Source organism: Psychrobacillus sp. OK028 (assembly GCF_900103605.1).
Classification (GTDB): domain Bacteria; phylum Bacillota; class Bacilli; order Bacillales_A; family Planococcaceae; genus Psychrobacillus.
The window spans coordinates 1-718,540 of sequence record NZ_FNHY01000001.1 but is presented as its reverse complement, the minus strand read 5'-3'; the positions used below and the strand labels follow the sequence as shown (position 1 = coordinate 718,540).

General features: G+C 36.7%; 631 protein-coding genes, 7 pseudogenes, 3 riboswitches and 3 other annotated features. Of the genes and pseudogenes, 104 read left to right on the top strand and 534 right to left on the bottom strand.

The genetic code is table 11. From position 1 onward, the window contains the following. Positions 1-91: 91 nt before the first annotated feature. Positions 92-229, bottom strand: coding sequence for a hypothetical protein (locus BLR36_RS18695; RefSeq protein WP_175453951.1), 138 nt, complete (start codon positions 227-229; stop codon positions 92-94). A 389-nt stretch (positions 230-618) separates the two neighbouring features. Between BLR36_RS18695 and BLR36_RS03135 the strand changes: the two genes are divergently transcribed. After that, the gene (locus BLR36_RS03135; protein ID WP_093060251.1) at positions 619-1,470 is read left to right on the top strand and encodes a hypothetical protein; all 852 of its coding nucleotides are present in this window, start codon (positions 619-621) and stop codon (positions 1,468-1,470) included. A 198-nt stretch (positions 1,471-1,668) separates the two neighbouring features. Here the strand turns inward: BLR36_RS03135 and BLR36_RS03130 are convergent, their stop codons facing one another. The 6 genes from BLR36_RS03130 to BLR36_RS03105 form a co-directional block, all read right to left on the bottom strand. After that, positions 1,669-1,950: a hypothetical protein gene (locus tag BLR36_RS03130; RefSeq protein WP_093060250.1), complete on the bottom strand. Its 282-nt coding sequence runs from the start codon at positions 1,948-1,950 to the stop codon at positions 1,669-1,671. A gap of 86 nt (positions 1,951-2,036) precedes the next feature. Continuing rightward, positions 2,037-2,252: a hypothetical protein gene (locus BLR36_RS03125; protein ID WP_093060249.1), complete on the bottom strand. Its 216-nt coding sequence runs from the start codon at positions 2,250-2,252 to the stop codon at positions 2,037-2,039. Between the two features lie 145 nt (positions 2,253-2,397). Further along, positions 2,398-3,423: a hypothetical protein gene (locus BLR36_RS03120; RefSeq protein ID WP_093060248.1), complete on the bottom strand. Its 1,026-nt coding sequence runs from the start codon at positions 3,421-3,423 to the stop codon at positions 2,398-2,400. A gap of 269 nt (positions 3,424-3,692) precedes the next feature. Then, on the bottom strand, positions 3,693-4,991 hold the full coding sequence (locus BLR36_RS03115) for an MFS transporter (protein WP_093060247.1): 1,299 nt from the start codon (positions 4,989-4,991) through the stop codon (positions 3,693-3,695). A gap of 503 nt (positions 4,992-5,494) precedes the next feature. Next, the gene (locus BLR36_RS03110) at positions 5,495-6,229 is read right to left on the bottom strand and encodes a polysaccharide deacetylase family protein (protein WP_093060246.1); all 735 of its coding nucleotides are present in this window, start codon (positions 6,227-6,229) and stop codon (positions 5,495-5,497) included. A gap of 268 nt (positions 6,230-6,497) precedes the next feature. Beyond that, a complete protein-coding gene (locus tag BLR36_RS03105; protein ID WP_093060245.1) occupies positions 6,498-6,887 on the bottom strand; it encodes a cupredoxin domain-containing protein in 390 nt (129 codons plus the stop codon). Positions 6,888-7,148: 261 nt separating this feature from the next. Here BLR36_RS03105 and BLR36_RS03100 point away from each other — a divergent pair, with 261 nt between their 5' ends. Both BLR36_RS03100 and BLR36_RS18690 read left to right on the top strand, forming a co-directional pair. After that, on the top strand, positions 7,149-7,406 hold the full coding sequence (locus BLR36_RS03100) for a hypothetical protein (RefSeq protein WP_093060244.1): 258 nt from the start codon (positions 7,149-7,151) through the stop codon (positions 7,404-7,406). A 730-nt stretch (positions 7,407-8,136) separates the two neighbouring features. Beyond that, the gene (locus BLR36_RS18690; protein ID WP_175453921.1) at positions 8,137-8,289 is read left to right on the top strand and encodes a hypothetical protein; all 153 of its coding nucleotides are present in this window, start codon (positions 8,137-8,139) and stop codon (positions 8,287-8,289) included. Positions 8,290-8,684: 395 nt separating this feature from the next. Here BLR36_RS18690 and BLR36_RS03090 read toward each other — a convergent pair whose 3' ends face one another. Further along, entirely contained in the window at positions 8,685-8,798 is a 114-nt protein-coding gene (locus BLR36_RS03090) for a YjcZ family sporulation protein (protein WP_139185058.1), read from the bottom strand. 588 nt (positions 8,799-9,386) lie between these two features. On the opposite strand from BLR36_RS03090, the gene BLR36_RS03085 reads away from it, so the two are divergent. After that, a complete protein-coding gene (locus BLR36_RS03085) occupies positions 9,387-11,000 on the top strand; it encodes a glycosyl hydrolase family 18 protein (RefSeq protein WP_093060241.1) in 1,614 nt (537 codons plus the stop codon). 458 nt (positions 11,001-11,458) lie between these two features. Beyond that, positions 11,459-12,424 (top strand): aromatic acid exporter family protein, encoded by a 966-nt coding sequence (locus BLR36_RS03080; protein WP_093060240.1) that lies wholly within the window; start codon positions 11,459-11,461, stop codon positions 12,422-12,424. 212 nt (positions 12,425-12,636) lie between these two features. Here BLR36_RS03080 and BLR36_RS03075 read toward each other — a convergent pair whose 3' ends face one another. The 12 genes from BLR36_RS03075 to BLR36_RS03020 form a co-directional block, all read right to left on the bottom strand. Beyond that, positions 12,637-12,849 (bottom strand): DUF3006 domain-containing protein, encoded by a 213-nt coding sequence (locus tag BLR36_RS03075; RefSeq protein ID WP_093060239.1) that lies wholly within the window; start codon positions 12,847-12,849, stop codon positions 12,637-12,639. 14 nt (positions 12,850-12,863) lie between these two features. Then, positions 12,864-14,369: an MBL fold metallo-hydrolase gene (locus BLR36_RS03070; RefSeq protein WP_093060238.1), complete on the bottom strand. Its 1,506-nt coding sequence runs from the start codon at positions 14,367-14,369 to the stop codon at positions 12,864-12,866. A gap of 240 nt (positions 14,370-14,609) precedes the next feature. Continuing rightward, positions 14,610-14,819, bottom strand: coding sequence for a hypothetical protein (locus BLR36_RS03065; RefSeq protein WP_093060237.1), 210 nt, complete (start codon positions 14,817-14,819; stop codon positions 14,610-14,612). Positions 14,820-15,104: 285 nt separating this feature from the next. Next, positions 15,105-15,794, bottom strand: coding sequence for an N-acetylmuramoyl-L-alanine amidase family protein (locus BLR36_RS03060; RefSeq protein ID WP_093060236.1), 690 nt, complete (start codon positions 15,792-15,794; stop codon positions 15,105-15,107). A gap of 382 nt (positions 15,795-16,176) precedes the next feature. Further along, positions 16,177-16,362, bottom strand: a complete 186-nt coding sequence (locus BLR36_RS03055) for a hypothetical protein (protein WP_093060235.1) — start codon at positions 16,360-16,362, stop codon at positions 16,177-16,179. 7 nt (positions 16,363-16,369) lie between these two features. Then, positions 16,370-16,531 (bottom strand): YvrJ family protein, encoded by a 162-nt coding sequence (locus BLR36_RS03050; RefSeq protein ID WP_093060234.1) that lies wholly within the window; start codon positions 16,529-16,531, stop codon positions 16,370-16,372. Then, complete coding sequence (locus BLR36_RS03045) at positions 16,501-17,049, bottom strand: sigma-70 family RNA polymerase sigma factor (RefSeq protein WP_093060233.1); 549 nt, start codon at positions 17,047-17,049, stop codon at positions 16,501-16,503. Before BLR36_RS03045 ends, BLR36_RS03050 begins: the two co-directional genes overlap by 31 nt. 634 nt (positions 17,050-17,683) lie before the next feature. Beyond that, entirely contained in the window at positions 17,684-18,268 is a 585-nt protein-coding gene (locus BLR36_RS03040) for a YdhK family protein (protein ID WP_371326690.1), read from the bottom strand. Between the two features lie 661 nt (positions 18,269-18,929). Further along, positions 18,930-19,769: a nucleotidyltransferase domain-containing protein gene (locus BLR36_RS03035; protein WP_093060232.1), complete on the bottom strand. Its 840-nt coding sequence runs from the start codon at positions 19,767-19,769 to the stop codon at positions 18,930-18,932. Positions 19,770-20,056: 287 nt separating this feature from the next. Beyond that, on the bottom strand, positions 20,057-20,815 hold the full coding sequence (locus BLR36_RS03030; protein ID WP_371326691.1) for an SDR family oxidoreductase: 759 nt from the start codon (positions 20,813-20,815) through the stop codon (positions 20,057-20,059). Positions 20,816-20,943: 128 nt separating this feature from the next. After that, a complete protein-coding gene (locus BLR36_RS03025; RefSeq protein ID WP_093060230.1) occupies positions 20,944-21,513 on the bottom strand; it encodes a GNAT family N-acetyltransferase in 570 nt (189 codons plus the stop codon). A 162-nt stretch (positions 21,514-21,675) separates the two neighbouring features. Next, positions 21,676-22,296 (bottom strand): hypothetical protein, encoded by a 621-nt coding sequence (locus tag BLR36_RS03020; RefSeq protein WP_093060229.1) that lies wholly within the window; start codon positions 22,294-22,296, stop codon positions 21,676-21,678. Positions 22,297-22,731: 435 nt separating this feature from the next. Here BLR36_RS03020 and BLR36_RS18685 point away from each other — a divergent pair, with 435 nt between their 5' ends. Then, positions 22,732-22,872, top strand: a complete 141-nt coding sequence (locus BLR36_RS18685; protein ID WP_175453950.1) for a hypothetical protein — start codon at positions 22,732-22,734, stop codon at positions 22,870-22,872. 130 nt (positions 22,873-23,002) lie between these two features. Here BLR36_RS18685 and glgA read toward each other — a convergent pair whose 3' ends face one another. The 13 genes and pseudogenes from glgA to ribE (BLR36_RS02955) all read right to left on the bottom strand — a co-directional run bounded on the left by glgA (position 23,003) and on the right by ribE (BLR36_RS02955) (position 38,986). Next, the gene (glgA, locus tag BLR36_RS03015; RefSeq protein WP_093060228.1) at positions 23,003-24,439 is read right to left on the bottom strand and encodes a glycogen synthase GlgA; all 1,437 of its coding nucleotides are present in this window, start codon (positions 24,437-24,439) and stop codon (positions 23,003-23,005) included. 17 nt (positions 24,440-24,456) lie between these two features. Further along, the gene (glgD, locus tag BLR36_RS03010) at positions 24,457-25,563 is read right to left on the bottom strand and encodes a glucose-1-phosphate adenylyltransferase subunit GlgD (protein WP_093060227.1); all 1,107 of its coding nucleotides are present in this window, start codon (positions 25,561-25,563) and stop codon (positions 24,457-24,459) included. A gap of 15 nt (positions 25,564-25,578) precedes the next feature. Next, the gene (locus BLR36_RS03005) at positions 25,579-26,736 is read right to left on the bottom strand and encodes a glucose-1-phosphate adenylyltransferase (protein ID WP_093060226.1); all 1,158 of its coding nucleotides are present in this window, start codon (positions 26,734-26,736) and stop codon (positions 25,579-25,581) included. Beyond that, a complete protein-coding gene (gene glgB / locus BLR36_RS03000; RefSeq protein ID WP_093060225.1) occupies positions 26,726-28,675 on the bottom strand; it encodes a 1,4-alpha-glucan branching protein GlgB in 1,950 nt (649 codons plus the stop codon). Before glgB ends, BLR36_RS03005 begins: the two co-directional genes overlap by 11 nt. A gap of 420 nt (positions 28,676-29,095) precedes the next feature. Beyond that, positions 29,096-30,118 carry a glycoside hydrolase family 15 protein gene (locus tag BLR36_RS02995; protein ID WP_093060224.1) on the bottom strand — a complete coding sequence of 341 codons (1,023 nt, stop codon included), beginning with the start codon at positions 30,116-30,118 and terminating at the stop codon, positions 29,096-29,098. A gap of 398 nt (positions 30,119-30,516) precedes the next feature. Continuing rightward, the gene (locus tag BLR36_RS02990) at positions 30,517-31,524 is read right to left on the bottom strand and encodes an LLM class flavin-dependent oxidoreductase (protein WP_093060223.1); all 1,008 of its coding nucleotides are present in this window, start codon (positions 31,522-31,524) and stop codon (positions 30,517-30,519) included. Between the two features lie 250 nt (positions 31,525-31,774). Next, positions 31,775-33,232, bottom strand: a complete 1,458-nt coding sequence (gene dacB, locus BLR36_RS02985; RefSeq protein WP_175453949.1) for a D-alanyl-D-alanine carboxypeptidase/D-alanyl-D-alanine endopeptidase — start codon at positions 33,230-33,232, stop codon at positions 31,775-31,777. A 172-nt stretch (positions 33,233-33,404) separates the two neighbouring features. Continuing rightward, positions 33,405-34,124, bottom strand: coding sequence for a TrkA C-terminal domain-containing protein (locus tag BLR36_RS02980; protein ID WP_093060221.1), 720 nt, complete (start codon positions 34,122-34,124; stop codon positions 33,405-33,407). A gap of 479 nt (positions 34,125-34,603) precedes the next feature. Then, positions 34,604-36,025, bottom strand: coding sequence for a 4-hydroxyphenylacetate 3-monooxygenase, oxygenase component (gene hpaB / locus BLR36_RS02975; protein WP_093060220.1), 1,422 nt, complete (start codon positions 36,023-36,025; stop codon positions 34,604-34,606). Between the two features lie 181 nt (positions 36,026-36,206). After that, complete coding sequence (locus BLR36_RS02970; RefSeq protein WP_093060219.1) at positions 36,207-36,992, bottom strand: SDR family NAD(P)-dependent oxidoreductase; 786 nt, start codon at positions 36,990-36,992, stop codon at positions 36,207-36,209. Positions 36,993-37,248: 256 nt separating this feature from the next. After that, complete coding sequence (gene ribE, locus BLR36_RS02965; protein ID WP_093060218.1) at positions 37,249-37,713, bottom strand: 6,7-dimethyl-8-ribityllumazine synthase; 465 nt, start codon at positions 37,711-37,713, stop codon at positions 37,249-37,251. Between the two features lie 36 nt (positions 37,714-37,749). Then, positions 37,750-38,337: pseudogene (gene ribB / locus BLR36_RS02960) on the bottom strand (3,4-dihydroxy-2-butanone-4-phosphate synthase); the annotation flags it as partial. Between the two features lie 13 nt (positions 38,338-38,350). Then, complete coding sequence (ribE, locus tag BLR36_RS02955; RefSeq protein WP_093060216.1) at positions 38,351-38,986, bottom strand: riboflavin synthase; 636 nt, start codon at positions 38,984-38,986, stop codon at positions 38,351-38,353. A 143-nt stretch (positions 38,987-39,129) separates the two neighbouring features. After that, positions 39,130-39,261: riboswitch (FMN riboswitch) on the bottom strand. Between the two features lie 188 nt (positions 39,262-39,449). Then, positions 39,450-39,581, bottom strand: a riboswitch (FMN riboswitch). 145 nt (positions 39,582-39,726) lie between these two features. Between ribE (BLR36_RS02955) and BLR36_RS02950 the strand changes: the two genes are divergently transcribed. Further along, positions 39,727-39,951: a hypothetical protein gene (locus BLR36_RS02950; RefSeq protein WP_093060215.1), complete on the top strand. Its 225-nt coding sequence runs from the start codon at positions 39,727-39,729 to the stop codon at positions 39,949-39,951. Positions 39,952-40,008: 57 nt separating this feature from the next. Here the strand turns inward: BLR36_RS02950 and BLR36_RS02945 are convergent, their stop codons facing one another. The 122 genes from BLR36_RS02945 to BLR36_RS02340 form a co-directional block, all read right to left on the bottom strand. Next, on the bottom strand, positions 40,009-40,869 hold the full coding sequence (locus BLR36_RS02945; protein WP_093060214.1) for a YitT family protein: 861 nt from the start codon (positions 40,867-40,869) through the stop codon (positions 40,009-40,011). A 153-nt stretch (positions 40,870-41,022) separates the two neighbouring features. After that, entirely contained in the window at positions 41,023-42,489 is a 1,467-nt protein-coding gene (locus tag BLR36_RS02940) for a protein adenylyltransferase SelO (protein ID WP_256371001.1), read from the bottom strand. A gap of 272 nt (positions 42,490-42,761) precedes the next feature. Continuing rightward, positions 42,762-44,789 carry a TRAP transporter permease gene (locus tag BLR36_RS02935; protein ID WP_093060213.1) on the bottom strand — a complete coding sequence of 676 codons (2,028 nt, stop codon included), beginning with the start codon at positions 44,787-44,789 and terminating at the stop codon, positions 42,762-42,764. Continuing rightward, the gene (locus BLR36_RS02930; protein WP_093060212.1) at positions 44,786-45,298 is read right to left on the bottom strand and encodes a DUF1850 domain-containing protein; all 513 of its coding nucleotides are present in this window, start codon (positions 45,296-45,298) and stop codon (positions 44,786-44,788) included. The genes BLR36_RS02935 and BLR36_RS02930 overlap by 4 nt, the downstream gene beginning before the upstream one ends. Before the next feature lie 71 nt (positions 45,299-45,369). Continuing rightward, positions 45,370-46,359 carry a TAXI family TRAP transporter solute-binding subunit gene (locus BLR36_RS02925; protein WP_093060211.1) on the bottom strand — a complete coding sequence of 330 codons (990 nt, stop codon included), beginning with the start codon at positions 46,357-46,359 and terminating at the stop codon, positions 45,370-45,372. A gap of 208 nt (positions 46,360-46,567) precedes the next feature. Beyond that, positions 46,568-47,005 (bottom strand): YlbF/YmcA family competence regulator, encoded by a 438-nt coding sequence (locus tag BLR36_RS02920; RefSeq protein WP_093060210.1) that lies wholly within the window; start codon positions 47,003-47,005, stop codon positions 46,568-46,570. Further along, a complete protein-coding gene (miaB, locus tag BLR36_RS02915; protein WP_093060209.1) occupies positions 47,005-48,552 on the bottom strand; it encodes a tRNA (N6-isopentenyl adenosine(37)-C2)-methylthiotransferase MiaB in 1,548 nt (515 codons plus the stop codon). The genes BLR36_RS02920 and miaB overlap by 1 nt, the downstream gene beginning before the upstream one ends. A gap of 383 nt (positions 48,553-48,935) precedes the next feature. Then, positions 48,936-49,802, bottom strand: a complete 867-nt coding sequence (locus BLR36_RS02910) for a 2-oxoacid:ferredoxin oxidoreductase subunit beta (protein ID WP_093060208.1) — start codon at positions 49,800-49,802, stop codon at positions 48,936-48,938. Further along, the gene (locus BLR36_RS02905; protein WP_093060207.1) at positions 49,789-51,543 is read right to left on the bottom strand and encodes a 2-oxoacid:acceptor oxidoreductase subunit alpha; all 1,755 of its coding nucleotides are present in this window, start codon (positions 51,541-51,543) and stop codon (positions 49,789-49,791) included. Before BLR36_RS02905 ends, BLR36_RS02910 begins: the two co-directional genes overlap by 14 nt. Positions 51,544-52,053: 510 nt before the next feature. Beyond that, positions 52,054-52,320, bottom strand: a complete 267-nt coding sequence (locus BLR36_RS02900) for a stage V sporulation protein S (RefSeq protein ID WP_093060206.1) — start codon at positions 52,318-52,320, stop codon at positions 52,054-52,056. An 85-nt stretch (positions 52,321-52,405) separates the two neighbouring features. Continuing rightward, complete coding sequence (locus tag BLR36_RS02895; protein WP_093060286.1) at positions 52,406-53,203, bottom strand: TIGR00282 family metallophosphoesterase; 798 nt, start codon at positions 53,201-53,203, stop codon at positions 52,406-52,408. A 92-nt stretch (positions 53,204-53,295) separates the two neighbouring features. Further along, positions 53,296-54,852, bottom strand: coding sequence for a ribonuclease Y (rny, locus tag BLR36_RS02890; RefSeq protein WP_093060205.1), 1,557 nt, complete (start codon positions 54,850-54,852; stop codon positions 53,296-53,298). Positions 54,853-55,260: 408 nt separating this feature from the next. Next, a complete protein-coding gene (recA, locus tag BLR36_RS02885) occupies positions 55,261-56,331 on the bottom strand; it encodes a recombinase RecA (protein ID WP_256371000.1) in 1,071 nt (356 codons plus the stop codon). A gap of 178 nt (positions 56,332-56,509) precedes the next feature. Next, positions 56,510-57,766 (bottom strand): competence/damage-inducible protein A, encoded by a 1,257-nt coding sequence (locus BLR36_RS02880; protein WP_093060204.1) that lies wholly within the window; start codon positions 57,764-57,766, stop codon positions 56,510-56,512. A 14-nt stretch (positions 57,767-57,780) separates the two neighbouring features. Beyond that, positions 57,781-58,359 (bottom strand): CDP-diacylglycerol--glycerol-3-phosphate 3-phosphatidyltransferase, encoded by a 579-nt coding sequence (gene pgsA / locus BLR36_RS02875; protein WP_093060284.1) that lies wholly within the window; start codon positions 58,357-58,359, stop codon positions 57,781-57,783. Between the two features lie 54 nt (positions 58,360-58,413). Beyond that, positions 58,414-59,271 carry a helix-turn-helix domain-containing protein gene (locus BLR36_RS02870; protein ID WP_093060203.1) on the bottom strand — a complete coding sequence of 286 codons (858 nt, stop codon included), beginning with the start codon at positions 59,269-59,271 and terminating at the stop codon, positions 58,414-58,416. A gap of 16 nt (positions 59,272-59,287) precedes the next feature. Then, positions 59,288-60,094: a DUF3388 domain-containing protein gene (locus tag BLR36_RS02865; protein WP_093060202.1), complete on the bottom strand. Its 807-nt coding sequence runs from the start codon at positions 60,092-60,094 to the stop codon at positions 59,288-59,290. 147 nt (positions 60,095-60,241) lie between these two features. Further along, positions 60,242-60,973 (bottom strand): elongation factor P 5-aminopentanone reductase, encoded by a 732-nt coding sequence (gene ymfI, locus BLR36_RS02860; RefSeq protein ID WP_093060283.1) that lies wholly within the window; start codon positions 60,971-60,973, stop codon positions 60,242-60,244. Continuing rightward, positions 60,966-62,267, bottom strand: a complete 1,302-nt coding sequence (gene yfmH, locus BLR36_RS02855; RefSeq protein WP_093060201.1) for an EF-P 5-aminopentanol modification-associated protein YfmH — start codon at positions 62,265-62,267, stop codon at positions 60,966-60,968. The genes ymfI and yfmH overlap by 8 nt, the downstream gene beginning before the upstream one ends. Next, positions 62,260-63,537 (bottom strand): EF-P 5-aminopentanol modification-associated protein YfmF, encoded by a 1,278-nt coding sequence (gene yfmF, locus BLR36_RS02850; protein WP_093060200.1) that lies wholly within the window; start codon positions 63,535-63,537, stop codon positions 62,260-62,262. Before yfmF ends, yfmH begins: the two co-directional genes overlap by 8 nt. A gap of 106 nt (positions 63,538-63,643) precedes the next feature. Continuing rightward, entirely contained in the window at positions 63,644-64,603 is a 960-nt protein-coding gene (locus tag BLR36_RS02845; protein WP_093060199.1) for an ABC transporter permease, read from the bottom strand. 1 nt (position 64,604) lies between these two features. Beyond that, positions 64,605-65,651 (bottom strand): ABC transporter permease, encoded by a 1,047-nt coding sequence (locus tag BLR36_RS02840; RefSeq protein WP_093060198.1) that lies wholly within the window; start codon positions 65,649-65,651, stop codon positions 64,605-64,607. Continuing rightward, positions 65,641-67,191: an ABC transporter ATP-binding protein gene (locus BLR36_RS02835; RefSeq protein WP_093060197.1), complete on the bottom strand. Its 1,551-nt coding sequence runs from the start codon at positions 67,189-67,191 to the stop codon at positions 65,641-65,643. The genes BLR36_RS02840 and BLR36_RS02835 overlap by 11 nt, the downstream gene beginning before the upstream one ends. A 181-nt stretch (positions 67,192-67,372) precedes the next feature. Continuing rightward, positions 67,373-68,458, bottom strand: coding sequence for a BMP family lipoprotein (locus BLR36_RS02830; protein WP_093060196.1), 1,086 nt, complete (start codon positions 68,456-68,458; stop codon positions 67,373-67,375). Positions 68,459-68,506: 48 nt separating this feature from the next. Continuing rightward, positions 68,507-69,235: a GntR family transcriptional regulator gene (locus tag BLR36_RS02825; RefSeq protein ID WP_093060195.1), complete on the bottom strand. Its 729-nt coding sequence runs from the start codon at positions 69,233-69,235 to the stop codon at positions 68,507-68,509. Positions 69,236-69,433: 198 nt separating this feature from the next. Beyond that, positions 69,434-71,674: an FtsK/SpoIIIE family DNA translocase gene (locus BLR36_RS02820; RefSeq protein ID WP_093060282.1), complete on the bottom strand. Its 2,241-nt coding sequence runs from the start codon at positions 71,672-71,674 to the stop codon at positions 69,434-69,436. Positions 71,675-71,922: 248 nt separating this feature from the next. Continuing rightward, positions 71,923-73,590, bottom strand: coding sequence for a ribonuclease J (locus BLR36_RS02815; protein ID WP_093060194.1), 1,668 nt, complete (start codon positions 73,588-73,590; stop codon positions 71,923-71,925). 398 nt (positions 73,591-73,988) lie between these two features. Next, entirely contained in the window at positions 73,989-74,870 is an 882-nt protein-coding gene (dapA, locus tag BLR36_RS02810; RefSeq protein ID WP_093060193.1) for a 4-hydroxy-tetrahydrodipicolinate synthase, read from the bottom strand. A 2-nt stretch (positions 74,871-74,872) separates the two neighbouring features. Continuing rightward, on the bottom strand, positions 74,873-75,919 hold the full coding sequence (locus BLR36_RS02805; RefSeq protein WP_093060192.1) for an aspartate-semialdehyde dehydrogenase: 1,047 nt from the start codon (positions 75,917-75,919) through the stop codon (positions 74,873-74,875). A gap of 77 nt (positions 75,920-75,996) precedes the next feature. Further along, positions 75,997-76,584: a dipicolinate synthase subunit B gene (locus BLR36_RS02800; RefSeq protein ID WP_093060191.1), complete on the bottom strand. Its 588-nt coding sequence runs from the start codon at positions 76,582-76,584 to the stop codon at positions 75,997-75,999. Continuing rightward, positions 76,584-77,384: a hypothetical protein gene (locus BLR36_RS02795; RefSeq protein WP_093060190.1), complete on the bottom strand. Its 801-nt coding sequence runs from the start codon at positions 77,382-77,384 to the stop codon at positions 76,584-76,586. Before BLR36_RS02795 ends, BLR36_RS02800 begins: the two co-directional genes overlap by 1 nt. Next, positions 77,381-77,653, bottom strand: a complete 273-nt coding sequence (locus tag BLR36_RS02790) for a YlmC/YmxH family sporulation protein (protein ID WP_093060189.1) — start codon at positions 77,651-77,653, stop codon at positions 77,381-77,383. The genes BLR36_RS02795 and BLR36_RS02790 overlap by 4 nt, the downstream gene beginning before the upstream one ends. 608 nt (positions 77,654-78,261) lie before the next feature. Continuing rightward, positions 78,262-79,491 (bottom strand): M16 family metallopeptidase, encoded by a 1,230-nt coding sequence (locus BLR36_RS02785; protein ID WP_093060188.1) that lies wholly within the window; start codon positions 79,489-79,491, stop codon positions 78,262-78,264. Between the two features lie 94 nt (positions 79,492-79,585). Continuing rightward, positions 79,586-81,706 (bottom strand): polyribonucleotide nucleotidyltransferase, encoded by a 2,121-nt coding sequence (gene pnp, locus BLR36_RS02780; RefSeq protein ID WP_093060187.1) that lies wholly within the window; start codon positions 81,704-81,706, stop codon positions 79,586-79,588. Between the two features lie 153 nt (positions 81,707-81,859). Further along, a complete protein-coding gene (gene rpsO, locus BLR36_RS02775; protein WP_090562453.1) occupies positions 81,860-82,129 on the bottom strand; it encodes a 30S ribosomal protein S15 in 270 nt (89 codons plus the stop codon). Positions 82,130-82,490: 361 nt separating this feature from the next. After that, positions 82,491-83,444 carry a riboflavin biosynthesis protein RibF gene (gene ribF / locus BLR36_RS02770; protein WP_093060186.1) on the bottom strand — a complete coding sequence of 318 codons (954 nt, stop codon included), beginning with the start codon at positions 83,442-83,444 and terminating at the stop codon, positions 82,491-82,493. Between the two features lies 1 nt (position 83,445). Beyond that, positions 83,446-84,366 (bottom strand): tRNA pseudouridine(55) synthase TruB, encoded by a 921-nt coding sequence (gene truB, locus BLR36_RS02765; protein ID WP_093060185.1) that lies wholly within the window; start codon positions 84,364-84,366, stop codon positions 83,446-83,448. A 69-nt stretch (positions 84,367-84,435) separates the two neighbouring features. Further along, positions 84,436-84,777 carry a 30S ribosome-binding factor RbfA gene (gene rbfA, locus BLR36_RS02760; RefSeq protein WP_093060184.1) on the bottom strand — a complete coding sequence of 114 codons (342 nt, stop codon included), beginning with the start codon at positions 84,775-84,777 and terminating at the stop codon, positions 84,436-84,438. 21 nt (positions 84,778-84,798) lie between these two features. Next, positions 84,799-85,077: a DUF503 domain-containing protein gene (locus BLR36_RS02755; protein WP_093060182.1), complete on the bottom strand. Its 279-nt coding sequence runs from the start codon at positions 85,075-85,077 to the stop codon at positions 84,799-84,801. Next, complete coding sequence (gene infB / locus BLR36_RS02750; RefSeq protein ID WP_093060180.1) at positions 85,077-87,446, bottom strand: translation initiation factor IF-2; 2,370 nt, start codon at positions 87,444-87,446, stop codon at positions 85,077-85,079. The genes BLR36_RS02755 and infB overlap by 1 nt, the downstream gene beginning before the upstream one ends. Positions 87,447-87,450: 4 nt before the next feature. Beyond that, positions 87,451-87,771 (bottom strand): YlxQ family RNA-binding protein, encoded by a 321-nt coding sequence (locus tag BLR36_RS02745; RefSeq protein ID WP_093060178.1) that lies wholly within the window; start codon positions 87,769-87,771, stop codon positions 87,451-87,453. Further along, a complete protein-coding gene (gene rnpM / locus BLR36_RS02740; RefSeq protein ID WP_093060176.1) occupies positions 87,768-88,046 on the bottom strand; it encodes an RNase P modulator RnpM in 279 nt (92 codons plus the stop codon). Before rnpM ends, BLR36_RS02745 begins: the two co-directional genes overlap by 4 nt. 19 nt (positions 88,047-88,065) lie before the next feature. Further along, on the bottom strand, positions 88,066-89,199 hold the full coding sequence (gene nusA / locus BLR36_RS02735; RefSeq protein WP_093060174.1) for a transcription termination factor NusA: 1,134 nt from the start codon (positions 89,197-89,199) through the stop codon (positions 88,066-88,068). A gap of 22 nt (positions 89,200-89,221) precedes the next feature. Continuing rightward, on the bottom strand, positions 89,222-89,701 hold the full coding sequence (rimP, locus tag BLR36_RS02730) for a ribosome maturation factor RimP (RefSeq protein ID WP_093060172.1): 480 nt from the start codon (positions 89,699-89,701) through the stop codon (positions 89,222-89,224). A gap of 134 nt (positions 89,702-89,835) precedes the next feature. Then, positions 89,836-94,149 (bottom strand): PolC-type DNA polymerase III, encoded by a 4,314-nt coding sequence (locus tag BLR36_RS02725; protein WP_093060170.1) that lies wholly within the window; start codon positions 94,147-94,149, stop codon positions 89,836-89,838. A 712-nt stretch (positions 94,150-94,861) separates the two neighbouring features. After that, the gene (gene rseP, locus BLR36_RS02720) at positions 94,862-96,127 is read right to left on the bottom strand and encodes an RIP metalloprotease RseP (RefSeq protein ID WP_093060168.1); all 1,266 of its coding nucleotides are present in this window, start codon (positions 96,125-96,127) and stop codon (positions 94,862-94,864) included. 45 nt (positions 96,128-96,172) lie between these two features. Further along, a complete protein-coding gene (gene dxr / locus BLR36_RS02715; protein WP_093060166.1) occupies positions 96,173-97,321 on the bottom strand; it encodes a 1-deoxy-D-xylulose-5-phosphate reductoisomerase in 1,149 nt (382 codons plus the stop codon). Between the two features lie 17 nt (positions 97,322-97,338). Beyond that, entirely contained in the window at positions 97,339-98,130 is a 792-nt protein-coding gene (locus tag BLR36_RS02710; protein WP_093060164.1) for a phosphatidate cytidylyltransferase, read from the bottom strand. Further along, positions 98,127-98,921: an isoprenyl transferase gene (locus tag BLR36_RS02705; protein WP_093060162.1), complete on the bottom strand. Its 795-nt coding sequence runs from the start codon at positions 98,919-98,921 to the stop codon at positions 98,127-98,129. The genes BLR36_RS02710 and BLR36_RS02705 overlap by 4 nt, the downstream gene beginning before the upstream one ends. A gap of 190 nt (positions 98,922-99,111) precedes the next feature. Continuing rightward, the gene (gene frr, locus BLR36_RS02700) at positions 99,112-99,669 is read right to left on the bottom strand and encodes a ribosome recycling factor (protein ID WP_093060160.1); all 558 of its coding nucleotides are present in this window, start codon (positions 99,667-99,669) and stop codon (positions 99,112-99,114) included. Beyond that, on the bottom strand, positions 99,669-100,394 hold the full coding sequence (gene pyrH, locus BLR36_RS02695) for a UMP kinase (RefSeq protein ID WP_093060158.1): 726 nt from the start codon (positions 100,392-100,394) through the stop codon (positions 99,669-99,671). Before pyrH ends, frr begins: the two co-directional genes overlap by 1 nt. 69 nt (positions 100,395-100,463) lie before the next feature. Next, on the bottom strand, positions 100,464-101,348 hold the full coding sequence (gene tsf, locus BLR36_RS02690; protein ID WP_093060156.1) for a translation elongation factor Ts: 885 nt from the start codon (positions 101,346-101,348) through the stop codon (positions 100,464-100,466). A gap of 102 nt (positions 101,349-101,450) precedes the next feature. Continuing rightward, on the bottom strand, positions 101,451-102,173 hold the full coding sequence (gene rpsB, locus BLR36_RS02685) for a 30S ribosomal protein S2 (RefSeq protein WP_093060154.1): 723 nt from the start codon (positions 102,171-102,173) through the stop codon (positions 101,451-101,453). Between the two features lie 151 nt (positions 102,174-102,324). Then, a complete protein-coding gene (locus BLR36_RS02680) occupies positions 102,325-102,801 on the bottom strand; it encodes a DUF6115 domain-containing protein (protein WP_093060152.1) in 477 nt (158 codons plus the stop codon). A gap of 8 nt (positions 102,802-102,809) precedes the next feature. Next, entirely contained in the window at positions 102,810-103,109 is a 300-nt protein-coding gene (locus tag BLR36_RS02675; protein WP_093060150.1) for a hypothetical protein, read from the bottom strand. 129 nt (positions 103,110-103,238) lie between these two features. Beyond that, a complete protein-coding gene (locus tag BLR36_RS02670) occupies positions 103,239-104,012 on the bottom strand; it encodes a FliA/WhiG family RNA polymerase sigma factor (RefSeq protein WP_093060148.1) in 774 nt (257 codons plus the stop codon). A gap of 132 nt (positions 104,013-104,144) precedes the next feature. Next, the gene (locus BLR36_RS02665) at positions 104,145-104,435 is read right to left on the bottom strand and encodes a hypothetical protein (RefSeq protein WP_093060146.1); all 291 of its coding nucleotides are present in this window, start codon (positions 104,433-104,435) and stop codon (positions 104,145-104,147) included. After that, positions 104,432-104,929, bottom strand: coding sequence for a chemotaxis protein CheD (locus BLR36_RS02660; protein ID WP_093060144.1), 498 nt, complete (start codon positions 104,927-104,929; stop codon positions 104,432-104,434). The genes BLR36_RS02665 and BLR36_RS02660 overlap by 4 nt, the downstream gene beginning before the upstream one ends. Before the next feature lies 1 nt (position 104,930). Beyond that, complete coding sequence (locus BLR36_RS02655; RefSeq protein WP_093060142.1) at positions 104,931-105,563, bottom strand: chemotaxis protein CheC; 633 nt, start codon at positions 105,561-105,563, stop codon at positions 104,931-104,933. Beyond that, positions 105,564-106,019 (bottom strand): chemotaxis protein CheW, encoded by a 456-nt coding sequence (locus tag BLR36_RS02650; RefSeq protein ID WP_093060140.1) that lies wholly within the window; start codon positions 106,017-106,019, stop codon positions 105,564-105,566. A 32-nt stretch (positions 106,020-106,051) separates the two neighbouring features. Continuing rightward, on the bottom strand, positions 106,052-108,112 hold the full coding sequence (locus BLR36_RS02645) for a chemotaxis protein CheA (RefSeq protein WP_093060138.1): 2,061 nt from the start codon (positions 108,110-108,112) through the stop codon (positions 106,052-106,054). Between the two features lie 14 nt (positions 108,113-108,126). After that, positions 108,127-109,224 carry a protein-glutamate methylesterase/protein-glutamine glutaminase gene (locus BLR36_RS02640; RefSeq protein ID WP_093060281.1) on the bottom strand — a complete coding sequence of 366 codons (1,098 nt, stop codon included), beginning with the start codon at positions 109,222-109,224 and terminating at the stop codon, positions 108,127-108,129. Next, positions 109,224-110,096, bottom strand: a complete 873-nt coding sequence (locus BLR36_RS02635) for a MinD/ParA family protein (protein ID WP_093060136.1) — start codon at positions 110,094-110,096, stop codon at positions 109,224-109,226. Before BLR36_RS02635 ends, BLR36_RS02640 begins: the two co-directional genes overlap by 1 nt. Continuing rightward, a complete protein-coding gene (flhF, locus tag BLR36_RS02630) occupies positions 110,080-111,195 on the bottom strand; it encodes a flagellar biosynthesis protein FlhF (RefSeq protein WP_093060134.1) in 1,116 nt (371 codons plus the stop codon). Before flhF ends, BLR36_RS02635 begins: the two co-directional genes overlap by 17 nt. Then, complete coding sequence (gene flhA, locus BLR36_RS02625; protein WP_093060132.1) at positions 111,192-113,225, bottom strand: flagellar biosynthesis protein FlhA; 2,034 nt, start codon at positions 113,223-113,225, stop codon at positions 111,192-111,194. Before flhA ends, flhF begins: the two co-directional genes overlap by 4 nt. A gap of 25 nt (positions 113,226-113,250) precedes the next feature. Further along, the gene (gene flhB, locus BLR36_RS02620; RefSeq protein ID WP_093060280.1) at positions 113,251-114,345 is read right to left on the bottom strand and encodes a flagellar biosynthesis protein FlhB; all 1,095 of its coding nucleotides are present in this window, start codon (positions 114,343-114,345) and stop codon (positions 113,251-113,253) included. Continuing rightward, positions 114,338-115,114: a flagellar biosynthetic protein FliR gene (gene fliR / locus BLR36_RS02615; RefSeq protein ID WP_093060130.1), complete on the bottom strand. Its 777-nt coding sequence runs from the start codon at positions 115,112-115,114 to the stop codon at positions 114,338-114,340. Before fliR ends, flhB begins: the two co-directional genes overlap by 8 nt. 4 nt (positions 115,115-115,118) lie before the next feature. After that, positions 115,119-115,388: a flagellar biosynthesis protein FliQ gene (gene fliQ, locus BLR36_RS02610; RefSeq protein ID WP_093060128.1), complete on the bottom strand. Its 270-nt coding sequence runs from the start codon at positions 115,386-115,388 to the stop codon at positions 115,119-115,121. 12 nt (positions 115,389-115,400) lie between these two features. Next, the gene (gene fliP, locus BLR36_RS02605) at positions 115,401-116,066 is read right to left on the bottom strand and encodes a flagellar type III secretion system pore protein FliP (protein ID WP_093060126.1); all 666 of its coding nucleotides are present in this window, start codon (positions 116,064-116,066) and stop codon (positions 115,401-115,403) included. After that, the gene (locus BLR36_RS02600) at positions 116,059-116,745 is read right to left on the bottom strand and encodes a flagellar biosynthetic protein FliO (RefSeq protein ID WP_175453947.1); all 687 of its coding nucleotides are present in this window, start codon (positions 116,743-116,745) and stop codon (positions 116,059-116,061) included. The genes fliP and BLR36_RS02600 overlap by 8 nt, the downstream gene beginning before the upstream one ends. A gap of 7 nt (positions 116,746-116,752) precedes the next feature. Next, positions 116,753-117,115 carry a response regulator gene (locus tag BLR36_RS02595; RefSeq protein ID WP_093060122.1) on the bottom strand — a complete coding sequence of 121 codons (363 nt, stop codon included), beginning with the start codon at positions 117,113-117,115 and terminating at the stop codon, positions 116,753-116,755. 19 nt (positions 117,116-117,134) lie between these two features. Beyond that, complete coding sequence (fliY, locus tag BLR36_RS02590) at positions 117,135-118,301, bottom strand: flagellar motor switch phosphatase FliY (RefSeq protein WP_093060279.1); 1,167 nt, start codon at positions 118,299-118,301, stop codon at positions 117,135-117,137. Next, positions 118,294-119,292, bottom strand: coding sequence for a flagellar motor switch protein FliM (gene fliM, locus BLR36_RS02585; protein WP_093060120.1), 999 nt, complete (start codon positions 119,290-119,292; stop codon positions 118,294-118,296). Before fliM ends, fliY begins: the two co-directional genes overlap by 8 nt. A gap of 30 nt (positions 119,293-119,322) precedes the next feature. After that, positions 119,323-119,754, bottom strand: a complete 432-nt coding sequence (gene fliL / locus BLR36_RS02580) for a flagellar basal body-associated protein FliL (protein WP_093060117.1) — start codon at positions 119,752-119,754, stop codon at positions 119,323-119,325. Continuing rightward, positions 119,744-119,965 carry a flagellar FlbD family protein gene (locus BLR36_RS02575; RefSeq protein ID WP_093060115.1) on the bottom strand — a complete coding sequence of 74 codons (222 nt, stop codon included), beginning with the start codon at positions 119,963-119,965 and terminating at the stop codon, positions 119,744-119,746. The genes fliL and BLR36_RS02575 overlap by 11 nt, the downstream gene beginning before the upstream one ends. A 280-nt stretch (positions 119,966-120,245) precedes the next feature. After that, positions 120,246-121,205, bottom strand: a complete 960-nt coding sequence (flgG, locus tag BLR36_RS02570) for a flagellar basal body rod protein FlgG (RefSeq protein ID WP_093060113.1) — start codon at positions 121,203-121,205, stop codon at positions 120,246-120,248. Between the two features lie 85 nt (positions 121,206-121,290). Beyond that, on the bottom strand, positions 121,291-121,671 hold the full coding sequence (locus BLR36_RS02565) for a TIGR02530 family flagellar biosynthesis protein (protein ID WP_093060111.1): 381 nt from the start codon (positions 121,669-121,671) through the stop codon (positions 121,291-121,293). A 15-nt stretch (positions 121,672-121,686) separates the two neighbouring features. Then, positions 121,687-122,346, bottom strand: coding sequence for a flagellar hook assembly protein FlgD (flgD, locus tag BLR36_RS02560; RefSeq protein ID WP_093060278.1), 660 nt, complete (start codon positions 122,344-122,346; stop codon positions 121,687-121,689). Positions 122,347-122,358: 12 nt separating this feature from the next. Then, positions 122,359-123,552, bottom strand: coding sequence for a flagellar hook-length control protein FliK (locus tag BLR36_RS02555; protein ID WP_254771316.1), 1,194 nt, complete (start codon positions 123,550-123,552; stop codon positions 122,359-122,361). 36 nt (positions 123,553-123,588) lie between these two features. Further along, positions 123,589-124,188, bottom strand: coding sequence for a MotE family protein (locus BLR36_RS02550; protein ID WP_093060107.1), 600 nt, complete (start codon positions 124,186-124,188; stop codon positions 123,589-123,591). Positions 124,189-124,196: 8 nt separating this feature from the next. Continuing rightward, entirely contained in the window at positions 124,197-124,646 is a 450-nt protein-coding gene (gene fliJ / locus BLR36_RS02545) for a flagellar export protein FliJ (RefSeq protein ID WP_093060105.1), read from the bottom strand. After that, a complete protein-coding gene (gene fliI / locus BLR36_RS02540; protein WP_093060103.1) occupies positions 124,647-125,969 on the bottom strand; it encodes a flagellar protein export ATPase FliI in 1,323 nt (440 codons plus the stop codon). 5 nt (positions 125,970-125,974) lie between these two features. Beyond that, a complete protein-coding gene (fliH, locus tag BLR36_RS02535) occupies positions 125,975-126,754 on the bottom strand; it encodes a flagellar assembly protein FliH (protein ID WP_175453946.1) in 780 nt (259 codons plus the stop codon). Next, positions 126,738-127,751 (bottom strand): flagellar motor switch protein FliG, encoded by a 1,014-nt coding sequence (fliG, locus tag BLR36_RS02530; protein WP_093060099.1) that lies wholly within the window; start codon positions 127,749-127,751, stop codon positions 126,738-126,740. The genes fliH and fliG overlap by 17 nt, the downstream gene beginning before the upstream one ends. A 118-nt stretch (positions 127,752-127,869) precedes the next feature. Next, entirely contained in the window at positions 127,870-129,459 is a 1,590-nt protein-coding gene (fliF, locus tag BLR36_RS02525) for a flagellar basal-body MS-ring/collar protein FliF (protein WP_093060097.1), read from the bottom strand. A 59-nt stretch (positions 129,460-129,518) separates the two neighbouring features. Beyond that, positions 129,519-129,824 carry a flagellar hook-basal body complex protein FliE gene (gene fliE / locus BLR36_RS02520; RefSeq protein WP_093060095.1) on the bottom strand — a complete coding sequence of 102 codons (306 nt, stop codon included), beginning with the start codon at positions 129,822-129,824 and terminating at the stop codon, positions 129,519-129,521. 20 nt (positions 129,825-129,844) lie between these two features. Then, positions 129,845-130,306 carry a flagellar basal body rod protein FlgC gene (gene flgC / locus BLR36_RS02515; RefSeq protein WP_093060093.1) on the bottom strand — a complete coding sequence of 154 codons (462 nt, stop codon included), beginning with the start codon at positions 130,304-130,306 and terminating at the stop codon, positions 129,845-129,847. Between the two features lie 2 nt (positions 130,307-130,308). Beyond that, positions 130,309-130,701 (bottom strand): flagellar basal body rod protein FlgB, encoded by a 393-nt coding sequence (flgB, locus tag BLR36_RS02510; protein ID WP_093060091.1) that lies wholly within the window; start codon positions 130,699-130,701, stop codon positions 130,309-130,311. A gap of 293 nt (positions 130,702-130,994) precedes the next feature. Further along, the gene (gene codY, locus BLR36_RS02505; protein ID WP_093060089.1) at positions 130,995-131,774 is read right to left on the bottom strand and encodes a GTP-sensing pleiotropic transcriptional regulator CodY; all 780 of its coding nucleotides are present in this window, start codon (positions 131,772-131,774) and stop codon (positions 130,995-130,997) included. Between the two features lie 84 nt (positions 131,775-131,858). Further along, on the bottom strand, positions 131,859-133,250 hold the full coding sequence (hslU, locus tag BLR36_RS02500; protein ID WP_093060087.1) for an HslU--HslV peptidase ATPase subunit: 1,392 nt from the start codon (positions 133,248-133,250) through the stop codon (positions 131,859-131,861). Next, positions 133,247-133,795 (bottom strand): ATP-dependent protease subunit HslV, encoded by a 549-nt coding sequence (gene hslV / locus BLR36_RS02495; protein WP_093060085.1) that lies wholly within the window; start codon positions 133,793-133,795, stop codon positions 133,247-133,249. Before hslV ends, hslU begins: the two co-directional genes overlap by 4 nt. Positions 133,796-133,813: 18 nt before the next feature. After that, the gene (gene xerC, locus BLR36_RS02490) at positions 133,814-134,713 is read right to left on the bottom strand and encodes a tyrosine recombinase XerC (RefSeq protein ID WP_093060277.1); all 900 of its coding nucleotides are present in this window, start codon (positions 134,711-134,713) and stop codon (positions 133,814-133,816) included. Positions 134,714-134,784: 71 nt separating this feature from the next. Beyond that, a complete protein-coding gene (trmFO, locus tag BLR36_RS02485; RefSeq protein ID WP_093060083.1) occupies positions 134,785-136,095 on the bottom strand; it encodes an FADH(2)-oxidizing methylenetetrahydrofolate--tRNA-(uracil(54)-C(5))-methyltransferase TrmFO in 1,311 nt (436 codons plus the stop codon). A gap of 15 nt (positions 136,096-136,110) precedes the next feature. After that, on the bottom strand, positions 136,111-138,186 hold the full coding sequence (gene topA / locus BLR36_RS02480; protein WP_093060081.1) for a type I DNA topoisomerase: 2,076 nt from the start codon (positions 138,184-138,186) through the stop codon (positions 136,111-136,113). 110 nt (positions 138,187-138,296) lie between these two features. Then, positions 138,297-139,178, bottom strand: coding sequence for a DNA-processing protein DprA (gene dprA, locus BLR36_RS02475; protein ID WP_093060079.1), 882 nt, complete (start codon positions 139,176-139,178; stop codon positions 138,297-138,299). 206 nt (positions 139,179-139,384) lie between these two features. Further along, positions 139,385-140,287, bottom strand: coding sequence for a succinate--CoA ligase subunit alpha (gene sucD, locus BLR36_RS02470; RefSeq protein WP_093060077.1), 903 nt, complete (start codon positions 140,285-140,287; stop codon positions 139,385-139,387). Positions 140,288-140,305: 18 nt separating this feature from the next. Beyond that, a complete protein-coding gene (gene sucC, locus BLR36_RS02465) occupies positions 140,306-141,466 on the bottom strand; it encodes an ADP-forming succinate--CoA ligase subunit beta (RefSeq protein WP_093060075.1) in 1,161 nt (386 codons plus the stop codon). 130 nt (positions 141,467-141,596) lie between these two features. Beyond that, positions 141,597-141,881, bottom strand: a complete 285-nt coding sequence (locus BLR36_RS02460; RefSeq protein WP_093060073.1) for an EscU/YscU/HrcU family type III secretion system export apparatus switch protein — start codon at positions 141,879-141,881, stop codon at positions 141,597-141,599. Beyond that, a complete protein-coding gene (locus BLR36_RS02455; RefSeq protein ID WP_093060071.1) occupies positions 141,878-143,725 on the bottom strand; it encodes a hypothetical protein in 1,848 nt (615 codons plus the stop codon). Before BLR36_RS02455 ends, BLR36_RS02460 begins: the two co-directional genes overlap by 4 nt. A gap of 4 nt (positions 143,726-143,729) precedes the next feature. After that, positions 143,730-144,500 carry a ribonuclease HII gene (locus BLR36_RS02450; protein WP_093060069.1) on the bottom strand — a complete coding sequence of 257 codons (771 nt, stop codon included), beginning with the start codon at positions 144,498-144,500 and terminating at the stop codon, positions 143,730-143,732. A gap of 128 nt (positions 144,501-144,628) precedes the next feature. Continuing rightward, a complete protein-coding gene (ylqF, locus tag BLR36_RS02445) occupies positions 144,629-145,480 on the bottom strand; it encodes a ribosome biogenesis GTPase YlqF (RefSeq protein WP_093060067.1) in 852 nt (283 codons plus the stop codon). Positions 145,481-145,494: 14 nt separating this feature from the next. Then, positions 145,495-146,055, bottom strand: a complete 561-nt coding sequence (gene lepB, locus BLR36_RS02440; RefSeq protein ID WP_093060065.1) for a signal peptidase I — start codon at positions 146,053-146,055, stop codon at positions 145,495-145,497. A 441-nt stretch (positions 146,056-146,496) separates the two neighbouring features. Then, positions 146,497-146,841 carry a 50S ribosomal protein L19 gene (rplS, locus tag BLR36_RS02435; RefSeq protein ID WP_090562635.1) on the bottom strand — a complete coding sequence of 115 codons (345 nt, stop codon included), beginning with the start codon at positions 146,839-146,841 and terminating at the stop codon, positions 146,497-146,499. A 277-nt stretch (positions 146,842-147,118) separates the two neighbouring features. Beyond that, positions 147,119-147,847 (bottom strand): tRNA (guanosine(37)-N1)-methyltransferase TrmD, encoded by a 729-nt coding sequence (gene trmD, locus BLR36_RS02430; RefSeq protein WP_093060276.1) that lies wholly within the window; start codon positions 147,845-147,847, stop codon positions 147,119-147,121. After that, positions 147,847-148,365: a ribosome maturation factor RimM gene (rimM, locus tag BLR36_RS02425; RefSeq protein ID WP_093060063.1), complete on the bottom strand. Its 519-nt coding sequence runs from the start codon at positions 148,363-148,365 to the stop codon at positions 147,847-147,849. Before rimM ends, trmD begins: the two co-directional genes overlap by 1 nt. 573 nt (positions 148,366-148,938) lie before the next feature. After that, positions 148,939-149,172 (bottom strand): KH domain-containing protein, encoded by a 234-nt coding sequence (locus BLR36_RS02420; protein WP_093060061.1) that lies wholly within the window; start codon positions 149,170-149,172, stop codon positions 148,939-148,941. 14 nt (positions 149,173-149,186) lie between these two features. Then, positions 149,187-149,459 (bottom strand): 30S ribosomal protein S16, encoded by a 273-nt coding sequence (rpsP, locus tag BLR36_RS02415; RefSeq protein WP_093060059.1) that lies wholly within the window; start codon positions 149,457-149,459, stop codon positions 149,187-149,189. Between the two features lie 104 nt (positions 149,460-149,563). Beyond that, the gene (gene ffh, locus BLR36_RS02410) at positions 149,564-150,919 is read right to left on the bottom strand and encodes a signal recognition particle protein (RefSeq protein ID WP_093060057.1); all 1,356 of its coding nucleotides are present in this window, start codon (positions 150,917-150,919) and stop codon (positions 149,564-149,566) included. Positions 150,920-150,932: 13 nt separating this feature from the next. Next, the gene (locus BLR36_RS02405) at positions 150,933-151,262 is read right to left on the bottom strand and encodes a putative DNA-binding protein (protein ID WP_093060055.1); all 330 of its coding nucleotides are present in this window, start codon (positions 151,260-151,262) and stop codon (positions 150,933-150,935) included. Positions 151,263-151,345: 83 nt separating this feature from the next. Then, positions 151,346-152,356, bottom strand: coding sequence for a signal recognition particle-docking protein FtsY (gene ftsY, locus BLR36_RS02400; RefSeq protein ID WP_093060052.1), 1,011 nt, complete (start codon positions 152,354-152,356; stop codon positions 151,346-151,348). A 14-nt stretch (positions 152,357-152,370) separates the two neighbouring features. Next, entirely contained in the window at positions 152,371-155,925 is a 3,555-nt protein-coding gene (gene smc, locus BLR36_RS02395; protein WP_093060050.1) for a chromosome segregation protein SMC, read from the bottom strand. Between the two features lie 3 nt (positions 155,926-155,928). After that, on the bottom strand, positions 155,929-156,687 hold the full coding sequence (rnc, locus tag BLR36_RS02390; protein ID WP_093060048.1) for a ribonuclease III: 759 nt from the start codon (positions 156,685-156,687) through the stop codon (positions 155,929-155,931). Between the two features lie 127 nt (positions 156,688-156,814). Beyond that, entirely contained in the window at positions 156,815-157,051 is a 237-nt protein-coding gene (gene acpP, locus BLR36_RS02385; RefSeq protein ID WP_090562659.1) for an acyl carrier protein, read from the bottom strand. A 623-nt stretch (positions 157,052-157,674) separates the two neighbouring features. Further along, positions 157,675-158,421 (bottom strand): 3-oxoacyl-[acyl-carrier-protein] reductase, encoded by a 747-nt coding sequence (gene fabG / locus BLR36_RS02380; RefSeq protein WP_093060046.1) that lies wholly within the window; start codon positions 158,419-158,421, stop codon positions 157,675-157,677. Further along, a complete protein-coding gene (fabD, locus tag BLR36_RS02375; RefSeq protein WP_093060044.1) occupies positions 158,414-159,364 on the bottom strand; it encodes an ACP S-malonyltransferase in 951 nt (316 codons plus the stop codon). Before fabD ends, fabG begins: the two co-directional genes overlap by 8 nt. Then, positions 159,357-160,352: a phosphate acyltransferase PlsX gene (gene plsX / locus BLR36_RS02370; protein ID WP_093060041.1), complete on the bottom strand. Its 996-nt coding sequence runs from the start codon at positions 160,350-160,352 to the stop codon at positions 159,357-159,359. The genes fabD and plsX overlap by 8 nt, the downstream gene beginning before the upstream one ends. 15 nt (positions 160,353-160,367) lie before the next feature. Further along, positions 160,368-160,934, bottom strand: coding sequence for a transcription factor FapR (fapR, locus tag BLR36_RS02365; RefSeq protein WP_093060039.1), 567 nt, complete (start codon positions 160,932-160,934; stop codon positions 160,368-160,370). A 96-nt stretch (positions 160,935-161,030) separates the two neighbouring features. Then, a complete protein-coding gene (recG, locus tag BLR36_RS02360) occupies positions 161,031-163,073 on the bottom strand; it encodes an ATP-dependent DNA helicase RecG (RefSeq protein ID WP_093060275.1) in 2,043 nt (680 codons plus the stop codon). After that, positions 163,069-163,968: an L-serine ammonia-lyase, iron-sulfur-dependent, subunit alpha gene (gene sdaAA, locus BLR36_RS02355; RefSeq protein ID WP_093060037.1), complete on the bottom strand. Its 900-nt coding sequence runs from the start codon at positions 163,966-163,968 to the stop codon at positions 163,069-163,071. The genes recG and sdaAA overlap by 5 nt, the downstream gene beginning before the upstream one ends. A gap of 12 nt (positions 163,969-163,980) precedes the next feature. Then, positions 163,981-164,643 carry an L-serine ammonia-lyase, iron-sulfur-dependent subunit beta gene (gene sdaAB / locus BLR36_RS02350; protein WP_093060035.1) on the bottom strand — a complete coding sequence of 221 codons (663 nt, stop codon included), beginning with the start codon at positions 164,641-164,643 and terminating at the stop codon, positions 163,981-163,983. Between the two features lie 122 nt (positions 164,644-164,765). Further along, the gene (locus BLR36_RS02345) at positions 164,766-166,388 is read right to left on the bottom strand and encodes a DAK2 domain-containing protein (protein WP_093060033.1); all 1,623 of its coding nucleotides are present in this window, start codon (positions 166,386-166,388) and stop codon (positions 164,766-164,768) included. Between the two features lie 50 nt (positions 166,389-166,438). Next, positions 166,439-166,801: an Asp23/Gls24 family envelope stress response protein gene (locus BLR36_RS02340; RefSeq protein ID WP_093060031.1), complete on the bottom strand. Its 363-nt coding sequence runs from the start codon at positions 166,799-166,801 to the stop codon at positions 166,439-166,441. Between the two features lie 1,089 nt (positions 166,802-167,890). On the opposite strand from BLR36_RS02340, the gene rpmB reads away from it, so the two are divergent. Beyond that, positions 167,891-168,079 (top strand): 50S ribosomal protein L28, encoded by a 189-nt coding sequence (rpmB, locus tag BLR36_RS02335; RefSeq protein WP_093060029.1) that lies wholly within the window; start codon positions 167,891-167,893, stop codon positions 168,077-168,079. 49 nt (positions 168,080-168,128) lie between these two features. Here rpmB and spoVM read toward each other — a convergent pair whose 3' ends face one another. The 13 genes from spoVM to gmk all read right to left on the bottom strand — a co-directional run bounded on the left by spoVM (position 168,129) and on the right by gmk (position 180,600). Then, complete coding sequence (spoVM, locus tag BLR36_RS18530) at positions 168,129-168,263, bottom strand: stage V sporulation protein SpoVM (RefSeq protein WP_235753847.1); 135 nt, start codon at positions 168,261-168,263, stop codon at positions 168,129-168,131. Continuing rightward, on the bottom strand, positions 168,236-168,892 hold the full coding sequence (locus BLR36_RS02330) for a thiamine diphosphokinase (protein ID WP_093060027.1): 657 nt from the start codon (positions 168,890-168,892) through the stop codon (positions 168,236-168,238). The genes spoVM and BLR36_RS02330 overlap by 28 nt, the downstream gene beginning before the upstream one ends. Then, positions 168,889-169,557, bottom strand: coding sequence for a ribulose-phosphate 3-epimerase (rpe, locus tag BLR36_RS02325; RefSeq protein ID WP_093060025.1), 669 nt, complete (start codon positions 169,555-169,557; stop codon positions 168,889-168,891). The genes BLR36_RS02330 and rpe overlap by 4 nt, the downstream gene beginning before the upstream one ends. A 3-nt stretch (positions 169,558-169,560) precedes the next feature. Beyond that, positions 169,561-170,442 (bottom strand): ribosome small subunit-dependent GTPase A, encoded by an 882-nt coding sequence (gene rsgA, locus BLR36_RS02320; protein WP_093060023.1) that lies wholly within the window; start codon positions 170,440-170,442, stop codon positions 169,561-169,563. Positions 170,443-170,465: 23 nt separating this feature from the next. After that, a complete protein-coding gene (gene pknB, locus BLR36_RS02315) occupies positions 170,466-172,451 on the bottom strand; it encodes a Stk1 family PASTA domain-containing Ser/Thr kinase (protein WP_093060021.1) in 1,986 nt (661 codons plus the stop codon). A 2-nt stretch (positions 172,452-172,453) separates the two neighbouring features. Further along, on the bottom strand, positions 172,454-173,191 hold the full coding sequence (locus tag BLR36_RS02310; protein ID WP_093060019.1) for a Stp1/IreP family PP2C-type Ser/Thr phosphatase: 738 nt from the start codon (positions 173,189-173,191) through the stop codon (positions 172,454-172,456). Positions 173,192-173,231: 40 nt separating this feature from the next. Further along, complete coding sequence (rsmB, locus tag BLR36_RS02305) at positions 173,232-174,584, bottom strand: 16S rRNA (cytosine(967)-C(5))-methyltransferase RsmB (protein ID WP_093060016.1); 1,353 nt, start codon at positions 174,582-174,584, stop codon at positions 173,232-173,234. After that, positions 174,581-175,522, bottom strand: coding sequence for a methionyl-tRNA formyltransferase (fmt, locus tag BLR36_RS02300; protein WP_093060014.1), 942 nt, complete (start codon positions 175,520-175,522; stop codon positions 174,581-174,583). Before fmt ends, rsmB begins: the two co-directional genes overlap by 4 nt. Then, positions 175,519-176,007: a peptide deformylase gene (gene def, locus BLR36_RS02295; RefSeq protein ID WP_093060012.1), complete on the bottom strand. Its 489-nt coding sequence runs from the start codon at positions 176,005-176,007 to the stop codon at positions 175,519-175,521. The genes fmt and def (BLR36_RS02295) overlap by 4 nt, the downstream gene beginning before the upstream one ends. A gap of 24 nt (positions 176,008-176,031) precedes the next feature. Beyond that, entirely contained in the window at positions 176,032-178,443 is a 2,412-nt protein-coding gene (priA, locus tag BLR36_RS02290) for a primosomal protein N' (RefSeq protein WP_093060010.1), read from the bottom strand. Continuing rightward, entirely contained in the window at positions 178,440-179,645 is a 1,206-nt protein-coding gene (gene coaBC / locus BLR36_RS02285) for a bifunctional phosphopantothenoylcysteine decarboxylase/phosphopantothenate--cysteine ligase CoaBC (protein WP_093060274.1), read from the bottom strand. Before coaBC ends, priA begins: the two co-directional genes overlap by 4 nt. A 109-nt stretch (positions 179,646-179,754) precedes the next feature. After that, the gene (rpoZ, locus tag BLR36_RS02280; protein WP_093060008.1) at positions 179,755-179,979 is read right to left on the bottom strand and encodes a DNA-directed RNA polymerase subunit omega; all 225 of its coding nucleotides are present in this window, start codon (positions 179,977-179,979) and stop codon (positions 179,755-179,757) included. Then, a complete protein-coding gene (gene gmk, locus BLR36_RS02275; RefSeq protein WP_093060006.1) occupies positions 179,980-180,600 on the bottom strand; it encodes a guanylate kinase in 621 nt (206 codons plus the stop codon). A gap of 166 nt (positions 180,601-180,766) precedes the next feature. On the opposite strand from gmk, the gene BLR36_RS02270 reads away from it, so the two are divergent. Then, entirely contained in the window at positions 180,767-182,452 is a 1,686-nt protein-coding gene (locus tag BLR36_RS02270) for an Rqc2 family fibronectin-binding protein (RefSeq protein WP_093060004.1), read from the top strand. 73 nt (positions 182,453-182,525) lie between these two features. Here the strand turns inward: BLR36_RS02270 and BLR36_RS02265 are convergent, their stop codons facing one another. After that, positions 182,526-182,876 (bottom strand): hypothetical protein, encoded by a 351-nt coding sequence (locus BLR36_RS02265; protein WP_093060002.1) that lies wholly within the window; start codon positions 182,874-182,876, stop codon positions 182,526-182,528. Between the two features lie 290 nt (positions 182,877-183,166). Here BLR36_RS02265 and BLR36_RS02260 point away from each other — a divergent pair, with 290 nt between their 5' ends. Both BLR36_RS02260 and BLR36_RS02255 read left to right on the top strand, forming a co-directional pair. Then, the gene (locus BLR36_RS02260) at positions 183,167-183,439 is read left to right on the top strand and encodes an alpha/beta-type small acid-soluble spore protein (protein ID WP_254771308.1); all 273 of its coding nucleotides are present in this window, start codon (positions 183,167-183,169) and stop codon (positions 183,437-183,439) included. A gap of 228 nt (positions 183,440-183,667) precedes the next feature. Next, positions 183,668-184,507 (top strand): DUF2892 domain-containing protein, encoded by an 840-nt coding sequence (locus tag BLR36_RS02255; protein WP_093059998.1) that lies wholly within the window; start codon positions 183,668-183,670, stop codon positions 184,505-184,507. Positions 184,508-184,621: 114 nt separating this feature from the next. On the opposite strand, the gene psiE is transcribed toward BLR36_RS02255, so the two are convergent. The 14 genes from psiE to lspA all read right to left on the bottom strand — a co-directional run bounded on the left by psiE (position 184,622) and on the right by lspA (position 199,571). Then, entirely contained in the window at positions 184,622-185,086 is a 465-nt protein-coding gene (gene psiE / locus BLR36_RS02250; protein WP_093059996.1) for a phosphate-starvation-inducible protein PsiE, read from the bottom strand. A gap of 235 nt (positions 185,087-185,321) precedes the next feature. Then, a complete protein-coding gene (gene hprK, locus BLR36_RS02245) occupies positions 185,322-186,248 on the bottom strand; it encodes an HPr(Ser) kinase/phosphatase (RefSeq protein WP_093059994.1) in 927 nt (308 codons plus the stop codon). A 208-nt stretch (positions 186,249-186,456) separates the two neighbouring features. After that, positions 186,457-187,089 carry an orotate phosphoribosyltransferase gene (gene pyrE, locus BLR36_RS02240; RefSeq protein ID WP_093059992.1) on the bottom strand — a complete coding sequence of 211 codons (633 nt, stop codon included), beginning with the start codon at positions 187,087-187,089 and terminating at the stop codon, positions 186,457-186,459. After that, entirely contained in the window at positions 187,086-187,796 is a 711-nt protein-coding gene (gene pyrF / locus BLR36_RS02235) for an orotidine-5'-phosphate decarboxylase (protein ID WP_093059990.1), read from the bottom strand. Before pyrF ends, pyrE begins: the two co-directional genes overlap by 4 nt. Then, on the bottom strand, positions 187,793-188,707 hold the full coding sequence (locus tag BLR36_RS02230) for a dihydroorotate dehydrogenase (RefSeq protein WP_093059988.1): 915 nt from the start codon (positions 188,705-188,707) through the stop codon (positions 187,793-187,795). Before BLR36_RS02230 ends, pyrF begins: the two co-directional genes overlap by 4 nt. Further along, a complete protein-coding gene (locus BLR36_RS02225) occupies positions 188,704-189,480 on the bottom strand; it encodes a dihydroorotate dehydrogenase electron transfer subunit (protein ID WP_093059986.1) in 777 nt (258 codons plus the stop codon). Before BLR36_RS02225 ends, BLR36_RS02230 begins: the two co-directional genes overlap by 4 nt. Then, positions 189,477-192,674: a carbamoyl-phosphate synthase large subunit gene (carB, locus tag BLR36_RS02220; RefSeq protein ID WP_093059984.1), complete on the bottom strand. Its 3,198-nt coding sequence runs from the start codon at positions 192,672-192,674 to the stop codon at positions 189,477-189,479. Before carB ends, BLR36_RS02225 begins: the two co-directional genes overlap by 4 nt. Continuing rightward, positions 192,667-193,767: a carbamoyl phosphate synthase small subunit gene (locus BLR36_RS02215; RefSeq protein WP_093059982.1), complete on the bottom strand. Its 1,101-nt coding sequence runs from the start codon at positions 193,765-193,767 to the stop codon at positions 192,667-192,669. The genes carB and BLR36_RS02215 overlap by 8 nt, the downstream gene beginning before the upstream one ends. Then, on the bottom strand, positions 193,764-195,044 hold the full coding sequence (locus tag BLR36_RS02210; protein ID WP_093059980.1) for a dihydroorotase: 1,281 nt from the start codon (positions 195,042-195,044) through the stop codon (positions 193,764-193,766). The genes BLR36_RS02215 and BLR36_RS02210 overlap by 4 nt, the downstream gene beginning before the upstream one ends. 1 nt (position 195,045) lies before the next feature. Beyond that, positions 195,046-195,924 carry an aspartate carbamoyltransferase catalytic subunit gene (locus tag BLR36_RS02205; RefSeq protein ID WP_093059978.1) on the bottom strand — a complete coding sequence of 293 codons (879 nt, stop codon included), beginning with the start codon at positions 195,922-195,924 and terminating at the stop codon, positions 195,046-195,048. A 161-nt stretch (positions 195,925-196,085) separates the two neighbouring features. Then, positions 196,086-197,393, bottom strand: a complete 1,308-nt coding sequence (locus BLR36_RS02200) for a uracil-xanthine permease family protein (RefSeq protein ID WP_093059976.1) — start codon at positions 197,391-197,393, stop codon at positions 196,086-196,088. A gap of 29 nt (positions 197,394-197,422) precedes the next feature. Next, positions 197,423-197,962: a bifunctional pyr operon transcriptional regulator/uracil phosphoribosyltransferase PyrR gene (gene pyrR / locus BLR36_RS02195; RefSeq protein ID WP_093059974.1), complete on the bottom strand. Its 540-nt coding sequence runs from the start codon at positions 197,960-197,962 to the stop codon at positions 197,423-197,425. 206 nt (positions 197,963-198,168) lie between these two features. Next, entirely contained in the window at positions 198,169-199,095 is a 927-nt protein-coding gene (locus BLR36_RS02190) for an RluA family pseudouridine synthase (RefSeq protein WP_093059972.1), read from the bottom strand. After that, a complete protein-coding gene (gene lspA / locus BLR36_RS02185) occupies positions 199,095-199,571 on the bottom strand; it encodes a signal peptidase II (RefSeq protein WP_093059970.1) in 477 nt (158 codons plus the stop codon). Before lspA ends, BLR36_RS02190 begins: the two co-directional genes overlap by 1 nt. 128 nt (positions 199,572-199,699) lie before the next feature. Here lspA and BLR36_RS18680 point away from each other — a divergent pair, with 128 nt between their 5' ends. Then, positions 199,700-199,858 (top strand): hypothetical protein, encoded by a 159-nt coding sequence (locus BLR36_RS18680; protein ID WP_175453945.1) that lies wholly within the window; start codon positions 199,700-199,702, stop codon positions 199,856-199,858. A 37-nt stretch (positions 199,859-199,895) separates the two neighbouring features. Here BLR36_RS18680 and ileS read toward each other — a convergent pair whose 3' ends face one another. The 34 genes from ileS to BLR36_RS02015 all read right to left on the bottom strand — a co-directional run bounded on the left by ileS (position 199,896) and on the right by BLR36_RS02015 (position 233,763). After that, complete coding sequence (ileS, locus tag BLR36_RS02180; RefSeq protein ID WP_093059968.1) at positions 199,896-202,646, bottom strand: isoleucine--tRNA ligase; 2,751 nt, start codon at positions 202,644-202,646, stop codon at positions 199,896-199,898. A 62-nt stretch (positions 202,647-202,708) separates the two neighbouring features. Continuing rightward, positions 202,709-202,931, bottom strand: a binding site (T-box leader). A 49-nt stretch (positions 202,932-202,980) separates the two neighbouring features. After that, the gene (locus BLR36_RS02175; protein WP_093059966.1) at positions 202,981-203,490 is read right to left on the bottom strand and encodes a DivIVA domain-containing protein; all 510 of its coding nucleotides are present in this window, start codon (positions 203,488-203,490) and stop codon (positions 202,981-202,983) included. 98 nt (positions 203,491-203,588) lie between these two features. Next, positions 203,589-204,377 carry a YlmH family RNA-binding protein gene (locus BLR36_RS02170; RefSeq protein ID WP_093059964.1) on the bottom strand — a complete coding sequence of 263 codons (789 nt, stop codon included), beginning with the start codon at positions 204,375-204,377 and terminating at the stop codon, positions 203,589-203,591. Between the two features lie 47 nt (positions 204,378-204,424). Then, positions 204,425-204,688, bottom strand: coding sequence for a YggT family protein (locus tag BLR36_RS02165; protein ID WP_093059962.1), 264 nt, complete (start codon positions 204,686-204,688; stop codon positions 204,425-204,427). 17 nt (positions 204,689-204,705) lie between these two features. Then, positions 204,706-205,176: a cell division protein SepF gene (locus tag BLR36_RS02160; protein ID WP_093059960.1), complete on the bottom strand. Its 471-nt coding sequence runs from the start codon at positions 205,174-205,176 to the stop codon at positions 204,706-204,708. Next, entirely contained in the window at positions 205,173-205,871 is a 699-nt protein-coding gene (locus BLR36_RS02155) for a YggS family pyridoxal phosphate-dependent enzyme (RefSeq protein ID WP_093059958.1), read from the bottom strand. Before BLR36_RS02155 ends, BLR36_RS02160 begins: the two co-directional genes overlap by 4 nt. Positions 205,872-205,950: 79 nt before the next feature. Further along, positions 205,951-206,184 (bottom strand): YlmC/YmxH family sporulation protein, encoded by a 234-nt coding sequence (locus BLR36_RS02150; protein WP_175453944.1) that lies wholly within the window; start codon positions 206,182-206,184, stop codon positions 205,951-205,953. A gap of 80 nt (positions 206,185-206,264) precedes the next feature. Beyond that, positions 206,265-207,044, bottom strand: a complete 780-nt coding sequence (gene sigG / locus BLR36_RS02145) for an RNA polymerase sporulation sigma factor SigG (RefSeq protein ID WP_093059954.1) — start codon at positions 207,042-207,044, stop codon at positions 206,265-206,267. An 89-nt stretch (positions 207,045-207,133) separates the two neighbouring features. Continuing rightward, positions 207,134-207,841, bottom strand: coding sequence for an RNA polymerase sporulation sigma factor SigE (sigE, locus tag BLR36_RS02140; RefSeq protein WP_093059952.1), 708 nt, complete (start codon positions 207,839-207,841; stop codon positions 207,134-207,136). Continuing rightward, positions 207,841-208,683 (bottom strand): sigma-E processing peptidase SpoIIGA, encoded by an 843-nt coding sequence (locus BLR36_RS02135; protein ID WP_093059950.1) that lies wholly within the window; start codon positions 208,681-208,683, stop codon positions 207,841-207,843. The genes sigE and BLR36_RS02135 overlap by 1 nt, the downstream gene beginning before the upstream one ends. Positions 208,684-209,551: 868 nt before the next feature. Beyond that, a complete protein-coding gene (ftsZ, locus tag BLR36_RS02130) occupies positions 209,552-210,709 on the bottom strand; it encodes a cell division protein FtsZ (RefSeq protein ID WP_093059948.1) in 1,158 nt (385 codons plus the stop codon). Between the two features lie 42 nt (positions 210,710-210,751). Further along, positions 210,752-212,041 (bottom strand): cell division protein FtsA, encoded by a 1,290-nt coding sequence (ftsA, locus tag BLR36_RS02125; RefSeq protein ID WP_093059946.1) that lies wholly within the window; start codon positions 212,039-212,041, stop codon positions 210,752-210,754. Positions 212,042-212,140: 99 nt separating this feature from the next. Then, entirely contained in the window at positions 212,141-212,491 is a 351-nt protein-coding gene (locus BLR36_RS02120; protein ID WP_093059944.1) for a small basic family protein, read from the bottom strand. Between the two features lies 1 nt (position 212,492). Further along, positions 212,493-213,215 carry a DUF881 domain-containing protein gene (locus BLR36_RS02115; protein WP_093059942.1) on the bottom strand — a complete coding sequence of 241 codons (723 nt, stop codon included), beginning with the start codon at positions 213,213-213,215 and terminating at the stop codon, positions 212,493-212,495. A gap of 31 nt (positions 213,216-213,246) precedes the next feature. Beyond that, a complete protein-coding gene (locus tag BLR36_RS02110; RefSeq protein WP_093059940.1) occupies positions 213,247-213,969 on the bottom strand; it encodes a DUF881 domain-containing protein in 723 nt (240 codons plus the stop codon). Next, positions 213,947-214,744 carry a cell division protein FtsQ/DivIB gene (locus BLR36_RS02105; protein ID WP_093059938.1) on the bottom strand — a complete coding sequence of 266 codons (798 nt, stop codon included), beginning with the start codon at positions 214,742-214,744 and terminating at the stop codon, positions 213,947-213,949. Before BLR36_RS02105 ends, BLR36_RS02110 begins: the two co-directional genes overlap by 23 nt. Position 214,745: 1 nt before the next feature. Beyond that, entirely contained in the window at positions 214,746-215,819 is a 1,074-nt protein-coding gene (locus BLR36_RS02100; RefSeq protein WP_093059936.1) for an FtsW/RodA/SpoVE family cell cycle protein, read from the bottom strand. A 37-nt stretch (positions 215,820-215,856) separates the two neighbouring features. Then, positions 215,857-217,212 carry a UDP-N-acetylmuramoyl-L-alanine--D-glutamate ligase gene (murD, locus tag BLR36_RS02095; RefSeq protein ID WP_093059934.1) on the bottom strand — a complete coding sequence of 452 codons (1,356 nt, stop codon included), beginning with the start codon at positions 217,210-217,212 and terminating at the stop codon, positions 215,857-215,859. 1 nt (position 217,213) lies between these two features. Continuing rightward, positions 217,214-218,185 (bottom strand): phospho-N-acetylmuramoyl-pentapeptide-transferase, encoded by a 972-nt coding sequence (gene mraY / locus BLR36_RS02090; RefSeq protein ID WP_093059933.1) that lies wholly within the window; start codon positions 218,183-218,185, stop codon positions 217,214-217,216. Positions 218,186-218,231: 46 nt separating this feature from the next. Continuing rightward, complete coding sequence (locus BLR36_RS02085) at positions 218,232-220,100, bottom strand: penicillin-binding transpeptidase domain-containing protein (protein ID WP_093060273.1); 1,869 nt, start codon at positions 220,098-220,100, stop codon at positions 218,232-218,234. Between the two features lie 100 nt (positions 220,101-220,200). Continuing rightward, complete coding sequence (locus tag BLR36_RS02080; RefSeq protein ID WP_093060272.1) at positions 220,201-222,366, bottom strand: penicillin-binding transpeptidase domain-containing protein; 2,166 nt, start codon at positions 222,364-222,366, stop codon at positions 220,201-220,203. 35 nt (positions 222,367-222,401) lie between these two features. Next, positions 222,402-222,770 (bottom strand): cell division protein FtsL, encoded by a 369-nt coding sequence (gene ftsL, locus BLR36_RS02075; RefSeq protein ID WP_093059931.1) that lies wholly within the window; start codon positions 222,768-222,770, stop codon positions 222,402-222,404. Beyond that, complete coding sequence (gene rsmH, locus BLR36_RS02070; RefSeq protein WP_093059929.1) at positions 222,771-223,721, bottom strand: 16S rRNA (cytosine(1402)-N(4))-methyltransferase RsmH; 951 nt, start codon at positions 223,719-223,721, stop codon at positions 222,771-222,773. It abuts the gene before it with no gap. Positions 223,722-223,866: 145 nt separating this feature from the next. Further along, positions 223,867-224,298, bottom strand: coding sequence for a division/cell wall cluster transcriptional repressor MraZ (gene mraZ, locus BLR36_RS02065; protein ID WP_093059927.1), 432 nt, complete (start codon positions 224,296-224,298; stop codon positions 223,867-223,869). A gap of 802 nt (positions 224,299-225,100) precedes the next feature. Then, positions 225,101-226,717: a bacillithiol biosynthesis cysteine-adding enzyme BshC gene (bshC, locus tag BLR36_RS02060; protein ID WP_093059925.1), complete on the bottom strand. Its 1,617-nt coding sequence runs from the start codon at positions 226,715-226,717 to the stop codon at positions 225,101-225,103. A 108-nt stretch (positions 226,718-226,825) separates the two neighbouring features. Further along, a complete protein-coding gene (locus tag BLR36_RS19210) occupies positions 226,826-227,212 on the bottom strand; it encodes a DUF3397 domain-containing protein (protein ID WP_175453943.1) in 387 nt (128 codons plus the stop codon). Next, positions 227,196-228,086: a ketopantoate reductase family protein gene (locus BLR36_RS02050; protein ID WP_093059921.1), complete on the bottom strand. Its 891-nt coding sequence runs from the start codon at positions 228,084-228,086 to the stop codon at positions 227,196-227,198. Before BLR36_RS02050 ends, BLR36_RS19210 begins: the two co-directional genes overlap by 17 nt. 246 nt (positions 228,087-228,332) lie before the next feature. Then, positions 228,333-229,874: an acyl-CoA carboxylase subunit beta gene (locus BLR36_RS02045; protein WP_093059919.1), complete on the bottom strand. Its 1,542-nt coding sequence runs from the start codon at positions 229,872-229,874 to the stop codon at positions 228,333-228,335. 15 nt (positions 229,875-229,889) lie between these two features. After that, positions 229,890-230,102 (bottom strand): acetyl-CoA carboxylase biotin carboxyl carrier protein subunit, encoded by a 213-nt coding sequence (locus tag BLR36_RS02040; RefSeq protein WP_093059917.1) that lies wholly within the window; start codon positions 230,100-230,102, stop codon positions 229,890-229,892. Next, positions 230,099-231,460: an acetyl-CoA carboxylase biotin carboxylase subunit gene (locus BLR36_RS02035; protein WP_093059915.1), complete on the bottom strand. Its 1,362-nt coding sequence runs from the start codon at positions 231,458-231,460 to the stop codon at positions 230,099-230,101. Before BLR36_RS02035 ends, BLR36_RS02040 begins: the two co-directional genes overlap by 4 nt. Positions 231,461-231,716: 256 nt before the next feature. After that, positions 231,717-232,115, bottom strand: a complete 399-nt coding sequence (locus BLR36_RS02030) for a hypothetical protein (RefSeq protein ID WP_093059913.1) — start codon at positions 232,113-232,115, stop codon at positions 231,717-231,719. A gap of 60 nt (positions 232,116-232,175) precedes the next feature. Next, the gene (locus tag BLR36_RS02025) at positions 232,176-232,937 is read right to left on the bottom strand and encodes an enoyl-CoA hydratase/isomerase family protein (protein WP_093059911.1); all 762 of its coding nucleotides are present in this window, start codon (positions 232,935-232,937) and stop codon (positions 232,176-232,178) included. 88 nt (positions 232,938-233,025) lie between these two features. Next, positions 233,026-233,199, bottom strand: coding sequence for a 50S ribosomal protein L32 (rpmF, locus tag BLR36_RS02020; RefSeq protein ID WP_090562877.1), 174 nt, complete (start codon positions 233,197-233,199; stop codon positions 233,026-233,028). A 24-nt stretch (positions 233,200-233,223) separates the two neighbouring features. After that, positions 233,224-233,763: a YceD family protein gene (locus BLR36_RS02015; protein ID WP_093059909.1), complete on the bottom strand. Its 540-nt coding sequence runs from the start codon at positions 233,761-233,763 to the stop codon at positions 233,224-233,226. A 124-nt stretch (positions 233,764-233,887) separates the two neighbouring features. Here BLR36_RS02015 and BLR36_RS02010 point away from each other — a divergent pair, with 124 nt between their 5' ends. Further along, entirely contained in the window at positions 233,888-235,105 is a 1,218-nt protein-coding gene (locus BLR36_RS02010; protein WP_093059907.1) for a nucleotidyltransferase, read from the top strand. 1 nt (position 235,106) lies between these two features. Here the strand turns inward: BLR36_RS02010 and BLR36_RS02005 are convergent, their stop codons facing one another. Then, complete coding sequence (locus BLR36_RS02005) at positions 235,107-236,153, bottom strand: SepM family pheromone-processing serine protease (RefSeq protein WP_093059905.1); 1,047 nt, start codon at positions 236,151-236,153, stop codon at positions 235,107-235,109. A 97-nt stretch (positions 236,154-236,250) separates the two neighbouring features. Between BLR36_RS02005 and BLR36_RS02000 the strand changes: the two genes are divergently transcribed. Continuing rightward, on the top strand, positions 236,251-237,126 hold the full coding sequence (locus tag BLR36_RS02000) for a hypothetical protein (protein WP_093059903.1): 876 nt from the start codon (positions 236,251-236,253) through the stop codon (positions 237,124-237,126). A 205-nt stretch (positions 237,127-237,331) separates the two neighbouring features. Here BLR36_RS02000 and coaD read toward each other — a convergent pair whose 3' ends face one another. The 3 genes from coaD to BLR36_RS01985 are packed head-to-tail and all read right to left on the bottom strand — an operon-like array spanning position 237,332 to position 239,819. Then, the gene (gene coaD, locus BLR36_RS01995; protein ID WP_093059901.1) at positions 237,332-237,817 is read right to left on the bottom strand and encodes a pantetheine-phosphate adenylyltransferase; all 486 of its coding nucleotides are present in this window, start codon (positions 237,815-237,817) and stop codon (positions 237,332-237,334) included. Position 237,818: 1 nt separating this feature from the next. Next, positions 237,819-238,385, bottom strand: coding sequence for a 16S rRNA (guanine(966)-N(2))-methyltransferase RsmD (rsmD, locus tag BLR36_RS01990; protein WP_093059899.1), 567 nt, complete (start codon positions 238,383-238,385; stop codon positions 237,819-237,821). A gap of 15 nt (positions 238,386-238,400) precedes the next feature. After that, on the bottom strand, positions 238,401-239,819 hold the full coding sequence (locus BLR36_RS01985) for a hypothetical protein (RefSeq protein ID WP_093059897.1): 1,419 nt from the start codon (positions 239,817-239,819) through the stop codon (positions 238,401-238,403). 53 nt (positions 239,820-239,872) lie between these two features. Between BLR36_RS01985 and BLR36_RS01980 the strand changes: the two genes are divergently transcribed. Continuing rightward, complete coding sequence (locus BLR36_RS01980) at positions 239,873-240,259, top strand: DUF7147 family protein (RefSeq protein WP_093059895.1); 387 nt, start codon at positions 239,873-239,875, stop codon at positions 240,257-240,259. Positions 240,260-240,265: 6 nt separating this feature from the next. On the opposite strand, the gene BLR36_RS01975 is transcribed toward BLR36_RS01980, so the two are convergent. Then, positions 240,266-240,538: a YlbG family protein gene (locus BLR36_RS01975; RefSeq protein WP_093059893.1), complete on the bottom strand. Its 273-nt coding sequence runs from the start codon at positions 240,536-240,538 to the stop codon at positions 240,266-240,268. 121 nt (positions 240,539-240,659) lie between these two features. Between BLR36_RS01975 and BLR36_RS01970 the strand changes: the two genes are divergently transcribed. Next, positions 240,660-241,562, top strand: coding sequence for a glycerophosphodiester phosphodiesterase (locus BLR36_RS01970; protein ID WP_093059891.1), 903 nt, complete (start codon positions 240,660-240,662; stop codon positions 241,560-241,562). A gap of 562 nt (positions 241,563-242,124) precedes the next feature. Here BLR36_RS01970 and BLR36_RS01960 read toward each other — a convergent pair. Next, positions 242,125-242,574: a YlbF/YmcA family competence regulator gene (locus tag BLR36_RS01960; protein WP_093059887.1), complete on the bottom strand. Its 450-nt coding sequence runs from the start codon at positions 242,572-242,574 to the stop codon at positions 242,125-242,127. A gap of 83 nt (positions 242,575-242,657) precedes the next feature. On the opposite strand from BLR36_RS01960, the gene BLR36_RS01955 reads away from it, so the two are divergent. Next, positions 242,658-243,155, top strand: coding sequence for a PaaI family thioesterase (locus tag BLR36_RS01955; protein WP_093059885.1), 498 nt, complete (start codon positions 242,658-242,660; stop codon positions 243,153-243,155). Here the strand turns inward: BLR36_RS01955 and BLR36_RS01950 are convergent. Beyond that, positions 243,104-244,495: a UDP-N-acetylmuramoyl-L-alanyl-D-glutamate--2,6-diaminopimelate ligase gene (locus BLR36_RS01950; RefSeq protein ID WP_254771307.1), complete on the bottom strand. Its 1,392-nt coding sequence runs from the start codon at positions 244,493-244,495 to the stop codon at positions 243,104-243,106. The genes BLR36_RS01955 and BLR36_RS01950 overlap by 52 nt on opposite strands. A gap of 177 nt (positions 244,496-244,672) precedes the next feature. On the opposite strand from BLR36_RS01950, the gene BLR36_RS01945 reads away from it, so the two are divergent. Further along, positions 244,673-245,404 (top strand): amino acid kinase family protein, encoded by a 732-nt coding sequence (locus tag BLR36_RS01945; protein WP_093060271.1) that lies wholly within the window; start codon positions 244,673-244,675, stop codon positions 245,402-245,404. Here BLR36_RS01945 and BLR36_RS01940 read toward each other — a convergent pair whose 3' ends face one another. Continuing rightward, positions 245,405-246,493: a CAP domain-containing protein gene (locus BLR36_RS01940; protein ID WP_093059881.1), complete on the bottom strand. Its 1,089-nt coding sequence runs from the start codon at positions 246,491-246,493 to the stop codon at positions 245,405-245,407. It lies immediately after the preceding gene. A gap of 151 nt (positions 246,494-246,644) precedes the next feature. On the opposite strand from BLR36_RS01940, the gene BLR36_RS01935 reads away from it, so the two are divergent. Together BLR36_RS01935 and ytvI are read left to right on the top strand one after the other, a co-directional pair. Next, on the top strand, positions 246,645-247,010 hold the full coding sequence (locus tag BLR36_RS01935; protein WP_093059879.1) for a YugN family protein: 366 nt from the start codon (positions 246,645-246,647) through the stop codon (positions 247,008-247,010). Between the two features lie 104 nt (positions 247,011-247,114). Further along, positions 247,115-248,179, top strand: coding sequence for a sporulation integral membrane protein YtvI (gene ytvI / locus BLR36_RS01930; RefSeq protein ID WP_093059877.1), 1,065 nt, complete (start codon positions 247,115-247,117; stop codon positions 248,177-248,179). A 57-nt stretch (positions 248,180-248,236) separates the two neighbouring features. Here the strand turns inward: ytvI and BLR36_RS01925 are convergent, their stop codons facing one another. The 7 genes from BLR36_RS01925 to cyoE all read right to left on the bottom strand — a co-directional run bounded on the left by BLR36_RS01925 (position 248,237) and on the right by cyoE (position 254,951). Further along, positions 248,237-248,698: a DUF420 domain-containing protein gene (locus tag BLR36_RS01925; protein WP_093059875.1), complete on the bottom strand. Its 462-nt coding sequence runs from the start codon at positions 248,696-248,698 to the stop codon at positions 248,237-248,239. A gap of 31 nt (positions 248,699-248,729) precedes the next feature. Beyond that, complete coding sequence (gene ctaG / locus BLR36_RS01920; RefSeq protein ID WP_093059873.1) at positions 248,730-249,641, bottom strand: cytochrome c oxidase assembly factor CtaG; 912 nt, start codon at positions 249,639-249,641, stop codon at positions 248,730-248,732. A 341-nt stretch (positions 249,642-249,982) separates the two neighbouring features. Next, the gene (gene ctaF, locus BLR36_RS01915) at positions 249,983-250,318 is read right to left on the bottom strand and encodes a cytochrome c oxidase subunit IVB (protein WP_093059871.1); all 336 of its coding nucleotides are present in this window, start codon (positions 250,316-250,318) and stop codon (positions 249,983-249,985) included. A gap of 1 nt (position 250,319) precedes the next feature. Next, positions 250,320-250,946 carry a cytochrome (ubi)quinol oxidase subunit III gene (locus BLR36_RS01910; protein WP_093059869.1) on the bottom strand — a complete coding sequence of 209 codons (627 nt, stop codon included), beginning with the start codon at positions 250,944-250,946 and terminating at the stop codon, positions 250,320-250,322. A gap of 2 nt (positions 250,947-250,948) precedes the next feature. After that, a complete protein-coding gene (locus tag BLR36_RS01905; protein WP_093059867.1) occupies positions 250,949-252,811 on the bottom strand; it encodes a cytochrome c oxidase subunit I in 1,863 nt (620 codons plus the stop codon). A 34-nt stretch (positions 252,812-252,845) separates the two neighbouring features. Next, positions 252,846-253,928 (bottom strand): cytochrome c oxidase subunit II, encoded by a 1,083-nt coding sequence (coxB, locus tag BLR36_RS01900; RefSeq protein WP_093059865.1) that lies wholly within the window; start codon positions 253,926-253,928, stop codon positions 252,846-252,848. Between the two features lie 99 nt (positions 253,929-254,027). After that, the gene (gene cyoE / locus BLR36_RS01895; protein ID WP_093059863.1) at positions 254,028-254,951 is read right to left on the bottom strand and encodes a heme o synthase; all 924 of its coding nucleotides are present in this window, start codon (positions 254,949-254,951) and stop codon (positions 254,028-254,030) included. Positions 254,952-255,274: 323 nt separating this feature from the next. Here cyoE and BLR36_RS01890 point away from each other — a divergent pair, with 323 nt between their 5' ends. Then, entirely contained in the window at positions 255,275-256,186 is a 912-nt protein-coding gene (locus tag BLR36_RS01890) for a COX15/CtaA family protein (RefSeq protein WP_093059861.1), read from the top strand. A gap of 518 nt (positions 256,187-256,704) precedes the next feature. Here BLR36_RS01890 and pyc read toward each other — a convergent pair. The 3 genes from pyc to BLR36_RS01875 form a co-directional block, all read right to left on the bottom strand. After that, entirely contained in the window at positions 256,705-260,145 is a 3,441-nt protein-coding gene (gene pyc / locus BLR36_RS01885) for a pyruvate carboxylase (RefSeq protein ID WP_093059859.1), read from the bottom strand. Between the two features lie 12 nt (positions 260,146-260,157). After that, positions 260,158-261,321 carry an FtsW/RodA/SpoVE family cell cycle protein gene (locus tag BLR36_RS01880; protein WP_093059857.1) on the bottom strand — a complete coding sequence of 388 codons (1,164 nt, stop codon included), beginning with the start codon at positions 261,319-261,321 and terminating at the stop codon, positions 260,158-260,160. Positions 261,322-261,387: 66 nt separating this feature from the next. After that, positions 261,388-261,669 carry an Fpa/YlaN family protein gene (locus tag BLR36_RS01875; RefSeq protein WP_093059855.1) on the bottom strand — a complete coding sequence of 94 codons (282 nt, stop codon included), beginning with the start codon at positions 261,667-261,669 and terminating at the stop codon, positions 261,388-261,390. A gap of 176 nt (positions 261,670-261,845) precedes the next feature. On the opposite strand from BLR36_RS01875, the gene BLR36_RS01870 reads away from it, so the two are divergent. Beyond that, positions 261,846-262,343 (top strand): hypothetical protein, encoded by a 498-nt coding sequence (locus tag BLR36_RS01870; RefSeq protein WP_093059853.1) that lies wholly within the window; start codon positions 261,846-261,848, stop codon positions 262,341-262,343. Positions 262,344-262,354: 11 nt separating this feature from the next. Continuing rightward, positions 262,355-262,558: a YlaI family protein gene (locus BLR36_RS01865; protein ID WP_093059851.1), complete on the top strand. Its 204-nt coding sequence runs from the start codon at positions 262,355-262,357 to the stop codon at positions 262,556-262,558. Between the two features lie 692 nt (positions 262,559-263,250). On the opposite strand, the gene BLR36_RS01860 is transcribed toward BLR36_RS01865, so the two are convergent. Beyond that, positions 263,251-263,577 carry a YlaH-like family protein gene (locus BLR36_RS01860; protein ID WP_241596089.1) on the bottom strand — a complete coding sequence of 109 codons (327 nt, stop codon included), beginning with the start codon at positions 263,575-263,577 and terminating at the stop codon, positions 263,251-263,253. 21 nt (positions 263,578-263,598) lie between these two features. Beyond that, positions 263,599-265,446 carry a translational GTPase TypA gene (typA, locus tag BLR36_RS01855; RefSeq protein WP_093059849.1) on the bottom strand — a complete coding sequence of 616 codons (1,848 nt, stop codon included), beginning with the start codon at positions 265,444-265,446 and terminating at the stop codon, positions 263,599-263,601. Positions 265,447-265,550: 104 nt separating this feature from the next. Here typA and BLR36_RS01850 point away from each other — a divergent pair, with 104 nt between their 5' ends. Further along, on the top strand, positions 265,551-265,736 hold the full coding sequence (locus tag BLR36_RS01850) for a YlaF family protein (protein WP_093059847.1): 186 nt from the start codon (positions 265,551-265,553) through the stop codon (positions 265,734-265,736). 17 nt (positions 265,737-265,753) lie between these two features. Here the strand turns inward: BLR36_RS01850 and BLR36_RS01845 are convergent, their stop codons facing one another. Next, positions 265,754-266,560, bottom strand: a complete 807-nt coding sequence (locus tag BLR36_RS01845; protein WP_093059845.1) for an inositol monophosphatase family protein — start codon at positions 266,558-266,560, stop codon at positions 265,754-265,756. 104 nt (positions 266,561-266,664) lie between these two features. Continuing rightward, the gene (locus tag BLR36_RS01840) at positions 266,665-266,862 is read right to left on the bottom strand and encodes a hypothetical protein (protein ID WP_093059843.1); all 198 of its coding nucleotides are present in this window, start codon (positions 266,860-266,862) and stop codon (positions 266,665-266,667) included. A gap of 157 nt (positions 266,863-267,019) precedes the next feature. Here BLR36_RS01840 and BLR36_RS01835 point away from each other — a divergent pair, with 157 nt between their 5' ends. Further along, on the top strand, positions 267,020-267,649 hold the full coding sequence (locus BLR36_RS01835; protein WP_093059841.1) for a YktB family protein: 630 nt from the start codon (positions 267,020-267,022) through the stop codon (positions 267,647-267,649). A gap of 41 nt (positions 267,650-267,690) precedes the next feature. On the opposite strand, the gene BLR36_RS01830 is transcribed toward BLR36_RS01835, so the two are convergent. Continuing rightward, positions 267,691-267,960, bottom strand: coding sequence for a UPF0223 family protein (locus BLR36_RS01830; protein WP_093059839.1), 270 nt, complete (start codon positions 267,958-267,960; stop codon positions 267,691-267,693). Between the two features lie 16 nt (positions 267,961-267,976). Further along, the gene (locus tag BLR36_RS01825) at positions 267,977-268,933 is read right to left on the bottom strand and encodes an NAD(P)H-dependent flavin oxidoreductase (protein WP_093059837.1); all 957 of its coding nucleotides are present in this window, start codon (positions 268,931-268,933) and stop codon (positions 267,977-267,979) included. Between the two features lie 141 nt (positions 268,934-269,074). On the opposite strand from BLR36_RS01825, the gene BLR36_RS01820 reads away from it, so the two are divergent. Next, complete coding sequence (locus BLR36_RS01820; RefSeq protein WP_093059835.1) at positions 269,075-270,544, top strand: aminotransferase class I/II-fold pyridoxal phosphate-dependent enzyme; 1,470 nt, start codon at positions 269,075-269,077, stop codon at positions 270,542-270,544. A gap of 59 nt (positions 270,545-270,603) precedes the next feature. On the opposite strand, the gene BLR36_RS01815 is transcribed toward BLR36_RS01820, so the two are convergent. From BLR36_RS01815 to BLR36_RS01775, 8 genes are all read right to left on the bottom strand, one after another. Beyond that, on the bottom strand, positions 270,604-271,278 hold the full coding sequence (locus BLR36_RS01815) for an LrgB family protein (protein ID WP_093059833.1): 675 nt from the start codon (positions 271,276-271,278) through the stop codon (positions 270,604-270,606). Then, on the bottom strand, positions 271,275-271,652 hold the full coding sequence (locus tag BLR36_RS01810; RefSeq protein ID WP_093059831.1) for a CidA/LrgA family protein: 378 nt from the start codon (positions 271,650-271,652) through the stop codon (positions 271,275-271,277). The genes BLR36_RS01815 and BLR36_RS01810 overlap by 4 nt, the downstream gene beginning before the upstream one ends. A gap of 109 nt (positions 271,653-271,761) precedes the next feature. Further along, positions 271,762-272,553, bottom strand: coding sequence for a polysaccharide deacetylase family protein (locus BLR36_RS01805; protein WP_093060270.1), 792 nt, complete (start codon positions 272,551-272,553; stop codon positions 271,762-271,764). A 277-nt stretch (positions 272,554-272,830) separates the two neighbouring features. Continuing rightward, a complete protein-coding gene (lpdA, locus tag BLR36_RS01795; protein WP_093059827.1) occupies positions 272,831-274,243 on the bottom strand; it encodes a dihydrolipoyl dehydrogenase in 1,413 nt (470 codons plus the stop codon). 3 nt (positions 274,244-274,246) lie between these two features. After that, a complete protein-coding gene (locus BLR36_RS01790; protein WP_093059825.1) occupies positions 274,247-275,596 on the bottom strand; it encodes a dihydrolipoamide acetyltransferase family protein in 1,350 nt (449 codons plus the stop codon). A 31-nt stretch (positions 275,597-275,627) separates the two neighbouring features. Next, positions 275,628-276,605, bottom strand: coding sequence for an alpha-ketoacid dehydrogenase subunit beta (locus BLR36_RS01785; RefSeq protein WP_093059823.1), 978 nt, complete (start codon positions 276,603-276,605; stop codon positions 275,628-275,630). A 3-nt stretch (positions 276,606-276,608) separates the two neighbouring features. Then, complete coding sequence (pdhA, locus tag BLR36_RS01780) at positions 276,609-277,721, bottom strand: pyruvate dehydrogenase (acetyl-transferring) E1 component subunit alpha (protein ID WP_093059821.1); 1,113 nt, start codon at positions 277,719-277,721, stop codon at positions 276,609-276,611. Positions 277,722-277,954: 233 nt separating this feature from the next. Beyond that, positions 277,955-278,602 (bottom strand): YkyA family protein, encoded by a 648-nt coding sequence (locus BLR36_RS01775; protein WP_175453941.1) that lies wholly within the window; start codon positions 278,600-278,602, stop codon positions 277,955-277,957. Positions 278,603-278,736: 134 nt separating this feature from the next. Between BLR36_RS01775 and def (BLR36_RS01770) the strand changes: the two genes are divergently transcribed. Then, entirely contained in the window at positions 278,737-279,294 is a 558-nt protein-coding gene (def, locus tag BLR36_RS01770; RefSeq protein WP_093059817.1) for a peptide deformylase, read from the top strand. A gap of 152 nt (positions 279,295-279,446) precedes the next feature. On the opposite strand, the gene BLR36_RS01765 is transcribed toward def (BLR36_RS01770), so the two are convergent. Both BLR36_RS01765 and BLR36_RS01760 read right to left on the bottom strand, forming a co-directional pair. Next, positions 279,447-280,376 carry a carbohydrate kinase family protein gene (locus tag BLR36_RS01765; protein WP_093059815.1) on the bottom strand — a complete coding sequence of 310 codons (930 nt, stop codon included), beginning with the start codon at positions 280,374-280,376 and terminating at the stop codon, positions 279,447-279,449. 13 nt (positions 280,377-280,389) lie between these two features. Then, positions 280,390-281,163 carry a Cof-type HAD-IIB family hydrolase gene (locus BLR36_RS01760; protein WP_093059813.1) on the bottom strand — a complete coding sequence of 258 codons (774 nt, stop codon included), beginning with the start codon at positions 281,161-281,163 and terminating at the stop codon, positions 280,390-280,392. A gap of 406 nt (positions 281,164-281,569) precedes the next feature. Here BLR36_RS01760 and BLR36_RS01755 point away from each other — a divergent pair, with 406 nt between their 5' ends. Continuing rightward, entirely contained in the window at positions 281,570-281,779 is a 210-nt protein-coding gene (locus tag BLR36_RS01755; RefSeq protein ID WP_093059811.1) for a DNA-dependent RNA polymerase subunit epsilon, read from the top strand. Positions 281,780-281,782: 3 nt separating this feature from the next. Next, on the top strand, positions 281,783-283,450 hold the full coding sequence (gene rnjA / locus BLR36_RS01750; RefSeq protein WP_093059809.1) for a ribonuclease J1: 1,668 nt from the start codon (positions 281,783-281,785) through the stop codon (positions 283,448-283,450). Between the two features lie 73 nt (positions 283,451-283,523). Here rnjA and BLR36_RS01745 read toward each other — a convergent pair whose 3' ends face one another. Both BLR36_RS01745 and BLR36_RS01740 read right to left on the bottom strand, forming a co-directional pair. Then, positions 283,524-284,183 (bottom strand): potassium channel family protein, encoded by a 660-nt coding sequence (locus BLR36_RS01745; protein ID WP_093059807.1) that lies wholly within the window; start codon positions 284,181-284,183, stop codon positions 283,524-283,526. Between the two features lie 76 nt (positions 284,184-284,259). Then, positions 284,260-284,706 carry a TlpA family protein disulfide reductase gene (locus BLR36_RS01740; protein ID WP_093059805.1) on the bottom strand — a complete coding sequence of 149 codons (447 nt, stop codon included), beginning with the start codon at positions 284,704-284,706 and terminating at the stop codon, positions 284,260-284,262. A 184-nt stretch (positions 284,707-284,890) separates the two neighbouring features. Between BLR36_RS01740 and BLR36_RS01735 the strand changes: the two genes are divergently transcribed. From BLR36_RS01735 to BLR36_RS01710, 6 genes are all read left to right on the top strand, one after another. Beyond that, entirely contained in the window at positions 284,891-285,433 is a 543-nt protein-coding gene (locus BLR36_RS01735) for a helix-turn-helix domain-containing protein (RefSeq protein WP_093059803.1), read from the top strand. 30 nt (positions 285,434-285,463) lie between these two features. After that, positions 285,464-286,570 carry an ABC transporter ATP-binding protein gene (locus tag BLR36_RS01730; RefSeq protein WP_093059801.1) on the top strand — a complete coding sequence of 369 codons (1,107 nt, stop codon included), beginning with the start codon at positions 285,464-285,466 and terminating at the stop codon, positions 286,568-286,570. Next, complete coding sequence (locus BLR36_RS01725; RefSeq protein ID WP_093059799.1) at positions 286,560-287,384, top strand: ABC transporter permease; 825 nt, start codon at positions 286,560-286,562, stop codon at positions 287,382-287,384. Before BLR36_RS01730 ends, BLR36_RS01725 begins: the two co-directional genes overlap by 11 nt. Beyond that, positions 287,368-288,171, top strand: a complete 804-nt coding sequence (locus BLR36_RS01720; RefSeq protein ID WP_093059797.1) for an ABC transporter permease — start codon at positions 287,368-287,370, stop codon at positions 288,169-288,171. The genes BLR36_RS01725 and BLR36_RS01720 overlap by 17 nt, the downstream gene beginning before the upstream one ends. Further along, entirely contained in the window at positions 288,168-289,241 is a 1,074-nt protein-coding gene (locus BLR36_RS01715) for an ABC transporter substrate-binding protein (protein WP_093059795.1), read from the top strand. The genes BLR36_RS01720 and BLR36_RS01715 overlap by 4 nt, the downstream gene beginning before the upstream one ends. A 642-nt stretch (positions 289,242-289,883) precedes the next feature. Then, a complete protein-coding gene (locus tag BLR36_RS01710; protein ID WP_093059793.1) occupies positions 289,884-291,068 on the top strand; it encodes an MFS transporter in 1,185 nt (394 codons plus the stop codon). A gap of 75 nt (positions 291,069-291,143) precedes the next feature. Here the strand turns inward: BLR36_RS01710 and BLR36_RS01705 are convergent, their stop codons facing one another. The 12 genes from BLR36_RS01705 to BLR36_RS01650 all read right to left on the bottom strand — a co-directional run bounded on the left by BLR36_RS01705 (position 291,144) and on the right by BLR36_RS01650 (position 308,181). Next, on the bottom strand, positions 291,144-293,741 hold the full coding sequence (locus BLR36_RS01705) for a VWA domain-containing protein (RefSeq protein WP_093059790.1): 2,598 nt from the start codon (positions 293,739-293,741) through the stop codon (positions 291,144-291,146). After that, complete coding sequence (locus BLR36_RS01700) at positions 293,725-295,482, bottom strand: vWA domain-containing protein (protein ID WP_093059788.1); 1,758 nt, start codon at positions 295,480-295,482, stop codon at positions 293,725-293,727. The genes BLR36_RS01705 and BLR36_RS01700 overlap by 17 nt, the downstream gene beginning before the upstream one ends. A gap of 11 nt (positions 295,483-295,493) precedes the next feature. After that, positions 295,494-296,369 (bottom strand): DUF58 domain-containing protein, encoded by an 876-nt coding sequence (locus tag BLR36_RS01695; RefSeq protein WP_093059786.1) that lies wholly within the window; start codon positions 296,367-296,369, stop codon positions 295,494-295,496. After that, on the bottom strand, positions 296,366-297,358 hold the full coding sequence (locus BLR36_RS01690) for an AAA family ATPase (protein WP_093059784.1): 993 nt from the start codon (positions 297,356-297,358) through the stop codon (positions 296,366-296,368). The genes BLR36_RS01695 and BLR36_RS01690 overlap by 4 nt, the downstream gene beginning before the upstream one ends. A gap of 11 nt (positions 297,359-297,369) precedes the next feature. Then, complete coding sequence (locus tag BLR36_RS01685; RefSeq protein ID WP_093059782.1) at positions 297,370-298,755, bottom strand: hypothetical protein; 1,386 nt, start codon at positions 298,753-298,755, stop codon at positions 297,370-297,372. 12 nt (positions 298,756-298,767) lie between these two features. Continuing rightward, complete coding sequence (locus BLR36_RS01680) at positions 298,768-299,610, bottom strand: ABC transporter permease (protein WP_093059780.1); 843 nt, start codon at positions 299,608-299,610, stop codon at positions 298,768-298,770. Between the two features lies 1 nt (position 299,611). Then, positions 299,612-300,541, bottom strand: a complete 930-nt coding sequence (locus BLR36_RS01675; RefSeq protein ID WP_093059778.1) for an ABC transporter ATP-binding protein — start codon at positions 300,539-300,541, stop codon at positions 299,612-299,614. Continuing rightward, positions 300,541-302,943: a hypothetical protein gene (locus BLR36_RS01670; protein WP_093059776.1), complete on the bottom strand. Its 2,403-nt coding sequence runs from the start codon at positions 302,941-302,943 to the stop codon at positions 300,541-300,543. Before BLR36_RS01670 ends, BLR36_RS01675 begins: the two co-directional genes overlap by 1 nt. 58 nt (positions 302,944-303,001) lie before the next feature. Next, positions 303,002-304,063, bottom strand: a complete 1,062-nt coding sequence (locus BLR36_RS01665) for a LysR family transcriptional regulator (protein WP_371326689.1) — start codon at positions 304,061-304,063, stop codon at positions 303,002-303,004. A 677-nt stretch (positions 304,064-304,740) separates the two neighbouring features. Beyond that, on the bottom strand, positions 304,741-305,181 hold the full coding sequence (gene cbpB, locus BLR36_RS01660) for a cyclic-di-AMP-binding protein CbpB (protein ID WP_093059774.1): 441 nt from the start codon (positions 305,179-305,181) through the stop codon (positions 304,741-304,743). A 103-nt stretch (positions 305,182-305,284) separates the two neighbouring features. Further along, complete coding sequence (gene fadH, locus BLR36_RS01655; RefSeq protein ID WP_093059772.1) at positions 305,285-306,052, bottom strand: 2,4-dienoyl-CoA reductase; 768 nt, start codon at positions 306,050-306,052, stop codon at positions 305,285-305,287. Between the two features lie 95 nt (positions 306,053-306,147). Then, a complete protein-coding gene (locus BLR36_RS01650; protein ID WP_093059770.1) occupies positions 306,148-308,181 on the bottom strand; it encodes an EAL domain-containing protein in 2,034 nt (677 codons plus the stop codon). Between the two features lie 194 nt (positions 308,182-308,375). Between BLR36_RS01650 and BLR36_RS01645 the strand changes: the two genes are divergently transcribed. Beyond that, positions 308,376-308,840 (top strand): YkyB family protein, encoded by a 465-nt coding sequence (locus BLR36_RS01645; RefSeq protein WP_093059768.1) that lies wholly within the window; start codon positions 308,376-308,378, stop codon positions 308,838-308,840. Positions 308,841-309,122: 282 nt separating this feature from the next. Here BLR36_RS01645 and BLR36_RS01640 read toward each other — a convergent pair whose 3' ends face one another. The 7 genes from BLR36_RS01640 to BLR36_RS01610 all read right to left on the bottom strand — a co-directional run bounded on the left by BLR36_RS01640 (position 309,123) and on the right by BLR36_RS01610 (position 314,921). Beyond that, positions 309,123-310,028, bottom strand: coding sequence for a chemotaxis protein (locus tag BLR36_RS01640; protein ID WP_093059766.1), 906 nt, complete (start codon positions 310,026-310,028; stop codon positions 309,123-309,125). Between the two features lie 68 nt (positions 310,029-310,096). Continuing rightward, on the bottom strand, positions 310,097-310,966 hold the full coding sequence (locus tag BLR36_RS01635) for an NAD(P)-dependent oxidoreductase (RefSeq protein WP_254771306.1): 870 nt from the start codon (positions 310,964-310,966) through the stop codon (positions 310,097-310,099). Positions 310,967-311,108: 142 nt separating this feature from the next. Next, positions 311,109-312,353: a hypothetical protein gene (locus BLR36_RS01630; RefSeq protein ID WP_093059764.1), complete on the bottom strand. Its 1,245-nt coding sequence runs from the start codon at positions 312,351-312,353 to the stop codon at positions 311,109-311,111. Further along, positions 312,346-313,506, bottom strand: a complete 1,161-nt coding sequence (locus BLR36_RS01625; RefSeq protein ID WP_093059762.1) for a DUF58 domain-containing protein — start codon at positions 313,504-313,506, stop codon at positions 312,346-312,348. The genes BLR36_RS01630 and BLR36_RS01625 overlap by 8 nt, the downstream gene beginning before the upstream one ends. Then, positions 313,503-314,441: an AAA family ATPase gene (locus BLR36_RS01620; protein WP_093059760.1), complete on the bottom strand. Its 939-nt coding sequence runs from the start codon at positions 314,439-314,441 to the stop codon at positions 313,503-313,505. The genes BLR36_RS01625 and BLR36_RS01620 overlap by 4 nt, the downstream gene beginning before the upstream one ends. Before the next feature lie 20 nt (positions 314,442-314,461). Continuing rightward, positions 314,462-314,635, bottom strand: coding sequence for an aspartyl-phosphate phosphatase Spo0E family protein (locus tag BLR36_RS01615; protein ID WP_093059758.1), 174 nt, complete (start codon positions 314,633-314,635; stop codon positions 314,462-314,464). Positions 314,636-314,729: 94 nt separating this feature from the next. Then, positions 314,730-314,921 (bottom strand): abortive phage infection protein, encoded by a 192-nt coding sequence (locus BLR36_RS01610; protein ID WP_093059756.1) that lies wholly within the window; start codon positions 314,919-314,921, stop codon positions 314,730-314,732. Positions 314,922-315,046: 125 nt separating this feature from the next. On the opposite strand from BLR36_RS01610, the gene BLR36_RS01605 reads away from it, so the two are divergent. The 3 genes from BLR36_RS01605 (at position 315,047) to BLR36_RS01595 (ending at position 316,620) form a co-directional block, all read left to right on the top strand. Further along, complete coding sequence (locus BLR36_RS01605) at positions 315,047-315,235, top strand: YkvS family protein (RefSeq protein ID WP_090563100.1); 189 nt, start codon at positions 315,047-315,049, stop codon at positions 315,233-315,235. Positions 315,236-315,297: 62 nt separating this feature from the next. Then, a complete protein-coding gene (locus BLR36_RS01600) occupies positions 315,298-315,909 on the top strand; it encodes a CPBP family intramembrane glutamic endopeptidase (protein WP_093059754.1) in 612 nt (203 codons plus the stop codon). A gap of 45 nt (positions 315,910-315,954) precedes the next feature. After that, complete coding sequence (locus tag BLR36_RS01595; protein ID WP_093059752.1) at positions 315,955-316,620, top strand: hypothetical protein; 666 nt, start codon at positions 315,955-315,957, stop codon at positions 316,618-316,620. Positions 316,621-316,815: 195 nt separating this feature from the next. Here BLR36_RS01595 and BLR36_RS01590 read toward each other — a convergent pair whose 3' ends face one another. Beyond that, positions 316,816-317,262: a MarR family winged helix-turn-helix transcriptional regulator gene (locus tag BLR36_RS01590; protein ID WP_093059750.1), complete on the bottom strand. Its 447-nt coding sequence runs from the start codon at positions 317,260-317,262 to the stop codon at positions 316,816-316,818. Between the two features lie 40 nt (positions 317,263-317,302). Beyond that, the gene (locus tag BLR36_RS01585; RefSeq protein WP_093059748.1) at positions 317,303-318,391 is read right to left on the bottom strand and encodes an ATP-binding protein; all 1,089 of its coding nucleotides are present in this window, start codon (positions 318,389-318,391) and stop codon (positions 317,303-317,305) included. 179 nt (positions 318,392-318,570) lie between these two features. Between BLR36_RS01585 and BLR36_RS01580 the strand changes: the two genes are divergently transcribed. Continuing rightward, positions 318,571-320,325 carry a B12-binding domain-containing radical SAM protein gene (locus tag BLR36_RS01580; protein WP_093059746.1) on the top strand — a complete coding sequence of 585 codons (1,755 nt, stop codon included), beginning with the start codon at positions 318,571-318,573 and terminating at the stop codon, positions 320,323-320,325. A 361-nt stretch (positions 320,326-320,686) separates the two neighbouring features. On the opposite strand, the gene BLR36_RS01575 is transcribed toward BLR36_RS01580, so the two are convergent. The 8 genes from BLR36_RS01575 to BLR36_RS01540 form a co-directional block, all read right to left on the bottom strand. Then, positions 320,687-322,045: a TrkH family potassium uptake protein gene (locus tag BLR36_RS01575; RefSeq protein WP_093059744.1), complete on the bottom strand. Its 1,359-nt coding sequence runs from the start codon at positions 322,043-322,045 to the stop codon at positions 320,687-320,689. A 104-nt stretch (positions 322,046-322,149) separates the two neighbouring features. Next, the gene (locus tag BLR36_RS01570) at positions 322,150-322,917 is read right to left on the bottom strand and encodes a TerC family protein (protein WP_093059742.1); all 768 of its coding nucleotides are present in this window, start codon (positions 322,915-322,917) and stop codon (positions 322,150-322,152) included. A gap of 245 nt (positions 322,918-323,162) precedes the next feature. Then, positions 323,163-324,251 carry an SDR family oxidoreductase gene (locus tag BLR36_RS01565; RefSeq protein WP_093059740.1) on the bottom strand — a complete coding sequence of 363 codons (1,089 nt, stop codon included), beginning with the start codon at positions 324,249-324,251 and terminating at the stop codon, positions 323,163-323,165. Positions 324,252-324,311: 60 nt separating this feature from the next. Beyond that, the gene (locus tag BLR36_RS01560; protein WP_093059738.1) at positions 324,312-327,383 is read right to left on the bottom strand and encodes an efflux RND transporter permease subunit; all 3,072 of its coding nucleotides are present in this window, start codon (positions 327,381-327,383) and stop codon (positions 324,312-324,314) included. Between the two features lie 301 nt (positions 327,384-327,684). Beyond that, positions 327,685-329,259, bottom strand: a complete 1,575-nt coding sequence (locus tag BLR36_RS01555) for a peptide chain release factor 3 (RefSeq protein ID WP_093059736.1) — start codon at positions 329,257-329,259, stop codon at positions 327,685-327,687. Between the two features lie 209 nt (positions 329,260-329,468). After that, positions 329,469-330,518, bottom strand: a complete 1,050-nt coding sequence (locus BLR36_RS01550; protein ID WP_093059734.1) for a M42 family metallopeptidase — start codon at positions 330,516-330,518, stop codon at positions 329,469-329,471. A gap of 41 nt (positions 330,519-330,559) precedes the next feature. Further along, positions 330,560-332,734 (bottom strand): sensor domain-containing protein, encoded by a 2,175-nt coding sequence (locus BLR36_RS01545; RefSeq protein ID WP_093059732.1) that lies wholly within the window; start codon positions 332,732-332,734, stop codon positions 330,560-330,562. A 251-nt stretch (positions 332,735-332,985) separates the two neighbouring features. Continuing rightward, complete coding sequence (locus tag BLR36_RS01540; protein WP_093059730.1) at positions 332,986-334,374, bottom strand: aldehyde dehydrogenase; 1,389 nt, start codon at positions 334,372-334,374, stop codon at positions 332,986-332,988. A 407-nt stretch (positions 334,375-334,781) separates the two neighbouring features. Here BLR36_RS01540 and BLR36_RS18675 point away from each other — a divergent pair, with 407 nt between their 5' ends. Continuing rightward, the gene (locus BLR36_RS18675) at positions 334,782-334,925 is read left to right on the top strand and encodes a hypothetical protein (protein WP_175453940.1); all 144 of its coding nucleotides are present in this window, start codon (positions 334,782-334,784) and stop codon (positions 334,923-334,925) included. 58 nt (positions 334,926-334,983) lie between these two features. Here BLR36_RS18675 and BLR36_RS01535 read toward each other — a convergent pair whose 3' ends face one another. Continuing rightward, the gene (locus tag BLR36_RS01535; RefSeq protein WP_093059728.1) at positions 334,984-335,826 is read right to left on the bottom strand and encodes a DNA-3-methyladenine glycosylase family protein; all 843 of its coding nucleotides are present in this window, start codon (positions 335,824-335,826) and stop codon (positions 334,984-334,986) included. A 48-nt stretch (positions 335,827-335,874) separates the two neighbouring features. Here BLR36_RS01535 and BLR36_RS01530 point away from each other — a divergent pair, with 48 nt between their 5' ends. Next, a complete protein-coding gene (locus tag BLR36_RS01530) occupies positions 335,875-336,606 on the top strand; it encodes a thermonuclease family protein (RefSeq protein WP_093059726.1) in 732 nt (243 codons plus the stop codon). Positions 336,607-337,124: 518 nt separating this feature from the next. Here BLR36_RS01530 and BLR36_RS01525 read toward each other — a convergent pair. Next, the gene (locus tag BLR36_RS01525; protein WP_093059724.1) at positions 337,125-337,709 is read right to left on the bottom strand and encodes a phosphatidylglycerophosphatase A family protein; all 585 of its coding nucleotides are present in this window, start codon (positions 337,707-337,709) and stop codon (positions 337,125-337,127) included. Between the two features lie 100 nt (positions 337,710-337,809). Here BLR36_RS01525 and BLR36_RS01520 point away from each other — a divergent pair, with 100 nt between their 5' ends. Genes BLR36_RS01520 through BLR36_RS01510 form a run of 3 tightly spaced genes read left to right on the top strand, consistent with a single transcriptional unit; the run spans position 337,810 to position 339,537 of the window. Further along, positions 337,810-338,532: an alpha/beta hydrolase gene (locus tag BLR36_RS01520; RefSeq protein ID WP_093059722.1), complete on the top strand. Its 723-nt coding sequence runs from the start codon at positions 337,810-337,812 to the stop codon at positions 338,530-338,532. A gap of 57 nt (positions 338,533-338,589) precedes the next feature. Further along, a complete protein-coding gene (locus BLR36_RS01515; RefSeq protein WP_093059720.1) occupies positions 338,590-339,105 on the top strand; it encodes a YjcG family protein in 516 nt (171 codons plus the stop codon). Between the two features lie 3 nt (positions 339,106-339,108). After that, on the top strand, positions 339,109-339,537 hold the full coding sequence (locus BLR36_RS01510; protein WP_093059718.1) for a GNAT family N-acetyltransferase: 429 nt from the start codon (positions 339,109-339,111) through the stop codon (positions 339,535-339,537). Between the two features lie 521 nt (positions 339,538-340,058). On the opposite strand, the gene BLR36_RS01505 is transcribed toward BLR36_RS01510, so the two are convergent. From BLR36_RS01505 to BLR36_RS01485, 5 genes are all read right to left on the bottom strand, one after another. Further along, positions 340,059-341,414 carry an arsenic transporter gene (locus tag BLR36_RS01505; protein ID WP_093059716.1) on the bottom strand — a complete coding sequence of 452 codons (1,356 nt, stop codon included), beginning with the start codon at positions 341,412-341,414 and terminating at the stop codon, positions 340,059-340,061. A 249-nt stretch (positions 341,415-341,663) separates the two neighbouring features. Next, positions 341,664-342,338 carry a hypothetical protein gene (locus BLR36_RS01500; protein ID WP_093059714.1) on the bottom strand — a complete coding sequence of 225 codons (675 nt, stop codon included), beginning with the start codon at positions 342,336-342,338 and terminating at the stop codon, positions 341,664-341,666. Between the two features lie 36 nt (positions 342,339-342,374). Next, a complete protein-coding gene (locus BLR36_RS01495) occupies positions 342,375-342,641 on the bottom strand; it encodes a hypothetical protein (protein WP_093059711.1) in 267 nt (88 codons plus the stop codon). A gap of 35 nt (positions 342,642-342,676) precedes the next feature. Beyond that, entirely contained in the window at positions 342,677-343,711 is a 1,035-nt protein-coding gene (locus tag BLR36_RS01490; protein WP_175453939.1) for a DUF2642 domain-containing protein, read from the bottom strand. Positions 343,712-343,787: 76 nt separating this feature from the next. After that, entirely contained in the window at positions 343,788-344,303 is a 516-nt protein-coding gene (locus tag BLR36_RS01485; protein WP_093059705.1) for a hypothetical protein, read from the bottom strand. A gap of 184 nt (positions 344,304-344,487) precedes the next feature. Here BLR36_RS01485 and BLR36_RS18670 point away from each other — a divergent pair, with 184 nt between their 5' ends. After that, positions 344,488-344,886 (top strand): hypothetical protein, encoded by a 399-nt coding sequence (locus tag BLR36_RS18670; protein ID WP_175453938.1) that lies wholly within the window; start codon positions 344,488-344,490, stop codon positions 344,884-344,886. A gap of 213 nt (positions 344,887-345,099) precedes the next feature. Here the strand turns inward: BLR36_RS18670 and BLR36_RS01475 are convergent, their stop codons facing one another. The 7 genes from BLR36_RS01475 to BLR36_RS01445 all read right to left on the bottom strand — a co-directional run bounded on the left by BLR36_RS01475 (position 345,100) and on the right by BLR36_RS01445 (position 348,178). Continuing rightward, entirely contained in the window at positions 345,100-345,402 is a 303-nt protein-coding gene (locus BLR36_RS01475; RefSeq protein ID WP_093059701.1) for a hypothetical protein, read from the bottom strand. Between the two features lie 76 nt (positions 345,403-345,478). Further along, positions 345,479-345,724 carry a stage VI sporulation protein F gene (locus BLR36_RS01470; RefSeq protein ID WP_093059699.1) on the bottom strand — a complete coding sequence of 82 codons (246 nt, stop codon included), beginning with the start codon at positions 345,722-345,724 and terminating at the stop codon, positions 345,479-345,481. A gap of 30 nt (positions 345,725-345,754) precedes the next feature. Then, positions 345,755-345,895 (bottom strand): YjcZ family sporulation protein, encoded by a 141-nt coding sequence (locus tag BLR36_RS01465; RefSeq protein WP_093059697.1) that lies wholly within the window; start codon positions 345,893-345,895, stop codon positions 345,755-345,757. Between the two features lie 67 nt (positions 345,896-345,962). Beyond that, complete coding sequence (gene spoVAE, locus BLR36_RS01460) at positions 345,963-346,328, bottom strand: stage V sporulation protein AE (protein WP_093059695.1); 366 nt, start codon at positions 346,326-346,328, stop codon at positions 345,963-345,965. 1 nt (position 346,329) lies between these two features. Continuing rightward, a complete protein-coding gene (locus BLR36_RS01455; protein ID WP_093059693.1) occupies positions 346,330-347,337 on the bottom strand; it encodes a beta-ketoacyl-[acyl-carrier-protein] synthase family protein in 1,008 nt (335 codons plus the stop codon). Beyond that, positions 347,331-347,786 (bottom strand): stage V sporulation protein AC, encoded by a 456-nt coding sequence (spoVAC, locus tag BLR36_RS01450; protein WP_093059690.1) that lies wholly within the window; start codon positions 347,784-347,786, stop codon positions 347,331-347,333. Before spoVAC ends, BLR36_RS01455 begins: the two co-directional genes overlap by 7 nt. Further along, the gene (locus BLR36_RS01445; RefSeq protein WP_093059688.1) at positions 347,786-348,178 is read right to left on the bottom strand and encodes a putative periplasmic lipoprotein; all 393 of its coding nucleotides are present in this window, start codon (positions 348,176-348,178) and stop codon (positions 347,786-347,788) included. Before BLR36_RS01445 ends, spoVAC begins: the two co-directional genes overlap by 1 nt. Positions 348,179-348,313: 135 nt before the next feature. Here BLR36_RS01445 and BLR36_RS01440 point away from each other — a divergent pair, with 135 nt between their 5' ends. Further along, entirely contained in the window at positions 348,314-348,832 is a 519-nt protein-coding gene (locus BLR36_RS01440; protein WP_093059686.1) for a CotY/CotZ family spore coat protein, read from the top strand. 639 nt (positions 348,833-349,471) lie between these two features. On the opposite strand, the gene BLR36_RS01435 is transcribed toward BLR36_RS01440, so the two are convergent. The 6 genes from BLR36_RS01435 to BLR36_RS01410 all read right to left on the bottom strand — a co-directional run bounded on the left by BLR36_RS01435 (position 349,472) and on the right by BLR36_RS01410 (position 354,196). Further along, positions 349,472-349,837, bottom strand: coding sequence for a hypothetical protein (locus BLR36_RS01435; RefSeq protein ID WP_093059684.1), 366 nt, complete (start codon positions 349,835-349,837; stop codon positions 349,472-349,474). A gap of 53 nt (positions 349,838-349,890) precedes the next feature. After that, positions 349,891-351,243 (bottom strand): magnesium transporter, encoded by a 1,353-nt coding sequence (mgtE, locus tag BLR36_RS01430; protein WP_093060267.1) that lies wholly within the window; start codon positions 351,241-351,243, stop codon positions 349,891-349,893. A 144-nt stretch (positions 351,244-351,387) separates the two neighbouring features. Continuing rightward, complete coding sequence (locus BLR36_RS01425; protein ID WP_093059682.1) at positions 351,388-352,299, bottom strand: RluA family pseudouridine synthase; 912 nt, start codon at positions 352,297-352,299, stop codon at positions 351,388-351,390. After that, on the bottom strand, positions 352,296-353,102 hold the full coding sequence (locus BLR36_RS01420) for an NAD kinase (RefSeq protein ID WP_093059680.1): 807 nt from the start codon (positions 353,100-353,102) through the stop codon (positions 352,296-352,298). The genes BLR36_RS01425 and BLR36_RS01420 overlap by 4 nt, the downstream gene beginning before the upstream one ends. A 3-nt stretch (positions 353,103-353,105) precedes the next feature. Then, complete coding sequence (locus tag BLR36_RS01415; RefSeq protein WP_093059678.1) at positions 353,106-353,780, bottom strand: GTP diphosphokinase; 675 nt, start codon at positions 353,778-353,780, stop codon at positions 353,106-353,108. Between the two features lie 32 nt (positions 353,781-353,812). Beyond that, on the bottom strand, positions 353,813-354,196 hold the full coding sequence (locus BLR36_RS01410) for a UPF0738 family protein (protein ID WP_093059676.1): 384 nt from the start codon (positions 354,194-354,196) through the stop codon (positions 353,813-353,815). Positions 354,197-354,292: 96 nt separating this feature from the next. Between BLR36_RS01410 and BLR36_RS01405 the strand changes: the two genes are divergently transcribed. From BLR36_RS01405 to BLR36_RS01390, 4 genes are all read left to right on the top strand, one after another. Beyond that, entirely contained in the window at positions 354,293-354,868 is a 576-nt protein-coding gene (locus BLR36_RS01405) for a CYTH domain-containing protein (protein ID WP_093059674.1), read from the top strand. 5 nt (positions 354,869-354,873) lie between these two features. Then, positions 354,874-355,527: a lytic transglycosylase domain-containing protein gene (locus tag BLR36_RS01400; RefSeq protein WP_093059672.1), complete on the top strand. Its 654-nt coding sequence runs from the start codon at positions 354,874-354,876 to the stop codon at positions 355,525-355,527. Between the two features lie 230 nt (positions 355,528-355,757). Beyond that, positions 355,758-356,153: a globin domain-containing protein gene (locus tag BLR36_RS01395; protein WP_093059670.1), complete on the top strand. Its 396-nt coding sequence runs from the start codon at positions 355,758-355,760 to the stop codon at positions 356,151-356,153. Then, a complete protein-coding gene (locus BLR36_RS01390; RefSeq protein WP_254771305.1) occupies positions 356,153-356,968 on the top strand; it encodes a DsbA family protein in 816 nt (271 codons plus the stop codon). Before BLR36_RS01395 ends, BLR36_RS01390 begins: the two co-directional genes overlap by 1 nt. A 508-nt stretch (positions 356,969-357,476) precedes the next feature. Here the strand turns inward: BLR36_RS01390 and pepF are convergent. From pepF to BLR36_RS01340, 10 genes are all read right to left on the bottom strand, one after another. Further along, entirely contained in the window at positions 357,477-359,297 is a 1,821-nt protein-coding gene (pepF, locus tag BLR36_RS01385) for an oligoendopeptidase F (protein ID WP_093059668.1), read from the bottom strand. Between the two features lie 62 nt (positions 359,298-359,359). Further along, positions 359,360-360,511: a competence protein CoiA gene (locus BLR36_RS01380; RefSeq protein ID WP_093059666.1), complete on the bottom strand. Its 1,152-nt coding sequence runs from the start codon at positions 360,509-360,511 to the stop codon at positions 359,360-359,362. Positions 360,512-360,726: 215 nt separating this feature from the next. Further along, complete coding sequence (gene mecA / locus BLR36_RS01375; RefSeq protein ID WP_093059664.1) at positions 360,727-361,395, bottom strand: adaptor protein MecA; 669 nt, start codon at positions 361,393-361,395, stop codon at positions 360,727-360,729. A 223-nt stretch (positions 361,396-361,618) separates the two neighbouring features. Further along, positions 361,619-362,014 carry a transcriptional regulator SpxA gene (spxA, locus tag BLR36_RS01370; protein WP_175453953.1) on the bottom strand — a complete coding sequence of 132 codons (396 nt, stop codon included), beginning with the start codon at positions 362,012-362,014 and terminating at the stop codon, positions 361,619-361,621. Between the two features lie 414 nt (positions 362,015-362,428). Then, a complete protein-coding gene (locus tag BLR36_RS01365) occupies positions 362,429-363,637 on the bottom strand; it encodes a putative glycoside hydrolase (protein WP_093059660.1) in 1,209 nt (402 codons plus the stop codon). A gap of 765 nt (positions 363,638-364,402) precedes the next feature. After that, positions 364,403-365,344 carry an ABC transporter ATP-binding protein gene (locus BLR36_RS01360; RefSeq protein WP_093059658.1) on the bottom strand — a complete coding sequence of 314 codons (942 nt, stop codon included), beginning with the start codon at positions 365,342-365,344 and terminating at the stop codon, positions 364,403-364,405. After that, a complete protein-coding gene (locus tag BLR36_RS01355; RefSeq protein ID WP_093059656.1) occupies positions 365,344-366,408 on the bottom strand; it encodes an ABC transporter ATP-binding protein in 1,065 nt (354 codons plus the stop codon). The genes BLR36_RS01360 and BLR36_RS01355 overlap by 1 nt, the downstream gene beginning before the upstream one ends. Positions 366,409-366,423: 15 nt before the next feature. Continuing rightward, positions 366,424-367,443 (bottom strand): oligopeptide ABC transporter permease, encoded by a 1,020-nt coding sequence (gene opp3C / locus BLR36_RS01350; RefSeq protein WP_093059654.1) that lies wholly within the window; start codon positions 367,441-367,443, stop codon positions 366,424-366,426. Continuing rightward, a complete protein-coding gene (gene opp3b / locus BLR36_RS01345; RefSeq protein WP_093059652.1) occupies positions 367,443-368,375 on the bottom strand; it encodes an oligopeptide ABC transporter permease in 933 nt (310 codons plus the stop codon). Before opp3b ends, opp3C begins: the two co-directional genes overlap by 1 nt. 188 nt (positions 368,376-368,563) lie before the next feature. Then, positions 368,564-370,282: a peptide ABC transporter substrate-binding protein gene (locus BLR36_RS01340; RefSeq protein WP_093059650.1), complete on the bottom strand. Its 1,719-nt coding sequence runs from the start codon at positions 370,280-370,282 to the stop codon at positions 368,564-368,566. Between the two features lie 237 nt (positions 370,283-370,519). Between BLR36_RS01340 and BLR36_RS01335 the strand changes: the two genes are divergently transcribed. Continuing rightward, the gene (locus tag BLR36_RS01335) at positions 370,520-370,867 is read left to right on the top strand and encodes a DUF3899 domain-containing protein (protein WP_093059648.1); all 348 of its coding nucleotides are present in this window, start codon (positions 370,520-370,522) and stop codon (positions 370,865-370,867) included. 49 nt (positions 370,868-370,916) lie between these two features. Further along, positions 370,917-371,131, top strand: a binding site (T-box leader). A gap of 54 nt (positions 371,132-371,185) precedes the next feature. Next, the gene (gene trpS, locus BLR36_RS01330) at positions 371,186-372,178 is read left to right on the top strand and encodes a tryptophan--tRNA ligase (RefSeq protein WP_093059646.1); all 993 of its coding nucleotides are present in this window, start codon (positions 371,186-371,188) and stop codon (positions 372,176-372,178) included. A gap of 240 nt (positions 372,179-372,418) precedes the next feature. Here the strand turns inward: trpS and BLR36_RS01325 are convergent, their stop codons facing one another. From BLR36_RS01325 to BLR36_RS01295, 7 genes are all read right to left on the bottom strand, one after another. Further along, a complete protein-coding gene (locus BLR36_RS01325; protein ID WP_093059644.1) occupies positions 372,419-374,269 on the bottom strand; it encodes an oligopeptide ABC transporter substrate-binding protein in 1,851 nt (616 codons plus the stop codon). A gap of 63 nt (positions 374,270-374,332) precedes the next feature. Then, positions 374,333-375,238 carry an ABC transporter permease gene (locus BLR36_RS01320; protein WP_093059643.1) on the bottom strand — a complete coding sequence of 302 codons (906 nt, stop codon included), beginning with the start codon at positions 375,236-375,238 and terminating at the stop codon, positions 374,333-374,335. Between the two features lie 30 nt (positions 375,239-375,268). Then, the gene (gene opp4B / locus BLR36_RS01315; RefSeq protein ID WP_093059641.1) at positions 375,269-376,231 is read right to left on the bottom strand and encodes an oligopeptide ABC transporter permease; all 963 of its coding nucleotides are present in this window, start codon (positions 376,229-376,231) and stop codon (positions 375,269-375,271) included. Between the two features lies 1 nt (position 376,232). Then, positions 376,233-377,180 (bottom strand): ABC transporter ATP-binding protein, encoded by a 948-nt coding sequence (locus tag BLR36_RS01310; RefSeq protein ID WP_093059639.1) that lies wholly within the window; start codon positions 377,178-377,180, stop codon positions 376,233-376,235. Beyond that, entirely contained in the window at positions 377,177-378,187 is a 1,011-nt protein-coding gene (locus tag BLR36_RS01305; RefSeq protein ID WP_093060265.1) for an ABC transporter ATP-binding protein, read from the bottom strand. The genes BLR36_RS01310 and BLR36_RS01305 overlap by 4 nt, the downstream gene beginning before the upstream one ends. A gap of 647 nt (positions 378,188-378,834) precedes the next feature. Beyond that, entirely contained in the window at positions 378,835-380,070 is a 1,236-nt protein-coding gene (gene fabF / locus BLR36_RS01300) for a beta-ketoacyl-ACP synthase II (RefSeq protein WP_093059637.1), read from the bottom strand. 28 nt (positions 380,071-380,098) lie between these two features. Beyond that, positions 380,099-381,034: a beta-ketoacyl-ACP synthase III gene (locus BLR36_RS01295; RefSeq protein WP_093059635.1), complete on the bottom strand. Its 936-nt coding sequence runs from the start codon at positions 381,032-381,034 to the stop codon at positions 380,099-380,101. Between the two features lie 163 nt (positions 381,035-381,197). Between BLR36_RS01295 and BLR36_RS01290 the strand changes: the two genes are divergently transcribed. Beyond that, the gene (locus BLR36_RS01290; RefSeq protein ID WP_093059633.1) at positions 381,198-381,386 is read left to right on the top strand and encodes a YjzD family protein; all 189 of its coding nucleotides are present in this window, start codon (positions 381,198-381,200) and stop codon (positions 381,384-381,386) included. Positions 381,387-381,667: 281 nt separating this feature from the next. Here BLR36_RS01290 and BLR36_RS01285 read toward each other — a convergent pair whose 3' ends face one another. Then, positions 381,668-383,818 carry an ATP-dependent Clp protease ATP-binding subunit gene (locus BLR36_RS01285; protein ID WP_093059631.1) on the bottom strand — a complete coding sequence of 717 codons (2,151 nt, stop codon included), beginning with the start codon at positions 383,816-383,818 and terminating at the stop codon, positions 381,668-381,670. 185 nt (positions 383,819-384,003) lie between these two features. On the opposite strand from BLR36_RS01285, the gene BLR36_RS01280 reads away from it, so the two are divergent. Further along, positions 384,004-384,699: a Crp/Fnr family transcriptional regulator gene (locus BLR36_RS01280; RefSeq protein ID WP_093059629.1), complete on the top strand. Its 696-nt coding sequence runs from the start codon at positions 384,004-384,006 to the stop codon at positions 384,697-384,699. 607 nt (positions 384,700-385,306) lie between these two features. On the opposite strand, the gene BLR36_RS01275 is transcribed toward BLR36_RS01280, so the two are convergent. Together BLR36_RS01275 and BLR36_RS01270 are read right to left on the bottom strand one after the other, a co-directional pair. Further along, positions 385,307-385,627, bottom strand: coding sequence for a metal-sulfur cluster assembly factor (locus BLR36_RS01275; protein ID WP_093059627.1), 321 nt, complete (start codon positions 385,625-385,627; stop codon positions 385,307-385,309). 50 nt (positions 385,628-385,677) lie between these two features. Beyond that, positions 385,678-386,436, bottom strand: a complete 759-nt coding sequence (locus tag BLR36_RS01270) for a serine aminopeptidase domain-containing protein (protein WP_093059625.1) — start codon at positions 386,434-386,436, stop codon at positions 385,678-385,680. Positions 386,437-386,569: 133 nt separating this feature from the next. On the opposite strand from BLR36_RS01270, the gene BLR36_RS01265 reads away from it, so the two are divergent. The 3 genes from BLR36_RS01265 (at position 386,570) to BLR36_RS01255 (ending at position 388,885) form a co-directional block, all read left to right on the top strand. After that, positions 386,570-387,382 carry a Cof-type HAD-IIB family hydrolase gene (locus tag BLR36_RS01265; RefSeq protein WP_093059623.1) on the top strand — a complete coding sequence of 271 codons (813 nt, stop codon included), beginning with the start codon at positions 386,570-386,572 and terminating at the stop codon, positions 387,380-387,382. A gap of 22 nt (positions 387,383-387,404) precedes the next feature. After that, entirely contained in the window at positions 387,405-388,256 is an 852-nt protein-coding gene (locus BLR36_RS01260) for a DegV family protein (protein ID WP_093059621.1), read from the top strand. A 122-nt stretch (positions 388,257-388,378) separates the two neighbouring features. Beyond that, positions 388,379-388,885 carry a DUF3231 family protein gene (locus tag BLR36_RS01255; protein WP_093059619.1) on the top strand — a complete coding sequence of 169 codons (507 nt, stop codon included), beginning with the start codon at positions 388,379-388,381 and terminating at the stop codon, positions 388,883-388,885. A 166-nt stretch (positions 388,886-389,051) separates the two neighbouring features. Here the strand turns inward: BLR36_RS01255 and BLR36_RS01250 are convergent, their stop codons facing one another. The 9 genes from BLR36_RS01250 to BLR36_RS01215 all read right to left on the bottom strand — a co-directional run bounded on the left by BLR36_RS01250 (position 389,052) and on the right by BLR36_RS01215 (position 402,820). Then, positions 389,052-390,506: an alpha-amylase family glycosyl hydrolase gene (locus BLR36_RS01250; protein WP_093059617.1), complete on the bottom strand. Its 1,455-nt coding sequence runs from the start codon at positions 390,504-390,506 to the stop codon at positions 389,052-389,054. A gap of 455 nt (positions 390,507-390,961) precedes the next feature. After that, a complete protein-coding gene (locus BLR36_RS18665; RefSeq protein ID WP_175453937.1) occupies positions 390,962-391,123 on the bottom strand; it encodes a hypothetical protein in 162 nt (53 codons plus the stop codon). A gap of 81 nt (positions 391,124-391,204) precedes the next feature. Further along, positions 391,205-391,567, bottom strand: a complete 363-nt coding sequence (locus tag BLR36_RS01245) for a YisL family protein (protein ID WP_093059615.1) — start codon at positions 391,565-391,567, stop codon at positions 391,205-391,207. 54 nt (positions 391,568-391,621) lie between these two features. Further along, positions 391,622-392,518: a fumarylacetoacetate hydrolase family protein gene (locus tag BLR36_RS01240; RefSeq protein ID WP_093059613.1), complete on the bottom strand. Its 897-nt coding sequence runs from the start codon at positions 392,516-392,518 to the stop codon at positions 391,622-391,624. 45 nt (positions 392,519-392,563) lie between these two features. Beyond that, the gene (locus tag BLR36_RS01235) at positions 392,564-393,760 is read right to left on the bottom strand and encodes a DUF418 domain-containing protein (RefSeq protein ID WP_093059611.1); all 1,197 of its coding nucleotides are present in this window, start codon (positions 393,758-393,760) and stop codon (positions 392,564-392,566) included. 11 nt (positions 393,761-393,771) lie between these two features. Further along, entirely contained in the window at positions 393,772-397,482 is a 3,711-nt protein-coding gene (addA, locus tag BLR36_RS01230) for a helicase-exonuclease AddAB subunit AddA (protein WP_093059609.1), read from the bottom strand. Then, positions 397,469-400,963 (bottom strand): helicase-exonuclease AddAB subunit AddB, encoded by a 3,495-nt coding sequence (gene addB / locus BLR36_RS01225; RefSeq protein ID WP_093059607.1) that lies wholly within the window; start codon positions 400,961-400,963, stop codon positions 397,469-397,471. The genes addA and addB overlap by 14 nt, the downstream gene beginning before the upstream one ends. A gap of 671 nt (positions 400,964-401,634) precedes the next feature. Continuing rightward, the gene (gene lepB, locus BLR36_RS01220; RefSeq protein WP_254771304.1) at positions 401,635-402,186 is read right to left on the bottom strand and encodes a signal peptidase I; all 552 of its coding nucleotides are present in this window, start codon (positions 402,184-402,186) and stop codon (positions 401,635-401,637) included. Then, positions 402,179-402,820, bottom strand: coding sequence for a TVP38/TMEM64 family protein (locus BLR36_RS01215; RefSeq protein ID WP_093059605.1), 642 nt, complete (start codon positions 402,818-402,820; stop codon positions 402,179-402,181). The genes lepB (BLR36_RS01220) and BLR36_RS01215 overlap by 8 nt, the downstream gene beginning before the upstream one ends. A 138-nt stretch (positions 402,821-402,958) precedes the next feature. On the opposite strand from BLR36_RS01215, the gene BLR36_RS01210 reads away from it, so the two are divergent. Together BLR36_RS01210 and BLR36_RS01205 are read left to right on the top strand one after the other, a co-directional pair. Continuing rightward, the gene (locus BLR36_RS01210; RefSeq protein ID WP_254771314.1) at positions 402,959-403,639 is read left to right on the top strand and encodes an AzlC family ABC transporter permease; all 681 of its coding nucleotides are present in this window, start codon (positions 402,959-402,961) and stop codon (positions 403,637-403,639) included. A gap of 4 nt (positions 403,640-403,643) precedes the next feature. Then, positions 403,644-403,952 (top strand): AzlD domain-containing protein, encoded by a 309-nt coding sequence (locus BLR36_RS01205; RefSeq protein WP_093059603.1) that lies wholly within the window; start codon positions 403,644-403,646, stop codon positions 403,950-403,952. A 261-nt stretch (positions 403,953-404,213) separates the two neighbouring features. Here the strand turns inward: BLR36_RS01205 and BLR36_RS01200 are convergent, their stop codons facing one another. The 17 genes from BLR36_RS01200 to BLR36_RS01115 all read right to left on the bottom strand — a co-directional run bounded on the left by BLR36_RS01200 (position 404,214) and on the right by BLR36_RS01115 (position 424,109). Further along, entirely contained in the window at positions 404,214-404,471 is a 258-nt protein-coding gene (locus BLR36_RS01200) for a CsbA family protein (protein WP_093059601.1), read from the bottom strand. Positions 404,472-404,479: 8 nt separating this feature from the next. Continuing rightward, positions 404,480-405,649 carry a PDZ domain-containing protein gene (locus BLR36_RS01195; protein WP_093059599.1) on the bottom strand — a complete coding sequence of 390 codons (1,170 nt, stop codon included), beginning with the start codon at positions 405,647-405,649 and terminating at the stop codon, positions 404,480-404,482. 84 nt (positions 405,650-405,733) lie between these two features. Continuing rightward, entirely contained in the window at positions 405,734-407,149 is a 1,416-nt protein-coding gene (locus BLR36_RS01190; protein ID WP_093059597.1) for a S41 family peptidase, read from the bottom strand. Positions 407,150-407,220: 71 nt separating this feature from the next. Beyond that, positions 407,221-407,799 carry a redoxin domain-containing protein gene (locus BLR36_RS01185; RefSeq protein WP_093059595.1) on the bottom strand — a complete coding sequence of 193 codons (579 nt, stop codon included), beginning with the start codon at positions 407,797-407,799 and terminating at the stop codon, positions 407,221-407,223. Positions 407,800-408,576: 777 nt separating this feature from the next. Then, on the bottom strand, positions 408,577-409,887 hold the full coding sequence (locus BLR36_RS01180) for a murein hydrolase activator EnvC family protein (RefSeq protein WP_093059593.1): 1,311 nt from the start codon (positions 409,885-409,887) through the stop codon (positions 408,577-408,579). A gap of 27 nt (positions 409,888-409,914) precedes the next feature. Further along, a complete protein-coding gene (gene ftsX, locus BLR36_RS01175) occupies positions 409,915-410,802 on the bottom strand; it encodes a permease-like cell division protein FtsX (protein WP_093059591.1) in 888 nt (295 codons plus the stop codon). Next, positions 410,792-411,478, bottom strand: a complete 687-nt coding sequence (ftsE, locus tag BLR36_RS01170; RefSeq protein ID WP_093059589.1) for a cell division ATP-binding protein FtsE — start codon at positions 411,476-411,478, stop codon at positions 410,792-410,794. Before ftsE ends, ftsX begins: the two co-directional genes overlap by 11 nt. 283 nt (positions 411,479-411,761) lie before the next feature. Beyond that, positions 411,762-412,118, bottom strand: coding sequence for a cytochrome c551 (gene cccB, locus BLR36_RS01165; RefSeq protein ID WP_093059587.1), 357 nt, complete (start codon positions 412,116-412,118; stop codon positions 411,762-411,764). Between the two features lie 49 nt (positions 412,119-412,167). Beyond that, positions 412,168-413,043: a YitT family protein gene (locus tag BLR36_RS01160; protein WP_093059585.1), complete on the bottom strand. Its 876-nt coding sequence runs from the start codon at positions 413,041-413,043 to the stop codon at positions 412,168-412,170. A 446-nt stretch (positions 413,044-413,489) separates the two neighbouring features. Continuing rightward, positions 413,490-414,956: a methyl-accepting chemotaxis protein gene (locus BLR36_RS01155; RefSeq protein WP_093059583.1), complete on the bottom strand. Its 1,467-nt coding sequence runs from the start codon at positions 414,954-414,956 to the stop codon at positions 413,490-413,492. An 81-nt stretch (positions 414,957-415,037) separates the two neighbouring features. Continuing rightward, a protein-coding gene (prfB, locus tag BLR36_RS01150; protein ID WP_371326688.1) for a peptide chain release factor 2 occupies positions 415,038-416,142 on the bottom strand; the annotation gives its coding sequence in 2 pieces (ribosomal slippage) (positions 415,038-416,066 and positions 416,068-416,142; 1,104 coding nt in all). Between the two features lie 145 nt (positions 416,143-416,287). After that, complete coding sequence (secA, locus tag BLR36_RS01145; RefSeq protein WP_093059579.1) at positions 416,288-418,798, bottom strand: preprotein translocase subunit SecA; 2,511 nt, start codon at positions 418,796-418,798, stop codon at positions 416,288-416,290. Positions 418,799-419,341: 543 nt separating this feature from the next. Beyond that, positions 419,342-419,899, bottom strand: a complete 558-nt coding sequence (hpf, locus tag BLR36_RS01135) for a ribosome hibernation-promoting factor, HPF/YfiA family (protein ID WP_093059574.1) — start codon at positions 419,897-419,899, stop codon at positions 419,342-419,344. A 110-nt stretch (positions 419,900-420,009) separates the two neighbouring features. Continuing rightward, positions 420,010-420,390, bottom strand: coding sequence for a PilZ domain-containing protein (locus tag BLR36_RS01130; protein WP_093059572.1), 381 nt, complete (start codon positions 420,388-420,390; stop codon positions 420,010-420,012). Between the two features lie 153 nt (positions 420,391-420,543). Beyond that, on the bottom strand, positions 420,544-421,038 hold the full coding sequence (locus tag BLR36_RS01125; protein ID WP_093059569.1) for a C40 family peptidase: 495 nt from the start codon (positions 421,036-421,038) through the stop codon (positions 420,544-420,546). 179 nt (positions 421,039-421,217) lie between these two features. After that, complete coding sequence (locus tag BLR36_RS01120; protein ID WP_093059567.1) at positions 421,218-422,906, bottom strand: methyl-accepting chemotaxis protein; 1,689 nt, start codon at positions 422,904-422,906, stop codon at positions 421,218-421,220. A 354-nt stretch (positions 422,907-423,260) separates the two neighbouring features. After that, positions 423,261-424,109 (bottom strand): VOC family protein, encoded by an 849-nt coding sequence (locus tag BLR36_RS01115; RefSeq protein WP_093059565.1) that lies wholly within the window; start codon positions 424,107-424,109, stop codon positions 423,261-423,263. Positions 424,110-424,589: 480 nt separating this feature from the next. Here BLR36_RS01115 and BLR36_RS19205 point away from each other — a divergent pair. After that, positions 424,590-424,697: pseudogene (locus BLR36_RS19205) on the top strand (hypothetical protein); the annotation flags it as partial. On the opposite strand, the pseudogene BLR36_RS01110 reads toward BLR36_RS19205, so the two are convergent. The 12 genes and pseudogenes from BLR36_RS01110 to BLR36_RS01055 all read right to left on the bottom strand — a co-directional run. After that, positions 424,661-425,509 (bottom strand): annotated as a pseudogene (locus tag BLR36_RS01110) (threonine/serine dehydratase); the annotation flags it as partial. The pseudogenes BLR36_RS19205 and BLR36_RS01110 sit on opposite strands and share 37 nt — an antisense overlap. Positions 425,510-425,620: 111 nt before the next feature. After that, positions 425,621-426,202, bottom strand: coding sequence for a 3-isopropylmalate dehydratase small subunit (leuD, locus tag BLR36_RS01105; protein WP_093059561.1), 582 nt, complete (start codon positions 426,200-426,202; stop codon positions 425,621-425,623). A gap of 15 nt (positions 426,203-426,217) precedes the next feature. Beyond that, positions 426,218-427,627: a 3-isopropylmalate dehydratase large subunit gene (gene leuC, locus BLR36_RS01100; RefSeq protein WP_093059559.1), complete on the bottom strand. Its 1,410-nt coding sequence runs from the start codon at positions 427,625-427,627 to the stop codon at positions 426,218-426,220. 19 nt (positions 427,628-427,646) lie between these two features. Then, positions 427,647-428,747, bottom strand: coding sequence for a 3-isopropylmalate dehydrogenase (gene leuB, locus BLR36_RS01095; RefSeq protein ID WP_093059557.1), 1,101 nt, complete (start codon positions 428,745-428,747; stop codon positions 427,647-427,649). A 276-nt stretch (positions 428,748-429,023) separates the two neighbouring features. After that, positions 429,024-430,565 (bottom strand): 2-isopropylmalate synthase, encoded by a 1,542-nt coding sequence (locus BLR36_RS01090; RefSeq protein WP_093059555.1) that lies wholly within the window; start codon positions 430,563-430,565, stop codon positions 429,024-429,026. Then, complete coding sequence (gene ilvC / locus BLR36_RS01085) at positions 430,552-431,583, bottom strand: ketol-acid reductoisomerase (RefSeq protein ID WP_093059553.1); 1,032 nt, start codon at positions 431,581-431,583, stop codon at positions 430,552-430,554. The genes BLR36_RS01090 and ilvC overlap by 14 nt, the downstream gene beginning before the upstream one ends. 33 nt (positions 431,584-431,616) lie before the next feature. Then, entirely contained in the window at positions 431,617-432,132 is a 516-nt protein-coding gene (ilvN, locus tag BLR36_RS01080) for an acetolactate synthase small subunit (RefSeq protein WP_093059551.1), read from the bottom strand. Then, the gene (gene ilvB, locus BLR36_RS01075; RefSeq protein ID WP_093059549.1) at positions 432,129-433,880 is read right to left on the bottom strand and encodes an acetolactate synthase large subunit; all 1,752 of its coding nucleotides are present in this window, start codon (positions 433,878-433,880) and stop codon (positions 432,129-432,131) included. Before ilvB ends, ilvN begins: the two co-directional genes overlap by 4 nt. Positions 433,881-434,016: 136 nt before the next feature. Next, positions 434,017-434,269: a binding site (T-box leader), on the bottom strand. 33 nt (positions 434,270-434,302) lie between these two features. Then, entirely contained in the window at positions 434,303-435,970 is a 1,668-nt protein-coding gene (gene ilvD / locus BLR36_RS01070; protein ID WP_093059547.1) for a dihydroxy-acid dehydratase, read from the bottom strand. Between the two features lie 432 nt (positions 435,971-436,402). Next, a complete protein-coding gene (locus BLR36_RS01065; protein ID WP_093059545.1) occupies positions 436,403-436,834 on the bottom strand; it encodes a hypothetical protein in 432 nt (143 codons plus the stop codon). Positions 436,835-437,297: 463 nt separating this feature from the next. Next, complete coding sequence (locus BLR36_RS01060; protein WP_093059543.1) at positions 437,298-438,986, bottom strand: methyl-accepting chemotaxis protein; 1,689 nt, start codon at positions 438,984-438,986, stop codon at positions 437,298-437,300. Between the two features lie 29 nt (positions 438,987-439,015). Then, the gene (locus BLR36_RS01055) at positions 439,016-439,774 is read right to left on the bottom strand and encodes a C40 family peptidase (RefSeq protein WP_093059541.1); all 759 of its coding nucleotides are present in this window, start codon (positions 439,772-439,774) and stop codon (positions 439,016-439,018) included. 293 nt (positions 439,775-440,067) lie between these two features. Between BLR36_RS01055 and BLR36_RS01050 the strand changes: the two genes are divergently transcribed. Then, positions 440,068-440,292 carry an SCP2 sterol-binding domain-containing protein gene (locus tag BLR36_RS01050; protein ID WP_093059539.1) on the top strand — a complete coding sequence of 75 codons (225 nt, stop codon included), beginning with the start codon at positions 440,068-440,070 and terminating at the stop codon, positions 440,290-440,292. Between the two features lie 112 nt (positions 440,293-440,404). On the opposite strand, the gene BLR36_RS01045 is transcribed toward BLR36_RS01050, so the two are convergent. From BLR36_RS01045 to BLR36_RS00960, 18 genes are all read right to left on the bottom strand, one after another. Then, positions 440,405-440,758 carry a flagellar protein FliT gene (locus BLR36_RS01045; protein ID WP_093059537.1) on the bottom strand — a complete coding sequence of 118 codons (354 nt, stop codon included), beginning with the start codon at positions 440,756-440,758 and terminating at the stop codon, positions 440,405-440,407. Further along, positions 440,755-441,156, bottom strand: coding sequence for a flagellar export chaperone FliS (fliS, locus tag BLR36_RS01040; RefSeq protein ID WP_093059535.1), 402 nt, complete (start codon positions 441,154-441,156; stop codon positions 440,755-440,757). Before fliS ends, BLR36_RS01045 begins: the two co-directional genes overlap by 4 nt. A 42-nt stretch (positions 441,157-441,198) precedes the next feature. Further along, positions 441,199-442,731: a flagellar hook-associated protein 2 gene (locus BLR36_RS01035; protein WP_093059533.1), complete on the bottom strand. Its 1,533-nt coding sequence runs from the start codon at positions 442,729-442,731 to the stop codon at positions 441,199-441,201. 15 nt (positions 442,732-442,746) lie between these two features. Further along, on the bottom strand, positions 442,747-443,112 hold the full coding sequence (gene flaG, locus BLR36_RS01030; RefSeq protein ID WP_093059531.1) for a flagellar protein FlaG: 366 nt from the start codon (positions 443,110-443,112) through the stop codon (positions 442,747-442,749). Positions 443,113-443,542: 430 nt separating this feature from the next. Beyond that, positions 443,543-443,785, bottom strand: a complete 243-nt coding sequence (locus tag BLR36_RS01025) for a hypothetical protein (protein ID WP_139185056.1) — start codon at positions 443,783-443,785, stop codon at positions 443,543-443,545. A 129-nt stretch (positions 443,786-443,914) separates the two neighbouring features. Continuing rightward, a complete protein-coding gene (locus BLR36_RS01020; RefSeq protein WP_093059527.1) occupies positions 443,915-445,090 on the bottom strand; it encodes a flagellin N-terminal helical domain-containing protein in 1,176 nt (391 codons plus the stop codon). A gap of 188 nt (positions 445,091-445,278) precedes the next feature. After that, positions 445,279-445,491, bottom strand: a complete 213-nt coding sequence (gene csrA, locus BLR36_RS01015) for a carbon storage regulator CsrA (RefSeq protein WP_093059525.1) — start codon at positions 445,489-445,491, stop codon at positions 445,279-445,281. A 4-nt stretch (positions 445,492-445,495) separates the two neighbouring features. Then, entirely contained in the window at positions 445,496-445,933 is a 438-nt protein-coding gene (gene fliW, locus BLR36_RS01010) for a flagellar assembly protein FliW (RefSeq protein WP_093059523.1), read from the bottom strand. Positions 445,934-445,952: 19 nt separating this feature from the next. Continuing rightward, the gene (locus tag BLR36_RS01005) at positions 445,953-446,507 is read right to left on the bottom strand and encodes a DUF6470 family protein (protein ID WP_093059521.1); all 555 of its coding nucleotides are present in this window, start codon (positions 446,505-446,507) and stop codon (positions 445,953-445,955) included. Positions 446,508-446,562: 55 nt separating this feature from the next. Next, entirely contained in the window at positions 446,563-447,456 is an 894-nt protein-coding gene (gene flgL, locus BLR36_RS01000; RefSeq protein WP_093059519.1) for a flagellar hook-associated protein FlgL, read from the bottom strand. A 141-nt stretch (positions 447,457-447,597) separates the two neighbouring features. Next, positions 447,598-449,190, bottom strand: a complete 1,593-nt coding sequence (flgK, locus tag BLR36_RS00995; protein ID WP_093059517.1) for a flagellar hook-associated protein FlgK — start codon at positions 449,188-449,190, stop codon at positions 447,598-447,600. A gap of 12 nt (positions 449,191-449,202) precedes the next feature. Beyond that, positions 449,203-449,697, bottom strand: a complete 495-nt coding sequence (locus BLR36_RS00990) for a flagellar protein FlgN (RefSeq protein ID WP_093059515.1) — start codon at positions 449,695-449,697, stop codon at positions 449,203-449,205. Positions 449,698-449,712: 15 nt separating this feature from the next. Then, a complete protein-coding gene (gene flgM / locus BLR36_RS00985; RefSeq protein ID WP_093059513.1) occupies positions 449,713-449,976 on the bottom strand; it encodes a flagellar biosynthesis anti-sigma factor FlgM in 264 nt (87 codons plus the stop codon). Positions 449,977-450,269: 293 nt separating this feature from the next. Beyond that, complete coding sequence (locus BLR36_RS00980; RefSeq protein WP_093059511.1) at positions 450,270-450,686, bottom strand: TIGR03826 family flagellar region protein; 417 nt, start codon at positions 450,684-450,686, stop codon at positions 450,270-450,272. A gap of 43 nt (positions 450,687-450,729) precedes the next feature. Continuing rightward, a complete protein-coding gene (locus tag BLR36_RS00975; RefSeq protein ID WP_093059509.1) occupies positions 450,730-451,353 on the bottom strand; it encodes a ComF family protein in 624 nt (207 codons plus the stop codon). Continuing rightward, positions 451,350-452,402 (bottom strand): ATP-dependent helicase ComFA, encoded by a 1,053-nt coding sequence (locus BLR36_RS00970; RefSeq protein WP_371326687.1) that lies wholly within the window; start codon positions 452,400-452,402, stop codon positions 451,350-451,352. The genes BLR36_RS00975 and BLR36_RS00970 overlap by 4 nt, the downstream gene beginning before the upstream one ends. Before the next feature lie 290 nt (positions 452,403-452,692). Further along, positions 452,693-453,532, bottom strand: a complete 840-nt coding sequence (locus tag BLR36_RS00965; RefSeq protein WP_093059507.1) for a DegV family protein — start codon at positions 453,530-453,532, stop codon at positions 452,693-452,695. A gap of 109 nt (positions 453,533-453,641) precedes the next feature. Beyond that, positions 453,642-454,223, bottom strand: a complete 582-nt coding sequence (locus tag BLR36_RS00960) for a nuclear transport factor 2 family protein (protein ID WP_093059505.1) — start codon at positions 454,221-454,223, stop codon at positions 453,642-453,644. A 130-nt stretch (positions 454,224-454,353) separates the two neighbouring features. Here BLR36_RS00960 and BLR36_RS00955 point away from each other — a divergent pair, with 130 nt between their 5' ends. Then, the gene (locus BLR36_RS00955; RefSeq protein WP_093059503.1) at positions 454,354-455,274 is read left to right on the top strand and encodes a nuclease-related domain-containing protein; all 921 of its coding nucleotides are present in this window, start codon (positions 454,354-454,356) and stop codon (positions 455,272-455,274) included. A 245-nt stretch (positions 455,275-455,519) separates the two neighbouring features. Next, the gene (locus BLR36_RS19130; protein ID WP_256370992.1) at positions 455,520-455,648 is read left to right on the top strand and encodes a hypothetical protein; all 129 of its coding nucleotides are present in this window, start codon (positions 455,520-455,522) and stop codon (positions 455,646-455,648) included. Position 455,649: 1 nt separating this feature from the next. Here BLR36_RS19130 and BLR36_RS00950 read toward each other — a convergent pair whose 3' ends face one another. After that, entirely contained in the window at positions 455,650-456,324 is a 675-nt protein-coding gene (locus tag BLR36_RS00950; protein WP_093059501.1) for a response regulator, read from the bottom strand. Between the two features lie 36 nt (positions 456,325-456,360). Beyond that, complete coding sequence (locus BLR36_RS00945; RefSeq protein ID WP_093059499.1) at positions 456,361-457,506, bottom strand: sensor histidine kinase; 1,146 nt, start codon at positions 457,504-457,506, stop codon at positions 456,361-456,363. Between the two features lie 140 nt (positions 457,507-457,646). On the opposite strand from BLR36_RS00945, the gene BLR36_RS00940 reads away from it, so the two are divergent. Beyond that, complete coding sequence (locus BLR36_RS00940) at positions 457,647-458,282, top strand: YigZ family protein (protein ID WP_093059497.1); 636 nt, start codon at positions 457,647-457,649, stop codon at positions 458,280-458,282. A 112-nt stretch (positions 458,283-458,394) separates the two neighbouring features. Further along, on the top strand, positions 458,395-459,438 hold the full coding sequence (locus BLR36_RS00935) for an LCP family protein (protein ID WP_093059495.1): 1,044 nt from the start codon (positions 458,395-458,397) through the stop codon (positions 459,436-459,438). A gap of 101 nt (positions 459,439-459,539) precedes the next feature. On the opposite strand, the gene BLR36_RS00930 is transcribed toward BLR36_RS00935, so the two are convergent. Then, positions 459,540-460,589, bottom strand: a complete 1,050-nt coding sequence (locus BLR36_RS00930) for a glycosyltransferase family 4 protein (protein WP_093059493.1) — start codon at positions 460,587-460,589, stop codon at positions 459,540-459,542. A gap of 185 nt (positions 460,590-460,774) precedes the next feature. Between BLR36_RS00930 and secA2 the strand changes: the two genes are divergently transcribed. Both secA2 and BLR36_RS00920 read left to right on the top strand, forming a co-directional pair. Then, positions 460,775-463,141, top strand: a complete 2,367-nt coding sequence (secA2, locus tag BLR36_RS00925) for an accessory Sec system translocase SecA2 (RefSeq protein ID WP_093059491.1) — start codon at positions 460,775-460,777, stop codon at positions 463,139-463,141. After that, positions 463,138-464,019: an accessory Sec system S-layer assembly protein gene (locus tag BLR36_RS00920; protein WP_093059489.1), complete on the top strand. Its 882-nt coding sequence runs from the start codon at positions 463,138-463,140 to the stop codon at positions 464,017-464,019. The genes secA2 and BLR36_RS00920 overlap by 4 nt, the downstream gene beginning before the upstream one ends. Positions 464,020-464,286: 267 nt before the next feature. Here BLR36_RS00920 and BLR36_RS00915 read toward each other — a convergent pair whose 3' ends face one another. Continuing rightward, entirely contained in the window at positions 464,287-465,378 is a 1,092-nt protein-coding gene (locus tag BLR36_RS00915; protein WP_093059487.1) for a glycosyltransferase family 4 protein, read from the bottom strand. Further along, positions 465,375-466,835: an O-antigen ligase family protein gene (locus tag BLR36_RS00910; protein WP_093059485.1), complete on the bottom strand. Its 1,461-nt coding sequence runs from the start codon at positions 466,833-466,835 to the stop codon at positions 465,375-465,377. Before BLR36_RS00910 ends, BLR36_RS00915 begins: the two co-directional genes overlap by 4 nt. Before the next feature lie 197 nt (positions 466,836-467,032). On the opposite strand from BLR36_RS00910, the gene BLR36_RS00905 reads away from it, so the two are divergent. Continuing rightward, positions 467,033-467,938 carry an LCP family glycopolymer transferase gene (locus tag BLR36_RS00905; protein ID WP_093059483.1) on the top strand — a complete coding sequence of 302 codons (906 nt, stop codon included), beginning with the start codon at positions 467,033-467,035 and terminating at the stop codon, positions 467,936-467,938. 214 nt (positions 467,939-468,152) lie between these two features. Here the strand turns inward: BLR36_RS00905 and BLR36_RS00900 are convergent, their stop codons facing one another. The 4 genes from BLR36_RS00900 to BLR36_RS00885 all read right to left on the bottom strand — a co-directional run bounded on the left by BLR36_RS00900 (position 468,153) and on the right by BLR36_RS00885 (position 471,256). Beyond that, a complete protein-coding gene (locus tag BLR36_RS00900; protein ID WP_093059480.1) occupies positions 468,153-469,307 on the bottom strand; it encodes an aminotransferase class I/II-fold pyridoxal phosphate-dependent enzyme in 1,155 nt (384 codons plus the stop codon). A gap of 149 nt (positions 469,308-469,456) precedes the next feature. Further along, on the bottom strand, positions 469,457-469,885 hold the full coding sequence (locus tag BLR36_RS00895; protein ID WP_093059478.1) for a VOC family protein: 429 nt from the start codon (positions 469,883-469,885) through the stop codon (positions 469,457-469,459). 78 nt (positions 469,886-469,963) lie between these two features. Next, positions 469,964-470,947, bottom strand: coding sequence for a GMP reductase (guaC, locus tag BLR36_RS00890; protein WP_093059476.1), 984 nt, complete (start codon positions 470,945-470,947; stop codon positions 469,964-469,966). An 87-nt stretch (positions 470,948-471,034) separates the two neighbouring features. Next, positions 471,035-471,256: a hypothetical protein gene (locus tag BLR36_RS00885; RefSeq protein WP_093059474.1), complete on the bottom strand. Its 222-nt coding sequence runs from the start codon at positions 471,254-471,256 to the stop codon at positions 471,035-471,037. Between the two features lie 412 nt (positions 471,257-471,668). Between BLR36_RS00885 and menC the strand changes: the two genes are divergently transcribed. The 3 genes from menC (at position 471,669) to BLR36_RS00870 (ending at position 474,693) form a co-directional block, all read left to right on the top strand. Next, positions 471,669-472,775 carry an o-succinylbenzoate synthase gene (gene menC, locus BLR36_RS00880; RefSeq protein WP_093059472.1) on the top strand — a complete coding sequence of 369 codons (1,107 nt, stop codon included), beginning with the start codon at positions 471,669-471,671 and terminating at the stop codon, positions 472,773-472,775. Positions 472,776-472,880: 105 nt separating this feature from the next. Further along, positions 472,881-473,858: a proline dehydrogenase family protein gene (locus tag BLR36_RS00875; RefSeq protein ID WP_093059470.1), complete on the top strand. Its 978-nt coding sequence runs from the start codon at positions 472,881-472,883 to the stop codon at positions 473,856-473,858. A gap of 235 nt (positions 473,859-474,093) precedes the next feature. Further along, positions 474,094-474,693, top strand: a complete 600-nt coding sequence (locus BLR36_RS00870) for a transposase (RefSeq protein ID WP_175453936.1) — start codon at positions 474,094-474,096, stop codon at positions 474,691-474,693. A gap of 22 nt (positions 474,694-474,715) precedes the next feature. Here BLR36_RS00870 and BLR36_RS00865 read toward each other — a convergent pair whose 3' ends face one another. The 3 genes from BLR36_RS00865 to BLR36_RS00855 form a co-directional block, all read right to left on the bottom strand. Next, the gene (locus BLR36_RS00865) at positions 474,716-475,516 is read right to left on the bottom strand and encodes a gamma-glutamyl-gamma-aminobutyrate hydrolase family protein (protein ID WP_175453935.1); all 801 of its coding nucleotides are present in this window, start codon (positions 475,514-475,516) and stop codon (positions 474,716-474,718) included. A gap of 66 nt (positions 475,517-475,582) precedes the next feature. Then, positions 475,583-476,659, bottom strand: coding sequence for a branched-chain amino acid aminotransferase (locus tag BLR36_RS00860; protein WP_093059463.1), 1,077 nt, complete (start codon positions 476,657-476,659; stop codon positions 475,583-475,585). Between the two features lie 207 nt (positions 476,660-476,866). Beyond that, positions 476,867-477,352 (bottom strand): C40 family peptidase, encoded by a 486-nt coding sequence (locus BLR36_RS00855; protein ID WP_093059461.1) that lies wholly within the window; start codon positions 477,350-477,352, stop codon positions 476,867-476,869. 275 nt (positions 477,353-477,627) lie between these two features. Here BLR36_RS00855 and BLR36_RS00850 point away from each other — a divergent pair, with 275 nt between their 5' ends. Further along, positions 477,628-479,328: a methyl-accepting chemotaxis protein gene (locus BLR36_RS00850; protein ID WP_093059459.1), complete on the top strand. Its 1,701-nt coding sequence runs from the start codon at positions 477,628-477,630 to the stop codon at positions 479,326-479,328. Positions 479,329-479,366: 38 nt separating this feature from the next. On the opposite strand, the gene gdhA is transcribed toward BLR36_RS00850, so the two are convergent. From gdhA to BLR36_RS00835, 3 genes are all read right to left on the bottom strand, one after another. After that, positions 479,367-480,749: an NADP-specific glutamate dehydrogenase gene (gene gdhA, locus BLR36_RS00845; protein WP_093059457.1), complete on the bottom strand. Its 1,383-nt coding sequence runs from the start codon at positions 480,747-480,749 to the stop codon at positions 479,367-479,369. Positions 480,750-481,076: 327 nt separating this feature from the next. After that, positions 481,077-482,675, bottom strand: a complete 1,599-nt coding sequence (locus BLR36_RS00840; RefSeq protein ID WP_093059455.1) for a M20/M25/M40 family metallo-hydrolase — start codon at positions 482,673-482,675, stop codon at positions 481,077-481,079. Positions 482,676-483,474: 799 nt separating this feature from the next. Further along, positions 483,475-483,912: a HEAT repeat domain-containing protein gene (locus tag BLR36_RS00835; RefSeq protein ID WP_093059453.1), complete on the bottom strand. Its 438-nt coding sequence runs from the start codon at positions 483,910-483,912 to the stop codon at positions 483,475-483,477. A 200-nt stretch (positions 483,913-484,112) separates the two neighbouring features. On the opposite strand from BLR36_RS00835, the gene BLR36_RS00830 reads away from it, so the two are divergent. After that, a complete protein-coding gene (locus BLR36_RS00830) occupies positions 484,113-484,313 on the top strand; it encodes a hypothetical protein (protein WP_093059451.1) in 201 nt (66 codons plus the stop codon). Positions 484,314-484,392: 79 nt separating this feature from the next. Here the strand turns inward: BLR36_RS00830 and BLR36_RS00825 are convergent, their stop codons facing one another. From BLR36_RS00825 to BLR36_RS00775, 11 genes are all read right to left on the bottom strand, one after another. Next, complete coding sequence (locus BLR36_RS00825) at positions 484,393-485,187, bottom strand: hypothetical protein (protein ID WP_093059449.1); 795 nt, start codon at positions 485,185-485,187, stop codon at positions 484,393-484,395. Between the two features lie 43 nt (positions 485,188-485,230). Beyond that, positions 485,231-485,938: a hypothetical protein gene (locus tag BLR36_RS00820; protein ID WP_093059447.1), complete on the bottom strand. Its 708-nt coding sequence runs from the start codon at positions 485,936-485,938 to the stop codon at positions 485,231-485,233. Between the two features lie 19 nt (positions 485,939-485,957). After that, positions 485,958-487,409: a ribonuclease YeeF family protein gene (locus BLR36_RS00815; RefSeq protein ID WP_093059445.1), complete on the bottom strand. Its 1,452-nt coding sequence runs from the start codon at positions 487,407-487,409 to the stop codon at positions 485,958-485,960. Next, positions 487,406-487,708 carry a YwqI/YxiC family protein gene (locus BLR36_RS00810; RefSeq protein ID WP_093059443.1) on the bottom strand — a complete coding sequence of 101 codons (303 nt, stop codon included), beginning with the start codon at positions 487,706-487,708 and terminating at the stop codon, positions 487,406-487,408. The genes BLR36_RS00815 and BLR36_RS00810 overlap by 4 nt, the downstream gene beginning before the upstream one ends. Positions 487,709-487,728: 20 nt before the next feature. Beyond that, positions 487,729-488,088, bottom strand: a complete 360-nt coding sequence (locus BLR36_RS00805) for a YwqH-like family protein (protein WP_175453934.1) — start codon at positions 488,086-488,088, stop codon at positions 487,729-487,731. A 19-nt stretch (positions 488,089-488,107) separates the two neighbouring features. Further along, positions 488,108-488,614, bottom strand: coding sequence for a type VII secretion protein EssA (essA, locus tag BLR36_RS00800; RefSeq protein WP_093059439.1), 507 nt, complete (start codon positions 488,612-488,614; stop codon positions 488,108-488,110). After that, positions 488,604-491,453 carry a type VII secretion protein EsaA gene (gene esaA, locus BLR36_RS00795; RefSeq protein ID WP_093059437.1) on the bottom strand — a complete coding sequence of 950 codons (2,850 nt, stop codon included), beginning with the start codon at positions 491,451-491,453 and terminating at the stop codon, positions 488,604-488,606. Before esaA ends, essA begins: the two co-directional genes overlap by 11 nt. Further along, positions 491,450-495,928 carry a type VII secretion protein EssC gene (gene essC / locus BLR36_RS00790; RefSeq protein WP_093059435.1) on the bottom strand — a complete coding sequence of 1,493 codons (4,479 nt, stop codon included), beginning with the start codon at positions 495,926-495,928 and terminating at the stop codon, positions 491,450-491,452. The genes esaA and essC overlap by 4 nt, the downstream gene beginning before the upstream one ends. Before the next feature lie 51 nt (positions 495,929-495,979). After that, positions 495,980-497,332, bottom strand: a complete 1,353-nt coding sequence (gene essB, locus BLR36_RS00785; RefSeq protein WP_093059433.1) for a type VII secretion protein EssB — start codon at positions 497,330-497,332, stop codon at positions 495,980-495,982. Between the two features lie 14 nt (positions 497,333-497,346). Continuing rightward, positions 497,347-497,586: an ESX secretion system protein YukD gene (locus BLR36_RS00780; protein ID WP_093059431.1), complete on the bottom strand. Its 240-nt coding sequence runs from the start codon at positions 497,584-497,586 to the stop codon at positions 497,347-497,349. A 78-nt stretch (positions 497,587-497,664) separates the two neighbouring features. Next, positions 497,665-497,958 carry a WXG100 family type VII secretion target gene (locus tag BLR36_RS00775; protein ID WP_093059429.1) on the bottom strand — a complete coding sequence of 98 codons (294 nt, stop codon included), beginning with the start codon at positions 497,956-497,958 and terminating at the stop codon, positions 497,665-497,667. 619 nt (positions 497,959-498,577) lie between these two features. Between BLR36_RS00775 and BLR36_RS00770 the strand changes: the two genes are divergently transcribed. From BLR36_RS00770 to BLR36_RS00760, 3 genes are read left to right on the top strand one after another with little or no spacing between them, the layout of a single operon-like run. Then, positions 498,578-499,330, top strand: a complete 753-nt coding sequence (locus BLR36_RS00770; protein ID WP_093059427.1) for a DeoR/GlpR family DNA-binding transcription regulator — start codon at positions 498,578-498,580, stop codon at positions 499,328-499,330. Then, a complete protein-coding gene (pfkB, locus tag BLR36_RS00765) occupies positions 499,327-500,238 on the top strand; it encodes a 1-phosphofructokinase (protein WP_093059425.1) in 912 nt (303 codons plus the stop codon). The genes BLR36_RS00770 and pfkB overlap by 4 nt, the downstream gene beginning before the upstream one ends. A gap of 16 nt (positions 500,239-500,254) precedes the next feature. Beyond that, positions 500,255-502,171 (top strand): PTS fructose transporter subunit IIABC, encoded by a 1,917-nt coding sequence (locus tag BLR36_RS00760; RefSeq protein WP_093059423.1) that lies wholly within the window; start codon positions 500,255-500,257, stop codon positions 502,169-502,171. A gap of 66 nt (positions 502,172-502,237) precedes the next feature. Here BLR36_RS00760 and BLR36_RS00755 read toward each other — a convergent pair whose 3' ends face one another. The 6 genes from BLR36_RS00755 to BLR36_RS00730 form a co-directional block, all read right to left on the bottom strand. Next, positions 502,238-503,731 carry a class I adenylate-forming enzyme family protein gene (locus tag BLR36_RS00755; protein WP_093059421.1) on the bottom strand — a complete coding sequence of 498 codons (1,494 nt, stop codon included), beginning with the start codon at positions 503,729-503,731 and terminating at the stop codon, positions 502,238-502,240. A gap of 300 nt (positions 503,732-504,031) precedes the next feature. Further along, the gene (locus BLR36_RS00750; RefSeq protein ID WP_093059419.1) at positions 504,032-505,783 is read right to left on the bottom strand and encodes a mechanosensitive ion channel; all 1,752 of its coding nucleotides are present in this window, start codon (positions 505,781-505,783) and stop codon (positions 504,032-504,034) included. A 126-nt stretch (positions 505,784-505,909) separates the two neighbouring features. Then, on the bottom strand, positions 505,910-506,728 hold the full coding sequence (locus tag BLR36_RS00745) for an STAS domain-containing protein (protein ID WP_093059417.1): 819 nt from the start codon (positions 506,726-506,728) through the stop codon (positions 505,910-505,912). A gap of 16 nt (positions 506,729-506,744) precedes the next feature. Further along, the gene (gene ytxJ, locus BLR36_RS00740; RefSeq protein ID WP_093059415.1) at positions 506,745-507,077 is read right to left on the bottom strand and encodes a bacillithiol system redox-active protein YtxJ; all 333 of its coding nucleotides are present in this window, start codon (positions 507,075-507,077) and stop codon (positions 506,745-506,747) included. Positions 507,078-507,285: 208 nt separating this feature from the next. Further along, positions 507,286-507,750 (bottom strand): divergent PAP2 family protein, encoded by a 465-nt coding sequence (locus BLR36_RS00735; RefSeq protein ID WP_093059413.1) that lies wholly within the window; start codon positions 507,748-507,750, stop codon positions 507,286-507,288. 87 nt (positions 507,751-507,837) lie between these two features. Continuing rightward, positions 507,838-508,503: a Dph6-related ATP pyrophosphatase gene (locus BLR36_RS00730; protein WP_254771303.1), complete on the bottom strand. Its 666-nt coding sequence runs from the start codon at positions 508,501-508,503 to the stop codon at positions 507,838-507,840. A 256-nt stretch (positions 508,504-508,759) separates the two neighbouring features. Here BLR36_RS00730 and BLR36_RS00725 point away from each other — a divergent pair, with 256 nt between their 5' ends. Beyond that, positions 508,760-509,095 (top strand): DUF5658 family protein, encoded by a 336-nt coding sequence (locus tag BLR36_RS00725; RefSeq protein WP_093059411.1) that lies wholly within the window; start codon positions 508,760-508,762, stop codon positions 509,093-509,095. Positions 509,096-509,104: 9 nt separating this feature from the next. Here BLR36_RS00725 and BLR36_RS00720 read toward each other — a convergent pair whose 3' ends face one another. From BLR36_RS00720 to BLR36_RS00705, 5 genes are all read right to left on the bottom strand, one after another. Next, positions 509,105-510,136, bottom strand: a complete 1,032-nt coding sequence (locus BLR36_RS00720) for a M23 family metallopeptidase (protein WP_093059409.1) — start codon at positions 510,134-510,136, stop codon at positions 509,105-509,107. A 121-nt stretch (positions 510,137-510,257) separates the two neighbouring features. Continuing rightward, positions 510,258-510,959: a gamma-glutamyl-gamma-aminobutyrate hydrolase family protein gene (locus BLR36_RS00715; RefSeq protein ID WP_093059407.1), complete on the bottom strand. Its 702-nt coding sequence runs from the start codon at positions 510,957-510,959 to the stop codon at positions 510,258-510,260. Positions 510,960-510,985: 26 nt separating this feature from the next. Then, a complete protein-coding gene (locus tag BLR36_RS00710; protein WP_093059405.1) occupies positions 510,986-511,879 on the bottom strand; it encodes an NAD-dependent epimerase/dehydratase family protein in 894 nt (297 codons plus the stop codon). A gap of 146 nt (positions 511,880-512,025) precedes the next feature. Further along, positions 512,026-512,163: a hypothetical protein gene (locus BLR36_RS18660; protein WP_175453933.1), complete on the bottom strand. Its 138-nt coding sequence runs from the start codon at positions 512,161-512,163 to the stop codon at positions 512,026-512,028. Positions 512,164-512,175: 12 nt separating this feature from the next. Next, positions 512,176-513,393, bottom strand: a complete 1,218-nt coding sequence (locus BLR36_RS00705) for a helix-turn-helix domain-containing protein (RefSeq protein WP_093059403.1) — start codon at positions 513,391-513,393, stop codon at positions 512,176-512,178. Positions 513,394-513,524: 131 nt separating this feature from the next. Here BLR36_RS00705 and BLR36_RS00700 point away from each other — a divergent pair, with 131 nt between their 5' ends. Continuing rightward, positions 513,525-514,811, top strand: coding sequence for a S8 family serine peptidase (locus BLR36_RS00700; protein WP_093059401.1), 1,287 nt, complete (start codon positions 513,525-513,527; stop codon positions 514,809-514,811). A gap of 87 nt (positions 514,812-514,898) precedes the next feature. Here BLR36_RS00700 and BLR36_RS00695 read toward each other — a convergent pair whose 3' ends face one another. From BLR36_RS00695 to BLR36_RS00615, 17 genes are all read right to left on the bottom strand, one after another. Further along, positions 514,899-515,378: a metal-dependent hydrolase gene (locus BLR36_RS00695; protein WP_093059400.1), complete on the bottom strand. Its 480-nt coding sequence runs from the start codon at positions 515,376-515,378 to the stop codon at positions 514,899-514,901. Between the two features lie 157 nt (positions 515,379-515,535). Beyond that, a complete protein-coding gene (locus BLR36_RS00690) occupies positions 515,536-516,375 on the bottom strand; it encodes a 3-hydroxyacyl-CoA dehydrogenase NAD-binding domain-containing protein (RefSeq protein ID WP_175453932.1) in 840 nt (279 codons plus the stop codon). A 4-nt stretch (positions 516,376-516,379) separates the two neighbouring features. Beyond that, positions 516,380-517,147 carry an enoyl-CoA hydratase/isomerase family protein gene (locus BLR36_RS00685; protein ID WP_175453931.1) on the bottom strand — a complete coding sequence of 256 codons (768 nt, stop codon included), beginning with the start codon at positions 517,145-517,147 and terminating at the stop codon, positions 516,380-516,382. Beyond that, complete coding sequence (locus BLR36_RS00680; RefSeq protein WP_093059396.1) at positions 517,125-517,970, bottom strand: enoyl-CoA hydratase-related protein; 846 nt, start codon at positions 517,968-517,970, stop codon at positions 517,125-517,127. Before BLR36_RS00680 ends, BLR36_RS00685 begins: the two co-directional genes overlap by 23 nt. Then, positions 517,963-518,871, bottom strand: a complete 909-nt coding sequence (locus BLR36_RS00675; RefSeq protein WP_093059394.1) for an NAD(P)H-dependent flavin oxidoreductase — start codon at positions 518,869-518,871, stop codon at positions 517,963-517,965. Before BLR36_RS00675 ends, BLR36_RS00680 begins: the two co-directional genes overlap by 8 nt. Positions 518,872-518,884: 13 nt before the next feature. Continuing rightward, positions 518,885-519,250: a MaoC family dehydratase gene (locus BLR36_RS00670; protein ID WP_175453930.1), complete on the bottom strand. Its 366-nt coding sequence runs from the start codon at positions 519,248-519,250 to the stop codon at positions 518,885-518,887. Further along, positions 519,247-519,657 (bottom strand): FAS1-like dehydratase domain-containing protein, encoded by a 411-nt coding sequence (locus BLR36_RS00665; RefSeq protein ID WP_175453929.1) that lies wholly within the window; start codon positions 519,655-519,657, stop codon positions 519,247-519,249. Before BLR36_RS00665 ends, BLR36_RS00670 begins: the two co-directional genes overlap by 4 nt. Before the next feature lie 11 nt (positions 519,658-519,668). Then, positions 519,669-520,715, bottom strand: a complete 1,047-nt coding sequence (locus BLR36_RS00660; protein WP_093059388.1) for a phosphotransferase family protein — start codon at positions 520,713-520,715, stop codon at positions 519,669-519,671. An 18-nt stretch (positions 520,716-520,733) separates the two neighbouring features. Next, the gene (locus tag BLR36_RS00655; protein WP_093059386.1) at positions 520,734-521,498 is read right to left on the bottom strand and encodes a 2-phosphosulfolactate phosphatase; all 765 of its coding nucleotides are present in this window, start codon (positions 521,496-521,498) and stop codon (positions 520,734-520,736) included. A 21-nt stretch (positions 521,499-521,519) separates the two neighbouring features. Next, on the bottom strand, positions 521,520-522,068 hold the full coding sequence (locus BLR36_RS00650; protein WP_093059384.1) for a TRAP transporter small permease: 549 nt from the start codon (positions 522,066-522,068) through the stop codon (positions 521,520-521,522). A gap of 17 nt (positions 522,069-522,085) precedes the next feature. Continuing rightward, positions 522,086-523,432, bottom strand: a complete 1,347-nt coding sequence (locus BLR36_RS00645; protein WP_093059383.1) for a TRAP transporter large permease — start codon at positions 523,430-523,432, stop codon at positions 522,086-522,088. 72 nt (positions 523,433-523,504) lie between these two features. Next, on the bottom strand, positions 523,505-524,611 hold the full coding sequence (gene dctP, locus BLR36_RS00640) for a TRAP transporter substrate-binding protein DctP (RefSeq protein ID WP_093059381.1): 1,107 nt from the start codon (positions 524,609-524,611) through the stop codon (positions 523,505-523,507). A gap of 63 nt (positions 524,612-524,674) precedes the next feature. Further along, entirely contained in the window at positions 524,675-525,451 is a 777-nt protein-coding gene (locus BLR36_RS00635; RefSeq protein ID WP_254771301.1) for an enoyl-CoA hydratase/isomerase family protein, read from the bottom strand. 24 nt (positions 525,452-525,475) lie between these two features. Beyond that, positions 525,476-526,453, bottom strand: a complete 978-nt coding sequence (locus BLR36_RS00630; protein ID WP_093059379.1) for an NADPH:quinone oxidoreductase family protein — start codon at positions 526,451-526,453, stop codon at positions 525,476-525,478. Positions 526,454-526,471: 18 nt separating this feature from the next. After that, complete coding sequence (locus tag BLR36_RS00625; protein ID WP_093059377.1) at positions 526,472-527,680, bottom strand: acyl-CoA dehydrogenase family protein; 1,209 nt, start codon at positions 527,678-527,680, stop codon at positions 526,472-526,474. Continuing rightward, positions 527,673-529,262: a class I adenylate-forming enzyme family protein gene (locus tag BLR36_RS00620; protein WP_093059375.1), complete on the bottom strand. Its 1,590-nt coding sequence runs from the start codon at positions 529,260-529,262 to the stop codon at positions 527,673-527,675. The genes BLR36_RS00625 and BLR36_RS00620 overlap by 8 nt, the downstream gene beginning before the upstream one ends. A gap of 276 nt (positions 529,263-529,538) precedes the next feature. Next, on the bottom strand, positions 529,539-530,123 hold the full coding sequence (locus BLR36_RS00615; protein ID WP_093059373.1) for a TetR/AcrR family transcriptional regulator: 585 nt from the start codon (positions 530,121-530,123) through the stop codon (positions 529,539-529,541). 335 nt (positions 530,124-530,458) lie between these two features. Between BLR36_RS00615 and BLR36_RS00610 the strand changes: the two genes are divergently transcribed. Continuing rightward, positions 530,459-530,860, top strand: coding sequence for a hypothetical protein (locus tag BLR36_RS00610; protein ID WP_093059371.1), 402 nt, complete (start codon positions 530,459-530,461; stop codon positions 530,858-530,860). 78 nt (positions 530,861-530,938) lie between these two features. Here BLR36_RS00610 and BLR36_RS00605 read toward each other — a convergent pair whose 3' ends face one another. Then, positions 530,939-531,601 carry a ribonuclease H family protein gene (locus BLR36_RS00605; RefSeq protein WP_093059369.1) on the bottom strand — a complete coding sequence of 221 codons (663 nt, stop codon included), beginning with the start codon at positions 531,599-531,601 and terminating at the stop codon, positions 530,939-530,941. Between the two features lie 350 nt (positions 531,602-531,951). Beyond that, a complete protein-coding gene (locus tag BLR36_RS00600; RefSeq protein WP_254771313.1) occupies positions 531,952-532,836 on the bottom strand; it encodes a helix-turn-helix domain-containing protein in 885 nt (294 codons plus the stop codon). Between the two features lie 45 nt (positions 532,837-532,881). Here BLR36_RS00600 and BLR36_RS19125 point away from each other — a divergent pair, with 45 nt between their 5' ends. The 3 genes from BLR36_RS19125 (at position 532,882) to BLR36_RS00590 (ending at position 534,392) form a co-directional block, all read left to right on the top strand. Continuing rightward, positions 532,882-533,007: a hypothetical protein gene (locus BLR36_RS19125; RefSeq protein WP_256370989.1), complete on the top strand. Its 126-nt coding sequence runs from the start codon at positions 532,882-532,884 to the stop codon at positions 533,005-533,007. Positions 533,008-533,083: 76 nt separating this feature from the next. Continuing rightward, positions 533,084-534,001: a putative bifunctional diguanylate cyclase/phosphodiesterase gene (locus tag BLR36_RS00595; protein WP_093059365.1), complete on the top strand. Its 918-nt coding sequence runs from the start codon at positions 533,084-533,086 to the stop codon at positions 533,999-534,001. 205 nt (positions 534,002-534,206) lie between these two features. Next, positions 534,207-534,392: an acyltransferase gene (locus BLR36_RS00590; protein WP_093059363.1), complete on the top strand. Its 186-nt coding sequence runs from the start codon at positions 534,207-534,209 to the stop codon at positions 534,390-534,392. Between the two features lie 35 nt (positions 534,393-534,427). Here the strand turns inward: BLR36_RS00590 and BLR36_RS00585 are convergent, their stop codons facing one another. From BLR36_RS00585 to BLR36_RS00575, 3 genes are all read right to left on the bottom strand, one after another. Further along, positions 534,428-535,750 (bottom strand): ABC transporter permease, encoded by a 1,323-nt coding sequence (locus BLR36_RS00585; RefSeq protein WP_093059361.1) that lies wholly within the window; start codon positions 535,748-535,750, stop codon positions 534,428-534,430. Continuing rightward, positions 535,747-536,406: an ABC transporter ATP-binding protein gene (locus BLR36_RS00580; RefSeq protein WP_093059359.1), complete on the bottom strand. Its 660-nt coding sequence runs from the start codon at positions 536,404-536,406 to the stop codon at positions 535,747-535,749. Before BLR36_RS00580 ends, BLR36_RS00585 begins: the two co-directional genes overlap by 4 nt. A gap of 347 nt (positions 536,407-536,753) precedes the next feature. Next, the gene (locus BLR36_RS00575; protein WP_093059357.1) at positions 536,754-537,221 is read right to left on the bottom strand and encodes a VanZ family protein; all 468 of its coding nucleotides are present in this window, start codon (positions 537,219-537,221) and stop codon (positions 536,754-536,756) included. Positions 537,222-537,586: 365 nt separating this feature from the next. Between BLR36_RS00575 and BLR36_RS00570 the strand changes: the two genes are divergently transcribed. Next, positions 537,587-540,031 carry an S-layer homology domain-containing protein gene (locus BLR36_RS00570; protein WP_093059355.1) on the top strand — a complete coding sequence of 815 codons (2,445 nt, stop codon included), beginning with the start codon at positions 537,587-537,589 and terminating at the stop codon, positions 540,029-540,031. 545 nt (positions 540,032-540,576) lie between these two features. Here the strand turns inward: BLR36_RS00570 and BLR36_RS00565 are convergent. From BLR36_RS00565 to BLR36_RS18655, 17 genes are all read right to left on the bottom strand, one after another. Further along, complete coding sequence (locus BLR36_RS00565; RefSeq protein WP_093059353.1) at positions 540,577-541,605, bottom strand: S-layer homology domain-containing protein; 1,029 nt, start codon at positions 541,603-541,605, stop codon at positions 540,577-540,579. 74 nt (positions 541,606-541,679) lie between these two features. Next, on the bottom strand, positions 541,680-542,507 hold the full coding sequence (locus tag BLR36_RS00560; RefSeq protein WP_093059351.1) for an isoprenyl transferase: 828 nt from the start codon (positions 542,505-542,507) through the stop codon (positions 541,680-541,682). Positions 542,508-542,873: 366 nt separating this feature from the next. Then, positions 542,874-546,215 carry a S8 family serine peptidase gene (locus BLR36_RS00555; protein ID WP_093059349.1) on the bottom strand — a complete coding sequence of 1,114 codons (3,342 nt, stop codon included), beginning with the start codon at positions 546,213-546,215 and terminating at the stop codon, positions 542,874-542,876. A 526-nt stretch (positions 546,216-546,741) separates the two neighbouring features. Next, positions 546,742-547,758, bottom strand: a complete 1,017-nt coding sequence (locus BLR36_RS00550) for an NAD-dependent epimerase/dehydratase family protein (protein ID WP_093059347.1) — start codon at positions 547,756-547,758, stop codon at positions 546,742-546,744. A gap of 75 nt (positions 547,759-547,833) precedes the next feature. Further along, positions 547,834-549,456: an extracellular solute-binding protein gene (locus tag BLR36_RS00545; protein ID WP_254771300.1), complete on the bottom strand. Its 1,623-nt coding sequence runs from the start codon at positions 549,454-549,456 to the stop codon at positions 547,834-547,836. Positions 549,457-549,521: 65 nt separating this feature from the next. After that, positions 549,522-550,397: a carbohydrate ABC transporter permease gene (locus tag BLR36_RS00540; RefSeq protein WP_093059342.1), complete on the bottom strand. Its 876-nt coding sequence runs from the start codon at positions 550,395-550,397 to the stop codon at positions 549,522-549,524. Positions 550,398-550,434: 37 nt separating this feature from the next. Beyond that, positions 550,435-551,358, bottom strand: coding sequence for an ABC transporter permease (locus tag BLR36_RS00535; RefSeq protein ID WP_254771311.1), 924 nt, complete (start codon positions 551,356-551,358; stop codon positions 550,435-550,437). Between the two features lie 173 nt (positions 551,359-551,531). After that, on the bottom strand, positions 551,532-552,179 hold the full coding sequence (locus BLR36_RS00530; protein WP_093059340.1) for a YesL family protein: 648 nt from the start codon (positions 552,177-552,179) through the stop codon (positions 551,532-551,534). A gap of 52 nt (positions 552,180-552,231) precedes the next feature. Beyond that, positions 552,232-554,502 carry a heparinase II/III domain-containing protein gene (locus BLR36_RS00525; RefSeq protein WP_093059338.1) on the bottom strand — a complete coding sequence of 757 codons (2,271 nt, stop codon included), beginning with the start codon at positions 554,500-554,502 and terminating at the stop codon, positions 552,232-552,234. A 26-nt stretch (positions 554,503-554,528) separates the two neighbouring features. After that, positions 554,529-555,959: an extracellular solute-binding protein gene (locus tag BLR36_RS00520; RefSeq protein ID WP_093059336.1), complete on the bottom strand. Its 1,431-nt coding sequence runs from the start codon at positions 555,957-555,959 to the stop codon at positions 554,529-554,531. 79 nt (positions 555,960-556,038) lie between these two features. Then, a complete protein-coding gene (locus BLR36_RS00515; RefSeq protein ID WP_093059334.1) occupies positions 556,039-557,100 on the bottom strand; it encodes an alpha/beta hydrolase family protein in 1,062 nt (353 codons plus the stop codon). A 17-nt stretch (positions 557,101-557,117) separates the two neighbouring features. Then, positions 557,118-558,935, bottom strand: coding sequence for a ligand-binding sensor domain-containing protein (locus BLR36_RS00510; RefSeq protein WP_093059332.1), 1,818 nt, complete (start codon positions 558,933-558,935; stop codon positions 557,118-557,120). Between the two features lie 315 nt (positions 558,936-559,250). Further along, positions 559,251-560,492 (bottom strand): DegT/DnrJ/EryC1/StrS family aminotransferase, encoded by a 1,242-nt coding sequence (locus BLR36_RS00505; protein WP_093059330.1) that lies wholly within the window; start codon positions 560,490-560,492, stop codon positions 559,251-559,253. Between the two features lie 15 nt (positions 560,493-560,507). Then, on the bottom strand, positions 560,508-562,184 hold the full coding sequence (locus BLR36_RS00500; protein WP_093059328.1) for a polysaccharide deacetylase family protein: 1,677 nt from the start codon (positions 562,182-562,184) through the stop codon (positions 560,508-560,510). A gap of 129 nt (positions 562,185-562,313) precedes the next feature. Continuing rightward, positions 562,314-565,133: a carbohydrate binding domain-containing protein gene (locus BLR36_RS00495; RefSeq protein ID WP_093059326.1), complete on the bottom strand. Its 2,820-nt coding sequence runs from the start codon at positions 565,131-565,133 to the stop codon at positions 562,314-562,316. A gap of 892 nt (positions 565,134-566,025) precedes the next feature. Continuing rightward, positions 566,026-567,273: an S-layer homology domain-containing protein gene (locus BLR36_RS00490; protein WP_093059324.1), complete on the bottom strand. Its 1,248-nt coding sequence runs from the start codon at positions 567,271-567,273 to the stop codon at positions 566,026-566,028. Between the two features lie 137 nt (positions 567,274-567,410). After that, positions 567,411-567,566, bottom strand: a complete 156-nt coding sequence (locus BLR36_RS18655) for a hypothetical protein (protein WP_175453928.1) — start codon at positions 567,564-567,566, stop codon at positions 567,411-567,413. Between the two features lie 537 nt (positions 567,567-568,103). Between BLR36_RS18655 and BLR36_RS00485 the strand changes: the two genes are divergently transcribed. Continuing rightward, a complete protein-coding gene (locus tag BLR36_RS00485) occupies positions 568,104-569,330 on the top strand; it encodes a hypothetical protein (RefSeq protein WP_093059322.1) in 1,227 nt (408 codons plus the stop codon). 544 nt (positions 569,331-569,874) lie between these two features. Here BLR36_RS00485 and BLR36_RS00480 read toward each other — a convergent pair. The 8 genes from BLR36_RS00480 to BLR36_RS00440 all read right to left on the bottom strand — a co-directional run bounded on the left by BLR36_RS00480 (position 569,875) and on the right by BLR36_RS00440 (position 580,897). After that, positions 569,875-572,595: a carbohydrate binding domain-containing protein gene (locus BLR36_RS00480; protein ID WP_093059320.1), complete on the bottom strand. Its 2,721-nt coding sequence runs from the start codon at positions 572,593-572,595 to the stop codon at positions 569,875-569,877. A 351-nt stretch (positions 572,596-572,946) separates the two neighbouring features. After that, positions 572,947-574,581: an S-layer homology domain-containing protein gene (locus BLR36_RS00475; protein ID WP_175453927.1), complete on the bottom strand. Its 1,635-nt coding sequence runs from the start codon at positions 574,579-574,581 to the stop codon at positions 572,947-572,949. A gap of 628 nt (positions 574,582-575,209) precedes the next feature. After that, the gene (locus BLR36_RS00465) at positions 575,210-576,532 is read right to left on the bottom strand and encodes an MFS transporter (RefSeq protein ID WP_093059314.1); all 1,323 of its coding nucleotides are present in this window, start codon (positions 576,530-576,532) and stop codon (positions 575,210-575,212) included. 60 nt (positions 576,533-576,592) lie between these two features. Beyond that, a complete protein-coding gene (locus tag BLR36_RS00460) occupies positions 576,593-577,771 on the bottom strand; it encodes an acetyl-CoA C-acetyltransferase (protein ID WP_093059312.1) in 1,179 nt (392 codons plus the stop codon). Positions 577,772-577,793: 22 nt separating this feature from the next. Then, on the bottom strand, positions 577,794-578,549 hold the full coding sequence (locus BLR36_RS00455) for a 3-hydroxybutyrate dehydrogenase (protein ID WP_093059310.1): 756 nt from the start codon (positions 578,547-578,549) through the stop codon (positions 577,794-577,796). Continuing rightward, positions 578,546-579,508, bottom strand: coding sequence for a 3-hydroxyacyl-CoA dehydrogenase family protein (locus BLR36_RS00450; RefSeq protein WP_175453926.1), 963 nt, complete (start codon positions 579,506-579,508; stop codon positions 578,546-578,548). Before BLR36_RS00450 ends, BLR36_RS00455 begins: the two co-directional genes overlap by 4 nt. 62 nt (positions 579,509-579,570) lie before the next feature. After that, on the bottom strand, positions 579,571-580,227 hold the full coding sequence (locus tag BLR36_RS00445) for a 3-oxoacid CoA-transferase subunit B (RefSeq protein ID WP_093059306.1): 657 nt from the start codon (positions 580,225-580,227) through the stop codon (positions 579,571-579,573). Beyond that, a complete protein-coding gene (locus BLR36_RS00440; protein WP_093059304.1) occupies positions 580,211-580,897 on the bottom strand; it encodes a CoA transferase subunit A in 687 nt (228 codons plus the stop codon). Before BLR36_RS00440 ends, BLR36_RS00445 begins: the two co-directional genes overlap by 17 nt. 177 nt (positions 580,898-581,074) lie before the next feature. On the opposite strand from BLR36_RS00440, the gene BLR36_RS00435 reads away from it, so the two are divergent. Next, positions 581,075-581,674, top strand: coding sequence for a TetR/AcrR family transcriptional regulator (locus BLR36_RS00435; protein ID WP_175453925.1), 600 nt, complete (start codon positions 581,075-581,077; stop codon positions 581,672-581,674). Positions 581,675-581,955: 281 nt separating this feature from the next. Here BLR36_RS00435 and BLR36_RS00430 read toward each other — a convergent pair whose 3' ends face one another. The 10 genes from BLR36_RS00430 to BLR36_RS00385 form a co-directional block, all read right to left on the bottom strand. After that, a complete protein-coding gene (locus tag BLR36_RS00430) occupies positions 581,956-582,885 on the bottom strand; it encodes a transketolase family protein (RefSeq protein WP_093059300.1) in 930 nt (309 codons plus the stop codon). A gap of 5 nt (positions 582,886-582,890) precedes the next feature. After that, complete coding sequence (locus BLR36_RS00425) at positions 582,891-583,727, bottom strand: transketolase (RefSeq protein WP_093059298.1); 837 nt, start codon at positions 583,725-583,727, stop codon at positions 582,891-582,893. Positions 583,728-583,793: 66 nt separating this feature from the next. Beyond that, positions 583,794-585,059 carry a PTS ascorbate transporter subunit IIC gene (locus BLR36_RS00420; RefSeq protein ID WP_093059296.1) on the bottom strand — a complete coding sequence of 422 codons (1,266 nt, stop codon included), beginning with the start codon at positions 585,057-585,059 and terminating at the stop codon, positions 583,794-583,796. A gap of 13 nt (positions 585,060-585,072) precedes the next feature. Next, the gene (locus BLR36_RS00415; protein WP_093059293.1) at positions 585,073-585,342 is read right to left on the bottom strand and encodes a PTS sugar transporter subunit IIB; all 270 of its coding nucleotides are present in this window, start codon (positions 585,340-585,342) and stop codon (positions 585,073-585,075) included. Between the two features lie 5 nt (positions 585,343-585,347). Then, entirely contained in the window at positions 585,348-585,791 is a 444-nt protein-coding gene (locus BLR36_RS00410; RefSeq protein WP_175453924.1) for a PTS mannitol transporter subunit IIA, read from the bottom strand. Between the two features lie 188 nt (positions 585,792-585,979). Further along, complete coding sequence (locus BLR36_RS00405; RefSeq protein WP_093059289.1) at positions 585,980-586,624, bottom strand: response regulator; 645 nt, start codon at positions 586,622-586,624, stop codon at positions 585,980-585,982. 236 nt (positions 586,625-586,860) lie between these two features. Next, positions 586,861-586,944, bottom strand: a riboswitch (cyclic di-GMP riboswitch). 165 nt (positions 586,945-587,109) lie between these two features. Further along, positions 587,110-587,769, bottom strand: coding sequence for a hypothetical protein (locus tag BLR36_RS00400; protein WP_093059287.1), 660 nt, complete (start codon positions 587,767-587,769; stop codon positions 587,110-587,112). Positions 587,770-587,802: 33 nt separating this feature from the next. Next, positions 587,803-588,411 (bottom strand): signal peptidase I SipW, encoded by a 609-nt coding sequence (sipW, locus tag BLR36_RS00395; protein WP_093059285.1) that lies wholly within the window; start codon positions 588,409-588,411, stop codon positions 587,803-587,805. After that, on the bottom strand, positions 588,398-589,114 hold the full coding sequence (locus tag BLR36_RS00390; protein WP_139185054.1) for a SipW-dependent-type signal peptide-containing protein: 717 nt from the start codon (positions 589,112-589,114) through the stop codon (positions 588,398-588,400). The genes sipW and BLR36_RS00390 overlap by 14 nt, the downstream gene beginning before the upstream one ends. 160 nt (positions 589,115-589,274) lie before the next feature. After that, the gene (locus BLR36_RS00385) at positions 589,275-589,880 is read right to left on the bottom strand and encodes a TasA family protein (RefSeq protein ID WP_093059281.1); all 606 of its coding nucleotides are present in this window, start codon (positions 589,878-589,880) and stop codon (positions 589,275-589,277) included. Positions 589,881-590,736: 856 nt separating this feature from the next. Between BLR36_RS00385 and BLR36_RS00380 the strand changes: the two genes are divergently transcribed. Genes BLR36_RS00380 through BLR36_RS00370 form a run of 3 tightly spaced genes read left to right on the top strand, consistent with a single transcriptional unit; the run spans position 590,737 to position 595,002 of the window. Next, a complete protein-coding gene (locus BLR36_RS00380; protein WP_093059279.1) occupies positions 590,737-592,962 on the top strand; it encodes an EAL domain-containing protein in 2,226 nt (741 codons plus the stop codon). A gap of 20 nt (positions 592,963-592,982) precedes the next feature. After that, positions 592,983-594,617, top strand: coding sequence for a thiamine pyrophosphate-binding protein (locus tag BLR36_RS00375; RefSeq protein WP_093059277.1), 1,635 nt, complete (start codon positions 592,983-592,985; stop codon positions 594,615-594,617). A gap of 1 nt (position 594,618) precedes the next feature. Beyond that, positions 594,619-595,002, top strand: a complete 384-nt coding sequence (locus BLR36_RS00370; protein ID WP_093059275.1) for a carboxymuconolactone decarboxylase family protein — start codon at positions 594,619-594,621, stop codon at positions 595,000-595,002. A gap of 318 nt (positions 595,003-595,320) precedes the next feature. Here the strand turns inward: BLR36_RS00370 and BLR36_RS00365 are convergent, their stop codons facing one another. From BLR36_RS00365 to BLR36_RS00340, 6 genes are all read right to left on the bottom strand, one after another. Then, the gene (locus BLR36_RS00365) at positions 595,321-596,313 is read right to left on the bottom strand and encodes an ABC transporter permease (RefSeq protein WP_175453923.1); all 993 of its coding nucleotides are present in this window, start codon (positions 596,311-596,313) and stop codon (positions 595,321-595,323) included. A 13-nt stretch (positions 596,314-596,326) separates the two neighbouring features. Next, a complete protein-coding gene (locus tag BLR36_RS00360; RefSeq protein WP_093059270.1) occupies positions 596,327-597,811 on the bottom strand; it encodes a sugar ABC transporter ATP-binding protein in 1,485 nt (494 codons plus the stop codon). A gap of 23 nt (positions 597,812-597,834) precedes the next feature. After that, entirely contained in the window at positions 597,835-598,851 is a 1,017-nt protein-coding gene (locus BLR36_RS00355; RefSeq protein ID WP_093059267.1) for a sugar ABC transporter substrate-binding protein, read from the bottom strand. Positions 598,852-598,958: 107 nt separating this feature from the next. Then, positions 598,959-600,692, bottom strand: a complete 1,734-nt coding sequence (locus BLR36_RS00350) for a hydantoinase B/oxoprolinase family protein (RefSeq protein WP_093059264.1) — start codon at positions 600,690-600,692, stop codon at positions 598,959-598,961. Then, positions 600,677-602,800, bottom strand: a complete 2,124-nt coding sequence (locus BLR36_RS00345; RefSeq protein WP_093059262.1) for a hydantoinase/oxoprolinase family protein — start codon at positions 602,798-602,800, stop codon at positions 600,677-600,679. The genes BLR36_RS00350 and BLR36_RS00345 overlap by 16 nt, the downstream gene beginning before the upstream one ends. An 11-nt stretch (positions 602,801-602,811) precedes the next feature. Next, on the bottom strand, positions 602,812-603,960 hold the full coding sequence (locus tag BLR36_RS00340) for a M24 family metallopeptidase (RefSeq protein WP_254771299.1): 1,149 nt from the start codon (positions 603,958-603,960) through the stop codon (positions 602,812-602,814). A gap of 199 nt (positions 603,961-604,159) precedes the next feature. Here BLR36_RS00340 and BLR36_RS00335 point away from each other — a divergent pair, with 199 nt between their 5' ends. Then, on the top strand, positions 604,160-604,873 hold the full coding sequence (locus BLR36_RS00335) for a FadR/GntR family transcriptional regulator (protein WP_093059260.1): 714 nt from the start codon (positions 604,160-604,162) through the stop codon (positions 604,871-604,873). 520 nt (positions 604,874-605,393) lie between these two features. Here the strand turns inward: BLR36_RS00335 and BLR36_RS00330 are convergent. Continuing rightward, positions 605,394-607,046, bottom strand: a complete 1,653-nt coding sequence (locus BLR36_RS00330; RefSeq protein ID WP_093059258.1) for a DUF4855 domain-containing protein — start codon at positions 607,044-607,046, stop codon at positions 605,394-605,396. A 209-nt stretch (positions 607,047-607,255) separates the two neighbouring features. Between BLR36_RS00330 and BLR36_RS19200 the strand changes: the two are divergent. Continuing rightward, positions 607,256-607,354: pseudogene (locus BLR36_RS19200) on the top strand (hypothetical protein); the annotation flags it as partial. Between the two features lie 241 nt (positions 607,355-607,595). On the opposite strand, the gene BLR36_RS00325 reads toward BLR36_RS19200, so the two are convergent. The 5 genes from BLR36_RS00325 to BLR36_RS00305 are packed head-to-tail and all read right to left on the bottom strand — an operon-like array spanning position 607,596 to position 613,641. Continuing rightward, on the bottom strand, positions 607,596-608,906 hold the full coding sequence (locus BLR36_RS00325) for a purine-cytosine permease family protein (RefSeq protein ID WP_093059256.1): 1,311 nt from the start codon (positions 608,904-608,906) through the stop codon (positions 607,596-607,598). A 57-nt stretch (positions 608,907-608,963) separates the two neighbouring features. After that, entirely contained in the window at positions 608,964-609,278 is a 315-nt protein-coding gene (locus tag BLR36_RS00320) for a cupin domain-containing protein (RefSeq protein ID WP_093059253.1), read from the bottom strand. Between the two features lie 18 nt (positions 609,279-609,296). Then, complete coding sequence (locus tag BLR36_RS00315) at positions 609,297-611,030, bottom strand: hydantoinase B/oxoprolinase family protein (protein WP_093059251.1); 1,734 nt, start codon at positions 611,028-611,030, stop codon at positions 609,297-609,299. After that, positions 611,014-613,074, bottom strand: a complete 2,061-nt coding sequence (locus tag BLR36_RS00310) for a hydantoinase/oxoprolinase family protein (RefSeq protein WP_093059248.1) — start codon at positions 613,072-613,074, stop codon at positions 611,014-611,016. Before BLR36_RS00310 ends, BLR36_RS00315 begins: the two co-directional genes overlap by 17 nt. A gap of 21 nt (positions 613,075-613,095) precedes the next feature. After that, on the bottom strand, positions 613,096-613,641 hold the full coding sequence (locus tag BLR36_RS00305) for a helix-turn-helix domain-containing protein (protein WP_093059246.1): 546 nt from the start codon (positions 613,639-613,641) through the stop codon (positions 613,096-613,098). A 525-nt stretch (positions 613,642-614,166) separates the two neighbouring features. Here BLR36_RS00305 and BLR36_RS00300 point away from each other — a divergent pair. Further along, on the top strand, positions 614,167-615,087 hold the full coding sequence (locus BLR36_RS00300) for a LysR family transcriptional regulator (protein ID WP_093059244.1): 921 nt from the start codon (positions 614,167-614,169) through the stop codon (positions 615,085-615,087). A 42-nt stretch (positions 615,088-615,129) separates the two neighbouring features. On the opposite strand, the gene BLR36_RS00295 is transcribed toward BLR36_RS00300, so the two are convergent. The 11 genes from BLR36_RS00295 to BLR36_RS00250 all read right to left on the bottom strand — a co-directional run bounded on the left by BLR36_RS00295 (position 615,130) and on the right by BLR36_RS00250 (position 636,335). Further along, entirely contained in the window at positions 615,130-616,578 is a 1,449-nt protein-coding gene (locus tag BLR36_RS00295) for an APC family permease (protein WP_093059242.1), read from the bottom strand. A gap of 24 nt (positions 616,579-616,602) precedes the next feature. Further along, positions 616,603-617,556, bottom strand: coding sequence for an amidohydrolase family protein (locus BLR36_RS00290; protein ID WP_093059240.1), 954 nt, complete (start codon positions 617,554-617,556; stop codon positions 616,603-616,605). 30 nt (positions 617,557-617,586) lie between these two features. Beyond that, a complete protein-coding gene (locus BLR36_RS00285; RefSeq protein ID WP_093059238.1) occupies positions 617,587-618,756 on the bottom strand; it encodes a CaiB/BaiF CoA transferase family protein in 1,170 nt (389 codons plus the stop codon). Positions 618,757-618,783: 27 nt separating this feature from the next. Beyond that, entirely contained in the window at positions 618,784-620,154 is a 1,371-nt protein-coding gene (locus tag BLR36_RS00280; RefSeq protein WP_093059236.1) for a phenylacetate--CoA ligase family protein, read from the bottom strand. Between the two features lie 528 nt (positions 620,155-620,682). Beyond that, positions 620,683-625,221: an endonuclease gene (locus tag BLR36_RS00275; RefSeq protein WP_093059234.1), complete on the bottom strand. Its 4,539-nt coding sequence runs from the start codon at positions 625,219-625,221 to the stop codon at positions 620,683-620,685. Positions 625,222-625,243: 22 nt separating this feature from the next. Further along, positions 625,244-626,056 (bottom strand): 5'-nucleotidase, encoded by an 813-nt coding sequence (locus BLR36_RS18960; protein ID WP_254771298.1) that lies wholly within the window; start codon positions 626,054-626,056, stop codon positions 625,244-625,246. Between the two features lie 11 nt (positions 626,057-626,067). Then, positions 626,068-627,243: a metallophosphoesterase gene (locus tag BLR36_RS18955; RefSeq protein ID WP_254771297.1), complete on the bottom strand. Its 1,176-nt coding sequence runs from the start codon at positions 627,241-627,243 to the stop codon at positions 626,068-626,070. A 292-nt stretch (positions 627,244-627,535) separates the two neighbouring features. Next, the gene (locus BLR36_RS00265) at positions 627,536-633,190 is read right to left on the bottom strand and encodes a S8 family serine peptidase (RefSeq protein ID WP_093059232.1); all 5,655 of its coding nucleotides are present in this window, start codon (positions 633,188-633,190) and stop codon (positions 627,536-627,538) included. Between the two features lie 394 nt (positions 633,191-633,584). After that, complete coding sequence (locus tag BLR36_RS00260) at positions 633,585-634,052, bottom strand: competence protein ComK (protein ID WP_093059230.1); 468 nt, start codon at positions 634,050-634,052, stop codon at positions 633,585-633,587. Between the two features lie 165 nt (positions 634,053-634,217). Next, positions 634,218-634,700, bottom strand: a complete 483-nt coding sequence (locus BLR36_RS00255; RefSeq protein WP_093059228.1) for a sigma-70 family RNA polymerase sigma factor — start codon at positions 634,698-634,700, stop codon at positions 634,218-634,220. Between the two features lie 366 nt (positions 634,701-635,066). Beyond that, positions 635,067-636,335 carry an ATP-binding protein gene (locus BLR36_RS00250; RefSeq protein ID WP_093059225.1) on the bottom strand — a complete coding sequence of 423 codons (1,269 nt, stop codon included), beginning with the start codon at positions 636,333-636,335 and terminating at the stop codon, positions 635,067-635,069. Between the two features lie 480 nt (positions 636,336-636,815). Between BLR36_RS00250 and BLR36_RS00245 the strand changes: the two genes are divergently transcribed. Further along, a complete protein-coding gene (locus tag BLR36_RS00245) occupies positions 636,816-638,177 on the top strand; it encodes an FAD-binding oxidoreductase (protein ID WP_093059223.1) in 1,362 nt (453 codons plus the stop codon). A gap of 132 nt (positions 638,178-638,309) precedes the next feature. Here BLR36_RS00245 and BLR36_RS00240 read toward each other — a convergent pair whose 3' ends face one another. The 5 genes from BLR36_RS00240 to BLR36_RS00220 form a co-directional block, all read right to left on the bottom strand. Continuing rightward, positions 638,310-639,635, bottom strand: coding sequence for an aspartate aminotransferase family protein (locus tag BLR36_RS00240; protein ID WP_093059221.1), 1,326 nt, complete (start codon positions 639,633-639,635; stop codon positions 638,310-638,312). Positions 639,636-639,694: 59 nt separating this feature from the next. After that, positions 639,695-640,546: an ABC transporter ATP-binding protein gene (locus tag BLR36_RS00235; RefSeq protein ID WP_254771296.1), complete on the bottom strand. Its 852-nt coding sequence runs from the start codon at positions 640,544-640,546 to the stop codon at positions 639,695-639,697. A gap of 1 nt (position 640,547) precedes the next feature. Continuing rightward, positions 640,548-641,345 (bottom strand): ABC transporter permease, encoded by a 798-nt coding sequence (locus BLR36_RS00230; RefSeq protein ID WP_093059219.1) that lies wholly within the window; start codon positions 641,343-641,345, stop codon positions 640,548-640,550. Positions 641,346-641,425: 80 nt separating this feature from the next. Further along, positions 641,426-642,415 carry an ABC transporter substrate-binding protein gene (locus BLR36_RS00225; protein WP_093059217.1) on the bottom strand — a complete coding sequence of 330 codons (990 nt, stop codon included), beginning with the start codon at positions 642,413-642,415 and terminating at the stop codon, positions 641,426-641,428. Between the two features lie 101 nt (positions 642,416-642,516). Beyond that, the gene (locus BLR36_RS00220) at positions 642,517-643,854 is read right to left on the bottom strand and encodes a sigma 54-interacting transcriptional regulator (protein WP_093059215.1); all 1,338 of its coding nucleotides are present in this window, start codon (positions 643,852-643,854) and stop codon (positions 642,517-642,519) included. A 699-nt stretch (positions 643,855-644,553) separates the two neighbouring features. On the opposite strand from BLR36_RS00220, the gene BLR36_RS00215 reads away from it, so the two are divergent. Beyond that, positions 644,554-645,402, top strand: coding sequence for a hypothetical protein (locus tag BLR36_RS00215; protein ID WP_139185053.1), 849 nt, complete (start codon positions 644,554-644,556; stop codon positions 645,400-645,402). A 267-nt stretch (positions 645,403-645,669) separates the two neighbouring features. Here BLR36_RS00215 and BLR36_RS00210 read toward each other — a convergent pair whose 3' ends face one another. From BLR36_RS00210 to BLR36_RS00180, 6 genes are all read right to left on the bottom strand, one after another. Continuing rightward, positions 645,670-647,025: an APC family permease gene (locus BLR36_RS00210; protein WP_093059211.1), complete on the bottom strand. Its 1,356-nt coding sequence runs from the start codon at positions 647,023-647,025 to the stop codon at positions 645,670-645,672. Between the two features lie 59 nt (positions 647,026-647,084). Continuing rightward, positions 647,085-647,999 (bottom strand): acetamidase/formamidase family protein, encoded by a 915-nt coding sequence (locus BLR36_RS00205; protein ID WP_093059209.1) that lies wholly within the window; start codon positions 647,997-647,999, stop codon positions 647,085-647,087. Between the two features lie 1,060 nt (positions 648,000-649,059). Continuing rightward, positions 649,060-650,490 (bottom strand): amidohydrolase family protein, encoded by a 1,431-nt coding sequence (locus BLR36_RS00195; protein ID WP_254771295.1) that lies wholly within the window; start codon positions 650,488-650,490, stop codon positions 649,060-649,062. A 23-nt stretch (positions 650,491-650,513) separates the two neighbouring features. Then, positions 650,514-652,070: a Na+/H+ antiporter NhaC family protein gene (locus BLR36_RS00190; RefSeq protein WP_093059205.1), complete on the bottom strand. Its 1,557-nt coding sequence runs from the start codon at positions 652,068-652,070 to the stop codon at positions 650,514-650,516. A 21-nt stretch (positions 652,071-652,091) separates the two neighbouring features. Continuing rightward, entirely contained in the window at positions 652,092-652,826 is a 735-nt protein-coding gene (locus BLR36_RS00185) for an FCD domain-containing protein (protein WP_093059203.1), read from the bottom strand. Between the two features lie 1,130 nt (positions 652,827-653,956). After that, positions 653,957-654,691 (bottom strand): stalk domain-containing protein, encoded by a 735-nt coding sequence (locus BLR36_RS00180; RefSeq protein ID WP_093059200.1) that lies wholly within the window; start codon positions 654,689-654,691, stop codon positions 653,957-653,959. A 407-nt stretch (positions 654,692-655,098) separates the two neighbouring features. Between BLR36_RS00180 and BLR36_RS00175 the strand changes: the two genes are divergently transcribed. Both BLR36_RS00175 and BLR36_RS00170 read left to right on the top strand, forming a co-directional pair. Next, positions 655,099-655,563: a hypothetical protein gene (locus BLR36_RS00175; protein WP_254771294.1), complete on the top strand. Its 465-nt coding sequence runs from the start codon at positions 655,099-655,101 to the stop codon at positions 655,561-655,563. A 244-nt stretch (positions 655,564-655,807) separates the two neighbouring features. After that, complete coding sequence (locus tag BLR36_RS00170; protein ID WP_093059198.1) at positions 655,808-656,608, top strand: helix-turn-helix domain-containing protein; 801 nt, start codon at positions 655,808-655,810, stop codon at positions 656,606-656,608. Positions 656,609-656,870: 262 nt separating this feature from the next. On the opposite strand, the gene cax is transcribed toward BLR36_RS00170, so the two are convergent. The 3 genes from cax to BLR36_RS00160 all read right to left on the bottom strand — a co-directional run bounded on the left by cax (position 656,871) and on the right by BLR36_RS00160 (position 659,440). Then, complete coding sequence (cax, locus tag BLR36_RS00165; protein ID WP_093059196.1) at positions 656,871-657,929, bottom strand: calcium/proton exchanger; 1,059 nt, start codon at positions 657,927-657,929, stop codon at positions 656,871-656,873. Positions 657,930-658,557: 628 nt separating this feature from the next. Beyond that, positions 658,558-658,791: a hypothetical protein gene (locus tag BLR36_RS18515; RefSeq protein ID WP_139185052.1), complete on the bottom strand. Its 234-nt coding sequence runs from the start codon at positions 658,789-658,791 to the stop codon at positions 658,558-658,560. A 28-nt stretch (positions 658,792-658,819) separates the two neighbouring features. Next, positions 658,820-659,440 (bottom strand): hypothetical protein, encoded by a 621-nt coding sequence (locus BLR36_RS00160; RefSeq protein ID WP_093059194.1) that lies wholly within the window; start codon positions 659,438-659,440, stop codon positions 658,820-658,822. Positions 659,441-659,543: 103 nt separating this feature from the next. Here BLR36_RS00160 and BLR36_RS19195 point away from each other — a divergent pair. Beyond that, positions 659,544-659,624 (top strand): annotated as a pseudogene (locus tag BLR36_RS19195) (S-layer homology domain-containing protein); the annotation flags it as partial. 50 nt (positions 659,625-659,674) lie between these two features. Here BLR36_RS19195 and BLR36_RS19120 read toward each other — a convergent pair. The 4 genes from BLR36_RS19120 to BLR36_RS19190 all read right to left on the bottom strand — a co-directional run bounded on the left by BLR36_RS19120 (position 659,675) and on the right by BLR36_RS19190 (position 674,160). Further along, positions 659,675-659,806, bottom strand: coding sequence for a hypothetical protein (locus tag BLR36_RS19120; RefSeq protein WP_256370982.1), 132 nt, complete (start codon positions 659,804-659,806; stop codon positions 659,675-659,677). A 368-nt stretch (positions 659,807-660,174) separates the two neighbouring features. Further along, positions 660,175-665,292 carry a S8 family serine peptidase gene (locus tag BLR36_RS00150; protein WP_093059192.1) on the bottom strand — a complete coding sequence of 1,706 codons (5,118 nt, stop codon included), beginning with the start codon at positions 665,290-665,292 and terminating at the stop codon, positions 660,175-660,177. A 147-nt stretch (positions 665,293-665,439) separates the two neighbouring features. Next, positions 665,440-670,188 carry an endonuclease gene (locus tag BLR36_RS18905; protein ID WP_093059190.1) on the bottom strand — a complete coding sequence of 1,583 codons (4,749 nt, stop codon included), beginning with the start codon at positions 670,186-670,188 and terminating at the stop codon, positions 665,440-665,442. 93 nt (positions 670,189-670,281) lie between these two features. Further along, positions 670,282-674,160 carry an S-layer homology domain-containing protein gene (locus BLR36_RS19190; protein WP_093059188.1) on the bottom strand — a complete coding sequence of 1,293 codons (3,879 nt, stop codon included), beginning with the start codon at positions 674,158-674,160 and terminating at the stop codon, positions 670,282-670,284. A 799-nt stretch (positions 674,161-674,959) separates the two neighbouring features. Here BLR36_RS19190 and BLR36_RS00135 point away from each other — a divergent pair. Next, on the top strand, positions 674,960-675,142 hold the full coding sequence (locus BLR36_RS00135; RefSeq protein WP_093059186.1) for a hypothetical protein: 183 nt from the start codon (positions 674,960-674,962) through the stop codon (positions 675,140-675,142). Positions 675,143-675,535: 393 nt separating this feature from the next. Here the strand turns inward: BLR36_RS00135 and BLR36_RS19185 are convergent. From BLR36_RS19185 to BLR36_RS00110, 6 genes and pseudogenes are all read right to left on the bottom strand, one after another. After that, a pseudogene (locus BLR36_RS19185) lies at positions 675,536-675,820 on the bottom strand (JAB domain-containing protein). Then, on the bottom strand, positions 675,821-676,045 hold the full coding sequence (locus BLR36_RS19180) for a hypothetical protein (RefSeq protein WP_371326686.1): 225 nt from the start codon (positions 676,043-676,045) through the stop codon (positions 675,821-675,823). 212 nt (positions 676,046-676,257) lie between these two features. Continuing rightward, the gene (locus tag BLR36_RS00125; RefSeq protein ID WP_093059184.1) at positions 676,258-679,125 is read right to left on the bottom strand and encodes an S-layer homology domain-containing protein; all 2,868 of its coding nucleotides are present in this window, start codon (positions 679,123-679,125) and stop codon (positions 676,258-676,260) included. 535 nt (positions 679,126-679,660) lie between these two features. Beyond that, positions 679,661-682,390 carry a phosphodiester glycosidase family protein gene (locus tag BLR36_RS00120; protein ID WP_093059182.1) on the bottom strand — a complete coding sequence of 910 codons (2,730 nt, stop codon included), beginning with the start codon at positions 682,388-682,390 and terminating at the stop codon, positions 679,661-679,663. A gap of 327 nt (positions 682,391-682,717) precedes the next feature. Next, on the bottom strand, positions 682,718-684,412 hold the full coding sequence (locus tag BLR36_RS00115) for a DUF4855 domain-containing protein (protein ID WP_093059180.1): 1,695 nt from the start codon (positions 684,410-684,412) through the stop codon (positions 682,718-682,720). Between the two features lie 477 nt (positions 684,413-684,889). Beyond that, positions 684,890-687,247, bottom strand: a complete 2,358-nt coding sequence (locus BLR36_RS00110; RefSeq protein ID WP_093059178.1) for a bifunctional 2',3'-cyclic-nucleotide 2'-phosphodiesterase/3'-nucleotidase — start codon at positions 687,245-687,247, stop codon at positions 684,890-684,892. A gap of 215 nt (positions 687,248-687,462) precedes the next feature. Here BLR36_RS00110 and BLR36_RS00105 point away from each other — a divergent pair, with 215 nt between their 5' ends. After that, complete coding sequence (locus BLR36_RS00105; RefSeq protein WP_093059176.1) at positions 687,463-688,350, top strand: C40 family peptidase; 888 nt, start codon at positions 687,463-687,465, stop codon at positions 688,348-688,350. Positions 688,351-688,890: 540 nt separating this feature from the next. On the opposite strand, the gene BLR36_RS00100 is transcribed toward BLR36_RS00105, so the two are convergent. Both BLR36_RS00100 and BLR36_RS00095 read right to left on the bottom strand, forming a co-directional pair. Further along, positions 688,891-689,748, bottom strand: coding sequence for an immunoglobulin-like domain-containing protein (locus BLR36_RS00100; RefSeq protein ID WP_093059174.1), 858 nt, complete (start codon positions 689,746-689,748; stop codon positions 688,891-688,893). A gap of 18 nt (positions 689,749-689,766) precedes the next feature. Then, positions 689,767-690,267, bottom strand: a complete 501-nt coding sequence (locus tag BLR36_RS00095; protein ID WP_093059172.1) for a hypothetical protein — start codon at positions 690,265-690,267, stop codon at positions 689,767-689,769. Positions 690,268-690,828: 561 nt separating this feature from the next. Here BLR36_RS00095 and BLR36_RS00090 point away from each other — a divergent pair. Beyond that, on the top strand, positions 690,829-693,297 hold the full coding sequence (locus BLR36_RS00090) for an S-layer homology domain-containing protein (RefSeq protein WP_093059170.1): 2,469 nt from the start codon (positions 690,829-690,831) through the stop codon (positions 693,295-693,297). A gap of 144 nt (positions 693,298-693,441) precedes the next feature. On the opposite strand, the gene BLR36_RS00085 is transcribed toward BLR36_RS00090, so the two are convergent. The 8 genes from BLR36_RS00085 to BLR36_RS00050 all read right to left on the bottom strand — a co-directional run bounded on the left by BLR36_RS00085 (position 693,442) and on the right by BLR36_RS00050 (position 706,217). Beyond that, positions 693,442-695,781, bottom strand: coding sequence for an S-layer homology domain-containing protein (locus BLR36_RS00085; protein ID WP_093059168.1), 2,340 nt, complete (start codon positions 695,779-695,781; stop codon positions 693,442-693,444). A gap of 151 nt (positions 695,782-695,932) precedes the next feature. After that, a complete protein-coding gene (locus BLR36_RS00080; RefSeq protein WP_175453922.1) occupies positions 695,933-697,405 on the bottom strand; it encodes an S-layer homology domain-containing protein in 1,473 nt (490 codons plus the stop codon). 223 nt (positions 697,406-697,628) lie between these two features. Then, a complete protein-coding gene (locus tag BLR36_RS00075; protein WP_093059164.1) occupies positions 697,629-699,014 on the bottom strand; it encodes a S8 family peptidase in 1,386 nt (461 codons plus the stop codon). Between the two features lie 191 nt (positions 699,015-699,205). After that, positions 699,206-700,780, bottom strand: a complete 1,575-nt coding sequence (locus BLR36_RS00070; protein WP_093059162.1) for an NlpC/P60 family protein — start codon at positions 700,778-700,780, stop codon at positions 699,206-699,208. A gap of 611 nt (positions 700,781-701,391) precedes the next feature. Next, a complete protein-coding gene (locus BLR36_RS00065) occupies positions 701,392-701,883 on the bottom strand; it encodes a hypothetical protein (RefSeq protein ID WP_093059160.1) in 492 nt (163 codons plus the stop codon). A gap of 625 nt (positions 701,884-702,508) precedes the next feature. Beyond that, positions 702,509-703,648 carry a DNA/RNA non-specific endonuclease gene (locus tag BLR36_RS00060; protein ID WP_254771293.1) on the bottom strand — a complete coding sequence of 380 codons (1,140 nt, stop codon included), beginning with the start codon at positions 703,646-703,648 and terminating at the stop codon, positions 702,509-702,511. Positions 703,649-704,155: 507 nt separating this feature from the next. Further along, positions 704,156-704,572 (bottom strand): hypothetical protein, encoded by a 417-nt coding sequence (locus tag BLR36_RS00055; protein ID WP_093059158.1) that lies wholly within the window; start codon positions 704,570-704,572, stop codon positions 704,156-704,158. A gap of 217 nt (positions 704,573-704,789) precedes the next feature. Further along, the gene (locus BLR36_RS00050) at positions 704,790-706,217 is read right to left on the bottom strand and encodes an S-layer homology domain-containing protein (protein ID WP_093059156.1); all 1,428 of its coding nucleotides are present in this window, start codon (positions 706,215-706,217) and stop codon (positions 704,790-704,792) included. A gap of 1,155 nt (positions 706,218-707,372) precedes the next feature. On the opposite strand from BLR36_RS00050, the gene BLR36_RS00045 reads away from it, so the two are divergent. Further along, positions 707,373-707,861, top strand: coding sequence for a hypothetical protein (locus BLR36_RS00045; RefSeq protein ID WP_093059154.1), 489 nt, complete (start codon positions 707,373-707,375; stop codon positions 707,859-707,861). Between the two features lie 117 nt (positions 707,862-707,978). Here BLR36_RS00045 and BLR36_RS00040 read toward each other — a convergent pair. The 5 genes and pseudogenes from BLR36_RS00040 to BLR36_RS00020 all read right to left on the bottom strand — a co-directional run bounded on the left by BLR36_RS00040 (position 707,979) and on the right by BLR36_RS00020 (position 714,226). Beyond that, positions 707,979-708,464, bottom strand: a pseudogene (locus BLR36_RS00040) (JAB domain-containing protein). 4 nt (positions 708,465-708,468) lie between these two features. Continuing rightward, positions 708,469-708,723 (bottom strand): hypothetical protein, encoded by a 255-nt coding sequence (locus BLR36_RS00035; RefSeq protein WP_093059152.1) that lies wholly within the window; start codon positions 708,721-708,723, stop codon positions 708,469-708,471. A 338-nt stretch (positions 708,724-709,061) separates the two neighbouring features. After that, entirely contained in the window at positions 709,062-711,944 is a 2,883-nt protein-coding gene (locus BLR36_RS00030; RefSeq protein ID WP_093059149.1) for an S-layer homology domain-containing protein, read from the bottom strand. Between the two features lie 251 nt (positions 711,945-712,195). Then, a complete protein-coding gene (locus BLR36_RS00025) occupies positions 712,196-713,470 on the bottom strand; it encodes a nucleotide sugar dehydrogenase (RefSeq protein WP_093059147.1) in 1,275 nt (424 codons plus the stop codon). Between the two features lie 33 nt (positions 713,471-713,503). After that, entirely contained in the window at positions 713,504-714,226 is a 723-nt protein-coding gene (locus BLR36_RS00020; protein WP_093059145.1) for a WecB/TagA/CpsF family glycosyltransferase, read from the bottom strand. Positions 714,227-714,378: 152 nt separating this feature from the next. On the opposite strand from BLR36_RS00020, the gene csaB reads away from it, so the two are divergent. Genes csaB through murJ form a run of 3 tightly spaced genes read left to right on the top strand, consistent with a single transcriptional unit; the run spans position 714,379 to position 718,241 of the window. Further along, positions 714,379-715,497, top strand: coding sequence for a polysaccharide pyruvyl transferase CsaB (gene csaB, locus BLR36_RS00015; protein WP_093059143.1), 1,119 nt, complete (start codon positions 714,379-714,381; stop codon positions 715,495-715,497). Beyond that, complete coding sequence (locus tag BLR36_RS00010; protein ID WP_093059141.1) at positions 715,497-716,669, top strand: glycosyltransferase family 4 protein; 1,173 nt, start codon at positions 715,497-715,499, stop codon at positions 716,667-716,669. Before csaB ends, BLR36_RS00010 begins: the two co-directional genes overlap by 1 nt. Positions 716,670-716,726: 57 nt before the next feature. Continuing rightward, the gene (gene murJ, locus BLR36_RS00005) at positions 716,727-718,241 is read left to right on the top strand and encodes a murein biosynthesis integral membrane protein MurJ (RefSeq protein WP_093059139.1); all 1,515 of its coding nucleotides are present in this window, start codon (positions 716,727-716,729) and stop codon (positions 718,239-718,241) included. The last annotated feature ends 299 nt before the right edge of the window (positions 718,242-718,540 follow it).

Below are 718,540 nucleotides of genomic sequence, written 5' to 3'. Positions count from 1 at the left end.
CTCTTGATAATACAGCCATCCTACACACGCTCCCTTAACTTTCTTTTAGTATGAGGTTCGTGTTTTAACATGTCCACTTTTTATGCTAACTCTAAAAGCGGTGGAAATTGTAAACAGGTCCATTCATATTAATGACATCGCCGTTTTTTACCGCTGTTTCGCTATCATATGAACAAGCGGATAGCATACACGTTCCGAGAAACAGTAGTAGACACAAAAGTTTTCGCATAGTAATTCCTCCCATGGTGTCGATGACATTTCACTGTATGCGCTAAACCATCAATCTATCCCACAGCAATGCATAAAAACATTTCAGAAGGTGGTTTTTTATGTTACCTTCCGCAAGATGCCATAAACTGTTCAAAGAAAATTCGACTTAATTCTATGCTTCTTTTAGTACGATTGAGACATCGTATTTTAATAAGAAAAAAGCTTTACCTTCTTGAAGTAAAGCACTCGTTAGTTTAAGTAAATTCCTTCATAAACTTTTTTATTCACACTTGCAAATAAGGGATCTTTATAAGTGTTTTTATTTTCTATAAAACAAAGGATTATCAAATTATATTATAGAATAATGTAAAAGAGGTGTGTGTCTATTCCCATGAAAGGATAGTGTGAGTGCTAATGATAAATGAAGAATGGAAAGAAGCCTATGGTCAGTATGACATTCCAAACGAAATTCACCTTTTGCATCAATTAGAAAATGAATTAATGAACGAGGGACTATCACTTAGTCAAATTGCTTTTCAACCAATTAACCTATTCGACCCATATTCGATTACCCCTCCTGATTTGATTCCTTTTGCTAGTACTGGTGGCAATGGTATTCATTTCGGTTTTTTAACAGATTTTCATTCAGTTTCGAATTTACGCGAAGCACCAATCGTATGTGTTTCTCCCACCAATGATCCTCCACTGCGATATATGGCACGAAACATTCGAGAGTTTTTAAACTTAGTCTATTCTGTTCCTTATGCTGAAATGCTCGAAACCATGTGGAACTACAATGATGAAAAACAAGTAATTGGACTTGTGAAGGAATTCAAAAAATACACCTCTTGTGATTTGGAGGAAAATCGCAAGTATATACTAACGCGTTTCCAGCAAGTTTTTGGCACGAAGAAATTGGAAGTAGTGAGCTATTTCCATGAAGTGAAAAAAGACAGGGCTGAATCCATCCATATGACGACATTGGATGGACTTGGGGTCGTTTGTTCAAAACCATCTATACAATCAAACCAGCACTTTAATTTCCCTCCAAATCGCAATTACGATGAAGCAGAATTGGTGAAGATGCAATCTTTTTTGGGTCAATCCAATGAATTGGAAAAACTTGCATTTGTTCGTGACGCGAATTATTGGTACATCGTGACGTCAGGTTACCATGAAGCAGTCTGGGAATTGATCCTGGAATTGCTGAAATCATTGAAGCTAAAAGATGAAGTGGAACGTGTTTCTGAAAGGTGCTAAGCACATTAAGAATCGTAAATAATGAGACATTATTACCTATGATAAAAAGCCTGAGAATACTTCAGGCTTTTTACTTTAAATAAACCAAAATGGTATTTAGTTATTCAACTAAACTGCTTCTTTAGTTGAATAAAAACAATAAGGCTGCCAGAAGACAGCCTTATTTTTCTAAAATACACGTTAAAAAAAGTCTATTAACTAATTACTATTTTTGACCTTAAATTCAACCTGTGCTTTTATTTTATATTTTTTCTCTTGTTCAGTTTGCACGTTAGATATAACATAAAAATCTGCGACGCCATTTACTACATAATTTCCTTCTGGAAATTCCTGTTTCATAATTTGCCTTATAAAATCTATATAATCTTTCTTATCCTCTGAAACGTAGCTCCCACTCCCCCCCCTATATTCTTTACGAAGTGGCTCCCCTTTAATTAGTTTCGTACTTAATAATGGTTCATTCATACCGTATTCAATCACATAATTTCTCGTGGTTTCAATCATTGGAAAGTAGAATGGAGAAGCAGAATGAAAAATTTCAATTTCTTCTTTATCACCTGTGTATTCTAATTCTGCATAAATCTTTTAGGTTCATTCTTAGCGTACTCTGCTTGTTCTGTCAGAAGTCGATATACAAAATCTTCTTCTATGAACTCGGCTTTTGTTTCTAAGGGTTGGATAGCAGGCAGTTCGTTAGCAGCCTTTTCGTTATTATTTTGTTGACAGCCACATAATCCAATTGATAAAAGTATAAATGACACAATTAAACTATGTTTTTTCAATATCATCCCTCTTTCTAAATTAGACGAAGATGAAGAAGCATTCGTTTCAACGAGTTGCCTGGTAACTTGTTCAACTAAACTGCAGTTTTAGTTAAACAAGAAAAAAGCTTTACCCTTTCTTACTGGCTCCTAGTCTAAATTTAATTTAATGCTTTATCCGAGTGGTTGTATAAGTATCCGTTTCGATATCATATTTTAATTCAAATGTATCCCAAGTATCGTCTTTTAAATCTGCAATGATAATTGAGTAATATTTCGGCTCAATATGCGAGTAATTTTGCATTATAGCAGGTTCCTCGTATAAATCTCCTTCGATTATCGATTCAATCCAACTTCTAACTTGAGGATTCTCTTCTTTTGTAAGTAATGTCATAACGGATAAAACCCCTGTATTCACAGTAGTAGACGAATCTATTTTGTCGTAATCCACTGTAACAAAACTACCGATTTTGAACTGTTCCTTGTCTAGCATAGTTCCTAAATCATTCTTTAGTTGCGCATCTTCTGAAAAAGTAAAGTCTACCATGTTTACTCTAAATCCATCTTCATAGATTTCCGTAATATGACCTGAAGTAGTCCCTTCTGGGTGTGCAGCTTTCATCGCTTGATTAAGCCGTTCTTGTGCGAGTGCCTCTTCATTTGGTATTTCTTTCACCGTAAATTCATTTGTCTTACGATCAATTTCAGCTTCGTACTTCTTCCCTTGAGTTTCCCATTCATTAAAATTTAAAGTAATTGCTTGTTCCGTCAATTTTAAAATACTAATAGATAAAATATTACCTGTTTGTTGATTATTAATAAAATGTTTTAAAGAATTACTCACTTTTTTGCTCTCATCGTCATTGTGAAGTATAACCTTTGTGGCAAAACCCTGACCTGGAAAAGATGTCATAATCTTTCCATCGTCTTCAAAAGTAATTAAATCTCCAGGTCTTATTTCGTCGAATTTCAGCTCCCGATTATCTGCTGTTTTAAGCTTGGTCTCATCGCCTATTGTATAAAACGTATTTCCAATAAGAACACTGTTTTCATGTATCATTTCCACAATCGAAAATTCAGTAATATCATTAATCGTTACTTCAGAATGTCCGAGGCTAGTATTTCCACTACTACAGCCAACTAAAAAAAGCATTAATAGTAAAACTAGAATTCTTTTAGGGTAAACAGTCATATTAATCCCTCCCTTACTCCTATAGTAGACGTCTCCCGATAAACTTGGTTACAATGACTCCTTCAAAAAACTCATACATATTTCCTAAAAATTTTCCTTCGGTTGTATTATAAAAAAGAGCTCACCCGTTGTTTAAGTACATTTGTTCACAAAGTATCCTTTTACATTGGACGTAGAAGAAAAGTGAAGCTCATTTAGGATGAATACAGCCTATTGATCGCGATGTTAAATAACCCTTTTTACAAATATCGCCTCAAAAGATTGTATTATTAAACAATCTTACCTCCACGAGACCATATCACGACTGGAATTAATAATAAGGATATAATAGCTCCAACCAATGATAATGTTGGATAACTAGAAACTGATACAATGATTCCAGACATTGCCCCACCAGTAGCCCCTGCCAACGCAATCAAAACATCCACAGTACCTTGCGATTTAGCCCGTGTGGAAGTTTCAGTGGAATCAACTATCAGTGCAGTACCACTTATCAAACCAAAATTCCATCCTATTCCAAGTAAAGATAGAGCCATTACTAGTAGAATCATATTATCTCCTGGTGCCAAAGCTGCTATTAATCCTGCCAGAAGCAACGTAGTTCCAGCAGCAATAGCCATCACAGTACGCCCCAACTTATCAACAAGTATACCTGTAACCAGTGAAGGCAGATACATGGCACCTATATGAAAACCAATAACCAGTCCTACTTCTCCCAAACCATGTCCATGATGAATCATATGAACAGGTGTCATTGTCATAACAGCCACCATTACAATTTGAGTTAGGACCATAATTGTTGCACCAACGATTATTCCTCTTTTGTTTTTTGTTTGTTCAATTGTTTCCATTTGTCCATTATTACTAGGTTTTTGGTTTGTCACTTCTATCATTTTAGCTATAACGAATGGATCTGGACGAAGCATTATGAAAAGGAAAACACCTGCTAAGATATATGCTGCCGCAGCTAAAATAAATGGACCAGCAAGTGATGGAATACCAACAGAAAGAGCAAATTTCCCCATCACATTCACTAAGTTTGGTCCAGCAACTGCGCCAAAAGTTGTAAAAACCATCGTCATACTAATAGCTGTAGCTCGCTGTTTACTATTTGCTAAGTCCGTACCAGCATAACGGGCTTGTAAATTGGTTGCTGTCCCTGCACCATATATCAGCAGGGAAGCAAATAATAGGAAAATACTATTTATAATTGCTGCAATTATAACTCCTGTTGCTCCAAGTCCACCTATCATAAAACCAGTTGCCAGACCTGTCCGACGTCCAAACGCTTGTGAGAGTCTTCCAACAAATAAAGCTGCACCTGCTGACCCTAAAGTAAGTAAAGCTGAAGGAAGGCCAGCATACGCATCCGTACCCAGCATTTGTTGTGCAAGAAGTGCCCCCACTGTGACACCTGCCGCTAAACCTGCACCTCCAAAAATTTGTGAAATACTTACTACGAACAACGTACGCTTGTATAACGTTTTTTGTTTTTGTGGTGAATGAATGTAGCTTTGTAAAGAATCTATTTTGCCTTCTAAAGCTTCTTCCTTATCTTTGGGTAACATATTTAAACCTACCTTTCTATAAACCTAATTCATATCTAATAACCCTTCAACAAGATTTCATTCATCATATCACGCACAAAAAAACCACACAATTTTATAATTGTATGGCAAACAATATTAGGTAAGAACGTTAAGTAACTGTTATGGATAATCAATCCTTGCTCAAGCACTTCACACGTTAGTGGTGGCACAAATCCAACCCTTAAAGGTATCCTATTTTCCTCGTATCTAACAGATAAATCGGACTAAGGATGATTTAGACATTGGGTACTAAAGTTCGAATTTATTCTACTATCCCATTACAGCAATAATAGACTAGCATGATCTCAATAGGAGCCCTATTATTAAACAAATGAATTTGATTAATGAAAAGCAGCAAATGAAAATCTTTCTGTACTTTTATCGTTTAATGCCTGTTTCTTTACCCATTTCCTTATAAACACTATTAATCACTTTCTTTTGGTTTAAAAAGAAAAAACGATTACCTGGTTTAGTAATCGCCTTTATTCTCCGTCAACGATTTTTGCAAACTCATCTAAAGTAGTTGAATACTTGACATAAATCCGTGGTAAAAGATAGAATTCGTCTTTTATGCCCTTCTCAGAAAATAGTTCAGGAGTTGTCGCAAGTCCAAACAAATAGTATTTCTTCGTTTCTTCTACGACCTTGTTATTGAAATTTCCGTATGGATACGCAAGAGCAATGACTGGTTTGCCGGTTATTTTTTGAATTATATCTTTGGACCCTTTCAGTTCATATTCATAATTTTTTATTTTCGTCAAATATGGATGTGTAGCAGTATGGGACTGAATTGAGATGATTCCCGAATCAGACATCATTTTTAAATCCGATTTCGATAATCGGTTGGAGCGACCGATAAAGTCAGAAATAACAAACATGGTACCAGTTGGTTCAAAATGTTCGTTTTTCAGTTTTTGAAAGATTTCAAATGCATTCAGATTGTTTTTATACCCATCATCAAAGGTAATGAAAATGGGTTTGTTTACTTTATTAATGTCTTGCCATCGATCAAAAGTTAATAAAGTGTAGCCATGATCTCTTAGATAAATCATTTGTTTTTCGAAATTCTCCGGTGTTACATATAAATCCTTAGAACCATGCCCTTTAAATTCGTCAATCGAATGATATATTAAAATGGGTACTTTACGTTGAGCAAATACCTGTGATGGAAGAAATAATATAAGAATACATAGGAAAAACATTGCAACCTTTTTCATAAAACTCCTCGCTTTATATATTCTTTTTATTACTTTTCATTTTTGTTCCTCAAAAACATAAAACTATTATGATTTCATCGATATTGATTCCATATACCTGTTTGCAATTTTTTTGTTCTATTAAATCTAGTGAATATGGAAAAATCTTATTCTCCCCTACCTCTTCGCGTAAAGAAACTTCGTAAGTTATTTGTTATTATCATGTCTGAGTAATAATAAATAACTTACCGTTTCCTATAAAAAAGCAAGGACCAATTGGCCCTGCTTATTAATTGACTGTTATTTTTCCAACCATACCTTCCTGGAAATGGTACCGACAAATAAAATCATATGTACCACTTTTTATTGGTTTCACGGAAATGGTTTTTTCTGTTCCCGGTTGGACTTCGGCGTCAATTCCAAGCTTTTCCACTGTAAAGGTGTGCTTTTTCATTCCTTTGTTTTTCAATATCAACGTTGTAGTTCTTCCATTAGGAATAGTGATAACTTTCGGATTAAAGTAATTATCGTTCAACTCGACCTCAATCACTTTCTCAGACTCAATTGGCTGTGTTACGACACCTGACTCAGCAACTACACTGAGTTGGCCTGTAGTTGTCACAACCACAATCATCCCTAGCAAAACGATCAATCCTGTTAACCACTTTTTTAAAGACATTCGCATTTCCTCCTTTCCTAAGATTATCTTTTCCCATTCATCAAATATTATCACATGCATTCTTTCACAAACTTTTTATGTTTTAACATAATTATCCAGTTTGGTTTAAACTTATTTTATTCGATGTAAGTAATCATCATAATCAAAATTTTTGAATCAACTTTTACCTTTAACATAGGCAATTTATAAAAAAATTCTCGGCTATAGAATAAATAACCAAATAGTAGACAATAAATATTGTATATTGGAGGTAATATGATCATGATAATTATAAAAAAAAGTGATGATAAAATAATTTATTGTTACTGCTGCCGCAAAAGAACTTTATTTATACGTAGAGATTTGCACAATAATAGTGGTGTAGAGAGTCATTGTAGTGAATGTTCATACGTTTGGTTTGAATGGCAAAATCGAGCAGTGGAACGAGAAAAGGAAAAATGGCTAGAGTATAATGGCGGAGAAGTTAATAAACTGAAAGGTGACGAACAAGCTTATTCTAGTCGTTCTATTTGGAGCTGATCTTTGTGTATCACTAATCAATAATTTTTTGAATACTTATATTATTCCGGAAAATAATGTTATAATATAAGTAACACAAAACTTGATTAGTGACTAGAGACTTTCCGTGGTAGTCACTCCTTAGAATGGAGTACCAGGATATGTCATCTAAACATTTGAAGAATATGTTACTTTCATTGCAACAATTTCAGGATTCTAAAATCTTGATTACCATTAACGACCTTAATCATAAACCGTTATTTTCAGTGAGTTTATCCAATAGTTTATTTGAAGTTACTAATCTCAATACACACTACACAGATTCTCATGAAAGTGTAGATTCGGTAGTAGAATATATAGAAAATAATATTTATATAAATTGACCCTCGCATCTGGGTCTTTTTTTTCTTAACTTAAATGGTAATTGCGTCATCTTTCGAAATACGCATTATTTTTTAATCCACAATTCAACTTCATCGACACCAAAATTTGTATGAAAAAAAATGTAATCTGTAATCATGCTCTTTCCATCCGAAAAACTGATTTCACGAGTTCCTTTTTCATAAAACATTCTCCCTCCCGTATGGTCGAATTGTTCAGTATTCTGTTGAAGCAATTTTATAAATATTAATTCTGTGCTAAAGCTTTAGATTATTCCTTCATATAAATTAGGAGAATATAGTTTTATCAGTTAAGGTTAGGTAGAAGGAATTTTCTCTGGCTGGCTCCTTGCTCCAAGGAGATGTCATGATTGTTAAAAAAAAGCGAAATCCCTATTTTTGAAAAAGAATTTAAACGTTTGTCCATGGATTACGAACGTTGTACCGATCCATCAATCAAAAATATTATCAAACAAGATATTCTCCTTATTACTAAGGTTTTAGAAATAAAAAGATTTCTGTAAGTAGGCCAGTTAGAATTAATTCCTTCGCCTTTTGTTCCAATTATCATCATTTTCACCCAAAGTTATATAATAATGAAAACCATTTATGTTGCGTGACCAATGTGAAACATATTTTTACTAAAAGTGGTTTTTGATAACAAGAGAATTATCCATTATATTATCTAGCTAAAACATGTTATTTTTCTTCCTCTTAATAACGGCATTCTATATGAAATATTTAAATCATCTATTAAATTTGGACAAATAAAAAAGCGACCTGCTCAAATAAATGAGAAGGTCGCTTTTATAGAAGAGAAAATTTCAAATGGGAAAGTCTTAAACCCTTTAGGTACAGCGGACAGATTATACCATATGACTAAAAAGTGATGTTGGTAAAGCTTATGCTCTCCCTTAAACTAGTAGTTCATAAAACTTGCTCCCACAATAATAAGTAGGATAAACAATACTACAATCAACACGAAGTTTGATCCGTTATTACTGTATCCGCCGTTTCCACCATATTCAGACATCATATACCCCTCCTTTCATATTACTATTAATATATTATGAAATAATAATGTTATGGATAAGGTAATTTATCTTGTATTTATGAATTTAATTAGTGGATTTAAATGATTAATGAACCTTTCAACTAAGAACAACACTTACTGAGGCTTTTTCTAATCGCATGGACAGCAAAACAAAAAGCCACACTCGAATGAGCAGGTCTTGAAACACTATTTTTGTGATGCCCCTCCTGCTATTACTATCGTAATTTCCCTTATTATAGGTCTTATTGATCTGTAATACCGGCTTTTACCACTCCTTTAAATCCCTATGCAAAACCCCATCATCACACCAACGATTACTAAAATGGAGCTTCCTTAATTTCATTTTGTATCTAGTAATATGACATATATCCATCAATGAAATTTTCCTCTTGTATCTAGTTCCATCAGTTAAACACTATTCTGCTTGAAACTTACTTTTTACTACGCGACTGCTTATAAAACTTAAATTTACTAAATAACTCTTAGATACCATATTTTTATAATTGTTATTTTAAATTAATAATAGATAATTAGAATAGATAAAATCTATTTTAAAGGAAGAAAGCAATGAAACAAAATTTAATAAAATATTTTCTAATCTCGGCTTTGTTTACTACAATTTTCGCCTCTCCATTTAGTGCTAATGCTTCAGTAAATGACATACACATGTCTTATTTATATGGTGGTACTACTAGCTCCACTTTAGAAAATATAGATAGAACATTAGGTGCCATAGATACAGCTACACCAGAATTTTATAATTTAAACCCTGACGGCAGTTTAAAATCTTCTGTTGATAAAAGTTTAATAGAAGAGTTACACAAAAGAGGATTAAAAGTAGTTCCATTTATTACTAACCACTTCGATAGAAATTTAGGTCAAATTGCAATGAAGAATAGAGAAAGCTTATCTACCCAACTAGTAGATTCTGTAGTAAAAAATAATTTAGACGGAATAGATATAGATATTGAGAATTTAAACTATACAGATAAAGAAGTTTTCACAGATTTTATTCGATTATTAGATAAAAAGATGCCGAATGATAAAACAATATCCATAGCGGTTGCTGCAAATCCAAATGGATGGACGGCAGGATGGCATGGGTCATATGATTATTTGAAAATTAGTGAATATAGTGATTACTTAATGGTTATGACATATGATGAAAGTTGGAAAGGCGGTACAGTAGGTCCTGTCGCTAGTTTATCATTTGTTGAAAATTCTATAAAATCTTTATTAAATCAAGGTGTTGATCCAAAAAAAATAGTTTTAGGCCTACCTTTTTACGGTCGAATCTGGAAAGATGACGAAAAATTTGGAGGAGATGGTGTACCTAATAAATCTGTCAATAGCATAGTTAAAAGACATAAAGGAAAACTATTTTTTGATAATGTCTCCAAATCAGCTTATGCTAAATTCACTGTTAAACGCACAGACTCACCAACTTATATTGGGGGTAAAAAACTTCCAGAGGGTAATTACACCATATGGTATGAGAATGATTTATCATTAAAATATAAATTAAGATTAGTAGAGAAATACAATTTAAGAGGAACTGGGAGTTGGGATTTAAATCAGGCAGATAACGGAATATGGGATTATTATGCTTCTTGGGCGAATGGAGAGCATAATTTTATAGACTCAGAAAACCATTGGGCTGAAAAGGATATTATGTCTCTTTATAAAAAAGGTTGGATCGATGGAAAAACCGAATACAGTTTCGATCCAAATGGTGATTTAACAAGAGCACAAGCTGTCGTCATCCTTATAAACGCTATCAATTTAGACGAAACAAACGAAGCAATACCTAATTATTTTACCGATGTTCCTACTAACCATTGGGCCAAACGAGATATTGAAATTGCACATAAGTATAATATTGTTAATGGAACGAATCCACACACATTTAAACCAAATGCCAAAATTTCAAGAGCTCAATTAGCAGCAATAATATCGAGAATATTAGATTACCCTTTTAATAACATGAATGCATCTCCTTTTTATGATGTACAAAAAGAACATTGGGCATATCAAGATATTTTAAAACTAAGTAGTAAAGGTATTATTAAAGGAAAAGAAGACGGAAAATTTTATCCGAGTGAATATATTAAAAGGGCGCAAATGGCAGCAATCGTGAATCGTGCGAGTAAAGATCTAGAAAAATATCAAATTACAAAATAATCAACATAACTCTTCTCCATTGCATGCCAAGCAGCACGACACTTAATTTTTTTATCATTTTGTTTCATTTCATAGGGTCGCTGGTTCGAAACCAGTCGAGATCCGCATATAAGAAACCCTGTTGGAATCAACGTTTAAATACGCTGTTCTCGACAGGGTTTTCCCTTGTTTTTTTGTTCCTGAATTGACTTTTTGACCTTTGTAAGAAACAATCATGAATGTTTCTTACACAGATATTTTTTATGAACGTTTTCCCCTCTTACTTTATCAATAAATTCTTTGACTTTACTTAGTGAAATGGAACTTATTCGAATACTCTACAAATGTATTGATATTTATAGAAGCTGATGCCATCCAATTATGGTGTTATTATTGTACATATATGTGAATTAACTCGAATGATTGTAAAACAGGTATCGTGCAAAGATTTTCATTGAAAATGATAGGATGGTGTTTCCATGATTGGTATTGGCTATAGGACGATTAAGACTGCTTTAGGAGCAGGGCTGGCAATTTGGATTGCGAGTTTATTGGATTTGGAATTTGCAACATTTGCAGCAATTATAGTTATTATGTGTATCGAGAAAACGAAGAAAAAGACTTTAATTACAATTAAGAATAAATTCTTTGCCTCTCTTTTATCTTTGGTTCTTGGTGCTTTATTGTTTGAAGTATTAGGTTATTCTCCTATTATCTTCTCCTTATTTATTTTATTATTTGTTCCAATCCTCGTAAGATTTCACATCCAGGGTGGTTTTGTCACAAGTATGGTAGTCGTATTACATGTTTATACGGTAAAGGATGCTAACTGGGATATGTTTCTGAATGAGCTCTATATCATTTTCATCGGTATGGGAATTGCTCTTCTCGTCAATAGTTTCATGCCAAATCTCAAGAGAGATATTGAAAACTTTAAGAAGGAGATTGAACAAAAGTTTGAAATTATTCTCTTTGAATTTTCTGCTCACTTAAGGGATAGAATGCGAAACTGGGATGGGAAAGAAATACTAGAGGCAGAAGATTTGATTAATCAATCCAAAAGCATCGCTATTCAAGATGTAGAAAATCATCTGTTGCGAAAACAAAATAAAGATTATTATTATTTGGAAATGCGAGAGGATCAATTGGAGCTAATAAAACATATGATGAAAATCATTGCTATCTTCTCTTCATCCACCCAAGACGTCAAGCAGAAAGAAATGTTTGCAGAGTTCTTGGAAAATTTAAGTCGAAACGTCCATTCGGGAGATACAACGGAAATTACATTAAATCAGTTAGAAGAATTAAATGCCTCGATCCGCAAGATGGAGTTGCCGAAGACAAGAGAAGAATTTGAAGTACGAGCGAATCTATTTTATTTGATTTTTGAAATGAAAAACTACTTAAACATTAAGAAAAAAATGTTTGCAAAAAGAAGTCGATAGTGGAATTTTCCTGTGAGATAGGATATTTAGGTGTTTCAAATTTTCCCATTGATAAACTAAGAAACGGTTTCCTAATTGATTTCTAAGGAATTCAATCAGGAGAACGTTTATATTATTGATTCAAAATAGGAAAGAAAGAATATTAATGAACGGATAGAAAGACAAAAAAAGGAACCTACTTTCAAGTAAGTTCCTTAAAAAGGCTATTTATCTTAGTCTTCCCAAACACTATCCATAAGGGATTTTATCTCTTTTTTTCGTTTATCTGTTTCTTCTTTCCTCGATACCCATTTTCCATTCACCAATTCCACCACATCACTGACTTTCACATCCGAATTCACAATGTCTTTCGAGATATCTTGTGTTTCTCCATTAATCTCAATCACAACAATATTCCCTTCAAAGCGGTCAACAATTCCCTTCATGTCTACACATCCTTTTATCTTGGTGTAAAGCCTGTTTGAGCACTTGTAGTCGTACCATTATGAGAAATAGTAATGTCACCATTTACCGTGAATCCTTCAGCTGCTCGTCCAATTTTAAAGGACATTGATGCTTGACCATTTGCATTTGTAACAATTTCATAAGTAGTATCTTTTGACTTGAATGCAAGGTTCAAATGAACATTTGCTCCATTTACAGGTGCACCATTTTGGTCTTTTACCGTAACTGTCACCGTAACTTCTTCATTTTGATTTGGACTAGCGTTATCTATAGTTGCAGTAGCTTTTAAGCTACCCGGTGAACTTGATTCCGCAGGTGGTTGCGTAACTGGTACAACAACAGGAGTAGCTGTTTGAGTTTTTGCTTCAGGTGTATGAGCAAAAGCATTTTTATCTACATCCATCTCTTTACCATCTGTCTTAAAAACAATCGTTCCATCGGTATCATTCCGATAGATACTTACATGGTGATTAGCTAGTCGATCTAATACTTCGCTTGTTGGATGTCCATAGCCATTTTTCCCTACTTGAATAACTGCATATTTTGGTTGAACCGCTTGTATGAAGGCTTCACCTGAGGAATGATCACTACCATGATGACCTGTTAAAAGAACAGTGGATTGTAGTTTTTCATCTGATTGAACTAACTTATCTTCCGTCTCTATACCTATATCTCCTGTTAATAGGAAAGATTGTTCACCGAATTGCAGTCGTACAACTGCGCTAAGTTCATTTGCATCACTGTTGGTTTCTTCGATAGGAGAAATCATTTTCACTTCTACCACAGGATCCAAATCAAGTTCTAGCCCTGCTTTAGCAGTTGTCACTTTCAACCCTTTGTTTTGTATAGATTGTAATACAGATTCAAATGTTTTTGTATCCCTTTGAACCTTCGGCATATAGATTTTTCCAATATCAAAAGAACTAATCACTGCATCAATTCCGCCGATATGATCCGCATCCGGATGTGTTCCAATTAAGATATCCACTTTAGAAACACCTAATTGTTTTAAATAAGCAACCATTTCATCTTCATCGTCGTTATTCCCACCGTCAATAACCATAACCTTTTTATTCGGCGTAACTATGACTTGCGCTGCTCCTTGACCTACATCTATGAAATGTACCTCTAACTCACCCTTGAATGTCTCCTTTTTAGAAGTGTCACTCTTTGAAGGAGGAGCAACTACAACATTCGGTGTTTTTTTCTCTTCTGTCTCTTTTGACGTTTCTTCTTTCTTCGTTTCTTCTTTCTTCGTTTCTTTCTTTTCTTCTACATTTGAAGCTACTTGTTTATCGTCAGTCGGTTCAGTGATAGAAGTATCGCTCCCGAGCATTATTGCACCTACAATAAATACTACAAATGATACACCGAGAAATGCTCCACTTGCCTTCCTAGAACCTAATTTTAGGAATTTTACACTTCCCTTTACAACACCAATAAGACCTATAAAAAAGCTAATAAAAGCTAGTAACATTAAAACTAATCCAAAATTACCCATTATTTTCCACCTTTTATTCTCTATCTATCTTGCATTCTTAGTGTATCAAATAACTAGATTTGTTGCTGAACCAAAACTTCATTACTTAGGAAACTCTTTTACAAAACTTTAATTTTATTAAAAAAAAGCAAAACGGCGTTATGTCATCACTAAAATATTTTTAATAGGCTTCCTTATTTATAAAAGGACTCCCATCTAGGAAGTCCTCTGCATGCCTTTTTAGGATGATTTTACTTAATTTTAATCTCTTGTTTTAGAGTCATGGTTGTAGTCATCAACGGTATTTTCGCTCGCTTTGTTGTCCGACGTACCACCAGCAATAGCACCTGCAGCAGTACCAAATGGATCAAGAGCGGTAGCCATTGTATCCCCAGCAAAAGCACCTACACTAGTTCCTACTTCCTCATCAGTATGGATATTGGCACGTTTGCGTTTGTTAATATCAGCCATCTATTTCACTCCCTCATTTTTTATAGGAAGGTGCAATTGTTTTTGCAGCACTGTCCCGTCATATATTTTGTCCAATAGGGAAGAATTTATGAGGAGGAATCAGGGAAATATCTGTAAATTTTTACCGGTGTAATTTAACAAGCTCAATAAAAATATGTTACTTCCATTCGGAACTAAGATTACAAGTTTATGAATCTATATTTTACCTCACTGAAGCAGCCGTTTCTAGATCAAAAGTAAAAAAGCCCTACTCAATTGAGCAGGACCATGATTGGTTCACTATTTTCATTTCACTCTCAACACTTGTCCAATATAAATGGTGAAATTGGCATCAAGTCCATTCCAGTCTTTAATCTGTTGTGTTGTACTACCATATATTTGACTTAAGGAATAGACAGTATCGCCACTCACTACCGTATGATATACGGCTGTACTTTTCTGAGGAAGATTGAAACACTTAACAATTCCATTCACATGGCCTCGAGCTATAGATTCAATGAATGAAGCTGATTTCAATTTTGTAGCATCAGTTGCATTATCGATAAATCCATTTTCCGTCAATATAGCCGGCATATTGGATTCACGTAACATGTGGAAGTTCTCCTGTTTCTTCCCACGATCTGCATAATCAACAAGCTTTAAGATTTCTGCGTGAATAGTATTTTGATAAGTAGTAGTAGGGGTACTTACACCTGGATAAATGTAATCCTCATAGCCTGTCCCACCTCCTGCATTGATGTGAACTGAAAGGAGAAAGTCAGCACCCCAAGAGTTAGCTGCATTTGTACGTTGCGTTAAAGTTAGTGTTTGATCTCCAGTTCTACTCATTAATACACTTACATTGTTGTACTCAGCAATCAAAATATCTTTGATTCTAGTGCTAATTTGCAATGTTAGATTTTTCTCTTGTAACCCATTTCCAATTGCACCTGGATCTGTCCCACCATGACCTGCATCAATAAATACTTTTACCATAAAAAATCACCTCTTCTTAGTTTTTATATTGCTATAAACTTTCCGCTAAGTGATCAAGGCCATTTTCAATATTAATTTCGAGTACTTCTCACTGAATCATACCTACCAACCGCTACTTGTTTATGAATCTCCGTAATCCCACGCCTCTAATTTAAACATTGATATTTTTTCAAAACTCATGTTTTTTTCCTCCTTTATAATGTATTCATTTATAAAAGGGACAGAAAGGATGATAAATACAACCTCTGAAAAAAAATAGATTAATTCAAATTTTTAAAGTGACAGATTAGTAAGCTGCCAGAATAGGTAGAAGGCTATTATTCGTTTCACTATCCTCGCACAGTCCTTAAGTGCTCTGTGGTATATTACCTTCTAATTTTTGTTATTGATTTATAAAATCGAAGAAACCAGGTACATCTTTTATATCATTACTACGAATCTTCTTAATTATTAGTTCCAGTAAGTCTTGCTTTAGGTCATCTCGATTATGAATATTTGTTTGCAATAGGACTTTTTTTATTTTTGGCTCCAGTAGTTCGATTATTTTTATCATTTCATTATCAGACATAGGTACCTCACTTATACGATTTATTTTTATCGAATACATCTGCTAAGGAACAAATTGCATTTTCTAATGCCTCAATCTTCCTTTCAAATCTGTGTAATAAGTAAATGGTTACAGCAATTGGAAAACCAAAATTTCCAATTAATTGTACAAGAGCTTCTCCTTCAAACATTCTGAATTCACCCCATCTCTTAACTTCTTAATAGCACTTTTTCTTGTTTTATATACTGATTGCTGAGATATACCTAGTGACTTAGAGATTTCTGTATCTGTCATCTGATGAAGGTATGAGAGCGTTATAATATACTTTTGCTTTTCAGTTAGCTGGTTAAAGCTTCTAAAAAGTTCTTCACTTGTAAGATGATCCTGAAAACTTAACGAAGATGAATGGTATTCATAAAATTGATTAAAATGCTGCTCACAAATCAACTCCGCACCTCCTGATTTCGCTGTAGCTAATTGATACCTTTTATTGTGTAAGTGGAGTTTCTTATCAAAATGCATACTTTCAAAGTGTAATACTTTAATAAAATATGAAATGAGTCTATATCTTTGGTAAAAAACTCTAAAGCGTTGGTCTAATTCCATTTTAATGTCATCTGAGTTCTTCATTTGATAGTTTTCGAACAACTCTCGATTATCTGTATCATCTAAAAATGATACGATTAATTCATTTTCAATTATTTCCATAAAATAATCCTCCTTAATTTAAGGAACGTATGTTCTTTTTGTAGTAAAAAAAAGAGAACACAGTGCTCTTAATTTGTTAATGTGCCTTATATTGAGTTAAAGGGAAATTTCTTAGATAAATAACAACCTCAAAAGAATTTTATTAAATATTTATTTTTATACTAACATTATACCAATAATAAATCACGAGTCTTCTACTAGATTTCCCTATCAGATTCTTTCATTATATCGTGTTACAATTTGTTCAGCACTATTTTTCATTAAAAATTTACCTTTATAACTATTACGCCATAGCACAACGGTACTTTTCACCTCATAAGTCTGTTTCCAAGATTAGGGTGCATTTTAAAAGCTAACGTTAATATTACCGAATTTTGGTGATAGTTCACTTTCGACTAACCACTTATGATTTCTAAATTTTTCTCCTGCAATAGAAATATAATCTATCATATTTACAGTTGTATAATTAGCACCTACTTTTGTAGTTTAGCCTAACACTCCTGTGTAGAATGATTATCACCTCAAATTTATAAAAAAAAAGACTGTATGCAAACTCGTTTTTTCTAGTTTGACTACAGTCTCACCTATCCACAAAAAGGATAGAATTTTTGGATGAATCTAAAAAAACAACCATTTATTTTGTTGGTGCCAATTCACTTTCCGTTACCCATTTGTGATTAGTCACTTTTTCTCCGGTAGTAGAAGTAAAATCTACCATATACACAGTTGTTCCTTCAGCCGAATCAATTTCAGCTGTTGCTCCTTCCATTCCCTTCATATGTTCAGCTGTAAGGATTACTTCTGTACCAGGTTCTAATGGTGCAGATTGTGGTTCTCCTAATTCTTCATGAATGACCCATTTATGATTTTCTACTCGTTTTCCACCAGTTGTAGGAGTATATGAAACGGTATAAACAGTTGTATCATAGGCACCGACAATCTTGGCTTCAGCACCTTTCATACCTTCCATGTGATCTGCTTCAATAATAGCATGACTTCCTACTTTAAAAGTTGGGTTTTCCGCTACTTTTAAGCCTTCAGGAACTTCACCCGATCCAGACATGTCCATATTAGAGTGGTCCATACTATTACTTTCTTCCGTATTCATATCCATGTTCTCTTGTGTGGTAGTGTTCGATTCCTTTTCATCACCCGCACAAGCAGACATAGAAATTGCAATAGCCATCGAACCAAGACCCATCATTAATTTTTTTCTCATTGTTATCCTCCTCAATCTTCTTCTGAATTCACAACAGATATACACCTCGTTGCTTTTAAATAATCTTACAGAGAAAATATGAATTATGTAGACCAGTTACAGAATATTGAAGTGCCCTAAAAATTTCACACTCTGTAACTTGTCTTTAAATTTATTATTCCCCATCATATTGAAAAAAAACTTTTATGCATTATATAAGAGGTAGACTTCTTACTTTTTATGCAGAATTAACACAACAATTATTCCGTACAAATAAATTTTCACCAACAAAAAGAGCATTGATTCTAGTCAAATCAACGCTCTTGTAATAATCAATAATATCTTACAGTTCGAATTCGCTCGAGGGTATTAAAGTCTAGAAACACTAAAAACGACATAACTTCAGGTATATGAGTTGAAGGTGCTATGGGTATCTGCATGTTTCTCCCCCCTTAACCCTTTTAAGACAAAAGAGATTTGTACATTTCTCCAATAATACCTTAGAGTTAATGAACACCCATTTCTACATTCTTCGTGTTAAAAAACGTATAATCTTAGTTCACTCTATCTATTTTGACAAATAAAAAATCGCCTTTAAAAGACGATTGTCGTTGTATACTCTTTTAACTAAGCGCAAGTTCGTTATACAATTACCACATTGTAGTACGGCTACCTTTTTATATTAATATGCTAATTCTATGATTTTTCTGATGTGTTCTTCATTTTCTTCGATATTAACTTCCTTACTCAGGTATTTGTTCAGTCTAAGAATTTCTGGAACCATATCTACCAACTTTTTCATAATTTGATTAGTATCTCGACCACAATCCCATTTTTTCAAAAGAGATAACTGCCAAGGATTTAATTTACTTCTTTTTCCTTCAATTTTTGACCAAACACCATATGGGCTATCTAGATGTTGTTCCATCTCCATATACCAACCAGAAACAACTAACCATCGGACTCTATCTAAATTTGATATAGCATAGTATATTTCTTCTCTCATAACTGCTCGGTATGTCTCGTGTATAAAAGCAATGAGTTTTCCTCTCCAAAATATTACTTCTTCCGATGAAGGTTTATAAACTTCGTATAATGATTCATTTATGACCTTGCTAATAATGTTTTTTGGGTCGTAAAGAACTTTATATCCTTTTAACCAAATAGAAGTTACAACTTCTTCAGGCGAATGATACCAGCTATCAATTTTTATAAAGGAATCATAATGGGTAACTACAACGGGTGAAGAAGGATTAAAATCTTCGTAAAACAATACTTCTCCCCATCTTCTTGCTCTATTACGTTTGTTTTTAATATAATCTGCTTTCTTTTCAGGTGTAACAATAATATGTAAATCAATATCTGAATAATTGTCAAAGTTCCCTCTAGCCAAAGAACCCGCTAGATAAATAGCCAAAACATTAGAATCTGATGTAAAATCTTTTAACGCATTTTCCAAGAGATTGTCACGATGTTTAGGCAATGATAAATCTCTTGCTAAATGTCTACTTACAAATCCCACACATAATAATCAGCTCCTTATCTTTTTATAAAACTTACCAATTAAAGTATTCTATAAAATGATTAAAAAATCCTGCTTAAACTAAACTGCGGCTTTAGTTAATCAATGAGTCGACTTTACAAATATCTGGAAATCTACAAACTATCGCTTTTAATAGTTTAACAGACATGGGGAAAAAGGAAATTTGTGTTTTCACAAGCTGATTGAATACATAAGGCAAGCAAACAGATAATAAATTGTTTTTTAATAAAAGTTTTCCCCTTGCTAGCACATGTTGTAGTTAAAAACTAAGCTCTTAAAAAACCGCCTTCTGAGTTAATTATTTGTCCAGTAATCCATTGAGCTTCTTCACTCGCAAGGAACGATACTAATCGAGCTGCATCTTCAGGCAATCCAATTCGCCCTGATAGAAACTTAGGCGTTAAATGTTTTTTTATTTCAGCTGTCATCCAGCCTGTATCCGTAGGGCCTGGGTTTATTGCATTTACTGTAATACCTAATGGCGCTAATTCAGCCGACAAAGAAAGTGTGAAAGCTGATATAGCACCCTTAGTTGCAACATAGGCTAACTCATTAGTCATCGGTCCAAGTGCTTGTCCAGATGTCAAATTGATAATTCTGCCTCCCAATTTTTTTTGTTGCTTAAAACGACGAGCAAATTCAACACTTAGAAGAAAAGTTGCTCTCATGTTTACTGCGTAATGATCATCAAGTGTTTTAGCATCTAATTTCATATATCCATCGCTAGTCGAATGTGCTGCATTATTAACTAATATCGTCGGAATGCCCATTTGGTGAGTAACCATATCAAGAATTTTAAATGGAGCGATTGGTTGAGACAAGTCAATTTCAGTGTTACCACATCTAACACGGTATTCTTTTATTATTTCATCTTGGAAATTTACTGCCCAATTATTCTTTGATTCCCAATGGGTAAAGAAGATATCAGCCCCTTGGCTTGCTAACTTACGGCATATGGCGGTTCCAATTCCATGATCATGGCTTACCCCAGTAACTATTGCTATAGACCCCTCTAATCTCATAATTTCTCTCCTAACATACCTAACATTAAATAATTATTATTTAAACAATCCTGCCCCTTTAGTCTACTTACAGCCCTATTTTGCTAAAACAACCGTTAGTTGAAAAAGAAATATTATCTTCAAGTTCGAATTCATTGAGTTAAATAAAATTCTTCCTTTAAGATAGAGTACATTTTTAAATCGCGATGTTTCCCTTTAACAAATATACCTTTTCTAATGATCCCTTCAAAATACATTCCTGCTTTTTCCATTACTCGTGCTGAACTGATATTTTCTACATCACATCTTGCTTGAATACGAACTAAATCCATTTCTTCAAAACCGAATTTTATTATTTCCTTTGCTATTTCAGTAGTTAAACCTTTTCCCCAATAGTCTTTAGAAATAACATATCCGATTTCAGCAATTTTTTGATTTGGTTGCCACCAAACAAAATCGATAGTCCCTATAAATTTTCCATTTTCCTTGTATTCAATTCCCCATGGAGAAACCTGCTTGTTTTCATATTTATTCATTACAGATTCAACATAATCTTTTGTATCAGACATTGTTTCATGGGTATCCCAAGTTACATACTTAGATACTTCTTCATCTGAACCATATAGATGCATATCTTCAATATCTTCTATAGTGACTTTTCTAAAAATAAGACGTTCTGTTTCTAAGGTAGGTAAATCACCATATATTTTCTCAACCTTCATTTAATCACCTCCACTAATTACTGCCTAAGAAATACTACTTCTATAAAGAGGCTGTCTATTCCTCCTTATTCCTCTTGAACTAAACTGCTTTATCAGTTCAATAAAAAAAGCCTTACTCCTTCTTGAAGTAAAGCATCTGTTAGTTGAATAATGAACACTTACTTAAAAATCAGGTTTAATGACTTCTCCTGTTGAAGCATTAAAGCCAGTTGCTTGCATTTCTGTCCCATCACTATTCCAACCTACCACTAACATCATGGTAATGTTGGTCTCTGGATTTTTTATAAGCATAAAATTATAACCTTTAGCCCAGTCTTTATCAGGGTAAACATTACCCATTTTCAGTGCTTTTTTAAGTAACTCTGGTGAATCATATTTAATATCTTCTAAGGCAATAAAATCCTTTTTAGGATAAGGAGAGGTACCATCTACTGTTAAATCTATTTTCCGTTCGATTTCCCCTTTATAAATGATTACCAAAAAATTCTTATGAGTATCTGGTACTCCAAACATAATATTCCAATATTTTCTTTTCCCATTGCTTCCAATTGACTTCTCAGCCTTATCCTCTAAATCTATATTTACCGCATCTAGTAATTGTGCATTTTTATCCCATTCCAAAGCAGCAGGATATGCTAATTTAATCGCTTGTTTTATTGATAATTCTTGTTGTTCACCGACATTATATGTAGCTTCAGCTGATTCTATTAAACCAACAGATACTTTCTCAACAGCCGCAATTTTTATTATCAATAATAAGATAACAAAAACAATTTTTTTCATTTTCTTAGCCCTCTTTTTAGGGGTATTCTTTCCAAACCTTGTTCAACTATACTGCACCGTTAAAAGCTTTCTACTGCCAGCTGTTCTGCTAAAGCATTAGTTGAATTAGAACATCGACGCTTATTTAAGAATCGTGCCAGATAGATGAAGATCGTTCTGCACATCTATGCTTTCTGGAACCGAAGAAACAATCCTATTTTGCTTAGTTCTCTTTCGCTATATTTTAAAAAGTAGCTAGCTAATTAAGCCAAAGCCATTCACCACAACTAGAGCGTCTCCTCCAATCTGAATAATTGAATGATGAAAGATAAAGTTTCATTTTCCTATGTAACAAATCCAAACACAAAATCCTCTTATTCAAGTATGGTAATTAACAAATCATTTTGAATAACTCCATCTATACTGAGCACATTAAACTCTAGGAGGTGACTATACATGTCAAATAAAAGTAAACCAAACTTTAAGAAGAAAGAACCAAATTCAAGAAACGACAATCGCGAAGAATTTGCAGAAGAAATAGATTCAAATCAGACTAAAAGTAAAACCGAAAAACAAAATAATCGAAAGAATCGATAAAAAGGTAATTAACAAAATTGAAAATATAGCACGTCTTAAAAATAAGACGCATCCCTTAATGGAATGCGTCTTTATATAAACCTTAATTATGATAGGAGCATAAAGAAATTACCTATGAAAAACATTTTTCTTATTTATCAGATTTCAAGAGATCCTGGTACAATTTGAGATATTTTTGCGAAGATGATGACCAGCTATAATCCAGATTCATTGCACGATTAACCAAGTTGTTCCATTTACTAGGTTGGAAGCGATATAGTGCAACTGCTCGTTCAATCGTGTTAAGCAATTCATGGGCATTATAATTAGCAAAACTGAATCCATTACCTTCTTCGGTTATTTCGTTGTAAGGGTTAACCGTATCCTTCAGCCCTCCTGTTTCACGGACAAGCGGTAAAGTTCCGTAGCGAAGTGCTAGCAATTGTCCAATGCCACAAGGCTCAAATTGGGATGGCATAAGAAAGAGATCAGAACCGGCATAAATTTGTCGCGCCAAAGCTTCGTCAAAATAAAGGTTAGCTGACACTTCACCGGGATAAGTTTCTTCAAAATGTCTGAAAGACTCTTCATACTGCTGATCGCCTGTACCAAGTAAAACAAATTGGACATCCAAACCCATGATTTCATGAAAGACATGTAAAATTAAATCTATCCCCTTTTGGTCAACTAATCTTGTAACCATTGAAATAATAGGAATATCAGCATTAATAGGAAGCCCGAGTGTTTCTTGAAGATGCTTTTTATTGAAAGACTTCCCCTTATAATCGTCGTATGGTAGGAATAGATTTTCATCACTTTTAGGATTATAGGATTCATTATCAATACCATTCACGATTCCATGAAGAACAGCACCTCTTTTTCGTAAAAATCCATCTAGCCTTTCTCCATAATAGGGAGTCTGTATTTCGTCTGCATAGGTTGAACTTACAGTAGTTACGCAGTCAGCAAAGGCCAGTCCACCTTTTAAGTAGCTGACACCCCCATAAAACTCTAAGGCATCCATGTGAAAATAAAGCTCGCTTAAATCGAGTAAATCAGAAAGCACGGCTTTAGGATAAACACCTTGGTAGCGTAAATTATGAATGGTAAAGACAGTTTTGATGCCCTGATAATTTGGATTATTTTCATAATGTGCCTTCAAATGAACTGGTATCAATCCTGTTTGCCAATCATGACAATGGATAATGTCAGGCCGTTCCTCTAAATATGGTAAAGCCTCTAGAACGGCTCGAGAAAAGAAAGCGAAACGTTCACCATCATCTCCAAAGCCATAACTGCCATGCCTTTTAAAATAATACTCATTATCGAGAAAGTAAAATGTTATTCCCTGATACTGTAATTTTTCTATACCGCAAAATTGACGTCTCCATCCTACAGGTACTTCAATGCTTTTGAACCATTGCATCTGTTCTTTAAAATGTAATGGAAGGTCGCCATAATTGGGTAATATTACGCTGACATTTGCTCCCTTTTTATGTAAAGCTTGAGGCAAGGCACCAATAACATCACCTAGTCCCCCTGTCTTTATAAATGGGGCGCACTCTGAGGCTGCAAATAAAACATTCATGCTGATGTACCTCCAGTTTAAACTACTTCTTCTTTTCTGATTACCATCGGCTTATTTCTCGCTGTAATGATTTGATCCCTAGTAATAATTACTTGTTTATCAGTAATCACATTTTCTACATGTGCTCCCTCTTCAATATCACCCTTTTGCATAATGATACTGTTTTTAACTACCGCACCTTTTTTAACTTTTACTCCTCGGAAAATAATACTATTTTCGACGGTTCCTTCAATAATACATCCATTGGCAATTAAAGAATTAGACACCTTTGAAGAATTTGTGAATTCGGCAGGTGCTTCATGTTTAATTTTTGTGAAAACTTCCCATGAATCATAAAAAAAGGTTTGAAGAATTTCTGGGTTAAGAAATTCCATATTACTAGCATGATATGTTTCTAGTGAATGAATAAATGGCATATAACCTGTGAACTGATATCCTCGCACTTTTAGATTTGTCAAATTTGCTTTAACAATATCTTTCAAAAAATCATATTCATCATACTCTATACAATTCTTAATTAATTCTATTAATAGTTGTTTTTTAATAACATATGTTTCCAAACATACATGGTCACCTATCTTAGGTGACATATAAAGGTTTATATCACGGACTTCACCGTTTGTATCAAGTGAACATTGATGATAAATTGGTCTTTTCACTTGTACACCATCATAATCCTTATACAAAACTGTAATATCGGCTTCACTACTTTCGTGTTCTTTGATCACATCGTTAAAGTCAATTTTACAAATATGATGACCTGGAGCAATAATTACAGTATCTGCAGTTGCACGTTGAAAAAATTCTAAATGATCATAGAACTGTTGTAAATCTCCTTTTATTTTTTCATCAGGATGAATCGAAGGAAGTATGAAAAGACCTTGAGAACGATGATCCAAATCCCATTCCTTTCCAGATCCTAGATGATCCATTAAGGAACGATATTTATCTTTTGTGAAAATAGCTACTTTACTTATTGAAACGTTCATAAAGTTTGACATGGTGAAATCAATCATCCGATAGCGACCGCCGAATGGGATAGATGCTAAGCAACGATGATGAGTTAATTCTTTTAATATAGGTCTTTCATTTACTAGATTAATAACCCCAAGTACATTCTTCATATAAGCTACCTCCTATTATAAAGCTTGCAGCAAAGCATTTTCAGAAGAAACTCGCTGATTTTCCCCAATTAATGTAAGACCCTGTTTTGAGTCGAAGATTACAGCGTCATCATCGATTATTGTGCCAGTTCCAATTATAGCCTTTTCGATTATTACATTATTCCCGATTTTCACATTTGGCATTATCACGGAATTCTTTACGATAGAGCCCCTTCCAACTTGAACATTATAGGAAAGAACAGAATGGTCGACTTTCCCAAATACTAAACACCCTTCATTGATTAATGATTGGGTCACTTCAGCATCTTCAGATATATATTGTGGGGGGTGATTGGCATTCCCTGCGTATATTTGCCAGTCTGGGTCTCCAAGCTTGAAATCAGATGATTCTTCCAATAAATCCATATGTGCTTCCCATAAGCTTTCAATCGTACCTACGTCTTTCCAGTAACCTTTAAATCTATATGCTTGTAATTTTGCTTCATCATTCAGCATCTTTGGAATAATGTCTTTTCCAAAATCATTAGTGGAACTGCTATCCAGTTCGTCTTCAGTTAAATATTTTTTTAGATGTTTCCAATTAAAGATATAAACACCCATCGAAGCCAAATTACTTTTTGGATTTTTAGGTTTTTCTTCAAATTCAATTATTTGATCTGTTTCGTTAGTATTCATTATGCCAAAGCGATTTGCTTCTTCCCATGGTACCTCTATAACAGCAATGGTCGCATGTGCACCCTTATCAATGTGATCTTCAAGCATTTTATTATAATCCATCTTGTAAATATGGTCCCCTGAGATAACAAGTACATATTCCGGGTCGTTATGATCGATAAAATGAAAATTTTGGTACACGGCATTTGCGGTACCTTTGTACCATTCACCACCATCTTTTCCTTGATAAGGGGGAAGCATAGAAACCCCACCTTTATTGCGATCCAGATCCCACGGACGACCGTTGCCAATATATGAATTCAAAAGATGCGGGCGATATTGAGTAAGTATGCCGACAGTATCAATACCAGAATGTGTACAGTTGCTTAAGGTAAAATCGATAATCCGATATTTCCCTCCAAATGGTACAGCGGGTTTAGCTAGGTCACTCGTCAATTCACCCAGCCTTGAACCTTGACCACCTGCTAAAAGCATTGCAACCCATTTCTTAGATGTCATTTGTACTGACTCCCCTTTTTCTTGTTTTTGTTTCTTTCATGAATATAGAAATCCCTAGCGGTGGCACGGTTATTTCTAGAGTACAAGGTTGGTTATTGTGCGGTACCTTACTGGCCAGTATTGGAGCTGAATTTAACTGTCCCGATCCGCCAAATGCTGTAGCATCGCTATTAAATGCTTCGTAATATTTTCCGTTGGACGGAACTCCTATTTGATAGTTATGGTAAACATCAGATGAAAAATTACAAATAACAATACAATAATCGCCCTTCCGTTTTCCTTTTCTCATAAAGGTAATCACGCTTTGTTTTGCATTGTCCGGATCGATCCATTGAAAGCCGGTTTGCTCATGATCTAGGCGCCAAAGTGAACTGGTTTCCTGATAGAATTTATTTAATTCTTTATAGTATTTAAAAAAAGTGGAGTGAGCCTCAAAATCTAATAGCATCCAATCCATTTCTTGCGAGTATTTCCATTCGTCAAACTGACCGAACTCACTGCCCATAAATAGCAGTTTTTTTCCTGGATGTACGAACAAATAACCAAATAGGAGGCGTAAATTCGCAAACTTTTGCCAGTAATCTCCAGGCATTTTGTTTAACAATGACCTTTTTCCATGCACTATTTCATCATGTGAAAATGGAAGGACAAAATTTTCCGAAAAAGCATATAAAAATGAAAAAGTTAGTAAGTAATGATGCTCTGGTCGCTCATTTACATCAAGCTTCATATACTTAAATACGTCATTTGTCCATCCCATATTCCATTTATAATTGAATCCGAGACCACCAGCACTAGTCGGACTTGTTACTAGCGGCCATTCAGTTGCTTCCTCCGCCATCATGAGGGCACCGGGATATTTTCGGAAAATGGTTTCATTTAACTTTTTTAAAAAATCGATTGCTTCAAAATTTTCTTCACCACCATACTGATTCTTCAATTTAACTGGAAGTGGATTATCATGGTTTAGATAAATCATGGATGAAACTGCATCAATTCGAAATCCATCCACATGATAGACATCCATCCAAAACATCGCGTTTGAAATAAGAAAGCTAATTACCTCAGGTTTGCTATAGTCAAAGCTATATGTTCCCCAGATTGGCCGCTCGGCTCGCATAGGATCTGTAGATTCGAATAGAGGCGTTCCGTCGAACCGTCCAAGACCATGGACATCCTTACAAAAATGTGCGGGCACCCAATCAAGAATTACACCAATGCCCCTTTGATGGCATTTATCTATAAAATACTTTAGTTGCTCTGGTGTACCGTATCTGCTTGTCGCTGAATAATATCCAGTAATTTGGTAGCCCCATGAACCATCGTATGGATGCTCCATAACAGGCAGCAACTCGATATGTGAAAAGCCATTTTCAATTACATAATCGACTAATTCTTCTGCATGTTCTTGATAACTATAAAGCTCACCATCTTCTTTTTGTTTCCAAGAAGCCAGATGAACCTCGTAAATCATCATCGGTTTGTGGTAAATATCTTTCTTTGAGCGCTGTGCCATCCATTTTTGATCTTGCCATTGAAATGTATTTAGATCGTAAACAATAGAAGCTGTTGCTGGCCGCAACTCTGAATAAAATGCATACGGATCTGATTTTAATAACTTCCGTCCATCTGCTCCTGTAACCTCATATTTATAGATGTCTCCATGTACTAGCTCAGGAACAAATAATACCCAGATGCCAGAATGATTCAAGCGTTCCATTTGATGTTGGGTACCATTCCAATTATTAAAATTACCTACGACGGATACCTGTTTTGCATTTGGAGCCCAAACAGCAAAACGCACACCTTGAGTATCTCCCTCATTAAGTATATGAGCTCCAAGCATTTTATAACTTTCAAACAGTGTTCCCTCATGAAAAAGGTATACATCAAAATCACTAGGATATTGCAGGCTATTCTTCTTCATAATCTCTACCATTTCAACACCTCTTTCAATCTATGATTCTGGCAATCTAAATAACATTTCTCCACTAAATTATTCGCCACTTATCTTTAAACACCTTTAAATATTTCACTATTTTTAATAATCGATATATTTCGACAAAATAACAAGTAAACAGATGACTACGTTAGTCCCGGAAAGGATTGGAGTCTGCACGGAGAATCACTAATAAGTAGTTTTAAGCAGGTACAGAATTTTATAATTTCCTCAATAAATAAAAATCCTCCATAGTAATGGAGGATTTTAGTAATATTCATCTTGTTCGTGAAACTGAAATAACGAAAAGTATTAAAGCGCTTTAACCGAAGACTAATTATCAGCTGTCCTCCCACATACAATTTTTTATATCAAAATGTGATCAATAAGAATTTATGAAGTTACACTTGTATTTTAAGATCAGTCATTTCCTGTCAAATGTCTAGAAGGTGTAGTAATCATACGATTTAAAAATAAATAGGAAAGGGAGACGGACCAAGCTAGTGGCGTGTTGCCATTTGGCACATTTTTACCGCCAATATATAATTCAGGGACTTCCCAATTATCAGGTACGATTCGTTCCGTTTTATTTACATATTCATAAGCCTTATCATACATGCCCAGCTCAAAATAGCACATTCCTAACCAAGGTAGTCCGAAGCACCATTCAGCTTCGCTCCCTTCGTTGTAATATTGATCGTTTTCATAACGAATACATCCATTTTTTCGCTCTAGGCGTTCAGAAACCATCTGGACAATTTTAAGTGCTGTTGTCCTTTCAACTATACGATACGGATAGATAAGCGAAAGCAGCGATAAGTCTGTTTCTTTCGTTTCACTTTCCCGTGGTAAAAGAAAACGCAACGTCTCTTCACCTTTTTGAATCAGTTCCTCCTTAACATTTACAAGCATTTTCACCGCACGTAAGCCTGCCACGCATGCACCTACACTTGAAGCATGCAGTTCCATATTCTCTTCCCACATTCCATTATCCTTTGCCTGCCAGTACCCGAGACATTCTAGATAGTCGACTAGCTTCTGAACAATGGCGAGATCTTTTTCATCACGTAAAACCTTATGTCCATGGCTAACTCCCACCCCTACTCCCCATAAGAAGGCTCCTATTGCATCATTCTGAGCATGACCCCATTCCTGGCTCATTTCCTTTAAATCTGTAGAATATCGTGAGTGAATATATTCAAAAAGATAAATCGGTTTTTTTTCCCGATGAATGTCGATCTTCCATTCATAGGTTTTAAATAGATCAAACAAGGCATGATAAGCTTTTTCATACCGATCAGATTGGCTTTGTAAAAAAGGCAAAACCGTGTATACAACATCACGTATCCAAACAAAATGATAGTCCTTTGAAACACTGGCAGTGTAAGCGCCATTCGGTAGACGCATCCGATCTAAAACTTCAATTGCATTGTTGACTTTCATATACGAGTCCTCCCTTTATACCTTTTAGTAATTGTTAACCATTTGCGTTTATTCTAGACAAACCAATTCAAGAAAACGCTTACTTAATAAAATGAAGATATTTAAATACTTATATTTTATGTAGGGATTTCTAATTTGGAAAAGCAATAGACCTAGTTCCCAAAAATGTTCGGTTTGCTTAGGGATTGCTAAAAATTAATCTCATTAACAGTGTTAGTATCCAATGTTACTAATACCCCTAAAATAAAAATTCAAATCAACATTTAACAAATATCACTCGAGTCATGTCGACATTCTGATACTTAATTATCTTCCCTTCTATATGTCATACCAACTTATAAAAAAACATAACGATGCCCTTTTAAGGGTTACGTCATGTTTCGTTTTACGTCCAATTCTTAAAGTTGTTCTATGGCTTCCCTCAATATTTCATACGAACGTCTTCTAGCTTCTTGATCGTATACATAGGTAACAGCCATCAATTCATCTACGTGAAATGCTCCCAAGAATGATTTTAATTGCTCGATGATTTTATTTCGGTCGCCTTTAAAAGTATAAGCCGACATTCTACGGACCGCATTTTCTTCTAGGGGGTTCCAGAGACCTTCCATACTATCAACAGGGGGCTGCAGAAGTTCCTTTTTACCAGTAACTACATTTAAATAAAAACGATCACTAGTTGTAGAAAGCTTTTTCGCTTCCTCGTTTGTATCTGCTGCTATTACATTTACACAAACTATCACGTATGGTTCCGTTAAATACTCAGAAGGAACAAACTTATTTCGGTAAATTTCGATTGCCATTTCCATTTGCTGAGGGGCAAAATGTGCAGCAAATGCATAAGGTAGCCCTAATCGCGCGGCCAATTCTGCGCTTGATGTACTTGAGCCAAGGATATAAATTGGTACATTTGCACCTACACCTGGAAATGCATGCACTGTACTTTGGGAATCTATTGATTTAAAGTAATTTTGCAATTCCACCACATCCTGTGGGAAAGAGAAAGAAGTTTCCTGAGTCGTTCTGCGTAGAGCATGCGCCGTTTGCATATCCGTTCCTGGAGCACGGCCAAGTCCTAAATCCAGTCTATTCGGATAAAGGCTTTCTAGTGTACCAAACTGCTCTGCAACAACAAGTGGTGCATGATTTGGCAACATAATACCACCTGAACCTACTTTTATAGTTTCTGTTTTTTCCAACACATGACCGATTAAAATGGAAGTAGCGGAGCTAATAACATTCGGTGCATTGTGATGTTCCGTTAGCCAATACCGATTGTAACCTAGCTTTTCTGTAAATTGTGCAAGACTAACCATATCCTTAAAAGCTTCTTTATTTGTCTGATCTTCTTTTACGGCTACTAAATCCAAAACCGATACAGGAATGGACTGAAGTTTTCTATTCATATATTTTCTCTCCTTCGATAACATACATCTCCATCTGATAATAGAGCCAAGTAAAAATTACTTCAAGGTATCTGCTTTATTAGTGACAGAAACTAAAACAGTTATTGGATTGGAATATTTGCCGAACTCTTTAGTTAGAATTTGAATCTCTAGGTAAATTTCTCATATTAAAAAGCCCATCCTCAAAGGATGAGCTTCCATCGCTTCCTATGTTTTTAGTGTTTTGCTTTTCAACAAAAATGTTATTTCCCTATAATTCTTTTGCTATTTCCTTAACTATTTCATCAATCGCAGTGGAAGCCCCCGATTTGTTTTGGACTAACACACTAAAAATATAAGACTGTCCGCTACTTGCTTCTAAATAACCACTCAGTGTACTAACTCCAGTTAATGATCCTGTTTTTGCATAGACTTTTCCAGCTGTTAATGGGTCTTTTAAGCGATTTCTTAACGTACCACCTACCATTCGATCTGTATTTGCAGCTATTGGTAAGCTATTAAAATAGGTAGTAAACCAATCTTCACCTTGCACTTTAAATAACAACTCACTCATAGTTAAACTCGAAACCCTATTTTCATGAGACATTCCAGAACCATCTTCAAATTGCCAATCTGCCATATTAAGGTTAATAGAATTTCCGTATTCTCTTAAAACTTGTAAACCTGCCTCTGTGCTACCATGATGATTTTTAACTTTACCCATTGTTTTCACTAATATATCTGCAATACCGTTATTACTAAGTTTCATATACGGAATTAGCAGTTCCTCTAGTGTCATCGATTGCTTCTTTGCGACGAGTTGAGCACTTTTTGGTGTTGCAGCTTGAAATACTTTGTCTTTTGAATACTCGATTCCTGCTTCTGCTAAAACCTCTTGGAACATGGATAATGTATGTGTAGTTGGATGTTTGACAGTCACCCATTCTCTTTTGGTCTTATCGATAGGAAGGTTCCCACTAACGACAATCTTGTTTGTTTCGTACAATCTTTCAATTGTTACTGTATTGGGTTTTCCTGCTTCCACTGTCCCTGCTTCGTTTACTATTTGTAAATCGCCAATATGTGGCGTTACTTTAATAGATGGCAAGTCGCCAACAGCAGTACCGATTGCTTCAACAATAATAGTACCAGTGTCATAATCTGTGTTTGGAGATGTAGTTAAAGCTGAAATAGGAGCAGCGTAATAATAAGACTCGTCCCCAACCCAAATTCCTGGTGTCAATAAATCATTATCAAACCATTTGTCATCCCCGACAATCCGCCCATCAACTTTATGAATACCCTTTGCTTTTAACTCTTTTGCGAACCGTTGTAAGTCTTCTATAGATAAGGTTGGATCACCTTCTCCTTTTAAATATAGATTTCCTTTTAAAACTCCATTAGAAATCTTTCCAGATGTATACAGGCTCGTAGTAAAACGATAATCCTTACCTAGTACATCTAAAGCTGCGGCAGTAGTCAACAGTTTCATATTAGATGCTGGTTTTACAGCTGTAAGCGCATTATAGTCATATAGAATTTCTCCTGAAAAACCGTCTCTTATAGTAATACTCACTTCTGCTCCAGCTAGTTTTTCGTCTACCATGTTAGTAATAGAATCACTCAAGGTTTTATCTATTACTTCCTTAGCTTGTGCGCTATTTTGAAAAGTAATCATTCCCAATACCAGTATCCAAGCCATCATCATTGTCATCCATTTTCTCTTCATGTTTTCCCTCCTAATCTGAATTTTAAAAATATTGCTTAGGAGTATATTCATCAAAAAGAAAATTTATCCTTTAAAACTATAAAAAATAGGCTTTTCGATGCGGGTAAATCTTATTAATCCACATCGATAAACCTAATCTTAAGAAGTACAAAATATATATTTTAATTCTTATTCACGAATGGATATTATTCATTCGATTCATTTCCCGTTTCATCTCCATTTCATGTTTTTTCAGTTCTTCTGAAAACATACTTTCAATTCCTTGTTTATCACCGAACATGAGGATGAAATCACCTTCTTGAAGTTTCGTACTAAGTCTCTTTTTTCGAATTATAATTTCTCCACGCTTAATTAATAAAACATTTATGTCCTCCACGGAATTTAGTTTTTCGCCCAATACCTCGCCAATCATCTTGGAGGTACTATGTAGAGGAATTTCCACTAAGTAATCATCTTCTTCTGTTAGAAAGACTTCTTTTATTGTCAAATCCTGAAGATCAAAATTCCTTTCTAATTCACGTTTGAACAAATTGGATAGTCTGTTCTTTACTTTATCACTTTTCAATACAAAAAGGCACAAAACTAGTATTCCAGCTGCGTAACCTATTTTCATCGTGAAAAATTCATCTGAGAGAATGCTACTAATGGCTGAAATAATTACTGCTAATGAAAATGCTCCAAAAAGAATTAAAAAAGCTCCAAGATTCCTTCGAATGGGATGATCAATAATTAGTTCTGACTCTCCTGTGGTAAATCCAGTTCCTGTAAGCATAGAAATAACCTGAAATCTTGCAATATGTTTTTTCAGTCCAGTAAAAGTAAAAAGTATGGTTATAATTTCTATGACAACCAAAATAATCGTTAGATAGATAAAAATAAATAAATATCCCATTTGGTTCTACCTCCGATTGTTATGTGAAATATCACTTAACCTCAACTTCCCATAATGGATCAATTTTAAACATATTAGATTCTGTTTTTCATAAACACAGTAAGAAAAATAATTTTAATGACGATGTTCCTCCAATAAAAAAAGCATTCAACAACATTACATTGGCGAACACTTTAATAGTTAAAAGATAATACGGGTTAACGCCTGGATTTACAGCTAAATATTCTCTGGAGTTGTATGAAAACGCTGTGCGATTCCTTAATAATGATCACACGATTGAACAATATATATATAAATCCACCTTTAGATAAATATTTTGTATGCTTCTAATTACCTCTCCTATTTATGAGTTCACAAAAAAATATGCGTATATAAAAAATCTCAAGAGGTTATAGTACTTTCTTATGAAGGTGCGCTTCTTCTTAAAAGCATTCAACTCTTTCTACTCAAAAAAAGCCCACATACAAAGGTCTGTGGACTCATTTCAATATATTTTTTACTCGTTGCACAAACTCCTCCGTATCATAGGAAAAGTATAACTGGCTTGCAAGTCTAACAGGATCACCAAAGAAAAAACGTTCATATAATGTTTGTCTTGTGCCAAACGGGCTCATCGTTAAGTCCCAAGCTAATCGGAACAGTTTGACACGGTCCTCTCCATTGCCTTCACTGGACTGTAAGTAGTGATTTAACTCTTTTCCAATAGATGATTGAAAAGCATTTTCTGTTGGGATGGACATAAGTCCACTGGCACCTAGGACCTGAATTATTTCTGTAAACTTCGGATAGATGCGCGGAAATACATTCATAGCAATTTGTAATGTAGCGCGATCTGGTTGCAGCCATCCACCTTTATCAATTTTGGCTTCGACTTCTGATTTTATTAATAATGCTTTCATGGTCTCCAAAGCCACGATTATTTCAGATGCCTTTTCTTGAACATGCTGATATTCTTCTATATTAATGGTTTCGATAATGGATTGGACAATCCCCAATATAAACTCAGTTTTTACAATCTGCCTAGATACTACTTGATGCAGGGTAAATGGGAGGAACGAACTCGACTTCATAAAATTATTTGAAATAGCAATGTTATCATAATAAAATACGCGCTCCCAAGGAACTAAAACATTATCAAACACTACAACACTATCCATTTCTTCATATTTCGAACTTAGTGGATAGTTAAAAGTAGAATCGCCTCCTACAAATGATTCCCTACAAAGAAACCTTAAACCTTTAGTATTACTAGGTATGGAAAATGCGAAACTATTATCTTCTTCTACTTTCCCACCCGAAGAGATAACTACTAATTCATCCGTTATTCCACCCTGTGTTGCAAGGAGACGGGCACCTTTTACAATAATTCCTTCATCGTTTCTATCTATTATTTTTGCAGCAATCGGTTCGTTCGAACGTTCAACATACAATGATTTACGATTTACTTGTGGTTCTATAAACGTATGGGTCATGGAGATATCATTTTCTCTTGCATATTCATAAAATGTTTGTAGATTATCTGGAAAACAGTTCTTTTGATCCTGCAAAAAATGAAGGGAGGAAGCTAGAGCCATTAAGACGGTATTCATATAATCTGGACTTCTTCCCATTAGCCCATTATTCAATTTAGCCCAGTGCTGTATCATTTCACGTCTCAAAACTAAATCCTCTTTTGTCTTTGGCTGTAAGTACGACAATCCTACCTGCTCTTTTGTAGTTGGTGATTGAAACGTTAGGGCTTTATGATGTTGAAGATCGTACAGTGCAGCCTGACTAATTATTATTCCTTTAAATGCAGGATGCTCCGAGATATTTCCCGTAACAGGCTTACCATCTATCCAAACGTCCGTTTTGAGTTGGTCAATTCGTTTTATATATTGTCTCCCCGTTATAGCTGGCATATTCTGATCACTCCTATTGCATCAGGCTGTTCTTAGCATTATATTATTACTATTTAAGTGGAGTTGTGACAAATTCAAAAAGATTGTATAACGAAAAAACCAGTCTCCAAATTTAATCTAGGAGGCTGGTTGTAGATAGCATATGCGAGAACTAATGTTCAGTTCAAGTTAATTATTTTAATTAAAGTGTTCCACCAGACCCACCATCGATATTAACGGAAGTTCCAGTTACATATGACGCTGCATCTGATACTAAAAAAGTAATGACATTTGCTGCTTCTGCTGTTTCACCAATTCTATTTAGTGGAATCGAAGGACCTACTACATCTCTAGAATATTCTTCCCAAGTAAGTTCTGGGGCATTCTTTTTCCACATTGACTCGATTTGATTACTTCTGATAAGTCCAATACAAACTGTATTAACACGTATATTATCTTTACCTAAATCTTTACTCATCGCTTTCGTCAATGCCATTCCAGCTGCTCGACTAACCGTAGTTGGTAAAGAATTAGCAGGAGGTGTTTTTCCCAAAACTGCCGTTACGTTAACGATGGCTCCACCACCCACTTTTCTCATATAAGGAATTGCAGCTTTTGAGGTATGTATCGCTCCAAATAATTTCAAGTCTAAATCTGTTTGCCATAAATCTGTATCAACTGATTCAAAATGATTCGCAGACGAAGTGCCAGCGTTATTAACTAAAATGTCAACACGCCCATAATGATCTACTGTTTTCTGAACGATTCGTTTACACGCTTCTTCTTTAGTAATATCACCGGGCACAACTAATACTTCTTCACCTGTTTCAGCTTTAATAAATGCCGCAGCCTTCTGTAAGTCTTCTTCACCACGAGCGCAAAGAACGACATTCGCTCCCTCTTTAACTAATTGTAATGCTGTTTGTAAACCTATCCCTTTACTTGAACCAGTAACTATTGCTACTTTTCCTGATAATCCTAATTCCATTAGGTTGCCCCCTCTATTTCTGTAATCTTATTCATCTTTTATTATATTACAAGTTTATTATTTGTCAGAATTATTGCTCATACAAATACCGCGGATAAAATTTAGGGTTTGGTTAAAAGATGATACGAAAGAATTTGGTGTCTCTGTTAAAATCGAATTACTACTGAAACGCATTAGGTGATTAATATTCAAATTGAAGAAAGCCAATGACTAATCTTGCTAGTCATTGGCTTTCTATCATTTAATCGCTCAATTGTTACATTATTTTCAATAGATTTGCCATTTCGATTGCTGATATGGCTGCATCGTATCCTTTGTTTCCAGCTTTTGTACCTGCTCGTTCAATTGCTTGTTCAATAGATTCTGTTGTAACAATACCAAAAATAACCGGTACTCCAGTTTGTAAACCTACTTGCGCAATTCCTTTTGCCGCTTCATTACATACATAATCATAGTGAGTAGTAGATCCCCGGATTACTGTCCCAAGCCCGATAACAGCGTCGTACTTTTGTGATTCAGCCATTTTTTTTGCAATAAATGGCACTTCAAAAACCCCTGGAACCCAAGCTACTTCAATGTGATCATCCGCTATACCATGACGTTTTAATCCATCAATTGCACCATCTACTAATTTTGCATTGATGAAATCATTAAAACGACCTACGACAATTCCTATTTTCAATTCTGTACCGATTAAGTTTGCTTCTATTGTTTTCACCATTTTGTTCTCTCCTTAGCTAGCTTTAATATTTTGTAAATAAATTGATAATTCTTCTATCGTTACAATTTTCAATTGGAATTGCTTTGCAAACTCCATTAAATCAGGTAGTCGTGCCATTGATCCATCGTCTTTCATAATTTCACAAATTACACCAGCTTTTGCAGACCCACAAAGCATTCCAAAGTCAACAGCTGCTTCTGTATGACCACGTCTTTCTAATACACCACCAGGCTTTGCAATAAGCGGAAAGACATGTCCAGGTCGCTTAAATTGAAGAGCATTTGCTTGAGGGTTAATAACTTGCAGCATTGTTTCTGAACGATCAAATGCACTAATACCTGTAGATGTACTCTCGTGATCTATGGACACAGTGAATGCTGTTTGATGAAAATCAGTATTGTCATAAACCATCGGATGTAATAACAATTCCTCTGCTATTTCTTCATGAATTGGCATACAAATTAACCCACGACCGTACATAGCCATGAAATTGATATTTTCAGGTGTTGCAAATTCTGCTAAGCAAAGGAAATCTCCTTCGTTTTCGCGGTTTTCATCGTCTACTAATATAATAAGCTTCCCTTGTTTTAAATCCGTAATTGCTTCTTCTATTGTATTTAGCAATATTCTCTTCTCCTTAAAAACCATTCTGAGTTAAAAAGTCTCTTGTAATAGTCGTTTCTTTTTTATCCGTAACATACTGATGCACATATTTCCCTAGCATGTCACATTCTAAATTGACTAATTCACGCTCATTTTTTTGACCTAATACTGTTTCTTGATTTGTATGAGGAATTAGTGAAACAGTAACTATAGTCTTTGATATTTCAAAAATCGTTAAACTTGTGCCGTCTATCGTAATAGATCCTTTCGGAATGCAATAATTACTGACTTCTTCGGGTATTGTAATATCAACATAAACTGCATTAGCAGTAGGTCGCTTCTTTAATATTGTACCGACACCGTCCACATGTCCTGAAACAAAATGTCCACCGAATCGTCCATTTGCGGCCATTGCCCTTTCTAAATTTACTACTGAACCACTGTTTAACAATTTAGTTGTAGTCGCGTGAAACGTTTCTGGCATAACATCTACAGTAAACTCTGATGGTGAAAACGCAATTACTGTTAAACAAACACCATTCACAGAAATGCTATCGCCCAATTTTATGTCCTCTAAAATCCGTTTGGCACGGATAACAAGTTGCATACTGCTAGCACTTTGTTGAACGTTCTTAACTATGCCAAGCTCTTCTACAATTCCTGTAAACATTTTATCCTCCCTTTATGATGAAAATAGTTTAAGTGAGCAATTTATAACTCTCTTATAAACAAAAACTCCGCACACAAATGTGTCGGAGGAAAATTAGGTAGATTCAAATAAGCCTTTTAGCAATAATTCTCAAAAGCATTGATCTACTCCTTCTCCCATCCAGACTATAACTGTCGGCTTTGGATTTACACCAAATCATGCGTTTTACGGCTCACAGGCTTTGAGACTGCTCTCTTACTGTCGATTGGGACTTTCACCCGACCCCGAAGGAATGTTATTCAATTAAGAAAAGCAAAAAACGCTTTTTGTTAACCCTGACAAAGTTCGTCTGTGACGAGCTTTGCGCTGGAGCTAAACATTAAAAAACGCATCCAAAATTTATCGGATGCGAGAGAAGTCATACTTTAATAAGCCCCTTCATAGCAGTTTTTAGAAAAACTAAAAAACCTCTACAATAGGCGACCTACTCCTTCTCCCATCCAGACTGTAACTGTCGGCTTTGGATTTACACCAAATCATGCGTTTTACGGCTCACAGGCTTTGAGATTGCTCTCTTACTGTCGATTGGGACTTTCACCCGACCCCGAAGGATAATTATTTAATTGGTATAACCATAGCAAGTCTTTATGTAATTTGCAAGGAAATAATATTTTTCCGTGTTTGTTATCAAGGAAGTTCTATATCTATCAATAAATCATAAAATACATAGATTCCACATTATAAAGTAAGGGGAAATGAAAATGTTCGCAGTTCATTTTATGGAGAAAAATATAATCGTTTTAACTCAAGTATTGAGAGAAATCCCATTAGTAGATACCGATTTAAAAATTAAAGGTAGAAAAGGCAAAGTAGTTAGTGTTCATGAAACAGAAAAAGATGGAATTCATGTACAGGTTGAATTTGAGAAAGTGATAGATAAAAATAAATCTTCCATAAAAGATCTTGGAAAGAAAAAAAGAAAATAATATTAAGCATTATAAAACCCGTTGAATGACTGTGAATCATTGAACGGGTTTTTTGTATTAGTGAATATCTCGTTTTTTGAAGCTCCCGCCTCTCACTTCTGCTACTTCCGTGATCACGACAAAAGCACTAGGATCCAATTCTTTTATTATCGTAATTAGTTTGTTCTCTTCCATCCGAGTGATTACACATGTGACAATATCAATTGTTTCGTTTGAAAAGCCACCTCTACCACTAGAATATGTAACTCCTCGACCTAAGCGATCCTGAATTGCAGAACCAATTTCCGACGATTGTTTACTAACAATACGAACAGATTTTGAATTCTCTAGCCCCACTTGAATAACGTCAATCACAATTTTAGCTATGTAGTAAGTTGTAGCTGAGTAAAGTGCACTTTCTAATCCATAAATGAAGCCTGCACCAATGAATATAAATGCATTGATAAATAAAATCACATCACCAACTGAAAATGGGACTTTTCTAGAAACTAGAACAGCTAATACTTCTGCACCATCTAAAGCTCCACCGTTTCGAAGTACAACTCCTATACCAATACCAAGCATAACACCCCCAGAAATTACTACTAATAAGGGATCCTTTTCACTTAAAATGGGCTCAATTTGATGCATTAAAACTGTAGAAATAGATAACGACGCAATCCCAATAATACTCATTATTGCAAAGGTCTTACCGACTTGTTTATAACCTAAGTATATAAATGGAATATTTAATACAAATAACAATACTCCAAGAGGTACACCAAACAAGTAAGTACCCATGATACTAATACCTGTAACTCCACCATCAATTACGGAGTTCGGTATTAAGACTGCTTCTAGTGCGTAACCTGCAATTGCCGCACCAATTACAATCAAAATTATTCGACGGATTTTATCCGCTAGTTTATTCGTTTGCATGCAATAGAAACTCCTTTAAGTAATAGATTAACAAAAGTTGTACCTATTTAATCTTAAAGAAAAACTAGCTTGCATACAAGTCAGAGCATTATTTTTACAGAAGAAAAGCCTGTCAATTCGAGATATTTACAGGCTTTCTAAGTATACTGTTTATTAGGTTCCACAAAATGTTTTGTATGGTCCTGAAGTATCTGGTGGCAGTGTAGTGTAATCAATATAATCGGAACTATAATCGTAAGGATTAGAAATTACTTTAAGTAAATTTTCAAATACACTATAGTCTTCTTTTTCTACCGCTGCTTCAAGTGCTTCTTCTACTCGGTGGTTTCGCGGAATGACTATGGGATTACTTTTTTGCATTAATTGTTGGATGAAATCTTTTGATACATCTTGTTCTTCAAGTCTCTTTTGCCACTTTTCATGCCACTGGTCAAAATTATCTTTTCCATATAAGTCTATTTCTTCTATTTTACCAAGCGTCAATAAGCGAAATGTATTTGTATAATCTGCACCGTACTGCTCCATAAGTTGAAGCAAGTTATCAATTAACGAAATATCCCCTTCTTCTATATTAAAGATCCCTAGCTTATTCCCCATCCCTGTCAGCCAATGAGTCTCGTATATTTTGGGATAAGCTGTCATTGCTTCTTGCGCCTGTTTCACAGCTTCATCTTGGTCCTCATGAATAAGAGGCAATAAACTTTCTGCTAATCTTGCTAAATTCCAACCCGCAATATTCGGTTGATTTTCATAAGCATAGCGACCCTGGATATCGATAGAGCTAAATACTGTATTAGGGTTGTAGGTGTCCATAAACGCACAAGGTCCATAATCGATGGTCTCGCCACTGATTGTCATGTTATCTGTGTTCATTACACCATGGATAAACCCAACAAGTTGCCATTTAGCTATGAGAGCCGCCTGACGCGTAATCACTTCTTGGAGGAATAAAAGATATCGATTTTCTTTATTCATTAATATTGGATAATGTCTTTCAATTGCATAATCTGCTAAAGCCTGAAGCTCTTCATGAGTTCCCCATTTTGCAGCAAATTGGAATGTTCCTACACGCAAGTGACTAGCAGCAATACGTGTCATCACTGCACCTCGTTGGACAGTTTCTCGCATAATATCCTCACCAGTAGTGATTACAGTAAGACTACGGGTTGTTGGTATTCCAAGCGCATGCATCGCTTCACTAATAATATACTCACGTAGCATTGGTCCAAGTCCTGCTCGGCCATCTCCTCCTCGAGAATAAGGTGTTCTCCCAGAGCCCTTCAGCTGTACATCAAATAATTCTCCTGAAGGGCTTATATGTTCACCGAGCAACAGAGCTCTTCCATCTCCTAACATAGTGAAATGCCCAAATTGATGCCCAGCATAAGCCTGAGCTATAGGTATCCCACCTTCTATTATTGTATTGCCAGCAAGCTGTTCCACACCTTGCTTACTCTCTAAGGCATTAGAATTTAGCCCGAGTGAAGTTGCTAATTCTTTGTTTAGTTTGACTAATTGAGGATTACCTACAGGATTTACGTTAATTGCCGAGAACATAATATTTGGAAGACTCATATAAGTATTTTCCAAGTTCCAGCCTACATTGAATTTATTTGACACAATATCTACCTTCCTTCTTATGAAGTGAAAATAACTAGCTACTTCTTTCCAATTATTATACCCTTACATGGAGTCACATACGCCTTCGATGAACTCTACTTTGGTTTATAATATTATTCTTAATATTAATTACCGGTATATTTAACCAGTCCTACTGAGTTAAATGGATTATATTAATTTAATATTTGAAAAAACACGAGCCGTATCTGGCTCGTGTTTTTTCTTTCAACTTATAAAAATTCAGGATAAGAAGTAAAATTAACACTGGATTCTTATAGTGCTAATGCTTCTGGTTTTTTCTTTTCTCGTGTAAACAATTGAATCACTAACAGGATTGCAAAAATTATTAATCCAGCAATATCCGAGAAGCTTTCCGGATAGATTAAAAGCAACCCAGCGCCAATTGCAATTATTCTTTCAATCCATGTTACTTTGCGATACCAATAACCAATCATTCCTGCTCCAATTGACATCATCCCAATGATAGCGGTAAAAACAACCCATACCACTTCCCAAAACGAAGTATCAATCATTAAGAGGGCTGGAGAGAATATTACCATATATGGAATGATAAATGCAGCAATTGCTAATTTAGCAGCTACAACTCCAGTTCTTATAGGATCTCCACCAGATACTCCTGCTGCTGCAAACGCCGCAAGTGCAACCGGTGGTGTAATATCTGCTATTATACCGAAGTAAAATACGAATAAATGTGCAGATAAAGCGACAACTAAAGGAACTGTTGCTCCTGCAGGCATATCAAGCATCAATAGAGTGATAATAGCTGGTGCAGCAATTGTTGATGTAATTACATAATTGGCAGTTGTTGGAGAACCCATACCTAAAACAATAGATGCTAGCATTGTAAAGAAAAGGGTTAAGAAAATATTTCCACCTGATGCAGAAATAAGACCATTTGCTAGACTTAAACCTAATCCGGTTTTTACAACTACTCCAACAATTATACCGGCTGCAGCTGTTGCAGCTGCAACACCCAATGCAGTTCTTGCTCCATCAACTAAAGCATCTATAATATCTTTAAAGTTCATTCTTGTTTCTTTATCGATTGCACTAAATACTACAGCGGCAACGATACCCCACAATGCTGCTTGCATCGTTGGTACACCTATAAACATTAAAACAATGATCGTTACAATTGGTATTAATAAATATAACTTTTTCAAAACTTCTTTTCGATCAGGCATCTCTTCTTTAGACATACCTTTTAATCCAACACGTTTTGCCTCAAAATGTGTCATGATCCATATACCAGCAAAATATAAAACTGCTGGTATTGCTGCTGCTTTTGCAATTTCCCAATAAGTTATACCACCGATAAACTCTACCATCAGGAATGCTGCTGCTCCCATAATTGGAGGCATTAATTGTCCACCTGTAGAAGCAGCTGCTTCTACTCCACCTGCAAATTCCTTACGATACCCAAGCTTTTTCATCATTGGAATCGTGTATGAACCAGAAGTTACTACGTTAGCTACAGAACTTCCCGAAATAGTACCCTGTAATGCACTGGAGAAAATCGCAACCTTTGCAGGTCCCCCTGTTAATCTACCTGCAAGTGTTACAGCAAGGTCATTAAAGTATTGTCCAACTCCGGTCTTTACTAGGAATGAACCGAATAACAGGAAAACAAATATAAATGTAGCAGATACACTAATCGGTGTACCTAATATACCATCTGTTGTAAAGAACATTAGATGCACTAAGCTGCTTAAATCCTGCCCTCTGTGAGCTAGGAAACCTGGAAAATACGGTCCGAAAAACGCATACACTAAGAAAACAGTAGCGATTATCGTAATAGGTAACCCGACAGTTCTCCGAGCAGCTTCTAAAGTTAATAGTATTGCTAAAGCACCTACTATGAAATCTAAGCTTGTCATTGTTCCAACTCGGAAGACTAACTCTTGATATTGAATTGGCCAATAAAGACCCACTCCGATGGATAGTAAAGAAAAAAGATAATCATAAATTGGTATTTTTCTATTACTTATTGATTTTTTTCGCGCAGGGAACATTAAGAAGATAAGGGATAAGGCAAACCCTAAATGAATCGATCGTTGAATATAAGCTGTAAATTGGCCTTGGATCGCAGTATATAGCTGGAATAAAGAAAATGCTAACAATCCAAAGAAAATTACTTTTTTCATTATGCCATCTACAGACCTTGTATTAGATTCAGGATCATATTTCTGTAAAATAGCTTGCTGCTCTTCTTCTGATAACTGCTGAAATGATTCTGTTTCTGTGGATTCGCTATTTGGCTTTACTTTTTTTTCAGTCATTTAAACTTAACTCCTTTCCATTGATCATATAGCGAAATATTTTTTACTTTGAATTCATAAGCTTTACTTCGTTCTAATAATTTTTTTAAATCATAATCCCTTTGCTTATATTGAAATATTAAATCCATTTCAATATTGGCAACTAGAATTGTAAAGGAATCGATCACTTTATCATCATACGAAAGTTTATACATACCGTCTTTCACTTCAAAAGTTTGCCCTTCTTCAGCATATCCTGGCATCCCAATCGCTAAATCCTCATAAGCCATTGAAACTAGTTGAATTTTGACATCCTTTGTAATTCTGTAGGATTCTATTACATCGCTTTTATGTATAGAATGTGTGTACCTAACTTGGAATTCCCGTTCATCCTCAACCTTTAAATAATAAAATTTTGGATCATCACTTCTTGTTTCTGTAAAAACAAATGCTTGCTTAAATGGCAAGAAAAATGCAAGTCCAATTACACAAATGAGGCTTATTATTCCATACATTTTAAGAAATCGCATGTCTTCGCCACCATTCTTTCAATTAAAAAGGGGCATGTAAGCAAACGCAACATGCCCCCAAGCATTTAGTTTTATTTATTTACTTCATCAAAGTACTTTTGAGCACCTGGGTGAATTTTGATTCCAATACCTTCAAGACCTGTTTCTGGTTTGATAAACTGTCCTTTCGGATGTGTAATGCTAGCAGCATTATCGTAAATTGCTTTTGTCATTTCGTAAACTAAGTCCTCTGGTAGCTCGTTAGTTACAGCTAGCATCGCTAATACAGACACGGTTGGAACATCTTGTGTTAAGCCGTAAGTACCTGAAGGCACTACGTCTTTAGCATAATATGGATACTTTTTAATAAGCTCATCTGCTTTTGCATCTTCAACTGGAACAATTACTACATTTGCTACTGCATTTAAGGCTTCTACAGCACCAGTTGGAGTTCCTGCAGTAATAAATGCAGCATCAATTTGACCAGCCTGTAAGCTGTCTTGGGATTCTCCAAAATCTAGGTTTTGTGGATCAATATCATCCATCGTCAAACCATGAATTTCAAGTAGTTGTTCCGCGTTCGCATATGTTCCTGATCCAGGAGCACCTACAGAAATTTTCTTTCCTTTTAAATCAGCAAATGACTTAATACCAGTTTTGTCCGTTGTTACTAATTGAACTGTTTCTGGATAAAGTGCACCAAGTGCAGAAATCGTATCAACTTTATTGTCCTTAAACATTAACTCACCTTCTGTTGCATAGAAAGCGATGTCAGTTTGAGTGAAAGCTATTTCTGCTGTTCCTTCTTTTAAAGCAGTCATGTTTGCTGCTGAGGCTTGTGAAACCTCTGCTGTTGTTTTAATCCCAGTATCCTTCGAAATCAATTCAGCAAATGTACCTCCAAGTGGATAATATGTCCCTTGGACCCCACCTGTTAACAAACTTAAAAACTTGTAATCTTCTTTTTTCTTACCAGAATCTCCATCTGATGAAGATCCCTCATCTGTTGAGCCACAAGCTGCAAGTATTAACAAAACAAAAACGCTTAGAATACTTAACAACTTAAATTGCTTTTTCTTCATGCAATTTCCCCCTTTTATATATAATCCCAATGTACATAATAATATTAACATATTAGTTTATCTAATTGCCACTCAATTATGCGTTTTCAGTTATTTAGGAACCTACATCCCAGCTCATAACTACCCGGAGAGCAAGAAATTTTACTCATTTTATAATAAAAAGCATTCATCTAATCACATGATTAAATGAATGCTTTTTTATAAGAAATTATGAACAACTATCGTAAGTAGTGTTTTTTACTTTGGAACCTGTTTCGCCTCTAAGCAAGTCACCCTCAGTGGCTTCAATAATTTGGTTTGTTACGTTGTTTGAGATGGAATTTGCTACTAATTGTAACAGGCTATTTACATCACCTTGGGATTGCTTAAATTCTTGAACAATTGGAAGACCGTCAATTTCTTCTTCGATTGCGGCAATTTTACCTTCAATCATTTTAAGTGCCTTTTCTTTCCCTAAATGCTGAAAGTTGACAGCTTGTTTCTGTAAGCTTTTTAGACTTGCAATTTTTTCACGGACCATTGTATTTTCATTAATTTGCTCTTCTGCGCGTTTGAAGAATTCAACTTCCTCGGTATTGGCGATCATTGTTGCAATTTCTTTTGCTTTTTCAATAATATCGTCTCTAGTATATTTTGTAGTAGACATTAAACTCCCACCTTATGCTCGATTGTTTCACTCACTAGCTCCCCAGTAAGTGACCATGTTTTCGCTTCTGTTATTTTAACTTTCACTAGTTGCCCAATGCTATCTTTTGGTCCAACGAAATTAACTAATTTGCTCTTACTAGTATAGCCAGCAAGGACATCTGGGTTATTTTTACTTTCACCTTCAACTAACACTTCTACAATTTGCCCATCATATTTTTTCATCGCTTCAGCGGACATATCATTTACTAGCTTATTTAATCGTTGAAGTCTTTCTTTTTTTACTTCCATCGGCACATTATCCACCATCTTGGCAGCTGGTGTACCTTCTCGCGGAGAGTAAATATACGTATAGGCAATTTCAAAGCCTACTTCTTTATATAAAGACATTGTTTCTTCAAACTGTTCCTCAGTTTCGTTTGGGAATCCAACAATAATGTCAGTTGTTAGGGAAACATTTGGGATAGCTGTTTTTATTTTACGAACTAGCTCTAAGTAATGCTCTCTAGTATATTTACGAGCCATTATTTTAAGTATATCAGATGATCCCGATTGAACTGGGAGATGAATATGATCGACTAAATTTCCGCCTTTTGCAAGCACTTCGATTAAATGATCATCAAAATCTCTAGGATGACTAGTCATAAAACGTATGCGGGCTACGTCAATCTTCTGAAGGTCAGCCATTAAATCACCAAAGCGATAATTCAAATCTTCAAAGTCTTTTCCATATGCATTAACGTTTTGACCAAGCAATGTTACTTCTTTGTACCCTTGAGCAGCAAGATGTCTAATCTCTTGAATTATATCTTCCGGACGGCGACTACGCTCTTTTCCACGTGTATATGGAACGATACAATATGTACAGAATTTATCGCAGCCGTACATAATGTTGACCCATGCTTTAATCGAACCTTTACGTACTCGCGGCAGGTTTTCTATAACGTCTCCTTCTTTAGACCAAACTTCCACAACCATTTCTTTTGAAAGGTATGCTTCGTTTAATATGTTAGGAAGACGGTGAATATTATGTGTTCCAAAAATCATATCTACTTGATTGTAAGTTTTTAATATTTTATTTACGACTGATTCTTCCTGGGACATACACCCGCAAACACCGATTAATACATCCGGGTTTTTTTGTTTTAAATGCTTAAAGTGACCAAGCTCCCCAAAAACCTTGTTTTCAGCATTTTCACGAATCGCACAAGTATTAAGTAATACAACGTTTGCATCTTCTACAGTATCAGTAGGCTCATATCCAAGTTGCATGAAAATACCTGCCATCACTTCGGTATCATGCTCGTTCATCTGACAGCCATATGTGCGTATATAAAATTTTCTATTTTGGCCCATGCCTTTAAATTGCTCTGCAATAGCAAAGTCGTTATGGTATTCTACCTCTTCTTTTCCACGTTTTTTCGCATCTTTTAATGATGGTGGAGTATAGACTGCTTGAAAATATTTACTATAATCCTTCTCAGATTTTTTATCTAAAGTGCTAGGTGCCTTCACTTGAGTACTCTGTAAACGGGATTCTTCGTTCATAAAAAACTCTCCTTTCCTTCGTTCATGAAAAGTACATATATCCACCCTATTATACTGAACAGTACTCTATTCCTACAAGGCATTCAGCTTAAAATTTCTTAATTGGACATATATGGTCGTTTTTTCAAAACAAATACCTAGATTTGCGGTTGATTGTAGCGAAGGCCGGACGCTTTTCTTGGGCATGCCTCGAGTCTGTAGTCTGTCCCTCGTGCTTTCCCGCTAGAGTCGCCAACCTGCGCTACAACCAACGCGTCACCTGTAACTGAAATCAGTAGTATTTTAAAAAGTATCTGGATCCCAATGCTCACAGAGTATTTTTATATAATTTCTTATTCTTTAAAAAAAGCTCATGAATGTAAAAATTCATGAGCTTCGCTATATCACATAAAATCTTGCAGTAATGCATTAAATTCCTGTTCACTCATCTTCAAGTTTTGATCAACAAGTGGTGTAGGTGCATAACCCGGAACTTGCTCTTGGTAGGATGGTGCGTTTTCATCTTGATAAATAATACCTGTTACAAGACCTTCAGTTTCCATTACTACTTTCATCGCTTCTTCTCTGTTTGTAGAATCATACCCTTCTACAGTAGATAGCTTTGTTAGATGTTCTTTAAACCAATCATACGTATTTACTTTATTGTATGTTACACAAGGGCTAAATACATTAATGAACGAGAAACCTTTATGATTAATACCTGCTTCAATAATTGCAGTTAGTTCTTTAATATCCGACGAAAATCCTTGGGCTACAAAGGTTGCTCCAGATGTAAGCGCTAGTTCTAATGGTTGAACGGATGGTTCAATTGCTCCACCAGGAGTTGACTTCGTTTTAAAACCCTCTGCTGAACGCGGGGACGTTTGACCCTTTGTCAATCCGTAAATTTGGTTGTCCATAACAACATATGTGATATCGATATTACGACGAATAGAATGAATAGTGTGACCCATTCCAATTGCAAACCCATCCCCATCACCGCCGGAAGCGATAACGTGTAGATCTTTGTTTGCCATTTTCAACCCTTGCGCAATTGGAAGTGCACGACCGTGAATGCCATGAAAACCATATGAATGGATGTAACCAGAAATACGTCCTGAGCAGCCGATACCAGAAATAACAGCTAGATCATGTGGCTGAATTCCAACATTTGCAGCAGCACGTTGAATTGCTGTCTGCACGGAGAAGTCACCACAACCTGGACACCAGTTAGGTTTTACGTTATTACGAAAATCTTTAAATGTTACCATCTGTTAGCAACTCCTTTACTTGTTTTGCAAGCTGTAATGGTAAGAATGGTGTGCCGTCATATTTCGTCACACTAACCAATTTATCATGACCGCCAACATTCATTTTAATGATATTTGCTAATTGCCCTGTTGCATTATTTTCGACTACTACCACTTTTTTCGCTTTCGCAACTAGTGATTGCATTTCTTCCACAGGAAATGGATGTATTAAACGAATATGTGCATGATTTACTTTAACATCACTATCTATAAGTGTTTGCTGCAATTCTTCCAGCACACCTCTTGTTGAGTTGAAGCCTACAAATAGTATATCTGCTTCTTCGTATGGTGCGTTTACATACACAGGTTCTCTGAAGTTAATATGCTTTAGCTTCCCTAAACGTTTATCCATTTGAGCTTTACGATTTGTAGATGCTTCCGATGGTTTACCAGTTTCATCATGCTCTACTCCAGTTACATGGTGAATAGCATGCTCCGTTCCAGGTAGGACACGTGGTGAAATGCCGTCTTCAGTTAGTTCATATCGCTTAAAGTACGTTTTATCTTCAGCAACAGGAACTTCTTCATTTTCCACTAATTTACCACGTCGGATTTCCACCTTCGAATAATCAAATGGCTCTACCGTTTGTTTACCAAGTGACAGTTGTAAATCAGATAAAATAATAACTGGAAGCTGTAATTCTTCTGCAATATTGAAAGCTTGAATCGTATCATAGAAAGCTTCTTCACCTGTACTTGGTGCAATCACTACTTTTGGAATTTCTCCATGTGTTCCATAAATCATTTGCATTAGATCGGATTGTTCTTGTTTAGTTGGTAAGCCTGTTGAAGGTCCCCCACGCTGTGTATCTACAATTACGAGCGGTTGCTCCGTCATACCAGAAAGACCGATTGCTTCCATCATAAGAGAAAGTCCCGGACCAGCAGATGCAGTAAAGGCACGGACACCACCGTAGTTTGAGCCAATTGCCATTGTAGCTGCAGCAATTTCATCCTCTGTTTGAATAACTGCTCCACCAAATAGTGGTAGTTTTTTAATCATATATTCCATAATTTCAGATGCAGGAGTGATAGGATATGCTGCCATAAAACGAACACCTGCTGCTAGTGCGCCTAGAGCAATTGCATCATTTCCTATCATAAACATACGGTGTTTTCCGTCTGCAGGTGCAATTTCCCATTCTCCTACACGGTCTCCTAGCTGCTCAGCCATTGTATCAAAGCCCTGTTGAATAGCTTCCATGTTTTTTTCTACTACTTCTTGTCCTTTTTTGCCGAAAATTTCATCTACTACACCTTGGAAGACACCTTTGTCTAAGTTAAGTAGTGCAGCACTTGAGCCAATTGCTACCATGTTTTTCATTAGAGATGTTCCAAGCTCCGCAGCTATCTCTGTGAAAGGGACAATATACATTGGAGCCTTACAATCTTCAGGTGCTACTGGCGAGAATTTTGTGTCGGCAAGAATAACACTTTTTTCTGTTAACTCTTTGTAATTGACGTCAATTGTTTCTTGGTCAAATGCAACTAAAATATCTAAATCATCTGGAATTGTACGAACTTGTGTTGGACGTACACAGATTTTATTGTTTGTATGGCCACCTTTAATTCGTGATGAGAAATGACGGTACCCGTACAGATAGTATCCTAAGCGATTCATCGCCATTGAGAAAATTTCCCCTGTACTTTCAATACCCTCTCCTTGCTGCCCTCCTACTTTCCAAGAAAGCTGTTGCAACATATAAACATCTCCTTACTATTCGATTAAATGCTAATTTCTTTCATTAGTTTATCATGAAGTGCCGTTTATCACTATGTATTCCCCACTTTTTTATCGAAAATCAGACCTTTGACGGAAACGCTTCGTCACAAATTATTCTTATAAACAATCTTTTTAAGAAAAACCTGGATATGGCGTTGATTGTAGCTAAGGTCGGAAGCTTTCCGTGGGCAGTGCTATGAGCTTGTAGTCTCTCCCTTTTGCTTTCCAGGAGTCGCCGACCTGCCCTCCAATCAACAAAAGCCCTTTATATTTAGAAAGTTAAAATATAATATCACGTATAAAAGCAGTCTATTTCTTTGATTACATTTCTATTTCAAAAATTATTCCAAGAACATGAAGTACGTTGTAACGTAAAACTTACGATTACTCATTCTTACTAATCCTTTAACTCAGTATTCATGGTACATTTTTATATACTTTCTTATCTTTAAAAAAGAGGTCGCTACTCCATGAGCAGCGACCTCCCGTTTACTTTACTTTTTTTTCAACAAGTAACTTTAAAGCAGTTCGATCTTCACCCGATATAATAATATCCGTGAAGGCAGGAGAACATGTTAAGTCTGTTCCACTTGGAGCTACGAATCCTCTGGCAATTGCTATCGCTTTGATAGCCTGATTTAATGCTCCTGCTCCTACTGCTTGCATCTCTGCATACCCTTGTTCTCTAATTACTGCAACTAATGCCCCAGCAACCGAATTTGGGTTTGAACGGGAAGATACTTTTAAAGAATCCACTATCATTTCTCCTTTTGTCGCTATATTATGAACTTGCTTCTGGTCCATAACTTAACGTATGCGCAGGAGTAATGTTTTAGACTTTTTAGCCTTTAAATGGGTAATCTTCGTTTATATAAATTCGCTCTTGGTGTAATGCTTTTCCAGTGACATTGTCTACTTCTACAAAGAAGCCGCTTAGTACAGTACGCCCAGACTTTGGAACTTCAAACCGAGTAGGCATATTCGTTTGGAATCGATAAAGCACATCTTCTTTTTTCATGCCTAAAACACCATCATATGGCCCAGTCATCCCTACGTCCGTGATATAAGCTGTACCACCTGGTAATATGCGAGAATCAGCTGTTTGAACGTGTGTATGTGTTCCAACTACAACAGATGCTTTTCCATCTAAATGCCAGCCAAAGGCAATTTTTTCACTTGTAGCTTCTGCATGAAAGTCAAAAAAGATGATAGGGGATAATTTTTTTGCTTCTTCCACCATCTCCGTTGCCATTTTAAATGGATCATCATGTGGTGGTAAAAATGTACGTCCATGCATATTAATCACTGAAATCGTATGACCATTTTTAGAAATTGAAGTCATGCCCTTACCAGGAGCATCCTCTGAAAAGTTAGCAGGTCGTATTAAGTAGTCTGTGTCATCAATAAAATCCATAATCTCTTTTTGATCCCAAGTGTGGTTTCCCATAGTGACTACGTCTACTCCCATATGAAGCAATGACTGAAAAATACTTTTAGTTATGCCTCGTCCAGCAGCTGCATTCTCTCCGTTAGCAATAACTACATCTACATCATATTTTCTTTTTAGTCTCGGCAAATAGTCTTCTAACGTATCTCTACCGATTGATCCAACGATATCTCCTATAAATAATATTCTCATTACTACTTCCATTCCTTTCACGAAAAAAAGGCTTCATTTCGAAGCCTTTTTTAATACTAACTTATGATACAGTGAAATACCATTAATGAATGTTATTTAGCGTACTCTACTGCTCTAGTTTCTCTAATTACAGTCACTTTAATATGACCAGGATAATCTAATTCTTCTTCGATTCGTTTACGGATATCTCTTGCCAAACGATGAGCAGTTAAATCATCAATTTGATCTGGACGAACCATAATACGAATTTCCCGACCGGCTTGAATAGCAAATGATTTTTCTACACCTTCATAGGATTCAGAAATTTCCTCTAGTTTTTCCAATCGTCGAATGTAGTTTTCAAGTGTCTCACTTCTTGCACCTGGGCGTGCTGCAGATAATGCATCGGCAGCTGCTACTAATACAGCAATAACTGAAGTAGCTTCTGTATCGCCGTGATGGGAAGCAATACTATTTATAACTACTGGATGTTCTTTGTATTTTCTTGCAAGCTCAACACCAATTTCTACGTGGCTACCTTCCACTTCATGGTCAATTGCTTTCCCGATATCATGCAGTAACCCGGCGCGTCTAGCAAGTGTTACATCTTCACCAAGTTCCGCAGCTAACAATCCGGATAAGTAGGCAACTTCTGTTGAGTGTTTTAACACATTTTGACCATAGCTCGTACGATACCGAAGTCTACCAAGAATTTTCATAAGATCCGGATGTAAATTGTGAACACCTATATCGAATGTAGTTTGTTCACCAATTTCACGAATTTGTTCATCTACTTCTCTTCTAGACTTTTCAACCATTTCTTCAATTCGTGCCGGATGAATTCGTCCATCCTGTACTAGCTTTTCAAGTGCTAAACGGGCAGTTTCTCTTCTAATCGGATCAAACCCAGAAAGAATTACTGCTTCTGGCGTATCATCAATTATTAAATCGATACCAGTTAACGTCTCTAGTGTACGAATATTTCGTCCTTCACGACCAATAATGCGACCTTTCATCTCATCATTTGGCAAGTTAACTACAGAAACAGTTGTTTCAGCAACATGATCTGCTGCAAAACGTTGTAACGCTAGGGAAAGAATCTCACGAGACTTTTTATCGGATTCTTCTTTGGCTCTAGTTTCCGATTCCTTCGTCATTACAGCAATATCCGTAGCAAGTTCATTTTCTACTTCTTCGAGAATTATTGTTTTCGCTTCATCTCTAGTTAGAGTAGAAATTCTTTCTAGTTCAGTTTGTTGTTTCTTAACTAGTTCATCCACTTTGCTTTCTTTCTGTTCGATATGCTGTTGTCTTTCAGTTAGAGCATCATCTTTACGCTCAAGACCTACTTCTCTCTTGTTTAGAGCATCATCTTTACGATCAAGGTTCTCTTCTCTTTGTAATAACCGATTTTCCTGTTTTTGCAGTTCCATACGGCGTTCACGGATGTCAGATTCTGCTTCATTTCGTAATTTGTGAGTTTCATCTTTGGCTTCTAAAAGTGCTTCTTTCTTCAACGCTTCCGCTTCTCGCTTTGCTTCATCTATGATGATTGCTGAAGATTGTTTTGCACCAGTCACTTTTGAATCGTTCACGTTTTTCAGATAAATATAACCAACAACGGCACCGACAATCAGACCAAGCAAAGCGGAGATGATAATTTCTGTCATTCGAACACCCCCTATTGCTATACTTTTTAGTTTCAGTCGGCACGTATATCCAAAATCATATACGCAATGCCTATAATCATTTAATAATAAAGAAATTATACAATTTTAATTGTATAGATGTAGAAATACTCTGTCAAGGAAGGGAAGAATAATATATTCAAACTAGGACAAAATATAAATTTTTGTAAGAATCAATTTCATAAAAGCATTTTCTAAAGTGAAATCTGAATAACGATGGTTTACGCTTTATCCGTACGCTTTCCGCGGGCACGGCTCGAGGATGAAGTCTCTCGTTTGTACTGTTCTCTCTGGAGTCGGAGCAGTACACAACATTTGCAAAAAGATTTGATGTCCTTTCAAAAAAAATAAAAAAATAGTCTCCCAAATAATTGAGAGACTATCTGGATTTTATTCTTCTTCTAATAACAATTCAAATTCCGCATCATCTTCTTCTTCGGTCTCATGTGCGCCTATTGTTAACGCGCTTGCAGCCATTCCAAGTGATTCACGAATTTTTGCTGTAACCTCAGCTTTAATAGCAGGATTTTCTTTTAAATATTGTTTTGCATTTTCTCTACCTTGACCTATACGTTCTCCATTATACGCATACCAAGAACCGCTCTTTTGAATAATATCAAACTCTGATCCTATGTCAACTGCTTCTCCTTCTTGAGAAATTCCTATGCCATACATAATATCTACTTCTGCAGTTTTAAATGGTGGAGCTACCTTATTTTTAACTACTTTTATCTTTGTTTTGTTACCTATAATATCGGTACCTTGCTTAATCGCTTCTGAACGTCTTACCTCTAAACGAACAGAACTATAGAATTTAAGAGCACGACCACCTGTTGTAGTTTCCGGATTTCCGAACATTACTCCAATTTTTTCACGAACTTGGTTGATGAAAATAGCAATTGTGTTCGATTTGTTAATAACACCTGAAAGTTTACGTAATGCTTGAGACATTAGTCGAGCTTGAAGACCCATATGAGAATCTCCCATCTCTCCTTCAATTTCAGCTTTAGGGACTAAAGCAGCTACCGAGTCAATAACTAAAATCTCAATTGCTCCACTACGTACAAGTGCTTCTGCTATTTCAAGTGCTTGCTCTCCAGTATCTGGCTGAGATAAAAGTAATTCATCAATATTTACACCAAGCTTTTGTGCATAAATTGGATCTAATGCATGCTCAGCGTCGATAAATGCAGCTTGTCCTCCTGTTTTTTGTATTTCTGCAATGGCATGTAAAGCAACAGTTGTTTTACCTGAACTCTCTGGACCATATATCTCAATAATACGTCCTCTTGGATATCCACCTATCCCTAGTGCTGCATCTAATGCTAACGAACCACTAGAAGAAGTCTCAATTTCTAGATTTGTTTTTTCTCCTAATTTCATAACAGAACCTTTACCAAATTGTTTCTCTATTTGTTTTAACGCCATATCCAAAGCTGCTTTACGATCATTATTAGCCAATTAATTTCCTCCTCAAAAGAAATGTTGATATTTTTTATTTCTATTCTTACTATACTCGGTCTTTGAGAAATTTACAAGAAAAAAGCGAACGTTCATTCGTTTATTTTTTGCAACTATTTAATTTTGGGAGTAAAAAACGACTCAAAATTGAATTTTGGGCCGTTTTTATCAATCAAAATTAAATTTTTGCTAATTTTTGTTCGCGCAATAAACGTATCAAATAATAGATTGTCAGCTTTACTGTTCTAATCCTATTCGTGTTTCGTAACCCGGATAGATTTAGTTTATACGTAAATGGCTTCGTATCACCTAAGGCAATTCCAATCCAAATAGTACCTGCTGGTTGACCGCCATGACCATCTGGACCTGCTGCTCCAGTAATACCAACGCCTATATCCGTCTGGAATTTTTCTTTTACGCGAACTGCCATTTGCTCTGCACACTGACTAGAAACTACGCTATATTTCTCGATCACTTCAGCATCGACGCCTAAATGCTTAATCTTTACGTTTTCTGTATATGTTATCATTCCACCCACCAAAGCTTCTCCAATTCCTGGTATTGCAGCAAGCTCCGATTGAAATAATCCTGCTGTCATGCTTTCTGCTGCTGATATAGTCAGGTCATTTTCAATCAGGATATCTCTCAGTTTTGAAGGCAAAGAATCATTATTGTAGCCATAAACAAATTTACCAACACGGTTTAGTATTTCACCCTGTAAGGCTTCAATCTTTTTCCAAGCTTCTTCTTTTGAATTACTTTTTGCTGTTAATCGAAGTGTAACTTCACCATCAGAGGCCAATGGTGCAAGTGTGGGATTGGTTTGGTTATCAAGTAAATCCTGCACTTCTGTTTCTAATTCCGCTTCACCAATTCCATAGAAACGGATGACATGAGACATAATAACATTTTCATCTAAAAGGAGCTTCGGTAGCAATGGCTTAGCTTCGAATTGGAACATAGGCTCCATTTCTTTCGGAGGACCAGGGAGTAACATATATGAATGACTTTTTGTAGAAAGCAACATCCCTGGTGCCATCCCATGTTTGTTTTCCAGTACGGTAGAGCCTTCTAAAACAAGGGCCTGTTTTTTGTTGTTTTCTGTCATGTTACGACCCATACGTTTAAAGAAATCTTCAATATATATAATTGCATGATCATTTAACACTAAGTTCATACCTAGGTGCTTTGCTATAGTTTCTTTTGTTAAATCATCTTTGGTAGGACCTAATCCACCAGTAAAAATAATGAGGTCTGCTCGTTTTTCTGCAATTTGTATCGCATCCAATAATCTATCTGCGTTATCTCCAACAACTGTATGATAATATACATCAAGACCAATCTCTGCTAATTGGTTGGATATAAAACGGGCGTTAGTATTAGAAATTTGCCCAAGTAATAATTCAGAACCTACTGCAATAATTTCTGCTTTCATGAAGCACGTCCTTCCTACTTAGAATCTAGTAATACCTTGCGATTCAAATAAAAATAATCCCACCCTGACCATACGGTAAAGAATAGACATACATATAACATAATCATATCAAACGGAATATGGAACATTTCAAAGAATATATTCCCCAATAAAAGGGAAGAAATCGCAACAATTTGTGTCCACATTTTTATTTTACCTAATTGATTGGCAGCCACTACCTCTCCTTCGTTAGCTAATATTAAACGAAGACCTGTTACTGCAAATTCACGGCTAATGATTAATATTACTACCCAAGATGGTGCCATTCCAAACTCAACTAAAATGATCAAAGCAGCAGAAACCAATAACTTATCTGCTAGCGGATCAAGAAATTTCCCCATATTCGTAACTAAGTTATACTTTCTTGCATAGTATCCATCGATAAAGTCTGTAATGGAAGCAATAATAAAAATAATCGCTCCAATAAGATGACCAACTGGAATAGTTGCCCCTAGTAAGGTAATATCTCCCCAATTAAAATCAACGAGCATAAAGAACATAAAAATTGGAATTAAAAATATACGAAACAATGAAATTTGGTTTGGTATATTCATCTTCATAAAAAAAACTCCTTTCAATATCAAATAAAATAGCCATCAATAAGATGACTATTTGTTGAACTGTATTACTGCATTTTGTGTAACTTCTGAACTTTTAAACTCTACTATTTCATCATTTATTGTAACAGTATTTCCAGGGGCATGTCCAAGACGTATACGAATTTTAGACAATGCACTTGCATCAAATTCAAATGTTTCTCCAGCTTTAACCGATTGATCCACAAGAATTTTGTCATTTTCATCTCTAATATTCAACCAAGTAGTATTTACAGCGACCACTTTTACTAGATAACTTTCCGCATTCGTTAAATTGTATGTGGAAGTTACACCTTGCGATTCAACAAAAGTTAACTGCTGTTTAGGCGCTTCTGGCTCTTCTATAACCTCTTCTGCAGGTTCTTCTTCTGAAGCAACCTCTTCCTCAGGCTTTACATTCTCATTATCCTCAAACGTCGGTTTTTGCTCTTGTACTAACTCATCGTTAGCGACTTCTGGTTCTGGATTGTCTGGTCTATTTTGAAACAAAGTCCAAACGATTATGATGATAGCAATGATAAATACGGCAACCATTACCATTGGGAAAATCTCCATAAACTTACTTGAAGATCTACCACCCAATGCTCTTCTAGAGGGTGTTGCTGGAATATTTTTTGTAACTTCTTCATTCGACGGTGAAGGAATCTCTGTTTTATATGCTTCTAATAATTCGTCTCCATTTAATCCAACTGCTTCTGCATACTGTTTGATAAAAGCACGAACATAAAAAGCACCTGGCATTGTTGCATAATTACCTTCTTCAATACCTGCCAAGTATCGTTTTTGAATTTTTGTTATTTCTTGCAAATCGTCAATACTATAACCTTTTGCTGTTCTCGCTTCTTTTAAACGAGCCCCAAGTTCAGTCAACTAAAACACCTACCCGTTAAAAATTGAATCCACCAAATCCGCCAAAGCCTGTCATCCCTTTGTCAGACATTCCGTGGTTTTTTTCCATCATTTCATATGTGATTTGTTCGTCAGGACTATGACGAAGCTCGATAATATAGTCAAAATCATCAATATCATACTCCGAATATTGGATGAACATATCAGGATGCTCCACAACCTTTATCGTTGGCATCCGCATCATTTCCCTTACTAACTGAAGATGCTTTTCATCATTTGATTTTCTCGTTACAATACCGTCTAATATAAAAATATTACGATCGCTAAACTCGTCCCCTGCCAATTGGCTTCTAATCGTTTGCTTAATCATTGTAGAAGACAGGAATATCCATTTTTTATTAGCACATACACTTGCTGCAACTACCGATTCCGTTTTGCCTACTCGTGGCATTCCTCTTATTCCAATAAGTTTATGTCCTTCTTGTTTAAAGATTTCGGCCATAAAATCTACTAAGAGACCAAGCTCGTTACGAACAAATCTAAAGGTTTTTTTATCGTCTGCATCCCGCTGGATATATCGACCATGACGGACTGCAAGCCGATCTCTAAGCTTAGGCTCTCTAAATTTAGTCAATTGAATCGTTTCCATTGTAGAAGCGATATGTTCAAAACGCTCAATATTTTCCTTTTTCTCTGCTTTTATAAGCATACCCCGTCTGCCTTCATCTACACCATTGATCGTTACAATATTAACTCGAAGCATACCAAGTAAAGAAGAAATGTCACCTAAAAGTCCTGGACGATTAACTTGAATTTCGTATTCAAAAAACCATTCACTAGCCATGTTATATCTTTCCCTTCTTTATAGATGACGTTTCACTTAATGATTAGTTCTATCATATATGATTTTGGTGTCGAATAAAAGAAAAAAAGAAAAGAGCGTGTATTTCTCTCTTTTCTTTACCTATAAGCTTTTGCAATTATAAACTAATCAAATATACCATCCACCATTAACCCGAATAATTTGACCAGTAATATAGCTTGCCTTTTCACTTGTTAAAAAACCAACCGTATCAGCTATATTTTGTGTTGAGCCGAAAATGCCTGCAGGAATCTCATCCATAATTAACTGACGTGCTTCTTCTTCAATATGAGCATTCATTTTTGTCTCGATAAATCCTGGAGCAACCGCATTTACTCTAGTTCGCTGCAAGGCAACCTCTTTAGCATAGGCCTTTACAAAGGCATGCTGAGCTCCTTTAGCAGCTGAGTAAGCCACTTCGTAAGAGGCGCCTGCATCTCCCCAAATACTTCCTACAAAGACGACTGAACTACTAGGTTGTTTACGAAGCTTGCTATTCAGTTTTGCTAACAGAGCCATCGGATACTCTACATGCACCTGAAAAAGCATACGAATATCAGCTAAGCTAGTGTCTTCTAAAGATTTGTAAAGACTATGTCCCTGGGCAAATACAACCGCATGAAGGCTAAATACAGAACCTGCAATCTTTTCTATACAGTTTTCCTTACTCATATCTGCTTGAATGACGCTAAATTCCTGTTTTGGATAGGAACCATTCAGTTCTTTTAATAAGGTTAAGATGCTGGCTTCATTATTAGCATAGTGAAGATAAATGGACCAGCCGTCCTCTGCTAGATTCCGACATATCGCATACCCAATTTCACCCGATGCACCAAGCACTAATGCAAACTTTTTAGTCATTATTTTTTTCAAAAGGTAAGATTGTAAACACAGTATGCGCATCCTCGTTTGTTAAAGATTGGAATGCTTCTTTTACTTGATCCATTGTTAGTTTCTCTAATGCAGGAACAACATCAAATAAATTCATATCATTGAAAGAGTAACGAGTAAATTGATTTGCAATATATTCAATAGAATTTAGTGCTCGTAGGAAAAAGCCGATTTTTTTACGGACAATACGTTGTAAGTCCTCTTCCTCCAAATTCCAGTTAGAAGCGTAGCGCTTAATCGTTTCTTTTATTTTTTCGGTCAGTTCCGTTGGATTGACCGTATCTGAGCCAATCATCGTAAAACCATAGCCTTGCTCCATAGAAAAGTCTGCTGAATAAGATTCATCGATCCAGCCATTTTCGTATATTTCTTGATAAAATGCAGAACTTCTGCCGAATAACATCTCAATTGCAACTTGCATCGCTAACTCGTAATTTAACATTTCATCACCGGAAATATCAGTATTACTTGCTTTAATCCCAAACAATACTTTAGGTTTTTGAACATCCATCTTAAGCGTACGTTCTTTGATATCTACTGCCTCTTGTTCTTCAGGGTAGAATCGTTTAATTTCTTGAGGCTCCTCAAATGTTTTAGCTGCTTGATCTGCTTTGATGAAGCCCATCATCTCTTCTTGATTGACTGCTCCAACAACGAATAACACCATATTCGATGGATGATAGAACGTGTTGTAGCATTCATATAAATGGTCAGCAGTAATATGGCTGATCGTTTCAATTGTTCCAGCGATATCAATTTTAACTGGGTATTCTTTATACATATTTTCAATTGTTCCAAAGTATAGACGCCAATCTGGCTGGTCGTCATACATTGTAATTTCCTGACCTATTATCCCTTTTTCTTTTTCCACAGTTTGTTCCGTAAAATAGGGCTGCTGAACGAAATCCAACAACGTTTTCGTATTATCTAATACATGGTCAGTTGAGGAAAATAAGTAAGCGGTTCTAGTAAAAGAAGTAAATGCATTTGCAGATGCACCTTTTTCACTGAACTTTTGAAAAACATCCCCTTCTTCTTTTTCAAACATTTTGTGTTCTAGAAAATGAGCAATTCCGTCGGGAACAATGACAGGTTCATCTTTACCTAAAGGAATAAATTCACGGTCAATCGAGCCATATTTTGTGGTAAAAGTGACAAACGTCTTAGAAAAGCCTTTTTTCGGAAGGATATAGACATCTAAGCCATTTGGAAGAGTTTCGTTGTATAATGTTTCTTCTAATTGTTCAAAATAATTTTTATTCATTTGCTGCACCCTCCTTACCTGAAAGGAAATAAACAAATTCCTTTTCAATCGTTAATGCCGTTTGTTGAATTTGTTCTTTAGTAACATCCTTCCACTTTTCTATCCAATTGTCTACAGTAAAGGATGTATTCAGTTCTTTATATTGATCGTATATTTCAATTTGAGCACGCGCAGAATCTAAAGCTTCTTTTAGTTGATTGGTAAGCATTGACTTCGTTTGGTTTAACTCTAAGTCGGAAATTTCGCCGGCTTGCAAAGCTTTTAGTTGTTCATCAATTAATGCCACTGCTTTTTCCTGTAAATTAGACTCTATTCCTGCTAGTACAAAGATTAAACCATAGAGAGATGAATAACTACTTGATGCGTAATAGGCCATACTTTCTTTTTCACGAACATTCATAAAAATTTTGGAATGAGAAAATCCACCTAAAATACCATTAGTCAGCTGCATCACCGGAAATTCTTCTGAGAAAAAAGTGATCGGTGTTTGATAGGCAATGTGAAGCTTTCCTTGTTTCATTTCTTGAATTTCATGAAGAAAATTTTTGTCATTCTTTTCGTTTGGTACCTCTTCTGCTTTTTCAAGTACTTCTGTGCGATCAACAAATGAAAAATGATTCGTCATTTTTTCTTTTATCTCATCGACGTTTACATCACCAACAATATAGATAGACAGATTATCTTTTGTGAGTAATTCCTGATGCATTTCAACTAGCTGATCGTTTGTAATCGCTTTAACAGCGTCCACTGTTCCATTAGATGAAATAGAAGCTGCCTTATTTGGACGGATATTCTCTAACAAACGCTGCTGAGCATATCTTGTTTTATCATCATACATGGATTGAATACGCTCAATAACCTGTTCTTTTTCTCGTTTTACTATCGCTTCATCAAATTTTCCATTCACTAAATTCGGTTTAAAAATAACGGTATGTAATAAAGAGAATACCTCATCGACAATTTTTTCATTGGACAAGTAAGCATCATTTACAGTTTCCGCGTTCAATGAAAAAATATGATGACTTCCTTTTTTGGTCGTATCAAAATACAAAACAGTTCCGTACAAATCATCTAAACGCTTTCTAAAAGCTACATTTGTAGGATATACCTCATTGCTGAATTGTAATATATTTGCTAATACTGCACGAATAGATGCCTTTTCTACTGTTAAAGGCTGTTTCCATTTGAATGAGATGTTAATTGTTTTAAATTGTTCTGTAGGTCTCACAAAAAGCTTAACGCCACTTGCAAGTTCAAATTGTTGAAACATACGTGATCCCCCTTTTATTCTAGTGTATCTCATAAGACGATTCACTATACATATGCTAATTATATCAGTACATATAAAAAGGGACCAATTAATTGGTCCCTGTCTGTTATCGTTTTCCTTTAATATAAGGGATTCCACTTGCTTTTGGTGCATACGCTTTACCTATAAATCCAGCTACTGCCAAGATAGTTAAAGCATAAGGTAATATGTGTAAGAAATACGTTGGAACTTCTTTTACGTATGGAATCTGTCCTCCAATTATACTTAGTGCTTGGGCAAATCCAAAGAACAACGCTGCTCCAAGTGCACCAAGCGGGTGCCATTTTCCAAAGATCATTGCTGCAAGGGCCATGAAGCCTTGCCCATTAATCGTAGTATGACTAAATTCACCAGAAATTGATTGAGAATATGCAGCTCCACCTATTCCAGCAAGCATACCAGATAAAATTACGGCAATATAGCGCATTTTTGTAACATTAACTCCCATTGTATCAGCTGCCATCGGGTGTTCTCCAACAGCTCTTAAACGTAATCCAAATGGTGTTTTATAAATGACAAACCAAGCCATAATAGCGACACCAACTGCTAAAATAGAAGTTCCGTATACGTCTTTAAAAAACATCGGACCAATTACTGGGATTTCACTTAATAATGGTATATCAAAACGGATAAATCGTTCTTGAATATAATCTGTTTGTCCTTTACCATAAATCATTTTCACTGAGAATAGTGCAATTGCAACCCCTAGCATATTTATCGCAACCCCAGAGATTGTTTGGTCTGCACGGAACGAGATTGATGCAACAGCATGCATAACAGAGAATATACCAGAAACAACCATTGCCGCGATTAATGCAACCCATGGAGTCATTGCTCCAAAAGTATCGACAAACATTAAGTTAAATAGTATACCGATAAAAGCACCCATAACCATTAATCCTTCTAATCCGATGTTTATAACACCAGATCGTTCAGAGAATACTCCACCAATTGCCGTGAAGATTAAAGGAGCTGCATAGAAAATAGCAGAAGGGACAATAAAATATAATACATCTAAGAAGCTCATATTATTTCGCCTCCTTTTTCTTGGTCGCTTTTTCAAGGAAATAGCGAATAACGTAACCACATGCTACGAAGAATATGATAATAGCTATTACAATAGAAACGATTTCTACTGGAATACCTGCTTCGTTTGGCATATTAAGAGCTCCATATTTTAACGATCCAAACAGTACAGCACCGAATATAACCCCTAATGGTGTATTAGCACCTAATAATGCAACTGCGATCCCATCAAAACCTATACCGGTGAATCCACCTTTAACATTGGCATATTGGAACGTACCCAATGCTTCCATTGCACCTGCAAGTCCTGCAAATGCTCCAGAAATGACCATAGATAGGATAATGTTTTTGTTTACATTCATCCCTGCATACTCGGACGCATGTTTATTAAAACCAACTGCTTTTAGCTCATAGCCCGTTGTTGTTTTATCTAAAATAAACCACATTAGTAAAACCATTGCTAATGCTATGAAAATACCATAATGCAAACGAGAGTAATCTGTAATACTTTCAAAAAATGCAGATTTTAAAGAAGCCGATGCATTAATTGTTCCTGTATTATCCCCACCATCAGATACAATTTTTATCAATGCGTTAGTTGTATGTAAAGCAATATAATTCATCATAATTGTTACAATAACTTCATGCACTTGTAATTTTGCCTTTAATAGCCCTGGAATGAAAGCCCAAGCCGCTCCAGCCAATGCAGCAGCGATAATAGCAAAAGGTAAATGGATATACATAGGTAAATCAAATGCAATTCCTACATAAGCTGCTGCAAACCACCCTACTAATAATTGACCTTCGACCCCGATATTAAATAATCCCGTACGGAAAGCAAATGCTACGGATAAACCTGCAAGTAAATATGGAGTAATTTGACGAATAGTCTCACCTATTGCATAGGTATCTCCAAAAATACCATTCCATAATGCAGAATAGCCAGCTATTGGATCATATCCACTTACTAACATAACAATGGCTCCTACGAGCAATCCTAAAATAACAGAAATAACAGGGACAAGTATATTGACTACTCTATTCGACATGAGTTGTTTCCCCCTGTTTAACTTTGTTTGAATTCTTTTTTTGACCTGCCATTAATAACCCTAGCTCTTGTTCAGAGGTTTCTTTAGGTAATAATGTATCGACAATTTGTCCGTCATAAATAACTGCAATTCGGTCAGAAACATTCATAACCTCATCTAATTCAAATGAAAGGAGAAGTACTGCTTTTCCATTATCACGTTGTTCGATAAGACGCTGGTGAATAAATTCAATAGCTCCTACATCAAGTCCACGTGTCGGTAAAGCTGCAATCAACAATTCTGGATCACGTATGACTTCACGTCCGATAATTGCTTTTTGTTGGTTCCCCCCAGAAAGTGCACGAGCAGGAGTATGCTCACCTTGGGTACGTACATCAAAGTCTTTAATAACTTTTTGAGCTAACTCTGACACTTTTGAATAATTCATAAACCCATTTTTAGAGATAGGTTCTTGATAATACGTTTGAAGTGCAATATTGTGACCGATAGAAAAGTCCAGAACTAGACCGTGCTTATGTCTATCCTGTGGAATATGCCCTACTCCAGACTCCGTAATTTTGCGTGGTTTTTTGTTGGTAATATCTTGTCCATTAATGGAGACAGTACCAGCTTTTGTTTTACGAAGACCTGTGATTGCCTCGATCAGCTCACTTTGACCATTTCCATCGATTCCAGCAATACCTAAAATTTCACCCTTACGGACAGTTAAGTTTAATCCTCTAACTTTATCAATTCCTCGGTAGTCTGCCACGACTAAATCTTTTATAACTAGTGTTTCATCTGTAGGATTTGCCTCACTCTTTACTGTTTTAAATTCTACTTGTCTTCCTACCATAAGTGATGCTAATTCATTGGGATTTGTTTCTGCAGTAACAACCGTACCAATACCTTCACCTTTACGGATAACTGTTACTCTATCAGAAACATCCATAATTTCTTTTAACTTATGAGTGATTAGTATAATTGACTTACCTTCTTGTATTAAACGCTTCATAATTTGTATAAGTTCATTAATCTCTTGAGGTGTCAAAGAAGCAGTAGGCTCATCAAAGATAAGTATATCGGCACCGCGATAAAGCGTTTTCAATATTTCCACCCGTTGTTGCATCCCAACAGAAATATCTTCAATCTTTGCATTAGGGTCTACATCTAATCCGTACATTTCAGAAAGTTTTCGAATTTTTTTAGCTGCATCTTTAATATCGACAACTCCAGCTTTCGTTAACTCATTTCCTAATATTATATTTTCAGTTACTGTAAAATTCTCCACGAGCATGAAATGCTGATGGACCATCCCGATACCAAGATCATTTGCCACATTTGGGTCAGTAATTTTAACTGTCTTTCCTTTTACTTTTATCTCGCCCGCCTCAGGTTGATATAATCCGAACAAAACGTTCATTAGTGTAGACTTCCCAGCACCATTTTCTCCTAAAAGAGCATGAATTTCTCCCTTTTTTAACTGAAGGGTAATGTTATCATTTGCAACAAACGATCCAAACTCTTTCCGTATGCCAAGCATCTCTATTACATAATCCAATGAATTCACTCCCCACTATAATACTAGTACTAAATTAATACAGGAAAGAATTTAAATTTTATAAGTTAAAGTTCATCTTATATAAATTTAGTAAAGACTTTAAATTTTTAAAATCTTTCTTCTATTAATTAAAATATCATAAAGACCGATACTTATCGGTCTTTATGATGTTAAAAACATATTATTCTACTGTTTCAGGAACAGTAATTTCGCCTGAAGCAATTTTTTTAGAGTACTCATCAATTTGGTCAAGAATTTCTTGTGGGATAGCTCCACGAGAATCTGCAAGGCCAACACCTTCTTCAGCTAAACCATAAGTTACTGTTGTTCCACCAGGGAATTTTCCATCCATTGTTTCTTTCGCAATGTTTTGAACAGCAGTTCCAACTTTTTTCAACATTGAAGTAAGTGTTACATTCGTGTCGCCAACAGCACCTTCTGCGTATTGGTCAGAGTCAACTCCGATTACCCACACGTTTGCATTAGCATCTTTTGTTTTACGTTCTTTTGCTTCAGCAAAGACACCGTTACCAGTACCACCAGCAGCGTGGAAAATAATATCTACGCCTGAAGAATACATACGGTTAGCAGTTGTTTTACCAAGAGCAGCATCATCAAACTTACCAGTATATTGTACATCTACTTTTATAGAAGGATCTACAGCTTTAACACCTTCTAAGAAACCAGCTTCGAAACGTTCGATTACTGGAATTTCCATCCCACCAACGAATCCGATTTTTTTAGATTCAGACATTAGAGCAGCAGCGACACCTGCAAGGAATGATCCTTCTTGCTCTTTGAACATTACAGAAGCAACGTTTGGAGCATCAACAATTGAATCGATAATTGCAAGTTGAGCATCTGGTTGTTGTTCAGCAATTGTTTTGATTGGTTCTTCCATTAAGAAACCAATACCATAAACTATATCAAAGTCACGACGTACTAAATTGTTAAGGTTTGTAATATAGTCGGCATCTGAAGTCGATTGAAGGTAGTCATATCCACCATCGCCTTTTGTAAGACCATTTTCTTTACCGAATGCTTCAATACCTTCCCAAGCTGATTGATTGAATGATTTGTCATCAACACCACCAACGTCAGTTACCATTGCTAGAGAAAAATCTACTGCTTCAGTTGTACCTTCAGAACCTGAACCTTTTGAATCTGTTGATGTAGATGCATCATCATCTTTAGTTCCACATGCTCCTAGAATAGTTCCAGCAGCTAGTACTAGTGATAGACCTAATCCAAATTTACGCTTTGTCAATTTGAAAACCCCCATTATTTTTTTCTTGTTAGCAGGAATTGTTGCATTTTACACCCTTTTCCGAACAACGTGAAAGCTAAATTTATCCGCTCGAAAATAATTTTTCGAGTACAAAACCACACGATCGTTTTCATCGTAATGGAGTTGCTTTAAAACAAGCAAAGAAGTTTCTGGCTCACAATTCAAAGTTGGTGAAGCGATCTCATGGTAACCCACTGGGTCAATGTACGTCACCGCATAGGAAATATGTATTTCTCCAGACTCTTCTAAAGCAGTAAAAATAGAGCCTTCTTCCCTAATGAGAAAATCATTAGGTAAATAACTTTTCGGAACTTTATCGACACAATACACAACTGGTTCGTCATTTGCAGTACGGACACGTTCCATTGTAACAATTGATTGCTCTTCCTCGCATTGAAATCTTAAAATATCGTCCTCAGATGGAATCGACTGCATAGAACTTAAGTAAATAGTACCAGGTTCCATACCAGCTTTGCGTATCATAGATGATACGCTTGAAAGCTGCTCAATACCAGACGTGAAAATAGGCTTTGAATTTACAAAAGTTCCTACTCCATGTCTTCTGACTATCACATTTTCTTCTTCCAATAAGCGTAGAGCTTCTCTTAGAGTTGCACGGCTTACTCCTAGTGACTTGGCTAATTCAAATTCAGATGGAAGTTTCTCCTTCTCTTTGAATATGCCTTTTTCGATGTCTTGTTTAAGACGATCAATCACTTGCAAATATAAATGACGATGGTCTACTTTTATTGTCATCTAAAACACCACCATTTTGAAGAGATCAGACCTCTGATGTAAAACTTTCCTACTAATCAGTCATACTATACCATTTTTAAAAGGTGAAATAAATACTTTTCTTCACATTAGGTTAAAAGTTGTTACAAAAACTTGATTACTTTGTAATGATTTTGTCATACTTTTTTTGAAAAGTGTTATACTATATAACCTTTTGACTCATATTAAATCATCATCAACTGCATTTTTGGATATTAAAACCTGTCTGGGCTTACTTCCTTCATAAGGTCCGACAACTCCACTAAATTCTAGCTGATCAATAATTCTTGCTGCTCTGGAATAACCAATTCTAAATCTACGTTGAAGTAAAGACACGGATGCTGTTTGCATTTCTGTTACGAGTTGTACAACATCATCATATAATTCATCTCTATCAATCTGTTCCGCAGATTCTTCCACTTCATCAGGGATCATTTCATCTTGATAGTTTGCTTTTTGTTGTTCAATAACAAAATCTACAATTCTTTCAACTTCTGCATCTGATAAAAATGCCCCCTGTACCCGAACTGGTTTAGAGCTGCCAGCTGGTAGGAATAACATATCTCCTCGACCAAGTAACTTTTCCGCTCCACCCATATCTAAAATAGTTCTAGAGTCTATAGCGGATGATACCGCAAATGCAATTCTAGATGGAATATTAGCTTTAATAATACCTGTAATTACGTCTACGCTTGGTCTTTGTGTTGCAATTATCAAATGAATTCCAGCAGCACGAGCCATTTGAGCTAATCGAGTGATTGAATCTTCCACATCAGCAGAAGCTACCATCATTAGATCCGCTAACTCATCTACAATTACGACAATAAATGGTAACTTCGGATGTTTTTCCTCATTTTCTTCATTCCATCTATCGATATGCTCGTTATACCCTTCCATATTTCGGGTGCCTGTATGAGAAAATAATTCGTACCTTCTCTCCATTTCCGATACGATTTTCTTTAATGCCTGAGAAGCTTTTCTTGGATCCGTTACCACTGGTGCAAGTAAGTGTGGAATGCCATTATACATATTAAGTTCAACCATTTTTGGGTCGATCATCATCATTTTCACTTCATGAGGTTTTGCGCGCATCATAATACTTGTAATTATTCCATTGATGCAGACACTTTTCCCACTACCTGTTGAGCCTGCAACGAGTAAATGTGGCATTTTATTCAATTGTGCGAGCACTGCTTGTCCTGTTACGTCTCGACCAAAACCTATCAGTAGTTTCAGATTAGGTTTATCATTTTCTTCCGATTCTAGAACTTCGCGTAAGCTTACAATCGCTACTTCCTTATTTGGCACTTCAATACCTATCGCTGATTTACCGGGAATAGGTGCCTCTATTCGAATATCTCTCGCAGCTAACGCTAGAGCGAGGTCATCATGAAGACTAACTATTCTGCTCACCTTTACACCAACATCTGGTAGAACTTCATATTTTGTTACTGCTGGTCCTAAGTGAACTTGCGTAACCTTTGCTTTTACTCCAAAGCTTAAAAATGTTTGTTCTAACTTTTTGGCATTTGCTTGTATTGCATTAAGTTCTCCACTCTGATCGCTATGAGCAGGTGCATCTAATAAGTTAATAGAAGGTAATTGATAGTCCTCATTTTCCACTGTTTCATTTTCCATATTTATGTCTAATGGTTCTATTGGTTCAGTTGGCTCCTCCACTACTTCTTTTCTAGCTATTCGTTCCGTGAAAGCAGAAATAATAGGAGACGAGACTTGCTCGACTTCTTCTTCTACAGGTATCGCCTCAACTACAGTTACCGCTTCTTCCTGGGCTGCCTGTTTTTTATTGCGTCGGGAAGGACCCCTTGGTGGAGTTGGCGCAGGTTTTGCTTTCTTTTTTTTCGGTCTGTTAAGGAAACTTTCTTTTAGCTTCGGAAATGTCTCTACTAAGTACGGAACTAACGCTCTGCCAGTTAGTAATACAATCCCTATAAATAACATAAGCCAGCCAGCTACTTTGGCTCCAGCCGAATCAAAGAGAACGTGGAAAGATGCAAAGAGTATGGCTCCTACTATTCCTCCACCTAAAGAACTATTTCTATCAGTGATTCCGCCACTCTCAACCATGACACGATAGCTTTCTCTTAAAACAGAATTCGTCACTAATGCTTTTCCTTCAAATAATTGTTGGAATAGAGCAATATGACTAAATAATAATAAACTGCTTAATATAAACGCGCATCCCAATAACAGACGGTGATTCCATGCTGGCACTGATTGTTTAATCATTATAATAAGTGCGTAAACAATCAGCATAAATGGAACGGCAATATGCCAATTTCCGAATAAGAAATAACTTATGTAAGCTAAAAACTCACCTACAAGTCCATATTCAAAAAATGAAATAATGGATAAACCAATAATTAATAGACCAATTATTTCATAAAGAAGAGGATGCATTGTTTTTTTTGCTGGCTTTTTTGTTGGTCTTTTTTTCTTCCTTGCCAAAGTGTCACCTACTTTCTAAATTGTTACTTTAAAAAACATCGGGCAAAAAGAAGCCCTTTCCTTTACATTCATATCCTGTTTCAATAGTATAAAATATCCCTAACCCAGTGTTCACATTATAGTACAATTTTAATACTTTCTGATTTTTTAAGATAAAAAGGATTTCCCTCCGTATTCGGAAAGGAAATCCTTTATTCACATTAATATTCCATAATAATCGGGATAATCATCGGACGTCTTTTTGTTTGTTGGAATAAATATGAATTTAGCGTATCACGGATTTCTTGTTTAATGTTTGTCCATTCAAACGTTTCTTTATTCACATATTTTTCAACAACTGTTCTAACTAGGTTAGCAGACTCTTCCATTAGCTCCTCTGACTCACGCACATAGACAAATCCTCTAGAAAGAATTTCAGGTCCTGATGCAATTTTCTTCTGTGCTCGATTTAGAGTGACAACCACTATAAATATACCATCTTGTGAAAGCAGCTTACGATCGCGTAATACAATATTGCCAACATCTCCAACACCGATTCCATCGATTAGAACGTTTCCTGCTTGAACTCGACCACTCATTCTCATTTTACCGCTCTTATACTCTACAATATCCCCTTTATCGGCAATGAAAATTTCCGATTTGGACATGCCGGTAGCTTGAGCCAATTTTGAATGGGCCATCAACATACGATATTCCCCTTGAATTGGTATAAAGTACTTCGGTTTAGTTAGGTTCAACATCATTTTCAAATCTTCTTGACTTCCATGACCAGATACATGTACATTTTTTTCGGAAGTTAATACTTTCGCTCCAACTTTCGCGATTTGGTTCATCGTATTATACATGCCTACTTCCATACCAGGTGAAGGAGTAAAAGTGATTAACACAGTATCTGTATCTTTAATCTTAATATCTTTATGGTGTTTACGAATCATTTTTTCTAGTGCTTCCAATGGTTCACCTTGTGTACCAGATACAATGACCACAATATTCTCATCATTATGTTTTGAGATTTCCTTAATTGAAATAATTGTATCCTCTTCTACTGTAAAATAACCAAGATCTAAACCAATTTCGAAAATATTTTCTAAGCTTTTTCCTGCAATCGCCACTTTTTTCCCTGTTTCAATTGCTTTGTCAATTACTTGTTGAATACGTATAAAATTCGAAGCATATAGGGCAACGAGTATACGTCCTTTAGCAGCGTGGAATGTTTCTGATAATTGGTTTTCAATAACTGCTTCTGATGTTGTATAACCCGGTCTTTCTGCTTCAGTTGAATCGGATAAAAGTATAAATACACCATCTTCTCCCAAACCAGCAATTTTCGCTATATCTGGACGATACTTCCCTTTAGCTGACTGATCAAACTTAAATTCTCCTGTATGAACAATTGCACCCTCGGACGTATGGAACACGATACCTAGCGAATCCGGTATACTATGTGTTGTATGGAAAAAGGTTACATATGTGCCTTGAAAGTTCATACGACTTTTATTTGTTACTTCAAAATATTTGACTGGTTGCTTCGTCGGCAACGCTTTTAAATGCGTTTTTGCCAAAGCTATTGTCAACTTCGAACCATACACTGGTGCTTGTACTTTTTGTAGTAAATAAGAGATAGATCCGATCGCATCTTCATGACCATGCGTTAAAAAGATTCCTTTTACTCGATCTTTATTTTCCACTAGATACGTAATGTCTGGAATAACGATATCTATTCCTAGCATTTCATTTTCTGGGAACATTAATCCACTATCTACGACAAATATTTCTTCATCTATTTCTACTACATACATTGCTTTTCCGATTTCTCCAACTCCACCGAGCGGTATAATTCGAATAAGTTCATTTTTTACTTTTACCAAATCTCTTCCTCCTATAAATCAATTACGCCTCGGTGTAATTGCTTCCAGTTTTTGAATTTTGCTTGGGCCTGCGTGATGCAGGTCAGTTATCCGCCGTCACATGATTGCGACGTTTTTAGACTAACATCATCCTAAGAGTCCATTCAAAATCTGTGACATCCACCGCTGGCTTAACTTTTCAGCAAGGGCTTCGCTCACTGAATTGTTATTACATAATGGTATTCATCTACCCGCTTTCTCAAAAAGTGGGAGATACCTAAACACGTTAGATTGTTAAATTTTTTTGCTGAAGAAGTTAACCCGTCCAACATCCACTAATTTTCATTATATCGGACGTCACCGATTCACACAAATAAAAAAAAGGCTGAAATAGGAAATCTTCAGCCTTTCCGCTAAAATTATTGAAAATTTTTGTATTGTTCCCAGATTAAATCAAATTCCTGCTTTTCTCTTTCAGTCATTTCAACAAGAGGGAGACGTAAACTTCCCACTTCAATACCTACTTTAGAAAGTGCATATTTTATGACTGTCGGATTCGGCTGCTTAAATAAAGCCTGTATTAGCGGCACTAATGATTGATGAATTCGTGCAGCTTCTGAGTGATTTCCAGTCTGAAATTCTACAATCATTTTCTTCATATCATTTCCTACAATATGAGAAGCAACTGAAACTATTCCTTTACCCCCAATTGCAAGTAATGGAAGTGTGAGTGAATCATCACCACTATATACTTCTAAATCACCTTTTGTAGCCTTCATAATTTTAGTCATTTGATCTAAATTGCCACTGGCTTCTTTTAGAAACTGAATAGATGGAATCTGGCTTAAGGCTACAACAGTCTCTAGCTCCATATTAATAACTGACCGACTCGGAATATTATAAACAATGATTGGCAAAGGTGTTGCATCTGCAATTGCATTAAAATGGGCAATCAACCCTCGCTGGTTTGGTTTATTATAATATGGTGTGACAATCATTAGTCCATCTACCCCAACGGCCTCAGCCTTTTGAGAAAGTTCAATTGATGCAGCTGTATTATTACTTCCCGTACCCGCGATAACGGGAACTCTATTATTCACTTTTTCTACAACGAATTTAAGCAAGTTTAGTTTTTCTTCAGTTGATAGAGTAGGAGATTCTCCTGTTGTTCCGCTAATGACGAGAGAGTCGGTCCCTGTAGCTAGTAAATGTTCGATTAAAATTTCCGTTGCAGCATAATTGATAGATCCATCTGTTTGAAACGGGGTGACCATTGCCGTAGCAATTGGGCCTATATTCATTTTTACACCTCTTTTAAAATACCTTCAGCAATAAGTGCTTCTGCAATTTGTATAGAGTTCAGTGCTGCACCCTTCAATAAATTATCTGATACAATCCACATATGAAACCCTTTATCATTCGAAGGGTCTTTTCTTAAACGTCCTACAAATACATGGTCCTTATCCTCTGCAAAATAAGGCATCGGGTAAAGCTGTTGAGCAGGATCATCCTGCAAGATTATGCCATCAGAATCTGCAAGAAGTTGTTTTACTTGATCAAGCGTTACGTTGTCTTGTTCCACTTCTACATATACCGATTCAGAATGTCCCGTCACAACTGGTACCCTCACACATGTAGCTGCAATCGCAAGATTTGGTAAAGACATAATCTTCTTCGTTTCATTCATCATTTTATGCTCCTCAAATGTAAAACCGTCTTCAGTAAAAACATCAATTTGAGGAATGACATTTCCTGCTATAGGAAAATGCTTTTCAGCACTTTTTACTGGTAATATTTCCGGTTTTGCTTGTTTCATTTTTATTTCTTCGCTTTGCGTTGTCAATTCTTCAATAGCAGCTGCACCGGCACCAGACACTGCTTGATAGGTAGAAACAATCACTTTGTTTAAACCAAACTTTTGTCTAATCGGCTCAAGTGCGCAAACCATCTGAATAGTAGAACAATTCGGGTTAGCAATAATCCCTGTATGTTCGTGTAAAGCTTGTTTATTTACTTCTGGAACAACCAATGGTGTATCTTTATCCATCCGGAAGGCACTCGTATTATCAATAACTATTGCCCCTCTATTACTTGCCTCTTTTGCTAGAGCTTTAGATATAGAGCCACCTGCAGAGAAAAATGCTATGTCTACACCTTCAAAAGACGCTGGTGTCGCTTCTTCAATTATATAAGTGCTCCCATTAACTTCTACTTCTTTACCTGCGGATTTTTTGGAAGCTAATAATTTTAATGTGGCAAAAGGAAAACTTCTATCTACCAATTTTTCGATTATTTTTTGACCTACTGCACCTGTCGCTCCCACTACTGCTACTGTATAACCTTGTGACATGAAAAGCTCTCCTCCTAGACCAATGCTATTTTCGATATTGTATTATATTATACATGAAAATACATCTTCATCAATATTTATAATTGATGACTAATGAGTAGTGGTTGATATTGCTTGAATTGAATTGCATGCTCAACTGTAGGAATAATTTTTGTAAAGTCAGCAATAAGCGAGTTTGGTTTGTTATGAGGGTTATCTTGGCCGAAGGGGATAAAGTATATATTTTTGGTAGAAAGTAATTTCATAATGTTCATTCCATTCAATCCTAATGCATCATTTGTGGATATTCCTAGTACTACTGGCTTTCCATTACGCAAAGTTGCTTTTGCCGCCATTAACACAGGCGAATCCGTTTGTGCATTTGCCAGCTTACTAATTGAGTTTCCAGTCATTGGAGCAATTACCATACAATCTAATGGATTTGTTGGTCCGAACGGTTCTGCCTCAACAATCTTTGATACTACCTTGCTGCCACTAGCCTCTTCTATTTTTTCTATCCATTCCTCACCTGTTCCAAACCGTGTTGCTGCAGTTAACACAGAATAAGTAATTATTGGAACAACAGTTGCTCCTAACTCTGTAAACTGTTTTATCATCGGAATAACTTCTTCATAAGTACAATGAGATGCGGTTATCCCTAATCCTATTCGAAGATCTTTTAACACTATTCTTCCCCCTCTAGCAAAGCCAATTGAGTTTGCACAGTCTTTGCTATTAAATATCCTGCATCCTTCGGAAAATACAAGCCTGGTAAGCTAGTAGAATGTATATAGTTTGTAGGAGTCGAATTGGCTGACTCGAGCAGACACCCAGGATTTGATGCTAAATCATACACTTTTATAAACCTGTTCGTATCGGACGGACTAAGCCATCTATATGGAATGGTATTAATGAGATAGTTCGATTGTGCATCTTGGATTTTATCCACACGCTCCAATTGCTCTATTTGATATCCATAACTTTTTGCTTCATATAGTTGATGGTCAGATCGAACGGAGATGATAACCTCTGCTCCTAAATGATGCAGAGCAAAAGCCAGTCTTTTCCCAACTCTTCCGTATCCTGTTATGATAAATTTTTTGTTATAAATGGATTCGTTTTCGCTTCTATAAAAGTCGTTTATAAAGCCTTCAGCTGTAAGATTTGCATTTTCCCAAATCCACTGCTCATCCTCTAAATAATTAAAAGCATGAACCTGGCTATTTTGTATTTCCTGTTCAATTTCTAAATTCTTTTTTCCAACAAAAAGGAGAAGACATGACTCGGGCAAAACGAAAGAACAATCTATTTTTAATGGTGGTATTGGTAAAAAAATAATGGTAGGCTGAAAATCGTTTAAAGCTGCTTTAAGTTCTTCCGTCCAAATCATAGTTGGAAAAATTTTCACTTCTAATAGATTATCTAAAGTTTCCTTTACAAAAGGTAGACGGGCATCTGTACCAATGATTGCACACTTTTTTTTCACGAATATTCACTATTTCCAATTTCAGTGTTTGCTTCATTAAACAAAATTCTGTCTTTCCCAATAAGAATAATTTCTTCCCATGCAATAAATTCCTTTTTCTTGCCTGATTTATTTGCTTGAAAAAAAGCTCCAGTTTTTTGAAAAACCTCAAACCCTTCAATTTTCCCGCTTTCTGGATTGAAGAGCAATTCAGTGTCTGCAAGTTTGCCATATCTTGCGCCGTCCTTAACTTGGATAAGTTCTTTTTCTGCAAGTTCCGAAAGTAACAATCATTCTCCTCCTTATTGATTTCTATTTATATATATGCCATTTTGCCGTACAAAGTGAATAAAACAAAATCATGGTGAAAAATGAGGCTTTTGTTTATGTAGTTAATTTCCATTAGAGTTATTTCCCGTTACGTCTGACGCTTTGCGAGTGCACCTCACTGTTCCCCCAGGAGTCTCCGACTTCACTTCAAACAACCAGAATATAAAGATTCTATATATGGTCTATTTTCTATAAAATAATGAAAAAAACGTGAAATCAAATGAATGATTCCAGATTTTTTAATTTAATAAATTTAATGATCTGTTATGTTCCATCCTCTCCCTTTATTAGTAATCACATAGCTTTTGACTCTCCGTTTTAGCACTTTGTTTACTATGACTACTATTTAAATTAAGCGAAACGCTGTGCCCAACCTAATAGGGGTGTACCACTCATTTTATTGATTGTAGTGCAAGGTGGCGACTTCTGCGGGATGAGTGAGATGGATGAGACATCAAAGCGACGGTGATGGCTCATCGCTCACCCCGCGAAAAGCGTCCACCTGAAACGGAAATCAGTAGTATTACTTATTTAATAATTAGCTAATTTACTTTATTAAAAAAGCCGATCAGATTTGATCGACTTTTGGTTTGATGATGGATATAGCTGGTTTATGTGAAAATGTCTCTCTGGCAAGTTCCATTACTGATTGTAATGTGACTTCATCAATTGATTCACTTACTTCATCTAATGAACGATGTTCTCCGTAGAGTAATTCATTTTTGCCATTACGGCTCATTCGAGCATTGGAGCTCTCTAATCCAAGGAGTAAGTTACCTTTTAATTGCTCTTTTGCATTAGAGACTTCTGTTTCAGTAAACCCCTTTTCCAGTACGTTTTGGATGGTTTCCTGAATAGAATTTGTTAACTCCTCTAATTGATTGCTGGAAGTTCCCCCATAAATAGCGAGTGCCCCAGTATCTTCATAGGAAGAATGATAAGAATAGATGGAGTAAGCTAACCCTTTTTCTTCTCTGATTTCCTGGAAAAGTCTAGAGGACATACTACCACCCAAAATATTATTCATCACTACTAAACTATATATGTTATCTGCTTTTACACTCAAGCTTGGATAAGCTAAACATAGATGTGCCTGCTCTGTCTCTCTGAAGTTTTCCACATGTACTTCCTTCAAAATCGGCGTTGTCACTTCTATTTTTTCTTTGATTTCATTATCCAAACGACTAAATAATTCTTCAATATGCTGAAGTAATCCTTCGGGAATATTACCTGCTACTGAAATAACTACATTTTCTGGCGTATAATGTTTTTTCATATAAGCCAAAATCGTTTCTTTTGTAAAACTATTTAACGTTTCCTCTGTTCCAAGTATAGGAGCACCTAGAGGATTTTCTTCATACATCGCTTGCCATAAATATTCGTGGACTATATCATCTGGTGTGTCCTCTACCATATTAATCTCTTCTAATACAACCTGTCTTTCCTTCTCTATCTCGTTTGCATCAAATTGAGAATGGAAAAACATATCTGCCAATATGTCTACTGCATGTTCTGCATGATGATCTAATACTTTAGCATAATAGCACGTATTCTCTTTAGATGTGAAGGCATTAATATTCCCACCAATACGATCGAATTCCTCCGCAATTTGTTTCGCTGTTCTAGTTTCAGTCCCTTTAAATAACATATGCTCAATGAAATGAGTTAGGCCATTTTCTTCAGGCAGTTCATATCTTGACCCTGCTTGCACCCAAATTCCCACAGCAACAGATCGTACATAAGGGATTTGTTCTGATACAATTCGAAGCCCATTCTTGCATGTAATTTTGTTTATCAAATTAACACCTCTGTTTATTCTATTCAGCTATTTAAAAAGGTTGCCGTAGCATTTACACTACGGTCAACCTTTTATGTCGTGCTGATGTAATTAATTATTTGTTTTCTTGTTGTTCAGCGCGTTCTTTTTCTTCTTTGATAACTACTTTACGAGATAAGTTTACACGACCTTGATTGTCGATTTCGATTACCTTAACTAGTAGCTCGTCTCCTAATTTAAGGACATCCTCGACAGCTTTTGTTCGTTCTTCTTGAATTTCGGAAATATGCAGTAAACCATCTTTACCATTGAATATTTCTACGAAGGCACCGAATTTTTCAATACGTTTAACTTTTCCTAAGTAGTATTCTCCAACTTGTGCAACTCGCACGATGTTTTCGATAATTTCTTTTGCACGAGCAATCATCTCTTCGTCAGCTGAAGCGATATAAATTGTACCATCTTGCTCGGTATCAATTTTAACACCAGTTTCATCGATGATTTTATTAATTTGTTTACCACCTGGTCCAATTACATCACGGATCTTATCCGGATTAATTTTGATAACGACTATTTTTGGTGCATACTTAGACAATTTCTCACGTGGCTCAGAAATTGTTGCAAGCATACTTTCTAAAATTTGCATACGACCAATTTTAGCTTGTTCAAGTGCTTCTTCAAGAATTGTTCTTGATAGACCATCAATTTTAATATCCATTTGAAGTGCTGTAATTCCTTTAGACGTACCTGCTACTTTAAAGTCCATATCTCCAAGATGATCTTCCATCCCTTGAATATCCGTTAAAATAGTGTAGTTTTCGCCCTTTTTCACAAGTCCCATTGCGATACCTGCAACTGGTGCTTTTAAAGGAACCCCTGCATCCATCATCGCTAGAGTAGACGCACAAATACTAGCTTGTGAAGTAGAACCATTCGATTCTAATACTTCCGCTACTAAGCGAAGAGTATACGGGAAATCTGCTTCATCCGGAATAACTGCTTCTAGAGCACGCTCTCCTAATGCACCATGTCCAATTTCACGACGACCTGGAGCACGAATTGGTCCTGTTTCTCCAACACTAAATTGTGGGAAGTTATAATGATGCATGAAGCGTTTTGTTTCCTCTAGACCAATCCCGTCAATAATTTGAACATCACCAAGCGGTCCTAAAGTACATACACTTAATGCTTGAGTTTGACCACGTGTAAACAATCCAGAACCATGTGTTCGAGGTAAAACGCCAACTTCTGATGATAGAGGACGAATTTCCGCTACTCCACGACCATCAGGACGGATTTTGTCCTCTGTAATCAAACGACGAACTTCATCTTTTACCATCGCATCTAAAATTTCACGCACTTGCTTTAACGTTTCGTCAGTTGCTTCTTTTTCTGTATATTGTTCCATAACTTCTGTTTTTACTTCAGTAATAGCATCTTCGCGAGCATGTTTTTCTTGAACTTGAATTGCTTGTACAAGTTTTGCTTCACAAATGCCTTTCACTTCTTCGAAAAGCTCTTTATCTAACTCAAAAAGAGGGATATCTTTTTTCGCTTTTCCAACTTCAGCTACAACTTTTTCTTGGAATTCAATTAATTTAATAATTTCATTATGTCCGAACATAATTGCTTCTAGCACAGTTTCTTCTGAAACTTCTTTTGCTCCAGCTTCAACCATGTTGATCGCATCTTTCGTTCCAGCAACGGTAAGATCTACAATACTCTTTTCCATTTGTTCAACTGTTGGGTTAATAATTAGTTCTTCACCGATCAATCCTACTTGTGCTCCAGCAATCGGTCCATCAAAAGGAATATCAGAAACGCTTAGCGCCAAAGATGAACCTAGCATTGCAGCCATTTCAGATGAACAGTTTTGATCAACAGACATAACGATTGAAATAACTTGAACCTCGTTACGGAAACCATCTGGAAATAGCGGACGAATTGGACGGTCGATTAAACGACTAGTTAAGATTGCTCGTTCCGAAGGACGGCCTTCACGTTTAATAAATCCACCTGGAATTTTACCTACAGCATATAATTTTTCCTCATAGTTTACTGTTAACGGGAAGAAATCTAAATTCTTAGGGCTTTTAGATGCAGTTGCTACAGATAATACTGATGTATCACCGTATCTTACAAGTACTGCTCCATTCGCTTGTTTTGCAAGTTGTCCTATTTCTACTTGCAGCGGGCGTCCTGCCCATTCATACGTAAATACTTTCTTTTCACTCATGTAATCTGGACTCCTCTCGACTTCAAAAACTCCTTTTAAAAAGGGTATATAAAGTGTATATGTATCATAAGTAGTGTATCAAAAATCTCTAAACTATGCGAAGTTTTTTATGCAAAAGAAAAAGCGGGATAAATCCCGCTTTCCTGAAAAATCTTATCGACGTAAACCAAGTTTTGCGATTAGATCACGGTAACGCGATACTTCGTTTTCACGTAAGTATTTTAATAAGTTACGGCGACGTCCAACCATTTTGAATAGACCACGACGTGAGTGGTGATCTTTCTTATGAGTACGTAAATGTTCGTTTAAAGAGTTAATCTCTTCTGTAAGAATTGCGATTTGAATATCAGCAGATCCAGTATCACTTTCGTGAGTTCTGTACTCAGCGATTAATTCATTTTTGCGTTCTTGTGTAATTGCCATGTTGTTTTCCTCCTAAAATTCTAGTTATCCCCTAGTCCTGAGCAATCGTTGGAGAATCGAAAAAGCCAAGGAAAGGTTAAGTACGGTATTGTACTTTTAAAGATTATCATAAAATGATGACTGAAGCAACTAATTAGTAATGGAGAACATTCATTCATATTAGAAAAAACGTGTAAGAAGACACGCGGGCCTTTTATGTCAAAACCTGTTTCTATCGTTTTCGAAAGGCATTGGACAGACGTATTGCTATATGATTAGCGAGTGAATTTTCAATGCCCAGGAACACAGTCTCCACTGGCCACTTTATTATATTTCCTTTTAAAAAAGCTACCGAAATAAAATTCCGATAGCCATACTTTTGTTATTCGTCTTCTTTTTCAAAGAACTCAATTGCAACTTGCTTGTCTTTTCCGATTTGTTCTTTTAACTCTTCAATTCCATTGAATTTTTGCTCTGATCGAATACGCTTATACCAATGGACGGTTACTTCCTCACCATATATCGATTGTTCAAAATTAAATATATGTACTTCAATAGAAAGCTTTTTCTCTTCAGGGTTATTAAATGTTGGTTTGTAGCCTACATTACAAACACCTTCATGCCAAGTCTCTTGAACGGAAATTTTAACTGCATATACACCGGTTGCAGGAGTAAATTGTCCTTCTTTTGGATCGACATTTGCTGTCGGGAAGTTTATCGTTCTCCCTCTTTTGTCTCCATGAATAACAACTCCTGTTAACTGAAAGGGCCTACCTAATAATTCTCTTACTTGCTCCATATTACCTGTTGTTAGCTCTTCTCTTATACGTGTAGAGCTAATCTTACCACCATGTAGCTCTTTTTTGCCTACGACTGATACTGTATATTTACCTTCGGAAAGAAGGTCCATATCTTTCATCGTCCCTTTTCCAAAAGCACCAAAAGAAAAGTCAAATCCGGCAGTAACATGTTTTACATTCGTCTGATTTATAAAAAACTCGATGAATTTTTCCGGAGTAAGCTTTGCAAAATCAGAAGTAAACCGAACAACAAAAACCGTATCTACTCCTAAGCTTTTCAAAATATCCATTTTTTCTTGAAGTGGAGTAATATAAAAGACTTTCTCTTTTCTGCCACCAAGTACTAATGACGGATGGGGATCGAATGTCATTACTGCAGTTTTGATATTCATCTCTTTCCCTTTTTCGAGGGCATTTTTTATAACTGCTTGATGCCCTTTATGTACTCCGTCGAAGAAACCGATTGCTAAAGAGTATGCCTCATTTTTATCGTTTGTATATAAATGATTAGGATAAGATAAGTGATAGATGTCCATATTAATCTCCTTTTATAGATGAAAACATTTTTTCTGGTTTCATCATACCACTTTTTGTTGGATGTTTAATATAAACTGCTATTGGATCTCCTAACATTTCATAAACTATTTTATCGTTTTCCATTAACAATGGATGGATTTCCACTACTTGTCCATTGGTAATACTTTTTTCGATTTCTTCATTTACTTCAAGTGTTGGCCAAGCAGACAATGCATTTTTTAATGGTAATAAAGTGTCTATTAATGTTTGTTCTTCTATAGCACTTTGCACATCTGCTAAAGTTAAACATTGCGCTCGAGTAAAACTTCCTGAAGCTGTTCTGACTAGCGATGACATATGAGCGGGATATCCAAGAAGTTCTCCGATTTGAACTGCAAGTGTACGTATATAGGTTCCTTTTCCACATTCAATTTCTATGTTGAACGTAACTTCCTGCCCTGAAAAAGTAGCAGCTTCATCCAATAAATTAATATTATGAATCATCACTTTCCTACTTGGACGTTCAACCTCTTTCCCCTCACGCGCATATTCATAAAGTTTCTTTCCATTCACTTTCACCGCTGAATACATAGGAGGAATTTGAGTAACTTCTCCAGTCAACTCTGCTAGCACTTCTAAAATCTGTTCACGAGAAAAAGATTTTGAAGTGGAGTCATTTTCTACGATATCACCATCTGCATCTTCAGTAGTAGTAGATGTACCTATAGAAATAGTGGCTACATATGTTTTTCCTTGATCCATAATATATTCCGATACCTTTGTAGCCTGTCCTAAACAAATAGGTAAAACTCCTTCCACACTAGGATCCAGTGTTCCAGTGTGACCAATTCGTTTCATCTTCAAAATTTTTCTAAGTTTAAATACACAATCATGTGAGGTCATTCCTTTTTCTTTCCAGAAAGGTAATATCCCTTCGTACATGCCGTTCACCCCCGGTATATATAACAAAGAAGTCTGCTTCAGTAAATAAGCAGACTTCTTTTTGTTTTATTACTCAGATGGTTTATTAATTTGTCTTAATAAATCATCTATACGATTTCCATATGCTGCAGACTCATCATATTCAAAAATAAGTTCAGGCGTGATACGCAAGCGAATGCGTTGCCCTATTTCAGAACGAATAAATCCTTTAGCTTTTTCTAAAGCTTTTAAAGTATCTGCTCGGTTTCCATCAAGGACGGTGATGTAAATAGTCGCTTGTTGTAAATCACCAGTAACAGCTACATCTGTAACTGTGACAAAACCGATACGTGGATCTTTTAACTTACGTCCGATAATCTCGCCCAACTCTTTTTTCATCTGCTCAGCAACTCGGTTAGCACGCATTGACATGATCGCTACACCTCATTTTCTTTATAAATATTCTTTACTAATATTAATACATTCCCATTCAGGATTGGATTCCAAGAAACGAATCGCGTTCATTAGCTCTCGCTCAGCTGCATCTTTCTGAGATGCAATTGCAACGATTCCAATAGTAGTACGCTGCCACGTATTTTGATGATCCAATTCTGAAATAGAAACATTATACTTTTGTTTTGTTCTTGTGAGCATTCGTTGAAGGACTGCTCGTTTTTCTTTTAAAGAATGTGCAGTGGGAATGAGAAATTCGCAGTCTGCATATACAATCATTATCGTTTAATTTCTTCCATGATGAAGGCTTCTACGATATCGCCCTCTTTAACATCATTAAAGTTTTTAATCGTGATTCCACATTCGTATCCTTTAGCAACTTCTTTTGCGTCATCCTTGAAGCGTTTTAGTGTATCTAATTCGCCTTCAAAAATAACGATTCCATCGCGAATTACACGAACTCCACTATCTCTTGAAATTTTACCTTCCGTAACATATGAACCAGCAATCGTACCAATTTTTGATACTTTGAATGTTTCACGTACTTCAGCTTGACCGATAATTTTCTCTTGGAATTCAGGGTCAAGTAATCCCTTCATAGCGAATTCGATTTCTTCAATTACTTTATAAATAATACGGTGTAGACGGATATCTACGCCTTCTTGATCGGCCATACGTTTTGCATTTGTATCTGGACGTACGTTAAATCCAATAACGATTGCATTCGATGCAGCAGCCAAACTAATATCTGATTCCGTGATAGCTCCAGCTCCAGTATGAATGATGCGAACATTTACACCTTCAACATCAATTTTCATAAGGGATGCAGCCATCGCTTCAACAGTACCTTGAACGTCTGCTTTTACGATTAAGTTTAACTCTTTCATTTCCCCTTGTTTCATTTGATCAAATAAATTGTCTAATGTCACACGAGTTTTTTCTGAACGTTGAGTAACTTGTGCTTCTGACGCACGAGATTCGCCAACCTGACGAGCAGTTTTTTCATCTTCAAATACAACAAAGCGATCTCCAGCTTGTGGCACTTCGTTTAAGCCAGTAATTTCTACTGGTGTAGATGGACCTGCCTCTTTCACACGACGACCAAGGTCATTTACCATTGCTCTTACGCGGCCGAAAGCATGACCAACAACGATAGGATCTCCGACTTTCAACGTACCGTCTTGAACTAGTAATGTAGCGACTGAACCTCGACCTTTATCAAGTTGAGCTTCAATAACAGTTCCTAAAGCAAGACGTTTTGGATTTGCTTTTAATTCTCCAACTTCAGAAACAAGTAGAACCATTTCTAAAAGGTTATCGATTCCTTCCCCTTTTAGTGCTGAAATTGGTACGAAGATCGTATCTCCACCCCAAGCTTCAGGAACTAAACCATGCTCTGTTAACTCTTGCATAACACGGTCAGGGTTTGCAGACGGTTTATCCATTTTGTTTACTGCAACAATAATAGGTACCTCAGCAGCTTTAGCATGGTTTATCGCTTCTACAGTTTGAGGCATTACACCATCATCTGCTGCAACTACAAGAATTGTGATATCCGTAATTTTCGCACCACGTGCACGCATTGTAGTAAATGCAGCATGTCCTGGTGTATCTAAGAACGTGATCTTTTTATCATTATCCACTATTTGGTAAGCACCGATATGTTGGGTAATACCGCCTGCTTCCCCTGCAGTTACTTTTGTATGACGGATAGAGTCAAGAAGTGTTGTTTTACCATGGTCTACGTGCCCCATAATTGTAACAACTGGTGGACGCTCTGTTTGATTGGTACTATCTTCTGGAGTGGGATCGAAATGAACTTCTAAATCAGTAATATCGATTCGAATTTCTTCTTCCACTTCTACACCATAGTCTGCACAAATAAGTTCGATTGCATCCTTATCTAAAACTTGGTTTATTGTTGCCATAACGCCAAGTAAGAATAATTTTTTGATAATCTCTGCCGGTTCGCGACCAATTTTTTTCGAAAGTTCTAAAACAGTTAAAGAATCGGTAAATGTAATCTTTGCAGGAAGTTCACGTTCTTTTCTTGGTACTGGTGGTTGAACAGGTGTAGTAGGACCTTTTCTACGTTTTTGGAATTTTTGACCTGGTCTATTGCCACCTGGACGGTTTTGACCACCTGGACGATAAGCACCACCTGGAGCTTTGTTATTAGTAAATGTTTTTTTAGGTTGATTATTTGTTCCTTGCGTACTGCTTCCTTGCGTATTACTACCTGATGAAGCAGGTTTTGTATTCGATTGGTTAGACGGTCTTGACTGTCCACCAGATGTTGGTCTTTGTTGACCTTGATTAGATGGTCTTGACTGACCCCCGGATGTTGATCTTTGTTGACCTTGGTTAGACGGTCTTGATTGTCCTTGTGATGCCGATCTTTGTTGTCCACCTTGATTGACAGGTCTTGATGATTGATTTTGTTGTGCTGGTTTTGCTGTTGATTGAGCAGGTTTTGCTGATTGTTGTGATGATTTTTTATAAATACCATCCAGCTTTTGGATAGCTTCTCCTTCAAGTGTAGACATATGATTCGTTACTTGAATATTCAACTTTCCTAGTTGCTCAATAACTTCTTTACTCGATTTATCTATTTGTTTCGCATATTCATGAACTCTGATTTTAGTCATTAGCTCACCCCCGGTTATATTCGTTGAGAAGGCCGGACAGTTTTTTAGCGAAACCGTCATCCATAATGGCAATCGCCACTCTGGCCTCTTTTCCCGTCGCATGTCCGAGATCGTGCCGGTCTCCAAAGACATGCAGCTCAACGTTAAAAGATGCACATTTATCATTGATTTTTTTTGCTGTATTTTTAGAAGCGTCATTTGATAAAACCACTAGTTTTGCCTTTTGACTTCTAATTTCTTTTACTACAAGTTCTTCACCAGTTATCGTTTTTCTTGCTCTAGTCGCTAAACCTAATAGATTAGATATTTGTTCATCTATTGTCATTTGAGTTTTTCTCTCTCAATTACGACGATTAACTGATCATAAATTTCATTTGGAATTGGTGCTTCTAAATGAGTGCCTAATGAATTTTTCTTTTTCGCTTGGTTTACCGCTTCGATAGATTTAGATACATAAGCTCCACGACCTGATTTTTTTCCAGTCAAATCAATCGAAACTTCTCCTTCTTTCGAACGGACTATACGAATCATTTCTTTTTTCGGAAACATTTCACCAGTTGCAACACATTTACGTAACGGTATTTTCTTTTGAACCGCCATTAAAAATCACCATCCTTGCTTATTCTTCGTCTTTATAAAAATCGAAATCATCCAATTCTTCTTCGTCCAAGTTTTCAATTATAAGCTGTGGCGAATTTTCATTTGGATAAATTCCAAGTTCTCTTGCATCTGTTTCACTTTTAATATCAATCTTCCAACCAGTAAGCTTAGCTGCAAGACGAGCATTTTGCCCTCTTTTACCAATTGCAAGAGATAGTTGATAGTCAGGTACTACAACTGTTGTAGATTTTTCTTCCTCATTTACTTGAACATCGATTACTTTAGAAGGACTAAGCGCATTTGCAACAAACACCACTGGATCTTCAGACCATTCAACTATGTCAATTTTCTCTCCACTTAACTCATTAACAATCGTTTGAACTCGAGCTCCCTTTGCACCAACACATGAGCCGACTGGATCAATTTCATCATTATGTGCAAAAACTGAAATCTTCGAGCGATCTCCTGCTTCACGAGCAATTGACTTAATTTCTACTATACCTTCAAAGATTTCTGGTACTTCCATTTCAAACAAGCGACGAAGTAAACCTGGGTGTGTTCTAGAAACGAATACTTGTGGTCCACGTGTAGTGCGCTCTACTTTCGTAATATACACTTTAATACGTTCATGTGGGCGATATGTCTCTGTTTGGATTTGCTCATTGGCAGGTAATACTGCCTCTACTTTTCCTAATCCCACATATATGTTTCGTGCATCTAATCGTTCTACAATTCCGTTTACGATATCGTCTTCACGATCCACATATTCTTCGTAGATAAGACCACGTTCCGCTTCACGTACACGCTGAGTTACAACTTGTTTTGCTGTTTGAGCAGCGATACGGCCGAAATTACGTGGAGTTACTTCCTCTTCTACTACATCACCAATTGCATAGTGTGGGTTTATCACTTGCGCATCCTCTAACGAAATTTGCAAACGGTCGTCTGAAACATCTTCTACTACATCTTTTCTTGAATAAACAAGCATAGTACCAGTAGCTAAGTTAATGTCGACACGAACATTTTGGGCTTGGTTAAAATTTCTTTTGTAGGCAGTCACTAAAGCAGCTTCTATTGCTTCTATTAAAACATCTCTTGAAATTCCCTTTTGTTGTTCGAGCGCAGTTAACGCATCTAATAATTCACTACTCACTACTTTCACTCCTCCATATAAGTTATGCTGAGAAATCGATTGCTAAACGAGCCAGCGCAATTTTCTCTTTTTCAATTTGAATTTTTACTCTTCTAGTTTTTACTCGCACTTCGATTAATGCGCCTTCCTCTAATGAATAAGAAAGTAATGTCCCTTCAAATTCCTTCGCCCCATTTACCGGCTCATAAGTTTTGATATAAACATACTTACCAATTGCGTTCGTGAAGTCCGCATCCTTTTTCAAAGGTCGTTCTGCTCCAGGAGAAGAAACCTCTAAAAAGTAATTTTCTGATATTGGGTCTTCTACATCTAACTTTTCACTTAGTTTTTCACTAACTTGAGCGCATTGTTCAATATCTATACCGCCAGTCGGAGTATCGATATAAATACGTAAAAACCAATCTCGACCTTCTTTAACATATTCAATATCTACAAGATCTAAATTTAACTCTTGCAAAATAGGCGATAGAAGTTCTTCAATTTTACTTGTAATGTTACTCATATTAGCCTCCTACATAACAATGATTTTCTATATAACAACAGAAAAGAGCGGGAAATCCCACTCTTTCGTCACAGAACTATGAAACATTGGTAGTTTTATATTACCATACATCATGTAGCCTTGCAAATTTCCTACTAAAACAGCGAAAGCTGATTGGCATCTGGTAAACCCTCTAAACAGCCCATCGTATCCATATATTCGATGATAGTCTTCGATACTTTACCTCTTTGTTGAAGGTCTTCCTTCGATAAAAATTCACCATCTTCTCTTGCTTTAGCTATTTGGAAAGCAACATTTGTACCTAATCCTGGTATCGAGTTAAAAGGCGGAATTAACGTATTGCCTTCAATTTTAAATTCATTAGCATGGGATTTGTATAAATCTACTTTTTGCATTTTGATGCCCCGTTCTGTCATTTCTAATGCAATTTCTAAAACTGTTAACAAGTTTTTTTCCTTTGGAGATGCTTCCAGTCCCTTAGCATTGATTTCGTCTAATTTTGCTCGGATTGTTTGAGATCCGTTTACCATAGAGATTAGATCAAAATCAGAAGCTCTTACTGTAAGATACGCTGCGTAATATAGTATGGGATAATGCACTTTAAAATATGCAATACGAACCGCCATTAATACATAAGCGGCCGCATGGGCTTTAGGAAACATATACTTAATTTTTTTACAGGATTCAATATACCAATTGGCTACTCCTTGTTTCTTCATTTCAGCTTCAAATTCTGGAGTTAGCCCTTTCCCTTTCCGAACAGACTCCATAATTTTAAATGCCAAAGAAGGATCTAACCCTTGATAGATTAAATAAACCATAATATCATCACGACAACCAATTACATCAGAAAGCTGACAAGTTCCAGCCTGGATTAGTTCCTGAGCATTTCCAAGCCATACATCTGTTCCATGGGATAAACCAGAAATCTGAACTAACTCAGAGAAAGTCGAAGGTTTTGTCTCCTCAAGCATTTGACGAACAAAGCGAGTACCAAACTCCGGAATACCCAAAGTTCCTGTTTTACAGTCAATCTGCTCCTCCGTTACACCTAAAGATGCTGTTCCACTAAATATCTTCATCACTTCTGGATCATCTGTTGGAATTGTTTTTGGATCAATACCCGATAAATCTTGTAGCATACGAATAACTGTAGGATCATCGTGTCCCAGAATATCGAGCTTAAGTAAATTATCATGAATAGAATGAAAATCAAAATGTGTCGTTTTCCATTCGGAGTCCTGTGCATCTGCCGGAAACTGTATTGGTGTAAAGTCATATATATCCATGTAATCTGGAACAACGATTATACCACCTGGATGCTGACCAGTTGATCGTTTAACACCAGTACAGCCTTGTACAAGACGATCGATTTCTGCACCGCGTAGGGTCAAATTGTTATCGTTCATATAACCTCTTACATAACCATAGGCTGTTTTCTCAGCTACTGTTCCAATTGTACCAGCACGAAATACATAATCTTCTCCGAATAATTCCTTCGTATAATTATGCGCAACTGACTGATACTCACCGCTAAAGTTTAAATCTATATCAGGAACCTTATCCCCCTTAAATCCTAAGAAAGTTTCAAACGGAATGTCTTGTCCATCTTTTACGTAAGGTGTATCACATTTTATACAATTTTTGTTGGGTAAGTCGAAGCCAGATCCAACTGATCCATCTTGGAAAAACTCTGAATGCTGACAACTAGGACATACATAATGAGGTGGTAACGGGTTTACTTCTGTAATTTCTGTCATTGTTGCTACAAGCGAAGAACCTACAGAACCCCTAGACCCAACCAAATAACCATCATCTAATGATTTTTTTACTAATTTATGAGAAATCAAATAAATAACTGCAAAACCATGTCCAATAATGGATGTTAGTTCTTTTTCAATTCGCGCTTCTACTATTTCAGGTAATTCTTCTCCATAGATTTCTTTAGCTTTTGCATAGGTAAGAGCTCTTACTTCCTCATCTGCCCCTTCAATCTTAGGTGTATATAGATCATCTTTGATTGGTTTAATGTCTTCAAGTGAATCTGCTATGTTCTGAGGATTAGTCACAACAATCTCTTTTGCGAGGTCTTCACCAAGAAACGCAAATGCATCTAGCATTTCATTCGTCGTACGGAAATGTACTTTAGGAAGACCATGACGGTTTAGTGGATTAGCCCCACCTTGCGAGTTAACTAGTATTTTTCTGAACATAGCGTCATTTTCATGTAAGTAATGAACATTTCCAGTCGCTACAACTGGTAGATTTAATTTTTTACCGAGTTTAATCATTTTACGAATGATATCTTCTAAATTCCATTCGTCTCTAACTAACTCTGCCTCAATTAAGTGAGCGTATACCTCTTTAGGATGTATTTCTAAATAATCATAGAACTGAGCGATTTCTTCAACTTGCTCTAGTGGTTTTTGCATAAGTCCTTCAAAAACCTCCCCTTTATCGCATCCAGATCCAATGATTAGTCCTTCTCTATGCTTTTGAAGTACAGATCTTTTTATTCTTGGTACACGATAGAAGGTAGTAGTATGTGCAAGTGACACTAGTTTGAATAGGTTTTTTAAACCTGTTTCATTTTTAGCTAAAATTGTACAGTGGGTTGGTCTAGCTCGTTTATAAGAGTCTCCCTGTCCAATATGCTTGTTAAAATCATCATGATACGCTATTTTATGTTCTTCAGCTTCTTTTAATAAATGAAGCAATAAATAGCCTGTAGCCTCACAGTCAAAGATTGCTCTATGGGCTTGAGTAAGCTCAATATTGAATTTTTTAGCAAGAGTCCCAAGGCGATGAGACTTCATCTCTGGATGTAAAAAACGGGCAAGCTCTAATGTATCAATTACAGGATGATTGAAATGATCTATTCCAGTTCTTCGATATCCTTCATATAAGAAGCCCATATCAAATGATGCATTATGCGCAACGATTATTCCATCCCCAATAAATTCGTGAAAATCTTTAATAACCTGCTCGATTTCAGGAGCATTTCGAACCATGTCATCTGTGATTCCAGTTAACTCGATCGTAGTTGCTGAAAGAGCATGATGCGGGTTTACAAATCGTTCAAATTTATCAATTATATTGCCGTTTTGCATTTTTACAGCTGCTAATTCAATTATTTTATCGTAAGTTGCAGACAAACCTGTAGTTTCTACGTCAAACACTATATATACTGCGTCTTCTAATGCGGTATGCTGCTCATCATAAGCAATAGGAACCCCATCATGAACTAGATTCGCTTCTAAACCATAAAGAATTTTAATACCATTCTTTTTACCCGCGGCATAGGCCTCTGGGAATGACTGTAAATTGGCATGATCTGTAATAGCAATTGCCTTATGGCCCCACTTAGCAGCTTGCGAAACTAGTGAGGAAACAGAGGAAACTGCATCCATCTGACTCATCGGTGTATGAAGATGTAACTCTACTCGTTTTTCTTTTGCAGTATCTAAACGGACTACCGGATTTATTTCATTCATATCTTGTGCCATGATGATTAAATCACGTACAAATGTATCATTTTGAACGGAACCTCTAACCTTTATCCACATTCCCTTTTGAAGTCTTTCCATCATTTGAGCATCTTCTTTATCTCTAGAGAACATCTTCACTAATATGGAATCTGTATAATCAGTTACCTTCGCAGTTAATAGTGAGCGACCGCTTCGTAATTCTTTCACCTCAACATCGAATACGAAGCCTTCAATCGTTACTCTACGTTCTTCATCCTGGATAGTTTTAATATCAATAATAGGCTCATCTTTTTTAAGCGGGACACCCAGTTGGAATGGTCCATCGGTATTTTGATTGCCATTTTCCTGTCTATTTTGGTCGCGTTTTTGCATATCTTCTAACGCTTTTTGTCCAAGCATTTCTTCTTCTAATCGACGCTGTTCTAAAAACTCTAATTGAGCTTGCGCTGTTGCTTCAGTATCCTCTACTAACCTGAAGTCGAATGCAATCTTCGGAAATCCAAAACCTACATAAACCTCTGATAATTGTTCGATATATTTCTTTTTAAACGTTCGTAATTCAATTTCCTGTCCACATGTTAAATGAATCATCTGGCCGTTCCATTCTGGCTGCTGTTTTAACAAGCGGTCTTTTAAAGGTGGAGCCATATCACTTAATTCTTTAAGAACTAACGGCCAATATTGATTGATCAACTCTTGTGAAACATCTTTTCCTTCACATTGAATAGTTAACAATATATTAGCTATGCCTGAAAACTTTTCTATTAGCCGTGTTTGGAAAATCGTAAAGACATCTATTGGAAGTATCGCCTGTAGTTGAATTTTAAAATCCCATTGTCTATTTTTCTTATGTACAGTGAATCGATCGATGGATGCATGTTCAAAGTGCTTTACAAATGAATCCTCTGTTAACTCAAGTTGTTGCAGCAACAAATGCATTCTCATTTTCCCGTCGTCCATAGCTCGTATCCCTCCTTATCACTTAAAGTACTTATGTTTTTCTCAATTCAACAGTAAGAAAAACTGGGCAAAAAGACGCCCGGTCCTTTAAGAACAAAACCCATATATACCAATGTTTGTAGCTCCGACCGGACGCTTTCCGTGGGCACGGCTCGAGCCTGTAGTCTCTCCCTCGAGTTGTCCCACAGAAGTCACCGACCTGCGCTACAATCCATCATAACCTCTGTTATATAAGTAAAGTTTCAAATATTATCAGTTAAAATGAAAGTCTGTCCTTTACATTTATCATTGGACTACATTCTTAATTCAAAAAGATTTCCGGTAATAAGATGATTATTTCATAAAAATTTATCCGATTTTTATATGGTAAGGATTAATTATGCCAAATCTATTTGTGTAGTAGCACACATTCATTGATTGTAGTGAAAGGTGGTGACTCCTGTGGGATGAGTGAGACAGATAAGGTATCACAGCGACGCGTGTGCTGTGGTGATAGCTCATCGCTCACCCCACGGAGGCCAACAGGATGTTGGTCACGAAGGCGTTGCCACATGAGGTGGCGCTCTTAGCCTTTGTACCCCACCAGAAACGGAAATCATAGCATTACTTATTCTTACTAATCTCCTTACCCCAGTATCAACGAGACATTTTTATATACTCTCTTTTCTTTTAAAAGAAAGGAAGTTCATATGATTGAACTTCCCCCCAACTTCTATCCATTAAAGAAAAATCGTTGTATGTCATTCCATGTAACGACAACCATTAATACCATTAGTAGCATAATACCGACAAAGTGAACCATTCCTTCTTTTTGCTTATCTACAGGTTTCCCACGTAAAGCTTCAAACAAGAAGAACAACAATCTACCTCCGTCTAATGCTGGTAATGGCAATAAATTCATAATACCCAGATTAATACTAAGTATTGCAGCCCAGTGCATTAAATTGTATACACCATATTGCGCAACTTCCTCTGTTGCTTTATAGATTCCAACAGGTCCGGATAAATCATCTATTGAAAAATTGCCAGTAATTAAAGTACCTAATATCGTAAAAATACGTTTAGTCCATTCATAAGTCTGTTCTGCCCCGAAGACAACAGCCTTTGCAGGATTCTTTTCTAGTGGACTTGAGTACTGAACACCAATTTGACCAACTCTTTCTTTTCCTACTACCACTTCATTTGGAGTCATGGAAAGATTTACTTCTCGCCCATCACGTACTACCGTAAATTCCATTAATTCATTTGAACTAACCTTTACTTTTTCAGATAGTTCGTCCCATGTAGTAATAGAAGCTCCATCAATCTTCGTTACCAAATCACCGTCTTGCATACCTGCTTGTTGTGCAGGACTGTCTTTAACCACAGTTGTAATAACCGGTTCATATGTTGGTACTCCTTGAAACAAACCAAGTGCTAAAAAGATGAAAAAAGAAAGGATAAAGTTAAATAGTGGTCCTGCAAATATAGTCATGGATCGTTGTCCAACTGACTTCGAACCGAATTGTCGATCAGCAGGTGCAATTATTGTTTCGTTACCCTTTTCGTTTATGATAGCATTTCGGGCTACTTTGTAACGCACTAATTTTTCTTCATCATTGTATCCTTCTATAAACATTTGATCGTTTAAATCAGATCTTTCTACTTCTAAAAACATCATATCTGGAAATTGTTTGTTTTGGTTTAATAGAATCTGATCGATTTCGTCTTGAGCATTCAAATGGACTCCTAAACGATAGCCAGGCTGCAATTCTACTGAGTCCAAATCTTCACCGGCCATACGGACATATCCACCGATTGGCAGTAATCGTAGTGTATATAGAGTCTCGCCTTTTGTATATCCAAAGATTTTAGGACCCATCCCAATCGCAAACTCACGCACCATAATTCCTGCTCGTTTCGCAAAGATAAAATGCCCTAGCTCATGGAAAAATACGATACTTCCAAAAATAATTATAAACGCAATGGCTGTCTCCATTATATCCCACCTTTAGTTTCTAGCTGAATATGCTTTCACATCTAATCATTTTACCATGTTCTCCACGGATTTTCTTGTTTTGGCATCTACATGAAGAATTGTTTCTAAATCTGGATCGGAAATATTTACATGCTCATCCATTGCTCGCTCTATTAATTCGTCAATTGTTAAGAAGCCAATCTTCTCTTTTAAAAATAAAGCGACAGCCGCTTCGTTTGCTGCGTTTAGCACCGTTGTCATTGTTCCGCCTGCTCGTCCTGCATCAATAGCCAATTTCAATGCATGATATCGTTTGTAATCCATTTCTTCAAAATGAAGTTTACCTATTTGAGCAAGATTAAGACGTGTCGCTGATTGTCTTGTCAATCTATCTGGATAAGACATTGCATATTGAATTGGGACACGCATATCTGGCGTCCCTAGTTGCGCAATGACACTCGTATCATGAAATTCAACCATCGAATGGATAATACTCTCCCGGTGGAGTAACACTTCGATATCATCATAGCTAATATCAAATAGAACGCGTGCTTCAATTACTTCAAGACCTTTGTTCATCATAGTGGCAGAATCAATTGTAATTTTCGATCCCATTGACCAATTGGGGTGATTAAGTGCATCCTGTACAGTTACATGTTTTAGCTCTTCTCGTGTACGATCTCTAAAGCTTCCACCTGATGCAGTAATTATTAACTTAGCAATTTCTGACCGTTTTTCTCCATTCATCGCTTGGAATAAAGCTGAATGCTCGCTATCCACAGGAAGAATGGGGACATTATACTCTTTAGCAGCCTTCATGACTAAATGTCCTGCTGTTACTAAAGTTTCTTTATTAGCAATGGCAATAGTTATTCCTTTTTTGATTGCTTCTAATGTTGGTCTTAAACCTACGCTACCTAGTACTGCATTTACTAAAACATCTGCACCTGCATGAGCAGCTACCTGAACTAGTCCTTGGTCACCGAAAACTACTTCGACTTGAGGAAACTCATTACCTAATTGAATGGCATCCTCCTCGGATAAAACGGAAACTAAAGGAACAGTAAAATCTCGAATAATTTGTTTCGTCGCTTCCATATTTTTACCCGCAGAAAAAGCTACTAGTTGGAACTTGTCCGGGTGCTCTTTTATTATATCCAATGTTTGTATCCCAATAGAACCAGTGGCTCCTAATAAACTAATTTTTTTTGCCATGAAATAAAGTCGTCTCCTTATATAAAATGTAAAAAGTGAAGAAGCGGTAAGACAAATAATATACTGTCAAAACGATCTAATATTCCACCATGACCTGGTAACAGAGTTCCAGAATCTTTCACATTATAATGTCTTTTTATCGCCGATTCCACTAAATCACCAAGTTGACCAAAAATCGAAGCAACAATGGTAATTCCTATTAAAACGAGTATCGATGAAGTGAGTGGACTGATCAGTTGAATGATAAATGCAGTGATTAACGCCCAAATAATCCCTCCAACAAAACCTTCTACCGTTTTATTCGGGGAAATGTCCGGCCATAATTTTCTTTTTCCAATTTTGCGTCCGGTGAAATAAGCACCAGAATCTGTTGTCCAAACGATTAGCAACGCAAAAATAACATATGCCAACCCTTCATTTCTTGTTTCTATAAAATAATAAAAACCGATACCAACATAAAGAGTACTAAAGATGACGAATGCTGCATCTTCAAAAGTAAAACGATTTTTTACTAACACTGTGTAGATTAATAATAAGAAAACTCCAATAAACAGCCATTCTAATTTTGTATGCCTCGTGTATATCCAAATACTCTCCGTTAAGTTTGACGGCAGTAATAATAGAAACAGGAGCAGGAAGGAAACTAAACTGGCAAATGAAAATAAAGCTATGCCCTTCATACGAAGCATCTCATGTAAGCCCACCGCTGCTATTATGTATACTAATATAGTGAAAACTGGCCCACCTAATAAAACAATTGGGAGAAATAATGCCAATGCAATAGCACCAGTAATAATCCGTTGTTTCAATTCACTTCTTCCCCCTTAAGTCCACCGTATCTTCGATTTCTTTTTTGATAACTTTCAATTGCTTCTAACAAACAAGTTTCATCAAAGTCCGGCCATAGTGTATCCGTAAACCAAAACTCTGTGTAAGCAAGCTGCCAAAGCATGAAATTACTCAGACGTACCTCACCACTTGTTCGAATAAGTAAATCTGGTTCAGACAAATCTTTTGTCATTAAATGATCTGTCAGTAATTGTTCAGAAATTTCTTCCTCAGAAATTTCATTTTGCTGTACTTGCTGGGCAATTCGCTTAACTGCCTGCACAATCTCGTCTCTGCTTCCATAATTTAAAGCAAAATTAAGTATAAGTCCATCATTTTTAGCCGTTTCATCCATTGCTTTGTTAATAGCTCTTCTTGTATGCTCTGGAAGCATATCTAAATTACCCATCATCCGTACTTGAACATTTTGCTCGATTAACTCTGGTAAATACGTACCTAAAAATTCTTCAGGCAGTCGCATCAAAAATTCTACTTCCATTTTGGGACGTTTCCAATTTTCTGTAGAAAAAGCATACAAAGTTAATGTATCTATTCCAACTTCATTTGCAAATCGAGTTATTTTCTTTACAGTCTTCATACCTTCATGATGACCAGCAATACGGGGAAGTGACCTCTTTTTAGCCCATCTTCCATTACCATCCATTATAATTGCAATATGGTTGGGCAATTGTTCCTTTTGGGCATTTTCTTTTCGTTCATCTAAATGAATATCGATCATTTTTTCATTTTTACGAATTAGTTTTTTAAACATTTAGAAACCCCCAATCTACCAAGTCGAACGTCTATACCTATCATATCAAATAACCGAACATATAAAAAGACGTCCCTTTCAAAGGACGCCTTTTTTAAATAAAGGTTCAGAAATACTTAACCTAGACAACTCATTGAAGAAGATGTTGGTATTCATGGAATTTTTAACCCTAACCACCTCTTCTTAAAGGTTAAACATCTAAAATTTCTTTTTCTTTTTCTTTTGTAATTGCATCGATTTTTTCAATGCTAGAGTCTGTAAGTTTTTGAATTTCATCTGTATAATTTCTTAACTCGTCTTCCGTAATTTCACCAGATTTTTCAAGTTTTTTCAGATCATCATTGCCATCGCGGCGAACATTACGAACATTTACTTTCGCTTCTTCCGCTTCTTTTTTTACTTGTTTAACTAATTCTTTACGACGTTCTTCTGTCAATGCTGGAATTGCAATTCGAATTAACGTTCCGTCATTAGTCGGAGTAATTCCTAAGTCAGATTTTAAAATGGCTTTCTCAATATCTCCAAGAATTGTTTTGTCATATGGAAGGATCGTTATTAAGCGAGCCTCAGGCACTGATATACCAGCCATTTGATTGATGGGAGTAGGTGCGCCGTAATAATCTACTGAAATTTTATCAAGCAAAGCAGCACTAGCACGCCCAGCACGAATAGTAGATAATTCTCTACTAAAAACTGATATCGTTTTTGCCATTTTATCGTTTGTTTGCTCTATCACTTTTTTCGGCATTAAGAATTCCTCCTAACGACTGTACCAATGGTCTCCCCTAACACAGCCTTTTTAATATTACCTTTTTCCATTATTGAGAATACAATAAGTGCTATATCATTGTCCATACATAAAGTAGATGCAGTAGAATCCATTACTTGAAGTCCTTGTTGAATAACTTCGATAAATGAAAGATTATCATATTTTACTGCTGAAGTATCCGTTTTAGGATCTGCGGAGTAAACACCATCTACATTATTTTTGGCCATTAATATAACATCCGCTTCTATTTCAGCTGCTCTTAAAGCTGCTGTTGTATCTGTTGAGAAGTATGGATTTCCTGTTCCTGCTGCAAAAATAACAACTCGTTTTTTTTCTAAATGTCGAATAGCTCTTCTACGTATGTAAGGCTCTGCAACTTGTCGCATTTCGATAGATGTTTGGACGCGTGTTTCGACACCTGCTTTTTCAAGAGAATCTTGTAGTGCAAGTGAATTCATAACTGTAGCAAGCATACCCATATAGTCAGCAGTAGCACGATCCATGCCCATTTCGCTACCTACTTTTCCTCGCCATATATTTCCTCCACCAACAACTACTGCAACCTCTACTCCAAGATCTACAACTTCTTTCACTTGATCGGCTACAGATTTAATAATGTCAGGAGATAAACCGAAACCTTGTTCTCCAGCTAATGCCTCGCCACTCAATTTTAAAACGATTCTTTCGTATTGTGGTTTGCTCATAGGTATCCTCCATCTCTTTCTTGAAAAATAGGGAACACAAATTGCGTGCTCCCCAGTTGTTATTGTATATTAGTTCCCTTTTACTTGGCTCATAACTTCTTCTGCGAAGTTATCTTCACGTTTTTCGATACCTTCACCAACAGCATAGCGAGTGAATGAAACTAGTTTACCACCAGTTGACTCAACAAATACTTTAACTTTTTGGTCTGGGTTTTTAACAAATGATTGTTCTAAAACACAAACTTCTTCAAAGTATTTACTTAGGCGACCTTCTACCATTTTAGCAACGATATTTTCAGGTTTACCTTCGTTTAGAGCTTGTTCTGTTAAGATTTTGCGCTCGCGTTCTACTTCATCAGCAGAAACCTCATCGCGTGAAATATAAGTAGGGTTTAAAGCTGCGATATGCATTGCAACATCTTTAGCTGCTTGCACATCTGTTGAACCTTCTAATACTGTAAGAACTCCGATACGTCCTCCCATGTGCAGGTATGGACCAAATGCATCTGCATCTGTTTTCGTTTCAATAACAAAACGACGAAGTGTAATTTTTTCTCCAATTTTAGCAACTGCGTTAGAGATTAGGTTCTCTACCGTTACTCCTTCTTCAACTGTTGAAGCTAAAGCTTCTTCTACTGAAGCTGGTTGTGTAGCTAATAAATGAGAAGCTACTGTTTGTACTAATTGTTGGAAAGATTCGTTTTTAGAAACGAAGTCAGTTTCCGCATTCATTTCTAACAATACAGCTTTGTTTCCATCCACTTGAATGAAAGTAGTACCTTCCGCTGCGATACGATCAGCTTTTTTAGCTGCAGAAGATAAACCTTTTTCACGTAAAAAGTCGATAGCTGCTTCTAAGTCACCATTTGTTTCTACTAAAGCTTTTTTACAGTCCATCATACCTGCACCAGTTTTTTCACGCAATTCTTTTACCATTTGTGCTGTAACTGCCATTATAAATTCCTCCTAGTACAATTAGTGTCATTTTCTCAAAAAAAGGTGATAAGAGGGTTGGCCGCTTATCACCTGTTAATTACAATTCGTATTACTCAGGTCTTACTCAGCTGCAACTTCAACAGAAGCTACTTCTTCGTCTTCACCTTGTCTTGCTTCAAGTAATGCATCCGCCATTTTAGCTGTTAATAATTTAACTGCACGAATTGCATCATCATTTGCAGGAATTACATAGTCGATTTCATCTGGATCACAGTTTGTATCAACGATTCCTACTAAAGGAATGTTCAATTTGCGAGCTTCTGCTACAGCAATACGCTCTTTACGTGGATCTACAACGAACATTACATCTGGAATAGCTTTCATATCACGGATACCGCCTAAGAATTTAACAAGACGTTCGTGTTGTTTTTTTAGTTGAACAACTTCTTTTTTAGGAAGTACTTCAAAAGTACCGTCTTCTTCCATTTTTTCAATGGCTTTTAAACGAGCTACACGTTTTTGAATAGTACCGAAGTTTGTTAATGTACCACCTAACCAACGTTGGTTGATGTAGTAGTTACCTGAACGTTCAGCTTCTTCTTTAATAGCTTCTTGTGCTTGTTTTTTAGTTCCTACGAAAAGAACTTTTCCACCGTCTTGACCTACTTGACGCATGAAATCATAAGCTTCTTCTAATTTTTTCACCGTTTTTTGAAGATCGATGATGTAAATTCCGTTACGTTCAACAAAAATGTATTTTTTCATTTTTGGATTCCAACGGCGAGTTTGGTGACCGAAGTGTACACCAGCCTCTAATAATTGCTTCATTGAGATTACTGACATGATTTATTTCCTCCTGGTTTGGTTTAGTCTTCCGCATCCTTCATTTTTCATTAGCTACTCTATAAATAGAGCACCTGCTAAGTCCATCAGAAATGCGTGTGTATTCATACCGTTTTCTAATATAACATATGAATTTTATACTTTCAACTATTTAGTCGTTAAATTTTAGGAAAAGTTCCACTTCTGTCTTTCCTATTTGTAACATTTTAGCTATTTCGTCAGAAGTTTTTCCTTCTTCAAAATGGAATATCACTTTTTCTCTAACCGTTTCAGGCACTTTTTTTGTAGTCGATTGAGCCGTTTTCAAATAGCTGCTTGCTGCAATTTGTTTAGATACAAAAGAAAAAGGAGGTTCAAAGGCTTCTGCTTCTTTTTCTGACGGCTTTACTTGATTTTTCAAAAGTACTGTTTTAGGTACCTCTGTATTTTTTAACTCCTGTATAAGCCGATTATTTTCATCTGTAATTTCAGCGATATAAGCACTAAATGAATTTTCTATGTCGATTAATACTTGCTGTTGCTTTTGTTCCATATTATCAAATCTTGAAATCTTGGCATTCAATAGAGCAATAAAGTAAAAACTTAAAACTTGCATTAAGAATAATATTATTAAAAAAGTCGTTATCATAACTGCTCCTAACCACTAAAATCTACAAAGTTCCCTTTAAATGGATGCTTTGTTTCTTTTGCTTCCCGTTCTTTCTTTTCTCTATTCTTTCGTTCGTGCTCTCGTCGTTCTCTCTCTTCTTGAGAAGTAGTCTCTGACGTTTCATTAGATTTAATAACAGACTCTCTGGTTTTTTCTAGTTGCCTTTCGGTTGCTGCTTGAGCGTTAGCTTGACTAATCGCACTTTGTTGTTGGATTTGATCAGCTACTTTACCAGCATCAAACGTTTTAGGAATAGCAATTTGAAGTTCTGCCAATTTTAAGCTCATCGTAGTATCCCCTTTTCCAAAACGTGCCAATTCATAAAGAAGTAATTAACAGTCATATAGGCGAATAGTTGAAGCTAATATCATATATTTTGTTTCTTACATTGAATATCAAGTAGTTATAAATTTGACTTAGACATTCATCATTTCATTCATTAATAATTTTCTGAGTTTAAAAAGTGCTTTCGAATGAATTTGAGATATTCTAGAAGTAGACAGACCTAGCATCTCTCCAATAACTGTGAGTGTTAATTCTTCTGTATAAAACAAACTTAACACTAATTGTTCATTTTCATTTAATTGTTGAATTTGGTCGGCTAGATCCCCTATGAGTTCACTTTTGACCATTTGTTGTTCAGGGGTTTTCTGAGAATCATCTCGAATGACATATGATTTGTTCTCTGTTTCTTCGCTTTCTTGCAGTTGCTCATCTATTGATAGGACATTAGAAAAAAAGTGCTCCTGTACTGTATGATATACGTCCTCTACCGGCATTTCGACATAATCTGCAATTTCTTCAGCAGATGCATGCCTCATTAACTTTTGCTCTAATTCTTCAATTTTAGTTTCTAGTTTCTTCGCTTTTTCTCGCGATGAGCGTGGAAGCCAATCTTCTTTTCGCAACCCATCAATGATAGCCCCTCTTACGCGAAAAGATGCATAAGTATCAAATTTCAGCTCTCTACTATAGTCAAATTTATTTAAAGCATCAAATAGACCCATCATTCCTAAACTCTTAAGCTCTTCTCTAGATATATTTTTAGGGATACCTGCACCGATTCTTTGCACATGATAGTTTACTAACGGTAAATATTTTCTCAAGAGTAAATCTCCGGCCTGAGGATCTTTGCTTTCAGTCCAATTCTTCCAAAGAAGCTGCTCATCAGTCGAATCTTGATATGCCAAATTTATCCCCCTTTCCAATATATCTCTTCATTATGGTTATTATAACAAAAATCTCACTAAAAAGGGGAGCCGAAACTATCGACTCCCCCGTTTTTCCATTTATTATGTCTATTAGTTAGACTATGAGCTAGACTATTCATCTTCCTTTAACATAGTCTTTACGAGCTCCGCATAATCCTCTGGAGAAATTTCAGATTTCAAAATTTCCGTACCTTCACCTGAATGAGGTTCTTCGATTCTATTACTTATTATATAACTAATAATGGCTCTAGCAAAAAATGTTACAAGAAAAAATGTTATCGCAACTATTAGTGCATCAAGAATAATTCCCTTACCTTCTATAAACGGGAAAGAAAACAAAAAATAAACACTAAAAGCAATAAGCGCTACCCAAAAATTTGAAAGAATAGTTCCTACCATCATATATCTCTCACTCCTTGGTTCACTGTACGAATATTTAATAGTTTGGTAGTCGGATCAAACTCAATCGTTCTACCACTATTTCCCCCTGTATCCTCTGCAACAATAGGAATAGAATATTTATCCAAATATTCTTTTACTGCCTCAATATTGCGTGGTCCAATTCGCATTGTATCTTTACTAGAAGTAAACTGAAACATTTGAGCTCCTCCAGCTATTTTAGCTTTTAACTTATACGGCTGGATTCCCTCTAATTTTAACTGCTCCACCATGGCTGTAATTCCTGTATCTGCAAATTTGGCAAGATTTATATTATTTGATCTTCCAAGAGTAGAATCTGGGAGCATAACATGTACCATGCCTACTGTCGTAGATCTCTCCTCATATAAAACAACTCCCACACATGAACCGAGTCCAGACGTACGAATTTTGTCTGGGGCCTTTGCAATATTCATATCTGCAATACCTACTTTTATTATTTGTCCTTGTGCGTTCATATTAGTTAACCCCTAGAGCTCTAAAAATAGCATCAAATGATTCTGGATCTGGTAACAAAAGGAAGTGTCCTTTCACACTTTCCTCATTTGGAACATCCTCTTCATTGATAGCTGTATCAATCACAATTACATAATCACTTATATGAGATAGCTCTACCAAACCGAAACTAATAATTGCTCCAACCATGTCTACACTAAGTGCTGGTACAGTAGGGTATATTTTTAATTTTGTAAAATCTGATAGTGCAGACAGGTATGAACCAGAAAGAATATTCCCAAGCTCCTGCATTGCAGAGACACCAATTTCAGATACTTCACCCGTTTGAAAGTTGAAAGTCTCATCCTGTACCAGTCTGCGTATGAATCGATTAGCTTGCTCTACTGGTAAGACAAAAAACATACTGCCAGTTACATCACCTTCAATACGAAGATAAATGCCAGCAACTACACTTTCTGGTCCCCCTGCTAAATCCATCATATCGTCAAATGATATCATTTCCACTTTCGGTACTTTCATATCAATTTTCTTGTTAAGCAATGTCGATAGGGCTGTCGCAGCATGCGCAGCACCAATGTTTCCGATTTCCTTTAAGACGTCTAAATGGAGGGAGGTAATTTTACTGTCATACATCATTTAAACTCCTGACTTAATAGGATTTAAAACGTGGTTTAAGTGAAGCAGGATTAACAGACGGCTATCGATTTTCACTACACCAGCTATAAAGTCTTGCTCCATACCTCCAACAACCTCGGGCTGTGGTTCAATTGAATCGACCGGAATATCTAATACATCATTAGCCGAGTCCACAATTACTCCGACATCCATATCATCGAGCGTGATGATAATAATACGAGTTGAATCACTTAACTCACTTTCGCCAAGTCCAAAGCGATTTTTCAAATCGATAATAGGAGTAACTACCCCACGTAAGTTGATAACACCCTTTACAAATGAAGGAGTTTTAGGGACACGCGTAATATATATAAGCTTTTCAATACCTTGAACCTGACTTACAGGTATAACATATTCCTTGTCTGCCAGTTGAAAAACTACTACTTTTAAATTTTGTAAATCCACTGCTTCTATCATTATGCTCTCTCATCCTTTCTAATAGATGCTATTTAGCTGATTAATGCATTACAATCGACAATTAGTGCTACTTTACCATTTCCTAAAATAGTGGCACCTGAGATTGCAAATACACTTGATAAATAGGCTCCAAGTGATTTTAAAACGATCTCTTGTTGACCAATAAATGAATCTACTACAAGACCAGCCATTTTATCCCCTTTTCGAACAAGAACAACAGAATGAAATTCATCATCAGAACTTTCTCTAGGAACATCAAAAACATTTTCTAAAAATACTAATGGAACAACCTTTCCACGGAAATCAATCACTTTTTGGTTATGTGCATTTAATATATCCGAAGAACGAATGATTGCAGTCTCTATGATTGAAGAAAGTGGTATTGCGTAAATTTCTTCACCAAGCTCCACTAACATGACAGAAATAATGGAAAGCGTTAAAGGTAATTGAATAGAGAATAATGACCCTTTCCCTTCAGTGGACGAAATATCAATAGTACCACCAAGTGATTCGATTGTCGTTTTTACTACGTCTAATCCAACACCTCTGCCGGAAACGTCTGAAATGACATCTGCTGTAGAGAACCCGGAAGAAAGAATTAACTCTGCCACTTGTTTGTCGTTTAACGTTTGAGCCACTTCATTTGAAACTATTCCTTTGGATATAGCTTTTTTCAGTACTTTTTCACGGTTGATCCCAGCACCATCATCCTCAATCTCGATAAACACATGATTACCGCTATGGTATGCACGAAGTACAACTGTGCCTTCCTCTGGTTTACCATTAGCTAAGCGAATTTCAGGGCTTTCTACTCCATGATCTAAGGAATTTCTTATTAAATGAACGAGTGGATCTCCAATTTCATCAATAACCGTTCGGTCTAATTCCGTTTCAGCACCGACTACTTCTAAATTAATTTTTTTGTTTAAATCTCTCGCTAATTGACGTACCATTCGCGGAAATCTATTAAATACTGTTTCCACTGGAACCATTCGCATATTTAGTATAATATTTTGTAAATCACCAGTTATACGAGACATACGCTCTACTGTTTCATCTAATTCACTATTATGTAAATCTTCTGAAATAGACTGTAATCGACCGCGGTCGATGACTAACTCTTCAAATAAGTTCATCAATATATCTAATCGCTCAATGTTCACTCGAATGGTTTTACTAGATTGAGCTTGGTTGTTTTTAGAGGACGTTGATTTTTCAGCAGATTTTACTTCCTCTGTCTGTTGTTGCTGCTCTACTGGGACAGCTGCATTTTCAATGACTGGAGTCTCTTCTACATTGTTCAACTCAAAATTATTACGTTTTTTAAGCTGTTCTAATGTCACTGACTTCACTAGTACTTCTGTTACTTCAGAGACTTTCATTAATTTCTTTTGTACATCTTCTAAAGGCTCATTTGTAACTAAAGCTACATAGAAGATTTCATCAAAATCTTCAGCCTCTAACTTTTCCACAGATGGAGATGATTTGATAACGTCTCCCATTTTCTCTAACAATTCAAAAACCATATATACCCTTGCAGCTTTTAATAAGCAATCTTCACGCAGCTTGACAGAAATTTCATACGTATAGAAATCCTGTTCAACTGATTGTTCAATGACTGTCAATTCATAATCGTCATAGGATAACCAGTTATCTTGAGCAACTTCATTTATAACAGCGGGTTCTATCGTAGTAGCAGCAACTGGGATCTCTTCACCAGTTTCTATTTTATGTAATTTTTGAACAGTATCCGTTACATCAAGCTTACCTTTTCCACCTGCAGCGATATCTAATACCATTTCTTCCAGCTGATCGACTGCAACGAAAACAACGTCTAATAGTTCTGCTGTTACATGTAATCGGCTATTTCTAATTTCATCTAAAACATTCTCCATCTTATGCGTTAAATTTGCTATATCCTCATAGCCCATAGTTGCAGACATACCTTTTAAAGTATGAGCAGAGCGGAATACTTCATTAACAATTGCTATGTTTTCAGGATTTTTTTCTAATTCTAATAAATGTTCATTACAGGCTTGTAAATGTTCCTTACTTTCTTCTATAAACATCTCCAAATATTGATTTGTATCCATGGTTAAACACCCCTTTAAGGTAGATATTGTATGATGGTTTTTGCAATTTGATCTAAATCCACTACTTCATTTACTAAATTAGTTTCCACCGCCGCCTTAGGCATCCCGTAAACAATACAAGTACTCGCTGCTTCTGCAATTGCCACGACATTTCCGCTCTTTTTTAATTTTTTTAAACCAAGAGATCCATCAGATCCCATTCCTGTCATAATAACTGCAATTTTATCGAAATCATTAAACTGACTATTATCCTCAAAAAGAACATCGACAGCTGGTCTATGGCCCGCTCGTGGGGCCTCTTTGTCATCTAGTACAATATAATAAGAGGAAATTCTTTTCTGGATGCGCATATGAAAGCCTCCGGGTGCAATATAGGCATGTCCATTTTGAAGTAAATCACCATCCTCGGCTTCTTTCACCTCAAGTTCGGATAACTGGTTGAGTCTTTGTGCCAATGATTTTGTAAACCCAGCAGGCATATGTTGAACGATCAAAACTGGTGCCTGCATATCCCCAGGCAGTTTTGTAATTACTTCTTGAAGAGCTCGTGGACCCCCTGTTGAAGTTCCTATTAGTACCATTTTCTTATTCGTCATGTCCCATTTGATAGCATTAGAAGTGTTTGATAAGCTTTTTACTTCCATACTTTTAGGTGTACTATTTATTAAAGGTATAGGTGAACGTTTCTTTATTTTATGAATGGATACTTGCGCTGCATTTTCTACTTTTTCCACTAATTCCTCTTTTATCTTATGTAAATCCAATGAAATGGTCCCACTTGGCTTTGCGATAAAATCAACTGCTCCATATTCCATCGCTTGCATAGTACTTTCCGTTCCACTTTTTGTTGTACTTGATAGCATAACAACAGGAACTGGCGTATCTGTCATTATTCTGCGTAGTGCCTCTAAACCATTCATCACGGGCATTTCAACGTCTAGCGTGAGGACATCTGGCTGTAGCGCTTTTATCTTTTCTATTGCGTCCTGACCATTCCTAGCGATTCCAATAACTTCTATTAATTTGCTATCAGTAAAGAAATCACTAATAAGCTTTCGCATGAATGCAGAATCATCTACTATTAATAGTTTCTTTTTTATAGTAACGTCCATCATCTCACGCCCTTCTGCGAAAAAAGACTTTTTAATCGAGATATGAATTTATTGTGCTTCGGAATAGATTCTTCCGTATATTCAAAATCAGTAAATGCAGCTGCAATTTTTTTAAGTTTTTTTGTAATTTCAGCTTGAGGATATAAAATTGAAAATGGTATTTGCTCCCTTACAGCTTTTCGAACAATTGTATCCTCTGGCAGTACACCAAGTACGGTAATTTCTTTGGAAAGAAACTTGGACATTGCCTGCTTTAATCGTTCTGTTGTTTCTACTCCCTCCTCATCAGTAAATGCCCTATTGCAAATAAGGAAGAAGTTTTTATCAGAATCTTTATAGTAAATAAACTTCATCATAGAATAGGCATCAGTGATAGATGTGGGTTCTGCTGTCGTTATTACAATAATATCGTCTACAGAAACTAACAAATTCAATGTCTGACTCGTTGCACCTGCTCCCATATCAAAAACAATATAATCGAAGTTTTTCTGTAAGTATTCAAAAGCCTCGATTAAACGCTCAAACATTTCGTCGGTCCATTCCATTACACCATTTAACCCTGAACCACCTGAGATATATTGTAGGTTGTTTGGTCCTTCAAAGATTACTGATTCTAATGGCTGATCTCCGACTAAGTAATCTTTTAAATTAGTAGGAACAGATTTTCCGAGTAATATATGAATATTTCCCATACCAATATCCATATCAATTAGTACAACTTTTTTTCCCTGCCCACTTAATGTTGTAGTAAAATTTATCGAAAAATTGCTTTTTCCCACTCCACCTTTACCACTAACTACCGCTATTGATCGTCCAAGCTTATTTTGGTTTCTTAGCATTTTCATTCTAAGTTCTTCAGCTTGATCTCTCATGACGAATCCCCTTTAAAAATAATGTGAGTAATCCTTCGTGACTAGCTCCCATAATATCTTCCGGGACTTCTTGACCATCCGTATAGTAAGCAAGTCCTTTGTTATATTTAACCATTAAATTGATGAGAGAGCCAATAGTATTTGTTTCATCTACTTTAGTAAATATAAATTTTTCAATAGGAAATTCACTAAATTGTTCGATTATTACTTCCATGTCCTTTTGTTTAGAGGTAGATGAAAGTACTAAGAAAGTTTCAGTATTCACTTCAAACTCTATTAATTTCTGCAAATCTCTTACGAATTTAGTTTCTTTATAATTTCTTCCAGCAGTGTCTATAAATACAGTATCTAACTTTTCAAACTTTACCATCGCTTCTTGTAAATCCTTTTCACTATAGACAATTTCAATAGGAGCTTGAAGTAAACCTGCATAAGTTTTAAGTTGTTCAATTGCCGCAATCCGATATGTATCCGTTGTAATAAAGCCAACTTTTTTCTTTTTTTCTAAAACTGCTCTTGCAGCCATCTTTGCGATCGTCGTCGTTTTACCTACACCTGTTGGTCCGAGCACATTAATGTACTTCTTCGTATATGAAATTCCACCGAATGGTAAGTGCTCCAATTGAGTTTTGAGAAAGTTTTTCGTAATGGCTATTTGAGTTTCCATTTCAAAGTCTGCTGGATTTCTTTTCAGATGTACAAAAAGCTCATCACTAACAGGTGTGATAAGCTCCTCTGACAATTCTTGCTCTTGTAAAAAATCCATAAGAGTTTTCATTTCTGCTGGATATGTACTTAACTTTTCGGGACGCCCAATATTTTTTACTAATTGTTTTAGGTCTTCTAGTTCTTTTTTTATCTCTACAGAAACATGTTGAGATTCTTGAGGCACAATAGTTGGCACCTCAAGTGTATTATTTGACTGTTCTAATGTATCCATTCCAGCTAATACTTCAATCGATTTTTTCTTAAACAAGCCTATAAAGCCTTTCGAAAAGACAACCTTTGAACTTAATATTACTGCCTCGTCCCCAAGTTCTTTTCGGATTAATTTCATAGCTTCTGGCATTGTATTCGCTGTAAATTTTTTCATCTTCAATCTACATTCACCACCCCGACACTTTGTACCTCAATTGAGGATTCTAATTCATTATAAGAAAGAATTGGTACATGTGGAAAATATCTTTCCGTCATTTGTCTAACATACATTCTTACAGCAGGCGAACAAAGAATGATTGGTGACTGCTCCATCATAGAAGCACGCTCTATTTCTTTTGCCATAGACTCTAAAATTGCCTGAGAATCACTTGGATCTATAGATAAATAGTTCCCATGTTCAGTTTGCTGAATGCTATCCGCAATTAGTTTTTCTACTCTACCAGATACCGTTAATACTTTTAGCACATTACTCGAACCAGCGTATTGTGCTGTAATTTGCTTCGCTAAAGATTGCCTTGAGTATTCAGTTAATACATCGGCATCCGAGGTCATTTTTGAATAGTCTGCAAGGGTTTCAAATATAATCGGCAAATTCCGAATAGATACATGCTCTCTTAGAAGATTGCTCAATATTTTTTGAATTTCTCCTACTGTCAATGGCGTAGGTGTTAATTCGTCTACTAGTATTGGGTAAGTCTCTCTTATATGATCGATTAATTGTTTTGTTTCTTGGCGGCCTAATAATTCATGCGCATTATTGCGAATAATTTCAGTCATATGAGTTGAAACAACGCTAGGCGGATCTACAACTGTATATCCAAGTATTTCCGCTTCTTCCTTCACTGATTCCGTTATCCATTTTGCCGGTAATCCAAAGGAAGGTTCTACAGTATCTATCCCTTCGATCGTATCATCATCACCAGGGCTCATAGCCAAATAATGATCTAAAAGAAGCTCTCCTCTTGCCATTTCATTGCCTTTGATCTTAATACGATATTCGTTCGGTTGAAGCTGTATATTATCACGTATTCGAACTACGGGTATAACTACTCCTAATTCCAGTGCAAGCTGTCTTCTGATCATTACTACACGATCTAGTAAATCTCCGCCCTGCGCAGCATCTACTAACGGTATTAATCCATAACCAAACTCAAATTCAATTGGATCCACATTTAATAGATTAATAACATTTTCTGGACTCTTCATACTATCTGTTGTTACTTCCTCTTCAAATTCTTCCATCTCATCTGGATCCTCTTTGTTAGCCTTACTTATCATGTAAGCACCAACCGCTAATATTATTGCAATAGGTAATGTTAGAACTAAGCCAATCGGTGTTACGATACCTAACAATGTAATTGTAGCAGCAGCTACATATAGAAGTTTAGGCTGGTTAAATAACTGATCTGTAATATCCCCGCCAAGATTGCCTTTAGATGCAGCTCGTGTTACGACAATACCAGTAGCAGTGGATATTAATAATGCTGGAATTTGTGAAACTAGACCATCACCGACTGTGAGTGTTGAAAATAGTACGGCAGCTTCACCAAACGGAAGACCAAATTGTACAACCCCGATAATTATACCGAATAGCAAATTGATAATAACAATGATGATCCCTGCAATAGCATCTCCCTTTACGAATTTAGTAGCCCCGTCCATTGCACCGTAAAAGTCTGCTTCACCACTAACTTTTTCACGTCTTTCACGAGCTTCTTTCTCGGAAATCATACCAGCGTTTAAATCCGCGTCGATACTCATTTGTTTACCAGGCATTGCATCTAATGTGAACCGAGCAGCAACCTCAGAAACACGCTCGGCACCTTTAGTTATAACGATAAAGTTTATAATTACTAAAATAGCAAATACAACTAAACCGACGAGCATGTTCCCCCCTGTAACAAATGTACCGAACGTTTCAACTACTTTACCCGCATCGCCTTCTGCTAAGATTGCTCTTGTGGTGGAAATATTCAAAGCAAGTCTAAACAAAGTAACGAGTAAAACAATCGTTGGAAATACAGAGAATTCTAAAGCCTCTTTCATATTCATAGCAGTCATCAATATTAATAAGGCAATCGTAATATTTATAATAATAAGAAAACTTATCAACCAATGAGGAAGAGGTATTACGAGCATCGCCACAATAGATATTACAGCTGCCAATACGGTTATATCACGGACTTGCATATACTTCCACCTCTATCTTTACCATTTAAATTTTTTGTTTAATACGATATACGTAAGCTAAAACTTCCGCCACTGCTTTGAAAAATTCGTCTGGAATCCGCTGACCAACTTCTACTTGGTCATACATCGAACGAGCAAGAGGTCTATTTTCCACCATGACGACATTATTTTCCTTTGCAATTAACTTGATCTTTTGTGCTACAAAATCTGCACCCTTCGCTACTACGGTTGGGGCATCCATCGATTCATCATCATACTTTAAAGCTATTGCAAAGTGAGTAGGATTCGTTATGACCACATCGGCTGTCGGTATTTCCTGCATCATACGGCGCATCGCCATCTCTCTTTGCCTTTGCCTAATACGCGATTTAATAATTGGATCTCCATCCGAGTTTTTATGTTCATCTTTAATATCTTGCTTGGACATTTTAAGATTTTTTTCATAATCAAACTTTTGATAAAAGAAATCCAAGATGGATATAAATAATAATACACAAGAAGCGGCGATACCCATCATTCCAGTTAACCAACCAACAGTGGCCAGTGTATCCCAAGCTGTTTTGAATGATAAAGATAAGACCTTTTCCAAATTGGTCCACAATATTAAAGTAGTTACAGAACCAATAAATGATATTTTCAAAATCGATTTTAATAGCTCTATAATTGCTTTAAGCGAAAAGATCCTTTTAAGACCCTTTATAGGATCAATCTTCTTCAAATCGAATTTCAATGGTTCAGTAGTAAACAGTAAACCAAATTGAAAAAAGTTTGCAGCTACCGCAGCTATCACAGCTACCAACATTATTGGCAATAAAATTACCGCCATTTCAAGCAGCATATCCTTATAAATGATTATGGCTGTATCAATTGTTAACGTTTCTATTAACATATACTTCGTAAACGTTACACTGAAGAATGAAAAAATCTCAGTTCTTAAAAAACTAGCAAAGAAAAATAAAAATACGAAAACTGTGAGTAATACAATCGCACTAGTCACATCAGGACTTTTTAATACTTGTCCTTTTTTACGAGAATCCTGCCTCTTTTTAGGAGTAGCTTTTTCTGTTTTTTCTCCCGCGAAATACTGTAGATCTAAGCGCAGATTAATCAAATTAGCCACCACCTAAAATTATCATTAAGTCCCGCATTGCAATAACCAAAATTTCAAACATATGCTTTACAACTGCCATTAAAACTCCAATCATAACTAGAAGAACTAAAAATCCTACCCCAATTTTAATTGGGTATCCAATTACAAAGATATTCAATTGAGGAACAGTCCTTGCAGTAATACCTAAAGCTATATCTACAAGAAACAATGTAGCGACAATTGGTATGGACATTTGAAATGCGACGGCAAAAACACCTGCAAAAGTTTTCATAATGAATTCTACATAATTTTCCTGACCAAATGCTGGCCAGGTCATTTCCATCGGCATAAATTGATAGCTATAGAAAATACCATCTAACAACAAATGATGTCCATTTAAAGCTAATAATAGCAACAAAGCTAAAGTATTTAAAAATTGACCAATTAATGGACTTTGAGCACCTGTCTGCGGATCAATTACATTGGCCATCGCAAATCCCATCTGAAAGTCGATAAACCCACCTGCAATTTGAACAGCTGACATAATGATATAAGCAAGTAAGCCTATAAATAATCCGAAAATAACTTCTTTAATAATTAACAGAATATATTCTCCATTTACCTCAAACGGCTCCACATCGAGGGTATAATACATCATCCAGGAGAGCACTACAGCAAAGGCTATCCGATGACTTGCGGGTATGGTTCGATGTGAGAAAAGTGGTAATACGACAAAAAATGCAGAAACACGAGCAATAATAAGTAATAATACAGTTAAACTTGGTAAGATGGCATCCATTGAATCAACCAATGTATCGAATTAAATTCTCAAAAATATCTGCTGCATACGTGGTGACTTGGGAAAGCATCCAGGGACCAAAGAAAACAATAGCGACAAGTACCGCTATAATTTTCGGTACAAATGCAAGTGTTTGTTCTTGAATTTGTGTCGTAGCCTGAAAAATACTCACTGCAAGACCGGTAATTAAAGCAACTAAAAGAAGAGGACCTGATGCAAGAAGAATGACCCAAATTGCTCGTTCTGCAATTGAAATTACCATTTCATTATTCAATACAATCAGCTCCTAAAAACTTTGTAATATAGACTTCATAACCAAATACCAACCATCCACCAAAACAAATAATAATATTTTAAAAGGTAGTGAGATCATAACTGGCGGTAACATCATCATACCCATTGACATCAGTACACTCGCCACAATCATATCAATAACTAAAAAAGGGATAAAAATCATAAAACCAATTTGAAATGCTGTTTTTATTTCACTCAGTGCGAAAGCAGGTACCATAACAGTTAAAGGGATATCCTCAAGCGTTTCAGGTCTTTCAGCTTCTGAATATCGTAGGAAAAGTTCTAAATCTTTTTGTCTAGTGTGCTTACTCATAAACTCTTTAAAAGGTCCACTAGCATTTTCATATGCTTGTTCTAACGTAATATCTTCATCGAACAAAGGAGTTAATGCCTGTTCATTTACTTGCTGTAACGTCGGTGCCATGATAAAAAATGTTAAAAATAATGCTAACCCTACAATCACTTGGTTCGGCGGCATCTGGTTAGTCGCCAGTGCAGTTCGAACAAATGATAGTATAATTACTATTCTAGCAAAGGACGTCATCAATATTAAAATACTTGGAGCTAAAGATAAAACCGTCAGCAATAGCATTAATTTTATAGAAGTGGAGAGATTTGATGGGTCGCTGTCCGAGAAAAACTGGACAAATTCATTCATTGTTATCGCGCTCCTTCGTCTTCCAATCCTTTAATACATTACTACGGTCTTTTTGAATTTCTTGTAATCTTTTCTGAAAGGTCTCGTCAAACGAAGGTTCCTTACTTTCTCTCTTCGTATTTGTTATTCCTTTCTCTCTCAAGCGACCTATAAGTTCAGATATGTAAGGAATACTATTTCCAATATCTACTTTTTCTTCATATATTTTAGTTAGTTTTTCAATTTCTGCTGGATCATTTATTTCTTTTATCAAAGTAATATCTTCTCCAATGCCTACTAAGAAGATGGAATTACCTACTTGCATTAGCTGTAATGATTTCCCTTGTCCAACGCCAACCCCACCTAGATTTTGAATAAGCTGATTGGTTTGAAAGGTTTTATTTCTGCTATTTACAAAACGAAGTAATCCATATAGCAAGGCTATAACAAACAAAAGTGCAAAAATCATTTTGATATAATCCCAGGCTGTAACAGAAACACCCACAGAAACGGGTTCATCAGTCGTTTCTGGAGCTTCTTCTTGATTTGACTGAGACTCTTTTTCATTACTTTCATCCTTGTTCAAATTCTTTAAGTATTCATCTATACTTTGATTCGAATCTGACTCTGCTCTTACATCTAGCTGAATTCCGAATGTTAACAAAAAAAGAATACTTAATACTAAGGAAAATTTCCTCATCATTTCATTACCCTAAAGCTTTGGAAATTGCTTCAATTACACGATCAGCTTGGAATGGTTTTACGATGAAATCTTTTGCTCCAGCCTGGATTGCGTCAATTACCATAGCTTGCTGCCCCATTGCAGAGCACATAATGATTGTAGCAGATGGATTTTTTGCTTTAATCTCTTTTAAAGCCGCAATTCCGTCCATTTCTGGCATTGTAATATCCATCGTTACTAAATCCGGTTTAAGCTCATTGTACTTTTCGATTGCTTGAACACCATCAGCTGCTTCTCCTACAACTTCAAAGCCATTTTTACTTAAAATATCTTTAATCATCATTCTCATAAATGCTGCATCATCTACTATTAAAATTCTTTTCGACATAGTATGTCTCCTCCAGTGCTTATCTTAAATTAGTAATACGTTCTGCCTGACTTAAAATATCTGTAATGCGAACGCCAAAATTCTCATCTATAACAACGACTTCTCCTTTGGCTATATGTCGATTATTAACTAAAATATCTACTGGCTCACCAGCTAGTTTATCAAGTTCAATAATAGATCCACTTGTTAGTTCCAAAATATCTTTTACAGTTCTCTTAGTACGACCTAATTCTACTGTTACCTGAAGAGGAATATCAAGTAGTAAATTTAAATTTCTTGACTCATTTTGCGTCAAACTTGGTGCGTCAAAGCTTGCAAACTGAGCTTGCTGTACTTCCACTGGTGGTGCTTGTGGTCGTGATGGTTGCTGAGTGAATTGCATAGGAGCATGTGAAGACATCTCCGGTGCCTGTTGTGTTTGCGTAGTAGGCTGCTGTTGTACAGGTGCTTCATATACTTTTTCTTCTGTAATTGTAGCAGCTACTTCTGGTTCCTCTTCACCTAATAATGATTTCACTAAGTTAAGCCCAAACTCTAAAGGCAACAGTTGCATAATATTTGAATCTATTAACTCCCCAATCTTAAGACGGAAAGATACTTTAATCAGTAATTCATCTGCTGGAATTGCTTCCGTTCCTTCATCTTGTAAAAGGTTCATCAGGTCGATAGTAGGTGGCGAAATATCCACTTTCTTATTGAAAACAGTTGACATGGAGGTAGCGGCTGAACCCATCATTTGGTTCATAGCTTCCTGAACTGCGCTTAACTGAATCTCACTTAGCTCGGGTCTTGGAGCTAAACCATCTCCACCAAGCATTAAGTCAGCTATAATAGCAGCGTCTGACTGCTTTATAACGAGAAGATTCATACCGATTAGTCCGGTAGTATATTGTACCTGTACCGCAACATAAGGATGTGGGAACTCTTCTTTCAATTTTCTTCGGTTAATCATACTAAGATTAGGTGTCGTAATATCTACTTTTTGTCCTAAAAGAGAAGAAAGGGCTGTAGCGGAACTACCAAAGGAAATATTTCCGATTTCTCCTAGTGTATCTTGAGCAAATGAATCTAAGTAATCGTCTATTTTAATATCTTCTGTATCAATTTCTTTTGTAGCTTCCTCATTTATATTTGTTCCTCTCAGGAGGGCCTCAATTTCTTCTTGGGAGAGCATATCATCACTCATCATCATCCTCTCCTCCTTTCACAGTTTCAATGACTTGTACAGCCATTCGTTTTTTTAGTTTACCAGGTTGACCAATAAATTTAGGCATGCCGCCAACTTTAACAGTCAGTGGGTCATCAATTTTAGTGTTTAATTGAATTACGTCGCCTAATTGTAAGTACAAGAGATCTTCTATCGAAATATCAGTTGTGCCAATCTCTGCAACTATAGGAATTTCTGCTGCTTTAACACGTTTTTGCAGAACAGCTAGCTGTTCGGGTGATACTTCTTTTTTATTTGTTTGCATCCAGTAACGTACAGATAGATTAGGTACAATTGGTTCAAGTACTACGTGCGGGATACATATATTAATCATTCCACTAGTTTCTCCGATAATAGTGTTAAATGAAATTACAACAACTGTTTCATTTGGAGAAATCATTTGTAAAAATTGAGGATTTACTTCTAACTCTGTAAGTATCGGATCTATATCTGCAATATTTATCCATGCTTCTCGTAAATTATCAAACGAACGCTCAAACAAGTTCGTCATTATTTTCGTTTCTATTTCCGTTAAATTGTCCACTTTTGTATGTGCTTGTCCTTTTCCACCCATCATTAGATCCAGCATGGAATATGCAATATTAGGATTAATCTCCATCAATATATTCCCTTCAAGTGGTGGAACTTCAAACACATTGATCAATGTCATATGTGGAACCGAGCGGATAAACTCTTCGAACGGAATTTGATCGACTGACACGACCGAAATTTGCACATATGATCTTAACTGGGCAGAAAAAAATGTAGTTAATAGACGAGCAAAGTTTTCATGGATTCTCGTCAAGCTTCGAATCTGATCTTTTGAAAAGCGAAGTGCTCTTTTGAAATCGTACGTTCTTATTTTCTTTGCTTCTTGCTCACTTTTCATTTCATCTGCTGTCATTTCACCTGTTGAGAGTGCACTTAACAACGCATCTATTTCTGATTGAGATAAAATATCTCCTGCCAATCTGCCCACCTCCATCTTAAAAAAATTACTTTATTGAATAATATAAGAAGTTATATAAACTTGTTGAATTTCTCCACTATCCATTAGCTCACCTATTTTTGTTTTTAATGCAGATTCAAACATCGCTTTACCCTCTTTACCGCTTAAGTCTTCAGGAGTCATTTCTGAAAGCTCTGTAATAACTATATTTTTTACTTGGAAATCCCTTTTCGTTAACTCCTCTGCAGCCTTTACACTATCCGTTTGAACCTTTAATGATATACGGATAAATTTGTTGGCAGCTAAGTTAGTAGTTATTTCCGGTATGTCTACAGAGGATTCAATAATTTGATCAATGGTAGGTTCTTCGGACTCATCTGTTTTATTTAACTGCATTACTATTAATAAAGCGACTACACCTACCAACGTAATCGAAACTAAAATGATAAGCATAATGGTTAATAGTTTGTTTTTACTCTTCATCTTGTTCACCTCTTATATGGGGGTTAGATAATATATGTATTTCTTTGTAAAACTGAGAAATTTTGAAGTATACTTCTTCCCTTGATTCCAACGCTACATATTTATGACCATTTGTGAGTGTAATCGTTGTATCTGGGAAAGACTCCACAGTCTCTATGTATAGAGCATTTAACGAAAACTCCTTGCCGTTTAAACGAGTTAGATTAATCATTATGAAGGGCCGGGCCTTTTAAGGAACGGCCCAACCCTCCCTTGCAATAAGTTTAAAGTTTAATAGATTGAATCATTTTCATAAAAGCATATTAAATAGGGAAATCCCAACAAGGTTGATTTCCGTTTCAGGCGGACGCTTTCCGCGGGCACGGCTTCAATCTCCTCGTCACTACGTTCCTGCGGGGCTTTCAGCTCGTGCTGTTCCCGCTGGAGTCGCCGCCTTCCACTACAATCAACTAGATTCACTTTTAAAAAAAGTAATCTGAGAATGACTCATTTTAACGTTTTAAGTTAATAAGCTCTTCTAAAATAGAATCAGAAGTTGTGATAATACGAGTGTTCGCTTGGAACCCACGTTGCGCAACGATCATATCTGTGAATTCTTCTGAAAGATCGACGTTAGACATTTCTAGGAAACCAGAATTTACTGTTCCAAGACCATCTTGAGTAGCAGTGGCATTCAATGGCGTACCAGAGTTAGGCGAAGATTTAAAATAATTATTACCTGCTTTTTCTAAACCACCTGCATTAGGAAATTTAGCAAGTACTAATTGACCTGCCCATCTTAATTCCCCGCCTTTATCTACAAACGTTACGGTTCCATCTTGACTAATACTCATACTTTGAGCGTCTGTAGGAATCTGAACAGGTTTGTAAGTAGCTGAATTACCTGTTACAGGAATTTTATTAGGGATACTATTATTGTCAGTATCAAGATTACCGTTATTTGGGGTTATTAAAACAGTACTTGCGAGCGGATAAACAGCAGGTGTCCCTGTGGTAGCAGCAGACACACCAACTACAAATTTACCATCTGAATTTACTAAATATCCACTTTCATCCATATAGAAGTTTCCAGCACGTGTATAAAGATAGTTTGTATATCCTGTTGGGCCAGCAGTAGCTGTGGCACCTGTACCATCAGCTACTTGAAAAAATCCATCCCCTGATATCGCTAAGTCAAGTGTATTTCCTGTAGATTGTAATGCTCCACCAGCATGAATTGTATCAATAGCAGCTAATTGTGATCCTAAACCAACCTGTTTAGCATTAACTCCCCCGCGAGTACCAGTTGCTGCAGAAGCACCAGCAGTAGTTTGTGAAATTAAATCTTTAAATACTGTACGACCTTTTTTAAATCCGTAAGTGTTTACGTTTGAAATGTTGTTACCTATTACATCCAATTTTGTTTGGAAGTTTTTTAAGCCAGAAATACCTGAGTACATTGAGCGAATCATTAATTTTTTCTCCCTTCAATTTGTGTGCTAGCTTCGATCAGTCGGCTGCACATAGCATCCTATACAGGTCCTGCTATAATTTTTTTTAGTTCAGTACGATGGTACCGTCAATATTAGTGAATAATTGGTCTTTCGCTTCCGTGCGATTCATCGCAGTAATGACAGTGGCGTTTTTTGCACTGACGATTAATGCTGCTTGATCCATCAAAACTAGTGAGTCGTTCACACCTTTAGAGCGTGCTTCTGAAACTTTATCACTTACTATTTTCCACTCGGCTTCTGAAATATATATATTTCTTTCTTGTAAGCGTTGGTTTGCATGCTTGCTTATCTTTAACTCAGTGCTAACAGATGCTTCATGTAAATGCTGTAAGAAAGATTGTTTTTGTGAAGCTACTTGGCTTGATGTGATTGGTTGACGGATTGTCGTTTGCAGCGGAACACGATTTATCGAAATGTTGCCCATTGCAAGTCTCCGTTCTTATTTACTTATAGATGTTATTTGATCTGCCGTTATGGATGTACCATTACTTAAGTTATAAACGATGTTTCCACTTTTTTTGCTCACTGATTCAACAGTTGCTGAAGTTTCACTTGGTGTTTCTGTCTCTGTGCCAGCATGAATATAACTAACTGTTTTACCAATTAACAGGCTAGCGTCTACTAAACTATTAGAATTTGAGTTTAAACCACCAGAAAGTACTTCGGATATATTACCCGGGTTAATAACTTTCCCGCCTACCAATGTGAATTCAACTTTTCCGTTTATAAATTTAATACCTGTTATTGACCCAGTACCTTCACTTGTAATCGGATTACCATTTTCATCTTTTTTGTCTGTTAGTTCATGCCATTTTACGTTTTTACCAACAAAGCTACTGAATTCAATCATTTGACTTTGCTCTTGCACAGCAGCGAATTCTTTAAATGCTTCTGTTAAATTTGTCATTTGCTCTAAAGAAGAAAATTGTGCCATTTGAGCGATGAATTGTGAATCATCCATTGGTTTCGTTGGATCTTGATTTTGAAGCTGTGTCATTAGAATTTTTAAGAATGCATCCTTACCTAATGTACTATTTCCCGTCGAAGGCGTTTTTTTCGCTTGATTGGATAAATACATACTGTCGGTAATTTTAGCCATTTCAGCCACAGTCTAGACCTCCATTTCTTCTAAGTATTCATGGAATGAAAACTGTTCTTCTAGTTCTTCATTGCTATTTTCTTGTTGTTTTTGCTGTTGATTAAATGATTGTTGGAAATCTTGGTTCTTTTCTTGTCTTGTAGATTCTTGTAAAGCTTGTGTTATTTCTAGCTTCTCTAATTGTATATTTTGACCAGCAAAACCTTGTCTCAATTGACTAGAATTTGAATCTAACATTTCTTTGCCAAGTGCTGTTGAAGCTAATATTTTTGCTGTAAGCATTCCGTCTTTTTGAATCAATTCAATACGAATCGTACCAAGTTGCTCTGGAAATAGTTTTAAAACTAGTCTGTTAGCTCCGCCGGCAAATCCAAACTGCACACGGTTCATCACTTTCTGTAATTCTTTTATGAATTCTTCTGACTGTGCGGCCTTATCAGTTGGTAGTGCTATCGAGACTGTTTCAACTTTCGTTTGAATAACCGTAGTAGTACTGCCTTGTATATTTGAAGTAATTTCCTTCGTTTCCGTAACAATCTCTGGCTGAACAGATAGAGAAGGCTGTTTAACTACCATTTGAGTTTGAATAATCGGTTGTTTTAATAGTTGTGGTAAGGAAGCCGTATCATTTGTTGGTGTTTTGCCTACTGTTTCCTTTATATTCACAAGTAGTTGCTTGAGATCAAAAAGTGTAGATTCTTCTTTGATGCCTAAATCTGATTTGTTTGCGATTAATTGAACCGTTTTTAATAGCTCCACTGCTTGTCTAGCATCAGTTTCACTACTCGGTCCTTGTCCCTTCACAGAAGAAATGAGCGCATCTATAATTTTAGTTGCTTGTTCATTTATACCAGCAAGTATATCCCAGACATTTGACTCTATTTCACCATTAGAATTAGAACTATTACTCTCTACACCAAGTAATTTATCTAAGAGCCCTTTTAATTCCTTAGAGCTAACTGTTAATTCATCTGTGCCTAATAATGATTTAAGCTCTTCAATCGAATTTACATTAAGGATGGCCAGCATTTCCTGCAGTATATTACCTTCACCGTTTGTTTGAGGTGTAGAGATTGGTTGAATCTGTGAACCGGATAAGATTTGACCAAATACAGATCCGAATTTTTGACTGCTATTCATATTTGTTTGCATTTTGCTACTTATTTGAGTAGTTGCATTAATATTTGGGTTAATGGTCAGTGCCATTTTCACTTTTTTTCACCTCCCCTCAATGGATTATAATTACTGCTTCGACATCAATTCTGTATACTTGGCAGCATCTTCTGGCGTCATTTTCTCGTATATGCTCGCCACTGTATCTGGTTTAAGACTTGTTAAAATTCGTAATGCTTCTGCATCACTCATTTTTGTAATTACAGGTGCGGCAGTCTTTGCTGACATTTTTTCAAATGTAGAAACGATTTCGGCATAATCACGTTTTGCACTTTCTTGGTCTCGTGTTAACTTTGCGATTTCATCTAATAACCGTTCTTGTTCTATTAGAAGAGCTTCTTTCTCACTTGCAGAATTCTGTAGCTCTGTTTGAACTTTTTCTATTTGCGCTTCTTTTTGTTGGATTTCAGCCTGCAACGTAACAACTCGGTCTTCCAGAACCTCTGTCTTTTTATCTTCTGTTAAAACCTGTTCTTCGCTAAAACCAGTGATTTCTTTTGCTTTTTCAAAAACGTTAATATTAGCAATTTGAGCAATTACTAGTAAGAGAAGTAAAGCAAATAAAAAAGGAATGATAAACAAATAAAAAAACATTTTTATTTTACTTATACCTTTTGTTTCGCCACTATTTTGTTCAATGCTTTTATTTGGTTTGTTCCGTTTAGCCATGCTTCTACTCACCTAATCTCTTTGTTTTGAAACTTCAAAGAAGATATTTCATCTAATTGAATTGTTTCTAGTCTTTGTTGCTCTTGTTGGAACTGTTCAAGGTCTTTTTCTTGTATCTTTTCGAACTTTCTCACTTCTAATGATTTTTCGAGAAGTCTCTCTTCCATCCAATTCATTTTTGATCTCGCCTGGATAACTTCTTTTTGAACTATATCTATTCTTTTTTGAAGTCCAACAATATAATTGGAATAATGATGGATATTATCTACGGAAAGTCCTGAAGTCAAAAGGTTATTTTGAGTGTCAACAGTATCTTCTTTTTTTTTCAACAAATTATAAAGTTCAGTTGCGACTTTTTCAAAAGCCGATACCGATTCTTTGTAAGCTAACTCGGTTTCTGATTTTTCTTGTTCACGAATTGTTAAAACCTTTGCAAATTTAAACTGATAGGCAACCATTTATGAAACACCACCTGATAATTTCACTAATTCATCTACGGAGGATTCTAAAGACACTTTATCCAAATATCCTTGTTTTAGAAAAGATGTTATTAAAGGTTCATACTGTATCGCTTCATCAATTTCACGAGAAGTACCACGTTTATAGGCACCGATGTTGATTAGATCTTCTGATTTATTGTACGTAAAATACAAATCTCTTAACCTCTCTGCAGCCTTCACATGATCTTTATCTGAAATATGATTCATCAAACGACTGATGCTTTTCAAAACATTTATCGCAGGATACTGACCTTTATTGGCTAGGGATCGATCTAACACAATATGACCGTCTAAGATCCCACGGACTGTATCGGCTATTGGTTCATTCATATCGTCACCATCAACCAATACGGTGTAAAATGCTGTAATTGTTCCATTTTCATTTGTGCCTGTACGTTCTAGAAGCTTAGGTAAAATAGAAAATACGGAAGGTGTATAACCTCTAGTAGCTGGTGGCTCTCCAACCGCTAGACCTACTTCACGCTGGGCCATTGCTACACGAGTGACAGAGTCCATCATGAGCATGACGTTTAATCCTTTGTCACGGAAATACTCTGCGATTGCTGTAGCAGTAAAAGCCCCTTTAATGCGCATCAAAGCTGGTTGGTCAGACGTAGCAGCTACTACAATGGATTTTTCCAATCCTTCTTTTCCTAAATCTCTTTCGATAAACTCTCGAACCTCTCTGCCACGTTCGCCAATTAGCGCAATAACATTTAAGTCTGCATTAGTATTTCTAGCTATCATGCCAAGTAATGTGCTTTTTCCTACTCCAGATCCAGCAAAAATACCTACCCTTTGGCCTTTTCCGACCGTTAGCATACCATCTATTGCCTTTACACCCACTTCGATTTGTTCTTCTATAGGGGGTCTTGTCAATGGATTCGGGGAATCTTTCTCGGTTCCCACTGTCATTAACCCTTTAGGCAATACAGATCCATCTATTGGGTTTCCCATCGAATCTAATACTTTTCCAATTAGTTCCGGACCGACCTTAATCTCTAATGGATTATTTGATCCTTCGACTAAACAACCTGTAGAAATTTCTCTAATATTTGTGTAAGGCATTAATACGACGGTTTCTTCCTTAAATCCAACCACTTCAGCAAGAATTATGGAGGCTCCTGATTTCGTCGAGTTTATGTGAATTTTACAAACATCACCAACTGAACTTTCAGGACCTTGTGACTCAATCATTAACCCAACTACTCGACTAACTCGACCATATTTTTTAAAGGTAGGTACGTTCGAAATTTGTTGAATCAAATCTACAGCCTTCATCACATTCACTCCATACTATCTAGAATTTCTACTAACTTACTTCGCAATTCCTGAACCTGCTCGTCAATACTGACGACAATTCTTCCATGATTCGTTTCAATATAACAATCCGTATCGTTCATATCTTCATCAACAAAAATCATAAAAGGAACATCTATCGGAAAAATGGAGGAAAGTTCTTCCCTATTATTAGAAACAAGTTCAAAGTAAAACGGAGAAACATATAGTTTAATCTCTTTCATTTCTCTCGCTTCTTTTAAGCCTCTTTTAACAATGGATAAAAACAAGTCATCATTTTCATCTAACTTAGTTGCAATGATTCTCTCTGCAGTTCGTATAGCTAGTTCTAGAATGACATGCTCCTGTTGCTGTAAGTAATTTGCAGCATTTTCATGTGCCGTTTTCATTGCATCATTAGCTAATTTCAATGAATTTTGCATATCTGCTTGCGCTTTTAAGCGACCTTCTTCTATACCTTGCATAAAGCCTTCATCATACGCTTGCTGTTGAAAAGCTACCTTCTCTTGCTCCCAAGCATTTAACTGACTTTCGATATATAGTTTAGTCTCTTCGATGTCTTTAGTTAAGAGAGATCTTTTCTCAGCGATCTCCTCGTTTACTTCTTCCATCATTTTATTTCGTTCTTGTGTAAGAACATCTAAAGTCAATGGCTCGTCTGTTTTCATCATTTCTTGAACATGTAAATTCCTTATTTGAATGGGCTTTGAGTTTTCTTTTGTTTCATTCAAATATACATTTCGGAAAATTTTAGACAATGATGTCATCTCCTCCGCCACGAGCAATTATTATTTCGCCTGCGTCTTCCAATCTTCTAATTACAGTTACAATACGAGATTGAGCTTCTTCAACATCGCGAAGGCGAACAGGTCCCATAATTTCCATTTCCTCTTTGAACGTTTCGGCCATACGTACTGACATATTGCGGAAAATTACATCTTTAACCTCTTCACTAGAAACCTTCATTGAAAGAAGTAAATCTTCGTTTTCACAGTCACGAATAACACGTTGAATAGAGCGATTATCAAGCGTAACGATATCTTCGAATACGAACATTCTTTTCTTGATCTCTTCAGCAAGCTCTGGATCCTGAATTTCTAATGCATCCAATATTGTTTTCTCTGTTGTTCGGTCTACACCGTTCAATACTTCGACGACTGCATCAATACCGCCTGTTTCTGTGTAATCCTGCGTCACAGTAGAAGATAGCTTTCTTTCCAGTACAGACTCTATTTCACTAATTACTTCAGGTGAGGTGGAATCCATTGTAGCTATTCTTTTTGCAATATCCGCTTGTACTTCCTGCGGCAATGAAGAAAGAATGATCCCAGCCTGCTGAGCCTCTAAATAAGAAAGGATCAAGGCAATAGTTTGCGGATGTTCATTTTGTATGAAATTAAACAGTTGAGCCGGCTCGGCACGTCTGGCAAAATCAAATGGTCGCACTTGTAGGGAAGAAGTAAGACGATTAATAATAGCCTGAGCATGATCAGTACCTAAAGCCTTTTCTAAAACTGTTTTCGCATATCCAATACCACCCTGCGAAATATAGTCTTGTGCTAGTGCAATATTGTGAAATTCTTCTATTATATCTTCTTTAATTTCAGGCTCTACTTTTTTCACACCAGAAATCTCTAAAGTTAAACGCTCAATTTCTTCTTCATTTAAATGTTTATAAATAGAAGCAGACACTTCAGGTCCGAGAGAAATTAATAAGAGCGCGGCTTTTTGTTTACCACTTAAATCTTTTTCTTTCTTAATCATAGCCGTCCTCCCAATTAATTACGACACGGCGTAATCGTATCCAGATGTTGTAACCAGCGAGTCTGGTCTAAAATCTGTGACATCCGCCCGAGGCTTTAACATAATATGAAAATCAAAGTTAATCCTCTGCTATCCAAGTACGTAATAACTTTGCAAATTCTTCTGGCTTATCTTTCGCCATTTTTTCTAATTGTTTTCTTCTTAAAGTAGATTCAGTTTCTTTTTCTGTATTTATATCATCTACTTTTAGCTCTTCTCGTTGCTCTTCTAGAATAAACATTTCTTCCTCATCGGTTTTTCTTGAGCGAAGTAAAGATACTACTAGAAGTATGATGGCAACAAGTAAAATTCCTCCGATTACATAGATCCACCAAGGAATTGTAGATTGTGTACTTGCAACTGTAGTTGCTTTACCATTAAACGGTTGTACAGATACGACAATCTTTTCCTGCAATAATTCCTCTGTCAAATCTCCACCAGCTTCTTCATCAATAGAAGTCCGGATAATTGTTGTAAGAATTTGCTCTATATCTTGCTCTACACCGTCTGGCATAGTTGTTAGATCCTCAGGATTAGGAGGCTCTACCATCACTTGAATCCCTATATCTCTAATTTTGTATGGACTTTCAACTATTTCTTTTCGGATACGATTTACTTCACTGTTAATCGTGTCTTCATTTCGCTCATAGTCACCGTTTGATGTAGAACCTTCAACATAGTTAGTAAAGTTATCAGTAGCATCTTCTGTTGTTGGAGTACCACCTGCTACAGGATTTTCACCTGTAAAGGTTTCTGAAATACGCTGCGCACTAATTTCAATTCCCGCCATATTTTCTTCATCAACAGGTTCCACTAAGTTTTCTTCTCTATTTTCCTGTTTGAAGTCAATATCTGTAGTAACAGAGACAACAACTTTATCTTGCCCCATTAAAGTACCTAACATTGTTTGTACTTGACGTTGCAAATCACGTTCAATCGTTTTCTTAATTGCCATTTGATCGCTGACGTTTGCACCTGCTGTGTTTGCATTTGCTTGTTCTAAGTCAAAGTACTCTAAGTATTGGTTTCTAATACTAATTTCCTCGGTAGGAAGATTCGGGATTGACTTCGAAACTAGGTTATACAAGGATAGAATCTGTGAATCCGTAAATTTGTACCCAGGTTCTGTGTTCAAAACAATTGCTGCACTGGCAGTTTCATTGCTTTGTGAAAGGAACACTCCTTCTTCAGGCAGAGTAATCATAACTTGAGCATCCTTTACCCCTTCCACACCTTTGATCAATTTCGCAAGTTCCGTTTGCATGGAAGCTAGTTTCAATACATTAAACTCATTATCTGTCATACCAAATCCAGCATTTTGAGAAAAGAAGCTATAATCAATCATTCCCGACTGTGGATAGCCTTCTGCAGCTAGTTGGACTAACAAAGCATCAACTTGCTCTGCTGGTACTAAGATAGACGTTCCGCCCGGTGCAATTTCATTTGGCACTCCTTGCGCATCTAACGTTTCTTTAATACGTCCAATTTCAGACGGAGATACGTCTGTATATAGCGGAACAAAGTTTGTTCTATTCATCATAATTGTAATAATAATAGCTAGAATAATAATTGCTAACAAACTTCCAATCATTGTTCCCTTTTGCATTTTAGTGCGACTGTTCCAAAACGTGGTTACATCGCTGGTCATTTTCTTTATACGTTCATTCATTATTATCCTCCGGCTATGGTGAATATTTTTGCTCGATATTTAGCGATAACCGAGAGAGGTTACACTTGCATACGCATTATTTCTTGATAAGCTTCTACTACTTTGTTTCTAATTTCTAATGTTGCATTTAGTGTAATACTAGCTTTCTGTGAAGCAATCATAACATCGTGTAACTCAATATTCCCACCGTTTATAAGCTTTTCAGTAGCTACATCGGAGGCTTTTTGATTTTCATTTACTGATTGAATTGCAGTCTTTAAAAAATCCCCAAAATCAGCTTGTGCTTCTGCTGGACTTACCTTTGAGGTTGTCGAAATTGGGGTTATTTGTGAAGGATTAAATAACGAAATGGATTCTATTGGCAATTTAAACCACACCTTCTTTCTTATTTTCCTATTTCTAATGCCTTAGATAACATAGCTTTGTTCGCATTAAAAACTGTTACATTTGCCTCATAAGATCTAGTTGCAGATATTAAATCAACCATTTCTCTTAGAGGATCGACATTGGGCATTTCTACGTACCCATTTTCATCGGCATCAATATGAGTGGGATCAAATACTAATTTAAATGGCGTTGCTGTATCCTCTTTTATATTACTAACTTTCACACCATTACCGACATTTTTTTTATCAGAAGTACCAATAGCGACATTTAAAAAATTGGAAAAATTACCTTCTAACGGCTTTAATGTTACAGATTTTCTTCTGTATGCTTGCCATTCACCGTTTACTTGCTTCGCTCTTGTCGTATCCACATTCGCTATATTTGAAGAAATTACATCCATTCTAAGTCTCTGAGCTGTTAATGCTGAAGCTGTTGTATTCATCCCATGAAATATGGACATAATTAACCTCCTCCTTTTATAACAGTTTGTAGTGTATTTAACTTACCGCTCATTCTATCGATTAACGCGTTATAGTAAATTTGATTGGTCGCAAGATTTGCTTGCTCTTTATCCATGTCCACACCATTGCCATTATGGTTATATCTATAGCTTGCATAATCGAATACACCAGAAGAACTAGTTTTTGTTTCGAAATTTATATGTTTTTCCTGTGTTCTATGCGCTGATATAGTTGATTGTTTCGCATTGGATAAATACTCCCCAAAACTTACACTTTTGGCTTTATAGTTCGGCGTGTCGACATTTGCTATATTTTGCGCAATCGCCTTTTGTTTTGTCGCTGAGAAATCTAATCCTCTTTCTAAACTTGAAATTGCTCCACCAAATATACTCATTCTTTCACCTCATTACGTATATAAATATTCGACATTTTTTTATTAATTATCTTTGAATATCACAATAATTTCATTGTAATGTTTATGTAACATTGTGTCTATTGAATTTTCAGCATTTTAATAGGACTATATTCCTTTTAATTTGATAAGTATCGACATTTTGTGTCAATCCTGGTCAATAATTATAATTCTCTAAACTTTCTAGTAAAAAACAACTATTATGAAGTGATTTTTTTCTCCTATAAAAAAATCTCTTCCACTATTAAGCGGAAGAGATTTTTCAAGTAATTTACTTATTTCATTTTAAGCTGAGCTAACTCTGCAAGAAACTTATCATTTAATACTTTAATATATGTCCCCTTCATCCCTAAAGATCTTGACTCAATTACACCAGCACTCTCTAGCTTGCGAAGCGCATTAACGATTACAGATCTTGTAATTCCGACGCGATCAGCAATTTTAGATGCTACTAGAAGACCTTCACTGCCGTCTAACTCTTCAAAAATATGTTCGATTGCTTCTAATTCACTGTAAGACAATGAATTGATAGCCATTTGTACAACTGCTTTGCTACGAGCTTCCTCTTCAATTTCTTCAGATTTTTCACGTAGTATTTCCATACCAACAACTGTTGCACCATATTCACCTAGAATTAAATCATCATCTTGGAACTCTTGTTTAAGACGTCCAAGGATTAATGTACCTAAACGTTCTCCGCCACCAATTATTGGTACTATTGTTGTTAAACCGTCTTTAAACAAATCACGGTTCTCTTCAGGGAACACTGAGTGCTCACTAAAAACATCTAAATTTGAAGATGTTTCATCAACATGGAAAAGGTTCTTCGTATATTGTTCAGGGAATTGACGTTCTTCCATCATTTTAATCATACGATCATTTTCAATTTGTTGATGTACTTCAAAACCTAATAATTTCCCTTTTCTCGAAACAATGAAAGCATTACTTTCGATTACTTCACTTAATGTAGCTGCCATTTCTTTAAAGTTTACTGGTTTACCAGCAGATGCTTGTAACATCGAGTTAATCTTTCTTGTTTTAGTTAATAAATTCATGAATAAAGTCCTCCAGTTAATTTTCTTATTTATTTTAATATTCTAAAGGTTTTTAATTGTTTTAGATACTAATTTGTTTAAGATTTATAAGATAAATTGAGATAAATCTCTATTTTTCACAATTTTGTCAAGTTTTTCGTCAATATATGCAGGTGTAATTTGAATATGAGCTGGCGAAATGTCAGAAGCTTCGTAAGAAAGGTCCTCTAATATTTTTTCTAAAATTGTGTGTAACCGTCTTGCTCCTATATTATCCGTCTCCTGATTGACTTCATAAGCGATTTCACCAATTCTTTCAATAGATTCTTCTGAGAAAGTAATTGTTACTCCTTCAGTTTCCAGAAGAGCTTCATATTGTTTAATCAGGGATTGGCGCGGCTCTTTTAAAATACGGACAAAATCTTCTTTTGTCAACTTTTCTAGTTCAACTCGAATTGGAAAACGGCCTTGTAATTCAGGTATTAAATCTGATGGCTTTGCCATATGGAATGCTCCGGCTGCTATAAAAAGAATATAATCCGTTTTAACTGCACCGTATTTTGTTGTAACCGTAGATCCTTCTACAATCGGAAGTATATCTCGTTGAACACCTTCTCGTGATACATCTGCAGACGAATTAGAACCACTTTTACTAGCTATTTTGTCCATTTCATCGATAAATATGATACCTGTTTGTTCTGTTTTCTCAATTGCTATTTGAGAAAGCTCGTCTTTGTCTATCAGTTTGTTCGCTTCTTCTTGCATTAATACTTTGCGTGCATCTTTTACTTTCATTTTTCGTTTTTTCTTTTTCTTTGGCATTAGATTTGATAAGGCGTCCTGCATATTCATGCCCATACTCTCCATACCACCTGGTTGTAGAGCATCAAATAATGAAGGTGCTTGTTCTACTACCTCCACAGTGATAAACTCATCTTCTAATTTGCCATCTCTTAAATCCTCGGCAATTTGCGAGCGTTTTAAACGTACATCTGTATCTTCTATATCAGTAGTCTCTTCTTCTTTCCCTCCAAATAATGCTTCAAATGGATTGGAACTAGCATTCTTTTTCTTCAAAGAAGGAACGAGTAATTTAACGATCGCATCGTTTGCCAAACGAATCGCTTGATCTTTTACTTCTTCCATCTTCTCCTCTCGAACAATTCGAATTGCTGCTTCTACTAAGTCTCTTACCATCGACTCCACATCTCTACCGACATAACCTACTTCAGTAAATTTTGTTGCCTCTACTTTTATAAAGGGTGCCTTAGTAAGCTTAGCAATTCTTCGAGCGATTTCTGTTTTCCCAACTCCTGTTGGCCCTATCATTAGAATATTCTTAGGAATTACTTCATTTTTCATCTCGTCATCCAATAATTGTCGACGATATCTATTTCGAAGTGCAACAGCTACTGCTTTTTTGGCAGCGTCTTGACCAACGATATATTTATTTAAATGCTCTGTAATTTGTTTTGGGGTTAAGTTAGCTTCCTTCATTCACCTAATACCTCCACAATAATTTGATGGTTTGTAAATACACATATATCTGCAGCAGTAGTAAGCGCCGCTTTTGCAATTTCCTGCGCTGTCATATTCTCACCTGCATATTGCTTTAGAGCTCTACCAGCAGCTAATGCATAATTTCCACCAGAACCGATAGCTAATATGCCATCATCTGGCTCAATTACTTCGCCCGTTCCGGAAACAAGTAGTAAACTATTTTTGTCCATCACTAGTAGCATTGCCTCTAATTGACGTAGCATTTTATCTCCTCGCCATTGCTTAGCAAGCTCCACTGCTGCTCTTTGTAAATTTCCGTTATATTCTAAAAGCTTTCCTTCAAACATTTCAAAAAGTGTAAAAGCATCAGCAACGGAGCCAGCAAACCCTGCCACAACTTGACCGTTAAAAAGTCTTCTAACTTTTTTCGCGGTATGCTTCATCACTACTTGGTTACCTAATGTCACTTGGCCATCCCCTGACATTGCCTGGCTTCCATTGTGACTAACTGCGAAAATCGTGGTTGCATGAATATTACCCATTTTTTATACCTCCAATATTTACGCACGCGGATGCGCATTCATATAAGTTTTACGTAAATGCTCTTTTGTAACATGTGTATAGATTTGAGTGGAAGATAAGCTGGAATGCCCCAGTAGCTCCTGCACACTTCTAAGATCTGCTCCATTATTCAGCAAATGAGTAGCGAATGTATGTCTGAGCATATGTGGATAAATAGTGGAATTAATAGAGGCTTTTTTCAACATTTGGTTTAATATATATCTTATCCCATCAGTTGTTATATGTTCTCCTCTGCTATTGACGAATAAAAAAGTATGCGCAGTATTCTTCATTAGTTTCGGTCTACTATTTTGCAAATAATCGTCTATCGCTGCCAATGCAAAATCGCCTACTGGAATATATCGCTCTTTTCTTCCTTTCCCCATCACTCTTACAACTCCATAGCTCCCATCTATATGACGTAGTTCAATGGCCGTAAGTTCACTTACACGCATACCAGTCGCATATAGTAATTCTAATATAGCTATATTTCGGATTGATAATGCATCAGTTCCTCTGTTTCCTTCAAACAATTGCTTTATTTCCTCTTCATAGAAAAAGTGGGGAAGTTTTTTTTCTTTTTTAGGATGAAACAAAGATTGAAATGCATCATCTCGAATACTATATTCTTGATGTAGAAATTTATAATAAGAGCGAACGGAGGATATCTTCCTAGAAATCGAAGTTCTTGCAAGTTTCTGATCATATAATTTCGTAACGTACAATCTAGCATGAATATACTCTACCTCATTTAAATGAGTGACTCCTTCAATTTCTAGAAAAGACAGAAACTGCTTTATATCATTTTCGTACTCCTGAACTGTATGATTCGAATAATTTCTTTCTAATTGTATGTATTCAATAAAAGCATGAAGTTCTTCTAACCCTATAATGATTATCAACTCCACTCCAATATTTCTCCATTGTAAAAGCCTCTAAAAGTATACAACTTTTTTGAGGCTTTTAGCAATTATAACGCTGTACTTTTCATAAAATTTTGAATTGTCGACAACGCACGATTTGCTAATTGTTCGACTTTCACTTTTTTATCTCTTACTTTTGGTTCCAATTCAGGGAATAAACCAAAGTTAATATTCATAGGTTGGAAGTTTTTTGGATTCGCTTCTGTGATATATCTTGCCATGCTTCCAAGTGCTGTTTCAGCTGGAAATACTACTAATTCTTCCCCTTTAGCTAGCCTTGCTGCATTAATGCCAGCTAATAGTCCACTGCCTGCTGACTCCACATACCCTTCAACACCCGTCATTTGCCCTGCAAAGAAAATATGATTATTCGCTTTTAGCTGATAAGTTGGTTCTAATACATATGGCGAATTGATGAACGTATTACGATGCATGACACCATAACGCACAATTTCCACATTTTCAAGACCAGGTATTAGCTTTAATACTTCTTTTTGTGGTCCCCATTTTAAATGTGTCTGGAAACCAACAATATTATAAAGTGTCCCGGCACCATCGTCCTGTCTAAGCTGAACCACCGCATATGGGCGTTTGCCTGTTTTAGGATCTTCTAGTCCCACAGGTTTCATCGGACCAAATAATAATGTCTTACGTCCACGCTCAGCCATTACCTCAACTGGCATACAGCCCTCAAAGTAAATTTCTTTTTCAAATTCTTTTAATGGCACTACTTCCGCAGCTATCAATGCATCGTAAAAGCGATTAAACTCATCCTCTGTCATTGGACAATTTAGATAAGCTGCTTCACCTTTATCATATCTTGATTTTAGATAAACCTTATCCATATCAATGCTATCTTTTTCTACAATAGGGGCTGCTGCATCGTAGAAATACAAGTAGTCTTGACCAGTCATTTCTTTCACTTTTTCAGCAAGTGCTGGAGAAGTTAGTGGACCAGTCGCTATAATTGTAATTCCTTCTGGGATTTCTGTTACTTCTCCATTAACAATTTCTATTAACGGATGATTGCGTATAGCTTCTGTAACTCTACCAGAGAAATCATGTCTGTCAACAGCAAGTGCGCCTCCTGCAGGTACACTACTGTTATCTGCGGATTGTATAATAAGCGAGTCCAACATACGCATTTCTTCTTTAATAACGCCTACAGCATTCGTTAAGTTATTTGCTCTAAGTGAATTGGAGCAAACCAATTCAGCAAATTTGTCCGTATGATGCGCTGGCGTTTGTTTAACAGGTCGCATTTCATAAAGACGTACTTTTATACCTCTTTTAGCTATTTGCCACGCTGCCTCGCTTCCTGCAAGTCCTGCACCTATAACGTTTACTATTTCAGTCATGTCGTATCCTTCTTTCTAACTTTGCGGATCTTCTTTATAATCACACGCAACACATTGTATTTGTATACCTTTTTTCAATTTCTTTTCGACTAACATTTCATTACATTTCGGACATGGTCGACTAATCGGCTTGTCCCATGAAACAAAATCACATGTTGGATATTGATTGCAGCCATAAAACAAACGTTTTGTTTTACTTTTTCGTTCCACTATTTGACCTTCTCCACATGCTCGACAAGGGACACCTATTTCCTTAATAATCGCCTTTGTATTACGACATTCTGGAAAATTACTGCAGGCCATAAATTTACCATATCGCCCTAATTTGTATACCATTGGTGAACCACAGTTTTCACAATCTTCCCCTGTTGGTTCATCTTTAATAACGATTTTCTCCATCTCAGCATCCGCGTACACAACCCGCTTCTCAAAATCCTGATAGAAGCCATCAATTACTTCCACCCATTTTACCTGTCCCTCTTCTACACTATCCAAATCTCTTTCCATCTGCGCAGTGAACTCTATATCTAAGATTTCAGGGAAGAACTCTGATACGAGATGATGGACAATTGTTCCAAGCTCAGTAGGGACAAAACGCTTCGTCTCTAACGCTACATATCCACGTTTTTGAATAGTATCTAAAGTTGGAGCATAAGTAGAAGGTCTACCTATCCCTAACTCTTCTAAAGTTTTTACAAGTCTTGCCTCCGAGTATCTTGGAGGAGGTTGAGTAAAATGTTGCTTCGGATCAATGGACAACGCATTAACTTTATCTCCAACTTCTAGAACCGGTAATAACTTATCCTTGTCGTCCGTTTGATCATCTGAACCTTCTACGTAGACCTTCATAAATCCAGGGAATTTGACTTGTGAACCATTCGCTCTAAAGTAAACTTCTCCATTTTTAAGGTCAACAGCTACTGTATCTAGTATAGCAGATGACATTTGGCTGGCTATAAACCGTTCCCATATTAGCTTGTATAATTTTAGTTGGTCACGAGATAGAATCGTTTTTAACTCATTAGGGGTTCTTAGGACACTTGTAGGTCGAACAGCTTCGTGGGCATCTTGTGCCTTTTTCGATTGCTTTTCCACTTTCTTTGTAGAAATGTATTCAGAACCAAATTCATTTTTGATATATTCTTGTGCCTCAGCTTTAGCACTATCCGATATTCTTGTTGAATCTGTTCGCATATAGGTAATCAACCCGATTGTCCCTTGTTTTTTACCTAAGTCGATTCCCTCATATAATTGCTGTGCAAGCATCATTGTTTTTCTAGCTCTGAAATTTAGTTTTCTTGCCGCTTCCTGTTGAAGGGAAGATGTCGTGAAGGAATGTGCTGGATTACGTTTTCGTTCTTTCTTCACAACATTTGCAACTTCAAACTTCTTGCCCTTCATTAACTTCAGTACTTCTTTTACTTCTTCTTCATTTGAAAGTTTTCGTTTTTCTTTCTCACTTCCATAATAAAGTGCATCAAAGGCTTTCTTATTTTTATCAAATTGTCCTTCAATTGTCCAATACTCTTCTGGTGTGAAATTATTAATTTCATTTTCTCGATCAATGATCAATCGAAGAGCTACAGATTGCACTCGGCCAGCTGACAAACCTTTTTTCACTTTTTTCCACAAAATAGGGCTTATATTGTACCCTACAAGTCTGTCTAAAATTCTTCTTGCTTGTTGTGCATCTACAAGATCCATATTTATTGGTCTAGGATGTTTAAACGATTCTAAAATCGCATCTTTAGTAATCTCATTAAATACTACTCGGCAATCTGATTCAATATCAACATTTAATGAGTTTGCCAAGTGCCATGCTATTGCTTCTCCTTCTCTGTCGGGGTCAGCCGCGAGATAAATTTTCTTCGCTTTTTTTGCTGCTGTTTTTAATTCCTGTAGTACCGGGCCTTTACCCCTGATTGTTATATACTTTGGTTCGTAATTATTTTCCGTATCGACACCCATTTGACTTCTAGGTAAATCACGAACGTGACCAATCGATGCTTTGACTTTATATTTTTTTCCAAGATATTTCTCTATTGTTTTTGCCTTTGCTGGCGACTCAACAATTACCAAATAATCCGACATAAATCTGCCTCCTTATAGAAGGTAACTCGCTTTAATCTTCAAAACAAATACCTGTTGCAAAATGTATACCAGTTTTCTCATAAAAGCAAGACTTTTCATTTTTTTGTTTTTTATTTATTTAACTCTTCTAGTATTTGATGACCATTCCAGACTGGTTTTGCACCTTCTAATATTAGCAAATGCGGACCAATGGAAAGTGGTGAGTGTATAGATCCCGGAATCGCAAAAATCTCCTTACCATTTTCTAATGCGTGCTCCATAGTGGAAACTGTACCACTCTTTTTTGTCGCTTCTGTAATAACGACTCCTTTGGAAAGCCCACTAATAATTCGATTTCTCATTGGAAAATTCCATTTTTGAGGTGTTATATAGGGAGGGTACTCAGTTAATAATAGCTGATTTTTCTCCATTTCGTTAGCTAATTTAAGATTTTGTTTAGGATAGACATGAAATAATCCGGTTCCGAGGACTGCAATCGTACTTCCACCTAAGCTCATCGTTATTTGATGGGCAAATGTATCTGCACCCTTGGCCAGACCACTAATAATCACATACTCTTCGTTTATTAAGGGAGGTAGTATTGCTTTAATACTTTCAGCGGAATAATTAGTCGCCTCTCTTGAACCTATAAATGCTATTTTCTTAGAGTTCGCAAGTAATTCTAACCTACCTTTTACGTATATTACGGTGGGAGGATCATATAAATCTAGTAAACTTTTAGGATAGTTGGGATCAGAAAACAGAATGGGGGTAATCGAGTGTTTTTCATACATTTGAAGCATCGGAGTTTCGACAAATTCTCGAAACATTTTTTGGAGTTTAATCGAGCGTTCGAGGGATATTTTACATAATTTCGACAATAAATGAGGGGATATTTCTTCTAATTCAGCTAGTTTTGGGTCAAATTCAAGTAAAGCTTGTAGTTTATTTAAAGGTACAGGAAAAACATAATGTAAAGCTAAAAATCGGTTAATAAATTGATTATTATTCATTGGTTTCCTCCTTTATTATACGACTAGTTTAGTATTGATTGTCTTTTTATGCATAGTTCACCTCGCGGAAAACGTTCATCTGAAACGGAAATCAGCAGTATCATTTAATTATTTAATTTACTATAAACACTATGTTTGAAGATATTAAGCCATATACTTATTTTTAAAAAAATACGGCAACATCAGTGATGTGCCGTACTTTTCTATTAATGTGTTTTACAAGAATCGTAAATACCTGCTTCTTTAATTGCTTCGATTAAAGTTTCACCAATAACAGATGGAGTTGCTGCAACCTTCATGCCTGCTGCTTCCATTGCTTTGATTTTACCTTCTGCAGTACCTTGTCCACCGGAAATAATAGCTCCAGCATGACCCATACGTTTACCAGGAGGTGCAGTTTGACCACCGATGAATCCTATGACAGGTTTTGTCATATTTGCTTTGATCCACTCAGCTGCCTCTTCTTCTGCAGTTCCACCAATTTCCCCGATCATTACTGCTGCATATGTGTCTGGGTCATCGTTGAATTCTTTTAGAACATCGATAAAGTTAGTTCCGTTAACAGGATCTCCACCGATTCCTACAGAAGTAGATTGTCCAATACCTGCGTCAGATAATTGAAGAACCGCTTCATATGTTAGTGTTCCTGAACGTGAAACAACTCCTACATGGCCTTTAGTGTTAATGTAGCCTGGCATAATACCAATTTTACATTCATCTGCAGTAATAACACCTGGGCAGTTCGGTCCGACTAGACGAGTTTTCTTACCTTCCATGTAACGTTTTACGTTAACCATGTCTAGTACTGGGATATGCTCTGTAATACAAATAGTCATATCTAAGTCTGCATCAACAGCTTCTAAAATCGCATCTGCAGCAAATGGTGCCGGAACGTAAATTACTGAAACGTTAGCGCCAGTAGCTTTAACTGCATCTTCAACTGTATTGAAAACTGGAACTCCTTCTACTTCTGTTCCACCTTTACCAGGTGTTACCCCAGCAACGATTTTAGTTCCATATTCTAACATTTGTTTTGTATGGAAAAGAGCAGTTGAGCCCGTAATTCCTTGTACAATTACTTTAGTATCTTTATTAATATATACGCTCACTTTTTGTCCCTGCCTTTCTTATCCTACAAGATTAACGATTTTTTGAGCACCGTCTGCCATTGAGTCTGCTGCAACGATATTTAAGCCTGATTCATTTAATAATTTTTTACCTAAATCTACATTAGTTCCTTCTAAACGAACTACAAGTGGTACTTCTAAACCTAATTCTTTCGCTGCAATAATAACACCTTCAGCGATAATGTCACACTTCATAATTCCACCGAAGATATTAACAAAAATACCTTTTACGTTTTTATCAGAAAGGATGATTTTGAATGCTTCTGTAACTTTTTCAGCAGTCGCGCCGCCCCCAACGTCAAGGAAGTTTGCGGGTGATCCGCCGTAATAGCTAATTGTATCCATTGTTGCCATAGCTAGTCCTGCTCCATTAACCATACAACCAATATTTCCGTCTAAAGAAATATAGCTAAGGTCATATTTTGAAGCTTCAATTTCTTTTGGATCCTCTTCATCATAATCGCGCATTTCTAAAATGTCTTTATGACGATATAATGCGTTACCATCGAAGTTGAATTTTGCATCAAGCGCTAAAACATTGTCATCAGCAGTTACTACTAACGGGTTAATCTCAACTATTGAAGCATCTTTTTCTTTATAAACTTGATATAATCCAAGCATAAATTTAGCTGCTTTGTTCACGAGTTTAGCTGGAATATTCATATTAAATGCCATACGACGTGCTTGGAAGCCTGTTAAACCTACAACTGGATCGATTTCTTCATAGAAAAGTTTTTCAGGAGTATTTGCAGCCACTTCTTCAATGTCCATACCGCCTTCTTCAGAGCCCATTAATGTTACACGTGAAGTTGAACGATCTAGAACTAGACCTACATAATATTCCTTCTTAATGTCGCTTCCTTCTTCGATAAGTAAACGTTTAATCTCTTTACCTTCAGGACCAGTTTGGTGAGTAACAAGTACTTTACCTAATAGTTCCTTCGCGTATTCACGTACCTCATCTAGATTTTTTGCGATTTTTACTCCACCAGCTTTACCACGTCCACCTGCGTGGATTTGAGCTTTAACAACGATAACGCTTGATCCTAATTCTTTTGCTGCTTTCACTGCCTCTTCAGGTGAGAAAGCTACAATTCCGTTAGAAACTGCTACGCCATATTGTCTAAGGAGTTGTTTACCTTGATATTCATGGATATTCATCTTTCATCCTCCAATCAAACTTATGTCAAGTAATTTACTACCGTTCTCATTGTATTAAAAGTGTCACATCTTGTCCACAAAAGTATGATATTTACCTAAAACAGCTAATATTCAGATAATGCGTCGCAGTTTAAAATTTACTACCTTTTTCTTTATCAATTTTATAAATATACGCAAATACTTCTGCTACCGCTTGGTACAGCTCCTCAGGTATGGATTGATTGATATCTAATTGTCCAAGTAGTTCAACTAAACTTGGGTCCTCCTGAACTGGCACATTATGTTCCTCTGCTTTCGCCAAAATATTTTCTGCTATTTTCCCTTTTCCCTTAGCAACTATTTTAGGCGCATCGTTATTCCCAGGATTATATGTGAGAGCTACCGCTTCTTTTCGAGTGTATCTTTCTTCTTTCATATTCGAATGTCTACTCCTTGTACATCAAAGGTGTAAGCTTTTGCATTTAAGGTAGATGCCAATTTTTGTTCCTCGAAAGTTTTGACGAATATACCTGATAATTGATAGCCTACCGAGGATAGTCCTATCTTTAATGTTTCTTTAAACTTTTCAGATAGTGATTCCAATTGCGTATCATTGTTATATAAAGTTATGGAAACCACTCTATTTTGTACCTGCATATCTACGACAGTTTCCTTTAGAGTATCTAATTGCAAATAAAACATGATTCTAGCAAAATCAGAGTCAATTTTACCATCCTCTTTCATTCGTCCGTTCCACTCGAGTGACGCATCCATTTTTTTACCTAAAAACTCTAATGGAACCTGCATTAGCAACTGATGCTGAGGACCATTTTCACTCGATAGAATTTGTAAGCCGTTCATCCTTCCTAGAACCGCCTCCGCACTTTCTCTAACCGCAGAAGAAATGCTTTGATTTTGTAATAACTCCACTATTTGTGGCTTTAGTTGGGAAGCTAATTGTCTTATTTCATCGCTATTACTTGCTAGCTTTGCTTCATACCCAAATCCAAGTGATTTTAAGACTTCTTTCATAGCATGCTCGAACGCTTTTCCATCTAGCTGTTGGATTACTTGTTGTTCCGCTTGAATTATCGCATTATTACTTGTGGAATTACTACCTATATTCGTTAATTGCTGCAACGTCTGAGCAACTGATTCCATGGTAGACCCTTTACCTAATAATGACACTAAATGGTCCTTGGGGGTCAACCCATTCAAATCCTTCGAGAAAATTGCTTGTTGACTTTGCTCAGCAAATACTTTTGTCAAAGCATCTTTAAGTACTTGGAGTTGATTAGGCTGATTATCCTTTTTGAGTAAAGTTAAAATCTCACTTTTTTGGTTTGCCGTTAAAGAAGGCTGTTGATTTATCCAGCTACGTAATTGTTCTAACATTTGACCTTTTTCTAGTGGATCTGCTTGAGTAAACTTTAATAATAAATCTCCTGCTGAATTTAACATCGCTGACTGACTAGTAATAGGAATAGGATTAGTAAGGCTTGCTGTAGTTGGTAAAACATTAACACTTTTCAAGGTTTGTAATATCGGTAAACGTGTTGCTAATGGTTGTTGGCCATCTTGTAGAACTTCAATCTGCTTTCCAAGTATTGCTCCAGCAACTGGTCCATTAAATGGTTCTGCTATTTTTTGCAGATTTTGAAGAATATTGTTTTTTAATGTTGGTACTACAGTTTGATCCTGCTGTAATTGAGATTGGAAATTTTGAAGAACAGAATGCAATCCATCAGTTGATTTACCACTAATCACTGTTTGCAGCATCGTACTTGTTAAAGGCAGCTTCATTTCCACTATCTTTTGAATCGCCTCAAGAGCAGCTTTCATAGTTATATCTTTTGGAAGCTGTTTTAATAATTGCTCCACTTGCATCATTGTATCTTTAGAAACGGGTAACTGTTGTTTGATAAAATACTGGATAGCTGCTTGCATTTCAATTGTTTTTGGTAAATTCATCGCCTGTAATAATTGCTGACCTTGCTGTGCCAATGATTTTCCTTCTGCAAGTGGTCCTGTTACTACTTTTAACTGTAGTTCAGGAGCCATTTTTTCTACCTGAAAGAAATGAGAATCTCCTGCTTTTAAAGGAGTCTCTAATTTTGCGATTACTTTTTGATTACCAATTTGTACTTCCGCAGTTTGGTTTGGGTACAATTTTTTAATCTTACCGTGTACCACTTGTCCTTCCTTTATTGGTGCTTGTTTTAAAGAAGATATTCCAGAAGCATGTTGTGTTTGGATGGTAGATAAAGTAGTGGATTTCATGTTATCACCTCATTCTTAAGATGGATTTGATCGGTTCGAATGTTTTTCGGTGATGCTGGGTTGGACCATATTGCTCAATCATTTCGATATGCTGCTTTGTTCCATAGCCTGCATGTTTGTTAAAGAAATACATTGGGAATTGCTCGTGTAACTGATCCATGTATTCGTCTCGAGCCGTTTTTGCTAATATGGATGCTGCTGCAATAGCCAAGCTTTTTGCATCACCTTTTATGATGGAATGGGTTTCGATGTCAATCGGTAGTTTCATGGCATCCGCCAATACTACATTTGGTCTTATTTTTAAGTTTAAAACTACCTCAGTCATCGATTGTCTCGTTGCTTCATAAATATTCAGTTCATCTATTTTTTGGACAGATTGAAAGTGGATACTGTATGCGATTGCATGCTTTTTAATCATTACTGCTAGTTCATCTCGTTTATTTCTAGACAATTGTTTTGAATCATTTAAGCCAACTAGTTCTTTTATATAATTTGGTAGGATTACAGCTGCTGTCACTACTGGTCCAGCAAGCGGGCCCCTACCAGCTTCATCTACTCCGGCCACTAAATCATTGTTCTGTGAGCAATAACTTCTATCAAATTTTATTTTTTCTTCATGTGCTTGAAGCTCTAATAAGGTAAGCTGTTGTTTTCTTTTCCAGCTTGTCCATAGCTTTCGAGCACCAACCCGTTCATCCTTCTCTAACTCTGTTATCCAAGATTCTTCCCCTGTTGATTGCTCTAGTTTTTCTTTTATCTCTTTTAAACTTAACATTTTATTCACATCATCTTTCTATAACTTAATCTATGTATCGGTAAATTTGTATTTAATTGAATAATTTCACATGCTTTAGAAAGGATAAAACCCTTTTTACCAGTTGGCAAAAAGGGTATCAAGACAGTTTAATATTCTTCCACAAAATCAAATGTTAATCTACCTAAATTTAGATTTCGGACGTCTCTAACTATCAGTTCAGAAACTTGATCATAATCTATTTCGGTACCGTTTGTATAACATCGTCTTAGCTTTCCAATATGGTCAAATGTTTCTACTAAATCTTCGCTGATCTCTTTTAATTGATACCGCTCTTCCATCCGTTTTGGATAGTGGTCCTGCAAGAAGTTTAAGCCGTACACTGCTAAATCTTCCATATTTATTACTGCATCTTTTATCGCACCAGTTAGGGCAAGTTTATAGCCGACTTGTTGATCCTCGAATTTTGGCCACAGAATACCAGGTGTGTCTAATAATTCAATTTCTTTTTCAACTTTGATCCATTGCTGTTTTTTCGTGACACCCGGTGTATTACCAGTTCTCGCAATGTTTTTCTTTGCAAATCGGTTAATCAAAGTTGATTTGCCCACATTCGGTATACCAACAATCATTGCACGTATCGCTCTAGGTTTTATGCCTCTGTCCTTCATGCGGTCCCATTTAGGCTTTAATAGCTCTTTTGCTGCCTTAAATACAGTTTGGAGCCCTTTTCCTTCTAAAGAGTTAATCGCTACTGCAGGATGCCCTTTTTCCTCGAAATAAGCAATCCATTTTTTAGTTTGTGATTCATCTGCCATATCCATTTTATTGAGTATGAGTAATCTCGTTTTCTGATGTATCACATCATCAATCATTGGATTTCTAGAAGATAGCGGTAAACGTGCATCGATTAATTCGAAAACAATATCCACTAATTTTAAGTTTTCAGTTACTTCTCTTCTTGCTTTGGCCATATGACCAGGAAACCATTGAATCGTCATTGCGTACCTCCTATTTACTTAACAAAACCAATTTCATTCAGAGGCCAAAAAACAATATTTGTATTTCCAATAACTTCATCAATAGCAACTAAGCCAATATGTCGACTATCCTTACTATATCTTCGGTTATCTCCCATAACAAAAATGTAACCTTCAGGAATTACTTTCTTCTGAGTAATTTCTTCTAAAGTGAAATCATCGGTAAGTGTACCTTCTGCTATCTCACTTTTATATTGAGCTAAATAAGGCTCCTTCACAGCTTCTCCGTTAACCAATAACTGATCATTTTTATACTCTACCGTATCACCAGGGAGCCCTATTACACGCTTTATGTAATTTTTTTGTTCGGGTGCATGAAATACAACTATATCAAAGCGGTCTGGTTCTCCAACCATATAGCCGATTTTGTTAACAACCATTCGATCCCCATTTTTTAAAGTAGGCATCATCGATTCTCCGTCTACTACGATTGGTGTAAATAAAAAGAAGCGAATTATTGCTGCTAGCCCAAAAGCAATTAATAGAGCTTTTGACCACTCCCATAATTCATTCTTTTCTTTTTTTACTTGTTCCATCCATTTGCCCCCTTTGGTTATTGTCTTTATTGTACAAGGAAAACTCTTTTCAAGCAAAAACTATTGTCCATTTTTCTCGTTGTTTGTGTTTTTCGTTAAATAAAAAAATCCTTTTAATGAATCTATTATGTGCATTTAATATAAATTCCATTAATTTAAAATGTTTTTAGAGATATAGTCAATCTATTATTAAATAACATTTATAATTCAAAAGGATTACAAGTAATTTGAGTTAGACATTAAAATTATGCCAACCTTTTTATCTCAACGAGCCTTTATTTGCAATTCTGAAGCAGCTCATGCGGGCTAGACGCTGGAGTTTTTAGAAAGAATCACTTGTAAACAATTATCCACATAGCAAAGATTTTATTGTATTCTAAAGCATAAAAAAATGTCGTAGCAAAAGTGAAAACACTTTCGCTACAACATTTGCTTTTACTATTAACGACGCTCTTTAATACGAGCTGCTTTACCACGTAGGTCACGTAAGTAGTACAATTTAGCACGACGAACTTTACCACGACGGATAACTTCTAAGTTTGCAATTTTTGGTGTGTGTACAGGGAATGTACGTTCAACACCAACACCGGATGAAATTTTACGAACTGTGAAAGTTTCGCTAATTCCGCCACCACGACGTTTAATTACAACTCCTTCGTACATTTGGATACGTTCGCGAGTTCCCTCAACAACCTTAACGTGAACACGAACTGTGTCACCAGGACGGAAAGTAGGAAGGTCTGAACGTAATTGTTCTTTAGTGATTTCTGAAATAATGTTTTGCATCATTTTCTCTCCTTCTGTAGAATGCTCTTACACACAGTTGCTGTTGCAGCGGAACACCCAAAATCAGTACTTTTCATAAAAGTACATAGTAAAATATAACACAACTAATGAGTGGTTGCAATAATTATTTATGAATTTACTATCGAATTAATTTCATAAAAGCATATTACATAATGAAACCTAAAAAAATTTATTTTCGCTCTAGATGGAGGTTTTCTGCAGGCACGACTCGAGCCTGTAGTCTCTCATAAAATTGAAAAATAAATATGAAATTGACTCACCTTTTTATTTCTTTTAACAGACGTTCCTCATCCGATGTTAATACGATCTGCTCCAATAAATCTGGTCTGCGCGTGAGTGTTCTTTTTAAAGACTGCTCTTTGCGCCACTTCTCAATTGCGGCATGGTTTCCAGACATTAATACTTCTGGTACTTTAAAGCCTCGAAATTCAACTGGACGAGTATAATGAGGATGCTCCAATAAACCTGTAGAAAAAGAATCTTTTTCATGCGATTCTGCATTGCCCAAAACATTAGGCAATAATCTCACAACACTATCCACAACCGTCATAGCTGCAAGTTCTCCACCCGTTAAAATAAAATCTCCTATGGAAATTTCATCCGTCACTAAATGCTCTCGAATTCGTTCATCATAGCCCTCATAATGACCACAAATAAAAACAAGTTCTTCTTCCTGTGCAAGTTCCTCCGCTTTTTTCTGCGTAAATCGCTCTCCCTGGGGACATAACAGAATAATACGTCTTGTTTTACCTTGACTCGGTGGAAGAGCTTCAACGGCATTAAAAATAGGCTCTGGCTTTAATACCATACCCGCACCTCCACCGTAAGGGTAGTCATCTACTTGATGATGTTTATTACCTGCGTAATCTCGAAAATTTACTACATTTATAGCTACTTCATTCTTCTCTTGCGCCTTTTTCAAAATGGATGAGTTAAATACACCCGAAAACATTTCAGGAAAAAGAGACAGAATGTGAATATTCATCATGATAACAAACCATCCAATACTTCAATTGTAATTTTCTTGTTTTCAATATCAACTGATTTCACTACGTCCTCAATATATGGAATATAGTGATCTTTTTTTCCTTTTTCCGGTCGTACTGCCCAAACGTCATTAGCACCTGTTTGAATAATTTCTGTTATCGTTCCAATCATTTCACCCTCAGTAGATACTACTGTACAGCCTATTATTTCGTGAAAATAGAACTCATTTTCTTCTAACTCGGAAAGATTTTTTTCAGAGACCTTTAAAATTGCATCTCGAAATGCTTCTACATCCTTCAGCAAGGAGTATCCTTCAAAGGTTAATAAATCAAAATTCTTGTGCTGACGATGACTTGCCACTTTAACCATTATTGGTTTAGAACCATCCGCTTTATGTAAAGCTAGTTCACTTCCAACCTCGTAGCGTTCTTCTGCAAAGTCTGTTGTGGAGATTACACGAACCTCTCCCCAAATACCATGCGTATTTACGATTTTCCCTACATTAAACCATTCCAATAAGATTACCTCCTAGTTCAAAACATAAACTTATATATCCAGTTGATTGTAGCTCCGGTCGGACGCTTTCCGTGGGCACGGCTCGAGCCTGTAGTCTCTCCCTCGTGCTCTCCCACAGGAGTCGCCGACCTGCGCTACATTCAACAATATTCCCTAAATATAAAGAAAGTTAAATACTAAAACACCTATATTAGTCGTAAATCTGTTTCTTCATCGAATAAATTTTAGGTCTCTTTTTTCCTCTATCATGGGATAGCCTTTATAATTCATAAAAGATTATAAGTAATTTGAGTTACTAAAAATTAGTGCAATTTTTTTATCTTAGCAATAAGTTTTGCTCAATTAAAAAGTTGAGTACCACTCACTTTATTGATTGCAGTGCAAGGTGGCGACTCCAGCGGGAAAAGCGTTAGTCGAAGACCCCGCAGCGCAGCGAGGAGGCTGAGGCAACGCCCGCGGAAAGCGATCACCTGAAACGGAAATCAACAGGATTACTGTTCTATTCAATTCTTATTAATACCAAACAAGCTGAATAATTACCTATCAAAAAAGGAAGAACAAATTGTTCTTCCTTTAATCTAATATGTCGACATATGTTTTTTTCTTTTGGTGACTGCCTGCTGCTGAGTAAACAATTGTACGAATTGCTTTCGCGACACGCCCTTGTTTGCCAATTACTTTTCCCATATCTTCAGGATGAACAGAAAGTTTATAAACTATACGGTTTACACTCTCTTCTTTTTCAACCTTCACATTTTCTGGATAATCAACTATCGGTTTAACGATTGCTTCGATCAGCTGCTTCACATTGTCCCCTCCGATTATTTGCCGAGTTTTGCGTTATGGAATTTTTCCATAATTCCTTGTTCTGAGAACAAGTTACGTACTGTATCAGATGGTTTCGCACCGTCTTGAAGCCATTTTAACGCTAATTCTTCGTTAATTTTAACTTCAGCTGGTTTAGTAAGTGGATTATAAGTACCTACTGTTTCGATTTGACGACCATCACGTGGTGAGCGAGCGTCTGCTACTACAATACGATAGAAAGGAGCTTTTTTTGCTCCGATACGTTTTAAACGAATTTTAACTGCCATTTTCATTGCACCTCCGAATAGTTTCACACAAGATAATATATTATCAAGCTTTTATTTGTTTGTAAAGTATTTTTTCTTAACACCTTATATTTTTTAGTGAAGAATTACTTAAACAATGAATCGAGACCAGGCATTTTCATCTTTTTCTTGCCTTTTTGTTGCATATTGGTCATTTGTTTCATCATTTTTTTCATGTCTTCAAATTGTTTCAATAATCTGTTTATATCTTGAATAGATGTACCTGAACCTTTAGCGATTCTCTTTTTTCTTGGTCCATTAATAATCTCAGGAGTTGTTTTTTCTTGCGTAGTCATGGAATAAATGATGGCTTCTACACGATCCATCTGCTTTTCATCAACCTTTGCATTTTCCAATCCTTTGATTTTACCTGCACCTGGAAGCATCTTTAGAATTTCATCTAATGGACCCATTTGTTTCACTTGGCCAATTTGCTCTAGGAAATCATCGAATGTAAAACTCTGCGTGCGAAATTTTTCTTCTAATTCCTTCGCACGTTCTTCATCAACATTTGACTGCGCTTTTTCGATCAGTGACATCATATCGCCCATACCTAAAATTCGGGAAGCCATTCGTTCCGGGTGGAAAGGCTCCAACGCATCCATTTTTTCTCCCATCCCGACAAATTTAATCGGTTTTTGAGTAACGGAGCGAATAGATAGTGCAGCACCACCGCGTGTATCTCCATCTAACTTCGTTAATACGACACCAGTAATGCCTATAGCTTCATTAAAGTTATTCGCTACATTGACTGCATCCTGTCCAGTCATTGCATCTACAACTAAAAACACCTCATCAGGCTCTTTAATCGCACGAATATCCTTTAACTCCTGCATAAGTGTTTCATCAATATGAAGACGTCCTGCAGTATCTATAATAACTACATCATGATGCTCTTCCTTTGCTTGCTCCATCGCCTGTTTGACAATTTCGACAGGTGAAATTTCTGTTCCTAATGCGAACACAGGTAAAGAAAGCTGTTTCCCTATAGTTTGCAACTGTTGAACAGCTGCAGGTCTATAGATATCTGCAGCAACTAATAATGGCTTTTTATTATATTTTTTACGCAGAATATTAGCTAATTTCCCAGTTGTTGTTGTTTTACCTGCACCTTGCAAACCGACCATCATAATAACCGTAGGAGGTCTAGTAGAGAAGGAAATTTGGCTTTGTTCTCCACCCATTAACTCGGTCAATTCATCTTTAACTATTTTAACGACCTGTTGACCAGGTGTTAAACTCTTCATCACGTCTTGCCCAACAGCACGAGCCGATACATTTTTGACGAATTCTTTTACTACTTTTAAGTTAACGTCTGCTTCTAGAAGTGCATATCGAACTTCTCTCATCATTTCTTTTACATCGGCTTCAGAAACTTTCCCTTTACCTTTGATTTTCTGAAGTGTACCTTGGAGTCGCTCAGCTAATCCTTCAAATGCCATGCTCGCTCTCCTCCTAATCCCATTCTTTTAATTGATTAATGAGTTGAATCAGTTCTTTTTCAGCTGTTTGATCTTTCACAAGTGACAGCAGTTGTTCCACCGTTTCTTTTCTACGTTGAAATTTAGAAAATAGACTAAGCTTTTCCTCATATTCTTCTAGCATAGCCTCAGTTCGCCGTATATTATCATATACAGCCTGCCTAGAAATAGTATATTCCTCTGCAATTTCTCCAAGAGATAAATCATCTAAATAATAAAGTTGCATATAGCTTCTTTGCTTATCTGTCAATAAAGCCTGGTAAAAATCGAAGAGAAAATTCATGCGAGTTGTTTTTTCAATCATTCCCATCTCTCCTTACCATTTCACTTATCATATTATATTTTAGTAACAGACTAGATATCTGTCAAGTAAAATTACTTGTCTAACTATTCCTCGTCTTCTAAATGCAGTCCATCAGCAAATAGTCCATATACATACTTCTCAGCATCAAATGGTTGCAAATCATCCATCTGTTCACCTAGACCAACAAATTTGACTGGAATATGCAATTTATTTCGTATCGCAAGTACAATACCACCTTTTGCAGTACCATCTAGCTTAGTTAATACAATTCCGGTCACATTTGTTACTTCTTTAAAAGTTTGTGCTTGCACAAGTGCATTTTGACCTGTAGTTGCATCAAGAGCTAGTAGCACTTCATGCGGAGCATCTGGGATTTCACGAGAAATTACCCGGTGTATTTTTTCAAGCTCGTTCATCAAGTTCACTTTGTTTTGCAATCTTCCAGCAGTATCACAGATTAACACATCTACACCACGAGATTTAGCTGCTCTTACAGCATCATACATAACAGCTGCTGGATCAGAGCCTTCAGATTGTTTAATGACTTCGACTCCTACTCTATCTCCCCAAACCTGAAGCTGATCAATTGCTCCTGCACGGAAGGTATCTCCTGCTGCAAGCATGACATTTTTGCCCTCTCCTTTTAAACGATGAGCAAGCTTGCCAATTGTCGTCGTTTTACCAACACCATTAACACCGACAAATAATATAACAGACAAACCACTTTCTTCTAACTGAAGCTCTGTAATATCGTCCTCTCCAGCATTATAAATCTCTACTAATTTCTCGGAGATAACCGATTGAATTCCCGAAGTATCTTTAATATTTTTGCGTTGTACTTCAAAGCGTAAAGAATCCATTAATTCTGTAACAGTTTCAAAGCCTACATCTGCTTGGAGTAAAATTTCCTCCAGTTCTTCAAAAAAGTCCTCGTCTACTTTACGATATTTAGCCACTAAATCATTGACCTTTGAAGTAAACTGGTTCCTTGTTTTAGAAAGACCTTCTTTAAACTTATTTGTAATCGAAACTGTTTCTTCCGCTTCTGGTGTAGCCCCTAACATTTTCTCTTTGAATTTTTTAAAAAAGCTCATATATAAAACTCCTTTTAAGTTACTAATTCCTCTTCTAATTTAACTGAAACTAATTTAGAAATACCAGACTCTTGCATCGTAATACCGTAAAGGACATCTGCACCTTCCATTGTTCCCTTACGGTGTGTGATAACGATAAACTGGGTATCATCGCTGAATTTTTTCAAATAATCGCTATAACGAGTTACATTAGCCTCATCTAGTGCAGCTTCCACTTCATCCAAAATACAAAATGGAACTGGACGTGTCCGTAAAATAGAAAATAGTAACGCAATGGCCGTTAGTGCACGTTCCCCTCCTGATAATAAAGAAAGGTTTTGTAATTTTTTCCCTGGAGGCTGAGCCAGAATATCAATACCTGTCTCTAGTAACGAGGTAGGATCCGTTAGTACTAAATCTGCATGACCACCACCAAATAATTCCCGGAACACAACTTTAAAATGTCGTTGAATCTCATTAAACGTTGTTTCGAAACGAATGGTCATCTCTTCATCCATTTCCTTGATAACCTCATGTAATGTTTCTTGAGCTGATAATAGGTCTTCTCTTTGTTCCGTTAAGAAAGAATGTCGTTCATTTACTTGTTCAAATTCTTGAATTGAACTCAAGTTAATCGGACCAAGTTCTTCAATAGAGCGTTTCAATAGTCTCACTTTTTTCCGTGCTAAATCCTCGTCCATTTCAAATGGATAATCCCGTTCTGCTTCTTCTAATGTCATTTCATATGTTTCTTCTAAATGGTGTTGTAACGTTTTCATTTCTACTTCTAATTTACTTTGCTTTATATCTAATGTACGTTCTTCTGTAAGCTGTATATTCGCTTGTTGTTGCAAATCTTTCAATGCAATTTCAGCTTGTAAAATTGTTTGTGCAAGTTCCGTTCGCTTCGCTTTACCTGATTGAATTTGGACAACCAAATGCTCTTTTGTCCCTTTATGCTGCTCTATTAGTTTCGATAACTCCTCAGGAGATGTTCCATACTGATCATCATTCTCATACCAGGCGATTTCCTTTTGAATGGTTTCCACTTTTTGTATACTCATCACACTAGTTTGATCCAAAAGAACATTTTCCTTTTCTAACTGTGAAATTTGTTCATTGATCACAGCGATAAGAGATAGTAATTCACCTAATTCGTTTTGGAATTTATCCTTTTGCTGAAGAGATTGTTGTTTCAATAGTTGCAATTCGTCAATCGTTTTCTGAATAGAAATGAGTGATTCGTTAATTTCTAAACTTCTAGAAGCGGTTTGCTCCTTTTTTCGAACTAAGTCATCATGAAGGTTGTTTTTTTCATTTTTTTCCTCATCGAATTCCAACAACTGACTCGTTAATCTAGAAATTATGGCAGCACATTCTCTGGATTCTGAGAGTAATTTGTGTTCTGATTCTCTCAATTGCTCCCCGATAAGTCTAGTTTCTTCTAAATCTTTTTTCAATTGCTGCACTTCGAGTTTTCTTTTTGAAACAGAAACTTCAGCTTCTAATACTGACTTTTCGAGTTCTACCAGTTTTACATTCAGCTGTTCTAGCTCTGCTTTACGAGTAAATAAAGAAGATTGCTGTTTAACAGAGCCTCCTGTTAAAGATCCTCCAGCATTCACTACATCACCATCTAAAGTAACGAAACGGTATTTGTATTGTAGACGAGCAGCCATTTCGTTGGCACCTTTTAAATCCTTGGCAATAATAATATTACCTAGTAGATTTTCTACAATAATTTGATATCCATCCAAATAATTCACAAGCTTGTCCGCTGTATTCACAAAAGAAGGATGTTCTTTAATAGAATTCAGAGTGTATTCGTTCACTTTTCTGGATTTCATTACCTGTAAAGGCAGGAATGTTGCTCTACCCACTCTTTTTTTCTTTAACCAATCTATTGCAATTCTTGCATCCTGGCTGCTATCTGTAATGATATGTTGGGATTGGGGACCAATAGCAGTATCAATGGCGGACATATACAATTCTGGTATTTGAATTAATTCCGCAACTGCTCCATGTATTCCTCTTAGTTCCTTTTTGTCTCTTGCAATTAAAACCTCTTTAACTCCTTGGAAAAACCCTGAAAACTCAGATTCTAACTCTTCCAAAGAATCTCTTCTTGCCTGCATCTGATGTTTCATTTGATAGGCTTTTTGAAGCATTGTTTGTTGTTCCTCGAATGAGCCTTCGAGTCGTTCGGAAACTTCACGCTTTGATTTATAATCCGCAAGCTTTTGCTGTAGCTCCTTTTGACAATTGGTCAATAATGGATCTAGTTCATTTTTGCGAATCGTTAGTTTCTCTAATTCGTCTTTGATTTCCTGATAGTCCGCAATCATTTTCTCAGAAGAAACTAATTCAAAGTGAAGTTGCTGCTCCATATGCTTCATTTCATTTTTCATCGTTGCTTCTTCGTTTAATAAATCGATATATGTACTTTTCAAATCTTCAATTTCCTCTTCCACTTCGGAGGCCGACTTACTTAATACATGATCGATCTGGACTTTCTTTGCACGAAGCTCTTTAAGCTGAGCTAATTTTTCTGATTTTGCTTTACTATTAGTTTTCAATTGCACTTCTAATGTTTGGACTTTAAGTTGTTCCTCTTCCAGCGCTTTTTTAAGTTGTGAAATTTGCTGACTAGCATTTTGCTGTTTCTCTGCCAACAACAGCTTCCGACCCTCTAAACGTTCTAACTCAGAGCTTGACTCCACTAATTCACTTTGCTCTGTATCTAACTTTTCATCAATGCCAGACATCACTTTTCTATGTTGCTGAATATTTCTTTCCAATTCATCAATTTGCGATTGAAGCGATAGCTTTATTTGTTTAAGTTCTTCTAGTTTTGTTTGTAACTCTAAATTTTCTTGAACAAAATGTCTTAAATCATGTGCGATAACAGCAATTTCAATATCCTTGAGCTCTGCAGACATCGTTAAATAATCGGACGCCAAAGAAGACTGGATCTGCAATGGCTCCATTCGGTCATCCAATTCATGCAAAATATCTAGCACACGGTTTAAGTTATCGTCTGTTTCAATCAATTTGAATTCAGCTTTCTTTTTACGCTGCTTATACTTTAGAACTCCAGCAGTTTCCTCAAAAATCGTACGACGATCTTCAGGTCGGCTATTTAATATTTCATCGACTCGTCCTTGAGAAATAATAGAAAAAGCTTCTTTCCCAAGCCCTGAATCCATAAATAGGTCAGTAATGTCCTTTAATCTGCATGTTTGCTTATTTAATAAATATTCACTGTCTCCAGAGCGAAATACTCTTCTTGTCACACTAATTTCCGCAAAATCAAGGGCAACACGTTGATCTGCGTTATCTAAAATTAAAGTCACTTCCGCAAAGTTCAAAGCTTTTCTAGAATCACTTCCAGCAAAGATGACATCTTCCATTTTTGCACCTCGAAGGGATTTAGCAGACTGCTCTCCTAACACCCATCTAATTGCGTCTGTAACATTACTTTTTCCACTACCATTCGGTCCTACTACTGCAGTTACTCCAGGAACAAAATCAATTCCTATACGGTCTGCAAATGACTTAAATCCAACAATCTCTAATCTTTTAAGGAACAATGATTATTCCTCCTGTTCTGAATCCCTTAATGCGAGTATAGCAAGTCTTGCAGCTTGTTGTTCTGCCTCTTTTTTTGAACGACCATTTCCGATACCCAGTTCTTTAGTGTTTAAAATAACCCGAGAAACAAAAGTTCGATTATGAGCCGGACCTTTTTCCTCTACAATTTCATAGCTTAATGTACCATTATTTTGTTGTTGAATAATTTCTTGTAATTGACTTTTATAATCCATCACATGCGAAAAAGCACCGAGTTCGATTTTAGGGAAAACAATTTTTTCTAAAAATTCTATAACTGGTTCTAATCCCTGATCTAAATATAATGCACCGATAAATGCTTCAAAAACGTCTGCTAGAAGCGCTGGTCTTTCACGACCACCTGTCAGTTCTTCCCCTTTTCCTAACAATACATATTTACCGAAGTTTAACTCATTTGCAAATAATACAAGTGATGGCTCACACACGATTGCAGCTCTAAGTTTAGTTAACTCTCCTTCACTCATACCTGTATATTGTTGAAACAAATATTGAGAAACTGACAATTCCAATACAGCGTCTCCAAGGAATTCTAGACGTTCGTTATCGGTAAAAAATTTCCGTCGATGCTCATTCACATAAGATGAATGGGTAAAGGCTTGATACAATAATGCTGGGTTATGAAACCTAATCTGGAAATGCTCCTGAAACTGTTCAAATTGGTTTTTAACAGTTTCTGAAAAAACGGTTTTACGTGTACTATTTTTTTTATGATTTACTTTCATGAATTATCTGCCTTTCTCACTTATCATATGTCCCTCTAAGTTTACCCGTTTCTATACTAATGTGCAAAAAGAAATAGAGACGTTCTGTACTATTCACATGGAATAAGTAGAACGTCTCTGCTAAAATTTAACCTTGTTTGCTTTCAATATACTTAACTGCACTACCTACAGTTGAAATTTGCTCAGCATCTTCATCTGAAATTTCCATATCGAATTCGTCTTCTAATTCCATTACTAATTCTACTACATCTAGAGAATCGGCACCTAAATCCTCACGAAAAGATGCTTCTAATTTTACTTCGCTCTCATCTACTCCTAGACGATCAACGATTACTTTAGTTACGCGTTCTAAAACAGTTGACACATTAGTCACCTCCCCTCAATGATTATACAAAAAACTCCTACCTAATGAAAGAGCTACTGAAATTTATACATAAAACTGTTGAGTTCTGTATGTGCAATCAGCTTTTTAAAAAATGAGTACTAAATTTACAGAACTTTTAAGAATGAAGGATACTACTGATTTCCGTTACATGTGGACGCTTTCCGCGGGCGAGGTCGAGCCTCCCCGTTCGCTACGCCTCCTGCGGGGTCTCGACTTTCTCGCTTATCCCGCTGGAGTCGCCACATTTCACTACAATCAATTAAGTGTGTAGTACTCCACTTATAGATTAAGCATAGCCTCTCGCTTAGATGATAAGCGTAGTCAAAGTTACTAGTTGGATAAAATCCTCTTTTGAATTAAGCTTACGATTATATAAAGAGTGGATCTAGTTGATTGTAGCACAGAGCGGCGACTCCAGTAGGAACAGCGCGAGCTGAAAGCCCCGCAGGAACGTAGTGAGGAGATTGAAGCCGTGCCCACGGAAAGCGTCCGCTCGGAGCGGAAGTCAACGGCATATTTACGTTTCTGTTCTTCAAGGATCGGGAATCTTTTTGCCTAGTAGCTACATTTTTTATACTTAATCTTTAAAATAGATTAAATCCTTACATGTACATTCCGCCATTTACATGAAGTGTCTGGCCTGTAATATAATTGGCGTCATCTGAAGCCAAAAATGCGACAGCCTTTGCTATATCCTCTGGATTTCCAAACTTCGCAAGAGGGATCTGACTAAGCATTTGAGACTTAATATCCTCTGGGAGAGCATCTGTCATATCTGTTGTGATAAATCCAGGAGCAACCGAGTTCACTGTAATATTACGACTTGCCAATTCTTTAGCGGATGATTTAGTTAAGCCTATAACTCCTGCTTTAGCAGCAACATAATTGGCTTGACCTGCATTCCCAGATACGCCAACAATGGAAGTGATATTAATAATGCGACCCGCACGTTGTTTCATCATTTGTCGTGTAACAGCTTTTGTACAAAGGAAAACACCTTTTAAATTTGTATTGAGCACGTCATCCCACTCTTGCTCCTTCATACGCATCAAAAGATTATCTCTTGTAATACCTGCATTATTAACTAAAATATCTACCGAACCGAACTGTTCTAAAGTTGAGCTTATTAGATTTTGAACATCATCTGCTTGATCAACATTCGCTTGAATAGCAAATGCTTCCCCACCAGCTGCCTGAATTTCTTCCACAACTGCTTCTGCTCTATCTTTACTTCCACTGTAGTTTACGGCAACTTTTGCTCCTTCTTTTGCTAGATATAGAGCAATATCTTTCCCAATTCCTCGAGATGCACCAGTTACAATTGCAGATTTCCCGTCCAATTTACCCATTTTGCTCAACTCCTAACCCTGAAATTACTTGCTGTAACGTCTCTTCATCATACACACTATAAGTTGTAACAGAACGATCAATTTTTTTTACTAAGCCGCTTAATACCTTTCCAGGACCACATTCCACAAAAATAGTCGTTCCTTGCTCTATCATTTGTCGAATCGATTCTTCCCAACGTACAGGAGAATACAATTGTTCAACCAGTAAGTTTTTAATATGACTAGCTTCTGTAACCGGTTCAGCAGTTACATTTGAAATGACAGGAATAGTAGCTTGCTGTAGTTCAATCGCTGAAATAGCAGCATCTAATTGCTGAGCAGCAGGTCTCATTAATTCAGAATGGAATGGTCCACTAACTACTAAAGGAATCGCTCTTTTAGCACCAGCTTCCTTTGCTTTACTAGAAGCCTCTTCTACGCCAGCAGCTGTTCCTGAAATAACAATTTGCCCTGGGCAATTTAAGTTAGCTATTTGAACTGGCTCACCATTTTCAGAAACAGTGGCTGTCACTGCTGCCAGTTCGTCTTTACCTAATCCAAGTATTGCAGCCATTGCTCCTTCTCCAGCAGGCACTGCTTCGTTCATATACAAGCCTCGTTGATGAACCAATAAAACTGCCTCATCAAAGCTTAAAACATCAGAAGCAACAAGAGCAGAATATTCGCCTAAGCTATGACCAGCTGTAAAATGGGGAATGATTCCAGCTTGCTTTAGTTTGTATGCAACCATTGAACTCGTAGTGAGCAACGCTGGCTGCGCATTATAAGTTTTAGTAAGTTCCTCCGCAGGTCCATTCAACATTAGTTCACTAAGTGAAAATCCTAATACTTCATTTGCCTGCTCATAAAATCTACGGCAATCCGCATTATTTTCTACTAATTGTTGACCCATCCCTACTGATTGAGATCCTTGTCCAGGAAAGATAAAAGCTATTTTAGTCATTGGATGATTCCTTTCGTAATGTAGTTGAAATGATATCAGCAACATTATGCTCTACCATTGTACGAGCCTGTCTGATTGCATGATAAATTGCACGACCGTTTGACGAGCCATGGGCTTTAATTACAGGAGCATTCAGTCCAAATAATCCTGCCCCACCATACTCGGAGTAATCTAGCGTATTTTTTAACCCTTTAAGTTCGCTTTTTACTAATAGTGCTGAAATTTTCGTTTTAGCAGAAGTATTAAAAGCTTGTTTTAATAAAGTAAATATACCAGAAGCCGTACCTTCAATTGTTTTGAGTACCATATTACCAGTAAAACCATCTGTAACAACAACGTCAGCTACTCCAGTAAGTAAATCTCTAGATTCCACATTTCCTATGAAATTAATCGGTGCTTCTTTTAAGAGTGTAAAGGCCGCTTTAGTTAGCTCATTACCCTTAATATCTTCCGTTCCAATGTTTAACAGCCCAACACGAGGATTCGAAATACCTCGGACTTTTTCAGCATATATGCTACCCATAACCGCAAACTGCTCTAAGTGCTCTGGTTTTGCATCGGCATTTGCACCTAGATCTAGCATAACAAACCCTTTACCATCAAGTGTTGGTAACGTCGGTGCTAGAGCAGGACGATCTACTTGGTCGATACGACCAACTATAAATAGTCCCGCAGCCATTAAAGCACCAGTATTCCCCGCGGACACACACGCATCAGAAACTCCATTTTTCACTGATTCCGCCATTTTAACTAGGGAAGAATTTTTCTTTCTTCTAATTGCACGAACGGGCTCATCAGTTCCTTCAATTACTTCATCTGTATGTATAACTGTTAATCGTTCATGCTGTTTAATTAAGGGAGCAAGCTTTTCCTCATCACCGAATAGTTGAATTTCTATATCCGAGAACGATTCTAACGCTTCGTAAACTCCTTTTACGATTTCATGTGGAGCATTGTCCCCACCCATTGCATCTATTGAAATTTTCATTTTTAATCACCTTTTTTATGACATTGTTACTCTATACATGCTAAATTGACCAACGAAAACTGTCTCATTTTCAACTTTGCTGGTAACCTCTATTAATGTGCTATTCTTTTCCACATCGCTATTTGTTACTACCGCTTTTGCGATTACCCGATCACCAGCTTTTACTGGTTTGACGAATGTAAGGTTAGACTTTCGAGTAAGCGCCAATTCATCATTGATAACCGCAACAGCCAATGAATTAGCCTGAGCAAATAAATGATGTCCTCTCGCTATACCATTTCTAGCAAATACATGATCCTTTGTAATATCTAAAATCGAAATAGCTTGCTTATCAAGATCTATATCAATAATCTCTCCAATTACTTCGTCGATCGGGAGAGCCTTGACCTCTTCTTCGAAATTGTGAGCAGCCACTGATTTAATACGTTCCCGTAGTTCCGGTATCGATAATTCCATTCTATCCAACCGGATCGTTTGAACACTCACGTGAAAAGTAGAAGCTAAATTTTCATCCGTTATAAATGGATTCTTTCCTAGCGTCTCCAGAAGTAATTTCTGCCTATCCTTTTTGGAGTATTTCATATCTTCACCACCATTTTAGCACTTGGTACTAATATCAGTATATAAATATTAAAAAAAGAATGCAAGAATTGATTCAAAATCATTCTTACATTCTCTTTAATCGATTCGTTCTCCATCCATAGCTTTTGAGTTTATAAGCACATCTCGAAGACCAGCCATTTCATCAGAATCCCAAAATTCCTTTGAATCTAATAGCCTTTCAGCATCTACTTTAGCAGTATTCAAAGCTCGATAATCATGAACAAGATCTGCCACTTTAAATTCTGGAAGTCCACTTTGCTTCTTACCAAAAAAGTCTCCAGGACCTCGAAGCTCTAAATCTTTTTCCGCTAATATAAATCCATCATTTGTCTCAGTCATAGAAGTCATTCGCTCTTTACCTTCCTCTGATTTAGGATCAGCTAGCAATATACAATAAGATTGATACTCTCCTCGACCAACTCGACCACGCAATTGATGAAGCTGGGCTAAACCGAAACGCTCTGCATCGAAAATAATCATAAATGTTGCATTCGGTACATTTACTCCCACTTCTACAACCGTTGTAGAAACTAATACGTCGATTTTGCCTTCGGAGAAATCCCTCATTACTTGTTCTTTTTCATCTGAATGAAGCCTTCCATGCATTAAACCAACTGTAGAGCTGCCTTTTAATTCCACTGCCATCATATTATACACATCTACCGCATTTTGCACATCGAGCTTTTCAGACTCCTCGATTAATGGGCAGATTATATAAGCTTGTCTACCAGATGCCAATTCATTTTTCAATCGTGCTATCAATTTATGCAGCTGATCTGGTTTCATCCAATGCGTTTCAATTTTCTTACGACCGGCAGGCATCTCATCAATAATCGAAACATCCATTTCACCAAAAGCCGTAATCGCTAAAGTACGAGGAATTGGAGTCGCTGTCATAAATAATACGTCTGGATTTTCCCCTTTATCCTTTAGTACTCTCCGTTGCTCCACACCAAATCGATGCTGCTCATCAGTTATAACAAGTCCTAGTTTTTTAAATGTAACATCTGGTTGGATTAATGCATGTGTCCCTATTAAAAGGTCTATATTCCCAGCCTCTAAGTTTTCTAATACAGCTCTTCTTGCTTTAGCTTTAGTAGAGCCTGTTAGAAGAGCAATTCTGACACCTATTGGAGCTAGCCATTCATCAAGCGAACTTGCATGCTGTTCTGCTAATATTTCTGTTGGAGCCATTAGTGCACCTTGAAAGCCTGCTGTAATTACAGCATATAGGCAAATCGCGGCAACTATTGTCTTACCAGAACCAACATCACCCTGTAAAAGGCGATTCATACGATGAGGTTCACGTAAATCTCGACATATTTCATTGACTACTCGTTTTTGTGCATCCGTTAATTCATAAGGCAAGGTTTCGATTAGTTTCTTTACTAAATCATTATGAAAAGAAATCCCATTTCCAACGTTTTGTTCTTTTCTAACCTTTTTAATAGCTTGCATTTTTAGTTGAAATACTAGTAACTCCTCGTAAACAAAGCGTCTTCTTGCATCTTTGGAATGATCTGCATCCTTTGGAAAATGGATCCCTTCTAGAGCATCTGCTATTCCTGGCAAACGATATGGAACTCGAATTGACGCTGGCAAGGGATCTACAAGGGATTCCTTCAATTGATTTAAAGCTTGTCTCATAAATTTACGAAATGTTTTTTGATTGATCGAACCCTTTAAAGAATAAACTGGTTCAAAATCCTGTAAGTCTGTTTTTGGACCAATCGAAAAAGCGGAGACATTAATAACCTGTCTCCCTCGATCCCATTTACCGGAAACTGTAACGATGGAACCCGGAATAATCTTTTCTTTTAAATAAGCTTGGTTAAAAAATACTGCCTTTATTAAATGCTGTCCTGCTAAAATACGTACTTGCATTCTAGATTTGTTCTTCCCTAAAAAAAGAAGAGAAGGCTCACTTTCGATCCTTCCTTCAACTGTAACTCGTTCATTATGTGCTGTTTCCGCTAAATTTTTAAGGCGGAAATCCTCATGTCTATACGGGAAGGTCATCACTAAATCCGTTAATGTAACGATACCAAGCTCCTGCAATGCTTTAGCTGTTCCACTCCCGACTCCTTTTAAAGAAGTAACTAAATCATTATTATTAATTTCCACTTCCTACTACTGCCCCACCAAAAATTTTAGATTCTAACCACTTACCAGTTGGAGTTGCAGCGAGACCTCCTTGACCAGTTTCTCTTAAGGAAGATGGCATCGTTTGCCCAATTTTATACATTGCATCAATTACTTCATCACAAGGAATTCGACTCGTCACACCAGCAAGTGCCATATCTGCTGCCACTAATGAATTGGAAGCACCCATCGCATTTCTTTTTACGCAAGGTACTTCTACAAGTCCAGCTACAGGATCACAAACTAAACCAAGCATATTTTTTAAAGTTATCGCGAAAGCTTCGGCACATTGAGCAGGAGAACCTCCAGCCATTTCAACGATTGCTGCTGCAGCCATTCCAGCAGCAGAACCAACTTCTGCCTGACAACCACCTGCTGCACCTGAAATAGAAGCGTTATTAGCCACTACAAATCCAAAGGCTCCAGAAGTGAACAGGTAGCGTATCATTTGTTCTCTAGTAGGATTCAATTTGTTTTTTACTGCAAATAAAGTACCAGGAACTACTCCTGCCGAACCCGCTGTTGGTGTTGCACATATTGTACCCATAGCAGCATTAACTTCGTTAGTGGCAACCGCCTTACTTACTGCATCCAGCATAAGCTCTCCAGTTAACGTATTACCTTTTTTTAGATAGTTTTGTAGTAGAACAGCGTCTCCACCAGTCAGACCTGAAGTGGATTTAACCCCTTGCAATCCTTTTTCTACAGCCTCTTCCATAACAGTCAAATTACGATCCATTTGAGTCATTATTTCTTCTCTAGAACGATCGGTAATCATTATTTCTTGTTCAATCATTATTTCGGAGATAAGTTTATTTTCCTTTGTTGCTCGCTCTACTAATTCACGAACATTGCGAAATAGAACTTCCATTTGTATTCCTCCTTAATCAGCAATTCTAGTTACTTGTGTAATATTAGGTAAATCGCCAATCTCTTTTAATATTTGCGCATTCACATTTTGATCGATTTCAATTACCATTAATGCCATATTCCCTTTTTCTTTACGGGAAACTTCCATATGTCCAATATTAATATCGTATTTTGCTAAACAGTTCGACACATTAGCAATGCATCCGGAACGATCCTCGTGAACTACTAAAATAGCAGCTAAATCACCAGAAAGACGAAGTGGGAAACCATTTAGCTCTGTTATTTCTGTCTTCCCGCCACCAATAGAGATTCCGACCATAGACATTTCACTATTTTCGTCACCGATGACAATGCGGGCAGTATTCGGGTGTTCAGTATGTGCCGTTTCAGGTATAAATTCATATGTTAATCCAGCTTGTTTTGCATCCTCAAAAGCTGTTTTTATACGTTCATCAAATGTATCGTAATCTAACAATCCACCAATAATTGCTACATCTGTTCCGTGCCCTTTATAGGTTTCTGCAAAAGATCCATATAAATGAATTTTCGCCCATGTAGGCTGTTTTCCAAATAAGTCTCTAGCCACTCTACCAATACGAGCCGCCCCAGCAGTATGTGAGGAGGATGGACCGATCATGACAGGTCCGATAATATCAAAAACGGATTTAAATTTCACTGATTATACCCCCACAATATGTTATAGTAATCCCATTTTACACTTTCAGCATGAAATAAACAAAGTATTGTATTTCGGAGAAAAAAACCATGTGAAGAAAATGTCTCCACATGGTTTATAAATTATTCGACAGATAAAATATAAGGGTATAACGGCTGTTTACCATTATATACTTCTACTTCTACATCCTCATATTTTGCTTCAATAAATGCAGCAAATTCATTTGCCTCTTCTTCCTTTACATCTTCTCCAAAAATAACAGTTACTATTTCAGCTTCTTCATCCACTAATGTTTGAATCAAGTTAGTAGTTACTTCTTTTAAAGAGGGATTTGAAAGAACAATTTTTCCTTCGGCAAGCGCCATGAAATCATCTTTTTTAATGTCGACTCCATCTATAGATGTATCACGAACAGCAAATGTTACTTGTCCAGTTTTGACATGCGCGTAAGCATCCGTCATATTATTTTTATTTTCCTCCACTGTTGCTTGTGGATTAAATGCTAAGATTGCAGCCATTCCTTGAGGAATCGTTTTAGTAGGAACTACAGCAGCTTCAATGCCGAGTATTTCCGCAGCTTGTTCAGCTGCCATCACAATGTTTTTGTTATTCGGTAATATTAATACACGCTCTGCTCCAACCGCTTCTATAGCTTTTACGATATCCTCTGTAGATGGATTCATTGTTTGTCCACCCTCAATGACTGCAGATGCACCTAGGCTCTTTAACAAATCTGAAACTCCTGATCCCATCGCTACAGTTACAATTGCATAAGGATGAATTTCCGCTTTTTTCGTTGGTGCTTCTGTCGAATGTCCCTCTCCAACGATATCAGTATGCTGCTGGCGCATATTTTCAATTTTAATCTTGATCAGATCACCGTATTGTTGACCGTATGTTAAAACCTCACCAGGTGTTTCTGAGTGAATATGAATTTTAGCAATCTCATCGTCAGAAATAACTAGCAAAGAATCACCATATTCACTTAGGTCATTACGGAAAGTCGTTTCATCAAAAGTTTTTTTACCTTCTTCAAAACGAACCATAAATTCTGTACAAAAGCCAAATTCAATATCTGCTGTATCCATAAATCCTTGAACACTCATATGGTGCTCAGCACTTACTAAATCATCCATTGAAGAACCAACTGTTTTACTAGGAAGCGCTTCACCTTTTAAGCTCGCTAAAAATCCTTCGTAAACAAATACTAGCCCTTGTCCTCCGCTATCGACAACTCCAACCTCTTTTAATACAGGTAATAAATCTGGTGTTCTGTCCAAGGATTTCTTTGCTTCTTCTACTATTGCTTGCATTAGTTCACGAATATCTTCAACATCTTCGCTAATCTCTACAGCCTTTCTAGCAGAATCTTTTGCAACTGTTAAGATAGTTCCTTCTACCGGCTTCATCACTGCTTTATATGCTGTTTCCACTCCGTAGTTCAGCGCGTCTGCAAATTGTTTTGCGTTTAAGACGTCTAGTTGTTCGATGGACTTACCAAAGCCACGGAACAATTGCGATAAAATAACGCCTGAGTTTCCACGGGCTCCCATCAGTAAACCTTTAGAAAGTGCCGCAGCTGTTTTACCAATATGTTCATTTGCCTGAGCAGCTGTTTCTTTCGCTCCTGAGGTCATGGATAAATTCATATTAGTTCCTGTGTCACCATCTGGAACAGGAAATACATTTAATGCATCTACATAATCTGCATTTTGGAAAAGATGATGTGCTCCCATCTGAACCATGTCTGCAAATTGGATACCATTGATTTGATTTCATTATTTTCTCTCCTTATTTACACGTTTGCCACGCGAACTCCTTGAACATACACATTAACGGATTTCACTGACATACCAAGAGACTTGTTTAGTGTGTATTTGACTTTTGACTGTACTTGATAGGCTATTTCCGAAATTTTGGTACCGTAGCTAACAATGATGTACATATCAATATGTAAATCTTCTTTGTCTTGTCTCACTAAAACGCCTTTAGTGAAATTTTCTTTTCTTAGTATATCTGTTAACCCATCTCGAATTTGATGTTTAGATGCCATTCCAACTATCCCATAGCATTCAATAGCGGCTCCACCAGCAATTTGAGCAATTGTATCTTGTGATATATCAATTAGTCCGAATTCATTTTTCAATTCAATCGACATGTTAAGACCTCCCAAGTCTTTTTGACTACCCTTTATTGTACTACACCCATTAAAATTATAAAAGAGACGTTTGCTTTCGTCCACTTTTATAACGATTTGGAAATTTGTGTTAGTTAAAAGATGAATGAACTTAAAGAAAAATAAGGCATAATGATACACGGTCCTTTAAGTTCAAGACCTGTTTCTATCGTTTTCGAAGGGCTATAGACAGACATTTTGCTATAAGATTACCGAGGGAATTTTTAGGGATGCTAGTTGGTGGTGACGTTCGTCACCACCAACTAGCATCCCTTTTTCACGGTAATATTATGGCGTTTGCCTATCCTTACCCTCCTATAAATTTTAGAAACAGGGAAGTGCGTTTTTGGCTAACTAGAGAAAAGATAACTTTCCAAATGATTGAGTAAGCTCACGAAGATACAATTTCGTTCGCTATTTCGCTTCTTTATAGGGCAAACACTTACTATTTCACTTTAGAAAAGAAAATCTTCTTTTTTCCCCTATTATTGGATAATAGCATTTTTAATTCATTATCGATTAGAATGAGTTTTGAGCATTTTTTGATACTTAAACTAAACTCTGTATCTCAAGCTATAAGCTGTGCCCAATCTAATTAAGGAGTAGTACTCGATTCGTTGATTGAAGTGAAAGGTGGCGACTTCTGCGGGATGAGTGAGACAGATGAGCTATCACAGCGACGCGATAGCGACGGTGATAGCTCATCGCTCACCCCGCGAAACGCGTCCACCTGAAACGGAAATTAGTAGTATTTTTATTTTTTGAACACATTTTATCAAATCTCTCTAGCGCTTGTCGGGGCATTCTTAGGCGCTTGCGCTTTTCTATGCTGTCTAGCTCCAGACGCCAGCAGCTCGATCACTTCAGACTTGTAGAAAAGGCATAGGACGCCTTTTGCTTCAAGTCTTCCAGTGCTTTTCGCTGCTAAACGGCGTCTTGCGCTTTTCTATGCTGTAAAGGTTTTTTTCTTGATAAGTCTTGCACTTCATTAAGGTCTGTGGTAAATTATTAAAGTATGTGAAATATCGAACTGAAAAATCTTTCAGCTTCTTTTTTAAAGGAGGAAATATAATGCCAAAAGTATGTGCTATCTCTGGGCGTAAAGCTCGTTCGGGTAATGCTCGTTCTCACGCTATGAACTCTACTAAACGTACATGGGGAGCTAACCTTCAAAAAGTACGCATTCTTGTAGATGGTAAACCAAAACGTGTATGGGTTTCTGCGAGAGCTTTAAAATCAGGAAAAATTGAGCGCGTTTAATCGCCCTCGTAATTAATGCCAGGCCGACTAAAGTCGACCTGGCATTTTTTCACTTCTTCTTCTCTTCTTTTTTAAATAGCCGAATACAAACCTTCACAAAACTACTCACGGATTTAGGCAATCTAAATGTGTAGACCTTCACACAATTCCTCCCTTTTAGTCGCTGCTTCTTATCATTAAACATATGCCAGCAGTAAAAGAGATAGTACCTGTTTGAGATTTTAGTTCATTGCTTGTAAATTTAGCATTACCAACTTGAATATATTCCTCCTCTACATTGTACAAAAATCCTTGTAATTTCATATTCTTTACTTGTTCTCCAAAAGAGAAAAAAGAAACATACTTATAATGGCTATCAAAATTAATCGTATGGGTTCCAGACGTTAAAAACTGGATGATGTTTTGATTGTTTTGTATGGCAAACGTAATAGTTGGATTTTCTAATTGAAAACGACATATATCGTGTAATGCAGCCTCGTAATGATCTAGACGTCCACCGGTAACTCCTGTAACGATTACTTTATCAGGTTTATAATCTAAAGCAGTTAGAATTGCAATATGAGTGTCGGTTTCATCCTTGTCCATTTGTAATTCGATTACTTTTTTTATTTTTTTCTTCATAAAGTTTTGCTCTTCCAATGTAAGTGAGTCAAAATCGCCTATAGCTACTTCTGGCAATATTCCTGCTTCTAACAACCATAATGCGCCTCGATCTGCACCTATAAAAATTGCTTCATCTGAATGAAAAGAAAGTTGATTAAAATCAACAACTTCCTTAGACGGTCCACCTGAACAAACTACTACTTGCTTCATTTTGGAACTACACTTAAACCCGCTTCTTTAATGGCCTGTAAAGCTTTTGCTTTATCAGGAGCGTTATAAATTGCAGATCCCGCAACTAAAATAGTAGCTCCTGCTTCTACACAAGGTTTAATCGTTTCTTCATTAATACCACCATCAATCTCAATTTCAATAGATAAATTTTGTTTTTTGATAATATCCGATAATTGTTTTACTTTAGGAACAACAGAGTGTATAAACTTTTGTCCCCCAAATCCAGGGTTAACTGTCATAAAAAGAACCATATCTATATCCTCTAATACATGCTGGATTGTTTCTATCGGGGTATGTGGGTTTAATACAACGCCCGGTTTTACGCCAAATGAACGGATTAATTGAATTGTTCTATGCAGATGCGGACAAGCCTCTACGTGAACAGTAATATAATCTGCTCCTGCCTTAGCAAAAGACTCAATATATTGATCCGCATTTTCTATCATTAAATGAACATCTAAAGGCAATTTTGTAAGTGGGCGTAATGCCTCAACAACAATAGGACCCATTGTGATATTAGGGACAAAATGACCGTCCATTACATCAATATGAATCAGCTCTGCTCCTGCTTTTTCTACTTCTAATACTTCTTCTCCTAGCTTTGAAAAGTCTGCTGCTAATATAGACGGAGCTATTTTCACCATAATTTAGTACCTCGGCTTTCTATCCATAATTTCTTCTAAGAATTGTAAGTAATGCTTGTAGCGATATGCTTTTATTTCACCGGAATCTACCGCTTCTTTTACAGCACATTTTGGTTCTTTCACATGCATACATTCTCGAAACTTACAGTCATTTTGCTTTGCTACAAACTCGGGGAAACACCGGTAAAGTTCTTCTTTTTCCATTAAATCAAACTCAAATGAACTAAAACCAGGTGTATCCGCAAGCAGACCTCCACAAACTTCAATAAGCTCTACATGTCTAGTAGTGTGTTTCCCTCTACCCAATGCATTAGAAATGATACCTGTTTTTAAATCTAACGAGGGAAGGATGGTATTTAATAGAGTGGATTTACCTACCCCCGATTGTCCTGCCAAAACAGTTGTTTTTCCTTCTAATAAGGGAGAAATTTTCTCATCAAATGCAGGGTCATCTTTATATGTCATAAATAACTGATAACCTATTTTTTCGTAATCCTTAATATATTCTCTAATTTTAACTTCAAGTGACTCATCCATCAAATCACTTTTCGTTAAACAAATAATCGGTTCAATATGAAATGATTCTAATACTACTAAAAAACGATCCAACAAGATTGTATTAAAATCAGGCTCCTTTATGGAAAAAACCAAAATAGCTTGATCGATGTTTGCAATAGGCGGTCGAACTAAATTATTTTTCCGTTCATGTATGACGGTAATTGTTCCATCATTGTTTCCTTCTACAGTGTAATCAACAAAGTCCCCTACTAAAGGTGATTCACCTCTGTTTCTAAATACACCTCTTCCACGACATTGAATTACCTCACCATTATCATAGACATAATAAAAACCACTTAATGCTTTTCTAATTTGACCTGTTGGCATCCGACTCCTCCTTATTCTCTTACTTAATACGGAATTGTTTCTTCTATAATTACTTTTGAGTTTACCTCGATACGATATGCTGCTTTTTCGCCTTCACTAATTTCTAATTTCAATTGTTTGACAACCGTTTCAGTTAAGACAAATTCTTCAACAGGCTCTAACATTGTACGAGTTTTATCTTGAATGTAAATTCGGACTACTTGCTTCTCTACTACAGGTTGCTCGTTGTTGTTCTCTTCCTCATTATTACCGTCTTCCCCTTCTCCTTCATCCACTACAGGAGGTTCATAGGGAATCGTAACAGATTTCACTACAAATTTAGTATCCTTGGCCTTTGGACCATCCGAAAGAGTTACATCGATTGTGCTTCCAGGACTTACTTTTGCATTTGGTTTTGGTGATTGCTCTATTACGTTACCTTTTGGTATAGAGTCGGAATTCCGTCTATTCGCCACCCTAATTTTAAATCCAGATGATTTTTCATAATCACTTAAAGCTTTTTCGTTCCAATCAGTCAAATCACTAACCGTACGTAAGTCTGGACCTTTACTGACAGTTAAAAGAATATCTGTCTCATCTGGAATAACCTCTTCGCCAACAGCCGGTGTTTGCCCGATTATAGTTCCTCTTGGCTGATCATCAAATTTTTCTTCGGTCTGGATATTGAAATTTTGTAACAATATTTTTACTTGATCAATATCTTTGCCGACATAATTTTCAAGGACATAGGATTCTTTTCCGGACGATACAAATAAATGAATTTCACTATTTTTATCGCGTAATTTACCCGCTTCGGGAGTCGTCCGAATTATTTTATTTTCTTCTACTTCGTCTGAAACTTCTAAAGTCTTATCGCCTATCGTAAACCCTTCTGACTCTAATTGTTCAATAGCCTCTTCTAGTTCTAAGTTAGAAACATCTGGAACTGAAATTTTATCTGCTTTAAACAAACCTGGAAATAGAACGAACATCAACAGTATTAAAAGGAGAATTCCAGCTAATATCCCACCGACTATTTTCCACTTTTTGTTCTTACTTTTTGGCTTTACTGGTTTTGCAACCTTTTTCGATGGCGCCATTTTTTTCGTGTCTGAAACCTCATTAAACGATACAGGCTCTTTAATAACTGGTAAGACCTTCGTTGCATCATCATCAATAGCAACTACGAATTTTTCTTCTTCAGCTCTTTCTGGTGACAGGGCAGTTGCTAAATCTGCTTCCATTTCCTCTGCAGAACGATATCTGTCTTTTGGATTCTTCGCTGTAGCTTTCAAAACAACATTTTCAATGCTTTGCGGAATAGAAGGGATAATTTTCCGTATGGACGGAGTTTCTGTTTGTAAATGCTTTAATGCAATGGATACAGCGGACTCCCCTGAAAATGGAAGTTGTCCAGTTAGTAGCTCAAACAAAACAATTCCCAAGGCATATACATCTGACTGCTTAGTTGCAGTACCACCGCGGGCTTGTTCGGGTGAAAGATAATGTACTGTACCTAATACAGAATTTGTCTGCGTATAGGAAGTTGCACTTAGTGCCATTGCAATACCAAAATCAGTTACCTTAACATTTTCCTCTTCATCCAAAAGGATGTTCTGCGGCTTTATGTCCCGATGGATAATGTGATTATTATGAGCTGTAGAAATAGCTGAAGTCAGCTGCTTCATAAGCATTACAGATTTCATAGGAGAAACCGGTGCATTCAGCAATATGTATTCTTTTAACGTTTTACCCTTTACAAATTCCATGACAATATAGTGAATATCCTCATCTTCTCCAACATCATAAATATTCACAATATTTGGATGTGTAAGGCTAGTTGCAGAAAGGGCCTCACGCTGGAATCGACGGTGTAATTCTTCTTCATTAGCAAAATCATAACGTAACACTTTTATCGCTACGTCACGATCTAAAATCATATCATGTGCCAAATAAACATTGGACATGCCGCCTCCACCTATCATTTCAAGCAATTTATATCTTCCACTTATTCGTTTACCTATCAGCATCCTTACACCTCCTCGTCATTGTTTGATAATAGGATTAAAGAAATATTATCTTCTCCACCTAATCTATTTGCTTCCTCCACTAAATCCTGTCCTTTTTCTTCCATCGTCTTATTGGAGTATAAAAGTGTTTGCATAAATGATTCACTAATCTTATTGCTTAAGCCGTCTGTACAAAAAAGTAAATAAGAATTTGGCAGTAAGACTATTTCATAAAAGTCTGGTTGTATTGTTTGTTCCGTTCCAATCGCTTTCATTAATACGTTTTTATTGGGATGGGTCTTTGCTTGTTCCTCACTTATTTCTCCAGAATCAATGAGAACATTAACATATGAATGATCCCGTGTTATTTGATAAACTTGCTCAGGTGATATCAAATATACGCGACTATCCCCTACATGAGCTATAGTTCCTTGATGTTTCTCAAACAAACCCGCAATAAGCGTAGTTCCCATACCTGCACAATCTGCACTCATTTTGGATTTTCTGCTTACGGTTTGATTGATGGATTGAAATGTATAAGTTAACCAATCTCTCGCTTTAACGATAAAAGGATTGAAAGCAGCAAAATACTTTTTAAATTCTGTAACCGCAAGCTCACTAGCAACATCGCCCGCGTTATGTCCACCCATACCATCTGCAATAACAGCTAATAACCTGCCGTCCTCTCGCAAAAAAACCTCAGCCCTATCTTCATTCACCGTTCTTTTCATACCTACATCCGTCTTCACAACAAACTTCATCTTATCATTCACCTCTTTTGAATTTGGCAAAGAGTGATCTCTATTTCTTTTTTTGAAATAGAGCTACATAAAATCCATCACTGCGTAAATCTTGTGGGAAAATTTGAAGTGTTCCTTCTTTTTCCTGTTTTTTTATACGTTTAATAACGTCTGGAAAATTTCCGAGTTCCATATCAAGATGTGCATTTAGAAATAGCTGAGTTGTTCCTTCGTTTTCTTCTAAATCGACTGTGCAAGTACTATAGACCATTAATCCACCTGGTTTTAAAAGTTTATATGCTTCTTCAAGTAAATTCATTTGAATTGGTTTAAGGGAATCAAAATCTTTTTCCTGTTTTGTATACTTAATATCCGGCTTACGTTTCATGACGCCCAGTCCACTACATGGTGCATCAATTAGAATTCGATCAAATGATTGTTCTGCATAATTTTCACTAGCTTTTCTGCCATCCATCTCCACTGTTTTGATAAAACTAAAGCCTAAACGCTCTGCATTTTCTCTTACTAGCTTTAATTTATGCTGATGAATATCCATTGCCACAAGTTTTCCTGTGTTTTTCATCTTTTCGGCAATATGAGTTGTTTTGCCACCGGGTGCCGAGCACATATCAAGAACAGTCATTCCTGGTTCTGGCTGGAGTACATAAGCAGGTATCATTGAACTTTCATCTTGAATTGTTACAAAGCCTTGCTGATATGCTGTTGTTTTAGCTGCCTGTCCATTAAACAAATAGATACACTCTGGTATAATTTCGCTTTTAGCTACAATATATCCTTCTTGAGTCATTAGATGCATTACTTGATCAACCGTACGCTTAAATAAGTTAACTCGAAGCGTCGTTACAGGTGGTTCATTATTTTCCTTCAGCATTTTCTCAGTTGTTTCAAAACCATATTGTGATATGAAACGCTTTACCATCCAAAGAGGGTGACTTGTTTCGACCGATAGTCGTTCTTCTCTATCTTTAATTTCTTCAGTAGAACGGACACCTTCTCTTAAAATAGACCGTAAAATTCCGTTAACTGCCGAGGCAATTCCTTTATGTCCTCTTCTTTTAGCGATTTCCACCGCTTCGTTGACAGCAGCATGATCTGGAATACGCGATAAATAATGGATTTGATAAAGAGATAGGCGTAGTAATTGTTTAACCCAATCATCTAATTTCCCTTTTATAAACGGTTGCAAATAGTAATCTAGCGTCATTTTATATTGAAGCGTGCCATAAGTTAGTTCAGTAAGTAAAGCACGGTCTTTTGGGTCAATCGTATATTTTTCAATCGTTTGATGTAACAGTAAGTTACTATATGCTTGTTGCTTTTCAACAGCCATTAATATAGTTAGTGCAGCATCTCGAACATTACCTGTCCAAATCTTTTCGCTTTTTTTTGTCATTCAAACATATCTCCTATTCGCATTTTCGAACCTACGCCGCGCAAATAATCTTCTGCGGACATTTTCTTTTTGCCAGCTGGCTGTAACTCATTAATGCGAATTGCTTCTGACTGTCCAGTTTGTACAACGAAATAATCTGACTCAATTTTCACAACTGTTCCAGGTTTTTCATTTGTTTGAATGGTAGTCGTATCCGCTTTCCAAATCTTCACGACTTGCCCATCTAAAGTTGTATATGCTACTGGCCAAGGGTGAAGCCCACGAATTTGATTGTGCAATTGCAATGCTGAATTACTCCAATCTATTCTCTCTTGTTCGCGTGAAATGTTTTTAGCGAAAGTTACTCGACTGTCATCCTGTTTAGTACGATTATTCGTTTTAGCAATAATCGAAGGCAATGTCTCTTTAAGTAACTGTGAACCTACCTCACTCAGTTTTTCAAATAACAATCCAGTATCATCTGTATGGGCAATAGAAATCTCGCTCTGAGATATAATATCGCCAGCGTCTAATTTCTCTTCCATATACATGATAGTTACACCAGTTTTACTTTGACCATCTATTATTGCTTGATGAATAGGCGCACCGCCACGATAAGCAGGTAGTAAAGATGCATGTACATTAATACAGCCAAGCTCAGGAACTTCGAGAAGTTCCTTTGGAAGTATTTGACCGAACGCAGCCGTAATGATTAAATCTGGCTTCAACGCGATAATTTGATCAAGCTCATCCGAACCCCTTAATTTATTTGGCTGGATAACTGGCAGACCTAGTTGAATTGCTTCTTCTTTTACAGGAGGTGCGGTTAATACTTTCTTTCTTCCTACTGGACGATCTGGCTGAGTAACGACAGCCATTACTTGATAGCCTTCTTCTACTAACATTCTTAAGATAGGCGCAGAGAATGCTGGAGTCCCCATGAAGATTATAGATGTCATACTTCTTCCACCTCGTTTTCAAGTTCGTCCAATTCTACATATCGAATAATCTTGGACGTAAATAAAACACCATGTAAATGATCGATTTCATGTAAAATAGCTCTTGCTTCATAATCCTCTGCTTGCAATTCATATAAAGCTCCTGATCTATCCTGTGCTTCTACTTTCACATAAAATGGACGCTCTACTTCTCCATAAACATCGGGAAAACTTAAACACCCTTCTACTTCTATTTCGGAACCACCAATTTCCACTACCTCTGGATTGATTAGTTCAATAATATCCTGACCTTCTCCTAAATCAACGATTGCCGCTTGAATAGTTTCTCCGACCTGTGGTGCAGCTATTCCGATTCCATCAGAAGCGACCATTGTATCGTACATATCGTCTAGGAGCTCAGCAAGCTTGTTATCAAATTTAGTAACTTCTTCACATTTCTTTAATAGTACATCATTTGGATGTGTAATAATTGGACGTATTGCCATTTCTTTTTCCTCTTTTCAAACACCTTATAAAATGGTGGATGGATCCAAATCAATTGTTAAGATGACTCCTTTTTTTATCCACTCGGTTCGGTATATTTTTATTAATTGTTGAAGTTTTTCCACAAGTATTGGTTCTTTTTTGTATTTTATCAAACATTGGTAACGATATCTATTTTGTATTTTACTGATTGCACTTGAAGTTGGTCCTATTACCATTGTTGTTGATGACAAATTTGCTCGTAACCAATCAGTCGCTAGTTTTGCATATTCCGAGGCTAACATGACATTTTCATGCGTTACCTGAACAAGCGTTAAATAGTAGAAAGGTGGATATTCGAACTGTTTTCGAACGAGCATTTCTTTTTTATAAAAAGGCTCGTATAACTGTGATTTTGAATATTCAATAGCATAATGCTCCGGTGTATAAGTTTGAATGTACACCTGGCCTTCTTTATCATGTCTACCAGCTCTTCCACTAACCTGTGTCATAAGCTGAAATGTTTTTTCGGCTGCTCTAAAATCAGCTAAGTGTAAAGTGGTATCCGCATTTAACACTCCAACAAGTGTAATGTTTGGGAAATCTAGTCCTTTTGCAATCATCTGCGTTCCAAGTAAAATATCTGCTTCTCCATCTCCGAATTGTTTTAAAATTCGTTCATGGGAACCCTTTGTTCTAGTCGTATCTACGTCCATTCGGAGAACTCGTGCATAAGGAAATAATTTAGTGATCTCCTCTTCCACTTTTTGCGTACCTGTTCCGAAAAAGCGAATATGCTCGCTGGCACATTCCGGACATTGCTTCGGCACGTGCTCTTCATGTCCACAATAATGGCACTTTAGCTGCTCCCCTTCACGATGATAGGTTAGTGAAATATCACAATTATCACATTCAACTACTGTTCCACAGTCTCTGCAGAGTACAAAGGATGAAAATCCTCTCTTATTTAAGAATAGAACAATTTGTTCTTTCTTCTCTAACTTTTCTCTGACTGCATCCGCAAGCTCAACACTAAACATAGATCGGTTTCCATTTTTCAACTCCGCACGCATATCTACAACACTTACGACTGGCAAAGATTGTTCTTTCGCACGCATATTTAATGTCAATAAACTGTAAACACCCTTAGAAGCTCGTGCATATGATTCAAGAGAAGGGGTTGCACTTCCTAATATAACTGGACACCCGTGAAAGTTACTTCTCCAAATTGCTACGTCTCTCGCATGATACCTTGGAGTATCTTCTTGCTTATAAGTAGACTCATGCTCCTCGTCTAAAATAATTAAACCCAGATCTTTAAAAGGTGCGAATATTGCTGATCTTGCTCCTACAACAACCTTGACCTCACCACGCCAAATTTTACGCCATTCATCAAACTTTTCACCTACGGATAATCCACTATGCATTACAGCTACTTGATCGTCAAAGCGCAATTTAAATCTTCTGGTCATTTGCGGGGTCAATGATATTTCAGGTACAAGCATTATCGCTTGTTTGCCTTCATTGATTGATTTTTCAATAGCATTCAGATAAATCTCTGTTTTCCCACTTCCGGTAATACCGTGTAAAAGAAAAGTAGTTGGTTGGTTAATATCCTGAGCATTATTTATTTTTGTTAAAGCTTCCTGTTGTTCATTTGTCAACTTAAATCTATAATCATGATCGTTATACTCTAAACTGCTTATTTCCCTATATATTTCTTTATGTGCTTTTTCTAAAATTCCTTTATCGATTAATGCATTAACCGTATGATTATTTGTTTGTGCAAAATCTTTCAGTTCACCCATTGTAAAGGAAGCTTGCTCTTGCATTAATAGCCATTCGATTAACTCTCTTTGTTTAACCGCATTTTTCGGAAGTTCACTTAGTTTCGTAAGAACTAATTCTTTATTCTCCACGATACGATATTTGGTTATCGTTTTTACTTTGCCCTGTTGCTTAATAACCGTATCTAATTGAAAGTTACCTTGATCTAAATACTTTTTCATCTGTCTCAATAAGCCGGCTTTTTCAAAAATATCGTATGAAATAGTTTCTTTAGAACCAAATAATGCTAAAGATTCTTTATCTACTCCATCCCGCTCTACAAGCCGAATTTCTTTTTTATACGAAGCACGAAGAGCAGCAGGAAGCATCACTTGCAGTGCATCTATTTCATAACATAAAGTTTTATTGGTCATCCACTTAGAAAGCTGTAATAATTCCTCCGTTATGACGGGCTCTACGTCGATTATAGAAATTATTTCTTTTAGTTTGGACACATCTAAATCAGAGTGGTCTTTTATATTTGTTATAAATCCCTGAACTTTTCTATTACCAAAAGGTACATGTACACGACTTCCCCGTTCTATCACCGTCTCTAATACTTCAGGAACTATATAATCGAAAGGACGATCAATAGGATAAGCTGCTACATCTACGATTACTTCTACTATCATTTGGCATCATCTTTCTCCAATTGAATAATCGTTTGCAGTAATTGTAGTGCAAGCTCCTTCTTGCTTAGATGCGGAAAATACTGTTCCATACTTTTACCAACTAACGTAACTGCATTTGTATCTGTCCCAAAACCTGAACCTGCTTCCGTCACATCATTGGCAATAATATAATCTGCATTTTTCTTTTGCAGTTTGCCTTTAGCATAATGGATCACATCATTTGTTTCTGCTGCAAAGCCTATTAACAATTGGTCTTTTTTTCGTTTACCTAGTTCCATAAGAATATCAGAAGTTCTTTCAAGTGCGATTACTGAATCGCCCGGTTTCTTTTTCATCTTTTGTGCATGTACCTCTTTTGGTCTATAATCTGCAACAGCTGCAGTTTTTATAACAATAGAAGCAGTATCAAAATGAAGCAACACAGCATCTAGCATTTCCTGTGCACTTTCAACATTCACAAGTTTTACGTTTGCTGGTGCACTCAAACTGACAGGACCAGATATCAATATAGTTTCTGCTCCTAGAGTTGCTGCAGCCTCAGCCATAGCATACCCCATCTTCCCACTAGAAAAATTTGTTAAAAATCGAACTGGATCAATTCTCTCTCTAGTTGGTCCTGCAGTAACGACAACTTTTTTTCCTTTTAAAGGTTGCTCTTTCGGCACAAAATATGCCTCGACTAACTGAACTATTTTTTCCGGTTCTTCTAATCGACCTTTTCCAACATATCCACATGCTAAAAAACCTTCAGAAGGCTGGATAAAATGATAACCGTCACTTGAAAGCTGAGCAATATTGCGAATTACAGCAGCATTATCATACATATGTACATTCATCGCAGGTGCTATCCACACTTCTGCAGTTGTTGCAAGTAAAGTAGTCGTAACCATATCATCCGCAATACCATTTGCTAACTTACCAATTACATTAGCCGTTGCGGGTGCTACGAGTACAAGATCAGCCCAGTCGGCTAAATCAATATGTGCAATTACGCTTGAGTCCTTTTCATCAAATGTATCAAAATATACATCATTTCTAGACATAGCCTGAAAGCTTAACGGTTGCACAAATTCCATCGCTGATTTTGTCATCATTACTTTTACAGTTGCTCCTGCTTGTGACAATTTACTTACTAATGCAACAGCTTTATAAACCGCAATCCCACCAGTAACACATACAAGAATTTTTTTAGAAGTTAACATCATGAATTCTCCCCTCTAAACAACAACCTCCCAAAGAAACGTATATTCTTTGGGAGGTTGTTGTTTAATCCGCAGCTTATCGAGACATTTACTTGCGTATTGTTTATTTTTATACTTCGTCATCATAAACTACAGTATCACTTGATGATAATATAGTTAGTTCACCTGCAGCAACTTCCTCTAAAGCTCTTCCTACTTTTTTATAGGACACATATGAAGTTAGACGTTCTCCGCCTTCTTCTTGTAACTGTCGAGCCCGTTTAGAAGCTACCGTCACTAATGAATATTTTGAATCAATTTGGGTTTTTAATGAATCTACAGATGGATATAACATTTAAATTTCTCCTTCCAGCATAGCTGAATATCTTTTTTCTACACGTTCGCGCCGGCAATGTTCGGCTACTACAATTGCATTAATCTTCGCGCATGCTTTAGGGACTTCATCGTTCTCTACAACATAATCATATAAATGCATCATTTCGAGTTCTTGTCGTGCGGCTCTAATCCTTGAATTAATAACATCTTCCGTTTCCGTTCCTCTACCAATAAGTCTTTGTTCAAGCTCTGATAAGCTTGGAGGCGCAAGAAAAATAAACAAAGCTTCTGGAGCTTTTTCACGAACAAGTGCCGCTCCTTGGACTTCAATTTCTAAAAACACATCTCGTCCAGAATCTAACGTAGCATTCACATAGTCGATAGGTGTCCCATAGTAATTTCCTACATACGATGCATACTCTAACAATTTACCTTCTTCAATCAGCTGTTCAAACTCTGCTGTTTGTTTAAAGAAATAATCTACCCCGTCCACTTCACCTTCACGTGGACTTCTAGTGGTCATAGATATAGAATACTCATAGTTTGTACCCGGTTCTGAAAATAATTCTTTTCTCACAGTCCCTTTACCAACTCCAGATGGACCTGATAAAACGATCAATATACCTTTTTCTCTTCGCATAACGTCTCCTTCAAATCCAGTCATACTACTGCGACATTAACAATTACATACTTAACTGATTATAACACAATTCCTGTTGAAAATGATAAGATATATATGAAAAGTGCAAGCGTATAGTAGACAACAGTCGATAAATACAAAATAATGTTTTGAAAGAGGATTACTTATGGCTTTTGATGGTTTATTTACAATTTCAATGACAACTGAATTACAACAACTCGTGACAGGTCGTATTTCTAAAATACACCAACCTAACGCTCAAGAAATATTAATGCATATAAGAGCACAGGGTAAAAATTACAAACTATTGTTCTCTGTACATTCATCCTACTCACGTGTACAAATTACAAATGAAACAATCGATAATCCAGCACAACCTCCGCTTTTTTGCATGGTGCTTCGTAAACATTTAGAGGGCGGGATTATTACAGGCATACATCAGCACAAAAGCGATCGTATTATAATTTTCCAAATACAGAGTAAAAATGAGATTGGCGATGATATTACTCGTGAAATTCATATGGAGGTAATGGGACGTCACAGTAATTTACTTTTAGTCGACCCAACTCGAAATCTGATTTTAGAAAGTATTAAACATTTATCACCATCCATGAATAGCTATCGTACCATTTTACCCGGGCAGCCATATATCGCACCACCTTCCCAAAATAAACTCGATCCACTTGAAATCTCTGATAGCTTAATTGGAATTCTACAATCAGCCAATGATCCTAAAGAAATTATAGATCAAATTTCTGGATTTTCTCCACTACACGCAAAGGAATTAATATATAGATTTCAAATTTCTAATAATAGAGTGGAAATCTATAAAGAATTTATGCAGGAGTTTAAGCAAGGTGGCTCTTCAAAGCAAATTGTAGAAGTAAACGGGAAGACCTTCTACTCCCCAAATGCATTAACACATTTAGAAGGCGACAAATTTAATGAAGAAAGCCTAGGTAATTTACTGGACCGCGTATATTTTGCGAAGGCAGAACGCGATCGTGTGAAGCAACAGGCTGGAGATTTAGAAAGATGGCTTCAAAATGAATTAAACAAATTGAAGTTAAAAATGAAAAAACTGAAAAAAGACTTTGAGCAAGCTGAAAACCTGGATACTTATCAACTTTTTGGTGAGCTATTAATGGCAAATGCCCACGCAGTTGAAAAAGGTTTGAAAGAAATAGAGCTTGTTAATTATTATGATGAAAATGAAAAAACAGTTGTGATTCCGTTAGATAGTAGAAAAACAGCTACACAAAATGCACAAAAATATTATAGTCGTTACACTAAAGCCAAAAATGCACTATTAAAAATAGAGCAGCAATTTAAAATAACCAATGAGGATATTGCCTATTTCGAATTGTTACATCAACAAGTAATGCAAGCCTCTCCAACAGATATTGAAGAGATCCGAGAAGAATTAATGGAGCAAGGCTTACTTAAAATGCGTTCTTCGAAAAAGAAGAAAAAACCGGTAAAACCAACACCAGAAAAATATATTGCATCCGATGGAACCGAGATTTCAGTCGGCAAAAACAATAAACAGAATGATTTTGTAACCTTTAAATTGGCTCGTAAAACAGATACATGGCTTCATACGAAGGATATACCAGGTTCGCATGTAGTTATACATTCAGAAAACCCTTCGGAAACTGCACTTTTAGAAGCGGCGAATCTTGCTGCATATTTTAGTAAGGCACGTGAATCATCCTCTGTACCTGTAGATTATACGGTAGTAAAACAAGTGAAGAAACCGAATGGTGCAAAACCAGGGTTTGTTATTTATTTTGAACAAACTACTCTTTTTGTCACTCCGGATGAAGAGAAGATTAGACATATGAATAGATAGGAATTCCTTAGCGAGAGATGATTTGTTTGCTTTGGATTGCATATTTGCTACAGGTCAGATGGGAGTAAAGAAATTACTTCCATCTGACCTGTTCTTTCTTTACATGCACTAATTTTAATGATTTCCGTATAACCATAATTCCTCTTTTAAATAATTTTGTGTTTTCTACAACCTCAATGATGATCGCTTCTAACAAAGCGATACTGAATACAATAAGAAGTAAAATAATAGCAATCTTATCGAAAATGTGATCGAAAGAACTGTAGTTTAGTTTAATATAAAAAAAGATTAAACCTGAACCCAAAGAAAACACCGGTATATATTTTATAAACTTTTTGGATACCTTTTTACCTAAATAATAGGTAATACAAGAGATTAGACACATTAAAATAAAACAAACAAGCATCGCAATTTTAAAGCTCATATGAGCACCTCTTTCATAATATTAGACCCCAAATAATTATTAATTAATATATTCTTGTAATTAGATATATAACACTTTAAATAGCTTTTCATCTAGAATATTACAAGTTTAACCAATTTAATAAAGGTTTAGTCTAGATAGCAAGTTTCAGTATATTCCATATAAAATTCTGCTTCAATCTAGTGAAAATATAACTTTAACAACTCCATTATCGAATGTGATTTTGTCGTAAAAAGGGGAGTAATGTTTCATTTTGCGGAAAGACTATGCATGGAAGGAGTGAAAAAAAAGTGGTCAATAAAAATAAGACTTTAGTACCTTCTGCTCGTGAAGAATTAGACAAATTAAAGGTACGGGTAATGAAAGAGCAAGGATATGATGTAAAAAGTAATAATCCGGATGATGTAAAATACGAAATTGCAGAGGAATTAAGTATTCCCTTGACAAAGGGGTATAATGGAAAGCTCACTTCAGAGCAAGCAGGAAAAATTGGCGGACCGATAGGCGGCAGTATGGTGAAAGAAATGATCAGAATGGCTCAAGAACAAATGATGAAAAAGTGACTATTCCGCTATATTTCTTCTGACTTTTTCCCACATATAAGCGCCCTTGGCACCCAAAATAATACGGATATAAAACGAATGATTGGGGATTATAAACACGAAATGGCTGAACATGAGGTTGTTTGTACGGAAAATTCCTTTTGCACAATTTACCCCATTGTCTTCCATTCATCCTTTGTAGTATTTCCCACCACAGCAAGAACAATATTGATTAGGAGGTTCTCACAGATGACACATAACCAAGAAAATTTAAGTCCTAGGACTGCATACGCCCGCTTCATGTTAGGCTCAATAATGACCGCTTACGGTACCATACAACTTTTACGTGAACCCAAAAGCAGAAGCGGGAAAATGCTTATTTTACTTGGATCCATGAAAGCAGCGGAAGGAGCAACTAAGTTTTGCCCGAGGAAATCCATGAGTACAATTGTGGAAAATTTGATGAGTCAAAACGCAAATCCGAGTACACAGTTAATGTCCAGTATGGCAATGAATAGCGGAACTCAATCCGGACAAAACACCTCAAGTAGCAGTACTGGACAAACGAACGGAAACATTATGCAAATGGTTGGAAATATTGCACAAAAACTAACTGGCGGGAATTCGGCTCAAAGTATGGGAAGTAATCAAAATAGCAGCGGGGCTGGACAAAATTCTATGGGTAACAGTGCTCAAACAATCGGTAGCATCGCACAAACGGTGGCACCACAAGTGAGTCAAATAGTAAAGGATGTAGCAGGTTTGGCAGGTTCACAAAATGCCTCAGGGACGAATAATGCCGCTAAACAACCCACTGCAACGAGCGGACAAACCAATAACAATGCAGGAACAAATGGAAATGCTAATAAGAAAGATGCTTCTGCAAATAATGAAAATGCGAAATCCGCTTCAAATGCGAATAGCAAGAACAAGCAAACTACTTCTGCAAAAGGTAACAACACGGCAAACTCAGGCACAAAACCTATGGTAGACGGTACAGCTAATAATTCAAATTTAGATTCATCGGCAATAGCTGCAATTTCTAAATCTGGTCAAAAAAATACATCTACAACTAATATTCTCCACTAACAGTAAGATATGCGGATGCAAAAAAGTGACGGCATATAAGTAACTGATAATAAAAATGTGCTGCATACTAGTCGATTAATTTTCCGATTAGTATGAGCACGTTTTTTTATTACTTTAATTCACTGTATTATTTCGTACTTTTTTAAAAAAATAAGGACGATTTGGTCTTTCAAGCGGTGTAATGTTCATAATGAAATAGCCAACAATTAATATAAGAATTACCAAAGAATAAATTAAAGTATCTATGGGATGATCATGCTCGACGATAATTAGGCGAATCATTGCAGTAATTCCTACATATAAAAAATACCTGAGTGGAAAATGATAGTCTTCCTTAAAATATTTAACAATCATCGTAATGAACTCAAAATATAAAAAGAAAATAAGGATATTTGCAAGGAATTGTTGATAATCAGCAGCTCCAACAGTTATCAAAATTTTTAAAAATACAGTTAACTCTTTAATAAGCAAAAAGGATAAAATGAACGCTAACAGAACTAGACAGAAATTCAGAAACATTTGCAATACCTTAGGGATAATCGTTAAAACTATAGAAAATTCTTTTTTAAACTTTTCCATTTAAATCCCCCATTTCGAATATTCACTTCCTTGTTGCACATATCCTTTCTACTAAAATAGATTCCTCCTCCAATCGAGTATTTTAAAAGATTAAGGTATCGTTTAGAAAATCATAAACTGGAAAACGCTTCCAAGTCTATACTTTTTGTCCGAAGATCAAAAATAATCAAAACAATACGTAGACAAAAAAACACCCGCCATTAATATAGACATGGTGGGTACTTTTGCATAATTTCTATTGGTGTCCTTCTTCCATTTCTTCCTCTAATCGTTTCACAAATTCCTCAGCAGCACTATACCCCTGCTGTTTTAAATACCAGTTATTTGCAGCTGCTTCTATTAAGCCAGCAACATCTCGACCTGGTTGTAATTGGATTTGGATATGGGGAATTTGCACTCCCATATAATCTTTAAATTTTGTTTCTAATTCAAGTTCATTATTCAACGTGTTGCTTTCCCATTTAGTCAATTCGATATCTAATGCGATACGTGTCTCCTCTTGAAAAGCAGAGCGTCCATAAAGACGAACTACATTTAAAAGTCCGATACTCCTTAAAGCCAAAAATTCTTTATTCTTTTCATTATGGGTTCCAAGAAGTGTTTGCGGACTTAGCTTTTTTAATACTACGATATCATCTGCTATTAGCCTATGACCGCGTCCTATTAATGTATGTGCTGTTTCACTTTTACCAACACCCGATTTTCCACGCAACAAAATTCCCATACCGGAGACATTTACACAAACACCATGTATCGAAATTTCTGGGGCCATAGCTTTTACAACGAATGCATCAAGTTTTGCACTCACTTCGCTTGTAGAATCATTTGTACGCAAAACAGGAATTCCGTTTTCTAAGCAATATTGAAGTAGACCGTTTGGCTCTTTTTGATTGGAAGTTATAATGATGCATGGTGGATCATATGAAAGGATATGCCCAATACGCAATCTACACTCTTTTTCGTCCAATGTATATAAATAATTTATTTCGTTTTTTCCTAATATATGAATATATTCGGGTGTAATGAAATCAAACATTCCCATGAATTCTAATCCTGGTCTACGCACTTTACTATGTTTCAATTCTCTATGCAATTGATCCTCACCTGATAGCAACTCAAATGAAAATCTTCTTACTATGTCATTAACAGTTATTTTTTTCATCTTTTTTTCTCTCGCCTTCTAAAGTAAAGCATTGTTCCAACAGTTCTTAACGGGTATTTATTTTTAATATAGTACCATATTTTATCAATCATTAGTTCAATTTAGAATACAATTCACAGATTTTCCTCATGTCTAGATGGTAAGTGCATTTTTGGATAACTAGATAAAGGCGCTCACCCAATTTATAGGAAGCGCCTTTTTACATATTTTATTTTAATAATCCTTGTTTTAAATCATTATGCCATTTAGAAAGCATTGGGATATCCGCTTCTGAAATTGTTCCAGCTTCTTTTGCAGCAGTTGTTAAAGCATTATAGTTTGTTAAACTAACAAAAGGGATACCTGCTTCTTCAAATGCTTGTTCAGCTTTTGGTAGTCCATAAGTAAAAATACTAACTACACCTAGAACTTCTAATCCTTCTTTACGGAGGGCTTCTACTGCAACTAGACTGCTCCCTCCTGTCGAAATTAAATCTTCAATTACTACTACTTTTTGTCCTGCGACTACTTTACCTTCAATTTGATTGCCTCGACCATGCTCTTTTGCTTTTGACCGAACATACATCATTGGAAGTTCCAGTACATCACTCACCCATGCCGCATGAGGAATACCTGCTGTAGCTGTACCAGCTACTGCTTCTGTTAATGGAAAATTTTGTTCGATTGCTTCTGCTAAGCCTTGTGCAATTTCTTTTCTAACTGCAGGTGACGACATTGTTATGCGATTATCACAATAGATTGGCGATTTAATGCCTGAAGCCCATGTGAATTGGTCGTTAGGTTTTAATTCAACTGCACCAACTTCAAGAAGGGCCTTGGCAATTTTATATTCTAAACTCATGCATTTTCCTCCCACATTTTCAAAATAGTTTCATATGCTTTTACAGGGTTTTCAGCTTTAGTTATTGCTCGCCCTACAACAATATGAGAAGAACCAAGGATTCGTGCATTGTTGGGAGTCGCTACACGAACCTGGTCATGTGCATCTCCTTCTGCTAAACGAATACCAGGGGTAACACGTAAAAATTCTGGACCGCATGCGTCTGTAATTCTTTTCGCTTCCAAAACAGAACATACAACTCCATCTAGCGCCGCTGTTTTAGCTAGTTCTGCATAATGAACAACCGATCCTTCAATCGTCGTCTGAATCAGCTGTTCCTTTTGCATTTGTTGTTCAGACGTCGAAGTTAGCTGGGTTACCGCAATAATGGAAGGTCTAGTGTTTCCTGCTGCTGTCCCTGCCTCTAATCCTTCACGTGCAGCAATCATCATAGCCGCTCCACCAGCAGCATGCACATTTACTAAATCTGCTCCTAAACGAGCGAGTCCTTTCATCGCTTGACCAACAGTATTCGGAATATCATGTAATTTTAAATCCAAGAATACATCATGACCCATTTCTTTCAATTTATAAACGATAGCAGGTCCTTCTTGTAAGTATAATTCCATTCCTACTTTGACAAATAAAGATTGTTCAAATGGAGATAGAAAATGGTATGCATCACTTGCTGTGGAAAAGTCTAATGCAATAATTGGACTGTTTTTCATAGTCGATGACTCCTTCCAACTAGATCCGTCACTCTGTCAAATCCAAGTTCATCTAATTTTTTTGGAAGCTGCTCAATTAAATTCGGACATATAAATGGATCGACAAAATTTGCTGTTCCAATGGCAACCGCACTCGCACCTGCTGATAGGAAATCAATGACGTCATCAATAGTAGAAACTCCACCCATCCCGATAATTGGAATGGATACTTGTTGCGCTACGTCATATACCATGCGAAGTGCTACTGGTTTAATAGCTGGACCAGATAAACCACCTGTAACGTTTGCGATTACCGGACGACCAGTTTTTGTGTCTAAGCGCATACCAAGTAATGTATTAATCATTGTAATACCGTCAGCTCCACCAGCCTCTACTGCTTTTGCAATTGCTCCAATATCAGTTACATTCGGAGATAACTTCACATACACAGGAACAGAAGATACTGCTTTTACCGCCTTCGTCAATTCTTCCGCAACAAAAGGATCGGTACCAAATGTTATTCCGCCTTGTTTAACATTAGGACAAGAAATATTTAGTTCCAGTGCGTGCACATTTGGTGCCTTTGAAATTGCTTCTGCTACTGTGACATAATCCTCTGTTGTGTAGCCTGCTACGTTTGCTATAATCGGCACTTCATATTGCTCAAGCCAAGTCAGTTCGTTTTCCATAACTTTTTTTAAGCCTGGGTTTTGAAGTCCGATTGCATTTAACATTCCTGCAGGAGTTTCTGCCACTCGGGGTGTTGGATTACCTAATCTCGTTTCAGGAGTCGTAGCCTTAATCATAATTGCACCAAGTTGTGACAAATCATATAATTTTGCATACTCCTTTCCGAAACCAAAGCAGCCCGATGCAGGCATGATTGGATTTTTCAAAGAAAGTCCTGGTAATTCGATAACTAATCTATTCATACTCTAACAACTCCTGACGGGAACACTGGACCATCTGAACAAACTTTCACATAATCAGCATCTATTTTCTCTGTTGTATCGCAAACACACGCGAAACAGGCACCAATTCCACAGCCCATACGTTGCTCAAAGGATAAATACCCTTCTTTTTCTGAGTACATTTTTTCAAGTGCACCTAGCATCGGTGTTGGACCACAGCTATAGTAAACCTCAAAATCATCCTGTAATGTCTCTAATACATTTGTTACAAATCCAGTAGAACCATAGCTTCCATCTACCGTTACGATATGGGTCTCTCCTAATTCTTGAAATTGTTTTTCATAAAATACAACATCTTCGGACTGAAATCCTAACACATGGATTGGCTGTACACCTTTTTCTACAAGTCTTTTGGATAGTTCAAATAGAGGTGGCACACCAATTCCACCACCTACTAGCAAAGCCTTTTGACCGGCTTCTACTTTATCAATCTGAAAACCATTTCCAAGAGGTCCAAGTACATTGACTTGGTCTCCTGGTTTTTTCTTAGAAAGAAGCGTAGTTCCACTTCCATCTGCTCGGTAAATCATTGTAAATTCTAATGTTCCTTTATTTATTGATGAAATACTTATTGGTCTTCTTAACAATGGTTCCATTTGATCAGACACTCGAAGATGAACAAACTGACCTGGTTGTTTCATATCAAGTACAAGCTGTCCAGTCAATGTGAGTTCAAAAATGTTCGTCGCAATTGTTTGTTGCTTTACGACTTGCATTTGTTCTTGTCTAATCATGCTTTAACCTCCTGATGTATCATAGTCTCAGTAGAGAATGTCATCGATTCAATTACACGTAGCATTGCTTCTGCAGTATCTAAGGAAGTTAAACATGGGATACCATTTTCTACAGACTCTCTACGAATACGGAATCCATCACGTTCCGGCTGCATTCCTTTTGTTAATGTGTTAATGATAAATTGCGCTTCCCCTTTTTGAATTACATCTAGTAGGGTAGTTCCTTTTGCACCGATCTTATCCACAATGTCTACAGGAATACCAGCATTTTTAATGGCTTCCGCAGTTCCTTTAGTAGCCATAATTTGGAATCCTATTGCATAAAATCTTTTCGCAATTTCTGTGCCTTCTTCTTTGTCTTTATCCGAAATGGTCATTAGTACTGCACCATGGTCTTTAATTTCCATACCTGCTGCTGCTAAACCTTTATATAATGCTTTTTCAAGTGTAATGTCTTTCCCCATAACTTCCCCAGTAGATTTCATCTCTGGTCCAAGCGTAATGTCTACACGACGAAGTTTCGCAAAGCTGAACACTGGTACTTTTACATATACTCCTGGGCTATTTGGTGCAAGTCCTGGTGTGTATCCTTGTTCAATAATCGTTTGGCCTAAAATCGCTTTTGTTGCGATATTTGCCATTGGAATGGAAGTAATTTTACTTAAGAATGGTACTGTACGACTAGAACGTGGATTTACTTCAATTACGTAAACCTCATCTTTTGAAATGACATATTGAATGTTCATCAATCCAACAATTTTCAAACCTTTTGCAAGTCTTGTTGTGTAATCAACTAGTGTATCAATTTGGTTTTGTGAAAGCTTTTGTGGCGGATATACAGCAATTGAGTCACCTGAATGTACTCCTGCACGCTCTATATGTTCCATTATTCCTGGTATTAATACATTATCACCATCACAAATTGCATCTACTTCAATTTCTGTTCCTGTTAAGTATCGATCAATCAGTACAGGTTTCTCAGGGCTTGCTTCCACCGCATGCTCCATATAATGTTTGATCTCATCTTCGCTATATACAATTTGCATTGCACGGCCTCCAAGTACGTAAGAAGGTCTAACTAGTACTGGATATCCTATTTCATTAGCAATACTTGTAGCTTCTTCAACAGAAACGGCAGTTTTTCCAAGTGGCTGAGGAATATCGATTTCATGAAGAGCTGCTTCAAATTTGTTGCGGTTTTCTGCACGATCAATGTCTTCAAGTGTTGTACCTAAAATTTTAACGCCTCTTTCTTCCAGTCCAGCAGCTAAATTAATTGCTGTTTGTCCACCGAACTGTACTACTACACCCTTTGGCTGCTCTAAGTCAACGATATGCATGACATCTTCAAGTGTTAGTGGTTCAAAGTATAATTTATCCGAGATAGAGAAATCTGTTGAAACTGTTTCAGGGTTATTATTTATAATAATAGCTTCATAGCCTGCTTCTTTAATCGCCCATACAGAATGCACTGTTGCGTAGTCAAACTCAACCCCCTGACCAATGCGAATCGGACCTGACCCTAGCACAATCACGCTTTCTTTTTCCGTACGAATGGATTCATTTTCCTCTTCGTACGTCCCGTAGAAGTAAGGTGTTTCTGACTCAAATTCCCCTGCGCAAGTATCAACCATTTTGTAGACAGGTACAATTCCGTGATCTTTTTTAAAGTTATATACGTCTAATTCTTTTACATTCCAATATTTCGCAATCGTTTTATCTGCAAAGCCCATACGTTTTGCTTTATATAATACTTCTTGATCGAAAGGGTTAGATTGGATTACTTGTTCGTACTTCACGATATTTTGAAGTTTGTTTAAGAAGAATAAATCAATTTGGCTCCACTCGTGAATTGTTTCTACAGTTACTCCACGACGAAGTGCTTCTCCTATGAAGAAAAGTCTCTCATCTCCTGCACGACGAATTCGTTTTTCCATCCATACATCTGTAATGGACTCACTGTTTTTCATTTCGATATGGAAATGACCTGTTTCAAGTGAACGAATGGATTTAAGGATTGCTTCTTCAAATGTACGTCCAAGTGACATTACTTCCCCAGTTGCTTTCATTTGTGTGCCAAGATTACGTTTAGCCGATTCAAATTTATCAAATGGCCATCTTGGAATTTTCGCTACAATATAATCCAATGCAGGCTCGAAGCAAGCGTAGGTTTTTTGAGTAACTGGGTTCATCATTTCATCCAGTGTGAGACCTACTGCGATTTTAGCTGCAAGTTTAGCGATAGGATAACCAGTTGCTTTTGAAGCAAGCGCAGAAGAACGACTTACACGTGGGTTAACCTCGATAATATAGTAATTGAAGCTATGTGGATCAAGTGCTAACTGTACGTTACAGCCACCTTCAATTTTTAGTGCACGAATTATTTTTAGAGAGACATTACGAAGCATTTGGTTTTCACGATCGGATAATGTTTGTGTTGGTGCAACTACAATCGAATCCCCTGTATGAATCCCAACAGCATCGAAGTTTTCCATATTACATACAACAATTGCGTTATCCGCAGAATCGCGCATTACTTCATACTCTATCTCTTTATAGCCTGCTATTGATTTTTCAAGTAGACATTGAGTCACAGGGCTGTATTTTAAACCACTCGTCACAATTTCAGCTAAATCAGCATCATTGTAACAAATTCCTCCGCCCGTTCCACCCAATGTAAATGCTGGACGAACGATAACTGGATAACCAATACGCTCTACGAATGCTTTTGCCTCTTCAAGATTATGGATAATATCGCTATCTGGAACTGGTTCATTTAATTCATTCATCAGTGAACGGAATAGATCACGGTCTTCTGCTTTGTGAATTGCTTCTAGTTTTGTACCCAAGATTTCGATTCCTAGCTCATCTAAAATACCAGATCGATCTAGCTCAATTGCCATATTCAATCCAGTTTGTCCACCAAGTGTAGGTAAAATTGCATCTGGACGTTCTTTACGAATGATTTTGCTTACAAATGGTAATGTAAGGGGTTCAATATAAACCTTATCTGCAATTTCAGTATCCGTCATAATAGTTGCAGGATTGGAGTTTACTAAAATAACGCTATACCCTTCTTCTCTTAGCGAAATACATGCTTGTGTACCAGCATAGTCAAATTCAGCAGCTTGACCGATAACGATTGGACCGGATCCTATTACTAGTATTGTTTTTATATCTTTACGTTTAGGCATGTGAACTCTCCTTTTTGCTTTCAGTATTCATTAATTCGATAAACTCATCAAATAGATGTTTTGAATCTTCTGGTCCTGACGATCCTTCGGGATGGAACTGAACACAAAATACCGGGAATTTAGTATGTCTTACCCCTTCTACTGTGCCGTCATTTAACGCTATATGTGTTATTTCTAAATCTGTTTGTGAGATGGAATCTGCATCAATTGCATACCCATGATTTTGAGAAGTTAACTCTGTTCTTCCGGTTCTTAAATCTTTTACTGGATGATTGCCACCACGATGACCAAATTTCAACTTAAAGGATGTTGCACCACTTGCAAGTGAAATAAGTTGATGTCCTAGACATACTCCAAAAATCGGAACTTTTCCGATAATTCCTTTTACCATTTCAACTGCTTCTGGAATATCAGTCGGATCACCAGGGCCATTGGATAACATAACGCCATCTGGGTACATACCTAGAATATCAGCTGCAGAAGTGTTATAAGGGACAACAATAATATCGCAATCACGTTTATTTAGCTCTCTTAAAATACCGTGTTTCATACCAAAATCCACAAGTACGACTCTTTTACCACGTCCTGGACTTGGATATGATCGAGTTATGGAAACCTGTTCTACTACATTTCTTGGGATTTCTGTAGCTTGAAGTTTTTTTACTACTTCTTCTACGTTCACTTCTTCATCAGCATTTGTAAGTCTTCCTTTTAAAGAACCATGCATTCGAATAATACGTGTTAGCTTTCTTGTATCAATTCCTTCAATTCCAGGAACGTTTTTCGCATTTAAAAATTCACTTAAAGTAGCAGTAATTCTAAAATTCGATGGTTGTTCAGCAAGCTCTCTTATAACAACTCCGGATAGCCCTATTTTAATAGCTTCAAAATCATCTGGATTAATACCATAATTACCAACCATTGGATAAGTAAATGTTAATATTTGCCCACAGTTAGAAGGATCAGATATGGATTCCTGATAGCCAGTCATTGCGGTTGTAAAAATTACTTCACCAATTGTTCCTTCATCACTTCCAAAGGCATTTCCTTTAAATACCGTACCATCTTCTAATATTAAGTATCTTGTTTTCATGCTTGTTCCTCCTGCCATACGATTTCTCCGTTATACATAGTAAGTTGTGGCCAACCAGTGCATGCCCATCCGTTAAAAGGTGTATTCCTTCCTTTGGATACAAAAGCTTCTTTATCAATTTTTTGTTGTTTCTCTAAATCTAATAAAACCAAATCGGCTGGTGCTCCTACTTCAAGCTTTCCGAACTCGAACCCAAATACTTCTGCTGGTTTGATAGTTAGATAATCCAATAGTTGTTTAAGTGTCCATTGACCAGTTTTTACAAAGTGAGTATATAATAGTGGGAATGCTGTTTCTAATCCGACAATTCCGAACGGAGCTTTTTCAAACCCTGATGACTTCTCTTCCACAGTGTGGGGAGCGTGATCGGTTGCTATAAAATCTAGCGTTCCGTCTTCTAATCCCTCGCGTAGTGCCATCATATCTTCTGTAGCTCTAAGTGGAGGGTTCATCTTCCAAGCTGCATCATTGGAAGGAATATCGTCCTCACAGAGCAATAGATGATGGGGACTTACTTCTGCTGTCACATGAATACCGGCTTTTTTAGCATCTCTTATTACACGAACTGACTCTTTTGTACTGACATGACATACATGATAATGAGCTCCCGCTGCTTCTGCGAGTAAAATGTCTCTCGCAATATGTACTGATTCAGAAACAGACGGTATGCCTTTTAACCCAAGCTCGTTGCTACGTTTTCCTTTATGCATAACACCACCATATATAAGCGTGTTATCTTCACAGTGAGCAACAATTGGGATATTAAATTTCGCTGCTTCCTCCATTGCTTCAAGCATTGTTCCAGCAGCTTGAACACCTACACCATCATCTGTTAATGCAAAAGCTCCAAGGTTTTTTAAAGCCTCGATATCTGTTCTGTCTTTACCCGCTTGTCGAATGGTAATGGAACCATATGGTAAAACACGAACAAGTGCATTTTTTTCAACTAAATCTAAAACATGAGAGAAATTTTCTTCTGTATCAGGTACTGGTCTCGTATTTGGCATTGCGCAAATGGTTGTATAACCGCCTTTCGCTGCAGCTCTCGTCCCAGTTTCAATCGTTTCCTTCTGTTCTCCACCTGGTTCACGTAAATGAACATGCACATCGATGAAGCCTGCTGAAAGTAAAAGACCATTGCCATCTATTTGTTGAGCATTTTCTGATGTAATTTCAGCTCCAATTGCTGCAATTCTACCATCCTGAACTAAAACTGTCGTCGTCTCTAATTCTCCTTCATTGTTAACTATTTGAGCGTTTTGAATAATTTTTGTCATGTTATTCTCTCCCTTTCAAAATCATTTCAATGACAGCCATTCGGACATATACACCATTTTCCATTTGCTTAAAAATCCTCGAACGATTACATTCCACTAATTCACTGGCTATTTCGACACCTCTGTTAAACGGAGCTGGATGCATGATTATGGCAGATTTTTTCATTTTTTGTTCTCGTTCTATTGTTAAACCATACATTTGATGATACTGTTCTTTAGCAAATGGCTTCTTACCGTCATGTCTTTCATGCTGGACTCGAAGCATCATTAGAACATCACTATCTTCTATTACTTCATCAAATTCATGAACTGCTTCGAACTCACCTTTCCATTCACTTGGACATACAAATTGGACTTTTGCACCTAATCTTGAGAATGCATCCGCATTAGATCTTGCCACACGGCTATGGTTTATATCTCCTACAATCGTAATTTTCTTATCAAGTAATGTGCCAAATTCTTGCCAAATTGTATAAATATCAAGAAGACTTTGCGTCGGATGATTTCCTGTACCGTCTCCTCCGTTGATTATTGCAGGTTTAACTTTTCCAACTAGTTCTTCAAAATAATTATTTTGTTCATGCCTAATTACCAATGCGTCTAAGCCAATGGATTCAAGGACCTTTACTGTGTCATAAAGTGTTTCACCTTTTAATGTGCTGGAGAAGCCAGCTTCGAAAGGCAGGACTTCTAGATTAAGCTTTCTTTCAGCCATTTCAAAGCTCATCTTCGTTCTAGTGCTTGGCTCGAAAAAAAGATTCGAAACCGTATATTTACTCTTCAGAGAGGAGGTGTTACCATCACGAAATGCTTGTGCTTGGTTTAATATTTCATGTATTTGATCTATCGATAAGTCTTTCATTGATACTAAATTATTCATGAATATCCACCTTTTTTATAAAGTAAAACCTCCTCGGAAAATCTCGAGAAGGTTCGTTTTTGCATAGACAAGTAGTAGGGTCATGTTCCATGCCCCAACTTGCTACCGAACCTTTTGCCGACTCACTGTTCAACTTCTTAAAAGGTCTTTTATTTAATTTGTTATAAATCTGTACTTTCTGCTTTCTTCCTACCAGGTAGGATAAGATTTAGTATAACTCCGATAATTGCTGCTAAAGCCATACCTTCAATGCTCAGCGCTTCTGTAACGATGAACTTTGCTCCTCCGATTCCTATTACTAGAATTACAGAAGCAATAACTAGATTACGGCTATTGCCGAAATCCACTTTTGCATCCACCAACATTCGCAGCCCACTTGCAGCGATGATCCCAAATAATAGGATAGATACGCCACCCAAAACTGATGTAGGTATTGTAGAAATAACTGCCATTGCTTTACCAAAAAATGATAGCAGGATAGCCACTACAGCTGCTCCTAAAATCACGTATACACTATAAATACGAGTGATAGCTAGTACGCCAATATTTTCACCATATGTCGTTTTTGGTGGTCCACCTAAGAGTGCACTAACAAAGGTTCCTAAACCATCACCTAGTAATGATCTATGTAGTCCTGGTTCTTTTATATAATCTCTTTCTACAACTTTCCCAAGTACAAGCTGATGCCCAATATGCTCGGAAATTGTCACAATAACAATTGGAACCATCACTAGCAGGATATTAGTTGTTATGACAAAGTCATAATGGACTCCAGGGATTAAAAAGTCAGGTAAAGCGAATATTTTTGCTTCTTTTATTGGGGTAAAATCGACTATTCCAATGACGATGGAATATATGTAACCAACCACCAATCCTAGTAATATTGGCATTGTACTAATAATATTTTTGAAATACACCGTACAGATTATCGCAGTAAACAATGTAACTAATGCAGCTGAGAAATGAAGGACGCTATATTCTTTTAAACCTGTTTCTACATTTGTTATATTCATCGCCATATCGACTGCCACACCAGAAAGTCCCAGTCCAATGACCATGATAACTGGACCAACAACGATAGCTGGTAATAATTTCATAATCCATTTGTAACCACTTTTCCAAATTACAAGAGATACTATCCCATAAACTAGTCCCACGAAAACCGCACCAATCATCGCATTTCCAGGATTGATTGCTTGTCCAGATTCATCTAGTCCATTTACTGCAATAATTATTGGTGCGATGAACGCGAAAGACGAACCTAAATATGCTGGAACTTGGAACTTAGTTACTAGTAAGAAGATTATTGTCGCAATCCCACTTGTTAATAATGCAATGGCGGGACTTAAACCTACTAGCTGCGGTACTAATATTGTCGATCCGAACATCGCAAACATATGTTGAAAACTTAAGGTGATGAGTTGTCCACCAGAAGGCTTGTCATTTACATCTAATACGGCGTTTGACATGTAGTATACCTACCTTTTAATAAGATTTTTTATTCGAATATGGTTACAGCGTCTATTTCATCTATTTCTGTTACTTTTACAACGATTCTTTCGTTGCTCGATGTAGGTATGTTTTTCCCAACATAATCTGCTCGAATTGGTAGCTCACGGTGTCCTCTATCGATTAAAACTGCTAGCTGAATTTGAGACGGTCTTCCTAAATCCATCACTGCATCCATAGCTGCTCGTACTGTTCGTCCTGTATACAGAACATCATCCACCAGAATTACTTTTTTATCCTTTACATCATGTGTTATGTCCACTTGCTGTACTAATGGCTCAGCTGTATCATTCAATAAGGTTAAATCATCTCGATACAGCGTAATATCTAGTTCACCCATTTTGATTGGCTTGCCTTCGATCCTTTCAATCCTATCTGCTAGACGCTTTGCTAAAAAAGCGCCTCTAGTTTTAATTCCTACTAAAATACACTCCTCAATCCCTTTGTTGCGCTCAATTATTTCATGCGCAATTCTTGTGAGTGCCCGATTAATCGCTTGCTCATCTAGAATATTTGCTTTTTCATCCATCAATTTCCATCCTCTCTGAACAAAATAAAAAACCTTCTAAGCTTTGAGAGCTCAGAAGGTTGTGTATGCGCAATAAATTAGAGTGATTCCTATAAATCCGCAGATTGATAGTGAGTCACGTTCACATGTACCTTCTCAGCCTCTCTGGACTGTTATTAAAGGTGAAGCTATATAATTTTTATTATTTCTTTCATTAGTATAGAGTACTATTCCTCATTAATCAATGATTGATTTCTTAAATCTTGTATTAAGTTAGTGAAATCCTCAGGAAGTGGGTATGAGAACTCCAAGTATTCACCTGTTTTCGGGTGAATAAAACCTAATAATCCTGCATGTAAAACTTGTCCATCAAAACTAATAGTTTTCTTCGGACCGTATTTCGGATCCCCAGCAAGTGGATAACCAATATACTTCATATGTACACGAATTTGATGTGTACGACCAGTTTCTAACTGGCACTCAACTAATGAAAATTTATCAAATCTTTCAATAACACGAAAATGTGTAACAGCATGTTTGCCATTTTCCACTACCGCCATACTTTGTCTTTCTTTTTTATCACGAGCGATAGGAGCATCAATTGTCCCTTTATCGTGTGCAATACGACCATGCACAAGTGCAGTGTATTTACGAGTAACTGTTTTCTTTACAAGTTGATCCACCAACGAGACATGAGCTACGTCATTTTTAGCTACCATCAACAATCCAGATGTATCCTTATCAATACGATGCACAATTCCTGGGCGCATAACCCCATTAATGCCAGACAAATCTTTAATCTGATACATTAGACCATTAACCAGTGTTCCAGTGGTATGTCCTGGTGCAGGGTGAACAACCATTCCACGAGGTTTGTAGACTACTACTACGTCCTCATCTTCATAGATGATTTCCAAATTCAAGTTCTCGGCAACAATATCGAGTGGCACAGCATCAGGAGGCGTCACAACAATAACATCTCCTGCTTTCACTTTATAACTTGTTTTTGCAGGTTCACTGTTTACAGTTACACATCCATCTTTTATAAAATTTTGGATTTGTGTACGTGACCAATCTGACTCAAAAGATGCAATCGCTTTGTCAATTCGCTCTTTTGCTTGTTCATTTTCAATGATAAATGTTAATTCTTCCATTACTTCACCTTTTTCTTTTCAGCTCGTTCTTCTTGAAATACGAATATTATTATAATTACAACTCCAACAGTCAGCGCAGCATCTGCCACGTTAAAGATAGGGAACTCATAATTAATAATAGGTATTAAAACATCAACAAAATCTACTACTTCGCCTCTCCATAATCGGTCAATAAAGTTCCCTACAGCTCCACCAAGTAGCAGCATCAAACCGGCTTGAAACATTGGTTTTCCTTTTGCTTCTTTATGAAAATAGTAGATTATTCCAATGATGACGATAACAGTGACAATGGTAAAGAATCCTATTTTCCCTTGTAGAATTCCCCAGGCTGCTCCTCTATTTCTATGAGAAAGTAGCGCTAGGTAAGGGTCCCACATAATAATCCGTTCACCAAGTGTCATATTTTTAACAACAAGCCATTTTGTCCATTGATCTAATGCAATGACAAAAGCTGCCAGTCCATAAAATTTCCACACATTATTTCCCCCACATAACAAATTCTTTTTAAGTAAAATTGAACACTCTCTAAGTAGTTTAACACAGAACCATACAATACGTAAAAGAGCATCGCAATTTCAACGGTGAAAACACCTAAAGAGGGTTTTTGGGCTATATACTTGGTGTTATGGGCTATCCCGTTATACTTATGGGCTATCGTGGAGAATTTATGGGCTATGTGGAAGTAAAAGGGCTATTTTTAATGATTTATGGGCTATCCCCGCATATTTATGGGCTATTTCCTCGTGAAATAATAAAAATGTGACCCTAATTACCGGGCCACATTTCGTTACTTTACTTATTTACTTAACAACCTCTGCGCAACGTGCACATAAAGTTGGGTGTGCTTCGCTTGTTCCAACTGTTTCTGAAATTGTCCAGCAACGCTCACATTTTTCACCGTCTGCTTTTTCTACTACAACAGAAGCATGTTCTAATGCCAAACTGTTTGCAGGCGCTGCGGTTGGAGCACCGCCTAATTCAAACTTAGAAACGATGAACAATTGAGCAAAGTCAATCGCATCCGTTTCAAATAATGTTTTATAATCATCATTTACATATAAAGCTACTTTTGCTTCTAATGATTTACCGATCGTTTTTGCATTACGTGCTTCTTCTAATGCTTTCAATACATCATCACGTAATTCCATAATTTTATCCCACTTAGCTGCTAATTCTTTGAATTCAGGATAATCCACTGGTTCTGGCATATCTGTTAATTGAACACTTTCCGCTGTTTCATGCTCTAAATGAGCCCAAAGTTCATCTGTCGTATGCGGTAGAATAGGTGTTAATAATTTTAATAACGCTAATAATGTATCATACATAACTGTCTGCATTGCACGACGATCTTGGTGATTTTCTCCATAAATATAAACAACATCTTTTGCAATATCTAAGTAAAATGAACTTAGTTCACTTGATACGAAATTATTCACTGTATGATACACACTTGCAAAATCATAGCGATCATATGCAGCTTTTACAGTCGTAATAACTTCTTGGAGCTTCATGTACATATATTGATCTACTTCACGAAGGTCTTTAAATTCCACTCGGTTATTAACAGGATGGAAATCGCTGATATTACCATGTAAGAATCGGAATGTATTACGGATTTTACGATATACTTCGGATACTTGTTTGAAGATTGCATCTGAAACACGTACATCCGCTGTATAGTCAACAGAAGCTACCCATAAACGTACGATGTCTGCCCCTAACTGATTCATCACTTTGGAAGGTACGATAACGTTTCCTAGTGATTTACTCATTTTGCGACCATTTCCATCTAATGTGAAGCCATGGCTTAACAAACCTTTGTATGGAGCGTGACCGAACATAGCTGTACTTGTGATTAATGAAGAGTTAAACCAACCACGATATTGATCGGATCCTTCTAAGTATAGGTCTGCTGGGAACACTAAATCATCTCGTTCTTCTAGAACTCCTTGATGTGTTGAACCTGAATCGAACCAAACATCCATAATATCTGTTTCTTTCGTGAAGATACCGTTCGGACTACCGATATGTGTAAATCCTTCTGGTAATAATTCCTTCGCTTCTCTTTCAAACCAAACATTCGATCCATGTTCACGGAATAGTTTAGAAACATGGGAAATAGTCTCTTCTGTCAGAATTGGTTCCCCATCTTCTCCATAAAATACTGGAATTGGAACTCCCCAAACACGTTGACGAGAAATACACCAATCTCCACGATCGCGAATCATATTATATAGACGAGTCTCTCCCCATGCAGGAGTAAACTTTGTATCTCGAATCGCTTGTAATAATTCTTCTCTAAATGCCTCGATAGAAGCAAACCATTGTGCTGTTGCACGATAAATAACTGGTTTTTTTGTACGCCAGTCATGTGGGTATGAATGTGTAAAGAATGTCAGTTTTTCAAGCGCGCCTGCTGACTCTAATGCTTCTGTAATCGCTTTGTTAGCTGTATCATAAAATAATCCTTCAAATCCTGGTGCTTCAGCAGTCATTACACCGCGATCATCAACTGGGCATAGGACGTCTAATCCATAAGCTTTTCCTACGTAAAAGTCATCTTCCCCGTGTCCTGGAGCTGTATGAACACATCCTGTACCAGACTCCGTTGTTACATGCTCTCCTAAAATGATTAGAGAGTCACGATCGTATAATGGATGTTTGGCAACTAAGCGATCCATTTGCTTACCTTCCAGCGTACGCTCTACTGTATATTCTTCCCAGCCTAATTCTTCAGCAACAGATTTTACAAGATCTAATGCGACTACATATTTGTTACCTTTCGTTTGAACTACTGCATACTCAACTTTTGGATGTAGAGAAATAGCTAGGTTTGCAGGAATTGTCCATGGAGTAGTAGTCCAAATGATAAATTTAGTTCCCTCTTCAAGGACACCCTTACCTTCAGTCACATCAAAGCTTACATAAATAGATGGAGATTTTTTATCTTGGTATTCAATTTCTGCTTCAGCTAAAGCAGATTCACTTGATGGTGACCAGTATACTGGCTTTAATCCCTTATAAATATAGCCTTTTTTAGCCATTGCGCCGAATACTTCGATTTGGCGTGATTCAAACTCTGGTGTCAAAGTAACATAAGGATTATCCCAGTCTCCACGTACACCTAGACGTTTAAATTGTGAGCGCTGATTATCAATTTGTTGATAAGCATATTCTTCACATAACTTTCTAAATTCTGCTAATGACATTTCTTTACGTTTAACACCTTTATTCGTAAGTGCTTGCTCAATTGGAAGACCATGTGTATCCCAGCCTGGAACATAAGGTGCATGATAGCCAGTCATCGATTTGTGACGGACAATCATATCCTTTAATACTTTATTTAATGCGTGACCCATATGAAGATCCCCGTTCGCATATGGTGGCCCATCATGCAAAACAAAAAATGGTCTACCTTTTGTGTGGTCCTGTACTTTTTGATAAATATCCTGCTCTGCCCATTTTGCTTGGATTTCTAATTCTTTTACCGGTAAATTTCCGCGCATTGGGAAATCAGTTTTTGGCATTAATAACGTATCTTTGTATTCCATCTAATAACCTCCTATTTATTAAAAGCATTCTTTCTTTGAAAACAAAAAAACTCCTCATCCCAAAAAGGGACGAGAAGTTATGCTCGCGGTACCACCCTACTTGCGATTTTCTTTCAAAATCGCCGCTTAGAATGCCGTAACGGGACATTAACCGAAGACACCTACTAGAAGTTCAGTGTCTTTGCTCCAAAGTGATAATCTAAAAACGTTTCTCATCCTGAGCTCTCACCGCCCTCAAGTCGCTTTATCGGAATCAAATTTAGACGTCTTTTTCTACGCATATTATATGATATGAAATTATTATAGGTAAAGTATGATGATGAGTCAAGAGATGTTAATCTTCTGTTGCAGAAATACGATTGATTGCTTCCGTATCTACATCATACTCCATTAAATGGTTCCAGTCATCAGTGTTGATCAAGTCAAGCTGAGCTTCAATTAACATTTTAAAACGATTTCGGAAAACCTTCGATTGTTTTTTCAAGTCCTCGATTTCCAATGCAATTTTTCTAGCTTTTGTTAGTGCTTCGTTGACTATTCGATCGGCATTTTTCTCTGCCTCTTTCACAATAAGCTTTGCTTCTTTTTGTGAATTGCGACGAACTTCTTCTGCTGCTTCTTGAGCAACAACAATTGACTTATGTAATGTCTCTTCGATCGAAGTAAAATGACCTACCTTTTCGCTAGAAGTTTTAAGCTTAGTTTCTAATTCCTTCTTTTCTTTCATTAAAATTTCAAGGTCTTTCATGATTTGGTCAAGGAATTCATTTACTTCGTCTTCATTGTAACCTCTAAATCCTTTACCAAATTCCTTGTTATGTATATCAAGTGGTGTTAGTGGCATTTTAACATCTCCTTCACTTTACGATTCTTGTATTCTTTCTACTATTATACATTTCTAAAGAGCCGAATACATCTAAATTTATAATATTCTTATTAAAATCAGCTTTTTAGTTCTAACCTACCTATTTGTAGTCGAATTTTATCTTTTTTTGTTCTTCCTTCAATCATTAGTAATTTTACTCTACCATGTCCTCTTATTGAGAGTAAATCTAGTTCTTGTAACTCAAGGGATACCTGATTTTTTTCAGACCAGTTAACTTTGACCTTTCCACTTTGAATGAGGGAGGCTGATTTTTGACGAGAAATATTAAAGATGGAGGCAATCACCGTATCTAATCGCAGGGAACTAACCGTCAAAGTTTCGGTCATCCATTCTTCCTGTTGTGTAAAATAATGTAGTGGATTTTCTATTTCATTTATTTGAACCTTCACTTTCCCAATGGAAGTGAAATTAGAACGAACATAATCCATTACCTCATCTGCAACAACAAATTGAATAGCGCCATCCTGAACGCGTATATCACCAAATTTACTCCGATCAATACCTAGTGACATCATTGAGCCAAGAACATCCTTATGCTTTAACGTTACAAATTTAGTAGGATAATGGACTTCCACAACTCTCATGGAGAAATCATTATCCGATGGAGTATAATACGATGGAAACAGAAGAACTCTTTTCCTCTCAGCATCCTCTAGGGTACCTTCAGCTTTAGAACTAATATCCTCATGCTGCCTACGAATAGAGTCTACGATAAATTGCTGTCTAGGATCAAGAAAATCCGTCAGTTTAGGAGCATATCGATCCTCAACTTCCCTCAGAATACTCACAACCTGTTCAATAAAAGGCTGCTCTTCTTTTCTAAAATGTTGCAATACATTTTGCATGATAAAATTCCCTTTCAACTATAGTAAAAAACCCCACGGAAGTGAGGTTAGATAATTGTATAAGCTAAATAATATATACCATTCATTGCAAGTCTAAGTACAAATATTGCCACAATAGGTGAGATATCAATCATACCTAGTGGAGGAATAATCTTTCTAAATGGTTGTAAATATGGTTCACAAATTCTTGATAGAAACCTACCAAAACTCGAATGTTGAATGCTCGGTACCCATGACATTAAAATATAAGCTATTAATGCATATGTATAAATTTGAACACCCAAACTTAATAATGATAAAACGATTGCCATAATTTTTTACTCCTCTGTTAATCTAGGTCGTTATAGTAATAATCCGATATTGCACCATCAACTTCTACTGAATCTGGCGCACAAAGGAATATGTCTGTACCTATTCTTTGTATATCTCCGCCTAAAGCGTACACGGTTCCACTTAAAAAGTCGATAATTCGGATTCCCTGCTCCTTATCAATTCGTTGCAGATTGACAATTACCGCTTTTTTGCCTTTTAAGTGTTCCGATATATCTTGTGCTTCTGCATACACTCTCGGCTCTATCAAAATTACTTTTGATGACTTTTGGACGTTTTGAATACTAACAAGATTAGGAGAATTTATTTCCTTAGGAATCGTATTGAATTTACGTTCTTTAGGTGCTGTTTTAACTGATTGTTGTTTTATATTATCTACTGGCTTTTGCTGTTGAGGTCTTGACTGCTGCGTTTCTGATGTTTCCTCATCTTCTTCCAAGTAGAAGAAATTTTTCATCCAGTTTTTCATGCTCTCTCAATTGCCTCCTTCTCTTTTCCTACCAATGCTGTTCCGATTCTTATGAATGTAGCACCTTCTTCTATCGCTATTTCAAAATCTCCAGACATTCCCATGGAAAGTTCTGTGCAAGGTGCGTTAGCTATTTGTTTAGCTGCAATTTTACTTTGAAGTTGTTTCAATCTACGAAAAACATCACGTATGATGGCTTCATCCTCCGTATTGGGTGCCATTGTCATTAAACCAATAATACGAATATGTTTATGGTTTTTAAGTTCATCGACGAATGCTTCAACTTCATCGATAGAAAGACCATGTTTTGATTCCTCCTGTGAGACATTTACCTGCACAAAGCAATCCTTTGTAGAAGTAGCTCTTTTTTCAATTTCATCCGCTAAGCTTATACGGTCCAACGAATGAAGGTATTGAATATCGTTAATAACCGATTTAACTTTTCTAGTTTGTAATGTACCTATGTAATGCCACTTTACATCATTAGAAATGGCATCTTTTTTTTTTTGTAACCCATCTGGTCTATTTTCTCCTAAGTGTAAAATACCAGTCTCAATTACTTCATTAGTTCGACTAACCGAAACTTCTTTCGTAACGGCAATCAATGTAACATCTTCTAATTTTCTATTTGCACGTTCGCTAGCTTTTTGAATACGTTGTGAAATATGTTCTAAATTTTGTTGTACGTTTGTCATTCGAAACCCAACTTTTCATCATTTGTTTTGTTTATTGTATCAATGAAAAGCCGTTTTATCAATGATGAACATTGGAATTCTATGTTTTTGATACAATTATAACATCTTTTCCAATTATCGCTATATTTTGTACGGCTATTTTCTTCGTGTCTCTTTTTTTGTTGAAAAAAGATGGGTAAGCTCCATTTTCCTCCACTAAAAAGGAAATAATATATCCTGTGTCTTTATCGATTTCCGCATCCACAATATAGCCTAATAATTGCCCACTTTTCGCTTCTATCACTTCTTTTTGCTGTGCATCAGAAAATTTCATCATACTCCCCCTTTATACATTATATGAATGAAAATGAAAAAAACGCTTTTTTCTAGAAAGAAAAAAGCGTTTGTATAACGTTAGGGATTTAATTGACTTTGAATAGTTGATAAAGCACTCTTCTCTAATCGTGAAATCTGTGCTTGTGATAACCCTAAATCCATCGCAATTTCAGTTTGTGTAGCTCCATAGTAAATTCTTTTCGTTAGTATTTTCTTTTGCCTTGTATCTAGCTTTTGAAAACTTTCTTTCACAGTAAAATAAGTGACCCATTGATCTTCGGATACATCATTATCGCATAATTGATCCATCATATATATAGCGTCCCCACCGTCACTAAATATTGGCTCTTGTAACGATACTGGATCCTGAATAGCATCTAAAGCAATCAATATATCCTCCACTGGTATATCTAGCTCTTTAGATAGATCATCCAATGTCGGCTCTTGTAAATGCTCGTTGATAAACTGTTCCTTCGCTTTCATAGCTTTATATGCAATATCTCTTAACGATCTTGATACTCTCACTGAATGGTGATCACGTAAATGTCTTTTTATTTCTCCAATTATCATCGGAACTGCATACGTAGAAAAACGGACGTTATGCTTTAGATCGAAATTCTCAATTGACTTGATGAGCCCAATGCAACCAACTTGAAACAAATCATCTGCTTGCTCTCCACGATATGCAAATCTTTGAACTAGGCTTAAAACTAACCTTAAATTACACATAACTAGTTCATCTTTAACAGAGTCTTCACCAGCTTGTAATCGAATAAACAATTCTTTCATTTCTTCATGCTTAAGTAAAGGAAGCTTAGATGTATCAATGCCGCATAATTCAACTTTTGTTCTCGTCATAGATCTTCCTCCGGACTTTTTAATTGTTCTAAGTCAGTTTGTCCGGGAAAGAAAAGATTATTCTTTTCGATTCTATCCAATTTCAACCATTAGGCAATTGGTTCGTTTAATAGCTCCTTTAAATCTAAAATAATTTTCTTTTCTAAGCGAGAAATATATGATTGCGAAATACCTAAATGATCGGCTACTTCCTTCTGAGTCATTTCTTCTTTACCATTTAACCCAAATCGACATTGCATAATATACTTTTCCCTATTCCCTAGAAGATTTATCGCTTCAAATACATGTTGACGCTCCAGCTTTTTCTCTACATCTTCAATGATTAAATCTTCGCTCGTTCCTAAAATATCTGAAAGCAATAGTTCATTCCCATCAGAATCTGAATTTAAAGGTTCATCAAAAGAGACTTCCGACTTCATCCGATTAGTTTTTCGTAGGTGCATTAAAATTTCGTTCTCTATACATCTAGAAGCATACGTTGCAAGCTTTATACCTTTTTCAAGATTAAATGTCTCTACAGCCTTTATAAGTCCGATAGAACCTATACTGATAAGATCCTCTATATTCGTATTTGTTTGATCAAATCTTCTCGCAATATAAACAACCAACCTTAAATTTCGTTCGATTAATACATCTCTAGCATGTTCATCGCCATCCATAAATGCTAACAACATTTCTCGCTCTTCTTCTCTCGATAATGGCTTTGGTAAAGATTCATTGCCACCAATATAATGTACACTTTTTCGCCTAAAAGAAAGAACCCAATAGTAAATCTTACGCATCCATTTCATCAGCATTACCCTACACTCCTTTTCTTCAAATGAAAATATGAGGAACTATGCAATATTCCATCTGCTTCATGTGGAAACTTTTCTTTTGCTCTCGTCATTACAATATAACCTTTAGGTAAAGCCTGATCTCCAATTATCCATTGGTCATACTTAATACCAACAACCCAAGTTTTATGTTTGTGAATCGTAGCAAGTGGGATTAAACGAACTTTACTTGCATATTCTTTAGGAATATTACCTAATCCGGTCATTCCATCGAACTCCCAATCCCTGATTGCAACAAATAGAGGTGGAGGTAAAACTTCTTTTAGCATATCTGCAGCCACAAAGTGGACAGGATCATTTGATAACGGTTCCGTACATACATTTCCAGAGTCTATAAAAAGAGTCAGCTCTTTAGAAACGCCAAATAGCGTAATATTCGATGGATACAAAAGCTCCCTTTCTGATTGAGCGATATTCAAATGAAGTACATGCTTGGCCAAAAAATATAAACCTCCAGTTGCGATCAAAGCAAAGTTGATGATCATAAACAAGTTACTACTATTCACGTATAAAGGAGCAATAGCTGTTAGCAAACCACCAGCAAAAACACTAGCAAGCAATGTTAAAATAATTGCTTTTATTATTTGTGAACGTTTTTTCCAAAAAGCAATAAGAATCATTGCAAAAAAAGACAAGAATACAGTACTCATAGAATGAGAGAAAACAACTGTAATTACTCCTGCAGTTAAAGCAGAAAGGAATAAATACCTTTTATGATTTTCAATCCATCCAATTTTATTGGCAAATGCCAAAACGGTATAATTGAAAAAAGTATTGGTTACAATCATTACTTCCGCGTACATAATTTCCCTCCTTTTGACTAAAGCTTAGCATCAAAAGTATAAGAAATTTGTCAAAAGAACGTTCAAAAACATTCTTTTTTTACGACATAATAATAATTAGATGAAATTATTTTGAAGTATTAACAAAATGAATATATAAGAAAAACCGGACAAAAAGATGTCCGGTCATTTAAGGTAAAAACATGTTTCTATTGTTTCTGAATTGCTTTGGACAGACTTTTCACTATATGATTACCGAATGACTTTTTAGGTTTTCTAGTTGGTTGTGACGTCCGTCACAACCAACTAGAATCCCTTTTTCCGGTAATCTTATGGTGTTTGTCTATCCGTCGCCCTTCCACAACTCTTAGAAACAGGTTAGGGCGTATTTGTTTAACGAAAGAAATGATACTTTTCTGATACATAGAGGAAGCTCACGAAGATGCAATTTCGTTCGCTCTTTCGTTTCTTTATTTAATGCACACTTACTATTACTTTTTATTTCCACTAGTAAAAATGTAATCTACTCTTCTCACACTTCAGGAAGAATAATGCAACTACTCTAAATATGTTTTTATCCTTACATATACTTTAACTTATTTAATTATCTCAGGCGATAGGCTATGCCAAATCTCTTAGTATAGTACCACACCTTCATTGATTGGAGTGAAAGGTGGCGACTCCTGTGGGATGAGTGAGACAGATGAGATATCACATCGACGCGCTAGCGACGGTGATAGCTCATCGCTCACCCCACGGAAAGCGTCCGCCTGAAACGGAAATCATAGGATTATTTATTCTTACTAGTTTCCTAAACCTAGTATTCACAAGACATTTTTATATACTTTCTACAAAAAAGCAATCACCGAAGTGATTGCTTTTTTTTATATTAATTTCTGCGTTGACGATTTCTTAAGAATGTTGGGATGTCTAATGCATCCTCTTGCTGGTTATGAGATACATGTCGATCTTGTTGAGGTGCTTGTTGTTGCGGCACTTCTTCTTTACGTTGTTCTCGGATAGGTGCTGCAGTTGGTTGTGGTGCTCTGTTTCCACCGAACCCTGTGCTTCTTGGTTGTTTTTGATTAATAAGCTCTTCATTGAAACCAGTTGCAATTACAGTTACAACTATTTCATCTTTCAAGTTATCATTAATAACCGAACCGAAAATCATATTCACTTCTTCATCTGAAGCAGAGGCAACGATATCGGCTGCTTCCTGAACTTCAAAAAGACTTAAGTTAGAACCACCAGTAATATTCATCAAGACACCAGTTGCACCATCGATTGATGTTTCAAGCAATGGACTTGAAATTGCTTTTTTGGCAGCTTCAGCAGCACGATTTTCTCCCGCAGAAATACCAATACCCATAAGTGCCGCGCCTTTATTGGACATGATTGTTTTTACATCTGCAAAGTCAAGATTGATAAGACCAGGTACAGCGATCAAATCTGAAATACCTTGTACCCCTTGGCGTAACACATTATCTGCTTCTCTGAATGCTTCTATCATCGGCGTGTTTTTATCTACTATTTCCAACAAGCGGTCATTTGGAATGACGATTAACGTGTCTACTGACTCTTTCATCATTCCAATTCCACCTACTGCTTGTGTAGAACGTTTACGACCTTCAAAAGTAAATGGACGTGTTACAACACCTACTGTTAATGACCCTAAATCACGTGCAATCTGAGCAATGACTGGTGCTGCGCCAGTTCCAGTTCCGCCACCCATACCCGCTGTGACAAAGACCATATCTGCTCCTCTAAGTGCTTCCTCGATCAATTCTTTACTTTCTTCTGCAGCTTTTTTCCCTACTTCAGGGTTTGCACCCGCACCCAGCCCGCGAGTTAGTTTTCCGCCAATTTGAAGCTTTACTTCTGCTTTTGACATATTAAGAGCTTGGGCATCTGTATTAACAGCAATAAAATCTACTCCTTGAACACCATGTTCAATCATACGATTTACAGCGTTATTACCGCCCCCACCTACTCCAATAACTTTAATGATCGCTAATTGATCTTCATTTGTTTCAAATTCTAACATGCTATTGCCTCCTATGCTCTCTCCGATATGAAAAAGGGTTTGTTATTCAAAAAACTTGTCAAAAAATCTCTTTGCTTTTGTCATTGCACTATCTTTGTGTTCATTAGTCGTCTGAGCAGTTTGTTTTTGTTTTTTAGATATCGCAACCGCTTCATTTGGAACCGAATGCGCTAACGCATGGCTAGTACCAATTTTACCATAGAAAAGGTCTTCTTTATAGGCATATCTTATAAGACCAACTGCGGTCGTATATTGTGGCTCACGAACTCCAATATAATCTGGAGTATATAATCTTACTCTTGTTTGAAGAATATGTCTTGCAAGCTGTCCTAAGCCTTCAAGTTTAGAAACCCCACCAGTAATGACTACGCCTCCTGGTAAGTCCTGTAAACCAAGTCTATAGAATTCTTCCAGAACCAGTTCAAATAACTCTTCAAGTCGAACCCCTATGATTTCTGCAATATATCGCTGAGAGTATTGTTCTTTCATATCTGCACCTATTACAGGTACTTCAAATAATTCATCATCGGAAGCATCATCGTAGAAAGCATGTCCATATTTTAATTTAATCATTTCAGCTTGTTCCGTTGGTGTTTTCAATACAATCGATAAATCTTTTGTAATATGATCTCCACCTACTGGAATTACTGAAGTATTGATTAAGTGTCCTTCATTGAAGATGGCAATTGTAGTGGATCCTCCGCCTATATCAATATAAGCTGTTCCATGATTCTTTTCATCCTCTGTTAATGCAAAATAACCACCTGCTAAAGGCTGTAAATATATCTCTCTTATTTGGAGACCAGCTCGTTCCACACATCTTAACACGTTATGTAAAATTGTTTTGGATGTAGTCATCATAATACCGTCTAGTTCCAAACGGGTGCCGATCATTCCACGTGGATCTTTAATTTCCTCTAAGTGATCAACGATGAATTGTTTAGTTGCTATATTAATAAGCTCTCGCTCAGGAGGAATGGACATCACTTGAGCAGACTCGATAACGCGCTCTAAGTCACCGTCTGTAATTTCCCTGTCCTCTCGATTAACAGCTACTACACCTTTAACATTTTGTATATTTGCCATATTTGCAGGAATGCCTAATACGATTTCATTTATAGACATGCCGATCATTCTTTCGGCTTCACTTACGGCTTTTTTGATAGATTGTACAGTTGCGTCTATATCTACAATGGTGCCTTTTCTTATTCCGTTTGATTTTACATTTCCTACACCTATTACATGCAGCGAGTCATCATTCATTTCTCCGATTAAAACTTTGATGGAAGATGACCCAATATCTAGTGATACGTATAATTCTGATTGATTCAACCCGTGGCACCTCCTAATAACTCTTTATTTATTATTCTAGTGTAAAAACAGTATAAAGTCTAAAATTTTCTAAAGAAATAGTCAATTTCTTCATAAAAACTATTGATTTTTTCTTTCTGACCATTTAGTTAGCAAAATCCGACGAATTACTGCGATATTTTGAAATAATCGCACTCCAAAAGCAAATATCGCTGCTAGGTATAAATCTATTCCTAAGTGTACACCTAAAAACGCTAAAGCTGCTGCAAGACCTATGTTGAAGAAAAATCCTGAAACAAACACTTTGTCATCATAGACATGCTGGAGATGAGCACGTATTCCTCCAAATAGCGTATCGAGTGCTGCCAATACGGCTATTGATAAATAGCTTTCATATATTTCTGGTATCTGTATTTCAGTTAACAAACCGAGGGAAATCCCAAGTATCAGTCCTAATAATGGCAACCACATGTCATGACTTCCCTTCTGGTACTTCTTTTAAAAATTCGTTATTTAATGCTTGGTCATATGGTGAGATTGTGATATTGCGCTTGGGTTCGCCAATCATAAGTTTCAAATTGTCGATATAGAAGTCGTCACCTATTGTAGAAGCCTCTAACTGATTGTACATTTTTTGTGCATCTTCAAAAGTGGAGGTTCCAATTTTAATCGTGAATGGTGCATTCCTTACAGGAATATTATTCACTGTAGTTTTACCATTAACGTCTCTAATAGGCGAAGAATATATAATCCTTTTACCGTCCACCTCTAAATCCTTTGCTTTAAAACGATTGATTTCATTGATGAGCCGAATAAGTAAATCTGGTGAAATTCCTTCAACTGGTTGTCCTAATGCAATGCTTTCTAGTGAAGGCTCTACATTAATAGTAAGCCCAGGTCCAGTGTATTCAACAAGGCCAATATCTTTCTTTAGTTGCTCTACTGTATCCTTTAAGGCGAATTCAGCACTTTCATTTACCATGTTCCCGTATTTTAGAATCGTCTGATCTAACACATAAACCTCTGATAGTAACTCGGAGTGTGTTTCAGTTTCTTTTGAGAGCTCTTGACGAATTGCCCATATGTCTCGTGTATCTCTTGTTTCTGGATTTTGAACGGTGTTATATTGTACCGCTAACATAAATCCAATTATTAGCAAAATTATGGTAAACCGAATATAGACGGTTTTTTTCATTATTCGGCCTCCTTTTATTCCTTAGTACTCCTTAACTATAGTCATCATCCCTCAGGGCAGGCATCGTTATTAAATCTTTTTCGCCAACAGTAACTACGATATTATCACTAGTAAGCTGATCTACAACTCCTCCACCTAGATTAACGGAAGCGAGTAATACTTTTGGATCGCCCACAGCTTCAATTGTAAAAGGAGCAGGAAAGGTTTTACCATCAACGACAATTACAGGACCTGTACATCGTATATACGAATTTGCATGAAGCCGCTGACCATTAATGGAAATTGCTTCTGCACCTGAGATTTTCAATTCGTTAATCACTTTGAAAACGTGACTCTCATGTACAATATAATCATTAGGGTTTTCCTGAGAAGGATCATAAGCCCCATCTTCCAGCGAAACAGTAATTCCCTTGCCTTGAGATGGAATATCACCGATTAATAATCGAAGCAATTCTGCTTCTTCCACTAGATCTTCCACACTTTCTTCGCTCTCTACAAAGGATTGTTCAAAATCACGAACTTTTTGCTGCTTGACTATAATTTCTTCATTTAACTCTTTGTTTCGTTCTTTTTGTTCCACTAATTTTTCTCTATATTTTTCTTGCTCTTGGAACCCTGAGACATTTGCATTTTTATTCGTGTCATCTGAAGAGATACTATACGAATATGCAAGTATAAATCCTAACACTAAACTTACCATCGATATAGTAATAAGGCCTCTAGATGGCACTTTAAGGAGTTTCGTCTTCTTCATTTTCCAGAACCTCCTCCTCTACTGGTACATTGTACACATCAACAAATGGTCGGAAAAATGTTCCCACTTCTAGATCCACAATCCCTTTTACTTCTGGATTCAACTGAGAAACAATAGACGGATAAAAATTCATTTTCTCGCCGAATGAGGGAATTATCGCCTTGACTTCATTGCCGTCATTCATATACACCTGGATAGAATACGCATCATTTTCCGATGGTGTATATTTAATCTGTGAAATACCAGTTAATACTTCACTGTCTAAATTCTTTAATTCTTTAATCATTCTTAAACGAACTTTCTCCGAATCAAATCCAGTAAATATGGGTCCGTCCTTTGGTATAACTTGTCCATCTGTTTTAATAATCTGACCATTTTCTAAAATAATATGAAGAAAATCTCCATCTTCTAAATAGCCTATTTGTTTAAATTCGTTCACCTGTATATGAACGGATGTTAACCATTTGCGTTGGACTTTTACTGATTCTACCCAAGCATTATGTGTTATTAGATTTTCAATTTTACTTTCATTGAAACTCCACATCGAATCACCAATCTTCAGGGTACTTTCCTCTATGTACAATTGTTTTGGAACTAACTTTTCACCTTCTATTGTAATTTTTTGAATTTGACTATAAGTAGATTGAAAATATAAAACTATTAATAGCGTCGTAACAAAGAGAAAAAGTAGAATGGAAAATTTTTTGTTTGTTCTACGTCTTCTGCGCTCTTTTAGTGTAGGTATACGATCTTCAATATCGATGATTTTTTCCATTCTACCGCCTCCCTTCTTTATCAGTTTCTTTAGCCAGATTTAAAATAATACCAATAATCCCCCATGTCATCACTAATGAGGACCCCCCGTAGCTGATGAATGGCAAAGTTACACCCGTTACTGGTAAAAGTCCAGTTACTACTCCCATATTTAAAAATGTTTGTACTGCTAAAAGGGAGGTAAATCCAATAATCATCAGCTGACGTTCACGTGTGTTTGCACGCGCAGCCATGGTGAAACTAGTTGTAAAAAAAGTTAGGAATGCCAGTACAATGATAAAACCACCGATGAAACCTGACTCTTCTAACAGGATGGAAAAGATGAAATCGTTTTGAGGTTCCGGCAAATATAAAAACTTTTGGCGACTATTTCCATAACCAAAACCGAATAATCCTGCTGGTCCTATTGCAAGCAATGACTGTATAGCTTGAAACCCAGAACCAAGTGGATCATTCCAAGGATCTAAAAAGGCTTGAATTCGTACAAGTCTATATGGCGCTGAAACGATTAATAAAACAAAGGCAACAATTCCACTCAAGCCAATCCAAAGGAAGAACTTAAATGGCAGACCTGCTGCGAACAATAAAAAGAATACAGCAACAACCAATACAAAGGCAGAACCAAAATCTGGTTGTACCATAATAAAGGCAATTGGCAATAATAACAGGATTGCACTTTGAATATAAATTTTCATTCTAGAATTTTTTTCATTAGCTAGAGAGCTAGCTAAAACTCCTAAAACTGCTATTTTAGCTAACTCAGCTGGCTGAAAATTCATAAATCCAAGAGATATCCAGCTTTGAGACCCATTTCGAATAACCCCAATACCTGGAATTAATACTCCAATTAGCATAAGGATTGCCACTATATATAATCCTCTCCAAAACCCATCAGTACGTATAAAGCTCGCTCGTTGAATAATAAAAGCTCCAACAATCCCTATAACCAAGTATGCTGCTTGTTTCAACGCAAAAGGCATTTGCCCTTTATAATGGACTTCGCTCCAATAGGAACCTGCTGAATGAACAAAAAATATACCAATGATTGATAAAAATAGGACAGAAGATAAGAAAATAAATTTTCGTGTATCTTTCGTTTAGGTCATCCTTTCATTACTCTTCTAAAGCAATAACTCTGTCAATAAATTCATCTCCACGAATCTCAAAGCTTTCGTATTGGTCCCAGCTTGCACACGCTGGTGACAGTAATACGATATCACCTTCTGAGGATAGAGCTATTGCCTGATCAAATGCTTCACCTAATGTTTGGAAACTAGCTACCGATTCTATGCCTTGTGCTTCCCCAAATTTCTGTAATCGGTCCGCAGTCTCCCCAAAATGGACCAATGCTTTTACACGATTTAAGTATGGTATAAGTTCATCAAACGAATGTCCGCGGTCCACACCGCCTGCAATTAATACAACAGGCTCTATAAATCCTTCTAAAGCACTTTTTGTAGCAAGGGCATTTGTTGCTTTGGAATCATTATAAAACTTGCGCCCCTTCCAGTCTCTGATAAATTGTGTACGGTGCTTAACCCCATGAAATGTCGATAAAACTTGTTTAATAGCTTCTACAGAGCAATTCATCATTAATGCTGTAGCCGTTGCAGCTAATACATTTTCTAAATTATGCTTACCTCTCAACGCGATAATCAATCGTTCAAACAATGGTTCACCATTCCAGTAAACGTATAAATCATCCGCACTAATACCTTCGTTTGTTTTGCTGCTCACATAGAAAGGTATTTTAGTGGCCATACTCTTTTGGGCATAATCCACTACAATTTGCTGCTCCCCATTAAAAATTAGCCAATCGGTAGCATCTTGGTTTTGCGTAATTTTAAATTTAGCGTCTGTGTATTCTTGAAAATCCTTATGATAATCTAAATGTGCTTCATACAAGTTAAGTAGCACAGAAACTTTTGGCTTTAACATTTCTGTACCCATCAGCTGAAATGAAGATAATTCAGTTACAATAATATTGTCTTCTGTCGCCTCTTTTGCAACACTCGTTGCCACGGTCCCAATATTTCCAGCTATTTTAGGTTTTTTATTTGCCGCAGCTATCATTTCAAATATTAATGTAGTCGTTGTCGTTTTTCCGTTGGATCCTGTAATTCCGATCATTGGAGCGTCGCTAATACGATATGCTAGTTCAACTTCCGTCCATACAGGTATCCCTCTTTTTTTTGCCTCTGAAATGACTGGATTTGTATATGGTATTCCAGGATTCTTGACGATTAGACTAAATCCTTCGTCTAAAAGGTCTTCTGGATGACTTCCACAAATAACAGTTAGTCCTTTAGATAACAAATACTGTGCATTCTCATTTTGCTCGAACGGTTTAGAATCATTTACAGTAACAAAAGCTCCTAATTCATGCAGAGTTTCTGCAGCTGCAGTTCCACTTTTAGCTAATCCTAAAACGAGTATTTTTTTATGAAATACAATTGGTAACTTTTTCATCTTATAAAACCTCCAAGCAGACTACAATCATAGCAGCTACAAAACCTATTGCCCAAAATACCGTAACTATTTTACGCTCATTCCACCCTGATAATTCGAAATGATGGTGAATCGGGCTCATTCTAAATATTCTTTTGCCAGTTGTTTTAAAGCTAATAACCTGCAATATTACCGATAATGTTTCAATTACAAAAATAATCCCCACCAGCAGTAATAACAATTCTTGTTTAACTAGAATAGATACCATTGCAAGGGCTCCTCCTAATGCTAGAGAGCCCGTATCTCCCATAAACACCTTAGCTGGATTTTTGTTGAACAATAAAAACCCTAAAAGTGCACCTGACACACTAAATGTAAAAATGGCGATATCTGTTTGTTCATAAGCAAGTGCTAGAACTCCGAATGTCGCAAAGGCAACCGTTGCAGTTCCAGCAACTAAACCATCTAAGCCATCTGTTAAATTGACTGCATTGGAAAAACCAACTAACCAAAATATTAGAAATGCGATATATAGTTGCCCCAAAGGCAGATCCAATTGTGTAAAAGGTATTTCGATAGTTGTATCAAATGGACCTTGCTTTAGTAAGAAATAAGCAAGTACAGCAATAAGAATTTGACCAATAAGTTTCTGAATGGAAGTTAAACCTAGGTTTCTTTTCATTACGACTTTTATAAAATCATCTAAAAACCCAATAACACCGAAACCTACAAGAATAACTAATAATACGATTGACTGAGTCGTTAACTGATCAAAATAAAATGAAAGAGCAAGTGTAGAGATAATGATAGAAACAAGGAAGATTAACCCTCCCATTGTAGGAGTACCTGCCTTTTTCTGGTGTGACTCAGGTCCTTCCTCTCTTATACTTTGACCAAATTTCATTCTTCTCAAATACGGTATAACGATTGGAGCAAGAATAACAGTCAATAAAAAACTAACAATAAGTGTAATAACCGTTGTAGATAATGTCATGAAAAAATCTCCTTAAATACGATCAACTATAAATGAATGTACTATATTATTTATTTGTGTAGACATGAATCGTTCCATTTAATGGGATGAGCCCATTTTCTTTTGGTAGCTGGGATATTATCTCGTCTCCATCACCATGCCAAACAATAGTGAACGGATACATATAAGACGTGATTTCTTTTCTTTTCGTTCCCACTAAATTTGGTGTCCTTACCTGTTCTACGTCTCCCCATCTGTACTCTTTTTCCAATTGGGTGCCACTACCTTTTGTTTTCAGAGAATCCTCTAAAATTTGCCCGACAATAGGTGCAGCAATGACGCCCCCAAATTGAGTGCTATGCTTTGGGTTATCAATAGCAACATATACAATAAGTTCTGGATTGTCGGCAGGTGCAAATCCGATAAAGGAAACAATGTATTCCCCGTCCATATATCTGCCGTTTTGTACTTTTTGAGCAGTACCAGTTTTACCTCCAATTCGAAGCTGGTCACGATATGCGTTTCTTCCTGATCCTTTCGCAACTACATGCTCCAAGGCGTCTCGTACGATAGCAGAAGTTTCCTCACTAATAACTTGACGTTTCATCTCCGGCTCGCTACTTGACAATATTTCGTTTGTTTCACCATCTATTGTGTTTTTTACAATATATGGTTTGTATAAATACCCACCATTAATGGCTGCAGCTACAGCTTGCACTTGCTGTATGGGAGTTACTGAAATCCCTTGGCCGAAAGAGGTTGTGGCATGTTCTACTGGTCCAAAATTTTCTTTACTAAATAGAATACCCGTGGATTCCCCAGCCATTCCTGACCCTGTAGATTCTCCAAATCCAAAGTTACGTATGTATTCTAATAACTTCTTTGAACCAACTCTATTTCCTAGCTCAATAAAACCCGGGTTACAAGAGTTTTGAACAACCTCTAAAAAAGTTTGATCACCATGTCCAGCTCGTTTCCAACAACGGAGTCTAGAACCTTCCACCATGGTATACCCTATATCATGAAAATGATCCTCCTCTAAGTCTACTACATTCTCTTCTAATGCAGCACTTAAAGTAATAATCTTAAAGGTTGATCCTGGCTCAAAAGTCATCCAAACTGGTAGGTTCCGGTTATAAACTGTTGAATCCACCTCTTGGTATGTAGATGGATCGAAATTAGGAGCTGATGCAAGAGCTAATATTTCACCGTTTTTGGGATTCATCACAATGGCAATTGCTTGGGTTGCCTCATACTTTTGCATTGCCTGAGAAAGCTCTCGTTCAACTACTTTTTGAATATCTAAATCTACAGTAAGTTGAACATGATTACCTTTTACTCCGTTTTTCCAACCATCGTCCACATGTGGTAGTGGTACTCCCTTAGCATCCGTAAACATTCGAACAGCAGAGGATTTACCCTTTAAAATAGAATCATATTGATATTCAATTCCGGCAAGCCCTTGTGCATCATAACCTGTGAAACCTACTAATCTAGATAACATATTACCATAAGGATAGTCTCTAATATAATCGACTCCTGCATATAATCCTTTAATATTTTTATCCTGTATTTCCATTGCTAGGTCACTTGATATATTTTTTCCTTTTGGTGCAATTTTTATCAAATAATCGCGTTTGTTTATTTGCTCCAAGAGATCCTTGTCTTCCATACCAATTAAAGATCCAATTTCCCTTGCTACCTGTTCAGGATCATCATTTTGGGAGGGCATATAAAACAAAGTCGGTGCCAGCTTATTTCCAACGATAACTTCGCCATTACGATCCAAAATATTACCACGTAGTGATGCGTATGGCAATTCTCTATCCCAGCTTTCCTTTGCTTTCGTTGTAAGCTCATCAAATTGAAAAAATTGAAGCTGAACTAATTTGAAAAGTACTAATAAAAACAAAAAAATAATCATAATCCATATCATTCGCAGCCGTAAAATTTGTTTTGTTTTAGAAATTGCCAATTCCCCTTTAGTCCGTTTTAGATAACTTATGAGAAACTGGCTCTAACTATTCTCTTCCTCTTTAGTCCTGCGGTAAATCTGTTGTTATTACTTCTTCTTCAGTTTCCATATTTGTAACTTCATCTGGTGTAGAAAGTTTTACGACTATTGGCGTATCAACTGTTACAATCGATTCTCCTGTCAAGCTCTGTTCCGTTACAAATCCTTCCCCAACAATTTCAATCGGTAAATTGGATAATGATTTATAAAGCATCACATTTCTTTTGGACCAACCCTTAAAGTTAGGTAGTTGTATATCTCCCTGCCCCTTTATGAAGACGGTGCTATTGGAAATAGCTGATGAATTAGCCTCTGGGTATTGTTCCTCAACGGTACCGGAATTACCTATAACGATTGTTTTCAGCCCTAACGCTTCAAGTTTACTTTGACTTTCTATTAAATTCCCACCGATTACTTTAGGCATTTCAACCGGATGCGCAAGCTCCAGATTCTCAGGCTCGATATTTAAATATTTTAAACTTCTTTCTGTCACGGTATTGAAAATGTCTGATGTCGTATCAGAACCAAATTCTGTTAACTCCAACTTAGGTCGGTGTACCATGATATACACGATTAACTGCGGATCCTCAACTGGAGCCATCCCTATGAAAGAATATAAGAAATCGTTTTTGCCCCAATAGTAACCTCCACCTGGTTTAGGTATTTGGGCAGTACCTGTTTTACCTGCTGATGTATAACCATTTAATTTAAATTTCTGAGCAGTACCTTTTTCTGACGTTACGGTGCTTGCCAATATTTCTTTTACCTGTTGTGCGGTTTCTGCAGAAATAGGAGATTTTTTTTCAATCGGTTTATGATTCTGTACTACTTCATTTGTATTTGGATTAACAATTTTATCAATAATGTAGGGTTGCATCATTTTACCTTTGTTAGCTATAGCAGTCATACCTTGCACCATTTGTATAGGTGTAACAGTTGTCCCCTGTCCATATGTTGTTGTAATACGTTCAACTGGACCAGAATCCGCGATAATTCCTGTAGCTTCATGTGGAAGGTCTATACCCGTCTTCTGTCCAAATCCAAATAGTTTAATATACTCATTGAATGTTTTTTCTCCAATTTGATGGAGTAAGTATGCCATGGAGACGTTGGACGACCGTTGAAAGCCCTCTAAGTAAGAGATATTCCCCCACCCTACTACGTTATGATCACGAATAGTTGTATCATAAACCTTATAGGAACCAGATTTAAACGTAGCATTAGGTGCCCATACCCCCTCTTCTATAGCGGAAGCTAGTGTGAATATTTTAAAGGTAGATCCTGGCTCAATTGTCTGCTCTGTCACTTCATTTAACCAGTTAGTGGAAAGACCCTCCCTCGTATTAGGTTCAAAGGTTGGGCGCTGAGACATTGCTAAAATTTCCCCAGTTTTAGGATCTGCCACAACAGCAGTTATCTTTTCTGGTTCATATTTTTCTTGCACTTGATTTAAAGCATCCTCAAGAAAGTTTTGAATGGTTTTGTCGAGGGTAAGCTGAATATTCAAGCCATCCTGTGCCTCTGTCACCATTTTTTCAGCATTCGGTAGTAGAAAGCCTTTTGTATCACTTTGGAATTCTACCTTTCCTGGAGTACCTGTTAACTCCTCATCATAAATATATTCAAGTCCCATTTTCCCTACTGCCTTAAATGTCCCATCTTCTTTTTCTTCTTTTAGAGCAAAGCCTATTAAATGCGAAGCAAATTGACCATTTGGATATAATCGTTTCAGATCCTCAATGAATATAATACCAGGTAGTTTATTACTTTTAATATCTTCCATAAGCTGGTTACTAATATCCCTACCTGCTTTTCCAAATTCTACTTGGTATTTCTTCGCTTCAACATTTTTATCTAGTAAAATTTTAATCTCTTCTTCAGACATATCAATATAATTGGATAATACTTTAGCGGTCACTGCTGTATCACTTACATGTCTTTGTATGCCGCTATTTCTAGAAGCCTTTGGGCTAATAACAGCTATCATTTTATAACTAAGTGTATCCTGCGCAATAACTTCACCATTACGATCGACTATTTTACCTCTACTCGCTTGAAGAATCTGTTCTCTACTGTACTTGTTCTCTGCCTTCGTTGTTAACTCCTGTCCTTCTGCTGTGCCTGTGTACTGTATAAACACAAAACGACTAAGTAATAAGAAAAAGAGCCCTCCATATAGTAAAAACATTAGAAAGGCTCCCCATTGAAAACGAAATTTCTTATTCATTGTCCTGGCACTACCTTTACGTTTTGCTCATTCAGTTTCAAACCGAGCTCTTCCGCCTTTTTCCAAATGCGTTCATAGGTAGATAATTCACTTACTTGTACAGACAAATCATTATTCTTTTTTACTGTAGAGTCAATTTCCTTTTCCATAAGAGAAATTTCGGTAGAAGTAGCCCTCACAGCAGTTTCTGATTGAATAATCATTAAAGACAGAACAGTGACTACCGCTAACAACCCCATTAAAAGAATTTTTTCTCCTCGAGAAATAAGATTATTACGTTGTTTTGCCGGCTTCTTTACATGTGGTAGTTCCGTGTAAGAAGGGCGTGTTATGTATGTTTGTGATTGTTGTTTACGTAAAGCCATTTAGACACTTCCCTTTTCGATTAATTTTTCCACAATACGTAACTTAGCTGAACGGGAACGATTATTTACCGCTAATTCTTCCTCCGACGGGACAATCGGTTTCCTGGTAATCAGTTTTAACATTGGCTCCATACCTGCTGGAATCATAGGTATATTTGGTGGTAGATCTGGTAAAGTGGATGCTTCTTTAAAAATCGTTTTCGTTAGTCTATCTTCTAGAGAATGGAAGGTAATAACGCTAACTCTTCCCCCCACTTTTATAAGCTTAATTGCATCTTCAAGTGAGTCCTCTGCTGCTCCTAATTCATCGTTTACAGCAATTCGGATTGCCTGGAAAATACGTTTCGCAGGATGTCCTCCAGTTCTTCTAGCAGCCGCTGGAATACCTTCTTTTATAAGTTCTACGAGTTGGAAAGTCGTAGCAATTGGTTCTATTTCTCTAGCCTTTTCAATTTTGCGTGCTATTTGCTTAGAAAACTTCTCTTCTCCGTAGCGAAAGAATATTTTGAGTAGTTTTTCATATGGCCATTCATTGACTACGTGGTACGCAGTTAACTCACTAGTTTGATCCATCCTCATATCTAATGGAGCGTCATAGTTATAGCTAAACCCACGCTCTGGTGTATCCAATTGGGGCGATGACACACCTAAGTCATATAAAATTCCATCCACTTTTTCAATACCGATTTGGTAAAGCTCATCTTTTAAATAACGAAAATTTGCATGTACAAATGTAACCTTATCTAAAAACGGTGCCAGTTTTATCTTGGCATTTTCAATGGCAGTCATATCCTGATCAAAGCAAATCAGTCTACCTTTATCATTTAATTGTTGTACTAAGTATTCACTGTGACCTGCTCCGCCTAGCGTGCAATCCACATATATCCCATCAGGACGAATAGCTAGTCCATCTACTGTTTCTTTTAACAATACGGTTGTGTGATGAAACAAGCCTTTCCCTCCTCTAATCAAATTTACCCCGACATATTGGTGTCCGGATTTTTATCGAGCTCGCTCAATATATTCCTTTAAAAATCTGTGACATCCTCCGTAGGAATTAACTTAAGTCAGTAGGGTTTGCTCTAGCTGAATTAAGTTAAATATCAAAACCAATCATATTTTCTGCAATATCATTGAAAGAATCCTCTGATTCCTCATAATAATTATCCCAAGCATCTTTTGCCCAAATTTCAAGACGATTCGATACTCCAAGTACGATACATTCCTTATCCATTTTTGCGTAGCTGCGGAGGTTATTTGGAATGTTGATACGACCTTGTTTGTCTATTTCTACTTCGGTTGCACCAGAGAAGAAAAAACGAGTAAATGCACGAGCGTCTTTCTTTGTTACGGGAAGTTCTTTAAGTTTTTCCTCGAGTTTTCGCCATTCATCCATAGGATAACCAAATAAGCAATTATCAAGACCACGTGTCAGAACAAAATTGTCCTCTAAGTGCTCTCGGAATTTGGAAGGAATAATTAAACGTCCCTTCGCATCAACATTATGTTGATATTCGCCCATGAACATGCTACTCACCCCACTTTATGTCATTAACATACCACATCGCCCCACTTTCCTCCACCGTTTTTTTAAAAAACGTTCAATATTTCTTGAAAATGTGTAAATAGTACTTGTTGAGACAGTTTTTCTATCAATTTCAACAAAGTAAACATAGAACTTTAAGACTTGATTTAATGGGATTTGATAGAGGTGTTCAAAAAGTGGGGGGAGCTGCCACGTTTTTCTGGTTAGTTGGAATATCGAAGGCATTAGTTGGGATTCTGGGAGGGCTTGTTGGAATAATTGAGGTTCAAGTTGGAAAAAGTTTTTTCCCACGATCCTATTGAAATTCTATTTTTCGTTTTTCCATAAGAAAAACCGAGCAAAAAAATGCCCAGTCTTTTAATAACAAAAACCCATATACCATTGAGAGTAGTGAAGGTCTGACTAAAGTCGATCTGAGCTACAACTAACAATAACCACTTTATGTAAAGAAAGTTGCGGACAACATTGAATAAACAAGCAATCGGTTTTACTACTTAACATACTTTTATAGGGTTGATTCATTTCCATATAAAAGAGGCTGGGACAAAGTTTAAATATAGAGAATCCTGTAAAATTTAAGGTAAGTTTCTGATACTTTATAAAATTGATTGTAGTGTGACGACGACTCCTGGGAGATCAGCACGAAACTTGAAACTACAGGCGCTGGCGGTTCCCCCCGTAAAGCGTCCCAGGGATGGAAATCAACTTTCTCTATGCAAAAAAACACCATCTTTCTCATCGAGAAAAATGGTGTTTTGGGGGTTTTATCCCAGTATCCGTTGAATTATAAGTAAATCACATGATGTTTACCGTTAAATTCGTATGTAACCTCTAATAGTTTTTCAATAAGATTAGGACCATACTCATTTAACAACTGTATTGGAGTATATGTTCGTTCCTGCAGACCGCCATTTGGTACTAGGCTCATACTTACATAATCGTAACGATTAATTGTCGCATCTAATTTACTTAAGAAAGTATCCTCGATGGCATTATCGATAAATTTCAACTGTTTTTCATGATTGGCAAGATTCTTTTGCAGTAAAGGAGAAAGCTTCAACCCATCGTTTATTAATAATTTCTCCAACTGGTCATACTTCTCTTTAAGATCCTTTTTGATTTCTATGATCAAATGAGGAATTTCTTCATTACGATTATTATTAATATAATCTAACTTAGCAGCCTGAAGCGTTCCATCCCATACCTCCTCAATTGTAAAGGATAGCTTTTCAAGTAACGATTGTGTTTTTGCATCGACTATCGAAATACTTATACGTGGCATTAGTACTGGCATCTTCATACCAAAAATCTCAAATGCTGTTTTTAATGTACCCCAATAAGCAATTTCTCCAGGTCCTGCGATGAAGCTTAATACTGGAAAGACCATTTCTTGCATAATAGGTCTAGTCACAACATTATTACTTAACTGTTCAGGGTTTTCTCGAGCAATCTCCATCAGCTCATCTAATGTGAACGAAAGTCCCTTAGCCTCATTGATGAATAAATTATTCACTCTTTCCAAAAGGAACCGCTCGCCCTCTACGATGTAAAACAAATGAGCAGCAGATTCCTTCGCTTGTATTGGAGTTCCGTATCCTTGCTGCTCCATTTTCCCTTCGTGCTCAAATACAGCGTTAGCTATTTCTGGAGCATGAAGTATTTGCAATTGAAAATAATCACTTTCCAATTTCCTTAATGGCTTATAGGCAGCGTCGATTAATAGTAACCCTTCCTCTTGAAAAAGTTCGTTCATCAATGCAGTAAAAAAGCTTGTATACGTTAAGTTATTTTCTAAAAGCTCCATCACTTTTGATTTAAGTTTTTTTGTATATAAGGTTTCCGGTAGGCTTTTGAATATTTCATTTAAATAGCCATCCATTAGCTGCTGATCAAAAGAAGATTCGGAAGCAATTTTCTTCGTTCTAGATTTTTCGGGATAAACTAGCTTTTGAAGTGTTCTGCTTCTTTCTATGTATACATGATTAATCTCATCAATATCATGATCCTCTCCCGCAATCCAAAAAACAGGAATAACAGGTACTCCAAGTATTTCTCTTTGTTGTTTTGCCAATGCAATAACGGAAATTGCTTTATGAATCGAATACAATGGACCTGAAAGAATACCTGCTTGCTGTCCACCTATAACTACGACACCATTATTTCTAAGTTCATCTATATGTTGGCTACTCTTTACTGAAATACCATATTTACTCATGAACGAAGTAATCACTTCAGCAAGTTCAGTTCTTTTATGTTTGCTAAAATCAGCTTCTTGAAATCTTTTATTAAGTGCCGTTTGATTCCATTCATAATGAAAGAAAGAAGATAAGTTAGCTGTATCTTCCAAATATTTCTTATAAAATGAGGAAGCGAATGGTTGTGTGTACTGCTCTAATCGCACGTTTTTTCCACCTCTGTTATTATCAAATTCATTTGGTGAAAATTCACCAAAGCTATCATTTTTAAATACTTTAAGAGTATATCACTTACTATTTAAGTGTGAAAATTATTAGCTTATATAACTTAAAACATATCTGATAACTCCGAATAACCATAAAACAGCATATATGAAGCATAATAGAAGAAATAATAATCTCCAAATTTTCCTTAACAGTGGGATTACTTCTATCTCTTTTTTAGAGCGCCATTCCAAAATAGTCATAATTGTCGCTAAAATAATGGAAAATATAACGAGGTACCAACCAATCTCTTTTAAGAAAATGAAAGAAAATAAATTAGCGATAGAAAAATATAAAAAGAAAGTGGATATATCGGACGCTATTCCAATGGACTTTTTCCTTTTATGTAGAACAAATTTACAAAAAAGAAATACTGCTAAGAAAACGACTATTGGATATATGATGATAATCGAAAGAACACTATCGATTGTAATCACCTGCTTTATTAAACTCTTTTAATAATAAATAAAAGGCATGTAAAATAGGCAACTTTTTCTTTCTTTGAGCTGCCCTTTCTAATATAGCGCCAACTATTGTATCTAATTCCATTATTCGACCATTCTCATAGTCCTTAAGCATAGAAGAACGATTTAATCGAGTATTCTCACATAGTGCTACAACTTCTTCCCATGGAAGTCTATCTTTCCATTCTTCAAATGCTTCCATCATTTCTTCGTATATATCCCTCAATATAGCTTTATATGAATCATTTTCAACAAGCTCGCCATTTGTTACGCGTGCAATAGTAGACAATGGGTTGATCAAGCAATTTAACATTGCTTTTTTTACAAGCATTTGTTCAATATTTGGCGTTAAAATTAACGGAAACTGTTCGGTACTCTTATCCACCAAATCATGAACTTTAATCCATTCTCCCTTAAATAATCCAATATACGTTGGACCTAACCCTAGGTGTTGAACGGTAGAATTATTATTTTTCGTAGCACCATGTAGCACAGAACCAATCATAATAGTTTCTTGTTTTAACTGCTCTATAAGTGCTAAATGTGATAAACCATTTTGTATAAATAGAAGTGGAATATGTAGTGGTAAAGATTTCAATTGGTCTTCCATTTGCGACAGGTGATGGTATTTCACGGCAAGTATAATAAGATCCATTTTCTTTAAATCAGCCATATTTGAAACAACATCACATGTAATTTGTTGTGGTTTTTCATTGGTTTTTTCTATGTAGAATTTCTTGTCTATACTAGTTTCTCGAACTAAGAAAGTAATTCGATGACCTGATTCCGATAAATAAGCGCCAAATAATAGACCTATTGCGCCTGCACCAACAATACCTATATTCATAAATTTCACCTCTGAGTTCTAAGAAAACCAGGCATAAAGACGCCAAAGTTCATTGAGTTCAAAACCTGTTTCTTTCATTTTGGAAAGGCTATGTACAGACGTTTTGTTGTTATATTATTACCGTGTGAATTTTTATTGTTATTGAATTAATTCACTTCTTCAAAATACCTGGGACTCTAAATTATATATGCTTTCCTATCTTTTAAAAAAGGCCTACCTCAGTGGTAGACCTTAACGTTAAAACTATTATACAGGAAGCACCGGATGTTTTCGAGGTGCATTTATTATTTGTTTATCTTCATAAAATCGTAAGCGATTCGCAAGCTCTGAACGTAAACTACTTGGCGCTACAATCTCATCAATAATCATCTCAGATGCAAGTTTATATATATTAATTTCCTCTTTATATTCTGCGTGCTTTTCTTGAACGAATTTCAATCGTTCCTTTGGATCTTCGATTGCCTCAATTTTGTTTGAATACACTGCATTAACTGCCGCTTCAGGTCCCATCACAGCAATTTGAGCTGTAGGTAAAGCAATGCACACATCCGGCTCAAAAGCTGGACCAGCCATCGCATATAAACCTGCTCCATATGCTTTGCGTACTATTACGGATATTTTAGGGACTGTTGCAGAACTCATAGCAGCAATTAGCTTCGCACCATGTCTAATAATTCCTGCACGCTCTACTTTCGTTCCTATCATAAATCCAGGAACGTCAGCTAGGAATAATAATGGAATTGAAAATGCATCGCAAAGTGAGATGAATTTTGCCGCTTTATCAGCTGAATCAACAAAGAGCACTCCGCCTTTAGCTTTCGGTTGATTGGCAATAATACCAACAGCTCTTCCATCAATTCGTGCTAAGCCCGTGATTAATTCAGGAGCGAATAGCTTCTTCACATCGAAGAAGCTTCCTTCATCAATAATCGTGTCAATCGCTTCATACATATCAAATGGTGCGTTTTGGTTTTCGGGTATGATTTCTTCAAGTGTTCTTCCAGCTTTTATAGCCTTTGGTTCTACTTGTTTTGGCTTCTCAGTGTAATTAGCCGGGAAAAAGTCTAAATAGCGTTTAGCTTCAGATATTGCCTCTTCTTCTGTCGAAACAAGTACATCACCTACACCACTGACTGTACAGTGCATACGTGCTCCACCCATTTCTTCGAGCGTCACCTTTTCACCGATTACCTTTTCTGCCATTCGAGGTGAACCTAAATACATGGAAGCATTTCCTTCGACCATAAAGACAACATCACAAAATGCAGGAATATATGCTCCACCTGCAGCAGATGGACCAAATAGTAGACAAATTTGTGGTATAAAGCCTGAAAGCCTTACTTGGTTATGAAATATTCTTCCTGCTCCACGACGGTTTGGAAACATGTCTAGCTGATCTGTAATACGCGCACCAGCCGAGTCTACTAAATACAACATGGGCACTCTATTTTTTTCAGCTATTTCTTGAATACGAATTATTTTTTCTACGGTACGTGATCCCCAGGAGCCAGCTTTCACAGTAGAATCATTTGCCATTACACAAACAGTTTGCCCATTTACTTTACCAGTAGCAGTTACAACCCCATCTGCTGGCAAATCCCCTGCCTCTACATTCGCAAAGCGACCATCTTCAATATATTCCCCATTATCGAAAAGTAACGCCAAACGGTCACGGACAAATAATTTATTTTGCTCTTTCATTTTTTCATGATATTTAGCGTGTCCTCCAGCATAAATGGAGCCAAGCTTTTCTTCTAATCTATCATTATACCCTTTTGTTTCTCCCACGTTATAAAGCCCCCTTTATTCAAACGTTACTAAAACATCGCCTTCGTTTACAAAATCACCTTCATGGGCGTTAATCGTTGCAATCTTTCCTGCTGTTTCTGCTTCTATTGGAATCTCCATTTTCATTGATTCCAATACCATTACTACTTGTCCAGCTGATACTTCTTCTCCAACTGCTACATTTACTGTAAATACTGTTCCTGCCATTGACGATTCTAAATTTTTCATTTTGAAACTTCCTCCCTTTGTCTCTGCATCCATTCCCCTAAAACGGATGTTGAATACTCCCCACTTGTAAAGCTCTCATCTTTCAAGAACTGTTGGAATAGTGGAATATTTGTTTTCACACCTTCTATTTTAGCAGAAGAAAACACTTTTTGTGCAGACTCAATTGCTAATTTTCTATTTTCCCCATGGATTATAACTTTAGAAATCATCGGATCATAGAACGGCGTGACTTTATCGCCTTTCTCATAACCTGAGTCAATTCGGATATCTTCTTCTGTTTCCCAGCTTTGTGAAGCGATAGTTCCCGGGGACGGAAAGAATGTTTTTGGGTCCTCCGCATATATTCTAAATTCAATAGCATGTCCATGAGACTTTATGGAAGATTGGTCTTTCACTGGCAGCTCTTCCCCTGCCGCAACCTTTAACTGCCATTCTACTAAGTCGAATCCAGTAATTGCTTCCGTAATCGGATGCTCTACTTGTAACCTCGTATTCATCTCTAAAAAATAAAATTGATGATTATGATCTACGATAAATTCTACCGTACCAGCATTTATATAATCTACAGCTTTCGCGGCATTCACAGCAGCCTCCCATAGTTTTTCCCTAGCTTCCTGTGGGAAATTAGGAGAAGGTGCCTCTTCTATAACTTTTTGGTTTCTACGCTGTACGGAACAATTTCGTTCAAATAAATGAACGATATTGCCATGTTTGTCCCCAAAGATTTGTACTTCGATATGTCTCGAAGAATCTATGAATTTTTCAAGAAAAACGACATCGCTACCAAAATAGGATTTTGCTCTTGTTTTAATCGATTCAAAGTGTTTTACAAGGGTCGTTTCATCATCGCAGCGAATCATTCCTATTCCACCGCCGCCCGCACTAGCTTTTAACATGATTGGATATCCAATCGAACTAGCAGCTAGTATTGCATCTTCTACAGTTGCCAGTCCTTCTTCCGTTCCTGGAACAACCGGAACATTTGCATTAATCATCGTGATTCGAGACTCAATTTTATCTCCCATTTTTTCCATTGTCTCAGGCTTTGGACCAATAAAAGTTATGCCTTCCGCCTCTGCTTTACGAGCAAATTCAGCATTTTCCGATAAAAATCCGTAGCCTGGATGAATTGCATCGACCTTTTCCCTTTTTGCAAGCGCAATTATATCATCTGCTTTTAAATAGGATTGTTGAACTTGGCTTGGTCCTATTAAAAATGCATAATCAGCTTCTTTTACATAAGGCAGATCTTTGTCTGCCTCTGAAAAGATTGCTACTGTTTCGATATTTAATCTTTTACATGTTTTTATAATACGTCTAGCTATTTCTCCCCGATTTGCTATTAAAACTTTCTTCAATTTACATCCCCCTCGATTCGAACAATTTCCCCATCTATATTAGTCTATACGAATTATGAAAGCGATTTCAACTAATTTCTTATGAAATGACTTTTAAAGAACAAAAGAGTAAGCGACTAGAGGGGCTAAGCGCTAGAGTTTGGGGGGAGAATCCTATGATACAGTTAACAATAATCGCTTAATTGAAGTAAAATGGAGACAATATCATACTATATATTAAAGATATAAGAAAAGAAGCCTTATATAAAGGCTTCTTTTACTTGCGTTCTATATGAGTGATCCCCTGTCTAACCCAGTTTAATAGCTGTTCATAATCATTTTTCAACAAATTATAGGCACTTGAAATTTCGTCATAGGAATTTTTCATTTCATCATAACTTTCCATTGCCAGTTGCAAATGGTTTTGTAGAGAAGATGAATCCGCTAATTCTTTTGTAGAGTAAGCAGTCGGTTTTTGTTCTTTTTTAATAATTTGAGGGCGTAGATTTTTATTCCATCGGAATGCACATGCCTGCTTTGACCTTCCAAGTAAGACACTCGCTTCCTGAAAACCAGAAATTTGTGTGTGACCTTCATTAATTTTGTTCAAAATTATTTCTTTTAGAAGATTATCTTCTTCCTCAGTCCAACTATCTTTTCTCAATTTGACATTCATCTGGATCACCCTTTGCTTTTTTATTAATATATGCAAAGTGGGTACAAATAGACTCTCTTATTATTTCTTTTTAGATAAAAATGCATCGACCGCTTGATGATGTGCGTCCTGCGCCCAAAGCACAGAACATGTTCGAACCTCTTCCATAATTCGTTCAAATAATTTGGATTGCTCCCACTTTCTAACTAATTGCATTTTGTATGCTCGTAGCACAGTCTCATGAGGCACAATCATTTTATCGATAAATAATTCTAACGCATTATATTTATTACCTTCAAAAACTTCCGTTGCCCAACCAATAGCCTGAAGTTTGTCAGATGGATAAGGAGTCGCCTCGGTTAACATTTGGAGCGTATAGTCTTGTCGCATTCCCTTTTCCCACAAATAGGTTCCACCACCCCAGCCAGAAGTAATTGCTAATTGACCTTGAATGAATCCACATTTTGCTTCCTTTTTAACTAAACGATAATCACATAAAGTTGCAATCTCGCACCCTCCACCTATGGCAGTTCCATTTACTAACGCTAAAGTAGGAATGGTCATTGTAGCAACATCATATAAAATAGTTGCGGTTTCACTTAACATATCATAGGATTCTCGCTCTGTTTTTAACTTATGAAAAACAGATAAATCACCACCAGAACAAAAAGACTTTTCTCCCGCTCCGGTAATCACGGCTAATTTAATAGAACTATCTTTTTTCACTGTATGTACTAACTCTTTAAAGCCCTCTAGAACTTCCATATTTATGGCATTATGAATATTAGGTCTGTTTATTTCCAGTATGATAATTTCTTCCCTTTTTGTTAACGTATAAGTCATTCTCCAACACCCCTTAAAAATATATAGAGAAAAAGACTACCGAAGAGCCATGGTCTCTTTGGTAGTCTTTTAAGGAACAAATACTGAATTATTTGCTCAATACTTCTTTCCCTTTGTATTGACCGCAAGATTTACAAATACGGTGAGCCAATTTCATTTCACCACAATTTGAACAAGCAACCATACCAGGTACGGATAATTTAAAATGTGTACGACGCTTTCTTTTTACAGTTTTAGAAGTTCTTCTAGCTGGTACTGCCATAGGTGGCACCTCCTTACAGATCTATTATTCGTCTGTTTGATCAAAATACTTTGCTAAATCAGCAAGTCTTGGATCTACTTTTGGTTGTTCATCTTCCTGCATTTCATTGAGCTCTTCATCTGTTGTATAACTCCAACCATTTCCACCCTCATGTCTAAATTGGTCTGCACCTTCTTTATACACTTGCATTGGAATTTCTAAAAGAATTAATTCCTCTAGAACTGGGTCTACGTCAATAACATCCCCTTCTACAATATGAAAATTATCATAAGCTCTTGCAGAAGCTAGTGCTGTATCAGACCAGTTGAAGATTTCATCAGATTCAATCTCAAATGGAAATTCTACATCCTCCCACGTGCGTGCACAAGGTAAAATGAGAGTTCCTGAAAGCTGAAAGTGACAAGTCATTTGCGCTGCACCAAATGTACAGTGCCCTTTTACGTGAACGGGTGAAATTCTTCGAACGTCCTGGTTCCGCTTCTTCACGTTTTCGAGTTCCACGAATTCATCTAAAGTTAGTCCGTTCTCACGATATTTAGATAGCTGATGAATTGCCCATTTCATACGATTATCACCTCAAGACAACAAAGTTGATTATATAATGACTGAATTTAGATGTCAAGATAATTTCTTGTCACTCCATTATTTTAACATTATAATTGCAGTAAGGAAAGGATTTGATTTGAAGATGAAAGCGACTGGAATTGTTGTAGAATATAATCCATTTCATAACGGTCATTTGCATCACTTACAGCAAACCCGTTTAAAAACAAATAGCGATATTGTCATTGCCGTTATGTCAGGTAACTTTCTACAGCGCGGCGAACCAGCACTTGTTGATAAATGGACTCGCTCCAAAATGGCTATCGCTGCGGGTGTTGATTTAGTAATTGAGCTTCCTTATGCATTTGCTACAGCCCAAGCGAGTGATTTTGCAAAAGGGGCTTTATTTTTATTAGATGCTTTAAAATGCCATTCCTTTTGCTTCGGAAGTGAAGAGGGTTCTTTAGAGGCATTTCAACAAACCTACAATCTATTATTAACCAAAAGTGAAGAATATAATACAGCCATAGCAGGTTACATGAAAAAAGGGCTGAGTTATCCGAAAGCATTAAATGAAGCCTATCATGAGATTTCTAAAAACACGAATGTTCGTTTAGTTGATCTCTCTAAACCAAATAATATATTAGGATACCATTATATTCAGGCCGCAAACCTGTTAAATAGTAAAATTCAACCCGAAACGATTCAGCGTGTTGTCGCTAATTATCATGATGATGCAAGCAATACCGAAACGATAGCTAGCGCAACGGGTATTCGTAAACTACTTTTCGAGGGTCAGAAGCTTTCAGCAGTAGATGCTTACATGCCTAACAAAAGCTTAGGAGGGCTAACCGAATGGGAAAGTTTACACGGTTCTTTTGCGAGCTGGGAAAAGTTTTATCCGATATTACGGTTAATTATACTTCGCTCATCTCCTGAAAAGTTGGCTCAAATCGCTGAAATCACGGAGGGAATGGAAAATGCCATTTGGAAAGCAGCAAGGGCCCATACTAGCTTTCAATCTTTTATGATGCAAATAAAATCAAAGCGCTTTACATGGACAAGGATCCAGCGAATGCTAACGCACATTTACACCGACTTTACGTGGAGTCAATTACGCGAAATCGATGCCCCCACATATATTAGACCTTTAGCAATGAATAAGAATGGACAGACATATTTAAAGAGTATAAAAAAAGACTTGCAGCTCCCTCTTATAAGCAGGGTAGCCGCAAGTAAAAAGGATAAACAGTTGCAGTTAGACATCAAAGCAGCTGACTTATATTACTTGGGATTACAAACTTCATCTAGTCAACATATGGTTGGCAGTGATTTTCGAATTGCTCCTATAATTTTTGAATAGATTATTTAGGCTCTAATTGGTCTAAATAAGCAAGTGCATCATCAATAGTTTTCACAGGTACGATTTTCATTTTCGTACCTATTTTTCTTGCCGATTTTAAGGCTTCTTCATAATTCGATGTCAGTCCTGGATTATTAGCCAAAATAGTAGGATCAATTTCATCATTAGGTGCAAACATTATTTCCATACCCTTTTTGTCCGCAGCAATTACTTTTAAATCAATCCCACCAATTCTACCGACAGTTCCATCCTCTCTCATTTCACCAGTGCCTGCTATTTTATAACCCTTAGTAATATCTTCTGGTAATAACTGATTTAAGATTTCTAAAGTGAACATTAACCCAGCAGATGGTCCTCCAATATCTTCCGAGTTTATATGTACAGCAGGTGTCGTTTCAACTTTTTTGTCTGCTGTGTAGCTAATACCAATTGCCGGCGTTTCAAGTACACCTGGTAAAGTTTTAAGGGATACTTGTTTATCCAACTGGCGACCATCACGTTCGACTTTTAAACGAATAACATCCCCCTCTGCTTTATTAGCTAGATATGCTCTTATAGACTCTTCCGTTAAATTATCAATATCATCAATCTTTAAAATTTTGTCTCCAGCCTCTAATATTCCATCAGCTGCACTTTCATCAACCACATTAAAAATAAATATTCCGTTATTTAATACAGTGTAAGGCTTATTTGCTCGATCAAATGCAACTGTAATAGCATTAAATTGAGAATTAGACATAAGCTTTAATTGACGAACATTATATTCTTTTTCATCCTCATCTTTTTGACGGATTTCATTTGCTTTGTAAATTTTTTGACTGTCCGTCATTTTGGCATAGGCATATGTGAGCGGAGTAGCTTTTGAAAGGGCGATAGTAAGGAGACTCAACGTTCCAATGTCATCCTGGTCACCTCCATCAACTTCTACAAATGGATCCAGTTCGTATGCACCACCTGGTTTAGAAATATAAAACTCCATTGGATAAAAACCTAATGCTAACATAATTATTACTATGAAAAGAAGGATTATAGGATTTCTCTTCTTCATCAAAAATATCCCTCTCTTTCTACAACACATTTGAATATTAGTTTATCACTTCCATTTTTTTCTGACAAAATTTATGTGAACAAAGGATGAATTTTACATGCATAGACTAATAACAATTGGCAGTTGGGCTCTTATTGTCCTTTTGTTTTTACAGCCTGGAGTTGCACACAAAGGTGCAGTCGAAGGTATGAGGATTTTCACGACCGCCCTACTGCCATATTTACTACCTTATTTAGTAATAACTCAGCTATTTATTCGTTCTCAAAATTCTTTTTTAAATACGACGAATAAGTTTAAACTGTACATTAATATTTACTTATTAAGTGCGATAGGTGGGTTTCCTAGTGGTGCTGCGATAATAACCTCTTTAAAGGACCTTGGTACACTTAATAAGAGCAATGCAGGGTGGTTGCTTGCCATATGCCATGCTCCTAGTCCAATGTTTGTTATAGGGTTTGTAGGAATAGAAATCTTCCATGCAGAAATTGCGGGAATTAAACTTTTACTAATAATCCATGCTGTCAATTTATTGTTTTTAATAGTATTTATCATTTTATCTCCTGCTATCCATGAAAATAGACATGTTCAAAAAACTTCTGATTCTCCATTTCAGGAAAGTATAAAAGAGACCTATCAAATATTGCTGCTCATTGGTACGACTGTTATATTTTTTACTACAGTAAGTTTTATCGTATTTGAATCCGTCAAAGAAATTGTCCCTAATATTTCACCTATCCTACTAGTTTTTGTAGCATCTCTCTTTGAAATGACTGGTGGAATTAGCTTAGCTGGAGAAATGTTAACAGGCTCCACGCTTTTACCTTTTATAGTTGCTCTTATTATTGCTTTTAGTGGAGTAAGTATTCATATGCAAATAATAGTGCTTGCTCAAAAAGCAAAGATACCTATTCGAAAATATATTCTATTCCGCTTTCTTCACATGCTCATCATTCCTATATTATTTTTCTTATAAGAGAAACCTAGATATCCTTTGATTGTAGCGAAGGTCGGACACTTTCAGTGGGCACAGCTCGAGTCCTCGAGCTGTGAAATAGATGAGATATCAAAACAGATTCAAGCGCGATACGCGTCCATCTGAATTTTTTTCCGAGATTTTTTTTACTTCCTAATCTTAGAAAAATAAAAAACCTCGATTGGATGTCGAGGTTTTCGTTTGATTAATTTTTATTATATTTTTCATTAAGTGCTAATTCAACATGAGCAGGAACAAGTTCCTCTATTTTACCACCATACCTAGCAACTTCTTTAACGATACTCGAACTAAGGAAAGAATATTGGTTTTTGGTCATGATAAAAAATGTTTCAATTTTATCATTTAGCACCCGATTCATAGACGTAATTTGCATTTCATACTCAAAATCAGAAACAGCGCGTAAACCTCGAATGATTGCACTTGCATTCACACTTTCAGCATAATCTATCAGCAGACCGGAAAAAGTTTGAACTTTGACATTTGGTAAATGGGAAGTGGCTTCTTCGATCAATTTAATCCTTTCTTCGACAGAGAATAGTGGGTTTTTAGAGGAGTTATTCAAAACAACAACATAAACCTCTCCAAAAATAGAGGCGCCTCGTTTAATAATATCTAAATGTCCATTAGTAATGGGATCGAAACTTCCTGGTACTACAGCTATTTTTCCCAATTTAATTCTCCTCTTCTTTCAGGCAACGATAAATAGAAATCACGGTACTTCCATATATCTCTTTTTTCACTAATTCAAAGTCACCATAGGATTTTTCAAGTGTGACATTTTTCTCGTGCTCACAAACTATAATCGCATTATCATTCATACAGCCTTTGTCTATTAATGTCTGAACTAAATCATAATACATTATTTTGTTATAGGGAGGATCTACAAATAACAGATCAATTTTAAGCTCTCTTTTCTCAAAAGCTTTCACTGCTCTTGTCGCATCGGCTTTAAAAATTTCTCCTGCATCCTCCAAACGACTTTTCATCAAATTATCTTTAATAGTTTGTACCGCTTTTGGATCCTTTTCGATAAAGATACATGTTTCAATACCTCTACTCAACGATTCTATCCCTAAATTACCACTTCCTGCAAACAGGTCAACGGCAATGCCCCCGTCAAAGTAAGGTCCAATCATATTGAATATGGACTCTTTTACTTTATCAGTAGTTGGTCTTGTACTCATCCCTGGAACTGCTTTTAAAGGCAGTCCTTTTTTCGAACCTGCTATAACTCTCATTTTTTAACTCCAATCCTAAAATTGTGCGGATTGTATAATGTTTATTCGTTTGTCTTGTTTTTCGATATTCAACAAAAACAAACGTATCATCCACGCTTCTTCAATATATAATTGTGTTCCAATAACTTCGAAAGGTTCTGATAAGGCATCATACCTTTTTTTATTCAATACATAAAAAGGTTCTTGAATCGGAAAACGAAATGCTCTCGTTTCATTCTGCACATATAAACCCTTGTCTGTATTTTTAAGAGTATACCCTAAAGCATTTAATAATGGTTCTGCTGCATATAAAACCTTTCCATCCTTGAATAGAATTTTCATTTGTTCCTGTTTTATCTCCTGGATGTAAACAGGTCGAGAATCTTCAAATAATAATGGGAAGTTTTCTGCCTCTGAGTGTGAATTGGATACAAAAAAGGACGTTTTTAAATTGATGATAGCTGTTAATAACTCATCCAATTTCGCTGCTGTTATTTGCTTATTGTTTTGTAAAGCAATTTGAAATTCTACTCGTTGATCAATTGTAAAATAATTATTTATCGTTTCATACATCCAAATTGACTTCGCTGATCCAACAGGTATTTCCATCAAAAAGCTACTCAGAACTTCAGCAATGAGCTGGTCGTCCTGCGCTAAATCATACTCAGCTTGTATATTGTTGATGATTAGCTGATTTTGTATAGATGCAATATCCCCTTGCTGGATAAAAGTAATACGTGAAGCATTAATATTATTCTTACCTTCTACAAAAAGTACTGCTAAATGCTCGTTATTCGTAAACTTTAATTCCTCAAGTAAGTTAGTGACTTCATCAGACAATGTATTAGATGCATATATAGTGAAGTTATCATCCTCATATTGAATCGGCAATACCTCTTGCTGCCAATACAATTCTTGAACATCACCAGCACCGAAAGAAAGTGTATAATCGATTAAATCAAGAGAAGTCTTACCAATTACAGGTAATCCAGATACCCACATCCCCCCTCTTTTCAGTTCATCTGTTATATGAAGTGAAGTGAGAGAAACCCCTCCTGTGTCAAGTTTTACAAGGAAGTTTTGAATTAATTGACCATCAATTAAACCATCTACTAATGGGATTTCATAAGAAACACTCTGGGTAGAATCTTCTCCAGCTTTAAACGTAGTCAAATCCTCCGTTAGGCGGCTACAGCTATCACTAGTTTCTAAATCGCAGCTTCGATTTTGACTGTTAATTGGCCATAAAATAGTAATTTCTTCATTTAGCAGATTGTTAAAGTGTTGTTTAATAACAAGCTTATCCTTCTTAACTTTCATATCCACTTCTTGCTCGTAGTAGAATGCTTGTCCATTCTCTTCCAAACCAGAAGAGTAGGCATCGTATTGAAACAAAAGAAGAACACTATTAGTAACAACTAGGAGTAGGCATAAAAAACTTAAAACAAATTTCATAGAATTGTCCTCCAACAAAGTGGTAAGATATATGAGAAAGGAAGTGTTTTCAAATGATTCAACGTTTTATAGAACTAGGTGAAGGTTATGGTGATATTTACGAACTTTGTGAACTTGCAAAGGTAAACAAGGACCGTATACATCAAGCATTTATTTTTTCTTCCACTAAAGACAATATTAACTATTTTTCTATAGCAATTGCATTGAAACCAGTAAATACTGCAAATTTTTTTCCCATATACATATGTCGAGAAGGAATCGTTGAAACTCAACAAGAGTCCAAAAGGCTTACTATCTTTAAGGAAGCTTTAAATGAGTTAGAAATCCAACCCATTAAAGTCGACATAAAGCATTCTTCCATCTATGTGGATGTAAATTTATATTATCAGTATATAATTGGAGTTTTACGTTTAAATCATTTAATACCACCGCTACAATAGGCTTAGTTATAATCCAATTTTATAATCGTATTCTTTTGCTTTATCTGGCTTGCTATTTTCAAATTCAGTTTTCAAAAATGGTCTATAGGATTCTAAAATTTCCTTGACATAAGGCAATTTGTTCATCTTTTGCTTGGCAGTTTCAATCTGATCCTGATCACAATATAATACGACATATTTTTGTCTTTTAGAAATATAATGGACGTGGCCAAACTTACGCAAAGATTTAGCTTGTTTTAAATGATGCACATAGACAATTAGTCCTTGTCTTTCTGTCATACTTTTCCCCTCATTTCTTCCTCTCAAGAATAACATATGGAGGAATTTGATAGCAACAACAACTAGCTGACAGTTTTGTGTAGTTTCGATATAATAATACTCTAAAAGGAGGAATTGATGGATGGGTAAAAAATCAAACGTTGCTTTCGCATTGGCTGCCGCAGCAGGTGCAGCGTGGGCTAGTACCAAAGTACTTTCCAAACCACAACGTCGAACGCCTAAAAAAGCCTTGGAATATGAGCACCCAATTGTACTAGCTCACAGGGGCGGATCAGCACTAGCACCAGAATGCTCTCCTTCTGCATTCGAGCAGGCTGCTAAACTAGGGGTTCATGGTTTTGAAATCGATATAAGACTAACAAAAGATGAAGAGATTATTGTATTTCATGATGAGGAACTTAGCAGAGTTACTAACTTTAACGGTAAAGTATCCGACTATACATTAGCAGAATTAAAAGAAGCTGACCTTGGACATCATTTTTTGGATCTAAATGGTGCTCCTTCTTATAGAAATTGCGGAGAACAGATAATAACTTTAGGTGAATTACTCAATGCCTATCCACAGATGCTTATTAACATGGATATAAAAGATGCACCTCATACATACGAGGGGAGCTTAATGCCTTCTAAATTATGGAGACTACTAGAAGAACATCAAGCATTTGATCGCGTTGTGGTTGCTAGTTTTTTCGATGACCAGCTAGATCGTTTTAACTTATACGCACAAAATTCAGTTGCACTTGGTGCAAGTGAAAAGGAAGTTAGAAAAGCATACACGGCATACACTAGCCAGTTTAAGCATTTATATCACCCAAAGGCAGACGTGTTTCAAATTCCAGTTCGATCAAATGTATTCCCTCTGGATAATCCAGGATTCATAAAATTTTTAAATTCTTTAAATATCCCTGTTCACTATTGGACAATAGATGATCCAGAAATGATGAAAAAGCTTATTAATAACGGAGCAAAAGGAATAATTACAGACCGACCTGATTTGGCGATGGAAGTTTTAAAACTAAATTAATAATAAAAACCTGGATATGCCATTGATTGTAGCTCCGGTCGGACGCTTTCCGTGGGCATGGCTCGAGCCTGTAGTCTCTCCCTCGTGCTGTCCCACTGGAGTCGCCGACCTGCGCTACAATCAACAAAACCACTTTAGATTAGGATAGTTAAATTCAATATCATTTAATTAAGTGATCTTTCTCTATTATTGGTTAGCACAAATTTGGTAATCTTTTTATCTTAGCGATAAGCTATGCCAAATCTTATAATCTAGTACTATACATTAATTGATTGAAGTAAAAGGTGGCGACTCCAGCGGGAAAAGCGTTAGGCGAAGACCCCGGAGCAAAGCGAGGAGGCTGTGGCAACTCCCGCGGAGGCCAACAGGATGTTGGTCACAAAGGCGTTGCCACACGACGTGGCGATGTTAGCCTTTGTACTCCACCTGTAACGGAAATCAGGGCATTTTTCGTACTTACAAGTCCCTTAAACCAAGTATTTGCGAAACATTTTTATAAAGTGTCTTATTATAAAAAAAAGATGTGTGCTGTTTATGCACACATCCAATCCATTGATAAATATTAAGCAGAACAAGAACAAGATCCGCCTGTACCGCATCCACTTCCACAGCTAGAGCTGGCAGAAGCAAAAAATGGATTGCTAACCGGAACTTTAACACCTTCTGAAACAGATTTACCAATTAACAAACTCACTTCGTCCAATAAGTCCTGCAAGTCGTTCTCAGCAACCTTCAAGTGCGCCACTGCATCTACCATATCCAGTTTTCGTTTAGTAACTCGAATGTCTTTCATAACCTTCGAATAATCTGGATGGTATTTCCCGAAACGCTGAACCTCTTCGTATTGCTCCTTCAGCCTAGTGAAGCTATTAACCTCACTTACTAAAGTTGAATCTGTATATACAGCACGATGTGCATCTAAGTATTGGTAAAATTGTTCAGAGGAAAGAATCATAGTACATAATATATCCGATTGGTCCATTATATCGGCCCATTCGTTTGTCATAATCATTTGATTAACCTCCAATCTGAGTTAATCATACCAGAAAACTAAAAACAAATGCCATACTATTAACTTATTGTTAGGAGAAAATAATGAACAAACTACAAGACTTATTTGAAACAGTGACAAAACAGGCAACAGAACAAGAGCTAAACCTAGTAAATGATTTTCTACACGCTATTCAACAGAAGCAACAAAACGATGCACCTACATACTTAAATGCGATATTTCAAATGGACACTCAGTACAAACAAGATCAATGTACTGTCACTATGCCAATAACCCCCATCTCACATAATAGTTTTAATATGCCACATGGTGGTATTATCGCAACACTTGCGGATAATGCGATGGGATTTTTAATAAATAAAGATTTACGCTCAGAAGGAAAAGGTGCTGTTACAACGAATATGACAGTTCATTATGTTAAATCCTCGACAGAAAAAAACTTAATCGCAACTGCTACATATTTACATAAAGGTCGTCAAACAATCGTGATGGAATGTACTGTAACTCAACCAGACGGAAGAAAAATTGCTTATGCTACTGGATCATTCTTTGTTATTAATCCTCCTACTTCTTCAAAATAGTCATTGACTACATCACGGTCAGAAAAAGGGACAACAAGGTCATGTAAAATTTGCTCTTGTTCATGTCCCTTCCCTGCTATTAAGACTGTATCCCCTTCTTTTGCCATCTTTAATGCATAAATAATAGCCTGTTTTCGATCGGGTTCTATTCTAAACTTCTTTTTATCTAATCCACTTACAATATCTTTTATAATATCTGTTGGTTTTTCATTTCGCGGGTTATCCGAGGTGATGATCGCTTGTGTTGCAAAAGTTGTAGCCACCTTTCCCATCTCATTTCTTTTTTTCTTGTCTCTATTCCCCCCACAGCCAAATACAACGTAAATATTTTTTTTTGCAAAGGCTTTAATGGTTGAAAGACATGCTTCTAAAGCATCTGGTGTGTGTGCGTAGTCAATTAAAACATTAATTCCATTATTGTTATCCACATGCTGAAATCTTCCGTTCGGTAGTGTGAGTGGTTCTATTTTTTGAATTGGTATGTTCAAAGCACATAAAGAAGCAAGTGCGGCAGCGAGATTCATCCCGTTATAAAATCCACTATTTCTCATTTTCACTTCTACTTCTTCTTTTTTCACTTTAAATTTATAGGTTATCTCTTCCTCTTTGTCGTTTTCCTGTTGAAAAACAACCGTGTTACGTTCATCCAAGCCAAAACTTATAATAGGTAAAAAAGAATTTTGAGCGACTGTTCTACACCATTCATCATCTGCATTTACTACTAGTTTGGTACAGAGAGGTACGAGTAATTCTTTAGATTTTTTGTATGGGACCATTCCCCCATGAAACTCAAGATGATCCTTTCCGATATTCAAAAACACTCCAATATCGATTGGATAGTTACCTAAGCGATTGTCCAATAACCCCTGTGAAGAAGCCTCTAATATGATGAATTCAACGGAATGCTCATAACAATAATGTACAATTTGTATAAAATCGTAAAATGGTAACGTCGTATTATTGCGAAAATTTTGTTCCAACTGTTTTCCGTTGATAAACACACCTAATGTCCCTATAACACAGACAGACTTCCCTTGCTGTCTGAGTAATTGACCTATAAAAAAAGAAACAGTTGTTTTTCCATTTGTCCCTGTTATCGCTACTGTTCTTACTTTTCTTCCATACAACTCATAGGTTTTTTTACTGATTCTTTCCTTTAATCGTTCCATATCGGAAGGAATAATAATCTGCGGTACACTGCAATCAGCTATGAAAGTGTCTGATATCACTGCACTTGCCCCTAAATGTATTGCTTCATCTATGATGCGTCGATCTTTTCTTTCAGCGATAAATAAATCGCCTTCTTTGATCTGCTTTGAAAAATTTACGATTTTGCTCATCCGACATATTGAAAATTCTCCAATAACCTTATATGTTAAGCCTTTTAAAAGTTCATTTAACGGATAAATAGTAACACACTCCCTACACCATTCTAGTAAAATCGCATACAGTAAAATGAATTCCCTGTATCGTATGAACGGAGTGTTTGAAATGTCACGAATAGAGTGGTTGAGATTATGATTGTTCAAAAATTTGGCGGTATCGCCATGCAAAATCATCAGAACAGACAATTAGTAATGCAACGAATACAGCAAGCGATAAATATCCATCAAAAGGTACTTGTCGTTGTATCCGCAATGGGCAGAAGAGGAAAGTCATATGCAACGGATACATTATTGGATTTGCTTCCATCCACCGAAAATAGCATTGAAACCGATTTGCTCTCTGCTTGTGGAGAGTTGATCTCAAGTTCTGTTCTTTCATCAGAACTAAAAGCTAAAGGAGTATCTTCTACGCTTTTATACGGAAGAAACGCCGGTATCATTACAAACGATTCGTATGGAAATGCTCTCATCAAAAAAGTAGATCTAAGTTCTATACATTTGGCATTTGAAAATTTCCAATGTATCATCGTACCCGGATTTCAAGGTGTCTGCGATAGTACAAATAACTTTACTACATTAGGAAGAGGCGGAAGTGATCTAACGGCCGTTGTTTATGGTCATTATTTAAAAGCTGATATGGTTGAATTTTACAAAGACGTACCAGGTATTATGACGTCCAATCCTTTAACGAACAAGGACGCTAAACTCATACCTTTTATGAACTACGAGCAACTTCACGAGAAAATTGATGAACCGGTCGAAGTTATACAAAAAAGAGCAGCCACGTTCGCTGCCCTTCATCAAGTTCCTTTGCATATTCGTTCGTTGTATCAAGATAGTAAGGGTACTTTTGTTTCCACCTAATTATGGAAGAATATCTTTTGTAGTATTTACGGGTATTCGTTCAATAAAGTTTTGCGTATAATAGCTACCGTAAACACCAATTCCAGTATGTGTATAATTCTTTCCTAATAAGATTTCTCGGTGATCTTTAGAACTCAGCCAACCATTTACTGCTTCTCCAGCATCAAAATAGAAAGCAGCTGTATTTCCAGCCGCACTAGAAAACTCAATGGATGACTCTTTCAACTGATCACTAAACTTAGATACTTCAAATTTTTCATTAACGACAATATTGTTTCTTGCCATTTCTTCACTATTATTCATCGCAATATTTTGCAATTTATTGTCAGACACTAGTAATCGAAGATTGTTTCGGTAACGAACTACATTTGTTAGTTCAAATATCTGTCTTTCATTTGCACGATCTATTGCAGCTTGGAATAGGGAGTCTGGTGTTTTTGTTTCCACCATTATTCCATGATAGAGAATATCATAAGGTTTATGCAGAAGAATAGTCTTAGGATCCGTAAACCTAACTGCTTCAAGTTGCCGGCTTTCTGAATCTATATAAAGCATAGCAAATAAATTATCAAATTGAACTAATATTCTACTTTCTATGTCATCTTCTGTAAGTGTAAAGGTATAAGTATTCGAATCTATTGAAAATGTAATTTCAGATTGAACTAACGTAAATCGATAAATTTCATCTAAGTTCTGTCCAATTTTATAAGGAGCAACCTCTAAGTTAGCACCCGCAGCAAAGGCTTGTGTTACTTTATCACCTTCCACTCCGATTAACAAATATGTGGTAAGAGATTGATTGTAAACCCACCATTCATAACCAAATGCTGATGGTTCGGTTCGGGTAGGTTTACCCAACATCTCAATAGCATCTTGGGTCGAACCTCCAATTAATGTGGAGATTCCACTTTTGGGACGTGTAAATACCGTTTCTATCTCCGTTACTTCAGGAGAAGTATCTGGTATTACCTGTCCTCTATTGTTTGACCCCGTAATTAGTTCATTCTCCTGTACAGGATTATCAAAATATATAAATATTACTAGTACGATAGCTATAGCAATTACAATTCGGATTAAATTATTCATCATAACTATTTCTCCTTACCCGTCCACCATTACTTTTAGTATACCAAGGTTAACTAGAAAGACACAATGTTACCATTGCAACATTATCAAATTTGAATTAATATTAATAGGAACAGATTCTATTTGGAATATGAACGTGAAGGAGGACAATTCAATGTATTTCGAAAACACTGGTATAGAAAACACTGTCATAGATCTTAATATATTAGATGATCTTATGAAAAAGCAAGGTTTAATCCGTGCAGGTCAATGGGATTATGAGCGCGTAACTTATGATAAAAAGTATGTGATAAAAGAAGGTACATTTTATCTTCGAGTATTTGGTTTTACAAAAGATGGTGATGTAGGTGCACATGATGCAAATATTACACTATTAAAACCTGTTATAGGCAAACACTATTATCCACATGGTGTAGAATATGGCGAAAATGAAGTCTTCCCAAAACACCTATTAAAATCATGTGAACAAACATTAGCTGCTGTAAAAGCGGATTTAGCTGCTTTTGAAGTACACGCTTAATAGATATATACCTTAACGCAAGAGTTTCTTTCTCTTGCGTTTTTTCTGTTCAAAAATTGCGAACTTGTCTATACTGATAGTAAGAGTCAAGAAAGGAGCATACAATGGTCTTAAATTTTTTAAAAAAGGAATACATAAAATATTTTGTTCTAGCTGTTATGCTCTTATTATTAGCTATATTTATACTTCCTGTATCTATTCCCATCATACTCGCTTTATTAACAGCTATCATAATGGAACCTATCGTAAAATTCACTCAGAAAACGTTTAAATGGAAACGTAAACCTGCAGTAATAACTAATTTTGTTCTTTTTATCAGTGCCATTTCTGGTCTACTGTATTTAGTAATTACAAAACTTTTTAGTCAGCTCATTTATGCCTCACAGACCATTCCTTCTAATATTAATAACTGGACTGGGTTATGGATTGATATGCAAAACAGTTTATTTAAATATACGGAAGGTCTACCAAAAGAAGTAGTAGAATCCATTCAAAATAAATTTGATGCGACATTAGAAAGTATGAGAGATGCCCTTTTAGATATACTTAGTTACAGTAATATTTCTGCGTTATTAACGAATATACCGAATTTTTTAGTTAGTTTTATAGTATTTATAATTGCCCTTTTTTTATTTATGTTAGATTTACAAAATTTACAAGTTAAGTTTTTTCATTATCTTTCAGATAATACAGCAAGCAAAGTGCGATTTATTTTTGCTAGTATAAAAAAAGTGGCTATTGGTTTTATGAAAGCACAAATAATAGCAAGTTTCATTATTTTAGGAGCTGCATTCATCGGACTTTTATTTATTATTACACCAAAATATGCTCTCATTATGGCACTAGTTATATGGATTATCGATATTATACCGATACTGGGTTCTATTGCAGTTTTAGCACCGTGGGCGATTTACCATTATTTGACCGGTGATATGGTATTAGGTACGAAGTTAACTATATTAGCAGTTATTTTGTTAGTAATTCGAAGAGCTGTAGAGCCTAAGTTGATGGGCTCGCAAATGGGGATATCCCCTCTAGCAATCTTAATAGCCATGTTTATCGGGGCAAAGCTTTTCGGTTTCATTGGGTTTATGTTAGGTCCGCTTGTAGTTATTATTTTTATAACTGCTAAAGAATCCGGAATGCTAAAACTTAATTTTAAAATTTAAAGATACATAAAAGCCAACACTCTTCGGAATAAGATCCGCTTGAGTATTGGCTTTTCTTTAACCACCTATTATTGCCTTAATAACAGAGGTTGTTTCTCCCCCAGTATACAATACATAGAGTAATAAGTAGACAGCAACGCCGGTTATTGCGACAAAAAACCATATAACACTTGTAATGGGTCCAATTTTACGATGCTTTTGAATATTATTTTTGTAGCCTAAATATAGCGTTACTAGACCAAAAACTGCACCAGTCGTTGCCAAAGTAATGTGGAATATTAAAAAGATTGTATAGTAAATTTTAATGTCATCAGGTCCACCGAACGCTGTATTCCCGATGAAAATAGTACGCGATGCATAGATGATGAAAAATATTAACGCCGAAATGGCAGCTGCAGTCATCATTTTTTTGTGAGCTTCAATTTTCTTTTGTTTTATGAGTGCCCATCCAATTGCAACAAGCACAGCACTTAATACGATAAAAAATGTACTTATGGTTGGTAAAACAGGTAAATTCATCAATCATTCTCCTCGAAAAACTTTATTGAGTTTATAGATTAGCTTGTACTTTTAAATCATCAAGAGCTTTTTGGGTAATTTCATCTGCATTGTCCTGTTCATTTTTGTACCATTTGAAGAAAATAGACATTAAAAATACCGCATAAATTATTTCCTGTACAATTTTCATCAGTATTCCACCTAATTGCTGATCTGCAAGAGGTGTCATATTAGAAAATAACTCAGGTCCACTTAAGGATAGTCCCGCTAATGTACTTGATGGTACACATAGTTCCATCGCTTTTAGCCATACATCTGAATTTGTGTACGTTTCATACAGAGGCGTTCCAGTGAAGATAATCAGTGCACATGCTGGAGTTATTAAAACCGCACTTCCAATTATAAAGCCAATCTTTTTTAGTCCGTGTAAACGTCCAGAAACTCCATCTATTTCTACGATAGACCACCACATGAAAATCGCCGATAAGAATAAAATAAACGTATACGTACCATGTAATCCTTCATCCAATTTAATAAAATCGAAAAGCAATGGAATATGATAAATGGAAAACAATCCTGAAAAGACAATTAATGAAAGCAATGGTTTTGTTAATATAGGAAAAACCTTACGAATCGCTGGCAACTCTATTACAACTTTCCATACCCACCAAGGTATCCCTTTCATAAGTAAAGGTGGAACTAATAGTAGTAACAATGCCATCTGTACCATATGGAATGAAAACATAATATGTGCCATTAAATCGACAGGTGAACCTTTGACAATATATAAAAGAACAATACCTAATAGAAAATAAACTGCCTCGCTCTTCTTTAGTGGCTCTGATACTTTAAAGTCATTTCTCCATTTGACTGTTATTAAGAAATATAAAATTGTTAAAAATACTAAAACTCCAATCATTACTGGACTCCACAATGCTTGGAATCCAAATATACTGATAGGCATAAGTATCACCGCTCCTTTTAGGTAACTTATTCTATTATATAGGTCAATCCCCGTAACTTCAATGAACGAACTATGACATTTGAGTATTTCCAAAATACTAAGAAAAACCGAGCTATCGATATGCCCGGTCCTTTATGGTCAAAATCCTATTGATAGAGGTGATGACAGTCTAAGTCTACGACCACGTGTACCAACGACTGCCTGACATGCATCGTGCCGGCCCAGAAGATACAATTTTGTTAGCTATTTGGCTTCTTTATTTTAAACACTTTTATATTGTTCCTAATTCCTTAAAAAAGCCGAGACAAAGTGTGTACTTTGTCCCGGCTTTATGTTGTTATTTATCCCCACCAAACAATTGTAAGGAAAGTTAAAACGAAAGTGAAAGCTAACATAACAGCGCTGTATAAGAAAAATGCAGCAACCTGATGATTCTCTTCACTCATATGCATGAAATAGTAAAGCTGTAACACTACTTGAACAGCTGCAAGTAATAAAATTACTGGTACGATTAAATATACAGAAAATCCAGCAGCTACAGCAGTAAATGCGATTAAGGTTAAGAAAATCATAATCGCAAATGATGTAACTTGATTACGCATATCTTTTTTACGTTTTTGCTTAATATATTCAAATTCTGTTTGCGATCTCACATAAACTTGAGCGTCGTGTGACATATTAACCAACAACTCCCATCAAGTATACTACTGTAAAGATGAATACCCATACAACATCAATGAAATGCCAGTATAGAGAAGCAGTATAGTATTTTGGTGCATTATACAAACTAAAACCACGTTTAGCATTGCGAAGAATTAATAGGATAATCCATACTAATCCAACTACAACGTGCAGACCATGAGTACCTACAAGTGTAAAGAATGCAGATGAGAATGCACTTTGTCCGTAAGTAAAGCCTAAATGTACGTAATGATTGAACTCATAAATTTCTAAACCTAAGAAAGCAAGACCTAAAAGAACTGTGATAGCTAACCAAGTTTGCATGCCTCTGAAATTATGGTTTTTCATATGATACATTGCGTACACACTTGTTAGGGATGAAGTTAAAAGTATCATCGTCATAACAAATACTAAAGGCAATTCAAACAAAGTATTAGTAGAAAATTCCATACCGCTTGGCCCTTTGTTTTTAAGTGCTAAATACGTTGCAAACAAACTGGCAAACAATACTGTTTCTCCACCTAGGAATAACCAAAAACCTAAAAATTTGTTTTTACCTTCTAAAGTAACTTGCTCAGGATGATCTGGCCAAGTTTGTGGGGTGTACTTTTTATTAAAGTCCATAATTATTTACCCCCTTCATCATTCATTAAATCTTCTTTGTGAATATGGAATCCATGGTCGTCTTTAAGAGAACGAACAGCCATAGCACCAAATGTAATTGCTAAACCTAATACTAAAACTGGAATTGCCCAATCTTTTTCACCATTATAAAGTGCTCCAAAGGCACCGATAAACAAACCAATTGTCATAACGATTGGAATGATAGAACCGTTTGGCATATGAATATCAGAAAGTGGTTCTGCATATGTCATACCTTCTTTGTTACCTTCCATTTTTTCAATCCAGAAAGTATCTAATCCACGTACTAGTGGAGTTTGTTTAAAGTTATAAAACGGAACTGGTTGTGGAATAGCCCACTCTAATGTACGTCCATCTTCCCACGGGTCATTACCAACTGGTACGTTTTTAACAACTGTAATGATGATGTTAACTACAAGAATCACAACACCTACTGCCATGAAAGCAGCTCCAATAGAACTGATTAAGTTGAATAAATCCCAGCCTTGATTTGCTCCAAAAGTAAATACGCGACGAGGCATTCCCATTAATCCTAAGAAATGTTGAATAAAGAAAGTTAAATGGAAGCCGATAAAGAAGAACCAGAAAGTCCATTTACCAAGTTTTTCGCTTAACATTTGGTTGAACATTAAAGGCCAATATAAATGTACCGCAGCTAAAATTGCAAGCACTACCCCACCAACGATTACGTAGTGGAAATGGGCAACGATAAAGTAAGAATCATGTAATTGGTAGTCAAGCGGTGCTGCTGCTTGCATAATACCAGTTACCCCACCTGCTACGAAGGAAGGAATGAAAGCTAACGCATATAGCATTGGAGTCGTAACTTTAATGCTACCACCCCAAATTGTAAGTAGCCAGTTAAAAATTTTCATACCTGTTGGAACAGCGATCGCCATAGTAGCAACTGCGAAAATTGCATTTGCTGTAGGTCCTAAACCAACTGTGAACATATGGTGAGCCCATACCATGAATCCTAAGAAACCGATTAATACAGTAGCAAATACCATAGATGAGTAACCAAATAAACGCTTACGTGCAAATAAAGCAAATATTTCTGAGAATATACCAAAAGCAGGTAATATTAAAATATATACTTCAGGATGCCCGAAAATCCAGAATAAATGCTCCCAAATAATCGTATTACCACCCATAGTATGATCAAAGAAATTAGCCCCGAACATACGGTCTAGGATTAAGAAGAAGATCCCAACAGTAAGTGGTGGGAATGCAAATAAAATCAAGGCACTAGCTACAAATGTAGTCCAAGTGAACAATGGCATACGCATGTATGTCATCCCTGGAGCGCGCATGTTAATAATAGTTACAAGGAAGTTAATACCTCCGATGTAAGTACCTGCACCGGCTATTTGAAGGCCTAATGCATAAAAGTCAATTCCATGACCAGGTGACGCCAACGATAATGATGCATAAGAAGTCCACCCAGCATCAGGTGCTCCACCCATAAACCAAGATAGGTTAAGGAAAATTCCACCAAATAAAAATAACCAGAAACCAAGCGAATTTAAGAATGGGAACGCAACGTCACGTGCACCAATTTGAAGTGGCATGACGGCATTCATAAATCCAAATAATATAGGCATGGCCGCAAGGAAAATCATCGTTGTTCCGTGCATTGTAATAATTTCATTGAAAAGACCAGCACTAACAAAATCGTTATCCGGCTTTGCTAGTTGTATACGAATAAGCATTGCCTCTATACCGCCGATTACGAAAAACAAACCACCGGCAGCGAGGTACATGACTGCGATTTTTTTATGGTCTACTGTTGTTAAATAGTCCCATAAAGTGGAGCCGAAGCCTTTTTTCTTTGCGATAGAACTCACAACTTTAACCTCCCTCATATTTTATCTGTGAAACTTATTTTTCTACAGATAGTCCCATTAGATATGCTGCAAGAGCATCTAATTGTTCTTCACTAAATTCTTTACCATTATTAATAGTTTTTGGCTGAGGCATTAAATTGCCTGGTTTGTAGCTTTGCGGATCACTAATCCATTTTTTTAAGCTTTCTTCATCATGAGACATAAATCCAGCAACACGGTTACGGTCTCCAAATGATGCTAAGTTTGGTCCAACTCCGCCAGCAGTACCTGCTCCAGAAGTTGCGTGACAAGCTATACAGCTAGTGTTGAAGATTTCTTCCCCTTGAGTTGCAAGTTCACCATCTGCTACATGCTCAGTAGTTTTCATTGATTCAACCCAAGTATTAAAGTCTTCTCTTTCTAATGTTTTAACTTTGAAATCCATTAGTGCATGTGACGGACCACATAATTCCGCACATTTACCATAGAACACACCTTGTTCTAAACCAGCAGACGTATCATCAAATTCTAAATAGAATTGGTTAACGTTTTCTACGTTTGTATCCATTTTACCGCCAGCTGTAGGAATCCAGAATGAGTGTTTTACATCAGCTGCTTTTAAGTTGAAAAATACTTTTTCATCAGTAGGTACTACTAATTCTTGAGCAGTTACAATTCCAAGATCTGGGTACTCAAATTCCCACCAATAAAGTTTTGCTGTAACATTAACTGTTACATTTGTTTTGTTTCCATCTGCATCGACTTGATCCATCGCAGCTACATCAGCATGTTTATAAGTATAGTAAACAGTTGGAATAGCAAGAATGATTAACAGTAATATTGGAATAACTGTCCATATTATCTCAAGCGTATGACTTCCTTCTACTTGTTTAGGGATAACATCTTCCCCAACTTTTTTGCGACGGAATTTCACTAAAGCAATAACATAAATAATTACTACTACAATAATAACTAAAGCCATAATAGCAGAAGATAGTAATAACAAATTAAATTGATCTCTTCCGACTTGTCCTGCAGGTGTAAGCGTTGATAAATATTCTTCGCCACAACCCGATAAGAAAATCGTTAGAGCTGCTAACAGTGAAAAAAGTCGCCATTTTTTAAGCCCTCTCATCATAGCTAAATCAAACCCCTCTTTCATAGTTGTTTTCATGTTTCTTTGGACTGTGGTTCTTTTTATATGAATTCTTGTTGACTAAAGAAAGAATTCCAGCAATTAGGTGAAAATAGAAAAAACAATAATAGCAACGAACAATATCGTCATATAATTTAAGGAATATATAAACATACCTGTTGCCCATTTGATATCATCTTTCACACGGAAACCTTTAATGGAAAAGTATAACCACCCAAGATTTAGCGCAGTTGCCAATACAACAAATATTACCCCTAACTCCATTAATAAAAATGGTAACGGGAATAATAGTAAAATCCATAAAAGTATAGACACTTTTGTACGTTTAAAACCTTTTACTACAGGTAGCATTGGAATATTTGCTGCACGGTATTCTTCCGTACGTTTCATCGCTAGTGCATAAAAATGAGGAGGTTGCCATGCAAACATAATTAAGAATAAAGCTAGTGCTCCAAATCCTAAACTAGGTTCAACGGCTGCCCAACCAATCACCGGCGGGATAGCACCTGAGATACTACCTACTATAGTGTTACTCACATGTTTTCGTTTAGACCACATCGAGTATAACACAACGTAACTAACGATTCCCGCTAGTCCCCAAACTCCTGCTGATGTAGAAGCCATAAATAATAATATTTCGCCTACAATCAATAGAGTAAAAGAAGTTATTAGCACGGCTGATGGACTAAACCGTCCTGTAACTGTAGGTCTTCCTTTCTTGCTCTTCATGACAGGATCTATATCACGATCGATAAAGTTATTCATAGCAGCAGAACCCGCGATTATCATTCCGGATCCGATAAGCGTAAAAAATAGAATATCTAACTCTCGAAGAAAGTTTCGATCTGTAAATTGAAATGCTAGCCACATACCAGTAAAAGTTGTAAATAAGTTAGAGTTAACTATACCTATCTTAATGAGCGAAAGAAAATCCTGGAAAAATGAAGTGTTTACACGTTCATCTTCAGACTCATCAGTAGCGGTTATTAAATGACCATTTGACATGCTGCCCCTCCTTTCAAAGATGTAAGCATATTCCGCTATCTTTTACTATAACGAAAATCTCTCGCAAATTCTACAGTTAAAGATAATTTTCGCATAAATAAAATCGATACACTCTTTTATATGCTTAGAACATATCAATAGTAATTCATTTTAGCTTGCTGTTTGTGAATGTTCGGGTACGAATTTATGAACATTTTGTGAAAAATTATAACGACTCATATTAGTTTTGAGGTTATACATTGTATTTTTCTTCATGATTCGATATCATCAAAAAGCAGATACCGTCTTTAAAGACGAGCAAGATACATAAAGTAGGTGGCGTATTGCACATTCATAAAAATTTAAAATGGTTAGCTGTTGCATCTACAGTTGGTATGCTGCTCATTCTTTTAGGAGGAGCATTAGTTACAAAAACCGATAGTGGTATGGGCTGTGGTAGACACTGGCCAGGCTGTAACGGACAACTTATTCCTGATGTAATAACACCTGAAGTATTAATCGAATTCTCTCATCGATTAGTTACAGGGGCTGTTGGTATATTAATCGTAGCATTAGCAATATGGGCATGGAAAGCTCTGGGACATGTAAGAGAAACAAAATTTCTATCAGCTATGGCGGTATTTTTCTTAGTAGCTCAAGCATTAATAGGAGCAGCTCAGGTAAAATGGGGACAGGGAGATTTTATATTGGCTCTTCATTTTGGAATCTCGCTAATTTCCTTTGCCTCCGTTTTATTACTAACCTTATTAGTTTTCGAGATTGATCGGAAATTTGATACAGATAAAATCAGAATCGGAAAAAAGTTAAAGTTTCATACAATTGGTGTAACACTTTACTCTTATATCGTTATTTACACCGGCGCATTAGTTAGACATACAGAATCTAGTCTTATATGTAATGACTGGCCGTTATGTAATAATGAACAATTTGCTCTTCCTTCCAATCTATACGAGTGGGTACAAATGGGACACCGGGCAGCAGCAGGGTTAATATTTATATGGATTTTAATAATAGCAATTCATGTAATGCGGAATTATAAAGATCAACGGGCAATTTACTGGGGATGGATAATATCTTTAATATTAGTTTCCTGCCAAGTAATTACCGGGATGTTAGTCGTACTGACAAAACTAAATTTATACTTAGCGTTACTTCATTCATTATTTATTTCCTTATTATTTGGCCTGTTATGCTATATGATTCTACTATTATCAAGAAGTAAATTGAACGTTTAAGAAGGACAAAACCTGTCGCTATCGTTTCCGTTAGACAGACGTTTTGCTATAAGAAAACCGAGTGAATTTTTAGGGATATGCTTTTGTTATGACTGGCGTCACTACAAAAGCATATCCCTTTTTTTGGTAATATTAGGCGATTATTAGCTCTCCGTCACCCTTCTGCAACTCTAAAAAACAGCTAAGTGCGTTTTGGGATAACGAGGGAAATGACACTTTGCTATTCATAGAAGAAGCTCTCGAAGATACAATTTCGTTCGCTATCTCACTTCTTTATTTTGTAGGCACTTACTAATTTTCTTAATTTCCTCTAGTTTTAAAGAAAATTTACTTCATTGATCTTTAAATAATAGCATCCCTAGTTCAACTGCAATTAGAAAGCTTTTCTTCCTACATTAACTGAAATTATTCTCATTCTTTCAAGTCACATGAACCTAGTGTTTACCGGACTTTTTATATACTTATTCTAAAATAAAAGGCTGTCAGACAGAAACGTCTAACAGCCTTTTGCTTATTGGTTATTCTTTTTCCATCTCGATCAATAAATCACCAGTTGCTATTGCCTCACCTGCGACAACGTGGATCTCTTTTACAACTCCATTAAATGGTGCTTGGACTGTAGTTTCCATTTTCATTGCTTCTGTAATGAGTAGATGCTGACCTCTTTTTACTTTGCTACCGGTTGAAATGGCTACTTTTAAAACAGTACCTGGCATAGTTGCTCCAATATGACCCTCATTCGTCAAATCTGCCTTCGGTTTTGATAAATGGCTAACTTCCACATTCATATCCTGAATAGAAATTTCACGTGGTTGACCATTTAATTCGAAGTAAATGATACGGTTTCCATCATGGGTCGGCTCGCTAATAGACACTAGCTTGATGATTAATGTTTTTCCGACCTCGATTTCAACTTCGATTTCTTCCCCTAATCTCAATCCGTATAGGAATGTAGGTGTATCTAATACCGAAACATCTCCAAAGTTTTTTTCCATTTCACTATATTCTTCAAAAACCTTTGGATATAGCGTATATGCTAAAATTTCTTGACTTGTAACAGGACGTTCTAATTTGTGAAACAGCATTTCCTTAACTTCCTCGAAGTTCACAGGCTCCAGCAATTCCCCAGGACGCACTGTTATTGCTTCACGATCCTTTAGTATTACTTTTTGTAATTCCTTAGGAAAACCTCCGTAAGGCTGTCCAATATATCCTTCAAAAAACTCTATAACAGAATCAGGGAAATCGACAGTCTTTCCTCTCGTAATCACTGAAACCTCATCTAAATTATTTTGTACCATGAATAGAGCCATATCCCCCACTACTTTAGAAGAAGGGGTAACCTTCACCACATCACCAAATAATAGATTTACGCGAGAATACATTTCTTTTACTTCTTCCCAGCGTTCTCCAAGTCCTACAGCCTTTGCTTGTTGCTGAAGGTTACTATATTGTCCGCCTGGCATCTCATGAACATAGATCTCCGTATGTGGACTCATCATACCACTTTCGAAATCTTGGTAATATTTTCGTACATCCTCCCAGTAATAAGAGATTTTTTCAAAAGCATCGATATTTCCTATTACCTCTCTATTAGAACCATACAGTGCATAGCTTAAGCTACTTGCACTCGGCTGGGAAGTTAGACCGGCCATCGCTCCTAAAGCAGTATCCACAATATCTACTCCGGCTTCTATAGCTTTTGCATAGGTGAATACTCCGTTACCACTCGTATCATGCGTATGAAGGTGGATAGGGATATCAACGGTGCTCTTTAATTCACTTACTAGACGATAGGCTGCCTCTGGTTTTAATAATCCAGCCATGTCTTTAATCGCTAAAATATGTGCCCCTGCTTTTTCTAACTCTTTCGCCATCTCTTTGTAGTATTGAACTGTATATTTGTCTCTACTGTCATCTAAAATGTCCCCAGTGTAACATAGTGCGGCCTCTGCGATTTTACCAGACTGTCTAGTTGCATCTATTGCAACTTCCATCCCTTTTATCCAGTTTAGACTATCAAAGATTCGGAAAACGTCTATACCAGCTTCAGCAGACTTTTGTATAAACTCTTTAATAACATTATCAGGATAATTTTTGTATCCTACTGCGTTTGCACCACGGAATAACATTTGGAATAATACATTCGGAATCATTTGTCTCATTTTTATCAATCGATCCCAAGGATTCTCTTTCAAGAACCGGTAAGCAACGTCAAAAGTTGCTCCTCCCCACATCTCATAAGAAAACAAATTATGCATTCCTTGTGCAGATTCCTTTGCAATTCCGAACATGTCATGAGAACGGACCCGTGTTGCTAATAGAGATTGATGAGCATCCCGGAAAGTAGTGTCGGTTAACAACACACCCTGTTGCTCTTTCACCCACTTGATAACGCCATCTGCACCTTGTTGTTCTAAAATTTGCTTCGTCCCACTTGGAGGGGCAGTGTTCAAATCAAAACTCGGTTTTCTAGTTGTACCAAAAATAGGTTTAGATTTTTTCTCGATACCTGGGAAACCATTAACCGTGACATTCCCTATATAATTTAATAGTTTAGTCCCACGATCCTTGCGATTGGGGAACATAAATAATTCAGGCGTAGAATCGATAAAACTCGTATTAAATTGGCCAGAAATAAAGCTTGGATGTTTTACGACATTTTCTAAAAATGGAATATTCGTTTTGATTCCTCTAATTCGGAACTCTTGCAAATTTCTATCCATTTTAGCTGCTGCCTCTTTGAAGGACATACCCCATGTAGAAACTTTCACTAACAAAGAGTCATAGTAAGGAGTGATGATAGCCCCTTGGAACCCGTTTCCTGCATCTAAGCGTACACCAAATCCACCACCCGAGCGGTACACCATTAATTTTCCTGTATCAGGCATGAAATTATTTAATGGATCCTCGGTTGTTACACGTGATTGAATTGCGAATCCAAATAATGGAATGTTTTCCTGACTTGGAATTCCCATTTCTTCACTATTAAGAGCTATGCCATCTGCAATTTTAATCTGTGCATGAACAATATCTACACCTGTAATCATTTCTGTAATCGTATGTTCTACTTGAATGCGTGGATTTACTTCGATAAAAAAGAATTCATCCTCTGTTACTAAAAATTCTACTGTTCCAGCATTTATGTAAGAAACATTTTTCATTAATTGAACTGCCGCATCACATATTTTGTCGCGCAATTCTGACTTTAATGAATTTGAAGGAGCTATTTCAACAACCTTTTGGTGTCTTCTTTGAATAGAACAATCCCGTTCATACAGATGGATTAAATTTCCTTGACGATCTCCGAGAATTTGTACTTCAATATGCTTCGGCTCGAAAATACAACGTTCTACATACACTTCATCCGAACCGAAAGCAGCTTTCGCTTCTGATCGAGCACGTTCATAAGCACTTGCTAACTCATCCTCCGATTGAACAACACGCATTCCACGACCGCCACCACCTAATGCAGCTTTAATCATTAACGGATAGCCGTGAGTTTTCCCGAATTCACGTACTTTTTCCACCGTATCTAAAGGGCCATCGCTTCCCGGGATAACAGGAATACCTGCTAGTACTGCTTGTTCACGAGCCTTCACTTTATCCCCAAACATATCTAAATGCTTAGAGGTAGGACCAATGAAAATAATGCCTTCCTCTTCACATCTTTTTGCAAAGTCTACATTTTCTGAAAGAAAGCCATATCCAGGGTGGATTGCATCCGCTTTACTTTCTTTTGCGATGCGAATGATATCTTCAATATCTAAATAAGCATCAATAGGCTTCTTACCTTCTCCAACTAAGTAAGATTCATCTGATTTAAACCGGTGAAATGAGCCACTGTCCTCTCTAGAATAGATGGCAACTGTACGAAGGTTTAACTCTGTACAAGCTCGAAAAATACGTATTGCAATTTCTCCTCTATTTGCAACTACAATCTTTTTAATCTTTTTCATCCAATTCGCCCCTTATTGTCTATTTTTTTCATGCTTCACGAACATTGATACATTCATCAATATCCCAAGTGCTGCTGATAAAATAATAATAGAAGTACCTCCGTAGCTAATAAATGGGAGTGGTACCCCAGTCAGCGGGATAATTCCAAGCATACCTCCTAAATTGATAAAGGTTTGAAACCCTATAATACTACCAATCCCCGCCGCAATCATTCGTGCTTGAGGATCTCTTGTCGCTAAAGCAATACTAATCGCTTTAAATACGATAAAGAACAATCCACATAAAACGATTAATACTCCAATAAGTCCAAGTTCTTCTGCTATGATAGCCATTATAAAATCAGTATGTGGTTCGGGTAGATATCCATACTTCTGGTTGGAATTCCCTAAACCTAAGCCTGTTAAACCACCTGATCCAATGGCAATATAACCATTTACAATTTGATATCCATACCCTTGCTCGTAATCAAAAGGATTAAAAAATGCTTCTAACCTTCCTCTACGATGGGGAGTTAATAATACATCTTTCATCATATAGATGGCGAATAGACCCGCTACTATAACTATACCAATTAATCCGATTATTTTGGAAAATGATTTAAATTTAATTCCACTAGCCGCAATTACCGAAATAGCTACGAAACTAATAATCATTGTATTACCAACATCCGTCTCCATCATAATGGACACAAAAACAAAAAATAGTACAAGTAATGGGGGTCCAACGGATTCATTTAATTTATCTAAAGTGCCATTTTCAGATTTTTTTGCAAATATCCCTGCAAAATATAAAACAATTACTAGCTTTGCAATTTCGGATGGCTGGATGTTAAAACCTAAGTCAATCCAGCTTTGCGATCCACTCTCTCCTCCTACACCTATAAAATGGACGGAAAATAAAAGTGTAAACATAACGAGAAGCATAAGTTTCATTATTGCTTTATTCTTATAATGTTTATATGGAAAAAAGGCAGCCAGAAAGAAAACTGGAATACAAAGCAATAAATTTGTTTTTTGCTTGTTGAAAAAATGATCAGGTTCCCAACCGTAATTCATCACTGCCCAGCCCATACTTGCGCTATAGATCATGACCAAGCCAAAAAAGCATAAGGCTAAGTAAATAAACAATAATGGGTAATCGAAATTTCTTGCGTATCTTTTTAAATATGAAATCATGTATTATACCTCTATTTCTTCAGATAGAAAAAAAACTCAAACAGTGTGTTTGTTTGAGTTTTAAAGTTATTTTTCTGTATGAATCTCATGCAAAACAGATAGTTCTTTTTCAAGAGAAGCGACAATCTCTTTTCCATCACTTTTCTCTAAAAGTCCAAGCTTTACCGCAAAATCTATTTCACGTGATAATCCAAACATTTGCGTGTCTAAAACCTCTTCATACAGAGGGCATTGAGGCATCGTTAAGTTATCCATTTGCACTTTTATAAGCTGTGCAATCTTTTCTGCATCTTTTTTCAAAAGCTCTAAAGCTTTTTCTTGATACGAAATTTGTATATTAGTATCCATGAGGACGCCCCCATTTTATTATTTCTAATTATATATCTCCCTAAAGTGTATCTTTTGCACAGAAAAATTGCAAGTGTTCTATCATTTAACTTATGGAAATAGTTAAATATTCTTTAGAACTTTTCAATTTAAAGGTATACTAAGTAGGATTAGATAGTTTAGAGGAGGCAATTTTGTTGGAACTTATCATACCAGTTAAAGGTGCAGTTAAATTTAATATTACTTTAGACCCTACCGTTTGGATTTTCGATGATCGTAAAATCGATTTGGATGAGTTTTTTTCTGGTGAGTATGAGTACAAAGATGAGCTAGAGGAATATACAAAAGTCACATCGGCTCATTGGTCACGTGAAATTATCGAAGGATCTACAAACCCACCAACCTTACAAACAGAAAAAAAATATGAACGTACGAGAGCACTTACAAGTACTTTCGGAATAGAAATGAAACCATTTATCCTAAACGCTGAACCATTGTCTACCGCTACAAAAGTTGTAGTTGAAACTACAGAGGGTGAGCATACAATACCATTAGAAGAATTAGATAATCTTTTATTAAAATTTAGCCATAAAGGTAAACCTCTTCGTGAGGATGGTCCTGTTCATATTTTGAAAAAAAATGGGTCAAATATTAATACGCCAGTAAAATTTGTGACAGCATTCCGTGTAGAATAGGAGATGTATACATGAAAGTACAATGCGCTATTTGCGATCGAATAGATGATCTACCAGATGATTTACCGCTGGCTAAAAAGCTAAGAAATCGCCCCATTCACACGTATATGTGTCCAGAATGTCATGACCGTATAGAAGAAAGAACAAACCGGCGTCTTGCAACTGGAAAGTTCATTTTCTATAAGAGTTCACGACTGATTGAAAACGAATTTTAAACATTAAATATTGTATATTGTCATTTCAATACCTGTTCTATAGTTTTTGAAGGGCTTTGGACAGACTTGTTGCTATATTATTACTGATTGTTTTTTTTGATAGGCTGTTCGTGACTGACGTCACGAACAGCCTATCTTTTTTTCTGTAATCTTTTGGCGTTTGTCTATCCGTCGTCCTTCTACTCTTAGAAACAGGTAATTGCGTTTTTGGATAACTAGAGAAAAGATCCAATCCTATTCATAGGGGTGGATGAAAGATGACAGTCTAAGTACGCGACATCGTGGTGCTCCTGCGCAAAGCTCGTCGCAAAATAAAAAAATATTTTGTAACGACTGCCTGACCCACATCCTGTGGCTGTGGGACCGAAGATGCAATTTCGTTCGCTTCTCTTATTCTTAATTCGTTTTCAACTATCTACTTCTTTTCAACGTAGCTAATAACATTCAATAACGACTTTCTGAGGTTTTGTCCCTGAAGATTCTATGACTAATCTCAATATCATAACCGTATGCCTGACTAATCTAATTAAGGAGTACTACCCACTCTGTTGATTGGAGTGCAAGGTGGGGACTCCAGTGGTATAAGCTCGACCTCACCTATGGAAAGCGTCCACATGAAACGGAAATCAGTAGAGGTATTCATTCTTTCATGCATGAGAAAACCTTTGCAAAAAGAAAAAGCTCGGCTACATTTAAGTAGTCGAGCTTTGTTTTTTCTCTAATCGTAAACGTATTTTATAAATGATTAGGATTAATGCTGCCACGATTAACCCTTCCACAACTGGAAGGAAGAATGCAAGGAACGTCAACATTAGACAACCTAATAACAAAAATACGTAAATGACAACATTTTGACTAAAACGCAATTTCTTTGCAAACCCAAGCTTGTACACAAGCACGGATAGCAGGAAAATTAAAACAAATAGCACATAACCAGCTATATCGAAATTTGGCATAACCTCATAAATATATCTCGCTATACTAGACATTCTACCAAATACGAATTGCTTTTCCTCCAAGGTTATTCACCCTTTCAGTTTCTATTCCAGTTCTGCATTTTTCTTTTTCTTTGTCACACGTTCACGTTCATTTTTCTCTAGAATTTGTTTACGTAAACGAATTGACTCAGGTGTAACCTCTAGATATTCATCATCACCTAAATACTCAATAGCCTCTTCAAGCGTTAAAATACGAGGTCTTTTAATAACATTCGTTTGGTCCTTGTTTGCAGAACGAATATTAGTTTTTTGTTTCATTTTCGTGATATTAACTGTGATATCAGCATCACGAGTATTTTCCCCAACAATCATACCTTCGTAAATTTCCGTACCTGGTTCAACGAATAATGTTCCGCGATCTTCTACTTGCATCATACCGTAAGTTGTCGCTTTACCAGTTTCCATTGATACTAGAACACCTTGGTGACGTCCACCAACACGTCCTGAAACTACCGGCTGATAGCTATCAAACGTATGGTTAATAATACCGAAACCTTTAGTTAATGACATAAATTCTGTTGTATATCCAATTAAACCACGAGCTGGAACCATAAAGATTAAACGAACTTGGCCATTACCGTTGTTGACCATATCGATCATTTCACCTTTGCGAGTACCCATTGATTCAATAATAGAACCTACTGAGTCTTCTGGCACATCAATTTGTACTCTTTCAATTGGTTCACATTTTTTCCCGTCAATTTCACGGATAATAACTTTTGGTTTAGAAACTTGTAGTTCAAAACCTTCACGACGCATATTTTCGATTAAAATCGACAAATGAAGCTCTCCACGACCAGAAACAGTCCAAGCATCTGGAGATTCTGTATCTTCAACACGTAGTGAAACATCTGTTTCTAATTGTGAACGTAGACGTTCTTCAATTTTACGTGAAGTAACCCATTTACCTTCTCTTCCAGCAAATGGTGAGTTGTTTACTAAGAAAGTCATTTGTAGAGTTGGTTCATCGATACGTAAAGGAGTTAACGCATCAGGGTGATCTGTAGGACAAACTGTTTCCCCAACATTAATTTGTTCCATACCAGACACTGCGATTAAATCCCCAGCTTTAGCCGTTTGGATTTCTACACGTTTTAAGCCGAAGAAACCGAATAGTTTTGTAACTCGATAGTTTTTAATGGAACCATCTAATTTCATCAAGGAAATTTGTTGTCCTACTTCGATTGTCCCACGGAAAACACGTCCAATACCGATACGACCTACATAGTCATTGTAGTCCAGTAATGCCACTTGGAATTGTAATGGCTCATCTGAGTTATCAATTGGTGCTGGGATAGCTGAAATAATCATATCGAAAAGTGATTTCATATCTTCTTCTTGTTTAGCAGGATCATCATCTAAAGAAGCAGTACCGTTTACACCAGAAGCATAAACAACTGGGAATTCTAATTGATCTTCATCTGCACCTAATTCAATAAATAATTCTAGAACCTCATCTACTACTTCTAATGGACGAGCTGATTCTTTATCTACTTTATTTACTACAACGATTGGCGTTAACTTTTGTTCTAACGCTTTTTTCAATACGAAACGTGTTTGTGGCATACAGCCTTCATATGCATCAACAACTAGTAAAACACCATCTACCATTTTCAAGATACGTTCTACTTCTCCACCGAAGTCGGCATGTCCAGGCGTATCCAAAATATTAATGCGTGTCCCATTATAATCAACAGCTGTGTTTTTCGCTAAAATTGTAATACCGCGTTCACGTTCTATATCACCAGAATCCATTGCTCGTTCGTCTACATGTTCATTTGAACGGAAAGTACCTGATTGTTTCAATAATTGGTCAACTAATGTCGTTTTCCCATGGTCAACGTGTGCTATAATTGCAATGTTTCTTAAATCTTGACGTGTATTTGTCATATTTCCACTCCATATTCTTTTTTCGAGTCCATAACTGTGTTATTATATCACATGTAAAACTAAAGTAATATTATTTTTTATCATTTTTTTTGGAGGTAATCATTTTGGGTAATATTAAATGGATTTTCGTCCTATATTCCATAGGTGCCATTTTATCTATGGCACTTATCGGAATTGCTGTTGCACTAAGGAGTATACCACTAATTCTTATATTCCTTATTTTATTATTTGTCATTATGGGATTTGGTTTCAAGACAAAGAAAAAAATGCGCGACTCAGGTTTGTTATAAATATGATCCAGCAGGAATTATCTTGCTGGATTTTGTTTTAGTTTAATATATTCCGATAATAATTGATCATGTAATCCTGGTTTCGAAACGATGAAGCTATCAGCACCTAGTAAATCTAGATGTTCAAACGCTAAATTCGTTACAACTGCTCCAACCTCTTTTGCCAACACCATTCCACCAGCAACATCCCATGGTGAAAGCCGCATAGACATATAGGCATCCAATCTTCCCGTCACTACATAGGATATTTCAATGGCAGCTGACCCAAGTGATCTAGTACCCCTTACCGTTTTAAGTAAATTCACCATCCCTTCATGATGCACATGTCTATTTGGCACCACCCATCTTGCATTTATCCCAACGACTGCCTCCTCAACCGTTGTCGGAAGAAGCATTGGCAATCGCTGGTCATTCAAATAGGCACCACCATTTAAAGAGCCGCTTAGCAAAGTATCTTCCATCACATTATATATATACCCTAAAATTCCTACCCCATCTTTATATATACCTAGCGATATAGCAAAATTATGTTTTTGATGAATGAAATTGGTTGTTCCATCTATTGGATCTAATAACCATACATAACCTGCTAAATCCTTTATATCATCGCCAAATCCCTCTTCCCCAAATATTCGATGCTCTGGAAAATCAGCTTTAATATGCTCAATAAAAAATTGTTCTGTCTCTTTATCAATATTGGTAACCAAATCATTTGCTTCAGACTTCGATTCAATGATGAGTTCGGAAGTCAAGGAGGCTTTAATATTATGTGCTGCTTCTTTTATCAACGACTTGGCGTATGTATCTATCTTGTATATATCCAATTTTTCCACCCCTTCTTATTGCCTATTCTCTTAGTATAAAGAAAAAAACACCAGCTGTCTTTTCATTAGCAGGTGTTTTTCAAGGTACTCCTATGATTGGAACATTAATCGAGAGCATTGAGTTCCTCCAAAAGCTGGTGAATCTCAGCTAATCGAGTTTTAGAAGCTGTAATTTCTTTATCATTGTTGCTTGTCATCGCATCATATAAAGTTGCTAACTCATAGTCTAATTCCATTTTTAATGTATGGATTTTTTCTTTTTCCATGTCTTCTTTTCGAATAATATGCACTACCTGTCTCATCACTACCACCCCTTCTAATTTTATATCGTAATATTCAGAACATTCTTTATAATAAAATATGCTACCATAAGAATAATGTCTACTGAAAAATACTACTTACAAGATTTTTACCCAAATTTCCTATAAAATAAACATAGAAGTTGAAAGGAGTTTACATATGAGCAAAACATTTTGGACAGAAGATGATTTTAATGTTTTTCAAATAGATGGACTTGAAAACAGAATGGCTGCATTAATCGAAAAGGTCAGACCTAAATTTGAGGAATTAGGCAATCATTATAGCCATTATTTTTCTACAATACTTGGATCTGAATACTATCCGCATGTAGCAAAACATGCGAGACGATCTGTGAATCCTCCGAAGGATAGCTGGGTCGCATTTGCACCTTATAAAAGAGGATATAAAGCTTTACCACATTTCCAAATAGGATTATGGGGCAGCCATGCTTTCATCATATTGGCGGTAATTTATGAAGCACCAGATAAAGTAGCCATTGCGGAAAGATTATTAAAGAAAAAAGGATTATTTAACAAACTGCCTGCAGATTTTATTGTTTCTGGTGACCATATGAAACCAGAAGCGTCCTTATTAAAAAAGGAAAAGAAAGTTGGCCTCGAGCAATTGTTAGTGCGATTAAGAGATGTAAAAAAGGCAGAATTTTTAGTGGGTCGTCATATTAGTAAGGAAGAAGCAGTGCAACTTTCCGAGGATGAGTTTTTAAAAATGGCGGAAGAAACATTTGATCATTTAATACCAATTTATAAAACGATGATTCAGATGAAATAAATTATATCCTCCTATACTTATTCGGGTATAGGAGGCATTTCTTATCCCTTGATGATAGCGCCGTCCGGTTGCTCTTTCATCTTTTTAATAATAGGGAAACTCACATAACCACTTTCTTTTTCAAATTCACGAAAGTATGTTTTTTCTTCCGCAATAGAAGGCACTATTTCTTTAAATCTTCGGTATCTTTTCATAAGTTCCTCACGTTTGATGCCATTTTCATATGCTTTTTCTATTGCTTCAAAAAATTGCACAACATCAACAATTTCTTCTGTAGACCAGTCTAATGAAAAAGGGTATGTGTACTCCATCTGTTACTACCTCCTATTATTTCCACATATTTCGTATGTCCAACGCTTGTTTTTCCATCCGATTAAACAGTTCTTGTACGGAAGGTATATCTTCGATTAAACCGACAGATTGGCCTGCCCATCCAAATCCTTTTTGTTCATCGCCTTCATAAATGAATTGCTTATTTGCCTCACCGCTAATGTAGTCCTTAAGAGCATCATATGTTGGATTCTCTTTTTCAATACTTAAAATTGTTTCTGTCCAACTATTTTTAATAGCTCTTGCTGGAGCTCCAATAGATTTCTTAATAACTACTGTGTCCATTTCTCCACTATTTATAAGTGAATTTTGATAGGCAGCCGATGCATGCACACATTCTTTTGTAGCAATGAACCTTGTCCCCATCTCAATTCCTTCTGCTCCAAGTGCATGAGCAGCCATCCATCCACGACCATCAGCAATACCACCAGAAGCAATAACCGGAATGGACACAGCATCGACCACTTGAGGGATAAGTACGATAGAACCTACATCATCTCTACCAAGATGTCCTCCACCTTCTTGTCCAACGACCATTACTGCATCTGCTCCCAGCTGTTCTGCCTTTTGAGCCTGTCGTTTAGCTGCAACTAAAACTAGTTTTTTAATCGATGTATTTGCTAGTTTGTCTAAAATTGGAGCTGGGTTCCCTCCAGTCATCGATATTACTGGAACTTCCTCCTCGATTGCAACTTGTAGCATATGTTCATAAGGTCTACCTGTTTGACCAATAGCAAAGTTCACTCCAAAAGGTTTATCCGTTAATTTCCTTACTTTATGTATTTCCTCCCTTAGCTCTTCTGGTGTTTTCAAGCTCATTGCTGTAACTTGCCCTAGTCCCCCAGCATTTGAGACTGCTGCACATAAATCAGAGTATGCTAAATAAGCTAGACCACCTTGAATAATTGGAAGCTTTGTACCTAACAATTCTGTTACCCTAGTTCTAAAAGTCATTTCTTACTCCCTCCCATATATTAATAGTGTAATAAAATTCTACGATTGATACAAACTGCAATAATTTTTAATAGTATTAATGAACATGAGATGCTATAATTTCTTTTGTTTTAAAAATTTTAACTTAAGGTGGTATGAACGTTGTCACAATTAGAAACTCCATTATTCGATGCATTACTAAAGCATCGTAATCGTCATCCAATCCAGTTTCATATTCCTGGACACAAAAAAGGAAAAGGAATGGATCCTGCGTTTCGAGAGTTCGTTGGAGATAATGTACTTTCAATAGATTTGATCAATATCGCACCTTTAGACGATCTACATTCTCCTAAAGGGGTTATTAAACAAGCACAACAATTGGCAGCAGAAGCATTTGGAGCCGATGAAACTTTTTTCTCTGTTCAAGGGACAAGTGGTGCTATTATGACTATGATACTTACAATCTGTGGACCTGGAGATAAAATTCTTGTTCCACGAAATGTCCATAAATCGATTATGTCTGCTATTGTATTTGCAGGAGCAATACCAGTTTTTATTCATCCAGAGGTAGATAAAGAATTAGGAATCTCTCATGGTATTTCCGTAGAGTCAGTGGAGAAAGCCTTAGAGGCTCATCCAGATGCAAAAGGATTATTAGTGATTAATCCTACTTATTTTGGTTTAGCTGCAGATCTTAAAAGAATTGTAGAACTTTCTCATGCAAAGGGAATTCCTGTAGTAGTAGACGAAGCACATGGCGTTCATATTCATTTTCATAATTCGCTTCCTATTTCTGCAATGCAAGCTGGTGCAGATATGGCTGCTACCTCTGTCCACAAATTAGGTGGATCGATGACACAAAGCTCTATACTTAATGTCAAAGAGGGTTTAGTTTCGACTAAACGTGTTCAGTCTATCTTGTCCATGCTAACGACAACTTCTACGTCTTACCCGTTGCTTGCATCATTGGATACTGCACGTCGTCAGTTAGCCATTCATGGAGAGGATTTAATCGGCGATGCTATTCGACTTGCAAAAGATACTCGAAAACGGATTAACGCAATCCCACATATTCGCTGTGTTGGGGAAGAAATATTACAAACGTCCGCTACGTTTGATATGGACCCAACTAAGCTTTTAATAAGTGTAAAAGATTTAGGAATGACAGGATATGATGCTGAAATTTGGTTAAGAGAAAAAGCAAATATAGAAGTAGAACTTTCGGATTTGTATAATATACTATGCCTAATAACGCTTGGAGATACAAAAAAAGAAGTTAATCTACTCGTAAATGCTCTTTCAAGAATGGTAGCTGCTCACGAATCAGATGCTGTAGTCGTGGAGCCATCTGTTACACTTCCCGAAATTCCTGGACTTGCTATGTCACCAAGAGATGCTTTTTATGCAGCTACAGAGTCTATTCCATTAAAAGAAGCAAGTGGACGTATATCTGCAGAATTCGTGATGGTCTATCCACCTGGCATTCCGATTTTTATTCCCGGGGAAATAATTACGCAAGGTAATATCGATTATATTACGATGAATATTGAAGCTGGCCTACCCGTGCAAGGTCCCGAAGACGACACACTTGAAATGATTCAGGTTATAAAAGAACATCAAGCAATATTTTAAATAACTAAAGAGGAACTCCTAAATAGGGGTTCCTCTTTGCATTCTTTAACAGAGAATTATTAGATTAATAGCGCAAACAACGGGCATACAAAGGACCCTAATATCGCACTTAAAGTCATTGATACAGATCCCATTGTCAACGTTTCCTCACCATATTCCGTAAGTTTGGAAACACCAATACCATGCGATGCACTCCCTACAGATATCCCGCGACTTATCGCTTGGTCGATACGACAGACTCGGAAGATAATTGGTCCAAGTATGGCTCCTACTAACCCCGCGAAAATAACAAACACAGCTGTTAATGTCGGAACCCCACCTACTGCCTCACTAATCGGGATAGCAACTGGTGTAGTAATGGATTTCGGTAATAATGATAATAAAACATGTTCCTCAAATGACAACAACCTAGATAATACAGTGATGCTAACCAAACCAGAAAGAAGAGCACATAATACACTCAAAATAATTGGAACCTTATATTTAATAATTTTCTCACGATGAATATATAGAGGATAGGCCATACTAACAACAGCCGGACCTAATAATTCATTTATCCACTTTCCACCCGACATATATGTATCATAAGGTATATTATTCGTAACTAATATGAGAACAAGCAATACCGTAGTAGAGAAAATAGGGATCAATAACGGATAGGTAAATCTTTTATAAACGATAGTCATTAAATAAAAGAGAACGATCGTTCCTATTATCATCAGAACTGCTATCATTCAACCTGCTCCTTTTCTAAAAGTTTTTTCTCCAAGTACTGGCAAAACTTACCAGAAACAACAATACTTATAATCGTGCTAATGGCTATGGATAAAATAATTCCTAAACCAACCCATGAGAAAATTTCTGGATATTCCATAATTCCGACTGTAGCGGGTACAAAAAACAAAGCGAGAAATGCTAATAAAAATCCAGCTCCATCTTTTATAAATTGAACCGGTACGATTTTAAAATACAAACAAACAAAAAGTAATATTAAACCAACAATACTTCCCGGAAATTGAAGAGAAAAGCTATCTACAACCCAAGATCCAACAAATGAAAATAAATATAAGATAAATACTTGGAAAACAATTCGTATAAATTTAACCATATATGCCACCTCCTACATACTCATAGATATATAGGGAATAATTTTACGCCTAATAAAACACATTGTCTATGTAAAAAAACACCTTTGAAATATTCCAAAGGTGTTTAGATTATTCAATTCCTTTAATCGTTGTTGGATCAATAAAATCGTAATCTTTTGCACGTAATTCCTCAACAATACCTCGTAGAGCATCTGCAGTCCACTCACGATCATGCATTAATAAATTTGCACCATTCGTCAGATATTCAGTATTCACCATAATATCTGTTAAACTCGCTGCATCCATGTATTGTTTTTCCCAGTCATATCCGTACGTCCAATTCATTAAAAGCATCCCTTCTTGCGAAACAAGAGACCTACTAAAATCGGTATTAACTCCGAAAGGAGCACGGAAAAACTTAGGCTTTTCACCTATAACCTCTTCTACTGTTTCATTAACTTTCAAAATTTCATCCTTTTGCTGTTCTTCAGAGCTATCTTTTAAATTTACATGTGTTTGAGTATGATTTCCAATAGAAAATCCCATATCGTATATTGCCTTTAAATTAGCTTTTTCCTCATCCGTATTAATAAAGTGTCCATTTACGAAAAAGATAGCCGGTGCATTTAACTCTTTCAATGTTTTTGCCATTTCTACTGCGTATCGATCAGGAGCATCATCGATTGTCAGTAACACTGCTTTCGGATTTGCATCTTTAATCGGCTCGAGAGTCCAGTTTGCTTCGTTCAAATGGTATAGTGGTTCAGTCTCCTCCACAATTACTTCTTCCTCAACTGCCTCTTCCACTTCTTCTACAGGCTCTTGTGATACTGGGGTTGTTTCCTCGGTTTCTTTTTCTACTTCTGGTTTTTCATCTACATTGCTGCATGCAGAAAGTCCAAGTAATATTATCGCTGACATTATCCAAGTCGTAAGTTTCAATCTAAACACCTGTCCCTTCCACTATATTTTAACAGGTGAAAGAGTTGGATAGTAGGGTATATTATTACTACTTTTATCCAAATTTGATGGAATAAAATTACTATTCCAACTTGAGCGTTAATCTTTCCAACTAACATGATCAAAATTCCAACTAAACAATTCGTTTTTCCAACTAAACGCCCCATTATTCCAACTAACCCCAAAATGGATATAAAAAAAGACTTGCCACATAAGCGACAAGTCTTTTTAAGAAAAATTATTTAGATAGAATATGAATTGGATGACCCATAACTACTTCGGCAGCTTCCATTGCAATTTCACCTAAAGTTGGGTGAGCATGAATAGTCATTGCAATATCTTCTACAGTCATTCCTGCTTCGATAGCTAAACCTAGTTCAGCGATCATATCCGAAGCACCTTGACCAACAATTTGAGCTCCAAGTAATAAACCATCTTCTTTACGAGAAACAAGTTTAACGAAACCATCAGTAGCATTTAGAGCAAGAGCACGACCGTTTGCGCCGAATGGGAATTTCCCAGCAGCAACGTCATAACCTTGTTCTTTAGCTTGCGCTTCATTTAGACCAACTGTAGCCATTTCTGGATCTGTAAAGCAGACAGCAGGAATTGCTAAGTAATCTACAACAGAAGTTTGACCAGCAATTGCTTCTGCAGCTATTTTTCCTTCGTAAGATGCTTTATGTGCAAGTTGAGGACCTGCTACAATATCACCAATAGCATAAATATTAGAAATGCTTGTACGACATTGTTTGTCTACTTCTAATAATCCGCGCTCAGCGAATTTAAGGCCAAGTTCTTCTAGACCCATTTCATCTGTATTTGGACGACGGCCTACTGTAACTAAAACGTAATCAGCTTCAACTTTTTTCTCTTCTCCGCCAACTTCATAAGTAACTACTACGCCAGTGTCAGACTCTTCTACGCCTTTAGCAGATGCTTTTACTGCTATTTCAACGCCTTTTTTCTTCAAGCCTTTTTTAACAATAGTTGTCATTTGTTTTTCGAAGCCAGCTAGAATATCGTCGCCACCTTCAATAATAGTAACTTTTGAACCTAAGTTAGCAAATGCTGAACCTAGTTCAGTACCGATATATCCACCACCAATTACAACTAAGTTCTCTGGAATTTCAGATAAACTTAATGCACCAGTAGAGTTTAATACACGTTTAGAATATTTAAAAGTTGGAATTTCTACAGGACGAGATCCTGTTGCAATAATTGCATTTTTAAATGTATATGTTTGCGCAGATTTTTCATCCATTACACGAACAGTGTTAGCATCAACGAAATATGCTTCGCCCATTACTACTTCCACGTTGTTTCCTTTTAACAATCCAGAAACACCGCTAGTTAGTTTTTTTACCACACTGTCTTTGAAAGCTTGTGATTTAGAGAAATCGATTGTTACATCTGTAGCTGTAATTCCCATATCATCAGCATGTTTTGCTTGTTCAAAACGGTGACCAACAGAGATTAATGCTTTTGAAGGAATACATCCCACGTTTAAGCAAACTCCTCCGATATGTTCTTTTTCCACAACTACAACTTTTTGTCCTGTTTGTGCTGCGCGAATAGCTGCAACATATCCTCCAGGGCCTGAACCTATTACAAGTGTATCTGTTTCGATTGGGAAATCTCCTACTACCATTTTTTACGCCTCCATTAATAATAGTTCTGGACTGCTAAGCAAACGTTTCATATGGTTCAACGCGTGTTGTGCAGTCGCACCATCGATCATTCGATGATCAAAGCTCAATGATAATGCTAACACAGGTGCAGCCACAATTTCACTATTTTTTATTACAGGTTTCTCGGAAATTCGACCAATTCCTAAAATAGCAACCTCTGGATGATTGATAACTGGAGTGAACCATTGGCCGCCCGCTGAACCAATATTGGTAATAGAACAAGATGCGCCTTTCATTTCAGCAGCAGCAAGTTTACCATCACGCGCTTTTCCTGCAAGTGTATTAATTTCGTCTGAAATTGCAAATACAGATTTACGGTCAGCATTTTTGATAACTGGTACTAATAATCCTTTATCAGTATCTGCTGCGATACCAATATTGAAGTAATGTTTTTGGATTACCTCGTTTGTATCATCATCATAAGATGTGTTTAACGCTGGGAATTCTCTAAGTGTACTTACTAAAGCCTTCACTACATAAGGTAAGTAAGTTAACTTGATATTTTTTTCAGCTGCAATTTCTTTGAACTTTTTGCGGTGTGCAACAAGTTCAGTTACATCTACTTCATCCATTAATGTAACATGTGGAGCTGTATGTTTGGAATGTACCATTGCTTTTGCGATTGCTTTACGCATCGGTGAAAGTTTTTCTCTAGTTTCTGGGAATTCACCTTCAAAAGTTACTGGTGCTGAAGCTTTTGGTGATTGCTCAACTTCCACATTTGTAGATTCTACTTTTTCTTCTTTAGCTGAAGTTTGATCTCCAGATAAGAATGCTTCAATATCTTCTTTTAACACGCGTCCGTTTTTACCTGAACCATTCACTTCTACAATATTTACTTCATTTTCACGAGCAAATTTACGAACAGATGGCATTGCAATAACACGTGTATCACCTTTTGGTTGTTCTTGAGTTACTGTTTTTTCTGTTGCAGTATCAGCAGTATCTTCATTTTTATTAGGAGTTTCTACTTTTTCTTTTTCTACAGCTTGACCATTTTCTGCAGTTGCCTGAACTTGCGCTTCTGTCTTTTCCTCATCACTATGATCGCCTTTAAATTTAAGGTCCTCATAACCAGGTGCATCCAGCTTCACAAGTACATCTCCAACTATAGCTACGGTTCCTTCTTCTACAAGAACTTCTGTAACTTTTCCCTTTACAGGAGAAGGAATTTCCACAACAGCTTTATCATTTTGTACTTCACATAAAATATCGTCCTCTTGTACTTCATCGCCTGGTTTTACAAACCACTTAACAATTTCACCTTCATGTATACCTTCACCGATATCTGGTAATCGAAATTCAAATGACAATGTATTCACCCTTTCTATAACAGATTTTATATTAGAATGTTAAAACTTTTTTAGCTGTATTTACTATATCCTTAGAATTAGGTAACCAAACTGTTTCTGCTTGAGAGAATGGGAATACCGTATCAGGAGCAGCTACTCGTAATACTGGAGCCTCTAAGCTTAAAATTGCACGCTCCGTAATTTCAGCTACAACGTTTGCTGCAATACCAGCTTGCTTCTGTGCTTCTTGTACAACCATAGCACGATTTGTTTTTTCAACAGATGCAATGATTGTTTCAATATCTAATGGTTGCACTGTACGTAAGTCGATTACTTCTACAGAATACCCTTCTTTTTCAAGATCTTCTGCAGCTTTTAAGCTTTCGTGAACCATCGCACCATAAGCAATAATTGTTAAATCTGATCCTTCACGTTTTACATCCGCTTTTCCAAGAGGAATTGTATATTCTTCTTCAGGTACTTCGCCACGGAATGAACGATATAACTTCATATGCTCCAAATAAATTACTGGATCATTATCACGAATTGCAGAGATTAATAAACCTTTTGCATCGTAAGGAGTGGAAGGAATAACAACTTTAACTCCAGGTGTTGAAGTCATTAAAAGTTCTAAGCTATCTGCGTGCATTTCTGGTGTATGAACGCCACCACCGAATGGAGAACGGATAGTTACAGGCGCATTAAATGCTCCACCAGTACGGAAACGCATACGAGCTAATTGACCAGCTATAGAATCCATTACTTCGAATACAAATCCAAAGAATTGAATTTCTGGAACAGGACGGAACCCTTGTAAGGATAGACCTACTGCAAGACCACCAATACCTGACTCTGCAAGTGGTGTATCAAACACACGATCTTCTCCGAATTCTTTTTGTAATCCTTCTGTTGCGCGGAAAACTCCGCCGTTAACGCCAACGTCTTCGCCGAAGACTAGAACGTTTTCATCATTTTTAAGCTCTGTACGGAGTGCGTCCGTAATTGCTTGAATCATCGTCATTTGTGCCATCGGTTACTTCGACTCCTTCTCAGTGTAGTAAGCTAGTTGCTCATCTAAGTTATATGGATTTTCTTCATACATTATATTTATAAGGTCAGTTACTTTTTGTTTTGGTGCTGCATCTGCCTTTTTAACTGCTTCTTTTATTTCTTCTTTAGCTTTTTCAATTACTTCTGCTTCTTTTTCTTCATTCCAAATACCTTTAGTTTCTAGATACTTACGGAAACGAACTAATGGATCTTTCTTTTCCCATTCAGAATCTGTTTCTGAGGTACGGTAACGAGTAGGGTCATCTCCTGCCATTGTGTGTGGACCGTAACGGTAACATACAGTTTCGATCAGACTTGGCCCCTCTCCTTTAATCGCACGTTCTCTAGCATCTTTAGTAGCTGCATAAACAGCAAGTGGATCCATACCATCTACTACAACACTTGGAATTCCAGCAGCAATACCTTTTTGAGCTATTGTTTTTGCAGAAGTTTGTAGTTCACGAGGTGTTGAAATCGCAAATTGATTGTTCTGAACGATAAACACTGCAGGTACACGGAAAGCCCCAGCAAAGTTAATACCTTCATAGAAATCTCCTTGTGATGATCCACCATCACCTGTATAAGTGATTGTAATCGCTTTTTTACCACGTTTTTGCATTCCAAGAGCAACACCAGCCGCTTGGATAAACTGAGCACCAATAATGATTTGTGGTGGGAAAACATTTACACCCTCAGGAATTTGGTTCCCCATAAAATGCCCACGTGAGAAAAGAAAAGCTTGCCATAAAGGTAAACCATGCCAAACAATTTGTGGTACATCACGATAACCAGGTAGGATAAAATCTTCTTTTTCCAAAGCATACTGAGATGCTAACTGAGAAGCTTCTTGACCTGCTGTTGGAGCATAGAAACCTAAACGTCCTTGTCTGTTTAAAGAAATAGAACGTTGATCTAAAATACGTGTATAAACCATACGGCTCATCAATTCTACTAATTCCTCATCTGATAGGTTAGGATTTGCTTGCTCGTTAACTATTTCCCCTTCTTCGTTTAAAATCTGAAACATTTCAAACTTTTCTTCAATTTCTTGAAGCGTTTTCATAGGGTCTAACTGCGCTGGATTGTTTGCAGCCATTATTACATCTCTCCTTTTCTTCTGTATTAAGATTTTCTTTTAAATATAGTAGTACAACGATATTTCTCTTTTAGTATACTCAAGAATAAATCAGTGGTCAATCATATGAAATTAAGGAATTTAATTGTCAAAACATTAAAATTCCTTCTATCTGTATTACTCGTAATTTATGTCTGTATTATATCAGTTTACTATAATTATATAAAAAAGCAGCTCTAAGCAGAGCTGCTTTTTTATTTTTCATCTTTCTGTAGTGAAGTTAAGACGTCGTCCTTCACTTCATTTACCCTTTTTGTTGCCTCATTAAACTTTTGAACAGATTCTTTTACTAATTCATTATGCTTATTTACTACCTGTACTTGTTCTTGTATTGAAGTAACATCCGCAGAGTCATCCACTAACATATTGTATAAATCTTGTTGCTTTGTAGCTAGCTCATTATAGTTATACGTCAGTTCTTCATAAGCTGCAATCCGCTCTTTCAAGGTAGTTTCCATTTGTTTTAAACTTTCTTTATCGGACGCTTCTTTTGTTTCTGAAATAAGTGTAGTAAGTTTACTAATCCCATCAGAAGTAGCATTTAAAGATGCCGCTTCTTTCTCAACTAATGCTAATCTAGCATCCAAAAGAGTTGCTGTATCTTCTACCATCGAAGTAAGCTCTTCTTTTTGATCCTTAGTCAATTCCATCATTTGTTGAAAGTTTGCTTGTTCTTTTGTTTCTGTTTCAGCCAATTCTTTTTGTACATCTCTATAATCAGCTTCTAAATCATAAATTTCTGTTAAGATGTTTGATAGCTTTTCTTCTGTTGATTCTCCAAAATTACAGCCAGTAAGTAATAAAATACTGCTGAACATGATAATATATTTGCTTAGTTTCATCATGTAACCCCCTATACCCATTCAACTATAATTGTATTAGGCTCTAAATTCAACTGACCAAAAGGCTGTTTTTTGTTTAGTAAATAGTCAAATTTCGCTATAATAGATATATGAACATTGAAAGGACGATTAAAATGATTTTAATGAATGATATTGTCAGAGATGGACATCCATCTTTACGCAAAAAAACGGAGGAAATGACCTTCCCATTATCAGAGCAAGATTTAACACTAGCAAATGAACTATTAGAATATGTTGTTAACAGTCAAGATGATGAATTGGTAGAGAAATATAAAATACGCCCAGGAATTGGAATCGCTGCTCCACAGGTAAATGCGAACAAAAGAATGTTCGCACTCCATTTGGAAGACGAAAACAATGAAGAAGTGAGCTTTGTAGCAGTCAACCCAAAAATAATCAGCCACTCTGTGGAAAAAACGTATATAACTGCTGGAGAAGGCTGTTTATCTGTAGACGAAGTAATTGAAGGATATGTCCCAAGATACGCACGTATAACTGCAACAGGGTTTTACCCAGACGGTACTCCATTCAAAAAACGTTTAAAAGGATTACCTGCAATTGCTTTCCAGCATGAGCTAGATCATCTAAACGGCATTATGTTTTATGATCATATAAACAAAGAGAATCCTTATGCTCCTATTCCAGATTCAGTTCCATATGAACGAGCTTAATATAAAACGCCAGTTCTACAATTGTAGAACTGGCGTTTTATCTATATATTGCACTTTCGTGTGTCCTACTTGCGATTTGGACTAGTTATATTGCGATTCGAAGTGTCCTACTTGCGATTTATAGCTTCAGATTTGCGATTTTCCTTAATACTTTATTGTTTAATATCTATGAGCCTTGGCATAGCTGACAATGCACCCGACTTAGTTGCGCATATTGCGCCTAACTTATTGCCAAAAGCGATATAACGAATCCAGTCTTCTTTAGTTGAAGGATGCCCTTCCAAAAAAATTTTAGAAAGAATACCTGCTACAAAAGCATCTCCAGCTCCAGTTGTATCAATCGGAATTACTTTTTCTACAGGAACATGAACAACTTCCCCATTTATCACCGCATAAGTGCCTTCCGAGCCAACTGTTATAAGTAATGCCTCGATATTATATGGCTGTAAGGATTTAATTCCCTCTTCTATTGATGTCGTTTGCGTTAAAAAGAAGAGCTCTTCTTCTGTTAACTTCAGTATATTAATAAACTCAAAAAAGGAAGAAATAATTTTTCTACACAACTCCTCACTTTCCCAGCGCAACGGTCTAATATTGGTGTCAAAGGAAGTAGTAACATTGGATTTTTTCATGCTTTCTACAATTTTTCTTGTAGTTGCAAGAGCTGTTGGATGAAAAAGAGTTCCCGAACAGAAATGAAATACGGAAGACTGCTGGATTGCCTCGCACTCAATAGAAGAGAAGTCTACTTGGATGTCAGGTGTCGCATCTACATAATGAGCGAAGTGACGTTCATTATTTTCCAATAGATGTATGTAAACTCCGCTTACCTCTTTTTCTGGTACTATTTGAGAAAATGATAAGTCCACACCTTCTGCAATTAATTCATTTCGAACGAATTCTGACGTTTCATTTTCACCTGTGACGGTGATAAACGAAGAAGCTGCCCCAAGACGTGCCACACCTGCAGCAACATTTACGGTAGCCCCTCCTAAAAATTTTGTAAAACGACTATTGCTTTGATCTTCGGCAATATAATCGACAAATGCATCCCCATATATGAGGACATACCTTTTGGACATCTAGTAAACTCCTTTAGATTAAACTTAATTTCTTCATTGCGTTTGTTAAGCCGCTTTCTGATACATGTTCGGTCACAAACGTAGCGTGTTCTCTTAACTCTTCAACACAGTTCCCCATCGCAACACTTGTCCCGGCGAATTGAAGCATTTCGATATCATTAAGACCATCTCCAAAAGCAATTGCATCTTCGGGTCCCCTACCAATATGCTTCAATAATAAATCCATTCCTTTAGCTTTTGAAATGCCTTTCGGAAGTACATCACAGGATACACGATGCCAACGGACAAATTTTAAATTTGGAAACGCTTGTTCATATTCCTTTTGTTCTTCCAAGCTACAAAAAATTAGCGCTTGATGAATATCATTTGTTAAAAAGAATCCTTCAGCATAACGTGGAAAGTTTATCTTCAGTGTAGATATGCTTTCCAATACATCTTGATGATCTGGTAAACTTGAAACCATCTCATCACTATCCATATAAACTATCGGCTGCTCTCTTTCATTTGCAAAATCCGTCAACTGTTTAAGCTCTTCTCTCTCAATAATTCCCTTATGTAATATTTCCCCTTTAAACTGAACAATTTGCCCATTATAGCAAACAAAAGAATCTACCTTCAATCGATCTAACACTGATTGAGCAGTAAAAGGAGAGCGTCCGGTGGAAATGACAATTTCATGTCCATTATTTCTAGCTTTTTGAAGTGATTCTTCTACCCCTTCAGGAATATTTTTGTCGTGATCTAAAATAGTTCCATCAATATCAAAAAATAAAATTTTATTTTTCATAAAAAATCCTCCATTCAATATTCAAATTATTTGACTTTTCTGTCTAAATCCTTTACACACTTCTTCCTTTGGTATATAATACTCTATAAGGAGTGAATAGCCATGTTGAAACGCCTGAAAAGGAAATTGTTGAGACGGCTCGGTGGAATGCTTAGAAACAAAACGATTGCTTAAAGTTAGCTTCAATCTTGGATTGGAAGTTTAATCATTCAATCGTATACGGACAGTTAATCTCCTATTATAACTTAAGTTAGGATAAGGCTCAAAAATGGTGAATTATACTATCCGTTAACGCATGTTAAATACTTTTGCCCTCTAAAATGGAGGGTTTTCTTTATTTTAAATAAGTGTCGTGATAATATAAAGAGAATTGATTTATTTTGAACGTGAAAAAGGAGAGTATAAAATGATTTATAAAGTTTATTATCAAGAGAATGCACTAGAAGTACCAGTCCGCGAAAACACACAAGTTTTATATGTAGAGGCTGAGAATGAGCGCGAAGTTCGTGCTCTTTTAGTAGACCGCAAATACAATATCGAACTAATCCAGCTACTTGAAGGTAATCATCTTGAATACGAACAAGCTAGCGAAAATTACAAAGTAGAGAACATTTAAAATATGAAATTTGTAAAAAATGACCAAACTGCAGTTTTCGCTCTTGGCGGACTAGGCGAAATCGGCAAAAACACGTACGGCGTTCAATTTCAAGATGAGATTATATTAATAGATGCTGGTATTAAGTTTCCAGAGGATGACTTACTAGGTATAGATTATGTAATTCCTGATTACACATATTTAGTAAAAAACGTTGATAAGATTAAAGGATTATTTATAACACATGGTCATGAAGATCATATTGGTGGTATTCCTTATCTATTGAAACAACTTAATGTACCAGTTTATGGCGGAAAGCTAGCGCTTGGGTTATTGCGTAATAAATTAGAAGAACACGGTTTACTTCGTCAAACAAAGATGATTGTTATTGAAGAAGATGATGTTATTAAATTTAGAAAAACTTCTGTAAGTTTCTATCGTACAACACATAGTATTCCTGATGCATTCGGAATCGTTGTAAAAACACCACCGGGTAATATAGTACATACTGGTGACTTTAAGTTCGACTTTACGCCTGTAGGTGAACCTGCTAACTTAACTAAAATGGCAGAGATCGGTCGCGATGGAGTTTTATGTTTATTGTCAGATAGTACAAATGCGGAAATTCCTAACTTTACAATGTCTGAACGTAAAGTTGGAGAAAGCATGGATTCTATTTTCCGTAAAGTAGACGGACGTATAATCTTTGCTACTTTTGCTTCTAATATTCATAGACTTCAACAAGTAACGGATGCAGCCGTGTTACATGGCCGTAAAATTGCTGTATTTGGGCGAAGCATGGATAATGCAATGACAATCGGTCGAGAACTTGGCTATATTACTGCTCCAAAAGAAACGTTTGTAGATGCAAGCGCATTAAATCGATTACCTGCAAATGAAGTTCTTATCCTTTGTACTGGTAGTCAAGGTGAACCAATGGCAGCCTTATCTCGTATTGCTAACGGAACACACCGTCAAATTCAAATTCAACCTGGTGATACTGTCGTATTTTCATCTTCTCCTATCCCAGGTAATAGAGCGAGTGTCAATCGTACGATTAACCTTTTATTCCGCGCCGGAGCAGAGGTAATACACGGTTCCTTAAATAATATCCATACTTCTGGACATGGGTCCCAAGAAGAGAATAAATTGATGCTTCGCCTAATGAAGCCAAAATTCTTTATGCCAATTCACGGTGAATATCGTATGCTGAAAATTCATACAGAGTTAGCCGTAGATTGTGATGTGGATCCGAATAATACATTTATCATGGAAAATGGAGAAGTTCTTGCATTAAGCGCCAATGAAGCACATGTTGCTGGTCGCATACCTTCAGGTGATATATATATTGATGGAAGTGGAATTGGGGATATCGGTAATATTGTCCTACGTGATCGTCGCATCCTTTCCGAAGAAGGTTTAGTCATTGTAGTAGTTAGTGCTGATATGGAAAAGAAAAAAATCGTATCAGGTCCCGATATTATTTCACGTGGTTTTGTCTATATGCGTGAATCAGGAACAATGATTAATGAGGCACAACAAATGTTGAACAAGCATTTACGCTATACTATTCAAGGTAAAGATACTGAATGGTCCGAATTGAAAAACGAAATTACGGATGTGCTAAGTCCATATTTGTATGAAAAAACAAAAAGACGTCCAATGATTCTTCCGATTATTATGGAAGTATAAGTAAATAAAACCTTCACCCTTATTAAGCGGTGAAGGTTTTTTATTATGGTCTTTTTAAAACCAATAAATCTAATTATGACAACACTTTTTTCTCAAAACGAATAATATCTACATCAGCACCAATAATGATAAGTACATCGTTGAGCACTAACTTTTCATCCGCTTGTGGTGAAACAATGATATTATTCCCACGCTTGATGGCTACAATATTAATGCCATAACGTGCTCGGATATCTAAGTCAATAAGAGACTTACTAGCTATTTTCTCATTTACTCTTATTTCCATAATAGAATGCTCATCTGAAAGCTCCAGATAATCTAATACGTTATTAGACAAAATATTGTTCGCGATACGAATACCCATATCTCTTTCGGGATGTACTACCATGTCTGCGCCGATTTTTCTTAGAACCTTTTCGTGGTAATCATTTTGTGCTTTTACTGTAATTCTCTTAACACCTATCTCTTTTAGCATTAAGGTAGTTAAAATACTCGATTGAATATTATCCCCAATAGCTACTATCACATGTTCGAAATTTCGAATACCGAGTGATTTCAGCACAGCTTCGTCTGTTGTATCAGCTACTACAGCTTGCGTAGCGATAGAAGCAAACTCATCCACTCGCTCTGATGCTATATCAATTGCCATAACATCAGCTCCTTGGTCAATTAGCTCTCTTACGATACTACCGCCAAATCTCCCTAAACCGACTACAACAAATTCTTTGTGCATGTTAGTACCCCCTACATTTCTAATGAAATTAGTTTACCACATCCGTTCCTTTAATAGATACGAAATCAATTCATTTTTACTTTTTTTCATTTATTAGCATAAGTAGTCTTTTCTCTAACATCATCATTCCTTTTTCCCCAGCTTGTATATGGCGCAATAAACCTTTCCTGTCAAACAAATAAAAAGAAGGAACTATACGATTTTGAAATTGTTTGGTCATTACCAATTCATGATCTAAATAAATCGAATCTCTCATGCTTCCGTTTCGAATTGCTTCATCAATAAGGTTTTCCTGTAAGTCCTCTTTTGACCTAGGCATATGAATACCTACAATGTTAAAGAAATCACCATATTTAGCTTTCCACTGTTTAATATAATTATAGGCACCCCCACATAATGGACAGCTTACGGACCAAAAGTATACAAGAACCGGTTTTTCTCCTGTTAGCCGGTCATTGTTTATCGGTCGATTTATCCAATTGTTATCGCTTGGAAATGTTGGTATTTTAGTACGTAACTTCACTACTTCTACCCCTTCTTTCTTTTAAGCATTCAATAGTATATGCGTTTTCCAATAATAGCGTATATTCGACAGCCTAAAAAAAAATTGAAGTTCAGCAAATAAATTGTTAAAGTAAACTTTAAGTTGTGTTAAAATAAACTTTGTTTGAAAATATGCTATTTTTATTTCCGAAGGAGCCTAAAAAATGCAAATTGGGAAAAAAATAAAAAGATTACGTTTAAAAAAAGGTCTTACCCAAGAGGAATTAGGCGAAAGAACAGACTTAACTAAAGGATTTATCTCACAACTAGAAAGAGATATTAACTCACCTTCTATTGAAACCCTATTTTCAATTTTAAATGTCCTTGGTTCCAAGCCTAAAGATTTTTTCGATGATGAACAATCACGTACAAAAGTCGTTTTTCGAGAAGATGAACAAACTATTTACTTGGATGAAGAAAAAAAGTACAAGCTTCACTGGTTAATTTCAGAATCCAATGAAAATGAAATGGAACCTGTGTTAATTTCACTGGATTCAAATGGTCAGTTTAAACAATTTGAACCTTCCCTGTCTGAAACTTTTATCTATGTACTCCAAGGTGAAGTTTCCCTTACATTAGGTAAGCAAAACTATACTGCTTCTGCTGGGGAATCGCTCTATTTTGAAGCATCCGACAATCATTTACTAAAAAACGCATCGGATGAAATGGCGAAGGTAATCTACGTCGTTACAAATTCTTATTTATAATCTTTTAATAAACTACTATGGAGGTATATTATGACAGATAATACTATTATTCGATTTGAGAATGTTTCCAAATCATATGATGCAGAAACGATCGTATTAAAAAACATCAACTTAGAGCTAGAACGAGGGAAGTTTTACACTTTACTTGGTCCATCTGGTTGCGGAAAAACAACTATTTTGCGCTTAATTGCAGGATTCATGCAGCCCACAAGTGGGAGCATCTATTTTAATGGCAAACTAATTAATAACGTGCCAGCAAATGAACGTCAAGTAAATACAGTCTTTCAGGACTATGCGTTATTCCCACATTTAAATGTATTTGAAAATGTAGCATTCGGCCTTCGCATCAAAAAGCTTGGAAAAAAAGAAATTGAACAAAAAGTTTTAGAAGCTTTGAAATTCGTTAACTTAGTGGGCTACGAAAAAAGAGAAATTGCTGAAATGTCAGGTGGGCAAAGACAGCGTGTTGCAATCGCACGTGCAATTGTAAACGATCCAGAAATTATTTTACTAGATGAGCCGCTTTCAGCACTAGATTTAAAATTACGTTCAGAAATGCAATATGAGCTTCGTGAGCTTCAGCAAAGACTGGGCAAAACATTTATTTTTGTAACACATGACCAGGAGGAAGCACTGGCAATGTCTGATGAAATCTTTGTTTTAAATGAGGGTGAAATTGAGCAAAGTGGTACCCCAATGGATATCTATGATGAGCCGATAAATCGCTACGTAGCTGACTTTATAGGAGAATCGAATATTGTATCGGGTATAATGGTCGCAGATTTCCGTGTGAAAATTGGTGGAAAAGAGTTTGAGTGTGTCGACCAAGGACTAAACCCAAATGAAAAAGTCGATATTGTTATTCGTCCAGAGGATTTAGAAATAACAACTGTAGAACAAGGGAAAATGAAAGTAAAAGTAGATACTCAATTATTCAGAGGTGTACATTATGAGCTTTCTACTTATGATGATGAAGGTAATGAGTGGCTTGTACATTCAACTAAAAAAGCAGATGTTGGAGAATCTATCGGCTTAGATTTCGATCCAGAGGCAATTCATGTAATGCGTTTAAATGAAACAGAAGAAGAATTTGATAAACGTCTAGAGTCTTATGGAGAAGACGCATATGGAAACTAAAACTACAAAAACGTTTTACTTAATACCTTATTATGTATGGATTGCATTATTTGTTATTGCACCTATTGCGTTAATTGCATATTATTCCTTTTTTGATTTACATGGAAATTTCACTCTGGAAAATTATTTAAACTTTTTCTCATCTGTTTACTTAAAGCTAACGCTTAGCTCGTTTTGGTATGCTTTTTTAATAACATTTTTCACTTTAGTCATTGCATACCCAACAGCTTATTTACTTACAAAAACAAAACATAAACAATTATGGTTATTACTAATTATCATTCCGTCATGGATTAATTTACTTTTAAAAACTTATGCATTTATCGGTATTTTTGGCTTGTATGGTCCCGTAAACGCTTTTTTAAATGTTTTTGGAATTGGGGAAAAGCAAATTCTATTCACCGATTTTAGTTTTGTCTTTGTAGCGGTTTATATTTTTATTCCATTTATGATTTTACCGATATTTAACTCTTTAGATAAATTAAATCCGTCTTTAATTGATGCTAGTCGGGATTTAGGAGCATCAAGCTGGACGACTTTTTCAAAGGTAATTTTACCATTAACGATTAATGGTGTTAAAGCAGGGATTCAAGCTGTATTTATCCCCTCCCTCTCTCTATTCATGATTACTCGCTTAATCGCAGGGAATAAAGTAATTACTTTAGGTACAGCTATTGAGCAGCAATTCTTAGTTACACAAAACTGGGGAATGGGATCTACTATCGCCGTTTTCTTAATTATATTTATGGTAATTATTATGATCATTACAGGTCAACGTGATAAGGGGGCTACGTCTAATGGAAACAACAAGTAAGTCAGCGAAGTTCTATTTAGCCCTTGTATTTATCGTATTATACACCCCTATTATCTATTTAATTTTTTACTCTTTTAATAGTGGCGGAAGCATGAATAGTTTTGAATCATTCACTTGGGAGCATTACGCTGCAGTATTTTCAGATACTCGTCTTATTATGATTCTGCTTAATACCGTTATTGTCGCTTTACTATCTGCCCTAATAGCAACTATTATAGGTGTTTTCGGTTCGATTGGTATTGTATTCATGCGAAACAAATCATTACGTAGATCCATTCTTTCTTTAAATAATGTTTTAATCGTAAGTCCGGACGTTGTAATTGGAGCATCTTTTTTAATCCTATTTACTGCAATTGGTGTAAAACTTGGATTTGCATCCGTTCTAATATCTCATATTGCATTTAGCATTCCTATTGTAGTGTTAATGGTATTACCTAAGCTACAAGAGATGAATAGTACGTTAATAGATGCAGCAGCTGACTTGGGAGCGACAAAACGTGATATTTTGACTCGCGTTATTATTCCATTTATAAAGCCTGGTATTTTCGCAGGATTTTTTATGGCATTAACCTATTCTTTGGACGATTTTGCGGTTACTTTTTTTGTAACAGGAAATGGCTTTAGCACGCTTTCTGTCGAAATTTATTCTATGGCAAGAACCGGTATTACATTAACTATTAATGCATTATCTGGAATTGTCTTTATCGTGACACTTCTTCTTGTTGTTGGTTATTATTTTGTTAGCCAACGTGGGAAAAACCCTGTCGGAATGGGGGTTCGAAAATGAAAGAAATAACAAGAGCAGCAATAGCAATTGTTGTTGTTTGTATCATTTTATTTGGTGTTAATAACTATTTAAACCAAAGCTCTGGTAATGCAGGTAATGATACTTTAACGATTTATAATTGGGGAGAATATATTGATCCTGATTTAATCACGCAATTTGAAGAAGAATCGGGATATCGTGTCGTATATGAAACGTTTGACTCGAATGAAGCTATGATGACAAAAATTGAACAAGGCGGTACTTCTTATGATATTGCTGTACCTTCAGAGTATGCAATTGAAAAGATGAAGGAAAATGATTTATTGCTAGAAATTGATCATTCTAAAATACCAAACATGAGTAATATTGATCCGTACTTTTTAGATTTAGCATTCGATCCAAAAAACAAATACTCTATTCCTTATTTCTGGGGAACCGTTGGAATTGTATTCAATCCTGCCCTTTTAGATGGACAATCCTTTGAAAGCTGGGATGCACTATGGGATCCGTCATTAGAGGGTGAAGTATTGCTAGTAGATGGAGCTCGTGAAATCATTGGTATGGGACTAAACAGCTTAGGCTATTCTCTGAATTCTACAGATGAAAAAGAATTACTAGAGGCCACAGCTAAGTTAAAAGAATTAACTCCAAATGTAAAAGCAATTATTGGAGACGAAGTTACTCAGCTAATGATAAATGAGGAAGCTTCCGTAGCAGTTACGTTCTCTGGTCAAGCTGCTGACATGATGTGGGAAAATGAAGGTTTAGATTACGCAGTGCCTGAAGAGGGGTCTAATCTATGGTTTGATAATATGGTTATACCTAAAACTGCCGCAAATGTAGAAGGTGCACATGAGTTCATTAATTTTATGTTAGATGCAGAAGTTGCAGCTCAAAATGCAGATTATGTTGGATACTCAACACCAAACACTGCAGCAGTTGCATTAATGGATGAAGAAGTTACTTCGGATGAAAGATTCTATCCTCCAGAGGAATCGAGAGAAAATCTAGAAGTATACAAAAACTTAGGGCTTGAAATGCTCGGTAAATATAATGAGCTGTTTTTAGAATTTAAAATGAGCTCTAACTAAATTAGAGAGTCGTCAATTATGACGACTCTTTTTATAATTTTGCGTATATAATAGAAGCCCATGACCACTTGGCTCAAATGACATGTAAGAATAATTAAGCCTATGATTTCCGTTTCAGGTGGACGCTTTTCGCGGGGTGAGCGATGAGCTATCACCGTCGCTTGTGCGCCGCTGTGATATCTCATCTGTCTCACTCATCCCGCAGAAGTCGCCACCTTACTCTCCAATCAATAAGTGAGTAGTACTATACGTAGAGATTTGGTATGGCTTATCCTTTACATAAAAAGATGGGGCAAAGTTTTAGTGAACATTCATCCAATTACCCGTAATCTTTTAAGATTTGGAATGTAGTGCAATGATAGATAAAAAAATGCGATATTGTATGTAAGTTCTCTTATACTAAAGAGGTTATTATTGATTGTAGCGCAGGTCGGCGACTCCAGTGGGAATAGCACGAGGGAGAGACTACAGGCTCGAGCCGTGCCCACGGAAAGCGTCCGACCGAAGCGGAAATCAACGGCATGTCTAGTTTTTTTGTACTTCTTCTAAAAATTATAATTCGTTCCACGAAAGTTTTTATTCTAACCGGAATATGGTAGAATCGATAGACGTGTATAAGTATTTACAGAAAGCAGGAATTTTATGGCGAAGAAAACAAACAACTCTGCATTGTATATTTTAATGTTCAATATGTTCATAGCAATGTCTGGGATAGGTTTAGTAATACCAGTTATGCCCCAATATTTAGAGACCTTTGGTGTAGCAGGTCAAGCACTTGGGTTTATCATAGCATCATTTGCTTTTGGACAATTTTTATTTTCTCCTTTAGCTGGTGACCTTTCTGATACGTTAGGACGCAAAAAATTAATCATGGTAGGATTGATTATATTTTCAGCCTCTCAATTATGGTTTGGGTTAGCAACTCATGAATGGATGTTGTACACAGCTCGATTTGTAAGTGGGATAGGAGGCGCCTTTTTAATACCAGCTACAATGGCCTTTGTTGCGGATATTACATCTTTAGAAGAGCGTGGAAAAGGAATGGGATTCCTAGGAGCTTCTATGTCTCTAGGATTTATGGTTGGTCCCGCAATTGGTGGATTTTTAGCAAAAGTAAGTTTAACCTTCCCGTTTTATATGGCTTCTGTCGCAGCAGTTATAGCAGCAGTTATTTCATTAATCATCCTACCTGATATAAAAAATGCTGTTTCAGAGATTCCACCGGAACCTAAAAAACGCGAAAATATATTAACTCAAATGAAAAATTCAGTAAAGACACCTTATTTTATGATGTTAATCATCATATTTGTTTTCACTTTTGGTATTGCTAATTTCCAAACGACCTTTTCGTTGTACGTAGATCACAAATATAATTATACTCCACAAGATATTGCTGTTGTATTAACAGTCGGTGGATTTATCGGTGTTATCGTACAAACATTGGTAGTGGAGAAACTATTTAAACGATTTGGTGAATTGAATGTTATTCTAATTAATCTAATTGTTGCTGCTATTGCTTTCCTACTATTCTTCGTAGTAGATGGTTTTGCGCTAGTGTTACTAGTTGCATCAATATTCTCTACCGCTACAACGCTCATTCGTCCAGCCGTAAATACGGTTATATCTAAATTGGCGGGAAATGAACAAGGGTTTGCAGCAGGAATGAATAATGCCTATATGAGTTTAGGAAGTATGGTTGGCCCAGCACTTGCGGGAATGTTTTTTGATATTAATATTAATTATCCTTTCATTGTAGGTTCTATTATTTTGTTAGGCTCGTGGGCAATCACACTTGTTTGGATTAAAAGAAAAAAACCAATTATATAAACAATAAGGAAACTAAGGTTAGAAAAAATAACCGTTAGTGAGCAAGGGCTCATTAACGGTTATTTTTTATATTACTTATCGTTTTTTCTTTCCACTTACTAATTTCCCTAAATTCGTAGCATGAGTAGAATTTTCTGGTTTCATTTTTTTACGTGTTCTTTTGAATGGTGCAAGTAATAGATGGAAACCGAATCGTCTGATCGTTATATCAATGAAAAATAAAAGAATGGCAATCATTAAAAGTAATTGTTGGATAGATTGTTTCTCCGAGCTCGAGAGCTCCATTTTACGGAAAGCCTCGGAAGGTTCCGTCAATAGCTTACCAGCTGTTTTTGCTGAAATCATCTCCAAAATTGCTGTATTTGGCTTTTGTATTTTGTATTCCTCGCTATAAGGTATGGAAATGCCGGCTTGGTATACTGCATCCTGTTCATTTGAAATACGGAAAAACACAAGCCCAGGATCACTGTCAACTGTTACTCTTGCTTTACCAGGCGCAAGAGCTTCAGATGTAACCGAAAGCTCCTCTCCTCGTTCATTAACAGCTGCAATTTCTAAAAAGGACGATGTACCTGTTGGATCTGTTACCGTGAATGATTCATCTGATGACTTTTGAATAGAGAATGGTACCTCAGTATAGGCCGGTAGTAATCTTGATACGGCCGTATTCCAAAAATCACTCCAATTACCCCATCTTGCAAAATCTCCGCTCCATTCACCCGTTGAATCTGATGTAAATGCAATCGTGCGACCGAGACCGTACATCCATTCTGCTAATACAGGATCCTCTTTTTCACTTTCTGCAATAACAGATGCTGTTTGTTTCGGTGTAGTTGCAATATAAGCATTCATTTGCGGTACACCTTCTGCAAATAAGCTCGTCCACGCTGCATCACCATAAATTGTTGGATAGAATGGATTATCCTCGATATAAGTTCTCGATATCATTGCAGTCTCGGTGGACATTATTGCAGGTATAGTAGATTCATCTTGGACATCGTAAAACGTGCCCCCTCCCATTTCTGCTAAACTTTCTAATAATGATCTATCCGCATCTTGACCAACTGCAACAGTGGAAACAGTTATTAAATTATTCTTTCCATCCTCTAACAGCGTTTGATAGTCGTTGCTCGTACTTGACTGACCATCCGTCAATAATATAATATGTTTGCGTTGTAATTTGAGAGGTGATAATTTTTCGTATGCTAGAGCTAAGCTTGTATATATTTCTGTTCCTCCGCCAGACCCTACCGATAGTATACTTTCGACAGCGGTTTCTTGATCATTTAATGGAGCAGCCTCTATAATTTCCCAAGGTCGATCATCAAATGCGATAAACCCAAGTGTGTCTCCTTCTCGAAGCATTTCCACAGAACGCGCAGCAGCTTCCTTCGCATATTCTAATTTTGTTCCACTCATACTTCCTGACCTGTCCATTACAATGACTAATCCCAGAGAAGGAAGTTGCTGTTTTCCTTTTATCTCCATCTCAACAGGTAATAATCGCTCAATGGGACTCTTAAAATAGCCTCCTAAACCAAAGCTATTGTTCCCACCAACCATCATAAAGCCGACACCAAAGTTCTTCACTGCCTGTTCAATGACCGTCATCTTTTGTTCACCTACAACATGACCTGGGACATTATCAAATATTATTGCGTCGTATGCTAAATAATTCGATAAATCAAAAGGTAGCTCACTTGCATCAATGGCATCTGTATCTATAGCCTGTTGATCAATCACAGTCGCAATATTAGAAGAATTACCATCATGGGTGACAATTAAAAGTCTTGGAGGTCTCTCCACATTTGTGACACTTGTCAGCTTGTTATTTTCAATTAGACCATCCTCTGCCAATACTACTTGAGCTTCATATTTCAGTAATCCTTCCCCTTTCGATGAATTTCTAAATGTATACGTATTGGTGCCAGGTTCTAGATTAATTTGTTCTCGTGTAATTAGCTGATCATTTTGATATAGAAGTAATTCTGCCACTGTAGCAATTGTCGCCTCAATTGTGACATTTAGTTGTTGCTGCTCTCCTTCAAAAGCCACAGGTGGCGTCTCAAAGGAAGTTATTGCAACATCTTCCGAAGATAATCTTGCCATTGGAACAACATCTATCGTGACATTCCCGCCAGCAATTTTTACTATTTCATCACTGACAGACCCTGTCGTTTCTAGTCCATCCGTAAAGAGGACAATTCGTGTTGCCTTGTTAGGCTCTATAATTCCAGTTGAAAGCTGTAAGGCTTTTGCTAAATCTGTATTACTAGGCTCTATCATAGGAGTAAAAACGGGTAAGTTCACTTCTCCATCAGTCAACGCAACTTCTGTTTGAAAATCCTCAGCAAAAGTATAAACTCCTACCAGATGGGAAGCATTTTTAGAATGCAAGCTCTCGTCTATCCACTCCGTAATTTGCTGATCAGTTCCTTGTAAAGAAGCAGATCTGTCTACCAAAAATATTATCTGTTCTTCCTTAATTGGTAATAATAAATAAGGATTTGTGATCCCTAATATTAAGCATAGAATAGCGATAATTCTTAAATAGAATACTATTTTTCCTTCTGTTTTCAAGTACTTCTTATCTTTACCCCATGCCCCCAAAAAATAAATACCAATAGGAATTAATAGCAATAGCCATAGTGGTTGGTCAACTCGTAAATCCACGTCGTCTTTGCACCTCCCACTCTATAACAAATAAAAGTACTAATAACATCAATATATAAGGAACAAAGGAATGAGCTTGGTGTTCATCGTTTACTTCCATTTGCTGCCCAGAAACTTTATATGAAGTGCCTTTATCAACTACTTTTTCTTCTTGAGACAATATTACAGAAAGGTTCTTCTCTACATCGTTTGAACGCAGTACATATAAACCAGGTTTACTTGGTGCAAGGAATTTCCCACCATTTTCAATCGTATATTCATACTCATCATTCATCGTATAAATTTCCCACTCTTCTGTAGCACCAAGGGATAGAGCCTTTCGCTCATTGGGTGTAAATGTCCCAATGTAATCACTTCCTGCCGAAAGATGCTCCTTCACACTCCACATAAATAGTGGAAACGTAGGACTCAGTGGCCAATCTGTCATTTGAATATCTGAAAGGATTAGGATATCGCCCGATGGTGAGATTTGAATAAATGGATCCTCTCCAACCGAAGCAATTGTAGTATAGTCGTCTACAGGCGGATAAACCGAACTCACATAAATATCGGATAAATCAGCAAAAGCAAATAACGGAGATTCCGTTGTATGCACTATTCCATTTACTTCCTTAGGAGATGTATCATTTCTACCAATATATAAGGTTGGTCTTTCACTATAATCCTCTATTCCGAATTGATTGGTGACAATAATCCCCTCTTCTTTTATAAGACCCACTTGTTCTGAAGGTACACTGCTTACATTAATATCTAATGATTGAAAGGCTGTTCGAACGAGCGAATGAATGGAGCTATCGATGAAAACATTAGACAATTGTTCCTGCATGAAGACAATAATCTCATTATCTAATTGGTATGAATCTTTAATATCTATAGATGCTCTCAAATAACTTGAATTTTTAAGTTCATCAAATGATAACGTAATCGTTTCTTTTGGCGGTAGTTTAACAATCTCCGAAACTAATTTCTTTTCTTCGTTTGATATCGTTAGCTCTGTATTAGTCTCTTTATCTGACTGATTTTCAAGTTGAATTAACGTAGAGATTCCATTTGCAGTCTCTGTTGCACCGAAACGTTTAATAGAAATATTCGTACTATTTGATTCTAAAGCTTCGATATTCCAGCTCACATTTTCATATTGTAACGGAAGATTTTTCCTATCTAATTTATCGGTAAAGACGTAAACTGAAGTTGCTTTATTTTGAAAAAAAGATTGCGCAAAATCCAATGATTTAGACATATTTTCTGTTTCATAGTTGATCTCAAGTTTGTTAATCTCTTTTATCATTTGCTCTGTATTCATTTCTTGGCGTAAAAGAACAGTTGGTTCATTACCAGTTGTGATTAGAGTAAGTGGCTTCCCTGATAATTGCTCAACTAGCTGAAGCATTTTATCCTTATGCTCTTCAAAAAGAGGAGTAGAGTTATTCGTATTCACATTCATCGTTGCAGAAGTATCAACGATAAATACAATCTGTTCTCCAACAATGGCTTTCGTTTTCCAATAAGGTTGGATTAAAGCTAGTACAAGCAAAAGCATCGCAAGCATTTGTAAATAAAACAAAGCATTCCGCTGTAGATGTTGCAAATATGGAGAAGCTTTCGTTTCCTTCATTGCCTCCTGCCAAAACAGAGTAGTGGAGACAGACTTTTTCACATATTTTTTTCGAAAGAAATAATATAGAAGCACAGCGATTGGGAAAACGGCTGTCCAAACATATGTTAACTGATTAATACCCAAACTTCTTCACCTCATTGTACCCAGTTTGCTCGAAGTAATTGATGAAACATTGTATGCGAAATACCTTCATCCGCATTGACTTGAAGCAGTCTAATACCGAACTTATGACATAGTAATTCTATTTGCTGTTGATGTTTTTTTCTTTCTAGATGATAGGCATCTAGAACTCTTGTAGACATCGATACATTTACTTGTTCACTAGTTTCGACATCCACCAACTGAATATCTCCACCATAGGTTGGATCTATTTCTTCATAAGTAACTACTTGTAAAATTCGAATATCTCCAGCGAATTTCGGTAGTTTTTGAAGGAATCGTTGCCATGATTCGATGCTCTCTAAACAATCTGTTATAACAAATAAAACAGTACTATCTTTAGGCAAAAAAGGAAGGGCATTATCTGTAAAAGAGGAACTCATGGTCGGTTCGGGTATGTCAGAAATAGTTTGAATGAATGCTTTCCGATAAGTTGCTCCCTTTCTTCTAAAATGAGGTTTTTTACCCTCATTAACTGCCGAAAATGATAGTCTATCATCTCTTTGTAGCACAAGAATACCTAAGGAAGCTGCTAATTGCTTTGCAAATGTCCATTTTACAGAATCGCTCATTGACTTAGTTGTATCAAGTAATATATGAACACGCATTTCCTGTTCGTCTAAAAAACGTTTGATAAAATATTTATCTGTACGGGCAAATACATTCCAATCTATTTGCCGTACATCGTCACCAGGAGCGTATTCCCGAAAGTCTGAAAAATCTAAAGAAGCACCAAAACGCTGAGAGCGATGTGAACCTTTATGTTGACCTCTTAGTTTCGATTTGGTGGTTATGGATAATCTACTTAGTTTTGCTGACCAATCCTTTGGAACTATGTTTTCAATACTCATACCGTTGATCCTTGCTTAACTGATTGTAGGATAAGGTTGATCAATTCATCTGCTGTTTTTCCCTCTGCTTCTCCTTCGTAGTTAAGTAATAATCGATGTCTGAGTACAGGTTTTGCAACTGTTTTTATATCTGCTATTGACACATGGTAACGGCCAGCAACTAAAGCTCTTGCTTTAGCGAGCTTGATCAAACTTTGCAAACCACGCGGACCACTCCCGTATTGAACATACTGTGCAATCTCAGGGATACTCGCCTCTTCTGGATGTGTCGCCGCAATAATATCTACTGCGTATTCGAGCATATCATCTGCTATAAGTACTTCCTTCACCATCTGCTGAGCATGTATTATTTCGTCTGCATTCATTATTTTATTTAACTGTATGGTTTGCCCACCTGTCGTACGTTTAGTTATTTCCATTAACTCGGATTTTGATGGATATGAGACTATTATTTTGCATAAGAAACGATCCATTTGAGCTTCTGGTAACGGATAGGTACCTTCCATTTCAATTGGATTTTGCGTAGCAAGTACAAAGAATGGTCGATCCATTTGTTTGGTCTCACCGAGTACGGTCACTGTTTTTTCACCCATCGCCTCTAGAAGTGCACTTTGTGTCTTCGGTGTTGCTCGATTTATCTCATCCGCTAACACCATCTGGCTAAAAATTGGCCCCTTTTGAAAGGTAAATTGTTGTTTTCCATTTTCTAATCGTTCAATCATACTAGTTCCAGTAATATCTGAAGGCATTAAATCTGGGGTGAACTGAATACGCGAGAAGGACAAATCTAATACCTCTGAAACTGTTCGTATAAGCATCGTTTTACCTAAACCAGGTAATCCCTCTAGAAGGGCATGCCCATCTGCTAATACGCAATAGATGGAAAACTCAACTGCCTCCTTTTGACCAACAATAAATTGTCCTATTTCTGTTCGAACATCATCTAAACGCCTACTCATATTCATATAGTCTTCTGTTGTGAAAGTCATGATTCCCTCCGTTATTCTCTATTTTCAACTGATGAAAAGTAATCTTGGACAATTCTTTGTAAATCTGATGGTAATTGCATTCGTTCAGAGCTTTTTATATAGGATTCGGAATATTCGTTAACTACCTCTTCATATGGTCTTGCGGTACCTCGAGTTATTGGAGTATTTGCAGGTTGTTCACTAGCGGAATCTCCCTTACCAAGTTCACCTGAATTTACTGATGTATCTCCTTTCCCTCCAATTCTTGATGGAATGGAAAGTAAATCTCTACCTCCTGAACCTACCCCTGCACCTTGTCCTTTGCCTTGCCCTTGACCTTGACCCTGACCTTGGCCCTGTCCTTGGCCTTGTCCTTTGCCTTGTCCTTGACCCTGACCTTGTCCTTGACCCTGACCTTGTCCTTGACCCTGACCTTGTCCTTGACCCTGACCTTGTCCTTGGCCCTGTCCTTGTCCTTGAGTAGGTTGATTTTGTCCCTGCTGACCTTTAGGGTTGTTAGGAGTTTGTGAGTTGTTATTTCCTTGGGCAATACTATTTGAATTGAATGGTAATGATTTACCCATCTTACTTAAAGTAGTTTGTGATTTAGAAGCACTTTTTGCTAGGGAGTTATTTATATCCTTCAAAGCTGCTAGCTCTGTTTGCTCTTCAGCCGATAAAGAAGAATCTGATGCACCTTTTTGTTCTGCTACCTCTTTTTTTTGTTCTAGCTTTTGCTCCTTAAGTGCTAACTCTTTTTGCTTTTTTACTACTTCACGCAAAGCTTCTTCTGCTGTATCTACTTCTTTTAACTTTTCTTTAAGATCATTTAATTCTTTTTTTAAGGGCTCTGATAACTCTTCCTTCTCGAGCTTAGTTACTTTTTTCTTTAGTTCCTTTATAATCTCCTGCTCTTGCTCCAAATCCTTTGCCTCTAATTGTGTAGCTGCTGGGAATACATACAAACAAAGAACTGCCGCAAGCGCCAAAACAAATCCTAAAATCCACTTAGGCTGAATATACTTTTTTTCACGCTTGTTAAATAACTGGAATGCAATTTCACTATTTTTTTCCGCTTTATCAATTAATCCTAGTGCAAGCAAGGATTTTTCTTCTATGAAAGCCAAAGCACTTACCAATAAATTATCCAAATAGAACGTATCTAGCTTCTGAACTGCCTCGTTATTCGAAGGTCTTTTCCAAAAAGCGTACAAAAACGTACCTATAAAAACAGAACCTCCAACTAGAATGGAAGTTCTTAAGTAATAAGGAAAGACAAACAAACGAGATACTAAAAGAATAATCGCTGTGGCACTAAAACTATAAAATAAAGCAGCTTGGAGCATTCTAGTATAATGCTCCACTGCAAGACTATTTTTAGCCTTATGAACGTACCGGATTAACTTTGGTCTATTCATTTATTGTCCTCCTCATTTTGTTCGATTCATGTTTACTCTCAATTTTTTCACCGATATAAAGATAGCAAATGCTGTAATACATATATAAAAGATTGCATAACCTACCCAAATCGGGAAATCGACCTTAGTTGTATCTGTTATAAAAGTATCTGACCCTGGCGATACAAGCGTTAGTACTAATACTACTGGGTTAATACTCGCAAAGAAATGACCTACCGGTGAAGATGATATTGAACCAGCTACCATAGTATTCATCCCTGTTATAACTAAGTAAATAAAACCAGTCACCGCACTTAAAAAAATCATGGTCCCATATGTTGCTATCATTGAGACTATCGTTTTTCGAATGATGGTCGAATACATAATTCCAATACTTCCAATGGCAAGCATTGTTAAAAAGAAAAATAGGAAAATAATCCCTAATTGACTAGGCGATACTCCACCAAATAAGAAAACCATGCTATAGATCGGCAATCCAGCGATTAATAACAATAGTAAAAAGGCAATAGATGAGGTTAATTTGCCAAATATTATTTGAAATGATGTCTGAGAAGTCGTTAATAATATATTCAATGTTTGCTTTTCTCGTTCAGTGCTAATAGCACCCGCCGTTAAGCCTGGAGTGATAAAAAGTATTAATCCTAATTGTATATAAGTAAGCATCGTAAACATAAAAAAACTTTCCTCTGGACGGAAATATCCAGTCCCTGAAAACTGGGTTGTTAGTAATATGAATCCAAAAACAAAAATACACATAGCGATTAAATAGAACAGAATTCCTATAAAACTTTTTGGGGAACGAAAGCGCAACTTTATTTCTTTTACCAATACTGGGTTAGAAAACACCTGCTTCATATTATTTCGCTCCTTTCGTTATTTCCATAAAGACATCCTCTAAATCAGTTTCGGTCTCTGAGAATGAAATAACCTTTATTGAATGATCCATCGCCTTTTTCAGTAAATTAATTTGATCGTCCTCGGTTCCTCGATAATTGAAAGTAACTGCATTTTTTTCTAGATGCATTTCTATGGAGGAGATGAATGGGTCTTCTTCAAAAAATGTCGCAACATTTTCTAGTAGTCCCTTCACCTTTACCGTAATATGTCTTTCTCCTGCAAGCTTCGATTGAATCTCTGAAACAGAGCCGTGAGCGATAAGTCTTCCCCCATCAATCACGCCTATTTCATCACACATCTCAGCTAGCTCTGGTAATATATGAGAGGAAATAAGGATTGTTTTCCCCATCCCTTTTAGCTGTTTTAGAATATCTCTCATTTCTACACGTGCTCGTGGATCAAGTCCTGAAGCTGGTTCATCTAATATAAGAACTTTTGGATCATGTATTAAAGATCGAGCTAAACATAAACGCTGTTTCATCCCGCGAGAAAGTAAATCGACATATTCATAACGCTTATGGGTCAAGTTCACTAGCTCTAGCAATTGTGGGATTAATATTTTTCTTTCTGCTTCAGAAATTCCATAACTAGCTCCGTAAAAATCTAAATACTCATTCGCTTTTAATTGGTCGTATACTCCAAAAAAGTCAGGCATGTAACCGATTTGTTTGCGAACCTCATTTGCATCTGTTCTTACACTTTTTCCATTAACAAAGGCATCTCCGGAGGTAGGCTGAAGTAATGTAGCCAGTATTGAGAAAGTAGTCGACTTCCCTGCACCGTTCGCTCCAACAAAACCAAATACGGTACCCTCTTGTAGTGTTAGATTTAAATCGTTTAATGCATAAAATGCTCCATACTTTTTACTTAACCCTTTAATTTCTATCATTACTTCACCTCCCCTTTCATACGCACTTCTGGAAGTCGTGTATATGGATCTCCATGGACTGATTTTTTAATTAATTTGTATTGAATTATTCCTTCTTTGTCGATATACGTATCAATATTTTCTTTTAAAGTAAACCGGCTATCCGTAATTTCTTCAAAAGATTCTGTTTTTAAATTCCAAATTTCAATTGTATGAGAATTACGATCTGTATTTGCAATTTGTAGTTGTGTCCAATTAACCTTGTCTAAAGGGAGTGTTTCTGGCACAGCCCAATAAACATTATATTCTCCATCATCTAAATACCATTCAAGGTAACTATTTTGAACCGGTTCCATATATTTTCCATACTGTTCGGTATTTACATTGACTGTAAACATGTTAGCAGGAAGCGTAAACTCACCTGAAAAAATAGTAGTAGCCTTAAAGGGCTGGATGACTAAATGCAACGCAGAAAGCTCACTTTTTTTATCCTTCAATTCAATTGGAAGGATATTATCCTCTGCAAATCCCGTAATAGCTGGAGCCGATTTAGTATTATTAAATATATGACTGGATGAATATAGAGCTTGTTTTCGTTGTGTCAATAAATCGAGCGAGTTATTACCGAATGATCCGTAATTTGTATTAACATACGGATTGGAAGTTGGCATTAACATAACTGTACCAAGTTCTTTATCCACTTCTACCTTTTCTCCAGCTGCTAAATCTCCTAATTTATATAATTTGCTGCCAGACCAGATCGCTACATCTTTTAATCCAAATGAAAAATTATTTTGAATTGTCCCGAGTATTTTACTAGAATCGACTCTTAAATCCACTTCAAAATCACCTACGTCCTGCACTTGTGTCTCTCCAAAAAAGGTAGATACAGACCAATAACCAACGTCTCGGAATATCAGTTCACTATTAGTAGCATGTTTTTCCATAATGGCATTTTCATGCACATTGGCAGTCTGACCTGTTAATGAGTTCGTACCTCTTTGGGCAACCATCGTAGTAGAAATTGGAGCTTCAAAAGTGAAATCCCCACCTTTGTTACTTAATATCGATTCAGCATAATACCCATGCAGGCTCTTATCCTCATTTACTTGAAGGAAGGAGGATTGCTGAACTTGTGGTCTCGCTATTCGATCTTTTGCACCGTAGCCAAAAATCGCTAGTGAAGCAATTATCGCTGTGAGAGGAATGATGCCCCAAGCATACTCCCGCTTATCTTTTCTTTTCAAAATAATATATAACAATGGAACTATAATGATCATATAAACAACAACAATACCAATCATGAGAGGTGTAGATACTTTAAAGGAGCTAAATAACGAATTCGTTCCACCTAAATTATATACAAGCTCGTCTCTCGTATTATACCCATACATATTTTGAGTATTTTTCACCTGTACTGACTGCAATATAGTGGACATTAAATCACTATAAACAGGATCAGCTGCCAAAGGTGCATCTCCTAGTGAAAAAGTAGTTTGTATGATCGTCCCGCTACCGATTTTTTTCTTACCTGCTAGTATTGTCCCATCCAGTTGAAGTAATGGTGACGATCCTTCGGTCAAATTTGCATCATATACTTTTAAATTATTCGTCAATAAGTTGTCGGCAGTTAATGCACTTACTTGCTGAGCAGGTATGCTTTTTGTGGTTGTATGTAAATTTAATGGTAAATAGTCCGCTAGATATCCTAGCTCTGCTATTACATTATCAGAGGCACCAACTACAATTATTCCGCCAAAAGTAACATAATCGATAAGTGCTTGCTGTTGCTGCTCAGTTAAGTCAGCAATCACAAACTCATCTATAATAATGTAGTCTGCCATTTCCCAAGCAACTGCCTCATTTGGTAATGCAAAGTTGCTTTGCTGAGCTACATGTATAATTTCATCGTTCACTTGATTTGGTTGTTTTAGTTGATTGAGAACTTTTAGACGATCCGCACTCTCGGTTAATGTTAGATAGTATATGGTTGCTGGATCTTGAAAGCTTGTTCTAAAAGTTTTGTTTCCTTTGAACTCAATGGATTTACCCTTTTCCCAACCACCCTCAAAAAAGTGGATCAATTGAACATTAGTTCCTTGATACATATAGTCTTCCGTTAATCCACTTGCTGCAATTTGAACTGTCTTGGTTTCGCCTGCACCAATCTCAAAATGGAAAGACTGTGCATTCCCTAAATTATATGACTCCGCTAGATCGAGTACGATGTCTCCGGAAAATGCATCTCCTTTATTTTCTACGGTTAGGGTTATAGGCAATCCTTCACCATATTTTGCTTTTCCATTAAACCCAGTTGTCACTTTTACATTTAGTTCAGGCGCTGCTAAAGCTTCTAATGATGGCGAAAATATAAAATAAAGCATAAATGCCGAAATAACCATCACAAACTTTTTAATATGCATCTTTTTCCCCCCTTGTCTATATATGTATTAGTACGTTAATGGTGTAGTTAGGTTCCTTTCATCGAAAGTTATTTGCATGTTTTTTTACAATTTCGACAAAAGCATCTACCTGAGGTAATTCAAACGCCGCATCATAACCGATAAGCCACGTATCTCTAGTTAATTCAAATTGCTCTTCATTGTTTGTTAGGGGAATTTTATTGACCTCTTCATGACCTGTTAAAGTAATAGAAGGTAGAATAGCATAACCAATTCCATTCAACGCCATTTGTTTACATGTTTCAATTTGATCGACAATAATTTGTCTTTTAGGATTAATCGCAAAATGTTTTTGCCACCACTGTTGAATTTCCTGATAGTAGTTAGAATCACTTTTGAATTGGATAAAAGGCTTTTCCGTCGTTAACACTTCATCAATAGAGGTCATCTCCTTGTCCACCAAATATAAAGTGTCTCTAAATAAATGAATCTTATTTCCTTTCCAATCTGATTGACCACGCACTATGCCGATTTGAGCTTCTCCGTCATAAATCGATTTAACAATTTCTGAGCTCCATCCTGTCAACAAGGAAATTTTTGCTTCTGGATAAGTTTGCACGAAGTCCTTTAAGACCATCGGCAACCAGTTTTGACCAACAATTGAAGCACATGCAATTTTCAAGGTCCCATGTACTTTGGATGTTAACGATTGAATCGTTTCGTATACCTCCTCCCTTTGCTGAAGAATTTGGTTGGCAAACTCAATAACTAGCTCCCCTTCTGGAGTTGCTGTTAAGCCTTTTTGTGATCTTAAAAAAAGCTTCGCATTCCATTCTTTTTCAATGGTTTGAAGTCTTAGGGATAAAGCTGGCTGAGACAAAAATAGTCTTTCTGCTGCTTTTCGCATGTTTTGTTCTTCAGCTAATGTTCGGATGATTAGAAAATCTGTTACCACTGTCTTCCCTCTTTTCAAATTGGAATGTATCAATGCTTTATGCGTAATGTTAATGTAGCCTGCAAAAACTAGCGGTCCTTTAACTTCAAAAACTGTTTCTAACATTTTCGAAGGGCTTTGGAAAGAACGATTTGCTATATGATTACCGTTTAATGTTTGGAGAGGCTTATCGTGACGATCCGTCACGATAAGCCTCTTTTTTTCCCGGTAATGTAATGGCGTTTGTCTTTCCTTCGCCTTTCTATAATTTCTAGAAACAGATTAATGCATTTTTGGATAACTAGAGAAAAGTTACTTTCCTATTCATAGAGGAAGCTCTCGAAGATGCAATTTCGTTCGCTATTTCGCTTCTATATTTCGAGAACACTTACTATTTCTCTTTATTTACACTAACACTAATACTAATACTAAAATACAAATACGAAAGAGTATCTAATTTTTATCCTCATTACAGTATAGTATTAATTTAAAAGACGATTTTTACACTAAACTACTAGGACTCTATTCTCATCTAAGCGATAGCCTGTGCCCAAACAAATTATGGAGTACTCAATTATTTGATTGTAGTGGAAGGTGGCGACTCCAGCGGGATAAGCGAGAAAGTCGAGACCCCGCAGGAAAGACATTGGCCGAACTTTGTTTGGTCAATGTCTTTGCGACGAGTAACCGCAGGAGCATATGTTTTGGTAGCGAACGAGGAGGCTCGGCCTCGCCCGCGGAAAGCGTCCACCTGAAACGAAAATCAGTAGTATTATTAATTCTTTTATGGTTTATACCCACTGTGATAACGGATATTTTATATACTTTCCTGAAAAAAAGAAGGCCATCTATGATTGGCCTTCCATTTTAAAAATATTTAGAGCCTATTGTGCTTGATAAAGGTACTTTTTCATTTGTTTCAAAATAACTCTTCTTGTTAAAATTCCTAAAAAAGTACGCTCATCGTCTACTACACAAACATACGGATTATTTACTAATAAATCTAACCCTTTTCGAAACTTTTCATCTACATGAATGACAGCAATGTCTGTTTTCATAATATCGTCTACTTTTAACTCCGGTAAACGTTCGTATTCAATATGTTCTAATCCTAAAATTTCATCTGTAATTTGCTGTGAACTTATTAAACCCTGTAATCTATATTTTACATCTAATACTGGTATCGAAGAATACCCTGTTTTGGTAAGTACAAGTAAAGCATGTTCCGCGTTATTTCCTAGTTGCACATGCGCAACCTTTTCTGCAGATATTATATACTCCAAAATCGGGATCTCTAAAAAATCTTTGCTGCTCACGGTTATCATTGCATCCTACTCCTTTGTTTGCTTTCATCATAAGAAAACACCCTATGTAGCTATCATAGCATATTAAAGGAATAAAAAAACCATGAAATCGCTTTCTTTTGCATTAAAATGGATTTGGATTCAACCACTGTCCTCCATCTAATGTAACAATTTCACCATTCATATAAGAGGCTTTATCGGACATTATAAATGCTGCGAGTTCTGCAATTTCTTCTGGTTTTCCAAGGCGTCCCAGTGGAACTGATTGAAGCGTTCGCTTAGCTGCTTCCTCTGATTCCCATAGCTTTCCTGCTCCTCCAGTGCGTTCGATAGGTCCAGGGGCAATTCCGTTTACACGAATTCCATATTTAGTCCCCCACTCCACTGCTAATGTTCTCGTTAATGACATAACACCTGCTTTTGCTGCAGCTGAATGAACCACTCCAGCACCTGCTCCCCATGCATAAGTCGCAAGCATATTTATAATAGATCCTTTACTTTCTTTTGCGATCCAATATTTACCGATAGCGCTTGAACAATAAAAAGAACCATTCAAGACGATATCTATAACTGCCTTCCAACCATTTGGAGAAAGTTTTTCTGCTTCTACTATAAAATTACCCGCTGCATTATTAACTAAACCATCTATATGACCGTATGTTTTGTCCGTAAACTGAATCATTGCCTCTACATGTTCTGGGTTACGAACGTCCATTTGAAAGGACGATATAGTATTACCATATGCTTGAATTTCTTTTTTAGCGCTCTCTAGCTTTTCTAAATCACGTCCAGTTATAACTACATTTGCACCTTCAGATACAAACTTCATGGCCATGTATTTTCCCATTCCGCTTGATCCACCTGTAATGATAATTGTTTTTTGTTCCAACATCATTAAACACCCCTTTTAATTGAATGAACATTCACTCAATATATTATCATATTTAATACAAAAAAACCGAAAATTCTTTTATAAAGAATTTTCGGCTATACATACTGCATATATGATTTATTTATATACTCAATTGAAACTGGTTCACTGAACAAATATCCTTGCGCTTTTTGACAATTAGCAGATTTAAGTATTTCTACTTGTTTATCCTTTTCAACACCCTCAGCAATAACTTCCATACCTAAACTGTGGGCAAGTTGGATAATCGTTGTAGCAATAGCTGCATTTTTTTCATCTAATTCCATATCTTTTATAAATGATTGATCTATTTTAATAATATCGATTGGATATTTTTTTAAATAACTTAAGGAAGAATATCCAGTTCCGAAATCGTCAATCGAAATAACTACGCCTATTTCCTTCAGTTCTTTTAGAGTAGTAAAAGTATCTTGCATATCCGTCATTGCACTTTCCGTAATTTCCACTTCTAACGAACTTGGACAAATAGCATACTTTTGAATTTTTTCGTTTATCTTCATAGCAAAATTATCTTGAATAAATTGTTTTGGCGAAATATTCACTGCAATTCTAACTGGTCGATATCCTTTTTCCTGCCAATACTTCAGCTGTTTACAAACCTCTTCGAGTACCCAATCTCCAATTTGCATAATCATCCCAGACTCTTCTGCAATCGGTATAAAATTTAAAGGGGATACATATCCAAATTTCCTATTATTCCAACGAAGTAATGCTTCAAATGAATTAATTTCACCTGTTACTAGATTTACCTGTGGCTGATAATGAATAGAAAACTCTTCTTTTTCAATCGCTCTTCGCAAATGCGATTCCATTAAGGCATCATTAGGAAAGGCTAAATTCATTTGTTCTTGATAAAAACGATAATGCGCCCTCCCTCTATCCTTCGCCACATATAGAGCTTGGTCCGCTTTTATTAATAACTCATCCATCTTTTTCCCATCGAAGGGGAACATGGAAATACCAACCGAAGCAGTTACGAAATATTCCTGATGATCTAAGTATAGCGGCTTAGAAAGTTCTATTAAGATTCTATTAGCAAAACTACTAGTTTCATCTCTAGTTTTATTAATAACTATAAAAACAAATTCGTCTCCACTTTGACGATATAAATTACTTGTCTTATCTATGTATAAACTAAGTCGATCTGCAATTTTTTTCAGCAGTTCGTCTCCATAACTATAGCCAAGCGATTCATTTATCATTTTAAATCGATCTAAATCAATTCGTACTACCGATATTTCTGTATTAGCTGATGCATTAGCTAGCGTATCCCGTAGATGCTCCTTCAAGGCACGTCTATTCCATAAACCAGTCAATTGATCATGATAAGCAAGGTAATATAATTTTTCTTGGTCTTCTGACTCCCCCGCTATATCACGCAGAACCAAATGGAACCCACTAATAGTATTGTTTGATTCTAGTGGTATCGCTTTTATATACATAGGCAAAAAATGCCCTTTAACATGTTGTATTAGGCAATTTTGCATTTCCGTAGCATACCCAGTTAATGTTTGCTTCATCATCAATTGGAAGTTTCTCATTGAATTTTCTTCAATAAGGTGTTCAATTGATTGGCCAACTAAGGTTTTTGGATCATATCCTAAAATTTTTGACGTTATCCCGTTCATATCTAGGATATTTCCGTCCTCACAAACTGAAATAATAGGGTCCAAATTGTTATTAAATAAGGAAAGATATTTATCTTTATATTCTTTTAACCTGCTTTTTTCAAGCTCAGACTGTGTGTTCTTGTACAGTGTCACACCATAAATTTTTTCTAAGCTATCTTCTAACAAACTAATAGAAATGTCATATATATTTAACTGTTTTTGAATAGTAAAAGGAATGTTTTGATGAAACTCATAATTTCTATTGCCAAGAATTAGTTTTTGTAATTGGTTCGATAACTCTTCAAGTGTATTTGGTTCAAATGGCTGAAAAATGGAAGTAGTAGCATCGTTTACATAAATAATAGAAAATCTATTTTGTTCATCTTGCTTGAGTACAAGTACTGGGAAGAATGGATTTTCTTTAACGAGATTTATTAAATAATCACTGATAGCTAATTTTGTATTTAATGATTTATGCATATAGTCCTCCAATGATCACGTCAAAAGTACTTGTTATATGAAATAACTTTACTTCATTATATCGTCTTATTCACTAATATCTTTAGAATTGTTATCCAAATAAATTTATTTATAATATTTTTTGATTTGTGTACACAATTTATTGAGGAATTGGTATGATATAATAATGGAGCAGCGTTCGAAGGGGGGATTATATGTCCTTAATATTAGACGAAAAAAACATTGCAACAGCAATCTACACAGTAAACCGTCATGCGAAAACCGCAATTGATAACAAACCACTTTATGAATTGAAAAAGTTAACTATCAATAAGCTTTTAGCAGAAAACAAAGCAAAGAAAGTAGGACTTCATTTCGTTCGAAATCCGAAGCATAGTCAACAACAGTCCTCTGTCTTAATCCAGTATGCCGACTACTATTTTCATATGATTCCGGTAAAAGAAGATTTTAAGAACCTCCCGCATCTTGGACATCTAGATGATTCTTATCGAAACCCAATTCGAAAAATGAATTTAAAGATGGCTAAGCAGTTACTTACCGAATATATTGGTCCTCAACTTATTGTGAAAAAGTCCTCAACTAAACCTGTTGTTTGTACTAAGCCCTACATGAGAGAGAATCGAAACAAACGGACAATGAAATCCTATTTAGATAGGTAAGCATTATGTGAAAATTAAACAATGAGAAAACTAGCAGAAAGTAACTAATCCCCCTGCTAGTTTTTTTGTGTTTTCTATGACTTTATAATAAAAACCTAACGAATAAACCCGTTCCTTTAAGAATAGAAAGACATTAGCCAAACAAAGTTCGGTCATTGTCTTTCCTGCGGGCTTTCAGCTCGTGCCGTTCCACTGGGGTCGCCGTCATGCGCTCCACTCAACGAAGTTCACTTTCCCTAAGCTCATTGTTACGGGACATTTTTATATACTTTCAAAAATAACTTATAAAATAAACTTGTCTATTTTTAATACTAGTTCAGCTATTTCTGGTTTACTAATTTGATCTTCTGCACCAACTTGGTCGCCTTTATGACGAAGATCATCTGTTATTAAACTAGAGAATATAAGAACAGGAAGCTTCGCTAAATGATTATGCTCTTTTATCCTTTTCGTTAGCGCATGACCATCCATTTGAGGCATTTCAATGTCTGTTACAACAATTTGCACATGCTCCGAAATGTCACTCGTTACTGTTGTTAGTTGCTCTAAATAGGCCATCGCGTCTAAGCCGTTCTCAAAAAATTCTAAGTTAACATAACCCGCTTCGATCAGCGTATCATGTAGCAGTTTACGAAGTAAAGGTGAGTCTTCAGCAATCACAATTTTTTTGTCTGAACGCTCTCGTTTACCAAGCTTTTTCACAGATTCTACACTTATACCTGATTCAGGATTAATATCGACTATGATTTTCTCAAAATCTATTAATAGAATCATTTCATCTTGTCTTTTAATAACTCCAATAACATGGGAAGAGCTACCTTGGTAAATCTCTGATGGTTTTTCAATTTGATCCCATGATATACGATGAATCTGCGTGACATTATCCACATGGAATATCACACGCTGTTTGTTGAATTCTGCTACGATAAACTTTTCTTGGTCACTTTTGTTTTGTACCGGTATTCCTAAAACCCTATTCATGCTTACTACAGGCAATACCTCACCACGAAGTTGAACAATCCCTTCGACATGCGGATGCGCATGTGGAATAAAAGTAATTGGGATTGGTTGAATTATTTCTTTTACCTTGATCACATTTATACCGAACTTATTTTGTCCAACTTGAAATTCCACAATTTCTAATTCGTTTGTGCCACTTTCAAGCAATATTCCTTTATGATCGTTCATGATGAATCTCCTGCCTTTATAGTTTGTAATACTACTAGTATAACATGAGGTAGTAAAAAGTTACTATATTATATATACAGATTAACTAGGGCTTGTGTACCGTTTTCAGCATAACCTTCATTAACTAAATCATCATACAAAGATTTAGCAAGAGTTAAACCAGGTAATTGCAGATTCATCTTTTCTGCTTCTTCCAATGCTATTTTCATGTCTTTAACAAAATGTTTAATGTAAAAGCCTGGCTCATAATCACCTGCAATCATTCTAGGTGCCAAATTACTAAGAGACCACGAACCCGCTGCTCCTGTTGATATCGAACGCAATACTTGATCTAAATCTAAGCCAGCCTTCTTTCCATACGCTAATGCTTCACAAACACCTATCATACCTGAAGCAATAGTTATTTGATTACACATTTTCGTATGTTGACCTGCTCCTGCTGGTCCTTGATAAAGTATAGTTTCCCCAAAGAGATTTAAGATTGGTAGGGCTTGGTCAAAAGTCGACTTCTCTCCACCACACATAATTGAAAGCTTCCCTTGCTGTGCACCAATATCTCCTCCAGAAACAGGCGCATCCAACGATAGCATCTCTTTTTTATTAGCTTTGTCAGCTATTTTTTTGGCTAAAGTTGGAGTGGATGTTGTCATATCGATAACCATTAGATTCGGATTGTTTACTTGAAAAATGCCTCTTTCTCCAAAATACACTTCTTCCACGTCATAAGGGTAACCTACCATTGTAAATAAGATTTCCACTTTTTGGGCAACCTCACTAGGAGATGATGCCATTTTTGCACCTTCTTCTACAAGATCAGCAGCCTTTTCCTTTGTTCTGGTATAAACCGTTACTTCATGATTTGCATTTAATAAATGCTTCACCAAGCTTTTGCCCATTACACCGGTGCCGATAAATCCAACCTTCATTTGTTTTAACATAGCTAATCCTCCATTTATATTGTTAATACATTTAGTGTACCAAAAAAAGAGGACCATCCATATAACTTTTGGATGATCCTTAAAAAAGGGGGAAATGAGAATGTTGCTGTGTTCTTTATTAATATGCCCCATTCTATATTTTTTAAACATCTTTTTCGAAAAAAAATGTTATTTTTATTTTTTCTAGGTTTGAGAGGAACAATTCGGCTTTCTCTGAGGAAATAGTTACATCTCCATATCTTAATTCTTCATAAATTTGAAAGAACTCATCCTTCACCGGCCATTTCATCCGTAGAAACCACTCACGTACAGTTTCACTCTTGGTTCTATGAAAAGCATAGAAGGAAGCCTCTACTTCAAATTCTTTATATTTTTCTCTTAACAGAGAAGTATTCACTTTATAAATTGAGATGTGACTATTCGGTTGCTTTTCCTCCTGGTCATCCTCTAGTTCTTTGTTTAAATAATGGATAACACTAGGCTTTGTCGTAATTGTATCTGATTTATTTTTCAATAAAAATCGAACAAATAATATTATCACTATAGCAGCTAGCGCGAAAAGAATTATTTCAAACGGAAAGCCACTTCCAGTAATTCCCTCAAACAATTCAGTTGGTTCCAATTCTGTTGGTTCTTCTGACTGGATACGTTCGGTTTCTTCAGGTGTTTTAATTTCTAACTTACTCAATAGCTTGTCTAGATATTCTAATAACGGTAGGAATGGAATAATAGCAATACTAACAACCTTCTCTAATAGAATATCTAGCACTTTTCTGATAAATGGAGTCACTAAATATAAACCGGTCGATACTCCAGCAATACATAATAAGCCTAGGATAAATCCCCATACCACATGAAAAAGAGGTGCTGAATTTTGTTTGTTTGTGCTGATCCAAACAGCATAAAGTCTCAACGCTACAAATATTACTACTCCTGAAATTACTACACCATATAAAGTCATGGAAAAGTCGTCCAATTTCAGAATAAAACCAATAAAAAGAACGGCTAAAAATACTAAAAAGTAGTATATAAAATAGTCACTTTCATACGTTTGATCATCCTGCTCTTGAAGAAATCTCACTTGTACACGCCAAATCGAAATTCCAACGCCAACTAAAAATAACCAGAAAGGAGAATGAAACAAAAATAATATTAAGAGGACACTGGTAGGAATTATAAATGGAATAATAGGATTTGGACCGGTTTTACTAAATATTATTTGAACCAAAATAGCTATAATAATTTGAAGGATGATCCATAAAAAAGGTAATGAAAAAGTCGTGTTATGCTGGAATATAACTAAAAGTAGTGCAATGATCCAGACATCTTGAATGTATTTCCCCATGGACTGTGCCTGAACTTTTATAGGGGTAATCATATTATCCACGTGAGATGCCCCCTATCTTCGTAGGCGATTTATATATTACATTTGTTCGTTGCTCCCAACTATGTAGTAACGGACTATACATTTCTGTATCTGGCGTCATCACAAACGTTGCAACTGGTAGCTCCTCATGTAAATTCATATATGCTAGTAATTTATCAAAAGGAATAATACTATTAGCAATCGATAGAATCGAGAGTATTTCCATTGCCTGTATACGATGGGAATCCCCGCTACCCAAAGGTAGATACACGAAAGGAACCTTCCCTGAAGCTCGAACATTTATAGCAAACGAAAACGGGATATCTTCCTTATAGCAAGCATCTATGTATGAAGCAAGCCACTCTAACTTCTGTTCAAAATCAGATAGAACACTGTACTTTTCTCCAACATTTACAATAAATAAAACAGACACATTAGCAACACGTGTAAAAACCTTCGTCTGCAACTGCCCAGTCTTTGCACTCGCCTTCCAATGTATATGATGAAACTGATCCCCTGGAGCATATTCCCGTGTCCCTACTGGGAAGAAAGAGTCATCAAATAAAGAGGAATTTAATGCCAAATCACCTTGCTTCAGTTTAGATGGCACAAAAACTTCTTTAATATCATATATATTAGGGAAAACAATGGCATCTAGTAATATATAAGGCTTAAATACCAATATGATAGATCCGTCGGTTAATGGATGAGGTATTTGGACTTCCAATTGTTTAATCCTCGCAAGACCTCTGCTCACTCCTTTTATAGGCACCTTTAAGGAGACACTTTTTTTATAACCAATCGAAAAAGGTATTTTAACTTCGTGAAAGTCTCCTATTAGTGTATTAGGTATTCCATCTGGCTTAATAGTTGTTTGAAATGTAATCGTTAAAACTGCGTTCCAAATTGGTAAACCTTTATTATGAAAAGTAAATGTAAAATCTGAAGTTGTATTTGTCATTAAACGTACTCTTTTTTTATCATTTACAAATTCAAATTTTTTTCCTACTTGGCGATAATAAATTATTTGTACTAGCGCGACTAACAATAAAAATGAAATAACTGCAACAAAGATAAACTGCTTGAGTAGAAAACTTAGAATAACAGCAAATACGAGGAAATCTATGTACATCTTCGTATTCCTCATGCCTGAACCATGACGATTCCAATTCATCGTATATTAGCCTCAACAGGTGCTTCTACCTCATCAACTATTATTTTGAGAATTTCGGTTAAATCATGTATCAGCATACCTTGTGAGGATAACTTCATCCGGTGAAGACATACTGGTTCAATAACATTTTTCACATCATCTGGCGTCACAAACCCTCTATTATTAATAAAGGCATATGCCTTTGCAGCTTGTAAGACTGCTAAAGATGCTCGGCTACTTAAACCTAGTTCTATGTATGGATGATTTCTTGTATAGTGCACAATTTGAATGATATATGTCATGATATCCTCATGGACAGTTACTTCTTTTACTTGTTCTGACCACTCTTGAATTTGGTCCAATGTAACAACTTTTTCTATATTTACTTTTCCTGGTGTCCGACCAAATTGCTGCAGTATACTTTTTTCCTGTTCCTGGGAAGGATAATCTATCGTCAATTTAAATAAAAAGCGATCTAATTGTGCGGCTGGCAAGGAAAAAGTCCCTTGTTGCGATTCTACTGGATTTTGTGTAGCAATTACCATGAATGGCTTTAAAAGAAGAATCGTCTCCCCGTCTATGGAAACCTGTTTTTCTTCCATTGCTTCCAACAAACTTGACTGGGTTCGTGGAGTGGCACGATTGATCTCATCAGCAAGTAATATATTACTCATTACTGGTCCTACGCGAAGAACGAATTCTTGTTTTTGTGGATGAAAATAGCTTATACCCGTAACATCGGAAGGCAATACGTCTGGTGTAAATTGTAAACGTTTAAATTCACCGTGAATAGCTTCTGCAAAAGCTTTAGCCATCATCGTTTTCCCCGAGCCGGGTACACTCTCTAATAGGACATGCCCTTCTACTAACAACCCCATTAGCATAAAGGTAATTTCTTTTTCTCTTCCAACAATAGCTTTATTCAGTTCCCTTTGTAATAATGATATACTACTCAATTTATTCTCTCCCCTTGTTATCACTCTATTTTAGATTTCTCTTCATCCGTATTAATATATTGAAATTCATTTAATAATTGATCTAACTCTTCACTCAATTTAATCGTATCAGAGTTTAAAACACCTTTTTCTAAAGCTGATCTATACATTTTTTCCCTAGTACACTCTAATCTTTTTAAACATTTCTCTGACATACTGAATCGCTCCTTTTAACAATGTATATTCTTTTCAGTATACCTGTTGAAGACCGAGACTAAACCAATAAGTGTACGACAATTTATGACATCTTTAACTCCTAGGAACCTCTAAAAATGTATATACTACCTGACCTCCTTGTTTTGCATTACCAGAAAAATGTTTAAAATCCTCACGTTGTACTAAAACTTCTCTAAAAGCGATAAAATCATTTTTTTCAATGACTATTTCTTTAATTTCCCCACTTTGTAGCATATTAAGTTTTACTTCATATGATTCTTGCATTTGTTCAAATCCTTTCATCTATTATTTTCGATATTTTTTTAAGAAGTTTAGTTAAAATACTTTACGTATGAGAAATTTTAAGGCAAACTGTATTATATTATGTTCTTAAGGGGATGGAACACTCTATGAAAATAGCTGAAGTTGGGAATATCATAGAATTTAAAGACGGTCTTCAAGGTATTGTAGAGAAAGTAAATGAAAATTCGGTAATAGTTAATTTAACTTATATGGAAAACTTTAATGAACTAGAGACCGAAGAGAAAACAGTTATTAACCACAAGCGTTATAAAATATTATATAGTAATGAAGATTAAACGTCATGCCGTTCCTCTCAATTAGATGGACGGTTTTTTTAAATATTAGAAGGATGTGTATTATGTTTCGTCAATCACCAATATATCAACTAGTAATTTCATTAATTCTGGCTTACGGTCTATCCTGGATTACTTTTTCAAATGAAAAAGTTTTTTGGTACTTTTATACTTTCTCCGTATTTTTCCTTATGGCAGCTTTTTTCTATTTTTCCAAAATCGAAGAAGACAACAATTCTATCCGCTTAATTTTTCTTGGGATGATGTTCGGCGTGCTTTCTTACGCTGGCATGCTAGGCGCTTATCTCGTATTAGAAATGGGACCAGCATATTGGACAAGTAGTATTCATAAATTTTTAAGCCATTTTGGACCAACAACCATTTGGCATTATCTATTATTAATATTCATCATTGCTCCTGGGGAAGAGCTTTTTTGGAGAGGATTAATCCAACAGCAATTGAAAAAATTTATGCAGCCAAAGTTTGCCGTTATTTTGAGTTCTTTGCTCTTTGGTTTGTCGTTCATTTTCACTGGTTTTTGGATAGGTATATTAGGAGGATTTTTCGTCGGTATTATCTTTGGTATACTATACGAGTGGAAAAGAAGTATCACTGCTATAGTTCTCGCACATATTACATTGCTAGTGCTATTGTTTTTGATCTTGCCTTTCCATTGAAACATTTGAAGACCTTTATCGTCCAAATACAAAAGGAGCTGAATAATGATGAAAAAAATTTATACAATGCTGACCATCTTCTTACTAACAGTTATACTCGCGGCCTGTGGAACAAGCACAACAACAGAAAAACATGATAAACCCGAAGAAACGGCAACTGACAATACACAACAAACAACTCCTGAGGAAACGGAAAATATAGAAACTGAAACTGAGACAGAGACTGAAACCGCTACAGACACTGACTCAGCTCAATCTGCCGATTCTCCGGAAGTGGTATTAGAAGGAACTACTACGGAAAGTGATAGTCAAAACTATTCCATCACAGTGGTGGAAGGATATGAGCTAACTGGAGAAGAACCTAATAAAGACCTATTGTTCAATCAAAACAACGATTTACAGTCCATGCGTATTGAAACTTTCTCAGCAGATGAAGCAACTATCGAGGATGTTCAAGAAAATTTAGTTACAACTTTACAAGCATCCAATGAATCTTCTACTGTAACAGAAATAAAAGACGAAAATCTTATTCCAACAAATGAAGCTATTAAAAATACTTCTGCACATCAAATTGATACTCCTGAAGGTAAAGTTTCAGGTTATGTATTTGAACGAGAAGGACTTATTGTTAAACTAACAGTATTTGACACAGTTGAGACACCTGCCCTTGAAACATTTGTACAAATGGCAGAAACAATTAAAATTAAATAATAGTTTAGGAGCGGTAGATAGTGAGCAATACACTATCTACTGCTCTTTTTACATTGAACATAAATCCGTGCAAAAAGATGCTTATGAACCCAGTTTACACATTACGTGAGGCTGGTAATCTTAAGGAAATTAGTAGTATTATTTATTCTCTCTAATAAAAAACTTCGATCCTGTTTCAAGGCTCGAAGTTTCTTTTTAATATGATAAATTTTTAATAGATAATCCTAATTTTTTTATGAGTTCAATTACATCCTGCTTCTCGTCTTCCGATAATGCGCCCATCAGATTGACTAATTGTTCTTCATGGCGAGGGAATAACTCATCCATAAATTTTGAACCTTCTGCAGATATTTCTGCATATGTCACACGTCTATCAGTTGGACTAGATACTCGATTAACATAGCCTCGTCCCTCTAGTTTATCCACAACATATGTGATAGAACCGCTTGCCAATAAGATCTTATTACCAATTTGCTGAAGTGGCTGTTTACCTTTATGATACAAAAGCTCCATTACAGCAAATTCAGTGGGATTTAAACCGTTTTCTTGAAAAAACTGATTGGTACATTCGTGAATTACTTTATGGGCACGTGACAATACTATAAATAGTTTTAGAGCACTGGTTGATTGTTCTGCTGTCATATTACTTCATCCTCACCTATATTAAATACATTAACAACTATTATATAGGTCTGTGGTTTATATTGTCAAAAACCATCCTATTTTTTCTGCAGGGAAGTATAAAATCGAAAGTAGTACCTTCTCCAACCATGCTCTGAACTTCTATATTTCCGCCATGTTCTTCTATAACTTTGTAAACGTGTGAGAGTCCTAGGCCTGTCCCTGTTGTTTTTGTAGTAAAAAATGGTTGGAAAATTTTATTGATATTTATATCATCAATCCCATGCCCTTGATCTTTCACAGAAATACTGACTTGGTGTCCCGGCCTACAGGAAATGTTAATATGGATATTCCCACCATTAGGCATTGCTTCTATTCCGTTTTTAATAGCATTTATAAATACCTGCTTCAATAATTGACTATCTCCAACAACATGACATTCTTTGGTTACCTGACTAGAAACATTTAAATTTATGGACTTCAATAATGCTTCCGGCGCCATAAAGTTAACCACTTCTAAAATTGTGTCTTCCACATAAATAACAGTAAATTTAGATTTACTTGGTTTAGAAAGCTCTAAAAATTGCGTTAGAATATTCTCCATTTGATCGATTTCGTGTTTTATAACAGTTAAATAACGCTGAGTATCTTCTGTTGCATTTTGACTTAATAATTGTGTAAAGCCTTTTAACGAGGTCATTGGATTCCGAATTTCATGTGCTATTCCCGCAGCTAGTTGTCCTAATGTACGAAGTGATTCAGATTGATCTAATCTTTTCTTCATATATATCTTTTCAGATTCATCATTTATTTCTAATAGATATAGTCCACTATCGAATTGTTTAGAAATTACTACATGAACATATTTATATTCACCATCGATTGGTTTGTATTCCAAATGATTTTCCAAATATCCTTCTTTTTGGAGTTTTTCTGTGAGAATTTCCTTCTCTTCGTCGCAAAGATTAAACATATTATATAAATTCTTTGCATTTCTACCAATATAGTCATTTTTATTTATGAGTAGAATTTTTTCGGCATAAGAATTCATGTCTAATAGTATTCCTCTGTCATTAATAAATATCAGCCCACTTGAAAATAACTGAAATATATGATCAAACTTTTCTTTATTATCATATTTTGTTAACAAGAAGACACCAGCCTTTCAGATTATTACAATTACAAGATTATACAGTTGAAAATAATATTTGTTTATTTATTCTGATTATTCCATAATATCGAACAGGATTGCATGATTCTTTTAGCCTATATTGTCGACAATACTAATGACTGATACAATAGATATATTAATAAAGGAGTTTATGAACAATGAAAATAATATTAACCACTTTGAATGCAAAGTTTATCCATACAAATTTAGCACTACGCTGTTTAAAAGCATATGCTGAACCCGAGTATCACCCCCAAATAGTAGAATACACAATTAAAGATCCGACCTTTAATATCGTTGCTGACCTTTATCAAAAGAAGCCGAACGTTGTGGGTTTTAGTTGCTATATATGGAATATTGAAGAAACGATAAAGGTTATTAAAATGCTTAAGACTGTCGATCCTACTATAGTAGTCGTTTTAGGAGGTCCAGAAGTTTCTTACGATACAAATATTTGGTTACGAAAAGTGAAAGAAATCGATTACGTGGTCGTTGGTGAAGGTGAGCAATCGTTTAAAGATTTGCTAGACTTTTTATCTCATAAAAGAAAGATAAAAGAAGTTCCTGGTCTAGCTTATGTACAAGATGACAAATTTATACTTAATGTGCTACCGCCAAAACTAGATTTAAGATTATCTCCCTCCCCTTATCGTTTCGTGGAGGATCTTCCTGATTTGTCGAAGCGTATTGTCTATGTGGAAACGAGTAGAGGATGTCCGTTTTCTTGTCAATTTTGCTTGTCTTCTATAGAAGTTGGCGTCAGATATTTTAATCGAGATAAAGTAAAAAATGATATTCGATATTTAATGGAAAATGGTGCAAAAATCATTAAATTTGTCGATCGCACATTTAATATTAGTCGAAGCTATGCAATGGAAATGTTTCAATTCCTTATAGACGAGCATCATCCTGGAGTTGTTTTCCAATTTGAAATCACAGCAGATATTATGCGTCCTGAAGTAATCCAATTCTTAAATGACAATGCACCAGCAGGATTATTCCGCTTTGAAATAGGTGTTCAATCGACAAACGATTTAACGAACGAACTTGTTCAACGTCGACAAAACTTTGAAAAACTTAAACGAACTGTAACGATGGTTAAAAGTGGTGGAAAGATTGACCAACATTTAGATTTAATCGCCGGTCTTCCAGAAGAAGATTATTCTTCATTTAGAAATACCTTTAATGAAGTATTTGAGATGCGTCCTGAGGAACTTCAGTTAGGATTTTTAAAATTACTTCGTGGGACGGGGCTTCGCGTTGAAGCTGAAAAATATGGCTACGTTTATGTAGACCAAGCCCCATATGAAATATTCTCAAATAATGTGTTAAACTTTGACGATATTTTACGTATTAAACAAGTAGAAGATGTTTTAGAGAAATATTGGAATGCACATCGAATGGATCGCACGCTCGAATATTTATTTGAATATGTATTTGATACTCCTTTCGATTTCTTTCAACAGTTCGGTACCTTTTGGGAAGAGCATAACTGGTCGAGAATCGGTCACCAATTAGAGGATTTATATACAAGACTTTATGCGTTCTTAGAAGGACTGGAGAATATTTCGTTGCCTACGATTAGAAGTGTAATGAAACTAGATTATTTATCAAAACAGAAGTTCCAACCTCGTAAACCTTGGTGGAATAATGATCTTAGTAAGGAAGAACAATCTAAAATGTATAAATTATTAGTAGAAGATCCTAGTATCGCAGGAGAAGCCTTTACTACGTTACAGTTGAATGAACGTGAATTGTATAAACAAACCTTTATCACGCCAATTTCTATTGATGTAGATGCATTTATACAAGGTTCTATTGAGGAAAAAGAAGGATATTTATTAACTACTTTTGGTAAATCCGTGACCCCTCATTTATCTTTTGTCAACGGGAAAAGCCCACAGACACTTTAATGTTAAAACCTGTTTCTAAAGTTTTCGAAGGGTTTTGGACAGAAACTCCCCTAAATTGTTACGTAGTGAATTTTTAGTGATATTGGTTGTGAAATTGTCACAACCAATATCACTTTTTTTCGGAAATCTTATGGTGCTTAATCTAATGAGAGATACTACTTACTTTGTTGATTGTAGTGGAAGGTGAGAACTTCGACGGAGGCACCCAGGATGTGGCGTATTTAGCCTTTATTCTACCACCTGAAACGGAATTCAGTAGTTTTATCTACTAAAAATATCATAACCCCTGTGTTTACCCAACGCTATTATATACTTTCTTTTAAAAACGCCGAGCAATAATTCCATTGCTCGGCGTTTTATATTATCCAATAATTACCCGCTCTTTTGGATAATGGTATTTTGTTTTGTTGTGCTTTCCTCCTAATGTAAACAAAAACGATATTAACCCCACTCGTCCTATAAACATTAAAATCATAATAGTAACTTTCCCTATGACTGACAAATCGCCTGTTATCCCAAGACTCATACCGCAAGTTCCAAAAGCAGACGTTATTTCAAATATCAAAGAGGCAATCGGTACATCAGGCTCCGTGACAGAGAGTAATAATGTTGCGACAAAAACCATTATTAATGCCAAAATAATAACAGCGTACGAACGATAAATATCTATTAAATGAATTTCTCGATTAAAAATTTGAATATTTTCTTTTCCTCGTGAAAAATGGATTAAAAAAAGAAGTGCTATAGCAAATGTTGTCGTTCGAATTCCACCACCAACAGAACTTGGTGAAGCTCCTATAAACATTAAAATACTCATTAAAAAGTTAGTACCCTCGCTAAATAACGTAACATCCATCGTAGTCAAACCAGCTGAACGTGTTGACACCGAGTGAAAAAATGCTGTAAAGAACTTCTCATGCCAGGGCATACCTTTAAACGAATTAAACAGCTCCAATAAAAAAATCATAACTGTGCCAAAAATTAGAAGTGCTCCATATGTTATCGTCGTAAGCTTTGTAAATAAAGAAAAACGAAAATTTTTGTTTTTATTCGACAAAAACTCCTTTACTTCTATCAATACTGGAAAACCGATAGCCCCAAATATAATCAATATACTCGTGATCGTTTGCACAAAGTAGTCATTATGGTATGCAAATAAGGATTGACCCGTAATATCAAATCCAGCATTGGTTGTTGCAGAAACAGATGTAAATATTCCGTGAATTGCAGCTTGTTTTAACGTATCAAAATACTGTGTAAAATATAAAGTTAATAGTATTGCACCGATAAGTTGAATAAGTAGTAGAATTTTAACAATCTCTCTAATCAGGTGAACAACTCCTGATAAATTCGATTGGTTATGATCGACCATAATTAACTGTCTTTCACGTAGTCCAATCTTCTTCCCTGCGATTAACCAAATAAATGTTCCTAACGACATAATTCCAATTCCGCCAAGTTGTAAAATAAGAATAATCATGAAATAGCCAAATACACTATATGTGTCCAAAATACTTACTGCAGTTAAACCAGTAACGGAAACGGCGCTCACAGCGGTGAACAAACTGTCAATGAACGCAACTTCCACCCCTGGTTTATGTACACCTGGTAAACGAAGAAGAATAACAGAAATAGCAATTGCAATGAAATAATAAGTGACAATTACTTGAGCAGGTGTAAATTTCAATTTCTTTTTAAGTTGTAGTTGTGGCTGCTTCATTATTTTATTTCCTTTCGACAAATCGAGTAATTATTATCTCATTGTAAAAAAAAAAAACGTAAAAAGATAGCTAAAACTATCTTTTTACGCATTTACTAAAATTATTATGCTTCTTTTTTCTGTTTCGCAACACCTAATAGATAACCACCAATAGCAATTGCAAGTAATACAACCCAGAAAGTTACCTTCCACGGAGTAGAGTGAGGGAAATGCTCATCTAACACTCCAACATTCGGATGCGCTAATGTCATTACCGCAAGTTTAACCCCAACCCATCCTACGATTAAAAATGCTGCTGTTTCTAGTGAAGGCATTTTTTCTAATAATTGAACGAATTTGTGTGCTGCAAAACGCATAATTACTAGACCAATAACTCCACCAATGAACATTACTGCGAACTGTCCACCATTAATACCACCAATTTCAGCAGTTCCCCAATGTGGCAATGTTACCGCTATCGCAACTGCTGCTAACATAGAATCAATAGCAAATGCTATATCTGCAAGTTCTACTTTTAAAACAGTCATCCAGAAGCCAGAGCCTTTTTTGGGTGCCATATCATCCATATCTATATGGTTATCCGAATTTTTTCGTTGATCATAAATATGTTTTATCGAAATGAATAACAAGTATGCTGCTCCTATTGCTTGAACCTGCCAAATATTCACTAAGAAAGTAATCATAAATAACGCTAAAAATCTAAATACAAAAGCACCTAGTAAACCATAAAACAATGCTTTTTTCTGTTGAGCTTTCGGTAAATGCTTTACCATAACAGCCATTACGACTGCATTGTCGGCTGCTAATAAACCTTCCAAACCTACCAAAACTAATACAACCCAACCATACTCCAATAATATTGCCGTATCCATCAAAATCCTCCTTTTTTGCATATAAAAAGACCCCTGCCTTAAAAAAGGCAAAGGTCTTGCTAAGCAAAAATAATATAATTGCTATCATAACCGGTGGTATAAGCCACGTAATGACGACTATGAAATAGGTTTCCCTATAGCTACTCCCCTTTGACGTTAGTCAAAAGTCTATTTAGTTATGTTAATAATTATACCCATAACTCGATCGCTTGTAAACAAATAATACTCAAGAAGTAAGTGTCATTTCATTTTATTGGTATATGAAAAGATGGGTCATTCTTATGATTATTGTAAAATGCAATCATTGAGGGGATTGTTTCAATGAAATCTGGGCAAGTAATATTCCCTTTTGAAAGAATAGCCTGAGCATTGGTCGTATCAAAAGTAGCATTCCACGTCAGATAGTCTAAAGTCTCTTTTTCTACCTGTAAAAATTTTCGAATTGGATATAAAGCAACTGCAGTTTTTGCAATAGTTAAAGGTAACCTTCCTTTTGGATACTTCCCAGTAACTTCTTTCACAAATGCTCTGTAAACTTCCTCTACTGGATAAGGGTTAGGATCAGTCAGATGAAGCGTTTTACCTAATGCCCCCTCACTTAATGAACAATAGATTGAAGCTTTTGTTATATAATCACTAGGTACCACATTAATTGACGTAGTTGATTTCCCTAGATATGGAAGGAAAGGGAGCTTCCTTAAATTTGAAATCATATTAACAAAAAAATACGGACCATCAAACTTAATCGTTTCACCCGTTTCTGAATGTCCTCTAACAATACCAGGACGAATAATCGTAACAGGTATTCTCTCCTTTAACTTTTCCACTAGCAATTCTGCCTCATATTTAGTTTCCTCGTAATAATTTTTGAATCCTACTGGTCGAATTAATTCCGTTTCTAACAATATTCCTTCTCGCAAACCTGCAACATATGCAGTACTAAAATATGTATATCGCTTTAGCTTGGAGAACTGACTAACTACGTTATTAAACATTTCTGTACCATGTACATTTACTTTCCATGCAATTTCTTTCGGCACTGCTAAATCATAAATTGCTGCCAGATGCCAAACATATTCTACTTCGTCACGTAACTTTTCAAATGTATCTGGATGTATACCTGCTACAGGGAGCGTAATATCACCTTCTACTATTTCAATCGTTTGAGAATGAAGTTGATCCTGATAAATTTCTGCAATTAAACTTTCTGCTAATTTAATCTGCGAAGGAATTACGAGAACATAGATTTTTGTATATTTATGTTGCTGTCTTAACTCTTTCATAATATTCTTTGCCAAAAAACCTGGAAATCCAGTTATTAATGCAGAAGCCAATAACAACACCCCTTTTTTCCAGTATACAAAAAAAGAGCCTTCAGTTGAAGACTCTTTTCTCTAACTATCAGAATATTTAGTTGTTTTTTTCCTTGTTTCTTTATCAAGCAAACTATAAATAATCGGTACTACGTATAAAGTGAGGAAAGTTGAACTTATTAATCCACCAATCACAGTTATGGCCATTGGCTGATTAATCTCTGTACCTTCTCCAATTCCTAAAGCTAATGGGACAAGACCTAATATCGTAGTCAATGCAGTCATTAATATGGGACGTACACGGTCGCGAACGGATGTAATAATTGCCTCATATGAAGACATTCCATTTGCTTTTCTTTGGTTGATATAATCAACCAAGACAATTCCATTATTTACAACAATTCCTACCAATATTAAGATTCCAATGATAGCGGAAATACTTATAGGTAAATTAGTAGTAAATAGTCCTATAAAGATACCAATAACCACAAGTGGAACAGTAAACATAATGACAAAAGGATATTTGTATGATTCAAATTGTGCTGCCATTACGATAAACACTAATACCACTGCAAGTAACACTGCCAGAATCATGTCATTCTTAGAGTTATCCATTAATTCTCTATCTCCACCAAAAGATACATCGATATCCTCCGAGAAATTCTGTTGCTGGATAACCACATCTACTAAATCAGACATATCCCCTAAGGAGTATTTGGACTCGTATTTTACTGAAAATGATATCGCACTAGCTTGATCTACGCTTCGAATGGCGACTGGCCCTTCAGCAATATCTACAGTTGCAACGTCCTGTAATGTAATATACTGACCTGATGGAGTACGTAACTGCAATTGCTTCAAATGATCCAAATTGCTACGATACATTTCATCGTATTTGACATAAACACCAAATACATTGTCGTTTTCATCAATAATTTGAGAAGCAAAAACCCCTCTTGTTATGTTATTTACGGTCTGTGCAATTTGAGCTGGAGCAATACCATATTCAATTGCTTTCTCTCGAATGACATTAATCTGTACCTCTTCTACTTTAGTAGTTAAGTCATTCGTAACCTTGACAACCCCTTCTAAGCTTTCTAAATCCTGTTGTAAATTATTAACTGCTGTGTCCAAAACTTTCTTGTTATTTGACGACACAGTAAATGACACAACATTTGGAGAAGAGCCTGAAGCAGTCTGCACATTAAAATTAATCTCAGCTTCGTCTCCTACAGCTTTTAATACTTTTGGCTGTACTTCATCAACAAACGTAAAAACAGAACGATCCCTATCTTCTAATGCTTTTAACTTCACTGAGATTTCAGCTGTATTGGAGTTTGCACTACCTCTAGATTGGCCTTCCTGACTGCCCCCAACAAAACTTACATACACCTCAATATCCTCTTCTGTTTGTAGAATTTCTTCTACTTTATTGACCACTGTATCTGTCGCTGTAAATGAAGAGCCTTTTTCTAAATCTATCGAAATAGTGATAAATCCTTCGTCAGTAGCTGGTAAAAACTCTGTTCCGACTCGGAACAACCCTATTCCGGAAACGACTAAAAGTACAAAGGTAATCATTAATATTATGGAACGATGACCTAAAGTCCATTTAATCGAACGTTCAAAATTATTATACGCTTTCGACCTTCTTCTTTTAGCCTCTATATTCCCTTTAGGCTTCTTCAATAACTTACTTGCCATCATTGGAATAACAGTAATCGCTACTACCAATGATGCAAACAAACTAAACGAAATAGTAAGGGCAAATTCCGTAAATATTTGTCCTATCAAACCAGATAGAAATAGAACTGGAACAAAAACAGCTATCGTTGTTAAAGTAGAGGCTGTAATAGCGCCAGCTACCTCTCTCGTTCCTATACTTGCTGCTTCTTTAGGGGTCTTTCCTAATCCCAAGTGCCGCTCTATATTCTCAATAACAACAATGGAGTTATCAACAAGCATCCCAATACCTAGGGCAAGCGCCCCTAATGTCATGATATTTAGCGAAAAACCAGCAAAATACATGAGAACGAAAGTAACAATTACGGAATATGGAATTGCAACTCCAACAATTATCGGACTTCTAACACCTTTTAGGAAAATAAAAAGAATGATCATTGCCAATAACCCACCCGTTATTAACGTAGTGCCTATGTTGTTTATGGCAATTTTTACATAGTCTCCTTGATCAAAAAGAATATTAGCTTTGATATCTTTAAACTCTGCTTTTTCAAGTTGCTTGTCTAATGCTTCCTGAAAAGCGGTAGAAACATTAGCAGTATTGGCACTAGACTCCTGGAAAACAGATAGTAAAACAGCGGGTTCATCATTCGCTCTAGTTTGAGAAAATTGTTCTGACTTCGCTAAATCGACAGTCGCTATATCTGCAATCGTAATAGTTGTACCATCCAAAGGATTAACAGTTACTACTAAATCTTTTATATCTTCTACAGATGTTAATGTGCTAATAATTCTAGTAGTTAATGATTTATCCTCATTAGTTTCAACTGGGTTACCAGGCAGTGAAATGTTGTTCGCCTGAATGACTTGTACGATGTCAGCTTGTGTAAGTCCCTTGTTTTTTAATTTCTCTTGGTCGAGTAAAATCTGTACTTCTTCGACTAAAGAACCAGATATATTAACACTAGCGACTCCTTCTGTTCTCAATAATTCTTTCTCTAATTGCTTTGCTATTTGCTGAATATCAGCTTTTGAATCCTTCGTGTTTAGGGATAGCTGGATGATTGGGAATTGAGCAGGATCAAACTTCAAGAATCGCGGTTTATCCGCTCCATCAGGTAGTGGTGTAATATCAATTCGCTGCATGACATCTAACTGAATGGCATCCATATCTGTAGACCAATCGAATTCTAAAAGAATAAAATTAGCCCCTTCTTGGGATGTACTATTAATAGACTCGATTCCTGGTAAAGTACTCAACGATGCCTCTAATGGCTTCGTAACTTTTTCATCGACCTCAATTGGACTTGCCCCTTGATAATTCGTGACAACCACTGCAATCGGAGGATTTAAATCTGGTATTAAAGTAACGGGTATTTTAAAAAACGAAACACCGCCAAGTATGATGATTAAAAACATAATAACGGTTGTAAATACGGGTCTTTTTATGGAAAAGTCACTAATATTCATTCGGGGACCACCTTCTTATTTGCTCTTTCTATCATATGCTCTACAGAAGCAGAGTTCAAATATTTATCCGAGTAACAAGCCCACTAATAGAATAATTTTGTAGTCATTTTAGATAAATAATCCTTAACGAGAGTAAAACTGCTTGAAGAGCAAGTAAATCTCCTATGACCGAGAGTAAAGCATTGTGCTGCGCTAGTAAATCACCTGCAACCGCAAGTATCCACCACTTCTACGAGAGTAAGCCCCATAAAGGTACCTCACAAATAAGAAAAAGGTCACCATTAAGGCGACCTCTTACATACTACAGTAAGTTATAAAGCTTAATATGCTCGTATTTGTCTTGGAACCAACGAGTGGCAAACTCATTTTCAAATAAGAACACATAATTATCGTATCGATCTTTTACAAGCATCGAACGTGGACCTGTCATAGATTCCTTAACCTCTTCTTCGTTCTCAATCCATCTTGCAACCTTAGATCCGATTGGTTCCATTCGGACTTCCACATTATATTCATTATTCATACGATGCTCAAACACTTCAAATTGAAGTTGACCAACAGCACCTAAAATAATTTCCTCTGTGTGTAGTGTTTTATAATACTGGATTGCTCCTTCTTGCACTAATTGTAATATTCCTTTGTGGAAATGCTTCGACTTCAGTACATTTTTAGCAGTTACTTTAACAAATAGCTCAGGTGTAAATTGAGGAAGCTTCTCATATGTAAAAGCTTTCTTACCACCGACAACCGTATCTCCTATTTGATAATTTCCTACATCGTAAAGCCCGATAATATCTCCAGCAACCGCCGTCTCCACTGTTTCACGATCATCGGCCAAAAATTGAGTAGACTGTGTAACTTTAAACGTTTTTCCTGTACGTGCCAAGGTTACCGTCATGCCTCTATCAAATTTACCAGAAACGATACGAACAAAGGCGATACGATCACGGTGAGCTGGGTTCATATTCGCTTGAATTTTAAAGATAAAACCTGAAAAATCTTCGTTTAAGGGATTTATTTCCTCTTCCTTTTCAGTCATGCGAGGCTGAGGAGTCGGTGCAAATTGTAAATACGTTTCTAAAAATGTTTGTACTCCGAAATTAGTTAGAGCACTACCAAAAAATACGGGAGTCAAATCGCCGGACAATACTTTTTCCTTATCGAAATCATTACCCGCTTCGTTTAGCAACATTATATCTTCAATAGCCTGTGTATAGTAAGAAGTTTCTTTCATTGAATGATCAACTGCAAGCTCTCCCTCTTCATCTAAAGGAAGGAATCTCTCAGATTCTTCCGTACGGAATTGCTCAATACGTCCATTAAAACGATCATAAATTCCTAAGAACTCTTTCCCCATACCAATTGGCCAGTTCATAGCATATGATTGAATACCAAGAACCTCTTCTAATTCTTCCATTAGTTCAAGTGGTTCCTTCCCTTGACGGTCCAGCTTGTTAATAAAAGTGAAAATAGGAATACCTCTCATACGACAAACTTTAAATAGTTTTAACGTTTGAGCTTCAATACCTTTTGCTGCATCGACAATCATCACTGCGCTATCTACAGCCATTAGCGTACGATACGTATCCTCACTAAAATCCTGATGTCCAGGTGTATCCAATATATTTATACGACAATTATTATAGTCAAATTGCATAACGGACGAGGTTACCGAAATTCCACGTTGCTTTTCAATTTCCATCCAGTCGGACGTTGCAAATTTCCCAGACTTTTTCCCTTTAACTGTTCCTGCATCACGAATAGCTCCACCAAAGTATAAAAGCTTTTCCGTAATAGTTGTTTTTCCGGCATCTGGATGGGAAATGATTGCAAAGGTTCTTCTTTTTAATATTTCATCTTGTAATTTTATGTCCATTCTGTTATATCTCCTTCTTATTCACTTTCTTATCATATGGATTTAAAGGGAAAAAAACAAGTAAAAAATAGCAAAAGCGCCCAAACTAGCCACGAAAAGCGTTAAAAGAATGGCGATAAGACTTAATTTTCCTTATCGGATATTCTGAAACGTCTCGAGGGTGCTTAGGCGCCGGAGCTTGATTAAAAAAAATCGGTTTTACCCGATTTTTATGAGATTTTCGTATTCACGTAGCTATATAAAAGTTTAGCAGTGTTTTCTAATGAATCGATGTGTGTACGTTCATACGCATGAGATGCTTCAATCCCAGGTCCTAATAATGCATGCTTCACATCATACCCTGCTCGAATTGCTGCCGAAGCATCAGACCCGTAGTATGGATAAATATCTAATTTGTAATCGATATTTTCTTTTTTAGCTAGCTCTACTAATTGACGAGTTAATTCATAATGGTATGGTCCTGATGAATCCTTTGCACAAATAGAAACCGTAAACTCATCCGATGCTTGTCCATCTCCAATAGCACCCATATCTACAGCCAAATATTCTACCGTTTCAGCTGGTACATTTGAGTTACCACCATATCCAATCTCCTCATTATTAGAAATATAAAAATGAGTTGTATGTGGTAAGGTAACATCCCCGTTTTGAATAGTTTTGATTAATTGAAGGAGTAAAGCTGTGCTAGCTTTGTCGTCTAGATGACGAGATTTAATAAACCCGTTTTCGGTTTCTTCAAATCGAGGGTCAAATGAAACAAAATCCCCTACCTCTATACCTAAATTACGTGTATCTTCTGCAGTTAATACTTTTTCGTCTATACGAACTTCCATGTTTTTTTCATCACGAGGTAAACCACTAGCATTTTTGTATACATGCACCGTAGTTTGGTGCATTAAAATAGTGCCTCGTATTTTTTTACCATCTGCTGTATGAATAGTACAATATTCACCTTCCACAGCATTCCAGTTAAAGCCACCTACCATAGTAAGCTGCAATCTACCGCTGCCTTTTACTTCCTTTACCATCGCACCTAAAGTGTCTGTATGCGCAGTTAAAAGACGGTGCTTTGTTTCATCAGAACCTTTTATAGTTGCGATTAATGCCCCTTTATTTGTTCTAATATAATCCACTTTTAGTTTCTGTAGAATGTTTTCCATAAAATCCATAATCTCTTTTGTATAACCAGATGGACTAGGGATTTCTACTAATTGTTTTAATAATGAAACTGTATCTTTTGCATGAAATGAAAATGACATTATAAATCCTCCTTTAAGCATACCTTAATCATACCAAAATATTACTTTAATATAAAACTTGGCACTTGATATACTTCAATAGGTTTTGAGTAATAATAACCTTGTATTGTATGACAATTATGAGCCTTTAAAAAATCTACAACCTCTTTGGTTTCTACTCCCTCTGCAACTACTTCTAGACCTAAACTATGACCGATTCTAATTATAGAGGACACTATCACTTCATCACGACCCATTAATACCCGGTCCATTAGACTTCGGTCAATTTTTAATGTATGGATTGGAAGCTCGCTTAAATATCGGAAGTTAGAAAACCCAGAACCAAAATCATCCATTGCTAGCTTGATTCCAAGCTTTTCTAATTTATGTAATAAATCTAATAATTTATCCATGTTCTTCATTAATATATTTTCAATCATCTCTATTTCTAAATATTTTGGAGGTAACCCCGTTTTCTCCAAAATTTCTTGCAAATTTGTTAAAAAATCATTCTGCTCCAACTCTACGGGGCTTATATTGACGGAAATAGTTTGAAAAGGAATCCCCTGTTTGAGCCACGCAACGCCTTGTTTACATACTTCTTCTAACACATATTTTCCAATAGAAATAATAAGACCTGTTTCTTCTGCAAAAGGTATAAAGTCGTTTGGCGGAATAATTTCTTTACCTTTTTTATCCCATCGAATCAATGCTTCATAGCCATCAACTTTTTCTCTTTTCAAATTTACTTTAGGCTGATAGACTAGGTAAAACTCATGATTATTTAAACCAGACCGAATATCACTTTCTAACCCTACCTTGTTGACATGACCCTCCATAAACTTTTTATCGAATATTACAGCAGTTCGCTTTCCATACTCCTTTGAAATATTAAGTGCTAGGTCAGCTGCTCGGTGCATTTCCTTATAACTAGATCCGTGCAACGGAAAGGAAGCAATTCCAATAGAACATGATATATATATTTCCATTTCTTCTATACTAAAAGGCTCTTCAATCTTGCGGATTAATTGCAATGCATTTTCTAGTGTTTTATTTTCTTTTTGTCGCTCCACAATCAGCACAACAAATTCATCCCCACCAATGCGATATAACTCACCAGTTTGTTTATAGAAATTCATAATTCTTTTAGCAACTAGTTTAAGTAACGAATCACCGGTAACATGACCTAAAGAATCATTAATATTTTTAAATCGGTCCAAATCTATATAAAGAAAACTAAATGGCAGGTTTTCATTTATCAGTTCTACAATATCTCTTTCGAGAGCAGCTGTGTTATAGGTATTTGTCAAATGATCACGGTATGCCAGCTCAGTGAGTTCAGTTCGCGCTGATTCGAGCTCCGTAATATCGTTGCCAATACCAATCGCACCACTTATTATTCCATCTTGTTCAATTGGAGAGATTGTAATATGTACACATCTATCACCAAACCATTCTTTGTAGGAGACTTCTTCCCCGATATTAACTTTTTTTATATTAAATAATAATCTGTCTGTCATCTCTTCAGAAAAGTATGAATTTATACTATAGATTGGGCTTAAAACTTTTTTCTTTATAGAATCACTATTGGGTTGAATCGTTTGTAGCCCTTTTTCCGCTAAATAATCGGCAGCGATTTTCCCTGTAAACAAGGAAAAGCCTAAATTGTTATCACTATCTCTTTCCACTTTGAAAACTAAATTGTTAATATGGTGTACAACTGTTTCAAATGAGGAAAGTAGTTTGGACTGCAATAATACTTCTTTTTCTTTTTCTAATGTAATATCCGTACGAATGCTGAGAAAATAAGTATCATTACCATATGTCTCAACAGGTAGTATATATGTTTTCACCCAATATAATTCACCATTCTTACGTCTATTACATATTTCTCCTGTCCATGTGCTCCCTTTTAAAATGGTTTGCCACATTTCTTTAAAGAAGGATGCAGGGTGAGTGTTGGAATTAATAATTTTATGTGTTTTTCCTATTAACTCTTCTTTCAAGTATCCCGTAATATCGCAAAAGCGATCATTTACATATAATATTTGTCCAGCCTTGTTGGTAACAGCTATTATCATCGTTTCGTTTACTGCATAATCCATAAGCTCCATATTAAAAAAGGCATCGTCTAGCTTCTCCTGAAGTGCTATATCACTCGCCAATGACTCATCAAATATTGCAGTTTTAACTTTATATAATAATTCATCGGTGTTCGTATTAAATACAGACTTCATATTACTCCCCCCACCTAAAAATGGTTGTTAAGTATCAATATTCAACTCAATATTAGTTAAATGGTCACTATTTGTCAATGAACATACAGTGAATATGTATCAGTTATGACAGAAATTGTGACATTTTAAAATATTTTAGGCAATTTGATTAACGCTGAATATAAAAAGCCATCCTATCTTAACTAAATAGGATGACTTTTGTAGCATATAATTCTATTAATTTGCGCTTTCATTGTATGCTTTATCAATAATTACTTTAGTAAACCTCTCACTAGCTTCACTTTATTTTTATATGGTGGAAAAACAATATTAATCGGTAAGGTAGTATTTTTCTTTACAATGGATTTTTGATGTGTAAATAACGTAAAACTCGCTTCCCCATGATAAGCTTGAGTCCCAGAATTTCCTACTCCTCCGAATGGAAGATGTGCACTACCAGCATGTGTAATCGTGTCATTTATACAGCCACCGCCAAATGGGAGCTCTTGAAGAAAGAATGCTTGTGCTTTTTCGTTTTCGCTAAACATATAAGCTGCCAAAGGTTTTGGCAATTTGCGAATTCGATGGACTATACTTCGTAAATCGCTATAACCAATAATAGGTAATATAGGACCAAACAATTCTTCCGCCATAGATGGACTATTGAAGTCAACACCATTTAATAGTGTTGGCTCTATAAATAAATCATCCCGGTCCATTTTTCCACCGAAAATAATTTGGTCCCTTTCCGCTTCTAAAACACTAATTAGTCGATCAAAATGATTACTATTCACTATTCTTCCAAGGTCATTACTTTGTTGAATATCCTTGCCATAAAACTGAACAATTGCTTTCTTTAACTGTTCAATAAACTTATCTTTAACATTTTCCTCCACTAATACATAATCAGGTGCAATGCATGTTTGACCAGCATTCACGAATTTCCCCCATACAATCCGTTTAGCCGCAACAGCTAAATTAGCTGTGTGATCAACAATTGCTGGACTTTTTCCACCTAATTCTAAAGCGATTGGAGTTAATCGTTCCGCCGCTGCCTTCATCACTATTTTCCCTACTTGAACGCTACCAGTAAAGAAAATAAAATCAAAAGCCGCATGTATTAACAGGGAGGTTTCTTCCTTTTCTCCCTCGACAACTCGAATATATTTTGAATCATATGCTTCCGCAATTATTTTTTTCACGATATCAGATGTATTTGGTGTTGCTTCAGAAGGTTTAATAACTGCACAATTTCCTCCAGCAATTGCTCCTATAAGTGGTTCCATCACAAGCTGGAAAGGATAATTAAATGGTGCAATGATCAAAACCGTACCATATGGATCGTTGACGATAAAGCTTTTAGATGGCATTAAAGCAACTGGTGTTTTTACAACCTTTGGTGCCATCCACTGCTCCAAATTTTTAATCATATAAGATATATTGTCATAAACTAATCCGATTTCCGTCACATAGGCTTCAAATTCACTTTTTCTTAAATCTTTGTATAAAGCTTCGATTACTTCTGTTTCATACTTTTTAATCGTCTTTTTAAGTATTTCCAATTGTTCTACTCGAAATGCCACAGTTCTCGTCATTCCACTAAAAAAGTAGGCTTGATGCTCATTTATCATATGATTTAGTTGTTCTTCTGTAAATTTCATTTTTACTCACTCCTTTTCCATTTCTTTACTCTTAAAGAAATCATACTATGTATTTCTAATAGAAGAAAGAACAAGCAATTATTTTTGGTATACATGAAGAGTGTCTTTCGTGGAATACTACTTTTAAGAATTCTTCTCCAACAAAATTGAGAATTGATCAATTTTTTTGATTCTTAATCTGAAATCTTAACTTATTACACGTTTTTAATTCTGTACAGAAAGCGCCCGGCTAGAGCGGAAATCTCCGTTGTATTTTATGAAAGTGACACATATAGCAAAACTTTTAGCCTATACACTTCAGAAAAGCTATGCTAATTGATTCATTTTTCAACAAAATAGTTTATGAATGAAAGTTCACAGGGTATAAAACTGATATATAAATAAACGTATTAAGGGAGGAAATAACAATGACTGAAACAGAAACATGGTGGGAGCCCATTTTTACAGGAGCTATCGCATTAGGACTTAATAAGGAACGTATGAATGAAATAGAAGAAGAATCTTTTTTATATTTTAAAGAAGAACAAGGTGAAACGGAGACAACTAATTGAATAATCGGTATAGGATATCAGCTTTTCCCTTCATATATTAAGGAAAAGCTGATTTTTTTCATTCTATATTCTTCCAAAGGTATAAAGCGGCGTAGCTATTGTAAGGCGACCACGAGGCTAAATGAGGTGTAATTTCACTTTTCATAGGCTTTCTGTCTAAATGCCAAAGTATTTTAAGTGAATTTTGAAGCCCTATATCCGCTAATGGAAATAAATTCGCTCTTCCTAAACCAAACAACAAGAAGCTTTCTGCTGTCCAAGGACCAATTCCTCTGTACTTGATTAGTTCTGAAATAATGAAATCATCCTCTTGAGTGGAAAGTGCCTCCAAGTTTAATTGACTCTCTGCAATAGCTTTAGATATCCCTACAATATACTCTGCCTTTCTTGTACTAAATTGCATGTGACGTAACGTATCAACATTAATACTCGCTATAGTTTCAGGTGATGGATACAACCAAACAACCTCTTTGCATTTACCAAAAGTATGAACGAATCTCTCCGTTAATGTTCTAGCAAAAGAAAGATTTAGCTGCTGATGAATGATACTTTTAATAATATTTGCATATAAAGAAAAATCCGTAATAATCGGAGTTCCTTCGAATCTTAAAAACAACGAATGTAAATTAGTATTTAAAAAGTGCTTTTGAATTGGTTCTAAGCTTCGATTAAAATGAAAGATGGATTGCACTCGTTCAAATTGTTCCTTTGTTTCTAAGCCCGTTACTATAAATTTAGGTTCATGAAATGACCCGATACTTTGAACCGTTATAATATATTCTTCCATAGGGATTTTGACTGTTTGATTGGCTATATCAACCGAATTTAATGGATCGAAAGCTAATCTTTTTAAGACATCCTCCATCCGATAATTAAAGGCTAATTCTACTGTTTGTGTCATGCTATCTTCTCCTTTTTAACTCATGTTACAATACAATGGGTGATATTAATGAAAAAGTTTTTTGTATGGGTAGGTTTACTTTTTAGCTTTCTGTATGGTTGTGAAGAAAATTCCACTAATGGTGTTATTCAAACAAGTGGAAGCACAGATCAAATTTCGGTAGAAGTTGTTGAGGTAATTGACGGTGATACTATTAAGGTCAAGTATAATGGAAATATAGAAAAAGTTCGATACTTGCTAATAGATACACCGGAAACAAACCATCAAACATTAGGAAAGCAGCCTTTTGGTGAAGAATCAAAACAACGCAATAAGGAATTATTAAATAGTGGGGATGTCACAATCGAGTTTGATGTAGGGAATCGTTTTGATGATTATGGCAGACTGCTAGCATATATTTATGTCGATGGGAATAGCGTTCAAGAAATATTGTTAGAAGAGGGGCTTGCCCGTGTTGCCTATGTTTTCCCTCCGAATACTCGGTATTTAGATGAGTTTGAAAATGCAGCTGAAATTGCGAAGAAGAAGAATATCGGTGTATGGAAGACAGAGGATTATGTCACGAACAGGGGCTTCGATGCTTCAGTTATGGTCAATAATAACACCCAAGAAGCTGTACAATCAGCCGAAAAATGTAACATAAAGGGTAATATTAATCGGCAGGGTAAAAAGATTTACCATCTACCTAGTGGAAAGTATTATGAGCAAACAAATCCTGAAAAATGGTTCTGCACCGAGCAGGATGCTACTAAAGCAGGATATAAAAAATCGGGGGAATAACAAGAAATAATTGGCAAAACAGACCGGTCCTATAAGTTCAACATCTTTTTCGAAAAGCTTTGAACGGACGTCTTGCTATATTTATACCCCGTAAATTTAAGGATGCTGTTTTTTTGGGGGCGAACGTCTCAAAAAAAGCATCCTTTTTTCCGTCAACTTTGCCTATTATTTTCATCCATGAGATACGCTGTGACAAATTTAATTCGGGATTACAACTCGCTTCGTTGATGTAGTGGAAGGTGGCGGCTCCAGTGGGATGAGTGAAACAGATGAGCTATCACAACGACGCGTTAGCGACGGTGATAGCTCATCGCTCACCCCTCGGAGGCCAACAGGATGTTGGTCACGAAGCGTTGCCACACGAGGTGGCGCTCTTAGCCTTTGTTCCCCACCTGTATCGGAAATCAGTAATATTATTTATTCTAAAAAGTATCTTAAACCCAGTGTTCACGGAATACTATTTTATACTTTCTTTCAAAAAAAACTGTGTGGCCTCTTTAAAACGAGACCACACAGCTTTAAGTTCTAGCACCTTTTATTTTAACTTCTGGTGCTGTTTCTTCTGGTGGAATATCTGCAAACGTTTCATTTTCTTCTTCTAAATCTCTCGTCCGATGAGCTAACCGTGAAGCCGCACTCGAAGCGATGCTTGCCACTAAATCATCCAAAAAAGTATGAACAGCTCCACCGATTTTTGTATCTAGTTTAGAAATAAGTCCTATTTTATTTTTATCTAAATGACCAAACGTAGTTACAGCAATACTACCGTAAGTAAATACAGCCCCTAGAGCAATCGTTTCGTCTACCCCGAACAATCCTTCATCTGCTTCTACTATTTGTTGTAACGGTGCAGATAACATTTTCTTCTCTGCTAACTCGTCTAGTTCGATACCAACTAAGATGGCATGCTGCATTTCTCTTTTTTTCAAAACACTTTTAACCGACTCTATACAATGCTCAATCGTAAGCCCTTTGTTATATGGAAACTGCATTTCATAGACAATTTTAGCAATTTCTTCAATTGTAACGCCTCGTCTTTTTAAAGCATCCTTTGTAGCTTGCTCCACTTCACGTGAATGTACTCTAGATGTCTGTCTGTCCATAATATTATCCCCTTTGATTTTACGGCATTTGGTTTATTATACCTCTTTGCTAGTATATGATACAATTTCTTTACTACATGAATGACTTTAGGAGGAACTTATGAATAAAGGTACAATACAAGATATATCTATTTTTAGCGAAGCTTTACAGGAAGATATGCAGCTACTAATTTACTTACCACCAAATTATTCACCACTATATAAATATTCTGTACTAATAGCGTCAGACGGCAAGGACTATTTTCAACTAGGCAGAATTTCCCGGGTTGCTGATGAATTATATGCAGAGGTAGCGATAGAAAACTTAATCATCGTTGGAGTACCTTATAAAGATGTTAAAGACCGGAGAAGTAAATACCATCCGGAAGGTTCTCAGCATATCGCATATACTCGATTTTTAGCTCAAGAATTAGTCCCATATATAGATGAGAATTATCCTACATATCAGGTTGGTATGGGAAGATCTCTTATTGGCGATTCCTTAGCAGCGACTGTTTCACTAATGACTGCTTTAGCTTATCCAAATACATTTGGAAAAGTAATAATGCACTCTCCACTTGTAAATGATGAGGTTCTAAAAAAAGTGGAAAATCACGAAGACGTACATGCTTTTTCGCTATATCATGTCATTGGAACGGAAGAAAAAGCAGTGAAAACAGGTGACGGCAAACTAACAGATTTTATCACACCTAATAGACAATTGCATAATTTAATTAAAAATAAAGGGATTTTGACCTTTTATGACGAATTAGAAGGTAACCATACGTGGAAGCTTTGGCAACCAGATATGAAAAGATCTCTCCTGCATAATTTTAGCCTATAGAGATATATTTGTTATAATAGTAATGTGATTGTATAAAAATTTGAGGAGGTAGTTAAAATGAAATACGGAATTGTTGCTTTTCCATCAAAAAAAGTCCAGGACTTCGCCAACTCCTATAGAAAGCGTTATGACCCTCACTATGCTTTAATCACTCCACATATGACCATTAAAGGAGTATTTGAAGCTGATGAAAATGAAATAAAAACAATTGCAGAAAAGGTTTCTCAAGTTGTAAAAAACCACAAACCATTTACTTTAAAAACAACAAAGGTTGGTTCATTTGCCCCTGTTACGAATGCAATATACTTTAATGTACAGGCAACAGATGAACTAATTAAGCTACATGAAGATTTAAATGCTATCGAATACAATGATGAGGAAAGTTATTCTTTTGTTCCCCATATTACAATTGCTCAAAAAATGAGTGCAAGTGAACATGATGATGTTCTCCCTCAATTAAAAATGATTGGTGCACAATTTGAAGAAGTAATCGATCGTCTTCATCTTTTATATCAATTAGAAGATGGATCATGGACTGTATACGAAACATTTAGATTGTCTGGAGCTGAGTAAGGATTGGTTTATGCAAAAAAAGTGGAAACTGAAAAAGAATATGAAGATGCTATTAAAATAAGAAGAAAAGTTTTTGTAGAGGAACAGGATGTCCCACTACACCTTGAACTCGATGAATATGACGCAGAAGCAGCGCATTTTGTAGCCTACGATGAGAGCACACCTTTTGGAGCTGGCAGGATCAGAGTAATTGAGCCAGGTGTCGGTAAAGTAGAACGTGTTTGTATTCTTCCTAGTTATCGAGGGAAGAATTTAGGAAATCTTATGATGCAATGCATGGAGGACTATTCAACTTCTGCTGGTCTTACTAAGTTAAAGCTTAATGCACAAAGTCAGGCTATCCTTTTTTATGAAAAAAGAAATTATACAATAACTTCACCTGAGTTTTTAGAGGCTGGAATTCCTCATCGAGCTATGGAGAAACAAATTTAATATTAACTAATGTGGAGGGCCGTGACTAGCGTTATGGCCCTCCGTTTGTTGTTGGATAGAATTACTTTAATTCAATATGCTGCATTATTTGTGTCATTCTCTTTATCAAAAACATATACATACTAATAACTAATGTAATTCACTGTAAATTTTAAGCAAACGATATAGGTCTCCATAGTAAATTCATCTTAACATTCCAAGCTTTTTATTATTTTCTAGTTGGCAGTAAGATTTTTTATCATGGATTCTTTTTGTTTTTTATGTGAATCATTTTTTCAAACACAAATTTTTACTATATTTCGCAACCCTTTATCCGTATAGTGACAAGGCCGTAGTTGAAGCCGTGTCCGTGGAAACGTCCGCCTAAAGCGGAAAGAAGTGTTGTTCGGTTTTCACTAGTTAGTATACTTTTTTGAATTTGGTTTATGTAATTATAGAATTATAGAGAAAAGCAGGCGCCCTTCTTTAATTGAAAAGTTCCTGCTTTCTAATAGCCTATTCATCTCAAGTACTTCTTTAAGCTAACTAAAAACTAACTGCACCCAAATATATAAGAGTGTTAGCGTTACAATCGTTGTTAAAGGAATAACCTTTATAGTAATGCTTAAATAATCCTTCCAAGTAATTTTTATTTTATTTTTTCTTAGAATATCCATCCATATAAGTGAAGCGAGTGTTCCAATGGGTAGCAATAGTGAACCCATATCGCTTCCAATGATATTTGCAAGATAGATTGTTTTTAAAGTTATTGGATCTAAGCCCATCTCTGTTAATGTAATTGTCCCAATCATTAAAGCAGGGTGATTGTTAAAAAGGTTAGAAAGTATAGACACTAATCCCCCCATGATGAAACTTGCTTGAAATAAACCTTGCTGAACTATTGGTTCACACCATTGTACTAATAAAGCAGTTAGCCCTACATTGTGCAGACCATAAATTATTACATACATAGAAAATGCAAATATTAGAATATGCCATGGCGTTTTTTTCAATATATCTATTGGATTTGATTTTAAATAGTAGCCTCGCCAAATTAGAAGTATGATCGAACTAACTACTGCTACGACTTCAATGGGAATATTTACATAAGATGCGACAAATAGCAGACCTCGGACAACTAAAACAAAGAATAGGACCTTCAACATAAATTGAGTACGTTTTTGTTTTGTTTCTAAGGAGATACTTGTTTTCAGTGGATGGAAGCTTTTTGTGAAAAAGGATTCTTCAATATTTATGAGAGAGTTTGGTAAAGTTACTGGCAGCTTTTTCTTCACAATAATAAACATCAAATATGACATAAACATTAACCCTATAGTTGCAGGGACAAACATCATTAAAGTGTGCATCCATAAGGACATATCAACAATCTTTAAAGCTATTAGGTTAACTAAATTACTTACTCCTATAGGTGCGCTTGAGGCAGTTGCAATTAGTGCTCCACTGATTAAATAGGGGATCTGTTGAGGAGGTTTTAGTCGCATGTTCTTAAGAAGTAATATTAAAATGGGAGTAGTTATTAAAATACTACCGTCATTATTGAACAATAATGTCATCCCAAAACACAATAACTGTATATACCAATACAATCGATAACCCGATCCTTTTGATAAACTTACAATTCGGGTAGCTGCCCAGTTGAAAAAACCGAAGCTTTCTAATATAACAGCCATTACAACTGTAGATATAATCGTAATGGACGCTCCTCCAATTTTATTGATAATATCTAGTACATCTTCTAAAGACACAATTCCTGCTATTAAAATAATCACAGCTCCAATTGTTGCAGGCCAAGCCTCATTTACTTCCCTAGGTCTTACAAAAATGATTAGCATAGTAGATAGGAACACCAAAGTGGCGATTCCAATTTGCAAACTCATACATATACCATTTCCTCTCCTTGTCAAGATTGTCCTCTTCCTTGTATGTATATTCTCCTTCTCCTTGAAGAAACGAGGTGTATGTCCATATCTATATAACTATTAATTTATATTTTCATTTTTCTCAAAAAAAAACACTCTGTATTCCCAAATTCAAGAAGCATGAATCATTTCATGCTTCTATTTTTGAGATTATTTTAACCAATACAGCGAAAGTATTATTCATAACTACTCCCTTGTCTTTCCTACTTATACTTCGTGAAATGTCTTTAAGTGATTAATATTTAGAAAATTTTTAATCTCTCTTGCTTTCTCGAGTTCCACTATTTGTTTTTCTACATTTATTATTTTCCCTACATGACTCTTACTTCCACCAATATTGAATACACCCATTTTAAATTTAAACTTCTCTATTTGAGCATTAAATGTATTTTCAAGCGGTGCTTGCACTAATGGTTTGACGTAGGTACTATCTAAACGGTAAGGACCTTCATTTGAAACATAAGGAATTAGCCACTTCAAATGATTTGTAGAAATATACATCGTTTTGTAGACAGGAGAATAAAACTCAAAATAGTCAGCCATTACCTGAGTAATGCAACCATGCAAAGGTTGATCATCTATCAAATATATTTCAGAGTACTTACCCGTAGCTTGATGCAAGGCAGTTTTTAAAGTCAAATCCTCACTATATCTTTCAAACTGATTACTAGATGATTCAGTAGGAACAATTTTTTCGAATTCATTCTTCTGGATTGCACGGAAACTATGGACATGATGGATTGGAATATACAAATAATCTGTTCCGTTGAAAATAACCATTAGGTCTGTTCCCAAATCAATTAGAACACCCTTTAATATCTTTTTTCCTGAAACTTCAATTTGAACTAATTCCTTGACCAGACTTTGAATAATTTTATTCAAGGTCACAACTCCTTTTACCAATTATTCATCTGTTAACTAAATTTTCCTTAAACTACGGTACATGGATTTTGCATGTTTCATCAACGAAATATATTGCTTTTCTAATGCAACCGTCTCTTGTTTAGAATCATAAATTGGATTACTATTAATGATTTTTCTCTGTCCAATTATCTCTGGACAGTATTCACTTCCTTCAATTCTTGGATGAAAGTATGATCTATTTACTGTTTGGTTCAAATTAAAGCCATTTGAAATTTGTACTGCAGCATAATTCATCAATGCAAAGTATTGTTGCTCCAACATTTCTTTTACTTCTTTTGGACTTAGTACATTCTCATTTATTTGATCTTTTTTTTTTCAGAAACTTGCGATATTTTATTTGAAGTCTCTTGTTTGTCTTCACTATTTGAACTTTCGATTAATTGATTTGAAAAAGATCTAGTTTGTGTGGTCGTTTTTCTAATCGAATTAGTTTCCTTTAGTTGCGCAACAGTTGATTGATCACTGTTCATCGTACTCCATGCCGTTAAAAGTACACTTTTTTCCTTCACTTTTAAAGGACTTGTCGAAAGGATTTGCTGTTCGGCGGAAGTGTCAATATTTTGTTCTTCTGCTTGCTGAGTTATAATTTCAGCTGCATTAATTTCTAGCTTCTCGTCTAATTGAGGAGAAAAAGCATTTTCCTCTAATGCTTGCTTTAAATGTTCCGCTATCTCACTAATGGATAGATTGTCTTTAGCATTTAAAATAGAAGAACTTTCCTTTTGATCTATATCTTCATTATTATTTATTGGTTTTGTCATTTCTTCGATAATCTTCATATCTGCAGGAGTATCTTTCTCCTGTTCGTGTATCAAATTTTCATCTTGAATTTCAAAAGTTTCTTTACTTAAACCTGATCTATATAGCTGTTGAATAGTACGCTGTTCCTTTTTATTTAAAAAGGTGTAATCATTAATCGTTATTTCACCAGAAATATCTGTAATATGTGAAATAGGCACATAAAGTAACTCTTTGTTATGGATTAGAATAATATAATCCTCATGGATACAGCTTAAAACTCCAAAAAAACTATGATTACTATAATTATTTAACGTAACCCAGTGATATCGTAATGCAATTAGTACATCTGTCAAATCATCTCTAACAAGATGCGGAATGGAATTCATTACTAGACCTAGATCTGTGGTATTTTTTGAAAGTGCTTGTATTTGGTTAATGGCTAAATACACAATATCTTCATTTATTTCTAATACAATATGATTACGTTTAACATCCAATAAGATGCCCTCTACAAATCGATTATTTGTTAGATGCAATCCAATATTCCTATTTTTATTGGTATACAACACATTTGTGAAGTATTTTTTCACTTTAAGGGCTCCTCCCTTATAAAATATTCGTCGCTTAGAGTAAGCGACGAATGTATAATCAAGCTATTCTATAACTTTAGTTTGTATTTTCCTGATTATTTGTATCTGTTTTCGCTTCTGTTTTCGCTTCTTTTTTAGCATTATTATTTTTAGTATCTTTGGTTTTTTCAATCTTAACTCCATAGCTAATATTGCGAATATGGAACATAGCAAGATGAATTATTTCTTCGTTTGCCACGATTGTAATAACCTCATCTGTAACAACATCCATTACACCTTCTAGTGTTTCTGGTCCGCCGCGGTTAATTTTCACCCAGTGTAATGATAATTTTTCCAAAACACCTTTAAAATCATCTGCTTGGATATATTCAAAATCTCTAGGTATTACAACATTGAAATCCATCTGTTTTTTTGAGTTATACGTGATGCTCTTGATATGTTGGATATTATAATAAATTATGCCGTCATCTTCCGTTAGCAGTATAAAGTAGTCATCCTTTGCCGCTAATACCTTACCTACACGGGATTCTGGACCACCTCTATCTACTTTAACCACTTTATCAACTAGTGAAAGTATCGTTTTCTTATTCACTCATCAAACCCCCTTTTTTAGTATCCTAATATCTATATGTATGTTGGGGTATTCGAGTATTGGCTAAACGCCCATTTCTCATTAATTATACAAGCATTCAAAATAACTTTATTCCCGAACAAAATTATTCTATACTACATATTCTGTAATAGTGCCATTAAATTATAGAAAGTAGTGAGTAATTTTGAAAGACCATAAAAAGAAAAAATTGCCTCATCATAATTCGGAGGATACATTAAAAGAACTTATAGATATTAATGAGAATGAAGCGCAAGAAAAAAATTTAGATCAATTAGAAAGTCCTAAACACGAAAATGGGCGGAACCTGAAAAAAGAAGAGGATATTGCAGACAATAAGGGGAAAAAAGAGAAAAAGAGCTCTAAGGAGTCAGAGAAAAAAGAAGATAATAATACAAATAAAAAAGAAAAAAAAGAGAAAAAAGAATCCAGTGAAACTGATAATAAAGAAGCAAAGAGTGACGCTAAAAAGGAAAAACATGAAAAAATAGAACCTGACGAAAACAAAAAAGAGTCTGATCATAAGAAAGACTCCACTGGAAAGAAAAAAGGACATAAAAAATAGTTGTTATTTATTACGTTCAGAAAGAGCTTTGGTTAAAAGCTCTTTTGAATGCCGAATATTTACACACACTTGAAAAATTAAAATTATGCCAATTTCACAAAGTAAATAAAGGTCTGGCTAAATTCCATCACGGGAATAGCTAGGCCTTTAGTTTTTCTACAAAAAAATCGCTTATCGAAATAAACTCGATAAGCGATTTTCCAACAGCTTGAACTATACGTACAAATTTACACTATTTCCTTTTCCACTAATTTCAGCAATTTTCGGTGAAAGGTTTACTGGATTAGGTTGGATAAAGCTTTTAAATAAAGGCTGGATGGATGGTCTCTCGAGTTCCGATACCTGATTTTGCTCTTCTTCAAGAAGCTGTTCCTGCTTTTCTAAATGGTCCTCAAAATCTGATTTGAATTTTACATTTTGAACATCGTCTATATACGCAAAATTATAATCATTTGATATCATTCGATTTGCATAAACCTGTGATTGAATCGGTTGTATTGGAAGAATATATCCCATTTAATCCACCCCCACATTTATTATTGTATTTAGCTTTACCCCAACCTTATAAAACTTAAACTCTATTTTTAATAATTTATAATAATTTTTGAATATCTGCCATACTTAATGAACTACCACTCTGTAAAATAGAACGAGTCAGTTCATCTTCTAATTCCTGAGAAACAGGCTTCTTTGCTAACTTGCCAACTTTACGTACAATTTTACGAACCTGTTTTTCATCCGTAAAATCAGCATATGAGATGGCATTGGCAAGTGTAAATAGTTCATCCATTGATACACCGGTTTTGTTTTCAATTGATTTAAAAAATGAATTTTGCATAATTTTTCCCCCTCACATCTTTATTTTTCTTTAATAAGGGAGAAAGCTTCTACCAACAATGATTAATAATATAAATAATACGACGATTAGTACAAATGTAGAACTCTTATTACCTCCGTACTCGTTTCCTCCGTAATATCCAGGATAACCTCCGCCACAGTAGCCATACATACTCTTTCCCTCCTCTCCTCTTCGACTTATTGTATGCAAGAGGAGAATGGGAAAAAGGGCGATTTAACTAGTACATTGTTTTCCGTTTGTGAAAAATGAATGCACCAATTGCTCCAAACAAAATAGCAGCACTAATACCAGAGCTTGTAACTTCAAACATTCCTGTTAAAACCCCTATAAGCCCGTGTTTCTCTGCCTCTGCTAATGCACCATGCGTCAAGGAATTACCAAAGGAAGTAATTGGAACTGTTGCCCCTGCTCCAGCAAAATCAATCAATGGCTCATATAGACCAAAACCATCGAGTACGGAACCTAATACAACTAATGTGCTTAATGTATGTGCAGGTGTTAGTTTAAATACATCCATGAAAATTTGACCAATAACGCATATTAAGCCCCCAACAATAAATGCTGTCACTAATGATGAAATCATGTTAACCCCTCTTTTCCATACGGCATTCAATGGCATGTGCAATACAAGGGATTGTTTCCCCCTGCTGAAAAGTTAAAGGAGACAATAATGCACCAGTTGCTACAAGCAAAACACGTTTAAAAAATCCTTTTTTTAACTGATCATATATTTGACCAAAGAAAACCGTTGCCGAACAACCTGCTCCACTGGCTCCTGCATTAAAAAATGTATCATTTCCATAAAACTGAGCCCCAGCATCTTGAAGGACCACCCCAGTATTTTCATCTTGAAACATTTCCTTTAATATAGAAATTCCTATATTCCCTAAATCACCTGTCATGATTACATCGAAGTCCGCCATTTTACTGTTTGTATTCTTTAAATGTCGCTCAATTGTATCTCTAGCAGCAGAGGCCATTGCAGCACCCATGTGTAATGGATTTGTTTGATAACTATCCACAACTTTACCAATAGTGGCATGTGTGACGACAGGAGCATTTTTTATATCTTTTTCTAACAGCGAAAAACCTGCTCCCGTTACGGTCCATTGGGCTGTTTTAGGTTTTTGAGCACCGTACTCAAGTGGGTATCTGAACTGTTTTTCTACAGCTTGATGATGACTGGATGCCCCGGCAAGTACAGTTCTTGCATTCCCTGATTCTAATAGTAAACTTCCTATAATAACAGCTTCCATCGAACTGGCACATGCAGAAAAAACACCTAGTAGAGGTACAGCCAAGCTTCGCGCTGCAAAATTTGTTGGGGAGAGCTGATTGATAAGATCGCCTCCTATAAGAACATCCACTTTATCCACTTGAGTATGATTCTTTTTAGCGGCCCAATGACATGCTTTTTCAATCATACGAGTATGTGCCTGCTCATGTGTTTCCTCTTTCTCCGTTTCTAATGAAAGAACCTCATCAAAGGAATCAGCAAAAGCGCTATCCTTTTCAACTGGCCCCACGACTATTCCTGTACTTGCTATGCAAATTTTAGTAGAAAACTGTAACGTTCCGAAAGTGTTTACCATGAGATCACACCAATATTCACTAGAATTGTTTTAATAAGAGCAACAACAAAAGCCGATAAAACGCCAAATAATATTACTGATCCTGCTAGCTTGAACATATTTCCTCCCACTCCTAAAACATATCCTTCCGATCTATGTTCTATAGCAGCTGAAATTACTGCGTTACCAAATCCTGTGACAGGTACAGCAGAACCAGCACCTCCAACTTGTGCAATTTTTTTGTAAATTCCTGTTCCTGTTAAAATCATCGCGATAAAAACTAAAGTTGCAACCGTTGGATTACCCGCAGTTGCTTCTGTGAAAGGAAAAAAACGCATATAAAAAAAGGTAATCAGCTGTCCAATCGTACAAATTATTCCTCCAACGATAAACGCCTTGATAATGTTCATAAAATAAGGTACTTTGGGATTTTTTTCATCTACTATTTTTTGGAATTGTTGTTGATCCATTATGTCTCTTCCTTTGATAATGATTTTATTTTCTCAATCAACTTTTTTAGATCTTCCTTTTTCGGTTTTTGCTCTATGATAGATTCCACTTCCCACATAACTTTTTGATCGCCAGAGACAAGTACTTCTTTTTCGGGAAAAGCTTTTTCAATTTGCTTCGTTAACTTTTTTTCAATTTTTGTTTTATTAAAACGATCAAATCGATTGATAGAAATTGCCACTAAAATAGCTTCCTCGTTTATCACACTTTTATACCCGTGGATCGTATCATGTTTTTGAATGATCGGATTTAGTGAAGTGGAATCATCTGAAGGAAAAATCACTTGTTCTTGGGCACTTGAACAAGCTCCCAACGATAAAGCCAACAGAAAAAAAATTATGCTTTTTTTCATACAATATAGTTGCTCCTTTTTTGTGTTAGTATGCTCTGAGCAAATTGAAATATGCAATTTGGTTACGAGATATTTGCCCTAATCAAGTTCAACTTCCCACATACGTTAGTAAGAGATAAAGAGGAGGTGAATTTAATGGGTTGTGGAAAAGTAGGTGATGTTATGGATGAAAGAGAATCTAGAAATTGCGTTTGTGATGTTGTCCGCGCAATTAAAGATATACAAGACCAAGCAACAAACGACGAGTGCCCTCAATGTCCGACAAATTGTTTTCTAGAACCACTTGGAGGTCTTGTTAGCCCTGCTGCTCGACGTCAAGCTGACACACGTGTGTTTATGTTGTTAACAAAGGACGGAGATCCATTTAAAGCATTTTTCCGTGATAATGATAGATTTGATTGTGATTGCATTTCTGTATTCTTCCGTGTAGAGGATATTTTTGACGGGTGCTGTGCAACTTTACGTGTACTAGAGCCACTTGACAGAGAACGTCACGAGGTTGATCTATTGAACGAATTCGGTACAAAAGTTGATTTACGCAAACTTTGTAAGGTTCGTAACTGGAGATCTTCTGGTAGCTGTATAACTGTAGATTTGAATTGTTTCTGTGCAATCGAATGTATCGCCGATGTATTTTTAGGTGTATGTGACTGATCGTTTCATCTTTGTAGTGTCTATTCCGTTCGGGGTTAACCCGAGCGGTTTTTTTATGCATTGAATTGAGAATATAAGAAACCCCGGCCAAAAGAACTTGATTCTAGGTACCTTTATTTGAGAAATATTATTTCCTTTTATGAAGAAAAACCAAAATATGCCGATGATTTCCGCTCCGATTGAACGCTTCTGTTAGCACAGCTCGCGCCTAAATTCTCTCCCTCGTGCTGTCCCACTCGAGTCGCCGACCTGCTCTCCAATCAATAGTAACCCCTTAATAAAAGGAAAGTTGAATATCACATAAATAAGAGATCTATTCTTTTAACATTGGATAGCATCTTTAATTTAAAACAGAATACAAGCGATTGCAGTAAGTCACTAAAAAGTTGTCTAATCTTTTAAGAACTAGCTATGCTTAATTTTAAAGTTGAGTACTCATTAAATTGATTGCAGTGAAAGGTGGCAACTTCAGCGTGATCAGAGAGACAGATGTGATATCAAACAGCTCGTAGCGATGGGGATAGCTCATCGTTCCCCCTGTGAAACACTTCTACCTGAAAAGAAATCATAAGATTATTTATTCATCCATAGGAACTTTCTCAAAAAAAAAAAACTATCCTACAATAGGATAGCTTTTTTTCATTTTAATATACTTCCACGCCAAACAATTCTTTCGATTTCTTCTACTGGATACGTTATCAATTCTTCTGTTCCTACGAGTAAAGTAACCGTATCTTCTTCAACTTTCTCCACTTCACCTTGCACAGATACTCCAGTTTTCAGATGAAAGACTAGCGGCCTATACACTTTTCTTTGAAATGGTTTCGCCAAAAAGTTCAATTTATCCATAATTGCTAGTGTTTTCGTGGAAAAGCTTTTTTGTATTTCATAAATCGATGTACTTTCATCCTGTAATTCATTTGGTGCTTCCATTCGTTCCTTCGGTGGTAGATGAAAGACTGGAGGACCTTTTATAAAGAGCAAAGGATCATTAAATGAGTGCATATGCACATCCTTTTTACTTTACTTTATGCAACTATGAAAAAATATGATACAAATTACAAAGATGAGATAAAGATTGTAGCCAGACCAAGGTATATTAAAATACTTACTACATCATTAACCGTAGTGATAAATGGTCCCGATGCTACTGCCGGGTCTATTTTCATTCGATGTATTAATAAAGGTATAAAAGAACCACCTAATGTAGCAATAAAAATAGATCCAAAAATAGATGACCCTACCAATATTCCAATTAATAAATCATGTTTCCAAAAATATACTACTGCAACAACAAGCAAGCCGCAAATGAGACCTGTAATTAAACCTGTGCCAGCCTCTCTAAAGAGCAATTTCGTCTTACTTTGCTCCGCTATATCACCTGTTGCAATACCGCGAACTGCAACGGCTAGCGCTTGTGTCCCACTATTTCCAGCCATACCAGCGATTAAAGGTATAAATACAGCGAGCAGTGCAACCTTATCTAGCGTTTGCTCAAAAATACTCATTAAATTAGCAGTAAACATTCCGAGGAATAATAAAATGATCAGCCATGGCAATCTTTTTCTTGCAGCCTGTAATGGCCCTTTATCAAACGTATCCATATTGGATACCCCGGCAAGTTTAGAGTAATCGTCAGAGGCTTCTTCGTCCAATACATCTAAAATATCATCGACTGTAACAATCCCAAGTAAATGATCTTTGAAATCTACTACTGGAACAGCTAGAAAATCATAGTCTTTAATCATTCGGGCTACTTCCTCTTGGTCAACGCTCACTAGAACACTAACTACCCGATCATTCATAACATCTTTTATCAACGTATCCTCATCAGCAATTATAAGATCACGAAGTGAAATAACTCCAGAAAGTTTATGATCATCATCTACCACAAATAGATAATAGATGGTCTCTGCTTCAGGTGCAGCACTACGTAGAATAGTCATGGCTGAGCGACATGTTGAATTCTCAGGAATCGCTACATATTCCGTAGTCATAATGGAGCCAGCAGTATATTCCTCATAATGTAAGAGATCCTTAATTTCTTGAGCAGATTCCTTATCCATTATGTTTAAATAACTTGCAACCTGATCTTTTCCTAACTCATTTAGTACATCTACAGCATTATCTGTATACATAAAAGAAAGCATATCAGCGGCATAAGTAATATCCATTTCTTGCATAAATAAATCATATTTTTCATCTTCAAATTTTGTCGCTTCAAATAGTTCAGCTATTTCTTTAGGAGAAAGGTAATGATAGATTTTCTTCCTTAAATCAGGCTCCACCTTTTCAAAAAATATGGATTGATCATATGGATGAAGTTGCATAAATTCTTCCCTAAAGTCGTCCATAGAATCATTCAACAAAAACTCAATTAGTACGGACTCCTCTAAAGGTTGTTGAGTCATTTCATCTTTCACACTTTCCCCTCCTCTCGTGCGTATGTCCTTATTTATTGTATGGAGTAAGGATTAAATAAGCAATAAAAATATTGCCTAGGAAATAATGTTTATCAATTCTAAATTTGAAATCCCACCATTCTTCCTGTCATTTTAGGAATAATTAGTGGGAATTAATGCATTCATATCTTCTGGAAAAGGAGCAATTAAGTGAATATTTTCTTTAGAGAAAGGATGAAGTAGAGTAAGCTCTCTCGCATGAAGTGCTTGTCTCCCTATTAACTGTAAATCGCCGCCATATAAGTCATCCCCAATTAATGGATGACCAATGGACATCATATGTACACGAATCTGATGAGTTCGACCAGTATGTAATTGTAATCGTACATGCGTTAGTTTTTCTCCATGTTCCTCAAAACGACTCAATACTTTTACAGAGGTTTTAGCCTGTTTACCATCCAAATCGATTACTCGTTCAATAATACTGCCATTCCTTCGTCCGATAGGCGCATCGACAACAAATTCTTCTCGTTGAATATGACCATGAACGATTGCTTCATAAGTTCGCGAAATCTGTCCTGACTTTTGCATTTCACTCAGCAAATGATGAGCATGCCGATGCTTCGCAACACAAATGATGCCAGACGTGTCTTTATCTAACCTAGTCACTATGTGCACCGTGGAGGATAGCCCACTTTTCTCCATATATCCCGCGATAAAGTTTGCCATTGTCCCGGTCGGATGCTCTCGAGATGGTATAGTGCTTACTCCTGCATCTTTCGTTAGGATGAGAAGGTGGTCATCCTCCATTAAAATAGGAAACTCTACTTGTTGTGGGATGAGTCCAGCACTTTTTTTCTCTGGTGGAAATGTGATCTGAACCTTATCACCAAGATCTAATCTATGTCGGACTGTCTTCTCTTCTCCGTTGACTGTAATTTTTCCACCCTCATATTTTATACTTGTCAATGCTTTTTTCGAAATACCATATTGTCGAATTGCATCTCGAAGTAATTGTTCTGATTCATTAACTTGAAAGGTCAGATGGATTAACTCTTTTTTCATATTTCTAAATCACTATCGATAAAGGAGGCATGTACTCTATGCCAGAATGGGAATGACCTAAATCTAGCAAAGCGAACTTTTTCATCTGCTACTCGATACTTAATCGATTGAACATCTTTATGCAATAACTGAAGGTGATCAACGGTTACCATGAAATCTGGTCCTTTGACGGGTTTTAGTAAGCAAGAGTGATGTTTTGGTAAAACAAGTGATGAACCAACTGTACGGAAAACCCTGTTATTAATAGAAGCAATTTCTGCAAGTTGAATAGCTTCTAACGAAGGATGCACAATGGCCCCACCAAGCGCTTTGTTATATGCAGTACTCCCCGAAGGAGTCGACATACATAACCCATCGCCTCTAAATCGCTCGAAATGGTCCCCATTTAGCTCCACATCCATTACTAAAGTAACATCTGGAGATTTTACGGTAGACTCATTTAATGCCAAATAAACTGAACTATCCTCGCCATGTCTATAATTGATTGTCACTTCGAGTAAAGGGTATTCTATTACTTCAAATTCTTTTTTCGCTATACTTATGACTAATTTTTCAATCTCTTGGGGTTTCCAATCCGCATAGAATCCTAGGTGCCCTGTGTGCAGACCTACAAATGCCACAGAAGTGGTTAAATGCTTATACTTATGGAAGGCATGTAACAATGTACCGTCCCCACCGATCGATAGAACAATATCGGGATTTTCTTCATCTAATATAAGCCCAAAGTCTACTAAATACGTTATTGCACTTTCCATTAATTGATTGGATAAATCATCATTTCGAGATAATACAAAAAATTTCATGATTTAGGTGCCCTCTCTTTCATTTTTCGATTCAAGTAGACTTGGATGCGAAAGTTCTTTGTTTTCACTAAAGTATTTTTGTGCTTCTTGAATCTCTCCACGTATGAGAGACATTTCTTCATCTAGACGAAATGCTGCTTCTGCAGCATATTGTAATCTCTTTTTTATTTCTTCCGGAAATATTCCCTTATACTTGTAATTTAACGAATGCTCAATGGAAGCCCAGAAATTCATGGCTAAAGTTCGGATTTGAATCTCTGCAAGAATATTTATCTCGCCGTGTATTGTTTGTACTGGATATTCAATAATCATATGATACGATCTATACCCACTTTGTTTTTTATGGGAAATATAATCGCGCTCTTCGACTACTCTTATATCATTTCTAGCACGCAATAAATCAACAACCGTTTCTATATCATCGACAAATTGACACATCATCCGTAAACCTGCAATATCAGGAATTTCTTGTGCCAACGTATCCGAGGGCTCAAATAATATTCCTTTTTCTAAAGATTTATCATATATACTCGCCAACGGTTTGACACGACCAGTTACAAACTCGATAGGTGAATTTGTATTCTCTCTCTCAAACTGCGCTCGCATTCCTTTTAATTTTACTTTTAACTCTGAAACCGCCTGCTTGTACGGTTCTAAAAAGCGATCCCATTGACCCATAAGCTTGACCTCCACTTCCATTGACCTAACGACTATGCTTGTAAAATTTCTCTAAATGCTACTTCCACTGCTTTGGAAAATTCAGCACCGTAATTGTCATTACCTTCAATATTGAAAATAAGCATGTCTAGCTCTTCTTTAAAGCCATGTAAAGTCAACTCTTTGTCAGCGATTTGCAACGATGGATCTTCTACAGCTTTTAAGGTAGTTACGAGCAATGGCCAAACTTCTTGACCAAACTTTAAATAATGATAACCTGTTTCATCTTCTAATAGGTAGATAAAAGCATTAGAGTCCGAATCAGTAATCATTTGACCAGATGCTTTTAGATGAGGATTATTAGGTAATACCTCTAGTGTAAAACGTATATCATTTTCTAACTGAACTCCACTATGCACATTATAAGTAATAGGCAAAATAATCGTTCCTTTCTGTCCATTCTTCCACTATTTTAACATATTGAAACTCGTTGAAAAGCGCTATAATAGAAATTATAGGAAAGGTCGTGTATTATGCAAATCGAAAAAGAAATAGAATTTAAAAATTTATTAACCAAGCAAGAGTTCGAGCTTTTTGTTTCCTTTTTTCAGGTTGACCAAGAGGACTTCAACTCTCAAACAAATTATTACTTTGATACAGAAGATAACTTTTTTAAGGACAAGGGAATGGGTTTTCGCTTACGCATTTTAAAAGACAAAAATGAACTAACACTTAAACGTCCTTTAGTAGAACATGTTATGGAAGAAAATACGGTAACTATATCTGACCAGGAGAAGGATCTCATTATCCAAGAAACCATTTTTCCTTCTATTCCCTTTCTAGAGCAATTTAATCTTGTTTCTCCTTTAAAATGTATTGGTACTCTACAAACTAATCGTGTACAAATTCCTTATGAAACCGGAAATCTTTTTTTGGATCATTCCATTTATGGTCAAACAGAGGATTTTGAGGTAGAATATGAGAGTAGTGATGTAAAATATGGGGAAAAAGTGTTTCGTGATTTATTAGATTCACATAGTATTCCTATTAGACACACAGATAAAAAAATTGCTCGCCTTGTGAAATATAACGCTATGTTGAAAGGTTGATCCCTTTGGATATTCAATCCCTAAAAGTTTTAATGGAGATAGATGCAATGCAGTCACTAGGAAGTGTACAAAGTGCTCAAAACAGCTCTTCTACTTCTTCCATGTTTTCTGAAATGTTAGGACAAGTTTTACAGGCAAGTACTGGCGATTCTCAGACTGAAAATTTATCTTCTTTATTATATAGTGGTACCTCCTCTGTATTTGTTCCATCTAATTTACACTTAGAGCAGAGTAGCTTAAGAGAAGCCATTTCTACTAAATTATCCACTACTACAAAATATGGAACTGATTTTGATGAAATCATCAAGAAGGCCGCTGCAACGTACAATATTCCTGAAAAGCTTATTTCATCCATTATCAAACAAGAATCTAATTTTAACCCTTTAGCTACTAGTTCTGCTGGTGCTTCAGGCTTAATGCAATTAATGCCAGGTACAGCTAAGTATCTAGGTGTTACAAATACATTAGATCCAGAACAAAATATAATGGGTGGAGCAAAATATATAAGTCAAATGCTTTCTAAATTTGATGGGAATATGGAAACAGCGCTAGCCGCATATAACGCAGGTCCTGGAGCAGTAAAAAAATATGATGGTATACCACCATATAAAGAAACACAAAATTACGTAAAAAAAGTGATGAATTACTTTCATGCATAACTAAAGCACGGACAATCTATTAATATTAATAGGTTGTTTTTTATTTTGAATGCTATAAAATGCTCATGCAATAGTTAAAAAGTGCTTAGAATTACGAGTTTTATTAAGATCTGTGAACGCGGTAGGGCTATAAAACTACCTAGTCACTACTATGAGATAATCTAATTGTTTGAGATATTTGGATTTCGTTGATAGAATAAGTATAGTCCTAGAGCAAAGGGGTAAAGAAAATGACACAGCAGCCAATACTTCCTTACGATGAAATTGGAGCAGAGAAATTACATCTGCTTGTCGATACATTTTATGGCAATGTCGCAAAGCATCCACTTCTTATACCGATTTTTCCAAATGATTTATCGGAAACAGCTAGAAAACAAAAACAATTTCTCACTCAATATTTAGGTGGACCTAATTTATATACAGAAGAACACGGGCATCCGATGATGAAAATGCGTCACAATCCTTTTCCTATTACACCTGAACGAGCACAAGCTTGGCTTTCCTGCATGAGAGATGCAATGGATAAGGTAGGATTAGAAGGCAAGTTTCGTGATACATTCTATAGACGTTTAGAGCTTACAGCAAACCACATGGTCAATCAAATGAGTCATGAGGAGGAAGAATAGTGTCAAGAATACAAATTCCGTCTGAGACGTTCACATCCCCTTTAGTAAACAAGCCGCTTGAAATGTATGTGTTTTTGGACCCACTTTGTCCAACTTGTTGGGATATGCAACCTACCCTACGGAAATTGCAAGTTGAGTACGGACAGTATTTTACTGTACGAACAGTATTAAGTACTCAATTGAATAATTTAAATGCAGTTTGTAATTTTCCAAATGCCAAATTGAGTAATGGTGCATTCAATGTTTCCAAAATAGAGCATTCGGTTTTTCCTTCTATCGCTGTGAAAGCTGCTGAATTTCAAGGAAAAAAAGCTGCTCTACGATTTCTAATAAAAATACAAGAATACTTGTTTTTGAAAACTAAAAAAGTCACATCCTTTTCCGTTTTACAGGAGATAGCAGATGAAGTTAAACTTGATGTAGATGAATTTACTCGTGACTTTCTTTCCAATGAATGTGCAAGATCCTTCCAAAGCGACCTGTCCATTACTTGTGAAATGGAAGTAGATACTTTTCCAAGTGTTGTATTCTTTAATGAAAATATTGAAGATGAAGGTATAAAAATAGCTGGAAATTATCCTTACGAGATATATGTACAGATTTTACAAGAAATGCTTTATGAAAAACCAGAAGTTCAAGAGCCTCCTTTACTGGAAAAACTTTTTGATCGTTTCTATTCTTTAACTACAAATGAAATTGCCAGCTATTATAATATTTCCAATCAATTAGCCGAACGTGAGCTTAAAAAACTACTATTATTGCAAAAGGTTGAAAGACTTGTCTTACCAAACACCGTGTTATGGCGGTTAAAATAAAGAAATAGCAGTCTATCTTATAAAAAGATAGGCTGCTATTTTTGTTAAGCGAAGACATTGTCGATGAGTAACCGCAGGAGTATCTGTTTTCAAGCGAGCAAGTTGAGGAAACAATTAGGAGCGTCCACCAGTTTCTGCACTGTTGGGATAGCTTAGAAACATGAAAATGCGCTGTAATGGAAATCAGAGGATTGTTTATTCTACAAATAGCTTGAACTCAGTGTTCCAGGGATATTTTTCTTATCTTTCAAAAAAAGAAAATGCCCTTTTCCTCCTACCGAGGAAAGGGCATTTTCATTTACAAAGGGGATGGGAGAAATGTTCACGTTCAAACAAAGGGGTGTATGTTATCTTGTGATTTATTTCACACTCTTACTTTAACACGTCATTTTATAAAATACAATATATTCACTTCGCTTTTCACAAATTCGTCATACATCATTGGACGTCCTACCTTTAACTGTTATTACTTGGAATAAAAAAGCCTGGCGAAATGCCAGGCTTTTAGTTATTCCCATAAAAGTAGTTGTTCTAATTCATTTAATTTTTCTTCGAATACACGACATGCTTCTTCAATAGGAGCAGCTGTATTCATATCTACCCCTGCTTTTTTCAATACTTCAATTGGGTAATCTGAACTGCCTGCTTTTAGGAACTCATTAATATAACGATCTACAGCCGGCTTTCCTTCAGATAGAATTTGATTGCTAAGTGCGGTAGCTGCGCTCAGCCCGGTTGCATACTGATATACATAATAGTTGTAATAGAAATGAGGAATTCTTGCCCATTCTAAACCAATTTGCTCATCTATTACAATTTCATCACCAAAGTATTTTTGATTTAACTTATAATATTCCTCTGTTAGCTTATCAGCAGTTAGTGCCTCCCCATTTTGATCTAACTGGTGAATAATATGTTCAAACTCTGCAAACATCGTTTGACGGAAAACAGTTCCCCGGAAACCTTCTAACCAGTGATTTAATAAGTAAATACGTTTCTTAGGATCGTCAATTGTTCTCAGTAAGTAATCGTTCAATAATGCCTCGTTGCAAGTTGAAGCTACTTCTGCCACAAATATCGAATAATCACCGTAAACATAAGGTTGGTTTGCTCTAGTATAATAACTATGAATACTATGCCCAAATTCATGTGCAAGCGTAAAAAGATTATTTACATTATTTTGCCAGTTCATCAAAATATATGGATTCGTACCGTATGTTCCTGAAGAATATGCCCCAGACCGTTTGCCCTTCGTTTCTACTACATCCACCCAACGACTTTCAAGCCCCTTCTTTACGATTGAAACGTACTCTTCACCTAATGGTTCAAAGCTCTTAATCATCGCATCACAAGCCTCTTCATACGTGTATTCCATATTCAGTTCTTTCACTAACGGTGTATAAAGATCCCACATATGCAATTCATCTAGACCAAGTACTTTTTTACGTAACCCTACATATCGATGAAGCAAATGAACATTTTTATTAATCGTATTTACTAAGTTGTCATATACGCTTTCTGGAATATGATTGTTAGACATTGCAGCTTCACGCGCCGACCCGTAGTTTCGAATTTTCGCGTTGATATTGTCTCCTTTAATATTCCCTGTTAATGTTGACGCAAATGTATTACGGAATTTACCATAAGTATCATACATTGCTTTAAATGCTTCCTCACGTACACGAGGGTCCTCACTTTCTAAGAAACGTGAAAATCTGCCATGTGTTAGTTGCACATCATTACCATCTTCATCCTTTATAGTTGGAAATTCTAAATCTGCATTATTTAATTTTCCAAAAGTATCGGATGAAGCTCCAGCAACTTCTGAGAATTGTGCTAATAATGCTTCCTGTTCTTTTGGAAGAACATGTGGTCGTTCTTTGTTAATTTCCTCAAGTAATTGTCTGTATACTTGTAAATTTTTATTTTCAGCTAAATAATCGGCAAGAACACTCTCATCCACTGAAAGAATCTCTGGAACTAAAAAGGATAGCTCTGTAGAAACTTTCACATATAGAGATTTAATGCGACTATCCATCGCCTGGTATGTGCTATTAGCTGTATCTTGGTCTGTACGCATATGTGCAAATGTGTACAGTTTACGTAATCTTGACGTAATTTCATCACGGTATGTTAACACATCGAGTAATGCATGTGCTCCGTTGCTAATTGTTCCTTGATATGAAGAAGCCTTCTCTGATAAAGTAGAAACCTCTTGATACTCTTTCTCCCATTCATCATTAGTAGCGAAAATATCTTCTAATTTCCATGTTAGGTTTTCTGCTACTTCTTCACGAGTCAAAATTTTGTTTTTTGTATCTGCCGTCAAACTAAGTTCCCCCTTATATTGTTTCGAATTTCGAATCACTTCCTATTTTCTCAATTTTCTAATCAATTTGCAAGAAATTCATTGTATAACATACGTATCATCATTGTGTAGTCTATTTTACTCTCATATATAACTTCACTGGATGAAATTAAACAGTACTGCAATAGAATAAGATAGGATTCGACTGCCTTTATATGTTCTTCTGATAGACTGGTAGCTAAGTTTCTATAATTCAGGAATGATTCGCAGTGTTGGTAATTTGCTTGAGGTATAGTAAGTGCGAGTTTTTGTAAATAGTCGATAAACTGTATTTGCCACTCGGCAGCATGGATGGAGAAAATAGAAGCGTTCATTGTCGGAATGCCTATAAAGAATGGAATTTGTTTAGGAGGGACTCTCCATCTATAACATATTTTTAGAAACGTAGATTGAATTCCTTTTCTATTAAAAAAGTATAGATTGTCCAAATGTTTGTATCGTTGATGCTTATATAGAGTGAAATACTTTTGAAAATCCTCCCACGAGTTCTTTTTTATAATAGCAAATGGCCAGGTCTGGTTTTCTAAAGAAAGCTTTTTTATTTTAACAATATAATTATTTGCCTTAATATGCATGGGGTGTGAAATATAATGAAAATATTTAGATTGGGGGCAATACGTGAGTATTATTTGACCATTTGGAGTTGTATAAAAAAACTGTTGTCTAAAAGCGGAGAGCTGCATAGTTCCGATTCCTTGAAAAGGGAAATCAGAAATTTTTGGTGTTCGTAGTATCCAAATTGGATTAATATTCTTGGATATATAGCCTGCTGTTCGCTGCTGAATTGCGGTTACTGATATTTGACTACATTGAAACTCTATTGCAATGGGATAGGGTTCGCTTTGAATATATAAATCAGGTCTTTGTAGAAGCGAAGGAAGATAGGCTTCAAGTTGGACGGATCGGTCATGCTTTTGTAACAATTCAAATAAATGTAGTTTGCCGTTTAGATGATCCTCACTTTCTCCTTCTGAAAAAGCTTGTGTACAAGAAGCATTACGAGTATGCGCAAAATGTGGGGTTTTTATCATACCGTTTTTTAATATTACTTGTTCATTGCATTGTATGCAGGAGAAGATGTGGGTGGATTTCATTTTGTCTAAATAGGTCCGTGGATGCTGTGCAGCTATGATAAGTTCTCCATTTGCTGTTACGGCTGTTAGAATTTGTATCACCTCTTGCTATTAATATACAAATTTTCAGTCAATAATGCAAGCATGCAGGTGCATATGTTTTCCGAGCGAGGGGACCTAGGCAATGCTTGCAGAAAGCGTCCACCTGTAAGGTAAACCAGAGGATTATTAATTCTTACAAATGCTTTGTACCAATTGTTCACGGTACACTATTATAACTTTTAATCATTAAAAAAACCTTCTAAAAGTAGAAGGTTTTAAAAATGTTTATTTAACTCATCTAGCACAGCATCGGCAATTATCTGTTTCCCATATTCTTCAATCATATGAATAGTTGTCTTTGAACTATTGGCAAACTCTGAAACAATACTTAAAGTATTAAGCACTGATTCGAACTCCGTAATATCAAAATCAAAAACAATATGCAAATAGTACTTCTCTTCATAAAAATATAAAGAGGTCTGTAGATCTCCTTCATCTAACTTTTTCGCAAGACCAATTACATCGTCGAAGCTCTCAAAAACAAATGTATAATCCGTAGGAATATCCTCTAATTCCTCCATATAACTTGAAAAGTCATCAAACTCATGTGGGCCGATTGAACTTGATACCCCATTTTTAAATATTTTACTCGATATATCATCTACATCCGAATTATTACCTAAACGCTCATCTTGTTTTGTTATTTCCGTTCTTGTAACAATCACTTCCAAACCTTTTTCCATCGCATGAACTTGAATCCATAAAGGACCATCTAATTCTTCAAAATGATCATCATCATGAACCTCATCCATCATTTCCCAAAAAAGCTGCTCGCTCTTATCCTTATTGAACCAGATTTCATCTCGGCTGAAGCCTCTTTCTTCAATGTCGATGTATGAAATGTATACTTTGAAAGTGTTATCATTGATACGCTCGATATCCATTTAACACATCTCCTCCCGCTTCTTACCGTCTCAAATGTGTAGTGTCTATTACTATTGTATGTCGTTTGTGAAAAAAAGAAAAGGATTCCTGCTTCACTTTTAAAATTATTAATTAAACTATATGCATTGTAGAAAATTTTACCTCCGATTGCAAGTAGAAGAGAAAAAGAAAAGCCAATTATTTTTCAAAGGTGCTTTGAAAAATAATTAGCTTAGTATAATCCTAGTTAACTAGACGTTGTGCTTCAAGAAGTTGATAAGCACGTACTTTTCTAGGTAAGAACCTACGAATTTCATCTTCATTGTAACCAACTTGCAAACGTTTTTCGTCTAAAATAATTGGTCTGCGTAATAATCCAGGATGTTCTTGGATTAATTCATATAGTCGTTGTAACGGAAGACTTTCTAAATCCACGTTTAATTTTTGGAATATTTTTGAACGAGTTGAAATAATTTCATCTGTTCCGTCTTCTGTCATTCGTAGAATTTCTTTTATTTCACTTATACTAAGTGGTTCGGAAAAAATATTACGTTCTTTGTATGCTATCTCATGTTCTTCTAACCAAGCTTTCGCTTTTCTACAAGAAGTACAACTAGGTGATGTGAATAACGTTACGATCATTTTAAAAAACACTTCCTTTCAAATGTCTGTGTTATATAAAGTAGATTATAATTAATTTAATGTAGTAATGTACTTTATCAGTATACACTACTTTTATTTGATTTTAAATATGTTTTTAAGGAAATTTTACCTTCCAAAAATTAATGTCACAATTTCGTGTTACTTATGAAGGAATCCTTAAATTTACTAAAGATAAGTTATATACATATTAATTAATACCCATCATTTAATGATCTTAAACATCTACCGAATAAAAAAATCATATTATCAATTAGTAATACTTAATGAAAATAGCTGTTATACTAATAATACGTTTTTAATGTAAAAAGGTTTCAAAAAAAGAAAAAAAGTAGGATAAAATTTCATCCTACTTTTTCATTCTTTACGTTTCCTTAAATTATTAAGATATGGTTAAGGAGTATAATCCACGCCTTTTGAATATTTATTTCCAGCGTTCCATAATAAGTATTCATTTATACCTGCTTCTTTTAAAGCCTTAATTTGCGCTTCCACTTCAGCTTTACCATATGTTTGATAATTTCCTGCCCCTAGATAAGAAGCCGTAAAATCTTGTAACCATGGTCTAGATACTGGTGGATCTTCAAGCTCTGCTAGTTTAGCATTTTCCACTTTTGCGTATTCCTGTACCAATCTATATGGCTCTAAATCTGGTTTAGCGATGCCAAAGTAAGAAGTCCAGTGACTTGGGTAGATCATGGAAGAAATAACATCCACGTTTTGAGATATTTTATTAAAATTTTGTCCGATTCCAGGTGCTTCAGGTAATGTAGCGGAATACCCAAAGATATCTACCGATAGTTGGGCACCATATGGTTTAAGCTTTTCCCGTGCATAAGCAACAAAATCCGTAACTGCTGAAACTCTGCGTTGAACAAAGTCTTGCTCTGAAGTTTCATATGTACCCATGGAGTATTTTAAACTGTTTTCTCTTTTTTCAAATCCTTCAGGAAAACGAACATAGTCAAATTGAATTTCTTTAAAGCCCATCTTCGCAGCCTCTATAGCAATTTCTACATTATAATCCCATACCTCTTGCATAAATGGATTGACGAATGCTTCACCCCGTCCATTTTTCCAAACCGATGTACCTTCTACAAAGGACCATTCTGGCTTTCTCTCTGCAAGCTCCGTGTCTTTAAATATCACGATGCGTGCTATAGGATAGATTTGTTTTTCCTCCATTGTCTTTAACATTTTTTGCGTATCTTTTATGTATGGCTTCCCAATATTATATTTGGTTAATGGAGAATCTTCTGCAGGGATGTAAGTCAGATTTCCAAAATCATCTTTTATATCGATAACCATTGCATTGAGATCCGTTGTATCCATCAGTTTCAATAAGTCATTAAAACGTCCCCCACCAGCAGAATGTCCCGTTACATAGACACCTCTTACTGCATCCGGATATTCGAACGTTAATCCAGAATCAAATACGAATAATTTAGAAGATGATACGACTTTTTCATCTATTGACTTAAAACTATATTCTTTTGTTGCAAAATCCTTTGAAAACAAGGGTGTTTCTGCATTACTTGTAATTGGCAGCAATATAGTCATTGCAATTGATACGGAAGCTATTACACTAAAATGTTTTTTCATATAATAAAAATTCCTTTCCTTTACTTTAAGTCCTTTCATTCTAACAATTCATGCAAATGAATGAAAGTGTCAATGTGACTAACATCTATAAAAAAATCCAGGCAAAATGATGTTCGGTTCCTTTAAGGTCAAACCTGTTTCTATCGTTTTTAGCGGTCTTTGGACAGACGTCTGATATATTACTACCGGGGGTGAATTTTTAGATATGCTGTTGGTGACAGACGTCACCAACAGCATAACTATTCTCGGTAATCTTATGGCGGTTATCTGTCCAACGCCTTCTTGAAACTCTTAGAAACAGGTTAAGACCTACCTGGATAACTAGAGAAAAGGTTCTTTCCTATTTATAGAAGTAGCGATCGAAGATACAATTTCGTGCGCTTCTCTTCTTCTATATTGGATAGATACTTACTATTCGTTTAAATTCTGCTAACAACAAAGTATTTCTTTTTCAATAGTGATTACAACTGGTTTTTTCCCTAAATATACTTAACTAATCTCATTATCTTAGCGATAAGCTGTGCCTATTCTAATTTGGGAGTACTACTCACTTCGTTGATTGTAGTGGAAGGTGGCGACTTCTGCGGGATGAGTGAGACAGATGAGATATCACAGCGGCGCGATAGCGACGGTGATAGCTCAAAGCTCACCCCGCGAAACGCGTCCACCTGTAACGGAAATCAGTAGTGTTATTCATAATAAGTCCTGAGCTTAAGGAATAATATATCTAAAAAACGACCGTTCGATTGAACGGTCGTTGATTCATTAAATTCGTGATCCTGAAATTGCTTGCAAAGTCGCAAACTCTTTTTCGGAACAATAAACAAAATGTCCAGGTGTTACCTCACGCATTGCGATTTCTTCCCCATCTTGATAATTATGAGAGGCAGGGTCGTAGGATTTACGTACACGAGTACGCTCATAATTTGGATCCGGAAGTGGGATAGCCGACAACAATGATTGTGTATATGGATGCATTGGATTATTGTATAAATCCTCTGCAGGTGCCAGCTCAACTAGTTTCCCAAAATACATTACCCCAATACGATCAGAAATGTACTTTACCATTGATAAATCATGGGCAATAAACAAATAAGTTAAGCCCTTCTGTTCTTGTAATTCCTTCAGTAAGTTAACAACTTGTGCTTGAATAGAAACGTCCAACGCTGAGATTGGCTCATCGGCAATGATAAATTCTGGATTAACAGCCAAAGCTCTTGCAATTCCTAAACGTTGACGTTGTCCACCAGAAAACTCATGAGCATAACGATCGGCATGCTCACGGTTCAAGCCTACAGTTTCTAATAATTCAACCACGCGTTCTTTACGTTCTTTTGGATTTTTCACAAGTCCATGAATATCTAGACCTTCTGCTATGATATCCAGTACTTTCATACGAGGATTCAAGGATGCATAAGGATCTTGGAAAATCATTTGCATTTTACGGTTAAATGACTTTAAATCGTTTTTTGATTTTTTATCATGTACATTTACTCCGTCATAAATTACTTGTCCGTCTGTTGCATCATAAAGACGAATAATTGTACGACCTGTCGTAGATTTACCACAACCAGATTCTCCAACTAATCCAAGCGTTTCCCCTTTATAAATATCGAAGCTAATGTCATCTACTGCGCGAACTTCATTAGGCTTACCTTGATTGAAATACTGCTTAAGATTTTTAATTTCTAGTAATTTTTCAGCCATTAGTAAGTACCTCCTTCCGTTCCTTCGTAATAGCGGCTTCCAGGGAATTTCTTCATACGTTCTACAATTGCTAAAGGCGGTTCAACTTCCGGAGCATCCGGATGTAATAACCACGTAGCAGCAGAGTGAGTTTCGCTTACTTTAAAGAACGATGGTGCTTGTTCTAAATCTATTTTCAATGCATAATCACTACGTAAAGCAAAAGCATCGCCTTTCGGAGGATTCAATAAATCAGGAGGAGTTCCTGGAATTGCATACAATTTCGCTTCTGCTGTATCTAGTGACGGCATAGAGCTTAGTAACCCCCATGTATAAGGATGCTGTGGATTATAGAATATTTCATCTACAGTTCCAATCTCAACAATTTTACCACCATACATAACTGCAACTCTATCTGCTACATTAGCCACAACTCCGAGGTCATGTGTAATGAAAATGATAGATGTATCAATTTTCTTCTGCAAATCCTTCATCAATTCTAAAATTTGCGCTTGTATCGTAACATCTAACGCAGTCGTAGGTTCATCTGCTATTAGAATTTGTGGATTACATGCTAAAGCAATTGCGATAACAATACGCTGGCGCTGCCCACCAGAAAATTGGTGTGGATATTGTTTAATACGAGCTTCCGGTTTAGGCATACCTACTAAACGTAGTAAATCAATTGCTACTTTACGTGCTTCTGCTTTACCAAGTTTACGGTGCTTTAAAATTGGCTCCATAATTTGGTTACCAATAGTCATCGTTGGATTTAAAGAAGTCATCGGATCTTGGAAAATCATCGAAATATCTTTTCCTCGAATTTTCTGCATTTCTTTATCCGATAGCTTAGTAAGATCTTTACCATTGAATAAAATTTGTCCATTTTTAAATTCTGAACTTGATTCAGGCAGCAACCGCATAATTGCCTTAGTTGTAACTGACTTACCAGAACCAGACTCTCCAACAATTGCAAGTGTTTCTCCTTTTTTTAAGTCGAAATTTACACCACGAATGGCTTTTACTTCACCTGCAAATGTATGGAAGGAAAGCTCCAGGTCATTAACTTCTAAAATCTTTTCCATTTTCGCTTTCCTCCTTTAGTCTTTCATCTTCGGATCAAGTGCGTCACGTAATCCATCACCTAATAAGTTGAATGAAATCATAAGTAAACTAATAATAATTGATGGGAACAACAGAATATGTGGTTGGAATTTTATCAGTTTATACCCATCGTTTATCAATGTTCCAAGTGATGCCTCTGGAGGCTGTAAACCTAACCCTATGAAGCTTAAAAAAGCTTCGAAGAATATAGCACTTGGAATAGTGAACATTGTGTTAATAATAATAATACCTAAAATATTAGGCAAAATATGTTTTGAAATAATTCGACCATTTGTTGCACCTAATGTACGGGATGCTAATACAAACTCTTGGTTTTTGAATTTTAATACTTGCCCACGTACTATACGAGACATACCGATCCACCCCGTAATGGTAATGGCGATAATGATCGCGGTAATACCCGGTTCCATAAAGGTAAGCATTAGAATAACAATAACAAGTGTTGGAATTCCGTATAATATTTCAACAATACGTTGTAGAACATCGTCTACACGTCCACCATAATAACCAGATACTCCCCCATAAGCAACCCCAATAACCATATCAATTAAAGCTGCTACGAAAGCGATAAATAAGGAGATTTGTGTACCTTCCCAAACACGAGAGAACATATCACGGCCAAGACCGTCTGTTCCAAACCAGTAATACGTATCAACCTTTTTCATTTCATACAGATCTACTTCTTTACCTGCAAGTACACCAACACCGTCCATTATTCCAAGTTTCTCAATTCCGGGAACTTTTGGGGGTAAATTAGCATGAGTGATAGTTTGTGTTTTTGCATCATGTGGACTTATCATTGGTCCAACAAACGCCATAATTATTATAAATAGTAATAGGAACATACTAACGATCGCAGCTTTGTTTTTGCGAATACGAAGCCAAGCATCTTGCCAGAAGCTCAAACTCGGTTTTGTAATACGCTCCGCATGACTAGCATCAATTTGAATTCTTTCAAAAGAATCTGCAGGTGGTTTTTGTAAGTCGTGATTCATTAATCTTTACCTCCTGACAAACGAATACGTGGGTCGATGATACCATAAAGTACATCTACCAAGAATATTACGACAATTAGGAATGCAGAGAAGAACAATGTAGTTCCCATAATAATAGAGAAGTCATTTGACATAATGGATTTAACAAATTGCTCTCCGATACCAGGTATTGCGAAGATTTGTTCAATAACAAGAGATCCTGTTAATAATCCAGCTGCTAGTGGTCCTAAAACTGTCACTAGCGGGATCAATGCATTTCGGAATGCATGCTTAAATGCGATTTCGAAACCAGTTGCCCCTTTAGATTTTGCTAAAGTAATATAATCTGAACTTAAAACCTCAATCATTTCCGTACGTATAAATCGAGAAGCTGTCGCAAGTGGACCCATTGCTAATGCAATAGAAGGGAGTACGCTGGACATCCAGCCATCCTTCCACAGCGCTACTGGGAATAGTTCCCATTTAACCGCTAACCAATATTGAAGGAAAGTTGCAAAAACGAAAGATGGAATAGATATACCGATAATAGCCACAAACGTACTACCGTAATCCCAAACTGTATTTTGTCTTAATGCTGCAATCATACCTAATAGTATTCCAAGCGCCACACCAAGCACTAATCCTTGAGTTCCAAGTAACATAGATGGTCCTAATCGATCTATGATTAAGTCTGTTACGCTAGCATTCTTAAATTGAAATGAGTTACCAAGATCTCCTTGGGCCAAATTCAACATATACTTTGCGTACTGAACTGGAATCGGTTGATCTAATCCATATTTCGCTTCAACTACCGCAAGCTGTGAAGGGGATAGTTTTGAAGCAGAGCTAATCGGGGATCCTGGAAGCGCCTTCATTAAGAAGAATGTTGCCGTCGCAATCAGGAAAAACGTAATAAACATATAAAAAACACGACGAGTAATGTATTTTGCCATCTTTGCACCTCCTACAAAAAATATTTATCAAGATTAATATACTCTAATATATATAAACAGATAACCATAGTAGTTGTCAAAATCAAATTATTAATATTAAATATTTCGTGAATTCTGATTCATTTAAAAAGAGAGTACATGATCCATATGGAACCATATACTCTCTAACTATGAGATTTTAAAACTTGTTAGTTTGCTTCTTTACCTTCAACATATGCCCACTTGTAGCTATAATCTCCACCGAATGGGTGAGCAACTATACCTTTAACGTAAGGCTTTTGAAGGAACATTAAACCGCGTTGGTAAATTGGTCCAACTGCAAAGTCTTGGTCAACGATAATTTTTTCAGCTTTCGCCATTGCTTCCCAACGAGCTGGGATATCTTGAGCTAAAGAACCATTAATATCTTGTAATAATTGATCGTACTCAGGATTTGAGTATGACATTTGGTTATTACCGCCGTCAGTTTCCCATAGGCTTAAGAATGTGAATGGATCTTGATAATCTGGTCCCCATCCTGCAACTTGAATGTCATAATCTTGGTTAGTATCAAGATCTAAACGAACATTGAATGGTACTTCTTTAAGAGTAATTGTTAAACCTGGTAAGTTAGTTTCTAATTGAGATTTTAAGTATTCGTCCATTTTTTTAGAAAGTTCAGTGTCTCCACCAAGAATCTCTAATTTAAGTTCAGTAACACCTAATTCTGCTAAACCTTTTTCCCATGCAGTTTTCGCTTCATCTGCATTGAATACAGCCATGTCTCCGTTAACATCACGGAAATCATTTCCATCTTCATCAAAAACGAAATCTTTTGGAATGAATGAATATGCTGCTACAGAACCATTTGCTAATACTACAGAAGCTAAATCTTCTTTGTTGAACGCTTTAGTAATTGCTTCACGAATATTTACGTTAGCAAGTGGAGTTTTTTCTCCACCTCGTTCTTGATTGTATTTAAAGTAGAATACGGATGTTTCTGATTCTTTTGCTAGTTCTGGGTCAGCAGCGTATTGCATTGCATACTCACCTGAAAGTCCAGCGCGGTCTTTTTCACCGTTTGTATATAAGTTAACTGCAGTTGCAGTTTCTTTTACTACGTCGTAGTTAATTTCAGTAAGTTTTACAGTTTCTTTATCCCAGTACTGTTCATTTTTAAGCAGTTGCCAAGATAATCCTGTACCGTCCCAGTTAGCTAAAGTAAATGGTCCATTGTATAAAAGTGATTCAGAATTTTTCGCATAGTTTTCACCTTGCGCTGTAACGAATTCTTCTTTTTGTGGTAAGAATGTTCCAAATGACATAAGTGATAAGAAGTAAGGAATTGGTTTTTCAAGCGTAACTTCTAAAGTTTTTTCATCAACTGCTTTAACACCTAATTCAGTGTATTCCATTTCACCTTCAGAAATCGCTGTTGCGTTTTTGATAACGCCAGACATCATGTATGGACCATATTCAGATGCAGTATCTGGGTTCATAGCACGTTTCCATGCATACTCAAAGTCATTTGCAGTTACTGGAGTACCATCTGACCAGTTTGAGTCACGTAATGTGAATGTATAAACTAATCCATCTTCAGAAACTGTTGGTTCTCCGTCAGAAAGTGCTGGAACAGCAATATTTTCTTGACTCAAACGATATAAACCTTCGTTTACGTTGTTAAGTAGATCAAAACCAACTGCATCAGTTACAAGAGCTGAGTCCATAGTTGGAATTTCTGCAGTCATGATCAAGTTAAGAACTTGTTCTTCGTCTACAGCTACTTCTTCTTCTTCTGTTGTTGTTCCTTCTTTTTCGTCTGTGTCTGTAGTTGTTTTTTCGCCTTTATCATCGCCACCACAAGCAGCAAGGAACAAAGCAACAACTAACATAAGGCTTAAAAGCCATACAAGCTTGCTATTCTTCAAAAAAATAACCTCCTTAAATATTCAGAAAAATTCATTACAATATTTATTATACATTTTCTTTGGAACTTGTACAGGCTTTTTTTAAATATTTTTACAATGGTGTAACAAAATCATTACATTGTCCTAACAATTGTGAATGTTTGGAAAGAAAATTTCTTATTTTTGTAAATAGAGTTAATTATTTTTTTGCATATTTTCAGATAATATTTTATAATTTACAATTGATAGAGGTGAAAAATGAAAAAAAGATTGATGTACTTTCTTAGTTCCCAAGTTTTTATTTTAGTATTAATGTTAATTTTTTATAAAAATTTTCAACTTGTTTCATACATAAATATGTCTTTTTTTGTCGGAGGAACTATTACGTTCATTGGTTTGATGACATATGTTGTAGCAGGAGGATTTTTTGACTTTTTTACGGAGAGTACACGCAAGGTGTTCACTCCAAGACATATGAAAAAAGAGGCACAAGCAATGCGATTACCATCTGAAGTTTTTTCCTTCCCTTACAAACCGATCATCGCATTAGGGCTTTCCGATTTGTTTTGTATGTGTATCGCATTGTTCTTCTATTATAGTTTCTAGGATTGCTTGATTTTTGGGTTCCTTCTATATATAATAGTCAAAACTAAATAATTGAGCTTTGAAGAAGAAAAGTACATTTACTGTTGTATGTAAAGAGAGTCTGTGGTCGCTGTAAACAGATCATACTGTAAGTGGAATGGGCTTCTGAGCAGTGTTTGTGAAAATTCAGTAGCTTACACCGTCCCCTTCACGTTAAGAAGAAGAGTGGCTAATTATTTTAGCAAGCTGGGTGGTACCACGGATTTAACATCATTCGTCCCTTTTATAGGGATGCATGATGTTTTTTTATTTTCTAAAAAAGAAAAGGGGTTTAGCAAGATGAAAAAAATTTTTTCTGGCGTACAACCAACTGGGATTATCACTCTTGGAAATTACATCGGTGCCTTCAGACAATTCACTGCATTACAAAATGATTTTGACTGTGTATTTTGTATTGTAGACCAACATGCCATTACAGTCGCACAGGATCCGAAAGAATTGAGCGAGCACATTCGTTCCTTAGCGGCTTTATATATAGCTGTTGGAATTGATCCAAAAAAATCTACACTATTTATACAGTCTGAAGTTCCAGCCCATGCTCAAGCCGGATGGATTATGCAATGTATTTCTTATATCGGTGAATTAGAAAGAATGACACAATTCAAAGACAAATCTACTGGGAAAGATGCTGTTTCTGCTGCATTATTAACCTACCCACCATTGATGGCTGCAGATATTCTACTATATCAAACGGATATTGTACCTGTTGGGGATGATCAAACACAGCATGTAGAACTAACAAGAGACTTGGCAGAAAGATTTAACAAACGCTACGGTAACGTATTAACAATTCCAGAAATCCAGTTACCTAAAAATGGAGCTCGTATTAAATCCCTGCAGGATCCATTAAAAAAAATGAGTAAGTCAGATCCAAACAAAAAAGCTACGATACGTCTATTGGATACACCAAAAGAAATTGAAAAGAAAATTAAGAGCTCTGTGACAGATTCTGAAGGTATCGTCGCTTTCGATCCTATAAATAAACCCGGTGTCTCCAATTTATTAACGATTGAATCCGCATTAACCGACGTTGCCATTCCTACACTTGTACAAAAATATGAAGGAAAAGGATATGGTGATTTCAAAGCATCAGTTGCAAATGTGATTATTGATCATCTTACACCTATTCAACAAAGATATGAACAACTGCTAAATTCTTCTGAGCTAGATGAAATTTTAGATCTAGGAGCTGTGAAGGCACAGGCTCTTGCCAACGATACACTGGCTAAGATGGAAGCCGCAATGGGCCTCGGGAGAAGACAACCACGGTAATTGATATTATGGATACACATAGAAGTACAAACTCAGTTGACTCAAACATATACATGAGTACCGATCTAAATGAGTATCCTAGCGATAAAAAATTCAGATAAAGTACTAAATGGGAGCAGCTAATTACTGCTATTCCATAGCTTATCAAAAATAGTAATAGTCTTATTTGTATCACATCCTTATAAGACCATATGAAAAACCGCTCCTAAACTTTCGTTTAAGAGCGGTTTTTTTAAAATATTATTTAACTGGAGTATCTGCTACTAATTCGATATCGATATAATCGAAATCAGTATCATAACCGAAGTCATAGTTTTTCACGCGGTCATTAACCGGGAATAACTCATAACGGAACTGCATTGGAATTACAGCAGAAACGTCTTGCATATATTCTTGCCATTCACGGAACTTTTTAGCACGGAACTCTCCATCAATTGCTTCTGGAGAATCGATTGCAGTTAATAATCCCTCTAGCTCTTCAGAAGTGTAACGGCTGAAGTTATAAACAGCTGTCTTAGAGTATAGTCCTGCTGGAGATGGGTTTGTACCTGTTCCCCATGCACCCATAAATACATCGATTTCCGGATCATCCGCTTGAACTTTATCATAGAATGTGTTGAATTCGATTAGACGACCTGTAGCTAATTGTACATCTAAACCAACTTCATTCCAGTTTTGTAGGTAGTAAGAAATTACTTGTTCTTGTGTTTCGTCACCAGCCATTGCAGCTAGCTTAATTGAAAGTTTTTCTCCGTTTGGATCTTCACGTAGACCATCGCCATCCGTATCTTTATATCCAGCTTCATCTAACAATTGCTCAGCTTTTTCTGGATCATAATTATATCCTTCAATAGAAGAATCGTGGAATGATTTAAATACTGGTGGAATTAGAGAATTAGCACGCTCACGTAAATTGAAGTAGTATACTTCATTTACTTGTTCGATGTCTAAAGCATAACCCATTGCTTGACGTAATACTTTGTCACCCATTTTTGCTTCTTCTTCATTTGTAACTGTAAGACTTGCATCATAGTCATATTTTCCAAGTTTGAATCCTACATAAGAGTAGTACAATTCTTGACGACCAAGAAGCGTAATATTTTCAAGATCTTTTACGTTCTCATATGCGCTAGTTGGGAAAGAAAGCGCCATATCATACTCACCTGTTTCTAAAGCTTTAGCAGCTGAAGAACTTGGTACTGTTTTAATAACTACGCCATCAAGTTTTGATTGACCTTTCCAGTAGTTCTCGTTGCGAACAAACTGAACAGATTCACCTGGTACGATTTTGTCGAATTTGAATGCTCCTAGAGTAACTGGGTTTTTACGTACTGCATCATTTTCAAGTAACTCAGCAACAGGAATATCTTTTACGATATGACTTGGCTCAGCGTAGAACCAAAGCCCATCTCCTCCTGAATAGATAGCTGGTGAAACTTTGTTGAATGAAATCTCTAAAGTAGTTTCATCCACTTTTTTAAGTCCTGAAATTGTATCAGCTTTTCCATCATGATATTCTACAGCACCAACGATATTTTGGAAGTCAGAATCATAACGAACTCCAGCATAGTCTGGGTGTCCGATAATTAGGTAAGGTTGGATTAAATCCTCAATTTTTAGAGGCTCTCCATCAGACCATTTAACTCCTTCTTGAATCTTAATTGTTGCTTTGTTGTTAGCATCATCAACTGATAAATTTGCGATACCACCATCAGTAATTAGGAAATCTCCATCAGTTTTGAAAAGTACATTACTTGCAAATGCCATAATTTCTGAATCATAAGCATCTTCATACAGTGTATAAGAGAAAATACCTTGGAATGGAGAATCATTTACCAATGCTACTTGTAAAGTTCCGCCGTCAATAGCTTCTCCTTCATTGTCAAGTACTACAGGAAATAAGTCTTCAGAAGCTGTTTCATCTGCGTCTTCCTCAGTACCCTCTTCTGCGTCTTTTTCTCCTGTACCATCTTCTTCTGTCTTGTCTGGCTCATCAGCAGGTTTTGCCGTTTTATCATCTGAATTACACGCTGCAAGAACTAGCATAAGTGTTAACAGCAAAGCCAATAGAGCTAAAAGCTTCTTATTCATTCTTTTTTCCTCCCTTTTATATCTTTTTTTATATATCAAACGCTCTTGCGTCTAATAACAGTTTTAACCAAGTCGTTGACGTGCATCAGCAGATCTTCGGATTGCCTGACCAACATAATTGATCGCTAGCATTAGTAATAAGATCAGTATTGCTGCTGGTAACCAGTTCCACCACGCATTTTCCATAATAAACGGATCGGTTGCATAGCTTACAAGTGTCCCTAAACTTGGTGTTGATGGTGGTAGACCAAAGCCTAAAAACGATAGACCAGTTTCTAGTCCAACATTTCCTGCAAAGTTTAAGGTCATATCTACAATTAAGATAGAACTTAAATTCGGCATCATTTCTTTGAAAATAATTACGATATTCCTTGTGCCTAATGTTTTCGAAGCACTAATGTAATCACGTCTACTTTCGGAAAGTGCCTTACTTCTTATAAGCCTAGCTGTACCTACCCATAAAAACAAACTCATAATAAGTATGAATTCCACAATAGAATACTTTGGAATGATAGTCACAAAAACAATAATAATCATCAATGACGGAATAGTTATGAAGAAATCTATAATACGCATGAAGATATTGTCAATTAATCCTCCAAAATAACCGCAAATTAATCCAATAACAACACCTACAAAACCCGTGATGAGCGTTACTAAAATCGCAATTGTCAAAGAGTTTCGTGCACCTACGATCAATTGTCCAAGAATATCCCGCCCACCTTTGTCCGCTCCTAACCAGAATTTCTCACCAGGTTCTGCTAACTTATCCCGTAAGCTTATTCGCATCAATTGTGTTTGGTCGATTTGCGATGCCCAGTAATATATACCTCCAATTACGATGATTAAAGATATAAGCGAAAACATTGCTAATTTATCCTTCATAAACTCTCGCGCAATAACTTGAAATCCTGTAGGTGGAGAGCTTACTTTTATCTCTGTTTGTTCAATAGCTTCAGTATTTTTCATTATTCGGACTCTCCTTATCCATTATTTTTGTTAGTCAATCCTAATTCGAGGGTCAACAATGCTCATGATGATATCGGATAAAAGACTTCCTAATAATGTTAAGAATCCATAAAGCATAACAAGTGCTGTAATTACACTATAATCTCGCCCATTTATAGCCTCAACGAATAATTTACCCATACCCGGATATCCAAAAATGGTTTCAATAAAGATAGATCCACCTAAGAGACCAGTAATAGTGAAACCTAAAAATGCTGCGATCGGTAACAGTGAGTTACGGAAAATATGGCGAGAGTATACTTTGTTGATAGGAATACCCTTACTTTTGGCAGTTCGCACATAATCCATCGACTTGGAATCGATAATTTCCGAACGTAGATACATAATAATCCCAGTAGTAGCAAGCAAGGCATACGTGATGGCTGGCAATAAAATATGATAGAACTTACTCCAGACAAAACCAGCAGTTCCAGACTCATATTTGATATCCACCGTCCCACTTGTAGGAAACCAACCTAGTTCATAACCGAAGAAGAACAGATTGATAAGTCCCAATACAAATGTTGGTATTGCAAAAACTATAAAGCTATAAAATACAATGGATTTATCTAAGAATGTATCTTGAAATCTCCCAGCAAGAACTCCCAAAGGAATTGCGATTAAATATAATAAAAAGACACTTAGTAAGGATAACCATAATGTATTGAGTGCACGGTCTCCAATCAAATTCGAGACCGGTACGTTAAACGTATAGCTACGTCCGAAATCACCTTGGAAAGCATTTCCAATCCAATTCACGTATTGCACATACCAGGGATCATAGAAACCCGCCTTAATACGTAGTTCTTCTACTCGAGCAGGATCGGTTTCTGGAGTAATTAGTCCTGTAAAAGGGTCACCAGGCATGAACTTTGCCATAATAAATATTAAAAGACTAAGTACAAATAATTGCGGAATCATAACGAGTATACGTCTTACAATCGTTTTCCACATATTACATGCCCCCTTTGTTCTGAGCATTCATTGCTACTTTGTGTGTATCGGAAATTGGTTGTAAATCATATACTCTACCATTTTCATCATAATAATTATGATGATTTGTTAGATAATCTACTTCTACTGCTCTTCGAACTTTCTTTCGCTCTTCACGATCTGTTGGATTTACTTCTGGAATTGCTGAAAGTAATCTCTTCGTATATATATGTTGTGGGTTCGTATATATATCTTTCCGATTCCCGGACTCTACAAAGCGTCCTTTATACATAATCGAGATATTATCACACATATGTTTTACAACCCCAAGATCATGGGAAATAAACAAGTAACTTAATCCAAATTCATCTTGGATATCTTTTAGGAAGTTTAAAACCTGTGCTTGCACTGATAAATCGAGTGCCGATACTGGTTCATCTGCAATAATAAGTTTCGGGTTACTAGCAATCGCACGAGCAATACCGATACGCTGCTTTTGCCCCCCTGAAAATTCATGTGGATATTTCAATCTTGCTTCCTCGCTCATACCCACAATTGCTAGTAATTCATTAATTCTTTTTCTTTCTTCGCCTGGAGAAAGTTTTAAGAAGTTGCGAATAGGTTCTGCGATAATATCTTGCACTCGCTTTCGAGGATTTAGACTCGAATGAGCATCCTGAAAGATCATTTGAATGTCACGATTATAAGCAGAATTTCGACCTCTGACTTTGTTCGTAACATTTTCTCCTTCATAAATAATACTTCCTGAAGTAATTTTTTCTAATCCAATAATAGATTTTCCTGTTGTAGACTTTCCACAACCAGATTCACCTACTAGACCGTAAGCTTTCCCTTTTTCAAATTCAAGATTTATTCCATCCACAGCGTGCACATTGTCTACAACTGTATTAAAGAATCCTCCACGAATTGGATAATGTACTTTTAAGTCCTTTATTTGCATGAAACTCATAGGGAGATACCTCCTTCATTTTCAAAATGAAAATGCTGCCAACAAGTACATCTAACTAGATGACCTGGAGATACTTCATGCAATGTTGGATTTTCCTCATGCGCTTCTGCTGGAATCCACGGAATACGATCTGCGAATCTACATCCTACTCTAGGTAGTTTTACTAATGAAGGTACCATTCCTTGTATTACTTGAAGTTTATCGTTTTCACTATTCATTTGAGGAATAGAATTTAGTAGAGAACGTGTGTAAGGATGTCTAGGATTTGCAAATAGTTCTTCCACAGGCGCCTCTTCTATTATCTGACCTGCATACATAACCGCGACTCGGTCTGCAGTTTCAGCTACTACCCCTAAATCATGTGTGATAAGAATAATACCTGCTCCTGTTTCTTTTTGGAGCTCCTTTAACAAATCAAGGATTTGGGCTTGAATTGTTACATCTAGTGCTGTTGTTGGCTCATCGGCAATAATAATATTCGGTTTACACGAAATAGCGATGGCAATAATGACACGCTGCCTCATCCCTCCCGAAAGCTGATGCGGAAACTGTCTAGCAATTCGCTCTGGATTTGGGATTCCAACTTGTTTTAACAATTCCAAAACTCGATTATTTCGTTCTTGTTTGGACATTTTAGTATGATACACAAGACCTTCTTCAATCTGATCTCCAATTCTCATCAATGGATTCAGAGCAGACAGTGGATCTTGGAATATCATTCCGATCTCTTCACCACGAACATCATTTAACTTTTCCTCTTCCAGTAATGCAAGGTTTTGACCTTTGTATAGGATTTCTCCTTGAACTCTTGTCTTATTATGATCGTATAATCCGATAATAGAAGTTGCTAAGGTCGATTTTCCACAGCCAGATTCACCAACTACTGCAAGTATTTCATTTCTTTTTAAATTTACGGATACACCATCTACTGCATCGTAATATGTATCTTTTATGCGAAAACCAGTATGTAAGTCATTTATAGTTAAAAGCTGATCTAAGTTGTTCAACATATTGCTCCTTTCAGTCATCGCTACTAAACTATTAATTTGAAAGATTACTATCTCACTAAATATTACAATTTTCTGTTTTTTTGTTAGCTCATTGTTAAATTCTATTACAGTTTGATTACAATCGCAATAATATTTTTTCATTATTTGATCAATTGACTCTTTTTAGAAAAATTAGACCTAAAACAAATCTAGGAATAACAAGGTTTTTTGGTATTTTTTATTAAATAAAAAAATTTTTCCAGGATACTAATTATTCATTATATTCTATAAATATTATCAATAAAATATCATTTATTCTTCTGAAACACTAGCGTTTCAACGCTTTAAAGCATTGTATAAGTAATTAAAAAGAGAAGGTCTCAAAAATTTCAACAAAAAAAATCTTAAAAATTTTACAATGATAAAATTTCAAGACTTTCTACTAGGTTTCGCCTACAATTGTTTTTCGTTACAGCTGACACTTTCCTGGCATCCAGCTCGAGCCTATACTGTCTCCCCTGCGCTGTTTCCCCCAGGTGTCACAGCAGCAACAGAGAACAGTCAGTATTTAAAGGTTTTATAAATATTCTAAGGGCTATACATTTCCCAAAGTATAGAAAAAAACGTGAAATCAAATAACCGATTTCACGTTTATAAAAATAAATTTATGCTTTTTTAAATAATATACTTGCATTATGTCCACCGAAACCTAATGAATTACTCATAGCAAATTCGATATCCGCTTTTCTTGCAGCATTCGGAACATAATCCAAATCACATTGTGGATCTGGTGTTTCCAAATTCATTGTCGGAGGTAAGATTCCTTCTTTTAAGGCTAATACAGTGAAGATTGCTTCCACCCCACCGGCTGCTCCTAGAAGGTGGCCAGTCATGGACTTTGTTGAGCTCATCGCTAATTTATAGGCATGTTCACCAAAAACAGTTTTCACTGCCATTGTTTCAAAATGATCATTATATGGCGTGCTCGTTCCATGTGCATTAATATAATCGACTTGGTCTGGTGAAATTGATGCATCTTCAATTGCTTGGTTCATCGCACGAGCAGCACCTTCTCCACCTGGAGCTGGAGCAGTGATATGATGAGCATCACCTGTAGAACCATAGCCAATAATTTCTGCATAAATTTTTGCACCACGAGCTACTGCATGTTCATATTCCTCTAAAATAATTATACCTGCACCTTCACCTATTACAAATCCATCACGATTCGCATCAAATGGACGTGATGCTTTTTCAGGCTCCGTATTTAGCGTAAGTGCAGTATTCGATACAAATCCTGCTACGGACATATTAGTAATTGGAGACTCTGCTCCACCTGTTATCATAACGTCAGCATCTCCACGTTCAATTACCTTAAACGCATCTCCAATTGAGTTAGTACCAGAAGCACATGCTGTTACCGAACAGGAATTAATAGCTTTAGCACCAAAATGAATTGAAACTTGACCTGCTGCCATATCGGGAATCATCATAGGAACAAAAAATGGACTTACTCGGCGTGCACCTTTTTCTAAAAAGGTACGGAATTGTGCCTCATAGGTTTCCATTCCACCTATACCAGAACCAATCCATACTCCTGTACGAAGGCCCACTTCTTCTGTAATTGTAAGATTTGCATCCTCTACAGCCATAATTGAAGCAGCTAATGCATAATGGGTGAAACGATCCATTTTACGTGCTTCTTTTCTTTCAATGTACTTCTCAATATCAAAATCCTTTACTTCTGCTGCAACCTTAGCAGCAAACTGTGAAGCATCTAGTCTAGTTAGCATACCCACACCAGATTTACCTTCTTTAATACCTGACCAAGTTGTTTCTATATCATTTCCTAGTGGTGTAACAGCGCCTATACCTGTCACTACTACTCGACGTTTTGTCATGAATTTTTCACCCTTCCAAATTGTACGTTTATTTTCCCCATTTTAAAGTAATTGCTCCCCAAGTCAAACCTCCACCAAAACCTACCATAACAATTGTATCATCATCTTTTACTTTACCATTTTTAACTTCTTCATTTAAAGATAATGGAATGGAAGCTGAAGATGTATTACCGTACTTATGAATTGTTTTAGACATCTTCTCAAGTGGTAACCCTAGTCTTTCTCTTGCGGATTCCATTATACGAATATTCGCTTGGTGTGGAATTAGCATGTCAATTTCTTCTTTGTTTAATCCGGCTTTTTCTATTACATTAACGGCAGATTCACCCATTTGTCTTACAGCAAATTTGAATACTTCTCGTCCGTTCATTTGAAGATGTGGACCTTCTTGTGATAAATGCTTACCACCACTACCGTCAGCACCAAGTTCGAAAGATAAAATACCCCGTCCTTCAGAAACTTTGCTTATCACCACAGCACCAGCACCATCACCAAATAGCACTGCTGTGTTTCTATCTTCCCAATCAGTAATTTTAGATAATTTTTCAACTCCCACGACAAGAACGTGAGAATACGTATCAGACTCAACAAATTGCTTTGCTGTTACTAGTCCATATATAAATCCTGCACATGCAGCAGATAAATCCATTGCAGCCGCATTTTTAGCACCAAGTTGTTCTTGTAACATCGTAGAAACACTTGGGAATGGACGATCTGGAGTTACTGTTGCCACAAGTATTAAACCAATTTGATCGGCGTTAATACCTGCATCTTTAATTGCTTCTTTTGCAGCTTTCACAGCCATATGAGATGTATTCTCTTCTGCTCCAGCAATTCGACGTTCTTCTATACCAGTCATCGTTCTAATCCATTCGTCAGATGTATCCATTCGTTTTTCAAGGTCTTCATTTGTCAAAATATGTTCAGGTGCATATGTCCCTAAACCAATTATTCCTGCATTCATGAATGTTCCTCTTTTCTTGTAATCTATTATTAGTACCTGGTGTTAATAATAACGAATATATGTACATTTTTCAACAACAGAGTTTGTTTTCCCAAATATTCTTTTGTTAAATGGTATGCTATGTTATGATACATATAGTAAAATTAGTGTTGAGGTGAATATCATGCAATATATTATGACGTTTTTCTGGTCAGTACTTTTAGTTTCTATGTTAAATTATGTTGTTAGCTCCGTTCAAAACGTTGAGTTTGTATTCATGAATGGTATTATCATGTCCATTCCTGTTGCCATTTTGGTTTTAGTAATCGCAGCAATCATTCCTGACGAACCAGCAGCTAAAGCACATCACTAAAAAACAGCCTTCCATTGGGAGGCTGTTTTTGTTTCCTGAGAATTTTGTGGAGAAATATACGCGAATAATTACCGGCTGTCCAAGAGAGTTTCGCACATATACGAGAGACATCCATACCCATATGAGAGTGCTTGCCTCATACAAGAGTGATTACTGATTATCCAAGAGAGAAACACTCATATACGAGAGACATCAAAGGTATACGAAAGCCTTTGCATGAAAAAAACCATAGATATTCCACGTTAGTTGTGTGGCATATCTATGGTTTAATTTTCACGAACTTAGATTGAACTAGATTCACTTTCACTCAAAACTTTTAGTTCATTGTCTTCCATTTTAGCAACTATCTTGCTGCCTGGTAAAACAGTGCCACCGATTAAAAGTTTGGCAACTGCTGTTTCTAAATAACGTTGGATGTATCGTTTTAATGGTCTTGCACCAAATGCAGCGTCTGTCCCTTCCTCAACGATCCAATGTAATACTGCATCATCCACTTGTAACTCAATTTCTTGTTCACGTAAACGTTTTTGCAGTTGTTTTACGTATTTTTCTGTAATTTTAACAAAATGATGTGTAGTCAATGAGTGGAACATAATGATGTCATCTAAACGATTCAATAATTCTGGTTTGAAATGCTCACGTAAAGCACTCATGACTAGTGTCTCTTCTTGATCCGAAACCTCTCCAGTCGTATTGGCTAAATACTGAGATCCTATATTAGAAGTAAGGATAACAATCGTATTTGTAAAGTTTACGATTCTTCCTTGACTATCTGTAATTCGGCCATCATCCATCAATTGCAATAATATATTGGCAACATCCGGATGTGCTTTTTCTATTTCATCTAGTAGTACAACTGAATATGGATTTCTACGAACAGCTTCTGTTAATTGACCACCTTCTTCATACCCGATGTATCCGGGGGGTGCACCGACTAAACGAGAAACACTATGCTTTTCCATATACTCAGACATATCAATTCGGATAAAATGCTCCTCCGAATCAAATAAATTTGCGGCTAATGATTTAGCTAGCTCCGTTTTACCTACGCCGGTAGGTCCTAAAAATAAGAAAGAGCCGATTGGTTTGTTTGGATCCTTAATACCTGCTCTTGCACGCCAAACAGCTTCTGTCACTAATTGGACTGCTTGATCTTGTCCAACTACACGCTCTCCTAATGTTTCTTTTAAGCGTAAAAGCTTTTCTCTCTCTCCTTCAACGAGTTTCGTAACTGGAATCCCTGTCCATCTGGATACGATGGACGCAATTTCTTCTGCAGTTACTTCTTCACGTAAAAGACGAGTTTCTGATTCTTCATTTACTTCATTTTCATACAGTTGAAGCTCTTTTTCTAGTGTAGGAATTTTCCCGTGACGAAGTTCAGCTGCCTTGTTTAGATCGTATTGATTTTCCGCTTCTTCTAACTCTCTTCGATTGCGATCCAATTCTTCCCGCTTCTGTTGAATTACTTGAATGGCTTCCTTCTCTTGCTCCCATTTTGTGCGCATTTCACTTGTAGATGTTTCTAATTCCTTTAAGTCTACTCTTAGCTGCTCTAATCTTTTTTGACTAGCAGCATCTTTTTCTTTCATTAATGCTTGTTCTTCGATTTGAAGCTGCATCATTTTTCTCGTAACTTCATCAAGCTCTTGTGGCATAGAATCAATTTCTGTTCGAATCATTGCACATGCCTCATCCACTAAATCGATTGCTTTGTCCGGCAAAAATCGTTCTGTAATGTATCGATTAGAAAGCTCGGCTGCTGCAACGATTGCTCGGTCATGAATCCGCACACCATGATGTAGCTCGAAGCGTTCCTTTAGGCCACGTAATATAGAAACAGTATCTTCTATTGATGGCTCTCTTACCATCACTTGCTGGAAGCGTCTTTCCAGTGCAGGGTCTTTTTCTATATACATCCGATACTCATCCAGTGTTGTCGCACCAATACAATGCAGTTCACCACGTGCTAACATTGGTTTTAGCATATTTCCAGCGTCCATTGCACCGTCCGATTTTCCTGCACCAACTATTGTATGAATCTCATCGATGAACAATATAATTTGACCTTCACTGTCTTTCACTTGCTTTAAAACTGCTTGCAGACGCTCCTCAAATTCTCCGCGATATTTTGCTCCAGCGATTAAGGAACTCATATCAAGTTCAAAAATTTCCTTTTCTTTTAACCCTTCTGGTACGTCCTTACGTACAATACGCTGAGCAAGGCCTTCTACAATGGCAGTTTTACCTACACCAGGCTCTCCAATCAGGACAGGATTATTCTTCGTTTTTCTTGATAATATACGAATAACATCTCTAATTTCCTGATCTCGACCTATAACCGGATCCATTTTTCCTTCCTTTACTGCAGTAACTAGATTTCGACCGTACGTTTCTAAAGGACTTTTTTCATCCTGTTGTTTCATTTGCATTTACAAACATCTCCTTTTGAAGTAGTTTGACCTTCTTTGACTAATGTAATTATAAGACCTAGCTATTCACTTTGTAAAGAAATATGACTATCTACTTCTAACTAAACAGATTGAGTAAATATGCTATTATAGAAGAAAGTGCAATCACGATTTCGAATGTGAATAACGGAAAGGAAGTAATAATTATGACTGAACAAAGTTCCAATTCACAAGGCATATATGCACTATTTGAGCAATTTGGTGCAAACTTAAAACTAGAAAAGGATCGCTCCGTCTTCTTAGAAGGTCAAAGTGCGGAAGATGTCTATCTCATCAAAACTGGTACCGTTCGCATAAGCAAGGATACGGAAAGCGGTAAAATATTGACTTTAAGAATTTCAGGAAACGGCTCATTTATCGGTGAAGCATCTATATTTTGCGATACTATTTATCATTCCGTTTCTGCTAATACAATAGAGCCGACTGAATTATTAGTGTTGTCACGTGCCACGCTTGAAAAATATTTATCAGAGTGTTCTTCTCTTATGATGGAATGGATACAAATCATGCAAACGCACAATTTGAAGAATGAAACTCGCTTTAGAGATTTGTTGCTGCACGGGAAAAAGGGTGCGTTAATTTCCACATTGATACGACTAACAAATACGTACGGGGTAAAGCAAACGGATGGTAGCATTCTCATTAATCATGCTATGACCAATCAGGAGTTGGCTAACTTCTGCGCTACAAGTAGAGAGGTCGTTAACCGAATTTTAAATGATCTAAAGAAAAAAAATGTGCTTTCGCTAGATAAAGGGATGATCACGATTTATGATTTACCTTTTTTACGGACAGAAGTGGAGTGTGATAACTGCCCACTGCATATTTGTCGGATTGACTAGATTGAGTGGAGTGTAATAAAACAAAAACCTAGATACGCTGTTGATTGTAGCTCCGGTCGGAGCCTTTCCGTGGGCACGGCTCGAGCCTGTAATCTCTCCCTCGTGCTGTCCCACAGGAGTCGCCGACCTGCGCTTCAATCAACAAAACCACGAAAGTTAAATACAATTTCACATAAATAATCATTACTTCTCTATCCTAATTCTGCTTTCAACATCAATCATTGGATACAATCCTAATTCAAAAAGATTACTAGTAATTTGAATTGGCCCATAATATTTGCTCAATCTTTTTTGTTAGCTGTAAGCTTATCGAAATCTCTTCGTGTAGTATTACTCATTAATTGATTGGAGTGTAAGATGGCGACTCAAGCGGGAGAAAGTGAGAAAGTCGAGAACCCACAGGGAGCGAAGCGAACGAGGAGGCCAACAGGATGTTGGTCACAAAGGCTAAGTGTGCCACACGATGTGGCACACTTAGCCTTTGTGACCCTCCTGAAACCGAAATCATAGGATTATTCTTTTATATATCCCTTATCCTTATCATTTCTTACCATAAAAAAAGTCGAATCATGTGAGATTCGACTTTTTTCGTTCTTATATATAATTATTATCTTACACCCAAAGCTATTTTAGCGTAGCGAGACATATTTTCTTTTGACCACGGTGGATTGAAAACAATATTCACATCTGTTTCTTTTACTTCTGGCAGTTCGCCAAGGGCTGTTTTTACTTGGTCGACAATTTGTGGACCCATTGGGCAGCCGATTGATGTTAAAGTCATTGTAACTTTTGCAATATCATCATCTGCTAATTGTACATCATATACTAAACCTAAATTGACAATATCAATACCTAGTTCAGGGTCGATAACGTTCTCAAGAGCGGCCATCATACTATCCTTCATATCTTGTTCTGTATCTTGACTCATATTGAAAACCTCCTCTATTTATATATCTCAATCATATCAAACTCATCTGTTTATGCCAAACTGTTTGCTAGCCACTCCATGGAAGCCAACATTCCTTTTCTTGAAACAGCGTGCCCTGCCGATTTTTCATTCATCAGGACTATATTTTGTTTATCATATTGTTTTCTGAGAGACGCGATAAATTTGGCAGTTGGTTCATAAGGTACAACGAGATCTTTTTCTCCATGCCAGAAAAACAAAGGTGTTTTGATTAGGTTGTCGGGATGTCTAGATGCATCAAAATTAGATAGTGTGTCGAACATATTTGTTCGCTCATCTGCACTCAATGGCACCTTGAATCCTTTTTGCTCTACGGAAGCAATTTGTGCCTTGGCAAGTTCTACATAACCAGGAGTTCCCATCAAAATGGCTGCCGCATCAATCCATGGATAGATCGTTAAACAGCCCAAAGTAGCGATTCCTCCCATTGATGTACCGGCTAACGCGATTTTTTGATCTGTTAAATAGCTACGTTTTTCTAATTCTTGTTTAAGTGCATTAACTTCTTCTATAGAAGTTAAAACAATTTCCCAGAAGCGCAAACTTATTTCTACTTCATCTAATTTTTCGTCTCGTTCACCATGTAGATGTGCATCAGGTAAAATGACCCGACATCCGTGTTGTACTAGCTGATATGCGTAATGAAGGTTATGCTCTTTCGCACTTTCAAATCCGTGTAAAAAGATGACAATTGGAGCATCCTTCTTTGTTTCTTCATTATGAATATGTAATAACGGAATGCTTCCCCAAATCTCAGTAGTGACTTTCATCTAACCCCCGCCTTTCTTCTATTATTATTCTACCAAAGTAATTCTGTGAGTACAAAGAGGTTGAGTTTTTTCATTTTGACGTTATTCATTGAAAACGATACACTTTAAAGTAAGATAGAAGGGAGTTTTTTTTATGAAACCGCATTTAATCGTGTTAGATTTAGATGGAACATTATTGACCGATGAAAAAGTAATTTCAACAAAAACTAAAAACATTCTGCAACTGGCAAAAAATGAAGGTCATGAAGTGATGATCGCAACTGGAAGACCATATAGATCCAGTGAAATGTATTATAAAGAGCTTGGTTTAAGCACACCGATTGTTAACTTCAATGGTGCATTTGTTCATCATCCTAGAAGTTCTTCTTGGAAAACTGTACATACACCAATTGATTTAAAAGTTGTGAAAGAAGTAGTGGAGGCTGTAGAAAGCTATTCCATTAAAAACATGCTTGCTGAAGTTCTCGATGATGTGTATTTACACTATCATGATGAAAAAATTCTTTCTGCGTTTTCATTAGGAAACCCTCAAGTAACTACTGGTGATTTAAGATCACTTTTGAAAACGGACCCAACAAGTTTACTAATTCATGCTGAGGAAGATTCGGTTGATTCGGTTCGTCAGCATCTAAGAGATGTACATGCAGAAGTCATTGATCATCGTCGATGGGGTGCACCATGGGATGTCATTGAAATAGTACGCCATGGTTTAAATAAGGCAGTTGGATTATCTCAAGTTTCCAAGTTTTTAAACATTCCAAAGGAACGTATTATTGCTTTTGGCGATGAAGATAATGATTTAGAAATGATTGAGTATGCGGGAGTTGGCGTAGCAATGGGAAATGCTATAACTCCACTTCAGAACATTGCCAATGAAGTAACTTTAACAAATAACGAAGATGGCATTGCAGAATTCTTAATAGAGAGATTAAACTTAAAGAAATAGTAGAGATACAGGAGGATGGGAAATGAGAATATTCGCTGATAGCGCCACTGATTTACCAAAAGCTTTTTTTGTAGACAATAATGTTCTTTTAGCGCCACTAAGAGTTCATATTGATGAGGATGAATATGAAGACATTATTGGTATTGATTCTTCTGAAGTTTATACCGCAATACGTGCAGGAAAGCAGCCAAAAACCTCACAAGTTTCACCCGAGTTATTTTTACGTTTGTTCGAGGATCTTGCAAAAAAAGGTGAGGAAGGATTATATATTGCCTTTTCATCCGCTCTTTCTGGAACCTATAGTACAGCCATGATGATGCGCAAGCAATTATTAGAAACGTATCCAGATTTAAAGCTAACAATTATTGATTCACAATGTGCGTCGCTTGGCTATGGGTTAGTTCTAAAACAAGCAGTTAAATTACGTGATGAAGGAATGGATAACGCTCAACTAATTGAAAAAGTACGTTTTTATGCAGAGCATATGGAGCATTTATTCACAGTAGAAGATTTGGATTATTTAGCACGTGGAGGACGAGTTTCGAAAGCGAGTGCGTTTATAGGTGGGTTATTAAATATTAAACCGCTACTTCACGTAGAAGATGGAAAACTAGTTCCTTTAGAGAAAATTCGTGGGCGGAAAAAAGTTTTGAAGCGCATGCTTGACCTTATGGATGAGCGCGGAGAAAATTTTAGTGATCAAGTTATTGCTATCAGTCATAGTGACGATGAAGCAACGGCATTAGATTTAAAACAAATGATTGAAGACAGATTCCAACCAAAAAGCATAGAAATCCATCACATCGGCTCTACAATCGGAGCTCATGTTGGTCCAGGAGCTATTGCATTATTCTTTTTAAATCAATTATCTTAAAATGTTGAAAGAGATCTATATCATGTAGATCTTTTTTTCATGGGCGAATACTTTTCCGTAAGCTCCACATACTACCATTTACATGGAGAAAATCTGTGAAAATAAATGGTAGGAGTGAAATAATGGGAATTTTAAGTGGAAATCCTAAAGAAGAGCCGCTACATTATGGTGAAGTAATTGCCATATGGACAAACCTAACAGTTAATAACGGGCTAATTGCTGCTTATCAAACTTTCTATAATCATACAGGAGATGATGATTTAAAGTCATTAATAGAAGAGTGTGTTAAGGCTATGGAAGAGGAAAATAAACAAATAGAGAAAATACTCAAAGTGAATGCTGTTGGATTACCTCCATCTCCTCCAGCTCGTCCCGATGCTCGTCTAGAAGATATTCCGGTTGGCGCACGATTTAATGATCCTGAAATTAGTGCTGCCCTTGCTTTGGATTCAGCTGCCGGTCTAGTTGCCTGCAGTCAAGTAATGGGACAATGCATCCGAGAAGATATTGCAATGCTTTATGGACAATTCCATATGGCAAAAGCTCAAATTGGAGCTAAAATACTACGCTTAAACAAAAGCAAAGGCTGGTTAGTACCGCCACCTCTTCATGCTTTTCCAGGTAAATAGGAAAATTTTCTCCTTGATGACAGTTTAGTTGGAATTTTGAGGAGTGTAGTTGGAATATATACTTGTTTAGTTGGAATTTCGAGCCCTTTAGTTGGAATAGTATTATTTTTCCATCTAACTTTCACTCAAAAAAACTGTCCTACCTATAAATAGGTGGACAGTTTTTTTAGTTCTTCACTTTTTTTTGCTCTTCGTCTGCTCGACGCTGCTTTCCTTTTCGCCAAACAATGATTAAGAATAACATAAACAATATATAAGCAACCGCCATGGCTGCGATATAGGCACCATTCAGGCCTTTGTCGTCTTTCACTTGATACACTTCGACTATTTCTCTATCCAACACTAAACGGTACGAACCGTCTGCAGTAGCACGAATGATATCCGATTCAAATAATCCACGTAATTCTTTATCCTCGCCGATTTCATCGCTATCAATATCTATTCTTTGCGTCACACCTGTATTATTAACGACAATGATAAATGTTTCTTCATCTGAGAATCGTTTGTATACAGCGTATCCATCTTTATTTTCCAGTAGCTCTATTTCACCAGTTCGCATCGTTTCTGAATTTAATCGAATAGAAGCCATGTCTTTTAAGTATTCAATTAGCTCCTCGTCTACTCGGAAATTCATGATTTGATGGCTATCTTTGGGAGTCTGTCCATTCATTGCTATTTCCGTACCGTATGTCATATAAGGCACACCCGGCAATGTTAAAAAAGTACCCATCGCCATTTTAATACGAGTAGGCGGAAATTTGTTCTCTAAGGCGCTATAATATGTGATTCTTTCTGTCAATAAATGATCTACCATCAAAAGATTATTTTCATTCGCTAAAGAGATAGAATCGGAAGGTAAATCTGTATTTTTGAAAGTTTCCCGGAAATCTAACATTAGCTGCTCTGAATAGTCCACGTCAAAATCAGCTTCTGACTCCTCTAAAGCAATGACATACATAGGATCACGAACTTCTTTTAAAGCAGCAATTACATCATTGATAAAGGAAGTAGGTGCTCCCTCTAATTCAGACAATTTAACTCCGTGAATTTGGTAAGTTTCTGCAAAGTTTACAATTGTATTAATAAGAGCCTGTTGTACGTCATTATTAGTCAAATCAAGCTGTATTTGACCATCTTCTTTTGAGAGGATCCATTCACGTTTGTCAGTGTCAGTTGCCCAAGTATGTTTCTGGCTATAATTATTTAGAGGAAACTCAACCATAATTTTCATATTTTGTTCGTTCGATTTGTCTAATAGTTTGTTAAATTCTTCCAGTGTCCCGAAATGTCTTTCCAATTCATCAAAATCTAAAATTCGCTTACCATCATAAGATTCTGTTGCAAAAACAGGACCAATAGAAATAATAGTGAAGCCCATATCTTTAATGTGTGTCATTTTTTCCATAACACCTAGGAAATCTCCACCTGCGAATGCATTCGGATCCTTTGGATTGGTATCATAATCGTTCGTTCCAACTTTATTGAAATAACGATCAACATACAAATCATAAATACTTTCATTATGTATAGAGTTATTTATATCTGCTTTGCCTACTTGAGTTGTCGCTAGAAAAACAATGCTCATTAGCAATCCAGATATAATCCACTTTGTTACTTTCAAGGTAAATCCTCCTTTGACGCATATACATCTCATTTTATCAAAGCTATGTTTTAATCGCTATCGTTTCGCAATTAAAGCAATAAATATCCACCATAATTCGTCCAAACTGTGACAAGCTTTCGATAAGAAACGGGTAAAAGCAGCAAGGTTCTTTAAGAATATAACCCAGATATTTCGTTGATTGTAGCGAAGATCGGACGCTTTCCATGGGCACGGCTCGAGGCTGTAGTCTCTCCCTCGTTCATTGAAGTGACCTCGGAGCGTATCGAGGAGGCTGAGGCAACGCCCGCGGAGACAGGATGTTGGTCACAAAGGCGTTGCCACACGATGTGGCGCTGTTTAGCCTTTGTACTCCACCTGAAACGGAAATCATAGGATTATTTATTATTACTAGTCTCTTGAACCAAGTTTTCACGAGACATTTTAATATACTTTCTTTCAAAAAAAGCCACCGGTCATTTCGGTGGCTTTTGGGTTTTATGGAATTCTTGAAGGATATGTGATTGGAATTCATCAGCAGAATCTTTGTTGTTTTTTTGTAGGTTGTATATGACCATTGCCGTAGCTAAAAATGCAATCATTAGGACAAATACTAATAATAGCAATGTTATTCCCAATTGCAGCTTCCCCTCTCTTGTTAACTATCAAAATAGCGTAATAAGGAAAAGAAGCTCCCACTAGTGGAAGCTTCCCAATACTTAAGCTAAGAAATTTACGCCCATTGGTAATTTGAAACCTAAGAAAAGTGCAATAAAGAAGAAAACAAATACTAGCACTAAGAAAGTAGTGTATGGTTTTCCTTTTGCTTTTTTCACTAAAGTCATTTCCATCATACCAATTACTAATATGCCTGCTAGGAATTTTAATCCGTATAGCATTCCTTCACCGAAGTCCATACCTTTGATGAACAAAGCAATTCCAGTAACGATGATTAGGATGTAGAACAAACGTAAGATCATATGAACTACTTTCGGTTTAGCAATCGCTAATGCTACAAAAAATAGAATTAGTGCGACTACCCAAGTGGTAATGTGTAAATGTGTTGATGCTAAGAAATCCATTTTTCCACCTCAATTATACTTGTAGTTTACTACTATCCTATTTAGTGTAACATGTTACTCGAATTTGTTCACTAATGTACCTATTCCTTCAATCGAAATTTTGACTACGTCTCCTGATTTTAAGAAACGTGGTGGATTAAACCCTTTCCCTACACCAGCTGGAGTTCCAGTTAAAATAACATCTCCCGGTTCAAGGGTAACTGACTTAGAAATTTCTGCAATGATTTTTTCAACTGAAAATAACATGTCGGACGTTTTTCCATTTTGACGAATTTCATCATTTACTTTTGTCACCACTGCTAATTCTTGTGGTTTCGGCAACTCGTCTTTTGTCACTACGTATGGTCCCATCGGACAAGACCCTTCTAAACTTTTCCCTAAGAAATATTGCTGATGTTTTGTTTGCAAATCACGCGCAGTTAAATCATTGGCAATTGTATAACCAAAGATATAGTCATATGCGAGCTTTTCAGGAATGTTTTTTCCTTGTTTGCTAATAACGATCGCAAGTTCACCTTCGTAATCGTAGGAATTTGTTATATCCGCATGTAAGGAAAGCGTTTGTTCATCTGCAGCAATGGAAGTTGGAGACTTCGTAAATACAACAAAATCACTCGCTATTCCTCCCATTTCTTTCGCATGATCTGCATAGTTTTTACCGACTGCCATGATGTTTTTAGGTGTACGTGGAATAGGTGAAAGCCATTCGATTTCTGTAAATGAACGTTTAAAGTTATTTGGATTTTCAGCCTTTAACGCTGCTTCTACTAATTTACGGATTTGTTCGACAAAATCCATCCCTAAACGTACACCTTCTACAATGGTAGATGGAAACTCAGGTAATACTTGGAGCGTCTCCTGAATGTGCAGTACATCCCATACTGCCTCTTCTTTTTTGACTTTTGGTCCGAAGTAAATTTCATCTTGTAAACGGTAGGATAACAGTTTCATCTTTTGGACACTCCCTTAATAGTTTTAACTCTATCTATAAGTCTATTACAAATTAGATTCCTTTTCATCTATTTTCGACAAACTATTCGAATAAGTCAGTTTTCTCCACAATAACTCCACAGGACCTTGCTTATATTTCATAAACCAAATCTCTGCGAAAACTATTTGTAATGCGTAAATACCGACTGCCATCCAAGTACCTGTGGTAATATCAATCTTTCCGTATAAACCAAACCCATAGGCATAAAAAATAGTTGTGGCAATGATCGATTGCATTAAATAGATGGTCATAGACATTCTACCAACCTTGGAAATTGGAGAAAGTATTTTTGCTCCAATTGGAATCGTGCAGATGATAGCAATGACTCCTGCGTAAGCAATTGCCTGCAGTGGTCCACCAAAAGTGTCCTGGATATACATAGTTAATGCATCTGCTTCCTTAACATAAGGAATCCACTTAATAGACGTACCCACAGCGAATGCAACTACTACTGTAACAATCCAAAAAGCTTTTAACTCTCTCGCTCTTTCGATCAGCTTCCATTTTGCTGCTGCTGCACCTAACAAGAGGAACGGAACAATCGTGATGAACATTAATAAAAACATTGCACCATTACCATTCATATAAAGCCAATCATCTAATCGTTGCCAAAATATATCCATCCAAGACCCTTGTCCATAAGCAAGAATACTCGCTTCAATTTCTTGTATTCCTGTATAGATAATCATGTCATTTGGACTGACCTTAGAGCCCAAGTAAAGTAAGCCACTCAGGAGACCATTTGGTATTAAGAACAAGAAAATACTAATTAGAAATAACCATATGGGCTTCAATCTAATCATGAGTAATAAAACAAAACCTGCTAATGCATACGTTATTAATATATCTCCTGCCCAAATTAGAAAAGCATGAATACAGCCGATTAATAGTAAAACGAATAATCGGCGAACAGCAAATTTAGAAAAATTGCTGCCATTTGCTTCAGCCTTCATAAATTGCATAGCCAAACCGTATCCAAATAACATCGAGAATAATGGATACACACTACCTTGTACAAAAAGGTCAATCATCTTAAACGTCTCATAATCACTTGGATTTTGATACCAAGTATATGGATTAATATAAATATATGGAGTATGGAAAAACAACATATTCACGACAAATATCCCGAGTAGAGCTAACCCTCTCATGACATCGATTGAGATAATACGTTCCTTTACTCCTGTTGGTTTGATCAACAAACTCTTTCCCCCTAAAATGACACTGTTCTATTTACATCAAATAAATATAGTACTTTTTCTTTTATGTGCACTTGTAAAATTGCCTCAATTGCCTTCGAATATAGAGACAATTGAATTTGGTAGCGTTTTTGCATTTCCTGTTGTAATAACGATTCGTCCTTAACTAAATGCTTCACTTTGTCCGTTTTATAGTCCAGCAAAACCCAACTTCCATCACTCTCTAAAAATAAGCAATCGACGACCCCTTGGATAATCTGTTTGTCTCCGTCTCCATCCTCTAATGCATACGTGAAAGGAAACTCTCTCATAACTTCTTTAGCATTTCGGAGTCTTTCAGCGATATCTGAACGGAAGAAAGGAACGATCTTACTAGGAACAATGGCAGCCTGTTCAGCTTTCGTTAAAATTTCACGTTCAGCCAGTCTTTCGGCAAAAAGGAGAACCTGCTCCTCATTTTTTTCTTCCTGCAGATCGACGTTTTGCATAAAAGCATGGACTGCAGTACCAGCTTCTGCACCCGTCAATGTTGTTTCCTGCTGTAGGAAAAAGGGACGCTTCGCAATCTTTTTCAAACTAGTCGGTCCAGACATCTGAAAATAGTCATCGTCTGAGCGTTCCATCAGCTGCTGTATTTTCTTCATTTCGCTGACCGTTTGCTTAGAACGTTTATGGGTAGATATTTCATGTAAATAGGGCGTATCGAAACGAGACTTAACTTCCTTTAAATACGTACCTTTTGCAGGATCAATTAGCTGGTCCAATGCTGCAACCTCTTTTTCCTCTTCTTGTACAATACGTTTTAAATCATCCACACATTTAGTAATAATCCTCCATTTGGACTCACTATCCACTAAGTTTGCTTCATTTACATTGGATAACTGGCGGAAATTTGTATGTCTTGCTAATGCTGATCCAATCCAGTCTAAATAGCCTTTTGCTTTTGCCCGCATATAGCCTGGCAACATTTCATCACTCAAAACATTTTGAGCATCTGACCATTTTTCCAACGTTTTTGTTAAGTCTTTAATAGATCCAATGAGGAATAAATGCTCTTTGGCACGCGTCATAGCAACATATAAAACGCGCATTTCCTCTGCCTTCAATTCCATTTGCTTTTTTTCCTTCATAGATAAAAATGGCAGCGAAGTATAAGAAATTCGCTTTTCAGGATCAATGGCTTTTACCGCAAGTCCAAACGACTGGTCAAATAAGTAGGACTCATTGAAATCCATTTGGTTAAAAGGTCTTCCAATACCCGCTAAAAAAACAACTGGAAATTCCAAACCCTTTGAGGAATGGATTGTCATTAAACGAACGACATTTTCCTTTTCTCCTATAGCACGTGCAGCTCCTAAATCATCCCCTCGTTTACGCATACGATCGATAAAACGTAAAAAGCGGAACAGCCCTCGGAAAGAAGTCTTCTCATAATCGATAGCTCGGTCATGAAGGATACGAAGGTTTGCTTGTCTTTGCTTACCATTTGGCATAGCACCTACTATTTCGTAGTAATGCGTGTCCAAGTATATTTGCCATATTAAATCTGCGAGTGAGCCTCTTCTACTTAAATCACGCCAATCTTCATACTGAAGTAAGAACCTTTGTAGTTTCTCAGCAGTATCTGAGGTCAGCCCTGCTCCTCCATTAGCTACAAATGTTTTTAATGCATCGTAGAAAGGTTCCTTTGGAGCAGATAGTCGGATAAGTGCTAGCTCTGATTCTGATAATCCTACAAAAGGCGACCTGAGAACGGATGCTAGAGATATGTCCTGATAAGGATTATCGATTGTACGAAGCGTATGAAGCATGATTAGCACTTCAATTGCTTCAAAATATCCCTTCGAAAGCTCGGCATATAAAGGAATACCAGCTTCTTTAAACTGCTCGGTAACCTCCCCAGACCAAGTCATTGAGCGCATTAATATGACCATATCACTATACCTGACAGGACGATGAGCTTTTTTCCATGGGTCGTAGACAGTTGCCCCAGAATTAATCATTTCGTTTATTTTTGAGATTATATAACGTGCCTCGGCTTGTGACTTCTTTAGTTCCTCTTCTGCTATAGCTTCAATTGTTTCTTCCTCTTCCGTAGGTTCCGCACTGCCATCTTCTACTTCATATAAAAGTGCTAGCTCAACAGGTGTTTCGGTTTCTTCATAAGGTGCCCCGGGTTTTAACGAAGCTGCTTCGTCATATTCAATTTCCCCAACTTGTTCTCCCATAATTTGGCTGAAAATATAGTTGGTCGCATGTAGCACTTCCTTACGACTTCGGAAGTTGGCATTTAAATCTATTTTGATACCTGAATCTATTGGAAGATCATTGAATGCAAGATATTTCCCTAAGAATAGCATAGGCTCTGCTAAACGGAATCGATAAATGGACTGCTTCACGTCCCCTACCATAAACATATTCCCTGTGTTTTCATCGCCACTTTTCACAAACTGTAAAATGGTCTCCTGGAGTAAATTTGTATCCTGATACTCATCCACTAGCACTTCTTTAAAACGAGCCTTATATTCTTTTGCAATATCTGAAGGTATAAGTTTCCCATTTTCATCATGCTCAGATAGAATATCTAATGCGTAATGCTCCAAATCTGAAAAGTCGACGAGCCCTTTTTCATTTTTAGCTGCGGTATACCGCTCACCGTAAGCTATAGTCAGCTCCACTAGTTTTTGCAACTGTGGTGCCATCAATCGCATTTCCTCAAGTAATCGTTCTGGTGATCGGGTAAAATAATTATCCTTTAGATCATTAACAATTTTTTTCACTTTCGTACGTTTATTTACTGCTTGATTTTTTAAGCCTTCATCACAGGAGTCTTTTTTTATCGCTGCTGCTCTTCCCCATTTTATTCCTTGGAAATAATGAAAAACGCTTTGCCATGAGCTATTCTTCATCAAATCTACTGCCTCTTGAATCATTTGCTGATCGATCATAGCAGTTTCTGCTAGAGGTGCTGGACCATTTGGATCGTTTGCAAGTCTACGAATCTCCTCTGTTATTGCGATTGCCTCTTCTAAATGATGAATAATTGCAAGCTTTAATGGACCTATAAATGATAGCTCGTCAATGGTCATACCTTCTGGTAGGTTATATGCTTCCGGTATTGCCAGCAGCCATTTCGCGGGCTCTGGATGTACTCGCGAATAGGAATAAAGTTTTTCAATCATTATTTCTATCGATTGATCGTCACGATCGGAAGTAAAACTATCCGACAATCGGTACATCGCTTCTGGATTGTCGACATGATAAGCCTCCTCTAGCACTTCAGCTAGCATATCATCACGCATAATTGCTGCCTCTGTTTCATTTGCAATACGGAAACCTGGATCTATCGTTAGCATATAAGCGTATTGCCTTACGATATTTAAACAAAACGAATGCAATGTAGAAATTTGTGCTTTGTTTAACAGACTTAGTTGTTTTCGCAAATGATTCGATGTTGGATCGTTGGCAATTGCCTTTTCTAGCGCCTCGCCCATACGGTGGCGCATTTCTGCAGCTGAAGCATTTGTAAAGGTAACGACTAATAACTCATCGACATTGATAGGAGTTTCTTTCGAAATAACTTTTTGAATGAGTCGGTCGATGAGGACAGCCGTTTTTCCCGAGCCGGCAGCGGCAGAAACAAGCACATCTGAACCCGTAGCCCAGATTGCCTTCCATTGTGCAGGTGTCCATGTCAGCTCTGCTGGCATATTAGGAATGTTCATTTGGACTCATCTCCTCTCGAATTTTTTCTGCTACTATTTCTGGCTCCTCTACCTTCAATACACGAACTTGTTGCGCAGGATCCCCCGGATCAAATTGGCAAACACTGCGATATGAGCAATAAGTACATGGCATTTTATCTTTAATACGATAAGGTAAAACACGCGTATCTCCAGCAGTCATGCCGTTGCCTGCTTGCTCATGCTTTTTACGTACAAAGGATTGCAGCAAACGCATTTGCTCCGGTTCTACTACTTTGGACGATGATTTAGACAGGTTTCCGTCTTTGTTCATCCGAACGGGAATAACTTTTGAAAATCCTGAAATCTGATCATCCATTTCCATAATAACTTCTGGATCATCGAGCAAAAGACCATTCATTTTATAGGATTTATAAACGGCATCCTCTAATTCTGCCTCTTCCAATTCTTTTTGAGACTGTATGAAAGGGTTATGCATATGAACGTATAAAACTCCTGCTGGATCCGCATCTTCGTGTAGCCAAATATCGGCATTTTCTACAGCAACGTCTAAATACGTTAACATTTGAAGTGAAATACCATGGTAAACCTCGTTCAAATCAATACCTTTTTTAGAAGATTTATAATCGACTATCCGAACAAACATATTCCCGTTGATATTAGCTGCATCCACTCGATCAATTCGACCACGTAATTGCATTTTGCGGTTTCGCTTCAAGGGAATTTCCAGCGCTGGTAATGTCTCTCCAGGACCAAATCCTGCTTCTACAGCAATTGGAACAAACCCTGAGCCTTTCGAATGCTTACTTAAAGCGATTAATGTATTCGCAACGATTTGCTCCAATTTACGTTGAATATATCGGTAGCGGTTTGTACTTAATAATAATTGGTGCACAAAGACTGGTACGATATAATCCACTGCTTGTCTTGCGAGCTGATAGCATTGCTGCGAGGTTAGCTGTGACCATTGTAAATCGAGACGTTGCGTCTCATCGGCAATCCATTTTAAAGCCGCATGGAATAAGTCCCCCATTTGTGGTGCTTCTAATTTATACTCTGCACGTTCTTCTAGCTTTAAGCCATACGATGCGTAATGGGCAAACGGGCAGCTATAATATTTCTCTACTCGTGATACACTAGAAATCATCGTTTCCCCGTATAGAGCAGCAGTCATTTCTTCATTTAATCTTTCGGTTTTATTGCCATGAATTAGGGGCTTCGTAATTCTTTTCACTAATTTCGACCAATATGGATCCTCTAAATAGTAATGGTAGACAGACTGCCACACTTCGGATAATTCGCCTGTTTCGAGTGCTCCTCGAAGTTGCATAATAACATATGGCAAAGTAGGGCGTGGGTGACTGATAGAATTCAAATCCAATTCATCTGTTAGCATATCGCTTGGATCCACTACAGCTATTTCAATTGATAAATTACTTACCATTTGCTGAAGCTTTTTGATGTAGGTGGAAGGCAACAGCGCTTTTCCTTCATTATCCGCCGTTGGATAGGATACGAATAAGAAATGGGATGGAGTGACGAATGCTTTATAGATTAAATAATTTTCGTCCATCAATCGCATTTTCGACGTTGGTGCAAGTTCAAAGCCAATTTGAGTGAACCATTCACGCTCTGTATCTGTTAGTAGCCCTTCATGATCCATCCGTTTTGGATATACCCCATCATTTACTCCAAGCACAAATGCTGCTTTTATATTTGTTAAACGAATGATATCCACATTCCCAACAATTACTTGATCAATCGTAGGCGGAATGCTAGAAAACGTAAGCTGGTCATAACCCTCATCTAAAATTTTCGTTACTTCCTCTAGAGACATTTCCTTTTCTCCAAACATCAATACAAACTGATCAATTACATTTACCCATTCGTTCCAAACTTGCTCATGCTCGGAAGCTAACAGCAATTGACCGTTTTCCTCTTCTGATCGCTTCAAGCTTTGCAATTTTTCATATACATTTAACTTTTCTATAAATGCATAGATAGCAATTGCATAATCCTTGCCTGTTTTACATTGTTGAAGCTGTTCCGAAAGCACTTTAATCGGTTCGACGATCAAGTCTCTGATTGTATGAATATCTGCTTGAATACTCTTTTCTTCATCTGTCTGCACTTTAGAGTAAAATTCTAAACCACGATATTTTTTATACACCCAGCGCCTTTCATCCATCCATCTATCTCCGTAGATTCCGAATGCGAGTACAAAATTCTCTAAACGATCCGCACGCTCTCGCCAGATTTTTTTAGGGGCATCTAACGGGAAAAATAAATCAGTCTTCACCGCTCGAAAAACCGGTTCATATTTCCAGTCAGTTCGAATTATCTCTAGAATAGTACGACTTAATTCGATTAGTGGATGATGGAGCATCGGTTTCTTTTTACTAACGAAAACGGGAATATCGTACTGCGGGAAAATAGTCTCGATTAACCCTTCATACGTATCTGCGTCTCTATGCAAAATCGCCATTTCGTTGTATCGAACATTTTTTTGCTGCATTAGTTCTCGTATTTGTCTTGCTACTGCATGCATTTCCGCACGGCGATTGGAAGCTTCCGTTATTCGGATATTGCCCTCTGAGTTTGTTTGTTCGGGAGGTAGTTGATCCAGGTTTGCTTCGATATGTGCAATTTCATGTGACTTGAAACGTTTCTGTTCACTCAGATGGACGGTCTCTTCTAATTCCACTTGTTCCTTTTGGGCAATTTCTAAGAGCCTAACGCAAGTATTTGCAGGCTGGTAAAACAGCGATTGTTCATCTATAGCATCCTGTATGGATTCCATCGGAAGTGCAATGGTTAGGCGCTTCACCTGTAGCATTAATTCCTCTATAATCTCTAATTCTCTCGTTGTAAAGGAAGTGAAACCATCGATATAGATTTCTGTTTTGGCTAGCAGAGAAGAGTCTTTTATTTTCGTAGCTAATAAGTTTAAGTATCCTTCCCCGTCAATATAACTAACTCCTAGCTTTTCCTCCATCTTTTCGAGCATTAGCATTATATCGGAGGATTTATCTAAAAGCGTTTTGGGAGCATTTACATGTTCTAAATTGCTTAGGGCATTGGCCATTGTAGAGTAATCCATACAGTATCTACTAAACTCTTTTAGTAATACTTCGATTTGATCGGTGAATCCTCTTTTCGTTGCTGCTCGTTTAAACAGCGTAAATTCGTCTTTGTGGTTTTCAAGTAAGCTACGAATGAGCATACGGTAACCAAATCCACTTATTTCTTCTTTAGCAATTCCCCCAGTTTCTTGGAGAACACGCCAAGCTAATCGTTTAAATGTCGTTACTTGTGCACGAATTAGTCCTGGAAGTCCCGATTCTGCTGCAAGGTCATATTCACTGGAAAATGACATTTGGTCGGGTACTATGTAGAATATTGGGTCTCCCATAGGAGCTTTTTGTAGTTCGGCTATTATTTCTTGGTGAATGAAGGTTGTTTTTCCATAGCCTGATCGGCCACTAACTATTCGTAACGACATTGGTTGCAATCTCCTTTCTTGTGAAGAAATTATTATTATCATTAAATGGATGCCGTAAAATAGATGATAGAAGGTAAGTTTACTTCAGAATAAATGTAAAATATTTTAGTGAGGTAGATACTATGATTTCCGTTACAGGCGGTCGCTTTCCACGGGCGGTCCGTGAGCCTCCTTTGGAGTCTCACTTGGACACGCTGTTCCCGCTGGAGTCGCTGCCTTTCACTTCACTTCAATCAATAAGTGAGTAGGTTAAACTTTAAGATTGCGCATAAACAGTGTTATAAAAACGATGAAATTAATAACAGCAACTAGGTTGTGCGCCTTCTAAGCCGCAGGAGCAAGAAGAATGAGACTTAAAGGAATAAAGGAGCGCTAGCGACCATCCTTGAAGGCTCATGCTTAGCGTGCGACAGCGCAAAGCCGTGTACAAAGTATATCAAATGAGCAAACACTACCTCATTTAAAGTTACTACTTTGGATGGTAGTTTACTCGCGCTAGCCCATAGTTTACTATCGCTACTTATCAGTTTATATCGCTTAATGTTCGTTTACTGCAGAAAAGGTTAATTTTTCTATTTAAATTTATTATTTATCATTAGGAAGTTTCTTAGTATCAAAAAAAAGAATAATCTCCTATCTCTATTGTACAAAACATACAACAGAGAGGGAAATTATTCGGAATAGAACTGAGTGGTTGCTTGGGACAATGGCCAATAGCGTGCCTGCACTTCGCCAACCACTTCAGTTGTATCTACAAAGTGAAAATATCGACTATCCATGCTTGAAATACGGTTATCACCTAGAACAAATAGCTTACCTGGTGGAACCCGTTTTCTTCCGGTTAGTTCATCTAAATTAAAATCTTCTGTGAAGTTTTCTTCGGGATTGTCATATGCGCTAAAAGACTGAAGATAAGGCTCATCTACTTTTTCATCATTTATAAACAGCTCATCGTTCTCATACCTAATCATGTCTCCTGGTAGACCGATTACACGCTTCACATAATCTTCCCTTTCATCTCCATGGAAGATCACAATATCCATATGATTAATTTTAGAAAGCTTATTCACCACTACTTTATCTTGATCATGTAATGTAGGCATCATTGAATGACCTACTACTTCATAATTTGTCATGATGAACATTCTAACGAACATTACAAGTACAATTCCAATTACTAAAGCTGTCAGCCATTCCAGCATTTCTTTCTTAAAATTATTCAAGACTTTCTCCTTTTTTGTTTCTTCTTTCGTTACTGATTGATCTAAAATCGGCTTCTACTTTTTTATTTATCCTTTTTTCTATGGCTTTTCCGACAAACCATAGGATAGCAATTAGGAAAATAACGATACCCGCTTTAATAGGCTGGGTAATTAATGCTTTTATATCAGCGCCAATAAAACTAACAACAAAAATCATAATGAGCTTCCCTAAAGCTAACGTCCAGAAATAAGTGTTTTTCTTCATATCTGAAAGTCCTGCAACTATATTGACTAGTGCAGAAGGTGTGAACGGGAAACAAACAAGTAAAAAAAGTGGACCAAACCCGTTTCGCTCAACCCATTTTATGAGTTTTTGGATTTTCACATGTCTCGTTACAAACCCTAATGCACGAGCTCGTCCATATTTTCGGATAACTAGGAATACAGCATACGAGCCAGCAACTGACCCTGCCCAGGATAAGATAAACCCGAAAAACAATCCATATGCAGTTACGTTCGCAACTATAAATACGACTAACGGTAAAAATGGTAGGAAAGCCTCTAAAAAGGGCAGTAAAATACCGAAAAGAGGTCCAAGTGCTCGATATTCCTGTGTTAAATTCGTTAAAGTTTCTAATGAAAACCAGTCCGGCATTTGGCTCTCCTCCAAAATATGTATATTTATACTATTCCCAATATTACTGTACATAAAACAAGCTACTTATAGTATAATTTGTTGATTATGTATATAGGTGGTGAAAGTTTTGTGAATAATAATTCATTTGTTTCAGGAATGAAAGCAGGGATAAGTATTGCTATCGGTTACTTTCCGGTTGCGCTGACATTTGGCTTACTCGCTAAAACGACAGGACTGTCGATTTTGGAAGCCACTGCTATGAGTATATTCGTTTATGCAGGGGCAGCACAATATATGTCTCTTACGCTTATTTCAAAAGGGGTTGACCCTATTTTAATCGTTTTAAATACATTTGTCGTTAATATTCGTCACTTCTTAATGACGGCTGCACTAAACGAAAAGATGCAAAGTGAAAAAAGATGGATTAAGGGGATTTACGCTTTTGGGATCACAGATGAGAGTTTCTCGGTATTAGCTACTCAAAAAGAAAAGAAGATAGCTACTCCGTTTGCCTTTGGTGTAGCAATAATAGCATATAGCAGCTGGGTTGTTTTTACTGCAGTTGGTCATGTTATCGGCGCAAATCTCCCCGCATTTTTACAAGCAGCGATGTCCATTGCGCTGTATGCGATGTTCGTTGGGCTCCTCGTACCTTCCATGCGAGGTAGTAGAAAGGTAGTAATGCTTGCACTTGTAGCAGCTATTATAAATGGATTCTTTTATTGGACCGGGCTATTATCGACTGGATGGTCTATCTTAGTCGCAACATTAGCATCTTCTATTTTTATTGAAATAATTTATACAAAGCGTGGAAAAAATTTACCGAAAGGGGCTTAAAATAATGGGTATGTGGTATTGGTGGACAATACTTGGAATGGCAGTAGTTACATATATTCCGAGGGCATTTCCTCTAACCTTTTTAGAGGGGAAAGAATTGCCTCCGGTCATTTCTGGTGTATTACGCAATATTCCTTATGCTGTGTTGGGTGCTTTAATCTTCCCGGCCATTTTATATGTTCAACAGGATAATCTATTATTTGGGTTGATCGGAACAGTTGTTGCTTTTAGCTTAGCTTTTCTTTTTTCAAATGTAATGGTTGTTGTCCTTGGTACAATTGGAGTTCTAGCTATATATAGTTTGTTATTTTAATAGTTTTAATACATAGTTAAGAAAAACTGGCCAAAAAAACGCTGGTTTAAGAACAAAAACCAGATATGTCGTTGATTTTCGCTCCAGTCGGATACTTTCCGTGGGCACGGCTCGAGCCTGTAGTCTCTCCCTCGTGCTGTCCCACTGGGGTCGCCGACCTGCGGATAATTCGCTTTTACAAGTCTCATAAACTCATTGCTAACAGGATGTTTTTTAAAACTTTTATTATATTAAATACAAAAAATCCGCACTACTCTAAGCTCAGAGTGGCGGATTTTTTTTATTAGTACTCGTTTTCATATGGGTACTATACCAGAACCCAATTGTAAGAGATGCGGCGTCGATCATATATATCCACCATCTATGCGTGTAACCAGCATAGACTGATGCGGCGAATAGAGCGACAGTCAATACTAACGCAACATAATGATTGAACGTGATTCGTGTAAACAATACGACGAGTAATGCAGGGGCAAAAATAGCCAATATTATTTGGGTTGTGAGTGATAGTGATTCCATAATTTCTCCTATCTAACTAAGATAAGACCTAGTCGATAATGATCATGTCTAAATAGTATATGTTGGCGAAGACGTAATTCCCCATTTGAGTCCAACACTTCTAACCGGCAATGCGCTGCGTTTATTTGGACTGCTTCATATAATTCCTGTTCGTTTTCAACCTTCTGCCCGTTTACTTTTACGATACGCTCCCCTATTAATAGTCCCATTTTCTCTGCTGGAGAATCTGATAGAACACCCGCTATCATAACACCATTCGATTGGGGTGAGACAGCATAATTTCCTGTCTTTTCTTGTTGATACTTGATGATGGTTATAAGTATTCGTGCTATAACACCGACTAACAGAGCAATTGCACTAACTAGTGGCTCAAAATAACCAATTGCAGCAATTATTGTAATAACGATGCCTAGCTGCCAAACCATCTTTCCGTATCCTGTGAAAAAATGAATAGGTAGTGAATGTCGAGATTTCTGTTGAAAGCCAATTACAAATGGAAATAAAATTAAGGAGAAAGCATTTTCTCCAAGCGAAAATTGTGGCCAATAAGGTAAATAGGTTGGAATAACATCGCCTGGAGCGATTAGTAATATTGGCAATAACCATAATCTTTTCACATGATAGACAATTGCTTCCATGCCTCTAGCAGTTGTCACTAGCTTTGGGGAGGCTTGTGTAGCACCATGTTTTTGAATAAGTACACCTTCCACGATCAATAAAAACCCCGCTATTATTGCTATAGGTACTATTCCAGCCTGTAGAATATCCTGTCCAGAAAAAGTCCATGAAAATGCATCAAATGACCAGTTGTATAAATACATCACATAGACAGTTGTTGCTCCTAATGCAATCGCATAAACCGCTGATCCAAACTGATATGTAAATAGGAGGACAAATATAATCAACCACGCACTATAAATCCATAGCCATGTATTTGGAATAACTAACCCTATTGCTATACTGATGACAGACAAAATAAGAGCCCAAACTAACCCGTCTAGTAAAAATCCCTTTGTTTCAGTCCAACCCCAAAGTAATCTTGTGCGGAACTGCCTTCTTTCTCTCTTCACTCGAACATATCCGATCAATACCGAGAAGAGAAGCGTAATATATACTGCTGGATGTAGGAAAAAACGTCCAATTCCTTTAACCAATTCGATTATAACTTCTTGCACCATACGCATCCCCCTACTTGCAACTATACTTCCTATTATTGTAACAAACGTAGAGGGCTTTGCGTATAGGATTTTGTATTTACTTTGTTATTTCAAATCATGCAGTAAATAACTAACTCCCATTTGGAACTGTTTATCGTTATCTCTGCTAGTTTTATATTCCAGAATTGTCTCTGTTATAGACTTAAAAAGTGCATCATCAATCTCGTTTAAATCATCTAAGCTTCTCTCTTGACGATACTTTTCAATAGCATCTTCTGTATCTTCATCAAAATAGCCATCCTGGCGACTTAAATTATAGCCAAGTGCTCCTAATACCGTTTGCACATACTTTATCTCTTCACCAAAATCACCAACTCTAAAATTACCTTGATAATATTTTATATCCATCGTATACAATTCATCTGGCTCTACCTGTAAATCAGCCTGGATGCCTTTATGATGAATCCACTCCTGTTTCGGGGTTAACCATTTATGAGTAGAAATTTTTAACTTCCCGCCGTTTTGCAGATCACGAGTTTCTTGAACTGTCCCCTTACCAAAACTTTTTTCTCCGACAATCATCGCACGCTTATTGTCCTTCAGTGCTCCAGCCAAAACTTCACTGGCAGAAGCACTACCACCATTTTGTAATAGCACAACTGGAATCTTGTTTAAATACTGATTGTCCTTTGTTTCTGTATTTAACATTTCCAGTACACCTTTGGCATCTTGCATATAAGCGAAAGTAGAACCATTTGGCAATAAAGTACCTATTATAGTAGAAACACTGAATAAATAACCGCCTGGATTTCCTCTTACATCAATAACAAGACCATCAATACCTCGTTCTACTAATGCTTTTGTTTGCTTCTCCCATTCTTCTCCTGTTTTCTCCCCAAATAATGAGATATTCACAACACCAATTGAAAAATCATCTACTTCATAAATATCACTAGAAACTGTATGCATCGCTATCGTGTCACGTTTCATATGTAATTCGACATGGCGATTCTCACTAGACCGATATATAGTCATTTTAATGCTAGTACCTTTTTTACCACTTAATAGCTGCATTAACTCAGTCATTGACTTTCCTTCAACTCTCTCTTCATTCACACGAACAATTTCATCCTGAGGTTTTAAGCCAGCTTTAAAAGCAGGGGAATCCTTTAACGGTGCAACTACGACAAATTTCCCTTCGGAGAGCATAATCTCTGCCCCTATTCCAACCCGTTCCTCTGCAAGTGAAGCCTCTTGATTCGCTGCTTCTTCTTTTGTTAAATACGTACTATGTGGATCCTCCAATGCTTCTGCCATCCCACGAATAGCACCTTCCACGATTAGATTATCACTTTTAGAGAATACTGCCTCTTTTTTGATCAATTGAAATGCTTGATCAATAACCTGACTATTGCTGACGTTTTTTTGCTCTGTAGCTGAAGGTTTTATCAACCACATATACCCGATACCTAAAAGAACAACGACTATCAATCCATAAAGAAAAAACCGACTTTTGCGCAAGTTCAACCTCCTACTTTTCCACTAATATATGTGTGAAAATAGAAATTTAATACTTGCCCAATAATCGATTCTTAATTTAAATTATTAATATAGTCTGTTAACATTTGCTCATCCATCGGTCCAACAATCTTATTTTGTATAGTTCCAGTCGTATCTATCATGTAAGTAGTAGGAATCGTAATCGCTTGATATGTATCACCAACTACACCTTCTTCATCTAAAGGAATAGGAAAACTTAAAGCATAATCCTCTTGAAACGCCTTCACTTTATCTAGCCCTACATCCGAACTCGTCAGATTGACTGCTAAAATTTCTACATTTTCTTTTTCAGCCATATCCTCGTAGTAATTTTGCATATGTGGCATTTCTGCTTTACATGGTGGACACCACGTAGCCCAGAAATTTAATACAACTTTCTTACCTTTATAATCTGCGAGTGTGACTACCTCGCCGTCTAATGTAGTCAGTGTAAAATTAGGTGCAGCATTTCCTTTACCTAAGCCTTCATTGGCAGCATTATTCGCCATATCGGTACCCATTTGTTCCCCAGCAAAAGCTTCTTGTTCATCTATATTATCTCTCACAAAGGAAATCGTTGCGATTGCGACCATTGCCGCAACAATAAATAGCCCAATAATTTTCTTCTTCATCTTATACCTCCTGTTGGTACGATAATATTTCACTGACCTTATTATATGATATTTACTCCGTTAAATACGAATTAATTGGATCGGAAATATGGCTATGAAGTGAAAATTAACTGCTTTAAAGTGGATAATTATTCCTTTGTGAGAGTAAATCCTGTGGAAGGGCGAGTAAACAACCGGTGAGCGAGAGTAACTGAAAAAGAACGAGAGTATTCACCACAAGACCAAGAGTAAAAGACCCTTCCGAGCGAGTAACAGTTTAAACTATAAAAAATAGGATGAAACCTTCCCGGATGTTAGCTGCCGCACGCTACACATGAGCCTTCAAGGATGATCGCTTGCAGCTCCTTCATCCTTTATGAAGTTTCATTCTTCGCGCACATGCGGCTTAGAAGGCGCACATCCTCTTTAGCACCGGCGATACCTAATTGATTTTCTAATAGTTTTAAATTAATTCCTCTTTATTTAACCAAATCCAATCATCGTTTTTATAATACTAAGCTAGTCCAATTATTAAGTTAATATCTACTCACTTATTGATTGGAGTGCAACGCGGCGACTCCAGCGGGAACAGCGAGAAAGTCGAGACCCCACAGAGAGGTAGCGAACGAGGAGACTCGACCTCGCCCGCGGAAAGCGTCCGCGTGAAACGGAAATCACAGTATTACTTGTTTACTGTTATTTAGAATTTACTATTATACTTACAGAGAATCTGCTTTATCTAATTTACTATATAATCAAAAAAACGCTTCTCCACGAATGGAAAAGCGTTGTAAGCTATTAAAGTGAAATATATCTCATTGGGTTAACAGAGTTTTTCGCCATACCTTCCCAGTTACCTACATGAATTTCAAAATGTAAATGTGGTCCAGTAGAATTACCAGTAGTACCTATCGCACCGATAATCTGCCCTTTGGATACAACTTGTCCAACACCAACTTTAATACTGCTTAAATGTGCATATAGCGAAGTAAAAGTCTGACCGTCGATAGAATGTGTCACCATAATTACATTTCCGTATGTGCTAAGCGGAGAAGCATAAGATACAACCCCATCTGCTGCAGATATTACGGGTGTACCAGTACTATTCGCAATATCAATACCATAATGGGTTTTTGTTCCTCCATAAATCGGATGAGTTCTCGTTCCGTATCCAGAAGTGAATCGTCCAGATGCAGGCTTTGTCCAAGAACCAGACGATACATTTGGTATGACTGTGGAAGAACTACCGCTCGCAGCTTGCTGACGTTTTCTTTCTTCTGCTGCTTTACGTTTCTTTTCTTCTGCTGCTTTTCTAGCAACCTCAGCTAATCTTTTTTGTTCTGCGACAATTTTATTTTGCGTTGCTTGGCTTAAGTTTAGAATTTCGTCATATTCTGTTTCTAATACTTCTTTTTCTTCATGTAATTTCGCTTGTTCAACTTCCAATTGGTCTACTAATTTACCTTTAGAAGCTTTTTGGCCGTCTAAAGAAGCCTTTAAACTAACAAGCTTGTTTTTGCTGTCTTCTTGCTGTTGAAGTTTTTTCTCTAGGCTCACTTGTTGTTCTTCTAATTGTTTTTTATCATCAGCCTGTTCTTGTAGGATAGTGCGATCTGCATCCATCAACGTATTGACTGCAGAGAAACGGTCGATAAAATCGATGAAGCTATTTGCCCCTAGTAAGACATCAATATAGCTAACAGATCCTCCACTAACTTGAACAGCGCGAATTCGCTCTTTTAATAGTTCATCACGTTCTTCAATTTTTCTTTCAAGCTCTTTAATAGATGCTCGTAATTTTTCAATTTCAGTTGTAGTTAATTTAATTTGATTTAATACTTCAGAAATCTGTGTTTCGGTACTAATAATTTTAGAATCTAACTCTTTTATTTGCGCCAAAATTTGATCCATTTTAGATTCATTTTGATTAATTTTACCTTCAGTTTCTTTAATATTTGAATTAATATTACTTTTCTTATTCTCTAATTGTTTCTGTTCGTTCTTCAAATCATTTAATGTATTAGCAAAAGCACTCGGAGTCGTTATTAAAAGTGCTCCTGTAGTTGCTATAGCTAAAATTCGTAGCAACCATGTAGACTGTTTTCTCAAAATTTCTTGCTCCCTTCAATTTACCAATTACACACGTAGAAATTTACGGACGGACATGAAACTTCCCCAGACACCAATAAGTACTCCCATTAATAATATTAAGCCATTTACTTGATAGATAAATGGCGAAAAATCTAACAGTTCAAATAGTTTTCCTTGTTCTAACCTTGGTGCTAGTAATTTATAGACATTATAGTAGAGTACTGTTACTAGCGTCATAGGAACAATCGCACCTAAAATCCCTAGCCACATACCTTCTAAGATGAATGGAATACGTATAAACCAATTCGTTGCCCCAACTAGCTTCATAATTTCAATATCTCTTCTTCTGGCAACAATCGTAATACGAATCGTATTAGAAATTAGGAACATTGCTGTAAATAACAATGCCAAAATCAATACTAACCCCACGTTTCTACCAGTATTTAAGAATGAAAATAGTTTTTCTATCTTACCTTCTCCATACTTTACTTCAAACGTATTATCAAGACGATCTAATTTCTTTGCCACTGCTTCTGTTTCCTGAGGATTGATAGCTTTAGCATAAAATACATTATGTAATGGATTTTGCTGTTCAAATAATCGTAGATCGTCACCAAAATCAACTACTAATTTATTTAATTCGTCTCCTTTTGGAGAATATTTCACTTCTGCAATTCCAGTTGTCTCTTTAATCTCTTGTTCTAGCTTTGTTATAGAAGCTTCATCGGCAGTTAATTCGACATAAACTTTAATCTCTACGTCTTTTTCCAGATCATCCGCTACTTTGTTTAAGTTCATCATAATCATCACGAAGACTCCAACAAGTAACAATGTAACTGTTACTGCACTCACCGAAGCAAATGTCATCCATCCGTTGCGACTAATGCTTTTTATACTTTCTCTGAAGTGTCTACCTATAGTTCTACCCTTCATAACCGTATTCTCCTCCGTATTCGTCTCGAGTGATTAATCCACCCTCAACTGCTATAACACGGTGTCTAATAGTATTAACAATTTCTCTATTATGCGTTGCCATAATAATTGTTGTTCCTCGAGCATTTATTTCTTCGAATATATTCATAATTTCCCATGAAGTCTCTGGATCTAAGTTTCCCGTAGGCTCATCAGCGATAACAAGCATTGGCGTATTTACGATGGATCTTGCAATAGACACACGCTGTTGTTCTCCACCTGAAAGCTCTGTCGGAAACATTCTTGCTTTGTTCTTTAGACCGACTAATTCTAATACATCCATCACTTTTTTACGTATTACTTTAGGAGTTTCTTCTATAACCTCTAAAGCAAATGCAACGTTTTCATATACATTTAAACGTGGCAATAATTTAAAGTCTTGAAACACTACACCGATTTGGCGTCTTAAAAGTGGGACTTTATTATTTTTGAGAGTAGCTAAATTTACTCCATTTATCAAAATATCACCAGAAGTTGGACGTTCTTCTCGATACATCATTTTGATGAATGTCGATTTCCCTGCTCCACTCGGTCCTACAACATATACAAATTCGCCTTGCTTTATCTTTATATCGATACCGTTTGCGGCAACTATACCATTTGGGTACTTTTTGTAGACATTTATCATTTCTATCATTAATAAACCACCTAATTAATTTCGTCATAAAATGCAACACGCCTATTATAACATCTGTAGCTCATTTTTTTGTTACAATAAGATTTCATTTTATAGGTACAATTAATTATGTCACCTAAAATTTAATCTATTTTTTTGCCTAATTATTGAATTTTACTGACATACATTTTACCTACTACCTCTAAATTCTACAGCATTCGAGGATATTCCTTCTTTTGTTGCAAATAAAAAATCAGCTACTCAAAAGAGCAACTGATCTCACTTAAAGTTATACTTTTTTACATTATTTCTTAGCTGCTAACCACTCAGCTACTGCTTTAGCTTCATCGCCAGAAATAATTCCGCCAGGCATTGCGCCTCTACCGTTTTCAATAACATTTAAAATTTCATCTTGTGATAGGCGTGAACCTACATCTTTTAAGGCTGGGAAGTTACCTTGCCCTTCTAAATTTTGACCATGACAGCTAATGCATTTTGCGCTCACAATTTTCTCTGCATCAACAGAAGCTGTTTCAGTTGTTGTTCCAGTGTTTGTTGATGTACCTGTAGAAGTATCGGCATTATCATTATCATTACCGCCACCACATGCAGCTAGAACTAACCCTGCTCCAAATATTAAAGCTAATAGTTTTTTGTTCATGTTACTACCTCCTTAAAGTGTATTTGGTTGCATAATTATTATACCAAAGTTATGATCTTTTGAAACCTTCTCCCAATACCTCATAGGCATCCGAAACTATGACAAAAGCAGCAGGGTCAATAGTCTTGACGATATGTTTCAACTTTGTGAATTCTGTTTGATATGCCACAACCATCAAAATTGGTCGTTCCACATTTGTATATCCACCATAAGCTGGGAGTTTTGTTACACCGCGATCAATCTCGGTATAAATAGTATCCCTAATTTCATCTTGTTTATTCGTAATTATATAAATCATTTTTGATTGGCTAAATCCTAATTGGACAAGATCAATCGTTTTTGTCGTAACAAACAATGCTATTAAGGCATATAGAGCCTTTTCGATATCAAAAACAATTGCAGCGCTTAGAACTATTAATCCATCTAATAAGAGTACACTCGTACCAAGGGAAAATCCTGTATACTTCGTAATAATTTGTGCAGCTAGGTCCGTTCCACCTGTGGACGCACCGCCTCTAAAAACGATTCCCAATCCCAAACCTACAGTAATCCCTCCAAATAAAGCTCCTAGTAACGGATTCATTGTCCAAGGCTCCCAATTTGCAGTCACTAGCACCACCGCCGGTAACACTAATGTACCTACAAATGATTTAATACCAAATTTTGCACCTAAAAAGAAAAGTCCTGCTATAAACAAGGGAATATTGAAAGCATACTGAACAAGACCTGGCTCCCAACCAAAGACACCTTTTAATATTGTACTAATTCCACTAACTCCACCAGAAGCTACTTGGTTTGGTAATAAAAAGACGTTAAATGCAACAGCAATAATGGCTGCACCAATAATTACATACACATAATCTTTTGAGTTTTTTATAATGGGATGTGGTTCTTTATATTTTTTACGGTTTATATTAGTTTCCATTTTAATATCCTCTTTCATCCGAATACTTTGTTTGCCTGAACAAGTATAACAAGTGAAAAGTAATTTGTGAACTTCAGCAAGATAGCGTGTTGACGAGGTGAAGCGAATGAAATACAAGGTATTGAATTGATATATGTTTTCACTTAAGATTAGAAGTTATACATACACCTGATTAGAAAAGCTACAGATGTCCTTTAAGATCAAAAGCTGTTTCGATCGTTTCTGAAGTGCTTTGTACATAACTTTTTGCTATATTGTTACCGGTTATTTATTTGAGAGTCTGGTGGTGACTGACGTCACGACCAGACTCTCACGAAGGCGTTGCCACACGAGGTGGCGTTCTTAGCCATCGTTCCTTTATCTCCGCCTGAAACGGAAATCAATAGTATTACTTGTTTCTTATTTTAAAAAGAGCATGTCTCTAAGACACGCTCTTACTGTAGTCATTATTTTTTATTGATAGTTTGAGCTTCTTTGTAAGTTTCATCAATATATTTGGCAATTGCCTGCTGATCTTCCGTTATTTGAACAAGTGTAGCGTTAAATTCTTCTACAGTCGCTGTGCTTTCTTCAATAATTGCTGCGAATTCATTTGTACTAATATTAATGGATTCCGTATTATTGGAAATGACATCCACGTCTTGCAAGAATTTTGCTAACTCATCTTGTAAATTCTTCATTGTTTCATGCAGTTTATTAAATGATTTGTTTGATTCGTCAACTGTAGATACTTGAGCATAAATTTGATTTACACCATTTTCTAGCTTGTTTAGAGCTTCTTGATTAAATTTATTTAACTGATTTAAATTGTCATCAATTTTTTCTAATGATTGATCAGTAACACCGGCAAGTTTTCTAATTTCCTCTGCAACCACCGCAAATCCTTTTCCTAGTTCTCCAGCTCTTGCCGCCTCAATCGATGCATTTAACGCTAGAAGATTAGTTTGTGCTGTAATTTGACGAATATCACTCGCAAAAGTATTTGTTTCATTAATTTTTTCAGAAAGGCCATTGAATGTTTTATTTAGTTCAACGAAAAAGACTGTAAATTGATCAATTTCTTTTTTCATTTTTTCCATAACTGTTGAGCCATCTGACGCATTCTGTTCAGCTATTTCAGCCTGTTTAACAATCTCCTCTAAATGATCAGCCATTTCTTTTACTGAATCAGAAGTTGCCTCAGTACTTTTTACAATATCAACAACGTGATCAGCTTGTTTTTGGGAGCCAATACTAACTTCCCCAACAGCCACAAGCATCTCTTGCTGTGCATTGTTCGTATTGAATGTATTTGTGCGTATTTGCTCCAAATTAGTAGTAATAACAGATACTGCAGTTTCTAGTTTTTGATGTAGGAACGCATCTTCATCAGACTTCTCTTTAGCTGCTTGAATCAGTTTTTCGACATTAATGAATAACTTCTTACTTTGTCTTACCTGTAAGAAAATTCCGAGTGCCATAATGAATTGAATAAAGAAGATATTCACTATTCGCCCTTCAAAAATACCTGAAGTATCTAGCACAACATTTAAGGCCATTGCTCCTAAACTCAGGATATATCCGAATAAAAAAACACCTTGGTTAGAATGTAAACTACTTAAAATTAGGATGAAAAGAGCTAATACGATTGTAGCAATACTTACTTCATTAAAATAACTCATACTTACAGCTGTAATCGCTCCAGCTAGCACTACAAAATATGGAAAAACACGTGCGATTTGTATTGATTTTCTAGCAACAAAATACATAGTAACCGTTACAACAAAAGGAATTCCAATAGAAATAATGACAACCACTGCTTGTTGAATCATAATTTGTACTAGTAATCCAAGACCTCCTGCTAGCGCATAAGCTAAAAACAAAATCTGGTTTTTTCTCTTTAAATCTTCGTTTTTCAACTCATTAATATTCATTTCTTTTTCCCCCACGCTTTTATTCTGAAAAATTAAAAAACCGATGTTATATAATTATAACATCGGTGTGTAAAACGTCTATTAATTTATTCTTGAACGTAGATACGCGTGAATAAACGGATCAATTTCACCATCTACCACCGCATGAACATTACCACTTTCTTCATTGGTACGATGGTCTTTTACCATGGAATATGGATGGAACACATAAGAACGTATTTGACTTCCCCATCCAATTTCTTTTTGTTCTCCACGAATCTCCAATAATTGAGCTTCTTGTTCTTCAATTTTCAGTTGATACAGTTTTGATTTTAATAATTTCATCGCTTGTTCACGGTTTTTAATCTGTGAACGTTCTGTTTGGCATGTAACAACTGTGTTGGTAGGCAAATGGGTAATACGAACAGCTGAGTCAGTCGTATTAATATGCTGCCCACCAGCACCTGTTGCACGGTACGTATCTATTTTCAAATCTTCTGTACGAATATCGATTTCAATTTCATCCGTAAACTCTGGCATAACTTCACAGGAAACAAATGAAGTATGTCGGCGTCCTGAAGAGTCAAAAGGAGAAATACGAACAAGACGATGGACGCCTTTTTCGGCTTTTAAATAGCCATATGCATTATGTCCTTTGATGAGTAGCGTTACCGATTTAATACCTGCTTCATCGCCTGGTAAATAATCAATCGTTTCTACTTTAAATCCATGCTTGTCTGCCCATCTTTGGTACATACGGAGCAAAATAGAACCCCAATCCTGTGACTCCGTACCACCAGCACCTGGATGCAATTCTAAAATCGCATTATGCTTATCGTATTCTTCACTCAATAACATTTGCAATTCAAAATCACTAAGCTTATTTGTGAAATCGTGTAGTTGATTGCCAAGGTCTTCTTGTAATTCATCGTCTGGCATTTCTTTGATTAATTCCAAAGTCATCTCTAAGTCTTCTTGCATAGACTCCAGATTACGGTACTCTTCTACGATGGATTTTAATGCATTGGTTTCATTGATTACTTTTTGAGCACCTTGTGCATCATCCCAAAAATCAGGAAATGTCATCATCTCTTCTAATTCTTGGATACGAACTTCTTTGTTTTCTAAGTCAAAGAGACCCCCTAAAGTCTTTTAACTTTCCTGAAGTTCTATCTAGCTCGTTACGTACTGTTGCAATTTCTATCATTTGTTTTCCTCCGACTTTCTTATGTCTAGCTTCAGGCACCAGCCTCTCGAGGTCGCTTCAGGATTAAGGTAAAGGCAAAGTACGCCTTTCCTCTTAATCCTTCCAGCGCTGGTAGAGGCTAACGGGCGCCTTGCGCATTTCATTTTTAATTCACTGCACCGTGACAGTTTTTGAATTTTTCGCCGCTACCACATGGACATGGATCATTACGTCCTACGGAAACCTGCTTGCGTACTGGTTGTTTCTTTACTGGGCCGCCTTCCTCTTTTGGATTCACTGCTTGCCCTTTTGCTACTTCTTCACGTTCTAGGTTATTGCGAATTTCTGCTTTCATCGCATATTTCGCAACGTCTTCTTGGATAGCATCGACCATAGCCTCGAACATTGCAAATCCTTCACTTTGGTACTCGCGAAGTGGATCAGTTTGACCATATGCACGTAAATGGATTCCTTGGCGAAGTTGATCCATTGCATCGATATGATCAATCCATTTCGAGTCAATTGAACGAAGTAATACTACTTTTTCGAACTCACGCATACGTTCAGCAGTCATTTCTTCTTCCTTCGCGTTGTAGAAGCGAATTACTTCTTCTTTTATTTTTTCAATCATCTCTTCAGGAGTTAAATTTGCTAGCACTGTTTGAGTTATTACCCCTTCAGGCAATAAATTGGCTTGAACGTAGTCTTCAATCCCTTTTAAACTCCAGTCTGCCTTATTCTCAGAGGCAGTATGGGAAGAAACTAAACGTTCAATCGCGCCGAATATCATAGACTCTACAAGTGCACGCATATTCTCTGTTTCTAATACTTCGTTACGTTCCTTATAAATGATTTCACGCTGTTGGCGTAATACGTCATCATATTGTAATAAACGCTTACGTGAATCGAAGTTATTACCTTCAACACGTTTTTGCGCTGATTCTACTGCACGAGATACCATTCTCGATTGAATTGGTTGAGAGTCATCCATTCCAAGCTTAGACATCATAGCACGCATATTATCAGAGCCGAATCTGCGCATCAATTCATCTTCCATGGAAAGATAGAACTGAGTTACCCCAGGATCTCCCTGACGACCAGAACGTCCGCGTAATTGGTTATCTATACGACGGGATTCATGTCGCTCGGTTCCAATTACTGCTAAACCTCCGACTTCAATTACGCCATCGCCTAATTTAATATCTGTCCCACGACCAGCCATATTCGTGGCAATCGTAACAGATCCTAAATGTCCAGCAGTTGCAATAATTTCTGCCTCATGTTCATGATTTTTAGCATTTAATACATTATGCTTAATGCCATGTTTCGTTAACAGTTTAGAAATAATTTCAGAGGTTTCAATAGCTACAGTACCTATTAAAACAGGTTGTCCATTTTTGTTACGTTCTGCGATATCAGCAGCTGCCGCTTCGTATTTACCATTCATCGAAGCATAGATTAAATCTGCACGGTCATCCCTAGCAATCGGACGATTTGTTGGAATCGCAATAACATTCATATTATAAATATTACGGAATTCTTCCTCTTCCGTTTTTGCTGTACCCGTCATACCTGAAAGTTTGTCGTACATACGGAAAAAGTTTTGGAATGTGATCGTAGCCATCGTCATTGATTCATTTTGGATTTCTAATCCTTCTTTTGCTTCAATTGCTTGATGAAGACCATCGCTATAACGACGACCTTTCATCAGACGACCCGTAAACGAATCAACAATAACAACATCGCCATCCTGAACGACATAATCGACATCCAAATGCATAGAAGCATGAGCTTTTAATGATTGATTGATTGCATGATTTAAGCGAACATGAGTCAAATCAAATAAATTATCTATGTTGAAAGCTTTTTCTACTTTCTCTACACCAGTATCTGTTAAAGTTACACCTTTTGTAGATTCCTCATAAGAATAATCTACTTCCTTTGTTAATGTACGTACAAATGCATTTGCTTGTTTATAAAGCAGTGCTGCTTTGTTTGCTTGTCCGGAAATGATTAAAGGTGTTCTTGCTTCATCTATTAAGATAGAGTCAACTTCATCGATTACTGCATAGTGAAGCGGTCTTTGAACCTTATCTTCTTTATACAAAACCATATTATCTCGTAAATAATCAAAGCCAAGCTCGTTGTTCGTCGAATAAGTAACATCCGCCGCATAAGCTTCACGTTTTTCTTCTTTTGATAAGGAATTTAAGTTCAATCCAACAGTTAACCCAAGGAAATTATACAATTTCCCCATCTCAGCAGCATCACGGCTAGACAGGTATTCATTTACCGTCACGACATGTGCACCAAGACCAGTAATTGCATTTAAATAAATAGACATAGTAGAGGTTAACGTTTTACCTTCCCCTGTTTTCATCTCCGCAATATTACCTTCGTGAAGAGCAGCTGCCCCCATAATTTGAACACGGAATGGGAACATTCCAAGAACACGTCTAGATCCTTCACGTGCTACTGCAAATGCTTCTGGTAATAAACTATCTAAGCTTTCACCTTTTGTATAACGATCACGAAACTCATCTGTTTTCGAACGAAGCTCATCATCAGACAAGGCTTCCATTTTACTTTCAAGTGCTTCTACTTTATCTGCCATTTTTTCTAAGCGTTTTAGTTCACGTTTATTCAAATCGAACACTTTGTTTAATACACCAAGCATCTATTTTCACTTCCCATTTAGTCTTACTCTCCATTTTACCATTCGTTGTAAAGTCACGCAAATAAGGTTCACTAATAAAGAACAAAAACTTAGTTATTCCGTTGATTTCCTCTCCGGTCGGACGCTTTCCGTGGGCACGGCTCGAGCCTGTAGTCTCTCCCTCGTGTACCTGTCGCTTCGCTATCGGTACAGATAAACATTTGCTATCCCACTGGAGTCGACGACCTACGCTACAATCAACAGTAACCACTTTATATAAGGAAAGTTATACCAAATCTCTTCGTATAGTACCTCACATTCATTGATCGAAGTGTAAGGTGGCGACTTCTGCGGGATGAGTGACACAGATGAGATATCACAGCGGCACGAAGTGACGGTGATAACTCATCGCTCACCCCGCGAAACGCGTCCACCTGAAACGGAAATCATAGGGTTATTCATTATTACAATTCCCTTGAAACAAGTTTTCACAGGACATTTTCATATACTTTTTATCTAATAAAAAAACTCCCCTCATAAGATATGAAGGGAGTTAGGTTGATGTTAGTTAGTTTCGATTAATCCATATTTTCCGTCTCTGCGTTTGTAAACAATATTTGTACCATTAGATTCTGCATCTGTGAAGATGAAGAAATTATGACCAAGCATGTTCATTTGTAATACTGCTTCTTCTTGATCCATTGGTTTTAGGTCGAACTGTTTTGTACGAACAATATTATATTCGTCCTCTTCCGAATGTTCAGTTGCTCCCTCTGGCGGATCGATAGTTGCAAAAAATGTTGCGACACCCTCACGCTCACGGAATTTGCGATTAACTTTAGTTTTATACTTTCTAATTTGACGCTCTAATTTGTCAACGATTAAATCGATTGCAGCGTACATATCAGCATTGCGCTCTTCTGCACGTAGTGTTAAATTTTTCATAGGAATTGTTACTTCTACTTTTGTTTGTTTGTCGTTATACACCTTTAGGTTAACGTTTGCAGTTGCTTGAATTTCTTCGTTAAAGTAACGGTCTACTTTCTCGATTTTCCCTTCAACGTATTCACGTATTGCAGGAGTCACCTCAATGTTTTCTCCACGAATGTTAAAGTTTAGCATGTAAACTCCTCCTTTAATTTAACTCTATATATATATTTCAACACCACCTTTAAAATATCCTTCTTATTTTAAAGTTTTTATTTATTTTTTGTCGAAAGCTGTAATAATATTTACTTATTTAGTTCCATCTCTTTACGTCTACGGTTTTTAAGCTCTGCAATAATCATTTTTTCACTTTCATCATCCCCAACAAGCTTAATACCATATTCATGACCAGATGATTTTCGATGGGACCATACAAATTCGCCAACCATTGAAATAGGATTTGTATCTAGTGTAAAATTCAATTCCACATAATGTAACTGTTCTATAGATATAAATAATTCACTAAACATTTTCACGCCATTTGGGCTAATATCTATAATTTTGCATGCACCTTTTTTAGACAATTCCACTTCTGCATCGCCTTGATGTTGTTTAATCAGTCGAAATGTCGCATCACATGGTTCTCCAAATGTATAACGAAAATATTCATTGCGATTATATTTCAAACCCTTCCCTCCGTTCGATGGTTGAGCTACTATCTTTATTTCATTATGCAGAATTCATTTAAAATTTTCAAACGATATGAAAATAATAGAAGATACTTTTAGTATAAAAAAAGTTCTACCGTAAATTATACGATAGAACTGATATGGATATGTTTATTTGTTTACTGCTACTGTTACATCAGTAACTCTTTTTGCACCAACATAACGTTTACCCCAATAGTAAGGGTCATTGATTTTAGCGATACTTACACCTTTTGAAGAAGAAGAATGGATAAATTTGCCGTCACCGATATATATACCCACATGTGAAACGCCTTTACCAGACGTATTGAAGAATACTAAGTCTCCAGAAGATAGATCACTTTTATTTACTTTAGATCCTGAAGAGTACATTCCAGAAGAAGTTCTTGGAAGTCCAACTCCTACATCCTTGTACACATAACTAACAAATCCAGAACAGTCGAATCCTGCTTTTGTAGTTCCGCCACCACGATATTTAATCCCAATCAAATCTTTAGCTGTTGCTACTAATTCCGATGAATTGACAGAACTTGCTGCTTCTGTATTTCCTGCGAATGGAGCTGTAACTAATAGTACTGATAATAGTATGATCGCCATGACTTTTTGCGACAGAGATTTTAAGTTCATCGTGTTCCCCCAAGATCTAAAGTTTTCTGATTATTTCTCTAAATTCATCTTACCACTCCTTAAACCTTTTTAATTTTACAGTTATGTAACAATTGTGTTACAAGATAAACTCAGTATTTTCAACGTTTTCTCATTAAAAAACCTAACAAGTAGATTATTTATTACTTGTTAGGTATCTTTTATATTACAAATCTAGTGCTTGATTTCTCCAAAATAATTGCCTGTTCACTAACATCATTTATCAATTTTGAGAGTTTTTCGATTGTCTCTACATTAGACAAAAGCATGTTTTCTGTATGTTCCATTTGTGCTGTATTATTTTCAATAGATTCTATTAATGCAAATATGAGTCTCACAGAAGTGTTCTTTTCTTCTTCAATTGTTAAAATAGAATCTTTCATATGTTCATTTTGATTTTTGGAATCACCAATATAAGCAACAATTTTATCCATTTTTTGATGGAGCATTTCAAACGTAGTTGCATTATTTTTGGATGCAGCTAGTCCATCTGCGAAAACATTCGCCATCTGCGTACCTTGTTGAGTGATAGCATTAGATATTTCGTGAATTTTATTTGCTGTTCCAGAAACCTCATTTGCAAGTTTCTTCACTTCTTCTGCTACAACTGCGAAGCCTTTGCCGTGCTCTCCAGATCGAGCTGCTTCAATTCCAGCATTCAACGCAAGTAGGTTAGTTTGCTTAGAAATTGATTGGACAATTGTTGTCATGCGTGCAATTTCCTCTGTTCTGTTTTGAAGTAATTCTCTTTCTTGATCTGCTTCTTTAAATAATGAGCGCAATTTTGCAGATTCTCCTGCAGCATTTTTTAATGCCACTGCACTGTCATCTGCCATTTTTACTGCAATGGAAGAATACTCGTTCAGCTCAATAACCTTCTCCGTTACCTCCCCAAAAGTACGGGAGAATTCCTCTAAAAAGGAGCGGATACCAATAGATGCTTCCTTTTGCTCCAACATACTGCCACTCGTCTCATGAATAGCTAGTTTAACAGTATTTGTACTATCTACTGTATTGGTGGAATACGTTTGTAGTTCTATACTATTACCACTTAAATTCTCCGCAGTGTACTTAATCGTTTTTACGATGTCTATGAGGTTTACACGCATTTCATTCATTGCACGAGATACTTCTCCAATTTCATCATTTGTTAATATTTCTAAAGGTTGACTATTTAAATTCCCATTTGATATTTCCTTTGCAGATAAAACGACATGTGCCAGCTGCGTTTTTATTTGTCGATTTGTCAAGAATACGAGGGCAAGTGAAAGTAGACCTGCTATCAGGAAAGCACCAACTACAATGACAATTGTATTTTTCTGGCTTTCAGACATTTCTTCTATTAAAAGCTGTCTTTTATCCGATTCATGCTGCCTCGTTTCTTCTAATAGAACGGTTAGGCTCGTATATTTTTCATTGATGGACTGAAGCTGTCTTCTTTTAGCGACATTTTCTTTGTTGATTACTGATTTCTTCAAATTATTCTCATATGTACCTTGAATTGATAGTAGCGTTTCTGAGAAACCTTCCCATTCGACATAGGGCATTTGCTTACTAGATTCATCTAATAGAATTGCTAAACTCTCTTTCTTCGCTTCGTAATCTTTGTCAAATTCATCTAATGGATCTCCAGCGAAATGAGATATAGCGATGTATAAACTAGCTACTTCAGATCGCATAATATCCACACTTTCGACGTTTTGTGAGGAAGTTTCCATTTCATCCGCTAACTTTTGGTTATGTATTACTTGGACAATCAATAAAATAGTCATCAACCCAAATAAGATAAAAGAACTAAATATTGCTATTAAATATTTCATTCGCAGTGGAATAGTAGACCATTTTTTCATAGGTATTCCGACCTCCCAAATTGAAATATAGCATAATCCTTCAAAGAAATGAGCGTGTTTTCAGAAACTTTACATGAATTTTACAAAGTCAAATTTTAAAACTAATTTAGAGCAGTTTTTAAAATCATCAATATTTCGCCATTACCTAAACAAAAGAATCTTGACACTCTAATCTTGTCGAGAAGCATCGCCGAGAATGCGCAAGAAATGACAAAATAATTAATCCAGAAGGTCCAAGTCGAATTCAAACAGATTGTGTCACAAAGGTAGACCAAATAGTTGGTGATAAAAATGAAGAAACTATAGAAGAGGGAGAAGAAGAAAAATGACTCCGATTAGCTCGGAGTCATTTTTTTATTTTACTGTTAATTTTATTTTATTTTGCGAAGGGTCTTTCACCGTAAATGTCCCATTTTCTTCTACAATCTCTGTTCCGAATGCTTTTACTTTAGAAACTGCAGTTTGTAGTGCTTCGTTGGAAGGATAAACGACGGAGAATGCTTTTAATCCTACTACGTTTTCTGGTGAAGGAGGTGCTCCTACTCCAGCCCATGTATTTAAACCAATATGGTGATGATATTTCCCTGAACCCATAAATAATGCCCCTGGATAGTTAGGTGTAATAACGTCAAAACCTAACGCATTATAAAACTTTTGCGTTTCAGCTAGTTCAGAAACATGTAAATGAATATGTCCCATAACAGTCCCTGTTGGTAGTCCATTCCATTCAGTATTGGCACCTTCAGCTAATATACTTTGAGCATCAATTTGAAGAGTTGCCATCTCAACAAATTCATTTTCCCATTTCCACTCAGTATCTGGGCGATCACTGTAAATCTCAATTCCATTTCCGTCTGGATCATTTAGATATAGCGCTTCACTTACTAAGTGATCTCCAGCTCCAATGCGAATGTTAAGCTCAGCAAAATGTCTTAAAACTGCTCCTAAATCCGCACGTGTTGGTAACAATAGAGCGAAATGATATAATCCCGTTGTTTTTTGCTGTGTCGGCAAAATATCTGCTGGTTGCTCTATGGATAGTAGTGCTGTTTTTCCATCAGCAGTTAGATAGATTTTGTCCGCTTGCTGTTCTAGTACTTTAAAGCCAATAATGTTCTCATAAAATTCTAGAGAACGTTGAAGATCAACTACTTTTAACTCTACTAATTCGATAAATGTGACTGGTTTATTATGATATTTCATGTTAATTCCTCCAATAAGGTTTGATTTTTAAGTTACTTTTCGTAAGTAATTATATTTTAGTTAGTGCATTAAGTCAAGTGATGAGATTGAATTATGTTTCGCAGTTGGCAAATCGCAAGTGGAAGGTGCAGAATCGTAAATTAGGAGGTGAGAATCACAAGTGGGATATGCTAAATCGCGAGTTCCTTGCTGAGAATCGCAATATCAGGCATGGTGGAGGATGTATTTTATTTTGCGCAACTTCCTATGCCGTATTCGCAACATTGCTATTGTTTTCCGCAACATTTCGATCTATATGCACAACATTTTCTGCACTTTGACGGACCTTTTTTATAATACGCAACTTCCTATGCCATACTCGCAACATTGCCTAAGTGTTGCGCAACGTCACACCTGATTTCCGCAACATATCCATTTTTCCATAACAAAACACCACTTTCCTTAATTAAGTAGTGGTGTTTCGAGAGTTATTATTTAGCCAATGGCATATTTGTACATAATTGTTGGCATTCGACTAGTTTGCTAACGTCGAAGTTGCCTCCACTTACGATGATTCCGACGTTATTTGCGGATGATGGTACTTTGTGATTCAACACTGCCGCTACAGCTGCGGCTGCTGCACCTTCGATGAGAGTTTTTTCACGTTCGAGCATGAAGAGAATGGCTGATGCTATTTCTTGTTCGCTTACGGTAATCACATCGTCCACGAGTGCATGAATAATGTTCATCGTCAAATTCCCTGGCGTTTTCACGTTGATGCCTTCCGCGATTGTTTTACCCTGAAATGGTAGCAGACTGTCCCCTTTTCCTTTATACGCTCTAGCAATTGCTGAGGCGTTGCTAGATTGGACGCCGATAACGCGAATATCAGGCCGGATTGATTTAACTGCAAGGAGTGTTCCTGCGAGTAAGCCTCCTCCTCCTGCTGGCACAACAATCGTGTCTAGCTCTGGGCGCTGCTGAAGCATTTCCATTGCGACGGTTGCCTGCCCCTCGATAACGGCTATATCGTCAAAAGGATGGATGAAGGTTGCTCCTGTTCGGAGTTGTTCCTCACGAGCAGCAATATACGCTTCATCAAAGTTTTGACCGATTAATTTGACAGTTGCCCCATACCCTTTCGTAGCATTTACTTTTGAAACGGGTGTTCCAAGTGGCATGAAAATCGTGACTGGCACATTTCGTGCTGCCCCAGCAAAAGCAACACCTTGCGCGTGATTACCAGCAGAGGCTGCGATTAATCCTTTGGCACACTCTGCTTCACTCAACTGTGATACTTTATTCATAGCGCCTCTAATTTTAAATGACCCAGTTTTTTGCAGGTTTTCTAATTTCAAAAACACATTTTTCTCGGTAATTTTATTGAATGTGGCCGATTTTTTACACGGTGTGCGATGCACGAACTCCGCTACTTTTTCAGATGCACGATATAAACCTACAGTGTCGTATGAATTCCCAACAAAACCATCTCCTAATTAGCTGTTTTTTGAAACTCTATTTGTTATCCTTATTTATGCTTGAGCTACTTTTTCTTCATAAGCTTTAATCTTATCTTCGTATTGGAAGGTTAACGAAATTTCATCCCATCCATTTAGTAGCATTTTCTTTTGGTATGGATCAATGTCAAATGAATAAACGACACCGTCCGCACCTGTTACCGTTTGTGCTTCTAGATTAACTGAAACGGTATATACTTCTTTGCTTAATAATGCTTCCACTTCGTCCACAGATAGCTTAATCGGTAAAATTCCGTTTTTCATGCAGTTATTATAGAAGATATCCGCAAAACTTGGTGCGATGACTACACGAAAACCATAATCCAAAATGGACCAAGGTGCATGCTCTCGGGAGGAGCCGCAGCCAAAGTTGTCATGTGCCACTAAAATAGTAGAGCCTTTATAACGCTCATCATTTAATACGAAGTTCTTAATTGGCTCTCCATTTGCATCGAAGCGCCAGTGGTAAAATAGGTATTTACCGAATCCTGTGCGTTCAATACGCTTTAAAAATTCTTTTGAGATTATTTGATCCGTGTCGACATTTTTTTGATTCAAAGGTGTTATGACACTGTTGATTTCATTGATAGGCTCCATTGGTTTTCCTCCTTCTTAAACATTCACCAGTCCGAATTTTCGAATATCCACAATATGACCTTCGATAGCCGCTGCTGCTGCCATGGCTGGGCTCATTAAATGTGTTTTGGAACCAGCCCCTTGACGGCCTTCAAAGTTTCGGTTGGAAGTAGATGCACAATGCTCTCCTGCCGGAACGACATCATCATTCATCGCTAGACACATACTGCAGCCTGATTCACGCCATTCAAATCCTGCTTCAAGGAATACTTGGTCGATGCCTTCTTGTTCTGCTTGTTTTTTAACTGTTTGTGAACCTGGAACGACAATTGCTTTTACTGTTGGATGTACTTTGCGTCCAGCAATTACGTTTGCTGCTGTACGAAGGTCACTCAACCGTGCATTTGTACATGATCCGATAAATACATTGGTTATTGCGATATCTTCTAACGGCATTCCCTGTTCTAAGCCCATATATGCAAGTGCTTTTTCATGTGCTTGCTTGTCACTTGCTTCCACAAAATCAGAAGTGAACGGAATACTTTGCGAAACACCAGAACCCATAGAAGGATTTGTTCCCCATGTGACGAATGGCTCTATTTCGTCTGTAGAAATCTCTACCGTTTTATCGTAAGCTGCACCTTCGTCAGTAGCTAGTGCTAACCAACGTGCTGCTTCTCTTTCAAAAGCTTCCCCTGAAGGCACATGCTCACGTCCTCGAAGGAATTCAACAGTAGTCTCATCTGGGCTAATTAAACCTGCGCGGGCCCCTGCTTCAATCGACATATTACAAATCGTCATGCGCTCTTCCATAGATAGCTTGCGAATTGCTTCACCAGTATATTCCACGATGTACCCTGTACCCATATCGATACCAAACTTCGAAATGATTGCTAAAATAATATCTTTTGCTGCCACTCCAAAGCCTAGCTCACCTGTCACTTTAATTTGCATTGTTTTCGGTTTAGCCTGCCATAGCGTTTGTGTAGAAAGAACATGCTCTACTTCACTAGTTCCGATACCAAAAGCAATTGCACCAAATGCACCGTGGGTAGATGTGTGACTGTCGCCACAAACAATTGTTTTACCAGGCTGCGTTAAGCCAAGCTCTGGTCCGATAATATGCACAATTCCTTGGTCCGGATGATCCATATTGGCAAGTGGAACGCCGAATTCTTCACAGTTTTGTTGAAGTGTAGAGATTTGCTTACGAGCGATAACATCTTTAATCTGCTCTCTGTTTCGAGTTGGAACGTTGTGATCCATCGTTGCATAACAAAGATCTGGTCGACGAACTTTCCGATTGTTTAGTCGTAACCCTTCAAAAGCTTGCGGAGATGTCACTTCATGGATTAAGTGTAAATCGATATAGAGAAGGTCTGGTTTACCTTCTTCCTCGTACACAATATGTTCATCCCAAATTTTCTCAATAATCGTTTTTGCCATTAAGTCCCTCTCCTTTTGGTTAGACATAAGAAAACATAATACTATCTGATACAAATTCTGAGTCTAATTCTTCAATTACTTTATCTGTCCATTCAGTTGTAGAAAGTACTCTTTTCCCTTCCATCTGAAGATCACCTGTGAAATTCCCGTCATTTAGAACATTAAATACAGCTTCTTCAATAGCTGCCGCTTCTGTTTCCATTTGGAACGATTCGCGTAGCATCATCGCTGCAGAAAGAATAGTTGCAGCTGGATTTGCTTTGTTTTGTCCGGCAATATCAGGAGCAGAGCCATGGACTGGTTCATATAAACCAAAACCATCCTCTCGTGTACTTGCAGATGGTAGCATTCCTAAAGATCCAGTAATTACAGAAGCTTCATCACTTAGAATGTCCCCAAACATATTTTCCGTTACTATTACATCAAATGAATCTGGCTTCGTGATCAGCTTCATCGCTGTTGAGTCCACAAGCATATGCTCTACTTCTACATCTGGATAGCCTTGTTTTTTCTCTTCGACAATTTGGCGCCATAGTTTACTAGAATCTAATACATTCGCTTTGTCGACAGAAGCAAGCTTACCACGACGGCTTCTTGCTAATTGGAAAGCAGTATCTACAATTCGCTCTATTTCTGGACGAGTATAAACCAAAGTGTCTAATGCGTAATCATTTGTTTTCTTACGTGGTTCGGCAAAGTATAGTCCACCTGTTAATTCGCGAACTATAACTAAATCTACTGATTCTGCTACTTCCTTTTTCAGAGGAGAAGCTTCTAGTAACGCAGGAATCGCTTTTACTGGACGAATATTGGCATACAATCCAAAATGCTTACGAATAGCTAGCAACCCTTTTTCTGGGCGTAAATGAGATGGATTTTGATCCCATTTTGGCCCACCCACCGCGCCTAAAAGGATGGCATCACTTTGACTACATGCATTTATAGTTTCTTCTGGAAGTGGGTTTTCACTGGCATCAATAGCAGCTCCACCGATCAATCCGTATTGCAAGTTAAACGTATGGTTATAACGTTTTGCAATTGCTTGAAGCACCTTTACTGCTGCTTCTGTTACTTCTGGACCGATTCCATCTCCCGGTAATACCGTTATCGTTTTTTCCATCTCATTCACTCCCATTTTTTTGTTCTTGATTCTAATAAACAATGCTATTGATTTCCGTTACAACGCACTTTCATGTTTCGAAGCTAGCGAAGCGATGCAGGCGGACGCTTTCCGCGGGCGAGGTCGAGCCTCCTCAGGCCAACAGGATGTTGGTCACGAAGGCGTTGCCACACGAGGTGGCGCTTTTAGCCTTTGTTCCGTTAAAGCGCTCACTGCGGGGTCTCAACTTTCTCGCTGTTCCCGCTGGAGTCGCCGCCTTTCACTACAATCACTGAATTATTGACCCACTGCGGCTTGTTCTCTTATTTGTACGTTTACTAATTGACGATTGATCGCGTTGATATATGCTCTTGCCGATGCTTTCAATACATCCTGAGAAGCATTTCGACCAGATGTTGTTTTGCCATTGAAGGTTAAGTTGATAACTGCTTCACCTAGTGCATCGCGCCCTTTAGATACAGATGAAACACGATAGTCTAAAATACGAACCTCGCCGTTAACGATTTTTTCAAGTGTATTGAAAATTGCTTCTACTGCACCAGATCCAGGACAAGTTTCCACTACGCTTTCACCAGATGGTACTTTTACAGTGATAGTAGATGTTGGGACATTGTTTTCATAGTGGACGATTAATTCCTCTAATTCATACACTTCCACTTCTCCACTCTTCACTTGTTGATCAGTTAATAAAACAAATAGATCCTCTTCCGTAATTTCTTTCTTACGGTCTGCTAATTTCTTAAATGCTACAAACGCTGCATTCAATTTTTCATCAGATAGATGGAAGCCCATTTGTACCGCTCTTGAGAAGAAAGCATGACGTCCAGAGTGTTTACCAAGAACTAGCTCCGTCGCTACATCCCCGATTAAATCCGGGGTAATAATTTCATACGTTTCCGGATTTTTTAGCATGCCGTCCTGGTGAATACCAGATTCATGTGCGAATGCATTTTTCCCGACAACCGCTTTATTCGGCTGAATAACAACCCCTGTTAGCTGGCTCACTAGCTGGCTAGTACGTTTCGTTTCCTTTAATACAATCCCCGAATCGGTTTGGTAATAATCGTTGCGAATATGTAGTGCAACAGCTACTTCTTCAAGTGCTGCATTACCCGCACGTTCACCGATACCATTGATCGTACCTTCTACTTGCGTCGCTCCATTTTCGATAGCTGCCAAAGTATTTGCAACAGCCATTCCTAAGTCATCATGACAATGAGCAGATAATTTCACTTTTTCGATACCTGTTACGTTTTCACTTAAGTATTTGAATAAAGCACCGTATTCAGCTGGAGTTGCATAGCCTACTGTATCTGGAATATTAATCGTTGTTGCGCCTGCTTTAATCACTTCATTCATAATGCGAACTAGGAATTCCTTGTCAGATCGGGTTGCATCTTCTGCTGACCATTGTACAAGTGGAAAATATTTTTTCGCTAGTTTCACAGATTCAACTGCGATTTCAATCACTTGCTCTGGCGTTTTATTTAACTTATATTGCATATGGATTGGAGATGTTGCGATAAATGTGTGCAGATGTGGCTGCACTCCACCTTTTAACGCCTCCCATGAAGTTTCAATATCACTTTTGATCGAGCGAGCTAGACCAGTAACGACTGAATTTTTCACTGAGTCTGCAATAAGTTTTACCGCCTCGAAGTCTCCAGGGGATGAAGCAGGAAATCCTGCTTCAATGATGGAAACACCGTACTTTTCAAGTTGACGAGCAATTTCTAGCTTTTCTTTCGTATTTAGATTAATACCAGCTGATTGTTCGCCATCACGTAGCGTCGTGTCAAAAATGTCAATTTTGCGCACTAGTCACCACTTCTTTCTTGACTTTTTTCCCTTCATTGATGAAAGGCATCATTTCACGTAATTTTGCTCCAACTACTTCGATTTGGTGCTCAGATTCTGCTTGTTTAATAGCATTATATTTTGGACGATCTGTTTCGTTTTCTTTAATCCATTCTCTTGCAAATGTACCGTCTTGAATGTCAGTTAATACGTCCTTCATACGATCTTTTACAGATGAGTCAATGATACGTGGTCCAGATACGAAATCTCCCCACTCAGCTGTATCGGAGATAGAAGAACGCATTGTAGCCATTCCTCCTTCGTACATTAGGTCAACGATTAGTTTTAATTCGTGTAATGTTTCGAAGTAAGCAAGCTCTGGTTGGTAACCTGCTTCTACTAGTGTTTCGAAACCAGCTTTAACGATTGCAGTTGTACTACCACAAAGTACTGCTTGCTCTCCGAATAGATCTGTTTCTGTTTCTTCTTTGAACGTTGTTTCTAAAACTCCCGCACGAGCAGCTCCGATTCCTTTAGCGTAAGCAAGTGCTAGATCTTTTGCTTGACCAGTCGCATCTTGATAGACAGCGAATAATCCTGGTACTCCTGCTCCAGCTTCGAATGTTCTACGTACTAAATGACCAGGACCTTTTGGTGCTACTAGGAATACATCCACATCTGCTGGAGGAACAATTTGACCGAAATGTACGTTGAAGCCATGAGCGAATACAAGTGTTTTACCAGCTTTCAATGAAGGTTGGATTTCCGCTTCATACACCGCTTTTTGTCTTTCATCTGGCAATAAAATCATGATAACATCTGCTTTTTCTGCTGCTTCTTTTACCGAATATACTTCAAGACCATCCTCTTTTGCTTGGTCGAATGATTTTCCTGCACGAATACCTACTACTACATCAAATCCTGAATCCTTTAGATTTAGTGCGTGTGCGTGACCTTGAGATCCGTACCCGATGATTGCGATTTTTTTGTCCTGTAAAAGTCCTTCGTTGATATCTCCGTTATAATACATTTTAGCCATTGTAATTTCCTCCTCAAATTTGGGTTTTTTATATTATTTTAAAATGGATAACTGTGGTGCGTTTACTTTTTGGGTCTCTCGAACAAATGCAGTTACGCCTGTTCTAGTAAGCTCTTTAATGCCATAAGGCTTGAGCAAATCGATAAATGCATCAATTTTTTCTGGGCTGCCTGTTACTTGGAAGGTGACAACATTTTTCCCTGTATCAATAATGGAAGCACGGAAAGGTTCGATGATGCTATTAACCTCTGCCCTTACAGCTGGTGGCGACACGACTTTCACAAGCGCCAACTCTCTTACGACAATTTGTTTCTCGGTAATATCATTTACTTTCAATACATCAACTTGTTTTTGCAGTTGTTTTAATAGCTGCTCAAGCTTTTGTTCATCCGCAACATTTACGACAAATGTCATTTTAGATATTTCAGGATTTTCTGTATGCCCTACTGTGATGCTTTCTATGTTGAACTGACGCTTCATGAGTAAGCCAGTCACACGATTGAGTACTCCACTTTGATTGATCACGGTTACTGTGATAATTCGTTTCATTCTGGCTTCACCCCAATCATTTCATGTAAGGCTGTGCCTGGAACAACCATTGGATAGACACATTCTTTTTGCACTACTCGGCAATCGATTAATACTGGTTCATCAGATTCTAGTGCTTCTTTTAATTGCACCTTTGCATCCTCGAACGTTTCAATTTTGTAGCCTTTAATATCGTAGGCTGCTGCTAGTTTAACGAAATCTGGTTGGACCGGAATCAGTGATTGCGAGAATCTTTCACCGTGGAATGCCTCCTGCCATTGGCGTACCATGCCAAGTGCTTGGTTATTTAAGATAATTACTTTAACTGGAATTCTAAGCTCTTGTAAAAGTGATAACTCCTGTAACGTCATTTGGAAACCTGCATCTCCAACGATCGAAACTACCTTTGCGTCAGGTTTCGCAAGCTGTGCCCCAATTGCTGCTGGGAAACCAAATCCCATCGTTCCAAGTCCACCTGATGTTACCCAATTATGTGGCTTGTTGAACTTATAGTATTGTGCTGTCCACATTTGATGCTGTCCAACGTCAGTGGTAACAACGGCTTCTCCATTTGTATACTCATGTACGAGCTCGAGTACTTGCTGAGGTAGTAATCCACGTTCCTCGCTCGCTTGATAATGGAAAGGATATTGTTCCTTCGAAATATTCAAGCTTTCTAGCCAAGCTGCTGTATTACCATTTGGTGCACCATGCGCTAGCAATGCTTCAAGTGCTTCTTTTGCATCCGCAACAATTGGAATTTCTGTCGGTACATTTTTTCCAATCTCAGCGGGATCAATGTCTATATGAACTACCTTTGCGTTCGGTGCAAAGTAGTTTAAGTTTCCTGTTAGTCGGTCATCAAATCTAGCGCCGACATTGATGAGTAAATCACATGTCTGGATTGCCATATTCGCTGTATACGTTCCATGCATGCCTGCCATCCCTAGGAAAAGTGGATGGTTTCCTTCGATTCCGCCTAATCCTAGAAGTGTGTTTGTTACTGGAATTTGATATTTTGTTGCAAATGCAACTAGTTCTTCTGATGCCTTTGCGAATAAAACACCTGCTCCAGCAAGAATCAAAGGCTGCTTTGCAGTAGAAATAGCTTTCGCTGCTTTTTGAATTTGTAAAAAGTTCGGTGTTGTCGTCGGCTGATATCCTGGAAGATTTACTTGCTGCGTTTCTTCCTTTGGCGTTACGAACATTCCCGTAGCCATATTTTTAGGTATATCTACGACAACTGGTCCTGGACGACCTGTAGAAGCAATATGAAAAGCTTCGTTAATGATTCTTGGGAAATCAGCTACATCTTTTACTTGGTAATTATGTTTAGTAATTGGCTGCGTAATACCGATAATATCTGCCTCTTGGAAAGCATCTGTACCAATTACCGTAGTAGCAACCTGCCCTGTAAATACTACAAGTGGGATAGAATCCATCATCGCATCGGCAATGCCTGTAACTAAATTTGTGGCCCCTGGTCCAGAAGTGGCAATTACTACCCCAACCTTTCCAGAAACACGTGCATACCCTTCAGCTGCGTGAATAGCTCCCTGCTCATGTCTTGCAAGAATATGCTTAATCGGATTTTTGTACAATGCATCGTAAATAGGTAAAACCGCGCCACCTGGATAACCAAATATCACTTCTACCTGATGCTGTTTTAACGTTTCGATAAAAACATCTGCACCATTCAATTGCACAGGAGCCTCAGTGGTTACAGGCTCTTCATAAACTTGCTCAGTTTCCTCAACGGTTAACTTCATCATAAATTCCTCCTTTTGAATCAAATCGTCCAGTTTACTTGAAAAATTTTGTCCGCCTTAGTGATTTACATCATTAAAGTCTGATTTATAAAAAGAAAAGAATTTCACCCCACACAAAGAAACCTTCGTTCTTTTGTATAGGGATGAAATTCTTTTCATGGTACCACCCTAGTTTGTAGCGCAACCGCTACCTCGCAGACAGCAAGCAAATCGCCCACCATCCATTTATAACGAGAGTAGCTAAACTACACCCGGAAGTATCTAAAAGGTTACCCGTTCAACACTTCACTCCGAGGGGATGTCGCTAAAGGTTGTATTGTCGGTTCCCAGCCCACCGACTCTCTGTAAATACAAGGACCCTTTAACTTTTGCCTCATCAATGATTTAAGTATTTTTTTTATAAATTCTCTATAATATTTCGTTTAGATTTTCATTACTCCACCAGTGCTTGCTGATGTTACTAGTTTTGAATATCTTGCTAAATAACCTTTTTTAATCTTTGGTTCAAATGGCTGTAAGTTCGCTTGTCTGGAAGCTAATTCCTCATCGCTAACTTGTAAATCTATCGTTCTATTTGTTAAATCAATAGCGATTACATCATCATTTTGCACTAAAGCAATCGGACCGCCATCTGCAGCTTCTGGAGAAATATGTCCGATAGAAATTCCTCGAGACGCTCCGGAGAAACGACCATCTGTAATTAGTGCAACTTGAGTACCTAATCCACGGCCTTGAATTGCGGAGGTAGGAGCAAGCATTTCTGGCATCCCTGGTCCGCCTTTTGGACCTTCGTAGCGAATCACTACTACATGACCAGCTTGAACGATTCCGTCATCAATTGCTTGTTGTGCTGCTTCTTGTGAATCAAATACAATTGCTTTGCCAGTGAACTCTTTAATGGAAGGATCCACTGCACCTACTTTGATAACTCCGCCTTCAGGTGCAATATTTCCGAATAGTACGGATAAGCCTCCTACAGGACTATATGGATTTTCTTTTCGGCGTATGACTTGATCATTTGTAATTTCTGCTTCTTTCACATTTTCATAGAGTGACTTACCAGTAATCGTTAGTCGATCTGGATGAACAGCCCCAGGAATTTCACAAAGTTCTTTTATAATGGCACTAACTCCTCCTGCAAGATGTACATCATGCATAGAGTAATCAGATGCTGGCATAATTTTCGATAAGTAAGGAATACGCTTCGCGACTTCATTGATTTCTCTCACGTCGTATTCAATTTCAGCTTCGTGTGCAATTGCTAATGTGTGAAGAACAGTGTTTGTTGAACCACCCATTGCCATATCTAGCGCAAATGCATCATCGATTGTTTCTTTTGTTATTAAATCTCTTGGCTTCACATCTTCCTTTACCATACGTACTAGATGATGTGCCGCTTCTTTAATGAGGCGATGACGTTCGTCGGAAGTTGCAATAATTGTTCCATTTCCCGGAGGCGTCATTCCTAGCATTTCCATTAAAGAGTTCATAGAGTTCGCTGTGAACATTCCCGAACACGAACCACATGTTGGACATGCATTTTGTTCAATATCTAGCAGTTGCTCTGCTGTCATACCACCAGATTTATAAGATCCAACTCCTTCAAACACAGATGTGAGTGAAAGTTGTTTTCCGTCTGCTGAAGTACCAGCTTCCATCGGACCACCTGATACAAAAACAGATGGGACGTTTGTTCTTACGGCTGCCATTAGCATTCCCGGTGTGATTTTGTCACAGTTAGGAATGTAGAACACTCCGTCGAACCAGTGCGCATTAATGACTGTTTCTGCTGAATCTGCGATAAGCTCACGACTCGGAAGTGAATATCTCATCCCGATATGACCCATTGCAATTCCATCATCTACACCAATCGTGTTGAACTCGAATGGAATTCCTCCAGCTTCACGAATTGCTTCTTTCACGACCTCTGCAAACTTATTCAAATGCATATGGCCAGGAATAATATCAATATACGAGTTACAAACACCGATAAACGGCTTCTCCAAATCTTTCGTCTTGACCCCAGTTGCGTAAAGCAAACTTCTATGTGGAGCGCGATCGACGCCTTTTTTTATCATGTCACTTCTCAAATCAATCGCTCCTATACTTTCCGCTTATAAAGCGTTTAGCTTTGCAGCTATGAATATTATATCTTGTGAATTTTCTCACAATAATTTATATATTGTTGATATCATATCGCCTTTAAAATGCCAAGTCAACACCCTTTTTGTTAATTGTCAGTCATTTTCGAATATTCATTTATATTGTAATCGCTTACATATGCGATATATCGCATTTTGTTTGAATGTAAAATAATTGTGAACTTTTTGTTAAAAATATAAGGGGTGAGAGATTTGAAGTAATTTAAAATAGGAAATTGGTTAATTACAAACTAGAATGAAGCGAATCGCAAGTTAGTATAACTTAGTCGCAAGTTGCCCCCGGCGATCGCAAGAACCGCTTTGAGAATAGCAAATGGACAAATAAAAGACCCTTTCTCAACGAAGAGAAAGGGTTATATATTACCATAAGTTAGGTTTAGCAACCATAAACCATAACATGATGAGTAATAACAAAATATATTTCCACACGGCAGACCTTAATTTTTTTATGAGCGTATCCAAGTCAATAGTTCCCGCACGGAATGCACGAATATTCGGCTTAAATGCTTTAGCTAAAAATACGATGGAGCTTACCATGACGAGAATTGTCATAATGACCCAGGAAGTGGTCCATGGCCAATTCCCCTGCCACACAAGAAGTATTCCCGAACCAACAAGAACATGGCCAGCGTGTTTCACAAGGCGAATCGCCGCTTGAAATACTTCTAATGCCGTATCAAGAATCTCATCACTTTTGCCTTTCATCCTATTTAATAAAGGAAAAAGAACAAAAAATGGTCCAATCGATAATACTGCACTAATCACATGTATGAAAATAATGAATGTATACATACCGAAACAACTCCCTACTGCAAGTATACTAGATATTCTGCTAAAACTCTGTGACGAGTTATAGAATATTAGAGGCTAGTTTCAGCTAAAAGTAGGGGTGCTCCCTAGTTTTATTTTTTATAAAGTATGGTGTTCCCTAGAGCGCAACATTATGAGTGGATTGCGCAACGTATTTTGGATATGCGCAACATTGCGCATGGTACCCGCAACAATCTTATCCATTTGCGCAACATTTCACGTGGGTCGCGCAACGGATTCTGGTTATGCACAACTTTGCGCATGGTTCTCGCAACATCTTGTTCCTTTTACGAAACGATTTGATTATCGCAACATTAAATATGTTTTGCGAAATGGATTCCGGTTACGCGCAACATCGAGCAACTTTCTCACAACTAGTCTCTAATTAAGGTGCCATAAAAAAATCCTATGCCATATTAAACGACATAGGATAGATTGATTTAATTTAAATTTTGAAATGACTAACATTATTTTGCAGAGTTTCCGCTAAATCTGCTAAAACTTGCGCATTGGACGTAATTTCTTCGGTTGCAGCGAGTTGTTCTTCCGTAGCAGCACTTGTATCATTTGCTCCTTCTGCAGCCTGTGCGGCTAGACGTTGCACTTCAAGCGATCCTTCGGAAACGGATTCAGCCATTGCTTGAATTTGTTCGATTGCTGCAGAAACGGATTCAACTTTGGAGCCGACTAACCCTACAGCTGTTTCTATTTCAGTAAACACATGCAGCGAATCAGTTGTTTTCGCCAGACCGTCCTCTACTTTATCTCCGCCTACTGTAATTGCCTTAACTGCGTCCCCAGAAGCTGTTTGAATCATTTGCACCATTTTTTCAATTTCTGATGCAGAGTTCTTTGATTGCTCTGCAAGCTTGCGCACTTCTTCTGCTACAACTGCAAAGCCTTTTCCATACTCACCAGCACGTGCTGCTTCAATTGCTGCGTTCAAGGCAAGTAAATTCGTTTGCTCCGAAATATCTGTGATAAGAGCAGTAACTGTTTGAATTTCGTCCGAATGCTTGGCCATATTTTGCATGATAAGCGTTGTATCTTTAAACGTTGTATGAATATTGTTCATTTGATTAGCAACATCTGACACAACATCCGAACCTTTTTTCACAAGATTCGTCACGTCGTCTGCAGCTTGTAGCATTTCTTCGTTGTTAACAGAAATTTGATCAATGCCTTGTGATAACTCACTCATCGAGTTTACAGATGTATCCATATGTCGAACCTGTTGCTCACTCGTGGCCATTTGCTCTTCCGCAGATTTTGCAACCATTTGTGACGAAGCCAAACTTTCCTCCGAACTCGCAGAAAGCTCTTCAGCATTTGCGGCAAGCTGCATGGAAGAATCCCGGACGTTGGTTACAATTTGTCGTAAATCTGAGCTCATCGTATTGAATGCTTTAGCCATTGCTCCAACTTCATCTTTATTTTTAATATTGAGCGGCTCAACTACTAAGTTACCATCGGCAATTTCAGACATGCCAGCAGTAACTTTTTTGACTGGATTTGCAATACTTCTACTTATAAAATACGCTATAACTATTCCTAAGATTATACTAGCAATACCAAGTACAATAATAATCATTTTTGCAGTTGCATCAAAATTATTAACATCTGCTCTAGTTTCTTCCATATCATTTAATAAAAATTGTTCCATCTCTTGTAATATCTTCAACGAATCGGCGTTCATTGTTTTTGCATCCGCCGTATGTTTATTGACCATTGTAGTATCATTAATTTGTTTTGCAGCTATAATTTCTTCCGTTTTGGTTTGCATAGTTACACTTTTTTTCTGTAAGTCTTCCATTAATGCTTTTGTTTCTGGTGAAAAAAGTTTACTTGATAATTCTTCCTCTAACTTACTTGCCTCTTCTAAATGAGTAGCAACTCCTTTACGAGAAGCATCTGTATTAAATAACAAAAAATCTAACAAACTACGTGTAGTATTTTTTTGAGCAATTTCAATTTCTTTTATTAAATCTAATTTGACAACTCGATCATCTAATAGAAACTGATATTTCTCTCCATTATTGTCTAATGAAACAAATGCTACTACCGAAGAAATAGCTAATAACAGCAATATTGCCGAAAAACCAAACCACATTTTTTTACCTATAGTCATTTTCATAAGGTACCTCCTGTTGTGTACACCATCAATTACTTCTCCGAACTTACTATATGAAATCGTTTAAACGATACAAAATGCTCTTTCCAATAAACCGAATTTAAACTTGCAACTTCTACACCTTTTGAGCCAGCATGTATAAATTCATTATTACCTATGTAAATTCCCATATGAGAAATTCCTTCTTTATAGGTATTCTCAAAAAATACTAGATCTCCAACAAGTGGACTAGAAACATTCGCACTTTGTGCAAAATACCCTTCACTGCTCTGACGAGGCATATTCAAGCCTGCTTGGTTATGTACAAAATAAATAAACCCACTACAATCAAATCCGGCTATTGTATTACCAGCATACAAATATGGAATACCTTCTAGACGTTTTGCAAAATCTATTAGGGAAGGATATACAGCTTGTCCTTTTATAGATAAATTCCTAGCTTGTTCCACAAGTGGCGGAGTTGTTGGCTGACTTTCTTCTTTTACTTTAACAGGTACATCTACTGGTTTCTGGTTCAAGGTCTTCTTACCTATACCTATAGATTTAGAAGCAATCACTTTTGCCGGTGCTTTAGTCATAGCTGTTGGCTTTGTTACAATCAATTTTTGTTTAATATAAATACTATCTTTGGTAAGTTTATTCCACGAGCGGAGGTCATTGAGTGTTACTTTGTTGGACTTAGCTATTTTCGTTAACGTGTCACCTTTTTTTACCTCATGAAATTTATTAGCACTTGCAGTTGATGCAAACGAAGTAAGTAAAACTGTTACTATTAGCACTTTCTTGAACATAGAAACCCTCCTTCTTTTTGACTACTAAAGTAATAATACCATTTCTACTAATCAATAACATTATAATTTTCAATAAATTTCCCGGGCAATATTTCTAGTCAAACTATTCAAAATATGGGATGATAATAGTTATATATTGAAATAATTTTCCAAAGGAGGAAGTAACCCCTGCCTAGCATAAATCAACTACCAATGGAGAAAGTTTGGTTACTAATTGTCCAAACGATCAATGACAATCCTGCACCGATTCAAAATGAAAATGTACCTTACCAATTTGAGTTAACAGACAACTTATTCTCCATAATGATCAAGCCACTTTATCTTACGATCTATCGCACCATGCAGACTGTACTTTGAGATTAAGTACCGCTGATTTTAAAAAGCTTATTACTGGTAATTTGAATAGCACAACGGCCTTTATGTTTGGAAAGCTGAAGGTGGATGGAAGTATTGGTTTGGCTTTGAAGTTGGAGAGTTTGTTGAAGGAGTATGTGTTTGATGAAGAGAAATTTGTTTAAAAGTAAGGATATAGGTTCTGTTAATCAAAATGTAAGTAAATGTAATTCAGTAATATAGTTCAATTAAAAGCTCTAAGTAGAATAAATTACTTAGAGCTTTTATCATTCTTTATTACTTCTTTTTATCGTAAAAAGTACCATCACGGAACACTTGGTTATAAGGATCCATATAAGCATGGACAGATACTTTCTTTTTTTGTTGGTCCGAAATATCTATCCGTATATCTTTCATATACACTTTTAATTTCGCTTGAAGAATTTTTTCCAACTGAATAAGCTCTTGTCCAAACGACTTTTCTTCATCTGAAAAAGGTTCTTGGATAGATGGTTGCAATACGTCTCGTTGATTTAATAACTTATCTATTTGAGCAATAATAGAGTCTCGCTTTTCTTCATCACGCTCATCTAAAATATGAACCAATTGTTCCGTCACATTTCTCCATGTTGTTAGACTCTCTCGAATCATATTTCACCTGTTGAGCCGTATTGTTTTTGACGATTAATTTGAATCACTTGCTTCCAAGTATCACGGAATTCGGTAGTCAGACCATATACCTCTTCCACAATGATAGCATCATTGTTAATATTCGCCTCCACTAAACTGTTAATCATATATTCATAAAGCGAAGCCATTGATTCGGAAACAGGAACTGACATATCTAGCGTAATCATTAATTCACGTAAAATATTTTGTGCCTTTTGGATATTCGTATTTTTCAACTCGATATCTTTTGTTTCGATCCCTTTTTTCGCTTGGTTCAAAAACTTTAAACATCCATTATATAACATAAGCGTTAACTCTCCCGGTGTAGATTGAGTCACACTATTTTGTTGATAGGCTTGGTATGGGTTGTTTACAGCCACGATAACACTCCTTTTTTTGTCACACTTGAGACTTAATTATCATTATCCACCACTAAATGCATTCATTAAATAGGCAGACTGGTTATTCGCACGTAATATTGCTGACTCCATTGCGGAGAATTGTTTATAATAACGACTTTCAACCATTTGAAGACGATCTTCAAAACGAGTGATTTGATTATCATAGCCCTTCAGCAATCGCCCAATGGCAAACGTTGAATTAGCCGCTCCAGTGATTCCTGCTTTATCTGTTAATTTTGTTCGACTTTCAATTATAGTCTTACGCATTTTGGAAACTAATCCGATATTCTCATCCGTAGCTGAAGTACCTGACTTTGCGAAAACTTCATATACTTTGTTTGGATCAGCGTTTATCGCTTCTCTTAGTTTTTTTTCGTCAATTTCTAACTTACCATTTGCAGAATAATCTTTAGAAGTGGTAATCCCTATGTCACTTAAACGTATAGTCCCTGATGTACCTTCCACAGCACTATTTAGAGCGTAACGCATACTTTGCAGCATACTCGTAAGAATTGGTTCATTTTTAAGCGTACCACTCTTTGCCTTTTCTTCCCAAAGTTCAATTTCTTTTTCCTTCATATCTGCTTTTTGTTCAGTAGAAAGAGGTTGAAAATCACGATATTTCGTTTCTCGAACTTTAGCGTTTAGTTCTTCAATCATTTTATTATAATCATCGATAAATTTTTTAACTGCATCCAATACTTTATCTGTATCAGGAGCAGAACTGAATGATACAGGATTGGTTTTTGTAGAATCTGATGGATCAGTAGTAACTTGTTTTAATGATATTTCAAAACCATTAATTTGGAAGGAATTAGTTGTTCGTTCCGTTTCCAAACCATTGAAAACAAACTTTGCATTAACCCCTGATTTACCATTTCCATTTTGTTCAGCAGTAACATTGTTTGCAGATAAGTTAAAAAACGTTGCTAAATCTCCGCTTACTTGCATTTCAACGTCACCAACAACATTCCCTGAGTTTTTAGCTGTCATTGCAATTTTACCTGAAAATGAATCATAGAAAGCAGACACTCCAGACTCACTATTAATCTTTTTTAATACCGACTCTAAAGTATCCTTTGTAGGATCAAAAGTAATTGTTTTAGCATTTTCTGCTTTTAAATTACCATCTTTATCAATCGCATTTATCATTATGGAACCAGCTCCGGCATAACCTAACTCACTCATTGTCAATTTAGTATCAAGATTCTTACCTATACTATCATTACTTTGCATAGTGGCTTGTGATGCCAAACGCAAAACGGAAATCGTTCCAGAAAATTCAGATGTGGCACTTACACTTTTTATACTAACTGCATCTGAAGATGAGACATTCACAGTTCTAGCTAAAAATGTAGATGGTTTCATCATCGTATCAAAAAGGTTATTACTAAAATCATTAAGTTTTCTATTAATCGATCGATAATCTTCTAATTGCCACTCAGTATATTGTTTTTTCTGTGTTATTTTATCTAAAGGAATTCTTTCAGCCTTCATTAAATCTTTAATCATCGTATCTGTATCCATACCACTTGCTAATCCAGTAATACGCACAATTCCACCTGCTCTCTAAATTTTGTGATCGACTAAAACTCCAAGAAAGTCACGCATAGCTGCATATATATCCATGAGTTTTTTAGAAGGAATTTCTTTCACCACTTCATCTGTTTTCGAATCTACAATCGTCACATAATACTCTTGTAATTCTTCATGAAATTGAAATCGCAAGTTTGTATTAGTCGATTCCATAAACCGATTCATACTAGCTGTCATTTTTTTCGCTTTTTCAGCAGGTAAAAGCTCTTGTCTAGCACTCTCATTTGATTGAGGATTATTGTTAGTAGTCGGAATGGGTCTAATTAATTCTACATCAGCAGTTTTTAAAGACGTAATATGTGGAACATTTACAACAGAATCAGAAACTCGATTGACCATTCAGATCTTGCCCCCCTTGTTAATGTATTACTTACTGTCTATATCGGTTATTTATAAATATATTTAATAAGACTGTCTCAAATTCTAGTATTTTAGTTTCGTTATCATCAAAAATATAATTTGGTAGGAATTTAAAATAATGTTTTTCTACCAGTAAAAAAAGCGAAGTCACAAAAATCTGGATCCTAGGATAAATAGACTATTATAATTTAACTCCAAATTTGTTGACTTGGATTCATCTTGCCTTCTCTAAAGACGTTTCCTTAAACTTGCAATTGTGATAAAACTGATTAGACATAGGTATGCACTCATAAAGTGCCAGCGATAACACCGTTTCTAATTCTATGGGTATCTCGCACAAAAATAAATGAGTTGAATTATAGAGTATTGCCAGAATGGTGAAGAATTATTGCTAATAAAGGTCGATTCTCTAATAAATAATTCTGATAAAGGTAAAACCAAATAAATATTTTGACAATTTTTTTAAATCGATATTATTACCACTCAAATTAGAACCACCATTTCCATTGCTTTGAACGTTTCCTCCAACAATCAACTGAATATTGTTATCTGTCTCAAAGAAAAAAGCACAACTTCCCCATAAATCCTTTGATCTTTCATAGACATATATCCCAAAAACCAGCAAATTCTTCCCTATTATCTCTAAGCTCAATTCCCTGAACATCTAGTTTAATGTACTTGCCATAATTATCCTGGTAAGTTTGCTAATGTATAATATATCCTTCCAAAGACAAGAAAAGAGACTCTAGCAAAGCTAGAGTCTCTTCAATAAAATCTAAAATTAACGAAGAAGTTGTAAAACTCCTTGTGGTTGTTGGTTCGCTTGAGCCAACATTGCTTGTGCTGCTTGAGAAAGAATCGAATTCTTCGTTTGTTCCATCATTTCTTTTGCCATGTCTACGTCGCGGATACGAGATTCAGATGCAGTTAGGTTTTCAGATGAAGTATCCAAGTTGCTGATTGTATGTTCTAACCTGTTTTGTGATGCTCCCAAATTACTTCTTAAAGTAGATACATCATTAATTGCTGTATTTACACTAGTTAATAAAGTTTGTGCTTTTGCTGTAGTACTAACATTTGTATTATCAGTAATTATTACAGAAAGTTCACTACCAGAGGTTCCTAGTTCAGCAGTGTTTGCATCTCCAAAGGATACTGACATAGTTTGACCAGCATTAGCACCAATTTGGAATGTTGCAGCTGAGCTACCTGCAGCTGTTGTAATTGTATTATTAGCAGCATTAACTAAACCTGTTCTAAGACCTGCTGCAGTATCTGTACCTGCAACATCAAACTTTACCCCAAACTCAGAAAAGTCAATTGTCTGTGAGTTAGCAAGAAGTTTAACTGTTTGTGTTTTAGCAACTCCATTAACAGTTGCAGACATTGTTAATTCATCTGCAGCAGTTCCTGCTGATAGTGTAAATGTAGTGCTTGCTGCTGCTTTTGTAACATCTACATTAGCAATAGTATGTTTGGCTCCAGTTACAATAACACCTTCTTGGATTTTAGTAGTACCAGTATTTAATGAAGTTGAAAGTGACCCGTTTAAAAGAGTTTTTCCGTTAAATTCAGTATTATCAGCAATTCGGTCGATCTCTACTTTCAACGCAAGCACTTCTTCCCCGATAGCCGTTCTATCTTCAGGTTGTAAAGTTTCATTCGAAGCTTGAGTTGCTAATTCTCTCATTCTTTGAAGAATACTATGTGTTTCATTTAAAGCACCTTCAGCAGTTTGAATCATTGAGATGCCATCTTGCGCATTTTTTGAAGCTTGGTCTAAACCACGAATTTGTCCACGCATTTTTTCAGAGATTGCTAACCCAGCTGCATCATCTCCAGCACGGTTAATACGAAGACCTGACGCTAATTTCTCCATTGATTTAGATTGTGCATTTGTTGCACTGTTCAACTGACGGTGTGTGTTAAGTGCTGCGATGTTGTGATTAATTCTCATTATTAGTTCCTCCTTGGAATGTGTTGCTCACATCCATGTGAGCAGTGTTTTGTTTTTTTGTATGAGACAAGAGAACCGAGCCGGCCGGACCCCGTTTTTCTTGCTTACATAGATAGTATCGGAATGATTTTCCAATGTTTAATAGTTTTATAAACTTTTTTAAATTTTTTTGTCGATTTATTCAATCGTTATTTTTTCGGCTTGAAAATATCCATGTTTTTAAGTATTGCTTCTGTATTAGATTTAGAAACATCTTGTCTTAGTTCACCACGAATTACATCTATACTTCTTGGTGCCCTAATTCCTATTTTGACTTGTTCTCCTTTTATTTCTGAGATGACGATTTCGATGTCTTCCCCTATCCAAATCGTTTCTCCTGCTTTACGGGATAATACTAGCATTTGATCACCCCTTTTGACTTTCTGAAGAGAGAAGTTGCCGGATACTATACTCTTCGTTGTTTAGGATTACTTGTTTCGCTTTTTTATTCGATGTATTAAAAATAATTGGTGCTTTTAAGTTTACTGTTGACTCCGCAATTGTTTCCTTTAAAGAAACGATTGCAAAAACAGCAACTTCCTTTTCTTGTTCTATTTGAAGAGCATGTACCGTCGCTTCTTCTAATTCGATATTATAGTCTATGGTTATGTTATAAGGGTTAGTGACAATAAAAGCCAGGGCTTCTGTTTGAACAGATTGCAAGACAGTAAACTCCTCATTATCTTCTATAGGAATTAACACGAATTCTTTTTCCGATTCAAAGCCAGGTATTCCATGTTCAAACTTAAGTATATTAGAAGAATCTATTTCTACTTCTCCCATATATGCGGTTTTGAGTTTCATATTATTTGCTCCTATCTATTTATACAAGCCAATCTATTTGAATGGATGCATGTTGTTGCATTTCCACAGTCACTTTTCCAGGTGTATAGTTGTGGATTGGCTTATTGGCTGTTGTATTGTTAATCACTTGTTGTGGTTCTACTTTTATATCTACACTGCCAGGTTGAAAATTGACTTTTACACTTCCATGAGAGGGAATGAATTTGATGGATAATGAAGAATAAGGTTGCCTACCTCTTTGCTTTGCTTGACTAGCAATGGGATTTCCACCATTTTCAATTCGCATAAGTTGGTTTCCTTCTTCTGCTCGTCTTCCTACTCCTTCAAGCGCTGTTTGAGCAGCATTCTGTGCTACTTCCGAAACTCTTTTAGCGGAGCTTTTTAAATCTAAATCAGCTCTGGCTTGTTCCGTATCAATTGTAAGCTGGGGTTTAGTCGTCTCCATTGTTTGTATAGCTTTTGGCTGTTGAATATCTAAGTTTACACGTGGCTGTTCAATCTGCTGAACCGGCTTTTGTGTATGTAATCCAATTTGTGCTTTTGTCGTTTGGACCTGGAGTTTGGGGATATTCACAAATGCTCTCTCCTTTAAAGAAAGCGCTTGGAGCATATTGTCCAAACGCTTTTTATTATCTTAAAAAGTCTACTAGTGAAGGTTGAATAATTCGTGCTCCAACAGATAGTGCTGCGCGATGAATCGATTCTTGTGTAATCATTTCTGTGATTGATTTTTCATAATCAATATCTTCGTTTTCAGACATTTGCTTGGTAGCTATTACCGATTGTGATTGAAGACGGTTGTCCATCAGCTCCACACGATTTTGACGTGCTCCAATATCAGCTCTAGTAGTAAGTAGACTATTCATTTGCTTATCGATATTACCGATTGCTGAATTGAAATCGACAGTTCCTGCTTGTATATCTTGGAACATTTGATCAATATTTTTGAATACATCGATCGCATTTGTGTTTACTTTAAGTGTAATTCCATCGAATACTTCAATATCCACATCTTTTTGATAAGAAGTTGGGTTAGCTGGATCTGTACTTGTAGGTGGAAAACCACTAGCTCCATGTATATTTTTATCGTATAAAGGAGTTGTCGTTTTTGTCCCACTAAATATATATTTGTCGCCAACTTTTGTATTGGCGATATTTTGTATATGTTGTCTAAGCTGGTCTAACTCTGCTTCAATTTTTGCCCGGTCATCTGGAGTGGTTGTTCCATTGGCTGCTTGGATAGCTAGTTCATTCGCACGGTGTAATGCCGAACCTACTTTGTCCAGTGCATCGTCTGAACTATCTAACCAGTTATTTACTTCCCCTATATTTCGTTGGAATTGTTCTACTTTGTCTAAAGCGGTGCGGTAGCCGATTCCTTTCATAGCTACTACTGGATCATCTGATGGGCGATTAACTTTTTTACCTGTATTGATTTGATTTTGTAGATTTCCCATTTTTGAGTAACTAGTTGATAAGTTACGCAACATGTTGTTGGATAACATTGATTGGGTTACGCGCATGTTTAGTCCCCCCTATTGTCTAGTCTTCAGCGCCTAGCACCTCGAGGTCAAATGAACAAACTCTGTGGTGGCTAAAAACCGCCATCCTCGATTTTGTTCATTTACTTGTCAGTGCTGAACGAGTCGCTTACGATTTCTATTTTATAATCCGACACGGCCCATGCCGTTGATAATTCTGTCTAAAGTTTCATCGATAACTGTGATCATACGTGCATTTGCGTTGTATGCTTGTTGGAATGTGATCATGTTCGTCATTTCTTCGTCTAAAGACACGGAACTAACGGATGAACGGCGTTCTGTAACTGCTTGTTGAAGGGTTGCTGAGTTGAAAGTTAATCGAACAGACTGTTGTCCGTCTACTCCCAGTTGTCCAATAAGACCTTCGAAGTAAGTTTGTGCACTGACATTTCCTAAATCTTTTAACATTCCAAATTTTATATTTGCTAACTCTAATGCTTGCTTTCCATTACCTGGCTCTGCTTCACCCGCTTTAGAATTCGAAGCAGCCAGAAGATTGGGGTCGCCAATAATGTCATCGGACACATAAATATTAGCTGCAGTAATGTCAGCTCCGCTTGTTTTAATGAAGAAGTCTTTTCCTTGATTACCATAGTAATCAGTCCCACCTTGTATTGCGGGTGTACCTGTTGAATCGCCTGCATGTAATTTATTGAATGCTTCTGCAAAAGATTTTGCCATTAGGTCTAGTTTTGCAATCATATCTGGGTATAGACCTTTAACAGAATTATTAGCACCGCCTGTTTCATAGCCATATGAATTGATTAATGATTTGATTTTTCCGGAATCATTTAAGTCTGAAAGAGAAATGTCGGTTGTGTTTGTAATAACTCCTGTTGCGTCCACTGTCACAACTGCTAGTCCACTTACTGGTCCAGTAGGAGTGACTCCATCTGTAACTGCCGAGGAGGTGCTTCTAAACTGATTAAAATCCTTACCATTTATTATTTCTATTGACGTACCATTTTTTAGCTTCAAAGAAACAGTCACAGAACCTTCTGCGATTGCTAAGGCATTCCCGCCTGACTTTTCATATTTCGTTTCAATTGGAAAATACATTGAAAGTTCATCTAATAAAACATCACGAGCATCGTACAAATCATTTGGCATATAGCCATTTGGTTCAATTGCTTTGATTTGTTCGTTTATGCTTGCAATTTGTTCTAGTACAGAGTTTACGTCCTTTAAAGATATACCTATTTCATTTCCTGCGTTTGTTTGTATTTGTGAGATGGATTTAGACAAATAGTTAAAAGAATCTGCTACAGCAATCCCTCGTTGTACTACTACGGAACGTGCGCCTCCATTTTCAGGGTTTACGCTTAAGTCTTGTAGAGATTTCCAAAATTCATCCATTGATTTTGCTAATCCATATTCTGAGGGTTCGTTTAGTACGTCTTCCATTTGTGTAATGGCTTGCGATCTCGATTCCCAGTAGCCTAGTTTATTGGATTCTTGACGGTATTGACTGTCGATGAAGGAATCACGAATACGCTGAACAGATTGCGCTTGGACACCAGTACCAATATGACCAGGTGTTTTTGGTGCGTTTAAACCTGTTCCGGGATAGCCAAGTGTTGCTTCCATATTGACGCGTTGGCGTGAGTAGCCTACTGTGTTGGCGTTGGAGATGTTATGTCCTGTTGTATATAGAGCGGATTGTTGAGTGAATAATCCGCGTTTACTTGCTTCTAGTCCCATAAATGTAGAGCGCATGGGTGAGCCTCCTTAAGCTTGTGAATCGAAGTATGCTTTGCCTTTGGAAGGTGCTTGTACTTCTGACTTTGAGTAGTTTATTTGGTCTGGCTTCGGTCTTAAAGCATCTAGCGTTAAGTTGACGAATTGAAGTGATTGCATCGTCAATTTTTGGTTTAAGTCGTTTTGACTTTTGAGCGATTCTACAGTTAGTAAAAGATTGTTACGTGCTTTTGTAAGTTGAGCTTTATCTTCGTCTATGTTGGTATTTTCTAAGACTAGTGCAACAGTTGGATTGTCAGTAGGAGCAATTCCTTTTGCTCGAAGGTAATCCGTTACCTCTTTTTGACGCTGTTGTTCCAGCTGTGAAATACCTGCTACGTGCGCCTGCTCATCCTTGAGCAGCTGGTTTAGACTGTCCATGTCCCCAATTTTGATAGCTTCTGTTTTTTTGTATGCAACTTCAAGTAAACTTTTATGAAGCATATCTAGTTTATTGAGTGATTGCAAAATGTTATCGATGGACATGTTTGTAAGCTCCTTTTATAGGCGGTAATAATTTAGAATGTTGGATGCTAGTTTTTTCGCATCTACTTTGTATGTTCCTGCATCGATATCTGCTTTGATGGCAGCAACTCGCTCTGCTTGTTCTACCTCAACTGGTGATTTTGTTTGCATGCTTTTTGCAGCAGACGAAATTTCTAGTTGATCTGCGGTTGTTTTAGTTGTTTGCTGTGTTTTTTCAACTTGTTGTTGATTGCGTTTATATGGGTTTATTTGGTTTAAACCAACGTTTGTAATTTTCATAAAGTTATGTCCTCCCCTTTTCTTGAAGTGTCTACGTATTATTTCGGCATGAAATATGAAGTGTTTAGAGTAATTTGAACGATTTGTGAGGAATAGGTCTTGAGGATTAATAGAGTGTCTGGAATTGAAGGGTATTTGGTTGGTGTGAAGTGGTTTGAAGTTTAAGTAGGCGATTAAATGTATTTATGCGGTACTCATTGTTACTTATGTGTTAGTTAGGTAAATTTATGTTGCAATTAGGTTTGAAGAACCTGGGTTTAAATTAGAGAAAAACTCCCACACAAGGTGAGAGTTTATTTTTTCCTACTATCTGAATGGTAAGTACCACTTTCTTGTTTTGCTACTTTTTCACGAAACTCTTGTGCTGCATCAAATTGGCGTAAACCAGACTGTAAGTCTTCTACACAATTTTTGCATAGTTTACCTGTGTTTGTGATTTTCCCACAGTTGTCGCATGGATAACCTAAGTTTGGGAACAGTGCCGGCTGCAGGCGGTTTTTACGAACCCATTTGTGTAGTAGGGACTCTTCCACACCTGTTACTTCTACAATTCGCTCTACTGTTGCTGCACGATTTTCGCGTTTGCGAAGAAAGCGATATACAACTTCGAAAAGTTTTTCTTCGTTCACAGCGCAGTTGTTACAAACTTCTCTCATTCCTGTATAGTTAAAAAATTCGCCACATGACGGACAATTTTTTAGTTCACCCATGTCGTTACCTCCACAATATATTCTCTTTCTTTATATCGGTTGGTTAACCTTTTATTAAAGTGATGGCTTCGACTCTTTTCGCTCCTGCATCCTTTAAAATCTTTGCGGCATGGTGAATCGTTGCTCCAGTCGTATATATATCGTCGAATAAAATATAATTTGTGGGTTGGATTGTTTGGATTTCTTCGAAAAGATTTGTTGTTTTTAAACGTTCCTTTTTTGTTTTCTTTCCCTGGGCCTCAGTTGTGATTTTAGAAAGTACATGTTGATAGGAAGTTTGCGCAGCATTTAGTAGTTCATCCACCTGAGCGAATGTACGTAATACTAATTTGTCTGGGTGCATCGGTATGGGGACGACAATGCCTTCTTTCGACTGAAATGCCTGCTGCAGCTTCCCAGCAAATACTGTAGCTAGTGCAACGTCTTGAAGGAATTTGTATTGGTGTAGATATTCTTTCATCGCTTCATTGTACGAGTACAAGCTAAAAACAGAGTCGACTGCTCCGTCAAAAGGGGTTCCTCGAAAGTCTGCAAAATCAATGACTGATTGGGATTTTTCAAATTTACCGAAGCATCTAATGCAAGTAGAAGAATCTAGTTCATATAAAAATAGCTTCGACCAGGTTGGTGGAGATTTGTATGGTGCGCCACAAATTAAACATTTCAAGCTCGATTCCACCCTTCTATCGCATCCTGTGCTTTATCCATTTCTCTGCTTATCCCATGGTGAAAAAATACAATATCTCCCTCTGGATACTGCACTGACCTTCCGACTCGTCCGCTTATTTGAATGAGTGCACTAGAAGTGAAAATCGGTTGCTCTGCTCCGACTACGGCCACATGAACATTTTCAATCGTTATTCCTCGTTCTAATATGGTCGTTGTTAGGAGACCTGGTATTTTCTTTTCACGTAATTGCATAACCAGTTCTTTTCTATATGGGTGCTCGGCGTGGACTCTAGGTAAATCACTAGGGAAGTTTTCTAGCATTTCTATAGTAGGGAGAAAGATGAGAAATGGTGTCTTCATTTCTACCTTTTTGTTTATCCATGCTTCTAGTTTTGGAGGGATCTTGCCTTTTTTTAGTTTTCTCGTATAGCCCCAAAGACTGTCAAACCTAGGCACTGGAAGGTTGTGACCGTGATATCTTCGTGTGAGAACGGATTGGTTCGTTGTTTTTAAAGACTTTGTAGGAGTGGCGGTTACATAATGAATGGCAGCATCCGGATTGGCAGCTTTTGTGACTGCTTGCTGGAGTGTTTCGTCTGCGTAATATGGAAAGGCGTCTGCTTCATCGACAAATACGACGTCGAAGGCACGTTCAAATCGGTAAAGCTGATGAGTTGTTGCGAGCACTAATTCTGCGAAGCCGTGTTGGTCAGGTGCGCCTCCATATAGAGCATGAATGGTTGTGTTTGGGAAGACTTTCTGAAAGCGAGGGAATAATTCTAAAATAACATCTGTTCTGGGAGCCGCAACACAAACTCTTTTGCCTGCTTGTAGGCTTGCAAATATGGCTGGGAATAAAAGCTCGGTTTTCCCTGCCCCGCATACTGCATGAATTAAATGGGACTCATTTCGTTCGACACTAGAAAGTAGTTCTTCGCTTGCCTTTTGTTGAAGTGGGGTTAGCTTGCCGTTCCATGCAAACACATGGGCGTTCGCGCCGCGTGCATGCTGCTTGTCCCAAAGGAGTAACTCGGAACAACTGCTCACCCGCCCCATTCGTATACAATGGCGACAATAAGTACATATTTGGTTACAGCGTGCACAGTTGAATGAGTGAAAGTAGGATTGATTGGTGTTGTGGCATCTGTTGCATACGTTCTTCTTTGATTGCCAAAAAAGGTTGGGTTCTGTAGATGTAGTGATGCCTGGCTTTAGGTGGATGTGTCCGGAGTCGATATGGGCGTCGATGACTTCGCGTGGGAATGGGGTGTGTTCGCGAAGCCAAATACGGCCAGAGAGAAATTGTTGTAGCTGTTCGTTCATGGGCATTCTCCTAATTAGTTTTTGTACCAACCGAGACCCATTGACCCTTCCCCTAAATGCGTGCCGATTACGGGGCCGAAATAGCTGATCGTGAAATCTACGTTTGGCATTGTTGCTTGGAGTTCGTTTTTCCATGCGATTGCTTCGTTCTCGTTGTTTGCATGTATGATAGTTGCTTTTATATTAAATTTATTCGAGTCTTCTTGAAGCATGTCCGAAATACGTTTCATCGCTTTTTTGCGAGTACGAACTTTTTCAAACGGAACGATGACTTTGTTTTCGAAGTGCAGAATTGGTTTTACTTGCAGTACTGTGCCAATAACACGCTCGAAGCCGTTTAGTCTTCCGCCTCGGTGAAGATGATCCAGATTGTCGACCATGAAATATGCACGCATTGTTTGTTTCATTGTGTTTAGCTCTTGGATGATTGCGTCTGGAGTTGCACCTTTTTGTGCCATTTCAGCAGCTTTAAATACGTAGAAGCCTTGGACCATACACGAAATTTCACTATCGAATGTGTGTATGTCAATGTTGTCTACTATTTCTCCCGCTTGTTGTGCTCCAGCAAGCGTTCCGCTGATGCCACTTGAAAGGTGGATGGAGATAATTGCATCGTATTCTTTTGCTAGTTGTTCATATGTCTCGATAAATTTTCCTAAGGCTGGTTGGGATGTCTTTGGGAGAGCTCCACCAAGCCTAATTTTATCGTAGAATTCTGTGGTGTTGATATCTATTTCTTCCTGGTAAGTGCTATTTCCGATGACAACGCTTAGCGGCACCATATGAATATTCAGTTGGTCACGAATTTCTTTCGAGATATATGCGGTGCTGTCGGTTACGATTGCTGTCTTCATTTTATAAAATCACACTCCTATTTGTAAGTTTACTGAATGTGGGTAAGAAATGGAAGCACAAAAAAGCCCCAAACATGATATTTGTCATATATGTCTGGGGAATGCGTTTTTATTCAGTTGATTCGCCTATATAATAGACACTTGAAACTAGCCAATTACCGTCTTCTTTGACGAATACAGTTACTTGGCGACCGTTTTGGCTAAGTTTTGCGCCTGAGTCGATTTGTTCTAGTGAAGTATGAATGTTCGAGAATACCTGGGCTTGTGATTCATTGTATTCGATGACGGTGATATTTTCGGCAGTCCGTGTCGTGTCAAAATCATGGAACGTTTTTTCAACCATAATTTTTTCGTCATCGTAGTTAAAGCCTTCAGGATTTTTTGAGATTGTTTTCATGTAGCGTTCAACATCTTCTTCGTTGAATGCTTCCATGTATTCGGTGAAGGAGTTTATCAGTGCTGTTTTTTCTTCTTCTGGTACATTGGTCGCTTCTTCAATATTGCCGCCAGTCATTTCGAAGCCAATCGACGTTTCGCTCTTATCTTCCACACCGTGATCGGTTGTTTTTTGTGCGTTTGATGGAGCGATATCACTTGCCGAATTAGAGTTTTGTGCTGCATCTTCATTGCTATTGCATGCTGCCAACGTTAGTGCGATGGCTGCTAGTATAGTTGTTTGAATAATTTTCATGTATGTCTCCTCCTGCTGAAGGTTATTCTGTCATATTTAAGACGAAAACTCAATTATTAAGTTCCCGGAAATAATAGGTAGAATATTCTGGTATCTGAATGTAAGATATAGGTAGAAAGGAGCTGAAACATTGAGTGGACATTTTGCTTTGTTGAAAAGGTTGGAAGAAGAATCTGTAATGCGTGATTTTATTCGTGAAGAGATTCGTAAACAGGAGGCTGGAGTTCGGGGCGAGGACAGGCTTGTTGGTCGGTTAAGGGAGTTGCGATTGCCAGGTAAGTTATGTGTTATTTCTGATGTTTGTCTAGAGCTTGATGATTGGAAAGTACAGATTGATTGTCTCGTTGTGACTGATCGGTGCTGTATTGTACTCGAGTCGAAGAATATAAGCGGAGCCTTGTATTTCAATGAAGAGCTAGATGAATTTTATAAGGAAGAAAATGGACTAGATACCCCCTTTTCCAATCCATATTTTCAATTGATGCGGCATATCCGCTTCGTGAAAGAATTTCTACGCAACACCCTTCCACAAATGAAAGTGACTGGCGCTGTTATCATAACCGCCAAGTCTTCCCGTATTATTCAAAAACCTGCCCATTATCCCATTTATAAGTTAGAGAGCATAATTGAGCGAGTGACTCAGATGTACAATAATTGTGAAAGTGCTCGTTTTTCCGATGAAGAAGTACTCGCGGTTGAAAAGTTGATACTGAAGAGTAAATCCACTTTTGTGTATGCACCGCTTTGCGAACATTATCGAATTCCTGTGAGTGAAATAAGGCCGGGTGTGGAGTGTCCGAGTTGTGGTGTTTTGGGGATGCTGCGTGTATATACAACTTGGAATTGTAGAGCTTGTGGTAGAAATGATCGCTACGCACATATATCAGTGGTACGAGATTACTTCAGGATAATTGATAAAAAAATCACCAATAAAGAGTTTCGTAGATTTTGCATGATAGATTCTAAATATGCTGCTTCGCGCATGTTAAATAGTATGGATTTGATTGCCTATGGGTCTGGACCTAGTCGATATTTTGTGGAAAAAGAGTAAGTGATGGATTCGTGAGTGACTTTTTTGGGATGCGCAACTTACAAGCGGTTTCTCGCAACATTGGTGATTTTTTACGCAACATTCAATTCGAATGATGAAACTTTTTCCGGATGCGCACCGTTCGCTGGCGGATACGCAACTTACAAGCGGTTTCTCGCAACATTAGCGGTCTTTTGCGCAACATTGACTCCCTTTGGCGCAACTTTTTCGAATGCGCAACGTTCGCTGACGGATGCGCAACTTCCATGCGGTTTCTCGCAACATTAGCGGTCCTTTGCGCAAATTTGACTCCCGTTGGCGCAACTTTAGTAGTAGATGCCGTTGCTCTTGCAACAGAAAACCCGTCTCGCCAAGGCGGGACGGGTCCATTTTGAATTATCGAACTTCTACCCAGCCGTTTTTGATGCCGGTTACTACGGCTTGGGTGCGGTCGTTGACGTTCATTTTTTGAAGGATGCTGGATACGTGATTTTTTACGGTTTTTTCGGAGATGAATAGTGTTTCTCCGATTGTGCGGTTGCTTTGACCATCTGTTAGCAATTGCAGTACTTCGCATTCACGTTTTGTTAATAAATGGAATGGACGACGAATTTCTGTTTGATGGAAGCTTCCTTTGTTTTCGCGTTCGCTTAGGCGACGGAATTCTGCTACTAGGTTACGCGTTACTTTTGGATGTAGGTAGGATCCGCCTTTTGCTACCACTTTGATAGCAGAAACGATGGCATTCGCATCCATTTCTTTAAGCATATATCCAAGTGCACCAGTTTTTAATGCGTGGGATACGTATGATTCGTCGTCGTGGATAGATAGGATAATTACTTTTGCTTCTGGGAATTTTTCTAGTAATTCTCCTGTTGCTTCTACCCCATTTTTGGTAGGCATATTGATGTCCATTAGTACTACATCTGGTACGTGCTTTTCATAAAGACTTAAGACATCATTGCCGTCGTCACCTTCTGCTATTACTTCGAAAGAATCTTCAAAGTCTAAAATACGTTTTACCCCCTCGCGGAATAGTTGATGATCATCTATGATTATTATTTTTGTCATGTTCATTTCCTCCTATAGTTAAAAACGCCATATTTACTATTCCTCATTTAATGGGATACTAAACAAAATTGTAGTTCCTTTGCCAGGGGATGAAATAATTTTCATCGTTCCTGCTAACAAATCCACTCGTTCTTTCATACCAATTAAACCAAAAGATTTTTCTTTTGCTACCTCTGGATCAAATCCAGCCCCATTATCTTTGACGATAATATTTATCTTTTGTTTCAACCATTCTACTTTTACCCAAGCTTCTGTAAATTTCCCATGTTTCGTGCCGTTTGTTAAACACTCTTGTATTATGCGGAATATGGCTACTTCAAAATTGGTTCCTAATCTTTTCTCGTCTCCAAAGGTTTGAAAATGGATTTTACCTGTTGGATTGTATTCTTCAATTGTCGTTATATACTTTCGAAGCGTTGGTATTAACCCCAAATCGTCTAATGCCATTGGTCGAAGGTCATAAATGATGCGACGGACCTCTGACAAAGCATCGCGAACCATTGTTTTTAGGTCAAGAATTTCTTTCATCGCTTCCGCTCCACCGCGCTGCTCATATGTAAGATTGATCAAATCTGTTCTAAGTAGTACATTCGCTAGCATTTGCGCAGGGCCATCATGAATTTCCCTTGAAAGTCTTTTGCGTTCTTCCTCTTGTGCTTCGATAATTTTCAAGGTGAAATCTTGTTTAATTTTTGCATTTTCTAATGCTTCTCCTACATTTTTCAAGTCGGAAGTTAAGTAATTCATAACGATATTCACCTGATTTACCAGATGATCGGCACGCTCAATCATTTCTAACAAACCTTGTAATCTGCGTTCTAAATCATCTCTTCGCATTCTTAGCTGCCGTTCCTCACTACGCTTGATGAGAAGATTTATTTGAATTTCATTTGCAGTTTCATAGGCCTGTCGAACTTGTGGTTCATCGTATGAGTCAAAATTCTTAGAGACTTCAGCTAACCGATTTCTAGAAAGCTTCGATTTCGCATCTAGCAAATCCCCTTCAATAATAACCGCCTCGATATCTCCCCGAATAATTTCTAACTCCACTTTCATTTCTTCAAAGCTTTGTCGACTTTGTTCGCTTATAATGAATATATCCTTTTTCGAATGGTCCATCACTTCGACCATCCGATCGAAAATAACATCTAACGACTGCGTATCAAAATTCATATTCGTCATCTGTTTTTTCTCCTTTATGCGTCCAAATGAGTCTTCATTCACAAATGATGACAAATCCTATTATAGCACTAAGTGACTAAAAATAAATTAAAATTACTTTACAACTATGTTTCAATAGAATCAGGAGGGGAAATATATCTATGAGAAAAGATTACAAAACTGTACAAGGCTATGGTGAGAGTGAAATCAACATTCAAAAATCACGATTTATCACTTATATTAACCGAGCTGAATCCGAAGAGGAAGCACAGGATTTTATTATTAATATCAAGGAAAAGCATAAAAGTGCTAATCATAACTGCTCCGCATATATTATTGGAGAGCATGATAATATACAAAAAGCAAATGATGATGGCGAACCGAGTGGAACTGCGGGTGTTCCAATGCTCGAGGTACTAAAAAAGCAAGGTATCAAGGATACTGTAGTTGTTGTCACTCGTTATTTTGGTGGCATTAAACTCGGTGGTGGTGGGCTTATCCGCGCTTATGGGAAAGCTACTACAGAAGGAATTGATGCTGCAAAAGTAGTAGAGCGTAAACTGCATCATTTATTGAAAGTCTCGATCGACTATACGTGGTTAGGAAAAGTGGAAAATGAAGTGCGCAATTCTGTCTACCCTTTAAAAGAAATAAATTATGCAGAGCTTGTCGAAGTTTTGGTATATACAAAAGCGGATGAGGAGCGTGACTTTACAAATTGGATTGCTGAAATGACTAACGGGCAAGCGCAAATTGAACTTGTCGACAAAGAGTTTCTAGAATTTGTGTTGAATTAAATTTACCTATTATCAATTCCATAGTATAATAAAGGACATGTCAAATTTAATGAAACTATTTTGTCGATTCTTCGTCCTAAAGCTGTATGAAGAATAAAGGGAGATTATAAAAATGAATAGAAGGTTATATAAAAAGGAGAAAAAGAACAGCAGTAAAAAACGCAAAATATTAACCATTTCACTCATAATAGTTGCGTCCATGCTTATCTCTTTATCCACTTATGCAGTCTACTTAACTAAGAAAGCCGAGATAGCTGCTGATAATGCATTTCAAGTTGCGGGTGATCGTGAAAAATCTAATTTGCGTGAAGAAAAAGTCGAACCATTAAATGACAATGTTTCAGTTCTATTTATTGGTATTGATGACAGCGAAGAACGTAATCAGGGAGATGAAAACAGTCGTTCGGATGCCTTAATGCTTGCGACATTAAACAATAAATCTAAAACAGTCAAGTTAGTAAGTATTCCACGTGATTCATATGTTTATATTGATGAAGTTGGATATAACGATAAAATTACCCATGCCCATTCATATGGCGGTACAAGAGTTGCAATTGAAACAGTCGAAAATTTGTTAGAAGTTCCGGTAGATTATTACGTGAAGATGAATTTTAACGCATTTGTTGATGTAATTAATGCTTTAGGAGGAATCGAGGCTGAGGTTCCTTATCAGTTATTGGAAAAAGATGAAAACAATAAACGAACAGTTCAACTAGAGCCAGGGTTACAGGAATTGGACGGACGGGAAGCATTAGCTTTAGCTAGAACGCGAAAACTTGATAATGATATCGAACGAGGAAAACGTCAGCAAATGATTCTTTCTTCTATTATTAAGAAAGCTAGTTCAGCTTCCTCTTTTACTAAATACGGAGACGTGATAGATGCAGTCGGAGATAATATGAAGACTGATTTAACATTCGATGAAATGAAATCCTTCTTTGAATATATTAAAGGTGGCTCTCCACAAATCGATACATTAACACTCGAAGGCTACGACGACATGTCTACAGGAGTTTATTATTGGAAGTTAGATGAAGAAAGTTTAGAGGAAACTCAAGATTTACTGAAAAGTCATCTTGGTTTACAACCAGAAACAAGCAATATTTCAGACAGCGATTCCGATAACAGTAACTATGCAGTAGATGATCGTCCATAACTATTAAAGAGCTCTGAAGAAAATTTCTTCAGAGCTTTTTATTTTCATTCAAATACAAAAAAATCCTTTCATTCTATAAACTAGAATGAGAGGATTTTTTTTCATGATTTACCTATTGTTCTCACTAAATTAATGAGGGGTTTGTAATTCTTCCCTGCTAATCCAACTGCTTCTACAAAAAATTCAATTGCAATAAGCATGATTACTAGTAAAAGAATCGCTCCCCACATCGTTGCTTGTGAGAATATCAATGCAGCAATTCCAAACATTGCTGCTATTGCATAAATGATTAACACAGTTTGACGATGCGTAAATCCTACATTTAACAAGCAATGATGCAAATGAGATTTATCTGGAGCCATTAATGGTTGTTTAGAACGGTATCTACGTACAATCGCAAAGAATGTATCAGAAATAGGAACACCAAGCATAATAATGGGTATGATCAAGGCAAACATTGTTACACCTTTAAAGCCAAGCAATGCAAGTACTGAAATCATGTATCCAAGAAACAGCGCTCCGGTATCCCCCATGAAGATCTTCGCGGGGTAAAAGTTAAATACTAAGAAACCGAGCGTACTAGCAGCTAATATAGCTGCCATAATAGCAACGAATGGATTGGACATCATGATCGCCATTCCAGATAGCGTTAAAAGAGCTATAGTAGAAACTCCAGCGGCTAAACCATCTAAACCATCGATTAAATTTATTGCATTAGTAATAGCAATTATCCACAAAATAGTAAGTGGTATTGCAAAATAACCAAACTGTAATTCATAGTCTATAAATGGGATATTTATAAACTCAATTTGTAGTCCTCCATATATGGCAACACTTAAGGCCGCTAGAAGCTGCCCAAGAAGTTTTGCTTTTGCAGTAATCTCAAACATATCATCTAAAGCACCTGTAACAATAATGATTAACGCTCCAAGTAGCATTGCTTTGTCATATTGACCGTCTGGTCGATAGACGAAAAAAGCGACGAGAAAGGACAAAAAGATAGCTAGTCCACCGAGTCTCGGCATTATATTTGCATGTACTTTTCTATAGTTTGGCTTATCTACTGCTCCAAAGCGAAACGCTAATTTCTTTACAAGTGGTGTAAATAGTACGGATGCGACAAATGCCAACACCAACGTAAAGGCAAGCATGTCTCTCCTCCTCATCTAAGTTAAATCATATGTATTATATCACGCTTTTAACAAAATGAAACATTTTTTGTGGAATATTAAATTTTCACTAATTTAAAAGCTTCCGTTCAATTGCAAGTAAAATAGAATTTTCTTAAGAAATTTGATAGAATGTATTAGTGTGTTTAAGTCAAAGGAGAATTCAAATGATTCCATGGTTAAAGCAAAATAATAATACAAGTGCTAGGCAATTAAAAAAGTACTTTAAAATAGTAAAAAAAATTAATGAACTAGAAGAAAAATTCGTTAATATGTCAGATGAAGAACTGAAACAAATGACATCAATTTTTAAGGATAGACTAGATAAAAAAGAAACACTTCAATCCATAATACCAGAAGTTTTTGCTGTAGTCAGAGAAGCTTCTAAAAGAGTCTTACAAATGCGCCACTTCGATGTTCAGCTTTTAGGAGGTCTTGTTTTAGCAGAGGGCAACATAGCTGAGATGCCTACAGGTGAAGGTAAAACGTTAGTAGCCTCCCTCCCATCCTATCTAAAAGCCTTAGAATCAAAAGGTGTTCATGTAATTACAGTAAATGAATACCTAGCAAAAAGGGATTTCGAGCAAATTGGACAAATTCACCGATTCTTAGGATTATCAGTCGGTATCAATATACCAATGATGACTCCTGAAGATAAGCAACAAGCTTATCTGGCTGATATCACGTATGGTGTTGGAACGGAGTTTGGTTTTGATTATCTTCGCGATAATATGGTGAGCAATCTAGCTCAGAAGGTTCAACGCCCTTTCCATTACGCAATTATAGATGAAGTTGACAGTGTGCTGATTGACGAAGCTAAAACACCTTTAATCGTTGCAGGTAAAACGAGTTCTAGAGCTGAACTACATTCAATAGCTGCAATTCTTGCTAAACGTTTTAAAATAGAGGAAGATTACGATTTTGATCCTGAAACAAAGGCAACTTCACTTACTGAGACAGGTATTGGAAAAGTAGAAGCAGCATTTAGTATAGATAATCTATATGATTTGGAGCACCAAACATTATATCATTATGTTATTCAAGCAGTAAGAGCACATGTCATGTTCGAAAAAGATGTAGATTATATAGTTAAAGACGATAAAATTCATTTGGTGGATATGTTCACTGGACGTATTATGGAAGGTCGATCATTATCGGATGGTTTACATCAAGCGATTGAAGCGAAAGAAAACGTCACGTTAACAGATGAAAATAAGGCACAGGCAGAAATTACTATTCAAAACTATTTCCGTTTGTATCCGAAGCTTTCTGGTATGACAGGGACTGCTAAAACGCAGGAAAGTGAATTCAGACAAGTATACGGTATGGATGTAATTCAAATACCTACAAATAGACCGAAAATTAGAGTGGATAAACCCGATTTAGTATTTAATACAAGTGATAACAAATATGCAGCTGTTGCTAAAGAAGCTAAAGCCCGTCACATGAATGGTCAACCTGTTCTTATCGGAACTACCTCTATATTACAATCAGAAAAGGTTGCAAATTTTTTAGATAAAGAAAACTTGGATTACCACCTTTTAAATGCCAAAAGTATTGAACAAGAAGTTGAACTTATTTCGCAGGCTGGGCAGTTAAACCAAATCACGGTTGCTACGAATATGGCAGGACGTGGTACTGATATAGTTCTTGGAGAAGGTGTCGCAGATATCGGAGGTCTCTTTGTTATTGGGACTGAAAAGCATGAAAGCATTCGTATTGACAACCAGTTAAGAGGACGAGCTGGACGTCAAGGTGATCCAGGGGATACACAGTTCTTCATTTCTCTAGAGGACGATATTTTTGTACGGTTTGCAAAAGAAGACGTCGATAAAATGCAAAAAGTTATTAAAACTGATGCAGAGGGACTTATTAATAACAAAGACATGAGCGAGTTTGTTTCAAGAACTCAACGAATTGTCGAAGGATCTCATTTTTCTATGAGAGAATATAATTTGAAGTTAGACGACGTTATTAACGACCAACGCAATGTAATTTACTCTTTGCGAAACAAAATTCTTCAAAAACAAGATACGTTAGCGTTGCTTCACACAATGGTAGATGAAACAATTAACTTTGTCATTTACGAAGCTTGTCCGGAGGATATAGACTCTTTAGAATGGAATATTTCTACAATAGAGAAGAATTTAAGTTCTCTATTTATAGATCAATTTACTGTAGATACCAATAACCTGAAGATTAAAGAGATTCAAAAACAAGTTTCACCTCACGCTTCAAAGCTTAAAGAGTATATCAGTAATTCTGTAGAAGAAAAAGAACTTGTAGGTACAATCACAAGTGTTATGTTAGGATATGTGGATAATATATGGGTTCAACACTTAGAATCTATGACTCGTTTAAAAGAAGGTATTGGACTTCGCTCGTACCAACAAGAGGATCCTATTAGAATTTATCAACGAGAAGGTCTCGAACTTTTTGAAAAACATTACCAGTCCATGCGACTTTCCATTGTCATTGAAATTATAAATTTTGTTAAGCTAATGGATAAAACGAAAGAGGAGGACAACAATTGAGTATATTCTCTTTGTTCAAAAAAACAAAAACGGCTGGAAAAGATAGCACGATTAACTCGGAGGAGTTATTAGATATAGAGGTTTCGGAGAGTAATTCAATCAAAACAGAGCTATCCTATCACCCAAGCTGGAACGTGCCAAAAGAACAGCAATACGTGTTTCAATTTCTGTTAAATGAATTAGAGCCACTGAAACCAAATCAGTTATCATTATCAGGTCTGGAAATTGATGAAGAAGATGATTCTTGGCTTGTAAAAGCCTTTTTCCGATCATCCTTGGCAAAACCTATGGAATTAGGCTCTATCGAGTTACTGTTACTAGATGCTTCGAACGATGTGATAGCTTCACAACAGTTTGACTTTAGTGAACTAGGTGAAATTCCTGGTAATAGTGCTCGTCCATGGGTGTTTAAGTTTGATAAACCAACAATTGACTCTGAAGAATTACCTGCTGAAGGTTGGCAGCTTGCGTTTAACTTAAAGTCTTTTGAACCTCATAAACTGGAGCTACACGAAAGTTGGGAGAAATCTCTTCCAAAAGAGCAAAAAGAGGCTTTAGAACAATTGGTTAAATCGCTACCATCTCTAAACGAGGACGAAGTAAATATTACTGGAGTTCAGTTAAAAGAACAACCAGATGATGGTTTAGCGGTTACTGTTTTTGTTAGAAACGGATCCAACAAGTCACTTAGTTTTCAACAACTCCCGTTAGTTCTATCAGATGCGAATAACGAAATTGTTGCTCAAGGTTCGTTTAAATTAGATAACTTTGAAGTACAATCTAACACAACAAAACCCTGGACCTTTATTTTTCCAAAAGAGTTAGTAAATAAAGAAGCAAAAGACTTATCTAAATGGACCGTTAAAATCAATCAATAATAGAATAAAAGCGATCGATTTATGGAGTTTCAATAAATCGATCGCTTTTTTAAGTTGAACAAAACTAAAAGGGCTGCCAACAAAGAATATCTATCTTTGTTAACAACCCATTTCAGTTTGCTTAATACGATTACCAACCAACCGAGACTTTTTTTCGTTTATATTATACCAAGAATTCTTTCTACTACTATATTTTAACACATATTTATATATTGACAATAGAAAGAAACAATAAAATGAAAATCTTTCTAATATTTTTTTTAATGCTTATAGCAATTTTGAATACGTATTTCTAGTATCTTTTTCAAGCTGATTAAGTGAAAACTTTTCTTTTGCATGTTTATAAAGTTTTTCACCTTTCAGTTGAATATCGCCTGAAAGTTTAGATGCGTAAAGTTCCTTTAAGGCTTTAACTACCATATTTAGATTACCAATTGGAACAATATATCCATAGTCCTCAGTTGGCAGCAAAGCCCCTACTCCACCAACATCTGTAGTTACAATTGGTTTCTTTGCACGGGCTGCTTCTAGTAAGACAAGCGGAAAGCTTTCGCTATTTGACGTAAGTAACAAACAATCCCCTAACTCAAGAATAGCATGGATATCATTTCTGAAGCCTGTTAAATGAAAATAATCCTTTCCAGCTACTTTCTTTTCTAGTGCTTGTCTTTCTGGACCATCTCCAACACAAACTAATTGTACCGGGATACCTTCTTCTCGTAATCTCGTAATTGCATCTATAGCTAAGTTGTGATTTTTAATAGGATGATATCTTGCAACCATAACTACAACGAAATCGTTATCATCTATTCCAAACTCATCTGGTGAAAGCTTTTGATATTCTGGTTCCTGAAAGGATATACCATTATAAATAATACTTATCTTGTTCTTTTCTATCCCAAAGCCTTCTAACATTTCACCAAAGCGATGTGAGACAGCAAAAAAGTGGTCTATTTTCTTGATCAAATTCATATTTAGCATCGTAAAGAGTTTACCCTTCAGACCGCCTTTAACAAAATCTAAAGATGGATTACTATGAATGGTTGTAACCCACTTAAAAGGACATATCACTCTTGTAAGATAGGCAAACAGATTTGCTCTTGGTCCATGTGTATGAATGAGTGAAATATTTTCCGCTTTTATTAGTTTGGAGAGTTTTTTAACGACGGATAAATCATATCTCGATTTTTGATTTAAAGTTATTGTTCGAATTCCTGCTTTTTTCGCATCTGTAGACAGTAGACCTTCTTCCATCACACATAATATAATCTCTTCAGATGAAAATTGACTTAAGAGCGATATTAAGTGATTTTTAGAACCACCAGTTTCTCCCCCACTAATTAGATGCAAAATGGTCATTTAGAAATTCTCTCCTTCTTACTAACAAACTGTATAAACACTGCCGTTATGATAAAGAAATACATCGTAAAGGTTTTATCTTCCCACATGTTATAGATAACTCCACACCAGTAGATTCCAACCAAACTAGCAAGTAAAGGAATTGCATATGGATTTGTTTTTCTATGCTTCCAGAATAGATGTAATAATCCTAAAAGGAATACCGCAAAAAGTATAACCCCTACAGTACCATTTTGTGCAATTACTTCTATATATTGATTGTCGGCATATATATTTGTCTCAATATCATAATCTTTATAAATTGGAGATGAATACGATTTGGAAGCTGAGTCTCCAAATGTTCCAAATCCACTACCAATTAATGGATAATCTTTATATACTTCAAATCCTTTATAAACTACAAATAATCTTCCAGTAGTTTTACTCTTGTCAAAAGTAGATTTACTAAAGGTTTCCTCTAGTCGTTTAGATTCGTCTGCAAATCCAGTATCTACTTCCTCTGCTGGACCAGTTCTCGGGAAATTACCTATTTCGGTATTGTTATTTATCCATTTACTTATATAAGTAGTTGGCATCGTAACAATCAGGAATGATATTCCCACAAGAAGTATTGCTTTAACAGGTACTTTCCATTTTCTCGTAAGCAGCGTATATACAACAATACCTATCACAACTGCTATCCATGTTCCTCTACTATAAGTTAGGATCCAAACCCCAACCATTAAGATTAACGAAATGTTTAAGAACCATTGTAATTTATTGTTCGTAACGAATTTCTTTAAATAGACCGTTAAAATCGTTGCTATTGTTAAGAATGTTGCTAATACATTAGGGTTGTTCAAAAGTCCATAAATCCGAACACGATTATTGGATGATAGAGATCTATTGATCCATGTCTCTGGCATTAAAGCTGAACGCATCGATAACTTTTCCACTAATCCTTGAACAACAATTATTAATGCAACAATTAACGTATTCCATAAGAAAGTTATTATATCGCTTTTAGTTATCGATAATCTCTTAACTACATAAAGCAATAAGAAGGTTATAGCAAAAGCTCTTAATTGAAATACTATTGCTCCAGTGCTAACGCCCGTGATAAATGATGAAATTGCTCCGATTATTAAAAAAGCAATAAATGCCCATTCAAATATCTCGAAACGGAATATTTGTTTCCAATTAGATCTAGCATCCCATACGACACGTACGAAAGCTCCAATTATAATAATATCTCCAATTAATTTTAGAGAGGGATTAATCTCTACTAAAAAAGAACGAATTGGGAAATAATAAATTAAAAGAAATAAAGATTCTTTCGGTTTAACAATGGAAATGACTCCTAAAATTAGGGTTATAGCATATGCAGTGATTGGTTGAGGAAATAAAAGTGCGATTAATAGCAATAGTGCACCTAGTAAAACTATTTTCCAAACTGAACTTATTGATGATTGTTTCATTATATATTTCCTTTCTACTGTTCATTCAAAGATAAAGTATAACATATGAAACATACTTTATTCGACATATTTATGGACTGACTTGAAAATAGATAAATGGATATACGAGTTGAATAAATATAGAAGTTCTAGTAAATAATCTAAATAGAATTTTCATATAAATAGACAAGGAAGTTCCAAGAAATGAGGATCATGATATGTCTAAGAAGATAATTTGGATTACCATTATAAGCTGCTTACTTTTAGGTGGAACAATCTACACAGCTAGCATTTATAAAAATGTAACTAAAACACTTGAAACAATTCATGAACCCGAAATACGCAAAGTTTCCGAGCTTAGAAAAACGGAAGTAGAGCTCGTAGATCAGGAACCAATTTCCGTATTATTACTAGGTGTGGATGAGCGCGATGATGATGTTGGACGTTCGGATACGATAATAGTACTTACCGCCAACCCCTCCCTCTCTTCTATTAAAGTATTGAGTATCCCTAGAGATACATATACAGAGATCATTGGAATCGATAAAATGGACAAAATAAATCATGCATACGCATTTGGTGGAATAGATATGGCACTTCAGTCAGTCGAAAACTTGCTCGATATTCCAATTGATTATGTTGTGCAGGTTAATATGGAAAGCTTTCTAGAAATTGTCGATAGCGTTGGCGGTGTGACAGTCGAGAACACTACTGCTTTTGAGGAAAATGGCTATCTATTCAAAGAAGGTCCTATCCATCTAGATGGAGATATGGCACTTAGCTATGTGCGAATGCGGATGAATGATCCATTAGGCGACTTTGGTAGACAGGAGCGTCAAAAACAAGTGCTTCTAGCCGTTCTAAAAGAAGGTGCATCCTTCAATAGTCTGCTCAACTATAAAGATTTATTGGCTACTCTAGCTGAAAACATCCGGACGAACATGACGTTCGATCAAATGATGGATATTCAAAAAGGCTATAAAGGAGCTCTCGCCAATGTCGAGTCTATTTCTCTTACAAAAGGAAGCGGTAAGCGAATGAATGATATTTGGTATTATGTACCTGAAGAGAAGGAACTGAGTGAAGTAACGTTGGTATTAAAGGAGCATTTGGAGCTTGAGTAGGGATAATGAGGAGTAGTTGGACCGGGTACTCTCGTTTGTGTTGGGTATACTCTCGGAGCTGTGATGGTTACTCTCGCTCGCACTGTGTTTACTCTCGGAGCCAGCTGGATTACTCTCGGACGCACTAAATTTACTCTCGGAACGGAACATTTATCCAAACGTACCGATGCAAAAAGGCTATTCCGTATAAATCGGAATAGCCTTTTTTCTATTCTTATAAAGTAAGCAGGAATTCTTCTAATCTATTTAATCCTTCTTCTAACACAGCCATGCTATAGGCATATGAAATACGTATGAATCCCTCTCCGTACTCAGTGAATGCACTTCCTGGTACGACTGCGACTTCGCCTTCCTGTAAAAGCCTTGTAGCAAAATCAAATGAATTCATTCCGTACTTTGTTATATCTGGGAAAATATAAAACGCTCCATTTGGTTTTTCTACCGTCAATCCCATCTCTGTTAAACGACTATATACAAAGTCGCGTCTTTTCACATATTCCACGTTCATTTCACTCGGGATATCTTGTGCATTGGTTAGTGCCTCTATTGCAGCATATTGAGCTGGTAATGATGCACAAATAGTATTGAAGGCGTGCACCTTTACAACGTGCTCCATCACATTTGCCGGTCCCATTAGGAAGCCGATTCGCCAACCAGTCATGGAATGCGACTTGGAAACGCCGTGAATATAAAATAACTTCTCTCTTATTTCCTTATAACTTGCAAAGGAATAGTGTTTTCCAGTGAAAGTATTCTCACTATATATTTCATCTGTTAGGATAAATAAATTTTTCTTTTTAATAACATCGACTAATCCATCCATCGTCTCCTTTGTTAGAACGACACCAGTTGGATTGGAAGGATTGTTGAAAAAAATAGCCTTTGTTTTTTCTGTTATCAAGCTTGCGAGTCTTTCTGCAGATGGCTGAAATTGAGTGTCTGTCGTATCTAAATAGACTACTTTGGCACCGCAAAGTTCAATAACAGGAACATATCCTGAATAAGTGGGAGCGGGTAAAATAACCTCATCCCCTTCTTCTAATATTGTTCTGAATACTGCATCGATTGCTTCACTTGCGCCATTGGTTATTACTATTTCATTTTGGATATCATAGGAAAAACCATATTTATCGAAGAAAAAGGAGTTCACAGCATTTCTTAGCTCTAGCAGCCCCGCATTGTGTGAGTATCCGGTTAAGTTTTCTTCAATTGCTCGAATACCTGCTTCTTTTACAGAAGATGGAGTTGGAAAATCGGGTTGACCAATCGTCAAATTAATCGCATTCGGATAATGGACTAATTGATTGGAGAATTGTCTCGTTCCAGGGATTTTCAATGATTGCGCACGAGGATTTATTCGTATACTCATCCTGTTACCTCTTCTTTCTTTTTAATATTGCAATAGTTTTATATGTAAGTATACTTTATACAGCTTAGATTTATAATGCCTTTTTCGATTATTTAGAAATTAATAAAAAAAGCTATGCAACGTATATTATACGTTACATAGCCTTCAAGTTATTGTGGCAATTGATCAGCTTCGTGACTAAATTGCCATTCTATACCGAATTTATCTCTTAATGATCCGTAGCATTTGCTCCAAAAAGTTTCCTGAAGCTCCATACTTACTTTGCCGCCTTCTTTTAGCGCATTAAAAGTAGATTTTACTTCTTCTTCATCCTTACTTACGAAAGCTAAACTGATATTGTTTCCTTCCACAAAAGGTGATCCTGGAAATGTATCAGAAAACATTATATTACTACCATTGATATTTAAGCGAGTGTGTAGAACTAAATCTTTTGCTTCTTTAGGCAAGACAAAATCGGGATGTTGCGGTGCTTCACCAAATGTCATTATTTCAGGTTTACCCGTATTAAATACTTCTGCATAAAATTCTGCAGCCTCGCGACAATTCCCATTAAAATTAAGGTATACATCTACAGCCATTTAGAACACTCCTCTTTTTCAAATAATGTTATTATTCAAATACATTGTAGCATTTCGTCATTTAAATAACATTAATTATTAATAAACTTTATCTCCATTGAAAATAGAGTTTTTCACGATTACGTAATCTACATTACGAATCGACTCTAATTTAGTTCCACCGGAGTAAGAAATGGAGGATTGTAAATCTTGTTCCATTTCTCTTAAAGTATCTTCGAGAGGTCCTTTATATTCTACAAACATCTTTTTACCTTCTACGTTTTTCTTTTCACCTTTTTGGAATTCGGATGCAGAACCAAAATATTCTTTATAGCGCTTACCATCCTTCTCTACTGTAACACCAGGTGATTCCTCATGTCCTGCAAATAGAGATCCAATCATAACCATGGAAGCCCCGAAGCGAACTGACTTTGCAATATCACCATGTGTGCGAATTCCACCATCTGCTATTATTGGCTTGCTAGCCGCTTTTGCACACCAGCGCAGTGCAGCAAGCTGCCAACCACCAGTTCCAAATCCGGTTTTAATCTTCGTGATACACACTTTCCCAGGTCCGATTCCAACTTTTGTTGCATCGGCTCCAGCATTTTCTAGCTCTCTTACAGCTTCTGGAGTACCTACGTTACCTGCGATAACAAAGCTCTTCGGTAAATGTGTTTTTAGATGTTTAATCATGTTAATAACAGCATTGGAATGACCGTGGGCAATATCAATCGTAATGAATTCAGGCACAAGCTTCTCTGCTGCCAACTGCTCCACAAATGTGTATTCTTCCTCTTTAACACCCACACTAATAGAAGCTATTAAACCACGTGACTGCATGCTTTTGATGAAAGCAATACGTTTTTGCGGCTCAAATCGATGCATAATGTAAAAATAACCATTTTCTGCTAAATAATTTGCAATGTTTTCATCTATAATTGTCTGCATATTAGCAGGCACTACTGGTAATTTAAATGTATGTCCTCCAAGTGTTACTGTGGTATCACATTCTGATCTACTATTTACCACACATTTCGCTGGAATTAATTGAATATCTTCATAATCGAATACATTTTCCATCGTTTTCACTCCTAAATACGAATATTTATTTACAAATAAACTTTAATGTTCGTCCATTTGGTAATTTACATCATATTTAGTAGTATGTCAATCTATATGTTGTTCATGTGTGAAAGTGAATTCTATCTTTCTATTTAAATCTACATGCATTTCGATTAATTTTATTCGGTCACTTAGCTCCAAAACCGCCTGCATAATTTGACGCTGATCTGTTTGTGACATATGAGTTCGAATTTCTACCTGATCAATCGTTTCCTCTACCTTTCGTAAACTGCGATTCATTACTTGAACTAGATATTCAACTGTCATAGGCTATCCACTCCTCTCATTTCCCTTATTGTATCCATCCGCTAAGTTAATTCAATTGTCAGAATCAATTAATAAATGCAACTATATAATTTTTGCTTTCTTTTTGAACGAAGAATTCATTTTTGCTACGACTTTAGGTCTCAAAATAAATTTTTGCAGATTCATGTCATATTTTGTTTTTCAATAATATAATAGTAAAAAGGATAGGAGGAGATTTTCTATTAACCCTAATCCCCTAGAACCTGAAGAAATGGCTTATCGAAATGACTTAGATATACAAGCCTCCTTAAATATGATTTGGGAGGGTGCTCCAGTTTCACCAATTGATACAGATACTGAGGATCTCGATTCCCAAAAAACTTCCCTACAGCAGTAGGGTTTTTTGCATGATAATATGGCGAGGAGTAATAATATGATTATCAAAAAAATTAATATGCGTCATATGAAAATGACGTTGAAAAATCCATTTGTCACTAGCTTTGGAAGACTACAGGAAAAAGAGTTTTTCTTGTTAGAGGTATTTGATGAGAATGGGAATACAGGTTGGGGAGAATCTGCCGCTTTCCAAGCTCCCTGGTATACTGAAGAAACAGTTCAAACTACCCTACATATAATTAGAGACTTTTTAGTACCTCTGCTATTGAATAAAGAAATATCTCATCCTGATGAAGTAACTGAAATTTTTTCGCCTATCAAAAAAAATAATATGGCGAAGGCTGCAATTGAAACTGCAATATGGGATTTATATGCAAAACGAACTAATCAAACACTAGGACAAGCTATTGGCGGAAGTAATGACAAAATAGCAGTAGGCATTAGTATCGGTATCCAAACAAGTACAGACAAGCTATTGGACTTAGTACATCATTATATAGAAGAGGGCTACAAACGGCTAAAGGTGAAGATTAAACCGGGATATGATATCGAAGTGATTCAAAAACTGAGAGAAGTCTTTCCAAATGTTCTTCTTATGGCAGATGCGAATTCTTCCTATACTCTAGATGATATAGATCTACTAAAACAACTAGATGATTATCAGCTAATGATGATTGAACAGCCACTTGCTAGCGATGATATTGTCGATCATGCGAAGCTTCAAAAAAAGTTAAATACCCCAATCTGTTTGGATGAAAGTATTCTTTCTCTAGAGGATGCACGTAAAGCGATCGAGCTTGGTAGTACAAAGGTTATTAACATAAAAATTGCACGTGTCGGCGGTTTAACAGAAGCAAAGAAAATTCATGATTACTGCATGGAAAAAGGCGTTCCAGTTTGGTGTGGCGGTATGTTGGAGGCTGGTATCGGTCGTGCACATAATATCGCTCTAACGTCCCTTCCAAATTTTACACTACCTGGCGATACTGCTGGGTCCTCTCACTACTGGGAGGTGGATATTATTAATCCTGAAATTGTAGTAAATAACGGTTTTATTGATGTTCCAAAAGGTAATGGTATTGGTGTAGAGCCAAATATGAAAGTAATTGAGCGCTTTATGCTGGATATGGTTGTATTTGAATAGATCCAGGCTTAAAATGACAATTTAATCCTCTATGATACAAGGTTATATATTTTGTAGAAATTTGTGATATAATTTAGGCATCTAAACAGAGATGGGAGCATTACAATGTTAAAAGATATTTTTATGGCTTTGTCAGAGAATCAAATATTAAATGGTGCAGCAAAAAAATATGGTTTAAAAATGGGTGCACAGCATGTAGTTGCTGGGACAAATATTGAAGAAACAATAGAGAGCATTAAAAAACTAAATGCTATGGGCATCTCTTGTACAGTAGATAACCTTGGAGAATTTGTATTCGAAAAAGAAGAAGCATTAGCTGCTAAAGAACAAATTATCGCGGTGATCGAAGCTATCGAAGAGCATCAAGTAGATGCACATATTTCGTTAAAACCGTCACAGCTTGGTCTTGATATTGACTACGACTTCGCTTTAAACAACTTAAAAGAAATTGTACAAGTTGCACACAAATATGGCACATTTATCAATATTGACATGGAATCCAACAAACATTTACAACCTTCTTTTGATATTTTGGACGAGCTTTCAAAAGACTACGATAACGTTGGAACTGTTATTCAAGCATACTTCTACCGTGCAACAGAAGACATTCAAAAGTATAAAAACTTCCGTCTACGTATCGTAAAAGGGGCTTATAAAGAGCCTGTTGAATACGCATACCAAACGAAAGAAGAAATCGACAAAAACTATATCGAACTAATCGAATGGCATTTATTAAATGGGAAGTTCACTTCTATTGCTACGCATGATCATAATGTTATTAATCATGTTAAACAATTTATCAAAGATAATAATATTCCTTACGATAAATTTGAATTCCAAATGTTATACGGCTTCCGTACAGAAATGCAGCAGCAGCTTGCAAACGAAGGTTATAACTTCTGTACGTATGTACCATTTGGACAAGATTGGTATGGCTACTTCATGCGTCGCCTAGCAGAGCGTCCTGCAAATATGAACTTAGTTGTAAAACAAGTTTTCAACAAAAACACGAATACAATGCTTGGTCTAGCTGCTGGTGCATTTGCACTTGGTCGTTTAACTAAACGCAACAAACGTAAATAATTCATTAATATCAACCACACTCTCCTTTACGAGAAGTGTGGTTTTTTTATTTCAAATAACTAAAAAGATATCTGTGAAGAATTTTATTTTGAAAGCTATAATTGGGGGAAAACTAAATTTTGATCACGTTTTCAAACCGAGAATGGAATTGTTGTTAATTATATTGAATTGTGACAATTGTTGTTTCTTCTCTTTTATTGTAAGGTGTTGTCAATATGAAGGAGGCGAAGTGTCGATGGGGAATATCCGAAAGGTTTGGCAACCAGAACTTTTTTATCATATTACGATGCGCGGCAATAACAAACAACGTATTTTTATGAATAAAGAGGATTTCAAGTCCTTTATTCATACACTTCAGCAGGCACACACTATTTACTCATTTATGCTTATTGCCTATAGCTTGATAAATAACCACTATCACCTACTAATACGCTCTCCTAAGGTTCCACTTTCTGAAGTGTTAATTTTTATCAATCAACAATACTCCGATTACTTTAAGTGTAAGTATAAATTTAACGGACAATTATATGAAACCAGATATTACACTAATATGATTTCTGAACCGTTGGAGTTATTAAAAGTGAGTAAATACATCCATCAAAATCATCTTTTTATGCATAGAACTATTCTAGACAAATTAGAAAATTACCCGTATAGTTCCTATTCATTTTATGTCAACGACAAACAGGATCAGCCTACTTACCTAAATACGCATTTATTACCTACTTTGATCAAAAAATATCCGGAATTCAAAATAGAAAATTATAATCTTTACTGCGAGCATATTCAAATAGAAATAGAAAAACCTTCCCATCGTCCGTATAGTTTGACGTAGGAAGGCTTTGTCTAATTGTCTGTTATGCTATTGTTTCTTCAGAGGGGACTAATGTCATAACTTGTGCATTCATTTTACTTGCTTCGACAAAAGCATTAAAGATTGGACGCACTGTATCTACTTGTCCTTCCATCATTTCTGGATGCCATTGCACTGCTACTACAAATCGGTTTCGTTCTTCCCATTCCATTCCCTCGATAATACCATCAGGAGCAATCATCGTCGGTGTAAATCCTTGACCTAACTCTTTTACTGCTTGGTGATGGAAGCTATTTACTTTCATCTCTTCACATTGAAAAATACTATTTAAGATAGACCCACTTTCAATTTGCACCGGATGGAATGAATGATGTCTAATTGCTTTTGGCACAGAATGATTAATTCCTTCTGGTTTTTGAGAAGCTAAATCTTGATATAGCTTACCACCAGTTGCTACGGTAAGCAGCTGCATTCCACGACAAATTCCGAGCACCGGAATGTCCAACTCCGATAACACCTTCCGGGCAAGCTTTAGCTCATGCATATCTCTTTTCGGTTCGATATAACCTAAACCAAATTTAGGATATTCACCATACAAATTAGGATCAATATCAGAGCCTCCCGAAAATAATATGCCATCTAACTTTTCAAGTAGAGGGTTCAAAGTCTCGACGTCACTTGTGATTGGCAAAATAACCGGAACTCCTCCCGCTCTCTCAATCGCTACAATATAATCATCTGCAAGCATTTGCCATTCCTGATTTTTTGCACCTATACCTGCTGCCAATCCTGCTGTATCATCTGACAAATAGTTAGCACATATACCAATTAATGGTTTCATCATCATCATTCTCCGTTCTAAATAAACAAAATGATCGCCTCTCCATAAAGAGAAGCGATTAGTACACTATTATTTTTCTAATTCGACTACCCAGCCAAATGGATCTTCGATAATTCCTCGTTGAATTCCAGTTAACGTATCGTATAATTTTTTGGAAAGCTCTCCAGTTTCTCCGTTATTAACGTAGAATAACTCCCCTTTCCAACGTAATTCTCCGATTGGTGAAATAACTGCAGCAGTACCGGTTCCAAAGGCTTCATCCAATTTACCGTTCCTGTAAGCTTCACGAATTTCTTCCATTGAAACTTTACGTTCTGTAATTGGAACACCCCAATACTTTAATAATTCGATGATAGATTTTCTTGTAATCCCATCTAAAATACTACCATTTAAAGCTGGAGTAATTACTTCTCCGTCAATCTTGAAAAACACATTCATGCTTCCTACTTCTTCAATGTATTTTCTCTCTAATCCGTCTAACCATAGAACTTGAGAATACCCTTCACGATCGGCTACTTCCTGCGCCTTTAAACTAGATGCATAGTTACCCGCTGTTTTAGCAGTTCCTGTTCCACCTGCAACCGCCCGAACATATTCACTTTCCACTAGTATTTTCACTGGATGAATACCTTCTTTGTAATAAGAACCAACCGGCGACATAATAATGATGAAGCAATATGTTTTTGAAGCAGATACACCAAGATGTGCTTCTGTTGCGATCATAAATGGTCTGATATAAAGAGATGTTCCCGGCTCCTTAGGAATCCATTCTTTATCGATCTCTAGTAGTTGTTTCAAAGCGTCAATCGCTAATTCTTCATCTATTTTCGGCATACTTAGACGATCAGCTGAAATATTCATACGTTTCATGTTTTGCTCTGGACGGAACAATCGAACGATCCCATCCTCAGATAGATAGGCTTTCATTCCTTCAAAGATTGTTTGACCATAATGCAATATAGATGCAGAGGGATCTAAAGTTAGGGCTTGATAAGGGACTATGCGATGATCATGCCAGCCAGTTCCTTCTGTATAGTCAGCGATAAACATATGGTCGGTAAACTTGGTTCCAAACACTAATTGCTCTGATGGAGTTTTCTCATTTTTAATTTCATTTTCTGTAAATCGAATTTTTAGACTATTCATGGTGTCTTTCCCCTATCAATTATAATTAGTAAACTGCAACAATTTTAGATGTGCAATATATTATATGCAATTATACTACTTTTCCAGAAATTATAAATACCTTTTTGAAAATATTTTCTAAATATTTCAAACCTTGCATTAAACACATAATACAACTATTTTAAAAACCGTTTCAGCTATGAGCTGAAACGGCAGTATATTTTAAGATTATTTTTTTGCTACGGATACGTTTGCTACTCTTTTAGCGCCAACGTATTTTTTACCCCAGTAATAAGGATCATTTAATTTATCAATACGAACGCCTTTAGAAGATGAAGCATGGATGAATTTACCGCTACCTATGTAAATTCCAGCATGAGATACACCTTTACCAGTTGTGTTGAAGAAAACTAAATCTCCCACTGCTAAATTTGCTGTTTTTACCGTTTTCCCACTGTTGTACATTCCTGCTGCAGTTCTTGGCAATTTTATACCCTTGCTTTTATAAACATATCCGATATAACCCGAACAATCAAAACCAGCCTTCGTTGTTCCACCATAACGATATTTAATTCCTACTAAACTTTTCGCACTCGATACTATTTCATTGGATGCTACAGCGCTTGCTGCCTCTGTATTTCCTGCAAATGTTCCCGCGGCTAAAACTACAGTTAAACTAAAGATTGTAATGATTTTTTTAAACAAAGAAGTCAAAGCTTATGTTCCCCCATGTTGTATATTGAAAAATTTATATCAAAATATTTTCTGAAAATTCCTCTATACCCATAGTAACATCATTTAAACATTAGCGACTTTACAGTTGTGTAACAAAAGTATTACAGACCATTACTTATTAATTAATAAAAAGAAAAGGAAATTAGTCACATATTCTTCTGAATTCACTTTATAAAAGTGTATCATTTTTACCTATTTCTATGATATAAATGTTATATAAGTTTTAGGGAAAGTTAGACAGGAGAGAGTTTAATATGAAAAATACGTTAACAGTGCATCTAGGAATGATCATTGTCGGGATAATTGCTTCTATGCTATTAATCACTTCAGTGGCTACCTATAATACTGCATACGACGAGTTGTACAAGGCCGCTGGTATCGAAGCTTATGGGTGTGCAAATATTACAACCGGATTAATCCAAGCTGAGGATGTTAAAAAGATTATTTCAGGGGATTCGTCAACCATTGATAAAGTGAGTGAGCAACTAAATTGGACTACAGCTCATAAAGATATTTTTGAAACACAGTACATTATCGATTTAAATGGTACATTGCTCGCGTTGGATGACAATTTAAAGAAAGCCGGCTTCAAAGCTGGTGATCAGTTTCATATAGATGAAGAAGCTATTGCTATGTTAATAGATATGAAGCATTCCACATATTCAGAGGCTTATGAATTTGGTGATTTAGAAAGACTTTCGGGCTATGCTCCTATTTTTGAAGATCATGACCCTTCCAAAGATATAATTGCTATTAACGTTATTGATTTTGATGCATCTATCGTAAAAGAACGTACTTGGGACGTAGTTAGTGGCGGAATACTTATTAGCATAATTCCATTAATTTTAGCTTCATTAGTTACACTATTTTTAATAAGAAGAAAAACAAAGCCACTTTCCGCACTTATCGCACATGCAGGTGAAATTGCGAAAGGTAATTTAACAGTGAATGATACGGATTTCACGAGCAAAGATGAAGTTGGAGATTTAAGTAGGACATTAAATACATTAGCATCAAACTTACGTAATATTATTGGAACGATTCAAACAACATCCGTTCAATTAACGAAAAATGTGGAGAACAACTCTATTTCGTTAAACGAGATGAAAGACGCCGTGCACCAGGTTTCAGTTAATATGAGTGAAACAGCCGCATCCGTATCTGACGGAACGATCACGGCGGAACAATCCTCTGATATTTTACAAAACCTTGCTCAAGGCTTACAAATTTCAAAAGAGCGCGCAGATATGAGTGTCCTAAATTCCAAAACAACTATGCAAACTGCTGAAGAAGGTCTAACTCGTGCAAGTGAAATAAGTCGAGATATGGATAAGATTAGATCTGCTTCTATTGAAACGAGTGAAACAATCGGACGTCTAAATGAAGCAACTACTAAAATCCAGCAAATTACGGGTTCTATCTCAGCTATTGCTGCTCAAACAAATTTACTAGCGCTTAATGCTTCTATTGAAGCTGCTCGTGCAGGAGAGCAAGGAAAAGGATTTGCAGTAGTCGCGGAGGAAGTTAGAAAACTAGCAGAACAATCCAATACTGAAGTTGAGCAAGTCGAAAAAATTATTAAAGACATTACAGAAAATATTAAGCAGGTAGTAGAATCTACAGTAGAAAGTACAAAGTTAATAGAGACTGGCTCTTCGACGGTTCATCAAACATCTCAATCATTAAGTGATATTTCTACTGCGGTGGAGAAAACGGTTGAAGAAATCACGATGATTTCGGATATGACAACGACAGAGGCTGATAATTCTAAACAGGTCGTAGAGTTAATCACACAGCTTACCGAATCAATAAGAGAAATTGAAGAGGTTACTACTTCTATTTCAGCAGCAACAGAACAAACGACAGCATCTATTGATGAGATTGCAAACCGTTCAAATGAAACATTTGAAATTGCTCATGAATTAAATCAAATCGTAGGTAAATTTAAGCTATAGAAAAAAGGAGCACCCGTCATCGGATGCTCCTTTTATTATTAATGAATACCATGCGCTACCATTGCGTCAGCTACTTTAAGGAAACCAGCTATATTTGCACCTATTACTAAATTGCCAGGATGTCCGTAGCTTTCTGCTGCACTATAGCAGCTAGTGTAGATGTTCTTCATTACAGTCTTTAACTTTTCGTCTACTTCTTCAACCGTCCACGATAAGCGCATACTATTTTGCGACATTTCCATTGCTGAAACTGCTACACCGCCAGCATTTGCTGCCTTTGCCGGTGCAAATAAAACACCTTTTGCTTGAAAAGCAAGAATAGCATCCTCTGTACATGGCATATTTGCACCTTCACCTACTGCCCGTACCCCATTCTCTATTAACATAATGGCATCGTCTTTATCCATTTCATTTTGAGTGGCGCAAGGTAATGCGATATCACATGCTACCGACCAAATATCCGTACAGCCATCATGATAGACAGCATTAGGATGAGTCTTTGTATATTCTCTAATTCGTTTACTATCAAACTCTTTTAACTGTTTAATCGTTTCTACATTAATACCCTTTGGATCATAAATATATCCAGTGGAATCACTGCATGCTAACACCACTGCACCTAGCTCAATTGCCTTTTCCATGGCGTATATTGCGACGTTTCCTGAACCAGAAACTACTACTTTCTTTCCTTCAAAGCTATCATTCACATTCTTCAACATTTCTTCCACAAAATAAACTGTGCCATACCCTGTAGCCTCTTTACGCCCTAGACTTCCACCATGATTTGGGTCTTTCCCTGTGAATACTCCAGCCTCATAACCACCTCTTAGACGATTATACTGACCGAACATATAGCCGATTTCTCTCTTCCCAACTCCGATATCCCCAGCAGGTACATCCATATCTGGTCCAATGTATTTACTTAACTCAGTTATAAAACTTTGCGTAAATCGCATTATTTCACGCTCTGACTTACCTTTTGGATTAAAATCAGATCCACCTTTACCAGCACCAATCGGCTGTCCCGTTAATGCATTTTTAAATGTCTGCTCGAAGGCCAAAAATTTCATAATACTACTGTTCACCGTCGGATGAAATCGAATTCCACCCTTATAAGGTCCTAAGCTATTATTAAACTGAACTCGGAAACCACGGTTAACTTGAACTTTCCCAGTGTCATCTTCCCAAGCAACTCGAAATGTAATGACTCGATCTGGTTCCGTTATACGCTCCAATATTCCATTATGTATATATTCCGGGTGTTTAAGAAAGACAGGTCGTAATGAATCAAAGATTTCACGTGTTGCCTGTAAAAATTCTTTTTCCCCTGGATTTCTTTGTTTTACTAACTCAAAAACTTCGTGCACATAGTCATTGGCTTTGCTTTTATGTTCGGCATTGTTTCTAGTTGTTATTTCCATCCAATTACTCCTATCGTAATATATTATTAGTTTCATTATCTCTAAAAAATATCGAATATTCAATGTTTATAAATTAAAAATTATAAATATACACATTTCCCGAAAAAATGTGAACATTAAATAGACATGAAATTACAGGTAGAAAGAATCCAGTCCTTTATGGCAAAAACTGTTTCTATCGTTTTCTAAAGGCTTCGGACAGACTCCTTGCTATATCGTCACAACCAGCTTCACCTTTCTCAGCAATCTTATGGCGACATGGGACACTATTATATTCTTTATGTTTCAAAAAAAGACTTTCTAATTTAGAAAGTCTCGTTGGAATAATTAATACAGATTTTTAATCAAAGTTTCAAGCATTACAGGCATTTCTACAAAAGCACTGTCTACATGAAGTCTTTCCGTTTTTTGGTGAGCATCTTTACCGAATGGTCCAACGTTCAATACCGGTCCTTTTAGTTTTGCCATATCGTCAAATGGAATGCTATAAGTGTCTCCCCATACCGGAGTATTATTTTCAAAAGCAGTCCAACCCTTACCTTCATCTTCATAATTTACATAACTTAAATCGCAAATTCCATTGAAATAATGGATTTGATCAATTCTATTGTTGAATGATAAAGCTGATTTCTGTAACAACTCCACTGCACTAATAATTAGTGGATCACTAGAAGTATTAACTGCTGGGTAGTAAGGGGGTGCAAATAAAATTACTGTTGCTGGTGCTAACTCTTGGCATTGGATCATTAGGTCATCTACAATACGTAGCGATTTTTCGCGGTCATCCCACTCTTCATTTTCCAGTGTTTGTTTTTTCAATAGTTCTACTTGCTCTGCCCCTAATTTTTTCGTGGCATAAGTTAAAAGTTCTTCATAGCGTATAACTTTTACTTCACCTACTCCGCTTACGTTTTCGCGCGCGCAGATCATTGCATAATTTTCGTTCAACGCTTGCATCGCTTCTTTAGCGACCTGCTCGAATAAATCCATTACTTCCGATGCTGTACGTTTTAGTAAAAACACATTATATAAGGCAACCGCCCGATATGGAGTTTGCGTCGAATAAGACAATTTCAAATCCTTTTGCTGCAATGAAACAGGTAACGGCGTGCTTTCCCCAAGATCTGTCTCCCGAAATGATTCATTCCACTCCATGCGCTGCGTCAAAAAGGATGCAATATAATTCGCAGTCATCCCCTTCATCGGCTCTCCCACATGCGTTTCCTTCCCATAAAACAAAGCAGCCGGCATAATTTTACCAATTGTTCCTGTATATATATACTCAGCAATGTCAGTTGGATTTTGAGAAAATGAAGGCTCACTATTAAGAAATAACTTGTATGTCAATTCGAACTCCTCACGTATACGCACTAAATGGGTAACTGCAGCACGCATCCCAGCAGAATTGACTTCTTCATCTGGAACAGATGTCAAAATTAGATTAATCGGCCATTGCTCTACACTCGCTTTTTCGATCAGCTGCATATGAAGAGCAAGCCCCATCTTCATATCCATCGTACCTCGTCCAAATAAATATTTTCCTGTTTCTAAGTCAGTACGAGCACCTTCTGGTAATTCATCAGGATTCTCCATTAACTTTTTTGTTAACTCCTCTGGAAAATAAGCTAGTGGCTCCAAAACACCGTACTCCTCGGTTTGAACCGTATCAAAATGACTGATCAGCACAATTGTTTCTGTTGCTTCCGGGTGTTTATATAACGCTGTTACTACTTGTCTACCAAGGCCAGCATCATGCATCTGCAATAGACTCGCTCGCTCTTGAAAATACTGTAGTTCTCTAAGCTTCTGCACTAATTTAGGAGCAAATGCTTGCTCTCCCTCTGTTAATGTAATGCTATCCCAGCTAACCAATTCACATAACAAAGCCCGTAGCTTATCAGGCGTGTCCCATAACTTATTCATCATAATTTCTCTCCCATCCCCAACTCACTATTTCTACCTATTTAAAATATAGGTGCTTCAATACAAGCTGTCAATCTATTAGGAATAATTTATTAATTTAACTTATAATATTTTCTCTATTTTCTAAATAACTCTTGAATCATTTATGAAAATAAATTTATTCCATAAGTATATATAATAAATGAAATAAAAAAATCGGACAAAAAGACATGCCAGGTCCTTGAAAAACAATAAACTATGCCGTTGATTTCCGCTCCGGGCGGACGCTTTCCGCCGGCATGGCTTCAGCCGCTTCCCTCGCTACGCTCTGTCCAGGGTCTTCAGCTCATGCTATTCCGGCAGGAGTCGCCACCCTACACTCCAATCAACTATAACCGCTAAATATCAAGAAAGTTGAATACAATATCACATAAATAAGTTGTATTTCTCTATTATTGAATAGTATTTATTATTAGTAACGGATTACAAGTAATTTGAGTTTATAACTAAAAATTTGGCCAATCTTTTTATATTAGCGATAAGCTATGCTTCATTTTTTTGTTGATTACTATTTACTGTATTGATTGTAGTGGAAGGTGGCGACTTCGGCGGGATGAGTGAGACAGATGAGATATCACAGCGACGCGCTAGCGACGGTGATAGCTCATCGCTCACCCCGCGAAACGCGTCCACCTGAAACGGAAATCAGTAGTATTATTTATTCTAAATAGTATCTTAATCTCAGTTTTAAAGGGACACAAATGTATGCATTCTTATTAAAAAAGCAACTGCCTATATAGACAATTGCAATTTTTAATACCTATTATTTTAAGTTAGACCATTCGTTTTTTAACCAAGATTCAAACTCGTCACCTTTGTCACCTTCATACGTATCATATACATCAATACGCATTCTTTTTAGCTTGGTTAAAAATTCTTCAAAAGTATGATCGGCTGGCAAGCTTTTCTTCACACGAACAAACACTTTGTTCGCCCCTTTGACTAATTCGAACTTTTTACGCTTTGGTAATTGTGCCTCTTCCCCAAAATCTAAGAGATTTTGGAATGCAGCCTCCTGTACTTTGTAAACAGGATCGGTTGCCAGGCGTGTTCTTAAAATGTCTTTCACTTGATTATGATTGTACTTTCCTAGTTCAACTACTGCATCATACCGAGCTTTCCAGCTTGCCGTACGATTCGCCGCTTTCTTTAGTTCTTCGTAATTCTCAGGTAATTCGTTTTTTATTGTTTTGTTTCCCATATAATCCAAACTCCTTTATCTTCCCTATTTCAGTATTTTCAGCATCTCTCCATTATATACTACTTAAGTAATATCACCTAATAATTTCTAAAATTAGACATACCCATAAAGTCTCATAAACTATTTACCTAATAAAACTCTTTTCTATCTATTAATCTTTATAGAGACGAATGGTATACTCCGTTAAAGGAGGGAGTATTTTGTCTAATGCTGGTGAATTGAAAAAGTATAAATTTTACCTGAAGTTTAAAGGTGGTCATAATTTGATATTCGAAACGAATACAGACATCCGTACAGCTGAAAGGAATAAAGTAAATGGTGGTCTATTTGTAGATACCGAAAACAATTATACGATTAACCTAGCGCAATTAGAAAGTTTAAATGTCCAACTGCTTCTTTGAAAATACATAATAAATAAAGCATATACAGCAAGCACTCTATTCAATTCTTTTGAAAAAGTGCTTGCTGTTCTATTTCCAGTTATTTAATCGTCGCTTTCTGTTTTTGCATCCTAACCAAAACTTCTAAAATCTCCGAAACAATTTCTAGATTAGTGCTCTGTTTTCCTTCTAGTAATTCCTTATTGTCCTTTTGTATCATTTTAAATGTCCAATTATTATTTGGAGATGTCAGCACATGCATCCCTTCGATAACCCACTGAGTATCCTCTTTGAAAAAAACCATTAAACGATTATTATGTACCATACTTTTTAATGCAGTATCTAATTGACTACTAACCATTTTCCAGTTTTCCTCAGAATTTATATCCTTCAGGCTCTGCACATCTGTCACTGCTCCTGCTTTTACCCAGGAATTGTATGCACTAGTTGGAACAAAAATAGTTCCACCTACCTCGCCTGAGTGACTTTCAACACCCACAAGCATACGAGGGTAAATGACATTATTCCAGACATGATCTGGAGTTCCGTGCACATATAACGTATATTCACCTTCTTCAGTCTCTTTGCATTCTACTACATGGTCTTTACTAAAATAAAAATAACTTTTCTGACGTCCGTCTTTTAATATTTCCACAACCATATTAGTGCGCGACATGATCCATAGAGCATTTCCGAAGTTTTCTTCTAATTTTATTTCTTTGTCAACTAAGTCAATGAGATTTAGCTTATGAAGTTTTTTATAGGTTTTCTCCCATTCTTTTTCAATTTCATACTTTGTCAGATGTTCGAAGGGATTTGAAAATCCTATTAAAGTTTTCGTATTTAACGTTTGCATCATTACAAAAATATCTTTTGCTGTAAATGTTGGAATCATTATTTTCCCTTCCCCCTTATTCAATAGTAAATATTTTCACACACTAGTATTTTTTCTTTCTCTTCTTATACCTTTCCTCCTTTGGCAATCCAAAATCTGGAAACATCTCCTGAACTTTTTCCATATTTTTCTTTATAAAAAAGTATCGGTGAATATTGATTGAAAGAAATGCAGTAAATAAAGATAAGAGAGAGAGACAAACAATGATTAATATACTTATACCAGAGTCTGTATAGACAACGGACAATATTATTTGTCCTATTATATACGAAGCCCCTGCTATCGATGCCCAACCTACTGGAATAGATGTTTTTTGTTGTAGCTTATAATATGTCTCACTATAAAGAGCTTTCCAGTTCATCCAGTTCATCCCACCAATTAATAAAATGAACAATATTACATTAAACAAAAATGGAGCCCAGCTATCTATTTCAAGATTTATATACAACAATTTTTGTATACTAACGAAATAAACATAAGTATTGATGATACCATATATTCCAAGAAATAAATAATAGGATTTTTCGTATTTATAAGGGTCAAATATGTATATCATTCCCCAAATTGTTATTAAAAGTGTTGGAATAATAGCAGCTAAGAAAAACGGCATTGAGAAGGGTTCCCCAAGAAGGGGAAGTATCCCAATCAAATATAAAAATAAAAGAAAGTTTCCAATAATACTCTGTTTGTTTTGTTTAGGTGATTCAAATTTTAAATAAGATGAAAAAACGTTTGTCATATTTGATTTCACTATTGGAATTCTCCCCTAACTATTTGAACCACGAAGATACTGAGTCAATAAGCCCTTTTGTTCCTATCTTAATTGCATCTCCTATTGAGTCATTTTGTCCATCATTATTTACATCAAAGATTTTCACTTCACTTAATAAGGTAGTTACAACTACTCCGGCAATCAATCCCGCAGCAGCTCCAGCTACTACCCCTACGGGTCCACCGAAGGCACCTACTGTTGCACCAGCTTGTGCACCTGCCCAAGCAGAAGCTGCCATAGAAGCACCAGCAATAGCTACATCACCTGTAACGTTACCTGCTATTTGACTAGCTGACTCGTTATTTTGTACACCATGAATAATATCTCCGCCCGCTGTAGCAAATACACCAATATACCCTAGTTTATTAGCAGAGAAGCGGAAAGTAGATTTTACGTTTGTCGCTGGGTCAACTCTTTTAAAAATTTTTTCATATCTCTCTGCATCCGCACCGGAATATGTTTTCTTTTTTACACCAAGTAGCTCTGGTCTAGTAATCTTAAGAACTGTTTTTGTGACATTCTGATGCGTTGTCCTAGTAGTTCTAGTAATTCCAAAACCTTTCGAAGCCAATCTCACATCTTTATATGTGGCATTCCCCGCTGCAGCAAATCCTACAAAATTCGCCGCTGCATTTATAGGCTTGTTTTGCCAATCATTAATGTCTAGCCCTACAGTAGTCATAATACCTTCCCAAAGGTTCTTCTCTGTATAGGCAGGGGCTGACACTTCCACATCATTCTGGTCTATTCGTGGATCAGCAGCAAGTATGTCTATTTGGTGCTGCAAATAGAATTGACCAATCGGTGTTGCGTCTTGCACATAATTCCAATCATCTGCTGGGAAGTTAATATCTGTTAATCCTTCATCCATTAAATACTCAATATCCGTTAACCAGGCTTCCATATTTAAAATGGCAGCTTCTATAAGAACAAGTGCACTTGTTTGCGTCATATCGAATTCATTTAGGTCCGTAACTGTATTATCCCTGGAAGTTCTAGCACTAGTTACTCCTTCCTGTACACCACTATCATCTAAATGAGGCAATGCTACAATATCGGAAACAGAATCCATAATGACGTTAGATTCATCTGTTAAATTAGTCGTTACTTGAGAAATTTCGGTTAACCCTTGTTCTACTTCGCCTTCCAAATACGCTTGACGAATATAGCCATTAGCATTTGGCTCTAATGCGTCCAATGCAGATTTCATCGTAGTTAAGGTAGTATTAAATGTAGCTTTAAATGTTAAAAAGAAATGGAGAAAAGGTAAATGGGCATCATTATAGAATGATCTAATTGCATTCCCACCTTCTCCTTTAAGCGTTTCCTCCATCGCTACTAATCCCTGCACGGCAGTCTGAATAGCAGTTATTTCTCCTTCTAGACGAGTGAGCATATTGGTATTACGTTGGATACCATCTTGAAATGGTTGCACGTCTAATATTTTCATCGTGCCACCATCCCTGTTCCATTAACAGTACATTGCATTGCTGCCGAAATCTTTTGATCAGACTCTTCCATAAAGTCAACAGATGCAGATGTGGTTTGAATATTTTTTGTTGATAATGTTTGATATTTTACAAGTAATTGGTCCAACTTTACAGACAACTCATTGAACTTTGTAACGACATCTAGTGTATTCCCCGTAATAGGCGGCTCTGCTTTTGGGTTGAGCTGATTAACTGCACCAGTCATTTCTCCAAGTTGATTTTCTACATCTGCATATACAATTTTAACTTCCGTAGACATTAGGCTTTCCCCCTTGCAAGTTAGTTTGCTTTAGCTTGGCGTTGACGTTCTTGCTCCGCTAGAATATTGGCGATTGTTTGTTCAATAGATGCAATCTCTGCATGTAATTCACTGATTCTCGTGGAGATCGCACTAAATACAATAGAGAATTGGCTTCCCGATATATCTACATAGCTAGTATGAATACCCGATTCTCGAATTTCATCAAATTTATCTGCATGTGTCCCCTGCCAAGTTGTTGCTGTTAGCTCTGGCTCTAAACACTTAGGTTCATTAGCATTAAATTCAGACTGTTTCCCTTGCAAGGAAGACTGGCATGAAGTTAATCTCTGCAAATCATCCTTCTTTTTTGCTAATAACGCATAATAATACCCTGGCATATACATTCCCCTCCCTTAATCATTTGGCTGGTTCCGTAGTTTCCGACGAATTTACTAGTTTCGGTAAGAAAATTACAAACAAAGTAAGCATACCAATCGCAATTAACCCCAAAAATAGGATTGGTCTTAAATTATTGCCTGACGATTCCTCTTCTATTTTAGATTCTGTTTCATTGGCTAGAGCTATTTCTTTTTCAGAAAATAATTGTAACTCCGAAGATTTCGCTGTTACGGTACTTTTTTCCCCGCGCTCAGCTGTTTGAAACAAATAGGAGGTGTCTGCTCTGTTAGGAAGCTTTTTCCTCCCATCAAAATATATATCAAACTGCTTTTTAGGAATGGTATTTTTCATTTCTGTTTTTTGATTATCATGAAGATAATCCGTATTTTTCTTAAATTTTAATTTTTCATAAATAACGGGTTCTAAGTCCTCTGCCTTTTTCGGTTCTTCCGCAAAAACGACTAAACTATTTCCGACGAGGGAAAGTAACAATACTGGAAGTAAGAGGCGCGATTTAACTTTCATACGCTTCATCTGCCACAGATGCTTTAGATTTATTATTTTTATTTACAAAGTAAGTCGTCCCTAGCATTACAATTGCAATAGCCGCCGTGATAACAGCTCCCCATATAAAACTAGTTTCCGGTTCATATTTAATAGACATATAAACGGTTGACAATACATCTGGGATATTAATATCAGGTACTGCAAGTATTAATAATGGAATGATGTATAAACACATCAATGCCAAACTAGCAAGCCATCCTACCGATTGACCAAATTCTAAAGCTGTACGAATAATAGCTGCTCCTGCAAGCAATAAAAGAATAGTGAAGATTGTCCATTCTAACGCACGGTGGTCATTTAAAATGTACATATAAATACTATAGAAACTGATGATTAAACCAACAAGTAAAGATAGTAGTGCTGTCATGCCTAATTGAAGGCCAATCGGACCATCTTTCATCTGATAAGAGAAATATCCGATTAACAAACTACTTATTAATAGAATGATAAATAAAATAACTGGTGGAACTTTTTCCATTTCATCCGAAACTGCTGCTTCACCTTTTACATCAAGAGGATTTACAAAATGATTAAATGCATATCCATTTTCCTGTCCATCCACATATGTATTGGCAAGAAAGTCTTGGATATCTTCATCGAATTCGGACATAGCTGCTACATTTGTATCCCATTTCCCAGTAAATTCATTGGAGGTGTCTTTTATATTGTCTGCTTTAGCAGTTAAGTCATTCGCATAATCTACTAAGCTGCTTTGTTTTTGAGACAAAGATTGAATCATCCCGCTTAACGTTACGAGCTGATTGCTTACATTTTGTTGACCAGCCATTACTTCCCCTTCAGAAGCAGCAGCGACTGGCTCGCCAGCTGGAATCATATTCGCTGGATTTTGTATTTGCGCTAGTAAAACATTTGCTTGTTCATCAATTGAATTTAGTTCATTGACGAGCGTTGCGTGCTGCTGCTCCGCAGTTTCTTTATAACCAGACATGATTGCAGCAAACGTTGTACTTAGATCGGACATTCCTAATTTTGTTTCTGGAATGGTATCTTCGACTGATGTCCAACCTTCTAACTCTAATTCATTAATATCCACTACATTTTTTAACAATGCAGTTAAAATTTCATCCTTCAACATTGCATCCTTATTCGCACTGTTTCCACCCTCATTTAGAGTGAATTCAAACTGTTCTAAAGTAGCGTAGTAGGATAATAAAGAGCTCGTGTCAGTTTTAGCTGCCCCCTTTGCAAACAGTTCTTTCAATCTACTGCGCTGATTGTTTGATAAACGAGGATTAGCTAATAGCTCTTGTTCTTTTTTCATTATTTCCATACCAATACGTGCAGTATCTGCTGGGTAATTATTAATAATTTGTTGAACAGATTCATATTCACTAAAAATAGCACTATAGCTTTCAAATAGATTTGTATACTCTGCAGAAGCCTGTGTATAGTCATCTGCTGCTTTTTGGTTCGCATTAGCCCAAGTTGTATCTCTTTCTGTCAAAGCAGTAGTGATTTTTCCAAGTTCTGCTTGAATTACATCAATTTCACCGATAAAAGAAGATGCAGGATCCGTTTCTGATACTCTTGCTTTTATAGAGGAAAGTCCTGTTAAAATAGTATCTATTTTCACGCGTTCCTGTTCAAGTCCAGGTAAAGTGGTAGAAGATTTTTCTGTTGCTTTTTGTGCCAGTTGTTCTTTAATAGAAAGAAGCTGATTTGGCTCCGTCCCTACAACCGCAGCGGCAAGCACTGCATTAGTACCTTTACTTGTCGCAATGCCTTTTTCAAGATTGGATAAAATAGTATTATTATAACGGTCAATTGCAGTGCCTTGAACTACTAGTAGATCCGTAACCTGACGATCTACCTCTTTTTTTCGTAGTTCTGATAATGCGTTGAATTTTTCTTTATTTGAATCAACGATATTATTCACTTTTTGAATTTCATTATTAAGCTTGTTATTACTTTCCTCCAGCATTTGTACGGACTGATTAAATTGCTCTGCTTGAGTCGCAGCAGCCGCATGGATTTTAGCTAAGCTCGCATCCTGTACTTGCTGTAGTATTTCTCTTTGTGTATTCTGGAATTCCTTATATTGCTGTACATACGTGATGAAGTTATTCATCTGTAATCCAAACGAATCGGCATTTTCAATACGACTTGTATGCTCATTATTAGCCGATCCGATTATTGTTTGCAACGATTCCATTTGGTCCTTTTGGCTTTGCATCTGTTCAGCCAACGTTTCTGATTCTGGCTTATAATAGGCAGACATCGCACTTAGGAATTCTGTTTCTTTTCCTAAAATAGTCGTAAATTCTTTTTTTATATGATTCATTTCCTGCGCGATATAGCTCCAGTACATCGTAGAAATTTTATCATTTACTCGGTCTGTTGCTACTTCAATTTCATGTAATACCTGTTCTTTACGTAGTCCTGATTTCTGACGCTGTACTTGATAGGCAAACTCTGCTTTTTTCGGATCTTTTTCATCATAGGACATTATATTTTCTGAGAAATTGGAGGGAATATAAACGATTGCGTCATACTGGTTGGATTTTAATCCGCTTTCCGCTGCTCCACGTCCTGTTACATTCCATTCATAATCCGAGTCATCTGCTAATATAGATACTACCTCTACACCCATTTGTACTTTTTCTGCATCCTTCGTTAAACCCATATCTTCATTTACAATCGCAATTGTGCGTTTGTTTTGATTATTCAAATCAAGAATATTAACACCCATAAGCTGGAAGAAAATAATAGGAACAGCTAATATGAGTAAGATTCCGGCACCATATTTTAATAATCTAGCATTTTTAGTTGATTTCATTGTACGATCGTCCTCTCCAACTCACTTAAAGGGATTTTCACCTTTGTTGCATTCCCATTTAAAATATAATGTGCAAATCCTATTGGAAGCTCTGCTTCTTTGCGTTCATATGCTACTGTAAACAAGGTTTGCTCTGACTTTTTCATGTATACAAGCGCCTGTCGAACAAGCTTCAATTCATTCGTGAATGCATCATACCCTTTGGTAATTTCTGCATTATTTCCAGACATGACAACATTGAAGCCTAAGTGAGCGTAACGCTTCATCAATTTTGCTAATCTGTCCTGAAGACCAATATCAGCTACTTGTAGGAATCTTGTATAACCATCGATTACAAAATAAGAAAGAGTAATTTCTACGGGAAGTCCTTGTTGGATATTTTCGAGATAGCTACGTTCTACCTCTGCATAATATTGCTCTGTTTGAGTAACCCATTCTGCCAAATTCTCTTTTGTTTCCAAGTATTCAATTGCATCATGCTCTGCAAATTTGGACAATCCGCGGTCAAACGAATCAAAAATAGCGATGAATCCGGTTTTCTGTCCTAAAAGTGTCTGAAGCATCCAATTTATCGTATTTGTCTTCCCTCTTTGTACCTGACCGATCAGAAGACAATGACGATTTTTCTTGAAGTCAATGGAAATTGGAAGTACTGTATCTTCATCCAATCCAAGCGGCACAATCCCATCCTTTTTCTTTCCATCCAAGTAGTAGGAGAAGGTTGTAGTTGTAAGCTCGAGTGGCAACATTGGAATGGATAAAGGTAGTGTTGCCTCCATATATTGCGTTCGTAAATTGCTTACTTTTTTCTTGATTGACTCTAGTATTTCATAGTCGTCCTCACCACTAGCAGGTAAGTAAATTTGTGCAAAATAGGCATCTTCTTTTTTCACAATTGCTCTACCGGGGAATGGTTCTAAGTCGAACGGTACCCGACCAATCACAGTAAATGACTCCGTCGTATCCATTAAATAATGTACAACCTTCGTTTTTAAGTTATTCATCAAGGACTGTCGAACCGATTGAACTCTCGTCGCAGCCACGAACAAATAAATTCCGAGAGATTGACCATCTCGACCAAATTGAATGAGTTGAGCCTCTAGTTCTTCCATTTCCTCTCGGACAATATCATAATTATCCACGACCAAATACAGAAGAGGGAACTTCTCCGCCGATAATTTATTGTACATATGGATATTACTAACCTCTGATTGCTGGAAGGCAATTTTTCGCTTAGCAATCTCTTCTTTTATTAACTTTACTAGTTTTTCTCTTTTCAGCTCTTCATCGATTGTGAAATAATCTGCCGTATGTGGAAGCTGTCTTAATGGAAGTAATGATCCATTTCCATAATCGAGCAAGTAAAAGTGCACTTCCTCGGGAGCTAGGTTTTCTGCAAGACCCAATATAGTTGTAAGCAATGTAGTGGATTTTCCATAACCCGAAGAACCAAATACACCGAGATTTCCATCCTTGGTCCAGTTATAGGCTATTGGCGACTGACTTTGCTTTTCTGGTTCGTCAATCATTCCTAGAGAGAATCCTGCCTCGCTAGTTGGCATATCTGCTTGTTTTTCAAGGCGCAAAGCTAATGGCTCTAACCACGGACTAGCTACTTTTTTAATATTCAAATTAGCAGTTGTCTCTGCAATTTTAGCTGTCACTGCTTCCATCTCTGTCATTCCACTAGATTTCTTTTTCACATTTGTTGCTATTCCTGAAAGTGGATATAAGCCGAGGTCTGTGACAATTGCCACGTCATCTTCTCCCTCTAGCACCTCTTCCTTATATGGTGCCCCGCTCCATGCAGATTGGAACAGCTCATATACTTCATTGTTACCTACTTGTAGATAACCACGACCAGTTACGGTGATAGAAGCGGCATCTCCATTTTTCAGAATTTCTTTACTATCCGATACATCCTGTACCTTCAAGGCAACGCGGAATCTCGCATTACTCCAGATCTGTTCGTCAATAACCCCTCCAGGCTTTTGCGTAGCTAAAATAAGATGCACGCCCAAACTTCGCCCGATACGAGCCGTACTCACAAGCTCTCGAATAAATTCCGGTTCCTCACGTTTTAACTCTGCAAATTCATCCGAAATGAGAAATAAATGAGGAAGGGGTTCCAACGCCTTTCCTTCTTTATAAAGTGTCGTATAATCATCGATATGCGAAACAACGTATTGATCAAACAACCGCTGTCTTCGTTTAAGCTCACTATTTATAGAAGCGAGTGCTCGCATACTAAAGTTTTTACTACCTTCAATATTCGTAATCGTTCCTAACAGATGAGGAATATGCTTGAATGGCTGTGCCATTCCTCCACCTTTATAGTCGATTAATAAGAAAGCTACTTCATGAGGGTGGTAATGAACTGCAAGTGACAATATATATGTCTGTAAAAATTCACTTTTACCCGAACCCGTCGTACCGGCTAACAAACCATGGGGACCATGCGCCTTCTCATGTAAGTTTAATGCAACAATTTCATTTTTCCCTTTGAATCCAATCGGTACAGCTAACGATTTTGCTGACTCGTTAACTGTCCAATTTCGTGCAATTGGAACGTCCTCTACATCTTTAACACCAAACAACTCTAAAAAACTAACCGAGTTTGGGATAGAATTTTTGATACCTATTTGATGATTCAGTGTTCGAAGCATGCGAGTGAATCGTTCGTTGGTCGTAGCATCAAATTCGTCTAAGTTAAATGGAATATCTACAGCCTTACCTGCCTCTATGAGAATATCCCCTTCGCGTTCGTTTACGTATCGAATTAGAGTGTGTACATTCTCCGTCATTCTTTCCTGTGCAGATTCTGCAAAAATAACCGATATCCCAAGGTCTTTTGTATGCTTGCTTTCTAAGTATTCTAAGATGACATGCTCTGCAAGTAATGAGTAATCCGAAACGATGAAAACTAAATGTGGAGTAAATATACTTTTGCCCTTTTGGTCATCTGTATCTCGCTCACGAATAATTTCATATAACGAAGACAATAATTGATCTCTTGTTTCCTCGTTATGTATCAACCCTCTTGCATGCATATGTGGCAGCTTAAAATGAGGCAGCCATTTCATCCATTCAACCTCTGCATACTCCTCGTCTTTGAAAATATATATAAATCTTGTATCATGATAGCTTTGAGAAAAGGCTAATTGACCAATTATTTGTTGAAGTTCACGCTTTATAACAGATTCTTTTCCAGTTAAGCCTAAAATTCCTTCTGATAGGTTGGTGGTAACTGGTGCAGAAGGAATCTCCTTGTATACTTGTTCCATTCGCTGAGCCTGCTCTAGCAAATCATCTATTTCCCGATTAGCTAAATCACCAGAGGATAATTTAATCTCGTAGCTAGCTTTCACATTCCCTGTTCCTAATCTAAACTCTAAAAAATCATGACTCTCTAATGATCTCTCCCAAATTCTACTGGATAGTTCATTTGTCATTTGTTTCATTTCTTCAAAAGCAGGGAAATGATAGTCCAACACTTTCTTTTGCTTTTCGGAAAGCTCATAAAGCTCTTCCCTCATATTTTCTAAATACGCCGTATACACTCTACGTCTTTTTTCCGCATTTCGCTTATGCTTCTTTTTGTCACGGAAATATTGAACAGTAGAGGTGACTAACACGGTTAAAAACATCATGATGGAAATAATGACGAAAATTCCTCTCGGAATTAAAATAGCTACAAGTCCCATAACAATAAGCATCACAAGTGGCGGCGCTATTATGAGCAATAATCCCCGACCAGAATCATCCGTTTCCTGAGTCGGAAATGTTAAGGAAATTTTGTCATCCGGAAGATCATAGATCATTCTCGGTGTACGACGATAATCAGGATACATCTGCAGCATTTCAGACTGCGGAACATCTATAACAGAAAGCTTCGTTGTATAAGGAACCGAAGCAGTCACTTCAAGCAAATCTTTTTGAAGTAGTCTCATTTCCATGAATGCCCACTGAAGGACGTCCCCTTCTGCAAGAACTGTGTTAGATTCCACTAACTTGCCATTTACATATAATCGACAGCCGAAGTCTTTTTTTATTATCCAGCCATCTTTAATTTTATTGAGTGAAAAATGCCCAGACTCTACTGCTGGAAAACTTGTTTTCAGTCTTTGAAAAGTTGCTAAGTCTAGTTGGGCATCAAACGAAACCTCATTGTCAAAGTCTATATAGTAGGTTTTTGAAGATGGTAGAGCCGAAGAAGTATACAGATGAAGCTCTTTTTCTTTCTGTTCAATCGTAAGACCTTCATCATCTGTAAATCTTCCTATAAATGTTTCGTCATTATAAACTACGAACCCTTTTTCTTCTTGTTTCAATGTAAAAGGACCATCAACAAAAGGAAATGTCTGAATCGTAATATCATGTTCGATGGTAGGACCAATCGATAAAGAGGTAATGTCATTTTCGGGTATTAGGATTCGCTGATAATTTTCGTCATAAAACAACCATAGCTGTTGCAATAGGCACACCTTCTTTCGAACCTCATTAGAATTTTAACTATCCTCATTTTGTTACTTTGTTTGTTCTGTTTGTTGCTCTTCAGTTTGTTTTTGTTCGAGTTCTTGCTGTTCCTTTTGTTTCTGTTCTTGTTCTTGTTCTTGTTTTTCTTTTTGTTGTTGTTCCAATTCTTGTTGTTCCTTTTGTTTTTGTTCTAATTCTAGTTTTTCTTGCTGTTTTAGCTCTTCTTGCTCTAGCTCTTGTGCTTGCATTTCTTCCATTAACTTTTCATATTCCTCAACTTCTTGATCAATCTCGTTAAGCATTTCTTGCATCTTTTCTCCAGATAAATCTCTATCTGCCTTCACTTCTTCTCTTCTTTTCAACAAACCATAAGTGATTAACTCGCCATCTTCCATCGCCCTTGCAATGTCTACTGCTTTTTCTGCCTCTCCACGACCGAGATAAATCCAATATCTTAAATAATCTGCGTCGGTTTGCAAGGTGATATTGGAAAGTACATTTTCTTTTTGCTCTTCATCCAGACGCTCATTGGTAACAGATGAATAGGCAAGCTCATAAAGAACGATAAAAGGCATGGACTCAACGCTATAAGGACTTAAAGTTGTTACTACTTGGCTGTAGTTTTGACCTAGGAAGGATGCTTGACTATCGATAAAGGCTTCCGTTTTTGGCTTTTCATGCACAAAATAAATGATTGCAAAAACAATGGCAGGGATAAGAAGTACCCCCAGTCCAATTGAAAGCCATTTGGTAACGTTCCACTTTTTTCTTGGAAGTTTTACATTTTCTAATTCTCTTACTTCTAGCTGCTCCATTTGCTGACTTATGAATTCCAGCAAAGAGTCACTTTCTTTCATGGACATAATGGTAGAGCCCATTTCCTTCAATTCAAGAATCTCGGAATACTTTAAATACTCCTCAAATGTGAAAGAGCCGTCTATTGCGGCTGCAACTACGGCTTTTGTTTCTAACCAAACACGCTCATCATTCGTTTCAAACGGGGGTAAACTCCCTAACACTCCGAAGTAAAGAAATACAGGATCCATCCCGGGGCTATACACAATATTTTCTGGAGACACGATTAAATTTAATCGAGGATAAGGATGTGCATAAACCTTCTCAACTAACTGGTATGCAAACATCCAACGAGATTTTTCATCCTCTCCCTGAATTGCAAGAAATCGTTTAAAGGACGCTGGTATTTCCACTTGAATGATTAACTCGTCGTCGGTAATAACTATGTCTTTTTTTATTTTCGGATTCACTTCTTTTAAGAAGATTATTTCTTCCGTTCGCTTAAATCCCACTCTCTCTTTTTGAAAGACAAAAGTAGTTTTAAGGGCTTCTTCATTTATTTCTGCACCTATTCGGTTTTTTAAGTATGTATGTGAACGATTGGCCATCTTTGTAGCTCCTATCAAATAATCTCAATTCGGTCACCCGTCGTTATGCCGCAGTGGGCTAACGTCAAATGTCCCGGGAATACTTTATCTTTATTAACTACGCGCACCCAATGGCCTTCGCGTGGAGTTTTGGAAATAGAGTTGGCCTGCCAGGCAATATCAATCATTTTTTTCATTGTATAGTAATCTGAAAGTCTTAAATCTATGACATTTCCATCGTATTTAGAAAGATCTACTGTAATCTCTATATACATTCTTTCACCCCAACTTAAGGAAAAAGCGCCTTCCTGTGTGGGAATGACGCTCTACTATTTTGACATGCGAACAAATGATTATCCGCGAATTTGATTGGCAACTTGTTGGTCTGCATCTTGCAACGCTTGACCAGCACGGCTCAATTGAATACCTACTTCACTTAATAATTCACGCATTTCATTGAAATGAGGTTTAAGTCTCTCATATTGCTCAGCAAAAGCAGCACTAGAAGAACCTTCCCACATTGATTGCAATTCACCGATCATGCCATCTAGGCGACCAATTTGAGAAGCAACCTCCCCTGATTCATGGTTGTAGCGAGAAGCCATAGCATCTAACTCAGCTGGTGTTACGCGAATAATTCCTGACATTCCATACATCTCCCTTATCTTGAAATTTTGTGGCATTTATAAAATAACTGTGCAATGCTATTAATAGCCCCACAGATACTTCCTACGTTGACAAAATGAGTAATCGCAAATCAAACTAATAACCATTACCCTTTATCTATTAGTTTATAAACCTATTTTATTCATATATTAATGATTTTTTTGGAAAGGACTTCTTTAGAAAACATTTCCTTTAATATAATAAATACCATGCCAATTTCCCCCCGTCAAAATCCCTTCATAAATTAGTCTATTTAACTAGACCTATCATCCTATAGACTTTTGTCACTAAGTTTTCACAATTAGAGTTAAGTAATGTTTTTTTGTTTTATAAAACGACTAATAATTTTTATAAAATCAAAATGTTATTATTTAAAATAAATCAGATTACTATTTACTCATTTTTCTGTAATTTATACTGTAATAATATCTCGGTATAAAGATACTCAAACCAAGTGATTTTCTTCTTTTACTCAGAAGAAAATAATTAATAATGAATGAATTTGATTGTTTATGAACGATTTTGATTGATTATGTTTACGCTTTCAATTATTATAAATTAAACAGAACAATAACTCTATCCTAGAAAGCGGGTGATGACTTGCTGACAAATGAGCGGCATGCCTATATTTTAAAGAAGCTAGAAAAAAAACAAACGGTAAAAATTCAAGAGTTGGTAGATGAAACTTCAGCTTCCGAATCAACAATTCGAAGAGATTTGACTGAACTTGAAAACCAGCAGAAACTGGAACGCGTTTTTGGAGGTGCTATCCTACCAGGGCGCAATCTAATAGAACAAAGCGTCACAGATAAATCCACCCAGAATTTAAACGAAAAAATCCAAGTCGCACGAGCGGCTGCAGAACTGGTCAAAACAGGAGACAGCGTCTTTTTGGATGCTGGTACTACAACCTTTCAAATGGTTCCATTTCTAAAGAACAAAGACTTGGTTGTCGTAACTAATGGGTTAACCCTTTTAGATACTCTGAATGAATATGGCATCACTACTTATTTAACCGGAGGATTGTTTAAACCGAAAACGAGTGCTTTTGTCGGTTCTCAAACGATACAGGCTTTGAAAAATTATCGTTTCGACATTTGTTTTCTCGGTGTCAATGGGTTACATGAAGAATACGGTTATACGACCCCAGATCCAGAAGAAGCCGCTATTAAATTATTGGCAAGTTCCTTGTCTAGGAAAACCTTTGTGCTCGCTGATCATTCTAAAATCAATCAAGTTAGTTTCGCTAAAATCATGGATTTGGAAAACGCCATACTCATTATCGACAGTATGCCGACAGAAAAATTGGATGCTTATAGAAAAAAAACTTCAGTAAAGGTGGCACACGAATGATTTATACTTGCACAATTACACCATCAATCGATTACACCGTTTACCTTCCTACTTTCGAAAACGGGAAACTAAACCGCTCCGAAGAAGTGTATTATTATCCGGGCGGTAAGGGTATTAATGTTTCGCGAGTATTAAAAAGACTTGGTGTTGAGAGCAAAGCCCTTGGATTTACTGGCGGTTTTACAGGCAGCTATATAGAAGACTTTCTACAAAAAGAAGGGGTAGATACTGATTTCATTGAAACTTCAGAAATAACCCGGATAAATATAAAAATAAAGTCAGATAAAGAAACGGAATTGAACGGACCTGGTCCACAAATGACAGAGCAACAATTAATGGTTCTTACTAATAAAGTAAAAGCCATGAAAAAAGGCGATTGGTTCATACTTGCGGGCAGTCTTCCTAATTCCATCACGGATAGCTATTTTCTCGATCTAGCTGAAATCTGCAGGAAGAACGGAGTGCGTTTTGTACTTGACACCTCTGGACCAGCGCTGAAAAACCTGACAAAAGTGTCATCCTTTTTGATCAAGCCGAACCTCGAGGAACTGGGCGAATTATTCAGTACGGAAATCAACGATATCAATGAAGCACATTATTATGCTAAACAACTTTTGGAAAACGGTATCGAGCATGTTATCGTGTCGCTGGGTGGAGACGGTGCTTTGCTCGTTACTAAAGAACTTTCTTTAAGAGCAAAAGCTCCAAATGGTGTTGTGGTCAATACCGTAGGGTCAGGCGATTCGCTCGTTTCCGGTTTTATTGCTTCTTATTCAAAAGACGAAAATCCTGAGGAAGCTTTTCGTTACGGTGTCGCAAGCGGTAGCGCCACGGCCTTCCGTTCCGATTTATGCGATCAACAAGGTGTTGAAGTATTACTAGAACAAGTAGAAATCACCCCAATCTGACGAAGGATGTGACAGGATGAAAATTACACAATTATTAACAGAAGACACTATCATATTGGATTTAGTAGCCACTACAAAGCAACAGGTTTTGGAAGAGCTTACTGGGCAATTGAAACAGGCGGGTAGACTAGTCGATCAACAAGCGTTCCTGGAGGATATCCTAGCTCGTGAAAATCAGAGCACTACAGGCATCGGAGAAGGCATTGCTATTCCCCATGCGAAGTCCGAAGCAGTCAAAGCGCCGTCTATTGCATTCGGCAGATCTGAACACGGCCTTGACTATGAATCACTGGACGGTCAACCTGCTCACCTGTTTTTCATGATTGCTGCCACTGAAGGTGCCAATGATGATCATCTTGAAGCGTTGTCTCGACTCGCGACATTTTTAATGGATGAGAAATTCCGCTCCCAAATTCTTGCAGCCAGCTCGAAACAGGAAGTTTTGCAGGCGATTACAGATAAAGAAACGGAAGCCAACGTTCCAGAAGAGATAGTTGAAGAAAAAACAGAAACTGGATTATCAGCTAAAAAGATTTTGGCGGTTACAGCCTGCCCGACAGGAATTGCCCATACCTATATGGCAGCAGAAAAACTCAATGAACGTGCAAAAGAACTCGGCATCACATTGAAAGTGGAAACCAATGGCTCGAGTGGCGTGAAAAATCGACTTACCGATGAAGAAATTGCAGAAGCAGAAGCTATTATCGTCGCAGCTGATACGAAAGTCGATATGGCTCGTTTCGATGGCAAACTGGTAATTCAGACTGCTGTCGGGAAAGCTATTTACGAAACGGACAATTTACTTAATCGTGCGGTTACCAAAGACGCACCTATTTATAAGCATGATAAATCGAAAGATGAAGCAACATCAGGTGAAGCTAAAGGCGGATTTTACAAACATCTGATGAACGGAGTTTCGAATATGCTGCCTTTCGTTGTTGGTGGCGGTATTCTAATTGCTATTTCATTTTTCTGGGGCATCAACGCCTCCAATCCTGACAGTCCTGAATACAATGAATTTGCTGCTATGCTGAATACCATCGGTGGAGGCAATGCCTTCTTCCTTATGGTGCCAGTTCTAGCTGGATTTATCGCGATGAGTATTGCCGAACGTCCAGGATTTGCACCCGGAATGGTCGGTGGTTTAATCGCAATTACCGTGACAGGAGCTGAAGGAGCAAGCGGTGGTTCAGGATTCCTTGGCGGACTGATTGCCGGGTTCCTTGCTGGTTATGTCACTCTACTAGTGAAAAAATTATTTTCAAGACTACCAAACTCACTCGAAGGGTTAAATCCAGTACTGTTCTATCCTGTCTTTTCAATTGCCATCACAGGGATTTTCATGATGCTAGTAAATCCACAATTAACTAAAGTCTATACGGGAATTTCTAGTTTCTTAGAAAGCCTTGGTGGTACGAATCTTGTACTTGTCGGATTGCTTCTAGGAGGCATGATGGCAATCGATATGGGAGGTCCTGTCAATAAAGCCGCCTACACATTCGGTATAGCGATGCTTGATGCTCAAAACTTCAATTTCATTGCTACTGTTATGGCTGCAGGTATGGTTCCGCCACTAGGCGTAGCAATCGCAACAACGTTATTTAAAAATAAATTCACAAAACCAGAGCGAGAAGCCGGGAAGACTGCCTATGTGTTAGGTGCTAGCTTTATCACGGAAGGCGTAATCCCGTTTGCAGCAGCTGATCCAGCCCGCGTCATCCCAGCTTCAGTTGCCGGAGCCGCAACTACTGGCGCATTGGTCATGCTGTTTGACATCAGTCTGCGAGCTCCTCATGGTGGAATTTTTGTTATCGGACTAGTTGATGGAGGAGCTATAAACATTCTCATGTATGCCATTGCTATTTTGGTAGGTTCCTTTATTACTGCTATAACTCTTGGGTTACTGAAAAAGAAAGTATCAGTTACTGCCTGATTAAATACACAAAAGCTTTCGGATTTATACTCCGAAAGCTTTTTTTGAATGTCTTATAAATTTAATTTAATTCCGAAGTGTAGTCTTCAGTACTTTTCCACTTGCATTGCGTGGCAAGCTCTCGATGAATTCTACCTCCAACGGTAGCTTAAATTTCGCTAAACTTTTCGAGCATTTAGTCAAAACATCTTCTTCAGTCAGGTGTTTGCCTTCTTTTAATACAACATATGCTTTTGGGACTTCACCGTATATCTCGTGGGGAATCCCGACTACTGCAGCTTCAAGAACTTCCGATATCTCATATAGAACCTCTTCTACTTCCACTGGGTACACATTTTCTCCACCTCGGATAATCATATCTTTTTTTCGATCTACAATATATAACAGACCGTCCTCATCCATTCGCCCTAAATCACCCGTATATAACCAACCATCTCGAATCGCCTGTTTAGTCGCTTCTTCATTTTTTAAATACCCTTTCATTAGTTGAGGGCCTTTTACAACAATTTCTCCCACCAAACCACTTGGAAGCGGATTGCCGTGTTCATCGACTACTTGCACCTCAGTCCCTGGTACCGGCTCACCAACCGAACCTACTTTTTCAAGAGCAAAATGATCTTTCAAAGTCGTTGCAGCGGGTGAATTTTCTGTTTGACCATATATATTCTGGACTTTCACGTCTGGGAATAATGCTTTTATTTTACGAATTAACTCAAATGGCATAGGTGCAGCACCGTACGTAAATAATCGTAGATTCGATAACCTAAGCGATTCCATTTTAGGACTATTCAATAAAATACTATACATTGCAGGCACACCAAAGAAGACAGTTATTTTTTCCTGTTCCAATGTGTCCATCGTTTGTTCTGGAGAGAATCCTTCTTCAATAACGACAGTTCCACCAGCATAAATAACGGGAATACTAAAAACATGACTAGCTGCACAATGAAAAAGTGGTGCCACAATTTGCATACGATCCGATGAATTTAGTTCGAGTGCCTCAACATAAAGCTTCGCTGTTGCCTGAACATTTGCAGCCGATAGCATCACTCCTTTAGGTTTACCCGTTGTACCCGATGTATAAAAAATAACCGTCGTCGTATTTTCATCAACCTTCACTTCATTAAATGACAAATTTTCATCATTTAAAACGGCAATTAGCGTATTCTCTTCCCCTAAATAAAGTAAATCTTCAAAGCTATTCATTGTTTCTGGTAGATCGTCTAGGATATTTGTTAAACGAGTATCATATATTAAAGCCTTTGCCTCTGAATGATTAAATATATAATCGACTTCTGGAGCTGTTAGCTTTGTGTTAATTGGCAGAATTGTAAATCCACCTAGCTGACAGGCATAATAACAAGTCAAAAAATAATCCGAGTTTATCAAATATACAGCTATAATATCTTCCTGCTCATACCCCTTCGATTGAAAATAAGCGGCAAGACGCTTCGCTTGCTTGAATAATTCCGCATAGCTAGTCTCCCTACCTTGAAAAGAAGTGATGATTTTCGTTGGTTGTTCCTTCGCTAAATAAGCCAATCTCTCTGCAACTAACATTGTATTCCCCCTCTACTTTAATAATATTCAGAAGTTATTGAATATTACGCCTTTTAATCTATTATACATAAAAAGGAGAGAAATCATAACTAATCTATATGAGGGAATACGCATAAAAAACTAAGAATCGGTTGATAAAAGCGGCGAATCGGTTGAATACTTGAGAGAACCGGTCGAATATAGCATAGAATCGGTTTATTACTTGGATAATCGGTTGATTATGACATATAATCGGTCGAAAACGACTTATCACCAACAAAAAAAAGCTTCAGCGAAGTTATTTCTCGCTGAAGCCATTTTTTATTGTTCGTCTTTTCTATCATCCACCGGTGGAAGATCTACAAATGGATGAAGATCATCTGTCGATGGGATATTATAGCCCGTGCTCGGTGAATCTTCCTCATGAGCAGGATTTACTACGTCTACATCCGCTTCCTGTAAAGGATTCACCTCATCTATATGAGGGCTTGTACCTTTTAAACTTTGTTCTGCTTTTTTAGGATCTTGAAAATTCTCTTTAAATGATTCTTTCATTGACTCTTTTTGTTGTTGATATTTTTCTTTTGAAACCTCTGCGTCATTTAAGCTTCTTTCCATTTTCGTTAAGTACTTTGCAGCATGCTCGCGACCACCAAGCCCAAACGCTAGACCGAACGCCAACGCAAGTCCGCCTAATATAAGGATGAACGCTGCATTAATAATAGAAGCAGCTATACCTAGTTGGTCTAATGCCATGAAAAATGCAAATGCTAATATTGCATATTTTGCTACATAACGAAGGAAATGTGGTGTTCCCGATGAATGTGTCATCACATTTCCAACGAGTTTTTCTACTAAATTAGCTAACCAAAATCCTACTGCTAGAATGATAATGGCCGCAATAACAGAAGGTAAATAAGCAAATATCGCTGTTGCCAGTGTTACCATGAATTCTAGCTCCAGTAATTGAAGTGCTTCAACAACGAATAGCAAGATAATAACAACTTGTACAATTGTGCCTATTAAAGTAGCGAACGATGGTGCTGCTCCATTTGTAGATTTGAAGCCCATTTTACCGAAAATAGAGTTCACACCTAATTTTTCTAAAAGGGATACAACAACATCCTTCACCCACTTAGCAGCTACAATACCAACTAGTATTAATACAATTGCTACGAAAATCTTCGGAAGCATTATCATTACATCATTTAACATAGCAATAGCTGGTCCTGAAATTCCCTCTAAATCTAAAATCTCAAGAGCGGTAATAGACACTGGAATCATGATTAGTATAAAAGCGATGATTCCTGCTACTTTAGATAAGCTAGTACCCTCTATAAAAGAAGATAGCTTCCATTTATTCGCTAAACGGTCCACTCCTGCAGACTGCAATAACTTTTCTACTAAGTTACTAACTAGTTTTGCAACAAACCAACCGATTGCAAACACAAGTGCTGCAGATATTAATTTCGGTATGAAATTAAAGAAACTTGCTAACATTCCTTCGAATGGTCCACTTAAACCATCAATTCCTAAAGCGCTTAATACTGCTGGAATGAATAACAGGAATATTAAATAATAGGCAACTTTTGCTGCAGTATCCGTCCACTTTGCTTGATTTTCAGGTTTCGAATCAAAACCTGCCTTCTCAGAGTATTTGTTCAAATTGAGCTTCGATCCGGCCATTTGAATTCCTTTTTTCACAACCGTAGCTAAAACCCAAGCAAATAATAATATCAAAGCTGCTTTTAAAATGTTCAAGAAAGCACCAGTCAATCCTGAGTACATTGATACAAATGGTGTTGCCATCGTATTTAAATTCAAAATATTAAAGAATAAAACAAGTGCTAAAATCAATACAATAACAAATACAACCTTGCTAATAATCTTCTCTACGGTCCATCTAGACTTCGTGTTTCCTAATCGTTCATTCACCCGAAACTTTCTTAATAATTTGTGGGTTGCATTTTCCAATACTTTCGCCACGATAAATCCAATAACAAGTACGAGAATTGCGATGATTAACTCGGGTAAATAAGATAATGTATCGTTCCAGTAATAACGATCTGGCATTCCCTCTCCTCCTCTATTCCACTTTATTCATATTGTTCACATAGATTAGTTACCCCCTCACCAGTAAAATTAAACAGAAAGAAAAAAATCCAATCCGTCAAATGAAAGGATTGGATCAACAATATATTATAATTTCAAGCTATCAATAGCCTGCTTTACACTTCCATATGTATTAAAAGAAGTAAAGTCAATTCCTGCCTTCACCACAGTCATCGATAAATTAGGACGAATTCCTGAGAACAATACATGAATGCCTAATAGTCCGAGGACATTGTGAATAGTGAAAATATGCTGAGCTATTTCTGTATCGATTGCTAATATTCCACTAAAATCGATAATTAGATGATCCACTTTCAAACTAGGAATCGTAGGAACAACATAATTCAGTAAATGCTGCACACGAGTATAATCTATCGCGCCAATTAACGGTAAAACGGCTACACCATCCTGAATAGGGACTATGGGTGCAGACAACTCATTAATCTCTTTTTGATGATCCTTCATCAATTTATCACGATAACTTTCATACGACTGAATCGTTTCTATCATACTGAGGTCCATCAAATAACAGAACCGATTATTTACATACACCACATCTTCAGTTGATAATCCATGATCCATCGCTATTTTAGAAATCTTTTGCAAAAATAACAATCTATTTATGGCATATGGTTTCATAACAGAGGAAAATTGATCAAACACCTTCGCCTCTTCCTCACCGTTCTGTTTGCTCCACTCTTTTAGTACTTCCTCAGCTGAATCAGTAGATTCTTGAAGGGATTCAGACAGTAATTTCAAAAACTGTATGTTTTTTTGTATAGCTCGTTCTAATTCCTCTGGTGTAATTTTAATTGTTACATTCTTTAATGCTACATCCAAGATTTCGTTTATAATCGTTTCCGCATTATCTACCAAATAATTACTTACTTTAAGTATAGGTTCCATTACTTTTCTCCAATCACTATAAACTTGATGTTACATCTTCCAACTCTTTTTTTGTAATTTTCCAGTGGGATGCATTCCAGACAGCTTTTCCATTTGCAATTACAAATGCTTGAGGTGATTCATGTTGGATTCCCAGGTCGCTAGCTATTTCATTAGAAACAGGTCTATGCTGAATTACCTTTACCAAGTATCGAGCCAGTGGACTTTCAAACGAATTAAACTCTCCATAAGCATGCGCACTTACAGGACAGGTTGTACTATGCTTAAATACTACTACCGGTTTTTCACTTGATTGCTCCAAAACTTTTTTCCACTCATCAACAGATGTAATTTCTTGATAATTCGCCATTTAATCATATCACCTTTCTTATTTATATATGATATCACCCTTTACCCTAACTTAAGCAACAATAACCAATTTTAGAATGAAATAACGATGGAATATTTAGTTTTTTTCTTATATTTAATTTAATGATTTAAACTTGCAGAACTGATAATTATATTCTAAAGTAAAAATCCTCAGTTGCCCAATAAGGGCACCGAGAATTTTCGTTTGCTCAATCTTCCAACTTTGCACATAACACCCCAAAAGCTGTCCCTAATAACGCACCAGCTATAACTTCTACCGGCTGATGACCAAGAAGCTCTTTTAATTCTCCTTCTCGTTCAACGTATTCAAAACTTGGGAAATTTCCTGAAAGTGTCGCAATATTATCTTCCAAATCATTTACTAATTGTGCAATCTCACCTGTATGTCTGCGAATTCCCTGTGCATCATACATAACAATTACTCCGAATACAACTGCTAGCGCCGTTTCTGTATGACGGGTCCCCTTGTTTGTAGCAACGTATGATGCCAATGCTGCAACGCCTGCTGAGTGAGAACTTGGCATACCACCAGTCGTAAATGCCTGCTTCACATCCCATTTACCAGTTAGCTTTTTATGCGTTAATACCTTCAAGCCCTGAGCTAGACCGATTGCTGAAAGGGCAGTTATAATTCCTCTATTCATTTTCGTCATTTCGATTCTCCACCATTTCAAAAATTATGTATCTTCTTTTTACATTACCCTTTTTCTGATTTAATAATCAAAAAGAATATAACTTTTTTATTCGATTTTTACCGGTGAGAACACATAGTCGCCTCTTACAATTGCCTGTTCTATTTTTATAGGTACCCGACTTGTAAAGATTGGTCCGTCCACAACAACCGTATGAAATTCTCCATTTTCACCGCAAGCATCAATTCCTAAAGCCTCTAATTCAAGGATCAACTCTTTCGAAAACTTTCTTCCAACAAATTCTGCAGGCATCATTTTCGTATTTACAACTACAATCCAAGCTTCAAATCCAGAGTTTAACAAGTCCAGTATAATTTTGCTACGGGGCTCCTGCCATAATGGGTGCACGGCAACAATATCCGATTTTGCACATGTATTTTGTACCCACTCTAAATGCCCCTCAAGATCAATGTCTCCAAATACACCATGCGTAATTCCCTGAGCACGGCATTCATCCATAGCATTTATAAACTGCCCCTCATAAGAGTTCCAACTAGCTCCTTTTATTAATAAAGGGACTCCTAAGCGTTCAGCCTGCGCTGCCACTACTTCTAGAGGAAGAGCATGAGATTTAGAAATCTCACCATCCTCTTCAAACATTGTCAGCAACTTTTTCGGATTCATCCCCATTTTTATAGCCCGGTAATAAGCCATTGCAGAATCCTTCCCACCACTCCAAGAACATATAAATGGAATATCTTTCAATTTTGGCACATCCCTTCCTAACTACTTACATTGTAATCTATTTTCGAAAAATCAAGAATATAATCCTTCCCTTTAATCACATACTTAAACAATGAACATAAATCTGTCTCACTGTACTCGCCGAACAATAACCACTCAATACCTATAAATAAGCGGTCTTTCTCTATCCTAGTGTTTTTAATTACGACTCCGGCAGGATATCAGAACTCCGCACAAGTGACTTGAATTTTGTTATTTCCTAATTCATAAGAAAGGAGTGCACTCTTTGTTGCATAGTTTTTCTGCACCATTTCGTAACAAGCTAATGAATTTGGGAATCATCCTATTAGTACTCGCTACTTTTGATGCTCTATTTACCGATTTCGGTATTAAAAATCAATTTATAACAGAATCTAATCCAATTATCCGAAGAATATATGAAATGAGTGTTTCTGTTTATTATTTAATAAAAATTGCTCTTCCCGTTTTATTAATTGTTATAATAACTAAATTACAAACGAAGCGATTCATTTTGATTTTATTAAGTTTAGCAATTTTGCTATATGTAAGTGTGATGGTGCTTCATTTTTATTGGCTAACTGTTGCATTTATAAGTAAGTAAATCCAGCAACTAACTTGCTGCTGGATTCTTTTTTGCTTGTTTTTCCTGTTGCTCCCAACGCTTCAATAATGGAAACGGATCGTAAGCCCACTCTGTGCGCCCGTTAAATTTATACATTCCGTAATGCAGATGTGGTGGGAATTTCCCCGAGGTTCCCTCACGACCATAACCCGAACTACCAACATAGCCGATAACAGTACCTGGTTCCAAAATATCGCCTTCTTTTAACTCCTTCGTATAACCCGATAAGTGGGCGTAATAATGATACGTATTATTCACATCGCGAATTCCCACACGCCAACCACCATAGTCATTCCAACCCTTTGTTTCGACAATTCCATACGTTGTAGACTTCACTGGGACACCATAGGAAGCAAATAAATCAGTACCTTCATGCATTCGTCGTCCACCCCAGCCACGGCTATCCCCCCAAGTACTTCGGTAACTGTAATTATGCTGGAGAGCCAGTGGAAATGCACGTCCATCTAGGTCAACCGTATTATAATGCTTATAAATTTTAGCGTTCGTCATGATTTGCTTAACCGCTTCATCTCGTTTGTAATATTCCTTCAGCGTTTTTTCAAAATCCCCTTCTGTTACGACTCGTTCAGTTAAGTAATTAGTTAACGTAAACATTACGTCATCATCCTGTTTAAGGTCAGCGAAGCCGTCATTATTCCCATCAAGTCCCCTACCATCAAAGAAAACGATTGATGTGCTATTCCGATCATCTCTTATCGGATTCAATAAACCAACCCAATCGTCCTCAGAAAATTGAAAAGCCACAACTCCATCTCGTTTCGTAAGATCACTTCGAACCTCTTGCAGATTACGTTCATATTGGTCAATTGCCGCCAAGTAATACCACGGTAGCATCTCGCTCGAATACTTTATATAGTAATCCATGCGCATTTCCAAAATCTGCTCTCGTGTCGGTTCATTCTCCGCTGCCGAAACACTAGTGGAGATCAAAAATGAAAGCAAACAAATCGAAAATCCTCGCCTCAGCCAGCTTATCAAAGCCAATTCCTCCTTATTCATGATTCATTTAGCTTTCCCCAGAAAAAACATTTCATGAATCACATTTTTTTAGTAAAAAGGAGAATAATAAAAACGACTGCCATGACAGTCGTTTAAAAGAAATGCGCAAGCTAGACAAATATTATTCCTTACAAGCATTCATAAAAGCTTTAAATATCGCAAGCGAACTTGCATCACCTTTAGATATTAAGCTTTCTGGATGCCACTGAACACCCATTACAAATGGATGCTTTGTACTTTCAAACGATTCAATAACGCCATCACTTGCAACCCCACTAACGATAAAGCCATCTGGCATATTTCGTAGCGCTTGATGATGGTAGCTATTCACTTTAAATTTATCCACACCGACAATTTTGTGTAGCAAAGAACCTGCAGTTACTTCAACAAAATGAGAGACATGCCAATTGGGAGCTTGCTGGTCATGCTGTAATAATGACCCTTCTTTTTGCGAATATATATCCTGATACATATCCCCTCCCACCGCAATACTCATAATCTGTGCACCACGACAAATTCCTAAAATCGGCTTACCTAGCTCCAGCATCTTTTGAATAAGTGCCACTTCAAACTCATCCCGTTCGGGCACAATATTTCCTAATCCCGGCAATGGTTCTTCATCAAACAAAGTTGGGTCAATATCTCCGCCTCCAGTTAATAATAGCCCATCGATTGTTTCTGCAATCTGTTCTATTTCCTCTCCAACTAGATTTGGCAGCACAAGTGGAATACCCCCGAACTGCGTGATTGCTCGTATATTACTCATCGGAACTGACAGCAAATCCTCTTTCACATTTGACGAAACCCCTATGATAGCTTTCACCCTAAAACACTCCCCCAAGTAAAACGTCAATTCTCATTCATCTTAGCTAGCGATTCACCTATCAACCCAGGCAAGTACTCCTTCAAATCTCTAAACTCATACCCTTGCTGCTTAGCTTTTTCATTGCTGATCAACCAAGTTTCTGAAATATTATATGGAGATCCGCTCTCTTTTTCGGTCGTTGCAACTACATTCGCCGACTTGCCAGTTTTTTCTTCTATATATGCAATCAGCTCTCCCATTGTTACGCGACCATCTGATGTAGCATTAATTGGGCCAGCAAAATCAGATTGACCTACCCATGCTAAGAAATCTCCAGCTTCTTCCTCGGATATATAATCCATCGCAGCTTCTAGGTTGACCAAATGCACTTCTTCTTCATCTCTAACTTTTTGAATATAATAATTGAGTCTCTCTGTATAATCATTTATGCCAATGATGATTGGGAATCTTACCGCAACTACTGGAAAAGATGCACGCTGAAAGAATGCCGCTTCCGCCTGTCTTTTTCCTTCACCGTAAGTAAAATCTTCTTTTGGTCCTATTTTTAATTCGTATTCAAATGGATTAAAATCCTCTTCAGCAAATCCTTTATCTCCCCCGCCTTGTTCATACACGGATTTAGAAGATGTAAACACATATTTTTTAGTTTTCCCTGCAAAAACATCTATAGAATCGATTGCTTCCTGAGAGGAATAACAAATCTGATCGAACACTATATCCCAATTGGTTGCTACAAAATTCTTCTGCATGTCACCTACATCAAGACGGTCTACCTTGACACGATTCACTTTATCTCCAAACGGATCCTCAACATTTCCGCGTGAAGCAACGGTTACATTAAACCCCTGTTTTAGTAATGACTCAACTAGTTGGACACCAAAAAATCTTGTTCCCCCTAAAACTAATGCATTTCCCATATATTTAGCCCCCTTATTTGTGGTTCTCTCTACTATCCCATTTCACTAGGCTGATAGTCAATATGAGAAAATTCACTTTTCTTTAAATCCAATAAAAAATACCGTCATTGAGTATCTTTAACTCAATGACGGTATATTAATAACATTTACCCTACAGGAGGGTGAATTGGAAGAGAATGAGTATCACTTTGAATATCCAAGGTCACTGTAGTTTGTTTTTCCACGTTCACACTAATTATTATAGAGAATGTAACTATAGCTAAAATTAATAATGTCCTTTTCATATTTATCCCCCTTTACAAAAGATACTGAACTGCTTTATCATACTTACCTTCTTGCTTGTAGTAATCGGATAAAATGCTTGAAAAAAGTTGATGTGCTTCTATAAGTTCTACAATATTCGCAAGGTAAGGAAGTAACTTTGTTTCAAGATAATTCATAGCAACCTCTTTTTTCCCATCCAATAAGTATAAATAGAATGTTGCATACATACGATAATGACTTACTTTAAGAGAAGCAGCTTCTTCTTTTAATAACTTAAAACGATAAATACTACTTTCTGTTTTATCGAGGAAGTACTCAGTTCTTGCAATATTAAATAAACAAAGAAGATAATTCTCTGTTTTAGAAGTCATAATAGATAAGCTCTTATTAAAATATACTTGCGCAATAATATAATCGCCCATGTTGAGGTGAAGATCTCCAATATTGTGATAGATCTGAGGTAGAAGTTCGTTGTTATCAAACATTTCCGCACTTCTTAATAGGTGACCATACGTTTCAAGTGCTTCATCATAAACTTTCCCCCTTGAATAATTTATTGCTAGTGCCATTAGTGCATGTATTATTCTCTTAAAATTATATTGATTTTTATAAAACTCTAATGCTTTTTTCCCGTATAGTATTGCTTGATTTGTTTGGTCCAGATAACCCTTTACTACTGCTAAGTGATAATAAACTTCTCCTTCAAAGGCTCCTAAAACTGGGTTATTCTGAATTATACGCTGTATTTTTATATCAGCCTCATTATATTTTCCCTGTAAAATTAAAAATAGCGCATATAAATAAGAAAGTAAATATCTCTCATGTTGGGAAAAATTTTGTTTATTCGTTTGCAACCATTTCATTTGTTCTTCTGCTTTTGTTTTATCGCTAAGAGATAAAAAGTATCTTAATTTATAGAGTTCATAAAGGTATAAATAGTCGGTATTAACGATAAATTCCTTAAAATTCTCTAATTGCTCAAAAGCTGGTTCCATTTTTTCTTTTTCAAAGTACTGTATATGATTCAAAAATTCGTTCAACAAATGTCGAATATTTCTTTCATTATCCTCAACCTCTTGAAGACTTACACCCAAACGTTCTAGTAACAATTCAATAGTTTCAGAGTTTCCTTCTCGTGTATTATTCTCAATTTTACTAAGATGTGTAATCGAACAAATGCCTTCGCATAGCTTTCCTTGAGTCATTTTTTGCTTCGTTCGATGATATTTGATCAAAGGACCTATTTTCACGCAATCACATTCCTTCTAAGTGTTTTCTATTACTTTTATAATAGTTCAAATTTTCCCAATAAACAAAACTATTAACTTGTGATAGTTTTAAAGTGTACTGCAAATACAAATCGAAAAGGAGTTTTGGAGAAATGAACAAAGCAAAATCTTTATTACTTAGTTTAGCACTAATCGGTTCACTTACTGTACCAATGCAAGGCACCTCATTCGCAGGAGCAACCTCTTCCGATTCAGTTGATGCTGTAAATGGAACGGAGACATTTCGCGTTTATGTAGAGAGTAATTCTAAATCTACAAAAAATAACTTAAAAAATCAATACCAAGCACGATGGGAATTAACGGAGAACGGATTTTCTACTAATATGAATCAAAAACAGTTTGATGCACTCCAAAAAAATAAAAATGTAACGGTAACAAAGGTGGACAAAGTTACGCTTGATACAGAAGTGCGTTCCACAGAATTTGAAACGATGGCTGGAGAATACCCAACTCACCAGACACCATGGGGTATTAAAGCTATTTATAATAACACAAACTTAACTACTACTTCTGGAGGATCAGGTATTAATATAGCTGTCCTAGACACAGGGGTTAATATCAATCATTATGACTTAACTAATACGGTAGAACAATGTAAAAACTTTACGGCTACTTCAGCCCCAATTGTCGACAATAGCTGTAATGATGCAAACGGACATGGCACACACGTTGCTGGATCTGCTCTTGCGGATGGTGGTAGTGATGGTGCAGGAATTTACGGAGTAGCCCCAGATGCTGATTTATGGGCATATAAGGTTCTAGGAGATAATGGCTCTGGTTATTCAGATGATATTGCTGGAGCAATTAGACATGTAGCTGACCAGGCAGTAGCTACTGGAACAAAAACGGTTATTAATATGTCACTTGGCTCTTCTGCTAGTGATAGTTTAATAACAAGCGCAGTAAATTACGCATATAGCAAAGGCGTATTAATAGTCGCAGCTGCAGGTAATTCAGGTCCTGCACAAGGATCTATCGGATACCCTGGAGCATTAGTAAATGCAATTGCAGTGGCAGCACTAGAAAATCGTCAACAAAATGGAACATACCGTGTAGCAGACTTTTCATCTCGCGGTTATGGCTCAACTGATGGAGATTATGTAATCCAACAAGGAGACGTTGAAATTTCTGCTCCTGGAGCTGCAATCTATTCTACATGGAATAATGGTGGATACAATACAATTAGTGGGACGTCTATGGCGACTCCGCATGTAGCTGGACTTGCAGCAAAAATTTGGTCTCAAAACCCTACATGGTCCCATACACAACTTCGTACAAATTTACAAAATCGTGCAAAAGCAGTGGATATAAAAGGTGGCATTGGCGCAACAACAGGTGACGACTATGCTTCTGGATTTGGGTTCGCAAGAGTGCAATAACTAAATATAAATTTATAAATTAGGCTTCCTCCACTGTTTTCCCCCAAAACAGATGGAGAAAGCCTTTTTTTCACTCAGGATGATTTTTTATAGATATTTTCCAAATACACCATAACCAAAATACACTGTAAGAACCGATAATGCCGCAAATACTAAATACTCAGCAGTTCCACCAGTTCGTGCAGTGATTGGAAAACGGATAGTTACTTTTAATGGAAACAATAGCTTGATGCCATTTTTCGTAGCCATATCTAATAGCAGATGACTGGCAATACCTACTAAAATTCCGATAACGATTGATTCATTGTCTACAAAGGATGTTAAAAGAAGAGCCATCAAGCCTAAGAATAGCAAACTATGTGTGAATGATCGATGTCCAAAAAGGGTGTTAATCACTTTCGATAATACTTTAAATTTACGTCCTATCCTACTGCCTCCATGGCATATATCAGGTATTAATGCGCCAACTACTCCAGCACTAACTAATAGAATCGGTTCATAGTTTGTAACCTGAGCAACAGCAAGACTTGCTGCAAGACCGCCAATGATGTGAGTGTTTCCTGTCATGCTATTAATCTCCTTCGAGTTGTAATGAATATTAAGTATACTAAGAAGAGTACAGTTTAACTATCCTACTCACCGCTTATTTTCGTGCCATAAAAAAACGCATTTCAATCTACTAAGTAGATGAGATACGTTTAAGTACTAATGCCAATCTATTCTACTAATAATCATAAAAACCTTTTCCACTCTTACGTCCTAGATTACCCGCTCGCACTAGTTTCTTAAGTATTGGAGGCACTCTATATTTTGAATCACCGGTCTCTAGGAATAACGTTTCTGCAACAGATAACAGAGTATCTAGTCCGATTAAATCCGCTAACGCTAATGGTCCAATTGGATGGTTGGCACCGAGCATCATTCCTTTATCAATATCTTCTGCAGTAGCAATACCCTCGCCATAAACGAACATTGCTTCATTTAGCATAGGGACAAGTATTCGATTCACTATAAATAAAGGTGCATCTAATACAGATATACTTTCTTTTCCTATTAACCTAACTAACTCTTTCGCTCGCTCATATGTAGCATCCGTCGTTTTGGAACCTCTTATCAATTCTACTAGCTTCATGATTGGTACTGGATTAAAGAAATGCATGCCTATTATTCTATCTGCTCTATTAGTAGCAGCTGCTAACTCTGTTATACTAAGACCCGACGTATTGGAAGCAAAAATTGTTTTTTCTTCACACAGCGCATCTAATTCTGCAAAAACTCGTTTCTTAACCTCCATATTTTCAACAATTGCTTCAATAATTACATCATAATGACTTAAAACCTGTATATCCGTAGTAAATATAATATTTTCAACAACCTTATTTACTTCAGATAAGTCTTTTTCCTGTTTCTTAAATATGCGAGTTAAATTACGGTGTATTGTATCGGATGCTTGTGACAATTTTTCCTGATCTATATCACAAAGTACAACCTTGAAGCCTGCATTTGCCAATGCTTGCGCAATTCCATTACCCATTGTTCCTGAACCAAGAACTCCTATTTTCATAATCTCAACTCCCAATGAAATTTGCTTCTCTTCTATCAAAAAATGCTTTTGCACCTTCTTGTAAATCTTCTGATCCAAATAATTTTCCACAATAACTGATCTCTATTTCAATGGCTTCGTTTAAAGGTTTGTCGATGCCCTCTTGTATAGCTTTTTTAGCAGCTCCGATAGCAAGAGGTGCCTTTCGTTTAAATACCCCTGCCATTGTAAGTGCAGATTCCATCGATGTGCCAGTGACCACAACCTTCTCAACAACGCCTAATTTTAGTGCCTCGTCCGCTTTTATATATCTTCCTGAAAAGATAAGTTCCTTCGCATGCCCAATTCCAACTAACCTAGCTAATCTCTGAGTTCCTCCATAACCAGGGATAAGACCTAAACCAGTTTCAGGCAGTCCGACTTGTGCCTGCTCCTCCATTATTCGAATATCACATGCTAGCGCTAATTCTAAGCCTGCTCCTAGTGCATATCCGTTTATAGCAGCAATAACGGGGATTGGTAAACTTTCAAGTGTCTTGAAAACTTGTTGACCCTTCTTTACAAGTTCCTCTCCACTTAAAGCATCGCATTCTAAGAATTCACTAATTTCTGCTCCTGCAACAAAGGCTTTTTCTCCAGCTCCAGTAAGGATGACAGTTCTTATCGAAGAATCCTTCGTGATTTTGCTAATCGCATCTTCAAGCTGAGTAATTGTTAATTTGTCCAGTGTATTCATCGGCGCTTTATCAATCGTCAAAATACAAATAGATTCAATAACTTGCATGTTTATCATGATTAGTCTTACCTCCTTCGAAAAAATCTGGTAAGTCCTGAGCATTCATTTCAAATTTTGCAGGTCTTTTCTCCATAAATGAATTAATACCTTCCTTTGCATCCTTTGAAGCACCTACCCAGTGTAAGAATTTCGATTCCAACAAATGTGACTCCATTGGATGGTTAGAACCAAGCATACTCCATAGTAATTTTCGAGAAAATGCATTTGACACTGCTGAAGTATTGTCTGCAATCTCTCTTGCTATCTCTAACGCCTTAGAGTATGGATCCTCCACTTCATATTGGACTAAACCAGCTTCCAACACCTCTGAAGTTGTAAGCATTCTGCCAGTAAGCAACCACTCAAGTGCTTTAGATATGCCGACTAATTTCGGTAAAAACCAACCACTTGCAGCCTCTGGTCCAATCCCTCTTCTACCAAATACAAATCCAATTTTGGCATCTTTTTTTACAATTCGGATGTCCATTGGTAAAGTCATTGTAATTCCAATGCCTACTGCTGCTCCGTTAATAGCTGCAATTACAGGTTTTTTTAAGCTATGAACAACCATACTTACTCTTCCACCAGTGTCCCTAAATAACTCACCAGGTTCGTTAGATGCAAATACATCATCTCCAGTTGTTAAGTCCATTCCTGCACAAAAAGCTCTCCCATTGCCTGTAACGATAATGACTCGAACATCATTATTGGAATCTGCATATTCATATGCACTAATAAGCTCCTCCATCATTTCCACATTAAAGGAATTCAACTGATCAGGGCGATTAAGTGTAATAGTCATTATGCCATCTTCAATCTTGGTCAAGAGGGTGTTAGGCATAGGTTATTACCTCTTTTTTTGCTTCCTCATACTCATTTACCAAAGTTTCTATAATTCTAGCTGTTGTTTCGATCGATTTAATAGTTGTGACTCCATGCCCGGCTGACCATATATCTCGCCAAGCTTTTACATCCACCATATGAGACAAATCAACTGATTCCGAAGGCTTTAAATCCTTTGGATCAATATTATTTTTTAATAAGCTTGGAATTAAATAGTTAGCATGAACTCCACTAAAGGAATCCGTATATAAAATATCCTCAATCGTAGAATCTACTAACATTTCCTTATATTCAGGAAGTGCAACACTTTCCGCCGTTGCTATAAATCTTGTTCCCATATAAGCAAAATCAGCACCCATAATTTGCGCTGCCAATATATCCTTACCATGAGAGATTCCACCTGATAAAATAATTGTTCCGCTCCAAAACTCTTTAACTGCTGCTATAAAAGCAAAAGGATTTAGCATTCCTCCATGCCCGCCAGCTCCCGCACAAACAAGTATGAGTCCATCTACTCCCGCAGCTGCTGCTTTTTTTGCATGCTTAACGGTCGCAACATCACTATAAACCCTTCCACCGTATTTATGCACTACCTCTGTAACGGCACCGGGATGTCCTAGTGACACGATGACAATTGGTGGTTCATACTTTTCGATTAATTCTAAATCTGTATCATGTCTTTTATTTGTTTTGTGTGCGATAAAGTTTACTGCCCATGGTTCAGTAGGAAGAGCTTCTTTTAATTCCTTGAGCCATACTTCACATGCGTCTGCTGTTCGAGCATTTAACAGTGGAATAGAACCTACAACGCCACTTCTGCATGCTGCAATTACAGACTCTGGACTTGATACTAAAAACATAGGAGCAACGATAACTGGAAGTGATAATTTATCAAACATTCTTTATCCTCCTCTAATCTTTCATCTCAAAATTCCCTATAAGTTTTACTTGACCATCGCTATCCATAATTTCTATATTTCCATGAGTATTAGATTCTTTTTTCGTAAAATGCCCCTTTATCGTTAGCTTGTCACCAGGATATACGGCAGTCTGGAAACGAACTTTTATATCGGTAAGTTTTAAGTCAGGAAACCACTGCTTGATTGCATTTGTTGCTAAGCCCATAATATACATACCATGAGCAACAACATTTGGATGTCCTCTTTCAATTGCATTTTGAGGGACTGTATGCAGTTCATTGAAATCTCCAGAAGCACCTGCATATCTAACTAGTTTAGACTGTTCAATTGTAAAATGAATAGAAAGTAGCTCCTTCACGCAGAATCCACCTTCAGTTCTATTAAAGTTGCCCGACCAATTGCAACCTCTATGTTCATGTGATTTGTATAAATCGTTTCTAGAAAATAAAATAGTTTGTTGTTCTTACGAAGGCTTTTAAGTAGCCGTCCTTTTGCAGAGATTATATCCCCGACAAAAACATCGGCTTTATATTCATAAGATTGCTCCCCGTGCAAAATCTCGCTTGAGGGAATATTAAATTGTTCTAGCATTTGATAGAAATCACGTTCATTCCAATAGTCGATTACCGTAAAAAAGGTAGGTGGAACTGCAATACTAGTTCCATGTTCTATTTCTAGTCCAAGTGCTTTGGCAAACTCTTTTACTTTCCCCTTCTCTACAGGAAAGGGTTCAAAATGAAATACCTCGCTAGGGGATAAATGCAATATTCTCACCTCTATAGAAGTTGGTTTGTTCTTGTCAAGTTAGACATATCCATTAGATTAGAAACTGCTTTGTTTAATTCTCCAAAACGTTCATCACTGATTGCCCCAATTTTCCAGCGATAGTGAATCTGCTGTAAAATAACTGCTAATTTGTAAAAGCCAAATGCCACATAATAGGAAATTTGGGAAACATCACGACCACTTTGAGATGCATACTCCTGTATAAACTCTCTTCTTGAGTAAAAGCCAGGCTGATCAGTAATTATATTAATCCCCATGTTTGGATCGTTCGACTGTCCCCAATAGGCTACAGTAGATCCTAAATCACTTAGAGGATCTCCAATAGTGGATAGCTCCCAATCTAGAATCCCTACTGTTTCCGCTGGATCTTCTGCATCCATGACCATATTATTTAACTTAAAATCATTGTGTACGATCGTTGTTTCTGGATTTACAGGCAAATTGGCGATTAACCACGATTGTAGCTCTTCAAGATGGGGAATTTCTTCTGTTTTGCATGCTTCATATCTTTTTATCCACCCTGTAACTTGTCGTTCCAAAAATCCTTCCGGCTTACCCATTTCTGCTAAACCAGCATCTTTATAGTTGATAGATTGTAGTTGCACTAAAGTACTTATGACATTTTTCGAAATTTTAGGTCCAGCTACCATAGAACTTCCATATTCAATTGGTAAGCTTTCGTCAATAACTATCCCCTGTTTTTTCTCCATAACGTAGAAATGTTTATCCATAATTTCTGGATCCTCACAAAAAATATATGGTTTTGGAGCCAACGGAAAGACAGGATTCACTTTTTGTAGCATTTTGAATTCCCTTGCCATATCATGAGCTTTTGGAGGTACCCTACCTAAAGGAGGTCGTCTTAATACTCCTTCCCAGTCTTGAATCTTAAGTAAATAGGTTAAATTGGAGTAGCCCTCTGAAAATCTTTCAATTTCTAGTTTTCCACTTGGCAGCCCATTTATTGACATCCTTAAGTATGTCTCTAGTTTTCCCCAATCAATAGATTCCTTGGTTTTTTCATTTGCAATACTCATATCGGTATCTCCTTTCATCTATGATTGAACAATCGTTCCCTCTTTAAGAATGATTGCTTCTGTTGAGTGAGCGACAATTTTATTTCCCTCTAAAATAGGAACTACATCTACTTTTTCGAAATGGTTCAACACATAAGAAATCGATGTTCCATAACCTAAAGAATCGAGTAAGTGAGCCGTTTCTGATGTTAGTAACCCCTCGAATTTTTGCGATAGAGCATGTACGAATGCTTCTCTGGCCAATTTAGAAGAATCGGATAACAAATAATCTCCTTTGTTCATCAAATGATATATGACATGGCCAGCACCTATAAAATCCTCCATCGAAAAACGATTATCATTTCCTGAACAAATTATCACGATCGAAGAATCATCCTCCTGTTCGTGTAAAAAATCCGCAACCTTATGTCCGTTAATGAGGGAAGAGATTATTAGTTTTTTTGCATTCTCTGCTTTTTTTATAGCTCTCGTTCCATTTGTAGAGCATATAATTGCCGATTTCTTCGTTTCACTATGGACCACTAAAGAAGGGTCAGGGTATTGAAACCCTTCAATAGCATCTCCTTTAGATTCCCCCAATAATATATAAGGTTCATCTATTTCTTTTGAAAGCAGTAAGCCACTCACACTATTTTCCACTGCATATACCGGGCAATAGTTTTTGTCGATTAGAAAAGTGATAGTAGAGGTAGCCAAAAATACATCTAGAACAACTACCGTACAGCCCTCGATTTTTTGTACATCAACTGCCTCTTTTTGTGTAATGACGTGAACTTTCCTCATATAATCGTTTCCTTTTATGAATTATAGTAGTTCTTCAGGACCGTTATCCTCAATTTTCATAACCAACGTCGGTTCATTAATCATTAGATTTCGAATTAAAACAAAGATATTTTCAATAATAATCATTACAAACGCAATAGGAATGATGAAAAACAGAGGATACAAAGGATAAAGTGTTCCTGCAGCTGGAAACGCTGTTTTTCTTTCTAATCCGTTCATGGCATATTCCATACTAAACTGTACGATCAGGGCAAGTATAAATAGCTCAATAAGAATCATTACAATAACAAATATTCTTTGGGCTTTTATATTTACCTTTTCCAATAGCATATCCATCTTAGGTAATACACCAGAAGCGTACATAAAAGCTAATCCAGGAAATACGACGAGCGGCATTAAATAGTTTTGGATTATTTCGAAGCCGCCTCGGATTGAGCTATTAAACAAATTACGCATCACTACGTCATAAACAATCATGAGCATCATCACTAGAATGAAGAGACCGCTTATAATTACACCAATTTTCTTCAAGTAATCGAATATTTTATATGCCTTCCATACTGAATCCATTTAGGTTCCTCCTTTCATTAATTCATCAACCCTGGTAGCCATGTTGCTAATCCTGGGAATACAATCATTAATGTACAAACGAAAATCATGGCAACAATCGCGAAAACCATCGCCACTTTAAAGATCTCTGATGATCGAATACCACTTACACCCGCTACCGCATACACACTCAATCCAACTGGGGGTGTCAGTAAACCGATTGTACAAATTACAGCTATGAATACACCGAACCAAAGTATATCAACTTGTAATTCTTGAATGATTGGTAGAATTACAGGAATGGACATTAATATTACAGCTGCACCTTCTATGAACATGAACATAATGAAGAGAACTACAGAAATTGCTATTAACACTAGTACAGGAGAATCCATAATCGGTTCTATTAAAGTAATTAACTTTCTTGGCAATAAAGATAGAGAAACAAATCTACCAAAGATTTGAGCACCTATCATAATAATCATTACCATTCCTGTTAGCCGAACTGTTTCTACTAGTGATTTTGTAAAGAACCCTAAATTTACTTTTCCTAATGATAATGCAGCAAGTAAACCTATAAACGCTCCAACTGCACCTGCTTCAGTAGGGGTAAACATCCCTGAATATATTCCTCCGAAAATTACAAGAACGATTAGGAAAGCAATAAAACTAACGATGAATAATCGAATAGTAGGAATTTTCCTCGTTTCTTCCACTGGTTCAGCTAAAACTGTACTTGCCAGCTCTGCTTCCATAATCGAAACGGTACTATTACTTCTTTCAAAACGGTAATAAACGAGCATAACTAAAATAAAGACAAACATGGTGATAATTCCCGGTATAAAAGCTCCAATAAAAAGACTTCCTACTGCTGTTTCAGTAGCTACTCCATACAAAATTAATATAATACTAGGTGGGATAATCCCCGACAGAGAGCCACCAGATGCCGCTATGGCTCCGGCAAGCGGCCCACTATAACCGTGCTTACGTAATTCTGGAATAGCAACCTGGCCCAATGAAGCGGAAGTTGCAGTTCCTGAACCCGATACTGCTCCAAGCATCCCACCAATTATTAGCGTTAGTACGCCTAGTAAACTATTTTTTCCTTTAGAAACTTTATGGACAATGTAAAATATGTCCTGAACCATACCTGAATGTAAGATAAACTGTGCCATTAATACAAATAGAGGAATAGTAGTTAATGTATAACTAGCCACCCTATTAAAAGGTTCATTACCAAGCAAGCCTGGTAATATATCGAATCCTTCTAGCAATATCAAGCCAATAATTCCACTTGCAAATAGTACTGAATGTATATACATTCCCGAGAGTAGCAGAACAATCATTAATACTAATATAATGCCGATAACTAATAAGTTATCCATATTGGTCCTCCTTACAATCTACTTAGTAGGAAGAGAGAAAAATTCTCTCTTCGTTTAAACGATGCATATAGATTACTTCAGATTCTTAACTGATTCTGGTACTTTTCCTCCATTTTCAACAACGAGATCTGCCCAGAGTTTTACTAATTCTTTACCTGGTTGACCATTATCCTCTAATAGCTTTGCATAGCTGCTCCAAGTATCTTCAATACCTTTGTTAAAGTGATCTTGTACTTCTTGGTTTAGAGAAGAAAACTCCACAAACTTTCCGCCTTTTTCCTCATTCTGCTTAATAGCAGCTTCTGAACGAGTAATCCATTCCTGCGCTCCCGCTTCAAAAATTTCTTCATTTGCTTGAGTCATTGCTTCTTGTACATTTTCAGGCATTTCATCCCATTTTTCTTGCGTCATTCCGATAAACGTATTAAAGTGACCAAAATTAATACCAGTAACGGTATACTTAAAAAGGTCCTGGAATCCATAACCAGTCCAGTCAGCTATACTGTAAAAACTACCATCAAACGTTCCTCGGCTTAATGAATCATACATTTCAACCGCAGGCATTGTTACACTACTTAAACCTGTTTCTTTCGCATACATTTCATGTATTCTAGAAGGAGTACGTAACGAAGTACCAATTACATCCTTCGCAGATTTGAATTCTTTTCCTGTCGTCGAAATGGAATATTCCTGTGTAGTAGATACCGGGAAAACTTTAAATTTACCAAACTGAAGCTCTGAAAAAGTTTTACCATCTGCTAGTTCTACATCGCTTTCAAGTAGCGATTTCCAAGCCTTTGAAGCAATAAAGGTATCTGAATGATTAAGTGGCAGCATTGTAATTTCTGCCATCGGGAATTGGTCTGGTTGATAGATTGGTAATACAAGTGATACGTCAACCGTTCCTGATTCCAAAGCTTCTGCTTCATCTGGAACAGCAACCAATTCTCCACCGGTAAAGCTTTCAAACTCAACCTGCCCATCCGTTAATTCTTCTACTCGCTCCATCCATGGTTCCATTGAAGCAGCCCACCAAGCATGCTGCGCACTTAATCCGGTTGCCGCTCTTAGTTTGATCTTTTCTCCTTCTGCATTTGCCTCACTTGAATCGTCTCCACATGCTCCAAGTAACAATGATGCACTTAAGCCTAATGTTAATAACAGACTCCATTTTTTCATGTACTTTTCCTCCATTCATTTTGGTATTGAATTCGAGCATTTATTATCGCTGTACTTTTTATTTCATTTACCTATAAACTGAGGCTCTCGTTTTTCAAAAAATGAGGAGATACCTTCTTTATGATCATTGGTTTGTAGAAGCATTGCCTGTATAACATTTTCCTGCTGGAATGCAGTTTCTTTATGAAGCTCACCGACATGGTTTACTAAATACTTTACGTATTTATTGCTTATCATTGGACCTTTTACAATGAATTCTGCAAATGCAGTTGCTTCCTCAACTACTGAATGCTCTGCAATTCTATTTATAATTCCATAGTCTTGTGCTTCTTCAGCTAATAATACTTTCCCACTAGATATCCATTCTTTCGCAATAGGTGGAGAAACACGCTCTGTTAATAGCTTGATAAGTCCTAAATCCGGTATCAAACCTATATTAGTAAAGCTTAGTGCAAACTTTGCGTCTTTTTCTGCTACGATAAAATCTGCAGCTAATGCAATACTAAAACCTGCACCTGCTGCATATCCGTGAATAGCAGCAACTACATATTTATCTATGGAAAGCAATTTTTGTGAAAGGCTTGAAACATAGTCAATCCACCTTAGCGCAGCAGAAGGATTATCCATGTTTTTCATCGAATCAATATCTCCTCCAGCACAAAAGGACTTACCTTCGCCCGATAGAATAATCACTTTTACCTCTTCATTTTCCGAAAGTTCATCTAAAGCTTGAAGCATTTCTTCTACTAAAGGTTTCGAAAGCGCATTCAATTTTTCAGGTCTTGTCATCTTCAAATAACCAATCTGATTGTTCACTGTTAATTCCACTAAGTTTCCCAATTTTTATTCCTCCTTATTTAAGATTTAAGGGGTAACGACTAATTTGCCATAGGTTTTCCGGTCTGCTAAATGATCTAATGCCTCTGGTACATCTTCAAATAAGTACTCCTGATAAATAAGGGGGCGTATTTTCCCTGCCAGAAAAAGTTTCATTAACTCGTCATGAGCTTTTTTTACCTCATCGGGATAAAGTTTTCGGAAAAGCCCAAAATGTACGCCAACAATAGAATAATTTTTTATAAGCGCATGATTCGTTGGAGCATCGGCAATACGACCTCCTGCAAATCCAATAACTAATATTCTGCCTTCAAAGGCAATACATTTTCTTGATTGGTCAAAGGTGTCTCCTCCGACCGGGTCAAAAATAATATTTGCGCCTTTTCCATTAGTTTCCTTTTTGACAATCTCGATAAAATTCTCCGTACGATAATTAATCACAACATCTGCACCTAGCTGTCTACAAATCTCTAACTTTTCATCACTGCCTGCTGTTGCTATCACATACGCTCCTGCAGCTTTTCCTAACTGAATCGCTGCCGATCCAACTCCACCCGAGCCTGCATGTACAAGCAATACTTCTCCAGCCTTAATCCTTCCAGTACGATGAAGAGCAAAATAGGCCGTTTGATAAGTGATAAAAAATGCGGCCGCTTCGCTAAAAGAAAGTTCATCAGGTATAGGAAAAACATCCACTTTCTTCACTGTCACCCACTCAGCTAAACCACCGTTAGGCAGTAGCGGTGTTGCTAAAACACGTTGACCTTTACTAAATGCCTCTCCATCTGAAGCTTCTACAATTCCTGCAATTTCTGCCCCTGGTATATACGGCGTTTCATGCGTTTCTTGGTATTTCCCTTGGCATTGTAAAATATCAAAAAAGTTAAGTGCAGCTGCTTCCACTTTCACTAATACCTCTTTAGAAGACGGCTCCGGTTTTGAAGTATTTTGTAAATCCAGCACTTCATTCGGCTCACCAACTCCATTTATAAACCACGCTTTCATCAATCGAACCGCTCCTCCCTATGTCAATTGCTCACGTAATTCTAGCTTTCCAATATCACGTAGGTGAACTTGATCAGGTCCATCGACAATTCGAAGTGTACGCGCATTAGCCCAATGAGCTGCTAGTGGGAAATCATCGGTAACTCCTGCTCCTCCAAATAGTTGAATAGCACGATCAATTACGTTTAACGAAACGCGTGGAGCTAAAATTTTGATCATCGCAATTTCTTTCCGTGCGCCTTTTGCGCCAACCATATCCATTTTGTGAGCTGCGTGTAAGGTCAACAGACGGGCCTGCTCAATTTCAATACGACTTTCAGCAATAATTTCTCTGATAACATCTTTATCTGCTAACTTTGAGCCAAATGCTTCTCTTTCATTAGCCCGTTTACATAGAAGTTCTAGTGCTCTTTCAGCTGCTCCAATCGCTCTCATACAATGGTGAATTCTACCTGGTCCAAGCCGTCCCTGGGCGATTTCAAATCCTCTTCCTTCACCTAAAAGCATGTTGGATGCTGGAACACGAACGTTATTATAATGTACTTCTGCATGTCCATGAGGGGCATGATCATAACCGAACACAGGTAAGAATCTTTTTATCTCTACTCCTGGTGTATCAAAAGGAACTAAAATCATAGATTGTTGTTTATGCTTTTCAGCTGTTAAATCTGTTTTTCCCATCACAATAGCAATTTTGCAGCGAGGATCAAGAGCTCCTGAGGTCCACCATTTTTTCGCATTAATCACATATTCATCGCCATCTCGAACAATACTTCCTTGAATATTAGTAGCATCTGAAGAGGCAACCTCAATTTCTGTCATCGAAAAACATGATCTTATTTCTCCACTTAATAGTGGTTCTAGCCATTGTTTTTTTTGTTCCTCCGTACCATATTTGAGGAGCACTTCCATATTCCCTGTATCTGGTGCATTACAGTTGAAAACCTCTGGAGCTATTAAAGAACGTCCCATAATTTCACAGAGATGTGCGTATTCATAGTTAGTAAGTCCTTGACCATATTCATCGTTATCCATAAATAGATTCCAAAGATTTTGTGACTTCGCTTTTCCTTTTAGCTCTTCAATAATTGGAGGAACTACCCAACGACTTTCTCCCTCATTTAACTGCTGCTCATATACGGCTTCATTTGGATAGACATTCTCATTCATAAATTGAACTAATTGCTCTCGAAGGACTTCCGCTTCGTGTGATAATTCCTTAAGCATTTGTAACTCCCCCTAAATTCTTTAAGTTATTTTTTAGTATTTTTCCAGATGCATTTCTTGGAAGTGTATCTAAAATCTCCAATTCCTCTGGCACTTTAAATTTGGCTAAATGCTTTAAACAATGCTGCTTTATATCCCAAAAATGTTCTTCTGTTAAATTAGGTCCGACGATAAAAGCTTTCACTTTTTCTCCGAATATCGGATCTGGCTCACCAATGACTGCCGCTTCTATCACTAATGGATGATTTTTTAATACATCCTCGACTTCAATGGAAAAGATTTTCTCTCCTGCACGATTGATCATATCTTTCATCCTATCGCGGATATAAAAATAGCCTTCATCATCGACAATACCTATGTCACCAGACTTCCAAAATCCATCGCTAAAGCTACTAAGATTTGCGGAAGGATTATCCCAATACTCTTTAATCACCATTGGACCTTTTATAAAGAGCTCCCCGGATTCTCCAGGTTGACATTCTTCTCCTAGTGGATTCATCACTTTTATATCCGCAACTTTAACAGCCTTTCCAACGGACGTTACTTTTGTATTTGGATAACTTACTGGCATTAAGGTTGCAGGTGAGGTAGTTTCAGTTGACCCATACGCGTTGTGTAAGCTAGCATTCGGAAATGCTTTCTGTAACAACTGAAACGTTTGCTGATAAATAGGGGATCCACCAAAAGCAACTTTTTTCACAAAATCAAATGAACCTATTTGAAACTCTTTGCTCGTGAACATCATGATGAATATAGTAGGAACGTTAAATAAAAAGTTAATCTGATTTTCTAGAACTCTATGAATATACTCTTCGTTTTGATAGCGTCGTATACTATAAACTGTTCCTCCGATGTAAAACATATGGAGTAACTGACCAACAAGCCCCGTCACATGAAACATTGGTACAGCAATAGCTGTTTTTATCGATTCATCTGTTTCAAATACCGTTGCGTAATTCATCACACTATGAATGACATTTATGTGACTGAGTACAGCACCTTTAGGACGTCCCGTTGTGCCTGAAGTATAGAGAATATAAGCACTATCTTCCTCATGGACGTTTGACAAATAAGGTGTTTCAATTAGTTCTATTAATTTGGAAAAGGTGTTATCTCCCTTAATTTCGAAAACAAATTTCTTACTTGGTAAAACTGTAGAATCCATTTGTTCAATCGCATTTATCTTTTCTTTAAATTCATTTTCATAAATTAATATCTTTGGTTTTGAATGCCCTAAAATATAATGGATTTCGTCAGGAGAAAGCTTCACATTCACAGGTACCATTATGGCTCCGATTTTAGAGCATGCAAGAACGCTTAAAGGAAATTCACTTCCATTCCCAATGAGGACAGCTACTCTATCCCCTTTTTCAACTCCATAACCATTCTGAAGATTCGAGGCAATCCGATTAGAAATCTCATCCAATTGAGCATACGTAAAGCTCTCATGTTCTGTTATTACTGCATCGTTACTTCCATATTTCTCCACTGTATCTAGAAAAAACTGGTTGATCGTTGTCGGTCGATTCACAAATACCTTTACTCCATTTCTACCGAATAACTGAGTACTTTGGAACTCCATCGTATCCCCCCTAAATATTATCTGTTAACTATTAAATTTGAAGATTCTGATATTTATAGGCAAAAAAATATACTTTTATAGACTCTCAATAATTACTGTCATTCCTTGACTACCACTGTTGCATATACTAGCTACACCGTATTTTAATCCTCATATCAATAGAATTCCCAGCAGTCACAGTACCACCCTTTTTAAAGGGTGGCATAGACTAGTCAATTTTTCTGATGTTGCATCGGGTTTAATATGTTCATAGTCTCAGACTAAAATGCCACACTTTTATTTAACAATTTTCAATAAATACTCTGAGTATATTTTCTGTATATCCTCCATCGACTTTTCGCCACCAGGCTTATACCATTGCTGTATCCAGTTCATTGAACCTAATAAAATCATTCTTCCTACCTTTGCTTCAGTTATTGTAAATTCACCATTTGCCATACCTTCTTCAATAACTAAATCAAACCACCTAGCATAATGGTTACGCTTAGCAAGTATGGGACTTAATTGTTCTTGGGAGAATGTTTGATCTGGTCGAATAATCATATTGAATGTTTCTTTTTCTTCAATGGCGTAACGAATATGCGAAATTATCATTCTGCGCAGTTTTTCCTCGCTTGTAATATTTGTTTCATAGTGGCGCTGTAGTTCTTCGTCTGCCTGCCCTAGCACTAAATCATGACACTGGAAAATAAGATCTTCCTTATTTTTAAAATAGTAATAGAGAGAACCCTTTGTCATTAATAGCTCTGCTGCAATTTCTTCCATTGTCGCTTTAGCATAGCCTCTCTTATTTACAATTTTTACTGCAGATAAAATTATTTCTTCTTTCTTCTTTTTAAGTTTTTTTTCCGAGAGTTTCACATCGGAACCCCCTTTTAATAATTGGTGTAAACATAAAATTGTAAGCGCTTACATTATTCTTTTTAGTAAATATTTTTTCTACGCCCTGTACCAATACTATAATCCACTAAAAATGATAAGTAAAGATTTTTTTGAACATTGTTTAAATTTTAAATATAAAATATTTATTTTATATAAGTATGAATTAAACCCTTTATTTCATCACTTAAACATAATTTAATTTTTGAACAAAATATTATATTGAAATAAATTCCACTATATTCAGGTTAATTCTTTTGGAAAAAGGATTGAGTCTAATAAGAAGTGGGTATAAATAGAGAAAGGGAGTGATGAACATGGCAAACGGTAATACAAGATCCATGTTAATAGGAGCAGCTACCGCACTAGCAGCAGTATACTTAACAAACAAAAACAATAAATCACAATTAAAAACAGCAGTGAAAAATTCTAAAACTAAACTTGATTCGAAGTTGTCTTCTCAAAACAGAAAACCAAGTCAAATGACGAAGACAGGTTTTTCAGACCCGCATGATCCAGATGATAATCGTATGGTTGAAGAGGGTGCAATGACAAGTGTTCAATATTATAACGAAAATGTACAAGACGCCAACTCAAAAGCACAGGCAAAACAAGCATTTCCAAAATCCCAGCAAAAGAAACTAGCAAAAAAAGTAGAATCGTTACCGGAAGACAACAACGATTCGCCAGCAAAACAGGAAAATACAGCACACTTATAAAATTAGAGTAAAAAAACACCAGTGTCTTAGACACTGGTGTTTTCTACATATCTAATGCTCTTAGCCCATTACGAGCACTTAATCCTCCACTAATTCAACCACTGCTTGAATCTCAATACCGTTCAAACCCTGTGTAGCTAAACGGTCTGCTTCCCCATTCAATTTCCTTGGTACTAGTTCGTATTCCGCTTGAATACCTAGCTCTTTTAGTTTTGCTTCAATGCGATCAGCCCAGCCTGTTAAATCTCGCTCGATTACCGGCCACTCGCCGTTTAAATGATTAATAACGACCTGTGAATCCCCTATAAAACGAACAGGCAAATGATGAACACCTAGTAAATCCAGTTCCTTTAGTCCTAGATGCATGGCTGCGTATTCTGCTTCATTATTCGATTCTAAACCCGTTGTAGTAGCATTTCTTCTTAGTCGATATGCCTTTCCATTCTGTTCATAATAAATGACACAACCAAGTCCTGAACCTTTCGTTTGACGGTCATATCCTCCATCAAAATAGACCGTCACATTATGTGGCTCTGTCTCAATACCCTTCAAATAACCTTTTAATTCCTTCACAGTCCATGAACTATCGAACCGATCCACAAAGGTCACCTGCTTTAGTCGTCCCGTTCGCTCCATATCTTCCGCAAACAAAAGTGCTTGTGCAGCTGGTACTTCTTCTGAAAAGAATTCCATGAGCGCTCCTGGCGGCGTTTTATACACCCACTCCATTCGTACCTTCACATCGCATTCCTCCTTCATTAGCATTAATATTCCCATATCGACAATAAATCTTCATAAAACATGAAAAAATGTATCACAACATAAAGAAAATGTGACACATTTTTTATTTATTATAGTAAATAAGTCATTTTCAGCATAGGTAAAAAGAATAAAATATCCATTTATGCATATCCTGAAGATTTTTTATTGGATATCTAGTATATTTGAAATGCAAAAAGAAATTAATACACTTTTAATTAAGTATTTCGTACCCTTCTAAAATACTCATAGGATTTTAGAAAGTTGCAATACTTGATACATGATTGGAGGAACTTATTCTATCAATAGATGTTTAACGAAAATGCTGAAAATCACCCAGTTATATCTAAGTATTGCCTTTTATTCTGTTTGATTGCTTGAATGTAGAATGGAAGCTCCTGAAATTCAAAGATGAAAAGAGCTTGTCTATATACTTCTCTAATTTCCGAAACTGGTGCATCTTTCTTTTCTAAACATTGTCCCTTGTAATAGAGAAATTGCCCGGTAAAAAAGAAAAAGGATGTCTCTTTAGCCTTTTGAATACCAAGATTTGCGGTTTCCATAGCTGCATCATAGTCTTGGATATCATACAGTGTTTTGCACTTATTAAAAATAACAATAATTAGAGTCTCATAAATTTTATAGTCATTATAATTTTTATGAATATGCTCTTTAAGGATTTTATTATAATAGTACAAGCACTTTTGTATTTCTCCCAATTCACCATAGACATTAGCAATTGAATTGTTAATTTTTATGTGTAGAAAACGGAACTGGATAGTTGTTTGGTTTGAAGTGTTTAAAATGTTCTTCAATCTGTTTATGCATTCTTCTGGAGTAATCATCTTCAAAGAATATCTTGCTGTATTTAGCATGTATTCTAAATATAGGTTTAACCAAATATTATCTTTATCTATTTTGTTAGCATTTATTATTGAAATGACTTTCTCATAATTATGGACTTTTAAGTTAGACTCTATATCTTTAATAAGCATTTCACTTTCAAGTACATTTTTATGAAATAACATTTCTATAAAGTATTCAACTGGGACTTGTAACTTTAAAGCTATTTTTAATAAAGTATCTATTGCTGGATATACTTCCCCAGCCTCGATTCGACTAATCGTCGATTGTGTACAAATATCTTTTGCGAGCTCTTTTTGGGAAATACCCAATTCAGCTCTCAACTTACTTATTTCTAAGCCTAAATATTTCATTTCCAAAAGAATCACCCCATATTTAATAAAAAGGACGGTAAAAACATGAAAAAACTATCTATTATTCTATTAATCGTATTAGCAGTAGCTTTATATCCAAATGGAAGTAACGAAACTGCAGCATTAGTTAATGGTCCAGTAACTACTCTTGATCTTCCATATGTCCACTAATTAAATCGAAATCCAATAAAATTATACCATTAATTTTATTGGATTTTCTTAAAAAAACTCGATAAGGAGATAAATCATGCAGACAAAAGCAGAACTTAAAGCACAGCAAACCTTACAAAATCAGCATAGCTCTGATTCAAATAGTACTCATAATGATGGATATAATAGCAAAAATGCGCCTAATCAAGTACTTGTGCCTACAGTTACTGTATTGGAAGCTGACCTTGTGCATGCTATCGAGCGAAACGAATTTGTGTTGTATTACCAACCTAAAGTGGATGCAAAATCTAATCAAATTATTGGAGCAGAAGCACTAATTAGATGGAATCATCCTAAGTTCGGACTTATTTTACCAAATGATTTTATTCCACTTGCAGAGAAAACCGGCTTTATTAATCAAATTGGCAAATGGGTTAAATATACTGCTTGTAAGCAGAACAAAGCTTGGCAGGATGCAGAATTGCCAGCAATTCCGGTTTCTATTAATTTATCTGCTTCACGCTTTCTTGAAAATGATTTAATCTGCAGCATTATGGAAACATTAAAGGAAACGCAATTGGATCCACGATACTTTGAAATAGAAATTACAGAAACTTCTATTCTTGAAAATGAAACTGTCGTATTCTCTATGTTAGATCAATTACGAAAATTAGGGATCAAAATTGCCTTAGATGATTTCGGAACTGGGTACGCATCTTTGTCTAACTTACAATTGTTCCATGACAAAATTGACATTCTTAAAATAGATCGTTCTTTTATTAAGAATCTTCGCAACCCTAAAAATGATGAAGCAAACTTTATAGTACATATGATTATCCAGCTTTCGAACCACTTAAATTTGAACATCGTTGCTGAAGGAGTAGAAACAAAGGAACAGCTAGAAGTTTTACAAAGTTATAATTGCGATACTGTACAAGGCTACCTATACTCTAAACCAGTGCCAGCAAGTGAATTTGCTGAGTTATTGAGCAAAAGGAAAATTGATATTGCATAAATTTTTCCTCATGCTAACTCATCAATGACTCATTTAGCACAGGTGGTATAACAGTTTCCCATCCTTTCGTTTTCATTCACCCCTCCTATATTTTTCATACCCAGCAGAAAAAAAAGTCAATCAAAATTTTTTCTAATAGCAAGTTTCGACGGGTTTTTTAAGTGAACTCTGCTATAGTAGGCACAAAATGAAGGGGTGACGTCACTTGCAACCTGATTTTTCATTACAATTAGATCAAATCTTTGGACCACGCCAAATTTTCCATGTAATGGAGTGTTATACTTGTGGCTATAATGAATACTACTTTCAGCATCCTAAAACAAAAAAGCAAATTGGAGTAGTCTGTGAGGGCTGTAATTATATATGCTCATTTGAAGAGCATATGGAATAAACAGATATTTTACCTTACCATTGATCGCATTTTTTCTATTCAAATCTTAAAGCTTTGCTTGGATTCATACTCGCAGCCTTTAAAGCTGGATAAATCCCTACTAAGCTTCCGATTGCAACCGAAGTATATAAAGCAAGCTTCACTGCCCAAAAAGGTAGCACAAGTGCAAAAATTTCTATATTGCTATTCCAAATTTCTATAAATACATATCCTAGCCCTATCCCCACTGCCCCACCAATAATACAAAGTAGCAATGTCTCAAAGAAGAATTGCATCATTACTTCAAACGTTGTAGCTCCGAGTGCTTTACGAATACCAATTTCACGTGTACGCTCCCGAACTGACATGACCATCACATTCATAATACCTGTCCCACTTATTAATAGTGCTGTGGCAGTAATCCCTACTAACATTACCTGCAATATAGAGGTCACCTTTCCTAGTGCCCCCAACATTTGGTCCTGCTTCACAACACTAAAATCTATTTCAGAATGGTTTTCGGCAAGAGCCCCAAATACGGCACCATCCACCTCATCTACTGCATCTAAACTGGAAGCTTCTACAATCATTCTCGTTAAGTTTTTCATATCAGTAGTAGCAAGAGCGGTCTCGATAGGCATAATAACATTATTATCCGTGCTCGATCCAAGCGTTGCATTTGGTGCAAGAACTCCAATTACTTCATAAGATTCTTCATTAATAATCACGTTTTTACCAATTAAAGAAACCTCCGCTGCAGATACGTTCTCACCAAGCAACTTATCTAATACTCGTTTCCACCATGTCTTCGGCTTTGCTGACTCTGAAGAACCACCTGCCTGATCTTCTAACTGCTGATTTTTGCCTAATAAAGAATCGTGGATATTATTTCCAAGTACTATTACCTTTGCTTTTGCCCCCTGCTCCTCCTTCGTAAAGAATCTTCCCTGCGAAATAGTTGCATGCTGAATACGACTATATTGTGAAGTTGTTCCGACTACGGCAGACTGTACTTTATTTTTCTCATACTCTACAAAATTCACGGTTTCTAACTGAGGTGTAACAGTCTTCACATTCGACACCTTTTCTACTGCTTGTGCATCTTCATAGGTTAGCGTACTAGGTACACTCGTCAGACCACTAAGCAAATCCTTTTGTCCATCTGCGGAATCAAGAATTCGGCCCGGTAAAACTAAAATCTGTTCTGCACCAAGACTACCCATCTGTTTCATGAGCGTGTCCTTAACTCCTATCGCAATGGCTGCTAATACAATTACAGCAAACATCCCTATGACAACACCCATCATTGCAGACAATACTCTATATCGATTCGACCATAAGCCAAAACAGGCTAATTTGAATGTAGTTAAAAGCTTCATACAAGCACCCCATTTTGCAAATGTAAGATACGGTCTGCTCTTTCTGCTACTTCTTGATCATGTGTAATAACGACAATCGTTGCACCATTTTCATGCACTCGATCAAACAAGCCCAAAATACTTTCAGTTGTTTCCTCATCTAAACTTCCCGTTGGTTCATCTGCCAATATTAATCCTGGCTCATTCACAAGTGCCCTTGCAATAGCTACACGTTGCTTCTCTCCTCCAGATAATCTATCTGGTTTTTGATTGCGCTTATCAGACAACCCCATCTCATCTAACAATGCAAGAACTCTTGCTTTTTTCTTTCCTAAACGTTTTCGACCATATGTTAAAGGTAGTAGCACATTTTGATATACAGACAAATTCGGTATTAACTGGAAATGTTGAAAGACAAAACCAATCTCTTCATTGCGTAAACGTACTCGTTTCCCACGACTCATTTTATGTACAGACTTTCCAGTTAGCTTATACTCCCCAGAATCCAATACATCAAGCGTACCTAGTAAATTTAACATCGTACTTTTACCAAATCCAGACTTCCCCATAATCGCTACATATTCACCTTGCTTCACGTTTAGATTAACACCACGTAAAACAGCAGACTTTAGGTTTCCTGAACGAAAATGCTTTTGTGCATCCTTTAGCTCAATCATTCAATAACCTCCTATTCGATATTCCCTTTGTTTCGACAAACCTTGCAGAAATCCTTTAAAAATGATGAAAACACCCCTTTTCTACTAGAAAAAGAGTGGAAGAAGGAAGATATTGGATTTTTTATGTAGTAGTCGGAGTAAGTCATCTAATCGACATACTCTGCAATATCTTATCGTTAAGTACTACACGTTATATTAATTGTAGTGGAAGGTGGCGACTTCTAAGGGATGATTGAGACAGATGAGATATCATAGCAACGGTGATAGCTCATCGCTCCCCCCGCGAAACGCGTCCACCTAAAACGGAAATCACTAGTATCATTGAATAATTTGCTTTTCTTAAAATTCTATTCAATTACATTTTTACTCGTCTTTCTTGAACTACGAAGCCAATAAAATGGCAGATACATTCCAATTCCTGTTAAAGCACCTGAGCTATCGATTAAAATGTCCTTCACCTGTCCACCTCTACCATCGACAAATAGCTGATGAATCTCATCCGAAACAGCGAACAGAACACAAAACAGAAATACAAAGACAATATTTCTTGGTTTAATCTTACCTCGATACCTTAAATAATCCATTAAAAGCATAGCCAAAATAAAATAAATGAAGAAATGGGCGTTCTTCCGTACCGTATTGTTTAAACTAGCCAAAGTAAGATCCGTATCGGGATTAATTACTTCGGCCGTAGTGACTATTATCCCCGTGACTTCCTTACTCAGTGCATTTGAAGAACTTGCTAACTGATTGGAAAGAAAAAAAATAATACCTAACCAAAATAATAAAATTATTAATGAAGTATATTTTCTCATTATTATTAAATCCTTTTCTCTAAAAAATTATTTTCACTATTTCATATCCTCACCGAAAAAACCTCTAAAAATAACAAATAAAACCAGTATTCTAATACTATATCGACTAAATATGATTTAACTATAGCTTTTCTAATATTTTAGAGTTTTGACCGAATCTTACCAATTCTAGTAATTGAATAAATCAATTTTGATTATTATTTATTGTTTTTTTTTGCTTGAAAGGGTATTTTATAGGTAATTTTTATATTTTCGTTCCTAGTATTTCCATAGTCTAATAGATATTTATCATATACAATACGGAATGTGTACTTCACCTATGTAAGTATATATATATCCCAAGTGGGAAACAGGAGGAACTTTTCATGACATCAAAATCTAATAACTATTCTAAGTTTGTTGCAGCAGCAGCGACTGCTACTATGGTAGCTTCTGCGATCGCAGTACCAGCATCTGCGGCATCTTTTTCGGATGTAAGTTCTACATATAAAACAGCAGTAGACTACTTAATTAGTAACAATATTGCTAAAGGAACTACAGATACCAATTTCGGTACTACAGCTTCTATTACTCGTGGCGACGCAGCTGTTATGATTGCGAACGCACTAAAACTAAATACTTCTAAAGCTCCATCTGCTGGCTTCAAGGATGTAAATTCACGTGTGGCTGGAGCAGTTAATGCTTTAGTAGCAGAAAAAATCGTATCTGGTAAAACTGCTACAACATTTGAACCAGATGCAAACATTACACGTCAAGAAATGGCTAAAATTGTAGCTAATGCTTATAATCTTAAAGCTGGAACTACTAAAAATGAATTTACAGATGTTAACAATAACTGGGACGGTTTTGTAGATGCTTTAGTTGCAAACAAAATTACTTTTGGTAAAACTGCTACAACTTTTGCTTCTACAGCTTCAATAACTCGTGGAGAGTTTGCACTATTTGTTTACCGTGCTGAAAACCTAGCTCCTTCTGCTGCTGAAGTAGTTTCAGTGAATGCTATTAACGCTAAAACAGTTGAAGTAATCTTCAGTGCTCCAGTGGATGCTGATACTCTTCAAAATACTAATAAAGTAGACGTTATTAAAGTGAACACTGGAAAAGGCGCAACTGCTCCTGGAACTATTGCACAAACATTAAGTGAAGATGGTAAAACGTTGACACTTACTGCTGCTAACTTCTTCAAAGGTGATTACACGATTGCTGTGCCATTTGAAGTAGTTAAATCTACAACTGGCGAGTTTGTGAAGCCAGTAAACAAAACGGTGAATGTGAACGATTTAACTGCTCCTGTTGTTACTTCAGCTACTTCAACTGTGAAAGATACAAAAGAAAATGTGAAATTAGTTACTGTAGAATTTAATGAAGATGTTCAATCACTAGATTTCATCAAAATTTCTAATCAAAACTATACACCTGAATCAATCGAAGGTAATGTTGCAACATTTGTAGTAGATCTAGATGCAACTAAAAACTACGACATCACGGTTGTAAATGCAAAAGACGCTGTTGGAAATGTAAAAGCTCTTCAAACAACTGGTCTAACTATCAATGTAGACAACCAAGCTCCTTCTATTACTAATGTAGTGGCTACTGGTGAACAAACATTAACAGTTACAGTGGACGAAGCTCTTAAAACTAACCTTGTTCTTACAGGTAAAATTGGAACATTCAATGCGAATGTCGTTTCTTCTGTAGAAGTTAATCCTAAAAACAACAAACAGTATTTCGTAACTTTAAATCCAGCTTACCTATATAAAAACGGTAACTCAGATTCAGTTTCATTAACTGCTGCAAAAGGATCTCTATCAGATTCAATGGGTAACACAAACGCAGACGATATTACCAAAACAGTAGTAGTATCAAAAGATATTACAACTCCAACTGTTGAAAATGTAGAAGTAACAGAAAAAGATGGTATTGTTACTGGATTCACGGTTACCTATTCAGAAGAAATTACTGATTTACAAGCTGCTAAAGTTTCATTAGTAAACGGTAAAGAAGAAATTCTTTCTTTCGCTAATATTGCTACAGCGGAAATTGCTAAAAATAAAGTAATCGTTACATTAAAATCAAATGTGAAACCTGAAACATATACATTCAACTTTGCTGAAGGATTTGTAACAGACAAGTCTCTTGCTAAAAACAAAGCAACTTCTAAAACTGTAGTGATCAATGTAAAAGATGCGGTAAAACCAGTTGAAACAGCATTTACTATTCAAGAGGTGGCAGCAGCTAACAATGTAATTACAGTTAACTTTGGTGAAAAAGTGAAAACTTCTGCACTTAATGCTTCTGCTTACAAACTTAATGGTGTAACACTTCCTACTGACACAAAAATTGCATTTGTAAAAAATTCTTCAGGTGTTGTTGATCAAACACAAGTTGAAATTACACTTCCTGCTGGATTAATCGTTAAAAATGATACAAAAGCAATTTTCCAAGTAGAAGGTGTTCAAACATTAGACAACAAAGTGAACAACGCATTCACTACTTCTATCGCTGTTACAGATAATACAGCTCCTGAAGCTAAATCGTTTGTTTCAACTGATCTTGATGAAATCACTGTAACTTACACAGAAGCAGTACAACTTGCTGCTGGTGCGGATGTTACAGATGAAATTAAATTAACAGATGATAAAGGTGCTGCAGTTGCAATTACTGCATCTACAATTGTTAACGGTAAATTAGTGTTAACTGTAGCTGATTCTTCTAAAGTAACTAAATTAACTACAGTTGCTAGCCAAACAGTAGACGTAAAAGATGCTGCTGGCGTTAGTCAAAAAACTGGTTTAACAGTTAACAAATAATTTATACAAAACTAAAGCTCCCCTTACTCGGAATTGAGTGAGGGGTTTTTTCTATTTAAATAGAACATAAATTCATAAGATGCTAATGTGTATAGATAAGAAATACCAGGCATAAGACATGCACGGTCCTTTAAGGTCAAAACCTGTTTCTATCGTTTCCGAAGGACTTTAGTTAGACTTGTCGCTATATTATTACCGAGTGAAATTTTGGGAATGCTGGTTGGTTGTGACAGACGTCACAACCAACCAGCATTCCTTTTTTCGGTAATCTTATGGCGTTTGTCTATCTGTCACCCTCCTACAACTTTTAGAAACAGGTTAGTGCATTTTGGATAACTAGGGGAAAGTTATATTTCTATTCATTGAGGAAGCTCTCGAGAAAGGCAGCGACCACAGCGGAATCAGCTTGAGCAAAAGACAGCCTCGTGGAAAGCGTCTGCCTGAAGTGGAAATCACTAGTATTATTCATTCTTTAAAGCCCCATGAACCAAGTGTTATTAAAAAAGCAAGAATGCTTATCACACATTCTTGTTCTTTGCGTTTCATTATTTCCTTATAAACATTTGAACCCAATAGCTTCCGTATGATTCTCCACCTTCAGCATAACCAAATCCAACATGCGTATAGCTAGAGCTTAAAATATTCGCACGATGACCACTGCTATTCATCCATCCTTTATGGACTGCATTTACAGAAGAATATCCAGCTGCAATATTTTCTCCGGAAGCAGTCCAAGAAATTCCGAACTTTGTTAGCATATTACTAGGAGAACCATAGGTAGGGGAAATATGATCAAAATAATTATTAGTTTTCATATCTTGTGCTTTGATAGCAGCCACATTCCCTACTTTTGTATCATACACTAAGGGTTTTAGATTGTTTTTTTCACGTTCATCGTTTACTAGTTTTAATAACTCCGTTGCTCGTACACTATCCGGCAATTCTTCCTTACCACTCCCCACTGGTGGGACGACAATTTCCCCATCCTGATGCAAAGCTCTATATATAAAAATAGCCATTTGCTGACGAGTTACTGTTCTATCAGGACTATACTTCGTTGCAGAAGTACCTGTCGTCACCCCATTGGCAACTAGCGTTTCTACGTATGGCTTAGCCCATTCATTAGCAGGAATGTCTGTAAAACCTGTCTTTTTAGTACCATTCATATCAAAAGCTATGACTAAAATTTTCGCCATTTGTGCACGTGTTAGCGATTGATGCGGGTCAAAATTTCTCGCTTTTGCATATATCCCTTCATCTACTAAAGCAGCGATATATTCATAGCCAGTAGTTTTTGAATTCACATCCACATAGCCTGGATTAGGGCGATTCTTCGTATCAACTTTTAATGCTCGTCCAATATAAATCGCACTTTGCGCTCGCGTCACACCACTTGTGGGTTTAAATGTACCATCAGAATATCCTTGAATAATACCAGAACGTGACAGATCTTCTATTATAGGATAGCTCCATTCCTTCTCCGAAACATCCTTAAATAGGCTTGCTGCTAGAGTGGATATACTGAAACCGACTGTTAAACTAGCTGTTAAAAGTATGAATACTATTTTTTTCAAATTTTGTCCTCCTTAATAATTCTATTAACTAGGCTAAATAATCAGAAAATTTAATTCATCCTTTTATTCCCTCTTTATCTATCCATAAACTTTTGTATTTTAATAACTTCGGTTGCACCATTAGAAAGGCCACCGAATTTTCTATTTCGACTTTGAAAGCTTTCGATTGCCTCCATTAAACATTCTTCATCAAAGTCTGGCCACAGCGTATTCGTAAACCAAAACTCCGTATAAGCTAATTGCCAAAGCATAAAATTGCTTAATCTAATCTCCCCGCTCGTGCGAATGAGTAAATCCGGATCTGACAATTTGGAAGTCATCAAATGATCATTAACTAACTCCTCACATATATCCTCGCAGGATATTTCACCGTTCTGCACTTTATTTATAATTTGCTGAACCGATTGGACAATCTCATCTCTACTACCATAGTTCAATGCAAAATTTAAGATAAGACCGCTATTATGAGAGGTTTGCTCAACTGCTTTTTTAATAGCACTTCTTGTATGTTCCGGAAGATTACCATGATTACCAATCATCTGGACTTGTACATTTTGTTCGATTAGTTCTGGTAAATATGTGCTTAAAAACTCCTCTGGTAATCTCATTAAGTAGTCTACTTCGGTCTTTGGTCTACTCCAATTTTCAGTAGAGAATGCATACAAAGTTAAAGCTTTAACTCCTACTTTGTTTGCAAACTTCGTAATTTTCCTTACTGTTTTCATCCCTTCATAATGCCCTACAACTCTAGGTAAAGCCTTTTTGGTAGCCCATCGACCATTCCCATCCATAATAATGGAGATGTGAGCAGGAAGTGGTTCCATTTGAGCCATTTCTATTCTTCTATCTAACTCATTATGTTTAGTAGTATGCTGCTTTTTACGAATAAGCTTGCCAATCATGAACTTTACCCCCTATCTAAATAATCCAAAATTATGTATTTATCTATCTTATCAAATATTTTAAAAAACTACTCAAAAGAATATTCATTCACATAATTTAACATACAACTACTCGCAAGTTTACTGCGTACATTTTTCATATGAATATGATAAGCCCCGAAAACTTTACTTTTCGTAAAGTTTTCGGGGCTTTCTATTAAGATTCTACTATAGTTGTTTTCCGTTAAGGCGGACACTGTCCAGTGGCATAGCTCGAGCCTGTAGTCTCTTGCTCGTGCTGCTCCTCCAGAAGTCTTTTAAGTTTTGTTTCTAACACTAGAAACTTAAAAAGCTTAACTAGTTATGTCCCAGTTTCAACTTTTTTACTTACTTATTATTCCCTTTTCCTGCGTTCACAACAGTCACATCGAATGTAAGAGTATGCTCACCATACGTAACAGTAATCGTTGTCTTACCTTGACCCTTTCCTTTTACAACCCCTGCTTTTACAGAAGCTATCTTATCATTTGCAACTTTGTATGTTGCTAGCTTTGTAACATCTTTTTCAGTTGTTTTACCATCAATAGTCGTCACTTCTGTAATCTTAACTTTTACTTCTTTACCAATTTTCATTTCAACTTGAGCTTGGTCAATTGCTAAAGTTACTGATTCCGTTTTTTCGTATATTACTGCTTCACCAACATTGCCAGCAGCATCTTTAATTACAACGGATACAGCATCTGTATCTGCTGTTACTGGGAAGTTGAAGCTACCGTCTTCATTGAGTTTAAATGCAACTGGAGCTTGTGCATTCCCGTCAACAGTCGCAATATATGAAGCTTTTAATTTGTCATTTAAGTTGTAATCAAGACCATATAAATATAATTCTTCATTGTAGTCGATATACTTATCTGTTACCTGTCCTGTAGCAACACCTTCAGCTACTGACCCAGTAATTGCTGGTTTAGTTGTTTTCACCACAATCGGTCCTACATAATCTTGAACTACTCCTGAAGCTGCCTGACCAGTAAAGTCAATTGTATATAGACCATCTGGAATCGTTGTTGCAGGTGCACTGCCCCATGGTTTGTACTGACCACCAACGTTCAGCGTATACGATCCTTTACCAAGTGCTGAACCTGCATGTAAATAACCGATATAGCCGTCCCCATATTCGCCGCCCTCAGGATTCATAATATCCCTAAGCTCGATATAGTTAGTTGTTACATCTCCAGTTAATGTGAATGAAAGTAAAGCAGAATCTTTCACATCATCTCCGTTAAAGGATAGGTCTGTTTCTGTAATCTTGAAATCTTTTAGTTCAGTTGCTGCCACGCCACCAAAGTCAGCTGCGAATGGCAATGAAATTTCTGAAGTACCACCGTTAATGTGGATATAACCCAGAATTTCAGAACCGTTTGGTGCAGTTGCTTGGGAAGCTGTTAACGTAACGTTTAGAACCTGCTCACCAGCAAGATTGAATGTCGGTTTGTCTACCGTTATTTTTGCATCACCAAATGTTTTTGTCACATCCACTGATACATTATAGTCGCCACCATTGCCTTTTATATCTTTTACTTTGATTTGCTTCGTAACGGAAATATCTCCGTCTTTCAGTGATTGTGGACCGAAAGTAACTGTCCCTTTCAAGTTATCCACGATAGTGCCAGTTCCATCTAGCACTGCAGTGTCTAATGCGTATGCAAGAATTTCTGGATGGGCTGCTGCATAAGCATTTACACGCCCTGCACCTTGTGAGAATACATCATACTTCGCTGTATCTAGAATTTTTGCAGTATTGGAAAGTGCAACTTTCACATCGAACGCGTTCCAATCAGGATTTGCTTGTTTAACAAGTGCTGCGATACCCGCAATATGCGGTGTTGCCATAGAAGTTCCTGTTTTACGGTCATATGCTTCTCCGTAAACTGCATCAGGAAAATCTGTTTTGTACATTGGAATTGTTGACATAATATTTGTTCCAGGTGCAGTTACATCTGGCTTAATATCAAAGTTTGGTGTAGAAGGTCCACGTGAACTCGAAGAATTTACATCATCTCCAAGTGTTTTTATGGAAGCAAACTTACCAAAGCTTACTTTTCCAGTTCCACCTGCTAATGCAGCGCGAATTGCATCGCCATCTGTTACGGACATATCAAATGTTGGTAGGAACGCAAACGAATCACCAAGGAATGTTCCGGAAATGTTCGGTGCATTCGTTCCACCAGCAAAGTTATGAATAATTGTTGCTACTGCTCCATTTGCCTTTGCGTTTGCAATTTTATCGACAAATGCGATACTACCACGAGAAATCAATGCCACTTTTCCGTTTACATCGATTCCTTCAAAGTCTTTTACTTCCCCGTTTCCAGGAATAGCAACTAAGTCAAACTCTCCTTGAAGCTGTGTTGCTAAATCTTTTCCAAAAGTTGTACCCATTAATGGAAGCTGTTTCGTTAAGTTGTAGTCGCCAACTGTAATGTTAACTTCTCCATTATGCTTTGTTTCAGGATTCGTTGTGTTACCAACTGCAATCCCTAAACGTGCAGTTGCAGGAGTTCCCATCGTTCCACGATTTGGACCAGAGTTACCAGTTGCAATTACTCCAATTGTTCCTGCCATCATTGCGTTATTAATCGCAAATGATCCTGCATCAGTTTCAGAGTTAGCCCCACCAGCAAGTGATAGATTGATAACGTCCATTTTTTCTATAACTGCTGTTTCAATAGCTTTGACAATTCCTGATGTAGCTCCACTTCCGTATGCTCCAAGAACACGGTAAGCATAAAGGTCTACTTTTGGAGCAATCCCTTTAATACCAAATTCGTTCGCACCGATAGCTGCAATTGTACCCGCAACATGTGTACCGTGAGAAGTGTAGAATGAGCTTCCGTTGGCATTAAATTCAGGTGTCCCAGCTGGACGCTCGGAAGGTAATGTTTCCGATGCATCATCGTCTGCACGCGGTTTTGAGTAAGTAGATGAGTTAGGAATAAAGTTCTTTCCACCTTTATAAATTCCTGCGAACTCAGGATGATCTTTATCAATACCAGTATCTAGTACTGCTACTTTTACACCTTGTCCTTCAATTCCTTCGTCCCATAGCTGTTCAATACCTAAGAACGAAACACTTGTATTCATTTGAGCTTCTAATGTTTCATCTTTTATAAGTTCAGATGATTTCATCGTATTATCTTCTGATGCGTAAACCGTTGCATCAGGTTCAATTAATGTAATTCCTTCTACTGTAAGAAATTTCGGAAGGTCGTCTGCTTTAACAGTTGTTGCAAATCCATTTAATACCGTATCAAACGTGTATCCTTGCGTCATCTGAACTTTTTTAGCATTTAACTCTTTTTTAACTTTTGCTTGCTGTGCTTTTACATTTGCACGCACTTCATTTGCCCGAGCATTGGAGAATTTTTTGCCTTTCAATTGGCTCATCCCTTGCTCTAGTGCTACAGGCTTCTCAGATAAATGAACAATTACTGCAATTTCTTGATTGCCTGATATATTTTGTAAGCTTTCGTGAAGGGTTGGCCCATCTTGAGACAAACTCAGTTGTTCAGCAATAGCAGCCTTTAGTTGAATCGTACTTTCACTTTGACCATTCTGTTTGAATGGTTTTGATTCCTCAGCACTAGCACTAGAGATTGGAACCAATAAAGAAAACACCATAACCAAAGCTAGAATACTACTAAAAAATTTCGTAAACTTATAATTTTTCAAATCTCATTTCCCCTTCATTTCTATTTTTTCACACTTTTCAGTTTAGTGTGACATCACCAATTTATCATAAGAAAACTAATTCGAATATCGAAATTTTGAATTATTCTAAAAAATTGATAATTAGTATTAGTTTATTAAATATAAGCTAAATCTATATTCCTAGTAATTTAATAAAAAAATAGAACTTTCAAACGAGAAACGACTTACAATAATACCTTATATTGTTTCAATGAATTCTCTAATTTTCTCTGTTTCGTCAATTACTACAGAAGAATATGAGTTTTAAAAAATGCACAACTTGCTCAATCATTCCTGCATTTAGTATTATCTGAATCATTTAATAATCTCGTAAAGATGTCGAAATGTTATGTATGCAAACTCATCCAACACGAAAAGGCACATATTAATGAATGTGCCTTTCCTGCTATTATTATTCTTTTTGTTTATCACTTGTTAATGCCAATGGATCAGCTAGGATAAAGGCACCTTTATGTAAAGGTTACTTAAGCTATTTTGATAAAGCCGATTAAAACTGTCCCTTCCTTTCCTGAAAATGAGTTGGTTTATTAATCGTCTCTCCACCACTTGCAACCCAGTCTGCTGTCCATTCGATCATTTCTCGTATAGAGACACGTGGGTATCCGAATAGCTTATGTGCTTTGCTCGCATTATTTAGTAGTGCATTTTCCTTTTCTGCACCTTCGAATACAGGAGTTTTACCTAGTAATTTTCCAAACTCATTTGCAAGCCATCTAACTGGTAATGTTTCTGGTCCAGTTACATTTAAAATGGTTGGAGGCGAGCTTGCGATTAATAACGATCTAATGGCATACTCGTTCGCATCTCCCTGCCAAATTACATTTACATGACCCATCGACAAATCTAAAGGAGTCTCGTTATATACAGAACGAGCAATTTCAAGTAACACACCATACCTCATATCGATTGCATAATTTAATCGAAAAACAGTTAACGGCGTATTATCTTTATGAGAGAAATAAGTAAACACTCGTTCTCTTCCAAGCGATGATTGACCATATTCCCCAACTGGAGCAACCTCATGCTTTTCATCACAACCTCCTAATGTAAGCGGCACTAGTGGATAAACATTCCCTGTAGAGAAAGCCACAATATTGGATCCTTTAAAGTGCTCCGCTACTCTACCAGGTAGGTATGTATTCATAACCCAAGTAAAGTGTTCATTACCAGTCGTACCGAATTTATTTCCTGCCATATATATGATATTTTTTTCTTTTGGTAGAAGTTTTAGTTGTTCATCATTCAATAAATCCGTTGAAATTGTTTCAATGCCTGCCGCTTCTAACTCTTCCTTCAATGTGCCATTAGAAAAGCGGGAGACCCCTATCACTTTTTTATCTACTCCAGCTTTATCAATTGCTCTTTTTGCCATAATGGCTAAAGTAGGTCCCATTTTACCTCCAATACCTAATATCAAAATATTACCGTCTATTTTTCGCATATCCTCGACTAATGCTTCAGATGGTTCTGTCATTAAATTTTCTAGTTCTTCAACCGTTTTCATACGAATTCCTCCCCATGCTAATCTAGCTTTTTATAAAAATAGCCTATTCGCAATAGCGAACAGGCCATATTTTTCTTACTTCCATTGTCTTTCTGTGTAACCTTTTGCTTTGATTCCTTCATTTGTTTCTTTAATAATTGCTTCGCCGCCTTTTGCTAAGTATTCCTTAACAAGAGCATCCCAATCAGAAACAGGACGTTGACCCGCAATCATCTTCGATTGTTCGTTTATTAAGAATTGCATTAAATCTGTACCTTTTTCTTGATTTGTCGGTGACAAAACACCATGAGATGGGTCAATATACATTTGGTTAGATTCAAACATTTCTTGTAAAGTAACCGTCATTTCCTTCAGCTCAGGTAATTTATAGCTATCCGCATAGTTAATCTTTGCATCATCTGGAACTTGTTCTCTATTATCCAAGAAATATGTTGAAGGTGAAAGTCCATCAGAAGAGAATGTTGGAACTTGAACAGGTAATCCATTTTCCATATTATATCCAGTGCCTTCTTTACCTAAAAAGAAGTCAAAGTCTGCATTTTGAGGATTTTTTTCCTCAGCTGGGAAGTACGTTTTTCCGAAATCTACTAACTCTAATGCACGATAAATTTTCCCTTCATCGTCCGCGAGCTTCGCATTTAACGCTAACATACCTGAGTTCCCTGAACCCATAGTGAACCCTTTAGATTTGTCTGGCGCTTCAAAAGGTGGAATTGCTACAAGCTCTGCTTCAGGATTAATGGATAGTAATCCTTGGAAGTATTCTTCTGACATTCCGGAAACTCCACCTACAAAGATTCCCGCTTTACCAGAATAAAATTCATTATTTGTACTTGCCCAATCTAAAACGGCAAAGTCTTTCGTCATAGCGCCTTCTTTATAAAGGTTTGCAAAAAATTGAACTAATTCTTTCCTTCCATCCGAAATGATACCAGGGATATAATCACCGTTATCATTTTGGTGATACCATGCGTTGAAGTCCCAATAAGTTCCCATATTAAAGTTTGGATTGATATTTTCTCCAATAGCTACACCATACGTATCTGCTTTCCCATTACCATCTGGATCTTCTTTAGTAAATGCAATGGCAATTTTCTCAAGCTCTTCATAATTCGTCGGAACCTCTAACCCCAGTTTGTCTAGCCAATCCTTCCTAATAATCGGTGTTAAAGGAAACGGCTGAGAATAACGTGGAATTCCATATATCTTTCCATTCACTTTAAAAGAATTGTAAATATAATCTGGAATTTTCCCTAATGTTGCATAATGTGATAAATAATCATCTAAAGGTAGGAATGCTCCATCTTCTGCCCATTGATAAAAACGAGTATCACCAGCTTGGAATCCTACTAAATCTGGCATTGAGCCCGAAGCTACAATAGCTGAAGATTTTTCTACATAATCACCTTGTGGTATAATTTCTGGCTTATAATCTACGTTAAAGCGCTCATTTATCATGTCAAGACCAGGACTGCTCAACGGAGGTGGATCACCAAAACGAAATGTCATCCCCGTGATTGTATATTTCTCACTATGATCAAATGGATCAATCTCTTTATCTGGAGCTTTTTCAGTTTCTCCTGCTGTTTCTTTTTCTTTTTCAGGCTCTTTCTCACCTGTACTTTCGTCCGTACAAGCTACCAACATAAAACTGAGGACAAGAAGTAGAAAACTAATTAATATGTGCTTTTTTTTCACATTAACCCCTCCATTTATCTTTTTGTAAGGCCTTTTAAACAATAGTACAAGCAACATTCAGAATATTAACCTTTAACAGATCCTAGCATCACTCCTTTTGCGAAATGTTTTTGCAAGAACGGATAAACGATTAATATTGGTAAGGTTGCCAACAAAATAGCTGCCATTTGAACCGTTTCTGGAGGAGGCAATGCCTCTACCATTGCCGCATGGCCACCTAACGCTGCATTTGGTTCATTAACAATTACAATTTGCCGTAAAATAACTTGTATTGGCCATTTTGCAGGGTCGTTCAAGTAGAGAACTCCTGAGAAATAGCTATTCCAATGACCAACTGCATAAAACAGACCAAATGCTGCCAAGGCAGGCTTGGATAAAGGTAAAATTACTTTTGTAAAAATTTGAATATCATTGGCACCATCGATAATTGCTGCCTCTGTTAGTTCTTCAGGAATTCCTTTAAAGAATTGAGTCATGATGATTAAGTTAAAAGGGCTAATCGCAACTGGTATGATCAATGCCCATAACGAATTTAATAAACCAGTTTCCTTTACAATCATGTAAGTTGGAATCATTCCAGCTGAAAATAGGATTGTAAATAAGACTAAAAACAAGATTAACCGTTGCCCAATAATATTTCTTGTTAATGAATAAGCCATAGTTGATGTAAAAACTAAATTAACAAATGTTCCAACCACTGTGATATAAACGGTTACCCATAAAGAACGAATAAATTGGTCAGACCCTAAAATATACGTATAGGCATCTGTCACCCATTCCTTTGGCCATAAAAGAAAATCACTATTGAGGACATCACTTATACTTGAGAATGAAACCGAAAAAATGTATAAAAAGGGAAATAGCATTGTGACAGATATTAATAACAAAAGTATGTTATTTAATATTTCCATTACCCTCTCGCCACCAGTAGCTTTGAACATGATTCTACCTCCTACCAAAATCTATTAAGATGGTATTCTAATATAAACCATCTTCCCCAAACTTTTTCGCGAGTCTATTGGCAAGAACAACAAGTATTAAACCAATAATTCCTTTAAACAGCCCTACAGCTGTGGCGAAACTGAAATTAGCCTGCTGAATCCCCTTAAAATACACATATGTGTCTAACACATTTCCTGTTTCCATATTGAAAGGATTTAACATAAGAAAGATTTGCTCGAACCCACTATCCATGACATTTCCTAAACGAAGGATTAATAAGATGACAATCGTACTCTTAAGAGCTGGTAGAGTGATATGCCACATCTGTCTCAATCTACTAGCTCCATCAATTACTGCAGCTTCGTACAAATGGGGACTAACCCCAGACAATGCCGCTAAGAAAAGAATAGTGCCCCAACCAGATTCCTTCCAAATAACTTGCAAAATGACTATAGGCTTGAACATAGCCGGATCCGTTAAAAATGGGATTGGATTGACCTCTAAAAAATTCACTAAAACACTATTGATTAAACCTTCACTGCGAAGAAAAATAACCGTGATTCCAACGACTACTACCCATGATAGGAAGTGAGGTAAATACACAATTGACTGAAGAAATTTCTTGTACACCTGGTTTCTAATTTCATTGAGCATTAAGGCAAGCACAATGGAGATCGGAAAGGCAAAAAAGATTTGTAACATTGAAATTTGGAGTGTATTCCATATAACTTGAATAACTTCCGCATCTTCAAAGATTAACTTAAAGTATTTTAGTCCTACCCAAGGACTATCTGCAAACCCGCGAAACGGGCTGTAGTCCTTAAATGCTAGAAGAATTCCCGCCATTGGTATATAGCGATATATAAGGAAATATAAAATTCCAGGTAAGATAAGTAATAATAAATAGCGATCTCGCCATAATTTCTTTTTTAAGGAATTCTTTTTTCTTTTAGTTGGGATATTATTTGAAACGTCTAAAGCAGAATCCAGCGTCTCAATTTTCTTGTTTTTAGTTTCAATAACTAATCTCCCCTTTCCCAAATACTTGTTTCTCTATTAAGCTCTTTAATACATGTATATTACATGTATTTAATATAATTTAAATTTTATGATAATTCAATGTTTTTTTAAAATTATATTCCTTTTTCTTCTTCAATTTCCTTTTTATTTTTCTCTAAGTTCATAAAAATTTTGTTAGAAATAAGCATTAACACTAGACTTATGAGGCTGCCACCGAAAAATGGAAGTAATCCAGGAACTTTCATCATCAGATAATATGGGAAATAAAACCCTAAGCCCATTAGCACTGAAAACAATGGGTTTGATAGAACAATGAGGAAACAATTTCTAAAGTATTGCTTTATAGTCAAATTGAATTGAACATAAACCGGGAATGCATATAGCAAAGCAACAATATAAATAGCTGCGAGTATAAAAAAGAATAAGGAAACGATTAAAGCCCAAATAGTAGGAATACCACGAAAAAACTGTAAATCCACATATATTACAATCCCAAGCACTAACCAAGAATACCCGTATTTATTGGACTTTAGGAATTCCTTTTTATATTCATTTTTAAAATGAACGAATACTTTTAGTTCCTCTTCATCATTTTGTGTCCACTTTCTGAGTACAGAGAACATGGCTACGGTTGAGGGAAAAAAACCAGCAATTCCAGCACCAATGATTATTCCTCCTAACCAAAGGACATTTAGATAAGCAAGCTTCAAAGCCCAGTCCATATAATGATATAGCGATCCTCTCCATCCAGTAAGTTCCATGTAAATCACCTCTTTTAATACGTGTTATCATTGAAAATTCAGTTAATAGACTTTAATTGTATAGCTCAATTTCATGTTTTCCGGGTCTCAGCAGTAGTACCAGCATTCCCTTTTCAGTTTCATAGTCTACCAACTGCTCCTCATTATTAACTAATAGGACTGTAGGCTGCGGCACTTTTAACCAAACCTGTGTAGTTTTTGTAAGCTCAAGTTGTATTTTCGCAACAATTTTATTAATATGAGCAGAAATATTCACTTCTTCAGAGGATTGAAAGATCGTATTCTCCTGTAGCTTTAGACACTTACCATTTATAACTGAGAACTTACTTAACTTGTTGTCGACATTTTGAAAGGCAATCCAACTCTGTTCACCTCGAACGCAAATTTCACCATTAGAGGATGTTTGCCACATAGACTCTCTATCCTCATTTATAAGAATATAATCTGTAATATCTTGACGACTAACCTCGAGTTGAAATAATGATCCATTTCTAGTTACTGAATATGCAAATTCATTTTCTGAAGCTTCGGGAACAAGCAGCGTTAGCATATATTGTTCCTGCTCCTTATCTTGAGGCACTACCTGTAGATAGGAACCATATTCTTCTGCTCCCTTATGCTGTTCTACACTCTTCGTTGAATTTTCTGGGTAGCAATTGTAGAGAGAAACGGAAGCTTTTTCTCCAATGAATCTGATATGCATTTTTTCTGTCGTCATTTCTGGCAGTAAGTTTTTATCCCCTGCATATATTTGTGCAGTCGTATGGAAAAGAAAGCTGAGAACATTATCCGGATTCTCTTTAACTACATTGTCTAGAATAAAATAGTAGCTATTATCGATATGTACCACTTTTCGTTCCCATTGTGAAATACTTTTATCGTAGGCACCAGCTGCTTCCCCACTAACAAAAGAATAGTGTTCAGATGTAAACCATTCTACCAATCTACTTTCTCCTAATAGAGATTGCCCATTGCCATTAACAAGCATACTATTATGTCCAATAGTTCCAATCGTAAAATCTCTCCTTGGACCTTCCACATAATCCTGGTAGCCCGGATTGGAAATTAGCCATTCTCCCGCCACATGTAATATAAAATTGTTTTGGTCAAAATGATTATGATCCTTTGCTGATTGACTTGAATTAAAGGCTAATAGATGGTCATGATCCTTCCATCCACTTCTAAGTAACGCCCAGCCTATCGTAGAAAATACATTGGAGCATTTATTTTCATAGTATTGTTCCGGCTCTAAAGGCTCGGGTAGATTATTTGCATGAAGCAATGTTTCCAAATGATTTCCAGAGAATTTATGCACATACCAGCTTGCAATACGGTTTTGGTTTTTAGATGCAATAATTGCCATTAGATAGGAAATGTCCAAGCTGTAAAATGAATCTGAAAAGTTTACAAAACTCTGCTTTTCACCTGTCCCTAGGGACCAAATAAAAATATCAGGAAGAAAGCTGAAGTATGGATGTTGGAGAAATTCAGCATTCCCTGTCGAACGATGATACGTATCAACCGCCATCAATATATGCTTTGCAGCGACATTTAAATACAATAACCCCTCAATGTCAGGATCCTTTATCCTACTATCTAAATAATTGCTTATATAAGTACAGGAATTGAAGATGTAGGCTTTCACCTCTTCCTGACAATCACTGTCTAAAATGGCTAATGATCCGATAAGCATCGCAACTTGCTTTGATACAATAATATTATGGCTATCATGATTGTTAAAATCTATACGAAAAGGCTGTAAACCTTTTGTCAAAATAGCATGTTTAATCCTATTTTTCTCCGTAACTGATAAAGTATGCAAAATTGCATCGTAGCCAATTGCTGCACCTATAGTGAAATGAGCATTACTTAAATTTCCTTCCGCACCTCTTAACGGAAATTCAAACCATCTTGTAAACGAAGATAGAGCAATGAGAAACTCCTTTACTTTTTCAGCAAACCTTTTTTCTTTCGTCATTCCATAAGCCCATGCTAAAACGCTAATTCTCTCCTCAACAGCTCGAGAATACATCGTCCAAAAAGGATAATCTATATATCCAGGTGGATCTCCTACTGGCTCTAATTGTTTTAATGGCAAAGGAATATTCAATTGGACCGAGCAACTTGGATAAACAACAGTAAACTCTTTTTCCACTACGTATGACTCTGCTATTTCAAGCATTTTAGACCATGCATGGTGAAAATCAATTCCACTTTCTAGTTTGTGATCCTCTAGCCTTGCTTTCATTTCATTTAGTTCCTCGTCATTGGATAAAATTCGAGGATGTGGCTTTAACTTCTTAAGATGTTGAGCAAATTTCATCACAAGTACACCCCTTAGTTAACGGTTTAACCGCTATATGTCGCTTGTTTTAAATTTAAACGCTCTTCAATTCGTTTACATGTATCTTCAGCTTTTTCCATATTGGCCCAGAAAAATTGCATTTCTCGTTCAATCAGTTCAAACTCCTGAATTGTCAGGTGAAGATCTTTCATAGTCTTGGAGAATCCCATTACTTCTTTAAAAGCATTATAATTTGCAGGATGAACACCGGGCTGAAGAAGATTGTTGTCCTCTGCAACTATTCGAAGCATCGGAATAGTACATCCATCTTGTTTGAGTAATGTTTGTGCTTCTGTACTTACCATATAGCTAACAAATGCTTGTGCTGATTCTTTGATTTTACTATTTGCACTAATTCCTAAAGCACCTCCCAGGAGAAGTGTTCCTTGTGCATCATTTTGAGGCGGCGGGAGAACGTCCCATTTAATTTTATGATCTCTAAATTCATTCATAAAATAATAAGTAGTTAAAATCATTGCTGCTCCTTCTCGCATAAAGAGATTTTCAGCTAACTCATTACTTCCGTGAGAGAAGATAGGAGAGACTTGATGTTTATACATTAAATCTCCACAGTAATTCAGCGCTTCTATATTCTCTTTTCTGTTCATAACGGATTTTGAACGGTCCTCTGCCATGAAGCCACCTTTATTCTGCAATAGAAATACCGGCCAGCGATTGGTAGAAGAGGAAAAACAAAAGCCGTATTCGTTAATCATACTGTTGCTATCCATTTCCTTCGTCGTACGGGTCGATAACTCTAACAAGTCCTCCCAGTTTTCCATTTTGAAATCATTTGAGATTCCTGCCTCTTCAAACATCCGACGATTATAGCAGATCATTACTGGAGAAAATACAAATGGCGTTACAGGAACCTGGTTATTATAAGTGAACATATCAAACACTTGTTTATAGCTATCTTTTTCAGCATCAATATGCTCCGGTAAAAAAGGGTCCAGTATATCTAAAGAATTTGATTCCATTAGTTCCCGAAAGTGATAATCAGATACGATAAACACATCCGGTCCGTTATCATGCTTTAAGGATTGAGTCAGATTATAGATATATTGACTATTAGGTAATATTTGAAGTTTTACTTTTGTAAATGGATTGAGCTGCTCGAAACGTTTAATAATTTTTCGAATAATATCTATCTCATAAGAATTTGAAAACCAACCTAGTGTAATCGTCTGTTTTTGCGTATCGTTTGGAATGGATACTCTATTACCCTTTCCAGGTATCTTCTCAATTAGACCATCTTCTACAAGCTCTGCCAAAGCCTTTCTAATAGAAACTCTACTTAATTCATACACTTTACTTAATGTATTTTCAGGGAGAATGAATTCTCCAGGTTTTATCTTTCCTGAAATAATTTCTTCTTTTAATTCATGGATGAATTTGTTATAACGATTTTCAAATTCACTTTTGCGTTTTAGCAATTGTCACAACTCCCTACCAAATGATTGCTTTACTTTTAAATAGAATAGCATATTTGCGATGAAAACTTGAAAGACTATATTAACTCAACCATTTATCTAGAAAGGTATAGGCAATTTGGCGAATTTCAGGAGGGAAATCATGCCCTGAGTTCCCTATTAAAGATGTAAACTGTTCCCCTTTTTCCATCCATTCATATAAGGAGTTAAGTTCAGCTAACCCTTTTGCTGCAGGCTCCCAATGCGGAAAAATACGGTCATTTTGACCCATCCACATAAACAAGGGAATTGGAGCAACTAGAGCCGCAATTTCGGTGAACTCAAATGGCACGTTTCCTTGATTGATATAATCACTAATCTTAGGGATATGACTAAACCATTCTCTTCTTCCCCAACGATGCACCTCTGGGTCTTGTGCGAAAGGTGAGAACCCGCAGCTACAAATGACTGCTTTAATCCTACTGTCTACTCCTGCTAGAAAAAAGCTATTGTACCCACCTAACGAATGCCCAATAGCACCCATTTTAGTATTATCTACGATGCTAAGCGTTTCTAATAAGCTAATCCCTTGTTGATGGTCCACCATCATCTTAGCGACTGCCGACCACTCCGGGTGACTTTTATAAAATGTAGCTGTTTGAAACGGCTGCTCACTCTGTAATATTCGTTCTCCCGCAGTTATCGTATCTGGAGCTAAAACAACATATCCTCTTTTTACAAGCTCCAGTCCGTATTGTCTATTCTTCCTGCCCGCTGTTGTACTTATGTCTTCTTTTCCATTATCGCTCGTTGGATGGAGAGCAATGACTGCTCTAAAAGGCTCCCTATTAGAGGAGTACAATAATTGAAGTACATCACTTTCGGTTGCTAATACTTCCTCTTCATGGACTTTCGGAACCAAAAGGTGTGCAGGTACCCGGTCCTCGTACACTGTGGAATAAGAAATGTTGATTAGATAATGATCAGTATGAATTTCCCACGAGTTAATCTTCATATTCGGTTTAACTAAAGGAGGAAGACCACCTATACAATCTAACCAGCGCTGCTGTATCTTTAATTTTTTTTCAAGCCAATCTTCTATATTATTTACATTATGTAATAATGGTGGTGCCCCGTTTTTTTCAATCTCTTGTAATGTATACATGGTCTTCATCCCTCCCCCTAATCTTCACGAGTTTGAATACTACAAAAATGACTTCCGCTACCATAGTAGATTTTATTATTTTTGTGCACAATACCACTACTAGTGCACATCGGTAGAGAGTGAATTGGTTTCGGTTCTAAACACTGTTCCTGCTGAATCACTATACCGAGCAATGTATGACTAAGGAGACAATAAAGCGTATTAGTAGGCAAATCATAAGCAAAACCATTTCTAACAATTTTTCCCCAGCTGGATAAATCTTTTTGGTAAAGTATCTGTTCGGTGTATGGATCACATACAAAATAAATACTTTGTTCCGTAAGACAGTGCGCACGGTCGAATTGGTCCACAAAAATTTGAGCAATTTCACGTGCACCTTGTATAGGAACAAAACTATTTTTCACCTTTTTAGATTTCCAATCTAATACATATAAACGAGCTTCCTTCTCTTGCGATTCTGCTCCACCAGGCGTTTCAATACTCGTTCCACCAAGAATATCTCCCGAGCTCAGTTCTCCAAGGCTAATCGTACTTTGGTTCTTCACTAGTTTTTCATGTGTCAGTAGATGATTTTCTTCCGTTTTGATGTGATAGATACCTAAAGATCCTCCTATCATCCCATATCCCGGAAATCCTCCCCATACAATATGTTCTTGTTCCTTTAAAGCAATAGCACAGCGAGGTCGGTGAATACTCTCTTCTTGCAATACCAATTTGGGATTTTCACTCTTCTTAAATTCCTTTGTCGTATCAAAGACATATAGCTTTCCACCGGCGTATGCTGCTCCTATAAGTAAATTTCCACTGGAGGCATAAGCAGGAATATTCCCGCCTCCTCCTTTTTCAATAATCTCTCCGCCGAAATTAGTCATCTTGTTCGTGGAGCCATCAAATTGAAAAAATTGTAGTGGATGCATGGAGGTTCCGTATATATGATCATCCGGTCCAAGGTAAATAGTAGATAATTTCGCACCATCCGAAGTATAACTAAAATGGATATCTTTTGTCTGTGCTGTTTCTCGGTGAACAAGTTCAATAAAACCTTCAGACAGGCTATAATTCTCAATATGATAGTTTCCTTCTTGATAACGATGAATCCTTTGAAAACCTGTGCCCGTATATAAAGAGGGCGATAGTTTTTCAACATCGATATTTTCGAAGTCTCCATTAGAAAACTTCATCCATTGTACAGAACTGGTAGCCCCTAGATGTCCGTATACAACTCCATCCTCACCTAGATGGACATACCCTGTTCCCTTTTCCCTTTGTGGTTCTGCTAGAAGGTCCCTCTTCAACCCTTTTTCAAGATGAAAGGCAACTATATTTTTCTTTTCCGTACCAATCCCTATATATGCCCATCCTGTCTGATCCATTGCTACAGTTCCTGGATATTTTTCGGACAGGTCCATCATGCCAAAATCCTTCATCTCATTAGAGTGAGGTGTATAACAAAGTAAATGGCAATGGGGAAATGAGGTGAAATAGATATTACCCGCTATATCCTCTGCAAAGCTAAAACCTACTATTTCCTCCCCGTTTTCAATCACCTTATAATAAACAAATTGCTCTAAAAAAGGGTCCAATACCATGAACATATTTGCAGCACCGGTATAGAATAATCCATTGCTACTAAAGGAGGAATAAGGATATTCATCGTTATTTTCAGGAAAGAATACTTGTTTTACATCGTCATTTTCAAGATTGACAATAATGACAAACCCTTTGGCGGCAATAACAAATCTATAGTCACCTTCTGAATTCGTACATATTGCAGCTGTTCTTTCTTCTTCTGCTGAAACAGGAATACCGTAGTCTGTAAATAGATTATTATGCACCGTGACCCTCCTTCCAGAAATGTTTATTTACTTAGCCAATTTCATAACTTCAGTTTATAATAAGAACATTTATGTGATACTGTATTAAATTATCCCTAAATTTAAAGTGGACTCCTTTGATTGGAGTGCAAGGCGGCGACTCCAGCGGGAACAGCGCGAGCTGAAAGCCCGCAGGAACTCTTTAAAGGGACAAAGGCTAAGTGCGCCACATCGTGTGGCAACGCCTTCGTGACCAACATCCTGTTGGCCCGAGGAGATTGAAGCCGTGCCCGCGGAAAGCGTCCGCCTGGAGCGGAGATCAACTATGTTTCGGATTTAATTAACTTTACTATAATAAGAAGCAACTTTATTGATAGCGATAATCATTTCTTCTATATCTTGATCTGAATAAAATTCACTTAAATTTAATCGAATAGCCGTTTCTAAAATGTTCTCAGCATTTGGACAGCTTCCAATGGAATAATCATATGAACCTAGATTGAATGGATATTGGCTGTTCAAATATGCCTGTTCCTTTTGGAATAGAGGCTGTGCATATAACACCTTTGGAATATAACCAGGTTGGTTAGGAATTCCTTCTGCAGCCAAAGCTTCAGAAAATTCCTCTCTAGAACAAGAAAACTGCTCCAAATTTAAGGTAAGCATATAAAACCAATAGCTACACCAACCTTCGTCCGTAATCCTCATAGGATTAATCCCTTTAATGGTACGGAGCCCCTGTTTTAAACGTTCTCCTAACTCATTGCGTCTCGTACAGATCCAGTTAAGCTTTTTTAACTGTGCAATTCCAACCGCACCTTGTAGCTCTGTCATACGATAATTCGGCGCTAAGTATTCTAAATCCTTCATGACAGCTTCTTCTTGTCTACGATAGTTTTTATCTGCGAATGCATGGGTAGTAAAATAATCTGATTCCTCACCTGAATTTACGGTCACCATTCCCCCGTCACCAGTGGAAATATGCTTAAAATCATTTGTACTAAAACACCCGTAATCCCCAATTGTACCGGTTAGTCGCCCTTTATAGGTCGTTAAGTAACTTTGAGCACAATCCTCCACAACCTTGAGGTTATATTTTTGGGCAAGTTCCATAATAGGATCCATATCGCAAGGATTACCAGCTAAATGAACAACAACTATCGCCTTCGTCTTAGTGGTTATTTTTTCTTCAATTGATTCGGCTGTCAATGTATAGCTATGGGGATCTAAGTCTGCAAAAACTGGAATTGCGTTTTGATATAGAATTCCAACAACAGTTCCTTGGTCTGTAATAGGACTTGTAATAACCTCATCTCCAACAGTAACTCCTGCTGCTCCAAGCGCAACATGTAATGCAGCAGTCCCAGAAGATGTAGCAACACTATATTTAACATTATAAAGATCATTAAAATCCTGTAGAAACTGCTTCACTTTATTGCCAAAATGATAGAATAATGTATTTTGCTCAAGTGCCTCTAGTAATTCCTTTGCCTCCTCTAGCCCAAAACGTTGTCCTGTGCCAAAGGGAGTCGTTTTTACCTTCGTACCGCCATTTAATGCTAATATATTTTCTCCCATTATAAGTCCCCCATATTAGGATCTTTTCACTTTAACTTGCTTACAACTAATGCCAAATCTCTTCACTACTGCACCGTCTTCATGGTTTTCGTCTACTGGAATAAGTATCACAAAATCATTTTCTTCATCTTGTGTAGATACCATTAATGCACCAGAACAACTAATATCATCAATTTTCACTCTACGACGTGCGCGCTCCCAATCATTGATTTGTTTACTAGTCCAGAAGGTAAAGCCTTGATCTTTAGCAGTCGTTATTAACTGAACAATAGCTTCTCTTACTTTTGGTTGGTGGTAAATATGGTATTGGTGGAATAGGAAATGAGCAACTCCATTCACACGCTTCACTCCATCTAGAAAAGGTTGAACAATACTCACATCTGATAACGTATTGTGATTTAAATCCTGCGTTAAGAAGCCAATTTCTAAAACGTCATATAATCTATTTTTCTCATCAGCCCAAGCAATTGGAAAATAGGGGTGACATGTTCCAAATAAGAACCCAACATTGCCTTTTTTACTTGGACCTCTCGATTGATCCACCTGTATCCCATTGTTTTCACACCAGGCGTATAACTCTCCCCAGCCCTCAAAACGAGTATAGTGATTTTTATTGGAGACAGTATGTTTTGTATTTGTTACTTTTTCTACCCATGCTAATTGCGTTTTAAAAGCTTCCTTTGACCAAACTCCCTCATCCTGTTCAAGCGCATTATAATGGAGGGCAATTTCATGACCATCTTTTTTTATTTGATCATATATAGAGGAACTGTAGCCGGGTGCTATCATGCACCAAGTAGTTTGAACATTTTCTGCTTTCAAAGTATCTAATGTGATTTGCGCTGATTCATCCACATTTAAATCACTATCATGGGAAATCATCGCAACATGTTGTACGTCAGCTGGCCAATAATCTAGGAAAGGAAGTGTTAAGCCTTTTTCTAGCACTATTTTTAAAAGATGCTCCATTATTACTTCTTTCCATAAGTCAGCATAGGGATGGGGGAAATAAGGCATTCCTGTTTCTGTAAATGCTCTATCCAAATCCCAATCCAGTTCAAAGCCATCCTCTGCCTTTAAAATGCCCTCATCTAAGTTTGCCGAACCATCGGGAGCTGGTGGTCCATCTTCCACAACAGGCTTCGTTCCCTGCTGCAGCGCAACAATCGTTTGAGGAATCGCAATAGACCAGCGCTCAATTGTTCCAGTCCCATATTTTATCTGCTGTAATGCCGATGCATCTTGCCATGTCTTTTCCTCATCAGCTAAAGAACCAAAATCCGTTACATCTAAAGTCATTTCCTGTTTCCAAGGCTCTGCACCTAGAAAACGTAAAGGAGTTGTTTGCTCTTTTAAGAAGTTAGATAAATCAGCATATCCCTTCTTAGAAATGTAGGGTTTCGAAAAACCTAATTTGCTACGAATAGCGTCCAATCCACCGTAGGAAATTACCGTCCCACCAGCTTCTGCATATGCCAATATTTTGATGCTTGCCTCTTCACTATTACTGGAATGGCTTACTATTAGTACATCAAATGATTTAAACTCATCCGTCGCACTAACTCTTTTATACGGGAGTCTAACATGATCAAGAATTTCAAATAAATAGCTACCAAAAATATTCCGTCCTTCTAACCAATTCAACTCCGCTTCTTTTTCATCAAATAGAATACCAATTTTCGCTATTTTCATATTCTCAGCACCTCTATGAATAAGGATATATACATGTATTTTACATGTATATATCCTCTTTTCTTAAATCATATTATAGTTTGGTATAATTAGCAATAAGTTGTTTGAATTTTTACATAAAACATTTTTTTACTTATTATTCCCACCTTTGTTATTGACCCAGACTGATACCACATTACTGTCAACAGTTACACCATTCAATGTAACTTTTACTGTAATATTGGCTCTTCCACTTTTTTGTGCAGTCAAAATCCCGTTACTTATAGATATCATCTTTGGATTACTAACTATATATTCAATAGTGCTTCCCGCTAATTCATAGGTACTTCTATTATTATTTAGAATAGCTTTTAGATGAAGCGACGCAGTATCTCCAACTGTTAGACGTTGTTCAGAAACCGATAGCTCTGCACTCTTAATGGTTTGAAGTAAACTACTATCCTCGTATTTATATAAGTTGATACCTTTTGATAAATAGAATGCTCCGAAATCATCTTGGGCTAAATGCTCGACACCGCTAGCAAGAAATTCATGTTTGTTACTAGCTAAGTCAAATTTGAAAAACTTATTACCGATTATGCCGTAAATATTCCCGTCTGTTCCAGTCTCCAGCGATGCATTTCTCCAACTGCTAGAAGCTTTAGGATCAATTTCCTTTTGATAAATTACGTTGTTTGTTACAGGATCGAATGCAAACAAGGTACCATCTGACATACCCCAAATATTTCCGTCCGGTCCAACTGTTAATGCGGTCAATGCTCTTTTTCCTGCTACTGGTACGATTTCAAAGGACTTCTCTTGCTTCTCAATATCCCATACAAATAATTTAGCTTCTGTTGTTGTAGGTATAGAACCCTGCCCTCCAGCTACTGTAGTTCCTCCATATACCTTTCCGTTTGCATAAGCTAAAGAAACAATACTTTGGTCTTTCATTAAGTTCCAATAAATTTGAGGCTCTTTTTCAGTGCCCGGTTCATAGATAGTAAATGCTCCACCTAAGTTTCCATTTTTCGGTACTGTGCCTATGAATAACCTGTTGTAATCATCCACTCCAAGCATTGCAAATGGTCTGTCTTGCTGTGTATACCCTGGGATAGTATCATTTCTTTCCAAGCTGAATAATAAATCTGGATTTAGATTATTGGAATCCGTACGATCCCATGCTTTGAATGGGTCATACTCATATATTTTGGCATTCGGATAGATACCTAAATACATTTTATTATTTAAGGTAGCTATGCCCTCGCTTTGTCCAATACCATCAAATCGAACAGTCGCATTTGTTGTTGGGAAAAATGCACTCATATTGCCTGGTAGATAACCGGTACTATATATTTTTCCGTCTGGACCCTTTGCTAATTCGTGAATTAAAACAGACTCAGAAGGTAAATCTAAATTTGTCAGCGTAAGATTTCCATTTACTAAGTTATATTTATAAAGCTGCCCACCATTCCCGGAAAGACCTACTAGTGTATATCCTGGAAATTCAGCCTCATTTAATTGAACAAACTTATAACTAATAGCACTTCCTTTTAAATCTACATTCAACGATTTGAAAGTTTTCGTATCTAAATTGTACTCATGCAATATTCCCATATGAGTGAAGTAAACTTTATTGGCAATAGGAGATTTTTCTGAAACACCTCTAGATGATTCAGGAATATCATATGTCTTCTCCCCAGTATCCCCGTTCGTAGCCTCTACTAAATTCCCTGTTTCTGTATCGTAAATAAACATTTCATATTTAGATTCTTTTTGTGCAAATAATTTCCCATCTATTAAATTCATGTCATAAACAGAAATAATATCCGAATATTGTGCAGGGAGCACATTTCTCTTTTCACCAGTAGCAATATCGTATTCTATTAAATGAGCTTGACTACCTACTCCCGCATATACTTTTTGATTTCTTTCATCGAAAGCAACGCTTCTAACCCACGACTGTCCAGCAGCCATTCTTCCGAAATCCGTAAACTTATTAGTAGAAGGATTATATTCATAAACACTTCCAGACCCATAGGTGCCACCATAAATTTTTCCATCACTTGCTGTTGCAAATGGATAAAGCACAGCATCCGTATCTTTGACTGGATGCCCAAGATTGATTAACTCATCGGTCTGAGGTAAATAACGGTAAAGAAAGCCCTTATTATATGCACCGAGATAAACAGATCCATCTGCAGCCACCTTTACACCCCATGCCCCAGACGTATCCTCTAATGTGTAGCTTTTTATTAATTTTTCAGTAGCAACATCCACAATAGCGAATTTGGAAGGAATCCCAGCTACAACCGTATATAAAACATCATTTCCCTCTGAATCTTTCCCAATGTCTCCTAACATGACAGTTGTTTTCGTTACTTGTATTCCTAAATTCTCTGCTACCTGTTCTATTGGGTTAATCGGTTTTACCTCCATTAAACTAGCATCATCAAAATAGAAGGTTCCAATGTTTCCTTTGCCAGAATAAAACAAAATAGCAGCAGAAGCAGCATTTGCCGGTGCAATAGCTGTGATGCTTATATCTGACCAAGTCGTCGCCCCTGTTATTGACTTATTAAAACCAGTAATATATGCATCTTTTTGGTCAAAAAAGCGAATGTAGATTTCTCCAGCCCCAGTGGAACCCGTTTTGATTTTTGCAGATGCTGTATATTCTTTACCAGGTGTAACGGGAACTTTATTACTTATTAAACCAGGGTTGTCAGTCTTATTTGTATCTATAATTTCTAAACTTTTTTTACCCGAATAAAACTCACTCTCTACAGTCGTTATGCCAGTAGTACCAAAATTCTGTGTCCAGCCTGGGATAACTCCATTATCTGAAGGATCCTCAAAACCGGGATTCTGTATGTCCAATTCTTCAGCTGAAACTGAATGCAAACTAGGAAACGAGAATGTTATCAACAAAACACTTAATAGAAAAACAAAATTTAATATAATCTTCATTTTCTTCCTCCTTGAGTAGTAGATTGAAGAGCTCTTGCCGATAGATTAATCTGTTTCGTTTCTAATGAAGTAGTCCGTCTCTTTTTAGGTAGTACGTCAGAAATAGTTAAAATTGATTTTAATTTCGATTCGAATTTTTGCTATTTTAATAACCTCCTCTATTTTACTGTGGTTTTTATACATGTATATGACATGTATTTATAAAGTAATATAATCTAAATATACTGAAAAATCAACCGATTGAATGGTTGATTTATTAATCATTTGGTGTAAGTGGATAAAAAATATCGGAAAATGGGGCATAAACAAATGAATTAATAAGTTTTTCGGTACTTTAGATGCTTTCTTTTTGGTTATCGCACCAAACAAAAAACCGCCCTTATAAAAGGACGGCATCTTGAACTTTTTAAATTATGACTAATATTCACTCAACCTATTATGAGGATAGCCCTTTAAAATGAAAATATAGCCCATAAAAGACTAGAATCCAGCAAAAAACAACGGTATCGCCCATAAGTTCTACATTATAGCCCTTAAATCTACTAATATAGCCCTTAAAGTTGCTTACATAGCCCATAACCGCATAATTTATGCAAAAAACCGCCCTTATAAAAGGACGGCATCTTGAGCTTTTTAAATTCTGACTAATAAACACTCAACCTATTATGAGGATAGCCCTTTAAAATGAAAATATAGCCCATAAAATACTAGAATTCAGCAAAAAACAACGGTATCGCCCATAAGTTCTACAATATAGCCCTTAAATCTACTAAAATAGCCCATAAAGTTGCTTACATAGCCCATAAAGTTGCTTACATAGCCCATAACTCTTAATTCATGCAAAAAAACCGCCCTTGTAAAAGGACGGCATCTTGAGCTTTTTAACTTCTGACTAATATTCACTCAATCCATTATGAGGATAAAACCTTACAGGAAAATTACCTTTATCTGTATGAGCTTTAAAGTGATATACCAATCGGTCGTACTCTTTCTTTGTATACCAATCATACACTTTTTCGGAAGTTGTCTTCTGGTAGTTTATCATCACTTTTGAATGATACTGTTTAAAGTCTTTTAATAGAATGTTAGTAGCTTCATCCTCCGTTAACTCAAAGCTACCTCCACCAATATTCTCAAGTTCATATGCAGCAAGCTTCCAGTTGGCAGTTGATTTTTCAAATTTATAAGTTATAAACCCTCCGTCTTCAATCGAATTATTAAACGCAACAGTTTTAACAACAATACGAGAAGGAGTATTTTCAGCAATTTCAAATCGATAGTTTAACTCCCGTGTAGGATGAGCAAATATCATCATGTCACACTTTGTGCACATATCTTTATATCCAGTCTTTAAATAATCCTTCACAAAAGGAACCGTTCCAAGATCCAACAATTCATTTTGCACCGTTTCAAAGGGATTGTTCTTTACTTTATGCATTAACATCGTATTACCAATCCGATTAGGGAGACGATATATTAAGTCAAAGATTTCATCCTTTGATAATAGTGGGTCTTCATCTGGCACGGTGATAACCCCAGAGTTTAACGCTCGGTGTAAAAATAAAGAATAATGAGCGCGAGTAATTGGCTCGCCCGGCATAAAATTCCCTAATTTCCCTTTAGTTATCCCATTTGCTGCTAACGCCTGTACATGTAAATAACCCCAGTAAGCAGACGATACATCGTTAAAATGATGGAAATCAACAATATTCAAATTAAATGCAATATCCATTACCTTTGCCATTTCCACACGGGTAATAGAGGCATCAGGATTAAAATTACCCTTATTATCTCCACTAAAAATTCCAGCATGAGTCAATTTCATTATAGCTTCATAGTTTGGGTGATTTAGTGGAACATCCTTATATTTAATTTTTGATGATGTAACTTCCGGAAGAGTTAATGCTTTATTAAGCAATGCTGCTGCGTGCTTACGGGTAATTTTTTCGTTCGGACGAAATGTACCATCTGGATATCCATTTATGAATCCTTTATCTCGGAGTTCCATAATCTCCTCATAATTTGGATACCCTTTTTTCACATCAATGAAAGATTTCCCTTCAGCAAAAGCAGTAGAACCAACCAAGGCAAAAGTTATCAATATCCCAAAACAAATCACATATTTTGAGAAAAATCTCATCCAATACCTCCTATTTTAGTTAATGTAAATTTTATTATATCATTATTAACTAAAAATTTAGACAACAAAGAGAAAATGAGTCCTTTACCCTAATAAAAAAAGAAAACCGCTCTATTTTAAAAGAGCGGCCAGATGATTCATTTATTATTATTTACATTATCAAACAATACTTTCAATTGAGTAGACAACTCCTCGATTAATTCGCTTGCTTTGATTGTTTTATTTTCATTTCCTTGTGTATAACCATATTCTAATATTTTTTTAAATTCTTCCTTTATCTCTACTGCAGTCATCTAATGCTCCTCCTACATCAACATTGTACCTCATTAATTGTAAATCAAATTTCGTTTATCATAGCTAATGTCGCTAAAAGTTAATAATCTTGTAATATATTGAAATGCTTATAGGTGCCACTTTTTTTTGCTACCCTTAGCAGCTCAACCAATTACTGTATTCGCTATTTTTCTGTACCACGAAACATTCCCATTTAAACCGGCTCCATCCATAATATTGAAAGTATTATAGCACTTTTATATACTATTGAATAATTTGAATCATATAATTTACAAAAATTTTAATATTTTCATGTTATGGTCTTCAGTATTTGTCGACATTCCTTTCAAGTTATGTCGAACAAATTACATTCACAAAACGGAAGTTATATAGTATATTAGTAATACTTTAATTAACTGATTTTTAAAAAATCAAAAAAATAATAGGAATTTAGATTAATAATAATCCTTTTTATCCTTACTTTGATGGTACAAAATGTATAGTATGTAATTATTAAGGGCATGAATAGAGAAATTCTATAGGAACGGAGTTAGTCTATGAAAAGTGATCGAAGTATTTTACAGCTAGGGTTAATTTTTTTATTTGGAGGTTTTACTTGTAGCAGTTTATTAAGTCAATTTAGTCCAAAAGCACTCATTCTACCACTAATACTTACTATATTTATATTTTTATTTCGTAAAACTAATTCTATCCAGCTAGTTTGTAATCTTATTATCGCCTGTCAATTAGCATTTGTGACCACACATATTTTTTCTAATTTAACTGTTTTTTGGTTTAGTATATCCGTATTATTAACATTTGTGTTATTGTGTTTGATAACAGTTGCAGTTAGCAATAGAAAAGTTACCGATTCTATAACTAATAGCTTACTTGCTGCAGGTGCGGCGAGCGTATTAATTATGAGCATTCAAGATCACTTTTTGTTTGACTATATCATTTTGTCTTACCCATGCGTTACTGCATTCATATATGTAATATTGAGTAGCAAAACAACTTACGGCATTAATATTCTTGCAAGCAACATCGTCATAACGTTACTGATCTCTTATTTCCTTATGGCTAATTTGTCCATTAAGCTTGAGTTTGCTGTAATCGCAATTTCTTGGTCATCTATTTTATTCATTTCATTCATTTCAAATAGCAATTCAAACCTTGGCTTTAAGTTATATTATCGCCGCTTTCAAAAGAAGAGAAGACGTATTAAATCGGATATATTCACTTTAAAGAGTAAGCTCGAAAATGCTAACAAATTGAGCAGTGATGAACTATTTAGCGTGATTCTACCTCTTAAAAACATTAAAATGGAGTACAAGCTTACAAGTTTAATGAGTGGTAATATATCAAGATTTAATTTGCATACAAAGGTAAACGATATGAAAACTAGTGCATGGTTCCTCGTCTTCCTGGCATATATGGTTGTAGGCATTGCGATTTTATATATGGCTAACTTAGCTATAAACGATCATCTCATTATATTATTATCCGCTACCATAGCTTATCTGATTCTTGCACCATACGTCATTATGTACTTCTTAAAAAATAGAATGGTACAACATATAAATTCGGCGATAATAAATCCGTTTAATCATCTAATCGCCGAAAGAAATGAACTGATTATGTCAATTGAACAAATACTTCTGGACAGAGGATTTTCAAAAAGAAGGTTAGAAGAATGTGAGGATTTGAGTTTAGAAAGAAACGAAATCACAGAAAATCAGCATGAGACATTAAATAATGTAAAACTATTGGAAATTGAAATTTAACTATTTTAAAAGCAGCCTGGAATGGGCTGCTTTTCTTATTTATTGGAAACTCTATTGACAGAATCACTATGACTTTGTTTATTATATGCAAAACAGATGATTCCACCAAAATGTTCCAATAAGGTGATCATTTACAACACCAAACTTTATGAGTACCTCAAATATCATGCGCTAAAAATAGCTTTCTCACATCATAAAATATTTCCTAGGAAATAGTCGTTTTTTGGCCAATTAAGTAACATCACTTCCTATAAACGGTTGTCTTCTTAAATTGAAGAGGATCTAGTAATTTGCTGTAATCCCTCAACAGGAAATGTTTTACATTTTTAAAAAGTAAATACGCCCGTTTTCACTAGTAATTGGGCGAAGGGCAAAATAAGCTCAGATCTTAAAATCGATGAACTTTCAATAAGGCTGGACTTCAAAAGGTAAGTAATAAAAAGGAGAGAGTGATTGATGTCGCTCCCTCTTTTTAAAAGATTAGAAAGTATATGCTAATTAATCATTTGTCTTGCTTCCGTAATTAAACATTTCTAATAGTACATCATTTATCTTTACCAGGTTTCTTTGGTTTACTTGGTTTTTCAGGTTTACCAGTTTTTTTATCTCCCTCCACTACCTCTCTCTCAAACGTCAGCTTGAAGTCGTCAAAATAGGCTGCGGATGTAGTAAAGAAATTAGAAGCTCCTGCGAAAAGTTTTGCATGGGTTGCTCCCACCGGTGCTACGACTTTCGCTTTTACGGTTTGCCACTCGTTGTGACCGCCTCGGACGTGAATAATATTCACTCCGTCTTTGTCGGTTCCTACTTGTTTACCTGCTTTGTCGTAATAGCGTATAAAGAAGCTCACGCTGCCGTTTTCTAAGAATAGATTGGTGGAAGCGGTGTATTCAGTGCCTGCTTTGATAGCTATAGAATCTGTTTGAGCGAAGACAGTTTGCTTTTGGTCTGTATCGATTATCTTTAAGCTCTTCTTGCCTGAGACACTACGTGCATCACTTACTTCAAACGAAACATTAGAGGAGAAATCTCCAAATAAGGATGACCAGCCTTTGATCGTTCCTTTTTTCACTTTCTGTTCAAAGCTAGCATTTTTAATCGGCACGTTCACCGTTTCAAATACTGGCGGCAGTTCAATTTCGCCACCATCAATGACAGGGATCATGTATAAATGAGTTGCATCCCCGTCTAGGTAATATACATTTTGATTTCCTGCTTCATCAAATGCTAATTCCATAAAAGCGATTTCTGGTCCAGAGGTTACTAGAGAAGCATGCTCCAAATCCTTCGTGTTAGTATCAATTACTGTAAGTTTTCCACCAAGGTCTGTATATAGTAGACCATCTTGACCGAATTCGATATGAACTGGTCTCCACATTCCTCTGTTCACTATTTCTGGGTAAATATTTTTGTATTTTACTACTTCTAGGGTCGATGGATCCATTGCAAATAAAATACCATCTACTGCTCCCCATAGTAGGCCTTTGTCATCAAACGTAAGACCGCTAATCATTGGTGGGTTGTCTAGTTCTGGAATATTAAGCTCGAACTCCGTCAGCTTTTTCTCATTTTCAATATCCCAAACAAACATTTTAGCTTTAGGAGCAGTTGGCTGAATGTCTAGTCCACCACGTACTGTTGTCGATCCGAAAATCAAACCATCTTTATACGCCAATCCTACAATGCTTTGATCCTTCACAACATTGCGATATGATGTTCGTTCTCCTGTAATAGAATCATAAATAGCTAATACGCCACCTAATTTTTGATAATCAGGAATGGTACCGATTATTAATTGATTTTCTATAAACTTCATAATATATGGTCTATCCTGTTCCTCGTCATCTAGGCTAAATAGCGTTTCCGTTGCTAAAGTTGCTGTATTCATTTTCTGAATAACTGCGTTAGGATACATTCCAAAGTATAGGTCATTACCATTTCCTGCAATAATCCCTTCTGCTTGACCCTGTGCATACGTCACAAACTGTCCAGTTTTCGTGTTAAACTGCGAGCCTTTTGGTCCGCCAGGATAGGTCGTCATATATAAGTTCCCATCTGGTCCCTCTCCTAGGTTATGCAAAGAAAGAGGTAGAGCTTGCATAGCTGTTGGAACTGTCTTTGTTTTGTTTGTCTCAAGATTTGCTACGAATGTTTGACCAGTTCGATTCATTGTTACAAATGAAAGTCCTGGGAAATCCTCTGAGCCAATATCTACAAATGCTCCGCCTCTAAGTCCAGCAGCATATCGAATGCCAGTTTCACGTGTTTCTAGCGTATTAATATCAATCTCTTCAATGTGACGATTATGAATAACATATGCTTTGTCACCATTTACCGGTATTTGGATAAAGCCAAAGCTACCAAAATCATCCGCTGATCCGTCATGTAATTTGCCTAGCTTTTTGTCAGGTACCCACTGCTGATTGATCAAATCATAGAATAGAATTGCTCCTTCTCCACCTTCATCAAAACGAGCATATAAATAATTCCCTACAACAGCCATGTCATATACAAACTTAATATCTCTTACTGGCTTTCCAAGAATTTCAGGGACATTCTTTGTAATATTTTCTTTTTCTTTAGTTTCCACATTAATACGGTACACTTCTCCCGCTACACCTAAGCCAGCATATAAATATCCATCAAAATATTCCAATGACCGAACATAGCTAGCGTTATTAATTTCATCGATTTTTCCATAATCGATAAACGTTTTACTAGAAACATCATATTTATAAATACGTCCATTGCCTTCAGAATACGTACCTATATACGCATTTCCTTCTTCATCTGTTGTACTACTCCATGCTTGATGACCAATTGCCGGTGTCCCAAGTTTCACAACGGTTTTGGTTGCTGGCGAATAACTCCAAAGCTCTCCTACATTGCCAACACCTAAAGCAGCAATATACACAGTGCCGTCAGCTGCAAGTGTATGACTCCAAACCTGGGAGACATTCTCCAGCTGCTGCGAGAATAGGAGTCTATTATCTTTTACGTCTACAACATTAAACACACCGCCATTAGCAGTAGCATAAACTACATCTCGTCCATTTTCTTTACCGAAAACAGCGTTTAAGAGAACTACCTCGGAGGCTCCAATGCCAAGATTTACAGGCTCCTTAAATCCTCTATCTCCTAGTTTTGCCATAACCGTTTCATTACTCTCTGCGATTTGTGCACTTGCGGTAAATGAAAATACTGAAAAAATTAAGACTAAACTTAGAAGAATGGAAACTATTCGAAGACATTGCGTTTTATTCATTCATAAACTCCTCTCGTTATCAGTATTATTACAATTTTCAGTATATTAATATTCTAAGTGCAAAGAAATGACTTTAATTAGTCTCAATAACAGTTGATAGATAATACCTACCCAATGGGTTTAGGTGAAAAGTATGATAATAGATGCAAGTTTACAAACGAATAGAGGAGTATTTTGGGGAGTTTCAAATATAAAAATAGCACTCCATGTATCGGACTTTTTTCTATTCAAAAAGGAGTAAGTCTACAGTTGAAGTTACACTGTAGACTTACTCCTTAAATATTTTTTAATAGGAACTTTAGATAAAATAGATTCTCAACACAATTCAATTACTGCTTAATCACACTATATTTACTTAGTGACCACAGTTGAAAAGTTTACAAAGATTTTAGCTGCATGTGCACGTGTAGTCGAGTCGTTAGGTAAAAACTTACCACCAGCCCCGTCTACTATTTGGAAACTTGAAAGCATTGATATTGCCGTTTTTGTTTCATCGTCGAAATGGGCAATATCTGAAAATGGTGCTGGTTTAGCAGAAACATATGGCTTTCCATTTACATATTCATATGAACGTTTTAGCATCAGGGCTAGCTGAGCACGAGTAATATAATCATTTGGACGGAATTTACCGTTGCTTCCTTTTACGATACCAGCTTCATGGGCAGCAGCAATTTGTGTCTGTATGTCTGAACTGTAGTTTTTAATATCAGTGTATGGAGCAGCTTTTCCTGCCTTAAGTCCAAGTGTATTAACGATAATAGATGCAGCTTGTTTACGCGTTATTTTGTCGTTCGGCTTAAATGTGCCATCCGTATATCCATTGACTACACCTAACTTAGCAGCTTGCATAATATAGTCCTTTGCCGGGTGACCTTTAATATCTGAGAAAAGTGCAGGTGTAGCCCCAGTAGTAATAGTAGCTGAAGGATTTAAAGCACTAATATTACCTGCAGCATCCCTAGCTGCAACACTAAATGTATAGGATTTATTTTCTTGAAGATTTTTCACATCAAAATTAAGTATATGTCCTTCTAATTCTGCCACTTTTTCTTTTCCATTATAAATAATATAGCCAGTTACTGCTGTATTATCGGAAGCTGGATTCCAATTCAGTTTTGCCGTGGTCTTATTTGCTAGTTGTACAGTTAGAGTCTCTTTAGAGACCCATGGGTAGTCATTTACTAATTTTTGGTTGAATAGATCTGCAACTACTTTATAACCAGCTTCACTTAAGTGAATGTTTTTAGGATTTGGCAGATGGGCAGTATAATTTTCAGCAATTTTCTCATGTGTAGCTATGAAGGTTGCATTCGTCCCTTTCATACTAGCTTGAATGGACCCATTCAATCCAGTTAGTAACTGAGCAATCTGTGGCTGATAAATCACGTCAACTTGCGGAAATGGATTGTAATAACCCATTATATACACCTGAACATTTGGATTAATAGCATAGATTGCTTTTAATATTTGGCTATAATTTACCCCAACCTGCTGAATGCTAGAAGTAATTTTAGCAAGATCCACAACTGGGGCCCCTGTTGTTGCATCCACTTTGAAGTAAGCTAACACATCATTTGCTCCAGCACTAATGGTGATTAGATTCGCAGCAGTAATTGACTTATGCAGCTCTGCATTGTTTTCTTCAATACCTGTTCCAAACACTGGCTTCGTCACATTGTCTTGTAAATCCTTTAAAATATCCGAAGTCTTATATCCTGGAAAAGTAAATCCTTTGTTAAATGATTGCAATACTTGCTGAGACTTCAATGACTCTGCTATTAAGTCAGTATATCCTTTACCAAGCTGATTTTCTGGTGTTACACCAACAGCCAGAGAATCACCTAATGCTAAATAATTTAATGGCTTTACCCAAGTTGGTGCCTCCGTATCGGCTTCAGCTGCAAATGTGTAGCTTGGCATTGCTACAAGCTGTAGAAATAGTACAAGTACGAACAATAACTTGAGTTTGTACATCTTTTTTCCCAATCCTTCGCCTCCCTTATCCATAATAACAAGTAAAATAGTTTCACTCTTTCCCCCTCTTATACTACGAAACTATTCCTAACTATATTCTAGAACAGATACTCATTTCCCTTTAAAAGTAGCTTCAGACGCCAAACAGTCAAAAGATCAAGTTAGGATACAATACTTTTTTAAAGTTTGGATATTAAACAAAAATACCCAGAAGTGGCTACAATCATTTCTCGGGAAATATATTACTGCGACAGACGGAACTTGTAATCTATTTCTACTTGGGATACAGCTCACATTGCTGCCAGTGGATACTCTCGGTTTGGCGTTGGTTACTTGCGTCACTTGGATTGGATTTACTCTCGGAGCCGGGATGGTTACTCTCGCTTGGACGGACATTACTCTCGGAGCCGGGATGGTTACTCTTGCTTGGACAGGATTTACTCTCGCTCAGGCAGACATTACTCTCGGTTTGGCGTTGGATACTCTCATAGCCGTGGTTATTACTCTCGCTTGGAAGCATTTACTCTCGGAGCAGTGGTTATTACTCTCGGTAGGGCGGGATTTACTTGCAGAACCCATTTATAGCCAAAAATATAACTCTCCATTCGCCCAGTCGGACGAAAAGAGAGTAAGTTAATAGTTACAGTGAAGTTTCAGTCTTAATACTCGCTCTTGCAAGATTTCCTTCTTTTCGCTCTGTTGACAATTTCAATGACATTAATGTGATTGCTCCAATTATAAGTAGTCCTGCAATAATGAACATTCCAGATGTAAATGCTACAGCTCCTAAGATCATTGGCCCTACAAATCCACCTAATGCTGCAAATGAGTTTACTACCGCTATTCCAACTGGAGCAGTTGAGTCTGTAAAGAAGAAAGTTAAATATGCAAAGAAACATCCAGTAAATCCATATAAGCCTGCAGATGTAATCGCTAGCATTAGAACCATCATAAAGACGCTACTAGAAAATCCACATCCGATGAATCCTAAAACTGAGATTAGGAAACAGACAAGTAAGTGGTTTTTATACGCATTTGTTCTGTCCGCATTCCATCCAACGAACAATATAGCTGGAATTCCAACAATCGATGGGATCATAGCTAACCAACCTATTTCTAAGTTTGTTGTAGCAGTTGCGGATAATGATTTAATAATCGTTGGCATCCAAAATGACAGACCATAAATTCCTGTATATGCTGCAAAATAGAGTAGAGACAGCTTCCAAATTTTAAAGTCTTTTAACATTTCTAATTTAGATACTTTGTTCACTTTCTTGCTTGCTTGGCGTTCCTTTTCAAGCTCTCCTTCTAACCAATCCTTTTCTTCCTGAGATAACCATTTTGCATTTGCAGGTCGGTTCGTCATATAAAATAGAACTACGACTCCTAAAATAAGAGCAGGAATACCTTCTAGAATAAACATCCATCTCCAACCAGACATATTTAACCAAGCGATGTTGTCTAAAATCCATGTAGATAATGGTGCACCGATCAAACCGCCAATTGGTAAAGCCAGTAATAGTACTGCTGTTGCTTTTCCTCTTTCACGATTTCTGAACCAATACGTTAGATATAAAATAACTCCTGGGAAGAAACCTGCTTCAGCAACCCCCAATAAAAATCGAAGAATATACAAGTGCGTCGTTGTTTGTGCAAATCCGGTGAGTATCACTACAATTCCCCATGTCAGCATAATACGAGCAATCCAAATTTTCGGACCTATTTTATGCATAATCATATTACTAGGAACTTCAAAAAAGAAGTAACCGATAAAGAAAATACCAGAAAGAAGCCCGAAAACTTCAGCAGTTAACGCTAATTCAGCGTTCATTTGTAAGGCTGCATATCCAAGATTAACGCGGTCTAAATAGGCAATAATATATAAGATTAAGATAAATGGAAGGATTCGCATCATCGTTTTACTTACTACTCTTTTTTCGAGTGCATTCACTGTTGGATTCATTAATTAATATCCCCTTTGTAAGGTAAATTTGTGCATTTCATTTTCCCATCCAAGTTGTTTTTAGTTCACATTTTCTAGAATTATCGCGATACCTTGACCCCCACCAATGCAAAGCGAAGCTAATCCATAACGAACATTTCGTTTTTTCATTTCAACTGCTAATGAATACGTAATCCTTGTCCCACTTGCACCAACTGGATGTCCTAATGCAACGGCTCCCCCATTAACGTTTACTTTTTCCATATCAAGACCTAGCTCTTTTACAACCGCTAACGACTGAGCTGCAAATGCTTCATTTAGTTCGAATAAACCGATATCCTCTAAAGTTAACCCAGCTTTTTCTAAAGCTTTTTTACTTGCAGGAACTGGACCAATACCCATAATAGAAGGGTCAACACCCGCTACCCCCCAAGAAACAATTTTAGCTAATGGCTTTAAATTATGTTCATTTACATAAGCTTCAGATGCAAGTAAAACAGCAGCTGCACCATCGTTAATACCACTAGCATTACCTGGAGTAACTGTTCCATCTTTTTTGAATGCAGGCTTTAGTTTAGCTAGACCTTCGATTGTTGCACCATCTCGAATGTATTCATCCGTATCTACAACAACATCGCCTTTTCTACCTTTAACGGTCACCGGTGCAATTTCCTCAGCAAATCGGCCATTGTCTCTAGCTTGAGCAGCTCTTTCCTGTGATACGACTGCAAATGCGTCCTGTTCTTCACGAGAAATATCATATTTTACTGCTAGATTTTCAGCAGTCATTCCCATTCCACATCCAACGTAACTATCCGTTAAAGTATCCCATAGCATATCCTCAACTAAAGGTGCTTTGTTTGGTGAACCGAAACGAGTTCCTCTTAATACATGGGGAGCTAAACTCATACTTTCCGTTCCTCCAGCAACAATCACATTCGCATCTCCAAGTTCGATTGATTGTGCTCCTGAGACGATAGATTGCATACTCGATCCACAAAGTCGATTGAGTGTTAGTGCACTTGAAGATTCTAGCATTCCACTTTTAAGACCAATATGCCTTGCTAGATAAGCAGAATCACCACTTGTTTGAATAATATTCCCGACAATAATTTCATCGATATCGGAAGCGGGAATTCCACTACGTTTAATAGCTTCCTTTGTTGCTACAACCCCTAGATCAATATCACTCACATCTTTCAATGAACCTCCAAAGCTGCCAAAAGGCGTTCTTGCGCCGTCGATAATATATGTTGTCATTTGTCATTTCCCCCTATTTTTATTACATTCCACCTGAAACGCTTAAATGCTCTCCTGTAATCCCACTTGCTTCATTTGCCGAAAGATACGCTACCCCTGATGCAACCTCTTCAGGTAATATAAACCTGTTCATTGACTGTCTTGGATAAACGATTGTCTCTAATGCTTCCTGCTCCGTTTTGCCAACCTCCATCAGATCATCTAACTGTCTTTGAAGTAGCGGTGTCAGTACAGGACCTGGCAAAATAGAGTTAACTGTAATATTAAAAGGCGCTCCTTCAATAGAAGTCACACTTGTTACACCAATTACGCCATGCTTAGCTGCAACGTATGCAACCTTCTCAGGGCTCGCCATCTTCCCATGAACAGAAGAAATATTAACTATTCTGCCAAACTCTTTTTCTTTCATAAACGGGAACACATGCTTAGTCATCAAAAACACACCCGTCAACATAACACTAATTAGTAAATCCCACTTTTCTAAAGGAAACTCTTCCACTGGTGCTCTATGTTGTAACCCGGCGTTGTTCACTAGTACTTCAATAGATCCTCTTTCATCAATAATAGATTGAATGACTGCTTGAACACTCTCTTCATTCGTCACATCTAGTTTAATTCCTTTTGCGTTTTCCCCTAATTCACTAGCTGCCTTTTCTGCTGCCTGCTGATTAAGATCTGCTACAAAAACAAAATCATTTTGAGAGACAAATTTTTTAGAAATAGCATAACCCAACCCACCAGCTCCACCTGTTACAATTACAGTTCTTTGTTTACTCATGTAGTAGTTCCCTCTTTTACTTTCAATTTTGAATGTGTCGTAAGTAGGTGTCTAACCAATTCTGTATCTCGATCCATTACAAAACCATCAAAACTTTTACCTGGATAGTCGTAAAAACCTTTTCCAGATTTAACACCGATCGTTCCTTCTTCAACCTTTTGTTCTATTTTTTTAAAGGATCTAACTCCAGACTCAATTTCCGGCTGAAGTCCATCCATTACAGCTTTCCATACATCCAAACCGCCGAAATCCATAATCTTCAGTAGTCCACTAGATGAAAAACGGAATCCCGGTCCTTCAAAAATAGCGGTATCAAGATCCTTTTCGGACACCACACCGTCCTCTATTAAAGAAAGAGCCTCTCTTACCATTGCCGCTTGTATTCTATTAGCAACAAGTCCAGCAACCTCTTTTTTCACTTCAATAGTCACTTTGTTATTTTTTTCCAAAAAGGTTTTAACTTCATTAAAGACTTCTTCGCTAGTATCATTTGATCTTAAAAGTTCCACTAATGGAACGATATGTGCTGGATTAAAGAAGTGCGTCAATAATGTTCTATCCTTATGTTTCGTTACATGTCTTGTAATATCTGAATACTTTAAACTAGAAGTATTTGATGCAAGTATTGTATTTGCTTCACAAATTTCATCTAATTCCTTAAATATATTTTGCTTTAAAGTTAAATTTTCTGTGACACTTTCAATAACAAAATCAGCATTTGCTAAATCTCTAAAGTCTGTCGTAAAGGTAATATGAGACATAACCTCTTCGTCAGTAAATCTAATATCGTAGCCTTCCGCACGAAACAAGTTTAAATAAGCGTCGAATTTACCTTTAGCCACTTCTAACATTTGATCAGAAATATCTACTAACTTCGTTTGTACTCCATTAATTGCAAACTGAAAAGCAATACCAAATCCCATCGTCCCTGCACCGATAACGCCTACTTTTCTGATCAAGCTGTTCATCCTTTCTTCACGGAACATTATTGCTTGGCACCTTCATACCAATGGATGGTTACCTAATTGACCTCTACTGGACTATTTAAATACTCTAATTGGAAACCAACTTTTTCACTTAACTCTTCTATAGAAATAGGCTCTAGCATCTCTACTACTCTAGGTCCTTCCTCTGTAAATTTAAAAACTGCATAATCAGAGACAAATAACTCTACTCTGCGAATTCCACTAGTTTTATACGTCAGTTTGTTCACTAATTTAGAAGTTCCATCTTTTGCAAATAATGTAGCTGCTACTATTACTTTTTGAGCTCCAGTTACTAAGTCCATTGCACCACCAACGCCTAGAATTGGTTGGTTTGGAACAGCCCAGTTAGCTATTTCTCCGTTTATATCTACCTGAAGGATTCCTAGTACTGCAACATCTACATGGCCACCTCTTATTAATCCGAAAGAGTCAGCACTGTTAAAAAAAGAAGCACTCTTCAAGTAAGTTACCGGTTCTTTTCCTGCATTAATCAAATCGATATCTAAATTTTCTTCCGTAGCAAGTGGTCCCATCCCAAGTAAGCCGTTTTCTGTCTGTAAGAAAACCTCCTTATCCTCTAAGTACTCGGAGACTAAAGTTGGGATACCTATTCCTAAATTGACTATTTGACCATCCATCAATTCTTCTGCAATTCTTTTTGCAATAACATGTCTTTTATCTTGACTCAACATATTCACTCCCTACTTTGGAATATTTACTTTGAACAACATAATCCACGTATGCATGTGGTGTGACAATATATTCTGGATCTAAATCTCCTACTTCTACAATTTCATCTACTTCAGCAATGACAATTTTCCCGGCAGTAGCCATCATTGGATTAAAGTTTCTAGCTGTCGTATGGTATACCAAATTTCCGAGGCGATCCGCTTTAGCCGCTTTAATAATTGCGACATCCCCTTTAATCGCTTTCTCAAAAATATATCGTTCTCCATCTATAACTCTTTCCTCTTTACCCTCTGCTAATTCGGTTCCAACAGCAGTCTTTGTATAAAAGCCACCGATTCCAGCTCCACCACAACGAATAGCTTCAGCTAAGGTACCTTGTGGTAATAATTCAATCTCCAATTCACCTTTAGACCATGCAATAACTGCTTCTCTATTAATAGAAAAGAAAGAACCTATTGCTTTTTTTATTTTCCCTTGGATAAATAGTTTATGTAAGCCCTGACCAAGATCCCCCAAGTTATTACTCACTACAGTCAAATCTGTAATATCGGTTTCCAGTAGTTCATCAATTACTGTGAGAGCAGTGCCCGATAAACCAAACCCTCCCGATAAAATCTGATCCCCACTTTTAAACAACTTTCGAATTTCATGCGATTCAACAACTTTATCCATTTTCATCCTCCTATTGTTTAATACGGTCTCAGGTAAGCGCTTTCTTTTTTACATGTATTGAAATAGAATTAAAACTATCATTCTCATTTATAATTATGCTTATTATTTTCAAACTAGACCGTGGTCTAATATTATAATTATTGATACTATTCTGTCAATATGTATTGGAGGAATTTTATGACTGAACTAGCGAAAAAACAGCTTAGGGGAGAAAAAACAAAGAAAAAGATTTTAGAAGTTGCTTTAAAGCTTTTTGCTGAAAAAGGATTTAATAAAGTGACTGTTGACGCAATAGTGAAGAAAAGTAATACGTCAAAAGGTTCCTTTTATCAGCATTTTAGGACAAAATCAGATGTTTTCTTAGAGCGATTTAAAGAAGTAGATACGTTTTACTTGGAGGTATACAAATCTTTCCCCGCCGACATGGACCCGATTGAAAAACTATCTATTTTCACACAGAAGCTGATGCGTTTTTTAGAGGATGAGATGGGGAAAGACTTGATGAAGGTTATATATAGTGCCGCATTAGAATCGAACGAGCATACATACTTTTTAGAATCCAATCGTTATCTATTTAAAATCCTGCGCAGATTATTAGAGGAAGCTATTGAAAAAGATAGAATCCATTCAGCGTTTTCGATTGAAGATATGTTAACGATGGTTACCCAAGCCTATATGGGAGCCATATACCATTGGGGATTGCAGACTACAGATAGAAGTTTAGAGTCTCTTTCAATGCCCCTTCTGCAAGCATTACTGAAGGGGGTTGCGAAGTAATTTTTGATAGCATAAGTTGTGGATACCTGCTATAGACGAGACTTGTACTCTCGGTATTTGTGGATTTTCTCTCGGACTCTCTTTGTTTACTCGCTCTTGAGGGAGATTTACTCGCGGAGCCGGGACGGTTACTCTCGCTCAGGCAGGTTTACTCTCGGAACGCGAGTTTATTCCATTTTATGACCCCAAAAAAACTCACCTTTGATGGAAGGTGAGTTTTCGATATCAAAAGTACCCTCCCCTGCTCAGTTTCGGGAAAGTTTATTTATTGTAGTTTAATATCAGAAGTATTTGCTACTCAGCGCACCTATGGACTTTTTAATTTTCTCCACCGAAAGTCCGCTTGCCTCTAGCAACTCCTCATCCGTCCCACAACCGAAAAATCTATCGGGAACACCAATTCTATAGACTCTCTTTGGTAATTCTTCCGATAGGATTTCTGAAACGATACTTCCGAGACCACCACGTATGTAATGCTCTTCTACTGTTACTACAAGCTGAACTTTTCTAGCACCTTCCAATAACAATTCTTTGTCAAATGGCTTTAATGTCGGAAAATGCTGGTGGGCAATTGACATATCTACCAATTGTTTAATAGCTTCAGCTACTCGGTAGGTCGTGCTCCCAGTAGTTACTATTAAGACGTCTGTACCTTCCGTTAGCGTTTTACCCTTGCCGATTTCAAACTCCGCATCAGGCAAAAATAAGGGTATCGTTTCATCTCTAGTTAACCTTAAATACATAGGTCCGCCCGTTTTATGCATGGCGTTCATAGCAGCGACTGTTTCGCCAGCATCGCCAGGGGCAATGACAGTCATATTAGGAATTGTTGTCATGATGGCTATATCGTCTAAAGAATGATGCGTCTTACCAGTGTTGCTTGTCAGCAGTCCACTATAACTGCCAACTAACTTCACATCGAATTTGGTCTGGGCAACACTTACTACAATTTGGTCCAACGCTCTTTTCGTTAAAAATGTGGCAAAGCTGCACACCCATGGCTGAGACCCTATCGAGGCTAAACCAGCTGCGACGCCAACCATATTTTGTTCCGCAATTCCCATTTGTAAAAAGGAATCTACTGTTTCTTTCTCTATAGAATCTAAACGCGTTGAGTTTCCAAGATCTCCATCCAGAGCAAGAACTTTAGAATCATCTTGTGCTAATTGCGCCAAGTGCTTTCCAAATTGGTCACGTACACTTATCGACATGTCGTTTACCCTCTCTTTTCTAGTTCAGTTAAAGCCAAAATATACTCCTCATCATTTGGGGCTTTAGAATGCCAAACATAATTATTTTCCATAAAATGAACACCCTTACCTTTTGTCGTATTGGCAATAATAGCTTTAGGACGACCATTCCGGATACTCTTCACTTCAGTTAACACATCTATTAAATCTTCCATACAATGCCCGTCTACTTCCCACGTTTCAAATCCAAAACTGTCGAACTTTCTTTTTCCGTTACTCTCTGGTTTCATTCTTCCATGATCATTTTTCCAACCATATTGCTGCAGACCATTTTGATCCATAATAACAATCAAATTATCTAACTTATATTTTCCTGCTATATTTGCCGCTTCCCAAATTTGACCTTCCTGAGATTCTCCATCTCCTATCAAACAATACACATCGAAACCTTTCTTCAACCTCTTCGCACCAATTGCCATACCAACCGCAGCTGATAAACCCTGTCCCAAAGAACCTGTTGACATATCTAACGCATCTAATTTTGTCATATCTGGATGTGCCTGTAGACGTGATTCATATTGGTCGAATGTTTTAAGCTCCTCTTCGGAAATGTATCCCCTCAGTGCTAGTGTCGCATATAGCCCCAATGCCGTATGCCCCTTTGATAAAACAAATCGATCCCTATCCTCCCATTTAGGATTAGACGGATCGATAGATAAGTGATGAAAAAATAGACTAACTAAAATATCCGCACAGGATAGAGACCCACCAACATGCCCCTGTTTTTTATAATAGGCAGTAGACAATATCCTTTTTCTAAGTACTGTAGCTGTCAGCTTTAATTGTTCAATCGATTGTACCAATGAAGTACCTCTCCTCAAAAATTAGGTAACCCTCTTCAAACTCAAAAGAAGGCTACCTAAAAATTTTTAGCTAAATAGATTTGCGATAAATCCAATAATAATGCCGATTACACCAAAATCCGAATCACCAAATGTTGTATTAGCAAAACCGAGATCTCCTAAAACTGGTAGCAAAAATGCTGGCAAGAAGCTGATTAAAACACCATTTACAAATCCTCCAGCAGCAGCACCAATTCGACCTCCTGTTGCATTACCGAATACTCCTGCACCTGCTCCAGTAAAGAAGTGAGGAACAAGACCTGGAATGATCAGCGGCAACGACAGTACACCTAAAAACGCCATACTAATAAGTCCTCCAGCAAAACTGAAAAGAAAACCAATCATTACAGCAGTAGGTGCAAACGGGAAAACAATCGGTATATCGAGTGCAGGTTTTGCACCAGGAACAAGCTTATCTGCAATTCCTTTAAATGCCGGCACGATTTCATTTAGGATCATACGCACACCAAGCAAGATTATGCTTAAACCAGCTGCAAATGTGATACCTTGCATAATACTGAACATAATATAGTTTTGATCTCCAGAGAAATTAGACACCACATCTGAACCTGCTAGAACAGCTAATATGATGAAAATAGCGATCATTGTTAAAGCAGTAGATATCAATGAATCCTTCAGAAATGACCATTTTTCAGAGATTTTAATATCCTCTGTGGATTTCGCTTTATTGCCAAACCATTTCCCTATTAAACCAGCAGAAATATAACCAAACGTTCCAAAGTGACCAATCGCAATATCGTCATTTCCAGTTACCTGTCTCATAAATGGCTGGCCAAGTGCTGGCATCAAAACCATGAAGAAGCCTAGTAGTAAGGAACCGACAATAACTAAAGTAGCCCCTTCCATGCCAGCTGTTCCTAAAACAGCAGATAACAGTGCAGCCATAAAGAATGTATGATGTCCGGTTAAAAAGATATATTTCCAAGGGGTAAAACGGGCAAATAATATATTCGCAACAAATCCAAACCCCATAATAAGCGCTGTTTCCGTACCAAACATTTGCTGAGCAATTGCAACTACCGCTTCATTATTCGGAATTACACCTTGAATATTAAAAGCCTCTTCAATAATTCCACCTAACGAATCTAAAGAACCTATAATGACTCCTGCACCAGCACCTAAAATAAGCAAACCTATAATACTTTTAAGAGTCCCAGACATCACTTTTGTAGCAGCAGCACGTTGAGCAACAAGTCCAATCAACACCATTAAACCAACTAACACAGCAGGAATGCTTAAAATTTCATTCATTAAGAATTCAAAAAAAGCCATACCTCTATCCTCCTTATGTGTTTAATACGGATTCCAAACCAGCTCTTACTTCATTGGCATCTGCAATATTTTTTACACTAACGACTTTTACTCTTCCTCCTTCCAGTTGTTTAGCGAATTCTTCATTGGTAAAAATAATATCTGCAAAGATACTAGATGCTGTAGTAAAATCAGCCGTTTCTACATCCGCTGTAATTCCTTTTTCCTTTAATATCTTTTCAATTGTCATTTTCAACATCATGCTAGAACCAAAACCCATTCCGCATACTGCTAATATTTTCATGGCTTCTACTCCTCTTTTTCATTGAATAAATGCAGAATCTCCTCATATCCAGTTGCATTTTCCAACCGCTCTATCGAATCTTCTTTACAAATCACCTCCGCAATTTTTTGTAAAATATCAATATGCGATTCACTATTTAAAGCGGCCAAGCCGATTAATACCTTAAACTCTTTGCCCGGTTTAAAAGCAACTTCCTCTTTTAAAACAACAACACTAATTCCTTCTTGAATAACCCCATCTTCGGGACGCGCGTGAGGCATAGCTACACCAGGTGCTATTAAAATATAAGGTCCAAGTTCATGAATATTACGGATCATTGCATCAACATAAGTCGGATCTACTTTTCCCGTTTTTACAAGTATTTCTCCGCAAATACGAACAGCGTGTTCCCAGTCTTTCGCTGTAACATCTAGCAATATCGCTTGTTTTTCTAGTACTCTACGATTCACCATTTTTCTCCTTTGTTGCTTTTTGTATTGTATGCTTGTTTAACACTGAACATGAGAGGGACTGCCGCTTAAAATAAATACGAAAAGCCGCATATGACTAAGTCATCTCGTACGGCTTTTAATAAAATGATTAGTATAAAGTTCAGGGGAAGTTCTAAAAGAAAAAATACCGAATATAGTTATTTTCTTTAAGAGTTTATAACGTATTTTACGAGCCCTTTTGCGTTTGCGTATAGAGCTGCTTGGGTTCTGTCTGCAAGTCCAAGCTTTGCGAATACTTGGCTGACGTGCTTTTTTACGGTGAATTCAGTTATATAGAGGGTTTTAGAGATTTCTTTGTTGGAATGACCTTTGCCAAGCTCAATTAGAATTTCCATTTCCTTTGGTGTGAGCTGTTCAACATGGCTAGGTTTATCTGGGAGGTTTTTCTCTTTCATCATCAAATCTAACACGGTTGGATCGTAATATTTACGACCTTTCCCAATCATTTGCACTGCATGTAAGAGCTCTTCTGGTAATGCTTCTTTCAATAAATAACCAGCGACTCCTATTTCTTTCGCTTTTCTAAAGTCTTCTTCGGTGGTGGATGAGGTAAGTATGACAAATTTGCTCGCAATGCCTAAATCGATTGCTTCCTTTATTAGTTCGATCCCTGATTCGTCACCTAACCGAAGATCTACGATGGCTATATCTGGCTTCACAGTTTGTAATAGATTAATCGCTTCTTTTCTGTTAGTCGCTTCTCCAAGCACTTCCATAATTCCGCTATAAGAGAATAATGAAACTAGCCCTCTTCGTATTAATGGATGATTATCAATTATAACTAACCTCATTGTCCCAACACCTCTTGTTTAGTCTGCATTAGTTTTTTCAAAGAAGTAAAACAAACTATCTCTATTTTTTCTTCCCTTACAGTTGTTCTAAAAGTTCACCCTATCTATGACCCTAGTGCTTTATGAGTAATTTCGTTACATTTCTCTACAACTAATACGGTCCCCCTTTCTATAGTTGTTATAGCAAATATGCCAATTACAAAAGAAAGACCTAATTAAATTGAGCGATTGCTCATGTTTAATCAGGTCGGTTGCGCCAATTACTCCATACTTCTTAGGCGCCCATTTACAAGAAGTACTTCACTGTATCCATGATATGCTTTATGTATATACATTATATCCAATTTTATCCTAAAAAATACGTCATTATGTGCTGTTGAGTAGGTTCTATTTATGTCAGATTGTGAAAAATAAAAAAGCTGACAACGCATGATACACCCTGCATTGCCCAGCTTTTCCGAATTTCCCTCTGTACATCTCAGTGACTATTGAGCTATTTTCATCCTTCTGAAATGTCTAATAATCATCAACACAATTCCAGCTGCCACAAGTAAAGTACCAAATAATATCAGAATAAAGATATTTGCCGACGTGATTGGTACGCTGAGCCCCACGGCTGTTGGACCGACGCTGGCAACTTGTCCTTTTATCATGGCTTGGACGGTTGTGCTATCTTTTCCTTCTGCGGTAAAAGAGAACATAAAAGTCGACTCAAGCCCTTGAAACTCATTTCCAAGATGCTCTGGGAAACGAATAGTAATATCTATATTTTCTTCTGTGCTACTTAATAGCTTTCTTTCTGGCAATGACTTGAATTCGGCCATTTTCCCTTGATACAATTCAGTATCACCTGCTTTAATTTCTAGCAGTAGCTCATTGAAAAGCTTTTTTTCTCCTAAGTTTTCTAAACTCATTTGGTAAACAAAATCTGCGTTCCCAGAATTTTGAACTGCAATCGTTCGAGGAGCCCAATCACCAGGCTTCATGTTGCTAATATCAAATAAACTTTCTGTTGTAGAAAGACTGATGTCTAATTCTTTCTCAATATTATCGTTTTCACCATCTGCTAATACATTGGTCAAGGGATAAAAACACATCAAGCTAATCATTAGAAGAAACGGAAATAACCGAAAGAGTTTAATCATGGTAACGCCTCCTTACGTTCTCTATCGATCCATTTAGGAATTATTCCCGCCATCTTCCCCTACTATATCTACTTGTTTTTTCGGACGTAATTCGATTTCAGAAAGCACTTTCCAAATTGTAAATGCGGAATAGATTAGCAATAGAAACCCAGGGATTAAAAGCAATAATGCACCATTCTTAGACTGAGTAAAATTAATAAAGTATCCAGCGTAAGGTAATGTGAAGCCTGTGTATTCCGCCACCACATTTTCCGAAAGAACTGGATTCATATCTTCCGCATTGTTATTATCACCTTTTGTACGATAAAGTACACCGCTGTCAGTTCTAACAACTTCTGTTATTCTATGCGTAATTAAAATGTCTTCTTCAGCTAGGAAAGTAATGACATCGTCTTTTTTGAAGCCTGTTTTAACTTCTGCTTTTTTGACTGCTATAATGGAGCCCGTTTGAATTCCTGGCTCCATCGATCCAGACAAAACTGTTTTTAACTGGTATCCAAAAAATTCTGGTTCTCCTCCAGATGCTTTGGATATAACAACAATAGTAGCTACGCTGATTAGCAGGATCATCAGTATTCCAGTGACAATGTTGTTTACCCATTTCTTAATATTTTCTTTTTTTGATTTTTTATTGTATCTCATTAGTATCCCCCTCTGATTTACTATTTTCCTCGTTTACTGGAGCTTCATCTTTTACCGCATTCTTTTCCTGCGAATCGTTATTAGGTTCATCAATGGAGTCTGGTTGTTTTTGAATCTCATCAGTTGAATTTGGTTGGTCATTCTGAGTTGTTTTGTTTTCGCTTTCTTTCTCTGCGTCACTGTTTCCCTCTTCTAATTCATTTGTAGCTTCGTCTTTAGGTTCAATTGTTTCTACGTTTTCTGTATCTTTATCTATTTCTTTTTCTTCTTTAGGTTCATCAATACCCTTACAATCTTTTTTATCTTTTTTATTTGGAGCTACACTGTTATTATCCTCACCTTTGCAAGCGATTTCGCCAACAATTTCCTTTTCATCTGTTTTCTTAGATGAGTCCTCTGTGTCAACGCAATCCGTCTCATTTGCTCCGTCTGATATTCCATCATTGCTGCTTTCTTCAGTAGAAGTACCAACTTCATCTTCGCCATCTTTATTGAGTTGCTCAACACATGACGAGTCAGTAATTTCCCATATACCTGCAGTGATGGTCTGGGAGACTTCCGACTGGCTAGTATAGTAGGCGGATGTGTCAGACGTGAGATAACCTACACCAAAGATAGCTAAATAACAAATGAGTGTAATTTTAGAAATCAAGAAAAGATCGTATTTCTTTTTCTTACATCTACGCCTACGCTTAGTTTTCAATCCGATACCACCTTTCTTATTTTTGCCTTTGAACTTACTTAAATATATTCCTCAAAACACAAGAAAATTTTATATGTTGAGAAATATATATAAGGAATGGCACTTATGGATTGATGAAATAAAATAAGGGAGGAGAAGGGCTCTCCTCCCAGGTTATATATTATCTCGCTGATCCACTTGTTTGTTTTGCATCAAATGTCCATTCAAGCTTTAAAGAATCTCCTTGGAAAACATTTTGATCCTTTTTGTTTTCAACGAATTCAAACATAACAGAAAGCGTATCGGATGTACCTGCTTTCAGTCCATCAGGTTCTCCATCAAGGATCCATCCTAATATATCTCTATCTGTCACATCTGTCTTACTAAGATCTTTTAAAGTAGTTTCATGAACAACTTCTGTTCTTTTGTCTTTATTGATCAAAAACTTAACCTTAATATGCTCACCAAAGTCTGCACCTCCATTATCGCTTCCTTTTGCATCAACAACAGTATATTTAGAAGTAAGAAGCACTTTAGATACATCGAGGCTGCCTGTGTTATTTAATTTAAAAGTACGTAACATTGTATCACCTGGTTTAATATTTGTAACATTTATAATAGCGTTATCTGCGTCATTACCTGCAACATTAATATCCAACGTCCCTGCAGCAAAACTGCTGTTGTTTACTTCAACGTCATTGAAATAAGCATAAGTTCCTCCACCGATCATGCTGATTGCTAATCCTCCAGTTAAAATACCCATAGCTAACTTTTGTTTAATACTCATTTTTAATTTCCTCCAATTAGTTTTAGTTTTTTGTTGTTACTGGTCTTGCTCTTTCCAAATATAAGCTTGGTTTCGAAGTTTACTTGGCTATTTTTTAAGAATACTTGGTTCCATAATAAGATAGCTGTTTTGCTTCGAATGCGATGCTTATTTTGCTCAAAGTGGATGTTACACCGCTTTAGAGAATTTCTGGCTAAGTCTCTCATTGCATAAGTAGTTCCTCAGCCTGTAGTAGCGATAAATAATTAGATGTATAATGCCAGTTTTCGCTAGGTGTTTAGTTCCACATGTAAGCCCCTTTTTTTACGTCATTTACTGCCTCCTTAAACTTCGTTTTGATCAACATGCAATGGAACTATACTCAGTATAAACAGTGCCAAATAATTGAGCCTCCCTCATATGGGTACTTTTTGACTTTTCAGTATTCTACTTTTGAGTGATTTAGTTGGTATACTTTTGTACCATTTTATTTATTGAGAAAGACCAAATAAATTAAAACTTATAGAAAAGTATTAGCAGCCACTTTAAATTTCTTTCATTTAATCTCTTTCACATATTGAACACTTGCTCTCCGTTGGATGATACTAGTAGTTCAATTACGCCTTTTCCCCATCAAAAATTTTTCTCTATTCCCTCCCCATTTAATAGAAAGGAGTCACTTATTAACCAAAGTGACCCTTTACTAGAATTTAACAACTTTTTGCTGTAAAATAAGAAGGATTGGAATTCTTTCTACTGGTTATTTCGTAGCGATTTAACCTTAGCGGAAATGGATTCTTTTTTACTTTAATAAAAAATTACAACCCTTTTGGAAAAATTGGGTATATAGTATAAAGAACTTTTTTAGGAGGATAACATGAATACAACAGAGCCTTATTACATTACAGAATCGAAGAGAATCTGCAGAGTTGCTGGGATGGATCCGAATGAGGTATCTAGACCAAAGACTTTACTAAGTGATGTGGAGTTTGAACAGAAGCGAAAATCTTATAGCGAAATATTATCGGTTGTTAGTTTTTTCTCCAATAAACTTCTGGATTCTTTAAAGGGCACTCCTATACTTGTGGTTGTTTCGGATGCAACAGGTTATCTTCTTGAAATTGAAGGAGACGAAACGATCAAGTCTACCATTGAACAATTCGGTATTAAACCTGGAAGCTTATTCAGACAAGAGGATACAGGGACGAATGTTATTAGTCTTTCGCTGCAGCAAAAGCACCCAATCAGTATTATTGGCGAGCAACATTTCCATACGTTTCTACATAGTATTGCATGTTATGGTACCGCTTTTCACTATACAGACGACAATGACTTGCTTGGTAGTGTATCCATCATGATGCCTATCCAGTTTCAGAACGAACTGTTTTTAACAATGCTAAGTCAAGCAGTGGATTCAATTGAAAGAGAACTACTTTTAAGAAAGCAAAACAAAAAGCTTAATATTATGAATCAGATTATGTTAAGTCGAACTAGAAATGGAATTGTTATCACGGATGAAAAAGGTATTACCACGGAGTTTAATAGCTTTGCTCAAGAAATTTCGAATCTCAGTAGAGAATCAGTCGTGGGAAGAAATATTCTTGAGTCACATATAACAGGAGAGTATTTTAAAGAAGTACTGGAGCACGAAAGAATATTTAAAAATGAAGAAATAAAGTTTAAAGATGATGCCGATAATCTCATTGTATGCCTGTTCGATGCACAGCCCATCTATGAGGAAGGCAAGATGGTAGGCGCCTTTGGTCAGTTTAGGGACATTTCAGATCGTTATATACTCCAGGAGAAGTATAATTATTTAGCTTTTCATGATGATTTAACAAATCTACCAAACAGACGATATATTAATAAGGAAATAGAATCCATTATTAAGGAACTAAATGCTGGTCACCATAGAACTTTAGCCCTTTTATTCATTGACTTAGATCGCTTTAAAATCATTAATGATAACTTTAGTCATTCTTATGGTGATAAATTGCTTATCGAAGTAAGCAAGCGCTTAAGTGGCTGTCTTGGGGAAAACGATATACTTGCTCGAATGGGCGGCGATGAATTTATTTTCCTATTGAAAGATTTTGTTGATGTGGATTATGTGACGAAAAAGGCAGAAGAAATACTTCAACTGTTATTACAACCATTTCTTGTTGGTGGCAAAGAATTACATACAACCGCTAGTATTGGTGTTGCGGTTTATCCCGATTATCCTATTACAATGGAACAACTCATGGTCTACGCGGATAATGCGATGTATCAGGCAAAATCACAAGGGAAAAACTGCTATGTCTTTCATACTTCAGAATTATTAGATGCATTGATGGATGACTATATGCTCGAGGTAGATTTAAGAAGTGCGTTGGAGAAAAAAGAGTTCGTTCTCCATTATCAGCCACAGATCAATAACGAAACTGGTGAATTGATTGGATTTGAAGCGTTAATCCGCTGGCAGCATCCTACGCTAGGTCAGATACCCCCAGGTAAATTTATAAAACTAGCGGAAGAAAACGGATTGATCACCCAAATTGGAGAATGGGTCATCGATGAAGCATGCTCACAAAACAAAAAGTGGCAAGATGCTGGAATGACGCCTGTAAAAATATCCATTAATCTTTCCACACAACAATTTCTTACAAGAAATCTCATAACATATATGGAAGACGTGCTGGAACGTACTGCTATAGATCCGGCTTATGTTGTCGTGGAGATAACTGAATATATGGCAATGGAATATGAATACTCCATTCATGTATTGGAACAGCTGAAAGCGCTTGGTATTGGCATCAGTATTGACGATTTTGGGACAGGCTACAGCTCGTTCAATTATTTAAAGAATTTTCCAATTGATTATATTAAAATCGACAAATCTTTTGTAAGTGAAATAATGAACAATGACAAAGATGCGGTCATTATAAAAGCAATTATCTCGCTAGCACATAACCTACATAAGGAGGTGATTGCTGAAGGAGTGGAAACGAAGGAACAGCTTGAGTTTTTGAAATATCACAAGTGTGATATCTCTCAGGGCTACTTCTTTAGTAAACCACTTCCTGCGGATGAAATTGAGAGGATTTATTTAGAACAACATTAATATTAGAGGAGAATAACAGCATGAACACAGCTTCATCCGTATTAGTAGCAAATTTTAAACATTGGGGAATTCAGCATATTTTTGGCATACCAGGTAAGGCTGTATCCCCTATTTTATTCGAAATTTTACGTCATGAAATGGAATTTGTGTTAAGTAAACACGAAGCAGCTGCAGGATTTGAAGCGGCTGGTTACGCTTTGATGAATCAGAAAATAGGGGTCGCAGTTGGTACATCTGGACCTGGTGGGACTAATCTGCTTACAGCTGCAGGTCAAGCGAAAGCATCTAATCTCCCATTATTAATCATCACGGGACATCCGTCGATGAAGGATACAGGAAAAGCGATGGGACAAGACTCTAGCCTATTTGGTGCTGATCTTGTGGACATGTTTAAATCAGTCACCAAGTTTAGCGCACGGGTAGAACGAGGCGATATGCTACAGCCGTTCTTGCAGCATGCCTTGGAAAAAGCAATATCAGGCGTAAAAGGGCCGGTGCATCTTGCCATTCCGTTTGATATTTTACTAGAAGAAATTGAACCCTTCCTATTAGAATTACCAGTGTCCCATGAAATGATTTCACCTAAAACGAGTGAAGTAATCGATAAACTGAATATGGCGAAACGTCCCCTGCTATTTCTAGGAAAAGGCGTACATTCGAGTAAAGCATACGAAGAAGTTCAGCATCTTGCAGAGCATTGGAACATCCCTGTCATTACTACTCCAGGAGGAAAAGGATCATTTCCTTCCAATCATACTCTTTCATTGGGAGCCTTCGGGTTAGGTGGTACCGATGAGGCTACAGCCTATTTACAAGAGAAAGTAGACCTACTGCTCGTCATTGGTTCCAAGCTAAGTGATATGTCCATCGCTGGATTATCGGAAGCTATGTATCCAGAGCACCTCATTCACTTCGACTATGACCCAACCTTTATCGGAAAATCGATTCAAGTACCGACTACTCCATTGCTTGGTGATATTAAAGCGAATCTTACAGCTATTTTAAAGGATATTCCGAAAACAGATAGCGCTAGATTTTTAACAACTATTGAAAAGATTCAGCTTCAGGAAAATAATCCAGGAGAGCGTATGTCTGCTGTCCAAGCACTACGGGCGATGCGTTACGCGCTTCCAGATGATGCGATTATTTTTGGCGATGATGGGAGTCACTCTTTTTACGGCATCAAATATTTTGATATACACAAGCCTGGGACTTTCTTCTTCGATGATATATTCGGTGCAATGGGCAACGGAATTGGCTATTCCATCGGTGCAAAACTTGCAGCTCCTGAAAAAACAATTGTGTGCTTAGTTGGGGACGGATGTATGTTCATGCATGGCACGGAACTTTCAACGGCGTACAATTATAACTCTCCTGTTTTATTCATCGTTTTGAATAATGGACGGTTAGACATGGTGGAAAAAGGGATGCAAAAAATGATTGGCACTTCGATCGGTGGGGTGTATGAGACTCCGCTTGATGTGGCTCGTTTTGCTGAATCTATGGGACTAGAAGCATCTACGTGTCAACAACCATCCGATTTAGCCGATAACATAAAAGAAGCATTACATAAGATTGAAGAAACAAACAAACCGATTGTAATTGAAGTACTAGTAGATGAAAACGAAATACCACCAACTATGGGGAGGCAATAATATGGAAATCGATAAGCGATACGAATCCGGAAAACAAGTAATGGAAGATTTGTTTTCAGAAGAGGTACGTAAAGGCATGTCAGGAATGAAAAATATTTCACCTGATTTTTGGGAGTTGATTGTGTCCTTTGGATTTGGAGATCTCTACGGTAGAAACACCCTTTCCCACGCACAACGAGAAGTCATCACCCTAACAACACTTATTAGCCAGGGAGCGTTCGATCAGTTGAAAGTTCACTTACAGGCAGCTCTAAATGTTGGGCTCTCAAAAGAAGAAATTATCGAACTTATCATCCACTGTGCCGGATACGTTGGTTTTCCAAAAGCCGTTCAGGCAATGGGAATTGCTGGCGGAGTATTTAAAGAAATGGAAGTAACTAAGTAGATATTAGTAATAAAAACGTCCACTTGACGAAAAAGTGGACGTTTTTTGCTGTTGGTTCTGTTTCTGCAGGGCATCATAATGCCGTTACTCTCGGTCACTTGTTGTTTACTCGCTCTCGAGGGAGTGGTACTAGCGGATGAGTGTGTTTTACTCTTGGTTCATCAGGGTTTACTCTCGCTCCTGGTGGATTTACTAGCGAAACGGAAGTTTATTCCATTTTAGAACAAAAAACAAAACTCTCCTTTCGTCCCAATTGGACAGAAGGAGAGTTTTATTTACGCTTTTAACACTGAAAAATTCTAAAAGTTTAACTTAGTTTTAGGCATTCTTTGACTTTATATGGTTCAAAAAGATGGCTAGGATTAGAATAACTCCTGTGATTACGTTTTGCCAGTAAGAAGAGACGTTAGCTAAACTCAAACCATTTTGTAATACTGCGATGAATAATACACCTAGTGCCGTTCCAGTCACGCCACCTACTCCACCCTTGAAACTAGTTCCCCCAAGTAATACTGCGGCAGCTACAAGTAATTCAGTACTCGTACCTATTGTTGGAGCAGCTGATGCCAATCGACCGGTCTCTATAATACCTGCCATACTTGCAAACATTGCACTTATTGCGTAGACAACGGTGATAACTAAAGTTACATTTATCCCCGATAGTTTGGCAGTTTGAGGATTGCCCCCTACAATATAGATAGATCGACCAAAACTAGTGTATTTTAGAAGTAAAAATGAGGCTAAAAATACGACTGCCATGATAATAATCGGATAAGGAAGCATCCCTAGTTTTCCATTACCTAAAGTCATAACTAACGGATAATCAGAAACGTATTTCGTTTCTCCATTCGTCCAAACAAATACGATGCCTCTGAAAAGAGATAACGTTCCTAAAGTTACGACGAAAAAGTTTAAGCCTACTTTACCGATCAATAAACCATTTATTAGCAATCCCAAAGCTGTTACAGTGAGAATCGTTAGTAGTATGCTTAAGATTTGAGGCATACCGCTAGATAAGAGATTTACTAACATAACGCCACTTAGTGCCATTACGGACCCTACGGATAAATCAAATCCAGCTGTTAGTAAAACCATAGTCATTGCCATAGCCATAATCCATATTCCTGAACTAGCTGTAAGCAAATTGATCCAATTTTGCATGGTTAGAAAAGCAGGATTTATAATACTTACGACGATACACAATAATATTAATAACGGTCCAATTCCAACAAATTTCAATAGAAGTTGTTTATAGTTGATTTTCTTTGGGTTAATTTCTTTCGTTGGTTTCAAGGTAGTTTCGATTTGCATGTTTACCTCCGCTCTAGTCGTTACCGGTTGCATAGTACATAATATTTTCTTCGGTAACATCCTTTTCAGTCAAAATAGTTTTAAGTTCCCCTCTAAACATTACCCCTACTCGATCTGCGACTCCTATTACTTCTTGCAAGTCAGAGGATGAGATAATCACCGTTAAGCCTTCTTCTGATAGTTTACGAAGTAAATGATAGATTTCGGCCTTTGCACCTACATCTATACCTCGAGTTGGTTCATCTAGTAACAATACTTTGGGACCAATGGAAATTGCTTTCCCTAATATTACTTTTTGTTGATTTCCACCAGATAAATTTTCTATAGGTGTATGCACGGATGCTGTTTTTACACCCAAATCTTCTATGATTTTATGGACAATTTTTAACTCATCTTTTCTTTTTATCAGTCCAAATAGTGATTTTTTTGATCGAATGCCTAAAATCGCATTCTCATAGACAGATAAGTGCCCAACAATTCCCTCAGACTTTCTCTCAGCAGGAATAAGTGTGATTCCTTTTTTAAAAGCATCAACTGTATTTTTCACTGGATAAGGTTTTCCAGCCAATTGAATATCCCCTACAAAATCGACTTCACCTATCAGCGCTCGTAAAATTTCACTTCTACCACAACCAACTAATCCAGAAAACACGAATATTTCACCGGTTTTAATATCGACATTAAGTGGTTTACTAATCGAATTGTTCATTTTTAGGTTCTCGATACTTAACATTTTTTCCGAGTCCTTCATTGTCCTCTTCATTGGATATAAGTTTGTTAGCTCCCTTCCGACCATGGAGGAAATAACAATTTCTTCTGTCCAATCTGGAGGAACTAGCTTACAAATATAATCCGAATCTCGTAAAACAATAATCTCATCGCAAATTTTTAAATATTCTTTGAGTTTATGGGAAATAAAGATTACGATCTTATTATTCCCCTTAAACTCTTTCAATAAATTTAATACTAATTCTGTTTGGTCATCTGTCAATGAACTTGTAGCTTCATCCAATAATAAGATGTCCGGCTCAGTGGAAAGCGCCCGGGCAATTGAAACTAATTGTTGTTGGTCAGGAGACAAACTACCTGCTTTACTTTTCACATTTAGATTTAACCCTAATTTTTGTAGGTAATAATCAGTTTTTTGCTCTTTCTCTTTCCAGTTTAAAATCCATTTTCCGGGTTGGTTTACAATTACATTTTCCGCAATCGAAAGTTCATCTACTAAAGAAGGTTCTTGTGTTACCATGGATATTTTTTGCTGAATCGAATCTTTAATGGAATGAATGGGTTTGTTTCTTACTTTTACTTCACCTTCATCTGCTTTTTCGATACCTGTGAGTAATTTAAGGAGAGTAGATTTACCAGATCCATTCTCCCCAGCCAATCCAACAATAGTTCCCCACTGTATAGAAAACTTAATATTAGATAAAGCTTTAACGCCTGGATAAAACTTTGAAATCTGATTAAATTCAATAGCAGTTTCACTATTTTTCATGTGTCACACTCCCCAAAACTCCTTTAGTCTTTAGTAATTGAATTTAATTCGTCTTCCCAAGAAACAAAGCCCTTTGTATTTTTATCTACTTTTGGAGTCTCGATAATTATTTCTTTAGGCAATTGATCTAAGCTAACCCCATCTGTAAAATGCTCATCTAAATAGTCAACTGAAGCTATTCCTGCTTTGATAGGATTTAGGTTAAATGTAGCAAATAATTTACCTTGTTCGATTGCTTCAATTCCACTTTTTTCAGCATTCACACCAATAATCATGATGCCGTTTTCAGGATCTTCTTCATATAAAGTTCTATTTGCATTTTTAATAGCTTGTGCCGCTCCAATTGCGCTTTCATCATTATAAGTAAATACAGCACGAACTTTTGGATTTTTCGTTAATATATTTGCCATTAAAGGTGCGGCTCCCGCAATATTATCAGTAGGATTATCTTGTTGATCCACCCATTTTAGATTACTGTATTTTTCAGTTTCTTCTTTGAACTTTTTCATAACAAAAATATTACCGGGTACTGGAATCGCCATTCCTATACCTGCTACTTCTACTTCTGTGTCCTTAAAGGTTTCTGCGAAAATTTTTGCTGCTTCTACTGCAGATGAACCACGATCGAAGATTATTTGACTCGATAATCCATAATCTTCTCCACCTTTTTCTACATTAAAGTCAACACCGATTACTGGGATATTTTTTGCTAAAGCTCTATCAAGTGCCGGCTGAACTGCATTTGAATCCAGTGGCCAAACTATTAGTGCATCCACATTTTGTGTCAACAAATTATCAATGGTGGACACCTGTTTACTTGGATCACCTTGACTATCGATTCCAATCACTTCATATCCAAGTGCTTCGCCTCTTGTTTTAATTGATTCGTACCAATTTTTCACGGTGTTATTGGAGCCTGCAGAGATGGATACACCTATTTTTAAACTTTCCTCCCCGGAAGCTTTATTTTCACTGCATGCGGATAGTATCATCAATGACATAGTTAATAAAAGAAAGAAACGCAAACCCATATTTTTCATTGGTTAATTCACTCCTGACGTTTCAAATTTAACTAGATACAAAAGAGCTAGCAAATACCACGTTACGTATTAAATTCGCTAGCTCCTTGATATTTAATTTATTTCGTTTACACAGTTTGTCTTAACTCTTGAGTTCGTATTGAATCGACAATTCCTCGTTTTGTATCTTGGAATGCAACTTTATATTCCTCTAAAGCTACTTTTTCAGAGACATATCCACATCGCACATCATATGCTACTTTTTCAACTGGTCGTTTAGTAGGATCACCATAACCTCCCCCACCACCAGCAGTTTGCTTATAAATAGTATCCTTTGGAATATCGGATACTAGGTCCTTTACATGTGTCTTGTATACCTGGTTATTCGGATAAAATAGCTCAATGGAATTGATGCCTCCAGACTTACCACCTAATGTACCTGGTGCACGAGTATCTTCTGTTGCTCCATCTCCAAATATACTCGCTTGCCCTCCATCATCTAAAAATGTAAAAGCTGTATCTACTCCTAATCCACCGCGCCATTCACCTGCTCCTGCAGAATCCTCACTGTATTCATATTTTGTCAAAAATACTGGGTTTACCATTTCGAACATTTCAGGATCTTGAGCAGCCAGCGCACCACCAGAAGCTATTAATCCAATGTGATCATAGCCATCTGTTCCATGAGTACCTCCACTGCCGCCTTTGTTTCCGTTCAATAATATATCTACATATGCCACTTCTTTTTTTGAATCATACCCGTTAATAATAGAAGAAAGTAATGTATTCCACCCTGCTGTAATTCTTTCAGGAAGTGCTTCTGATAGGGCAAGCATAATTACCGAACACACTTGATCACTTAAATGATTACCAAATCCAGATGCTGCAGGATATTTAGGATTTAACATGGAGCCCTCTGGTACATTCACTGTAATACATCTCTGAACTGCTTCATTATGCGCAATCTCCTGCTCACTTAACATAAAAAATGTAATCATGACGGAAGAAAGAGTAACTGGATAAGGTGCATTCACATACCCTTTTGTTTGAGGAGATGTCCCTTCAAAATCAAAGGTAATATGTTCATCTTCAACTTCAATAGTTACATCTATCTTCATCTCTGCTTCGTGATTATGTCCGTCATCTCGTACAATCCAAGATGCACTATACGTACCATTTGGCATTCCTTTAATAATCTTTTTTGCCATTCTTTCAGTAGAATTAAAGATTTCTTCCACTGCTTCATATATAATTTCTTTGGAATATTGCTCAAACAATATTTTTAGTTCTCTTTCACCTACTGTACACCCACCAATCATTGCGTGGATATCATCCCCTACGATTGGTAGACGAACATTTCCAATTATCAAATCCCAAACGTCATTACGTATTTTCCCTTTATCGTATATTTTGAGAGGTGTTATTCTTAACCCCTCTTGCCACAAGTCGGTAGCATTAGGATTATAGGATCCAGGTACTGCACCTCCGACATCTGCCTGGTGAGCTGTAATAACGGTCCATGCAACACATTCATTTTGGTGAAAAACTGGTTTTAATACTTTCCAATCTGAGTTTTGATTCCCACCTGTAAAAGGATCATTATGAAGATAAACATCACCTTCATGTACATCATCTCCAAAGTAGCTCACTACTGCCTTCACTCCTGGGCTAGCAGCATATCCTAAAATGGGAATATACTCTGTTTGTTCTATGAGATTCCCAGTAGAATCATATATTCCCAAAGAGAAATCTCTTCCTTCTACTAGTAGAGGTGAATGAGCACTTCTCTCTATAACTACTCCCATCTGACGTCCTATTGCTTTTAAACGATTAGATAAAATAGATACTAGGATTTGATCCATACTTTTTCCTCCTCTTTCGAGTCTACTGATAGCGATTTATCCCTCATGATAAAATTACCATGTTTATTTAGCTGAACATCGAAACCAGTTGGGACTAAAATGGTAGTTGTAGTTAGCTCAATAATTGCTGGACCTTGAATAAATGAACCAGCTTTCATCGTTTCCCCATCGTATACCGCCGATTCTACTATTTGTTTCGTAATAGGATCAAATATCTCACGTGTATTTTTCACTTGAACTGTTTCGAACTCTGAAAGTTCATCAATTGTTTGAGCTTTAAATTCAGCTTGCTTTCCTTTACAAGTGAGACGAATGTTCATAATTTCAAGCTCGCTATTTGTAATATTGAATCCAAATAGCCTTTCATGCTCTCTATGGAAATGATTTTCTACATCCGTTTTGTTACCATTTAACATCTCTGCCTCATTTACTTCTATCGTTACTTCGTAGTGCTGTCCAACATATCGCATATCTAAGCCGTATACTAGCTCACTTTCCTTCTCTATAACACCCTCATTTAACAATGCCTGAAGTCCTAACGTTCTATCTTCTTCCAGTACATTTAGAATTTCTGCTAATTCTGCTGAGGACCATTTTTTATTATAGGTTTTCACATAATCATGTCGTAAGTTAGAAGCAAGCATTCCAACAGCACACAAAACAGAAGAAAATTTTGGGACAATAATTTCTTTGATATCTAGCTCTTTGGCAATCATTGCGGCATGCACTGGCCCAGCTCCACCTGCTACTACTAACGGGAAGGAACGAGGATCATGTCCCTGTAAAACAGTAGCCTCTTTGATACCGTTAGCCATATTTATATTGGAAATTTCATAAATACCTAGGGCTGCTTCCTCTAGGCTTAGGCCTAACGGTTTTGCAATATGTTCTAGCACCGCTTCTTTTGCTTTTTCAATATTTAAAGAAATACCACCACCGAGGAAATAGTCGGGGTTTAAATAACCCAAAACTAAGTCAGCATCTGAACAAGTTGGCAATAGTCCACCACGGTCGTAACAAGCTGGTCCTGGAACAGCTGTTGCACTTTGTGGTCCAACTTTTAATAGACGGCCATCGTCAATCCATGCAATACTTCCTCCCCCAGATCCTATCGTATGAATATCTGCCATTGGTAAAGAAATGAGGTTTCGTTTTACCTCCCCTTCCTTTTTAATACTGATCTCTCCATTATCGATAATGGATGCCTCAAAGGAAGTCCCACCCATATCTACTACTATCGCATTGTCAAAACCACTTGTTTTGGCAAACACACTTCCTGCAACTGGTCCACCTGCTGGTCCCGATAGAACAGTGGTAGCCGGAATTTCTACCACATTCATTGGATTAGTTACTCCTCCATTTGATTGCATGATTAATAGTTCTCCATCAAAATCTAGTTTTTGTAACTTTTCTACGAGATGTCCAATATAATTTTTAAGAATTGGACCAACATATGAGTTCATTGTTACAGTACTAACTCGATTATAGAGTCTTACTACTGATGCTACATCTGTTGAGATAGAGATAAAAACATCTGGTAATAATTCTTCTAAATACCTTTTTGCTGCAATCTCATTGGCTGGATTTGCATATGAGTGCATAAAGCAAATGGCAACAGAGGATACACCCTCCTCTTTAAATAGCTCAGCCGCATTTCTCAAATCTTCCTTTGAAATCTCCGTTAATATTTCACCGTCTATATTAGTTCTTTCTTTTGCTCCGTATATTAGATACCTTGGAACTAATGCCTGTGGAGCTGCGTATTTATTGTCGTATAAATGTTCTTTACTACGTACTCCTCGACGCATTTGCAACACATCTCTAAAACCTTCTGTTGTTATGAGTCCAGTTTTAGCTCCTTTATCTGTGAGGACAGCATTGGTCGTTACAGTAGTTCCATGGACAATTAACTTTGTCTGCGTTAATAATTGTTGGGCAGTTAAATTAAACTTTAGAGCTATATTTTCAATACCAGTCAAAACACCTTCGGATGGATCATGAGGTGTCGTTAACACTTTTTCAATTAGTTGCTGATCAGTATCTGAATTCAAAATCAGAAAATCCGTGAAAGTTCCTCCAACATCAATACCTAGTGTAAAATTTGACATAGTTTTCCTCCTTAAATATTAATAATATCGTACTCTCCAGAGCTTAAGGATTCTGCTCCATCCTTCGTGATAACAAAAACATCTGCTATACTAGCACCAAACTTTTCTTCACCGTCCGAAAAGTTGGGATGAACACTGATTACCATTCCTTCTTCTAAAAGACTAGTATCCGTATCTGTAAGTATTGGTAGATCATGATCAACACCAATTCCATGACCATGCCAAATTCCCATTTTGACTTTTAATGATTCTGTATGCTTTGAAATAATATTTGCAACTGTATTTACTGGAATTCCAGGTTTTAAAGTTTGGTTAATTTCTTTCATAGCATTGACACAGGCTTCTGCAAGTTTCATTTCTTCTACTGATATTTCACCTACTACAAATAATCCACCCTTTTCAACCCAGTAGCCATTCTCATCGATCATTTCCACATAAGCAGTTACTAATGAATTGTTTGTGATTTTATTCGATGTGGGCTTTCGCAAGAAATATGGTCCTTCTTCCACAAAAATCAGTGTATCAATAGCTCCCTTACCTCTAGCAATTTTTTCAATATCCGCAGCTATTTCAGCTGAAGTTCTTCCAGGTTTAATTGCATGTTTGAACTCTTCAAAACTTTCAAGAGCTACAGAGAATGATTGACGTATTCCGTCTTGCTCATCTGGTGATTTAATTCCTTTAATTTTTTCCACATTATTAGTAATATCTAATAGTTCTCCATCTAATAATTGTTTAAATAATGTACTTTGATTTCCACTCATCATAGATTCTAAGCCAATAACACCTACCCTATTCGGTTCGTAGGAATTGATCAATTCACTAATTTGTTTATATAAATCTGCTTCGGAGTGTATTACATCTCCTGTACCAAGATATCTTGAATCTTTTATAAAGCCCATATGTTTAGCTAAATAACTGTCTGCCCTTGTACTATAATAAGCAACTGGTTCTTGGCCTTTAGCATAAATGATAAATCCAGGTCTAAGAATTGGATAATAACCTCCAAAGTAATATAAAAAACCATACTGAGTAATAATGCCTTTTCCGTAAATAACAACTACGTCCAACTTTTCAGTTTCCATCAATAGATCTAACTGATCCCAACGATACCTCACTGCAGCTTGCTCATCGTAACTAGTCATTAATTTGTTCGACATATTTATCTCCCCTTCTGATTTCATCCTATCAATCACAGACATGGCAACGCTTTCAATAATTCGAAAATTCTGTACATTGATTTGACTATAATGTATGATATAAGAAAATTAATGTCAATATAGTTTCATGTAAAAAAAATTTACATAAAATTTTCTTACATTAAAAAAATATATCACTAAAATAATAAAGGAGAATTATATGGATATTCTTTCTAAACTAAAAGAATTTGAATTACAGTCAATTCCTTTACAAATTGCTACTGCTATTCAAAAACAAATCTACAAACAGGAGTTAGTTCCAGGAGATCGTTTACCTAAACAAGAAGAGTTAGCCGATCTATTTGCGGTCAGTAGACCTACAATACGGGAAGCTTTAGATTTGTTAGTGGAATCTCAATTGATACAAAGAGAATCTCCCAAATTGAAAGGTTATATAGTTGCCAATTTCCACCCCGATAAAGCTTTGAAAAGTGTTCAGGATATAATTTTGCTTTCTTTAACTTTTAATACGTTAACTAAATGGGAGCTTTTTGAAATTAGAAAAATGATTGAAGTTCCTTGTGCAGAGTTAGCAGCAAAAAGAAGGACAGATCAGGATTTAGAAGAGTTAGAAAAACTCCTGCCCCCTGCGGATATATTGACAAAAAGCGTATCAGAAATCTTTGAAGCTGATGCGAAGTTTCATATTAAGTTGGCAGAATGTACACATAACCCACTTGCTAAAACACTTGTAGAATCTTTGGTATATGCATACTTTAAACTGGATATTTTCATTAGTGAACAAGAAAAGAAAACCATTATTGAAGGTTTACCAGAACTTTTCGAAGCTATAAAAGCTGGGGATGAAGTAGAAGCAAAAAAGAAAATGGTAGAACATATGGAGTTTTTTAAGTACTACCACAATGAGAAATAGTCTTTTAGAATAGTATATAAAAATAGTTCAATTGATTTTTTTCCAGACTATAATGTTGCTGAATGTTCAACTCAGCTGTTTTATTTCATATTATATACAGAAGAATGTAGCTAATCATTAGTAAATTGGCAGAGAGAATCTTTTTGATGGGGATTGACAAGGAGAGTCTAAGGTAAAGGAAGCAACCCATTAATGTTTTATCAATAACAACGTCCACCTGTCTAAAAGTGGACGTTGTTTTGCTAATCTTATATTTCTGTCGGACAAATATGACCTTTATTCTCGTTCACTTGTTGTTTACTCGCTCGCTCATTGGTAGATACTTGCGGTCGGACGTAGTTTACTCTCGGTACTAGGTTGGTTACTCTCGTTCAACTGAGTTTTACTAGCGGAACCTGAGTTTATTCCAATGTTATCACCAAAAATTAAACTCTCCTTCCGCCTTTATGGACAGAAGGAGAGTTATTTATTATTAATCTATTAATAAAGTTTGTAGAGGTACTTACCTAAAACAGCATTTCTACTGAAGCAGTTCACTCAGCTGGCGGTAAGCTTCTTGATAAGGAGCTTGTTTGTAGACTCCCATACGATTCACCATGTCTGTACCTTGGTATAGTAGTAGGCTTTGTCCTTTTAATCCATAGCGCTGGGCGAATTCTACATATTGTTCGAAGTTCTTAAGTCCTGCCTCCATCTGATGCGGGGAGTAGGAGTCGACTTCTAGGGTGATGCCACTTCCTTTTATTTGTGATTCTAGAAATGCCTTGTGTAACCTCTTTTGAGGATCGCCTAATGACAGTCTGAATGTGTTTGGTTGTAAATAGGCACCGTCAAAACCGTAATACTTCCAGTTTTCAAAATTTGTTGTACGTGCATGAGGTGCATATATAAACTTTTTGTTTAGGTTATGGATTTTTTTGGCTGAACTTGTGACTAGACGTTCGTCATCCGCATGGATAACGGTTTCGTTTAGCCAATAGTAGCCCTTCATCGTAATGTTGCTATAATTTTGTTTTTTCCATTTATCTTCAACTGTGGAGATATACCAGTTGACTAGTTGCTCACGTGTTTGCAATGTATTCTTCACTTTTGCGCCGTCCAGTTTAATGATAGACTCGTTTCGTTTAGGATACGGGATTGCAATATACACTTGAACTTTTCGGTTTTCATTTGCTGCAGCACGATTCAACGCATCTAGTGCCCCGTCTTTGGCAAACGTCGTATCTGCGTACCATTTCCACTCTTTGTAGTTCGCTTTATTTTTGGATGTTTCGGCGAATTCACCACCTGCATACGTACGGCCGAGCACAACAAATGTATCGAAAAGGGTACTCGTCCCGTTTGTTAAATAAGGTTTAAAAAAGTCCGAGGAAAAATATTCCTTTTCAGATCCATTGTATATAAGGACTCCATTTTTAATACCGGTCGGCGTGAGCGCAGCTGGTTTGGTACCATAATTCATAAGAGAATTATTTTTGGGATGAACAGTTGCTCTTGGATATTTCACTGCTAGTGTGATCGCCTCTTCTGCTGATCGGAACTCCTGCAGCACTTTCCCATCTTGCTTCACCGTATACGAAAGTGGCTGCTCGTATACTCGCTTCAAAAATGTTGAAAATTGCGCACGATTCACGGCAACTTTTGGTTTGAATGTTCCGTCCGAGTAGCCTGTTGTGATGTCATTTTGGGCGATTGCATCTATGAATTTATAATAGGGGCTAGTCTTCGAAAGATCTTTGAAGATTGACTTTCCGGCACCTTTATAGTCATAAGCGACGGCAAGTACACGAGCCATCTCTTCACGAGTAAGCGGGCTACCAGGTTTAAATGAATTATTAGTGATCGTGAACATCCCTTTATTGGCTGCTATCATCATTTCAGCATAGCCACCCATCGTTGGCTTCAAATCAGTTGGCTTTACAGTAGGACGTTGTACCACCGGAAGTTTTAACGCTCGTACAATCATTACTGCGGCATCCTTACGCGTCAGTGTTGTTAGCGGCTTGAAGCTACTATCCGAAAATCCACGAATTACTTGTTTGTCTGTAAGAAATCGGATTTCATCATGCGCCCAGTGGTCTAAGGGAACATCCTTGAAGGATTGAGCTCCTGCAGAAGGGGCAAATAAAACAAAACATACTAATACTACAAGAAACATTTTAATCTTTTTCATTTGGTTTAATTCCTTATCTATGTATTTTCTTTTTTCCAACTATTATATTATCATAATTGCGCTTTTTTTAGTGTTGAATTGTAGTTATTTGTAATGGTCGTGTAGCAATACACCGTACCTCACTGGCGTTACTACAACTGGCATTTTCATCATCTTGAAGAGCTATACGATACACTACATAAGATTGTTGGAGAGGAAATGGAAATAAAAACTATGAAGCGGTTCGATTACGCGTCCTCGGGGTATGTTATGATATCCGTCACGCCATGATGGGAGACCAAGGCACTATATATTCCGGATGGTCTTGACCGAGCGAATGTAGCGACTTTCCATCACAGGTGCGGAGATGAATATCTATTCGACGTTCGAAACCTACTGACCCGAGATGATGTTTGGTTGTTATTCACTTAATGACTTTATGAAGCTTCATGAAAAAAGTATAAAACCTATGCTTGGGATGCTACAAGACTAAAGAGAGAGTTGCCATAGCAACTCTCTCTTTTTAATTGGTTCATCTGTATATCTTCTATTTACCTATTAACCAATCTCTCAAACAGTAAAACGGTCTGGTGCTACTTTCTTTTTAACTTTCATGGCAATAATATATACTGCGATGGAAACTAATAGAGATTGAACGGCAGGTAATCCCATTGGGCTAATATATTGTGTGATGTAACCTATTGTAATCCCTGCAACTACTGCAATAGTAGCCATCCAGTTCCATCCTGGGATGTCTTTCCATTGCTGTCTGCGAATGAAGAAAAAATCACCCATCATAACACCCGCGATTGCTGGATACAAAAGTGCTGTTAAGTATAAGAAGTCCATAAAATATTCTAAAATACCCATTAATGCGATGACAATCGCTATAATTGTGCCGATTAATGTAAGAAAGGCACGTCCTTTACCGGAATTTACATTTAATACGTTTGCTAATGCAAGACCCATACTATAGTTGTTTACTAGTTGGGACGTCCAAGTTGCTAACCAAAGAATAAGAAAGCCCCATACTGGAAAGCCAAGATTCATCATGACATTAACAATATCCGGGTCCCCAACTCCAACAGACATAATTGCTCCTACTATAAATAACGGAAATCCAATTAATACGATACCACTTGGAATTATCCAGTTATCTCTCCAAGTAGGTTTTGCATACCGAGTATAGTCAGATGCGATAACCCATTGCGAAACATTCACACCAATAACTAAACTGATAGCAGCAAAAATAGTCATCGTAGGTTCAGGATTCCAAGATGTTATTGTTTCCCACCCTGTGTTTTTCAAAGCAAGATAAATCCCACCAATGATCAAAATTAGTCCGGATGGTACAGCAAGATAGTCGGTCCATTTCATCGAACCATATCCTATAATAGAAGGTGCTGCGAATAAAAGTCCGGCAATAGTTGTTATAATTGCCCATCCAATCCAGTTCGTTTCATAATCGATACCAAACATGGCAGACATCGCATTACCAGCAACTGCAGTTTGTAGTGCCCACCAACCAAGTGATACAACAAAGATTGTTAATCCAACGATAACTTTTGCTTGAAGGGACCCGAAGCTCGTTTTAGCAATAACGGAAGAAGATCTACCAGTTTTTGCACCCATATATCCTGCCAAAGTGTTACCAACCCATTGAAACCCAAATAATGCAACGATCAGAATAAATAGTATTTTACTTAAACCGAAGCTCGCAGTTAATGCTGCTCCTACCATTAATACTGGAATCGTAAATTCTAGTCCACCGAAAATCATCGTTGGTGTAATCCAATGCTGACGATCTTTTTCTGGAATAGCCGATAAGGCCGGATCGTTTCCTAAAAATGATGTTTTTTCTTCCGATTTATGATTCTCCATTTATAACACCCCTTTTTTATATAGTGGGGGGGTTCCCCCCCCCCCCCCGACGGTTTATTATCCCTTTACTAATGCAAATACTAATTCTACTGGCTCGTCTCCATCATTAATACACCAATGTTGTTCGCCCGCTGGGATTAATGACGCTTCTCCAGCACTTATTTCATAAGGTTCACCACCGGAAACACCTCGTAGAGTTCCTCTTAGCATATAAGAGTATTCTTGCTCCTCATGTGCATTCGTTCCTTCTTTTGGTAATCTTTCTCCCACTGGAACAGATACATATCCAAACTTTACTTCTGTATTTGGATATTGATCATGAAATAAGTTTTGTACAATTTCGTTAGTTACTTGCGGTGTTTGTTTTTTCATTTGAAAAATCTCCTTTATTTATCTTCTGCCAGGTAATTCTTGATATTCGAATGTATCTTCATTTACATCTACTAAGAAATACTTGCGAGCCTCATCTATTGAAAAGTAACCATTTTTCACGTCTGACGCAACTTGAGCGGCGGGGCGCTCTAGTGGATCTCCGTAACCTCCACCGGTACCAGTCATGAGTTGAACCACATCATTTGTATTCAACTTATAGCGTGGATAAACTCCGTAAGGTCCATCTACTTCTCCTGTAGATTTTTTTACGTAAAATTCATTTGGGGAACCTTGATTCCCCTTGTCAATTCCCCAAGGTAAAAACTTATTACGACCAAATGTCACCGTTACCGCTTGTCCATCAGAAAGTGCGCGGTAGGAGCGAATAACACCTTTCCCACCAACAAATTTCCCGGCACCCGCTCCATTGCCGTCTTGTCGAAGACTATATTCATCAAGTAATACTCCATACCTAGTCTCCGCAACCTCTACAGGTACATTGTAGGTTTCACCATCGGAAAAACAGAATTGCCCAGATGCACCGTCTTTATCGATAGAACCTCCCCAGCCTCCTACAGATGGTTCCACAATTAGAAATGGTTCTTGGGTATCTTGATGGTTACCCGACAATGTTACAGCACATACCGATAAAAATTGTCCTGCATTCAAGCGAGTAGGAATATGTGGAGCCATTGCTTTCCAAACTAAATCTAAACTGCCAAGTAGTGTTTCAAAGTAATTGGAAACAGGGACAGGACGTTCTGCAGACATAATAGATTTTGGATCCACGATAATTTTTAATGGTCGAAATACCCCATCATTTACATCTTGGTCAGGGTTTGTAATAGCTAGGAAAATTGCACGGACAGCAGATACAAGCCCCGTATAAGAACAGTTCATCGGACCAGGAACTTGCGGTGAGCTCCCTCTAAAATCACATATAAACTCATCATCCGTTATAGTAACCTTTACTTTAATAGGGAAAGGTCCATTGCCAATTCCATCTGTATCAATAAAGTCCTCCGCATAGAATTCACCTTTCGGAAGTTTCTTCAACTCTTGACGAGAAATAGCTTCCCCGTGCTCTAAGTGGTATTCAATAGCTGCTAGGATAGTTTCTATAGAATGCTTTTCACATAATTCTCTTACTCGTCGATCTCCTGTTCGAAGAGCAGCTACTTGAGCAAACATATCTCCTAATGATAAGTCAGGGAATCGAACATTAGAGCGGATAATTTCTACTATTCCTTCATTTAATTTCCCTTCGTCATAAAGCTTAATACAGGAAAATTGAAGACCCTCCTGAAAGATATCTACTGAATCATTCGTAAAGGAACCTGGGTCTTTCCCACCTACTTCAGTCCAGTGAGCTTTGTTTGCAGAAAAAGCAACAAGTTCACCTTTATAGAAAATAGGCATCACAAGACCAACATCTGATAAATGGGAGCCCCCTCCTTGGTAAGGGTCATTAATAATAATGATATCTCCCTCTTTTAATTTCTCTCCAGGGTATTTATTTAATGTCTCTTTTACCATAAACGTCAGCATACCAATGAACCCTGTTACACCATTTCCTTGTGTCAATAAATTTCCATGTGCATCTGTTAAACCACTCGCATAATCCAATACTTCATATATAATTGGACTCATAGAAGTACGCGCTAATGCAACGAACATCTCATCCCCAGCGGATAATAGAGAGTCTTTTACAATCTCAAGTGTGAATGGATCTAGCTTAGTTGTTGTTGTCATCTAAGTTTTCCCCCTTTTCAATGATAATGTTGCCGTAATCATCTAGGTAGAGTTTTTGTTGCTTATATATAACCGTTACAGCAGCTTTTTCTTCCACGATTGCTGGACCTTGTACTATTGCTCCTGGTGGTAATTTATCACGGTCATAAATTGGAGTATCCACCCAACCATCCTCTTCGTAATAAACATTTCTATTTTCTTTTTTCGCTTCTTCTAATGTTCCTAAACGTTCTAACTTTGTGAGCTTTGGTTTAGGAACTTTTCCAAAGGCAGTCACATGAATATTAACTATTTCTGTCTGAGCTTCTGGTAGATTGAACGTAAAATTTTTCTCATGCAATTGGTGGAAATCTGCAATTGCTTGTTGTTTTTCTAATTCTGACCAATCCCCGTTAGAAACGGGCACCTTCACCGTATGTTCTTGCCCTAAATAGCGCATATCCGCAAATCGTTGGAATTCTACATTACTCGCTTCCATTCCCTCTTCTTCAAAGTGTTGGAACGCATTTTTTTCGATTTCCGACCATTGCTGATTAATCTCTTCTATAGTCAATTCATTCATGCGTTTGATATACGTTTGGATATAATCATGGCGAAGATCTGTCATCAGCATTCCCCAAGCAGAAAATACGGGTGATGCAACAGGAATAACTACTTTCTTTACTCCTAATTCCAAAGCAAGTGCTGGTGCATGCATCGATCCACCACCGCCAAATGCGAGCAAGGTAAAATCTTGCGGATTATGCCCTTTTCGAATAGAAATTAGTTTTAAAGCATTTAACATATTTGAGTTTGCAATTCGAATAATACCAAGTGCGGCTTCTTCTGCTGATATCTGAAAGTGATCTCCAATTTTTGATGAAATAGCAGACTTCACTTTTTCTAAATTAACGTCATAATCAAAATTGGAAGATGAAAGTCTACCTGTTAAAAGATTAGCATCTGTAGTGGTTGGTTCTGTTCCGCCTTGACCATATGCAACAGGACCTGGACTTGCGCCAGCTGACTGTGGTCCAACCTTCAAGGAACCAGCTTCATCAATCCATGCAATAGAACCACCGCCATTTCCAATTTCGACGATATCTACAACTGGCGTTTTTATTGGGTATCCTGCATTTCGACTATCTTTTTCGATATAATAGTCAGTCGAAACTTTAACTTCTCCATTTTCGATAAGGGAACATTTCGCCGTTGTTCCACCAATGTCGAAAGCAATGATATTCTTCTCGCCGATTATTTCTCCTAATACAGCTGCACCAAGGATACCTGCAACTGGTCCGGATTCTACCATATTAATAGGAGATTCCTTCGCTTTTGCAAACTTGGTCGTCCCTCCGTTGGATTGCATAATATAACGCTGCTCAATATTGACTTGTTCAGATAATTGTTGCTCCAAATTATCAATATATGTAGTTGCAGCTGGTTGTACATATGCATTCAACACCGCCGTATTCGTTCTTTCGTATTCCCGCCATTCTTGTGTAATATCACTAGATGCAGTAACTTTCACTTCTGGCCAAATCTCTTTAATAAATTGAACTGTTTGTTTTTCATGGGAAGGATTCACATAAGAATGAAGGTATGAAACCGCAATCGCTTCTACTCCTTCTGCTTTAAAGAATTCAACAGCCTCTTTCACTTCATCCAAGTTTAACTCGCTTAAAACTTCCCCTTTGTAATTCAAACGTTCACTAACTTCCTTGCGTAAATAACGTTCCACAAATGGTTTGGGCTTGTCATATTTAACATTGAATAAATCTGGCCGATTCCCTCTAGCAATTTCAAGTACATCACGGAAGCCTTTTGTTGTTATTAATGCAGTTTTCGCACCTTTTCTTTCTGTTAAGGAGTTTATGATTACGGTAGTACCGTGGATAAACATCGTAAGCGGGTACTTATCAACTCCACTTTTCTTAATAACATCCAATACACCTTTTTCGAAATGGGGAGGAGTCGTATTACTTTTTGCAATTCCAAAATTTCCATTGTCATCTACATATACTAAATCTGTAAATGTGCCGCCTATATCTGTAGCAACTCTCACATTGATCACTCTCCTATTTAGTTAAAATATAATTGGGGTTACCACACTTAACACGACCGATTCTGTTTCAAGCGGGTTCTCCCATTGGTGACTAAGACTAGATGGGAAATGAATAGTATCCCCCTCATATAAATGAAACTTCTCATTATTAATATAAAAAACAACTTCACCAACTAGCACAAAATAAAACTCTTCACCATTGTGACTATAAGGATGATCTTCCTTCATATTAGGTGGCAATGTCACAGTCAATGGCTCCAGCTTTCGTCCAGCAAATGTTCCAGACATTCTGGTATAAATTTGGCTACCTAAATTTGTAGTAAAACTATGCTGTTCCTCCTTTCGAACAACAAACCGTTGATTATCATTATTTTCAAGAAAAAAATAGTTCATATGAATATTCAAAGCATCTGATATTTTCTTTAAAGATGTAATCGATAAGGAGGATGCACCTCGTTCAATTTGGGATAAAAAACTTAAAGAAAGACCTGTCTGCTCACTTAAATCCTTTAGCGTTAAATTTTTCTCTTGCCTTAACTCCTTGATCTTCAGATGAATATCATCCATTCAAACACCCCTTATTAAATTACAGTATATGTGTAATGATTATGACTATAACATAAAAATTTCAAGAATGGAATGACTATTTATAATTATCAGTTAATATTAAAATTAAAACTTTATAGAAATCTCAATGATTTAGAAAATAGAAGAAATGTCTAGAACTTAGAGGAAATAGTTATGGGTAGAATAAAACATCATTGATAAGGATCGATTAGTCTCCTTATCGTTCAATTAATCCTAAGTATGTTTACGATGATGGCTCCCTAATTTAATTATTAGTAAACGAACCAAGAATTCGTCATCCAAGAATATTTGAAGCATTTGAAGCTTTACAGTCCGGCGAGTTTTATTTTTAGAGCAAATAAAAACAGTAGCCAAGTATATTAACTTAGCTACTGAATAGTGAAAGGTACCAGCTACTATTATAAGAAAATAATTATAAAATTGCCTTATCACAATAAAAATATAGTATAATTTTAATAATCTTATTATTGTGACAATTAATCTATTGAGATAGGAGAATTGTAAATGCAGCTTGAACAATTATTACATATAATTTATGCCAATAAGTTTCGATCCCTCACAAAAGCTGCTGAGGAACTTTATATTTCTCAATCTGCGATTAGTCAATCTATTTCTAAATTAGAGGTTGAACTTGGACTTTCCTTATTCACTCGCTCTAGAAATGGTGTGGTTCCAACAAAAGATGCGCCGTTTTTTCTGAACCGTGCAGAACAAATCATAAAAATTGTAGACGAAATGAATGAGAAATCTAATAAAAGTAATCAATTAAACAAAAAATTATCGATTGGAACTGTTGCAGGATTACACTTACATTTTTTAACTCCTGCGTTACTGTCCTTTCAAAAAAAGTTTCCTTTTTTGGATATTGAATATATTGAAAATAGTTCACTCGCATTAAGAGAATCGGTCATCAATCATGAATTGGATATTAGTCTTATTGTTCTTTACGAAAAAACGATGAAACCACATCATTCTATAAATATTCAACCATTAATGGATATTAAATTTTATGTACTTGTTTCTAAAGATTCCCCCCTTTCTGAAAAAACCTATGCGAAGTATGAAGATATAGCCAGCGAGCCTTTCGTGATGCACAATGGCGAGTTTATGAATTGGTTTCTATCAAATTATGTGGATAGAAATGGTAAATTACATTTATTATTTAAGTCCAATAATACAGATACTTTACGAGCAACTATTGCAAAAGGTACTGCAATCACAATTGAAACTGAAAACGAACTTTATAGTAATCCTGATATTATGTCAGGACAAGTGGTTGCCATTCCATTACTTGATTTGGGTCTACCAAAAACTTCGCTCGGATTAATCTACTCCACTAAAAAATACTTTTCACCAGAGAAAGCTGAAATAGTTAAATCACTGTCAACTTACATCACCGAATGGAAATATGAACAAATCCTTTAACAAGAAAAGCACTCAATGACAGTGCAATTGAGTGCTTGTTGTTTATTTGTCTAAACCACCAAAAAGCTGAGACTTTCTGTACTTTTCATCCACTGAAGAGAAGTGAACATATTTGAAGTAAATAACTATAATCGCAACTAAAATACCTACAGTTATCATTAATTCAGCAAAAGTTAACCCGCCTAAAGGATTAAAAGGAGTATAGAGGAACATATAGAATATCAAAGAGCCAATTGCCATAAAACCAATTAAGTTAGCATTTCTCACACGGTAAGGTCGATCTAGGTTCGGCTGTAACTTTCTAAGTCGAACAAAAGCGATCGTAACGAGCAACCAAGAAAATACTGCAAAAAATCCTACTACATTCACAAGGCTTCCAAATATTTGTGTACTTGTTCCAAGGAATGCCCCGAAACTACTAATAACAAATAAAAACATAGTTGCTAAGCCGGGAGTTTTATATTTGGGATGGATTTTTGCAAATTTTACGGGAATATATTCTCCTCTACCCATACTTAAAAGTACTCTACTTGCGGCAATATAAGCTGCATTCCAAGAAGTCAGTAATCCAATTAAAGATGCTATTGCAACAAATAACATGGGAATCGATGATGTTGGATAGAGTGCCAATAATGAATCAAGAACTACTATATTTGCACTTTCACGCAATTGACTATCAGCACCAAATGCCGTCCCAATTATGATAAAGATATAGAAAAGCACACTAGCCCAAACTGTGATTATCACTATTTTCCCTATTAGAGATGCCTTAATCGATGTTTCCTCTGCTGCTTGAGCAATCGCATTAAACCCCATTAGAAAGCTAGGCACCATTAAAAGTGTAAGAGACAGACCTTGGAATCCCGTGAAGAATGGTTTTGCGTTATCAGCGTTACCAAGAATAATACCACTTCCAACATAAAAGATAGAGGCAAATAACAGTACAGCAACTGTTATTGTTTGAAAAACTTTTGAAAATTCTATTCCTCTATAATTCATTAATGCAAAAAATAGATTTACTATGATAGAAAGTATAATATAAGATAAATAAACAACTTCTCCTCCCAAAGTGTAAAGTGGCACAAATTGGGGAACTGGAAAACCTAGCGCAACAAGCATTAAAGGTAACATAATTGTTTCAATAATTATTAAACCCGCAAATATGATGGTTAGCATTGCCCCTGAAAAGTAAGCCCACTTTGGACCAATCCCTTCATAGGTATAAATAATATCTCCGCCAGCATAAGGAAGTGCTGAAGACAGTTCTGCATAAGTAAGCCCTATGAAAGTACATAAAATTCCTCCTATCAGGAACGCTAGAACCCCTCCCATACTGCCGGGAACTGTTGTCCAAACGCCACCATAAATTACCCACGACCAACCAATTACAGCACCGATTCCTATTGAAAGTAAATCCCATTTTGATAATGATTTGTTTAAAGAAACTGTATTATTATTTGGAGATGAATTACCGGATATACCTTTTTGCATAAGCTCATTTCCCCTTTTGCTTTATTATTCAAGATTTAATTTGAACAATTTATTCGCATTTTCCCAATAATACTTACTTCTAACAGAATCCCTTAGTGGCCATGCTTCTACTTCTTTTATGACCTCCGAAATTGGGAGTCCCATTGTTAACCAATCAGTAGCAAAAAGGATTTTGTTTTGTAACATATTGTCTGCGTAATACATGTACATATCCCATCCTGTATTTTTCTCAGCTACGTATTTAGGACGAAATGCAGAAGTATCAACATAGAGATTTTCATATTTTAATAGCATACCTACCATATCATTTACCCATGGCCATCCCCCATGACCAGCAATGATTTTTAGATTTTTAAAATCTGTCAAGGGCTGCTCTAAATTAGAAGGGTGATCAATATAAAGGGAAGTATCCTTAAAGTAATTGATAGAAGTATGAATCCATATTGGTATGTCTAACTCTTCACACAATGCATAAAGCGGATAATATCTACGATCATTTGCCGGTACCCCATGTTCGTATGGTGGTAACACCACAGCTTTATAGCCTTGTTCTGTCAAAGCCTTCCGAACGACCTTTAGACTCTTAACTCCTTTATGGGGATTAAATCCAGCAAATCCAAAGAATTTATCAGGATATTTTGCAAGAATACTAGCCACATAATCATGATCTGCTGGTTCCTCATCTCCATTTCTTCCATAATCCATATTATGAATAGCATGATAAGCGATTCCAGCTTCATCTAATTGTTTGATAAAGTTTTCCATAGAAAACTGCTTTTCCATTTCTATCATAATCTCATTAACTACTTTATCAATTTTATTGTGTTCTACTTTGTCAAAAAATTCTTGTTTTGTCCAGCCTACCATTTCTGCCCATCTAGGACCAAATACTTTTAGATAACCTTCATTTTCTGGACCTGGGTTTGAAAATCCCTCAATAATAAATTCTGGTAGTGTATTGGAACAATCTATCTTCACACAAAACATCTCCCTTATTATTAATAATCATTACTTTTTTAAGTATTTTTCTAATATTTCTGATGTATGCTCCCCAATTTTAGCGGTTCGTACATTATTATCTTGAATAGAGCTATGACGATGTTTATTAAACAATATTGGAGAATTGGCAATTTGAATTGTACCTAAGGAGTCATGTTGTAAAATAGAAAACATCTTTCGATCCTTCAAATGTTGATCCTCTAATAACTCATTTACTGTTTTAACTTCTCCAACGAGAATCCCTTTTTCTCGGAGTATTTCAGTTATCTGTCCTGCGGATTGCTGTAGAACCCATTCACCAAAGACACTATTTAGCAATTCCAATTGCTCAGATCTTTTTTTATTGGCTTTATTTGTATCACCTGCAAACTCCTCAGCAAGATCAGATCTTCCAATCAGTTGGAAACACGTTTCAAATTGTTTACTATCTAATGCACAAATCATCACCCATTTATGATCTTTTGTTTTAAAAGAATCCCAAGGAGCACCAAAGGCATCTATGTTTCCCTTTGGTTTTAGAGTTTCTCCGGTCATACTTATACGAATTACAGCATCTTCAAGCAAAGAAACTACGCCTTCTTGCATACTTACTTCAATTTCTTGTCCAAGACCTGTTTGCTCTCTTTCGTATAATGCACTAACAATTCCTAGAGCTAAATATATTCCAGCTATTCCATCCGTAATTCCTGGTCCGGTCTTCTGTGGTGCTCTTCCAACTTCACCAGTGAGGCCCATTAAACCTCCCATTGCTTGTGCAATAGGGTCAATGCTTGGCAAGTTTGAATCCGTTCCATAACTACCAAATCCTGAAATAGATGCGTAGATTAGCGAAGGATTTTCCTCTCGTAAAGATTCATAGTCCAGTTTCATCTTGGCCATCGTACCTGGTGTAAAATTTTCAACTACAATATCAAAACTTTTTACCAATTCTTTAAAAGTTTGTTGATTCTCAGGAGTTTTTAAATCAAGTGCAACAGATTTTTTGTCTCTGTTTAACATATAGAAATAACCACTTTCATTATTCTTAAAAGGAGGGAAATATCGAGTCTTATCTCCAATTCCAGGCATTTCTATTTTCACTACTTCCGCACCTAAATCCTGCAGTAACATAGTAGAGAAAGGTCCTGAAAATATCCAAGTTAAATCTAATATCTTTATTCCTTCTAATGGTTTTTTCATTTTCTTTTTCTCCTATCATTTATGCTTCTAATACCTTCTCTCAAACAAAGATGTTTTAGTTAATTGTTTTTCTAATGTCCCTGGCTTACACCACTCAATACTCGGTGTAATACGTAATTTCTGATGAAGTGCATGCAATACCTTTTCTTCGATATAATGTAAATCACTTTCTGTTATTCCAGAAGCAAATTCAATCTTCAGTAACAGTGGTGGAATAACTCGTGGTGGAGGACTTTCTAAAACTACACGAAATTCACCTGTTAACTCTGATGGAAACTTAGTTAATATATTTTTTATAGCAGATGGGTAAACATTGACACCTTTGACAATCAATAAATCATCTGAGCGCCCAACAACCCTCACTCGATGTCCTGTAAATCCACAACCTGGACATGGCTCTGTTGATACTTCTATTAAGTCACCAGTAGCATACTTAATACGTGGGAGTCCTATAATTCGTAATTCCGTCATGATCACTTCACCAACAACACCATTTTTTAACTCAATTGGTTTTCTTGTCTCCGGGTCCACAATATCCTCTGTGAATAAACCTAGATCCGGCGATACACAATGAATTCCATAATAAGTATCGGAATCACATGAAAAACCAATCTCGCCTAAGTAGTCATACACCCTACAATTGTAAGCGGTTTCAATTTTATGTTTAATTTCTGGAATTCCAATTCCAATTTCTCCAACTGTAAATAATGCCTGTAAGTTAAAACTATCTACGCCCTTTCCTATTAAAGTGGGCGCTTTGTCGATTAAATGCTCTGCTAAAGAAGGAGTCATCATTGCACCATTCGGTTGAGTCAATTGTGTGTATTTTAAGATCATCTGACTACCTGCCCGTACATCTACGTCAATTGGTAGCACCCCATGCTCCCTTACTCCAAACAAAATAGAAGAAGTAGCATATATGCCCAATGAATGACTAAATAACAATCGATCCCCTTCATAAATACCACCATACTCTAACATATTACGAATGTATTCATTCATCGTTTGAACATCCTGAGCGGTGTACGTGTAAGTAAATGTAGGTGTTCCGGATGTACCACTTGTAGTTCCCGTAAATGCAACTTCGTCCGGGCGGCATAATAAATGAGTTCCAAAAGGATGACCATTTTCCTCCAAAGAACGACGCTGACTCTCTCTTTCTAACTCCTTATTCATAAAAACTGGTAACTCCCGGTAATCCTCTAAAGTTAGAATATCTTCTGGTCGAATTCCCAAGTCTTTAAATATATTACGATAGTAGGAGGAATTTCGAACTGCTCTCCTTAGTTGCTTTTGAAGTAATAACTCTTGGTATTCTTTAATTTCTTCTGCTGACATCTTATTAAGCTTATCTGTTGCATACTTTACCCTGCGCTGATTTTGAACCATAACTGTCATTGTCTCATTATCTCCTTTCTGCTTTTCTGAATTAATAGTTTAATCATACGATGACTTGTTGATATTGAGTACTTCAAAAAATTAATGGTACTATAAGTAAAATTAATGAATGAAAAGAACAATTCGAATTTATAGATTAAGAAATAAAAACCCTGTAAGAAATATTACAAGTTCGACGATTGGAGAGTACCTTAAAATTTTCTATAAACAAGGATATGTTTTCGCACACATCAAAATAGCACCCACCAGCCAAGTGATGAGTGCTACTATCTTTGCTTGGAGATTACTGAAGATATTAGAGACTACCTATAGTAGCTTCTTCTTAGGTAGGATTTACTCTCGCTCGGTTAACGAATACTCTCTCTTCTTGTAGAGGTACTCTCGTAGCGGGAGAGTTTACTCTCGGTGCCAGGCTAGTTACTCTCGCTACACGTTGTTTTACTCGCGGAACGGCAGTTTATCCCAATTCTATCAACAAAAATTAAACTCTCCTTTCGTCCGAATGGACAAAAGGAGAGTTTAATTGTGTTAAGAAGCTTTTTGAATTTCAGAAGAGCCCGCTTGTTGCCAAATTAGGTTTACCCACTCTGGGTGGTCGATGAATGGGTTGCGGTTGCCTTGCCATTTTTGAATGGTGTTATTGCGATTGCGTTCGAATTCATCGACAGGGTCTTGCTCGTGCCATTTTAGTAATGTCGAAAGCTTTCCGTGGTATGGTGCGCTTCCGTTACCTAGTTTTTCGTTTAGTTCTAGGTCTACTTTATCTCCTTGTTCATAGCGTGTTGCCATGTAAAATAAAATCCGTGCCACGTCACCCTTTACACGATCTGGTGCTTCGAAAGAATTAGATGTTTTTTTACATCCATTACATCCACTAATTGCGGAGCCACCGTTATCAAAATCTAAGTTTCCTCTGGCGCTATTTACTTGTACGTCAGTAGGTCTAAGATGGTGGATATCTGTTCCAGGTCCTTTAGTTGTGCCGAAGTCTCCATGGGATTTTGCCCATGTGTGCTCACGGTTCCACTGTCCTACGTTTCCACCATTGGCAGTTTTAGAACGCGAAACTCCCGAGTAAAACAAGATGACGTTGTTTTTATTGTTCGGATCCTCATCGGTTTCACGTAATGCTTCCCATACTTGGTCATAAGAAAGCTGCGTATGGTCGTCAATAATTTCATGTAGTGCTGCTTTTAACGCTTGCCCCTCTTTTCCAAAAGCGTCTTTATAATAGTCATCTGATGGCGTGCTCTCAGCAGTTACAAGTACGCTGAAGCTTGTTGTTACACTTTTTTCACCATCTGTAGCGGTAACACCTACAATATGACTCCCTTCTGAAAGTGTTAATTTTAACGTAGCCCCTTCGACCGTCCCTAAAGTGGAGGTAAACGTTAGTGCTTGTTTTTCAGGGTCTGCGAAATGATTTGTTAATAGAATGGAAAGGCTGTCTCCACTTTTAACTGTTTGACTTGGAATATTTTTTGTTACGATTGGTGCTTGGTTTTCACCTGGTAAGGTAGGAGCCGCAATGGGCTCCCCTTTTGAATTGAAGAATTTTATGCTTTTGCTATCTGCACCGTTAATAAATTCATATTCTTGAATATTTTCGGCACCTCTTATTTCTTTTACGTTCGGACCATCAATAATCACTTTTTGAACGTTTGTGCCTTTGAAATCCATAATCGCACCAGCATTATCTGGTTTAATTGTTACAGCTTGCTCTGCAAATCCGTCTCCATGGAATTCTGCGTAATCACTTATTAATAAAATGCCTTCCGTGATTTCAGAAGCATCGTCAAGTGTGATAGAAACGCTAGGTTTACTAATAGTTAGTTTTTTTGTTTGAAGATTTTTGATATTGTAAAACTTTTCAGCTGTAATAGGTGTAACAACTTCTTTTGCCAATAAATCAATTTGTACCATTACAGGATCATGGTCACTTGCACGTCCTGCCATATCGGTAAAGTCTGCATTGATATGAAGAATGTCAATTTTCGTTTTGTTTTCTAAATTCTTCGTCACTAAAATATGATCTAGTACTTGTGAATTTCCTTGATATAGATATGTGTATCGATCGGACGTTTCCACTTTGTTTATCATGTTTGTCATATGTTCCCCTTCGTGAATTAAAAGGGCATCGGCAAATTGATAATCGTTAAAGTCACCTAAGGATACAACATTTGCATTCGGGTTTTTCGTCTTAACATCTACAACAAAGTCAGAAACGATTTTTGCTATTTGTTTACGTTGGACTTCACTATCGTATTTTGGTGGTTGAATAGAACCGAATAATGGTGTATCCCCACTTTTAGAGTTCCAATGATTCGCAATAACGATGACGCTTTCACCTTTAAAATCAAATTGCGCAGCTAAAGGTTTACGGCTACTGTTAAATGCACTATTTGTTGGATCGATCCGACCTGGGTTTAGTGTCAGCTTGCCGTCTTGATATCCAACAGCAGTAGTCGCGTTCCCAGCAGAAATACCTTCTGTTAATTTTACCCGTTCCGGATTATAGAGGAATCCAACACGAATATTCGCATTTGGTGCACCACCGTCTGCATTGTTTTCTGGGTCAATATTTACATATTGGTAGTTAGCTCCGCCAGCAGCTTTAATCGCTGTGATAAGTCTTGCATAGCTTTGATCTGCCTTGGAATCTCCAGTGCCTTCTCCATTATTATCTTGGACTTCTGTGACACCAACAATATCAGGACTCTGCATATCCGTAGCAATTGCTCTTGCTAGTTTACGTGCTTTGTCGTCTGTAGTTGATGTTTTGTTGTTCGAAAAGTTTTCTAAGTTATATGATGCAATTGTTAGTTTGTCTTCTGCTTTCACAATAGTTGTTTTTTCTGGTGTTGCAGCCCCTTTTGTGTGAGCAGCTTTCATTTCGTCTAAAGAAACATAGATTTTAAAGTTTTGGAATGAATAGCCTACCACTCCCGTAATCGGTCCTTTAAATTTATCGCCTGTTGCTACTTCGAAATCACGCCCAGGTCCATTGGGTTCTAAACGGAATTGTACGCGATTAGGGTTTTGATTGTCCTTTTCATATAAAACTCCGCCATGCAGGGAGTTCGTTGGAGCGCTTTCCAAAACGGTAATCAAGTCTCCATGCTCTTGAGGGGCTACCGCTTTTACATTTCCAACTTGCACGCGCATTCCTTCGATACTTTCCCAGAAATCGATTGCATCCACCGTTGGATTGAAAACGGTAAGATTGTCGCTATCAATTTTTGCTAGAGACATTTTAGCTTCATCAATGATAATTGGAGCTGGTAAAGCTACGCCTCCTTTAAGGACCGTCACTTTTCCACCTTGGTCATTACGAACATTGATTTGCGTTGTTTTCAAGTCAGTTGTTTGACGATCCGTATAGCCGTCGTATGCAAATTCGCTTACTCTACCGGTAACAGATACTAAATCTCCTACTTGAATTGGCCATGTGCTAGTACCACTGTAAAGTAAAATGGCTTCGGAAGTGTTTGGATTGGCATCCGCTAAATCATCCGGCGTTTGAATATGATAGTACGTTGCACCGTTTAACACGAATGAGTAAGTAACAACTCCTTGAATACCTTCTACTGTTTTATTGTCAAATGACGTGAAGTGCCCTGCCCCTTGAATATCGTGAATTTGAAGGCTATCCGTAATTGTGTAGTCGAAAGTCTTTACTTCACTGAAAGTTCCATCTTGTGTTTTAACAACTGCTTTTAGTGTTGAATTTTTGGCGATATTAATTGGAGATACATATTTTACACCAAACTCTATTGGATCTTTTCCATCCACTGTGTAAAAAATCTCTGAATTTGACGTAGTTGTGGATAATGTAACCGTTGTACTTCCAACAAAAGTTCCACTCCCCGGGTTTGCTATTACTGGTTGAATGATGGAGCTATCCTCAACGATATCTGAAACTGAACGAGGGATAATTTGATAATCTGCATCAAACTGTTGAACAATACCTGTAATAGATTCGTATGTTTTCCCTACAGCTAATCCTAGTGAACTGTTTTCATCACGAACGATAAACTGAGTTGTTCCATCTGTCGCTGTATAGTTTCCTGCATTTACTGCAGTTAATGTAATTTGCTTTGCTTGAACAAGTTCTGATTCTGTCTCTTCATTTACTTGTGCACCTGTTACTACTTGCGGGATTGGAGCACCAACATTCTCTTTCTTTTCAACAATCGTTGCACCGTCTAACTGAAGCAAACCACGGAATTCAGCAAGTTTACCAGTTAACGTTACTTCATCTCCTAGTTTGGCAGCTAGACTAGATGGGCGCACTGCGATTCCTGCTGTTTCATCTTGGACAGAAACGGTATTTTTAAGGTTTGCTGCTACAATCGCTTTGATTGTTACTGTTTCACCTATAGCTTTGGAACGAGCATCTGCCAGGGATAAAATTGTCGGTAATTCCGGATCTGTTGGGTCACCAGGGTCTGATCCGTCCATTGTGTGAGAGCCTAGATTAGATGAATCGTCTTTAGGAAGGGCAACCCACTCCAACGATGGATCAAATGAGTCGTTGGAGATTATGTCTCCAGAAGTAACGGTACTTTTACGGATGAGAGTCATATCCGCCGTAACTATGCCATTCTTGCTCCAGCTAGTCCCTGGATCTACTCCAACTTGTCCAAAAGAGTCTACAATTGTTACCCCTTTTTTCAAAACAAGTGCATCATCACCATTAAAATTTATGACAGTACTATTCTCAAGATTGCCCTTGCTTTTTATATCAGCATTCGCATCTTTATGATAAAGTACGTACGTCCTGCCATTCTCCAGTGTGCCCGTTAAATCCAATTTAACAGTAGATGCAGTTGCGCCATTTGCATAAAGCACCAGAGAGTATGCACTTAAATCAACATCAGTACCTGTTCCATTGTAAAGTTCGATTGCCTTGTTAAAGCTGCTACCTTCTATATATTCTGAAATGATTAAATCAGATGCATTTGTTGCGGCTACTGCTTTCGTTGGCAATGCGGGAAATACTAAACTAGCTACTAAACTGGCAGATAAGAAAGCATTTATGGACCTTTTCCAATTCCTTTTACGCATCTATACAATTCTCCTTTGTGTGTTAAAGAATAGTTTCTCCATCAACAATGATTCCATCAAGGTCTACATTTCCCCCGTTTAGTCCTGATAGATCTAAGTTGCCGCTAACTGTAATATTAGAAAGTGACAAATTATTAGACGAGGTACCTGTTAACGTTAGATTACCTTTAATAATGGCATTTCCAAGAAAGCTTAGATCTGTAACCGAAACTGTCACGTCGCCGTTATAGATTTTAGGGACTTCAACCGTTCCTGAAAAATCCTTTGCATCAATATCTCCACCTGGATATTCATTGTCTGGCTTTTCATCCTTCACATCGACGATACGCCCTTCGACTTGAGGATCAACTTGACCAAGACTTACTAAGTGATCACGGAAGTTTTCCCAATCGGATAAACCTAAATCTGTTACTCTACCGTTCTCGTATGCTTTTTTCAGTACATCATAGCCATCTCCACCTTTAGCAGTAAAGGCATTCGTTGCAATGGTGTAGGTGCTGTCGTCTTTGATGTCTGTGTAAGTTCCATCTGCATTTTTGTAAGCAATAGATACGACGCGTTGTCCAGCTGGCTTCGTGGAGTCATAACGAACTTTCGCTCCAGACACATGGAGGAATCCACCGTTTTCTTTCGGAAATTCTTTCAAGCTAATTTCAAATGCAGCTTTTATTTCTGCTCCAGTAAGCTTCATCGTTGCTAATGTATTCCCAAAAGGCAAGGCAGTGATTACTTCACCAACTGTAATTGGTCCTTGATTAATCGCAGCTCTGATTCCGCCACCATTTTGGAAAGCCATAATTACATCTTTGTTGTATTCTCTTGCTTTGTTCAGCATGCCATCCGCTATCAGATTCCAAGTGGTGTTTCATTGCTTCGAACACTAGAACCACCAGTACTAGATCGTGGGTTTTCTAAAGCGTTTACTGCATTAGCTCCAGTAAGCTCATTTTTCAAGTCATTAATTTTTGATGAATATTTTACTAACAGCTCTTTTGCCTTAGCATCTTCAACTTGAGCGTTAACATTAATTAATTCGCCAGCATGTTCAATTACTTTTCCGCTTTTATCGAACTCTACGTCCAACGTTCCTAAAAACTCACTATATTGATAGGCTTGTACGATAACCGTCGGATCTTTCGCTTTCCCTGTTAAATCTTTATCTACAACAACTGGTTTTTCTAATTTAGTATGACTATGTCCGCCAACAATTACATCAATGCCACTTACTTTTGCGGCTAACTGCAAGTCATTGTCATAAGCAGGATTATCATCATAGCCTAGATGTGTTACAGCAATTACTTTGTTAATTCCTTGCTTTTCAAACTCGTCTACCATTTTTTGAGCAGCTTTTACATAATCATTAAATTTCACTTTTCCAGGGCTTGAAATATCCTTGGTTTCTGCAGTTGTTAATCCGAACAGTCCTACTTTTTCTCCGTTTATAACTTTAATAATACCGCTATAAATTTGACTGCTTTTCGGGTTATTTTGTATTTTCACACTAAATAATCCTTTTAAATGCTCATCCTGTGAAAAATCAGCATTCGCACTTACAAGCGGAAAATTAGCTTTTTTCACAAAGTCTGCTAATGCTTTATGACCTTCAGCACTAGATCCCAAATCAAACTCATGATTACCAAAAGTCATTAAATCATAATTCATCAAATTCATGAATTCTACATCGGCTTGTCCCTTAAATTCATTGAAGTACAAAGTTCCCGAGAAAACATCCCCAGCATCGACTAATAATGCGTTTGGATTCGCTTTACGATATTCTTTTACCGCCGTAACACGCTTGGCCACATTATCCAATTGAGCATGTGTGTCATTCGTATGCATGATGGATAGGTTAAAGGTTTTACCTGAGTTACCGCCTTTATTATTTCCGTTTGGAGTGTCTTTCTTAGCCTGACTAATGAAGTCTTGCAATGAATTATTCGCAAGACTGACACTGGTTGTAGTTAGCATTGAAATTGCGAGAACTGAAGCTACAACAGTCTTTTTTACATTTTTCTTTTTCATAAATTCCCTCCTATTTTGATTGGCTGTTCGCTTTTCTTCTTTAATATAGTTTGAATATATGAATACAGGCTCCTTCCACAATTGAAATAGTGAAACAATTCCATTGTAGCAAAGCAGAAATGTAAAGATTGTCGTTTTTTTGTAAAATTCAAAAAATAATACTATTCTCACAGATGGATAGACTTTATGCCTAGGTCAGGCACAGGAGATGCTTGCTCGTATAGGTTTTTTCGAGCAAGCAAAAAAATGCCTGTAGAGATTTCCCTCTACAGGCATTTAGCATTACTAATTATTAAAATGTTGATAATAAGTTGTAAAGCATTTTAGAAGCTTCTGCACGTGTAGCGTAATCTAGTGGTGCAAAAACTTGTTTACCATTTACTTTTTTACCGCTGATGATGCCAAGCTCTGCTGCTAATGCAACATTTTCTTTTGCATAGTCACTGATAGAGGCTTCATCGGCAAACGTTACTTTACTAGTAACCCCTTTTAAAACAGAGGCATCGTTGTATTCGATGGCACGAATAATCATGGAAGCCATTTGTTGACGCGTAATCTTTTCATTAGGATTGAATTTGCCATTGCTTCCTAAGATTATGCCTGCACGGTTTGCCGCTTCGATTTCGCGTACACTCCAAGTCATGCCTTTGGTCACATCAGAGAAGACTCCTTGATATTCTTCTGTTGGAAGGTTCAGCGAACGAGTTAACAGTACAGCAAACTGTACTCGAGTGATTTGAGCCCCCGGTCCAAATGTATCTTCCGTTATTCCTTTAATAATTGTTTTAGATGCAAGAGATTCAATATAGTCTTTTGCCCATGACTTGTTTAAATCTTTAAACGTAATATTGTTTTCAACTACGACAAATTTCGAGAAGTGATTAGTTTTGAATGTCACTTTTCCATTTGCGTATTTACTGCCTACGTACTCTAAAGTATTTGTTTTTTCGTTCACATAATACGCTGCTACTTTGTCCACATTTTTTACTGCAGATGCATTCACAGGCACTGAAACTTCAATTGGTTTAGAGAATGTAGAAACTGTAGACGTTTTACCATCTTTTTCTACTGAGATTTCGAAATCATATACGGATGATACGGATGTTCCTTTACCAGGAACTTTTGCATCTTTGTCTAGGTTAATTTCGAAGTTTGCTTTGCCGTTTCCATTTTTAGAGATTTCTTTTATTACTTCTGAAGGAACAGATAGACCTGTTTCTCCTGCTTTCACAACGAAAGATTTACCAGAATCTGCAATTGCCTTTAATGCTGTTGCTGAAACTTCTGCGTTAACTCTTGGTTTATCTGCTGTTGGGGCAGGAACTGTAACTTCAACTCTAGTAGACTTCGTATCTTTAACTTGCTCGTCCACTTTTTTGTCATCCACTACTACATTACCAGGATCTGCTGGTGGTGTAGGTGGTGTCGATGGCGTGCCTCCACCATTTCCTGGATTCCCTTCTGCATCCTTGACTGTTACATTTACCACAGCTTCAATTTCGCCATGTTTAATTGTAATTGTAGTGTTTCCTTTTGCTTTTGCAGTTACTAGACCTTTAACTACTGAAACTTTACTATCATCACCGACGATATAGCTTACTTCTTCAGTTACATCTACTTCGGTTGGTTCACCATCTTCTGGAGTAGTCACTTTTTTTACTGTCAACTGACTAGTCGCACCAGTTGTTAAAGAAAGCTCAGTTTTATCGACCGCTAGAGTGATTACATTTGGAGTTTGTTTCTCTGTCACGGTTACTGTAACTTCTCCTAATTTCTCTCCATTGTATTCAACAGCAATAATTGTTTCACCTGCTCCAATTGCAGTCACAATACCGCTTTCTACTGTCACCACTTCTTCATTATTTGAAGTAAATGTTGCTTGATTAGTTACATCTTTTTCAGTAGATTTACCATCTGCTGTTGTAGTAGTTTCCGTAACAACCAATTTATCTGTATCGGCAACATTCAAATTAAGTTTATTTTTGTTTAATTTCACTGAAATGATATCTTTTTCTACTACTTCGACATTAACAACTGCTGTAAGACCTTCGTACTTAACAGTAATCTCTGTTTTTCCAGATGCTTTCGCAGTAATTAAACCATTCTCGCTAACTTCAATTATCTCACCATCATAAGATGTATATTCAGCTTCATCCGTAACTGGTACGTGAGATTCTTCTCCAGCTTCTGTGTAAACGGATTTAGTAACTTCTAGTTGTTCTGTGTTATCAACTTTCATTGAAATATTTTGTTTATTAACCTCAAGTGCTTCACCAAACTTAGATAATTCTATATTTGTAGTAGCACTATTTCCTACTAAATCTACAACTTTAAACTCATACTTGTTTTTGCCAATTAATAATGGGATTTCTACCTTTATTGTTTCATCATATCCATTCATACCATAAGGTTCAGAAATTTCTTTGAAGAATACCTCACTTCCGTTTAAGTAAACTCGGACTTCATCAAAATTATCTTTTAAAGTCAATTTTGCAACTGGATTTGGATCATCCATTGTATATTTAGCCCCATCTTCTACATCACTTAGAGTAATTTCTGGTGCCTTAGTATCTACAAAGATTTTATGTTGTATTTGAGTAACATTATCAAACTCATCTATTGCTTCAACGCTTACATTGTTAAAGCCGTCTTCTACTATAGTAGTATGTTTGAAGTTTACTCCATCAAACTCTTGAGCTTCTTCTCCATTAATCTTCACAGATTTTACTGGTCCTTCATCTTCCACACTACCCTCCACGTCGATTGTATTCGTATTGTGGTAAGAGAAGTACTCTGGAGACTTAATAGTAATTTCCGGACCATTTTCTTCCTCGTTAAATGCTGTTAGGTCATAGGATTTATTATTACCAGCAATATCAAATACCTTTAACGTAATTTTGTCTGTTTTTTCTAAAGGAGTAGTAATTTCATATTTTTTAGTTAATGCACTTTCTTGACCAATTTTTTTGTCATTTATATATACTTCAAAACGATCCACGCCTACTCCAGCTTCATTATCAACAAAGTTATTCAAAGTAAGAGTTTTTGAGATGGCATCATAAGATACATCTGCTGTTGGTGCTACTGTATCCACAATAATTGGGAACTTGATAGACTGCCATTTTGCCTCTGGATAGTCAATAACTCCACGAATTTCGATAAAATACTGACCATCTTTTGCAACTTTTCCATTTATTTTTCCGTCCCACGCATTTCCAGAGTTATACGTATAAGGGTTTGTTGAAATATAATGCTTAGTTGCATTGTTCGCAGTTCGTATTGTACGCACTTTTTTATCAGTTGCATCTAGTATATTTACTTCTAATTTCTTAGCGTTTCGGAATAAGGAATAAATAGGTGTTACATTATCGATTATCCCGTCACCATTTGGAGAGAATGCAAATTTTTCCGGTGAAAAACCTTTTACAAAGCTTCCTCCTTTAATGAAATTACCTAGCTCATCAGCAAGAGCTGTGTACCCCCAATAACTCATCGAATCCCAAGCAAAGTAATCGAAAATACTTGCGTCATCCCATCCTCCATTAAATCCGAAGAACGGCACAGTTAATGGTACATTACCAGATACCTCTTCCGTCGGATCACTCAATGTTACAAAACCATCAACGAAATAACCATTTGAAAATACATCGTATAAATCGTCTTCTGATAATGCTGAGATATCTATTGTTACTTTTAACGGCACTTCACTATTTGCAGGTATTTTAATATTTTCTGGTGAATCAATGTCAACCATGTCGGTAACAACATTAGAACCAACGATATTTGGAACAACTACATCGTATCCACTTGTTGTTATTGGATAATCTGTTTGTACAGCAACATCCACATTATATGTTTTCTCTTGATTAGAATAGTTTTTTGCAATTAGTTCTAATACTATTTTATTATTTTCAATTTCTTTCAGCGCAACTTTCGCTTCACCTGTTACTTCATTTGTTACGACAACATCAGTTGAAAGGGCATTGGCTAATTGCATTAACCCTGCACCTTGGCGACGTGGCGAATAATATTCTCCAGGCACATATTCAATCGGTGTAGCTGTATTCATCAAAAGATTTTTTGCTAATTGAACACGTTCAGAATTTGTAACTTCAAATTCTTTATCCACACGTTCGAAAATAAGAGCTGCTCCACCTGCTACATGCGGTGCCGCCATAGAAGTACCACTCATAAGACCATATTTGTTATTGTTCAAAGTGGAGAAGATATTTCCACCAGGAGCTGTTATTTCTGGTTTAAAATCTAAATTTGGAGTAGGTCCCCATGAAGTAAAACTACTCATTTCACCCGCAGTTGGACTTTGAGTACTCATAAATTTTCCATCAAAGTTTACTTTCACTTTATCTCCAGCATCTAGCTTTTTCTTCAATGCATCCCCATCACTTTTTAATGCAGACATATAAGGAATTTTAATAGCAGGGTCTGAAGCCATATTAATAGTACCAACCGCATTGTTGTATACAATAACACCAGCTGCCCCAGCTGCTTGTGCATTAAGACCTTTTTCCACAAAGGAAATCGCACCACGAGAAACTAAAGCAAATTTACCCTTGAAGTCTTTTCCAGCAAAATCGGATGGATTACCAAAACCTGCATCCTCCAACAAATATTCTTTTTGGTTAAGTTTTAGAGGATCTGCACTATTAGCAAGTAAATATAGTGCACTACCTGTTAAAACATCATTTACTTTGTAACTAAAACTATATGCTGTAATAACTGAATTCTCAAAAGAAGCAACACCCAATGATTCATTTGAAACACTTGGTGATCCAGTTAACCCATAGTCTTGGTTTTCAGCGTATGGGTAAAAGTATCCAGAGCCATACATGTCAGAGTTTCCTGCTGATATAGATACTAGTATTCCATTTTCTGTTGCACGTTTAACTGCTTGTTGCTCTGGATTATTTGCATCTACATATCCAGATGTTGAACCTAGTGATAAATTAAGTACATCTACTCCAAGCTTGATGGAATCATCAATTGCTTTAACGTATATATCACCGAATGTGGATGGAAACATTGGATTATTTGAGAATACTTTTAGTGCTAATAACTGTGCTTCAGGAGCAATTCCAGTTATACCACCATTCTCTTCATCACCATTGGCTGCAACAGTTCCCCCTACGTGCATTCCATGCATAGAAGCATCAGAACCCAAGTCCCGAACCTCATAGTTTTCGTCAATATAATTATATCCAAATGGAACTTTTGCCGTGTAGAATTTCCCTTTCGATAAACTATTTTCAACTAAAAAATCATCTACTTCTGTTTTTGTAATTTCTCCACTTTCTGAATTTGTTAATTTCATATCCTTGTGTGATGGATCAATACCAGTATCAATTACCCCTACGACCATTCCTTCACCTTTAAAACCATAATCTTTCCACGCTTTTTGTGCTTGCACTAATTCTTTCGAATAAATCATTTCTGGTTCCACAGAAGGTTTTTTATATTCTGTTGATTCATAGACTGCTTTTACTCCATCAATTGCAACAATTTTTTGGGCAAATTTAGCTTCCACCTCCGCTGAAAATCCATTAAAAATTGTTGTAAAGCTTTGTATATATTCAATACCTGGAACTACTTTATTTATAGATGTTTGTACACTTTCTTGTTCTGATTGTACAGTTTCTTCCAATTCTTCACGTTCTGAAAGTTTTAATTGTTTATAAAGTACTCCTTTTTCAGTAGCTTTTTCAATCGTTGGCTCATTTTCTAACTCCACGATAATCCGTACTTTTTCATCCGGATTTTCTGGATTTACTAATCTCTCTGGTAGATTCAGTTCAGGTTTTTGCAGTTCTAACGTTGGTAAGTTTTTCTTACTCGCTATGTTAGAACCAGAACCTGTCATACCGAATGCCACAGGGCTAAAAGACAACATAAAAATCGTTGTTATTAGCAATATTCTTTTCAATTTCAACAAATTATTTCCCCCTTTTATTTTATTACACTATTAAAAAAACAAATTATCATAATAGTGAGACAATATTTAATTTACCATATTTTGTGATTGTTGCAAACATTAATAATGCGTATAAAATATTACAAATATATTACAAGTATCTTAATTTTATATTTCTAAATTTTATCTAGTTTATAACTTGGTAGATTCATCACTCCGGATAGTCAATGAATAGATTACTAATTTGGCGGGCAATGAGAGAATTTTTTAAGCCCATGAAAATAACGCCCACCAGCTTAGTGGTGAGCGTTACTTATAAAAGAGGGAGTCCAATTTTTTGTATGCTTTAATGCCAATCGTATAGCTTTAAGTTACATAAATAATAGAAACTATAACCATACCGTTCCTACTTACCCTACTTTTTTCGATGATTCATACTATATATATTTAACGAGGTGTGGAGTCTCTGGTGTTGTTTTAGTAGTACGTTCTTCGAAGTATGCACAGGAACAGAAATGCCATTCATAAAATGAACGATTGACTTTCCTTTGTCCAGCTCATCCACGTAAAAAGGATGATTGAATATCCATACACATTCTACACGCCTATAGGACATAGTTGGAAATGCTCCTAAACCATTCGGTTCTATAAGAAGTGGAGTCTTTACCGAATAATTCATTAATTTTCTCGTTGCCATCACTCGGCCCTCGAATGTGGATGCAAATCGATTACATGCATCTTCCAATAACTCCAACGGACTCTTTGTTGAATAATAAATTCCATGGGTCGTCACGATTCGCGTTTTTACCTTACCAATAAAAACTGCCTCCAGCAATAATGTTTCACTATCGATCAAATTTGAATTATTTTTACTATCCTTCACGACATTTCCCCCTTTTTCGCCCCCTCCCTATGTCTATCCTATCAAACCAGTATATAACTTACTAGTCAAAATATACTAAATATATACAATATTATAAAAATAATCCCTAATTACCTCTTTTAGTTTCTCAATATTTAGTATTAAGTCCTATACTCAAAGAATTTCCTATTTTTCTATACGAGTTCTTAATTTTGCCAGTATTCTTTCCCGTCTCTTTTTAATACCAGGTATTGTGATACCAACTCTTGTTGCGGCTTGTTGCAAGGAGATTCCCTCCACGAAAATCCACATTAAAAGCTCTCGCTCGTTTGGTTGCAATGATTCTATCGCCATATCTAAATCCTCTCGCTGAAAGCTTGCGACAAAAGACTGTTCGAGTAAAAATGCCAGTTTTTCATCTTCTACAGGATCAACCTGCTCCTCCTGACGCTTTTCTCGTTTTAGTTCATCTAGCATTCCTCCGTATATGGAACGGTATGCATAAGGTGCAAAATCTCCACGTTCCTCATCAAACTTTACAAACGCCTTCCATAAAGCAATTGCCCCAGCCTGTCGATAAAGCTCATGGTTTTTGTAAATACACAGTTTTCGAATACAGGCAGAAATCATCGGCTCAAACTGCTCCAATACCTCTTCAAAATTCGTCAATCATCTATTCCTTTAGAGTCATGCATGATTCGGTTATTCCTAGGTAGCCTTAGAATAATCAACTTATCATGGGAACACCAATTACCCTTTAGGTAGGAGTAACGAGTTAAACGTGACGTTTAAGACTATGGAACATCAAGTATTGGGAAGCAGAACTGTCGAAGCTTATTCAGTTTGAAGAATATTTTATCTCTTGATCTGGGTGGGGTCGTTGCTCTCTGGTGGTATTTACTTCTGCTCGAAGGGAACAGGAATTTCTTCCATCTTTATACCAATAATTAAACTCTCCTTCATCCAAATGGACGGAAGGAGAGTTTTTATGTTGGATGCATATTAAATTGTCAGATTGCTTCTTACAAAGGGATATTACAAAGATTTCGGTAACAACACTTCTAAGCTAGTCCCTACATTCACTCGGCTCGTAATATGGATTGAACCTTTGTGTGCTTCTATTATACTATGAGTTACGGTCATACCTAAACCAAATCCTTTTTCTTTTAAGGTAAAGAAAGGATCTCCAATGTGTTGTAAATCGCTTTCTTCTATTCCGCATCCATTATCTTCAATCTTAACGCCAAAATAGTTTTCATTCTTCTCATATATAGAGATATTGATTTCGCCATTTGTAGTAATTGCCTCTAAAGCGTTTTTCATTATATTGATAAACACTTGCTTTAATTTACTTTCACTGCAGTATGTATTAAATGTACCTAGGTCGATCACGGTTATTTTGGTTTTTTGATTAGCTGCTTCTATTGAAAACATTTGAACAACTTCTCTCACAATGGAGTTTATATTCTTATTTTCAAACAAAATTTCTGTTGGATTTGCAATCATTAATAGTTCATCCACTAAGCTATTGATGCGATCAATTTCAATTACTAACAGGTTAATATGCTGATCCAGTTGAATTTTTTTCTCTTGTCCCAATTGTAAATATCCTTTGATAATGGCTAGAGGATTTCTTATTTCATGGACTATACCTGCAGATAGTTCACCTAAAGCAGACAATTTTTCGGATTGTCTTAACTTGCGCTCTGTTTCTTTTAAGGCGGTTATTTCCCTACCGATTACAACTAATCCTTGTCTGGAACCATCATTATTAAAAATAGGCACTTTGAATGCATCGAAAATTTTATTGGAACCATCTCTCATTGGAATTATTTCCTCACATCGGCTTACTTTGCCATGCTTCCACGCCTCTTCATCCGTATCAATACAATATATTAAAGCATCGCGATAAAAATCTGTATACTCTGCCATTTCTTTATCCGTTTTTCCTTTATAATCGATGCCTTCCAGCTCAAATAGCTTCGCACCAAATTTATTTATTTGAAGCCATTTCCCTTCCCCATCCTTGAAAGAAACAAAGTCGGGCATCGTATCAATTAACAAAGAAAGTTTCTCTTTTTCTTGTTCAATTTGATTGCGATCCCTTAGTTTTTTTATTAATACATGCAAAAGAACAGCTGTAAGGAGTACGTAAAAAAAACCTTTAAATCGACTCAACAATATAATAGTCTCATGAGAGAGAGGAAGAATAGTTAAGAAATATTCTGTACCAATGATCCAAACTGTTCCTATGATTACATATAAAATAGGTATTATACGGAAAAAGCGAGTATTTATGTTCATTTTTTTGTCTCCTAATTGCGAGTGGTATTCTGAGTATATTTACACATATTGTCACATAGATAGAGAGATTCATCAATAGAATATAGTTTCACACATTTGGCAAGTGGGTACATAGAATTATTTCTGCACAGACTCCTGTTTTATATAGCTTTCGAACATTTAGTCTTTTAATTTCTTGCAACAATACCTTGGTGCTATTTATTCGATGAGTGATTGTTAGAAATGTTTTTTAAACAGTGTCACCTCAATATTATTTTTTCACCTATTGAAATTTAACTCTTGCTAGTAGGAACTGTTTTCCATATAATTTATATTGTTTAGAATTTTCTTATTAATATTTTTAATGTTCCATAGTTATAGTCACTTTGTTTTTAGCGCAAGGTGATTCCAAAAGTAGTAAGCAACCTCTTTCGGATTTTATGATTTATTGTTCTATGATGAAATTGATAAAAATTTAAATTAAGTAAAGGATGTTTTTAGGTGTTTATTCAGGAATTGCTAGAGCGCCTTGGTAAGGATAAAGTAAGCCAAAATGAAAACGAATTGTACCGTCATAGCCATGATGAATCTTTTCATCCTCCAGTAGAGCCAGAGGTCGTCTGCTTTCCCACAGGAAGAGAAGATATAGAAGTGATTATGAAGGTAGCACGCGAGCAGAAAGTACCTGTAACCCCATTTGGTGCAGGGTCTGGTTTAGAAGGACAAGCAATTCCAATTCAAAAAGGGATTTCTATTAACTTTGAAAATATGAATAATGTCATAAAGTTTTCACCCGAAGATTTAATGATTACTGTACAACCTGGTATTACACGCTTACAGTTAAATAAGTTCGTAAATCGACACGGCTTAATGTTCCCTATCGATCCAGGCGCAGATGCAACGATTGGGGGAATGGTAGCTACGAATGCGAGTGGTACTACAGCAGTTCGCTATGGATCTATGAGAGATCAACTGCTCGATTTAGAGGTTGTTTTGGCTAATGGAACAGTTATTCATACAGGTTCACTTGCTAAAAAATCATCTTCTGGCTACCATTTGAATGGCCTATTTGCTGGATCTGAAGGTACTTTGGGCCTCATTACGGAAGTTACCTTACGACTTCATGGAATTCCAGAACATACGATAGCAGCACGATGTACATTTAATACTCCAAAAGAATGTGCTGAAGCCGCTCAGGCAATTTTACTAAGCGGGATTCCAGTCATGCGTATGGAGCTTGTTGATGCAGAAAGTATTGCTCAAGTGAATGCATATGGTGACTATAATCTTCCAGTTGCTCATTCCCTATTTTTTGAATTTGCAGGCTTGAAGACCTCTGTTGAGGAAGAAGCAAAACTTGTAGAACAATTGATGCGCGAATTAGATTGTGATAACTGGGATGTCGCAAGTGGATCTAAAGAGCGAATGGAACTTTGGAAAGCACGCCATGAAATGTCTTATGCATACCAACATGTAAAAGGAATGGCCAATACAGGAGCAGATGTGTGCGTTCCCATATCGAAGCTACCAGAACTTATTGTATATGCGCGCGAACTAATTGATGAAGCTGGATTGACAGGTGGGGTGCTAGGGCACGTCGGCGATGGAAACTTCCATACTATTGTTCTCTATGATCCAAAAGTGGAAGGCGAGTTTGAAAAAGCAGAGTATACAAACGAAGCACTCGCAATAAGAGCAATCGGGGTTGGTGGAACATGTACAGGCGAGCATGGTGTCGGACTTGGTAAGAGAAAATTCCAAGAAAGAGAACATGGTGCAGCAGTTTCCTTTATGAAACAAATGAAGCAAATATTCGATCCAGAAAGATTATTAAATCCTGGAAAAATATTTCTTGAGGATTAATCAGTCATAAAAAGATCTGTTGGTAGTTTTATTGCTAACAGATTTTTTTCACGATGAGATGATAAATCTAAAAGACAGAAATGTTGTAACTCAACATTTCTGTCTATTACTTTTTTAGCGAGGCTTTATCGTCTAAACTAACTCAACAGTTACTAACGTCGATTCGTATTCTGTTATTGCTTCATCTAACATTTGTAAACCTTCGTCAATTTGCTCTTTTGTCACAACTAATGGCGGAATCATTCTGATTACATCTCCATGGTTTCCACAGAGATAGAATAATACTCCTTTTTTTAGAGCCAGATCCAAGATCTTCAATAACCCTTCTCCATTAGGTTTACCTGTTTCAGGATTAATAACTTCAATACCTATCATTAAACCAACAGCACGAATATCACCAATTACGCTATGTCGTGCTTTTAGTTTCTCTAGTTGTTGGACTGCATAACTTCCCATTTTTCTAGTGTTTTCAAGAAGGTTTTCTTCTTTCATAATTTCTAAAGTGGTCAATGCGACCGAACATGCAATAGGATTGCCACCAAATGTTGTGCCGTGACTACCAAGCGGCCATTGCTTCATCAGTTCACTAGACGCAACTGTTGCGCTAAGCGGAAGACCTGATGCAATTCCTTTTGCTATTGCCATAATGTCTGGAGTAACATCGAATGTTTGCGCAGCAAACCATTCACCTGTACGACCGAATCCGGTTTGCACTTCATCAAAAATTAGTAAAATTTGATGGCGATCACAAATTTCTCGTATTTTCTTTAACCAACCTTTAGGTGGCACAACATAACCGCCTTCTCCAAGAACAGGCTCTAAAATAACACAAGCTACCTCTTCAGGTGTTACTTGATGATTAAATAATGTTGCAAAGTCTTTTTCCAATTTATCAATTACGTAAGTTTCAGGATCAATCCCTGGTGGACATCCTTTAACATTTGCATAAGGTATTTGATATGTAAGCCCTGATGGTTGCATAAATTTACGATATTTACTTTTGGACGTTGTTACACTTAATGCTCCTAATGAACGACCGTGAAAACCACCAGTAAATGATACGACATAAGGCCGCTTCGTTACATACTTAGCAAGTTTAAGCGCACCTTCAATTGCTTCTGTTCCGCTATTTGCAAAGAAGAAGCAATCAAGATCCCCAGGCATAATTTCTGCAAGTTCATCTGCTAGCTTTAAGATTGATTCATACATGATTACTCCCGAAGGTCCGTGTACTAAACCATCTGCAGCATCTTTTATCGCTTGAACAACTTTCGGATGACGATGACCGACATTTGTTACAGCAATACCAGATGTAAAATCTAGGTATCTCTTTCCATCTGCTCCGAAGTAGTAACAACCTTCCTCTTTCACAACTGGTAGATTTGGATGATCCTTAGCCATACTCGGAGCTAACCGATTCGGCATGTTTTTTAGTAGATGCTCCCAATTATTTCCCATAAAATTGACCTCCATAATCGTATTGTGACACTTAAAATAACTAGGTAGGAAGAGAATTTCTAATGAATAGATTTCAAACTTTCTTCCCGAATAAGAGATAATAATTCCTCTTTGTAATTTCCAAATTCCACTGTGCTTTTCATACTGAATTCCCTTGGTCGTTCCAATGTAATCGGGATCTTTTTCTTTAATCGTCCAGGCCTTGCTGTCATAACATAAACGGAGTCTGCTAAAAAGATAGATTCATCTACATCATGTGTAATAAACAAAATTGTTTTTTTAGACTCTTCCCATGCTTTTAGTAATACTTCTTGCATGATTGTTCTAGTTTGGGCATCTAGAGCACCAAAAGGTTCATCCATTATTAGTATTTTGGGATCGTTGGCCAAAGCACGAGCAATAGCAACTCTTTGTTTCATCCCTCCAGACAACTGGATAGGGTAATGTTTCTCAAACCCTACTAGACCTATTAATTGTAAGTAGTGTCTTGCGAGATCATCTCGCTCTTTTTGAGGAACATTTTTTAACTTTAAACCAAATGTAATATTATCTTTAACATTTAACCATGGATACAAAGTGTAAGATTGAAATACCATTCCACGATCTGGACCAGGTCCATTAATTTCTTGTCCATCTAATAGAACCTGACCAGAAGTTGACTCTTCTAAGCCCGCTACGATGCGTAGTATAGTTGATTTACCGCAGCCAGAAGGTCCTAAAATGGTTACAAATTCTCCATCTTCTACAGTAAAAGAAGTCTTTTCGAGAGCTACTGTTTCTCCAGATTTTGTTTTAAATATTTTGCCGACGTCTTTAATTTCTAATTTTGGTGTGGTGGTCTTTGGAATAGCATCACCTTGTATTTTTGAGTCGGTACTTTCTGTCGTAGTGTCTTGTTTCTGTGTCACCATATTAAAACCCATCCTTTCTCATCCAAGAAAACGAAGCTCGGTAAATGGACTTAAACATGATATCTGTAATAAGTCCCAATAAACCTATTATCAATATGCCTACGATAATTTTATCTGGTTGCAGGAAACGAGAGGCTTGCATAATCATATGTCCCAAACCGCTAGATGCTCCAACAATCTCAGCTACTACTAAATAAGTCCAAGCCCATCCAAAAGTAATACGAAGTGTATCCACAATTCCTGGTAGGGAAGCGGGTAGAATCACTTTTGTGAAGAGTTGAATATTCTTAGCTCCTAATGTATAGGAGACATCTATTAGATCGTTTTGCACATTCTTAGTAACATCCATTACCATAAGAGTAAGCTGAAAAAACGTTCCTAAGAAAATAACAGACATTTTCTCTGCCTCACCAAGGCCAATCCATAATATTAATAATGGAATAAATGCTGAAGCTGGCATATAACGGATAAAACCAATAATTGGTTCAAAAGCGCCTTCCATAATTCGTAACGATCCCATAAGTATCCCTAAAGGTATCCCGATTAACGCAGCAACTAAAAATCCAGTAAATACTCTTGAAAAACTGATACCAATATCTAAAAGAATATCCCCACTTACAAATAACTTAACGGCTGTTGCTAACACTGTTGTAGGAGTAGGTAAAAATATGGCATTAACAAACCCACTATAACTTAAGATTGACCATAATCCGAGAACAACAAGAAACGTGATGAACCCAACTGAAGTATAAATTTTCTTTGGTATTTCTTTTTTAGGAGTAAACCACTTATTTGCCATCAAAATCCCTCCATTCTATACGTCTTTGTGGAATAGTGTCGCTAACGTTTACTTTAAATGTTAACGACACCTCTACTCCTTTACTTTAGAAAACTAGGATCGATTACATCTTCTACTTTTACATCTTTCTCTATCACTTTTTGATCTTTGTAAAACTGAATAGTATTTTCTGTCGATTTATAAATAGATCCTTTTTCACCATCTAGACCAAATAAGTTGTCATTGTCTTCTTTTGAGAAAAATTTCAATCCTGTTTCAGTTGCTTCAAACTCTGCTACATCAATACTAAGGCCTTTTGCCATTATTTCATTTGCTTCTTTTTTATTGTTCTTCCAATAATCCATCGCTTCACCCATTGCTTTTACAAATGCTTTTATATCTTCAGGGCGGTCTTTGATAACATCTTCTTTAAAAGAAACAGTATCGATGATAATTCCAGGTAAATCTTTTGTAGATAATAATACTTTCCCGTTTGCTTGTGCTCCTTTAGTTAACCAAGGTTCCCAAGTAACAGCTGCATCTACTTGTCCAGCTGCAAAAGCAGCACCAGCATCACCAGCTGACATTTGTACGACTGTTACATCCTTTTCAGTTAGTCCACCTTGAGCTAATGCAGTTAAAGCTAGCAGTTGACTTGTCGAGCCTACTTCAAATGCCATTTTTTTCCCTTTTAAATCTTCTACACTATTAATATCATTTTTTACAAGAATTCCATCGCCGCCATATGAATCGTCCAATAACCATACAACTTTAACTGGAATACCTGCACCAGCAAGCGTTACTTGTACGTCTAGCGCAGTTGCCATACCATCCACTTTTCCACCAGCTAAAGCTGCTTTACGCTCCCCTAAGCCTTCTACAATAGAAAGTTCAACGTCTACCCCATTTTTTTCAAAAAAACCTTTTTCCTTTGCTAAAAAAAGCGGACCATACCCTGTCCATGTTGGAAGAGTCACTTTTAACGGGGTTGATACTTTACCATTTGTAGCGATTTTAGTTTCTTCCTTCCCACAAGCTGCTAACACGATAAGTAATATTAGTGAACATACAACTAATGACCATTTCTTCAACCTAATTCCCCCTATTAATTTGAATGTAAAAGTTTTTTCATTTTGTTCCTCTAAATTTTCTAGCCTCTTCTTTATCTCCCCCTTTCTAAGGCAACATGAATTTATTCGTTTTTCTTGTCTAAAGAAGTAGAGTACTTTTTTAACTTACGAACGACAGAAGGTTGACTAATTCCTAAAACATGAGCCATTTCCGTAGTTGTCTTGTAACGCTTTTGTGTATTCAATAGTACTTTCCTTTCAACAAACTCCAATATATGAGGTAAACTTTGACCGTCCAATTCAATCCCAATTTGTTCCCCTTCTAATGGTTGGTATTGTATTGGCAAATCTTGAAGGGTGATTAAATTCGTTTCACTTTCAATAACAATTCGCTCCATTACGTTTTTTAACTCGCGGAAGTTTGCTTTCCATTCAAGCTGAAGGAGGTGGATGTACACATCATCCGCAATTTTCTTATTGTATTGATATTTCTTATTGAATGTTTGTAAATAAAAAGAAATAGCTCTTTCAAGATCTTCTGGTCTTTCACGTAATGGTTTCAATGCAATGGATGTAATGTGAAGTAAGTAAAATAAATCTTCTCGGAATTTTCCTTGATGGACGAGTTCTTCCAGTGGTATTTCGCTAATGGCAATAATTCTAGTAGTCGTTTGCTTGTTTAAAAGCGTAAAAAGAGTTGCTTGGGAAGCTATTGATAGCTGATCCATTTCCTTTAGTACGAGAGTACCGCCCGATGAAAGAGAGAGATAACCTTGGGATTTAGCGTCTAGTTGACCGGTGAAAGCGTTCTCAAATATGGAGTCCGGTATTGACCCACAATTAACTTCAATGAAAGAACCTTCACTGTAATTGCTTTGAGCATGAATAAACTTTGCTAGGGATGTTTTTCCAACTCCATGCTCACCTTGAATGACAATGGGAACATCAAGACGTGCCATTTTACGAGCTGTTTTGATTGCACGAATAGAAGAATGACTTTCCGTTATCAAGCTACTAATTTGAATATGCTGATCGCGTAAGTGGGCAAGCTCTTCTTTTACTTTGGACATTTCGGTTTCTAAATCTTGCAAGTACTCTTTCATCACGATTAGTTCAGAAAGCTCGTAAGAATAACTAATAACAAATTCTACTTCACGCTGGTCATTAAAAAGCGGAATCCCTGTTATCAATACTTTTCTTCCGGACGGTGTCATTTGAACGGTCACAATTTTTTTCTTCTTTTCCACAACTTCAGGTGTAATAGCTGGCGAGAAAATACCCTGAGCTTGTAAGTCTAAAACGGATTTCCCTAAAAGTTCAGAAGGTTTCATTCCATAATGTTCGCCGCTTATTTGAGTAACTTTGATTATTTTTCCTTCACGGGAAGTTATAATGATATCTTCATCATAGGTATCAATAATTTCTTCCACGCTATTTGGAAGAAAATACATCGACATCATACTCTCCCTCCTTTATTCATTCTTGTATAAGACTATACAATATTGAATAATCCAATTGCAACAAAAATTTAAATTATTCTAACAATTTAAATGAAAATGTTTGTTTTTAAATAAGTGGTGAAAAATGAATTCAAATAAAAAATGAAAAGACTGTCTCAAAAGTCATCAAAAATTACTTTTGAGAGCAGCCCTCATTTTTAATAAAAGGTATCTAGTTCTCATCGAATTCAGAAATTTATTTTAATCTTAGTGGTCAGTTGTTATGGCGGTGACTTCTCTAATATACCGGCATTTGTCAGCGATTTATTTGTAACGAGACAATTAGGTGTCATTCACGATTATTTACTGACAACATAATCGTTAATTGGCATTTTCGGTCCTATTATTATTAGTTTAATAAAAGGAATAGCGAATATAGTTATATACCTGTTTTCTATGTATTTACTGTACTGATTACAATTTCATTGATCATCTCTATATTGCTTCGTGTGGATATCAAAAAAAATCAAGAGACAAACCGTAAAGAGTAAAGCGACTAAAGTAGGAAACGTCTCCACTACAGCTTAATTCTGTATTGAAAACGAATTTTGTTTTTTCACTACAATTGTATAGAAGCAATAAAACTTCTCTCTTGTTTATAACAGGGAGAAGTTTTTTTGACTGAATATTCGACAGTTTCCCAGTGGCAGGTCATCCCCTGTGTCAGCCACAATTCCCCCTCAAATTGTCGCTGACACAGGGACTCGAATAAAAAATATAGTGGATTCATATAATCAAAACAAAGGAGGAAGGTCACTGAATTGTACAAACTGTGGGCACCAACAAATCATGGGGAACTTTTGCAGTTTATGTGGAACTGAATTTGAGGAACTTCTATTAAATACCGATAATGTTGCTTCTAGAACACGAGCTGCGAAACCAAATGTTCATATAGAAAATATTAAAAAAATTACTAAAATATATAGTTCTTACTTTATTCAGCAATTAAAAAAACCTTCTCATGCATACAACCATGGAGAAAGTGAGTTAAAAAGTAGTCTTGTTAGTATTATTTTATTTACTGCACTTGTTGTAATATCTCTATTTTTATTTTCTAAAGACTTATATTGGAGCAACCCACCAAGTTTTATATCCTTTTTTATGGAAAATTTTTTACTGACATTCTTAATAATCGGTCTCGTTATACTTTCTTCTTTTCTCATTAGCAATTTTTTTGGTCCACAGCATTCATTTAAAACCATTATCAGTTTTTATGGTGGGCAATTATCTGCACCCATTATTTTAGTAACTGCTTCTATATTTCTAATGCTGGTAGAATCATATACTTATGCGAACACAGTTCTAACTATATGCATAGTTTTTAGTCTTTTTATACTGCCACTTTATATAATGACTTTTTTACTATCAAAAAATCCTACTGCTGTTGATCCACTCTATGGTTTTATGTTATATATTGCAACTTTCTCTATCTTATTAATTCTTTTCGTCATCATTGTTGGAAATTCTAAGGTAGTGGAGTATTTTTATCATATGAGTCTTTTATTTTAAAATTGTGTACGAATGAGCTATATGGATAGCTTTCCAATTGCTCAGTCCTGTTTTTCGTCTTTTTTGAGTAAACATCCGGAGCCCAGTTGATTTTCAGAAGTTACATACACAAACGCCCACCAGAGGAAAAGATGGGCGTTTTTTGGCGTTTACACTCAAAGTTAAATACTTAGCTAGATAATGTACAATTTTATATTGTTCATAAAATGAGGGTTAGACCCGAAAAAGATCCCGCTCATAAGGAATAAACTCAGATTAGCTACCTTACTATTCCATATCTTTATCGATATCCTTTGGAGTCAAAACGTAGGGTTGCCATTCATCAGGTTTTTCTATTCTCATTCGTCGAGCGTAAAGATGTAGTGCGATTCCGACTAGGAAATATCCACCGACAACTCCGAGTGAAGCAATAGTAATTTCCGAGAAAGTGGCTACGAGAATCCAACCACAGAATATCATTGATAAAACGCCAATAAACATAGCTCCTTTTACCTTAAAAGGTCTTTCCCAATCCGGATGTCTTTTACGAATAATAAGAAAGGACATCGTTACAAATAGATAGACGACCCCAGCTACAAATGCATACACCGTATACATATACTGAATCCAAGCTTCGGGTGCAAACACAGCAAAATAAATAGCAAACACAGCAACCAAAATATTAGAATATTTAGGCTGTCCCGATTTATTCAACTTTGCGAAAGCTTTAGGTAGTTGTCGTTGCTTTGAAGCGCCAAAAAGAGTTCTTGCCGCAGCCAACCAGAATCCACTTAATGTTGTGACTGTCCCTAAAATTCCCACGACAACAATTATTATGGCTAAATCATGTCGTCCAATAAGATCCGCTACACGTGGATCTATAATATCTGTTTTTGCAATCCACTCAAGAGATACAATTCCAGCATTTGATATGATTGCCATACCGTATACAAAAAATGTTAGAAGTGCTGCGCCCAAATAAGCTTTCCAATGTGATTTTCTTGGGAAGTTGGCTTCTTCCGCCAGTTGCGGAATCATATCGAAACCAATATATTTAAAGATTAAAATTCCTACAGCTGCTCCAAAACCTGAGATTCCTTCTGGAAACCAAGGGGTGAGTGTTGAATAACTCCACTGCTCACTCAAAATGAAGCTAACAGAAACAAATGCCGTTAACGCTACCATGAGCCAAAACATTAAGTTCTGGGCTCTGCCTATGAGCTTAACTTTAACGAAGCTTGCACCAAACCATATTAATAATATAATTAATGAAATGGCTTTTATTTGAAAAAATGACATTGGATAAAAATAGTTTGCCATTGTTACAAGACCATAAGCTACGTTCGGTATAGCGAAAATATACAACAGGAACAACATCCAGTTAAAATACCATCCGATATCCCAGGAGAAGGCATTGGAAATCCAAATGTTTTCCCCACCAGCAAATGGAAGCATACTGGACATCTCAGAGTAAATTAAACCAAGAGGTATTATGAATAGCCCTGTAACAAGTAGTGCCCAAAAGCTTCCGGACCCACTTAGTTCGAACCAATAAATCATTTCCACCATCCAAGCAGCAATCATCCCCCCTGCAGCCATCGCAATTACTTGAGACAAAGTTAAATCTTTTTTTAAGGTATTCATTTTTCCTACCACCCTTTGCCTTAGATTTGTTAACTCAGTTGATTTAATTTTTATACGCGTTAAGTATTCAAATGTCGACAGTAAGGAATATCATATCCATACTCTTTGACAATCCAAATTGGGAATTCCATACGAACTGTTTTTAGCGGATTTACAACTTGACATATTTTTACGTCTCCCGTGATACTAAGCAACATACTCGCTTCTACTGAGTCTATATTCAGTTCATTTACTAGCCAATCATTTGCCACATTCACTGATTTATGAATGGCATTTTCTAATACATCTGACGAAGCAATAAACATAATTTTGTCTTTTGTTATAGCCATCGGCAATTCAAGTCTTGTGCTTTTTATCAACTCTAGTTTCACAATTACCTCACCAGCTACCTCTACTCCACTCGTTACTTCTCCATCACCCATTGCGGCGTGTAAATCACCTATCGCTAACAATCCTCCAGCAACATTCACAGGTAGATAAAGGATGGTTCCTTCCTTTATTTCTTTGCAATCCATATTTCCTCCGTGATTGCCAGGCCAGCCATTGGAAATCTCTTTATCTTTAGGAGCTGTTCCAATCACGCCAATCATTGGATTGAGAAGAATCTTTAATTTATCGTTAAATATTACATGGCTATCGGATATCTTTACTCTTTTCAGTGAATTAATAGCAAGACTATCTTTAAAAATTACGTTTGGACCTGAAAAGATGAACCCATTATAGTCTAGATTAATCTTTTCTATTTGAACGACAAGAATATCCCCAGGCTCTGCTCCGTCAATATAAAGAGGACCAGTTGCAGGATTAATCCGACTCCAATCAATCCCATCGTATTGAACTTTGGGTGAGTCAAACTGACCTTCAAAACAATCATTCGTTTCAAAGCATACCGTCTCTCCTGGCGTTACAATCGCAACGTGTGGATTAGCGGATGCCATTGAATAAATTACTTTCTCTTTTGAAATCAATCGCAAAATGATGATTCTCCTCTCAACTAGCCTAAAGGTACAAAGACTAACAATTAAGTGTTCACTTTGTACTTTAAACGACAAACAACTTATTGCTTCCTGCTAAAATAAGTAATTATAGTAGATTAAGAGCATTTTCCTTCTACTCTTAATACAGTCTTACATTGGTCCCTGAATCAGCAATTAACCCTGTAGTCGCACGGTAAATAACCCTATTTTTTTCTTATTAGTTCTTCATAGTTCAATGCATATTTCTCCTTTCCAAACCTCATGTTGTCTAATGAAATCACAAACTTAACCTTGAGAATCCCATGCAATTTCCGGCCTCTTTTAACTTTTTCTTTCTTCCCTCCCTTTAATTTGTACATAAAAACTAGTGCAATTATCATGCCAATTTTATATATCTTTTCAACCTTTGAAAGCACATACCTTGCATTCTAATTCCTTGAAAATTTCTTTTTTTACACGTCAACAGTGGCAAATATGTGACAAAAGTGGCAATTAAAATTAAGAATTTTTAGACTGTTTAGAGGGCGTCAATAAAATTGAAATGATTAAAGTGGAGGTATGTAACCTTTTCCCAAAATCTAAATATCAAATTTATTCATCCTTTTTAATCCAGTTTAATTTATCAAAAATACATAACAAACCTGTTTTGAATCTAGTAGTAGCCTATTATTTCCTTGAATGTTTTGGTCGTTTTCATAAAAGAATAGGAATAGTGAAATTAAAAATGAACTAAAATTAAATTTTAGATTGTGCTGATTCCTATCAAATTGATAAATAAAAAGCTGCTGAAGAATTTTATCCTCAGCAACTTTATTTATATGAATATAACAGTTAATTGTCAGAATAGTTTAGAATTATTTCATTTCTAACACAGGGACGCTTTTTAAAATTCATTAAAAGGAATTGAAATAAAAAATAACGTCTCAGAAATCTTGGATTTTCCGAGACGATCATTGTATTTAGGTGGCTTTCTACATAATTGCGCTTTTAAATTGTAGTTAATTGTGAGAATTTAATCTATTACTTGAACGCTGAACTCTATTGGAGAAGCTTAATCCTACAACAATCCATCACGTACCATTTGTAAAATATCACTATCAGCACTTAATATATCGTCTTTAGCACGAATAGAAACTTGTTTCGCTGCAGCTTGTGCTTTTCTAATTTCTTCTTTTTCATCTACTGTTAAAATGACTCGGTTTTCCATCACGATATTTCCATCAATTATAACCGTTTCTACTTCATCCCCACGTGCTGAATATACTAGGTTTGGTACAATATTACGAATAGGTGTTGTTAACACCGGAAAAAACGTAGGTGCGGACAAGTCGAGTAAGATAATATCCGCTTTTTTCTCTGCTTTTAACGTACCCACTTGGTCGTCAATTCCCATCACTTTAGCCGCTTCGACTGTTGCCATTCGAAGTGCCTGCGTGGCATTAAATACTCGTGGATCCTTATATTTTACTTTGTTTAAAATGGCTGCCATTTTCATCTCATTAATCATATTGTTACAATTGTTACCTGGAGCTTGATCAGACCCTAGACAAGCCGTTCCCCCTGCGACCAAAAACTTCTGAACTGGGGGAACCATTCCATCGATAATACCGATACTACCTGCACAGTATATTAACTTTGCTCCACTTTTTGCAACCACTTCAGTTTCTTCGTCCGTTGCCTCCGTTAAATGTACAGCTATAAGTCGTTCGTTTAATAGACCTTGTTCTTCTAGAAATTCAATAGTTCGTTTACCATACCGTTTTTCGATTTGAAATACTTCACGATCGCCTTGTGCAACATGCATATGCAGTTTCGTATCTAATCTTTCTGCATGCGCTTGAATTTCTTTTAATAGCTCCAAGCTCATCATATCCGGACCATGTGGACCAAGAATCACTGTTATACGCCCATTTTCGGAATTATGATGTTCCTCATATAGATCTAGATTTCGTTGAAGCTTCTCTTGACCAATAGAAGGATCAAACGGATATAACTCTCCTACTGGCAAATCTCCAATATTATCCGGTATCTCGTTTATCAATTCGGCAATCCTTGCACGCGCACCAATTTTTTTATAATTGTGTACAAGTAAGTCCATACGCCCATCGTAATCGCAGAATGTTGTGGTCCCAGCCTTTAATCCCTCAATAATATTAACCATAGATCCAGCAACACTTTCTTCCGGTAGTAAATGTTTCTGGAATGGCCATAGACCTTTTTGCATCCAGTTTGACATATCTTGCGCCACACCACGGAAAATACTGATGCCCGTATGAATATGTGCATCTATCAATCCTGGCATAACAAGTTTGTTTGTTGCATCAATAATCCGTTCTGCCTTATAATTAGCCAAAACCTCTGATGATTCCCCTACCGCTTCTATTAAATTGCCTTTTATCGCTATTGCACCGTTCTCAATAAATCCAACACCTTTTCCTTCCATGGTCAGAAGGTGCCCATTATGAATTATCATATCAACATTCATCATATATTATCATTCCTTTCCAACTATTAAGAGACTGTTTGCTTCTTCAATGGTATAGTTGAACCTCTTTCTATCACCCTACGATTCAATAAATACAATGCTAGTAATAGAACAATAGCGGTTACAATTAATCCAACCAATACATTTTGCGTAAGCCCTGAAGAAAGAAACCCTATTGCGGAAGCAGTCGCAATAACTAAGGCATATGGTAATTGGGTCCGAACATGTTCAATATGATCAGCAGCTGCACCTGTCGAGGACATAATGGTCGTATCGGAAATCGGTGAACAATGATCTCCAAACAGGCCCCCACTAATCACAGCACCAATTGCTAAAGCTAAATTGATATCCATAGAAGCAGCCATTGGAACAGCTATTGGAATCATAATTGCAAAGACGCCCCAAGAACTCCCCGTTGCAAACGCAATCAATGCTCCGATGAGGAAAATGATTAATGGAACTAGGAATGCCGGCAAGTAGTTTCCAACAAATTCTGTAATATACGTACCTAATCCCATCGTAGATGCGATGGACCCAATCGACCATGCCATGACCAAAATAAGAGGCACAATCATCAACTTTAAAATACCGTTCGTTAATTCATCGAAGAGATAAATTAAGGATGTTTTATATCTCCATTTTGCATAGATAATTCCGCCAACTGCACCTGCTATAAATCCACAAATGATTGACAACACAATATTAGAATTTAAAAATGCCCCCCTAAATCCGTTCTCACCAATATTTCCTGTCCAAAAAATAACTGTAAAAATAGTCCCCATCAATAAAACCATTGGAATCAAAAAGCTAAAAATATCTGCTCTTGTATTGGATACCATCATCTCTTCTTCAATAGACTCATCTATCATCAGCTTATCGTCTTTCCCATAAAGCTCCCCATTTTCCACTGCTCTCATTTCTGCTTTATACATCGGACCGATATCTAAATTCAAATTCACTACAAATAACACACCAATCATCGCGAACAGACCATATAAATTATAAGGAATCATTTGGATGAACAATGACCAGGGATTATCACTTAGACCAAGCACAGCAAGTTGCGTGGCAATAAGTCCAGTAATAAATGGTCCATAACTACTTATTGGTGACATAGCGGCAAGTGGACTGCCCATAGAATCCAAGATATAAGCCAATTTAACACGGGATACTTTTAACTTATCCGCTATAGGACGAGTAACAGTACCTAAGATTAAAACTGGCTCTGTATAAGAAAATAGGAAAGAACTACCCCATATAAAGTTTTGCGCTTTCTTGCGCGTATTCACTTTTTTCGTAGCCACTTCGGCAAACGCACGTGCACCACCCGTAACACGTAGAATATTTACAAACCCTCCTGCCAGCGTAACTAGCAATAACATTCCCGCATTCCAAGGATCAGCAATCGATGGAATGACTACATCCGTAATCGAATATGTAAAACCAACGAATGGATTCCAACTGCTAATAATTGTAGAACCTAACCAAACACCAATGAATAAAGATAAAATTGTCTGTCTAGTCACGATAGCTATTACAATTGCAATAACCGGTGGTAATAATGATAATATCCCATACTCCATTTTCTCGTCCCCTTTATGAAACTATTTATTGTTAACGCTTTGAATCAGCTTTTGAATATGATCTTTTGTTAGTAAAACTGCTTTCTCCACATCTCTTGCTTTTACTGCCTCTAAAATTAGTTCGTGTTCGACAAGATGATGTGCATCTCTTAACTTAGTCGCAATATCTGGAAACTTCTCCTCAAGTCTTAACTCCTCATGTATTAAAAGTTTTAACACAGAATTAAGAAAGCGGTTACAAGAAAGTGTACATAACACTTGGTGAAAATTAATCGGAAGTAATTCAGAATCTTCTCCAATACTTACACACTGTTTATGTTGCTTAACTGATTCCTCTAAAAAACCTATTTCATCATCAGAAGCATTTTCAACGACTGATTTAATAACCTCTGATTCGATGATCACTCGTACATTTAGTAAATCAATGATGTCTTGCGCATTCTCAGAAACAGTTGCTTTTTTCATTTCCTCTTCAATCTTTAGTCTTTCTACATCACTTTGCATGCCTTCTAGTTGCCGTTGTCCTTTTACAGTAAGAATTCTCCCTTGCGTGGATACTAATTCTGTCCATCCAAGCCCATCTAACTCCTTTAACAATCTACCAACAGACGCCAAACTAATAGAATCACCCAGGTTCTCCATCTTTTCTTTCATAATCCATGATCCAAGTGGCTTTTCTGAATCAGAAAGACACTGTAAAGCAATCAAATAATGAAAATCAGATTCATTAGTAAAGAGCTCTTTACTCATCCTCATAATCACACCTCCTCCTCATTGATGAGTAGCTAATTGAATTATAATTTATCATTCTAGTAAAAACAATCATTATTTTCTGAATCCATAGTTTTTTATTAATTTTTTCCGGTATTGATGTTACCTTTGAATGTAAAGATGGGTTTAGCAACTATAAAAGTTGCGGAGAGTGGTAATGGCTGAAATCATTCTTGGAACTGGTGAAAATGGATGATCAATATTATCAAGTGGATACAACATGGGATAATCTAGGTCGTAATCAAGTCCAGAAGAGTTCATTATGATTACTTATGAAAAAAGCCTAACCAACTGTCCAAATCCAGAAAATGATTGAGTCTATTTAAGCCGGTGGTTTGCGCTATCACGAAGACAAAAACTCCTCCTTGTATATGTGTGCAAGGAGGAGTTTTTTTGACTAAATAATCAATTATACCGATAGTGATAAATTTCAAGTGAATTAGAATTGCTCCTCACAGAGACACTTTTAGAAAGAAAAGAAAAAAGCGCAATCCCATTAGGACTACGCTTTCTTCTTTCCCTAAAGAGGGAATACACTCGGAAAATTTGATATGTTGCTTAGTTAAACTGTAACTGACAATTTCAGCATTTATCTCGTCAATGCAGTTAGGTTGCCTGATAATACATCATCAGACGTTTAGGTGCACTTCCACAAAAAACTTTCTTTCATCTACAGGTAAAACACGTTGGAACGAAACCTAAATATATCGGTTCCCGACGAGAGTACCTTTCGTCAGTAAAGCAAATTTTCCGCCAAGGCTGTGCAAATCATCCATTGGAATCTCTTGTAAACACATAGTTTACCAGTCCTTTCCTAAGGTAGTTCCGCCTTGTACTATTTATATACCCCGCATAAAATTACTGAAACATATTTTGTTAAATTTATATAAACTTTATTTATGTCAGTTTTTTAGAAGGAAAAGAAAACTGCTTTCTTTGCCATAGCATCTACCCTGGTTTCCTTGCGCAGATATATTAGACGAAATCTTAAAGTGAATTGTAGTCTATTGTCAGACCATTAAAGAATTATTCTAATACAGGAATACTTTTCTAAAAATTCACATCCGTGCAACGCTAGTGGGAATGCCTTACTTTTTGTTGCTTAATAGAGTGTATTATTTTAGGAATGGATTACCAAAGAGAATACTTGTTTTGTCATAGGCATCATCGGTGGTAACCTGTAGAGTCAATTTCTTCCCATTTTCTACACTAAGATTTATATCTTGTGGGAAATCTCCAGCTTTAAATTCTAAAGTTTTAATCACGTTTCCATCAAGCAAGAACTCAACTGTTATAGCAGATGTCGTATCTTGATAAGTCTGATCTAAACCAACTGTTGCTGAAAACTGTTTGTATTTAGAACTTAAAGGGAAATCCATAAAATCTGTTGAAGCACCTGCCCAATCACTTATATAAAAGAATAAAAAGTTTTTGTATGATGTACCCAGATTATTCTTTGCTGTCGTTCTTTCGGACATATTCTTGTTGAAGATTTCTTTGCCGTTATAAACTAGCTGAGCACCATTCAAAGTATCATCTTGCTGATAATTCATATTCTTCACCGTATCTCCAAGATATGTACCTTTAGGTTTTGGTGTATTAACTAATACCGATTGAGTTCCTCTATCCCATACAACCTCTTTACCAAAGTTTTCACCGATAAATTTTAGTGGTACATAGGTCGCTCCATTGTATACAAATGGTTTATTTGTAGAGGTTTTAGGTACACCATCAAATTTAATTGCTTTAACATTCCAAAGTACATCAATCTTTGAATTAGTTGCTGCATATGTACCGACCGTCCCAAAAAACATTGCCGCTGTTAAAAATCCAAGTATAAATTTTTTCATTTTTTTCTCCTCCAACACTAATATTTTTAATACAGTTACTATTATACCAATTAATTCGAGGTTTTCTACATTAATATATTATTTTCGAACTACTATTCCACCTTATTTTTAGTTAGTTATAAATACCTATATGAAATCTAAAACCTTTTTAAACTAATCTTTTTATATTATTTTCTCACACAGCGACGAGCGACACTTTAGTATTCTCAATAAATAGGTTCTATGCTCCTAGCAAACGACCAACTCTTTTTACTAAAGGGAAAGTAATTAATAGTTTAATAAATACACTACGACGCAATAGGTTCCTAATGAACAGTTTTCCAAAAATACAGACTGCCCCTTTAGATAATTAATTTGTTAGAATCATATCCTATTTATATTGATTAATTTAACAAAGGGGTTAGTTCATGATGAGGAAAAGACCAGGAAACAAACTCTTACTTTTTGTTATTATATCCATATGTTCTTTACTCGTATTGATAAGCTCTATTAATTATCTATTCTCGCCGAGCTACAAAGCTAAAAAAGTAGTTGAAGCGTTTTACACGTATGAACAAAGTGCAGACTTTGCTGATTCGTGGGAATTGCTTCATCCTGTTATGAAAGAAAGATGGAGTAAAACACAGTTTATGACTGATCGTCTCCATGTTTTTATTGGTCATTTCGGTACCGAAACATTCCAGTTTAAAATAGAAGAGGCCAAACAAATCAAGAATTGGAAAATGGCTAAAGAAACAAAACCATTTGATGTAGTCTACAAATTTAATGTCATTCAAACCTATAAAGGAAAATACGGAAAGTTCAGCTTCGTACAAGAAGTATATGTCGCTAAAGATGATGAAGAGTGGAGGATATTGTGGGATTATAATTAATAAAGATATCCTCATCACCATCACATTTATAACTAGGACATGTAACATCATTTTCAGGAATGTTATATAGTTTTCAAGACTTTGCTTCTTTAGTGGTTTATGCGCTTGGCATAACAATCGCTTTCCATAAAATCGATATATTCTCGCAAAATTTCTTTTTAACTCATGTATCCTTTCTTCCAAAATACTTCTATTTAGCTAATGACACGCGACTTATCATTAGTGAAATGGGAGGAAGGAACAGATGACTAGTTATCTTACGGATTATCAATCTTTTAAAACGGTGGAAGAAATGGATATGCATGTGGAAAAACATATGCTGGCGCATTACGGGGAGATGAATGAAACGGACCGTGCATTGCTCTCTTTAGTAGCACAATATGCATGTAAGTTTCCTGGTGCTGCTCATTTGAAGGTGGCGACGATTTGTCATGCAACGGGTAAATCAGAGGCTACGGTTAGAAGAACTTTACGTAAATTAGAAAAGCTGTTAATCATCAAAAAGATTCCGACCATTCGAAGAGTTTCTAAGGGCTATGGTGCCAATATTCTAGTCATTTTACCTTTCTATGACCACTCGAGTTTGACAGTTCGCTCGGAGCAGGGAAACGTAGTCATACAAAGGACTGCGGCGATCATTTCGGAAAAAGAAACCGATATCTCTTTAATCTCTAAAAAAGAATTATTACATAATACGTATTCTACCGAAAATGTCCGCGCTGTAAATTCTGTGGATAACTTTTATAAAAGTAAAAAGCCTACGTTCTATCAGCACTTCAAGTCTACTGTTTTTGCTATGCTTGGAACAGATCAGCAGCTAGTAAGCCGTTTATACGGTGTATATCGAAGTCTCACCTACCGTAGCATCCAACTGCTCCCACAAGAGCAGAAGTTTTATGAAGATATTGGGTATCGAGCACTGACGATATCTTTACAAGCTATAAAAAAGAAAAAAATCCGTAATCTCGCTGGCTACTTTGTTGGCGTTTTTGAGGAAGTTTACAAACAAAAATTATTTGAATTCTTTCAAGAACAGGAGGAATGAGTTTTTGTTAGTTCATCCGTTGCTGCCATAGTGTTTTCGTTCTTCTTTAGACATAAAAAACCTCCTAACATTTGATGTTAATGTGATTATCACAAAACTTCGGAAATGTTAGAAGGTGTGGATTCATTGATTTTCCTATATTTTAAATTGTAGGAGCGCTTTTTAAATTGTAGTCTATCTTCAGAATAGTTTAGAATTGTTTCTGACACAGGGACGCGTTTTTGACATATTAAATTCGGATTCGGATAAAAATTACCCCGGATTAAAGAAGATAAAAACCAATTCCCATAATCAAATATGCCGCAAACAGCGTCAGCCCTTCAAACCAATTCGATTCACCATCATTGGAAACATTAATGACTAAAAGTACAGCAGTAACCATCGCGACAAGCTCTGGCCAAGTAAAAACGAGTGCCATCGACTGAGGCATGAACAAAGAAATAAGAACAAGTATTGGTGCTACAAACATGGCAACTTGTAGCGTAGAACCAACAGCAATCTCAACAGACACTTCCATTTTGTTTTTGACAGCCATCGTAATAGCGGAAACGTGCTCCGCTGCATTCCCGACAATCGCTACGATAATGACACCTATAAACAACTCGCTCCACCCAAACTTCGCCCCGAGCATTTCAAATGTATGCACTAATTGCTCCGATACAAAAGCGACTACTACGGTTGCCAACAAAAGAATTAAAATCGATTTCCTTTTCGTCCATTCTGGTAGTTCTTTTTCTGTTTCCGTTTCCGGTTTGTCAGTAGACGAGAATACACCTCGATGCGTGACAAGTTTGAAAAATAGCCCCGCAAGATACAAAGCGATTAAAATGATGGCAATTCCAATACTTAAGCTCAATGTTTTCTCGGAATTCATAGTCATTGAGAAAACTTCCGGAATGACAAATGCTATAATAACAGCAAAAATAAGTAATCCTGAATTGTATCTTGCACTGTGCACACTAAATTTTTGACGTTTAAACTTAATACCGCCAGCAAAAAACGATAATCCAAGTACAAGCAACAAGTTGCCAAGAACTGATCCAGTTAGTGATGCTAATACAATTCCAACCATCCCAGCCTTCAATGTGAATATGGAGATGATAAGTTCTACTGCATTGCCAAAAGTGGCATTCAACAAACCCCCAACCCTTGGACCACTTACAATCGCTAGACTTTCTGTTGCTCGGCCTATATATCCCGAAAGTCCAATAATACTTACACAGCAGAGAAAGAACATCATCATTTCTGACCAATCTAAAAATGCTCCTATTAAAACTAAAGGAACACCTCCAAAGACAAGTATAGCAAATAGTTTATTCACTAAAAAACACCTCTTCAGCTTAATGCACCTTCTAATTTACCCTTCCCTAATTTGAAAAAAAGAAACCCTTTTTCTTTCTCTTACAGGACTTATAAGTAGAAGTAAATGAGGAATTAAATTTGATAATTAATTTGGAACCTATCAACCTTGGAGGACATAAACTTTTAACGATTTCGGACTAGTTGTCAAAAACCAAATTTACTTGTCGTATCGATTGATAAAATGTCTTTAGATCTTTTAAATTCTATCCATTTTGTCTTCAACTGAAACATCTGTATCACACTTAGAAAAGGACGTGTTAGGCCGATTCTAGCTAGCTCCTTTTCTAAGTTGAACTACCGTATTTACAGTGGCGAAAAAAATCGAAAAAATTTTCAAGATAAAAAGGAATGCTCTATGCATTCCTCACATTTTGGATTTTATTCTTTTGGTTTTGCATTTTCCTTGAAATATTAGAGTAAAGCATCCCTGTCTCAGCAACAATTCTGACAACAGACTACATTTCACTATTAAATAACAAGCATCAAATAACTCCAACTGAACTTCATTTAGATGGCCTATTTTTTTCTAAAACTTGATGCACTGAGCTAGCAAAGCTTGAATAGTATTAGCAATGAAGCATGAGGGGTTATTGCGCATCATTTAAATGCCACGACCTCAGCAACCCTGTGTTAGACTCCATTGTCCCTCGAATTCTGGCTGACAAAGGATCGAGGTTTTGATTTGGATTTACTTTCTCCCATTTAGTGGATACTCGCTCTCCTTTAGACGTTACTAGCGTTTCCTCGGTGGTTACTTGCGGTTCTACTTGATTTACTCGTTCTCGGACCGTATTTACTCTTGGTACGTTAATTAATCCCATTATTGTATCTTACACAGGGACAATTTAATTATTCTGTTTTTTTGTCCCGGAGTTTGGTCACTTCCACCATCACCCGGTGTACCTGGTGTTCCAGAGTTCCTCCCCCTCCGACAGCTGGTGGTGTTGGTGGTGTTACTGGTGCAACATCTGGATTTGGTTTTCCACCGATTTCTTCAATTTGGCCTTTTATTGCCTCAAAGTTACTGATTACCTCTGATGCATTCGCCCCCGCTGGTAATACTAGATCTACAATCGCTAATCCTGTTCCTAGTGATAATTTTGAATCTTTATTTCCTAGGTTTATAGATTCAATTTTAGCAGTACCGTTTAATGTGAAGTTTAATGCATTTACTAAAAAGTTTTTAGTCGCTGCATTTAGTGTTACTACTTTTGTATCTTTACCAGCAGTTACACTTGGAATCGTGATATTTTTGTCAGCTGTTATTGTAGCATTAGCGTCAACATTAATAGCTGTAACAGATGAACTTCCTGTTAAGTTAAATGCTGAATTCAATTTGTTTAGGACAACTTTTGTTAGATTTGAAATTGAGAAGGTAATTTTTGCTCCGTCTGGTAATGCTGCTGCAGAAACACCTGTCGATTTGTTTGAAATTTCCGTGTTCCCTTTTACGACAATATTATCTGCCAAGAAGCTGTTTACTAGATAATACATATCGCCCGGAAGAAACATTAACACGTAGTCAAATGGCTAAAATTATTTCTATAGCTTTTGACCTTCCAGAAGAAAAAAAATCTCTATTAATTTTAAAGACGTAAATGATTCACACTGGTATAAAGGATACGTACAAACGCTTGTAAAATATAATGTTACGAAAGGGACTGCCGCAACATTATTCTCGCCTGACTTAGCCGTAGACCGTGGTCAAATCGCTACATTCGTTGTGCGTGCAGAAGCAGCTGCAAAACCAGTAACAGTTATTAGTGTCACAAATAACGCTATAGAAACTTCTACAGGAACATACACCATTTTTCTCCAAACGAAAAACTCGAACAACCTCCTTATTAGAGGTCATTCGAGTTTCGTTTTCTATGATTTTATTTGTTAAATGTCCTATACAAGAATAAAGAGAAGTATACTCTTGTGATGTATTGGCTTGGACCAAATTTCCCTTTACCGATACCTTGCATGATGCTGCTACTTCTTCGTAGAAATTGATACCTGATGGCATATCTTGGAATCCATTAATGGCACCAGGTTCTCTTTGAATTCAGAATTGTTCCAGAACCTGGTACCTGACAATAGTTGAGTAAAGGTCTCTTTTGAACCTAAAATACTTTAATTGTTATCTTTTTAGGAGATTAAAAACTACTTTTTAGCTCACATAAAAACCCTTAGCCGAATTTCGACTAAGGGTATTTGTATTACAGATTTTCTAGTAATTTGTATAACATTTTAGCAGCTTCTGCACGAGTTGCGTAATCTTTTGGTGCAAATACTGATTTTCCGTTTACAACTTTACCGTTGATAATACCTAGCTCTGCCGCTGCTCCAACAGATTCTTTTGCGTATCCGCTAATAGAACCGCTATCTGCAAACGTTGCTTTGCTAGCTTTTAGTACAGATGCATCATTGTACTTAATAGCACGAACGATCATCGTTGCCATTTGCTCGCGAGTAATTTTATCGTTTGGATTAAATTTCCCAGCAGAGCCTTCGATGATTCCTGCACGGTTTGCTGCTTCAATTTCTTGTGCACTCCACTTCATACTTGCTGATACATCTGCAAATACTCCTTGGTATTCTGCTTTTGGCAGATCAAGTGCGCGAGATAATAATACAGCGAATTGTGCTCTTGTAATTTGATCATTCGGACCAAAAGTTGTTTCAGTTGTTCCGCTGATGATTGATTTGGATGCTAAAGATTCGATGAAGTCTTTTGCAAATGAACCATTTAAATCTTTGAATGTTTTGTTGTTTTCCACTACTACGAATGTAGAGAAGTGATTTGTTTTGAACGTAACTTTCCCATCTGTATATTTGCTGTTCACGTATTCTAAAGAATTTGTTTTCTCGTTTACGTAGTAAGCTGCCACCTTGTCTGCATCTTTAATAGATTTAACAGGCACCGTTACTTGAACAGGTTTTACAAACTTTGTTACTTCTGTTGTTTTACCGTCTTTTTCAACAGTAATTGCTAGTGAATATGCGTCTGATACTTGTGTTCCATTACCCGGAATTTTCGTATCGCTTCCTAGTTTAAGACTAAAGCTTGTTGTTCCAGGATAGTTTTTCACAAGATCTTGTAAAACTTGTGAAGGAACTGTAACTGCAATATCTCCTGAACTTATTACTACTGCTTTTCCAGAAGTAGCAATTGCTTGAAGTGCAGTCGCTGGCAAGGTAGCTTTAAGTTCTGGTGTTTCTTTCGTTAAAGCTGGTGCTGTTACTTTAACTTCTTTTGCAGTTGGATCTGCTAATTGTTTTAAAATATCTTGTACGTCAATTACTCCATCACCTGGTTGTGCAGGTGGTGTTACCGGCGGCGTCACTGGTGGCGTTACTGGTGGTGTTACTGGTGGTGTCGATTGCTTAACAACTTCTACATTTACTTTTATAGAATCATTATTCTTGTTAGTTATAGTGATCGTTGTAGTACCAACAGCGATAGCCTTCACTAATCCATTTTTTACTGTTGCAATACTTTCATCTGCAACAGTATACGTAACTTCAGTAGTCACGTCTTTATCCGTTGCGTTGCCTTCGAATGTTGTTGTTTCTGTAACTGTAAGTTGTTCAGTTTTACCAGATTCGATTTTTAGATTTGTTTGATTAACTGATAATTTTACTACTGGTTTCGGATCTGGATCCGGTTCTGTTTCTTGTGGTTTTACTATTACATTTACAGTTGCATCATTTCCATCATAGGAAACCGTAATTGTAGTCGAACCTTCTCCTACTGCAGTTACTAATCCATTTGCTACTGTTACAATACCATCATCTGCAAAGGTATACGTTGCTTCTGAAGTCACATCATTATTGGTTGCATTACCTTCAGCTGGTGTTGACGTTTCTGTTACCGCAAGTTGTGCAGTTTCCCCAACTGTTAAGTCTAGCTCAGTTGGAGTTACAGAAAGCGTTAAAACAGGATCTGGATCTGGGTCTGATGCTTTTGCAGTTACATTTACAGTGACCTCATTTCCACCATATGAGACAGTAATTGTAGTCGTTCCTTCACCAACTGCAGTTACTAATCCATTTTCTACGGTTGCAATACTTTTGTTTGCAACTTCATACGTAGCGTCTGAAGTTACGTCTTTATCTTTTGCATCTCCATCTACAGGCGTCGACGTTTCTGTTACCGCGAGTTGTTTAGTTCCGCCAACTGTTAAGTCTAGCTCAGTTGGATTTACAGAAAGTGATAGAACTGGTTCTACTGCTGGTACCTCGTACACAACTTCAAATGATCTATTCGCTTTATTTCCAGCAGCGTCGTTTACAAAAATTGTTACTGAGTTAGCTCCGTCAGCAAGTCCAGTAACATCGAATGCAAATGAGCCATCTTGTGCAAGTGTAACAGGACCGCTTGATACAACATTTCCATTTTCATCTTTTGCTTCGAACGTTGTTGCAAGTTTCGTATTCACATTATATCCAAGATCATAAGAATCTAGTTCTTCCTGATAATCTATATACTTATCTACTACCTTACCTGTAAATGCATATGTGGATTCTTTGGCAATATGGGAAGCTGCTGATTCAATTACAGCAGGTGTGCTCTTAACGAATAGCGGTCCATCCCATTCCTCTATTTGTAATGCTCCTGCAAGACTAAATCCTGTGAAATCGACAGTATAAACACCATCAGGTATTGTTTCTAGACCTGTTCCACCCCACGGAGCATATTGTCCGGCAATATTCAAACTATAAGAACCTGCTTTTAGGCTAGAATTTGCGGAAAGATACCCAATATAACCATCTTCATAATAGCCACCTTCGGGATTCATAATGTCCCATAACTCAATATAATATTCTCCAATATTATTAAGTAAAGTAAAAATTAGTTTTCCTGAATCTTTTATACCATCGTTATTAAATGAAAGATCTGTTTCAGTCAAATTATATACACTCAATCCAGTTGCAGGTGCCGCTGGTGTAAAATCCGCAGCGAATGGTAGAGACAACTTTGTTGTTCCATTTGTTATATGGATATAACCTAATATTTCATTGCCAGCTGAACTTGCTCCTTTTGGAGCATTAAGTGTAACTTTTAGTGTTTGCTCATTTGATAAAGTGAATGCTGTTTTATCAACTGTCACTTTTGCTGTCGCTTGAGCTCCTTTTGCTGCTTTTGTTACTTCTACCGATACGCTGTAATCGCTATTTTTTCCAGAAATATTTTTTACTAAAATATCCTTCGTTATGGAAACATCTTGCGTTACTACTTGAGGAAGCTTGCCAAATGTGACTGTTCCTTTCAAGTTTGCTTCTGTTTTACCATTAGATACTACTGTATCTACCCCATATGCTAATGCTTCCGTATTAGCAGCTGCTAATGGTTGCACGCGACCTGGGCCTTGGTCAAAGACATTATAAGTGGTTTTATTCAGTTGCTTTGCTGTGTTAGAAATAGCTACTTTTACGTCGAAAGCGTTCCACTCAGGGTGCTTTTGTACAAGTAATGCAGCAATCCCAGCAATATGCGGAGTTGCCATACTTGTGCCAGTATAGCGCTCGAATGATTGAGCATATTGTGCATCTGGATAATCTTTACCATATGCCGCTACTGTAGACATGATATTTGTACCAGGAGCAGTTACGTCCGGTTTAATATCAAAATTTGGATTTGCCGGTCCACGAGAACTAGATGAATTAACTTCATCTCCAGCTGTTTTACTTTCTTTGAAATTGCTAAAGTTAACTGTCCCTGTTTTTCCTACTAACGCGTCGCGAAGGGCCTTTCCTTCTGTATAAGACATGTCAAACGCAGGAATGTACTCAAATGCATCACCAAGGAATACATTTGCTGGGCCAGGAGTACCTGAACCTCCGGCTGAGTTATGAATAAGCATAGCTTTTGCTCCAGCCTTTTTAGCTGCGGCAATTTTATCCACGAATGCAATATCTCCACGTGCAACAAGTACTACTTTGTCTTTCACATTAAGTCCAGTATAATCAGCATCTGCTCCAATATTAGGAACAGCCACTACATCATAATTACCTGTCAATGTTTGAGGAAGATTTGTCCCGTATATCCACCCCATTAATTTAATAGTGGAATCTTTTGTATAACTACCTGCTGTTACTTTAACTAGAGCATCATATTGTGTTTCTGGGTTTGTTGAGTTACCAACAGAGATTGCCATTGCAGCGGCAGATGGTGAACCAATTGTTCCACGATTCGGACCAGCATTCCCTGTCGCTACTACTGCCACAACTCCTGCTAGCATTGCATTATTAATTGCGATGGAGTCTGCAGATGTAGAACTGTTTGTAGTACTACCAAGAGATAGATTGATAACATCCATTCCATCTTTGACCGCACGTTCAATTCCTGCGATTACCCATGAATTATTACCACTTCCATATGCACCAAGCACACGGTAAGCATATATTTGAGCTTTTGGAGCAAGTCCTTTAATTCCGTACTCATTTTTACCAATTGCAGCTATTGTCCCTGCTACATGAGTACCGTGCGAAGTATAAAATGCATTTCCATCTGCATTAACTTCCGGTTTTGCCGCTGGTCTATCTAGTGGTGTTGTTTCATATGGATCGTCTGCTGATCGCGGACGTGCGTAATCTGTAGTGTTCGTATGCGGGACGAAATTTGCTCCTCCCTTATAAACTCCTTCGAATTCAGGATGTAAGTAGTCAATTCCTGTATCAACCACCCCTACTTTGACACCTTGCCCCTCAATTCCAGCAGACCAAAGCTGTTCCACCCCAAGGAAAGGAACACTTGTATTCATCGTCGCTTCTACTGTTCCTTCACTTGCTGAACTTGTATTGAATGCCTTTACCTCCACATCTGGTTCAACGGATACTACACCAGGTGATGTTAAAAGTATAGGAAGGTCACTCGCTTTAAGTGTTAACGCCATTCCGTTTAACACATTTGTGTATGCATATCCCTTTTTAAAGTTAATTTGTTTTTGTTGCAAATCCTTTTGAAACGATTGCTGTTGCGTTGATACCTTTGAAAGAACTGCACTCTCTTCATTTTTTGATAAAGAAAGCCCTTGAGCTGCCTTCATCCCTTTTACTAAGGAAACAGGGGGCTCAGAAAATTGAACGATTACAGAGACTAACTCATCTCCATTTTTGTTCAATAATTCTGGTTGGATTGCTGGCTCCTGATTTAAAACATTCAGCTGTTGTGCTACCAGTGATTTCATCTGGTGAATACTTTCATCCACTGGTGCTGATTTGAACGGTTTTGCTCCCGTATTTGCAGATGCAAACATAGGATTCATGAGTGAGAATACGAGCGCTAATACTAAGAAACTACTAAGAAACTTCAAAAACCTATTTGACCTCATAGTCGAAACCCCCTACTAATATTTCACATTCTAAAAACCTTTTAGGACGTGCTTTAAATTGTATGCAACTGTAGGACAAAATATGGTACAGAATTAGAATTCTATAAAAATAAATCCACTTCGGACTTTCGAAGTGGATTCCTCTTGTTATGAAGCTTTATTTGCTGTACTGTTTGTTTTCCAGATTAATTCCACCCATTCCGGATGATCGATAAACGGATTACGATTTCCTTGCCATTTTTGAATGACGTTATTACGATTGCGTTCAAATTCATCGACTGGGTCTTGCTCGTGCCATTTTAGTAGTGTCGAAAGTTTTCCGTGGTAGGGCGCACTTCCATTACCGAGTTTTTCGTTTAGCTCTAAATCTACTTTGTCTCCTTTTTCATAGCGTGTTGCCATGTAAAAAAGGATTCGTGCAACATCACCCTTTACACGATCCGGAGCTTCGAAAGAATTTGTCGTTTTTTTACATCCATTACATCCGCTAACGGCTGATCCTCCGTTATCAAAATCTAAGTTTCCTCTTGAACTATTTACTTGTACGTCGGTAGGTCTAAGATGGTGGATATCTGTTCCAGGTCCTTTAGTTGTGCCGAAGTCTCCGTGAGATTTTGCCCATGTGTGTTCTCGGTTCCACTGTCCCACATTTCCACCATTAGCAGTCTTAGAGCGTGATACGCCAGAGTAAAACAAGATGACATTGTTTTTGTTATTCGGGTCCTCATCTGTTTCACGTAATGCTTCCCATGCTTGGTCATAAGAAAGTTGAGCATTTTCGTCAATTATTTCATGTAATGCAACTTTTAACGCTTGACCTTCTTTACCAATAGCATCTTTATAATAGTCAGCGTTAGGAGAGTCAACAAAAGTTACAAGCACACTGAAGCTTGTCGTGACACTTTTTTCACCGTCTGTTGCAGTAACACCTACAATATGACTTCCTTCCGCAAGCGTTAGTTTTAACGTTGCCCCTTCTATCGTTCCTAACGTGGAAGAAAAAGTTAATACTTTGTTTTCTGGATCCGCGAAATGGTCTGTTAATAGAATCGAAATGGACTCTCCAGTTTTAACTGTTTGACTAGGAATATTTTTCTTTACTACTGGGGCTTGGTTTTCACCTGGTAAAGTAGGAGCCGCAATGGGCTCCCCTTTTGAATTAAAGAATTTAATATTTTTGCCATCTGCACCATTAATAAATTCAAATTCTTGAATATTTTCAGCGCCTCTAATTTCTTTCACGTTTGGACCATCAATAATCACTTTTTGAACATTAGTCCCTTTGAAATCCATAATTGCGCCGGCATTAGCTGGTTTGATTGTAACAGTTTGCTCGGCAAAGCCGTCACCGTGGAATTCTGCGTAATCACTTGTAACCAGAATGCCTTCCGTGATTTCTGATGCATCATCAAGTGTAATTGAAACGCTAGGTTTACCAATAATTAGTTTCTTTGTTTGAAGGTTTTTAATGTTGTATGTTTTTTCAGCTGTAATCGGTGTAACAATGTCTTTTGCCAATAAATCAATTTGAACCATTACCGGATCATGGTCACTTGCACGTCCTGCCATATCGGTAAAGTCTGCATTAATATGAAGAATGTCGATTTTCGTTTTATTTTCTAAATTCTTAGTAACTAAAATATGATCTAATACCTGTGAGTTTCCTTGATATAGGTATGTGTATCGATCTGGCGTTTCCACTTTGTTAATCATGTTGGTCATATGTTCACCTTCGTGAATTACAAGTGCATCGGCAAATTGATAATCGTTAAAATCACCTAGTGATACAACATTAGCTGCTGGGTTTTTCGTTTTAATATCTAGAACAAAGTCAGAAACAATTTTTGCAATTTTTTTACGTTGGAATTCACTATCGTATTTTGGCGGTTGAATAGATCCAAATAATGGTGTGTCCCCATTTTTTGAGTTCCAGTGATTTGCAATCACTACGACACTTTCACCTTTAAAATCAAATTGTCCTGCTAAAGGTTTACGACTGCTATTAAATGCGCTATTTGTTGGGTCGATACGACCTGGGTTAAGTGTTAGCTTACCGTCTTTGTAACCAACCGCTGTAGTAGCATTTCCAGCAGAACTTCCTTCTGTCAATTTTACTCGGTCGGGATTATATAGGAATCCAACACGAATATTTGCATTTGGTGCTCCGCCATCTTGGTTGTTTACTGGGTCAATATTTACATATTGATAGTTTGCTCCACCAGCAGTTTTAATTGCTGCAATAAGCCTTGCATAGCTTTGATCTGCCTTCGAATCTCCAGCGCTTTCTCCGTTATTATCCTGTACTTCTGTGACACCAACAATATCGGGACTCTGCATATCAGTAGCAATTGCTCTTGCTAGTTTTTGTGCTTTATCATCCGTAGTAGATGTTTTGTTATTCGAGAAGTTTTCCAAGTTATAAGAAGCAATAGTTAACTTATCATCTGCTTTTACAATAGTTGTTTTTTCCGGTGTTGCAGTTCCTTTTGTATGCGCAGCTTTCATTTCATTCAAAGAGACATAGATTTTAAAGTTTTGGAATGAATAGCCTACCACTCCCGTAATCGGCCCTTTAAATTTATCTCCAGTTGCTACTTCGAAATCACGCCCAGGTCCATTTGGCTCTAAACGGAATTGCACGCGGTTTGGATTTTGATTGTCCTTTTCATATAAAACTCCGCCATGAAGGGAGTTCGTTGGAGCTTTTTCCAAAACTGTGATCAAGTCACCATGCTCTTGAGGAGCCACCGCTTTCACATTTCCAACTTGCACGCGCATTCCTTCGATACTTTCCCAGAAATCGATTGCGTCCACTGTCGGATTAAAAACTGTAAGATTGTCGCTATCAATTTTTGCAAGAGACATTTTCGTTTCATCGATTAAGATTGGTGCTGGTAAAGCTACGCCTCTTTTTATTACTTCCACTTTTCCACCTTGGTCATTTCGCACATTGATTTGAGTAGTTTTCAAGTCTGTTGTTTGACGATCATCATATCCGTCGTATGCAAATTCACTTACTTTCCCTGTGACTGATACTAAATCACCTACTTGAATAGGCCACGTTTTTGTTCCGCTGTAAAGTAGAATTGCCTCAGAAGTGTTTGGATTTGTATCCGCTAACTCATCAGGTGTTTGGATATGATAGTAGGTTGCACCATTTAACAAAAACGAGTAAGTAACAATTCCTTGAATTCCTTCTACTGTTTTATTGTCAAAAGAAGTGAAATGTCCTGCTCCTTGAATATCATGAATTTGAAGACTATCGGTAATTGTATATTCGAATGATTTTACTTCACTAAAAGTACCATTTTGTGTTTTTACGACTGCTTTAAGTGTTGAATTTTTTGTGATATTAATTGGAGATTCATATTTTACACCAAATTCAATTGGATCTTTTCCATCAACCGTGTAAAAAATCTCCGACTTTGCCGTAGTTGTGGATAGTGTAACTGTTGTGCTTCCAATAAAAGTTCCGCTCCCCGGGTTTGCTGTAACAGGTTGAATGATGGAGCTATCCTCCACAATATCTGAAACCGAGCGTGGGATAATTTGATAATCAGCATCAAATTGTTGAACAATACCAGTAATGGATTCATATGTTTTTCCTACAACCAAACCTAGTGAACCGTTGTTTTCATCACGAACGATGAAGTTTGTAGTTCCATCTGTCGCTGTATAGTTTCCTGCATTTACTGCAGTTAGTGTAATTTGTTTTGCTTGAACAAGTTGGGATTCATTGTTTTCATTCACTTCTGCCCCTGTTACAACCTTAGGAGTTGGAGCTCCTACATTTTCAGTCTTCGCAACAATCGTTGCACTGTCTAATTGAAGAAGTCCTCTGAAATCTGCTAACTTACCAGTAAGTGTTACTTCATCACCTACAGTAGCAGCTAAACTTGTTGGACGTATTGCGATACCGCCCGTTGCATCTTGAACTGAAATTGTATTTTTCAAATTTGCAGCTACTATTGCTTTAATAGTAACTGTTTGACCAAGAGCTGTTTTGCGGGCTTCTGCAACGGACAACGATCCAGTTTCACTTATTACGGTATAAGTGAATGCAGAAATTGAACTGTTTACATAACCTTCTTTTACTGCGATTGCCTTGATCGTCATGTCTTTGTCAATGACTATTGGAGTTTCATACATAGTACTTGAGATAGTTGGATCAGACCCATCTGTCGTAAAGTAAATAGAAGCTCCATCTGTTTTTGTCGCTAATGTAACTTTCGTCCCTACTGGAACAGTCGACGATGGGATAGAAACAGTTACAGCCTCTACTTGAGTTTCTCCAGGTGGAGTATTTCCACTGTCCATCGTATGTGAGCCTAGATTCTCGAATGTATCGATACCATATTTAATCCATTCTAAATTTACATCATATGCATCACTTGTTATCTTATCTCCAGTAGTAATTGAGCTTTTCCTTACAAGGGTAACGTTTTCACCCCACATGATTCGCGCTCCTACCTGTCCAAACGAATCAATGACTTCATTGGATTTTTTTAAGACAATAGCATCGTCCCCATTAAAAGCCATGACAGTTGTATTACTTAAATTTCCCTTAGCCTTTAAATCGGCATTCGCGCTTCCATTAGTAATAACATAAGTCTTTCCAGTATCTAATTGACCTGATAAATTTAATTTGGTTGCTGTTGTTCCACCATTCGGGTATAACTCTAGTGAATATTTACTTAAATCAATTGCAGCATCTGTACCATTATAAAGCTCTAGAGCTTTGTTATTGCCGCTACCTTCAATATATTCAGAAATAATTAAGTCAGTTGCATTCGTAGCTGCTACTACCTTCGATGGCAACGCTGGAATTACTAGACCGGCTATTAAACTTGCTGATAATAAAGCATTTATGGGCCTCTTCCAATTCCTTTTACTCATCTATACAATTCTCCTTTTATAGGGATTTCTAGTAAAGTTATTGTGGTATTTACCAAGCTTTCTAATTTCTATTTGAAAGCTTGGTAGTTGGTATTAAAAAATTGTCTCTCCATCCACAATGATTCCATCAAGATCCAAGTTTTCTCCGTTTAACCCTGAAAGATCCAAATTGCCTTTAACCGTAATATTAGAAAGTGTTATATTATTAGATGGAGTACCTGTAATTATTAGGTTTCCTTTGATAACGGCATTTCCAAGGAAGGCCACATTTGTAACCGAAACGGTCACGTCGCCATTGTAGACTTTTGGTGCAATAGGTGTACCGGAGAAGTCTTTAGCAGGAATATCTCCACCAGGGTATTCATTGTCTGGCTTTTCATCCTTTACGTCGACAATGCGTCCTTCTACTTTTGGATCTACGTTGACTAGACTAACAAGATGCTCACGTAAGTTTTCCCAATCGGATAGACCTAGATCGGTTACTCTACCTTCTGCGTAGGCTTTTGCTAACACCGTATAGCCATCTCCACCTTTTGCAGTGAAAGCGTTTGTTGCCACTGTGTAGTTCTGGTCATTTTGAATATCCGTGTAAGTTCCATCGGTATTTTTATAAGCAATGGATACGACGCGTTGTCCAACAGGTTTGGTGGAATCATATTTTACTTTTGCACCTGATACATGAAGGAATCCTCCGTTTTCTTTTGGAGATTCTTTAAAGCTGATTTCAAATGCAGCTTTTATTTCTGCTCCAGTAAGCTTCATAGTCGCTAAAGTATTTCCGAATGGCAGTACAGTGATTACTTCGCCAACCGTAATAAGGCCTTGATCAATCGCAGCTCGGATTCCTCCACCATTTTGGAATGCCATAATCACGTCTTTGTTATACTCTCTCGCTTTTTTCAGCATGCCGTCAGTAATCAGATTTCCAAGGGGAGTTTCATTGCTTCGAACGCTTTGACCACCATTACTAGAACGAGGGTTATCTAAAGCATTCACTGCAGTAGCTCCAGTTGGCTCATTTTTGATGGAGTCAATTTTACTTGAGTATTTCTTCAACAATTCAGCTGCTGCAGGGTCTTCTGCTTTATCTGCAATTTTGATTAACTTTCCTGCATGTTCTACAATTACTCCGTCTTTATCGAATGTGACATCCAATGTTCCAAGAAAATCAGCATACTGGTAAGCTTGCACAATAAGTGTAGGCTGAGCATTTCCGTTAACTAAAACTGGTTTGTCTAATTGTGTATGGCTATGTCCTCCTACAATCACATCTATACCTTTGACTGCCTTAGCTAGTTCCATATCATTGTCCACTGCTGGATTGTCGTCATAGCCAATATGTGTGATGGCAACGATTTTGTTAACGCCTAGTTTCTCAAACTCAGCAACCATCTTCTTCGCATCTTCGATATAGTTCGAGAAGGTGATATTACCTGGACTAGAGATATCTTTCGTTTCAGCAGTTGTTAATCCGAAGATTCCTACTTTTTCTCCATTCACTTCTTTCACTATCCCAGAATAGATATTGGCTTTCTCAGGTTTTTCTGCAATTTTCGTATTGAACAAACCTGTAAACAACTCGTCTTTTGAAAAGTCAACGTTTGCTGAAACGAATGGGAAGTTTGCTGCTTTGATGAAATCTGCTAATGCTTTGTGACCTTCTGGCGATGAACCAAGATCGAACTCGTGGTTACCAAACGTCATTGCATCGACTTTCATTAAATTCATAAACTCTAAGTCTGCTAGTCCTTTAAATTCATTAAAATAGAGAGTTCCTGAGAAAACATCCCCAGCATCCAATAACAATGAGTTCGGTTTAGCAGCACGTACTTCATTCACCGCTGTCACACGTTTTGCAGCATTGTCCAGGTGAGCATGAGTGTCATTGAAGTGCATAATGGATAATTCAAAGTTTGCATTATTAATAGGAGTAACTGTAATCGCTTGTTCGACAGATTGGTTACTTAATGTGTGGGTAATGGTCACACTTGAGTCTGTTGTTGTTAGTATGGATCCATGTTCTTTACTAACTGTAATACCTTTTGCCGCAAAGTCTTCGTATCCAACATTTTCTGTCGTTTCATTTGATTTGGTTAAGGTGATGACTAAACCAGTTAAGTCCAGTGTGTCTCCTTCTTGATACGTTGTTTTTGTAGGTGGTGTGCTTATTGCTGCACCAGTTACTGTTACAGTTGCTGCTTCTACGGTTATAGCTTGTTCGACTGATTGGTTACTTAATGTATGGGTAAAGGTCACACTTGTGTCTGCATTTGTGAGTATGGACCCATGTTCTTTGCTTGCTGTAATACCTTTTGCTGCAAAGTTATCATATCCAATATCTTCTGTTGTTCCATTTGATTTAGTTAAGGTGATTACTAAACCACTTAAGTCCAGTGTATCTCCTTCTTGATACGTTGTTTTTGTAGGTGGTGTACTGATTGCTGCACCCGTCACATCCAGGATTGGATTTTCATCAACCTTTTCTAATACGGTTAACTCATAAGTGGCTACACTACTATCTTGTCCTTTGTTTAAAACAGTATAAGCTTTTAATGTCACTTTTCCTTTACCAAGTACAGGAATACTTACTTTACCGTCTTTTACGTCTACTGCATTCGACGTGGATGTAGGGTTACTGCCATCTAGCGTATAGTAGACTTTATTTCCCTTTGTTACAGTTAACTCAATTATATCTCCGGAGGTAACTGTAGTTTTGCCCGAATATATTGGGATAGATGCTGTTTCTGTTACTGGATTTTGACCGGGTCCCTCTATGCCATTTCCTGGGGGTGTACCTGGAATGGTAGTAGAGTTAGCTACACCATTTATCTTTTCGATATATCCTTTTACTTTGTCAAAGTTTTGAATGATATCTTTGGCTTGTGTTCCAGTTGGTAGTAGAAGGTCGCCAATTTTAGCATTTGTACCGAGCGTGATTTGTGCATTTTTCGATTGAACTTTTAGTTTTTCTACCTTAGCGTCTATTGTGCCTGAGGTAGTTCCCAGATTTAACTGGAGTGATGCTAATGTTATGTTTTTGATCATAATGAAATTGCCGTTAGTTGAAAGTTCACCATTAAATATATCGCCTTTTCCATCCAGTACGAGGTCGTTGTTAGCAGTTCCGCTTGCTTGCATTTCAATATGACTAATATTTTCTATTTCCTTGCCTTTCACTGTGTACTTTATATGTGAACCCTTCAATATTGGTAAATTGGATTCGCTTAATATGTTAGCCAAACTTTTAGTGATTGCGTACGTTCCATCTGAAACTGTTAGTTCATTATTGGAGATATTTTGTATAATAGTCGCTTCTTGTTTTTTGGCAAGTTCCGTTCTGTAAATAAAGGAAGCAGCTTGTCCACGTGTGACATTTGCATTTGGATCATACATGTTTGCAGTCTTACCTGTTGTGATTTTATTGGAAAATAAAGTTTGAATATAATTAGCATGCCACTCATTTTTTTTCACATCATCAAATGGTAAGTTACTAAACTTCTCTTCTTCAAACTTAAAACCTTTTACTAGTATCTTTGCCATTTGAGCTCGTGTTAAATTTCCATCTGGATTGAATGTATTATTTTCATAACCGTTTAAAACGCCAGCCTCTACGAGCGCAGCAATCGCTTTATAGCTTGGATGGCTTGTGCTCACATCATTGAATCCAGGATCTTTAACGTTCTTTGTATTTAAGCCTAAAGCAAGCGCCATGATTTTCGCCGCGTGTGCTCTGCTAATATTTTCGGATGGTCTAAATGTACCATCCCCATAACCGGTAATTATTCCTCTGGCTGTTAAATTCTTCACTGCTTCATAGAAATGTTGAGATGCTTGTACATCGGAGAAAGATTTTTCTTTCACATCCGCTGCAATTGCATTAGGTGGTGACAATGATACAAGTGATCCAGTTGCTAAAGCCATTGCCAGCACTGCTTTATATGTCCGTTGTCTTAGCTTTCTGCTTTCTTTCATAAACTAGCCTCCTATTAATCTATAATTGCATTGAGGGACACCAAATTTCTGATACCTTTCACGATATGTTAGGTAGTAGATAAAGATTCCTACTTACTTGGGAGGAAGATTATCTTTTTCTACTTTTATGGGTTTTTGAGAATTTGAAGGCACTTTATAGATAAAATTGATCGATTAGACGAAAAATTTAAACGTTCCATTTTAAGAAGTGATTTTATTAATACACTTGCCTTAAAGGAACTGTTCAATCCACTCGTATTGAAGGCACTCAAGTTACCTTTACAGATATGGTTGAACAGACAAATAAAGTAAACGCAAAATGGGAGCATATTGAAGTTAACAATTATCAGCAACGAGAACTTCGCGGTTTTTTACTGGAGGGTGCACGAGGTACAAAAGTTGCACGCGAGGAGTTTAGTAAAATATATCAGTCGATATCCTAGCTTTAAACTCTGTTAATGAAATGTTTAAAAATGAGGAAATTACTCAAGTATTTGATCATATTGACACTGTACCTTTTGTGAATTTAGCTATTAAAGCTTTCTTTGTTCCATCTAGTTACTTGTTTAATATGTTACCTAATTGCTAATCATCTAGAAAAAAGTTCATGTAAATTTTAGACCTTTCCATTCCAGGATGAAATAAAAGTAACCCACCAAGTATCCGTATAGAAACCTATACATCTAATCGGTGGGTTGCTTTACCTCTTTTTATTTTCTGTTTTTCACTTCTTCTTGTTATTGGCAATTTAATACCAAAAGCATTCCATCGGACCCCCTAGACAAAGGTTGTACACAATTTGGTCATTTTCATAGACCTCTCCTCTTTTGATGAGGCAAATGAAAATGGCTTCATGGAAAGTGGCTTCTCTTCTTCTCAATTGATTACTTATGGAGACAGTTCGGATGAAAAAGCGGTAGAATTTGTTTTAGGCAAAAATGTTCAATTTAAAGTGTTTTTATTACAGGAACGCATCACTTAAAAGTAAGAAAAAAAGCGCAATCCTAATAGGACTACGCTTTCTTCTTTCCTTAATGAAGGAATACACTCGGAAAATTTGTTATGTTGCTTAAACCGTAACTGACAATATCTGCATTTATCTCGTCAGTGCAGTTATGTTGCCTGATATAAAACCATCAGACATTGAGGTGCACTTCCACAAAAAAATTTTCTTTCACTTACAGGTAAAGCGCGTTGGAACGAAGCCTAAATATATCGGTTCCCGACGAGAGTACCTTTCGTCAGTAAAACAAATTTTCCACCAAGGCTGTGCAAATCATCCATTGGAGTCTCTTGTAAACCCATAGTTTACCAGTCCCTTCCTATGATAGCTCCGCCTTTTAAACCGCACATCCCATGTGAATTCACCTCCTTTCTACATGTAACCTGAATCTTTAAGTGAACGGGAATTTTCTTCACACAAAATTAGATGATCCAAAATTTCAATCCCCATGATGTGACTAGCTTCTACTAATCTCTTAGTAACCTATATCTTCAGAACTTGGTGAACTACATTCGATGGATGATTGTGCCCAACAATGCACGAATAACTATTACTCAAAATAGCCGGTTTCAGCACCTCTCTAGGAGGAACTATGCTAGAGTTAAGGCTGCCAATATGAACTGTCTGAATGCAAGTTGGCTGATTCTTCGTGTACATTCACAGGACCACAAAGTGCTCAAGATCTACTTTACTTAAAAACTCTTTCATTAATAAATAAGCATCAAGTGGGGAACGAATGCGACGATTTTTGTACAACATCGTTTTCTCCCTTACTAACTTCACACTTACAACGTTCACTCGCTTCGCTGGCTCATGTTTCTCCTCTTTCACTACATCAACAAATGGCAACCATAACTGTTCAGCGTAATCATGCTTTCTCATTTCACATTCCTCCTAAAATAAAAATAGCCCTAATCCTTCGAAATGAATTAGAGTTGGGAAATTAGAACTAATCTATGAATATAATATATGGTTGAAGTCTTTATTATTTCACTTTTAAGCAAAAAAAAGAGCTACCGCTATTGCGATAACTCCCATTACTATAGTTCTGTAACAGATTAGCGGTACTAATCTTGATTATATCTTCAAATTTCTTAGAAGAATCGTACAACTCCATGTTTTAGTATAAAATGTGTGCCAAAATCTAAGGATTGAGCTGTTAAATTTTCTTCCTTTTTAAATAAACTTGCCCATTCCATTCCTGCCACGTCTGCTAAATTTTTATTTTCAAACGTTTGAGCTTCTCCCTTTTTCGGAGTTACCACTAATACTGCTTTTGTTGGTTGTTTGGTTTGATTTTCTGACCATTCTCCAAATTCCCAGTACTCATCTGTCAATGCATCAAATGCGAACGGTGTACTAAACTCTCTTGTTCCCGCTTCATATAACGATGCGTGTTCTGACAATACTGCTGTATTAGTTACTAATTTTTCAGTTCCTGAATACAACTCCACTTCAATCGATTCTACATCTTCGAAGTTCAAGCCTTCTTTTAGAGTCCAACCCACATTTACACCTTTGTAATCTGATCCTTTGTGAGTATTAAAGTTACTCATTGTCGCTACATGCGCTGGAATTTCTTGAGGGAATAAACTTGCCCATTCCATTCCTGCCACGTCTGCTAGATTTTTATTTTCAAACGTTTGAGCTTCTCCCTTTTTCGGAGTTACAACCAATACTGCTTTTGTTGGTTGTTGGGTTTGATTTTCTGACCATTCTCCAAATTCCCAGTACTCATCTGTCAATGCATCAAATGCGAACGGTGCACTAAACTCTCTTGTTCCCGCTTCATATAACGATGCGTGTTCTGACAATACTGCTGTATTAGTTACTAATTTTTCAGTGCCTGAATACAACTCCACTTCAATCGATTCTACATCTTCGAAGTTCAAGCCTTCTTTCAGAGTCCACCCCACATTTACACCTTTGTAATCTGATCCTTTGTGAGTATTAAAGTTACTCATTGTCGCTACATGCGCTGGAATTTCTTGAGGGAATAAACTTGCCCATTCCATTCCTGCCACGTCTGCTAAATTTTTATTTTCAAACGTTTGAGCTTCTCCCTTTTTCGGAGTTACAACCAATACTGCTTTTGTTGGTTGTTGGGTTTGATTTTCTGACCATTCTCCAAATTCCCAGTACTCATCTGTCAATGCATCAAATGCGAACGGTGCACTAAACTCTCTTGTTCCCGCTTCATATAACGATGCGTGTTCTGACAACACTGCTGTATTAGTTACTAATTTTTCAGTGCCTGAATACAACTCCACTTCAATCGATTCTACATCTTCGAAGTTCAAGCCTTCTTTCAGAGTCCACCCCACATTTACACCTTTGTAATCAGATCCTTTGTGAGTGTTAAAGTTGCTCATTGTCGCTATATTCGCTGGAATTGTTGACGCAGGCTGGTCACTACCACTATCTCCAGGCTGCTGAGGTGTTGTCCCAGTGTTTCCGCCAGCTGGTGGTGTTACAGGTGCCACATCAGGGTTTGGTTTTCCACCAATTTCTTCGATTTGGCCTTTTATCTCACCAAAGTTACTGATTACCTCTGATGCATTCGCCCCTGCAGGTAATACAAGGTCTACAATCGCCAATCCTGTTCCTAGTGATAATTTAGAATCTTTATTTCCTAGATTTAGAGATTCAATTTTAGCTGTACCGTTTAATGTGAAGTTTAATGCATTTACTAAAAAGGTTTTTGTTGCTGCGTTTAAGGTTACTTCTTTTGCATTTATACCAGCAGATACACTTGGAATAGTGATGTTTTTGTCAGCTGTTACTGTAGCATTAGCATCTACATTAATGGAATTAACTGTTGAACTTCCTGTTAAGTTTAGTGCTGAATTCAATTTGTTAAGGAAAACTTTGTCTAGTGTTGAATTAGAGAAAGTAATTTTTGCTCCGACTGGCAATGCAGCTGCAGAAAAACCTGTCGATTTGTTTGAAACCTCTGTGTTCCCTTTTACGACAACCTTGTCTGCTAGGAAGCTGTTTACTACTCCATTACCAAGTACTAAGTTACCACTGATTGTAAGGTTTTTAACTGTTACGTAGTCTCCGTTAACCCTTACATCACCAACAAGAGTAGAATTTCCACCATCTAGTACGACATTGGTAGTTTCTGTTCCATTCGCAGTAATTTCAAGTGATTTTACTGCAACGATTAGACCCTCTTTAGCAGTAAATTTAATAGTGGCATTTTTTAGAGCTGTTGCATTTGTTTCATTAAATATTTTTTTCAAATCCTCAGCAATTGTGTATGTTCCTGTAGATGTTTCTACAGCGTTATTTGTGACACTTACAACTCTTATTGGTTTTGCTGCTGCTTCCGCACGGACTACGAATGTAGCAATTTGACCACGATCTACAGCTAAGTCAGGTGAGAATAATGTTGTGGTAGTCCCTTTAGTAACATTATATTTTACAAGCGTTTGTACGTATCCTTTATACCAGTGTGAATCATTTACGTCTTTAAAATTAATTAATGCTTTATTTTCTTCTGGAAGGTTAAAAGCTATAGAGATAATTTTAGCCATTTGACTACGTGTTAATGTTTCTTCCGGGCGGTAAGTATTATCTTTATAGCCAGTGATAATTTCATTTTCGATAAGTGCAGCGATAGGACCATAAAATTGGTTACTTTTACTGACATCTTTAAAGCCTGGATCTTTTACTTTTTCCGTATCTAAATCTAAAGCATTAGCAATAATTTTTGCAGCTTGTCCACGTGTTACTGAAGTATACGGTTTAAAAGTACCATCTTTAAATCCATCTATAACTCCTCTATCCGCTAACTCCATTACGGAGTCATAGTAGACACTTGAATTATTTATATCTTTTAACTTTGCAGTTGCAGCAGCTGCTCCAACTGGTGTTACCATAACTACTGTACCTGTTACTAAAGATGCAGCCATTGCAGCTTTAAAAAGCTTTTGTTTTGAAGATGTGTGTTTTTTCATTCCATTTCCTCCTTTTTTTACCTTTAAAGTGATTGAAAATTACTAATAATTAAATCATAACATAGTAGATTTGTAAGTAAATTGGAATATTTTTTAGCAACGTTTTTATACTATTGCCTATAAATATTAATATAAAATAGGAACATTCAGAATTATTTAAATTCTAAAGGCACTTCTTCATAGATACTGTATTTAGGTAATTATAACTATTTTCACTAAAATTTTATTACTCCAATAAATAGTTTACTTTTCTCGATGATTCTCACCGAGATTTAATATTTGCAGAGGATGATACAATATTTTACAAATTATTATAAAATCTTAAATATATATTTTCTTGTTGAAAATTAGACTATGGATTTTATGTGAAAAATGAACTTGTTAAAAAACACCAGAACATTATTGTTCGATTGTAAGGAATTAGCTAGTTAAAATAGGTAGAGGTCCATCAGTGCACCTACACTCTTTTCCTCCAAAATAAAAAACTCGAACAGCCCCCTTATTAGTGGCCATTCGAGTTCGGTTTTCTATAAATCTACTTGTTTAATGTTCTGTACAAGAATACGGAAAAGTCTACTCTTGTGATGTATTGAGCTGGACCAAATTTTCCTTTTCCGATACCTTGCGTAATGTCGTTTTTAGCTAGCGAGTTAATGGCATCGTAAGCGAAACTGCCTTTAATGTCCGAGAAGTAGTTTGTGTCGCTAAGTGGTAGTTTGAATCCACGTTGCAGGATTGCTGCCATTTCTGCACGAGTTAATTTGCCACTTGGGTCAAACTTCGCACCACCATCTTTCCCTTTGATGATACCTGCGTTTGCTACTGCTGCTACTTCCTCGTAGAAGTTAATACCTGCTGGCATGTCGCTGAATCCAGGATCTTGGACATTTGTAGTAGGTAGATCAAGTGCACGAGCAAGTAGGATTGCTCCTTGTAAACGGGTTAGTTCTTGATAAGGACCAAATTTACCATCTTGATATCCTCCAATTACTCCTTTGTTTACTAAGTCTGCAATTTCTTTTTCAGCACGGAATGTTAATCCTGTATCTTTGAATAGGGCCTCTTTATATGAATCTGTGTAAATAGCTTTTACATCATCGATCAAAATAGTTCCAGCTGTTTTTGTTGTTCCTGATGGTTGAGCAATATAAATTTGTTCTAGTTTTACTGGTGCTGTAACACCCGTAGGAATGTCAGCTTTAACGAAGTTCCACCCCTTCCACTTCAGACCGTTTTCTTCTGTGAAATTAATCGTATGTTCTGTACCTTTTCCATCTACTATTTTTCCGCGGACCCATGAATTACTTGCATCTCCGTATAGACGCATGCCAATTTGTACGGGAACATCCCCTGTAGAGATCGTTTTCGCTGCATTAATATAGGCTGCAGAGGTTCCTGTTTTATTTAAGAAATTGTATTGAAGTTTTAAAGCTCCTGAACCTTCATAAGGGATTTCCTTGGTACTATTTTTTGCAATGGATGCTGTTCCTTCTGCTGCTGATGCAGTCCAGTTCGTGATACTGTCCATTGAGTCCAGTTGTACAGTTGTCCCACTTACAGTTACAGGAATCGATACAGTTTTACCACCTAGCGTTGCTGTCACTGCTCCTTTTGCTTCCTTGTTTGTAGCAGTGAATTGCCCGCTTGCTGAGATTGTACCAATTGCTCCCGAGACTCCCCATTTAATAAGCGAAGAATCGAAAATTATTTTACGATTTTGTGCATCGTAAGCATTTACGGAGAAATCTTTTTTAGCATTCATTCGAATTGTTGCACTTGCTTCTGATGGTTCGATTTTTGTTACATTTTCTACTACTTCAAATGGGATAGCTTTTATTGCTGTACCGTATTTCACATCAATTGTACCTTTACCTGCTTTTGCTGCTGTGAAGTTCATACCACTTGGTGTTACTAATGCCGATGAGATAGAAAATGCTTTAGCATCTGTTGTTAATGGATTGTAGTATTGGTCCATAACGTTGCCTGTTTTTACTGATCCTTTTGTTCCTTTTAAATAGACTCCAGCTTTAGAAAGTTCTGCTGTAATATACTGTGCATTTCCTTTTGGTGCAGTTGAAAGAGCATATAAAACAGTGGATACTGCTCTTTCTGTACCATCGGAAGGCTTGTTAAACAATGACACGTTCGTGTCACCTGGCTTACGAACTGCCATTGCAGTCGATCCACCACCGTCTAAGTTAAGTGCACGATAAGCACCCATGGATTTTAGATATTGAGCAAATTCATTTAAACTCATACCAGTACTATAGCCGGATTGGCGTCCATCCACTGTTACCATCCAAACTTTTGTACCTGTTTTGTCAATGGCAATCGCCGTTCTTGGTGCACGTTCTCTTGCTTTACTAGAATTAGGATCCATTGATAGACCGACATTTCCATCTTTCACTAGCATTGGACCTGATGTCAACATGAATGAAGCACCCATCCACATTTGGTCGATACCTGTATTTATAGTAACAGGGTCACCTATATTCATTTTTTTCAAATCTTCCATTGCTGTTCCGTGTGCTGAAAGTACAAAGCCGTCAGCTGGAATTTTCGTTACTTCGTCTGTGCCGTATGGACGAATATGAGAAACTGTACCCGTCAAGGTCTCTCCAAATTCCAAATCTACCGCTCCAGGTACCCCCGAAATTACTACTTCCATTCCAAAAGGATTTGTTTTAGTAGTTCCTCCTGGGAAGATTGGTGTAAATAAAATGGTATTGTCGTTCGTACGTTGTTTGTTTGTACTCGTAATTTCCGTTGTTATTCCATTATGTGTGTAAGCCAAATCTAAATTATATGTATCTATTTTAGCTTTACCGTTCGCATCGATACCAAATGCAAGTGGCTCGTTCACGTATTGATCTTTTCCAGATGCAATAATTCCAGCATTGACTAGCTTATTGCGATAAGAGATTAAATACATAGGCAGAAGGTCCCCACTGAAAAACGACCCATTTATAGCTCCAGCTACTTGCTGTCCGGGTCCAGTATATGCATTTGCCTGTGCCGTTACTCTAGCTAATCTGTTTAGTGGATTAGGTATACCAACATCCACTTTTGTATAGGGATCATTTAAATTAGTTGTTAATACTCGAATGGCCTGTGGGTTTTGAGAAACTGTTTCTTGCTTGTACTCATAGTCTACGCCTCCTGAAATTTTCTGCTGATCAACAACTGCAGCAGATGTGGTAACTGGAAGTGCAAGCAATAGAACCGTGACTAGTAGTAGTTTTGTCGAATTAAGAATTTTTTGCATGTAATAAATGGTCCTCCTCTTCTAATCTATTACTATTATAACTTCCAAGTAGTTTCCATTCATCGAACATTCGACCCTTTTTTATGGAAATTTTAAATTTGTTGGAATTGGAGGAGTTGTGATTGTTTGTGGGGTGTTTGGAGTCTAATGGTAAATAATTACTATAGTATCCATATATAGCGCAGCAGTTTGTGTATAGCCCAAACTTTTGTGAATATAGCCCATAAACCCGTTAAGATAGCCCTTAAGTAGACCAATATAGCCCATAAACAACTTTTTGAGCGAAAAAAAGCCCTATAGAGAGTTAATCTCTACAAGGCAACAATTTTATTGTACTGGGAAGAATGTTTCGGTTAGTTGTTTGTACCAGTTTTGATATACGGGATATGGGAATGTTGCCATACGATATATCATGTTACGGTCCTGGTAAAAGATCATACCTTTTTTAGAGAGTTCGTAGCGTTTTGCGAAATCCATGTATAGATTAAAAGCTTCGACTCCTTGCTCTGCTTGCTCAGGTGTTCCGTATGAGTTTATCTCCATGGTGATGCCACTGCCGTATATTTGAGCATTTACAAATGCACGATGGAGTCGTTCAGTTTTATTAGCAACGTTGGTTCTGAATGCGTTTGGTTGTAAAAATGCTGCATCAAATCCATAATCTCTCCACTTTTTGAAGTTTGTGGAGGTTGCATGTGGCGCGTATATGAAAAATAGATCTTTTTCTTGAATTTTGCTTGCCAGAGAAGATATGATTACTTCATCTTCTGTTACCTTTACTGTCTCATTCATCCAATAGAAACCTTTAAAGTTTAGGCTGCTATAGTTACTTTGCTGCATTTTGTTCATCACCTGATCAACATACCATTTAGCTAAGTCATAGCGTGAATAGACATCATTGGTTAATGATATGCCATCTAGTGTGACGATGTCCTCGGTGCGTTTTGGATATGGTATTGCTATATATACATCCGCTTTTTGGTTATTATAACTTGCAGCAATATTTAGGTTATTTAGGGCCCCATTACTTGCAAATGTTCTATCTAGGTATCCTTGAAACTCTGCATAGTTTGCATTGTTTAAAGCTGTTTCTGCAAATTGACCCCCATCATAGCGTATTCCTAGCACAATAAATGTGTCGAACATTGTTTGACTGCTACCTGCTGGAGTCTGATAAGAAAGATAAGGTCTGAAGAATTCCGGCGTGAATGAATCATTTTCTCCGTAGCCATTGTATATTAACGCGCCGGCTTTTATACCTGTTTTATCGTTATTTGCAATTTCCTGCGAGAAGGACATAAATTTGTGGCTAGCAGGATGTACGCTGCTTCCCTCATAGTAGTTAGCATGTTCAATCGCAGTATCTAGTGATTGCACCGTTTCTACAATTTCCCCGTTGACTTTGATTTCATAGGCGATCGGTTGATGAAAAACTCGAGACAAAAATGCACTAAATTGTGCACGTGTTACCTTTTCTAATGGTCGATACGTTTTGTCGTTATAGCCCTCAGTTACACCATGATAAAGAATGGCGTCTATATACGGGTAGTAGGAATCTTCTATTGGAACATCGATGAAATAGGAGTTTCCATCTCCTTCATATCCGAATGCTGTTGCTAGAGCTTTTGCCATTTCGTCTCTAGTCAGCACTGCATCGGGTTGAAATTTTCCATCTGTGGTTGAGAACCAACCACGAGACATCGCCATTTCTACTTCCACATATCCAGGTGATGTTACAGTCATATCTGCTAAAGATACTTCCTGCTCTCCTAGTTCCTGAAGCTCTAAGGCTCGAACCATCATGACGGCAGCATCTTTTCGTTTAATCGTTACGCCTGGTTGAAACTGTTGGTTTTGGAATCCTTTAATGACATTATGTTTAGATAAAAAGTTAATGTCGTTGTATGCCCAGTATGTATAATTGACGTCTTTGTAGTAATTCGCTTGTGCTGATGGTACTGAAATCCCAAGGCCCAATGCAAAAACTAGTATAAATAATAGTACGGTTTTAGTAAATTTCATGTTGTCCCCCTTAAATCTTACAGTGCATCCTTATTATCTCAATACTTTTATACTATGTAAAGGGAACTTTATCCCTAAAAAAATAGGTGTGTGGGGCTAAAAATTGTGTGGGATCTCATTTTTAAAGGGGGTGCCGTAATCGTATAGGTTAGTGGGTCTCTTGTATAAACACTTTTCTCTCTCGTATAGAGTGGATTTCCGGGTGCCTCTCTTGGATAGCTGGGAATCTCTCTCGAATAGAATTCTCATTCTCGTATAGGTTAGTGGCTCTCTCGCAAAGACTCTATTCTCTCTCATATAGAGTGGGATTTAGGGGTGGCTCTCTCGTATAGAGTGGGATTTAGGGGTGGCTCTCTCGTATAGAGTGGGATTTAGGGGTGGCTCTCTCGTATTGAATCGAAACTCTCTCGCACTCCCAGTTTTCTTTCAGTATATAAAAACAGACCTCCTATTTCTAGGAGATCTGAATTAATTTGGTTATTTTAAAGAGTATTTTGCGAAGCCGTCTGTTCCTGGACCTACGTATTTGATCGGGCTACCCGCTGATAGTACTTTTTGTGCGGATGGCGATGATTCGAATACGACATTTGCTGTTGCCGGAAGCGTTGAGAATTTCCAGTTTGCATCTGCCGATGGATCGATTGTTTTCTTTGCTAGAATGTAGTCGATCACTGCTTGTCTATTTTCGTCTGGGAACATGATTACTTCGGTGTTATTTCGTACGCCAGGGAATTTCCCGTTTGCGCGGTAGTTATTAGTAGCTACTAAAAATTCTTGTTTTGGATCAATTGCTTTGCCGTTATATTTTAATTCTTTCACACGACTTGCCTTTTCATTGATTAGATTGCCTTCTGCATCGTAGCGAGCTGGCTGTGTTACGTCAAATTCGTACGTTACTCCGTCTATTACGTCATAGTTATACGAACGGAACTCTGTATTGATAAGCGATTGCTCTCCTGATGCTGTTGCACTAATTTGGTTGTATTGTCCTGCTGACATTTCTAACCATTCTTTTACGTCCGCTCCAGTAACTTTCAATGCCGCTAACGTATTATCATATAAATATAAATCTGCTACGTTTTTAATAGCAATTTCACCTTTTGGTACGAATGAATAGTACTCCGCATCACCACGTGTACCAGCTTTAAAAGGTGCTCCTGCTGATAAAATTGGTAGGGATTCATTTGCAGTACCTTTTACTTTTTTCTCTAAATACCATTTTTGAGCATCTGTTACGATTTGAATAGACGGATCATCTTGTACTTGTGAGAAGTAGCTATGAATGTCTGCCGTTGTTGTTCCCACTGGATTACGTACATACTCTAACGTTCCTTCATGTGCTTCTTTCACTGCTTTCACGACAGAAGGATCTACATCGCTCGCATCCTTTTGAATAGCACGTACTTCTGCTTTAGATTTTGCTACATTCCACTTCGAGCCTTTTTTCTCTAAAGTTAAGTCGATTACCCCTAAATGGCTTCCGAATTTACCTGGCATTACAACCGGTACTCCATTTATCGTACCTTCCGCTGTATTTACACCTGGTAGATTCGTATATGCACCTGGGAACACTTGATGAGCATGTCCTGTAACAATAGCATCTACCCCAGTCACTTTAGTTAATAAATACGTAACGTCTTCTTCGCCTTTCGTATGAACAGCATCCCCCATACCTGAGTGAGAAAGCACTACAATGACTTCTGCTCCTTGTGCTTTCATTTGTGGGATAACGGATTTAACTGCATCCACAGAGTCGTCTACCGTTACTTTTCCTTCTAGAATCGATTTATCCCATTTCAAAATATCTGGAGGAACGATGCCTGTAACTCCTACTTTAATGGACACTTCTTTGCCTTTTGAATCTTTTACTTTTTTCGTAATGATGGAGTATGGTTTATATTTGTTTTTACCTGTTTTTGCATCCTTTACGTTTGCATTTACGAATGGATAATCTGCATCATCTAGTACTTCATCTAAATAATCTAGACCGTAGTTGAACTCATGATTTCCTAATGTACCAGCATCATAACCCAAAAGCTCCATTGTTGTAATAGAAGGATGCTCTTCCCCATCTACTAATTTATCAACACTTGCTTTATACGATCCTAGAGGAGTTCCTTGTATTAAATCTCCATTGTCGAACAATAAAGAATTACTATTTTCTTTGCGTGCATTTTTAATAAGTGTAGCTGTTTTAGCCAGTCCAAGACTGTTGGATTCAGCATCCTTATAATAGTCGTAGTTGACGATGTTCGTATGAATATCAGTCGTCCCTAAAATACGAAGTGCTACCGTAGAATTTGCCTTACTCGGACTATACTCCTTTAGGAAGCGATGCACGATGTTTTTCATTTCCCCTGGAGTAACTAATTTACCTGGTTTTATCGTTTTATCAGCAAATCCAAGGAAAAAGCCTAAGCCTACTCCTTTAGAAACTTCAGGTAAAAGACTTCTGCTAATCGTTTTGTTGTCTTTGAATTTGTTAACATTTGCTTGCGGGAACGTTTTATCTGTGTCAATTCCACGAACGGCGATAACAAATGCTTGTTCACGATTAAGTTTTTCGGAAGGCGCGAATGTTTTAGCTGACTTTCCTTTAACAAGTCCTAACTGTACAGCTTTTTCCACATAAGGTGCCAAATCTTTTGGTACATCCTTATATGTTAATGAACTTCCTGACCCTAGCTCCACTCCCATCCCCGTAATAAGTGTTTTAATGAAGTCTCCTCTTGTTACGCCTGGGTCTTTACTTGCAGCTTCTCCATTGGAAACTCCACTCGTTGCTAGTAAACTTAACGCAAGTGCAGATGCTGTTACTTTCTTCCAAACTGTCATCCTCAAATCCCCTTCAACTATTAGAATTCTGAATCTATTAAATTATACAATATTATTGTTAAACTATGGTTAAGAATCTATTAAACCTAAAAAACAGTATTTTAAACCTATTTTTGAATCTTGTAATGAAATTGAAATATTACTGTAAACTAATTAATGGTTACTTCATGTTAGACTAACTTCAGAGCAATTGAAGGGAGTAACACAAATTTAGTATGAAGAAATTAATCTCACTTATAGTATTAAGTTTACTAATTACTTTTTCTGGCACTCAATCCACGGAAGCAGCACCCATATCTTCTATTAAAACAGAAGCATTTAAATATTTAGGTACACCATATAAGTACGGCGGTAATTCAACAAGCGGTTTTGACTGTTCGGCATTTGTTCAACAAGTATTCAAAGATATCGGCATTTCGTTACCACGTGATACTGGGTCTCAGTACCAACAAGGTAAAGCAGTAAGTAAAAGCAACTTAGAATTAGGAGACTTAGTCTTTTTTAATACGACTGGGAAAGGTGTTTCTCATGTAGGTATATACATAGGAGATAATAAGATGGTCCACTCAGCTAGTTCTAAAGGTGTTTCCGTAGTATCCATCTATGATCCATATTATTGGGGAAGCAAGTATATCGGCGCTAAACGTATTGCAGAAGAGGCAGCAACTGAAGTTAAAGCAGCGTCTACAGAAGTAAACGCGACGCGCGGCGAAGTAGCAATGGTCCTTGCAAACAAGTTAAATTTATCATCAAGTAAAACAACTTCTAACTTTAATGATGTTCAATCGAACTCAGCATATTTTGAAGCTATTCAAGCGGTTTCTGAAGCGGGTATTTTTACTGGGGATAACAACGGTAACTTTAATCCATCGAATCATTTAACTCGTGCAGAGTTAGCTAAAGTATTAGTGAATGCATTTGATATTAAAGCCGGTTCAGGTAGTTATTCATTCACAGATGTATCAGCTAGTTATTGGGCAGCACCTTATATTCAAGTGTTAGCACAACATAATATCACTCGCGGTATGGGTGATGGAACGTTTGGAATTTCAGATCAGTTAACGAAATCTCAATTGAATATGTTTATTGAAAGAATTAAATAATACTAGTTTCCCCTCTCACTTTGGTGAGAGGGGTTTTTGTTTGAGATTAGACTATTAATCATCTTGCAGTGTTTAGTAATACTACTGATTTCCGTTACAGGCGGACGCTTTCCGCGGGCGAGGCCAAGCCTCCTCGTTCGCTTCGCTCTCTGTGGGATCTCGGCTGTCTCGCTGTTCCCGCTGGAGTCGCCGCCTTGCACTCCAATCAATTAAGTGAGTGGTACTCAACTATAAGATATTGCATAGCCTATCGCTAGGATAAAATGTTTGGATAAATTTTAGTGGTTAACATAAATTACTTGTAATCTTTTAAAAGTTATAAATGCTATCCCCTTATAGACGAAAGCAGAATTTAGATAGAGTAACTTATTTAGGTGATAAAATATTTAAATCTCCTTGTATAAAGTGGTTATTGTTGATTGTAACGCAGGTCGGCGACTCCTGTGGGAAAGCACGAGTGAGAGACTACAGGCTCGAGCCGTGCCCACGGAAAGCGTCCGACCGGAGTGAAAGTCAACAGCATACCGTGGTTTCTACTAATTATTTAACTATAAAGGTATCCTCTAGCACATATTTATGTTTTGCTGAGCCGGCATTGAGTGCTAGTTTGTAGGTGCCTTTTGTTAGTGTATAGCCAGTTAGCAGTTCACTATTATGGGAACCTGGTGTTAGTAATGTTGATTCATCCTCTATGTCTAGATAGGTCATTGACCATGCTGTATGGATCAGTGCTGGTCCTAGGAAACCATCATTTTGCGGTTGTCGTTTTACTTCCACCCATTTATCCTTTTCTTGCTTGTATAGATTCCAGTTTGTCCCGTAGGAAAGATGGTTTGGTCCCCAGTTTTCTACTATGAACGTAACTTGTTCATTTGGTTTGTATTGATCTTTCATGATTTTAAGTGCCATATTATATGTTTCGAAGGTTGTATATAGCGGATCATATCTCGTATCCTTTAAATTTCCGTCTTTGTCATATACTTTTAAAGTATAACGGTAAAGTTTGCCAGGTTCGTCTGGTATTTTGACAGATGCTTCTTCTAAATTACTCGTTGTCTTTTTATCGATTAGTAGTGGTTTCTCTGCGTGTCGATTAACTTCTTCTAACACTACTTTCATGACATAGCCTTTTTGTAATTTGTCAGGTAAATCTGGTTCATAGGTACTTCCAGGATATACTTCAATCGCACTCCCTCCCCGTGATATTCCATATCGTATAAAGACGTTTCCAGTTGAGTTACGACTCGTACCGTCATTGACGACTCTTGCAAATTTAGGTATGTACAGTTCTTGGTAGGTTCCTATGGAATTGGTAGTTTCTACTTCCACACTTTCCTTTGCTGGATTGCAGCTCGATAGAAGAAGAATGGAAATTCCAATGGCTAGTAATCTTTTCATATGATGAAGTCCTCCATTCTATTTTTGGATTGGAACTTTTGTTGTTGTTTCACTTTCGTAAATGCTTGCATGTGTTAGGCTTTGGCTGACTTCCTTATCAAGTATAATAATATTTGTTCGAGGCATAGCATCTGCGGTACAAAAACCCACTAAGTTTTTTAACATGATATTCAAATTTTCTGTGTTATCATACTCAATATTTTCTATTACTGTAGAACAGCTACCAGATTCATAGTAGCTAATTAAAAGGAAGTCTTCTTTTTCCTGATCTATATTGGGCATTTCGTAGGTTAGTTGAATTAAATCCGTTAATGCGTCTTTAGAATTTGCGATTTGAACAAGATATTCATAAGATGGAGCTTCCTCCCGTTTATAGGAAAGTTCACTGAAATTCGTAGGTAATTTTTTTTCAGAGGCTACTACAGCAAAACCCACATCGTTTCGTGTAGTTGAATTTGAGCAGCCAGTCAATAAGAGTAAGGTTAGTCCAGATACGTAAAGTGCAGTTCTGATGTTCACCTATCGTCCCCCTTTATAGTTATTTGACGGAAAACTTAAAGTTAAGTTACATTTATTAACAGCTTTTAATTGATAAGTTTATCTATCATTCATAAACCAAATACAAAACCCCGAAAACTTTACTATTCGTAATATTTTCGGGGCTTATTATTTTGAGGGAGGTTTTGTCCAATCCTCATTTGTTTTATTGCAAAGAGAAAAATGTACTTCAAAATCTCCGGAAGTTTTAAGTTAGTACTATTCTATAGTAGAAATTCAACTAAAATAAGATTATCCGTCTCGGAATCTATAAATTATTTTACATCTTTTTCAAAATAAAAAATAATTAAAGAAAACTTAAACTTTACCATTAATAGTTATTTTAGGTTTTTTCACCTTCTATTATTTAATTAAATTACATAATACGCTATAAAAACTAATGACTTTTAGGTATTTAACACCTATTTACTTTCAGCGTTTTAATAGTGTAAAAGAAGGGTAGATGAACAATACCAATATATTCTATAACTACTAGAGTATATATAAAACACCCTTTTTAGGGTACATAGGAGGAAAATATTAATGGCGAAAAAAAATAACGGTTATTCAAAGTTCGTAGCAACAGCGGCAACAGCTACTATGGTAGCGTCTGCAGTAGTTCCATCAGTATCTGCCGCAGCCTTCTCAGACGTTAGTTCTACTTACAAAGTTGCAGTAGATTATTTAGTTACTAATAAGATTGCAAAAGGAACAACCGACACTACCTTTGGAACAACTTCCTCAATTACTCGTGGAGATGCAGCTGTGATGATCGCTAACGCCTTGAAACTCAACACAACTAATGCCCCATCGGCTGGGTTCAAGGATGTAAATGCACGTGTTGCTGGTGCCGTTAATGCCCTTGTAGAACAAAAAATTGTTTCTGGAAAAACAGCGACAACATTCCAACCAGATGCTAAAATTACTCGTCAAGAAATGGCTAAAATAATTGCTAACGCATATAACTTAAAAGCTGGAACTACTAAAAATAAATTTACAGATGTAAATAGTAACTGGGATGGTTTTGTAGATGCTTTAGTTGCGAATGGAATTACTTATGGTAAAACTGGAACAACTTTCGCTCCTACTGCATCCATCACTCGTGGAGAATTTGCTCTATTTGTTTATCGCGCTGAAAAACTTGCACCTCTTGCTACCCAAGTTGTATCTGTAACAGCGGTCAACGCTAAAACTATTGAAGTAATATTCAGTTCTCCAGTTGACGCTGCTACTTTACAAAATTCTTTAAAAACTGACGTAATTCAAGTAAAAACAGGATCTGGAGCAAAATCTCCTGGGACTGTTACGCAAACACTAAGTGAAGATGGTAAAACGTTAACACTAACTGCAGGAGAATTCTTTAAAGGTGACTATACGATTGCTGTTCCTTTTGAAACAGTAAAGGGTACAAATGGCGCATATGTAAAACCAGTAAACCAAACTGTAAACGTCAATGACACTACTGCACCTATTGTCAGATCTGCAACTGCTACAGTTAAAGGTACAAATGAAAACGTAAAGTTAGTTACATTAGAATTCAACGAAGAGATTAAATCACTTGAATTCATCAAAGTTGCTGGTCAAAACTATGCTCCAAAATCGATTAATGGTAAAACCGCTACATTTACAGTAGACCTTGACGCTTCTAAAAACCATGAAATTACTGTAGTCAATGTGGAGGATGTAGCTGGTAATGTAAAAAATCTACAAACAACAAATCTAAAAGTTAATGTTGATAATGTAGCTCCTTCTATTACAAAAGTTGTTTCAACTGGCGAAAAAACATTAACAGTAACAGTTGATGAAGCACTGGAAAATAATGAACTTGTCCTTACAGGTAAAGTGGGATCATTTAATTCTAATGTTGTTTCTTCTACGACTGTGAATCCTAAAAATGATAAAGAATATCTAGTTACGTTAAATGATGCTTACCTATTCAAAAATGGTAACTCTGATACGGTAACACTTACTGCAGCAAAAGGTGCTCTTAAAGATTCTCTAGGAAACACAAATGTAGAAGATATTACTAAATCAGTAGTTATTTCTAAAGATATTGTAGCTCCAACTGTCCAAAAAATTGAAAACATTGTGAAAGACGGAAAAGTTACTGGTTTCACGGTTTCATATAATGAAGAAGTATCAGCTTTAGACACTACTAAAATATCAGTAGTTAACTCAAAGGATGAGATTCTATCATTTAATAATATTGCTACAGCAGCAATTTCAGAAACAAATGCAAAAGAGATTGTATATACTTTCAAACCTGCTGCAACTGCAGATAGCTATACATTTGATTTTGCTGAAGGTTTAGTGGTAGATAATTCACTCGCAAAAAATAAATCACAAGCGAAATCTGTTGTAGTAAAAGTTACAGATGCAGAAACTCCTATTGAAACCACTTTCTCTATCAAAGGAGCAACAGCTACTAGTAACGAAATTACAGTTGACTTTGGTGAAAAAGTCAAAGCTAGTGGTTCTGCTTCTGGGCTAAATGCTTCCGCTTACAAGTTGAATGGTAAAACATTACCTACTAATACAAAAATCGTATTTGTACAAGACGGTTTAGGTGTAGTGGATCAAACTAAAGTGAAAATTACACTTCCTGCAGGATTTGTTACTGCTAGTGATTCAAAAGCAATCTTCCAAGTAACAGGTGTACAAACATTAGATAACAAGGTAAATAATGCATTCACCACTTCTGTAGATGTCACAGACAACACTGCTCCTGAAGCGAAATCAATTGTAGCAACAGAACTAAAAGAAATCACTGTAACATATTCAGAGGCTATAGTACTTGAAGATGGTGCAGACATTAAAGATGAAATAAAACTTTTCGATAACAATGGTGCTACAGTTGCTATTGATGCATTCAAAGTAGTAAATGGTAAACTGGTATTAACAGTTGCAGATTCATCTGCAGTTTCTAAGCTGACTACAATCGACAGTAACTCAATTGATATTAAAGATGGCGCTGGAGTAGCTCAAAAAACTGGAGTAACTATTAATAAATAACTTTATTAAAATAAGCAAGTGCTCCCTAACATAGTTAGGGGGCACTTGCTATTTACTGGGCTCATGTGAATTGCATTCAAAACATGAGTAAAAGTATAGTTTTTATATTGCTCCATGTGAAGGAATTTTATATTTCGAAATCTATTATTGTTTATAGTAGTGTATTTCATTGCCAACTAGGCTTGGAATGTATCTTTGGTCTGTAACGTTGATATTGCCTCCACCTTCCGCCCAAATGGCAGGTTTTGTTGTAGGTGTATGGCTGTTTCCGTCTGCTTTAATGGTTAGTGTTACATTGTGTGGATTTAATACGTTTATGCCAATACCACCGACGGAGTGATTGTTTGTTGTGATGTTGGTTGCAGTAACTCTAACATCGTTTGTTTTTGCCTGTACAAAGATACCAGCATGACCGTTTCTAAACGTCATGTTGTCTAAAACGATACCCGATTTGTTGTCGATTTCTAGACCGATGTACATTGGCTGTGTTTGAAGTCTCGCTGCATTTCTAGATAATGAAACATCAATAGTTAGGTTTGATATCTTTACGTTATTTGCTTGAACAACTATTGCTGAGTTTCTTGTTGGATCTGTTAAAGCAGTTTGGTTTTGAAGCGTTACTGTTCTGTTGTTGCCGTTAATCTCCATTGGAGACGTTATTTTTGCATACTGCGTTAAAATGATGTCATTGGCTAATACAATATAGTCTAATTGGTTATTTAACGCTTCTTTTAATTGGTCGTTATTAGAGATAATGGTCTGCTCTGCGAGTTCTAGTACATAAAGATTATTAACTGCCTTTTTCTCTTTTGCTGCTAATGAATTATATGCTGCACGCGCAGATCTTACATCTGATATATAGGTGCTTCTGTATCTATTTAATGCGTTTATTTGATCGATAATGACACTCGCCTCTACCTTACTTACTGGTGGCGGAGTAGGATTAGTAGGTGGCGTTGTTGGCTTCATATAATCTGTATTTTTCTTACCATTGATCTTTTGAATATTATTTAACACATTATAAAAGTTATAAATAACTTCATTTCCACTCATTCCTAAAGGAAGATCTAGATTTAAGATACTTGTATTAGTCCCTAGATATATCCAGCTATTTCTCGACGTGAATAAATTATTAATCTTGCCTGTGTTTAATATATTAACGAGAGATGCTGTGTCTACATACATATTTGTTATTAGTCCAGTGCCAGCCATGTAAATTTGATTGCTAGACGTAATTTCTAAATTAGTTACAGGTGCATTTATGTCCACTTCACTTGCACTACCCTTAACTTTTACATTAGTTAGTTTCATTTTATCTTCTGCAAAAAGATTGGTATTTTGGGAGATTTCAATATTTCTTACTTTTGTTCTATCTTCCAAGATTAGCGATGCACCTTTTTTGTTTGCAAAAACATCCAATAAAGTGCTGTCCTTAAATACGATTGTTGAATTTATACTTCTTATAGAATTATTTAAATAGGTATTGCCTTTGACTGTAATATTTTCTGCAGTAAAGCTATTTTGAATGCTAGCACCAACAGTGAAATCACCTGATATCTCCACATTCTTGAGTCGAACATTATCTCCTTGAACGGTAATATTGCCGCTAATTTTAGTGTTTTTACCGTCTAATATAAAATTATCCACGGAATTACCTGATGCATTTACAACTAAGCTGTCGATGCCTGATACAATACCACTTAGTAGACGAGCATCTATTTCTGCTCCTATTAATACGTTTATATTCTCTTCAGTTAAAAGTGTCTTCTTTAATGAATCTGAAATAGGATATGTACCCTTTGTTGTAATTAGATTTCCTTTATTTATATCTTTGATCTGCGCGTTTACGTAAGTCCCTTTCGTCGCTAAATCACTTCTATATATAAACGTTGCCATCTGTCCACGTGTGACAATTCCATTTGGTGAAAATGTAGTAGATGTCGTTCCTGTTGTAATTTTCATATCGAGTAGGGCTTGTATGTATTTTGCTTCTTTGTCTTTCGGATTTACATCTTTAAAGGGTAGATTGGTTGCCGTTTTTGTATTGAAATCAAAAGCTTCAGATAATATTTTAGCCATCTGATTACGTTTTAGTTTATCATTTGGACCAAAATTTCCGTTTTTATAGCCTGAAATAACTTTCAGGTTTGCCAAAGCGGCTATGTGAGCGTAGTAAGGATGCGTTTGTGGAACGTCTTTAAATTTCGGATCCTTTACATTATCTAAATCTAGGTCTAATATTTCTGCAAGAAGTTTAGCAGATTGTCCTCTTGTGACCGCTTGAGCTGGTCTGTAGGTGCCATCCGCATAACCTCCGATAATTCCACGATTTGCCAAGTTCACTATTTCTTCATAAGAAAAAGTTCCTTTTTTAAGATCCTTGAATGGACTTGCAGCATTTACAATTGGAGCGGTTATGACAAGGGAACTAGCTATTAATGCACTTGCAATAGCTACTTTCCACTTTTTATTTTTGTTATTCAAGTTTTAAAACCTCCTTATAAACTATATATCGTCTACATGCTATTATTTTAAATGAAATCCGGTTGAATAGTAATCGAATGAAGGATATTTTTATAATAGTTTGTCAAAAAAATATCCCTTCACCATGTTGGTCAAGGGATATATACTCATCTTATTGAATGATGAGATACGATGCGATATAACCAGATACTTTTTTCCCGTTTACTTCCGTTTGTGCTGGATACCAAACAAAATTGTTTTTTGCAGAAGCGTTGCTGTCTGCTACTGGACCTGCAATTATAGTAAATACAGCATTGTTTGGAACGGAAATATCTGCTGATTGCGTACTTGGTTGTTTACGCATTTTGCCACTATTATACTTCACCTTTGCTCCTTCTTTTAATAATTCCTTAGATGGATTTGGAGTTTTTCCAGAAAGCGTATAGTTCTTTTTATTGAAAATAATATTATAATCCGTTGCCTCATTATATGTGAAATCTACTGACTTCATATCTATTGAGCCGATATTCGTTTTAACAAGACCGAAGTCATTTAGTGCTTTATATACCTTTTCCTGATAAGCAGTATAATTAGGCAGACCAGTAGCTGAATAAAATGGACTGTTTACAGCTTTTGTTCCATTATAGGCTAATAATGCAAAATACCAGCTTTCTAAATCGGCAGGATTGTGATTTCCGATTTTAGGTAAATCTAATTTATATTTTTCTTGAAGTATTTCAATTCCTGCTTTTAAGTTGTATTTTAAGTCATACTTTAACTTTGTTTCGTCGTATTTAGGATTATTAGTGATTTGCATTAAGCCAATACCACCATCACCCTTGCCATCGCCATCAATATCTCTATTCATAGTAGGCTCGCCGTTAGATTGGAAATGCACCCAACCACTTTCTATAGTTGCAACTGCTTTAACAATTTCAGGCGGTATATTGGCATCTCTTGCGGCATCAGTCAGTAGACAGTTCATCGTTTCTCGATCTGGATTTACTCTGCTTTGTGAATCATATCCGCATTTATTTACTGATAATCGTAAATCATCATTTAAAGCTCTTGCTAGGAATGCTGAGAATTGCTCGCGTGTAACAGGCTTATTCACTTCGAATTTAACTGGAGAATAGCCTCCTGCGATACCTGCAGCGTAGACCTTTCCAATAGAAGAATAGGCAGATGAGCTAATAGCGACGTCTTCGAATGGAACTACTTCTTCATCTACAAGCTTAAATGCTCTTGCTATTAAGGAAGCCATATCTCCTCTAGTAATTGGCTCGTCTATACCAAATGTTGTTTTTGTTTTACCGTTAATAATTCCCGCTTCAAATGCCGACTGAACAGCACCTGATGAAACTTTTTGGCTAGGAACATCTGAAAAAACAGTTTCTCGTTTGGTCGTATTAAGTTTAAGTGCTCTTGCAAGCATTAAGGCTGCTTCCCCACGAGTCACATTTTCTTTTGGTGCAAATGTATTTGGTCCCTTCCCATTTATTACGTTTTGTTCATACAAATAATAAATATGGTTTTTGAATTGGTTGTCAGATTTAACATCAATAAATTGTTGTTCTTGTGCAAATACTGAGTTACTTGATCCAAGTAATAGTAGAATTACAGCCATAGCAATAATTTTTTTCATTTTATATACCCTCCTCATTTATGTTAAGTTTACATGATTAGTAGAGTGTTGTGTGAATAATTTGGAAAAAATGTTCCTTTTATGAGAAATATCCCCTCCGAAATGAACTGCTCACTAAATACGGGCTTTTTACATAGAAAAAAACCCGAAAAGAGACTTTTTTAAAAGTGTCCGTTTTTCGGGGTTCCGTTCATTTTATAAGTTAGGGTTGGTTTTTTATTTATCAAGATTCTGTTTTAAATTCCATCAAGTACCTTTTACCATTTTTCACCTTAATGTCAAGAAGGTAATTACTATTTGGCTTATATAAGTCCAAGCCTTTTACTATTAACTGTTTTGGATTTGAATTAAAGGAAACTTGAACTGGTATTACTTGATCAACTGCATATAAGTTCACTTCAACAGTAGACTTATCCACTATTGATCGGTCAAAGTTAATCGTCCATTCTTTATCCAATCGTACATTCCCGTAGGAAGGTAAGCTTACATAGCCGGTTGAGTTTAAAGCCTTTTGTATTAAATTTACATGTTTAAAAGAAGAGACATTGACAATTCCCTCTCCATACAAGGGATCCCAGTATAATGCACCTCGGTCATCTACATGTGTTTTCAATATTAGCTCTAGTTCTTCTGACGTACTGGTAGGATTATCTATTTTTAACATGGCTACAATACCACTTACAAAAGGCGCTGCCATCGAAGTACCACTTGCCACTCCGTATTTGCTACCAGGAATACTCGATAAAATTTCCACACCTGGAGCAGCTAGATCAATAGAATTACCAGTATTACTAAAGCTAGCAAGATTATCATACTTATTCGTAGCAGAGACAACTATTATATCCCGCTCAGATGCAGGGTAATAATTATCCGTGTTTGAACTATCGTTTCCAGAAGAAGCCACTAACAGTACATCATGATCTAAAGCATAATTAATTGCATTAGCAAGAAATGTCGAATAATTTGCTCCTTGGAAACTCATATTAATCACCGATGCACCGTGGTCTACTGCATAGTAAATACCTTTAGCAATATTTGAATCATAGCCATTCCCTTCCTCGTCTAAAGCTCGGACGGGCATAATTTTAATGTTTTCATTTGTAGACTCTGCTACAATTCCCGCTACATGCGTGCCGTGGTAATGCTCATCCATTGGATCTGTATCATTATCGACAAAATCATAGCCTGACACCATTCTATTTTCTAACAACGGGTGCGTATAATCTACACCGGAATCGATTATTGCCACTGTAATATTGTTAGATGTTAAAGGAATTTGCGATTTCAAATTTGGAATGCCAATTCGCTCTGTTGCCCAATTTGATAGTTCTTGACTAGCAGCATTTACTAAATCGATGGATCGAATATAATCTGGTTCTATTATTTCTACTGTGCTGGCTGTAGCCGATATCGAAAAGGAGGATTTCGATTGTTTCATAGACTCAAATTCCTGCCAAGTGATGCTTTTAATATCTTTTTTGCCTTCTAGGTCAGTAATTTCCACAATCACTCTATCCGTTTGCTCCTGTTTATCCGTATTCCCAAAAGCCATACTCGGCGAGACTATAATTGATAAAGAAATTATTACTATTTTAAAAAACGTTTTCATGATTACACCTCAAATTTAATGTCTTTCTAATCATTCACCCACCACTATTATCCTATTAATAGCCCTTCAAATAAAGAGTAAATCTGCCTAGATGAATATTTTTTTTGTTACTTCCCTCTGAATATTTGAGTCTTCTTTATTAAGAATAAAATAATCCCCTCCATAAATTTAGTTGGAGGGGATCAATTTTTTTATTTAATATATCTTCTTGCTCCAGCATAGTTCTTTTCATAAGCTCCCGCATTAATAGATTCTATTTTCACTTTGGAAGATGCATTTGGAGCATGAATCATTTTTCCGTCTCCTACATATAAACCAACGTGATATACTTTTCCTTTTCCAGCGTTTCCTGCAAAGAATATCAAATCTCCAGGCTGAAGCTTACTCTTCGAAACTACTGTTCCTTTTGTAGCCTGATAGAAAGAGTCTCTTGGTATGATAATGCCGTGGTTTTTATACACTGCATAAATAATTCCAGAGCAGTCATAGCCTAAAGCGGATGTACCCGCCCATAGATAAGGAAGATTTAAGAATCGTTTCGCTTCATCTACAATTTGTTTTTGCGTTGGCTTTGGAATATCAGCATATTTCTTCGCCGTTTTTGCATCACTTTTCTTCAACAACTTCACACCATTTGCAGGTGTTTGCACATGCAGCCATTCCCCGTCTTCTTTAATGATCGGTAGGATAGTTGAGTAGCTAATGTCCATGTATTTCTTCTTGTTATCTACATTATAGAGTGGTGCCATTTTAGCCTTAACTACAGCAATCGAGCAATCTGTAAAATCGGTGGTTGTTGCTACTACATGTGATTTAGGCACCCATCCAGGATATCCTTCCTTTTGATAGGGCACGTACTGATCTTTTATCGCAATGCGGTGCCAGTTGCCACTGCTTTTTAATATCGTTACTTCATCCCCGTATAAGGCTTGCGTATCTATCTTGTCTACTAGCCACCATTTTTGTGCTAAGGTCATATCTTTTGTCCATTTACTAATATCGACTGGGTTTGAAAGCGATGGCTTATCTACAGCTCTTGTGTTATTCGGTACATGCCAAAGTGATGTAGCTTGGACGTTTACTTTGTACGTTTTTGTTTTCGTTGGCTTTTCACATGCAGCAGGTGTTGGTGCTGGTGGTGGGGCTAAGACAAATTCTTTTCTAAAGTCAGGATTTAAAATACGTGCTAAGAAAACAAGATAATGCGCTTTTGTGATGAATGCTCCGGGTTTATATGTATTATCGGGATAACCATTGGTAATCTGATTGGCTAACAATGCTTGTATTGCATCATGAGCCATATACGTTTTTGGTACATCTTTGAAGGAAAATTTAGTCGTTCCCTCTAGCTTATATGCATGGGTTAGAATGAGAGCCATCTGAGCACGAGTTAATTTTTCATTGGCCATAAACTCGCCTTTGCCATTCCCTGTCATAATTTTCTCATCCACGATTGCAGCTATTAATGGCATCATTGGATCATCCGGCGCTATATCGACAAAAGTCGGAATAGGGCGATTTTCGAGATTTAACTGTAATGCCTTACCTAGTATTTCAACTGCTTGAATTCTAGTAACCTCTTCGTTCACTCCATATTCCAACGTAGGATCTGGAGTGAGTATTCCTTCTGCTACTAAAAAGTCGAATTCCGCTTTAGATGCAAATGTGTCTGTCACATCACTGAAGATTGGGGCTGCAGAGGCGAAAGTTAATGGGGCTGTGAATAACCCGAGGGTGAGAATGATAACAATAATTTTTTTAAACATGAATATCCTCCTACGTTTCCAATTATAATTATTGAAATAATGAAAATCTTATAGCTTTACTATAAGTATACTTCTAACGTAGTAAACTTCATAGAGTATATTATGAGTTGGATAATTAATATATGTACTTTTCCCACTTTATTTATGCATCCATTACATTTAACACTAAACATAATTCAACCTTCAAGTTTGTGTTTCTTTAAATTGCTAACAGTTGGGAGCACAAAATTTGACCAGAACAAATTTAAAAAACAAAATTATATTTAATAATGAAAAAACGCCTAAGCAAATTGCTTAGACGTTTAAGTGAGAAAACAAAATGGCTTACCAACCAAAGTCTCACTATATATATATAACCTCTAAACCAAAAACTAACCGTAGTAATATATTCCAATTCAACCAGTGTTTTTTAAATCATTGTTGCTTTATATTATGAGTACATAGAAAGGATTAAAAGTATGCGCTTATAACGATTTCCTGTTCGGAATTCACAAGGTTAATGAAACGAAAAGTAAAAAATATACATTCTCAATTAGACAAACTTTACTGTAATGATAGTTTCCAAAGATCATCCGAGTTTTAGAAACTCTTATAGTTTTTATAAAGGATTCTCATCTACTTTTAATAGGCAAAAAATTCAATTTCAAAGAAATAATATTCATTAAATCTCCATGTCCGTATAATATAGAATTCAGTTTATCGTATTCATTACATAAGTGTCTGTGAGTGTCATAATTTAATTTAATCCCTCTGGCTTTTTCGTCTAGTCCGTGTGCAATATGTAATAATTTACTCTGCGTCTCATGAAATACTTGTAAATAGTTTAGAATGTCTATTGTAATGTTATTATTTTGGCGATTTTCATAGGCAATTATTATCTCTATTCTATTTTGACATTTTTCAATACCATTTAATATATCATTACCCATTTCTACTAACATATTGAAATCCGTTTTCTGAAAAATAAATGGAATAGGAATCATTTTTCTTATTGAAGGTTTAAAAATCTCGATATGCATTTCCACCTTTTGTTCAAACAAATGACCAATTTGCCTAACCACGGAACGTAATTCTTCGTAGTTTTCTTTTTGATAATTAGACATAAATTCACCTCAATATATTTGTTTATTTTAAACCACTATTCATAAATAGAGATACCGTTATTAATAGTGTAGGGAATTTTATAACGGTCCGCTATATTCATAAAGTGTTGTAATGCCACATCATACTCTTTCCTCAAAACCTGTAAAATTTTGTTTATTTCCACATCTTTTAAAGTAAGTCTCAATTTGATTTACCTCAATGCCTTCAGTAAAACTTATAAACGTTTCAATAAGAAAAAAAGATTTACTCCTTCTTGAAGTAAAGCACCCGTTAGCTTAAGTATATTTTTTCACAATAGACACATTATTTACCTACAAAATAAACAGTAAAAATTAACCCATTTATTAGCCCTACAATCCCCAATATAAATGAAGCCATAAACCATTTTAGGAATTTTTCTATTTTACCCACCTCTTCAATAATTTCATATGTTATCTTATTCCACATAATCGTAAAAAAACCTTCTTATTCAACTAACCTGCACCGTTAATTCAATAAAAAAAGCTTTACCCCTTCTTGAAGTAAAGCACTACGTTAGTGAAAAATAATTATATTTTCGATGTACAAATTTTATTGATGATATGATAATTAACTTCAGTTGTGCCTGAACACACACAAGGAGGCTTACTCACCTACCATACCGTCCCCATCACGATCGTCCATATATGGGTATAACCAATGATCACTCGTTATAGGCATCCTAAAGCCTGCAGCTTTTGCTTCTTTGATTGTGACCTGTCCATTACCGTTTGTATCAAAGCTAGAAATATCACCGTTTGCGTTTGATTCTGTTGATCTAGCTGGTTCAGTTGATTCAACCGATTCACCGCCTGTTAAACCGAGTGATTCGTTTACATTATCAGGGTTCACGTTATCAAATGTATCAACAATTACGTTACCTCTTAATGTATAAGTATACTTATAACTGGAAGGAATCTGCGTTTTCGTATTTTGATATGTGATAATCGCTTCGAATTTCTTTGCTCCGCCTGCCTTACGGATCGCGTCTTCCAAATAAGCCTGATCACCATGTCGGTTGAGCGTACTTTCTTGTGGGGTAATATTATAAGCATTCGATACCCCTCCGAGAGAATCAGCAATGATATGTCCTTCATCTAAATCGTCTCTTTCGACGCCAGGAACTTTCGCCTCATCAGAATAGTATCTGCCAGACGATGTTACAGCTTCGTTATTGTCATCTTGTAGGATGATTTCGTCAGCAATGACACGTACTAGTTGCCCGTGTTCATTTGTAAACGCCCAATATTCACGATCCCCATAACCAATGTCAACGACGACGTTAGGTTCACGATAACCAGACAAATCGACACCATCAATTTCAATAAGTTTGAATCCTGCGAACAGTTCTTTATTAAGAGGTTCGGTTAACAACTTTGCCGTTTTCAATACTTTCTTGTAATCGCCTAAATAATCATATTGTGACTTGTCATTGCTGTCGTAACTAAGGGAAATTGAGATTATTTTCCCAGTATTTATGTTATAGACAAATGAATCAATTCCAGTAGAAACTACTTCATCTCCTTTTGTATGAGATTCGAAGTATGTAATTGTCCAACCAGGCAACCCCGCAATTGAGGTTTTCTCTGATTTTTGTAGTTCTTTGTTAGCAAAATCTTTACTATCGAGGATACTCTTAAGATTAGAAGATATTTGGTTATAAAAATCTTCTTCTGTCCCTAAATATTCTACGCTTTGAAACTCTATATACGCATAATAATCTTCTTCTTCAGGGTAATAGTGCATCCAAGTTTCCGTAGAATCTTTGTCTAACACATCGAAATAAGAAGGAAATGAAAAACCAATTCCACTCCAAGTATCGTTTTGTTCGTTTTTGTGTCGAATCCGCTTACAGTTCTATCAAAAGAGACTTCGCCTGTTTCCGTGACTTCAGGAGTCCTCGTTGTTTTCGGCAATGTCTCGGTCATTACGTCCTTATAGTCCTCGCTTTTAAGGTCAGACGAAGAATCAGGGACAATTTATTTTATTCTCCTTGTTATCACCTGACTCACAGGCTGCCAGTGACATTACCAGCACCAGAGTCATCAAACTGGTACTCAGTTTTTTCATCGGTTTATGCTCCTTTAGAAATGGTAGTATCTGAATCTTTACTGGAACAAAAGATTCCATCATTTTATCGATATCTTTGCCTAATTCAAATTCACTCTAATGATCATCAAATCCTAATTGATCAATTAAATGTGCGTTGCAACGATCACACTTACAATCAACATTAGAAAATTTTTCAACTATTTAAAGATGATTTTTTGTAATTGATTGCCAAACTGAAAGCCCATGTACATACTCCATTGAAACCATAGTTTGTCCATATACTACGCTGTACCCTACAACTTTATTGATTAAGGAAGCTTGCATCGGCTCTTTCATTCTTTCGAAATGAATTAAATGCATATAATGCTGCTCATCTTCATGCAATCCTTCATCATTACAATAGTCGCTAATCTCAACTACTCCTGTTGCTATTCCTCTAGCAATTATTCCTTTACCATTGCTATAAAGAAAAACAAGATCATTAGGTTGAACATGATCAATTTTCTCTTTCCATGGAGAAAAATAGGCAGCGAACTTCGCATTAAGTAACATATCTTGTTCGTCTTCTCCCTCTGGGCGATTCGTTCGATTCGTATTAATTAGATAGGCTTTTCGCATTTTATATTCCCCTTCATAAATATACTGTTCTAAATAAAGAAGTAACTGTCAGTGCTTCAGTGCTTGCTGCTGGAATATATACTATACCAATGAATAATGATTGTGTATTTCCAGTATTGTCAACTCCACCGTCTACATAAACAGTTGAGTTCGTACTAACAAATAACAATAAGCAATAAAATCGTTTTCTATGTCAGATTTAAATTTCTTTTTAAAATCATCGTAGAAAGTTAGTAATCTCAATTCGTTTAAATTTAGGAATTGCTTTTGTGTACAATCCAATTTTTTCTACGATTTCACTAACTAAACCATACGCACGACCGTTTTTCACTTCGATTGCTTTACTTAACGTTACTGTTTTGCCATTTACAATTGCTGATTTACTTCCATTTGTTAAGATAATTTTCTGACCGTCATAAGCAATTTCTAAACCACCTTTTGCCATTGTTATACCTGTTCCGTATTGTAATGCACCATATAGGTCTACAAAGTAATCATCTCCCACTACTACAGGGTTTTGAGCTAGTGTATCCCATTTCACATCCGTATTTCGGTAAGCTACAAAATCATTGTCATATCGGTGAATATCAATTAAAAATTTACCTGTTTGTGTTGGCTGAGAAGGCATTTGGTTATAAATAGAAGAGTTTAAATAGGCAAAGTCTGAATCCATAAAAGTAGAATCCTTATATGATTTCCCGTTATACGCAATAACTTCACGCATTGGATAATCAATATAATTACCTGCATAACTTTTAATATAACCAGGTAATTTTAGTGCAAACCATTCATCTGGTGTGCGGTGAAAAGCATCTTTTCCATCTTCAGCAAAGCGTTTACGTAAATCTAAATAATATTCTTCCATCATATCTTCTACAACAATCTTCGCTTCGGTCTTCCACTCACGTTGTACAATCACATGATTGTGTTGAGGATAAGCTTGTTTCAACTCCGCTAACGTCATATCTTTATAAGATTTATTCGTAACAGGTGGTTTAGGAGCAGTTACAGTTCCCCCCTCAATAACCGTCAACATATTGTAGATAACCTTAGCTGTTTCTGCTCTTGTACCGATATTTGTACCAGCAAAGTTCTTGCCACTATACGCCGTCATAACGTTGTAGTAATACATGCGTTGAACTGATGTTTTTGCATATGCTCCCACTTTCGATGTATCGCTAAAATCAAGAGTTTTCGTTTTTGTATAAGAACCTTTTAATTGCATTGCTCTGTCTATCATAACTGCCATTTCTTGACGATTAACTGCAACATTCGGTTTGAATGTCCCATCAGAGAAACCTTTGATAGTTCCTGCTTTGTAGGCTTTGCTTACTCCGTCATATAGTTCTGCTGATTTGGGTACATCTTTAAATTTGCTTGTTGCGGTTGGAAGATTTAAAGCTCTTGCGACAAATGCCGCAAATTCTGCTCTTGTTACTTGTTTTGTTGGTTTAAATGTACCATCAGAGAAACCATTAATTACACCACGTTCTACTAAGTTTGTAATAGCTTTATAGTTTACATGACTTGTTGGTACATCTGTAAAGGATTTAGTTGCTGCTTCTGTAGAATTATCTTTAAAGATATTTAACAAAGAAAAAATTAAAAAAAACGTAATAACTATTTTCAACCTATTTTTATCCAATTAATTATACCTCCTAAAATATATACAAGTACAATACTATCAGATTAGTTTGTCATTGGGTTAGGTTTTTTGACATAAAAAATAACGCTAGCTTATGCTGCGCAACATTTCATCTGATAGTAAACCATATTGTTCTTTAGCATCTTCGAATCTTTTTATATGGTTATTCAATTTTTTCTCAGTATCGCTAAGAATTTATCAAATACAGCAATATCTTGCCGATTATCAATTTCCCTGTTTATACTCTTCCATTCTTTTGTACAATAAATTAAATATGTCACTATTAATACTACGAGTATGAAAGTTTCTTGAATTATAAGTTACTTATGTCAAATGGTTAGATCCAATAGGTACTAGTTTCCTATTCGCTTTGGAAATTAAAATACCTCTGACTTTCAGTGGTTCTACCATTGGAACATAGTTTTAAACTTTACTATTATATCTTTCGATGACTAATATCTTTAATTGTATATATCACTCGATAGTTCATTTCTTTGAGACGGAATGTACTATTTCCAATACAACGTGCATAACCTTACATATTAACTTATTTTTATGGGGGCTGTGGTTATGGTAGAAGTGGACCAGCCGCAAATTCGTATGTAGTATGAGTAATTGGTACGATTAGACGCGAATTATTGAATTATTAGATCAAATCTTACCACTAAACCAATTGCACTTACATAAAATACTTAATGAATCTATAAAAGACTATTACAACACGAACCGATCAAATCAAGGTATCGAAGGTATGATACCATTTTCTTCACCTGTGTATCTTCTAACAAAAGCTGCGATACAAAACTAGAAGCAACACCTGTGTTAAACAGTCTTTATCATAACTACAAAAAAAGTAGCTTAACATCATAATAAATTTTTAAAAGCCTTCAGAAAAAAGTTTTTTGTCATGCCTTTCTTTTTCCATTTTTTTCATTCCACCGCATGTATCCACTTGATCCTGTCTAGAATAAACATACCGTTCACAATCAATAGAGAAATTACACTACAAATTTGGTTGATTTAATCGTAATTTTTCGAGAATTTACTTTTTGAAGGAGACAACCAAGTTTAAGTAATTATTTTGGAGTATTCTAATCAAAATCTATCCAAACATATCGATTTTTAATAATCAGTAAAAGGAAATGAGGAGAAGAGATGAAACGATTAATGTGTTTGGTATTATTATCGATACTTATAGGCACTGGTTGCAGCAGTTTTGTATTCAATCAAGAATCAATAGAAGAATATGAGGAATATACTCTTCGCCAAGAGGAATTAATAGGGAACCTTTTTTCTAAATATTCAGAGCATATGTCAAGATTACCAGAAACAGAGGGTTCGGAGGATTGGATTAGACAGGGGCGTATAATTGTTATAGATATTCAAAGACGTGTTGATGAATTTAGAGATTATGATACTAATGATGTTCCCGAAAAATATAAAGAGCTTCATGAAAAATATAGAAGTATCTATTCTGAAACAGAGCGTATATGCCGTGAGAGCCTTTTGTTCTACAAGAATATAGAAGAAAATAATTATGATGAAGTAGAAAAAAACTTGAAGCAAATTGAAAAAATACTTAATGGTGTTTATTTAATGACTTATGAATTAAGTGATATTGCTAATGAATCACAGTCACAGTAATTTAAAATGGTTCACAATGATCCCTCTTCAAATAGAAATAGCCCTAACTCCTCGGAAGGAATTAGGGCTTAATTTTTGTATTCAAGATAATTATATATGCTTGAACCTCTATTTGATTCAGTTAACTACTAAAAAGGAAAGACTCGCAGAGATTTTTTCACCAGACGAGTGCAGAACGTGTGCCAAAAAAAGTGAAATATATTGGTGATTATCATCTCCAATTAATAAATGTTCAATCAACTCAATTCCTATAATTTTGCCTGCCTCTACCAATCGTTTTGTTACTTCAATATCTTCTTGGCTTGGTTCCGTTCTGCCAATAGGTTGATTGTGAGCCACTATTATTGAAGCTGAGTTAGACATAATTGCCGTTTTCATTACTTCTCTTGGATGTAAAATACTCGCATCCAAACTACCAATGTGACAGACATTAATAGCCGTTGGTTGATTTTTCACATACAAACACATTACGACAAATTACTCTCTATTTAATCCACCTAGAAATTGTTTGAACAACTTGTAGCCATCTCCTGGACTTCGCACAGAACGCTCCGTGTACAACAAACTCGTTTCCTTCACCAATCTAAGTGACACGATATCCACCCGTTTAGCAGGTCACTTTGTGTAGAAACCAAGCCATTGCGACAAACATTTCTCTATCAGCATCTTCTAGGAAGGTGCGAATGATCTCGTAGCTATCTCTTGGAGAACGGACATGACGATCCTTGTACAAAAAACTTGTTTCTTTGACGACTTTTAATGAAACGATATTCACACGCTTCGCTGGTAATCTCTCTAATGCACCTTCTTTCACTCTTAATAGTTCAACCCGCCCTACTCTTTGTCCTTCATACTTATACACAGACTTTCCTCCTTCAATAGAAATAGCCCTAATTCCTCGGAAGGAATTAGGGCATTTATTAAGCTTATTCAAATTAATAATATAAGTTTATTTTCCTATTTGATTCGGTATCTACTAAAAAGAAAACCCCGGCAGAGATTTCTCTCTACAAGGCTCTCTCTCATTCAATTATTCAATTCAGAAGAATAGAATTGTCAGAAATGTTTTAGAACATTTTATATCGTGTATTATTTATTCCCTCAGTTGTATTAGAAAGACAAAGACAATATTTTAAAAAACCCTCAATCGATATTTATCGATTGAGGGCTTCAAAATAATATTAATCTATCAATTAATAATTATTCAGCAATAACCTTTACAGTTTTCACTTTTCCATCTACTACATAAGTTAGATTAAAGCTATCCCCAGCTTCAACTCCACCAAATGTTAATGTAGCAGTACCATTACCAGAAGAAACTGTAGGAACAGTAGCATCATTATCTGCATTAACAAAGTTTGTAGCTGTTAGTAGAATTGTAGATGTAGCAGAAATATCTTGTCCGTATTGGTCAGTTATTTCTAATACAGCTTTTAAATCAGCAGATGCTGTAACATCTGCAATAGCGCCAGTTAATACATTACCGTCAACAGTAATACCTGCAGCAGTTTTCAAATCAATTGTTTCAGCTACAGGAGCCGCTTTAGTAACTTTTACTGCTTTATCCAATATTACTGGACCATTGGTTGCATCAACAATTACTTTTACATTTAAGCTTGCTTCTGTATTATTAGTACCTTGAACAACATCATCAGCACGTAAAACGTCTAGTTTTCCAGCACTATAAGTTAATCCAGTTGAAGTTTGTACAGTATAATAAGATGCTGGTACAACAACTTTTTTACCGTCAGCCAACACACCATATACCACTAGGTCACGTGTATAACCTTCAGCTCCAGCACCTGCTTCGTCATAAATTGGAGCAACATCTTTAACTTCGTAAGAAACGATATCAGATTTAGCTACAACTTTAACATTAACTTCAAGTTCACTTGAATCTACGTCAACTGCAGTTCCTGCTGCATTAACTTTTTGAAGTGTTACAACAATACTTTCTGAACCTTTTTTAGCCCCAGTAATAGTTGAAGTAGCAGCATCAGAAGCAATAACAGAACCAGTTACTGTGATTTTATCGTCAGCGACATCAGTTTTTGCAACTTTCACTAAGTATTTTCCTGCATTAGCAACACCAGCTGCTGTAGCTGAAAGATTACTAGCCAAATCAAAGTCACGACCATATTGGTCTTTTACTACTAAACTATCTGCAGTTAATGCAAAAGTACCACCAACAGCTAAATCAGTAACGATATCTTTTGTAGCTGTAACTACTTTTGCGTCAGCAGCTGCTTTTACATCAACTACAAGAGTTGCTACTTTACCATTTGATGATGTTGCAGTAACGATTACTTTACGAGCTGTACCACCTGTATCAGTTAATACTAATTTAGCGTTACCAGTTTGTGTGTCATTAACAAATGCTACTGTAGCATTTGCATCGTTATCAGAAACCGTAACTCCTTTAGGACCATTCAATACCGAGGTTTTAGTGATTGCTGCACCGTCTACACCAAATACTGAGAATGGAATGACAGTATCTTCTAAAGCAACTGCTAATTCAGGAGCAGATAAAGAAACTGCATCAGCTTTTACGCCCTCTTTTACATCTACTACATACTGAGCTACTTTACCAGTTGTTTTAGAGATAATTGAAACTGTAGCTTTACCAGCTTTTAAACCACCAGCTGGTGCTTTAAGTTCAAGAACTGTTTGTGTTTTCCCATCAATAGTTACTGATTCAAAAGTTGGAGTAGCAACTCCACCTTTAACATCAATTACTGAAGCATCAGAAGTCGTAACAATTACATCTCCTGCAATGCTACCAAATGGAATTTTATTTCCATATTGATCATTAGCATTAACAAGAAGGTGGAAATCAGTTGCAGTTGCGTCTGTTGTAAGTGCAGCAGTTGCATCAGCATTATAAAGTCCAGAAATAGTAACATCTGAAACTGTAGCTTTATTTGAAACAGTTAAAACTTTAGAAGTAAAAGTAGATGTTGCAGAATCAAGAATACTTAATGAAATTTTATCTCCAGTTTTAAAATCAGCACCAGTTGTTGTAATTGTAACTAGACCATTTGCAGGAGTTGCTACTGTAGTTCCAGTTACATTAGAAGTAACTGTTAAGTTTGTAGCAGTTTTAGTGATATCTTCACCATATTGGTTTAATACTTTATAAGTAGTAGTTACAATTTTAGGATCCGTAGCAGAAATAACTGCATTTTCAGATAAAACATCTAACTTAGCAACTTTTTCGTTTTCAACTTTAGCAGTTTTAACTAATGCTTGTTCAGTTAAACCAGTTACTGTTACTGTGTAGTCACCAGCAGTTAGTTTACTAGAAAGTTCAAGAGTAGCTGATTTTTTATCATCCGCAAAAGTTACTTTAGCTACATTTGCTGTAATACTACCTTTTTTAACTGCAAACTGTGCTTTAGTAGTATCAACAGCACCTTTGAACTCTACTTTTAAGCTTTTAGCAGTATTCGCACTTACTGATACAACTTCAGGAGTTGCAGGTACAAGTGTTTCTGAACGGTAAACAAATAGAGCGAATTCTCCACGAGTTACAGCAGCTGTTGAAGCAAAAGTAGTTGCTGTTTTACCTAAAGTGATGTTGTTAGCAACTAAAGCGTCAACGAATGCATCCCAGTTACTGTTTACGTCTACAAATGAGTTCTTTGTAGTACCAGCTTCTAATTCGTATGCATTAGCAATGATTTTAGCCATTTCTTGACGAGTGATGTTAGCATCTGGAGCGAAAGTTGTTGCTGTTTTACCAGAAACAATTTTAGCTGCAACTAATGCATTAACTGCACCAGCAACACGCGCATTAACATCTTTGAAACCAGCGTCTGGAGCTTTAGTAGTGTCAAGTTTTAACGCGTTTGCGATCATTACAGCTGCATCACCACGAGTGATTGTAGCAGTTGTTCCGAAAGTAGTTTCTGTTTTACCTTTTGCGATATCGTTAGCAATTAAGTAGTCAACTGCTGTTTTGTAAGTAGAACTTACATCTGTGAAAGATGCTGCTAGTGCTGTTGGTGCAATTGCAGTTGCTACTAAAGTAGCTGTTGCTGCAGTAGCAACGAATTTTTTGTACGACTTTGGTTGGTAAGCCATGTGTAGAATTCCTCCTTGATTTGTCAATCATTTTATAACTCTATGAGATATTTCATAGATACAGTTTAAATTATATCAGTTAAAACTTAGTTGCGCTACTAAATTTATGAAATTTAATTAAATGTTACTAATTTCATAGTTTATTTTAGCGAAATTTGGGTTTAACCAATATATATATATAAACTCTTTACCTATTTTACCAAAAGTATCCTAAATTTCAACTACATCCTGAAAATTAGTGGAAATTTTTTTTAATTCTTTGAATCTCCTAAAACAAAAACTTCATATCCAGCTTTTTCCCATGTTCTTCTATTAATACAGTTTTTAGTGTCTATAATGATGGAATGGTTCATTTGGTCCTTTAAAACAGTTGGATCTAAGTCTTTAAATACTTGGTGATCCGTTAAGATTAATATCGCATCTGCCTTATCTAGTGCAACTTCAAGCTGTTGCGTTTGTTTTTCTAAATTGTTTTCTTTAATATGTGGGTCAAATGCAATATAATCGATATTTCTTTCATGCAATTGCTCAATTACTTCCATTGAAGGACTTTCACGCATGTCGTCGATATTTCCTTTAAAGGCAAGACCTAGCACTGCAATTTTTGGTTGTTCGATTCCTTTTGCTTTCAATACATCTTTGGCCAACTGAGCAGTATATGCTGGCATGCCATCATTTGTGCTTCTAGCTAAGTGAATAATTTGAGCATTTTGTTGGTCAAGCTCTACTAGGAACCATGGATCTACTGCTATACAGTGTCCACCAACACCTGGTCCTGGTGTATGAATATTCACACGTGGGTGGTAGTTCGCCAGTTTGATGGCCTCCCAAATATTCACACCGATATTTCCAGCAATTTTTGCTAGCTCGTTTGCAAAGGCGATATTAACGTCACGGTATGTGTTTTCCATTACTTTTACTAGCTCTGCAGTTGTTGCATCGGTTTCATGCATCTTCCCTTTTACAAAAGAGCTATATAGTTCAGTCGTCATTGTTGCCGATTTTGGGTTGATCCCTCCGATAATACGGTCGTTTGAAACTAGTTCTTCAAAAACACGACCAGGTATTACTCGTTCTGGAGAGTGAGATACAAATAGCTCATCCCCGATTGCTAGTCCCGATTTTACTAATTCAGGAAGCATTACATGTTCAACTGTTTTTGGTGGTACTGTAGATTCTAAAATTACTAGGTTGCCAGCTTCCACAAATGGAACAATCGATGCTGTTGCCGTACGAACGTATTCAAGATCTGCTGTTTTGTCCGGTTTAATCGGAGATGGTACAGCTATGATGAACACATCTGCTTTTTGAGCCGTTGTAGATACAGTAAGATTGCCGGAGTCAATCGCTTTGTTTAAACGTTCTTGTAATCCTTCCTCTTCTATATGTAATTGCTTGTTTTGTAATTTTTCTACAGCTTTAGCATTCACGTCGACACCATGTACTATATGCCCATGATTTGAAAACATGACTGCCGTCGGTAAACCAATATATCCTAATCCAACTACACAAATTGTTTTTTTCATCGTTTATTCATTCTCCTTCTATTTAAATACTAGTTATTTGTTGTTCTTTTCCTTTAATACTCTAAATAAAAAAATCGGCAAGTTTAGCTGCCTTTTTAATCTTGATGGACTTGATATTAAACGGTACAGCCATTCCAGTCCAAGTTTGCGGAATATAGCCGGTGCTCTCTTAACTGTTCCAGAGAATACATCGAAGCTTCCACCTACTCCTTGAAATACTTTGACGTTTGAAAGTTTGTCCATGTTTCGTTCAATCCACAATTCCTGCTTCGGACTTCCTAATGCAACAAATAGAATTTTAGCTCCACTTGCTTGAATTCTTTCTACAAGTGCCGCTTCATCTTTATCGTACCCATTTGTATACCCAGCTACTGGTATAGATGGGTGCTCTTTTTGAATATTTTCAATTGCTAGCTTTACCGTTTCTTCTTTCGCACCATAAAAGTACACGGGATGCTGTTTGTTTGCAGCAAAGGCTAACAACGTTGCCATCATGTCTACTCCTGTGACACGACTTTTTAGGTTTCCGCCTTTAAGTTTAGATGCCAAAAGAACGCCAACACCATCTGCTATTTGATAGGTTGCGTTATTTATAAGTTTTTTAACCGCGGAGTCCTTTTGTGCTGTAATAATTTTTTCTGGGTTTACAGCGATGATTGTCGACTGTTCTTCCCTTTGTATTCTATTTTCTAAATCACTTATGATTCCTTCATATGTAAGTAGAGATACATCTACTCCTAAGTAGGTTTCTTTCATGTGTAAGTCCTCAATTCTTTTTCACTTTGAACTTAATAATTATAGCAGATTCTTTGTATAGTTGCATAACTTCCATCACAAGTGATAGAATTTGGTCATATCATGCTTTCACAGCCTCGTGAAAGCTTTTGTTATGAGGAGGATTAATTATTTTGAAAATTGTACTTTCCGGCTTTTATGGATTAGGAAATACTGGCGATGAAGCCATTTTAAAAGCAATCGTTGATAACTTACGGAGTGAATTAGATAACCCTGATATAACGGTTTTCTCCCTATCACCCGAAAAAACATCTCAAGAACATAAGGTTAAATCGGTGTATCGTGGATGGAGACATGAAAACAAACAAAAAGTGAAAGCTCTTCGTGAAGCAGATTTACTTATCTCTGGTGGAGGCGGCTTACTACAGGATACGTATCCTACTAAGTTCTTGTTCGGGCCGCTCCCTTATTATTTGTTAATTGTATTTTTAGCTAAGCTATGTGGGGCGAAGGTTATGTTCTTCTCACAAGGTATCGGTCCCGTTACTTCTACTTGGGGTAAAATTCTTATGAAGGTTTTTGCTAATATGGCGAATTTCGTAACAGTTCGCGATCAGTATTCTAAGGACTATCTTCATTCATTAGGCGTTAAGAGACCTGAAACTGTTGTTACTGCTGATATTGTTTTTGCGTTCCAAGGAACAGAGGATACTTCTGCTTATGATTCACTAGGCTTAGATGGTTCTGAGAGAATCGTTGCTGTTGCACCTAGACCATGGTTTGAGCAGGAAGAAGAATATATAGAAAAACTAGCATGGACACTTGATCGATTAATCGAACAGCGTAGTGTTACTCCAGTGTTCGTACCAATGGAGCCTCCGTATGATACAAAAGTATCTAAACGCATAATAGAAAAGATGGAGCATGGGGACAAAACTAAATTACTAGGTGATCATTTTACTCCTAACCAATTCTATCAATTTATCGGTAAAGCAGATGTAACAATCGCACTTCGTTTGCATGCACTAATTTTCTCCGCACTAAGCAATGTACCGCATATTGGACTTAGCTATGATCGCAAGGTGGAAAGCTTCTTAAAACGTTCGGGGATGTGGAAGCATTCATTCACTTTGGAAGAGTTTAATAGAGAAGAGTTACTTGAGTCAGCTCTTTATTCATTAGATAATTCTGTTGAAGTGAAGCAAATGATGGAACCTAATGTAGAGGCACTTCGTCAAGAAGCAAAGCGAAACGTTTATTTATTAAAAGAGAAATTTGGAGGACTTAAATAATGAAAATACTACTAGCTACATCCTATGACTACCCTCATTTAGGTGGACTTTCTACACATATGGCTACTCTTCAAAAGGGTTTGGAGGAGCGTGGTCACACAGTAGATATCATATCGTTTAGTGATACTCCTAAATGGAAGCGTGATTTCATCGCTCGTGGTCCTTCCTTTTTGTTAAATAAAGTGAAAAAAGGTTCTGGATACGTATGGACATTAAAACGCAGAAAAGATTTTTTGGAACAGCTTGTGAAAGAACGTATTTCAAAAAATTACGATATCATTAATGCGCAGGATGTGTTTGCGACTGAAGCAGCTTTAACATCAAATATTCCTACAGTTAGTACTGTTCACGGTTATTTAACATTTGAAAGTATTTCGAAGGGTTCTGTCGATAAGGATTCCACTCAAGCAGAAGCATTAATGACGGCTGAACGTGAAATGTATAAAGCAACTCGTGCTATTATTACGGTAGATACTCGTATTAAGGATTATGTGAAAAAGGAAACTGGCGTGGAAGGTACTATGATTAAAAACTTCATCGACGTGGAATCCTTCAAGCCTGAGGTAGAGCGTCGTGCTGAGTTCCGTACAAAGCATAATTTAAGCCAGGACGAGCTATTATTCTTCGTTCCAAGACGGTTAACGAAAAAAAATGGCGTGATTTACCCTGTTCTATCTTTCCCACCAGTATTAGAGAAGTTCCCTAATGCACGTATTGTATTTGCAGGTACTGGAGAGATGTTTGAGGAAATCAAATCGAAAGCAAAAGAATTAGGCGTTGAAAATAATATCACCATGCTAGGTGCTATTGACCATAAAGAGATGATTGAGTATTATGCATTAAGTGACGTTGTTCTAGTCCCTTCTATTTATAGTGCTGGTGTGGAGGAAGCAACTTCTATTTCTGCGTTAGAGGCGATGGGTTCTGGAGTTCCACTGATTGCATGTGCAGTCGGCGGCTTGAAGGAAATTGTTGACCATGAAAAGGATGGCTTATTAGTTGCTGAACGTAATGTGGAAGAGCTATCGGATGCAATGATTTATTTACTTGAAAATAAAGAGATAGGTCAAAAGCTTGCAGATGCTGCTCGCGCTAAAATTATTGCTGAGTACTCACACTATGCAGCTGCTGAAAAATATGAGGCTGTTTATAAAAAAGCGTTAAATAAATAATGTAAGAGCTCCTTGCAGTCTATGTAAGGAGCTTTTCTAGATATAGGAGATAAAGGTATGAGCAGTTTAAAAAAGGCAGCGATTTGGACAACCGCAATCGCATTGCTTGTGAAGGTTTCGGGTTTTATAAGAGAAGCGATTGTTGCGAAGGAATTTGGTGTATCAAATGAAACAGATGGTTACTTTTTAGCGTTTAGTTTCATTACGCTTGTGGTTGCAATGATATCCACTGGATTTAATAATGTATTTTTGCCGATGTATATAAAACGGAAAAAAGCTGGGACGGATACCTCTGATGGTAATGCAAATGCATTGCTGAACTGGACAATGGTTGGGTTTGGTATTGTCAGTATTTTAGGATGGTTTTTCTCTCCTAAGTTTGTGCCGTTTATTTATTTTAATATGAAGCCAGAAATTGAGCCATTTGCTGTTGAGATGACTCAAATATTCTTTGCATTTATGACGATTATTGCTTTAAGCGGATTATTGGATTCTTATTTACAATCTCGTCGTATTTTCGTGCCTTCTCAGCTTGCGAAGCTATTGGGTACGTTGATGGCTGCGATATTTGCGATTTTATTTAGCTCTAGTATGGGCATTTACTCATTAGTATATGGATTTATAGCTGGTACAGGACTTGGTGTTGTTATACAAATCTATTATTTAGGTAGATCTGATTATAAATGGCGTCCTAACTTTTCGATGGAAAAGGATTTTAAGAAGGCTTTTGCTATTCTAATCGTCCCATCGCTATTGAACTCGGTTGTCGGTCAAGTGAATTTATTCGTCAATAAGGCATTTGCATCTGGGGAAGGATTAGCAACGGGTGCTGTTACCTATTTGAATAACGCATCATTATTAGTAAGTATTCCGAATGCCATTTATGCTACGACACTTGCTGCAATTATTTTCACGTTAATGAGTGAGCAAATTGATGATGTAGCGAAATTTAAGCAAACCTTTTTCAAGGGAATGGAGATTTCGTTGATCACCTTGTTACCAATTTCTATCGGATTATTGGTCGTCGGGGAAGCAGCTCTGTCGTTTATATATGAGCGCGGAAAGTTCACTTCTGTGGATACACATAATACGTATTTAGCATTATTGTATTATTTACCTATTATTGTATTCCAAGGAATGCAGCTGATTTTGAGTAAATCGATGTATGCGCGAGGTAAAACTGCGGTCGTGTTCAGAATAAGTGTGACGACTATAGCTATTAACTTTTTGCTGAACTGGTTACTAGTTGATAAGTATGGTTATCCAGCGCTTGCAATTGCTGCTTCCGTTGTGAGTATTTATTACTTTGTAGTTTCGATGATTGTTGTCTATCGTGATTTAGGGATGGATGAGTTTAAACGTTTTGTGCGTATGTCCGTTCGAGTTGTGGTTCCTTCTGTTTTGATGGGGGTTATCGTGTGGGGAGTCAAGATGTTGATCCCTATGGAGGATTGGTATTCGCTTATTCAGTTAGCTATTTTGGTTCCTGTTGGGATTGTCGCTTATGCGGTTTTGTTGCGAGTGATATATCGCAGTGGGTTTACGAGATTGCTACAAATGGTGAAGAGGTAGTACTGTTTAGAGGGCGTGACCGTGGTCACGACCCTCTTTTTGTTGGATGGCTTTTTGCTCAGGCGAAAAGCTTCGTTTTTGGATTTTACTCTCGGAGGGATTGGGATTACTCTCGGTCGAGGTGGATTTACTCGCGGAGTCGGATTGGATACTCTCGGTCTATAGGGTAGTGTCAAGAATTATGTGTAAACAAAGTACCTAGAATTATTGAGTGGAATTTAATTACTGCGAACTAAAGAGAACTTGTTCTCTGTCCACTTTATATGGAGAGGTGGGCGTGATAGGATAATCTTGATAAG

What these genes read in the sequence shown, in the direction of transcription:
- BLR36_RS01555 (WP_093059736.1), bottom strand. Translation starts at nt 329,259, where the DNA reads ATGGACATAAAATTACAAGATGAAATATTAAAAAGAAGAACCTTTGCA.
- hpaB (WP_093060220.1), bottom strand. Translation starts at nt 36,025, where the DNA reads ATGCCAGCTATAACGGGGAGACAATATATAAAACGAATTGACCAACTC.
- flaG (WP_093059531.1), bottom strand. Translation starts at nt 443,112, where the DNA reads ATGGTCAATCGAGTTTCTGATTCTGTTGTAAATGTTCCACATATTACG.
- fabF (WP_093059637.1), bottom strand. Translation starts at nt 380,070, where the DNA reads ATGACAAAACGTCGAGTAGTAGTGACAGGTATAGGCGCTGTTACACCA.
- BLR36_RS00990 (WP_093059515.1), bottom strand. Translation starts at nt 449,697, where the DNA reads ATGTCCATCGATAACATTTTGCAATCACTCAATAAACTAGATATGCTT.
- BLR36_RS01595 (WP_093059752.1), top strand. Translation starts at nt 315,955, where the DNA reads ATGATGAAAAAAATTTATACAATGCTGACCATCTTCTTACTAACAGTT.
- BLR36_RS00910 (WP_093059485.1), bottom strand. Translation starts at nt 466,835, where the DNA reads ATGAAACAATCATCAATAAGTTCAGTTTGGAAAATAGTTTTACTAGGT.
- BLR36_RS00525 (WP_093059338.1), bottom strand. Translation starts at nt 554,502, where the DNA reads ATGAAATTTGCTCAACATCTTAAGAAGTTAAAGCCACATCCTCGAATT.
- BLR36_RS02755 (WP_093060182.1), bottom strand. Translation starts at nt 85,077, where the DNA reads ATGATTGTATATGCAGACTGCGAATTTCTCATTCCCACTGCACATTCT.
- BLR36_RS00575 (WP_093059357.1), bottom strand. Translation starts at nt 537,221, where the DNA reads ATGAGAAAATATACTTCATTAATAATTTTATTATTTTGGTTAGGTATT.
- BLR36_RS00885 (WP_093059474.1), bottom strand. Translation starts at nt 471,256, where the DNA reads ATGACAGTTGAATATCTAGTTCAAGTAATGAATCGCAGTTTACGAAAG.
- BLR36_RS01605 (WP_090563100.1), top strand. Translation starts at nt 315,047, where the DNA reads ATGAAAATAGCTGAAGTTGGGAATATCATAGAATTTAAAGACGGTCTT.
- ftsZ (WP_093059948.1), bottom strand. Translation starts at nt 210,709, where the DNA reads ATGTTAGAATTTGAAACAAATGAAGATCAATTAGCGATCATTAAAGTT.
- BLR36_RS01455 (WP_093059693.1), bottom strand. Translation starts at nt 347,337, where the DNA reads ATGGTAAACACTTTCGGAACGTTACAGTTTTCTACTAAAATTTGCATA.
- BLR36_RS02650 (WP_093060140.1), bottom strand. Translation starts at nt 106,019, where the DNA reads ATGATAGAAGCAGTGGATTTACAAAATTTAAAAGTAGTAGTTTTTCAA.
- ftsE (WP_093059589.1), bottom strand. Translation starts at nt 411,478, where the DNA reads ATGATAGAAATGATAAATGTCTACAAAAAGTACCCAAATGGTATAGTT.
- BLR36_RS00340 (WP_254771299.1), bottom strand. Translation starts at nt 603,960, where the DNA reads ATGTCGAACAAATTAATGACTAGTTACGATGAGCAAGCTGCAGTGAGG.
- BLR36_RS00675 (WP_093059394.1), bottom strand. Translation starts at nt 518,871, where the DNA reads ATGTTTGATAAATTATCACTTCCAGTTATCGTTGCTCCTATGTTTTTA.
- ffh (WP_093060057.1), bottom strand. Translation starts at nt 150,919, where the DNA reads ATGGCATTTGAAGGATTAGCTGAGCGACTCCAAGGTACACTTCAGAAA.
- BLR36_RS00690 (WP_175453932.1), bottom strand. Translation starts at nt 516,375, where the DNA reads ATGAAAATAGGAGTTCTTGGTTCAGGAACAATGGGTAATGGAATTGCG.
- BLR36_RS00625 (WP_093059377.1), bottom strand. Translation starts at nt 527,680, where the DNA reads ATGCTTAAGGAATTATCACACGAAGCGGAAGTCCTTCGAGAGCAATTA.
- BLR36_RS02640 (WP_093060281.1), bottom strand. Translation starts at nt 109,224, where the DNA reads ATGGACGTTACTATAAAAAAGAAACTATTAATAGTAGATGATTCTGCA.
- BLR36_RS01955 (WP_093059885.1), top strand. Translation starts at nt 242,658, where the DNA reads ATGAACAAACTACAAGACTTATTTGAAACAGTGACAAAACAGGCAACA.
- BLR36_RS01200 (WP_093059601.1), bottom strand. Translation starts at nt 404,471, where the DNA reads ATGGAATCACTATCACTCACAACCCAAATAATATTGGCTATTTTTGCC.
- BLR36_RS01265 (WP_093059623.1), top strand. Translation starts at nt 386,570, where the DNA reads ATGAAACCGCATTTAATCGTGTTAGATTTAGATGGAACATTATTGACC.
- BLR36_RS01465 (WP_093059697.1), bottom strand. Translation starts at nt 345,895, where the DNA reads ATGTATGGCTACTGTGGCGGAGGTTATCCTGGATATTACGGAGGAAAC.
- BLR36_RS00935 (WP_093059495.1), top strand. Translation starts at nt 458,395, where the DNA reads ATGAATAGAAGGTTATATAAAAAGGAGAAAAAGAACAGCAGTAAAAAA.
- BLR36_RS00550 (WP_093059347.1), bottom strand. Translation starts at nt 547,758, where the DNA reads ATGAAAACGGTTGAAGAACTAGAAAATTTAATGACAGAACCATCTGAA.
- BLR36_RS00750 (WP_093059419.1), bottom strand. Translation starts at nt 505,783, where the DNA reads ATGCCAGATCGTTATTACTGGAACGATACATTATCTTATTTACCCGAG.
- BLR36_RS00720 (WP_093059409.1), bottom strand. Translation starts at nt 510,136, where the DNA reads ATGAATAAGGAGGAATTGGCTTTGATAAGCTGGCTGAGGCGAGGATTT.
- BLR36_RS01835 (WP_093059841.1), top strand. Translation starts at nt 267,020, where the DNA reads ATGAGCAAAACATTTTGGACAGAAGATGATTTTAATGTTTTTCAAATA.
- BLR36_RS03105 (WP_093060245.1), bottom strand. Translation starts at nt 6,887, where the DNA reads ATGTCTTTAAAAAAGTGGTTAACAGGATTGATCGTTTTGCTAGGGATG.
- BLR36_RS03090 (WP_139185058.1), bottom strand. Translation starts at nt 8,798, where the DNA reads ATGTCTGAATATGGTGGAAACGGCGGATACAGTAATAACGGATCAAAC.
- BLR36_RS18695 (WP_175453951.1), bottom strand. Translation starts at nt 229, where the DNA reads ATGCGAAAACTTTTGTGTCTACTACTGTTTCTCGGAACGTGTATGCTA.
- topA (WP_093060081.1), bottom strand. Translation starts at nt 138,186, where the DNA reads ATGTCGGATTATTTGGTAATTGTTGAGTCGCCAGCAAAGGCAAAAACA.
- BLR36_RS01570 (WP_093059742.1), bottom strand. Translation starts at nt 322,917, where the DNA reads ATGGATACGGCAATATTATTGGAGTATGGTTGGGTTGTATTAGTTTTG.
- miaB (WP_093060209.1), bottom strand. Translation starts at nt 48,552, where the DNA reads ATGAACGAAGAATCCCGTTTACAGAGTACTCAAGTGAAGGCACCTAGC.
- rpsB (WP_093060154.1), bottom strand. Translation starts at nt 102,173, where the DNA reads ATGTCAGTAATCTCAATGAAGCAATTATTAGAGGCTGGTGTACACTTC.
- dacB (WP_175453949.1), bottom strand. Translation starts at nt 33,232, where the DNA reads ATGAAGAGAAAATGGATGACAATGATGATGGCTTGGATACTGGTATTG.
- fadH (WP_093059772.1), bottom strand. Translation starts at nt 306,052, where the DNA reads ATGTTGGAACAAAAAACAATTATCATTACAGGTGGATCAAGCGGAATG.
- glgD (WP_093060227.1), bottom strand. Translation starts at nt 25,563, where the DNA reads ATGAAGAATGTACTTGGGGTTATTAATCTAGTAAATGAAAGACCTATA.
- BLR36_RS01690 (WP_093059784.1), bottom strand. Translation starts at nt 297,358, where the DNA reads ATGACTTTCACAACAGAAGACTATATGAATATGAGTAGGCGTTTAGAT.
- BLR36_RS01420 (WP_093059680.1), bottom strand. Translation starts at nt 353,102, where the DNA reads ATGAAATTTTTTGTATTATCTCGAAATGATGATTTATCCAATCAATTA.
- BLR36_RS01760 (WP_093059813.1), bottom strand. Translation starts at nt 281,163, where the DNA reads ATGAAAAATAAAATTTTATTTTTTGATATTGATGGAACTATTTTAGAT.
- BLR36_RS02105 (WP_093059938.1), bottom strand. Translation starts at nt 214,744, where the DNA reads ATGGAAAAAATCATCGATATTGAAGATCGTATACCTACACTAAAAGAG.
- BLR36_RS00815 (WP_093059445.1), bottom strand. Translation starts at nt 487,409, where the DNA reads ATGAAAATATTAGACGTGCAACCATTTCAAGATGGTATCCAACGTAAT.
- BLR36_RS00595 (WP_093059365.1), top strand. Translation starts at nt 533,084, where the DNA reads ATGCAGACAAAAGCAGAACTTAAAGCACAGCAAACCTTACAAAATCAG.
- BLR36_RS02995 (WP_093060224.1), bottom strand. Translation starts at nt 30,118, where the DNA reads ATGAAAGTCAACAATGCAATTGAAGTTTTAGATCGGATGCGTCTACCG.
- BLR36_RS00275 (WP_093059234.1), bottom strand. Translation starts at nt 625,221, where the DNA reads ATGCGTAAAAGGAATTGGAAAAGGTCCATAAATGCTTTCTTATCTGCC.
- BLR36_RS02920 (WP_093060210.1), bottom strand. Translation starts at nt 47,005, where the DNA reads ATGTCTACTACAAAATATACTAGAGACGATATTATTGAAAAAGCAAAA.
- BLR36_RS01975 (WP_093059893.1), bottom strand. Translation starts at nt 240,538, where the DNA reads ATGACAGAAAGACAAGGACTAATTGTCTATGTGCATCATTTAAAACAA.
- pyrH (WP_093060158.1), bottom strand. Translation starts at nt 100,394, where the DNA reads ATGAGCAAACCACAATACGAAAGAATCGTTTTAAAATTGAGTGGCGAG.
- rny (WP_093060205.1), bottom strand. Translation starts at nt 54,852, where the DNA reads ATGACAGAAATTATCATCTCCGCTTTGCTTGGTCTGATTGTCGGTGCC.
- BLR36_RS02080 (WP_093060272.1), bottom strand. Translation starts at nt 222,366, where the DNA reads ATGTTTTTACTATATGGAGGGCTCTTTTTCTTATTACTTAGTCGTTTT.
- BLR36_RS18905 (WP_093059190.1), bottom strand. Translation starts at nt 670,188, where the DNA reads ATGAGTAAAAGGAATTGGAAGAGGCCCATAAATGCTTTATTATCAGCA.
- BLR36_RS01810 (WP_093059831.1), bottom strand. Translation starts at nt 271,652, where the DNA reads ATGGTTAAATTTATACGAATTGTTTTCCAAGTATTTATCTTATATTTA.
- codY (WP_093060089.1), bottom strand. Translation starts at nt 131,774, where the DNA reads ATGAATTTATTAACTAAAACAAGAAAGATTAACTCGATGTTACAAGCA.
- BLR36_RS01155 (WP_093059583.1), bottom strand. Translation starts at nt 414,956, where the DNA reads ATGAATATTAATGAGTTGAAAAACGAAGATTTAAAGAGAAAAAACCAG.
- BLR36_RS01325 (WP_093059644.1), bottom strand. Translation starts at nt 374,269, where the DNA reads ATGAATAAGAAGCTTTTAGCTCTATTGGCTTTGCTGTTAACACTTATG.
- BLR36_RS03005 (WP_093060226.1), bottom strand. Translation starts at nt 26,736, where the DNA reads ATGACATCTAAGAAATGGGTTGCAATGCTTTTAGCAGGTGGTCAAGGT.
- plsX (WP_093060041.1), bottom strand. Translation starts at nt 160,352, where the DNA reads ATGAAAATTTCAATAGATGCAATGGGTGGGGACAATGCTCCACATGAA.
- BLR36_RS01320 (WP_093059643.1), bottom strand. Translation starts at nt 375,238, where the DNA reads ATGAAAAATACTGAAGCTATTGAACAAACAGAGATAAAAGTAAGCTCT.
- BLR36_RS18955 (WP_254771297.1), bottom strand. Translation starts at nt 627,243, where the DNA reads ATGAAAAAGAAAAATGTAAAAAAGACTGTTGTAGCTTCAGTTCTCGCA.
- BLR36_RS01495 (WP_093059711.1), bottom strand. Translation starts at nt 342,641, where the DNA reads ATGTTGGAGCAACAATACTTTGCATTGATGAATTATGCTGCAGTACAA.
- opp3b (WP_093059652.1), bottom strand. Translation starts at nt 368,375, where the DNA reads ATGGCAAAATACATTACTCGTCGTGTTTTTTATATGTTTATTACGTTT.
- BLR36_RS00610 (WP_093059371.1), top strand. Translation starts at nt 530,459, where the DNA reads ATGGCAAACGGTAATACAAGATCCATGTTAATAGGAGCAGCTACCGCA.
- BLR36_RS01840 (WP_093059843.1), bottom strand. Translation starts at nt 266,862, where the DNA reads ATGAGACAGGTAGTGCATATTATTCGAAAAGAAGACATGGAAAAAGAA.
- priA (WP_093060010.1), bottom strand. Translation starts at nt 178,443, where the DNA reads ATGATAGTAGAAGTAATCGTAGATGTAGCAGCTTATCCTATTGATCGT.
- BLR36_RS00175 (WP_254771294.1), top strand. Translation starts at nt 655,099, where the DNA reads ATGATGAGGAAAAGACCAGGAAACAAACTCTTACTTTTTGTTATTATA.
- BLR36_RS02665 (WP_093060146.1), bottom strand. Translation starts at nt 104,435, where the DNA reads ATGATGGTAGGAACTATTCTTTCAAATTTTTGGGTAGCGCTTATTGCT.
- BLR36_RS00335 (WP_093059260.1), top strand. Translation starts at nt 604,160, where the DNA reads ATGGATATTCTTTCTAAACTAAAAGAATTTGAATTACAGTCAATTCCT.
- BLR36_RS00195 (WP_254771295.1), bottom strand. Translation starts at nt 650,490, where the DNA reads ATGATGAATGTTGATATGATAATTCATAATGGGCACCTTCTGACCATG.
- BLR36_RS01120 (WP_093059567.1), bottom strand. Translation starts at nt 422,906, where the DNA reads ATGAAAAAATGGTCTACTATTCCACTGCGAATGAAATATTTAATAGCA.
- BLR36_RS19125 (WP_256370989.1), top strand. Translation starts at nt 532,882, where the DNA reads ATGAAAAAACTATCTATTATTCTATTAATCGTATTAGCAGTAGCTTTA.
- BLR36_RS02135 (WP_093059950.1), bottom strand. Translation starts at nt 208,683, where the DNA reads ATGTACGCGGAAGTAATGATTGTAACCAATACTTTTTTCAATTATACC.
- BLR36_RS00490 (WP_093059324.1), bottom strand. Translation starts at nt 567,273, where the DNA reads ATGAGATTTTTCTCAAAATATGTGATTTGTTTTGGGATATTGATAACT.
- ftsX (WP_093059591.1), bottom strand. Translation starts at nt 410,802, where the DNA reads ATGAAGGGTAGAACTATAGGTAGACACTTCAGAGAAAGTATAAAAAGC.
- BLR36_RS01825 (WP_093059837.1), bottom strand. Translation starts at nt 268,933, where the DNA reads ATGACTTTTAGAACTAGGGTAACAGAATTGTTAGGTACAAAGCTTCCA.
- BLR36_RS00560 (WP_093059351.1), bottom strand. Translation starts at nt 542,507, where the DNA reads ATGATTGGCAAGCTTATTCGTAAAAAGCAGCATACTACTAAACATAAT.
- BLR36_RS01680 (WP_093059780.1), bottom strand. Translation starts at nt 299,610, where the DNA reads ATGAAGCAGGTGTTTTCTAACCCAGTATTGGTAAAAGAAATAAAGTTG.
- BLR36_RS00710 (WP_093059405.1), bottom strand. Translation starts at nt 511,879, where the DNA reads ATGGGAAATGCATTAGTTTTAGGGGGAACAAGATTTTTTGGTGTCCAA.
- ylqF (WP_093060067.1), bottom strand. Translation starts at nt 145,480, where the DNA reads ATGACGATTCAATGGTTTCCTGGTCATATGGCCAAAGCAAGAAGAGAA.
- BLR36_RS03080 (WP_093060240.1), top strand. Translation starts at nt 11,459, where the DNA reads ATGATTGGTATTGGCTATAGGACGATTAAGACTGCTTTAGGAGCAGGG.
- fliF (WP_093060097.1), bottom strand. Translation starts at nt 129,459, where the DNA reads ATGAATGAACGTATAAAGAAAATGACCAGCGATGTAACCACGTTTTGG.
- pnp (WP_093060187.1), bottom strand. Translation starts at nt 81,706, where the DNA reads ATGAGTGAAAAGAAAGTATTTACGTATGAATGGGCAGGACGCCCGCTG.
- BLR36_RS01020 (WP_093059527.1), bottom strand. Translation starts at nt 445,090, where the DNA reads ATGAGAATTAATCACAACATCGCAGCACTTAACACACACCGTCAGTTG.
- BLR36_RS03065 (WP_093060237.1), bottom strand. Translation starts at nt 14,819, where the DNA reads ATGGCTGATATTAACAAACGCAAACGTGCCAATATCCATACTGATGAG.
- spoVAE (WP_093059695.1), bottom strand. Translation starts at nt 346,328, where the DNA reads ATGATTTCATCATTAGTGACAGCATTTATTGTTGGGGGCTTAATATGC.
- BLR36_RS00300 (WP_093059244.1), top strand. Translation starts at nt 614,167, where the DNA reads ATGCAGCTTGAACAATTATTACATATAATTTATGCCAATAAGTTTCGA.
- BLR36_RS00930 (WP_093059493.1), bottom strand. Translation starts at nt 460,589, where the DNA reads ATGCTTGCCTTTACGTTGGTGTTGGCATTTGTCGCATCCGTACTATTT.
- opp4B (WP_093059641.1), bottom strand. Translation starts at nt 376,231, where the DNA reads ATGTGGAAAACGATTGTAAGACGTATACTCGTTATGATTCCGCAATTA.
- BLR36_RS01880 (WP_093059857.1), bottom strand. Translation starts at nt 261,321, where the DNA reads ATGATTTCATATTTAAAAAGATACGCAAGAAATTTCGATTACCCATTA.
- sigG (WP_093059954.1), bottom strand. Translation starts at nt 207,044, where the DNA reads ATGACGAGAACAAAAGTTGAATTATGCGGCATTGATACATCTAAGCTT.
- BLR36_RS03120 (WP_093060248.1), bottom strand. Translation starts at nt 3,423, where the DNA reads ATGACTGTTTACCCTAAAAGAATTCTAGTTTTACTATTAATGCTTTTT.
- BLR36_RS00415 (WP_093059293.1), bottom strand. Translation starts at nt 585,342, where the DNA reads ATGAAAATATTAGCAGTATGCGGAATGGGTTTTGGTTCTAGCATGATG.
- BLR36_RS01205 (WP_093059603.1), top strand. Translation starts at nt 403,644, where the DNA reads ATGGGTATGTGGTATTGGTGGACAATACTTGGAATGGCAGTAGTTACA.
- BLR36_RS00030 (WP_093059149.1), bottom strand. Translation starts at nt 711,944, where the DNA reads ATGGCTTACCAACCAAAGTCGTACAAAAAATTCGTTGCTACTGCAGCA.
- dapA (WP_093060193.1), bottom strand. Translation starts at nt 74,870, where the DNA reads ATGAATATAGGCCCAATTGCTACGGCAATGGTCACCCCGTTTCAAACA.
- esaA (WP_093059437.1), bottom strand. Translation starts at nt 491,453, where the DNA reads ATGAAATCAACTAAAAATGCTAGATTATTAAAATATGGTGCCGGAATC.
- trmFO (WP_093060083.1), bottom strand. Translation starts at nt 136,095, where the DNA reads ATGACTGAAATAGTAAACGTTATAGGTGCAGGACTTGCAGGAAGCGAG.
- BLR36_RS02265 (WP_093060002.1), bottom strand. Translation starts at nt 182,876, where the DNA reads ATGAGCTTTAAAATTGCGATGCTTGTTTGTTTTATTTTAATGTGTCTA.
- rseP (WP_093060168.1), bottom strand. Translation starts at nt 96,127, where the DNA reads ATGGAGACAGCCATTGCGTTTATAATTATTTTTGGAAGTATCGTATTT.
- BLR36_RS01945 (WP_093060271.1), top strand. Translation starts at nt 244,673, where the DNA reads ATGATTGTTCAAAAATTTGGCGGTATCGCCATGCAAAATCATCAGAAC.
- BLR36_RS18685 (WP_175453950.1), top strand. Translation starts at nt 22,732, where the DNA reads ATGTCAAATAAAAGTAAACCAAACTTTAAGAAGAAAGAACCAAATTCA.
- BLR36_RS01530 (WP_093059726.1), top strand. Translation starts at nt 335,875, where the DNA reads ATGAAAAAGTTTTTTGTATGGGTAGGTTTACTTTTTAGCTTTCTGTAT.
- BLR36_RS00600 (WP_254771313.1), bottom strand. Translation starts at nt 532,836, where the DNA reads ATGAAATATTTAGGCTTAGAAATAAGTAAGTTGAGAGCTGAATTGGGT.
- BLR36_RS00480 (WP_093059320.1), bottom strand. Translation starts at nt 572,595, where the DNA reads ATGAATAAAACGCAATGTCTTCGAATAGTTTCCATTCTTCTAAGTTTA.
- glgA (WP_093060228.1), bottom strand. Translation starts at nt 24,439, where the DNA reads ATGAATGTTTTATTTGCAGCCTCAGAGTGCGCCCCATTTATAAAGACA.
- pyrR (WP_093059974.1), bottom strand. Translation starts at nt 197,962, where the DNA reads ATGGATGAAAAAGCAAATATTCTAGATGAGCAAGCGATTAATCGGGCA.
- fliI (WP_093060103.1), bottom strand. Translation starts at nt 125,969, where the DNA reads ATGAAGGCTGTAGATTTGATTCAACAAATTTCGAACGTACCTACCTTT.
- BLR36_RS02970 (WP_093060219.1), bottom strand. Translation starts at nt 36,992, where the DNA reads ATGGAATTAGGATTATCAGGAAAAGTAGCAATAGTTACTGGTTCAAGT.
- BLR36_RS01285 (WP_093059631.1), bottom strand. Translation starts at nt 383,818, where the DNA reads ATGCAAATGAAACAACAGGATGAAAAAAGTCCTTTAGAAACGTACGGT.
- BLR36_RS02980 (WP_093060221.1), bottom strand. Translation starts at nt 34,124, where the DNA reads ATGGGATATTTATTTATTTTTATCTATCTAACGATTATTTTGGTTGTC.
- coxB (WP_093059865.1), bottom strand. Translation starts at nt 253,928, where the DNA reads ATGATGAGAGGGCTTAAAAAATGGCGACTTTTTTCACTGTTAGCAGCT.
- BLR36_RS02725 (WP_093060170.1), bottom strand. Translation starts at nt 94,149, where the DNA reads ATGGACGACGGGAAAATGAGAATGCATTTGTTGCTGCAACAACTTGAG.
- BLR36_RS01045 (WP_093059537.1), bottom strand. Translation starts at nt 440,758, where the DNA reads ATGATTCGAGAGAGTCTAACAACATGGAGAAATGTGACGGAACAATTG.
- BLR36_RS18675 (WP_175453940.1), top strand. Translation starts at nt 334,782, where the DNA reads ATGACTGAAACAGAAACATGGTGGGAGCCCATTTTTACAGGAGCTATC.
- BLR36_RS00055 (WP_093059158.1), bottom strand. Translation starts at nt 704,572, where the DNA reads ATGCGAAAAGCCTATCTAATTAATACGAATCGAACGAATCGCCCAGAG.
- rsmB (WP_093060016.1), bottom strand. Translation starts at nt 174,584, where the DNA reads ATGACAAAAAAAAGCGAAAAGATTTGGACAGGTAATGTTCGAGATGCT.
- BLR36_RS01970 (WP_093059891.1), top strand. Translation starts at nt 240,660, where the DNA reads ATGGGTAAAAAATCAAACGTTGCTTTCGCATTGGCTGCCGCAGCAGGT.
- fliG (WP_093060099.1), bottom strand. Translation starts at nt 127,751, where the DNA reads ATGATTAAGAAAGAAAAAGATTTAAGTGGTAAACAAAAAGCCGCGCTC.
- BLR36_RS02600 (WP_175453947.1), bottom strand. Translation starts at nt 116,745, where the DNA reads ATGAGGAAATTTTCCTTAGTATTAAGTATTCTTTTTTTGTTAACATTC.
- BLR36_RS02865 (WP_093060202.1), bottom strand. Translation starts at nt 60,094, where the DNA reads ATGGCTAGTGAATGGTTTTTTGAATACGAAATTCAAGTTAATCGTCCA.
- BLR36_RS02030 (WP_093059913.1), bottom strand. Translation starts at nt 232,115, where the DNA reads ATGAATGTCAAATTGAGAAAAGATAGTTGGACTGAGGAAGAAGATAAT.
- rsmD (WP_093059899.1), bottom strand. Translation starts at nt 238,385, where the DNA reads ATGAGAGTTATAGCAGGTTCGAAAAAAGGACTGCCTTTAAAAGCAGTT.
- trpS (WP_093059646.1), top strand. Translation starts at nt 371,186, where the DNA reads ATGAAAAAAATTTTTTCTGGCGTACAACCAACTGGGATTATCACTCTT.
- BLR36_RS00875 (WP_093059470.1), top strand. Translation starts at nt 472,881, where the DNA reads ATGTTAAAAGATATTTTTATGGCTTTGTCAGAGAATCAAATATTAAAT.
- yfmH (WP_093060201.1), bottom strand. Translation starts at nt 62,267, where the DNA reads ATGAATAAAAATTATTTTGAACAATTAGAAGAAACATTATACAACGAA.
- BLR36_RS00120 (WP_093059182.1), bottom strand. Translation starts at nt 682,390, where the DNA reads ATGCAAAAAATTCTTAATTCGACAAAACTACTACTAGTCACGGTTCTA.
- fliL (WP_093060117.1), bottom strand. Translation starts at nt 119,754, where the DNA reads ATGAAGAGTAAAAACAAACTATTAACCATTATGCTTATCATTTTAGTT.
- ribF (WP_093060186.1), bottom strand. Translation starts at nt 83,444, where the DNA reads ATGGACATCTATCACTTATCTTATCCTAATCATTTATATACAAACGAT.
- sigE (WP_093059952.1), bottom strand. Translation starts at nt 207,841, where the DNA reads ATGCTGATGAAATGGATGCGTAAGATTTACTATTGGGTTCTTTCTTTT.
- BLR36_RS02210 (WP_093059980.1), bottom strand. Translation starts at nt 195,044, where the DNA reads ATGACAAAAATTATTCAAAACGCTCAAATAGTTAACAATGAAGGAGAA.
- spoVM (WP_235753847.1), bottom strand. Translation starts at nt 168,263, where the DNA reads ATGTTTAATGATAAGAAGCAGCGACTAAAAGGGAGGAATTGTGTGAAG.
- BLR36_RS00070 (WP_093059162.1), bottom strand. Translation starts at nt 700,780, where the DNA reads ATGTTTAAAAAAATTATTGTTATCATTCTCACCCTCGGGTTATTCACA.
- BLR36_RS02935 (WP_093060213.1), bottom strand. Translation starts at nt 44,789, where the DNA reads ATGACTGAAAAAAAAGTAAAGCCAAATAGCGAATCCACAGAAACAGAA.
- BLR36_RS02225 (WP_093059986.1), bottom strand. Translation starts at nt 189,480, where the DNA reads ATGATTAGACAAGAACAAATGCAAGTCGTAAAGCAACAAACAATTGCG.
- essB (WP_093059433.1), bottom strand. Translation starts at nt 497,332, where the DNA reads ATGGCCAATCGTTCACATACATACTTAAAAAACCGAATAGGTGCAGAA.
- BLR36_RS02040 (WP_093059917.1), bottom strand. Translation starts at nt 230,102, where the DNA reads ATGAAAAATTTAGAATCGTCAATGGCAGGAACAGTATTTACAGTAAAT.
- BLR36_RS00235 (WP_254771296.1), bottom strand. Translation starts at nt 640,546, where the DNA reads ATGGTGACACAGAAACAAGACACTACGACAGAAAGTACCGACTCAAAA.
- BLR36_RS01060 (WP_093059543.1), bottom strand. Translation starts at nt 438,986, where the DNA reads ATGAAAATGACTATAGGTAAAAAAATGTGGTTTGGTTTTTCGGCAATA.
- BLR36_RS00860 (WP_093059463.1), bottom strand. Translation starts at nt 476,659, where the DNA reads ATGAATAGTCTAAAAATTCGATTTACAGAAAATGAAATTAAAAATGAG.
- ftsL (WP_093059931.1), bottom strand. Translation starts at nt 222,770, where the DNA reads ATGGCTTTACGTAAACAACAATCACAAACATACATAACACGCCCTTCT.
- BLR36_RS02910 (WP_093060208.1), bottom strand. Translation starts at nt 49,802, where the DNA reads ATGGTAACATTTAAAGATTTTCGTAATAACGTAAAACCTAACTGGTGT.
- BLR36_RS02635 (WP_093060136.1), bottom strand. Translation starts at nt 110,096, where the DNA reads ATGAGAGATCAAGCTGAAGAACTTAGAATGAAAATGCTAAGAAACCAA.
- rnpM (WP_093060176.1), bottom strand. Translation starts at nt 88,046, where the DNA reads ATGGCGGTTCAAAAGAAAATACCGTTACGTAAATGTGTTGCAACTGGT.
- rpoZ (WP_093060008.1), bottom strand. Translation starts at nt 179,979, where the DNA reads ATGTTATATCCATCTGTAGATTCATTAAAAACCCAAATTGATTCAAAA.
- BLR36_RS02255 (WP_093059998.1), top strand. Translation starts at nt 183,668, where the DNA reads ATGACACATAACCAAGAAAATTTAAGTCCTAGGACTGCATACGCCCGC.
- BLR36_RS00355 (WP_093059267.1), bottom strand. Translation starts at nt 598,851, where the DNA reads ATGAAAAATATGGGTTTGCGTTTCTTTCTTTTATTAACTATGTCATTG.
- BLR36_RS02450 (WP_093060069.1), bottom strand. Translation starts at nt 144,500, where the DNA reads ATGTTAAGTTTAAAAGAGATAAAAGAAAAACTAGAGCAATCAACAGGG.
- pyc (WP_093059859.1), bottom strand. Translation starts at nt 260,145, where the DNA reads ATGAAAAAGATTAAAAAGATTGTAGTTGCAAATAGAGGAGAAATTGCA.
- rpmF (WP_090562877.1), bottom strand. Translation starts at nt 233,199, where the DNA reads ATGGCAGTACCAGCTAGAAGAACTTCTAAAACTGTAAAAAGAAAGCGT.
- BLR36_RS00065 (WP_093059160.1), bottom strand. Translation starts at nt 701,883, where the DNA reads ATGTCTAATTATCAAAAAGAAAACTACGAAGAATTACGTTCCGTGGTT.
- dxr (WP_093060166.1), bottom strand. Translation starts at nt 97,321, where the DNA reads ATGGCAAAAAAAATTAGTTTATTAGGAGCCACTGGTTCTATTGGGATA.
- rpe (WP_093060025.1), bottom strand. Translation starts at nt 169,557, where the DNA reads ATGGTGAAAATAGCTCCGTCTATATTAGCAGCAGACTTTTCAAAGCTA.
- BLR36_RS00240 (WP_093059221.1), bottom strand. Translation starts at nt 639,635, where the DNA reads ATGGGAAATAATTGGGAGCATCTACTAAAAAACATGCCGAATCGGTTA.
- rpmB (WP_093060029.1), top strand. Translation starts at nt 167,891, where the DNA reads ATGCCAAAAGTATGTGCTATCTCTGGGCGTAAAGCTCGTTCGGGTAAT.
- BLR36_RS03060 (WP_093060236.1), bottom strand. Translation starts at nt 15,794, where the DNA reads ATGGTAAAAGTATTTATTGATGCAGGTCATGGTGGGACAGATCCAGGT.
- BLR36_RS00865 (WP_175453935.1), bottom strand. Translation starts at nt 475,516, where the DNA reads ATGATGAAACCATTAATTGGTATATGTGCTAACTATTTGTCAGATGAT.
- BLR36_RS02340 (WP_093060031.1), bottom strand. Translation starts at nt 166,801, where the DNA reads ATGTCGATTGAATTGAAAAATGAATTCGGACTAATTGATATATCACAA.
- BLR36_RS02345 (WP_093060033.1), bottom strand. Translation starts at nt 166,388, where the DNA reads ATGGTTCAGATGGGAGCACATCATCTTTTCCAAAATGCAGATTATGTA.
- BLR36_RS02990 (WP_093060223.1), bottom strand. Translation starts at nt 31,524, where the DNA reads ATGAATAGAAAACTTCAGTCCATTCCTGTATCGGTTTTGGATTTAGTA.
- BLR36_RS00695 (WP_093059400.1), bottom strand. Translation starts at nt 515,378, where the DNA reads ATGACAGGAAACACTCACATCATTGGCGGTCTTGCAGCAAGTCTTGCT.
- BLR36_RS02680 (WP_093060152.1), bottom strand. Translation starts at nt 102,801, where the DNA reads ATGATAACGACTTTTTTAATAATATTATTCTTAATGCAAGTTTTAAGT.
- BLR36_RS00170 (WP_093059198.1), top strand. Translation starts at nt 655,808, where the DNA reads ATGACTAGTTATCTTACGGATTATCAATCTTTTAAAACGGTGGAAGAA.
- BLR36_RS01730 (WP_093059801.1), top strand. Translation starts at nt 285,464, where the DNA reads ATGACAGATAATACTATTATTCGATTTGAGAATGTTTCCAAATCATAT.
- BLR36_RS01475 (WP_093059701.1), bottom strand. Translation starts at nt 345,402, where the DNA reads ATGGGATATATTCTTCCAATACAACCGATTCAATCACAGGTTTATGCA.
- BLR36_RS00650 (WP_093059384.1), bottom strand. Translation starts at nt 522,068, where the DNA reads ATGGATTCAGTATGGAAGGCATATAAAATATTCGATTACTTGAAGAAA.
- BLR36_RS03085 (WP_093060241.1), top strand. Translation starts at nt 9,387, where the DNA reads ATGAAACAAAATTTAATAAAATATTTTCTAATCTCGGCTTTGTTTACT.
- flgG (WP_093060113.1), bottom strand. Translation starts at nt 121,205, where the DNA reads ATGATTCGCTCAATGTACTCAGGTATTTCTGGCTTAAAAAACTTCCAA.
- flhA (WP_093060132.1), bottom strand. Translation starts at nt 113,225, where the DNA reads ATGCAAGTCCGTGATATAACCGTATTGGCAGCTGTAATATCTATTGTG.
- dprA (WP_093060079.1), bottom strand. Translation starts at nt 139,178, where the DNA reads ATGAATAATAATCAATTTATTAACCGATTTTTAGCTTTACATTATGTT.
- BLR36_RS01765 (WP_093059815.1), bottom strand. Translation starts at nt 280,376, where the DNA reads ATGTCCAAAAGGTATGTCCTCATATATGGGGATGCATTTGTCGATTAT.
- BLR36_RS01625 (WP_093059762.1), bottom strand. Translation starts at nt 313,506, where the DNA reads ATGAATTGGAATCGTCATGGTTCAGGCATGAGGAATACGAAGATGTAC.
- BLR36_RS00495 (WP_093059326.1), bottom strand. Translation starts at nt 565,133, where the DNA reads ATGAAGATTATATTAAATTTTGTTTTTCTATTAAGTGTTTTGTTGATA.
- menC (WP_093059472.1), top strand. Translation starts at nt 471,669, where the DNA reads ATGATTATCAAAAAAATTAATATGCGTCATATGAAAATGACGTTGAAA.
- BLR36_RS00530 (WP_093059340.1), bottom strand. Translation starts at nt 552,179, where the DNA reads ATGGAACTTACTGGATGGAGAGGATCGCTATATCATTATATGGACTGG.
- BLR36_RS01240 (WP_093059613.1), bottom strand. Translation starts at nt 392,518, where the DNA reads ATGAAACTGTTATCCTACCGTTTACAAGATGAAATTTACTTCGGACCA.
- BLR36_RS01640 (WP_093059766.1), bottom strand. Translation starts at nt 310,028, where the DNA reads ATGAACGATCATAAAGGAATATTGCTTGAAAGTGGCACAAACGAATTA.
- pyrF (WP_093059990.1), bottom strand. Translation starts at nt 187,796, where the DNA reads ATGAAAAACAGTCCAATTATTGCATTAGACTTTTCCACAGCAAGTGAT.
- BLR36_RS00505 (WP_093059330.1), bottom strand. Translation starts at nt 560,492, where the DNA reads ATGGGAGAAAATATATTAGCATTAAATGGCGGTACGAAGGTAAAAACG.
- def (WP_093060012.1), bottom strand. Translation starts at nt 176,007, where the DNA reads ATGGCAATACGTCCAATTATTACACATCCAAATGATGTACTATTAAAG.
- guaC (WP_093059476.1), bottom strand. Translation starts at nt 470,947, where the DNA reads ATGGAAAATGTATTCGATTATGAAGATATTCAATTAATTCCAGCGAAA.
- BLR36_RS01610 (WP_093059756.1), bottom strand. Translation starts at nt 314,921, where the DNA reads ATGCAAGAATCATATGAAGTAAAACTTAATATGCTACAAAGTGGGGAA.
- BLR36_RS00405 (WP_093059289.1), bottom strand. Translation starts at nt 586,624, where the DNA reads ATGAGGTTAGTTATAATTGATAATCATCCATTAATACGAAGAGGGCTA.
- BLR36_RS02820 (WP_093060282.1), bottom strand. Translation starts at nt 71,674, where the DNA reads ATGCATCCTCTTCTTTATGAAATAATTGGTCTATTAATTATTGGTTTA.
- BLR36_RS02270 (WP_093060004.1), top strand. Translation starts at nt 180,767, where the DNA reads ATGGCTTTTGATGGTTTATTTACAATTTCAATGACAACTGAATTACAA.
- BLR36_RS00025 (WP_093059147.1), bottom strand. Translation starts at nt 713,470, where the DNA reads ATGAAAAAAACAATTTGTGTAGTTGGATTAGGATATATTGGTTTACCG.
- ctaF (WP_093059871.1), bottom strand. Translation starts at nt 250,318, where the DNA reads ATGTCACACGACGCTCAAGTTTATGTGAGATCGCAAACAGAATTTGAA.
- BLR36_RS00045 (WP_093059154.1), top strand. Translation starts at nt 707,373, where the DNA reads ATGAAACGATTAATGTGTTTGGTATTATTATCGATACTTATAGGCACT.
- BLR36_RS00825 (WP_093059449.1), bottom strand. Translation starts at nt 485,187, where the DNA reads ATGATTCCAACATTTACAGCAAAAGATATTTTTGTAATGATGCAAACG.
- BLR36_RS00210 (WP_093059211.1), bottom strand. Translation starts at nt 647,025, where the DNA reads ATGAATACCTTAAAAAAAGATTTAACTTTGTCTCAAGTAATTGCGATG.
- BLR36_RS00455 (WP_093059310.1), bottom strand. Translation starts at nt 578,549, where the DNA reads ATGAGTAAACAAAGAACTGTAATTGTAACAGGTGGAGCTGGTGGGTTG.
- BLR36_RS01580 (WP_093059746.1), top strand. Translation starts at nt 318,571, where the DNA reads ATGAAAATAATATTAACCACTTTGAATGCAAAGTTTATCCATACAAAT.
- BLR36_RS00330 (WP_093059258.1), bottom strand. Translation starts at nt 607,046, where the DNA reads ATGAAAAAGATTAAAATGTTTCTTGTAGTATTAGTATGTTTTGTTTTA.
- BLR36_RS01560 (WP_093059738.1), bottom strand. Translation starts at nt 327,383, where the DNA reads ATGAATATTAGTGACTTTTCCATAAAAAGACCCGTATTTACAACCGTT.
- BLR36_RS02660 (WP_093060144.1), bottom strand. Translation starts at nt 104,929, where the DNA reads ATGAACGCACAAGGACAAATAATAAAAGTAGGTATTGCAGATATGAAT.
- BLR36_RS03025 (WP_093060230.1), bottom strand. Translation starts at nt 21,513, where the DNA reads ATGAAGGTTGAGAAAATATATGGTGATTTACCTACCTTAGAAACAGAA.
- BLR36_RS01985 (WP_093059897.1), bottom strand. Translation starts at nt 239,819, where the DNA reads ATGAAATTTGTTTTAAGTTTTTTATGCCTACTCCTAGTTGTTACTAAT.
- BLR36_RS00585 (WP_093059361.1), bottom strand. Translation starts at nt 535,750, where the DNA reads ATGAAGCTTTTAACTACATTCAAATTAGCCTGTTTTGGCTTATGGTCG.
- pgsA (WP_093060284.1), bottom strand. Translation starts at nt 58,359, where the DNA reads ATGAATATACCAAACCAAATTTCATTGTTTCGTATATTTTTAATTCCA.
- BLR36_RS02155 (WP_093059958.1), bottom strand. Translation starts at nt 205,871, where the DNA reads ATGACAAACGTACAACAAAATTTAGAACATATTTCACAACGTATTCAA.
- pyrE (WP_093059992.1), bottom strand. Translation starts at nt 187,089, where the DNA reads ATGAGTTTAGAATATAAAATTGCCAAGGCCCTTCTTGAAGTTGGTGCA.
- BLR36_RS01515 (WP_093059720.1), top strand. Translation starts at nt 338,590, where the DNA reads ATGAAATACGGAATTGTTGCTTTTCCATCAAAAAAAGTCCAGGACTTC.
- BLR36_RS02880 (WP_093060204.1), bottom strand. Translation starts at nt 57,766, where the DNA reads ATGAAAGCAGAAATTATTGCAGTAGGTTCTGAATTATTACTTGGGCAA.
- dctP (WP_093059381.1), bottom strand. Translation starts at nt 524,611, where the DNA reads ATGAAAAAATGGAGTCTGTTATTAACATTAGGCTTAAGTGCATCATTG.
- BLR36_RS01335 (WP_093059648.1), top strand. Translation starts at nt 370,520, where the DNA reads ATGAAAAAAAGATTGATGTACTTTCTTAGTTCCCAAGTTTTTATTTTA.
- ymfI (WP_093060283.1), bottom strand. Translation starts at nt 60,973, where the DNA reads ATGACTAAAAAGTTTGCATTAGTGCTTGGTGCATCGGGTGAAATTGGG.
- BLR36_RS02120 (WP_093059944.1), bottom strand. Translation starts at nt 212,491, where the DNA reads ATGTGGTTGCCATTATTAGGACTGATACTTGGGATTTCCCTCGGTTTG.
- BLR36_RS02230 (WP_093059988.1), bottom strand. Translation starts at nt 188,707, where the DNA reads ATGAATAGATTAGTTATCGAATTACCAGGACTTTCTTTGAAAAATCCA.
- glgB (WP_093060225.1), bottom strand. Translation starts at nt 28,675, where the DNA reads ATGGTAGAGATTATGAAGAAGAATAGCCTGCAATATCCTAGTGATTTT.
- leuC (WP_093059559.1), bottom strand. Translation starts at nt 427,627, where the DNA reads ATGGCAAAAACGATTATTGAGAAAATTTGGGATGAACATATTGTGTAC.
- BLR36_RS02840 (WP_093060198.1), bottom strand. Translation starts at nt 65,651, where the DNA reads ATGTCGAATAGAGTAGTCAATATACTTGTCCCTGTTATTTCTGTTATT.
- flgB (WP_093060091.1), bottom strand. Translation starts at nt 130,701, where the DNA reads ATGAGTATATTTGGTGGAGCAATTTCAAGTTTAGAAAGAGGATTAGAT.
- BLR36_RS00775 (WP_093059429.1), bottom strand. Translation starts at nt 497,958, where the DNA reads ATGTCAGGAATTATTCGCGTAACACCAGCTGAGTTAGATGCTATGGCT.
- BLR36_RS00315 (WP_093059251.1), bottom strand. Translation starts at nt 611,030, where the DNA reads ATGACAACAACAACTAAGCTAGATCCATTCACACTTGAGATTGTAAAA.
- ilvC (WP_093059553.1), bottom strand. Translation starts at nt 431,583, where the DNA reads ATGGCTAAAATGTATTATAACGGAGATATCAACGAAGGACTTTTACAG.
- BLR36_RS02050 (WP_093059921.1), bottom strand. Translation starts at nt 228,086, where the DNA reads ATGAATATAGGTATTGTTGGTGCAGGCGCAATAGGTCTATTATTTGGC.
- BLR36_RS02330 (WP_093060027.1), bottom strand. Translation starts at nt 168,892, where the DNA reads ATGAAGCAAGTAGTAGTTTGTTCAGGTGGACCGTCTAAGGAAGTTGTT.
- BLR36_RS02950 (WP_093060215.1), top strand. Translation starts at nt 39,727, where the DNA reads ATGTTCGCAGTTCATTTTATGGAGAAAAATATAATCGTTTTAACTCAA.
- BLR36_RS00485 (WP_093059322.1), top strand. Translation starts at nt 568,104, where the DNA reads ATGAAAAGTGATCGAAGTATTTTACAGCTAGGGTTAATTTTTTTATTT.
- BLR36_RS01395 (WP_093059670.1), top strand. Translation starts at nt 355,758, where the DNA reads ATGACACAGCAGCCAATACTTCCTTACGATGAAATTGGAGCAGAGAAA.
- flgD (WP_093060278.1), bottom strand. Translation starts at nt 122,346, where the DNA reads ATGGCTAAAATTACCGACAGTATGTATTTATCCAATCAAGCGAAAAAA.
- BLR36_RS00755 (WP_093059421.1), bottom strand. Translation starts at nt 503,731, where the DNA reads ATGTTAGTTGCAGAGAGATTGGCTTATTTAGCGAAGGAACAACCAACG.
- typA (WP_093059849.1), bottom strand. Translation starts at nt 265,446, where the DNA reads ATGACAAATACACGTCAAGATTTAAGAAACATTGCAATTATAGCACAC.
- lpdA (WP_093059827.1), bottom strand. Translation starts at nt 274,243, where the DNA reads ATGGTAGTAGGAGATTTCCCAATCGAAACAGATACACTTGTAATAGGT.
- BLR36_RS01875 (WP_093059855.1), bottom strand. Translation starts at nt 261,669, where the DNA reads ATGGATACTAATATACAAATTTCGTATCAAGAAAAAGCTTTAGAGCTT.
- psiE (WP_093059996.1), bottom strand. Translation starts at nt 185,086, where the DNA reads ATGGAAAAGTTTAAAAAAGAATTTTCTATAGTTTTAACGATTATCCCT.
- BLR36_RS01925 (WP_093059875.1), bottom strand. Translation starts at nt 248,698, where the DNA reads ATGAATTTACCTGTTTTACCAACCATAAGTACATTTTTTATCGTATTA.
- BLR36_RS00870 (WP_175453936.1), top strand. Translation starts at nt 474,094, where the DNA reads ATGGGGAATATCCGAAAGGTTTGGCAACCAGAACTTTTTTATCATATT.
- BLR36_RS00075 (WP_093059164.1), bottom strand. Translation starts at nt 699,014, where the DNA reads ATGAAAACGTTTTTTAAAATAGTAATAATTTCTTTATCAATTATAGTC.
- BLR36_RS00250 (WP_093059225.1), bottom strand. Translation starts at nt 636,335, where the DNA reads ATGAACATAAATACTCGCTTTTTCCGTATAATACCTATTTTATATGTA.
- spoVAC (WP_093059690.1), bottom strand. Translation starts at nt 347,786, where the DNA reads ATGGATCAACAACAATTCCAAAAAATAGTAGATGAAAAAAATCCCAAA.
- essA (WP_093059439.1), bottom strand. Translation starts at nt 488,614, where the DNA reads ATGAAAGTTAAATCGCGCCTCTTACTTCCAGTATTGTTACTTTCCCTC.
- BLR36_RS03070 (WP_093060238.1), bottom strand. Translation starts at nt 14,369, where the DNA reads ATGGGTAATTTTGGATTAGTTTTAATGTTACTAGCTTTTATTAGCTTT.
- BLR36_RS01065 (WP_093059545.1), bottom strand. Translation starts at nt 436,834, where the DNA reads ATGTATACATTCATTATTTTCATACATGTGATTAGTGCAGTATTATCG.
- hprK (WP_093059994.1), bottom strand. Translation starts at nt 186,248, where the DNA reads ATGAAAAAAATAACTGTTAATGACATAGTAAGAAGATTTTCATTTGAG.
- BLR36_RS01505 (WP_093059716.1), bottom strand. Translation starts at nt 341,414, where the DNA reads ATGAGTTTGCAAATTGGAATCGCCACTTTGGTGTTCCTATCTACTATG.
- BLR36_RS01980 (WP_093059895.1), top strand. Translation starts at nt 239,873, where the DNA reads ATGATTCAACGTTTTATAGAACTAGGTGAAGGTTATGGTGATATTTAC.
- BLR36_RS01365 (WP_093059660.1), bottom strand. Translation starts at nt 363,637, where the DNA reads ATGAAAAAACATTTTAGTGTAATAGCTTCCGTATCAATTGCAATGACT.
- BLR36_RS00940 (WP_093059497.1), top strand. Translation starts at nt 457,647, where the DNA reads ATGAGAAAAGATTACAAAACTGTACAAGGCTATGGTGAGAGTGAAATC.
- BLR36_RS01785 (WP_093059823.1), bottom strand. Translation starts at nt 276,605, where the DNA reads ATGGCACAAATGACGATGATTCAAGCAATTACGGACGCACTCCGTACA.
- BLR36_RS01425 (WP_093059682.1), bottom strand. Translation starts at nt 352,299, where the DNA reads ATGAAAAAAGAGTTAATCCATCTGACCTTTCAAGTTAATGAATCAGAA.
- mecA (WP_093059664.1), bottom strand. Translation starts at nt 361,395, where the DNA reads ATGGATATCGAGCGTATCAATGATAACACTTTCAAAGTATACATTTCA.
- leuB (WP_093059557.1), bottom strand. Translation starts at nt 428,747, where the DNA reads ATGGAAAAAACGATAACGGTATTACCGGGAGATGGAATCGGTCCAGAA.
- BLR36_RS01255 (WP_093059619.1), top strand. Translation starts at nt 388,379, where the DNA reads ATGGGAATTTTAAGTGGAAATCCTAAAGAAGAGCCGCTACATTATGGT.
- BLR36_RS01260 (WP_093059621.1), top strand. Translation starts at nt 387,405, where the DNA reads ATGAGAATATTCGCTGATAGCGCCACTGATTTACCAAAAGCTTTTTTT.
- BLR36_RS02160 (WP_093059960.1), bottom strand. Translation starts at nt 205,176, where the DNA reads ATGAAAAACTGGATGAAAAATTTCTTCTACTTGGAAGAAGATGAGGAA.
- ctaG (WP_093059873.1), bottom strand. Translation starts at nt 249,641, where the DNA reads ATGCCTATCAGTATATTTGGATTCCAAGCATTGTGGAGTCCAGTAATG.
- BLR36_RS18655 (WP_175453928.1), bottom strand. Translation starts at nt 567,566, where the DNA reads ATGACTGCAGTAGAGATAAAGGAAGAATTTAAAAAAATATTAGAATAT.
- BLR36_RS02550 (WP_093060107.1), bottom strand. Translation starts at nt 124,188, where the DNA reads ATGGCTAAACGGAACAAACCAAATAAAAGCATTGAACAAAATAGTGGC.
- ilvN (WP_093059551.1), bottom strand. Translation starts at nt 432,132, where the DNA reads ATGAAACGAATTATCACAGTAACCGTGATCAATCAAAGTGGAGTACTC.
- ytxJ (WP_093059415.1), bottom strand. Translation starts at nt 507,077, where the DNA reads ATGGCGAATTATCAAGAAATTACATCTGTTGATGAGTGGAAAAAAGTT.
- BLR36_RS01865 (WP_093059851.1), top strand. Translation starts at nt 262,355, where the DNA reads ATGAAAGTACAATGCGCTATTTGCGATCGAATAGATGATCTACCAGAT.
- fliW (WP_093059523.1), bottom strand. Translation starts at nt 445,933, where the DNA reads ATGAAACTCAAAACCGCATATATGGGAGAAGTAGAAATAGATTCTTCT.
- BLR36_RS02675 (WP_093060150.1), bottom strand. Translation starts at nt 103,109, where the DNA reads ATGAGCTTAAAATTGGCAGAACTTCAAATTGCTATTCCTAAAACGTTT.
- ribE (WP_093060218.1), bottom strand. Translation starts at nt 37,713, where the DNA reads ATGGTGAAAACAATAGAAGCAAACTTAATCGGTACAGAATTGAAAATA.
- fapR (WP_093060039.1), bottom strand. Translation starts at nt 160,934, where the DNA reads ATGAAATACTCCAAAAAGGATAGGCAGAAATTACTTCTGGAGACGCTA.
- BLR36_RS01440 (WP_093059686.1), top strand. Translation starts at nt 348,314, where the DNA reads ATGGGTTGTGGAAAAGTAGGTGATGTTATGGATGAAAGAGAATCTAGA.
- BLR36_RS00285 (WP_093059238.1), bottom strand. Translation starts at nt 618,756, where the DNA reads ATGAAAAAACCATTAGAAGGAATAAAGATATTAGATTTAACTTGGATA.
- BLR36_RS02745 (WP_093060178.1), bottom strand. Translation starts at nt 87,771, where the DNA reads ATGACAATAGATGAACAAATATCTAATCTATTAGGTTTAGCGACTAGA.
- rnjA (WP_093059809.1), top strand. Translation starts at nt 281,783, where the DNA reads ATGAAATTTGTAAAAAATGACCAAACTGCAGTTTTCGCTCTTGGCGGA.
- BLR36_RS00280 (WP_093059236.1), bottom strand. Translation starts at nt 620,154, where the DNA reads ATGACAGTTATGGTTCAAAATCAGCGCAGGGTAAAGTATGCAACAGAT.
- BLR36_RS00465 (WP_093059314.1), bottom strand. Translation starts at nt 576,532, where the DNA reads ATGAATCCAACAGTGAATGCACTCGAAAAAAGAGTAGTAAGTAAAACG.
- secA (WP_093059579.1), bottom strand. Translation starts at nt 418,798, where the DNA reads ATGCTTGGTGTATTAAACAAAGTGTTCGATTTGAATAAACGTGAACTA.
- BLR36_RS01735 (WP_093059803.1), top strand. Translation starts at nt 284,891, where the DNA reads ATGCAAATTGGGAAAAAAATAAAAAGATTACGTTTAAAAAAAGGTCTT.
- lepB (WP_093060065.1), bottom strand. Translation starts at nt 146,055, where the DNA reads ATGGAACAAGTAAAAAAAGAAAAGAATGAATTATGGGAGTGGTCAAAA.
- BLR36_RS00945 (WP_093059499.1), bottom strand. Translation starts at nt 457,506, where the DNA reads ATGACGAATATGAATTTTGATACGCAGTCGTTAGATGTTATTTTCGAT.
- BLR36_RS01695 (WP_093059786.1), bottom strand. Translation starts at nt 296,369, where the DNA reads ATGAGTATTGAAAACATAGTTCCAAAGGATTGGTCAGCAAAACTAAGT.
- flgL (WP_093059519.1), bottom strand. Translation starts at nt 447,456, where the DNA reads ATGCGCGTAACCCAATCAATGTTATCCAACAACATGTTGCGTAACTTA.
- BLR36_RS01550 (WP_093059734.1), bottom strand. Translation starts at nt 330,518, where the DNA reads ATGTCATTTTCATTTCATGCAAAAGATACAGTTTCATTATTAAAACAA.
- fliY (WP_093060279.1), bottom strand. Translation starts at nt 118,301, where the DNA reads ATGAGTGATGATATGCTCTCCCAAGAAGAAATTGAGGCCCTCCTGAGA.
- BLR36_RS00010 (WP_093059141.1), top strand. Translation starts at nt 715,497, where the DNA reads ATGAAAATACTACTAGCTACATCCTATGACTACCCTCATTTAGGTGGA.
- BLR36_RS01805 (WP_093060270.1), bottom strand. Translation starts at nt 272,553, where the DNA reads ATGTCAGCGATAATATTACTTGGACTTTCTGCATGCAGCAATGTAGAT.
- BLR36_RS02565 (WP_093060111.1), bottom strand. Translation starts at nt 121,671, where the DNA reads ATGGGCAACATTTCGATAAATCGTGTTCCGCTGCAAACGACAATCCGT.
- BLR36_RS01160 (WP_093059585.1), bottom strand. Translation starts at nt 413,043, where the DNA reads ATGGAAACTAATATAAACCGTAAAAAATATAAAGAACCACATCCCATT.
- BLR36_RS01910 (WP_093059869.1), bottom strand. Translation starts at nt 250,946, where the DNA reads ATGGACTTTAATAAAAAGTACACCCCACAAACTTGGCCAGATCATCCT.
- cyoE (WP_093059863.1), bottom strand. Translation starts at nt 254,951, where the DNA reads ATGTCAAATGGTCATTTAATAACCGCTACTGATGAGTCTGAAGATGAA.
- BLR36_RS01645 (WP_093059768.1), top strand. Translation starts at nt 308,376, where the DNA reads ATGTCCTTAATATTAGACGAAAAAAACATTGCAACAGCAATCTACACA.
- BLR36_RS00185 (WP_093059203.1), bottom strand. Translation starts at nt 652,826, where the DNA reads ATGAGGATGAGTAAAGAGCTCTTTACTAATGAATCTGATTTTCATTAT.
- infB (WP_093060180.1), bottom strand. Translation starts at nt 87,446, where the DNA reads ATGACTAAAATCAGAGTTCATGAATATGCGAAACAAATAGATAAATCG.
- BLR36_RS01535 (WP_093059728.1), bottom strand. Translation starts at nt 335,826, where the DNA reads ATGACACAAACAGTAGAATTAGCCTTTAATTATCGGATGGAGGATGTC.
- BLR36_RS00230 (WP_093059219.1), bottom strand. Translation starts at nt 641,345, where the DNA reads ATGGCAAATAAGTGGTTTACTCCTAAAAAAGAAATACCAAAGAAAATT.
- BLR36_RS00805 (WP_175453934.1), bottom strand. Translation starts at nt 488,088, where the DNA reads ATGCCAGGGTATTATTATGCGTTATTAGCAAAAAAGAAGGATGATTTG.
- BLR36_RS00980 (WP_093059511.1), bottom strand. Translation starts at nt 450,686, where the DNA reads ATGGGTGAACTAAAAAATTGTCCGTCATGTGGCGAATTTTTTAACTAT.
- gmk (WP_093060006.1), bottom strand. Translation starts at nt 180,600, where the DNA reads ATGCGAAGAGAAAAAGGTATATTGATCGTTTTATCAGGTCCATCTGGA.
- rimP (WP_093060172.1), bottom strand. Translation starts at nt 89,701, where the DNA reads ATGAGTAACATTACAAGTAAAATTGAAGAACTTCTATCGCCTATTTTG.
- BLR36_RS00760 (WP_093059423.1), top strand. Translation starts at nt 500,255, where the DNA reads ATGAAAATTACACAATTATTAACAGAAGACACTATCATATTGGATTTA.
- gdhA (WP_093059457.1), bottom strand. Translation starts at nt 480,749, where the DNA reads ATGGAAATAACAACTAGAAACAATGCCGAACATAAAAGCAAAGCCAAT.
- BLR36_RS01940 (WP_093059881.1), bottom strand. Translation starts at nt 246,493, where the DNA reads ATGATGAATAATTTAATCCGAATTGTAATTGCTATAGCTATCGTACTA.
- BLR36_RS01115 (WP_093059565.1), bottom strand. Translation starts at nt 424,109, where the DNA reads ATGAAATATCATAATAAACCAGTCACATTTATCGAATTAGTAGAGTTA.
- BLR36_RS03020 (WP_093060229.1), bottom strand. Translation starts at nt 22,296, where the DNA reads ATGAAAAAAATTGTTTTTGTTATCTTATTATTGATAATAAAAATTGCG.
- BLR36_RS01685 (WP_093059782.1), bottom strand. Translation starts at nt 298,755, where the DNA reads ATGAATAGACCAAAGTTAATCCGGTACGTTCATAAGGCTAAAAATAGT.
- mraY (WP_093059933.1), bottom strand. Translation starts at nt 218,185, where the DNA reads ATGACATTATCTACAACGGTTATTACACTTATTGTTAGTTTTTTATTG.
- BLR36_RS02150 (WP_175453944.1), bottom strand. Translation starts at nt 206,184, where the DNA reads ATGAAATTTTCTGATGCACAGCAAAAAGAAGTGATAGAAGCGAAAAGT.
- mgtE (WP_093060267.1), bottom strand. Translation starts at nt 351,243, where the DNA reads ATGACTCAACAACCTTTAGAGGAGTCCGTACTAATTGAGTTTTTGTTG.
- BLR36_RS03045 (WP_093060233.1), bottom strand. Translation starts at nt 17,049, where the DNA reads ATGGAAATAATTGAAAATGAATTAATCGTATCATTTTTAGATGATACA.
- flgM (WP_093059513.1), bottom strand. Translation starts at nt 449,976, where the DNA reads ATGAAAATTACAAACGTTGGTTTAAACCAAATAAACCCATATAAACGC.
- BLR36_RS00400 (WP_093059287.1), bottom strand. Translation starts at nt 587,769, where the DNA reads ATGATTAAACTCTTTCGGTTATTTCCGTTTCTTCTAATGATTAGCTTG.
- BLR36_RS00630 (WP_093059379.1), bottom strand. Translation starts at nt 526,453, where the DNA reads ATGAAAGCGTGGTTTATAAATGGAGTTGGTGAGCCGAATGAAGTGCTG.
- BLR36_RS03110 (WP_093060246.1), bottom strand. Translation starts at nt 6,229, where the DNA reads ATGAAAAAGGTTGCAATGTTTTTCCTATGTATTCTTATATTATTTCTT.
- BLR36_RS02110 (WP_093059940.1), bottom strand. Translation starts at nt 213,969, where the DNA reads ATGAAGAAGACGAAACTCCTTAAAGTGCCATCTAGAGGCCTTATTACT.
- BLR36_RS18960 (WP_254771298.1), bottom strand. Translation starts at nt 626,056, where the DNA reads ATGCTGAACAAAGCAAGAGAATACAACAAAGATGTAATTATGGCTTTC.
- BLR36_RS02005 (WP_093059905.1), bottom strand. Translation starts at nt 236,153, where the DNA reads ATGAAGAAGAGAAATCCTATAATCCTTCTTTTCATAGTAATAATTATG.
- rsgA (WP_093060023.1), bottom strand. Translation starts at nt 170,442, where the DNA reads ATGCCAACAGGTCAAATTAGAAAAGCATTAAGTGGTTTTTATTATGTC.
- BLR36_RS01270 (WP_093059625.1), bottom strand. Translation starts at nt 386,436, where the DNA reads ATGAAAGTCACTACTGAGATTTGGGGAAGCATTCCGTTATTACATATT.
- BLR36_RS03115 (WP_093060247.1), bottom strand. Translation starts at nt 4,991, where the DNA reads ATGTTACCCAAAGATAAGGAAGAAGCTTTAGAAGGCAAAATAGATTCT.
- BLR36_RS00850 (WP_093059459.1), top strand. Translation starts at nt 477,628, where the DNA reads ATGAAAAATACGTTAACAGTGCATCTAGGAATGATCATTGTCGGGATA.
- BLR36_RS00180 (WP_093059200.1), bottom strand. Translation starts at nt 654,691, where the DNA reads ATGAAAAAATTTATACTTGGATTTTTAACAGCGGCAATGTTTTTTGGG.
- BLR36_RS00420 (WP_093059296.1), bottom strand. Translation starts at nt 585,059, where the DNA reads ATGGCTTTTTTTGAATTCTTAATGAATGAAATTTTAAGCATTCCTGCT.
- BLR36_RS01650 (WP_093059770.1), bottom strand. Translation starts at nt 308,181, where the DNA reads ATGCATAAATCATTAAATACAAAATTAGCTATCAGTGATTATTTAATA.
- BLR36_RS00305 (WP_093059246.1), bottom strand. Translation starts at nt 613,641, where the DNA reads ATGGATGATATTCATCTGAAGATCAAGGAGTTAAGGCAAGAGAAAAAT.
- BLR36_RS00090 (WP_093059170.1), top strand. Translation starts at nt 690,829, where the DNA reads ATGGCGAAAAAAAATAACGGTTATTCAAAGTTCGTAGCAACAGCGGCA.
- hslU (WP_093060087.1), bottom strand. Translation starts at nt 133,250, where the DNA reads ATGAAGGAAGCTAACTTAACCCCAAAACAAATTACAGAGCATTTAAAT.
- BLR36_RS01360 (WP_093059658.1), bottom strand. Translation starts at nt 365,344, where the DNA reads ATGGCTGAAAAATTACTAGAAATTAAAAATCTTAAGCAGTATTTCAAT.
- csrA (WP_093059525.1), bottom strand. Translation starts at nt 445,491, where the DNA reads ATGCTAGTATTATCCCGTAAAGCAGGAGAAACGATTTGGATAGGGGAA.
- BLR36_RS02925 (WP_093060211.1), bottom strand. Translation starts at nt 46,359, where the DNA reads ATGAAGAAAAAGCAATTTAAGTTGTTAAGTATTCTAAGCGTTTTTGTT.
- BLR36_RS00680 (WP_093059396.1), bottom strand. Translation starts at nt 517,970, where the DNA reads ATGCCTAACACCCTCTTGACCAAGATTGAAGATGGCATAATGACTATT.
- BLR36_RS03050 (WP_093060234.1), bottom strand. Translation starts at nt 16,531, where the DNA reads ATGTTTGAAGGAGAAGCTCTTGTACAATTAATTGGAAATTTTGGTTTT.
- frr (WP_093060160.1), bottom strand. Translation starts at nt 99,669, where the DNA reads ATGCCGAAAAAAGTGATAGAGCAAACAAACGATAAAATGGCAAAAACG.
- trmD (WP_093060276.1), bottom strand. Translation starts at nt 147,847, where the DNA reads ATGAATATTCACATTCTGTCTCTTTTTCCTGAAATGTTTTCGGGTGTA.
- BLR36_RS02215 (WP_093059982.1), bottom strand. Translation starts at nt 193,767, where the DNA reads ATGAAAACAAGATACTTAATATTAGAAGATGGTACGGTATTTAAAGGA.
- BLR36_RS01185 (WP_093059595.1), bottom strand. Translation starts at nt 407,799, where the DNA reads ATGAAGAAGAAAATTATTGGGCTATTTATTGTTGCGGCAATGGTCGCA.
- BLR36_RS02930 (WP_093060212.1), bottom strand. Translation starts at nt 45,298, where the DNA reads ATGCGATTTCTTAAAATGTATGGAATAATAAGCCTCATTTGTGTAATT.
- fliR (WP_093060130.1), bottom strand. Translation starts at nt 115,114, where the DNA reads ATGGATGCCATCTTACCAAGTTTAACTGTATTATTACTTATTATTGCT.
- BLR36_RS01525 (WP_093059724.1), bottom strand. Translation starts at nt 337,709, where the DNA reads ATGGACAGACAGACATCTAGAGTACATTCACGTGAAGTGGAGCAAGCT.
- pdhA (WP_093059821.1), bottom strand. Translation starts at nt 277,721, where the DNA reads ATGGCTGCAAACAATCCAGCGCAGTTAGACCCTATGAAAACGCTTCAA.
- opp3C (WP_093059654.1), bottom strand. Translation starts at nt 367,443, where the DNA reads ATGAATCACGACTTACAAAAACCACCTGCAGATTCTTTTGAAAGAATT.
- BLR36_RS01960 (WP_093059887.1), bottom strand. Translation starts at nt 242,574, where the DNA reads ATGATTATGACAAACGAATGGGCCGATATAATGGACCAATCGGATATA.
- BLR36_RS01215 (WP_093059605.1), bottom strand. Translation starts at nt 402,820, where the DNA reads ATGCCGGACTGGTTTTCATTAGAAACTTTAACGAATTTAACACAGGAA.
- BLR36_RS00700 (WP_093059401.1), top strand. Translation starts at nt 513,525, where the DNA reads ATGAACAAAGCAAAATCTTTATTACTTAGTTTAGCACTAATCGGTTCA.
- BLR36_RS00060 (WP_254771293.1), bottom strand. Translation starts at nt 703,648, where the DNA reads ATGCACTATTACCCTGAAGAAGAAGATTATTATGCGTATATAGAGTTT.
- BLR36_RS03075 (WP_093060239.1), bottom strand. Translation starts at nt 12,849, where the DNA reads ATGAAGGGAATTGTTGACCGCTTTGAAGGGAATATTGTTGTGATTGAG.
- BLR36_RS01615 (WP_093059758.1), bottom strand. Translation starts at nt 314,635, where the DNA reads ATGTCAGAGAAATGTTTAAAAAGATTAGAGTGTACTAGGGAAAAAATG.
- BLR36_RS00430 (WP_093059300.1), bottom strand. Translation starts at nt 582,885, where the DNA reads ATGTCGATAAGTGTACGTGACCAATTTGGAAAGCACTTGGCGCAATTA.
- BLR36_RS00445 (WP_093059306.1), bottom strand. Translation starts at nt 580,227, where the DNA reads ATGTTGAGTCAAGATAAAAGACATGTTATTGCAAAAAGAATTGCAGAA.
- fliP (WP_093060126.1), bottom strand. Translation starts at nt 116,066, where the DNA reads ATGAATGAATTTGTCCAGTTTTTCTCGGACAGCGACCCATCAAATCTC.
- BLR36_RS02895 (WP_093060286.1), bottom strand. Translation starts at nt 53,203, where the DNA reads ATGAGAATATTATTTATAGGAGATATCGTTGGATCAATCGGTAGAGAT.
- BLR36_RS02115 (WP_093059942.1), bottom strand. Translation starts at nt 213,215, where the DNA reads ATGAAAAAAACCGTCTATATTCGGTTTACCATAATTTTGCTAATAATT.
- BLR36_RS01755 (WP_093059811.1), top strand. Translation starts at nt 281,570, where the DNA reads ATGATTTATAAAGTTTATTATCAAGAGAATGCACTAGAAGTACCAGTC.
- BLR36_RS00350 (WP_093059264.1), bottom strand. Translation starts at nt 600,692, where the DNA reads ATGGATCAAATCCTAGTATCTATTTTATCTAATCGTTTAAAAGCAATA.
- BLR36_RS01635 (WP_254771306.1), bottom strand. Translation starts at nt 310,966, where the DNA reads ATGTTAAAACAAATGAAGGTTGGATTTATCGGCACCGGTGTAATGGGC.
- BLR36_RS00150 (WP_093059192.1), bottom strand. Translation starts at nt 665,292, where the DNA reads ATGAGGTCAAATAGGTTTTTGAAGTTTCTTAGTAGTTTCTTAGTATTA.
- BLR36_RS00385 (WP_093059281.1), bottom strand. Translation starts at nt 589,880, where the DNA reads ATGAGTATTAAACAAAAGTTAGCTATGGGTATTTTAACTGGAGGATTA.
- BLR36_RS01725 (WP_093059799.1), top strand. Translation starts at nt 286,560, where the DNA reads ATGGAAACTAAAACTACAAAAACGTTTTACTTAATACCTTATTATGTA.
- BLR36_RS00435 (WP_175453925.1), top strand. Translation starts at nt 581,075, where the DNA reads ATGACTGAACTAGCGAAAAAACAGCTTAGGGGAGAAAAAACAAAGAAA.
- addA (WP_093059609.1), bottom strand. Translation starts at nt 397,482, where the DNA reads ATGAACATTCCTAATATGCCAGCAGAGCTGACATGGACACCTGCACAA.
- fmt (WP_093060014.1), bottom strand. Translation starts at nt 175,522, where the DNA reads ATGACATCTATAATCTTCATGGGGACTCCAGCATTCTCTGCGCCTATC.
- BLR36_RS00460 (WP_093059312.1), bottom strand. Translation starts at nt 577,771, where the DNA reads ATGACAACATATATTATCGACGGCGCAAGAACGCCTTTTGGCAGCTTT.
- BLR36_RS02165 (WP_093059962.1), bottom strand. Translation starts at nt 204,688, where the DNA reads ATGGCAATCGTTTTATCATTATTAAGTTTGGGTGTTCAAATTTATACA.
- BLR36_RS01670 (WP_093059776.1), bottom strand. Translation starts at nt 302,943, where the DNA reads ATGCATATTAAAAAGTTTGTGATGGTTATTTCGGCATTTATGCTTTAT.
- BLR36_RS01675 (WP_093059778.1), bottom strand. Translation starts at nt 300,541, where the DNA reads ATGATAGAAATTAAAGGGTTAAGTAAAAAGTATGGAGCATTTTATGCA.
- flgC (WP_093060093.1), bottom strand. Translation starts at nt 130,306, where the DNA reads ATGTCCATATTTCATGGGATGAATACAACAGCTTCAGCATTAACAGCT.
- cbpB (WP_093059774.1), bottom strand. Translation starts at nt 305,181, where the DNA reads ATGATAACCGTGAGCAGCAAAGATTTTTTAGAGATCCCGATTTTGGAG.
- BLR36_RS00900 (WP_093059480.1), bottom strand. Translation starts at nt 469,307, where the DNA reads ATGAGTATACGAATAAATCCTCGTGCGCAATCATTGAAAATCCCTGGA.
- rbfA (WP_093060184.1), bottom strand. Translation starts at nt 84,777, where the DNA reads ATGTCAATGCGTGCTAACCGAGTTGCTGAGCAGATGAAAAAAGAGTTG.
- BLR36_RS01470 (WP_093059699.1), bottom strand. Translation starts at nt 345,724, where the DNA reads ATGCAAAATTCATTTTTTAAATCAATTGAAAACAAAACCGGTGTATCA.
- BLR36_RS01545 (WP_093059732.1), bottom strand. Translation starts at nt 332,734, where the DNA reads ATGAAGTCTGTATTTAATACGAACACCGATGAATTATTATATAAAGTT.
- coaBC (WP_093060274.1), bottom strand. Translation starts at nt 179,645, where the DNA reads ATGTTAACTTCTAAAAAAATTCTTGTATGTGTTACTGGTGGGATTGCG.
- pfkB (WP_093059425.1), top strand. Translation starts at nt 499,327, where the DNA reads ATGATTTATACTTGCACAATTACACCATCAATCGATTACACCGTTTAC.
- BLR36_RS00895 (WP_093059478.1), bottom strand. Translation starts at nt 469,885, where the DNA reads ATGGCTGTAGATGTATACCTTAATTTTAATGGGAATTGTCGCGAGGCT.
- hslV (WP_093060085.1), bottom strand. Translation starts at nt 133,795, where the DNA reads ATGGGTAATATTCATGCAACCACGATTTTCGCAGTTAGTCACAATGGA.
- BLR36_RS02460 (WP_093060073.1), bottom strand. Translation starts at nt 141,881, where the DNA reads ATGAAAGAAGAAAGATACACTCGAAAAGAAGCGGTAGCTCTCACATAT.
- BLR36_RS18660 (WP_175453933.1), bottom strand. Translation starts at nt 512,163, where the DNA reads ATGAAAAGGACATTATTAATTTTAGCTATAGTTACATTCTCTATAATA.
- BLR36_RS01310 (WP_093059639.1), bottom strand. Translation starts at nt 377,180, where the DNA reads ATGAGTTTCATGCAAATAAAGGACTTAAAAGTACATTATCCAATTCGT.
- BLR36_RS01245 (WP_093059615.1), bottom strand. Translation starts at nt 391,567, where the DNA reads ATGGATTTCTTAGCATCAACACATTTACACATTACCACTTGGGTAGTC.
- BLR36_RS01950 (WP_254771307.1), bottom strand. Translation starts at nt 244,495, where the DNA reads ATGAGCAAAATCGTAAATTTTTCAAAGCAGATCAAAGAAGGCGATTTA.
- BLR36_RS01745 (WP_093059807.1), bottom strand. Translation starts at nt 284,183, where the DNA reads ATGCACAAAGAATTTGTTGTAGTCGGTTTAGGGAGATTTGGCGGTAGT.
- BLR36_RS01445 (WP_093059688.1), bottom strand. Translation starts at nt 348,178, where the DNA reads ATGAAAAAAAGCATAATTTTTTTTCTGTTGGCTTTATCGTTGGGAGCT.
- yfmF (WP_093060200.1), bottom strand. Translation starts at nt 63,537, where the DNA reads ATGTTTCAACAATTTGAACTTGCAAGTGGCGTTAAGCTTTTTGTGAGA.
- BLR36_RS00440 (WP_093059304.1), bottom strand. Translation starts at nt 580,897, where the DNA reads ATGGATAAAGTTGTTGAATCGCATGAAATTCGAAAGTTGTTTAAAAGT.
- murJ (WP_093059139.1), top strand. Translation starts at nt 716,727, where the DNA reads ATGAGCAGTTTAAAAAAGGCAGCGATTTGGACAACCGCAATCGCATTG.
- hpf (WP_093059574.1), bottom strand. Translation starts at nt 419,899, where the DNA reads ATGCTAAACTTTAACATTCGTGGAGAAAACATTGAGGTGACTCCTGCA.
- BLR36_RS01295 (WP_093059635.1), bottom strand. Translation starts at nt 381,034, where the DNA reads ATGAATGCAGGAATAATTGGTTTAGGGACATATGCACCTGAACATATT.
- BLR36_RS00950 (WP_093059501.1), bottom strand. Translation starts at nt 456,324, where the DNA reads ATGACAAAAATAATAATCATAGATGATCATCAACTATTCCGCGAGGGG.
- BLR36_RS00580 (WP_093059359.1), bottom strand. Translation starts at nt 536,406, where the DNA reads ATGATTGAGCTAAAGGATGCACAAAAGCATTTTCGTTCAGGAAACCTA.
- BLR36_RS00020 (WP_093059145.1), bottom strand. Translation starts at nt 714,226, where the DNA reads ATGAAAGAAACCTACTTAGGAGTAGATGTATCTCTACTTACATATGAA.
- BLR36_RS01195 (WP_093059599.1), bottom strand. Translation starts at nt 405,649, where the DNA reads ATGGTGCAAGAAGTTATAATCGAATTGGTTAAAGGAATTGGACGTTTT.
- BLR36_RS02805 (WP_093060192.1), bottom strand. Translation starts at nt 75,919, where the DNA reads ATGTCACAAGGTTATACAGTAGCAGTAGTGGGAGCGACAGGTGCAGTA.
- BLR36_RS01125 (WP_093059569.1), bottom strand. Translation starts at nt 421,038, where the DNA reads ATGAACTTAAAATCTCTGTCGCAAAAAGTCATGGCGATCATACTATTA.
- BLR36_RS01405 (WP_093059674.1), top strand. Translation starts at nt 354,293, where the DNA reads ATGCAAATCGAAAAAGAAATAGAATTTAAAAATTTATTAACCAAGCAA.
- BLR36_RS01355 (WP_093059656.1), bottom strand. Translation starts at nt 366,408, where the DNA reads ATGGAAAAGATTTTAGAAGTTAATGACCTGGAGCTTTCCTTCCATACA.
- BLR36_RS00115 (WP_093059180.1), bottom strand. Translation starts at nt 684,412, where the DNA reads ATGAAATTTACTAAAACCGTACTATTATTTATACTAGTTTTTGCATTG.
- BLR36_RS01600 (WP_093059754.1), top strand. Translation starts at nt 315,298, where the DNA reads ATGTTTCGTCAATCACCAATATATCAACTAGTAATTTCATTAATTCTG.
- BLR36_RS00125 (WP_093059184.1), bottom strand. Translation starts at nt 679,125, where the DNA reads ATGAAAAAACACACATCTTCAAAACAAAAGCTTTTTAAAGCTGCAATG.
- rpsP (WP_093060059.1), bottom strand. Translation starts at nt 149,459, where the DNA reads ATGGCAGTTAAAATTCGTTTAAAACGTATCGGAGCAAAAAAAGCTCCT.
- rpsO (WP_090562453.1), bottom strand. Translation starts at nt 82,129, where the DNA reads ATGGCAATTACACAAGAACGCAAAAATGAATTAATCGCTGAGTACAGA.
- sucC (WP_093060075.1), bottom strand. Translation starts at nt 141,466, where the DNA reads ATGAATATCCATGAATATCAAGGTAAACAACTCCTTAGACAATATGGC.
- truB (WP_093060185.1), bottom strand. Translation starts at nt 84,366, where the DNA reads ATGTACGAAGGGATATTACCTTTCTGGAAAGAAAAAGGAATGACCTCA.
- addB (WP_093059607.1), bottom strand. Translation starts at nt 400,963, where the DNA reads ATGTCGTTACGAATAGTTAGTGGCCGATCAGGCTATGGAAAAACAACC.
- BLR36_RS00105 (WP_093059176.1), top strand. Translation starts at nt 687,463, where the DNA reads ATGAAGAAATTAATCTCACTTATAGTATTAAGTTTACTAATTACTTTT.
- BLR36_RS02000 (WP_093059903.1), top strand. Translation starts at nt 236,251, where the DNA reads ATGCATAGACTAATAACAATTGGCAGTTGGGCTCTTATTGTCCTTTTG.
- BLR36_RS00345 (WP_093059262.1), bottom strand. Translation starts at nt 602,800, where the DNA reads ATGTCAAATTTTACACTAGGTATTGATGTTGGAGGAACTTTCACGGAT.
- BLR36_RS01935 (WP_093059879.1), top strand. Translation starts at nt 246,645, where the DNA reads ATGTATTTCGAAAACACTGGTATAGAAAACACTGTCATAGATCTTAAT.
- BLR36_RS02845 (WP_093060199.1), bottom strand. Translation starts at nt 64,603, where the DNA reads ATGAGCTTCTTAGATGTATTATATTTTATTGTCCCTTCTGCTATTTTC.
- BLR36_RS00655 (WP_093059386.1), bottom strand. Translation starts at nt 521,498, where the DNA reads ATGAGGAAAGTTCACGTCATTACACAAAAAGAGGCAGTTGATGTACAA.
- BLR36_RS01415 (WP_093059678.1), bottom strand. Translation starts at nt 353,780, where the DNA reads ATGGGTCAATGGGATCGCTTTTTAGAACCGTACAAGCAGGCGGTTTCA.
- BLR36_RS02310 (WP_093060019.1), bottom strand. Translation starts at nt 173,191, where the DNA reads ATGAAGTTTGTTGTGAAGACGGATGTAGGTATGAAAAGAACGGTGAAT.
- BLR36_RS01710 (WP_093059793.1), top strand. Translation starts at nt 289,884, where the DNA reads ATGGCGAAGAAAACAAACAACTCTGCATTGTATATTTTAATGTTCAAT.
- BLR36_RS01775 (WP_175453941.1), bottom strand. Translation starts at nt 278,602, where the DNA reads ATGAAACTAAGCAAATATATTATCATGTTCAGCAGTATTTTATTACTT.
- BLR36_RS02595 (WP_093060122.1), bottom strand. Translation starts at nt 117,115, where the DNA reads ATGTCGAAAAGAATTTTAATAGTAGATGATGCAGCATTTATGAGAATG.
- BLR36_RS01815 (WP_093059833.1), bottom strand. Translation starts at nt 271,278, where the DNA reads ATGATAGCAGTTCTGATGATAATAGGAACGATCGTTCTCTTTTATTTA.
- BLR36_RS02175 (WP_093059966.1), bottom strand. Translation starts at nt 203,490, where the DNA reads ATGCCACTAACACCACTTGATATACATAACAAGGAATTTGGTAAAGGA.
- BLR36_RS01520 (WP_093059722.1), top strand. Translation starts at nt 337,810, where the DNA reads ATGAATAAAGGTACAATACAAGATATATCTATTTTTAGCGAAGCTTTA.
- rplS (WP_090562635.1), bottom strand. Translation starts at nt 146,841, where the DNA reads ATGCAAAACATTATTTCAGAAATCACTAAAGAACAATTACGTTCAGAC.
- BLR36_RS00325 (WP_093059256.1), bottom strand. Translation starts at nt 608,906, where the DNA reads ATGGAGAATCATAAATCGGAAGAAAAAACATCATTTTTAGGAAACGAT.
- BLR36_RS00365 (WP_175453923.1), bottom strand. Translation starts at nt 596,313, where the DNA reads ATGCAAATCGAAACTACCTTGAAACCAACGAAAGAAATTAACCCAAAG.
- BLR36_RS00965 (WP_093059507.1), bottom strand. Translation starts at nt 453,532, where the DNA reads ATGAAGACAGCAATCGTAACCGACAGCACCGCATATATCTCGAAAGAA.
- BLR36_RS00515 (WP_093059334.1), bottom strand. Translation starts at nt 557,100, where the DNA reads ATGTATACATTACAAGAGATTGAAAAAAACGGGGCACCACCATTATTA.
- BLR36_RS00810 (WP_093059443.1), bottom strand. Translation starts at nt 487,708, where the DNA reads ATGTCTACGGAAGTTAAAATTGTATATGCAGATGTAGAAAATCAACTT.
- BLR36_RS00380 (WP_093059279.1), top strand. Translation starts at nt 590,737, where the DNA reads ATGAATACAACAGAGCCTTATTACATTACAGAATCGAAGAGAATCTGC.
- BLR36_RS00320 (WP_093059253.1), bottom strand. Translation starts at nt 609,278, where the DNA reads ATGAAAAAACAAACACCGCAAGTAACTAACGAAATTGTACAAAACTTA.
- BLR36_RS01275 (WP_093059627.1), bottom strand. Translation starts at nt 385,627, where the DNA reads ATGAGTCAAGATACAGAACAAGATATGAAGGATAGTATGATGGCCGCT.
- BLR36_RS02405 (WP_093060055.1), bottom strand. Translation starts at nt 151,262, where the DNA reads ATGATTGAAAAAACAACTCGCATGAATTTTCTCTTCGATTTTTACCAG.
- ytvI (WP_093059877.1), top strand. Translation starts at nt 247,115, where the DNA reads ATGGTCTTAAATTTTTTAAAAAAGGAATACATAAAATATTTTGTTCTA.
- BLR36_RS01280 (WP_093059629.1), top strand. Translation starts at nt 384,004, where the DNA reads ATGACTGAACAAAGTTCCAATTCACAAGGCATATATGCACTATTTGAG.
- BLR36_RS01055 (WP_093059541.1), bottom strand. Translation starts at nt 439,774, where the DNA reads ATGTTCAAGAAAGTGCTAATAGTAACAGTTTTACTTACTTCGTTTGCA.
- BLR36_RS00745 (WP_093059417.1), bottom strand. Translation starts at nt 506,728, where the DNA reads ATGGAACCTATACTTAAAGTAAGTAATTATTTGGTAGATAATGCGGAA.
- BLR36_RS00905 (WP_093059483.1), top strand. Translation starts at nt 467,033, where the DNA reads ATGTCTAAGAAGATAATTTGGATTACCATTATAAGCTGCTTACTTTTA.
- BLR36_RS00295 (WP_093059242.1), bottom strand. Translation starts at nt 616,578, where the DNA reads ATGCAAAAAGGTATATCCGGTAATTCATCTCCAAATAATAATACAGTT.
- BLR36_RS18515 (WP_139185052.1), bottom strand. Translation starts at nt 658,791, where the DNA reads ATGGGATTAATTAACGTACCAAGAGTAAATACGGTCCGAGAACGAGTA.
- ilvB (WP_093059549.1), bottom strand. Translation starts at nt 433,880, where the DNA reads ATGAAGTTAACCGTTGAGGAAACTGAGCAAGTTTATGAAGAGCCTGTA.
- sipW (WP_093059285.1), bottom strand. Translation starts at nt 588,411, where the DNA reads ATGAGATACAATAAAAAATCAAAAAAAGAAAATATTAAGAAATGGGTA.
- BLR36_RS00835 (WP_093059453.1), bottom strand. Translation starts at nt 483,912, where the DNA reads ATGGGAAACAAAACAATAAAAAACGAATTACCTGAGAATTACGAAGAA.
- BLR36_RS03055 (WP_093060235.1), bottom strand. Translation starts at nt 16,362, where the DNA reads ATGTCTGATAATGAAATGATAAAAATAATCGAACTACTGGAGCCAAAA.
- fabD (WP_093060044.1), bottom strand. Translation starts at nt 159,364, where the DNA reads ATGACTAAAATAGCTTTTATCTTTCCTGGACAAGGATCTCAATCAGTA.
- BLR36_RS00570 (WP_093059355.1), top strand. Translation starts at nt 537,587, where the DNA reads ATGACATCAAAATCTAATAACTATTCTAAGTTTGTTGCAGCAGCAGCG.
- BLR36_RS02200 (WP_093059976.1), bottom strand. Translation starts at nt 197,393, where the DNA reads ATGTCAAACGCCGTATTAGATGTAAATGACAAGCCTTCTGGTGGACAA.
- fabG (WP_093060046.1), bottom strand. Translation starts at nt 158,421, where the DNA reads ATGGGTAAATTGGACGGGAAATCTGCAATTGTAACTGGTGCATCTCGA.
- BLR36_RS02575 (WP_093060115.1), bottom strand. Translation starts at nt 119,965, where the DNA reads ATGATTAATCTAACTCGTTTAAACGGCAAGGAGTTTTCGTTAAATGCT.
- fliH (WP_175453946.1), bottom strand. Translation starts at nt 126,754, where the DNA reads ATGACATCATTGTCTAAAATTTTCCGAAATGTATATTTGAATGAAACA.
- def (WP_093059817.1), top strand. Translation starts at nt 278,737, where the DNA reads ATGATTTTAATGAATGATATTGTCAGAGATGGACATCCATCTTTACGC.
- BLR36_RS03100 (WP_093060244.1), top strand. Translation starts at nt 7,149, where the DNA reads ATGATAATTATAAAAAAAAGTGATGATAAAATAATTTATTGTTACTGC.
- BLR36_RS00780 (WP_093059431.1), bottom strand. Translation starts at nt 497,586, where the DNA reads ATGTATATAGAGATTACAGTAGATCTTTCTAAATACGATGGAAATGTC.
- leuD (WP_093059561.1), bottom strand. Translation starts at nt 426,202, where the DNA reads ATGGAGCCTATCAATGAAATCAACAGTGTCATAACACCTTTGAATCAA.
- fliJ (WP_093060105.1), bottom strand. Translation starts at nt 124,646, where the DNA reads ATGGTTGCCTATCAGTTTAAATTTGCAAAGGTTTTAACAATTCGTGAA.
- BLR36_RS02455 (WP_093060071.1), bottom strand. Translation starts at nt 143,725, where the DNA reads ATGAAATCCACTACTTTATCTACCATCCAAACACAACATGCTTCTGGA.
- BLR36_RS19130 (WP_256370992.1), top strand. Translation starts at nt 455,520, where the DNA reads ATGCGGTTTCTCGCAACATTAGCGGTCCTTTGCGCAAATTTGACTCCC.
- BLR36_RS02170 (WP_093059964.1), bottom strand. Translation starts at nt 204,377, where the DNA reads ATGCAAAATGTATTGCAACATTTTAGAAAAGAAGAGCAGCCTTTTATT.
- BLR36_RS02025 (WP_093059911.1), bottom strand. Translation starts at nt 232,937, where the DNA reads ATGACTTATACGTTAACAAAAAGGGAAGAAATTATCATACTGGAAATA.
- BLR36_RS01575 (WP_093059744.1), bottom strand. Translation starts at nt 322,045, where the DNA reads ATGAAGCAGCCACAACTACAACTTAAAAAGAAATTGAAATTTACACCT.
- tsf (WP_093060156.1), bottom strand. Translation starts at nt 101,348, where the DNA reads ATGGCAGTTACAGCACAAATGGTAAAAGAATTGCGTGAAAAAACTGGT.
- secA2 (WP_093059491.1), top strand. Translation starts at nt 460,775, where the DNA reads ATGATTCCATGGTTAAAGCAAAATAATAATACAAGTGCTAGGCAATTA.
- BLR36_RS03040 (WP_371326690.1), bottom strand. Translation starts at nt 18,268, where the DNA reads ATGAGAAAAAAATTAATGATGGGTCTTGGTTCGATGGCTATTGCAATT.
- BLR36_RS00500 (WP_093059328.1), bottom strand. Translation starts at nt 562,184, where the DNA reads ATGAAAATAGCGAAAATTGGTATTCTATTTGATGAAAAAGAAGCGGAG.
- BLR36_RS02905 (WP_093060207.1), bottom strand. Translation starts at nt 51,543, where the DNA reads ATGTTGCAACAGCTTTCTTGGAAAGTAGGAGGGCAGCAAGGAGAGGGT.
- sdaAA (WP_093060037.1), bottom strand. Translation starts at nt 163,968, where the DNA reads ATGGAAGTTCTATTTCGCAATGTTCGTGAATTAGTAGAGCGAGCAACA.
- ftsY (WP_093060052.1), bottom strand. Translation starts at nt 152,356, where the DNA reads ATGAGCTTTTTTAAAAAATTCAAAGAGAAAATGTTAGGGGCTACACCA.
- carB (WP_093059984.1), bottom strand. Translation starts at nt 192,674, where the DNA reads ATGCCTAAACGTAAAGATATAAAAACAATACTAGTAATAGGATCCGGT.
- BLR36_RS02945 (WP_093060214.1), bottom strand. Translation starts at nt 40,869, where the DNA reads ATGCAAACGAATAAACTAGCGGATAAAATCCGTCGAATAATTTTGATT.
- BLR36_RS01290 (WP_093059633.1), top strand. Translation starts at nt 381,198, where the DNA reads ATGCAATATATTATGACGTTTTTCTGGTCAGTACTTTTAGTTTCTATG.
- BLR36_RS00735 (WP_093059413.1), bottom strand. Translation starts at nt 507,750, where the DNA reads ATGACGAAAATGAATAGAGGAATTATAACTGCCCTTTCAGCAATCGGT.
- pknB (WP_093060021.1), bottom strand. Translation starts at nt 172,451, where the DNA reads ATGCTGATAGGTAAACGAATAAGTGGAAGATATAAATTGCTTGAAATG.
- rnc (WP_093060048.1), bottom strand. Translation starts at nt 156,687, where the DNA reads ATGAAAGTAAATCATAAAAAAAATAGTACACGTAAAACCGTTTTTTCA.
- BLR36_RS02555 (WP_254771316.1), bottom strand. Translation starts at nt 123,552, where the DNA reads ATGGCACTGACCATTAACCCAAATATTAATGCAACTACTCAAATAAGT.
- BLR36_RS02825 (WP_093060195.1), bottom strand. Translation starts at nt 69,235, where the DNA reads ATGACAATAAAAGTAGACCATCGTCATTTATATTTGCAAGTGATTGAT.
- BLR36_RS00370 (WP_093059275.1), top strand. Translation starts at nt 594,619, where the DNA reads ATGGAAATCGATAAGCGATACGAATCCGGAAAACAAGTAATGGAAGAT.
- BLR36_RS00660 (WP_093059388.1), bottom strand. Translation starts at nt 520,715, where the DNA reads ATGAGTATTGCAAATGAAAAAACCAAGGAATCTATTGATTGGGGAAAA.
- BLR36_RS01210 (WP_254771314.1), top strand. Translation starts at nt 402,959, where the DNA reads ATGAAAGCAGGGATAAGTATTGCTATCGGTTACTTTCCGGTTGCGCTG.
- BLR36_RS01540 (WP_093059730.1), bottom strand. Translation starts at nt 334,374, where the DNA reads ATGAAATTTACAGAAGAACAACTAAATCATATGATAAATGAGCATCAA.
- BLR36_RS00540 (WP_093059342.1), bottom strand. Translation starts at nt 550,397, where the DNA reads ATGTTCAAAGCTACTGGTGGCGAGAGGGTAATGGAAATATTAAATAAC.
- BLR36_RS00620 (WP_093059375.1), bottom strand. Translation starts at nt 529,262, where the DNA reads ATGGAGTTCCAAAGTACTCAGTTATTCGGTAGAAATGGAGTAAAGGTA.
- BLR36_RS19190 (WP_093059188.1), bottom strand. Translation starts at nt 674,160, where the DNA reads ATGAAAGAAAGCAGAAAGCTAAGACAACGGACATATAAAGCAGTGCTG.
- murD (WP_093059934.1), bottom strand. Translation starts at nt 217,212, where the DNA reads ATGAAAAAGTTACCAATTGTATTTCATAAAAAAATACTCGTTTTAGGA.
- BLR36_RS00110 (WP_093059178.1), bottom strand. Translation starts at nt 687,247, where the DNA reads ATGACAGTTTGGAAGAAAGTAACAGCATCTGCACTTGCGTTAAGTTTA.
- BLR36_RS01720 (WP_093059797.1), top strand. Translation starts at nt 287,368, where the DNA reads ATGGAAACAACAAGTAAGTCAGCGAAGTTCTATTTAGCCCTTGTATTT.
- ileS (WP_093059968.1), bottom strand. Translation starts at nt 202,646, where the DNA reads ATGGAATACAAAGATACGTTATTAATGCCAAAAACTGATTTCCCAATG.
- BLR36_RS00915 (WP_093059487.1), bottom strand. Translation starts at nt 465,378, where the DNA reads ATGACCATTTTGCATCTAATTAGTGGGGGAGAAACTGGTGGTTCTAAA.
- BLR36_RS02010 (WP_093059907.1), top strand. Translation starts at nt 233,888, where the DNA reads ATGAAAGCGACTGGAATTGTTGTAGAATATAATCCATTTCATAACGGT.
- BLR36_RS00220 (WP_093059215.1), bottom strand. Translation starts at nt 643,854, where the DNA reads ATGATGTCGATGTATTTTCTTCCAAATAGCGTGGAAGAAATTATTGAT.
- BLR36_RS02085 (WP_093060273.1), bottom strand. Translation starts at nt 220,100, where the DNA reads ATGATATGGATTATGATTATTTTTTTGTTTTTATTAGTACTTTTCAAA.
- flgK (WP_093059517.1), bottom strand. Translation starts at nt 449,190, where the DNA reads ATGCGCTCTACATTTATGGGACTAGAAGCAAGTAAACGCGGATTATTC.
- BLR36_RS00190 (WP_093059205.1), bottom strand. Translation starts at nt 652,070, where the DNA reads ATGGAGTATGGGATATTATCATTATTACCACCGGTTATTGCAATTGTA.
- BLR36_RS02190 (WP_093059972.1), bottom strand. Translation starts at nt 199,095, where the DNA reads ATGGAAGAATTAACATTTATCATTGAAAATGAACAAGCAAAAGAGCGA.
- BLR36_RS02705 (WP_093060162.1), bottom strand. Translation starts at nt 98,921, where the DNA reads ATGTTTAAAAAACTAATTCGTAAAAATGAAAAAATGATCGATATTCAT.
- BLR36_RS00100 (WP_093059174.1), bottom strand. Translation starts at nt 689,748, where the DNA reads ATGAAAAGATTACTAGCCATTGGAATTTCCATTCTTCTTCTATCGAGC.
- BLR36_RS00645 (WP_093059383.1), bottom strand. Translation starts at nt 523,432, where the DNA reads ATGGATAACTTATTAGTTATCGGCATTATATTAGTATTAATGATTGTT.
- BLR36_RS02205 (WP_093059978.1), bottom strand. Translation starts at nt 195,924, where the DNA reads ATGAATAATTTAGTATCAATGAAAGACTTATCGATAGATCAAATACAT.
- BLR36_RS01435 (WP_093059684.1), bottom strand. Translation starts at nt 349,837, where the DNA reads ATGCACTCATTTAATGATCCTTTGCTCTTTATAAAAGGTCCTCCAGTC.
- BLR36_RS02015 (WP_093059909.1), bottom strand. Translation starts at nt 233,763, where the DNA reads ATGAAATGGGCAATTCATCAGCTATCTAAATATCGTGAGAACGGACTA.
- BLR36_RS01830 (WP_093059839.1), bottom strand. Translation starts at nt 267,960, where the DNA reads ATGGAGTACACATACCCTTTTTCATTAGACTGGTCTACAGAAGAAATT.
- BLR36_RS00375 (WP_093059277.1), top strand. Translation starts at nt 592,983, where the DNA reads ATGAACACAGCTTCATCCGTATTAGTAGCAAATTTTAAACATTGGGGA.
- ribE (WP_093060216.1), bottom strand. Translation starts at nt 38,986, where the DNA reads ATGTTTACAGGAATTGTAGAAGAGCTTGGCATAGTTAAGAACGTTCAA.
- BLR36_RS01590 (WP_093059750.1), bottom strand. Translation starts at nt 317,262, where the DNA reads ATGACAGCAGAACAATCAACCAGTGCTCTAAAACTATTTATAGTATTG.
- BLR36_RS02645 (WP_093060138.1), bottom strand. Translation starts at nt 108,112, where the DNA reads ATGGATACAAATCAATATTTGGAGATGTTTATAGAAGAAAGTAAGGAA.
- BLR36_RS00960 (WP_093059505.1), bottom strand. Translation starts at nt 454,223, where the DNA reads ATGAAAATTATTCAAACAACTATACTAGCAGCCATCGCACTAACGTTG.
- BLR36_RS01715 (WP_093059795.1), top strand. Translation starts at nt 288,168, where the DNA reads ATGAAAGAAATAACAAGAGCAGCAATAGCAATTGTTGTTGTTTGTATC.
- BLR36_RS00685 (WP_175453931.1), bottom strand. Translation starts at nt 517,147, where the DNA reads ATGATAAACATGCAAGTTATTGAATCTATTTGTATTTTGACGATTGAT.
- BLR36_RS02655 (WP_093060142.1), bottom strand. Translation starts at nt 105,563, where the DNA reads ATGATGTATGACAGTAAAATTACCTCCCTCCATTTAGACGTCTTAAAG.
- BLR36_RS19180 (WP_371326686.1), bottom strand. Translation starts at nt 676,045, where the DNA reads ATGAGAAAGCATGATTACGCTGAACAGTTATGGTTGCCATTTGTTGAT.
- mraZ (WP_093059927.1), bottom strand. Translation starts at nt 224,298, where the DNA reads ATGTTCATGGGCGAATATCAACATAATGTTGATGCGAAGGGACGTTTA.
- BLR36_RS00080 (WP_175453922.1), bottom strand. Translation starts at nt 697,405, where the DNA reads ATGAAAAAAATTATTGCTATGGCTGTAATTCTACTATTACTTGGATCA.
- cccB (WP_093059587.1), bottom strand. Translation starts at nt 412,118, where the DNA reads ATGAACAAAAAACTATTAGCTTTAATATTTGGAGCAGGGTTAGTTCTA.
- BLR36_RS00360 (WP_093059270.1), bottom strand. Translation starts at nt 597,811, where the DNA reads ATGAAAAATAGTGAAACTGCTATTGAATTTAATCAGATTTCAAAGTTT.
- BLR36_RS00840 (WP_093059455.1), bottom strand. Translation starts at nt 482,675, where the DNA reads ATGATGAATAAGTTATGGGACACGCCTGATAAGCTACGGGCTTTGTTA.